General features: G+C 62.5%; 873 protein-coding genes, 8 tRNA genes, 5 pseudogenes and 4 riboswitches (1 of these 890 running past the window's edge). Of the genes and pseudogenes, 488 read left to right on the top strand and 398 right to left on the bottom strand.

Annotation, left to right across the window (positions count from 1 at the left end):
* Nucleotides 1–275 precede the first annotated feature (275 nt).
* Nucleotides 276–1871: an acyl-CoA synthetase gene (locus tag BH682_RS24920; protein WP_075834431.1), complete on the top strand. Its 1596-nt coding sequence runs from the start codon at nucleotides 276–278 to the stop codon at nucleotides 1869–1871.
* A gap of 56 nt (nucleotides 1872–1927) precedes the next feature.
* On the opposite strand, the gene BH682_RS24915 is transcribed toward BH682_RS24920, so the two are convergent.
* From BH682_RS24915 to BH682_RS24905, 3 genes are all read right to left on the bottom strand, one after another.
* Nucleotides 1928–3187, bottom strand: coding sequence for an Nramp family divalent metal transporter (locus tag BH682_RS24915; protein WP_075834429.1), 1260 nt, complete (start codon nucleotides 3185–3187; stop codon nucleotides 1928–1930).
* A 129-nt stretch (nucleotides 3188–3316) separates the two neighbouring features.
* Complete coding sequence (locus BH682_RS24910; RefSeq protein WP_003939809.1) at nucleotides 3317–3808, bottom strand: nuclear transport factor 2 family protein; 492 nt, start codon at nucleotides 3806–3808, stop codon at nucleotides 3317–3319.
* Between the two features lie 32 nt (nucleotides 3809–3840).
* A complete protein-coding gene (locus BH682_RS24905) occupies nucleotides 3841–4716 on the bottom strand; it encodes a TIGR03619 family F420-dependent LLM class oxidoreductase (RefSeq protein ID WP_063315759.1) in 876 nt (291 codons plus the stop codon).
* A 138-nt stretch (nucleotides 4717–4854) separates the two neighbouring features.
* Between BH682_RS24905 and BH682_RS24900 the strand changes: the two genes are divergently transcribed.
* From BH682_RS24900 to bphC, 4 genes are all read left to right on the top strand, one after another.
* Complete coding sequence (locus BH682_RS24900; RefSeq protein WP_007729442.1) at nucleotides 4855–5763, top strand: IclR family transcriptional regulator; 909 nt, start codon at nucleotides 4855–4857, stop codon at nucleotides 5761–5763.
* Nucleotides 5764–5839: 76 nt separating this feature from the next.
* Nucleotides 5840–6709 (top strand): alpha/beta fold hydrolase, encoded by an 870-nt coding sequence (locus BH682_RS24895; protein WP_003940235.1) that lies wholly within the window; start codon nucleotides 5840–5842, stop codon nucleotides 6707–6709.
* 171 nt (nucleotides 6710–6880) lie between these two features.
* On the top strand, nucleotides 6881–8059 hold the full coding sequence (locus tag BH682_RS24890) for an acyl-CoA dehydrogenase family protein (protein WP_003940250.1): 1179 nt from the start codon (nucleotides 6881–6883) through the stop codon (nucleotides 8057–8059).
* Between the two features lie 35 nt (nucleotides 8060–8094).
* Nucleotides 8095–9015 carry a biphenyl-2,3-diol 1,2-dioxygenase gene (bphC, locus tag BH682_RS24885; RefSeq protein WP_003940493.1) on the top strand — a complete coding sequence of 307 codons (921 nt, stop codon included), beginning with the start codon at nucleotides 8095–8097 and terminating at the stop codon, nucleotides 9013–9015.
* A 64-nt stretch (nucleotides 9016–9079) separates the two neighbouring features.
* Here the strand turns inward: bphC and BH682_RS24880 are convergent, their stop codons facing one another.
* The 3 genes from BH682_RS24880 to BH682_RS24870 all read right to left on the bottom strand — a co-directional run bounded on the left by BH682_RS24880 (nucleotide 9080) and on the right by BH682_RS24870 (nucleotide 11949).
* Entirely contained in the window at nucleotides 9080–10393 is a 1314-nt protein-coding gene (locus BH682_RS24880; protein ID WP_019745377.1) for a bifunctional o-acetylhomoserine/o-acetylserine sulfhydrylase, read from the bottom strand.
* Between the two features lie 37 nt (nucleotides 10394–10430).
* Complete coding sequence (locus BH682_RS24875) at nucleotides 10431–10946, bottom strand: OsmC family protein (RefSeq protein WP_007732784.1); 516 nt, start codon at nucleotides 10944–10946, stop codon at nucleotides 10431–10433.
* Between the two features lie 241 nt (nucleotides 10947–11187).
* Nucleotides 11188–11949 (bottom strand): enoyl-CoA hydratase-related protein, encoded by a 762-nt coding sequence (locus BH682_RS24870; RefSeq protein ID WP_030536952.1) that lies wholly within the window; start codon nucleotides 11947–11949, stop codon nucleotides 11188–11190.
* A gap of 117 nt (nucleotides 11950–12066) precedes the next feature.
* On the opposite strand from BH682_RS24870, the gene BH682_RS24865 reads away from it, so the two are divergent.
* A complete protein-coding gene (locus tag BH682_RS24865) occupies nucleotides 12067–12660 on the top strand; it encodes a TetR/AcrR family transcriptional regulator (RefSeq protein ID WP_003940428.1) in 594 nt (197 codons plus the stop codon).
* Here BH682_RS24865 and BH682_RS24860 read toward each other — a convergent pair whose 3' ends face one another.
* A complete protein-coding gene (locus BH682_RS24860) occupies nucleotides 12661–13263 on the bottom strand; it encodes a TetR/AcrR family transcriptional regulator (protein WP_030536953.1) in 603 nt (200 codons plus the stop codon).
* Nucleotides 13264–13588: 325 nt separating this feature from the next.
* Between BH682_RS24860 and BH682_RS24855 the strand changes: the two genes are divergently transcribed.
* The 3 genes from BH682_RS24855 (at nucleotide 13589) to BH682_RS24845 (ending at nucleotide 17163) form a co-directional block, all read left to right on the top strand.
* Nucleotides 13589–14392: an SDR family NAD(P)-dependent oxidoreductase gene (locus BH682_RS24855; RefSeq protein WP_007732778.1), complete on the top strand. Its 804-nt coding sequence runs from the start codon at nucleotides 13589–13591 to the stop codon at nucleotides 14390–14392.
* Between the two features lie 55 nt (nucleotides 14393–14447).
* Nucleotides 14448–15569 (top strand): DUF5938 domain-containing protein, encoded by a 1122-nt coding sequence (locus BH682_RS24850; RefSeq protein ID WP_003940189.1) that lies wholly within the window; start codon nucleotides 14448–14450, stop codon nucleotides 15567–15569.
* 73 nt (nucleotides 15570–15642) lie between these two features.
* A complete protein-coding gene (locus BH682_RS24845) occupies nucleotides 15643–17163 on the top strand; it encodes an AMP-binding protein (RefSeq protein WP_075834428.1) in 1521 nt (506 codons plus the stop codon).
* A gap of 2 nt (nucleotides 17164–17165) precedes the next feature.
* On the opposite strand, the gene BH682_RS24840 is transcribed toward BH682_RS24845, so the two are convergent.
* Together BH682_RS24840 and BH682_RS24835 are read right to left on the bottom strand one after the other, a co-directional pair.
* Nucleotides 17166–18722: an alpha/beta fold hydrolase gene (locus BH682_RS24840; protein ID WP_075835466.1), complete on the bottom strand. Its 1557-nt coding sequence runs from the start codon at nucleotides 18720–18722 to the stop codon at nucleotides 17166–17168.
* Nucleotides 18723–18800: 78 nt separating this feature from the next.
* Nucleotides 18801–19568, bottom strand: coding sequence for a MerR family transcriptional regulator (locus tag BH682_RS24835; RefSeq protein ID WP_064074269.1), 768 nt, complete (start codon nucleotides 19566–19568; stop codon nucleotides 18801–18803).
* A 175-nt stretch (nucleotides 19569–19743) separates the two neighbouring features.
* Here BH682_RS24835 and BH682_RS24830 point away from each other — a divergent pair, with 175 nt between their 5' ends.
* The 4 genes from BH682_RS24830 (at nucleotide 19744) to BH682_RS24815 (ending at nucleotide 23229) form a co-directional block, all read left to right on the top strand.
* Nucleotides 19744–20694, top strand: coding sequence for a TauD/TfdA dioxygenase family protein (locus tag BH682_RS24830; RefSeq protein ID WP_054781556.1), 951 nt, complete (start codon nucleotides 19744–19746; stop codon nucleotides 20692–20694).
* Between the two features lie 142 nt (nucleotides 20695–20836).
* Complete coding sequence (locus BH682_RS24825; protein WP_064074323.1) at nucleotides 20837–21967, top strand: ABC transporter permease; 1131 nt, start codon at nucleotides 20837–20839, stop codon at nucleotides 21965–21967.
* A complete protein-coding gene (locus BH682_RS24820; RefSeq protein ID WP_003939803.1) occupies nucleotides 21964–22650 on the top strand; it encodes an ABC transporter ATP-binding protein in 687 nt (228 codons plus the stop codon). Before BH682_RS24825 ends, BH682_RS24820 begins: the two co-directional genes overlap by 4 nt.
* Nucleotides 22651–22677: 27 nt before the next feature.
* Entirely contained in the window at nucleotides 22678–23229 is a 552-nt protein-coding gene (locus BH682_RS24815) for a TetR/AcrR family transcriptional regulator (RefSeq protein ID WP_007732757.1), read from the top strand.
* Between the two features lie 9 nt (nucleotides 23230–23238).
* Here the strand turns inward: BH682_RS24815 and BH682_RS24810 are convergent, their stop codons facing one another.
* Nucleotides 23239–23613 (bottom strand): hypothetical protein, encoded by a 375-nt coding sequence (locus tag BH682_RS24810; RefSeq protein ID WP_064687737.1) that lies wholly within the window; start codon nucleotides 23611–23613, stop codon nucleotides 23239–23241.
* Between the two features lie 110 nt (nucleotides 23614–23723).
* On the opposite strand from BH682_RS24810, the gene BH682_RS24805 reads away from it, so the two are divergent.
* Nucleotides 23724–24377, top strand: a complete 654-nt coding sequence (locus BH682_RS24805; RefSeq protein WP_064687736.1) for a TetR/AcrR family transcriptional regulator — start codon at nucleotides 23724–23726, stop codon at nucleotides 24375–24377.
* Here BH682_RS24805 and hutG read toward each other — a convergent pair.
* From hutG to BH682_RS24750, 11 genes are all read right to left on the bottom strand, one after another.
* A complete protein-coding gene (hutG, locus tag BH682_RS24800) occupies nucleotides 24374–25342 on the bottom strand; it encodes a formimidoylglutamase (protein WP_042926100.1) in 969 nt (322 codons plus the stop codon). The two genes, BH682_RS24805 and hutG, sit on opposite strands and share 4 nt — an antisense overlap.
* Before the next feature lie 23 nt (nucleotides 25343–25365).
* Nucleotides 25366–26556, bottom strand: a complete 1191-nt coding sequence (gene hutI / locus BH682_RS24795) for an imidazolonepropionase (protein ID WP_064687735.1) — start codon at nucleotides 26554–26556, stop codon at nucleotides 25366–25368.
* A 37-nt stretch (nucleotides 26557–26593) separates the two neighbouring features.
* Nucleotides 26594–28267 (bottom strand): urocanate hydratase, encoded by a 1674-nt coding sequence (gene hutU, locus BH682_RS24790; RefSeq protein WP_064687734.1) that lies wholly within the window; start codon nucleotides 28265–28267, stop codon nucleotides 26594–26596.
* Nucleotides 28268–28309: 42 nt separating this feature from the next.
* On the bottom strand, nucleotides 28310–29746 hold the full coding sequence (locus BH682_RS24785; RefSeq protein ID WP_003940251.1) for a purine-cytosine permease family protein: 1437 nt from the start codon (nucleotides 29744–29746) through the stop codon (nucleotides 28310–28312).
* A gap of 203 nt (nucleotides 29747–29949) precedes the next feature.
* Complete coding sequence (locus BH682_RS24780) at nucleotides 29950–31314, bottom strand: FAD-binding oxidoreductase (RefSeq protein ID WP_058037655.1); 1365 nt, start codon at nucleotides 31312–31314, stop codon at nucleotides 29950–29952.
* Between the two features lie 16 nt (nucleotides 31315–31330).
* Complete coding sequence (locus tag BH682_RS24775) at nucleotides 31331–32404, bottom strand: histidinol-phosphate transaminase (protein ID WP_064687733.1); 1074 nt, start codon at nucleotides 32402–32404, stop codon at nucleotides 31331–31333.
* Complete coding sequence (gene hutH, locus BH682_RS24770; protein WP_075834426.1) at nucleotides 32401–33969, bottom strand: histidine ammonia-lyase; 1569 nt, start codon at nucleotides 33967–33969, stop codon at nucleotides 32401–32403. The genes BH682_RS24775 and hutH overlap by 4 nt, the downstream gene beginning before the upstream one ends.
* 109 nt (nucleotides 33970–34078) lie before the next feature.
* A complete protein-coding gene (locus BH682_RS24765; RefSeq protein WP_007732728.1) occupies nucleotides 34079–34870 on the bottom strand; it encodes an IclR family transcriptional regulator in 792 nt (263 codons plus the stop codon).
* Between the two features lie 91 nt (nucleotides 34871–34961).
* Nucleotides 34962–35624, bottom strand: coding sequence for an IclR family transcriptional regulator (locus tag BH682_RS24760; protein ID WP_003939923.1), 663 nt, complete (start codon nucleotides 35622–35624; stop codon nucleotides 34962–34964).
* Between the two features lie 37 nt (nucleotides 35625–35661).
* The gene (locus BH682_RS24755; protein WP_003940060.1) at nucleotides 35662–36804 is read right to left on the bottom strand and encodes a CaiB/BaiF CoA transferase family protein; all 1143 of its coding nucleotides are present in this window, start codon (nucleotides 36802–36804) and stop codon (nucleotides 35662–35664) included.
* 11 nt (nucleotides 36805–36815) lie between these two features.
* Nucleotides 36816–37985 (bottom strand): acyl-CoA dehydrogenase family protein, encoded by a 1170-nt coding sequence (locus BH682_RS24750; protein WP_007732726.1) that lies wholly within the window; start codon nucleotides 37983–37985, stop codon nucleotides 36816–36818.
* Nucleotides 37986–38219: 234 nt separating this feature from the next.
* Here BH682_RS24750 and BH682_RS24745 point away from each other — a divergent pair, with 234 nt between their 5' ends.
* From BH682_RS24745 to BH682_RS24720, 6 genes are all read left to right on the top strand, one after another.
* Nucleotides 38220–42866 (top strand): NAD-glutamate dehydrogenase, encoded by a 4647-nt coding sequence (locus BH682_RS24745; RefSeq protein WP_223304511.1) that lies wholly within the window; start codon nucleotides 38220–38222, stop codon nucleotides 42864–42866.
* Between the two features lie 109 nt (nucleotides 42867–42975).
* Nucleotides 42976–43731 (top strand): histidine utilization repressor, encoded by a 756-nt coding sequence (hutC, locus tag BH682_RS24740; protein WP_024487384.1) that lies wholly within the window; start codon nucleotides 42976–42978, stop codon nucleotides 43729–43731.
* Nucleotides 43732–43948: 217 nt separating this feature from the next.
* Complete coding sequence (locus tag BH682_RS24735) at nucleotides 43949–45343, top strand: serine hydrolase domain-containing protein (RefSeq protein WP_003940270.1); 1395 nt, start codon at nucleotides 43949–43951, stop codon at nucleotides 45341–45343.
* A gap of 92 nt (nucleotides 45344–45435) precedes the next feature.
* Nucleotides 45436–46515: a dipeptidase gene (locus BH682_RS24730; protein WP_075834422.1), complete on the top strand. Its 1080-nt coding sequence runs from the start codon at nucleotides 45436–45438 to the stop codon at nucleotides 46513–46515.
* A gap of 32 nt (nucleotides 46516–46547) precedes the next feature.
* Nucleotides 46548–47483, top strand: coding sequence for an alpha/beta fold hydrolase (locus BH682_RS24725; RefSeq protein ID WP_007732711.1), 936 nt, complete (start codon nucleotides 46548–46550; stop codon nucleotides 47481–47483).
* 87 nt (nucleotides 47484–47570) lie between these two features.
* On the top strand, nucleotides 47571–48077 hold the full coding sequence (locus BH682_RS24720) for a ClbS/DfsB family four-helix bundle protein (protein WP_064443723.1): 507 nt from the start codon (nucleotides 47571–47573) through the stop codon (nucleotides 48075–48077).
* Here BH682_RS24720 and BH682_RS24715 read toward each other — a convergent pair.
* On the bottom strand, nucleotides 48068–48646 hold the full coding sequence (locus tag BH682_RS24715) for a GNAT family N-acetyltransferase (protein WP_058037659.1): 579 nt from the start codon (nucleotides 48644–48646) through the stop codon (nucleotides 48068–48070). The two genes, BH682_RS24720 and BH682_RS24715, sit on opposite strands and share 10 nt — an antisense overlap.
* Nucleotides 48647–48860: 214 nt before the next feature.
* Here BH682_RS24715 and BH682_RS24710 point away from each other — a divergent pair, with 214 nt between their 5' ends.
* A complete protein-coding gene (locus BH682_RS24710; protein WP_075834420.1) occupies nucleotides 48861–49655 on the top strand; it encodes an SDR family NAD(P)-dependent oxidoreductase in 795 nt (264 codons plus the stop codon).
* Between the two features lies 1 nt (nucleotide 49656).
* Here BH682_RS24710 and BH682_RS24705 read toward each other — a convergent pair whose 3' ends face one another.
* Genes BH682_RS24705 through BH682_RS24690 form a run of 4 tightly spaced genes read right to left on the bottom strand, consistent with a single transcriptional unit; the run spans nucleotide 49657 to nucleotide 52423 of the window.
* Nucleotides 49657–50115 (bottom strand): nuclear transport factor 2 family protein, encoded by a 459-nt coding sequence (locus BH682_RS24705; RefSeq protein ID WP_054187461.1) that lies wholly within the window; start codon nucleotides 50113–50115, stop codon nucleotides 49657–49659.
* A gap of 51 nt (nucleotides 50116–50166) precedes the next feature.
* Nucleotides 50167–50955 (bottom strand): SDR family NAD(P)-dependent oxidoreductase, encoded by a 789-nt coding sequence (locus BH682_RS24700; RefSeq protein ID WP_020909164.1) that lies wholly within the window; start codon nucleotides 50953–50955, stop codon nucleotides 50167–50169.
* Between the two features lie 30 nt (nucleotides 50956–50985).
* Nucleotides 50986–51282, bottom strand: coding sequence for a hypothetical protein (locus tag BH682_RS24695; RefSeq protein WP_003940353.1), 297 nt, complete (start codon nucleotides 51280–51282; stop codon nucleotides 50986–50988).
* Nucleotides 51260–52423 (bottom strand): Rieske 2Fe-2S domain-containing protein, encoded by a 1164-nt coding sequence (locus BH682_RS24690; RefSeq protein WP_003940257.1) that lies wholly within the window; start codon nucleotides 52421–52423, stop codon nucleotides 51260–51262. The genes BH682_RS24695 and BH682_RS24690 overlap by 23 nt, the downstream gene beginning before the upstream one ends.
* A gap of 237 nt (nucleotides 52424–52660) precedes the next feature.
* Between BH682_RS24690 and hsaA the strand changes: the two genes are divergently transcribed.
* From hsaA to BH682_RS24655, 7 genes are all read left to right on the top strand, one after another.
* Nucleotides 52661–53827, top strand: coding sequence for a 3-hydroxy-9,10-secoandrosta-1,3,5(10)-triene-9,17-dione monooxygenase oxygenase subunit (gene hsaA / locus BH682_RS24685; protein ID WP_042448427.1), 1167 nt, complete (start codon nucleotides 52661–52663; stop codon nucleotides 53825–53827).
* Nucleotides 53828–53865: 38 nt separating this feature from the next.
* Nucleotides 53866–55158, top strand: a complete 1293-nt coding sequence (locus BH682_RS24680; RefSeq protein WP_075834418.1) for a glutamine synthetase family protein — start codon at nucleotides 53866–53868, stop codon at nucleotides 55156–55158.
* A 65-nt stretch (nucleotides 55159–55223) separates the two neighbouring features.
* The gene (locus BH682_RS24675; protein ID WP_007732695.1) at nucleotides 55224–55583 is read left to right on the top strand and encodes an ArsR/SmtB family transcription factor; all 360 of its coding nucleotides are present in this window, start codon (nucleotides 55224–55226) and stop codon (nucleotides 55581–55583) included.
* Nucleotides 55576–56037 carry an SRPBCC family protein gene (locus BH682_RS24670; protein WP_050656857.1) on the top strand — a complete coding sequence of 154 codons (462 nt, stop codon included), beginning with the start codon at nucleotides 55576–55578 and terminating at the stop codon, nucleotides 56035–56037. The genes BH682_RS24675 and BH682_RS24670 overlap by 8 nt, the downstream gene beginning before the upstream one ends.
* Nucleotides 56038–56118: 81 nt before the next feature.
* The gene (locus BH682_RS24665) at nucleotides 56119–57000 is read left to right on the top strand and encodes an SMP-30/gluconolactonase/LRE family protein (protein ID WP_075834416.1); all 882 of its coding nucleotides are present in this window, start codon (nucleotides 56119–56121) and stop codon (nucleotides 56998–57000) included.
* A gap of 1 nt (nucleotide 57001) precedes the next feature.
* Nucleotides 57002–58018 carry a TIGR03617 family F420-dependent LLM class oxidoreductase gene (locus BH682_RS24660; protein WP_075834414.1) on the top strand — a complete coding sequence of 339 codons (1017 nt, stop codon included), beginning with the start codon at nucleotides 57002–57004 and terminating at the stop codon, nucleotides 58016–58018.
* Between the two features lie 30 nt (nucleotides 58019–58048).
* Nucleotides 58049–58600 carry a pyridoxamine 5'-phosphate oxidase family protein gene (locus BH682_RS24655; RefSeq protein ID WP_075834412.1) on the top strand — a complete coding sequence of 184 codons (552 nt, stop codon included), beginning with the start codon at nucleotides 58049–58051 and terminating at the stop codon, nucleotides 58598–58600.
* A gap of 79 nt (nucleotides 58601–58679) precedes the next feature.
* On the opposite strand, the gene BH682_RS24650 is transcribed toward BH682_RS24655, so the two are convergent.
* Nucleotides 58680–60212 carry an FAD-dependent oxidoreductase gene (locus tag BH682_RS24650; protein ID WP_037128865.1) on the bottom strand — a complete coding sequence of 511 codons (1533 nt, stop codon included), beginning with the start codon at nucleotides 60210–60212 and terminating at the stop codon, nucleotides 58680–58682.
* Between the two features lie 153 nt (nucleotides 60213–60365).
* On the opposite strand from BH682_RS24650, the gene BH682_RS24645 reads away from it, so the two are divergent.
* The 7 genes from BH682_RS24645 (at nucleotide 60366) to BH682_RS24615 (ending at nucleotide 68159) form a co-directional block, all read left to right on the top strand.
* Nucleotides 60366–60992 (top strand): TetR family transcriptional regulator, encoded by a 627-nt coding sequence (locus tag BH682_RS24645; protein WP_030536987.1) that lies wholly within the window; start codon nucleotides 60366–60368, stop codon nucleotides 60990–60992.
* Between the two features lie 192 nt (nucleotides 60993–61184).
* On the top strand, nucleotides 61185–62348 hold the full coding sequence (locus BH682_RS24640; RefSeq protein WP_064688117.1) for a steroid 3-ketoacyl-CoA thiolase: 1164 nt from the start codon (nucleotides 61185–61187) through the stop codon (nucleotides 62346–62348).
* A gap of 34 nt (nucleotides 62349–62382) precedes the next feature.
* A complete protein-coding gene (locus BH682_RS24635; RefSeq protein ID WP_058226571.1) occupies nucleotides 62383–64563 on the top strand; it encodes an acyl-CoA dehydrogenase in 2181 nt (726 codons plus the stop codon).
* Between the two features lie 7 nt (nucleotides 64564–64570).
* The gene (locus BH682_RS24630; RefSeq protein WP_075834410.1) at nucleotides 64571–65773 is read left to right on the top strand and encodes a lipid-transfer protein; all 1203 of its coding nucleotides are present in this window, start codon (nucleotides 64571–64573) and stop codon (nucleotides 65771–65773) included.
* Nucleotides 65773–66642 (top strand): MaoC/PaaZ C-terminal domain-containing protein, encoded by an 870-nt coding sequence (locus BH682_RS24625; protein WP_030536989.1) that lies wholly within the window; start codon nucleotides 65773–65775, stop codon nucleotides 66640–66642. Before BH682_RS24630 ends, BH682_RS24625 begins: the two co-directional genes overlap by 1 nt.
* Nucleotides 66642–67292, top strand: a complete 651-nt coding sequence (locus BH682_RS24620) for a PaaI family thioesterase (RefSeq protein WP_003940283.1) — start codon at nucleotides 66642–66644, stop codon at nucleotides 67290–67292. Before BH682_RS24625 ends, BH682_RS24620 begins: the two co-directional genes overlap by 1 nt.
* A 78-nt stretch (nucleotides 67293–67370) precedes the next feature.
* Nucleotides 67371–68159 carry an SDR family NAD(P)-dependent oxidoreductase gene (locus BH682_RS24615; protein WP_007732675.1) on the top strand — a complete coding sequence of 263 codons (789 nt, stop codon included), beginning with the start codon at nucleotides 67371–67373 and terminating at the stop codon, nucleotides 68157–68159.
* Nucleotides 68160–68190: 31 nt separating this feature from the next.
* Here BH682_RS24615 and BH682_RS24610 read toward each other — a convergent pair whose 3' ends face one another.
* Complete coding sequence (locus BH682_RS24610) at nucleotides 68191–69015, bottom strand: mycofactocin-coupled SDR family oxidoreductase (protein ID WP_003940537.1); 825 nt, start codon at nucleotides 69013–69015, stop codon at nucleotides 68191–68193.
* Nucleotides 69016–69150: 135 nt separating this feature from the next.
* On the opposite strand from BH682_RS24610, the gene BH682_RS36440 reads away from it, so the two are divergent.
* Entirely contained in the window at nucleotides 69151–69306 is a 156-nt protein-coding gene (locus BH682_RS36440; protein WP_003940615.1) for a hypothetical protein, read from the top strand.
* A gap of 40 nt (nucleotides 69307–69346) precedes the next feature.
* Here the strand turns inward: BH682_RS36440 and BH682_RS24605 are convergent, their stop codons facing one another.
* The 5 genes from BH682_RS24605 to BH682_RS24585 form a co-directional block, all read right to left on the bottom strand.
* Nucleotides 69347–70843, bottom strand: coding sequence for a DUF222 domain-containing protein (locus BH682_RS24605; protein WP_064074284.1), 1497 nt, complete (start codon nucleotides 70841–70843; stop codon nucleotides 69347–69349).
* A gap of 76 nt (nucleotides 70844–70919) precedes the next feature.
* A complete protein-coding gene (locus BH682_RS24600; protein ID WP_007732673.1) occupies nucleotides 70920–71435 on the bottom strand; it encodes a nuclear transport factor 2 family protein in 516 nt (171 codons plus the stop codon).
* A gap of 1 nt (nucleotide 71436) precedes the next feature.
* Nucleotides 71437–72333: a TIGR03619 family F420-dependent LLM class oxidoreductase gene (locus BH682_RS24595; RefSeq protein WP_042924820.1), complete on the bottom strand. Its 897-nt coding sequence runs from the start codon at nucleotides 72331–72333 to the stop codon at nucleotides 71437–71439.
* 13 nt (nucleotides 72334–72346) lie between these two features.
* Nucleotides 72347–72817, bottom strand: a complete 471-nt coding sequence (locus BH682_RS24590) for a nuclear transport factor 2 family protein (RefSeq protein ID WP_030536992.1) — start codon at nucleotides 72815–72817, stop codon at nucleotides 72347–72349.
* Nucleotides 72814–74475, bottom strand: a complete 1662-nt coding sequence (locus BH682_RS24585) for a class I adenylate-forming enzyme family protein (RefSeq protein ID WP_007732670.1) — start codon at nucleotides 74473–74475, stop codon at nucleotides 72814–72816. Before BH682_RS24585 ends, BH682_RS24590 begins: the two co-directional genes overlap by 4 nt.
* A gap of 254 nt (nucleotides 74476–74729) precedes the next feature.
* On the opposite strand from BH682_RS24585, the gene BH682_RS24580 reads away from it, so the two are divergent.
* From BH682_RS24580 to BH682_RS24570, 3 genes are read left to right on the top strand one after another with little or no spacing between them, the layout of a single operon-like run.
* A complete protein-coding gene (locus BH682_RS24580; RefSeq protein WP_371684398.1) occupies nucleotides 74730–76361 on the top strand; it encodes an AMP-binding protein in 1632 nt (543 codons plus the stop codon).
* A complete protein-coding gene (locus BH682_RS24575) occupies nucleotides 76358–77188 on the top strand; it encodes an SDR family NAD(P)-dependent oxidoreductase (protein WP_030536994.1) in 831 nt (276 codons plus the stop codon). Before BH682_RS24580 ends, BH682_RS24575 begins: the two co-directional genes overlap by 4 nt.
* Nucleotides 77185–78066, top strand: a complete 882-nt coding sequence (locus BH682_RS24570; RefSeq protein WP_058037669.1) for an LLM class F420-dependent oxidoreductase — start codon at nucleotides 77185–77187, stop codon at nucleotides 78064–78066. The genes BH682_RS24575 and BH682_RS24570 overlap by 4 nt, the downstream gene beginning before the upstream one ends.
* Before the next feature lie 65 nt (nucleotides 78067–78131).
* On the opposite strand, the gene BH682_RS24565 is transcribed toward BH682_RS24570, so the two are convergent.
* Nucleotides 78132–79253 (bottom strand): tyrosine-protein phosphatase, encoded by a 1122-nt coding sequence (locus BH682_RS24565; RefSeq protein WP_082239179.1) that lies wholly within the window; start codon nucleotides 79251–79253, stop codon nucleotides 78132–78134.
* Between the two features lie 55 nt (nucleotides 79254–79308).
* Here BH682_RS24565 and BH682_RS36795 point away from each other — a divergent pair, with 55 nt between their 5' ends.
* Nucleotides 79309–79467 (top strand): hypothetical protein, encoded by a 159-nt coding sequence (locus BH682_RS36795; protein WP_223304510.1) that lies wholly within the window; start codon nucleotides 79309–79311, stop codon nucleotides 79465–79467.
* Between the two features lie 36 nt (nucleotides 79468–79503).
* Here the strand turns inward: BH682_RS36795 and BH682_RS24560 are convergent, their stop codons facing one another.
* Both BH682_RS24560 and BH682_RS24555 read right to left on the bottom strand, forming a co-directional pair.
* Nucleotides 79504–80067: a GtrA family protein gene (locus BH682_RS24560; RefSeq protein WP_003939753.1), complete on the bottom strand. Its 564-nt coding sequence runs from the start codon at nucleotides 80065–80067 to the stop codon at nucleotides 79504–79506.
* A 65-nt stretch (nucleotides 80068–80132) separates the two neighbouring features.
* A complete protein-coding gene (locus tag BH682_RS24555) occupies nucleotides 80133–81338 on the bottom strand; it encodes an enhanced intracellular survival protein Eis (protein ID WP_030536997.1) in 1206 nt (401 codons plus the stop codon).
* A gap of 133 nt (nucleotides 81339–81471) precedes the next feature.
* On the opposite strand from BH682_RS24555, the gene BH682_RS24550 reads away from it, so the two are divergent.
* Nucleotides 81472–82692, top strand: a complete 1221-nt coding sequence (locus tag BH682_RS24550; protein ID WP_007732653.1) for a fatty acid desaturase family protein — start codon at nucleotides 81472–81474, stop codon at nucleotides 82690–82692.
* 4 nt (nucleotides 82693–82696) lie between these two features.
* Here the strand turns inward: BH682_RS24550 and BH682_RS24545 are convergent, their stop codons facing one another.
* The 4 genes from BH682_RS24545 to BH682_RS24530 all read right to left on the bottom strand — a co-directional run bounded on the left by BH682_RS24545 (nucleotide 82697) and on the right by BH682_RS24530 (nucleotide 85806).
* Nucleotides 82697–83365 carry a methionine ABC transporter permease gene (locus BH682_RS24545; protein WP_007732650.1) on the bottom strand — a complete coding sequence of 223 codons (669 nt, stop codon included), beginning with the start codon at nucleotides 83363–83365 and terminating at the stop codon, nucleotides 82697–82699.
* The gene (locus BH682_RS24540) at nucleotides 83362–84363 is read right to left on the bottom strand and encodes a methionine ABC transporter ATP-binding protein (protein ID WP_007732648.1); all 1002 of its coding nucleotides are present in this window, start codon (nucleotides 84361–84363) and stop codon (nucleotides 83362–83364) included. Before BH682_RS24540 ends, BH682_RS24545 begins: the two co-directional genes overlap by 4 nt.
* 12 nt (nucleotides 84364–84375) lie before the next feature.
* On the bottom strand, nucleotides 84376–85233 hold the full coding sequence (locus tag BH682_RS24535) for a MetQ/NlpA family ABC transporter substrate-binding protein (protein ID WP_003940478.1): 858 nt from the start codon (nucleotides 85231–85233) through the stop codon (nucleotides 84376–84378).
* A gap of 114 nt (nucleotides 85234–85347) precedes the next feature.
* On the bottom strand, nucleotides 85348–85806 hold the full coding sequence (locus tag BH682_RS24530) for a nuclear transport factor 2 family protein (RefSeq protein ID WP_030537000.1): 459 nt from the start codon (nucleotides 85804–85806) through the stop codon (nucleotides 85348–85350).
* 130 nt (nucleotides 85807–85936) lie between these two features.
* Between BH682_RS24530 and BH682_RS24525 the strand changes: the two genes are divergently transcribed.
* From BH682_RS24525 to BH682_RS24500, 6 genes are read left to right on the top strand one after another with little or no spacing between them, the layout of a single operon-like run.
* Entirely contained in the window at nucleotides 85937–87103 is a 1167-nt protein-coding gene (locus BH682_RS24525) for an acyl-CoA dehydrogenase family protein (RefSeq protein ID WP_003940442.1), read from the top strand.
* On the top strand, nucleotides 87100–88047 hold the full coding sequence (locus BH682_RS24520) for a bifunctional MaoC family dehydratase N-terminal/OB-fold nucleic acid binding domain-containing protein (protein ID WP_075834408.1): 948 nt from the start codon (nucleotides 87100–87102) through the stop codon (nucleotides 88045–88047). Before BH682_RS24525 ends, BH682_RS24520 begins: the two co-directional genes overlap by 4 nt.
* Complete coding sequence (locus tag BH682_RS24515) at nucleotides 88047–89162, top strand: acyl-CoA dehydrogenase family protein (protein WP_064687712.1); 1116 nt, start codon at nucleotides 88047–88049, stop codon at nucleotides 89160–89162. Before BH682_RS24520 ends, BH682_RS24515 begins: the two co-directional genes overlap by 1 nt.
* Nucleotides 89159–89587 carry a MaoC family dehydratase gene (locus BH682_RS24510; protein WP_075834406.1) on the top strand — a complete coding sequence of 143 codons (429 nt, stop codon included), beginning with the start codon at nucleotides 89159–89161 and terminating at the stop codon, nucleotides 89585–89587. The genes BH682_RS24515 and BH682_RS24510 overlap by 4 nt, the downstream gene beginning before the upstream one ends.
* Complete coding sequence (locus tag BH682_RS24505) at nucleotides 89587–90765, top strand: lipid-transfer protein (RefSeq protein ID WP_075834404.1); 1179 nt, start codon at nucleotides 89587–89589, stop codon at nucleotides 90763–90765. The genes BH682_RS24510 and BH682_RS24505 overlap by 1 nt, the downstream gene beginning before the upstream one ends.
* A 14-nt stretch (nucleotides 90766–90779) precedes the next feature.
* The gene (locus tag BH682_RS24500) at nucleotides 90780–91601 is read left to right on the top strand and encodes a MaoC/PaaZ C-terminal domain-containing protein (protein ID WP_075834402.1); all 822 of its coding nucleotides are present in this window, start codon (nucleotides 90780–90782) and stop codon (nucleotides 91599–91601) included.
* Between the two features lie 110 nt (nucleotides 91602–91711).
* Here BH682_RS24500 and BH682_RS24495 read toward each other — a convergent pair whose 3' ends face one another.
* Nucleotides 91712–92488: an SDR family oxidoreductase gene (locus BH682_RS24495; RefSeq protein WP_003940546.1), complete on the bottom strand. Its 777-nt coding sequence runs from the start codon at nucleotides 92486–92488 to the stop codon at nucleotides 91712–91714.
* Nucleotides 92489–92686: 198 nt separating this feature from the next.
* Here BH682_RS24495 and BH682_RS24490 point away from each other — a divergent pair, with 198 nt between their 5' ends.
* Nucleotides 92687–93448, top strand: coding sequence for an SDR family NAD(P)-dependent oxidoreductase (locus BH682_RS24490; protein ID WP_007732643.1), 762 nt, complete (start codon nucleotides 92687–92689; stop codon nucleotides 93446–93448).
* A gap of 15 nt (nucleotides 93449–93463) precedes the next feature.
* Here BH682_RS24490 and BH682_RS24485 read toward each other — a convergent pair whose 3' ends face one another.
* Both BH682_RS24485 and BH682_RS24480 read right to left on the bottom strand, forming a co-directional pair.
* Nucleotides 93464–94240, bottom strand: coding sequence for an SDR family NAD(P)-dependent oxidoreductase (locus BH682_RS24485; RefSeq protein ID WP_007732641.1), 777 nt, complete (start codon nucleotides 94238–94240; stop codon nucleotides 93464–93466).
* On the bottom strand, nucleotides 94237–94875 hold the full coding sequence (locus tag BH682_RS24480) for a hypothetical protein (protein WP_075834400.1): 639 nt from the start codon (nucleotides 94873–94875) through the stop codon (nucleotides 94237–94239). The genes BH682_RS24485 and BH682_RS24480 overlap by 4 nt, the downstream gene beginning before the upstream one ends.
* A gap of 188 nt (nucleotides 94876–95063) precedes the next feature.
* Here BH682_RS24480 and BH682_RS24475 point away from each other — a divergent pair, with 188 nt between their 5' ends.
* From BH682_RS24475 to BH682_RS24455, 5 genes are all read left to right on the top strand, one after another.
* Nucleotides 95064–95963: a LysR family transcriptional regulator gene (locus tag BH682_RS24475; protein WP_063315783.1), complete on the top strand. Its 900-nt coding sequence runs from the start codon at nucleotides 95064–95066 to the stop codon at nucleotides 95961–95963.
* An 84-nt stretch (nucleotides 95964–96047) separates the two neighbouring features.
* Nucleotides 96048–97079, top strand: a complete 1032-nt coding sequence (locus BH682_RS24470) for a hypothetical protein (protein ID WP_075834398.1) — start codon at nucleotides 96048–96050, stop codon at nucleotides 97077–97079.
* Nucleotides 97080–97084: 5 nt separating this feature from the next.
* On the top strand, nucleotides 97085–98071 hold the full coding sequence (locus BH682_RS24465; RefSeq protein WP_075835464.1) for a hypothetical protein: 987 nt from the start codon (nucleotides 97085–97087) through the stop codon (nucleotides 98069–98071).
* Nucleotides 98072–98080: 9 nt separating this feature from the next.
* Nucleotides 98081–99370 (top strand): adenylosuccinate synthetase, encoded by a 1290-nt coding sequence (locus BH682_RS24460; RefSeq protein WP_075834395.1) that lies wholly within the window; start codon nucleotides 98081–98083, stop codon nucleotides 99368–99370.
* On the top strand, nucleotides 99367–100017 hold the full coding sequence (locus BH682_RS24455) for an NUDIX domain-containing protein (protein WP_020909123.1): 651 nt from the start codon (nucleotides 99367–99369) through the stop codon (nucleotides 100015–100017). The genes BH682_RS24460 and BH682_RS24455 overlap by 4 nt, the downstream gene beginning before the upstream one ends.
* A gap of 6 nt (nucleotides 100018–100023) precedes the next feature.
* Here BH682_RS24455 and hppD read toward each other — a convergent pair whose 3' ends face one another.
* On the bottom strand, nucleotides 100024–101229 hold the full coding sequence (hppD, locus tag BH682_RS24450; RefSeq protein ID WP_058037677.1) for a 4-hydroxyphenylpyruvate dioxygenase: 1206 nt from the start codon (nucleotides 101227–101229) through the stop codon (nucleotides 100024–100026).
* A 195-nt stretch (nucleotides 101230–101424) separates the two neighbouring features.
* On the opposite strand from hppD, the gene BH682_RS24445 reads away from it, so the two are divergent.
* Nucleotides 101425–101937: an Lrp/AsnC family transcriptional regulator gene (locus tag BH682_RS24445; protein ID WP_051649709.1), complete on the top strand. Its 513-nt coding sequence runs from the start codon at nucleotides 101425–101427 to the stop codon at nucleotides 101935–101937.
* On the opposite strand, the gene BH682_RS24440 is transcribed toward BH682_RS24445, so the two are convergent.
* On the bottom strand, nucleotides 101925–103469 hold the full coding sequence (locus tag BH682_RS24440; RefSeq protein ID WP_058037678.1) for an MFS transporter: 1545 nt from the start codon (nucleotides 103467–103469) through the stop codon (nucleotides 101925–101927). The genes BH682_RS24445 and BH682_RS24440 overlap by 13 nt on opposite strands.
* Nucleotides 103470–103525: 56 nt before the next feature.
* Here BH682_RS24440 and BH682_RS24435 point away from each other — a divergent pair, with 56 nt between their 5' ends.
* A complete protein-coding gene (locus BH682_RS24435) occupies nucleotides 103526–104176 on the top strand; it encodes a TetR/AcrR family transcriptional regulator (protein WP_030537009.1) in 651 nt (216 codons plus the stop codon).
* 4 nt (nucleotides 104177–104180) lie between these two features.
* On the opposite strand, the gene BH682_RS24430 is transcribed toward BH682_RS24435, so the two are convergent.
* A complete protein-coding gene (locus tag BH682_RS24430) occupies nucleotides 104181–105281 on the bottom strand; it encodes an adenylate/guanylate cyclase domain-containing protein (RefSeq protein ID WP_007732623.1) in 1101 nt (366 codons plus the stop codon).
* Between the two features lie 206 nt (nucleotides 105282–105487).
* On the opposite strand from BH682_RS24430, the gene BH682_RS24425 reads away from it, so the two are divergent.
* Both BH682_RS24425 and BH682_RS24420 read left to right on the top strand, forming a co-directional pair.
* Nucleotides 105488–106207 (top strand): DUF6319 family protein, encoded by a 720-nt coding sequence (locus tag BH682_RS24425; RefSeq protein ID WP_003940205.1) that lies wholly within the window; start codon nucleotides 105488–105490, stop codon nucleotides 106205–106207.
* A gap of 74 nt (nucleotides 106208–106281) precedes the next feature.
* The gene (locus BH682_RS24420) at nucleotides 106282–106938 is read left to right on the top strand and encodes a S1 family peptidase (RefSeq protein ID WP_007732621.1); all 657 of its coding nucleotides are present in this window, start codon (nucleotides 106282–106284) and stop codon (nucleotides 106936–106938) included.
* A 13-nt stretch (nucleotides 106939–106951) separates the two neighbouring features.
* On the opposite strand, the gene ilvD is transcribed toward BH682_RS24420, so the two are convergent.
* On the bottom strand, nucleotides 106952–108646 hold the full coding sequence (gene ilvD, locus BH682_RS24415) for a dihydroxy-acid dehydratase (RefSeq protein WP_003940201.1): 1695 nt from the start codon (nucleotides 108644–108646) through the stop codon (nucleotides 106952–106954).
* 103 nt (nucleotides 108647–108749) lie between these two features.
* Here ilvD and BH682_RS24410 point away from each other — a divergent pair, with 103 nt between their 5' ends.
* The 3 genes from BH682_RS24410 (at nucleotide 108750) to BH682_RS24400 (ending at nucleotide 112019) form a co-directional block, all read left to right on the top strand.
* Nucleotides 108750–108956, top strand: coding sequence for a hypothetical protein (locus BH682_RS24410; RefSeq protein WP_223304509.1), 207 nt, complete (start codon nucleotides 108750–108752; stop codon nucleotides 108954–108956).
* 103 nt (nucleotides 108957–109059) lie between these two features.
* On the top strand, nucleotides 109060–110748 hold the full coding sequence (locus tag BH682_RS24405; RefSeq protein WP_075834393.1) for an alkaline phosphatase D family protein: 1689 nt from the start codon (nucleotides 109060–109062) through the stop codon (nucleotides 110746–110748).
* Nucleotides 110745–112019, top strand: a complete 1275-nt coding sequence (locus BH682_RS24400) for an alkaline phosphatase family protein (protein ID WP_007732611.1) — start codon at nucleotides 110745–110747, stop codon at nucleotides 112017–112019. The genes BH682_RS24405 and BH682_RS24400 overlap by 4 nt, the downstream gene beginning before the upstream one ends.
* Here BH682_RS24400 and BH682_RS24395 read toward each other — a convergent pair.
* Nucleotides 112016–112573, bottom strand: a complete 558-nt coding sequence (locus tag BH682_RS24395; protein ID WP_007732609.1) for a TIGR03086 family metal-binding protein — start codon at nucleotides 112571–112573, stop codon at nucleotides 112016–112018. The genes BH682_RS24400 and BH682_RS24395 overlap by 4 nt on opposite strands.
* A gap of 101 nt (nucleotides 112574–112674) precedes the next feature.
* Between BH682_RS24395 and BH682_RS24390 the strand changes: the two genes are divergently transcribed.
* From BH682_RS24390 to BH682_RS24365, 6 genes are all read left to right on the top strand, one after another.
* Nucleotides 112675–113670: an aldo/keto reductase gene (locus tag BH682_RS24390; RefSeq protein ID WP_042924858.1), complete on the top strand. Its 996-nt coding sequence runs from the start codon at nucleotides 112675–112677 to the stop codon at nucleotides 113668–113670.
* A 45-nt stretch (nucleotides 113671–113715) separates the two neighbouring features.
* The gene (locus BH682_RS24385) at nucleotides 113716–114987 is read left to right on the top strand and encodes an MFS transporter (protein WP_019745275.1); all 1272 of its coding nucleotides are present in this window, start codon (nucleotides 113716–113718) and stop codon (nucleotides 114985–114987) included.
* Nucleotides 114988–115057: 70 nt separating this feature from the next.
* Entirely contained in the window at nucleotides 115058–115486 is a 429-nt protein-coding gene (locus BH682_RS24380; RefSeq protein WP_075834391.1) for a DUF6325 family protein, read from the top strand.
* A gap of 24 nt (nucleotides 115487–115510) precedes the next feature.
* A complete protein-coding gene (locus tag BH682_RS24375) occupies nucleotides 115511–115837 on the top strand; it encodes an SHOCT domain-containing protein (protein WP_003939954.1) in 327 nt (108 codons plus the stop codon).
* Nucleotides 115838–115900: 63 nt separating this feature from the next.
* The gene (locus BH682_RS24370) at nucleotides 115901–117808 is read left to right on the top strand and encodes an alkyl/aryl-sulfatase (RefSeq protein ID WP_075834389.1); all 1908 of its coding nucleotides are present in this window, start codon (nucleotides 115901–115903) and stop codon (nucleotides 117806–117808) included.
* 114 nt (nucleotides 117809–117922) lie between these two features.
* Entirely contained in the window at nucleotides 117923–119161 is a 1239-nt protein-coding gene (locus BH682_RS24365) for an HNH endonuclease signature motif containing protein (protein WP_064074310.1), read from the top strand.
* A gap of 67 nt (nucleotides 119162–119228) precedes the next feature.
* Here BH682_RS24365 and BH682_RS24360 read toward each other — a convergent pair whose 3' ends face one another.
* Nucleotides 119229–120224, bottom strand: coding sequence for an endonuclease/exonuclease/phosphatase family protein (locus tag BH682_RS24360; protein WP_064074311.1), 996 nt, complete (start codon nucleotides 120222–120224; stop codon nucleotides 119229–119231).
* A 67-nt stretch (nucleotides 120225–120291) separates the two neighbouring features.
* Nucleotides 120292–121713 carry a short-chain fatty acyl-CoA regulator family protein gene (locus BH682_RS24355; RefSeq protein WP_058037687.1) on the bottom strand — a complete coding sequence of 474 codons (1422 nt, stop codon included), beginning with the start codon at nucleotides 121711–121713 and terminating at the stop codon, nucleotides 120292–120294.
* Nucleotides 121714–121880: 167 nt separating this feature from the next.
* On the opposite strand from BH682_RS24355, the gene prpD reads away from it, so the two are divergent.
* The 6 genes from prpD (at nucleotide 121881) to BH682_RS24325 (ending at nucleotide 127785) form a co-directional block, all read left to right on the top strand.
* The gene (gene prpD, locus BH682_RS24350; RefSeq protein WP_075834387.1) at nucleotides 121881–123383 is read left to right on the top strand and encodes a 2-methylcitrate dehydratase PrpD; all 1503 of its coding nucleotides are present in this window, start codon (nucleotides 121881–121883) and stop codon (nucleotides 123381–123383) included.
* Nucleotides 123383–124300 (top strand): methylisocitrate lyase, encoded by a 918-nt coding sequence (gene prpB / locus BH682_RS24345; RefSeq protein ID WP_054825247.1) that lies wholly within the window; start codon nucleotides 123383–123385, stop codon nucleotides 124298–124300. The genes prpD and prpB overlap by 1 nt, the downstream gene beginning before the upstream one ends.
* The gene (locus BH682_RS24340; RefSeq protein WP_075834385.1) at nucleotides 124297–125418 is read left to right on the top strand and encodes a bifunctional 2-methylcitrate synthase/citrate synthase; all 1122 of its coding nucleotides are present in this window, start codon (nucleotides 124297–124299) and stop codon (nucleotides 125416–125418) included. The genes prpB and BH682_RS24340 overlap by 4 nt, the downstream gene beginning before the upstream one ends.
* 177 nt (nucleotides 125419–125595) lie before the next feature.
* Nucleotides 125596–126378, top strand: coding sequence for an enoyl-CoA hydratase (locus BH682_RS24335; RefSeq protein ID WP_075834383.1), 783 nt, complete (start codon nucleotides 125596–125598; stop codon nucleotides 126376–126378).
* Between the two features lie 60 nt (nucleotides 126379–126438).
* Nucleotides 126439–127299: an SDR family NAD(P)-dependent oxidoreductase gene (locus BH682_RS24330; RefSeq protein ID WP_042925046.1), complete on the top strand. Its 861-nt coding sequence runs from the start codon at nucleotides 126439–126441 to the stop codon at nucleotides 127297–127299.
* A gap of 9 nt (nucleotides 127300–127308) precedes the next feature.
* Nucleotides 127309–127785, top strand: a complete 477-nt coding sequence (locus BH682_RS24325) for a MerR family transcriptional regulator (RefSeq protein WP_075834381.1) — start codon at nucleotides 127309–127311, stop codon at nucleotides 127783–127785.
* Here the strand turns inward: BH682_RS24325 and BH682_RS24320 are convergent.
* Together BH682_RS24320 and BH682_RS24315 are read right to left on the bottom strand one after the other, a co-directional pair.
* Nucleotides 127782–128702 (bottom strand): TIGR01777 family oxidoreductase, encoded by a 921-nt coding sequence (locus BH682_RS24320; protein WP_075834380.1) that lies wholly within the window; start codon nucleotides 128700–128702, stop codon nucleotides 127782–127784. The two genes, BH682_RS24325 and BH682_RS24320, sit on opposite strands and share 4 nt — an antisense overlap.
* The gene (locus tag BH682_RS24315; RefSeq protein WP_075835462.1) at nucleotides 128699–129376 is read right to left on the bottom strand and encodes a TetR family transcriptional regulator; all 678 of its coding nucleotides are present in this window, start codon (nucleotides 129374–129376) and stop codon (nucleotides 128699–128701) included. The genes BH682_RS24320 and BH682_RS24315 overlap by 4 nt, the downstream gene beginning before the upstream one ends.
* 145 nt (nucleotides 129377–129521) lie before the next feature.
* Between BH682_RS24315 and BH682_RS24310 the strand changes: the two genes are divergently transcribed.
* Both BH682_RS24310 and BH682_RS24305 read left to right on the top strand, forming a co-directional pair.
* Entirely contained in the window at nucleotides 129522–129926 is a 405-nt protein-coding gene (locus BH682_RS24310) for an EVE domain-containing protein (protein ID WP_075834378.1), read from the top strand.
* Nucleotides 129927–129938: 12 nt separating this feature from the next.
* Nucleotides 129939–130385, top strand: a complete 447-nt coding sequence (locus tag BH682_RS24305; protein WP_003940281.1) for a MarR family winged helix-turn-helix transcriptional regulator — start codon at nucleotides 129939–129941, stop codon at nucleotides 130383–130385.
* Between the two features lie 6 nt (nucleotides 130386–130391).
* Here BH682_RS24305 and BH682_RS24300 read toward each other — a convergent pair whose 3' ends face one another.
* Nucleotides 130392–131045 carry a TetR/AcrR family transcriptional regulator gene (locus BH682_RS24300; RefSeq protein WP_003939740.1) on the bottom strand — a complete coding sequence of 218 codons (654 nt, stop codon included), beginning with the start codon at nucleotides 131043–131045 and terminating at the stop codon, nucleotides 130392–130394.
* Between the two features lie 94 nt (nucleotides 131046–131139).
* On the opposite strand from BH682_RS24300, the gene BH682_RS24295 reads away from it, so the two are divergent.
* The 9 genes from BH682_RS24295 to BH682_RS24255 all read left to right on the top strand — a co-directional run bounded on the left by BH682_RS24295 (nucleotide 131140) and on the right by BH682_RS24255 (nucleotide 140893).
* Nucleotides 131140–131601 carry a MaoC family dehydratase gene (locus BH682_RS24295; RefSeq protein ID WP_054781524.1) on the top strand — a complete coding sequence of 154 codons (462 nt, stop codon included), beginning with the start codon at nucleotides 131140–131142 and terminating at the stop codon, nucleotides 131599–131601.
* Nucleotides 131602–131629: 28 nt separating this feature from the next.
* Nucleotides 131630–132802, top strand: coding sequence for an acyl-CoA dehydrogenase family protein (locus BH682_RS24290; protein ID WP_075834376.1), 1173 nt, complete (start codon nucleotides 131630–131632; stop codon nucleotides 132800–132802).
* Nucleotides 132803–132811: 9 nt separating this feature from the next.
* A complete protein-coding gene (locus BH682_RS24285; RefSeq protein WP_075834374.1) occupies nucleotides 132812–133945 on the top strand; it encodes an acyl-CoA dehydrogenase family protein in 1134 nt (377 codons plus the stop codon).
* A gap of 130 nt (nucleotides 133946–134075) precedes the next feature.
* The gene (gene htpG, locus BH682_RS24280) at nucleotides 134076–136004 is read left to right on the top strand and encodes a molecular chaperone HtpG (protein WP_003940518.1); all 1929 of its coding nucleotides are present in this window, start codon (nucleotides 134076–134078) and stop codon (nucleotides 136002–136004) included.
* 154 nt (nucleotides 136005–136158) lie between these two features.
* On the top strand, nucleotides 136159–136698 hold the full coding sequence (locus BH682_RS24275; RefSeq protein ID WP_003940638.1) for a DinB family protein: 540 nt from the start codon (nucleotides 136159–136161) through the stop codon (nucleotides 136696–136698).
* A 92-nt stretch (nucleotides 136699–136790) separates the two neighbouring features.
* Complete coding sequence (locus tag BH682_RS24270) at nucleotides 136791–138371, top strand: FAD-binding oxidoreductase (RefSeq protein ID WP_075834372.1); 1581 nt, start codon at nucleotides 136791–136793, stop codon at nucleotides 138369–138371.
* On the top strand, nucleotides 138368–139285 hold the full coding sequence (locus BH682_RS24265; protein ID WP_007731349.1) for a diacylglycerol kinase: 918 nt from the start codon (nucleotides 138368–138370) through the stop codon (nucleotides 139283–139285). The genes BH682_RS24270 and BH682_RS24265 overlap by 4 nt, the downstream gene beginning before the upstream one ends.
* A 46-nt stretch (nucleotides 139286–139331) precedes the next feature.
* Entirely contained in the window at nucleotides 139332–140159 is an 828-nt protein-coding gene (locus BH682_RS24260) for a potassium channel family protein (RefSeq protein WP_007731350.1), read from the top strand.
* A gap of 47 nt (nucleotides 140160–140206) precedes the next feature.
* Complete coding sequence (locus tag BH682_RS24255) at nucleotides 140207–140893, top strand: TetR/AcrR family transcriptional regulator (RefSeq protein WP_075834370.1); 687 nt, start codon at nucleotides 140207–140209, stop codon at nucleotides 140891–140893.
* A 6-nt stretch (nucleotides 140894–140899) separates the two neighbouring features.
* Here the strand turns inward: BH682_RS24255 and BH682_RS24250 are convergent, their stop codons facing one another.
* Complete coding sequence (locus tag BH682_RS24250; protein ID WP_075834367.1) at nucleotides 140900–142084, bottom strand: metallophosphoesterase; 1185 nt, start codon at nucleotides 142082–142084, stop codon at nucleotides 140900–140902.
* 123 nt (nucleotides 142085–142207) lie between these two features.
* On the opposite strand from BH682_RS24250, the gene BH682_RS24245 reads away from it, so the two are divergent.
* Complete coding sequence (locus tag BH682_RS24245) at nucleotides 142208–142837, top strand: GyrI-like domain-containing protein (protein WP_075834364.1); 630 nt, start codon at nucleotides 142208–142210, stop codon at nucleotides 142835–142837.
* Between the two features lie 3 nt (nucleotides 142838–142840).
* Here the strand turns inward: BH682_RS24245 and BH682_RS24240 are convergent, their stop codons facing one another.
* From BH682_RS24240 to BH682_RS24215, 6 genes are all read right to left on the bottom strand, one after another.
* A complete protein-coding gene (locus BH682_RS24240; RefSeq protein WP_029256216.1) occupies nucleotides 142841–143233 on the bottom strand; it encodes an RNA-binding S4 domain-containing protein in 393 nt (130 codons plus the stop codon).
* Between the two features lie 24 nt (nucleotides 143234–143257).
* Complete coding sequence (locus BH682_RS24235) at nucleotides 143258–144151, bottom strand: oxygenase MpaB family protein (protein ID WP_042452758.1); 894 nt, start codon at nucleotides 144149–144151, stop codon at nucleotides 143258–143260.
* A 164-nt stretch (nucleotides 144152–144315) separates the two neighbouring features.
* Nucleotides 144316–145164, bottom strand: a complete 849-nt coding sequence (locus tag BH682_RS24230) for a 3-hydroxybutyryl-CoA dehydrogenase (RefSeq protein WP_003940434.1) — start codon at nucleotides 145162–145164, stop codon at nucleotides 144316–144318.
* A gap of 87 nt (nucleotides 145165–145251) precedes the next feature.
* Nucleotides 145252–146409 carry an acyl-CoA dehydrogenase gene (locus BH682_RS24225; RefSeq protein WP_003939784.1) on the bottom strand — a complete coding sequence of 386 codons (1158 nt, stop codon included), beginning with the start codon at nucleotides 146407–146409 and terminating at the stop codon, nucleotides 145252–145254.
* A 159-nt stretch (nucleotides 146410–146568) separates the two neighbouring features.
* The gene (locus BH682_RS24220) at nucleotides 146569–147261 is read right to left on the bottom strand and encodes a TetR family transcriptional regulator (RefSeq protein WP_075834361.1); all 693 of its coding nucleotides are present in this window, start codon (nucleotides 147259–147261) and stop codon (nucleotides 146569–146571) included.
* A 28-nt stretch (nucleotides 147262–147289) separates the two neighbouring features.
* Nucleotides 147290–148894, bottom strand: coding sequence for an acyl--CoA ligase family protein (locus BH682_RS24215; RefSeq protein WP_003940122.1), 1605 nt, complete (start codon nucleotides 148892–148894; stop codon nucleotides 147290–147292).
* Between the two features lie 131 nt (nucleotides 148895–149025).
* Between BH682_RS24215 and BH682_RS24210 the strand changes: the two genes are divergently transcribed.
* Both BH682_RS24210 and BH682_RS24205 read left to right on the top strand, forming a co-directional pair.
* On the top strand, nucleotides 149026–149892 hold the full coding sequence (locus tag BH682_RS24210; protein WP_030535167.1) for a helix-turn-helix transcriptional regulator: 867 nt from the start codon (nucleotides 149026–149028) through the stop codon (nucleotides 149890–149892).
* A 115-nt stretch (nucleotides 149893–150007) separates the two neighbouring features.
* Nucleotides 150008–151435, top strand: a complete 1428-nt coding sequence (locus BH682_RS24205; RefSeq protein WP_075834358.1) for an amidase — start codon at nucleotides 150008–150010, stop codon at nucleotides 151433–151435.
* Nucleotides 151436–151463: 28 nt separating this feature from the next.
* On the opposite strand, the gene BH682_RS24200 is transcribed toward BH682_RS24205, so the two are convergent.
* The 12 genes from BH682_RS24200 to BH682_RS24145 all read right to left on the bottom strand — a co-directional run bounded on the left by BH682_RS24200 (nucleotide 151464) and on the right by BH682_RS24145 (nucleotide 168589).
* A complete protein-coding gene (locus tag BH682_RS24200; RefSeq protein ID WP_003940028.1) occupies nucleotides 151464–152144 on the bottom strand; it encodes a 3'-5' exonuclease in 681 nt (226 codons plus the stop codon).
* Between the two features lie 123 nt (nucleotides 152145–152267).
* Nucleotides 152268–153401 carry an o-succinylbenzoate synthase gene (gene menC / locus BH682_RS24195; RefSeq protein ID WP_030535169.1) on the bottom strand — a complete coding sequence of 378 codons (1134 nt, stop codon included), beginning with the start codon at nucleotides 153399–153401 and terminating at the stop codon, nucleotides 152268–152270.
* Entirely contained in the window at nucleotides 153391–154212 is an 822-nt protein-coding gene (locus BH682_RS24190) for a GNAT family N-acetyltransferase (RefSeq protein ID WP_007731362.1), read from the bottom strand. The genes menC and BH682_RS24190 overlap by 11 nt, the downstream gene beginning before the upstream one ends.
* Nucleotides 154190–155353 carry a M20/M25/M40 family metallo-hydrolase gene (locus tag BH682_RS24185; protein ID WP_075834356.1) on the bottom strand — a complete coding sequence of 388 codons (1164 nt, stop codon included), beginning with the start codon at nucleotides 155351–155353 and terminating at the stop codon, nucleotides 154190–154192. The genes BH682_RS24190 and BH682_RS24185 overlap by 23 nt, the downstream gene beginning before the upstream one ends.
* On the bottom strand, nucleotides 155350–158709 hold the full coding sequence (locus tag BH682_RS24180; RefSeq protein WP_075834353.1) for an alpha/beta fold hydrolase: 3360 nt from the start codon (nucleotides 158707–158709) through the stop codon (nucleotides 155350–155352). Before BH682_RS24180 ends, BH682_RS24185 begins: the two co-directional genes overlap by 4 nt.
* The gene (locus tag BH682_RS24175; RefSeq protein ID WP_075834351.1) at nucleotides 158706–159497 is read right to left on the bottom strand and encodes an ABC transporter ATP-binding protein; all 792 of its coding nucleotides are present in this window, start codon (nucleotides 159495–159497) and stop codon (nucleotides 158706–158708) included. The genes BH682_RS24180 and BH682_RS24175 overlap by 4 nt, the downstream gene beginning before the upstream one ends.
* The gene (locus BH682_RS24170) at nucleotides 159494–161374 is read right to left on the bottom strand and encodes a dipeptide/oligopeptide/nickel ABC transporter permease/ATP-binding protein (protein ID WP_223304719.1); all 1881 of its coding nucleotides are present in this window, start codon (nucleotides 161372–161374) and stop codon (nucleotides 159494–159496) included. The genes BH682_RS24175 and BH682_RS24170 overlap by 4 nt, the downstream gene beginning before the upstream one ends.
* A 1-nt stretch (nucleotide 161375) precedes the next feature.
* Nucleotides 161376–162389 carry an ABC transporter permease gene (locus BH682_RS24165; RefSeq protein ID WP_003940249.1) on the bottom strand — a complete coding sequence of 338 codons (1014 nt, stop codon included), beginning with the start codon at nucleotides 162387–162389 and terminating at the stop codon, nucleotides 161376–161378.
* Between the two features lie 62 nt (nucleotides 162390–162451).
* Nucleotides 162452–164053, bottom strand: a complete 1602-nt coding sequence (locus BH682_RS24160) for an ABC transporter substrate-binding protein (RefSeq protein ID WP_030535172.1) — start codon at nucleotides 164051–164053, stop codon at nucleotides 162452–162454.
* 227 nt (nucleotides 164054–164280) lie between these two features.
* Nucleotides 164281–165879, bottom strand: a complete 1599-nt coding sequence (locus BH682_RS24155) for an ABC transporter substrate-binding protein (RefSeq protein ID WP_075834346.1) — start codon at nucleotides 165877–165879, stop codon at nucleotides 164281–164283.
* Nucleotides 165880–166023: 144 nt separating this feature from the next.
* Nucleotides 166024–167625: a PucR family transcriptional regulator gene (locus BH682_RS24150; RefSeq protein WP_075835460.1), complete on the bottom strand. Its 1602-nt coding sequence runs from the start codon at nucleotides 167623–167625 to the stop codon at nucleotides 166024–166026.
* A gap of 49 nt (nucleotides 167626–167674) precedes the next feature.
* Nucleotides 167675–168589, bottom strand: a complete 915-nt coding sequence (locus BH682_RS24145; protein WP_007731375.1) for an SDR family NAD(P)-dependent oxidoreductase — start codon at nucleotides 168587–168589, stop codon at nucleotides 167675–167677.
* 100 nt (nucleotides 168590–168689) lie between these two features.
* Here BH682_RS24145 and BH682_RS24140 point away from each other — a divergent pair, with 100 nt between their 5' ends.
* Nucleotides 168690–169307 (top strand): TetR/AcrR family transcriptional regulator, encoded by a 618-nt coding sequence (locus tag BH682_RS24140; RefSeq protein ID WP_007731377.1) that lies wholly within the window; start codon nucleotides 168690–168692, stop codon nucleotides 169305–169307.
* A gap of 302 nt (nucleotides 169308–169609) precedes the next feature.
* On the top strand, nucleotides 169610–170761 hold the full coding sequence (locus BH682_RS24135; RefSeq protein WP_007731382.1) for a magnesium and cobalt transport protein CorA: 1152 nt from the start codon (nucleotides 169610–169612) through the stop codon (nucleotides 170759–170761).
* 88 nt (nucleotides 170762–170849) lie between these two features.
* Here BH682_RS24135 and lppU read toward each other — a convergent pair whose 3' ends face one another.
* The gene (lppU, locus tag BH682_RS24130; RefSeq protein ID WP_007731384.1) at nucleotides 170850–171467 is read right to left on the bottom strand and encodes an LppU family putative lipoprotein; all 618 of its coding nucleotides are present in this window, start codon (nucleotides 171465–171467) and stop codon (nucleotides 170850–170852) included.
* A gap of 109 nt (nucleotides 171468–171576) precedes the next feature.
* Between lppU and BH682_RS24125 the strand changes: the two genes are divergently transcribed.
* The 13 genes from BH682_RS24125 (at nucleotide 171577) to BH682_RS24065 (ending at nucleotide 184368) form a co-directional block, all read left to right on the top strand.
* Nucleotides 171577–172623: an ATP-dependent DNA ligase gene (locus BH682_RS24125; protein WP_003940354.1), complete on the top strand. Its 1047-nt coding sequence runs from the start codon at nucleotides 171577–171579 to the stop codon at nucleotides 172621–172623.
* Nucleotides 172623–173663: a non-homologous end-joining DNA ligase gene (gene ligD, locus BH682_RS24120; protein WP_003940248.1), complete on the top strand. Its 1041-nt coding sequence runs from the start codon at nucleotides 172623–172625 to the stop codon at nucleotides 173661–173663. The genes BH682_RS24125 and ligD overlap by 1 nt, the downstream gene beginning before the upstream one ends.
* Nucleotides 173664–173741: 78 nt before the next feature.
* The gene (locus tag BH682_RS24115) at nucleotides 173742–174257 is read left to right on the top strand and encodes a DUF6764 family protein (RefSeq protein WP_037128623.1); all 516 of its coding nucleotides are present in this window, start codon (nucleotides 173742–173744) and stop codon (nucleotides 174255–174257) included.
* Between the two features lie 108 nt (nucleotides 174258–174365).
* Nucleotides 174366–175577, top strand: a complete 1212-nt coding sequence (locus tag BH682_RS24110) for a serine hydrolase domain-containing protein (RefSeq protein WP_075835458.1) — start codon at nucleotides 174366–174368, stop codon at nucleotides 175575–175577.
* 15 nt (nucleotides 175578–175592) lie between these two features.
* Complete coding sequence (locus tag BH682_RS24105; protein WP_003939815.1) at nucleotides 175593–175811, top strand: dodecin; 219 nt, start codon at nucleotides 175593–175595, stop codon at nucleotides 175809–175811.
* A 10-nt stretch (nucleotides 175812–175821) separates the two neighbouring features.
* The gene (locus tag BH682_RS24100) at nucleotides 175822–176703 is read left to right on the top strand and encodes a hypothetical protein (RefSeq protein WP_050654826.1); all 882 of its coding nucleotides are present in this window, start codon (nucleotides 175822–175824) and stop codon (nucleotides 176701–176703) included.
* Between the two features lie 81 nt (nucleotides 176704–176784).
* Nucleotides 176785–178467, top strand: coding sequence for an FAD-dependent oxidoreductase (locus tag BH682_RS24095; RefSeq protein ID WP_064687687.1), 1683 nt, complete (start codon nucleotides 176785–176787; stop codon nucleotides 178465–178467).
* A 216-nt stretch (nucleotides 178468–178683) separates the two neighbouring features.
* Nucleotides 178684–179607, top strand: coding sequence for a L,D-transpeptidase (locus BH682_RS24090; RefSeq protein WP_075834343.1), 924 nt, complete (start codon nucleotides 178684–178686; stop codon nucleotides 179605–179607).
* Between the two features lie 74 nt (nucleotides 179608–179681).
* Nucleotides 179682–180656: a carbohydrate ABC transporter permease gene (locus BH682_RS24085; protein WP_003940557.1), complete on the top strand. Its 975-nt coding sequence runs from the start codon at nucleotides 179682–179684 to the stop codon at nucleotides 180654–180656.
* Complete coding sequence (locus BH682_RS24080; RefSeq protein WP_075834341.1) at nucleotides 180653–181555, top strand: carbohydrate ABC transporter permease; 903 nt, start codon at nucleotides 180653–180655, stop codon at nucleotides 181553–181555. Before BH682_RS24085 ends, BH682_RS24080 begins: the two co-directional genes overlap by 4 nt.
* Nucleotides 181556–181592: 37 nt before the next feature.
* The gene (locus tag BH682_RS24075) at nucleotides 181593–182924 is read left to right on the top strand and encodes an ABC transporter substrate-binding protein (RefSeq protein WP_003940485.1); all 1332 of its coding nucleotides are present in this window, start codon (nucleotides 181593–181595) and stop codon (nucleotides 182922–182924) included.
* 15 nt (nucleotides 182925–182939) lie between these two features.
* Nucleotides 182940–184025 (top strand): ABC transporter ATP-binding protein, encoded by a 1086-nt coding sequence (locus BH682_RS24070; protein ID WP_054187729.1) that lies wholly within the window; start codon nucleotides 182940–182942, stop codon nucleotides 184023–184025.
* 16 nt (nucleotides 184026–184041) lie between these two features.
* Nucleotides 184042–184368 (top strand): YnfA family protein, encoded by a 327-nt coding sequence (locus BH682_RS24065; protein WP_003940244.1) that lies wholly within the window; start codon nucleotides 184042–184044, stop codon nucleotides 184366–184368.
* A gap of 67 nt (nucleotides 184369–184435) precedes the next feature.
* On the opposite strand, the gene BH682_RS24060 is transcribed toward BH682_RS24065, so the two are convergent.
* On the bottom strand, nucleotides 184436–186394 hold the full coding sequence (locus BH682_RS24060; protein ID WP_075834338.1) for a M13 family metallopeptidase: 1959 nt from the start codon (nucleotides 186392–186394) through the stop codon (nucleotides 184436–184438).
* Nucleotides 186395–186506: 112 nt separating this feature from the next.
* On the opposite strand from BH682_RS24060, the gene BH682_RS24055 reads away from it, so the two are divergent.
* From BH682_RS24055 to BH682_RS24045, 3 genes are read left to right on the top strand one after another with little or no spacing between them, the layout of a single operon-like run.
* Entirely contained in the window at nucleotides 186507–186956 is a 450-nt protein-coding gene (locus BH682_RS24055) for a helix-turn-helix transcriptional regulator (protein WP_030535180.1), read from the top strand.
* A gap of 5 nt (nucleotides 186957–186961) precedes the next feature.
* Nucleotides 186962–187372 (top strand): VOC family protein, encoded by a 411-nt coding sequence (locus BH682_RS24050; RefSeq protein WP_003940539.1) that lies wholly within the window; start codon nucleotides 186962–186964, stop codon nucleotides 187370–187372.
* 52 nt (nucleotides 187373–187424) lie between these two features.
* Entirely contained in the window at nucleotides 187425–189785 is a 2361-nt protein-coding gene (locus tag BH682_RS24045) for an ATP-binding cassette domain-containing protein (RefSeq protein WP_058037707.1), read from the top strand.
* Nucleotides 189786–189798: 13 nt separating this feature from the next.
* On the opposite strand, the gene BH682_RS24040 is transcribed toward BH682_RS24045, so the two are convergent.
* The 6 genes from BH682_RS24040 to BH682_RS24015 form a co-directional block, all read right to left on the bottom strand.
* A complete protein-coding gene (locus BH682_RS24040) occupies nucleotides 189799–190755 on the bottom strand; it encodes an intradiol ring-cleavage dioxygenase (protein ID WP_075834335.1) in 957 nt (318 codons plus the stop codon).
* 66 nt (nucleotides 190756–190821) lie between these two features.
* Complete coding sequence (locus BH682_RS24035; RefSeq protein WP_058037708.1) at nucleotides 190822–191748, bottom strand: PaaI family thioesterase; 927 nt, start codon at nucleotides 191746–191748, stop codon at nucleotides 190822–190824.
* 44 nt (nucleotides 191749–191792) lie between these two features.
* Nucleotides 191793–192575, bottom strand: a complete 783-nt coding sequence (locus BH682_RS24030; protein WP_003940511.1) for a pirin family protein — start codon at nucleotides 192573–192575, stop codon at nucleotides 191793–191795.
* Between the two features lie 115 nt (nucleotides 192576–192690).
* A complete protein-coding gene (locus BH682_RS24025; RefSeq protein ID WP_003939960.1) occupies nucleotides 192691–193437 on the bottom strand; it encodes a pirin family protein in 747 nt (248 codons plus the stop codon).
* Nucleotide 193438: 1 nt separating this feature from the next.
* Nucleotides 193439–194404, bottom strand: a complete 966-nt coding sequence (locus BH682_RS24020) for a pirin family protein (RefSeq protein ID WP_075834332.1) — start codon at nucleotides 194402–194404, stop codon at nucleotides 193439–193441.
* A 114-nt stretch (nucleotides 194405–194518) separates the two neighbouring features.
* A complete protein-coding gene (locus BH682_RS24015; RefSeq protein ID WP_003939719.1) occupies nucleotides 194519–195241 on the bottom strand; it encodes an IclR family transcriptional regulator in 723 nt (240 codons plus the stop codon).
* Between the two features lie 138 nt (nucleotides 195242–195379).
* On the opposite strand from BH682_RS24015, the gene BH682_RS24010 reads away from it, so the two are divergent.
* The 6 genes from BH682_RS24010 to BH682_RS23985 all read left to right on the top strand — a co-directional run bounded on the left by BH682_RS24010 (nucleotide 195380) and on the right by BH682_RS23985 (nucleotide 200849).
* The gene (locus tag BH682_RS24010) at nucleotides 195380–195829 is read left to right on the top strand and encodes a nuclear transport factor 2 family protein (RefSeq protein ID WP_075834330.1); all 450 of its coding nucleotides are present in this window, start codon (nucleotides 195380–195382) and stop codon (nucleotides 195827–195829) included.
* A 49-nt stretch (nucleotides 195830–195878) separates the two neighbouring features.
* On the top strand, nucleotides 195879–196715 hold the full coding sequence (locus BH682_RS24005) for an SDR family NAD(P)-dependent oxidoreductase (protein ID WP_075834328.1): 837 nt from the start codon (nucleotides 195879–195881) through the stop codon (nucleotides 196713–196715).
* Nucleotides 196708–197490 (top strand): SDR family NAD(P)-dependent oxidoreductase, encoded by a 783-nt coding sequence (locus BH682_RS24000; RefSeq protein WP_039973229.1) that lies wholly within the window; start codon nucleotides 196708–196710, stop codon nucleotides 197488–197490. Before BH682_RS24005 ends, BH682_RS24000 begins: the two co-directional genes overlap by 8 nt.
* Nucleotides 197487–198944, top strand: coding sequence for an FAD-dependent oxidoreductase (locus BH682_RS23995; protein WP_003940616.1), 1458 nt, complete (start codon nucleotides 197487–197489; stop codon nucleotides 198942–198944). Before BH682_RS24000 ends, BH682_RS23995 begins: the two co-directional genes overlap by 4 nt.
* Nucleotides 198945–199020: 76 nt before the next feature.
* Nucleotides 199021–200334: an MFS transporter gene (locus BH682_RS23990; protein ID WP_047271225.1), complete on the top strand. Its 1314-nt coding sequence runs from the start codon at nucleotides 199021–199023 to the stop codon at nucleotides 200332–200334.
* A gap of 26 nt (nucleotides 200335–200360) precedes the next feature.
* Nucleotides 200361–200849 (top strand): nuclear transport factor 2 family protein, encoded by a 489-nt coding sequence (locus tag BH682_RS23985; RefSeq protein WP_007731425.1) that lies wholly within the window; start codon nucleotides 200361–200363, stop codon nucleotides 200847–200849.
* 68 nt (nucleotides 200850–200917) lie between these two features.
* Here BH682_RS23985 and BH682_RS23980 read toward each other — a convergent pair whose 3' ends face one another.
* A complete protein-coding gene (locus BH682_RS23980; protein ID WP_075834325.1) occupies nucleotides 200918–202558 on the bottom strand; it encodes an ABC-F family ATP-binding cassette domain-containing protein in 1641 nt (546 codons plus the stop codon).
* A gap of 208 nt (nucleotides 202559–202766) precedes the next feature.
* Entirely contained in the window at nucleotides 202767–203324 is a 558-nt protein-coding gene (locus BH682_RS23975) for a TetR/AcrR family transcriptional regulator (protein ID WP_021332048.1), read from the bottom strand.
* Nucleotides 203325–203375: 51 nt separating this feature from the next.
* Here BH682_RS23975 and BH682_RS23970 point away from each other — a divergent pair, with 51 nt between their 5' ends.
* From BH682_RS23970 to BH682_RS23920, 11 genes are all read left to right on the top strand, one after another.
* Entirely contained in the window at nucleotides 203376–204335 is a 960-nt protein-coding gene (locus BH682_RS23970) for a DMT family transporter (RefSeq protein WP_058226217.1), read from the top strand.
* Nucleotides 204332–205927, top strand: a complete 1596-nt coding sequence (locus BH682_RS23965; RefSeq protein ID WP_075834323.1) for an amidohydrolase — start codon at nucleotides 204332–204334, stop codon at nucleotides 205925–205927. The genes BH682_RS23970 and BH682_RS23965 overlap by 4 nt, the downstream gene beginning before the upstream one ends.
* A 722-nt stretch (nucleotides 205928–206649) precedes the next feature.
* A complete protein-coding gene (locus tag BH682_RS23960) occupies nucleotides 206650–207591 on the top strand; it encodes an Ig-like domain-containing protein (protein ID WP_083954757.1) in 942 nt (313 codons plus the stop codon).
* Nucleotides 207592–207809: 218 nt separating this feature from the next.
* Entirely contained in the window at nucleotides 207810–208319 is a 510-nt protein-coding gene (locus BH682_RS23955; RefSeq protein ID WP_019745196.1) for an alternate-type signal peptide domain-containing protein, read from the top strand.
* A 15-nt stretch (nucleotides 208320–208334) separates the two neighbouring features.
* Entirely contained in the window at nucleotides 208335–208877 is a 543-nt protein-coding gene (locus tag BH682_RS23950) for a hypothetical protein (protein ID WP_019745195.1), read from the top strand.
* Nucleotides 208878–208942: 65 nt separating this feature from the next.
* On the top strand, nucleotides 208943–209614 hold the full coding sequence (locus BH682_RS23945; protein ID WP_223304718.1) for a signal peptidase I: 672 nt from the start codon (nucleotides 208943–208945) through the stop codon (nucleotides 209612–209614).
* A 9-nt stretch (nucleotides 209615–209623) separates the two neighbouring features.
* Entirely contained in the window at nucleotides 209624–210229 is a 606-nt protein-coding gene (locus BH682_RS23940) for a SipW-dependent-type signal peptide-containing protein (protein WP_021332053.1), read from the top strand.
* Nucleotides 210230–210237: 8 nt separating this feature from the next.
* On the top strand, nucleotides 210238–210837 hold the full coding sequence (locus tag BH682_RS23935; RefSeq protein WP_075835456.1) for a signal peptidase I: 600 nt from the start codon (nucleotides 210238–210240) through the stop codon (nucleotides 210835–210837).
* A 1-nt stretch (nucleotide 210838) separates the two neighbouring features.
* Complete coding sequence (locus tag BH682_RS23930) at nucleotides 210839–211897, top strand: hypothetical protein (protein WP_223304716.1); 1059 nt, start codon at nucleotides 210839–210841, stop codon at nucleotides 211895–211897.
* A gap of 297 nt (nucleotides 211898–212194) precedes the next feature.
* Complete coding sequence (locus BH682_RS23925; RefSeq protein WP_083954717.1) at nucleotides 212195–213478, top strand: hypothetical protein; 1284 nt, start codon at nucleotides 212195–212197, stop codon at nucleotides 213476–213478.
* Entirely contained in the window at nucleotides 213478–214863 is a 1386-nt protein-coding gene (locus BH682_RS23920; RefSeq protein ID WP_411561153.1) for a lipase family protein, read from the top strand. The genes BH682_RS23925 and BH682_RS23920 overlap by 1 nt, the downstream gene beginning before the upstream one ends.
* Nucleotides 214864–214869: 6 nt before the next feature.
* Here BH682_RS23920 and BH682_RS23915 read toward each other — a convergent pair whose 3' ends face one another.
* On the bottom strand, nucleotides 214870–216093 hold the full coding sequence (locus BH682_RS23915) for a cytochrome P450 (RefSeq protein ID WP_050654810.1): 1224 nt from the start codon (nucleotides 216091–216093) through the stop codon (nucleotides 214870–214872).
* Nucleotides 216094–216278: 185 nt separating this feature from the next.
* Between BH682_RS23915 and BH682_RS23910 the strand changes: the two genes are divergently transcribed.
* The 4 genes from BH682_RS23910 (at nucleotide 216279) to BH682_RS23895 (ending at nucleotide 220351) form a co-directional block, all read left to right on the top strand.
* The gene (locus tag BH682_RS23910) at nucleotides 216279–216833 is read left to right on the top strand and encodes a TetR/AcrR family transcriptional regulator (protein WP_021332060.1); all 555 of its coding nucleotides are present in this window, start codon (nucleotides 216279–216281) and stop codon (nucleotides 216831–216833) included.
* Nucleotides 216834–216955: 122 nt separating this feature from the next.
* Nucleotides 216956–218104, top strand: a complete 1149-nt coding sequence (locus BH682_RS23905) for a TetR/AcrR family transcriptional regulator (protein ID WP_190287682.1) — start codon at nucleotides 216956–216958, stop codon at nucleotides 218102–218104.
* Nucleotides 218105–218162: 58 nt separating this feature from the next.
* Nucleotides 218163–219290: an acyl-CoA dehydrogenase family protein gene (locus BH682_RS23900; protein WP_042452718.1), complete on the top strand. Its 1128-nt coding sequence runs from the start codon at nucleotides 218163–218165 to the stop codon at nucleotides 219288–219290.
* On the top strand, nucleotides 219287–220351 hold the full coding sequence (locus BH682_RS23895) for an acyl-CoA dehydrogenase family protein (protein WP_075834315.1): 1065 nt from the start codon (nucleotides 219287–219289) through the stop codon (nucleotides 220349–220351). The genes BH682_RS23900 and BH682_RS23895 overlap by 4 nt, the downstream gene beginning before the upstream one ends.
* 19 nt (nucleotides 220352–220370) lie before the next feature.
* On the opposite strand, the gene BH682_RS23890 is transcribed toward BH682_RS23895, so the two are convergent.
* On the bottom strand, nucleotides 220371–221909 hold the full coding sequence (locus tag BH682_RS23890; protein ID WP_075834313.1) for an acyl-CoA synthetase: 1539 nt from the start codon (nucleotides 221907–221909) through the stop codon (nucleotides 220371–220373).
* A gap of 190 nt (nucleotides 221910–222099) precedes the next feature.
* Here BH682_RS23890 and BH682_RS23885 point away from each other — a divergent pair, with 190 nt between their 5' ends.
* Nucleotides 222100–223137 (top strand): phosphatidylinositol-specific phospholipase C domain-containing protein, encoded by a 1038-nt coding sequence (locus tag BH682_RS23885; RefSeq protein WP_075834311.1) that lies wholly within the window; start codon nucleotides 222100–222102, stop codon nucleotides 223135–223137.
* Between the two features lie 75 nt (nucleotides 223138–223212).
* On the top strand, nucleotides 223213–223989 hold the full coding sequence (locus BH682_RS23880; RefSeq protein WP_030535206.1) for a trans-aconitate 2-methyltransferase: 777 nt from the start codon (nucleotides 223213–223215) through the stop codon (nucleotides 223987–223989).
* A gap of 27 nt (nucleotides 223990–224016) precedes the next feature.
* On the opposite strand, the gene BH682_RS23875 is transcribed toward BH682_RS23880, so the two are convergent.
* The 5 genes from BH682_RS23875 to BH682_RS23855 form a co-directional block, all read right to left on the bottom strand.
* Complete coding sequence (locus BH682_RS23875) at nucleotides 224017–225012, bottom strand: glycine betaine ABC transporter substrate-binding protein (RefSeq protein WP_003939988.1); 996 nt, start codon at nucleotides 225010–225012, stop codon at nucleotides 224017–224019.
* Nucleotides 225009–225827, bottom strand: coding sequence for an ABC transporter permease (locus BH682_RS23870; RefSeq protein WP_003939758.1), 819 nt, complete (start codon nucleotides 225825–225827; stop codon nucleotides 225009–225011). The genes BH682_RS23875 and BH682_RS23870 overlap by 4 nt, the downstream gene beginning before the upstream one ends.
* Before the next feature lie 2 nt (nucleotides 225828–225829).
* Nucleotides 225830–227041: an ATP-binding cassette domain-containing protein gene (locus BH682_RS23865; protein WP_007731456.1), complete on the bottom strand. Its 1212-nt coding sequence runs from the start codon at nucleotides 227039–227041 to the stop codon at nucleotides 225830–225832.
* On the bottom strand, nucleotides 227038–227685 hold the full coding sequence (locus BH682_RS23860) for an ABC transporter permease (protein WP_054187726.1): 648 nt from the start codon (nucleotides 227683–227685) through the stop codon (nucleotides 227038–227040). The genes BH682_RS23865 and BH682_RS23860 overlap by 4 nt, the downstream gene beginning before the upstream one ends.
* Before the next feature lie 300 nt (nucleotides 227686–227985).
* The gene (locus tag BH682_RS23855) at nucleotides 227986–228606 is read right to left on the bottom strand and encodes a malonic semialdehyde reductase (RefSeq protein WP_075834309.1); all 621 of its coding nucleotides are present in this window, start codon (nucleotides 228604–228606) and stop codon (nucleotides 227986–227988) included.
* 109 nt (nucleotides 228607–228715) lie between these two features.
* On the opposite strand from BH682_RS23855, the gene BH682_RS23850 reads away from it, so the two are divergent.
* From BH682_RS23850 to BH682_RS23830, 6 genes and pseudogenes are all read left to right on the top strand, one after another.
* A complete protein-coding gene (locus BH682_RS23850; protein ID WP_007731459.1) occupies nucleotides 228716–229069 on the top strand; it encodes a winged helix-turn-helix transcriptional regulator in 354 nt (117 codons plus the stop codon).
* A gap of 155 nt (nucleotides 229070–229224) precedes the next feature.
* Nucleotides 229225–229392 (top strand): hypothetical protein, encoded by a 168-nt coding sequence (locus BH682_RS35965; protein ID WP_155277909.1) that lies wholly within the window; start codon nucleotides 229225–229227, stop codon nucleotides 229390–229392.
* A 23-nt stretch (nucleotides 229393–229415) separates the two neighbouring features.
* Nucleotides 229416–229760, top strand: a pseudogene (locus tag BH682_RS23845) (transposase); the annotation flags it as partial.
* A gap of 176 nt (nucleotides 229761–229936) precedes the next feature.
* Nucleotides 229937–230899: a DUF389 domain-containing protein gene (locus BH682_RS23840; RefSeq protein WP_021332068.1), complete on the top strand. Its 963-nt coding sequence runs from the start codon at nucleotides 229937–229939 to the stop codon at nucleotides 230897–230899.
* 543 nt (nucleotides 230900–231442) lie between these two features.
* Nucleotides 231443–232291, top strand: coding sequence for an alpha/beta fold hydrolase (locus BH682_RS23835; protein ID WP_020970664.1), 849 nt, complete (start codon nucleotides 231443–231445; stop codon nucleotides 232289–232291).
* 190 nt (nucleotides 232292–232481) lie between these two features.
* Nucleotides 232482–232685 (top strand): PspC domain-containing protein, encoded by a 204-nt coding sequence (locus tag BH682_RS23830; protein ID WP_003939828.1) that lies wholly within the window; start codon nucleotides 232482–232484, stop codon nucleotides 232683–232685.
* A gap of 9 nt (nucleotides 232686–232694) precedes the next feature.
* Here BH682_RS23830 and BH682_RS23825 read toward each other — a convergent pair whose 3' ends face one another.
* Nucleotides 232695–233354: a TetR/AcrR family transcriptional regulator gene (locus BH682_RS23825; RefSeq protein ID WP_080712681.1), complete on the bottom strand. Its 660-nt coding sequence runs from the start codon at nucleotides 233352–233354 to the stop codon at nucleotides 232695–232697.
* Between the two features lie 99 nt (nucleotides 233355–233453).
* Between BH682_RS23825 and BH682_RS23820 the strand changes: the two genes are divergently transcribed.
* A complete protein-coding gene (locus tag BH682_RS23820) occupies nucleotides 233454–234950 on the top strand; it encodes an MFS transporter (protein WP_075834307.1) in 1497 nt (498 codons plus the stop codon).
* A gap of 49 nt (nucleotides 234951–234999) precedes the next feature.
* On the opposite strand, the gene BH682_RS23815 is transcribed toward BH682_RS23820, so the two are convergent.
* A complete protein-coding gene (locus BH682_RS23815) occupies nucleotides 235000–235707 on the bottom strand; it encodes a TetR/AcrR family transcriptional regulator (protein WP_007731468.1) in 708 nt (235 codons plus the stop codon).
* Nucleotides 235708–235848: 141 nt separating this feature from the next.
* Between BH682_RS23815 and BH682_RS23810 the strand changes: the two genes are divergently transcribed.
* Together BH682_RS23810 and BH682_RS23805 are read left to right on the top strand one after the other, a co-directional pair.
* On the top strand, nucleotides 235849–236286 hold the full coding sequence (locus tag BH682_RS23810; protein WP_020908979.1) for a GtrA family protein: 438 nt from the start codon (nucleotides 235849–235851) through the stop codon (nucleotides 236284–236286).
* A 50-nt stretch (nucleotides 236287–236336) separates the two neighbouring features.
* Nucleotides 236337–237107 (top strand): ABC transporter permease, encoded by a 771-nt coding sequence (locus tag BH682_RS23805; protein ID WP_042452705.1) that lies wholly within the window; start codon nucleotides 236337–236339, stop codon nucleotides 237105–237107.
* A gap of 523 nt (nucleotides 237108–237630) precedes the next feature.
* On the opposite strand, the gene BH682_RS23795 is transcribed toward BH682_RS23805, so the two are convergent.
* Both BH682_RS23795 and BH682_RS23790 read right to left on the bottom strand, forming a co-directional pair.
* Nucleotides 237631–239112 carry a flavin-containing monooxygenase gene (locus BH682_RS23795; protein ID WP_075834304.1) on the bottom strand — a complete coding sequence of 494 codons (1482 nt, stop codon included), beginning with the start codon at nucleotides 239110–239112 and terminating at the stop codon, nucleotides 237631–237633.
* Nucleotides 239113–239188: 76 nt separating this feature from the next.
* A complete protein-coding gene (locus BH682_RS23790) occupies nucleotides 239189–239647 on the bottom strand; it encodes a DUF5990 family protein (protein WP_075834302.1) in 459 nt (152 codons plus the stop codon).
* Between the two features lie 38 nt (nucleotides 239648–239685).
* On the opposite strand from BH682_RS23790, the gene BH682_RS23785 reads away from it, so the two are divergent.
* Nucleotides 239686–240840 carry an alpha/beta hydrolase gene (locus tag BH682_RS23785; protein ID WP_075834299.1) on the top strand — a complete coding sequence of 385 codons (1155 nt, stop codon included), beginning with the start codon at nucleotides 239686–239688 and terminating at the stop codon, nucleotides 240838–240840.
* A 33-nt stretch (nucleotides 240841–240873) separates the two neighbouring features.
* On the opposite strand, the gene BH682_RS23780 is transcribed toward BH682_RS23785, so the two are convergent.
* The 4 genes from BH682_RS23780 to BH682_RS23765 form a co-directional block, all read right to left on the bottom strand.
* Nucleotides 240874–241206, bottom strand: coding sequence for a CD225/dispanin family protein (locus BH682_RS23780; protein ID WP_007731480.1), 333 nt, complete (start codon nucleotides 241204–241206; stop codon nucleotides 240874–240876).
* A gap of 179 nt (nucleotides 241207–241385) precedes the next feature.
* On the bottom strand, nucleotides 241386–241952 hold the full coding sequence (msuE, locus tag BH682_RS23775; RefSeq protein WP_007731485.1) for an FMN reductase: 567 nt from the start codon (nucleotides 241950–241952) through the stop codon (nucleotides 241386–241388).
* A gap of 8 nt (nucleotides 241953–241960) precedes the next feature.
* Nucleotides 241961–243019 (bottom strand): LLM class flavin-dependent oxidoreductase, encoded by a 1059-nt coding sequence (locus tag BH682_RS23770; RefSeq protein WP_063315826.1) that lies wholly within the window; start codon nucleotides 243017–243019, stop codon nucleotides 241961–241963.
* An 11-nt stretch (nucleotides 243020–243030) separates the two neighbouring features.
* On the bottom strand, nucleotides 243031–243534 hold the full coding sequence (locus BH682_RS23765; RefSeq protein ID WP_007731489.1) for a MarR family winged helix-turn-helix transcriptional regulator: 504 nt from the start codon (nucleotides 243532–243534) through the stop codon (nucleotides 243031–243033).
* Between the two features lie 158 nt (nucleotides 243535–243692).
* Between BH682_RS23765 and BH682_RS23760 the strand changes: the two genes are divergently transcribed.
* The gene (locus BH682_RS23760) at nucleotides 243693–245003 is read left to right on the top strand and encodes an HNH endonuclease signature motif containing protein (protein ID WP_075834297.1); all 1311 of its coding nucleotides are present in this window, start codon (nucleotides 243693–243695) and stop codon (nucleotides 245001–245003) included.
* 90 nt (nucleotides 245004–245093) lie between these two features.
* Here the strand turns inward: BH682_RS23760 and BH682_RS23755 are convergent, their stop codons facing one another.
* On the bottom strand, nucleotides 245094–246056 hold the full coding sequence (locus BH682_RS23755) for a sensor domain-containing diguanylate cyclase (protein WP_075834295.1): 963 nt from the start codon (nucleotides 246054–246056) through the stop codon (nucleotides 245094–245096).
* A gap of 173 nt (nucleotides 246057–246229) precedes the next feature.
* Here BH682_RS23755 and BH682_RS23750 point away from each other — a divergent pair, with 173 nt between their 5' ends.
* Entirely contained in the window at nucleotides 246230–247498 is a 1269-nt protein-coding gene (locus BH682_RS23750) for a vWA domain-containing protein (protein ID WP_075834293.1), read from the top strand.
* A 1-nt stretch (nucleotide 247499) separates the two neighbouring features.
* Here BH682_RS23750 and BH682_RS23745 read toward each other — a convergent pair whose 3' ends face one another.
* The 4 genes from BH682_RS23745 to BH682_RS23730 form a co-directional block, all read right to left on the bottom strand.
* Entirely contained in the window at nucleotides 247500–248591 is a 1092-nt protein-coding gene (locus tag BH682_RS23745) for an alpha/beta fold hydrolase (RefSeq protein WP_075834291.1), read from the bottom strand.
* A 170-nt stretch (nucleotides 248592–248761) separates the two neighbouring features.
* A complete protein-coding gene (locus BH682_RS23740; protein WP_030535220.1) occupies nucleotides 248762–249388 on the bottom strand; it encodes a superoxide dismutase in 627 nt (208 codons plus the stop codon).
* Complete coding sequence (locus BH682_RS23735) at nucleotides 249381–249953, bottom strand: flavin reductase family protein (protein WP_042451450.1); 573 nt, start codon at nucleotides 249951–249953, stop codon at nucleotides 249381–249383. Before BH682_RS23735 ends, BH682_RS23740 begins: the two co-directional genes overlap by 8 nt.
* Before the next feature lie 105 nt (nucleotides 249954–250058).
* Nucleotides 250059–250904, bottom strand: coding sequence for an LLM class F420-dependent oxidoreductase (locus BH682_RS23730; protein ID WP_050654799.1), 846 nt, complete (start codon nucleotides 250902–250904; stop codon nucleotides 250059–250061).
* A 125-nt stretch (nucleotides 250905–251029) separates the two neighbouring features.
* Here BH682_RS23730 and BH682_RS23725 point away from each other — a divergent pair, with 125 nt between their 5' ends.
* The 5 genes from BH682_RS23725 (at nucleotide 251030) to BH682_RS23705 (ending at nucleotide 255239) form a co-directional block, all read left to right on the top strand.
* Nucleotides 251030–251920, top strand: a complete 891-nt coding sequence (locus tag BH682_RS23725; RefSeq protein ID WP_232354225.1) for a class I SAM-dependent methyltransferase — start codon at nucleotides 251030–251032, stop codon at nucleotides 251918–251920.
* Nucleotides 251921–252164: 244 nt separating this feature from the next.
* A complete protein-coding gene (locus BH682_RS23720) occupies nucleotides 252165–253022 on the top strand; it encodes an ABC transporter permease (protein WP_003939782.1) in 858 nt (285 codons plus the stop codon).
* A complete protein-coding gene (locus BH682_RS23715) occupies nucleotides 253019–254119 on the top strand; it encodes a taurine ABC transporter substrate-binding protein (protein WP_065455250.1) in 1101 nt (366 codons plus the stop codon). The genes BH682_RS23720 and BH682_RS23715 overlap by 4 nt, the downstream gene beginning before the upstream one ends.
* Entirely contained in the window at nucleotides 254103–254930 is an 828-nt protein-coding gene (locus BH682_RS23710; RefSeq protein WP_083954715.1) for an ABC transporter ATP-binding protein, read from the top strand. Before BH682_RS23715 ends, BH682_RS23710 begins: the two co-directional genes overlap by 17 nt.
* An 81-nt stretch (nucleotides 254931–255011) precedes the next feature.
* Nucleotides 255012–255239, top strand: coding sequence for a hypothetical protein (locus BH682_RS23705; RefSeq protein ID WP_030535223.1), 228 nt, complete (start codon nucleotides 255012–255014; stop codon nucleotides 255237–255239).
* A gap of 57 nt (nucleotides 255240–255296) precedes the next feature.
* Here the strand turns inward: BH682_RS23705 and BH682_RS23700 are convergent, their stop codons facing one another.
* The 6 genes from BH682_RS23700 to BH682_RS23675 form a co-directional block, all read right to left on the bottom strand.
* Nucleotides 255297–255485, bottom strand: coding sequence for a helix-turn-helix transcriptional regulator (locus BH682_RS23700; protein ID WP_003940277.1), 189 nt, complete (start codon nucleotides 255483–255485; stop codon nucleotides 255297–255299).
* Nucleotides 255485–255904 carry a hypothetical protein gene (locus tag BH682_RS23695; protein ID WP_030535224.1) on the bottom strand — a complete coding sequence of 140 codons (420 nt, stop codon included), beginning with the start codon at nucleotides 255902–255904 and terminating at the stop codon, nucleotides 255485–255487. The genes BH682_RS23700 and BH682_RS23695 overlap by 1 nt, the downstream gene beginning before the upstream one ends.
* 90 nt (nucleotides 255905–255994) lie before the next feature.
* The gene (locus BH682_RS23690; RefSeq protein ID WP_050654796.1) at nucleotides 255995–256513 is read right to left on the bottom strand and encodes a GNAT family N-acetyltransferase; all 519 of its coding nucleotides are present in this window, start codon (nucleotides 256511–256513) and stop codon (nucleotides 255995–255997) included.
* Nucleotides 256514–256532: 19 nt separating this feature from the next.
* Nucleotides 256533–257411, bottom strand: a complete 879-nt coding sequence (locus BH682_RS23685) for an SDR family oxidoreductase (protein ID WP_051720795.1) — start codon at nucleotides 257409–257411, stop codon at nucleotides 256533–256535.
* Nucleotides 257408–258940 carry a flavin-containing monooxygenase gene (locus tag BH682_RS23680; RefSeq protein WP_054187715.1) on the bottom strand — a complete coding sequence of 511 codons (1533 nt, stop codon included), beginning with the start codon at nucleotides 258938–258940 and terminating at the stop codon, nucleotides 257408–257410. Before BH682_RS23680 ends, BH682_RS23685 begins: the two co-directional genes overlap by 4 nt.
* Before the next feature lie 13 nt (nucleotides 258941–258953).
* Nucleotides 258954–259958, bottom strand: a complete 1005-nt coding sequence (locus tag BH682_RS23675; RefSeq protein WP_075834287.1) for a patatin-like phospholipase family protein — start codon at nucleotides 259956–259958, stop codon at nucleotides 258954–258956.
* Between the two features lie 130 nt (nucleotides 259959–260088).
* Here BH682_RS23675 and BH682_RS23670 point away from each other — a divergent pair, with 130 nt between their 5' ends.
* Nucleotides 260089–260679, top strand: coding sequence for a TetR/AcrR family transcriptional regulator (locus BH682_RS23670; RefSeq protein WP_075834285.1), 591 nt, complete (start codon nucleotides 260089–260091; stop codon nucleotides 260677–260679).
* On the opposite strand, the gene BH682_RS23665 is transcribed toward BH682_RS23670, so the two are convergent.
* Nucleotides 260615–261739: an alpha/beta hydrolase gene (locus tag BH682_RS23665; RefSeq protein ID WP_223304428.1), complete on the bottom strand. Its 1125-nt coding sequence runs from the start codon at nucleotides 261737–261739 to the stop codon at nucleotides 260615–260617. The genes BH682_RS23670 and BH682_RS23665 overlap by 65 nt on opposite strands.
* 19 nt (nucleotides 261740–261758) lie before the next feature.
* Between BH682_RS23665 and BH682_RS23660 the strand changes: the two genes are divergently transcribed.
* The 3 genes from BH682_RS23660 to BH682_RS23650 are packed head-to-tail and all read left to right on the top strand — an operon-like array spanning nucleotide 261759 to nucleotide 263781.
* The gene (locus tag BH682_RS23660) at nucleotides 261759–262523 is read left to right on the top strand and encodes an MBL fold metallo-hydrolase (protein WP_003940355.1); all 765 of its coding nucleotides are present in this window, start codon (nucleotides 261759–261761) and stop codon (nucleotides 262521–262523) included.
* Nucleotides 262520–263179, top strand: a complete 660-nt coding sequence (locus tag BH682_RS23655) for an alpha/beta hydrolase family protein (RefSeq protein WP_075834281.1) — start codon at nucleotides 262520–262522, stop codon at nucleotides 263177–263179. The genes BH682_RS23660 and BH682_RS23655 overlap by 4 nt, the downstream gene beginning before the upstream one ends.
* Before the next feature lie 50 nt (nucleotides 263180–263229).
* Entirely contained in the window at nucleotides 263230–263781 is a 552-nt protein-coding gene (locus BH682_RS23650) for an SRPBCC family protein (RefSeq protein ID WP_003940599.1), read from the top strand.
* A gap of 4 nt (nucleotides 263782–263785) precedes the next feature.
* Here BH682_RS23650 and BH682_RS23645 read toward each other — a convergent pair whose 3' ends face one another.
* Complete coding sequence (locus BH682_RS23645; RefSeq protein ID WP_075834279.1) at nucleotides 263786–264856, bottom strand: LacI family DNA-binding transcriptional regulator; 1071 nt, start codon at nucleotides 264854–264856, stop codon at nucleotides 263786–263788.
* A 159-nt stretch (nucleotides 264857–265015) separates the two neighbouring features.
* On the opposite strand from BH682_RS23645, the gene BH682_RS23640 reads away from it, so the two are divergent.
* On the top strand, nucleotides 265016–266188 hold the full coding sequence (locus tag BH682_RS23640) for an acyl-CoA dehydrogenase family protein (protein WP_003939770.1): 1173 nt from the start codon (nucleotides 265016–265018) through the stop codon (nucleotides 266186–266188).
* Nucleotides 266185–267333, top strand: a complete 1149-nt coding sequence (locus BH682_RS23635) for a CaiB/BaiF CoA transferase family protein (protein ID WP_003939934.1) — start codon at nucleotides 266185–266187, stop codon at nucleotides 267331–267333. Before BH682_RS23640 ends, BH682_RS23635 begins: the two co-directional genes overlap by 4 nt.
* A gap of 54 nt (nucleotides 267334–267387) precedes the next feature.
* Here BH682_RS23635 and BH682_RS23630 read toward each other — a convergent pair whose 3' ends face one another.
* Entirely contained in the window at nucleotides 267388–268389 is a 1002-nt protein-coding gene (locus BH682_RS23630; protein ID WP_003939765.1) for an NADP-dependent oxidoreductase, read from the bottom strand.
* Between the two features lie 111 nt (nucleotides 268390–268500).
* Between BH682_RS23630 and BH682_RS23625 the strand changes: the two genes are divergently transcribed.
* Together BH682_RS23625 and BH682_RS23620 are read left to right on the top strand one after the other, a co-directional pair.
* Entirely contained in the window at nucleotides 268501–269424 is a 924-nt protein-coding gene (locus tag BH682_RS23625; protein WP_064687660.1) for an alpha/beta fold hydrolase, read from the top strand.
* A complete protein-coding gene (locus tag BH682_RS23620) occupies nucleotides 269421–269852 on the top strand; it encodes a nuclear transport factor 2 family protein (RefSeq protein ID WP_003940510.1) in 432 nt (143 codons plus the stop codon). Before BH682_RS23625 ends, BH682_RS23620 begins: the two co-directional genes overlap by 4 nt.
* Before the next feature lie 18 nt (nucleotides 269853–269870).
* On the opposite strand, the gene BH682_RS23615 is transcribed toward BH682_RS23620, so the two are convergent.
* Complete coding sequence (locus BH682_RS23615; RefSeq protein WP_007733807.1) at nucleotides 269871–270644, bottom strand: SDR family oxidoreductase; 774 nt, start codon at nucleotides 270642–270644, stop codon at nucleotides 269871–269873.
* Nucleotides 270645–270853: 209 nt separating this feature from the next.
* On the opposite strand from BH682_RS23615, the gene BH682_RS23610 reads away from it, so the two are divergent.
* Entirely contained in the window at nucleotides 270854–271765 is a 912-nt protein-coding gene (locus BH682_RS23610; protein ID WP_075834277.1) for a hypothetical protein, read from the top strand.
* Here BH682_RS23610 and BH682_RS23605 read toward each other — a convergent pair.
* Nucleotides 271753–272364: a phosphoribosylanthranilate isomerase gene (locus BH682_RS23605; RefSeq protein ID WP_054825155.1), complete on the bottom strand. Its 612-nt coding sequence runs from the start codon at nucleotides 272362–272364 to the stop codon at nucleotides 271753–271755. The genes BH682_RS23610 and BH682_RS23605 overlap by 13 nt on opposite strands.
* A gap of 69 nt (nucleotides 272365–272433) precedes the next feature.
* On the opposite strand from BH682_RS23605, the gene BH682_RS23600 reads away from it, so the two are divergent.
* From BH682_RS23600 to BH682_RS23590, 3 genes are all read left to right on the top strand, one after another.
* The gene (locus BH682_RS23600; RefSeq protein WP_075834275.1) at nucleotides 272434–273735 is read left to right on the top strand and encodes an alpha/beta hydrolase; all 1302 of its coding nucleotides are present in this window, start codon (nucleotides 272434–272436) and stop codon (nucleotides 273733–273735) included.
* A gap of 91 nt (nucleotides 273736–273826) precedes the next feature.
* A complete protein-coding gene (locus BH682_RS23595) occupies nucleotides 273827–275056 on the top strand; it encodes an acyl-CoA dehydrogenase family protein (RefSeq protein WP_007733810.1) in 1230 nt (409 codons plus the stop codon).
* Between the two features lie 126 nt (nucleotides 275057–275182).
* The gene (locus BH682_RS23590; protein WP_042451521.1) at nucleotides 275183–275779 is read left to right on the top strand and encodes a CatB-related O-acetyltransferase; all 597 of its coding nucleotides are present in this window, start codon (nucleotides 275183–275185) and stop codon (nucleotides 275777–275779) included.
* A 12-nt stretch (nucleotides 275780–275791) separates the two neighbouring features.
* Here the strand turns inward: BH682_RS23590 and BH682_RS23585 are convergent, their stop codons facing one another.
* Complete coding sequence (locus BH682_RS23585) at nucleotides 275792–276397, bottom strand: hypothetical protein (protein WP_075834273.1); 606 nt, start codon at nucleotides 276395–276397, stop codon at nucleotides 275792–275794.
* A gap of 67 nt (nucleotides 276398–276464) precedes the next feature.
* On the opposite strand from BH682_RS23585, the gene BH682_RS23580 reads away from it, so the two are divergent.
* Nucleotides 276465–276818 carry a VOC family protein gene (locus BH682_RS23580; protein WP_020970627.1) on the top strand — a complete coding sequence of 118 codons (354 nt, stop codon included), beginning with the start codon at nucleotides 276465–276467 and terminating at the stop codon, nucleotides 276816–276818.
* Between the two features lie 88 nt (nucleotides 276819–276906).
* On the top strand, nucleotides 276907–278226 hold the full coding sequence (locus BH682_RS23575; RefSeq protein WP_075834271.1) for a M18 family aminopeptidase: 1320 nt from the start codon (nucleotides 276907–276909) through the stop codon (nucleotides 278224–278226).
* 11 nt (nucleotides 278227–278237) lie between these two features.
* Here BH682_RS23575 and BH682_RS23570 read toward each other — a convergent pair whose 3' ends face one another.
* Complete coding sequence (locus BH682_RS23570) at nucleotides 278238–279224, bottom strand: Dyp-type peroxidase (RefSeq protein ID WP_075834269.1); 987 nt, start codon at nucleotides 279222–279224, stop codon at nucleotides 278238–278240.
* A 251-nt stretch (nucleotides 279225–279475) separates the two neighbouring features.
* Between BH682_RS23570 and purL the strand changes: the two genes are divergently transcribed.
* The 9 genes from purL to purM all read left to right on the top strand — a co-directional run bounded on the left by purL (nucleotide 279476) and on the right by purM (nucleotide 289803).
* Nucleotides 279476–281764, top strand: a complete 2289-nt coding sequence (purL, locus tag BH682_RS23565; RefSeq protein WP_003940379.1) for a phosphoribosylformylglycinamidine synthase subunit PurL — start codon at nucleotides 279476–279478, stop codon at nucleotides 281762–281764.
* A gap of 3 nt (nucleotides 281765–281767) precedes the next feature.
* Nucleotides 281768–283552 carry an alpha/beta hydrolase gene (locus tag BH682_RS23560; RefSeq protein WP_042922291.1) on the top strand — a complete coding sequence of 595 codons (1785 nt, stop codon included), beginning with the start codon at nucleotides 281768–281770 and terminating at the stop codon, nucleotides 283550–283552.
* A complete protein-coding gene (locus BH682_RS23555; protein WP_075834267.1) occupies nucleotides 283549–284205 on the top strand; it encodes a CPBP family intramembrane glutamic endopeptidase in 657 nt (218 codons plus the stop codon). The genes BH682_RS23560 and BH682_RS23555 overlap by 4 nt, the downstream gene beginning before the upstream one ends.
* Nucleotides 284205–284594, top strand: a complete 390-nt coding sequence (locus BH682_RS23550) for a sterol carrier family protein (RefSeq protein ID WP_007733822.1) — start codon at nucleotides 284205–284207, stop codon at nucleotides 284592–284594. Before BH682_RS23555 ends, BH682_RS23550 begins: the two co-directional genes overlap by 1 nt.
* A 150-nt stretch (nucleotides 284595–284744) precedes the next feature.
* Nucleotides 284745–286322, top strand: coding sequence for an amidophosphoribosyltransferase (gene purF, locus BH682_RS23545; RefSeq protein ID WP_003940541.1), 1578 nt, complete (start codon nucleotides 284745–284747; stop codon nucleotides 286320–286322).
* A 144-nt stretch (nucleotides 286323–286466) separates the two neighbouring features.
* Nucleotides 286467–287075: an AIM24 family protein gene (locus BH682_RS23540; protein ID WP_003940441.1), complete on the top strand. Its 609-nt coding sequence runs from the start codon at nucleotides 286467–286469 to the stop codon at nucleotides 287073–287075.
* Nucleotides 287076–287078: 3 nt separating this feature from the next.
* Nucleotides 287079–287756 carry an AIM24 family protein gene (locus BH682_RS23535; RefSeq protein WP_003939918.1) on the top strand — a complete coding sequence of 226 codons (678 nt, stop codon included), beginning with the start codon at nucleotides 287079–287081 and terminating at the stop codon, nucleotides 287754–287756.
* Nucleotides 287757–287769: 13 nt separating this feature from the next.
* Nucleotides 287770–288516 carry an AIM24 family protein gene (locus tag BH682_RS23530; RefSeq protein WP_075834265.1) on the top strand — a complete coding sequence of 249 codons (747 nt, stop codon included), beginning with the start codon at nucleotides 287770–287772 and terminating at the stop codon, nucleotides 288514–288516.
* 207 nt (nucleotides 288517–288723) lie between these two features.
* Nucleotides 288724–289803: a phosphoribosylformylglycinamidine cyclo-ligase gene (purM, locus tag BH682_RS23525; protein WP_003940225.1), complete on the top strand. Its 1080-nt coding sequence runs from the start codon at nucleotides 288724–288726 to the stop codon at nucleotides 289801–289803.
* A gap of 150 nt (nucleotides 289804–289953) precedes the next feature.
* Here purM and BH682_RS23520 read toward each other — a convergent pair whose 3' ends face one another.
* From BH682_RS23520 to ygfZ, 4 genes are all read right to left on the bottom strand, one after another.
* Complete coding sequence (locus BH682_RS23520; RefSeq protein ID WP_003940337.1) at nucleotides 289954–290157, bottom strand: DUF3073 domain-containing protein; 204 nt, start codon at nucleotides 290155–290157, stop codon at nucleotides 289954–289956.
* A gap of 202 nt (nucleotides 290158–290359) precedes the next feature.
* On the bottom strand, nucleotides 290360–291313 hold the full coding sequence (locus BH682_RS23515; protein WP_003940365.1) for an asparaginase: 954 nt from the start codon (nucleotides 291311–291313) through the stop codon (nucleotides 290360–290362).
* Nucleotides 291310–291978: an MOSC domain-containing protein gene (locus BH682_RS23510; protein WP_030535239.1), complete on the bottom strand. Its 669-nt coding sequence runs from the start codon at nucleotides 291976–291978 to the stop codon at nucleotides 291310–291312. The genes BH682_RS23515 and BH682_RS23510 overlap by 4 nt, the downstream gene beginning before the upstream one ends.
* Entirely contained in the window at nucleotides 291975–293096 is a 1122-nt protein-coding gene (ygfZ, locus tag BH682_RS23505; protein WP_007733828.1) for a CAF17-like 4Fe-4S cluster assembly/insertion protein YgfZ, read from the bottom strand. The genes BH682_RS23510 and ygfZ overlap by 4 nt, the downstream gene beginning before the upstream one ends.
* A gap of 79 nt (nucleotides 293097–293175) precedes the next feature.
* Here ygfZ and BH682_RS23500 point away from each other — a divergent pair, with 79 nt between their 5' ends.
* The 5 genes from BH682_RS23500 to cydC all read left to right on the top strand — a co-directional run bounded on the left by BH682_RS23500 (nucleotide 293176) and on the right by cydC (nucleotide 300171).
* The gene (locus tag BH682_RS23500) at nucleotides 293176–294039 is read left to right on the top strand and encodes an aminodeoxychorismate lyase (RefSeq protein WP_007733829.1); all 864 of its coding nucleotides are present in this window, start codon (nucleotides 293176–293178) and stop codon (nucleotides 294037–294039) included.
* A gap of 154 nt (nucleotides 294040–294193) precedes the next feature.
* On the top strand, nucleotides 294194–295693 hold the full coding sequence (locus tag BH682_RS23495; protein WP_003939875.1) for a cytochrome ubiquinol oxidase subunit I: 1500 nt from the start codon (nucleotides 294194–294196) through the stop codon (nucleotides 295691–295693).
* 9 nt (nucleotides 295694–295702) lie between these two features.
* Nucleotides 295703–296746: a cytochrome d ubiquinol oxidase subunit II gene (gene cydB, locus BH682_RS23490; RefSeq protein ID WP_003939727.1), complete on the top strand. Its 1044-nt coding sequence runs from the start codon at nucleotides 295703–295705 to the stop codon at nucleotides 296744–296746.
* 58 nt (nucleotides 296747–296804) lie between these two features.
* On the top strand, nucleotides 296805–298493 hold the full coding sequence (gene cydD, locus BH682_RS23485; protein ID WP_058037750.1) for a thiol reductant ABC exporter subunit CydD: 1689 nt from the start codon (nucleotides 296805–296807) through the stop codon (nucleotides 298491–298493).
* Nucleotides 298483–300171 (top strand): thiol reductant ABC exporter subunit CydC, encoded by a 1689-nt coding sequence (gene cydC / locus BH682_RS23480; RefSeq protein ID WP_075834263.1) that lies wholly within the window; start codon nucleotides 298483–298485, stop codon nucleotides 300169–300171. The genes cydD and cydC overlap by 11 nt, the downstream gene beginning before the upstream one ends.
* A 233-nt stretch (nucleotides 300172–300404) precedes the next feature.
* On the opposite strand, the gene BH682_RS23475 is transcribed toward cydC, so the two are convergent.
* From BH682_RS23475 to BH682_RS23445, 8 genes are all read right to left on the bottom strand, one after another.
* On the bottom strand, nucleotides 300405–301445 hold the full coding sequence (locus BH682_RS23475) for a type IV toxin-antitoxin system AbiEi family antitoxin domain-containing protein (protein WP_075834261.1): 1041 nt from the start codon (nucleotides 301443–301445) through the stop codon (nucleotides 300405–300407).
* 144 nt (nucleotides 301446–301589) lie between these two features.
* Nucleotides 301590–302228 (bottom strand): FABP family protein, encoded by a 639-nt coding sequence (locus tag BH682_RS23470; protein ID WP_039973378.1) that lies wholly within the window; start codon nucleotides 302226–302228, stop codon nucleotides 301590–301592.
* A gap of 258 nt (nucleotides 302229–302486) precedes the next feature.
* Nucleotides 302487–302792 (bottom strand): DUF1416 domain-containing protein, encoded by a 306-nt coding sequence (locus BH682_RS23465; RefSeq protein WP_003939797.1) that lies wholly within the window; start codon nucleotides 302790–302792, stop codon nucleotides 302487–302489.
* 2 nt (nucleotides 302793–302794) lie between these two features.
* On the bottom strand, nucleotides 302795–303628 hold the full coding sequence (locus BH682_RS23460) for a sulfurtransferase (RefSeq protein ID WP_003939859.1): 834 nt from the start codon (nucleotides 303626–303628) through the stop codon (nucleotides 302795–302797).
* A 74-nt stretch (nucleotides 303629–303702) separates the two neighbouring features.
* Nucleotides 303703–304173, bottom strand: a complete 471-nt coding sequence (locus BH682_RS23455; RefSeq protein ID WP_003940408.1) for a DUF4395 domain-containing protein — start codon at nucleotides 304171–304173, stop codon at nucleotides 303703–303705.
* Between the two features lie 131 nt (nucleotides 304174–304304).
* Nucleotides 304305–304391 (bottom strand): putative leader peptide, encoded by an 87-nt coding sequence (locus BH682_RS37325; protein WP_350318872.1) that lies wholly within the window; start codon nucleotides 304389–304391, stop codon nucleotides 304305–304307.
* A gap of 10 nt (nucleotides 304392–304401) precedes the next feature.
* On the bottom strand, nucleotides 304402–304878 hold the full coding sequence (locus BH682_RS23450; RefSeq protein WP_003939684.1) for a thioredoxin family protein: 477 nt from the start codon (nucleotides 304876–304878) through the stop codon (nucleotides 304402–304404).
* Nucleotides 304875–305654 (bottom strand): LmeA family phospholipid-binding protein, encoded by a 780-nt coding sequence (locus BH682_RS23445; RefSeq protein WP_003939847.1) that lies wholly within the window; start codon nucleotides 305652–305654, stop codon nucleotides 304875–304877. The genes BH682_RS23450 and BH682_RS23445 overlap by 4 nt, the downstream gene beginning before the upstream one ends.
* Nucleotides 305655–305795: 141 nt before the next feature.
* Between BH682_RS23445 and BH682_RS23440 the strand changes: the two genes are divergently transcribed.
* From BH682_RS23440 to BH682_RS23380, 13 genes are all read left to right on the top strand, one after another.
* Nucleotides 305796–306548 (top strand): winged helix-turn-helix transcriptional regulator, encoded by a 753-nt coding sequence (locus BH682_RS23440; protein WP_003939728.1) that lies wholly within the window; start codon nucleotides 305796–305798, stop codon nucleotides 306546–306548.
* Between the two features lies 1 nt (nucleotide 306549).
* Nucleotides 306550–307449 carry a mycothiol synthase gene (gene mshD, locus BH682_RS23435; RefSeq protein WP_007733842.1) on the top strand — a complete coding sequence of 300 codons (900 nt, stop codon included), beginning with the start codon at nucleotides 306550–306552 and terminating at the stop codon, nucleotides 307447–307449.
* A gap of 193 nt (nucleotides 307450–307642) precedes the next feature.
* A complete protein-coding gene (gene pstS, locus BH682_RS23430) occupies nucleotides 307643–308761 on the top strand; it encodes a phosphate ABC transporter substrate-binding protein PstS (RefSeq protein ID WP_003940482.1) in 1119 nt (372 codons plus the stop codon).
* A 62-nt stretch (nucleotides 308762–308823) separates the two neighbouring features.
* Nucleotides 308824–309915: a phosphate ABC transporter permease subunit PstC gene (gene pstC, locus BH682_RS23425; protein WP_007733846.1), complete on the top strand. Its 1092-nt coding sequence runs from the start codon at nucleotides 308824–308826 to the stop codon at nucleotides 309913–309915.
* A gap of 3 nt (nucleotides 309916–309918) precedes the next feature.
* Entirely contained in the window at nucleotides 309919–310827 is a 909-nt protein-coding gene (pstA, locus tag BH682_RS23420) for a phosphate ABC transporter permease PstA (RefSeq protein ID WP_003940100.1), read from the top strand.
* 58 nt (nucleotides 310828–310885) lie between these two features.
* Complete coding sequence (pstB, locus tag BH682_RS23415; RefSeq protein WP_003939968.1) at nucleotides 310886–311662, top strand: phosphate ABC transporter ATP-binding protein PstB; 777 nt, start codon at nucleotides 310886–310888, stop codon at nucleotides 311660–311662.
* 280 nt (nucleotides 311663–311942) lie between these two features.
* Nucleotides 311943–312245, top strand: a complete 303-nt coding sequence (ureA, locus tag BH682_RS23410) for an urease subunit gamma (protein WP_003939800.1) — start codon at nucleotides 311943–311945, stop codon at nucleotides 312243–312245.
* Nucleotides 312242–312712 carry an urease subunit beta gene (ureB, locus tag BH682_RS37220; RefSeq protein ID WP_007733849.1) on the top strand — a complete coding sequence of 157 codons (471 nt, stop codon included), beginning with the start codon at nucleotides 312242–312244 and terminating at the stop codon, nucleotides 312710–312712. Before ureA ends, ureB begins: the two co-directional genes overlap by 4 nt.
* On the top strand, nucleotides 312709–314418 hold the full coding sequence (locus BH682_RS23400) for an urease subunit alpha (protein ID WP_030535249.1): 1710 nt from the start codon (nucleotides 312709–312711) through the stop codon (nucleotides 314416–314418). The genes ureB and BH682_RS23400 overlap by 4 nt, the downstream gene beginning before the upstream one ends.
* Before the next feature lie 4 nt (nucleotides 314419–314422).
* Complete coding sequence (locus BH682_RS23395) at nucleotides 314423–315112, top strand: urease accessory protein UreF (RefSeq protein WP_007733855.1); 690 nt, start codon at nucleotides 314423–314425, stop codon at nucleotides 315110–315112.
* Nucleotides 315105–315854, top strand: coding sequence for an urease accessory protein UreG (ureG, locus tag BH682_RS23390; protein ID WP_047271075.1), 750 nt, complete (start codon nucleotides 315105–315107; stop codon nucleotides 315852–315854). The genes BH682_RS23395 and ureG overlap by 8 nt, the downstream gene beginning before the upstream one ends.
* The gene (locus tag BH682_RS23385) at nucleotides 315854–316591 is read left to right on the top strand and encodes an urease accessory protein UreD (protein WP_075834259.1); all 738 of its coding nucleotides are present in this window, start codon (nucleotides 315854–315856) and stop codon (nucleotides 316589–316591) included. The genes ureG and BH682_RS23385 overlap by 1 nt, the downstream gene beginning before the upstream one ends.
* A gap of 90 nt (nucleotides 316592–316681) precedes the next feature.
* On the top strand, nucleotides 316682–317428 hold the full coding sequence (locus tag BH682_RS23380) for an SDR family oxidoreductase (protein ID WP_075834257.1): 747 nt from the start codon (nucleotides 316682–316684) through the stop codon (nucleotides 317426–317428).
* 58 nt (nucleotides 317429–317486) lie between these two features.
* On the opposite strand, the gene phoU is transcribed toward BH682_RS23380, so the two are convergent.
* The 5 genes from phoU to BH682_RS23355 form a co-directional block, all read right to left on the bottom strand.
* Nucleotides 317487–318182, bottom strand: coding sequence for a phosphate signaling complex protein PhoU (gene phoU / locus BH682_RS23375; protein ID WP_003940130.1), 696 nt, complete (start codon nucleotides 318180–318182; stop codon nucleotides 317487–317489).
* Nucleotides 318183–318254: 72 nt separating this feature from the next.
* Complete coding sequence (locus BH682_RS23370) at nucleotides 318255–320285, bottom strand: LCP family protein (RefSeq protein WP_042451384.1); 2031 nt, start codon at nucleotides 320283–320285, stop codon at nucleotides 318255–318257.
* Between the two features lie 150 nt (nucleotides 320286–320435).
* Nucleotides 320436–321578 (bottom strand): tRNA dihydrouridine synthase DusB, encoded by a 1143-nt coding sequence (gene dusB, locus BH682_RS23365; protein ID WP_003939756.1) that lies wholly within the window; start codon nucleotides 321576–321578, stop codon nucleotides 320436–320438.
* Between the two features lie 81 nt (nucleotides 321579–321659).
* Entirely contained in the window at nucleotides 321660–322619 is a 960-nt protein-coding gene (locus BH682_RS23360) for an acyl-ACP desaturase (protein ID WP_003940492.1), read from the bottom strand.
* Between the two features lie 131 nt (nucleotides 322620–322750).
* On the bottom strand, nucleotides 322751–323626 hold the full coding sequence (locus tag BH682_RS23355; RefSeq protein ID WP_081377546.1) for a LysR family transcriptional regulator: 876 nt from the start codon (nucleotides 323624–323626) through the stop codon (nucleotides 322751–322753).
* Nucleotides 323627–323773: 147 nt separating this feature from the next.
* Between BH682_RS23355 and BH682_RS23350 the strand changes: the two genes are divergently transcribed.
* The gene (locus BH682_RS23350; protein WP_166502994.1) at nucleotides 323774–324958 is read left to right on the top strand and encodes an MFS transporter; all 1185 of its coding nucleotides are present in this window, start codon (nucleotides 323774–323776) and stop codon (nucleotides 324956–324958) included.
* 57 nt (nucleotides 324959–325015) lie between these two features.
* Here the strand turns inward: BH682_RS23350 and BH682_RS23345 are convergent, their stop codons facing one another.
* Together BH682_RS23345 and BH682_RS23340 are read right to left on the bottom strand one after the other, a co-directional pair.
* Nucleotides 325016–325606: a DUF937 domain-containing protein gene (locus BH682_RS23345; RefSeq protein WP_003940105.1), complete on the bottom strand. Its 591-nt coding sequence runs from the start codon at nucleotides 325604–325606 to the stop codon at nucleotides 325016–325018.
* Nucleotides 325607–325705: 99 nt separating this feature from the next.
* Nucleotides 325706–326152, bottom strand: a complete 447-nt coding sequence (locus BH682_RS23340) for a hypothetical protein (protein ID WP_003939955.1) — start codon at nucleotides 326150–326152, stop codon at nucleotides 325706–325708.
* Nucleotides 326153–326251: 99 nt separating this feature from the next.
* On the opposite strand from BH682_RS23340, the gene BH682_RS23335 reads away from it, so the two are divergent.
* Both BH682_RS23335 and BH682_RS23330 read left to right on the top strand, forming a co-directional pair.
* Nucleotides 326252–326629 (top strand): MmcQ/YjbR family DNA-binding protein, encoded by a 378-nt coding sequence (locus BH682_RS23335; protein ID WP_007733864.1) that lies wholly within the window; start codon nucleotides 326252–326254, stop codon nucleotides 326627–326629.
* Between the two features lie 45 nt (nucleotides 326630–326674).
* Nucleotides 326675–327259 (top strand): hypothetical protein, encoded by a 585-nt coding sequence (locus BH682_RS23330; RefSeq protein WP_003940111.1) that lies wholly within the window; start codon nucleotides 326675–326677, stop codon nucleotides 327257–327259.
* Nucleotide 327260: 1 nt separating this feature from the next.
* Here the strand turns inward: BH682_RS23330 and BH682_RS23325 are convergent, their stop codons facing one another.
* From BH682_RS23325 to BH682_RS23315, 3 genes are all read right to left on the bottom strand, one after another.
* Nucleotides 327261–328460, bottom strand: a complete 1200-nt coding sequence (locus BH682_RS23325; protein ID WP_075834255.1) for a low temperature requirement protein A — start codon at nucleotides 328458–328460, stop codon at nucleotides 327261–327263.
* An 84-nt stretch (nucleotides 328461–328544) separates the two neighbouring features.
* Nucleotides 328545–329633 carry an NAD(P)-dependent alcohol dehydrogenase gene (locus tag BH682_RS23320; RefSeq protein ID WP_054188965.1) on the bottom strand — a complete coding sequence of 363 codons (1089 nt, stop codon included), beginning with the start codon at nucleotides 329631–329633 and terminating at the stop codon, nucleotides 328545–328547.
* 29 nt (nucleotides 329634–329662) lie between these two features.
* Nucleotides 329663–330136 (bottom strand): DUF4334 domain-containing protein, encoded by a 474-nt coding sequence (locus tag BH682_RS23315; RefSeq protein WP_047271067.1) that lies wholly within the window; start codon nucleotides 330134–330136, stop codon nucleotides 329663–329665.
* Between the two features lie 121 nt (nucleotides 330137–330257).
* Between BH682_RS23315 and BH682_RS23310 the strand changes: the two genes are divergently transcribed.
* The 3 genes from BH682_RS23310 (at nucleotide 330258) to BH682_RS23300 (ending at nucleotide 332242) form a co-directional block, all read left to right on the top strand.
* Nucleotides 330258–330800, top strand: a complete 543-nt coding sequence (locus BH682_RS23310; protein WP_075834253.1) for a TetR/AcrR family transcriptional regulator — start codon at nucleotides 330258–330260, stop codon at nucleotides 330798–330800.
* A 219-nt stretch (nucleotides 330801–331019) separates the two neighbouring features.
* Entirely contained in the window at nucleotides 331020–331328 is a 309-nt protein-coding gene (locus BH682_RS23305) for a hypothetical protein (protein ID WP_136470805.1), read from the top strand.
* A gap of 62 nt (nucleotides 331329–331390) precedes the next feature.
* On the top strand, nucleotides 331391–332242 hold the full coding sequence (locus BH682_RS23300) for an alpha/beta fold hydrolase (RefSeq protein WP_030535259.1): 852 nt from the start codon (nucleotides 331391–331393) through the stop codon (nucleotides 332240–332242).
* An 88-nt stretch (nucleotides 332243–332330) separates the two neighbouring features.
* Here BH682_RS23300 and BH682_RS23295 read toward each other — a convergent pair.
* The 3 genes from BH682_RS23295 to BH682_RS23285 form a co-directional block, all read right to left on the bottom strand.
* Nucleotides 332331–332403: transfer RNA gene (locus tag BH682_RS23295), tRNA-Lys, on the bottom strand.
* A 12-nt stretch (nucleotides 332404–332415) separates the two neighbouring features.
* Nucleotides 332416–333807: an MFS transporter gene (locus tag BH682_RS23290; RefSeq protein ID WP_075834251.1), complete on the bottom strand. Its 1392-nt coding sequence runs from the start codon at nucleotides 333805–333807 to the stop codon at nucleotides 332416–332418.
* Nucleotides 333804–334295: a MarR family winged helix-turn-helix transcriptional regulator gene (locus tag BH682_RS23285; protein WP_007733882.1), complete on the bottom strand. Its 492-nt coding sequence runs from the start codon at nucleotides 334293–334295 to the stop codon at nucleotides 333804–333806. Before BH682_RS23285 ends, BH682_RS23290 begins: the two co-directional genes overlap by 4 nt.
* Nucleotides 334296–334700: 405 nt before the next feature.
* Here BH682_RS23285 and BH682_RS23280 point away from each other — a divergent pair, with 405 nt between their 5' ends.
* From BH682_RS23280 to BH682_RS23235, 10 genes are all read left to right on the top strand, one after another.
* Complete coding sequence (locus tag BH682_RS23280) at nucleotides 334701–335354, top strand: TetR/AcrR family transcriptional regulator (RefSeq protein WP_075834249.1); 654 nt, start codon at nucleotides 334701–334703, stop codon at nucleotides 335352–335354.
* A gap of 112 nt (nucleotides 335355–335466) precedes the next feature.
* Nucleotides 335467–335539: transfer RNA gene (locus tag BH682_RS23275), tRNA-Glu, on the top strand.
* Nucleotides 335540–335674: 135 nt separating this feature from the next.
* A tRNA-Asp gene (locus BH682_RS23270) sits at nucleotides 335675–335748 on the top strand.
* A 70-nt stretch (nucleotides 335749–335818) separates the two neighbouring features.
* A tRNA-Phe gene (locus tag BH682_RS23265) sits at nucleotides 335819–335895 on the top strand.
* Between the two features lie 241 nt (nucleotides 335896–336136).
* Nucleotides 336137–337765 (top strand): ABC transporter substrate-binding protein, encoded by a 1629-nt coding sequence (locus tag BH682_RS23260; protein WP_075834247.1) that lies wholly within the window; start codon nucleotides 336137–336139, stop codon nucleotides 337763–337765.
* Nucleotides 337766–337944: 179 nt separating this feature from the next.
* Nucleotides 337945–338040, top strand: a riboswitch (SAM riboswitch).
* A gap of 4 nt (nucleotides 338041–338044) precedes the next feature.
* On the top strand, nucleotides 338045–339124 hold the full coding sequence (locus tag BH682_RS23255; RefSeq protein WP_058226171.1) for an LLM class flavin-dependent oxidoreductase: 1080 nt from the start codon (nucleotides 338045–338047) through the stop codon (nucleotides 339122–339124).
* 29 nt (nucleotides 339125–339153) lie between these two features.
* Nucleotides 339154–340548, top strand: a complete 1395-nt coding sequence (locus BH682_RS23250) for an NtaA/DmoA family FMN-dependent monooxygenase (RefSeq protein ID WP_075834245.1) — start codon at nucleotides 339154–339156, stop codon at nucleotides 340546–340548.
* A 69-nt stretch (nucleotides 340549–340617) separates the two neighbouring features.
* Nucleotides 340618–341979 (top strand): MFS transporter, encoded by a 1362-nt coding sequence (locus BH682_RS23245; protein ID WP_190287598.1) that lies wholly within the window; start codon nucleotides 340618–340620, stop codon nucleotides 341977–341979.
* Nucleotides 341980–342236: 257 nt separating this feature from the next.
* Entirely contained in the window at nucleotides 342237–343580 is a 1344-nt protein-coding gene (gene ftsW, locus BH682_RS23240) for a putative lipid II flippase FtsW (RefSeq protein WP_223304427.1), read from the top strand.
* Nucleotides 343581–343694: 114 nt separating this feature from the next.
* Nucleotides 343695–344327, top strand: a complete 633-nt coding sequence (locus BH682_RS23235; protein ID WP_007733896.1) for a TetR family transcriptional regulator — start codon at nucleotides 343695–343697, stop codon at nucleotides 344325–344327.
* A gap of 3 nt (nucleotides 344328–344330) precedes the next feature.
* On the opposite strand, the gene BH682_RS23230 is transcribed toward BH682_RS23235, so the two are convergent.
* Nucleotides 344331–345089, bottom strand: a complete 759-nt coding sequence (locus tag BH682_RS23230) for an SDR family NAD(P)-dependent oxidoreductase (protein WP_042922254.1) — start codon at nucleotides 345087–345089, stop codon at nucleotides 344331–344333.
* Nucleotides 345090–345220: 131 nt separating this feature from the next.
* On the opposite strand from BH682_RS23230, the gene BH682_RS23225 reads away from it, so the two are divergent.
* Entirely contained in the window at nucleotides 345221–345961 is a 741-nt protein-coding gene (locus BH682_RS23225) for a VIT1/CCC1 transporter family protein (RefSeq protein WP_007733901.1), read from the top strand.
* A 54-nt stretch (nucleotides 345962–346015) separates the two neighbouring features.
* Here the strand turns inward: BH682_RS23225 and BH682_RS23220 are convergent, their stop codons facing one another.
* The 3 genes from BH682_RS23220 to BH682_RS23210 all read right to left on the bottom strand — a co-directional run bounded on the left by BH682_RS23220 (nucleotide 346016) and on the right by BH682_RS23210 (nucleotide 349490).
* A complete protein-coding gene (locus BH682_RS23220; RefSeq protein ID WP_007733903.1) occupies nucleotides 346016–346906 on the bottom strand; it encodes a universal stress protein in 891 nt (296 codons plus the stop codon).
* Nucleotides 346907–346955: 49 nt separating this feature from the next.
* A complete protein-coding gene (locus BH682_RS23215) occupies nucleotides 346956–348491 on the bottom strand; it encodes a CYTH and CHAD domain-containing protein (protein WP_075834241.1) in 1536 nt (511 codons plus the stop codon).
* Nucleotides 348492–348566: 75 nt separating this feature from the next.
* On the bottom strand, nucleotides 348567–349490 hold the full coding sequence (locus tag BH682_RS23210) for a pseudouridine synthase (RefSeq protein WP_082920604.1): 924 nt from the start codon (nucleotides 349488–349490) through the stop codon (nucleotides 348567–348569).
* A gap of 140 nt (nucleotides 349491–349630) precedes the next feature.
* Between BH682_RS23210 and BH682_RS23205 the strand changes: the two genes are divergently transcribed.
* The 8 genes from BH682_RS23205 (at nucleotide 349631) to BH682_RS23170 (ending at nucleotide 359216) form a co-directional block, all read left to right on the top strand.
* Nucleotides 349631–351658, top strand: coding sequence for a CocE/NonD family hydrolase (locus BH682_RS23205; protein WP_075834239.1), 2028 nt, complete (start codon nucleotides 349631–349633; stop codon nucleotides 351656–351658).
* 62 nt (nucleotides 351659–351720) lie between these two features.
* Complete coding sequence (locus BH682_RS23200; RefSeq protein WP_007733914.1) at nucleotides 351721–352965, top strand: DUF6986 family protein; 1245 nt, start codon at nucleotides 351721–351723, stop codon at nucleotides 352963–352965.
* Nucleotides 352966–352968: 3 nt separating this feature from the next.
* Nucleotides 352969–353955, top strand: a complete 987-nt coding sequence (gene alc, locus BH682_RS23195) for an allantoicase (RefSeq protein WP_064073411.1) — start codon at nucleotides 352969–352971, stop codon at nucleotides 353953–353955.
* A 16-nt stretch (nucleotides 353956–353971) separates the two neighbouring features.
* Complete coding sequence (gene puuE / locus BH682_RS23190) at nucleotides 353972–354901, top strand: allantoinase PuuE (protein WP_075834237.1); 930 nt, start codon at nucleotides 353972–353974, stop codon at nucleotides 354899–354901.
* 169 nt (nucleotides 354902–355070) lie between these two features.
* Complete coding sequence (locus tag BH682_RS23185) at nucleotides 355071–355982, top strand: SDR family NAD(P)-dependent oxidoreductase (protein ID WP_075834235.1); 912 nt, start codon at nucleotides 355071–355073, stop codon at nucleotides 355980–355982.
* Between the two features lies 1 nt (nucleotide 355983).
* Nucleotides 355984–356904 carry a hypothetical protein gene (locus BH682_RS23180; protein ID WP_030535274.1) on the top strand — a complete coding sequence of 307 codons (921 nt, stop codon included), beginning with the start codon at nucleotides 355984–355986 and terminating at the stop codon, nucleotides 356902–356904.
* The gene (locus BH682_RS23175) at nucleotides 356901–358388 is read left to right on the top strand and encodes a flavin-containing monooxygenase (protein WP_007733920.1); all 1488 of its coding nucleotides are present in this window, start codon (nucleotides 356901–356903) and stop codon (nucleotides 358386–358388) included. Before BH682_RS23180 ends, BH682_RS23175 begins: the two co-directional genes overlap by 4 nt.
* A 75-nt stretch (nucleotides 358389–358463) precedes the next feature.
* Nucleotides 358464–359216, top strand: a complete 753-nt coding sequence (locus BH682_RS23170) for a MerR family transcriptional regulator (protein WP_030535276.1) — start codon at nucleotides 358464–358466, stop codon at nucleotides 359214–359216.
* A 43-nt stretch (nucleotides 359217–359259) separates the two neighbouring features.
* On the opposite strand, the gene BH682_RS23165 is transcribed toward BH682_RS23170, so the two are convergent.
* Entirely contained in the window at nucleotides 359260–360015 is a 756-nt protein-coding gene (locus BH682_RS23165) for a class I SAM-dependent methyltransferase (protein ID WP_007733927.1), read from the bottom strand.
* An 82-nt stretch (nucleotides 360016–360097) separates the two neighbouring features.
* Nucleotides 360098–361348 carry an MCE family protein gene (locus BH682_RS23160; protein ID WP_411561100.1) on the bottom strand — a complete coding sequence of 417 codons (1251 nt, stop codon included), beginning with the start codon at nucleotides 361346–361348 and terminating at the stop codon, nucleotides 360098–360100.
* 338 nt (nucleotides 361349–361686) lie between these two features.
* On the opposite strand from BH682_RS23160, the gene BH682_RS23155 reads away from it, so the two are divergent.
* Together BH682_RS23155 and BH682_RS23150 are read left to right on the top strand one after the other, a co-directional pair.
* Nucleotides 361687–361998: an ArsR/SmtB family transcription factor gene (locus BH682_RS23155; protein ID WP_075834233.1), complete on the top strand. Its 312-nt coding sequence runs from the start codon at nucleotides 361687–361689 to the stop codon at nucleotides 361996–361998.
* Nucleotides 361999–362096: 98 nt separating this feature from the next.
* Nucleotides 362097–363272 (top strand): MFS transporter, encoded by a 1176-nt coding sequence (locus BH682_RS23150; protein WP_003939751.1) that lies wholly within the window; start codon nucleotides 362097–362099, stop codon nucleotides 363270–363272.
* Here BH682_RS23150 and BH682_RS23145 read toward each other — a convergent pair.
* From BH682_RS23145 to BH682_RS23135, 3 genes are all read right to left on the bottom strand, one after another.
* On the bottom strand, nucleotides 363239–363967 hold the full coding sequence (locus BH682_RS23145; RefSeq protein WP_007733934.1) for an aspartate/glutamate racemase family protein: 729 nt from the start codon (nucleotides 363965–363967) through the stop codon (nucleotides 363239–363241). The two genes, BH682_RS23150 and BH682_RS23145, sit on opposite strands and share 34 nt — an antisense overlap.
* 5 nt (nucleotides 363968–363972) lie before the next feature.
* A complete protein-coding gene (locus tag BH682_RS23140; RefSeq protein WP_058037776.1) occupies nucleotides 363973–365547 on the bottom strand; it encodes an NCS1 family nucleobase:cation symporter-1 in 1575 nt (524 codons plus the stop codon).
* A gap of 108 nt (nucleotides 365548–365655) precedes the next feature.
* The gene (locus BH682_RS23135; RefSeq protein WP_042451513.1) at nucleotides 365656–366381 is read right to left on the bottom strand and encodes a GntR family transcriptional regulator; all 726 of its coding nucleotides are present in this window, start codon (nucleotides 366379–366381) and stop codon (nucleotides 365656–365658) included.
* A gap of 196 nt (nucleotides 366382–366577) precedes the next feature.
* Here BH682_RS23135 and BH682_RS23130 point away from each other — a divergent pair, with 196 nt between their 5' ends.
* The gene (locus tag BH682_RS23130) at nucleotides 366578–368935 is read left to right on the top strand and encodes an ATP-binding protein (protein WP_058226164.1); all 2358 of its coding nucleotides are present in this window, start codon (nucleotides 366578–366580) and stop codon (nucleotides 368933–368935) included.
* Here BH682_RS23130 and BH682_RS23125 read toward each other — a convergent pair.
* Together BH682_RS23125 and BH682_RS23120 are read right to left on the bottom strand one after the other, a co-directional pair.
* On the bottom strand, nucleotides 368910–369146 hold the full coding sequence (locus tag BH682_RS23125) for a hypothetical protein (RefSeq protein ID WP_007733940.1): 237 nt from the start codon (nucleotides 369144–369146) through the stop codon (nucleotides 368910–368912). The genes BH682_RS23130 and BH682_RS23125 overlap by 26 nt on opposite strands.
* A 190-nt stretch (nucleotides 369147–369336) precedes the next feature.
* The gene (locus tag BH682_RS23120; RefSeq protein ID WP_030535282.1) at nucleotides 369337–369876 is read right to left on the bottom strand and encodes a C40 family peptidase; all 540 of its coding nucleotides are present in this window, start codon (nucleotides 369874–369876) and stop codon (nucleotides 369337–369339) included.
* 389 nt (nucleotides 369877–370265) lie between these two features.
* On the opposite strand from BH682_RS23120, the gene BH682_RS23115 reads away from it, so the two are divergent.
* From BH682_RS23115 to BH682_RS23105, 3 genes are all read left to right on the top strand, one after another.
* Nucleotides 370266–370571 carry a DUF6412 domain-containing protein gene (locus tag BH682_RS23115; protein ID WP_075834231.1) on the top strand — a complete coding sequence of 102 codons (306 nt, stop codon included), beginning with the start codon at nucleotides 370266–370268 and terminating at the stop codon, nucleotides 370569–370571.
* Nucleotides 370572–370683: 112 nt separating this feature from the next.
* Entirely contained in the window at nucleotides 370684–371637 is a 954-nt protein-coding gene (gene yidC / locus BH682_RS23110; RefSeq protein ID WP_003939695.1) for a membrane protein insertase YidC, read from the top strand.
* A gap of 50 nt (nucleotides 371638–371687) precedes the next feature.
* Nucleotides 371688–372563 carry an oxidoreductase gene (locus tag BH682_RS23105; RefSeq protein WP_030535283.1) on the top strand — a complete coding sequence of 292 codons (876 nt, stop codon included), beginning with the start codon at nucleotides 371688–371690 and terminating at the stop codon, nucleotides 372561–372563.
* Between the two features lie 78 nt (nucleotides 372564–372641).
* Here the strand turns inward: BH682_RS23105 and BH682_RS23100 are convergent, their stop codons facing one another.
* From BH682_RS23100 to BH682_RS23075, 6 genes are all read right to left on the bottom strand, one after another.
* Complete coding sequence (locus BH682_RS23100) at nucleotides 372642–373649, bottom strand: NADP-dependent oxidoreductase (RefSeq protein ID WP_007733944.1); 1008 nt, start codon at nucleotides 373647–373649, stop codon at nucleotides 372642–372644.
* A complete protein-coding gene (locus BH682_RS23095) occupies nucleotides 373646–374074 on the bottom strand; it encodes an organic hydroperoxide resistance protein (RefSeq protein WP_003939720.1) in 429 nt (142 codons plus the stop codon). Before BH682_RS23095 ends, BH682_RS23100 begins: the two co-directional genes overlap by 4 nt.
* Entirely contained in the window at nucleotides 374071–374532 is a 462-nt protein-coding gene (locus tag BH682_RS23090) for a MarR family winged helix-turn-helix transcriptional regulator (protein ID WP_042451335.1), read from the bottom strand. Before BH682_RS23090 ends, BH682_RS23095 begins: the two co-directional genes overlap by 4 nt.
* Before the next feature lie 78 nt (nucleotides 374533–374610).
* On the bottom strand, nucleotides 374611–375993 hold the full coding sequence (locus BH682_RS23085) for a condensation domain-containing protein (RefSeq protein WP_064687631.1): 1383 nt from the start codon (nucleotides 375991–375993) through the stop codon (nucleotides 374611–374613).
* Nucleotides 375993–377459, bottom strand: a complete 1467-nt coding sequence (locus BH682_RS23080) for a condensation domain-containing protein (protein WP_075834229.1) — start codon at nucleotides 377457–377459, stop codon at nucleotides 375993–375995. Before BH682_RS23080 ends, BH682_RS23085 begins: the two co-directional genes overlap by 1 nt.
* A complete protein-coding gene (locus BH682_RS23075; RefSeq protein WP_075834227.1) occupies nucleotides 377392–378906 on the bottom strand; it encodes a condensation domain-containing protein in 1515 nt (504 codons plus the stop codon). Before BH682_RS23075 ends, BH682_RS23080 begins: the two co-directional genes overlap by 68 nt.
* A gap of 470 nt (nucleotides 378907–379376) precedes the next feature.
* On the opposite strand from BH682_RS23075, the gene sthA reads away from it, so the two are divergent.
* Nucleotides 379377–380789, top strand: a complete 1413-nt coding sequence (gene sthA, locus BH682_RS23070) for a Si-specific NAD(P)(+) transhydrogenase (protein WP_054827928.1) — start codon at nucleotides 379377–379379, stop codon at nucleotides 380787–380789.
* 151 nt (nucleotides 380790–380940) lie between these two features.
* Nucleotides 380941–381843: a hypothetical protein gene (locus tag BH682_RS23065; RefSeq protein WP_003940348.1), complete on the top strand. Its 903-nt coding sequence runs from the start codon at nucleotides 380941–380943 to the stop codon at nucleotides 381841–381843.
* Nucleotides 381844–382168: 325 nt separating this feature from the next.
* Here the strand turns inward: BH682_RS23065 and BH682_RS23060 are convergent, their stop codons facing one another.
* Nucleotides 382169–382426: a hypothetical protein gene (locus tag BH682_RS23060; protein WP_064687627.1), complete on the bottom strand. Its 258-nt coding sequence runs from the start codon at nucleotides 382424–382426 to the stop codon at nucleotides 382169–382171.
* Between the two features lie 50 nt (nucleotides 382427–382476).
* Nucleotides 382477–383478 (bottom strand): helix-turn-helix domain-containing protein, encoded by a 1002-nt coding sequence (locus tag BH682_RS23055; RefSeq protein WP_223304431.1) that lies wholly within the window; start codon nucleotides 383476–383478, stop codon nucleotides 382477–382479.
* A gap of 364 nt (nucleotides 383479–383842) precedes the next feature.
* Between BH682_RS23055 and BH682_RS23050 the strand changes: the two genes are divergently transcribed.
* Nucleotides 383843–386362: a helix-turn-helix transcriptional regulator gene (locus BH682_RS23050; RefSeq protein ID WP_075834225.1), complete on the top strand. Its 2520-nt coding sequence runs from the start codon at nucleotides 383843–383845 to the stop codon at nucleotides 386360–386362.
* Between the two features lie 6 nt (nucleotides 386363–386368).
* Here BH682_RS23050 and BH682_RS23045 read toward each other — a convergent pair whose 3' ends face one another.
* Nucleotides 386369–387124 carry a MerR family transcriptional regulator gene (locus tag BH682_RS23045; protein ID WP_075834223.1) on the bottom strand — a complete coding sequence of 252 codons (756 nt, stop codon included), beginning with the start codon at nucleotides 387122–387124 and terminating at the stop codon, nucleotides 386369–386371.
* A 321-nt stretch (nucleotides 387125–387445) separates the two neighbouring features.
* On the opposite strand from BH682_RS23045, the gene BH682_RS23040 reads away from it, so the two are divergent.
* Nucleotides 387446–390901 (top strand): indolepyruvate ferredoxin oxidoreductase family protein, encoded by a 3456-nt coding sequence (locus BH682_RS23040; RefSeq protein WP_042921773.1) that lies wholly within the window; start codon nucleotides 387446–387448, stop codon nucleotides 390899–390901.
* A 94-nt stretch (nucleotides 390902–390995) separates the two neighbouring features.
* Here BH682_RS23040 and BH682_RS23035 read toward each other — a convergent pair whose 3' ends face one another.
* The 3 genes from BH682_RS23035 to BH682_RS23025 form a co-directional block, all read right to left on the bottom strand.
* Complete coding sequence (locus tag BH682_RS23035; RefSeq protein ID WP_003940243.1) at nucleotides 390996–391655, bottom strand: LppP/LprE family lipoprotein; 660 nt, start codon at nucleotides 391653–391655, stop codon at nucleotides 390996–390998.
* Nucleotides 391656–391748: 93 nt separating this feature from the next.
* Nucleotides 391749–393416: an amidohydrolase gene (locus tag BH682_RS23030; RefSeq protein WP_075834221.1), complete on the bottom strand. Its 1668-nt coding sequence runs from the start codon at nucleotides 393414–393416 to the stop codon at nucleotides 391749–391751.
* A 16-nt stretch (nucleotides 393417–393432) separates the two neighbouring features.
* Nucleotides 393433–394683 carry an MFS transporter gene (locus BH682_RS23025; protein WP_075834219.1) on the bottom strand — a complete coding sequence of 417 codons (1251 nt, stop codon included), beginning with the start codon at nucleotides 394681–394683 and terminating at the stop codon, nucleotides 393433–393435.
* 216 nt (nucleotides 394684–394899) lie between these two features.
* Between BH682_RS23025 and BH682_RS23020 the strand changes: the two genes are divergently transcribed.
* A complete protein-coding gene (locus BH682_RS23020; protein ID WP_003940262.1) occupies nucleotides 394900–395529 on the top strand; it encodes a TMEM175 family protein in 630 nt (209 codons plus the stop codon).
* Here BH682_RS23020 and BH682_RS23015 read toward each other — a convergent pair.
* On the bottom strand, nucleotides 395526–396104 hold the full coding sequence (locus tag BH682_RS23015) for a CGNR zinc finger domain-containing protein (protein ID WP_054825525.1): 579 nt from the start codon (nucleotides 396102–396104) through the stop codon (nucleotides 395526–395528). The two genes, BH682_RS23020 and BH682_RS23015, sit on opposite strands and share 4 nt — an antisense overlap.
* 108 nt (nucleotides 396105–396212) lie before the next feature.
* Between BH682_RS23015 and BH682_RS23010 the strand changes: the two genes are divergently transcribed.
* The 4 genes from BH682_RS23010 to BH682_RS22995 all read left to right on the top strand — a co-directional run bounded on the left by BH682_RS23010 (nucleotide 396213) and on the right by BH682_RS22995 (nucleotide 401377).
* Complete coding sequence (locus tag BH682_RS23010; RefSeq protein ID WP_075834217.1) at nucleotides 396213–397115, top strand: NAD(P)-dependent oxidoreductase; 903 nt, start codon at nucleotides 396213–396215, stop codon at nucleotides 397113–397115.
* The gene (locus tag BH682_RS23005; RefSeq protein WP_075834215.1) at nucleotides 397112–398311 is read left to right on the top strand and encodes an MFS transporter; all 1200 of its coding nucleotides are present in this window, start codon (nucleotides 397112–397114) and stop codon (nucleotides 398309–398311) included. Before BH682_RS23010 ends, BH682_RS23005 begins: the two co-directional genes overlap by 4 nt.
* 12 nt (nucleotides 398312–398323) lie before the next feature.
* Nucleotides 398324–398839, top strand: a complete 516-nt coding sequence (locus BH682_RS23000) for a hypothetical protein (protein ID WP_030535299.1) — start codon at nucleotides 398324–398326, stop codon at nucleotides 398837–398839.
* Between the two features lie 114 nt (nucleotides 398840–398953).
* Nucleotides 398954–401377 carry an ATP-dependent Clp protease ATP-binding subunit gene (locus BH682_RS22995; protein WP_058037788.1) on the top strand — a complete coding sequence of 808 codons (2424 nt, stop codon included), beginning with the start codon at nucleotides 398954–398956 and terminating at the stop codon, nucleotides 401375–401377.
* Between the two features lie 50 nt (nucleotides 401378–401427).
* Here the strand turns inward: BH682_RS22995 and BH682_RS22990 are convergent, their stop codons facing one another.
* From BH682_RS22990 to BH682_RS22970, 5 genes are all read right to left on the bottom strand, one after another.
* Complete coding sequence (locus BH682_RS22990) at nucleotides 401428–403320, bottom strand: FAD/NAD(P)-binding protein (RefSeq protein WP_223304426.1); 1893 nt, start codon at nucleotides 403318–403320, stop codon at nucleotides 401428–401430.
* Between the two features lie 4 nt (nucleotides 403321–403324).
* A riboswitch (SAM riboswitch) is annotated at nucleotides 403325–403418 on the bottom strand.
* Nucleotides 403419–403496: 78 nt separating this feature from the next.
* Entirely contained in the window at nucleotides 403497–404687 is a 1191-nt protein-coding gene (fahA, locus tag BH682_RS22985) for a fumarylacetoacetase (RefSeq protein WP_054188907.1), read from the bottom strand.
* The gene (locus BH682_RS22980) at nucleotides 404684–405553 is read right to left on the bottom strand and encodes a hypothetical protein (RefSeq protein WP_063315876.1); all 870 of its coding nucleotides are present in this window, start codon (nucleotides 405551–405553) and stop codon (nucleotides 404684–404686) included. The genes fahA and BH682_RS22980 overlap by 4 nt, the downstream gene beginning before the upstream one ends.
* Complete coding sequence (locus BH682_RS22975) at nucleotides 405550–406749, bottom strand: homogentisate 1,2-dioxygenase (protein WP_030535304.1); 1200 nt, start codon at nucleotides 406747–406749, stop codon at nucleotides 405550–405552. The genes BH682_RS22980 and BH682_RS22975 overlap by 4 nt, the downstream gene beginning before the upstream one ends.
* Nucleotides 406750–406857: 108 nt before the next feature.
* Complete coding sequence (locus tag BH682_RS22970; RefSeq protein ID WP_003939926.1) at nucleotides 406858–407409, bottom strand: MarR family winged helix-turn-helix transcriptional regulator; 552 nt, start codon at nucleotides 407407–407409, stop codon at nucleotides 406858–406860.
* A 104-nt stretch (nucleotides 407410–407513) separates the two neighbouring features.
* On the opposite strand from BH682_RS22970, the gene BH682_RS22965 reads away from it, so the two are divergent.
* Nucleotides 407514–408128 carry a TetR/AcrR family transcriptional regulator gene (locus tag BH682_RS22965; RefSeq protein ID WP_003939912.1) on the top strand — a complete coding sequence of 205 codons (615 nt, stop codon included), beginning with the start codon at nucleotides 407514–407516 and terminating at the stop codon, nucleotides 408126–408128.
* A gap of 173 nt (nucleotides 408129–408301) precedes the next feature.
* On the top strand, nucleotides 408302–409900 hold the full coding sequence (locus tag BH682_RS22960; protein ID WP_075834211.1) for an ABC transporter substrate-binding protein: 1599 nt from the start codon (nucleotides 408302–408304) through the stop codon (nucleotides 409898–409900).
* 58 nt (nucleotides 409901–409958) lie between these two features.
* Here BH682_RS22960 and metE read toward each other — a convergent pair whose 3' ends face one another.
* The 7 genes from metE to BH682_RS22925 form a co-directional block, all read right to left on the bottom strand.
* Nucleotides 409959–412223: a 5-methyltetrahydropteroyltriglutamate--homocysteine S-methyltransferase gene (gene metE, locus BH682_RS22955; RefSeq protein WP_075835448.1), complete on the bottom strand. Its 2265-nt coding sequence runs from the start codon at nucleotides 412221–412223 to the stop codon at nucleotides 409959–409961.
* Between the two features lie 159 nt (nucleotides 412224–412382).
* A riboswitch (cobalamin riboswitch) is annotated at nucleotides 412383–412607 on the bottom strand.
* Between the two features lie 81 nt (nucleotides 412608–412688).
* Nucleotides 412689–413126 carry a helix-turn-helix domain-containing protein gene (locus BH682_RS22950; protein WP_030535308.1) on the bottom strand — a complete coding sequence of 146 codons (438 nt, stop codon included), beginning with the start codon at nucleotides 413124–413126 and terminating at the stop codon, nucleotides 412689–412691.
* Nucleotides 413127–413345: 219 nt separating this feature from the next.
* Complete coding sequence (locus BH682_RS22945; RefSeq protein ID WP_003940330.1) at nucleotides 413346–413975, bottom strand: response regulator transcription factor; 630 nt, start codon at nucleotides 413973–413975, stop codon at nucleotides 413346–413348.
* Nucleotides 413972–415096 carry a sensor histidine kinase gene (locus BH682_RS22940; RefSeq protein WP_075834209.1) on the bottom strand — a complete coding sequence of 375 codons (1125 nt, stop codon included), beginning with the start codon at nucleotides 415094–415096 and terminating at the stop codon, nucleotides 413972–413974. The genes BH682_RS22945 and BH682_RS22940 overlap by 4 nt, the downstream gene beginning before the upstream one ends.
* Complete coding sequence (locus tag BH682_RS22935) at nucleotides 415097–415891, bottom strand: ABC transporter permease (RefSeq protein ID WP_019745005.1); 795 nt, start codon at nucleotides 415889–415891, stop codon at nucleotides 415097–415099.
* Nucleotides 415891–416847 (bottom strand): ABC transporter ATP-binding protein, encoded by a 957-nt coding sequence (locus BH682_RS22930; RefSeq protein WP_075834207.1) that lies wholly within the window; start codon nucleotides 416845–416847, stop codon nucleotides 415891–415893. Before BH682_RS22930 ends, BH682_RS22935 begins: the two co-directional genes overlap by 1 nt.
* A 45-nt stretch (nucleotides 416848–416892) precedes the next feature.
* Nucleotides 416893–417840 carry an EamA family transporter gene (locus BH682_RS22925; RefSeq protein ID WP_064687615.1) on the bottom strand — a complete coding sequence of 316 codons (948 nt, stop codon included), beginning with the start codon at nucleotides 417838–417840 and terminating at the stop codon, nucleotides 416893–416895.
* Nucleotides 417841–417908: 68 nt separating this feature from the next.
* On the opposite strand from BH682_RS22925, the gene BH682_RS22920 reads away from it, so the two are divergent.
* Together BH682_RS22920 and BH682_RS22915 are read left to right on the top strand one after the other, a co-directional pair.
* Nucleotides 417909–418454 (top strand): CGNR zinc finger domain-containing protein, encoded by a 546-nt coding sequence (locus tag BH682_RS22920; RefSeq protein WP_003939872.1) that lies wholly within the window; start codon nucleotides 417909–417911, stop codon nucleotides 418452–418454.
* A gap of 143 nt (nucleotides 418455–418597) precedes the next feature.
* Nucleotides 418598–419866, top strand: a complete 1269-nt coding sequence (locus BH682_RS22915; RefSeq protein WP_075834205.1) for an NtaA/DmoA family FMN-dependent monooxygenase — start codon at nucleotides 418598–418600, stop codon at nucleotides 419864–419866.
* Here the strand turns inward: BH682_RS22915 and BH682_RS22910 are convergent.
* Nucleotides 419863–420828, bottom strand: a complete 966-nt coding sequence (locus tag BH682_RS22910) for a proline dehydrogenase family protein (RefSeq protein ID WP_030535313.1) — start codon at nucleotides 420826–420828, stop codon at nucleotides 419863–419865. The genes BH682_RS22915 and BH682_RS22910 overlap by 4 nt on opposite strands.
* The gene (gene pruA, locus BH682_RS22905; RefSeq protein WP_030535314.1) at nucleotides 420828–422489 is read right to left on the bottom strand and encodes an L-glutamate gamma-semialdehyde dehydrogenase; all 1662 of its coding nucleotides are present in this window, start codon (nucleotides 422487–422489) and stop codon (nucleotides 420828–420830) included. The genes BH682_RS22910 and pruA overlap by 1 nt, the downstream gene beginning before the upstream one ends.
* Before the next feature lie 195 nt (nucleotides 422490–422684).
* Here pruA and BH682_RS22900 point away from each other — a divergent pair, with 195 nt between their 5' ends.
* The 3 genes from BH682_RS22900 to BH682_RS22890 are packed head-to-tail and all read left to right on the top strand — an operon-like array spanning nucleotide 422685 to nucleotide 425769.
* Nucleotides 422685–424355, top strand: coding sequence for a PucR family transcriptional regulator (locus BH682_RS22900; RefSeq protein WP_007733588.1), 1671 nt, complete (start codon nucleotides 422685–422687; stop codon nucleotides 424353–424355).
* Complete coding sequence (locus BH682_RS22895) at nucleotides 424352–424669, top strand: nuclear transport factor 2 family protein (RefSeq protein ID WP_007733586.1); 318 nt, start codon at nucleotides 424352–424354, stop codon at nucleotides 424667–424669. Before BH682_RS22900 ends, BH682_RS22895 begins: the two co-directional genes overlap by 4 nt.
* On the top strand, nucleotides 424669–425769 hold the full coding sequence (locus BH682_RS22890; RefSeq protein WP_075835446.1) for a DNA alkylation repair protein: 1101 nt from the start codon (nucleotides 424669–424671) through the stop codon (nucleotides 425767–425769). Before BH682_RS22895 ends, BH682_RS22890 begins: the two co-directional genes overlap by 1 nt.
* A gap of 11 nt (nucleotides 425770–425780) precedes the next feature.
* Here BH682_RS22890 and BH682_RS22885 read toward each other — a convergent pair whose 3' ends face one another.
* The 3 genes from BH682_RS22885 to BH682_RS22875 all read right to left on the bottom strand — a co-directional run bounded on the left by BH682_RS22885 (nucleotide 425781) and on the right by BH682_RS22875 (nucleotide 427784).
* Nucleotides 425781–426227: a DUF2752 domain-containing protein gene (locus BH682_RS22885; RefSeq protein WP_003940294.1), complete on the bottom strand. Its 447-nt coding sequence runs from the start codon at nucleotides 426225–426227 to the stop codon at nucleotides 425781–425783.
* A gap of 50 nt (nucleotides 426228–426277) precedes the next feature.
* Nucleotides 426278–426568 (bottom strand): CD225/dispanin family protein, encoded by a 291-nt coding sequence (locus tag BH682_RS22880; RefSeq protein WP_003940575.1) that lies wholly within the window; start codon nucleotides 426566–426568, stop codon nucleotides 426278–426280.
* A gap of 166 nt (nucleotides 426569–426734) precedes the next feature.
* Nucleotides 426735–427784 carry an ABC transporter substrate-binding protein gene (locus BH682_RS22875; protein WP_075835443.1) on the bottom strand — a complete coding sequence of 350 codons (1050 nt, stop codon included), beginning with the start codon at nucleotides 427782–427784 and terminating at the stop codon, nucleotides 426735–426737.
* A 373-nt stretch (nucleotides 427785–428157) separates the two neighbouring features.
* On the opposite strand from BH682_RS22875, the gene BH682_RS22870 reads away from it, so the two are divergent.
* The gene (locus BH682_RS22870; protein ID WP_003940571.1) at nucleotides 428158–429246 is read left to right on the top strand and encodes a 3-deoxy-7-phosphoheptulonate synthase; all 1089 of its coding nucleotides are present in this window, start codon (nucleotides 428158–428160) and stop codon (nucleotides 429244–429246) included.
* A gap of 54 nt (nucleotides 429247–429300) precedes the next feature.
* On the opposite strand, the gene BH682_RS22865 is transcribed toward BH682_RS22870, so the two are convergent.
* The 8 genes from BH682_RS22865 to BH682_RS22830 form a co-directional block, all read right to left on the bottom strand.
* Nucleotides 429301–430104: a sugar phosphate isomerase/epimerase family protein gene (locus BH682_RS22865; RefSeq protein ID WP_042921750.1), complete on the bottom strand. Its 804-nt coding sequence runs from the start codon at nucleotides 430102–430104 to the stop codon at nucleotides 429301–429303.
* Entirely contained in the window at nucleotides 430101–431828 is a 1728-nt protein-coding gene (locus tag BH682_RS22860) for an FAD-dependent oxidoreductase (RefSeq protein ID WP_042451278.1), read from the bottom strand. Before BH682_RS22860 ends, BH682_RS22865 begins: the two co-directional genes overlap by 4 nt.
* Nucleotides 431825–432919, bottom strand: coding sequence for a Gfo/Idh/MocA family protein (locus BH682_RS22855; RefSeq protein WP_007733574.1), 1095 nt, complete (start codon nucleotides 432917–432919; stop codon nucleotides 431825–431827). Before BH682_RS22855 ends, BH682_RS22860 begins: the two co-directional genes overlap by 4 nt.
* Nucleotides 432919–433743 (bottom strand): aldo/keto reductase, encoded by an 825-nt coding sequence (locus tag BH682_RS22850; RefSeq protein ID WP_075834203.1) that lies wholly within the window; start codon nucleotides 433741–433743, stop codon nucleotides 432919–432921. Before BH682_RS22850 ends, BH682_RS22855 begins: the two co-directional genes overlap by 1 nt.
* Nucleotides 433740–435692 carry an oxidoreductase gene (locus tag BH682_RS22845; RefSeq protein ID WP_075835439.1) on the bottom strand — a complete coding sequence of 651 codons (1953 nt, stop codon included), beginning with the start codon at nucleotides 435690–435692 and terminating at the stop codon, nucleotides 433740–433742. The genes BH682_RS22850 and BH682_RS22845 overlap by 4 nt, the downstream gene beginning before the upstream one ends.
* A 44-nt stretch (nucleotides 435693–435736) precedes the next feature.
* A complete protein-coding gene (locus BH682_RS22840; protein ID WP_075835441.1) occupies nucleotides 435737–436618 on the bottom strand; it encodes a shikimate dehydrogenase in 882 nt (293 codons plus the stop codon).
* A gap of 63 nt (nucleotides 436619–436681) precedes the next feature.
* Nucleotides 436682–438058 carry an MFS transporter gene (locus tag BH682_RS22835; RefSeq protein ID WP_030535326.1) on the bottom strand — a complete coding sequence of 459 codons (1377 nt, stop codon included), beginning with the start codon at nucleotides 438056–438058 and terminating at the stop codon, nucleotides 436682–436684.
* 139 nt (nucleotides 438059–438197) lie between these two features.
* Entirely contained in the window at nucleotides 438198–439115 is a 918-nt protein-coding gene (locus BH682_RS22830) for a LysR family transcriptional regulator (protein ID WP_075835437.1), read from the bottom strand.
* A gap of 134 nt (nucleotides 439116–439249) precedes the next feature.
* Here BH682_RS22830 and BH682_RS22825 point away from each other — a divergent pair, with 134 nt between their 5' ends.
* A complete protein-coding gene (locus BH682_RS22825) occupies nucleotides 439250–439942 on the top strand; it encodes an SDR family NAD(P)-dependent oxidoreductase (protein ID WP_075835435.1) in 693 nt (230 codons plus the stop codon).
* A 22-nt stretch (nucleotides 439943–439964) separates the two neighbouring features.
* Here BH682_RS22825 and BH682_RS22820 read toward each other — a convergent pair whose 3' ends face one another.
* Nucleotides 439965–440738, bottom strand: coding sequence for a hypothetical protein (locus BH682_RS22820; RefSeq protein WP_075834201.1), 774 nt, complete (start codon nucleotides 440736–440738; stop codon nucleotides 439965–439967).
* 105 nt (nucleotides 440739–440843) lie between these two features.
* Between BH682_RS22820 and BH682_RS22815 the strand changes: the two genes are divergently transcribed.
* Together BH682_RS22815 and BH682_RS22810 are read left to right on the top strand one after the other, a co-directional pair.
* The gene (locus BH682_RS22815) at nucleotides 440844–441671 is read left to right on the top strand and encodes a crotonase/enoyl-CoA hydratase family protein (RefSeq protein WP_003939849.1); all 828 of its coding nucleotides are present in this window, start codon (nucleotides 440844–440846) and stop codon (nucleotides 441669–441671) included.
* Nucleotides 441668–443206 (top strand): class I adenylate-forming enzyme family protein, encoded by a 1539-nt coding sequence (locus tag BH682_RS22810; protein ID WP_007733565.1) that lies wholly within the window; start codon nucleotides 441668–441670, stop codon nucleotides 443204–443206. Before BH682_RS22815 ends, BH682_RS22810 begins: the two co-directional genes overlap by 4 nt.
* Here BH682_RS22810 and BH682_RS22805 read toward each other — a convergent pair.
* Nucleotides 443199–443831, bottom strand: a complete 633-nt coding sequence (locus BH682_RS22805; protein ID WP_029256052.1) for an alpha-ketoglutarate-dependent dioxygenase AlkB — start codon at nucleotides 443829–443831, stop codon at nucleotides 443199–443201. The two genes, BH682_RS22810 and BH682_RS22805, sit on opposite strands and share 8 nt — an antisense overlap.
* Before the next feature lie 147 nt (nucleotides 443832–443978).
* Here BH682_RS22805 and BH682_RS22800 point away from each other — a divergent pair, with 147 nt between their 5' ends.
* Nucleotides 443979–444395 carry a DUF7144 family membrane protein gene (locus BH682_RS22800; protein WP_007733561.1) on the top strand — a complete coding sequence of 139 codons (417 nt, stop codon included), beginning with the start codon at nucleotides 443979–443981 and terminating at the stop codon, nucleotides 444393–444395.
* Nucleotides 444396–444489: 94 nt separating this feature from the next.
* On the opposite strand, the gene BH682_RS22795 is transcribed toward BH682_RS22800, so the two are convergent.
* Together BH682_RS22795 and BH682_RS22790 are read right to left on the bottom strand one after the other, a co-directional pair.
* Complete coding sequence (locus BH682_RS22795; protein ID WP_020970523.1) at nucleotides 444490–444717, bottom strand: hypothetical protein; 228 nt, start codon at nucleotides 444715–444717, stop codon at nucleotides 444490–444492.
* A gap of 191 nt (nucleotides 444718–444908) precedes the next feature.
* The gene (locus tag BH682_RS22790) at nucleotides 444909–445493 is read right to left on the bottom strand and encodes a hypothetical protein (protein WP_075835433.1); all 585 of its coding nucleotides are present in this window, start codon (nucleotides 445491–445493) and stop codon (nucleotides 444909–444911) included.
* Nucleotides 445494–445622: 129 nt separating this feature from the next.
* Between BH682_RS22790 and BH682_RS22785 the strand changes: the two genes are divergently transcribed.
* Both BH682_RS22785 and gap read left to right on the top strand, forming a co-directional pair.
* Nucleotides 445623–446201, top strand: coding sequence for a TetR/AcrR family transcriptional regulator (locus tag BH682_RS22785; RefSeq protein ID WP_054188886.1), 579 nt, complete (start codon nucleotides 445623–445625; stop codon nucleotides 446199–446201).
* Between the two features lie 22 nt (nucleotides 446202–446223).
* Nucleotides 446224–447219 carry a type I glyceraldehyde-3-phosphate dehydrogenase gene (gene gap, locus BH682_RS22780; RefSeq protein WP_075834199.1) on the top strand — a complete coding sequence of 332 codons (996 nt, stop codon included), beginning with the start codon at nucleotides 446224–446226 and terminating at the stop codon, nucleotides 447217–447219.
* A 287-nt stretch (nucleotides 447220–447506) separates the two neighbouring features.
* Here the strand turns inward: gap and BH682_RS22775 are convergent, their stop codons facing one another.
* Nucleotides 447507–447881, bottom strand: coding sequence for a hypothetical protein (locus BH682_RS22775; protein WP_075834197.1), 375 nt, complete (start codon nucleotides 447879–447881; stop codon nucleotides 447507–447509).
* A 136-nt stretch (nucleotides 447882–448017) separates the two neighbouring features.
* Between BH682_RS22775 and BH682_RS22770 the strand changes: the two genes are divergently transcribed.
* Entirely contained in the window at nucleotides 448018–448386 is a 369-nt protein-coding gene (locus tag BH682_RS22770) for a hypothetical protein (protein ID WP_075834195.1), read from the top strand.
* A 22-nt stretch (nucleotides 448387–448408) separates the two neighbouring features.
* Here the strand turns inward: BH682_RS22770 and BH682_RS22765 are convergent, their stop codons facing one another.
* The 3 genes from BH682_RS22765 to BH682_RS22755 form a co-directional block, all read right to left on the bottom strand.
* The gene (locus tag BH682_RS22765; RefSeq protein WP_007733551.1) at nucleotides 448409–449554 is read right to left on the bottom strand and encodes a HoxN/HupN/NixA family nickel/cobalt transporter; all 1146 of its coding nucleotides are present in this window, start codon (nucleotides 449552–449554) and stop codon (nucleotides 448409–448411) included.
* A gap of 140 nt (nucleotides 449555–449694) precedes the next feature.
* A complete protein-coding gene (locus BH682_RS22760; RefSeq protein WP_003940007.1) occupies nucleotides 449695–450024 on the bottom strand; it encodes a branched-chain amino acid transporter permease in 330 nt (109 codons plus the stop codon).
* Nucleotides 450017–450754: an AzlC family ABC transporter permease gene (locus BH682_RS22755; protein ID WP_003940360.1), complete on the bottom strand. Its 738-nt coding sequence runs from the start codon at nucleotides 450752–450754 to the stop codon at nucleotides 450017–450019. Before BH682_RS22755 ends, BH682_RS22760 begins: the two co-directional genes overlap by 8 nt.
* A 79-nt stretch (nucleotides 450755–450833) precedes the next feature.
* On the opposite strand from BH682_RS22755, the gene BH682_RS22750 reads away from it, so the two are divergent.
* A complete protein-coding gene (locus tag BH682_RS22750; protein ID WP_020970517.1) occupies nucleotides 450834–451274 on the top strand; it encodes an Lrp/AsnC family transcriptional regulator in 441 nt (146 codons plus the stop codon).
* A 57-nt stretch (nucleotides 451275–451331) separates the two neighbouring features.
* Nucleotides 451332–451757, top strand: coding sequence for a VOC family protein (locus BH682_RS22745; protein WP_003940409.1), 426 nt, complete (start codon nucleotides 451332–451334; stop codon nucleotides 451755–451757).
* On the opposite strand, the gene BH682_RS22740 is transcribed toward BH682_RS22745, so the two are convergent.
* Together BH682_RS22740 and BH682_RS22735 are read right to left on the bottom strand one after the other, a co-directional pair.
* Nucleotides 451754–452764, bottom strand: coding sequence for an AraC family transcriptional regulator (locus tag BH682_RS22740; protein ID WP_003940556.1), 1011 nt, complete (start codon nucleotides 452762–452764; stop codon nucleotides 451754–451756). The genes BH682_RS22745 and BH682_RS22740 overlap by 4 nt on opposite strands.
* Entirely contained in the window at nucleotides 452761–453951 is a 1191-nt protein-coding gene (locus BH682_RS22735; protein WP_075834193.1) for a pyridoxal phosphate-dependent aminotransferase, read from the bottom strand. The genes BH682_RS22740 and BH682_RS22735 overlap by 4 nt, the downstream gene beginning before the upstream one ends.
* A gap of 135 nt (nucleotides 453952–454086) precedes the next feature.
* On the opposite strand from BH682_RS22735, the gene BH682_RS22730 reads away from it, so the two are divergent.
* The 5 genes from BH682_RS22730 (at nucleotide 454087) to BH682_RS22710 (ending at nucleotide 457909) form a co-directional block, all read left to right on the top strand.
* On the top strand, nucleotides 454087–454665 hold the full coding sequence (locus BH682_RS22730) for a carboxymuconolactone decarboxylase family protein (protein ID WP_007733549.1): 579 nt from the start codon (nucleotides 454087–454089) through the stop codon (nucleotides 454663–454665).
* A gap of 125 nt (nucleotides 454666–454790) precedes the next feature.
* Nucleotides 454791–455186, top strand: coding sequence for a TOBE domain-containing protein (locus BH682_RS22725; protein ID WP_003940157.1), 396 nt, complete (start codon nucleotides 454791–454793; stop codon nucleotides 455184–455186).
* A gap of 25 nt (nucleotides 455187–455211) precedes the next feature.
* Complete coding sequence (gene modA, locus BH682_RS22720) at nucleotides 455212–456021, top strand: molybdate ABC transporter substrate-binding protein (protein ID WP_019744970.1); 810 nt, start codon at nucleotides 455212–455214, stop codon at nucleotides 456019–456021.
* Nucleotides 456018–456827: an ABC transporter permease gene (locus BH682_RS22715; RefSeq protein ID WP_020970514.1), complete on the top strand. Its 810-nt coding sequence runs from the start codon at nucleotides 456018–456020 to the stop codon at nucleotides 456825–456827. Before modA ends, BH682_RS22715 begins: the two co-directional genes overlap by 4 nt.
* Nucleotides 456824–457909: a sulfate/molybdate ABC transporter ATP-binding protein gene (locus tag BH682_RS22710; protein WP_007733546.1), complete on the top strand. Its 1086-nt coding sequence runs from the start codon at nucleotides 456824–456826 to the stop codon at nucleotides 457907–457909. Before BH682_RS22715 ends, BH682_RS22710 begins: the two co-directional genes overlap by 4 nt.
* Here BH682_RS22710 and fadD11 read toward each other — a convergent pair.
* The 7 genes and pseudogenes from fadD11 to BH682_RS22675 all read right to left on the bottom strand — a co-directional run bounded on the left by fadD11 (nucleotide 457885) and on the right by BH682_RS22675 (nucleotide 466154).
* Nucleotides 457885–459686: pseudogene (fadD11, locus tag BH682_RS22705) on the bottom strand (fatty acid--CoA ligase FadD11). The gene BH682_RS22710 and the pseudogene fadD11 sit on opposite strands and share 25 nt — an antisense overlap.
* Nucleotides 459683–460645, bottom strand: a complete 963-nt coding sequence (locus BH682_RS22700) for an SDR family oxidoreductase (protein ID WP_075834190.1) — start codon at nucleotides 460643–460645, stop codon at nucleotides 459683–459685. The pseudogene fadD11 and the gene BH682_RS22700 overlap by 4 nt, the downstream one beginning before the upstream one ends.
* 4 nt (nucleotides 460646–460649) lie before the next feature.
* Complete coding sequence (locus tag BH682_RS22695) at nucleotides 460650–462083, bottom strand: aldehyde dehydrogenase family protein (RefSeq protein WP_075834188.1); 1434 nt, start codon at nucleotides 462081–462083, stop codon at nucleotides 460650–460652.
* Nucleotides 462080–462580, bottom strand: a complete 501-nt coding sequence (locus tag BH682_RS22690; protein WP_007733538.1) for an SRPBCC family protein — start codon at nucleotides 462578–462580, stop codon at nucleotides 462080–462082. Before BH682_RS22690 ends, BH682_RS22695 begins: the two co-directional genes overlap by 4 nt.
* A complete protein-coding gene (locus BH682_RS22685) occupies nucleotides 462577–463668 on the bottom strand; it encodes a PDR/VanB family oxidoreductase (protein ID WP_007733536.1) in 1092 nt (363 codons plus the stop codon). The genes BH682_RS22690 and BH682_RS22685 overlap by 4 nt, the downstream gene beginning before the upstream one ends.
* Nucleotides 463669–463671: 3 nt before the next feature.
* Nucleotides 463672–464598 (bottom strand): metal-dependent hydrolase, encoded by a 927-nt coding sequence (locus BH682_RS22680; RefSeq protein WP_075834186.1) that lies wholly within the window; start codon nucleotides 464596–464598, stop codon nucleotides 463672–463674.
* Nucleotides 464598–466154 (bottom strand): flavin-containing monooxygenase, encoded by a 1557-nt coding sequence (locus BH682_RS22675; protein ID WP_054782246.1) that lies wholly within the window; start codon nucleotides 466152–466154, stop codon nucleotides 464598–464600. Before BH682_RS22675 ends, BH682_RS22680 begins: the two co-directional genes overlap by 1 nt.
* Nucleotides 466155–466337: 183 nt before the next feature.
* On the opposite strand from BH682_RS22675, the gene BH682_RS22670 reads away from it, so the two are divergent.
* Nucleotides 466338–466994, top strand: coding sequence for a TetR/AcrR family transcriptional regulator (locus BH682_RS22670; RefSeq protein WP_007733534.1), 657 nt, complete (start codon nucleotides 466338–466340; stop codon nucleotides 466992–466994).
* A complete protein-coding gene (locus BH682_RS22665) occupies nucleotides 466991–467617 on the top strand; it encodes a TetR/AcrR family transcriptional regulator (protein ID WP_075834184.1) in 627 nt (208 codons plus the stop codon). Before BH682_RS22670 ends, BH682_RS22665 begins: the two co-directional genes overlap by 4 nt.
* 4 nt (nucleotides 467618–467621) lie before the next feature.
* On the opposite strand, the gene BH682_RS22660 is transcribed toward BH682_RS22665, so the two are convergent.
* Nucleotides 467622–468800, bottom strand: a complete 1179-nt coding sequence (locus BH682_RS22660) for an acyl-CoA dehydrogenase family protein (protein ID WP_047271188.1) — start codon at nucleotides 468798–468800, stop codon at nucleotides 467622–467624.
* A gap of 187 nt (nucleotides 468801–468987) precedes the next feature.
* Here BH682_RS22660 and BH682_RS22655 point away from each other — a divergent pair, with 187 nt between their 5' ends.
* A complete protein-coding gene (locus BH682_RS22655) occupies nucleotides 468988–470709 on the top strand; it encodes an FUSC family protein (protein WP_075835431.1) in 1722 nt (573 codons plus the stop codon).
* On the opposite strand, the gene BH682_RS22650 is transcribed toward BH682_RS22655, so the two are convergent.
* The gene (locus BH682_RS22650) at nucleotides 470685–471647 is read right to left on the bottom strand and encodes a sigma-70 family RNA polymerase sigma factor (RefSeq protein ID WP_075834182.1); all 963 of its coding nucleotides are present in this window, start codon (nucleotides 471645–471647) and stop codon (nucleotides 470685–470687) included. The two genes, BH682_RS22655 and BH682_RS22650, sit on opposite strands and share 25 nt — an antisense overlap.
* A gap of 277 nt (nucleotides 471648–471924) precedes the next feature.
* On the opposite strand from BH682_RS22650, the gene BH682_RS22645 reads away from it, so the two are divergent.
* The 6 genes and pseudogenes from BH682_RS22645 to BH682_RS22620 all read left to right on the top strand — a co-directional run bounded on the left by BH682_RS22645 (nucleotide 471925) and on the right by BH682_RS22620 (nucleotide 478293).
* Nucleotides 471925–473004 carry an ABC transporter substrate-binding protein gene (locus BH682_RS22645; protein WP_007733528.1) on the top strand — a complete coding sequence of 360 codons (1080 nt, stop codon included), beginning with the start codon at nucleotides 471925–471927 and terminating at the stop codon, nucleotides 473002–473004.
* Nucleotides 473001–473822, top strand: coding sequence for an ABC transporter ATP-binding protein (locus BH682_RS22640; RefSeq protein WP_075834180.1), 822 nt, complete (start codon nucleotides 473001–473003; stop codon nucleotides 473820–473822). Before BH682_RS22645 ends, BH682_RS22640 begins: the two co-directional genes overlap by 4 nt.
* Nucleotides 473815–474687 carry an ABC transporter permease gene (locus tag BH682_RS22635; protein ID WP_075834178.1) on the top strand — a complete coding sequence of 291 codons (873 nt, stop codon included), beginning with the start codon at nucleotides 473815–473817 and terminating at the stop codon, nucleotides 474685–474687. The genes BH682_RS22640 and BH682_RS22635 overlap by 8 nt, the downstream gene beginning before the upstream one ends.
* 31 nt (nucleotides 474688–474718) lie before the next feature.
* Nucleotides 474719–476064, top strand: a pseudogene (locus BH682_RS22630) (LLM class flavin-dependent oxidoreductase).
* Entirely contained in the window at nucleotides 476061–477293 is a 1233-nt protein-coding gene (locus BH682_RS22625) for an MFS transporter (protein WP_042451237.1), read from the top strand. Before BH682_RS22630 ends, BH682_RS22625 begins: the two are co-directional and overlap by 4 nt.
* 13 nt (nucleotides 477294–477306) lie before the next feature.
* The gene (locus tag BH682_RS22620) at nucleotides 477307–478293 is read left to right on the top strand and encodes an LLM class F420-dependent oxidoreductase (protein ID WP_064073973.1); all 987 of its coding nucleotides are present in this window, start codon (nucleotides 477307–477309) and stop codon (nucleotides 478291–478293) included.
* A gap of 9 nt (nucleotides 478294–478302) precedes the next feature.
* On the opposite strand, the gene BH682_RS22615 is transcribed toward BH682_RS22620, so the two are convergent.
* From BH682_RS22615 to BH682_RS22595, 5 genes are all read right to left on the bottom strand, one after another.
* Nucleotides 478303–478965: a DUF3239 domain-containing protein gene (locus BH682_RS22615; RefSeq protein WP_007733514.1), complete on the bottom strand. Its 663-nt coding sequence runs from the start codon at nucleotides 478963–478965 to the stop codon at nucleotides 478303–478305.
* 74 nt (nucleotides 478966–479039) lie between these two features.
* Nucleotides 479040–481118, bottom strand: coding sequence for a hypothetical protein (locus BH682_RS22610; protein WP_058037814.1), 2079 nt, complete (start codon nucleotides 481116–481118; stop codon nucleotides 479040–479042).
* 102 nt (nucleotides 481119–481220) lie between these two features.
* Entirely contained in the window at nucleotides 481221–482879 is a 1659-nt protein-coding gene (locus BH682_RS22605; RefSeq protein ID WP_003940219.1) for a DNA repair helicase XPB, read from the bottom strand.
* Nucleotides 482880–483059: 180 nt separating this feature from the next.
* Nucleotides 483060–484136: an alcohol dehydrogenase catalytic domain-containing protein gene (locus BH682_RS22600; protein WP_075834176.1), complete on the bottom strand. Its 1077-nt coding sequence runs from the start codon at nucleotides 484134–484136 to the stop codon at nucleotides 483060–483062.
* Nucleotides 484133–485326 carry an LLM class flavin-dependent oxidoreductase gene (locus tag BH682_RS22595; protein WP_047271186.1) on the bottom strand — a complete coding sequence of 398 codons (1194 nt, stop codon included), beginning with the start codon at nucleotides 485324–485326 and terminating at the stop codon, nucleotides 484133–484135. Before BH682_RS22595 ends, BH682_RS22600 begins: the two co-directional genes overlap by 4 nt.
* A gap of 215 nt (nucleotides 485327–485541) precedes the next feature.
* Here BH682_RS22595 and BH682_RS22590 point away from each other — a divergent pair, with 215 nt between their 5' ends.
* Together BH682_RS22590 and BH682_RS22585 are read left to right on the top strand one after the other, a co-directional pair.
* On the top strand, nucleotides 485542–485853 hold the full coding sequence (locus BH682_RS22590) for a hypothetical protein (RefSeq protein WP_064073975.1): 312 nt from the start codon (nucleotides 485542–485544) through the stop codon (nucleotides 485851–485853).
* Nucleotides 485854–485907: 54 nt separating this feature from the next.
* The gene (locus BH682_RS22585; RefSeq protein ID WP_075834174.1) at nucleotides 485908–486558 is read left to right on the top strand and encodes a TetR/AcrR family transcriptional regulator; all 651 of its coding nucleotides are present in this window, start codon (nucleotides 485908–485910) and stop codon (nucleotides 486556–486558) included.
* Nucleotides 486559–486982: 424 nt separating this feature from the next.
* Here BH682_RS22585 and BH682_RS37110 read toward each other — a convergent pair whose 3' ends face one another.
* Nucleotides 486983–487108 carry a hypothetical protein gene (locus tag BH682_RS37110; protein ID WP_003940363.1) on the bottom strand — a complete coding sequence of 42 codons (126 nt, stop codon included), beginning with the start codon at nucleotides 487106–487108 and terminating at the stop codon, nucleotides 486983–486985.
* A gap of 87 nt (nucleotides 487109–487195) precedes the next feature.
* Nucleotides 487196–489520: a helicase-associated domain-containing protein gene (locus BH682_RS22575; protein ID WP_075834172.1), complete on the bottom strand. Its 2325-nt coding sequence runs from the start codon at nucleotides 489518–489520 to the stop codon at nucleotides 487196–487198.
* A gap of 60 nt (nucleotides 489521–489580) precedes the next feature.
* Between BH682_RS22575 and BH682_RS36785 the strand changes: the two genes are divergently transcribed.
* On the top strand, nucleotides 489581–489769 hold the full coding sequence (locus tag BH682_RS36785) for a hypothetical protein (protein ID WP_019744939.1): 189 nt from the start codon (nucleotides 489581–489583) through the stop codon (nucleotides 489767–489769).
* Between the two features lie 83 nt (nucleotides 489770–489852).
* Here the strand turns inward: BH682_RS36785 and BH682_RS22565 are convergent, their stop codons facing one another.
* On the bottom strand, nucleotides 489853–490416 hold the full coding sequence (locus tag BH682_RS22565) for a transglycosylase family protein (RefSeq protein ID WP_003939675.1): 564 nt from the start codon (nucleotides 490414–490416) through the stop codon (nucleotides 489853–489855).
* Nucleotides 490417–490424: 8 nt separating this feature from the next.
* Nucleotides 490425–490634, bottom strand: a riboswitch (cyclic di-AMP (ydaO/yuaA leader).
* Nucleotides 490635–491029: 395 nt separating this feature from the next.
* On the opposite strand from BH682_RS22565, the gene BH682_RS22560 reads away from it, so the two are divergent.
* A complete protein-coding gene (locus tag BH682_RS22560) occupies nucleotides 491030–492427 on the top strand; it encodes a YncE family protein (RefSeq protein ID WP_075834170.1) in 1398 nt (465 codons plus the stop codon).
* A 94-nt stretch (nucleotides 492428–492521) separates the two neighbouring features.
* Here the strand turns inward: BH682_RS22560 and BH682_RS22555 are convergent, their stop codons facing one another.
* Nucleotides 492522–492911: a YccF domain-containing protein gene (locus BH682_RS22555; protein ID WP_075834168.1), complete on the bottom strand. Its 390-nt coding sequence runs from the start codon at nucleotides 492909–492911 to the stop codon at nucleotides 492522–492524.
* Between the two features lie 33 nt (nucleotides 492912–492944).
* The gene (locus tag BH682_RS22550; RefSeq protein ID WP_003940194.1) at nucleotides 492945–493172 is read right to left on the bottom strand and encodes a hypothetical protein; all 228 of its coding nucleotides are present in this window, start codon (nucleotides 493170–493172) and stop codon (nucleotides 492945–492947) included.
* A 215-nt stretch (nucleotides 493173–493387) separates the two neighbouring features.
* Between BH682_RS22550 and BH682_RS22545 the strand changes: the two genes are divergently transcribed.
* Complete coding sequence (locus BH682_RS22545) at nucleotides 493388–493801, top strand: cold-shock protein (RefSeq protein ID WP_007733502.1); 414 nt, start codon at nucleotides 493388–493390, stop codon at nucleotides 493799–493801.
* Between the two features lie 88 nt (nucleotides 493802–493889).
* On the opposite strand, the gene BH682_RS22540 is transcribed toward BH682_RS22545, so the two are convergent.
* From BH682_RS22540 to BH682_RS22530, 3 genes are all read right to left on the bottom strand, one after another.
* The gene (locus tag BH682_RS22540; RefSeq protein ID WP_223304425.1) at nucleotides 493890–494357 is read right to left on the bottom strand and encodes a DUF2771 domain-containing protein; all 468 of its coding nucleotides are present in this window, start codon (nucleotides 494355–494357) and stop codon (nucleotides 493890–493892) included.
* A 26-nt stretch (nucleotides 494358–494383) separates the two neighbouring features.
* Nucleotides 494384–496078, bottom strand: a complete 1695-nt coding sequence (locus BH682_RS22535; RefSeq protein WP_223304424.1) for an MFS transporter — start codon at nucleotides 496076–496078, stop codon at nucleotides 494384–494386.
* Nucleotides 496079–496147: 69 nt separating this feature from the next.
* Nucleotides 496148–496978 carry a glutaminyl-peptide cyclotransferase gene (locus BH682_RS22530; protein WP_075834166.1) on the bottom strand — a complete coding sequence of 277 codons (831 nt, stop codon included), beginning with the start codon at nucleotides 496976–496978 and terminating at the stop codon, nucleotides 496148–496150.
* Nucleotides 496979–497016: 38 nt separating this feature from the next.
* Between BH682_RS22530 and BH682_RS22525 the strand changes: the two genes are divergently transcribed.
* The 3 genes from BH682_RS22525 to BH682_RS22515 all read left to right on the top strand — a co-directional run bounded on the left by BH682_RS22525 (nucleotide 497017) and on the right by BH682_RS22515 (nucleotide 501137).
* Complete coding sequence (locus tag BH682_RS22525) at nucleotides 497017–497838, top strand: DUF3027 domain-containing protein (RefSeq protein ID WP_030535360.1); 822 nt, start codon at nucleotides 497017–497019, stop codon at nucleotides 497836–497838.
* 68 nt (nucleotides 497839–497906) lie between these two features.
* Nucleotides 497907–500579: a sacsin N-terminal ATP-binding-like domain-containing protein gene (locus BH682_RS22520; protein ID WP_075834164.1), complete on the top strand. Its 2673-nt coding sequence runs from the start codon at nucleotides 497907–497909 to the stop codon at nucleotides 500577–500579.
* A 6-nt stretch (nucleotides 500580–500585) separates the two neighbouring features.
* A complete protein-coding gene (locus tag BH682_RS22515) occupies nucleotides 500586–501137 on the top strand; it encodes a phosphatase PAP2 family protein (protein ID WP_050654714.1) in 552 nt (183 codons plus the stop codon).
* On the opposite strand, the gene BH682_RS22510 is transcribed toward BH682_RS22515, so the two are convergent.
* Nucleotides 501127–502167, bottom strand: a complete 1041-nt coding sequence (locus BH682_RS22510; RefSeq protein ID WP_058037819.1) for an iron-siderophore ABC transporter substrate-binding protein — start codon at nucleotides 502165–502167, stop codon at nucleotides 501127–501129. The genes BH682_RS22515 and BH682_RS22510 overlap by 11 nt on opposite strands.
* Nucleotides 502168–502257: 90 nt before the next feature.
* A complete protein-coding gene (locus tag BH682_RS22505) occupies nucleotides 502258–502515 on the bottom strand; it encodes a DUF2530 domain-containing protein (protein ID WP_007733492.1) in 258 nt (85 codons plus the stop codon).
* Between the two features lie 102 nt (nucleotides 502516–502617).
* On the opposite strand from BH682_RS22505, the gene BH682_RS22500 reads away from it, so the two are divergent.
* The 3 genes from BH682_RS22500 to BH682_RS22490 all read left to right on the top strand — a co-directional run bounded on the left by BH682_RS22500 (nucleotide 502618) and on the right by BH682_RS22490 (nucleotide 505981).
* Nucleotides 502618–504072 carry an NCS2 family permease gene (locus tag BH682_RS22500; RefSeq protein WP_003940242.1) on the top strand — a complete coding sequence of 485 codons (1455 nt, stop codon included), beginning with the start codon at nucleotides 502618–502620 and terminating at the stop codon, nucleotides 504070–504072.
* Between the two features lie 65 nt (nucleotides 504073–504137).
* Nucleotides 504138–504569, top strand: a complete 432-nt coding sequence (locus BH682_RS22495; RefSeq protein WP_003939901.1) for a MarR family winged helix-turn-helix transcriptional regulator — start codon at nucleotides 504138–504140, stop codon at nucleotides 504567–504569.
* Between the two features lie 104 nt (nucleotides 504570–504673).
* On the top strand, nucleotides 504674–505981 hold the full coding sequence (locus BH682_RS22490; RefSeq protein ID WP_007733487.1) for an MFS transporter: 1308 nt from the start codon (nucleotides 504674–504676) through the stop codon (nucleotides 505979–505981).
* Here the strand turns inward: BH682_RS22490 and BH682_RS22485 are convergent.
* Complete coding sequence (locus tag BH682_RS22485) at nucleotides 505965–506513, bottom strand: hypothetical protein (RefSeq protein WP_003940103.1); 549 nt, start codon at nucleotides 506511–506513, stop codon at nucleotides 505965–505967. The genes BH682_RS22490 and BH682_RS22485 overlap by 17 nt on opposite strands.
* A 70-nt stretch (nucleotides 506514–506583) precedes the next feature.
* Here BH682_RS22485 and BH682_RS22480 point away from each other — a divergent pair, with 70 nt between their 5' ends.
* Genes BH682_RS22480 through BH682_RS22470 form a run of 3 tightly spaced genes read left to right on the top strand, consistent with a single transcriptional unit; the run spans nucleotide 506584 to nucleotide 508286 of the window.
* Nucleotides 506584–507174 (top strand): TetR/AcrR family transcriptional regulator, encoded by a 591-nt coding sequence (locus BH682_RS22480; RefSeq protein WP_037128521.1) that lies wholly within the window; start codon nucleotides 506584–506586, stop codon nucleotides 507172–507174.
* Nucleotides 507175–507222: 48 nt separating this feature from the next.
* On the top strand, nucleotides 507223–508029 hold the full coding sequence (locus tag BH682_RS22475) for a TrmH family RNA methyltransferase (protein ID WP_003939731.1): 807 nt from the start codon (nucleotides 507223–507225) through the stop codon (nucleotides 508027–508029).
* Nucleotides 508026–508286 (top strand): DUF2537 domain-containing protein, encoded by a 261-nt coding sequence (locus BH682_RS22470; RefSeq protein ID WP_075834162.1) that lies wholly within the window; start codon nucleotides 508026–508028, stop codon nucleotides 508284–508286. The genes BH682_RS22475 and BH682_RS22470 overlap by 4 nt, the downstream gene beginning before the upstream one ends.
* A 20-nt stretch (nucleotides 508287–508306) precedes the next feature.
* Here the strand turns inward: BH682_RS22470 and BH682_RS22465 are convergent, their stop codons facing one another.
* The 4 genes from BH682_RS22465 to BH682_RS22450 form a co-directional block, all read right to left on the bottom strand.
* Nucleotides 508307–509092 (bottom strand): DUF6928 family protein, encoded by a 786-nt coding sequence (locus BH682_RS22465; protein WP_075834160.1) that lies wholly within the window; start codon nucleotides 509090–509092, stop codon nucleotides 508307–508309.
* A gap of 52 nt (nucleotides 509093–509144) precedes the next feature.
* A complete protein-coding gene (sepH, locus tag BH682_RS22460; RefSeq protein ID WP_075834158.1) occupies nucleotides 509145–510068 on the bottom strand; it encodes a septation protein SepH in 924 nt (307 codons plus the stop codon).
* A gap of 200 nt (nucleotides 510069–510268) precedes the next feature.
* Nucleotides 510269–511390: a phosphoserine transaminase gene (gene serC / locus BH682_RS22455; RefSeq protein WP_007733484.1), complete on the bottom strand. Its 1122-nt coding sequence runs from the start codon at nucleotides 511388–511390 to the stop codon at nucleotides 510269–510271.
* 63 nt (nucleotides 511391–511453) lie between these two features.
* A complete protein-coding gene (locus BH682_RS22450) occupies nucleotides 511454–512581 on the bottom strand; it encodes a citrate synthase 2 (protein ID WP_003940025.1) in 1128 nt (375 codons plus the stop codon).
* A gap of 244 nt (nucleotides 512582–512825) precedes the next feature.
* Here BH682_RS22450 and pdxH point away from each other — a divergent pair, with 244 nt between their 5' ends.
* The 5 genes from pdxH to BH682_RS22425 all read left to right on the top strand — a co-directional run bounded on the left by pdxH (nucleotide 512826) and on the right by BH682_RS22425 (nucleotide 517848).
* Nucleotides 512826–513539: a pyridoxamine 5'-phosphate oxidase gene (gene pdxH / locus BH682_RS22445; RefSeq protein WP_007733483.1), complete on the top strand. Its 714-nt coding sequence runs from the start codon at nucleotides 512826–512828 to the stop codon at nucleotides 513537–513539.
* Nucleotides 513536–514801, top strand: a complete 1266-nt coding sequence (locus BH682_RS22440) for an MFS transporter (protein ID WP_075835427.1) — start codon at nucleotides 513536–513538, stop codon at nucleotides 514799–514801. The genes pdxH and BH682_RS22440 overlap by 4 nt, the downstream gene beginning before the upstream one ends.
* A gap of 41 nt (nucleotides 514802–514842) precedes the next feature.
* Nucleotides 514843–515790, top strand: a complete 948-nt coding sequence (locus BH682_RS22435) for an aldose 1-epimerase family protein (RefSeq protein ID WP_064687596.1) — start codon at nucleotides 514843–514845, stop codon at nucleotides 515788–515790.
* A gap of 358 nt (nucleotides 515791–516148) precedes the next feature.
* Nucleotides 516149–517447 (top strand): citrate synthase, encoded by a 1299-nt coding sequence (locus tag BH682_RS22430; RefSeq protein WP_020908786.1) that lies wholly within the window; start codon nucleotides 516149–516151, stop codon nucleotides 517445–517447.
* 38 nt (nucleotides 517448–517485) lie between these two features.
* On the top strand, nucleotides 517486–517848 hold the full coding sequence (locus tag BH682_RS22425) for an FKBP-type peptidyl-prolyl cis-trans isomerase (protein WP_003940440.1): 363 nt from the start codon (nucleotides 517486–517488) through the stop codon (nucleotides 517846–517848).
* 92 nt (nucleotides 517849–517940) lie between these two features.
* Here BH682_RS22425 and BH682_RS22420 read toward each other — a convergent pair whose 3' ends face one another.
* Nucleotides 517941–518702, bottom strand: coding sequence for an ABC transporter permease (locus BH682_RS22420; RefSeq protein ID WP_075834156.1), 762 nt, complete (start codon nucleotides 518700–518702; stop codon nucleotides 517941–517943).
* Nucleotides 518699–519652: an ATP-binding cassette domain-containing protein gene (locus BH682_RS22415; RefSeq protein ID WP_075834154.1), complete on the bottom strand. Its 954-nt coding sequence runs from the start codon at nucleotides 519650–519652 to the stop codon at nucleotides 518699–518701. The genes BH682_RS22420 and BH682_RS22415 overlap by 4 nt, the downstream gene beginning before the upstream one ends.
* A gap of 93 nt (nucleotides 519653–519745) precedes the next feature.
* Here BH682_RS22415 and BH682_RS22410 point away from each other — a divergent pair, with 93 nt between their 5' ends.
* Entirely contained in the window at nucleotides 519746–520549 is an 804-nt protein-coding gene (locus tag BH682_RS22410) for a TetR/AcrR family transcriptional regulator (protein WP_075834152.1), read from the top strand.
* Here BH682_RS22410 and BH682_RS22405 read toward each other — a convergent pair.
* Nucleotides 520484–521467, bottom strand: coding sequence for a sugar-binding transcriptional regulator (locus BH682_RS22405; protein WP_007733475.1), 984 nt, complete (start codon nucleotides 521465–521467; stop codon nucleotides 520484–520486). The genes BH682_RS22410 and BH682_RS22405 overlap by 66 nt on opposite strands.
* Nucleotides 521468–521706: 239 nt before the next feature.
* Here BH682_RS22405 and BH682_RS22400 point away from each other — a divergent pair, with 239 nt between their 5' ends.
* The 3 genes from BH682_RS22400 to BH682_RS22390 all read left to right on the top strand — a co-directional run bounded on the left by BH682_RS22400 (nucleotide 521707) and on the right by BH682_RS22390 (nucleotide 525871).
* Nucleotides 521707–522534, top strand: a complete 828-nt coding sequence (locus BH682_RS22400) for an MIP/aquaporin family protein (RefSeq protein ID WP_075834150.1) — start codon at nucleotides 521707–521709, stop codon at nucleotides 522532–522534.
* 64 nt (nucleotides 522535–522598) lie between these two features.
* On the top strand, nucleotides 522599–524107 hold the full coding sequence (glpK, locus tag BH682_RS22395; protein WP_003939742.1) for a glycerol kinase GlpK: 1509 nt from the start codon (nucleotides 522599–522601) through the stop codon (nucleotides 524105–524107).
* A 48-nt stretch (nucleotides 524108–524155) separates the two neighbouring features.
* Entirely contained in the window at nucleotides 524156–525871 is a 1716-nt protein-coding gene (locus tag BH682_RS22390) for a glycerol-3-phosphate dehydrogenase/oxidase (RefSeq protein WP_007733473.1), read from the top strand.
* Nucleotides 525872–525938: 67 nt separating this feature from the next.
* Here the strand turns inward: BH682_RS22390 and BH682_RS22385 are convergent, their stop codons facing one another.
* From BH682_RS22385 to BH682_RS22370, 4 genes are read right to left on the bottom strand one after another with little or no spacing between them, the layout of a single operon-like run.
* Entirely contained in the window at nucleotides 525939–527216 is a 1278-nt protein-coding gene (locus tag BH682_RS22385) for a sensor histidine kinase (RefSeq protein ID WP_050654708.1), read from the bottom strand.
* The gene (locus BH682_RS22380) at nucleotides 527213–527890 is read right to left on the bottom strand and encodes a response regulator transcription factor (RefSeq protein ID WP_003939990.1); all 678 of its coding nucleotides are present in this window, start codon (nucleotides 527888–527890) and stop codon (nucleotides 527213–527215) included. The genes BH682_RS22385 and BH682_RS22380 overlap by 4 nt, the downstream gene beginning before the upstream one ends.
* A 12-nt stretch (nucleotides 527891–527902) precedes the next feature.
* Nucleotides 527903–528466: a hypothetical protein gene (locus tag BH682_RS22375; protein WP_007733471.1), complete on the bottom strand. Its 564-nt coding sequence runs from the start codon at nucleotides 528464–528466 to the stop codon at nucleotides 527903–527905.
* The gene (locus BH682_RS22370) at nucleotides 528459–529115 is read right to left on the bottom strand and encodes a hypothetical protein (protein WP_003939689.1); all 657 of its coding nucleotides are present in this window, start codon (nucleotides 529113–529115) and stop codon (nucleotides 528459–528461) included. Before BH682_RS22370 ends, BH682_RS22375 begins: the two co-directional genes overlap by 8 nt.
* Nucleotides 529116–529368: 253 nt before the next feature.
* Between BH682_RS22370 and BH682_RS22365 the strand changes: the two genes are divergently transcribed.
* The 7 genes from BH682_RS22365 (at nucleotide 529369) to BH682_RS22335 (ending at nucleotide 536949) form a co-directional block, all read left to right on the top strand.
* Nucleotides 529369–529935: a hypothetical protein gene (locus BH682_RS22365; protein ID WP_007733469.1), complete on the top strand. Its 567-nt coding sequence runs from the start codon at nucleotides 529369–529371 to the stop codon at nucleotides 529933–529935.
* 63 nt (nucleotides 529936–529998) lie between these two features.
* A complete protein-coding gene (locus BH682_RS22360; protein WP_007733468.1) occupies nucleotides 529999–530460 on the top strand; it encodes an RNA polymerase sigma factor SigD in 462 nt (153 codons plus the stop codon).
* 236 nt (nucleotides 530461–530696) lie between these two features.
* The gene (locus BH682_RS22355; RefSeq protein WP_051649553.1) at nucleotides 530697–531620 is read left to right on the top strand and encodes a thiamine pyrophosphate-dependent dehydrogenase E1 component subunit alpha; all 924 of its coding nucleotides are present in this window, start codon (nucleotides 530697–530699) and stop codon (nucleotides 531618–531620) included.
* A gap of 10 nt (nucleotides 531621–531630) precedes the next feature.
* On the top strand, nucleotides 531631–532680 hold the full coding sequence (locus BH682_RS22350; protein ID WP_007733466.1) for an alpha-ketoacid dehydrogenase subunit beta: 1050 nt from the start codon (nucleotides 531631–531633) through the stop codon (nucleotides 532678–532680).
* Nucleotides 532681–532682: 2 nt separating this feature from the next.
* Nucleotides 532683–534200: a 2-oxo acid dehydrogenase subunit E2 gene (locus BH682_RS22345; RefSeq protein WP_075834148.1), complete on the top strand. Its 1518-nt coding sequence runs from the start codon at nucleotides 532683–532685 to the stop codon at nucleotides 534198–534200.
* A 6-nt stretch (nucleotides 534201–534206) separates the two neighbouring features.
* Nucleotides 534207–535604, top strand: coding sequence for a dihydrolipoyl dehydrogenase (gene lpdA, locus BH682_RS22340; protein ID WP_007733464.1), 1398 nt, complete (start codon nucleotides 534207–534209; stop codon nucleotides 535602–535604).
* A gap of 106 nt (nucleotides 535605–535710) precedes the next feature.
* Nucleotides 535711–536949 carry a helix-turn-helix domain-containing protein gene (locus BH682_RS22335; RefSeq protein ID WP_075834146.1) on the top strand — a complete coding sequence of 413 codons (1239 nt, stop codon included), beginning with the start codon at nucleotides 535711–535713 and terminating at the stop codon, nucleotides 536947–536949.
* Between the two features lie 10 nt (nucleotides 536950–536959).
* Here the strand turns inward: BH682_RS22335 and BH682_RS22330 are convergent, their stop codons facing one another.
* Nucleotides 536960–538171, bottom strand: a complete 1212-nt coding sequence (locus tag BH682_RS22330) for a low temperature requirement protein A (RefSeq protein WP_003940002.1) — start codon at nucleotides 538169–538171, stop codon at nucleotides 536960–536962.
* Between the two features lie 85 nt (nucleotides 538172–538256).
* Here BH682_RS22330 and BH682_RS22325 point away from each other — a divergent pair, with 85 nt between their 5' ends.
* From BH682_RS22325 to BH682_RS22310, 4 genes are all read left to right on the top strand, one after another.
* Nucleotides 538257–539066, top strand: a complete 810-nt coding sequence (locus tag BH682_RS22325) for a helix-turn-helix transcriptional regulator (RefSeq protein ID WP_007733461.1) — start codon at nucleotides 538257–538259, stop codon at nucleotides 539064–539066.
* Between the two features lie 94 nt (nucleotides 539067–539160).
* Complete coding sequence (locus tag BH682_RS22320; RefSeq protein WP_007733459.1) at nucleotides 539161–540327, top strand: LLM class flavin-dependent oxidoreductase; 1167 nt, start codon at nucleotides 539161–539163, stop codon at nucleotides 540325–540327.
* 49 nt (nucleotides 540328–540376) lie between these two features.
* Entirely contained in the window at nucleotides 540377–540826 is a 450-nt protein-coding gene (locus tag BH682_RS22315) for a flavin reductase family protein (RefSeq protein WP_075834144.1), read from the top strand.
* Between the two features lie 11 nt (nucleotides 540827–540837).
* On the top strand, nucleotides 540838–541128 hold the full coding sequence (locus BH682_RS22310; RefSeq protein ID WP_063315916.1) for a hypothetical protein: 291 nt from the start codon (nucleotides 540838–540840) through the stop codon (nucleotides 541126–541128).
* A 9-nt stretch (nucleotides 541129–541137) separates the two neighbouring features.
* On the opposite strand, the gene BH682_RS22305 is transcribed toward BH682_RS22310, so the two are convergent.
* The gene (locus tag BH682_RS22305) at nucleotides 541138–543555 is read right to left on the bottom strand and encodes a lysylphosphatidylglycerol synthase transmembrane domain-containing protein (protein ID WP_007733454.1); all 2418 of its coding nucleotides are present in this window, start codon (nucleotides 543553–543555) and stop codon (nucleotides 541138–541140) included.
* Between the two features lie 210 nt (nucleotides 543556–543765).
* Here BH682_RS22305 and ppk2 point away from each other — a divergent pair, with 210 nt between their 5' ends.
* The gene (gene ppk2, locus BH682_RS22300) at nucleotides 543766–544731 is read left to right on the top strand and encodes a polyphosphate kinase 2 (RefSeq protein WP_003940295.1); all 966 of its coding nucleotides are present in this window, start codon (nucleotides 543766–543768) and stop codon (nucleotides 544729–544731) included.
* 13 nt (nucleotides 544732–544744) lie between these two features.
* Here the strand turns inward: ppk2 and mgrA are convergent, their stop codons facing one another.
* Nucleotides 544745–545776, bottom strand: coding sequence for an L-glyceraldehyde 3-phosphate reductase (gene mgrA, locus BH682_RS22295; RefSeq protein WP_007733451.1), 1032 nt, complete (start codon nucleotides 545774–545776; stop codon nucleotides 544745–544747).
* Nucleotides 545777–546100: 324 nt separating this feature from the next.
* Here mgrA and BH682_RS22290 point away from each other — a divergent pair, with 324 nt between their 5' ends.
* Entirely contained in the window at nucleotides 546101–548377 is a 2277-nt protein-coding gene (locus BH682_RS22290; protein ID WP_075834142.1) for a SulP family inorganic anion transporter, read from the top strand.
* A 4-nt stretch (nucleotides 548378–548381) separates the two neighbouring features.
* Here the strand turns inward: BH682_RS22290 and BH682_RS22285 are convergent, their stop codons facing one another.
* Genes BH682_RS22285 through BH682_RS22275 form a run of 3 tightly spaced genes read right to left on the bottom strand, consistent with a single transcriptional unit; the run spans nucleotide 548382 to nucleotide 551042 of the window.
* The gene (locus BH682_RS22285) at nucleotides 548382–549725 is read right to left on the bottom strand and encodes a sensor histidine kinase (protein ID WP_003939972.1); all 1344 of its coding nucleotides are present in this window, start codon (nucleotides 549723–549725) and stop codon (nucleotides 548382–548384) included.
* Entirely contained in the window at nucleotides 549722–550426 is a 705-nt protein-coding gene (locus tag BH682_RS22280; protein ID WP_003939853.1) for a response regulator transcription factor, read from the bottom strand. The genes BH682_RS22285 and BH682_RS22280 overlap by 4 nt, the downstream gene beginning before the upstream one ends.
* 40 nt (nucleotides 550427–550466) lie before the next feature.
* On the bottom strand, nucleotides 550467–551042 hold the full coding sequence (locus tag BH682_RS22275) for a TetR/AcrR family transcriptional regulator (RefSeq protein WP_007733449.1): 576 nt from the start codon (nucleotides 551040–551042) through the stop codon (nucleotides 550467–550469).
* A gap of 89 nt (nucleotides 551043–551131) precedes the next feature.
* On the opposite strand from BH682_RS22275, the gene BH682_RS22270 reads away from it, so the two are divergent.
* Nucleotides 551132–552127 carry a hypothetical protein gene (locus BH682_RS22270; protein WP_075834140.1) on the top strand — a complete coding sequence of 332 codons (996 nt, stop codon included), beginning with the start codon at nucleotides 551132–551134 and terminating at the stop codon, nucleotides 552125–552127.
* Here BH682_RS22270 and BH682_RS22265 read toward each other — a convergent pair.
* Nucleotides 552124–552501, bottom strand: coding sequence for a DUF952 domain-containing protein (locus BH682_RS22265; protein WP_075834138.1), 378 nt, complete (start codon nucleotides 552499–552501; stop codon nucleotides 552124–552126). The two genes, BH682_RS22270 and BH682_RS22265, sit on opposite strands and share 4 nt — an antisense overlap.
* 76 nt (nucleotides 552502–552577) lie before the next feature.
* Between BH682_RS22265 and BH682_RS22260 the strand changes: the two genes are divergently transcribed.
* A complete protein-coding gene (locus BH682_RS22260; RefSeq protein ID WP_075834136.1) occupies nucleotides 552578–553165 on the top strand; it encodes a TetR/AcrR family transcriptional regulator in 588 nt (195 codons plus the stop codon).
* A 10-nt stretch (nucleotides 553166–553175) separates the two neighbouring features.
* Nucleotides 553176–554522, top strand: coding sequence for a cryptochrome/photolyase family protein (locus BH682_RS22255; RefSeq protein WP_075834134.1), 1347 nt, complete (start codon nucleotides 553176–553178; stop codon nucleotides 554520–554522).
* Nucleotides 554523–554526: 4 nt separating this feature from the next.
* Here BH682_RS22255 and BH682_RS22250 read toward each other — a convergent pair whose 3' ends face one another.
* The 3 genes and pseudogenes from BH682_RS22250 to BH682_RS22240 all read right to left on the bottom strand — a co-directional run bounded on the left by BH682_RS22250 (nucleotide 554527) and on the right by BH682_RS22240 (nucleotide 556872).
* Nucleotides 554527–554895 carry a VOC family protein gene (locus BH682_RS22250; RefSeq protein ID WP_042921654.1) on the bottom strand — a complete coding sequence of 123 codons (369 nt, stop codon included), beginning with the start codon at nucleotides 554893–554895 and terminating at the stop codon, nucleotides 554527–554529.
* 156 nt (nucleotides 554896–555051) lie between these two features.
* The gene (locus BH682_RS22245) at nucleotides 555052–555498 is read right to left on the bottom strand and encodes a hypothetical protein (protein WP_058226108.1); all 447 of its coding nucleotides are present in this window, start codon (nucleotides 555496–555498) and stop codon (nucleotides 555052–555054) included.
* Nucleotides 555499–555632: 134 nt separating this feature from the next.
* A pseudogene (locus BH682_RS22240) lies at nucleotides 555633–556872 on the bottom strand (MFS transporter).
* Nucleotides 556873–556985: 113 nt separating this feature from the next.
* On the opposite strand from BH682_RS22240, the gene BH682_RS22235 reads away from it, so the two are divergent.
* Nucleotides 556986–557576 (top strand): TetR/AcrR family transcriptional regulator, encoded by a 591-nt coding sequence (locus BH682_RS22235; protein WP_007733425.1) that lies wholly within the window; start codon nucleotides 556986–556988, stop codon nucleotides 557574–557576.
* Here BH682_RS22235 and BH682_RS22230 read toward each other — a convergent pair.
* Together BH682_RS22230 and BH682_RS22225 are read right to left on the bottom strand one after the other, a co-directional pair.
* A complete protein-coding gene (locus BH682_RS22230; RefSeq protein WP_075835425.1) occupies nucleotides 557534–558154 on the bottom strand; it encodes a GNAT family N-acetyltransferase in 621 nt (206 codons plus the stop codon). The genes BH682_RS22235 and BH682_RS22230 overlap by 43 nt on opposite strands.
* A 57-nt stretch (nucleotides 558155–558211) precedes the next feature.
* Nucleotides 558212–558796 carry a TetR/AcrR family transcriptional regulator gene (locus BH682_RS22225; protein WP_054781222.1) on the bottom strand — a complete coding sequence of 195 codons (585 nt, stop codon included), beginning with the start codon at nucleotides 558794–558796 and terminating at the stop codon, nucleotides 558212–558214.
* Between the two features lie 87 nt (nucleotides 558797–558883).
* Between BH682_RS22225 and BH682_RS22220 the strand changes: the two genes are divergently transcribed.
* Nucleotides 558884–559270 carry a DUF1304 domain-containing protein gene (locus BH682_RS22220; protein ID WP_003939752.1) on the top strand — a complete coding sequence of 129 codons (387 nt, stop codon included), beginning with the start codon at nucleotides 558884–558886 and terminating at the stop codon, nucleotides 559268–559270.
* Between the two features lie 7 nt (nucleotides 559271–559277).
* On the opposite strand, the gene BH682_RS22215 is transcribed toward BH682_RS22220, so the two are convergent.
* The 3 genes from BH682_RS22215 to BH682_RS22205 form a co-directional block, all read right to left on the bottom strand.
* A complete protein-coding gene (locus BH682_RS22215; protein WP_223304422.1) occupies nucleotides 559278–559787 on the bottom strand; it encodes a hypothetical protein in 510 nt (169 codons plus the stop codon).
* Nucleotides 559788–560087: 300 nt separating this feature from the next.
* Nucleotides 560088–560933, bottom strand: a complete 846-nt coding sequence (locus tag BH682_RS22210; protein WP_075834132.1) for a mycofactocin-coupled SDR family oxidoreductase — start codon at nucleotides 560931–560933, stop codon at nucleotides 560088–560090.
* Between the two features lie 92 nt (nucleotides 560934–561025).
* Nucleotides 561026–562942 (bottom strand): propionyl-CoA synthetase, encoded by a 1917-nt coding sequence (locus BH682_RS22205; RefSeq protein ID WP_003940009.1) that lies wholly within the window; start codon nucleotides 562940–562942, stop codon nucleotides 561026–561028.
* A gap of 178 nt (nucleotides 562943–563120) precedes the next feature.
* Here BH682_RS22205 and BH682_RS22200 point away from each other — a divergent pair, with 178 nt between their 5' ends.
* The gene (locus BH682_RS22200; protein WP_075834130.1) at nucleotides 563121–564392 is read left to right on the top strand and encodes an MFS transporter; all 1272 of its coding nucleotides are present in this window, start codon (nucleotides 563121–563123) and stop codon (nucleotides 564390–564392) included.
* Here BH682_RS22200 and BH682_RS22195 read toward each other — a convergent pair.
* The 6 genes from BH682_RS22195 to BH682_RS22170 form a co-directional block, all read right to left on the bottom strand.
* Nucleotides 564381–565421, bottom strand: a complete 1041-nt coding sequence (locus BH682_RS22195) for a hypothetical protein (protein WP_020908745.1) — start codon at nucleotides 565419–565421, stop codon at nucleotides 564381–564383. The two genes, BH682_RS22200 and BH682_RS22195, sit on opposite strands and share 12 nt — an antisense overlap.
* On the bottom strand, nucleotides 565418–566905 hold the full coding sequence (locus tag BH682_RS22190; RefSeq protein ID WP_075834128.1) for an acetyl-coenzyme A carboxylase carboxyl transferase subunits beta/alpha: 1488 nt from the start codon (nucleotides 566903–566905) through the stop codon (nucleotides 565418–565420). The genes BH682_RS22195 and BH682_RS22190 overlap by 4 nt, the downstream gene beginning before the upstream one ends.
* A 94-nt stretch (nucleotides 566906–566999) precedes the next feature.
* Nucleotides 567000–568193, bottom strand: coding sequence for an ABC transporter permease (locus BH682_RS22185; RefSeq protein WP_007733417.1), 1194 nt, complete (start codon nucleotides 568191–568193; stop codon nucleotides 567000–567002).
* Nucleotides 568190–569086: an ABC transporter ATP-binding protein gene (locus tag BH682_RS22180; protein WP_003939757.1), complete on the bottom strand. Its 897-nt coding sequence runs from the start codon at nucleotides 569084–569086 to the stop codon at nucleotides 568190–568192. The genes BH682_RS22185 and BH682_RS22180 overlap by 4 nt, the downstream gene beginning before the upstream one ends.
* A gap of 43 nt (nucleotides 569087–569129) precedes the next feature.
* The gene (locus tag BH682_RS22175) at nucleotides 569130–569675 is read right to left on the bottom strand and encodes a hypothetical protein (protein ID WP_075834126.1); all 546 of its coding nucleotides are present in this window, start codon (nucleotides 569673–569675) and stop codon (nucleotides 569130–569132) included.
* Nucleotides 569668–570018: a helix-turn-helix transcriptional regulator gene (locus BH682_RS22170; RefSeq protein ID WP_042952669.1), complete on the bottom strand. Its 351-nt coding sequence runs from the start codon at nucleotides 570016–570018 to the stop codon at nucleotides 569668–569670. The genes BH682_RS22175 and BH682_RS22170 overlap by 8 nt, the downstream gene beginning before the upstream one ends.
* A gap of 109 nt (nucleotides 570019–570127) precedes the next feature.
* On the opposite strand from BH682_RS22170, the gene BH682_RS22165 reads away from it, so the two are divergent.
* The 3 genes from BH682_RS22165 (at nucleotide 570128) to BH682_RS22155 (ending at nucleotide 571608) form a co-directional block, all read left to right on the top strand.
* Nucleotides 570128–570544: a hypothetical protein gene (locus tag BH682_RS22165; RefSeq protein WP_003940252.1), complete on the top strand. Its 417-nt coding sequence runs from the start codon at nucleotides 570128–570130 to the stop codon at nucleotides 570542–570544.
* Nucleotides 570545–570618: 74 nt separating this feature from the next.
* Nucleotides 570619–571032, top strand: a complete 414-nt coding sequence (locus tag BH682_RS22160) for a VOC family protein (protein ID WP_021332241.1) — start codon at nucleotides 570619–570621, stop codon at nucleotides 571030–571032.
* Nucleotides 571033–571608: a TetR/AcrR family transcriptional regulator gene (locus BH682_RS22155; RefSeq protein WP_075834124.1), complete on the top strand. Its 576-nt coding sequence runs from the start codon at nucleotides 571033–571035 to the stop codon at nucleotides 571606–571608.
* Nucleotides 571609–571620: 12 nt separating this feature from the next.
* Here BH682_RS22155 and BH682_RS22150 read toward each other — a convergent pair whose 3' ends face one another.
* From BH682_RS22150 to BH682_RS22140, 3 genes are all read right to left on the bottom strand, one after another.
* A complete protein-coding gene (locus BH682_RS22150; RefSeq protein WP_075834122.1) occupies nucleotides 571621–572460 on the bottom strand; it encodes an aldo/keto reductase in 840 nt (279 codons plus the stop codon).
* Nucleotides 572461–572605: 145 nt separating this feature from the next.
* Entirely contained in the window at nucleotides 572606–574237 is a 1632-nt protein-coding gene (locus BH682_RS22145; RefSeq protein WP_030535395.1) for an ABC-F family ATP-binding cassette domain-containing protein, read from the bottom strand.
* A gap of 66 nt (nucleotides 574238–574303) precedes the next feature.
* A complete protein-coding gene (locus BH682_RS22140; RefSeq protein WP_003940390.1) occupies nucleotides 574304–574900 on the bottom strand; it encodes a class I SAM-dependent methyltransferase in 597 nt (198 codons plus the stop codon).
* A 130-nt stretch (nucleotides 574901–575030) separates the two neighbouring features.
* Here BH682_RS22140 and BH682_RS22135 point away from each other — a divergent pair, with 130 nt between their 5' ends.
* A complete protein-coding gene (locus BH682_RS22135) occupies nucleotides 575031–575879 on the top strand; it encodes an aldo/keto reductase (RefSeq protein WP_075834120.1) in 849 nt (282 codons plus the stop codon).
* A gap of 64 nt (nucleotides 575880–575943) precedes the next feature.
* Here BH682_RS22135 and BH682_RS22130 read toward each other — a convergent pair whose 3' ends face one another.
* Nucleotides 575944–577095, bottom strand: coding sequence for an NADH:flavin oxidoreductase (locus BH682_RS22130; RefSeq protein WP_075834118.1), 1152 nt, complete (start codon nucleotides 577093–577095; stop codon nucleotides 575944–575946).
* Nucleotides 577096–577297: 202 nt separating this feature from the next.
* On the opposite strand from BH682_RS22130, the gene ctaD reads away from it, so the two are divergent.
* From ctaD to BH682_RS22115, 3 genes are read left to right on the top strand one after another with little or no spacing between them, the layout of a single operon-like run.
* A complete protein-coding gene (gene ctaD / locus BH682_RS22125; protein ID WP_046379038.1) occupies nucleotides 577298–579052 on the top strand; it encodes an aa3-type cytochrome oxidase subunit I in 1755 nt (584 codons plus the stop codon).
* A 45-nt stretch (nucleotides 579053–579097) separates the two neighbouring features.
* Nucleotides 579098–579571, top strand: coding sequence for a MarR family winged helix-turn-helix transcriptional regulator (locus tag BH682_RS22120; RefSeq protein WP_003939892.1), 474 nt, complete (start codon nucleotides 579098–579100; stop codon nucleotides 579569–579571).
* A gap of 34 nt (nucleotides 579572–579605) precedes the next feature.
* Entirely contained in the window at nucleotides 579606–580046 is a 441-nt protein-coding gene (locus tag BH682_RS22115) for a DUF5313 family protein (RefSeq protein WP_223304421.1), read from the top strand.
* Nucleotides 580047–580055: 9 nt separating this feature from the next.
* On the opposite strand, the gene BH682_RS22110 is transcribed toward BH682_RS22115, so the two are convergent.
* Nucleotides 580056–581084 (bottom strand): NAD(P)/FAD-dependent oxidoreductase, encoded by a 1029-nt coding sequence (locus tag BH682_RS22110; RefSeq protein WP_075834116.1) that lies wholly within the window; start codon nucleotides 581082–581084, stop codon nucleotides 580056–580058.
* Between the two features lie 33 nt (nucleotides 581085–581117).
* Between BH682_RS22110 and BH682_RS22105 the strand changes: the two genes are divergently transcribed.
* The gene (locus BH682_RS22105; RefSeq protein WP_083954710.1) at nucleotides 581118–581744 is read left to right on the top strand and encodes a helix-turn-helix domain-containing protein; all 627 of its coding nucleotides are present in this window, start codon (nucleotides 581118–581120) and stop codon (nucleotides 581742–581744) included.
* Nucleotides 581745–581800: 56 nt separating this feature from the next.
* Nucleotides 581801–582259, top strand: a complete 459-nt coding sequence (locus BH682_RS22100; RefSeq protein ID WP_042451126.1) for a GNAT family N-acetyltransferase — start codon at nucleotides 581801–581803, stop codon at nucleotides 582257–582259.
* A gap of 12 nt (nucleotides 582260–582271) precedes the next feature.
* Here the strand turns inward: BH682_RS22100 and BH682_RS22095 are convergent, their stop codons facing one another.
* From BH682_RS22095 to BH682_RS22070, 6 genes are read right to left on the bottom strand one after another with little or no spacing between them, the layout of a single operon-like run.
* Nucleotides 582272–582808: an AAA family ATPase gene (locus BH682_RS22095; protein WP_075834114.1), complete on the bottom strand. Its 537-nt coding sequence runs from the start codon at nucleotides 582806–582808 to the stop codon at nucleotides 582272–582274.
* A gap of 53 nt (nucleotides 582809–582861) precedes the next feature.
* A complete protein-coding gene (locus tag BH682_RS22090) occupies nucleotides 582862–583656 on the bottom strand; it encodes an MHYT domain-containing protein (RefSeq protein ID WP_075834112.1) in 795 nt (264 codons plus the stop codon).
* 40 nt (nucleotides 583657–583696) lie between these two features.
* Entirely contained in the window at nucleotides 583697–584284 is a 588-nt protein-coding gene (locus BH682_RS22085; RefSeq protein WP_003940118.1) for a GTP-binding protein, read from the bottom strand.
* Nucleotides 584265–584639 (bottom strand): DUF742 domain-containing protein, encoded by a 375-nt coding sequence (locus BH682_RS22080; RefSeq protein WP_007727785.1) that lies wholly within the window; start codon nucleotides 584637–584639, stop codon nucleotides 584265–584267. Before BH682_RS22080 ends, BH682_RS22085 begins: the two co-directional genes overlap by 20 nt.
* A gap of 5 nt (nucleotides 584640–584644) precedes the next feature.
* Nucleotides 584645–585061 carry a roadblock/LC7 domain-containing protein gene (locus tag BH682_RS22075; RefSeq protein ID WP_003940329.1) on the bottom strand — a complete coding sequence of 139 codons (417 nt, stop codon included), beginning with the start codon at nucleotides 585059–585061 and terminating at the stop codon, nucleotides 584645–584647.
* Complete coding sequence (locus tag BH682_RS22070; RefSeq protein ID WP_223304419.1) at nucleotides 585058–587904, bottom strand: ATP-binding protein; 2847 nt, start codon at nucleotides 587902–587904, stop codon at nucleotides 585058–585060. Before BH682_RS22070 ends, BH682_RS22075 begins: the two co-directional genes overlap by 4 nt.
* Nucleotides 587905–588282: 378 nt before the next feature.
* Here BH682_RS22070 and BH682_RS22065 point away from each other — a divergent pair, with 378 nt between their 5' ends.
* Nucleotides 588283–588792 carry a DUF6630 family protein gene (locus BH682_RS22065; protein WP_030534948.1) on the top strand — a complete coding sequence of 170 codons (510 nt, stop codon included), beginning with the start codon at nucleotides 588283–588285 and terminating at the stop codon, nucleotides 588790–588792.
* 4 nt (nucleotides 588793–588796) lie between these two features.
* On the opposite strand, the gene BH682_RS22060 is transcribed toward BH682_RS22065, so the two are convergent.
* Both BH682_RS22060 and BH682_RS22055 read right to left on the bottom strand, forming a co-directional pair.
* Nucleotides 588797–590239 (bottom strand): phospholipase D-like domain-containing protein, encoded by a 1443-nt coding sequence (locus tag BH682_RS22060; RefSeq protein ID WP_075834108.1) that lies wholly within the window; start codon nucleotides 590237–590239, stop codon nucleotides 588797–588799.
* Complete coding sequence (locus BH682_RS22055) at nucleotides 590236–591339, bottom strand: NAD(P)-binding domain-containing protein (RefSeq protein WP_046379033.1); 1104 nt, start codon at nucleotides 591337–591339, stop codon at nucleotides 590236–590238. The genes BH682_RS22060 and BH682_RS22055 overlap by 4 nt, the downstream gene beginning before the upstream one ends.
* 112 nt (nucleotides 591340–591451) lie before the next feature.
* Between BH682_RS22055 and BH682_RS22050 the strand changes: the two genes are divergently transcribed.
* From BH682_RS22050 to BH682_RS22040, 3 genes are all read left to right on the top strand, one after another.
* Complete coding sequence (locus BH682_RS22050) at nucleotides 591452–592183, top strand: enoyl-CoA hydratase (protein ID WP_003940192.1); 732 nt, start codon at nucleotides 591452–591454, stop codon at nucleotides 592181–592183.
* Nucleotides 592184–592245: 62 nt separating this feature from the next.
* A complete protein-coding gene (locus BH682_RS22045; protein WP_007727770.1) occupies nucleotides 592246–593361 on the top strand; it encodes an MBL fold metallo-hydrolase in 1116 nt (371 codons plus the stop codon).
* Nucleotides 593362–593437: 76 nt separating this feature from the next.
* Nucleotides 593438–595942 (top strand): cation-translocating P-type ATPase, encoded by a 2505-nt coding sequence (locus BH682_RS22040; protein WP_003940410.1) that lies wholly within the window; start codon nucleotides 593438–593440, stop codon nucleotides 595940–595942.
* Between the two features lie 6 nt (nucleotides 595943–595948).
* Here the strand turns inward: BH682_RS22040 and BH682_RS22035 are convergent, their stop codons facing one another.
* Entirely contained in the window at nucleotides 595949–597091 is a 1143-nt protein-coding gene (locus BH682_RS22035) for a GGDEF domain-containing protein (protein ID WP_075834106.1), read from the bottom strand.
* A gap of 180 nt (nucleotides 597092–597271) precedes the next feature.
* Here BH682_RS22035 and BH682_RS22030 point away from each other — a divergent pair, with 180 nt between their 5' ends.
* The 12 genes from BH682_RS22030 to BH682_RS21975 all read left to right on the top strand — a co-directional run bounded on the left by BH682_RS22030 (nucleotide 597272) and on the right by BH682_RS21975 (nucleotide 609479).
* Entirely contained in the window at nucleotides 597272–597463 is a 192-nt protein-coding gene (locus BH682_RS22030) for an antitoxin (RefSeq protein ID WP_003940164.1), read from the top strand.
* Nucleotides 597464–597584: 121 nt separating this feature from the next.
* Nucleotides 597585–599231, top strand: a complete 1647-nt coding sequence (locus tag BH682_RS22025) for a Na+/H+ antiporter (protein WP_003939739.1) — start codon at nucleotides 597585–597587, stop codon at nucleotides 599229–599231.
* Nucleotides 599232–599246: 15 nt separating this feature from the next.
* Nucleotides 599247–600464, top strand: coding sequence for a lipase family protein (locus tag BH682_RS22020; RefSeq protein WP_075834104.1), 1218 nt, complete (start codon nucleotides 599247–599249; stop codon nucleotides 600462–600464).
* A gap of 4 nt (nucleotides 600465–600468) precedes the next feature.
* Nucleotides 600469–600855 carry an MmcQ/YjbR family DNA-binding protein gene (locus BH682_RS22015; protein ID WP_075834102.1) on the top strand — a complete coding sequence of 129 codons (387 nt, stop codon included), beginning with the start codon at nucleotides 600469–600471 and terminating at the stop codon, nucleotides 600853–600855.
* The gene (locus tag BH682_RS22010) at nucleotides 600852–602069 is read left to right on the top strand and encodes a sensor histidine kinase (RefSeq protein WP_030534943.1); all 1218 of its coding nucleotides are present in this window, start codon (nucleotides 600852–600854) and stop codon (nucleotides 602067–602069) included. Before BH682_RS22015 ends, BH682_RS22010 begins: the two co-directional genes overlap by 4 nt.
* Before the next feature lie 51 nt (nucleotides 602070–602120).
* On the top strand, nucleotides 602121–602912 hold the full coding sequence (locus BH682_RS22005; protein ID WP_003939723.1) for a LytR/AlgR family response regulator transcription factor: 792 nt from the start codon (nucleotides 602121–602123) through the stop codon (nucleotides 602910–602912).
* Nucleotides 602909–603280 (top strand): membrane protein, encoded by a 372-nt coding sequence (locus tag BH682_RS22000; protein ID WP_003939880.1) that lies wholly within the window; start codon nucleotides 602909–602911, stop codon nucleotides 603278–603280. The genes BH682_RS22005 and BH682_RS22000 overlap by 4 nt, the downstream gene beginning before the upstream one ends.
* 10 nt (nucleotides 603281–603290) lie before the next feature.
* Complete coding sequence (locus BH682_RS21995; RefSeq protein ID WP_030534942.1) at nucleotides 603291–605042, top strand: sodium/solute symporter; 1752 nt, start codon at nucleotides 603291–603293, stop codon at nucleotides 605040–605042.
* Nucleotides 605043–605204: 162 nt separating this feature from the next.
* Nucleotides 605205–605567, top strand: coding sequence for a DUF485 domain-containing protein (locus tag BH682_RS21990; protein ID WP_003939976.1), 363 nt, complete (start codon nucleotides 605205–605207; stop codon nucleotides 605565–605567).
* Nucleotides 605564–607201 carry a solute symporter family protein gene (locus BH682_RS21985; protein ID WP_007727752.1) on the top strand — a complete coding sequence of 546 codons (1638 nt, stop codon included), beginning with the start codon at nucleotides 605564–605566 and terminating at the stop codon, nucleotides 607199–607201. Before BH682_RS21990 ends, BH682_RS21985 begins: the two co-directional genes overlap by 4 nt.
* Before the next feature lie 73 nt (nucleotides 607202–607274).
* On the top strand, nucleotides 607275–607706 hold the full coding sequence (locus BH682_RS21980) for a type II toxin-antitoxin system Rv0910 family toxin (protein ID WP_003939735.1): 432 nt from the start codon (nucleotides 607275–607277) through the stop codon (nucleotides 607704–607706).
* A gap of 120 nt (nucleotides 607707–607826) precedes the next feature.
* Nucleotides 607827–609479: a substrate-binding domain-containing protein gene (locus BH682_RS21975; protein ID WP_075834100.1), complete on the top strand. Its 1653-nt coding sequence runs from the start codon at nucleotides 607827–607829 to the stop codon at nucleotides 609477–609479.
* A 1-nt stretch (nucleotide 609480) separates the two neighbouring features.
* Here the strand turns inward: BH682_RS21975 and BH682_RS21970 are convergent, their stop codons facing one another.
* The gene (locus BH682_RS21970; protein ID WP_047272597.1) at nucleotides 609481–610386 is read right to left on the bottom strand and encodes an ABC transporter substrate-binding protein; all 906 of its coding nucleotides are present in this window, start codon (nucleotides 610384–610386) and stop codon (nucleotides 609481–609483) included.
* Between the two features lie 65 nt (nucleotides 610387–610451).
* Complete coding sequence (locus tag BH682_RS21965; RefSeq protein ID WP_037128762.1) at nucleotides 610452–610724, bottom strand: WhiB family transcriptional regulator; 273 nt, start codon at nucleotides 610722–610724, stop codon at nucleotides 610452–610454.
* 115 nt (nucleotides 610725–610839) lie between these two features.
* Between BH682_RS21965 and BH682_RS21960 the strand changes: the two genes are divergently transcribed.
* Complete coding sequence (locus BH682_RS21960) at nucleotides 610840–613122, top strand: ATP-dependent DNA ligase (protein WP_047272596.1); 2283 nt, start codon at nucleotides 610840–610842, stop codon at nucleotides 613120–613122.
* On the opposite strand, the gene BH682_RS21955 is transcribed toward BH682_RS21960, so the two are convergent.
* Nucleotides 613022–614563, bottom strand: a complete 1542-nt coding sequence (locus BH682_RS21955; protein WP_075834098.1) for an MFS transporter — start codon at nucleotides 614561–614563, stop codon at nucleotides 613022–613024. The two genes, BH682_RS21960 and BH682_RS21955, sit on opposite strands and share 101 nt — an antisense overlap.
* A 77-nt stretch (nucleotides 614564–614640) precedes the next feature.
* Between BH682_RS21955 and BH682_RS21950 the strand changes: the two genes are divergently transcribed.
* Nucleotides 614641–615288 (top strand): TetR/AcrR family transcriptional regulator, encoded by a 648-nt coding sequence (locus BH682_RS21950; RefSeq protein ID WP_003940096.1) that lies wholly within the window; start codon nucleotides 614641–614643, stop codon nucleotides 615286–615288.
* Between the two features lie 4 nt (nucleotides 615289–615292).
* On the opposite strand, the gene BH682_RS21945 is transcribed toward BH682_RS21950, so the two are convergent.
* On the bottom strand, nucleotides 615293–616015 hold the full coding sequence (locus BH682_RS21945; protein ID WP_042921385.1) for a TioE family transcriptional regulator: 723 nt from the start codon (nucleotides 616013–616015) through the stop codon (nucleotides 615293–615295).
* Between the two features lie 108 nt (nucleotides 616016–616123).
* On the opposite strand from BH682_RS21945, the gene BH682_RS21940 reads away from it, so the two are divergent.
* Nucleotides 616124–617347, top strand: coding sequence for an erythromycin esterase family protein (locus tag BH682_RS21940; protein ID WP_083954709.1), 1224 nt, complete (start codon nucleotides 616124–616126; stop codon nucleotides 617345–617347).
* A gap of 5 nt (nucleotides 617348–617352) precedes the next feature.
* Here BH682_RS21940 and BH682_RS21935 read toward each other — a convergent pair whose 3' ends face one another.
* The gene (locus tag BH682_RS21935; RefSeq protein WP_075834096.1) at nucleotides 617353–618462 is read right to left on the bottom strand and encodes a serine hydrolase domain-containing protein; all 1110 of its coding nucleotides are present in this window, start codon (nucleotides 618460–618462) and stop codon (nucleotides 617353–617355) included.
* A 250-nt stretch (nucleotides 618463–618712) separates the two neighbouring features.
* On the opposite strand from BH682_RS21935, the gene BH682_RS21930 reads away from it, so the two are divergent.
* The 4 genes from BH682_RS21930 to BH682_RS21915 all read left to right on the top strand — a co-directional run bounded on the left by BH682_RS21930 (nucleotide 618713) and on the right by BH682_RS21915 (nucleotide 622601).
* Entirely contained in the window at nucleotides 618713–619246 is a 534-nt protein-coding gene (locus tag BH682_RS21930) for an NlpC/P60 family protein (protein WP_020970417.1), read from the top strand.
* 65 nt (nucleotides 619247–619311) lie between these two features.
* Nucleotides 619312–619998, top strand: a complete 687-nt coding sequence (locus BH682_RS21925) for a response regulator transcription factor (RefSeq protein WP_058037854.1) — start codon at nucleotides 619312–619314, stop codon at nucleotides 619996–619998.
* Nucleotides 619995–620990, top strand: a complete 996-nt coding sequence (locus tag BH682_RS21920; protein WP_075834094.1) for a HAMP domain-containing sensor histidine kinase — start codon at nucleotides 619995–619997, stop codon at nucleotides 620988–620990. Before BH682_RS21925 ends, BH682_RS21920 begins: the two co-directional genes overlap by 4 nt.
* Before the next feature lie 108 nt (nucleotides 620991–621098).
* Complete coding sequence (locus tag BH682_RS21915) at nucleotides 621099–622601, top strand: DUF4153 domain-containing protein (protein ID WP_308216546.1); 1503 nt, start codon at nucleotides 621099–621101, stop codon at nucleotides 622599–622601.
* Nucleotides 622602–622674: 73 nt separating this feature from the next.
* Here the strand turns inward: BH682_RS21915 and BH682_RS21910 are convergent, their stop codons facing one another.
* Complete coding sequence (locus BH682_RS21910; protein ID WP_075834090.1) at nucleotides 622675–625011, bottom strand: arylsulfatase; 2337 nt, start codon at nucleotides 625009–625011, stop codon at nucleotides 622675–622677.
* A 205-nt stretch (nucleotides 625012–625216) separates the two neighbouring features.
* Between BH682_RS21910 and BH682_RS21905 the strand changes: the two genes are divergently transcribed.
* Nucleotides 625217–625885, top strand: coding sequence for a TetR family transcriptional regulator (locus BH682_RS21905; RefSeq protein WP_075834088.1), 669 nt, complete (start codon nucleotides 625217–625219; stop codon nucleotides 625883–625885).
* A gap of 30 nt (nucleotides 625886–625915) precedes the next feature.
* Nucleotides 625916–626833 carry a TauD/TfdA dioxygenase family protein gene (locus tag BH682_RS21900; RefSeq protein ID WP_075834086.1) on the top strand — a complete coding sequence of 306 codons (918 nt, stop codon included), beginning with the start codon at nucleotides 625916–625918 and terminating at the stop codon, nucleotides 626831–626833.
* Nucleotide 626834: 1 nt separating this feature from the next.
* Here the strand turns inward: BH682_RS21900 and BH682_RS21895 are convergent, their stop codons facing one another.
* Nucleotides 626835–627797 carry a formylglycine-generating enzyme family protein gene (locus tag BH682_RS21895; RefSeq protein ID WP_037125552.1) on the bottom strand — a complete coding sequence of 321 codons (963 nt, stop codon included), beginning with the start codon at nucleotides 627795–627797 and terminating at the stop codon, nucleotides 626835–626837.
* Between the two features lie 49 nt (nucleotides 627798–627846).
* Nucleotides 627847–627922: transfer RNA gene (locus BH682_RS21890), tRNA-Arg, on the bottom strand.
* A gap of 242 nt (nucleotides 627923–628164) precedes the next feature.
* On the opposite strand from BH682_RS21890, the pseudogene BH682_RS21885 reads away from it, so the two are divergent.
* Nucleotides 628165–629473: pseudogene (locus tag BH682_RS21885) on the top strand (LLM class flavin-dependent oxidoreductase).
* Between the two features lie 9 nt (nucleotides 629474–629482).
* On the opposite strand, the gene BH682_RS21880 reads toward BH682_RS21885, so the two are convergent.
* The 5 genes from BH682_RS21880 to BH682_RS21860 all read right to left on the bottom strand — a co-directional run bounded on the left by BH682_RS21880 (nucleotide 629483) and on the right by BH682_RS21860 (nucleotide 634378).
* Nucleotides 629483–630481 carry a winged helix-turn-helix transcriptional regulator gene (locus BH682_RS21880; RefSeq protein ID WP_003940366.1) on the bottom strand — a complete coding sequence of 333 codons (999 nt, stop codon included), beginning with the start codon at nucleotides 630479–630481 and terminating at the stop codon, nucleotides 629483–629485.
* 81 nt (nucleotides 630482–630562) lie between these two features.
* Nucleotides 630563–631429 (bottom strand): acyl-CoA thioesterase, encoded by an 867-nt coding sequence (locus tag BH682_RS21875; protein ID WP_075834084.1) that lies wholly within the window; start codon nucleotides 631427–631429, stop codon nucleotides 630563–630565.
* Nucleotides 631426–632250, bottom strand: coding sequence for a DUF1295 domain-containing protein (locus tag BH682_RS21870; RefSeq protein ID WP_075834082.1), 825 nt, complete (start codon nucleotides 632248–632250; stop codon nucleotides 631426–631428). The genes BH682_RS21875 and BH682_RS21870 overlap by 4 nt, the downstream gene beginning before the upstream one ends.
* On the bottom strand, nucleotides 632247–633170 hold the full coding sequence (locus BH682_RS21865; RefSeq protein ID WP_075834080.1) for an SDR family NAD(P)-dependent oxidoreductase: 924 nt from the start codon (nucleotides 633168–633170) through the stop codon (nucleotides 632247–632249). Before BH682_RS21865 ends, BH682_RS21870 begins: the two co-directional genes overlap by 4 nt.
* Nucleotides 633167–634378: an acetyl-CoA C-acyltransferase gene (locus BH682_RS21860; protein ID WP_075834078.1), complete on the bottom strand. Its 1212-nt coding sequence runs from the start codon at nucleotides 634376–634378 to the stop codon at nucleotides 633167–633169. The genes BH682_RS21865 and BH682_RS21860 overlap by 4 nt, the downstream gene beginning before the upstream one ends.
* Before the next feature lie 123 nt (nucleotides 634379–634501).
* On the opposite strand from BH682_RS21860, the gene BH682_RS21855 reads away from it, so the two are divergent.
* Genes BH682_RS21855 through BH682_RS21845 form a run of 3 tightly spaced genes read left to right on the top strand, consistent with a single transcriptional unit; the run spans nucleotide 634502 to nucleotide 638023 of the window.
* Entirely contained in the window at nucleotides 634502–635734 is a 1233-nt protein-coding gene (locus BH682_RS21855) for an acetyl-CoA acetyltransferase (protein WP_030534916.1), read from the top strand.
* A gap of 43 nt (nucleotides 635735–635777) precedes the next feature.
* A complete protein-coding gene (locus BH682_RS21850; RefSeq protein ID WP_075834076.1) occupies nucleotides 635778–637295 on the top strand; it encodes a carotenoid oxygenase family protein in 1518 nt (505 codons plus the stop codon).
* Complete coding sequence (locus BH682_RS21845; RefSeq protein WP_037128481.1) at nucleotides 637292–638023, top strand: hypothetical protein; 732 nt, start codon at nucleotides 637292–637294, stop codon at nucleotides 638021–638023. Before BH682_RS21850 ends, BH682_RS21845 begins: the two co-directional genes overlap by 4 nt.
* 74 nt (nucleotides 638024–638097) lie before the next feature.
* Here BH682_RS21845 and BH682_RS21840 read toward each other — a convergent pair whose 3' ends face one another.
* The 4 genes from BH682_RS21840 to BH682_RS21825 are packed head-to-tail and all read right to left on the bottom strand — an operon-like array spanning nucleotide 638098 to nucleotide 642159.
* Nucleotides 638098–639756, bottom strand: a complete 1659-nt coding sequence (locus tag BH682_RS21840) for a long-chain-fatty-acid--CoA ligase (RefSeq protein WP_083954708.1) — start codon at nucleotides 639754–639756, stop codon at nucleotides 638098–638100.
* A complete protein-coding gene (locus BH682_RS21835) occupies nucleotides 639753–640808 on the bottom strand; it encodes an NAD(P)H-dependent amine dehydrogenase family protein (protein ID WP_050654671.1) in 1056 nt (351 codons plus the stop codon). Before BH682_RS21835 ends, BH682_RS21840 begins: the two co-directional genes overlap by 4 nt.
* Nucleotides 640805–641575: an SDR family oxidoreductase gene (locus BH682_RS21830; RefSeq protein WP_021345218.1), complete on the bottom strand. Its 771-nt coding sequence runs from the start codon at nucleotides 641573–641575 to the stop codon at nucleotides 640805–640807. The genes BH682_RS21835 and BH682_RS21830 overlap by 4 nt, the downstream gene beginning before the upstream one ends.
* Nucleotides 641572–642159, bottom strand: coding sequence for a nuclear transport factor 2 family protein (locus tag BH682_RS21825; RefSeq protein ID WP_042921371.1), 588 nt, complete (start codon nucleotides 642157–642159; stop codon nucleotides 641572–641574). Before BH682_RS21825 ends, BH682_RS21830 begins: the two co-directional genes overlap by 4 nt.
* Before the next feature lie 114 nt (nucleotides 642160–642273).
* On the opposite strand from BH682_RS21825, the gene BH682_RS21820 reads away from it, so the two are divergent.
* The 9 genes from BH682_RS21820 to BH682_RS21780 all read left to right on the top strand — a co-directional run bounded on the left by BH682_RS21820 (nucleotide 642274) and on the right by BH682_RS21780 (nucleotide 651098).
* Nucleotides 642274–643077: an ABC transporter ATP-binding protein gene (locus tag BH682_RS21820; RefSeq protein ID WP_003940309.1), complete on the top strand. Its 804-nt coding sequence runs from the start codon at nucleotides 642274–642276 to the stop codon at nucleotides 643075–643077.
* Nucleotides 643074–643787 (top strand): ABC transporter ATP-binding protein, encoded by a 714-nt coding sequence (locus tag BH682_RS21815; protein ID WP_003939931.1) that lies wholly within the window; start codon nucleotides 643074–643076, stop codon nucleotides 643785–643787. The genes BH682_RS21820 and BH682_RS21815 overlap by 4 nt, the downstream gene beginning before the upstream one ends.
* A 3-nt stretch (nucleotides 643788–643790) precedes the next feature.
* Nucleotides 643791–644687: a branched-chain amino acid ABC transporter permease gene (locus BH682_RS21810; protein ID WP_003940241.1), complete on the top strand. Its 897-nt coding sequence runs from the start codon at nucleotides 643791–643793 to the stop codon at nucleotides 644685–644687.
* The gene (locus BH682_RS21805) at nucleotides 644684–645772 is read left to right on the top strand and encodes a branched-chain amino acid ABC transporter permease (RefSeq protein WP_030534909.1); all 1089 of its coding nucleotides are present in this window, start codon (nucleotides 644684–644686) and stop codon (nucleotides 645770–645772) included. Before BH682_RS21810 ends, BH682_RS21805 begins: the two co-directional genes overlap by 4 nt.
* Nucleotides 645773–645830: 58 nt before the next feature.
* Entirely contained in the window at nucleotides 645831–647114 is a 1284-nt protein-coding gene (locus tag BH682_RS21800) for an ABC transporter substrate-binding protein (RefSeq protein ID WP_003939841.1), read from the top strand.
* Between the two features lie 13 nt (nucleotides 647115–647127).
* Nucleotides 647128–648849, top strand: a complete 1722-nt coding sequence (locus BH682_RS21795) for a class I adenylate-forming enzyme family protein (protein WP_075834074.1) — start codon at nucleotides 647128–647130, stop codon at nucleotides 648847–648849.
* Nucleotides 648846–649247, top strand: a complete 402-nt coding sequence (locus BH682_RS21790; RefSeq protein WP_021345212.1) for a nuclear transport factor 2 family protein — start codon at nucleotides 648846–648848, stop codon at nucleotides 649245–649247. Before BH682_RS21795 ends, BH682_RS21790 begins: the two co-directional genes overlap by 4 nt.
* A gap of 4 nt (nucleotides 649248–649251) precedes the next feature.
* Nucleotides 649252–650232, top strand: a complete 981-nt coding sequence (locus BH682_RS21785) for an LLM class F420-dependent oxidoreductase (protein WP_223304417.1) — start codon at nucleotides 649252–649254, stop codon at nucleotides 650230–650232.
* Nucleotides 650233–650297: 65 nt separating this feature from the next.
* Nucleotides 650298–651098: a crotonase/enoyl-CoA hydratase family protein gene (locus tag BH682_RS21780; protein WP_075834072.1), complete on the top strand. Its 801-nt coding sequence runs from the start codon at nucleotides 650298–650300 to the stop codon at nucleotides 651096–651098.
* 46 nt (nucleotides 651099–651144) lie between these two features.
* Here the strand turns inward: BH682_RS21780 and BH682_RS21775 are convergent, their stop codons facing one another.
* On the bottom strand, nucleotides 651145–652446 hold the full coding sequence (locus tag BH682_RS21775; RefSeq protein WP_075834070.1) for an MFS transporter: 1302 nt from the start codon (nucleotides 652444–652446) through the stop codon (nucleotides 651145–651147).
* A 267-nt stretch (nucleotides 652447–652713) separates the two neighbouring features.
* Nucleotides 652714–653901 (bottom strand): ROK family transcriptional regulator, encoded by a 1188-nt coding sequence (locus BH682_RS21770; RefSeq protein ID WP_003946405.1) that lies wholly within the window; start codon nucleotides 653899–653901, stop codon nucleotides 652714–652716.
* Nucleotides 653902–654095: 194 nt separating this feature from the next.
* On the opposite strand from BH682_RS21770, the gene BH682_RS21765 reads away from it, so the two are divergent.
* From BH682_RS21765 to xylB, 3 genes are all read left to right on the top strand, one after another.
* Nucleotides 654096–654326, top strand: a complete 231-nt coding sequence (locus BH682_RS21765; RefSeq protein ID WP_020970382.1) for a DUF3263 domain-containing protein — start codon at nucleotides 654096–654098, stop codon at nucleotides 654324–654326.
* Between the two features lie 69 nt (nucleotides 654327–654395).
* Nucleotides 654396–654713, top strand: a complete 318-nt coding sequence (locus tag BH682_RS21760; RefSeq protein WP_003946343.1) for a WhiB family transcriptional regulator — start codon at nucleotides 654396–654398, stop codon at nucleotides 654711–654713.
* Nucleotides 654714–654737: 24 nt separating this feature from the next.
* The gene (gene xylB / locus BH682_RS21755; RefSeq protein ID WP_075834068.1) at nucleotides 654738–656135 is read left to right on the top strand and encodes a xylulokinase; all 1398 of its coding nucleotides are present in this window, start codon (nucleotides 654738–654740) and stop codon (nucleotides 656133–656135) included.
* Nucleotides 656136–656142: 7 nt separating this feature from the next.
* On the opposite strand, the gene BH682_RS21750 is transcribed toward xylB, so the two are convergent.
* Complete coding sequence (locus tag BH682_RS21750; protein WP_075834066.1) at nucleotides 656143–656859, bottom strand: HAD family hydrolase; 717 nt, start codon at nucleotides 656857–656859, stop codon at nucleotides 656143–656145.
* 142 nt (nucleotides 656860–657001) lie between these two features.
* Here BH682_RS21750 and cycA point away from each other — a divergent pair, with 142 nt between their 5' ends.
* From cycA to BH682_RS21715, 7 genes are all read left to right on the top strand, one after another.
* Entirely contained in the window at nucleotides 657002–658465 is a 1464-nt protein-coding gene (cycA, locus tag BH682_RS21745) for a D-serine/D-alanine/glycine transporter (RefSeq protein ID WP_030534902.1), read from the top strand.
* Between the two features lie 122 nt (nucleotides 658466–658587).
* Nucleotides 658588–659358 carry a M23 family metallopeptidase gene (locus BH682_RS21740; RefSeq protein WP_003946431.1) on the top strand — a complete coding sequence of 257 codons (771 nt, stop codon included), beginning with the start codon at nucleotides 658588–658590 and terminating at the stop codon, nucleotides 659356–659358.
* A 125-nt stretch (nucleotides 659359–659483) separates the two neighbouring features.
* Nucleotides 659484–660989: a glutamate-cysteine ligase family protein gene (locus BH682_RS21735; RefSeq protein WP_065351259.1), complete on the top strand. Its 1506-nt coding sequence runs from the start codon at nucleotides 659484–659486 to the stop codon at nucleotides 660987–660989.
* Nucleotides 660990–661130: 141 nt separating this feature from the next.
* Nucleotides 661131–662024: a universal stress protein gene (locus BH682_RS21730; protein WP_007727672.1), complete on the top strand. Its 894-nt coding sequence runs from the start codon at nucleotides 661131–661133 to the stop codon at nucleotides 662022–662024.
* 176 nt (nucleotides 662025–662200) lie between these two features.
* Entirely contained in the window at nucleotides 662201–663241 is a 1041-nt protein-coding gene (locus BH682_RS21725) for an LLM class F420-dependent oxidoreductase (RefSeq protein WP_007727670.1), read from the top strand.
* Between the two features lie 358 nt (nucleotides 663242–663599).
* Nucleotides 663600–664493, top strand: a complete 894-nt coding sequence (locus BH682_RS21720; protein ID WP_003946389.1) for a universal stress protein — start codon at nucleotides 663600–663602, stop codon at nucleotides 664491–664493.
* 76 nt (nucleotides 664494–664569) lie between these two features.
* On the top strand, nucleotides 664570–665208 hold the full coding sequence (locus tag BH682_RS21715; RefSeq protein WP_003946380.1) for a response regulator: 639 nt from the start codon (nucleotides 664570–664572) through the stop codon (nucleotides 665206–665208).
* Between the two features lie 3 nt (nucleotides 665209–665211).
* Here the strand turns inward: BH682_RS21715 and BH682_RS21710 are convergent, their stop codons facing one another.
* The 5 genes from BH682_RS21710 to BH682_RS21690 form a co-directional block, all read right to left on the bottom strand.
* Complete coding sequence (locus BH682_RS21710) at nucleotides 665212–666903, bottom strand: sensor histidine kinase (protein ID WP_042921348.1); 1692 nt, start codon at nucleotides 666901–666903, stop codon at nucleotides 665212–665214.
* Nucleotides 666904–666930: 27 nt separating this feature from the next.
* Complete coding sequence (locus tag BH682_RS21705) at nucleotides 666931–667626, bottom strand: hypothetical protein (protein ID WP_075834065.1); 696 nt, start codon at nucleotides 667624–667626, stop codon at nucleotides 666931–666933.
* Between the two features lie 19 nt (nucleotides 667627–667645).
* Nucleotides 667646–667978, bottom strand: a complete 333-nt coding sequence (locus tag BH682_RS21700; protein WP_003946336.1) for a cupin domain-containing protein — start codon at nucleotides 667976–667978, stop codon at nucleotides 667646–667648.
* Nucleotides 667979–668062: 84 nt separating this feature from the next.
* Nucleotides 668063–668554: a dihydrofolate reductase gene (locus BH682_RS21695; protein ID WP_047272583.1), complete on the bottom strand. Its 492-nt coding sequence runs from the start codon at nucleotides 668552–668554 to the stop codon at nucleotides 668063–668065.
* A gap of 2 nt (nucleotides 668555–668556) precedes the next feature.
* On the bottom strand, nucleotides 668557–669357 hold the full coding sequence (locus BH682_RS21690; RefSeq protein ID WP_007727661.1) for a thymidylate synthase: 801 nt from the start codon (nucleotides 669355–669357) through the stop codon (nucleotides 668557–668559).
* Nucleotides 669358–669443: 86 nt separating this feature from the next.
* Here BH682_RS21690 and cobF point away from each other — a divergent pair, with 86 nt between their 5' ends.
* From cobF to BH682_RS21670, 4 genes are all read left to right on the top strand, one after another.
* Nucleotides 669444–670184 (top strand): precorrin-6A synthase (deacetylating), encoded by a 741-nt coding sequence (gene cobF, locus BH682_RS21685; protein WP_003946376.1) that lies wholly within the window; start codon nucleotides 669444–669446, stop codon nucleotides 670182–670184.
* A gap of 76 nt (nucleotides 670185–670260) precedes the next feature.
* Nucleotides 670261–671427: a GGDEF domain-containing protein gene (locus BH682_RS21680; RefSeq protein ID WP_223304416.1), complete on the top strand. Its 1167-nt coding sequence runs from the start codon at nucleotides 670261–670263 to the stop codon at nucleotides 671425–671427.
* A 43-nt stretch (nucleotides 671428–671470) separates the two neighbouring features.
* Nucleotides 671471–672646, top strand: a complete 1176-nt coding sequence (locus tag BH682_RS21675; protein ID WP_042449063.1) for a GGDEF domain-containing protein — start codon at nucleotides 671471–671473, stop codon at nucleotides 672644–672646.
* A gap of 40 nt (nucleotides 672647–672686) precedes the next feature.
* Nucleotides 672687–673553 carry an Fpg/Nei family DNA glycosylase gene (locus BH682_RS21670; RefSeq protein ID WP_007727653.1) on the top strand — a complete coding sequence of 289 codons (867 nt, stop codon included), beginning with the start codon at nucleotides 672687–672689 and terminating at the stop codon, nucleotides 673551–673553.
* Here BH682_RS21670 and BH682_RS21665 read toward each other — a convergent pair.
* Nucleotides 673546–674421 carry a LysR family transcriptional regulator gene (locus BH682_RS21665; protein WP_007727651.1) on the bottom strand — a complete coding sequence of 292 codons (876 nt, stop codon included), beginning with the start codon at nucleotides 674419–674421 and terminating at the stop codon, nucleotides 673546–673548. The two genes, BH682_RS21670 and BH682_RS21665, sit on opposite strands and share 8 nt — an antisense overlap.
* 72 nt (nucleotides 674422–674493) lie before the next feature.
* On the opposite strand from BH682_RS21665, the gene BH682_RS21660 reads away from it, so the two are divergent.
* A complete protein-coding gene (locus BH682_RS21660; RefSeq protein ID WP_030534893.1) occupies nucleotides 674494–675726 on the top strand; it encodes an MFS transporter in 1233 nt (410 codons plus the stop codon).
* Between the two features lie 30 nt (nucleotides 675727–675756).
* Here the strand turns inward: BH682_RS21660 and BH682_RS21655 are convergent, their stop codons facing one another.
* The 6 genes from BH682_RS21655 to BH682_RS21630 form a co-directional block, all read right to left on the bottom strand.
* Nucleotides 675757–676536 (bottom strand): DUF427 domain-containing protein, encoded by a 780-nt coding sequence (locus BH682_RS21655; protein WP_042449057.1) that lies wholly within the window; start codon nucleotides 676534–676536, stop codon nucleotides 675757–675759.
* Nucleotides 676537–676593: 57 nt separating this feature from the next.
* Nucleotides 676594–677070, bottom strand: coding sequence for a nitroreductase/quinone reductase family protein (locus BH682_RS21650; RefSeq protein ID WP_003946395.1), 477 nt, complete (start codon nucleotides 677068–677070; stop codon nucleotides 676594–676596).
* 199 nt (nucleotides 677071–677269) lie between these two features.
* On the bottom strand, nucleotides 677270–679078 hold the full coding sequence (locus tag BH682_RS21645; protein ID WP_075834062.1) for a DEAD/DEAH box helicase family protein: 1809 nt from the start codon (nucleotides 679076–679078) through the stop codon (nucleotides 677270–677272).
* The gene (locus BH682_RS21640) at nucleotides 679078–679938 is read right to left on the bottom strand and encodes an SDR family oxidoreductase (RefSeq protein ID WP_075834061.1); all 861 of its coding nucleotides are present in this window, start codon (nucleotides 679936–679938) and stop codon (nucleotides 679078–679080) included. The genes BH682_RS21645 and BH682_RS21640 overlap by 1 nt, the downstream gene beginning before the upstream one ends.
* Before the next feature lie 59 nt (nucleotides 679939–679997).
* Nucleotides 679998–680900, bottom strand: coding sequence for a dihydrodipicolinate synthase family protein (locus tag BH682_RS21635; RefSeq protein WP_007727643.1), 903 nt, complete (start codon nucleotides 680898–680900; stop codon nucleotides 679998–680000).
* A gap of 33 nt (nucleotides 680901–680933) precedes the next feature.
* On the bottom strand, nucleotides 680934–681719 hold the full coding sequence (locus BH682_RS21630; RefSeq protein WP_030534888.1) for an aldolase: 786 nt from the start codon (nucleotides 681717–681719) through the stop codon (nucleotides 680934–680936).
* A gap of 166 nt (nucleotides 681720–681885) precedes the next feature.
* Here BH682_RS21630 and BH682_RS21625 point away from each other — a divergent pair, with 166 nt between their 5' ends.
* Entirely contained in the window at nucleotides 681886–682476 is a 591-nt protein-coding gene (locus tag BH682_RS21625; protein WP_003946400.1) for a helix-turn-helix domain-containing protein, read from the top strand.
* A complete protein-coding gene (locus BH682_RS21620; RefSeq protein ID WP_003946354.1) occupies nucleotides 682473–682898 on the top strand; it encodes a hypothetical protein in 426 nt (141 codons plus the stop codon). The genes BH682_RS21625 and BH682_RS21620 overlap by 4 nt, the downstream gene beginning before the upstream one ends.
* Before the next feature lie 7 nt (nucleotides 682899–682905).
* On the opposite strand, the gene BH682_RS21615 is transcribed toward BH682_RS21620, so the two are convergent.
* From BH682_RS21615 to BH682_RS21605, 3 genes are read right to left on the bottom strand one after another with little or no spacing between them, the layout of a single operon-like run.
* Nucleotides 682906–684378, bottom strand: a complete 1473-nt coding sequence (locus BH682_RS21615) for a carboxylesterase/lipase family protein (RefSeq protein ID WP_075834059.1) — start codon at nucleotides 684376–684378, stop codon at nucleotides 682906–682908.
* Nucleotides 684375–685904 (bottom strand): carboxylesterase/lipase family protein, encoded by a 1530-nt coding sequence (locus tag BH682_RS21610; protein WP_075834057.1) that lies wholly within the window; start codon nucleotides 685902–685904, stop codon nucleotides 684375–684377. Before BH682_RS21610 ends, BH682_RS21615 begins: the two co-directional genes overlap by 4 nt.
* 29 nt (nucleotides 685905–685933) lie before the next feature.
* Complete coding sequence (locus BH682_RS21605) at nucleotides 685934–687343, bottom strand: dihydrolipoyl dehydrogenase family protein (protein ID WP_030534884.1); 1410 nt, start codon at nucleotides 687341–687343, stop codon at nucleotides 685934–685936.
* A gap of 82 nt (nucleotides 687344–687425) precedes the next feature.
* On the opposite strand from BH682_RS21605, the gene BH682_RS21600 reads away from it, so the two are divergent.
* Nucleotides 687426–688178 carry an SDR family oxidoreductase gene (locus BH682_RS21600; RefSeq protein WP_007727631.1) on the top strand — a complete coding sequence of 251 codons (753 nt, stop codon included), beginning with the start codon at nucleotides 687426–687428 and terminating at the stop codon, nucleotides 688176–688178.
* The gene (locus BH682_RS21595) at nucleotides 688178–689500 is read left to right on the top strand and encodes an NAD(P)/FAD-dependent oxidoreductase (RefSeq protein WP_003946361.1); all 1323 of its coding nucleotides are present in this window, start codon (nucleotides 688178–688180) and stop codon (nucleotides 689498–689500) included. The genes BH682_RS21600 and BH682_RS21595 overlap by 1 nt, the downstream gene beginning before the upstream one ends.
* Before the next feature lie 3 nt (nucleotides 689501–689503).
* On the opposite strand, the gene BH682_RS21590 is transcribed toward BH682_RS21595, so the two are convergent.
* Nucleotides 689504–690007 (bottom strand): COG4315 family predicted lipoprotein, encoded by a 504-nt coding sequence (locus BH682_RS21590; protein ID WP_075834055.1) that lies wholly within the window; start codon nucleotides 690005–690007, stop codon nucleotides 689504–689506.
* 125 nt (nucleotides 690008–690132) lie between these two features.
* On the opposite strand from BH682_RS21590, the gene BH682_RS21585 reads away from it, so the two are divergent.
* Genes BH682_RS21585 through BH682_RS21575 form a run of 3 tightly spaced genes read left to right on the top strand, consistent with a single transcriptional unit; the run spans nucleotide 690133 to nucleotide 692234 of the window.
* Nucleotides 690133–690603, top strand: coding sequence for a MarR family winged helix-turn-helix transcriptional regulator (locus BH682_RS21585; RefSeq protein ID WP_075834053.1), 471 nt, complete (start codon nucleotides 690133–690135; stop codon nucleotides 690601–690603).
* A 37-nt stretch (nucleotides 690604–690640) separates the two neighbouring features.
* Complete coding sequence (locus BH682_RS21580; RefSeq protein ID WP_411561099.1) at nucleotides 690641–691456, top strand: ABC transporter ATP-binding protein; 816 nt, start codon at nucleotides 690641–690643, stop codon at nucleotides 691454–691456.
* A complete protein-coding gene (locus BH682_RS21575; protein WP_007727621.1) occupies nucleotides 691416–692234 on the top strand; it encodes an ABC transporter permease in 819 nt (272 codons plus the stop codon). The genes BH682_RS21580 and BH682_RS21575 overlap by 41 nt, the downstream gene beginning before the upstream one ends.
* Nucleotides 692235–692260: 26 nt before the next feature.
* Here the strand turns inward: BH682_RS21575 and BH682_RS21570 are convergent, their stop codons facing one another.
* A complete protein-coding gene (locus BH682_RS21570; RefSeq protein ID WP_003946341.1) occupies nucleotides 692261–692704 on the bottom strand; it encodes a helix-turn-helix domain-containing protein in 444 nt (147 codons plus the stop codon).
* Between the two features lie 552 nt (nucleotides 692705–693256).
* Entirely contained in the window at nucleotides 693257–693415 is a 159-nt protein-coding gene (locus BH682_RS35960; RefSeq protein WP_155277906.1) for a hypothetical protein, read from the bottom strand.
* 210 nt (nucleotides 693416–693625) lie between these two features.
* Between BH682_RS35960 and BH682_RS21565 the strand changes: the two genes are divergently transcribed.
* On the top strand, nucleotides 693626–694438 hold the full coding sequence (locus BH682_RS21565) for an FAD:protein FMN transferase (protein WP_007727618.1): 813 nt from the start codon (nucleotides 693626–693628) through the stop codon (nucleotides 694436–694438).
* A gap of 1 nt (nucleotide 694439) precedes the next feature.
* Here BH682_RS21565 and pgi read toward each other — a convergent pair whose 3' ends face one another.
* A complete protein-coding gene (pgi, locus tag BH682_RS21560) occupies nucleotides 694440–696095 on the bottom strand; it encodes a glucose-6-phosphate isomerase (RefSeq protein ID WP_075835417.1) in 1656 nt (551 codons plus the stop codon).
* Between the two features lie 92 nt (nucleotides 696096–696187).
* On the opposite strand from pgi, the gene BH682_RS21555 reads away from it, so the two are divergent.
* Complete coding sequence (locus BH682_RS21555; protein WP_190287595.1) at nucleotides 696188–697642, top strand: NAD-dependent succinate-semialdehyde dehydrogenase; 1455 nt, start codon at nucleotides 696188–696190, stop codon at nucleotides 697640–697642.
* A gap of 74 nt (nucleotides 697643–697716) precedes the next feature.
* Here the strand turns inward: BH682_RS21555 and BH682_RS21550 are convergent, their stop codons facing one another.
* Complete coding sequence (locus BH682_RS21550) at nucleotides 697717–698043, bottom strand: chorismate mutase (RefSeq protein ID WP_003946362.1); 327 nt, start codon at nucleotides 698041–698043, stop codon at nucleotides 697717–697719.
* Between the two features lie 316 nt (nucleotides 698044–698359).
* On the opposite strand from BH682_RS21550, the gene pcrA reads away from it, so the two are divergent.
* Nucleotides 698360–700852, top strand: coding sequence for a DNA helicase PcrA (gene pcrA, locus BH682_RS21545; RefSeq protein WP_003946394.1), 2493 nt, complete (start codon nucleotides 698360–698362; stop codon nucleotides 700850–700852).
* Between the two features lie 78 nt (nucleotides 700853–700930).
* On the opposite strand, the gene BH682_RS21540 is transcribed toward pcrA, so the two are convergent.
* Nucleotides 700931–701953: a M23 family metallopeptidase gene (locus tag BH682_RS21540; RefSeq protein WP_030534879.1), complete on the bottom strand. Its 1023-nt coding sequence runs from the start codon at nucleotides 701951–701953 to the stop codon at nucleotides 700931–700933.
* 232 nt (nucleotides 701954–702185) lie between these two features.
* Between BH682_RS21540 and BH682_RS21535 the strand changes: the two genes are divergently transcribed.
* The 3 genes from BH682_RS21535 to sucD all read left to right on the top strand — a co-directional run bounded on the left by BH682_RS21535 (nucleotide 702186) and on the right by sucD (nucleotide 706294).
* Complete coding sequence (locus tag BH682_RS21535; protein ID WP_223304415.1) at nucleotides 702186–704027, top strand: hypothetical protein; 1842 nt, start codon at nucleotides 702186–702188, stop codon at nucleotides 704025–704027.
* A gap of 179 nt (nucleotides 704028–704206) precedes the next feature.
* Complete coding sequence (gene sucC / locus BH682_RS21530) at nucleotides 704207–705376, top strand: ADP-forming succinate--CoA ligase subunit beta (RefSeq protein ID WP_003946426.1); 1170 nt, start codon at nucleotides 704207–704209, stop codon at nucleotides 705374–705376.
* A gap of 15 nt (nucleotides 705377–705391) precedes the next feature.
* Nucleotides 705392–706294 carry a succinate--CoA ligase subunit alpha gene (gene sucD, locus BH682_RS21525; RefSeq protein WP_003946432.1) on the top strand — a complete coding sequence of 301 codons (903 nt, stop codon included), beginning with the start codon at nucleotides 705392–705394 and terminating at the stop codon, nucleotides 706292–706294.
* A 42-nt stretch (nucleotides 706295–706336) separates the two neighbouring features.
* On the opposite strand, the gene BH682_RS21520 is transcribed toward sucD, so the two are convergent.
* Entirely contained in the window at nucleotides 706337–706972 is a 636-nt protein-coding gene (locus BH682_RS21520; RefSeq protein ID WP_003946418.1) for an IMPACT family protein, read from the bottom strand.
* An 86-nt stretch (nucleotides 706973–707058) separates the two neighbouring features.
* Between BH682_RS21520 and BH682_RS21515 the strand changes: the two genes are divergently transcribed.
* From BH682_RS21515 to purH, 4 genes are all read left to right on the top strand, one after another.
* Complete coding sequence (locus tag BH682_RS21515) at nucleotides 707059–708099, top strand: DUF5336 domain-containing protein (protein WP_030534877.1); 1041 nt, start codon at nucleotides 707059–707061, stop codon at nucleotides 708097–708099.
* A gap of 121 nt (nucleotides 708100–708220) precedes the next feature.
* Nucleotides 708221–709753, top strand: a complete 1533-nt coding sequence (locus BH682_RS21510) for a cell division protein PerM (RefSeq protein WP_007727603.1) — start codon at nucleotides 708221–708223, stop codon at nucleotides 709751–709753.
* Nucleotides 709754–709759: 6 nt separating this feature from the next.
* Nucleotides 709760–710479, top strand: a complete 720-nt coding sequence (gene purN / locus BH682_RS21505; RefSeq protein WP_007727601.1) for a phosphoribosylglycinamide formyltransferase — start codon at nucleotides 709760–709762, stop codon at nucleotides 710477–710479.
* Nucleotides 710472–712031: a bifunctional phosphoribosylaminoimidazolecarboxamide formyltransferase/IMP cyclohydrolase gene (gene purH / locus BH682_RS21500; RefSeq protein ID WP_003946407.1), complete on the top strand. Its 1560-nt coding sequence runs from the start codon at nucleotides 710472–710474 to the stop codon at nucleotides 712029–712031. Before purN ends, purH begins: the two co-directional genes overlap by 8 nt.
* 76 nt (nucleotides 712032–712107) lie before the next feature.
* Here the strand turns inward: purH and BH682_RS21495 are convergent, their stop codons facing one another.
* The 3 genes from BH682_RS21495 to BH682_RS21485 all read right to left on the bottom strand — a co-directional run bounded on the left by BH682_RS21495 (nucleotide 712108) and on the right by BH682_RS21485 (nucleotide 714349).
* Nucleotides 712108–712329, bottom strand: coding sequence for a hypothetical protein (locus BH682_RS21495; protein ID WP_075834047.1), 222 nt, complete (start codon nucleotides 712327–712329; stop codon nucleotides 712108–712110).
* A 451-nt stretch (nucleotides 712330–712780) separates the two neighbouring features.
* Nucleotides 712781–713749, bottom strand: coding sequence for an alpha/beta hydrolase family protein (locus BH682_RS21490; protein WP_054828129.1), 969 nt, complete (start codon nucleotides 713747–713749; stop codon nucleotides 712781–712783).
* 27 nt (nucleotides 713750–713776) lie between these two features.
* Nucleotides 713777–714349 carry a DUF4126 domain-containing protein gene (locus tag BH682_RS21485; protein WP_007727593.1) on the bottom strand — a complete coding sequence of 191 codons (573 nt, stop codon included), beginning with the start codon at nucleotides 714347–714349 and terminating at the stop codon, nucleotides 713777–713779.
* Between the two features lie 85 nt (nucleotides 714350–714434).
* Between BH682_RS21485 and BH682_RS21480 the strand changes: the two genes are divergently transcribed.
* The 3 genes from BH682_RS21480 to BH682_RS21470 are packed head-to-tail and all read left to right on the top strand — an operon-like array spanning nucleotide 714435 to nucleotide 718229.
* On the top strand, nucleotides 714435–714851 hold the full coding sequence (locus BH682_RS21480; RefSeq protein ID WP_007727590.1) for a VOC family protein: 417 nt from the start codon (nucleotides 714435–714437) through the stop codon (nucleotides 714849–714851).
* 54 nt (nucleotides 714852–714905) lie between these two features.
* Complete coding sequence (locus BH682_RS21475) at nucleotides 714906–716282, top strand: ATP-binding protein (protein ID WP_085998896.1); 1377 nt, start codon at nucleotides 714906–714908, stop codon at nucleotides 716280–716282.
* A gap of 9 nt (nucleotides 716283–716291) precedes the next feature.
* Complete coding sequence (locus BH682_RS21470) at nucleotides 716292–718229, top strand: VWA domain-containing protein (RefSeq protein ID WP_041815135.1); 1938 nt, start codon at nucleotides 716292–716294, stop codon at nucleotides 718227–718229.
* 11 nt (nucleotides 718230–718240) lie between these two features.
* Here the strand turns inward: BH682_RS21470 and BH682_RS21465 are convergent, their stop codons facing one another.
* Nucleotides 718241–719266, bottom strand: coding sequence for an agmatine deiminase family protein (locus BH682_RS21465; RefSeq protein WP_007727577.1), 1026 nt, complete (start codon nucleotides 719264–719266; stop codon nucleotides 718241–718243).
* Entirely contained in the window at nucleotides 719263–720210 is a 948-nt protein-coding gene (locus BH682_RS21460; RefSeq protein ID WP_003946411.1) for a nitrilase-related carbon-nitrogen hydrolase, read from the bottom strand. The genes BH682_RS21465 and BH682_RS21460 overlap by 4 nt, the downstream gene beginning before the upstream one ends.
* Before the next feature lie 149 nt (nucleotides 720211–720359).
* Here BH682_RS21460 and BH682_RS21455 point away from each other — a divergent pair, with 149 nt between their 5' ends.
* Complete coding sequence (locus BH682_RS21455; RefSeq protein WP_064074029.1) at nucleotides 720360–720977, top strand: TetR/AcrR family transcriptional regulator C-terminal domain-containing protein; 618 nt, start codon at nucleotides 720360–720362, stop codon at nucleotides 720975–720977.
* Here BH682_RS21455 and BH682_RS21450 read toward each other — a convergent pair.
* The 3 genes from BH682_RS21450 to BH682_RS21440 form a co-directional block, all read right to left on the bottom strand.
* The gene (locus BH682_RS21450; protein WP_007727566.1) at nucleotides 720974–722500 is read right to left on the bottom strand and encodes an APC family permease; all 1527 of its coding nucleotides are present in this window, start codon (nucleotides 722498–722500) and stop codon (nucleotides 720974–720976) included. The two genes, BH682_RS21455 and BH682_RS21450, sit on opposite strands and share 4 nt — an antisense overlap.
* Complete coding sequence (locus BH682_RS21445; RefSeq protein WP_007727555.1) at nucleotides 722497–723396, bottom strand: universal stress protein; 900 nt, start codon at nucleotides 723394–723396, stop codon at nucleotides 722497–722499. Before BH682_RS21445 ends, BH682_RS21450 begins: the two co-directional genes overlap by 4 nt.
* 90 nt (nucleotides 723397–723486) lie before the next feature.
* Nucleotides 723487–724917 (bottom strand): gamma-aminobutyraldehyde dehydrogenase, encoded by a 1431-nt coding sequence (locus BH682_RS21440; RefSeq protein WP_003946421.1) that lies wholly within the window; start codon nucleotides 724915–724917, stop codon nucleotides 723487–723489.
* A 169-nt stretch (nucleotides 724918–725086) separates the two neighbouring features.
* Between BH682_RS21440 and BH682_RS21435 the strand changes: the two genes are divergently transcribed.
* Nucleotides 725087–726604 (top strand): PucR family transcriptional regulator, encoded by a 1518-nt coding sequence (locus tag BH682_RS21435; protein ID WP_003946355.1) that lies wholly within the window; start codon nucleotides 725087–725089, stop codon nucleotides 726602–726604.
* Between the two features lie 36 nt (nucleotides 726605–726640).
* On the opposite strand, the gene BH682_RS21430 is transcribed toward BH682_RS21435, so the two are convergent.
* The 7 genes from BH682_RS21430 to rpmB all read right to left on the bottom strand — a co-directional run bounded on the left by BH682_RS21430 (nucleotide 726641) and on the right by rpmB (nucleotide 730690).
* On the bottom strand, nucleotides 726641–728002 hold the full coding sequence (locus BH682_RS21430) for a flavin monoamine oxidase family protein (RefSeq protein WP_075834044.1): 1362 nt from the start codon (nucleotides 728000–728002) through the stop codon (nucleotides 726641–726643).
* 154 nt (nucleotides 728003–728156) lie between these two features.
* A complete protein-coding gene (locus BH682_RS21425; RefSeq protein WP_007727550.1) occupies nucleotides 728157–728621 on the bottom strand; it encodes a hypothetical protein in 465 nt (154 codons plus the stop codon).
* 19 nt (nucleotides 728622–728640) lie between these two features.
* Nucleotides 728641–729579 (bottom strand): AEC family transporter, encoded by a 939-nt coding sequence (locus BH682_RS21420; protein WP_054828132.1) that lies wholly within the window; start codon nucleotides 729577–729579, stop codon nucleotides 728641–728643.
* 130 nt (nucleotides 729580–729709) lie between these two features.
* A complete protein-coding gene (rpsR, locus tag BH682_RS21415; RefSeq protein ID WP_003946414.1) occupies nucleotides 729710–729967 on the bottom strand; it encodes a 30S ribosomal protein S18 in 258 nt (85 codons plus the stop codon).
* Nucleotides 729968–729976: 9 nt separating this feature from the next.
* Complete coding sequence (gene rpsN / locus BH682_RS21410; RefSeq protein ID WP_003946379.1) at nucleotides 729977–730282, bottom strand: 30S ribosomal protein S14; 306 nt, start codon at nucleotides 730280–730282, stop codon at nucleotides 729977–729979.
* A gap of 2 nt (nucleotides 730283–730284) precedes the next feature.
* Entirely contained in the window at nucleotides 730285–730449 is a 165-nt protein-coding gene (gene rpmG / locus BH682_RS21405) for a 50S ribosomal protein L33 (RefSeq protein WP_003946358.1), read from the bottom strand.
* A 4-nt stretch (nucleotides 730450–730453) separates the two neighbouring features.
* Nucleotides 730454–730690, bottom strand: a complete 237-nt coding sequence (gene rpmB, locus BH682_RS21400; RefSeq protein ID WP_003946346.1) for a 50S ribosomal protein L28 — start codon at nucleotides 730688–730690, stop codon at nucleotides 730454–730456.
* Nucleotides 730691–730794: 104 nt separating this feature from the next.
* On the opposite strand from rpmB, the gene mrf reads away from it, so the two are divergent.
* The 9 genes from mrf to BH682_RS36435 all read left to right on the top strand — a co-directional run bounded on the left by mrf (nucleotide 730795) and on the right by BH682_RS36435 (nucleotide 737786).
* Nucleotides 730795–732048: a ribosome hibernation factor-recruiting GTPase MRF gene (gene mrf, locus BH682_RS21395; protein WP_003946410.1), complete on the top strand. Its 1254-nt coding sequence runs from the start codon at nucleotides 730795–730797 to the stop codon at nucleotides 732046–732048.
* Entirely contained in the window at nucleotides 732045–732299 is a 255-nt protein-coding gene (locus tag BH682_RS21390) for a type B 50S ribosomal protein L31 (RefSeq protein ID WP_003946367.1), read from the top strand. Before mrf ends, BH682_RS21390 begins: the two co-directional genes overlap by 4 nt.
* The gene (gene rpmF / locus BH682_RS21385; protein WP_007727540.1) at nucleotides 732299–732472 is read left to right on the top strand and encodes a 50S ribosomal protein L32; all 174 of its coding nucleotides are present in this window, start codon (nucleotides 732299–732301) and stop codon (nucleotides 732470–732472) included. The genes BH682_RS21390 and rpmF overlap by 1 nt, the downstream gene beginning before the upstream one ends.
* 18 nt (nucleotides 732473–732490) lie before the next feature.
* Nucleotides 732491–733102 (top strand): trimeric intracellular cation channel family protein, encoded by a 612-nt coding sequence (locus BH682_RS21380; protein ID WP_003946409.1) that lies wholly within the window; start codon nucleotides 732491–732493, stop codon nucleotides 733100–733102.
* A gap of 70 nt (nucleotides 733103–733172) precedes the next feature.
* Nucleotides 733173–733859, top strand: coding sequence for a response regulator transcription factor (locus tag BH682_RS21375; RefSeq protein ID WP_003946387.1), 687 nt, complete (start codon nucleotides 733173–733175; stop codon nucleotides 733857–733859).
* A 65-nt stretch (nucleotides 733860–733924) separates the two neighbouring features.
* The gene (locus BH682_RS21370) at nucleotides 733925–735304 is read left to right on the top strand and encodes a HAMP domain-containing sensor histidine kinase (RefSeq protein ID WP_020908630.1); all 1380 of its coding nucleotides are present in this window, start codon (nucleotides 733925–733927) and stop codon (nucleotides 735302–735304) included.
* 227 nt (nucleotides 735305–735531) lie between these two features.
* Nucleotides 735532–737025, top strand: a complete 1494-nt coding sequence (locus BH682_RS21365) for a S1C family serine protease (protein ID WP_075835413.1) — start codon at nucleotides 735532–735534, stop codon at nucleotides 737023–737025.
* Nucleotides 737026–737105: 80 nt separating this feature from the next.
* The gene (locus BH682_RS21360) at nucleotides 737106–737603 is read left to right on the top strand and encodes a MogA/MoaB family molybdenum cofactor biosynthesis protein (RefSeq protein ID WP_176720912.1); all 498 of its coding nucleotides are present in this window, start codon (nucleotides 737106–737108) and stop codon (nucleotides 737601–737603) included.
* A 6-nt stretch (nucleotides 737604–737609) separates the two neighbouring features.
* Complete coding sequence (locus BH682_RS36435; RefSeq protein ID WP_165639126.1) at nucleotides 737610–737786, top strand: hypothetical protein; 177 nt, start codon at nucleotides 737610–737612, stop codon at nucleotides 737784–737786.
* A 59-nt stretch (nucleotides 737787–737845) separates the two neighbouring features.
* On the opposite strand, the gene mscL is transcribed toward BH682_RS36435, so the two are convergent.
* The 4 genes from mscL to BH682_RS21340 all read right to left on the bottom strand — a co-directional run bounded on the left by mscL (nucleotide 737846) and on the right by BH682_RS21340 (nucleotide 740193).
* Nucleotides 737846–738268: a large conductance mechanosensitive channel protein MscL gene (mscL, locus tag BH682_RS21355; protein ID WP_030536328.1), complete on the bottom strand. Its 423-nt coding sequence runs from the start codon at nucleotides 738266–738268 to the stop codon at nucleotides 737846–737848.
* A gap of 99 nt (nucleotides 738269–738367) precedes the next feature.
* Nucleotides 738368–739114, bottom strand: a complete 747-nt coding sequence (locus tag BH682_RS21350; protein ID WP_047272494.1) for an SAF domain-containing protein — start codon at nucleotides 739112–739114, stop codon at nucleotides 738368–738370.
* A gap of 77 nt (nucleotides 739115–739191) precedes the next feature.
* Nucleotides 739192–739503: an FmdB family zinc ribbon protein gene (locus tag BH682_RS21345; RefSeq protein ID WP_003946378.1), complete on the bottom strand. Its 312-nt coding sequence runs from the start codon at nucleotides 739501–739503 to the stop codon at nucleotides 739192–739194.
* 111 nt (nucleotides 739504–739614) lie between these two features.
* Complete coding sequence (locus BH682_RS21340) at nucleotides 739615–740193, bottom strand: 5-formyltetrahydrofolate cyclo-ligase (protein ID WP_007727530.1); 579 nt, start codon at nucleotides 740191–740193, stop codon at nucleotides 739615–739617.
* Nucleotides 740194–740252: 59 nt separating this feature from the next.
* Here BH682_RS21340 and BH682_RS21335 point away from each other — a divergent pair, with 59 nt between their 5' ends.
* From BH682_RS21335 to BH682_RS21295, 8 genes are all read left to right on the top strand, one after another.
* Nucleotides 740253–741164 (top strand): UTP--glucose-1-phosphate uridylyltransferase, encoded by a 912-nt coding sequence (locus BH682_RS21335; protein ID WP_003946415.1) that lies wholly within the window; start codon nucleotides 740253–740255, stop codon nucleotides 741162–741164.
* 125 nt (nucleotides 741165–741289) lie between these two features.
* Nucleotides 741290–742549, top strand: coding sequence for a molybdotransferase-like divisome protein Glp (glp, locus tag BH682_RS21330; protein ID WP_003946353.1), 1260 nt, complete (start codon nucleotides 741290–741292; stop codon nucleotides 742547–742549).
* A 21-nt stretch (nucleotides 742550–742570) separates the two neighbouring features.
* Entirely contained in the window at nucleotides 742571–743206 is a 636-nt protein-coding gene (locus BH682_RS21325) for a GNAT family N-acetyltransferase (RefSeq protein ID WP_007727523.1), read from the top strand.
* A gap of 267 nt (nucleotides 743207–743473) precedes the next feature.
* Nucleotides 743474–744208, top strand: coding sequence for a divisome protein SepX/GlpR (gene sepX, locus BH682_RS21320; RefSeq protein ID WP_007727521.1), 735 nt, complete (start codon nucleotides 743474–743476; stop codon nucleotides 744206–744208).
* A gap of 102 nt (nucleotides 744209–744310) precedes the next feature.
* Nucleotides 744311–744386, top strand: a tRNA-Ala gene (locus BH682_RS21315).
* Nucleotides 744387–744660: 274 nt separating this feature from the next.
* Complete coding sequence (locus BH682_RS36430) at nucleotides 744661–745122, top strand: hypothetical protein (protein ID WP_198174629.1); 462 nt, start codon at nucleotides 744661–744663, stop codon at nucleotides 745120–745122.
* A gap of 776 nt (nucleotides 745123–745898) precedes the next feature.
* The gene (locus BH682_RS21300) at nucleotides 745899–746399 is read left to right on the top strand and encodes an ImmA/IrrE family metallo-endopeptidase (protein ID WP_003946241.1); all 501 of its coding nucleotides are present in this window, start codon (nucleotides 745899–745901) and stop codon (nucleotides 746397–746399) included.
* Nucleotides 746396–747397, top strand: a complete 1002-nt coding sequence (locus BH682_RS21295; RefSeq protein ID WP_003946245.1) for a hypothetical protein — start codon at nucleotides 746396–746398, stop codon at nucleotides 747395–747397. The genes BH682_RS21300 and BH682_RS21295 overlap by 4 nt, the downstream gene beginning before the upstream one ends.
* Nucleotides 747398–747457: 60 nt before the next feature.
* Here the strand turns inward: BH682_RS21295 and BH682_RS21290 are convergent, their stop codons facing one another.
* Entirely contained in the window at nucleotides 747458–747874 is a 417-nt protein-coding gene (locus tag BH682_RS21290; protein ID WP_003946231.1) for a helix-turn-helix domain-containing protein, read from the bottom strand.
* 479 nt (nucleotides 747875–748353) lie between these two features.
* Here BH682_RS21290 and BH682_RS36425 point away from each other — a divergent pair, with 479 nt between their 5' ends.
* The 3 genes from BH682_RS36425 to BH682_RS21275 all read left to right on the top strand — a co-directional run bounded on the left by BH682_RS36425 (nucleotide 748354) and on the right by BH682_RS21275 (nucleotide 750031).
* Complete coding sequence (locus BH682_RS36425; RefSeq protein WP_190287592.1) at nucleotides 748354–748509, top strand: hypothetical protein; 156 nt, start codon at nucleotides 748354–748356, stop codon at nucleotides 748507–748509.
* A gap of 145 nt (nucleotides 748510–748654) precedes the next feature.
* Complete coding sequence (locus BH682_RS21280) at nucleotides 748655–749500, top strand: SDR family oxidoreductase (RefSeq protein WP_007729029.1); 846 nt, start codon at nucleotides 748655–748657, stop codon at nucleotides 749498–749500.
* Nucleotides 749501–749548: 48 nt separating this feature from the next.
* Complete coding sequence (locus BH682_RS21275; RefSeq protein WP_075834036.1) at nucleotides 749549–750031, top strand: DUF2505 domain-containing protein; 483 nt, start codon at nucleotides 749549–749551, stop codon at nucleotides 750029–750031.
* Here the strand turns inward: BH682_RS21275 and soxR are convergent.
* Together soxR and BH682_RS21265 are read right to left on the bottom strand one after the other, a co-directional pair.
* Nucleotides 750017–750496 (bottom strand): redox-sensitive transcriptional activator SoxR, encoded by a 480-nt coding sequence (gene soxR, locus BH682_RS21270; protein WP_003946250.1) that lies wholly within the window; start codon nucleotides 750494–750496, stop codon nucleotides 750017–750019. The genes BH682_RS21275 and soxR overlap by 15 nt on opposite strands.
* A gap of 5 nt (nucleotides 750497–750501) precedes the next feature.
* Nucleotides 750502–750990: an FABP family protein gene (locus tag BH682_RS21265; RefSeq protein ID WP_042921290.1), complete on the bottom strand. Its 489-nt coding sequence runs from the start codon at nucleotides 750988–750990 to the stop codon at nucleotides 750502–750504.
* A gap of 99 nt (nucleotides 750991–751089) precedes the next feature.
* On the opposite strand from BH682_RS21265, the gene arcA reads away from it, so the two are divergent.
* Nucleotides 751090–752307, top strand: a complete 1218-nt coding sequence (arcA, locus tag BH682_RS21260; protein ID WP_003946210.1) for an arginine deiminase — start codon at nucleotides 751090–751092, stop codon at nucleotides 752305–752307.
* Nucleotides 752308–752320: 13 nt separating this feature from the next.
* On the opposite strand, the gene arsC is transcribed toward arcA, so the two are convergent.
* On the bottom strand, nucleotides 752321–752674 hold the full coding sequence (arsC, locus tag BH682_RS21255; RefSeq protein ID WP_003946209.1) for an arsenate reductase (glutaredoxin): 354 nt from the start codon (nucleotides 752672–752674) through the stop codon (nucleotides 752321–752323).
* 94 nt (nucleotides 752675–752768) lie between these two features.
* Between arsC and BH682_RS21250 the strand changes: the two genes are divergently transcribed.
* From BH682_RS21250 to BH682_RS21235, 4 genes are all read left to right on the top strand, one after another.
* Entirely contained in the window at nucleotides 752769–753452 is a 684-nt protein-coding gene (locus BH682_RS21250; protein WP_003946268.1) for an SDR family oxidoreductase, read from the top strand.
* Nucleotides 753453–753494: 42 nt separating this feature from the next.
* On the top strand, nucleotides 753495–753854 hold the full coding sequence (locus BH682_RS21245; RefSeq protein WP_003946225.1) for a GntR family transcriptional regulator: 360 nt from the start codon (nucleotides 753495–753497) through the stop codon (nucleotides 753852–753854).
* Between the two features lie 48 nt (nucleotides 753855–753902).
* Complete coding sequence (locus BH682_RS21240; RefSeq protein WP_003946228.1) at nucleotides 753903–754334, top strand: DoxX family protein; 432 nt, start codon at nucleotides 753903–753905, stop codon at nucleotides 754332–754334.
* 84 nt (nucleotides 754335–754418) lie between these two features.
* Nucleotides 754419–756053: a BCCT family transporter gene (locus BH682_RS21235; protein ID WP_003946258.1), complete on the top strand. Its 1635-nt coding sequence runs from the start codon at nucleotides 754419–754421 to the stop codon at nucleotides 756051–756053.
* A gap of 72 nt (nucleotides 756054–756125) precedes the next feature.
* Here the strand turns inward: BH682_RS21235 and BH682_RS21230 are convergent, their stop codons facing one another.
* The gene (locus BH682_RS21230; RefSeq protein ID WP_003946230.1) at nucleotides 756126–757634 is read right to left on the bottom strand and encodes a dolichyl-phosphate-mannose--protein mannosyltransferase; all 1509 of its coding nucleotides are present in this window, start codon (nucleotides 757632–757634) and stop codon (nucleotides 756126–756128) included.
* 74 nt (nucleotides 757635–757708) lie between these two features.
* Between BH682_RS21230 and rsmI the strand changes: the two genes are divergently transcribed.
* Nucleotides 757709–758539, top strand: coding sequence for a 16S rRNA (cytidine(1402)-2'-O)-methyltransferase (gene rsmI, locus BH682_RS21225; RefSeq protein WP_003946264.1), 831 nt, complete (start codon nucleotides 757709–757711; stop codon nucleotides 758537–758539).
* Here rsmI and BH682_RS21220 read toward each other — a convergent pair.
* Both BH682_RS21220 and metG read right to left on the bottom strand, forming a co-directional pair.
* Nucleotides 758536–759783 carry a DUF2786 domain-containing protein gene (locus BH682_RS21220; protein WP_075834034.1) on the bottom strand — a complete coding sequence of 416 codons (1248 nt, stop codon included), beginning with the start codon at nucleotides 759781–759783 and terminating at the stop codon, nucleotides 758536–758538. The two genes, rsmI and BH682_RS21220, sit on opposite strands and share 4 nt — an antisense overlap.
* A gap of 81 nt (nucleotides 759784–759864) precedes the next feature.
* Entirely contained in the window at nucleotides 759865–761463 is a 1599-nt protein-coding gene (gene metG / locus BH682_RS21215; RefSeq protein WP_075834032.1) for a methionine--tRNA ligase, read from the bottom strand.
* Between the two features lie 21 nt (nucleotides 761464–761484).
* Here metG and BH682_RS21210 point away from each other — a divergent pair, with 21 nt between their 5' ends.
* Nucleotides 761485–762312, top strand: coding sequence for a TatD family hydrolase (locus tag BH682_RS21210; RefSeq protein ID WP_030536315.1), 828 nt, complete (start codon nucleotides 761485–761487; stop codon nucleotides 762310–762312).
* A gap of 77 nt (nucleotides 762313–762389) precedes the next feature.
* Nucleotides 762390–762779, top strand: a complete 390-nt coding sequence (locus BH682_RS21205) for a DUF6578 domain-containing protein (protein ID WP_058037034.1) — start codon at nucleotides 762390–762392, stop codon at nucleotides 762777–762779.
* Nucleotides 762780–762815: 36 nt separating this feature from the next.
* On the opposite strand, the gene BH682_RS21200 is transcribed toward BH682_RS21205, so the two are convergent.
* Together BH682_RS21200 and BH682_RS21195 are read right to left on the bottom strand one after the other, a co-directional pair.
* Entirely contained in the window at nucleotides 762816–763583 is a 768-nt protein-coding gene (locus tag BH682_RS21200; protein WP_003946239.1) for an amino acid ABC transporter ATP-binding protein, read from the bottom strand.
* A complete protein-coding gene (locus BH682_RS21195; RefSeq protein ID WP_003946214.1) occupies nucleotides 763580–765028 on the bottom strand; it encodes an amino acid ABC transporter substrate-binding protein/permease in 1449 nt (482 codons plus the stop codon). The genes BH682_RS21200 and BH682_RS21195 overlap by 4 nt, the downstream gene beginning before the upstream one ends.
* Nucleotides 765029–765264: 236 nt before the next feature.
* On the opposite strand from BH682_RS21195, the gene BH682_RS21190 reads away from it, so the two are divergent.
* From BH682_RS21190 to rsmA, 3 genes are read left to right on the top strand one after another with little or no spacing between them, the layout of a single operon-like run.
* Nucleotides 765265–766389, top strand: coding sequence for a resuscitation-promoting factor (locus BH682_RS21190; RefSeq protein ID WP_007729018.1), 1125 nt, complete (start codon nucleotides 765265–765267; stop codon nucleotides 766387–766389).
* Nucleotides 766390–766420: 31 nt separating this feature from the next.
* Entirely contained in the window at nucleotides 766421–767548 is a 1128-nt protein-coding gene (locus tag BH682_RS21185) for a resuscitation-promoting factor (protein ID WP_075834030.1), read from the top strand.
* A 9-nt stretch (nucleotides 767549–767557) separates the two neighbouring features.
* Entirely contained in the window at nucleotides 767558–768457 is a 900-nt protein-coding gene (gene rsmA / locus BH682_RS21180) for a 16S rRNA (adenine(1518)-N(6)/adenine(1519)-N(6))-dimethyltransferase RsmA (protein ID WP_003946263.1), read from the top strand.
* Nucleotides 768458–768516: 59 nt separating this feature from the next.
* Here the strand turns inward: rsmA and BH682_RS21175 are convergent, their stop codons facing one another.
* Genes BH682_RS21175 through BH682_RS21165 form a run of 3 tightly spaced genes read right to left on the bottom strand, consistent with a single transcriptional unit; the run spans nucleotide 768517 to nucleotide 771909 of the window.
* A complete protein-coding gene (locus BH682_RS21175) occupies nucleotides 768517–770778 on the bottom strand; it encodes a heavy metal translocating P-type ATPase (protein WP_003946240.1) in 2262 nt (753 codons plus the stop codon).
* The gene (locus BH682_RS21170; protein ID WP_075834028.1) at nucleotides 770778–771692 is read right to left on the bottom strand and encodes a hypothetical protein; all 915 of its coding nucleotides are present in this window, start codon (nucleotides 771690–771692) and stop codon (nucleotides 770778–770780) included. The genes BH682_RS21175 and BH682_RS21170 overlap by 1 nt, the downstream gene beginning before the upstream one ends.
* Nucleotides 771693–771699: 7 nt before the next feature.
* On the bottom strand, nucleotides 771700–771909 hold the full coding sequence (locus BH682_RS21165) for a heavy-metal-associated domain-containing protein (protein WP_003946267.1): 210 nt from the start codon (nucleotides 771907–771909) through the stop codon (nucleotides 771700–771702).
* 314 nt (nucleotides 771910–772223) lie between these two features.
* On the opposite strand from BH682_RS21165, the gene BH682_RS21160 reads away from it, so the two are divergent.
* Nucleotides 772224–772427, top strand: a complete 204-nt coding sequence (locus BH682_RS21160; RefSeq protein ID WP_003946232.1) for a cold-shock protein — start codon at nucleotides 772224–772226, stop codon at nucleotides 772425–772427.
* Nucleotides 772428–772523: 96 nt separating this feature from the next.
* Here BH682_RS21160 and BH682_RS21155 read toward each other — a convergent pair whose 3' ends face one another.
* Complete coding sequence (locus BH682_RS21155) at nucleotides 772524–773492, bottom strand: helix-turn-helix transcriptional regulator (protein WP_030536310.1); 969 nt, start codon at nucleotides 773490–773492, stop codon at nucleotides 772524–772526.
* A gap of 97 nt (nucleotides 773493–773589) precedes the next feature.
* Between BH682_RS21155 and BH682_RS21150 the strand changes: the two genes are divergently transcribed.
* The 4 genes from BH682_RS21150 (at nucleotide 773590) to BH682_RS21135 (ending at nucleotide 778223) form a co-directional block, all read left to right on the top strand.
* Nucleotides 773590–774585, top strand: coding sequence for an ABC transporter ATP-binding protein (locus BH682_RS21150; RefSeq protein ID WP_083954705.1), 996 nt, complete (start codon nucleotides 773590–773592; stop codon nucleotides 774583–774585).
* Nucleotides 774586–774621: 36 nt separating this feature from the next.
* Nucleotides 774622–775398: an ABC transporter permease gene (locus tag BH682_RS21145; RefSeq protein ID WP_075834026.1), complete on the top strand. Its 777-nt coding sequence runs from the start codon at nucleotides 774622–774624 to the stop codon at nucleotides 775396–775398.
* Between the two features lie 81 nt (nucleotides 775399–775479).
* Nucleotides 775480–776415: a 4-(cytidine 5'-diphospho)-2-C-methyl-D-erythritol kinase gene (locus BH682_RS21140; RefSeq protein WP_042921272.1), complete on the top strand. Its 936-nt coding sequence runs from the start codon at nucleotides 775480–775482 to the stop codon at nucleotides 776413–776415.
* Nucleotides 776415–778223 (top strand): ABC-F family ATP-binding cassette domain-containing protein, encoded by a 1809-nt coding sequence (locus tag BH682_RS21135; protein WP_003946255.1) that lies wholly within the window; start codon nucleotides 776415–776417, stop codon nucleotides 778221–778223. The genes BH682_RS21140 and BH682_RS21135 overlap by 1 nt, the downstream gene beginning before the upstream one ends.
* On the opposite strand, the gene BH682_RS21130 is transcribed toward BH682_RS21135, so the two are convergent.
* The gene (locus BH682_RS21130; RefSeq protein WP_081558219.1) at nucleotides 778220–778639 is read right to left on the bottom strand and encodes a TetR/AcrR family transcriptional regulator; all 420 of its coding nucleotides are present in this window, start codon (nucleotides 778637–778639) and stop codon (nucleotides 778220–778222) included. The genes BH682_RS21135 and BH682_RS21130 overlap by 4 nt on opposite strands.
* Before the next feature lie 218 nt (nucleotides 778640–778857).
* Between BH682_RS21130 and BH682_RS21125 the strand changes: the two genes are divergently transcribed.
* On the top strand, nucleotides 778858–780096 hold the full coding sequence (locus BH682_RS21125; RefSeq protein WP_075834024.1) for an HNH endonuclease signature motif containing protein: 1239 nt from the start codon (nucleotides 778858–778860) through the stop codon (nucleotides 780094–780096).
* 80 nt (nucleotides 780097–780176) lie between these two features.
* Here the strand turns inward: BH682_RS21125 and BH682_RS21120 are convergent, their stop codons facing one another.
* Nucleotides 780177–781667: an acetyl-CoA acetyltransferase gene (locus tag BH682_RS21120; RefSeq protein ID WP_075834022.1), complete on the bottom strand. Its 1491-nt coding sequence runs from the start codon at nucleotides 781665–781667 to the stop codon at nucleotides 780177–780179.
* A 139-nt stretch (nucleotides 781668–781806) separates the two neighbouring features.
* Between BH682_RS21120 and BH682_RS21115 the strand changes: the two genes are divergently transcribed.
* A complete protein-coding gene (locus BH682_RS21115) occupies nucleotides 781807–782631 on the top strand; it encodes a helix-turn-helix domain-containing protein (RefSeq protein ID WP_003946247.1) in 825 nt (274 codons plus the stop codon).
* 43 nt (nucleotides 782632–782674) lie between these two features.
* Here BH682_RS21115 and BH682_RS21110 read toward each other — a convergent pair whose 3' ends face one another.
* On the bottom strand, nucleotides 782675–784432 hold the full coding sequence (locus BH682_RS21110) for an ABC transporter ATP-binding protein (RefSeq protein WP_075834020.1): 1758 nt from the start codon (nucleotides 784430–784432) through the stop codon (nucleotides 782675–782677).
* Nucleotides 784429–786087 (bottom strand): ABC transporter ATP-binding protein, encoded by a 1659-nt coding sequence (locus tag BH682_RS21105; protein WP_223304401.1) that lies wholly within the window; start codon nucleotides 786085–786087, stop codon nucleotides 784429–784431. The genes BH682_RS21110 and BH682_RS21105 overlap by 4 nt, the downstream gene beginning before the upstream one ends.
* Nucleotides 786088–786344: 257 nt before the next feature.
* Between BH682_RS21105 and BH682_RS21100 the strand changes: the two genes are divergently transcribed.
* Genes BH682_RS21100 through BH682_RS21080 form a run of 5 tightly spaced genes read left to right on the top strand, consistent with a single transcriptional unit; the run spans nucleotide 786345 to nucleotide 791314 of the window.
* The gene (locus BH682_RS21100; RefSeq protein ID WP_223304402.1) at nucleotides 786345–787232 is read left to right on the top strand and encodes a siderophore-interacting protein; all 888 of its coding nucleotides are present in this window, start codon (nucleotides 786345–786347) and stop codon (nucleotides 787230–787232) included.
* Nucleotides 787229–788356, top strand: coding sequence for a Fe(3+)-siderophore ABC transporter permease (locus BH682_RS21095; RefSeq protein WP_020908594.1), 1128 nt, complete (start codon nucleotides 787229–787231; stop codon nucleotides 788354–788356). Before BH682_RS21100 ends, BH682_RS21095 begins: the two co-directional genes overlap by 4 nt.
* Nucleotides 788353–789402 (top strand): iron-enterobactin ABC transporter permease, encoded by a 1050-nt coding sequence (gene fepG, locus BH682_RS21090; protein WP_075834016.1) that lies wholly within the window; start codon nucleotides 788353–788355, stop codon nucleotides 789400–789402. The genes BH682_RS21095 and fepG overlap by 4 nt, the downstream gene beginning before the upstream one ends.
* 23 nt (nucleotides 789403–789425) lie before the next feature.
* Nucleotides 789426–790277, top strand: coding sequence for an ABC transporter ATP-binding protein (locus BH682_RS21085; protein ID WP_050794099.1), 852 nt, complete (start codon nucleotides 789426–789428; stop codon nucleotides 790275–790277).
* Nucleotides 790274–791314 carry an ABC transporter substrate-binding protein gene (locus BH682_RS21080; RefSeq protein ID WP_075834015.1) on the top strand — a complete coding sequence of 347 codons (1041 nt, stop codon included), beginning with the start codon at nucleotides 790274–790276 and terminating at the stop codon, nucleotides 791312–791314. Before BH682_RS21085 ends, BH682_RS21080 begins: the two co-directional genes overlap by 4 nt.
* A gap of 1 nt (nucleotide 791315) precedes the next feature.
* Here the strand turns inward: BH682_RS21080 and BH682_RS36780 are convergent, their stop codons facing one another.
* From BH682_RS36780 to BH682_RS21070, 3 genes are all read right to left on the bottom strand, one after another.
* On the bottom strand, nucleotides 791316–791870 hold the full coding sequence (locus BH682_RS36780; protein WP_223304403.1) for an ABC transporter substrate-binding protein: 555 nt from the start codon (nucleotides 791868–791870) through the stop codon (nucleotides 791316–791318).
* Nucleotides 791871–791882: 12 nt separating this feature from the next.
* Nucleotides 791883–792290: a hypothetical protein gene (locus BH682_RS36775; RefSeq protein WP_223304404.1), complete on the bottom strand. Its 408-nt coding sequence runs from the start codon at nucleotides 792288–792290 to the stop codon at nucleotides 791883–791885.
* A gap of 71 nt (nucleotides 792291–792361) precedes the next feature.
* A complete protein-coding gene (locus BH682_RS21070; RefSeq protein WP_075834013.1) occupies nucleotides 792362–793000 on the bottom strand; it encodes a TetR/AcrR family transcriptional regulator in 639 nt (212 codons plus the stop codon).
* Between the two features lie 84 nt (nucleotides 793001–793084).
* Between BH682_RS21070 and BH682_RS21065 the strand changes: the two genes are divergently transcribed.
* The 7 genes from BH682_RS21065 (at nucleotide 793085) to BH682_RS21035 (ending at nucleotide 801091) form a co-directional block, all read left to right on the top strand.
* A complete protein-coding gene (locus BH682_RS21065; RefSeq protein WP_075834011.1) occupies nucleotides 793085–794467 on the top strand; it encodes an MFS transporter in 1383 nt (460 codons plus the stop codon).
* Between the two features lie 55 nt (nucleotides 794468–794522).
* On the top strand, nucleotides 794523–795515 hold the full coding sequence (locus BH682_RS21060) for an ABC transporter substrate-binding protein (protein WP_075834009.1): 993 nt from the start codon (nucleotides 794523–794525) through the stop codon (nucleotides 795513–795515).
* Nucleotides 795512–797413, top strand: a complete 1902-nt coding sequence (locus BH682_RS21055) for an ABC transporter ATP-binding protein (protein ID WP_223304405.1) — start codon at nucleotides 795512–795514, stop codon at nucleotides 797411–797413. The genes BH682_RS21060 and BH682_RS21055 overlap by 4 nt, the downstream gene beginning before the upstream one ends.
* Nucleotides 797410–799146, top strand: a complete 1737-nt coding sequence (locus tag BH682_RS21050; RefSeq protein WP_065351231.1) for an ABC transporter ATP-binding protein — start codon at nucleotides 797410–797412, stop codon at nucleotides 799144–799146. Before BH682_RS21055 ends, BH682_RS21050 begins: the two co-directional genes overlap by 4 nt.
* 5 nt (nucleotides 799147–799151) lie before the next feature.
* Nucleotides 799152–799793 (top strand): TetR/AcrR family transcriptional regulator, encoded by a 642-nt coding sequence (locus BH682_RS21045; protein ID WP_218680180.1) that lies wholly within the window; start codon nucleotides 799152–799154, stop codon nucleotides 799791–799793.
* Nucleotides 799794–799890: 97 nt separating this feature from the next.
* Nucleotides 799891–800391, top strand: coding sequence for a nuclear transport factor 2 family protein (locus tag BH682_RS21040; RefSeq protein WP_003946235.1), 501 nt, complete (start codon nucleotides 799891–799893; stop codon nucleotides 800389–800391).
* A gap of 25 nt (nucleotides 800392–800416) precedes the next feature.
* Entirely contained in the window at nucleotides 800417–801091 is a 675-nt protein-coding gene (locus tag BH682_RS21035) for a pyridoxine/pyridoxamine 5'-phosphate oxidase (RefSeq protein ID WP_075834007.1), read from the top strand.
* Between the two features lie 18 nt (nucleotides 801092–801109).
* Here the strand turns inward: BH682_RS21035 and BH682_RS37215 are convergent, their stop codons facing one another.
* The 3 genes from BH682_RS37215 to BH682_RS21020 form a co-directional block, all read right to left on the bottom strand.
* Nucleotides 801110–801418, bottom strand: a complete 309-nt coding sequence (locus tag BH682_RS37215) for a hypothetical protein (protein WP_306669658.1) — start codon at nucleotides 801416–801418, stop codon at nucleotides 801110–801112.
* Nucleotides 801419–801743: 325 nt separating this feature from the next.
* Nucleotides 801744–802394, bottom strand: a complete 651-nt coding sequence (gene pnuC, locus BH682_RS21025) for a nicotinamide riboside transporter PnuC (RefSeq protein WP_050654516.1) — start codon at nucleotides 802392–802394, stop codon at nucleotides 801744–801746.
* Nucleotides 802394–803998: a peptide chain release factor 3 gene (locus BH682_RS21020; RefSeq protein ID WP_371747846.1), complete on the bottom strand. Its 1605-nt coding sequence runs from the start codon at nucleotides 803996–803998 to the stop codon at nucleotides 802394–802396. Before BH682_RS21020 ends, pnuC begins: the two co-directional genes overlap by 1 nt.
* Nucleotides 803999–804350: 352 nt before the next feature.
* Here BH682_RS21020 and BH682_RS21015 point away from each other — a divergent pair, with 352 nt between their 5' ends.
* Nucleotides 804351–805985: a fatty acyl-AMP ligase gene (locus tag BH682_RS21015; protein ID WP_003946224.1), complete on the top strand. Its 1635-nt coding sequence runs from the start codon at nucleotides 804351–804353 to the stop codon at nucleotides 805983–805985.
* Nucleotides 805986–805988: 3 nt separating this feature from the next.
* Here BH682_RS21015 and pth read toward each other — a convergent pair whose 3' ends face one another.
* Entirely contained in the window at nucleotides 805989–806561 is a 573-nt protein-coding gene (pth, locus tag BH682_RS21010) for an aminoacyl-tRNA hydrolase (RefSeq protein WP_003946229.1), read from the bottom strand.
* A gap of 106 nt (nucleotides 806562–806667) precedes the next feature.
* The gene (locus BH682_RS21005) at nucleotides 806668–807276 is read right to left on the bottom strand and encodes a 50S ribosomal protein L25/general stress protein Ctc (protein ID WP_003946242.1); all 609 of its coding nucleotides are present in this window, start codon (nucleotides 807274–807276) and stop codon (nucleotides 806668–806670) included.
* 290 nt (nucleotides 807277–807566) lie between these two features.
* On the opposite strand from BH682_RS21005, the gene BH682_RS21000 reads away from it, so the two are divergent.
* On the top strand, nucleotides 807567–808772 hold the full coding sequence (locus BH682_RS21000) for a GAF domain-containing protein (protein WP_075834005.1): 1206 nt from the start codon (nucleotides 807567–807569) through the stop codon (nucleotides 808770–808772).
* Here the strand turns inward: BH682_RS21000 and BH682_RS20995 are convergent.
* Nucleotides 808769–810229, bottom strand: a complete 1461-nt coding sequence (locus BH682_RS20995; protein ID WP_075834003.1) for an FAD-dependent oxidoreductase — start codon at nucleotides 810227–810229, stop codon at nucleotides 808769–808771. The two genes, BH682_RS21000 and BH682_RS20995, sit on opposite strands and share 4 nt — an antisense overlap.
* Before the next feature lie 82 nt (nucleotides 810230–810311).
* Nucleotides 810312–811493, bottom strand: coding sequence for an aminotransferase class V-fold PLP-dependent enzyme (locus tag BH682_RS20990; protein WP_030536293.1), 1182 nt, complete (start codon nucleotides 811491–811493; stop codon nucleotides 810312–810314).
* Nucleotides 811494–811507: 14 nt separating this feature from the next.
* Between BH682_RS20990 and BH682_RS20985 the strand changes: the two genes are divergently transcribed.
* The 7 genes from BH682_RS20985 (at nucleotide 811508) to BH682_RS20950 (ending at nucleotide 820411) form a co-directional block, all read left to right on the top strand.
* On the top strand, nucleotides 811508–812782 hold the full coding sequence (locus BH682_RS20985; protein ID WP_042448927.1) for an APC family permease: 1275 nt from the start codon (nucleotides 811508–811510) through the stop codon (nucleotides 812780–812782).
* Nucleotides 812783–812860: 78 nt separating this feature from the next.
* Entirely contained in the window at nucleotides 812861–814084 is a 1224-nt protein-coding gene (gene egtA, locus BH682_RS20980; RefSeq protein WP_075834001.1) for an ergothioneine biosynthesis glutamate--cysteine ligase EgtA, read from the top strand.
* Nucleotides 814081–815388, top strand: a complete 1308-nt coding sequence (gene egtB / locus BH682_RS20975; RefSeq protein ID WP_075833998.1) for an ergothioneine biosynthesis protein EgtB — start codon at nucleotides 814081–814083, stop codon at nucleotides 815386–815388. The genes egtA and egtB overlap by 4 nt, the downstream gene beginning before the upstream one ends.
* Nucleotide 815389: 1 nt before the next feature.
* Nucleotides 815390–816136: an ergothioneine biosynthesis protein EgtC gene (gene egtC, locus BH682_RS20970; RefSeq protein ID WP_075833996.1), complete on the top strand. Its 747-nt coding sequence runs from the start codon at nucleotides 815390–815392 to the stop codon at nucleotides 816134–816136.
* Complete coding sequence (gene egtD / locus BH682_RS20965) at nucleotides 816133–817104, top strand: L-histidine N(alpha)-methyltransferase (RefSeq protein ID WP_075833994.1); 972 nt, start codon at nucleotides 816133–816135, stop codon at nucleotides 817102–817104. Before egtC ends, egtD begins: the two co-directional genes overlap by 4 nt.
* A gap of 452 nt (nucleotides 817105–817556) precedes the next feature.
* Nucleotides 817557–818612: a DUF222 domain-containing protein gene (locus BH682_RS20955; RefSeq protein ID WP_075833989.1), complete on the top strand. Its 1056-nt coding sequence runs from the start codon at nucleotides 817557–817559 to the stop codon at nucleotides 818610–818612.
* 593 nt (nucleotides 818613–819205) lie between these two features.
* Nucleotides 819206–820411, top strand: a complete 1206-nt coding sequence (locus BH682_RS20950; RefSeq protein WP_075833987.1) for a PQQ-dependent sugar dehydrogenase — start codon at nucleotides 819206–819208, stop codon at nucleotides 820409–820411.
* Nucleotides 820412–820414: 3 nt separating this feature from the next.
* Here the strand turns inward: BH682_RS20950 and BH682_RS20945 are convergent, their stop codons facing one another.
* From BH682_RS20945 to BH682_RS20920, 6 genes are all read right to left on the bottom strand, one after another.
* Nucleotides 820415–821302, bottom strand: a complete 888-nt coding sequence (locus BH682_RS20945; protein ID WP_070162460.1) for a cyclase family protein — start codon at nucleotides 821300–821302, stop codon at nucleotides 820415–820417.
* Complete coding sequence (locus BH682_RS20940) at nucleotides 821302–822882, bottom strand: SLC13 family permease (protein ID WP_007728891.1); 1581 nt, start codon at nucleotides 822880–822882, stop codon at nucleotides 821302–821304. Before BH682_RS20940 ends, BH682_RS20945 begins: the two co-directional genes overlap by 1 nt.
* 79 nt (nucleotides 822883–822961) lie before the next feature.
* Nucleotides 822962–823618, bottom strand: coding sequence for a hypothetical protein (locus BH682_RS20935; protein ID WP_030536285.1), 657 nt, complete (start codon nucleotides 823616–823618; stop codon nucleotides 822962–822964).
* Nucleotides 823619–823857: 239 nt separating this feature from the next.
* Nucleotides 823858–824838 carry a ribose-phosphate diphosphokinase gene (locus BH682_RS20930; protein ID WP_003946284.1) on the bottom strand — a complete coding sequence of 327 codons (981 nt, stop codon included), beginning with the start codon at nucleotides 824836–824838 and terminating at the stop codon, nucleotides 823858–823860.
* Between the two features lie 71 nt (nucleotides 824839–824909).
* Nucleotides 824910–826361, bottom strand: coding sequence for a bifunctional UDP-N-acetylglucosamine diphosphorylase/glucosamine-1-phosphate N-acetyltransferase GlmU (gene glmU / locus BH682_RS20925; RefSeq protein ID WP_030536284.1), 1452 nt, complete (start codon nucleotides 826359–826361; stop codon nucleotides 824910–824912).
* 88 nt (nucleotides 826362–826449) lie between these two features.
* Nucleotides 826450–826520: transfer RNA gene (locus tag BH682_RS20920), tRNA-Gln, on the bottom strand.
* 154 nt (nucleotides 826521–826674) lie between these two features.
* Here BH682_RS20920 and BH682_RS20915 point away from each other — a divergent pair.
* The 11 genes from BH682_RS20915 (at nucleotide 826675) to BH682_RS20865 (ending at nucleotide 841225) form a co-directional block, all read left to right on the top strand.
* The gene (locus BH682_RS20915) at nucleotides 826675–827328 is read left to right on the top strand and encodes a TetR/AcrR family transcriptional regulator (protein WP_003946303.1); all 654 of its coding nucleotides are present in this window, start codon (nucleotides 826675–826677) and stop codon (nucleotides 827326–827328) included.
* Between the two features lie 189 nt (nucleotides 827329–827517).
* Complete coding sequence (locus tag BH682_RS20910) at nucleotides 827518–828159, top strand: ScbR family autoregulator-binding transcription factor (RefSeq protein ID WP_003946317.1); 642 nt, start codon at nucleotides 827518–827520, stop codon at nucleotides 828157–828159.
* A 285-nt stretch (nucleotides 828160–828444) separates the two neighbouring features.
* Nucleotides 828445–828891: a holo-ACP synthase gene (locus BH682_RS20905; protein ID WP_003946314.1), complete on the top strand. Its 447-nt coding sequence runs from the start codon at nucleotides 828445–828447 to the stop codon at nucleotides 828889–828891.
* On the top strand, nucleotides 828884–829126 hold the full coding sequence (locus tag BH682_RS20900; RefSeq protein WP_003946296.1) for an acyl carrier protein: 243 nt from the start codon (nucleotides 828884–828886) through the stop codon (nucleotides 829124–829126). Before BH682_RS20905 ends, BH682_RS20900 begins: the two co-directional genes overlap by 8 nt.
* Nucleotides 829123–830313: an acyl-CoA dehydrogenase family protein gene (locus tag BH682_RS20895; protein ID WP_042448906.1), complete on the top strand. Its 1191-nt coding sequence runs from the start codon at nucleotides 829123–829125 to the stop codon at nucleotides 830311–830313. Before BH682_RS20900 ends, BH682_RS20895 begins: the two co-directional genes overlap by 4 nt.
* Nucleotides 830310–831251: an amino acid--[acyl-carrier-protein] ligase gene (locus tag BH682_RS20890; protein WP_075833985.1), complete on the top strand. Its 942-nt coding sequence runs from the start codon at nucleotides 830310–830312 to the stop codon at nucleotides 831249–831251. Before BH682_RS20895 ends, BH682_RS20890 begins: the two co-directional genes overlap by 4 nt.
* On the top strand, nucleotides 831251–832237 hold the full coding sequence (locus tag BH682_RS20885; RefSeq protein WP_075833983.1) for a DUF1839 family protein: 987 nt from the start codon (nucleotides 831251–831253) through the stop codon (nucleotides 832235–832237). Before BH682_RS20890 ends, BH682_RS20885 begins: the two co-directional genes overlap by 1 nt.
* 2 nt (nucleotides 832238–832239) lie before the next feature.
* Nucleotides 832240–834825 (top strand): glycosyl hydrolase 2 galactose-binding domain-containing protein, encoded by a 2586-nt coding sequence (locus BH682_RS20880; RefSeq protein ID WP_075833981.1) that lies wholly within the window; start codon nucleotides 832240–832242, stop codon nucleotides 834823–834825.
* Nucleotides 834826–834953: 128 nt separating this feature from the next.
* Entirely contained in the window at nucleotides 834954–838580 is a 3627-nt protein-coding gene (gene mfd / locus BH682_RS20875; RefSeq protein ID WP_030536282.1) for a transcription-repair coupling factor, read from the top strand.
* Nucleotides 838581–838587: 7 nt separating this feature from the next.
* Nucleotides 838588–839424, top strand: a complete 837-nt coding sequence (locus tag BH682_RS20870) for a MazG family protein (protein WP_030536281.1) — start codon at nucleotides 838588–838590, stop codon at nucleotides 839422–839424.
* A 319-nt stretch (nucleotides 839425–839743) separates the two neighbouring features.
* Nucleotides 839744–841225, top strand: a complete 1482-nt coding sequence (locus BH682_RS20865) for a sugar transferase (RefSeq protein WP_075833979.1) — start codon at nucleotides 839744–839746, stop codon at nucleotides 841223–841225.
* A 60-nt stretch (nucleotides 841226–841285) separates the two neighbouring features.
* Here the strand turns inward: BH682_RS20865 and BH682_RS20860 are convergent, their stop codons facing one another.
* The gene (locus BH682_RS20860; RefSeq protein WP_020970286.1) at nucleotides 841286–841807 is read right to left on the bottom strand and encodes a YdcF family protein; all 522 of its coding nucleotides are present in this window, start codon (nucleotides 841805–841807) and stop codon (nucleotides 841286–841288) included.
* A gap of 53 nt (nucleotides 841808–841860) precedes the next feature.
* On the opposite strand from BH682_RS20860, the gene BH682_RS20855 reads away from it, so the two are divergent.
* Nucleotides 841861–842640, top strand: a complete 780-nt coding sequence (locus tag BH682_RS20855; protein ID WP_075833977.1) for a hypothetical protein — start codon at nucleotides 841861–841863, stop codon at nucleotides 842638–842640.
* Nucleotides 842641–842732: 92 nt separating this feature from the next.
* The gene (locus BH682_RS20850) at nucleotides 842733–844496 is read left to right on the top strand and encodes a hypothetical protein (protein WP_143542526.1); all 1764 of its coding nucleotides are present in this window, start codon (nucleotides 842733–842735) and stop codon (nucleotides 844494–844496) included.
* A 12-nt stretch (nucleotides 844497–844508) separates the two neighbouring features.
* On the opposite strand, the gene BH682_RS20845 is transcribed toward BH682_RS20850, so the two are convergent.
* The 7 genes from BH682_RS20845 to BH682_RS20815 form a co-directional block, all read right to left on the bottom strand.
* The gene (locus BH682_RS20845; RefSeq protein ID WP_075835411.1) at nucleotides 844509–845600 is read right to left on the bottom strand and encodes a cellulase family glycosylhydrolase; all 1092 of its coding nucleotides are present in this window, start codon (nucleotides 845598–845600) and stop codon (nucleotides 844509–844511) included.
* Nucleotides 845601–845829: 229 nt separating this feature from the next.
* Nucleotides 845830–846915, bottom strand: coding sequence for a beta-xylosidase (locus tag BH682_RS20840; RefSeq protein WP_054827664.1), 1086 nt, complete (start codon nucleotides 846913–846915; stop codon nucleotides 845830–845832).
* On the bottom strand, nucleotides 846908–847996 hold the full coding sequence (locus BH682_RS20835; RefSeq protein ID WP_063316799.1) for a glycosyltransferase family 4 protein: 1089 nt from the start codon (nucleotides 847994–847996) through the stop codon (nucleotides 846908–846910). Before BH682_RS20835 ends, BH682_RS20840 begins: the two co-directional genes overlap by 8 nt.
* A complete protein-coding gene (locus tag BH682_RS20830; RefSeq protein WP_063316863.1) occupies nucleotides 847993–849582 on the bottom strand; it encodes a flippase in 1590 nt (529 codons plus the stop codon). The genes BH682_RS20835 and BH682_RS20830 overlap by 4 nt, the downstream gene beginning before the upstream one ends.
* 7 nt (nucleotides 849583–849589) lie before the next feature.
* A complete protein-coding gene (locus tag BH682_RS20825; protein ID WP_223304406.1) occupies nucleotides 849590–850612 on the bottom strand; it encodes a glycosyltransferase family 4 protein in 1023 nt (340 codons plus the stop codon).
* Entirely contained in the window at nucleotides 850540–851946 is a 1407-nt protein-coding gene (locus BH682_RS36420) for an O-antigen ligase family protein (RefSeq protein ID WP_223304407.1), read from the bottom strand. Before BH682_RS36420 ends, BH682_RS20825 begins: the two co-directional genes overlap by 73 nt.
* 11 nt (nucleotides 851947–851957) lie before the next feature.
* Nucleotides 851958–853724 carry an alpha/beta hydrolase gene (locus BH682_RS20815; protein ID WP_083954702.1) on the bottom strand — a complete coding sequence of 589 codons (1767 nt, stop codon included), beginning with the start codon at nucleotides 853722–853724 and terminating at the stop codon, nucleotides 851958–851960.
* 116 nt (nucleotides 853725–853840) lie between these two features.
* Between BH682_RS20815 and BH682_RS20810 the strand changes: the two genes are divergently transcribed.
* Nucleotides 853841–854977 (top strand): glycosyltransferase, encoded by a 1137-nt coding sequence (locus BH682_RS20810; protein ID WP_075833973.1) that lies wholly within the window; start codon nucleotides 853841–853843, stop codon nucleotides 854975–854977.
* Here BH682_RS20810 and efeB read toward each other — a convergent pair.
* The 3 genes from efeB to efeU are packed head-to-tail and all read right to left on the bottom strand — an operon-like array spanning nucleotide 854950 to nucleotide 858278.
* Nucleotides 854950–856230 carry an iron uptake transporter deferrochelatase/peroxidase subunit gene (gene efeB / locus BH682_RS20805; protein WP_075833971.1) on the bottom strand — a complete coding sequence of 427 codons (1281 nt, stop codon included), beginning with the start codon at nucleotides 856228–856230 and terminating at the stop codon, nucleotides 854950–854952. The genes BH682_RS20810 and efeB overlap by 28 nt on opposite strands.
* Entirely contained in the window at nucleotides 856231–857361 is a 1131-nt protein-coding gene (gene efeO / locus BH682_RS20800; protein WP_058037256.1) for an iron uptake system protein EfeO, read from the bottom strand.
* Nucleotides 857362–857375: 14 nt separating this feature from the next.
* Complete coding sequence (efeU, locus tag BH682_RS20795) at nucleotides 857376–858278, bottom strand: iron uptake transporter permease EfeU (protein ID WP_058037265.1); 903 nt, start codon at nucleotides 858276–858278, stop codon at nucleotides 857376–857378.
* A gap of 140 nt (nucleotides 858279–858418) precedes the next feature.
* On the opposite strand from efeU, the gene BH682_RS20790 reads away from it, so the two are divergent.
* The 6 genes from BH682_RS20790 (at nucleotide 858419) to BH682_RS20765 (ending at nucleotide 863163) form a co-directional block, all read left to right on the top strand.
* Entirely contained in the window at nucleotides 858419–859231 is an 813-nt protein-coding gene (locus BH682_RS20790) for a lytic transglycosylase domain-containing protein (protein ID WP_087503791.1), read from the top strand.
* Between the two features lie 284 nt (nucleotides 859232–859515).
* Entirely contained in the window at nucleotides 859516–860802 is a 1287-nt protein-coding gene (gene eno, locus BH682_RS20785; protein ID WP_063316804.1) for a phosphopyruvate hydratase, read from the top strand.
* 176 nt (nucleotides 860803–860978) lie between these two features.
* On the top strand, nucleotides 860979–861548 hold the full coding sequence (locus BH682_RS20780) for an FtsB family cell division protein (protein ID WP_231915783.1): 570 nt from the start codon (nucleotides 860979–860981) through the stop codon (nucleotides 861546–861548).
* Nucleotides 861545–862090, top strand: coding sequence for a DUF501 domain-containing protein (locus BH682_RS20775; protein ID WP_003946286.1), 546 nt, complete (start codon nucleotides 861545–861547; stop codon nucleotides 862088–862090). Before BH682_RS20780 ends, BH682_RS20775 begins: the two co-directional genes overlap by 4 nt.
* Entirely contained in the window at nucleotides 862087–863052 is a 966-nt protein-coding gene (locus BH682_RS20770; protein ID WP_063316806.1) for a Ppx/GppA phosphatase family protein, read from the top strand. Before BH682_RS20775 ends, BH682_RS20770 begins: the two co-directional genes overlap by 4 nt.
* A gap of 34 nt (nucleotides 863053–863086) precedes the next feature.
* Nucleotides 863087–863163 (top strand) — tRNA-Leu (locus tag BH682_RS20765).
* A gap of 93 nt (nucleotides 863164–863256) precedes the next feature.
* Here the strand turns inward: BH682_RS20765 and BH682_RS20760 are convergent.
* The 3 genes from BH682_RS20760 to BH682_RS20745 all read right to left on the bottom strand — a co-directional run bounded on the left by BH682_RS20760 (nucleotide 863257) and on the right by BH682_RS20745 (nucleotide 866049).
* A complete protein-coding gene (locus BH682_RS20760) occupies nucleotides 863257–863943 on the bottom strand; it encodes a hypothetical protein (protein WP_007728826.1) in 687 nt (228 codons plus the stop codon).
* A 944-nt stretch (nucleotides 863944–864887) separates the two neighbouring features.
* On the bottom strand, nucleotides 864888–865082 hold the full coding sequence (locus tag BH682_RS20750) for a hypothetical protein (RefSeq protein ID WP_007728824.1): 195 nt from the start codon (nucleotides 865080–865082) through the stop codon (nucleotides 864888–864890).
* 289 nt (nucleotides 865083–865371) lie between these two features.
* Nucleotides 865372–866049 (bottom strand): TerD family protein, encoded by a 678-nt coding sequence (locus tag BH682_RS20745; RefSeq protein ID WP_007728823.1) that lies wholly within the window; start codon nucleotides 866047–866049, stop codon nucleotides 865372–865374.
* Nucleotides 866050–866345: 296 nt separating this feature from the next.
* Between BH682_RS20745 and BH682_RS20740 the strand changes: the two genes are divergently transcribed.
* The 8 genes from BH682_RS20740 to BH682_RS20705 all read left to right on the top strand — a co-directional run bounded on the left by BH682_RS20740 (nucleotide 866346) and on the right by BH682_RS20705 (nucleotide 876726).
* The gene (locus BH682_RS20740; RefSeq protein ID WP_223304408.1) at nucleotides 866346–868649 is read left to right on the top strand and encodes a putative bifunctional diguanylate cyclase/phosphodiesterase; all 2304 of its coding nucleotides are present in this window, start codon (nucleotides 866346–866348) and stop codon (nucleotides 868647–868649) included.
* Entirely contained in the window at nucleotides 868642–871032 is a 2391-nt protein-coding gene (locus BH682_RS20735) for a putative bifunctional diguanylate cyclase/phosphodiesterase (protein WP_083954701.1), read from the top strand. Before BH682_RS20740 ends, BH682_RS20735 begins: the two co-directional genes overlap by 8 nt.
* A 46-nt stretch (nucleotides 871033–871078) precedes the next feature.
* Complete coding sequence (locus BH682_RS20730; RefSeq protein ID WP_030536264.1) at nucleotides 871079–871930, top strand: SDR family NAD(P)-dependent oxidoreductase; 852 nt, start codon at nucleotides 871079–871081, stop codon at nucleotides 871928–871930.
* Nucleotides 871931–871933: 3 nt separating this feature from the next.
* Complete coding sequence (locus tag BH682_RS20725; RefSeq protein ID WP_050657062.1) at nucleotides 871934–872839, top strand: TIGR03619 family F420-dependent LLM class oxidoreductase; 906 nt, start codon at nucleotides 871934–871936, stop codon at nucleotides 872837–872839.
* A 68-nt stretch (nucleotides 872840–872907) separates the two neighbouring features.
* A complete protein-coding gene (locus tag BH682_RS20720) occupies nucleotides 872908–873594 on the top strand; it encodes a nitroreductase (RefSeq protein WP_003943290.1) in 687 nt (228 codons plus the stop codon).
* A gap of 73 nt (nucleotides 873595–873667) precedes the next feature.
* Nucleotides 873668–874804, top strand: coding sequence for a class I SAM-dependent methyltransferase (locus BH682_RS20715; RefSeq protein ID WP_007728811.1), 1137 nt, complete (start codon nucleotides 873668–873670; stop codon nucleotides 874802–874804).
* A 194-nt stretch (nucleotides 874805–874998) separates the two neighbouring features.
* The gene (locus BH682_RS20710; protein WP_190287587.1) at nucleotides 874999–875850 is read left to right on the top strand and encodes a Bax inhibitor-1/YccA family protein; all 852 of its coding nucleotides are present in this window, start codon (nucleotides 874999–875001) and stop codon (nucleotides 875848–875850) included.
* A 120-nt stretch (nucleotides 875851–875970) separates the two neighbouring features.
* Nucleotides 875971–876726: an enoyl-CoA hydratase/isomerase family protein gene (locus BH682_RS20705; protein WP_075833959.1), complete on the top strand. Its 756-nt coding sequence runs from the start codon at nucleotides 875971–875973 to the stop codon at nucleotides 876724–876726.
* Nucleotides 876727–876792: 66 nt separating this feature from the next.
* Here the strand turns inward: BH682_RS20705 and BH682_RS20700 are convergent, their stop codons facing one another.
* Together BH682_RS20700 and BH682_RS20695 are read right to left on the bottom strand one after the other, a co-directional pair.
* On the bottom strand, nucleotides 876793–878010 hold the full coding sequence (locus BH682_RS20700) for an acetyl-CoA C-acetyltransferase (RefSeq protein ID WP_019744600.1): 1218 nt from the start codon (nucleotides 878008–878010) through the stop codon (nucleotides 876793–876795).
* A gap of 121 nt (nucleotides 878011–878131) precedes the next feature.
* Nucleotides 878132–879103: an SGNH/GDSL hydrolase family protein gene (locus BH682_RS20695; protein ID WP_075835403.1), complete on the bottom strand. Its 972-nt coding sequence runs from the start codon at nucleotides 879101–879103 to the stop codon at nucleotides 878132–878134.
* 71 nt (nucleotides 879104–879174) lie between these two features.
* On the opposite strand from BH682_RS20695, the gene BH682_RS20690 reads away from it, so the two are divergent.
* From BH682_RS20690 to ilvA, 3 genes are all read left to right on the top strand, one after another.
* The gene (locus tag BH682_RS20690; protein WP_003943292.1) at nucleotides 879175–880560 is read left to right on the top strand and encodes a cystathionine beta-synthase; all 1386 of its coding nucleotides are present in this window, start codon (nucleotides 879175–879177) and stop codon (nucleotides 880558–880560) included.
* A gap of 44 nt (nucleotides 880561–880604) precedes the next feature.
* Entirely contained in the window at nucleotides 880605–881777 is a 1173-nt protein-coding gene (locus tag BH682_RS20685) for a cystathionine gamma-synthase (RefSeq protein WP_003943272.1), read from the top strand.
* A 135-nt stretch (nucleotides 881778–881912) separates the two neighbouring features.
* Nucleotides 881913–883076, top strand: coding sequence for a threonine ammonia-lyase (ilvA, locus tag BH682_RS20680; protein WP_223304414.1), 1164 nt, complete (start codon nucleotides 881913–881915; stop codon nucleotides 883074–883076).
* Between the two features lie 6 nt (nucleotides 883077–883082).
* On the opposite strand, the gene BH682_RS20675 is transcribed toward ilvA, so the two are convergent.
* Both BH682_RS20675 and BH682_RS20670 read right to left on the bottom strand, forming a co-directional pair.
* Nucleotides 883083–883877: an FAD:protein FMN transferase gene (locus tag BH682_RS20675; RefSeq protein ID WP_003943281.1), complete on the bottom strand. Its 795-nt coding sequence runs from the start codon at nucleotides 883875–883877 to the stop codon at nucleotides 883083–883085.
* On the bottom strand, nucleotides 883874–884119 hold the full coding sequence (locus tag BH682_RS20670; protein WP_153211881.1) for a hypothetical protein: 246 nt from the start codon (nucleotides 884117–884119) through the stop codon (nucleotides 883874–883876). Before BH682_RS20670 ends, BH682_RS20675 begins: the two co-directional genes overlap by 4 nt.
* Before the next feature lie 205 nt (nucleotides 884120–884324).
* On the opposite strand from BH682_RS20670, the gene BH682_RS20665 reads away from it, so the two are divergent.
* Entirely contained in the window at nucleotides 884325–885425 is a 1101-nt protein-coding gene (locus tag BH682_RS20665) for a C40 family peptidase (protein WP_003943296.1), read from the top strand.
* A gap of 88 nt (nucleotides 885426–885513) precedes the next feature.
* Here the strand turns inward: BH682_RS20665 and greA are convergent, their stop codons facing one another.
* Complete coding sequence (greA, locus tag BH682_RS20660; protein ID WP_007726385.1) at nucleotides 885514–886008, bottom strand: transcription elongation factor GreA; 495 nt, start codon at nucleotides 886006–886008, stop codon at nucleotides 885514–885516.
* A 227-nt stretch (nucleotides 886009–886235) separates the two neighbouring features.
* The gene (locus tag BH682_RS20655; protein WP_007726384.1) at nucleotides 886236–886661 is read right to left on the bottom strand and encodes a DUF4307 domain-containing protein; all 426 of its coding nucleotides are present in this window, start codon (nucleotides 886659–886661) and stop codon (nucleotides 886236–886238) included.
* A 303-nt stretch (nucleotides 886662–886964) separates the two neighbouring features.
* Between BH682_RS20655 and mca the strand changes: the two genes are divergently transcribed.
* From mca to BH682_RS20640, 3 genes are read left to right on the top strand one after another with little or no spacing between them, the layout of a single operon-like run.
* Entirely contained in the window at nucleotides 886965–887843 is an 879-nt protein-coding gene (gene mca / locus BH682_RS20650) for a mycothiol conjugate amidase Mca (protein ID WP_007726383.1), read from the top strand.
* Nucleotides 887840–888154 carry a hypothetical protein gene (locus tag BH682_RS20645; protein ID WP_007726381.1) on the top strand — a complete coding sequence of 105 codons (315 nt, stop codon included), beginning with the start codon at nucleotides 887840–887842 and terminating at the stop codon, nucleotides 888152–888154. The genes mca and BH682_RS20645 overlap by 4 nt, the downstream gene beginning before the upstream one ends.
* Nucleotides 888155–888173: 19 nt before the next feature.
* Nucleotides 888174–890201 carry a thioredoxin domain-containing protein gene (locus tag BH682_RS20640; RefSeq protein WP_075833957.1) on the top strand — a complete coding sequence of 676 codons (2028 nt, stop codon included), beginning with the start codon at nucleotides 888174–888176 and terminating at the stop codon, nucleotides 890199–890201.
* On the opposite strand, the gene trhA is transcribed toward BH682_RS20640, so the two are convergent.
* A complete protein-coding gene (gene trhA / locus BH682_RS20635; RefSeq protein ID WP_003945269.1) occupies nucleotides 890168–890836 on the bottom strand; it encodes a PAQR family membrane homeostasis protein TrhA in 669 nt (222 codons plus the stop codon). The genes BH682_RS20640 and trhA overlap by 34 nt on opposite strands.
* A 172-nt stretch (nucleotides 890837–891008) precedes the next feature.
* On the opposite strand from trhA, the gene BH682_RS20630 reads away from it, so the two are divergent.
* Nucleotides 891009–891776, top strand: a complete 768-nt coding sequence (locus BH682_RS20630) for an isoprenyl transferase (protein ID WP_003945211.1) — start codon at nucleotides 891009–891011, stop codon at nucleotides 891774–891776.
* A 6-nt stretch (nucleotides 891777–891782) separates the two neighbouring features.
* Here the strand turns inward: BH682_RS20630 and coaA are convergent, their stop codons facing one another.
* Nucleotides 891783–892715, bottom strand: coding sequence for a type I pantothenate kinase (coaA, locus tag BH682_RS20625; RefSeq protein WP_003945270.1), 933 nt, complete (start codon nucleotides 892713–892715; stop codon nucleotides 891783–891785).
* A gap of 172 nt (nucleotides 892716–892887) precedes the next feature.
* Here coaA and BH682_RS20620 point away from each other — a divergent pair, with 172 nt between their 5' ends.
* The 5 genes from BH682_RS20620 to BH682_RS20600 all read left to right on the top strand — a co-directional run bounded on the left by BH682_RS20620 (nucleotide 892888) and on the right by BH682_RS20600 (nucleotide 899441).
* Entirely contained in the window at nucleotides 892888–894084 is a 1197-nt protein-coding gene (locus BH682_RS20620; RefSeq protein WP_075833955.1) for a DUF885 domain-containing protein, read from the top strand.
* 76 nt (nucleotides 894085–894160) lie between these two features.
* Nucleotides 894161–895468 carry a serine hydroxymethyltransferase gene (glyA, locus tag BH682_RS20615; protein WP_058037246.1) on the top strand — a complete coding sequence of 436 codons (1308 nt, stop codon included), beginning with the start codon at nucleotides 894161–894163 and terminating at the stop codon, nucleotides 895466–895468.
* Between the two features lie 152 nt (nucleotides 895469–895620).
* A complete protein-coding gene (locus BH682_RS20610) occupies nucleotides 895621–897054 on the top strand; it encodes an amidase (RefSeq protein WP_075833953.1) in 1434 nt (477 codons plus the stop codon).
* Nucleotides 897055–897080: 26 nt separating this feature from the next.
* Nucleotides 897081–897908 carry a helix-turn-helix transcriptional regulator gene (locus BH682_RS37210; protein ID WP_442971963.1) on the top strand — a complete coding sequence of 276 codons (828 nt, stop codon included), beginning with the start codon at nucleotides 897081–897083 and terminating at the stop codon, nucleotides 897906–897908.
* A 165-nt stretch (nucleotides 897909–898073) separates the two neighbouring features.
* Complete coding sequence (locus BH682_RS20600; RefSeq protein ID WP_003945274.1) at nucleotides 898074–899441, top strand: PhoH family protein; 1368 nt, start codon at nucleotides 898074–898076, stop codon at nucleotides 899439–899441.
* Between the two features lie 60 nt (nucleotides 899442–899501).
* Here the strand turns inward: BH682_RS20600 and BH682_RS20595 are convergent, their stop codons facing one another.
* The 5 genes from BH682_RS20595 to BH682_RS20575 all read right to left on the bottom strand — a co-directional run bounded on the left by BH682_RS20595 (nucleotide 899502) and on the right by BH682_RS20575 (nucleotide 904326).
* Complete coding sequence (locus BH682_RS20595) at nucleotides 899502–899906, bottom strand: carboxymuconolactone decarboxylase family protein (protein WP_003945227.1); 405 nt, start codon at nucleotides 899904–899906, stop codon at nucleotides 899502–899504.
* A gap of 30 nt (nucleotides 899907–899936) precedes the next feature.
* Complete coding sequence (locus tag BH682_RS20590) at nucleotides 899937–900362, bottom strand: limonene-1,2-epoxide hydrolase family protein (RefSeq protein ID WP_007726363.1); 426 nt, start codon at nucleotides 900360–900362, stop codon at nucleotides 899937–899939.
* Nucleotides 900359–901993: a serine hydrolase gene (locus BH682_RS20585; protein ID WP_075833951.1), complete on the bottom strand. Its 1635-nt coding sequence runs from the start codon at nucleotides 901991–901993 to the stop codon at nucleotides 900359–900361. The genes BH682_RS20590 and BH682_RS20585 overlap by 4 nt, the downstream gene beginning before the upstream one ends.
* Nucleotides 901994–902090: 97 nt before the next feature.
* Entirely contained in the window at nucleotides 902091–903662 is a 1572-nt protein-coding gene (locus tag BH682_RS20580) for an MFS transporter (RefSeq protein WP_075833949.1), read from the bottom strand.
* Between the two features lie 97 nt (nucleotides 903663–903759).
* A complete protein-coding gene (locus BH682_RS20575; RefSeq protein WP_075833946.1) occupies nucleotides 903760–904326 on the bottom strand; it encodes a TetR/AcrR family transcriptional regulator in 567 nt (188 codons plus the stop codon).
* Nucleotides 904327–904666: 340 nt separating this feature from the next.
* Between BH682_RS20575 and BH682_RS20570 the strand changes: the two genes are divergently transcribed.
* Together BH682_RS20570 and BH682_RS20565 are read left to right on the top strand one after the other, a co-directional pair.
* Nucleotides 904667–905122: a nitroreductase family deazaflavin-dependent oxidoreductase gene (locus tag BH682_RS20570; protein WP_064112899.1), complete on the top strand. Its 456-nt coding sequence runs from the start codon at nucleotides 904667–904669 to the stop codon at nucleotides 905120–905122.
* A gap of 59 nt (nucleotides 905123–905181) precedes the next feature.
* On the top strand, nucleotides 905182–905901 hold the full coding sequence (locus BH682_RS20565) for an NADPH-dependent F420 reductase (protein ID WP_075833944.1): 720 nt from the start codon (nucleotides 905182–905184) through the stop codon (nucleotides 905899–905901).
* Nucleotides 905902–905950: 49 nt separating this feature from the next.
* Here the strand turns inward: BH682_RS20565 and BH682_RS20560 are convergent, their stop codons facing one another.
* Together BH682_RS20560 and glpX are read right to left on the bottom strand one after the other, a co-directional pair.
* The gene (locus BH682_RS20560; protein ID WP_075833942.1) at nucleotides 905951–907354 is read right to left on the bottom strand and encodes a class II fumarate hydratase; all 1404 of its coding nucleotides are present in this window, start codon (nucleotides 907352–907354) and stop codon (nucleotides 905951–905953) included.
* 101 nt (nucleotides 907355–907455) lie between these two features.
* Entirely contained in the window at nucleotides 907456–908490 is a 1035-nt protein-coding gene (gene glpX, locus BH682_RS20555) for a class II fructose-bisphosphatase (protein WP_003945202.1), read from the bottom strand.
* Between the two features lie 180 nt (nucleotides 908491–908670).
* Between glpX and BH682_RS20550 the strand changes: the two genes are divergently transcribed.
* Complete coding sequence (locus BH682_RS20550) at nucleotides 908671–909240, top strand: DUF4245 domain-containing protein (protein WP_003945206.1); 570 nt, start codon at nucleotides 908671–908673, stop codon at nucleotides 909238–909240.
* A gap of 21 nt (nucleotides 909241–909261) precedes the next feature.
* On the opposite strand, the gene BH682_RS20545 is transcribed toward BH682_RS20550, so the two are convergent.
* The 3 genes from BH682_RS20545 to BH682_RS20535 are packed head-to-tail and all read right to left on the bottom strand — an operon-like array spanning nucleotide 909262 to nucleotide 911338.
* Entirely contained in the window at nucleotides 909262–909480 is a 219-nt protein-coding gene (locus BH682_RS20545; protein ID WP_003945276.1) for an exodeoxyribonuclease VII small subunit, read from the bottom strand.
* Entirely contained in the window at nucleotides 909477–910742 is a 1266-nt protein-coding gene (xseA, locus tag BH682_RS20540; protein ID WP_075833940.1) for an exodeoxyribonuclease VII large subunit, read from the bottom strand. Before xseA ends, BH682_RS20545 begins: the two co-directional genes overlap by 4 nt.
* Complete coding sequence (locus tag BH682_RS20535; protein WP_134932325.1) at nucleotides 910739–911338, bottom strand: lipid droplet-associated protein; 600 nt, start codon at nucleotides 911336–911338, stop codon at nucleotides 910739–910741. The genes xseA and BH682_RS20535 overlap by 4 nt, the downstream gene beginning before the upstream one ends.
* Before the next feature lie 153 nt (nucleotides 911339–911491).
* On the opposite strand from BH682_RS20535, the gene BH682_RS20530 reads away from it, so the two are divergent.
* Nucleotides 911492–912505 carry a 4-hydroxy-3-methylbut-2-enyl diphosphate reductase gene (locus tag BH682_RS20530; protein ID WP_003945273.1) on the top strand — a complete coding sequence of 338 codons (1014 nt, stop codon included), beginning with the start codon at nucleotides 911492–911494 and terminating at the stop codon, nucleotides 912503–912505.
* 69 nt (nucleotides 912506–912574) lie between these two features.
* On the opposite strand, the gene BH682_RS20525 is transcribed toward BH682_RS20530, so the two are convergent.
* A complete protein-coding gene (locus tag BH682_RS20525) occupies nucleotides 912575–913531 on the bottom strand; it encodes a DUF6542 domain-containing protein (RefSeq protein WP_042448843.1) in 957 nt (318 codons plus the stop codon).
* Nucleotides 913532–913748: 217 nt separating this feature from the next.
* On the opposite strand from BH682_RS20525, the gene BH682_RS20520 reads away from it, so the two are divergent.
* Together BH682_RS20520 and BH682_RS20515 are read left to right on the top strand one after the other, a co-directional pair.
* Nucleotides 913749–914924 (top strand): exonuclease SbcCD subunit D, encoded by a 1176-nt coding sequence (locus BH682_RS20520; RefSeq protein ID WP_075833937.1) that lies wholly within the window; start codon nucleotides 913749–913751, stop codon nucleotides 914922–914924.
* Complete coding sequence (locus BH682_RS20515) at nucleotides 914921–917899, top strand: AAA family ATPase (RefSeq protein WP_075833936.1); 2979 nt, start codon at nucleotides 914921–914923, stop codon at nucleotides 917897–917899. Before BH682_RS20520 ends, BH682_RS20515 begins: the two co-directional genes overlap by 4 nt.
* Here the strand turns inward: BH682_RS20515 and BH682_RS20510 are convergent, their stop codons facing one another.
* Nucleotides 917900–918132, bottom strand: the final stretch of a protein-coding gene (locus tag BH682_RS20510; RefSeq protein ID WP_003945249.1) for an AI-2E family transporter. Its footprint extends 961 nt past the window's final position; 233 of the gene's 1194 nt are visible here — the last part of the coding sequence; its start codon lies off the right edge, out of view; its stop codon occupies nucleotides 917900–917902.

Raw genomic sequence — 918132 nt, 5'->3', positions numbered from 1 at the left:
ATCATTCGAGCGAAATCAGAATTAGTTCTAGTTTTGAACAGAAGTTTGGCCGACTGAGGAGGAGTCTCACTCAGCGGGAGCGGTGATCTGGGTCACGAGCGCTGCATGTCACCTTGGGTCGACGCGGCGATCCCACCGCGTACGCGTTTGCGTCACCACCGATCCGCTCAGTTCTCGGCCGCATTCGTCGGCTCCAGGGTCGGATAGTTCTCACCGAAAACGCAGTACGGTCGGCCCCGAATTCACCGGGCCGGACATCAAGGAAGGCACCAGCAGTGTCACTGAATTTGGCAGATCTGTACGAGGGCATCTCGGATCTGATTCCGGACCGCACGGCGCTCGTGTGCGATGGCCGTCGTCGCACCTACGTCGAGCTGGACGAGGGCTCGAATCGCATCGCCCGCCACCTGGCGAGTGTCGGTGTCGGGCCCGGCGATCACGTTGCTCTGCACATGCGCAACAGCATCGAGTTCGTCGAGAGTTTGCTCGGGTGCCTCAAGATTCGCGCGGTCCCGATCAACGTCAACTATCGCTACGTCGACGCCGAACTGACCTATCTGTACAACGATTCGCAGTCGGTGGCACTGATCGTGGACGAGGAGTTCGTTTCCGTCGTGGAGACGGTTCTCCCGGCCGCGCCCGGCATCAAACACGTCGTTGTCGTCGGCAAGTCCGTGGTCCGCGACATCGAAGGTGTCGACGTCGTTGGATACGCCGACGCCGCCGCGGAGCAGCCCGCTACTCGTGACTTCGCGCCCCGCAGCAACGACGACCTCTTCGTCATCTACACCGGCGGCACGACGGGGATGCCCAAGGGCGTCATGTGGCGTCATGAAGACTTCTACTTCGCGGCGCTCACCGGCGGAAATCCGTTCGGTCCGCCGTACACGACCGCCGAGGCTCTGTTCGCCGCGGTGCCGAACGTCCCCGCGATGAACATGCTCAGTACCGCGCCTCTGATGCACGGTGCGGCGTCGTACTCGCTGTTCACCGGATTCTTCATGGGCGCCAACGCAATTCTCATGGCGCGGTTCGACGCGAAGGCGACGCTGCAGCTCGCCGGAAGTGAGAAGGCCGTCTCCATCACCGTCGTCGGAGACGCGATGGCACGTCCGCTCGCAGACGAATTGGCAGCAAACGCAGTAGATTACGACCTCAGCACGGTCGGAATGGTCTCGTCCGGCGGAGCCTTGTTCTCGCTCTCACTGCGGGAGCAGCTCAAGTCGATGCTTCCGAACCTGGTGATCCGCGACGGATTCGGCTCCTCGGAGTCGGGCGTCGACGGCAATCTGGAGATCGGCGAAGACGGCCTGATGCGCATCGCCGCTCGCGACGAGACCCGCGTCGTGGACGAAAGGATGCGGCCGCTGGAGCCGGGATCGCCCGAGACCGGCTACATCGCTCGCAGCGGTCACGTGCCGGTCGGCTACTTCAATGATCCGGTCAAGACCGCGGCTACGTTCCCGGTGATCGACGGGGTGCGGATGTCGGTGCTCGGCGACGTCGGACGCGTGGAAGCCGACGGCTCGATCGTCTTGCTGGGACGTGGTTCTCAGTGCATCAACACCGGCGGGGAGAAGGTGTATCCGGAAGAGGTCGAGCAGGCGCTCAAGAGTCACCCGGCGGTGCTCGACGCTTTGGTCGCGGGAATTCCGGATGCGAAGTTCGGTGAGCGCGTCGCTGCGGTCATCACGACCCGCGAAGGCTTCGACGTCCCGGACGCTGCCGAGATCGGTGAGCATTGCGCGTCGCAGGTCGCTCGGTACAAAGTGCCGCGCACCGTCATGAATGTTCCGTCGATCAGGCGTTCTCCCAGCGGAAAGGCCGACTATCGCTGGGCCAAGGCCACTCTCGCCGAGCAAGTCTCCTAGTCCGGCCGGAGCCGTCCAGCGCGTTTGTGAGGGACGCGTTGGGCGGCTCCGGTGCTCTAGCCTGTCACCGTCAGAACCAGCAGAGCGACGTTGAGTGCAACGATCAAGCCCGCCGCAATCCACGCCGCGACGGTCGTGAGCGGGGCATTGCGCGCGTCGCCCATGAGTTCGGGGTCCGAGGTCATTCGCACCAGCGGGATGATCGCGAAGGGGATGCACAGGCTCAAGACCACTTGGCTGAGCACGAGCGCCAGCGTCGGGTCGACGCCGAGTCCGAGCACGATCAGTGCCGGGATGAGCGTGACGATCCGGCGTGTGATCACCGGAATCCGAATGGCCAGAAGACCATGCATGATCTCGGCGCCGGCCGCGCATCCCACGGAGGTCGACGCGAGTCCGGAGGCGAGGAGGCCGATCGCGAACACCACGGCTACACCCGGGCCGAGCGAATTCTCGATCGCGGCATGCGCGCCGTCGATGGTGTCGGTGCCGGGTACTCCGCGCAGCGCCGAAGCGGCCAGAAGCAGCATGCCGATGTTCACGCCACCGGCGATGATCAACGCGACGACGACATCCCAACGGGTGACTTTGAGTAGTCGCTGCAACCGTGGGCCGGGTTTGATGTGGCCGTGGCGATCACGTGCCAATGCGGAGTGAAGGTAGATCGCGTGCGGCATGACCGTTGCTCCGAGCATGCTGGCGGCGAGCAGTACGGTCTCGGTTCCTTCGAAGCGGGGGACCAGTCCGGCGACGGCCTCGCTGCCGGAGACGTCGGTGAAGGCGAGCCCGGTCAGGAAGCCGATGGTGATGATGGCCAGCAATCCCATGACCACGAACTCGAAAGTGCGCTGTCCGCGCCGACTTTGGATCGTCAGGATGACCATCGACACGCATCCGGTGATCAGTCCGCCGAGGAAGAGCGGGATGTTGAAGAGCAGGTTGAGTGCGATGGCGCCGCCGATGACTTCGGCGACGTCGGTCGCGATCGCCATCATCTCGGCCTGGAGCCAGAAGGCGCGGCGGTTGTTCTTACGCAGGCGCTGACCCAGCATTTCGGGCAGGGATCTGCCGGAGACGAGACCGAGTTTCGCGGACAGATACTGCACGAGGACGGCCATCGCGTTGGCGAGTACGAGTACCCAGATGAGGAGGTAGCCGTACTTGGCGCCGGCGGTGAGGTTGGCGGCGACGTTGCCCGGATCGACGTACGCGATTGCCGCGACGAACGCCGGACCGAGCAGGGCGATGGATCTCCCCGTGGATCTCCCCGTGGGTCGTCGGCGCGGAGTCGTCGGCTCTTGCGTACTGGTGCTCATCGGTCTCCTGGTCACACGTACTCGGACCTGTTGGTTCAAATAAGTGAACTATAGAGTTCGGGGAGCCGAACTTTCAACAGCTGTGCGCGGTCAGCGACCGCAGAGGGTCCCTAACCGCGCACAGGCCGGTTAGGCCGTCACGCCGGCAGCCAGGAGAGCGCGAGCCTCGGGTCGGCCGTCGAGGAGGGCGTTGGTACGCAGTTCGACCTTCCACTCGCCGTCTGTCTTGATCAGTTCCCAACGGTTTGCGGTGATGCGGAGGACCTTGAATCCCGTCGGGTTCTCGGGATCTTTGATGACCAACTGCGAATGGCAGGTCGCGACGGCCTTGTTGCCGTCGATGCGGATGTGGGCGGGTGTCATCATGTGGGCCGCGCCGTTCATGATCCAGTTCTGGTGTGAGGCGCTGTGAACCATCGCGCGCAGTTCGCCGCGGCCGTGCATCGCACCGGTATCGACGTCGTAGACGCCGTCCTCGAGCCACAGGTTCGCGACCTCGTCGGCTGATCCGCTGTCGACGGCAGGGCTGTATGTGGTCAGCAGTTCGGTGATCGCGAGCTTGTCCTCGAGCAATTCCACTCGGGCGAGCAGGGATTCGATCAGGGCGGTCGAGTCGGTCATCGGTACGTCCTTTGCATTGAATTGTCGGGGAATCAGGAAGTGGTGAAAGAAAAGCCCTCGGCGAGGGCGATTCGGTGAAGTTCTTCGAGTTGTTCGCAGTAGTGCTCGACGCTTCGAGCGCCGACCGAGCAGCTGGCGATGGTCGCCCCGGCGTCACGGACGCGAGTCAAGGCGCGAAGGGTGGATTCGCGATTGCCGAGAGGATCGAGCGGCGCACCGGCGGGAAGCACCACGTCGAATCCGTCGGGGAGCGTCGTGGCGTCGAGCATTTCCTTCAGTTCGGAGAATCGCAGCCCGAACGGCACCCACCCGTCGCCGTGTGTGGTGGCCCGGCGCAGCGATCTCTTGGTCCGGCCGCCGATCCACAGCGGCACCCGTTTCTGGACGGCGTGGGGTTCGACGACAAATCCGGAGTAGTCGTAGAACTCGCCGTGATACTCCGGAGTCGGCGTCGACAGTGATGCCCGAAGTGCGGCCAAGGCATCGTCAGCGCGCGCTCCTCGGTCGGGAAATGGAGCATTTATGAGATCGAATTCTTGTTTCAGAGTCCCCACCCCGAGGCCGAGTATCAGGCGTCCATTGCTGACGCGATCAAGCGTTCCGTAACGCTTGGCGATCTCGAGGGGGTGGTGGTAGCCCAACACCAGCACCTGGGTCGCCAGCAGGATTCGTGATGTACGCGCGGCGAGAAAACCAAGGGTGGCGAGCGGATCCCAGTAGGTTCCGCCGCGCTCGGTGGCAATCTCCTCGGGGACCGCCACGTGTTCACTGCAGGTCAGATGATGGAAACCGAGTCGATCCGCCGTGGCGGCCACTGTGGCGATCTCGCCGATGTCAGCACTTGCCTCCCACTCCGAGCGCGTGCTCGGGTGCTGAATCAGGACCGGCGTGACGATTCCCAGGTGCATCGGGCGTTTATAGCGTCCCCACTCGCCCAGCGGCAGGTGAATTACCGCTGATCGGGATCGAAAAGATCGATTCACTTTCCAGAAACTGTGACCTGGGTTATAGTCGGTAGAATCAATTCCAGTTTTCGGGAGGCGTCCATGACCATTGTTGACATGAACGACACACTGTCCACCGTCCAGACTGCCGGTGGGCAACCCAAGAAGGATCTGCCGCCGTCGATGGTCGAGCGGATGACACTGATTCTCGACGCATTCGACGGCCGCGCCGCGCGGCTGACGCTGGAAGAGGTCGCGTGCCGTACTCAGTTGCCGCGCTCCACGGTCCACCGCATTCTCGATCAGCTGGTCAAGCTGGACTGGGTCGATCACGCATCGTTCGGCTACTGCCTCGGGCGTCGCGCGCTCGGCCTCGGTGGTGGCGACGGCGGCCACAGCCAGATCCGCGAAGCCGCTGCACCGCTTCTGCACGAACTGCACCTGCAGACCGGCATGGTCGTTCACCTGTCGGTGCTCGACGGACGCGAGAGCGTCTATCTCGACAAGGTCGGCGGACGATTCGCCGCGGCGCTCCCGTCCCGCGTCGGCGGCAGAGTGCTCGCTCATTCGACGGCTGGTGGCAAGGCGATGCTGGCGTGGATCGACCCCGAGCGCGTCGACGCTCTGTTCGGGGCTTCTCTTCCCCGCTGCACCGAGAACACGATCACCGACGTCGCTGTGCTCCACCAGGAACTGAACCGCATCCGTCAGCGTCGGGGACTGGCCTTCGAACGCGGGGAGTCAGCGCGTGGAGTCGCTTGTGTGGCTTCGGCAATTCGCGGACACGAGGGTCCCGTCGGCAGCATCGCGTTGTGTGGTGACATGCGGACCGCTCAGCTCGAGCGAGTTGCTCCGCTGGTCGTCGACGCGGCTCGCGAGGTCTCACGGACGCTGTACCCCGAACTGGGTGCTCCTCGCCGCGGCCGCAAAACGCCTCCCGTTCCGACCAATACGTTCTCGGCGGAGACGATGGATCGCCTGCTGGCAGCGTCGTCCGACCACTGGATCTGACGTATTTTGATCGACTTGTCTCGCTGATCGGGACGAGTCATAGCAGCTCAGCGGTACTGATGGCACCGTTCGGACCATGACGACTGAACTGAGCTACGAGGGAACTCTGAAGGAACTGCAGACCGATCTCGGTGTGCTCCGGTACCACGAAGCCGGCGACGGCCCGCCGCTCCTGCTGCTGCACGGATCGGGCCCCGGCGTCACCGGTTGGCGTAACTACCGCGGCGTTCTCGCGGACTTCGCGAAGCACTTCCACTGCTACGTTCTCGAGTTCCCCGGATTCGGCGTCAGCGATCCCGGCCCCGACCATCCGATGATGATGGCGCAGGCGTCGGTCGGGATGTTCCTCGACGGCCTCGGCCTCGGCCCGGTCCACATGATCGGTAACTCCATGGGCGGCATCGTCGCCACCAAGGTCGCGATCGACGAGCCGCACCGGGTGAGCAAGCTCGTCACCATCGGCGGCATGGGAAAGAACACCTTCTCGCCGGGGCCCGGTGAAGGCATCAAACTCCTCATGGAGTTCACCGACAACCCCACCCGCGAAGCTCTGGTCCGCTGGTTGCATTCGATGGTCTTCGACCGTGCCGTCGTCACCGAGCAGCTCATCGAAGAGCGTTGGGCCCTGGCCACCGAGCCGACGACGCTCGAGATCGCCCGTCGTATGTACAGCAGCAAGGCCATGGCCGCCATGGGCGCGGCTGCCGCTGCGTCGACCGCCGTGCCGTACTGGGCGCAGCTGAACAAGATCAAGGCGCCGACGCTGTTGACCTGGGGACGCGACGACCGCGTCAGCCCCGTGGACATGGCGATTCTGCCGATGCGCGACATCCCCAACGGCGAAGTTCACATCTTCCCCAACTGCGGACACTGGACGATGATCGAAGCTCGCGACGCCTGGGTCGCGTCCGTTCTGGCATTTCTGACGCGTCCAGAAGGCAAGTAAGGCCCGTGCGCCTTTTTGGTAGCCCCCACTACCAAAAAGGCGCACAGGGGTGCTCCCACTCACCGGGAAGCGTTTCTGCACTTCGGTGGGCTACCTGCCACCGTTTCACCAACAGATTTTCATTCTGCCCAGGCACTCGCCGGGTAGCGAAACCAGAAAGCCGGAAAAATCATGGGTCAGGTTCTGGACAACATCTCACAGTTCGCCGACGAGATCCGCGCTGACGGAGTCGAGGGCGACAAGCTGATGCGCTTGACGGACGGCAGCGCGAAGCGCTTGCGCGACTCCGGCGTCATCCGGATGTTCCAGCCGAAGGAGTTCGGTGGCCTCGAGGCGCATCCGCGTGAATTCGCCGAGACGGCAATGGCTATCGGCGCGATGGACGGTGCCACGGGCTGGGTCAGCGGCATCGTCGGTGTGCATCCGTGGGAGCTTGCGTTCTTCGACCGCAAGGCTCAGGAAGAGGTGTGGGGAACCGATCCCGATACGTGGATGGCGTCGCCGTATGCGCCGATGGGTGTGGCGAGGCCGGTCGAGGGTGGGTACATCCTCAACGGTCGTTGGTCGTTCTCCTCGGGTACCGATCATTGTGACTGGATCATGATCGGTGCGATGGTCGGTGACGAGTCCGGTAAGCCGTTGATGCCGCCGAAGCACCTGCACGTGCTGTTGCCGCGTTCGGATTACGACATCGACCAGGACAGCTGGAATGTCGTGGGCCTGCGCGGAACCGGGTCGAAGGACCTGATCGTCAAGGACGCGTTCCTGCCGACTTACCGCACGATCGACGCCGGAAAGGTGTACGACGGGACGGCGTGGAAGGAAGCGGGTCGTACGGAGACGTTGTACAAGTTCCCGTTCTCGTGCATTTTCCCGTTGGGGATCACCTCGTCGTTGATCGGTATCGCTGAGGGTGCGTTGGCGTGCAACATGGCGGCGCAGCGTGAGCGTGTGACGGTCAGTGGTGTTCCGATCAAGGAAGATCCGTACGTGCTGTTCGCGATCGGTGAGGCGGCGGCCGAGATCGCTGCTTCTCGGGCTGCGATCTTGGAGACGGTGGATCGTTTCTGGGACATGACGGAGAAGGGGCAGGAAGTTTCGTTCGAGCTTCGTGCGATCGGTCGGCGTACGCAGACTGCTGCTGCGTGGCGGGCGGTGCGTGCGGTGGACGAGATCTTTGCTCGTTCCGGTGGTGGGGCTTTGCAGTTGAACACGCCGATGCAGCGGTTCTGGCGTGACGCTCATGCCGGTCTCGCGCATGCGATCCACGTACCCGGTTCCATTTTCCATGCGTCGACGCTCTCGCAGCTCGGTGGCGAACCGCAGGGTATCCACCGCTCGATGATCTAGTCCCACAAATACTTTCGAAGCAAGGACGGTTAGGCATGACTGAAATTCGGGGCCTGGGGTATCTCAGGATCCAAACGCAGGACGTGGCTCGCTGGCGCGAGCTCGTGGTCGACGGACTCGGCCTCGCGGTCGGTAGTGGCCCGGAAGCCGACGGCCTCTACTTGCGCCTGGACGAGCGTCGTGCGCGACTGATCGTCCTGCCCGGTGAGACGGACAAGGCTCTCGCAGTGGGCTGGGAAGTGCGAGATCAGTTCGCGCTCCAGCGTGTTCGTGAAGCAGTGGAGAAGGCCGGAGTCGAGGTCGAGGTTCTTTCCGAGGTCGACGCCAGCTACCGCGATGCCGAGCAGGTCATCGCATTCGACGATCCCAACGGCAACCGAGTCGAGGTCTTCTTCGGACCGGTACTCGACCACAGCCCGTTGGTCACCCCGCACGGCGGCCGTTTCGTCACCGGCGATCAGGGCCTCGGCCATGTGGTGCTTCCGGTTACGCGTTTCGACGAGGCATACACCTTCTACACCGAGGTGCTCGGATTCCTCCCGCGCGGTTCCATCCGTCTCGGCGGTATCGATGCGCCGCCGCCGGCTCGCCGCGTTCGCTTCATGGGTGTCAACCAGCGCCACCACAGCCTGGCGTTGTGCCCGGCGCCGCCGGTTGACGAGCCCGGTCTCGTGCACCTGATGATGGAAGCCGAGACTCTCGACGCCGTCGGTCAGGCTCTCGATCGTGTTGCCAAGCTCGGCTTCTCGATCTCCTCGACGTTGGGTCGCCACACGAACGACAAGATGGTGTCGTTCTACGTGCGCGCACCGGGTGGATGGGATCTGGAGTTCGGCTGCGAAGGCATGCTTGTCGACGAAGCCTTCTACACCGCTGAGGAAATCACGGCCGACAGCTACTGGGGCCATGACTGGTCCGAGAGTGAACCGCTGGCCGCGTTCACTCCCAAGAGCTAGCTCTTACGCAACGAAAAAGCTCGGTCCCAATGCATATCGGGGCCGAGCTTTTTCGTGCGATAGATCAGGAAGCTGCTGCGGCCAAACCGGTTTCGAGGTCGGCGAGAATGTCGTCGATCCCTTCGATGCCGACCGCAAGGCGGACGAGCCCCGGGGTGACGCCCGAAGCGAGCTGCTCCTCGGGGGTGAGCTGCGAGTGCGTCGTCGACGCGGGGTGGATGACGAGTGAGCGAACGTCGCCGATGTTGGCGACGTGGCTGTGCAACGTCAGTGCGTTGACGAACTTCTTGCCTGCGTCGACTCCACCGGCGAGCTCGAACGCGACGATGGCGCCGGTTCCCTTGGGAGCCAGCTGCTTTCCGCGCTCGTGCCAGGGCGAGGATTCCAGTCCGGCGTATGCGACCGACGTGACTTCGGCGCGGCCCTCGAGGAATTTCGCGACCTTCTGGGCGTTGGACACGTGGCGCTCGATGCGCAGGCTCAGTGTCTCGATACCCTGCGAGATGAGGAAGGCGTTGAACGGTGCGATGGCCGAGCCGAGGTCGCGCAGAAGCTGAACGCGTGCCTTGAGGGCGTAGGCGGGTGCGCCGAGATCGGCGAAGGTGACGCCGTGGTAGCTGGGGTCGGGGGTCGTGAAGTTGGTGTGGCGTCCCTGGGTCCAGTCGAAGGTGCCACCGTCGACGATGACGCCGGCGATCGCGGTGCCGTGTCCGCCAAGGTATTTGGTGGCGGAGTGGACGACGATGTCGGCGCCGTGCTTCAGCGGCTGAATGAGGTACGGAGTTGCGACCGTGTTGTCCACGATGAGCGGGATGCCGTGCTCATGGGCGACTGCGCTGATGCCGGGGATGTCGAACACGTCGTTCTTGGGGTTGGAGATGGTTTCGCCGTAGAACGCCTTGGTGTTCGGACGGATTGCCTCACGCCAGTGATCGAGGTTGTCCGGGTCCTCGACGAAGTCGACGGTGATACCGAGCTTGGGCAGCGTGTAGTGGAAGAGGTTGTACGTGCCGCCGTACAGGCGAGGGCTTGAGACGATGTGGTCCCCGGCCTCGGCGAGGTTGAGGATCGCGAAGGATTCGGCGGCCTGACCGGACGCAACCAGCAGAGCCGCGACTCCGCCTTCGAGGGCGGCGATGCGCTGCTCGACGGCGTCCTGCGTCGGGTTCATGATGCGGGTGTAGATGTTGCCCGGCTCGGCGAGGCCGAAGAGCGCCGCCGCATGGTCGGTGTTGTCGAAGACGTAGCTGGTGGTCTGGTAGATCGGAAGCGCCCGAGCGTTGGTAGCGCTGTCCGGGCCCTGTCCGGCGTGGACCTGCTTGGTTTCGAACGACCAATCGGCGGTCGGATCGGTATCGACGGGGGTGTTCTCGCTCATGAATTCATACTCCGTGGTGAAGGTGGGTTGGTGCGGGTCAGGCGGTTTCGACGACTGTATGCACTGGGACGGGATTGCGGGTGAGATCGAGTACGGGGCAGTGGGCGTCGACCGTTTCCTGCAGTTCCAGGTAGCGCTCGCGGGTTTCGGGGCCGGTCAGGGTGACGACCACGCGGACCTCGGAGAATCCCGGACGGACGGCGTCGTCGAAGCCGAAGAATCCACGAACGTCGAGGTCACCTTCGGCTCTGGCCGAGATGTCGTCGAGAGCGATACCGAGTTTGTCCGCCCAGACGCGGTAGGTGACCACCTGGCAGGAGAGCAGGGAAGCAAGGTAGTACTCGACAGGATTGGCTGCGGTGTTCTCGCCGCCGAGGGCCGGCGGCTCGTCGACCTCGACGCTGTACTTACCGAGAGAAATGGTGCTGGCAACGGCGTCGTGCGCCTGGGCGGAAGCCTTGAATACGACGTGCGCTTTGCTGGCGTCTTTGTCGATGGCGTCGGCGTTGGCTGCTACGACGGAACTCAGGTGTGAGATGGAGGCGGTGGTCATGACAGAAATGTCCCCTGATCTGGGTGTACATACGAGTATCGACGTGAGCGGCGCTCACGTCGTAGGTCCGATCAGTAGATCGGACACCCGGATGTACAGACATGCGCAAAGTCGACATGGCGCCGCCGCGTCAGCAGCGTGCCCGTCTCGTATGCGCCGATTCCCGTCACAGGAGAGACTGTAACCGGTTCATACCCTTTCCGACCAGACGTATAGGAAATCTGTCTCGGATTGTGGTCTGTCATGCGGGCGGCAGTCCGCTCCACCGGGGTGTCCGACGATTGGCGAAAGCGTCGAGTCCTTCGGCGATGTCCGGAGAGCGCAACACTGCGTCCTTGGCGTCGTCGGTGACCTTCCATCCGTCGGCGTCGGCGTCGGCGTAGAGAGCCTCGATGGCCTTCAGACTCAGACTCACGGAGGTGGGGGAGGACTCGCAGATCTCCGCTGCCATCACCAGTGCCTCGTCGAGTGCCTTACCAGGGGCAGTGACTGCATTGACGACGCCGAGGTCCTTTGCCCGTTCGGGATCGAGTGTGCGGCCGGTGATCAAGAGTTCACGGGCGACGTTGATCGGAAGCGCGCGAGGAGCCCGAAAGAGTGCGCCGGACGTCGCAACCAGACCGCGTTTGGTTTCGGGAAGGCCGAATTGCGCTGTGGCAGAGGCGACGATCAGATCGCAGGCCAGTGCAATTTCGAAACCGCCACCAAGCGCATAGCCCTCGACTGCAGCGATCAGGGGCTTGTTCCGCCGGCGCCGAATGACGCCGTACTCACCGCCGCGAGGCATGCGAAGGTCGGCCCGCTCTCGGATATCGGTTCCGGCGCAAAAGATGTTGGGGGTTCCGGTGATGATGCCGACCCACAGATCAGGGTCGTCGTCGAGAAGATTCAGCGCGGCTTCGATTCCCTCGGCAGTCTCACGGTTGATCGCGTTACGGCGTTCTTCGCGTTCGATCCTGACGATGAGAACGCGGTCATGGCGTTCGGTGGAAACAGTCGACATAATTGGACTGTAGTCCACCTATCGGAGGCGGAGGTGCGTCACCTGACGGGACGGACATTGGACACATTCCGGACTGTGGCGAAGACTGTGTTCTGAGGCGGAGAAGGGCAGGTCGACGTGATTTCCAAACGAGAACAGAACAAGCGCGACACCAACGACAGGTTGCTCTCGGCTGCTCGAATTCTGTTCTCGGCGCAGGGTTTCGCCAGCACGACCGTCGACGACATCGCCGAGCGAGCCGAGGTGTCGCGAGCCACCTTCTTCAATTACTTCCAGGGCAAGGACTCGGTTCTCGAGGCGTTGCACAGTGATCATCTCGATCAGCTTGCGGCACTGGTGGATCAGCTCATGGAATCGCCGATGCCGACTTCTGATCGGATCTCCCGGATTTTTCAGGACTTTGCGCAGCAAGCGATCATGCACCCGCGCTATCTGCGCATGGTGACTGCAGAACTCGAGCGCGACTTCGCCTCCTCCGGAGCGGGGGCGGCCCACGATCATCGGTTCCACGTGGAACTTCTGCGGATCGTCACTGCCGGTATCGAAGCCGGCGAAGTGAGATCGGACTACCCGCCGCTCTTTCTCGCACAGATGATCGGTGGTACGTACGGAGCGTTGGTCCGCTTCTGGCGGCAAGACGCCGATTACGACGTGGTCGGAGAATTCGATCGCGGAGCCAGGTACGTCGCGGAAGGCATCGCTGCTCGCTGATCAGGGAGTGGGCACTACCAGGGGCAGCATCTGCTGGACGCTCACCGAAAGATAGTTTGCGGCAGTCTGATCGCCGGACAGATGGCGCAGCAGGCTCTGCTGGAACAGGCCGTCGAAGATTGCGTACATCGCCGCCGAGGTGACCGATGCCTCTACGTCGAGAAGCTCGGCGTAGCGAGAAACAATGCGCCAGATCATGTTTTCGAGACTCTCGTCGATCGCGGCGACGTCGGCTCGGAACGACTCCTCGAACATCGACTGCGCGCGCAGGTCGTACCAGAGGCGGTGCATCGTGGGTTCTTCGATCATGGTCTCGGCGAGCAGTGCGCCGAAACCGGTTTTCAGTTCCTCCGGTGTCTTCGCGGTGGCGACGATGCCGTCGTAGCGGGTGACGCAGCGTGCCTTGTAGTGGCGCACGCAGTGGGTGATGAGATCGACCTTGTCGCTGAAGTAGTAGTGCAGGACGCCGTGGGAGAACTCCGAATTCTGGGCGATTTCGCGCAGGCTCGTGCGTGCGTAGCCCAATTCGGCCAGGGTTTGCAGTGCGGCCTCGGCGAGTTGATCACGTCGCTCGGAGAATTTGTCGACCTGGCGACGCGACACCTTGTCTGCGTTGGACCGCTTGGCGGAGTCGGACTGCTGGCCCGGTGAGCTAGGTGCAGCCTTTTTCCCTGCCTCACTAGGCTTCTCGACTGTCGTGGTCACGATGGCACGTCCTGTTCCCTGCGGTTTCCACAGCGGCACGATCACCGCGTCCGAATCAGTGTAACCCCTGGTCTTTGACGAGCGTGTAACAAAATCTTGACAGTCGTCAAGATTTATCTTGACACTCGTCCAAAGTTGAATACTCTGTGACTCACACCACTTGGCAGCGTCGCTGTGAACGGTGGCATCGCGAGAGTCGTTTCAGTCATGGAGGCAGTCGAAAATGAGCGTGTTTGATCTCGAGGGACGAAAAGCACTGGTCACAGGTGGTGCCAAGGGGCTCGGAGCCGGAATGGCTGAGGCGTTGGCGAAGGCGGGGGCGTCAGTGATGATCGGCGACGTTCTCGAAGACGAGGGTCGTGCCACCGCAGAGGCTGTTGGTTCGGGCGGAGTCAAAACCGGCTTCGTAAAGCTGGACGTCACCGACGACGCCAACTGGGAAGAGGCAGTCGCCGCCACCGCGGAGACTCTCGGCGGCTTCGACATCCTCGTCAACAACGCAGGCATCGAGATTTCCTCGCTGGTGGTCGACCTCGATCCGAACGACATCCGCCGTATGTGTGAGGTCAACATCCTCGGAACGGCGCTCGGAACCAAACACGGACTGCGCAGCATGCGTCCGGGTGGCGTAGCCGGAACCGGCGGTTCCGTCATCAACATCTCTTCAGTGGCCGCCACCATTCCGTTTCCCGGGATCAGTGGATACTCCGCGACCAAGTCCGCGGTCGATCGCTTCACCAGAGTTGCCGCCGCCGAGTCGGGCAAGCTCGGCTACGGAGTCCGCGTCAACTGCATCTACCCGGGTCTTGTCGCCACGGAGATGGGTCTCGGACTCGCGGCGGACATGGAGAAGCTCGGTCTCTGGCCCAGCGCCGAAGCAGCAGTCGGAGACGTCATCGGCCTCACCCCGCTCGGCCGCCTCGGTGAAGTGAACGACATGGCTGACGCCGTTGTGTTCTTGTCCTCCGACGCCGCGCGATTCATCACCGGTATCGGCCTCCCCGTCGACGGTGGCATGGGCATGTAGCTCGCCCTTCATTCGTACGTACACCCTTCTCACGTCTTCGAAAGGTTCCACGAACATGTCCGAAAAGAAGCCCGTCATCGTCTACGGCGTCTCCGGGTACACCGGCCGTCTGGTGTGTGAATACCTGCGCGAGTTCAACATCCCGTTCATCGCAGCCGGCCGCGACGCCGCTCGCATCCAAGAGGTCCTCGACAAGATCCCCGGTTTGGACACCGTCGATCACGAAGTCGTCGAGGTCGAGCACACGGTCGAGGCTCTCACCGAATTGTTCACCGGTGCACAGGTTGTCAGCAACATGGTCGGGCCGTTCATCAAGCTCGGCGGGACCGTCGTCGAGGCCGCGTTGAATGCCGGTTGCCACTACATGGACACAACCGGTGAGCAGGACTGGGTACTCGACGTCCAGGAGAAGTTCAGCGACAAGTACCAGGAGAAGGGCCTGCTCCTCTCGCCCGGTATCGCGCAGATGTACACCACCGGTGAGATCGCGGCCAATATCGCACTGGAAACACCGGGCCTCGATACGCTCGACATCCTCGTGCTGTGGAAGGGATTTCCCACCTACGCGTCCACTCAGACGATCTTCACCATCCTCAAGGCAAACTGGTACTACCTCGAGCAGAACAAGTACGTGCAGTGGGCGCCCGGCCAGACTTTCGACGTCGTCGTTCCGGGCCAGCACGAAACTGCGCTTGCATTGCCGTGGGGCGGAACATGCCACCCGGTGTGGTTCAAGAACGATCCGCGAGTTTCCAACGTCAAGGCTGCGGGCGGAGTGTTCGACCGCACCGTGATGGAAGGCGTTGTCGCGACGCAGAAGATCGTGGAGGAGCAGATCAAGACCCTGCCCGCCGACGAGCAGGAAGCCGCCTTGGCCGAGATCGCCGGATCGGTTCAGGCCGGTATGCCCCCTCGTGAAAATCCGCGCATCAACACCTCACTCGACTCCGTATACGCGTCGGGCCCGCTGGGTCGCTCGCACGTCGTGATCCACGGAAACTGTAACTACAAGCAGACGGGCCTCCTGCACGCCTATGCAGCGCATTCTCTGCTCCAGCAGGCGCCGAAGCGGACCGGGCTTGCCTCGGCTTGCCAGGCGTTCGGCCATCGCGAACTGCTCGGCGCGCTACGTAGTTTCGGGCTGGCTCTGGAGCCGGAAGTAACCATCAACGCCTAACTCGTCGTCCTCGTCATCATGTTCACGGCTCCCGGCGTGTAGCACGCCGGGAGCCCCGCCCTGGAGGCTCCCCATGCGTTTGACCGACTATCTCGACAAGGGAGCCTCTCTTGGTTCCACTGCACCGTGTTTGACGATGGGGGAGCGCACTCTCTCCTACGGCGAGGTGCAGCAGTTCAGCCGACGCTTCGCAGCTTCGCTCGCGGCTTCGGGCATCGCGGCGGGCGAAAAGGTCGCGATTTTGTCCGGCAACGACCCGATCTCGTTCTCCTGCGTATTCGGTATCAGTAGGGCTGGCGCAGTCTGGTGCCCGATCAACCCTCGCAACGAAGCTGCGGAAAACCGAGACCTGTTGGATCTGTTCGATTGTCGCGCTCTGTTCTTCCAGAAGTCCTATGCGCCGCTCGTCGACCAGATCAAGGATGCTCTTCCCCAGTTGGTGACGCTCGTCTGTATCGACGGCGAGTGGGATTCGGCACAGTCCCTCGAAAGCTGGCTCGGGGAAGAAGAACTCGACGCCGCGGCGCCCGACGACGTCACCATGCTGGTCGGCACCGGTGGTACAACTGGACGGCCAAAGGGAGTGATGTTGACCGGGCACAACATCGAGACGATGACCGCAATCACCTTGATGAGTTATCCGTTCGAGGGGCGCCCGGTGTATCTGGCGCTGGCACCGCTGACTCACGCCGCCGGTGTTCTGTGCTTCCCGATCATGGCCCTCGGCGGCGAAGTAGTGATCATGCCGAAGCCCGATCTCGGGTACTTCCTCGCGAACGTTCAGAAGCACAAGGTGACTCACACCTTCCTGCCGCCGACGCTCATCTACATGCTGCTCGAGCACGAGGCCCTGTCTGCCACGGATCTCAGCTCGCTGCAATGCTTCTGGTACGGAGCGGCGCCGATCTCCCCGACCAGACTCGCGGAGGCGATCGACAAGATCGGCCCGGTCATGGCTCAGCTGTTCGGGCAGAGTGAAGCCCCCATGATGATCTCGACGATGTCACCGAAGGAGCACTTCGGCTCGGACGGCACTGTCGCAACGTCACGACTTTCCTCGGCCGGTCGACCGTCGCCGCTGGTGACCGTCGGGATCATGGATGACAAAGGCGCGCTGCTCGGACATGGCGAGCGTGGTGAGGTGGTGATTCGCAGTTCGTTGGTGATGGCGGGTTATTACAAGAACCCCGACGCAACCGCGGAAGCGTCAGCCCACGGCTGGCATCACACCGGCGATATCGGGTACCTGGACGAGGACAATTTCCTGTTCATCGTCGACCGTGCGAAGGACATGATCATCACCGGCGGTTTCAACGTCTATTCGGTCGAGGTGGAGCAGGCACTCATGGCGTATCCGGGGATTCAGGACTGCGGAGTGATCGGGTTGCCGGACGACAAGTGGGGCGAACGCGTTGTGGCAGTGGTGCAACCGCACCTCGGCGCCGACATCGACGGCGCCGAGGTGATGGCTTTCGTGAAGGCTCGCATCGGAAGTGTGAAGACTCCGAAGCAAGTCATCGTCTGGGACGATCTACCTCGCTCCAAGGTCGGCAAAGTTCTCAAGAACGAGATCAAGAGCGAGCTGACGGGCTGAGGTCACGACTCGCACACCACGTCTTCTGCCGGCAGTGAGCCGTCGAGCAGGTACGAGTTGACGGCGGCGTTCGCGCAAGTATTCGCGTAGCCCGGGAACACCGCATGAGTGCGGCCTGGAACTGTCACGAGCCGTGAGCCTTTCATCGCTTCATGCATGCCGAGGCCTTCGTCGTACGTCGTGCGGGTGTCACCGGTTGCCTGGATCTGCAATGCCGGAACGTTGTTGTCGATGTCGATCCGCGTAGGGGCCTCACTGCGCCAGAACGCGCACGGCATGATCGTGTTGTGTGTGCCGGCAAAGATCGGCTGATCATCACGGTGCTCCTCCAACTTGTTGCGGTACCACTGGGGATCGCTCGGCATCGATACGTCTCCGCAGACGATGGCGATTGTCCCGGCATAGTCAGGACCGGTTCCCAGTTCGGTCTGGAACCATGCCTGCATCAATCTCGTCAGCTGGGGATGGATGTTCTCGACGGTCTTGCCTGCGGCGAGATCGCGCAACTGAACCAATACCTGTGCGAATGCCTCACTTTCCTTCTCGGTGTCGCCGGTTCCGTTGACGTACATCAGGAATGGAAGGACGTGATCATCGACGGCATGATCACCGATCTGTATCGGAGTGGTGGCCGCGTCCGAGATCAGCTTCTCGATGAGGGCGCGAACTTCGGCGGGCGTCGATCCGAGTGCATAGGTGGAGTTGTGTTCTGCTGCCCACTGCGAGAATCCGTCGATCGCTTTCTCGTTGGCCGGGCCCATGTCCTGGAACATCTCGTATCCGTATTTCTTCGGATCCGGTGCACTGTCGAGAACCACACGGTCGATCCTGTCCGGGAACATTTGAGCATAGGTTGCACCGAGGTATGTGCCGTACGACCACCCGAAGTACGACGCCTTCTCCTGGTCGAGGGCGCCACGAATCACGTCGAGGTCTCGGGCGATGTTTTGAGTATTGATGTGCGGCAGATAGTCCGGGTACTTGTCCCAGCATGTGTCAGCGGCCTCGCGTGCGAGCGCAACACTCTCGTTCCATCCCTCGTCCGTGGTGCCCGGCGACCGCATCCATGTCATCTGTTCGACGCCGCAGTCGATCGGTGTGCTCTTGCCGAGTCCTCGGGTGTCCATGCCGATGACGTCGTATGCCGCTGCGACTTCCGGTGTCATGCCCGCATTCAGAATCTCGGGCAATCCCAGTCCTCGGCCGCCCGGGCCGCCGGGGTTGGTGAGCAGGATCCCGCGTCGCTGTGCGGGGTCGGTGGATGCGACCCGCGAGATCGCCACTTCGATCGTCTTGCCGTCGGGGGCGGAATAGTCCAAAGGTACTGTGACCATGGCGCATTCACTTGCGGTCGACGTTCCGGTGTCTGTGGCGCATGGCCCCCACTCGAGATCCTGTTCGTAGAACGCGCTGAGATTCGATTGTGGATCTTCCTGCGGAGTAGCAGGATCCGAGCACGCCGCCAATGCAGGTACGGCGAGTGCGGCAGCGGCGATTGTGGTAGCCAGCCACCTTCGTGATCGAGGCATGCGTGATCTGGGCATGGTGAATCCAGTCATTGTCGTGTCCTTGCGTTGAGCCCATTTTCGGGCAGTGTTGGTCACCCCACTTCGAATGTGGGGGCTAATCAGGGTTTTTCAGAGGCGGGATTGACGGGCGGCGAACTCCGCGGCCACAGCCTTCGCGAATCTTTCCTGGGTGACGGTTCGTCGATCCGCTTGGTGTTCGCGCAGTACCGCTACCAGCCGGGTGGGGGAAGCGTCCTCCGGTGCAGCCTGTTCGGGTAGCACGCGCTCGGTGAAGTCGCAGAACTGAATGGCAAGGGCCGCAATCGTGTCCGCGTCAGCCGGTGCGTCGGCGAGGGCATACATACGAGTTATCAATTCGATGGCCTGCTCGCGGTTCGGCTCGGCCAATACCCGGCGATGGGCGGACAGGAGTGAATCGCAGACCTCGGGATCGCCCCCGGAGACCGTGAGTGCGAGGATCAGAAGTTCACGCTCGTTGTCGATCCACGCTGTCGGCGCACCGGCAACGACGTACTGTGCGAGCACTTCCGAAAACGCGTCGGGTAGTTCAGGATCGGCATTGCGGCGTAGCGACTCGATGTGCGCACGCTGAACAGCGATCTGTTCGGCCTTCGTCGCCAATTCCTTGTCGAGGGCATCGAGTGCGGACCGAGTGTCGTGAGCGTCGCCGTCGAGTAGTTCGGCGATCTTGGCAACAGGAATCCCCAGATCGCGCAGGCGGCGGATGCGACTCAGTCGTGCCAGGTCCACCGCCCGGTACATGCGGTAGCCGTTGGGTTGGCGTTGTGGTTCTTCGAGAAGGCCGTTCGAGTGGTAGTAGCGCACGGATCTGACGGTGGTGCCGGCCAATTTGGCCAGCTCGCCGATGGTCATCATCGCCCTGCCCTCCCGTGATCGAATCGGATTCCGTCTGTGAAAACCATTCTCCAACCTTGACGCGGCGTCAGGGTCAAGATTCGCGCCGGAGAACGTGACCGTTGACACTTTAAGGCGGTGAACTTAATCTGACTTTTGTCCTTTACGACATCGTCGATTTCGAGGAAGTGCCCTGATGGCTACCCTTTTTCCTGCGGCAACAATCTTTCCGATCCCCACCGACCCGCTTGCTGCGTACGGTCCACTCGTTGCTCACCGGAATCCCGAGTCGGTAGTTCCGGCACCGTACGAACACTTTGCGGTCAAGGCGGTCGCGCCGACGATCGGAGCGGAAATCTCCGGTATTCGACTCGGTGGGGGTCTGTCTGATGCCGTGATTGCGGAACTCCGCCGAGCTCTCCTCGAATGGAAAGTCCTCTTCTTCCGCGATCAGGACCTCGACCGAGCGGAACATCGAGCTTTTGCCGAGCGTTGGGGCGATCTCGAACAGCATCCGTTCTTCAAGTACACGCAGCCCGGGCAGACGGACGTCGATGTCACGACACTGGCGAAGGATGCGATGGTCGGCGGAGTCGAGAACAACTGGCACAACGACGTTACGTGGCACGAGTTTCCTTCGTTCGCAGCAGTTCTTCGTGCGGTCGAGGTGCCGGAGGTGGGTGGTGACACTTTGTGGGCCGATACTGCAGCTGGCTACGATCTGCTTCCTGAAGACATCAAGAAGCGTATCGACCCGCTTGTTGCAGAACACGATTGGATCAACTCGTTCGGCAGGTCGATGCCGGTGGATGCGGTCGAGATGTTGCGTCCGAAGTTCCCCGCTGTGCAGCATCCGGTGGTTCGGATCATTCCGGAAAGTGGCAGGCGGGTGTTGTTCGTCAACATGACCTTCACGCAACGGATCTTGGGTGTGTCAGAAGAAGAATCGAACGAACTTCTCACGATGCTGTATCGCCACGTCAATCGTCCGGAATTTCAGGTCCGTTTGAAGTGGGAGCCGAATACTGTTGCCTTCTGGGATAATCGGACCTGCCAGCACTACGCGGCCAGTGACTACTTCCCGGCTCGTCGTGTGATGGATCGAATCTCGATTGTCGGGGATCGACCGGTGGGCGTCGGGGGCTGATACGACGCTCAGCGCCTCGAGTGTCTACTACGGGAAGTAGTAACGCACCTCACATGGTTTTTCGACGCCTTGTCGATATGATTTCGACAAGGCGTCGATAAAAGTCGGCGTGACTCGTATCGACGACTTTGGAGCTTCCCGAATGTTCCTCGCCCTGCGTGAACTGTGGTTTGCGCGAAATCGATTCCTCTTGATGGGTGCCGTGGTTGCCCTCATCTCGATCCTGATGGTGATTCTGTCCGGCCTCTCGTCCGGACTGGTAAATGACGGTGTCTCCGCTTTGCAGCGGACGCCGATTCAGGCGTTTGCCTTCGCACCGGACACCAAAGCCGACTCAGCGTTTTCGCGCTCGGTCGTCACCGAGGAGCAGGCGCAGGCATGGCGTATGCAACCCGATGTCCAAGACGCCGAGCTCTTCGGCAACATGATCGTCAATGCAAAAACTCGCAGTGGCACGCCTGTCGATCTCACGCTCTTCGGCATCGAACCTGGCTCCTTCCTTGAGCCCGTCTCCGCCGACGGGAGGGGGCTGCAAGCCGACACGGAAATCATCGTCAGCTCTACCTTCCGTGACGACGGTGTTGCGATCGGTGACACCGTGATACTCGATCGACTCGGTACGGAGCTGACAGTTGTCGGATTCACCGAAGACAAGCGCACTTTCGGTCACGTCGACGTCGCCTACCTGCCCCTGCGTACTTGGCAGGAGGTTCACGCCGGTGCCAAGATCGGCGAAACCGCCAATGCCAGTGCCTATTCCGAAGCAAGTGTTGTTGCGATTCGGGGCATTGGTGGCGCGTTACCGGATCTCGTGTCGGGTGATGCGGCGGCGGGAACGTCCGCAAAGACGCTCGAGGAATCTTTCGACTCCTCACCAGGGTTCTCCGCGGAAATGATGACTATGTCGATGATCAAGGCGTTTCTGTACGCGATTTCGGCCCTGGTGGTCGGTGCATTCTTCAGTATCTGGACGGTTCAGCGCGGTCGTGAACTCGCAGTGCTGCGCGCGATGGGAGCCTCTACCGGCTTCCTGCTTCGTGACGGCATGGCGCAGGCACTGGTAGTGCTGCTTGGTTCCATCGGCCTCGGTGTGTTGCTGGGCTTGGGGCTCGGTTCGGGGCTCGAAGGCGGGGGGATGCCGTTCGCCCTCGAGTCCGGCCCAGTCGTCAACGGCGCAGTGCTCTTGGCGGTACTCGGGCTGGTCGGCGCAGCCGTTGCCATCGTCCGTGTTACCCGTGTCAACCCGCTCACCGCATTGGGAGAAAACCGATGACCACAGTCGAAAAGACCACAACCGGATTGGTATTGACCGCTGTCAGTCTTCGATTCGGTGACGGTGACTCCACCGTGCTCGCCCTCGACAACGTGAACCTGGAGGTCTCGTGCGGCGAACTTGTCGCGATCGTCGGACCGTCAGGCGCTGGAAAGTCGAGCTTGCTCGCTGTGGCCGGCGGACTCGGTCGGCCGTCGAGTGGAACGATTGTCATCGACGGCGTGGACGTGTCGGCGATGCCGGCCCGTGCTCTCGCCAAACTTCGACGAGACAAGGTCGGCTTCGTCTTTCAGTCCGGCAACCTGATTCCAGCGCTGACGGCGCGCGATCAGCTTCGGCTGATTCCCAAGCTCACGGGGCGGCCGGGTCGCGATCCCGAGGAGTTGCTCGACTCGGTCGGTATGAGTCACCGTGCAGATCGTCGACCCGGTCAACTCTCCGGCGGTGAACGCCAGCGCGTCGGTATCGCTCGGGCATTGATGAGCAATCCCTCGCTACTGCTCGTCGACGAGCCGACGGCTGCTCTCGACCGCAAACGCAGCCATGAGGTGGTCGAACTGCTCTCGCGCGAAACTCACGAGGCAGGCGTCGCTACGATCATGGTGACCCACGATCACGACGTGCTCGGGCACTGCGACCGCATCCTCGAAATGGTTGACGGTCGGTTGCGTCAGAGCGAGTAAGCCCGCGAGGGGACTGGAGGAGATTCGGTGCCGAGGATCGATGCGCCCACTGTGGTCGAGCATCGTGCTGCTCAGCGCCGTGCCCTCCTCGACGCTGCACACGCTCTTCTGTCCGAGGCCCCGGACCGGCCGCCGGGGCTCGGTGAGGTGGCAGCGAAGGCAGGGCTCGCCAGGTCGAGTGCCTACCACTACTTCCGGTCCCGGGAAGATCTCCTCAGTGCCGTCGTCGAAGACATGTTCCCGCGCTGGAACGACAAGATCGTCGAGGCGATGGCAGGCGCAGACGATCCGGTATGGGCGTACGTCGAGGCAAACCTCCAACTGGTTGCCGACGGGGAGCATGCGATAGTCGGAGCGCTGGCGACGCTGACCCCGCAAACGTTTCGAGATTCGCGGATCATGGAAATGCACGACAGTCTTGTGCTTCCTCTGGTCGAGGCCCTCCGTCTCCGTGGCGTGTCGGACCCGAAGCTCACCGCCAAGTTGATCAACTCGCTGGTGCATACGGGTACTGAACTGATCGAATCCGGTTGCAGCATGGACGAAGTCAGGTCCGCCGTGCGTGAGGTCCTCGCGTGACGGGCACCCTCAGGCCGTAATCAGATCCATCCGAAGGTACTCGGTGATGCGGAGCAGCCTCGGAGGCTCGGACACGTCTGAGGAAAGTGCTTGAAATGCTTCGCCTTTCGCGACGAGGCGCGGGGTGCCGAGGCTCACCTCCGTCTCGTCGACGGACAGTCGAGCGCTTCCCGCTCTCAAGACGTTCTGCACCCAGTCCGAGCCTGATCCGTACACCAGAATGAAGACGTAGCCACCCTCGACCGGATAGGCGTCGAGGGGCGTCCGGTAGGTCGTGCCGGATGTGCGTCCGACGTGAGTCAGTACCGGCCATTTACCGCTCGAAATTGCACGCGGGTTGAACACTCGCTTGTTGACATGTCCCCACCATCTCGGCATCGGCATTGCGATCTCCCTTCGCGAGCGCCTTACGAACGTAAGGCTGGCTTACACCTGCAAGGGTGACTTACGCATGTAAGGTTGTCAACGTATTCGTTCCGCCGAGGGGAGTCTGTGTGTCACGGCAACCGCGACAGTCGCTGAACAGGACTCGCGTAATCGAGGGTGCGATCCGCGTTGCCGACGCGGGTGGTGTCGAGGCCGTCACGATGCGACGGGTGGCCCAGGAGCTGGGCATCGAGGCGATGTCGCTCTACCACCACGTGCCCAACAAAGATGCGATTCTCGACGGCCTCGTCGATGCGGTCTTCGAGGCGATCGACCTGCCCGACAGTGAGTGTGTGGATTGGCGAGATGCAATCCGTGGACGCGCCTTTTCCGCTCGCACAGTCCTGTCGCAGCACCGTTGGGCTCTCGGTCTGCTGGATTCGCGACGCAGCCCTGGCTCGGCGACCCTGCGTCATCTCGACGCTGTGCTCGGAGTCCTCCGGAAGGCCGGGTTCACACTCCCGATGGCCGCGCACGGAGCCTCGCTGATCGACAGCTATATCGGCGGATATGTTCTCCAGGAGGCGAATCTACCGATGAGCGCACCCGGCGACGTCGAAGAAGTTGCGAGTGACATCCTCGAGCGCCTTCCGGCTGAAGAGTTGCCCTTCCTTCACGAGATGATCGTCGATCACGGTCTGAGTCCTGATTACGACCACACGAATGAGTTCGCCTACGGTCTCGATCTCATCCTCGATGCGCTCGAGGCGCGCCGAGGCTAGCGCTGAACCGGCACGTGCTTCGTGACTATCCGGTGGATCAGACGAGCAGCCGTTCGGGCAGTGCGATTGTCGACGTCGAGGCTCGGGTTCAGTTCGGCGACATCGAGAACCGCGAGCTTTCCGCTGGACGTGACTCGATCACATACGTATTGGATGGTTTCCAGGCTGACACCGTAGGCCGCAGGTGCGCTGACGCCCGGCGCCACAGCTGCAGGCAGGACATCGAGGTCGATGGTCAGGTAGACCAGATCGACGTCGTCGAGGAAGTCTGCGAGGAACTGATCCACGACGCCTCGGCCGATCGCTCCGCATTCTTCGTCGAGCAGATAGCGAACACCGAGGCGGTGAGCCGTGTCGAACAGTGCCGTGGTGTTGCTCGGTTGGCTGATTCCGATCACGCTGTACTGATGCGAGGTGCCTGCCGCGGCTTCGTCCTCGGCGATCTGACGAAAGGGTGTGCCGGAGCTGGGTATCGGATCGCCCCGCAGGTCGAAGTGCGCATCCAAGTTGAGGATTCCGAGTTTGGCTCCAGCGGTTCGCAACTCGGAGCCCGCGACGCCGAGATACGTGCCGTAGGCGATTTCGTGTCCTCCCCCGAGAACCACGGGGAAGTGTCCCGAATCAAGCGCAGCGCTGACGGCGTTCCCGAGTGCGGCTTGACCGGCCTCGAGTTCTTCACCCGACACGGCAACGGTTCCGGCGTCCTGAATCTGCAGTGGTTCGGCCAGCGCCATGGAAGCCAACCCGGCTCGCAAAGCGTCGGGGCCATCCGCGGCACCGCGGCGGCCCTTGTTGCGGCGGACTCCTTCGTCGCTGGAGAATCCGATCAGAACACAGTCGCCGGGAGCTGTTTCGGCTGAATACGGTTGCACGGCATGATGCCACCGCAGATGCTCGGCAGTGGTGCCGTCGGAGCGCCCGGTCCACGGCTTGGGTTCGATGTCGACTGCGATCTGATGTGCCACGACGGCCTCCCGGTGAGTGTATTTCAGTAGCTTGTGGCGAGTGCGCCGTTTTTCCAGACCTCGCGCACCAGAGGGACGCCCGGGCGGTAGGCGAGGTGGAGGTACGACGGTGCATCGAGCGCGATGGCGTCGGCACGTGTTCCGAGAGAAAGGGTTCCGACGTCGGTGCGCTGCAGCGCCCGGGCGCCTCCTGCAGTGGCTGCCCAGACTGCCTCGGCGGGTGTCATGTGCATGTCTCGCACCGCAATTGCTATGCAGAACGGGAGGCTGGTGGTGTAGCAGGTGCCGGGATTGCAGTCGGCGCCGAGAGCTACGGTGACGCCGGCGTCCAGCAGTGTGCGGGCGTCGGGGTACTTGTTGCGGGTGGAGAAGTCGGCACCTGGCAACAGTGTTGCGACGGTGGAACTCTGAGCCAGGGCGTCGATGTCCTCGGCGGTGACGTAGGTGACGTGATCGACGGACGCGGCTCCCATCTCGACGGCGAGCTGAACTCCTGGCCCTTCGCCGAGTTGATTGCCGTGGACGCGGGGGATCAGTCCAGCGGCGACGCCTGCGCTGAGGACTGCATGTGCCTGTTCGCGGTTGAACGCCCCTCGTTCGCAGAAGACGTCGATCCACTTCGCGTGTGGCGCACAGGCAGGGATCATCTCGTCGCACGCCATGGCGACGTAGTCATCGGCGCGGCCGGCATATTCGGGTGGTGGAACGTGGGCGGCCAGCAGTGTGACCTCGTCGGTGAACTGTCCGGCGATCAGTGCGCTGCGTAGTTCGCTCTCGGTGTTCTGCCCGTATCCGGTCTTGCATTCGACGGTTGTGCTGCCCGAGCGCAGGGATTCGTCGAGTAGGCGTCGGACATTGGCCTGCAATTGTTCGTCGGTGGCCGAGCGCGTCGCTTCGATGGTGTTGCGAATGCCGCCGGCGGCATACTTCTCGCCCGCCATGCGAGCTGCGAATTCCTCGGCCCGCTCGCCACCGAACACCAGGTGCGAGTGACTCTCCACGAATCCGGGGAGCAGGGCCCGACCGCCGATATCCTGACCGATATCGGCAGCCGGGGCGTTGGCGGAATCGCCGACCCAAGCCACAACGCCGTCGTCGAAAACGATTGCCGCGTCGTGCCGTACGCCGAGCTTGCCCTCACCCAGAGTCGGGTCATTGGTGACGAGGGTTCCGATGTTGGTCAGAACGGTGGTTCGAGAACCATTCGTGGTCAATGTAATTCCTAACTCAGGGTGAGGTGGTGAAGCTGTTTCAGTTCTCGGTCATCGGGATTCGGACGCCGCGGGTGGCTGCCGTGTCGATGGCGTGGTCGTATCCTGCATCCGCATGCCGGATGACACCCATCCCGGGATCGTTGGTGAGAACTGCTTCGAGCTTCTTGGCTGCGAGTTCGGTGCCGTCGGCGATGCACACCTGTCCCGCGTGGATGGAGCGTCCCATCCCGACGCCGCCGCCTTGGTGGAGTGAAACCCACGAAGCGCCGGACGCGGTGTTGACCAGGGCGTTGAGCAGCGGCCAGTCGGCGATCGCGTCGGACCCGTCGATCATCGATTCGGTTTCGCGGTACGGCGAGGCGACCGATCCGGAGTCGAGGTGATCGCGGCCGATGGCGATCGGTGCGGAGAGCTCGCCCGAGGCCACCATCTCGTTGAACTTGAGGCCGGCGAGGTGGCGCTCACCGTATCCGAGCCAGCAGATACGAGCCGGAAGGCCTTCGAAGGCAACCTTTTCGCCGGCCATGGTGATCCAGCGGCGCAGGTGCTCGTTCTCGGGGAAGAGTTCGAGGATGGCCTTGTCGGTGGCCTCGATGTCCTTGGGATCACCCGAGAGCGCTGCCCAGCGGAAGGGGCCGAGGCCTTCTTCGAAGAGCGGACGGATGTAGGCGGGAACGAATCCGGGGAAGTCGAATGCACGGTCGTAGCCGGCCTTGCGGGCCTCGTCGCGGATGGAGTTGCCGTAGTCGAATACCTCGGCGCCGGCGTCCATGAATCCGACCATGGCCTTGACGTGTGCGGCCATCGCGTTGCGGGAATCTTCGGTGAACTGCTGCGGATCCTTCTCCGACATGGTCTTCATGTCGCCGAAGTCGATGCCGATCGGCAGGTAGGCGAGGGGATCGTGCGCCGAGGTCTGGTCGGTCACGATGTCGATGGGGGCCTTCATCTCCAGCAGCGCCGGGAAGATCTCTGCCGCATTGCCTTCGAGGCCGATGGAGAGTGGCTTCTTGGCATCGCGTGCCGCGGTCGCCAGTTCGAGCGCGTGCTCGATGCTGTCTGCCTTGGTGTCGAGGTACTTGTGGGCGATACGACGGTCGATGCGGGTGATGTCGCAGTCGACGCAGATCGCGACGCCGTCGTTCATAGTGACGGCGAGAGGCTGAGCGCCGCCCATGCCGCCGAGACCCGCAGTGAGGGTGATCGTTCCGGCGAGTGAGCCGTTGTAGCGCTTCTTCGCGATGGCGCCGAAGGTCTCGTACGTACCCTGCAGGATTCCCTGGGTGCCGATGTAAATCCAGGAGCCTGCGGTCATCTGGCCGTACATGGTCAGGCCGATGTCTTCGAGACGGCGAAACTCTTCCCAGTTCGCCCAGTCACCGACCAGGTTGGAGTTGGCGATCAGCACTCGCGGTGCCCACTCGTTGGTGCGGAAGACACCGACCGGCTTGCCGGACTGCACCAGCATGGTCTCGTCGTTCTTCAGCGTCTTCAGCGTGGCGACCATGGCGTCGAAGGCAGCCCAACTACGCGCTGCGCGACCGGTTCCGCCGTAGACGACGAGGCTGTCCGGGTGCTCGGCAACATCGGGGTCGAGGTTGTTCATGAGCATGCGCAGGGCACCCTCCTGCTGCCAACCGAGCGTCGTGAGCTCGGGGCCGCGGGGAGCGCGGACGGGGCGCGGCTCGTGGCCGGGGGTGCTGATTTCCATTGTGTTCTCCTAGCTTGCTGAAGTTCGAAAGACGTTGGGGGATCAGACGCGAGAGTCGGTCATCGCGGTGTGATCGGGGTAGATCATCGACGAAGGGGGATTGCTCGTGCGCTTGGCGAGTGGGTAATAGATCAGCCCGGTGAACACGATGCCGACGAGCCACGAGATGTCGGCGCCGCCGAGCATGTCCGTGACGGGGCCGGTGTACATCTTCTGGGCGAGGAACGGGATCTGGGCGAGAACGCCGGCGGCGTAGCAAGCCAATGCGGTGAAGTTCCATGCTCCGTATCGACCGTTGACGTCGTACAGCGCCGGAATGTCGATGCGTTCCTTGGAGATCAGGTAGTAGTCGATCAGATTGATCGCACTCCACGGCGTGAACACCATCAGCAACACCAGGACGAAGTTCTTGAAGTTGTCCAGGAAGTCGGCGCTGGCGGCGATGGCGATCAAGACCGAGACCGCAGTGAAACCGAGGATGTAGAGGGTGCGCGCGGTGCTCGAGATTCGAGACTGTCCGTTGAAGGCGGTGACGGTGGTCAGGATCGACATGAATCCGCCGTAGGCGTTGAGCACGTTCACCGTCAGCTTGCCGACCAGGATGACGAAGTAGATCAGGAAGGCGATGGCAGCGGGTCCGGCCAGATCTCCCATGAAGCCGACCTGGTTACCCAGGAACGCGTCGCCGGCGCAGGCCGCGACGAGAGCGCCGAAGGTCATGGACCACTGCGATCCGATGACACTACCGAGGAACGTCGACCAGAACGTGGTGCTCTCGGAAGTGCTGCGCGGCAGGTAACGCGAGTAGTCGGCGACGTACGGGCCGAAGGTGAGCTGCCAACCGGCACCCAGCGAGATCGCGAGCAGGAAGGTGACTATGTCGAAGCCCTTGATGCCGACGTACGAGGCGACGTCGTACTCGAGGAACAGTCGAACGGCCAGGTAGGAGAATCCGACGATGCCCACGACGGTGGCGATCCTGCCGACGATGTGGATCAGCTTGTAGCCGGTGACCGCGACGAATGCGGTGAGGAGACCGAAGACGACGATGCCGACGGTGGGGCTGTCGATGTGCAGGATCTTGTTGACGGCCTGTCCGGCCAACACGGTGCCGGTGGCAGCGAAGCCGAGGTACATCAGGATGACGAGAACAAGCGGTACGACTGCTCCCTTGACGCCGAACTGGGCGCGACTCGAGATCATCTGGGGGAGACCCATACGCGGGCCCTGGGCGGAGTGAAGCGCCATGACAGCGCCACCGAAGATGTTGCCGATCAGAAGTCCGACGATCGCCCAGATGGCGTCCGCGCCGAATACGACGGCGAGAGCGCCGTCGACGATTGCAGTGATCTGCATGTTGGCGCCGAACCAGAGAGTGAACTGGCTGCGCGGGGTGCCGTGTCGTTCTGCATCCGGGACGACGTCGATAGTGCGTCGTTCCGGAGTGAGGATGACCTCGGCCGGTCCATCGTGAGTCATAGGCCTGTCTTTCTGCTGCGAGCCCGTCGAGCGACGGAATCGACGTCGGGGTATTGCCCACCTTCTTCGTGCTTGGTGCTTTGCACCTTGTGCTTTGTGCGCTGGGTCACTGTCACTGCGGATAAATGTATATGCCTGTATATACAGGCGTCAATACCCGGGACCCGTTTTCGCGTAAATGCTGTGTAACACCGCGCGAGAAATCAGAAACCCTTACCCGGGTTGAGGATTCCGAGCGGGTCGAAGGCCGCCTTGATCGATCGGTGCAGTTGCATGCTGTCCTCGCCGAGCTCGAGAGAGAGCCAGCGACGCTTCAGAACGCCGACGCCGTGCTCTCCGGTCAGAGTTCCGCCGAGTTCGAGAGCACGCCGGAAGACCTCGTCCGCGGCGGTCCACACGGCTTCGGGGACCGAGCCGTCGGCAGTGCGGTCGAAGACGAAGGTCGGATGGACGTTGCCGTCACCAGCATGCGCGACAGTCATGATCTTGACCATGTGCTCGGCGGCCGCTCGGTCGATACTCTCGAGCATGTCGGGCAGTTTCGACCGCGGGACCCCGACGTCTTCCACGAGACATTGCCCGAGTCGTTCGGAAGCCGGATAGGCGAGTCGGCGAATCTCGAGTAACTGTGCGGCTTCTGCCGCGTCCTGCGAGACGGCGACGAAATCGGCGCCCGCCCTCTCGAAGTGTTTCTGCATCGCTGCGGCTGCTGCGTCGGCATCGACCCCGTCGGCCTGTGCGATCAGCATCGCGGCGGTGTTGTCTTCCAACCCGATTCGTTTCCAGTCGTCGACTGCGCGCAGCGTTGCTCGATCGATCAGCTCCAGCAGGCTCGGTCCGATCCCGTCGCGAACGACCGCGGCAACCGCGTCCGCTGCGGAGCGGAGAGAATCGAAACTGCCGACGACGGTGACCGGTGCTCTCTTGGGCTTGGGCTGCAACTTCAGCGTGGCACTCGTGACGACTCCGAGTGTTCCCTCCGAACCGACGAGAAGACTGGTCAAGTCGTATCCCGCAACACCTTTGACGGTCCTTCGGCCTGTCCGCACGATCCGACCGTCGGCGAGCACAACCTCGAGACCCAGGACTGAATCGCGGGTGACGCCGTACTTCACGCAACGCAGTCCACCGGCGTTGGTGGCGATGTTTCCGCCGATCGTGGAGATCTCGAAACTGCTCGGATCAGGGGCGTACATCAGCCCGTACTCGTCTGCTGCTCGACTGATGTCGGCGTTGATCACCCCGGCTTCCACGACAGCGAGTTGATCGTCCGGATTGACCTCGAGAATCGAGCGCATGCGAGTGGTCGAGATGACCAGGCAGCCCTCGACGGCTACCCCGCCGCCCGCCAAACCGGTTCCCGCACCGCGGGTTACCACCGGGACACGGTGAGCAGTAGCCCATTTCAGAGCCTCGGAAATGTCGGCCGCAGTTTCGGCGAGCATGACGGCTACCGGATGGCCGGGTTCGGCGAGATGGGCCTCGTCACGGCGGTACGAGTCCATTACCGCAGGGTCGGTGATCAGGCGACTCGAACCGATCGACCGAGCAAGTTCGTGGACGGACATTCTTTTCTCCAGTCGGTCAAAGGTTGTGTGCGAGTGCATCCACAGCGGCGATCACGGCGTCTTCTGCTGCCCGCTCACCTACGGTCACCCGCACTCCCTCGCCGGGGAACATCCGGACCGAGACACCCTGCGCGACGCAGGCCGCTTCGAGTGCAGAAGCTCTCTTGCCGAGAGGAATCCACACGAAGTTGGCACCGCTCGGGACCGTCTCGACGCCGCGCAGAGCCAATTGCTCACGTAGGTGAGAACGACCCGCGGTCACCGTTTCGACTATCGAATCGGTGTGTGCCGGATCGGTCAGGGCCGCGCAGGCTGCGGCCTCGGCAACGGCGCTGAGCCCGAAGGGCGGTGCAGCGCTGCGAAGATCCGCTGCGATCGCCGAGTTGGTGACGGCATAGCCGGCACGAAGTCCGGCCAATCCGTAAGCCTTGGAGAAGGTTCGGAAGACGACGATGTTGGGAAAGGCTCGAAGCAGGTCGACGCCGTCGACATCGCTGGTCGCGAACTCCCGGTAAGCCTCGTCCAGAAGGATGAGGACGTCACCCGGGATTGCACGGGCGAACGAGACGAACTCGGCGGTCGAGAACTCGCTACCGGTCGGATTGTTGGGGTTGCAGACGAGTACCGCGCGGGTCTGCGGCGTCACCGCCGCCGCCATTGCACTCAGATCGTGCCGATGTTCGGAATCGAGTGCGACGGGTACACCGCTCGCCCCGGCGATTCCGATCAGTATCGGGTACGCCTCGTAGCTGCGCCACGGGTAGACGACCTCGGTGCCCGGACCCGTGTACGCAGTCAATACCTGCTGGAGCAGTGCCAACGACCCGGCGCCGACCAATACCTGGTCGTCGCCCACGCCCAGACGGTCGCTCAACCGAGCGATCAGCGTGTCGCCGAACAGCGACGGATACAAGTGCGAGTGTGAGGCCGCGAGATTGACGGCCTCGAGAATGGCCGCCGAGGGTGCAACCGTCGACTCGTTGCTCGACGCCCGCCACCGAACCTGCTCGAGGCCGGCGGCTTTGGAGTATCGAGGGAGTGCTTCGATTTCGGGTCGGGGGCGAGGCCTCAGCGCACCGGGCGCGCTCATGCCAGGGCGCCGATCGCGTTCTCCGCGGCCGCAACAAGTGCACCCGATGCCGCCAAGTCCACCGCGGCCTCGATCTCGGGGGACAGAAAGCGATCGGTACCCGGCCCCTGCACCTTCTCGCGCAGGGTCCGAAGGACGGCTCCGGTGGCGGGGGAGGGCTCGAGTGGGGAGCGCAAATCGATTCCTCGTGCTGCAGTCAGTATCTCGATCGCGAGAACTCGGGTGAGACCGTCGATGGACCGGCGGAGCTTGCGTGCACCCGACCATCCCATGGAGACGTGATCTTCCTGCATGGCCGAGGAGGGAATCGAATCGACACTGGCCGGGCTCGCGAGTCGCTTGAGTTCGGACACGATGGCAGCTTGTGTGTACTGCGCGATCATCAGTCCGCTGTCGACACCGGGGTCGTCGGCGAGGAAGGGGGTCAGACCGTGATTGCGTGCTACGTCGAGGAAGCGGTCGGTTCGGCGTTCGCTGATACCCGCGACATCCGCGGTCACGATGGCGAGAAAGTCCAAGACGTAGGCCACGGGAGCTCCGTGGAAGTTACCGTTCGACCGAACCCTTCCGTCGAGAGTGACGACGGGATTGTCGACAGCACTGGCCAATTCGCGCCCGGCAACCAGTCGGGCGTGATCGACGGTGTCGCGTGCGCCGCCGGCAACCTGCGGTGCGCACCGCAGTGAGTACGCGTCCTGAACTCTGGTGCAGTCAGGGCCCGCATGGCTGGCGACGATCGGGGAGTCGGCAAGCAAGCGCACCATGTTCGAGGCGGCCGCGCCCTGTCCGGGGTGGGGGCGAAGCGCCTGAAGATCGGCGGCGAACACTTGATCGGTGCCGAGCAAGCCCTCGACGCTCATAGCGGCAGCGATGTCGGCCAACTTGAGCAGATGATCGAGATCGGTGATCGCAAGGGCCAGTTGACCGAGCATCCCGTCGGTACCGTTGATCAGTGCGAGGCCTTCCTTCTCGGCCAGAACCACCGGTTCGAGACCATGGGCAGCCAATGCCGTTGCCGCATCGGTGAGTTCACCGTCGGCGGTGCGGACGAAACCTTCACCGATGATTGCCATCGCCACATGCGCCAGTGGTGCCAGATCTCCCGAGCATCCGAGGCTGCCGTATTCGTGCACCACCGGGGTGATGCCTGCGGTGAGTAGGTCGGCGTACGCCTGTGCGACTACAGGGCGCACTCCGGTCCGCCCGGTGGCGAGCGTCGACAGACGCAGAAGCATCAAGGCCCGGATCACTTCGCGTTCGACTTCCGGTCCCGAACCTGCCGCATGTGAGCGGATCAGGCTGCGCTGCAACTGTGTCCGCAGATGCGCCGGAATGTGCCGGGTGGCAAGTGCGCCGAATCCGGTGGAAACTCCGTAGACCGGTGTGGGGTCTGCGGCCAGGGCTTCGATGCGTGCACGACTTTCGGCGATCGCGGCCAGTGATTCCGCGGTCAATGCAACGCCGTATCCGTTGCGCGCGACGTCGACGACGTTGGCGATGGTGACAGCGCCGATTCCGACCTCGATGGTTCGGGTGGCTGTCTGGGTGGCAGGGGTGGCGTTCATGGGACTCCAATGATGATGCGTGGCTATCTAACAAAGTCTTGTATACGAGACTCTAGTCTTGAATATGAGACGAAAACAAGGCCCGCAAAGTACGGAACGGAGAAATTGGCTACATGTCTGCGGTCGGGGTCTCCACCATTCGATCTCCGAGATCGGCGGAGAACTCGGCGCTGACGGCGCGCACTCGGTCGGCGATCAGGGCACTCTCCTCGGCCGATTTGGAGCCGGAGAGGAAGGTGACGCCGAGAGCTGCGACCGGACGACCGTCCCGTGTGATCACGGGGCTGGCGATGCAGTTGATCCCGGATGTCGTCGCATTCTCTTCGACCGCATATCCGCTCTCACGTGCTGCGGCGAGCAGTTCTCGCAGTTCGGCGAGCGTCGACGGACCCGTTCCGGTCCGCGTCGGCCAGGTGTACCCCTCGTAGAGCGCGCTGATCTGTTCCGCATCCAGACGGCTCAGAATCGCCCGCCCGACTGCGGTGAGATGCGCCGGAAGGCGGGTCCCGATCTCGGTCACCAACCGAACGCCGGGCTTCAGAGGTTCACGTTTGTCGAGGTAGATGACGTCAGAACCCTGAAGTACCGCCAGATGGGAGGTCTCGTCGGTCGACTGAGTGAGTGCCAGCATGAATCGTTGGCCCTCACGGTGAAGTGGGCCGGACCGCATGTACGACGCACCGACTTCGAACGCCGAGACACCCAGGGTCCAGGCGCGTTGATCAGCCCAGTACGAGACGAACCGTCGATCCCGCATGACATTGAGGAGGTGATGCGTCGTACTCTTCGGCAGCTCGAGGGCGCTGGAGATTTCTGCCGTCGCCAGCGGCACACCCCGGCGGGCCAGGAGATCGAGCACGTCGAGCACGCGCTCAGCAGATTTCACGCGGCTCGTCGTCATATGGGGTGTGTCCTTACGGGTAGGGCTGAGGTGGGAGCGGAGAACCACATTGTCTCGGATACGAGACTGAATCGCCAAGTGCTCGGGGTGGTCAGGGTGTCTGGCTGCCGAGTTCCGCGGACAACCGGGCGCAGTGCTCCACCAAGACACGACCGTGGCTGGCGCAGACCTCGTCCGTCAGACGGAATGTCGGGCCGACGACGCTGAGCGCTCCGGCTATCTGACCGACCGCGTTGTAGATCGGCGCGGCAACTCCGGTCGAGTGATCCTCGATGGTGTCGTGCGCAATGGCGTACCCGCTCTCGCCTACCTTGCCGCTCAACGCTGCGCCGACGGCGGTGCCGTCCAGGGGAACGCTCTGGCCCACCCACCCCATGTGGCGGATCGCGTGCGTGCCCTCGATCTGATCGAGATACAGCGCAGTGTCTTTCGGTCCCTTCGTCGACAGGTAGGTCGACTCTCTCGTGGTTTCGGCGATGGCCTTCATCGCGGGCCGCGCTCTCGGCAACAGTTGATTGTCACCGAGAGCGCGAGCCCCGATCTGTAGTAGCCGCGGGCCGACGCGATAGACGTTGTCCTCGCCGCGGACGACGAACTCGGTTTGTTCGAGGCTTCTGATCAGGCGAAGCGCGGTACTGGTTGCCAGATCGGTTGCCTTGGCGGCGTCGCCGAGCGTCAACCCGCCGTGCTCGACGATCGCACCGAGAAGTTCGAACGTGCGATTCGCGCTGCGGGTCACGTCGCCGGGGGCCATGTCCTACTCCAAGTGCCGAGGGATGTCTGCGCTGAATCTATCGCGAGCCCGGCAGTACCTCACCGTGGTGCTCGTCCAGCAGGGGACTGCGGCGGACATCGGGGCGTCGGCTATCACCGAACACGACGGGTTGTCGTACGTAGGAGATTTTTCCTGCTACCGGGTGCTCGAACGATTCGACGACTCCGCGATACTCGGCCTGCGCGGAGGTGAGTGCCTGCTGGACGTCCCAGATTTCCGAGCCGGCGAGGCCCGCGTCGCCGAGAATACCGACCACGTCGGCGACGGTCTTTCCGGCAGCCCAGTTTTCGATCTCCTTGCGCAGTGCCGGTTCGTTCTCGGTCCGGGCGGTGTCGTCGGCAAATCGGGGATCTGCGATCAGGTCGACGCGATTCATCGTCTGCGCCAGCTTCTCGAAACCCGACTGGCTCGCAACTGCGAGGACGAAGAGTCCGTCGTCGGCCTTGTAGGTGTCGAACGGTGTTGACACCGGATGACGGTTGCCGACGCGTGGGGGAGTGAGCCCGGTGGATTGCAGTTGGCTGTGTGCTGTCGGCAGCATGGCGAGCATGCTGTCGAACATCGCGACGTCAAGGTGCTGCCCGAGTCCGCTCGCCCGTGCACTCAGCAGGGCGGTACTGATTCCCCAGGCGGCGAACAGCCCGGCGACCAGGTCTCCGAACGACTCACCCAACCGTGTCGGCCCGGATTCCTCCGAACCGGTGATGCTCATGATTCCCGAAAGAGCCTGGACTACAAGGTCGTAGGCGGCGGCTCCGGACATGGGCCCGTCCTGTCCGAAACCGGAGATGGACGCGTACACGATGCGCGGATTGCGAGCCCGCGCAGCCTCGTAGTCGATTCCCAGGCGCTTGGTGACGCCGGGGCGAAAGTTTTCGACGACGACGTCGGCGGTCTCGATGAGCGTCAGCAGCGCCTCACGGTCCTCGTCGTTCTTGAGGTTGAGTGCCACCGAACGCTTGCCACGATTGAGCACGTTGAAGTAGATGCTCTCGCCGTCGCGGAACGGGCCGAGGTGCCGAGAGTCTTCACCGTGTTCGGATTCGATCTTGACGACGTCCGCACCGGCGTCGGAAAGCAGTGCGGTGCAGTAGGGTCCGGCAAGGACGCGCGAGAGGTCGATGACCCGGATGCCGTCGAGTGGGGGAAGTGCAGTCATGTCCGCGCCTTTCAGAACTCGGTGGAACGCGGCGACGGAGCATTGCCGGCAATGGTGAGCAACTGGATCTGCGAGGTGCCCTCGAAGATGCGGAGAATGCGGCAATCGCGGTACAGGCGTTCGATTTCCGATTCGCGCATGAAACCTGCGCCACCGTGGATCTGTACGGTTTGATCGACGATCGAGAAGCAGGCTTCGGTGGCGACGTACTTCGAAATCGATGCGGCGCGGCGGATGTCCTGACCGGCGTCCTTGACGTCGGCGGCCCAGTCTGCGGTGACGCGTGATGCGACAAGTTGCGCGTCGCAGCCACCGAGGAGTAGCTGGATTGCCTGGAAGTCGAAGATCGGCGTGCCGAACTGCTTTCGCTCCGTTGCGTACTCGCGTCCCAGTTCCCAAGCGCGCAGAGCGATGCCGTTTGCCATTGCCGCTACGTCGATGCGTGCTCGGTTCAGGGCGGTCAAGGCAATGTTGCCGCCGCGACCTTCGGTGCCGATCACGGAGTCGAGCGGCAGAACGACGTCGTCGAGGTAGACGGTGTACGTCGGGGCCGAACGAATTCCCATCTTGTCCTGCGGCTCCGAGTAGCTGATTCCCGGAGTTCCCTTGGGGACGACGAAGGCGGTGATGCCTCGGAATCCTGCGCTCGGGTCCGTTTTGGCGAAGAGCACGACCAGGTCGGCTTCCTTGGCGTTGGAGATGTACGTCTTCGATCCGGAGAGATGCCAGCCGTCGTCCTCGCGTCGGGCGACGGTACGCATCGAGGCGATGTCGGAGCCGGCATCGGGTTCTGTGAGTGCAAAGCCGGCCAGTAGTTCGCCCGACGCGAGCTGGGGCAACCAGCGATGCTTCTGCTCTTCGGAGCCGCCGACGAGAATCGGCTCGAGGCCCAGGTAGTGGGCGGTGTAGATCGATGCCAGCGCGGCGTCGGTGCGTGCAACTTCTTCGATGGCGACCAGTTGGGTTCGTGTCGACAGACCCAGGCCGCCGAATTCCTCGGGCACGGAAATGCCCATGAGGTCCTGCTGCCCGAGGCGCTTGACCAGCTGCGCCGGGAACTCCTTGGACTCGTCGCGTGCGGCTGCTCCTGGGTGGATCTCGGCGTTGGCGAAGGCTCGGACAGTGCTGCGGAACTCTGCGAGATCGACGCTGTCGGTGTCGGGCGCGGTCTGGGTAGTCACGGGGGCTCCTTCGAGGCGGAATAGTTACGAATTTCATCTAATGAAATCTAATTGCCACTAGTTGGCATGGACTGACTATGGCCGAGGGTGGCGAATTTGTCCAGGGGTGAATTTGTTGTGTCGCGGCTCACGTTCTGCAATGATCAACTTGTCTAAGCCTGTATAGACAAGTTGATTGCGGATCGAACCCACTACAAGTCGGAAGCAGCGTGGCTTTCGACGGAAGGTGCTGACATGAGCCTCGTTTCAGTCGACACGACACCGGACTCCGAGAATGTGAGGAGGGTGTCCAGTACGTATTTCGAGGGCTTGTCGGCGGATCGATACGCTGCGCTCGCCGAAGACCGCAAGCTGGCGATTGTCGCCGCGCACATGGACCTTTCGCGTCGACGAGGACACAACTCGTCGATCTCGCGACTCGCGCCGGCCGGGGAGTTAGGGGATGGCCCCGCGATTCAATACGTCGGCGACGACATGCCGCAGCTCGTCGAAGCGGTCTTGGCGACACTTGCCCGTGCCCGCGTGGAACCTGAATTCGTGGTGCACCCCGTGCTTCGCACAGCCGTACAACCGGCGCACAGCACCGAAGACGCCCGGGCCGGGGAGCGCACCGAATCATGGATCCACATAGGACTACCCGCACACTGTTCGGACGCGCAGGCGCAGGTGATCGCGGACGACGTCGCCGGAATCCTCGACCGTATCGCGCGTGCCTTCCGCGATTCCGTGCCCCTGCGGGACCTCGTCGACGAGGCGCGCGAGCAACTGGACTCGAACGGCTACGCCGAAGAAGCTGACTTTCTCCGGTGGTGCAGCGCCGGAAACTTCAGTGTCATCGGTGGTGCGCGAACTGTCGACAGTGACGAGCCGTACGCCATCGGCGTGCTCCCCGATCCAACCGGCTCTTCGGATTCGAAAGCGGCGCCCCTCGCGATTGCAGTGGTGTACCTCCGGCAAGGGTTCGGTGGATCCGAATACGCCACCGAGATCGACGTGTCCGTCGGCGACCGTGCGTACCGATTCGTCGGGTTCTTCACCGCGACCGGTATCGTCGCCGACGTCAGGCTAACCCCGCTCGTGCGAGGACGCGTCGCAGACATCTTCGAGGCCTCAGGATCCACCGTCGATTCGTTTGTCGGACAATCGATGCTGGCAGTGATTCAGTCGATTCCGGTCACAGTGCTCCTGGCGGCCGAGCCGGCCCGAATCGCGGACGCGCTGGACGAACTCACTTCCGTGGACGGCCGCACATCGATCCATCTGTTCTTGCAACCGGTGGGAAGTTCCCCGGCGACAGGGCGAGATCAAGAGTTGTCGGCTTTGCTCTTCGTTCCGCGCGAGAAATTCAGTACGACGATCAGAACAACGGCCGAGTCGGTACTCGCCGACGCACTCGGTGCCCACAATATCGAGTTCTCCAGTCGAGTCTCGGAATCCCCCTTGGCCGTCGTACATTTCACGGCCACAGTCGGCGGCGGCGCGAACTTCGCGTCGGCGCGACAAGCACGGGAGATTCGGGACCTCGTCGTCGACGCGTGCCTGACGTGGGACGAACGATTCGTTCTGGATGCTTCGCACTACGACGAGCGGCGCAGGCGTGCTCGGTTCGCCGAGCGAGTTCCGGCGGCATACAAGCAGGATTTCGACGCTGTCCGAGCCGCCGAGGACATGGCGGTGTTCGAGGGCCTCGCGCCCGGAGAAGTAAGTCCACGGTTGGCCCGATCTGTCGACGGACCGGGTACTCACCGTCTCGGGCTGTACGTCTCGGGTGATCCGCTCTCGCTGGGCGAGGTGCTGCCCGTATTGCAGAGCCTGGGCGTCGAAGTGGTCGACGAACGTCCGTACGAGATCGCACCGGTGGGAACCGAACAGTCCAGGATCTACGAGTTCACGCTCGACTATCCGAGTGCTCCGGTCGAAGGCTTCGACAACTTTGCCGCGCGATTCGCGGCGACGTTTGCCGCGGTTCGAAACGGTGACGCCGAGCCGGACTCGTTCAACGAATTGGTCGCGATCGCGGGACTCGGCTGGAAACAGGTAGTGGTGCTGCGGGCATACGCGGAGTTCTTGCAGCAAGCGGGATTTCCTTACAGCACCGGTCGCGTCGCCGAGGTACTTGCCGATCATCCCGAGATCGCCGGCAGATTGTGCGAATTGTTCGAGAGCCGTTTCGATCCTGGCGTCGTCGACGGAGATCGAGGTGCACGTGCAGCAGCGGACGTGGAAACGGCCGTGGCGCAGGTGCAAGGACTCGACGCCGATCGGATCCTGCGCGCATTGTCCGAACTGGTCCGTAACACGTTGCGTACCAACTATTTCGTGTATCCCACTCAATCGCTCGGCGCGCTCTCGTTGAAGTTCGATTCGGAGAAGCTGTCCGTATTGCCTTTCCCTCGACCGAAGTTCGAGATATTCGTGTACTCACCCGATGTAGCAGGTGTGCACCTTCGTTTCGGTACGGTGGCTCGCGGCGGCTTGCGCTGGTCGGATCGGAAAGAGGACTTTCGCACCGAGGTACTGGGATTGGTGAAGGCGCAGGCAGTCAAGAACGCAGTCATCGTGCCTGTCGGAGCGAAGGGCGGATTTGTCGTCAAACGCCCACCGGTTCCAGGGCTGGGCGCAGACGCAGACCGAGAAGCCGCGTTGGCGGCCGGGATCGATTGCTACCGATCCTTCATTCGCGGACTACTCGATCTGACCGACAACGTCGACAAGCAGAGCGGGGCCGTTGTCGCGGCGCGGCGGGTCGTTCGCCACGACGGAGACGACACGTATCTTGTTGTCGCCGCGGACAAGGGAACTGCGAAGTTCTCCGACATCGCGAACGAGGTTGCCGCGGAGTACGGATTCTGGCTCGGCGACGCCTTCGCGTCCGGCGGGTCGGTCGGCTACGACCACAAAGCCATGGGTATCACGGCCAAGGGCGCCTGGGAAAGTGTCAAGCGGCACTTCCGTGAGCTCGGCGTCGATACCCAGCACGATGATTTCACCGCGGTGGGGATCGGAGACATGAGTGGCGACGTCTTCGGCAACGGTATGTTGTGCAGCAGACACATTCGCCTGATCGCGGCGTTCGATCATCGGCACGTGTTCGTCGATCCGAACCCGTCGCCTGAGCGCTCGTACGACGAGCGATCACGTCTCTTTGCGCTCCCCCGATCCTCGTGGGCCGACTACGACCCGACCTTGATCAGTGCCGGCGGCGGAGTGTGGGAACGCTCGGCGAAGCGCGTTCCGATCAGTGACGAGATACGAGAGGCACTGGGCCTCGAGGACGACGTCACCGAACTGACTCCACCGCAACTGGTTCGGGCGATTCTGCGGTCCCCGGCAGATCTGTTGTGGAACGGCGGCATCGGAACGTACGTCAAGTCCTCCGGTGAGTCCGACCTCGAAGTCGGCGACAAGAGCAACGACGCCGTTCGGGTGAACGGCAACGAAGTGCGTGCCCGAGTGATCGGTGAAGGAGGCAATCTCGGCCTCACCCAGGCCGGACGGATCGAATACGCACGCGGCGGTGGACGGATCAACACAGACGCCCTTGACAATTCGGCCGGAGTCGATTGTTCCGACCACGAGGTGAACATCAAGATCCTTCTCGACTCCCTGATCAGCTCAGGCGTCGTCACGGACTCACGTCGTGACGCACTACTCGAATCGCTGACCGACCAGGTCGCAGAACTCGTTCTCGCAGACAACCGTTCGCAGAACGAACTGATGGGTACCACGCGGGCGGATGCGGGGGCGATGATCGGTGTGCACGGCAGAGTGATTTCCAACCTCGAATCGCGTGGGATCGTCGACCGTGTCATCGAAGGGTTTCCGACCAAGAAGCAGTTCGCCGCGGCCGAGAAGTCGGGAACGGGGCTGACGTCGCCGGAACTCGCCACACTGATGGCCCACGTCAAGCTCGATCTGAAATCCACGCTGTTGGCGGGAAGCTCGATCGACAACCAGATCTACCGCCAGGTGCTGGCGAACTATTTTCCGGAGGGCGTTCGAGTTGCAGGGGGTGACGCCCTCGACCGGCACCCACTTCGTCGCGAGATCGTCGCGACAGTGCTGACGAACAACGTCATCGATCGAGGCGGCATCACCTATGCGTATCGGCTCGGTGAAGAAGTCGGCGCTGATCCGGAAGACGCAGTACGTGCCTTCACTGTGGTCTCCGAGGTGTTCGGACTGTGGGGGTTGTGGCACGACATCAGCGAAGCCTCGATCTCGACCGCAGTGTCCGACGAGTTGATCCTGCTCACCAGGCGACTGCTCGACCGGGCGTCACGGTGGATGCTGACACGTCGTCCGCAACCGCTGGCCGTCGGGGCCGAGATCAGCAGATTCGGTGATCGCATCGCGGAGGCGTCGGCAGAGCTCGATGGCTGGCTGGTAGGCGCAGATCAGCGGAACCTGGCTGCGCGAACGGTCCTCATCACGGACAAAGGCGCGCCGGAGAACCTGGTCAGACGAGTGGAGATATTGCTCGATCAGTTCGGACTGCTCGACGTGGTGGAGATCGCGGACCTCGCCGATCGGACGATCTCGGAGACCGGCGAACTCTATTTCCGGCTCGGTGAGCATGTTGGGCTCGTCCCGATGCTCAATCGAGTGTCGGCATTGAGCAAGGACGGAAAATGGAACGCGTTGGCGAGGTTGTCGTTGCGGGACGAGTTGTACTCGACGGTGCGGGCCCTGACCCTCGACGTCTTGGCCGACGCGGAAGCGGGTGACACGACAGCGGAAAAACTCTCGAGGTGGGAAGAAAGGAATGCGTCGAGAATCGAGAGGTCCACTCTCGCGCTCGCAGAGATCGAGGCGTCCGGGCAACACGATCTTGCTGCGCTTTCGGTTGCGACGAGCCAATTGCGGCGCATGGTGGGTTAGGTCCGGCGCGGACGCTCGCGGATGGATCGGAAAGGTGCACGAGGCGGATAGACTTCGGAGGCCGAACGGGAGAACCGACTCGGTGGTTTTCGACGAACGGGTGGTGGCGATGGCGATTGCCGAAGTGGACGCAGAACTCGCCGTGCTGTTCAACGAGGCAGGCGGCGAGTCCGCCCCTGCCTACGAACGGGTCAAGAACCTCGTGGTCTCGCAGATCAACTCGGGTCGGTGGACCGAAGGCGATCAGCTGCCTTCGGAGAATCAACTGGTCAGTGCGCTGGGGTTGTCACGAATGACGATCAATCGAGCGCTTCGCGAACTCACCAGCGACGGTCTGATCGTGCGGATGATGGGGGTCGGTACTTTTGTCGCCGCCACGAAGACCGCGTCCCCGCTGTTCGAAGTCAAGAACATCGCCGACGAGATTCAGCGCCGCGGCCACCGTCATCGAACCGAGGTCGTCTTCGTTCGTGAGGAAGAAACCGACCACGGGCAGACGTTCCTTCGTGAATCGGTGGGCAAACGGGTGTTCCATTCGCTGATGGTGCACTTCGAGGACGAAACTCCGATTCAGGTGGAAGACCGATTCGTGAATCCGAACGAGGCGCCCGACTATCTGCGCCAGGACTTCACCGCGATCACCCCCAACAACTACTTGAGTGACGTTGCGCCTCTGGTTCGCGGCGAGCATGTCGTGGAAGCGGTGTTGGGTAGCCCGGACGAATGCGAGCTGTTACGCATCGATCGCGGGGAACCGTGCCTGCTGATTCGCCGCCGCACCTGGTCGGCTAACGGATTGGTCAGCGCGGCGCGCTTGATCCATCCGGGTTCACGCAATCGCTTGGAAGGAACCTTCGAGCGCTGATCGTTTCGAATGGCGAATCCTGAACACTCGCTCGTCCGATTGCACCATTTTCGGGGCCGACTTCGGTGCAATCGACCAGGACGTGACTGCGAGCACACTGAGATCATGGGTGGACGGTTATTGCTTCCGCAACCTCACTTCCCGACGAGTGAGACCTGAGCGGATCCCAGCAACGCCGTCTACGCCGCTCGCTTCCATGATCGAAGGAGTTCGACCTGTGACCGACTTGCCCAAGGACCTACTTGTCGCCCCGAAGTGGCAGGAACGCCTCGACGAACTGGCAGCCAAGCATTCGGTACCGGGCGCGCAGGTCGGTGTGATCGCGCTGGGCGAAGATGGCGCGGCGGACATCCGTGTCATCACCACCGGAGTGACGAGCCTGAACACGCGCGTCGACGTCGACGCAGACACCCTGTTCCAGTACGGATCCGCGAGCAAGATCTGGACGACGACGCTGATCATGCAGCTCGTCGACGAGGGCAAGCTGACGCTGGACACCCTGGTGGTGGAGGTGCTTCCGGAGTTCACGATCGCGGATCCTTCCAACACGAAGGAAATCACGATCCGCCAGTTGCTCACGCACACAAGCGGTATCGACGGAGACCTGTTCAACGACACCGGTGACGGTGACGACTGCGTCGAGAAGTACGTCGACGAACTCGCGACCGCGATCAGCGTCACCGAGCCCGGCGGGCATCTGAGTTACAGCAACGCGGGTTTTGCCGTTGCCGGCCGCATCGTCGAGGTCCTTCGTGAGATGACGTGGGACGAGGCGTTGGTCGAATATCTCTGGAAGCCACTCGGATTGACGCACATCATCACCAAGGCCAAGGACGCGCCGCTGTTCCGCACGGCCGTCGGCCACGTGGCCAACCCGGATCGGACGTCGCCGGACAAGGTGATTCCGACCAAGCAGTGGCTGCTTCCGCGCGGTATCGGTCCGGCCGGAATCATCACCGGATCGGTCAGCTCGCTCCTGACCTTCGGTGCTGCACACATGCGTGACGGACTCGCATTGACGGGTGAACGCATTCTGTCCGAAGAATCCGCGCGCCTGATGCGCACTCCGCAATTCGACCTGACCGCGGTCTCGAGCGTCGATCAGGCCTGGGGTCTCGGCTGGATCCTGTCCGACTGGGGCGGCGTGACGTCCGCGCAGCACGGTGGTGCGACAATCGGCCAGATCACTCGTTTTCACACCTTCCCCGAGCTCGGTCTCGCCATGGCCGTGGTGACCAACTCGCGTGGCGGCGGCGCCCTGGCCCACGACATCGAGAAGGAGATCGCCCAGGAGCTCGATCTCGTTCTGCCGGAACCGAAGTCCGAGCCGAATGCGGAAGACATCGACCTGTCGCACATTCTCGGAACCTATGAATCGACAACCGTGCGAATCGAACTCACGCGCGGCGAGGACGGCGGATTCCAGGTGCAGAACTTCGCCAAGGTCGAGATCGACGGCGAGCCGCCGGCTCCGCCCACCAAGGTCGTACCTCTGTCCGCCTCCAGGTTCTTGATCAGTAACGAGAGCGCTTCGGGTGAGATGGCTCATCTCACGATCGATGGCGAGCAATATCTGTACATGACAAGGCTTTTCAAGAAGATTTCCGACTAGTCGCGGCGATTCTCTCCGCTGAATGAAATCTCGGGCAGGTCGAAGGCGATGAGGGCCCTCGACCTGCCCGCACTACTTTTCGAGGAAAACTCATGATGAAACCTCTCGCTCCTTTTCCGGACGTGAATCACCCCGCGGCACTCGATGCTTACGGCCTTGCGCCGGTAATCGACGGTCACAACGATCTGGCCTGGACGGCTCGCGAAACTGCCGCATACTCGGTGGAGAATCTCGAGAAGGATTCCATCTTCCAAACCGACATCGACAAACTCGGTCGCGGCGGCGTCGGTGCGCAGTTCTGGTCGGTCTACACCCCGTGTGACCGGACGGAGCCAGAGGCGGTTCAGTACACACTCGAACAGATCGACTACGTGTACCGGATGATCGAGCGATATCCGGATACTTTCGAATTCGCGCGTACAGGTGACGACGTGCGTCGCATCTGGAGCGAGGGCAAGGTCGCGTCCTTGTTGGGCGCGGAGGGCGGTCACAGCATCGGCAGCTCGCTCGGTGTCCTGAGAATGATGGCGCGCCTTGGTCTTCGGTACATGACGCTGACGCACAACGACAACACCGGGTGGGCGGACTCCGCGACGGACACTCGAGTACACGGCGGGCTGACCGACCTCGGTCGCGAGATCGTGCGCGAAATGAATCGGCTCGGCGTACTCGTCGACCTGTCGCACGTCTCGGTGGAAACGATGAGAGATGCCATCGAGACGTCGTCGGCGCCGGTGATTTTCAGCCATTCGTCGTGCTCTCAGCTATGCGGTCACCCCCGTAATGTTCCCGACGACGTCATGCGACTGCTCGCGGACAACGGCGGGGTCATCATGATCGCCTTTGTACCCATGTTCCTTTCTGCCGAGTACAACGAGTGGTTCAAAGGCGGGCGAGTCGGCCCACGACCGGCGATGACAGTGGACCATCTCGCCGACCACGTCGAGCATGCCCGAGACGTCGCGGGCATCGACCACATCGGTTTGGGCAGTGACTACGATGGGTTCGACGACTTTCCGGACGGTATGCAGGACGTATCCGGTTTCGCGGTGTTGATAGACCGTCTGGCGGAACGCGGTTGGTCCGCGGAGGACTTGGCAAAGCTGATGGGCAACAACATGTTGCGTGTGCTCGACGAGACCAGTGCGGCCTCGATGTCGAGCCTTTCCTAGCCGTATCGACGCCCGAGAATATGAGGATGAGAATGAAGAAGATTCGTACCGTTGCACTGAAGCTGGTTGCTTCGGTGTCCGTAGTTCTGGTTGTGCTGGTATCGATAGCGCTCGTATTCAATGTCGGCTCCAGCAAAGCGAGCGTTCCGGCTGGGGAGACGGGCAACCAGTTCGTGTCCGTCGACGGAAAGAACATGAGCTACTCGATCCGCGGCAACGGCGATCAGACCATAGTGCTGTTACCCGGGTTCGGAACGTCCGCACCGATTCTCGACTTCACACCGCTTGTCAATGAGCTCGCACCCGACTACCGCGTCGTCACGATCGAGCCCTTCGGTTACGGCTACAGTGATGGAACGGACAAGGACCGCACGACTGCGAACATCGTCGAAGAGATTCATACGGCAGTACAGTCGCTGGGAATTGACGAATACATCCTCATGGGGCACTCGATCACTGGTCTCTATGCGCTGGACTACACCGCGAAGTACCGTGACGAGGTCACCGCATTCGTGGGTATCGACAGCAGTGTTCCAGGGCAGCCGAACATGGATACCAAATTCCCGATCGACGCACTCCGAGTTGGAAGGCAATTGGGCTTGGCGGAATTGCTGTCCAAGGTCGTCGGTGGTGAAGCCTCGGACGAGTACCTCGATCCCGCCGCAAAGGACGAGATGCGACAGTTGACTGCGAAGAACAACTTCAGCGATACCTATCTCAACGAGATGGATCATCTTTCGAGTAACTTTGCTGAAGCAATCGGCAAGACGTTCCCAGCCGATCTTCCGATTCTGTTGTTCGCCGTGAACAATTCAGAAGTTCAGGGCTGGACAGAGCTGCACGAGGGGCAGGCAGCCTCCGTCGATCACGGAGAGGTGATCTTGCTGGACGGAGACCACTACCTGCACCACACCAGGTCGAAGGAAATCGCCGAGAACCTCGGAAGGTTCTTGGGTGAGCTGAACTGAATCCGGGAGGACGTTAAAGTTGGAGGCGGGGCCATCGAGTCGAGATGGTCCCGCTTCTTTCTTCTCCACTGATCGTTCGGAGGCATTGTGGCGCAGACCTGGTCACGCGAAGAACTGGTGAGCGAGCTGGACTCGGCGTATTCGAAACTCGAAGCGTTACTCGACGGCGTCGCCGAGGCCGATGCGTTCGACGCCGTTGCCGTCGATGCGTGGACGGTGCACGACGTACTCGCTGTGCGTGTCTGGTGGGCAGAGGCCGTCGCAGAGTGGATAGGTGCCGGGCTGCGAGACGAGGCTCCGCAGACGCCGGCGGCGGGTTACAAGTGGACGCAAACACCCGCACTGAACCAGTCGGTTGTCGACGCGAGCATCGACATTCCGGCTCAGGAGCTTCGTGACCGCTTGGGAGCCGCTGTTGCGATGTTGCGCAACTACATCGAGACCCTTGACGACGATCAACTGCTGTCGGTCGGGGTTTTCTCGTGGACCCGGACGTGGCCGGTCTCGAGGTGGATCGCCGTCAACACGATCACCCAATACGCGTCGTTGTCGAAAATGATTAGGCGAGTGCTGAAGTCGAACAATCAGCCCTGAAGTCGATGCATCCGCCATACGTCCGGTCCGTCGGGGAGCGAGGTCTGGCCGACGATCGTGAAACCGAACCGTTGGTACAGCGGTAGATTTCGTTCGGTCGACGTATCGAGCCAGCAATTCTGTTCGGTTCGATCCAGTTCCGCCAAAGCATGTTTCAGTAGCGCAGAACCCAATCCGGTTCCGCGTGAGCGCGGCGTCGTACCGATCGTTGCCAACGACCACGCGTTGTCGGGGACGGGAAGCGCAGACAGTTGTTCGTCAGCCTGAAGAACGCGCTCGAACCGATCTCCGTGCAGTTCGACGATCTTCTCGACGGTCGCTTCATCAGGCTCTGGAGTGTCCGGCGGCAGGACTGCGATGACGCCGTTGCCGGAATCGTCGATGTAGGAACGCCCGAACGGTAGTGCCAGGTGTTCGAGGTAGATCCGTTGCAGAGTCGCGACGCGTTCCACGTGGGAGTCTTCGGCGACGCACCAGTTCGTCCAGGGGTAGTCGGCAAACGCCTCGCCGAGAACCTCGGCGGCACGGTCGAGATCGTCGATGGACAGCGGTCGAACAGAATTCTGCATAGTGCCACTTCAGCACAGTGGAGTCTTCTGTCGCCACTCGATTTCGGCGGTGTAGCAGGTGCGCGGGCCGTGGTCACGTACTTGTGAGTTCATTCAAGAAAGTTGGACGCGGCTGTCGATCCTGCGTTCACTGGTAGTGATCGGGTAATCGCCGAGCTGTCAACTTCGGGCACATGAGATCCGGGTACGGCGATTCCCCGCGAAGGGAATGAATATGAACAGGCTCGAAGGCAAAAATGTAGTGATCACCGGCGCCGCCAGCGGAATCGGTCGTGCAGCAGCACAACTCATGGCGGCAGAGGGCGCCAAGGTGTTGGTCGCCGACCTCGATCCTGCGCGTGCAGAGGAAGCGGCGGTGGCGATTCGCGAGACCGGTGGCAATGCACTGGGTTTCGGCGTCGATGTCATGAACGAGGACTCTCTGGCAGCGATGATCGAAAAGGCGGTCGCCGAATTCGGCGGCATCAACGTCCTGTGTAATCACGTGGGCGGTAGTAACCCGCGCAAGGATCTCGACCTGCTCCGGATGGACTTGGACGAGTGGGATCGCGTGATGTCGCTCAACGTCCGCAGCACTGTCGTCGCTTCACGACTTGCCATTCCGCACATGAACAGTGCCGGTGGAGGATCGATCGTCAACACGGCCTCGGTAGGTGGATTGATCGGGGATTCCCTGCAGTCTGCCTACGGATCCGCCAAAGCAGCAGTCATTCGTCTGACGCAGTACATCGCAGTCCAGTACGGAGCAAACGGTGTTCGGTGCAATGCCGTAGCGCCGGGCGCGATCATGACACCCGCTCTCGTGGACAACATCCCCGCTGATGTCATCGACGGTATGAAGCAGGCAAACGCCCTGCCTTACCTCGGCGAACCCGAAGACATCGCGCATGCCATGGTCTACCTGGCTTCGGACGAATCTCGCTACATGACGGGGCAGACCCTGGTGGTCGACGGCGGACTCACCAGCAAGAGTCCGCTCGCGACCGGCCGTTCGTCGATGTTGAGCTGAATCAGCTCCGCCAACCGCTGGGGCCGGCGCCCAGAACCTCGATGGATCCCTGACTGGCGTGTGAATGCTTGGTGCGGTGCGTCATTCGCCACTTTCCGTCGATCCGCGCCCATGAGTCGTGGTAGTCGCCGAGGGTGAAGAAGTTCAGGTGAGCCTTGCTCCCGGTGCCCACATGCATGTCGCTGACATAGGAGCGGCTGGTGGCGAGATCGCCGACCACCTCGACCAGCACGTTACCGATCAGATGTTGGGTGGGACCGCACTCGTCGAGGAACGAGCGGATGGACGCCACTACCTCGGCGGGTCCGCGCAGAGTTCCGGTGCCCAATTCTGCCGTAGCGTCCGGCGTCATGATCCGGTGGAGTTCATCCCACGCTCGCGCATCCATGGCTCGGGCGAACTCGAAGATGGAGCGGGTGATCTCGCGTTCGTCGAGAAGAGTGGTGATGTCGATGCTCACGCTGTGCGCCTTTCTTAACGTCGGGGGGTTAATAAAGGCGCACAGCAGATGTCAGCGGTTGAGCAGCTTGCGCATCGCTTCGGCAGCACCCTTGACCATCTTGTCTCGGGGGAAGCCACTGCGCTTCTTGGCGCCTTCGTAGTTTCCTGCAGCCACCCAGATCGGGCCGTCGGCAAGGTGTTCGAGACCTTCACGTGCAACATCTTCGGGCTCTGCGACGTTCATGCCCGGGATGTCGAAGTTCAGTCCCGCGCGAATCATAGCGGGTGTGCGAGTGACACCGAGAATGAACTCGACGACGTGAACGCCGTACGGCTGGAGTTCGAGCCACAGGCTTTCGGCGAAGATGCGCCCGAATGCCTTGGACGCCGCGTAGATGCTCTGGTGCTCGGAGCCCATGAATCCGGCCAGCGAACCGAGCAGCATGATGCCGCCGCGTCCGCGATCCTTCATCAATCCGCCGAAGTGGTGCGAGAGTTCGAGCTGCTTGTTGATGTTCAGCTCGATGACTCCGGCAAATCCCGTCAGATCTCCGGTGACGAACTCGTGGCCGTAGCTGTTGGCGCCGGCGTTGAAAATGAGGAGACCAACCTCGACGTCGTCGGTGACAGCCTTGATCTGATCGAGCGCGTCCGGAACGAGCAGATCCAATGCGAGAGTGCGTACTTCGACGCCGTTGGCGCGTGCCTTGGCCGCGGTCTCCTCGAGCGGGCCCGGCTTGCGGGCGATGAGAACGAGGTTGATGCCGATCTTGCTGAGCTCGTCGGCGAACCCTGCGCCGACACCTTCTGAACCGCCGGCGATGACTGCCCACGGGCCGTAGTACTGAGGATCGATCATTACTACCTTCTTCGAAAGATGTTGGCTTGACTAGTGAAACGGAGTCGGTACGGGTTCGCTGTCGTCGACGATCGGCTGAGGCACCGGCTCGTCGTTGAGGATCTCGAGTTCGCCCGCTGTTGCAGCGTTCACGATGGACGCGATCAAGGCGCCGCACTGCTTGCGAGGGGCACCGGGTCGTCCCTCTCGCTGCCCGAATTCACGGTCGTCGGCGATTTCGAGGCACTGGGCGCGGGCCTGGTCACTCCACTGAACGGTGGTGTGTTCCCAACTGTTCTTCTGGACCAGGACCTGAGCCTTGCACTCAGCGCACTGAAGAGGCTGCATCTTCGTCTGCCTTCTTTGCAGCGAGGTTGTCTTCGACTTCCTTCTGCCAGGCTGCGACGGGTCGCGCGGTGTCGAGTTCGAATTCGAAGCGCTCGGTCATCTCGGGAGCGATGTCCGCGACATCGACGTAGAACTGTTCGTACCAGCGACGGAGCTGGTAGACCGGGCCGTCTTCTTCGCACAGGAGCGGGTTCTCGATGCGAGTCTTGTTCTTCCAGATCTCGACGTCCTGCTCGAAGCCCTTGGCGATGAACGTGCCGAAGTTCGCGGCCATCGCGTCGGCGGCTTCACCCTGGAAGCGATCCGACTTCTTGACGATGATGCCGTACTGGAGCACGAACTTGTCCGCACTGACCGGGTAGTGGCAGTTGATGAGCACAGAGTCGACGTTGTAGTCCTCGTACTCGTAGGTCAGGTCGTCGACCATGAAGGAGGGGCCGAAGTACGTCGCAACCGAGTTGCTGCCGACCATCTTCGGGGTGCCAGCTGCGTGGGGACGCATGTCCGAGCGAGCGACGCCGCGCATGTATTGCGTTGCGGCGTGGCCTTCGAAGACGTTCTTGAAGTACGTCGGGAAGGAGTAGTGCACGTAGAAGAAGTGCGCCATGTCGACGATGTTGTCGACGATTTCGCGGCAGTTGGTGTCGACGGTCGTGGTGTACCAGACCCAGTCGCTCCACTCGTCGCTGAGCGCGCCTTCGATGCGGGGGATAGCCACGTCGTCGGTCGGCGGGTTGCCCTCGGGGTCATGCCAGACGAAGAGCATGCCGTCCTGGTCGAGGGTCTGCCAGGCGCGCGTCTTGGCCAGCGGGGGGACGCGGCGTGCGTACGGAATCTTCTGGCACTTGCCGTTGCCGCCCCAGCGCCAATCGTGGAACGGACAGGCAATGGCGTCGCCCTTGATGGTGCCCTGGCTCAAGTCGCCACCCATGTGACGGCAGTACGCGTCGAGGATCTTGACGTTGCCTTCACTGTCGGCGAAGACGACCAGTTTGGTGCCGAACGCCTCGATGGAGTGCGGCTGGCCGTCCTTGAAGGACTCCGTGAGTCCAATGCAGTGCCATCCACGCGCAAAGCGTGTAGGCGCGGTTCCAGCTTGGATCTCGCGAACCTCGTCGTTGTCGGACTGAGTGATCGTCACGATGAGTCCCGTCCTTTCCAGGGGCAGTGTCGACGCCCGACGCTAGGGGAGCGTGAATTGCCTCTGGGGTCTCGTCTCACTGGCCGGGACCAGCGGCGAGCGCGAGGATCCGGCGGCTGATCCCGGCCTCCGGGACTTCCGATCACCGGAACGCGTGACCGACATATCGTGACGGGGCAGCCGTTATGTCTATCTGCCGATCCGCTCCCTCACGGTTCGGTGCGAGGAGTGTCTCCCATGGTCAACAAGGTTCTGAGTTCAGTCCGTGATCTGCTTCCGAAGATCGCGGCCCGCGCTCAGAAGGTCGACGATTCGCGCAAGATCTCCGAACGGACCATCCGGGAGCTGTCCGAAGCCGGCGTCTTCTCCATGCTGGCGCCGAAAAGATACGGAGGTGCCGAGAGCGACCCGGTTCAGTTCTACGAAGTGGTCAGGGCCATCTCGGCTGCCTGCGGCTCGACCGGTTGGGTCGCGTCGGTGGTGGGGGTGCACCCGTGGCATCTTGCACTTTTCGACGACCGAGCGCAGGCCGACGTGTGGGGAGAGGATCAGACGACGCTCATTTCGTCCGCCTATGCGCCGGTCGGTCGACTGACGGCGGTGGACGGTGGCTACGAGCTATCGGGCCAGTGGGGTTTCTCCTCCGGTTGCGACCACGCGAGTTGGGCGTTGCTGGGAGCGATGGTGGTCGGCATGGATGGTCGTCCCGTCGATTTCATGACGGTGTTGGTGCCGCGCACCGATTACGAAATCCGTGACGTGTGGGATGTCGTGGGTATGCGGGGCACCGCGAGCAACGAGATCGTGGTCGACAAGGCCTTCGTTCCCGAGCACCGATTGAAGCGCAACTACGAGACCGCACAACTGCGTGGTCCTGGCCAAGCGGTCAATCCTGGCCCGCTGTACAAACTTCCGTTCGGGAGCATCTTCACCTCGACGGTTGCCGCTCCGTGTGTGGGCATCGTCGCCGGTTGTTACGAGGGGTACCTGGACGTGATGCGTGAGCGCGTCCGTCTGAGTTTGGGTGGCGGACGGTTCAGTGAGGATCAGTTCGCTCAGGTCGCCGTCGCACGTGCGTCGTCGGAGATCGATGCTGCGATTCTGCAGATGGATCGCAATATCCGGGAGATGTACGAACTTGCTGTGGCCGGTCAGGAGCTCCCACTCTCGATGAGGCTGCGTGCGCGTCGTGATCAGGTTCGTGCGACGGAACGCTCGGTGGAAGCGATCGACATGCTTTTCAAGACGGCAGGCGGGAACTCCCTCTCTCGCGGAAACCCGATCGAGCGTGCGTGGCGTGACGTTCATGCGGGCAGCGTTCACGTTGCCAACGAACCCGAGCGCGCGTTGGCGCTCTACGGCCGGGCGGCGTTCGGACTGCCGGTGGAGGACAACCTGATCTGACGGGTTGGCGCGTCACCGGGTGGGGTATTTGCCTTTGGATGAGGGAAGTACCGGCTCTGACCATCGGCTCGATCGTCGACGTGGCGGGTGTCGCGCGCGCGAAGGTGATGCCGGCCGGCCGAACCGGTGTCTTCGAGAAAGCCGGTGCGGGAGTCTCACCGAGCTGGAACGTCTTCTGTAGCGACGATCGGATTGCCTTCACCGATTCCTTTTCCGTCGTGGGTGATCTCCGGTTGCGTATCGACCGCTCCGACCTCCGTGATCTCGGAGGGGGCGTGTCGTGGGCGCCGGCGACGTTGCACGAGCAAGACGGTGCGACGGCTGCCGTGTGTACTCGGTCCGCACTCACTGCCGTCGTGGCGCGGCTTGCCGCCGACGGACTGGAAGCTCGGGTGGGTCACGAGATCGAGTTCACTCTTTTCGGTGATGCGTGCAACGGAGCGTGGTCGGCGTACGGGTTAGGTGCAGTCCTGCGCCGCGAGGACTTCCTCAAGGACCTTCTGCGCAATGCCGAACGCGCACAACTTCATATCGAGCAAGTTCATGCAGAGTACGGACCGGAACAATTCGAGATCTCCATCGCTCCGGCAACTCCTGTTCAGGCTGCCGACCTGGTGATACTGGCCCGGATCTTGATCAGCCGCACTGCCAGAGCCCATGGATTGGCGGCCTCGTTTTCACCGATACCTACGATCGGAGGTGCAGGAAACGGTGCACACCAGCACTTTTCGTTGAACTCAGGTGGGCGGCCCGTCTTCTCCGGTGGCGGGCAGGAGTACGGGATGACCGACAAAGGATCATCAGCTTTGGGTGGAATCCTCTCTCACCTCACGGAATTCACGGCCGTCTTTGCGTCCTCACCGCTCTCCGGGGTCAGGCTGCGACCGGACAATTGGTCGGGGGCCTACGTCTGTTGGGGGCTCGAGAACCGGGAAGCGGCACTGAGGTTCTGCGCCGAGTCACCGTCGAATCCACACGGCGCCAACGCCGAAGTGAAAATCGTCGATCCATCGGCCAACCCGTATCTGGCGACCGCTGCGATACTTGGCCTTTCGCATATCGGTATCGGCAATGCCTCGCCATTGCCGCCGGAAATTGTGGTGAACCCGTCGACTCTCACGGAGGCGGAACGTGATGAGCGCGGGGTGACCCGAGTCCCCACCGATCTGCGCGAGATAGTGCAGAAGTTCAACTCCTCCTCGGTGGCGAAGGAAATCTTCGGGGACTCGATCATCGAAGCGATGGTGTCAGTGAAGGGAGTTGAGCGCGAGACTTTCTCCCAGATGGACGAGGCGACAACCGTCGAGCGGCTTCGATATACCTGGAGCTGAAAGGGTTGACGCGCAAGATGTCGAGTCCTATGTTTAAGCTATTCCTTAATTAAGGAGTTGCTTACATGGACGAGCGAAGTGGCCGACTCGATGCAGTGTTCAGCGCATTGGCCGACCCGACGAGGCGTGAAATGCTCTCTCGCCTCACTGATGGTTCGATGACCGTCGGTGAGTTGGCCGAGCCGTTCGAAATGAGTCGACCCGCCATCTCTCAGCATCTGAAGGTGCTCGAGCGAGCCGGTCTCATCGAACGAACCGCCACCGCGCAATGGCGCACGTGCACCCTTCGCGCAGAGGGTCTCGACGACGCCAGCGCCTGGGTCGACGAACACCGGCGAGGCTGGAACGAACGCTTCGACCTCCTCGACGAGCGTCTACGTGAGCTGAAGCAACCTCGACCGAAGAAGGAGAAGGACAATGAGTGACCAGAACGTCGATGCCACTGCAGAATTCACCATCACCCGGATCTTCGATGCGCCGCGCGACCTTGTCTGGCAGGCGTGGACCGACCCCGACGAGGCGGCGCGCTGGTGGCATCCGAAGGGTGTCAGCAGTCCTCGGGAGTACGTCACGATCGACCCCCGGGTTGGCGGAACGTACCGCTACCTGATGATCAACGACGAGAACGGAGCCGAGTACCCCACCGGCGGAACCTATCTCGAGGTCGACGAGCCGAAGAGGCTGGTCTTCACCTGGGGAAATCCGAGTGATCCGGTGGATGCCGCACCTCGGATAACGGTCACGCTCGCAGAACGGGGTGACAAAACCGAGATGACCTTCCACCTGGTAGGAATTCCGGGATTCAAGGGTGACGGGAATGTGTACGACGGATGGGAATCCGCTTTCGACGTGTTGGACGAAGTTCGCGCCGGCGACTAGTCGGGAATCGGACACCGCGACAGCGGTGCCGGTGATTGAATGGGGCTGATAGTCCATTCGTCACCGACGCAGGAGAGCCTGATGGCACCAGAAGTTGCGGTAGTTCTCGAGGGATACACCTACTTCGAATGCCCGCGCTGGCACGAGAACCGGATCTGGGTATCGGACTTCTACACCTACCAGGTGATTTCGGCCTGCGAGGACGGGACAGACATACGCGTCGAGGCGGAGGTTCCAGGGCAGCCGTCCGGGCTGGGGTGGCTTCCGGACGGCAGATTACTGGTCGTCTCCATGCGGGACCAGAAGATTCTGCGGCGAGAATCCGATGGCGAGTTGGTGGTGCACGCAGACTTGTCCGGGTACGTCAGTGCCAACGTCAACGACATGCTGGTCGACGCACAGGGACGAGCGTACGTGGGCAACTTCGGGTTCGATCTGATGAACCTGGCCCCCGTCGAGACGGCAGATCTACTCCGCGTCGACCCCGACGGATCGGTGCACGTCGTCGCGCGAGATCTCCACTTCCCCAACGGAATGGCTCTGACGTCGACCGGAGATCTGCTCGTGGACGAAACGCTGGGAAATCGAATCAGTGCGTTTGCCGTCCAGTCCGACGGCTCTCTGGGTGAACGCCGCGACTGGGCGTCGTTCGGGCCGGTGCCTGGTGGACCCGAGATGGAGACCACCCTCGCTCAGATCGTCGTTGCGGCGGACGGGTGTTGTATCGACGGAGACGATTCGATGTGGGTGGCCGATGCCCTCGGAAGCCGTGTTCTTCATGTGGGCGTCAGCGGGGAGATAGTCGACGAAATTGCCTTCGACAGCGGTGTCTTCGCTTGCGGACTCGGCGGTTCCGACGGTCGTACCCTGTTCGTTTGTGCCGCCCCGGATTTCAATGAACACGCTCGCAAGGTGGCTACCGAAGGAAAGCTGCTGTCGATTCGCCTGGAGCCTTTGAGCTGATATGGAATTGGTGACCTCGCTACCTGCCGACACTCCGCTGCGGCAGGTAGCTCAGCACGTCCGACGCATCGAGAACCTTGGTTTCGACACGGTGCACATCTCCGAAACCATTCGTGATCCGTTTGCGGTGGCGGCCCTGGCCGTCGAGCACAGCAGTACTCTCACTGTCCGGACGTCGATGGTTGTCGCGTTTGCGCGCAGTCCCATGGTGACGGCTTTGGCTGCCTGGGATCTTGCGGGTTTCTCGGGTGGACGATTTCAATTGGGGCTTGCGACGCAGGTGCGTGGGAACATCGTTGGGCGGTACTCGATGCCGTGGACGGATCCTGTTGCGCAACTGCGTGATTACGTCAGCGCTGTACGCGAGATCTTCCGAGTTTTTCAGGAGGGCGGTGAACTCGACCATGCCGGAACGCACTACACCTTCGACCGGCTGCAGCCCTACTTCAATCCGGGGCCGCTCGATGTTCCGGCTCCGGAGATCTGGACCGGGGGAGTGAACTCGCGTATGTGCTCACTGGCGGGAGCCGTCGCCGACGGTTTTGTTTCTCACCCCACCAGCTCCCATCCGAAGGTGCTCGCGGAGAGGATCATTCCATCGTTGACGGCGGGCGGAAGGAAGCCGCGACTGATTGCCGTTCCGAAGATGATCACCGGCAAAGATCCTGCCGCGATACTTGCTCAACGAGAAGCGGTGCGCAGTGAACTTGCCTTTCTCTACTCCACTCCGGCGTACCGAGTCGCGCTGGAGGTCCTCGGATTATCCGAGGTCGGGGAAGAACTGACAGCGATGGCGCGGGCAGGTGATTGGGCTCGACTACCTGCCGTCCTCACCGACGATGTTCTCGACAGGCTGGTCACGCAATGCACCTACGCCGAACTCCCCGAGGTGCTGAGTTCGAAATACGCGAGTCTCTGCGACGGCATTGCACTGGCGGTGCCGGCGAATCCCGCCGACGACCGCGTCTTCGCAGCGATGTGTGAGGAGATTCGAGCCGCCGCAGCGTCTGCCCCGTGACGTCCAGTCGGCGCGAACTACACTCTCAACATGGGGCGCGTCTACGAAAGCATCGATGAAAAGCTCACCACGTGGTTGCAGGCTCAACCGCTGTTCGTCGTTGCCACCGCACCGTTGTCTGCTGACGGGTTGGTCAATTGCTCACCCAAAGGGGGAGTCGGATCGTTTGTGGTGCTGACATCCAACCGGGTGGCGTACCTCGACCTCACCGGCAGCGGTGTGGAAACCATCGCGCACGTGCGCGAGAACTCCCGAATAACACTGATGTTCATGGCGTTTGACGGACCACCGAAGATCGTACGACTGCACGGTCACGGACACGTTCTGCTTGCAGGGTCGGAACCGTTCAACGAGCTTGTCGGTAGGTTCCCTGAGCACCCGGGGCTGCGGTCGATCGTCGTGGTCGATCTGACGCGCATTTCGGATTCGTGCGGATACGCAGTACCGCTGATGGACTACCAATCCGATCGTGACGTGCTCGACCGCGTAGCGGAGAAGAGGGGGCCGGAGCGGCTCATCGCCTATCGCGCCGAGAAGAACGCGAAGAGTGTGGACGGGTTGCCCGGTATCGACCTGGAGTGATACAAAATCGCGTCGCCGTGCGAAAGAGTGTGGGGCAGGTGATTCTGACATTGCCTGCCCCACGTCCTCGTTGTGCTGGTTACTTCGCCATGTCCTGGGCTGCTCGGTACGAGAAGACCATGGCCGTGCCGAGCGGAACGCCAGGACCGGGGTAGAAGCGGCCGCTCAGTGACGCGCTCGTGTTGCCGGCGGCGTACAGGCCGTCGATGGCGCTGCCGTCGGCACGCAGGACTCGACCGTTGACGTCGGTGACCAATCCGCCCTTGGTGCCGAGGTCACTGAGGACGATGCGGGCCGCGTAGAACGGACCGTTCTCGATCGCCGTCAGTGCCGCATTCGCGCCGCCGTTGGGTGGGCAGAAGAATGCGTCGTACGGGTCTTCGCCGCGATGGAACTCTTCGTCGACTCCCAGCTTTGCGGCGTCGTTGAACTTTTCGACAGTGCTGCGCAATGCGTCGGCCGGCAGTCCGGTCTTGGCGGCGAGTTCTTCGAGAGTGTCGGCGGCGACCCAGGTTCCGGCCTCGAGGTGCTTGGCGGGCGCCGTGTTCGGGATGCAGATGGCAGGCAGTCCGCCACCCTCGCGCGAGTCGAAGATCATGAACGACGGCACTGCAGAACCGTTGTCGTCGTGCGCATCCATGGCCCGGCCGAACTGGTCGTACGGGAGAGACTCGTTGAGGTAACGCTCGCCCGCGTTGTCGACGACGAGTCCGCCGCGAACGCCGACCATGAATGCGGCGCTGCCGTCCGGCTGCTCGACGCCGGGGCAGAACCACGCCTGATCGAGCAAAGCGGTTGCGCCACCGACAGCAATTCCGGCGGAGATCGCGTCACCGGTGTTGGCGCCGAAGGGACCCATACTCCAGATCGCTTTGCCGGGGGTGCCGGCCTGCTCACGCATCTCGGCGTTGCCTTCGATGCCGCCCGCTGCCATCAGCACACCGCGGTTCGCCTTGATTCGCTGGGTTTCGCCGCCGGATTCGACCTCGGCGCCGACAACCCGACCGTCTTCCACGATCAGGGAGGTGAGGATGGATTCGGTACGAAGTTCTGCGTTACCGGTGCTCTGGACTGCGGCCAGCAGTCGGCCGATCAGTGCGCGCCCACCGATCATCGGGCCGGGAGCATGATCCTGACCGGTGCGGTCTTGGTCGAGTTCCGGACGCACCTTGCCGGCGAGGTCACCGATGTCGGCGGGATCGAGATCGAGAGGGTTGATGGAGCGTCCCGTGTCCATCCGGCCTTCGGCCTTGTAGTAGTCGGGGAACGCACGGAACTCGAATTCGATGTGCGGGTTCTGCTCGAGTAGTGCGACGACATCGGGAGCGGTCTCGACATAGGCATCCTGGCGCTCGGACTCGGCGTCGCCGAGCAATGCGCGCAGATAGGTGCGTGCGTTCTCCGTCGAGTCGGGGAGTCCCGCACGTTCCTGTACTTGGGTTCCCGGCAGCCAGATGGATGCGCCCGAGTACGCGGAAGTTCCGCCGAAGCGATCGGTTTTCTCGAGGACGATCGTCGTCAATCCTCGAGCTGCCGCGGTGTATGCGCCGGTCAGCGCGCCGCCGCCGGAGCCGACTACCAACACGTCGCACTCGGTGGTCCAGTCCTGCATCATTGCGTCCTAACTCCAAGAGGGTGGGGTGTCCACGGAATACCGCACGGGGAGAGAAGGCCATGCCAGGTCCCACTGAGCGGGCAATATGCCGAGATGGGTGGTCGAGATGAGAGAATTGGCGAGGTCGTTCGCGACCGGGACACAGAATCGATGATGGGGGCGACGTTGCCGAGAATTGCCGAGGTCAGGGACGCTGCAGAGCCCAGTTCGGACGAGCAGCGGGCGCGCCATGTGCGGATGCTGGAAGCGGCAGCCGAATTGGGGACCGAGAAGGAACTCTCACGGGTACAGATGCACGAGGTCGCCAAGCGGGCGGGCGTGGCCATCGGCACTCTTTATCGCTATTTCCCCTCGAAGACGCACCTCTTCGTCGCTGTGATGGTCGAGCAGATCGACCAGATCGGTGCCAGCTTTGTCAGGCATCAGGTTCAGTCGGACAATCCGCAGGATGCGGTGTACGAGGTATTGGTTCGCGCGACTCGCGGGTTACTGCGTCGGCCGGCTCTCTCGACTGCGATGCTGCAGTCGTCCAGTACCGCCAACGTCGCGACGGTGCCGGACGTGGGAAAGATCGATCGCGGCTTCCGGCAGATCATTCTCGATGCGGCCGGGATCGAGAACCCCACCGAGGAAGACAACACCGGGTTGCGTCTGCTGATGCAGTTGTGGTTCGGGGTCATCCAATCGTGCCTCAACGGTCGAATCTCCATCCCCGATGCGGAGTACGACATCCGCAAGGGATGCGACCTGCTTCTGGTGAATCTCTCACGGCACTGACGTGACTTCGCCCCTCTCTGGGGTGGGTTCGTCATGTTCGCAAAATTGAAATCAATTCTATTTTTGAATCCGCATCAGTTGAGAGTTGATGTCAATCCGGACATTGCCCTGACATCATTAATAGAATAAATTACAGAAAATTAGACGGTGAGCCAGCTCACCGACCGAAAACTCCACGAAGGAGCGAACATCATGGGTCATGCAGTCATCGTCGAGGCCGCTCGGACACCGATCGGCCGTCGTCGCGGCGCCCTGGCGGGACTGCACCCCGCCGAGATTCTGGGAGCAGCGCAGCTCGGCGTTCTCGAACGGGCAGGCGTCGCACCGGAAGACATCGGACAGATCATCGGCGGCTGTGTCACCCAGGCAGGTGAGCAGTCCAACAACGTCACGCGGCAGGCGTGGCTGCACGCCGGATTGCCGTACAGCACCGCGGCAACCACTATCGACTGCGCCTGTGGATCCGCCCAGCAGGCAGTGCATTTGATTTCCGGCCTGATTTCGTCTGGTCAGATCTCGGCCGGTATCGGCTGCGGCGTCGAGGCTATGAGCCGTGTGTTCCTGGGTCAGGCAAACGCACCGGGAACGGGAAACCCGTACCCGGACGACTGGACCATCGACATGGGTGACCAGTTCACCTCCGCGCAGCGAATTGCCGAGAAGCGTGGGATCACGCGCGCCGACGTCGACGCGTTCGGTCTGGAATCGCAGCGCCGCGCAGCTAAGGCTTGGGCAGAAGGACGCTTCGACCGCGAGATCGTGCCCGTCAAGGCTCCCGTGGTGGACAAGGAAGGCGTGCCTACCGGTGAGATCGCCACTGTCACTCGCGACGGGGGACTGCGTGAGACGACGGCAGAAGCGCTGGCTGGGCTCAAGCCGGTCATCGAAGGCCATATCCACACCGCCGGCAACTCGTCGCAGATCAGTGATGGCGCGGCTGCGGTACTGCTGATGAGCGAAGAGCGCGCACAGGAACTGGGATTGAAGCCCCGCGCGCGGATCGTCGCGTCCGGCATGGTCGGATCCGATCCCTTCTATCACCTGGACGGGCCGATCGAGTCCACCCAGATGGTGCTCGACAAGGCCAAAATGACCTTGGACGACATCGATCTCGTCGAAATCAACGAAGCCTTTGCCTCGGTCGTGCTCTCCTGGGCGCAGGTTCACGGCGCAGACCTGTCCAAGGTCAACGTCAACGGTGGTGCGATCGCGCTCGGACATCCCGTCGGTTCCACGGGCGCTCGTCTGATCACCACTGCGCTGCACGAACTCGAGCGCTCGAACAAGTCGACGGCTCTGGTCACGATGTGCGCCGGTGGCGCTCTCTCGACCGCCACCATTATCGAACGCATCTGACCCGTACTGACACTGTCGAATTGACGAGGTAGACATGACTATTGGATTGAGTGAAGAAGATCGTGACCTCCGCGACTCCGTACGGGGCTGGGCGGCGCGTCACGCAACACCCACCGTCGTCCGTGAAGCCGTCGAGGCGAAGGTCGAAACTCGCCCCCAACTCTGGAACGGGCTTGCCGAGCAGGGGCTTCTCGGACTACACGTAGCCGAGGAATTCGGCGGCGCAGGATACGGATTGGTCGAACTCGCCATCGTCGTCGAGGAACTTGGACGCTCGATGGTTCCCGGACCGTTCCTGCCGACGGTAGTGGTCAGCGCTGTTCTCAGCGATGCCGGAGAAACGGACAGACTGCCGACGCTCGTGGATGGCAGCACGCTCGGAGCTGTTGCACTACAGCCGGGTTCGCTGAAGATCACCCGCGACGGCGACAACACCACCCTCAGCGGAACGTCCAGCCTTATTCTCGGCGGCCATGTCGCTGACCTGTTCCTCCTCGCGACGGACAGCGGATTCGTTCTGCTCGGACGTGACCGCCTCGAGGTCACGGACTTGGCCAGCTACGACGTCGTGCGTCGTAACTCCGAGGTCACCGTCGACGGTTTGGTGCTCACCGATTCCGAGATCCTCGCCATCGATACCCAGCGTGTACTGGACATTGCCGCAACACTGTTCGCGGCCGAGGCATCAGGCTTGGCCGACTGGGCAGTCACGACGTCGGCCGACTACGCGAAGGTGCGTCAGCAGTTCGGTCGCCCGATCGGCCAGTTCCAGGGTGTCAAGCACAAGGCTGCACGTATGCTCGCGCTTGCCGAACAGGCACGCGTCTGCGCTTGGGACGCTGCGCGTGCGCTGACTCCCGCCAACGGCGTCGGTGCCGAAGAGGCTTCTCTCGCAGCAGCCGTCGCCGGAGCCACGGCCCTCGAGGCTGGCTTCTCCGTCACGCGTGACTGCATCCAGGTGCTCGGCGGAATCGGCTACACGTGGGAGCACGACGCGCACCTGTACCTGCGCCGCGCGCAGTCCCTGCGAATTCTGCTGGGTTCCACGGCATCCTGGCGTCGTCGCGTTGCCGAGCTGACCATTGCCGGAACCCGTCGCGTGCTCAGCGTCGAGCTGCCGCCCGAGGCCGAGGCGATCCGAGCCGACGTCCGAGCCGAGCTCGCTCCTGCACTCGAACTCGAAGGCGCCGCCCAGAAAACGTATCTCGCGGAAAAGGGCTACACCGCACCGCACTTCACGGCTCCGTGGGGTAAATCCGCCGATGCCGTCAGCCAGCTGGTCATCGCCGAAGAGCTACGCGCTGCGATGATCAAGCCGCACGACATGATCATCGGCAACTGGGTCATCCCGACGCTCATCGCGCACGGCAACGAAGAGCAACTTGCCAAGTTCGTCCCGCCGTCACTGCGCGGCGACATCGTCTGGTGCCAGCTCTTCTCCGAGCCCGGCGCAGGTTCCGACCTCGCGGCGCTGAGCACCAAGGCCACCAAGGTTGATGGTGGCTGGAAGTTGCAGGGCCAGAAGGTGTGGACGTCGATGGCACGCGACGCGCACTGGGGAATCTGCCTCGCGCGCACCGACGCCGACGCACCCAAGCACAAGGGCCTGTCCTACTTCCTCATCGACATCAAGAACAGTGGCCTCGACATTCGTCCGCTGCGCGAGATCACCGGTGAAGCACTGTTCAACGAAGTCTTTTTCGACGACGTCTTCGTTCCCGACGAGTGCCTGGTCGGCGAGCCAGGCGACGGCTGGAAGCTCGCTCGCACCACGCTGGCCAACGAGCGTGTCTCGCTGTCCAACGACTCGTCGCTCGGATCGGGTGGCGAGGCTCTTCTGAGCCTGGTCGACGGACTGCCCGGTGGCATCGACGACGAGCAGCTGACCGTGCTCGGAAAGGTGCTGTGCGACGCGCAATCCGGTGGTCTGCTCGGTCTGCGCACCACGCTGCGCTCGCTCACCGGCGCGCAGCCGGGTGCCGAATCCTCGGTGGCGAAGCTGATCGGTGTCGAGCACATCCAGCAGGTCTGGGACGTGGCAATGGAGTGGGCCGGACCGAGTTCACTTCTGGGCGAACAGCATCGGATGTCTGCAACCCAGATGTTCTTGAACTCGCAGTGCATGTCCATCGCGGGTGGTACAACCAATGTTCAGCTCAACATCATCGGTGAGCGAATCCTGGGTCTGCCTCGCGACCCTGAACCGGGAAAGTGACCTGCACATGAGCAATCGCACCTTCGTCATCGGCGTCGGCATGACCAAGTTCGAGAAGATCGAGACCCGCGACTGGGAATACCCGGACATGGTGACCGAAGCCGTCTCGAATGCCCTGACCGATGCCGGGATCGGCTACGGCCAGATTCAGCGTGCTGCGGTCGGTTACGTGTTCAACGCGTCGACAGCAGGACAGCGAGCTCTCTACGAGACCGGTCTGACCGGCATTCCGATCTTCAACGTCAACAACAACTGCGCGACCGGCTCGACGGCGCTGATGATGGCGCGCGAGTGGGTCCAGGCCGGACAAGCCGAGTGCGCCTTGGCCGTCGGCTTCGAGAAGATGACCAAAACGGCGTTGACCGGTAACGGTGAGATGCCCAAGGTCACGACCTTGGACTCTCAGCTGAAGATCATGGTCGAGGATTACGGGTTCGCCCGATCGCCGATGACAGCTCAGCTGTTCGGTAACGCTGCCGTCGAGCACATGAAGACGTACGGCACCACGGTCGAGCAGATCGCAGCGGTGGCGGTCAAGAATCACAAGCATTCGGTGAACAATCCGTACGCACAGTTCCGTGACGAGTACACCCTCGAACAGGTACTCGGCGACAAGATGATTCACGAGCCGCTGACACGTTCGCAGTGCTCGCCGACCTCGGACGGCGCCGGAGCCGCGATCGTCGTGAGCGAGAAGTTCGTGCGTGAGCACGGCCTCGAAGACCGGGCGATCGAAATCGTCGCACAGGCGTTGACCACTGACACCGAGGCAGCGTTCGCCGAGAAGTCGATGATCGACGTGGTCGGCGCGCCGATGACGGCAGCTGCGGCAGAGCAGGTCTTTGCGCAGGCCGGGATCACCATCGATGACGTCGACGTCATCGAACTGCACGACTGCTTCGCGATCAACGAGATCATCACCTACGAGGGCCTGGGGATGTGCGCGGTCGGAGAAGGCGGAAAGCTCGTCGAATCCGGCGCGACCACGTACGGCGGCCAGTGGGTCGTCAACCCGTCGGGTGGTTTGATCTCGAAGGGACACCCGCTGGGCGCGACGGGCTTGGCGCAGTGCGCCGAACTCACGTGGCAGCTCCGCGGGACCGCGGATGCGCGGCAGGTCGACGGCGCTCGTATTGGCTTGCAACACAACCTCGGACTGGGCGGCGCGTGCGTCGTGACGGTCTACCGAGCCGGAACTTTGGAGAACTGATGGCTATCGATCTCGAGGTGGCGTTGGCCGCCGAACCGACTGTGCGCGAGGCGTCGTGGACCGATCGCGACGTCATGCTCTACCAATTGGGACTCGGGGCAGGGGCGAATGCTCTCGATCCCGCCGAACTGACCTGGGTGTACGAAAAGGGGCTGAAGGTACTCCCGACGTTTGCAATGGTTGCAGGCCAGGGAGTTTCGGCGGGTGTACTGCCCGCACCGTCGATGAGTATGCCGGGAATCGACATCGATCTGCGAAAGATCCTGCACGGTGGGCAGTCGCTGGCACTTCACGCGCCCATCCCGTCGACGGGTGCTGCCCGTATTTCCTCTCGGGTCGCCGATGTCTGGGACAAGGGTAAGGCAGCTGTGATCGTTCTCGAGACGGCGGCCGAGGACCTGGACGGGAATCCGTTATGGACCACCGGAATGCAGATCTGGGCGCGCGGCGAAGGTGGATTCGGCGGCAACGCCGGACCCGAAGTTGTTGCCGGGGTGCCTGATCGAGCGCCCGACAAGGTACTGACGTCGAGCACGAGTCCCTCACAGGCGCTGGTGTACCGACTCAGTGGAGACATGAACCCGCTGCACGCTGATCCCTCCTTCGCGAAGATGGCGGGCTTCGATGCACCGATTCTGCACGGCCTCGCGTCGTACGGCATCGTCTGCAAGGCCGTGGTAGACGGGATTCTCGACGGAGATCCGACGCGGGTGAAGAACTACTCGGTGCGGTTTGCAGGTTCGCTCTTCCCCGGCGAATCCATCACCACCTCGGTATGGCAGGACGGCAACACACTGACGTTGGCGGCGACGTGCCCCGAACGCGAGAACTCCCCGGTTCTCACGCACGCAACAATGGAGATCAACTGATGGACCTCGGTTCGCACCCCACAGCAGCGACACATCCGGGCGGCACGATTCTGACGTCGCCGCCGCAGGACGCCCCGGTCGACCGGGCCACAGCAGCAGCGCGTCGCGTTGTCGACGCGATGCTGCGCACCGACCGCGGAAACGCCAATCTGGACCGGGTTGCGGAGGAGCTCAACAGCATTGCCGAGCACCTCGAGCAGCACTCACCCGAGGTGGCCGAGCGCTTGATCGACATGTGGAACGGTGAGGGCGTGACTCGTCACGACCCCGTGACCGGCCCCGAGAACGCCATTGCGCCGCCGCTCGTACTGGAAGGGCTCGCTGACGGGTCGGTGCAGGGAGTGGTCACGTTGACGCTGCCGTACCAGGGCCCTCCCGGCCATGTGCACGGCGGTGTTTCGGCGCTGCTGCTCGATCACGTTCTCGGCGTCGCGAACGCCTGGGGTGGAACTTCCGGCATGACAGCACAATTGAGCACTCGGTACCATCGCCCGACTCCGCTGTTCGAGCCACTCACGATCAGCGGCAAATTCCTGTCCAAGGACGGCCGCAAGATTCACACCGTCGGTGAGATCAAAACTGCGGACGGCGAATTGTGTGTATCGGTAGAGGGACTGTTCATCGACAAGACCGTGCCGCGCCCCAGGTAGGGGCTTCGCCCCCGTGCGCCTTTTTGGTAGTGGGAACTACCAAAAAGGCGCACAGGGGTTCTGACGAAGGAGGGCCCAGTGGGCAAGCTCGACGGACGTGTAGCAGTGGTCACCGGTGCCGGTATGGGCATCGGGCGCGGAGTGGCGGGCGCGTTCGCGCGTGAAGGCGCGTCGGTGTTGGTTGCCGAGATCGACGAGGCAGCGGGCCTCGAAACCACCCAGTGGTTGCGGGACGAATGGGGCGCGGAGGCGGAATTCGTCCGGACCGACGTCACTGACAAAGCTCAGGTTGTTGCCATGGTCGACAAGTCCGTCGAGCGGTTCGGACGCCTCGACATCCTGGTCAACAATGCTTGGCGGACTTTCGGTTTCGCTCGGCTCGAGAAGATGACCGACGAGCAATTGCGCGGCGGTTTCGACATGGCAGTGATGGCGGCATTCTGGGCGATGCAGGCTGCCCTGCCGGAACTGGAGCGTCACGGCACGGGCCGCGTGATCAACATGTGCAGCCTCAACGGCGTGAATGCTCACATGTACTCGGTGCAGTACAACGCGGCGAAGGAAGCATTGCGAACCCTGACTCGCACTGCTGCCCGCGAGTGGGCTCCCAAGCAGGTGAACTGCAACGTCATCTGTCCCGGTGCGCAGAGTGCGGCGTACAAGCGAGTCGCCGAAGCCAATCCGGAGAACGTGGCAGTGATGGCCGCACAGAACCCGATGGGGCGGATCGGCGATCCCCTCGACGACATCGGCCCCGTTGCGGCCTTCCTGGCAAGTGACGACAGCCGTTACGTCACCGGCAACACCCTCTTCGTCGACGGTGGTGGGCACATCAACGGCGTGCAGTGGGCGCCGACCGTCGACTGATCGACGGCGACGCAGCCGGTGTATCCGGCGTCTATTTGGCCGTGAACCCGGCGTCGACCGGCAACGCGATACCTGTGACGTATCGAGCCTGATCCGAAACCAGCCAGGCTATCGCGTTGCTGACGTCGGCAGCTTCGATCAATTCGACGTTCAAGAGGTTGCCCACGTCGGCTCCGCTCGATGTCGGGGAGTCCGCAAACAGCTTCGCGACCGCGTCGTTGACGACCATCGGTGTATTCGCGCCAGTCGGGTGCACGGAGTTGACACGAATATTGTGGGGAGCAAGCCAGTGCGACCACGTGCGCCCAAGCCCCACGATGGCGTGTTTACTCGCGCAGTAGCCGTCGGATCCGCCGGTGCCGTCACCTCCACGACCGACAAGTCCCAGAGTTGATCCGGTAAGGACTATTGCGCCACCCGTACCTTGTTCGATCATCGCGGGCGCTGCGGCCTGGACGGTATTCCAGACGCCGAATAGATTGACCTCCATCTGGTCGCGGAAGGCGCGAGCATCGTCGATATCCGGGGACATCATGCCGATACCGGCGTTGGCCAGGACGATGTCGACGCTGCCCAGCTCCGCAATTCCTTCGGATACCGCAGTTCGCAGTGCGGACAGATCGCGAACATCCACTTCTCGCGCGACGATACTTCGTCCCAGGTTCTCGACCGCTGCTGTTGTCTGCCGCAAATCGTCGGCGGTTCCCATCGGGTAGGCCACCGATTCGATCTGACGGCAGATGTCGAGCGCAATGATGTTCGCGCCCTCCTGCGCCAATCGCACGGCGTGGCTCCTGCCCTGACCTCGGGCGGCCCCGGTGATCAGTGCGGTTTTGCCTTCCAACTGTCCGGGCATGCGTGCTCCGTCCGTCGTGAATCATGACTACTCGGTCATGAGTACTGACCCGAGGGGACGGCGACATTCGTCGCCGGCGACGTAGTCTGAATTCAGTTACAGCGGGAACTCGCTTCGGAAGAGAAGAGGCTCGGGATGTCCGATTGGGTGAAGAAGGTCGAAGCTGAAGCCAAAGGGCTCCTCGCCGAGGCGGAAGAAGAGCTGACCGTCCTCGAAGGTGTCGACACCATAGATCCGCTTGCCGACGACGATCCGGCACCAGAAGACGGCACCAAGCCGACGTCAGACTGACCCTGCGACCCGTCGGCGCGCCTCGACACCGCTCGGTATCTCAGAACGGTGGCGGGTCGTCCCCGTAGTCGTTGGGTTCTCGGCGGGCTCGCGGTGATTTCCGCCGCTTGTATTGAACGTGCTCCTCTGCTCGTTTCTGTATCCGTCGGCGCTGGCGATTGCGTTCACTCTGGATACGGGCAGCTTTGTTCTCCGCCTGGGTCCGCCGATTTCGACCGCCCTGGGGCGGTGTCGGTTCGTGCGATCCAGCCATCAATCCTGCGGGTCGCGTTCGGTAACAATGCCCGGTCGGCGACGTCAGCGACATGGTTCGATCCTCGTTCGACGTGAACCGCCACCGGTCGGAATGCTTGAGGCGATGATGGTTGCGGCAGAACGCACTCATATTCGACGCGACCGTTTTACCGCCGCATTCGGGGTCGCCGTGATGGAACGGTTCATTGTGGTCCAGATCGGAATTCCAGGCCGGGACATCACAATGCAGCCATTGGCAGCTGCCCGCGATGATCCGTAACCAGGTATCGAGAACGGCGCCCGGTCGGTAGACGCGCGCCGAAGCAGGCACCGGCTCTGCGACGTCATCAGCAGGTGCTCGGACGTTTCGAATTACGGCGCCACGGGCGATATCGCGAGCATGCTCAGCGCTGATCACCCCGTACCCGTCGAGGTGGGCGGGCTCGCCGCCACCGTGCAGAGTGGAATCAGTCATCACGACGTGAACCACGGGCCGACGAACGACAACACCACCGCTACGATCCTGCGGGCAATCAGCTCGGCCACAGTTGCACGGCAAGAATTGTGATCCGTTGGTCAACTCGAAGAGCGCGTCGGCTCGTCGCTGCTCGTACGTTCGAGAGTCGTTTCGGCATACCGACACTGCCAACTCGCGTAGTCGGCCGTCGAATGCCCGAGCCTGCTCTGCCGGAACGCTTCCCAAGATCTTTGCCATCCCGTCCTCGGCAGCGCTGACCCCGACGAAGCGATCGGTGAGAGCACGGCGTCGGCGTTCTCGCATACCTTCCGGGTCCACCATCGCCACGATCCGATCGATCGCCGCTGTCAGTCGTCTTCCCGTCAAGCCCGTTCCGCCTGCTACTGGTGGGGCGAGAACCTGCTCGAGCAGTAGTCGTTCCACCTCGTCGATCAATTCGTCTTTCACGTTCGCGGTCGCGGAATCGATCAAACCAACTCGGTACAGATCCAACTCGCCACGCGCCATCGCCGCTCGAGTGCGATGCAGACGAGTCCTTAACGAGAACCCCAACCCGATCAGCTTGCCGGCAGCCGCGCGACCCATCGTCAGTGACGCACCGACTTCCGACTCCGCCAACTCGTGTGCGGTCGACGACCACGCACCACTGGCGACATGCTCCGAGCTTCGCCGCGAAAAGAACTCGGCAATCACAGCGAGCTTGCGTTCGACCAGCATCGCCTCGCATGCGTGCAGATCGGTCATGAGATCAACCAGCGCACAATCAGTTTCGGTACCGGTCAGCTGTGCTGAGATACCGAAGAGCTCTGTCGTGGGGTTGACCATGCATCGATCTTATTCGAATATGCGTTCGAATGGCGTCGAATTCTTAAATCAGTCGGAATAGTCGGTTTCCTGAATTTCAGTGCATCTCAAGGGTTAGTCGTAATGCTGTCAGCGGATCCGAGGCATCTCGACGCCCACGCGGACCAGGCCCTTCGGGGTTGACGAAGCGGCCCTCGTCCGAGCGAGTCCACTCGCGTACGGCCCATCTCTCCTTGATCGCCCAACGGCCGTCGCGCCGCTCCATGTGGTCGATGAACCGCGCACCACTGGTGAAGTTGATCATTCCGATGTCTTCGGGCCCGCCCCAGTGTGTGGACATCGAATATGCCTCGCTGATCGCGTGGTCGCCGTGCAGTTCGACCAGGTGGTTGCCGATGTGGTGCATCGTGCCGCCGATCGCGGAGAGTTTTGTTGTGGCCCAGGCGATGTACTCGTCGATGGTGCCGTCGAATCCGGTGTGATGGTCGATCGCGTCCGGGTGGTAGGCGCTGCGGACGAGATCGAAGTCGAGGCGATCGATGCCGCGGCAGTACGTCAGAACCACCTCACGAATTGCCTGCTTGTCGATGAGATCCTGCAGTGCCTGGTCCATGTCACGCCTCCTTGATGCTGGTCATCCAGTCGAGTAATTCCGGTAGTTCTTCGGCAGCGCAATCGAATACGGCAGGCCGAAGCACCACGGCAGACGCGCCGCGGTCGGACCAGTCCAGGACCTTGTCAGCGGTTGCCGAGAGGTCGACGGACCGATTGTCGCGCCGAACCGGCGCCGCAGACACTTGCACACGTGCGGTATCCGGCTCGCGGTCGTGGGCTTCGAACGTGTTGCGCAGCAATGTGACACTGTCGGTGAACGTTCCCAGGTCGGTCGGGTTCACGGTCCAACCGTCGGCGACGCGTGCTATGCGGTCGAAGTTCCGCCGGCTTGGTCCGAAACCGAAGAGCACCGGTACGCGATTTTGGATCGGCAGCGGGAGGCTGTGGTAGTTCTCGAAGGCGAAGTCGCGTCCCTTGAAGGTGGCCGGAGCATTGGTCCACAGTTCGCGACACGCTGCGACAGCCTCCTCCATGCGCCCGAATCGCGCGTCGAAAGGCATGTTGGTAGCGGTGTATTCGGCTTCTTGCCAACCGACGCCGAAACCCATGACGGCTCGACCTTCGGACAATGAGTCGAGAGTTGCAACCTGTTTGGCAAGCAGGGCGGCTGGGCGAACAGTGGCGATCAGAACCGATACTCCGAGGCGAGCGCGTTCGGTCACTGCGGCGATCGAGGAAAGAAGTGAAATCGGTTCGTACCAAGGGTGATCCAACGGGAACAAGAAGTTGTGTTCGGCTACCCGCTGAGCGTGTGCTTCGGCATTGAACCCGAGATGATCGCCGGTGCAGATCAGATCGATCCCGGCACGGTCAGCACGCGCGGCGAAGTCCAGAACCGGGCGAATCTTGCCGTCGAACAGGGCCTCGAGGCCCAAGATGTTGACGCCGATTTCCACAGTCGTCGTTCCTCTACAGTGCCCGCTTGGCATGCGCGGACATCTCGCCCATGTTGTCCAGACAGAAGAGTCTCGAGCTGAACTGCCACGACCCGTCGACGCAGGTGAAGCGATCGAAGTAGCGCCCCGCCAGAATAGGTTGCAGGGCAAGATCTTCGGTACCTTGGATGACCGTGACGTACGAGAGTGCCGTCGCTGATTCACCGTCGACTGCGATTCGCGTGTTGGTCAGCAGATGTTTGGTTCGTGGAACCGGCGGATCACCGTACATTCGAATGAAGCCGCTGCAGGCTGCGAACACCGCGTCGGCGTCGGACGAAATGAGCGTGGTGGCAACCCCGTCCGGCCCGCACTGCCCGTAGTCGGACGAGGCGAACAATGCAGCGACTTCACGCAATCGGCCCTGATCGATCAGATGCGTGTACTCGCAGAGCAGGTCACGGATCGCCGACTCGGCGACGATCCGTGACAGCTCCGCGGTCATACGGTGATCTCGCGCCGAACCATCTTGCCGGTTGCATTGCGAGGCAGCAGATCGCTGGTGATGCGCCACTTCGACGGCACCTTGAAATAGGACAGTCGCTCGGCAGCGTAATCACGCAGCTCCGCCTCCGTTGTGGCGGCTCCGGGACGCAGGACAACCACGGCGGACACTTCCTGGCCGAGGTCGGGGTGCGGCATGCCGATGACAGCGCACTCGATCACGTCGGGGTGTTCGTCGAGCGTCTGCTCGATCTCGGTGGGGTAGACGTTCTCGCCGCCACGCAGGATCAGGTCGGAACGACGACCGGTGAGACGGAGACGCCCGTTCTCGATTACGCCGAAATCGCCGGTGCGGAGCCAGCGTCCGGGGGCAATTGCCGACTCGGTCGCCTCGTCGTTCTCCCAGTATCCGAGCATGACGAAGGGGCTGCGTACGCACACTTCACCTTCGATGCCGTCCGGCAGCCATTCGCCGAAGGGATCGCGAATCTCCATCGAGACGGTGATGATCGGACGCCCGAGAGTGCCTGGGAACTCTTCGAGTTCGGCGCCGACGGCGACCGCAATGGCGGTGCTGCATTCGGTGAGGCCGTAGCTGTCGACCAGAGCATTGCGTGCGAACGGCACCTGCTCCTTGAGGCGTTCTTTGAATGCGGGCGACGACGGCGCGGATGCCAGCGAGAATGCAGTCAGCGAAGAGACGTCGTACTTGGCGATGTTGCCGTGCTCGAGTAGCCGCGATGCCATCGTGGGGACAGCACCCCAGTTGGTGACACGCTCGCGTTCGACCAACCCGAGCACCTTGTCGACGTCGAAGCCGCCCTCGGTCAGGATGACGGCACTGCCCGTCGCGAGACGGGGAACCACCAGATTGTGAAGGCTGGCGATGTGGAAGAGCGGGGAGGTGAGTAGATAACGCAGTGGGCTCGGCTTGGAAGCGTCGTACTCACGGCCGGTGAATGCGGCGCCGATCGCGTCGCTGTACTTGTGGTAGTCGACGACGGCCATCACGTTGCGGTGCGAATGGAGTGCGCCCTTGGGGCGGCCGCTGGTACCACTGGTGAACAAGATGACGGCAGGGTCGTCCTCGTCGATGTCGGTGCTCGGCACGTCGGAGCCTGCATATTCCGCGATGAGCGCGGGCAGATCCTCTTCCATGGTGAGGACCGTGATGTCTGCCGGCAGTTCGGGGAGGGCGGCGCCGCGCTTGGCGTCCACGACCAGAACCTTCGGACGTGAGAGCTCGATCCCGTGGGTGACCTCGCGCGGAACCCACCAACCGTTGAGACCGACTGCGATCGCGCCGAGCGCCTGCGTCGCGAAGAACGTCATGACCCATTCGGGAGTGTTGGCAGCGAGGATGCCCACACGGTCGCCCTTGCGGACTCCGTACTTGTCCCGCAGAGCAGTTGCCAGCGCGGCAACGGAATCGGCATGCTCGGTGAACGAGATTCGACGATCGCTGGTGACGAGATAGTCGCCGTCGCCCCAGGCGCGAGATGCCGAGATCAGTTCACCGATGGCGTGACCGCGGTTCTTCATCACAGGCATGACGGTGCCGAGAACCTCTTCTTCGACGATCTCGAATGGCCCACCTGGACCGGTGAGGCGTGAGACCGCCTGGTCCAGAAGCAACTGCGGATCTGCGGGGGCAGTCATGGAATGGCCTTTCGTATTGTGGCGCTTTTCACGTCACAAAATCTCACGAGAAAATCATATCTGTGGCGGCGGTTACCACTGAGCGAGACTGGGACCGTTCCGGCTCTGAGGCGTCGATACGTTCGAGTCGTATCGCAGTTGGAGTAATCGACATTCCGATATCGACTAGGACACAGGACACGATGACGAACACCGCCACCGAAGCATCTTCGAATGCAGCTCTTGCAGCTCCTCAGCGCGAGGACGTCGCGCAGATGTTGATCGACCGTCTCGGTGATCAGCACCTGGGCCTGCGGACGCGGACGCAGGACTGGAGCTGGGACGAGGTGGTGCGCGAGAGCGCAGCGCGCGGCTCCCTGGCGAAGTCGCTTCGCGCGCCCGGACCGTTTCACATCGGAGTACTTCTCGAGAACGATCCGGAGTTCCTGTTCTGGCTCGGCGGCGCGGCCCTGACCGGGGCCACGATCGTCGGCATCAATCCGACCAGGCGTGGAGCTGAACTCGAGGCTGAGGTCCGGTACGTCGACTGCCAGCTGATCGTCACCGACAAAGCAGGCTACGAGAAGCTTGCCGGCCTGGACCTCGGGCTGACCGAAGATCGTTTCGTCCTCGTCGACGACGCGTCGTACCCGGACAAGATTGCAGCACATCACGTCGAGTCGCCTCAGATCGACCTCGGTGTCGACGCGTCGACGCTGTTCTTGCTTCTCTTCACCTCGGGCACCACCGGAATGTCCAAGGCAGTGCGGTGCAGCCAGGGGCGTCTGACGCGGTTGGCCTACGCGAACTGCGCCAAGTACGACATCGACCGCGACGACGTCTGCTACTGCTGCATGCCGCTCTTCCACGGCAACGCGTTGATGGCTCTGTGGGCGCCGGCCCTTTCGCAGGGAGCTACGGTCTGCCTCGTTCGTAAGTTCACGGCCTCGGGATTCATGCCGGACGTTCGGTTCTACGGCGCAACATATTTCACCTACGTCGGTAAGGCCTTGGGGTATCTCATGGCGACGCCGGAACTGCCCGACGACATCGAGAACACCCTCACCCACGGCTTCGGGACCGAGGCGTCGCCGGGGGACAAGGCAGAGTTCATCCGTCGTTTCGGTGCACAACTTTTCGAGGGATACGGTTCGAGTGAAGGTGCCGGTTCAGTAGTGCTCGATCCGAACCAACCTGCCGGAGCACTGGGCCGTCCCGCGAGCGAGAACATCGTCATCGTCGATCCCGATACGCGCGAAGAGCGACCCCGCGCAATTCTCGACGAGCACGGTCACGTGCTGAACCCCGACGAATCCATCGGCGAGATGGTCGACAAGGCCGGATCGAAGAAGTTCGAGGGGTACTACAAGAACGAAGACGCGATCGCCGAGAAGATTCGCCACGGTTGGTACTGGACAGGCGATCTCGGCTACGTCGACGAGGCCGGCTTCATCTATTTCGCGGGACGCAAGGGCGACTGGATCCGCGTCGACGGTGAGAACACCTCGGCTTTGATGATCGAGCACATCCTGCGTCGGCACCCCAAAGTGATTGCCACGGGTGTCTTCGCGGTACCGGATCCGCGTTCGGGTGATCAGGTCATGGCTGCGATCGAGGTCGCCGATCTCGCCGATTTCGATCCGGTCGAGTTCGCCGACTACCTTGCCGCGCAGGCGGATCTGGGTACCAAGGCAGCGCCACGATTTGTTCGCGTTTCGACCGACCTGCCCGTCACGGGCTCCAACAAGGTACTCAAACGTGAACTTCAAGCCGATCGCTGGCGGACCGACGAACCAGTGTTCCACTGGGTGGGCCGAGGCACTCCCGAATACACGTTGATGACCGAAGCTGACGTGGTGAACCTGGAGAAGGAGTTCGAGACGCACGGCCGCACGCGGTTCCTGTGAGTGAAGTTGCGCTGGTGACCGGCGCTTCCCGGGGGATCGGCCGAGAGTGCGCGCTGGCATTCGCGCGCGCCGGATTCGACGTTGCAATCACTGCTCGCACCGTTCGTGAAGGAGAGGGGCGGGCAGCCCCGCGAACGAGGCAAGGCGAGCAAGTGATTCCGGTGCCCGGCAGCCTGGAGACGACGGTTGCCGAGATCGAGTCCTTCGGTGTGCGCGCATTGGCCGTTCCGATGAACCTGCTCGATCTGGCATCCGTCCGCGGCGCCGGTGAACGGGTGCTGGCCGAGTGGGGACGTGTCGACGTGCTGGTGAACAACGCCTATGCGCAGACTGTCGGAAACATGGACCGGGTGCTCGACATCGAGATCGACGACGCTCAGGCGATGGCGATCGGGAATTATCTGCACCAACTCGCTCTGGTCCAGGTGATACTCCCGTCGATGATCAAGAGCGGCAACGGCGTAGTGGTCAATCTGGCATCGGGCTCGGCGACCATGGATCCGCCTGCGCCTCCCGGCGAGGGTGGTTGGGGTCTGTCGTACGCCGCGTCGAAGGCGTCGTTCGGACGTATTGCCGGAGCGATCAACTCCGAGTACCGAGACGCCGGAATCAAAGCGTTCAACCTGAGTCCGGGATTTGTCATCACGGAATCAGGGAAAGCCCGTGGTGGCGCGGACGCAATCGTGGACGCCGGATTTGCGGCCACACCGGCATCCGTACCCGCTGCAGCGGCGGTGTGGCTTGCAACAGATCCCGATGCGGACCGGTACCTCGGTCGCGTCGTGGATGGTCCGAAATTGATGGCGACACTGGAGGAAACGGTATGAAGCTCGGCGTGGTCGTTCCGGTCGAACTGGGTCGAAGCGGAGACCCTGATTGGATTCTGCAATTCGCCCGTGCGGCCGAGTCGCTGGGTTTCGACGAGATCTCGGCAGTGGAGCACTCGGTGGTCATCGCCGACACCGAGAGCGAGTACCCCTATTCTCCGACCGGAAAATCGCATCTTCCCGATGACTGCGACATCCCGGATCCGCTCGAACTGCTTTCGTTCGTGGCGGGTGCCACAACCACTTTGGGCTTGTCCACTGGAGTTCTGGTGCTGCCCAATCACAATCCGGTAGTGCTCGCCAAACGATTGGCGACGCTCGATCGCCTTTCCGGTGGGCGATTGCGCATCTGCCTCGGCCTGGGATGGATGAAGGAAGAGATCGAGGCGTGCGGCGGTGACTTCGAGCGCCGCGGCAAGGTAGCCGATGAGGCCATCGCGGTGATGCGTTCACTCTGGGCGGGCAAGGAAGCGGTCGATTTCGACGGCGATTACTTCTCGTTCAAGGGTGCGTACAGCTGGCCGAAGCCGCACCGCGAATCCGGAGTTCCGCTCTACATCGGTGGACACAGTCTCGCTGCTGCTCGGCGAGCAGGCCGGTTGGGTGACGGTTTCCAGCCGCTGGGACTGGCCGGTGAAGATCTCGACAAGGCTGTAGCGGCGATGAAAGCGGCTGCGGTGAAGGCAGATCGAGATCCTGCCGACGTATCGCTGGTACTCGGTGCGACACTGCCCAGGCTCGACGAAGCGAAACTCGACTGGGCACGCGGGTTGGGAGCCGATCGAATCGTGTTGTCCGCGAGTCGTCGTGGCACGTCGCTGGAACTGATCATCGACGAAATGGCCGAATGCTCGAAGCGGCTGGGGCTGAGTAACTAGGAGTGCGGGCGTGACCGGCAGCCATCGGAGCGGCTGCCGGTCATTGCTGTCGGAACGTCGATCAGTTATTGCTTGGTCAGCAATTTGCTCCGGAGCTTTGCGATCGTGTCGGCGTCAAGTTTCAGCACGTCCTGCGAAAACTTCTCCCACCCACCGAACTGGTCGCGAATCTTGTCGAGTACTGGCTGAATCTGGCTGGGACGCTGCTCCATCAACGGTTTCAGCAGATCGACATCGATTCCTTTCGAAGACAGAAACGTGTAGGTCTGTTCGTTCTTGGCTTTGTTGTAGGTGTTCGACAGGACGAAGTCGTCGACGATGGTCTTGTCAGGAACACCCAGAATGCCGAGAAGTAGAGCTGTCATCAGTCCAGTGCGGTCTTTGCCTGCCGTGCAGTGGTAAGCGACTGCGGACTCGGAATCGGCGATGGTCCGTAGGGCTTGGGAATACCCGGCCATTCCGTCAGGCTTGGACAGTTGGTCGACGGCGCCGGTGTCGCTGATCCGGACGGCTTCACCGCCCCCGAGCACCTGCTCCACGATTGCAGGGTCACCAGATTTCAGGGCACTCGTAATCGCTGTGGCAAGAGCCTGAGTGCCGGCATCCAGGACTGCCGTGTTGACCACTTTCACGTTCGCGGGAACCTTGTCTGCTCCGTCCTTTGCGATCTCGCTGTCACCTCGGAAATCGACAACGGTCCGGATGCCTGCGTTCTCGATCGTTTGTTGATCGTCAGCAGTCAGATCGCTCAAGCGGTCGCCACGAAAAACCAGGCCCCACTTGACTGATCGGCCGTCGGCTGTCTCGTATCCGCCGACATCACGCACGTTGGCTGCGCCCTGCAGCGTCACGTGGCGGGTTGACGCGATGGTGGAAGTGCCGTCCTCGTCTATGACCTCGAAGTACCAGCGTGACAGTGGGTCGAGGCCGTCGACCTCAGTGGAGAAGCCGTCGACCGTGCCAATTTCCTTTCCTTCTGCGGCTGGGTTTTTCGGGTCGGTGGCGGCGAATACACGCACCTTTTCCGAGCCGCCGTGTTCCCAGACCAGTGAGTAGTGTCCGGCGGACGCTGATGTCACGTCGAGGTCGGTCGGCGTTTTCGCCGACTCGGCCTTGCTGCATGCGCCGAGTACGAGCATGAGTCCTGCCGCCGACAGCGCAAGAACTCGAGTTTTGCAAGTAGCCATGGGTCCTCCGAATCCAATTGGAAATCGGAGGCTACGCACCAGTGATCACTGTGTCGTGACCGTGTTGTGCAGAGCGGGAAAACTGCAGGCTGGAGTGCTTGTCGCCGATGATGATCAGGGATGGGCCAGCCCGTTCAGGAGCATCGCGCCGACAAAGATGGCACTGCTTGCGCGGGCGCTGCAGGACGGGTTGATCGCAATCGACGAACTCTGATCGAAGCGCGAGCGATCGGGTGCGTCGATCCGGGAGTCAGTCGAGGGCGGTGGCGTCGGTTGTCGGCGTCTTGGTGCCGGGAGTCGCTTCGATGTCGAGAACGACCTGGCTGTCGGTGGCTTCTTCGGGGAAGACGTACCGACGCATGGCCCACCAGCGGAAGGCCGTCGCCAGCAGGGTCCCGATGATCGATCCGCTGATGAAGTCCGCGAAGTTTTCCATCAACACCGACACCTCGGGTTGACGCAGATGGAACACGTACCGGGAGGTCCAGAGTGGTACCTGGTTGATGGCCAAACCGATACCCGCGACGATGAAGAACAGAGCGGCCTCGTGATGGCGCTGTCGACCACCGCGCTGCGCAAACGACCATTCGCGGTTGAGGACGTAGGACAGAACCGTCGCGATCAGGACCGCAAGGATGTTGGCCGTCACCGGGTGCTGAGGCAGAACCGTCCACTTGATGCCGAAGAACAGCACCGTGGTGACGATGAAGGCGATGCCGCCGACCACCAGGAACTTGAGCATTTCTGCGTGCGGCAGGACGCGCACGAGAACCCGCTCAGGAAGCCTATTGACCATCTTTTCGACAAACGCCATTGTTCGAGGCTAACCCTGAATACGACCGAGGGCACAAATCGTCGATGCCCGTGTCGGCAAGATCATCAGAATCCGTACCCGAGAATTGCGGGCTTCTGCGCGTTGAAAGCGAAGTCGAAATTCAGGATCTCCTGCGGATCGGACGCGTGGAGTCGGTGCGCCGCCGCGAAGGTCTTGGCCTGGTGCTCGCCCAGGTACAAGCTGCTCAGGACATCAGAGGGCATCGTGATCGCAGGCACCGCGTCAGTGGCCGTACAGGTGGCCTTGCCGCCCTTGACCTGAAGTGCGAAGGTTCCGCCGGCCTTCAGGAACGGATCTTCGACCTTGACGACTGTGTCCAGGTCAGCAGCATATTCACGAGCCTCGAGAGCCGCGGGAACGTCCATGATGCGCAGCCACAGTCGATCGGAGCGCGTCGTCGTCCGGGCAAGACGGTAGTCCGTCAGCATCAGCCGGAGAGGATCGGCAGGATGCTGGCGTGTCTCGATCCGGGTGACGAGGTCGAGGCCGCAGATCGTGCGCCACAGCGCCGCGTGCGCATCTTCGGTGATCGTCACGAACTCGTCGATCCGGGCGATGCTGTCGCGGCCCTCGCTCGTGTGCCGGTAAGCGATGTATCCGTCCGCGTGTGTCAGAAAGAACAGTCCGGAGGCGCCGTCACGATCCTCCGACGGGTCGGCGAACATGTGGTCCCAGAGTGGTTGCGGACGGACCTGAGCGCCGGGTGTCTGCAGCCGCCAGCGGTCGTAGATCTCGGGAAGAAGCGTCGAGGCAGCTTTGATGTCGACGATGGACACGCCACCGTTGTCGGGCACCTCGGGGCGGAATCGCGCGAAGCGGCGATCGAGGGTGATGCCTTCGCTGAAGGTGGCCGGGCCGTATCCGAAGCGGTTGTAGATGCCGGCCTCGCTGGCCGTCAGGGCCGCAAGTGGTGCTCCGGTCGACTCGATGTGGGCGTGAAGTGCAGTGAACATCGAGCGTAGGACACCACGTCGACGGTGAGTCGGGGCGACGGATACCCAGGTGATTCCGCGCGTGGGGAGTTGGCGTCCGCCGGGCACGGTGAATTCCATGTCGATTTCGATGGCCACGCCGACGGGTAGGTCACCGTCGACGGCGAGGATGATGTCCTCGGGCTTGTAGAGCGCCTTCGTCAGTTCGCTGACCGCGGGAGACGGGTGAAAACCGAACCCCACCGAGTCGAGTAGTTGGAGAGCCGGCCAGTCGCTCTCGGTAGCGGTGCGGATGGTGATCTTGTTTTCGGGGCTCACGTATATCGACTTTGGCATAGATTGCGTGAAGACGCACATGAATATCGGGGCTGACGTTTCCGCACCGGCTCCCAGGGGTACCGCCCGACGGACCAGTCCTGCGGCACGGAGAAAACCGATACGGAGAAACACTGTGGCGATCACCGACATCAAGGAATATGCCCATCTGACCGAGGAAGACGTCGAGGCACTCGGGCGCGAGCTGGATGCCATTCGGCTCGACATCGAGGAGAAGCGCGGCGCGCACGACGCTCGATACATCCAGCGGACGATCGCGTTTCAGCGCTCTCTGATGGTGGCCGGCCGCATCGTCTTGTTCGCCAGCAAGAAGAAGCCTGCCTGGATTCTGGGGACTGCGCTCCTGGGGGTCGGCAAGATCATCGAGAACATGGAACTCGGCCACAACATCATCCACGGCCAGTGGGACTGGATGAACGATCCCGAGATTCACTCGAGCAACTGGGAGTGGGACAACACCTGCCCGTCCTCGGGATGGAAGCACTCGCACAACTTCACCCATCACAAGTTCACCAACATCGTCGGACTGGACAACGACGTGGGCTACGGAATCATGCGCGTCACGCGCGATCAAAAGTGGCACGCCGACTACCTCTTTCAACCGATCACGAATTTTGTGCTCGCGACCCTCTTCGAGTGGGGAGTGGCACTGCATCACCTCGAAACGGACAAACTCCGCAAGGGTGAGGTGAAGTGGTCCGAGAAATCGGAGATGGCCAAGGACGTCGGTAAGAAGATCGCGCGTCAGGTGGCGAAGGATTACATCCTGTTCCCCGCCCTGACCGGCCCCGCGTGGAAGACCACGTTGACGGCGAACGTCGTTGCGAACCTCATCCGAAACTACTGGAGTTACGCCGTCATCTTCTGCGGGCACTTTCCCGACGGTGCCGAGAAGTTCACGCTCGAGGAATTCGAGAACGAATCGCGCGCTCAGTGGTACCTACGACAGATGCTGGGCTCTGCCAACTTTCATGCCGGTCCCGTCATGGCCTTCATGAGCGGCAACCTCTGCTACCAGATCGAGCATCACTGCTTCCCGGATCTGCCGAGCAATCGGTACTCGGAAATCGCGGTGCCGTTGCGCGACCTGTGTGACAAGTACGACCTCCCGTACACGACCGGGCCGCTGTGGAAGCAGTACGGATTGACTCTGCGCACCATCTGGAAGTTGTCGCTGCCCAACAGGTTTCTCTCGGCTTCCCAGGACGACGCTCCGGAGACGCACTCGGAGTTGAAGTTCCGCATCCGAGGCGGAATCAAGGAAGTGTTCGGCGTCGATCCGCAGACGGGTAAGCGGCGCGGACTGCGAACAGCGATCGCGATGGTCTCGAGCTGATCAGTTACCGCTTGTGCGCCATTGAACGAACCACGAGATCGCCGGTCGACTGGATTGCCTGCACCAGCACGATCAAGATCACGACTGCGACGAACAGCACCGGTGTGTTGAATCGTTGGTAGCCGTACTTGATTGCGAAGTCGCCGAGTCCACCGGCGCCGATGGCACCTGCCATGGCCGAGAAGCCGATCAGCATCACCGCCGTCAGGGTTGCTCCTGCTACCAATCCCGGTACGGATTCGGGCAGTAGCACCTTGGTGATGATGTCTTTGTCGGTGGCGCCCATGGACCGCGCTGCCTCGACGCGTCCGGAATCGACTTCACGCAAGGCGTTCTCGACGACGCGCGCAAAGAAGGGCACCGAACCGATGGTCAGCGGGACGATCGCTGCCGTGGCGCCGAGCGCTGTTCCGACGATCGCCCTCGTTGCCGGGATGAGGAGCACCAACAAGATGACGAACGGCAGCGAACGGCCGATGTTCACCACGGTGCCCAGAACCGAATTGAGGACGCGGTTGGGACGGATTCCGTCGGGGGCGCTCGCGTGCAACAGAACACCGAGAGCGATACCGATGATCACGGTGAGCACGAACGAGACACCGACCATGTAGAGCGTGTCGAGTAGGGCTTCCCATGCTTCGCCCAGGGAATCCTGCCAGGACGTCTTGTTCATGAGAACGTCACCTTCACTCCGCGCTGCGAAAGATGTTCTTCGACAGACTTTCTTGTCTCTTCGTTGCTGACGAGTCCCGTGTGTGAAGCGAACTCCACGCGAAGGCGACCGACCTGATGGGATCCGATGTCCTCGATACCGCCGGAGATCACGGTGACGTCGACGTCGAGATCTCGTGAGAGTTGGGAAATCACGGGTGAGGTGGACAGTGAATCGACAAAGGTGAGGAGCGCCGGAATTCCGGTCGTGGACGTTCGTACCGTTCCGGTCGGCAGTAGCGCCTCTCCGAGGGGTGAGTCCGGGTCTGCGACCAGTTCGGTGAGCGTTCCCTCGTCGACGATGCGGCCCTGATCGATCAGCGCAGCGCGATGGCAGATCCGTCGAACCACGTTGAGTTCGTGGGTGATCAGAACAATGGTCACACCGAGTCGTCGATTGAGATCGGCGAGCAGGTCGAGGATCGAATCGGTTGTGTCCGAGTCGAGGGCGCTCGTGGCCTCGTCGCACAGGAGGACGTCGGGTGAAGCCGCCAAGGCTCTCGCGATGCCGACGCGTTGTTTCTGGCCGCCGGACAGTTGCGAGGGGAAGGCGTCACGTCGGTCTTCCAAGCCCACCAACTCGATCAGCTCGTCGACGCGGGCACGTCGATCTGCCCGCGAGTATCCCGCCACTTCGAGGGGGAAGGCGATGTTGGCGGCGACCGAACGGGAATGCAGCAGGTTGAAATGCTGGAACACGACCCCGATCCGCTTGCGTGTGTCGCGCAGTTGCGCTGGACTCAGCGCGGTCAGATCGGTGTCGCCCAACAGAATTCGGCCACTGGTCGGGCGTTCGAGCAGATTGAGGCAGCGCAGCAAAGTCGACTTGCCGGCGCCGCTCTTGCCGATGATGCCGAAGATTTCGCCGTCTTCGATTTTCAGGGATACGGAATCGAGTGCATGCAGAACTTGTGTGCCGCTGCGGTATTCCTTGGAGACCGATTCGATCGAGAAGACCATGACGGGTCTCGATCAGGTAGCGCTGGCCGGAATGACCGAGCCCTGATAGGTCTGCTCGATGAACGTCGCGACGTCGGCGGACGTCAATGCCTCGGCCAACTTCTGTACTCGCGCATCGTTTTCGAGCGAGGTGCGTACGGTCAGGACATTGGCGTACGGGTTGCCCTCGGCCTTCTCGAGCACCAGGGCGTCCTTGGCCGGGTTGAGGCCACCTTCGATTGCGTAGTTGCCGTTGATGATTGCGAGATCGACATTTCCGTCGTCGAGCGTGCGCGGCAGCTGCGGGGGATCGACCTGGGTGAACGTGAGTCCCTTGGGGTTGTCGATGATGTTCTTCTCGCTGATCTGCGTGATGTCGGTGCCGGGGGCGCCCAACTGCTGATCGAGCTTGATCAAACCGGCCTGCTGCAGCAGGTACAGCCCACGGGCGAAGTTCGTCACGTTGTTGGACAAAGCGACCGTTGCGCCCTGGCGCAGGTCGGCCACGTTGGTGACCTTCTTGGAATATGCACCGAGGGGCTCGACGTGGACCTTCGCCACGGCGACCAAGTCGTCGACACCCTTTTCCTTCGACCACGATTCCTGGTACGGCACGTGCTGGAAGAAGTTGGCGTCGGTGTCTCCGGCTTCGAGCACCTCGTTGGCGTCGAGATCGCCGGTGATCTCGCTGACCTCGATCTTGGTGTCACCGAGCAGGCCCTTTTCTTCGACGAACTTCAGGATCTCGGCGTGCGGAACCGAAGAAGCGACGATGCGAAGAGGTGCGTTCTCGTCGGAGGAGTTGTCGCTCGAGCACGCGGCTACGGTTCCGACTGCGACGGCGGCCACTGCGAAGGCAGCGAGGAATCTTCTGGTGCGCGAGCGTGACATGTGAATCTCCAAGACATAGCCGAACGCACGCCGAGATGGCGTGACAGTTGCTGAACGCTAGCCCGGTAAACCTCCCGTGAGGAGATACAGAATCACCGCGATTTTTTCATGTACCTATTGTCCGAGCAGGATGACCGGAACGTCCTCGGCAAAATCGACTACCAGTTCGCGACGCGAGAACAGCCAGGTGCCGTCGATCTTTTCGAAGCTGTCCTGGTAACGAATCTCGATCCGGTTGTCCCGGTGGCCCTCGCCCCGCGGATAGATGTGGTGAGCGGAGCAGTAAGCCTCACCGTGTGCGGTGGTGGGGCCGTCGAGGTCGAGGATCTGCTGCTCGACGATGTGCCGGGTCGAGTGCAGATGTGAGACGGCATCGACCACCGAACTGCTGACGACGGAGTTCCCACGTATCTCCGTCGGCGCACCCGTTCCGTTCAGTGCCGGCGGCAAGACGAATGCCACGTCGTCAGTGAAGAGAGCCGCAAGTGCAGTGGTGTTTCGGCGGTCGACGGCCTGTGCGTACCTGGCGGCCAAGTCGGTGAGAGCGACGCGATCCGAGGAGTCCATGCGCATATCTCACCCTATGTGACGCCGCTCATGTTTCGGCTTCCCGCTCATCGAGACACTCACAGCGCCCACCTGGGCATCTGGTTAGCGTCCAGGCCAAGAGTTGCCAGCCATGAATGCCATAGGAGAAACAGCGATGGATCTGAGGGAATCGCCCGAGCAGCAGGAGCTCCGCAAGGAGTTGCGCGCGTACTTCGCGGCGCTGCTGCCGGAAGAGAAGCGTCGCGCGGCCGGCGAGCAAGGTGTGGGTGGCGAGTACTTCCGCGAGATCGTGAAGTTGCTGGGCAAGGACGGTTGGCTCGGTATCGGCTGGCCCAAGGAATTCGGTGGACAGGGACGCTCCATCGAAGAGCAGTTCGTGTTCTTCGACGAGGTTCAGCGCGCAGGTCTGCCGTTTCCCTTCGTGACGGTCAATACCGTCGGACCGACGTTGATGAAGTACGGCACCGAAGAACAGAAGGAACGTTTCCTGCCCGGCATCCTGGCCGGCGACATCGTCTTCGCAATCGGGTACACCGAGCCCGAGGCCGGCACCGACCTTGCGTCACTCAAGACTCGTGCGGTTCTCGACGGTGACGAGTGGATCGTCGACGGCAACAAGATCTTCACCAGTGGCGCCAACACTGCCGACTACGTGTGGCTGGCCTGCCGCACCGACGCGGATGCCCCCAAGCACAAGGGAATCTCGATCCTGATCGTCCCCACCGAGGATGCAGGCTTCGAGTGGTCACCGATCAACACCGTCGGCGGTTTGATGGTGACGTCCACGTACTACTCCGGCATTCGAGTTCCGTCGAAGGACGTTGTGGGCGAGGTCAACGGCGGCTGGCAGCTCATCACGGCTCAGCTCAACCACGAGCGAATCGGCCTGGCGGCCATCGGTGGTCGCACGTACGGTCTGTGGAACCTGGTCCTGGACTGGGCCAAGGAAAACGGCGCCATCGACATCCCGTGGGTGCAACAGGACTTCGCTCGCACACACGCCAAGCTCGAGGCCATGCGACTGCTGAACTGGAAGATGACGGCAGCCGTCGCACAGGACACGCTCTCCGGAGCCGACGCCGGTGCCACCAAGACGTACGGGACCGAGACTCACGTCGACGTCTACCGCACCCTGCTCGGAATTCTCGGCTCCGCCGGTCGCATCCGCCCCGAGTCTCCGGGCGCTCTGCTTGCCGGTCAGATCGAGCAGATCTCGCGTCAGGGTGTCGTGAATACCTTCGGCGGCGGCGTCAACGAAGTTCTTCGGGACATGGTCGGCACCATCGGGCTCGGCTTGGTTCGCGAAAAGAGGGTCAAGTGAGCGACATTTCGGCGCAACTCGACGCTTTTGTCGGCCAGACGCTTGTTCCCACCACCTGGGGACCCGACGAGGTCAACATCCCCATGATCCGGCATTGGGCCGAGACCATGGGCGATACCAACCCCGTCTACCTCGACGACGACGCCGCCCGCGCCACCGGACGCGACGGCGTCGTCGCTCCCGCTCAGATGCTCCAGGTCTGGATCATGCGGACCTTTACCGACAAGATGGCGGGCAACGACCCGTCGCAGGTGTGGACCGATCTGATCGCCACCCTCGACGCAGCCGGCTACAGCTCTGTCGTGGCCACCGATTCCGATCAGGAGTTCTTCGCCGAACTTCGCCCAGGCGATCGCGTGAACTACACCGAGGTCATCGAGTCGATTTCGCCGGAGAAGAAGACCGGCCTCGGTGTCGGACACTTCGTCACGACGCTCAAGACCTACCGCAACGGTGACGATCAGGTTGTCGGCACCCAGCGGTGGCGGACGCTGCGGTTCAAACCTCAGGAATCTGCTGCGCCCGAAGCTCCTCGTGCACTGCGTCCGCGTCCGGCTCTCAACGCGGACAACGCTTTCTGGTTCGAAGCAGCCAAGGAGCGCCGTCTGGTGATCCAGCGCTGCACGTCCTGCAAGACGCTGCGTCATCCCACCGGCCCGATGTGCGGGGAGTGCCGGTCACTCGAGTGGGACACGATCGACGCGTCGGGTCGTGGCACGGTGTACAGCTTCGTGGTCAATCACCACCCCAAGATCGACGCGTTCGACTACCCGCTCATCGTTGCGGTAATCGAACTCGAAGAGGGAACCCGATTGATCGCCAACATGGTGGGTATCGCGCCCGAAGATGTCGTGGTCGACATGCCCGTGGAACTTGACTGGATCGACGCCGACCCGGATCTGACGCTTCCCGCGTTCCGGCCGGCCGTACGCGAGGAGCACTGATGGACTTCAATTTCAGCGAAGAGCAGGAAGCAATTCGCGCACTGGCCGACGAGGTCTTCACCAGCAAGGCAACGATCGAGCGCACCAAGGAGATCGAACTCTCCGCTGAGCGCGTCGACCGTGAACTGTGGCGCGAACTCGCGAGCACCGGCCTGCTCGGTATCGCCCTGCCGGAGGAGTTCGGCGGCGGTGGCCTCGGCTTGTCCGAGCTGTACGCACTGCTCGAACAGCAGGGACGTCACGTTGCGGCCGTGCCGATCTGGGAAACGACCCTTGCAGCATTGGCTGTCAACAAATTCGGCTCTGATTCCCTTCGCGCCGAACTCCTTCCGGGAGTTGCCGACGGCAGTCGATTCCTGACCGTCGGTCTCGAAGAGTTCGGTCCGTACACTGGCGGCGACCCACTGACCACGGCTGAGCAGGACGCCGACGGCAACTGGACTCTGACGGGTGAGAAGGCAGTAGTGCCGATGACTCACGTCGCGAACCTTGCTCTCGTTTCGGCAACCGCTTCCACCGGTACGGCACTGCTGCTGGTCGACCTGAGTGCCGAGGGAGTGACGCTCGAACAGACGCAGTCCACCAACTGGGAGATCTGTGCCAACGTCACCTTTGCCGGTGCCCCCGCGCAGCTGATCGGTGCGGCTGACGGCACCACGGTTCCGTGGCTGATCGACCGCGTTCAGCTGGCATTGGCCGCAATCCAATGGGGCGTCGGGTCGGGTGCAGTCGCGCAGGCCGTCACGTACCTGAACGGCCGCAAGCAGTTCGGCCGTCCGCTGGCGACCTTCCAGGCCGTCAATCATCAACTCGCTGACTGCTACATCGATCTCGAAGCGATGCGCGTGACACTGTGGCAGGCCGCCTGGCGCATCTCCGAGGGACTGGATCTCGGCACCTCGGTACTGGTCGCCAAGTGGTGGGCTACCGACGGCGGACAGCGCGTCGTGCATCGCACCACGCATGTTCACGGCGGCATGGGCGTCGACACCGACTACCCGGTTCACCGTCACCTGTTGTGGGGCAAGCAGATTGCTGCCACCCTCGGTGGTTCCAGCTCCGATCTAGCGCGTCTGGGTGCGCAGCTCGCATCCGGTGTGGAGGTGCTCGCATGACCGTACTTGCCGGTCGCAGTTACGCAGACGTCGTTGTCGGAGAGGCATTGCCCGAGTTGGCGATCCCGCTGACCCGCACGTTGATCGTCGCCACGGCAATCGCCACTCGCGATTTTCAGGACGTGCACCACGATCCGAGCCTGGCGCAGGAGCGTGGCTCGGAGGATGTCTTCATGAACATCCTCACGAGCAACGGTCTTGTCGGTCGATACGTCACGGACTGGGCCGGATCTGCATCGACCCTGAGCCGCATCGCCATTCGTCTCGGGGCGCCCAACTACCCGGGTGACACCATGACGATGACCGGTGAGGTCGTGTCCAAGGAAGACGGAGTGGTCGTGGTCAAGGTGCAGGGTGCAAACAGCCTCGGCAACCATGCATCCGGCACCGTCGCAGTCGCTTTCAAGGAAGAGGAGAGGCCCTGATGGCGATCAGCCCACTCTCGGGAGCCGCCGCCATCGTCGGCATCGGATCCACCGAGTTCTCCAAGAACTCCGGCCGCACCGAACTGCAGTTGGCGTGTGAGGCCATCGTCGCGGCACTCGCTGACGCCGGTATCGATCCGTCCGAGGTCGACGGTCTGTCCACCTACACGTCGGAGACGAACGGCGAAGCGATCGTGACTCGCAACTGTGGTCTCGGCGAGCTGAAGTTCTTCTCGCGCATTCACTACGGTGGCGGCGCTGCGTGTGCCACCGTGCAGCAGGCGGCCATGGCAGTTGCGACGGGTGTTGCCGACGTCGTGGTTTGTTACCGCGCCTTCAACGAGCGCTCCGGTGTGCGCTACGGCCTAGGGCAGCACGATCGCCCCATGGACAGCACCGCGGATCGCGCGGCATATGCGTGGATGACTCCGCAGGGATTGTCGACTCCCGCTCAGTGGGTCGCCATGTTCGCCCGCCGCTACATGCACCAGTACGGTGCGACGAGTGAGGACTTCGGACGAGTTGCAGTGGTGGCGCGCAAGCATGCCGCCAACAACCCGGCTGCTTGGTTCTACGAGCGTCCGATCACGCTCGAGGACCATCAGAACTCGCGCTGGATCGCCGAGCCGCTGCACCTGCTCGACTGCTGCCAGGAAACCGACGGTGGCCAGGCATTGGTCATCGTCTCTGCCGAGCGCGCAAAGGATCTGGCCAACAAGCCCGTCGTCATCAAGGGCGCCGCTCAGGGCAGTAGCAAGGATCAGCACATGATGACCAGCTACTACCGGCCCGACATCTCCGGTATCCCGGAGATGGGCCTGGTTGCTCGTCAGTTGTACGGCCAGAGCGGCCTGACCCCTGATGACATCAACGCCGCGATTCTGTACGACCACTTCACTCCGTTGGTGCTTCCCCAGCTCGAAGAACTGGGCTTCTGCAAGCCAGGCGAAGCAAAGGACTTCATCCGCGAAGGCAACCTCGAGATCGGTGGACGCCTGCCGTCCAACACTCACGGTGGTCAGGTCGGCGAGGCGTACCTGCACGGTGTCAACGGAATTGCCGAAGGTGTGCGACTGGTGCGAGGCACGTCGACCAACCAGCCCGAGGGCGTCGAAAACGTATTGGTCACAGCCGGAACAGCAGTACCCACCAGCGGTCTCGTTCTCGGCGCTGTTTGAGAGAGGAAAAGACAGTGACAACTTCGGAAGCTGCGAAGACCGCCGGCGATTGGCGTGGAGCCGATCTCGGGACCCGCACCGTGTCGTACACCGAGCGCGACGCGATCCTGTACGCACTTGCCGTGGGCGCCAAGGCGACCGAGCTGGACCTCGTCTTCGAGGATCAGCTTCGGGTACTGCCGACCTTTGCTCTGACGCTGGCGCAGTGGGCTCCCGACGCTCTGGGTTCGGCGGGCGCCTTCGACACCTCGACGGCACTGCACGGCTCGCAAGAGCTGAAAGTGCTTGCTCCGCTTCCGCGTAGCGGTGACGTGACCTTGAAGGCTTCGGTCGGCGAGGTGTGGGACAAGGGCGCAGCGGCCGTGTTCGAAGTGAAGGTGGAGTGCGAATACTTCGTCGCGACCTGGTCACTTTTTGCCCCCGGTGCCGGTGGATTCGGCGGAGAACGTGGACCCTCACGTCCGGCGGAACCGACCGGCGAGCCTTCGTTGACCGGTGTGTTGACCACAGCGGAGAACCAGACGGCGATGTACCGGCTCCTGGGCGACAAGCACCACATCCACATCGATCCCGAGGCTGCGGCGCGGATCAACCAGCCGCGTCCGATCATGCACGGCCTGTGCACGTTGGCCGCGAGCACGCTCGAGCTTGCCCGGGTCGCCGGAGTGCATCCGGCGCACCTCGTGAGCCTCGAGGGTCGATTCGCTGCGGCGATCCATCCGGGTGAAGCGCCGTCCATCGTTGCGTGGGGAACTCCCGACGACCTGGCCTTCCAGGTCACCAAGGGTGATCAGGTAGCGATTTCCGGTGCACGAGTGAGCTTCTCCGCTCGCTAGTCCCTCCAGACTCAACTGCGGGGTGCTTGACCCCTCGTCGCGCCCCGCAGTTGTTCACACGAAGAAGCAGCCCCCGAGCGAATCCACTCAGGGGCTGCTTCGTATTTGTTTCAATCCTGGTGGGTCGCCATGTAGCGAGCCGGGTACTCACCGCCGCCGTGAACGGCGATGTCGGCGCCGTTCACGTACGAGGAGAGCGGGCTCGCCAGGAACAGGCAGGAGTTGGCGATATCGGCCGGCACGGCCATGCGCTCCATCGGAATGGTCCTGGTGACCGCAGCGCCGCCGTCGGCGCCGTAGACCTCGGCGGCAGCCTCGGTACGGATCAGGCCGGTGGTGATGTGGTTGATCCGGACCTTCGGCGCCCATTCGAGGGCCAATGCCTTGGTCAGAACGAGGAGGCCTGCCTTGGCTGCGCTGTACGCCGCGGTTCCGGGCTGCGGGTCGATCGCCGAGACACTGCCGATGTTGATGATGGCACCGCCGTCGTCCTGAGTCTGCATCACTGCATTTGCGGCCTGGGCAACGTTGAAGGGTGCCAACAGGTTCAGGGCCACGATCTTCTCGACGAAGCGGGGTGACACCGTCGCAGCATCGGCATCGGGGGAGCCGCCGGCGTTGTTGACCAGGACGTCCAGACGGCCGAAGCGCTCGACGGCATCCTGGACGAGGGCTGCGGCGTCGGCGGGATCGCGGACGTCAGTGGCGCGAAAGGCTGCGCTACGGCCGTCGGCGGTGGGTAGGTTTTCGGGCTCGTTACGGCCACAGACCAGCACGTTCGCACCCGCGGCGAGGAAGGTTTCGGCGATGACGTAGCCGATGCCTTTGGTGCCGCCGGTGACGATCACCGAGCGTCCGCTGAAATCGACGGGGTTGGGCAGTGTCACGGTGGAGCCTTCCTGGTGCGGTGCCGAGCTGAATTGCCGCCCAATGTGATTGACGCGACGTGGTCGCACACCTTAGGGTCAAGCAAGTGCTTGGTTGTTTTGTAGGTCGAGTGTAGACGACAAACGGCGGCAGTCACCAGAATCGACCGGTCCCTCCCGCAAAGGGACCTCTGCGTCGACAGACATTGGAGTAGTCACATGGGCAAGCTCGAAGGCAAAGTTGCACTCATCACGGGTGCGGGTCAGGGAATCGGGCAGGGGATTGCCCTGGCCTTGGCCAAAGAGGGCGCCGTGATCGCCGTTGCCGGCCGCACCGAATCCAAGTTGCACACCACGTGCGGACTACTGGCTGACATCGGTGCGCGCGGTGAGGCGGTGGTCTGCGACGTCAGCAAGAAGGACGACATCACCGACGCCGTGGACCGTACCGTCGAACTGTTCGGCGGAATCGACATCCTGGTCAACAACGCCAACGACTGCAAGCCCGGCCCACTCTTGAGCGTGCTCGACGAAGACTTCGAGCGTTCCTTCGCGACGGGGCCGCTCGCCACCCTGCGCATGATGCAGGCGTCGTACCCCCACATGAACAGTCGTGGCGGTGGCGTCATCATCAACATGGTCACCTCGGCGGCGGTGCGCTGGGATGCCAGTAACTACGGCGCTTACGGTTCCATCAAAGAAGGCATGCGCTCGTTGACCCGCGCTGCGGCCTGTGAATGGGGCAAGGACAACATTCGCGTTCTCAATGTTGCCCCGCACGCCAAGACTCCCGCGTTGCAGTGGTGGATGGACAAGAATCCCGAAGAGGCAGCGGCATTTGTCGCAGGTATTCCGCTGGGACGCGTCGGAGACCCCGAGACCGACATCGGTCGTGCCGTCGTCTTCCTCGTCAGCGAAGACGCCGGGTACCTCACGGGTGCCACGATCCCGCTCGACGGCGGCCAGTCGCGCTGGGGCTGACCGCCATCGACCCGATCAGGTCATCACGGCGCCGCCGTCGACGGCAATCGTCTGGCCGGTGACGTTGCGAGCCTTGTCACTGAGCAAAAAGGCGACCATCTCGGCGATGTCTCCGGGCGTCTGAGCTCGACCCATCGGAACCATCTGTGCGACAAAAGAATCGAAGACGTCAGCATCGGAAACATCTGTGAGCGAGGGATCGCGTCGACGCAGTTCCTTGATGGTTCGAAGCCACATGTCGGTGAGGATCAGGCCGGGCATGACCGTATTCGAGCGAAGTCCTCGAGTCGCACCGATCCGGGCGACGCTGTGACTCATCTCGATCACGGCGGCCTTCGACGGTCCGTAGTGCGCGAGCATGTCACCGCCCAAGCGGGCACCGATCGACGCGATGTTGACGATCGCTGCCGGACCCTCGGTTCTGCTCACGAATTCGCGGCACATCAGGAAGCTGCCCTTGGTGTTCACCGCAAAGGTGTTGTCCCACTGGTCTTCGGTGATCTCGAGGAACGGAGTGAAGACGCCGATTCCGGCGCCGTTGACGAGTGCAGTCGGGCTTCCGGCCGATGCAGCCACGTCGAAGGCGTTCTTGACGTCACCTTCACGTCGAACATCGCATCGTGCCGTGTGGACTGCTACGCCAAGGCTTTCCAGGCGTGCTGCGGTGTCGGCGAGTGCGGCCTCTTCGATGTCGAGGAGAAGCAGGGTGCCGAAGTCCTCCGCAAGGCGCTCGGCAATAGCGGCGCCCAACCCGGCAGCTGCGCCGGTGACAATGGCTACGGGCGCGCTCACGGCAGGTGCGTTTCGAGCAGTGGGGCAAGCAGTTCGGCTGCGCGCGCCGCAGTGATGACCTCGCTCGGGTCCACCTTGGTCAGGACTTTCGAAGCAGAATCTTCGTAGACATGCTCACCGATGAGTCGCCCCTGCTCGTCGTACGGCCAGACAAATGCCAAGGTCCGACGCACGAGATACCAACCGTCGGGGTCGATGTCCGACGACTGTTCGGGGGCTGCGGGGGTGGATCCACCCGATTCGTGCACCGCGCCGAACACCCCGTCTCCCAGAATCGATCCTGGGACGAATTGACTGAAGAGAGTCTCACCCGAGAATCCGCTGTCGGAGACCGCGAAGTCGGACTGTCCGGTCCACATGACAAGGGTGTCCGTCTCGGCGAGTGACTGGTAGAAGTTGGTGACGGCGTCCATGCCGTCCAGAACAATCGACTGCCCGTCTTCGAACAACCGGTAGACGGGTTCTTCGACGGTCATGTCGGGCGAGAGGATTTCCTTGTAACGACCGGAGACCTCGAGCAATGCGTGGCGCCGGTAGTTTCGGAGGATCTTCTGGTGCCGCGGATTGTCGATGGTTTCCAATTGCTTTTCGACGCCATCCATCATGTGGACGAATTCGTGCTCGTACTTGCTCATCACATCTCCTGGTTTCGCGGATTCGGCGGGCTGTCCGGATCTGCGACAACTGTGACCTGACGTGGCATTCGCTGTACATGTAGAACTTCGTTCGACAATTGCCGGTTTGCTTAACTCCGCTGTTCAGATACCGTGATGGTCATCACTTTGCTGGCGAACAGCGGCCTGAGACAACCGAATGGACGGTAATGAAAAAGGCGAGAAGAGGTGAAGATCTGAATCTGCGGTTGGTGTCCTCGTTGCTCGTCGTCGTGGCGGAAGGGCACTTCGGTCGAGCGGCAGACCGGTTGTTCGTCACGGCGCCTGCTCTCAGTCAGCAGATTCGTCGACTCGAGGAACAGGTGGGTGTCGAGTTGGTTGATCGCAGTTCGCACCCGGTGGTGCTCACCGCCGCGGGTGAGGTGTTCGTCGCGGATGCGCGGCCCGCTCTCGAGTTCGCCGTTCGCGCGATGAACGGGCTCGACGCACTCGAGCGTCGGCGGGCCAGGCGGTTGCGGATCGGATTCATCAACGGGGCGGCCGGAAGTTTGGGACGTGCGGTGATCGATTCGTTGCATGCGGAGGTGGAGTTGGTCCAATTGGACTGGTCCCAACAGGTTTCCGCGGTGGCGAGCGCGACCGTCGACGCGGCCTTCGTGCGACCGCCACTGCCGGTGCTCGACGGTGTGGTGCTCGAACGGATAGGCGTCGAACCGCGGGTGGTGGCTCTGCCTCGAGGGCACCAACTGGCGGGCCGTACGAGCATCGAGATTTCTGAAATAGATGGGACTGTGCAGGTTTCGAGTGACGGCGCACCACCCGAATGGGTGAAATGGTGGTCGGTGGACCCGCGCCCGAGTGGTGTACCCGTCCGGTACGGTCCCTCTGTCCGCACGATGGACGAAGCGCTCGAGGTTGTCGCCAACGGTCGGGCGGTGGTGATAACGGCAGCAACCATTGCCGAGTACTACACCCGCTCGGATATCAGTTTCGTGCGCATTTCCGATATCGAGCAGTGTTCGATCGATCTGTGTACCCGTGAGGGCGACAGCAGTCCGGCGGTGATCGAGCTACGCAAAGCTGTTTCAGCCCTCGGTGCCGACAGGTGATTGCCGTGTCCTGATGTGATGCGCATGTACTCGGATGAAATACGCATTCTTGCCGTCTTCGTTTTAGTCAGTTAGACTAAAACCATGAAAACGATCAGCACGGCACTTGAAATCGTCGAGGCAGCACGAGTTTCGGCCGATGTGTTCGGGGGAGACTCCAGCGATCTCGACACCCGTCGCGCTGCAAAGCGTCGTTTTCATCGGCTCGCCTCAGCCATTCATCCGGACCGGGCGAAGCCCGAAGATCGGGTGCGATACTCGGCCGCAACATCTCGGTTGAACGAGCTATACCGCAGTTGGACAGCGGAGTTCGAGCCGGCAGATTCTCGGCCCGTTTATGTCGGCGAGCGGGGCGAGTACACGTTGGGTGGACTGGTAGCGCGCGGCTCGGTCGCTAACCTGTACCGGTCCGATGCCGGTGTCGTACTGAAGATTCCGCGAGACCCTCGGGCGAACTCGATGATCGAGGCCGAACGGAATGTGTTGACGGACATCGAGAATTCGTGCGAAGCCGGTTGGGCAGTCTCGTACTTCCCGCGATTGATCGATCAAATCACCCATGTGGGCAGCGGCACGAGACGTCAGATCGATGTGTTGGACGATCTGACCGAAGGTTTTGTGAGTCTCGCCGACGTCCGTGAGGCGTATCCAGGTGGCCTCGATCCACGGGACTGGGCGTGGATGCACCGACGGCTACTTCGGGCTCTGGCAGCAGCGCATGCGACTGGTTGGGTGCACACCGCGATTACCGCGGAGAACGTGCTGATCGAGCCTGATCGGCACGGGGTGGTGCTGGTCGGCTGGTCCTTTGGCACCCGTACGGGCAGCCGCCCGGTGGCGACGATCGGTTCCGATCGTGATTCGTACCCACCGGAACTCGGCGAAGGAGCGTCTCCGGCCTGGGACGTCTACATGGCTCATCATTTGATGCTCCAAATGCTGGGCGAGCAGACCCACGAACGGATGAAGGTGTTTGCCGACGGCTGCATGCAGGACAACCCGAGATTGCGTCCCGACGCGGTCGACCTACTGGGTGAGTTCGACGAACTCCTCGATCTTCTCTATGGCCAGCGGACATTTCGTCCGTTCGCCGTTCCATTCACGAAAGGACAGTGATTGTCATGGGCTACGGATACTGGGACGACAACACCTATTTGGCGGGCAAGACTTTTCGTGCCGCACGCGGTGTCGACGATTTCGGTTACACCGATTCGCTTCGGTCGCGTCCGCGAAGCAGTTGGAAAGCGGACCCGACCCTCGACCCCTTCGGCGTCGACAAGCGTGAATGCCGGGACTCGGCCGGGCACCCCGATTCTCTCCCGATAGCAGTGCTTTTCGATGTCACCGGCTCGATGGGCGCTGTTCCTCGAATCATGCAGGACAAGCTCGGAAAGCTGCACGGGCTGCTGCAACGCAAGGGATACGCGGATGATCCGCAGATTCTGTTCGGTGGTATCGGCGACGCCGATTCCGATCAGGTGCCACTACAAGTCGGCCAGTTCGAGTCGGGTAACGCGATGGACGAGCAGCTTCGGACCATCTTCCTCGAGGGCAACGGTGGTGGACAGAAGTCGGAAAGCTATGAATTGGCAGCATATTTCATGGTGCGCCACACCAGTACGGATGCCTGGGAGAAGCGCGGAAGGAAAGGCTACCTCTTCATCATCGGCGACGAGCTGAACAAGCCGCGGCTCTCGGCTCGTCACATCCGTTCGGTGATCGGCGACAAGGTACGTCAGGACGTATCGGTCTCGTCGATCTACCGTGAACTCGAAGAAAGATGGAATGTCTACTTCGTTCTGCCAGATCAGTCGTCGTACTTCAACGATCCGGAAATCGCGGATCACTGGAAGAAGTTTCTCGGTGAACGCTTCGTCAAACTCGACGACCCCGCTGCGGTGTGCGAACTGATCGCGCTGACGGTCGGAATCGGTGAGGACCGCATCGACCTGCGTGACGGACTGGCGGATCTCCGCGACATCGGTTCAAGAGCTGAAGCCGAGACCGTCGGCAAGGCTCTCGCTGTGATCCCAGGGCGCAGCACCGCGACGGTGGCCGGGTTGCCCCACGATCTCGGAACCGATACGGACGATGTTGATTTCGCATAGAAGGAGAGCATGATGGAGCCGTTCGAAGACCGCGATATCGTCGTCGTAGACCTCGGGTTCGGAGATGCGGGGAAGGGAGCAACCGTCGATTGGCTTTGCTCCGACCAAGCCGATTTGGGTGTGGCCGCAGTGGTCCGGTTCAACGGTGGGGCACAGGCAGCGCACAACGTGACGGTCGGCGAGTGCCACCACACGTTTTCGCAGTTCGGTTCGGGAACGCTGTCCGGCGTCCCGACGTTTCTCTCGAGATTCGTGTTGGTCGAGCCCATCGCCCTCGCCCGGGAGGCGCGTGCTCTGGAAGCGCTCGGAGTTCGAAATCCGTTCGATCTGATACGGATCGACGCGCGCGCATTGTTGACGACGCCGATTCACGTGGCCGCCAACAGGGCCCGTGAGGATGCTCGCGGCGGTAACCGACACGGCTCGTGTGGCAAGGGGATCGGTGAGACCGCGGCGTACGCGCTCGAAGTTGCGAATGCGCCTACGGTGGGAGACTGCCGGCGACCTGACTCCTTGCGTCGTAAGTTGTCGGCGTTGGTCACATTCTACGGACCGTTGATCGCGGAGAGTCGCCACGGTTTTCCGCCGATCGACGACATGGTCGACATGTACGCGGAATTCGGTGCCGCCGTGGACATCGCCGACCCGGATGCGCTGGGCGCGTTGGGCGCCGGTGGTCGTCTGGTATTCGAGGGGGCACAAGGTGTCCTTCTCGACGAGCGGCGGGGGTTTCACCCACACACCACATGGTCGACGGTCGAGCCGTCCAACGCGCGAGCGATGATCGACGAGTTGGGCCGGGACAGTTACGTACTCGGCGTCACTCGCACGTACATGACACGACACGGAGCTGGGCCCTTCCCGACGGAGGATCCGGAGCTGGCGAAGGTGTTGCCCGAGCTGCACAACGGGACGGGTGAGTATCAAGGCGGATTCCGGATGGGCCACCTCGACGAGTTGTTGTTGCACTACGCAATCGAGGTGAGCGGTGGCGTCGACGGTTTGGCGCTTACTCATCTCGACGCGATGGATCGCGCGCGGGCTGCAGGCGTCCCGATCCACGGGGTGCACGCGTACGAAGGATTGCCGTTCGTTCCGGTCGGAGAGTGGAAGGATCTCGATCACCAGCAGGCGCTGACAGATTCCCTGAAAGCCGTAGGGGTCGTGCCGAAGGAACTTCCGGCCGACCCGGAGGATTTCGCCCGGTATCTGAGCGAGGAAATGGGTGCGCCGGTAGTGCTGACCGCGAACGGTGCCGACCGGGTCGATCGTCAGATGCGATGCCCAGTGCCTGCATGATGGACGGTGTGGACCAGTCACTTGTCTCGATCGATGTCATCGCGCTCCGGTTCGGCAATCCGGAACCCGGGATGTTGCGATTTGCCGTCACTCCGCGGCAAGCGGAGCCGTACACCGGGCAGTTGGCGCTGCCCGGTGTACTGCTGGGCGCCGGTGAGCGGCTGCAGGACGCCGCCAGGCGAGCCGTGACCACCAAGCTCGGAATTCCCGACGAGAAGATCCTCGTCAGCGGTCAATTGACCGTGTTCGACGAACCCAATCGCGACCCCCGCGGTCCGACGCTCTCGGTGACCATGTGGGCAGTGATCTCGTCGGACGAGGTGCCGGGTTCGGCCGAATGGGTGAGCTGGGACAACCCGGGGGACCTTGCGTTCGACCACAATCGGATAGTCGCCGATACCCGCCCGATCCTTGCTGACACCCTGTTGTGGCGAGATCAGGCATTCACGCGGGCACTACTGGGTCCGTCGTTTCCGGCGTCGTACGCGCTGGCCGTGGCGGAGGAGCTTTCCGGTGTGCGTCCGGACCCGGGCAATTTGAACCGGACGCTCAAAGCGTTGCCAGGGCTGGAACGTACGGACGAACGAGTCCGGGTCAGTGCCACCGGGCGACCCGCGGTGGTCTGGGCGTGGACCGAAAACAGCTGACCTACCTCAGAAGTTGCCCCGCGCGGCCTGCTCACGCTCGATCGCTTCGAACAGGGCTTTGAAGTTTCCCAGTCCGAATCCCAGTGAGCCGTGGCGTTCGATGATCTCGAAGAACACGGTGGGACGATCTCCGATCGGCTTGGTGAAGATCTGAAGAAGATAGCCGTCCTCGTCGCGGTCGACGAGGATGCCTCGCTTCTGCAATTCCTCGATCGGAACTCGAACCTCTCCGATACGCGCGCGCAATTCGGGATCCTCGTAATACGAAGCCGGAGTAGAGAGAAACTCGATTCCTTCGTCGACCAGAGCATCGACTGCTCCGAGGATGTCGTTGGTCGCAAGCGCGAGATGCTGAGCGCCGGGACCTTGATAGAACTCGAGGTACTCGTCGATCTGTGACCGCTTCTTCGCGATGGCAGGTTCGTTGAGTGGGAACTTGACTCGGTGATTGCCGCTCGAGACGACCTTGCTCATCAGCGCGGAGTAGTCGGTGGCTATGTCGCCGCCCACGAACTCGGCCATGTTGGTGAATCCCATGACCCGGTTGTAGAAGTCGACCCACTGGTCCATCTTGCCGAGTTCGACGTTGCCGACGACGTGGTCGAGGGCCTGGAAGATGCGCTCGGGCGCGCCGTCACGCTTGCGGTACGACGACGTCCGTTCGACGTATCCGGGAAGGTAAGGGCCGGTGTAGCGGGAACGGTCGACGAGGGTGTGCCGAGTCTCGCCGTACGTCGCGATGCTGGCCAGGCGAACGGTGCCGTGCTCGTCGGTGACGTCGTGCGGTTCGCTCAACACCGTCGCACCTTGGGTGATGGCGTGCGCGATGCACTTGTCCACGTCAGGGACGCTGAGCGCGATGTCGCGGATGCCGTCGCCATGACGGCTGTGATGCGCGATCAACTCGCTTGTCGGATCCACAGCACCTTTGACGACAAAGCGCACGGCACCGCTCTTGAGTACGAACGCGTGGTGGTCGCGGTTTCCCGTCGACGGGCCTGAATAGGCCACCAATTCCATGCCGAATGCGGACTGGAAGAAATGTGAAGTCTGCGTGGCGTTTCCGACGATCCATTCGAGGCCGTCCCAACCACTCACCGGGAAGGGATCGTGATCGCTGTCGTACTCGACCAGTCCGACCAGCTGGCGTAATTGCTCCAGATCCAGGCCGGCCAACTGTTCGTCGTCGGTGAGAGTCTGTTCGACGGTCATGGTGAGTCCCCTCTGAGTGCGATGTACACAGCGCGGTGCTCGAGTTATGTTCGGCACTGCCGGTACAAACAGATAAGTCCTTCAGAGGTTGGGTAGTCAACGGAGGTAGTTGAAAGTAGACACAGCGCCGGAATGCGAAGATGGTGGCACTGTTTTGTAGGCAATTTGCATAGTTGAACGACGAGTGGAGCGGACGTGAATCTCGACGCAGTGGATCTGGCTCTGTTGGACGCGATGAACAAGCACCCGAGAGCCGGTGCGTTGGAGCTTTCGCGTCAGGTCAAGGTTGCGCGGGCGACAGTGCAGGCGAGATTGAAAAGGATGGAAGATGCGGGCGTCATCGCCGGATACGCGCCGCACGTCAATTTGGCTGCAGCGGGTTTCGGAGTACAGGCATTCGTGACTTTGCAGATCGCCCAGGGGGCGCTCGACACCGTCACCGCGGAACTCGAGGCGATCCCCGGTGTGCTCGAAGCCTTTGCCACCACCGGCTCCGGCGACGTGCTGTGCCGGATTGCCGCTGCGTCGCACGAGGATTTGCAAGCGACGCTGCTCGAACTGAATCGGTCGGGGATAGCCACCCGGTCGACCAGCGTCATGGTTCTCTCGGTTGTGGTGCCGCTCCGGTCGATGCCCCTCCTGCAGACTCTGCAGTCGGAGCAGACAACCAAGGCCCCGGCGTACCGACGAGGCGGTCAGTCTCGCTGACGACCCGGAGCCCAGAATCCCAGAACGATCGCGGATACCCACATGATCGCAGCGAGCGTGAGTGCTCCTTGATCCATGCCTTTGATGAAGGCTTCACGGGCGAATTCGGCCAACTGGGCACCCTGCGGCCCGGCTGCTTCGGCGACGTGGAGAGCGGCGGCCAGAGAACCGGATACCGGCTCCTTGGCCGGTTCGGGTAGCAAGTCGACCGCGGGCTGGACGTGATTTCCGTAGCCGGCGGCGAGGATACTTCCCGCCAGTGCAACGCCGATGGCGGAGCCGATCTCACGGGTTGCGTCGTTGACTGCTGATGCAACACCCTGTTTGGAGTCCGGTGCGTTGGAGACGATGGCAGCAGTGGCGGGGGTTGTCGACAAACCCAATCCAATAGCGGCCACTACCAAGGGAACACAGACTTCGGCATAGGTCGAACTGGCGTCCAAGCGCGTCAAGAGCGCAATTCCGGTTCCGAGGAAGGCAACCCCGGTGGCGGTGAGGGCGCGAAGGCCGATACGCGGAATCAGCAGGGGAGCAACCACGGACAGCGCCATCACCGGCACGGCGATCGGCATGAGGGCGAGCGCCGATTGCAGGGGGGAGTAGTCGAGCACCAGTTGGAGATACTGCACGATCAGGAAGAACAAGCCGAAAGTCGCCAGGAATTGCAGGGTCAGTGACGCTGCGCCGCTGCCGAATGCACGATTGGCAAACAGTCTGACGTCCAGAAGTGGGTGGCGAGTGCGTAATTCGACCCAGCTGAAGATTGCTGTCATGGCAATTCCGCCGACCAGCAACGCGAGAACTACCGGATCGAGCCAACCACGGGCCGGCGCCTCGATCATCCCCAGGACGAACAGTCCGATCGAGCCGGCGATCAGCGCTGTACCAGGTAGATCGAGTGGAGTTGCCTCCGTGTCCTTCGACGTCACGATCGTGAACGACACCACGAGGATGAGGACCGAGACGACGGCCAGGCTGACGAAAATCGAATGCCAGGACCATTTTTCGAGGAGTAGCCCGGAGACGACGAGTCCGGCGATTGCACCGGACCCTGCGACGCCGGACCAGACTCCGACGGCGCGGGCACGCTGCGCCGGCGGGAAACCTGCAGTGAGTAGAGACAGCGTCGCCGGCATGACAAATGCGGCGCCGACGCCGGATATCACGCGGGAGACGATGACCCACGACGGTTCGTCCGCGAAGACCGGAATCGACGAGCCGGCAGCAAAAACGAGTAGTCCGAACATGAGCAGTTCTCGTCGACCGTATCGATCGCCGAGTGCGCCCGCCGGCAACAAGAGACAAGCCAGCGTGAGCGTGTACCCGTCCACGATCCACGTGAGCTGGCTCTGTGTTGCACCGGTATCGCGGGCCAAGTCGGGAAGGGCCGTGTTGAGAGCGGCCATCGCTGCGACGACCAGCGCGACGGCGCAGCACGCGACCGTCAGCATCCAGATCTGTCGGATGGTCCACGTGGACTGTTCGAGCGTCGTATCGCTACTCACGAAACCTCCCGATAGAAACAAGACCATCAGTATCGTTACAAGAACAGCAGTTCCACAACCCCCAAGTGGGTATAACTGAAGTTGTGACGGTGGGAATCGACAAGCAGGGAATCGAACAGCAGGGAAACGACGAGGACCCGCGCAAACAGCGTTCCAGGTCCAGGTTGCTCGACGCAGCGACCACGCTGCTGGCAGAAGGCGGCGTCGACGCCGTGACGATCGATGCCGTCACCAAGTTGGCCAACGTCGCGCGTGCGACGCTGTACCGCCATTTCGACAGCGGCACGGAGTTACTCGCCGCGGCATTTGCACGTCTACTGCCGCCGGTGCCGGAGATGTCCGGTGAAGGCGATCTCCGCGCGCAGTTGCTCGAGTTGTTGACCAGTCAGGCCAAGGCCATCGAAAGCGCACCGATCCAGGTGACGGCGATGTGCTGGCTCGGCTTGGGGCCGGAACTGAAGGGTTATTCGAGCGTCGATGCCCTGTCCACGGACAAGCCCGAATTGCGATCGCTGCGCCAGACGGTTTTCGAGCAGTACCGACACGCGTTCGATCGGATCCTGCGCTCGCCGGACGCGATCGACGCGTTGGGGGAGTACGACTACGACGTCGCACTTGCTCAGTTGGTCGGACCTTTGGTGCTCACCAAGCTGGCCACGCTGACGCCTCTCGGGGAGGCTGCGTGTGAGCAGATCGTGGACGACTTTCTGGCTGCACGCGGAGTGTCGAGCTGAGAGCTCACGGCTCCAGATTGCGGCGTAGCACGTACTGCTCGAGCCTGTCGATGCCGCGCACTCGTCGCGGACGAAGGTGTCGCAGTTTGAAATTGGCGTCCGAGCCGAGCTGGGTGGCCAGCTCGGAGTCGATCAGCACAGTGCCGGGACGAGCAGAGCTGGTGAGACGCGCGGCCTTGTTGACCACCGAACCGTAGAGATCTCCGAAGCGAACCAACGTCGGCCCCATGGCCAGACCCACCCGAAGCTGCGGATCGTCGTGATCGGCGAGGACCGCCTGCTGGATCTGCAAAGCGATCTCGGCGGCGTGATGAGGACTCTCGGCGGCAAACATGACCTCGTCACCGACGGTCTTGACCACCCAGCCGTAGTTGCGACCGATGATTTCGGTGGACGCGGACTCGAACCGCTCGAGCAGATCGTTGAGTTCGGCGGAGTCGAGGCCGCGGGTCAGCGAGGTGTACCCGACGATGTCGGCGAAACCCACGACCAGAACACGACTCGCTACTTCTTCGCCCGGGTTTCCGACGTTGCGGCCCGTCGACGACGCGACGTGGCGCTTCCACACGTACGTCTGCAGAGATTCGACAGCGGGAATGATCTCGGCGCCGAGGCGCAGAACGATCTTCCGGATCGCTTCGGGCTCGTGATCTGCCGAGTCGGCGAGCTGGTCGATGATGTGTGTGCTGATCAGCGAGACCTGCCACTCAGCCAACCTCGACATCGACTGCCCCAGTGAACGGGCGGCAGCCACCTCACTGCTCTGCGAGATGACTCCTCGATTGACCATGTCGATGATCGTCTTGAGGGCGTTGGCGTCTTGCTGGGTGAACATGACGGCGTCGGGATCCTCGTCGACGGCAAAGCCCATCGCGACCCACAAACGATCGGCACGCTCGCGTGTCACACCGGCGAATTCCGCGATCTGCGATTGCGTGAAGCAGCGCGGTCCGCCGAGGAGGGACTCCTCGATGTCGGCTTGAATCCGGCTGAGCAGATGAGCATCGACGTCGACCGGATCAGCGGTGTGAGGTTCGGCAACGTGAGATTCAGCAGGGGCGGGTTCGGTGACCTCGTCGATCCACTCTGACTCCGAACTGCTCACCGTGCTCCTTATTGCCGCAACGAATTTCTGTCCACCATCTTCCACGCGGTGCCACGAGAACAGTACTGAATTGGCCGAACCGTCTACGGATCCTCGGGCTCAGGCGGGCGGTGAGAGTCAACACGTCGGTGGCTTGTGCAAGAGTTGCCCCGAGAAAAGCACTGTCGATACCGAAATGCACGAGATACTTCTGAAAGGACCTGCGCATGCCACCCCGTAGACGTTCCGGCGCTGCCGCATCAACGCCGGATCACCTCACTGCGGACAATCTGGCAGCGCTCGCCACGGCTGTCGCCGAAGGCAAGCGCGCCACCGTCTATCTGCGCGAGGCGACTCCCAGCTTGGGGATCGAAGCCGGTACCTCGGCGAAAGTCGTGTCGGTGGACGGCAACACCGTGATGATCCGCCCCAAAGGCGTCAACGACGAATTGCCTTTCGAGGCAGAGGAATTGCGCATAAACCGCGTCTCCGCGGCACCGGCCAAACCGGCGCCACGGCCCAAACCAGTTGTGGAGTCCGAGCCCCTGATGGAGCCACTCGTAGAGCCTGTTCGACCGAAGCCGCGTGCGCAGCCTGCACCCGCTCCGGTCCCGACTACCACTGCTGCCCCTGCCGCGACACCTCGTCCGGCCGTCAAGCGTGCGAAGAAACTGCCGGCCGGCATCAGCGTCACGATCCATGCGGGCGCGGACAACGACTGGAGCGTGACGGTCACACAGGGCGCCAAGCGTCCGGGCAAAGCAGTTCCGGTCGCACCCGATGCGGTCGAGCGAGCTGTCCGCGAGTTGGGTGAGCCCACCGCAATCGAGGCTGTCGAGTCCATCATCGTCGCTGCACGGGACATGGCTGCAGCGCGAGTCGACGAGTTGAGTCGTCAGCTCGAGGAGGCACGCAAGATGCTCGAAGCGCTCGGAGCTACCGACTAGAAACGCTGCGTAGGTCCGCACTTTCCGGGGTATGCGTTTTTTGCAGCGGGGAGATTACCGGCGGAGAGATTGTGATGTTGCAGCGAATTGTTTCGGCTCTGGCAGCGTTGGTCTTGGCACTCGGACTCGGGTTCATCGTCAGCAGCAACGCTGTTGCTGCACCCACGCCCATGGGTGGTGGTTCGGGCATCATCATCGACAATCAACTGGTCTGTACGTTGACCACTATCGGTCACGACAACGGCGGCAGACTCGTGGGTATCACCGCAGGTCACTGCGGTGGTCCTGGATCGTTCGTGATCCCGGAAAGCAACGAGGACGCAGGCGTGGTCGGCACGTTCGTCGAGTCGAACCCGGACCTGGACTACGGGGTCATCCAGTTCGATCCGGGCAAGGTCACACCAGTTCGAACGGTGGGCGCGGCAACCATCACCTCGATCGGCGCTCCGGCCAGCTTCCCGGCTACAGCCTGCAAGGAAGGCCGTACGACGGGCACGACCTGCGGCGTCGTCTGGGGAGACCTGAGCGCCGACGCATCCACCTGGACTCAGATCTGCGTCGACCACGGTGATTCGGGAGCCCCGGTCACGGTCGGGACGACGCTGGTCGCGATGGTCAACGCCTACCTCTGGGTGCCATGCCTGGGGCCGGAACTCGGCACCAACATGACCTCCATCGTGGACACGATCAATGCCCACGGAGGCGTCGGCGCCGGGTACCGGCCCATCTAGCAGCGGGCTGGGATCAGCCGCACACTGCTCCACCCGAGGCTGATCCCACGAGCTTGGAGTACTTGGCCAACACACCACGTGTGTAGCGAGGCGGCAACGGCTCCCAGCCCTTCTTGCGGGCTTCCAATTCGGAGTCGTCGACCAACAATTCGAGTTGTCCGGTACCCACGTCGAGTCGGATCTGATCGCCGTCGCGAACGAACGCGATGGGACCGCCGTCAACCGCCTCGGGCGCAACGTGTCCGACACACAGGCCGGTGGTGCCGCCCGAGAATCGTCCGTCCGTCAGCAGCAGGACGTCCTTGCCGAGACCCGCGCCCTTGATCGCGCCCGTGATGGCCAGCATCTCGCGCATGCCGGGACCACCCTTCGGGCCTTCGTAGCGGATGACGACAACGTCACCGCCGGTGATGGTGCCGTCCTCGAGAGCATCCATCGCGGCGCGCTCGCGTTCGAAAACCCGTGCAGTGCCGACGAATACATCAGACTCGAATCCTGCCGACTTGACCACCGCGCCGCCGGGCGCGAGTGACCCCTTCAAGATCGTGATGCCTCCGGTGGGGTGAATGGGCTTGTTCATCGCCCGCAGGACCTTGCCGTCCGGATCGGGCGGGGTGATGTGCGCGAGATTCTCCGCCACGGTCTTACCGGTGACGGTCAGGCAATCTCCGTGCATGAGTCCCGCGTCGAGCAATGCCTTCATGATCACGGGGACGCCGCCGATACGGTCGACGTCCGTCATGACGTGCTTTCCGAAAGGCTTGACGTCGGCGAGGTGCGGGACCTTCGCGCCGACGCGAGCGAAGTCGTCGAGCGTCAGGGGGACGTACGCTTCGTGCGCGATCGCGAGGAGATGGAGCACCGCATTGGTGGATCCGCCGAATGCCATGACTACTGCAATGGCGTTCTCGAACGCTTCCTTGGTGAGGATGTCCCTCGCGGTGATACCTCGACGCAGGAGTTCGACAACGGCTTTGCCGCTCTCGCGGGCGAAGCCGTCGCGGCGACGATCCGGTGCGGGCGGTGAAGCGCTGCCGGGCAGCGACATTCCCATGGCCTCGGCGGCGCTGGCCATCGTGTTTGCCGTGTACATGCCGCCGCACGCGCCTTCGCCCGGGCAGATCGCCCGTTCGATGGTGTCGACGTCGGCGCGGCTCATCAGCCCACGCGAGCAGGCGCCAACCGCCTCGAACGCGTCGATGACGGTGACTTCCCGCTCACTGCCGTCGGAAAGTTTGGCGACGCCGGGGAGGGTGGAGCCGGCGTAGAGGAACACGCTGGCGAGGTCGAGGCGGGCCGCCGCCATCATCATGCCGGGCAACGACTTGTCGCAGCCGGCGAGAAGGACCGATCCGTCGAGACGCTCGGCCTGCATGACGGTCTCGACGCTGTCCGCGATCACTTCACGGGAAACGAGGGAGAAGTGCATGCCCTCGTGCCCCATCGAAATGCCGTCGGAGACGGAGATAGTGCCGAATTCGAGAGGGAACCCGCCGGCTTCCCGTACGCCCTCCTTGACGGCCTTGGCCAGGCGATCGAGGGACAGGTTGCATGGCGTGATTTCGTTCCAGGACGAGGCGACGCCGATCTGCGACTTGACCCAGTCGTCGTCGCCCATTCCTACTGCACGCAACATGCCGCGCGCTGCGGTCTTTTCGAGTCCGTCGGTGACGTCACGACTTCTGGGCTTGATGTCGGGTTCGGTCATTTTCCAAGCATAGGCGTCAGCGGGGTGTGTTTCCGGCAGACGAGCGACTCGACTTGCCGACAAACGCCGTCCGTCGTGAATAGACTCGTCGCATCGGGTGTGGGTGACTTTCTTTGCCGCTCTGCTGATACTGCCCATCCTGTTCGGCGCGTTGATCGCAGGTTATTCCGCGTTCTCCGAGGTCGACGGGTCCGAGGCTCTGCTTCCGCCGGCGTTCTGGATCCTGATCGCGGCCGGGGGTGCACTCGGCGGTTACATCGGAGTCAAGGTCGGTGTGGTTCGAGGCTCGGCCCTCGATTACCGGTTGTAATCGGGATCGACTCGATCAAACTTCCAGAGAAGCGCAGGCGAAGCCTGGGTGAACATCCCGAAGCTCTCTTGAACGCCCGTTCAGGTGCGGGTTCACTCCTAGCGTGCACACGAATGCCTTCGATCGAATATCCAGACGTGGCCTGCTGCAGGGATCGGCGGCCCTCGCCGGCGCAGTAGGTCTTGGTGTCGCTTCGGCGAGCCACGCCGGTGCCGAGGTTCCGGGTGGCAGCCCGGGCTTCGCGCACGGCGTGGCATCCGGTGACCCGTTGCCGGATGCGGTGATCATCTGGACCCGCATCACCCCGACGGCAGACGCGACGCCCGGTTCCGGCGTCGGGCCGGCGGTGACTCTCAACTGGCAGGTCGCGACCGATGAGGGGTTCGCGAGCGTCGTTGCGTCCGGAAGTGTTGCTGCTTCGGCGGATTCCGATCACACCGCGAAGGTCGACGTCACCGGACTCGATTCGTCGACGGCGTACTGGTACCGATTCACTGCGGGTTCGGCTGTTTCTCCGGTGGGCCGCACCCGTACGGCTCCGTCGAACTCGGCAGATCTCGATCGTCTCCGCTTCGGCGTGGTGTCCTGCTCCAATTGGGAGGCGGGGTATTTCGGTGCCTATCGTCACCTCGCATTCCGCGAAGACCTCGACGCGATCATCCACCTCGGTGACTACATCTACGAGTACGGGCAGGGGGAGTACGGCGCGAGAAACGGATCCGTTCGCCTTCACGAGCCGGCCCACGAGATCATTTCGCTGGCCGACTACCGAATTCGGCACGCGCAGTACAAGACAGACCCGGATCTGGCAGCTCTGCACCTGAAGCTCCCGTTCATCACCACGTGGGACGATCACGAATCGGCCGACAACGCGTACCGGGACGGCGCCGAAAACCACACTCCCGGTGTCGAAGGTGACTGGGCAGATCGAAAGGCCAACTCGGCCAAGGCATATTTCGAGTGGATGCCCGTCCGCCCGTCGGGTAATGGTTCGAGCGTTCAGCTGTATCGTCGGTTCCGCTTCGGGAATCTGGCCGAGATCTCGATGCTCGATCTGCGTACCTACCGCGACGAGCAACCGACCATGAAGCAGGTCGACGATCCGTCGCGCACCATTACCGGACGCGCACAGATGGATTGGTTGACCAACGGAATCGTCACCTCCCCGACGCAGTGGAAGGTCGTCGGCAATCCGGTCATGATCACGCCCTGCGTGTTCCCGCCGCTGGAACCGGCGACCACCGCGGCGTTGACCGAACTGGTGGGTGTGCCGCAGGCCGGTGTCCCGTACAACACGGATCAGTGGGACGGGTACACCGCCGACCGCACCAGGCTTTTCGACGCGATCACCTCGAACGGTGTGGACAACACCGTCTTCATCACCGGTGACATCCACACGTCGTGGGCCTGCGACCTACCGACCAACGCCGCCAACTATCCGGGTGGGCCGACCGTCGGCGCCGAGTTCGTCGTCCCGTCGGTGACGTCGCCCAATATCGACGACATGCTGAAAGTGCCACCGCGCACGGTAACCGTTGCGGCAGAAGAAGCATTCAAGGCCGTGAACCGACACGTGCGGTACGTCGAACTGGATTCGCACGGCTACGGCGTATTCGAAATCGCCCGCGAAGGTACTCAGATGGACTGGTACTACGTCGACGATCTCACCAATCCGCAGAGCAATGCGCACTACGCCGTGAGCTACCGTCTTCCGGCAGGCGCGGGCAGTAGAGTCTCACCCACCTCGGCCGCCCTCGATCAGGCCTCGTACCGACCAGGAGTCGACCAGTGAGCATCGAAGTTTCGCGTCGTAGCGTTCTGATCGGCGGAAGTGTTGTCGCCGGAACGGCATTGCTCGGAACGCCCGCTCGCGCGAGTGTTCCCACCAGCGCCGGAATCCCAGACCTGGACGTGCATGTCATAGTCGTCGACGGCATGCGGCCGGACGAGCTGCGATCGGAGCTCACCCCGACGCTGACCGGGCTTGCGGCCGGCGGTATCCACTACCCGGACGCCAGTGCCATCACGATCGCAGAGACGCTGCCGAACCACACGGCGATGATGACGGGAGTGCTGCCGGCGCGTTCGGGTGTACCCGCCAACTCCGTCTACGATCCGGCCATCGACAAGAAGCGTGACCTCGATCGGCCTTCCGACCTGCAGGCATCGACGGTTCTGGATCGGGTGCGCACCGAACTCGGATTGACCACTGCGAGTGTGCTGTCGAAGCGCTACCTGCACGGGTTGTTCGGTGACCGCGCCTCATTGGTGTGGGATCCGCAGCCGCTCGTTCCCGGTACCGAGCATGCGCCGGACAACTTCACGATCGACGCCTTGATCCGTATCGTCGGCGGGAACTCGCCGCGGCTCTCGTTCACCAACCTCGGTGACGTCGATCGGGTCGGGCACCTGGATCTGTCCGGTCCGTCCATCCGGATCGCTCGCACGGCTGCACTTCAGAACACCGACAACCAGGTTCGCCGCTTCGTCGACTTCCTTCATGACACGGGTCGCTGGAATCGGAGCATTCTGATCGTGTTGGCCGACCACTCCATGGACTGGTCGGAGCCCGCGCGGCTCATCGGCTTGGATCGACCGCTGAACGCGGACCCGTTGCTGGCAGGCAAGATTCGAATCGCCCAGAACGGTGGCGCAGACCTGATCTACTTCATCGGACCCGATGGCGAACGGGCGGAAGCCGTCAGCCGGATTCAGCAGATCGTGGATGGTGTGGACGGCGTCGAATCCAGCCACCTCCCCGCCGAATTCGATCTCGGCACCAATGCCGGTGACGTCGTTGCGTTTTGCGCTCAGGGCTGGCGGTTCAGTGATCCGACTCCACTGTCCAACCCGATTCCCGGCAACCACGGCCATTTCGTGACACTGCCCATTCCGTTCTTCCTCAGCGGCGGGCATCCCGCTCTGGACGGTGGACGGAAGATCGACACGCAGGCTCGCACGATCGACGTCGCGCCGACGGTTGCGGCTCTGCTCGGCCTCGGTGCACCTGCCGGCGGCTGGGACGGCGTCGCCCGCACGACGGGTGTGTCGCTGAACGTCTAACGAGGATCGCGACCGGTCAGGGCAATCAGCTTGTCCTGCAACGACGCATCGTCCGGGAGGTCGACGGGATCGGAGAAGAGTCCGCTCTCGGCGAGCATGTCGCGCTGCCCGTCGAGGTCGGACCAGACGGCCTCGACGAGGTCTGGATCGAGTCGCTCGTCTGCTCCGACCGCTCGCGCGAGGTCCCAGGTGTGGATCGTGACGTCCGAGGTCTGCTGGCGCAGATAGGGTTCCACCTTCACCGTGCCGTACGAGAGGTGAACGTGGGCACTGAGGTCCGTCGATTTCCACGCTTTGATTGCGGCATCGGAGTACTTCTGCCATTCGGTCCACAGGTCGTCCCCGACGGGAACGATGTCCGGTGTCGCCTCGCCGACCGTCAGTCCGGCCAGGAGCGGCGGTACCCACTGCTGCTCCTCGATGACGTGGCGGACGAGGTGTTCAACGTGCCAGTCGGAGTCGGGCGTGGGTGCGTTCCAGTCCTCGACCGCAGCGAGTCGTGAACCGAATTCGCGGTGGGCGGTGAGTACGAGTTCGAGCCAATCGAATGCCATCACTCGAGGGTAACCCGATCAGCGTGACGTTAATCGGTGCGTGAGGCTTCGATTCGGTGAAGACTGTCGGGGTTGTCGCTCAGTCGAATCGAGGAGTTTTCATGACCGTCCCCACCGTCACTCTGGCCGAAGGTCTCACTGTCAGCGCCCAGGGATACGGCGCGATGTCCGTCGCCCCGGTCTACGGCCCGGTGGATCCGGCCGAGGCGCTCGCCACGCTGCACCATGCGGTGGACATCGGGATCACGTTCATCGACACCGCCAACGTGTACGGCGAGGGCTCGAGTGAGCGTGCGGTGGGAGAGCTTCTCAAAGACCGCCGGGACGAAGTGCAGTTGGCGACCAAGTTCGGTCTGGTCGGCAACATCGCCAACGGTCAGCGCGGGATCAACGGAGACCCGGCTTACGTGCCGCGGGCACTCGACGAGTCTCTGGGACGACTCGGCGTCGATCATGTCGACCTCTACTACTTGCACCGGGTCGACCCGAACGTGCCGATCGAAGACACCGTCGGCGCGATCGCGGAGCAGGTGAAGGCGGGCAAGGTCCGCAACATCGGACTGTCCGAGGCGACCGGCGATGAACTGCGTCGTGCGTACGGGGTACATCCGATCGCGGCGATCCAGTCGGAATGGAGCATCTGGAGCCGTGACGTCGAGAACAAGGTAGTACCCACCGCGGCGGAACTCGGAGTCGGGTTCGTGCCCTTTTCACCTGTGGGCCGAGGCTTCTTGGCGGGATCGTTCGATGCGGCGACGCTCAGTGACAACGACCTACGCCGACGCTTCCCCCGCTTCTCGGACTCCGCACTTCCCGCCAATCAGAAGGTTCTCGACGTGGTCCGCGCCGTCGGTGAGGAGCTCGGCGCGACGCCTGCACAGGTTTCCCTGGCATGGCTCGATGCCAAGGGCCGCCAGTACGGGTTGCCTTCCGTTTCGATTCCCGGCACTCGGTTCGCTGCACGAGTCACCGAAAACGCCGGAGCGTTGGACATCGTTTTGAGCGAAGACCAGATCGCTCGCCTCGACTCCCTCGCCGCGATCACCGAAGGCTTCCGTTCGGCCGATCTGAATTGGGTGTCTCAGGGCCGCGAATAATCATGTCCTGAGCCTTGCGAAAGACAGGAGTAACATACAGACCCGATGAAAAAAGTGTGGTTGGTCTGGGGTGTCGGTGTTTTTGCCTACGTGATCGCCGTGCTTCACCGCACTTCGTTCGGCGTCTCGGGTCTGTCTGCTGCTGATCGGTTCTCGATCTCGCCCAGCGTTCTGTCGAGCTTCGTCGTGCTGCAGATCGTCGTGTACGCCGGCATGCAGATTCCGGCGGGAGTCCTCCTCGACCGCTACGGTTCGCGGATCATGATCGCAGTCGGTGCGTTCATCATGATGTCCGCGCAGTTGGCTCTCGCCTTCACCGAATCGCTGCCCGTCGCGATCGGTGCACGTATTGCCGTCGGTGCCGGGGATGCACTCACCTTCATCTCGGTGTTGCGGTTGGTACCGCAGTGGTTCCCGCCCCGGCAGGTGCCGTTGGTCTCGCAGTTCACGGGCATCCTCGGTCAGCTGGGCCAGGTGATGTCTGCGCTTCCGTTCATGTTGCTGTTGTCCGGACCGGGCTGGACTTTTGCCTACGGCAGCGCTGCCGCTGTCGGACTGTTGGCGTTTGCGCTGGCGTTGAGTGTCATCCGCGACGCGCCTCCCGGTGCCGACGTGGTCGCCGTGCCGGCCGGCGCCAAGGAGATCGGGCGACAGATCAAGACGGTGTGGATGCGGCCCGGCACCCGACTCGGGTTCTTCAGCCACATGGGGACTCAGTTCTCGATCACGACGTTCGCGCTGCTGTGGGGTGTGCCGTACCTGAAATCGGCTCAAGGCCTCGACTCCACGACGGTCGGCTCGCTGCTGACGCTGTCAGTCATCTCGGCAATCGTGGCCGGCCCGATCCTCGGTATTCTCACCGGTCGCTATCCCATGCGTCGATCGTGGTTGGTTCTCACCATCATGGTGGCCAGCGCGCTCATGTGGACGATCGTGCTTTCACGAAGCGAACCGTCTCCGCTTTGGTTGTTGACGATCCTGGTGGTCGTCATCTCGGTGGGTGGGCCGGGTTCGGTGATCGGCTTCGACTACGCGCGCACATCCAATCCGAGTTCGGCGATGGGCACCGCCCAGGGCATGGTCAACATCGGGGGATTCCTCGCTTCCCTCATCGTGATTCAAGTGATGGGCGTCATCCTCGGGCACATGGGCGGGTACACGTTCGACGGATTCCGCGTCGCCTGGATGGTGCAATATCCGGTCTGGGTTCTCGGCATCGTCGGCGTGCTCGTCACCCGAGGCAAAGCCCGGCGCGCCCTCGCAGCAGAAGGCGTACACGTACGGCCGATTCGCGAAGTCATTCGTCGCAACAAATAACTCGATCGCATCGGGTAATTCATCCCCTGCGGGTGAGGTTCCCAAGCGTCCGAGCCACCAGGCTTGATGGATGAAAGACGCAATGAACATCGGACCGGTCGAGCTCGTGGTGCTGGCATTCCCAGGTTCAACTGTGGATCCTGAAGCTGTCGCCGCGCTGCAGAACGTGGTGGAACGAGGTTTTGTCACTCTGCTCGACCTCGTGTACATCGCCAAGGACGCGGACGGACAGGTGTCGCAGATCGACGTCGACGAAGATCTCACCGACATCGGACTGGCGATTCTGTCCATCGAAGCCAAGGCATTGATCAGTGACGAGGACCTGGACGTGGTCCGTGAGTCACTCGAACCAGGAACGTCAGCCGCAGTCATCGTCTACGAGCAGACGTGGGCGCGTGAGCTCGCGTCGACGGTTCGCGGTGGCGGCGGCGACGTAGTCCTTCACGTTCAGATACCGCGCGAGGTAGTCGTCGCAGCGGTCGAAGCAGCATTTCAGTAGCGACAATTACCCAAGGAGTTCGGCATGGTTTTTCGAGGTGGACGCAGAGGGCGGCCGGGGTTGCTCGGCACGGTGGCGCGCACGGCGGTAGTGGCTGGAACCGCAAAGGCGACGTCCAACGCCATGGATCGACGGAGTCAACGAAAGGCCAGCGAGCAGCAGCAGGAATATCAGCAGGAGTACCAGCAGCAACAGCCGCCGCCGCAGCAGCAGGTCGCCCCCGTGCAGTCCGTTCCCCCTTCAGGCGCGGACGATCTGGTCTCCAAGCTGCAGGAGTTGGGACAGCTTCATCAGTCCGGCGTGTTGACCGATGCCGAGTTCGCGGCGGCAAAGGCGCAGTTGCTGAGCTAGCCCTGCTGTTCTCTTCAATTGCGGCAATGCGCATTGCCGCAATTCGGCGTGAAAGGCTGACTTATGATCGACCCACGTGCGGCATCGGCCGCAATCGAAGCCGCGAACGCCCGAGTCGCCGAGACTCTACCGTTCTCCGACGACGCCGACTTCACCGAGGCGAAGCGGGGTTTCGTCGCCGCGCTCGATCCGGGGCTGGTTGCCGATTCGGACGGGAAAGTCCTGTGGAACAACGATTCCTACGCCTTCCTTGACGAGGACTGCCCGCCAACGGTCAATCCGAGCTTGTGGCGTCAGTCGAAGTTGGTCGCCAAGCAGGGACTCTTTGCGGTGACGGATTCGATCTATCAGATTCGCGGACTTGATCTGTCGAACATGACGTTGATCGAGGGAGATACCGGAATCATCGTCATCGATCCACTGATCTCCCGGGAAACCGCTGCTGCCGGGCTCGCGTTGTACCGGGAACACCGTGGTGATCGACCAGTAGTCGCGGTGATCTACACGCATTCGCACATCGACCACTTCGGCGGGGTCAAAGGTGTGACCACCGACGACGACGTCGCCGCCGGGCGATGCGTGATCGTCGCACCCACCGGGCTCGTGGAGCACGCGGTCGAGGAAAACGTCTATGCGGGAACGGCAATGGCTCGACGCGCGGCCTACATGTACGGGGCGGCCTTACCCCGAGGTCCCCGAGGTAGCGTCGGAGCCGGGTTGGGGCAGACCACCTCAACCGGCACACCGACGCTCATTTCGCCGACGGTGTCGATCTCGAAGACAGGTCACACGGAGACGATCGACGGCGTTCGGATCGAATTCCAGATGACGCCCGGAACCGAGGCCCCGTCCGAGATGAACTTCTACTTCCCGTATTTGCGCGCACTGTGTATGGCGGAGAACGCAACTCATACTCTCCACAACCTGCTCACGCTTCGCGGTGCCCTGGTACGAGATCCTCACGTCTGGTCTGCGTACCTGACGGAATCGATCAATCGTTACGCCTCACGATCCGACGTTCTGTTTGCGTCCCACCACTGGCCGACGTGGGGGACCGAACGGCTCACCGAGTTCCTGTCATTGCAGCGCGACCTCTACGGGTACCTTCACGATCAGACACTTCGTCGAATCAATCAGGGGTGGACCGGTCTCGAGATCGCCGAATCGATCGAGCTGCCAACTGCATTGGCGCAAGCGTGGCACACGCACGGGTACTACGGTTCCGTCAGTCACAACGTCAAAGCCATCTACCAGCGATACATGGGTTGGTTCGACGGTAACCCTGCGCATCTGTGGGAGCATCCACCCGTCGAATCGGCCAAGCGTCACGTGGAGTTCATGGGCGGATCAGCAGAAGTGTTACGGAAAGCTCGGGAATCGTACGAGCGCGGCGACTTTCGCTGGGTTGCGCAGGTGGTGAACTACGTGGTCTTCGCTGAACCGGACAACGTCGAGGCCAAGAATCTGCAGGCCGATACCTTCGAGCAACTCGGGTACGGCGCCGAGAACGGCACCTGGCGGAACTTCTACCTCACCGGTGCATACGAACTGCGCAACGGCTCAGTGGGGACGCCCACGGTTGCCGCGGCGCCCGACATCACCGCAGCGCTGTCGGTAAGTCAAGTCTTCGATGCAGTATCGCTGCGCGTGGATGGAGTGCGCGCAGCGGGCTCGCACATCGTCGTCGATTGGAACATCACTGACGAAAACATCGTTCACCGAACGGAACTCAGCAACGGAGTTCTGATCCATTTCGACGTGGAAGGTGGGTCTGCAGATGCTGGGTCTGTGGATGCGATGTTCAGTTTGAGTCGGCGCGACTTACTCGGTGTGCTGCTCGGTGGTGTGGACTTGGGTGCCGAGATTGCGAATGGAACCATCTCGGTTTCCGGCGACCCGGCGAAGCTCGCAGAACTTGCCGGATACCTCGACGAGCCGGATCCGAACTTTGCGATAGTCACTCCGACCTAGCGCTGTATCAGTCGTGAACGAGCCTGTACTTCAACAGGTCTCGAGTCGCGCACCTTTTTGAAGTTGTCCGTTTTGTCTCTGGTTCTCGAAAGTATGTTCGATTAAACTTTCGGCATGGATAGTCGGGGAGCGTGGCAGCTGGATGGTGAGGACCTCAAGAGTGAGGTTCTGGATCTGGTGCGTGTCCGGCACGAGTTGCAGTCGCGGTTGGTGTTGTTGATCGTGGAGATGTTTTCCCGTGAGGTTCTCGGTGGGAAGGGTTTTCGGGCGATCGCGCTGTGGTTGCATGGTTCGACGAATTTGGAGATCGGTGAGTGCAGTCTGCTGGTCGGGTTGGCGCGGTTGTTGATGCTCGAACCCGTGGTGGGCGATGCGTTTCATCGTGGTGACGTGGATGCGTTGAAGGCGCGGCAGGTGGCGTCGTTTTGTCAGCATCCACCGAAGAACATGACGCCGGCGGATGTGGACAAGGCTCGCGGGATTCTGTTGGGGTTGGCGTCGCAGAACATTGCCGATTGTGATGCGGTGCGGGCGGCGATTCGGCGGATCGAGAAGCAGTACGGCAAGCGCGAAGACGGGGTTCCGGTGGGTGAGGATTCGGAGCGTAACGAGTTCTACGCGTCGAAGGGCTTGTACGGGCGCGTGTCGGTGAAGGGTGATCTGGATGCGGTGAACGGGGCACGGTTGATCACGTTGTTGTCGAGTCTGTCGGCTCCGACGCCGGAGAAGGACGGTGTCAAAGACACCCGCACTCCGGCACTGCGGCGGGCGGACGGGTTCTGCGAATTGTTGCGCCGGTACGAGCGGGCGGGGTTGGGTCCGATCGAGGGCGGGGTCAAACCGCACATCACGGTGACTGCGTCTGCGAAAGACATGACGGACCTCAAAGCCTTGAAGGATCTACTGCCGTCGACTCAGGAACTGGGTTTCGCGTGGACGGATTGGGTAGGTCCGATCAGTATCGATACCGCGCGGATGTTGGCGTGCGACTGCACGGTAACGCGGATCCTCCTGGATGAGAACGGTGTTCCGCTCGACTGCGGCAAAGAAGCAAGGACCGCGACGGTACCCCAGCGGCGGGCGTTGGCGGTTCGTGATGGTGGGTGTGCGTTTCCGGGGTGCGGAACTCCGTCGGGGTGGTGCGATGCTCATCATATTGTTCACTGGAACGATGGTGGCCCAACAGATCTCGATAATCTGGTCTTGTTGTGCGGTCATCATCACCGGACGCTGCATCACACGGAGTGGCGGGTGGAGATCGGGCCCGATCGGAAATCGGTGTTCTATCCGCCGATGTCGATCGATCCGTATCAGCAGCCGATCGGCGGGAACAGCCCACCGACAGCGGCGTGAACCGCGACAACTGACGAATACGCCGGGGCACAACCATGCCCCGGTGCTTGCTCAATCCAGTATTTACTCAAGACAACGTGATGTCGGCAATCAGGCCGTGGTGATCGGATCCCTCGATCTCGATCCGTTCCAAGGATGTCGCCACGGCGCCTTTCGTGATGATGTGGTCGATACCGACCACCGCCGGATACCGCTTGTCGGTCGGATAGGTCGGGATCAGGCCGGAACCCAATTGGTCGGCGGCGCTGGTGTATCCGTTCGTGAGAAGATTCCGGAACTGTTTGTTCGAGTACGACGCGTTGAAGTCGCCGCTCACTATCACGTTGTCCCGTCCGGCGACTTTGTCCATGTAAGACCCAAGCCTTCGCTGCTCGTCCGCCCACACCGAAGGCGGTGAGATGTACGCCGGTGCCGGATGCACGGCGAACAATGTGACTGGCTGCGCCAAGCCGACATTCAGTTCTGCGGACAGCGTTTCGGGTGAGAATCCGTCGAGGCTACGCGGATTGGAGAGTGGAAAGCGACTGTAGATTCCTGCCCCGCCACCACCGTCGGTGTACGGGACGAGGAATTGGTGGCTCAGAACCTCGTCAAGCCCGGCGGCTTTGAGCGCGTCGGCTTCCTGGTACGTCAACTCCTGGACCGTCACCACGTCGACCTCGCGTTCGCGGACCATCGCCACAAGCGACTCCGGATCCGCTGCACCGACCATCAAGTTGGCCTGCATGATTCGAATCGATGGACCGTTCGCAGACGTCGACTCCCCAGTTCCGCCGATGTACAGCGGGCTCACAGACCATCCGAACAACCCAAGGACGAGGATCGAGGCGGCGCACACGATCCACTGACGCCCGATACCCGAGACGACGGCACCGATCAGCGGAGCAATCATCAACAAGGGCGCCACCGACGCCAGAACGATCACGATGTTGTGATCGACGTCCGACTGAGTTGCGATCAAGGCAACCAAACCAGTCACGATGCCGGCCACACCGGCCACGGCCGAAAGGCGGCGAAGAACCAGTCGACGAGGGGTCACGGCATCGGGTTGCATGACGTCCATGGAAGCAGAAGAGCGTCGTAGCTCCGGGAAACTGCAGGTGGAGTCGGTGCGCCCTATTGTTTGCGCCCTATTGTTGCGGATACGGAAGGTGGCTGCTGCTGTTCTCACTGACGGAGATCGAGCGGCCGAGTTGGGGGAAGGCGCGTTGAGAGCACGCTGGCCTGTCACAGACTTTGCACCCCGCGCCGATCGGCACGATGGTCACGGGGTCGTCCGTCTGAATTCCGTGTGAGTAGACCATGCGATCGGCGTAGCCGATGTCGCAACCGAGTCCGACGGCGAAGTTGCGCTCGGGTGCGAGGTACCCGAGTCCGCCGCTGTGGGTAGTGCGCGCCACCCAGAGGTATGTCCGGCCGTCGGGCATCTTCGCGACCTGAGTGAGGATGCGACCTGGGCTCGCGAATGCCTCGTGGATGACCCACAGCGGGCAGCTGCCTCCGACTCTGGAGAAGTGAAAGGCGGTAGCAGACTGACGCTTCGAGATGTTTCCGGCGCGATCGGTTCGGACGAAGAAGAAAGGGATGCCGCGTTGGCCGTGTCGTTGGAGAGTGGACAACCGGTGGCAGACTGTCTCGAAGCCGACCTCGAACTTGAGGCTGAGCAGGTCGATGTCGTACCGCAAGGCCTCAGCGGATTGCAGGAATTGGGTGTACGGGAGTAGCAGTGCGCCGGCAAAGTAGTGTGCGAGTCCGACGCGGGCCAGCGCTGCGGACTCGGCGCTCAATGATTCATCCTCGGCGACAAGGGAATCGATCACGTCGGCCTGCGTGAAGAAGGCCAACTGCATTGCGATCTGGAACGCGCGTTGTCCTGCCGACAGACGACGGGCGAGTGTGAGGACCGACTTGTTCGGATCGTAGTAACGCTTGGGGCCGAGCTTGTCGGGTTCGTCGGTACGGATCGTCACGGTGACGCCGTGCTGATCGCGAAGTAGTCGTGCCAGTTGCAAATCCACTGCGCCCACGGACAATCCGTTGTCCAGGAACATCTGCTCGGCAGCGTCGTCCAGAACGGCGATGTGATTCTTTCGGTCGTAGAAGAAGTCCCGAACTTCCTCGTAGGGCATCGGTACGAGTGACACATCGGACGCTGGTTCGCCGGACAACTGCGTCGAGAACTGGTCCAACTGCTCTGTCGCGGCGTGAAGGCGGCGGTGCAACATCACGAGGGTGCGTCCGACCGCCGGCATGCGGGCCACCAATTCGTCCACCTCGGCCAGAGATACGTCTCCAGATTCCGAAGTTTCGGCCAAGGCGTGATGAACGTCCGCAACCAGGCGTGCGTCGGAATCGGAGGCGAAGAATTGCACGTCGAGATCGAACTCGGCGTTGAGCTTGAGAAGGACGGGCACCGTCAGCGGTCGTTGATCGTTCTCCAGTTGATTGACATAGCTGGGGGAGAGTTCGAGTGCCTTCGCCAGTGCGGACTGTGACAGGTTTCGTTCCTCCCGCAGCCGTCGCAGCCGCGCTCCCGCGTACATCTTCTTCATCGAATCTCCTCGGTGCCGATCGCGTTCACCCTACCGAGAAGCTATTCGCAACATTCGCAACATTGCAGCATCGTCATTGCATAAATAGGCAATTGCGAGGGCCTATCCCGAGGTGAATGAGCTGCGTAGCGTGCAAATAGATACCGAAGAACGTGAGAAGAGGATCGATGAAGACGCATCTCGTACGCACCCACCGCTCTGCCGAAGAGTTCCCCAAGGAAGACCACCTCGCGTGGAAGATCGCGGAAGTTGCGACGGATCCCGTCGAGGTCACCGACGCCACGTCCGACATGATCGTCAACCGGATCATCGACAACGCGGCAGTTGCCGCAGCTTCCCTGGTGCGCCGTCCCGTGGTGAATGCGCGGGCGCAAGCACAGTCGCATCCGTATACGCCGGGCTCCACCGTGTTCGGTATCCCCGGTACGTTCTCTCCTGAATGGGCCGCCTGGGCCAACGGTGTCGCGGTTCGTGAACTCGATTTCCACGACACGTTCCTCGCCGCCGAGTACTCGCACCCCGGAGACAACATCCCGCCGATCCTCGCCGTCGCTCAGCACACCGGCCGTGACGGTCGAGACCTGATTCGTGGTCTGGCGACCGGCTACGAGATCCAGATCGACCTGGTTCGGGCTATCTGCCTGCACGAGCACAAGATCGACCACGTCGCACACCTCGGTCCCTCGGCTGCGGCAGGTATCGGAACTTTGCTGGGCCTGGGCACCGAGACGGTCTACCAGGCAATCGGCCAGGCGCTTCACCTCACGACGGCGACACGTCAGTCCCGCAAGGGCGAGATCTCCAGTTGGAAGGCGTACGCGCCTGCGCTGGCAGGCAAGGTTGCCGTAGAGGCGGTCGACCGTGCGATGCGCGGTGAGGGCGCACCGTCACCGATCTGGGAAGGCGAAGACGGCGTCATCGCCTGGCTACTCGGTGGCCCGGACAAGGAGTACCACGTTCCGCTGCCCGGTTCGGGTGAGGCGAAGCGCGCCATCCTCGACTCGTACACCAAAGAACACTCCGCGGAGTACCAGAGCCAGGCGCCGATCGACCTCGCTCGCCGAATGCGTTCTCGTGTCGGTGATCTCGATCAGATCGCGTCGATCGTCCTGCATACCAGTCACCACACCCACGTCGTCATCGGCACCGGTTCCGGCGATCCGCAGAAGTTCGACCCGACCGCCTCGCGTGAAACCCTCGACCACTCGGTGATGTATATCTTTGCCGTTGCGCTACAGGACGGTACGTGGCACCACGAACGTTCCTACGCGTCCGAGCGTGCACAGCGCGCGGACACGATCGAGCTGTGGAACAAGATCTCCACGCGCGAAGATCCCGAATGGACACGCCGTTACCACTCGACGGATCCGGACGAGAAGGCTTTCGGTGCTCGCGCCGAGATCACCTTGAAGAGCGGCGAAGTCATCGTCGACGAGCTTGCGGTGGCCGATGCGCACCCGCTCGGCGCACGTCCGTTCGCTCGCGATCAGTACGTCGCGAAATTCCGCACCCTCGCCGAGGGCGTCATCGAGCCGAGCGAACAGGACCGCTTCCTCGATGCGGCTCAGCGCACCGCCGAATTGAAGGCAGGCGAACTCGATCAGCTGACCTTCACCGTTTCCGAAGACGTTCTCGCTCGGGCTCCCAAGGTCGCCAAGGGACTTTTCTGATGTCGGGCCTCATCGCAGCAGCGACGTCTGCAGCCGACAAGCGGATTGCCTTCCGGGCGGGGCTGACGTCCGGAAAGATTCAGCGCTTGCCAGGTGCCATCAATCCGCTGACAGCCAAGCTCATTGAGGAAATCGGATTCGAAGGTGTCTACGTTTCAGGTGGTGCGTACTCCGCCGGATTGGCGCTTCCCGACATCGGACTGACCACCTTGACCGAGGTCGTCGGCCACAGCAAGCAGATCGCGCGCGTCACGGACCTCCCGACGCTCGTCGACGCCGACACCGGATTCGGTGAACCCATGAGCGCGGCCCGCACGGTCACGATCTTCGAGGACGACGGCATAGCCGGTCTGCATCTCGAGGACCAGATCAACCCGAAGCGCTGCGGGCACCTCGACGGCAAAGCGATTGTGCCCACCGAAGACATGGTTCGCCGTGTTCGTGCTGCAGTGTCGGCGCGCCGTGATCCGAACTTCGTCATCTGCGCGCGCACCGATGCTGCCGGAATCGACGGTATCGACGCGGCGATCGAGCGAGCAAAGGCCTACGCGGATGCCGGTGCTGATTTGATCTTCACCGAAGCTCTTGCCACCGAAGCAGACTTCGAGAAGTTCCGCGCAGCAGTCGACACTCCGCTCCTCGCCAACATGACCGAGTTCGGGAAGTCGAACCTCATTTCGGCGAAGACATTGGAAGAGATCGGTTTCAACGCCGTCATCTACCCCGTGACCACCCTTCGGCTGGCGATGTTCGCTATCGAAAAGGGTCTGCGCGAGATTTTCGCGGAGGGCACGCAAGAAGGACTGCTCGGCGAAATGCAGCATCGCAGCAGGTTGTACGAGATTCTCGAGTACGAGCGCTACAACGAATTCGACAGTGGCATTTTCAATTTCAGCTTGGAGGGGAGTAGGACATGACCGAACAGATTCCGACGATCTACAAGGGCTTGGCCGGAGTTGTCGTCGATACGACGGCTATCTCCAAGGTAGTGCCCGAGACGAATTCGTTGACGTATCGCGGTTACGCAGTGCAGGACCTTGCCGCGAACTGCAGCTTCGAAGAAGTTGCGCACCTGCTCTGGTACGGCGAACTGCCGACTCCCGAGCAGCTCGAATTACTCTGCCTGCGTGAGCGTGCGGCCCGTCGTGCCGACCGCTCACTGCTCTCACTCCTGACCAAGATGCCGGACAACTGCCACCCCATGGATGTTGTCCGCACGGCGATCAGCTACCTCGGCGCCGAGGATCCGGCGGAGGACGACAACTCGGAGAAGGCCAATCTGGCCAAGGCGCTGCGGATGACGGCTGTGCTGCCGACCATCGTCGCAGCCGATTTCCGCCGCCGGCGCGGTCAGGATCCCATCGCGCCGCAGTCGGACCTGGGTTTCGCCGAAAACTTCTTGAACATGCGCTTCGGTGCTGTTCCGGAGTCGGCGATCGTGAAGGCCTTCGAGGTCTCGCTGATCCTGTACGCGGAGCACTCCTTCAACGCCTCGACGTTCGCCGCTCGTGTTGTGACGTCCACACTTTCGGACATCTACAGCGCAGTGACCGCTGCTATCGGCACGCTCAAGGGCCCGTTGCACGGCGGTGCAAACGAAGCTGTCATGCACGACATGCTCGAGATCGACGACCCCGACCGCGCCGAAGCCTGGATGTCGGAGAAGTTGGCTGCCAAGGAGAAGGTCATGGGCTTCGGGCACCGCGTCTACAAGAACGGTGATTCGCGTGTTCCGACCATGAAGCAGGCCCTCCTCGACGTCGCGGCAGCGACCGACGGCGAGAAGTGGGTGCAGATGTACGAGATCCTCGAGAAGACCATGGTCAGTGCCACCGGAATCAAGCCGAATCTCGATTTCCCCACGGGCCCTGCATATTTTCTCATGGGCTTCGACGTCGAGATGTTCACGCCGATCTTCGTGATGAGCCGCATCACCGGATGGACGGCGCACATCATCGAGCAAGGGCAGTCGAATGCACTGATCCGGCCGCTGAGCCAGTATTCGGGCGTGCCACAGCGCACAGTCGTGGCATGACGGTGGCATGACGCCCCTTTGATACTGCGTCGGCGAGGTTCGGTTCTGGCATCACCGTCTCCTGGCCTCGTCGACGCTTCTCCGTTCGCACTATCTGCAACTTTGCATCGAGAATTCGCAAAGATATTCAAGTGCAATGTGTTTCGACTTTTCTCTACCGGAAGTAACGTGAGTGTCATGACTGAAACGCACGAAGAAATCTTGATCATCCGTCGTGGCGAGACCCTCGACGTCGTGTTCAACCGGCCGGAAAAGCGCAACGCATTGACCCCGCAGATGTACGACGCCATTGCCGGAGCCTGCCGGCGCGCCGACTCCGACCGCGAGATTCGGTTACTCACTCTCCGAGGTGCTGGGGGAGGGGCGTTCTCGGCGGGCTCCGACATTGGCCACTTTCAAACCTTCTCGAGCTTTCACGACGGGCTCGACTACGAAAGCCGGTTCGTCGGCGTACTGACCGAACTCGAGAAAGTGAGGGTTCCCACCCTCGCGGTCATCGACGGTGTGTGCGCGGGAGCAGGGCTGTTGCTGTCGGCAGCGTGCGATGTGCGGATCGCGACGCAGGGGTCACGCTTCTGCCTACCGATCGCGCGCACACTCGGAAACTCGTTGTCGATCCATTCCGTGGCGTTGCTGGCGGACAGGATCGGCAGTTCGCGTCTGATGTCGTTGATCGCTCGGGCTGGGGTGATGTCGAGTGGCGAGGCTCTGCGGAGCGGCTTCCTCAGCGACTGTGCAACAGAGTCCGAGTTCGCGCCCCTGACTGCCCAGGTATCTCGCGATCTACTTGCCGCCGCCCCGATGACCGTCTGGACTATTCGGGAGTCCCTGCGACGCATCAGAACCCGAGTGATTGCCGACAACGATGATCTGATGAGCATGATCTACAGCAGTGACGACTTCAAAGCCGGCGTCGACGGTTTCCTTCGCGGGGAACGACCGGTGTGGGCCGGCGTGTAGTTCGGCGGTAGAACCACAGGCTTGCGTTGGAGCGCGCTCTAACCCCTAGCGTTGCCGACCATGACAACAAAGACCTGGATCATCACTGGAGTTTCTCAGGGTTTCGGCCGTGAACTCGCACTGTCTGCACTTCGATCGGGGGACGCGGTAGTCGCTGCAGTTCGTCGTCCCGAGTCCGTTGCAGATATTGCGTCGGCGAATCCGGATCGGTTCTCGGCGGTGACGTTCGACGTCAGAGATACCGCAGCGGCTCCGGGCGTCGTCGAATATGCGCTCGAGCGTTTTGGTCGCATCGACGTGCTGGTCAACAATGCCGGTCGTGGGATGGTCGGCGCGGCGGAGATGGTGGACGATTCGACCTTGCGGGATCTCATGGAACTGCACCTGATCGGACCCGCCGCGTTGGTGCGCGCCGTCCTCCCGTCGATGCGAGTGCAGGGCAGCGGGACGATCGTGCAGATGAGCAGTCAAGGCGGCCGTATGTCGTTTCCCGGCGTCGGGGCGTACTCGGCGTCGAAGTTCGCTCTCGAGGGTTGGTCGGAGGCTCTCGCCGGTGAGGTCGCGCAGTTCGGCGTTCGGGTGATGATCGTCGAGCCCAGCCGATTCCGTACAGCATTCAACACGCCTGGCGTTCTGAGCTTCGCCGAATCATCATCGGAATACCGTGATTTGCTGGATCCCGTTCTGCGGGACATGGCGGCCGCAGACGGTGTTCAGGAGGGTGATCCGGAGAAAGCAGCAGAGATCATCACCTCGCTTGTGCACAGCGAGAATGTGCCACTTCGTCTGCCACTCGGAAAGGAAGCCGTGGAGCGTGTCTCCGCGTCGTATCGGAAGAATCTCGCCGAGGTATGCGTCTGGGCCGACCTGGCTCGCAGCGCCGATTTCGCGGATGCTGCCGGACCCGTCCGTCCGTTCTAGGCTGAGAAGATGGCTACCGAAGACTTGATGCGTAAGGCACTCGAGGCACTTGGGGAAGTGAACGGGCCCATGTCGATCGAGGTGATTCACCGACTCGTCGATGCAGGAGACGTTCAGGAGCCGATGTCGATCGCCGAAGTCTCGGACCTGCTGGATGTCTCGGCACATACGCTGCGCTACTACGAGAAGATCGGTCTGGTCGAGGTCGATCGTGACTCGAGCGGACATCGTGTGTACGGTCCGGAATCTGTTCGCAGGCTGGTGTTTCTGACCCGCATGCGTATTTCAGGTATGGCGATTCGCGACCTGCAGCACTACGTCGAACTGGTCGACGCCGGTGAAGGGACAATTCCGGAGAGGCTCGACTTGCTGCTCGAGCACCGGGACACCGTTCGTCGGCAGATCAAGGAGCTCACGTTGTCTTTGGCTGCGACGGAGTACAAGATTGCGACGTACGGCGGGCGGACCGGAGAGCAGGATATTTAGCCGAGTGAAACCGGAAGCAACCCTCGCGGGGTCTCTTGAGCGATCTGGTTCAGCGCAGACTCCAACGTCGGAAATTGATACTGGAAGCCGCTGTCCGCGAGCACCCCTGGTGAAACCCAGCGACTCTTCGTTACCAGTTCAGCCTCGGTGCGGATGATTCGTGCGCCGAACTCGAGCATCCAGCCCGGCGTCGGAAACCCATATTGTCGGCCAAGTTTCGCTCGTACCATCCGCATCATGTCGGTGTTGGTTACCGGATACGGGGATGCGATATTGACCGGGCCTGAGATCTCCGGATTCTCGTAGACGTGGATGATCGCGCGAATGACGTCGGCGATGTGAATCCAGCTGAACATCTGTCGGCCGTCGCCCATTCGTCCGCCGAAGCCCATTCGGGCGAGGTTGACGAACGGATTGATCGCCCCACCGCCGGCTCCGAGGACGATCGACATCCGAAGTGCCACTTTGCGAACAGGCGTTGGGGCTGAGAACAATTCGTGTTCCCACGCTCGCGCGACCGCTACGGAGAATCCCTTACCCAGCTCTCCGTTCTTCTCGTCCATCGGTCGATCTCGTGCGTCTCGGTAGATCGTGCCGGTACTGGCATTCGCCCAGAGTGAGGGTGGCTGCGGCGTGCGGGTCAGCGCACGACCCAACAGTGCAGTCGTTTCCACTCGGGAGGAGAAGATGTCGTCGGCATTGCGCTTGTTGTAGCGGCAGCTCACGGAGCGGCCGGCGAGGTTGACGAGCAGATCCGTGCCGCTGAGTACATCGGCGACGCCGTGCTCGTCGGACCACGTGGCATCGCTCGTTCCTCCCCGGCCGATCGTCCGAACGTCGACCCCGTTGGATTCGAGCGTTCGAAGAAGGTGTTGGCCTACGTAACCCGACGCACCACAGACAACAACGGCCTTCATGGTTTTGTGTTCCCCTCTGCAGAAACGACTTTTGTCATCAGGGCGGCGACATCGCCGACCAGACCTCGTGCCACTGGCAGCCGGGCGAGGGTGAGCGCTTTCGCGATGATCGGTACCAGGCCGTCGACGAGGGATCGGGTACGAGTTTGCCCCGGAGACGCGTCGGTGACCCAGTGCAGCGTCACGCCCAGATAGCTGAGCCACAAGAGCGTGGGGAGCTGGGTCTCCAATGACGCCGGCGTCTTCTGCTTCGACGCCGCCAGTGCTTCACGCATCAGATCGACGGCCATCGATCTCGCATCGGTCGACTCGGCCGAGAACGGGCTGGACTGTGATGTGGTGGGCAGGGCAACGTGCAGAAACGTGCTGCCGAAGCCGTGATAGGGCCCCATGACATCGAGTCCGGTGTGCAGAACAATCCTGAGATTTTCTGTCAGTGACCCACCTTCGCGAAGGAGTGGAAGCGCCCGCGCGCGGTGATCGCGTTGGATGACGAGATACAGCTCGTGAACCAGTTCGTCTTTACTGGCGAAGTAGTAGTAGGCGTTCCCGAGCGAGACCTCTGCCTCATTTGCGATCTTGCGCATGGTCGTCGCTGCGAAGCCCTCGTCGCCGAAGAGCCGCAATGCTGTTTCCACCAGCTTTTCCCTGGTCTCGATCCCGCGACTACTCATCGACACTCCTTCTTTGAACATGTTCAAGTGCAGCGTACGCCCCAAAGTTGAACACGTTCAAGACTTGATCTGTTGCGAGCGAGATAATAAGCGCGCATATTAAATCCATGATTGAGATTGTGAGCGGTTCGCCAGGTGGTCGGCGATGAACGCATGGTTGGGAGTTGTGTCCGCCGAACATGTGCGTCGCGCAGTGGATCTCGGTATCGCACAGATCGGGCACGGAAAGAGAGCCGGATTGGCACGGATGAAAGCAGGTGACGTGCTGGTCTACTATTCGCCGGTCGAGTCCATTGGTGATCGAGATCCGTTGCGCGAGTTCACAGCTCTCGGTGTGATCGAAGAGGGTGAGATCTGGCAGGCGGACGAGGGGTGCTTCAAGCCGTTTCGGCGTCGAGTGCGATACGAGCAGTTCACGCCCGTTGCACTCGGCGATGTGCGGAGTCGATTGGCGCTGACCTCGGCACCGAATTGGGGGTATCAACTCCGCCGTGGCTTGATTCCGTTGGATGACAACGACGTCGAGGTTCTGCGTTCGACGACGAGCTGACACACTGGCGCTGTGGCGAAGAAACTGGAAACCGACTTCGAGGACGCGGACGAGAGTCCCGGTCTGATGTTGTGGCGTGTCACCAATGCTTGGCAAGCCTCGATTCGCGCGGCGCTGCGACCTTTCGACCTGACCCACGTGCAGTTCGTTCTGCTCGCAGCACTGACCTGGCTGGATGCAGAGACGCCGATAACTCAACGCGGTCTTGCCGAGTACGCGCGCACCGACGCGATGATGACGTCACAGGTGATTCGGACCCTCGAATCCAAGGGGTTTGTCGAACGACGTCCACATCCGACCGATGCTCGTGCTCGCTCGCTTGCCGTCACGCCGGTGGGTGCGGCCTTGGCCGGCAGGGCGAACCGCGCGGTGGAATCTTCGGACCGGGAATTCTTCGCCGCTCTGGGGGATCGTCAGGCGGCCTTCGTCGCGATGCTCGGCGCGCTTGATCGACGGTAACAACCCTCAGTTTCGAGGAGGTTGCTCTGTAGTTCTCTGCAGCAGTGCGTATTTGGCGTCCAGCCCGTCCAGCAGGGATTCCAGTGCGAGTTCGAAGCTGGCGCCGTCGATCTCGGTGGCACGCTCACGCAACAGGTGTGCTCGTGTGAGGTGCGGGTAACGCTCGGCGTAGATAGCGGGATCGTCCACGAATCCGCCGGAGAACGTCGCTGTCGCAGCGCCCATGACCACGTACTTGACGGAAGCGCCGATCAGCGTTGCCGTGCGCTGCGGCCATCCGGCGCGCACCAGTCCACCATGGATGGCGTTCGCGCGATCGAGGGCGATGGGCCTGACGCTCGGACCGTAGGCCAGATAGGGAACGATGTTGGGATGCTTGCCCAGGGCAGCGTGGTAGGACCGCGCCCACGTACGCAGCGCGCCGCGCCAATCGTCGGAGTCGAAGCCGCTCACGTCGACGGACTCCATGATGACGTTCGCGACGTCGTCGAGTAACTCGTCCTTGTTGGCGTAATGGCTGTACAGCGACGGTGCCTGCACGCCGAGGACGGTGGCGAGTTTGCGCATCGAGAAGTCGGTCAAACCGTTCTCGTCGACCAGTTTCAGGGCGGTGTCCCTGATGATCGGCTTGCTCAGTAGTGGAACCCGCGGTCGCGCCATCGCACAGAAACCTTTCGTCTGAGTACTGGACAACCTTACACTGTGAGTTTATTATCCAATTAACCTAACAGTGTTCGGGAACGTGGAGGATCAGATGACACGGGTGTTCGAGAACAAGTCCGATCTCCTGGGGGCGGTCGGTGAAACGCTGGGCTCGAGCGAGTGGGTCGAGGTCACCCGCGAGATGGTCCATCAATTTGCCGACGCGACCGGTGACCATCAGTGGATTCATGTCGACGACGAAAGAGCCAGGCGCGAATCACCTTTCGGTGGACCAATTGCGCACGGGTATCTGACGCTCTCGCTCCTGCCGCTTCTGTCGAAGTCCGTGTATCGCATCGACGGCGCGAAAATGGTCATCAACTACGGGTCCGACAAGGTTCGATTCCCGAGTCCGGTGCCAGTCGGGGCCAAGGTTCGAAACACTGCAGTGCTCTCCGCAATCGAAGAATTGCCGAACGGTTCACTACAGAGTCAGATCACCAACACCGTCGAGATCGAAGGCGTGGACAAACCCGCCGTTGTTGCGCAGACCGTCGCACGAATCTTGTTCTGAAACCCTGCCAGAAGAAAGCAGACTCCATATGAATCTCGAATTGACCGGTGAGGAAGTTGCGTTCCGCGAGGAGATGCGAAAGTTCTTCACCACCGAATTCTCGCCCGAACTTCGTGCGCGTGCAGCGGGATTCGGAAAGCTGACGCGTGAAGACATCGTTGCGGGCCAGCAGATTCTGAACGCACACGGACTGGCGGTTCCGCACTGGCCGATCGAATGGGGTGGCAAGAACTGGACTCCGGTACAGCGCCACATCTATTCCGAGGAAATGCAGTTGGCGTCGGTACCCAACCCGTTGCCGTTCAACGTGAGCATGGTTGGGCCCGTCATCGCGGCCTTCGGCTCGCAGGAGCAGAAGGAGCAGTTTCTCCCGGCGACGGCTAACGCCGATATCTGGTGGTGCCAAGGTTTTTCGGAACCAGAAGCCGGTTCGGATCTCGCTTCACTCAAGACGGCCGCTGTCCGTGACGGCGCGGATTACATCGTCAACGGTCAGAAGACGTGGACTACTCTCGCTCAGCACGCCGAGTGGATCTTCTGTCTGGTTCGCACAGATGCCAGTGCCCAGAAGCGGCAGGCCGGAATTTCGTTCTTGCTCATCGATCTGGCAACTCCCGGCATCACGGTTCGCCCCATCAAACTGATCGACGGCAGCGTCGAGGTCAACGAGGTGTTCTTCGACAACGTCCGCGTCCCTGCGGAGAATCTTGTCGGCGAAGAGAACAAAGGCTGGGACTACGCCAAGTTCCTGCTCGGCAACGAACGCACGGGCGTCACGCGGGTCGGGTTCTCCAAAACTCTTGTCGCCACGGCAAAAGAGAAGGCGCGGGAAGTTCGCGTTGGAACCGGCACCCTCCTCGATGATCCGTTGTTCGCGGCTCGGTTGGCTGAGCTGGAAAACGATTTGCTTGCGCTGGATCTGACTCAACTGCGAGTTGTGGCGAGTTCGGCAGACGGCAAGCCGAACCCGGCGTCCTCGCTGCTCAAGCTCCGCGGCTCCGAATTGCAGCAGGCAGCAACGGAATTGCTGATGGATGTTGCGGGTCCGGACTCGTTGCCGGTGAACACGGTCGAGATCGACTCGCCGGAGTGGGCGCAGCAAGCGGCGCCGCGCTACCTGAACTACCGGAAGGTTTCCATCTACAGCGGATCAAGTGAGGTGCAGCGCTCCATCATTGCCTCCTCGATTCTCGGATTGTGAGCATCTGACATGAATTTCGAACTCGACGACGAGCAGACGATGCTTCGCGACACGACGCGTGAATTGCTCAACCGCAGCTACGACGCGGAGAAGCGTAACGCCACCTCGGCCACTGACGAGGGATGGAATGCCTCGGTGTGGAAGCAGTTCGCGGAGCTCGGGCTGCTCGGCCTGCCATTCGCGGAGGCCGACGGCGGGATGGGCGCTGGGCCGGTCGAGACCATGGTCGTGATGACCGAACTGGGCCGCGCGCTTGCACCCGAGCCGTATCTGGGTAGTGTTCTGATCCCCGGCGGTTTGATCGCGGCTGTCGGTTCGGCAGATCAGCGGGCGCGGCTCCTGCCGGCGCTCAGCGACGGGACCACTCTGTCGGCCTTCGCGCATACGGAACCCGGCACGCGCTGGCCGGTCGCCACTGTCACGACCAATGCATCGCAGGAGGGATCGGGGTGGACGATCACCGGCGTCAAGAACCCGGTTCTGCAGGGCGACAGCGCGCACGTCGTGATCGTCAGCGCCACACTTCCAGGCGGCGGCACCGGGCTCTTCCTGGTGGATGCGGAGGGCTCAGGTGTCACACGGAGCACGTACGCCACCCACGACGGCCGTCGCGGTGCGCAGTTCACGTTCACCGATGCCGCGGCCGAACAGCTTGGTGAGGGCGGCGATGTCACGGAGGCGATCGTCGAAGCAGAGGTTCGGGCGCAGGCAGCTCTGTGCGCCGAGGCGATCGGGATCATGACCGAAGCTCTGCGACTGACGACGGAATACCTGAAGCAGCGCAAGCAGTTCGGTGTTCCGCTCGCGAAGTTCCAGACGCTGACTCATCGTGCGGCCGACATGTACGTGGCGCTCGAACTGGCGAGCAGCATGAGTCTGTACGCCACCATGGCCATCGCCGACGGAGTGATCGATCCGACCATCGCGTCGCGAGCGAAGCTGTCTGTCGGTCGCGCCGCGCATCAGATCGGTCAGGAAGCAATTCAGATGCACGGTGGTATCGGAATGACAGCCGAGTATCCGGTCGGGCACTACGTCTCGCGGCTGGTGGCCATCGAACACACTTTGGGCGCATCTGACGATCACCTCAGGGTGCTGGCCGCCGGCGTCTCGAACTATTCGATGGTGAACGTCACCGAGTAGATCGGTGGTGAAGATAACGGGAGGTCACGCGCAGGTCGCGTGGCCTCCCTTGTCTGTGCGGGGGGCGACCCGCGGTATTCGAGGTCAAGTAAAATTCCTGTGATCAGTCCGAGAAGAGAAAGGGATCGAAGTGACCGCGCATACCGAGCAGCTCGAGTTCCAAGCAGAAACACGTCAGCTGCTGGATCTGATGGTTCATTCAATCTATACGAACAAGGACAGCTTCCTTCGTGAGTTGATCTCCAACGCTTCGGACGCGCTGGACAAGCTCCGCCTCGAGTCTTACCAGGACAAAGACCTCAACGTCGACGTCTCCGATCTGCATATCGAGATCGACATCGACAAGGCAGCACGCACCCTGACCATCCGCGACAACGGCATCGGCATGTCGCGTGACGAGGTCGTCGACCTGATCGGCACGCTCGCCAAGTCCGGCACCGCCGAGGTACGTCGTAAGCTCAAGGAAGCCAAGGATGCAGCGGCATCCGAAGAACTGATCGGTCAGTTCGGCATCGGCTTCTACTCCACGTTCATGGTCGCGGACAAGGTCACGCTGCTGACCCGCCGCGCCGGTGAAGATCACGCGACGCGCTGGGAATCGACCGGCGAAGGCACGTACACGCTCGAGCATGTGAACGAGGCACCGCAGGGTAGCTCCGTGACCCTGCACCTGATGCCCGAGGATTCCGAGAACGGCCTGCACGACTACACGTCGGAATGGAAGATCAAGGAACTGGTCAAGAAGTACTCCGACTTCATCGCGTGGCCGATCCGCATGGATGTCGCTCGTACGTCGACGCCGGCCGAGGGCGAGGAGCCCGAGGTCACCATCGAGACCGAGACGATCAACTCGATGAAGGCGCTGTGGACTCGCGCCAAGGACGAGGTGTCCGAGGACGAGTACAAGGAGTTCTACAAGCACGTCAGCCACGCCTGGGACGAGCCTCTCGAGGTCATCCCGATGAAGGCCGAAGGTACTTTCGAATACCAAGCGCTGCTGTTCATTCCGTCGACGGCGCCGTTCGATCTGTTCATGCGTGAGCGCAAGGCCGGGATCCACCTCTATGTCAAGCGCGTCTTCATCATGGACGACTGCGAAGAGTTGGTGCCCGATTACCTGCGCTTCGTCAAGGGCGTCGTCGACGCACAAGACCTCTCGCTCAATGTCTCTCGTGAAATTCTGCAGCAGGACCGGCAGATCGCTGCCATCCGTCGTCGTCTGACCAAGAAGGTCCTCTCGACCATCAAGGACATGAAGGCGAACGAGCCCGAGAAGTACTCGACCTTCTGGACCGAGTTCGGACGCGCGCTCAAGGAAGGCCTGATGGCCGATGCCGACAACCGCAAGACGCTGCTCGACATCTCGTCCTTCGCCTCGACCAACAGCGAAGAGGGCGTGACCACTCTCGCCGAGTACGTGGAGCGCATGAAGGACGGTCAGGAACAGATCTACTTCATGACCGGCGAATCTCGTCACCTCATCGAAAGCTCGCCGCACATGGAGGCTTTCAAGGCCAAGGGCCTCGAGGTTCTGGTACTTACCGATCCCGTGGACGAGATGTGGGTCGACGCAGTCTCGGACTTCGACGGCAAGACCTTCCAGTCGATCGCCAAGGGCGAGGTCGACCTCGACACCGAGGACGAGAAGAAGGCGGCCGAAGCCGAGCGCGAAGAGAAGGAAAAGGAATTCGGCGCGCTGCTGACGTGGCTGACCGAAACCCTGTCCGACGACATCAAGGAAACGCGTCTCTCGACGCGCCTGACCACGTCGGCTGCCTGCATCGTCGGCGACGCGTTCAGCATGTCTCCGACGCTCGAGAAGATGTACAAGGCTTCGGGTCAGCCTGTTCCACACAGCAAGCGCATTCTCGAGCTCAACCCGGAGCATCCGCTTGTCTCGGGTCTGCGGGAGGCGCAGGCCGCCAATGACAATGCAGAGAACCTGACGGAGACGGCTCAGTTGCTCTACGGCATGGCGTTGCTTGCCGAGGGCGGCGAGCTGAGCGATCCGGCGCACTTCACGCGCCTGCTGGCCGATCGTTTGGCCCGCACAGTCTGATCTCGTCTAGCTCGCTCGAACTCCCGGCACTCACCTTCATCGGTGGGTGCCGGGAGTTTTTTCTTGATCGTTTTCTAATGAGGACCGTTTCTGTCCGCAATAACTTCTAACGTAGTTCTCACAGGGCACGAACCCACGAGCGAAGGAAAACATCATGAACGCACCGATCACCACCGTCACCGGCGAGCGCGCGGATCTCCTCCAGAGCCTGCGTCGGCATCGTGAATTCCTTCTCTTCACCGTCAAGGACCTCACCGACGAGCAGGCCGCTTCGAGGCCGACCGTGAGTGAACTGTGCCTCGGCGGATTGATCAAGCATGTGGGTCAGGCGGAAAAGGGATGGGTCGACTTCATTCTGGAAGGGCCGGCCGGACTTGGTGGGGACTTCGACCCGACCCAGTGGTCGGAAGAGATGCAACAGGAACGGGCGAACGAATTCGCGATGGTCGAGGATGAAACCTTGGCAGGCATCGTTTCCGAGTACGAGGGGATCGCGGCCAGGACCGACGAGTTGGTGGCCTCGCTGGACAGCCTCGACATCTCGCATCCACTGCCGTCGGCGCCGTGGTTCGAAGCGGGAGCTCGCTGGTCAGCGCGGCGCGCATTGCTGCACATCATCGCCGAGACGGCCCAGCATGCGGGCCACGCGGACATGCTTCGCGAAGCCATCGACGGTTCCAAGACGATGGGTTGATGGATGGATTGATCCACCGGGATGTTTACACATCACACAAATATGTAACACTAGTGTCTATGAGCACCGAAAAGTCTGCCTTGCAACCGCCGATGCAGTGGGACGCCTGGGGCGATCCGGCCAAGAAGCGTGAACTGTCGGACGCAGTCACATCATTGTTGACCGGATTTCTCGGTGTCTCCGCACCGACTCGATCGCGTCTCGCCATCGAAGACGTCCAGGTGGCTCCGTCCGCTATGGCCCAGTCGCATGTCGAAGCGCTGTCCGGGCTGGTCGGGGCCGAGTACGTCAGTACCAAGGATTCCGATCGAATCCTTCGGGCCGGTGGCAAGAGCACCCCGGATCTGCTTCGCCGTCGTAGCGTCGAGCCGCAGGACGCACCGGACGCAGTCGTCACTCCAGGGACAGACGCAGAGGTCGAGCAGGTTCTCCGATACTGCTCTGCCAACCGGATCGCAGTGGTCCCGTTCGGTGGTGGCACCAGCGTCGTCGGCGGGCTCGATCCCATTCGTGACGGGTTCGACGCAGTTCTTTCTCTCGATCTGCGCAGGTTCGATCAGCTTGTCGGGTTGGACGAGGAATCGGGCATTGCGACGTTCGGCGGCGGAACTACCGGCCCACGGGCCGAGGAGCTTCTGCGTGAGCACGGTTTCTCGGTCGGGCACTTCCCGCAGAGCTTCCTGTTCGCCACTCTGGGCGGGTTTGCCGCCACCCGGTCTTCGGGGCAGGCGTCGGCTGGATACGGGCGCTTCGAGGACATGGTTCAGGGCCTCACCGTTGTCACCCCGAGTGGAGTGATCGAGACCGGGCGTGCGCCGGCATCCGCTGCAGGCCCCGATCTGGGTGAGCTCTTTGTCGGCTCCGAGGGCACCTTCGGCGTCATCACGCACGTGCGTGTGCGGGTTCACCGTCTGCCCGAGACCACCGTGCGCGAAGGGTGGAGCTTCCCCGACTTCGCCACCGGCGCAGCTGCATTGCGTGAGCTTGTCCAGGAAGGATCGGCTCCGACCGTGCTGCGGTTGTCCGACGAGGCCGAGAGTGGCGTGAATCTGGCGACCACCGACAAGATCGGCGAGAACGCCTTCACCGGTGGTTGCCTCGGCATCACCACCTACGAGGGCACCGCTTCGCACACCGCTGAACGGATGGCGGAGGCCCGCGCAATTCTCACCGCTCACGGCGGCACGTCGCTCGGTGAGGAGCCCGGAAACAGCTGGGAACACGGGCGATTCGATGCGCCGTATCTGCGTGACGCTCTGCTCGACGTCGGCGCACTGTGCGAAACCCTCGAGACGGCAACCACCTGGGGTAACCTCGCGAACCTGCGCTCCTCGGTCACCGAGGCGCTGACCAAGGCTCTCATCGAGCAGGGGACTCAGCCGCTCGTGATGTGCCACATTTCGCACACCTACAAGACCGGTGCTTCGCTGTACTTCACCGTCGTCAGCGCGCAGACCGAGGATCCGATCGCTCAGTGGCACAAGGCGAAAACTGCCGCTGGCGATGCGATCATCGCCGCCGGTGGCACGATCACCCATCACCACGCTGTCGGCGCCGATCACCGCCCATGGATGAAGGACGAGATCGGTGAATTGGGCGCGAACATCCTTCGCGCAGTGAAGAATGCAGTGGACCCTGCCGGCATCCTCAATCCTGGAAAGCTGATTCCGTGACCGAAACCCGCAGTCAGATCGAGAAGGTTACCGTCCTGATCAATCCGATGGCGGGACATGGTCACGCGCCTGCGGCAGGACGCAAAGGTGTTGCGCGACTGCGCGCTCGGGGAGTTGCCGTCACCGAGATCATCGGAACCGACGCCGACGACGCCAAGAAATTGGCCCGTCGTGCGATCGAGGAGGGTACCGACGCGCTGGTGGTGGTCGGCGGTGACGGTGCCATCAGCATCGGATTGCAGGCTGCCGCGTTGACCGATACTCCTATCGGGCTCATCCCGGCGGGCACCGGTAACGATCACGCCCGTGAGTTCGGCATTCCCACAGGCGATCCCGAGGCAGCCGCCGATGTGATCGCCGACGGCGTCGTGCAGCAGTCCGACCTGGCGAAGATCACGCTGGCCGACGGTTCCGTCGTCTGGTCGGGAACGATCATCGCGAGCGGATTCGATTCGCTGGTCAGTGAACGGGCCAATCGGATGTCGTGGCCCAAGGGGCCGATGCGCTACAACCTGGCGATGCTCGCCGAGTTGGCGAAGATGAAGCCGTTGCCGTACCGGATCGAACTCGACGACGAGGTCATCACGGTGGACGCGACGCTGGTCGCTGTTGGCAACGGGCGCTCGTACGGTGGCGGCATGCTCATCACGCCAGGAGCGTCGAAGTCGGACGGGTTGCTGGATCTGACCGTCGTCGGGCACGGTTCGAGGTTGCGTCTGGTGCGCCTGTTTCCGCGGGTGTACAAGGGAACTCACGTCTCGCTCGACGCGGTGCAGACGTACCGATCCAAGAAGGTCCGGTTGGTCTCCGAGGGCATCATCGCTTACGCGGACGGTGATCGGGTGGGACCGTTGCCCATCACGATCGAGGCAGTTCCCACGGCGCTCAACATCTTGACGCACACTCGGATCTGAGTCGGTTCTGCCGGGCACTAGGTAGCGGTGGTGTCAGACTTCTCGGATGAACGAATCGACGAAGTCGGCGCACCGCCGCACTGCGTGGACGTCGGAGAAATGGCAGCTAGCCACCGACATCCCGTTGACCGCTGCGGCCTGCCTTTTCTTGGTGGCGTACGCGTACCAAGTGCTGGCGCAACCGACGGGCCTTCCACATCGTCTGACCGAATGGACGATGTGGGCTGCGTGGGTCGTTTTTGCCGTCGACTACGCAGTTCGCCTGTGGTTGGCACCTGCCCGCGGTCGCTGGTTCGTCAGGCATCTCTTGGACTTGGCGATGGTGGTGTTGCCCATGCTGCGTCCGCTGCGCCTACTTCGGTTGGTCACACTGCTTGCGATAGTTCACCGCTCGAGCGGGCAAAGCTTGCGTGGACGGGTGGTTATTTACGCCACTGGTGCCACGGCCTTGCTGATCGGTGTCGCGGCGCTGGCCATGCTCGATGCCGAGCGTCACGCGCAGGGCGCTGCCATCACGTCGTACGGAACGGCATTGTGGTGGGCGATGGAGACGGTCACGACCGTCGGTTACGGAGACATGGCGCCCGTTACCACGACCGGGCGCATGATCGCCGGAGCATTGATGATCGGCGGAATTGCGTTGCTGGGCATCGTGACTGCCACACTCGCTTCCTGGTTGGTCGAGCGCGTGGCGGAACAGGACGAGGCATCCCAGGCCGCGACGCGTAAGCAGGTGGCGGACCTGTCCGAGGAAGTCCGAGCCTTGGCCACCCGCACGCACCGAGTCGATCTCGCGTCCGTCGATACCGATTCGCTGCGTCGCGAACTGGCGTCGAGGGGAGTCGTGGCGCAGCATGCACCTTCGGACAATTGACCCGCAGTACAGCAAACAATAGAACGATGGTCTGATAATCTTGCGTGATGGTGGCGACCCACGGATTTCAGCGCGCGCGCAGGCCTGAGCAGATCGAAGCGCGTCGGTGCGCGATTCTCGATGCGGCCCGCGCGATGCTCGGGTCCAGGCCCGTCGCCGACATCAGCCTGCGTGAGCTCAGTGAGAGCGTCGGACTGGCGAAGTCCAACGTGCTTCGCTACTTCGACAGTCGCGAGGCCATCTTTCTCGAAGTGCTCGACGAGAACTGGGTAGCGTGGCTGGACGGGTTGTCCGAGTCGTTGACTCCGACCAGTGACGACTCACCGTTTGCCGCTGAAATTCATGTGGCATCCGCGGTTGCGGAATCGCTTGTCGCACAGCGTTTACTGTGTGAGTTGATGAGCGTCATGGCAGGTGTCCTCGAAAGAAACATCTCCGTCGACTTCGCCCGTGACTTCAAGAAGCGGGCAACGGTCAACTCGGGAAGGTTTGCGTCGCTGATTCATTCGCAATTGCCTCACCTCTCGGAGGGCGACGCGGCTCAATTCGCCAAGGTAACCCTGGTGATTGTTGCAGGCTTGTGGCCGACTGCCGAGCCTGCCGAATCCATGGTCGTCGTACTGAACGAGATGCAGGCGCCCCCTGCTGCCGACATGTTCGCAACCGGCCTACGTGAAGGTCTGACCAATCAGCTCGTCGGGCTGTCGGCGCGAGCGGCAACCCGAACGAGCTGAGCCCGTTCAGGCGCTGTGCAGCGTCAGGACGGTGATCTCGCTCGGTGCGAACACGCGGAATGGTGGACCCCAGAACCCGGTTCCGCGGCTTGTGTACAACTGCGTGCGGTCGCCGTGACGGGTGAGCCCGTGCACCGACGGTTGATCGAGTTTGACCAGAAGGTTGAACGGCCAGATCTGTCCGCCGTGGGTATGACCGGCGAGCTGCAGATCCACTCCCGCGGAAGCGGACTGAGTTACCTGCTTCGGTTGATGGGCGAGCATCAGGATCGGCAAATCGGGGTCGGTGCCGGCAAGGGCCATATCGAAGTTCGCGCCGTGACCGTCGAGCTTCGATCCCAGAGCGGTGGCGTCGTCGACTCCGGCGATGACCAGGTTGTCGCCGCCCTTGGTGACGACGAGGTGCCGGTTGTGCAGGGCATCCCAGCCGATCGAGGTCATGTAGTCGAGCCACTCCTGAGCCTCGTGGAAGTACTCGTGATTCCCGGTGACGTAGACACGAGCGAGTCTGGCTTCCACCGACGCGAGTGGGGTGGCTTGGCCGAGGCGCTGCTCCACTGTTCCGTCGGCAATGTCGCCGACGTGGGCCACGATGTCGGCGTCGAGTTCGTTGACTGCCGCGATCACGCGCTCGGACCACTTCTCGCGATTGATCGGGCCGAAATGGGTGTCGGTAATTGCGACTACCCGAAGCTTGTCCATTCCCGCTCCGAGGCGAGGGATGGTGACGTCGACGTGCTTGATCCGTGGCAGTCTCATGGCTTCCCGATAGCCCCAGATCAGCAGAACGGCCGAGGTGATCAGTGCCGCAACGGCGACGATTCTCGATCGAAGCGGGTCATCCACGCCGCCGACGAGCAATCCGAGCCCCAGGACTTCACCGAGCAGGGTCCACACGAACACGACCCAGATGATTCCGAGGAGGGCGTCGCCGACCAGGCGAACTGGATCGCGGTCAGTGTGTCCGTGGCTGAGCATCATGGTGGCAGGCAGGGTGATCAGGAGGGCGGCAAATAGAACGGTGCCGAAAACTGCCACCGCTGTCGGCCAGTCCGGCCGGACGAACAAGCTCCACCACGGGTACACGAACAACAGAGCCAAGATCGACGCGACAATCGCGGATATGGCAACGATCCGCAACGGTCTGCGGTGCGGAACTCGAGCGACGTCGGTCGCCTGGGGTGTAGTCACCCCGTCCAGAGTAAAGGTCCACTGGTCTATTAACAAGGGGACGGTGGTCCGCTATCGGAATGTCGGTGTTCTCGGATAGGTTTCCGAACGTTGAAACTCGGCCAGTGATCAGGTGGGTGGCGTATGGAGAAGTACGACGTCAAGAAGGCATACAAGGATCTCTATTCCCCCGGGCGCCGCGATTTTGCCCTCGTGACCGTCCCGCGCTTCGGCTACTTCGCCGTCGACGGTCACGGTGATCCCAACACTGCCACCGAGTACTCCGAGGCGCTCGAAGCGCTGTATTCGGTGTCCTACGCGACCAAATTCGCGAGCAAGAAGGAACTGGATCGCGACTTCGTCGTGGGCCCGCTGGAAGGGTTGTGGCGGGCAGATGACCCCGAGGTGTTCGTGACGCGGGACAAGTCGTCGTGGGATTGGACGATGATGATCTCGCAACCGGAGTGGATCACGGAGACCGAACTGTCTGCGTCGATTGACGCAGTCCGGCCCAAGGCAATGCGGGCCAAGAAGGACATTGCCGCTCTCGACAAGGTCAGGTTTCTCGAGTTGGAGGAAGGTCTGTCCGTCCAGATTCTTCACGTCGGCTCGTACGACGACGAAGCTCCTACCCTGGACCGGCTGCACAACACGTTCATCCCGTCGAACGGCCTGAGCTTCAACGGCGATCATCACGAGATCTATCTCAGCGACGCTCGCCGTACACCGCCCGAGAAACTGAAGACGGTTCTGCGTCAGCCTGTTTCGAGGTAGCAATCAGGGCTCGAGGCCGCGCAACTTCTCGAGGTCGCGTCGCTCGCGTTTGGTCGGTCTGCCGGCGCCACGATCACGTCGCGGAATGGACGCGATCAGTTCGGGCGGTGGTGGGGGCGGCGAATTGTCCTGCAGGCAATCGGCGGCCAGCACGGCGCTGACTCGCTTCGTGATCGGCTTGACCACGACGACGATGCGCTCGATGCCGGATACACGCACCCGCACCTCGTCGCCGGCTTTCACCTGCTGAGCCGCCTTTGCCGACGTTCCGTTGACCCGAACGTGTCCCGATCGGCAGGCGGTCGCCGCCTGCGAGCGTGTTTTGAACAGCCGAACCGCCCACGTCCAGCTGTCCACGCGGACACTGATCGCGTCGGAGGGGAGTTGGGCTGGCACGCACTCCAGCCTACCGACGAGTGCTCACAGACCCTGCGCGCGGATGCCCGAGTAGGCGCGCGGTGCATACCGCAGTCGTAACGGCAGCAGATGCCAGAACCGATCTGTCAATGTCAGGAAGCGGGCGAACCAGAAGTACATCCGTTCGTCGCGCGGCGTCCATTCCCATTCAAGGGTCTTGCGCGCCTTCTCCGGCATCAGTGCCTTGCCGATCCAGTTCGCCACGGCCATCGTGGGGCGAGAGCTAAGACGCCACAGCCACGTCGGAACCTTCGGAGCCGGTGCGATGTCGTGCTCGGCGATGCGCGTCGACCATTTTGTGGTGTGGGTGTTGATCAGGTGGTTGTCGAGCATGTCTTCCCAGTACGTGCGGAAGCTGGCGTAGTCGTCGAAAGCCGGTCGGTCGGTGAGTCCGTAACAGCGCCACCAGGTTACGGCCTCACGGACAAGCTGGTCCTTCTGCTCCGCCGTGAACTTCTTGTACGCGAATCGCTCGTTGAAATCGAGTATCACCTCGAAGAACGTGACGTGTGTCCACCAGAAAGTGTCAGGAGCGAGGGCGTGGTAACGCCCGCCGGTTTCGTCGATTCCTTTGAGATCGGTGTGGAAGTTGCGAACGAGCGTGCCTGTGCCCTCTTCGGTCCGGTCGTACACGACGCCGTAGATGGGCGGCAGTGAGCGGAACAGGCGGTCGAGCGGGTTGTCGAAAAAATTCGAATGATCCTGCAGCGCTCCACTTACCGCGGGATGCATGTTCTGCAGCGTGCCTGCGCGTCCGAGATACAGCAGACCGCGAACGTCGCCGAAGTGTGTCCACGTCAGGGAACCGGGGCCGATCGGATCGGCTCGTAGTTCCCGGGGCTCTGGTCGCGCCTGGGGCTTAGGTCGACGAGTATCGGTGTCCGGATCGCTGCTCATCTGGTTGACCCTCCGCCTGCGCTCAGTTGACAACGGTTGTTGTCAAATGATGACTTTTGCTGCGCCGCGCGAATTTGTCAATGGATTCGGCTAGATCTGCCCGAAAACAACTCCGGCCCCTCACCTGCAACAGGTGAGGGGCCGGAAGAGTGAAGCGGTCAGACTCAGGCGTATTCGTAGAAGCCGCGACCGGTCTTCTTGCCGAGGCGACCGGCGTCGACCATGCGGCGAAGCAGCGCCGGCGGAGCGTAGTGCGGTTCTGCGAATTCCGCGTACAGCGACTCCGCTGCTGCGAGAGCGATGTCGAGACCGACGGTGTCGAGCAGCGTCAGCGGGCCCATCGGGTAGCCGCAGCCGCCCTTCATGGCCTCGTCGATGTCTTCTGCTGTGGCGTAGCCGGATTCGAGCATCCGGACAGCCTGGCACAGGTACGGGATGAGCAGAGCGTTGACGATGAAGCCCGAACGGTCGCCCGCGCGAACCGTCTTCTTACGCAAGGTGTTCTTGGCGTAGTCGGTGACGGCGAGAACGGTCTCTTCGGACGTCGTCAGGCTGACCACGATCTCCACGAGCGGCATGACCGGCACGGGGTTGAAGAAGTGAACGCCGACAACCTGGCCGGGGCGCGAGGTGGCCTTGGCGATCTTGATGACGGGGATCGACGACGTGTTGGTCGCCAGAATGCCTGCAGGCTTGACGATCTTGTCGAGCTTGCCGAAGATCTCGTACTTGAGAGCTTCGATCTCGGGAGCAGCTTCGATCACCAGATCGCGATCGGCGAACTCTTCCATGTCCAAGGTGACGCGGACGCGTGCGATCGCGGCGTCGGCTTCTTCCTGGGTGATCTTGCCCTTGGCGACGCCGCGGTTGATCGACTTGGCGATCCGTTCGCGGGCAGCGGCGGCAAATTCTTCTTTGGTTTCGAGCACCAGTACCGAGCTACCGGCTTTTGCACAAACTTCGGCAATGCCGGCACCCATGGTGCCGCCGCCGATTACGCCTACGAGTTCCACAATTCTCCTCAAAAATTAGGGGCAAGCCCCTGTGCGCCGTTCCGGTAGTCAGAACTACCAGAAAGGCGCACAGGGGCGCGAAGTGCCTTACTTCAACAGCGCACGCGACATCACGACGCGCTGAATCTGGTTGGTGCCTTCGTAGATCTGCGTGATCTTGGCGTCGCGCATCATGCGCTCGACCGGGAAGTCGGTGGTGTAGCCGGCACCACCGAACAGCTGCACGGCGTCGGTGGTGACCTCCATGGCAACGTCCGAAGCGAAGCACTTCGCCGCAGCGGAGATGAAGCCGAGGTTCTTCTCGCCGCGCTCGGCGCGTGCTGCGGAGGTGTAAACCATCAGACGTGCGGCTTCGACCTTCATCGCCATGTCCGCGAGCATGAACTGAACAGCCTGGAAGTCGCTGATGGACTTGCCGAACTGCTTGCGATCCTTGGTGTATGCCAGAGCCGCGTCGAGTGCGCCCTGGGCCAGGCCGACAGCCTGAGCACCGATGGTGGGACGCGTGTGGTCGAGGGTCTCGAGTGCCGTCTTGAAGCCGGTGCCCGGTTCGCCGATGATGCGGTCGCCGGGGATGCGGCAGTTCTCGAAGTACAGCTCAGCGGTGGGGGAGCCCTTGATGCCGAGCTTCTTTTCCTTCGGTCCGACGACAAAGCCCTCGTCGTCCTTGTGGACCATGAAGGAGGAGATGCCGTTTGCGCCCTTGTCGGGATCGGTGACAGCCATGACGGTGTACCAGGTGGACTTGCCGCCGTTGGTGATCCAGCACTTGGAGCCGTTGAGGATCCAGTCGTCGCCGTCAGCCTTTGCGCGGGTACGCATCGAAGCGGCGTCGGATCCGGCTTCACGCTCGGACAGTGCGTACGACGCCATTCCGCCGTTGACGAGGTCCGGGAGCACCTTGGACTTGAGCTCTTCGGAACCCTTGAGGATCAGGCCCATGGTGCCGAGCTTGTTCACAGCGGGGATCAGCGAGGAGGAGCCACAGACGCGGGCGACTTCCTCGATGACGATGCAGGTGGCGACGGAATCGGCGCCCTGGCCGTCGTAAGCCTCGGGAACGTGGATGGCGTTGAAGCCGGACGCGTTGAGAGCGGTGAGCGCTTCCTCGGGGAAACGTGCGTTCTCGTCGACGTCCTTGGCGTACGGCGCGATTTCCTTCTCGGAGAGTCCGCGGATAGCAGCCCGCAGTTCGTCGTGCTCTTCGTTCAGTGCGAAGAGATTGAAATCCGGGTTTCCTGCCATGGGAACGCTCCTTGGTGAAGGTGGCTTGAAGGCGGTCGGTGCGGCTCCGGCGTTACCAGCGAGATTCGCGGACAGACCGGTGCCCATGACCCCAGTCAAACACGGCACTGAGTGCCAGGTCAAGGGATGGGTGTGTGAAGTTTCCGTGCACGAGCAGTGTCAGCCGAGTTGTTCGTGGATTTTTCTGCTGATCTCATCAGCGGACGTGCCCGGGGGAAAGGCTACTACCAGCACGGACTTCGATTCTGGCGTGCTGGTCTTGGACCCGGGTGCCACGCCGTACGTCCGCCGAACGTCGAGCAATGCCTGACTTAGTGCGTCAGCTGTGGCGTCCTCGTCGCCTTTGATCATGCTTCGCAAGAGGTAGTTGTGGCACGCGGTGACAGCTGCGGCAAAACCGACAACCTCGAGGACAGGTTCGCGAGGCACAGCGCTGCGCAGGTAGTCGACGAAGAGGCGCTCGTAGCGGAATCCGGTGACGAGTTCGCGGTCGCGAAGAGCCGGAACATGCTGTACGACGCGGTATCGCCGCATCGACAGGTCTCGGTTCCTGCGGAAGAAATCGAAGACCAGTCCCGCGGCCTCGCACACGGACGCCCAGGGGTCGGCGGAATCGGACTCGAGGAACTCTGCGACGTGTTCGAGGAGGGACTCGTGATCGGCGAAGATCACGTCTTCCTTGGAGCGGAACTGCCGGAAGAACGTCCGACGCGACACGCCGGCGGCAGCGGCGATCTGCTCGACGGTGGTGGCTTCGTACCCGTTCTCCGAGAACAACCGGATCGCTTGAGACGCGACGTGTACCCGAAACTGTGCGGGGTCAGTTCCGGGTACATCGGAGCGCTCGGTCATGGATGCAAGTATCCAGGTTTCGTCGGCGTCAGTTGTCGGCGCGTAGCTGGAACTTGAGAACCTTGCCGGTGGGGGTGCGAGGAAGGTCGAGCGGGAAGACGATGTCGCGGGGAACCTTGTACCCGGCCAGCAAAGTGCGGGTGTGCTCGACGATGTCTTCGGCGGATGCCTGTAATCCCTTGCCCAGCACCACGAATGCCTTCGGGCGCTCGCCCCACTTCTCGTCCGGAACGCCGACGACTGCCACGTCGATCACCGCGGGGTGACTCATGATCGCCTGCTCCACCTCGACGGTGGAGATGTTCTCGCCGCCGGAGATGATGATGTCCTTCGCGCGGTCCTTGAGCTGGATGTATCCGTCGGGATGCATGACGCCGAGGTCGCCGGAATGGAACCAACCACCGGCAAATGCTTCGGCTGTCGCGGCCTCGTCGCGGTAGTACCCGAGCATCACGTTGTTGCCGCGGAGCACGATCTCACCCATGGTCTGGCCGTCGGCGGGGACGTCGTTCATCTCGGCATCGACAACGCGAGCATTTTCGGCCTGCACCATGCCGACTCCCTGACGAGAGAGAAGTGCGGCGCGCTCGGACTGCGGCTTGTCGTCCCAGGCTTCCTGGTATTCGCAGATCGTGTAGGGGCCGTATACCTCGGTGAGGCCGTAGACGTGAACGACGGTGACACCGATGTCTTCGAGTTTTCCGATGATCGTCGGTGACGGGGGAGCTCCGGCGGTGGTGATGCGCAAGGCGTCGACCTTGTGGGCCTGGTCTGCGTCGGCGATGGTGGAGCAGACGGTAGGAGCGCCGCACAGATGTGTCACGCCCAGATTGTCGATGGCGTCCCAGATCGCATCGGCGCGGACCGCGCGCAGGCAGATGTGTGTGCCCGCGGCCTGAGTGACGGCCCACGGCGTGCACCACCCGTTGCAGTGGAACATCGGCAGTGTCCACAGATACTTCGTCGCTCCGTCGAAGCCGTTGTGGAATGTCTCGCCGAGCGAGTTCAGGTACGCCCCGCGGTGGGAGTACATGACGCCCTTGGGTTTTCCGGTGGTACCCGAGGTGTAGTTGATGGCGATGCACTGCTGCTCGTCGTCGACGCCCCAGTGCAGTGGCTGATCGGAGAGAGCTTCGCCTTCGGCAATCAGATCGGCGTACTGCCCGGTGACGATTCCGGTGGGAACGTCCGGATAGGGGACGGTGGAGTCCGGGATCTCGACGATCTCACGCAGGCTCTCCACGTTTGCCTTGGACGAGGTGACCGAACCGACGAATTCGGAGTCCACGAACAGGATCGTGGTTCCCGAGTGATCGAGAATGTATTCGAGTTCGGGACCGGCGAGGCGTGAGTTCAGGGCGATCAGGACCCCGCCGGCGAGGGGGACGGCAAAATGCGCGAACAGCATCTCGGGTACGTTCGGCGCCAGGTATGCAACGCGGTCACCGGGCTGAATGCGTTCACGCAGGACGCGGGCCAGAGCCGCGACCTCGTCACCGAACTCTCGGTACGAGTAGGTCCGGTCGCCGTGAACGACGGCGGTGCGCTCAGGGAACACCGCGGCGCTGCGCTCGAGAAAGCGCAGCGGACTGAGCGGGGTGTTGTTGGCTGCAACAGCTGTCGGGACAGACACGGTTCCTCCGAAGGCGACGTGGCACGGTTGGTGTCACGATAAGTGTGATCGGCACTACAAACGGCCTGGATGCACGCTATTGCCCAGCCAAAGGTGCCGCTACCCTCTGAATTGGGTACGTGGAGGTGAGAGTGAGCAGGGTACTGAGACCGAGCGACGACGACGCGTTGCGCGCCGAACTGCGTCGGCTGCACCCCAAAACCGAGTTGCCGGTTCTGTTCGGCGGCTGCGTCAGCGACCGGTCGCTGACCATCACCGGTCACGTCGGCACGCGCAGCAACATCCTGCGAAACCTGCGGATCGACGCCGAATGCGGACTCGGCGGTCGGGCGATCGCAGAACAACGACCGGGCGCGGTCCAGGACTACGCGAACTCGTCGCACATCACTCACGACTACGACTACGAAGTGGGCACCGAAGCGATCGAATCCTTGATGGCAGTCCCGATCGTCGTACGCGGGGTTACTCGCGGAGCGATCTACGGAGGACTGCGTGCCAACCTGCCGATCGGCGACGTGATCGCAGAGACGATGATGCGATCGTCGTACGCGTTGGCCCGCGAATTCGAGATTCGCGACGAAGTGGATCGTCGGGTGGCGATGCTCGATACCGCTGCGGTGGAACATGGTTCGAACCGCGATGCCCAGATATCCGAAGGGTTGACCGAGAGCGTCCTGGCGCTCGGTGAGATCGCGGCGAACCTCGAGGACATGGCTCTCAGCGCGCAGGTCCTCGCGGTCGAGGCAAAGTTGCGGGCGTTGGCGTCGCCGAAACCTTCCGCGAACACTCCAGTCGCGAACACCGTTGTCCTGTCGCCACGCGAGCGGGAGGTGATGGGGTACGTCGCTCTCGGACTGCGCAATGCCGAGATCGCCGAGAGGTTGTCCCTGAGCGTCGAAACGATCAAGACGTACATGAGGAATCTGATGGGAAAACTCGACGTCCGCAGTCGTCACGAAGCGGTCGTGGAAGCGCGGCGGCAGGGTTTGATTCTGTGAGGGCTTGATTCTCTGATCTGTCCCGCCAAGCGGAATTTCGGAACTGCGTCGCCACTCCGGTTGATATGACGGACCTCACTATCGGCAGAGTTCGACACGAGTGATGAGGGCATCGATGCAGGATTTGTTCGACAACAACGACATGACCGGCCTGGCCGAAGCGATCAAGAGCGGCGACGTCTCCGCCAAGGAAGTCCTCGAGTTCAGTCTGGACAGGCTCGACGAGCGCAACCCGGCAGTCAACGCGGTGATCAGTGAGCGCCGAGAGGAAGCGCGCAACGAGGTATCAGGCGGCCTGCCGGATGGCCCACTGCACGGCGTCCCGTTCGTGATCAAAGACCTCGGCATGGACGTCGCAGGATTGCCGAGCACCAATGGATCTCGATTGTTCGCCGACGCTGTGGCAGAAAAAGATTCGACGCTCGTCGAGCGCTACCGCCAGGCTGGTCTGGTTGTCATCGGCAAGACGAACACCCCGGAGTTCGGCAAGAACGCGAGTACCGAACCTGCGCTGTTCGGACCCACCCGTAACCCTTACGCCCTTGATCGTTCGCCCGGCGGATCTTCGGGTGGCACGGCTGTAGCTGTTGCCGTCGGGATCGTGCCAGGCGGGCATGCCAGCGACGGTGGTGGATCGATCCGTATTCCCGCATCGGCCTGCGGCCTGGTAGGCCTCAAGCCGAGCCGAGGACGTACTCCGACGGCACCGGCGCGCACGCTCTTCTCGTCGCCGATGAGTGTTCATCACGCGCTCACCCGAAGTGTCCGCGACACTGCGCTGCTTCTCGATCTGTCCGCCGGGCCGACAGTGGGCGATCCTTACGTGATCCTGGCGCCGAAGCGGCCGTACATCGAGGAAGTGGGTGCCGATCCCGGACGGTTGCGGATCGGTCTGAGTAACGCTCTTCCTGACGGCACACCGGTGGACCCGGGGTGCTCGGCCGTCGCGACCGGTGTTGCCGGCCTGCTCGAAGAACTCGGTCACGATGTCACCGAGAGTGCCCCGAACTTTCCGCTCGATGCGCTCACTGCCGGGCTTTCGGTGTTGATGGGCATTCCGATGACGATCGAGGTCGACGAACGACTCGACGCCCTGAACCGCGCGATCCGCGACGACGACCTCGAGCCGATGGCGCGGATGATCTACGACCGCGCGAAGTCCGAAAGTGCGACGAACGTTGTCAAGGCATTGCAGGAACTCGAGCGGGCCGCCCAGGTGATCGGTGCGTTCTTTGTCGATCACGACCTGTTGCTGACTCCGACGATGGCTCGGCCGGCAGCTCCGCTCGGTCTGCTCGATACGGCGAATCCTATGTCGATCTGGGAGCATTCGGCCGGGTACAGCGGCTTGACCAGTCCGTTCAACAGTTCAGGTCAGCCGGCGATTTCCTTGCCGATGGGTCATGACTCGGCCGGCGTTCCGATCGGCGTGCAGTTGGTCGGCGCGTTCGGCCGTGAAGATCTGCTGATTCAGGTTGCGTCGCAGCTCGAAACAGCCCGTCCGTGGTCCATTGCGCCGGTGTGGCCGCCGGTCCCGGCGTAGCGCGCGGTCGTCCGAGCCGGGGAGGACGTCAGGCGATGATGCGAATCGGCCACTGGCCGTTCACATCTGCCACGTCCCTCCCTTGGCTGAGAAGGTACTCGGCGAAATCGCGTTGCCGCTCTGCGTGCCAATCGGCTTGATCGACCATGAGATCGAGCCCCAGGATGTCGGGGAACCGCACGGCCAACTCGCGGGCCAACGCTGCCGCAGCTTTGGCATCGGCCTCGGCTTCGTGCGCCGACTCCAATGAAATTCCGTAGTGCTCGCACACGGCCGCAAGCGTTCGCTTGCCCTTGCGGAACGTATCCATCGCCCGATCGATCACGTACGGGTCGATCACCAACCCCGGAACGAATGCAGGCTTGCCGATGCGCAGACCCTCGGCATGCATGACCGTCAGATCATAGGAGGCATTGAACGCCACGACGGCGTGATCGCGCGCCCAGGAATTGTGCAGAGCCTCGCGAATCTCTTCGTAGCCCTCGGAATAATCCTGGCCGTGTTGCGCCGCGAACTCGGTGCTGATGCCGTGAACAGCCGAGGCGCCGGCGGGGATGTCGACGCCGGGATCGAGTAGCCACGTGCGTGTTTCGACACTCGAACCGTCGATCACCGCGACGCAGGCACTGACGATACGAGCGGTCGACGGATCCCGCCCCGTGGTCTCGAGGTCGAACGCGCAGATCGGGCGATCGGACCAGCTACTCATCGGGGGCCTTTCGGTGCAGAACGTCATGTCCGAATCACTATGCACCCCCCTACCGACACAAACGACGAACAGCCACCTCCGGGGTGACGGTGGAGGTGGCTGCTGCGTGACTGTGTGACGGACCTACAGAATCTCGGTTCCGACCGTGAAGCGATCCATGACGTCTTCGCGCGGAGTCACACCGAAGCCCGGTCCCTGCGGCACGGCGATGTGGCCGTCCTCGATGACAAAAGGTTCGGTGATGTCTTCCTTGTAGAAGCGATCGGACGCCGAGATGTCGCCGGGCAGCGTGAATCCGTCCAGCGCCGCGAGGGCTGCGTTGGCGGCGCGGCCGATTCCGGTCTCGAGCATTCCGCCGCACCACACCGCAATACCGTGCGCCGAGGCGAGATCGTGGATGCGCTTGGCTTCCAGATATCCACCTACGCGGCTTGGCTTGATGTTGATGACCGAAGCGGCGCCGAGCGTGATGGCATCCGCCGCATCCTTGGCCGACTCGACCGACTCGTCGAGGCAGATCGGAGTCGAGAGGGACTGGGCAAGCTTGGCGTGCTGCACCAAATCGTCCTCGGCCAGCGGCTGTTCGATGAGGAGCAGTGCGAATTCGTCCAGGCGGCGCAGCAACTGCGCGTCGACGAGGGTGTACGCGGCATTCGCGTCGACCTGCAGAGGAACGTCGTAGCCGAACTCCTTGCGCACCGCAGCCACGGGAGCGATGTCCCAGCCCGGCTTGATCTTCAGTTTGATTCGCACGTAACCCTGCGACAGATAATTACCGACGGTTTCGAGTAGCTGCGGAATGCTGTCCTGGATGCCGACGGACACTCCCGAGGGCACCCGAGTGCGAGTGGCACCGAGGTACCGAGCGAAAGACTGTCCACGAGCGCGCAATTCAGCATCGAGGATTGCCATTTCGATAGCCGACTTCGACATCTGGTGACCCACGACGTGGTGAAGTACGCTGCCGACCGTCTCGGCCGAGAGCGGCTGATCCGACTGCGACTTACGCAGCGTCGGAACGAGATACTCGCGAAGCATCGCCCGCGCACCAGCGGTGTATTCGGAGTTGTAGTACGGATCGCTGAGCGAGCCGCACTCGCCCCAGCCGACGGTCTCCACCGGACCGTTGGGGCCGTCGGTGGTGCCGCTCACTTTCAGGACGAGGGTGTTGCGCTCGAGCTGGGTGCTGAATGACGTGGTGAAGGGGGAGACGAGAGGGATGCGCAGTTCGCGCAATTCGACGGACTCAATGTGCATGGACTTGCTCTTCTCCGGTTGTCTCGCAGATTTTCGTGAACATGTAATAGCCGCTGGGGTCGAAGCCGGTCGATTGCCATTCCTTCGAGGCGATCAGTGGTTCGAGGTACTCGCGAAGCGCGTGTCGCCAGGCAAAGGCAGAGGCGCGGTCGACTGTTCTCAGATGCTCGATGTCTCTGGGTATTCCGACTGCGATATCGACGCAGTCGGGTGGGATCGGGAGCATTCGAGGCGTACCGTCTTCGGTGGGTTGAAGCACCTTGAATGTATCATTCACGGCCACAGTAGAACTCGGAGACCCATCGACGTCGAGGTCCCAACTGACGAGCATACGATCGCTGGCGTCGCCTGCGTTGATTCCGTCTGCCATCGACCCGTAGAAATCCGGGTTGTATTCGGCCGGTTCGGCTCCGAGACGCTGAATGTTGAAATAGGCATTTCGTGCGACCAGTGGATCGAAGGTCCACCGGATCGTCCTGACGCCGCGCTCGATGCACCAGTCTCGCTGATGATGCTTGAGGGCGCGGCCGATTCCCTTGCCTGCGTGTCCCGGTAGTACTCCGGCGATGTGTGAGTGCAGAACCTCGCCGAGAGGCTCGACGAAGAATCCGACGCAACCACCGATCATTTCGCCTTCGGAAAAGGCTCCCACCACGTAGTGACCACCGTGGTGAAGCGCAACCAACATCGCCGTGCCGAAATGAGCCGGTCCGGGACTGGTAGCCCAGATCTCGTCGAAAACGGCGGATAGATCGGCTATTTCGCGGGTATCGACCAGTTCTCGAAACTCAACCGCTTTGCTTTTCGACACGAGGGCCCCCTTCAGACGTGATCGAACGAATAAGGCCCGCAACCAACGCCGTTCTCGGAGCGATTGCGGACACGAGCGCATGCTCGGTCTCGGCGTGTGCACCGCCGCCGACGCCACCGAGGCCGTCGAGGGTGGGGATGCCGATGCCGGCAGTGAAGTTTCCGTCCGAGGCTCCGCCGACGGCGAGGCCGACGGGAGGAGTCAGATCATGCTCGAGCGCAACGCGTTCCGCCAACGCCAGCAACGGTGCGGACATCGTCGCTTCGAGAGGGGGACGGTTGACGCCACCCGAGACCGTGACTACGGCTGCGGGGTGGATTGCCTGCAGGGCTCGGATATTCGCATCGACGCGCTCCTGCTCGGCAGCGCTGGTCGCGCGCACGTCCACGTCGACGAAGGCTTCTGCCGGAACGGTGTTGGTTGTGGTTCCGGCTGAAATGACAGTCGGGGTGACGGTGGTTGCCTGCGCCGGCGAGGACAAGTCGTTGATCGCGATCACGAGACGAGCCAGTTCTACTGCAGCGTTGATGCCTTTTTCCGGCTCCAGCCCGGCGTGGGCGGCGCGACCGGCAACATGGATCCGATACAGCGACACTCCCTTGCGGATAGTCTTCAGTTCGCCACCGTCACCGCCGGCCTCGAGAACCAGTACCGCGCCTGCCGCAAGTTCCTCGATGAGGGACCGCGACGTGGGTGAACCGATTTCTTCGTCACCGGTCACGAGGAGTGTGATTCCGTCGAGTGCATCGTCGCCGTGCAGCTCCCGGACGATAGCGAGGGCGTGGATTGCCTGAACGACACCAAGTTTCATGTCGAGTCCGCCCGGACCTCGGAGCGCTCCGTCGGTGACGGCTGCGGGCAGGCGTGTCAGGGTGCCGATCGGCCACACGGTGTCATGATGACCGAGCAGCATCAGCCGCGTCGGTGAGCTGCCGAAACGGGTCACCAGATGGGTACGGCCTTCCGTCACTATCGACTCCGGTGTCACGCTGAGTCGTTCGTGGACAAGGTCTGACGTCCACTTCGCGCTGCGGGCAACAGCTTCGAGATCGTGTGACGGCGACTCGACTTCGATGAGCGCGATGGCGTCCTCGAGGATCTGAGGAAGTTGGCGCTCGGCCAGATCGCGGAGAATGGTCATCGGTTGTTCACTCGCGGATACGCGCGGCTTCCGACGTGTAGCAATTGTGTACTCCCGTTGTCGGAGAAAGTGATCCGGATCCAACCCGCTGATTGAGGTAGTTGGGTCGCGAATACTCCAGGGTGAACTTCGATCAGGCTGAGAGAGACGGACTCTGCGCTTTCGGCGGTGACCGAAGGGTCGATGTGATCGGTGCGGCGGGCGGTCAGGGAACCGCCGGTCCTTTCCAAGACGAAATCGGCTGCGGCATCGCGGTACAGGCCGCACAGCGCATCGAGTTCTTCAGGTGAGGACGTGACGCGGGTGTGGGGGTCACCAGGCGAGAATGCCGGTGTCACACTGACGCCGCCTATGGAACCGATTACTTCAGCCAGAAGATCGCCGGAGAGAGCGTCCATTGCTCCACCGTTGGCCATCAGGACCACGGCTAGACCGCACGACGGCACCACTCGCAAGAACGACTGCTGGCCGAGAGTTCCGCCATTGTGGCCATGAGCCAGTACCCCGCCCCAATTATGCAGCAGCCACGTGGTTCCCATGATGTCCGCTGACGACACGTCACCGATCTGGCGGCGCTCCTCGAGCATCGCCAGATGGGTGGACCGCTGAAGCAGAATCGGATCCTCGCGCATCGAATCCTGCGCGAACAGAAGAAGGTCCTCGGCGGTGCTGTTGATGAGACCGGCGGGGCCCATCGAGCGAGGGATGAGGAATTGTGGTGTCTGCTCGAGGTCGTCGGCAGCGCCGACGTGCCCGACTGCAGCGCGGTGCAGTGCCGTCTCCTCAGGCAGGGTCGTGGTTTTGGTCAGGCCGAGCGGTTCGATGATCCGCTCGCGCAGAACCGCGTCCCAACTCTTACCTCGGAGAACCTCGATGATTCGTCCGGCGATCACGAAGCCGGTGTTGCAGTACGACCAATCGGTGCCGGGGGCGAAGAGCTGCACCGTTGATTTCAGTGCTGCGACGTATCGCTCGACGCAGTCGTCGCCGCGTCCGCCGTCGATGAAAACGTCACCGTCGATGCCACTGGTGTGAGTCAACAGGTGGCGAGTCGTGACCGTTTCGGTGGCTACCGCGTCGGCAACTGCGAAGTCCGGCAGGATGTTCCGGACAGGTGAGTCGAGATCCAGCAATCCTTCTTCGACGAGCTGCATGATCAGGGTGGCCGTCCAGACCTTGCTGATCGAACCCATCTGGAACAACGTGTCGGGCGTAGCCGCGACGCCGGTGCGGGTACTGACGACACCGGACGTGACCACGGTGCGGGAGAATCCGCTGCGGGTTGTGGTCAGAATTCCCAGTGAGGCGCCGGGCACCCCGTACTTCGCACTCAGGGTGTCGAGTCGGTACTGCCAGTAGTCGGGATCGACCGTGGTCAGTGCGGGCTTGGGGGAGAGGTGCCGTTCGATCCAGTCGACGAGACGAGTGCTGTACTCCAGTCGGTGGGACGGCCGACCCGTCAACACGAAGGCATGTGACGCGTCCGGGAAAACCACCAACTCGGTCGGGGTGCCGGCCAAACGCAGTCCACCGAACCACTGTTCGGCCTGGTTGACCGGGCAACGGACGTCGCTGCCGCCGTGAAGGATCAGCGTCGGTGTCGTCACCTGGGAGACTCGCCCCAGCGGCGAAAGTTCCCGTACCCGAGATGACTGCGGGTCGAATTCGACCGTCTGCAGCAAGATGCCCTCGTCCGAGGGGCCGGCTGTGTTCGCGATGTCGCAAACGAGCCCACCGGCGACTGCGACGGCAAACCGATCGGTGACGGACGTCAGGGCGCACGTCATGAATCCGCCGTAGCTGTAGCCCGTGAGTACCAGTTGCTTCGGATCGGCCATCCCCTCGGCGACAAGGGTTTCGACCGGTTCGAGCAGGTCGGCACGATCCGCCTCACCCCAGCCGTCCCGCACACCGTCGAAGAAGTCGTTTCCGTAGCCGTCACTTCCGCGCGGATTGATCATCAAGACCGTGAATCCCAGCGCGACCAGTTCCGCGTGGTATGCGTGCATCACGGTGGGCGTTCCGGTCCAGGCATTGTGTGGTCCGCCGTGGACGTCCAGAACCAGCGGACCGGCGCCCGTGACGTTCGGGTCGCGCAGGATCCAACCCTGAACACGGGTGCCGTCGCTGATGTCGAACCAACGCTCGGAGGCGACTGGAAACGCGACGGAAGTTGTCAGTTCCGTGTTCAATTCGGTGACGGTTTCGACTGCACGAGTCTCGAGGTCGATGACGGCGACCTCGCCGAAGGATGTCGCCGTTGCCAGCGCGACGACGGCTCGCCCGGACGTCAGGGCAAGGCCTGAGACCACTGTCTGCTCGCCGGTGAGAAGTGGTGAGACGGAGCCTGATCCGAAATCGACCTTGTGCAGTTCGGTGGAGCCGTGGTTGCGGATGCAGAAGACGATGTCGCCGTCGGCGGTGAAACTCGGTGCGCCACCGGGATAACCGGTCCCGCCCGGCATGACGTTTCGGTCGAGTCCGGACGTCAGGCTGCGGTCTTCCACTCGCTGGTCGCGGTGCAGGACAAGAAGTTCGTTGTTGTGAATGATCGGTGTGTGCCAACCGACGGCTACGACCGCGTCGCCGGCAGGTGTCCATGCAAGTGGTCCTGCGATGCCGCGTGCGTGCCCCAACATCCGCGGAGCGGAGGCGAGATCAGTCAGCGATACGGTCCAGGCGGAACTCGCCCGCGTCAGATCGGCGTCGCCGTCCATCGCCGCGGTGAAAGCCAGTTCGGTGCCGTCGGGACTGTACGCGGGATGCGAAGCGTCCCAATCGCCGTCCGTCAGCTGCCGTAGTGAGCCGGCGGCCAGATCGAACTCGAACAGGTGCGCCCGAACGCTGCCCCGGACACCGGATCCGTCGACCTTGTAGTTGAGGCGCTTCGCCACCAAGAGGCATGACGATCCGGCGGCAGTGCGGTCGACGGGGGCGCTGAAGGCGATCCGAGCGCCGTCGGGAGAGAACACCGGTGCCCCCGCGCCGAGCGGGAGCTGCGCCGTGGTGGTCAGCTGTGTTGCCGGGCCCCCGGTGGCGTCGACCTTCCACAGTTGTGGTGTGCCCGAGGAATCCGGCCGAACGAAGACCAACAGCGTCGAAACGGGATGCCAAGCCGGCGAGGTGTCGGCAGGTCCCGCGGTGAGCTGTAGTTGCGGGGAAGCCAACCAGATCGAGTGCTCGTTGGTATCCGCAGCCGGATTCGCTTCGGTACGTACGTATGCAATGCGTCCCGACGCCGATACGGCGATGTTGGTCGGTGTAACCACGGACGCGTAATCCTGGATTCTCGCCGAACGACGTTCTTCGGCACGGGCTACGGCAGCGGGGGAGTCGAGAGTGGTCGGCGTTGTCATTGGAACATCGGCTCCCCGAATGTCGGGATCGCGGACAACAGCTTTGCCGTGTACGGCTCCTTGGGCGAATCGATCACGTCGAGACCCGGCCCGTGCTCGACGATCTCGCCGCCGAGCATGACTGCGACGTGGTCACAGACGTAGCGGATCACCGCCAGGTTGTGACTGACGAACAGAACCGTCAGACCAAGCTGCTTCTGCAGATCCACCAACAGATTCAGAACCGCGCCCTGCACGGACACGTCCAGAGCGGAGGTGATTTCGTCGGCAAGCAGAACTGCCGGTGCGGCTGCCAAAGCCCGCGCGAGGGCAACGCGTTGGCGCTGACCACCCGACAACGACGATGGGTATTCGTGCGCCTTCTCCACCGGCAGTTGGACGGTGGTGAGGAGTCGAGCGACCTCGGCGGCGCGGTCGCCGCGGCTGCGCCGAGCTTTGTCACGACGCTCGGTGGACCGCAGCGCCTCGGCGAGTGACTGGCCGATGGTCATTCGCGGGTCGAGGCACGAGTACGGATCTTGGAAGACCATCTGGATCCGGTGGCGCAGACGAGCCGTCGCGCCGCGGGCGTGAGCGACGTCCACACCGTCGAGAAGGATCTGGCCGGAACTGGGCTCGGCCAGGCCGACAGTTGCTCGCGCCAGTGTCGACTTTCCGGAACCCGATTCACCGACGAGACCGACCACCGATCCGGAGGGGATGTCGAGATTGATGTTCTTGACGGCGTGGAATTTTTTCGAACCGCTACCGAGGTGGACGTTGACGTCACGGAATTCGAGTCTGCTCATCGGATCTCCTCTGCAACAGCCAACAGTTCTTCCAACTCGATGTCGGCGGTGCTCTCCTCGGCGTCGAGGCTCTCCACCTGCCAGGCTTCGTCGACGGTGGCAAGCGGCTTGTCGCGATCGGTGCTCATGGTGGGGACCGCGGCGATCAGCGCGCGGGTGTACGGATGCTTTGCACGGCCGGCAATCAGATCGTCGACTGCGATGTCTTCGACGATTTCGCCGGCAAACATGACGAGGACACGGGTGCACATGCCGGTGATGACGGCCATGTCGTGCGAGATGAGAAGGATTGCGGCGCCGGTTTCTTCGCGAACCTCGTGGAGCAGCCCGAGGACCTCACGCTGAACGGTCACGTCGAGCGCAGTGGTGGGTTCGTCCGCGATAATCAGAGCGGGCTTACCCATCAGACCCATGGCGATCATCGCGCGCTGACGCATACCGCCGGAGAACTCGTGGGGGTACTGCTTCGCACGCCTGGGCGCGTCGGGGATCTTGACGGCGTTCAGTCGCTCGACTGCCGCCTTCTTCGCGTCGGCCTTGCTCATACCTTCGTGGAGCCAACCGATCTCGGCGACCTGGTATCCGACCTTGAGAGACGGATTCATGGACGACATCGGATCCTGGAACACCATCGCCATACGTGTGCCGAGTTGGCGGGCAACCTTGCGCGAAGCCGCGTCGTCCGGCCGCTTGCCGTCCTTCATCAGCACGGTGCCGTCGAACTCGATGAGCCCGGCGTCGACCACGGTGGGGTGGTCGGTCAGCTGCGCGATTGCCATGCAACTGAGTGACTTTCCGGATCCGGATTCACCGACGATGCCCACGGTTTCGCCGCGGTGAACTGTAAAACTGATGTTGTCGACGGGGCGACGCCAGTCGTCACCCGCGGGGACTGCGACGGACATGTTGCGGACGGTCAGTACCGCGTCTTCGTCGGTGGGCGCCGAATCGGCCTGGGCAGTTTTCCGGTTGATCGGCTTCCACTTCGGCAGGCGACTGCTGATCGGGCTGCGAACTCCCGCGCCGCGAGCAATGGCCTCGCCGAGCAGCGTGAAGGGCAAGCCAGCGAGCACGACGGCGATGCCGGGGGCGAGTGCGGTGGCCGGGTTGACGAAGATCTTCGACAGACCTTCGTTGAGCATCCGGCCCCAGTCGAATGCAGGCGGCTGAATGCCCAAGCCGAGGAACGAGAGTCCGGCGAAGACCACGAGGCCGCTGCCGACAGCGATGCTGGCATTGACGATGAGTGGTTCACGGATATTGGGGAGAATGTGGCGGAACAGCAGCCCCGGCTTGGTAACCCCGAGGATGCGTGCTGCGTCGATGAAGTCGCGTCCGTTGACCGACGAAGCCAGTGCGTACGTCAACCTCGCGAACGGCGAGGCCAGGGCGAGACCGATGGCGATCACCGCGCTGCCAGCACCCTGTCCGAGAACGACCAACAGGAAGATCGCGAGGAGCAGTCCGGGGAATGCGATGGCGAAGTTGAGGAATGCCACGACCATTCGTCCGACCCAGCGGGGAGCGAGCGTCGGGAGCGTACCGAGTATCAGGCCAATTGTGACACCGAGTGCGACGGCTCCGAGAGCCATGAGCACCGACAGTCTCGCGGCGGTCATCGTGCGGGCGAAGACGTCACGCCCGCCGGCGTCGGTGCCGAAGATGTGCTCGGAACTCGGTCCCTGAGACAGTGCCTTCGGGTTGGCTGCGACAGCGGCGTCACCCCAGATCATCGGTCCGAAGATGACGAGGGCGATCAGAGCGGTCAGGAAGGTGAGGGCCAGGATTCCCAATGGGGTGCGGAACGTTCCGACGATCCAGTGTCGTCGCGGGGGCGTCTTGGGGGCCGCAGTGGGGGCCGTAGGTGAGGTGCTCAACTCAGTTCTCCCGAATTGTGGATCGTGGGTCGATGAGAGCGAGCACCACGTCGACGATGAAATTGATGAGAAGGACGATGGCGCCGTAGATCACGACCAGTGTCTGGGCGAGCGGGTAGTCCTTCTCGGTGATGGACTTGACCAGCGCCATGCCCATGCCGGGCCAGGCGAAGATGCTCTCGATGAGCACGGTGCCGGCAATCAGACCACCCAGGAGGAGTCCGGCGAGCGTCAGCGTCGACGTCATGAGGTTGGGCATTGCATGACGGAAGTAGATTCGTGCCACGGGCATTCGCTTGGCGCGCGCCGTACGGATGTAGTCCATGTCCAACACGCCGAGTGCCTCTGCACGGACGATGCGCGACATCGAGGCGATGGCACCGATCGACATGGCCGCGACCGGGAGGATGTAGCTTTCCGGTCCACCTCGGCCGGCGACGGGCAGAACAGGGAACGTGACGGCAAAGAGGTAGACCAGCGCCGTACCGAACATGAACTCGGGGATCACGGCGATGGTGCCCGACGTTGCGGTGTAACCGATCTCGACTCCGCGTCGTCGACCGTTGCGGGTCAGTGCAGCGAAGATGAGGCCGATCGGAATGCCCACTAGCAGCACCGTGACGACTGTGAGTACAGCCAGTTCGAGTGTTGCCGGTAGGCGGGACGCGATCACCTCGAAGACCGGAGTCCTCAAGGTGATCGAGTCACCGGGATTCCCGCTCAGCAACCCGCCGACGAATCGGAAGTACTGCTGCCACAAGGGAAGGTCGTAACCGAGCTGAGACCTCGTTGTCTCGACCAGTTCGACCGGTGCGTTCATTCCCAGTGCCAACCGAACCGGGTCTCCCGGAATCAGTTGGAGCATCAGGAACGCCGCAGTCACCAGCGCCCAGAGTGAAATCACGAAGGTGCCGAAACGGCGCAGAAGATATGCGGGCCAGCTGTCGGACTCGAGCCACTTTGCTCGAGCCTGAGGCGCCGCTTCTGGTTTCGCGGCTTCAATAGTTTGACTCATGGGCTGTCTTTCCGGAGGGCGGGATGCTGGGGCGGGAAGATATTTCGGAGTGGGCGGACGGCCTACTGGTAGAGACGCAGCGCAGAACCGTTGAGCGACTTGCCGAATGAGAGTCCGGCCTTGTTGAAGTACACGTTCATGACGGAGTCTGCGAAGGGCACGGCCGCGATCGTCTTGGTGAGCTCCGACTCGGCGTCGGCCCAGGCGTCACAAGCGTCGCTACCGGTCAGACCGGAAGCCTTGGTGGCTGCTGCTTCGTAGGCGGGGTTGCTGACCGATCCGAAGTTCTTGCCTGCTGCGGGAACCGGCCCGGCAAAGTACGCAGTGAAGGTGCTGGGCAGCGAGGAGTTGACCTGGACCCAGGCGATGTCCCAGGCAGAGTTGTCCTTGCCGCTCAGAATGACGTCGATGATCTTGTTCGAGTCGCCCCCGGTCACCTCGACGTTTGCGCCGAGTTCGGACCACGCCGACTGAGCAAGTTCGGCCGCCGCGTTGCGCGGATCGTCGGTGCCGTCGTACACGAGGCGGAGATTGAGCGGCTTGCCATCCTTGCTTCGCTTGCCGTCAGCGCCGGCGGTCCAACCAGCGCCGTCCAGTGTTGCCTTGGCGGCAGTGAGGTCGAAGTCCGGAATGTTGCCTGCGACAGAGTCGTAAACGCAGGCGCGCGGTTCGACGGCGACGAGGCTGGTTGCCCGGACCCCGTGTCCGGCGGTGATGACCTGAGTGAGGTCGTCGAGATCGACCGCTTGGATCAGGGCCTTGCGCACTGCGGGATCGCTGGTGGGATTACTCGCGATCTGGTTGAAGTACATCTGGCCTGCCGGCAGAGGCCGACCGACGGAGTCCAGATTGGCTGCCGCGACGCGGTCCTTGTCCGGACCGGCGATCGGAGCTGCGTTGAGTTCACCCGAGAGCAGCTGATTTGCGGCGGTGCTCACGTTCGGCGACATGGCGGCGACGACCGTCTTGGGGACGCCCGGGGTGTCGGAGGTCGTGCCGTCGGGGCCCCAGTTGTAGCCCTCGCGACGCTGGAACGTGTAGTGGTCGTTGGCGGCAACTTCGGTGACTTCGAACATGCCGGTGCCGAGCGACTTCTTGTTCGACGCTGTCGGATCTTTCAATCCGGCCTCGCACAGGATCGGCAGGCGACCGACGTTGAGAAGAAGGAACGGGCTCGGCGCCGGAGTGGTCACCGTGACAGTGCGCGTTGCAGGATCGGCAGTCGCAGTGGCGCCGGTCGGTACGGAGGACCCGCGCAACTGTGAACCGTTGTCCGGGTTGGCCACGAAGTTGATGTTGTCCGCGACGGTCTGCGGTGTCAGCGTCGATCCGTCGGTACAGGTCACCCCGTCACGGATGGTGAAGGACGCCGAGGTCGGGGTCTCCTCCCACTTCTCCGCCAACCACGGTCCGACTTCACTGGTATCGGGATCCTGGTAGATCAGGTAGTCGTACGCCAAACGCGACAACTCGGCGGTCGCCGAGGCGGCCGACATGATCGGGTTGAGAGCACCCGGATCGGCCTGCAGGGCGAAACGGAAGGTCCCGTCGGTGGCCGGTTCACCGCCACTGGCGCCCGAGGACGTGCCTCCCGAGCCACAAGCAGACAACACAAGCGTGAGCCCTGCGGCTGCCGCAAGTGTTGGATAGAAGCGGTGTTTCATGGTGCCTCCGTGATGGAGCAGGGGCCCGAGCGAAAAACGTGAGGGCGCGGTTGAGTGTTGACTGCTAAATCTTGGCGCATGACGTGACGCGCATCTCTGTCGATCCTCACGAAAATCGGGTCGATTTTCGTCCGCTCCCACGAAAACCGTCAGGATCAGTGAATACCTGTCCGTATACCGACAGCGACCGGCGAAACACGACGATTTCCCCGGTCGCTACCGGCGGTCTACTGGTACAGGCGCAGGGCCGAACCGGTGAAATTACGGCCGAATGCGAGACCCGCATTGTTGAAGTAGAGAGTCGTGATCTTGTCGGCAAAAGGTACCGCGGAGTTTGCTTTGATGATCTCTGATTCGGCGTCTGCCCAAGCGGCACAAGCATCCTCGCCGGTCAGTCCCGAAGCCTTGGCGACGGCTGCGTCGTAGGCCGGGTTGGAGATCGACGAGAAATTGAGTCCCGCAGCTGGCACCGGACCGGAGAGGAAGGGTACGAGCATGCTGGGCAGCGCGACGTTGATCGGCTCCCACGCAACATCCCACGCGGTGTTGTCCTTGCCGCTGAGTGCTACATCGAGGATCTTGTTCGAGTCTCCGCTGGTGAGTTCGACAGTTGCGCCCAGATTGTTCCAAGCGTTGAGTGCGACGTCGGCGGCAGCATCGGTCGAGTCACCGAACGTTTCGTAGACCATCCGAAGTCGGAGCGGTGTGCCGTCCTTGCTGCGCTTACCGTCGGCACCGATTTTCCAGCCCGCTGATTCGAGAGTTTCTGCGGCTGCGCTGGGATCGAAGGCCGGCAGGTTTCCGGCGACAGAGTCGTAGATGCAGGCCCTCGGTTCGATGGACACCATCGTGGTAGACCGGGTTCCGCGGCCGGCGGTGAAGATCTCGGCGAGGTCGTCGAGATTGAGCGCCTGGACAAGGGCTTTGCGCACGGCCGGATCGCTGGTCGGATTACCCGGGCTGTGATTGAAGAACATCTCGCCTGCCGGAGCCGGCTGCTTGACCGTGTTCAGGTTCGCGGCATTCAATCGGTCCTGATCGGCGCCGGAGACGGCGGCGGCATTCAGATCACCGGACAACAGCTGATTCGCAGACGTACTCGTATTGGTCACGATGGACGCGACGACATTCTTGGGCACTCCGGCAGTGTCGGAGGTAGTGCCGTCCGGTCCCCAGTTGTATCCGTCGCGCCGAACGTAGGAGTAATGATCGTTGGCGACTGCCTCGGTCATCTGGAACATGCCCGATCCGAAGGTCGTCTTGTTTGCCGCCGTCGGATCCTTCAACCCTGCCTCGCACATGATCGGAATCCGCGCCAGATTGAGGAGCAGGAAGGGAGAGGGCTCCGGAGTCGTAACCGTCACTGTCCGTGTTGCGAGGTCGGCGTTGGCAGTTGCAGTTGCCGGTGCGTACACCCCGCGGAGAGCGGATTTGTTTGCGGCGTTCGTGATGAAGTTGACGGTGTCTGCGACAGTCTGAGCAGTCAGGGCGGATCCGTCGGTACAGGTGACGCCGTCGCGAATGGTGAACGACGCGGAAGTAGTTGTCTCTTCCCATTTTTCGGCGAGCCACGGCTTGGTGACGCCGGTATCGGGATCTGGGTTGAGTAGATAGTCGTAGCTCAGACGTGCCAGTGCGTGTGCCGGTGAAGCGGCAGTCATCAGCGGATTCAGTGCCCCGGGGTCGGCCACGAGTGCAAACTTGAAGGTGCCGTCGGTGAGAGGCTCACTCCCACCAGAACCTGATGAGCCACCCGACGAGCATGCGGTCAGGGCAAGAACGGTGCCCGTTGCCGCGGCCAGTAGTGCGTAGGACCGTTGTTTCATGGTGCCTCCGGAAGGTGTGGTCCCGCCCGAGTGACGCGAGGTCTGTCGGGTCAGGAGCAAAAGACGATTGCTTGAATCTTCACCCAACAAAAGAACGAGAACATCGTCCGGATTTACGAATGTTTCGTGAGACTTGGTAGATCGCTACAACATTGTCGGATGGAAGAGGCGAAGCTGGAGCATCAGGCTGAATCGAGTTTCCGGATCATCGAGATCGATGCCGGCAATCCCGGCAAGCTTCTTGAGGCGGTACCGGAACGTGTTGACGTGGATGTGAACCAAGGACGCAGCAGCCGGAATGTCGCCGAACGTGTCGAGCCAGGCGCGGAGAGTGTCGACAAGGTTGATGTCGTGACTGCGGTCGTACTCACGCAGTACCGCGAGCGGACCCGATGCGGTCTCGTTCTCGTCCGCCAGGGAGTCGGAGAGGCGCAGAAGTAGGGAATTGATCTGCACGTCGTCGGCGCGCGCGACGGTCCGGCCCGAGGAATTCCACGTCGACCTCAGAACGCGAAGCGCTCGGTCGGCTTCGTCGCGTGACTTCTCCAGCGTCATCACGTCGGCCACTGTCGCACCGATTCCGATGACCACCGACTTTTCCGAACGGGAACGGTCTGCAAACTCCGACGCGATCCGACGCACGTAGTCGTCGTCGGTCTGGTGCCGGGTGTGTGGGATGACGGCGTAGACGGTGCCGCCGATCGCTGCCGCCACCGACAGCGGAAATACTTGGTCGAGATAGGTATTGAGTGTCAGGGCCAGTTGATCGACATCGGCTTCGGCCTCCAACGATGCACCGGCGCCGCTACGGAAGCCGGCCGCAAGTACGTTTGCCTTCGAGCGGCCGTAGCCCAGTCGCTCGGCCGCTTCCTTGGCTGAAGTGCCGCCACTCAGTAACGTGATCACCTCGCCCAACCTCAGCCGTCGTGCCGAATCCGCGGCCAGCTTGGCGCGAAGCAAACTCATCGCGGCCACGCCCGCCGCCTCGACGAGCGTTTTGACCTGCAATTCGTTCGGCTCCTCGTCCAAGATCACCCAGATCGAACCGAGGATCTGCGATGCCGCATGTATTCGCATGCCGACGCGGGGCCTGATGCCCGGCCCGATACCCGGTAGAAATACCGGCAGGGTAGAGCCGTAGATCTTGTTGAAATACCCCATTGACCTGAGCCGATCGGAATAGTGCTGCGGCACTTGATGTCCGAGGACACTCTGCTTACGTGCCTCGTCGCCGAAGGCTTGATCCGCCGAGAACGCGAGGATCCGGCTCGACTGATTCTCGATGGTGACCGGGCCGTTCAATACCTGAGCGATCGAGTTGGCAAGATCGAACAGGTCGGCGTCGGCGGCCGACGTGCGGTCCCCGTTGTTGCCGGATTCGAGGATCTCGTTGATCAACGACGCGCTTTGCAGCCAGCTTGCATCCTTGACCATTCCGAGGAGTGCGACGTCGGTGTCGGCCACCGCCTTCTCGACGAGGCCGTCGAAGTCCAGGGGCTCTTTGACGATCAGCGCTACCGCACCTGCCGAGCCGTATTCTCTTACCGCCGTTGCGATATCGGCCGAACCGGCGAGACCTGCGCCGAGTACGACGGCGCCCGCACTGTCCTGGGTAGCTTCGGACCCTTCGTGCAGGGTCACGCGGCTGACAGTGCGGGCGCCGTCGACGGTGTCGCCACCGCTGAGGAACGTCATTCCCAGTCTGTCGACGATGTCGACGATCGATACTCCCGTAGGTGTGGTCACCACCACACCTTAGGGGGAGCGGGGTCGATCAGTTGTCTGGTTGCCCTGCTCAATTGCTGGGCTGCTCCGCCACGGCCTTCTCGACGAACCGGCGGGTCTGATCGAACGCCGCGGGCACCTGGACGGAATCGGTCATGTCACTGATCTCGGACCACCGTTCGGCGACGACCTCGGGGGAGAGTGCGCCTTCGGGGATGTAGACGCCCTGCGACTCTTCCATGCGAGCGATCGCGAAGACGCCGGCGCCGGCGCTGAGGATGGTCTTCGTCGGTGCGTCATCGGAGACCATGAACAGTGCGCCGGGTGAAATCGATTCGGGTGCAAGCAGAGCGAGAGTCTTCTCGTCGAGGAGGTCTTCGGTCATGCGGGTCGCGGCGGTCGGGGCCAGCGAGTTGACGCGGATGCCCTTGCGTTCGCCCTCAATGGCGAGAACGTTCATCAGGCCGACGACGCCGGACTTCGCGGCGCCGTAGTTCGCCTGGCCGAAGTTGCCGTAAATTCCCGATGCCGACGTAGTCATGAGGATGCGTCCGTAGTTCTGTTCGACCATGTGCGGCCAGACTGCCTTGGAACAGATGACGGAACCCATCAGATGCACGTCGATGACTTTGCGGAAGTCGTCGAGCTCGGCCTTGATGAACGACTTGTCGCGCAGGATTCCGGCGTTGTTGATCAGGATGTCCACGCGGCCCCACTTGTCCACGGCCGTCGCGACCATGGCGGCAACGGCGTCGACGTCGGTGATGTCGCAGTGGTCCGCGATGGCCTCGCCGCCCAGCTCGACGATTTCCGCCACTACTTTGGCTGCTGCGGTATCAGCGCCGCCACTGCCGTTGACCGAGCCACCCATGTCGTTGACGACGACGCGTGCGCCGCGTGCGGCGAGGGCCAATGCGTGTGAACGGCCGAGTCCGCCGCCTGCGCCCGTGATGATCGCTACCTTGCCGGAAAAATCCAACGACATTGGAAAACCTCTCTGATCTGGGATACTACTCAGTATTACTATGCGATGGCGTGGAAACAGTCAAGGGCCGGCAGGCAGTGTGAATGGGAGTGGAAGTCGAATGAGTAGTGATCTTCCGGACGTGCGATCCGCGATCATCACCAGCGCCGCCGACGCCTTTGCCGAAGACGGTTACGCGGCCACGACTGTAGATTTACTGGCCGATCGAATCGGCGCCACCAAAGGTCTTGTCTACTACCACTTTCGTTCCAAGTTCGACATCTACCTGGCAATCTACGAGCGCGGGATGAGCCTGCTCCGCGCTGAGGTCGAGTCTCGGATGGGCGGGGCAGAAAGCGGCCTCGCGCGTCTCGAAGCGATGTCGCACGCCCACCTGGTCAATCTCATGACACATCTCGGGTACCACCACACGATCCACCAAGGTGTCCGGGGCCAGATGAACTCCGCGCTCAAGCCGAGGCAACAGCAAGTCCTCGTGGAACTGAATTCGCTGCGACTCGACTACGAGAATCTGTTCGTCGACGTGATGACCGAAGGTGTCGCGGATGGTTCCATTCGTGCGGGCTCACCTCGAATGGCGGCAAAAGTCCTCCTCAGCAGTCTCAACGGCATCGACCTCTGGTACCGAAGGCGTGAAGGGCAGACGTTGGCGGAGACGGAGTCGTTGGCGGACCAGATCGTCGAACTGTTGATCGGCGGATTGCGCGCTGCGAACTGACTGAAAGCTGCATTCGTCGAGCGGGTTTTCTCCGACCGGTTCGTGCTGTCCTGCGGCTTGTCGTTCGGTTTGTCGTGCTCTGACAGTCGGGGTAGCATGTTGGCGTCGTGCGCGGACTTGCGTAGGAATTCAGGGAAGAGGAGGTGTGGCTGTAATGCGTGGCCAACCTCCGAGTACCAACTGAAGCTGTAGCCGCCCGGGTTGATCCGGTATTTTGCTGCAGCTTCATCGTGTGTTCATCGGCTTCGGCTTTGCTGTGAAGCAAGCGTCGTCGTTCACTCTTCCCTCGAAAGCTGTTCAGCATGCGCGAATTTCGTCGTTCACGTTCGGTACTGCCGCGTCGTTCCGCGGGGCTCGGTGACTCACATCCCGGACACTCGCGTGCCGCACGCACCGTCGTCAAGGCTGCCCCGCCCGAGGCGGTGGCGCCCGTCGAATCGACCGTCGTCAACAGCGGCGTGTACCGCGACGGCGAGCGGATAGCGTCACCGTCCACGCTGGCGGAAGCACTGTCATGCCTTCCGGATTCGCAGTCGATGGCGTGGATCGGCATGTACCGGCCCGACGACGCCCAGTTGTATGCCGCTGCACAACATTTCGACCTCCACGAACTGGCGGTCGAGGATGCGATCGTCGCGCACCAGCGCCCCAAGCTCGAGCGCTACGGCAAGACACTGTTCGTGGTCCTGCGTGCTGCGCGGTACCGCGACGAGACCGAGCGGGTCGAATTCGGCGAGTTGCACATCTTCTGTGGTCCGAACTTCATTCTGACCGTCCGTCACAGTGAATCGCCGGATCTGTCGGCGGTGCGGACTCGCATGGAGAACGATCCTGACCTGTTGCGGTTGGGTACCGAGGCCGTTCTCTATGCCATTCTCGACGCAGTCGTCGACGGGTACGCCCCGGTGGTGGCCGGACTGCAGAACGACATCGACGAGATCGAAACCGAAGTATTCAGTGGCGATCCCGGAGTTTCGCGTCGCATCTACGAACTGACCCGTGAGGTGATCGAATTCCAGCGGGCGACGCGTCCGCTGCTGGGAATGCTGCGTGGGTTGTCGGCAGGGTTCGACAAGTACCACACGGACGAGGAACTCCAGCGTTACCTCCGCGACGTCACCGACCATGCGACGACTGTGGTGGAGCGGGCCGACGGCTTTCGTCAGTTGCTCGGAAACATCCTCACGGTGAACGCAACTCTGGTGTCGCAGAACCAGAACGAGGAGATGCGCAATCTGACGCAGGCAAGCTACGCGCAGAACGAGGAGATCAAGAAGGTCTCGGCGTGGGCGGCAATTCTCTTCGCGCCGACGCTCATCGGAACCGTGTACGGGATGAACTTCGACGACATGCCGGAACTGCACTGGCACTTGGGCTATCCGTTTGCGCTCTCGATGATGTTCCTGACCTGTGGAAGTCTCTACACGATCTTCAAGCGTCGGGGCTGGCTGTAGAAAGCGCCGGCTGTAGAAAGCGCTGTGCGCCTTGCCAACCGAGATCGGTTGGCAAGGCGCACAGGTGTTTTTCGGGAGGGCGCTCGAATCAGAGCGTTGCGACGCAGACCGTGAACTTACGTTCCGGGTGCTCGAATCCCGAGTCTGCCCCCGAACCGCATTCGTCGATCGACGTGGAGTTCTGCAGGATTTCGACGACCTCGACTACATTGGTGCCGCTGGTATCCGAGCATTCGATGCGGGCGGGCTCATCCATTCCGCTGCCGAGGTCCATGCATCCGCCGACTACCCAGTCGACGTCGAGACAGACAGCGCCCTGCTCGTCACCCGCGAGGGTCTCGTAGTAGTACGAGTCGACATCGGAGGCACACAGATCAGAGGTGGGAACCTTGGCGACCACCTTGTAGTTGGAATCCTTGCTACCGCAGTCCGCGTTGTCGATTTCTGCGGCCGTCGTGGTGCCTCCGAGCTTGACGCAATCACCGATCGACACGTCGATGTCGACGTCGCCGCCGTCGTCCGAGCCCTCCTGGCCGGTGATCTTCGAGGTGGTCGGGGCCGCGGAGGTAGTGGTCGAATCGGCAACCGAGGAAGATGATTCCGCAATGGCTTTCGGCTCGATGTCGGAACCGCAACCGACGGTGAAGGCGGCGATTGCAGAAGTTGCGATCACCGCAGTGCAAAGTCGCCGGACGATTCCGGACATAAGGACCCCTTTGTTGATTCTTGGATAATTCTGTTGGTTCGTGGATTGTTCGGGACCTATTCCAATACATCGGTAGTCGAATTGCCAACCGGACTGTCAGTATGGGTAGGTGGAGCTACCCCTGATGCCGCCGCTTGCCCCGATGCTCGCGAAGGCTGCGGCCACTGTGCCGCCTCAGCCCGAGTCCGGTGACCCGACGTGGTCGTACGAGCCGAAATGGGACGGATTTCGAGCAATCATCTTTCGTGACGGTGACGAAGTGGTGCTCGGATCGCGAGGAGGAAAGGACCTGGCGCGGTACTTTCCCGAAGCGGTGGAAGCTGTCAAGTCTGAATTGCCCGAAAAATGTGTCGTGGACGGAGAACTGGTGGTTCCCCGTGAGATCGACGGTGTGACGCGTCTGAGTTGGGAAGCGCTCTCCGAGCGGATTCATCCCGCCGCGAGCCGCGTCGCATTGTTGTCGGAACAGACGCCAGCGCAATTTGTCGGGTTCGATTTACTGGCGCTCGGCGATCGCGACGTCTCGATCGAGGACTTCGGGGTCCGACGTGCGCTGCTCCTCGATTGCATCGGTGGCGGGCCGAGTTGCCACGTCACGGCAGCGACGGCAGACAGCGCCGAAGCAATGGCCTGGTTCGAAACCTTCGAAGGCGCGGGTCTCGACGGGGTTGTCGCCAAGAAGCTGGCGGGACCGTACCTGCCGAACAAGCGCGAGATGATCAAGGTGAAACACGCCAGGACCGCGGATGTCGTACTGCTGGGCTACCGTCCCCACAAGAGTCAGCCAGGTATCGGGTCGATGCTTCTTGGTCTGTACGACGGTTCCGAATTGAAGATGGTCGGTGGCGCTTCTGCTTTCACCGCGGCGCGGCGGATCGAGTTGTTGGCCGAACTCGAACCTTTGCGCCTCGGGGACGACGTTGTAGCCGAGGGAGAGGCCAGCCGGTGGAGATCGGCCGCAGACCGCTCCTGGATTCCGCTTCGTCCTGAGCGGGTGCTCGAAGTGGCGTACGACCAGATGGAAGGGGAACGCTTTCGGCACGCTGCACGATTCCTGCGCTGGCGTCCGGACAGGGTGCCCGACGAATGCACATTCGATCAGTTGGAGGTTCCGGTGCGATACGACTTCGCGGATGTTCTTGCAGGCGGTAAGTGATGGCGAGCCCGGCAGAGGAACTGGACGTCGACGGGATCGCGGTCCGATTGTCGAGCCCGGACAAGATCTACTATCCGCAGTTGGGTGAGGACGGCGGAACCAAACGGCATCTTGTCGAGTACTACCGAACGGTGGCGCTGCAGGGTGCAGCGTTGCGGGCGCTCCAAGATCGGCCAACTCATCTTCAGCGATTCCCCGACGGCATCGAGGGCGAAGAGGTTTACCAGAAGCGGCTGCCGGCAAAGCGGCCCGAGCACGTCGAATCCTGCGAGGTCACGTTCCCGTCGGGTCGCAAGGCTGACGTCCTTCGAGTGCGAAGTGCTGCGAACATCGTGTGGGCCGCCAATCTCGGGACTGTCACGTTTCATCCCTGGGCCGTGCGGTGCCCGGACACCGACCACCCGGACGAACTGCGCATCGATCTCGATCCGCAACCGGGGACCGGGTTCGACGAGGCCGTTGCCATCGCGGACGAGGTCCTTCGCCCTCTGCTCGCCGAGTTGGGATTGGAAGGATTTCCCAAGACGTCCGGTGGCCGAGGCCTTCACGTCTACATCCCGCTCGAGGCGCGCTGGGATTTTGTCGAGGTCCGCCACGCGGGTATCGCCCTCGCCCGTGAAGTCGAACGTCGTAGTGCCGATCGCGCCACCACGGCGTGGTGGAAGGAAGAGCGGGGTGAACGGATCTTCATCGACTTCAATCAGAATGCCCGTGACCGGACGATCGCGGCGGCGTATTCCGCTCGTAAGACGCCGATCGCAACTGTGTCGACGCCGGTGACCTGGGACGAACTGCGCGACGTGCATCCAGACGACTGCACCATCGCCACGGTTCCCGGCTTGCTCGCCGATCGTGGTGATCCGATGGAAGCCATGCACGACAAGGCCTTTGCCCTCGATGTTCTGTTGGAGATGTGGGAGAAGGATCTGGCGGCAGGACTGGGCGATCTGCCGTACCCGCCGAACTATCCCAAAATGCCCGGTGAACCCAAACGTGTTCAACCGAGCAAGGACCGCGATCGGAAGAACAAAGACGGGTAGCGTCAGAGGCGGACATATCGGGTAATTCGATCAGACGTCGAATGTACGGTCACGTCGAATGCACTGTGGGGGTTGGATATGGATCGCCGGAAAATGCGAGCAGCAAGCTTAGCGGCGGGTGGCGTGATTCTTGCCGCCTTCGGATTGTCACTCGGTAGCGGAACAGCGTCGGCCGCGACGTTGGATTGTTCGGCGCGCGGCCAAGATCAGACGATCGTCGACGGGTCATCCGCATGCCGAGCGGTGGCAGATCCCTCCAGTTACGCGATTTCACACGTGGAGGGCGATGGCGTCGGCGTCGCCGATTCGCGAGACGGCGGCAGGTCGGCGGGCGTCGGACTCTTCGGCGGCGTTGCTGCAGCGGAGTCGCGCGGTGGGCTGCTTGCCGCCGTCGCGTACGGCCCGGGTTCGCTCGCACTCGGTCGCACCGACTCCTCACCATTTGCCGTCGTGCTCAGTGGGCCTGGTGGCAGAGCGGCAGTGGGTGACGCGGACGTCGGGGCGATCTGCTCAGGTGGTCCCACCCTTGTTTTCAATATCGCCACAGGTCAGGGATGTTTCAGCGACGGCACTTCGACGTGGGTCACCCCGTGAGGGCACCCCGGCCCTGAACCTCTTGCGTGACAGTGGTCACAATGGTGTCAAGCTCCTGCCACCGATCGGGTGACCGGGCAACTTGATCAGCGGGGATCGGAGGACGCGATGACTCCCAGTGCACGACGGGGTTCGCTCGCCCGGGTGGAGGTGCCTTCGCGCACCGAGCTGTACGTGGACCGGCGATTCCTTCCCTTGGCCGACCGCTTTTTCGCGATGTATCGCCAACCGCAACAAGGCGGCGGCGCGCTGGTCGTGTACCTGGGCGGTGAGAAAGTGCTCGACATCTGGGCCGGCAATGCCGATCGTGATCGGCGCTGGGACCACGACACGGTGTCGCTGTCGTTCTCGACCGGCAAAGGCGTCGCCAGCACCGTCGTTCACCGACTCGCCGAACGTGGGTTGATCGACTACGACGCCCCGGTTGCTCGGTACTGGCCTGAATTCGCGGCGGCCGGCAAGGACAAGATCTCCGTCCGCGAACTGATGTCACATCGCGCGGGCCTTCACCGAGTTCGCGGCTTGATGCCGCATCCTCTCGACCTGATGGACTACGACGCGGTCGTTGCCGCCCTGGCTGCCGAGAAACCGGATCCGCGTCGGCTTCGAGGCCCCGGCTATCACGCTGTGACCTACGGCTGGTTGGTAGCCGAACTTGTGGCCAGGGTGTCCGGTCAGCCGTTCATCGACGTCGTACAAGCGGAGATAGCGAAGCCCCTCGGAGTCGACGAATTCTGGTACCGCGTACCGGAAACCGGGCGTCCACGGATCGCGAAGCTGTTCCCACATATCAACCCTGCCGGCTTGAACTGGGCCTTCGCGTCGACCGTGCTCTCACACGTCGGTCCGACTCGCGGACTCGCGGAGGCCGCGATGCCGGACGGTTTCGACGTCATGGTGCGCAACCCGGCTGTCCACGACGCCGTCATGCCGGGCTGGAACGGAGTGTTCAGCGCGCGTGCTCTCGCGAAGATGTACGGCGCCATCGCGAACGGCGGCGTGATCGACGGGAAGCGGTTCCTGAAGGAATCGACCATCGACCAGATGTCGACCATCCAGACTCGCGATCGGGATTACGTGCTGGCGGTGCGGCCCAACTGGACTCTCGGTTACCACCCGCCGATCATTGCCGCGCGGCGGCAGCCGCGGAATGCGATAGGCCACTACGGAGTCGGCGGTTCAGGCGCGTATGCGGACCTGTCCAGCGGACTCTCGCTCGGTTTCACCACCAACAGGTTGGGTAGTGCTGTGACAGCTCTCGGTGATCTTCGCCTTGCGAGGCTCGGCGCCGAGGCGCAGGAGTTGGTTCGTCGAATCTGACACGAAGGGAATGCCATGAGCAGCAACGTGTACCGGGTGACCGAGATCGTCGGCTCGTCCACCGAGAGCAGTGACGCGGCAATTCGCACCGCCATCGCCCGGGCGAACGAGACGGTGCGCAACCTCGAATGGTTCGAGGTGGTGGAAACTCGCGGTCACATCGAGAACGGCGCCGTGGCGCATTTCCAGGTCACGTTGAAGGTCGGCTTCCGGCTTGACGGCGACGAATCTTGAGTCGTCGTTCATGAGTGTTGATCTCAGGGCGGCCGTCGGGTTCATGGCGGGACATGCCAGAACTCTCGATCGGCATCGACTGAATTTGATTCTCGGACAGGGTGACCGGACTGCGGCATTGGCGGCTGTGGACAGTTATCGCAACCCGGACGGTGGGTACGGCTGGGGACTCGAACCGGATCTTCGCTCGGCATCGAGCCAACCTGGCGGCGCGCTGCACGCCTTCGAAGCCTTTGCCGACATCGGAACGCCGACGCCCAGAGCCGTCGAACTGTGCGACTGGTTGCAGACCAATTCGCTGGCAGACGGCGGTTTGCCGTTCGCCTTCCCGATCGCCGACCCGGCCGGTTGTGCGCCCTTCTGGGTGGATGCGGATCCGTTGGCGCCGTCGTTGCAGATCACCAGCATCGTGTGTGCTGCAGCGGCTCGCGTCGCCGAATTCGACGAGGCCGTCGCCGAACATCCGTGGTTCGCCTCTGCCGTTCGATATTGCCTCGACGCGATCGACGGGGCGGATTCTCTGCATGCCCTCGAGCTGGCCTTTGCCTTGCAGTTTCTCGACGCGGTTCACCGGAACAGTCCCGAAGCGTCGTCGTTGGTGAGCACTCTTGGTTCGCGTATCCCGGCTGACGGCTTGGTTCACGTGGACGGGGGAGCCGAGGGCGAATTCATGCGGCCCCTCGATTTCTCACCGCTTCCCGGCGGCCCGACCCGCGCGTTGTTCGACGCATCAGTGATCGAGTCCGAACTGTCTGCGCTCGCTGCGCGACAACATGGCGACGGCGGTTGGGCGGTGGATTTCGACAGCTATTCGCCCGTCGCGGCGTTGGAATGGCGAGGTCACGCCACCGTGCAGGCGGTGTGGCTGCTGAAGCGCAATGGGGTGATCTGAAAACGATTCTCGCGCCAAATTGGAACACGTTATAGTCTGGGAACCAGTTCGAGCTTCGTGTTTCAGGGATAGGGGAATGTCATGGCGTATGTGATCACGCAGCCGTGCTGCAACGACGCCTCGTGTGTTGACGTGTGTCCGGTCAATTGCATTCACCCGACACCGGACGAAGCCCCGTTCGCGACCACCGAAATGCTCTACATCGATCCCGACACCTGCATCGATTGTGGTGCGTGTGTGGACGAATGCCCGGTCGAGGCGATCTTCCCGGACAACGAACTCGACGAGGACGACGCGCCGTACCTGCAGATGAACGCGTCGTACTTCGAGAAGCATCCGATGGGCCCGGATTGGCCCGAGCCGATCACGATGGCCAAGATCGATCCCGAACTGGGAACGCTGAAAGTAGCGATCGTCGGCTCCGGCCCGGCCGCCTGCTACGCGGCGATGGAACTGACCGGCAAGCCTCGCGTCGAGGTCGACATGTTCGATCGACTTCCCACTCCCTACGGTTTGGTGCGCGCCGGCGTGGCGCCAGACCATCCCGGAACCAAGGGGGTCACCGATCAGTTCCGCGCCGTCGTCGCGAAGAAGACTGTGCGCTGCCACTTCAACGTCGAGGTGGGCACCCACATCTCGCATTCGGAACTCTTGGACCATCACCACGCAGTGATCTACGCGGTGGGCGCTGCCGGGGATCGCAAGCTCGAGATCCCGGGCGAGGATCTGCCGGGAAGTCACGCCGCCACCGAGTTCGTCGCCTGGTACAACGGCCACCCGGGATATGCCGATCGGACTTTCGATCTGTCCGGCGAGCGAGCGGTGATCGTCGGAAACGGCAACGTCGCACTCGACGTCGCACGCATCCTGGTGACCGACCCTGACCAGCTTGCGAAGACGGACCTCGCCGAGCACGCATTGGAAGCGCTGCGGAACAGCAAGATTCGTGAGGTGGTCATTCTCGGGCGTCGTGGGCCGGCGCAGGCCGCGTACACCAATCCCGAACTGTTGGCGCTCGGACAGATGGCGAACGTGGACGTAGTCGTCGACCCGATCGAAGCCGAACTCGACGAGGCCAGTCAGGCGTTCGTGGAAAGCGATGCCGCCGAGCCGTCCGTCCTGCTCAAGGTCAAGCAGGCGCAGGAATTTGCTTCGCGTACCGCAGATCCTTCTCGCAAGCGGATCGTTCTCCGGTTCCTCACCTCTCCCGTCGAGGTCCTCGGCGACGGTGCAGTCTCACAGGTGAGGATCGTGAAAAACGAATTGGTGGCAACGCCGACCGGTCAGCTCTCCGCCCGGCCTACCGAGACCGAGGAGACGATCGACACTTCACTGGTGCTTCGGTCGGTCGGATACCGCGGCACACCGATGGCCGACTTGCCCTTCGACGACGCTCGCGGCGTGATCCCCAACGAGAACGGCAGAGTAATCGACACCGAGACCGGCACGCCGATCCCGGGTGTCTACGTCGCGGGTTGGATCAAGCGCGGACCGACTGGCGTGATCGGCACCAACAAGTACTGCTCCGCCGAGACCGTGTCGATGATCTTCGACGACTTCGCTGGTGGGCGCCTCGCCACCCCGACCGAGGATGCCGACAAGTTGCAGGTTTTGTTGGCAGACCGGTCGCCGGATCAGGTGGACTATCAAGGTTGGCAGCGTATCGACAAGGCAGAACGCGCATCCGGTGCCGCAACTGGACGACCGCGAACCAAACTCATCTCGATCGAATCCATGTTGGCCGCTGCCCGCAGCGACGGATAGCAACGTTTGGGCGAACATCCGAATTGCTCGATTGCCGCTTTTATGTGTTAATGACTATGGAAATGTGCGGTTTGCTCTCTTCGGCGTGCTCGGGTGTGTAAGTGTGCGCCCGGCGGACGCGTCCGAATGGTGCATCGGCATCGGTGCCAGGCGGGTATCGATGCCGGCCGCGCAAAATCCACGTGAGTACGTGGTCATTCGAGCGAAGGTAGTGACATGGGCAGCAAACAGGGTCGTCGGACGTCACGGGTTGCCGTGGCAATCGTCGGAGCGGTGGCTGCCGGCCTGGCTCTCGCCGGACCTTCCGCGGCCGTTCCTCTCTTCCCCGGTGGACCCGACATCCCGTTGCCCGTCATTCCCGGCGTTCCGTACCTCGATCCGGCGATTCCGGTTCCGGGCATCCCGGGTACACCGATTCAGGCTCCCATCGGCGTCCCCAACTTCTCCGCGCCGTCGCTCAATCCGTCCGCGGGTGAGACAGTCGGCATCGCGCAGCCGATCATCATTCGTTTCAACGAGGCCGTCGGCGACCGTGCTACGGCCGAGCGCGCGATTCGCGTGACCACCGATCCTCCGGTCGAGGGCAGCTTCTACTGGATCAACGACAGCCAGGTCCGTTGGAAGCCGGCACAGTTCTGGCCGGCGAACATCTCCGTGACCGTCGACGCCGGTGATTCGCACTCCACGTTCAACATCGGTGACGCACTCGTCACCGTCGCGGACGACAACACCAAGCAGGTCACCGTCACCCGCAACGGTGAGGTCGTGCGCACCATGCCGACGTCGTTCGGCAAGCCGGGTCACGAAACACCGAACGGCACGTACATCGTCGGCGAGCAGTTGCGCGACATGTACATGGATTCGTCCACGTACGGCGTCCCGATCGATTCTCCCGAGGGTTACCGCACCTACGTCGAGTACGCGACACGAATTTCCTACAGTGGCATCTTCGTCCATGCCGCTCCGTGGTCGGTTGCGCAACAAGGTTTCACCAACGTCAGCCACGGCTGCCTCAATGTCAGCACCGAGGACGCCAAGTGGTTATTCGAGAACGCAGGCAAGGGTGACCCGGTGATCGTGCAGAACACCGCAGGTGGAGTCCTCAGCGGCGCCGACGGATTGGGCGACTGGAACCGCTAGACATCGACGAGGAAGGCCCTGCGCGAGAAGTATTCGCGCAGGGCCTTTTTCGTGTCGCGTTCAGCTCGAGTGTCTTGTACGTTCACCATTCATTCGTTGCGGGCGGTCAGACTGCCTCAGTGAGATCGAGTCCGGAAAGAACGCTGCCCACTTCAGGCAAGCCAGGTCTGTGGGGCAGACCATGGCGTGATTACGCGCTCTTCGCGCTCTTGGTCGGCCCCAATCTCGCGTTGCTGATCTTGTTCACCTATCGCCCGCTGGTGGACAACATCCGACTTTCGTTCTTCGACTGGAACATTGCGGACCCGAAGGCGACGTTCATCGGGCTGAGCAACTACCGCGAGTGGTTCGGACGAAGCGACACCTGGCAGATCGTCACCAACACAGTGGTATTCACATTGGTCACAGTGGTGGGTTCGATGGTCATCGGTTTGGCGTTGGCCATGCTGCTCGATCGCAAGCTCGTCGGGCGAAACCTGGTCCGGTCGGCCATCTTCGCTCCGTTCGTCATCTCCGGTGCAGCGATCGGTGTCGCGTTTCAGTTCGTCTTCGACCCCAACTTCGGTCTGATCCAGGATCTCCTGCACCGCGTCGGACTCCAATCGCCCGACTTCTATCAGGATCCCCACTGGGCGCTGTTCATGGTGACGGTGACATACATGTGGAAGAACCTCGGCTACACGTTTGTCATCTATCTCGCTGCGCTGCAAGGAGTTCGGCAAGAGTTGAACGAAGCCGCCGAAATCGACGGTGCCAAGCCGTGGACCAAGTTCCGCCGGGTTCTCCTACCTCAGTTGCGCCCGACGACGTTCTTCCTCTCCATCACCGTCATGCTCAACTCGCTCCAGGTCTTCGACATCATCAACGTCATGACCCGTGGTGGCCCGCTGGGTACGGGGACGACGACGATGGTCTACCAGGTGTACAACGAGACGTTCCGAAACTTCCGGGCGGGCTACGGTGCGACGGTTGCCACCATCATGTTCCTGATCCTGCTGATCATCACCGTCTACCAGGTTCGTGCCATGGATCGGGGAGAAGAGAAATGACAGCGGTAGAGGAAAAGAAAAGCGCTGCTCCGACTTCCGTCGTTAGGCCGGGGCCGGACCGCAAGAACGTGGACCGGCGTGAGGTCGGTGTGAAGATCCTCGGCTATGCGGCAATGGTGATCGCGTTGGTCATCATCGTCCTGCCGCTCTACTGGATCGTGATGACCTCGTTCAAGGAGCGCCCGGAGATCTACACGCAGCCGGCAACGTGGTGGCCGTCGTCGCTGCATCCCGAAAACTATTCGGAAGCAACCACATCGGTCCCGTTCTGGATGTTCTTGCGGAACTCGATAGTGATCACGACGATTCTGTCGGCGGCGAAGTTCGTTCTGGGGACTCTCAGCGCCTATGGGCTTGTTTTCCTGCGCTTCCCGGGGAAGAACTTCGTCTTTCTCGGAATCATCGCCGCATTGATGGTTCCGAACCAGATCACCGTGATTTCGAATTACGCGCTCGTGGCAGAGTGGGGCTGGCGTAACACGTTCCAGGGCATCATAGTTCCGCTCGCGGGTGTAGCCTTCGGTACGTTCCTCATGCGCAACCACTTCCTCTCGATCCCTTCGGAGATCGCCGAGGCGGCGCGGATGGACGGAGCCGGCCACTGGCGGTTGCTCTGGCGCGTGGTGCTCCCCGTTTCCGGACCCACGATGGTGGCGTTCGGCATCATCACGGTGGTCAACGAATGGAACGAGTACCTGTGGCCGTTCCTCATGTCCGACGATTCCTCGGTAGCGCCGCTGCCGATCGGATTGACCCAACTGCAGAACAACGACGGACTTACCAACTGGGGTCCGGTCATGGCAGGAACGGTGCTGACGATGCTACCGATCCTGGTGATTTTCCTTCTGCTGCAACGACACATGATCAAGGGCCTCACCTCCGGTGCGGTCAAGGGCTGACAGCTTTCCCGTCACATTTCTTTCTCGAGGAGCAGTAATGGCAAACATGAACAGGCGCGGATTCTTGAGCCTCGGCGGTGCAATCGCCGCCGGTGCCGCACTGACCGCGTGCGCGGGATCCGGCGGGTCGAGCGCTGATGCTGCGGGAACATCCGGTGCGTCGGGTGATTCCAACACCATCACCTTCTGGTCGAACCACCCGGGTAAGTCCACCGACGTGGAGAAGGAACTGATCAACCGCTTCCAGACCAAGTACCCGGACCTGAAGGTCAACTTGGTGGACGGCGGCAAGAACTACGAAGAGGTGGCACAGAAGTTCAACGCTGCCCTCTCCGGTGGAGATGTGCCCGATGTGGTTGTGCTGTCCGATGTCTGGTGGTTCAACTATGCACTGGCCGGGGCAATCGAGCCGCTTGACGGACTCTTCTCCGAGGTGGGGGTCGACTCGGCCGACTACGTCGATTCACTGCTCGCCGACTACCTGTTCCAGGGCAAGCACTATGCGCTTCCCTACGCGCGGTCGACGCCGTTGTTCTACTACAACAAGGCGGTCTGGTCGCAGGCAGGTCTTCCCGACCGTGGGCCGGCGACATGGCAGGAGTTCGACGAGTGGGGACCCGAGCTGCAGAAGGTCGTGGGCAACGGCAAGTTGGCACACGGGTGGGGCAACGCGAAGGATTACCTCGGCTGGACCTACGAAGGCCCAATCTGGACGTTCGGCGGCTCGTACTCCGACCAGTGGAATCTGCAGCTCGACAACGAGAAGACCATTGCCGCAGGGCAGTTCCTCTCCAGCATGATTCACGACAAGAAGTACGCCGCGGTCTCCACTGACATCGCGAACGAATTCGGTACCGGCATTCTGGCGTCGACCATCGCGTCGACGGGCGATCTGTCCGGCATCAAGAAGACTGCCAACTTCGACTTCGGCACCGCTTTCCTCCCGGCAGTGGACGGAACTCCCGGTTGCCCCACCGGCGGTGCCGGGCTTGCCATCCCGTCCAAGATCTCCGATCAGCGTAAGAAGAACGCGCTCAAGTTCATCGACTTCATCACCAATGGTGAGAACACGGCGTACTTCTCGCAGAACGTCGGCTACATGCCGGTCCGCAAGTCGGCAACCTCGGAGCCGAGCATGAAGGCGTTCCTCGACGCGAACCCCAACTCCCGTACCGCTGTGGATCAGCTCTCGCGTACGCGCTCGCAGGACTACGCACGCGTGTTCGTCCCGGGTGGGGATCAGATCATCGGCACCGGACTCGAGCAGATCGCTCTCCAGAAGGCCGACGTCGCATCGACATTCGCCGGCGTTGCCACGCAGTTGCAGCAGATCATCGACCGGCAGATCACCCCCAAGCTGCCGAAGTAGTAGGAGAGAACACTCATGGCCAACGTGCAATTCGCGGGAGTCACGCACCGCTACGAAGGAACCGATCGACCGGCAGTCGACCGTCTCGACCTCGACATCGCCGACGGTGAGTTCCTGGTACTCGTAGGACCTTCCGGTTGCGGTAAGTCCACCAGCCTACGAATGCTCGCCGGTCTCGAGTCCGCGTCGGACGGCCGGATCGAGATCGGCGGCACGGACGTCACGCACCTCGCTCCGCGAGCACGTGACGTCGCCATGGTGTTTCAGAGTTACGCGCTGTACCCGAACATGACCGTCGAGCAGAACATGGGCTTCGCGCTGCAGAATGCCGGAGTAGGAAAGGCCGAGCGACGGGAGCGGGTACTCGAGGCAGCGCGGATGCTCGAGCTCGAACCGCTGCTCGGACGTAAACCGGCCAAGCTGTCCGGTGGGCAACGCCAGCGAGTCGCCATGGGTAGAGCCATCGTTCGCCATCCCAAGGTGTTCTGCATGGATGAGCCGCTCAGCAATCTGGATGCCAAACTACGCGTCAGCACACGGTCGCAGATCGCCGCCTTACAGCGTCGACTCGGCACCACGACGGTCTACGTCACCCACGATCAGGTCGAGGCGATGACGATGGGGGACCGAGTGGCGGTGATGCTGGACGGTCGCTTGCAGCAGGTGGCGAAGCCGCGCGAACTCTACGACAACCCCGTCAACACCTTTGTGGCCGCCTTCATCGGATCGCCCGGCATGAACCTGATCGAAGCGCCGGTCGAGGGAACCGTCGCAGTGCTCGGTGATCTGCGGATTCCGCTGCCCACCGGGGCGTCCGAGCGGGAGCGGGTCGTCGTGGGAGTGCGCCCGGAATCGTGGGATCTGGTGGGAGCGTGGCGAAAGGGCTCGCTGGCCGTGGATGCCGATCTGCTCGAAGAGTTGGGAGCCGAATCGTTCGTCTATGCAAAGGGTGCCCCGGATTCGCAGTGGCAGAGCCGATCCGGTCGAATCGTCATTCGCGTCGACCGGAAGATGTCGGTGGCACCGGGGGAGTCGCTTCATCTGCTGCCCAAGGCCGGCGAGGTGTACTTCTTTTCCGCGGAGACCGGAGTACGTCTGTAGCGATACTGTGTGCGGCATGACCGTCGCACGTTCGCTGTTGCTGTTCGTACTCGCCGCGCTGCTCGAAATCGGGGGCGCGTGGTTGGTGTGGCAGGGAATTCGCGAGCACAAGGGATGGATCTGGGTGGGGCTCGGCGTCATCTCGCTCGGCCTCTACGGTCTGGTCGCCACCATGCAACCCGATGCGAACTTCGGGCGCATCCTCGCCGCGTACGGCGGGATCTTCGTCGCAGGTTCACTGCTGTGGGCGGTGGTGATGGACGGATTCCGCCCGGATCGTTTCGACATCGCCGGTGCGCTGATCTGTCTGGTCGGCGTCGGGGTGATCATGTACGCCCGGTAGGCCTTCGGCCCCGTGCGCGCTCAGGGAGTCCAGGGGGTCCCTAAGCGCGCACAGGGGCTTGCCCCTGCTACCAGATCTTCACACGCTTCTCCGGCTCCAAATACAGTGCGTCACCGGGCTTGACGTCGAACTCCTCGTGGAACGTGTCGAGGTTGCGGACGACGCCGTTGCACCGGAACTCCGGCGGCGAGTGCGGGTCGACGGCCAGACGGCGAAGCGCTTCGGCCTCACGGGCCTTCGTGCGCCATACCTGCGCCCACCCGAAGAACACGCGCTGCAAGCCGGTGAGTCCGTCGATGACCGGAGGTTCGGTACCTTCGGTCGCGATCTTGTACGCCGCGATCGCGATCGACAGCCCGCCGAGGTCGCCGATGTTCTCGCCGATCGTGAACTCGCCGTTGACGTGGTGGCCCGGCAGTTCCTTGGGCTCGAACTCGTTGTACTGCTCGATGAGAGCCTTTGTGCGCTTGCCGAATTCGCTGCGGTCCTCGTCGGTCCACCAGTCGACCATGTTGCCGTCGCCGTCGTACTTGGCGCCCTGATCGTCGAATCCGTGACCGATCTCGTGGCCGATGACGGCGCCGATGCCGCCGTAGTTGGCAGCGTCGTCGGCTGCCGCGTCGAAGAACGGCGGCTGGAGAATGGCTGCGGGGAAGACGATTTCGTTCATGCCCGGGTTGTAGTAGGCGTTGACGGTCTGCGGTGTCATGAACCACTCGTCACGGTCGATGGGGCCGCCCAGCTTGGCCAGGTCACGGTCGTACTCGGCGGCGTATCCGCGACGGTAGTTGCCCACCAGGTCGGTTGCCGAGATCTCGAGTCCGGCGTAGTCGCGCCACTTGTCGGGGTAACCGATCTTCGGGGTGAACTTCTCGAGCTTGGCCAATGCAGCCTCACGAGTCTGCGGGCTCATCCACTCGAGGTCGGAGATGTTGCGGCGGTACGCCTCCTGCAGGTTTGCGACCAGTTCCAGCATGCGGGTCTTCGCCTCTGCGGGGAAGTGTCGATCGACGTAGAGCTTGCCGACTGCCTCGCCGAGCAGATCCTGGACCAGGCTTACCCCGCGCTTCCAGCGCTCACGGTTCTCTTCGGTCCCGGACAGTGTGGTGCCGTAGAAAGCGAAAGTCTCGTCGACCAGGGCCGAATGCAGGTAAGGGGAGCGGGCATGAAGCACCTTCCACGCCGCCCATGCCTTCCAGTCGTCCAGTGACTCCGACGCCCAGAGTGCGGTGAAGGTGTGCAGGAATTCGGGCTGGCGGACCACGATCTCGGCGAACTTCTCCGAATCGGCGCCGAGACCGGACAGCCATGCCGCCCAGTCCAAACCGGGGTTCTGCTCGGTCAGTTCCTCGAAGCCCACCAGGTTGTAACTCAAATCTGCGTCACGACGCTTGACGACGTCCCAATGCCCGGCCGCGATCTTCTTCTCGAGCTCGAACACACGCTGGGCGTCGTAGCCGACGCCGGCGAGGGTGAACATCTTGTCGATGTGCGCGACGTACTTCTCGCGGATCTCCGCGTAGTTGTCCTCGCGGTAGTACGACTCGTCGGGGAGGCTGATTCCCGACTGGCTGAAGTGGATCAGGTACCGCTCGGAGTTCTTGGCATCGGTGTCGACGTAATGCGAGATGGCACCGCCGACGCCGACGCGCTGGTGGCGTCCGATCACGGTGGCCAGCGACGACCGGTCCGGCGCATCGGCGACGGCGTCGAGCTCGTCGTCGATGGGGCCGAGGCCTGCGGCCTCCACGGCGTCGGCGTCCATGAAACTCGAGTACAGGTCGCCGATGCGCTGTGCATCGGTACCGGCGGCCGAGTTGGACTCCGCGGCTTCGGTGATGATGGTCTGTACGTCTTCTTCGGCCTTGTCGTAGAGCGTCCGGAAGGCCCCGTCGACTGCGCGGTCTGCCGGAATCTCGTATTCGGCGAGCCATTTTCCGTTGACGTGGACGAACAGATCGTCCTGCGCCCGTGTGTCGCCGTCGAGGTGGGTGAGGTCGATGCCTGAGCGATGAGCCGTGGTCATTTCTCCATCCTTACACGATCATGACGAACTGCTCGGTGTGTGCGCGATCGCTCCACGCCGAGTTCATCTCTTGTGCTGGGCAACGTCGGTATGGCATGGCACGATCGAATACGTGACCAGCAGACCTGCCGCAGATCCGCACCTGCAGGACCTCGCGCGACTACGACGTGTGCGAGACCGTATCGACCGGGAGTACGCGCGGCCTCTGGACGTGGAGGCGCTCGCGCGGGGAGTGAACATGTCTGCGGGGCATCTCAGTCGCCAATTCCGTCAGGCATACGGAGAACCGCCGTACGCCTACCTGATGACCAGGCGAATCGAGCGAGCGATGGCGTTACTGCGGCGCGGAGACCTCAGTGTCACGGACGTCTGCTTCGAGGTCGGTTGCAGCTCTCTCGGCACTTTCAGCAGCAAGTTCACCGAATTGGTGGGGGTTCCGCCCAGTGTCTATCGGCGCGAGGCCGAGCAGTCGACGGCAGGAATGCCGTCCTGCGTGTCCAAACAAGTCACCAGACCGATCAGGAATCGAGAAGCGCAGACCGCGCAGCCGCAATTAACGTGATCGCCATGGACATCACCATTCACTCGAGTTTCCTTCCGCAGGACGACCCTGAAGCCGCCCTGAACTTCTATCGCGACACGCTCGGCTTCGAGGTTCGCAACGACGTCGGCTACGACGGGATGCGTTGGATCACGGTGGGGCCGCCCGGCCAGCCCGGCACCTCCATCGTGCTGCATCCGCCGGCCGTCGATCCCGGAATCACCGACGAGGAGCGCCGCACCATCATCGAGATGATGGCCAAGGGCACCTACGGCGGACTTCTCCTGGCCACCAAAGATCTGGACGACACGTTCGAGCGGCTTCAGGCCGGCGACATCGACGTCGTCCAGGAACCGACCGAGCAGCCGTACGGCGTTCGCGATTGCGCCGTCCGGGACCCAGCGGGAAACCTGATCCGTATTCAAGAACTGCGCTGAGCCCGTCAACTGCGCTGAGACCGTCGGCGATCGACTGACAGATGGAGACACGATGACTGCCTTGCACACCGCAGACAGCCACGATTTGATCCGCGTGCAAGGCGCGCGGGTGAACAACCTCGAAGACATCAGTGTCGAGATCCCGAAGCGGAGGCTGACGGTATTCACCGGCGTCTCCGGTTCGGGGAAGAGTTCGCTGGTGTTCAGTACGATCGCCGCGGAATCGCAGCGGATGATCAACGAGACCTACAGCGCTTTCGTTCAAGGCTTCATGCCGACGCTCGCGCGGCCGGACGTCGATGTTCTCGACGGCCTGACCACCGCGATCATCGTCGATCAGCAGCGGATGGGAGTCGACCCGCGCTCGACCGTCGGAACCGCCACCGACGCCAACGCGATGCTCCGCATCCTGTTCAGCCGTCTCGGAAAGCCTCACATCGGTTCGCCTCAGGCGTTTTCGTTCAACGTGGCCTCGATCTCCGGAGCAGGCGCGGTCACGATGGAACGCGGCGGACGTCAGACGAAAGAGCGTCGCAGCTTCAAGATCACCGGCGGCATGTGTCCGCGGTGTGAGGGACGAGGGGCGGTCAACGATTTCGATCTGACCGCGTTGTACGACGACACCAAGTCGCTCAACGAGAGTGCGATCACGGTGCCCGGTTACAGCATGGAGGGTTGGTACGGCCGGATCTATCGCGGCTGCGGCTTCTTCGATCCCGACAAGCCGATCAAGAAGTACACCAAGAAGGAACTGAACGATCTGCTCTACAAAGAGCCGACCAAGATCAAGGTCGAAGGCATCAACCTGACGTACACGGGTCTGATTCCGCAGATTCAGAAGTCGTTCCTGGCCAAGGACGTCGACGCGATGCAGCCCCACATCCGGGCTTTCGTCGAGCGGGCGATCACGTTCACCACCTGCCCCGAATGCGACGGGACGCGACTGAGCGAGGGGGCGCGGTCGTCGAAGATCAAGGGCGTCAACATCGCCGACGCCTGCTCGATGCAGATCAGCGATCTCGCGGAATGGGTCAGCGGACTGAAGGAGCCTTCGGTCGCGCCGTTGCTCACGACGCTCGGTGAAACGCTCGACTCGTTCGTGGAGATCGGACTCGGCTACCTCAGTCTCGATCGGCCGTCGGGAACCCTCTCCGGCGGTGAAGCTCAGCGCACCAAGATGATTCGTCACCTGGGTTCCTCGCTCACCGACATCACGTATGTTTTCGACGAGCCCACCACCGGCCTGCATCCGCACGACATCGCGAGGATGAACGACCTACTGCTGCGCCTGCGCGACAAGGGCAACACCGTGCTCGTGGTCGAGCACAAGCCGGAGACGATCGTGATCGCCGACCACATCGTCGACCTCGGTCCGGGTGCGGGTAGCGCCGGCGGAAACGTCTGCTTCGAGGGCACCGTCGAGGGCCTTCGTGCCAGCGACACCGTCACCGGCCGTCACTTCGACGACCGGGCCGCAATCAAGGAGACCGTGCGCGAATCCACTGGCGCAATCGAGATTCGTGGAGCGAACTCACACAACCTCCAAGATGTAGACGTCGACGTACCGCTCGGCGTACTGGTCGTGGTGACCGGTGTGGCAGGGTCGGGCAAGAGTTCGCTGATCCACGGCTCGCTCGCGAAACGCGAAGACGTGGTGTCGGTCGATCAGAGTGCGATCCGCGGCTCGCGTCGGAGCAACCCGGCGACGTACACGGGGCTGCTCGACCCGATCCGCAAGGCATTCGCCAAGGCCAACGGCGTGAAGCCGGCGCTGTTCAGTGCCAACTCCGAGGGCGCCTGCCCGACGTGCAACGGCAACGGCGTCATCTACAGCGACCTGGCGATGATGGCCGGCGTTGCCACTCTCTGCGAGGAGTGCGAGGGCAAGCGCTTCCAAGCCGAGGTACTCGAATACAAATTCGGTGGCAAGGACATCAACGAGGTTCTCACGATGTCGGTGGCCGAGGCCGAGGAGTTCTTCGGCGACGGTGAGGCCAAGACCCTCGCTGCGCACAAGATCCTCGTCCGACTGGTCGACGTGGGGCTCGGATACCTCACGATCGGCCAGCCGTTGACGACGCTGTCGGGCGGTGAGCGTCAGCGCATCAAGCTGGCAACCCACCTGGGTGAGAAGGGCGGCGTGTACGTCCTCGACGAGCCGACCACCGGACTGCACCTGGCCGACGTCGAGCAGTTGCTCGGCCTGCTCGATCGACTGGTCGATTCCGGTAAGTCAGTCATCGTGATCGAGCACCACCAAGCGGTGATGGCACACGCAGACTGGATCATCGACCTCGGCCCTGGTGCCGGTCACGACGGCGGTCGGATCGTCTTCGAGGGCACTCCCGAGGAGCTCGTCGCAGACGGCTCCACACTCACCGGAAAGCACCTCGCGGCATACGTCGGCAGCTGACCGGGCTCCTACCTCAGGCGTCGATACCCAGGTTGATGACGGCGAGGTAGGACCCGTCCGACTGCTTTTCGACGGTCATGAGGCCGGTGTCGTCGTAGATGCCGTCACTGGCGTTGTTCGTGTTGTTCTCACGACCGGTGTGCTCGCTGTACGGGGACTGCGAGTACACCTCGTCGAGAAGGGTCTCGTCGAAGAAGGTCTGCGACGTGAGGACCGTCTTCTTGTCGATGTGAACCTTGACGTGGATGTGGGTGGTGCGGCCCATGTACCAGCCGGGGAAGATCGTGGTGAACTGTGCGATGCCGTTTGCATCGGTGGTCTGCGCCCCGCGCAGATAGGTGCCGTCGTCGGTGGTGGTGGCTTCGGTGTCGCCGACACTGTACGAACCGTCGGAGGTCTCACCGGACCCTCCCATGCCACCGCCCATTCCGCCTCCGGGTGCACCTGACGGAGGTTCACCCATCCCGCCGGCCGGGGGAGTTCCGCCACCGCCGCCGCCGTTGGCGCTCAGCGAACCGGATTCGAAGCCGGAGTACACGCCGCCGGCGTCGCAGTGCCAGATCTCGACGACGGCGTTACTGACCGCGCCGATGCTGCCGTCGACGTTGCACTGGCTGTTGTCCTGCACGCGCATCGCAACCTGCAGCGTGGTGCCCGGACGGTCCTCGCGGATGTCGCCGCGAATGGAGTCGACGTCGAACCAGTAGGGACCCTGCGTCTCTTCCTTGCTCATGACACACTGCGGTGCTTTGGCCAGAAGTGCGGTGACAGCGTCGCCGGACGTGGCCGCGGCGGAAGTGCCGGAAGTGGTTGTCGTCGACGCAGCCGCAGCCGCAGCCGAAGTCGTCGTGGCGGTGCCACTGTTGCCGGAGCACGCTGCGATGAGCCCGCCGAGACTGATGGTACCGCCGAGGGCGAGAGCCCGCCGACGGCTCACGCGCAGCCTGCTCGCTTCGATGTCTTTGTTCACGCCGCTGTACCTCCATTGTGTGGGCTGTTGTCTCAATGGTGGACGGGCGACCTGGTGCGGAACTGGTTATCCGCTGTGAACTTGCTGGGAGAGCATCTGAATGCTCGAAGTGGCCCGCACATAGACCTGTCCGCCGGCGTCGACGATGCGAGTTTCGATCAGCGCGAGCCTGCGCCCGGCACGAATCACGGAGGCCTCGGCGCGCAAGACCGGCCCGCCGATGTCGGGTGAGCGCAGGAAGTCGATCTTGTGGTCGAGGACGCGATAGTCCTGGTCGACGCTGGTCAGGGTCTGGGCAGACAGGCCAGTGATGGCGTCGACTGCCGAGATGAGGACACCGCCCTGAACGGCGCCCAACGGGTTGGCCATCCAGGCCACGGGTGCGAACTCACCGACGACGGAACCCGGGGTCACGTCGACGACAGCAAGATCGAGGAGTCCGGCGAGTGGACCGCGTTCGAGTTTGCCGTCGCGGATTCCTTCGACGACGTCGGACCCGGACAACCCGCTCAGGTTGCTTGTCTTCTCCGGCGTCGGGACGGGCAGCGGCTCGCCCTCTACGTAGTCGTCGATTCCCACGACGGGGGGACGCGAGACCACCATGGCGCGACCAGCCATCACTGCCAGAAGGGTGCCGTTCTCGTCGCGAAGTTGCCCGGATGCGAGTCCGACGCCGTCGTCGAGATGCACGAGTGTTCCGGTGGCACCGACGTCCGCGATGTCGGGGATGTCGGCGCCCGCACTGACCGTGACCTGCGCGAGCACGGACTGATGGCCCGAGGTCAGTCCCGAGTACACCGCGCCACCCATGGCACCGTCGATCATGACTCCGATGGAACCGAGCACGGTCTTGCCACGGTGATCGTGGAATCGCTCGCCGACGGCCTGCGCGAAGGCCAGGTCCCCGGGCTCGACCGAAACGGCGCGCACACCCATCAATGTGTTGAGTGGGTCAAGCTTCTTGACGGGCGCGGCGGAGTTGTCGATGCTCATCCGTCGAGTATCTCCAGCGCGCCGAGTCCTACCGAGACCGGGTCTCAACCACCGATACGTGAATGCATCTCCCAGACGAGGACTTCGGCCCCGGCGTCGGAGGTCAGCTGCTGGCCACCCGAATCGCTCAACCGGACAGCATCGCCCTCGTACAGTGTGCCGACGCCCTCCATCTCGGCAGTGCCCTGCGCGACGAAGACGTGCAGGAACCGTGCGCCCGGAAGATTCACGGAGGTGCCCGGCAGAATGCGTGCGACATGCATGGCGGCGTTCTTGTTGTTGATGCGAATCGCCGAATGATCCTTGTAGCGCTCCATCCCGGAGGCAACCGGGATCAGACCGCCGCGCAGCAGTTCGTCGTCGATCTCGAGCTGTTCGTAACCGGGGGTCAGTCCACCTTCGTCCGGTACCACCCACATCTGAATGAAATGCACGGGGTCGGAATGCTGTTCGCCGCCGATACGCCACGAATCGTTCTTCTCACTGTGCATGATTCCGGTACCGGCGCTCATGCGCTGGGCGAGTCCCGGATAGATGACGCCGGTGTGGCCGATGGAATCCTGGTGCACGAGCGAACCGCGAAGCACCCAGGTCACGATTTCCATGTCCTTGTGCGGATGGGTGTCGAAACCGGTTCCCGCCAGTACGGTGTCGTCGTTGTTGACGAGCAGCAATCCGTGATGAGTGTTGTCCGGATCGTAGTGCTGTCCGAACGAGAACGAATGTTTCGAATCCAGCCAGGAGACGCGGGATTTCAAGCGATCGCCGGAGCGGTGCACATCGATGTGCGGTGTCGTCCGTGGGGCCTGTGCTCGACCAGATGCCATGGCTCCTCCTTCTGTACCACCGGGATCCACCACAATCGGGATCCGCCACTACCGGCATCCACCCTACGACGAACCTGCTGTGTAGTCCGAACATTGGGCGTACTCGGTGGTGTCGTCAGTTCGTCGACGCGTGCATCTCCCATACGAGTATCTCCGCATCGCCGATTCCCTCGACTCGTTGACCGCCAGTATCCTTGAGTCGCAACGAATCTCCCGGACCGAGCAATCCGACTCCCTCGACGTCGACAGTGCCACCGGCGATGAAGCCGTGCACGTACGGCGCATCCGGGAGAGATACCGACCCACCGGTCTCGAGGCGAGCAACATGCAGTGCCGCATGTTTGTTGTGCAAGCTGATCGCGCTGTGGTCGCGATGCGCGGGCATCCCCGACGCCAGGGTGATCAGGCCACCGCCGTCGAGTTCGGAGTTGATGTCGAGTTCCTGATAGCTCGGAGTCACTCCGGATTCGTCCGGGGGTATCCACATCTGGACGAGGTGAACGGGCTCGGTGACACGCGAGCCGTCGGCCCGGAAGCGATCGTTGCGCTCGGAGTGCAGGATTCCGGTACCGGCGCTCATTCTCTGCGCGAGTCCGCGATGGATGACCCCGGAGTGCCCAGCGGAATCCTGGTGAACCAGAGATCCGCTGAGCACCCACGTCACGATCTCGGTGTCGCGGTGCTGATGAGTGTCGAAACCGTAGTCGGCTTCGATGATGTCGTCGTTGTTCACCAACAGAAGTCCATGCGCGTACGCGGCGTGATCGAAGTTTCCGGCGAAGGGGAAACTGTGACGCGCCGTGAGCCAGCCGTAGTTGAGATGCGCACGTTCGTCAGCTCGCTGGACGACTACCGACGACATGTCAGCTCAGCGTCTCGTGTGCCGCCGGGATGGATCCCAGGCGTCCGGCCTGGAAGTCCTCGAAGGCCTGCATGACCTCGGACTTGGTGTTCATGACGAACGGCCCGGCCATCGCGATGGGCTCACGAATCGGTTTGCCGCCGAGGATGAATACCTCGAGAGATTCGGTCCGTGAATCCTGGCGATCGGAGGCGGCGACGGTGATGGAGTCACCGCGTCCGAAGACAGCTGTCTGTCCGACACGAATGGGCCGACGCTCTGCCCCGACCGTGCCTTCGCCGGCGAGCACGTAGACGATCGCGTTGAACTCGGGGTTCCACGGAAGCGTCAGGCTCGCACCCGGGGCCACAGTCGTGTGGGAGAGCGCGATCGGTGTGTACGTCGAACCGGGTCCGGCGTGGCCGGCGATGTCTCCGGCGATGACGCGTACCATGGCTCCGCCGTCCGGCGAGGAAAGCAGGGCCACCTTGTTACCGGTGATGTCCTGGTACCGCGGAGATGCCATCTTGTTGTCGCGAGGCAGGTTGACCCACAGTTGGACGCCGTGGAAAAGGCCGCCGCTGAGGACGAGGTGCTCCGGCGGAGTTTCGATGTGGAGGATGCCGCCACCCGCGGTCATCCACTGGGTGTCGCCGCCGCCGATAATGCCACCGCCACCGTTGGAGTCCTGGTGCTCCATGATGCCGTCGATCATGTAGGTCACGGTTTCGAAGCCGCGGTGCGGGTGCCACGGTGTGCCCTTGGGTTCTCCGGGTGCGTAGTTGACTTCGCCCATCTGGTCCATGTGGATGAAGGGATCGAGGGCGGAGAGGTCGATGCCGGCGAAGGCGCGGTGAACGGGAAAGCCTTCACCTTCGTATCCGACCGGTGCGGTGGTGATGCTCTTGACAGGGCGGTCGACTGCTGACTCTGCCGGCTCGTCGAGACGGGGCAGGGCCAAGATGTTCTCGACTGTCACAGCAGGCATGTCGTACTCCTTGTATCGGTGAAGCTGATCTCAGGTAGTTGATTGTTCAACTATCTCATTCGGAGTCAACAAAGTCGAGCCCCGGGTATTCCCGGGGCTCGACTGGTGTTCGGATCAGCGCAACATGCTGCCAAGGGTCTTTGCAGCTGCCATGACCTCGGCGCCCAGCGCTGCTTGGTCCTCGGAGTCGAAGACGGAAATTCCGAGGCTGGAGATGGCGTCGCGGCGTCGGCCGGGGATCACCGCCGAGATTCCCAGGACGGACGGGATGACCTCGCCGACGGTCACTGCGTAGCCGCGTGCGCGTGCCGCCGTCACTTCCTCTCGTTCCCCGCTCGTCGGCGGGAGTGAGGCAAGGATGGAAAGCCCGGCGGAGCCGCGGTCGATCGGATCGACCTGCCCTGGATGAAACGCGACGTGAACCTTGGCGCTGCGTGGTTCGACCACCATCAGCGCGCGCACTTCGGTATCGCTCTCGCGGACCACCAGGTGCGCTGTCGCCTCGGTGGCCTCGGCAAGTTCTTGAAGTATCGGGCGAGCGAGAGTGCGCAAATCCTGTTCCACCGGTTCGGCGAGGGTGACCAGGCCGGCGCCGAGAGTGACGCGCTTGAAGGAGTCCTTGCGGCACAGGTGATGAGCCTCGAGCGTGCGGATCAACCGATGTGCGACGGTTCGGTGGACTCCCACTCCGTCGGCGATGTCGGTGACCGACAAGCCGTGCGGATAGGACGTCAGGAGTTCCAGGATCTCGAGTCCGTGGTGCAGCGTTTTCGACATGCTGGAGTCCACTTGAACTGCGCTTTTGCGCGGTCGGTGTTCCTCGCTCAGCTCTGACATCAAATCCCTTTCTTGACGTTTGTGAGGTATGCCACCTACGCTTTGAACATATCGCACAGTGTGTGCGATTATCGCACACTTTACGGAGCTGCACAACCTTCGGGTGGATGCAGCACAGCGTGTTCGGAGAGAACCTTCATGAGCAACTGCAGCGTCGTGGCAACGGAGGACGTTGCCGCAATCCACCAGCTGTACGGCCGCCAGAGTCATTGCATAGACTCTGGGCGCCAGCAGGATTGGGCGCAGACATTCACCGATGGTGGTGAGTTTCATTCCCCCAGTTATCCGGAACCCGTGGTCGGTTTCGACGCCCTTGCGGCTTTTGCTGCTCGCTTCTTCGCGGCGGCGGAAGCTACCGACGAAGTGCATCGCCACGTTCTGACCAATCTCGTCGTCGAGGCGGTGGACGAGAGTGCTCTCACAGTGCACGGGTACCTGCAGATCGTTGCCACCGCTCGCGGCGGAGACTCGCGACTGGTGCGGATGACAACTGTCACAGATCACGTGGTTCGGGTCGGTGAGGAGTGGAAGATCGCCCGCCGCACCGTTTCCCGCGACGACGCGCCCCGAGCGTCCGAACAAGCTTGAAGTACCGAAATGTTTCTTGCACAACAATATTCAGTAGGAGAAGTACATCATGACCGAAAGCTCTGACCAGACGAACCCGGGCCGTACCGTTGTGACGCAGATGTCGGCGGTGTACCCGGAGTTGGCAGGCAAGGTCGCAGTGGTGACCGGCGCGGCTCAGGGTATGGGTGCGACGTTCGCCGAAGGACTGGCAACGCGCGGCGTACATGTCGTCGGCGCCGACATCAACGAAGAGCAGATGCTCGCCACGGCCGCACGAATCAACACGGACCTCGAATCGAATGCACTGGCGGACAAGCCGGGTCGCGTCGTCGGAGCTCGGGTCGACGTCACCAAGCCCGACGAGCATGAATTGCTTGCGCAGTTGGCGTTGAAGGAGTTCGGCCGGGTTGATTTCTGGATCAACAATGCGGGTATCTTCCCGTTTGCGCTGGCCGAGGAGATCACCCCGGAGCAGATCGGCGCAACGCTGAGTGTCAATGTCGAGGGAGTGCTCTACGGTGCTCAGGCGGCGGCACGTCACCTCGGTCCCGGCGGCGCCATCGTCAACATGTCTTCGGTGTCTGCGCTGCGTGTGCGGAAGGGGAGAGGCGCATACTGCACGTCGAAAGCTGCCGTTGCGCACCTCACGGAGTCTCTCGCAGTGGAGTTCGGCGACAAGGGTATTCGGGTCAACTCCATTGCACCCGGCTACATCGACACGGCGATGACGAAGTGGGTCCAGGAAGATCCGATCGCGCTCGCGAAGGCGCTCGACGCGGTACCACTGCATCGTCTGGGCTCGCCCGAAGAGGTCTTCGGCCCGCTGCTGTTCCTGCTCTCGGACAGCGCGCGTTACGTCACCGGGCACAGCATTGCGGTGGACGGTGGTTCGCGGCATGTCTGAGTCCACGACATATCCCGGCGTCGTTCTCGTTACCGGCGGTGCTGCCGGGATGGGGGCGCATCACGCGCGCACTCTCGCCGCGCGCGGTTCGCATGTCTGCATTGCCGATGTTTCGGATTCATCCGGCGTGGTCGACGACATCGTCGCCGCAGGCGGATCGGCGTCCGCTCATATTCTCGACGTCACCGATGTCGATGCCTGGGACCGGGTTGTCGACGAAATTCGCACCACCCGTGGGGAACTCGGCGGACTGGTCAACAACGCCGGCATCTCGCGTCGGCTCGAATTCATGGACACCCCGAACGACATCTGGGAACTGACCATGAAGATCAACCTCTTCGGCCCGTTCTACGGTATGAAGGCGGTGGCGCCGCTGATGCGCGAGAGTGGTGGCGGATCGATCGTCAACATCTCGTCCATCGCCGGTCAGATCGGATACTTCTCTCCGGCTTACTCGTCGAGCAAGTGGGGTCTGACCGGTCTGTCGAAGTCGGCCGCAGGTAACTTCGCGCAGTGGGGGATTCGCGTCAACTCGGTGCACCCGGGACTGGTCGGTACGGCGCTGCTCGGCGGCGCGAACGACTTCGTCGCCGCGTCACTGAAGTCGGTTCCCTTCGGACGCATGGGAACTCTCGACGAGATCACCGAAGCAGTGCTGTTCCTGCTCTCGAACAGTTCGACCTACACCACCGGTACGGAACTCACTGTCGACGGCGGGTTGGTGTCGAACGGTCTTTACCACCGCATCATCGCGGAGACTGGAGAACTTTCATGACCGAGCACTGGGACGTCGTTGTCATCGGTGGCGGCGGAGCAGGTCTCGCCGCTGCGGTGTCGGCAGCTGAAGAAGGCGCATCCGTTCTGCTGTTCGAATCCGAAACCGAACTCGGTGGATCCACCGCGCTGTCGGCCGGCATCTTCACGGCCGCCGGAACGAGCGTGCAGGCCGGCCTCGGCGTCGACGACTCGGCAGAGAAGTTCTTCCAGCACTACATGGACCTCAACCAGTGGATGCTCTCACCCGGATTGATTCGTGCGTTCTGCGAAAACGCCGGTCCGACACTGGAATGGCTCATCGGACTCGGCGTCGAGATTCCCGCGGCGATCTCGGGTAACGCTCACCAGCCGGGACTCGCCCAAGCCGGCGTCGAGGACGTCTGGCGCGGCCACGTGCCCAAGGACCAGGGATACGGACTGATTCAGGTGCTGGACAAGGCTCGTCGTAAGCACGGGATCGAGGTCATCTTCGGAACACGGGTGCAGAAGCTGATCGAGGAAGACGGTCGGGTTGTCGGCGTTGTCGCCGACGACATCGAGGTGCCTGCGGGCGCCGTCGTTGTTGCCTCCGGTGGATTCGCGCAAGATCCGGGTTTGGTGGAACGCCACTTCCCGGACGCGAACAAGGCCGGAGAGGCCTTGTTCGTCGTCGCAGCCGAGGGGAGCCGCGGAGACCATCTTCGTTTTGCCGAAGACCTCGGTGCTTCCCTGGCGGGCGACGGCTGGGGTCTGATGCTGCCCACCGTCTACTTCCAGCGATTCCACCACTGGCAGGCCGGCTTTCCGCCGAAGTCGCGGATCTACGTCAACCAGGACGGCCGTCGTTTCATGGACGAGGACAGCTCGTACGCGGTCTCGACCGGCATCATCGACCATCAGGGTGGATACGGTTGGATGATCTTCGACGAGAACGCTCGCGTGAATCTGGCTCCAGGATATGCGGATTGGAATCCCGAACGCATCGAGGAAGAAGTTGCCGCCGGTGGCACGATTCGTGCGGACACGATCGAAGACCTCGCAGTGGCTACGGGTGTTCCGGTTGCGACGTTGGCGCAAACCCTGCGTCGATGGAACGACCAACTGCCCAGCGGTCACGACGACGACTTCCTCCGCCATCGCACGTTGCGGAACAAGGGTGCCGTCGGCAATCCGGATCCTATTGCGACAGCTCCGTTCTATGCCGCGAAAATCCTTCCGGCAGAGCTCGTCTGTACGCATGCGGGAATGGAGATCAACACCGATGCGGCCGTGCTCGGCAGCACCGGAGTACCTATCGAGGGTCTGTACGCCGCAGGTGAGGCCGGCGCCGGAATCCTCGGACTGAGATACGTGGGCGGCGGCAATGCGGTTGCCAACGCTTTGACCATGGGCCGCGTAGCGGGACGTAATGCGGCGAATTACACCAGGACCAGCGCTGAGAGCGCACCGGTCCATTCCATCGCGCACTCCTGACGTCCGACGTCTGCGCGGCACCGAATCCAGTCAGTATCCAATCCAGGCAGGGAACAACATGTCAGAGAATGAGACCATGGCGAGAGCCGAATCCACCGAGGGCAGCAGCGTGGCAACCGAACGACAGTCGACGACGAAGGTAATTCGCGCGGCCATCGTCGGTACCGTCGTCGAGTACTACGACTTCGGTATCTACGGATACATGGCCACGACGATCGCCGCGCTGTTCTTCGTTTCCCATGACCCGAACGCAGCACTGCTCGGTACCTTTGCAGCATTCGCCGTGGCCTTCTTCCTACGCGTGCCCGGCGGCATCTTCTTCGGCCACATCGGCGACAAGTACGGCCGCAAGAACGCGCTGTCCTGGACCATCCTCCTGATGGTTCTCGCGACAGCCGGAATGGGCCTGCTGCCGACTTACGCCACGTTGGGTGTGTGGGCGACGTCCATCCTGGTTCTGGCTCGTTGCCTGCAGGGCTTCGCGGCCGGCGGTGAACTCGGCGGCGCCAACGCGTTCGTCTCCGAGTCCGCTCCCAAACGGTGGCGTGCGACGCAGACCTCGATGGTCAATACCGGCACCTACCTGGGTTCGCTGGCAGCTTCGCTCATGGCCCTCGGCCTGACGTCGGTGTTCTCGCAAGAGCAGATCCTCGAATGGGCTTGGCGTATCCCGTTCCTGCTCAGCCTGCTGATCGGTGGCATCGGTATCTGGATCCGCAGCCAGATGGAAGACACTCCTCAGTTCGAAGAACTGCAGGACAAGGGTGAGACCAAGAAGCTTCCCATCCGTGAGTTGCTCAGCACCTCCGGTGGCAGCGTCGTCAAGATCATCCTGCTGGGCGCACTCATCACCGGCGGTTACTACATCGCCTCGGTGTATGCCGCGACGTACCTGCAGACCACCGGCGGTCATTCGTCGCGCGTTGCTTTCCTTTCCACTTCTCTTGCACTGGTTCTCGGCGTCATCACGTTGCCGATCTCGGGATACATGGCAGATAAGTACGGGCGTCGGCCGGTGCTGTTCGCCGGTAGTGCCGCCGCAGTGGTTCTCGGAATCCCGATGTTCATGATGATGGCCGGTTCTGGCATCTGGCAGGCGGTTGTCGGTCAGTCGGTGCTCTTCATCTGCGTTTCCGTTGTCAACGGTGCTTCGTACGTGACCTATGTCGAAATGCTGAAAGCATCTGTGCGGTACAGCGGTCTGGCATTGGGTAACAACGTCACCAACATGTTCCTCGGTGGCACCGCGCCTTTCATCGCCACCTATCTCATCAGCTTGACCGGCAACTCTCTCGCTCCGGCTGGATACTTCGTCTTCTGTGCGGTGATCACCCTCGTCACGGTCTTCTTCATCGAGGAGACCAAGGGTGTTGAACTGCAGGTTGATTGATCATCGGGTAGAACAGGAGCCTGACCGTGTCCCTCGCTGACAAGCAAGAAATCACCGAAGTTCTGTATCGCTACGCTCGGGCCGTCGATCGGAAGGATTTCGACAGCGTGGCCCTCTGCTACTTCGACGACGCGATAGACAACCACGGTGGTTACATCGGAACCGTCGATGGGCTGATCGAAGACATGAAGCTCAGACACAAGACGATCGACTCGTCGATTCACTGCATTTCCAACATACTGATCGACGTCAACGGCGATGTCGCTCATTGCGAGTCGTACTGTTTGTGCTTTCTGCGGCAAGAGCGTTCCGGTACGGATACGGTGCAGACGCTTGCGACGATCAAATGCCGTTACGTCGACAGGTTCGAAAGGCGCCATGGTGAATGGCGAATCGCCGATCGGATTGTCGTGTTCGACGAATCCCGTGAAGACGTGATCGAGAACATCCTGTCCACGGACTGGGTGACGCAACGTCGATCCTTCGACGATCCGGTGTACACCAGGACGCCTTGACCAGTAGTGCAGACGAAGGCCTTCACACACATCGTGTGTGAAGGCCTTTCGCCTGTTCACTTCTCGTGTCAGCCCAATGCGCCTGGTGCGGCGACCTCGGTCAAACGGCCGTCCGAGAGCCTGAGCCAGCGTTCGACCTTGACCTCGGCCAGGAATCTCTCGTCGTGGCTGACCACCACGAACGCCCCCTGATATGCATTCAGGGCACTTTCGAGTTGAGCAACGCTCACCAAGTCGAGGTTGTTGGTCGGCTCGTCGAGAAGAAGCAGCTGCGGGGCCGGATCGGCGAAGAGAACGCACGCCAATGTAGCCCGCAGTCGTTCACCGCCCGAGAGTGCAGCGACGGGAAGATGAGCACCCGCACCCCGAAAGAGGAAGCGCGCCAGGATGTTCATGCGTTCCGGTGCCGGTAGGCCTGGAGCAGACAAGGCAAAGTTCTCTGCGACGGTGCGTGCGGGGTCGAGTAGGTCGAGCCTCTGCGACAGGTATGCCACTCGACCGTCGGCTCGCGTGATCTCACCGGAAGTCGGCGCCACATCCCCGTTGACGATGCGTAGCAACGTCGACTTTCCGACGCCGTTCGGCCCGGTCAACGCGATACGCTCCGGTCCTCGAATGACCAGGTCGATTCCGGAGTCGGCGAAGATCGCATGATCACCGAACGCGAATTGCATTCGCTCACCGAGGAACACCGTCCGGCCGGCGGGTACATGTGTGCCAGGCAATTCGAGTGAAATCGTCTGGTCGTCTCGAAGAGCGCGGCCCGCTTTGTCGAGTCGGTCCTTCGCCGCGTCGACCCGGGCGAGGTGTGTCTCGTTGGCCTTGCCTGCCGACTCCTGAGCATTGCGCTTCATGGTCCCCGCAAAGATCTTGGGCAAGCCCGCGTTCCCGAGATTGCGGGCAGCGTTACTTGCGCGTCGCGAAGCACGTTCTCGGGCCTGCTGCAGTTCGCGCTTCTCGCGCTTGACCTCTTGCTCGGCGTTGCGGATGTTCTTCTCCGCCACTTCGCGAGCCGAGCGTGCCGCGGCTTCGTAGTCGGTGAAATTGCCACCGTAGAAGCTGATCTCGCCGCTGTGAAGTTCGGCGATGCGGTCCATGCGGTCGAGTAGTCCTCGATCGTGACTGACCACCAACAGACAACCACTCCAGTCGTCGAGAACGTCGTAAAGCCTGCGGCGCGCGTCCAGGTCGAGGTTGTTGGTGGGTTCGTCGAGGAGAAGGACATCGGGGCGTCGCAGGAGTTGCGCCGCCAGTCCGAGCGAGACGACCTGCCCGCCGCTCAGAGTGTCGAGGCGACGATCGAACGTCATGTCGGCCAAACCGAGTCGACCGAGTTGGGCTCGCGTTCGTTCCTCGATATCCCAGTCGGACCCGATTGTCGTGAAGTGTTCTTCTCGTGTGTCCCCGGATTCGACTGCGTCCAACGCAGCGAGCGTCGGGGCGATGCCCAAGACCTCGGCAATGGTCAGATCGCCCGTCAGTGGCAGGTCCTGCGGAAGGTATCCGAGAACGCCGTCGACGGACACACTGCCGGCGCGCGGCCGCAACTGGCCGGCGATCAATCTGAGCAGAGTGCTTTTCCCGACGCCGTTCTGGGCCACCAGCCCGGTTCGGCCGCCGGGCACGGTGAATGACAATTCGTCGAAGACCGGAGTGTCGTCCGGCCAGGCAAAAGACAGATTCGAGCAAACGATGTAGGTATCGGACATGAATAGACCTCAGGTGTTGTGCGGGCGCGGCAACGCTGCTCCGCAAGGAGTCGGGTAAGTGAACGACAACATGGCCACGACGGCAGCGCTCCGAGGCGTCTGCCGGTGGCCGTCATGCCCGGTTTTATCCGGAGATGTCGAGTTCACCAACCATGTCTGATCCTTTTTGGTCTGTGTCGTTTCATCCGACGATAACAGGAGCCGGTATCTACATACGAGCAATACCGGCGCAGAGAAGTTCGACCAGTCGTCGATACACCCGATCCGGGTCGGTGCCGGCCGGTTGTCCCTCTACCGATTCGAGGATGCAGAAGCCGTGCAGCGCACTGCGAAGAGACCACGCCGCCTGCTCCGAATCATCCGGGCTCAGACCGTATCCCGCGATCACCTTGTTGATGACGTCGACCACCTCGCCGACGGCGGAGACCAGATCGGGATGCGGAGCAGTGGGGTAGCGGTCGGTGATGGCGTAGAGCCCGGGGTGTACTCGGACGAACGCACGCCATGCGTCCGCGAGCGCCATGACGGCGTCGTCGCGCGAGAGACCGACCGCGGCGGCACGCAGTTGTTCGGCGAGAAGGCTGCGTGCGAGGAGGCTGAGTTGATGGTGGACGTCGTCGACCCCGTCGACGTGTTTGTACAGGGCTGACTGCCGGACGTCGAGGGTCTCGGCGAGTTGACTCAGTACCAGAGCGTCGGCGCCTTTGCTGTCGACGAGATCGGCTGCGGCAGCGATCACGCGTTCACGGGTAACCGGAGTTCTCATGCACGCATCTTCCCTGTATGACAGGCTTCGCGTCGGTGATACATTATCACCATGAGTGATGAAGTATCGCCGCGCGAGCCGTCCGGCGATCAACTACGCCGTCGTGACCTGCGCGTAGTCGTCACCGGTGCATGCATCCTCGGGTTGACCTCGGTGCTCTACGAACTCTCAGGAGTGTCTCCGTCGACGGGTGCATTCTTTCGGTGTCTCTATGCGCTCATCCCTCTCGGCATGCTCGTGCTCGTTCAGCGTCGTCGGTCACCCCGGCCTTCGGTCTCGGCGCCCTGGATCGTGAAGTCTCTACTTGCCGGCGCGTTCCTCGGAATCGATCTGGTGCTCTGGCACGAGTCGATTCATTCGATCGGGGCAGGTCTTTCGACTGTGATCCTGAATTTGCAGGTGCTGTTCGTCGCAATCCTCGGCTACGTTGTCCTGCGCCAACGGATCGGCCGGGAACTGGTCGCCAGCCTTCCGTTGCTCTTTGTCGGAGTTGCTCTGGTAGCCGGGACGAGCACAACGCTCACCGGGTCGAATCCTGCTGTCGGAGTGTCGTTTGCCGTGATCGCCGCAGGCGCGTACGCGGTCTACATCTTCCTCATGGGTCTGGCTACTCGGGCGGCGGGCAGAACGGCGTTGCCGATGTTCGTCTCGACGGGAGCCACTGCCCTCACGGCAGGTGCATACGGCCTCGTGAGTGGAACTTTGGATCTGACCCCTTCGCTCGTAGCTCAAGGCTGGCTTGTGCTGCTCGCGTTGGTATCTCAGGTGATCGGGTGGCTGCTGGTAGCCAGCGCCAGTCAGCGTCTGCCTGCAAGTGCAGTCGCCGCCAGCCTCGTGTTGCAATCGGCGTCAGCACTGTTGTTCGGCGCGGTGATGCTTGCGCAGACCCCAACTCTCGTCCAACTTGCGGGTGCCGGAATGATTTTGGCCGGAGTGGTTGTGGCGACGCGGATACCCGCGAAGAAATCCTCGACGACTGTTGTCGGAAAACGAATGGAGACAAGCGTATGACCACTGCGGCTGACCACATCTACATCAACGGCGACATCAGGGCCATGGACGGTGCGGTCGGCGACAACGCGACCGCTGTGGCAGTCAAGGACGGCAGATTTGTCGCCCTCGGAACTGACGCCGAGATCTCGGCGCTGACCGATTCCGAAACCTCCGTTGTCGATCTCGCCGGAGCGGTGGTTGTGCCGGGGTTCATCGAGACGCACCTTCATCCGATGATGTGGGGTTTGATGCTCAGTGGGGTCGACGCAACGACGAATACGTGCCCGACCATCGAGAAGTTGATCACGGCGTTGGCCGCGCGGGCCGCGATCACACCAGTTGGCGAGCCCATCGAAGCGTGGGGCTTCGACGACAGCCTCGTGGCGGAAGATCGAGGCCTGACCGCGGTTGATCTGGACAAGGCTTCCACCGATCATCCGATTCTGGTGCGGCACTTGTCTGCTCACGGAATCTATGTCAACTCGGTCGCACTGGAGAAGGCCGGGATCGATGCCACCACGGTCGATCCGGAAGGTGGTGTCATCGTTCGGGACAGCGACGGTGTACCCACCGGTGAACTGTGCGAGGTTCCGGCAATGTCTCTGGTGCACGGACTTGTTCCGGATATGAACCCGGATGCGTCCAAGATCGCGATGCTGCGGGCGCAGGAAGTCATGGCGTCGGTGGGCGTGACGAGTTTCCACGACATGTACGTCACGGCCGAGATGTACGAGGCGTACCGGCAACTCGACGCCGATGGTGACTTGAGGCTGCGTGCGCGCCTCTATCTCGGCCACGGGGTTCACGATCAGTTGGGTGAACTCGCCGATCCGACCGAGCGAGTTCGTGTGGGCGGCGTCAAACTCATTTCGGACGGGTCGATTCAGTTGCACACCGCTGCGCTGACCGCGCCGTACCACGATCTGGGCGGATGCCACTGCGGCGGAATGGCAATCCCGGCAGGTGCGCTCGGGGCACTCGTCGAGGAACATCACGCTGTCGGCCGACAGGTTGCGATTCATACCAACGGTGATCAGGCCATCGATTTTGCATTGGACGCAATTGCAGCGGCACGGACGGCGCACCCGGACATCGAAGTTTCGCATCGACTCGAGCACGTTCAGACGTTGCGGGAAGATCAGATCGCGCGGATGGTCGAACTCGGGGTGGTGGCGTCGATCTTCGTGAACCACGTCTACTACTGGGGTGACCGGCACCGCGATCGTTTTCTCGGACCGGGTCGCGGCGAGCGGATCAGCCCCGTGGCGTCGGTCGTGGCGGCGGGGCTTGCCTACGCGCTGCATTGCGACTGCCCTGTCACTCCAGTGAAACCGCTCTTCACGATGAACACCGCCGTACATCGTGTGACGCGAGAAGGTCATGTTCTGGGTGCGGAGCAACGGGTTTCCGCGTCCGAGGCGCTGGCCGGCTACACAAGCGCAGCCGCTCGTCTCACCGGTGAGTCATCGGACAAAGGTCGGATAGCGGTGGGACTTTTGGCGGATTTTGTTGTGCTCGACGGAGATCCGCTGCGCAGCGATTCGACAGACTTGAATGAACTGTCGGTCCTGCGCACGGTTGTCGGAGGTGAGACCGTCTTCGGGGCGTAGATGCTCGTCGTTTTACCTTGGGATTGGGTGCCGGTAGTCAACTCCTTACCGGCTTCGCAACTGTAGATGCACGTGGGCCGGGGAGCGAATTTGCTTCCCGGCCCACAGCTTTGGATGCAGAACGGGCAGTCGCGATTCGATGGTCGGACAAAGTTATTGGTGGAGTGCTGGTTTCGGAGCGCGCGAGAGTTTGTCCTGGCCGGCCGATCCGGCGGGGCGCAGCGATCGATGGCGCCCGTGTCCGTGGCGCTAGTGGACGAAATGCGGGGGTCTCGAAACGGCTCGATCCTTCTGTTTGCTCGAGGGTCGCTGTTCTCGGCGAGTTCGTTCGTGGATTCCCGGACATACCAAGAGTATCTAGAACTTGTTCTTGTTTGGATCGGAATGAATCGCCCGTTCGATCGCAGAACACTTTTTGGTAAATAGTTGCGATGCACAGCTAACTATTTCTAACGGTACTGGTCAGGGTGCAGAATTAGCCCTTGAGGGATGTCGAAATTCCTTCTGAACGTTTGACCAGTAAAACCGCCACAAAAGCTGATACGTGTGATAAAAATTGATCCGAAGCGGAGCGGTTGCTATGTATGAGCGAGGGCATGCACAGCGTCACGGTTCGGCTCGCAAGCTTTCTGCAACATGTTTGGCACCGATAGCGGATGTACCTCGTTCCGCCATCTCTTCACCCAATGCCCGGCAACGGGACAGACGAAATGAGTCTTCACATGCCTCGATTTTTCCCGGTCGGGGACGGACGAGAATCCCGTCTCCCCCGGCGCGCCGCTGCTGTGTTGGCGGCTCTGCCGGCTGCACTGCTCCTCGCGACCTCGGGTGCGCTGCTTGCACCTGGTAGCGCCGCGGCCGCCCCGGGCGACGACATCACTGACCAGTGCCTGGAGATGTCCCAGAACGGTGGACCCTGGGTGAAGCCGGCGGCCTTCGATCCCAGTGGAACCGACTACATCCCGATCCCCGGTGACGAGGGCACGCAGTTGACCTTCAACGTTCGTAATGTCTGCGACCTTCCTGCCACGCTCACTCTTTTCAGTGAGAGCTGGTCCGTCTCGGGCGGCGGCACTGCGACAGTGCGGGGCAAGCTCGACGGCCAGGTCGGCCAGCAGTTCGTGATTGGACCGAATGCGAATTCGTCGACGCGGATCGAGCTGGTGAAAACGCCTCTCGCGCAGAACGCCAACGTGATGGCTGGTTTCATGATCGGCATCCCTGCCGGCGAAGTTTTGCAGGGATACGAGATCAACCCCGGCTGGGGTCTGGTCCTGGTGGAGGGCGAGCCTGCCGTGGTCGCCCCGAGTGCTCCGACCGACTTGTCTCTGGGCGCCGCCGAAGTAGAGGCGGGTACACCCGTCAAGGTCTCCGGCAAGGCAGAGCCGAACAGCACCGTCACCGTCACCGGAGGCGGCGCCACCTGCACCGCCACCGCGGATACGAGTGGGAACTTCAGCTGCAACCTGACGATCACCACGCCCGGCAGTCATCCGATCACCGCCACTGCGACAAATGAGGGTGGGACCAGCCCGGCCTCTACCGCGGTGACGGTGAAGGTCACGGCGAAATCCACCGATCCAGGTGGCAGCAGCAGCGGTTCGCTCGGAAGTAGCACCGGTTCGCTCGGAAGTCTCGACCTGTTCGGCAGCCTCGGCGGATAACCACTCCGGCCCAACCGGCCACTTAGACCTCGCGATGCGCGGGGCGATCTCGACCATCTCCGCGCATCGCCAACCTTCTCGGTCACCGAATTCAATTCGGCGGCTTCATTTCCCATGCCCCTTCCTGGGGCTGTTTCACCGGAGTGCACATCCGCACGGCCCGGGCTCAACCAAGCGCGTCGGATGTCCCGCCGCGAACTGCACAGGAGGAATACCAGATGAACAAGACCACAAAGGGTGCCATCGCCGCTGGTGCGGCTGCCGTTCTGCTCGCCGGCGGTGCCGGAACCATGGCCGCGTGGAACTCGTCCACCAACGGTGGCGCTCCGCAGACGGTTGGCGCCGGTTCGCTGTCGGTCGAGCAGGTCGGCGCCGGCGTGTGGAAGTGGGCAAACGGCAGTACCTTCAATCCCGCGAGCGACCTGATTGTGCCCGGTGATGTCGTCACCTACACCGCGAACTACAGCATCGACCTCGTTGGGACGAACCTGAAGGCGAAGTTGACGCCTTCGCTCACGGGGGTCACCGGAGACCTCGTCACGCTGAATCAGCTGACCGTGGCCCCGGCTAGTGGCACCGTGACTACATACACCGCCGGCCTGGATCAGGCGGCAACGTTCACGACCACCATCACATTCAACGCGGGGGCCGCGGGCGACAACACCGGTCAGACGAAGACCGCCAGCCTCGCCGGCGGCGCGGTCACCCTCGAGCAGACGCTCAACTAAGCCAAAGAAGGTCACGTGAAGACCCAGTACAAATGGGCGATCGCAGCGTCGTCGGTTCTGCTCATCGGGTTCGTCTCGGTGCAGCAGACCGGCGCGCTGTGGCGCGATACCGCAGAATCGACCGGCGGCACTATCCAGGCAGGCATGCTCGATATCTCTGCCGGCGGTGAAGGGGTCAAGCAGTTCAACCTCGATGGGTTCAAGTTGGACAACAAGGGCCCGGGCGACAGCATTCAGATGCCTCTGCCGGTGATCAACTCCGGCAACGTGCAGATGAACTACGTGCTTTCCGATGTTGTACTCAACGGCGCGACCCCACCGCCGCTGAGCCTGCGCGTGGCCAAGGTAGCCAACGAGGCGGCCTGCACCGCCACTGGCGACGTGGGCACTGAGCTCTACAACGGTGCCATGGACGGCGCGGCCTTTTCCGAACAGCTGGTTCCGGCCGGGCAGATGCAGGTGTTGTGCCTGCGGGCCACGCTGGGCCAGGGCGCGGCAGCGAGCCAGCAGTCCAACGCGACGTTCACTTTCGACGCAAGCTCAGTGAGCCAGTCATGACCGTCACCGCGAGAAGCCGGCGTGCAGGCGAACGTGCCGAGTATCGACCCCGGCACAGCGCACACGTGGAAACATCTGAGCGGCAACATGATCCCGAACAAGGCGGAGACGACAAGACCACCCTATGGTGGTGGACTCGCACCATCGTCTCGTGGGTACTGCTGCTGCTGATGGTCGGCATTCTCGCGGTGATGGTCGTTATCCCTCGACTCACCGGCTCCACCGCGTACACGGTTCTCACCGGTTCGATGGAACCGACCATGCCCCCTGGCACGCTCATCGTGGTCAAGCCGACCCCCAACGAGGATCTGACCACCGGGGACGTGATCACGTTCCAGCCCGTCTCGGGCGATCCAGCGGTGGTCACCCACCGCATCGAAGGCATCTATTACACGGGGGAAGGGGAGCGTCGCATCCACACTCGCGGCGACAACAACCCCGTCGCCGACTCGTGGTCGCTGGTGCCCGAGCAGATCCGTGGTCGGGTCATCTACTCGGTGCCGTATCTGGGCCGGGTGAACTCGGTGATCAACGGGCAATCGCGTTCGATTCTCACCACAGGCGTAGCTGCGGGCCTGGCTGTATATGCCGTGTGGATGGTCGTCAGTGGCATCCGCGACAAGCGGGGCAAGGCCGGTGACGACGAAAGTGGCACAGACCCGACTCTTTCCGGCCCTGAACTCGGCGCGCCGGTATTGCCCGCCGATCCATCGGCACCAACCTCCGAATCGAAATAGGACAGCAGAATGTCTACAGAACAGAAATCGGGCGGCGACGCGCGTCTCGGGGCGCGGATGCGAAGCCGTCTGGGCGAGACCGGTTGGATACGGACCCGGGCCGTGCTCTCACTGGGCATGGTCCTGGGCCTCGGAGCGGTCGGCACGATGGCGGCGTGGTCCGATAGCGCTACTGCGACCACCGGCATGTTCAGCACTTCGTCGGTCCAGCTGAAAGTCGACAACCAGCGGCCCGCACACCAATTCACCGAACTCAAGCGCAACAGCATGCTGCCAGGCCAGAGTGAGGCCGGGGCATTGACGGTTCAGAACACCGGAACGGCCAACTTCCAGTGGGCGGTATCGGCAACGGCCACTGGCTCGTCCGCGCTGATCGGGAAGCTCAAGGTTTCGCTACATCAGACCGGCGCCAACGACGGCAGTACCTGTTCAGGACCGATCATCGGGACGCAGCAAGCGTTCTCCGGGAACCCGACACTCGTCTCTGGCCGATCACTCGCTGCCGGTGTTTCGGAGCAGGTGTGCATCAAGGTGACCGTCGATTCGACCGCGGGTCAGACGGAGCAGTTCAAGATCGCCGATCTGGGCTTCAACTTCACCGCAACGGGGCAGTGATCATCGCGATGGACAGCACCGATGAGGAGGTGAGCGTGGGACGCAGTCGTGGCAAGGAAATTGCCTTGAATGTGGCTGCGGTCGCCGGGCTCATCTGCATAATCGCCACTCTCGCGTCCCTGATATTCGGGATCAAACCGCTGGCGTTTCGCTCGGGTTCGATGGAACCTGCAATTTCCACCGGTGCGCTGGCGCTGGCGAAGACCGTGCCTGCAACTGAACTGGCTGTCGGCGACGTGATCAGCGTCGACAACGACCAAGGCGTGCGCATCACCCACCGTGTAGTCGAACTCGAATCGGCAGGAGCGGACACCGTGCTCGCCACGCTCAAGGGCGATGCCAACAATGTGGCTGATCGACTGCCCTACACCATCACCGAGGCCGACCGAGTGTTCATCAGCGTCGGTGCGCTCGGCTATGTCGTTGCTTGGCTTTCCAGCCCGCTCGCAACCTTCCTCGGCGGCGGATTGGTAGGCGCGGTGCTGGTCATCGCATTTGGACGAACTAAAGACCGGCGTCTGGAGAATGCCCGCGCCGCCACTACAAATGACGCCCGCGTCGATGCTGACGAAACCTGCGGGGAGCTTCAGGAGGCTCATAATGATTGAAATGCGTCGGGCTAGCACCCGCATGAAGTCGCTGCGGTCGTTGATCGCAATCGGTGGCGCTGCTGCAGTGGCTTTCGGCCTGGCTCAGGCCAGCGGGACGTTGGCCAATCCAACTGACGTGGTCAATTCGACTGGTGCACAGGTGGCGACGGGCAACTTCTATCCGACTCCGTTGACCTCGACTGTGAACTGCTCGACGTCGGGAGGAGCCGACCTATTGGGACGTAGAGCAAACCTGAGCTGGCCCGCGGTTCCAGGTGTCACGGGGTACAAGGTGGTTTTCGTGAGGAAATCCGATCCGAGCTACATCGTTCGAACGGATAATCTGTCGGCGAGCCAAACGTCCATCAGTGGAATTACCCATGGCAGTCGCAATGTGATGTGGGCGCGGGTCTACACCGTGAACGGGCCGGCAATCTCATCTGGTTTCATGTCGTCTGTCGAGATAACCCATAAGGACCTCGTAAGTAACAGGACCGAATGCGAGGGTAATCGTGGTCCGCAATTGGCTAACCAGGCCTGGGAAAATACCAACACCTGGAATCCGGCGACACCGGCACCCAACGGGGCGAACCCTCTGAGCAGGATGCAGGCCGAAGCGATGGTGCCGAACGAGCCTGATGCGTTGGAGACGACCACCACCCAAGCTCCGTCCACGAGCGAGACCGCCAATCCGACAACGTCTACCGAGCGGACCAGCACAACGGAGGCCACGACCACGACGGCACCGAGCACGACAACTCCGGCACCGACCACCCCGGAAACCACGTCGCCGGAGACCACCCCCTCGGCTGATCCGAAGCCGGTTCTGACGGACACAGTCGAGAGTGGCGGCCTCACCGGCGGCTGGACTGCAGGTGGTAACAAGGTTGCAGTGGTCGACGCCGACGGCAACGAACTCGCAAGTGGCCGTGTCGAATCGGGTTCCACTCTGCACTGGTACGACGGCCAGTTGTGGATTGTCGGGGCAACCGAGGTCTACCGCATCATGGAGTCACCGCAGGACGGCACGTGGAAGTTCTACAAGGACAGCGGGCAGAACATGCCTGACTTCGGGTAGCGGCCAATCACTCGACGTCTGGACTGTGCCCCCGAGTTTCCGGACCCGGGGGCACAGTCGTAGCGCCGCATGTTCCGACGGTGTCGGGCAATCAGGTAACCGGCTGGTCGCCCGCTGGAGAGGTTTCGGCCGCCCGTGAACTGGATAAACCAACTGCAGACGGCAACGACGTGTAGAGATGCCTGAAGCGTTCGCAGTGGATTGGCACTTATTCGGGGCTTGAGTTATCTTACTGCAAAGTAATTTTATGGTGTCGACGTCGATCGGGGCGATGCCGACCTGAGTACAGGGATAGACATGCGGATGAACCTGGGGGCAGGTGTTCGGCGACGTCGTTGGGCGCGCGACGTATTGGCAGCCGCGACGGCATGTGCGCTGGCGATGTCCGCGTTGCTCTCGGTACAGATTTCAGCGTCGGCGTCCGAGCTGGACGAGTACGTGAATTTGCCTTTGGTGAATCGGAATGCCGAACACGGTCCGGGCGGTGTCCATCCCGCGTTGCCGACTGATCTCGGCACCTTGCAGGCCCTTGTGGAAGAAGCCCGCGCCAGTGGTCGCAGTCCGGAATCCTATGCGGCCTTGCTGTTTCAGTATCGATTGGTCGCTGCCACGGAAGCCGCCGGAATCGATCTCTCATCGTGGAATCCGCGCGCCGGAGTGTCGGCTAATCGCACGAACCTGGTGAAGTCGTACCGCTACTACGAGGATCTGCAACTCGGTCACCCGGAATTGCAGTGGGCGGGCATGGGCGGACAGGTTGGTGCGGACTTCGGCGGGGGACTGATCGACTTCGAACTGATGGCGGACATGTACTCGTTTCCGAATCTGCAATATGTTGCCAATTCGATAGTTTCTCAGGTCACGGATCAGGTTGGCGTGCAAGCGCTGAACCAATTGCCGGCAGGGCTGCGCGCACTCGCCGCGGTGGGCAGGAACGTCACAGCGGACGACTTGGATTATGTGCTGGGGATGATCCTGGTGATGCAGAAGAACATCTTCTCGGATCTGATGCCGATGCATCAGGCATACGTGGATGAAGGACTTCCCGCGCTGGAAGAAATGCAGAGTGCCGGAATGTTCGGTCAGGATGTCATGGACGCCTGGCGTGATGTAGCTTCCGGCGATTCGAATCGGATTGCACGTGGGAACGTAGCACTGCTCCAACGTGAGCAAGGGGTGATCATCCGCGACCAGTGGGATACCGTGCGCGCATACAAAGGTGATGTGGGAGAAGCGATCACCTACGCATCGACCGTTGCCGGCTCGCCCTCGGTCGCCGGCGTGGTCCCGCCTCGCTCGTTCCGGCCCCTCGAGTTCACGACGACACTTGCCGACGGACGCACCGCGACAGTGACACTGCCCCTCCCGGATTGGAACTGGTCGGTGTACGAGGACCGGTGGGACTACATCACCTCACAGCTCTTGCCGAAGTACCGAGCGATGGTCGAAGAAGATTGGCCACGGCTCGTAGCCACATTGAGTGTTCCCTACGAAATTCAATTGGAGAGTCACCGCCCGATGGTGACCCTCCCACAAACGCTCGAATCGGCCCTCTCCAGTTTGAAAGTGACGGTTCAGTGATGTCGTCGGCGACATTCCGAAGGTTGGCGCCGCTGGTAGCGCTGACCGTTGCGCTGGTCCTGCCAGCAACGGCTGGAGCTGAGGTGCCGGACAGTGATGCCCCGAAAGACGTGCAAACTCCTGTATCCGAGGAGTTTCGAACCGACACCCCAACTCTGGGAGAGGTATTCAACGGGTTCACCGTCGGTGCTTTCAGTTCGGGGGAATTCGCATCCCAAGAGGAGATCTTCACTGCACTCACGCCCGATGATCCGTTTTACGACGAGCCGGTGTTGACCGGCGCCGAGCGTCCCGGTGATCTCCTGAAGTCGAAGAAGGTGGATGTACTGTTCACCGGATACAAACCGGGACAGCTCGACGCCTACAAGATCATGTATGTCACAACCGGAATCGACGGTTCGACGCCGGTAGTGAGCACTGGAATCATGATGATCCCGATCGACGGAACGCCGGCGTCGGAGAAGAAGATCATCAGCTATCAGGAGGCCAACGACAGCGTCGGCGGCTACTGTCATCCGAGTTCACACTGGACCGGCGGCGATCCGCTGGACGGCGCCTCCTGGTCGGCCTTGGGTCCGCTGGCGCTGATGTTCGGAAAAGGTTATGCCGTAGTAATTTCCGACGTCGGGAACAACGGAGACCGTGATCCCCACGGGGTCTTCGCGGGTAAGTTCGCGGGGCACGCGCAGTTGGATGCTGTGCGCGCAGCATTTCAGCTGCAGGATTCCGAGCTGAATCCGGATGCGGAGATTGCGTTGTTCGGAATCGCTGGTGGTGGAGTCGGTTCGGCATTCGCCGCCGAATCTGCGCAGTCCTACGCGCCGGAACTCGATATCGTCTCGACAGTCCTCGAGGGCATGGTGATCAAGCCCCGAACATTCATGGAGACAACAGATTCCTCGGTCGGCGCAGGCTTCGGATTTGCGACGCTCCTCGGTCTCGAACCGTGGTATCCCGAGATGAAGTTGAACGACAAGCTCAATCCCGTGGGCCGAGCGATTGCCGACGTGTACCGGGATGAGTGCCAGATGCCGGCGTACTTCACGCTTCCGTTCGTACCGCTGGCGAGCCTTTTCGAGCCGGGGATCGATCCGATCACAGAACCCAGTTTCCAGCGCGCGTACGACGACAACGTACTGGGCCACGGTGCTCCGGCGTCGAAGGTATTGATAACGTCGTGCGCAAAGGACGACTCCCCGATGTCACTTGTACCGGCAGCTGATGCGCGAGAACTGGCGGACACGTACAGGAGTGGAGGGACCGACGTGAGCTACCAGCCCACCGACTGCAGTATGGACCGCGCATTCACGGATCCATACGGTTGGGGAACTGATCTGTTCGGAATGCAGACGATCGACTGGATAGCCCACAATTTCGACAACTGAGTGAAACTATCCGGTGACAGCGAGACGCAAACTCTGATGGCGGCGTACGAACATGCTGGGGACCCAACGGGGTGGGGATTCGGAATCGATTGTGAAGTGCGCACTGTTTTCGAGAAGGACTGCGATCGCGATCTTTGCTTCCAGACGAGCCAGCGCGGCCCCGACACAGAAATGTGCTCCTTTACCGAAGGCGAAATGCGCTCGGGGATTGACCCTGTCGAGGTTCATCACCTGTGGTTCGGTGAATGACTCAGGATCGCGGTTCGCCGAGCCCCACAGCAGTATGAGGTGACTGCCGGCAGGTAGCGCCACGTCGCCGAGTGTTGTGTCCGCGTTGACATGTCGGTGATGTCCGCGAAAGGGTGACTCGAGCCTGAGCGTTTCTTCCAGGAACGCACCCACGAGTAGAGGGTCCTCGCGCAGCTGCGTCTGCATCTCAGGGCGCTCGGCGAGCAACCGTGCAGAGTTGGCGATCAGTCCGGCGGTCGATTCGCCACCCGCACCGACGAGTTGCACCAACATCAGCACGGCCACGTCTTCGCTGAGTTCGCCTGCGTCACAGCAACGGACGAGGTCTCCGAGTAGATCATCCACCGGGTGAGCCCGTGCCTCACGAAACTTGCTGTAGAGGTACCCGGTGAGTTCGGCCGCCGAGGTGACGACGCCTGTCAACCGTTCTGCGGTCACGATGCCGCTGAGAAGTTCGGTGCTGTCGTACGACCACGCCAGCAATTGGGGGACGTCGTGTGCCGGCAGGCCGATCAGCGTGGCAACCATCTGCAGCGGCAGCGTGTCCGCTACCGACGTGACCCATTCGATCCGTCGACCGTCGAAGCCGTTGTCCCACAACTGCTGCGTGTACTCGGTCATCACCGGCTCGAGTGCTCGTATACGTTTGGCGACCAGTGTCGGCAAGACAAGTTTGCGCTGGTGTTGATGGTCGGGCTCGTCGGCAGTCGCGAGAACGTGAACAGCTTGGCCGCCGCCGTTCATGTCGAAGGTCACGGCCGAACCGTCCGGTGTACGAACCAGCACGCCGGTGAGGTTGTTGGAGAAGTCGTCGGTACGGGAAACGGCTTCGGTGACCAATTCCCACGTGGACACCAGATAGAAGTCGGTATCAGGAATGCGGTACACGGGGTGCCGGCGCCGGAGTACGTCGTATAGCGGGTACGGGTCGTCGATGTTCGACGGCAGGAAAGGGTTGATGTCGAGCGTCGATAGTGTCACGAAGGGAAGATTTCACGGCCGTCGAGGAGAAGTCAACAGGTGGAAAATGCCTCTGAACTGGCATTTTGAGAAAATCTCACGCACTTCAACCCCCTCGTACTTCTCCCAGTTCAGAGGCTCGCGGCCTTCCGTAGCCTTGAGATTTCTGATTGAATCTGTCTCAGAGTGAGACGAGGTGACGGAGAGTGACCGGTGCAAACGAGCGCCGCGCCGCCGACTGGTTGGCCGGCGGTAACCGCCGTGAACTCGCAACCGAGCGCATCTTCGCGGCTGCGGCAGAGCTGATTCGAGAACAGGGATTCGATCGGTTCAACGCCGACGACGTCGCTGCCCGCGCAGGCTGTTCGAGGGCAACGCTCTACCGCTACGTAGGTGGCAAGTCCGCGATCCGCGAGGGGTTGTTGTCACGAGGCGCGGCATCCGTGGCGAGCAAGGTCGCGACTGCCGTCGAATCACTGCACGGCGACGAGCGCATCGTGGAGTCGATCCTCGTCGCCGTCGACGCGATCAGATCCGACGCTGCCATGAGCCACGGCCTTGCGGCAGCGCGGGCCAACGGAATCGACGAGTATCTCGTGTCCTCGCCGTTGCTCCCGCGTACTGCACTGGAACTTGCAGGATTGGATCCTGAAGGTCAAGAGTCGCAGTGGGTGGTTCGGATCGTGTTGATGCTGTTGGCGTGGCCTCTTGCAGACAGGGCCGCCGAACGAGGGATGGTCGAGTCGTTCATCTACTCCTGAGCGGGATTCCGTGTTCGTGAACGGTGCATCGGATCGTCGCTGCTGTAGACGGTTCGGTTCATTGCTTCATTCCTCGGCTCGGTACTCTGAGCTTGTCCGCTGCCGCGAAGGAGAGAGTCACGATGGTCGTACGCAGGCCCCGCGACCGTAAGCAGCAGATTCTTGCGGCTGCAGGTGAGCTTTTCCGTGAGCACGGTTATCACAACGTGTCTGTCGCTCAGGTGGCTGCTGCAGTTGGAATCACGGCACCTGCGCTCTATCGGCACTTCAAGAACAAGCCGGATCTCCTCTACGCCGCGGTCAACACAGGCATCGAATCGCTCTACGATCGGGTCGCAGGTGCCGAGGATCTGAAAACACTGATCACCGAACTTGCGGCATCGGTGTCCAAACGTCGGGGTCTGTCGCTCCTGTGGCAGCGAGAGGCACGCTATCTGCCTGACGAGCAACGAGAGGAAATGCGTTCGACCCTCAAGAGTGCAGCTTCGCGCGATGCAGTGCTGATCCGAATTGAGCGTCCCGACCTCGACGAGGAAGACAGCTATCTGCTCGCCTGGGCTGTCATCGCAGTCTTCAACAGTGTGTCTTCGCATCGAGTGTCCTTGCCGAGGCGTCAGATGGAACTGCTGCTTGTCGAGTTGGCAGACCGCGCTGCATACGCGGAACTTGGTCGCTCAGAAGTGAAAGTCGTGGCGGCAACGGGTCACCTGCCCGTTGTGATACCCAGACGTGAACTCTTGTTGACCGAAGCAATTCGGCTGTTCGACGAGCGTGGATATCAAGCAGTCAATACCGAGGACATCGGTGAGGCTGCAGGGACGACAGGCCCGAATGTGTACAACCACTTCGATGCCAAGATCGACCTGCTGATCTCCGCGGTCGCGAGGGGCGGCGAGCGTCGCCGGCTCGGCGTTGCACAGGCTCTCGGCGCCGCAACCGGCCCGGAGGACGCGCTGTCCGGATTGCTTGCCGCACATATCGATTTCGCGATCAACGAGCGTCATTTGATCGGGTTGTTGATCAGCGAACTCGACCAATTACCGGACAAGTTCCGCCGCACGTGTGAACAGAATCAACGTGAGTACGTCGCGCTATGGGTCAAGATGCTCGAAGAAGTCCGTCCGGGCCTCGAGTCCGCCACCGCCAGGATCACCGTCAATGCCACTTTGACAGTTGTGGAGAACGCCGTCCGAATCGGCCGGCTTCGCCGTCGCGACGACCTGTCGGACAGACTCTTCGAGATCGGCTGCGCCCTGCTGCTGGGCGCATGAAAAATTCGGGTAAGCGCCACGGGCGGCGGATCGACTCACGAAACTGATCGGAGACGTCATGCGTTTCGACGCAACAGAACTGACGATCGAGGAGCTTGCTCTTCAGGCTGACGTGCGGGAGTACCTCGACAAGCGACTCACCCCCGGTACCTACTCGCTCGGACTCGGGATGGCCGGGGCGGTGGATCCGGTGTTCTCGCGAGATCTGGGTCGACGTGGGTGGCTCGGCATGTCGCTGCCGAAGGAATACGGCGGGGGCGGACGGTCAGCAGTGGATCGATTGGTCGTCGTCGAAGAACTTCTCGCGCGGGGAGCGCCGGTCGGCTATCACTGGATCGGAGACAGACAGTCGGGTCCGAGCATCGCCGCCAACGGCACGGAAGAACAGAAGCGGTACTTCCTTCCCGGTATCGCGAGCGGTGAGTTCTCGTTCTCGATCGGGATGAGTGAGCCCGACTCGGGTTCGGACCTGGCATCGGTGCGCACTCGCGCCGAACGTGTCGATGGTGGCTGGAAAGTCAACGGCACCAAGATCTGGACCACCGGCGCCTTCCATGCCACACACATACTCGCCCTGCTTCGAACCTCGGCAGACAAGCACAACGGACTCACTCAGCTGATCGTCGATCGCGACAGCGAGGGTCTGACCGTCTCACCCATTCCGTTCATCGACGGTAGTGAGGACTTCTGCGAGGTGTCGTTCCAGGATGTTTTCGTGCCGGATTCGCGTCGCCTCGGAGACGTCGGAGCGGGCTGGGGACAAAACACCGGTGAACTCGCACTCGAGCGAGGTGGCGTCGACCGTTGGATGTCGCTGATGCCGGTCCTCGAGAACTTCGCGGCCAACCAAGCAGCGCAAGGCGGTCCAGCTGCCCTCGCCGATCTGGGCTCGATTACCGCACGCTGCTGGGCTTTTCGCGGGATGTCGCTGTCCATCGCACGGATGGTCGACGCCGGTCGCTCGCCGGTCACGGAGGCCGCGCTGATCAAGGAGATGGCAACACGCTTCGAACAGGACTGTGTTGCGACCGTCGCGCGGCACCTCGGCCGGGCTCCGGACCTTGCATCCGACGATCCGTACGAGTCGCTGCTCGCCCGGGCCGTGCTGGTGGCGCCGTCGTGGTCGATTCGCGGCGGTACAAACGAAATTCTCCGCACCGTAATCATGAAAGGGTTGGACCGATGAATTCGGGGTCACAGATCAACGCGTACACATTCGACGCCGACCTCGAATCGATGGTCGAGCAATTTTTCGCCGAGAAGTCCGGCACCGAGGTGGTAGCGCAGGCGGAGATCGGCGGTCTGCCCGCCGGATTATGGAGCGCGGCAGTCGAACTAGGGTTACCTCTGGTCGGTCTTCCCGAATCGGTTGGTGGTTCCGGTGGCTCGCTCCTCGACGCCGTGACTGTCCAGCGCGCGGCGGCGAGGCACGCTGCGCCGCTGCCGCTCGCCGAGACGTACCTCGCGGGCAGGCTGGCAACAGCGGGCGGGTTACCCGTGCCCTCCGGAATCGCAACGGTCGCCCCGGGTTCGCCGCGCGACGATGTGCGCCGGACCGACGACGGTTTCCTGTCGGGAACCTTTCACGACGTGCCGTGGGGTAGTGCCGCATCAGTGCTGGCAGCAGTTCTCGGTGATCGCGTCGTACTCCTTGACATCTCCGACGCCGAGATCGGTGGCGGGACGGATCTTGCGGGGCAACCGCGTGAGAGCCTGACGTTCTCCGAAGCGCGGACCATTGACGGCGACAACCCGGTCGATACCCGGATTCTCAACAAGCTCGGCGCGTTCTTGCGCTCGGTGCAGATGTCGGGAGCGATGGAGTCGGCGTCGACGTTGACCCGGCGCTATGTGTCCGACCGGGTGCAATTCGGTAGGCCCGTCGCGCAGTTTCAAGCAGTCCAGCAGCATATCGTGACGCTTGCTCAGATGGCTTCGATGTCCACGCTGGCCGTCGATCGCACTGCACATGCACTCATCAGAGGCGACGCCGACTTCGAAGTGAGCGCAACCAAATTGGTGGTTTCGCAGAATGCGCTCGTGAGCGTCCGCGCCGCCCACCAGGCACACGGTGCAATCGGCATGACCCGCGAATACCGATTGCAACAACTGACGCGTCGACTGCACGCCTGGCGATCGGAGTTCGGCGACGAAATCGCGAGTGCGACGCAACTAGGAGAGGCCGTAGCGGCGTCGCCGTCACTGCACCGCTTGATCACCGACCCAGAACCGACATTGAAGCTGTAATCCTGACCGTCGTAAAGGATTACGTTGCGTTGCAACGAAGATCGCGCTTCAGCACCTTGCCTGCTGCCGACAGCGGCAATGCATCGACGAATTGGAAAGTGCGCGGAGATTTGTATCCGGCTATCAGCGTTTTCACGTGAGCGCGCAGTTCGTCGGCGTCGGCGTCGAAACCATGCCGAAGGACGACCACGGCATGGACACGCTCGCCCCACTGGGCATCGGGCAGACCGATCACGGAACAGGCCGCGACGGATTCGTGTTGTGCCAGAGCATTTTCGACCTCGGTGGAGTAGACGTTCTCGCCACCGGTGACGATCATGTCCTTGATGCGATCGACGATGAACAGGTAACCGCGGGCGTCGAGGTATCCGGCGTCGCCGGTATGCATCCACCCGTCGCGGAGCACTTCTGCGGTCTCCTTCGGTTTGTTCCAGTATCCGAGCATGACGTGGCTGCCGAACGTGACGATTTCGCCCACCTTGCCGGGTGGGAGTTCCGAGCCGGCCGGATCGACGATTTTCACCTCGCAATGAGGGAGCGCGCGACCAGCGCTGCGGAGGAGATCACCACCTTCGAGGTGATCGGCTGGACTCAGCATGCTGATGTGCGCGGTTTCAGTCATCCCATAGCCCTGAGCGAAGGAACTGTTGGGGAACATTTGCATGACCTGCCCGAGAAGCGTCGGAGATATGGGCGAGGCGCCGTATCTCAGGATCCTGACGCTGGACAGATCGTAGGTGGTTGCGTCTTCGCCCGTTTCGTTTTTGTGGGCGACCAACATCTGGAGCATTGTCGGCACCAGACCCACGGTTGTCGGGCGATAGCGGTCCACGGCCTCGAGGAACGTCCGTGGGCTGAAGTTCGCTACGAAGACCTGGGTTCCACCCATCAGCGACTGAGCCAACCATCCGACGATCCCGGCAATGTGAAACAGAGGGTTCACCGCGAGGTTCGTTCCGTTGCTGATTGCCACGCCGCCTGCCGCGAGAGTGCCCAGCGCCGAGGCCATCAGCGCTTGATGGCTGATCATCACGCCCTTCGGCACTCCGGTGGTCCCGCCGGTGTAGAGGAGTAGTGCAAGCGTGTCGCCGCCGACGCGCAGATCGTCGACCGGAATCGCCTCCGCGATCACGTGTTCGTAGTCGAGCATTCCGTCCGGAACTCGGTCGTTGCCGCAGTAGACGACAGTGGTCAGGCCTGGACACGCCTCGCGAAGGGTAGATCCGACGGAAGCAAAATTCTCGTCCACGAGTAATACCGTCAACCCTGAATCTTCCAGGGCGTATGTGATTTCCGCCGTGCTCCAGCGAGAATTGACCGGACTGGCCACTGCTCCGAACCACCAGCAGGCCAGGAGCGCCTCGTGGTAGTAGTCGGAGTTCGATGCCAAGATCGCGACTCTGTCACCGGTGCGCAGGCCTAACGTCTGCAGCCCGCCCGCGAGCCTCTTGATCCGGTCGACCGATTCGCGAGACGTGCGCACTCGGCCATCGGAGATCGTCATCACCGCTTCGGGCGACGCTCGTAGGGATCGGTGAACGAATTGAGTCAGCTGCATGCGATTCCTCCTGCGAGTGTGCGGCGAGTGCTCTGACTCGGATCAGTTCCGGCACTGATGCTATTGGCCTGACAATTGCCCTCACCCACCGCCTGAAATCATGCCCCACTCCGGTGCAATCTAGACGATTGTCCAGTTAACTCTGACGATTCCATCCTGCCGTGGGGTGATTTCTGCGAGAGTGTCGAACATGCGAGCAATCCTGGTAGCCGGTATGAGTGCGTTCGTGGCGGTCGTCTCGGCGCCCTCTGCCGGCGCCGAAACGACTACGAACCAAGTGCGCTCGTTTTCCGAGACCACGTCAGTCGGGGTCCACAATTCCTACGAGAAGGCGACGTTTTCGTACTTCGCCGACGCTTTGGATTCCGGGGCGTCGTTGCTCGAGCTGGACCTGTGGACCAACGGAGGCGGTCCGGACTGGCGTGTGTCGCACATGAATCCGGTGGTGAGCGACAGCAACTGCGTCGGCGCTCAGGACGCATCCGGGTTGCGAAGCGGTCTACGAGATCAGGGATTCCGTGGATGCCTGGCAGATATGCGGGCGTGGCACGAGGCCAATCCCGAGCATCCGCCGGTGATGATCAAGTTGGAAATCAAGGACGGGTTCACTGCCGGGTACGGACGTGGGCCCGCGGATCTCGACGCCCTGATTCTCGGGACTCTCGGAGACGCGGTTTTCACGCCGGCCGATCTGATGGGGGACTTCTACTCCACCCCGGATGCCGCCGTCACCGAGCGTGGATGGCCGAGCAATTCCGAAATGACCGGGAAATTTCTGTTCGAGCTGATACCGGGAACGATCGAAGAGGGAAACCCTCTCGATACGGAGTGGACGGACCGGCAGTATGCGACGCACCTGCGAGATCTGTCCTCCGCCGGGCTCGTCGAACTCGGCGCCGCCTTTCCCGCTGTTCACCGTGCATCACCGGGAGACCCACGTCTCGACCGCTATACCGACCCGGGGATCCGTCCGTGGTTCGTGATTTTCGACGGCGACGCTCTCGACTACACCGCCGGAGTCGTGGATCCGAGTTGGTACCACGATCGCGGCTACCTGCTCGTCATGACCGACGCGCACAAGGTCGCTCCGCAGATCGACGGAACCCATGCCACCGAAACCGAGGCGAGCGAGCGTCTCGACCTGTTGGCCGGGCAGCACGCAAGTTACATCACCGCGGACTGGTCGAGGTTGCCGAACGTACTGTCCACCGTGGTGCCGCGTCGGTGATTTTCGAATGGCCGGATCGTGAAGAGCGAGATCTGACGGGCGGCAATTCTCAGGAACAGGGTGCAGGATGGGTTCATGCGCACTGTCACGTGGAATCCCGAAGTCTACGGCCGCTATTCGGGTGAGCGGTCACGCCCGTTCGTGGACCTGGTGTCACGGGTGGCCACCGAAGACCCGACGCGGGTAGCCGACCTCGGCTGCGGATCAGGCACCCTGACCGCGATGCTCGGGGAAAGATGGCCGGACGCCTCGGTATCCGGATTCGACTCGTCTCCCGAAATGGTCGCGCAGGCCCCTACAGACCTACCGGGAAACGTCACCGTCGAGTTGGGGGACATCATGTCCTTCGACGCCACCGGTTACGACGTGGTCGTCAGTAACGCTGCATTGCAGTGGGTTCCGAGCCATCGCGAGCTGATCGACCAGTGGGCGGACACCCTGGAATCCGGATCGTGGCTGGCGTGGCAGGTGCCGGGTAACTTCGATGCTCCGTCCCATGCGCTCATGCGAGATCTCGCGGAATCAGCGGAATGGAGTGAGCGACTGGGTGGCGTCCTACGCGGCCCGGAAGGCGTCGACAGTCCAGTTCAGTACGCGCAGCGTCTCCAAGAACACGGATTCGACGTCGACGCCTGGGAGACGACGTACGTACACGTGCTGGCAGGTGCCGACCCGGTGCTCGGATGGGTACGGGGGACGGGGTTACGACCCGTGCTCGACGTTCTCGGCGAAGCTGACGCTCCGGAGTTCGAGCGTCAGTATTCCGATCTGCTGAGGGAGGCCTACCCCGCAACAGCCGCCGGAACGCTCTTTCCGTTCCGGCGGGTGTTCTGCGTCGGACGCAAACGGTAACTACTCGGCTGGGTTGCGGTCAGCCGATCACTGCGCCGTGACAAAGCCTTCCGAGACCAGCCAGTCGCGGGCCACGTCCGCCGGCTCCTTGCCGTCGACGTCGACCTGCCGGTTGAGTTCGGTCATCACCTCGTTGGTCAGTCGCTCCGAGATCGGTGCCATGACTTCTGCTACCTGCGGATGTGCTTCCGCGAAGTCCTTTTTCATCACCAGTGCCGGATTGTATTTCGGGAAGAACTGGAGATCGTCGTCGAGCAGAACGAGATCAAGTGCGATGATGCGACCGTCGGTGGTGAACACCTCGCCGAACTTGCACTGATCGCCATCGGCTGTCGCCTGGTAGATGATGCCGGTCTGCAGGATCTGGCGTTGGGCACGAGAGGCGTCGAAACCGTATTTCGCTGCCAGGCCGGGATATCCGTCCTGGCGGACGTTGAACTCGGTCTCGACGCACGTCACCGCAGCTCCGGGATCGGATTCGACCAACTTCGCGTAGTCGGAAACGGTCTTGACACCGGTCTTCTCAGCGGTCTCCTTGCTCATCGCCAATGCATACGTATTGTTCATCGGCGCCGGATCGGTCCACACCATGTCGTTCGCAGCAAGGTCCGCATCGCGGACGGCCTCGAACTGCGCCTGCGAATCGGGAAGCGGTGTCTCGTTGCCGAGGTAGTTGATCCAGCCGGTTCCGGTGTATTCGTACGCAAGATCGATCTGGCCGTTCAACTGTGCGTCACGGGTGCTGTTCGAGCCCTGGATGTTCGTGAGATCTCGAACATCCGCGCCCGCAGCGGCCATCGCGAATTCGATGACGTACCCGAGCACGATCTGCTCGGTGAAGTCCTTGGAGCCGACGGTCATCTTCACACCCTCGAGCTCCGGAACCGGCTCGATGCTGCCGGGGCCGACGGCCAGGGGCAGTGCGCCACCGGACTCGAGACCACACGAAGCGACAAGTGTGAGGCCGATCGTGGCAACCGCGAGTTTCCAGCCCCACGTTCTGGTGATCGAAGTCTTGGTCATCGCAATCCCTTGGGCCCGAGATAAGTTTCGGCGAGCGCGCCGAGCCAGTCGATCAGCAAGGCCAGCGACACCGCCAGTACGGCACCGACAACGAGGGTGACGTTGTCGCGGAGCTTGTATCCGGTGTCGATCAGAATGCCGAGTCCGCCGGCACTGACCAGGAAGCACAGCGTCGCGGTACCGACGGCCAGAACGAGCGAAGTACGCAGTCCTGCAAGGATGTACGGGACAGCCATCGGGAACTCGAGTTGACGTAGGACCGTGAGCGAAGACATTCCCTGCCCGCGCCCCGCATCGATCAAGGTCTTGTCCACTTGCTGGTAGCCGAGGATGGTGTTGCGCAGCACCGGAAGCAACGAATAGAACGCAATGGGAAACACGCCGATCCAGAAGCCGGTCGTTCTTGTCGCGAGATAGAACAGCACGAGCAGGCCGATGGCAGGCGCTGCGGCTCCGATGTTGGCTATTCCCACGAAGAACGGTGCCAGGCGGGTGAATTTCGGCCTGGTCAGCAGGGTTCCGAGTGGAACCGCGATGGCGACGACGATGATGACCACGGCGGCGGTGATCAGTACGTGCTGCCAGGTCAGAGTGACGATGTTGTCGAGGTTGATGCTCGCCTTCTGCGTCGCGTTGAGATCTCGGCTGAATGCCCAGATCAACACGCCCGCAACCAGGATCAGGACGATGACCGGCTGGACATACAGTCGCATCCGTTCCGCACGGCGCGTGGCGGCGTTCTCAGCCGCACCCAGATCGGGGGCGTCCGGTTCCATCTCAGGCGCGGAGACGCGCTCCTCTGTCGTGGCAGTCATGTTCAACCCTCGACGTTCTCGGTGTCTGGCTCTTCGTCGTGGTCGTGCGCATGCTCCTCGCGCATTTCGGAAAGATGGCTGACCAGTGTGTCGATGGTGATGAGACCGACGTACTCGCCACGCCGTCCGGTGACCACGGTGGACGCATTGCTCTCTGCGAGAAGAGCTTCCAACGCATCCTGCAGGGTGGACTGGATGGACACGGCTTCGCCGATCTCGTTACCGACACCTCGAAGAGTCGACGCATGGGCGAGGTGGCCGGGCGAGACCCAGCGAAGCGGCCGTCCGCGCTGATCGAGAATCAGGGCCCACTTCCACTTACGCGCTGCGAGTGCGGTTCTCAAATCATCGACCGAATCGGTTTCGCGGGCGGTGAGGCACTGCTTGAGTTTGATCTGGCGCACGCGTGTCAGGGTCAGCTGCTTGAGCGAGGCGTCCGCCCCGACAAATCCGGCGACCATGTCGTTTGCGGGATTGGCGAGAATCGCTTCCGGAGTGTCGTACTGCATGATGCTGGACTGATTGCCCAGCACGGCAATACGGTCACCGAGTTTGACTGCCTCGTTGAAATCGTGGGTGACGAAGACGATGGTCTTACCCAACTCCGACTGCAGACGCATCAGTTCGTCCTGGAGCAGGCCGCGGGTGATCGGATCGACGGCACCGAAAGGTTCGTCCATCAACAGCACCGGAGGATCGGCAGCCAGCGCCCGTGCCACGCCCACACGCTGTTGCTGCCCGCCGGACAATTGGCGAGGGTAGCGGTCGCGATAGGTATCGGGATCGAGGCCTACGAGGTCGAGCATCTCGTCGGTGCGCGCTGCGATACGTTTCTTGTCCCAACCGATCAGACCCGGGACAGTCGCGACGTTCTTCGCAATCGTGAAGTGCGGGAACAAGCCTGCCTGCTGGATCGAGTACCCGATGCCACGGCGGAGCTTGTCCGGGTCGATCGACAGCGCGTCCTTGCCGTCGATGGTGATCTTGCCGGAGGTAGGTTCGATCAGGCGGTTGATCATGCGCATCGTCGTTGTTTTGCCGCAACCCGAAGGTCCGACGAAGACCACGATCTCACCGGCCGGAACAGTCAGCGAAACATTGTCCACCGCTGCAGCTTTCTGGCCCGGGTACCGCTTGGTGACGGACTCCAGGACGATCTCGACCCCGGATACCTTCTGATCTGTGGATACGTCAGACGGAATGGTTTCAGTCATTGCAGCCCCTTCGAAGTAGTGAGACGACCGATGACGACGTAGATTCCGTCGAGAATCAGAGCGAGAATGACGATCAGTACGGTGCCGACCAGCGCTTGCGGAACAGCATTCGGGCTACCGACACGCGAGAGTCCGGAGAAGATCAGGTTTCCCAGACCAGGACCTTTGGCGTACGCCGCGATGGCGAGGATGCCCATGAGCATCTGTGTACTGACCCGCATGCCGGTGAGGATCGACGGCCACGCGATCGGTAGCTCGATTCGACTCAGTACGTGCATGCGATTCATTCCGACACCGCGGGCTGCGTCCGTGATCGCCGGGTTGACTGCATCCAGACCGATGATCGTGTTCCGAATGATCGGGAGCAGGGCATACAAGATCAACGCGGTGATCGTGGGAGCGACGCCGAGACCGAGAATCGGAATGAGCAGTCCGAGGAGGGCGAATGAAGGAACCGTCAGGATCGTGCTGGCCAACGCCGTAGCGATGGAGGATCCCGCCGGGCTCCGGTAGACGAGAATGCCGATGATCACGGCGGCGATCGTCGCGATGATCACGGACTGGATAACTGCTGAAACATGAAGGTACGAGTCGGTCAACAACTGTTGTCGTCGTGCAACGACAAAATCCCATAGCGCGCCCATATTTCCGAACCCACTTTCTTCGGACTTCTGCTCGCTCGAACGTCTTCCCTCGACACCGACCGGCGCACAAGGGCTTTCCCCACAGCCTCCGTAGGCCGAGGGGTTTCCCTCGACTGTCGTCCAAAAACTGAGATACTGCAACTAATTCCGATTGCAGCGTGTCGGATGTTGTTCTGGACGTGAGATTTTGCGAGACGCGGGTATGTACCCACTGCGAGCAGAGTTGAAACGCGCTGGAGATGGCAAAGCGGGAGAGTTCCGCAGAACTCTCCCGCATTGCTTGATTTGTCCGAATTGGCCTCAGGCCCAGCTGAGCGCATCCTCATCGGCGAGGCGCGGCAGACGATCGAACCAGGGGTTCTCACCGGGATGGCCGATGTTCACCACGAGGATCGTCTTGAAACGTCCGTCTGCGAAGAATTCGCCGTCGATGCCGTCGGCGTCGAACCCGGCCATCGGGCCGGCGACCAGACCCTGTGCGCGAATCGCGAGGATCACATAGCCGGCCTGAAGTGCGGCATTGAACCGACTCGTCGAACTGGCGGCAGCCTCGTCGGATTCGAAGTAGTCCTTCATCTCCGGGCGAATGGGGAACAGGTTGGGGATGTGCTTGTAGAACTCGGTGTCCACCGCCAGTACGGCAACTGCAGGAGCGGCCTCGGTCTTGGCTTTGTTGCCGTCTGCCATGTGCTCGACGAGGCGTGCTTTGCCTTCCTCGGTACGGACGAACAGCACACGTAGCGGATTGGTGTTGGCCGCGGTCGGTGCCCACTTCGCGAGCTCCCAGATCGCAGTCAGTTCGTCGTCGGTCACAGGTTCGTTCGAGAAGGAGTTGGCGGTGCGAGCCGCAGTGAAGAGGAGCTCGCGGCCGGCTTCGTCGAGTTGCTGTGCGGTGAATGGGGTGGCTGCGTCGAGAGGCATCGGGGGTTTCCGTTCCGTGGTAGCTCGACCGAGCATCACCCGGTAAAGCTAGTTGCTAGTAAAAAAATAGTGCCTACGGATACGTTAGCACTGTGGCTAGGATGGTGGGGTGGCAAGCAAGAGCGAAGCGGGACACGAGCCCCGCGCATGTGACGGGGCTCTGGCCCGCGCGTTCGGCTTCCTGGGCAAACGGTGGAACGGCGTCATTCTCGGCACGCTGCTGAACGGGCCGGCGGGATTCTCCGAACTCAAGCGCGCGGTGGGCGGGATCAGTGATTCGGTGCTCTCGGAACGCCTGACGGAGTTGGCAGGGGCAGGCCTGGTGACGAGGAGCGTCGATGCAGGTCCGCCCATCGCCGTGGAGTACGAACTCACAGCGTCGGGGCAGGCGCTGCTCCCCGCTCTCAGTGAACTGACAACGTGGGCCGCCGAAAATCTGCCACCCGAGAGTTGCTCGAACTGAGCGCTAGCTCGAACGGCAGTTCAGCGACTGCGCGGGTCCTGTTTCTGCCAGTTGTTATTTCCTTACCGTTTTTCCCGGGCGATACTGGCCGAACATTTGTCGGTTCGGGGCTGCCTGGGGACGCCGGGTATGGCTCTTTTTGTGCTGCTGTTCGCATGGCTGAAGGAGAACGGCCGCCCGGTGTTCTCGACGACTCGACCTATCAATCGCCTGACGGACTTCGAAAATTCGGCCGGACGAAGTCGGAAGTGTGGTTCCGGAACAAGAAGGCATACAACGCCTCTCGGATTGACGACGCCGCGGTCGAGGCCGCAAACGGGTAGCTGGTGCGGGTGGCTGGGCAGATGTCGCCGCCACGGGTGGTGACGTGTCTGCGTTCGGAAGCGCAGACAGATTGGCCGGCATCTCAGGGTCTAGCGCCTGTGCCGCGAGATTCGGGCCGAGTCAGTGGAAATCTGCGCCGGCCGCGCAGGTACGACCGCAGGCTGTTGCGGGCCTTCTATCTGTCCGCGCAGCACAGTATCCGGCACAACGCTCAGTCGTAGGCTTTTTGTACCCGCAAACGGGCCGAGGGGCAGTGTCATACGCAGGCGGTTCTTGCGTTGGGAGGCGGAGACTGAACGTGTGGTGGGCGCTCCTCCGCGATAACGCGATCTATCAACTTGGACCGACTACCGCCGCGACTGCGTGAGCGCCCTAGCGACTAACGCAGTGCCGTAGATGTATGTGCGCCGGGGGGAGTGTGGCTCGTAGCGCTGAGAATCCACGGTGTTGAGACATGTCCGAGCCCGCTATGGTTTCCGGTGATGGACCGGCCGTCGATGCTGCCTGCACCCGAGGCCACCGCCGGCTGAAGGAGACAATACTGTGCTGCATCTGCGTGTCATCTCGCCGAGTGAGCGGACCGGAGATGTGCTGAACATGTTGGCCGCCGAACCTGGGGCTACTCATGTGACACTCGCACTCAGAGCCGCTGTCGATCCGCCGGGAGATGTGATCGAGGCCGATGTAGCCCGCGCATGCGCGAACGACGTGCTTGCCGCGTTGACTGCTCTGGACCTGGTGAGGGCTGGCGGTATTTCGTTCGAGCCGGCGGGAACCATGCTGTCCTTCTCCGCAGAACGGGCGGACACTGCGGCCCCGAGAAGACCCGACGAGACAGTGGTGTGGGAGCAGTTGCTCGGTCAGGTGCGCGAAGGTGCCCGACTGACTCCGGCGTTCCTGGCCTTCCTGGTGATCGCGTTTTTGCTCTCGGCAGTCGGTGTTGCCACGGCGTCGCCGCTGACCCTGGTCGGTGCAATGGTGGTGGGGCCGGAGTTCCGGCCGCTGGCAGCGCTTTCAGTGGGTCTGGTACGTCGAGACAAAGATCTCGTGCGAAATTCGATTCGTACCCTCGCGATCTCGTTTCCGGCCGCGATGGCCCTCACCGGCCTGGCTACCTTGCTGTGGATTCGTCTGGGCTGGGTCGGAATCGGCGATGTCGAGAACGCCCGCGCATTCGACTTCATCTACGAGGTGGGGCCGTTCTCACTGGTGGTAGCACTGCTGGCGGGAGCGGCTGGCATGCTGGCAACGGTCACCTCTACCTCTACGGTCCTGGTGGGGGTGTTCATCTCGGTGACGACGGTGCCAGCTGCGGGATTGGCGGTCGTTGCGGTCTTCGCAGGTAAGTGGAATGTCGTGCTGAGTTCGCTGGCTCAGCTCGGTGTCAATCTGATCGGTATCGTGCTCGCTGGAGTAGTTGTGCTGCTGCTGTTCTCGTTGCCCCGATCCGGTCGCCAATGGAAATCAGTCACGCGCCGGGACGCCAGGCCTGGCACATCGCCGTAGGCGCCTGACCCACTGCCGGAACTGGACTTTCGAGGCTTCAGGCTGACAGCTGTCTTGCGGATCGGTGGGAATGTCTGCGCCGACAAACGCCGCGACAAACAGATCCGGCATGCGAACTGTCGGATCTGGGTACCGCTGTCTGTACCGATCATGGCTTCCAGGCTGGTTGCAGCGACTGGAAAAGGGGATCAATCGAGCCGAAACCGATTGGCCGCGTGACTTCACTCAGACCCTTCGGACCTGCAGCGCCGACGGCTCTGCCGGAGGAAACGGCCTGCCGCAGTGCTTGACAAGACTTGTCGAGCTTCTCCTTGGTAGCGACGAAACATCTACGCAACGTAGATGCAACGTAACCAAAACTAGTGTTCTGGATCACACAGTGTTCGTATGGTCGAGAGGCCTTTGGTCACGAATCTGTGGGCAGAACGGGTCCTGGTTCGCTACCGGTGGTGGATGAGGACAAGGTTCCGCGGGTTGAGCACACAGCTCGCGGAACCGCCCCACCACACGCCCCGACGAGGGCACCGGCCGACAGGAGTTCAGGTGTCCGTAGTTGCGGAAGTCTCGGCGATCGATTTCGCGGAGACCGAATTCGATTGGGCGCAGCGATCGACGCTGATTCGTGAAGTCGACCCACTCGTTCCGGGGCCACCATCCTTGGCGATGTGTCTGAGCGAGCCGACGCGCGGACTGGTCGACATCGCTTCACTGCTTCTCGCGGCTCCGTGGTTGCTTCGATCGCCGCGTGGGGACGGGCATCCGGTCCTCGTTCTCCCCGGATTGCTGACTTCGGACGTTTCGACTCTCGCCTTGAGGACATACTTGAGCTTTCTCGGCTACCGGGTTCACGGTTGGAATCTGGGTCTGAACACCGGTCCGACGGCGACGGTGGTCGACGGACTGCCTGCCGCATTGGCCGAGGTAGCAGATCGATACGAGCAGAAGGTGTCGGTGATCGGCTGGAGTCTGGGCGGTATCTACGCTCGAAAGCTGGCGAGGGACCTGCCGGATTCGGTGCGTCAAGTAGTGACACTCGGAAGTCCTTTCGGTCTCACCAGTCTGGAGCAGACGAGAGTCGGATCTCTCTACGCTCGTTTGTCCGGCAATCACGCGATACTGCCTCCGGTAGACGGCATCGAATCCGAACAGGGATCGCCTATTTCTGTTCCCGCCACGTCGGTCTACTCCAGGCACGACGGTATCGTTCCATGGCAAGCGTGCTGTGAAACCTCGGCAGGCCTGTCGGAAAGCATTGCGGTGCAAGGCAGTCACATGGGGTTGACCCACAACCCGTCGGCGTTGTGGACCGTTGCCGATCGTCTGGCGCAGGACGTCGACAACTGGCAACCTTTTGCGGCTCCGAAACGGCTTCGACGCATGTTTCCCTGCTGAGGTGCGAAGCTGAGGTCCGAGGCCGGGGTGTGGGGGAGAACCCTGAGTCAGACGCGGGGACGGACTCGTACCTGAGGACACACCGCGTCGGAAAAGATGGGTCCATGGCCTGATGCGCACAGGTGGATCGGCAGCGGATAGTGGAGGTCGACGCGGATGAACCGCGAGTTCCGTTGAAAGGAAACAACACATGACCTCCCCGATGAATACCCGCAAGCTCACCCGCGCTCGCTCGGGAGCAATGTTCGGTGGGGTGTGCGCCGGAATCGCTCGGTACTTCGGTTGGAAGTCGTCGACTGTCCGCTTGCTGTTCGTACTCTCGTGCCTGCTGCCCGGCCCGCAGTTTCTGATCTACATCGTGATGTGGATTTTCATTCCTCGTGAGCAGATCTGACCGAACCGCTCAACGGCGGCGGTCTTTCAGGCATTGCTTGGCCTCGTGCAATTCCTCCGAACTCAGTGGAGGAAGGGGCAGTGCGTCACGGTGCAGGCCCTCCGTGCGTAGGCCGTCGAGCATTACCGAGAGGTATCGACGCCACACGGTCGGGTTGACGGGCTGAGCAAATTCGGTGACTGCGCCCACCATGAAGATGAGGCCGAACAGGTCCGTCGGTACGGCGTCGGTGCGCAGCATCCCGGCCTCCTGGGCCCGGTAGAAGATCCTCTCGACCGACGGTTCGATGATGGATCGTTGGCATGCGACTTGCTCGCATCCCTCGTCGGTTCCGTTCAGGACGTCTTTGAGTCCGCGGTTGACCGACATACGGCTGCAGGCGAATTCGGCAAAGGTGACAAGTCCGTCCCACGGATCCGGATTGGCAAGTGACGCGTCCGCGGCCGCTGCCATGTCGGCGAAGTTCTGCTGGAAGACTCCGTCGATCAATTCTTCTTTGCTGGCGAACCGCCGATAGACCGTTCCGACGCCGACCCCCGCGCGCCGGGCGACGTCGTCGAGTGTGACGTCGATCCCTTCTTCGGCGAACAATTCACGTGCGGCGTCGATGATCAACTGCCGATTACGTGCAGCATCGGCGCGAAGGGGGCGCTCCATTGCGGTACTCATGTCCCCACTCTACCCGCCAAGTGGAGACAGCCTCTCCGTTTTCGTGTAGCGTTTTTGCTAACCGGAGAAGCCATCTCCGCATAGGTTGGGCGAGGGACTATGTCAGACATTGCTGAACGGACTGAATTCGAGCAGTCCTCAGCGCCTTCAGGGGACAACCACGCAAAGCGGTGGCTGGTTCTCGCGGTTCTGGGAATTGCGCAGCTGATGGTGGTCTTGGATGCCACCATCGTCAACATCGCGCTGCCTGCTGCGCAGCGCTCACTGGAGTTCGGTGATTCGGACCGCCAGTGGATCATCACGGCATACGCATTGGCGTTCGGCAGTTTGCTGCTACTCGGCGGTCGATTGAGCGACTTGTTCGGGCGCAGGCGAACTTTCATCGTCGGCCTGATCGGCTTCGCAGTCGCTTCCGCCATCGGTGGCGCAGCCGTCAACTTCGAAATGCTTGTTGCCGCTCGTGCCGGCCAAGGCGTATTCGGTGCGCTCCTTGCCCCGGCAGCCCTGTCGCTGCTGTCCGTGACATTCACGGATCCAGGTGAGCGTGCCAAGGCGTTCGGTATCTTCGGTGCCGTTGCCGGCGGTGGTGGCGCCATCGGACTGCTGCTCGGCGGCGCACTCACCGAGTGGGTCGACTGGCGCTGGTGCCTCTTCGTGAATCTCTTCTTCGCGGCGATCGCCCTGGTCGGTGCAGTCCTGTTGCTCGCGCCGCACACCAGTGACTCGCGACCCAAACTCGACATCCCCGGAACGATCCTGGTGTCGATCAGCTTGTTCAGCATCGTCTTCGGATTCTCGAAGGCCGAGTCGGACGGGTGGAGTGCAACTCCCACTATCTCGTGGCTCGTTGCCGGCGTCGTGTTCATGGCGGCGTTCATCTACTGGCAGACCAAGTCCGAGCACCCACTTCTTCCGCTGCGGGTGGTCCTCGACCGAATCCGGGCTGGCTCGTACCTGGCGATCTTCCTTTCCGGCGCAGGCATGTTCGCAGTCTTCCTGTTCCTGACGTACTACATGCAGCTGATCCTCGGGTACAGCCCGATCATGACCGGCCTCGCATTCATGCCGATGGTGTTCGGAATCGTGACAGCGGCAACGCTTTCGACAGCGGTTTTGCTGCCGCGCGTCGGTCCGCGAGTGCTGATCGTGAGCGGAATGGTCATCGCGGCGATCGGAATGACGCTGCTGGCCCAGATTTCCGTGGACAGCACCTATGCAGTACACATTCTGCCGGGGCTCGTCGTCACCGGACTCGGCATGGGCAGCATTTTCGCCCCGTCGATGCAGGGAGCAACTTCAGGCGTGCATCACGAAGATGCCGGCGTCGCATCTGCCACGGTCAACACGATGCAGCAGGTGGGCGGCTCGATCGGAACTGCGCTGCTCAGCACGATTGCCGCCTCGGCTTCCACCAACTACCTGGTGGGCCGCGAGATGAATCCGCTGACTCAGGCGCAGGCCGCCGTCGAGAGTTACACCACGACGTTCTATTGGGCCGCAGGCATATTCGCGGTCGGTGCGGTCTTGACCGGACTGGTTCTTCGGAGTGGACTGCTTCCGGATGCGCCGGAAGGTGAACCGGTAATCGCCCACTGACAGCAAATTTCGGGGTCGACGCCGCAATGGCGTCGACCCCGAAATCGACTCAGCAGTTCTTCCCGGGCGTTGCCTGAAACCGATGAAGGACGTGATCGAGTTGCTCGGAGGACAGCGCCGGCACGGGCAGTTCCCGATGGTCGGTGCGGGACGCGCAGAGTCCGTCGATCATGAACCCGAGTGCGCGGCGGTAAGCCTGAGGGGCCTCGTCGCCACCGAACTTCTGGGCCATCTTGACGACCTGCATGAGAAGCGGAATGTCGTTGACTTCGAAGTCGCTGCGCAGGGTGCCCTGTTCCTTGGCTCGATTGACAAGTACCGCAGTGTGTCGAGCGATCCCGGCGCGCGCGCGAGCGAAGGTGTCGGACGTGAAGCGTCCGTCCATCAGGAGATCGCCGAATCCGCGGTTGTCTGCCATGCGCAGAGAGATCACGTCGAGAAAGTAGACAAGACCTTCCCAGGCGTCGGGCATCTCGCGGGCGGTGGCGGCGATCGTTTCGATCTCGGAACACCGCGTGTCGAACAGTGCCTGGATCAGTTCGTCCTTGCTGGCGAACCGGCGATAGACGGTGCCGACGCCGACGCCGGCGTGCTTCGCGACGTCCGCCAGCGTGGCGTCGAGTCCTTGGGCAGCGAACACCTCGCGAGCGGAGTTGAGGATGCGCTCGAGGTTGGCCTTGGCGTCGGACCGAAGGCGCGGCTGTGAGCAGTCGGCCGAGGTCCCCGCATGAGAAGCGTCGGGGTGTGTTGTCGGCATCCTCACAGTCTACGGCACTAAGCGGAATGATCGATTCCGTTAGTGCTATATTACTAAGCGGAACGTGTGGTTCCGATTGTCCGTATGAGAGAAGCCGATATGAGCACGTCTGACATCTGGGTCGGGAGCAATCCGATCTCGATGGTGGGTACGCGGAGTGCAGGTTTCGCGGCAACGAGGCTTCGCGCCCTTGCCGGCGACGGCGCCTTTGCTCAGCTCGTTCGTTTTGCCCTCGTCGGCGGAGCCAGCAACATCTTGTACTTTGCCGCTTTTCTGGCGCTGCGCGGTGACGGAGCGCTGGTCGCCAACGCAGTTGGTGCGGTCTTGAGCACCATTCTGGCCAATGAGCTGCATCGCCGGCTCACCTTCCACGCCGCGGATCGCGTCAACTGGTTCACCGCGCAGTGGGAAGGCGGTGGACTCGCACTGGTCGGGTTGATCGCCAGTTCTGCCGCCATCAGTGCGCTCGGCTTCCTTCTCCCAGGCGCCGACGGGCTTCTTCAAGCCGGGCTTGTGATCGCCGTGAGCGGAATTGTCGGTGGCCTGCGATTCGTCGCCCTTCGCGGTTGGGTGTTCTGAGCGGTTCTCGAATTCGGATCGGACTCGGCTCGTAGGGAACACTGAGACCCATGAGCCTTTCGATAGCCGACTCCGGCATCCGTCTGGCTGTGCTCTGCATCGTCATGGCACTTGTCGCCACGCTCGTCTACCGATTCACCTATCTCGGTAGCGTTCGGGTGGTCCCCGGTGCCCTCGCTCGTGGCGCTCTTCAGTTGGCTGCGATTTCGTTGATCCTTGCCGCCGCCTTGGCCCACATCTGGTCGGCGCTCCTCGTGCTCGTCGGCATGTTCGTTGCAGCGTCTTTCACCGCGGCACGACGCTCGAACGCGGGGACGTCCGGAGTGTGGCTGACCATCGCGTTGGCGTCGGGAATCGGTGTGGTTCTGCCACTGATGCTGCTGTCCGGAGTGGTTCCGCTGCAAGGCGTCGCTCTGGTGCCGATCGGCGGCATTGTTCTGGGTGGCGCGATGACTGCAACATCGATGGCAGCCAAACGCGGACTCGACGCCGTCGACGACCGGTACGGGGAAGTGGAAGCAGCACTGAGCCTTGGATTTTCCCAACGCGATGCGCGGTGGGAGGTAGCCCGCACCGCTGCCTCCGATGCTCTGCTGCCTGGAGTCGACCAGACGCGCACCGTCGGCCTCGTGACATTGCCCGGAGCCTTTGTCGGTGTGTTGCTCGCGACGGGATCGGCCGTTCAGGCCGGTGCTGTGCAAATTCTTGTATTGGCAGGGTTGTTGTTGGCACAAACCTGCTCGGTGGCCGTGGCGTTGGAACTCGTCGCCCGCGGTTTCGTCTTTCGAGGTCAAGCTGTCAGGCCTGCGCGAGTTCGTTGATCTTGTCGCTGCGAAGGACGCGGCCGGGAAGATCGGGGGTGTTTGCCGCGAGGGTGATCATTGCCCTGCCGATGTTTTCACTGGTGGTCACGCTGCTGGGCCACACCCTGCGTAAGAGTGGGTGGAGAGGCACGGAGATTTGATACGACCGTGTCGATTCGTGAATCGTCCATGTATTCGACCAGCACTCTGTTGCCGACCATCACAACGGAACGGACTGGAGATCATCCGGCCGGAATGGCCAACTGAACGCTTGACCTGCAATTATGAGTCCATTTTGATCCGACTCGCGACTAAAGTCCCTACAAACCGGCTGGACGGTTGGCTGAAAATAGTTTTATGGACGAAGGAGTTGATGAAATACACGTTCTCGGATCGGAGTCCGCCGGTCGAATAATAGAGGCGTCGGCGATCATCGTTCTCGGTGCGCTCTGTGCAGTAGTCGCAGGTTCGGGTGTGTTCTTTGTCGTCGGATCGATTGGTGGCTTCGCCCGATTGCTCTACCTGGTTGTTCGTGGTCCGCTCAACTCTTGCTCGGTTCCGGCGTCGACTGTCGAGCTGGCGCCTTCGAGAACGTCATGTGGTCGTTGATGCTCCCGAACGTGGAGTGAAGACGATCAAGGATGTAGTTCTGACGCATGTTCCACGGTGACTTCGATCCCTGCTTCGGGAACTGTTCCACAGCACGCATGACGTACCCCGACGCCAGGTCCAGGATCGGCCGCTGGTCCATCTCTTCGCTCGCGTGCGGCACGCACTTCGAATAGCCGCGCTTGTCCATCTCCGTCAGCAGTCGGCAGACGTACATCGACGTGAGATCTGCTCGCAGAGTCCACGAGGCGTTGGTGTAGCCGACGCACATCGCGAAGTTCGGTACGTCGCTGATCATCATGCCCTTGTAGACGTAACGATCACCGAGGGTGACGGGTTCGCCGTCCACTTCGATCGACATCCCGCCGCACGCTTCCATCTTCAATCCTGTTGCAGTGACGATGATGTCAGCTTCGAGTTCGCGACCTGACGCGAGACGAATTCCGGTCTCGGTGAAAGTGTCGATGCGATCGGTCTCGATCGAGGCCTTGCCGGATCGGAGGGCTTTGAACAAATCGCCGTCCGGTACGACGCACAAGCGTTGATCCCAGGGATCGTAGGTGGGTGTGAAGTGAGGATCGAGTGGGATCTCTTCCGGGAGTTGGCGACTGATCGCGAGGTTCAGCAACCGCTTTGCACGCGCAGGACTGCGCCGGCACAGTTGGTAGAAACTCAGGTTCACTACGATGCTCTTCCATCGAGCGATGCTGTGCGCGAGTTGATTCGGCAGTACTGCGCGAATGGTGTCCGATAATTTGTCGCTGGACGGCAGAGCCAGAATGTATGTCGGTGATCGCTGGAGCATCGTGACGTGGCTTGCGTCCCGTGACATCGTGGGGACCAAAGTGACTGCGGTGGCGCCGCTTCCGATCACAACGACCTTCTTGTCGGAGTAATCGAGTTCTTCGGGCCAGAACTGCGGGTGCACAACCTCGCCGGCAAACGATTCACGTCCGGGGAAGTCGGGGGTGTATCCGCCCTCGTAGCTGTAGTAACCGCTGCAGAGATAGAGGAAGTTGCAGGTCAGTGTTTCGTCTTCGTCGCCGGTCGTGACCGTGACTGACCACGTCGAGTCCGCTGACGACCATGATGCGGCCGTCACCTTCCGGTTGTACCGAATCTTCTTGTCGATCCCGTTCTCTCGCGCGGTGTCGCGCACGTACCGGAGGATCGAATCACCGTCGGCGATTGCTTTGGCATCTGTCCACGGCCGAAACGGGTAGCCGAGCGTGAACATGTCGGAATCCGATCGGATGCCAGGGTATTTGAAGAGGTCCCAGGTTCCGCCACTGTTCGCACGGGCCTCGAGGATTGCGTACGACTTGCCGGGAAGCTCGGTCTGGAGTCGATACGCAGCACCGATGCCGGACAAGCCGGCGCCGACGATCAGGACATCGAGGTGTTCGGTGCTCATCAGTTCGGACTCCGTATCGATCGTGTGGGGCCACCGGGCAGACTAAGTGTTCGATCTCCACACTACTGAACGATGCTCAGTAAGGCGAGGGTGACCATGTGATCGTCGGCGGTCGGATAGCCGCACACAGTGGTTTACCTGCGGCGTCGGTGAGGCCGAGGTCTCCGTGGAGCATGCCGGAAGCGTCGGCCTCCTCGGCGATGTGTTCGGGGATCGCGTCGAGCATCAGCTTTGCGCGCCGAAACATCTCGAACGTCTGGTCATCGGATACCGTCACCCAGGACAGGTAGATGAAGCGTCCGCGAGGTGGACCCTGGATGTATGGACCGAGAATGTCCCAGGCACCGGACTTTCGCTCCAGACTCGCTGTCAGTTCCCATCGCACTGTCTCGGTATCTCCCGGTACGAGGTCGAGGATTTCGTGTGGCTTGCCTCGGCGCTGAACGCCGACGTGGATGTTGCTGCGCTCTTCGAAGGTTGCGGTTTCGGAACAGTCACGCCCGGGCAGGCTGTGGCCGGTGATGATGATCTGCATATCGACATCATGCTCTGCATAGGTCGGGAGGGGTTGGCGTGGTGAGTCGTTCGGGTAGAACCTTTGTTGCGGCCGTGGTGGCGAGCATTCTGTTGTCAGGTCACGGGTGGGGATCAGGTGTTGCAGTGGCGACGGCGGACGAACCGGAAGTAGCGGGTGCGCTGGAGTCCTATGGCGAACTCTCGGCCGCAGTGTTTCCAGTCGGCGCCGGTGAGACGCAGCGGGTCGTGTATCGAACTCTGCGTACCGCTGACAGATGGGGAGAGTCGTCAGGGTCCGTGTTTCTGCCGGAAGGCGCCCCACCGGCGGGCGGTTGGCCCGTCATCTCCTATGCCCACGGAACTTTGGGCAGTGCGGATCAGTGTGCACCCTCGTCGACCGGATTCGGTCCGGGCGAGATCGAACCGATCGAACGCTGGTTGGAACAGGGATACGCGGTAGTAGCTACCGACTACTCGGGACTTGGTACCGACGGGGTGCTGGCCTATCTCGACGGACATGCCGCCGGCGCGAATGCGGTCGACATCGTGCGGGCCGCGCACGAGTTGTACGGCAATGTGCTGAGTCCGCGGTGGATGGTCGCGGGTTTGTCCGAAGGTGGTCATGCGGCGTACTTCGCGGGACACGATGCCACCACTCGTGCACCGGAATTGGATTTCCGTGGCTCGGTTGTCGTCGCAGGCCCCACACACATGGAAGGGCTGTTTCCGTTGGGCGGCCCGCTGTTTCCCGACATCGGTATCACCGGGCTGGTGGGATATGCGCTGTACGTCCTGGCTGGGATCGACGATCAACGACCCGAAGAGAACATTCGCGAGGTTCTCTCGCCGCAGGGGATCGAGTGGATGGAAAAGGCTCGGACAGTGTGCGCCGGAGATCTCGGCCGACACATTCGAGCCGAACGAATCCAGTTGAGCTCGTTGTTTTCTCGGTCGGTATGGACGCCGCGCATGTACGACCTGTTCCGCGAGATGATGCAGGTGCCGGTCGACGGCTACGACCGTCCACTGCGCGTGGTGCAGAGCGTGTCGGACACAACGGTTCCTGTCGCCCTTACCTGGGCGCAACTGGTCGACATGCGTTCGCGGGGAACGCAGTTCGAGTATCAAGAACTCGCCGGAATCAGCCACGGTCAAACGACGGTCGCTTCGATGGACCAGACCATGGCGTTCGTCGATCGATTGATGAGGTGATGTCCTGGTGGTGTGGTTGTCCAGGGTGGCTGTTCAGCGCATACGCCGCGGACCGTAATCGTGGCCACCGTTGGCGAACCACACGATTGCCGCAATCGCGTACAGGATGCAGACCAGGAGTAGTAGGCCGCCTGCGATCCACAGCGAGATCTGACCGAGCCGTTTCACTCGATCGGACGCATACCGCGACCCGGCCACATCGCCGTCAGCCCACAGCGGATACACGTTGAAGGCGTGCGTGAAAGCGGAGAAGGAAAGCGGCCAGAAGAACAGCAGCGAGACCACTGCCCAGCCCGCATTGACGGGTGGTCGAATCGGGTGCTGAGGAACGGATTGCTGGACAGTGGGTTGATCCGGGGTGGTCATGGGGGCTCCTGACATGAGGTGGCCCTTTCGACGCTACTGCGATGGAGCTGAAGAATCACTGAAAAACGGTGTTCGGTGATGCGATGTGGATCAGCGGCGTAAGTGTGCTGGATCAGCCGCATTGCCAGTCGTGACCGCTGGTGGTGGTTCCGGGTCATTGTTGTGCAGACGAGGGGCGTTCACGTCAGCGCAACTCGATGCCGCTCCGCGAGCATCCTCGCTACCGGCAGGACGTCCTTTGCTGCCATCTCGATACGTTCGAATACCTCGGGATTGAGGATGGTCGTTCCGTCGAAATCACCTGAGCTGAGATAGATTCCGACCGGAGCGGTCAGCGCTTGGAAGAAAGCGAACAGTGGCCGCAGGGCATGATCCAACACGAGAGCATGGCGGTCGCTACCACCTGTAGCGGCAAGAATCACCGGAGTGTTGGCAAGCGCGTACTGGTCGACGAGATCGAAAAAATGCTTGAACATTCCCGTGTACGAACCGCGGAACACCGGTGACGCCGCGATGACGATATCGGCGGACTCGACTGCTGCCAGCGCTTCGGCGGTCACTGAGTCGACGTGATCGCGATCCAGAGCAGATGCAAGACCTGGAATCAGATCCACGATCTCGAAAACTCGTGTGTCGATCTGCTCGAAGTCTCCCAAGGTTTCGACGATCAGGTCGACGAGGGCACGAGTCTTGGAGGGTTTTTGAAGGTTGCCGACAACGGCAACAATTTTGAGCGGTGTGCTCATCGAAACTCCTATTTTTGGGACGACTTCAGTGATTCGATTTCCTTACGCACAACGGGGGCTACTTCGGTGCCGAGGATCTCGATCGCACGCAGCATGTCCCTCTGTGGCACGTTGCCGAACCCCATCTGGATCATGATCCGGTCATGATGGAACAGTTCGTACTGCGCCATCGTCTTGTCGATGATTTCCTGCGGGCCGCCGAGGAAGAACGCACCCGCGGTGGTTGCCTGCGCTTCATATGCCCTGCGCGGCATGGGAACTCCGTTTCCGCGCTGATGATGATTCTGCATCCACCCGGCCTGGAAGTACGGGTACGACGTGTCGAGTGCTGTTTGCTTCGAGGTATCGACAAATCCTGGCGAAGCAATCGAGACAGCCAGTTTCTTCGGATCGTGTCCGAACTCCGCTGCAGCCCTGCGGTATAGATCGACGAACGGTTCGAACTGTTGGTAACTTCCACCGATGATGGCCAGTGAGAGGGGCAGGCCTAGTTTCGCGGCACGGACGACAGAGGCCGGAGTACCTCCGACTGCGATCCACACCGGAATCTGACGGTCCGGGCGGGGCGTCACGTCACCGTCGATCAGTGGTGGGCGAAGTTGTCCTTCCCAGTTGATCGGGTTCTCGTCGCGCAGTTTCAGTAGTAGATCAAGCTTTTCGGCGAAGAGTTCGTTGTACTGGGACAAGTCGTACCCGAAGAGCGGAAATGACTCCGTGTACGAACCTCGGCCGGCAATGATCTCGGCACGGCCTTCGGAAAGCAGGTCGACTGTCGCGAACTGTTGGAACACACGTACGGGATCGTCGGAACTGAGTACGGTTACGGCGCTGGACAGCTTGATGTTGTCGGTAGCCTGAGCCATTGCCGCGAGCACAACGGCAGGGGCTGAGACTGCGAAGTCGGTGCGATGGTGCTCGCCGACGCCGAAGACATCGAGTCCAACCTGATCGGCGACGGTTGCCTGCTCCACCAAATGGCGAAGGTGGACACCGGGATTCATCATCGCGCCGGTGGTGGGATCTGGGGTGAGTTCACCGAAATGGTAGACGCCCAATTCGAAAGCCATGTTGTTTCTCGCTATCTGTTCGTGGGGGTGATGGAAAGCTGTTCTACGTGCGCATCGCATGCGCCGCCTTGATTAGTGTGATGTGTGGCAAGTCGGGAGAAGAAGCGTTCGAGTACCGGAAGCTCCTCGGTTTCAATGAGATCGGAGAAGTATTCGGCGATCCCTCGCGTGTGTATGGCGGACGCTTTTCGAAGCGTCTTCTTGCCTGCAGGCGTCATCGATACCGTCACGACGCGTCGATCGTTGTCCGGTCTAACGCGCTCCACTAATCCGGCCTCGACCAATCGATCGACGACGCGCGTCACGCCACTGGTGGTGACCAGGACCAGTTCGGCCAGATCGCCCATTCGGATCGTGTTTCCCGGAGCTTCGTGCAGTCGGAGCAGAACGTCGTACTGGCCAAGGGTGAGTCCGGTGGTGGTTCGAAGGTCCGCCTCCATCTTGCCGAGGATGACGCTGTGGGAGACGACGAGGTCGCGCCACACACGACCACGTACGTGTTCATCAGTTGTCATCGGTGACGCCCTCCATTTATTTGCGACCGCAAGTATTGCTTACTCAAATAATACGCGTGCGACCGTCGAACTATTCCCTGCTCTTATTTGCGCTGGTAGCGAGGTATTGACTCGAACGGGTGTTCGAGTATGATTTGGGGAGGGGATCGGGGGATTCAATGAGTGTCTTGTTGTCGGATGTGGTGTCTGGTTCTGCGGTGGGGTTACGTGGACGGTTGTGGCGGTTGTCTGCTTCGGAGTTGCGCGCTGCTGCGGTGTCGGCGAGTGCGGAGATTCTTCGCCTGGAAGCCGTTCGTGTTGCGGTGGTGGACGAGCTCTCGATGCGTCCGGATGATCAGGTGATTGCCAGCCGCGGTGTGGGTGCGTGGTTGGCGGCGAACACGATGCTGCAGGTTCGGGACGGGAAGAAGATCGCCGCGTTGGGTGCGGCTTTGCGGCCGTTTCCGGCGGTGGCGGCTCGGTTCGATGGCGGGGATTGCTCGTTCGATCATGCCGTGTTGATCGTGGCGTTCTGTGAATCGCCACCTAAAGGGATGCCGGAGGAGGCGCTCCCTCGCTGTATCGATTTGTTGTTGGCTGCTGCGTCGGGTGTGGAGGCGACGACGACGAAGGTGCGGAACGTGATCGCGACGTTGGAGCGGTTGTTCGAGTCGGATGAGATTCCGCCCGCCGAGGATGTCGATCTCAATGAGTTGCGGATCGCGTCGACATTGAATGGTCGGGTGGTGGTGCGTGGGGATTTCGATGCTCTCACCGGTGAAATGTTGTTGTCGGCGTTGTCGAATCTGACGATGCCGACCCCGGCACCGGATGGGACGCCGGATTCTCGGTCGGCGGCGAAGCGGACTGCGGACGGGTTCACCGAACTGATCCGCCGCTATCTCGATTGCGCCAAGACCGGAACCGATGGTGGTCAGCGTCCGCATGTGAACGTGCACATCAATGCTCGGGATCTGGCTGAGCATCGGGATTGTGCCGCACAGTCTTCGGATTCGGGTGATGACGACTCTCTGGACCTGGCCGATCTTGATGTCGGGCACATGCCCTGGCTCGGACCACTGTCCGTGTCACAGACCAGACTCCTCGGCTGCGACTGTTTCCTGTCCACCGTCCTGCTCGACGATCACGGCGCACCGCTCGATGCGAAACCCGGAAAACGATTGGTCACCCCCGAACAGCGAGTGGCGTTGATCGCCCGAGACAAAGGCTGCGCCTTCCCGGGTTGCACATGCGTACCCGCCTGGACCGATGCGCACCACATTAAGCACTGGGCCAACGGCGGCCCGACGGTGATGAACAACCTGGTCCTGCTGTGCCGTTCACACCACCGACTGATGCACCGCAAATCCGGGTTCGTCGGCAAATGGGAAATCCGCATCGGTGTCGACAACAAGCCGTGGTTCATCCCACCACCCTCGATCGACCCGCAGCAGCACCCGCGACCGGCGAACACCACCTTCAAAACCTGAGGTAGTACTCCTCGGGCACAACAGAACACGGCCGAGCACCGCATCGAAGGAGACCTCGATGCGGTGCCAACAGGCCGTGGGGGAGGCTAATCAGCGCTTCGAGCGCTTGTGGCGGTACATCTCGGCGTCGGCCGTATCCCAAGTCTCGGACAGGCTTTGGGTCATGGAAAAGTCGGCCCGACCGATCGAACAACAGACGTCGGCATTCCGGAACGCCTTCTCCAAGCACTCGACTAGGTAGTCGACGACGCGCGGCTGTGTATCGGGCAGAGCGATTCCGAACTCGTCTCCGCCCAACCGTGAAACCACCGCACCAGGGTGCGCGCACGCTGCCAAGATCTTGCCGGCCTTTTGAACGTATTCGTCGCCCGCGGCGTGGCCAAGTTCGTCGTTGATGGTCTTCATGCCGTCCAGATCGACGATGATGATAGCTCCCGGATCGGCGAATTGGCGGTACCGAGTTTGCTCGGCCTCGAGGATGCGATTCCACCCGCGCCGATTGAGAAGACCTGTCAACGGGTCGGTCTCGGCATCGAGTTGCGCAGTTTCGGCCAGTCGGACTGACTGCGCGCGCTGATAGTCGACATCGAGAATGGTTCCGAGAAGTCGGCACAGGAGATTGAGGAGGGCTAGGTTGTCCTCGAGTGCGGAGTCGCCCGCACTCGGGTCGGCGCCACACAGAGTGCCGAAGAGACTGCCGTCGTTGTGGAGGATTGGGATGCTGACGTATGCGCCAATGCCTTCCCACCTGCCATCACGGGACAGTGCGCGCACGAGCGCGCGATTCGATGAGACTGGCGGCGCATTTCCGAGTACCACCTCGCTGCACATGGTGTTTGGCCAAGCCCGGGTCTCGCCGACTTCGATGTGAAGTGGGTTGGGTGAGACGGTGAGAAAGATTTGATTGGACCCGTCGAACCGCGTGATCGACCACAGTGCCAGCGGAAGATATTCGTCGAGGTAGGACACGACCGAGCGACTTGCGTCGTCGAAATTCGTCAGAGGTGGCAAGAGTGGCAACATCGGGATGGTGCGCGTCTGGCCGTGCGGCATTTTGACCTCCTGATCGACCCTAGGATTCTGTCGATGTTCAGGCTCTTGGTCCCGCGTGCGACAAATCTTCCACGAACAGTCTGCCTCGAGAATCCTCGCGATTGCTGAAAGTGTGCTGTGATTCTTCCGACCGCGGGGCCGTTGATTCTTTGGTGGCCAGCTAATCTTCCGGTATGGAGCTGGCGCGTGGAGCGAACACAGTCGTTGAGGGAACTTCGCTGAAGGTGGCGGTGAACGGTAGCGCCCCGGGCACGGTAGACCTGATGGTGTTCCAGCTCGACGAACGGAACAAAGTACGGGACGACGCAGATTTTGTCTTCTTCAATCAGCCGGTCTCACCCGAAGGCGCGGAGCGCTTGGAGCCCGGCGGCGTCATCGAAATCGACATTGCGAGGTTGCCCGCTGACATCCATCAGCTGAGTGTTGCCGTGGCACTTGATGCGGCGGCAAACGGAACCCTGTCTGCTGTCGGGGGCCTTGGGGTCGTGGTGGAGCAGGTTGGTTCCACCGCCATCGTGGCTCAGGCTTTGGGGTTGACGAGTGAGAGGGCAGCGGTTCTCGTCGAGATCTATCGCCGCGGCGCGGGCTGGAAGCTGCGAAACGTATCAGCTGGCTGGGACAGCGGATTGGCGGACCTGGTAACAGCATTCGGAGTGTCGGTCGACGAGGAACCGCAGGCTCGACCCGCCGGCTCTGCTGAAACGACAGACGGCATTCGGACCGTGCCCGACGAAGCCAAACTCTCCATGGTGAAGCGGGAGAAGCTGGACCTCCGAAAGCGCGAAGTGGCCAAGGTCCTGCTGACGAAGGGTGGCAACGGAATTCGGGCACGGGTGGTCCTGGTGATCGACAAGACCGGAAGTATGGCCAAGCAGTACCGCACCAGAGTGGTGCATCGTGTTGTCGAACGCATGATTCCCGTTGCGATCCAACTCGATGACGACGGCAAGCTGGAGCCGTACTTGTATGCAGTCAGCTTCGTCAAACTCCCCGAGATCTCTGTCCATGACGCGGAAGAGTGGTCGGATACCTACCTGCACTTGCGCGGCTCGCACGGCGGATTCAACTACGACAAGATCGGCGCCGCAAATCGTGAAGTGCCGATCATGACTGAGATTCTTTCCGGCCTGACACGTGGTTCGGCGCCGACGCTCGTCCTGTTCTTCACCGACGGTGGCTTCAGCGAGCGCAAGGAAATCACGACATTGATGCGCGAAGCGTCTGGGCTCCCGGCCTTTTGGCAGTTCGTCGGAATCGGCAAGGCCAACTACGGAGTGCTGGAGAAGCTCGACGATCTCGACGGCAGGGTGGTCGACAATGCCGGATTCTTCGCGCTGGACGACATCGACACCGTCGACGACGCCCAGTTGTACACCCGTTTGCTGAGTGAATTCCCGGATTGGCACAAGGCAGCTGTAGCCGCGGGCATCACAACGCCGTGATTTAGCTGGTCGAAACCAACTGCGGTGCATTCTCTTTCAAGAATTCGTCGATGTGCGCCCAGGTGGAGTCTCTCGCGGTGGGGCCGGCAACGAGCCCGAGGTGACTTCCCGGCGCCTTCTCGAACCGGACCGACGGCGCTCCGGTGAGGACCGACGTGATCGCTTCCACCGAAGCGATGGGTGCAATCACGTCAGTGGTGCCGCCGATCGCGAGAACGGGAACGCGCAGAGCTGACAGTTTGATCTCGCGTCCGGCAAGCGTGACGGCGTCGTTGTAGAGATTGTTGCCGAGCATGAGTTGTTCGCAGATCTGCTGAAAAGCCTTGCCAGGGTATCCAGGCATGGCTGCCATGAACTTGTCTATCGATTCCATGCGAGCCAGTGTCTCGGTGTTGTGGAGGTTGCGCATGATGAACCATGGCTTGAGAACTTCGCGCTGCAACGCCGTCACCTTGTAACTCGCCTGAACGAGTGGAGCAGGTAGTCCGCCGACAAGATTGGTCGCGGACGTGAGTGGGGTGTCGCCCGTGTATTTGCCGATCAGCCTCAAGGGGCTGATAGCGGGAATCTTCGTGTAATCGATTGGCGTTCCGATTGCCGTGATCGATGCGATCGGCAGGTCGGAGTGAGCGGAGCCCGTGAGCAGAGACATGGTCCCGCCGAGGCTCCACCCGATCAGCGAAACCGGTGCGCCGTCATGTAGGTCCGAGATCGTACGGATCGCTTCCGGGATGATGTCGTCGACCCAGGCCTCGAAACCCATCCCGCGGTCGGAGTACCGCATGGTCCCGTAGTCGAGGAGGTAGGGCGTGTTCGCCCCATCCAGTAGGTGCGCGGCGAGGCTTTGGCCCGCACGAAGGTCGTAACAGTCGGCTGAAACCGCGAGGGGCGGTACGAGGAGAACCGGATTACTTCTTGGCCTCCACAATGCGCCGAAGCGATACAGATCGCGGTGTGGACCTTCGCTGATCAGTACGGACGGGGTGCGTTCGGTCTTCTCGACACCGTCGCCGAACGAGAGTCCCCATGCATTGCGTGCTGCGGTGTCCAGCGTCGGACGCCACGTCGCGATCAAACCACTGATATCGAGCACTGGTTCCCCTCGGAGTCGAATCGGCGGACGGCCGAGTCAGCCGCGCTCGGTGTATGTTACCTGCCTTCACATACATCGATCTCGGGGGTGTAAAAACCCAGCTCGGCAACGGAGCCACCGTGCCGAGCTGGGCTGATCGGGGTGATATGGCAGTGATCGGGTGGGGACGATCAGGCGGGGACGATCAAGCCCGTCGCCGCTGTGGCCGTCGCGTATCGCTGTGCAACGTCTTCCCAGTTGATGACGTTCCAGTAGGCCTTCACGTAGTCGGCCTTGACGTTCTTGTACTGCAGGTAGAAAGCGTGCTCCCACATGTCGAGCATGAGCAACGGAACGATACCGATGCTGATGTTGCCTTGCTGGTCGGTGAGCTGCTCGATGACCAGGCGCTGCCCGACCGTGTCGTAGGCCAGTACCGCCCAGCCGGACCCCTGCAAAGTGGTTGCTACAGCGGAGAAGTGGTTGACGAATGCGTCGAAGGTGCCGAAGTGCTCGTCGATTGCGGCTGCCAACTCGCCCTCTGGCCGCTCACCGCCGTTGGGGGAGAGGTTCTTCCAGAAGATGGAGTGATTGGTGTGGCCGCCGAGGTGGAAGGCGAGGTTCTTGCTGAGCAGCGGCGCCTTCGCGGTGATCGTGCCGTCTTCGCGCGCAGCAGCCAACTGCTCGATTGCGCTGTTGGCGCCCGCCACGTACGTGGCGTGGTGCTTGCTGTGGTGCAGTTCCATGATCTCGCCGGAGATGTGCGGTTCGAGAGCGGCGTAGTCGTAATCCAGTTCGGGGAGAACGTATTCAGTCATGTGACATGCCTTCCTTTGAGGAAATGTTGTGAGTCGAGAGATTCCGATAGGTTCGATTGTGATAGACGAGCGGCGCTGACATGTGCTGCGGATCGATGACGTCGACGACGCGTGCAGTGACGATCACTGCGGCGCCACATGTAGTGGCATTCAAGGGAACCGCACGCAGGGCGTGGCCTGTCCCATGTAGGAACGGTTCACCCGTCGAGAGAAACGACCAGGGCATATCGTCTCCGAAGCGCACAGCGCCGCGGGTTGCGAACGTGGAAGCCAGTCGTTCGTTCGCCGAATTTGCCAGGTGAACAACAAAACTGCGGGCGGAAGCGATGACGCTCGCAGAGCCTCGCAACGACTGCAGTGAAAACGCCAGAACCGCAGGATCGGCGCTGATCGAGATCACCGACGATGACGTGATGCCGGCCGGGCCGTCATCGCCCGTTGCGGTGATGATCGAGACGCCGGCGGGATGGTTCCGGAACGCCTCGACGAAGGAGTTTCGGATGGACGGCTCCGCATCAACAGAGTCGTCCGAAACAGATTGGGTGCCAACCAGTTTTGTGGTCACTCCTCGCCCCTCTTCTGTCTCGGGTTTTGCTGCCGTTGCACTGTCTTGTGCAATACCGACGTTAAAACCTCGAGTGCAGTTGAGGTCAAGATGCTGTGGCGGACCTCACCGTCCGAGCTTGGCTGCCAGACGTTCCATGTATCCGACAACCTCGTCGGGGCTCTTGTCCGGAGTGCCGAACATTGCTTCGGTGACACCGATGTCTTCCCAGTGGGCGAGCTTCTCCGAATCGGGTTTGCCTGCCAGGACGGTTATTTCAGGCTCGCCGACTCTACCTGCTTCGGCCCAGATCTTTCGGAGCAGTTCCACGTTTCCGTCGATCTCCTGCTCGATGGGCGTGGTGATCCACCCGTCGGCAGACTTTGCGATCCACTTGAAAGTCTTCTCGTTGCCGCCGCCGCCCAAGAGGATGGGAGGACGGGGCTTCTGAACTGGTTTGGGCCACGCCCAGCTGGGTCCGTACTTCACGAATTGGCCGTCGTACGACGCTTCTTCCTTCGACCACAGTTCGCCCATGGCTTCGAGATACTCGCGGAGTGCGGTCCGGCGTTTGTTGGGCGGTACGCCGTGGTCGGCGAGTTCCTCTGCATTCCAGCCGAATCCGACGCCGAAGACCACGCGTCCGCCGGAAAGATGGTCCAGCGATGCGATGGTTTTCGCGAGAGTGATCGGATCGTGTTCGAGGGGGAGGGCCACCGAGGTGCCCAATCGGATGGTGTTCGTGACCGACGCGGCGGTGCCGAGGGCAACCCAGGGGTCGAGTGTGCGCATGTAACGGTCGTCGGGCAATTCTGCCGACTGGGTTCCGGGGTGATCGGAATCCCTAGATACGGGGATGTGAGTGTGCTCCGGAACGTAAAAGGCGTCGAATCCATTCGCCTCCGCCGCCTTTGCTGCATCGGCAGGGCGGATGCCGCGATCACTGGTGAACAGGCTGAGTCCGTAGCGCACTGGTTCTCCTTCGATGGTCCGTCGAAAAACTGTAACCTGTTGCATCTTCGTTCGGATAGGTTTCCAGCCCAGTAAATCGATTGCCGACGTGACCGGGGGACGTGGTGAACTCGGGCGGACTTGTTGTGGGTCGAGAAGTGGATGCAGTAGAGGTGGATGCAGTAGTGATGGATGCAGCGGAGATGAATCGGTTGTCGTGGAATGCGGCGACCGTCGCTCACAACAGTCACAAAGGAGACCAGGCACAGTTCTTTCGCAACGGCGGGTCGACCTTGTATCCGGAAGAACTGGCGCTGCTCGGCGAGATCGACGGCTCCTCGATTCTTCATCTGCAGTGCAATTCCGGTCAGGATTCGTTGAGTTTGGCCGCTCTCGGTGCCGCGGTGACCGGCGTCGACATCGCGGATTCCGCGATCGACTTCGCCCGAACCTTGTCCGCGGAATCCGATATTGCCGCCGATTTCGAGCGTGCCGATGTATCTGCGTGGCTCCGCGCTGCTGCCGCTGGCCAGAGAAAGTTCGACCGAGTCTTTTCTTCGTACGGAACGGTGATCTGGTTACCCGATCTCGACGAGTGGGCCGAGGGGATTGCCGGTGTTCTGGCGCCGAACGGTCGATTCGTTCTGGTGGAGTTTCATCCGTTTGCCATGTGTTTCGACGAGAAGTGGTCGCTGACATACCCGTACGGAGGCGGGACTCCCGTGACCGAACCCCGTGGCGTGGGCGACTACGTGGCAGATTCGGCCGATCTCATCTTGCCAGGCGCTGAGGGAAACGGAGTCGAGAACTTCGAAAATCCTTTCCCCTCATGTGAATTCAACTGGTCCATTTCCGAGGTGCTAGGAGCTTTGCGGCGCGCCGGATTGACGCTCGAGTCCTTCGACGAGTACCCGTACGCCAACGGTTGGCAAGGATTCGAGGAGATGGCTGAACTCGGCGGCAAGCGTTGGGGAGTCCCGGCCGGACGACCCGAGATCCCGCTCATGTATTCGCTGTCGGTTCGCTTGGCCGACTGACGCCTATTTCCCCCGCATTTGCGGGTAATTGCAGACACAGGTAGTAATTACCCCCATGCCCTCGACGCCACTGACACGACGCATCGCCGTCGACCTGTGCCGTCTTGGTGCCAATTGCTGTTGCTGTTGATTCCTTCCGACTCTCCTGAGTGAGAATGGCGCCGCTCTGTGCGCCTTCGCCCCTGCATATGCGCCCGTTGCTGCATGTGTGCCGGAATTTTCCGTACGTCGAGGAAGAACAGCGATGTCGACTCCTGTCGAAGCAATAGAACCAACATCAGTCACGGAACCGAACCGTGAGCCGCGTCGGCCGTGGACTTCGAGTGCGACCACTGTCGGACTGCCGGTGCTTTCCGTGATCGCATTCTTGGCCCTGTGGCAGGTCGCTGCCGCGAGCGGCACCTGGAGTGAGACCTTCGTGCCGTTCCCGAGCACGGTCTGGCATGCCTTCGTCAACACGATGACCACGCACGACGGAGTGCGCGGCTACCAGGGCTACCTGCTCTGGGAGCACCTCTACATGACGCTGCGACGGGTGCTGGTCGGTGTGATCATCGGCGTCGGATTGGGCGTGATCCTCGGTTTGGCCATGGGATCGGTGACATGGCTGCGGAGCCTGCTCGAACCGTGGTTGACGTTCCTGCGCGCACTGCCGCCCCTGGCATATTTCTTCCTGCTGGTGATCTGGCTGGGAATCGACGAGGCGCCGAAGATTACATTGCTGGCGCTCGCTGCTCTTCCGCCGGCAGCGGTGGCCACCACAGCTGCTGTGGTCGCGGCGCCGGTCGGACTAGTCGAAGCGGCCAGGGCCCTGGGAGCCTCACGGGCGCAAGTGATCCGGGACGTCGTCGTCCCGTCGGCCTTACCGGAAACTTTCACGGGCATTCGGCTGTCGGTAGGTATGGCGTACTCGTCGGTGGTCGCGGCCGAACTGTTCAACGGCATCCCCGGAATCGGCGGAATGGTCAAGGATGCAAGCAATTACAACAACACACCGGTCGTGCTGGTGGGGATCTTTGCCATCGGATTCTCCGGCCTGATCATCGACGGACTGCTGCGGGCTGCAGAGCGCCGCGCCGTTCCCTGGAGGGGAAAAGTATGACTGACAATCAGAAACACGCCAGCAGCAATCTGAAGCGCAGCAGTAATTCGACGCCCAATGAAGGAAGGGCTGCCCGGACGGCGTTCACGGTGCTGATCGGCGTCCTTGCCCTTGTTCTCGGTGCGTGCTCGGTTGATCATTCGGGCCAGGATTCGTCCAAGGAAACGATCCGTATCGCTTACCAGTCGTTCCCGAGCGGCGACTTGATAGTCAAGAACAATCGCTGGCTCGAAGACGCACTGCCCGAGTACAACGTGAAGTGGACGAAGTTCGATTCGGGAGCCGACATCAACACCGCCTTCATCGCCGGTGAAATCGATTTCGGCGCAATCGGTTCGAGTCCGGTTGCTCGTGGACTCTCGGCACCGCTGAACATTCCGTATCAGGTCGCGTTTGTTCTGGACGTGGCCGGCGACAACGAAGCCCTGGTGGCGCGCAACGCAACCGGAATCAAGACCGTCGCAGATCTGCGCGGCAAGAAAGTGGCCACGGCATTCGCCTCGACCGCGCACTACAGTCTGCTGGCAGCGCTGAACCAGGCCGGACTCAGTGCCGACGACGTCCAATTGGTGGATCTCCAGCCGCAAGCATCCCTCGCAGCCTGGCAGCGCGGTGACATCGATGCCGTCTACACCTGGCTGCCCACCCTCGACGAACTCCGTAAGGACGGAACACAGTTGATCGCCAGCCGTGAGCTCGCGACAGCAGGAAAGCCGACACTCGATCTTGGTGTGGTGTCGACTGCGTTTGCCAAGGATCACCCCGAGATCGTCGACACCTGGCGCCAGGTTCAGGCCCGCGCGCTCACGACGATCGCCACTGATCCGAACGCGGCAGCGGAAGCTGTTGCCGCACAATTAGGCGCCTCGAAGGAAGACGCGGCAGCGCAGTTGAAACAGGGTGTGTTCCTCACTCCGGAGCAGATCTCCTCGCCGGAATGGTTGGGCACCGAGGGCGCTCCCGGGAATCTGGCAGTGAACCTGCAGAGTGCAGCGCAATTCCTGGCCGAGCAGAAGCAGATCGACAGTGTGCCTGATCTGGCGGTCTTTCAGAATGCCCTCTATGTGAAGGGGCTTCCCGATGTCCTTGACCAGTAGCGTGACCGCGCAGCAGGCCTCGGGAGTATTCGCTGCCGACCGCCCGGGCGCGATCCGAATCGACACCGTCTCGCACAGGTACGGCCACGGTCGAGAGTCCGTCACGGCACTCGGGCCCGTATCGATCGACGTCACACCTGGTGAGTTTCTGGTTCTCGTCGGAGCGTCGGGTTGCGGCAAGAGCACATTGCTGCGGCTGATCGCGGGTTTCGAAAGTCCTTCCAGTGGAACGGTTCAGGTCTCCGGATCCGACCCGATTCCCGGGTCGAGTGCGGGAGTGGTGTTTCAGCAGCCACGGCTCTTTCCGTGGAAATCGGTGGGCGGCAACATCGATCTGGCACTCAAATACGCCGGCGTTGCGAAGAGCGAGCGCGGGCGAAGGCGCGACGAGCTTCTCGACCGCGTCGGTCTGGTCGGCACTGCGGACCGGCGTATCTGGGAAATCTCCGGCGGGCAGCAGCAGCGGGTGGCAATTGCTCGTGCCTTGGCGGCCGAAACGTCGTTGCTCCTGTTGGACGAACCCTTTGCCGCGCTGGACGCCCTCACTCGCGAGCGTCTGCAGGAGGACCTGCGCAGTGTCAGTGCCGAATCGGGGCGAACAAGTGTCTTCGTCACTCACAGTGCCGACGAGGCGGCCTTTCTCGGCTCCCGCGTCGTAGTTCTGACAAGCCGACCGGGCAAGGTCGCGCTCGACCTGAAAATCGATCTGCCACGAACCGGCGTCGATCCCGACGATCTCCGAGGCTCACCCGAATACGCGGCATTCCGAGCCGAAGTCGGCCATGCGGTCAAGGTTGCAGCTGCAGCGTAGGTACCCTGCGCGTCGACTACCAGGTGGCCGCGTCGATAATGGGAAGGAGAACGTGCAGGACACGACGAACAAGGAGTGGTCATGGCAACTGAGGTGGAGTCCGGTGACCTCGTGCAGGCAGCCGGCCATGCGGGTCCGTGGACGGTAGTCGAAGTTCGCCAGGGGATGGCGCTGCTCGAACACAGTGACGGGCACAGGTTGTCGCGTCGAACGACGACGTTGACCGTCGTCCGCAAGGGCTCGGGCAAGAAGGCAACGGCCGTCGAAGACGGGAAGGACGAAAACGGATCGCCAACTCTGTTCGACTGAAACCGCAGCTCGACTGAAACCGCAGCTCGACTGATCTTCCGTCAGTTCGAGACGGCGTCAGCTGGAGAAAATGTCGTCTACGCGTTTGTCGAAGTATTCGGCGATTCGGAACGCCAGTGACAGGCGTGGGTCGAAGTGGCCTTTCTCGATAGAGATCACGGTCTGGCGTGTGATGCCGAGCGCGTCGGCGCACGCTTGCTGTGACAATCCGGCTGCCGTACGAAGTTCTTGAAGGTTGTTGCGCATCAGATCTCGTCAGATCTCGAATGTGGGGTGCGGTCCCTCGACACTGCCCAGTACCGGATTCCGAAGTCGGCCAGCCCGAGGGCTGTAAACATTACGAGCGGCAGTTCGGGAGCGCCGAAGACATTGTGCGCGATCAGCGCGATCCCCATGGCAGTGATCAAGTCGGTGAACGCGCCGAAGCCGGCCTTGCGACTCCATTCTGTTTCGACGGTGTCCTCGGGGTAGGCGGGGGCCTTGTCGTTCTCCGATGGAAAAAGGGCCCACGCCGACCCGATACAAGCCGGTGCCATGACGATTGCGAAGACGATGAAGGCCAACGTCTTCCGATCATCGGCGGTTAATGCTGCAAAAAAGCTGAAGGCTAGCGTTGCAGCGACGCCGATACCGATGATCAGGCTCCACCGTGCCGTGGTGCTCATGAAGCCTCCCAGGCGTAAGAGTTCTTTGACATGCCTGAGCGTAGGTCTACGTGCGCTGGATGTCAAAGAACTCTTACATCGCGCTGAGGGTCAAGCGACCCCGAAAGGCGCTGCGTATGAAAACTTCCCCGTCTGATCGGGGCGGTGCGTGGTGAGGGTCCTGATCTGAAAGTGCTCGCCCCACTCGGCTTCCGGAGAATCGATCCCGGCGTCCGTGCTGGTGACGAACCCGAACTGCGGGTAGTACTCGGTGCTGCCCAGGAGGGCGAGCAGTGGCACGTCCAGAGCGTCGGACGCACCGATCACCGCGTGCATCAACGCCGAACCGACGCCGCTGCGTTGGTTGTCCGGTGTGACTGCCAACGGGCCGAGGCCAACCGCCTCAACGGGACCGACCCATCCGCGTGTTCCGATCACGAAACCAACGATCTCATCACCGGCGACGGCGACAAGGGACAACTTCGGTAAGTAGTCGTTCGAGGCGAAGAGCTGACGTGTCAGTTCGATCTCGTAGGGAGACTCGCCGGGCGGCGCTTGGTCGGCAAACGCCGCCCCGAGCAGTGAATAGATTGCGTCACGGTCGGAAGAAGTTTCGCGGCGGATGTACATGGCCACGAAACTACCCGCTTCATCTCCGATCGTGCTCCTCGTTTTCGGCCTGACGTGCCACTCGCTTTTCGTAATCCGCACGCCCGTTCGGATCTACCGATGTCAGCGCGCGGCGATCGTCGATCACCCGGCGTCCGATGTTGATCATCCATTCGGGTACTACAGCGTCGATGAGGTCCCAGCCCGCAAGGTAACGCGGAACAGTAGTTTCGGCTCGCCGGTGCGCGACCGTGTCGACGACAGCTTTGGCCACGACCTCGGGTTCAACCGTCGGCATGCCCTTTCCGAGTGGCACACCGGAGGAGAGCCCGGTGCGCACCGCGCTGGGCAGGATGGCGCTGACGCTGACGCCGGAATCTGCGAATTCCACACGAGCAGAGGCGGAAAGGCCCACCGCACCGAACTTGCTTGCGTTGTACACGGCCATTCCTGGCACCGGTAGCTTGCCTGCCATGGATGCGATGTTGACGACGTGGCCGCGTCGCCGATCCACCATGCCGGGCAGCACGGTGCGCATCCCGTGAATCGGGCCCCAGACATTGACGTCGAGGGTTACTCGACTGGTGGCGTCGGACTCGTCGAGGAAGCTGCCGAGCGGCATCACGCCCGCATTGTTGACCAGAATGTCGATGTGACCGAATTCGCCGATCACTGTGGAGACGAACACATCCCAGGATTCGCGTGAGGTGACGTCCAGAGCGTGCCCGCGGGCCCGTGCGCCGATGGATGTGGCGGTGTCGACGGCCGTCTCCTCGTCGAGGTCGCCGACGCAGACGAGTGCGCCGCGAGCTGCGAACAACTCCGCTGTGGCCCGGCCGATTCCGCGGCCACCTCCGGAGATGACGACGACTGCTCCGTCGAGATCGATCGGCGGGTAGGTGGTGCCGAAAAGGCTCATGTGGTGTACTCCGGTTCGGGGGTGGTGGTGGGCTCAGCGGGGGTGTCGTCTGACGCAGGGTTGTCGGACAGCGTGTGGTTGTAGGCGTATGGATCGAAGGCCCGTAGCCGTCGACGCATGGCTCCTGACGACCACGGCCAGTTGAAGCTGTTGCGGCCGTTGACGTCGAAGAAATAGCTTTCGCAACCACCGGCGTTGTAGACCGTGGTACCCAATGCCTCCTGAACTTGAGAGTTGAAGGCCGCCTGTACTTCCGGGCGCACGTCGATGGTTTTCCAGCCGTGCCGACGAGCGTGGCCGATCGCCTGTGCCACATAGTTCAGTTGGGCTTCCAGAATCATGAAGGCCGACGTGTGTCCGGTGCCGAGGCTCGGGCCCAGCAGAATGAACGCGTTGGGGAATCCGCTGACGGCGGAACCGAAGTACGCCCGCGGGCTTCCCTGCCAATGATCGTCGAGTGATCGACCTTCTCCGTCGAATACCTTTGATGCAATGGGCATGTCGAGGATGTGGAAGCCCGTTCCGAAGATGATCGCGTCCACTTCCGATTCCACTCCGTCGGCTCCGATCACGGTGTTGCCGTGGATCTCTTCGACTGCGTTGGCATGGACGGTCACGTTGGGTCTGCCGAGGGCCGGGTAGTACGAGTTCGACATGAGTAGTCGCTTGCAACCGAGGGTGTAGTCGGGAGTCAGCGCCTTGCGTAGCTTCGGATCGCGCACCTGCAAGCGCAATTGGGCCGACCCGAGTTTCTGCACGATACGCAGGATCCACGGATTGCGGAACCCCAATCCAAGCGCTTCCATGATTCCGTATTCGATGCTGCGTAGAGCCTTGTGCGCTCCCGGTACGAATCGCATGACGGACCTTTCGATCCGCGGTACGTAGTGATCGGGTTTGGGAAGGACCCATTGAGCGGTGCGTTGGTAAAGGTGAAGGGCGGACACGTCGGAGACGATGCGCGGCACGAATTGGACTGCGGAAGCGCCGGTACCTACGACGGCGACGCGCTTTCCGGTCAAGTCGTAGTCGTGATTCCACTGCGAGGAATGAAACACCTCGCCCTCGAACGTTTCCAGCCCGGGGATCGCCGGCGTCAAGGGTTCGTTCCACGGGCCGGCGGCGGCTATCACGAAACGAGCAGTGAGTTCACCGCTGGAAGTTGTTATCTTCCAAAGTGATTGCGATGCGTCCCACTGTGCGGAGAGCATTTCGACCCCGAAGCGAACGTGCTTGTCGACCCCGTGGCGGACGGCCGTGTCCTCGATGTACTCGCGGATCTCCGGCTGCTCCGCGAACAGTCGGGTCCAATCCGGATTGGCGGCAAAGGAATACGAGTACAGGCCGGACGGAACGTCGCAGGCACAACCGGGATAGGTGTTGGCGCGCCAGGTGCCGCCGAGGGAGTCCGCTTTCTCGAGCAGGACAAAATTGTCGATCCCGAGGCGCTGCAGGTGAATTGCGGCACCGATCCCGGAGATCCCGCCACCGATGATCACGACCTCGAAGTGGTCAGTTCTGTTGTTCACTGAGTCTGCGCTTTCACTGGTGGGACGGGGTGGAGTGGAACGGGCGCGCATCGAGTTCGCGTTTCACGCTCGCACGTGTTGTACGTAGGGATGATTCGAAGGTGGCGAGCCGCCGTCGGCCGTCCATGAAGTTGGCGCCCATGACGGCGAGATCGTCGTCGGTGGCGTCTATGCGCAAGACCCTGGTTCCCGCAGCGCGCACCAGTTCGATTTCCCGGTCGAGGCCCTTGGACATGGAGTTCCGCAGGGCGCCGCGTTCGATACGGGCGGCGCCGCGCGCCTGCTTCAGTGTTCGAGATGCCATGGGCGCCAGTACAACCAGCTCGTCGAGTTCGAGGGGGAGCAGGAGGTCTACCGATGCCGTGGACGCCGCGCCGCCGTCGATGTACCTGACGCCGTCGATGGTGACAGGTGGGAACCAGCCGGGAATCGCCCAAGACGCTCGAAGCGCTTCACCGACTGTCGCTTTCGGAGCCCCCTGTGCCCCGAACGCGACCCGTCGCCCGGTTCTGTAGTCCATGGATACCATGTACGCGCACGGATGTGGGAGCCACGAATCGCCAGGGGCAAGAGATTCGGCGAGCGTGGTGAGCCAGGACGGGTCGCCGCCACCACGCGGTGCGATACCGCTCATCCGGCTCAGAACGGGAAGATCTCGACGCGTCACCAGTCGTGGATTGCCGATCCCCAAACTCGGAAGTGGCGGGATTCTTCCGGGCGCCGATGCTGTGTGGGCGAGGAGTTCGGGACGTGCGGCGGGCTCTCCGAGTTGCATGGCTACCAACTCGTCGACGCCGACTCCGCTGCCGAGCATTGTCACGAACTCGGCTCCGGCGGACGTGCCGATGATGGCGGTGGCTTCGCGGGGATCCCAGTCGAGGGCGTCCCGAACCGAGGCGAGGGCAGCAACGGTCCAGGCGAAGCCGAGGGTGCCGCCGCATCCGATTGCCAATCCCCGTCTAGGCACGCTGTGTCGTCCGGACCCGGGCGCGGTGGTGCCGGTCACTTCTGAAGTCATATTTCGGAGACTATCAGTATCTGAATAACGTGGGTACCCCAAATTTGGGTTTCGGGAGTGCGCCTGCGGTGCGCTTCCGGTATTCGGCTACCGTTGGAATCTCGATACTCAGAACCGCGAGGAGGTTCCGATGGCGCGATTGACCAGGCAGGAAGCGCAGGCGATGACCCGCGAGACCTTGTTGGCGACGGCCGTCGAACATTTCCTCGATCGCGGGTACGCCGCCGCGTCGCTCGATCAGATCGCCGAGGATGCCGGTTATTCCAAAGGTGCGGTGTACTCGAACTTCAAGAACAAGGACGAGTTGTGCGCCGAGGTGCTCGGCCGAATCAGGTTGACCAAGGTCGGCGAGATCACCTCACAGCTCGGAGCCAATTCGACGCTCGACGACGCGGTGGCCGAGTTCACGCGATGGGCCGAGCGAACCATCGGGGACAAGAGATGGACGTTGCTCGAAGTCGAGTTCTCGGTGCGATCGCGGCACAGCGAAGAGATCCGCGAAAAGATCGCGACGGGTGCCGATCAGGTGCGCGGACTGATTGCCGGAGTGGTGCAACATCTTGCCGAGTCCAACGGCGTGACGCCGACACTGGACCCGAACGCCGCGGCACTGCGCATACTCAGCGTCGGAATCGGTTTGGGGCTACAGCGTGCGATCAGCCCTGAGCTGCCTGTTGATCCGCTGGTGGATACGTTGCGGGAGATTTTGCTGGGTGGGTGAGTAGAACGCGGAGCATTCCGCCGATCTCGGCGACGGCGGTGCGCGAACCGGCGCTCGGTCCCAGAACGTTGACGAAGCCGTGGATGAACCCGCGATAGCGTCGATCGGTCACGTGAACACCGTTGTCGCGCAATCGAGCTGCGTAGGCTTCGCCTTCGTCCCGGAGTGGATCGAATCCCGCCGTGATCACGATGGCCGGCGGCAGTCCGGTCGCGTCGGGGGCGCGTAGCGGCGACACCATCGGATCGAGTCGATCGGCATTGCTGCCGAGGAAGCTGGACTCGTAGAAGTTCATGTTGGCCTCGGTCAGGAAGAAACCTTCACCGAACGTCGTTCGCGAGGGGGCCTTCTCGTGAAAGTCGGTCGCGGGGTAGATCAACAGCTGCGCCGCCGGTGGGGTCTTGCCGTCGTCGCGGGCACGCAGCGCGACCGTTGCGGAAAGATGCCCGCCCGCGCTGTCGCCCCCGACAGCGATGCGCGTCGGGTCTGCGCAGAACTCGTCGGCGCGGTCGACGATATCGAGGTAGGCGGCGTAGGCATCGTGTACCGGTGTGGGGAAAGCGAATTCGGGTGAGAGCCGGTAGTCGACCGAGATGACCCGTGCGCCGGAGGTTTCGGCCAACAGGCGGCACGGGGCATCGTGGGATTCGATGCTGCCCTGTACCCACCCGCCGCCGTGGAAGTAGACGAGCAGAGCGCCGGTGTCGGCTGTCGGGACGTAGAGCCGGGCGCGAAGCGGGCCGTCGGCACCCGAAACGGAGATCTCCTCGGTGTGGACGGGCGTGGGCCTGCCGCCCATCATGATCGCGGTTCGGGTGAGATTGGCGCGAGCAGCGGCGAGTGACTGGGGATCGGTTGAATGCGAGGGGAGTGGCCGCGTCTTCGCGAGCGTGAGCAGAAGGTGTGCGTCGGCGTCGAGCGTGTTGCCCTCGATGACGACGGGTGGTCCGGTGATTCGACGTTTCACCGCGCTGGGCAGTGCGAATGCGGCTGTCACCAAGGATGCTTCGGCGCGATCTCGAATGCTGCGGCTGCTGGCCTGCTTCACGGATTCCGACACGTGGCGCAGACTACCAAGCATGACTACTGCGGCACTGTCGATCACGCAGATCGAGAACACACATCTGGTTCGGTGCGGTCACGCCAATTGGGTCCTGGTCGAAGAGGGGTCCGATCTGACCTTGATCGACGGCGGATATCCGGCCAACGGCACCGACGTCGAACGCTCGATCGAACAGATCGGTCACCAGCTCGGGGATGTTCGGGCAATTCTCGTCACTCACGCGCACATCGATCACATCGGTGGGATCGCGGACATCGTGACTCGGCTCGAAGTTCCGGTCCTGATGGATCCGTTGGAAGTGCCTCATGCGAAGAGGGAGTATCTGCAACAGTTGTCGCCGGCCGGAGTTCCGTTGCTGTTGTGGCGGCGAGGTGCTCCGAAATGGCTTCGCGACGTGATCGGAGTCGGCGCGTTGAAAGGTGCGGAACTGCCTCGGGCACAGTCCTTTGCGTCCGGTGGTGCGCTGGACGTTCCCGGTCGGATCGTGCCGATTCCCACTCATGGGCATACCGACGGCCACAGCGCTTACCTTGTTCCCGACGCAGGAGTGATCGCGTCGGGTGACGCTCTGGTGACCGGACACGCGACGTCGAGCGTCGCCGGACCACAGTTTCTGGTGTGCCCCTTCAATCATGACCGTGAAGCGACCGACCAGGCGTTGGACAATATCGCCGCTGCACCTGCCGGCGTGCTGTTTCCCGGACACGGTCCGGTTTACGAGGGCAGCATGACTGCCGCGGTCGAACAGGCCCGAGCGGGTCGGACAAGGATGCGTCCATGACTACTGTCGAAACGGTCGACGAAGGTGCGGTGCACGGTTTCCTTCATCGACCTGCTTCTGTGTCCTTCGCGTCGCCCGTCGCCACGCTTGCACTGACTCACGGCGCGGGAAGTAACTGCGACACCGTGCTGTTGCGTGCTGTTGCCGACGGCTTTGCTGCGGCAGGAGTGCAAGTTCTGCGCTTCGATCTCGCGTTTCGGGTGCGTCGAGCTTCGGGGCCTCCGCATCCGTCGCGTGCTGCAGAGGATCGCGCGGGCATTGCCGAGGTGATTGCTGCTCTTCGCAAGGACTACGCGGTGCCCGGACCCGTTCTGCTCGGCGGACATTCGTACGGCGGTCGGCAGGCGTCGATGCTTGCGGCGGAGAACCCGGGACTTGTCGACGGCCTGGTCCTTCTCTCCTATCCACTGCATCCACCGAAGAAGCCCGAGAAGCTCAGAACCGAACACCTGCCCGACCTGAACACACCGACCGTTGTCGTCCACGGTTCGAAGGACGAGTTCGCGACAACGGAGGAGATGCGGGCAGCACTCGCCTTGATTCCCGCCGCGACGCGTCTGGTGGAGTTCGAAGGAGCTCGACACGACTTGTCCGTGGTGAAATTTCCGGTGGTGGAGGAGACAGTCGCGGCCGCATCGGCGGTGTTTGCGTTCTGAACGCCCAGCGGGCGGTTGCCCGTGTCGGTGGTTCCTGGTGAGATCGAACCATGAGTGCTCAGCCGTATCAGCCCAGTGCCCTGTCCGACGTCACGGTGAGCGTCGACGGTGACGACACAGTCGTCAGCTTTCCTCGGGTTCTGCCGTATTCCGTCGAGAAGGTGTGGGAGGCGATCACCGACCCGGAGATGTTGGCGCAATGGACGCCGTACACCGCCGATCGGAACCTGAGCCGTACCGGTGATGCGGTGATCACCATGCTCACCGAGGACGGCGCCCCCGAAATGTCGCTGCCGGTCACCGTTCACGTCGTGGAGACCACTCGGCGGCTCGAACACGAGTGGGGCCCGGACGAATTGGTGTGGGACCTGACCCCGATCGAAGGCGGTACCCGCGTCGTGCTGACGCAGAGGTCGCGCGCCGAGGGGATGGCGTCGGCGCTCGCTGCGGGGTGGCATCTGTGCTTCGACGTACTCGATGCCCTTTTGGCAGGCGAGCCCTTCGGACCGATCGTGGGTGAACGGGCGCGCGAGTACGGCTGGGACGCACTCAACTCCGGTTACGCGCGACAGTTGGGCATCGACGAATCTCAGGTCTGGTAGCTGCTCAGAGTTTGCGACTGGCACGCTTTCTGGTGGAGGCTCGCGCGATCAGTTCGACGGGAAGCTTCACGGATTCGACGTTCTTGCCGGAGATCAGTGCGAGTAGGTGCTCGAGCCCGGTCGCTCCGATCTTTCGGGCGGGGGACCTGACCGTCGTCAGGGGCACCGGGAGTTGGGAGACAACCGGAATGTCGTTGTAGCCGACCAACGCAAGATCGTCGGGAATGCTCAACCCGAGATCACGGGCCACACCGAGTACGCCGATCGCGATGGTGTCGCTCACCGTGAAAACGGCGTCAGGGCGCGTGTTCCCGCTGAGCAGTGTGGCCGCCGCATCGACACCCCCTTGAACTTCGAACTCGGACGCCACTATTCGGTTCGGCGGCAGTTCCAGACCGGCTTCGGCCAGGGCATCGCGGAAACCCGCGACGCGTTCCCTCGACGTGCTGGCGTGATCCGGCCCCGCGATCACTCCGAGATCGCGATAGCCGCAGTCCAGTAGATGCTTCCCCGCGAGGTAGCCGCCGAGGCGGTCGTCGCCGCTGACAAAGGGAAGGCTTCGGTTGACGGATGACGTCGCCGAGTCGATGTGCCGGTTCAGCAGCAGGATCGGCAGTGAGCGCAGGGGGAGCGAGTCGACGAAATCGGTACCCGGCAGGTGAATGCTGCTCAGCATGAGACCGTCGACCTGTCGGCTCACCAGGAACTCGACCGCTTTGCGTTGCGCTTCCAGATCGTCGGGCGGGCTGGAGAGCAAGACGGAGTACCCGGCTGCGGTGGCGGCTTCCTCGATGCCTTGGAACATGGTGGCCACTACAACGTCTGTCAGTCTCGGCATCACGACGCCGATGGTGGTGGTCTTGCGGGTACGCAGGCTGGCTGCCCACAGGTTCGGTTGGTAACCGAGTTCCTCGGCAACCTGACGAACCCGGAGTGCGGAGTCGGACCAGCCGTCGGCGGGCTCGGGCTGACGGAGGACCCGCGACGCCGTCGAGATGTGGACCCCGGCCTGGTCGGCGATTTCGCGCAGCGTCGGCGGACGGCCGTTGCTGCGGTTCGACGGATCGGGCGTCATCTGCGTCGTGGCTCCTGGTGTGCGTCGGTTCTGAGTTGGTTCGGTGTCGGTCGGCTGTTCGGGGATTGACGGGTGCGCAACCGGGCTCTACTCTAGGCGATGCAAACGATTGCGCAATCGTTCTCGCAAAGGATTGCGCCCGAGAACACTGGAGGCCCCGTGACCACGCCGCAGTCCCTGTCCGAGCTTTTTGCCATCGACACCCTGCTGGACGCCGAGGAGATCGCGATCCGCGACACGGTCCGCAAGATGGTCGACGATCGCATTCGCCCGCACGTAGGTGAATGGTTCGAAGCGGCAGCACTGCCGGCTCGTGAGCTGGCCAAGGAACTGGGCGCGCTCGGCGTACTGGGCATGCACCTCGAGGGCTACGGCTGTGCCGGGATGAGCGCCACGGCGTACGGGTTGGCCTGCCAGGAACTCGAAGCTGTCGATTCGGGCATTCGCAGCCTCGTCTCGGTCCAGGGCTCGCTCGCCATGTTCGCGATCCACCACAACGGAAGTGAAGAGCAGAAGGAAGAATGGCTCCCGCGAATGGCGGCGGGTGAAGCCATCGGCTGCTTCGGTCTCACGGAACCCGATTTCGGATCCAACCCCGGCGGTATGCGAACCAACGCCAAGCGCGACGGCGACGACTGGATCCTCAACGGCACCAAGATGTGGATCACCAACGGCTCCATCGCGGACGTCGCCGTGGTCTGGGCTCGAACCGACGACGGCGTGCGCGGATTTGTCGTTCCCACCGACACTCCGGGATTCTCCGCCCCCGAGATCAAGAACAAGATGTCGCTCCGGGCGTCGGTCACCTCGGAACTGGTGCTCGAGGACGTGCGTCTGCCTGCCTCGGCGATGCTGCCCAAGGCTCGCGGACTGTCCGGCCCGCTCGGCTGCCTCAACGAGGCACGCTTCGGCATCATCTTCGGGGCAATGGGTGCAGCACGTGACTGCCTCGAGACTGCGATCTCATATGCACGTGATCGCAAGGTCTTCGACAAGTCGCTCGCCGCGTATCAGATCACCCAGGCCAAGATCGCCGACATGGCAGTCGAATTGGGCAAGGGGCAGTTGCTCGCCATCCACCTCGGGCGCCTCAAGGACGCCGGGACGGTTCGCCCCGAGCAGGTCAGCACCGGCAAGCTCAACAATGTCCGCGAGGCCATCAAGATCGCCCGTGAATGCCGAACCATTCTGGGCGCCAACGGCATCACGCTCGAGTACCCCGTGATCCGGCACGCCAACAACCTCGAATCCGTTCTCACCTACGAGGGCACGTCCGAGGTTCACCAGCTCGTGATCGGCCGCGCTCTCACCGGTGAAGAAGCTTTCCGGTGACGGCAGACGCTGTCGGAGCGCTCGACGGGTTGGTGATCGCTGATTTCGGCCGCGTCCTCGCCGGTCCGTACGCCACGATGATTCTCGCCGACCTGGGTGCCGAGGTCGTCAAGATCGAGCGGCCGGGTGTCGGTGACGACACTCGCAGCTGGGGCCCACCGTGGGTGGGGGACGAGTCGAGCTACTTTCTGTCGGTGAACCGCAACAAGAAGTCGGTCACTCTGGACCTGCGCGAGCGCGAGGATCTGGAGAGTGCACGCGAGCTGGTTCGCAATGCGGACGTCGTGGTACAGAACTTCCTGCCGGGAACGATGGACCGTCTGGGGCTGGGCTACGACGCTGTCCGAGAAATGAATCCGCGTGCGGTCTACTGCTCGATCAGCGGCTTCGGTGGCAACAACTCTCTGCCGGGATACGACCTGTTGATTCAGGCGGTCGGCGGATTGATGAGTATCACCGGACCCGATCCCAAGACTCCCACCAAGGTCGGTGTCGCGGTGGTCGACGTCATCACCGGCCTGCATGCCAGCGTGGGAATCCTTGCAGCGCTGCGCCATCGCGATCGCACAGGCGAAGGGCAGCACGTCGAGGTCAATCTGTTGTCCTCGTTGCTGTCCGCACTGGCCAACCAGTCGTCCGGCTACGTGGCCGCGGGCGTGGTGCCGCAGGCAATGGGCAACCGGCATCCGAGCATCGCACCATACGAGGTATTCGACACCGCGGACCGTCCGTTGGTCCTCGCGGTCGGCAATGATCGGCAATTCAGTTCGTTGACAGAGGTTCTCGGAGTTTCCGAACTTGCCGCTGATGCGCGTTTCGCGTCCAACAGCGACAGGGTTGCGCATCGAGAAGAACTGTTCGACGCCGTCACTGCTGCATTGGCCAAGGGCTCTGCGGACTCGTGGTTCGAGGCACTGACCGAGCGAGGTGTTCCGTGTGGGCCTCTCAACGACATCGCCGACGCGATAGCGCTGGCGGAACGGCTGAATCTCGATCCGGTGGTGTCCATCGACGACCCGCGTCGCGATGCACCGACTCGGCAGGTAGCCAATCCGATTCGGATGAGCGGCACGCCGGCAACCTATCGGTCGGCCCCGCCGCGGTTGGGGGAGGACAGCGTTCCCACTCCGTCCGGAGTCAGTTGACCCAAGCGAATCGGCCACCGGAATACCGGTGGCCGATCTGCGTGTGTGGCCGACTCAGCTGACCTTCAAGACCAGCTTTCCGGTGTTCGCTCCGGCGAAGAGAAGATTGAGGCTGTCGCCGAACGCGTCGATACCGCCGTCGACGACGTGCTCGCGAGCAGTCAATTCGCCACTCTTGATCCACTTTCCGATCTGCTCTTGTGCTTCTGCGTAGCGATCGAGGTAGTCGAAGACCACGAAGCCGGCCATCGTGGCGCGGTTGACGAGAAGTGACAGGTAGTGAGCAGGGCCTGGCTGAGGTTCGGTGGCGTTGTAGCCCGCGATGGCGCCGCAGATGACCACCCGAGCTCCGAGGCGCAGACGGGAGAGAGCGGCGTCGAGAATTTCTCCGCCGACGTTGTCGAAGTACACGTCGATACCGTCGGGAGCGTTGGACTTGAGCGCCTTGTATACGGATTCGTTCTTGTAGTCGATGGCGACATCGAAGCCGAGGTCCTCGGTGAGCCACGCGCACTTCTCCGGACCGCCGGCGATGCCGATGACCTTGCATCCGTGAAGCTTTGCGATCTGGCCGACCAGACTGCCGACCGCACCCGCGGCACCGGACACGACGACGGTGTCACCGTCTTTCAGCTTTCCGACGTCGAGCAATCCGAAATACGCAGTGACGCCGGGGAATCCGAGAGCGCCGAGCCAGGTCGGTAGGGGAGCGATCGATTCGTCGACCCGAGTGACGTCTGTACCGTCGGAAACGCCGTACTCGGAAGCGCCGAAGGATCCGGCCACGATGTCCCCGACCTGGTAATCGGGGTGCTGTGATTCGGTGATGCGTCCGACGCCGTGGGCGCGCATGACGGAACCGAGCTTGACCGGCGGAACGTACGACTTGACGTCGTTGAGCCAACCGCGCATCGCGGGGTCGAGAGAGAGGTATTCGACCTTGACGACAAACTCGCCCGGTCCGGCGGACGGGATCTCGGCATCGACGTATTCCCAGGTGGAAGCGTCGGGAAGTCCTGTCGGGCGGGCGGCGAGGCGTACTTGGCGGTTGGTCATCTCTCCCCTTCGGCGAAACGAATTGAACTTGAGGCCGGATTCAATATAGGTGATGGATCACGAACTGGGAAGAGTTGGATGAACCGATTGACGACTATGTATGTTCGATCGATGAGCAATGTGGTCGAAGACGCGCCTGGTTGGTTCACTCGGGCGTTGGCAGCGCCGGTCGAGACGGGGTCGGTGGAGGTCGAGGGTGCCTCGGTGCACTTTCGGGCTTGGGGGCCGGCGGGGCCGGGAATCGTGCTGATTCACGGCGGCGCCGCCCACAGTCGCTGGTGGGATCACATTGCGCCGCAGTTCGCCGAGGGGCGCCGCGTCGTCGCTCTCGACTTGACGGGCCACGGCGACAGTCACACTCGCGACGCCTACGCGATGTCCCAGTGGGCTCGCGAGGTGCTGGCGGCGGCCGAGGCAGGGGGAATCGACGGCAAGCCGATTCTGGTGGGGCACAGTATGGGTGGGATTGTTTCTTTCGTGGCCTCGCATCTGCATGGCGAACTGTTGGACGGGGTTGTCATCATCGATTCTCCGCTCAAGGCGCGTACGCCCGAAGAGGAGGCAGCTCGACGCCAGAATGCGTTCGGCCCCAAGAAGGTTTATCCCACCAGGGAAGACGCGATGGGCCGGTTCCGCTTCGTTCCGCCGCAGGATTCGGGTCTGCCTGCGGTGCGTGACCATGTGGCGGCCACGTCGATGGAGGAAGTCGAGGGCGGTTGGTCCTGGAAGTTCGATCCGAATTTCTTTCTCCGAGTAGGCGCCGAAGATGTTCTCGACAGTGAACCACGTTGCCGCGTAGCCTATTTCCGAGCTGAGAACGGTATCGTGTCCGATCGACTCATGGAGCACATGCGCGGATTGTTCGGGCCGGAGGCCATCGTGGCGGAGATTCCCGAAGCCGGACATCACGTCATGATCGATCAGCCGTTGCAACTCGTGACCGGGGTGCGAACTGTGTTGAGTGCGTGGTCCGTCGCAAGTCAAGTGCCGGTAGATCAAGCGGCAGGTAACGTCGAGGGAAGGGTAGAAGCATGAGCACGGAATTGACGCTCGAACCGAAAGTCGAAGCTGCACTGAAGTTGTGGCACACCATGATCGAAACCGGCGATCTGTCGGCGCTACCGACGATCGTCGCGCCCGACGCGCAGTTCCGATCGCCCACGGGATTCAAGCCGTACCAGTCCGCGGATGCCGTTGTGCTCATTCTCAATACGGTGATCCAGGTGTTCGAGAACTTCGAGTACCACCGTCAGTTCGCCGGAGCCAACGGTCGACAGGTCGTGCTCGAATTCAGTGCGAACATCGGCGACAAGAGTCTCAAGGGAATCGACATGGTCGAATTCGACGAGGACGGCAAGATCGTCGATTTCGAGGTCATGGTGCGTCCGGCCAGCGGGCTCGCGGCTTTGGCTGCCGAAATGGGTAAGAGGCTCGGGCAGACGCTACCGACCTACAAAGCCTGAACTGAGTCCGGCCAAGGCTCAGTTCGTACTGAATCCGCCGTTGGAGTGAAGGAGTTGTCCCGTAATCCAGCCTCCGGCGTCGGACATCAGAAACCGAACGAGGTTTGCAGTGTCGCCGGGAGTACCCAGCCGGCCGGCAGGAGTCTGGAGGGTTGTGGCCTGTCTGATCGCGGGTGTCATCCATCCTGTGTCGATAGGTCCTGGGTTGACGACGTTGGCTCGTATGCCGCGTGATCCAAGTTCGACTGCGGCGGCGATGACGATGCGGTCGAGAGCGCCCTTGCTGGCCCCGTACGGAAGATTGTGGGCCGCATGGTCGCTGGTGAGTGCGATGATCCGCCCGGCCACCTGACTGACGTCGCGCTGTTCCGGAAGCCGTTCAGCGAACGCTTTGATCAGCAGCCAGGAGGCGCGAGCGTTGACGGCGAAATGTCGTTCCCAGCTCTCGACGGTGGTATCGAGGATCGAGCTGTCGACGCTTTCGCAATGTGAGAGCACCAGCCCACGGAGGTCGTTCCGCGCTGCGGCAGCGTCAACGAGCTGATCGGCCACGTCGGGCGAGGCCAGATCTCCAGGAACGAGGTCGACACGGCTTCCGAGTGCGCGACACTTCTCGGCAATGTCTTGCGGATCGTGCGCTCCGCGCCCGAACCCGACGCGTTCGTCGTAAGGCTCCCAGTAGCCGATAGCCAGATCCCAACCATCCTCGGCAAGGCCCAATGCGAGGCTCGCTCCGATCGACTTGCTCCGACCGACACCGGTGATCAATACGGTCCCGCGCTTGTCAGACACTGCTCGCCTCCCGAGATGTCCTGCAATTCAAATGGGGTGAGGTCACTTCAGATGGAAGCATCACTGTAGCGGGCGAGCTGTCGCCTGTATCGAGCGAGCTGTCGCCGTGCCTCGACCTGACCAGTGTCTTGACACGGCGCTGGTCACAGCGTTTGACTGAGATGCAAGCTCGAGTTGATTCGCCGGACTGTGTCCCGGGAGGTTGACCTATGCGCGGCAATGGAATTGCAGGCAAGGCTTTCTCAAACGAGGGCTGTAGACGTGGAGCACGGTCTCATCGCGGGACCGTGTCGGTGCTGGCTTTGGTTGGGGTGTGCGTACTTTCGTGTGCCGCCACTCAGATGGCCGGCGCGCAACCCGTTGCAGACACAGTCGATACCGGGTTCGTGATCCCTTTTGCCGGGGCACCGGTCTACGAGAGCGTCGCGCCCACGCAGATGACTACTCCGGATCAACTCAACCAGCCACTCGGTCAGCAGACTGCGGAAGAGATTGCCGCGCAGATCGGACTCGAACCAGCCGACGCTTTGACCGAGGAGCAGTATCGCGATCTCATCTCCGGCGGAGGGGTCGGCGGAAATCGCGAGGACGCCGCGGTGATCGACGAATGCGCCCGGATTCTCACCAATACGAACGGGCGGCCCCTCTATTCCGGCACGACGCCGTCGGTTCTGGCCAGTTACGGGTTGTACGTGAATCCAGACGGATTGCTGGAGAGTCCGGCCAACGCGGATGCGCCGACGCGACAAGTGAATACGCTGATCGCCCCTGGCGGTTTCGTGGGCACCTGGTTGCGCAACAACGGTGCGACGCACACTCTGATTGCGCTCTATCAGTCGGCATACACAGTGCAGGCAGTCTACGGATTTGCAGCGCAACAGATTTCGGGAGCAGCGCAGCTGGTGACCAACACCAAAGGCAATGTGAGTTCGGAAGTCGGCATGTCGATGGCGCCGCCGCTCTGGATAGTGAACTTCGCACTGCTCTACATCTTGAAGCCGTCACTGGCGGCGGCCATGCCTGCGAACTGGGCTCCCATTCCGCCGGCCGTTGCCGACGCCGTGAAGGCGAGTCCCACCGGTCAAGTCGCTTTCAGTGACTACGCGTCCTATTTCGAGTGATCGGTCTGCCGGACAGCGCTGACGAACTTCTCGATCAACGTGTGGTCCTTGACGCCGCGGGAGGATTCGACGCCGCTGGAGACGTCGACGCCCCAGGCGCCGGTGGCATCGAGTGCGTCGCGAACGTTGTCCGGGGACAGTCCGCCCGCCAGGATCCACTGGCCTTGCGGGCGCGATTGCTGTTGGGCCCAGTTCCACGGCACCCCTGATCCGGCGTCTGCGCCGTCGATCAGGAGTTCGTCCTCGCCGAGGTCGAGATTGTAACCGTCGCGGACGTTGCTGGAGACGACCGCGCGGATGACGGTGAGGCCGGCATCGTGCAGCCGCTGCACTTGCTCGGCGTCGACAAGATCGTGAACCTGTACGGTGCGAAGCCCGGTGATCTTCGCGATCTCGAGGATCTGATCGATCGGGTTGCCGAGAAAGACTCCGATTGCACGGATGTGATCGGGAACTCGCGCGAGCAGAGCGACTGCGAGTGTGGGGTCGACTTTGCGGACGCTCTCGGCGAAGACGAAACCGATGGCGTCGACGCCCAGGCCCACCGTGAGGTCGACCGTGTCAACGTCGCGTAGGCCACAGACCTTGATGAATGTCACCTGATACAGAGTACTAGCGTCGTCGTCTAGCCTCGTGCGTGCGACATTTCTACGCGCGAGAGGCTTGACGTGGACTGGCTCTACCGAATCAGTTTGATCTCGGGACCGCTGCCGGTGATCCTGACTGTCCTTGGGGTCCTGGGTGGTGTGTGGCTGCTCGGTTCGAACGTGCGCTGGTATTACCGCAGAGCGGTGCCGATCGCGGGGCTGATCGCGCTGGTGATCATGATCGCCGTCTGGATCACCGTCGAAAAGGTGATCGTGCCGTTCCCCGATCCCATCGAGATGTCGATCTACGTGTGGATCGGAATCGGTATCTACGCGTTGCTACTTCTCGGGCCGCGAATCAAGGCGGGCGGAACCGTCGCGAAAGCGCTCCTGTCCGTGATCGCGACGGTTCTGGTCGTCATCACTGCCGCGACGCAGATCAATCTGGTTTTCGCCGCGTATCCGACTGTGGGAATTGCGTTCGGACACGACGATTTCGACCGCATCTCACTCAGTGAAGTTCCCGGTCCGACCGATCCTGTTGTCACCGGCGATCCCACCGACACTGTGTGGAAAGCGCCGGAGGGCATGCCGATTCGCGGACGGGTCACGACTTTGCCTGTCCCCGGGACGATTTCAGGGTTCTCCGCGCGCGACGCGCAGGTGTATCTGCCGCCGTCGTACTTCACCAATCCGCGTCCGCTTCTTCCCGTGCTCGTGCTCATGGCAGGTCAGCCTGGCAAGCCCGAGGACTGGCTCCAGGGCGGAAAGCTGACCGCGACAATGGACGCTTTTGCACGGGATCACGAGGGGTTGGCTCCAGTCGTCGTGATAGCCGATGGAACAGGGTCGCAGATGGCCAATCCGCTGTGCACCGACTCGTCACAGGGCAAGGTCGGCACGTATCTGGCAAAGGACTTGCCCGCTGCGGTGGCGAATGCGTTCCAGATCGACACGAATCCGAGAGCGTGGGCAATCGGCGGGCTCTCCTACGGTGGCACCTGCTCACTGCAGATGGCGACCAATTACCCCGAGGTGTACCCGACATTCCTCGATCTGTCCGGTCAGTTGGAGCCTTCGCTCGGTGACCGACAGCGAACCGTCGACGAGATATTCGGCGGCGACGAAGCGGCGTACGTGAAGGTGAATCCGATGGACCTGCTGGCGACTCGGAAGTTCCCGAACTCGGGCGGAGTGTTCGTCGTCGGAACAGATGACAACGAGTTCAAGCCGGGTCAGCAAAAGGTGTACGAAGCGGCCAAAGCGGCCGGAATGGACGCCAGGTATCTCGAGCTTCCCGGTGGTCACAGCTTTTCGGTGTGGTCGGCCGGCGTCGAGCAGGAGCTGACGTGGATCTCGCAGCGAATGGGACTGATCAGCTGAATCCTGTTCCGGTTTTGGAACGTGTTCTATATTCGGTGTGTGGCTGCCGTTCGGCAGTCTCTCGATCGTTCACCGACTGGAGTTCAGGCACATGTACGAGTGGTCCGACACCGACCTGATGTTCCGCGACGCCTTGCGGGGCTTTATCGACAAAGAGGTGCGACCTCACGTCGACGAGCTCGAAAGCGGTGCGCTGCCGCCGTTCGACATCATTCGCAAGCTGTACTCGACCTTCGGTCTGGCCGACATGGCACGCGAGGGCCTCGAGAAGTCGCTGGCACGCGAGCGCGGCGATGCGCCCTCCGGTGACGGTGAGAAGTCGAGCGCCTTCAGCGGCGCCGGCAGCATGGGCGTCGTGCTCAACAGCGAATTGGCCGGAGTCAGCCTCGGCCTGGTCGCATCGTTGGGTGTCAGCCTCGGATTGGCCGCCGGAACTATCCGCAGCCGCGGCACACTCGCGCAGAAGGAACGCTGGCTCCCCGGCCTGGTGACATTCGAGACCGTCGGCGCCTGGGCGATCACCGAACCGGACTCCGGCTCGGATGCCTTCGGCGGCATGAAGTCCTACGTACGCCGCGACGGCGACGACTACATTCTCAACGGCAACAAGACCTTCATCACCAACGGTCCGTACGCCGACGTGATGATCGTGTACGCAAAGCTCGACGAGGGCGATGCGTCGGTTGATCGTCGCGATCGCAAGGTGCTCGCCTTCATCCTCGACAAGGGCATGGAGGGTCTCACACAGAGCCCGCCGTTCAAGAAGATGGGCATGAACTCCTCACCCACAGGTGAGCTGTTCTTCGACAACGTCCGCATCACCAAGGACCGTCTGCTCGGCGAGACCGAGGACAGCGGAAAGTCGGACGGCAAATCCAGCGCCAAGGAGAGCTTTGCCGCCGAACGCATCGGCATCGCGTCCCTGTCTCTCGGCATCATCAACGAATGCCACCGTCTGAGTATCGAATACGCGAAGTCCCGCAAACTGTGGGGACGCGAGATCGGGCAGTTCCAGCTCATCCAGCTCAAGCTGGCCGAGATGGAGGTCGCTCGAATCAACGTGCAGAACATGGTCTTCAATGCGATCGAGCGCACCGCAGCCGGAGACAAGGTGAGCCTGGCGGAGGCGTCGGCGATGAAGCTGTACTCCTCGCGCGCAGCGACCGAGGTCGCGATGGAAGCCGTGCAGCTGTTCGGTGGAAACGGCTACATGGCCGAGTACCGAGTCGAGCAGTTGGCGCGTGATGCCAAGTCGCTCATGATCTATGCGGGCAGCAACGAAATTCAGGTCACCCATATCGCCAAGGGCCTCCTGGGCTGACACCGGTACGCTTTCGCTTGTCGGTCGATCGCAGCAGGAACCAGATAGTCTTGCTGCGGTCGGCGACACCGCGCCGACGGATCGGAGTAAGCAGTGAACGCGCCGGATCCCACAAATGTTCATCCGATGGCCGGGCAACCGCGAGTGGTGTTGCTGAGGCCGTTGATCGACAACCCGTTGATCGAGGTAGGGGAGTACACCTACTACGATGATCCGGAGTTCGCCGAAGAGTTCGAGACTCGAAACGTGTTGCATCACTACGGTCCCGACAAACTGGTGATCGGAAAGTTCTGCGCCCTGGCCACCGGTGTCACCTTCATCATGAACGGCGCGAACCATCGTATGAACGGTGTCTCCACCTACCCGTTTCCGATCATGGGCGGTGATTGGGCCAGGCACATGGATTTGGTGCAGGATCTGCCGTCACGCGGTGACACCGTCGTCGGGAACGACGTGTGGTTCGGCGGGAACGTGACAGTCATGCCCGGTGTCCGGATCGGTCACGGGGCGATCGTGTCCACTGGCGCCGTCGTAACGCGCGACGTCCCGGACTACGCAATTGTCGGCGGCAACCCGGCAACGGAGATCAAGCGCCGCTTCAGTGCCGAAGACATCGAGAAGTTGGTGCGAATTGCTTGGTGGGACTGGCCGATCGAGAAGATCACCCGCCACGTCCGGGTGATCTCGGACGGGAGTGTCGCGGAACTCGAAGCGGTCGAGTGATCTACCGATCTGCTAGTTCGATCGAATGAGCGAGTAGTTCCGGAGATAAAGCAGGGCGGCCGCGAGAAGGCCGACGGCAAGACCTGTTGCGGTGAAGGTGATCAGGTTCGGCTCGAGGTCGAAGTGGATGATGGCCGATTCGGGGTAGGGCTTCTGCGGGTCACGAGGTTCGGGAAGGACCACCGAATAGAAGGTGGGCGGCCAGATTCGTCCGACAACGGCGACCGCGAGTCCGTAGGCTGTGCCGAAAGCTGAAAGTGCAAGCGGAAGAGCAAATTTTCTACCGCGTGTGTCACGGGCCAGCCGCCATCCCGTCGCGTTCAGTATCGCCGAGACGGCAACGGCGACAGCGGTTCCGACTGTCAGAAACCACGCAGTTGCGGGGAACCAATGTGGCGCGTCAGAGTAGCTGTAGCCGTCGATCACCCACATGTATCCGGTCTTGCCGTCCTCCATCGGCGGCGGTGGTGGGGGTTGGATTCCGACATGTTCTGTTCGCGTGGATGGCGTGGCAAATCGCCAGGCGAGCACTCCGAGGTAGCTCAACAGCAATCCGGTCGCTATGAAAACGGCGAAGAGTGGTTCTGCAACACGGTCGCGCAGCGTTGTGAGTCGCATTCGACGATCGTCTCATCTCAGCCCGAGATCGAGAGTCTTTGTCGGTGGCTTCCATTAGCGTGTGCGCATGACTCTCACACTCGGCATGATCACCTTCGACAGTCTCGATCCCGGTCCGCTCGCAACGTGGTGGGCAGCGCAGTTGGGCGGAAACATCGTCGAGGAAAACGACGGTTGGTTCTACATCGTCGCGGTCCCTGACAGCGCCACCAACTTCGCATTCCAGAAGGTCCCGGACCCCACCGCCGGCAAGAATCGCATCCATCTCGATTTGGGGAGTCCGGATCTCGACGCCGAGGTGGCGCGGCTCGTCGAGGCCGGGGCAACTGAGCACCACCGCGAGAACATGGACGGTTTCCGCTGGGTGACGCTCCTCGATCCTGATGGGAACCAGTTCTGCGTGTCCGGTCCGCACGCCTGAGCTGACCAGTCCTGTGCCCGCTTGATTCGCGCCCACTGAATTCGCGCCCGCTGATATCGCGGACACCTGTTCGGGCATGATGAGGGGCATGACTTCTCAGACTTCTCGGACGTCTCAGGCCGGGGCGGCTTCTCTGACCGGGGCCGACGCAGACGGCTTGTGCAGCTTCGTCGATTCGTCACCGTCGCCGTTCCATGTGTGCGCGACGGTGGCGACCGAGCTGACGGCCGGCGGGTTCGTCGAAGTCCACGAAACGCAGTCGTGGCCAGCCGAGCCCGGACGGTACTTCCTCGTGCGAGGCGGTTCGCTGATCGCCTGGAGCACCGAGGGTGTGGGAAGTACCGCTCCGTTCCGGATTGTCGGAGGTCATACCGACAGCCCGAACCTGCGGGTCAAACAGCATCCCGACCTCACTTCGGCCGGGTGGCAGATGGTGGGCCTCGAACCGTATGGCGGTGCGTGGCTGAACTCCTGGCTCGACCGCGATCTCGGTATCTCCGGACGATTGAGTGTCCGGGTGGGAAACACTGTGGAGCAGAAGCTGGTTCGCATCGACGACCCGATTCTTCGTGTTCCGCAGCTGGCTATCCACCTGTCCGAAGATCGCAAGGGTGTGACGCTGGATCCGCAGAGGCACGTCAACGGAATCTGGGGCGTGGGTTCGAAGCCCAAGTCGTTCATCGGCTTTGTCGCCGAGCGTGCGGGTGTAGCCGCGTCGTCGGTTCTCGGCTGGGAATTGATGACACACGACCTTGCGCCCAGCGCAGTCGTGGGGGTGGACAAGGAATTGGTCAGCGCCCCCAGGCTCGACAATCAGGGCACGTGTTATGCAGGGACACAAGCACTTCTGGCCGCGGCTGAGTCGCCCGGTCAGCATGTCCCAGTGCTTGCTCTCTTCGATCATGAAGAGGTCGGCAGCATGTCCGATCGCGGAGCTTTCTCGGACCTGCTGAACACCGTGCTCGAGCGGATCGTGTTGGGACGCGGTGGTGGCCGCGAAGAATTCCTGCAGGCGATGGCCGGCTCGGTATGCGCGTCGGGCGACATGGCACACGCGACGCACCCCAATTACCCGGACCGCCACGAGCCCGCTCATCGGATCGAGATCAACGGTGGGCCGGTACTCAAGGTGAACCAGAACCTGCGCTACGCCACCGATGCGGCCGGTGCCGGCGAATTCGCGCTCGCGTGCGATCAGGCGGGAGTGCCGATGCAGCGCTACGTCCACCGCGCTGATCTGCCGTGCGGCTCCACCATCGGACCGATCACGGCATCACGCACCGGACTGTCCACCGTCGACGTCGGCGCGCCTCAGCTCGCCATGCACTCTGCCCGCGAGCTGATGGGCGCGGCAGATGTCCGCATGTATGCCGACGCGCTCGGTGCGTTCCTCACGCCGCGTAGTTAGAGGGCGCGTAGTCAAAGTGCAGGGAGCCCAGTGGGCGTAGAGGGCGCAGCCGGTAGATCCTCGAAGAAGTCGGCGCTCGGAGTGAAGAACATCGAGCCCGTCACGGCCGTCGAGAAATCGAGCAGACGGTCGTAATTGCCGCGAGGGTTGCCGAGAAACATGTTCTCGAGCATCCGTTCGGTGATCGCCGGCGTGCGGCAGTAGCCGATGAAAAAGGTGCCGATCTCGTCGTCACCGAGGCGCCCGTACGGCATGTTGGCACGCAGGATCTCGAGAGCCTTGCCGTTCTCGTCCTTGATTGCGTTGAGGGCTACGTGCGAGTTGGCCGGCTTCACTTCGGACGTCATCTCGATGTCCTCGAGCTTGCTGCGTCCGATCACACGTTCCTGCTCGTCGACGGTGATTGCTTCCCAGTCCCGCATCTTGTGGACGTAGCGCTGGATATGGACGTAGCTTCCTCCGGTGAACGCAGGATCTTCGTCTCCGACAGTCACGGCGGCGACGGCGTCGCGGCCCACCGGATTTTCGGTGCCGTCGACGAAGCCGATGAGGTCTCGGTTCTCGAAGTACTGGAAGCCGTGAACCTCGTCGACCACCGTGGCTGCGCCGTGCAGTCGCTTCGTGATCTGCCGAGCCACCTCGAAACACGCATCCATGCTCATCGCGCGGATGTGGAAGAGCAGATCGCCGGGAGTCGACGGCGCCGAGTGAACGTCACCCTGTAGAGCGGCGAACGGGTGCAGTAGCGCGGGGCGCGGACCGGCGAACAGTCGATCCCAAGCCGACGAACCGATGCTTGTCACCACATCCAAACCTGATCCGGGGACGCGCAGCCCCACGGCGCGCTGCAGGCCGGCGACGTCGGCGAGTAGTTCTCGTGTGGTGTTCTCACCACCCGGATTTACGGTCGCGACCAGGAAAATTGCAGCCGGAGTGAGGGGAGTGGTCACCGACTGGGACTGTGCCGTGAGGTCGGACTGACGAACATCCTGGGGCATGCGAGGCCTTTCGAGGGAGAGAGTGGGCCGGCCCTGACTTTAAGAAAACCGACCGGATCACCCAAACCGGGGCGGGTGTGACGGGCGATACTTCGCAGGCCCGGAGGTGTTGCGGGTGCTGCCGTCTGCGGAAGTCGTCGGCCCACACCGATAGACTGTCCCCCGGCACGTTCTTTCGTTGGGCACATTCGTGGTGTCCCGCTCCGCGCCGGCTTGCCTCTTGACTCCCGTAGGGAAGGGACCACTCTCCAGTGTCTGCTCACCAGGTCGATACCGTCACGCACGCATCGGCTGATCCCGATGCCGCTCAGCCGTTCAAGGAGCTCGGTCTCAAGGACGACGAATACGCACGCATCAAGGAGATCCTGGGCCGCCGTCCCACGGACGCCGAACTGGCGATGTACTCGGTGATGTGGAGCGAGCACTGCTCGTACAAGTCCTCCAAGGTCCACCTCGGATACTTCGGCAAGACCACCACCGACGAGATGCGCGCCAACATGCTGGCCGGTATCGGTGAGAACGCCGGCGTCGTCGACATCGGTGACGGCTGGGCAGTCACGTTCAAGGTCGAGAGCCACAACCACCCGTCGTACGTCGAGCCCTACCAGGGTGCGGCGACCGGTGTCGGCGGCATCGTCCGCGACATCATGGCCATGGGTGCTCGTCCGATCGCCGTCATGGATCAGCTTCGGTTCGGTGCTGCTGACGCCCCCGATACCCGTCGCGTCGTCGACGGTGTCGTGCGTGGTGTCGGTGGATACGGAAACTCCCTCGGCCTGCCGAACATCGGCGGCGAGACGGTCTTCGACGAGTCCTATGCAGGTAACCCGCTGGTCAACGCCCTCGCTGCCGGCGTCATGCGCGTCGAGGATCTGCATCTGGCCTTCGCTTCGGGTGCAGGCAACAAGATCATTCTGTTCGGTGCTCGCACCGGTCTCGACGGAATCGGCGGCGTCTCGGTCCTCGCGTCGGCGACGTTCGACGACGAGGGTGGAGACACCGGCGGACGTAAGAAGCTGCCCGCGGTTCAGGTCGGCGACCCGTTCACCGAGAAGGTGCTCATCGAGTGCTGTCTCGACCTTTACAAGGCCGGCCTCGTCGTCGGCATCCAGGACCTCGGCGGCGCCGGGCTGTCCTGCGCCACCTCCGAGCTGGCCGCGGCCGGCGACGGCGGCATGCACATCAACCTCGAGAAGGTTCCGATGCGCGCCACCGGCATGACCCCGGCCGAGGTGCTCTCTAGCGAATCGCAGGAGCGCATGTGCGCCGTGGTCACGCCCGAGAACGTCGATGCGTTCATGGAGGTCTGCAAGAAGTGGGACGTCCTGGCCACCGACATCGGCGAGGTCACCGACGGTGAGCACCTCACCATCTCCTGGCACGGCGAGACCGTCGTCGACGTTCCCCCGCGCACCGTCGCGCACGAGGGTCCGGTTTACCACCGCCCCGTCGAGCGTCCGGCAACGCAGGATGCCTTGATCGCGAATACGACTGCCGGACTGAAGCGTCCCGAAACCGACGCCGAGCTCGAAGCGACCCTGCTGAAGATGATCGCCTCGCCTGCCCTGTGCAGCCGCAAGTGGATCACCGAGCAGTACGACCGCTACGTCCGCGGAAACACCGTCCTGGCCGAGAACGCCGACGGCGGTGTCATCCGCATCGACGAGAAGACCGGACGCGGAATCGCACTGTCCACCGACGCTTCGGGCCGCTACACCGCGCTCGACCCGTACACCGGTGCGCAGCTCGCGTTGGCCGAGGCTTTCCGCAACGTGGCAGTCACGGGCGCAACGCCCAAGGCCGTCTCCAACTGCCTGAACTTCGGTTCTCCCGAGGACCCGGGTGTCATGTGGCAGTTCCAGCAGGCCGTTCGCGGCCTTGCCGACGGCTGCGCCACCCTCGGCATCCCCGTCACCGGCGGCAACGTCAGCTTCTACAACCAGACCGGATCCACGGCAATCCTGCCGACGCCGGTGGTTGCCGTCCTCGGTGTGATCGACGACGTTCACCGCCGCATCCCGACGGGCCTCGGACTCGAGCCCGGCGAGACGCTGATCCTGCTCGGCGACACCCACGACGAGTTCGACGGCTCCATCTGGTCGCAGGTCGAGCACGGTCACCTCGGTGGCGTGCCGCCGAAGGTCGACCTCGCCCGTGAGCAACTGCTCGCCGACATTCTGCTCGCCTCTTCGCGTGACGGTCTCGTCACCGCAGCCCACGACCTCTCCGAGGGTGGACTGGCCCAGGCAGTCGTCGAAGCCGCGCTGGCCGGCGAAACCGGTTGCCGCATCCTGATTCCCGAGGGCGCAGATCCGTTCGTGACCTTGTTCTCGGAATCGTCGGGACGTGTCCTCGTTGCAGTTCCGCGTACCGAGGAGACTCGCTTCACCGGTATGTGCACCGCCCGCGGCTTGCCGTGGACGCGTATCGGGGTCGTCGACGAGGGCAGCGACTCCGTCGAGGTCCAGGGACACTTCTCCGTCACGATGGCCAAGCTCCGTGAGGCCTTCGAGGGAACGCTGCCCGCACTGTTCGGGTGATAGATGGTCGATTCCGGAGAACTGACTTCTTCTGACAGCCAGCCGCAGGAACACCACCTGCGGCTGGCTGTTCCCGCACCCCTCGAGAAGCTCGACAACCGCTTCACCGAGTGGGCGTGGGGGCTCCTCAAACTCGACTTCACCGGCATCGCGTTTGCCGCGTTCTTCTTCTGCTGGTCGTTGACCCCTTCGCTGTTGCCGCGCGATTGGCTTTTCCAAGGTCTGATCGGCGGAATCAACTCGGCCATCGGCTACGGCGTCGGTACTGCGATCGGTTGGGCTGTCGAGCGATACCTGCTCAGCGGGCGACGGTGGTGGCCACTGCCCGAGCCGGTGCCTTCCGCGATCAAGGTCTTCGTTCCGGTCGCGTCCATCGTCGCGGCGATCATCATGCTGGTCTACGCGGCCGGGTGGCAACGTGAAATCGCGGCACTGACCGATGCCGAAGGCACGACCACTTCCGGCTACATCCGAACCCTCGGACTGAGCCTGCTCGTCGGTGGCCTGCTCATCTCGATCTGGCGGGTCCTCCACGATCTGGTGAAACTGATTGCCCGACAGCTGATGCGGCGGTTCCACTGGTCACGGTCGGTGGCCAATGGCGTCGGTGTCCTGGTTGTCACCGTCCTGTTCTTCATGCTGGTCGACGGCGTCCTGGTCCGCGGAATCTATGCAGCGACCAACTCGATCTTCAGTCTGCAGAACTCGACCACTCGCGACGGCGTCGTCGAACCGCAGGATCCGATGAAATCGGGTAGCCCCGAATCAGCCGCTCCCTGGGACACATTGGGGTTCGAGGGACGAAACTTCGTCTCGCGCGGACTCGACGCGCAGGAACTCGAAGCGGCAACCGGTAAGCCTGCGATGGATCCGATTCGCGTATATGCCGGACTTGAAAGCGCCGAAGATCCCGAAGAGCGTATGGATCTGGTCATCAAGGAGCTGGAGAGGACCGGCGCATTCCAGCGCAAGGTTCTCGTGGTCATTCCGACGACGGGTACGGGGTGGGTCAATCCCACTGCGGCGCAGGCAATCGAACTTGTGCACGACGGCGACACTGCTCTTGTCGCCAGCCAGTACTCGTACCTGCCGAGTTGGATCTCATTCCTCGCCGACCAGGAGAAGGCGCAAGCTGCCGGACGCCTGTTGATCGAGCGGGTACACGAAAGATGGCTCCAGGAACCGGAAGCCACCAGGCCGAAGTTCATGGTCTACGGCGAGAGCCTCGGCGTCATGGCCGGCGCCGGAGCCTTCGACACACTGCAAGCGGCGCGCGATACCGCCGACGGAATTCTGTGGGTTGGCCCACCGAACGCGACGCAGTTGTGGCGTTCGATCGAGAAGAGGCGCGATCCCGGCACTCCCGAAGTAGCTCCCGTCTACGCGGACGGCTTGGCCGGCGTGCGGTTCGCGGATCGCTCCGAAGACATTCCGACCGACGGGATGACGTGGCCGCAGCCGCGGGTTCTGTTTGTCCAGCACCCTTCCGATCCAGTGGTGTGGTGGTCACCCGACCTCATGTTCAATCGGCCCGAGTGGCTCAAGGAAGTGCCCGGTTTCGACCGCTCGCCGTCGATGAAATGGTTCCCGGTCGTGACGTTCTGGCAGGTGTCTGCAGACCTCGGTAACGCTGCGGGAGTTCCCGACGGTCACGGTCACAATTACGGAACCTCCGTTCTGGACGCCTGGATCAGCGTCGCCCAGCCCGAGGGGTGGACGGCCGCAGAAACCGAGCGAGTGCGGTCGGCATTGGTTGTCGCCGTGAAATCAGAGGGCCCCGAGAAGTGAGGGGAGTCGCCTCGATCGCGCTCTGCGCTACCGCGATCACCTGGAGCAACGTCGTGCTTCCGGCATTCGGTCTTTCGCCCCGAGCCCGCGCCGTGGTCAACACCGCGGCCGGTCTGTCGGCCATCGGAGTCCTACTCGCACGTGGTTACACCCGCGAGGAACTCGGCTTGGCGCACACCGGCATTCGTGGTGGCGCCCGGTTCGGCGGAGCCGCGGCCGGCGCAGTGCTTACGGGTTACAGCGTCGCTTTAGCCGTTCCCTCGTTGCGCGCGACTCTCGCTGCCGACGAGCGAGCAGACGGCCGCGAAGACTTCCTCGAATGGATCATCCTGCACATCCCGTTCGGCACAGTGCTCTCCGAGGAGCTGTTGTTCCGCAGCGCGATGTCCGCGGTCTGGAACCGTGAACTGAACAGGCCGACCGCGCAGGCCGTTCACGCACTGACCTTCGGATTGTGGCACGTCGCCCCCGCCCGCGGCGCCGGCGACAACATTCCCGCAGCAGTGGCATTCACCGGTGCTTCGGCATTGCTGTTCGAGTGGCTGCACCGCCGGGGCGGCAGCGTGCTTGCCCCCGCCCTGCTGCACCTGGCCACGAATGCCGGTGGCGCACTTGCCGTTCGTATCGCTACTCGCAGACAGGGAGTGAACTGATGCCGCCCCGCCGCGCCGTCGACCCCGCCGAATTTCGTGCCGCCGTCCTGGCCGTCGGCCCGTGGCTTCGAGATCCGGAACTGCCGAAGCCTTCGCGCAGTGAACTCGGTGCGGCAGTGAAGATGAGTGCGCGCACTCTCGAACAGATCGCCCCCGGATCGAGCGTCGAGGTGCGGGTCCCACCGTTTGTTGCGGTGCAATGCATCGAAGGTCCGCGTCACACGCGCGGAACCCCGCCCAACGTCGTCGAGACGGACGCTCGGACGTGGTTGCAGATGGTCACCGGATTGCTCGAGTTCTCCGAGGCCTCAGGTGACGGAAGAGTCGACGCCTCAGGTAGCCGCGCTCCCGAAATTGCGCACTGGCTCCCACTGCTGCGGTTGACCTAGCAACAGAGGGGTTGGCGCAGCAACAGTGAGAGACCATCCGGTTCGCTTCGGCGTGATCTGAGAGCCAAGGCAGCCCTCAGGGGAAGTGAGTCCCAAAATGGCCGTAGACTGTGGATGCCCCCCAACCCCTGCCCACAAAGGGAGCGCCCGGTGACTCGTGCCGATCTGTCGGTCAACAGTCCAAATCTCCTCGCTTCGAACCCGTCCGACGAGGACGAGAACGAGCCCCGCGAAGAATGCGGTGTATTCGGCGTCTGGGCGCCGGGAGAGGATGTGGCGAAGCTCACTTATTACGGCCTGTACGCACTTCAGCACCGTGGTCAAGAAGCTGCCGGCATTGCGGTAGCCGACGGCTCCCAGGTGTTGGTGTTCAAGGATCTCGGCCTGGTCAGCCAGGTATTCGACGAGCAGACTCTCGCAGCAATGCCAGGACATGTCGCCGTCGGACATTGCCGTTACTCCACCACCGGTTCCACGACGTGGGAGAACGCGCAGCCCATCTTCCGTACGACCACTGCCGGTACCGGCATCGCGCTCGGCCACAACGGCAACCTGGTCAACACCGCTGAACTCGCGAGCCGCACCCGTGCCGCCGGCCTGGTCAACGACAAGCGCCCCAATGCCGCGACTTCCGACTCCGACCTCATCGGTGGTCTCCTGGCACACGCTGCCGGCGACAGCACCATCGAACAGGCCGCAATGGAATTGCTTCCCACGTTGGAGGGCGCGTTCTGCCTCACCTTCATGGACGAGCACACGCTGTACGCAGCGCGCGATCCGCACGGCATCCGCCCGCTCTGCCTCGGTCGACTCGACCGCGGTTGGGTAGTCGCCAGCGAGACCGCAGCCCTCGACATCGTCGGTGCGTCGTTCGTTCGCGACATCGAACCCGGTGAGCTGCTTGCGATCGACGCCGACGGCGTTCGCTCCTCACGTTTCGCGAACCCGACTCCCAAGGGTTGTGTCTTCGAGTACGTCTACCTCGCGCGTCCCGACAGCGTCATCGGTGGCCGTTCGGTCCACTCGACCCGCGTCGAGATCGGCCGTCTGCTCGCCAGCGAGCATCCCGCCGAAGGTGACTTGGTCATCCCCGTTCCCGAGTCCGGCACCCCCGCAGCCGTCGGATACGCACAGGGCTCAGGCATCCCCTACGGCCAGGGTCTGATGAAGAACGCCTACGTGGGCCGTACCTTCATCCAGCCGTCGCAGACGATCCGTCAGCTCGGTATCAGGCTCAAGCTCAACCCGCTCAAGGAAGTCATCCGCGGCAAGCGCCTTGTGGTGGTGGACGATTCGATCGTCCGCGGTAACACTCAGCGTGCGCTCATCCGGATGCTCCGCGAAGCCGGCGCCCTTGAAATTCACGTCCGTATCGCCTCGCCGCCGGTCAAGTGGCCCTGCTTCTACGGCATCGACTTCGCCTCACCGGCCGAATTGATTGCCAACGGCGCGGGCGGACAGGATGCGACGTTCGAGGAGATGCTCGACGGTGTGCGTCGTTCCATCGGAGCGGACACCCTCGGATACATCTCCACCGAGGGCATGATCGCCGCCACCGAGCAGCCGGCCAGCCGTCTGTGCGCCGCGTGCTTCGACGGGACCTACCCGATCGCGCTTCCCAAGGAAACGTCGATCGGCAAGAACGTCCTCGAGGGGATGCTCGAGAGCACCGCAGGTTCGACGGCCACTCGCGACAACGACAATGCGAGCGCGCTCAGCCGCCCCTGAACATCAGAATCGTTGAAATTCGACAGCCGAGAATCTGCCGTCCACAGCATGTGGGCGGCAGATTTTCTGTTCACGACTTTCTGTTCCACGACACGGCATACGTCGTGAGCATCTGGCATAGTGCCCTCCGTGGCGCAACTGAGAATGGATGGGCACCGGGTCCTGGTCGCAGACCTGGTGGGGGACACCATCAAAGCGATCAACGGCTCGATGGTGGCGTACGAGGGTGCGATCACCTTCAAGAACGCCGGAATGGGCGGTGGTGGCGGGCTGCGTGCCGCGCTGAAACAGAAGGCGGCAGGTGAATCACTGTCCCTGATGGAAGTCAGTGGTCAAGGCACCGTCTATTTCGCGGTCGATGCCCAGGACATCACGATCATCGAGCTCAACAACGACGCTCTGCACGTGGAAGCGTCACAGTTGCTCGCATTGGTCGGACAACTGCGAACCGACGTGAAATTTGCCGGCCTCCGCGGCGCAGGTTCCGGACAGGGATTGTTCACGACTGTCGTCAGCGGCACCGGTCTGGTGGCCGTGCTGTCGAAGGGCGGACCGATCATCGCGCTCGAAGTCAGCCCGCAGTATCCGCTGGTTGCCGATCCCGACGCATTCGTCGCTCACCGTGGCCAGCTCAACCAGAGCTTCGTCACCGACGTCACCTGGCGCTCCGCGATCGGCGGTGGCAGCGGTGAAGCGTTCTCGCTGCGATTCGACGGATCCGGAGTCGTCTACATCCAGCCCGAGGAGCGCTGAACCATGCCGTTGGAATTGGTGAACAGCAAGGTCGTCAAGTCGACCCTCGCGCCGGGCCAGAACGTTCTTGCCCGCACCGGGTCGATGCTCTACTACACCGGTGACGTCCGCTTCATCCCGCACAGCATGGGCGGTGGGCCCGGCGCCATGCCGAACATGGGCGGTATCGCCGGGATGGCCGGCCGCATGATGTCCGGCGAACACGCACGCATGATGGCCGCCGAGGGAAACGGTGAGGTTTTCTACGGGCATGCCGGCTTGTATGTCGAGGTCATCCACCTCGACGGTTCGTCGATGCTCACGGTCGAAGCCGACCGACTCCTCGCACACGACGGTTACCTCCAGAGTTCGATAGTCGCTCTCACGTCGCAGGGCGGTGTGCGCGGAGCAGTACGCGGCGCCATGACCGGTCAAGGGCTGTTCACGACGCAGTTGCACGGACAGGGAAGCGTCGCGGTCCTCTCCCACGGGGGCGCGATTCCGTTGCAGGTCGGTCCGAACAATCCTCAGGTCGTCGTCGACCCGCAGGCATACGTGTGCCACATCGGTCAGATCAACGTCGACATCTCCGCGAACGTCGGCTGGCGCGAGGCCGTCGGCAAGGGCTCGGGGGAGTCCATCCAGCTGAAGATGACCGGCGCCGGCACCGTTTGGGTCCAGGCGTCCGAGCAGAAGTTCTGAGAGGGCACAGAGCATGGGTATCGAAATTCACAATCCGGCAATTCTGCCCGCCAACGACAACGTCCCGGGCAACGACTACGCCTTCTGCGTCGAGATGGCCGGGCAGCCGTGGTTCACGTCCAAGGGCGCGATGATCGCGTACTACGGAAACATCAACTTCGAGCCGCTCGGGCGCACGAGTATGACGGCGATCGTCGCGGCCAGGTTCTCTTCGCCGCTCTACGCGGACGACTGGGTGCTCGCTCAGGGACAGGGCAAGTTGATCCTCGGGGACCGCGGATTCAACATCAATTCCTATGACCTCGACGACGGCAACCTCACGATTCGCGCGGCCAATCTCCTCGCCTTCGAGACGAGCCTGGACCTCAAACAGTCCATCGTCCCAGGCTTTTTGACGCTACTGGGGACAGGCAAGTTCCTGGCGTCGTCCAATGGCCCGGTCATGTTCGCGGAGCCGCCGCTGCGCATCGACCCGCAGGCGTTGGTGGGTTGGGCCGACTGCCCGTCGCCGTCCCACCACTTCGATGCCGACTGGATGCAGAGCTTCCTGGGCGCGGTTCGCGGAAGCATGTTCGGCGCGAATACCGGCGAAGAACGCCAGTTCGATTTCACCGGAGCCGGGACGGTACTGATCCAGTCGAGCGAGAAGGTCGTCCACGACGGACACCTCCTCAAACACATCGAATCCGAGACGGTCGCACTCGGGCAGAACAGTCTGCGCGCACTGCACGCCTCGATCGGTGCGCGGCTGCAGAACTGACGTCTCGGGGTACGCGAGGTCTCACCGAGGGGGCCGGTCCGGTAGCGTATGGGCGTAATCGTCGGTATTTGTGTGCGCGCTCTGGGTCTCGAGTCGAACGATCCATCTCGCGTCACGAGGATTGCAAACACTTCACATTGCAAGACCACTTACCTGTGCACGAGCAATACGTGCTCGCGAGAAATACAAGGCTGGAGTAGTAACCCGATGACCGAGGACAGTCACCGCACCGCAGGCGCCTCCTACGCGGCAGCAGGAGTCGATATCGCCGCAGGCGACCGGGCGGTGGAACTCTTCGCCCCTCTGGCCAAGAAGGCCAGCCGCCCCGAGGTCATGGGTGGCCTCGGTGGTTTCGCCGGCTTGTTCTCCCTCAAGGGTGACTACAAGGAGCCGTTGCTCGCCGCATCGACCGACGGCGTCGGAACCAAGCTCGCTGTCGCGCAGGCGATGGACAAGCACGACACGGTCGGACTCGACCTCGTCGCCATGGTTGTCGACGACCTCGTCGTCTGTGGCGCCGAGCCGCTGTTCCTCCAGGACTACATCGCCGTCGGCCGGGTCATCCCCGAGCGCGTCGCGGAATTGGTCAGCGGAATCGCCGAGGGCTGCATCCAGGCCGGCTGCGCTCTCCTCGGCGGCGAGACCGCCGAGCACCCCGGCATCATGGCCGACGGTGACTACGACCTTTCCGCCACCGGTGTCGGCGTCGTGGAGGCAGAGAAGCTGCTCGGACCGGATCGCGTTCGCCCCGGCGACGTCGTCATCGCGATGGGTTCTTCGGGACTGCACTCCAACGGTTACTCACTGGCCCGCAAGGTCCTGCTCGAGATCGACCGCATGAACCTGAGCGCACACGTCGACGAGTTCGGCCGCACGCTCGGTGAGGAGCTGCTCGAGCCCACCAAGATCTACGCCAAGGACTGCCTGGCACTCGCTGCCGAGACCGACGTGCGCACGTTCTGCCACGTCACCGGTGGCGGCCTCGCCAACAACCTCGCGCGCGTCATGCCCAAGGGCTTGGTCGCCGAACTCGATCGCGGAACCTGGAGCCCCGCTCCGGTCTTCGCCATGATCGCGCAGCGCGGACGCGTCGAGCGCGCCGAGATGGAGCAGACGTTCAACATGGGCGTCGGCATGGTCGCCGTCGTCGCACCCGAGGACGTCGACCGCGCACTTGCCGTCCTCACCGCACGCCACATCGACTGCTGGACGCTCGGTAGCGTCAAGAAGGCGTCGGACGCCGCTGCAGAGCGTGCGTTCCTGGCCGGAGACCACCCGCGCTTCTAGACCGCAACGTCAGCTGCCCCATCGGAGAGATCCGGTGGGGCAGTTTTGTGTGTCCGTGCAAGCAGACGCGAGGCGGAAAATGGAACGCAAAAATGAGGAAGAGCGATCAGCTCTTCCTCATTTCACAGTCTGCGCGGTGGCAGTGCGCGGTCAACGCCGCCAGTCGTCGTAGTCGTCCTCTCGCGCATGCCCTTCCCTATCGGAAGTCTGGTCCGATCGGACACTGCTCCGATGCGAGTTGGTCGATCCACCTGCGAGCTCTCTTTGCAGGCTGTCGAAATCCGTGGTCGGTACGCTGTATTTCAATTCGCGTGCAACCTTGGTCTGCTTTGCCTTAGCCCGGCCGCGGCCCATGGCTGACCCCCTCGCGCTTTCGCGGGGCGGCCTGGGGAATTTGGCGGCCCCGTTTGAGTGTGTAAGTTTCCTGACACACACTCTAGCGTGGAAAAGTCGCTTCCGCTTCCACGAAGGCCTCACCGCCGTGTCTGATTGCTCTCACTATGGCCGCGAGCTGCCAGGATGCTGAAAGAACTCGTCAGAACTTTGTGAGAACTGCTCAGAAGTTTCCGGGAATTGCGCGAATCGTCCCCACTCGGGCGTCGCCGCCGAAGACCGGAGCGGATGCGAGAGCCGCCAACTCCTCGGTCCACTCGGTGTTCATCCGCTTGAGCAGAGCTGCCGCCAAGGGCAGGAGCGCCCGCTCGTGACCGTCGTCGATCTTGAGGGCGAAAGCGGAACCGTCGGGAAGCGCTCCGGCGTAGATGCCGTCGTATCCGGTCTTGGAGAACAGACCCGGCACGGCGGACATCAGGCGCTGATCGTTGCGGCCGGTGCCCGAGACGAGGAAGGGGTTCTCGCGGACCGCGTCGGCCACAGCTCGTTCGGGTGAGTCGGGCTCAGCCGAGGGCAGGCGTCCGAATGCCCGAGCCAGGTTCGTGAGCGAGAGCGGCACGATCGGGAGACCACAACCGTCGATGCCGAGTTCCTGCTCTTCCTCGCCGCTGAGATCGAAGATCGTCTCCTGGATCGCGAGTTGGAGGGGATGAGTCGGCTCCATGTACGTCTCGAGCGGCCAGTCGTTCACGACGCACGTGGCGAGCATCGCGGAGTGCTTGCCCGAGCAGGTCATGTAGATCGGGCTGGGAAGCTCGCCCGCTGCGATCAGTTCGGCTCGGGCCAGTTCGTTGCCCGGCAGATCGGAGGGGCACTGCAACTGGTCGACACCGAGTTGGTAGCGAGCGAGAAGCGCTGCGACCAGTTCGATGTGATCGGCCTCGCCCGCATGTGAGGACGACGCGACGGCCAGCTCTTCCGGGCTGGTGGGTGCAAAGCCGTTACGAAGCGCAGCGACGGCTTGCAGCGGCTTGTTCGCCGAGCGCGGGTAGATGGGTGTGTGAATTTCCCCGAGTCCGACAACGACCTCGCCGTCGGCGCCGAGAATGACGGCCGATCCGCGATGCACGCATTCGCGGAATCCGGAGCGGACCACTTCCACCAATTCGATACTCACGAGTGCACCTGCGCTTCTGCTTGTTCGATGAACCTCTGGACGCGCGCGGTGACGTTCGGTGCAAGGTCGGTGTGTTCTGCGAGGAGCCGTCGAAGCCGCTCAGGATCCGTTCCGGCGAAGACCTCTCGAACAGTCACTCCGTGATCCGGTACGTGGACTCGGGTGACCGAATCGCCCGCGGCGATCGTGCCGGTCCGGTTGACGCGAAGGTAGGCGCCGACGTCGGTCCGCTCGGTGAATCTTTTGACCCAGCCCTTTTCCGCGGCCCAGATGCCGAAGGTGCCGCACGGGACGCGGGGCGCGGTCACCTCGAGTTCGAGAACGTCCGACGCCTCGGCTCCGGTGATGTGCCAACGCTCGCCGATCACGGCGTCCGTGACGAGCATCCCGCTGATGTGAAGATTCTCGCCGAACCATCCGGGGCCGAGAGGTCGGCCCAATTCGTCCGACCAACGCTGCGCTTCGTCGCGCTGATACGCGTAGACAGCTTGGAAGGCACCGCCGTGGAACTCGGTGTCGCAGACGTAGTCGCCACCCAGACCGAGTCGTCCTACCGCGACGCGGCCGTCGACGGGACGCTTGTCGATCGCGGTACGGGGGACTCGCCTGACGCCACTGTCACGTTCGGTGTGGACGACGCAGACCGCGTCGACCGTGCCCGTCACTTTCCGCGCAATCGGTTGACAGCCTCACGTCCGGCCTGGGGTGCGTCGTCCGCGACGATCGAATCCGGATCGATGGACGCAGCGCTGGGGCCGGCCATCAGTTCGGTGTCGACCGGGATGTTCCGCTTGATCAGAGCGAGTGCGATGGGGCCGAGCTCGTGATGATTGACGACGGTCCCGACGCGTCCGACGGCCCGTCCGCCCGCCGTGATCGGGTCACCCGGTTCCGGGACGGCTTCGGCGCTGCCGTCGAGGTGCAACATGACGAGATGGCGCGGGGGCTTGCCGAGATTGTGAACTCGGGCGACGGTTTCCTGACCGCGGTAGCACCCCTTGTCGAGGTGGACGGCGCCGTGCTCGGCCGGCCCACCGATCCAGTGGACCTCGTGCGGGATGGTCCGTTCGTCGGTGTCCAGTCCGAGGCGAGGCCTCGTCGCTTCGACGCGCAGTGCCTCGAAGGCCCAACTGCCGGCGGGCTTGGCGCCGGCATCGGTCAGCCTGGTCCACCACGCTGCCAGTTGCTCACGTGGGACGAGAAGATCGAAAGAGTTCTCGGTAGGCCACGGCATGCGGCGGACAAATCCGCCGTCGGCCAAGGCGTGAGCGTCGTAGGCCTCGGTGGGTGTCTGAACCTCGAGTGCGGCGAGGACAGTTGACGCTTCGGGTCCGATCAGGCTCAGGACCGCGAGTTCGTTGCCGTCTCGAGGTTCGGCCTTGGACCAGAACACCATCTTCTTCAAGAAGGAGAGAAGGTCGGGTCCGCGGTTCGCCTCGGTGTCGATCCAGGTGACACCTGCCAGGTCCGTCTGCACGAAGTGGTGCTCGACGCGCCCGTTGACGTCCAGGCTCAAGTTCTCGGCACTCTTGCCGTCGGGGAGCGCGGCGATGTGCTGGCTCGAAATCGTGTGCAGCCACGTGAGGCGTTCGTCGCCGGGAATGGCGATCACGAATCTGTGACTGCGGTCGACCACCACTGCTGCGCGCTGCGCGGTTCGCTGTTCGCCGAGGGGATCGCCGTAGTGCCACGCGACACCGATGTCGGCCGAACCGTCCGGTGCGGTGACCGCGCCGGGGGAAGTCAGAAGTGGGCTGTTGGGCACAAGAGCGTTGTCGACCACGAGACCAGTCTAGGAGTGTGGGCGGGATCGCGGTTACAGGGCGGCCCCGGCGGCTTGGCGGATCGTTAGGGTTGATGGCATGCCTGATCGCGTATTGGTGACTCTCGACCATGAGGTGCTCGATGCTGACGCACCGTTTCTGCACGCCGACGACCTGGCGGTGGTGCGCGGCGACGGAGTCTTCGAGACGCTGTTGGTACGCGACGGCCGCGCCCGGGTGGTCGAGGGACACCTGAGTCGACTGGTTCTGAGCGCACGGGCACTCGGCCTGCCCGCTCCGGTTCTCGATGATTGGCGTCTGGCGATCGAGATGGCTGCCGAGGAATGGGGGACCGAGAAGGAAGGCGCCCTTCGTCTCGTTCTGACCCGCGGCCGTGAGAGCGGCGACAAGCCGACAGCCTTCGTGATGGTCGGTCCGGTGGCCGATCGGGTCAGACAGGTCCGCGAATCGGGGTTATCGGTGATGACTCTCGAGCGAGGTTTCTCTGTCGATCTCTCTGCCCGGGCACCCTGGCAGCTACTGGGCGCGAAGACGTTGTCGTACGCAACCAACATGGCAGCGCTTCGATATGCGGCGAATTTGGGTGCTGACGATGTGATCTTCGTCAGTTCCGAGGGCAATGTGTTGGAGGGACCACGCTCGACGGTGGTGATCGTTCGGGACAGGACTTTGATCACACCGCCTCCCGCACAGGGCATTTTGATGGGCACTACGCAGCGCGCCCTGTTCGACGTTGCCGGCAGTGCTCGCTTCGATTGCCGATACGAAACCCTCCGACCTGCGGATTTGATTGCGGCCGACGGAGTGTGGATGGTTTCGAGCGTCACGCTGGCCGCACGCGTCCATACACTCGACGGGCTCACATTGCCAGAGCCGAAGGTCTCCGGGGAATTCGCGGAATTGGTTGAACGTGCAATTGATTCGGATTCAGCAGGGCGATAAGCGAATAGGAATCGCGACAGGTCTCTACTACATTTGGTAGTAGCAAAGTCCTGCGGTCCAAACCGGACAGCAGTACCGTGTCCGCAGGGGCCGAGCGACTGCCCGCGTCTCGAACCCCGAAGCCTGTCCCAGGGCCCTACTCTCGGAGTAGCCAATGGATACTTTGGACGTCTCCAGGTGGCAGTTCGGTATCACTACCGTCTACCACTTCATCCTTGTTCCGCTGACCATCGGACTTGCGCCGATGATCGCGATCATGCAGACGATGTGGGTGGTCACCAAAAAGGACCACTGGTATCGGCTCACCAAGTTCTTCGGCAAGCTTTTCCTCATCAACTTCGCACTCGGTGTAGCCACCGGCATCGTGCAGGAGTTCCAGTTCGGCATGAACTGGAGCGAGTACTCGCGATTCGTCGGTGACGTCTTCGGAGCTCCGCTCGCATTGGAAGGCCTTGTCGCCTTCTTCATGGAGTCCGTCTTCATCGGACTCTGGATCTTCGGTTGGGGCAGGCTGCCCAAACTTGTACACCTGGCGTGCATTTGGCTCGTGGCGATCGGCGTCAACGCGTCGGCGTTCTTCATCATCGCGGCCAACTCGTTCATGCAGCATCCGGTCGGTGCGACGTACAACCCTGAAACGGGTCGTGCCGAGCTCACCAGTATCTGGGAGCTGTTGACCAACAACACCGCACTTGCTGCCTTCCCGCACGCGGTTGCCGGCGCCTTCCTGACGGCGGCGACGTTCGTCGCCGGCATCAGTGGTTGGTGGATGGTGCGGAACATGCGCCGCGCCAAGCAGGCTGAGGCCGCCGAAGCCGAACGCCTCGAGTCCGACGCGCGCACGATGTACCGTCCGGCAACACGATTCGCGTTGCTCGTCATGATCGTGGCCGGAATCGGAATCATCTACACCGGTGACGTCCAAGGCAAGCTCATGTTCCAGCAGCAACCCATGAAGATGGCGTCGGCGGAATCGCTGTGCGACACCGAGATGGATCCGGACTTCTCGATCCTCACTATCGGCACTCACAACAACTGTGACAGCGTGACGCACGTTCTGAAGGTGCCGTTCGTTCTGCCATGGTTGGCCGAGGGCAAGTTCACCGGCGTCGAACTGCAAGGCGTCAATCAACTGCAGGAGCAGGCGGAGCAGGACTTCGGGCCGGGTAACTACCGACCGAATCTCTTTGTGACGTACTGGTCTTTCCGCGCCATGATCGGCCTCGCCGCCGGTTCGGCAGCACTGGCTCTCGCGGGGCTGTGGGTCACACGTAAGGGGCGGGTCCCGGACCAGAAGTGGTTCGGAATCCTCAGCCTCGTCGCGATTCCCACTCCGTTCATGGCGAACAGTGCCGGTTGGATTTTCACCGAGATGGGCCGTCAGCCCTGGGTGGTGCATCCCAATCCGACCGGCGTCGACATGATCAGACTCACTGTCGACCAAGGTGTTTCGGACCACGCGTCGGCTACCGTCTGGGCTTCGCTGATCACCTTCACCCTCCTGTACGGAGCGCTGGGTGTGGTCTGGTTCAAGCTGATCGTGCGGTACGCGAAGGAAGGCCCGTTGGAGCACGACATGCATCCACCAGGCGATGCAGATCATGACGAGCCGGAAGATCCGGACAAGCCCAAACAACTGTCGTTCGCGTACTAGGAGGCGATCATGGGACTTCAAGAAGTATGGTTCGTGCTCGTCGCAGTACTGTTCATCGGTTACTTCGTCCTCGAAGGGTTCGACTTCGGTGTCGGGATGCTCATGCCGATCGTCGGCAGAGGCAGTGACCTCCCGGCCGATACGCGTCGACGGGTGGCGCTCAACACGATCGGCCCGGTGTGGGACGGCAACGAAGTGTGGCTGATCACCGCCGGTGGCGCGATGTTCGCGGCATTCCCGGAGTGGTACGCGACGTTGTTCTCCGGGTTCTATCTACCGCTGCTGATCATCCTGGTGGCCTTGATCGTTCGTATCTGTGCCATCGAATGGCGAAGCAAGATCGACGACGACAAATGGCGTCAGCGTTGCGACTGGGGCATCATCTTCGGCTCCTGGGTCCCGGCAGTTCTCTGGGGCGTGGCTTTCGCGAACATCGTTCGGGGCGTGGCGATCAACGCCGACAAGCAGGTCGAGTCGGGATTCTTCGATCTGCTCAATCCGTACGCGCTGCTCGGCGGTCTGACCACCGCGCTGGTGTTCGCTCTCCACGGCGCAGTGTTCCTGGCACTCAAGAGTGCCGACGAGGTTCGTGAAGATGCCGTGAAGATTGCTGCACGACTGGCAATTCCGGCTATTCCGGTCGCCGGCGGATTCGTCCTGTGGACGCAACTCGCCTACGGCAAGGGATGGACGTGGATTCTGGTAGCTGCCGCTGCTGCGGCACTGATCGGCGTCGTCTTCCTGACGCGGGCCGAGCGCGAAGGCTGGGCTTTCGTTCTCACCTGTGTGGCCGTCATCGCCACCGTCGTGCTGCTGTTCGCCTCGCTGTTCCCGAACGTCATGCCGTCGACGCTGGATCCGGCGTACAGCCTGACCATCGAGAACGCGTCGTCGAGTCCGTACACGCTCAAGGTGATGACGTGGGCCGCGGCATTCATGACACCGGTGGTGATCATCTACCAGGGCTGGACGTACTGGGTGTTCCGACAGCGCATCTCCTCCAAGCAGATTCCGGCGTCGATCGGTCTCCGATTCAAGGAGAAGACTTGGTAGTCACGAACCCTGAATCACGACACATTCGAAACACGAAAGAACTGACGGTCGAATTCACGTGACAATCGAAGTAGGCGACGCTCCCACCACTCGGGAGCGTCGCCGGGGGCCGATCGACCCGCGGCTGTGGCGACATTCCGCTTCTGCGCGCGGCTACCTGATCCTGACTGTTGCTCTGTCGATGGTGAACGTCGTGATGGTCATCGTCGCGGCGCTCATGATCGGCCGGGTGCTGGCCGGAGTGATCACCACTCGAACTGTGGATGTTTCCTCGTGGACAACCGAATTGGTTGTTCTCGCCGCAGCTGTGGCGGTCCGAGTTCTGGGGACTTGGCTGCAGACCAGGTATGCGCACCGGGCGTCGACTCGCGTCGTTGCCGAGATCAAGAACGGCGTGCTGACGTCGGCGACGGCGATGAGTCCTCGCGATCTGGATCCGCGGCGTGACGAGATCGCGACCGTGGTCACCCGAGGTGTCGACGGCCTTGGTCCGTACCTGACGGGATACCTTCCGGCCCTGGTCTTGTCGGTGACGCTGACACCCATCACCCTGATAGTCATTGCGGTGCAGGACATGACGTCTGCGGTCATCATCTTCGTGACGCTGCCGCTGATCCCCATCTTCATGATTCTGATCGGCCTGCTGACAAAGGGTAAGTCGGAGAAGACGCTGGCAGCGATGACCACGTTGTCTTCGCAACTGCTCGATCTCCTTGCCGGTTTGCCGACGCTGCGGGCGCTCGGTCGTCAGCAGGGTCCTGCCGAGCGCGTCCGTGAACTCGGTGACGCTCATCGGCGAACGACGATGTCCGCCCTCCGCGTTGCGTTCCTGTCCTCGATGGTGCTTGAACTGCTCGCAACGCTCTGCGTCGCGTTGGTGGCCGTGAGTATCGGCTTGCGACTGGTGTACGGCGACATGTCACTCGAGCCGGGGATAGTCGCGTTGATCCTCGCCCCCGAGGTGTACCTGCCACTTCGGATGGTGGGAACCCAGTTCCACGCCGCCGAGGACGGAATGGCGGCAGCCAACAAGGCATTCGAGGTTATCGAGGCGGATTCTGCCGCACCGGAGGGTGGTAGCACGACGGTGGTCGCTCGCGGTGCCGACATCGTCTTCGACGGACTCGGCGTGACCTCTCGTGGGGGAGTCGCACCGTCTCGACTTTCCGCCGTGGCATCGCCAGGGGCGATCACCGTGCTCACCGGTCCCAACGGCTGCGGCAAGTCGACGGCAGTGCACGCGCTGCTCGGGTTGATCGAACCGAGCAGTGGGCGCGTGACGGTCGCCGGCGTCGATGTCCGAGACCTGGACGAGCACGCGTGGTGGAGTCAGTTGGCCTGGCTACCGCAACATCCGGTCCTCCTGCCCGGCACCGTTCGTGAAAATCTCGATCTCACCGGGGTCGTCGATGCGCAAGCATTGGCTCGCGCCGCTGCTGCGACGGGATTCGACGCGGTACTGGCCGAGCTGCCTGCGGGCGTCGAGACCGTGATCGGCGTCGGCGGTACAGGTCTGTCTTTGGGGCAGCGGCAACGGCTGGCACTGACACGCGTGCTTGCCTCGGACCGCGCAGTTCTTGTCCTGGACGAACCCACCGCTCACCTCGACTCGGATTCGGAAGGGACAGTGTTGGCTTCTCTGAGAGCACGGGCGGAGCGTGGCGACACCGTTGTCGTGATCGGCCACCGTCCGAGTGTGCTTGCCGCAGCTGACCGGATCGTCGAGGTGCGCGCTCATGAGAAGTGACGCTCACGATCCGCTTCTGCGTGCTCTGCGGCTACTGGAACTTCGGCCACGACGCGTACTGACGGCGGTAGCGGCGGGTGTGGCAACACTCGGTAGCGCACTCGCCTTGGCCGCGCTGTCCGCATGGTTGATCACGCGTGCTTGGGAGATGCCCCCCGTTCTCGATCTCAGTGTTGCGGTAGTTGCCGTACGCGCATTGGGAATCTCACGTGGTGTCTTCCGCTATCTCGAACGATTGACGACGCACGACGTCGCGTTGCGCGGAACCACCGCGGCGCGATCGAGGATCTACCAGCAGTTGGCCGCAGGAGATCCCGCGGCAGCAGCCGGACTACGACGCGGTGACCTGCTCTCACGTACGGGCGCCGACGTGGATGCACTGGGCGACGTCGTCGTCAAAGCACTGATCCCGATTGCGGTCTCGATTGTCCTCGCGTTTGCTGCGGTGGGAATCCTGTTGTTCATCTCGGTTCCGGCCGCGCTCATCCTGGCTGTTGCGCTGGCGGTGTCCGGGATCGCGGCACCCTGGCTTTCGGCTCGTGCTGCTCGTCTCGCCGAGGCCGACAGTTCTGCTGCCGCAGCGCGATTCAGTGAGTCCGCGGTGACCGCCCTCGACCATTCCGCCGAGCTCCGGGTATCGGGTCGCTTGGATCAGGCGGTGAGCGAGGCGGTCTCTGCCGAGAACGATGTGGTCGACGCAACCGATCGCGCGGCGGTACCGAGTGCCTTTGCCGCCGCGGCGACGCCCCTGGCAATCGGCGTGAGCGTCCTCGGTGCCCTGTTGATCGGAATTACGCTGTACGGAACCACCGACATGTCACCGATGTCCATGGGAATCCTTGTACTGCTTCCGCTGTCGGCTTTCGAGGGAACCGCGATACTGCCCAGCGCGGCAGTTGCGTTGACCAAGGCGCGGCTGGCGTCGGCACGCATCATGGCGGTACTCGATCGAGCCGACGCCGAACACGTTGAAGGAAATCGTGCGTGGCCGGAGGACGGGGTCCTGAGTGTGCACGCGTTGCGGGCGGGTTGGCCCGGGGGAAAGGTGACCGAACCGCTGTCGGTGGATCTTCCTCGCGGTGCTCGTGTTGCCGTCGTCGGCGAGAGCGGATCCGGAAAGACCACCGCGCTGATGACGATGGCGGGACTGCTGCCGCCCGTCGCGGGAACAGTTCGTGTTGACTCGGTGGACGTTTCGGATATCGATCCGGCCGAGCTGCGTCGGCACGTCGGGTACTTCGCCGAAGACGCACACCTCTTCGAGACGTCGGTACTCGAGAACCTGCGCGTCGCGCGGGGTGACCTCACCGCCGAGGACGCGGAGAAGGCACTTGCCGCAGTTGGTCTCGGCGAGTGGCTGGCGGAACTGCCGGACGGGCTCGACACCTACCTGGTCGGCGGTATGCGAGCGGTTTCGGGCGGTGAGCGTCGTCGGTTGCTGTTGGCACGCGCGATCGTCTCGCCCGCGGAGGTACTGCTGCTCGACGAGCCGACCGAGCACATGGACGCGGAGGCCGGCGCTCAGTTGCTGCGCGAGTTGCTCGATCGCGACGGAATGCTGGTCGATTCTTCGCGAACCGTAGTTGTCGTCACCCACCAACTTCCGGACGGCACAGCAGCTGACCAGGTGATATGCGTCGGAAAAGTTTCTGTGGAAAATACGTTGCCGTCATCGTGAAGTGCGCGTACTTTCTCCTGTACACAAGGAAGGAGGTGGTCTGAAATTGAAGTACAGACGGACGCGTGAGGTGGCTGCCAGCTAGCCGCAATCGCTGATGGAATTCACTTACCGCGTGAGCGGCCGGCGAATCCCAGGCAGCCACCCGACCCCCGAGCCCCCGATCAGTCCGACCGGGATCCGCGCGAAAGCGTGGGTGTGGCTCGGGGGTCGCTTCGTGCCGTGCGCCTTTATCAACCCCCGGCGGTTAATAAAGGCGCACAGCGTGGACAAGGATTAGGCCCCCACCATCCACCGCGCTCGAGGATCGCTCTGACCTCGGCTGCAGTTCGGCACGAGGCCCCCTCCACCTCCTCCCAACCGAAGACCAGTGTGGCGTTGCCTGACAGTTCGGATGCGTTTCCTCGCCGACGATCCCGCAGCGCAGTCGCCCGAGAAGAGTGGAAGGCAAATCCGTCGAGTCGAACGATCAGTGCGACACCGCAATTGCGGTAGTCGACGTCCTCGTAGAGAGTTCTCCCATCGACGAGGACCGGCGATTGCCGTCGTGCTTCCGGCAAACCGTGTGCGCGCTCGACCTCGATTGCGTAGCGATGTTCGAGTACCGACTGGACACCGCGATCCAACAGGTCCAATGTCGAGGACAGCGCTTTGACATATCGCCTCGGCCGGCGGCATTCCATTCGGGTGCGCAATTCCATTCGTGACACTTTGCACGCCGTGGCGGAGCGAACCAGAGAACGAGCGGCGTCGCGAGCCGACGGCTCTGCAACCGCCAGGTCAATTGCGGTGTCGGCCAGCGAAGTACGAGCAGGCTGAGTGGCAACGCCGATGTGGGCCTGAGCGCGTGAACGATGAACGATCACTCCGGGATGGGCAGTGGACCACCCCAACGGAACGGGGTGCGCCGGGGAGCGTTCGGGTCTGACCGTCGGACTCTGACAGCGCGAGGATCTGCCGTATCGGACCGTGATGTGGACCGGCAGTTCGGACTCGATGTGCGTGAGTCCCCACTCTTCAGCTGCCGTCCGGTGACTCAGGTAAGTCTCTCCGCCGCCGAACAGAAGGGCGGCCTCGAGAATCATTGCACGGTTGAGCGGGCCGTTGGTGCTGGATTGAACGCCGTGGAGGACGGTTGTCCATTGACCCGATTCGACCAGGTGTTGGATGCGCCGCGGTGAATAGCCGAAAGGGCGTAGTTGTTTATTGGTCGCGAGTCCGTGTTGGAAGTCGAAGAGTCTTCGGAGATCAGGATCGATGTAGTCGCAGCTCATGCGAATACCGTCAGATCGCGGACCGACAAGAATCGGTCGAAGATGCCGCTCCGAAGTCCGCCTGTGGAATTTGTCGGTGCCTGTGGATAAATCTGCTGTGCGTCTTTATTAACCGCCGGGGGTTAATAAAGGCGCACAGCAGAGCTAGCCGATGTAGCGCGTCAGGCGGGCCGAGAGACGCGGTTCCAGGCCACCGTCAGACATGATCCGCTCCTCGACGTACGCGAGGTCGCCGCCTTCGACGATGCCGTACAGACGCTTCGCGCCGCCGTACAGTGCACCGGACTGGCTGCGGATCACCACGTCGGTGGCAAGTTCCCACGACGCCTGGGTGAGTGCGCGCCCGTAGTACATTTCGACGACACCGGAGCTGTGGCTGAGCAGGAGTTCGACCACTTCCTGGTTGACGCTGCCCGGGATGCCGTCGCCGCCCATGCGCCAGTAACCGCTCTCGCGCAGATCGGGGCTCACGTACTTGCCCTCGGCGTCGAGGCGCCAGGACCGGGACTCCCAATTGAGGTACGGGCCGCCGTCGTGCGAGATGACGATCTGCTGACCGAAGGCGTAGTCGCCGTTCTCGTCGTGTCCTTCACCTTCGCCGCGCCAGACACCGACGAGGGGGAGAAGCGCGAGGAGTTCGGGATTGATATCAGGGCCGAGGCGCAGGTTTGCGGTGTCCTCCGGCAACGGAAGGTCCGGCAGGGTCGGAATGTTGAGCGACGCCGTCGACTTGGAGCGCTCGACGGCGATGGCGACAGCTTCGTCCCCGCTGCCGCGCCTCACGGCACCTGCCGCGGCGGAATCGTCAGCGGTCGCGTCGGACCCTGAATCCGGAGCCTGACTCACGACTCGTCGGTGACCAAGCGGTACACGACGTACACGGAGAACCAAGCGATCATGACGGATGCGAGTGCGAGGAGTACCTCGAAGAAAATGACCACGGGTACATCTTAGACCGCGGCGACCGACCGGAAAAATCGGGAGCCGGAATGCAGAAGACCCCGCACCGGAGGGGTGCGGGGCCGCCTGACAAAGCAGGAATTACTTGCTGACGGTCACGTCCACGTTGTGCACGCCCGAGCCCTCGGGAGCGACGGTGGAGGTGCCGTTGCCCGAGCTGGACAGTGCACGCACGGTCCACTCGCCCGGAGCGGCGAAGAAGCGGAAATCGCCGGTTCCCGATGCCACGACCTCGGCCGTGAACTCTCCGGAGCCGTCGAGCAGACGCACGAATGCGCCGCCGATGGGCTGGCCGTCAGCTGCGAGAACGCGGCCGGTGATGACCGTTTCCTTCTCGACGTCGACGCCGGCAGGCAGGGTCTGGCCCTGGGTAGGTGCTCCACACATGATCAGGCTCCCAATTCGATCGGTGCGCCGACGAGTGAGCCGTATTCGACCCAGCTGCCGTCGTAGTTCTTGACGTTGTTCTTGCCGAGGATCTCCTGCAGGACGAACCAGGTGTGGCTCGAACGCTCGCCGATGCGGCAGTAGGCGATCGTTTCCTTGGTGTCGTCGAAGCCCTTTTCCGCGTACAGCTTGGCGAGGTCGTCGTCCGACTTGAAGGTGCCGTCCTCGTTGGCGGTGGTGCTCCACGGGATGTTGATGGCTCCGGGGACGTGGCCACGCTGCTGCGCCTGCTCCTGCGGAAGGTGGGCGGGAGCGAGGATCTTGCCCGAGAACTCGTCAGGGCTACGAACGTCGACGAGGTTCTTGCTGCCGATGGCGTCGATGACCTCGTCGCGGAAAGCGCGGATCGAGAAGTCGGGGGTCTCGGCCTTGTACTGCGTGGCTTCGCGGTTGACTGCGTCCTTGGAGAGCGGGCGTCCGTCGAGTTCCCACTTCTTGCGGCCGCCGTCGATCAGCTTGATGTCCTGGTGGCCGTACAGCTTGAAGTACCAGTAAGCGTAAGCGGCGAACCAGTTGTTGTTGCCACCGTAGAGAACGACGGTGTCGTCGTTCGCAATGCCTTTGGCGGAGAGCAGATCCGAGAACTGCTCCTGGTTCAGGAAGTCGCGTCGGACGCCGTCCTGGAGGTCCTTGCGCCAGTCGAGCTTGACTGCACCCTCGATGTGGCCGCCGTCGTATGCGCTGGTGTCCTCGTCCACCTCGACAAAAACGGTCTTGGGGGTGTTGAGGTTCTGCTCAGCCCAGTCAGCGGAGACTAGGACGTCGGAGCGAGCCATGGTGTTCCTTTCGATGTGGTCTTGCATCGGTCGTTATCTAGCAGGGGTTCAGCAGGGTTGTGGGGCAAGCGTTTTCACGCGGTGGTAGCGCGGCCGGTATTTCGCAGCCTTGCGACGAGTGGATAGATCTGGCAGCCGAGGCAGATGCCGAACGCGGCGTTGAGCAGGGCCGCGAACAAGGCGAAGCCGGTGGCAACGGTGCCGACGATCGTCGACCCGGCCAGGAAACCGACCGTGCCGGCGAGTGCGAAGACGAAGCCGACGAACTGCGCGAAGCGCAGCGGTGCCACGGGTTCGCGTTCGCTGACCGGCGAGAGTCGCGGGGCGACGAGCTTGCCGAAGATCTGGCCGTACGGGCTGCGCTTGGGGCCGAGTACCGCTCCGACCGCGAAGACTATGGCCTGCAGTGCGAGAACGACGGTGGCGGCGGGCAGTGAGAAGGTCGAGAGGATGAGCGTGAGTACGAGAACGCCGGTGGTGACCCACGCGGCGAATCGAGGTCCGCGGACGTCGACCTGCTCGAGCTGGGGTGTGGTTGTGGACATCGGGAGTGCTCCTGCGCTGGATTGCATGATGCTGTGCCTGGACCGAGAAAACGGGACGTCAAAGTCCCACTCGGTGGATTGATCACGTGAGCGAAAGCTCGAAGGTCAGAGATATCTGACGGATGTGGTGATCAGCAACAGGTACAGCAACAGCCCCCGAGGCGGCACAGGTCTACTGCGCGGCGTCGGGTGAGCATCAGCTCGTGGCGGGTTTGCACGTCGGCGAGTTTACCCCGAATTCTCGGATTTTGGCTCGTGGGGTCCGGATAGTGGTACGAGTGCAGCTTTCAGATCGGCTGCGGATGGCACTCCGGACACCCGGAACTGTTCCTCCAGGCCACCGTCGAGGATGAAGGTGGTGGGCAGCGAGAGGACACTCATCTCGCGTGCCAGAGCCGGTTCCTTGTCGATGTCGAGCTCGATCTCCACCGGCGGACGGGGAGCGTCGGCCATCGAGATCACGACCTGACCGACGACGCGGCGTACTGCCGCGCACGGTCCGCACCAGTCGGCAGAGAAATGCAGTACGACGGGTCCGCCGTTCGGCGAAGAGACTCCAGCGGCGCGGAGCAGTTCGAGGCGACTGTCCGCCGCGCCGGTCGCGGCCGGCGTGGTGACTCGGACCTTTCCGTTGCGCGACTTGAGAAAGAGCCCGACCGCGACGACGGCGACCAGCGCGACCAGCAGAATTGTGATCCCGGTCATCGGTTCTGCAGCTCTGCGAGATCGATCGTCGTGTTTTCGGCGCTGCCTTCGATCACGATTCTTCCGCCTTCCGCGTAGACCAGGCTCGGCTGAATTCCGTAGGGGAGTGCCTGCGGATCGATCGTGTAGCTGAACAGTCCGAGGACGACGGGTTCGAGTGCTGCGGGGATCGAGAAATCGGCTTTGCCCTCCGGACCGAAATACAGATTGCTGGCGACGATCTTGACCTGCCCACCTTCCAGAACCAGGTTGGCCTGCACGCTCACTGCAGTCTCGACCGGGCCGACGGCAACCGTTCCCGTCAGCACGACGGCGCCCGCGGTGCTCGCTCCGGTTCCGCCGCTGCCCCCGGTGCCATCCGACTTGTTGGCAGGCGGCGAAGATACCTGCAGGTCAGGGATATTGAGCAGCTTTCCGAGGTCGGTGGCGTTGATTCCCATCCGGCCGTCGAGTTTGTCGACGGGGAGTTGGGTGACATTGCCGTTCACGATGTCGGAGAAGGGAACGGTGACCCCGCGCAGATCGGCCTCGACGGTCACTTCGCCCACCACGTCGCTCTGGACGCCGGTAGCTCTGACGTAGACGTCCTTGTATTTCCCGCCGAGTGCCTGGGTGAGGAAGGGGAACCCGTTGAAGGTGACCTCCGGATCCGACTCGAGTGATGCGCCGGTTCGGAGCTCGCGGGAAACCCGGTACTCGGCGTACGCGGCCGCGCCGAAATCGGCCACCAGTCCGAGGCCGAGGAGAAAGACGATGCCGATGATCAGTTTGCGCACCGCACCATTGTGACGGACTCCGGTCGGGGTTCGATGCGACGGCCCCGGTACCAGGCACGCTAATGTAGGGACCGACCAAAAGCGTCGAACTACTCGAGCGTTGCCCTCACGGGTTGCGCGGGCTACTAGATAGGAGGCCGTGTGGAACTGCTCCTCCTCACCTCCGACCCCAACCCGGAAGCTGTACTACCGGCGTTGGCGTTGCTGGCGCACTCGGTTCGGCCTGCCCCCACAGAGGTTTCCTCGCTACTCGAGGCAAGTTCCGCGGACGTGGCATTGGTGGATGCGCGCACCGATCTGGCTGCCGCACGCGGGTTGTGTCGATTGCTCGGAAGCACAGGATCCGCAGTACCTGTGGTCGCCGTCCTCACCGAAGGCGGACTCGTTGCCGTCAACGCCGACTGGGGGTTGGACGACATCCTGCTTCCCGGTACCGGTCCGGCTGAGGTGGACGCCCGATTGCGGTTGTTGGTCGCCCGCAGCGGCGGTGTGGCCAGTCCGGAAGCGTCGGGAAAGATCACGCTGGGCGAACTGGTTATCGACGAGGGGACGTACACGGCACGACTGCGTGGACGGCCCCTTGATTTGACTTACAAGGAATTCGAGCTGCTCAAGTACCTCGCGCAGCACGCCGGACGGGTATTCACCCGGGCGCAGCTGCTGCAGGAAGTGTGGGGCTACGACTTCTTCGGCGGCACCAGGACGGTCGACGTCCACGTGCGTCGTCTGCGGGCGAAACTCGGCACCGAATACGAGTCCTTGATCGGTACAGTCCGAAATGTCGGATATAAGGCAGTGCGTCCGACCAGGGCCAAGGGTGGCGCAGCTGCTCCCGTTCAGTTCGAGGACGACGAGGACGTCGACTACGACGCGGCCGACGGATCGGTGGTCTGACGTGGGTTGGACAGATTCACTGCCGGCTGGATTCGCCGAGCAGGTTTCCGCGCTTCTCGATCGCGCAACCGAGTTCGACGGCAAGGCGCCCGTGTCGGAACAGGGGCGCCATGCCGTTGCCGGGCGCGGCGGCGCGCGACACTTCCTCGAACTCGACGGCGATGCGGTCGTCGGTTATGCGCAGCTGCAAGCCGGTTCGGACGAGCATCCCGACATGGCGGAGTTGGTGGTCGACCCGCAGGCGCGGCGCCGCGGCATCGGAACCAGGCTTGCCGCAGCGGTATTCGACGAGGGCCGGCCGGGCACGCGTGTCTGGGCGCACGGAAACGTCGACGCCGCAGTCGAATTCGCCAAGAGCCTCGATCTGGTCAGCGTTCGTGAACTCCTGCAGCTGCGTCGACCACTCGATGCTCCGCAGCTTCCGGAAATCGTTGTGCCCGAAGGTGTGACGATTCGGACGTATGGTGGACCCGAAGACGATTCCGAGATCCTTCGCGTCAACAATGCGGCCTTCTCCTGGCATCCCGAGCAGGGTGGCTGGACCCAGGCGGAGATCGACGAGAGAACGGCCGAAGGTTGGTTCGACCCTGCTGGTCTGTTCATGGCGTTCGCGGACACCGATCCCGATACTCTTCTCGGCTTTCACTGGACCAAGGTGCACGCACCCGAAGGTGACGATCCGGAGCTGGGGGAGGTGTACGTCGTGGGGATCGATCCCGCGGCGCAGGGACGAGGTCTCGGCCGAGTGCTGACTCTCGCGGGCATGCATTACCTGCGTGATCGCGGCCTCGGAACCGTCCTTCTGTACGTCGAAGGCGACAACACGGCCGCCCTCCACACGTACGAACGACTCGGCTTCGATCGGTTCCACGTGGACATGGCTTACGCCCGCGCGCTCTGACGTCACAGTCGGACACGCAGAAATGTCCAGTCTGTTCATTCTCCGTTAACCATGTGTGGTCCAGCCGGACACCGCGCCCGCCTACTTTTCTCTGTGGGCAGCGCCGTGTTGCCTGATGCAGATTTCAATCATTCTGCGTCTCATGTCGCCGCCCGATCGTGGGCGTGGCGGTAGCGATTTCCGGAGGATCTTGGTGAATCTCAAGCGCAGTGGTGCCCTGCTTGGTGTAGTGGCCGTGGGCGCCATGACCTTGGCCGCATGTGGCAGCGACAACAACTCGTCGTCGACGGGTGTGGACGCGTCCGCATCGAACGCAACGTGCGAAGGCAAGAGCAACCTCTCTGCCGCTGGTTCCTCGGCACAGAAGAACGCCATGGACCAGTTCGTCGCCACTTACATCTCCGTGTGCCAGGAAAAGGGCAAGACGGTCAACGTCGCGTACAACCCCAGCGGTTCGGGCGACGGTCGTACACAGTTCATCGCCGGCCAGATCGACTTCGCCGGCTCCGACTCGGCCATCAAGGACGAGCAGGCCGACAAGGCCAAGGAGCGTTGCGTCGGCGGCGAAGCCTGGAACCTTCCCCTCGTCTTCGGCCCGATCGCAGTTGCATACAACCTCGACGGCGTCGACAAGCTCGTTCTCAACGCAGAGGTTCTCGCGAAGATCTTCAACGGCGGCATCACCAAGTGGAACGATCCGGCAATCGCCGCGCTCAACTCCGGTGCATCGCTTCCCGACGAGAAGATCACCACCGTGATCCGCTCCGATTCCTCGGGTACCACCGACAACTTCCAGAAGTACCTCGACGCGGCATCGAACGGTGCTTGGACGTCGGGCGCAGGGTCCGACTTCACCGGTGGCGTCGGTGAGGGCGCCAAGGGTTCGGCGGGCGTTGCACAGGCAGTTGCCACGGCACCGGGTTCGATCACCTACGTCGAGAAGTCGTTCGCCGATCAGAACAAGCTCTCGGTTGCCGAAATCAACACCGGCTCCGAGGCAGTCGCACTGACCAACGACACGGCCGCGAAGTCGATCGCAGGCGCGAAGTTCAAGTCCGACGCAACCGGCGACCTGACGCTCGACCTCGCGTCGATCTTCAAGACCAACGAAGCCGGCGCCTACCCGCTGGTTCTCGCCACGTACTCGATCGTCTGCTCCAAGGGCTACGACGCGGACACCTCCGCAGCAGTGAAGTCGTTCCTGACGAGCGCGGCCAACGAGGGTCAGGCCAACCTGGCCGAGCAGGGTTACGTCCCGCTGCCGTCCAACGTCCAGGATCGCCTCAACGCGTCCATCACGGCAATCAGCTGACCTAGAGACTCGTGCGGACAAGCTCATGGATCTACATTCAGACGTGAAGGAAGTGAGCGCGCATGAGTGACGCGCCCATCACCTCGACATCTCGTTCTCCCGGCCCCGCAACCAGCGGGGCCGGGGTGGGCGGTCCGAACGGCACCACGGAGGACACGATTACTTCCACCAAGGCTCCAGAAACCGAGCATCCTCCGAAGGGTGACGGTCCGGGTAGCGGCAACAGCAAGACGGTGACCCGTCCGGGTGACCGCATCTTCAGCTCGCTCGCCTCCGGTTCGGCAATCTTCATCACGGTTGTCATCGCGGCGATCGGCGCGTTCCTGATCTGGCGTGCTGTTCCTGCTTTGAGCCGGAACCAGGTCAACTTCCTGACCAGCCGTGAATGGGTCACGCAGAACATCAACGCGATGGCGTTCGGTGTCCTCGATCTTTTCCAGGTCACGGTGTTGGTCTCGCTGTTCGCACTGGTGCTCGCGATGCCGATCGCACTGGGCATTGCGATCTTCCTGACTTCGTACTCACCCAAGTGGCTCACGCGGCCACTGTCGTACACGATCGACCTTCTGGCAGCTGTGCCGTCCATCGTCTACGGCCTGTGGGGACTTCTCGTCTTCGCTCCGGCGATCACCCCGGTCGCGGTGTGGCTCAACGACACTCTCGGCTGGTTCCCGCTCTTCGCCGACGGCAGCGGATCGATCACCGGTGGCGGCACCATCTTCACCGCAGGCATCGTCCTCGCCGTGATGATCCTTCCGGTCATCACCGCAGTGACCCGCGAGGTGTTCATCCAGACCCCGCGATCACAGATCGAAGCCGCACTCGCCCTCGGCGCCACGCGCTGGGAAGTTGTGCGCACCACGGTCATCCCGTTCGGTAAGTCCGGCTACATCAGCGGCTCGATGCTCGGTCTCGGACGCGCACTCGGTGAGACGATGGCGCTCTACCTGATCCTGCGCACCACCTCTCAGGCCTTCGGCTGGTCGCTGTTCGACGGCGGCTCGACCATCGCCTCCAAGATCGCCCTCGGCTACGCGGAGTTCAACAACGACATCCAGGCAGGCGCGTACATCGCGGCCGGACTGGTGCTGTTCGTACTGACCTTCGTCGTCAACGCGGCTGCCCGCGCAGTGATCGCCGGAAAGAAGGACTGACCCATGACCTCCACTCTGGACCGGCCGGTCAAGGCCCCCACTTTCCAAGGCGTCGGCGCTCGTCGTCGTGCCAAGGACGTCATCGCGACCATCCTGGTGAGCCTGGCAGTCGTCATCGCGCTCATCCCGTTGGTCTGGGTGCTCTTCACGGTCATCGCCAAGGGCCTGCCCGCTCTGACGTCGCCTACCTGGTTCACCAACTCGCTGAGCGGATTGACGGCGTCGGCCGACGGCGGCGGTATCTATCACGCCTTGATCGGCACCCTGCTGCAAGGCATCGTGTGCGCGGTCTTCTCCATCCCGCTCGGTATCTTCGTCGCGATCTACCTGGTGGAGTACGCCGACCGGAAGTCGAAGCTGGGCAAGCTGACCACGTTCATGGTCGACATCCTCAGCGGTGTTCCGTCGATCGTGGCCGCGCTGTTCATCTACGCCCTGTGGATCGCGACCTTCGGCTTCCCCAAGTCCGCGTTTGCGGTGTCACTGGCTCTGGTCCTTCTGATGGTCCCGGTCGTCATCCGCTCCACCGAGGAAATGCTGCGCATCGTCCCGATGGATCTGCGAGAGGCGTCGTACGCGCTCGGTGTGCCGAAGTGGAAGACCATCTCGAAAATCGTTCTGCCGACGGCACTTCCCGGCATCATCACCGGCGTCATGCTGGCCCTGGCCCGCGTGCTCGGTGAGACCGCACCGCTGCTGATCCTCGTCGGCTACGCACCGTTCATCAACTTCGACCTGTTCAACGGCGAAATGGGCACACTGCCTTCCGTCATGGTCGCCGAGATGAACAACCCCACCGACGCCGGCACCAACCGCATCTGGGGCGCAGCACTGACCCTGATCCTGCTGATCGCGATCCTCAACATCGTCGCGAAGCTGATCGGTCACTTCTCCCAGGTCAGAAGTAAGTGATGCGGCCTCGGAACATGTTCGTACTCAACAGCGTCAACAACTCAGTAGGGAGCCGGTAATGGCCAAGCGTCTGGATCTCAAGGACGTCAACATCTACTACGGCAAGTTCCACGCCGTCGCCGATGTGGGCCTGTCCGTCCCGCCCCGGAGCGTCACCGCCTTCATCGGCCCGTCCGGTTGCGGCAAGTCCACCGTTCTCCGTTCACTCAATCGCATGCACGAAGTGATTCCCGGTGCGCGCGTCGAGGGTTCGGTGCTGCTCGACGGCGAGGACATCTACGGCTCGAACGTCGATCCGGTCGGTGTTCGCAAGACCATCGGCATGGTGTTCCAGCGACCCAACCCCTTCCCGACCATGTCCATCAAGGACAACGTCGTCGCGGGCTTGAAGTTGCAGGGCGAGCGCAGCAAGAAGAAGCTCGACGAGGTGGCCGAGCGTTCGCTGCGCGGTGCCAACCTGTGGAACGAGGTCAAGGATCGCCTCGACAAGCCCGGTGGCGGCCTCTCAGGCGGTCAGCAGCAGCGTCTGTGCATCGCGCGTGCCATCGCGGTCTCGCCCGACGTCCTGCTCATGGACGAGCCGTGCTCCGCGCTCGACCCGATCTCGACCCTCGCGATCGAAGACCTGATCACCGAGCTGAAGAAGGACTTCACGATCGTCATCGTCACGCACAACATGCAGCAGGCTGCGCGTGTGAGTGACCAGACGGCATTCTTCAACCTCGAGGCAACCGGCAAGCCCGGTCAGCTCGTCGAGATCGACGACACCGAGAAGATCTTCTCGAACCCGACGCAGAAGGCCACCGAGGACTACATCTCCGGCCGCTTCGGATAGGTCCCGGGATCAACCCTGCACGATCATGTTTCACCCCCGTTTCCAACAGGAGACGGGGGTGAAACTTTTTGGTTGTGGTGATAGTTCCCACTCCGGTGCGCAGAGCTGAGCGTCGTTGGGCGCCCGAATAATTCGATGAGCAGCGCAAGTGCGCCGAGTGGGCGCTGAAGTAGCCGACGACGTGAAACTCGTGGATACTGACGACGCTTCGGACAATGCTAATCTCGGCCCGACAGCACGCTGTCGATCGATGTCGTTTCACAACCGGAAGGGCTTGTCAGTGCACCTCACCCCTTCAGATACCGAAAAGCTGCTCCTGAGCGTCGCGGGCATGGTCGCCCGTGACCGCCGCGAGCGCGGGGTACTGCTGAACTACCCCGAAGCGATGGCACTGATCTCGTGCTGGATTCTCGAGCGCGCGCGTGACGGAATGACGGTTGCGGAACTGATGAACGCCGGTCGGCAAGTGCTCACCCGCGACGACGTGATGGAAGGGGTACCCGAGATGATTGCAAACGTCCAGGTGGAGGCCACTTTCCCGGACGGTCGCAAACTGGTCACCGTGACGGAGCCCATTCGATGATTCCCGGCGAAGTACGTGTGTCCACCGAACCGCTCGAGTTCGGCACGGACGCGGAGAAGATCACGATGGTCGTCGTCAACGACGGCGATCGCCCCATTCAGATCGGTTCACATCTCCACCTTCCCGCGGCCAACCCGGCGTTGACCTTCGATCGCGAAGCGGCAGACGGCTTCCGGCTCGACATCCCCTCGGGAACGTCGGTTCGGTTCGAACCCGGGGTCAGCAGAACGGTGACACTGATCGCGCTCGGCGGACTCAAAAGGGTTCCGGGCCTGCAGATCGTGCCGGACGAAGACCTACCGACACATGCGCGCGAGCCCAAGACCGTCATGCCGTTCGGCACGCCCGGCGTCGAGGTCGAAGAACCTTTGCGAGCGTCCTCGGTGAACGTGCGTGTGAGTGATGTTCCAGTCGAGGCGGATTCACCGGACGACGCCGCGACGACAGTTGAGAGGACAGCCGAATGAGCAGGATCGATCGACGCGGCTACGCCTCCCTGTACGGCCCGACCGCAGGCGACCAGATCCGTTTGGCCGACACAGATCTGTGGATCGAGATCGAGCACGACTACACCGCGACCGGCGACGAGATGGTCTTCGGCGGCGGTAAGAGCATCCGCGAGTCGATGGGCCAGGGCCTGACCACTCGCGACCAGGGCGCTCTCGACGTCGTCATCACCAACACGGTGATTCTCGATCACTGGGGAATCGTCCGGGCAGACGTCGGAATTCGCGACGGACGCATCGTTGCGATCGGCAAGTCCGGTAACCCCGACATCATGGATGGCGTGCACCCCAAGTTGCTCATCGGGCCGAGCACCGACGTGATCGCCGGCGAGGGGAAGATCCTCACCGCGGGTGCGATCGACACTCACGTGCACTTCCTCAGTGAAATCGAGATGATGGAGGCGCTCGCGACCGGTACGACGACGGTGGCGGGCGGCGGAACGGGCCCCACCGAGGGAAGCAAGGCAACCACCGTCACACCCGGCGCCTGGTCCTTGACGATGATGCACCGCGCCCTCGACCACATCCCGCTCAACGTTCTTCTCCTCGGCAAGGGCAGCACCGTCAGCCATGAGGCCATGCGTCAGGAAGCTCTCGCCGGCGCAGGCGGATTCAAGGTCCACGAGGACTGGGGTTCCACTCCGGCTGCGATCGACGCAGCGCTGCGCGCAGCCGACGAGTTCGGCCTCCAGGTAGCGCTGCACGCCGACAGCCTCAACGAAACCGGTTACGTACAGCACACTTTGGATGCGATTGCCGGACGTGGGATCCACGTGTTCCATGCGGAAGGCGCCGGCGGCGGGCACGCACCGGACATCATCGTGACGGCAGGTGAGCCGAACGTTCTTCCGGCATCGACCAATCCGACGTTGCCGCATACCGTCAACACGGTTGCCGAGCACCTCGACATGCTCATCGTGTGTCATGCGCTCAATCCCCGGGTTCCGGAGGATCTTGCCTTTGCCGAGTCCCGGATCCGGCCGACAACGATTGCAGCAGAAGACTTTCTGCACGACATCGGAGCCATCTCGATCACCTCGTCCGACGCCCAAGCGATGGGCCGTATCGGTGAGGTGACCCTGCGGACATGGCAGGTGGCTCACGTCATGAAGGCCCAGTACGGCAAGCTGGGCACCAGCATGCCGGCCGACAACGAGCGTGCGCGGCGTTACGTCGCCAAGTACACGATCTGCCCCGCGGTGGCGCACGGTATCGATCACGAGATCGGCTCGGTCGAGGCCGGGAAGATGGCGGACCTGGTGCTGTGGGATCCCGCGTTCTTCGGAGTCCGTCCTTCTGCCGTGATCAAGGGCGGGGCGATAGTTGCTGCGCCGCTTGGTGATCCGAATGCTGCTATCCCGACCCCGCAGCCGGTGTTCGTTCGCCCGGCCATCGCGGCGACTCCGGGATCGGCCCCACACCTGTCCACGACGTTCGTCTCTCCGATGGCCATCGAGGACGGTCTGGCCGACCGTCTCGGTCTCACGCGCACCCTTACCGGTGTTCGTCCGACGAGGCACCTCACCAAGGCGGATATGCCGAACAACACGGCGCTGCCGTCCATCGACGTCGATCCGGAGACGTTTGCCATCAAGGTCAACGGCGACCTGATCGCGCCCAACCCCGTTGACGTAGTGCCGATGGCTCAGCGCTACATGCTGTTCTGAAACCATGTCGATCGAGACGGCGTCTGCCGAGATAGCATCGATGCTCTTGGCAGACGGGCGTCTGCCTACCGGCGGTCACGCGCACTCGTCGGGGTTGGAACCGGCACTGGCGGGCGGACTCCTGCAGAGTCAGGTCCCTGACTTCATTCGCGGTCGACTCGAAACAGTCGGACTTGTCGAGGCCGCTTCAACGGTGGTCACGCGCCGCTGGGCCGTAAGTGAGGGTAGTGCAGGCGAACTCGAGGACATCTCGAGGGAACTGCTCGCTCGGACTCCCAGCGCACCGCTGCGTGAGGCGTCGATTCAGCTCGGCCGTGGGCTGGCGAGACTGGCGTCGCGATTGTGGCCGCAGCACCCCGCGGTGCAGATGCTCATGGCGCTGCCTGGGCATCCGATGCGTCCGCTCGCGTTGGGCGTCTTCACGGCGGTCTCCGGGATGGACGACCTACAGGCAGCCAGATCTTGTTTGTACGACGACGCCCAAACGGTGGCGTCGGCGGCATTGAAGCTACTGCCGGTGGATCCGGCAGAACCGGTCGAATGGTTGCTCCGAGCAGCCCCGACCATCGAAACCGTCGCCGCGGCTGCCGTAGCCGTCGAGGGCGTCGCAGATATACCCGCAACAACAGGGCCGTTGGTCGAACAATGGTCACTCGAACACCACGCTCGATCCAGGAGGATTTTCCGTGCTTGACAACCTGAACAACACCACCACTGCTGCAAGAGGTTTGAGGCTCGGCGTTGCCGGCCCCGTCGGCACCGGCAAAAGCACCCTCATCGCCACCATCTGCCGCGAACTCGCGGCGGAGTACGAGATCGCGGTGGTCACCAACGACATCTACACCGACGAGGACGCGCGACTGTTGCGCGCGGCCAACGTTCTGCCGATCGAGCGCATCGTCGCAGTCGAGACCGGTGCGTGCCCGCACACGGCTATTCGTGACGACGTCACGCCGAACCTCATTGCGGTCGAAGACCTCGAGCGTCAGTTCCATCCCCTCGACATGGTGATCGTGGAAAGCGGCGGTGACAACCTGACCGCCACGTTCAGTCCGGCACTGGTCGACGCCCAGATCTTCTGCATCGACGTCGCGGGCGGCGGAGACGTCGCCCGCAAGGGCGGTCCCGGAATCGAGCGGGCAGATCTGTTGGTGGTCAACAAGATCGACCTGGCCCCGTACGTCGACGTCGACGCGGTCCAGATGGTTGCCGATGCCACGGCCGCGCGTGACGGACTTCCAGTTCTCGCGCTCAGCCAGAAGGATCACTCAACGATCGACCAGCTCAGTGCGTGGCTCCGCCAGGTCATCGCATCTCATCGCGCGGGTAGTCACACCCCGCAGGATCCGGGGCCGATGGCGCCGCACTTCCATGCCGATGAAGAAGACCACGGTCACGGTCACGGTCACGGGCACAGCCACTCTCACGCTCACTGATGCGCACTGGAGCTACGCGGGTCGTCGTCGAGAGAGTGGGTGACACCGCTGTTGCGCGAGAGCTGATCTCGGGCGACTTCCTGGCCCCGCGGTTCGTCGACGCTCGCGGGCTCACCGTGCGAATTGCCCTGGTAGGGCACAGCGCAACGCTGTTGGCCGGCGACGACCTACGTATCGAGTTCGTGGTCGCACCCGGTACGTGTCTCGAGGTGATCGAGCCGTCCGGGACCGTCGCGTACAACGCACGCGGTGGCCGGGCGTCGTGGTCGGCTTCGGCGAGCGTCGGTGCCGGTGCGGCGCTGATCTGGCGTGCGGCACCGTTTGTCGTCGCGGGCGGCGCGGATGTGACCAGGCGCGTGGATATTTCACTGGAATCCGATGCGGTTGCGCTGCTCGACGAGATGATCGTGTTCGGCCGGACCGGCGAAACCGGCGGTGCGCTTCGCTCGGATCAGCGCATTACCGTCGGCGGGGAAGCGCTGCTCGTGGAAACTCTCGACCTGCGTAGCGTGCCGGGCCGTTCGCTGCCGGGAATTCTCGGTGGCCATCGCGTGCTCGGTACGACCATGCTGTTGGGGATGAAGACTACCGACGACGTCGAAGGGCACGTGACGCCGCTGGCGGGAGCAGGGATGCTGGCACGGGCCGTTGCCGACCACGCACATGAGGCGAGCGCAGCGTTGGATCCGATCTGGTCGCAGTGGCGTGGGCGAGTTTCGCAGAAGTACACCGACTGATTCGCCCGACCGTCACACTTCGGGAGGCTGCGTCGTCCAGTATGTGACCAGGCCGAAGAGAGCCGGGCGCACAGGTTTGACGGAGGCATCATGCGAATTGTTGTTCTGGGCGGAACCGGCCAGATGGGAAAGCTGGTCGTCGAGCAGGCGAAAATCGGGGGCCATGACGTCGTCGCCGCTGCTCGATCGACGGGAGTCGACATCTCCACGGGTGCGGGGTTGGACGAAGCATTTGTCGGTGCCGACGTGGTCGTCGACGTGAGTGATCACGTCACCAACAGTGCGAGGAAGGCAATCGAGTTCTTCGAGACGGCAGCGAAGAACATCGCCGCGGCCGAAGCCAGGGCCGGCGTGAAGCACCACGTGTTGCTCTCGATCGTGAACTGCGACGATCCGCAATTGAAGTCCTTCGGTTACTACCAGGGGAAGGCTGCGCAGGAACGCGCGGTGGAAGCGTCGAGTATTCCCTTCACGATCCTGCGATCCACTCAGTGGTTCGAGTTCGGCGAGAAGACGATCGCGCTGTTCGGACTGGGGCCGATCGCTATGGTTCCTCGGATGCGGTCACAACCGGTGGCAGCGAAGACCGTCGCCGAGGCTCTGGTGACGTGCGCTCAGAACGGTCCGACCGGGAGGGCTCCAGATCTCGCCGGGCCTGAGGTCCTCGAGATCCCGGCCATGACGCGCGAGATCTTGAAATACCGTGGCCGACGTAGGTGGCTGATCCCGATCTCGATGCCGGGAGCGGGTAAGGCGATGAAGGGTGGGGCGTTGCTGCCCGCGCCGGGATCCACAACTGCAGGACCCACGTTGGAAACCTGGTTGCACGAGAACTGAATAGGAAAGGCGGCCGCGCAAGTGCGCGGCCGCCTTTTACTCACGTGGACGGTTGGGTTCAGAGATCCGGGTACGAGGTGAGGTTGTCGACCTTCTCGGTGGTTTCGGGCTCTTCGGGCAGCTTGCCGGTCACCAGGAAGATGACACGTCGGCCGACCTCGACGGCGTGGTCGGCGAATCGCTCGTAGAAGCGGCCGAGCAGCGTGACGTCGACTGCGGCGGCAACGCCGTGCTTCCACTCACGGTCCATGAGGACGGTGAAGAGGTGGCGGTGGAGGTCGTCCATCGCTTCGTCTTCTTCGCGCAGACGGGCAGCGCGCTCGGGGTCGCGGGTCTCGAGGACGACCTTGGCGGCCGCACCGATGGAGACAGCGATGCGTCCCATCTCGGCGAAGTAGCCGTTGACCTCTTCGGGAAGCACGTGGTTGGGATGTCGGCGGCGCGCGATCTTGGCGACGTGCAGGGCGAGTGCGCCCATGCGGTCGATGTCGGCGACGATCTGGATTCCGCTGACCACCGAGCGCAGATCTCCGGCAACGGGAGCCTGCAGGGCGAGCAACGCAAACGCGCGCTCCTCGCAGATGGTGCTGAGTTCGGTGATCTTGTCGTGTTCGCCGATTACTTGTTCTGCCAGGGACAGGTCTGCCTGGAGCAGGGACTGGGTGGCGCGCTCCATAGCGGCACCTGCCAGTCCTGCCATCTCGCCGAGCGTGTCTGCAAGCTCGGTCATCTGTTCGTTGTAAGCCACGCGCATGAGGTCAGAGCCTACGTGCCGTGAAAGACCAAGTCACAAGCACCAGGTGAACGCAAGGTGAATGAACGCGTGTCAGTCGCAGGTGGTGTCGCCGGCGTTGACGCTGGCGATGTCGGCGGGCAGAGCCGTCGAGGTGCTGGTGTCGACCGACGTCGGATTTGCCGCCAGGATGGTTCCCGGGTCCGCGGGGGCGACGACGGTGCCGGCGAAATTGCTTCCGACGACGACCTCGATCATGTCTCCCATGCTCGGAGCGAGAACCAGAACCGCGCCGGGAATCGACGACGCGACCGTCACCGCTTCAGCCTCGTAACCTGCGGCGTAGCGCACGACGGTGGTCGACGCTTGAGCATTCGCCAGGCCGGTGGCTGCGCTGAAGTTACCGACCGTGGAGATCTGGAAACCGTAGGCCGCGAGGCTGTCGGCGATCGTCGCGGCCTGCCCGGCGATTCCCGAGGCGTTGGAGACGTCGACCGAGATGTTGTAGGCGCTCATTGCCTCGACGGAAGTGGCGGCCGGCGGCGTGCTGGACGTAGGAGCGGTTGTCGTGGAACTGGTCGACGACGGTGTGGTGTCCTCGCGCTCTTCGCCCGGAAGCGGATCGTCGTCGATGATCGCCTGGAAGAGGGACTTGATCTCGTCCGTGCGAGGAATCTCGTTGCCCCAGTCGTTGGTGCCGTCCGTGGGGACCGTCAAGAACGTGACCGCGCCTGCGTCGACGTTCTGGAGCGAGCGACCGAGGGTGACCAGTGACTTGGTGTCGATGTTTTCGACGAACGTGTCGCTGGTGAAGGCGTTGATGAATCCGTTGAGCTTGCTCGGATTCAGGAGGACCTGGTTGGACAGGGCCGAGCGGAGCAGCGCCGACAGGAACTTCTGCTGGCGGGTGATGCGCCCGTAGTCGCCGTTGCCCTCGGCTTCGACGTGGCGAGCACGCACGTAGTTGAGGGCGGTACGGCCGTCGAGCATCTGCGTGCCGCCGGAGGCGAGGACGGTTCCGAGGATGCCGTCTTCGATCGGTCCGGGGGAGCAGACGTTCACACCGCCGACGGTGTCGACCATGCGCTCGAAACCGGCGAAGTCCATTCCGACGAAGTGCCCGATTTTCAGGCCGGACATCTTCTGGATGACCTTGACCAGGCATTTGGGGCCACCGAGTGCGTACGTCGCATTGAGTTTGTCCCCGCTCGCTGCCGGGAAGGTTTCGCTGGTGTACTTGCCGGCGTCGTTGTCCCATCCCTGACAGATCGGACGTTCGACGTCGAGGTCACGCGGGAAGGAGACGGCGACGACGCGGCTTCGGTCGGCGGGAATGTTCACCAGCATGACCGTGTCGGCTCGGGCGCCTTCGGCGTCTTCGACGGTTCCGGCGCCGATCTCACCGCTCGCACCGGCGCGGGTATCGGTGCCGATGATCAGGTACGTCTCGTCGCCGAGTTGACCACCGGCGTCGATGATGTCGTCGGACTCGGTGTCGAGTGCCGCAATCTGATCGAATCCGCCTTCGACCGAGCGCAGATAGCCCCACACGACGCCGGTCAATGCGAGAGACATGACGGCCAGGAACGCTACTGCCGATCGGCCGATCACTTTTGCGCGATGGCGGCGGCGAATCTTGCTTTGCGCCAGACGAGTGGCGCCGGTGTCACCGACTACCCGCGGCACTGCGGAGGTGACGGGATGTTCTTCGGTGATCCAGTCCGCAGCGGCGGGCGGAACGGTCGGACGGGCGGGAATCGGCCGGGCGGGGGGCGGCGACGACGCTGCTGAAGATTGAGTCTTGGGTGGTACGGATTTGTTCGGCGCCGGCTTGGGCGGCGTAGCCGGGGCTGGTGGCGGCTTCTTGTCGCCTACCCGACGGACCAACTCGGCGACCGAAACAGAGTCGTCGGTCGGAGGCGAGTCCCGTCGCCCGGTACGTCCACTGCTGCGACGCTCCGGGGGACTGGGTGGTTGCGGTGTTGGTCGCTGGGGTGTGGCAGGGCGCTGGGGCGTTGCCGGTTGGTCCGGTCGGGCGTTGCGGAAGCGCTTGTCTGCGAGCGGACGTTCCCAGGGGGCGCGGCTCTCGGGCGGAGGTGGGCCCGAATCGTGATCATCACCCACCGATGCAACCTGTCCCGTCGTCGACTGTCAGTAACTCGTCATTCAGATGCCGGCGTCAACCGGTTGTCGACGAAGCTGGAGCCATATTACTGGTGAATCCTGAGTGCTTCACTCAGAAAGTGATGTGAGTAATCCGACGGCGTGTTTTCGCTAGCCACCAGAGTGCATCATGTCAGCTCCCACCGGCACAAGGTCGTCTTCGGGATCGTCGAGCCAACCTTCCGGGAGTGCTACCTGACCGGGTGAGCCTTGGCGTCCGCGCGGGCCTTCGGCGTCCTTGGGGAACGGGACGTCGTGGTCGAGCTGTCCGAGCAGATCGTCCAGTTCGGACAACGTGCTGACCAGAGCCATCGAGACCCGCAGATCCGATCCGACCGGGAACCCACGCATGTACCAGGAGACGTGCTTGCGAAGTTCGCGCAGACCCTTCATTTCACCGTGATGTGCGGCGAGCAGTTGGGCGTGACGGGCGATGATCTTGGTGACTTCGCCGAGCGTCGGCGGCGTGGCGATCTGTTGTCCGTTGAGAGCTGCGCTGAGTTCCGCGAACAGCCATGGCCGTCCGAGGCAGCCGCGTCCGACGACGACGCCGTCGCAGCCGGTCTCGTTCATCATGCGGGCAGCATCCGAGGCGTCGAAGATGTCGCCGTTGCCGAGGATCGGCACGTCGGTGACGTGTTCCTTGAGGCGCGTGATCTCGTTCCAGTCAGCAGTGCCGGAGTAGCGCTGCGACGCGGTACGTGCGTGAAGTGCGACGGCAGCGGCGCCTTCAGCTGCGGCGATCCGGCCGGCGTCGAGGTGCGTGTGATGTTCGGGGTCGATGCCGACGCGCATCTTGACGGTGACCGGAATGTCGGTGCCTTCGGTGGCGCGCACGGCTGCCGCGACGATCTGACCGAACAGTCGACGCTTGTACGGTAGCGCCGATCCACCGCCCTTGCGGGTCACCTTGGGTACCGGGCAGCCGAAGTTCATGTCGATGTGATCGGCCATGTTCTCGTCGACGATCATCTTGGCCGCGGCGTAAGTCGTATCCGGGTCGACGGTGTACAGCTGCAGCGACCTGGGCGTTTCGGTCGGACCGAACGTGGTCATGTGCATCGTGGCGGGTTGGCGTTCGACGAGCGCGCGGGCGGTGACCATCTCGCAGACGTAGAGCCCGGACGTGCTGCCTGCACGTTCGAGTTCGAGTTCACGGCACAGCGTGCGGAAGGCGACGTTGGTGACGCCCGCCATGGGTGCGAGGACCACGGGGCTGTGCAGCTCGAGTGAACCGATACGAAGGGATGACATGTCTACCTCTGAACAAATACTTGTGACAATTGGAAGTGCCCGGTACCGAATCCGGTACCGGGCACAGAATAGCTGGTGAAACTAAGAAGCCTGCTGTTCGCGCTTGGCGGCTTCGCGTGCGAGCATGCGATCGCGCTGTTCCTCGAACTTCGTCGCGTTGGCGGCGAGTGTCTCGAGGAAGGCCGCCAACTCTTCGCGCGTGTTCTCGCCTTCGGCGCTGAAATCGTTGCGCTCGAAGATGTTCCACTTGCGCAGGACAGGCCAGACGACCTCGTCGAGGTGCTGGCGAAGGTCGTAGATGCCGTGCTTGGCCATCAGAGCGCCGTTACGGCGGAAGTTCGGCATGCCGGCACCGGGCATCTGGAAGTTCTGGACGATGTTCGCCACAGCCTTGAGCGCCTGATCGGGAGCAAGATCGAGCGCGGCGGCGCAGATGTTGCGGTAGAAGATCATGTGCAGGTTCTCGTCGGCGGCGATGCGCTGAAGCATCTTGTCGGCAATCGGCTCGTCGCAGGCCTTGCCGGTGTTGCGGTGGCTGACGCGCGTCGCGAGTTCCTGGAAGGTCACGTAGGCGACCGAGTGCAGCAGGCCGGCGTCGCCCTCGTCGATGGGTGCGCTGTAACCGTTTGTCATGTGTTCCATGCGGAAGCGCTCGAGCTCGACGGGGTCGACTGCGCGCGTGACGACGAGGTAGTCACGCATCACGATGCCGTGGCGGTTCTCCTCGGCGGTCCACCGGCCGACCCACGTTCCCCAGGCACCGTCCTGCGAAAAGTTCTCGGCGATCTCACGGTGGTACGACGGCAGGTTGTCCTCGGTGAGCAGGTTGGTGATCATCGCGGCGCGAGCTACCTCGCCGAGTTGTGACTGTTCGAGACTCCAGTCTTCGCCGCCCATGGCTGCGAAATTACGGCCCTCGTCCCACGGAACGTAGTCGTGTGGATGCCATTCCTTGGCCATGGAGATGTGGCGGTTGACGTTCTCCTCGGCAACCGGCTGCAGCTCTTGTAGCAGCTCCAGCTGCGTCAGAATCCTCGTCATTTCTTGCCTCCATGTTGAGTGAATGCGCGACTTCGCCCCAGCCTACGGCACCGTAGGTTTGAAAAGAATGGCATGAAAATTGCTCCCCTCGAGGGATGTTACCGATCCGTAGTTATCCGGGGGCACTTTCACTACCAAGTCGTTCTTTCGACGTAGTCGCGGAACGTCCGGGCGGGATCGGACAGCTCGCGGCTCTTCGACCAGATCAGCCCTATTTTTCGCTGTGCTCCTTCGATCGGTACGTAGACGACTCCTTCGGCCCAGATCGGTGGATCCTGAACCGGCATGACCGAGACACCGAAGGACGCGGAGACCAGTCCGCCGACCGTTGCCAGCTCGCTGCTCTCGAAGACGAAATTCGGAGTGAATCCTGCGGCCGCGCACAGTTCATCGAGAATTCTTCGCATCCCGAAGTTCGGATGCATACCGATGAACGGTTCGTCGGCCGCGTCCGCAAGCTCGACCGAATGCAACTTCGCAAAGCGATGATCAGCCGGAACAGCCAATGCCAGTGACTGCTGGGCGATCTGCATCCACGCCACCTGCGGATCGCGCGGCTGAGGCGAGACGACGGCCAGGTCGGACGTGCCGGCGGCGATTCTGTCGACCAGGAACTGCGCGCTGTCCTGATGCAGTTCGAATCGCACTCCGGGATGCTCGACGCGGTATCCGCGCAGCATGTGCGGCACCAACCAGGTGCCGAACGAGTGGAGGAAGTCGAGCCGGACCGTGCCGCTCTCTGGGCTCGCCAGCGACTGGATTTCGGTCTGCGCGGCGTCGAGGGCACGCAGTGCGATGCGAGCATGTCGATAGAGGATCTCGCCGTACCGGTTCAGTTCGAGTCGGCGTCCCTGACGGTCGAAGAGTGTCACGCCGATCTGTCGTTCGAGGCGTGCGAGTTTGCGCGAAAGGGTCGGTTGCGACAGGTGAGTCAGATCCGCGGTAGCGGTCACCTGTTGGGTTTCGGCGAGCACGACAAACCATTCGAGGTCTTCGGTCAGCATCACGAACCCAATCTATATACCTCCAGAGCATATAGAACATCAAGTTTATGCATTTTCTTTTGCCGAGTCTGGGCGGGAGGATTCTTGCCGGAGGTAAGTGATGCCTGGAGGTACGTGGTGACTGTCGAGAATGTGATCGAATCCGAAGTGATGCCGCTTCGCCGCGGAACATCGGGATATCGAACCGTGACCGTTGCGTTGTTCGCGGCCGGGCTGTCGACGTTCATCTCGATGTACGCGGCACAGGCGTTGCTGCCTGCGTTCGCCGAAGACTTCCACGTCTCGCCTGCGGTGTCTGCGCTGTCCGTCTCGGCGACGACGGGCATGTTGGCGTTGGCAATCATTCCGGCCAGTGCGCTCTCCGAGCGGTTCGGTCGCACACGGGTGATGATCGCGTCGGCGTCGGCGTCCTGTGTGATCGGTTTGTTTCTGCCGCTGAGTCCGACGATCGAGGTTCTGCTGGTCGGACGCGCAGCACAAGGATTAGCTCTGGCCGGTGTCCCGGCGGTGGCGATGGCCTATCTGGCCGAGGAGGTCGATCGGAAGGACCTCGGTGCAGCGATGGGAAGGTACGTCGCCGGCACGACGATCGGTGGGCTGATCGGACGGCTCGTGCCGTCGGCCGTCGTCGATTTCAGTACGTGGCGTTGGGCGCTGTTGACTGCGTCCGCGCTGTCGGCATTGTTCGCGCTCAACATGATCCGGCGGCTTCCCGCGTCGAAGTTCTTTCGCCCGCAACCGATATCGGTGCGCACGATCGCGTCGAATCTACGACGCCACCTTGCGAACCCGTCGCTGCGAACACTCTTCGCTTTGGGATTCATCCTGATGGGCGGCTTCGTGTCGATTTACAACTTCCTCGGGTTTCGGCTCACGGCAGCACCTTTCGGCCTTCCTGAAGCGCTTGTGGGCCTGGTGTTCCTTTTCTACCTTGCCGGAACTTTCACCTCGGCGGTAGCCGGCGGGGCCTCTGACCGACTGGGTAGGCGCAGCGTGCTGCTCGGGTCGGTTGTCGTCATCGGTATCGGCCTGGCACTGACCGTTCCGGACAATCTGGCGTTGACGCTCGTGGGGATGCTGCTCTTCACCGGAGGATTCTTCGCCGCACATTCGGTGGCCAGCGGTTGGGTGGGGCTGATCGCTACCGATCACCGGGCCGAGGCGTCGGCGTTGTATCTGTTTGCCTACTACGCGGGTTCGTCCGTGGCGGGCGCCCTCGCGGGTCTTGCATACGCGGGTGGCGGTTGGGTCGGGGTCAGTGCTTTTGTGGGCGCGCTGCTGTTGGTTGCGTTTGCCTTGTCACTGAGGATGTTTCGATCTTCGACGGTTGACTGAACCGAGCACTGCGGCGATCCCGAACGGGATCGCCGCAGTGCGAATCTGTCGAGCGAATTACTTCTTGCCGCCGCCGAGGAGGCCGCCGAGCAGGTCTCCGAGGCCGCCGCCCCCGGATCCGCCCAAGATACCGCCGAGTGCTCCGCCGATGCCGCCGCCGGAATTGCCGCCGCCGCCGAGAATTCCGCCGAGGAGGTCCCCGAGTCCGCCGCCACCGGAGGCCTGAGTCTGCGCGCCGGCACCGCCACCGGTGAACTGCTTGGCGAGGTAGGCCAGGACGATGGGAGCGAGGATCGGCAGCAACTGCTTCACCAGATCGTTTCCACCGCCGCCACCGACACCGCCCAGTGCGCTGGCGACCTGATCGGTGTTGCCGCCGAAGATGTTCGAGACGATCTTCTGACCGTCAGCGGTGTCGACTTTGCTGATGTCGACGCCGTCGTCGAGAAGGCTGGTGTCGGCGTGAGACTGCAACGCGCTTTCCAGCGAGGCTGCGCCGGCGGGATCCTGCGCGTTGGCGCCGAGGCCACCGACGAGGGTCGGAAGTGCAGTCTTGACCGCCGATTCGGCAGTTGCCTGGTCGACGCCGAGTTGCTGCGCGATCTGGTCGATGGGGATCTGGGATAGAAGGTCGTCAAGCGATGCCATTGATGCCCTGCCTCTTCTGGGGTACTACTCGTCAGTACCCGGCTGTTGCAGACACTAGTGAATGTCGGCGTCGACGGTAACCCTCCGGTTGCCGAGCGGTCAGGCTCGGGTCTTCTCGCGGGGGACCAGGCACGCTAGGAGAGCGAGAATCAGTCCGCCGGCCGTCAGAATGAATCCTGTCTGATTTGTCAGGATCGTGGAGTAGTTTTCCCTGATGACATTGTCGAACTGATCGTTCACGCGGTAGTAGAACGTGCCAAGAGTCCCCAATCCCACGATAATTCCGATCCATGCTGCGATGCGAGAACCGAACAATGCGGCGATCAGAATCAATACGGCGGCGGCGAGCAGAAGTATCGCCATCGACCGGTAGAAGGTCACGGACTGATCGCCGAGTTGCTCGATTGCCCACCCGGCCGGAAAGCCGTCCCGCAGGTCCTCGAGGCGAACGTTGTCGGGTTTGACCCCGGCCAGTACGTACATGAACGAGCCGACGGCAACGGCGATTCCACAAATGAGCAGAACGAGATGAACTAACGTGCGCATGCCAGTCTCCCTGTGTTCGGAGTTCGGTGACGCGGTCGTCGCCGAGCCTAGCTGTGTCGCGGGTGTCAAGCTCGGTATCGAGCGTGCAGAATCGTCTCCATGCCCGACAACATGCGTCGACTCGAAGAGATCTCGCTGTCGCTGCCGGAAGCGGAGCGCGTCGACATCGAAGCGTGGGACGGCCACCCGACGTTCCGGGTCCGCGGCAAGAACTTCGTGTTCTGCAACGTCGAAGCCACCTCCTTGACCGTCAAGCTGAGCAAGGAGGAAGCCGAAGCGGTGGTGGCCACCGAACCAGGCGCAAGTGCTGCGGGCTATGGACTCGGTCGACACGGGTGGGTTGCACTCGACATCGGCACCGACGTTTCCGAGGAGAAATGGTCGCAACTGGAGGAGTGGATCTACACCTCGTTCACCCTCGTTGCGCCGAAGCGGCTTGCCCGGATCGTTCTCGATGCGGATGAGGAACGCCCGTAACGGATAGATTCGTCAGTACAGACGCCGACTAGACGAGGAATTGTCATGACGACACCGGAAACTTCACCGGCCACCGCAAAACCGGGCATGCCGCCGTGGGCGAAGAAGGCCATCGGGATCGCAGTGATGGCGGTGGTCCTGGTCATCGCTTACTTCATCCTTGCCGCCTTCCTTCCGCGTTGGTGGGCGCAGCGCATTGCGTCGTTGGCGAACGGCAGTTTCAGCGCCGGAATCGCGTGGGGGCTGCTGTTCGGTCTCGTGTGCACCCTGGTCCCGCTCATCTTCTTCCGGGCGGTCTGGCAGGTGCGCAAGCGCAAGCATGCTCGAATCATGCAGATCACGGCTCTCGCGTTGGGTGTGATCTTCGCGCTGCCGAATCTGCTCTCTCTGACAGTTGTTCTCGGCAACAACAACGCTGCGCATGCGGGCGAGCGGATCCTCGACGTCGACGGCCCCGGATTCCGCGGAGCATCCGTTGTCGGTGCCGTCCTGGGCGTTGCGTTGTTCCTTGGACTTGTCGCGCTCGGCTACATGTACAAAAAGCGTGGAAAGGATCTCGACAAGATGCGCGGTGAGCTCAAGCAGCACGAGCCGCAGAGCAAGGGCGAGGCTCCGGCTCCGGAAATCTGAGTCAGCTCTTCGACCGAGTACTCAGGCCGACACCGACTCCGACGGTTCCCGCCGCCACCAGTCCGGCGAGCGGGACAGCCCAGTGTCCGGCAAATGTGCAGGCGAGAACCAGGATTGCACTCACCGGTAGAACGGCCTGCTCGATCCTGTCGCGCTTGAAGTGGCGTGAATGCATGAGCCACACGAAGATCAGGAACATCGCGGCCGGAATCGTGACCGCGGCAGATGCTGCGAACGTCGAAATGTGCGCTTCGCCAACTGCTTCCTCGACGGCTACTTCGATGCCGGCGCCGATGGCCGCAGCGGATCCGAATACGAAGTAGTGCCCGTATCCCCACAACAGGACGGCGCGATTGCCTTGGTCTGCGAGGTACTCGTGGATCGGGACGGCGAAGTAGATCCACAACGCGGAGAACACGATCAGAACTCCGCCGACGGCAATCGGAATCAGTAGATCGGCGGCGTCGAAATCCCGGATGCCGGATTGGACCGCGATGGTCGCGGCAGCGATGGTTTCGCCGAGCATGATGATGGTGAAGAGGCCGTAGCGTTCGGCGATGTGATGCGGGTGCCACGGCGTCTGGTGGTTGCGTTCGGCGATCGCCGGCACCGCGAGTTCGGCGATCATGAGAACGAAGAAGCCCGGAATCCACGCCGACGCCGGCATCAGAAGCAGCACGATCCAGCCGGCCTGGACGATCACGAGCCCGGCGGCATATTGCAGAGCAGTCGTTCGCGCTGCACCGGATTCACCGCTGGCGGCTCGAAGCCATTGGCAGGTGAGCGCAATTCGCATGATGAGGTAGCCGACGATGGCCGTCGTACGGTCGGTTCCGTCGAATGCGTCGGGGATTCCGGCGGCGAAGACGAGCACGCCACAAATCTGTACGAAGGTCGCGACCCGGTAGGGGACGTCGTCCGTGTCGTAGGCAGACGCGAACCAGGTGAAGTTCACCCACGCCCACCACAGCGCGAAGAAGACGAACATATAGCCGGCGATGCCGTCGGCGTAGTGGCCCTCGGCGACAGCATGCACCAGTTGAACTCCGGCCTGTGCGGCTGCAACCACGAAACACAGGTCGAAGAACAGTTCGAGTGGCGTCGATGCTCGATGGTCCTCGTCGCGGCTGCGTGCGCGCATCCGGATGATCGGCATTACGGCCCGGCCGTGGCCCGCGCCTGTACTGGTGTGTTCTGTCATCGTCCCCACCTTGCTCCGACGTCTAGTGCAGGAGCGCAGTCTAGGGCGAATTCCGTCGGGTCGACGAATGAGACATTTCGCCCCTCACCACACGAGAACGGGTTTGATGACGCGCCCCGACGCTTGATCTTCGACGGCTTTGTTGATGTCGGAGAAGGCGTAGCGCGTCACCAAGCGGTCGATCGGAAACCGGCCACCAGTGAAGAGTTCGACGAGTTCGGGGATGAACGTCGAGACTTCCGACTCTCCTTCGATGCATCCTCGAATTGTCTTTCCGCTCAGCATGATGTCGGCCATGTTCATCTCGACCGTGGACGCTCCGAGTCCGACTACCGCCAGTGTTCCCCGTGCTCGAAGTGATGTGACGGCTTGATTGATCACGGAGCCGATTCCGGTGGTGTCGAGGGAATGTGTCGAACCTCCGTCGGTGGCGGCGCGTACTGCTTCGACCGCGTCCTCGGTGGTCGGATCGACAGTGACGGCGCCGAATTCCTCGGCGAGTGCGCGCCGCTGCGCAACGGGGTCCACGGCGACCAGGGTGGAAACGCCGGCAGCCCTCGCTGCCAGTAGCGCTGCGAGTCCGACGCTGCCGGCTCCGAAGACGACAAACGTCGAGTCGGGCTCGGGGCGAAGTAGATTCAGCACGGCACCCGCGCCGGTTTGAAATCCGCAGCCGAGGGGAGCCGCGACGGTCAGGTCCACTGCAGGATCGACGACGACGGTGTTGTCGGCAGTGGCGATGACGTATTCCGCGAAGCTGGACTGGCCGAAGAATGCGGACCGTATCGGAGTTCCGCTTCGCCGGACCGGCGTCGAGCCGTCGGTGCGTGCGCCAGAGCTGTTGAGCCCGTGTGAGCTTTCGCAGTACGCCCGATGGCCGCTGAGACACTGCCTGCACACACCGCAACTGCGGTAGCTCAGCAACACGTGATCACCGGGCGCAATGCTGTCGATCGACGAGCCGACGGCCTCGACCACCCCCGCCCCTTCGTGCCCGAACACGCAGGGGCCGAGCCTTTCCGGTAGCACCGACTTCGTGAACAGATCTGTGTGGCACAGGCCGGTAGCGACGATGCGAACCAGGATCTCGTCTGCGCGGGGTTCGTCGATTTCAACGGTGTCGAGTGTGAAGGGGGAGTGCGGGCCGTGTGAGAGCGCCGCTGTCATCTGCATGGAGGATCTCGAATTCTGTTCGGCGCGAATCACGCTCGCTCGAGCAGGAAGTAGTAGTGCTGCCCACCGTCGAGAACCAGCGCCGACTTTCCGTTCATGATGCCCATCAGTGTCGAGTCGTCGACCTTCTTGAAGTGGTCGAAGATCGGCGCACCGTCGTAGACCATCGTTGCCGTGACTTCGCCACGAAACTCGATGTTCCACAGGCTTGCTTCGCCATTGCCGCCCTTGACGTCGGAATAGAGGTTGCCGTCTTCGTCTCGGCAGATCAACGGCTTGGCGTCCTCGACCGAGTTGAAGGTCTTGCCGTACCAACGGCTCGCGAACAGCTTTTCGTGAAGCCGGTGACCGGTGGCGAAGTCGTCACCCTTCCACTCGCCGAGGATTTCTTCGGCGGCGACGGTTTCCAGCGCGGCCCACACTTCGTCGAGTTCTGCTGGTGATACACCACTTTCCGCAGCACGGAGCCGGGCGAAAGCAGTTCGGGCTTCGTCGAGATTCATGTCTCTCCTCGAGTCGACGGTAAGTGGCACGACTTGTTCGCGAACCAAATTGTTCGTCAACTCTGCACGCTACGCCGAACCGGATGGTTCGGCAACGGTCGATTCGTTCTAGGCTGTGAACATGCGCTCAGCAGGGGAAGCTACGAGGGACCGCATTCTGGCGGCCGCAAAGGACGAATTTGCCACGTACGGGCTGGCCGGCGCGCGGATCAATCGGATCGCCGCGCAAGCGCGTGCCAGCAAAGACCGTCTCTATGCGTACTTCGCAAGCAAGGAAGAGTTGTTCGCTGCCGTGACCGAACAGTGGACGTCCGAAACAACCACGGAGACAGCACTTCGAGGTGACGACTTGCCGGGCTATGCAGGTCGCCTCTTCGACAACTACGTTGCCCATCCCGAGAACGCCCGATTGCAGCAATGGGCGGATCTCGAAGCGCCGGACGTCATGAGCGAGGACGACATACGAAGCAAGACCTTCCGGCCTAAAGTTGCGGAAATCCGCAAGGGGCAGCTCGAGGGACACATCGACCCCGCGTGGAATCCCACGGAGTTGATCCTGCTGATCACGGATATCGCCCGGATGCTCGCGCTCAAGTCGTCTCGTTCCATCCCTCGACGTCGGGAGGCGGCAGTCGAGGCGGTTCGGCGTTTGATTGTGGCGTAGCGAGTCCAAACGCGAACGTCCACGCCCGTCGCTGTGTGGTTGCCCGGATTTACGGATTTCTCAGTAACGGTGCGTACGTTGGGCGTCGGCTCGTTGACGCCCTCGGGATGTTGACGTGCCGCCAAAACTTTTGTCGTCGACTGTTCAGATGCTGGTGAGCAAAAGGATCGCGGCCGGCCACCCTGACTGAATATCGTCGACGCCGAGCGTGTTCCTTCGGTGCGCGCACCTGTTCAGCATCTGGAGTGGACCCGTGTCGAAGTGGCCGTGCATATGAAGATCTCGAAGAAGGTAGCGCTGGTCGTTGTGGCTGCTTGCGCCCTGACGTTGGGATCGGCGCAAGTCGGAACCGCCCGCGCGGATGCGCCGGTCAAGGTCAGCGTGGCCGGTCATGTGGTGAGCGCCGGGCACTTCGAGCAGGTGCGGCGCCCCAACCGGTGTGTGAAGGCCGGGACGGGGAAGTCGAAACCGAGCGAGCAGAAGTCCACGAATCGCAGTGGGCGTCGAGGCAGCGGGGGATGCTTCTGACAGTGATTGCGAAGTTCCGCAATCAGCCGTCGCAAATCTGTAACACGTTCTAATCTTGCGGTATGGACGTGACTTACGAAGGGACCAAACGCGAAGTCGCTACCGACAGGGGGACTTTGCGCTATCACGAGGCGGGCGATGGTCCGCCGTTGATCCTGTTGCACGGCTCCGGGATCGGCGTGAGTGGATGGCGGAATTACCGGGGGAACCTCGAGGTGTTCGCAAAGCACTTCCACTGCTACCTCCTGGAGTTCCCGGGTTTCGGCGTGAGCGATGCCGTCGACGGTCATCCAGTTCTCACGGCAACCTCGGCGGTGGTTCGATTCATGGATGCGCTGGGAATCGAATCCGCTGCGATGATCGGCAATTCGATGGGCGGAGTTGTCGGGGTCAACGTCGCGATGAGGTTCCCTGACCGCGTCCGCAGATTGGTCACCATCGGAGGCGTGGGCCCGAACATCTTCAGTCAGAACCCGAGCGAAGGTACGCGTCTCCTCCAGGAATTCGCCGACGCTCCCAGCCGTGAGAAGTTGGTTCGCTGGCTCGAGTGCATGGTTTACGACAGATCCGTGATCACCGAGGAGCGGATCGAGGAACGATGGCAAACGGCCAACGATCCGGCCTCGCACCAGGCATTGACCGCGATGTACGGATCCAAAGCCTTTGCCGCTCAGCAGCAGATGATGTCCAACTCGGATGTGCCGCCGTACTGGTCGATGATGCACAAGGTGCAATGCCCGACCTTGCTGACATGGGGGCTCGATGATCGGCAGTGTCCACCGGACATGCCGATGATTCCGATGCGACTGATTCCGAATGCCGAACTGCATGTATTTCCGAACTGCGGGCACTGGGTGATGATCGAAGCCAAGGAGGCATTCGAGCGCGTGACCCTCGAGTTCCTGCTTCGATGACCTGCTGTTGCATTCATGTGGCACGAATCGATGTGGCACGAATGCACAAGACCCGGCGCCTCTGAATGAGGCGCCGGGTCTGTGTTTGTGCCCCCAGTAGGACTCGAACCTACGACCTGCGGATTAAAAGTCCGTAGCTCTACCAACTGAGCTATAGGGGCGCGGCGCAGAGTCTAACGGGACCGCAGAGTCCGTGAAAACACCACCCCCACCAGAAGGGCGATTCCGATGACGGCGATGGTCCCGCCCGTGCGATGCAGACCCGCGTCGTCGATGGTTCCGCGCATGGTCAGCTCGATGACGACGGCCGCAAGGTTGGCGCCGATGTACTGGATTGTTCGGTAAAGGCCGATCGCGGTCCCGACGTCGGCGGAGGTGGTCACCGAGTTGATCAGGTTCTGGTTTCCCATGTTGTTGAAGCCGTTGGGGATGCCCAGGATCGCCGCTATCAGCAGGAGTGCCACTAGGGGAGTCGAACTCGATTCGACAAAGGCAATCAGAATCCCGCCGACAGCCAACGCGGCGGTGCCGATCAGGAGGGTGATCCGTGCGCCGAATTTCCCGTACACCCTGGACGCGGACATGGTCGCGAAGATCCCGACCGCAGCGACGGGCAGCATGAAGAGCCCGGCGCTGATCGGTGACATTCCGCGGGCTACCTGTAGCCACTGGGGGAGTCCGAAGAAGATGCAGTAGAACGCTGTGTAAGTCAGCAGGGTCCGGCCGAGAGTCATGCTCAGTGCGCGGTTTCGGACGACGGCGCGGACGTCGATGAACGCCGAGGCCGTTCGACGTTCCCACCAGACGAACAGGAACGCGAAGAGGGCCGTCGACGGGACGAGGTACCACTTCGCGTGCTCGGCGAGAGAGAGGAGAAAGAGCATCGTCGATGTCGTCAGAGCCAGAAACAGGGTGATACCGAGTGGGTCGAGAGACTTGAACAACGCAGCGGCGCCGGCCCGGTCGGGCAGGGCGGAGTCGCTAGGGGCGGCGAAGAAGACCCATACGGCAGTGACGACGACAAGTGGGAGGTTCACCCACATGATCGATTGCCAACCGAGTGTGCCGACCAACAACCCGCCGAGAGTGGGCCCCAGCGCGACGACCGATTGAGCGCAAATGGTGAGTGTTGCTATAGCTGAACGGGTTTGAGTCCGGTGGCGGTCAGCGTATTCGCGGATGACGGTCATTGCGTTCGGATACTGTGTCGCCGTGCCGATTCCGAGCAGGATTCGTGCGGCGATCAGCCAGCCCAGCGACGGGGCGAGCGAGCCGAGGATCGATCCGGCAGCGATCAGGCCCAATCCGGCGAGGTAGACGCGTTTGGCGCCGAAGATCGATCCGAGTCGACCAGCCGCCGGCGCCGTGACCGCAGTCGCGATGTAGAGGGCCGAGATGACCCACGCTGTGCCTGAACTGGAACCGAAGTATGTGGCGATCGGGACGATTGCCACGGCAATCATCGACGAGTTCAGCGCTTGAAGAACGGTTCCGGAGCCGAGAGCAAGACTCAGTTTCAGTGGAACGGGAGTTTGGGGGGTCGGCGTTTCGACGACGGGGGTCACGAGTTCATCAGTGACTCCTCTGATATCGATGTCGATGCTGGGGACTCGCCCTGGCCTAGTCTGCGCAGGATTCGGCCGGCGATCAGAAGCAAGTCACGCTCGGCTTCGGTGCACTCGGCGTCGATGACCTCAGCCAGCCACTCTGTTCGTTTCGTTCGGTCTTCGTGAAGGGTCGATGTGCCGAGTTCGGTCATCGTGACCAAGACCGCGCGGCCGTCCGATGGATCCGCCCTTCGCGTCACCATGCCCTGTTCTTCGAGCGCGGCCACGGTCTTTGCGATTGATTGCGGTGTGACGCGCTCGAATTTTGCCAACTCTTTGGCGGTCGACGGACCTTGTCGGTCGAGGTGGCCGAGGGCCTGGATCTGGCTCGGCGTGAGCTTGTGGTCGTTGCGTTTGGTGCGTAGACGTCGGACGAAGGCACCCAGATCGTCCCAAAGTACGTCGATCTCGTCTCGAGCCTTGCTGCGACCCTCTCCAACGTTCATTTAGACAGTCTAACTGTGTTGTTTCGATGCTGCCAGCACGGTTTCGACGGAAAAGGGGGAATAAACAATTGCACTAGTTGTTTAAAACCTTGGGACTGCTGTCCATCGGTCGGCGAAGCAGTTCCGTCTGCGAGGTCGAATTATCAGAATCTCGGGCACGAAAAAGCTCGGATGCGCACCCCCTGCGGCGCACCCGAGCGGCCAAAACCATACCACTTGGTGTCTTTTGGGCATAAAGTCGGTTCTTGTCCCCTGAACAGCCGATTGCGTCTAGTACTTTTGGCGGGTATGGCTCTAGTCCTTACGTAGGGTGTGTTGGAGGGGATATTGTGAAGTTTCGGGGGATGACAGGCGCCGATCACGGCGGCTCTGCGTACCAACTCTGCGAGAGGCACAACACCGTAAATGGCACGTCAACAAGAGCGTGCGCGGCGTACCCGCGCCGCCCTGGTCGAAGCGGCTGCAGTCGAATTCGCCAAGCGCGGCTATGCAGCTGCGTCGGTGAACACGATCCTCGAGGGCTCCCGCGCCACCAAAGGCGCCATGTATTTCCATTTCCAGTCCAAGGAAGAGTTGGCGCGAGCGGTTCTGACCTCGGCTATCGAAACCTTCACTGGAATTACTGATCGTTGGGCCAAGAGAACAGACCTCGATCCATTCGTCGCTTTGCACGGTCTCGTGCTCGACATTGCCGAGGTCTTCCGTGCCGAGGTGATCGTGCAGGCGGAATTCCGGCTGATCATCGAGCCCGAGTTCTACAAGGATGTGCAGTCCGGTGGTGGGCAGGTCTGGGGAAAGACCGCCTATGAGTTGGCATTGCGTGCCAAGGACGACGGTTTGCTCCGAGAAGACGCCGACCCGGACAAATTCACGCGTGTACTGGCAGCGAGCCTTGCCGGCCAGCGGTACATGGCAGACCTGATTGCCTCCAGTGGAGATCTGGGCGAGTGGTTCGAGGAGTCTCTCGAAGTAGTCCTCGAAGCCATGGCTACGCCGCAGTGGTTGGAGACGTTCCATCGTGACGGGTGGCCCCAAGTCGAGTTCCCTGGCACTGAATAGTGCACTTTTCTGCCCGTGAACAGGCGATTTGTGATTTCCGAATGCCGTGCCATAAGCTATCCAAGCTCCCAACGGAACGCCGTTGGGGTACTAGTTCGGAGAGATCCGGCGGGCCCCCTTCGTCTAGCGGCCTAGGACGCCGCCCTTTCAAGGCGGTAGCGCGGGTTCGAATCCCGTAGGGGGTACGTTTTGCGAAAGCGAAACGATGCAGTATGGTTTGACCCGCACGACACGCTTTGAGATGCACAAATGCCAGGCCAGGACAGTGGTTTGGGAGCGGCTCGAAGATGTAGTACGGTTTCACAGCAAGGAAAAAGCAAGGCCCTGTGGCGCAGTTGGTTAGCGCGCCGCCCTGTCACGGCGGAGGTCGCGGGTTCGAGTCCCGTCAGGGTCGCAAAGCTTTGTTCTCAATCAATCGGTTGAGAACAAAGCAATGCGATAGGCATTCGGTTCGGGTGCCGTCCGGCCAGGTAGCTCAGTTGGTACGAGCGTCCGCCTGAAAAGCGGAAGGTCGCCGGTTCGATCCCGGCCCTGGCCACCATAATTCTTATCGACAAGCTCCAATCTCATGTTCTTCGAACATAAGGTTGGAGCTTTTTCGTATTCGGATGTCAGTCGCCGTCAACCACTCGGCCCGATCATCTCAGTTATGCGCATCCTTTGTCTCCGTGAATGTTTCCGGTCACCGGGAACGTGCTGGGCGTCACTCCACAGAGGACATCACTATTAGCCGATTGCGGCCGATCCGTGGCTGCGTCTACTGAAAGTGAGGTGGAATCTCCGTGTCGCACTCGAGATCTTGGCGCATCGGGAAAGTCAGCCGGGTCGCCGTCGCATTGTTCGGCACCGGGGTTCTGTTGGTGGGCTGCGCGAGCAGCAATGACGACAGCGGGACCGATACGACGACCGCGTCGGCGGACATCGTGACCGGCATGGTCAACGAGCAGCCCGATCCGGGAACTGCGGTGGCCGGCGGGACCATGACGTACGGCGTACAGGTGCTCGTTCCCTCACTCGACCCGACGAAGACGGCCGCGCGCGGCGGTTCCGGCGGTGAGGCCTTCGCTGCTGTGTACGACGTCCTGATGAGTTACAACACTGCGAGCGGCGAGTTCGCGCCCAAGTTGGCTGAATCGCTCGAGACAGCTGACGACGGAGCCACCTGGACGCTGGAACTTCGCGACGGTGTGAAGTTCAGTGACGGCACCACCCTCGACGCCAACGCCGTGATCGCGAGCATCGATCGGTACAACGCGGGCAAGGGCAATGGCGCCGAACTGTGGCTGGCTTCGGTGGAATCGGCGCAGGCAAGCAGTCCGACGACGGTGGAATTCAAGCTGAAGACGCCGTGGATGCGTTTTCCGTCGATGCTCGCTCTCGGGCACGGGATGATCGTCGCCCCGAGTTCGCAGCAGGGCGACAAGTTCACCGCCGTCGGAGCCGGACCCTTCACCGAAGATGTCTTCACACCGAGCGTCGAGCGAATCTTCAAGGCCAACCCGTCCTACTACGGCGGCGCTCCCAAGCTGGACAAGTTGCGGATGGTTGCGCTCAACGGCCCGCAGGCCAATTTCGAATCATTGAACAGCGGTCAGCTCGATGTCGCCTACATTCGCGGCCTCACGTCGGCGATCAATTCTGCCAAGTCCGCTGGTTACCCCGGCTACATCGACGTGCTCAATGCCGGCAGCGCCGAGATCGTCAACAACCGTGAGGGCCGACCGGGCTCGGATGTTCGCGTTCGCCAGGCCATCGGCTACGCGCTGGACACCACGTTGATCGATCAGCGAGTGGAAAACGGTGAGGGACTGCCGGGCTCGGAGTTGTTCGGTCCGACGTCTCAATGGCATGTAGACACACCGGGTATTGCCTACGACCCCGAAAAGGCGAAGGAACTTCTGAATCAGGCAAAGGCAGACGGGTACGACGGCAGCCTCGACTACGTCGTTCTCAGTGAGCCGAAGGACCACGCGATCGGCCTCGCCGTGCAGTCACTGTTGCAGGCCGTCGGGTTCGAGGTGAACTTGATCTTGGCCAACAACGCCGGCGACATCGTGCAGAACGTCTACGTCAAGCACGATTTCGACCTCGCGCACGCGGGCATCGGAATGTACGAGTCGATTCTCGATCTCGGATTGTTCTCCACGACCAACAGCACCTCGATGGCGAATACTGCTGGATATGCGAACCCGGCGATGGATCAGCTGATCGCAGATCTACAACAGGCCAAGGACAATTCGTCGACTCTTGCGATCATCGGCAAAATTCAGACGCTGTGGAACGAGACGGTTCCGTCGGCGCCGATCGGCGGGCTCACGTCGTTCTGGGCTTGGCAGAAGAACGTGCACGGTGTGGTTCCGACTGCAACCGGCATCATGCTGTTCGATCAGGCATGGATGGGCGCGACGTAGCGTACCAGCGCACACCGAGAGCTCCGTCCGACGCGAGTCGGGCGGGGCTCTTTCGTGTCTACGTCGGCTAGCGTTGCGCAACCCTTTCGATCAGGATGATTGTATTGAAATATGTTGTAGGTCAATATGATTCGACAAGCGTGATTTGACTTGCCCAGCGTGGCCCGCATAGATTGCATCCACCATCCAGAGTGGCTGAGAGACCTGGCTCGATGATGCCGCAGCAACCCGCTACCTAACCGCAGTGTGGGTGCTACCGCCAGGACCGATGGAGGACACATGACTGTATTTGCCGTGGGTATCGAACTGGACGGCGAGGGCACTCACCCCGCTGCCTGGCGCCGAAGCTCACACCGCCCGGACCAGCTGCTCACAGGCAAAGCCGTGCGCGATCGCGTCGCGGCTGCCGAGAATGCCGGCTTCACGTTCGCGACGTTCGACGATTCCATCCTCCCCCCGAGTGGTGACGTCGTCGGCCGCATCGATGCCGTCTCGAGGGCGTCGTACGTGGCGGCGACAACCAGCACGATCGGGCTGGTCCCCGTCGTCGGGACCACGTACGCCGAACCGTTTCATACGTCCTCGCAATTGGCGACGTTGGACTACTCCTCGCGTGGGCGTGGCGGCTGGCTTGCTGTTCCGGTCGAAGACGATGCCGCGGCGAGGGCGTGGGGGAGGGCTCCGGTAACAACGGAGTCGGCGCGTCAGCAAGAGCAGCGGGATTCGGTCACCGTTGTGACCGATCTCTGGGACTCGTGGGAGGACGACGCCGTCGTTCGTGACTATCTCAGTGGGCGTTTCCTCGAACGTGATCGTCTGCATTACGTCAATTTCGAGGGCGACACGTTCTCGGTGAAGGGGCCGGCAATCGTTCCGCGGCCGCCTCAAGGCCAGTTGGTGGTGTTCGGCCGCTACGGCGAAATCGATCCACGCCAGCCGGATGTTGTTCTCGTTTCCGGTGATTCGGTGGAGACCATTGCACAGTCGGCTGCCAAGGCGCGCGATGAGGGCGCGTCATTGGTGTTCGCCGAGGTCGATGTGGCATTCGATACGCCGAATCTGTCTGCGGCGCAGCGGAGGACCGAGCTGAACTCGTACGGGAATGCCGTCGTCACCGGCCGACTGCTCCTGGCTGCAGATCCGGGGGAAGCGGCCGTGGTTCTGAAGGAATTGGCCGGACACCTCGACGGTGTTCATTTTCACCCTCTCGTGATCGACGAGGACCTTCCGGTGCTGGCCAAATTCGTGCTTCCGGCGCTGTCCAAGGCCGGGTTGACGCGACGCCCGGTTCCGGGATCGACTCTGAGGGGCAACCTCGGCCTGCAGCGGCCCGCAAATCGATTCGTCCACTCCTCCTGACTTGACTTCGCGCTAAGGACATTTCGGCTATGACTGCATCACGCTCCGCCGTACCTCGACCCGACGCTCACGTTCACTTCGGCGTCTTCTTCCAGGGGGTCAACCACACCACCATCTGGTCCGATTCCTCGAGCGGATCCCAGATCGACTTCGAGACGTTTCGGCGCTTGGTACTCACCGCCGAGCGAGGTCTGTTCGACGCCTTCTTCCTCGGTGAGGGCCTTCGCCTTCGCGAGCAGAACGGCAAGATTCTCGATCTGGATATCGCCGGCCGCCCCGACGCCATTGCGCAGTTGGCCGCCCTCGCCGGTATCACCGACAAGATCGGGCTGGTCGCGACACAGAACACCACGTACAACGAACCGGCCGACCTCGCCCGTCGACTCTCCGGCCTCGATCTACTTTCCGACGGACGGGCCGGCTGGAACGCGGTCACCACCGACAACGCTTGGACGGGAGAGAATTTCCGTCGCGGTGGTTTCCTCGACCACGCCCTGCGTTACGAGCGTGCCGGGCAGTTCATCGAAACTGCACGGGCACTGTGGGATTCGTGGGCCGACGACGCGATCTCGGACTCTCGCACGTCCGAGAACTGGTCGACTCCGGGAGCCGTGAGCGACGTACGCCGCCAGACTTCGCAGTTCGACATCTCCGTGACGCCGACGCTTCCCCGCAGCAGACAGGGACATCCGGTCATCTTTCAAGCGGGCGATTCGCCGACTGGACGCGATTTCGCGGCGACGCACGCCGACGTCATCTTCTCGCGACACGGGACGCATTTCGACGGCGCACTCGACTTCGCCGACGACATTCGGGCTCGGTTGCGTAGCGTCGGGCGACCGGAGGACGACGTCAAGATCTTGCCCAGCACGCAGATCGTGTTGGCGGAGAACGAGTCCGAAGTCGAGGAGAAGGCACGGTGGGTCCTCGAAGGCCAGTTCACCGGTCAGACTGCCCTCTCTCTCGTCGGACTGGTGTGGGGTAAGGACCTTTCCGATCGAGACCCCGACGGTCCACTCCCCGAGGAAGATCCGGTTGCCCGCCCGGTTTCGGAGACGCGCGGTTCCGCGCGGGACGGCAACGACCCCATTGCGATCGCACGTGAATGGCGTGCTCTTGCCGAGGCAAAGAATCTGTCCCTACGTCAGGTCGCTATCGAGACCTCGCAGCGTTCGGGTTTTGCGGGCACTCCGGGGCAGGTCGCAGATCAGTTGGTCCATTGGGTGCGCAACGGAGCTTCGGACGGCTTCAACATCTCGCCGTACCTGGTGCCGACCGGGCTCGACGAGATCGTCGACTGGTTGATCCCGGAACTGCAGGAGCGTGGGGCGTACCGCACCGAGTACTCCACGTCGACGCTGCGAGAGCACTTGGGGTTGCGACCGCCGCTCACGCGTCGGGCCACGTCTGAAGCTGCGGGGTAACGGGTCCTGTCCCACACGGTCACAGCGGCGGCCGAATCCACCAAGCTCGATTCGGCCGTCCGCTGGGAGATCATCGTCTGCGTAGCCGCGGGCTTCACCACTCTTCTCGATTCGGCGGTGCTCGGAATCGGGGTTCCGTCGATCCGGGCGTCGCTGGGCGCGTCGACCTCGGAGGTGCAGTGGATCCTTGCGAGCTATTCGCTGACTTTCGGCTTGGCCCTGGTGCCGGCGGGCCGACTCGGTGACGTCGTCGGGCGTCGACGCTTGTTCTTGGCGGGCCTGAGCATTTTCGCGGTGATGGGAATCCTCGGAGCGTGTGCGTCGGATCCGTCGATGATCGTGTTGGCCCGGCTGGGGCAAGGGATCGGCGCAGGCACCATCAGTTCGCAGGTGCTCGGCATCATCACCGACCGGGTGTCCGGAAAGGCTCGGGCGAAGGCGTTGGGCGCGTACAGCACCGCGGGTGGTCTGGCCGGCGTTTCCGGACCGATCCTCGGTGGCGTTCTGCTGAAGTATTCCGACGCCGACTTCGGATGGCGGTTGCTTCTCGTTCTCAACGTGCCGTTTGCTCTGATCACACTGATTCTGGCGTTTCGCTTTCTGCGCCGTGATCGAACTACCCGATCGGGCGCATCGATCGATCCGGTTGGGCTGTGTCTGCTGGCGACTACGACCGGGCTCCTGTTGTGGCCCATCGTGACCCGGACCAGTGTCACTGTGGCTGCGGCTTTCCTGATCGGTGCGTTCGGCGCTGCCGTTGCCTTCTGGTTCTGGGAACGTCGGTACGCCGCACGCGGTGGGACGCCGGTACTGCTTCCGTCATTGATCGCCTCTCGGGGATTTCGGCTCGGTACAACGGTTGCACTCTTCTGGTTCGGATCCATCCTCGCCGTCAACGCGGTGCTCAGCCTCTATCTGATCGAAGGTTTGGGCTTCGTCCCGCTGAGTGCGGCGTTGATCATGACCGGTAGCTCACTCGCGATGGCCCTGACTTCGGCTTTCGGATGGCGGCTGGTTGCCAGGTTCGGCCGAAGTGCAGTGGTTTTTGCCATAGTCGGCGAGATCCTTGTCATCCTCGGGTACATCGCAGCGGTCAATCTGATTCCGCGGGAACATCTGATCCCGGTGCTGGTAGTCCTGGCGGTGTTGTCGGGAGTTGCCAGCGGCTTGGTCGACGCGCCCAATCGGGTGCTGACTCTCGAATATGCACCGGCGGGTGCGAACGGAGTTGCGGCGGGTTTCCTTCAGCTGTCGCAGCGACTGTCCGCGACCATCTCGCTGGCCGCGGTATCGGGGTTGTATCTCGGTGTGCTCGGATGCTCGCCCGACGGATATGGACGTGCGTTCGGGATCGCGCTTGCCGTCTGCGTGGTCATGTTGACGCTCTCGTTGGCGGGGGCGGTGGCAGACCGACGCCGGCGAAGGACGTGACCTGGTATTTCGTGGGTCTACATGGACCTCGGGAGGCCGAGCCCGTGTGACTCATGGGACTTGTGTTACCCATGGGTTAGGAGTCGTGGGACGATACTTGTGTGGTGACCGGTCGCAGTGAAGACAAGCCCAACGGTCGCGGGAGTGGAGAGCCAGTTAACTCACCCCGTGGAGCGTCGGACAAACGTGACCGCACATCGACACCCTTCCGCGCTCGAACGGCGATGTGGACGAATCGGCCACTGTTCGATTTCCATATGATCGTCGGTCTGGTCGTGCTGATCGTCGCGTTCGGACTGCTGATGGTGCTGTCGTCTTCGGGCGTCGAATCCTATGTTCTGTCCGGGACGTCCTATGCCAGATTCTGGCCCCAGTGCATGTTCGCGGCGATCGGCTTGGTGATGTTCGTGGCAGTCGTGCGGTTGCCGACCGAAACGATGCGTAGAGCGTCCCCGTGGCTGCTGATCCTGTGTCTTGTTCTGCTTGTCCTGGTGCTGATTCCAGGTATCGGCTCGGAACAAATGGGTGCTCGCAGCTGGTTTGTGATCGCGGGCATTTCCTTCCAGCCGTCGGAGCTGGCCAAACTTGCTCTGGCGATCTGGTCCGCAGCGACGGTTGCGTCGTTCATGAAGGCGCGGATGGACGTCAACCGCGCGCTGCCGGTGATCGGCGGTACGACGTTGCTGGTTCTGGTTCTGGTGGTGTTGGAGAAGGACCTCGGAACCACCATCACCATCGGCATCATCTTCATGTCGGTGCTGTGGTTCGGGCTGTTTCGGATGAAGACATTCATCAGCCTCACACTCGGTTCCGCAGTCGCATTTCTCGTGCTCGGGCTTACGGCTGGTTACCGCTCGGATCGCATCAAGGCTTTCCTCAATCCTGATCTCGACCCGCAGGGTTTGAACTTCCAGAGCACTCAGGCCAAGTACGCACTGGCGAACGGAGGCATCTTCGGTCGCGGTCTAGGACAGTCCGACGCCAAATGGAGCTATCTCCCGCAGGCGCACAACGACTTCATTTTTGCCGTGATCGGTGAAGAGTTGGGTCTGGTCGGCGCGCTGATCGTCGTCGCTCTCTTTGCCGCGGTTCTGATCGTCGGGCTGCGGATCGCGAAACGGTCCACTGATCCGTTCCTCAAAGTCATGACAGCGACGGCAACGACGTTGATCGTCGTGCAGGCGTTCATCAACATCGCCTACGTCGTCGGCCTGATTCCGGTGACCGGTCTGCAACTACCGCTCATCTCGGCGGGCGGAACGTCGATGATCACGACCTTGCTAATGTTCGGGCTCATCGCGCACGCAGCCTTCCGTGAGCCCGAGGCTGTCGCCTCTGCCGAGAGCAGCGGTCGCGGTTGGATACCGCTGGTCTTCGGCAAGCCTCGGTTCGGCATTGCCAAGAAGCCACAGACCGATCGACGGAGGCCGCCCGCTCGCCGCGCCCAGCCTGCTCCAACTGGGCAACGCAGACCGGAACGACGCGCGCCGCAACCCGACAGGCGCCGGGCTCCAGCTCCGGGCCGACGCGCACCCTCTCGCGACTGGTCGGAAGATCCACGTAGACGCGGCCGATCCGATCGGCCGCGGCGCGCTTCCTGATCTGGGCCAGTTCCACTGGCGGGCAGTTCGGAAGCGGGCAGTCATGCACCCGACAATTGCGTTGGGCGGCTACATTGGGAGTCGGCAAAACGACGTCTAATAAGGGTTGTGGACATGGCAGGTGGCGACAAGGCAGACCAGTCGGTGGTCGAACGTAGCTCGGTGACCGGACGTCGTACGACGCCGTCGCAGCGAGCGCGTTTTCGCCGGATTGTCGACGCCGCAATGGAATCCGCCTCCGAAGGCGGCTACGACGCGGTGCAGATGCGATCGGTGGCCGATCGCGCCGGCGTCGCGATCGGCACTGTTTACCGGTATTTCCCGTCCAAGAACCACATGCTCGTCGTCGCATTGTTGTGGATGTTCGAGGGTTTGCGTGACAGATTCCAGGACTTTGTAATCCCGGGCGAGACTCCGTCGGACCGGATTCTGTTTGTGCTGCGCAAGAATACGGAAGTCCTCGAGACCGATCACCTCCGTTACGAAGCGTTGGTTCGGGCGTACATGTTCGCGGACGCGTCGGCGACTCCGGAACTCAACGCGCTCGGTGGGGTCGTGACCGAGATGTTCGCGAAGGCGATCGGTGTCGAGGAAGTCTCGCAGCAGCAGTTGGACGCGGTGAAGGTGATCGACGACGTCTGGATGTCGAGTCTCGTCTCGTGGGTTGCGGGCCGGATGACGACGGACGAGGTGATGGCGCACCTGGAACTTGCCGTGCGACTGGTCTTTCGCAAGTTGGGCGGATAGCGCTCAGACGGTGTAGCCACCGTCGACGTTGAGCTTCTGGCCGCTGATGAATCCGGCCGCGTCGCTTGCGAGGAAACATACTGCTTCGGCGATGTCGGCAGCTGATCCGAAGCGCTTCAACGGGATTCGGCTCATCGTCACGTCGAGCGCGTCCTGGTCGAGTTCGGCGGAGCTGATCAGGCGCTCCGCCATTCCGTCCGTCAACATGCCTGGTCCTACAGCGTTGAACCGGACGCCGTAGCGTCCCTCCTCTGCGGCGAATCCGCGAACAAGTTGTTCGACAGCCCCTTTGGTGCCAGCGGAGAGTCCGTCGCGCACGGGAAAGCGATCCGTTGCCGCGGTTGTCACCGCCACCACCGAACCCGAGGATGCACGCAGCGCAGGCAGGGCGGTGTGGACGAGGGTGAAGAACGCCGCGGCCTCCTGGTTCAGTTGTTCGGTGAAGAACGCCGGCGTCACACGTGAGAGGTGCGTCATCGGGACGTGCGGTCCCGCAGCGTGGACCAGCGTCGTCAATGTGCCCAGATCATCGACCGCATCGTTGACGGCGGCGCTGATCGACAACTCGTCGGTCAAGTCGAGAGAGTACGAGTGGGCGCGCACGCCATGCGCTCGAATCTGCTCGCTCAGTTGCTCGGCAGCGCCCTTGTTGTTTCGGTAGGTGAAGGCGACGTCGTGTCCGCGTTCGGCAAGGGTCAGGGCGATCGCCGACCCGATTCCACCGGTTCCGCCGCTGACAAAAGCGGTGCGTACTGCGCTCACAATGCCTCCAGATGTCTGCCGATTCCAAACCTAACAAATGCTTGGTTGGGGTGCCAATCGGAATATATCAGTGCGCGAAGGACAGGCTCAGATTGCTATCGCAACCGGACTGATCGTCCTAATCTGTTGCCATGTCCGGAGACAGTGTGCAGTTGACCGACGGGGCGCCCGGTGGGGAATCGGAACCTCACGCACCGAGTTTGAACAATCGCCTGAACTGGCTGCGTGCAGGTGTTCTGGGTGCAAACGACGGAATCGTCTCGACCGCAGGCCTCGTGGTCGGTGTTGCGGCAGCCACAACCGAGCGCTCAGCAATCTTCACAGCCGGTTTTGCTGGACTGGTTGCCGGCGCTGTGTCCATGGCGTTGGGCGAGTACGTCTCGGTCAGCGCTCAGCGGGATACCGAACGCGCACTCCTGCAGAAGGAGAAGAAGGAACTCCTCGAGACCCCGGAGGCTGAACTTCAGGAACTGACCGAGATCTACGAGAACAAGGGATTGAGTCCGGAGACGGCCCGCCGCGTCGCCGAAGAATTAACCGAGCACGACGCCTTCGCGGCGCACGTAGAAGTCGAATTGGGTATCGATCCAGACGATCTCACCAATCCGTGGCATGCAGCGATTTCGTCGGCAATCTCGTTCACGATCGGCGCGGCGATCCCGTTGGTCGCAATTCTGGTGCCGCCGACAGGCATCCGCGTCCCCATCGCATTTTTCGCGGTGCTGATCGCACTTGCGCTGACCGGGACGATCAGCGCGACGCTCGGCGGAGCTCGCAAGACCAGAGCGGTGCTACGCGTGGTGATCGGCGGCGCGCTGGCCATGGCCGTGACGTACGGAGTAGGTCAGCTGGTGGGCACGGGTCTCGCCTGACCCCTGCTGTGCGCCTTTATTAACCGCGGGGGGTTAATAAAGGCGCACAGCAATTCAGGCGCGACAGATCATGACCGGCCCTGGCGCATGGTGCAGCAGATTCTGGCTGGTGGAGCCCATCACGGCGCCGGCCATCGCACTGCGTCCGTGACTTCCGACAACTATCAACTGTGCGTCGTCGGCGTATTTGAGCATGACGGGAGCAGCGGCACCGGGTTCACTGATGCGGGTGACCGGCACGTCCGGGTACTGGTCGGCCATACCGGCTAGATTTTCCGCCAGTAGCGCCGATTCCTCCTGCTCGACAGCCTCCCAGTCGATCAGGATTCCCGCTCCGCCTTCGCGGAAGGTGGACGAACCCTGCCAGGTGTGGACCGCGATGAGCGGCGCGTCGAACTGATCGGCATAACGAAACGCGTACTCGACGGCCTTCTTGCTCAACGCGCTTCCGTCCACTCCGACGATGACGGGACGCTGATCCGGACCGGGATTCTCCGCCGAACCACGCCACACGGTGACCGGACAGGTTGCATGATTGGCCACCTTCAGTGCGGTCGATCCGAGCAGCCGTGAGCGCAGTGCACCCGATCCGGTCGACCCCATCACGATCAGGCGTGCGGTACCCGAGGATTCGAGGATATGCGTCGACGCCGGCCCTGGCGCGATCTCGGATTCGATGGTCAGTCCGGGGAATTCGGCCGAAATCACCGTGGCGGCGGCATCGACGATCGCCTCGCCGTCTTCGCGGATCTGGCTGAGGAACTGTGACTGCAACATCACCGCAGCGGGACTGTAGATCGGGCCCTCTTGCGGCAGGGCGTGCGCCAGAATCAGTCGTGAGTTCACCGCGTTCGCGACGGAGGCCGCCCACCGGGCCGCCGCCGTCGAGGCCTCGGATCCGTCGATACCGGCGACGACATCCTGGTGTCCTGCAAGTGTGTTCATGTCTACTCCCTCTGAAATGATCGAGATCGGTCGACTGGTTACAGCGACGTCACCAGAGTGACGATGCTGACTTCACGGCTTCCTTCCACGTCTTGCGTAGCAGGGTCGATTGCCCGTCGGCTATTTCCAGTTCTCGTCGGTAGGCCATGCCCAATCCGAAACTGGTGAGCGAGGTATGCTCCTGCTCGGCTGCCATTGCAAGTAGATGATGTTGGGCGACAACGGAATCCTGGTGCTCGCCGAGAACATCCTGGAAGTGGCTGAAATGCTTCAGTGCACGCTTCGCTCGGCTCTTCGACACGGGTTCCATGACCTCGATCGCGTACTTCATCCGCTTGGCTCCCTTGCGGGCGCGGTGCATTCGCTCGTCACGCTCGGTGCGGCTATCGGCATCGAAGACGTGATCGACCCGCTTACCGACCTTGTGTGCCAGGTGCCGCAGGGTATGGGCCAACTCTCGTGCCGATGCCTTCTTTCCGACGCGGTGGGTGGCGGTGTCGAATTCGAGGTCGCCGACGTACTCGTCGAGGCGATCGAGCAGCGTGGTGTATCGCTCGGAATCGAGCGCCTCGAGGGCTGTTTCCTGGGCGGTTTCACCACGTGCAGAGAAGAACTCGTCGATTCGAGCTCGCACAGCTTCTCGCTCGGGCATCTCGTCGATTTCGCCGAGGCGTTCCACAAGACGCTCCCACTGGACCTCGACGTCGCGGGCGTCACCGAACTTTCCACCGATCCACCGCAGATCCGTGATGAGATCGTCGGTCTTGGGGGAGTGGCCGGCGTACGACTGCAGAGCGCTGCGGATGCGACGTGCCGCAACCCGGAAGTCGTGAACGGCTTCGTCGTCGGCCCGACGCGTGCCGAGATCCGCGGCGACCAGTGCGCGCAATTGTTCGATGAGGTAATTACGCAACAGAATCCGCGGATTCGACGCCTTGCCCGAGGTGACCTCGTGACCGGCGTACGGTGTGACCGACGTGCCCAGTGCTCGTTTGAGTTTGGACGGACTCGCAGAGCGCTCCAGCCCGGCACCCAGTAGAACCGACTCGATTGCATCGGCCAGCTCTTGCCCGCCTGCGCCTTGTTCGACCTCGACTTCCTGCCACGTCGACTCTCCGGAACCGTCTGCCTTGCAGGCGATGACGGTGTCGGAGACCACTTCGGCAAGCAGCACACCGTTTTCGCCATTGAGCCTGGTGCGCTCCCGATCGGTGATGATCAGGGCGACCGGCACCAGATCGTGACCGCGAATGATCGCCCGGATCAGACTCGACAGCGGCGAGGGCACATCGGTGCTCTCGTCCGGGGGAAGTTGGATTTCGGTTCGAGCGTCCTGGCCTGCGGGAAGTTTCATGTGCCACCCCGCGTCGTCGCCACCCTCACGCTTGCGCAGCGTGATCTTCTCGGCCAGCAACCGGTAGTCCGCGGTGTCGAAGTAGGTGGCAGAGAGCTGTATCGAGTCGTGGACCGGTTCGCCGACAACACCGGGAAGTCCGCCCAAGGCGGGAACTTCCTGCTCGGCCGGCGCCTCGTACTTGCGCTCGATCTCCCGTACGGCTTCGGGTACGACGGCGGTCTTGCTCATCTGGTCTCCTCTTGCGGTGCGGTCTGCGCTTCCATCCTCCCGGTATCGGAGGCGCAGTGGAAGGGTCCGGGGTCCCTACGGCGAGTCGCCACGGCCTGATTCGTCCGGCCAGGACAGGGTCCGCCGACTTTCGAACCGTTGCAGCCGGCCGGTCTTCGGATCCTCGAACTCGAGAACCTTCGACAGCAGGCGCAGCGGGTTCGAATAATCTTCTGCGGCAACGTCGTAGAAGTCGGGATAGAAGTTGTCGCCGTGGATCGGGAGCCCGAGCGAGTTCATGTGCAGCCGAAGTTGATGGGTCTTGCCGGTATGGGGAGTCAACCGGTACCGCGCGAAGCCGTCTCGCGTTTCGATCAGTTCGATCCGCGACTCGCTGTTGGGCTCGCCCTCGATCTCCGCGGCCTTGAGCACGCCGCGTTCTTTCACGATGCGACTACGCACGACCACGGGGGTGCTCACCTGAGCGTCGTGACGCGCGATGGCCTCGTACTCCTTGGCGACGCGGCGCTCGGCGAACATGGTCTGGTAGTCGCGCCGGGCCGCCTGATGCACGGTGAACAGCAGCAGTCCCGCCGTGACGCGGTCGAGGCGATGAGCTGGACTCAGCTCCGGTAGTTCGAGGTCCCGACGCAAGCGGACCAACGCCGATTCGGCGATGTATCGCCCGCGCGGGGTGCTCGCCAGGAAATGCGGTTTGTCCACGACCAAGATGTTCTCGTCCCGATAGAGGATGTCGATCTCGAACGGCACCCGCGTTTCGACGGGAGGGTCGCGGTACAGGTAGACGAACCGCCGGGGAGCAAAAGCGCTCGTCTCGGTGATTCCGACACCCTTCTCGTCGACGACCTCCCCGGCTGCGACCTTCTCCCGCAATCGGACGGCGTCCTGGGGGAACCGTTCGAGCAGGTAGTCGAGCGTCGTCGTCCACATGCCGTCGTCTGGCTGACGGATGCGACTCGGGTTCAGGCCGTCGCGGACGGGAAGCGGTGATCGTGACACATCTTCAAAGCTAGCCGTCCGGTCGGCATTCAGACCTATTGACGACATATGGGACGGAAGTTACTATCCGGTAAGTTCGTGACACCGGTCACTGTCGTGGGGGCAGGGCTGGGTCATCACAACAGAAAATTGGGGTTTTCGTGAGGACACGACTTCTACGTCGAAGGTCGACAACGATTGCGGTGGGGCTGTGCGTCGTGGGATTGGCGGTGCCGAGCGCCGTCGCTTCTGCGGATCCGACGGGAGGGTCGGACGGGCAGGCCTGGCTCGCGGCAACGGAGGCGACGCCGCAGTATCCGGGGGTCTCCATCGAGTGGGACGTGCCCATCACGATGAGTGACGGCACAGTTCTGCAAGCGAATGTGTACCGACCGGCGGATGCATCCGGGCGGGCCGTGGAATCGAAGACGCCATCGGTCCTCAACATCACGCCGTACACGAAACTGCTGGACACACTGGTGGATTCAGCTCTGTCGATCCCGCAGGTCGGTGAGACGCTGATGGACGTTGCGAACTCGCTCGACCTCGCGGCGCCGTTCGACGGCGTGTCGGAGTTGACGGGCGTCATCGCCGGCGGAGGCGCCAGGGTTCTCGGCGTCAACCGTGATCTGGTCCAGAACGGATACACGCAGGTAGTGGTCGATGCACGTGGAACCGGCTTCTCCCAAGGTAATTGGGACGTGCTCGGTAAGCGCGAGCAACAGGATTCGGTCGAGGTCATCGACTGGATGAGCAAGCAAGGATGGTCCGACGGGAAAGTAGGGATGGCGGGCATCTCGTACTCCGCGATCAACTCGGTGCAGGCGGCGAGCAACAATCCACCTGCACTGAAGGCGATCTTCCCGGTCGAACCTGGCAACGATCTGCTGCGCGACATCGTCGGAACCGGTGGCGGCCTCGGAGTCGGGTTCATGCCGTTGTGGTTGACCGCGGTCAACGGGCTCAAACTCATCCCGAACGTTCAGGACATCCTGCAAGGAAACTTCGATCCCCTGTGGTTGGCGAGCCGCCTCGAGGATCCGGGAACGCTGATTCCTGAACTGGTGCAAGCGATGACGGCTCAGAGAATCGAGGACGTGTCGCCGTCGACTCTGCAAGTCGCGCAAGACGGGCAGTTCTATCAGGACCGAGCCGCTGACGTCGGCAACATCGCCGTTCCGACGATGGTCTACGGCGGTTGGCACGACATCTTCGCCAACAGTGAGCCGCGGATCTACAACGGAATCGATCTGCCGCCCGGGCAGAAGCAGTTGATCATGGGGAACGGCTATCACGTCACTCCCGGTGGAGGATTCGGCAAGGACGGTGCGCCGCCGCGCCTCGACGTACTCGAACGTGCGTGGTTCGACAAGTGGCTCAAGGGCATCGACAACGGAATCGATCGTTACGGTCCGGTGACGATGTTCCAGCAAGGCGGCGGATGGATCACGGACGATCAGTTCCCGCGAGCCGGTGCGAGCTACGAACGTATGTATCTGAACTCTGCGCCCAGCGGTACTGCCGCCCACGCAGCGTACGACGGTTCGCTGACGAATGACCCGCCCAGTGCCGCAGCGCGATTGACAGTCGCACCAGGACTGCGAGGCTTCTGCTCCGGTGACGGAACTCAGGGAACTGCCGGGATCTCCGTGGTGCTCGGTGCGACGTGTTCCAAGGATTCCCGATTCCAGGAAGCGGAGGGCCTGACGTTCACCGGTGAGGCAGTGACGGAGCCGACCTCACTCTCGGGCCCGATCAACGTCCACCTCGAGACCGTCCTGGACGCGACGGACGGATTCTGGGCAGCGACGGTCAACGACGTAGCACCGGACGGAACATCGACACCGATCACGAACGGCGCTCTGACTGCGTCGCTGCGGGCAGTCGACGATTCGAAGAGCACTCGCTCGGCCAACGGTGACTACAGTGAACCGCACCACTATCTGACGATCGACACGCGTCAGCCGGTGGTTCCCGGTGAGGTCACCACCGTCGACATCAACATGCTCCCGACGGACGCAGTGCTGCAACCGGGGCACCGGCTCCGCGTCGACGTCTACGCTGCCAGCGTGCCGCGATACATGGCGCTCGGCCCGATGCTCGCCGACAGCCAACTCAAACCGCAGCACATCGAGTTGGCTGCAGACCGGCCGAGCTTCGTCAACGTTCCGTTCGTCGGGGGCCGCTGACTCGGATTGGATCGGCGGCGTGAGAACCTGCGGGCTCGCGGACGTTCTGAGAAGATCGTCCGATGACAGAATCCCGACTCTCCGCCGCCGTCCACGATCGTCTGGACGGACTTCTGGATCCGGTGGACGAGCGGCTCGCGGCGCAGTACCCGGGAAACCGTGACGAGATCCAACCCGTGCACACGATTTACGTCAGTGCCGCGGATGCAACCGTCGACACCCCTCGACTCTGGGGTGAGCAGGCGATCGCGCTTCTCGATTCCCATGCTCATGTGTTCGCCGATCTCGACACGGAGAATGCGCTCGCTGATGTGCGAGTTCAACTCGGCCGCAAGCCGGTCCAAGACTTTCGGATCGATTTCGAGGACGGGTACGGACGCCGCAGCGACGAAGAAGAAGACGATGCAGCGACGTCGGCCGGACAGACGCTTGCCGCGCTCAGCGCTGATCCTGCCGGGCCGAACTGGAGTGGAATCAGGTTCAAGGGGTTGCCGGCCGGTGAGCGTCGGCGCTCGATCAGGACGCTCGAGCTTGTGCTCGACGCGGCCGGCGGAGTGCCGGACGGATTTGTCTTCACCGTTCCCAAACTGCGCGCGGTGGAGCAGGTCACGGCGACGGTGTTGCTCTGCGAAGAGCTGGAGAAGGCGCACGGACTCGAGCTCGGTTCGCTTCGGTTCGAGTTGCAGATCGAGAGCCCGCAGGCGGTCATCGCGGCCGACGGAACGGTGGCAGTTGCTCAGGCGATCCATCGCGGTGCCGGTCGTCTGACCGGTTTGCATTACGGCACTTACGATTACAGTGCAGCTTGCGGAATTGCATCGCGTCATCAGTCGCTCGAACATCCGGTGGCAGACCACGCAAAGGCTGTCATGTTGGCTGCTGCCGCGCAGACCGGTGTCTGGGTGTGCGACGGGTCGACTCAGGTCGCGCCTGTCGGGAGCGCCACGGCGATCCGCGACGCGATCACTCGGCACCATCGCCTCGTCACGCGGTCCCTGGAACGCGGTTACTACCAGGGGTGGGACATGCACCCCGGGCATCTGGTCACCCGCTGGCTCGCCACGTTCGGCTTCTATCGCAACGCGCTCGGCGCCGCTGCCCCGCGCATCCAGTCGTACTTGGGGCGCCAAGGTGGCGACGTGATGGACGAACCTGCAACCGCCCAGGCGCTCGCAGCGGTGGTACTGCGCGGGCTCGACGCGGGGGCTTATCCGGAATCCGAAGTTCTCCGGCTCGCCCCGAGCGCCGACACCAACGCACTCCGTCACCTCGTAGGACGCACCACACCGATCACAGGAGAACACTGACCGATGAGCACCACCGAATTCACCTTGCTGCCCGATCTGGCACTGCGCACCCTCGGCGGAGCCGTCATCTGGGCGAACGACGAGGCGTTTGCCGAGCGTGAGGCCCTGATCCGCCCAGGAAAGGCCGGGTACCAGCCGGCGACGTTCGGTCACAAGGGGCAGGTGTACGACGGTTGGGAGACGCGTCGCCGCCGGGTGGCAGGCCATGACGAGGCGATCGTCCGACTCGGTGTTCCCGGAGTGGTGCGAGGCGTCGTGGTCGACACCGCGTGGTTCAAGGGCAATTACCCGCCCGAGATCTCGGTGGAAGCAATCTCGGTCGACGGGTATCCGGATCCCGCCGACCTGGCCGTATCCGGTGAGTGGACAACCATCGTCGAGCGCTCGACCGTGCATGGTGACTCGGAGAATCCGTTCTCGGTGACGTCGGAGGAGCGGTGGACGCACGTCAAGCTGACCATTTACCCGGACGGCGGCGTGGCGAGATTCCGTGTTCACGGCGAAGCGCGCCCGGACCCGCGTTTCCTCGATGCCGGGCCGTTGGACCTCGCAGCACTCGAAAACGGTGGCCGCGTGACCGATTGCTCCAACATGTTTTACAGCTCACCGCAGAACATCCTGTTTCCCGGACGCGCTGCTTCGATGGGTGACGGGTGGGAGACCGCCAGGCGCCGCGACAACGGAAACGACTGGGTGCAAGTACAACTCGCGGGTGAAGGCGTGCTGAGTTTCGTCGAGATCGACACCTCGTACTTCCTCGGAAACAGTCCAGGTGAGGGCGCTCTGACCGGGCGGACGTCGGAGGGGGAGTGGATCGAACTGTTGCCGCGCACGACGCTGCGTCCGGATACGCGCCATCGCTTTCCGATCGATTCCGAAGTCCAGGTCACCGATGTTCGCCTGGACATCTTCCCGGACGGTGGCCTGGCGCGGCTGAGAGTCTTCGGCGTACTCACCGACGCTGCTCGCGCTGTGATCTCCGGGCGCTGACGGTAAAGTTGTTGGCATGAGCGACTATCCGCGCGACGACTATCCCCGGGACATGGTGGGGTACGGCCCTCATCCGCCGCATCCGCACTGGCCCGGCGACGCGCGGATAGCGGTTCAGTTCGTGCTCAACTACGAAGAGGGAGCCGAGAACAACGTCCTGGACGGGGACGCGGCTTCGGAAACATTTCTGTCGGAAATGACTCCGGCAGAGGCATTTCCGCATCGACACATGAGCATGGAATCGCTGTACGAGTACGGCTCCCGGGCCGGGTTGTGGCGTGTACTGCGAACCTTCGAGCGGCGAAACCTGCCTCTCACAGTCTTTGCGGTGGCGCGGGCGATGCAGCGGAACCCCGAAGCAGTCAGTGCTTTTCAGGAGTTGGGCCACGAGATCGCGTGCCACGGATTACGTTGGAAGTCTTACCAATCCGTGGACATCGAGCGCGAACGCGCAGACATGGCCGAGGCAGTGCAGATTCTGCGAGATCTGACGGGTTCGGCGCCCCTCGGTTGGTACACCGGGCGCGATTCACCGAACACCCGCGAATTGGTGGTCGAGCACGGCGGCTTCGTCTACGACTCCGATTCGTACGCCGACGATCTGCCGTACTGGGTCGACGTTCCGCGTGGCGCAGAATCGGTGAAGCACCTGGTCGTTCCGTACACCCTTGACACTAACGACATGCGTTTCGCCTCTCCCGCAGGATTTCCCAGCGGTGATCAGTTCTTTGCGCACCTACGCGATGCCTTCGACGTGCTGTATGCGGAGGGGACGGCCGGATCGCCCAAGATGCTCTCGATCGGGTTGCACTGCCGCATAGTCGGCCGCCCTGCCCGTGCGGCCGCTCTCGAGCGATTTCTGGACCACGTGCAGTCACACGAGAAGGTCTGGATCGCGCGGCGCATCGACATCGCCGAGCATTGGAAGACCGCGCACCCCGTTTAGGTCACGGTCGGTCGACAAAAGACTTCATTCGAGCAGTCCGGGTACTGGTTCGACTGCCGCGTATTCCGCCATCGAATTCTAGGCCATTGACAACTGGCACGGTTGTGGATGACTCTTTGGAGATGGAGAAACACACAGCAGTCGAAGCGTCTTCAAGGTGAGCCGACCGGTGCCGACCAAGAAACCGACCAAGAACCGCGGATCGAAGTCGTCCCACAATGCCCGCGCAGTGGTGACCGGCGCCGGCAGCGGAATCGGCCGTGCCTTTTCGTTGGAGTTGGCGCGCAGAGGCGGTGAGGTGATCTGCGCGGATATCTCGCTGGAACGGGCCAAGGAAACAGTGGCACTCATCGATGAGATCGGTGGTACCGCGCACGCCGTCAAATGCGATGTGTCAATTCGTGAGCAGGTTCAGGACCTGGCGTTGTTCGCGGAACTCGAACTTGCGGGTCCGCTTTCGTTGGTGATCAACAATGCCGGGGTGGGTATCGGTGGAAAACCGGTGGGCCAGATCGGTTTCGACGATTGGGAGTGGGCACTCGGGATCAATCTGTGGGGTGTCGTGCACGGCTGTGAGATATTCGCTCCACAACTGCGTGCGAGCGGCGCCGGGGGATTCATCAACGTGGCCTCGGCTGCTGGGTTTGCGGCTGCGCCGCTGATGGCGCCCTACAACGTCGGTAAAGCCGCCGTGATGTCGCTCTCGGAGACCTTGTCCGCTGAACTTGCCGGTACGGGAGTGCGGGTGACGGTGCTGTGTCCGACCTTCGTCAAGACAAATGTTGCTCTCGACGGCCGAATCACCGCGGAAGCAACACAATTGGCGCAAGCGTTGATGCGGCGAACCGGCTTTTCGCCGGAGCGCATCGCCGTCACCACTCTCGACGCCTACGACAAGGGTCGACTCTACGTGGTGCCGCAGTTCGATGCGAAGGTGATCTGGCGACTCAAACGGTATCTGCCCGTTGCATACACGTGGGGCTGTGGAGTTCTCAATCGCTTTGCACCGAAACAGAAGTCGGGATCATCTGGAAATTCGGCGGCGCCGGAGACGAACTCGCCGAGCACGAAAGGAGCGTGACATGTCCTTCGATTTCGACGGCATGCTGCACAAGATCAAGGACCGCCAATGGGCTCTGGTGGACATCGACTGGGATGCTCCGGGCGCCGAGACGATCAGTCCAGAGCTTCATGCGAAGCTGAAACCGTTCATGTCGGACCTGATGTGGATCGAGAACGTCGGTGCCCGTGGCTTCGCTGCGATGGCTCTCAAGGCGCCGACTGAAACTCTCCGAGACATCTATCGGCATTTCCACGCCGAGGAACAGAAGCACGCCAACGCCGAACTCGCGCTGATGCGTCGGTGGGGAATGCTCGACGGCGACGAGATGCCCGAGCCCAACATCAACGTCAAGCTCGTCATCGACTGGCTGGACAAGCATTCCGACGGTTTGTCGCTCTCGATTCTCGGGACCGTCATACCGATGCTCGAGGTGGCGCTCGACGGAGCCCTGGTCAAGTTCATCATGGACGAGATCGAGGATCCGGTCTGTCAGGCTGTGTTCAAGAAGATCAATGCAGACGAGTCCAGGCATCTGGCGGTCGATTTTGCGGTGATCGAGATGCTCGGGCACTCGACGACGCGCAAGCTCGTTGTCGAAACCGTCGGCGCCTGGTTGAATCCGGCGTTGATCATCGGGACACTTCGCTACATCCCGCTGCTGAACAAGATGCGCGACAACATCGTCGACATGGGAGTGAACGAGGAACGGCTCTACACCGCGATGAAGCGATTCAGGAACGTAGGCGAACGGAGTCCGGCCGCGCTCCGCGTCCCGATGTATCGGGTGGTGAAGTGGCACGGCAACATGGTCATCAATCGCAACCATCCCTACCATCTGCTTGCCGATCGGATGGTCAAGGTCACTGGCCGACTTTCCGGCAGCAGGCTCAATTCCGAGCCGACCTGGGCCAAGGAACTTACGTACGAGCCACTCGCATGAGTACTGCCGAGCCACTGTCAGTGGCGATCATCGGTGGAGGTTTCGCAGGAATCGGAGCGGCGATTCGGTTGAAGCAGAACGGTATCGAGGACTTCGTCGTTCTCGAACGCGGCACGGAGGTCGGCGGGACGTGGCGCGACAACACGTATCCGGGAGCTGCGTGCGACATTCCGTCCCGTCTGTACTCGTACAGTTTCGCCCCGAACCCGGACTGGTCGCACACCTACTCGGCCAGCGCGGAGATCCTCGGCTACATCCGAACGATGGTGAAAGAGTTCGGCCTCGAGCCGAAGATTCGGTTTCGGTGCAACGTCACGGGCGTCGAGTGGGACGAGCAGACAGGTGTCTGGGCGATCGCGCTCGAGGGCCGTGAAGCGGTCATTGCCCGGACCGTCGTCATGGCGTCCGGTCCGCTGGCGAACGTCAGCTTTCCTGCTGTTCCGGGTTTGGAGAGCTACGAAGGACACAAGATTCACAGTGCTCGCTGGGACCATGACTACGACTTCACCGACAAGCGGGTCGCAGTGATCGGAACCGGGGCCAGTGGCGTCCAGATCGTCCCTGAACTCGTGAAAACTGCACGATCAGTGAAGGTTTTCCAACGAACACCGGGATGGGCATTGCCGCGAGCAAACCTACGCACCCGATCTCGCACGAAGGATCTGTACCGTCGTCATCCGGTCGTCCAGACTCTGGCGCGTCGGGCTTGGTACTGGGGACACGAATCGGTAGCTCTCGGGGTGGTGTGGGAATCCCCGTTGACGAGGGTGGTGGAAACAGTCGGGCGTCTTCATCTGCGCATGCAGGTGAAGGACCCGTGGTTGCGGCGACAACTCACTCCCGACTTTCGGGCAGGGTGCAAGCGGTTGCTGATGACCAGCGAGTATTACCCGGCTCTCCAGCAAGACAATTGCACACTCGTGACCTGGCCGATCGCGAGATTGGCGCCACATGGCATTCGCACGGTCGAAGGGATCGAGCATCAATTCGACTGCATCGTCTTCGCCACCGGCTTCGACGTTTGCAAGACCGGAACACCGGTCCCGATCATCGGCCGGGACGGACGTGTGCTCGCTCAGGAGTGGAAATCCGGGGCGCGTGCGTACAAGAGCATCGCGGTATCCGGTTATCCCAACCTGTATTTCACCTTCGGACCCAACTCGGGTCCGGGGCACAGCTCCGCCCTTGTGTACATGGAAGCGCAACTCGACTATCTCGCCCAAGCGATCAAGATCGTTCTCGAGCGCGACCTCAAGGCACTCGATGTTCGTCAAGATGTCGAAGATGCGTACAACGTCGAGTTGCAGCGTCGGCTGTCGAAGACCACGTGGAACTCGGGATGTTCGAGTTGGTATCTCACCGACGAAGGATTCAATGCCACTATGTTTCCCGGTTTCGCGACCCAGTACGTGAACCAATTGAAATCGGTGGATCTTCGGGACTACACGAGCACGGTGCGCGAGAAAGACACCGCGCAGACCTGATCCCGGGTTCTGATCGGCCTGGTGTTGCCACTAAGTTGGAATCGTGACGACCGACGCGGCAGAGGAGACGAGGCGGTGACCGAGTACCGCATCGACGATCTAGCGCGCGCTGCGGGCACCACCTCGCGGAATGTACGGGCATATCAGGAACGTGGATTGCTTCCTCCGCCGGAGAAGCGTGGGCGGGTAGGCATCTACGGCGACGCGCACCTCGAACGCCTCAAGCTGATCGACACGCTTCTTCAACGAGGTTTCACCACTGCGCATATCGACGACTTCATCACCGGGTGGGAAAGCGGGAAAGACCTGACAGAGGTGCTGGGTCTGCAGCACGCGGTCACCGAACCATGGTCCCGCAGCGACACCGTGAGTATCGAGATGGCCGTCGTACGCGAGTTTCTCGGGGGAGATGCAGATGGTCAACTGGATCGTCTCGTAGATCTCGGACTGGTACAGATCGAAGGAGAGAACTGCGTTTTCACCGATCCTGCTTTGCTCAGCGGATTTTCGAGTCTCCTCGACTACGGTTTCACTCTCGATCAACTGGTCGATGTGCACGAAAAGCTTCACAACGCTGTGGACGGGATCGCCAAAGACCTGATTCAGGCGGCAAAGGATCGCATCGTCGATCAGCACGGGGTCGGTTGGCTCCCGGAGGGCGACGAGGTTGCCGGAACAGCCGAGATGCTCCAGACGATGCGTGAACTCGGTGTGGCGTCGGTACATTCGGCACTGGCCCGGGCACTCGACGCGAACCTTCAGCGTGAACTCGGCGACTATCTTGCCGCTGCGATCGGCTCGCGGAGCGACGCCGACGAGTCCGACTAGCAGCATCGATCACGTTCGGGATGTGCGGCCCGTCGCGGTGCGCTCAGCTCTTGCGTGCCTCGATCAGGAATCGACTCGAGTGCGCGACAAAAGATCCGTCGCGACGGATCTGCTGATCGAGTTCGCGGAGCCGGTCCCGATACTGCGCGACGGTGAATCCCGGAACCATCCAGATCACCTTGCGTAAGAAGTAGACAACGGCGCCGATGTCGAAGAATTCCATGCGCAGACGCTCGAAACGAAGGTCGACGACGGTGAGCCCGGCCGCAATCGCGTCGGCAGTTTCGTCCTCGTGGTGCCGTCCGCGACGAGCCTGCGGCTGAGGACCGAGAAAGTACTCGACCAGTTCGAACACGCTGGCGTGACCCACATGTTGAGCGAAGTACGTTCCTCCCGGTTCGAGTACCCGCGCGATTTCGGTCCACCACACCGTCGCTGGGTGTCGGCTGGTCACCAGGTCGAAAGCCGAATCGGCGAACGGTAGCGGCGGCTCGTCCTGATCCGCGACCACCACCACACCTCGGGGACGCAGAAGGGCGGTGGCCTTGGCGATGTTCGGTGGCCAGGATTCGGTTGCAGCCATCACCGGCGGGAGTGACGGTGCAGCGGCGAGGACTTCGCCGCCGCCGGTCTGGATGTCCAATGCGGCGCCGGCGCGGCCGAGACGTTCACCCATCAGCCTCTGGTACCCCCACGACGGACGCTGCTCCGTGGCGCGTCCGTCGAGCCACGAGAAATCCCACCCGTCGACGGAGGCGGATTCCGCTTCGGCGACAAGTTCGTCGAAACCTCGTGACATGCTCTGTGACTCGCCTTCAGGCGTTCCTTCCGACATCACATCATCATCGTCGCGGAGGGTCGACGGTGCCAGTTGTTTACGGCTACTTCGGGGTGGCGCCGAGCATCGGTGCGAGTTGAGTGGCAATCGGGTTCAGGTTGAGCTTGTCCGGGTCCACCTTGGGCTTGCCGTCCCACGGTTGCGAGGTGTTCGGGTCGGCGAACGCGATGCGGTTGGCGCTACGAACCCCCGTTTCGCTGCCCTGAGGTGCCTGGCAGTTGGCGGCAGTGTTCAACGGGAAGTTCTGCGTCGTGTCGTCGAAGTTCGGGTCCTTGCGCTTCATCTCGTCGAGGATCGCCATGGTCCCTTCGTAACCGACGGTGCACGAGAGCGGGTTGTTGGTCTCGAGTACCAAGCCCAGATGTACTGTGCCGTCTCCCGGTGCAACGGTGGGCGCCGCCCCGGCGAGCGCAGGCAGGAAGAGCAGGAAGGGCTGCAGCGAGGGCAGTGTCGGTGCGGCTGCCGCTGCAACGGCGGAGAGGTTGGAGAGGTTGGTCGTGAGCGCGGGGCCGGCTTCGGTGACGAGAGAGCCGACTTGTTCGCTGGCCGGTATGCCGTTGTCGATCACGCGTCGGATGTCGCGGTCGCTGGTGCGCAATTGCGCCGTCAGTGCGTCGAGGTCGGTGCTGAACTGCTTGATCGCCGACGATTGATCGGACTGGGTCGTGAGCACCGTCTGGCTGTCGCGGATCAGTCCGAGGGTCTGGGGAAGGGCGTCGAGGCCCGACTGGGAGATCCCCGACAGCGAGTCGGCAAGTACCTGCAGATCTTCGCCCTTGCCGTTGAATGCCGCGCCGAGTTCTTTCGCGACGGTGTGGAGTGCGTCGACCGGAACGGAGTGCACCAGACCGTTGGCGCTGGTCAAGACATTCTCGATCGGGATCGGCGTGGTTGTGTCGCCCACGGCGATCACCGAGCCGTCTTCGAGGAACGGGCCCTGGTCGGTATCGGGCTGAAGGTCGACGTACTGCTCGCCGATGGCTGAGCGATTGGCCACCACGGCCCGCGCGGATGCGGGAATCTGCGGAGCACTGCTGTCGATCAACAGGTCGACTTCGATTCCGTCGGACGTGAGCGACATGTCACCGACGCGTCCGACGGGTACACCGCGATAGGTCACTTCGGCGTTGGTGAAGATGCCACCGGACGTCGCCAGTTCGGTTTTGACCGTGTATTGGCCGAATCCCAGAAGATTGTCCAGCCGTACGTATTTCGCTCCGACATAGATCAAGCCCAGGAGTGCAACCACGACGAGGGCGACCAGCTGCCATTTGGCGAGCTTCGACATCACCATGAGGTGACGACCCTGAACTGATGCGGTGTGTTCATGGTTCGACTCCCGAATGACAAGCCGGGTACGGCTGGTGTTGAGCGAATTGTGTTCACCCACGGACGTTCTGAGGTGAACCGGAAACTTCCGGCAATTCGTTGTTGGCGATAACTATAAACAAGTCGTCACAGATAGAAAGTCGGCGCTGAGATTTCCGCAGGTCGTCGAAACGTAAGTGTCGCAGCTCACTTCGAATGTGTCGATGTGATGCAGACGGCTTTCGGTCCGGATCGGGCTTGACTTCGCCAAACATATCCACAAAAGTAGATGCGTTCCGGTTGTCGTGCAGAGGGGTGTGGTCCATGGATGCTTTGGCGATCTTCAAGGCGCTGTCCAACCCGACTCGCCTGCAGATCATGGAGTGGCTCGCGCATCCGGCGAAGTATTTCGACGAGGACTCGTATACGCAGCAGGATCTCGGGTTTCACATCGGAGTCTGTGTCGGTGACATCCAGGCGCGATCGGGACTTGCCCAGTCGGTGATCTCGGGGTACCTGCAGGGCATGAAAGACGTGGGTCTGCTCGAGTCCGAGCGCATCGGGAAGTGGACGTATTACCGACGAAACGAATCCGTGATCGGCGAGTTCAGGGAATTCGTTCGCGACAAGCTGTAGCGGCCGAATTGCCCTCGTCGGCCGGTTTGTTCAACCAAATATATCTACATATCTAGATATGTAACTTTCTTGTGTGACGAAGTAGTGAGGAGTGTGTCGTGAAGTCGAAATTGTTGATACCGGTTCTGGCGTTGGGTGTATTCGGAATCATCACTACGGAGATGGGCATTATCGGGGTTCTGCCTCAGATCAGCGAAAAGTTCGGTATCACCGCGTCGACTGCCGGATGGTTGGTCGGTGTGTTTGCACTCGTCGTGGCGGTGACCGGTCCGTTCACAACGCTGATCACCTCGGGAATCAACAGGAGAACCGTTCTGTTGGTGGCGATTGCAGTCTTTGCGGTCTCCAATGTGGTGTATGCGACCACATCGAGTTTCGAGGTGATGTTTGCATTTCGGATCATCCCCGCCGTGGTTCATCCGGTCTTCTTCGCTGTCGCGCTTGCAAGTGCGGTTCGTCTGGTATCGCCGGAACAGGCGACCGCCGCGGTGACCAAGGTATTTGCAGGCGTCACAGTCGGATTCGCGTTCGGCGTGCCCTTGACGTCCTATTTGGCCGAGAACTTTTCGGTGTCGACAGCATTCGTGTTCGGCGCCGTGGTCAACGTTCTCGCGTTTCTCGGGATTGTCGTACTTCTGCCCTCGGCTCCTGTGACACAACGCCTGTCGTACGGTGCACAGGTCGGGATACTTCGCCGGCCGCGCGTGTGGTTGACCATTCTTTCCGTCACCTTCGTCTTCGCAGCCATGTTCTCGGTGTACGGATACTTTGCCGAATACCTCGGCGAAGTGACCGGCATGAGCGGATCGTGGATCAGCGCGATGCTCTTGGCTTTCGGTGTCGTGATGATCTTCGGCAACTTCGTCTTCGGGGCTCTGCTCGCCAAGGGGGTGGTGCGCACGGTTGTGGCATTTCCCTTGCTGTACATCGTCGTCTACGTGATGCTCTATCTGGCGGGCCCGTACTTCGGCGCGATGGTTGTAGCCGTGTTGGTTTGGGGTGTAGTGCATTCCGGTGGACTGGTGGTTTCGCAGAGCTGGATGGGGCGAGACGCAGTCGACGCGCCTGAATTCGGCAACAGCCTTTTCATCTCGTTCTCCAACCTGGGGATCACGCTCGGCACTGCGGTCGGTGGACTGTTTCTCGCGCATTTCGAAACCCGCCAATTAGTCTGGGCTGGAGTATTGTTCGCGATCCTGGCGCTGCTGGTGACAGGTGTTCGACTCTCGCTCAGGCACGCTCACAGCGAGAACGGTGTCAGTGTACCGGTGTAGTTCTTGGGAAGTGGCCGTGCGAACTCGCCGCGCGAACTGGTCGACAGTCCGAGGGTGACCAACGACTGAACCATCGTGACCCCAGCGGCAACGCCGTCGACTACCGGGACACCCAGTTCGTCGGACAAGTCCTGGCACAGGTCTGCCATGCCGGCGCAACCCAGCACGAGGACGTCCGAGTCGTCTTGCTCCAATGCGTCGAAACAGGCTTCCAAGATCACCTTTCGCGCGTCGGGATCACGATCGAGTTCCAGAACCGGAATCTCGCAGGAGTGGATACCCCGGCACCGAGCCTGCATGCCGTACCGGTCCACCAGATCGGCTGCGCGGCCGCGGGTTCGACCGAGAGTGGTCACGATGCTGAATCCGCGACCCAGGAAACTTGCGTAGTTCATGGCCGCTTCGGCAACAGCTACGACGGGGCCCTTGGCCAACTCTCGGGCTGCATCAAGACCTGGGTCACCGAAGCAAGCGATGACGTAGCCGTCGACTTCGTTCTTTTCTCCGGCGGCGATCTCGGTCAGGATTCCGGGGACGCTGAGAGCTTCGTCGTAGTGGCTTTCGATCGACGCGGGACCCATGGCAGGGCTGACAGCCTCGACGAATGTGCCCGAGCCTGCGACGGTCCGGGCACATTCCTCGATCTTGGCGGTCATCGCCCACGTGGTGTTGGGGTTGATCACCTTGATTCTCATGACGATCAGTCGACCGTCACAGTGTCGGGAGAGGAAGCATTCCGGACAGCTGAGGAAGAGCGCGCGGCGAGTAGGTAATAGACGGTGAATCCGAGCCCACAACCGATGAACCAGCTGTACTGCGCTGCGGTGTACATCCCGGTGAGGTCCTTGCCCAGGACCGGGACCATCGCGACGACGGCTCCCACCACGGTGGCGATCACTGCAGCAGGGTTGTATCCCTTGCTGTACCAGTAGGTTCCGGTCGGCGACATGCTGAACAGTTCGTCGACGATGACCTTCTGCTTGCGCACGAGGTAGTAGTCGGCAATCAGAATTCCGAACAGCGGACCGATGAAGGCTCCGAGGGTTTCGAGTGTGTAGTGAATGACGTCCGGATTGTTGTACAAGTTCCACGGCGTGATGAGGATCGAGCCGATCGCTGCGATCATTCCGCCGGCGCGCCAGCTGATCTTCTGCGGACTCACGTTGGAGAAGTCGAAGGCCGGGGAAATGAAGTTGGCCACGATGTTGATGCCGATCGTGGCGATGGTGAAGGTGAGTGCGCCGAGAACGATGGCGAAGGTGCTGTCGATTCGTGCAACGGTCGCAACGGGATCGGTGATCAGTTCGCCGTACACCGGCAGCGTCAACGATGCAGTGACGACGACCAACACCGAGAATACGAGGAAGTTCAACGGCAAACCGAGGAAGTTGCCCTTCTTGACGGCAGTGAACGACTTTCCGTAGCGGGAGAAGTCGCCGAAGTTGAGCATCGGTCCGGAGAAGTACGAGACAACCAGAGCGATCGCACCGAGCATGACCGGCACGGCGTCGAAACCCGAGTACTTGACGTCGCCGAGCGTGAGATCGATGGCGCTCCAGCCTGCCTTGTAGATCAGGTAGCCGCACAGCATGAACATCACGACATACACAGCCGGCCCGCAGAAGTCGATGAAGCGGCGGATCGATTCCATGCCTCGCCAGAAGACACAGGCCTGAAGTACCCACAGGAGCATGAAACTTCCCCAGCCCAGTGCGGAGAGTCCGGCGAATCCGTAGTCTTCGACGACGGCATAGGGCGCGAGTGACGGAAAGAGTTTGATCAGTACGACATCGAGGGCTGCTGAAGCGAGGAAGGTTTGAATTCCATACCAAGCCACGGCAATCAGGCCACGAATGATTGCCGGGATGTTCGCGCCGAGGACGCCGAACACGCTGCGGCAGATCACCGGATACGGCACGCCGGTAACTTGGCTGGGCTTGGCGACGAGATTGCAGAAGAAGTAGACGATCGTGATACCGACCAGCAGGGCGACGAGTACTTGCCAGCTGGCCAATCCCAGTGCGAAAAGACTACCGGCAGTGACATATCCGCCGACGCTGTGTACGTCGGACATCCAGAAGGCGAAGATGTTGTACGACGACCAGGTCTGCTTGCGAAGCGGCGCCAAGTCCTCGTTGGTCAAACGAGGGTCGTAGCCCGGCTTGATCAGGCCGCTTCCGACAGGGTGACCCGCGGCTTCGACAAGGTCACCCGATCCGGTTTCCTTTGGGGGAGTGGGGGTAGTGGTCGTTCGGGACGGAAGAATGTCGGTCATGACAGCTCCTGTGCATCAGTGCAGGAAATCAGCGGACGGTGCCACGAGCTCTCAGCGTCAGTGATGAAAACTGTGTTGAGAGAAAGGTATCGATGCTGTGTTGCACGACTATTGCGTGATCGGTATATCTTTTTCGGCCAATAGACCGGTGTCTGTCGGTAGCGTCGCGATCACGGTATCGAGTCGGCGATGATGGATTTCGGAAGCGCTCAGAAGTGCGGATGCGTCCCGACGCAGGAATGCGTCCAGCATCGCGGTGTGATCCGAGTGCAGAACCCGGCGATCGACGCCGGCAACATGGACCATCGGCTGTACTGGTTCGGTGATGTTCCAGGCAGCTTCGAACATGTGCAGCAGTCGAAGCATCTGAGACGGTCGGGTCAGTGCGAGATGAAAGTTTCGGCTCTCGCAGTGATAGGACTGAGAGTCGTCGTAGCGCAATGCGATCTCCAAACGGGAGTTCACCTCGACGGCGTGTTCGTGATCCTCTTCGGTTGCCTGCTCGACGGCGACGGCCAATGCAGCTGATTCGAGAGTTTCGCGGACGATGTACATCTCTCGCAGTTCTGCCGGCGTCAGCTGAGCAACGGTGTAGCCGAATTGATGTCGATGGTCGACCAAGGACTCTCCGACCAGTGTTTTCAGTGATTCCCGCACAGGTATTCGACTGACACCGAACACATCAGCCACGTCGCCGAGAGGAATCGGGGTACCCGGAGGCGCCGAACCCGACAGAATCACTCGCCGCAGTTCGTCGAGGATCGTTTGTTGTGGACTTCCGGGAGCATCGATTACCAGTTGCGTCAGCAGTACCGATCTACGGCGCGGCGGCATGTCGCTCTCCCTTCGTCTGTCTGCCAGAGTAGGAATACGTTGTTTCGTCTGCGTGACACCGGTGTGGCCGTCGTGCATCTCGCACTCGGGGGAGAACAAGTGGGCTCCGATCACATGCTCGCGTGAGTGCTGCTCGGGAGGCCGATCGTGGGGGTAGCGTTGTTGTGTAGTGGTATGGCAGAAAGCGAGTCGGTCGATGGCATCCGCTGTGCGCTCAGAAGCCGACCAGCGAGTTGTCGGCAACCTGCCCTTGGAGCTGACGAGTTTCGTCGGTCGTCGGCGTGAGTTGGCCGACGCCAGGAGATTGTTCGAGACGTCCCGTTTGTTGACACTCACCGGGATCGGTGGCGTGGGCAAGACACGGCTCGCGATCCGACTTGCGGGCGCGTTGCAACGGGTGTTTCGAGACGGTGCCTGGTTGGTGGAACTGGGGGAGCAGACAGATTCGGATCTCCTCGAAGATCATGTCGCCGTGACCCTTGGTGTCCGGTCGGTCTCGTCGGCGGACCCGCTGCAGGCATTGATCGACTACTGCGCCGATCGGAGTCTGCTGTTGGTGCTCGACAACTGTGAACATCTGGTCGATGCCGTCGCTGTGTTCGTAGGCGCGATCCTACGGCGATGTGCCGGCGTCAAGATCCTGGCGACGAGCCGCGAATCGCTGGGCCTGGGCGGTGAGGTGACGATGCGCGTTCCCTCACTCACCACACCGCAGCAACAGCCGCCCGAATTCGAGGGAATTGCCCAGTACGAATCGGTGTCGTTGTTCACCGAGCGTGCGGCTTCCGTCGTACCTGGTTTCACCCTCACCGAGGAGAACAAGCGCGCCGTTGCGCATATCTGTCACGACTTGGATGGACTCCCACTTCCGATCGAACTGGCGGCAGCTCGCCTGCGTGGTATGTCTGCTGAGCAGATCATGAACAGGCTCTCGGATCGATACCGACTTCTTACAACGGGTGGACGCGACGTTCCGAGTCGTCAACAGACGCTGCGATTGTCGATCGATTGGAGTTACGACCTCTGCTCGCCAACCGAACAGCAGTTGTGGGGGAGGTTGTCGGTGTTCTCGGGTGGGTTCGATCTCGATGCCGCTGAGGGCGTGTGTGGGCAGGACATGAATTCGACCGAAGTGCTCGATCTCGTCACCGCGTTGGTCGAGAAGTCCATCCTGATTCGTGAGGAAACCGACGGGGATGTTCGGTACCACCTCCTCGACCTACTCCGGGAGTACGGACATGAAAAGTTGGAGTCCGCCGGTGAGTATTCCGCTCTGCGTCGAAGCCATCGTGATTGGTTCGAGGCACTGGTCGTTCATGCGGAAGCCGAGTGGATCAGTGGCCGGCAAGCTGCCTGGATCGCAAGGCTCGGTCGTGAACAGCGCAACGTCAACGATGCGTTGGAGTACTCGATTTCCACTGCCGGAGAGGCGCGATCTGCAACGCGAATGGTCGGTGCGTTGTACAGATTCTGGCTTGCAGGTGGATTACTTGTGCAGGCGCGTTACTGGACGGATCGAGCCTTGAATGCAGAGGATCGAGAGCTGGATCCGTTCCGAGTGGATGTCTTGGCCATCGACGCCGTGAATCACGCGATGCAGGGGGAACTCGAACGGGCAGAAGAGTTGGTCGACGAGAGTTGGCGCCTGGCAAACGACTTGGCGGATGTGCGCTCGCGCGGCTTGGCGACGTGGGGAGACGGATATGTCGATACCTTCAGAGGTAACTTCGATACCGCTACAGCCAAGCTGGAATCCGCGTTGACGCTGTTTCGACTCGACAAGAATCTGCTGCATGTTGTGATCGGCCTGGACACCTTGGGAGTCGCGTACTTCCTGTCCGGCGCTCTTGATCGCTCTGTGGAGTGCAACGAAGAGATTCTCGCGATCACCGTGCCCGCCGACGAGATGATGTTCCAGGCATTTGCGCTGGGAACTCTCGGGCTCGTGAGCTGGCTCCGAGGTGAATTGGATGCCGCAAGTGACTATTTGACTCGAAGTCTGAGAATTCTCGATGCCCCGATGAACTCGGCGTGGTGTATCGAGCCGTTGGCGTGGATTGCTGCAGCGCAACGTGATTGGAAGCATGCAGCGGTTCTGCTCGGCGCGGCAGCCATGTATTGGCAGAAGGTCGGGGGACGGCTGGCGGGCCTGCCGGGTTTGTCAGCTCATCACGACACTGCTGCAGAGACTGCTCGCAAAGCCATGGGTGACGATGCTTTCGACAAGTCGTTTCGCAGCGGGTTTGCGATGTCCGAGGGTGAAGCTGTCGCATATGCGCTCGACAAGCGCTCCAGTGTCACGACTGCGTCGTCGGCTGAAGGGCCTCACCTCACTCCTCGTGAGCAGCAAGTTGCGGAACTGGTTGCCCAAGGGTTGACCAATCGCGCGATTGCGGAGCACTTGGTAATCTCGCTGCGCACCGCTCAGGGACACGTGGAACACGTACTGACAAAACTGGGATTCAGTTCCAGAGCGCAGATCGCAGCGTGGTACGTCTCGACCGCGCAGGAGCGTGACTCGCGTGAGGTCAATGGCTCAGCAGGCCGGAGTTGACGTCCGATAGCAGTTCACCACGGTCGTCGCCGCACAAGCAGAACACCGGGTAGCGCTTACCTTCTTCACGCCCCTGAAACGACACTCGTAGCGGTCCAGGCGCATCCGCGCGAGGGGATTCGGTGAGGAAAGTGTACAGCCACGGCCCCTCGTCCAATTCCACGATGGCGAGAACGGTCGAGGGGTCGCCGTGAACCGTTCGCCAGGACACGACAGTGCCGTCTCCGCAACACCGCGTCACGTCCAACCGCGCCCCACGGCACCTGGCGCAGACCGCGCTCGCGGGCGAGAGGATGACATCACATTCCGCGCAATGGGGGAGTGTCAATCGTTCGGCTCGCGACGAGCGATTCGAATATCGCCGCGATACACGCTGTTTCATCGAGCTTGCGGGATTCATGTCAGTAACGTCGGGCGAGGTAGTACGGCATCGAGTCCACGGGTGCGCGTTCGACCGACTCCCCGGACGTCGGGGCGTGAACGATCTCACCGCCTCCGGTGTAGATCCCCACATGCTCCCCGCCGTAGTACAGGACCACGTCACCCGGCTGTAGATCGTCCCGGGAAACTGGAGTGCCGCCAACCGCCTGGTCGTAGCTGGTTCGCGGAATCGAAACGCCCGCTTGTGCATAGGCCCATTGAACGAGACCGGAGCAGTCGAACGAGTCCGGCCCGGTCGCGCCCCAGACGTACGGAGCGCCGATCTTGGACTCTGCGGCTGCCAATACGCGGCCTGTATCCGAGGAAGCGAAAGCTGACACCTTCGCCGGATTCGTGTCGACGGAAACTGCGGCGATGTTCCAGTCCCGAAGCACGGGGGCCTGAGCGTTCGCGGTGTCGATACTCACGGCAAGGGTTGTCAGGGAAAGAACGCCGACGACAAGCGCTCTTCCGAGTGCATGCTTCCTCGTGCGGGGGTCGGTGAATCGGTGGTGCGACATTTCTCGTGTTGCCTTTGCGTCGATGCGTCCCGAAGCAGGTGTCCAGCTGGGTGTGATCGGGCTTCGGCTTGCGACACTCAGCCTGGTTGCGCCTCGACGTGTTCGCACCGGTCAGTTGGACGGGGTGCATACCTGTTTCGAGCGGCATTGTGGGTGCAAGGCCTGTTGATCGATCGCGAGAACTTCGACGGACTTTCGTGATCCGAATCAAGGAGGGCACGGCGGCCGGCGTCCCCCGGCTCCGGTCAGGCGATTCGCAGCGGGAGCGCCGAACGCTCAACAGTGGCACGGTCGGATGGACCACGATCCTGCGCACAAATGGCTGCGCGAACAAGTACGTGAGGCAAGCGTCTGGCTGGATTCGGCAGACGTTCTGTACTCTCGCAGTCATGCATCAGCGGAGCACAGGAACGGTGACACGGTCACTGTTGCTGCTTCTGCTGCCGTTCATCGCTCTTCTCGCAGTGCCTCCGCTTGGTTCCTCGGGTAGCGCCGCGGTGCTGGGAACTGCGATTGCCGTCTTCGTGGTCGCTGCGCTCGCAACTTCCTCGAAGTACGAACTTCTGCAACTGTGCGCGGTTTCGGCCACTGGCCCGTCTGATGACGAACGCTGCCTGCGTGGTGCTTTCCGCAGGCAGAGCAGCCCGGACGCGCCTGGTCGTCCGCAACCTCGAGCTCCGGGAATCGGTCTGTAGATCGGCAGTCGGCGGGTGTGAACTCGTCGTAGGTCGGTCAGACGTCTTGCGTCCACGACCATTCCCGCGCTCTCATCTCTCTGAGCGTGCCTTTCGGTGAGGTTCATTCGTCATGCTCGATTTTGTCTACTACCCCGTGTCCGGAATCCTCTGGTTCTGGCACAAGGTCTTCTCACTGGTCTCCGGATCACCCGACAACGGCGTCGTGTGGGCGTTGTCGGTCGTATTTCTCGTCTTCACGCTCAAAGCTTTGCTGTTCAAACCCTTCGTCAAGCAGGTCCGCACTCAACTGGTGATGCAGAAGCTGCAACCTCAGATCAAGGCGTTGCAGAAGAAGTATTCGGGTGACCGGCAGAAACTCACTGTAGAGATGGCCAAGCTGCAGAAAGAACATAATTACAGTCCGTTGCTCGGCTGTCTGCCGATGCTGGTTCAGGCACCGGTGTTCATTGGTCTCTATCACGTCCTGCGATCGTTCAATCGGACCGGAGCGGCATCGCACGTCCCGTTTCTGAGCCCGACCGAACCGATGTCGGTGGCGGACAACGCGAACACGGCCAACTACTTCTTCAGTGCCTCGGACGTGCAGTCTTTTCTCGACGCCAAACTGTTCGGCGCACCGTTGTCCGCCATGATTTCGAGCCCGGCAGCACAACTGGAAGCATTCGGCGACGTCAGCCGTATCTCCATCATTCTGGTAGCTGTACCGCTGATGATATTTGCCGCCGTCGCTACACATTTCACATCGCGGGCATCCATCGCGCGCCAAGTGGACACCGGAACCGTCAACCCTCAAACAGCGATCATGAACAAGCTCGCATTGTGGGTGTTTCCGGTGGGGGTGATCGCTTTCGGTGCGTTCGCGCCCGTGGCGATCCTGCTGTATTTCGTGAGTAACAACTGCTGGACGCTGGGACAACAGCATTTTGTGTACGGACGCATCGCTGCGGAGCAGAAGGAAGCCGAATCGTCGCCGACTCCCGGAATGACCGCGCCCCCGTCGCCCAGAGTGGCTGCACCGCCGCTGCCGGGCGCCAAGCCCATCCGCGCCAAGCGCAGGCGATGACGGAAAGCGACCCCTCCCTACCGGCGAGTAAGGCACGTACGCTGGAAAGCATGACCAAATGGACCGCAGAAGACGTAGTCGATCAGACCGGCCGCACATTTGTCGTCACGGGGGCGAACAGCGGACTGGGTGAGGTAGTCGCACGAGCGCTGGGCAAAGCCGGGGCCGACGTCGTCCTCGCCTGTCGTGACACCACGAAGGCCGACGCCGTAGCCGCCGAGATCGGGCCCAACGCGGTTGTCCGCAAATTGGACCTCTCGGATCTGTCGTCGGTACGAGCCTTCGCCGACGCAACGGAGAAGGTCGACGTCCTGGTGAACAACGCCGGCGTGATGGCGGTTCCGTTCCGCCGGACGGTCGACGGATTCGAAATGCAGATCGGCACAAACCATCTCGGACACTTCGCATTGACCGGATTGCTGAAGGACAAGCTCACCGATCGTGTCGTGACGATGTCCAGTGCCCTGCATCAGCTCGGAACTGTCGATCTGGACGATCTCAATTTCGAGCGTCGGAAGTACAACCGATGGTTGGCCTACGGGCAGTCCAAGCTTGCCAATCTGTTGTTCACGTACGAACTTCAACGCAGGTTCGCGGCGTCGGGATCTTCGCTCAAAGCGCTCGCTTCGCATCCGGGATACGCGTCGACGAACCTGCAGGGGCACACCGAGTCGATCCAGGACAAGCTGATGGGAATCGGCAATTCGATCTTCGCGCAGTCCGCGGAGATGGGCGCCCTTCCCGAACTGTGGGCGGCAACCGCGCCGGATGCCTTCGGCGGCAGTTACATCGGACCGGACGGTCCGTTCGAGCAGCGAGGGTATCCGAAGGTCGTGGGGTCGAACAAGAAGTCACACGATACGAAGACAGCCTCGGGTTTGTGGACACTGTCGGAGAAGTTGACCGGAGTCTCGTTCGGGATTTGATTCAGATATGAAGGTGGCCGCGAACTTCGAGAAGTTCGCGGCCACTTTCATATCCGTTCGAGCTAGATGTTGTTCGGGTTACAGCGTGACAACCATCTTGCCGGTGTTCGCGCCGCGCATCAGGTCGATGAACGCTTGCGGTGCATTCTCCAGGCCTTCGACGATGGTCTCGTCCCACTGAATCTTGTTGTCGGCGAGCCACCCTGCCATGTGGGTGCGGAATTCGCCACCGAGGTGACGGTAGCCGCCCACGAGGAATCCGCGCAGTGTGAGCTGCTTGCCGATCACCAGTGCCAGGTTGTGGGGAGCGGTGGGCTTCTCGGTGGTGTTGTACTGAGCGATGGCTCCGCACAGGGCAATCCGGCCACCCTGGTTCATGGCATCGATTGCGGCTTCGAGATGCTCGCCACCGACGTTGTCGAAGTACACGTCGATGCCGTCAGGGGCGGCAGCGGCGAGTAGTTCGGTGATCGGGCCGTCGTGATAGTCGAATGCCGCATCGAATCCGAGTTCGAGAAGTCGGGCAACCTTCGCCGGTGAACCGGCGCTACCGATTACTCGCTTCGCTCCGAGCAACTTGGCGATCTGACCGACGAGCGATCCGACGGCACCTGCTGCGCCGGAGACGAATACGGTATCGCCTTCCTTGAACTCCGCAACCGCGGTGAGGCCGGCATACGCGGTGAGGCCAGTCATGCCGAGGGCACCCAGGTAGGCCGTCGCCGGCGCGATGGACGTGTCGGCCGGAGTCACTGCGGATCCGTCGAGGATGGCGTATTCACGCCATCCGAGGCCGTGGACGACGACGTCGCCCACGGCGCGATCAGTCGACTTGGATTCGACGACCTCGCCGACAGCACCACCGTCGAGCGGCGCACCGACCTGGAACGGCGGAAGGTAGGACTTCACGTCGTTCATTCGGCCGCGCATGTACGGGTCGACGGAGATGGCGATGTTGCGGACCAGAATCTGGCCGTCTTCGAGTTCGGGGAGTTCTACTTCGGCGGTGGCGAAGTTCTCCGACGTGGGCCAACCGTTCGGGCGTGAAGCGAGACGGATTTCCCGGCTGACAGTGGTAGTGCTCATTCGTCGTCCTTACTTACTTCGAGGGTGACCTCGATGTTGCCGCGAGTTGCATTGGAGTACGGGCACACCTGGTGTGCCTTCTCCGTCAGCTCGACGGCCTGATCATGGGGTAGATGGGGGAGTGAAACCTCCAGCGTCACAGCGAGTCCGAAGCCTCCTGCACCGTTGGGGCCGATGCCGACCCGCGCGCCGACTGCGGAATCAGCCACGTTGGCCTTCTCGGCACGGGCGACCATCTGCAGAGCGGAGTGGAAGCATGCTGCGTATCCGGCGGCAAAGAGCTGCTCGGGGTTGGTGCCTTCGCCGCTGCCACCCATTTCCTTGGGAATGGCGAGGCCGAGATCGAGGCGTCCGTCCGAGGTGCGAGCGTGACCGTTGCGGCCTTCGCCGGTGGCAAGTGCTTCTGCGGTGTAGACGATGTTCATGACTTCTTCTTTCCGTCGGAGTGGGCATTGGATGCTTGGAGCGACTCGCCGAGACGAGTGAGAACGTCTCGAAGTTCGGTGAGTTCGTCGGTGCTCAGACCAGTGGCACCTGCGAGTTTGGCTGGGATGTCCTCGGCCTTGCTGCGCAGGGTGGAACCCGCCTCGGTCAGGTGAATCTCGACGCGACGCTCGTCGGTGGTGAGGCGTCGGCGCTCGATGAATCCCAGACCCTCGAGCCTCTTGAGCAGCGGCGAGAGAGTTCCGGTATCGAGATCGAGTGCCTCACAGATCTCACGCACCCCGCGGCCGTCTCGTTCCCAGAGTGTCAACAAGACGAGGTACTGGGGATACGTGATTCCCAGGTCGTCGAGCATCGCCCGGTACGCGGCCGTCGTGGCCCGCGACGCCGAATAGAGGGCGAAGCAGACCTGGCGTTCGAGGGCGAGTGGGTTGGTCACGAGAACAACTGTAGCGCACAGTTAAGTTGTGCACAACAAAGAAGTGTCAAATAGATCTACGGATAGGCGGCCGTTCGTCTACGGCGTCGACAGGATCTCGGAGACATGCGAGAGGAAGGTGTGCACTGTCCGGGCAGCGGGCGCAGGAAACCTGGTCCGCACTGCCAATCCGTCGTGAGTTCGTGAGAACCAGAACTGAACGTCGTCGGCGTTCGAGACGCGACTGAGTTGCTGCGGATTGATCGGCGCAGGCTGTGATTCGCTGGACTTTGATTTACGGGGGCGAGATCCACCGGGCATGGTTCGGTAGTCGGCGTAGGACACCGAGAAGATGTCTCTGCGAGTGGGCGAAACCTCGGGCCCCAAGCTCCGCAACACCTGCCTCGACGACACGGACGACAGTGAAAGTGACTCGTGGAAAGCGAGATTGACTGCCCGGGCAGTGCTGTGAAGATTGTCCATGCTCGTCACGGTGATGGGCGCATTGGCTACCAGCCATCCGAAGGTGTGGTTGTGTCGCGGTTCCCGACGCGTGTGAACAGGGAACAGTAGGTGCGTGTCCCTCTTGCCGGTCAATTGTGTTGTGGCCAAACCGATCGACGCAAGAATTGCACCGAACGACGAGTGCCGATGATCGGCGCAGTTCTGGTCGAACAACTCTGCTTCGTCGGCGTCGAGGAGCATTCGGGTGTCTGTGCCCTGGGGCGACATCGCCCCGGCGGGCAGTCCCAGATCTACGGGAAAATGGGGAGTGTCACCCCCGCATGCTCGGAGGAAGGACCGCCAACCCGCAATCCGGTGGTCGCCGGGCTCTGGATCCGCGGTTGCCGATTCCCGGAAGCAGTAGTTGAGGAAACTCCCGGGCTCCGGAAGGAGATCAGACGCGATCGGATCACGGTCCGCCCGCGTGTATTCGCGATACAGAGTGCTGATCTCGGTAATTGCGATGCTCATGGACCAGCCGTCGCAGATGGCATGGTCGAACCCGCAGACCACTGTCGACTGGTCCTCGCGGGTGATGGCACCGAGAAAGTACGCGGGAAACGCGAAAGGATTGCACCATCGATCCAAGCGCTCGCCCAAGAGTTCTCGCACCTGCTCCGGTGTTCGCGCGTCAGCCACTGTTTCCTCACGCAGGCGCAGATCGGCGACGTCGGCGACGTCGACGAACAGTGCCGAGGATTCACCCGATTCTTCGGCCTGGGAGAACGAGCACGACAGGGCGTCGTGACGGGACGTCCATTCCTCGAAGCTGGCCTTGAGTGCGTCCGTGTCGATGGGGCCGGGAACGTCGAAAGTGGCAGCGAGCCAAGTCGTATCGCCGCGGCTGCCGGCAAGATGCAGCTGCTGATTGGAGGTCGGAGGAACCGGATACGTCGTTCCGGTGGAGATTTCACTCGGCGTCCACTGCAGAATGCGGCCCGGCCGTGCCTCGAACCTGTCGAGAAACGTGATGTGCATCAGGCGGTCTCCACTTCCTGACGTGCATCCGCCTGACGCACGACACGGTAGTCGCCGGTATCAGCGACCGTTCTCAGGACGTTGCGAAGGTGTCGTAGGTACCGATTCACCGATGTGTGCGCCTGCTCGGTGTCCGGAAAACTGACCATCACGTACGTACGGTCTTCCTTCCGGTTGATCCACATCGACAGATCACCCGTCGTTCCTGGCCCACCCAGTGCCCGCGCCTCGAGTTCGTCATGGTGCTCGGCACCTGGAATCAGGCGCATGTCGATGTACGACACCATCGGCGGGACCGAGGTTCCACCGATGTCGGATCCGGTCAACTTCGACACCTGGGCGATCACCGAGTGAATGGACACGTCCGCGAGTCCCTTCACCGCAGCGCGAGCAGCGTGGGCAAGGGGGAGTGCATCGGTAAAGTTCGTGACACCGCTCAGCGTGAACGAGACCGGGACGAGATTGATGAACCAGCCTTGGGAATAGAGGTATCTCGGATCGGAGCGAGTGCCGACTGCGTTGAGCGCGAAGTAGTTCGCTCGATCCGCAACTTCGATCTCGGTGAGGGCGAGGGCTGCGAAGATCCCCGTGGAGAAGCCGACGCCATTGGACTTGCACAGCGCTGCGAACGCGGCTGACTCGTCGCTGTCGAGAACGTCGATGTGTGTGCGGGTCGACCGGGTCTGTTCGCCGCTCGCGACACCGAGGTCGAGGGGGAACGTCGGGAGTTGGCCGGCGTTGGCGGCGAGAATCGAAATCCACTGCTGCACAGGCGCTGCGGTCAGGTCGAGGTTCCCCGCAGATGTCCGTTCCTCGCCGCTGTGCTCCACGTAGCTGCCGGGAGAGGGAAGTTGAGCGTCGATGCCGGCGCTTTCGGCGATGTACAGCGCACGAAGTTCTTCGACGCCCAGCATCAACGACAGGCCGTCGGTGTGCGAGTGATCGACGCCGTAGTAGACGGTGAAGCCGGCGCCGTGCTCGACGACGCCACTGATGAACGAGGGCCATTGCAATGGGCTGGTATCGCCGGCGAAACTTCGGCTCACATGCTCGCGAACCGCATCTGTCGTGTTCAGAGAACCGACGCTGTGCGGCGTGAGTTCGATCGTCGACGCATCCACCACGTGACGGTCGATGACCCCGCTACCGTCGGGATCTTCGGATGACCTCACCTCGAACCAACTGTGCAGTGTGTTGTGCCGCAGGACAAACGCCTGGACCGCCCGACGCAGTGCCTCCCGATCGAGATCACCGGGCAGAGTGAACGTGAATCCGATCCACGGTGACCAGTCGACGCCTTGTGCGCGCTTGTGATCGGCGGTACGAATGTGTCCTTCCTGTAGGAACGAGAGCGGTTGGTCGCTCCGCGGAGCCCCGGATGCCGCCGCCAGGGATTGTTCAGTAGGCCTGAACTCGGTGAGCGTCCCGGCTTTCGGTGCCCAGAGATCGATGGGTGTCATTTCCATGAGAGTTCTCCTCGATCGGTACAGCGGTATTGATCGGTACGGCGGTGTTGGTCGGAGGTGCGAAAGTGTCGGTCGAGAAGGCAAAGTCCTCCATTTCGCGGCGTAGGAGTCCCGCGAACTGATGGATGTGGCGGCTCGTGCGCGCGTTGCCCGGGTGGCGTATGGCCAGATTGAGCCCTTCGGGAGTCCGCGTGAGCCAGATGTAGACGTCGGTTCCCGAATGATCTCGACTACGAAGGCCCCTGGTCTGCCAGCTCGTCCATTGCTCGGCACCAGGAACGTGACGAACGTCCATGTACGAGAGCACGAACGGCAGGTGCTGCGGGGAGTCGATCAGCTCGCACACTTTCGAATACGGCAGTGCCGCGGCGGGGCGGACGCGCCGTATCTCCGCGCCGGCAACCTTGGCCAGATCGCTCACGGTTGCGGCGGGGGCAATCGGAATCCTCACCGGCACAACACCGATGAACCATCCCAGCGACGCGGCCCATCGAAGCTCCGAACGGGTGTGTTGCGGCACGACGACGCGGAATTCGTCTGCACCGGTGAGATCGCCGGTCACCTTGGCCGCGCACGCGAGTATCGCGGCCAGGAATCCTTGGTTGCTGCGCTTGCTCGCTTCTGCCAGGCGTTCGGCTCCCCGGGCGCTCAGAAGCCAGGCAGACAGGCTCTGCTGAGGGACTCGGCGTCCGGTGACCGGTTCGGGTAGCGCTGGAAAGTACGGAGCCTCGCCCTGCGCGTAGAACTCGCGCCACGTCTGCACTGCCGGGTGAGAGCGGTCCGCGTGTCCCACGAGATCTCGTTCCTTGGTGCCGAAGTCGATGTAGCTTCCGGTCTCCGGCGGCGAGGGAGGGCTTCCCTCGCTCAACGATCGGTAGATCGTCTGCAGTTCGTGCGCGGTCAACGCCACCGAATATCCGTCCAGCAGAGCATGATCAGCGGCAAAAACCACGGTGAAGTGGTTGGGGCCTTCGATCGTCGCGAACTGATACGCAGGCCAGACAAGTGGATCGGTCGATCGGTCGAGCAGTTGCTGCAGATGCGTGAAGACAGACATCGAGGACGCAAGGTGTCCGACCTCGGTGCCCAGAATCCGGACGTCTCCAGACGCCGCGGTGCGTCGGACTATCGTTTCGCCCTCCACGGCGACGTGTGTTCGGAGCACTTCGTGGCGATCGATCCAGTGATCGAGAGCGGCCGCCCAGATCCTTCGGTCGAGTCGGTCGTGGATGCGAAACGAGGTACCCAGCCACGACGGAGTGCACACGTCGGTCTGATGGTGCACCTGCCGTTTCGCCTGCTGGGCATGTTTCAAGTGTGCCTCGTGTATGTAGCTGGCGGGACGCTGGTCGACAGGCCACAGCTCGGGCGGATTCACCGCGGCGGGAGTCCACTCGGTGACGGTCCCTGGAGGTAGGGGATAGTCGGCAAGTTCCGTGAATTCCATTGGGAAACCTGATCTCTCGAGATGGCGAAAGGTGGGGATCGTGAACGGGGCGGATGTTTGTAACCGAGAGTGACAGATGATTAGTCAAGGCAAGTAGAACGCGGCCCGAGGCTCCGCGCAACTGCTTCGGTGCGGGATGTGACGAGGAACATTCCGCTCGTTATTTCGGACAATTCGAATACTGGACATCCGGTTTACGGCCCTGGTCACCTGTCAGTTGATCGATCAATCACTCTGTGGTGAAACAAATTTCAACAGACCGTTGTGAATTCCGTCGGCGACGAAGCATGTGCGCATGCGAACGTCGGAATATGTTTATGTGTAGCAAGTTTCGTATTAATTCGGCTGTATCTCTTTTAATTGCAACAGGGTTCGTGTACTGCCGTCATGTCGTTTCGGCGCGCGGATTGTTCACCGAGTATTGACATGCTCGGCATCTGCCGGTCGTATGCAGACGGTATTTCTAAGCGATGACTGATCCGATGGAATACGACCTGGTTGTGATCGGCTCCGGCCCGGGTGGGCAGAAGGCTGCCATCGCGGCGGCCAAGCTGGGTAAACGGGTAGCGATGGTCGAGAAAGGCAACATGCTCGGGGGAGTGTGCGTCAACACCGGCACCATTCCGTCGAAGACGTTGCGTGAGGCGGTTCTCTACCTCACCGGGATGAACCAACGCGAACTGTACGGCGCGAGTTACCGCGTCAAGGAGAACATCACTCCGGCCGACCTGCTGGCGCGAACCCAGCATGTCATCACCAAAGAAATCGAAGTCGTTCGATCTCAGCTTCTGCGCAACCGCGTCGAATTGTTGGTAGGGGTCGGCTCGTTCGTCGACGAGCACACCATCCTCGTCGAGGACTCCTCGCGCGGAGACAAGATGACGATCACGGCGAGGTTCGTCGTGATCGCGACCGGAACGTTGCCTGCTCGCCCGGCGGGGGTGTCCTTCGACAGTCACCGGGTGCTCGACTCCGACGGGATCCTCGATCTGACCTCCATCCCGACCACCATGGTCGTCGTGGGCGCGGGAGTGATCGGTATCGAGTACGCATCGATGTTCGCGGCACTCGGCACCAAGGTCACCGTCGTCGAGAAGAGGACGTCGATGCTGGACTTCTGCGACCCCGAGGTCATCGAATCGCTTCGATTCCATCTACGCGATCTGGCGGTCACTTTCCGATTCGGTGAAGAAGTGACGGCCGTCGACGTCGGAGCGAACGGAACGCTTACGACGCTGCGCAGCGGCAAGCAGATTCCAGCCGAGACCGTGATGTACTCGGCTGGACGGCAAGGCCTCACGGCGCCACTCGCGCTGGAGAACGCCGGGCTCGAAGCCGACGAACGTGGCCGTATCTACGTCGACGACAATTTCCGCACCAAGGTCGAACACATCTACGCCGTCGGTGACGTCATCGGATTCCCGGCGTTGGCGGCGACGTCGATGGATCAAGGTCGACTCGCGGCCTATCATGCCTTCGACGAACCAGGCGCGAAGCTGATGGATCTGCAGCCGATCGGCATCTACTCGATTCCCGAGGTGTCGTACGTGGGCGCCACCGAGGTCGATTTGACCAAGGAATCGGTGCCGTACGAGGTCGGGGTTTCCCGATACCGCGAACTCGCACGCGGGCAGATCGCAGGCGACACCTACGGGATGCTCAAGATCCTGGTGTCGACGGATGACCTGAAACTGCTCGGTGTTCATATCTTCGGCTCGGGTGCAACGGATCTCGTGCATATCGGCCAAGCGGTGATGGGGTGCGGCGGGACCGTCGAATACCTTGTCGACGCCGTCTTCAACTATCCGACACTGTCCGAGGCGTACAAGGTGGCGGCGCTCGACGTCATGAACAAGATCAGGGCTCTCAAGCAATTCCACTAGGGGTCGGGGTGTCCCCAGGTACCGGTCAGGGGCGGTCGGTGTACTTCTCGGGTAGCACTTGTTCGAATACCTGAGGGTGATGTCAGGCCTGGGGAAATAAGGCAGGGTCTATCTCCATGACCATTGCCCAGGAACTTCGTGTGGAATTTCGATGCTGATCGGACTGATTGCCGCGATCGTGGCATGCGTCGGGTACGGCGTTGCATCCGTGCTGCAAGCCTACGGCGCGCGCAAGTCGGCAGCTGCCGCCGAGCAGCGTGGCGAGGCCGGACACGTGACGGCGTCGGGTGGCCCGACCTTGCGTTCGACGTTCGCGGCCGCGCTGACGGCGTCGTTCATCCTGGGCACCGTGCTCGATGCGGTCGGATTCGCCGGAAGTGCCATCTCCGCGCGGCTCATTCCACTGTTCTTGTCGCAGACAGTGGTCAGTGCCAATCTCGTCATCACGGCAGTGCTGGGGACCGTGGTCCTCGGCATCCAGTTGCATCGTCGCGACTGGTTCGCGATCGCTGCGGTGATCGGATCGCTCCTGCTGCTCGGATTGTCGTCAGGTCACGCGGGCGGTGGGAGTTCCAACGACGTCGTCCATTGGGGTGTCCTCGTGGGCTCGGCGTTGATCTTGCTGATCGGCATCGGTTTGATCCGATGGTTGGGCTCACGCGCAGCAGTTGTCGCCGGGTTGATCTCGGGTGTGCTGTTCGGCTGTCTGGCCATTGCCGTACGCGTGGTCTACGGAATCGATCCGTTCGAAATCGGTACGATGCTCCGCGATCCGGCAGGCTGGGCGATCCTCGTCTCGGGCCTGGGCGGCTTCTATCTGCATACGGTGGCGCTGCAACTGGGATCCGTCAACGGAGCGACAGCGGCTCTGGTTGTCGGCGAGACGGTGGTTCCGGGAATCGTTGGCGTCGTGGTGCTCGGCGACGCGTCGAGACCGGGCCTGGAATGGCTTGCCGTGGTCGGCTTCGTCGGGGCAATCGCGGGCGCCGTCGCCGTGGCCGTCTTCGGCGCGGCGAGCCACGAGGAGAAACCGGTCGAAGAAGTGACCGTCTGATGCGGTAGCGAAAAGCTGTGCTGTTCGATCGGTCAAGCGGTAACGGAAACTGCGTTCTCGCAGATAGTTCCAGTGCGCCCCAACGTCCCGCATACGTTGTGCGGTCACGGGCAGCGGGACGAAGAACGGAGGAAAGTGATGAGCAGCTTGGATATTCAACGCTGGTCGAACGACTTCACCGCGCTGACCAAGGTCATATCGGAAGGCATCGAGCAGTTTGTTCTCCGGTTCATTTCCAGCTGAAGTGATCTGAGCTCGCTGCCTGTCATGGAATTATTGATCTCCACCGCGGTTCGGAGGACGAATCGTGATGAAGCAGAGGTTCTTACGGGGTTTCGGAGGCCTGGGCGGGGGCGAGCAGGTAGGAGAACACGTACGTAACTGCGGCGATGACCGCCAGTACGATCAAGGAGGTCGGGAATCCTCCGGCATCTCGCACCGGGTCACCGGTAGCGACGACAGCCGACATGAACAGTCCTACCCAGGACCAGGCTCCATCGCCGACTATCGGGATCATCACGGCGACACCTGTGACCGCACCTGTGAGCGCAGCCAGACTCAGTTCCTTGTCGACCCAGCTCATGGATCAACTAGAACACAGGCACGCTCCCGAGGCTCTGGAGTATCTCGGATTCAGGGGCTGAAGAACTCGAGTCGGCGGTGCAGGCGTGCGATCGACGGGTCCCCGATCGTGCGTCTACCGTCGGTTCGGGCTTGGCTCGGGGTCATCCCGTAGAAGTCCTTGAACGCTCGCGCCAACTGGGATTTCGAGGTGAAGCCGCATCGCAGGGCCAACGCTTCGATCGTTTCGTTCGGCATCTCGGTTCTGGTCAATTCGCGGTAGACGAGTTCGAGACGCTTCCGCCGAATGACAAGAGCTATTCCGCCGTCGGATGCGAATGCGCGATAGAGCTGTGCCCGGGAGACGGACAATGCTGCGCACATGCTCGTCGGGCCGAGCCAGGTCTCCGAGAGATGCTCGGCGATGTAGGCGTACGCACGATCGCGGAGAGAGTGATCGGGCCGCGGCGACAGATCAGGTTCGGCGATACCCAAACTGACACGAAGGAGGGAAGCGACGACGTCCTCGTAGCCGGCCGCAGCATCGGGATCGAGATGCGGTAGCGCGAGTACGACCGATTGCATGCACTGAGCGAGCACGACGGCAGGAACTCCGCGCAGTACCGTCCCGTGTAGAGAACGACCCTTCGACTCGGCCTCGACGAGGGAACGCGGTGCGAGGAGCGTGATGGTGCGCCCTGTCGATTCCGCCTCCGCGTCGGCGGTCCAGGTACGCCCGAGGTCGAAGAATGTGACATCGCCTGGACGTGCGACGAAATCGACTCCGTCGGCGTTGCCGCTCAACTGCCCGTCGAGGACGACCTGGACCATGTATTCATCGTCGAGTCCGCTCTCGGCGATCAGCCGATTGTTTCGGGTGTACTTCTGTGCATTGAAGGTAGTTTGACCGATCAACGAGGTTCCGATGGAAAGCGCTGTGATCGAGCCTTCGAGAGATGTGTCAGGGTCAATTCGGTCGGTGACGAAGAACGGACGTGTGGCACTGCGCCAGAAGTCGTCGGCGTCCGCAGGATCGACCGATCGGGTCGACACGCGGATGCGGGCGGAATTCATCGACACGCGGGCATGATATGTCAGATCCCGCAGGTCGCAGTCACTCTCCCGCAAATAGACGTCAATAGTGACCGAGCCCACATAATGAGACAAATCGGGCGTATTTGTGAGAGGGCCAGTGCTCGCGTGTCGCGGCGAAGCTGTCTATGTTGTTCGTTATGGGTGGACAGGTTGGGAGTTCGATGCTCGAACGAAATCTCGAGTTCGGCGGGGATCGACTGCTCGTTTGTCGGCCATCATGACGTCCACTTCGAATCGATCGCAGCTATCTCGAGCAAAGCGAAATCCTCGAGGAAGGGGCACGCTGCAAAGGCGGCTTGCCGGGCGTGGAGCCACGGCGATTCGTCCCCGCCTCCTCGGATTGATGGAACGCTCGGCGGGATTGACTGTCATCGATTCGCCGCTTGGGTTCGGCAAGACGGAACTCGCCGCGTTGTGGCTCACGACTCTCGGGCAGGTGCCGAGCAGACCGGTAGTCTGGGTGCCGGCGCCATCGCATCGGATGACCCCCCTCGAGTACTGGAACACCGCGCTCGCAGTAATTCAGGATTCCCTGGAATCACTCGAGGCCCCGCCACGAATGCGCGAGGATCCAGTGGGCGCGATCGAATCACTCCTCGACTCGTCGCCCGCACCATTCGTGTTGGTGTTCAACCGCATCGACCTGGTTGAGGGTGACGAGGTGGGACGCCGAATCGTGGATCTGATCGTGCGGCTTCCCGGATTGAAAGTAATCGTCACGCTGCAGGATCGGTCTGCGACGGACTTGCTCGAAGACGTCCGCGTGGACGAGTACCTGTGCGCGAACGACCTCAGATACACGCTCGACGAGTCCACCGTTCTGTTCGCGGAGGCAGGGATTCACCTTCCCTCGGGCATCGTCCATTCGATCTGTGAACGCGTCGCCGGCGTTCCCGTGCTGATGAAGGTTGCTCTGAGTGCGGTTGCGGGGCTGAGTGAACCGAGCCGTGGACGCGAACGCGTTCAGCAGCGAGTGGACCAGGCGATCCACGCGTACGTCAGTCGGACCGCTCCTCGATCGGGCAAGTCGCTCGAGTTGTTCGACTTCGCGACTACGATCGCCGCTGCCCGCACGGTGACACCAGAGATCGCTCGTGTCTTGTCCGACGATCTTGACGTGGAGGGCAAACTGGACTTGCTCGAGTCTTTCGGTCTGATCTTCCGGAATGGTTTCGAGGGAGAACCGTCCTGGTACTTCGCGCCGTCAGTTCGACTGGCATTCATACAGATACGGGCCGAACAAGGGGATGGATTCGAAGATCCCTTCCAGGTACTCGTCGATCACGCTCTCGGGACTTCGGATATAGCCGGTGCCGTTCACTACGCCTTGGACGGACGCAAGTGGACCAGGGTGCTCGACATACTCGAGCGCCACTGGGCTGATCTTCTGGTCGATCACACCGGATTGGTCCGGACTGCGTTGCAATCCATACCCGGTGACGTACTCAGTTCGAACCCTTCGATTCTGGTGGGTCGTGACCTGCTCGAATCACGTCTGCGGCCGCAGTTGATCAACGGCGATTCATTACCGACGGAACCGGCGGAATTGCGTGCGATAGGTGGTAGTCCGCATGCGCACAGCTTGTTGAACGTCGGAACTGTCCAATCGGTGGTGCTGAGAACATCCGGTAAGTACCAACGCTCTACCGAGATCACGCGCAAATTGGCGCACGTCGTGTACGGACTCGGCGACGAGTCGTTGGGCGCGTTGGGGTCTCAACTGCCCGCCCTGCGGCTGATCTGGGGGGTCTCGCATCAATTGACCGGTGACCTCGGTGATGCCGCGGTGGAATTGCGACTCGCCTATCAAGGTGCGGTGCAACATGGTCCGGAGTTCGTCCTGCGTCACGCCGCAGGCAATGCCGCGCTCAACTCCGCGCTGATCGGGGACGTCGCGCACGCGACGGACTGGCTGCACCTGGAAAGCACACACCCGGACGTTTCGGGATGGTTGGGACCGCCCTCGCACATGGGGGGAGCGATCGCGCGGGCACTGGTGGCGTGCGACAGCGTGGACCTGCACGCCGGAGCTGCCGCGATGGACGCACTCGCCGAGGTCACACCGCCGGGCGACCTGTGGGCGTTCGCGGCCTACACTTACACCAGATTTGCACTGCTGCAATCGGACCCGTTCTGGGGGCTGATTTCCCTCCAGCGCGCAGTGGCAACGCACGGGCACGTGAATCCGTGTGAACGATCGCTCGGTGACGCGCTTCTCACCGCGGCACGTATCGATCTTCTGTTGGCGTCCGGGGAGGGTACCAAGGCGCTGGAAGAATCAGTCGCTGCGCCACATACGTTTGCAGTTGTCACGGTCTCCGTGGCGCGGGCGCATCTCCTGACCGGGTCGCCGTCCCAGGCATTGGAATTGTGCCGCGAAATCGACTGGAGCGGACAGTATCTCACGAGGTTTCGGCTCGAATCCCTGCTGATCGAATGCGCTGCTCTGTGTGAACTGGGCAGGATCCCCGCTGCCGCGAGTACATGGGAGGAAGTTCGCGGACTGCTCGAAACCTCCGGTGTCCTGTCGGCCCTGGCGACGATACCGCGTGATCTGATCAGGCAACTCGAAGATCGGGCCGAGGGCTCGAGCAGTGCCGTCGCGACCTTTCTCGAATCCGAAGCGGCGCAGATGTATCCGGCGGCCATCGTTCGGGTCCAATTGACGAAACGGGAGATGGACGTTCTCGTGGAACTGGGTCTCGGCATTCCGATCGGTGAGATCGCGCGGCGGTTGTTCGTATCCAACAACACGCTGAAGAGTCACCTCCGAGCCTTGTATCGCAAACTCGGTGCGCATTCCCGGGAAGAGGCTGTCGCGGCAGCGCACCGACACAACCTCCTCGGCAGTGGGCAGGACTGATCGGCGTCAGTGCAGATTGCGCTCGGCGTAGACCTTCATCGCGTCACGGACCAGCGAAGCGGTGCCTTCTCCGTACTTGTCGTAGTTTGCAGTGAAGCGGGGATCGTCGACGTACATCTGGCCGAGTCCGGTGAAGGCGTCGGCGCTGGGAGTCCTTCCCTGCCAACCGATCTTTATCCACTCGAACTGTCTTCGGGTAATCGTCTGGACGTCGTCGCTTTCCGCGGACAGCCCCGCTGTCAGTGCTTTTCCGAATGCCGCTGCGATGTCGGCTTGAGCTTGCAGATGAGCTTTACGGTCCTGCTCCGACATCGACCGCCACCAGTTGTCGCCGCTGGTGTAGGCGTCCTTGCCCCAACGCTCGATGACCTCGTCCTTGTATCGGGTGTGGTCGAACCCGTCGAAAACATCTTCCGGCATGAGTGATTCACCATTCTTCGTCTTGTTCAAGGTCCTGTTGACCGATTCGATCTGTCTCGAGATCCGCGTGCGCTCTTGCTCGAGGAGTTCGAGGTGCGTACGCAGTGCGGCGGCCGTATCGCGTTCGCCGGTGAGGACTTCGGCGATGGCCGGCAATCCGAGTCCGAGTTCCCGAAGTAGAAGGATGCGTTGCAGTCGCACCAGGGCGTCTTCGTCGTAGAAGCGGTAGCCGTTGGCGCCGATGCGACTCGGTTCCAGGAGTCCCAAATCGCCGTAGTGACGCAGCGTTCTGCTGGTGGTACCTGCGGCTTTGGCGAGTTCTTGGATGGACCATTCGCTCACGTGGAGTTCCTACTCTCGGATCGGTTGTGCTCATTCAGCATGCAAGTTGACGTTGCGTCAATGTCAAGAAAGTTCTCGGTGTGCATTGTCGGGAACGTTTTATGTCCGTTTCGCCGTATCGCCACGAACGGGTCTCCAACTGATTGATTCGATGACCTAGGTCACGTGATTTGGCTCACAAATTGTCAATTTGAATAGTTGAACAAGCCTCTGTTGACGCTTTCACATACCTCGACCACGATCATCTGAACAGATCGAGTTACGCGGTTGTTGAAAATGCACGGTAGTTGAAATGCACTGCAGACGGAACGGTGGTCCACGATGACTGAACTGGTGTCGGGCGTAGCCCAGGCCAAGCCCTATGACCTCGATGATCGGTACCGGTCGGGATCGGGACCGGTGTTGCTGACCGGTGTTCAGGCAATTGCACGCGGCTTCGTCGAGCAGCACGTTCGCGACATTCGGGCAGGTAAGCGTATTGCCACCTTCGTCTCCGGTTACCAGGGCAGCCCCCTCGGTGGCGTCGACAAGATGCTTCACGGCATGCCCAAGGTTCTCGCCGAGCACGACATCACCTTCATCCCTGGCTTCAACGAGGAGCTCGCCGCCACGGCGGTATGGGGAAGCCAGACGGATCTCCCCGCCGGAACCGCGACCCACGACGGCGTGACCGGCGTCTGGTACGGCAAGGGCCCCGGCGTCGACCGCGCTACCGACACCATTCGCCACGCCAACATGTACGGCGTGAACCCCAAGGGCGGCGTCGTCCTCCTGGTGGGCGACGACCCCGCGTCGAAGTCCTCCACGGTTCCGGCCGTCAGCGAGCGCTCGCTTGCCGCGATGGGCGTGCCGGTTCTCTTCCCACGCAATGCCGAAGAGATCATCACGATGGGTATGCACGCCGTTGCTCTCTCGCGTGTCTCCGGTTGCGTCGTAGCGCTGAAGATCGTCGCCGACGTCGCAGACGGTGCCTGGACGATCGACGGCAGCATCGCGGACTTCGACATCGTGGTTCCGGAAGTGCAGTTCGAGGGCAAGCCCTTCGTCTACAAGCAGCGTCAGATGGCCGCGCCGCCGGACAGTGTCATCGCCGAGGCCGATCTGTACGGCCCGCGATGGGATCTTGTGCACGCGTACGGAACTGCCAACAACCTCGATGTGATCGAGGTCAACCCCTCCGGTGCGAAGATCGGTATCGCCGCCACCGGTACAACTTTCGACTCCGTCCGACAAGCTCTGGCAGACCTCGGCGTCGATGATGCCGCGCTGCACCGCGCCGGGATCCGTCTCCTTCGCATCGGAATGTGCTACCCCGTCGTGGGCGAGAAGATCAAGGAGTTCGCCGAAGGTCTCGAGCAGATCGTCGTGGTCGAGGACAAGACCGCGTTCATCGAAGCTCAGATCCGGGAAGTCCTGTACGGCACCGACGATGCCCCTCGCATCATCGGCAAGCGTGACGGCCAGGGCCGTCTGCTCATGCCTGCCAGTGGTGAACTGACCGCAGGCCGGTTGCTCGCCCCGTTGCGCCGCGTACTGAAGCCGCACGTCGAGCTCAAGCGCACCCTCCCGGCCCCGCTGTCGCTGAACGTGCTCTCCGCCAAGCGAACCGCGTACTTCTGCAGCGGGTGCCCCCACAATCGTTCCACCGCTATCCCCGAGGGTTCCATCGGCGGCGGCGGAATCGGTTGCCACACACTCGTCACCATGTCCGGCCGTGAGGACAGCGCTGTCACCGGCCTGACGCAAATGGGCGGCGAGGGCAGCCAGTGGATCGGGCAGGCACCGTTCACCGACGTGCCTCACCTGTTCCAGAACATCGGCGACGGCACCTTCTTCCACTCCGGTCAGTTGGCTGTCCAGGCATGCATCGCCGCAGGCGTGAACATCACCTACAAGTTGCTCTACAACGAAGTAGTGGCGATGACCGGTGCACAGGACGCGGAAGGTGCCCTCTCCGTTGCTCAGCTCAGCCACAAGCTGACCACCGAGGGCGTCAAGCAGATCATCATCTGCGCCGACGAGCCTTCCCGTCACAACAAGCGCGCTCTGGCCAAGGGCACCAAGCTCTGGCACCGCGATCGCCTCGACGAGGCCCAGAAGGAGCTTCGCGAGATCAAGGGCGTGACAGTGTTGATCTACGACCAGCACTGTGCGGCCGACGCTCGTCGCCAGCGCAAGCGTGGCACGCTGCCCACTCGCAACACTCGCGTCGTCATCAACGAGGCAGTGTGCGAAGGCTGCGGTGACTGCGGTGTGAAGTCGAACTGCCTCTCGGTCCAGCCCGTGGACACCGAGTACGGCCGCAAGACGAAGATCGACCAGACGTCCTGCAACACCGATTACACCTGCATGGACGGCGATTGCCCGTCGTTCGTGACCGTCGAACTGGTACCGGGCAAGAAGGCTCCCAAGGCCGCACGTCCCGTCCCGCCCGTCGTCGCAGACCCCGATTTCGGACCGCTCACCAGCACGCAGAACGTTTTCCTCGCGGGCATCGGCGGCACCGGCATCGTGACCGTCAACCAGGTGCTCGCAACGGCTGCACTGCGCGCCGGCCTCGAGGTGGAGAGCCTTGACCAGATCGGACTGAGCCAGAAGGCCGGACCGGTTGTCTCGCACCTGCGTTTCAGCTCCAGCGCGCTCGAGCCGTCCAACCGCCTCACTCCGGGCAGCGCGGATTGCATCGTCGCCTTCGACCTGCTGACCGCGACGGACAACAAGAACCTCGACTACGGCAACGCCGAGAAGACGGTCTCCATCGCCTCGACGTCGCAGACGCCGACCGGAGACATGGTCTACGACAAGGCTGTTCGCTACCCCGAGGAGACGTCACTCCTCGCCCGTCTCGACAAGGTGTCGCGCACCCTGCGTTCGTTCGACGCACTCGCCGCGGCGCAGGAGTTGTTCGGTAACACCGCAGCAGCCAACTTCCTGCTGATCGGTGCGGCCTACCAGAGCGGCGGACTTCGTCTGCCGGCCGAGGCCATCGAAGAAGCGATCGGCATCAACGGCGTTGCCGTGGACGCGAACATCGCGGCATTCCGTTGGGGTCGTGCAGCAATTGCCGACACCGCAGCGTTCTCGGCCGTCACCACGCCGGCCAAGTCCGTCCGCGAACCCGTTGTCGCACCGGCTCACATGTTCGCCGGAACTACCTTCACCGGTGAAACCCTGCGACTGGTGGAACTGCGTGCGGCGCAGCTCATCGAGTTCCAGTCCGTCAAGATCGCCCAGCGCTACATCGATCAGGTTCAGGCAGTCTGGACCGCCGAACGTGCCGCAACCGAGCGGACCGATTTCAGCGAGGCTGTTGCCCGCGGCCTCTTCAAGTTCACCGCGTACAAGGACGAGTACGAAGTTGCTCGTATGCTGGTCGACCCCGCATTCATCGAGGACGTCAAGTCTCAGGTGCCGGCCGGGGAGAACCTGACCTACAAGCTCCACCCGCCGATCCTTCGAGTGATGGGCCGCAAGAAGAAGATCGGTCTCGGACCCAAGTCGCATGTTGCACTGAAGGTTCTGGCCAAGGGTAAGAAGCTTCGCGGTACCAAGCTCGACCCCTTCGGCTACATGCACGTCCGCAAGGTCGAGCGTGAACTGCTCGCCGAGTACGAGGCCATGATCGCTGACCTCTCTCGTACGCTCGCAACCGACGGATACGATCGCGCCGTCGAGATCGCGGCACTGCCGGACGTGGTTCGCGGTTACGAAGACATCAAGCTCGGCAACATCGAGCTGTACAAGACTCGCCTGCGCGAACTCGGTGTCGGTGAGTAGGAGCGCCGGCGAGTAGATCGAACAAGACTGTGCCCCAGCGACCGTCGTCGCTGGGGCACAGTTGCATTCAGGGCCTTCTCGGACCCAGGCAGGTTCAGGAGGGCGGGAACTGGCCGTCGGCAACCACGGCGCTGCCGTTCCACGTGAAGTTCACTATGTTCGGTCCGCCTTGGGGACAGCAGAATGCATCGTCGTCCAGCAGCCAACGGTATTGGACGGATACCGAATCCTTGTTGCTGTCGATGACGTGTGTGTACGAGTACGGCTCACTGGTAGCCGTGCCCAGGTATGTTCCGTCGTGGAAGAACAGGACGTGTGACTGGTAAGTCGCATCGCCGACGCCGTCGCCGTCCACCGAAACCCAGAGCAGGTCAGGACAATTCCCGATCTGTTCTTCGCTCGCGGATCTCGGTATCCAATTGCCCCCGTTGATGTCGGTGCCCAGCGTGCCGATGGCGTCGGTGACGAGCGAGGAGCCGACGTCGAGACAGGGACCCGAAGCGGGGATTGCTGTCGTAGTCGCCGTCGTGGATGCATTTGTGCGGGTGTTCGATTGTGGCGGGGGAGAGCTCGCTACCGTCGTCTCGGTTTCGTTTGCCGTCGATGTCGCCGACGCCGTTGAACTGGCTGCCGTGGAACTCGCCGCCGCTTCAGGTGTTCCTTCGGTCGACCCACAACCGGCGACCGTCAGGGCAGTGGCCGTCACCAGTGCAGCGGCTGCGACGGCGGCCGAAATCGGAGCTTTCCTGCGCATGCGTCCTCCAGAGTGTATGGGTTCACGTGTTCAAGTCCCTCCTTCGTTCTGTCGCCGGGCCGCATGCGTGCGTTATCGAACAACCGGTAACGATCAGCTATCGGACTCGGCGTTCCGTGCTTCGGTGCTCTTGGCCCCGGCCGCGTCGTATCGCACGGATCCAGCAACGACGGTCATCGCAATCTCTGTGGTCAGGAGAGAATCGACCCCTTCGGTGAACGGATCTTGTTTCAGTACGACAAAATCGGCTGCTTTACCCCGAACCAGCTGGCCGGTCACATCTTCCCACCGGCACGAGTAGGCAGCGTCGCGAGTTGCGTGAGCCAGCGCGTCCGCGAGGGGGAGTGCGTACTTCGGCAGGTTGGGTGCCAGTGACGGATCGATTGCGGATCGACGGGTGGTGGCGATGAACATGTTCGGCAGCGGCGGGTGGGGAGCGGTCGGAGCGTCCGAACCCAACGCCAGAACCGCTCCGGCCTCGGTGAATTCGGGCCAGGGGTACGCGCGATTGACCCGGTAGTCGCCGAGCATCGCCTGCCAGTTCTCCTGGATTGCAGGGTCAGCGTGAACCGGTTGCATCGAGGCGATGATTCCCAGGCGGGCAAGCCTTTCGACGTTGTCCCGGGTGATGGACTCCAAGTGTTCCATTCGGTGCCTGCGGGGAATGTCTCCGTTGGCGGCGATCGCGTACTCGAGTGCCGTCAATCCGATCTCCGACGCCTCGTCGCCGATCGCGTGCATCGCGATCTGCAGGCCTGCGGCGTCAGCGGCTGTCACGACGGGGATCAAGGACTCGAGATCCCAGATGGGCTCGGCGTTGGTGCCGTCCGAGTACGGCTCTTTCATTGCGGCAGTGCAGCTGCCGATCACACCGTCGATGATGATCTTGATTCCGGCGATACGGAGCCACGGACCTTGGACACGCTCGTGGAGTTCGATTGCGTCGTGAACTTGTCGGACGTTGTCGGCCTCATTGTCCTCGCGGGTCATCAGCCAATGAGCCGCGACGCGCAGCGGCAGTGTTCCGTCTCCTGCGTCCAATGCTCTTTCCAGCGAGGCTAATTCGTCCGCGCCGAGAGCCATGTCGACCGCACCGGTCACTCCGTCCTCGAGATAGTGGCGGAAGGTGAGAGCGAGGGCGGCGTCCCGGTCTTCGTCGGATGCGAGCTCCGCCAGTTTCGGCCAGACGTAGAGCATCATGGCGGTCTCGTACAGCATTCCGGTGGCTTCTCCGGTGTCCGGATCCCGGCCGATACGACCGCCGATCGGATCGGGAGTGTCCGCGTCGATGCCGAGTTCTCGCAGTGCTGCAGTGTTCACCCAGACTGAATGTACGTCGTTGGCGTCGAGGTACACCGGGCGATCGGGTACGACGGCGTCGATCATCTCTCGCGTCGGGTGCCCTCCATCCAGCGCGGAGAACAACCAACTGCGACCCAGCAGTCGTGGTGCGTCCGGGTTCGATTCCGCGAATTGCTTGATGCTGGACTGAATGTCGGCGAGATCGGCGGCATCACGCAGATCCAACTTCTGCAGCGCGAATCCCATCATCACCAAATGCGTATGGGCGTCGACGAAACCGGGTAGCACGACGGCACCTTCGAGATCGATCACCTCGGCGTCTGGAGCCAGGATATCGGCATAGACGGTTTCGCCCACGAATCTGAGCTTGTGGTCCTCGACGACTATCGACTCGGCCCATCCGTCGTCGGCAGCCGTGAAGATCTTTCCGTTGCGGTAGTGAGTGATGCTGTCATTCATGACTTCTACGTGATCCTTACGCGATGACGGTAGTAGTGATGGCGGCGCTGTGGTGACGATACGCACCTTCGGTACGTGCGGAGAGTCGGGAAACCAAGGCGAACGGGCCCAGTAGAACGAAGCTGATCCCCGAGATGATGACTCCGAAGGTCGGATACCCGAGGCCGGCCGTCACCGAAGTTCCGAACAGCGGCGCGAACGCGGAGCCGATGAGGTAGGTGCCCAGTAGTGGCGCCGACCATCGGCCGGCCGCGTCGAGCGCGGCCGAGATGGCAACCAGGACGATGAACGTGGCCGCGTAGATCGTGTTCCAAGCGATGACCACTACCAGGTAGATCGTGGGATCGGTGGTGAGGCCGGCAGACAGCTTCAGAATTGCCCCGAGTATCAGTAGCACGGAGATCGATACTGTCCGACTGACCCGAGAACCCAACGCGGTCAAGGTAACAGCCGCGAGCACACCACCCGCCGTTGATGCGCTCAGTGCGAGACTCATTTGTTGATCCGAGAGCCCGGCGTGCTCGGAACCCATGATGCCGAGTACTGCCCACAACGAGTCCTCGCTGATCGCCCAGACTGCAAGCATCGCGAGAAATGCGGTTCCGGCAAAAGTGAGTCGTTTCGCGCTGACCCCGGCGGGGAGAGCTGTGGTCGTATTGGCGGACTTCGCCGTCTCCGGCGACTCTTTCACCGGGGACGACGGCAACCAGGTGACCGTTGCTGCGGTAGCCAGTGCCAGGACTGCGACGATGCCGAATGCGTTGGTCATGTGTGTGCCGAGGATGGGTACGAGAGCGAGGACGGCTGTGACGACGACACGGTTCACGAGGCCGCTGATGCTTGACGCCCGGTCCGGGTTCGTGAGCGCGGCCAGTGCCGCTCCGCCAACGGATGCGGATCCACCAGCGCCGATACCGCCGACGATGATCGCGGCGCATGCGATCGTCGTGGACGGTGCGATGGCCGCAACGCCGAATGCGGCTGCCATCGCGATTAGGCTGACGCGGCCGAGGAGATGGCGATGCCGGCCCGAGGCGATTCGGGTGGTGGCGAGGCAGGTGACGGCGCAGACCAGCAGCGATGCGGTCAGAACGGCACCGGCAGCGGATTCGGTGACACCAAGGTCCTCGACCATTGCCACGATCATCAGGGGGATGAGGTTCGCGGTGATGAACCCCATGACGCCGATACTGAAGACGGCAATACCGCGGTTGGCGGTGAGTGGAACCCGGTCGGACTGCGTATTCGTCGAAGCGTTGATCGGCACTAGGGCAACCCCATGTCCTGAAGGGGGTGGCTGAACCGACCCCTGGTGGCGTGATGCGAGTCACTTAATGAATGTGATTCGTTAAGTATGGGGATGGGCTCCGTCACGGTCAAGAGATCTAACGAATTTGATTCGTTAATTGTATGTTTCCGGATACGTGCTTCCGTAAAGTGGCGTCGCCGGTCTGTTTCCTGTTGTGAGGCTTATGCTTCCGCAATGGCTGAGATTGCGGAACGCACCCGCTACTTCGAGCGCTACGTCACTTTCATCGACGCGATTGTCGCCATTGCGATCACGCTGCTCGTCCTGCCGCTGGTCGAACTCACCAGTGACCACCACGGCACCACGTCGGAACTCCTGCGCGATCACGCTGCGCAGTTCTATTCGTTCGCCCTGAGCTTTCTGGTGATCTTCCGGCTCTGGTGGTCGCAGCATCGGTTGCTTCGTTTTGTGGTCGACGGAGACAAGGTGGTCGTTCGTGGGCTGGGGTTGTGGGTGATGACCATCGTGTTCCTGCCCTTCCCGACAGCGCTCGTTGCGGCGCCGTCGCAGGATCTCGGGACCAGGGCTCTCTACATCGGGACAATGGCAGCCAGTGCTGCGTGCCTGGCGGTGGTCGCGTGGGGTCTGGTTCGCAACCCTTCGTTGAGTGAAGAGAATGCGAAGCCGCATTTCACCGCTGAAATCGTCACTTTCCTGATCATGGTGGTGGCGCTGCTCGTCAGTGTGCTCGTTCCGGTGACGTCGTACTTCCCGCTGTTTCTTCTCCTGCTGTCGACGCCGATCGAGAAGCTGTGGAACCGAGTGGCGGCGAAATGGAGTCGCGGTGAAGGTGAGATGAGCTAGTCGGCGCGAGCGGTCATCGCGGATTTCTTGGCTTTGTTTCCGCAGATGTTCATCGAGCACCAGCGTCGGTTGTTGCCGCGACTGGTGTCGACGTAGAGGCCGGTGCACCCGTCGCCCTGGCAGGCCTTGACGCGGTCCCGGTCGGCTCCACCGAGCACCGCGATCGCGTCGGCAGCCACTATCGACAAAGCGTCGCGGATCGGATTGTCTCCGGCTGATTTCCAGAGGGCCCGGCCACTCTCGAGGACGAGGTGGGCATCACCGAGCTCGGATGCGGTGTTGACGATCCCGACATCGGTGCGTGAGGCGCGGCGGTTCTCGCACACGGCGGTTCCGATGCGATGAATGGCCTCACGTAAATCCTGCGCGCCGCGGAGGTCGTCTTCTGTCGCGGTTGCGGGGGCGTCCATCAGATCGTTGGCGCGTAACCATAATTCGAGTCGCTGCGGGCTCGTGAGTCGTTCGAACCTCGAGCCGTTCCGATTGGTGAGGGTGGCGGTGAAGCGGAAGGCGAGCGTGTCGTTGTCGAGTCGAAACACGTCCCGAGCGGATTGATCAGCTCCTGCTTCGTTCACTTTCGTCCTCCTTCGTGGCGAACCATCTCAACCGGTTCGACAGCAACTGTACCCGTGTGAGAGTCTGGAACCGTCTTAGATGGTTCAGCACTTTCGAGAGGGAAATCCATGACTTCTGTTTCCGTGGTCGGCTTGGGCGCGATGGGTCGTCCCATCGCTCGAAATCTACTGGGCGCAGGCTTCGACGTGACGGTGTGGAATCGCAGCCCTGAAGCGGTAGCCGAACTGGTCGAGGAAGGGGCGATCGGCGCGAAAACCGTTGCCGAGGCATTCCAGTCCGGTGTTGTGCTGTCGATGTTGGCAGATGATTCGGCCGTGTCTTCGGCCATTCTGGATCCCGCCGTCCTCGCATCCGTTCCGAGTGGAACCGTGCACGTCAACATGGCCACCGTCAGCGTCGACCTTGCCAAGCGCGCCGCCGCACTGCACGCCGAGTACGGCATCGGGTACATCGCGGCGCCGGTGTTCGGACGCGTTTCTGTTGCTCAGGCTGGCCAGTTGAACATCATCGCCGCCGGCGACAGTTCCCTCCTCGGGCGAGTGCAACCCTTCCTCGACGTCATCGGTGCTCGCACGTGGCCACAAGGTGAGCGTCCGGAGCAGGCCAACATCGTCAAGATCATCGGCAATTACCTCATCCTCGCCGCGATTCAATCCTTGGGCGAGGCAATCACATTGGGGGAGAGGTCCGGTGTGGACGGAAGCCAACTCGTAGAACTGCTGACCTCGACGATCTTCCCGGGGCCGGTCTACTCCAGCTACGGAAACCTCGTCGCGACGCGTCAGTACGAGCCTGCAGGATTCACCACAGCTCTGGGCCTCAAGGATTTGAGGCTTGCGCTCGACGCCGCCGGCAGCGTCGATCTGGATTTGCCGTTCGGTGGCGTACTTCGAGGCGTGCTCGCTCAGGCTCTGGCGAACGGTCAGGGCGAGATGGACTGGGCGTCTATTGCAGAACTGGTCCGTTCCGGCCAGTCGGGTGAAGGCAGTCCCGAAACACCGACAAGGTGAGCTCGAACTCGGACGGGACGGCGACTTCGGCACTGGCGGAGACCGATTCCGTCCGGACACTACCGCTGGCCGGGTTGTCGGCACTCGCAATGGCAGGCTTCATAGCGATCACAACCGAAACCATGCCGGCCGGACTACTGGTGCAGATCGGGTCAGGGTTGTCCGTATCAGTCTCCGGCGCAGGGCAATTGGTCACCGCATACGCATTGGGTTCCGTCGTCGGGGCGGTACCACTGATCGCATTGACCCGAGGATTGCGACGGCGTGCTGTCCTGGTGTCGGCGATTCTGGGGTTCGGTGTCTTCAATCTGGTGACAGCGCTTTCGTCGAATCTTGTTCTCACCTTGGGTGTTCGGTTTCTGGCCGGTATGGCGGCAGGTGTGGTGTGGGGGTTGCTTGCCGGGTACGCACGCAGGATGTCGCCCCCTCACCTGCAGGGGCGGGCCGTTGCGGTTGCCTCCGTCGGACAGCCGATCGCGTTGGCAATCGGCGTTCCGATGGGGGCGTGGCTCGGGACCCTGGCCGATTGGCGCGTCGTCTTCGCCGTGATGTCGGTTGCTGCGCTACTTCTGGTCGCGTGGATACTCACGGTGATGCCGGACTTTCCCGGGCAACAAGCGGATCGGCAGCTGCCGGTGCGGAAAGTCCTGGTCCTGCCTGGCGTACGACCGATTCTGTTTGTCGCGTTCTTGTGGATCCTCGCGCACAACATCGTGTACACGTATCTGGCGGCGTTTCTGGATCGCATCGGTTTCGGCGATCGGTTGGGAATCGTCTTGTTCGTGTTCGGACTTTTCGCCTTCGTGGGCATCGGTGTGGTCGGGGTGTTTGTCGACCGGGCCCTTCGAAGTCTCACCGTGCTGAGCTTGGTGGTCTTTGCCGCAGCTTTGACGGCGTTGGGCGTCGGCGGTGACAGCTTCGCTGTGATCGCACTCAGCGTTGCGGCGTGGGGTGTGGCATTCGGAGGCGCTCCCACTCTCCTTCAGACGGCGCTCGCGGATACGACGGGCGACGCTGTGGACACTGCGCAATCGGTTTTCGTGACGATCTTCAATTCGGCGATCGCAGCGGGCGGCGTCGTAGGCGGGCTGATCTTGGCGGACAGGGGTGCGGGAGCATTGCCGTTGGTTTCGCTGGTGCTGATCGTCGTCGGTGTTCTTGTGGCCAGTATCCGACAATTCGGACATAGCTTGTGATTCACTTCACGCATGCGAAAGTCATTGCTGGTGGTTGCGCTCGTTGCTACGTGGTTTGTCGCCGGAGCGATGCCCGCGGGGGCTGCGGATGCGAATTGGTCCGGTGATTACTCGCTCAAGCGTTTCGCCGCGACCAAGACGGGCACAAGTCTGGCCGCCAGCCAGTGGGAGCCGGATTTCTCCGATACCTACACGTTCGAGACGGATTGCTCGAGCGGAGTCTGTATCGCCACAGTGGTCGGCGGTCCGGCTCCCGCCAATCCGACGTTGCCGCAGCCTGCTCGATACACCTGGGACGGAACCAGTTGGGTGCACCCCTATGACTGGGAGTGGGATTGCTACCAGGGGGAGGGCGTGCCCAAGGTGTGGGCAGCGGCGCACTCCGAGGCGTATTACACGCCTCAGCCCGATGGCAGTCTGAAAGGTTCGTGGCGTACCGACATCAAGAGTGGTCCCTGCGCGGGATCGGTGATCATGCGCGTCGAGGCGTACCCGGTCGGTCGGTCTACCGGATCTTTCGGTAGTTGAGAACGATCGGCGACTGGATGGTGTTGAAACAAATCTGAGGCGGCGGGAATTGATCGAGCCCCATGCACGTTAATTGAGTCAGTAACGCTCAACTTTCTGCAAGGAGGCTTCGGAATGCCAGCATTCTTCGGGCCCGAGGGTCCCGGTCGCATCGATATTTCCCGGCTCATGAGCAGGGCCACCCAGCAACTCATGGCTGACGCTGCACGTGTAGCGGCTGCTCGCGGTGATTCGGATCTCGATGCACTGCACGTTCTCCGCGTCATGGCGGAGCAGGATCCGGTCCGCACGCTCATGCAGCGCGCCGGAGCCGACCCGAAATCCGTGGTCGACGCCGTCGACCTGCGGCTGCCACAAGGCCGTGAGCAGGGGGGCTACTCTGCTCCTGCGCTCAGCAGTGCCGTGAAAACCGCTCTACTCGAGGCTCATCAACTGGCCCGAGCCCTGGGATCGACGTACATCGACCCCGAACATCTCTTCATCGCCCTGGCCGGTGACCCCGATCATGTTCCGGGTCGTCTGCTCGCTTCGGCCGGCATCACGCCGGAGAAGCTGCAGGCAGCGGTTCAGAATCCCGCAGCCGGTCCAGTCGAAGACGAGTCCACCACACCGACGCTCGACAAGTACGGCATCGATCTCACCGATCGCGCCCGCAACGGCGGCGTCGATCCGGTGATCGGCCGCGCCGACGAGATCGAACAGACCATCGAGATCCTCTCCCGCCGCACCAAGAACAACCCGGTCCTGGTGGGTGAGGCCGGCGTCGGCAAGACTGCCATCGTCGAAGGACTGGCCCAGCGCATCGTCGACGGGGATGTCCCGGAATCGTTGGTGGGCAAGAAGATCGTCCAGCTCGAACTCTCGAGCATGGTCTCGGGTACCCGTTACCGCGGTGACTTCGAGGAACGGCTGACCAAGGTGATCGACGAGATCACCGCACACAAGGACGAGCTGATCGTCTTCATCGACGAGATGCACACCATCGCTGGTGCCGGAGGCGGCGCAGACGGTGCGATGGACGCCGGAAACATCCTCAAGCCCAAGCTCGCTCGCGGTGAACTGCACATCGTCGGCGCCACCACGCTCGACGAATACCGTAAGAACATCGAGAAGGATCCCGCGCTCGAGCGGCGCTTCCAGCCCGTACAGGTCGGAGAGCCGTCGATCGAGGACGCGATCGCCATCTTGAGCGGCCTGCGCAGTCGGTACGAGGATCACCACAAGGTCCATTACACCGACGAGGCGATCACCGCTGCGGTAGAGCTGTCGGCACGTTACATCGGCGACAGGTTCTTGCCGGACAAGGCAATCGACCTGATCGACCAGGCCGGCGCCAGGCTTCGCTTGAAGACGGCCACGGTAGACACCGCTGCGCTGCAGCAGCGTCTCGAGCAGCTCGAGAGCGACAAGGAAAAAGCCGTCGCCGACGAGTTGTACGAGAAGGCGTCGACCCTGCGTGACGAGATCAACGGCGTCGCAAAGCGTCTCGAGAAGGCAGGATCCTCGGTTCCTTCCGAGGAAACGCCGGACGTGACCGCTGAACAAATCGCCGAAGTTGTCGCTCGCGCAACGGGTATTCCGGCAAGCCAGATGACTCAGGCAGAGAAAGATCGCCTGCGCCGTCTGGAAGAGGAACTGCACGGTCGTGTCATCGGGCAAGATGACGCCGTTCGCGCAATCGCGCGTGCCGTGCGTCGTAGCCGGACCGGTATGAGCGATCCGGATCGTCCCGTCGGTAGCTTCCTGTTCCTCGGACCCACTGGCGTCGGCAAGACGGAGCTCGCAAAAGCTCTGGCTGCCACACTCTTCGGAGACGAGAACAAGATGCTGCGCTTCGACATGAGTGAGTTCGGTGAGAGGCACACGGTCAGCCGATTGGTCGGTGCTCCTCCCGGATACGTCGGCTACGGCGAGGCCGGACAGCTCACGGAACAGGTGCGTCGTAACCCGTACTCGGTGATCCTGCTCGACGAGATCGAGAAGGCACACCCGGACGTGTTCAACACCTTGCTCCAGGTGCTCGACGACGGGCGTCTGACCGACGGTCAGGGTCGGACGGTGGACTTCAAGAACACCGTCGTGATCATGACCAGCAACCTCGGCTCGGACATCATCTCGAGCAAGTCCGGTGGACTCGGCTTCACCACAGGCGATGCAGAGTCGGCGGAGAAGCCACTGCGCGACCGCGTGATGGCCAGGTTGCGCGAATCGATGCGGCCGGAGTTCCTCAACCGTATCGACGAGATCGTGATCTTCCGCAAGCTCGACACCGAGCAACTGCACCGGATTACTGATCTGCTGCTCGACGACAGCCGGAAGCGGCTGCAGTCCAAGGGCATCGAGATCGAGTTCACTGCCGACGCAGTGGACTGGATTGCCGAGCACGGGCATCAACCCGAGTTCGGGGCTCGCCCGTTGCGTCGTTCGATTCAGCGTGTGGTCGACGACAAGATCGCCGACATGCTGCTCGACGATCTCCTCGAAGAGGGCGGCAGTATCACCGTCGCGGTTGACGAGGGTGAGTTGGTGTTCAGCTAGGGGCACAGCCCCCTGTGAGCGGTTAGGGAGTCCCAGGACTCCCTAACCGCTCACAGGCGCGTAGCACCCAAAATCTCCGCCGCCAGGGCATCGTTATGCCGGAAGAACCCTGCATTGGTACGGGGACGAGGGAAAGCCGCCGACCAGTTATGGCCTGCAACCCACGGCCCTGCGGCGAAGCGGCGGGGATGAGCAGTGTTGTTCTGGTCGAGAATTCGTGAAGTACCGTCGACGGCGAGCTTCGCCGAACTGTCCACGGTCGCACGAAGTTCGACTGCCTCGCCCCGACGGTGAAGCGTCCGCAGGAGCAAGTCACCGCTCGCGCTGATGGAAGCAACCGGCAAGCGTGCTTCGACGAGGGTGTTCGCGGCCACGATGTCGGTGTGCGACGCACTGCGCGCGACAAAGATCCCAGCCCCCGTTGCCGGGTCGATCTCGGTGGAGAACACCGAATCCGGCCCGAGGAACTGGACGATGCCCGCCTCGTTGAGGGCGACCAACTGTTCCAAACGCTCGGGCGGCGGACCACTGGCGATGAAGCTGAAGAACGAATGAAGCCAACCCTCGACGTCCTTGGCGACGGATTCGGCCGGGATTCTGCCGCGCCGCAACAATTCTCCGACGGTCATGTACGTCGACAGCAGCGCTGAGAAGACAGCCGCGTCGGCGCTGAAATACGGGTCCGACCTCCGCGCGACATCTGCCGAGATGTATTCGGTGATCCGGGACTGGACCTCGGCAAGCCCGTCGTAGCGCTCACCGCCGAGTGGGCGGTTCAGCCGCTCGAGATCGATACGGTCTTCCGGCTTCGGGACTGCGTTCTCGACCAGTTCCTGCAATCGAGGCGATCCCCAAGCCAGCGAGGCGAATTCGGCGTCGAACTCCTCCCAGGTGCCCACTGTCCGATCCGGATGAGATGCGAACAGCTCGTAATAGTGGGCGCCTGCCAGTTCTTTCGACGCCAAGGGCCAGATGTCGTTTCGGAAATCCAACGGTCCGTCGCCGGGAACGAGATCAGCGGTGAAGAACCGCGGTAGCGGTGGCCGCGCGTCAGCGATCGAGTACGAAATCTTGGAATGATACGGCACTCCGCGACGAGATCCGGCATACAACAGGGGTTCCCGACCCGAGGGAGCGTAAGTGAGGACGCCGTCTTCACCGCGTTCGAAGATGCCGCCACGGCTCTCGGCGAGGAGAACCATCCAGTCGATGAAAGCCAGCCCGAGTCCGGCGATCAGAACCGGTTCGCCTTCGGGAATGACATCGGCGTCGAGATCGGCAGTGTAGCCCGGACCCACATACGTCAACCCGTGATCGGACGCGAAGCTGGTCAGCGCGGTTTCGCGTGGGGCAGGCAACGCATCGGGGTGCCCCTGTGCGAGAAGGACGGTCGTCGCGTCGATGACAGCTCCGTCGTCCAGATGAACTGTCTGTGTCTCGCCGACGTTCACGATGTCGACCACGGATCGTCGATGAACTCGAACGTCGACGTGCGCTGGCGCGGAGTCGACTGCAGTCTCGAACACCCAGTTCAGGTATCGGCTCTGCAGTGACCTCGATGCAAACGACGACGGGGTGAGCGTCGGAACTTCTGCTGCGATTTCTGGGAATTCGGCAAGCTCAGCCGAGCGCTCGGCGACCCATTCCGCGAGGGTCGGACCCGGCAGCACCGGGCCGATCACGGCGGTGGTCTCGTCGGTGAACATCGTGACGTCCGCGGTTGTCGAATTCATCCACAGAAGCGGCGCCTGGCTGCCTCGCCAAATACGGCCGGCGCCTGCCGGATACGGGTCGACAACGTGAATGTCGATCGGTGTGGGATCGGCGTTCACCGATTCGTGAGCGAGGATCCGCTCGAGTACGCCGGTCCCGCGGGGTCCACCACCCACGATCACGATGACAGCTGCTGTCCCCACTGAGGTACGGGGTCGATCGCCTGGCACGAGTCCTCCATCGGACCTGGCAGAAAGCACCCGCACCTCAGCAGAGGGGGTTGCTGCGACGTCACGGAGCCAGGACTCTCGATCGCTCTGGATGGTTAGTCCAGCTTATCTTCGGAGAATCGTGAGGCAAGGAATTCCGGACATCAGATCAGCGTGAATCAAACAGTTGTCAATCACTATCTTTCGGTTTGCGTTGCAGGCAGGATCCGAGCGTGAACATCCCCGAAGCCGATTCGTGATCCGCCGACGCCGGGAGCGGTGGCTGAGATGGCGATGGTGTCGCCGTCTTCGAGAAAGGTACGGGTCTCGGAGCCCACAGCTACGGGTTCCTTGCCGCCCCACGTCAACTCGATGAAGGCGCCGCGCTGATCTTTGTCCGGTCCGGAAATGGTTCCGGACGCGAAGAGATCGCCGGTGCTCGCTGCTGCGCCGTTGATGGTGGTGTGCGCGAGCATCTGCGCAGGCGACCAGTACATCTGGGCGTAGGGCGGCCGGGAGACGACGTGACCGTTCCACTCGACGGCCAGGTCGATGTCCAGCCCCCACTTCTCTTCACCACGCAGATAGGAAAGCGGTTCGGGATCCTGCACCGGAGTGTCGATTCGGGCTGCTTCGAGAGCGAGCAAGGGTACGACCCACGGTGAGATGGAGGTCGCGAAACTCTTCCCCAGGTTCGGACCGAGGGGCACGTACTCCCACGCCTGGATGTCTCGGGCAGACCAGTCGTTCACGACGACGGCGCCGAAGACGTGCTCGGCAAATTCGTCCGGGGTGATGGAATCGCCCATCTTCGAGGGAGTTCCGACGATGAATCCCATCTCGGCTTCGATGTCGAGGCGCCGGGACGGTCCGAAGTCCGGGCTTTCCTGATCGGGTGCCTTCCGCTGTCCGCAGGGACGAACGATGTCGGTGCCGGAGACGACGACGGTGCTCGAGCGCCCGTGGTATCCGACGGGAAGATGCTTCCAGTTCGGCATCAAGGGGGCTGCGTCCGGGCGGAACAACCGCCCGAGGTTGGTTGCGTGATTCTCCGAGGCGTAGAAGTCGACGTAATCGGCCACTGCGATCGGCAAATGCATTGTCACCGAATCAACGGAAAACACTGCATTCGAGTCTATTTCGCTAGTCACGAGCTCCGTGATCCGGTTTCGCACCGATACCCACTGATCTCGTCCCTGAGCCATGAACGCGTTCAAAGTCGGTTCGGAGAAGACGGAATCACCCAGTGTCGCTGCGAGATCGACCACCGATTCGGCGACGCGCACACCGACACGCGGTAACCCTCCCGCGGGGGAGAAGACCCCGTACGGCAGATTGTCGAGACCGAACAGTGAGTCGGCGGGAATGTCGATGGTCGTGACAGTCATACGAGAGTTCCTTCGGTTTTGTCGGAGCGGACGATCAACCCGAGGCCTTCCAGCTCGGTCAGAGGGTCCGAGATGCTGCAGGTACCGAACGAGAGGAATCGGCGACGCACCTCGCCGGCCTCGTCCTCGGTGAGGTCGGCCAGGGCTTGCGCGATCGATTTTCCATCGCGCTGAGACAGTGCAGCAACAATTTCCGAACGATCGGCGCCCCGCCTCGCCGCGTCGACGGCCACCATGATGTTGAGGAAGCCGTGTTGCTCGAAGCCTGTTTCCGGATCGGTGTTGCGCACGCCGTGGTGCAGTCCCGCAGTCGCCTTGAACGGGATATTGGCTCGGACAACGGATATCACCGCATCGGCGAGCTCTTCCTCGTTCGGGTACGCCTCGGCGACAATCCCGCCGGTGCGAAACTTTGCGGAATGCCCGGCAGTTTCGAGAGCTGCCAGATAGCCCGCGCGCCGATCACCTCGAGGCACCTCGACAAAAATGTCGACGTCGGGATGAGCGGCATGGACACGAGCGATTTCCTCGAAGGCCGCATCGGCGTCCAACCCGTCTGGAATTCCCACCTCGACGGCGGCGACGTGAACACCAGGGATGGCGAGCGCGTTCGAGAGTGCGGCCGCCGTATCGGATGGGCCGGCCGGCACGGTCAGGCTCAGCGTCACCGGGCTGTCCGCTGAAACGTACGCAGCCAGTTCGCCCAGTCGAGGTGCGGGAAAAACGAAAGGCCCGACCAGTGCGTCGTAATCCGCCTGCAGGTAGGCGGCGTGGGCCGGAATTGCTTCGGCGAGAGGAGCATTGCCGGGTGGGAAAAGTGCTGCGTCGTCGCACAGGCCGCGCAGGAGTGGGGAGATGATCGTCATTGCCGAGGCCCCCGCCCTGCCCAACTCCAGGCGTACGCTTCGTCCTCGCAGGCAAGGGCTCCCTCACCCAATTCGAGGGGCCGGAACGTATCGACCATCACGGCGAGCTCGTCGAAGAACTCGGCGCCGATGCTCCGCTCGTAGGCGCCGGGTTGTGGTCCGTGGGCGTGGCCGCCGGGATGAATCGATATCGAACCCTGACCGATGCCGGAACCCTTGCGCGCCTCGTAGTCACCGCCGCAGTAGAACATGATCTCGTCCGAGTCGACGTTCGAGTGGTAGTACGGCACCGGGATCGACAGGGGGTGGTAGTCGACCTTGCGCGGAACGAAGTTGCAGATCACGAAGTTGTTTCCCTCGAACGCCTGGTGGGCCGGCGGCGGTTGGTGAACACGGCCCGTGATCGGCTCGTAGTCGGAGATGTTGAAGGTGTACGGGTACAGGCAGCCGTCCCAGCCGACGACATCGAAAGGGTGCGTGGGATAAACCATTCGGGTGCCGACGATGCCCGCCGACGTTCGGTGCTTGACCAGTACCTCGACGTCGGTTCCTTCGGCGATCATGGGCGCGATCGGTCCGTGCAGGTCTCGTTCACAGAACGGTGCGTTCTCGAGCAGCTGGCCGAAGCGGGAAAGATAGCGCTTGGGCGGGACGATGTGACTGTTCGCCTCGATGGCGTAGGCACGAAGTGGCTTGTCACCCTTGGGGATCCATCGATGCGTTGTGGACATCGGGATCAGGACGTAGTCACCTTCACTGGCCTCGAGTGCACCGAAGACGGTCTCGACGGTCGCCTCGCCAGATTCGATGTAGACCATCTCGTCGCCGATTGCGTTGCGATACAGGGGAGATGGCGCTGCCGCAACGACGTAGGACAATCGCACGTCGGCATTTCCGAGGATGAGACGACGGCCGGTTACCACGTCGGTCTCGTTCCAGGTGCTTTCGGGAAACAGCGTGTGGAGTTTCAGATGGCGCGGTTTGAGGGGATGGTTGGGGGTTGTGCTCTGATCGCGCAGTTCCCAGACCGTTGCGTCGACGATGGCCGACGGGATCTCGCGGTGGTACAGCAACGAAGAATCCGAGGAGAAACCTTCCTCTCCCATCAGCTCTTCGTAGTAGAGGTTGCCGGACTCGTCACGGTGTTGGGTGTGACGCTTCGGTGGGATGTTGCCGAGTTGTCGATAGAACGCCATGACGGGGCTCCTTCTGTGCTGTTCTGCCTGGCTCACCTCCACCAGATAGTAAACACATTAACTAAAATGATGTGATGAGCGCAACCCTCCAAGGGGTTCGGGTCTATGTCAGTTACGTCCGCGTACGTCGAACTGGCTGCGGTTGGTGATCAGTTTGTCCAGGAGCATGACAAGAATTCGCTGTTCGGCCTCGCTCAGGACGCTTACCCAGGCGTGTTCGCGTTCGTTCTGCTCGCGAAAGGCTTCGACCATGGCTTCTCGGCCCTTGTCGGTCAGGTACAGCTGGACGGAACGGCCGTCGTTCTCGGTGGGCCGACGATCGATCAATCCGTCTGCCAGCAGCGACTTGGACAGATTGGAGACCGCTGCCCTACTCATGCCGGTGAGCTCGGCGGCAGCCTTCGGCTCGATCGGACCGGCCAGCCAGGTGACGAACAACAGCCTGAAGGAGGACCATGACCAGCCGCGAGGGCGGTGGATCGACGACTCGAGATCGTAGGTGACCACGTTGGAAGCCCGATTGAGTGTCAGTAGTACCTCGGTGGCCAGCTGGTCGCGAAAGCCGTGTTCGGTGGCCAGTCGCTTGTTGGCCAGTTCGATGAACGACCAGAAGTTCAGCACGCCGACGGTTGGCTGGTCATCGGTTGTCCGGTCAGTCATGGACTAACCCTAGCGCGATCTGCAGTTGATTAATCCGTGTATTAGATATCGGGGTTACGATGAAACTTCGCAACCCGGCACTGCGGTCAGGATTCTGAACTATCGTGACGCGCGTGACTGCGCGCAGCGACGAGTTTCCCTTGGACGTCGACCTCATGTCGGTGGGGCAACTCGAGCGGAGAGGACGACTGACCACGGCGGTGGTCGAGATGCTGGCCGAGATGCCGTCGGATCGAATCCAGATGAAAGACGTCTCGGAGCGTTCAGGCGTCGCACTCGGAACGCTGTATCGCTACTTTCCGACCAAACAGCAACTTCTGGCTGCGGCGATGACGGCGTGGAGCGGTCTCGAATCGGTCCGTCGTCCTGAGAAGTTGCGGGCAGACGGTGGCGAGAACAACGCGTACGAGCGGGTTCTGGCACTTCATCGCCGCGAGATGAAGGCATTCGAGCGTAGGCCCTACTTCGCTCGGTTGGAGATCGAACTCCATTCGTCCTCGGATCAGTTCGTGATCGAGTCGTTGGATCTGCGCGCAGCGGCACATCGGAGAATGCTGTTCGAGTTGATGGACGGCGTCCCGGCCGAGACGGCGAGGGTTGCGGCCGTGGCAATAGGCGGCACGATGTTGACGGCCCTTGCGCTGTGGACCAGTGGCCGGATCGGATTCGCAGAGGCCCAGCGGAACGTCGAAGACGTCATCGGACTGGTAATTCGCTGAACGGTTGCAACCTAGAATTCAGTTCTTGTTTCTGCTGTCATGAACGCGAATTATCGCTTCGGCTTCGTGAAAACGAAGACGCAGGACGAGACCTTACCTAGAATTCACTTACAAATATGTCGGGTGTCCGATCCAGGGATCGACGTATCCGTGAACTGTGAAAGTGAGTCGCAATGAAGCGCTCGTACCGAGTCCGCGCTCGAATCTGGATGGTTGTCCTGGCGTCGGCGACGCTGGTGGTGACGGGGTGCGCCGGTAGCAGCCAAGGTACGACCACGGATGCATCGGACGTGACGGTCGGAGTTGTCGGTGACCAGAACAACGGGGGAGAGCCGCGATCGGGTGGCACCGTGTCGTTTGCCACCTACAACGGGATCAGCAGTCTCGATCCGGCTGACCGTCAGGACGGCGGCGCTACCGGTGGTAGCGAAATGGCAGCCATCTACGACCTTCTCATGCGCTTCGATACGGCGGCGGGCGAATACGTCCCCCACTTGGCGCAGTCCTTGTCGGCCAACGGCGACAACACGGTGTGGACACTGAAATTGCGCGACGGCGTCACCTTCAGCGACGGCACTCCGATGGACAGTGCGGCAGTCCTGTGGAGCATCGATCACTATCTGCAGAAGAAGGGAACTCACGCGCTGGTATGGAAGACCGCTGTGCGCGAGACGAATTCACCGGATCCGAGTACGGTCGTCTTTGCATTGGCGCAGCCGTGGGACGAGTTCCCGATCATGTTCACCACCGGTCCCGGCATGATCGTCGCGCCCTCGTCGATGGCTACCGGCACGTTCACCCCGATCGGGGCAGGCCCGTTCACCGTCGAGAAGTTCGCCTCCCAGGACGAATTGGTGCTCGCTGCCCGTCCGACGTACTGGGACGGGGCGCCGTACCTCGAGAAGTTGCGCTTTCCCGCAATCGTCAACGAGAAGAGCAAACTGGAAGGATTGCACACCGACGGAATCCAGGTTGCCTATCTGAAGTCTCCCGACTTCATTCACGAGGCTTTCGAAGCCGGTGATCCCGGATTTGTGTACTCGGCCAGCATGGCCGGAGTTCTGGCAATCAATCAGCGCGACGATCGGGCAGCGAAGGACGAGCGCGTGCGTAAGGCGATTGTCGCTGCGGTGGACCCGAATACGTTCAACGAGCGAGTTCAGGGCGGCTTCGGCGAACCCGGCACCGACATGTTCGCGTCGTGGTCGCAGTGGCACGGATCGGTGGCCGGGAACGGCTTCGACCCCGAGGCGGCCAAGAAGTATCTCGCCGAGGCGAAGGCGGACGGTTACGACGGAAAACTGACGTACGTCGGGATGAACGATCCGGCGACGCAGCGCAGCGCACTGACGTTTCAGTCGCTCTTGCAGGCAGTGGGTTTCACGGTCGACATCACCTACGCAACCAGCATCAACGATCTGATTTCCATGCTGTACGCAAAGCATGACTACGACGTGTCCTACTTCGCGTTCAACGTGCTGGAAGAGTCACCGTTCGTGCGTATGTACGGCAACCTGTTCAGCGAATCGCCGTCGAACATCCTCGGTTACAAGAACGCTCGGATGGACGAGTTGCTCGGCAAGCTGCAAACAGCGTCGGGCGAGGATGAGCGGCGAGCCGTCATCGACGATATTCAGACCGTGGTCAACGAGACGGCGCCGATGGCCGTGGTCAACTCCGGCAAGGTCTTCATTCCGTGGCGCGAGAACGTGCACGGAGTGACCCCGAGTGCGGACGGGATTCTGCTCTTCGGCAATACGTGGTTGAGCTGACCCCCGTGCGCCTTTTTGGTAGTGCCCACTACCAAAAAGGCGCACCGGGGCTTTGCCCCTATAGCTCCGCTCGTACCAACTTCGCGGCTTCGACGAGGTTACGCAGTGACGCCTCGACCTCGACGGAACCGCGGGTCTTCAAACCGCAGTCCGGGTTGACCCACAACCGCTCGACAGGAACAGCTTTGAGTGCCTCACGCAGGGATTCGGCAATCTCGTCGACGCTCGGCACCCGCGGCGAGTGGATGTCGTAGACACCCGGGCCGACGCCGAGGTCGAACCCGACCGAACTGAGATCGTCGAGGACCTCCATGTGTGAGCGCGCCGCCTCGATGGACGTGACGTCCGCGTCGAGGCCGGCGATGGCGCCGATCACCGCTCCGAACTCGGAGTAGCACAGGTGCGTGTGGATCGCGGTGGAATCCGCGACGCCCGAGGTAGCCAACCGGAAGGCGCCGACCGACCAGTCCAGGTAGGCACGCTGATCCTCGGCACGCAGTGGGAGTAGTTCTCGTAGAGCCGGTTCGTCAACCTGGATGATTCCGATTCCGGCGGCCTGCAGGTCGACGGTCTCGTCTCGAATGGCCAGTGCGACTTGATTTGCCGAGTCGGCGAGGGGTTGGTCGTCGCGGACGAACGACCAGGCCAGAATGGTGACGGGTCCGGTGAGCATGCCCTTGACCGGCTTGTCGGTCAGGGACTGCGCGTACGTGATCCAGTCGACGGTCATCTGTTTCGGGCGGGAGACGTCGCCGTACAGAATCGGCGGACGCACGCAGCGGGTGCCGTACGACTGGACCCAACCGTTGGCGGTGGCGAAGAATCCGTCCAACTGCTCCGCGAAGTACTGGACCATGTCGTTGCGTTCCGGCTCACCGTGAACAAGAACGTCCAGGTCCAGCTCTTCCTGGAGCGCAACAACTTCGGCAATTTCGGCGCGCATACGGTTGACGTACTCGGCTTCGTCGATCTCGCCCTTGCGCAGTGCTGCGCGAGCGATGCGGATCTTCGAGGTTTGCGGGTACGAACCGATTGTCGTCGTGGGCAGCGGCGGCAGAGAAAGCAGTTCGTCCTGGGCAGCGCGACGTTCGGCGGCGGGCGCGCGACCGGTCGCCGAGTTCAGCACCGCGTCCAGACGGCCTCGAACACTCGCATCATTGAGTCTGCGATCGTCCTTGCGGGTCGACGCGGCCGCTCGTGCCAGAGCGAACTCGTCTTCCACCGACTCCCGGCCCTGTGTGAGAGCGGTTGCGAGAGTTACTACTTCCTTGACCTTCTCGGTACCGAACGCGAGCCACGAGCGCAGGGCCTTGTCGACATCGGCCTCTGCGTCGAGAGTGTACGGAACATGCAGCAGGGAGCACGATGTGGAGACGGCAAGAGTATCCACGCTGCCCAACAGAGCACCCAACGTGCTCAGTGCCGAATCCAGATCCGACCGCCAGATGTTTCGTCCGTCGACCACACCGGCGACGACCAGTTTGCGGGCGAGTTCGGGGACGGAGCCGATCGAATCCTGACCGGCCACCAGGTCGACGGCAAATCCTTCGACGTCGGTGGACGCAAGCGCGGGCAGCGCCTCACGCAGCGAACCGAAGTACGACGCCAACAGGATCGACGGCCGCTCGGACAGCGCTGAAAGCTGTTCGTACGCAGCGCGTGCCGCTTCGATTTCCTCGTCGGTGCGATCGCCCACGAGGGCCGGTTCGTCGAGCTGAACCCAGCTCGCACCGGCCTTCGCGAGCCGGCCGAGTAGATCCGCGTAGAGGGGGAGTAGTTCTTCGAGTCGCGAGAGCAGCGGCTCGTCAGTGCCGACAGCCTTCGAGAGCAGCAGGAAGGTGACCGGTCCGATGACGACCGGGCGGGCTGCAATGCCGTCGGAAAGTGCTTCTGCCAGTTCGGACAAGACCTTGGACGGGTCGAGTGCGAACGTGGTGGACGGCGAGATCTCCGGCACCAGGTAGTGGTAGTTGGTGTCGAACCACTTCGTCATTTCGAGCGGCGCGATGGTGTCCGTCCCACGGGCAGCGGCAAAGTAGCGGTCCAACGGATCGGCGACCGACGCGACGCGGTCGGGCAGCGCGCCGAGAAGAACTGCGGTGTCGAGCATCTGGTCGTAGAAGGAGAAGGTATTGACCGGGACGGAGTCGAGGCCCAGGTCACGGAGGTCGGCCAAGCCCTGCCGACGGAGGTCACGGGCGACAGCCTGCAGGGCGTCGGCGTCGATGCGCCCTGCCCAGTAGCTTTCGGTTGCCCGCTTGAGTTCTCGATGAGGACCGATGCGCGGTGAGCCCAGCACGGTCGAAGTGAATGTTGTTGTCACGGAGTTTCTCCAGATTGCCAATGCACTGATGGCCACTGCCGGCAGACGGGTATACCTCACGAGACCCCGAGTTTCAGCGGGCAGCACTGCCCGCACCGCACGCGAGGTCCGATGGAGATCTACACGCCCATTCCACGAGGCGGTGGACCGTCGGGCACGGCGTGCCCGACACAGTCGGCAGGTCTTCGGACTCGCGGGCACTCGATCGAGTTGGATCGAACCTACTGGCCGTCGCTTCCCAGGCGGATGCCCAGTGCACATGAACGGCGGTCGTTCCTGCTTACCGCTGCGGGACAGTCCCGGATTTTCACCGGGTTCCCTCTCACCCCGACAGCTTGCGCTGACGGAGCTTCGACGCCGGGACCGGTCTTCGGGGCTCCTCATGACCGTGCCGGGCGAACCAGCTGCATCGACCAGCATAAGGCCAACCCTCCCTGAGCAGTCAAGGAGAGTCGGCGAAGGGCGCTATGCGCGTGACATGTAGGAATTCGAGTCCGGTGGTACACGCGGAAGATTTTCGGAGGAACGTAGATTCTCCGCCATTTCGACAAGCAGATCCTGTGAAGACGGTGAGAGGTCGACGACACGGGAGGTGAGGTTCCGCAGGCGCACGTTGTGCAGCTGTTCGAGGAGGGAGAGGTCTGCCTCGCCACCTGAGATCGCGGGCGGAGTGTGATCGGACGGGGCGTAGAAGTAGTCCGGATGGACGTTGAAGAAGTGGGCGAGGGCGGCAACCACTTCGGGTGACGGATTGGTTCGGACGCCGGTGCGCAGTTGCGACAGGTACGGCGTGGAGATACGGCAGCCGAACTCGGTCATGCCGCGAACGACCATCGCGTTGGTGACGTGAAAGTCGGCAGTCTCGAACAGCGAGTTCAAGCGATCGTTGAACTGGTTCGACATGAGACGTCCCTTCCCCCGCTACGCACAGGCTCCGTCGATTCAATTAACTGCATCATAGCCAGGTATCGAACGATTAGCTGTTTCGGATTCTCGCGAAGCGGTCGTTTGCAGGGAAAATCCCTAGGGTAGAAGGTCCCTACTTTGAGTGATCTGGACAAATCGCCATCACGAATCGAACGGCGAACTATTTGCCGGGGAAGGCTATTCCAGACGCGCGGATCAGAGCCAGCCGTTCGACTCGGCGATTCTGACGGCTTCCGCGCGCGTCGACGCACCCGTCTTACCCATCGCGGATGACAGATGATTTCGAACTGTCCCGGCAGACAGGAAGAGCGCCCCTGCGATGGCTGCCACGGGTGCGCCGTCGTGAGCGGCGCGCAGTACTTGGGTCTCACGCTCCGTCAGGGGCGACTCGCCGCTGACGAGGCTGTCGGCCGCAAGGGTGGGATCGACGACGCGCAGTCCGGCGTGGACACGCCTGACCGCGTCGGCAAGCTGCCTGGCGGGGGTGTCCTTGACGACGAACCCGCCGGCCCCGGCGTGCAGGGCTTTACGAAGAAATCCGGGACGGCCGAACGTGGTGACGATCAGAACCCGGGTGTCGGGTGCTGCCTCGCGAAGGGCCGCCGTCGCGGCGATTCCGTCCATGCCGGGCATCTCGACGTCCAGAAGCGCGACGTCCGGGCGGTGTTCGAGAACGGCGGACACCACCTCGTCGCCGCGACCGACCTCGGCTACCACGGACAGGTCGGATTCCAGATCGAGCAGCGCGGCCAAAGCTCCTCGCACGAGCGCCTGATCGTCCGCCAAGAGCAGCCGTATGGTTGCTCGATCGCCCTGGCTGTTCACTCTGTCTCCTGTTCGACTACCTGAAGTGCAAACCCCTGCGGCAGGGGATGAGTGATGATCACTCGTGCGCCCGACGCTCCGGCGCGCTCGCGCAATCCGATCAGACCGTTTCCGGAAGACGTCGACTCGGCCCCTCGTCCGTCGTCGACGACCGACGCACTATTTTCGTCGACCGTGATCCGGCAGTGGGTCGCACCGCTGTGTCGAACGACGTTGGTGACGCCCTCACGGATCGTCCATGCAAAGAGTTCCCGAAGACGCGTGGGAACCATGTCGGTACTGCTCGGCACCTCGTCTTCGATACCAGCCGCACGCAATGCCTCTCGCGCTCGGGCTATCTCGACGGGAAGAGAAATCCCACGAAATCCTTCGACGGCCGAGCGCACGTCCGCCAGCGCGTCTCGAGAGAGCCTTTCGAGGTCGTCGAGTTCGCTGCGTGCACGTTCGATATCGACATCGAGTAGGCGATTGGCCAGTTCGGCTTTGATCGTGATGACGGTCAGCGAGTGCCCGAGGATGTCGTGCAGATCCCGCGCCATCCTCGTTCGCTCCTCCATGATTGCCCGCTGCTCCTGCTCTTCGCGTTCGTGGAGTATGGCGAAGTTGCGGCTGATCAGCGACATGATTCCCCAGGTCGCGAACGCGGCCGCGCAGACTCCGAGTGAGAGTCCGGAGTAGTTCCCCCATCCGGACGAGAGGCTGACTATCTCCACGGAGGCCGCGAACACCAAGGCGAGAATGCCGCCGGCGACGGTCGGCAACAGCGTCACCGCTGTCACCGCGAGGTACGGTGCTGCTGCCAAACCCGTCGGACCGACGCTCACGATCATCACAGCGGCCAACGCGGTCAAGGCGGACAGAGCCAGTGCAGCTTCGCGAATCGTCGGCCGAGTCATCGTCATTCGACGCCGCTGCTGCGTTGTGGCGAAGGTGTAGAGGTAGAGGGCACTGAAGGCGATCGTCGCGAGAATCCCTGTCCAGCCGCGCAGTTCGTCGCGTAGATTCCATCCCTCGATCAGCGGCCCGCCGAGAAATACCATCCAGACCGCCGCGAAGAGAACGCCGAAACGATTCCGCCGCGGGAGCGCGACGGAATCTTCTCGGTCAGTCGTTTGCGACAACTACACACGCTCCGTATCTCGTTGGAACCGCCAGATCGCTCCGCCGGCGAAGATGGCGAACCACACCAGGATATTGACGATCCAGGTCCAGTGAATGCTATTGCCCGTCAACGGTGCGTGGGCGAGGGCGTTGATGCCGAACATCGGGGTGAACTGTGCGATGGTCGCCCATACGGAACCGTCGGTGAGTGGTACGAAGAGTCCGCCGCCGAATGCGAGCAGAGCCAGTCCTGGTCCGAGCAACTGCATGACGTTCTCACTGGGGAGTAGGTACCCCATGAACAGGCCGAAGGCCGCGAAGATCGACGATCCCAGCCAGGCGATCAATGCCGTTGTGAACCAGAGTGATCCGTCCATCTGCGCCGAGGTGAACGCGCCGACGACGTAGACCACGAGAATCGAGACGAGACCGAGCAGCATCGCCATGATCAGTTTGACGGCGATGTAGGCGACCGGGGTCAGGGGAGTCAGCCGAAGTTGTCGGCTCCACCCGGACGCTCGTTCGATCGAGACCATCGCGCCGCCGCTGGTGGTGGCCAGCATCGCGCCGTACAGGGCCATGCTGATCATGATGTACGCGGCAACATTGCCGTGCCCGATCCCGTGGTCGTCGTCGCCTTGACCGAGACCGAAGACGAGGAAGAAGACAACCGGCATGACGAGCGTGAAGATCATCGTGCGCCGGTTGCGAGTCAGACGACGAAATTCCAGTCGCAGTAGCGTCGTGTTGAATCCGCCGAGAGGTACGACGGTTCGCTCGGCTCCGTAGGTGTTCGCTTCGGTTGCAGTGGTCATCACTTCTGTCCTTCGGAGTTGTTCGACGTGAGTGCGATGAATGCGTCTTCGAGGCCACGCGAGACGATTTCGAGATCGCGAGCCTGCGTATTGGTCAACAGGAACCGTGCAACGGCATCGGTGTCACCCGAGTGCACGAGCAGCGACTCACCGCGCACCTCGACGGCGTCGGAGTTCGGTATGGCTCGCAGGAGTTCGTCGGTGATGCCTGGAACAGTCGCGCGCAGGGTGCGTCCGGACGCCATCGCCTTGACCTCGGCGGTGGTCCCGTCTGCGACCACGGTGCCTTGCCTGACCAGGATGATGCGGTCGGCGTAGACATCGGCCTCTTCGAGGTAGTGCGTCGCAAAAAGCACAGTGCGACCGTGATCTGCGTCGGCGCGGATGGCGGACCAAAAGTCCCGACGCCCTTCGACGTCCATGCCGGTGGTGGGCTCGTCGAGAATGAGCAATTGCGGGTTCGACAGCAACGCCATCGCAAATCGCAACCGCTGTTGTTGTCCGCCTGAGCATTTGCTGACCAGGCGATCGGAGATGTCGAGGATTCCGGCTCTCCCCAGCACTTCGTCGACCGGACGGGATTGGGAGTACAGGCTGGCGGTCAGCTGCACAGTCTCGGCCACCGTCAGCTCTTTCAGTAGTCCGCCGGTCTGCATGACTGCCGAGACGAGTCCGCGGGCAATCGCCGAGCGAGGTGACATTCCGAAGACGCTCACCTCGCCTGACGTCGGCCGGGACAGGCCGAGGATCATGTCGATGGTTGTCGTCTTGCCTGCGCCGTTCGGGCCGAGGAACGCGACGATCTCGCCGGGGCGGATGCTCAGGTCGATACCTTTGACGGCGTAGACGGTTCCGAAACTCTTGCGAAGTCCGGTCAACCGGACGGCGTCGTGTGCCGATCCTTCAGTGCGTGTATGCAGTGCCTGTGGTGAATGCCGTGCCTGTGTTGAGGTCATACATAGAATCTGCTCGCTTCGAGGTCGTGATCCCTCGTCTGTCCGTCATTCTTCTGCCATGACATTTGTCATCGGGTCGGCCGGTATCTGTTTCGGTGCAACCTGACCGAGGCGCTCGAGGACCAACCCCGCGATGATTGCTGCGCCACCTACAGCTTGGAGTGCGGTGACGGATTCCCCGACCAGGATCCACGCGGCGACGACCGCGCACAGCACTTCGGTCAGCGCTACCAGAGACCCGATTGTCGGCCCCAGCAGCGTGATCGCGGCGATGCCGGTGAGATAGGCAATGACAGTGCTGACCAGGACCAGGACCACCACCGGCAGCCACACGTTCACCGAATGGTCTGCCACGACTGCGTTCGAGGCCGAGAACTGGAGGGGGAGGACGCCTACGAGTCCGAGCGCGCCGATGACCACTGCACTGACCGTGAGCCCCGATGCCGCGAGCACAACTGGATGGAGATCACCGTCCGCACGTTCGGAAATGACGAAATAGACTGCAAGGCATGCCGCGGCGGCCAGTCCCCAGGCGACTCCGACGGCACTGATCTCCGCCGATCCGAAGACGTCGATCACCACGGCGGCGCCGATCAAGGCCACCGCCGCACCGAGAAGCGTCTGCACGCTCGGACGCGCGCCCTTGGTTATCCACACCCACCCGATGACGATGATCGGTGCAAGGTACTCGAGAAGCAATGCGACGCCGACCGAAAGATGTTGCACGGCATTGAAGAAGCACAGTTGAACGCCCGAGATCGCGAAGACCCCGTACAGCAGTACCGTTCGCGTGTGGGTGCTCACCTGTCGTAGGCGAGGCCATTGGGTGGCTAAGGCGATCACCATCATCACCAGTGCGCCGCCGGCAACGCGCGCGAACACTGCGCCGCCGGGGGACCACCCTGATTCGATGAGAGATTTCGCGAACGGGCCCGATACGCCGAACGTTGCCGCGGACAGCAGAGCGAAGATCAAGCCGTTGCGAGAGTTCACGTCGTCACCCGTCAGGAGTAAAAGCGATTACGATGCTGACATTAGGTTGATACGGCTCAGGAGTCAAAGTGCATTTTGCTGGTGACACGGAATCGGCGCTCGTCTTCGCCGCGTCGTTGGTCAACACGGCCCGCGGCGGGGCCGAACTGCTTCCGGATCAAGAGGAGCTGACACGGTTTCTCGACGCGGATCGCTGGACCGGCAGGCGGGACGGCACACCGGAGGAATTGACGGCGGTTCGTGCGCTGCGTCCACGACTGCGAAAGTTCTGGGAAGCCGCGGGAGTGGACGACGCCGTCGAGGTGGTGAACACACTGCTACTCGAATCGGGCGCGAGGCCGCGGCTCACCAGGCACGACGACCTCGGCTGGCACCTGCACGTCACCGCTGACGATTCGCCACTGGTGGACCGGATGGCCGCAGAAGCGGCGATGGGTGTGCTCGATCTGATCCGAACCGACGAATTCTCGAGGTTGCGATGGTGCGAGGCCCCGGACTGCGAAGCGGTCTTCGTGGATTTGTCGCGCAATCGTTCGAAGCGATACTGCGACACCGGGAACTGTGGGAACAGGGCGCACGTCGCCGCCTATCGTGCCCGTAAATCCGGGGCGTGACCAAGCGGCGTTCGGAGGGATAGAACCAGGCTGAGTGAATACCTTGTCGGGAGCCAGGATCGGTCTAGCGTTGTGAATTCGGAACAGATTTCGCGAAGCCAGGAGGATGGTCGGCGGCCGATCGTAGGCGTCCACTCAAGACGGTGACCGGTGTCAGCGGGGCGGTGAGTATCTACGACGCCGCGATCGATCCGACGACTTCGACGGTCGCGTCCGCGATCGACGTCGCAAAGACGGCCGAGGCGAACAAGATCGACGGACTGTTTGCCGCCGACCTGCTGAGTTTCGGTGCGCAGGGCGCGATCGGTGCGCAGGAGCCGTTGATCTTCCTTGCCGCGCTGAGTGCGGTCACCACCCATGTGGGGCTCATCGCCACCGTCACGACGACGTTTCATCACCCATTCAACCTGGCACGGTTGTTCGGCACCCTGGACCACGTCAGCAATGGTCGAGCCGCATGGAATGCCGTCACTTCCTCACTCGGAGAAGAGAACTACAGCGACCTGGACCTGCCGAGTCCGGAGGAGCGGTACGCCCGAGCGGCCGAATCGCTCGAGGTGGTCAACGCGCTCTTCGACAGCTGGAAGCCCGGCGCCTTGATCCGGGGAGAGGGCTCTGCGGTGCTAGATCCGTCGAGGGTGGTCCCCATCGAGCACCGAGGCAAGTACTTCACCGTGCAGGGGCCGTTGAACATTCCATCCCTGCCGCAGCGTCGTCCGGTCCAATTCCAGGCAGGCCAATCTGCCGGAGGTATCGAACTGGGTGCTCGCTTCGCCGAGGTCGTATTCACTTCTCTCGCAACCTTCGAGGACGCGGTCACCTACACGAAGACGATCCGCGCCAGGGCGGCAGAGTTGGGGCGTGGGGACGAACTGCCACTGATTTTCAGCTCGTTCCACGCAACGTACGGCGCTACCGAAGCCGAAGTCGAACGATTGGTCAGAGAAGCCGAGGAATCGACGGACTTCGACGCCGGACGCACCAGGCTTGCCGACATGTTCGGCGGCGGCGTGGATTTCTCGGAATTGCCGCTGGATCGGCCGATCCCGGAGTCGTTGTTGCCGGACCCGTCGTCGGTGAATCGACGACGGGGCCGGGTCGAGATCTTCGGCAAGCTCGCATCACAAGGAAAGACTCTGCGTGAGTTGATCATCGCGTCCAAGGACACCGGCCACTGGGCAGCGGCGGGCACCCCGGAACAGCTCGCGGACGCGATCGAGGAACGATACGACGCGGGCGTACTCGACGTCATCACGCTCGGTGACCTTGCGGATCCGCGTACACGCGATTTCGTCACGAACGGGCTGCTGCCGGAGCTGCGCAAGCGCGGAATCGTGGGATCCGACTACGTCGGCGGTACCTTTCGCGAAAACCTCGAGTTGCCACCGCTGCCACCGGTTTCCGGTGTCTAGTTGTTGGAAGCGAGTGAGCGCATGAAGAACATGAGGTTGGCCGGTCTTTCCGCGAGGCGACGCATGAAGTAGCCGTACCACTGGCTGCCGTAGGGAACGTAGACCCGCAGGTGATTGCCTTCGGCTACCAATCTGCGTTGTTCGCCGTCGCGGATGCCGAAGAGCATCTGGAACTCGAAATCCGCGGCTGTCCGCTCGGTCAGTGTGGCGAGTCCGAGGGCGGCGTCGATCATGGTGGGATCGTGGGAGGCCACCATCGGGTATCCGTCACCTTCCATCAAGACCTTCAGGCAACGCACGTACGACGCGTCGACTTCGGCGGCCTTTTGGAACGCGACGCCGGCCGGTTCCTTGTATGCACCCTTGCACAGCCGAATTCGTGAACCTGATCCGGAGAAGTGCCGGCAGTCGGCCTCGGTGCGGTGTAGATACGCCTGCAGGACCGTGCCGAGCGTCGGGAAGTCGCGGCGCAACTCTTCGACGATGGACAGTGTCGAGTCGGTGGTGGTGTGATCCTCCGCATCGACGGTGACCCACGCGCCCACTTCGTCTGCCGCTGTGACGATTCGGTGAGCGTTCGCCAGGGCGATCTTCTCGCCGTCACCGGGAAGTGACTGCCCCAACGCGGAGAGCTTGAGCGAAACCTCCAGGGAGTGTTGCGTCCCGGCAATCTCGGAAAGCGTTGCGTACGAGCGGAGAAGGGAGAGATAGGCATCGACGGTAGCTGTTGCCTGAGCCGGATCGGTGGTGTCCTCGCCGAGGTAGTCGACCGTCACGAACCGGCCACTGGTGAGGATGTTGCGCACCGCTGACATCGCTGCGGGTTCCGCGTCCCCGGCGACGAACCTGTCTACAAGCTTGCGGGTCAAGGTCATCCCGGAGACTGTCTTCTCCAGTCGCGACGAGCGTGCCGCCGCGAGGAGCACCGGGCGCAGTGGGTTGCTCAGCGAGACGGCACTCATCAACGGTTCTCGCTCTCGGCTGGATCGACGTCCTGGTGGGGGTAACGATGATCGGTGGGAGGAACGAAGGTTTCCTTGACGGTGCGTGTCGACGCCCAACGGAGCAGATTCTGCGGCGAACCGGCCTTGTCGTTGGTACCCGAAGCCCGCGCACCTCCGAAGGGTTGTTGTCCGACAACCGCTCCCGTCGGCTTGTCGTTGACGTAGAAGTTTCCGGCGGCGAACCGCAGACCATGATGAGCTTGATCGACGGCCGCACGGTCGGTGGCGATCACGGCGCCGGTCAGGGCGTAAGCGGATCCGCTGTCGACGCGCGCGAGGATGTCGGCGTAGGCATTGGGTGCGGAGTCGTCGTAGACGTGAAGCGAAAGGATGGGACCGAAGTACTCGGTGCTGAAGGCTTCGTCGCTCGGGTCGTCACCGAGTAGGACCGTCGGTGAGATGAAGAATCCTTCACGGTCGTCGTAGTCGCCGCCTGCTGCGATGGTGAGGCTGCTGGTCGACTTGGCGCGGACGATCGCGGCGGCGTTTCGGTCGAACGAACGTTGGTCGATGACGGCGCCGCCGAAGTTCGTCAGGTCGGTGACGTCTCCGTACTTCAGCGTCGACACAGTGTCGATGAACGTGTCGCCCATCTTGGCCCACACCGACTTCGGGATGAACGCCCGTGATGCGGCCGAACATTTCTGGCCCTGGTAGTCGAAGGCCCCGCGAATCAATGCCGTCGTGAGTACGTCCGGGTCAGCGGAACTGTGTGCGAGTACAAAATCCTTGCCGCCGGTTTCGCCGACGAGACGCGGATACGTCCGGTAGTTCGAGATGTTGGCTCCGACCTCACGCCACAAACGCTGGAACGTTGCGGTGGATCCGGTGAAGTGGATACCCGCCAGTCGGGGGTCGGCAAGCGCGACCTCGGACACCAAGGGGCCGTCGCCGAGAACAAGATTGATCACCCCGGGCGGGAGGCCGGCAGCTTCGAGTAGTTGCATTGTCAGGTACGCCGCGACGGCCTGCGTGGGTGACGGCTTCCAGATCACGGTGTTGCCCATCAGGGCCGGTGCTGTGGGGAGATTTCCGGCGATGGCGGTGAAATTGAAGGGAGTGATCGCGTAGACAAAACCTTCGAGTGGACGGTATTCGACGCGATTCCACACTCCCGGAGCGGAAACGGGTTGGTCGGCGAGTATCTGACGTGCGAACGCGACGTTGAAACGCCAGAAGTCGATCAGTTCGCAGGGCGCGTCGATCTCGGCCTGGTATGCGGTCTTCGACTGGCCGAGCATTGTTGCGGCGGCGATGGTTTCGCGCCACGGGCCGGAAAGTAGATCGGCGGCGCGGAGGAAGACCGCAGCGCGGTCGTCGAACGAGAGGTCGCGCCAGGCCGGGGCGGCGAGTGTGGCGGCGTCGATGGCATCACGAACGTCCGAGTGGGTTGCGCCCGCATACGATCCGAGCACCGAACTGTGACGGTGTGGTTGAACAACGCTCTCTCGCTTACCTTCCGCAGTTCGGTGGATGCCGCCGATGACCTGCCTGATGTCGGTCGGCGATTCGGCCAGTTCGGTCAGTTTCGTACGAAGGCGCGATCGTTCCGGGCTTCCCGGCGCGTAATTGTTCACCGGTTCGTTGGCTGGGTGGGGGACATTGGTAACGGCGTCCATGACGATCCTTCGGCAGACTCAGGAGTGGGCAGTTGTCGTGTCGTGAACCAGTCAAGTCGAAAGACGTCGGCGAGTAATCCGCTGAGCGGCCAAACATCGGTGTCCGTGTTTGTCCGATCGGCTGAACCGTTTTCGCAGGAAAATGCACTATTCTCGAAGTTGAGGCGTTGCGACGGTCCGGAGAGTGGGTGGTACGTGTCTATCCGTGGGGTCAGGCTCGACGCGGTCCTTCGGGCGCTGGGCGGAGCTTTTGTCGAGCTCGTCCTCGCGCCGTCAGGTGATGACGTCTTCGTCGACTCCGTGGTGTTCGCAGAGGTCGGGGACCTCACGCGCCCCAGAACCGCGGCCGTCGAATCCTCTGAGGTCTGGCTCGCTGTCGGTATCGGCGCAGCCGAATTGGCGGCCTGGCTGAACCGCCTCGATCAGAAGGGATCAGCGCCTCGGGCCGTCATGTCGAAGGAGGCCTCGGACACGTCGGTGCGTGCGGCGGCACAGCGCGCCGGGATCGCCTTGATAGCGGTCCATCCGGATGCTCGTTGGGATCGATTGTTCACGACCATCCGGGGCGTGCTCGATCATTCGGTGTCCCGACAGGATTCGGACGACATCGTATTCGGTAGTGACACAGACTTGTTCGAGCTGGCGCAGAACGTCGCCGCAATCACGCGGGGGATGGTCAGCATCGAGGACGAGCATTCCCACGTCTTGGCCTATTCGGCATCGGGAGATGCTGCGGACGAGCTACGTCGGCAATCAATCCTCGGCCGCGAAGGACCTCGCGAATACCTCCGAAAGCTACAGGAGTGGGGCGTCTTCGAAAGCCTGCGGCGAAGCGACGACGTAGTGGAGGTGCCCGCTCACGACGACCTCGCGATCAGGCGACGGTTGGTGGTTCCGATTCGGAGAATATCCGACAATGTCAAGGGGGAGAGCGGTTTCAGCTCTGATCTTCTCGGCACGATCTGGGTGCAGGAAGGCCCGGTTCCCATTGCCGGCGATGCCGACAGCGTGCTCCGCGGTGCCGCGGCCGTTGCTGCTCGGCTGATTTCGCGCATCCGAGACGCGCCGAGTAACGAGGCGATACAGATTCAGCGGTTGCTCGGGGTTCGCGGCGGCGGTGTCGACGTTCCTTCGCTCGCGGCCTCGTTGACCATCCCGATGTCCGGACCGGCGATGGTGGTCGGAGTGGCGAGTATCGGAAACGGTGGGCTGCCGTCTTCGGGCGAACTCGTGTCGTCTTTGCGACTGCACGCCAGCGCCTTTCAGCGTGAATCGCTGGTGAGTGCCGTCGGCACCCGGATCTATGTGCTGTTTCCGCGAACCCAATCCGTGAAATCCACAGTCTCGTGGACCCGCGAAGTTGTCGCGCGTTTGGACAAGGTGTCGCCTTCGGGGCTACGGGCCGCGGTCTCGTCGCCGGTTTCGACGCTTGCGGAGGTGGCCCAGGCTCGGGCCGAAGTGGATCGGGTCTTGGACGGAACGTCGGGGGATGTTCGTGTGACCACCCTCGCGGACTCGCGCACACCGGTGCTGCTGGGCGAAATCATGGACACCATTGCGGCCGACGAGCAACTGCACGATCCGAGAGTCGACGCCCTGGACGTCTACGACAGACGCAACGGGTCGAACATGCGCGAAAGCATCTCCGTTTACCTCGCACATTCGGGCGATGTCCGACGTGCATCCGAGCAGCTTCGGATTCACCCGAACACCCTCAGGTATCGGATCAAGAGGGTCGAGGAGATCACGGATACCGACCTCTCCGAGCCGTCGGCCAGGCTGTTGATGGAGATTCAGTTGGCGGCGTCTGCTCGGGCAGTGAGTTCGCCGAACCTGTCGGACCCCAGCAGTACTCTTCGCGAATGATCGACTCAGCGAAGGTGCCAGGCGCAGCGCGCGCGTATTTCGACGGCGGCGACGTCCGCGGCGTTTTCACCGAAGACGCAGTGGTTCGTGACGACGGCCGGACGTATGTCGGGATCGAAGAAATCGTGGCGTGGAAGTCCGCCGTGTCGACGGCGTTCACCTTCACCCAGAAGATCGAGTCGGTCAACACCCCAGGCTCGGCCGTTGTCGTGTCGGTGAAGGTCGAGGGTGATTTTCCCGGAAGCCCCGTCCAGTTACATCACCATTTCACTCTCGACGGTGATCGGATTTCCGCTCTCACGGTGTGCCCCTGATGCCCACCGCTGACGAACTGCTCGGGAAATCCGTCGTCGCCGATCTGGCAGGCTGTCTAGAGCGAGCCTCCGGTCACACACGCCTCGCCCTCGTTCGGGGTAGTACATCCGAATTCGACGGTATGAGTCTCGGCGAGCGTACGCGCGTTGTGCGGGACGCGATGACTGCCGAACTGCCTCAGGATCTTCCGGCCTTCGCCGAGATCATCCGCCGTGCGCTTTCAGAAGAGACCTTCACCGGTTGGATGATCTGGCCGGTGACCGAAGCCGTCGCCGTCACGGCGACACGAAGTGGCTCCGAGTCGGATTTCGACGAGGGAATGGCTCTGCTTGCCGAGTTGACGTCGCGTCTGACGGCCGAATTCGCAATTCGCACATTTCTCGAAACGAACCTTGACCGTTCGCTGGCGATCGCACTCACCTGGACCGGCCATGAAGACGAACACGTCCGGCGCTTGGCGACCGAAGGCACTCGTACTCGTTTGCCCTGGGGAAGACGAGTGAAAGAATTGACGGCGCGTCCCGAGTCGACAATCGTCATTCTCGACGAGCTGTATCGGGATGATTCGGAATATGTACGACGTTCGGTCGCAAACCATCTCAACGATCTCAGTCGTGCTGACGCTGCGCTCGCAGTATCGACTGCGAAGCGTTGGCTGCAGACACCGGATGCCAACACACTGAAAATCGTCAAACATGCATTGCGGACGTTGATCAAGGCCGGCGATCCAGATGCTCTGTCCCTCTTGGGGTTCTCGCCGCCCACCGACGTCGTGGTCGAGGGATTCGTCATCGACCGCGAAACAGTTGATGCGGGTGGAGAACTCACCTTCGACTTCGCCGTCACGAACAATGGCAGCGAGTCCGTCACCGTCGTGATCGATTACATCGTCCACCACGTGAAGGCCAACGGGCAGACGACGCCCAAGGTCTTCAAACTGACAACACGAACGCTGGAACCCGGGGTGCCGGCCCGTATCGCGAAGAGGCATTCCTTCAAACCGATCAGCACCCGGAAGTACTACGCCGGCGAACATGCCGTCGAGGTGCAGATCAACGGCGTACGCCAGGTGCGACGTGTATTCCGTTTGGACGCGTGAGGAGATCCGGCCTAGACGCGGAGACCGGCAAATATCGGGATCGGGGCTATGCGGACCGTCGTCCAGATCAACACGAGTGTCAAGATCACAGCCGGTGACCAGCGCAACTGATGCCAGAGCACGACGGGTCTTCCACGGGTGCGGGCGGTCGTCCACGAGACGTACGTGAACGCCAGTGCAAGCAGCATCACGAGGCCAAAGGCATTGAAACGCATCGCTGCACCGAAATCGCCGTGGATGAGGCTGTACACCATCCGAGTGCTACCGCAACCGGGACAATTGACGTTGAACAGCGCTTTGGTCGGACAAACGGGAATGACCCCACCAGGTGTGGTGGGGTCACTCCAGGAGATGAAGGCGCACAGCGCAATTGCCGTGAACGCAACTGCCGCTGGCGCCTTCAGTGCGGCGAGTCGTGATATGTCATCGTTCTCGGTGTCACCACAATTCGGTGTCATTGCAGTTCGGTGTTTGGCCGTCGATCAGTGTCGCCGGTCGGCGTCGGCGGTCACAGGGAACTCGATCCGGCAAGGACGACGACAAAAAGGAAGTACAGAACAGCGACGGCAACACCTGCGCCGACTGACCACAAGGCGAACTTCTTGGCATCGTCAGCTGATTTTCGCGCAGCGTCGAACTGACCTTGCGCCCACAAAGTGTTGACCTGGCTTGATTTGACGATCGAGACGATGCCGAGCGGGAGGCAGCAGAACACTGTCACGAGAATCGCCCAGACCAGATTGTTGTCCGGCGGAGGGCCGACCGGTTGTTGCTGGCCGTAGTACGGGTTCTGCGTCATTGGTCACCTAGCGTTCGGAGAAACAGGGCGTTCGGAGAAACACCCTCTGACGTGCGAAGAGCACGGGCAGGTGACAACATAATCCGTTTCCGAGTGAGTCAGTATCGACTGTTCGTATGACAGAGAATCCGGTTGATTTCTGATTCGGAAGGCGATCCCGAAGACGTCAGCGCATGACCTGTACCTGCTCGGCGATATCAGCGGCCAGGGCCATCGCAGTCAGAGCGAGGCCGTTGTTGAGGTCATATCGCAGATGCCCGACATGGCCGTCCTGGACAGCGCGGACTCGTTTCCACGTGGGCGACTCGGCTTCCACAGCGTCGGGGTTCTGTAGCAAGACGAAGTCGGCCTGGTCGAAGATCGCAAGCTCCTCGAGGCTGTAGAAAGTCGAATCCTTCCGATCAGGTGCGGCATGGGCAGCGTCGGTCAAGACGTTCAAGCCGAGGTCCTGCGCAACCGAGACGGCGAACGTGTTGTTCTGCAGCCAGATCTGACCGCTGTCTGCGCCGGCGATCGCAATCGACTTGCCTTCGAGGAGACCACCGATCTTGGCCCGCGCTTGCGCAAGTTCGGCGTTGTATCGGGCGATGACGCGTTCGGCGACTTCGCGGCGATCGAGAGCCGTGAGCTGCGCGGTCATGGCCTGCTTCCACGACGAGCTCGTCGTGCCCTCGTCGACGACGAGCACCGGTGCGATGTCAGTGCCGAGCAGGCCCTTGTCCTGGTAGTAATCCCACCAGCCTTTCCCGACGACCAAAAGATCGGGGTCGTGGCTCAGTATCGATTCGGCATTCGGTTCGTTGTTCGTCCCACCGAGGCGAGCCGCGCCGGCGGGTACCTGGCGCATGAGTTGAGACTTCGGATCCCAATTGGTCGCGACGATCGGGTACTCGGCAAGTAGTGCAAAATCGAGGGCGCCTCGAGCTTCGAGCACCACGACGCGCTTGGGGTCCCGCGGGAGGCGGTAGGCCTGGTCCGCGACGACGATGTCGACCCACTCGTCGGAGGCTTCGGTGCCGCTGGATTCGCTCGAACATGCAGAGAGTGCGCCTAGTGCACCGAGCGCCGCCGCACCGGCCAGGAATCCGCGTCGTGTCAAGGAATCGATCAGACGGGTGAACTCGCCGTCCACATCTCTTGTCGACTGCAAGGGGGTATCGGTCGCAAAACGGGACACCGTCGGGTTGAAGGTTTCGGTCGATTCGATCACAGGCATGAGAAGGCGCAGCTCCATCTGATGTTCCGGGCATTGGCAGGTGCCTGACCAACGTATTCGAATTCCGTAGCCGCAGCCTTGCTCGAAAGCGCCAATCGCTCAGCGGATTTGGCCATTCGTCACGGGCTCGTGCCACGGGACTCTCCCCTCGGATTCGGCTCGTTGTGGAGGGGCGCGCCCATCTGATCCGAACTCGAGGTATCGTGGCCGACATGCAGCGCGTCTATTTCTGGTTTAGCAGGCCGGCCCCGGGTGGGCCTGCCGGCGTAACCACGCGCTGACAACCTCCACCCAAGAGCCGGACTACAGACCGGCTCGCTGGAGTTTCTCTTCATCTCTGGGGTCGGCCTGAGAACAGGAAACCGAAAACCCCATGACTGTCACCATCGACACCACCGCAGCTTCGGACAGCCTCGACGATCAGCGCACTGTGAGTATCAGTCCGCTCGTGTCACCGGCGACTGTTCGTGCTCAGCACGCTCCGGACGAGGTCGCGGCCGCCACTGTGCGCACCGGTCGGGCCGACACCATCAACATCCTCAACGGTGACGACGATCGTTTGATCGTCGTAGTCGGTCCGTGCTCTGTGCACGATCCGGAAGCGGCGATGGACTACGCCCGCCGGTTGGCCGCCAAGGCCGAAGAACTGCGGGACGATCTGCACATCGTCATGCGCGTCTACTTCGAAAAGCCGCGCACCACACTCGGGTGGAAGGGCCTGCTCAACGACCCCCACCTCGACGGCACGTTCGACATCAACACCGGGCTCGGTATCGGCCGCAAGTTGCTTCTCGACGTGTCGAGCCTGGGCCTGCCTGTCGGCTGCGAGTTCCTTGATCCGATCATGCCTCAGTACATTGCCGACCTGGTCAGCTACGGTGCGATCGGCGCCCGGACCGCCGCCAGTCAGGTTCACCGTCAGCTGTGCAGCGCGCTGTCCATGCCCGTCGGTATCAAGAACTCCACCGAAGGTGATGTGCAGGTAGCCGTCGACGGCACCCGCGCCGCGGCAGCGAGCCACGTGTTCCCCGGAACGGACCTCGACGGCCAGGCTGCCTTGATCCGTACCGCGGGCAACCCCGACTGCCATGTCATTCTTCGTGGTGGTAGCGACGGACCGAACTACGATGCCGAGACAGTCGCGGACACCCTTGCCCGCCTGCGTAAGTCGAACCTGCCCGAGCGCGTGGTCATCGACGCGAGCCACGGTAACAGCAGCAAGGACCATGAGCGTCAGGTCATCGTGCTCGACGACATTGCCCGACGTCTGACCGAGGGCGAGCAGGGAATCGCGGGCGTCATGTTGGAGAGTTTCATCGAGGCCGGCCGTCAGGACCTGACCTTGGGCAAGGCGGACGAGCTCACCTACGGTCAGTCGATCACCGACGCGTGCATCGACTGGTCCACCACCGCAGCGCAGTTGGACCGTCTGGCGCAGGCCGTTGCGGCTCGGAGGGGCTGACGCCCCCGTGCGCCTTTCTGGTAGCGCCAACTACCAAAAAGGCGCACAGGGCCGCTAGGCCAACACTTCTCGCGTGGCCTCGACCAGGCGTTCCAGCCAGGCATCCGTGCCGACGGCCTGACGCAGTGGCTCGTTGGGCAGTTCGATGCTGACCGGCAGTCCGGCAGGCAAAGTCGACCAGATGTCGGCCAGGGCTATGCCGCCGGTGCCGGGCACCAGACGCTCCTCGCGGGCCTGACGGATCAGCTCTGCGTCCCCAGTGGGAGCGGGGGTCGAACCGTCGCACATCTGGGCGTAGTGCAACCACTCGCGCGGGATGGACGCAAGATCCTCGAGCGTTGTCGCCGAGCGGTCGGTGTGCAATGCGTCGACGAGGACACTGCGAGCCGGACCGTCTGCCGCCGAGACGATCTCGATGGCCGCACGCGCATCGGGCACCGCAGTCCACGGCATGAATTCGAGCGAGGCGACGATGCCGTAGTTCGCGCACAGTTCAGCGAGGCGGGCATAGGAGTCCGTGAGCCGAGCGCGGTCGCGGTCGTCGCCGCCCACCAGAACGGCTTTGGCTCCGAGCTGTGCTCCGGCTTCGAGCAGCGGAACGTAGTCGGTGGGGTCGAAGTCGGCTGCAAGACGGATGATTTCGAGGTCGAATACCTCGACCGGTGAATCGCCCAGTCGACGCACCAGTTCGTCCAACGACTGCTTGTCCTCGTGCAGAGGGTAGGCCGTCGTACCTGGTGCCGCGGGCATCAGACGGATACCGATGGTGTCGAAGCCGTGCTTTTCAGCCAAGGCGACGTGCTGCATCGGTGCGGTGTCGAGCACTGTGAGGGCTGCCAGTCCGAGTGAGAGTGTCATGCGTGCGCTCCAACTGTCTTGGCTCCGGCCAGTTCCCGGCCGGCCAGGTAACCGAATGTCATGGCCGGTCCGAGGTTGATGCCCCCGGACGGGTAGTGCCCGCCCATCACGCTCGCCTGATCGACGCCGACGGCGAGCAACCCCTCGATGGGGCGGTCGTTGTCATCGAGAACCTGCGACGACGAGTCCGTGACCAGTCCGGCGAAGGTGCCGAAACTCCCTGGCACGACTTTCACCGCGTAGTACGGACCCTTCTGCAAGGGCGCGAGCGACGGGTTCGGCCACGGATTGGAAGCATCTCCGGAACCTCGGTTGAACGGTGTTGTACCGCGACCGAACTCGGGGTCTTCACCGGCCACGGCCCCGATATTGAAAGCTGCGACGGTTTTCTCCAACTGCACGGGGTCGACGCCGATCTTCTCGGCCAAGTCCCGAAGAGTGCGCCCACGCGTGAGGTACCCCGAGCGCAGGTACGGCTGGATCGGGATCGGCAAGGGCTTCGCCATGCCCAGCGGGAGGTATCGCACATACTGTTGATCGGCAATCAACCACGAGCACACCTCTTCACCCTCGGGAACCTGCTCGACCATCGCGAGTGTGTAGTCGTGATAGCCGAGTGCTTCGTTGACAAACCGCTTGCCGTTCGCGAGAACTCCGATGACACCGGGCTTTCCGCGATCGAGGATGTGCGGGAACACACCTTCCTTGCCGTTGCGGTAGCGAACGATGGAGACGGGGCAGTACGCGACGGGGGAGGCGAGTGTGCGGTCGAGGCGACCACCCACGGATTCGCCGAGGGTGATGCCGTCGCCGGTGGTTGTCTTCGGGGTGAGTGACCAGTGCTCGTTGCCGGTGGGGGTGCGCGGGAACAGTTCGCGTCGTCGGTCGATGTCCTGTGCGAAGCCGCCGGTGGCGAGTACGACACCACGTCGGGCAGTTACCGAGTACGCGCCGTCCGGACCTTCGAGGCGGACGCCGACAACGCGGCCGTCGTCATCGGTCTGCAACGCGGTCGCGGACGTCTTCACCCGAAACTCGACGCCGAGATCGAGCGCTGAGCGAAGCATCATGCCGACAAGCGCAGTGCCGTTGACGAGTTGCTGACCACGACGCTTGGTGGCGAGATCGAACATGTGCTTAGTCACCCGAACACCACAGTGCACAAAGGCTTTTGGTGAGCGGGTCGAGTGCAGGAAAGCCTGCAGGTCGGGCCCGGCCATGATGCCCATACCGAGGAACGACGTTTCGTACAGCTGCCGACGCAGTAGCGCCGCGACATCTGGTCCGAGCTTTCGCAGACTCACCGGTTTCGGTCCGACGGAACGGTGACCCGTGCCGGCGCCCGGTGTGTCACCGTGAATATCGGCGATCTTGGCTCCGGGCACGAACTTCAGAGCAGTCTTGCGTTCGAAGAACTCGACCATCTCCGGGGCGCCGTCGAGGAGTGCATCAACTTTGGCGGCGTCGAAGTTGTCGCCGAGTCGGTTTTCCAGATATGTCCGCGGTGCCGAGCGATCCTCGACAACCCCGTCGGCGATGGCAAACATGTTGCGTGGGGTCCACATCCACCCGCCCGACCAGGCCGTTGCGCCGCCGCAGGTGTCGGCCTTCTCGACGACGAGTACGGAAGCGCCGCCATGTGCTGCGGCAATTGCTGTGGAAAGCCCGCCTGCGCCGGAGCCCACGACAACTACGTCGTAGGTGAGGGGGGTACTGCTACTCATTTCTGCTCCTTGGCAGTTGTTGCGAGGGTCGGTGTCGATGTCAGCTCGACAACCTTGCCCGTTCGTGACGATTCGTAGATTGCGGCGATGATGGCAAGTGACGCGCGCGCGTCTCGACCGGTGACGGCGGGTTCGCGCCCGGTCAGGACCGCGTCGGCGAAGTCCTGAACCTGCAGGGTGTGGAAGTCGGTCAGTGCCGCATTGACCGCTCCCACATCGAGATTGGCGTCGATGTCGGCGGAGTACGGCGACCGGAACTCGACTTCGCCCGGCACGGTCCAGATTTCGTTGACACCCTCGTGCCCTTCAGGAAATTCGAGGACGCTGGCAATGGCGCCGGTGCGCCCGATCACCGTCACGCGGTTACCCAGATTGTGATTGGCACCGGTAGTCGCGGTGACGGTGGCGGTGCCGCCCGAGGCAAAGGAGATCACAGCTGACGCGCTGTCTTCGGTCTCGATGTGCTCACCGTGGGTGTGGGTGCGGATGAAGCCGCTGACCGAGACGGCCTCGCCCATGAACCAGGCCAGCATGTCGATCTGGTGCACGGCCTGTGTCATGAGCACGCCACCGCCGTCGGTGTCCCAGCGTCCGCGCCACGCATCGGCCGAGTAGTAACTAGACGGGCGGTGCAGGATCACCGACGCCTCACCGAGCATGGGTAGTCCGATCCGCCCGTCGTCGATGGCGTCGCGGATCCGACGTGCTGCCGGCCAGAATCGGCGTTGGAAGAGCACCCCGAACGTGATACCGGCGCGGTCGGCGGCCTCGATCATGCGGTCGGCGGCAGCAACATCGACTGCGATGGGCTTCTCGCACAAAACATGTACACCCGCTTCGGCAGCGGCCACGACTACCTCTTCATGTACCGGGTGCGGCGTGCAAACGGTGCAGGCGTCGAGTCCGAGGGCGAGAAGTTGCTCCACTGAACTCACGGCTGCGGGAATGCCGTGCGCTGCCGCGAACTCCTGGGCGCGTCCGAGATCGGGATCGCAGCAGCCGATCACCTCGACACCGGGGACTTGTTGCAGCGCGCGGGCATGGTTGCCGGCGATCTTGCCGCAGCCGACGATTCCGACTTTCAACGTCATCAGAAATGTTCCTCTGCTTCGACGTCCCGCGCGGCAGACTCGCCGCGGTCGAGACTGTTCAGTGCTTCGATGTCCTCGCTGGTGAGGGTGACGTCGAGTGCTGCCAGGTTCTCGGCCTGACGCGTCGGGTTTGCTGATCGCGCGACCGGAACCACACCCTGCGCGACGTGCCAAGCGAGGACCACTTGAGCTGGTGTGCAACCGATTCGACCGGCGATCTCGCTCACAACGGCGTTGTCGAGCACGTCACCCCGGCCGAGCGGACTCCACGACTGAGTGAAGATGCCAAGTTCGTCGTTTGCGCGGCGAACCGGGATCCGAGCGAGCGACGGGTCCATCTGAATCTGGTTGACTGCCGGTGCCTCGCCGGTTTCGGCGACGACGCGGCGCAGGTGGAGCTCCAGGAAGTTCGACACACCCACGTACCGAACCAGTCCGGCGTCGCGGCAGGCCAGCATCGACTCGAACGACGCGACATAGCGATCGATTCGCGGGAGTGGCCAGTGGATCAGGAACAGATCGAGTTGATCCAGTCCCAGTCGTTCCAGGCTCTGCTCGAGCGCTCCGCGGATGTCACCGGAAACCTGTTCGTTTCCACGAAGTTTGGTGGTGACGAACAGTTCTTCTCGCGGTAGAGCAGACTCCGCCAACGCTACGCCGACGGCGTCCTCGTTGCCGTAGATCGCGGCGGTGTCGATGAGGCGGTACCCGGCCTCGATTCCGGAGAGTACCGACTTCGTGGCGTCGGCACCGACCAGTGGCCAGGTTCCGAGTCCGATGGGTGGCAACGCAGGTGCCACCGGTGCGGCTGTGTGTGCGCTCATGCGTGAACCTCCTGACGGGCCGCAGCGGCGGCGGTGATGGTGACGGCAACGTCGGCTGCGGTCACGAGTGCGGCATGGATGGATCCGCCGTCTCCGCTCGCATCACCGACGGTATGGACCCCGAGTCGTGGTGCCAGTGAACGTAGTTCGGACAGAAGCTCCGAGCGCGGCTCGACGCCCTGTGAGATCAGCAGCTCGCCGGGGGCGTCGACTTCGCTCAGTACACCGCCTGTCGAGATCATGACCCGATCGGCGTCGACTTTGGTGACGATCGAGCTCAGGTAGGTCGTGAGGTTCTCACTTGCGGCCAGGCGCGGCAGCAGCACGATCTTGCCGCGTCGGCCGACGTCGTGCGCGATGGTTTCCTGCGGCCCGATCATGACGACCTGGGTGCCCTTCTGGAGCAGATCGTCTGCGACGGCAGCAGCCTCGCGGTCGGCGCCGAAAATGGTGATTGCCTCGGGGGCCGGATCTCCGGAAACAAGGAACTCGCGAACGTCACGGACGGTTCGGGTCTGCGCGCCGGGGAGGTCAGTCACGGGACCGTGCCCACCGGCAGCAAGAACGATCGCGTCGAAGTCGCTGTTTGCGAGCAATGCTGCGTCAGCTCTGGTCGAGGTGTGGCACTGCACCCCGAGTTCAGCCAGTTCCGCGGCGTACCAGTCCACGATCCGTCCATATTCGGGATACTCGTGAAGCTTCGATGCCAGAGCGAAGTCGCCACCGAGGCTGGGTCGCTCGTCGTACAGGTCGACGCGGTGACCGGCAAGTGCGAGGTCGCGGGCAGCGGCCATTCCCGACGGCCCGGCACCGATGACGGCGACCCGCACGGTGGCATCAGCCGGCTTTGTAGGCTGATCCAATTCGCGGCCGACCCACGGGTTGACGGAGCAGGGAATGGGGCCGGCGGCCAGGCTGTCGATGCAGTAGTTGCAGGCAATGCAAGGGCGGTACCGGCCACCGTCGATGGCGCGATTCGGGAAGTCCGGATCTGCGTGCAGCGTACGAGCCATGCTGACGAAGTTCGCCTGCCCGGATTCGATGATCCGCGCAGCGATCTCCGGCGACGTGATGCGTCCGGCCACTCCCACCGGGATGTCGAAGTCGCGCTGGTACTGCTCGGAGTACGGCGCGAGGAGACCGCGCGACCATTCACCGGGCTGGATGATCCACTGTCCCGCTTCGTAGTTGCCGGCCGAGACGTCGAGGAAATCGAGTCGGTCGGTGTCGATGGCGCCGATGCGAGCGCGAGTCATCTCGGCGTCGAGTCCGCCGTCGATGCCTTCGAAGGCTGAGAATCGGAGTCCCAGAGTGATTCCCGGTGCGTGCTCGTGGACGGAGGCGATGACCTTGTTGACGAACAAGGTGGGGTCGGCCCACTCGTCGTCGCGGTGATTGTAAGCAGGGGAGAGGAACTGGTGGATCAGATACCCGTGGCCACCGTGCAGGGAGATGACGTCGACGCCGGCCTGCTGGCAGCGCGCTGCGGCTTCACCGAAACACTCGATGATGTGCTCGATGTCGTCGCCGTCGAGTTGTTCTGGCATCTCGCCGCCGACAACCAAACACGGAATCGGTGTCGGGGCAACGGGAACAAACCCGCTGACAGAACCTTGCGCCGTGCGACCACCATGGTTGAGTTCGACTCCGACGAGCGCTCCATGCGCGTGAATAGCGTCGACCATCTTCTTGATGCCCGGAATCCGTTCGTCGACGTCGACGCCCATCTGCCGGATGCGACCCTTGCCGTCGGCACGCACGTAGCTCGCTTCGGTGAAGATCAGTGCAGCACCACCTTCGGCGCGGCGAGCGAGGTACGCGATGTACTCGTCCGTCATGGTGCCGTCGACTTCGCAGTAGTTGCGTTCCATCGGGGCCGACACGAACCGGTTCCGGAGGCGGACGCTGCCCATGTCGAGAGGTTCGGCGAAAGGCGCAGTCACATTCATCAGTGCTCCTGGTACTTCGCGAGAAAGTAGGTGTTCGGTTGTGCTCATGCGCATGCCGTCTCGGAGAGCAGCTCGCTCAGATGGCTGCGCATGCGATCCGTATCGGCTTCGACACCAGTCAGGAGTGTGAAGGTGTCAGAGGCTTGAGCCACCAGCATCTGCCCACCGTCGAGAACTGCGCATCCGAGAGCAGCTGCAGCGTCGAGCAATTCGGTGCGCATCGGTCGATAAACGATGTCAGCGACCCACAATCCGGAATGCAACGCCGCAGGGTCGAAGGGAGTTCCGGGGTGACCCACCATGCCGATCGGAGATGCGTTGACGACGCCGTCGCACGTCGTCAGGTTGACGGCGATCTCATCGATCGCCAAAGCCGTTGTGCGCGTGACAGGAAAGGCCGAGGCGACGCGAGAACACACATCGGCAGCGCGATCGGGATCAATATCTGCGATGCGAAGATCCGTCGTACCGGCGGCGGCGAGTGCGTACGCCACGGCGGAACCCGCCCCGCCAGCCCCGGCAAGCACCACTCGGTCCAAGGTGGCGTCGGGTAAACCGCGTCGCAGTGCGGTGAGGAATCCACTGTGATCGGTGTTGTGGCCGATCAGAAGGCCGTTGTGGACGACAATCGTGTTGACGGCACCGAGCAGTCGGGCATTGTCGGACAGTTCGTCGAGTGCGTCCACGACAACCTGCTTGCACGGATGGGTGATGTTCAGTCCGGTGAAGCCGGCTGCGACGGCGCTCCGCACCACCTCGCCGGTCTTTTCGACCGAGACCGTCAGGTTCTCGAGGTCTACCAGTTCGTAGCTGTAATCGTCGAGTCCGAGTGCTGATGCTTCGTGCGAATGCAGCGCCGGCGAGAGGGAAGTCGAGATCCCGGCTCCGACAAGGCCGATTCGGTGACGTGTGAATTCGGTAGTCATGACATTCTCCTGCATAAGTGGGGACGGCCCCTCACGGCAATTCAGCGCGAGGGGCCGGTCCGGTCAAGCGTTGTTGCTGGTGAGCTCCGAGTCCTGCTTGGTTGGCAGGCTCGGCTTCGGTTGGCCCAGTTCAGCTGTGGGCGTGCGGTACGTTTCCGGTCCGGTCATTGCCGCGATGGCGGAGACGACGGCGAAGCCCAGGCACATCCAGGCAACCGGTGTCCAGTTGCTCTTGTCTCCGGCTGAAATCGCCTGAGCGATAGCCGGTGTGAAGCCGGCAACAAGGAGTCCGAGCATGAGGCTGACGGCCATTCCGGTGTATCGGACCTTCGCGGGGAACTGCTCCGGGAAGTACGCCGGGTACGTGCCGTTGGGCATGGCGTAGAAGATGCCGATCATGACGATTCCCGAAGCGAAGACCATGGGGACGCTTTGGGTTCCGATCGAATGGAAGAAGACGAAGATCATCAGGCCGGCTCCGATCGCGCCGACGACGAAGATGGGCTTGCGTCCGTAGCGATCCGAGAGGATGCCGAACAGCGGCTGAGTCAGTACGGCAACAAAATTGGCGGTCGCGATTGCCCACAGCATCGTGGAGCGTTCGAAGCCGGATTCGACGGCGTACGCCAGAGCGAAGACGTTGACGATGGTGTTGATCATCGCGAAGGTCGAGCTCATGCTGATACGGATCACGGTGCGCCAGTGCGAGCGGAACATCTCGACGACGGGAATTCCGGCCGTCTCGTCCTGTTCCTTGAGTTCTTCGAATACCTCGGGTTCATCCAGGGCGCGACGTAGCCACAGCGCGACGACGGTCACGATGATGCTGAGCCAGAAGGGAACTCGCCAACCCCACGAGTAGAGGTCTTCGTCGGGCAGGCTCGCCACTGGGATGAAGACCAGGCTGGAGACGACGATGCCGAACATGATCCCGCTCATGGTGAACGAGGTGAAGAACGAACGACGGTGATCCGGCGCGTGTTCGAGCGTCAGTGCGGAAGATCCGGGTGATTCACCGCCGGCAGAGAGCCCTTGAAGTAGGCGAAGCAAGACGAGAATGATCGGCGCGGCGATGCCGATCTGGTCGTAGGTCGGCAGGCAACCGACGATGACCGTCGCAACACCCATGAGGAGCAGGCAGGCGAGAAGCGCGTTCTTGCGTCCGTACCGATCGCCGAGGTGTCCCCAAAGCACCGCGCCGAGCGGGCGGGCGACGTAAGCGACACCTAAGGTGCTGATCGAGAGCAGGGTTGCCGTTGATCCGCCGCCGGGGAAGAAGATCTTGGGGAACACCAGCGCGGCCGCGGAGCCGTAGATGAAGAAGTCGTAGTACTCGAGGGTGCTGCCGAGGAAGCCCGAAACGGCGGCGCGGCGCGCGTTCGCATTCGGATGTTCCTCGGTCGAGTTCGTGGATCCGGTGGAGGTGATCGGAGGTGCCATGTGAAGTCCTTTCGTCCCGATGGGCCGGCCGTGGCGGCACGTTTGGAGATGCACCACGCATCGGTGACGTCCCTCACCTTTCGGCGGCTGAGACGACAGTGCCACGAAGGACTATGGCGCGTCCAACACTAAATGAGTCTCAGATAATGACGTTTTTGGTCTCAATCTCCGGCGTCGGCAGAATTTCCTCGGATGTCTCCAATGCGACGGCGAGCGCATCGGTCATGTGCCGCGGTGACCAGGCGATTCCGTGATTCATGAACGTCGGCTCGCCGGTGAGTGGGACGAACACGCTGCCAGGTGGGGTGATAGCAGCCATACCGGACGTCATCAGCGCTACACCGACGCCGGCGGCAACGAGCATCAGGATCATGTACGGATCGGTGATCTCCTGAACCACGCGAGGCCTGAAGTCTGCGTTCATGCAGGCGCGCATCGCGGTTTCCTGGAGGGCCGAGCCGGCCGAGAGCGGGGTGGTCACGAATCCGTCGTCGGCCAATTCGCGGAGGTCGATCGCGTCTCTCTCTGCGAGGGGATGGTCGATCGGAAGCACAGCGCCGAATGCCTCCCGTCGGATGAGTCGGGTAGACAGTGATGCGGATTCCACGGGTAGTCCGACGAAGGCGAGATCGAGGGCGCCGCTCTCTAGTTGGATGACCGCGTCGCGCGTCATGATCCGGCCGAGGAGTGTCAGTTCGACTTCCGGATAACGCTGACGCAACGCGCGTGTCAGTGGCGGAAGTGCTTGATAGTTGAGCACTCCGGTGAACCCGATTGTGACTCGTCCGTAGACGCCTCCCGACGACGCACGCGTAGCGTGTCGTGCCGTCTCCATGTTCTCGATGACGCGATAGGCGTGGGGGAGAAAGGCATGTCCGCCGGATGTGAGTGCGACGCTGCGAGTGCTTCGTTCGAACAACTTGACGCCGATGTCCTTTTCGAGCTTTCGGATCATCTGGCTGAGCGGCGACTGGGCCATCTGGAGCCGTGATGCGGCCCGCCCGAAGTGAAGTTCTTCCGCAACCGCGATAAACGCGTGCAACCAGCGGGTTTCCATCGCCAAGGCCTCCAGGTATTTGACGTTGACAACAAACGCCATATATTCAGAATTTCTACACAGTGTGACGGCAATTATGCCTGTTTGCAACATAAATTGAGTGCATAGCGCACAGAAACTCAGGAGTGAATGCGATGCGGGGTTACCCAGAGGGTGTCACAGCGCTCGTTACCGGCGGTGCGAGCGGAATCGGCGCCGCCAGTGCAAAGCTGTTGACGGAGAGGGGAGTTCGGGTGGTAACGGCAGATCTTGCCGAAGGCGCGGACGAACAACTCGACGTGAGTGATCCGACAGCAGTCGATGCGCTTCGAACCAGGCTCGGCAGAGTCGACATCTTGATCAACAGTGCGGGAATCGTCGGACCATCAGCGCCACTCGTCGACGTCGACCTCGCGGCTTGGCAGCGTACGTTCCGCATCAACGTCGAAGGGACATTCCTGATGTGCCGGGCGTTCGTGCCGGGGATGGTTGCGTCGGGGTGGGGGAGGGTCGTCAACCTCGCAAGTATTGCGGCCAAGGACGGAAACCCGAATCAGAGTGCATATTCCGCGTCCAAAGCGGCCGTCGTCGCGCTGACGAAATCACTCGGCAAAGAGGTCGCCACCACCGGTGTGCTGGTCAACGCGATAGCTCCGGCGGCGGTGGAAAGTCCTATGAATGCCGGCACCGATCCGGCCATCCTCGCCCGTTCGCAGTCTTTGACGCCGATGGCACGGATGGGGAAGGCGGACGAAATCGCCGAACTGATCTCCTGGCTGTCGTCGTCGGCGGTAAGTTACTCGACCGGCGCCGTGTACGACGCCAGCGGCGGCCGCGCAACGTACTGAATTACCTTCTGGGAGAAATCGATCAGAACTCGAGCAGTGACTGCCACAGTTCGCGAGATGCGTCCTGGTACTCGAGCATGTGCGAGATCAGTTCACGCAGTGGCTGCGTCGGTTCGAGTTCTTCCGGAAGGAGCGGATTGCGCACGATGACCGCGATCACCGCGCTGCCCAGAGCAAGTGATTCGCGGGCCGCCTCCTCGCGACTGATTGTCGCCAGGCGTGTTTGCGCCTGTGTGAGTGCTTCACGGGCCTCCGCGATGTCGGCCAACAGTGCTTCCGAGTTCCAGAGTGTGCGGATTGTCGAATCATCCCCGGGGGCAAGGTGAGCGATTTCCATGACGGCCGATTCGGGGGCGGCGCCGAGTCGGTGGAGAGTGCGGCGGGCGCTGTCCGTGCCGCCGAGCAGATTGTTCGGGCGGACTGCGAGTGTGGGCTTCCACTCCTCGTAACCCGCCAGTCGCAGCGCTTGATCGTGCCGGCGGGCGGCAGTGCGGTCGCTTCGTTTGAGCCCCGAGTGCTCGACGGCGATCCAGGTGCCGTCCCAGGGGCGTATGCGATCGGTACGAGTTCGCCACCCCTCCACTTCGCTGTAGGTGGGGATACCGTCCGGGTTGAGGACGTACGTTCCACGAGCGGTACGACGCAGTTTGTTCTCTCGGCACAGGCGGCCCGCTGCCACGCGAATGCTCGATGCGCTGACGCCGACGATCTCGCCGGCCCGGGTCAGCACAGCGGTGCTGAACTCGGTGTCCGGGCTCGCTGTTGCGAGGTCCAGCACAACTCGGGTTGCGGACATTCCTCGATCAGTTTGTAACAACTTTTGAACAACTCCTGACAAATTCTGTTACAAGTGGCATGGTGGGTACCGGGAAACCTTATCCGCGAGCAGTGAGGAAATATCGTGACCGACTCCGATCGACCAGGTGGCGATGTCTATGTGGAGCGTGACGGTGGCGTCACTGTCATCGTGATGAATCGCCCTGATCGCAAGAATGCGGTGGACGGGCCGATGGCGGCGCAGTTGCGTGATGCCTTCCTGGAATTCGAGTCGGACGAGAGTCAGAAGGTGGCAATTCTGTGGGGTGCGGGCGGCACATTTTGTGCCGGTGCGGATTTGACCGCAGTCTCCGACCCCGCCCGCGTGCACGAGTTGCATCCGGAAGGCGGCGGCACCGGCCCGATGGGGCCGAGTCGGTTGGTGTTGTCCAAACCGTTGATCGCCGCCGTCAGTGGATACGCAGTGGCCGGAGGGCTCGAGCTTTCATTGCTCGCGGACCTGAGGATCTGCGAGGAGGATTCCGTGTTCGGAGTCTTCTGCCGGCGCTGGGGAGTTCCTCTCATCGACGGCGGGACCGTGCGACTGCCGCGAATCGTCGGGCAGGGGCGAGCGCTCGACATGATCTTGACCGGTCGCCCGGTCGACGCTTCGGAGGCGTTGGCCTTCGGACTGGCCAATCGTGTTGTTCCAGTGGGGCAGTCACTCCAGGTAGCCAAGGAGCTGGCGCACCAGTTGTCCGCTTTCCCACAACTCTGCATGCTCGCGGATCGCGCATCGGCCTACCGATCTTTTGATCTACCACTTGCCGAAGCACTGCGCGCCGAGGGTGTCGCAGGAAATCCCATTGTCATCGCCGAAGGTGTGCGCGGCGCTGCTGCGTTCGCCGCGGGCGCCGGCCGGCACGGCCGATTCGAGAACAACCCGAATTCGAACGAGGAAACTGAACCATGATGCCCGTAACCCGAGATCTGATCGCCCGTGGTGCGCGACAGCACGGACCGCGAACAGCCGTCGTCTTCGGCGATCGATCGATGACGTTCACGGAAGTGGACGAACTCAGCAGCCGATTGGCGCATACATTCATCGCGCTCGGTATCGGGCGTGGCGCACGGGTTGCGTTGCTGGTCAACAACTCTCTTGCCAGCGTGCCTGTCGATTTTGCGTGTGTCAAAGCCGGCATCAACAGGGTTCCGCTCAACTCGCGACTCTCGCTCGACGAGCACGCACGAATGCTCGAGGACACCGACACCTCGCACGTCGTTTTCGGTACTGACCTTGCCGGCCGAGCTGCTGAACTGTCCGCCAGGTTCCCGGATCGGACGTTCGTCGGGCTGGAAACAGGTGCGGAGGGGCAGCTTTCGCTGTTGGATCGAGCACAGGGCATGTCTTCGGCCACTCCGGACGTCGAGGTAGATCCCGACGACGTGATCCTGACGCTGTTCACTTCCGGGACCACGGGAACGCTGAAGGCCGCGCAGCACACTCAGCGCAGCTACGCCGGAATCTGCCGCAATGTTCTGCTCAATCTGCTTCCGGCGACTCAGGACGACACGATGTTGCACGCAGCATCACTGATTCACGCCAGCGGTGTCTTCGTGCTTCCGTTCTGGCTACGTGGCGGTAAGACCGTCATCCTCCCCGGTTTCGACCCGTCGACCTTCTTGGACTCGATAACCGAGCATCGGGCTACGGCAATCAATCTGGTGCCGACGATGATTCAGATGCTCCTCGAACGCCCTGATTTTGCGAGCGCAGACATCTCGAGTCTGAAATCCGTGATCTACGGTGCGTCGCCGATGCCGCTGGCCACCATCGAACGGGCGATGCAGGCGTGGGGGCAACACCGTTTTCTCCAGTACTACGGGCAGACCGAGGCACCGCTGTGTATTGCAGTCTTACGGCCCGAAGATCACACGGAAGATCGCCTGCTGTCCTGTGGTCAGCCGGCCATCGACGTCGAGATCAGGCTGCTCGACGGTGAGGGAAACGAAGTGCCCCAGGGAGAACCGGGTGAAATCGTGATCCGCTCGCCATCGGCGATCGCCGGATACTTCAATGCGCCGGAACTGAATGCGGAGACCTTCACCGAAGACGGCTGGGTTCACACCCGTGACATCGGTCAGTTCGACGCCGAAGGATTCTTGTTCTTGAAGGACCGAGCTTCGGACATGATCATCAGCGGCGGATACAACGTCTACCCCCGTGAAGTCGAGGATGCACTCCTGACGCATCCGTCTGTCCGTGAGGTCGCCGTGGTGGGTACCGCCGACGCCAAGTGGGTGGAGGCGGTCACGGCTGTGGTGGTACTCGAGGACGGGACCGTCGAAAACGACGTACTGCAAGCATCATTGGTCGCGCACGTCGGCGAGCGACTGGCGTCGTACAAGAAGCCGCGTCGGGTTGTTTTTGCAGAATCCATACCGAAGACGGCCGTCGGCAAGCTCAATCGGAAGGCGCTGCGAGACGAACTTCGCGACGCTATCTAACTCCGCGAGTGCGGAATTGAACGCTGATTCTCGGCCCGAGGGCCCGCGCACTCTTCGGGACACAGTGTTCCCACGTGCGTTGGCAGGATCCGCCCATGACGAGTAGATCTCCGTGTCCGAGATTGAAGCGGATGGATTCGCCGCCCCCACGAGGGCGCAATAGGAGCGGGCGAGCCGCACCGAGAGACAGGATGGCCACCATCGTGTCCTCGGTGCGACTTCGTCCCGTATCGTCCCCGTGCCAGGCAACGCTGTCGGAACCGTCGCGATAGAAACACAGACCCGACGTGGCGAATGGTTCACCGAGTTCGTCGAAGTAGTGACTGCTCAGCGCGTCTTTGGCTTCGGTGAGAAGTGCGTCCGGCAGTGGTTGATTCTCTGCGTAGAAACACACCAGACGAGGGACGTCGACAACGCGGTCGTACATCTGACGCCGTTCGGAACGCCACGGCACCGTGGCTTCCAGATTGTCGAACACGGCCTCCGATCCGGTGAGCCAGGCCGGGCGATGGTCGACCCATGCGCCGGCGGTGAGAATACGTCGCTGCACCGTGCCGTCGAGATCGGCCAAAGAAACGCCGAGGTCACCGTTGTCGAACAGAGACGGTTGCATCGTGGCGGTCATAGACTCCACCGTACACCGAAATCGAACATATGTTCCCATGAAATTTGATTGCAGTGCTGGACGGCTGTTCATCCTTGCTGGGTGATGTCCGGCGGCGTGAACGTTTGAATACTGTTCTCACGCTATTTCGCCGAAGAAGGGGATGTCATGACTGCTCCGCACCAATCTCATGCGAACCACCCTGTCCGACAAGGCTTTGCCATCGGGACCACGGTGGCGGCAGCATGCCTGCTCTTCGTCGCGGGAATCGTCGCGTTGCTGCAGGGCATCGCGGCTCTCGCGGACAACGATCTGCTGATCGTCGGAGTCAATTACACCTTCGAATTCGATGTCACGACATGGGGTTGGATCCACATCGTGCTCGGAATCATCGGCATCGCGGTGTCGCTGGGATTGTTCGTCGGCATGGCGTGGGCCCGCGGGATGGCATTCGTCATCGCGGCACTTTCGATCGTGGCGAATTTCCTGTGGATGCCGTACTACCCGCTGTGGTCGATCGTGATCATCGCCCTCGACGTCGCTGTGATCTGGGCCGTCGCGACCTGGCGACCTGACGAGGTGTGATCCTCTGACCGAAGTGAGTGGTTCACCTGCGGTAGGTGAACCACTCACTTCGCTGTGTCCGGGCCTCCACGGTTGGCCTCATCCCTACGCGGCGTCAGCGCCGTTTCGGTGACTCGCGATCCTGGTTCTCGCGCGGACGCATGTCCTTCGTCGATCGGTGTGGGAAGCCGTGGATCATCGAGCAAGAGATCCAGCAGATCACTACCGTTGCGATTCCGAGTCCGATCGACGCGAATGGTTCCTGCGTAGCCAGCCAGACGCTCAGTCCAATTGCCGTCCCGACGATCAGAATCAGGATGGTGTCGAGTCGTGTCGTTTGCATCGAAATCATCGCCTGGCACAGATAGTTTCTGGCGGCCCGCTGGTTTTGGCGGCCCGCCGCCCGGCGAGTGACAGCCGGGGGCAGACCTTGCGCGGCTGACCCCTCGCTCTGGAAATCGCCGCCGCAAGTGATCAATACCCGCGAAATTCGTCTGCGAAACTCTTGGCAGGCAGAACAGGACCTTTGGCCGGTCAGATCGATTCCGCGCGGTTGGCCGCCTCGATGAATCGGGACCAGAACGGTACGCGGACGCTAATGGGAGAGAGTGTCTTTCGGCCCTGTCCGAGGGGGAACTCATTGGCGAGATATTCGAGGAGGTTTGCCCCGTAGTAGACGATGTCGGTCTGCCACACGGAGATCACCGGCGATCCCGAGGGGGAGGGTGCGGCGGGCGTGAAGCGGTGAGCGAAGATCGGGACAAGGCGCGGCCACGCTCCGATCTGTTGACGCACGATTGTGGTGACGTCCTCGGGTGAGGCGGGCATTCTGCCCCACGATGCCGGCCAGAACGGTGGTTGTTGATGCAGTGCATCCCAAATGAAACCTTCGGTGACTTTATCTAGCCAAGTACCCAACTCGAGGTCGTCGGCGCTACGCCAGTTCGGCCAACGGTCGCCAAGTGGTAACGCAGTGGCAAGAAGGCTGCGGTGGTCTGGGTTGAAGTGAAATCCAAAGCGTTCGTGGACGGAATCGAACTCTGCGTCGGTCAGACCCTCGCTGAGTTCGATCCCGGCCCCGTTGAGCAGTGCCGCTGCCTCGCGCCCGACGTGCTTCATTTCAGGAGTCTTGCAGATGCCACGTCCAGAACGGCAACGATGCTCTGGTCGATCACCGCACAATCGCCCGGCCGGCCTGTTGGTCGAACCTACGTTGAGGTTGTACATACTAGTTGTTACAGTCGATTGGTGAACTCAAAGGACCAGCTGACGGGTGCGATGGCAGAGCTGTTGTGGGAGCGCGGCTATGCAGCGACGAGCCCACGCGACGTGATGACACGTGCCGGGGTTGGCCAGGGCAGCATGTATCACCATTTCAGTGGAAAGCACGAACTCGCGGTAGAGGCGCTGTCTGCAGTTACCCGAGAAATGACGGGCGAGTCATCTCCGTTGGGTGGAGAAGGCTCGCCCCTCGAACAGATGAAGCGCTACCTCTCATTGCCGCGGCCGGGTACTCGGGGGTGCCGGGTGGGTCGGATGACCCAGGACCCGGAAGTGGTCACGGATGCAGAACTGATCGCAGTTGTTGCGAATGCCTTCGACACCATGCTGAACCATTGGGAGCGGGCGATCACTGCCGCGATTGCTGCAGGAGAACTTCCGACGAGCATCGTCCCGGCGGATCTCGCGCGAACGCTGGCAGCCGTCCTGCAGGGCGGCTATGTACTTGCCCGCGCGCAGGGTGAACAGGGCCCGATGGACGCGGCGGTTCGTGGAGCCATTTCCCTGCTCGACGCCGCCCAGTCCGCTCTCTGCACCGATCACTGACCAACTCGAGAAAGAGAAATCAATGTCCGTTCGTATCGGAATCAACGGCTTCGGCCGTATCGGTCGCAGCTACCTGCGGGCTGCGCTAAGCAGCGATGCAGATGTCGAGATCGTCGCGATCAACGACATCGCCGACGCCGCAACCCTCGCTTCGCTCCTGGAGTGGGACTCGGTGTCCGGTCATCTGGACGGCGTCGAGGTCGACGGGAACGCGATTCTCGTTGCAGGAAAGCGCATTCGCGTCACCTCTGAGCGCGAGCCGTCCCTCATCCCCTGGAGAGCCGAACGCGTCGATGTCGTCATAGAGTCGACCGGCAGATTCACGGACTCGGTCAACGCTCGCCAACACCTGACAGCGGGAGCGCGAAAGGTGATCATTTCGGCTCCCGCCGACAGTGATGTCCCTGCAGTTGTACTCGGAGTAAACGACGACGTCCTCGACATGTCGGAGGACGTATTCTCGAACGGATCCTGCACGACCAACTGCCTCGCACCGATGGTTAAGGTGCTGCACGAGGCGTTCGGCATCGAGTCCGGACTGATGACGACGATCCACGCCTACACCAGCGACCAGCGCCTCCACGATGCTCCTCACAGCGATCTCCGGCGCGCTCGCGCCGCGGCATTGTCTACGATCCCGACTTCCTCCGGCGCCGCCGCCACCATCGGGCGGATCATCCCAGAGCTGGACGGAAAATTGACCGGACTCTCGCTGCGCGTCCCCGTGCCAGTCGGTTCGATCACCGACCTCACTGCCCATCTCTCACGACCGGCAACTGTCGTGGAGATCAACGAAGCGTTTCGCGTCGCATCGCAGACTCCCGAACTCTCGTCTTACCTTGCCTATTCGGAGGCGCCACTTGTCTCTGCCGACATAGTCGGCAATCCCCACTCGGCAATCTTCGATGCTCCCCTCACACAGGTCGTCGGCGAACAAGTCAAGGTCTTCGCCTGGTACGACAACGAGTGGGGTTTCTCGAATCGCCTCGTCGACCTCTCGCAGCGCGTCGGCTCATAGAGACCAGACGCAAGGGCGGGAGGCTTTGTCTGTAAGGCTGTGCGATGAGAACTGATGTGCGATGAGAACTGTTGTGCGATGAGAACTGCTGCCCCTTGGGAAACCCTCGCACGGACGATACCCAGGCGTGGTGCCCGCAATATCGATCCGCCATCGTCTCGACTGGCCAAGGGCGTGGGATTGAGATGCGTTTTCAGTGCCCGCTCACAACTGCCGAACCTGATTGGCATCGCCAGAACCCAGGAAAGGTTCAGGACAAGCTGATGTGCGCGTCCTGGTGGAGACACTCACCGAAGCGGATCGACAACCAGCCACTCCACCGTTCCACCGACATTCCATAGTGCATCGGGGTTGTCGAGCGAGGCCGCGTACGTTGCCGCAGCTTGGTCGCCGGCGATCTCACCGCTCTCGCCCGCCGGCGGGTTGGGCTCGAGGAATTCGGAGGGGTGCGGCCCTGGCCATGCAGGCACGTCGAACGGGGAAATGCTGGTGTCGATGAGGCCAGGTCGATGCACGGTCACCCGGTCGGGAACTTGCTTGGTTTCCGCCGCCACGGCGATGCCTGGTCCTTCGGCAGCTTCGCCGTCGCCGCCACCGCAGCCTGCCACTGCAAGAACAAGTCCCGTGATTGCCACACCCACTACCGCATGACGTATCCGCACCGTTTTCTCCTAGCCGGGGCTGACCCCGTTCGAACTCCACTATTGCATCTCGCCAACTCCGCGGGATGCGTCTTTCGATAAATGTGGGAAACGCACTGAATGTGCTCGACAGGAGAATTGGATTGTACTGTGAGCCATGCCGACCCTGCTTCGACGTGCATTCAAGATCGGCGCGGTAGCGCTGGCAACGATTGTGGTGGCGGCCTACCTGTATGCGGCCTTCACTTATCGCAGCGCTGATGTCTTTGCGCCGCCAGGGCGCATCGAGTCTCTCGGCCGGACCTACCTGATCAGCAATTTCCCGCCGCGCACTCGTGAAGATCTCGAACAGCGATTCGCGCAGGGCCATCGTGAGCAGTACACCTTGGAACAAGTGAGTTCCGTATTTCCGTGGCGCGCTGTCTACCAGTGGCAGAACGACCAGATCCGCGGCCAGGCGACGTCGAGCGCGTACCTGAAATGGGGCGAGACGTACATCAGCTATTCGCTTTCGGGTGGCCCATGATTCTGCGTAGACCGAGTCGAACTCACATCGCTTCGTCTGCTGTCGCTCGTCGTGCTACTGCTGCACCGGACTGAGCCTGCCACCGTTCTTCGATGCGGCCGTACCGCCACACGAGTAGAGCAATCAGCCAGGTGGCGACAAAGAGTCCGACGATGATGAAGCCCATCGCGCCGAGATCCAAGTTCCCGATGGCGCCGAGAAACCCGTCGTGAATGTCGAGTTTGTCGGTGAAAATCGAGATGATTTCCTGGGACCCGATCAGCAGTGCCACTGCCACCGAGAGTCCGGTGATCACCATGTTGTAGTAGATCTTTCGGACCGGCTGAGCAAATGCCCAACCGTAGGCGAAGTTCATGAACGATCCGTCGATCGAGTCGAAAAGCGACATCCCGGCGCAGAAGAGGATCGGCAGAACGAGGATCGAATACCACGGGAGCCCTGTCGCCGCCGCGCCGCCGGCGATCACCAACAGCCCGACTTCGGTGACGGTGTCGAATCCCAATCCGAACAGTAGGCCGACCGGGTACATGTGCCAGGGCTTGCGAACCATCTTCATCACCGGGCCCAGAATCTTGTTCAGGGCGCCACGGCTGTCGAGTTCCTTCTCGAGTTGTTCCTCGTCGAAGGTTCCGGCCTTGTACTTCGTGTACACCCGATGAATCCCGATGAGAGAGACAAGGTTCAAGATTCCGATCAAAATCAGGAACGTGCCGGAAATGGTGGTGCCGAACAAGCCGGTCCACTTCTCCAGATCGGAGTTGTCGTCGGAAAGGCTGGTGGCCAGTTGCCGCACACCCAAAGCCAAGAGGGCGACGAGTACGAAGACGATGGTCGAGTGTCCGAGCGAAAACCAGAACCCGACGGACATCGGTTTCTTGCCGTCCGCTACCAACTTCCGAGTGGTGTTGTCGATAGCGGCGATGTGATCGGCGTCGAAAGCATGGCGCATGCCGAGCGTGTACGCCGTTACGCCGAGTCCGACGCCGAAGACACTGCCTTCGATCGTGTAGTGGCCGGGGACAACCAGGCCGAGAAGAACTGCCCACCCGACGACGTTGAGCGCTACGACGGTGACGGTCATCCCGATGATGCTTCGACGCTGGCCTCGATCCAGACTGTGCCAAGCACCGGCGATTCGAGTGCCCGTCGTGGTCATTGTCGTGGACATCGAACCTCACCGATCCTTAATTCGCGGCCGGCGGCCACGCTACTGAAATCGTATAAGTGTTCAACTGTTCAGATAAGCGCCTGGAGGTTACAAATCACCCATCCGGGGGTAAAACTGCTTTGCTCCCGGATGGGAAATGCTCAGGCGAACACGGTATTGACCAGCGCGACGTAGATCGTCGTTCCGACGACGATGCTCAGGACGGCATTCTTTCGCCAGAGGTGCGCGGCGATCGTGGCGCACACTGCAATCAGTTCGGGTAGGCCATGAGAAGGGGCGGTGATCGACACCCCTTTGAGTGAATACATGACGAGAATCAACATGACGCCTGCCGGCATGTAGATGCCGAGGTAGCCGACCAGGGCGGAGGAGCGCAGCGGCATGAGCGCGGCGAAGGGGATTGCGCGCAGCGCGAAGGTGACCACGGCCATGACTGCGACCGCCGCAAAGATGTACGAGGTGTCAGGCATCGATCTTCGCCTTTCGTGAGTCGTAGACAAAGCGCCCGATCAGGAAGAGCACGAAGGCGCCCATCGCAATTGGCAGCATGTGGTCCGGCGCTGCGAGCCGGGCGACCAGAGCGCAGGTGACCGCGGCGACCGGCACCGCGAATCCGTTTTGTGCGCGAATCGCTTCGATCGAGAGGACGACGAACAACGCCGTCAGGGCGAAGTCGAGGCCGACGATCGAGTCCGGAATCCACTGTCCTGCCGTCGCGCCCAGGATCGCGCCACCGATCCAGTAGCCGTGCAGGTACAGCTGGGAGTAGACGATGACGCGTCCGGTGAGTGCCTTGGGATCGGCAGTTACCGACATCGCATAGGCCTCGTCGGTCAGCGCGAACATGCTGTAGAAGCGGGCGAAGGGGTTGCGAATCTTTTCCAGCGGAAAACTCAAGGCGTAGAACACATGTCGAAAGTTGACCAGCAGTGCGGTCAGAGCGACGTACGGCAGCGGTGTCATGGCCGCGACCATTCCGACCGCGAGAAACTCCAGCGATCCTGCGTAGATCAGCGAGGTGAAAGCGACTGCCCACCAAGGGCTGAGCCCTTGTTGGACCACAAGAACACCAAGTGCGATCCCGAGTGGGAGCAGGCCGAATCCAACCGGTAGCGACAGCTGGAAGGCGTGCCGCCACGCCGGGGTTCGCGGTGGGAGTTCGACGGCCGGTGCGGCCGTCGACGATGCTGGTTCGATCACGACGCAAATCTATAACAAAGATCGAGGTGATCGATTGCTCAGAATGCCCACATATTGAACAGTGCGCAATAATAGTGCGATGGATGCCATGGATGACGCAATTTTGTTTCACCTACGCCAGGACTCGAGTTTGACCAATACCGAGTTGGCGGATCTGGTGGGTCTGACACCGTCCCCTTGCCTGCGCCGCGTGAAAAAGCTCGAAGCCGACGGAATCATCACCGGGTACCGGGCGATCGTCAGTCAGGAAGCGCTCGGTCGAGGATTTCAGGTGATCGTCACCGCCGAGATCGGAGTCAACGACCAGGCCACCATCGAGGACTTCGAATCCCAGGTCGCCGCCTTCGACGAAGTGATCGAATGTCGGAGATTGTTCGGAATTCCCGACTACTTCATTCGCGTCGCGGTGAAAGATCTCGCGACGTACGAGAACTTCATGGTCACCAAGCTCAGCGGGCTTCCGGCTGTCTCGCGGGTGACATCGCTGATCACCATGAAGACCATCAAGAGTGTCGACTGATGCCCGGGCTCGGCTGAACCTTCACTAGGTGTCGGTGGTCGGCGTTAACGTCGGAACATGGGATACGAATTTCAAGTCACAGTAGATTCGGCACATCCGCACGAACAGGCGAAGTGGTGGGCCGCAGCACTCGGGTGGGCAGCGGAGCCCAGCGACGAAGACTTCATCAGGGGCCTCGTCGCCGCTGGTCACGCCAAGGAATCCGACACCACGACATTCGAGGGAGTCCTCGTCTGGCGCGAAGGTGCGGCCATCAGCGATCCGGAGCATCCCGAACGTCCCCGCGTTCTGTTCCAACTGGTTCCGGAATCGAAGACGGTGAAGAACCGGCTCCATTTCGACATACGAGTGGGCGACAAGCGCGAGGATGTCGCAGCGCACCTCGAGACGGTGGGGGCGACGATCCTGCACCGAGGAGCGCAGGGGCCGAGCGTGTGGATCACGATGACCGATCCCGAAGGAAACGAGTTCTGCGTCAGCTAGCGGTACGAACTCGGAGTGTCGCCGGTCCATCGTTTGAAGGCGCGACGGAAGGCGCTGGGCTCGGAGAACCCCAATCGCGCCGAGAGTACTTCGACGGATTCTCCGCGCCGCAAACCAGCGATGGCTACGTCGCGGAGCACTTCCTCGCGCAGTTGATTGAGTGATGTTCCGTCACGCCGCAGCAGTCGACGCAGATGGGGAACGCTGATCGAGAGCATCTCCGCGATCTCCTCGGCCGTGGAGGTTCGCCCCTTCACCCCGAGTTCCAGGACCCGTCGTACCTGCGCCGACGCAGTGCTGTCGTAATCACGTTCGGACATGAGCTGAATCGGAGATTCTCGGAGGTACTCCTCCAACGTCTCCTCGGTTTGGATGATCGGTGCACGCATGGCCGAGTTGTCGAACTCCAGTGCCGCGCGCTTCGCGCCGAAGGTGACCGGCGCTCCGAAGATGTAGTCGTAGTCCTGCGCCAACCGTGCATCCGGTGCCGAGTACGGAAACTCGACCGCCCGAAGTCGGACGCGCTTTCCGATCAACCATGCGGAAAATCGGTGCAGCAAGATCAGGACGAAATCGGTTGTGACACGTTCTGCGACATCAGGTTCGGCGACGCCTTCGCGAGCTCGGACAGCGAAACTCACCCGAGTGCTTTCCTCGCCCTTCTCGATCGACAGTGGGGCCAGAGCCGGTAGCGCACGGATCACGTCGGACATTCGAGCGAAGGCCGATCCGAGATCAGGGCAATGGATCAACGTCAGGCAGATCAATCGGAAAGTGCCACGGGGGACCGGGGCGGATCCGAGGCCGAACAATTCGTCGTCGGTGATCTGCCAGGTGGATTGGATGAACGTGGTGACCTGAGTCGGGGTCAGCCGGGCGCGCGGGTCGGACAGTGTCTCGAGGTCGATCCCGGCAGCGCGCAGTGCACCCGACAAGTCGACGTCGTTGTCCGGCGAGAACGCGAGATAGCGGTGGACGAATGCGGTCGGGATGGTCCGCGCTGTCATGGGTGCGCTGCTCCTTGGAGCAGGTGGAGACGGCGTGCAGCTTCGGACAGAATGTGGTCCTGCTTGCAGAAGGCGAAGCGCACCAGGTGCTTCCAATCGTCGCGGTTGTCCGCGAACACGTCGACCGGAACGGCCGCGACGCCGATCCGCTCGGGCAGTGCGCGGCAGAAATCTCCCGCATCGGTTTCGCCCAACGGTCTGATGTCGGCAAGGAGGAAGTACGTGCCGCCACCGGAATGCAGCGTGAAACCGGCCTCGGTCAGAGCTTTACCGAGCACGTCGCGTTTGCCTTGCAAGCTCTGTCGAAGTTCGACGACCCACGGCTGTTCGTTGGTGAGCGCGTAGGCAACGGCCGGTTGGAACGGTGCACCGGCAACAAATGACATGAACTGCTTGGCGGCACGGACTCCGTCGATGAGTTCGCGCGGGCCGATCGCCCAGCCGGTTTTCCAGCCGGTGACATTGAAAGTCTTTGCGGCACTGGACACCGTGACGGTGCGCTCACGCATGCCCGGGAGCGACGCCATCGGTGTGTGGGTGAGGCCGTCGAAGACCAAGTGCTCGTAGACCTCGTCGCTCAACACGATCAGGTCGCGTTCGCACGCGAGTTCGGCGATCGCTCGAAGTTCGTGATCGGTGAATACGGTGCCGGTGGGGTTGTGAGGACTGTTGACGATCAGCATCTTCGTCTTGGCGGTGATCGCGCCGCGCAATGCATCGAGATCGACCGCAAATCCGTCTCCCGCGGTTACCAACGGAACTGTGCGACGTACAGCGCCTGCCAACGCGACGGATGCAGCGTAGGAGTCGTAGTACGGCTCGATCAGCACTACTTCTTCGCCGGGTTCGACCAGTCCGAGAATCGCAGCACTGATCGCCTCGGTGGCGCCGACGGTGACCAGAACTTCGGAGTCGGGATCACTGTCGAGTCCGTAGCGGATGCGCCGATCCTCCGCGATGGCCTGACGCAAGACGGGCATGCCCGGACCGGGCGGGTATTGATTGACGCCCTCGGCGATGGCTCGGCGCGCTACCTCGAGCATGGCCGCAGGACCGTCGGTATCCGGAAAGCCCTGACCGAGGTTGACCGCGTCGTGAAGTGTGGCCAACGCTGTCATCTCGGCGAAGATCGTGGATGCGAACGGCTGCAGACGCGAGACGGTGCGGTTGCGGGGCGTCGAAGGCATCTTTGCAGCTTAGTCGGCTGACACCGCATCCTCACATCCGCTCGGACGCGGTGCTTGTCACGTTTGAATCGCCGCCATCGTCCAACTCTGTAGAGAGCATCGAATCCGGTGCCCCAGAACATACGGAGGCTTGCCATGACTCGCATTCCCGCAGTGACACCGTCAGAAGCCAGTCCGTTGATCAAAGTGGCATACAAATTCGCCGCCAGGCAGTACGACGAAGTCCCCGAGCCCTTTGCCGTCCTGGCCAACCATCGGAAATTGTTCGTAGCGGCTGCCCGCCACGAAATGGCTGTGCAGAAGGCGTCGAAGGTGCTGCCGTCGAACATTCGTGAACTGGCCGTCTATCGCGTCGCCTGGACTGTCGGCTGCTCGTGGTGTGTCGACTTCGGGACGATGCTCTCGCGCTTGGACGGTTTGGACATCGACAAGTTGAAAGAGATCGCGAACTACCGGGATTCATCGAAGTACAGCGAAGACGAGCGGGCCGCGATCGCCTACGCCGACGCCATGACCGGTGACCCCCATGGGGAGAACGGGGTGACGGACGAACAGGTCGCGGATCTCGAGCGCAGGTTCGGGCGAGCGGGCGTCGTGGAACTGACCTATCAGATCGGGCTCGAAAACATGCGCGCCCGGATGTATTCGGCGTTGGGGATTACCGAGCAGGGGTTCAGCACCGACTCCTGCCGTGTGCCCTGGGCAGAAGAATGATGCGCTGATTCGTCTACGGCAACTATCGACAATGCTCCGCAGATACGTGATCATGATTGACTAGTTCACGCATCTGCGGAGCATTTCGGCTTGTTAGGTCCGCACTTGCGACCTACGATCACCTGGTGCCCAACATTCGAATCCGCGAAGCTGCCGGCCTGCTCGGTGTCAGTGACGACACCGTCCGGCGGTGGGTCGACGGTGGGCTTCTCACCGCGACGACGGACGACTCCGGCCGCAAGGTCATCGACGGTGCCGAGTTGGCGGGCTTCGCCCGGTCCAACGCCGGACCCGCACCGGCCGATCCGCTCACGGGTGCGAGTTCGGCCCGCAACCGGTTCGCCGGCCTCGTCACCAAGGTCGTCACCGACAAGGTGATGGCTCAGGTCGAAATGCAGTGTGGGCCGTTCACTGTCGTCTCGTTGATGAGTACCGACGCGGTTCGGGAGCTCGGACTCGAGGTCGGGAGTATCGGAGTCGCAATCGTGAAGGCCACCACGGTCATCGTGGAAACGCCGTAGTTTTTGAACATACTGGAGGAAATTCGTGAAGCGTGTAGTCGGACTTGTTGCAGCAGGTGCCTTTTCGCTTGCCCTGGTGACCGGTTGTAGTTCCTCCGACAATTCTTCGTCGGAGACGTCGTCGGCCGCTCCGACCACAACCACTTCCAGTGATAGTGCCACGGGAAGCATCACCGTCTTCGCAGCGGCGTCACTCAAGAACAGCTTCACCGAACTCGGCAAGGAATTCGAGTCCGAGAACCCCGGTTCATCGGTCACATTCAGCTTTGCCGGGTCCTCGGACCTCGTCGCTCAGATCACTCAGGGCGCACCGGCTGACGTGTTCGCCTCGGCTGACGCCGCCAACATGACCAAGGCCACCGACGCCGGCGTCGTCGCGGGGTCGCCCTCGGACTTCGCGAGCAACACCTTGACGATTGTTGTGCCGCCGGGCAATCCGAAGGGCATCGCGTCGTTCGCCGATCTGGCAAAGGAGGGGACGCAACTGGTGATCTGCGCTCCGCAGGTCCCTTGTGGCGCGGCTACGAAGAAGGTCGAGACGGCCACAGGCGAGACCCTCTCGCCCGTCAGCGAAGAATCGTCGGTGACCGACGTTCTCAACAAGGTGACGTCCGGGCAGGCCGATGCCGGCATCGTTTACGTCACCGACGCGAAGTCCGCTGGTGACAAGGTTCAGACCGTCGCGTTCCCGGAAGCCACCACGGTGGTCAACCTGTACCAGATTGCGGTGCTGAAGGATTCGAAGAATTCGGAAACGGCAACGAAGTTCGTCGATCTCGTGAAGGGGCCCAAGGGCCTGGCAGTTCTGAGTGACGCGGGATTCGCTGCCCCGTGACACACCTAAGACCGGCGGTCCGGGCTCCGCTCGGGTTGCCGGTATGGATTTACCTTCCCGCGCTGATCGGCGGGGCGTTTGTCATCGCTCCCTTGGCCGCGATGCTGGCCACCGTGCAGTGGTCGCAGTTCTGGGAACTCGTGACTTCCGAATCGTCGGTTGCCGCGTTGAAACTGAGTTTGAAGACAGCAGCGATGAGCACGCTGCTGTGCATCCTGTTCGGCGTACCGATGGCCGCGGTGTTGGCGCGCAGTCATTTTCGGGGACTGTCCGTTCTTCGATCCTTGATTCTGCTCCCGCTGGTTCTGCCGCCCGTGGTGGGCGGTATCGCGTTGCTGTACACGTTCGGGCGCAAAGGGTTGATCGGTGAGCAGTTGGAAGTGCTCGGCATCCAGATAGCATTCTCGACAACCGCGGTGGTCCTGGCGCAGACGTTTGTCGCGCTACCGTTCCTCGTCGTCAGCCTCGAAGGTGCGCTACGCACTGCGGGCACACGATACGAGGCCGTAGCCTCGACGCTCGGAGCCCGCCCGACCACCGTGCTTCGCCGGGTGACTTTGCCGCTGGTGCTTCCCGGTCTGGTGTCAGGGGCAGTGCTGGCTTTCGCTCGCGCACTGGGGGAGTTCGGTGCAACGCTGACGTTCGCGGGAAGTCTGCAAGGGGTCACGCGTACCCTGCCGTTGGAAATCTATCTCCAGCGTGAGACCGATCCGGATGCAGCGGTAGCGCTTTCGCTGGTGTTGGTCGTAGTCGCGGTGGTCATCGTGGTTGCGGTGCGTGGACGAGGATCGGCGGGTTCGTTGTGAGTGGCCTCCACGTCGACATCGAGATTCCGGAGCGCGACGTCGTTGCGACGTTCGACGTCGCGGCCGGTGAGGTGACCGCTGTCCTCGGACCGAACGGCGCAGGCAAGTCGACGGTACTGGCGGCGGTTGCCGGACTACATCACCCGCGGCGTGGGTTGATCGAACTGAATTCCCGCGTTCTCACCGATACCGGTAGGGGAGTCGCGTTGGCGCCGCATCGGCGCGGCACTGCTCTACTCGCGCAAGAGGCACTTCTCTTTCCCCACCTCAGTGCGGCCGCGAACGTGGCGTTCGCGCCGCGCAGTGCAGGGCGGTCGCGTCGCGATTCCGCCGATTCCGCGCGCCACTGGCTCGACGCAGTCGACGCCGCCGAATTGGCTGACCGCAAGCCGTCACAGCTCTCCGGCGGTCAAGCGCAACGAGTCGCAGTGGCGAGGGCATTGGCTGCCGAACCCGAACTACTCCTGCTCGACGAACCGATGTCTGCGCTCGACGTCGCCTCCGCCCCGGCATTGCGGTCGTTGCTGCGTAGAGTGCTCCGAACAGGAGATCGCACGGCCGTGCTCGTCACGCACGACGCTCTGGATGCGCTGGCCCTTGCCGACACCGTTGTCGTGCTGGACGGCGGCCGGGTCGTCGAACGTGGTGACGTACGAACAGTTCTGACTCGCCCGCGTAGTGCATTTGCAGCACGCATCGCAGGGATCAACTTGCGCAGCGGCACGATGGCCGGAGACGGAATGCTCAGAAGTCCGGTCGGGGTGGATATCGCGGGCCAGACGGAGACCGACCTACCGGCCGGCAGTGCCGCCGTGGCAGTCTTCGAGCCGCGAGCAGTGTCGGTCTACCTGGATCCGCCTCACGGGAGCCCACGAAACGCGTTTGCGGTCACGATCGCGGAGATCGAAAACCGAGGCGATGTCGTCCGAGTCCGAGCCGAGGACGAAGCCGGCCAGCCGGGCTTGTCTGCCGACATCACGGCGAGCGCAGCGGCCGAGCTCGATCTGGTTCCGGGATCGGCCGCTACGTTTGTGGTCAAGGCCACCGAGACGCTGATCTATGCGCAGGGCGCAGGCTCGTAGACGTCCTCTACGACCGAATCCGCATAGAGGGCTGCAATTTCGGACGCGTACTTCTCGGCTATCGGCTTGCGCCTGAGCTTCATCGTCGGTGTCAGCTCGTCGCCGCCTGGCTCCCAGAACGTGGTGAGTACGTGAAACCGCTTGATCTGCTCGGCCCTCGACAGACGCGAGTTTCCCTCGGCGACAGCAGTTGCAACGATGTCGACGATCCGAGCGTCCTTGGCGAGTACCGCGGCCTCGGCCGCAAGTCCCAGTGAGCGTGCCGCTCCGACCGCGGCGTCGGCGCTGAGAGTGATCAACGCTGTGTTGAACTTTCGGCCGTCTCCGACTGCCACGACCTCACCGATCAACGACGACGACGTCTTCACTGCGGTCTCGATGGCAGCGGGGGACATGTTCTTTCCCGACGCATTGATGATCAGCTCCTTCTTGCGATCGATCACCGTGAGGTATCCGTCTGCGTCGGCCGTGACGATGTCTCCGGTCGAAAGCCAACCGTCTGCACTGATCGCTTCGGCCGTTTTTGCCGGTTCGCCGCGGTACCCCTTCATGACCAACGGTCCTCGAACCAGTAGCTCACCGTCCGCCTCGATGCGCATTTCCATGCCTGGAAGCAACTTTCCGACCGTTCCCAGCTTGGTCGGCTCGGCCGGTGCGGTGCTCGCAATGCATGTCAGCTCGGACATTCCCCAGATCTCCGAGATCGGAACTCCCAGGGCTGCAAAGAATGCCAAGGTGTCCGGCGGAATCGGTGCGGCGCCAGAGATGGCCCACTTCAGTTCGGCAAAACCGAGTTTCGCACGCAGAGCGGAGAGGACCATTGCATCGGCTCGGGCGTAGTCCGCTTCCAGTTCGGCGGGGACTGTTTCACCGGCTCGCAAGTGTGCGAGCCGAGTGCGACCGACGTCGAGTGCCCACTGCAATGCCGCTCGCCGCGCGTCGTCCGGTTCGTTGGCGACGGCCGATTCGACTGCAACCTTCAGCTTTCCCACACACGGGGGACGCTGCCCCAGATCGTGGGGCGACAGTCCGGAAGCGCAGCCGCTACCTGGCTCGGATCCGGCACGACAGTGATCTGGGTGCCGAACACCATTTGCATGTACAGGCAGGTGAGCCGATCGGCGATGTGCGCCGACGGCATGTACGAGGTGATGCGGTCACCGAACTCGACGGGGAGTACAGCACTGACGGCGGTGGTTTCGAACAACAGACAGGCATGAGTCGTCTCGACGCCCTTGGGGTTGCCGGTCGTGCCTGAGGTGTAGATCAACGTGGCGACGTCGTTCGGTTTCACCGCACGCCAGGTGCTCTCGAAATCGAAATCGGCGGCAGCAGAGGACTTCATCTGCTCCAGCGTCAGGGTGCCGGACTGCTGGGCAGACGGTTGCGCGTCGACGACCACGATCGTGTCGAGTGTGGCACCGGATCGGCGAACGGTATCCACGTACTGGGCCTCGCAGACGAGCACTCGCGCACCGGAATTGGCGAGGATGTACTGGATGGCTTCGGGTGCCGACGTGTTGTAGATGGAGAAGGATGTCGCGCCGAGGTGTTGGGCGCCGACGTCGATCGGGTAGAACTCGATGCGGTTACTCATCATCAATGCAACCGTATCGCCATGTCCCACGCCGATTCCGGCCAATCCCGCGGCAACATCGCGAACCTGTTCGCCGTACGCGCGCCACGTCAGTGTTCGCGCATCGCCGATGTCTCGCAAAGCCACCGCGTCGGGCGCCACCGCCGACACTCGCTGGAAGGCTGCACACAACGTAGTCATGATGTTCTCCTGGATGCCTTTGGCAGGGCTGATGCATTCGTCGGGGCCGCAGCGGTGGTTCTGACTTCGAGTTCGCGGATCAGGTCGTGTGCCTGTTTGTCTTTTGCCAGGTAACCGTCGGCAAGGACATTGATGAATCCGCGTCCCCACGCCCAGGGTTCCCAGGCAGCGGGGGCAAGGGTCCGGGCGGCGCGGCGCGCGATCGCGTCGGCGATCACGGTGGCGGCACGGTCCGGGGAGATTCGATGACGGAGGGCACCAGGTAGTCGAGCGTCGAGTTTGCGCCCGATCTCGTCGTCGTCGAGTGTTGCGCGTGCAAGTTGTGTATCCACCATCCCGAAGTACGCGATGCCGGCAGTAGCGCCGTAGCCGGCAACCTCGAGACGCAGCGCCCGGCCGAGCGCTTCGACCCCAGCCTTGCTGATCATGTACGAAGCGCCGCCCAAACCGGGGGCGAACGACGCCGCCGATGACACGACGACGATGTGCCCACTGTTGCGGATCACCTCGTCGATGGTCGGATGCACGGTGTTGAAGACGCCGGTGAGATTGACGTCGAGCACACGATCGAAGGCGTCGGGATCGATCTGGCGCAATGTTGCCGGGGGAGGGGTGATTCCGGCGTTGGCCACCACGACGTCCATTCTGCCCAGCTGCTCGATGATCGTTTGCACGGCTGCGGTCATGCCGTCCCGATCTCGGACATCGGCCGTCACCGTCACGACTCGCTGTGACTCGAATGAGCGCTCGGCCGTTGCCAATGAACTCTCGTTGACGTCGACCAGTGCCACGGTGGCCCCACGCCGGTGGAGAGTGCGCGCCAGCGCTGCACCGATACCGTCGCCTCCACCGGTGATCAGTACGACCTTCCCGGCGACGTCGTAGTCGAGTCGGCGTCCGGGCAGTGGAATGCCCAGATCGCGGACTGTTCCCGCAATTGCGGACAAGCGTCCCGTCATTGCTTCAGTGCCTTCCGTGTAGTGCGCGGATGAGAACCTTGACCAGCCAGTCGATTCGGGCGGTCCTTCGAAACGTCGTCAGTGGTAGGGGCGAACGGAATCGTTGCCGAGTCGTCGAACGAGCGTAGGTGAACTCCTTCAGACCATCTGGGCCGTGAACGCGTCCGAAACCAGATGCTCCGACCCCACCCAGTGGCAGGTTGGGAACCGCGGCATACATCACGTAAGAGTTCACCGACGCTCCTCCGGATCGGAGCCGATCGGCAACAGCCGCTCCGTCCTTGCCGAACACGCTTGCTCCCAATGCGTATGGCGACGCATTGACCAACTCCACCGCCTCGTCCATCGAGGCGACCTTGGTGATCGTCATCGTCGGGCCGAAAGTTTCCTCCGTGACGGCGAGGCTGTCTTCGGGGACGTCGACCATGATGGTCGGTTGCACGTACTGGCCGGAGATCGAGCCGAGCCCTCCGAGAACGACACGTCCACCCCGCGACATCGCGTCGTCGATGTGGCGCCGGATTACAGCCACTTGCGAGGGCATGGTGATCGGACCGATCTTGTCTTCGGCACCCGGACCCGCATGAACTCGGGCAGCCAAAGTGATTGTCTTGTCGATAAACTCGCCGTAGACATGTTCGTGCACGTATACACGCTCGACGCCCAGACAGGTTTGACCGGAGTTGGACAATGCTCCCCACACCGCAGCATCCGCGGCGGCACCGACATTTCCGTCGGCATCAAGGATGAGCGCGTCCTTACCACCACATTCCATCAACACCGGTGTGAGGGTCTCGGCGCACGCTGCCATGACTTTCTTGCCCGTCGCGGTCGATCCGGTGAACCCGATCTTGTCGACACCGGCCAGGCACAGTGCCGCGCCGACCGAACCATCGCCCGTGACGACCTGCAGCACAGGATGTTCAGGGACGACCTCGGCGAAGGCGCGGCCCAACCATTGCCCGACTGCCGGTGCGAACTCACTCGGCTTGTAGACCACGGCGTTGCCTGCAGCCAGCGAGAACGAGAGCGAACCGAGTGGGGTGAAGACCGGATAGTTCCACGGACCGATCACACCGATCACCCAGAGAGGTCGATACTCCACCGAGGCGGCCTGATTGACCGTCAACAAACTGGAGCGGACGCTGCGCCTGCCCAATACCTTTCGGGCATTCTTCGACGCCCACGCGAGATGTTCTAGTGCCATGGCGATTTCGAGCATCGCATCAGGGTGCGGCTTGCCCATGTCCCGGTGCACGACGTCGGCGAGTTCGGATGCGCGACGAGCGATGATTCCTCGCCACCGATCCAGTCGACGAGCACGTTGCTCGAATGTCAGTTCTGCCCACCACTCGGAAGCAGTACGGGCGTCGCGCACTGCCTGTGTCACCGTGTCGTCGGACGCCTGTGTGGTCGTGTCGATCTCGGTCGCCGTCATCGTGGAGTTCCTTGAAGTGTGTGGTGGACGGCGCCGTCGGCCCAGCCGCGGGTGACGCGTTGGAGGATCGGTCGGGACAGAGTCAGAATGGGGGCGAACCACGGCTGCGCTTGCACAGCGAACGTCCAGGTGAGGCGGCTGCCAGTCGAAGTCGGTTCCAACACCAGATCTTCAGCGAAGCGTTTGAACCCCGGAAGTGACGCCGACTCCACGTAGAACGACATCCGGCGCCCCTCGTCCCAGCGGAAGAATCGCTCGTTCAGTGCAGCAAAAGCGCCGGCTCGCACGGTTCGCGTAGTCCCGACGCCGAATGGTCTGTCCGAGGTCCAGTCGGCTCCGGTGATCCCGTGCGCCCACGACGTGAGCGCTCCGTCCGAGGTCAACGTCTGCCACAAGCTTTCACATGTCGCTTCGGATTCGATCCGGTGAGTGATCACCAGCGGAGCGGAGCGGATGAAGGCTGCGTCGGCCGCAGAAAGAGAGAATTTTCCCTTCACAGGTCCACCACCAAAGACCCACCGGTGGAACGTGATCGACAGGTCAACATCGAACCAGTACGTTCGGATTCGGTGAGGAGGGTGTCTCGATGCTCGACGGTCCCGGAGAGCACCCGGACCTTGCATGTACCGCAGAAGCCCTGTTGGCATGAATACGCTACTCCGGGAAGTACGCGTCGTATTGCAGCCAAGGCGCTTTCGGACTCGCCCACATCGACGGTGAGACCGGTGCGCGCCAGATGCACCGTGAACTCCTTGCCGTCGACTACCGGGAGTGGGGAGAACCTCTCGCTGTGCACCGATCCGGTCGGGTTGGCGGCGAAAGTTGCCGCACGCACCGTGTTCATCAGCGGAACCGGTCCGCACGTGTACACCGCGGCACCTGGATCCGCAGCAGCGACGAGTGTTCCGATATCCGTCGGACCCAGCTCGTCGTCGGGTCGGATGGTTACCCGGCCGCTGGAATACTCCTCGATCTCGTTCAGGAATGGCATAGCTGCCCGAGTTCGTCCGAGATAGTCCAATCGCCACGGGACTCCGCGGCGGTGACAGCGTTGCACCATGGGAAGTATCGGAGTGATCCCGATTCCGCCCGCAACAAAGAGGTACGACGGAGCAGTGACAAAAGGAAATGCATTCCGCGGCCCTCGTACGTCGACAACCATTCCGGGTTTCAGCGACTCGTGTATCTCGCGGGAGCCGCCCCCGCCTTCGTCGATCCGCCGGACGGCGATCCGATACGAGGTCAAGTCGTCGGGGTCTCCGCACAACGAATACTGTCGTTGCCTTCCCGAGGGGAGAATGACGTCTAGGTGAGCGCCGGGAATCCACGACGGCAGGGTGATTCCTTCCCTCGGGGTCAAGGTGACACTCAGGACGTCTGCGCACTCGAACCGGACGGACTTCACGTCCAGCGTCATGTCGAATCCGCTGTAGCGGACCGGGTTGGGACGCGAAAGTATCTGCGCTGCAGGACTTGACGCAAAGATTCGACGGTATGCGCTCGTCGCCTGTGCGGCAATCCTCAACGACCGGGTCGGTGTGAAGTCTTGTGCGTCGTGAGGACGGTCGGCAGTCGTCTTGTTCATCCTTCACTCTTTTCGGAAGAACGATTGGCGGGCAGGTGAGCGAGCGAGGTAGCGCATGGCTACGTCCATGTCCCCGATCTGGGACGGATGGAAGCTCGGCCGCAGATACGGAGGAATCTCGGTGATCAGGAATTTCATGTTCGGGACCAGGCCGCGGCGAGTGGCGCTGATCAGTTGCAGAGGCCACAGGCGGCCCTTCGCCTTCGACGGGTCCTGCCGGAAGAGGTAGTTCATCGAGGCGATGAACAACACGAACAACGTGAAGCTGGCGAGCAGCGCCGTGCGAACGCGGCGGGCGTAGCTACCGTCCACGTACATGTAGGCGTCGAAGGCCACGTTGCGGTGCTCGACTTCCTCGGCGCCGTGCCACTTGACCATGTCGAGCATCGTCGGGTGCATGCCGGCATCTTCGAGGGCGGGATCGGTGAGCAGCCATTCCCCGACCACCGCCGTGTAGTGCTCCATCGCGGCAAACAAGCCGAGACGTTCACAGAGCCAGGCGTGCTTGGCTTTTCCGGTCAATCCTTTGTCGCCCAATATCTTGTCCACGAGCCAGTCCATCCGGCGTGACATCGGTTTCATGTCCATGCCGAGGTCCGCAAGATGCTCGCGTGCACCTTTGTGCGACGACGCGTGTGTTGCTTCCTGGCCGACGAATCCCACCACCTCTTCGTGCAGGCGGGGGTCCTCGATGAGCGGGAGCGCTTCGGCGAGCGTTGCGGACATGGCCCGCTCTCCCTCGGGCAACACGAGATGCATGAAGTTGATGACGTGGGTGACCATCGGTTCGTTCGGCACGTAATGCAGTGGTACGCCGTCCCAGTCGAATTCGACGTCACGGGCGGCGATCGCATGTGCTTCGTCGGTGTAGCGGCGCGCGCCGGACGGTGCGACGACGGGTGTGCCTCGGAAGGCGTTGATGCCGAGCATTATCGGCTCCTCACGGTTTCTCGGGCAGTGGTGAGTGATTCGGACGAGACGGGTTGTACTTGCGCGTAGTGAGCGAGGTCGGCTCGTTTGGTCCTGGTGCGGAAGGATCGGTTGAATCCGGGATAGAAGGTGTAATTGCGGCCGCCGTCGACGAGGTAGTAACTACTGCACCCGCCGGCGTTCCATACGCTGGTGGCGAGTCGGCGGTCGGTCGCGCGCACGAACTCTCTCTGCACGTCTGCCCGGACGTCGATACTGCCGATGCCGCCCTCGTCCATTTGAAGAATGCAGCTCACGATGTACTCGACCTGCGCTTCGATCGTGACGACCTGCGAGGTGTAGACCACGGAATTGGGGCCGAGGATCATGAAGAAGTTCGGAAACCCGCTGATGGTGGTGCCGAGGAAGGCCTCGGCACTGCCGTTCCACGTCTGCGCGAGGCTGCGGCCGTCCTTGCCCCGGATGATGTCGAACGACGGGTTGTCTCCCATACGAAAGCCGGTTCCCATGACTATGGTGTCGACTTCCCGGAAGGCGCCGTCCGCGGTGAGGACTCCGCGCTCCTGCACCTCGACGATTCCGTCCGTCACCACCTCCACATTGGGTGACGCCAGCGCGGGATAGTAGGTGTTCGAGAACGTCGGACGCTTGCATCCGAATGCGTAGTGGGGGAGCAGCTTTGCGCGAAGCTCCGGGTCCCGCACCTGCCGGCGAAGGTGTGCTCGGCCGAGTGCGGCCAGCCCTTTGAGCAGTGACGGCTTGTACACGAATCCGGGTACCAGGGCTTCTTGGAGCAGGTCAAGTCCCTTGCGTGCCAGTCGTTGGGTGAGCGGCACCCGCTCGAAGAGAGCGCTCGGCCAGCCGGTCATCGGCTGATCCGGGTGCGGCAGGATCCACGTCGGTGTCCGCTGGAACACGGTCAACGTGTCCGCGAGCGGTTGCAGTCTGGGGATGATCTGCACCGCAGAGGCGCCGGTGCCGACCACGGCTATCCGCTCACCGCGAAGGTCGTGGTCGTGGTTCCAGTCCGCGGTGTGGAACATCTGACCACGAAACGATTCGAGCCCGGGAAGGTCGGGTGTGGCGGGGGCACTGAACGGGCCGGTGGCCGCGACCAGGAACTGTGCCTCCCACACGGTTTCCGCAGTGTGTACCCGCCAGATCTGGGCTTGCTCGTCCCACGAAGCTTCTGTCACGTCCTGGTTGCAGTGGAAATGACCGGCCAGTCCGAAGCGATGGACGCAATCCCGGAGATAGTCGTAGATCTCGGGCTGTAGCGGATACAGCCGCGTCCAGTTCGGATTTGGCGCAAACGAGAACGAGTACAGAATCGACGGGATGTCGCACTGTGCACCGGGGTAGGTATTGACCTGCCAGGTTCCCCCGGGCTCCGCGGCACGTTCCAGAACGACGAAGTCGTCGATCCCGGACTGCTTCAAGCGGACAGCCGTTCCGATGCCGCCGAAACCGGCTCCGATGACGACGACTCGTGTTCGGCGAGTTCGAGTTTCCTCGTCACCGGCCGATGGCCCCGAGGTTGGGTCGATGTCGACCATGTGTGACGCCTCCTGATTGGTGCGTGAACAACTGAACGAAGAGTAAGTCTGACATCAAGTGATGTCAACAGCGGTTGATGTCAGAATTCAACTGATTGACATCGGGCGATGTCAGTTCGCTTGCGGAGGTCGCCGCGATAACCTGAGGTCGAGAGCGCTGCCGGTCAGTGAGAACATGGGGACATGACGGATACCGAGGCTCGGCGCACCGGCCCGCGCAGGTGGCGTGGGCAGGAACCGGAAGATCGCCGCGCCGCGCGCCGGACACAGCTGATCGAAGCCGGGTTGCAGATCATGGGTACCGAGGGAGCGGCCGCCGCGACCATGCGTGCGACCTGCCGCGAGGCCGCGCTGACCGAACGGTACTTCTACGAGAGCTTCGCCAACCGTGACGAACTGCTGGTCGCCGTGCTCGACGAGGTCGTTCTCGGTGCGCGTGACACTATTCTGGACGCTCTCGAGGCGGCGCCTTCCGAACCGTCGGCCCTGATCCGCCACGTGGTGAAGGCCTTCACCAACTACGTATTCAAAGATCCTCGACGTGGACGCATCATGTTCGTCGAATCCCAGGCGGAACCTGCGCTGTGGGATCGAGGGCGAGAATTGATGGCGGAGTTCACGAATCCGATTTCCGCGTCGCTCGAGCTGATGTACGGCGGCGAGGCAACCGACTCCGCGAACTCCGAACTCAATTCGGTGGGGCTGTTCGGTGCCCTCGCGTTCATCTATCAGGCGCACACCCCGTCCTCCAAGATCTCTCGAAAGCGTTTGGTGGAGCACATTTCGCTCATGGTCGAGGCGCAGGCGACGGTCAACAGCACGCCCGCGAGAAAAGAATGACGTCCGCGTCGGCCACAGGCGGAAGGCGTCTCGGTCCCGAAGACCGGCGTGAGCAGATCATTGTCAGCGCGGCAAAGGTTTTCGAGGAGAAGTCTTTTGCCGACGTCTCGATGACCGAGTTGGCCAAGGCGGCTGGGGTCGGACGTCCGCTGCTCAATCATTACTTCGGCTCCAAGCGGGAGTTGTATCTCGACGTCGTGCGGCGGTTCGTCTTCATTCCCGAAGTGGCGGTGGACCGCATTCCGCGATCGGCGAGCCAGGAGAAGCGGATCGGCGCCGTGATCGATCGGTGGCTCGACGTCGCCTGGCGTCATCGCGACATGTGGATCTCGACAGTCATGTCCGACGACCTCCGCCGTGATCCCGAGATGGATCGGATCCTGCAGGATGCTGACGACGTTGCTGCGCGACGCATGATGGATGCGCTCGAGATTCGACCGAGTGAAGGCAGCGAGGCTGCTGTTCATTCGATGATCGTGGCGTACGGAGGCTTGGCGAAGGCTGCCAGTAAGCAGTGGTTGGTGACGGGAGCGCTCGACCGCGAACAGGTGCACCTTCTGCTGGTACGCAGTTTGCTCGTCATCGTGCGTGACGTTCTGCCGGCGTGCGAGGCGGATTCCTGATTGCTCAGAGTGATCTCGCCACGAGGTCCTTCATGACTTCGTTCGATCCGGCGTAGATTCGCTGAATACGAGCGTCGGCATACATCTGAGCGATGGGATATTCGAGTATGTAGCCGTACCCGCCGTGTAGTTGCACGCAGCGGTCGATCACGGCGCACTGCTGATCGGTGAGCCAGTACTTGGCCATCGCGGCGGTAGTCGCATCGAGCTGCCCGGCAAGGTATTTGACGATGCAGTCGTCGATGAACGTTCGTGAGATACGAGCGATGGACGCGCACTCGGCAAGTTCGAAGCGCGTGTTCTGCAGATCGAAGAGCTTTTGCCCGAACATGTTTCGGGATTTGGTGTACTCGACGGTGAGGGCGACTGCACGCTCCATTGCCGCAGTGGCTGCAACTCCGCAGATCAATCGTTCGGGCAGTAGCTGCTGCATCAGCTGGGCAAACCCTGTGCCTTCGCGGTCCCCGAGCAGGTTTGTTGCAGGCACCCGCAAGCGGTCGAAGAACAGCTCGGTGGTGTCCTGGCCCTTCTGTCCGACCTTCTCGAGTATTCGCCCGCGCTCGAAACCCGGTGTGTTGTCATCGACCTCGGCCACGATGAGCGACACTCCACGCGCTCCGAGGCTGGGATCGGTCTTGGCGGCAATGATCACCAGATCACAATTGCGACCGTTGGAGATGAAGGTCTTTGCGCCGCTGATCAGATAGTCGTCACCGTCGCGGACGGCTCGGGTGGTGATGTTCTGCAAGTCGGATCCGGTGCCGGGCTCGGTCATGGCGATTGCGCCCACCCACTCGCCACTCACCAGCTTCGGTAGCCAGCGCAGTTTGTGCTCGTGATCGGCGTAGGCATTGAGGTAGTGCGGCACGATTCCCGAGTGCACGCCGAGTTGGAGTGAATGATCACCCGCCATGACCTGCTCGTGGAACAGCACGGCGTCGTGCGCGAAAGTTCCTCCTCCGCCGCCGTACTCGGTGGGGATCGACATGCCGGCGAGCCCGAGCGCCCCGAGTTCTCGATATGCGGATTTGTCGGGAAAACCTTGGGACGCGAAGCGTTTCTGATGCGGTGTGACGTGTTTGGCGAAGAAGTTCCTTGCCAGGTCGGCCACGGCCTCCAATTCGTCGTCCATCCACGGGGACCGTCGTTCTGCGGTCCGGGTTGCGGTAGATCCTTGCGTCATCGTGATTCTCCCGATCGATGAAGTGCGACCCGCGAGCGGATCCGACTCCACCTATCATCCACACTGTTGACATAGTGTCAATAAAGGGGTGGTCGAATCGACCTCCGGACCCGCCTCGAATTCCACGTCGGCCGCCCGCAAGAATGGGAGGACACAGACACGAACAGGCCGGCGCGAAGGATGGGCAGTGGACCCCGAAGAAACATCAGCGGGTCACGAGTCCAACCTCCCGGCTCCGCGGCCGGCGCGCAGCGTCCTGTTCGGATTGCCGCCGGTGGGAAACAGGTACCCCGGAGCGGTTCGCGTCGCCCTAGCCCTGGCGATTCCGGCGGCCATCGCCACACTGCTCGGATTCGGGTCTGCTTCGCTCCTGGTCGGCCTCGGTGCATTTGCATCGATCTACGGTGAGGGTCGTCCGTACCGGAGCAGGTGGAAGGCAGTCGGTATCGCTGCGACGGCGCTGACGATCCTGTCCTTCGTCGGGGCATCGGTGGGTGAGCCCGTCCACCGAGCCATCGCTGAGGGAGCGCCGACGGTGCTGCTGGTCTTTGTCGTGCTGATCATGGCCGTCGTGGTGTCGACCTGCGCCTTCACCGTCGACGCGCTTCGATTGGGTCCACCGGGCGCGTTCTTTCTGTTGCTCACCACCGAGATCAGTTCCGTGATCGCCACTCCCGGTCAGCCGCCGGTCGAGGTCGCGATGTGGACGGCAATCGGTGGGATCAGCGCGGTGGTCGTCTCGATGACGGGAATCCTGTGGGCACCGAGAGCTGTCGAACGCAGTGCTGTACAGGCAGCCGTCTCGGCCGTTGCGGAGTACACGGACGCTCAGGCGACGTACGCCCCACCCGAACTCACGCGAGACAAACGCCACGCTGCAGCACTTCGGCTGCACGACGCGTGGCAGTGCCTTTACCGCGGCGCAATCGTCGGGAAAGACCACCCGTTGACCCGTGAACTCGAACGAGCGCAGATCTCGATGGCCAGAGCGATCTCCGACGACCACGATCCGGAGCTCATGGCGGACCCCGCGTTCGACGTCGACGAGGTCGGGGCCCACCCGCCTCTGCCCGACCCGACGATCCGATATCGGTTCCTCCGCGCCTGCAATCCGTCCAGCCGAGCGTCGGTGACGGCACTTCGGCTGTCCATTGCCTGTATGGCGGCGGGAACCCTCACCGTCCTGCTCGGCATCGATCGCCCGGACTGGGCGGTGATCGCCGCGGCGATGGTCCTTCATCAAGGACCGGATCGAATACTGGGCACCTATCGCGGAATCCACCGCATCGGCGGAACCGTCCTCGGGTTGATTCTGTTGGGTGCCATCTACGCCTGGAGTCCGACCGGTCTGTGGTTGGTGGCGGTACTTGCAGTCCTGATGGCGGGGATCGAGCTGTTCCTGGTGCGGAATTACGGGATAGCCGTCATCTTCATCACCGCCCTCGCGATTCTCCTCGGCGCGGCCGGTGGTGCGCACGGGACCGTCCGACATCTGATCCTCAGCCGCATGCTCGAGACGGCAATCGGCGTCGTCGTGGCGTTGGTGGTCCTGTGGACGGTGGGGCGCGGTGCGCATCGACGCACTCTGATCTGGGTCGACGAACGGGCGGGTAGCGTCCTGTTCAAGCTGCTGACCGAAATTCGCGCGAGGCACTATGCACCACAGGCGAATTGGTCGGAGCTTTCGGAGCTTCGTCGGGACCTGGACTTCGAACTGCGAGGTAGCGCGATGGCCGGGATCGACGCCGCCCACAACGAACCCGAGTGGGCGTCGCAGCAGTGGAGGACGCACACCGAATTGCATCATCTGGGATCGGATGTACTGCACCGACTGTGGTTCGGCACGCAGGTGTCCAGATCACACCTCGAGGAATGGGAGTCTCGCTACTTGCGTTCGGGTTCGGTGTGATCGAGCATCGGCACAGCGCTGAACTTGGCTGGATTCGCAATGTCGTAGGCTGCGCACACAACTCCGTCGCGGACAGTGAAGCCGGCAACGCGAGCGGCGAACTGCGGGTACTGGTCGTCCCCCGGTGAGCCGGCGAATACACCGCCGAGCTGTCCGTTGACGAGAACCGGTGACATCGAGAACACCGCTGCCGGTCCGTACTTGCGGGCCAATCCCAGATAGAACCGCGCGACACGATCGCTGCCGCGCACAATGTTGACAGCCGTGCGGGTAGTTCCGCCTGCGTCACCGATCAGGACGGCATCGGGATCGAGTGCACCTATCACGGCGTTCAGATCTCCACTCGCGATAGCCGTCACCAATCGCTCGACGGCAGCAGCATGCTCCTCGCTACTGACCGGGACCGGCGCCGACGCTGCGGCTTTACGGGCCCGCGAGGCCAACTGACGGGCAGTGGCTACTTCGATGTCGAGGATGCGCGCAACCTCGGCGAAGGGCACGTCGAAGCCGTCATGCAGGACGAAGGCAACGCGTTGAGCGGGAGTAAGGGTGTCCAGGACGACGAGGGCAGCAAAACGATTCTGTTCCTGCGTCACGACGTACTCCAGCGGATCGGGTGTCGCTGAGGGTGTGCCCGCCGTGGCGTCGACGGGCGTGACGATCGGCTCCGGAAGCCACTGTCCGACATAGCTTTCTCTTCTGACCGCGGCCGATTTGAGATGATCGAGGCAGATCCGACCGACAACAGTGGTGAGCCATCCGCGCAGCTCGCGGATCTCGAGGTCGCTTCCTTGTCTCGATTGTGCGACTTGCAAGCGTATCCATGCCTCCTGCACCGCATCCTGAGCGTCGCTGAAACTTCCGGTGAGACGGTAGGCCACCGACGTCAGGTGGCCACGGTGTTGCTCGAAGTCCTGCGCAGTCGTCGGCGAAAGCATGCCCTCATGATACGGACCTCACACATTAAATCCGGCATGAATGTAACCGTTGACCCAGGTAGTGGGTGCCGACGTATGGTTTCGGCACTGCTCACGGCTCGATCCTGTCTGCACATTCATTGGAGTCTCACGTGTTTCGGTCTTTCCCGCTCATGTCGCTCAACTGTTGTCGTTGAACTGACATTCCCCACACCTGCCTGTGCCGAGCGCCGCACACGGCGCTCCGGACAGGTGTAGCCGAGAACTGAACCAATCATCTTCTACAGGAAGCAACTTCATGATTCGCCCTCGTTTCGCGCGCTCGGTAGCCGCGGTCGTCGCTCTTGTCACTCTGTCCAGTTTTGCCGTTGCCTGCTCGGGCTCCTCTGACGAAGTGGTCAAGACCGCCGATGGCAAGACCGTCCTGCGGTACGAGGGCAGCACCGGACAGGTCATCTACCCCGAACTGGCCGCTGACCTCGGCTACTTCAACGACGTGGAGCTCAACTGGATCGGCGATACGACCAGCGGCCCTCAGAGCATTCAGAACGCAGCGACCGGTCAAACCGAGTTCGGCGGAGCGTTCAACGGGGCGGTGGTGAAGTTGGCTTCCGCGGGTTCACCGATCACCTCGGTCATCGGGTACTACGGCTCCGACAAGGAGAGCTTCAACGGGTACTACGTTCTCGACGACAGTCCGATCAAATCGGCGAAGGACCTGATCGGCAAGAAGGTCGGGATGAACACCCTCGGTGCGCACCACGAGTTCGTCGTGCGTGAATGGCTTGCGCGGGAGGGGCTTACACCGGACGAGATCAAGCAGGTGGAACTGATCGTGGTTCCGCCGGTCAACACGGAACAAGCTTTGCGGCAGGGACAGATCGACGTCGCCACCCTCGGCTCGGTCTTCCGTGACTCCGCGCTCGAACGTGGTGGCCTTCGCGAGCTGTTCACGGACGAATCGTTGTTCGGCTCGTTCACCTACGGCACGTTGGTGTTCCGTGACGACTACATCGCGCAGAACAAGGAGGCGGTCGCCGATTTCGTGCAGGGAACAGCGAGGGCCATCCGCTGGACGCAGACACACCCACGAGAAGAAGTGGTCGCGAAGCTGACGTCGATCATCAACAGCCGCGGACGCAACGAGGACACCAAGCTCATCAGCTACTGGAAGAGCCCAGGAGTCGCCGGCCCCGGCGGAACGATCACCGATACCGAGATCAGCACGTGGATCGACTGGCTCACCCGTAACGGCGAACTCGAAGAAGGAAAGTTGAAGCCGTCGGACATCTACACCAACGAATTCAACCCGTACGCCAACGGAACGTATTCACCCGACAGCGGCGCTGACGGACAGGCACTGGAGGCAGCAAAATGAGCACAGAACCGAAACTACGGCTCGAGCACGTCACCAAACAGTTCGACATTCGTGGGACCGACGAAGTTTTCACCGCGGTCGAGGACATCAACATCGACGTGGCGCCGGGGGAGTTCCTGGTCCTCGTCGGGCCGAGTGGTTGCGGCAAGTCGACTCTGCTGGACCTCCTCGGAGGACTCAGTTCGCCCACTTCCGGTCGAATCCTTCTGGACGGCAAGCAGATCACGGGCCCAGGCTTGGATCGGGGAATCGTCTTCCAGCAATACGCGCTACTTCCATGGCGAACTGCACGTCACAACATCGAGTTCGGACTCGAAGCGAAGGGCGTGAAGAAGAGCGAGCGACGCGAGCTCGCCGAGCATTACCTCGAACTGGTCGGTCTGCAAGGTTTCGCGGATCGCTATCCGCACGAGTTGTCCGGTGGAATGAAGCAGCGAGTCGCGATCGCCCGCAGCCTGGCATTCGACCCCGAAGTGTTGCTGATGGACGAACCATTTGCTGCGCTGGACGCACAGACGCGAGAGTCGCTGCAGGACGAGCTTCTGCGCATCTGGAAGGCCACCGGCAAGACCATCTTGTTCATCACCCACGGAATCGACGAGGCCATCTACCTCGGGCAACGTGTTGCAGTACTGACTTCGCGGCCGGGGCGCGTCAAGACGATCGTCGACATCGACATCGACCGGTCCGCCGACGACGTGCGATCAGGTGAGGAGTTCCGAGTGTTCCGGCACCGGATCTGGACGCTGCTGCACGGTGAAGTCGAGCGCGCTCGGGCCGGCGAACTCGATCCTGCCAAGGAGGTTGCACATGTCTAGCGCATTGGCGACGCCGGAGGTGGTCGCCACCCCGAAACCGTTGGCCGACATAACACCTGACATTGCGCAGCGGAGCCAGGCCGGCGGCAAGGCGGCGCGCTACATTCGTTCCACCGCCTGGCGGATTGCCAAGCCGTCGATTGCGATCGCGATCTTCCTCGGGATCTGGGAAGCGGCACCTCGGCTCGGGCTGGTGGACAAGGTCTTCCTCCCGCCCTTCACCGAAGTTGTGTCCGCATTCTTCACTCTCGCCGAGAACGGACAATTGCAAGAGCATGTTTCGGCCAGTCTGACGCGTGCGCTGACCGGATTCTTCGTGGCCATCGCGATCGCGATTCCGTTGGGAATCGCGATCGCCTGGTACCGCCCGGTCTCCGACTTCCTCAACCCGATTCTCGAATTGTTCCGCAACACAGCAGCCTTGGCTCTGCTTCCCGTCTTCGTGCTGATTCTCGGAATCGGTGAGGAATCGAAGATCGCCCTGGTGATCTACGCCTGCACCTTCCCGATTCTGCTCAACACGATCTCCGGTGTGCGAACAGTGGACCCCCTGCTGATCAAGTCCGCTGCCTCGCTGGGGTTCTCCTCGATTCGGCTGTTCCAGAAGGTGGTTCTGCCCGCCGCTGTTCCCACGATCTTCACGGGTATCCGCATGGCAGCCGCGTCGTCGATTCTCGTGCTGATCGCCGCCGAAATGGTCGGGGCCAAAGCCGGTCTCGGGTATCTGATCACCGCTTCACAACTCAACTTCCAGATCCCGAACATGTACGCGGGCATCGTCGCGATCTCGTTGTTGGGTCTGACAATCAACGCGATTCTGGTCCTGATCGAACTTCGGCTCTCGCGCTGGCGCGTCACCACCTGACCACACATTCACGGAAAGATTCTGCGAACTCATGTCCGAACGACAATTTCATCTGAACGCCTTCCTGATGGGCGTCGGCCATCATGAGGCGGCGTGGCGCCACCCACGCACAAACGCGGCCAACCTCCTGGACGTCAAGCACTTCCAGGAATTGGGGAGAATCGCCGAGCGTGGAAAGCTGGACTCGGTGTTCTTCGCCGACGGTCTAGCAGTCGGCCCGCGGGTCAAGTACAACACCCAGGCGATCTTCGAACCCGTCACCTTGCTGTCGGCGATCGCTGCGGCCACCGACAAGGTGGGACTGATTGCAACCGCGTCGACCGGTTACAGCGATCCGTACACTCTCGCAAGGAAGTTCGCTTCCCTCGATCACATCAGTGGTGGACGAGGCGGGTGGAACATCGTGACGTCGGCCGGCGCCGACGAGGCCGCGAACTTCGGCCTCGATGCGGTACCGACGCACAGCGGTCGTTACGAGCGCGCCGAGGAGTTTCTCGACGTGACGCTCGGACTCTGGGACAGCTGGGAAGAGGGGCAGTTGTCCTGGACGAAGAGACCGGAATCTTCGCCGATCCTGATCGTGTCCATCGCATCGACCATGACGGTCAACGATTCACGGTGGCTGGCCCGCTCAATTCGCCGAGGTCTCCACAGGGACGTCCGTTGCTCGTGCAAGCCGGTTCCTCCGAGAGCGGTAAGGACTTCGCGGCGAAGTATGCCGAGGCCGTGTTCACCGCTCAACGAACACTCGAGCAGGGGCAGGATTTCTACACCGACCTCAAAGCGCGGCTGATCAAGTACGGGCGTAGTCCCGACGAGATCAAGGTGCTGCCAGGCATCGTTCCCTTCATCGCGGATACGGAAGAAGAAGCCAAGGCACTGGAGCAGTCGTTCACGGATCTCATCTCACCTGAGTACTCACTGCGCCAACTCTCGAACATGGTGGGCGTCGACCTCACAGAGCATTCGCTGGATGCCCCGTTGCCCCCGTTGCCGGACATCGATCGCATCCAAGGAAACAAGAGTCGATACCAGCTCGTCAAAGACCTTGCGGAGAGCGAAAACCTCACCGTCCGTGAACTGATCGGCAAACTCGGGGGTGGCCGTGGGCATCGGACATTTGCCGGGACACCGGAGCAGGTCGCGGACGAGTTGACCGAATGGTTCGACAAGGGCGCCGCGGACGGCTTCAACATCATGCCGCCCTATCTGCCCGGAGGGCTCGAGGTGTTCGTCGACCGGGTCGTGCCGATTCTGCAGGCGCGTGGGCTCTTCCGGACCGAATACACGGAATCCACCCTGCGGGGTCACTACGGCCTCGATCGTCCGGCGAATCGGTTCTCGCGGGCCGCTGACGCGGCAGAAGTGAGCGCGTGACGGAAACACTGCCCAAGGAACAGCCGGCGATTGCCGGTCTCAAGCCACTGGTCACAACGGTTTTCGTACCGGCGGCGATCTTCGGGATCGGTCAGGGTGCGGCTGCCCCCATCATGGCCGTCACCGCGCGCGACCTGGGTGCCTCGGTTGCCGTCGCCGGCCTGATCGTTGCACTCGGTGGTTTGGGCGCCGTACTCGGTGACCTCCCCGCCGGCAGGATCGTGTCGCGTTTCGGTGAGCGCAGGTCGATCATCGGCGGAAGTTCCTTGGGTGCAACAGGAGTGGTGATCTGTCTCCTTGCACAGACTCCGTGGATGCTCGGTATCGGCGCACTGTTGACCGGATTGGCGAATGCGGTGTGGGGCCTTGCGCGGCAGAGCTACCTCGCCGAGACCGTGCCACTCGGTCTACGGGCCCGAGCAATGTCGTCGTTCGCTGCGATGTGGCGGTTGGGTTTCTTCCTGGGACCGCTCATCGGGGCCGGCGTGATTCTCCTGGTGGGAGCGCGCGGAGGATTCCTTGTCCAGTTGGTGGGCGTCGTGCTCGCCGGGGCGCTGATGGCCCGCGTTCCCGACCCGCCACGAAAGGTGCAGGCAGGCAACAGCGATCACGGACACGTTACGCTCCCGGAGATCCTTCGCCGTCATCGTGCCGCTCTGTCGACGCTCGGGACAGGCTCCCTTCTGATGGGCGCCGCCCGCGCTTCGCGTGAGGCCGTTCTTCCATTGTGGGCATTGCACCTCGGATTGGATGCAGCCCAGGTGAGTGTGATCTTCGGTATCGGTGCGGCCGTGGACCTGCTGTGCTCGTACCCGGCCGGACACATCATGGACCGATACGGCCGCAGGCTGGTCGCGGTGCCTTCGCTGACGGTGATCGGTGTGTCGTACCTACTGTTGCCGTTCTCGACGGGTGCAGTGGGATTGACCGTGGTCGCTGTCGTGATGGGGATCGGCAACGGACTGGGCAACGGCGTGATCATGACCCTCGGTGCCGATATCGCCCCGCCCGAAGAACGCGCCGAGTTCCTCGCTGCATGGCGATTGACGCACGACACCGGCATGTTCGGTGGGCCGCTCGCGATCGGTCTACTCGCCGCGGTGCTCCCACTCGGGTGGGCATTCGCCGCTCTGGGCGCGACGTCGTTCGCCGGCGCGGCGATGATGTTCCGCTTCATTCCGGTCTACTCTCCGCGGGTGTCACCCCGGTCGCGCGTCGGGAAACTGTAGGTAGGCTCGCTACATGCGATTCGGACTGTTCGTACCTCAAGGCTGGCGTCTGGACCTGGTCGGCATCGACCCCGCGAAGCAGTGGGAGGTGATGCGGGACTTCACGCTGCGCGCGGAGGCAGGGCCGTGGGAGTCGGTGTGGGTCTACGACCACTTCCACACCGTTCCCCAGCCGACGGAAGAAGCGACTCACGAGGCGTGGACATTGATGGCCGCACTCGGTGCGTCGACCTCGCGTATCCGACTGGGCCAGATGTGTACCGCCATGAGTTACCGAAACCCGGCGTACCTCGCCAAGGTCGCCGCGACCACCGACCTGATCACGGGTGGACGCGTCGAGATGGGCATCGGCGGCGGCTGGTACGAGCAGGAGTGGCGCGCATACGGCTACGGCTTCCCCTCTGCCGGTGAGCGTCTGGGCCGCCTCGACGAAGGAATCCAGATCATGCAGCAGGCGTGGTCGACCGGCAGCGCGACGCTCGACGGCAAGTACTACCAGGTCGACGGAGCGCTGTGCCGTCCACTTCCGTTGCAAGAGGGCGGAATTCCCATCTGGGTTGCCGGTGGCGGCGAGAAGGTCACACTCAAGATCGCGGCCAAGTACGCGCAGTACACGAACTTCGACGGCACCCCGGCCGGCTTCGCGCACAAGTCCGAGATCCTGAAGAAGCACTGCGACACCGTCGGCACCGATTTCGACGCCATCGTCCGTTCGGCCAACTACAACGTGGCCATCGGCGCGACGGAATCCGAGGTGGCTCAGCGGTTGGAGACACTGAAGGACAGACTGACGCCGTTGGTCGGCGAAGCTGCCGCCGATGCGTCGCTCGATGCGTTCCGCGGAATGCCCGCCGTCGGTACACCCGAGCAGATCATCGAGAACCTGTCGGCGCTCAAGGCACAGGGACTCGAGTACGGAATCTTCTACTTCCCCGAGGCCGCGTACGACACGTCGGGAATCGAGATGTTCGAGAAGGAAGTGCTGCCCGCGCTCGCGTAACCGTTGGGGCTAGCGCAGCGAGTCAGGAAGATCGGCCGGGTTGATCAGAACCCGGCGATCGGGGTGGGTGCGAACTTCTTCGGAATCGGGAATCCGGCTCTGCAGGAAGTTCCACTCGCTCGCACTGACAGCAGCGATCGCGCGTGCCAGCACTGCCGAGTCCTTGGTCCCCCACTCGATCGGCATGGGACTGACCATCTGCCACGTGTCAGCCTTGCTGCGGGTGGAACGATCCGAACGCAGTGCGACCGACGGAATGCGGTCGCCGACTCGCCACTTCGGATTGAGTCGAACGTTGCGGCTGACGAGCGCGTACTGCGGTGCTCCGGCCGCAGGCTTCGCGATGTCGATCAATGCCGTCAAGGTCGCCGCTCGAGGGTGAACCTCGGTGACGATCGCGGGAACCAGTGGGTTGTCCGCATACAGAGATTCGACGCTTCCCACCTTGCGAGGTGCCCACACGGCAACCCACAGGGAACTGGCCGCACCGATGGCGAGGACTGCGCCGATGATGATGGACCACACCTCGCCCATGCTGATCAACCAGGCCCCGACCGCGGCGAGGACGATCGCGAAGATCACCGCAGAAATCTGCAGGCGGCGTACATCGGCCAGTGTGTCGTTGACCGACTTGGCGTGAGCCTTGTCGACGGTGAACTGGAAGTCAGCCACGAAAAATTCCTTCGGGTGGTGCCGGACGATCTAGGACCGGCCCCCGATCTCCCGGGGACCGTCCACCAGCGTAGCTAGTTTCGCGCGCGCTCCCACATCTGCAGGTAAGCCTCGGCGCCACGGCTCATGTCCTCGATGATCGTGTCGCCGTCGGCGCCCGCAGCAATACGCATGTCCGCGATCCAGTCGGGAATCATCCCGTACTGGGCAACGCCGTCGGTGTTCACGTCGAAAACCCGGGTGCCGGCGCGCTGCTGGTCCATGACCGTGCCGTCGAAGGCGGTGTACGGATATTGCAGCGGATTTTCTGCGGCGTCGCCGCGCGGTGCGGCCTGCGGCCCGAAGCCGTTGGTGTCGGCGCCGTAGCCGAAACCGAAGTAGTAGTTCTCGCTTCGCATCGCCCGTGCGTCCCGCCACTGGTCGATGAACCCACGCTCTTCGGGCTTTTCGTCCGATGCGTCGAGTTGTCCGGCGTACAGGGCGACAAATCCGCCGAGTGCGTAGATCCGCTTGTACAGGCTCGGGTCGCTCCAGCTGTGACTGGAAACGACGCCGGAGTAATTCGCAGCTTCGAGAATATCGAGAGCCGCTTCGGCGGTCTTGACGCTCATGTGATCGATGTCCACGATCATCCCTCGGTCCATCAAACCTCGGATCGTGTACGCGCCGAGGTCGGTCAGGCCGTGCGAATTGCATTGCGGACCAGAGGGGTACACCGGAAGCGTCACTCCGGGTGGGAGTACCGCGAGAAGATTCTGTGCGCCGTCGACCTTGGTGGGCAGCACATTGTCCTCGGCAACGCCGGTGCATGGTTCCGACTGCCAGAACTCCCCGGTGCCCAGGTAGTTGCCGATGTTGACGGCCACTCCGGTGACGCCGCCGTCGAAACGGGCACCGCCGAGGGCGTTGTCGAACTTGTGCGTGACGATCATCTGCCGGACACCGAGGTCGTACAACTCGTCCAGGCCGCGGTCGATGTCGTCCTCGGTGCACTGCGGAATACCGTTGCGCACAGAGCAACCGAAGGGTTCGGACACCTCCACCCCGAGGGTGACGGCCAGCTTTCCGTCGGCGGCCACCTGCCTGGCCTGTTCAGGGGAGCTCACGATGCGGAACCAACCCCGGCCGGGACCGCCATACTGGGCGTCGATGTAGTCCTGGAGTTCGCGTGTCTGCTGCGCCTGGATCCGGACGGTCTCCATCTCGTCACAGGGATTTCGTTTACTCGGATACAGCTCGCACAGGACACGGTTGGCGACAAAGAGGTTGGTGAAGATTCGCAGACCGCCACGCCAGGCCCGCTCGACCCACTTGTAGTACGTCTGCTCGTGTGTCAGTGAATCGTGCGCCGGCCAGTCGGTGAAACTCGGCCAGCCGGTGGTGTCGTGAGTTTCGAAGGGATTGCCGTACGACAGAACGTTTTCGAGGAGCGCCGGTATCCCGTCGGGTTGATGGTCCGGGCAGTCGACGAGCGCTGCGGTGACGCCCTGAGGATCGAAAGGTCGGCCGCAGTGCAGGTTTCCGCCCATGAACTCGGAAGCATTCATGTGCACGTGTGTGTCGATGAATCCGGTGACTTCACCGTTCGGTCCGATTTCTCCCGGAACGCCGTTTGCGCCCACCTCCGCTTCGGGGAAGTCGGCGCAGCCGTCGCGCGGGATCAGCGTGAACGCAGATTCGGGAACGTCACCGGGATCGGACATCGTGAGCATCAAATCTCGCGAGATCAGTTGTCGGCCGTTCGAGGTCGCTGTCAGAACGAAGGACTCGCCAGTGGACATCACGGTCCAGTCGGTGGACGGAGTTGCTTCGGAAGTGGCGAGCACCGAGTCTGCGCCGTCGTGCGAGAGCATCGACCCGTCCGGGCCGTACAGCATGAATCGACCCAACTGGGCCGCATGTAGCCGGAACGGTTCGGCGTCTGCGGCTTTCGTTACGTCGGTGAGGTACGCCGACCCGTCACGACGGACGAAATCACCAGACTCGGTGCGCAGCGCGAAGCAACCGTTCGCAAGTGCGTACACCGAGTTCTGCGCAGTAGGAGCAGGACTCGGTGCCGCGGCGCTGACGCCGGTCGTGGCGACGACGACGGCGGCAGTCAGCAGCGAGATGGTTCCGGCGAGCCGACCCCGTAGACGTGGAACTGAGCGCATGGTGCTGGTGACCCCCGGCCGATGGACACGACTGTGACAGGGGACACTCTACAGATAACTGGACGTATGTCCATTTGTTTCTGAAACGTGTTGCAGAAATGCTCAGCCGATCGCAGGTCCGAGCAGGTCATCGGCGTCGGTGATCCGGTAGGCGTAGCCCTGTTCGGCGAGGAATCGCTGACGATGTGCCGCATACTCCGCATCGAGAGTGTCGCGCGAGACCACCGAATAGAAGTGAGCCTGACCGCCGTCGTGCTTGGGTCGCAGTAGGCGTCCGAGTCGCTGCGCTTCTTCCTGTCTCGACCCGAAGGTTCCCGAAACCTGCACGGCGACAGACGCCTCCGGAAGGTCGATCGAGAAGTTCGCGACCTTACTCACCACCAGCGTCTGGATCTCACCGTTACGGAACTGATCGAAGAGGATCTCGCGTTCCTTGTTCTTGGTGGATCCCTTGATCACCGGGGCGTTCAGGGCTTCGCCGAGTTCGTCGAGCTGATCGAGATACGCACCGATCACCAAAGTCGGAGAATCGGGGTGCTTGGCCAGGATCGACTTCACGACCGCAATTTTCGTGTGAGCCGTCGAGCACAGTTTGTAGCGCTCCTCCGGTTCGGCGACGGCATAGGACATGCGCTCGGCGTCCGTCATCGTCACTCGCACCTCGACGCAGTCGGCCGGCGCGATCCAGCCCTGCGCTTCGATGTCCTTCCACGGAGCGTCGTAGCGCTTGGGGCCGATGAGCGAGAAGACGTCGCCTTCGCGGCCGTCCTCACGAACCAGCGTTGCGGTCAGGCCGAGACGGCGGCGCGACTGCAGATCTGCCGTCATCCGGAAGACGGGCGCGGGCAGCAAGTGGACCTCGTCGTAGATCACCAGTCCCCAGTCGCGGGAGTCGAAAAGTTCGAGGTGCTTGTACTCGCCCTTCGTGCGACGTGTGATCACCTGGTAGGTCGCGATCGTGACCGGCCGAATCTCCTTGCGCTCGCCGGAGTATTCGCCGATTTCTTCCTCGGTCAACGATGTACGCGCGATCAACTCACGCTTCCACTGACGACCGGCAACGGTATTGGTGACGAGGATGAGGGTGGTGGCCTTGGCCTTTGCCATCGCTGCGGCGCCCACCATCGTCTTGCCGGCGCCACACGGCAGCACGACGACGCCCGAGCCGCCGGCCCAGAACGAATCCGCTGCCATCTGCTGGTAGTCGCGCAGTTCCCAGTGGCCCTCTTCGAAAGCGAGATCGATCGGGTGCGCTTCGCCGTCCACGTAGCCGGCGAGGTCCTCGGCCGGCCAGCCCACCTTGAGCAGCATCTGCTTGAGGCGGCCGCGTTCGCTCGGGTGGACGATCACGGTGTCGTCGTCGACCTTCTCACCGAGCATCGGCGAGATCTTCTTGTGTCGCATCACCTCGGTGAGGACTGCGCGGTCGAGGCTGACCAGGATGAGGCCGTGCACCGGGCTCTTGACCAGCTGTAAGCGTCCGTACCTGGCCATCGTGTCGACGATGTCGACCAGCAGCGGTTGTGGAACCGCGAATCGTGAGTACGACACGAGCGCGTCGACAACCTGCTCGGCGTCGTGTCCGGCGGCGCGGGCATTCCACAAGGCCAGGGGAGTGATGCGATACGTGTGGACGTGTTCGGGGGCCCGTTCGAGTTCCGCGAAGGGGGCGATTGCCTGCCTGGCATCGCCGGCGCGCTCGTGGTCGACCTCCAACAGCAGCGTCTTGTCGGATTGGACGATCAACGGTCCGTCGGTCACGGAATCCTCCTAGTGAAGCAAACGCGGCAGCCACAGAGCGTTGCGCCGCGTTGTCGGCTGACGCCAACCCTGCCATTGTCCTGGTATCGGGGCGCAGACGCCAACAGGCGACGCTCGCACAGCCCGAAGTAGAGGTGCCCGAGTGCGAGCACCCCTACGTCAACAGGGCAGGATCGACCGCTATTCCGGGAGGCCCGCGGGTAGTACGAGGATCTTCACGTGTTCGTCGGGTGCGCGCAGAGCTGCGAAAGCGTCCGAGACTCCATCCAGACCGACCCTGCCGGTGATGATCGCTTCGGCGTCGATCTCGCCGTCGGCGAGCCTCTGCAGGGTGATGTCGTAGGCATTCTCGTAAGGACCGTGACCGAAGTTGATCGAGATCCTCCGGAACTGCCCGACGACGGGAATGATCGTCTCGTCGCCGAACGGCGCAGCCAGAACCTGAATCCGCGAGTTGAACGGCAGAGTGTGCATCAGTTCTCCGATGACTCCCGCCCGCCCGCTGCATTCGTAGGCGATCAGAACTCCGTTCGCGGCCTGGCCGACAAGCTGGTTGCCTTCGGCGATCATTCGATTCCACAGTTCGATCGGATCCTGCTCGGCCGGATCGACGACGATGTCCGCGCCCATCTTCGCGGCGAGCTCGCGTCGTTTGGGGGAGGGCTCCGACGCGATGACGATCTGCGCTCCGCGCGCTTTCGCGGCGACGATGGCGCCCAGTCCGATCGTTCCGCAACCGATGACGAGCGCCGAATCGGCCGAGGTGAGGCCGGACTGTTGGAGATGCATCTCGCCGACGTGGAGAGGTTCGGCAAGTGTGGCGTGCTTGAGTGACAGGTGGTCGGGAACTTTGCGGACCCAGAACGCGTCGACGACTATGTGATCGCCGAACGCGCCGTGGTACTCGTTCGAGTAGCCGATGATCGTCGGGATCCCGGTAGCGGTGTCGGTGGCCAAGCCGATGCCGGCCACCCGATCGCCGATCGCGAAATCGTCTACTGCAGAACCGGTCTCGGAGACGATACCCGCGTATTCGTGCCCCAGTACCACTGGCGCGTCCGGATCGAAGGTGGCGAGCGGGTAGCCCCCGTCGTGCGCGACCTGAACGAAGCGGCACGGGTCCTTCGACATGCTCAGGTCACTGCCGCAGATCCCGCAGGCGACGACGTCGATGCGGATCTGATGGGGTGCCAACGGCGGCGGGTCGGCGATCTCGGTGACCGCGAATTCTCCCTGCTGGAAACGGACGGCCCTCATGCGCGCACGGCTCCCGTCTCGGCCGGCCGGCCGTAGTAGTCGGTATGGGCTTTGGTGATCGCTCCGACCAGCCCGCCGATCAGGTATTCGCGGTTGTCCTCGGCGAACTGCATGCTCGCCTGACGCCCGACATTTCGCTTCCGGAAGTGCGGGACCACCTCGGAGGCGAACAATTCGTAGCTGCGTTTGGTGTCCTCCCAGCTCGCCATGTCGACGTGAAGGATCAAGAACGTGCCGAACCCTCCCGTCTTCTCGATCAGACGCTCGATCTGTGCGATCGCATCTTCGGGGGTACCGATGATCGCCTGACCGAACTCGCCGAGCGTGTCGTTGCGCCACTGATCGATGACTCCGGCCGGTGTATCTGCCCAGGCCGGGTTCTGGCCGGTCTGTCGATTCACGTAGGAAGCCATCGATCCGATCCGTCGGCTCACGGCGCGCTCGGCCTCCGCTCGGGTCTCGGCGATGAACATTGGAGTGACCACACGCCACGTCGCTCGGTTGGCGTGGTGGCCGTGCTCGGCCGAGACCTTCTCGTACACATCCCAGTTGCGATCCAGTGCGTCGAAGCCGCTGGGTGAACTCGCCGCGAGTGAGAGCAGGGAGAGGCCGTTCTTGCCTGCGAGCACCGAACCGTTGGGGGAAATCGTCGACGCTGTCACGGTCTCGATGCCGTCCGCACGGTAGGTGGGCAGTTGCGCACGTGCGTCACGCAACGTGAACCAGTCGGTTTCCATGTTGACGACCTCGCCGCGAAGCAACGCGAGAATGGCCTCGAGCGCTTCGCCCTGGCGACGACGCTGGTCCGACGGGTTGATGCCCATCATGTGCGCATCGAGGGGGATCTTGCCCGGGCCGGTGCCGAAGATGAGTCGTCCGCGCGTCTGCAGATCGAGCTGAGTGATGCGGTCGGCCGTGATCAACGGGTGGTGATAGGGCAGAGACGTCACGCCTGTGCCGAACTGGATGCGCTCGGTTCGCTCTGCGGCGGCCGCGATGAACATGTCCGGGGCAGGCACGATCTCGGCGCCGGTCGAATGATGCTCACCCATCCACGCTTCTTCGAATCCGAGGTGGTCCAGGTGTGTCATGAGGTCGATATCGCGTCTGAGTTGCAGGGCGGGATCGGCGTCGAGCGGATGGTACGGGGCGAGGAAGGCTCCGAAGCGGATGGACGATGCGGACCACACGATGACAACTCCTGTCGACAGGGGAGTGATTTGGATCACTCGCTCTGATCGAGATGTCTAACATGGATCAACTGATCCAATAAGTTGAGCCTCCCGCACAGTGGGAGATTTTTAATCACCTGTAGTTCAACGTTATCTGGTGCAATGACGTCGGATATCGTGGTTGCAAGTCGATCGACTGAACCAAGTACTTTCCGAAGGAGTATTGAAGAGGTATGCAACTGGACGTCACAATCACCCCCGACTCCTCGACCGTCGAACTGAACAGTGTCGACGACTTCACCAGTCTCTCGGTCGTCGTTGGCGGCGACGATCGATCCGAGACTCTGAGTCGGGTACTGGAACCGTGGGGGGAACTCGAGGGGGATCACGTCTGGCTCGACATCGGCCACTTGGAGCAAGCCGTCGCTGCCCGGATCGGAAACACCGAGTGGAGACAGAAGTTCTCCGCGATGGTGGTCTACGCACGCGCCCACGGCTGGGTGGATCGCGACAACAGGGTGCGAGCACACCGTGAATCACTCTGACTCCGCGTTCGCCACGGTTGAGACGTTTGTCGAGCCCGTGCGAAGCTCGTTCGTATGACCGACTCCCGGCAGAACCGTCAAGGCGACGCGACGCGTCTGCGTTTGCTCAAAACTGCTGAACGGCTTTTCGCGACAGAGGGATTGGATGCAGTTTCGCTGCGCTCGGTCAACGCCGCGGCCGGTCTCGGGCCGTCATCGGTCCACTACCATTTCGGAACCAAGGACGATCTGGTCGCAGCGGTGCTGTTGGACATGGGAACGTCGGTGCGAGATCAGATCAGCGCGAACGTCGACGCCCTCTCCGCCGACAAGACGCCGCCGACGGTCGAGGCGCTGGTACGGGCCGTCACTGCGCCCTACAAGGCATTGCTCCTTCGCCATCGCACGCGGGGAATGCGATGGATCAGAATCGTCACGCAGATCTCGCAGCCGCAGATGTCACGACCGGGCCATCCAGCCCTCGAGGCGACCGAGCTGCACTTGCGTGAACATCTTCTCGACCAGGTCCGTCGTACTTTTCCTGCTACCGATCCCGAACGGCTCGAGACTCGCTGGGCGATTGCCTTGATGGGCTTCCTCCAGGCGTTGAGCCGGGCGGACGATTGGAGCGGAAGTGGCAAGCCGCTCGCGCCGGAGCGGCTTGCCGACTTCTACGAGGACCAGGTCGTCTTTCTTATGGGTGGTGTGCGGCAGTTATTGGGGTGAGCGCCTAATCGATGCGTCTCCTATTTCTGCGCGACCACTGACTTCCGCATTTCCATTACATGAGTAATAGCTTCGGAAATTCCGGACCGGTAACCGATATTCTTTTCGGAATCACCCGGAGTGGAATCAAGCTCCGATTCGAGTCTTGTTTGAATGCGGTCCAGGGTATGGATTGTTCTTTTCACGATGGTTGATTCTCTTTCTGCGGTAAATCCGATAGAAGTATTCCGGATTGCCGAGCGTGTTCGTCGAGGACGCAGAGTGAAGCGAGGGTCATGCCCGCTGCGTACCCGCGCGAGCGTGCGTCAGTTCCTCGATTACGTGACTTGAACAGGTTGAACGTTTCGTGCAGGTGCACAAGGGTGTCGGTGGGGGCAGGCATTGGTCAGCTTCGCAATCAGCTCGTCTTCTCTGGACTTTGCTGTCAGCTCCGCTTCCGCTTACGGATGAACTCGGAAGACTCCGCAGATTTCGCCCGCTTCTCCGCGCGGCGTTCCTTGATCGACTGGGCGGGTTTCTTCATGTTCTTACCCGGCGCCTTGTCAGCCATTGTCGCTCCTCATTTTTCGAAGTGGCAATCACAAACTGACCTCGACCATACTTCATTTACAGAAAAAAGCCAGTTGCTTCTTTTTTGCTACTTTTTTCCGGAGTCGACGGGGCTGACGGAAGTAATTCGGTGCAACGTGAAACGGCGAACCGCGCCGCTCGCGGGGTCGAAGGCGTCCAGCTGTCCGCCGCCCACGCTGACGGGGTCGACGATGCGATGCGTCGCGACCCCCTGGGCGTCGACGTAGCCGATGTTGACGCTCGAATTGTCTCGGGCCGCCGTGGCCAGCAAGGCGATGGTGGCGGCGTTGTTCTCCCGTGAACCGTCCGTTCGCACTCCGCCGCGGCCGGGGGCGGAAGCACGGTCTCCGGCCCGCATCGTGCGGACCAACGACGCCAGCTGATCCGCCGACGGGCTCGCCGGCATCCTCGACGCCGGTCGGCTGCGACGGTTGGGTACACGTGCCCCGCGTGGGCGGAGATCGACCAACGTGCCCGAGGAGTCCTCACCTGCCGGCGCGAATCCGGCGGCTCGCAGCTCGGTCAGGACTTCGCGGAGAGGGGCCTGCGAAATCGCGACGGTGGGAGCCAAGGCGCGCAGTGCCAACGGCTCGGCCACTGCGGATGCGAGGACCTCCGCCAGCAGTGACGCGTCCTCACATCGAATGAACGACGCCGCCACTCCGGCACGCAGTCGTCCGTGTCGACGGGCGACATCGTCGACCAGATACGAAAGTGATTGGGGGACAGGAGTCTTCGATTTCGAAGCGAACATCGTATGCAGTTCGGTGGCCGTCAGACCGGCGTCGAGCGCACGACGCACGCTGTCCTCGCTGATGCGGTACATGGACGCCGATCCGGCCGACTCGATGTCTGCGACCAGGCTCACCTGCTCGAGCAGGTCCGGTACCAGCGGGCCGGGCGCAACCAGAGTCAGATCCGCCTGGACCAGGATGTAGTCGATGGGCTCGGGTAGCGCGGACTGCATTTCGGCTTCGGCGTCCCCGCCGTGCAGCAAGGCTCGTCCAGGTGACGACAACGCGCCGCGGGCCACCAGCCCGAGAGCGGCGGCCTCGTCCAGAGTCCGCTCGATCGCGAACGTCCGCAGGCGCCCGCTCCATCGCGGGCGTCGCCACGCCAGCAGCCGACTTACCTCGACGGCCGACGCGGTCTGGCCGCTGTCGAGTTCGGAGAGCAGCCCGAGAATGGCCTGACGATCTCGCGGAGCCGCCGGAGCGCGGCCCTCCTCGGACAACGCCGCGATCGGCTTGTCGGTGGAATCGCGCAGCCCGATCATCCACGGGACTCGAGGTACGTCGACCCAGGCGGACGCCAGGACCTCCCACCGTCGCGCTGTGGACGCGTTCAGCCAGCCGTCGACCGCGAGCGTGGGCGTCCAGTATTCGTCCGCGTTGTCCGAGACCGGCGCCGGATCTGGTGTTCCACTGGCGATGAGTCCGGCTGCCGAGAGCAACTCGACAAGTAGGCTCACGCGCGCTTCGTCGAGATCGGCCGTCTTGGCCACGCGTCGTAGTTCTCGAACACCGAGCCCACCGGCTCGCAGTGCGGGGGCCGGCGCTGCGCCCAGAACAGCGATCACGTTCTCGCATTGGCGTACCAACTCGAGCGCCTCGCCGGCTGCTGCGGCGTTCACGTCCGCCGGCTTGAGTTTGTCGCCCCCGATGACAGGTGCGGTCAGCGTCGTCGGATCGAAAACCGGCTCGCCGCGGATGACCTGACGAACCGTCGCCGGAAGCTCGACGGTCTGCTCGTCGAGCCACCGCAGCAGGCCGGCCGCCAGCAGTCGTTGAACCGGGCGCTCAGGCGGCGTTCCGGGGGCAGCGTCGCGGGTGCGACCGATCGGGCTGGAGTTGGCGAGTGTCTCGAGGAGATCCCGCTCGCGGGTGTCCAGAGCGTTGAGCGCAGCCGAGATCTCGGTCTCGGTCATTGCCTCGGCAGGTTCGAGGGCGCGCCCCACACGCCACGGAATCATCCCGATGACTGCCGGGACGACGCTGATGGGATCGACACCCCAGATGAGGGCGGACGCGCGCATCTTCGACAGAGACTTGTCGACGGCCTTCTTGGTGACCTTGCCCTTGCCGGTCAGGGCGCGTTCGGCGATCGCACTGTTGAGCTCCGCCCGCGTCATCGGAGTTTCCTCGGCGCCGGCCAGTGCCAACAATTCGAGAAGACCGAAATCGAGGGTGTCGAGTTCGTCCGCGGCTCGGCTGACCGACGCGCGTTGCTGTGCCCGACCGCTGAGAACCACCATCGTGCTCGGCGGCGGTACGGCCAGATCGGGGCGCAGACGCAGCAACTCCGTCAACTCGGCGTCACTGCGCGCCGAGAGCCAATCGGTCAGACTTTCGGCTGCGGAACTGCCCGCCGGGGTGCCACGTGTTTCGGTCATCAGGTATCAGATTAGAGACCTGGTCTGTACGGCGTAACGGCGTCCTGTCAAAATGACTTCGTGGCCAACAATTCGAAGCAACACTATGTAGATCCAGGATGGCCGGAAACTGCAGACGGAGATCACGCAGTGACCGAATTGTCATCGACCCGCGCAGGTGGACTTTCACCCTTCGGCGAGGACACCACCTTTCCGGTTCCGGTGGAGTCACTTCCTTACGTACACCCGCACACCGTCATCAACCGATAACAACTCGACACGAAGAAGGCCCGCACCGAATCGGTGCGGGCCTTCTTGATGTTCGAGCGTCCGAGCGGACAGTCTTGCCGGTGTTACTTGAGGAACGACTTCGCGGTGTCGGCGACTGCGAGGATCTGCGGGTCGACCGGGATGCCGTTGGCCTCGGCGAATGCGATTGCCTGATCGATGGCGTCGGCGACCGGGTGAGCAACGGTCTGTGCGACCTGCTGCGCCGGAGCCGGAGCTGCCTGAGGAGCCGTCGTGGCCGGAGCGGAACGCTCGGTGGCGCCGCTGCTCAGCCCGAGGCTGGAGGAGCAGGACGGCCATGCGCCCCAACCCTGGTTTGCGAGAACACGCTCGGCAACAACGATCTGCTGCTCGCGAGTGGCCTGGTTTGCGGTGGCTGCGTACTGTCCGCCGCCGTGTGCGTTCCACGTGCTGGGGGAGAACTGCAGTCCGCCCTGGTAACCGTTGCCTGTGTTGATGGCCCAGTTTCCGCCGGCCTCACACTGGGCGAGACGATCCCAGTCGGAGTCGGGGGCAGCGTTTGCGGTTCCGGTGGCTGCAATTCCTGCTACGCCCATGATGGCGCCGGTGACGGCGACCTTGGCGACAGTGCGGCCGGTGGTGGTGGGCTTGCGATGGCGTCCGCTCATGATGGTCGAAATCCTCTCCACACGCGCCTGCGAGGTCAGCTGTCGGGTTCGGGCTGAGAGGTCGCCCGGCCTCGCCTTTCCTGGCTGGAAAGGGTCTGGCTTCACCCCAAGATTCGGTCTTGCGATCGAACCGGTGTCCACTGGAGAACTTTTCTGTTCTCACAGAGGACTTTGGGTCCCCCGTCCTCGTCCCTGGAATGCTCTGTCGGAAGTCCGGTACCCGCGGGACAAGGCTTGGCGCGGCGGGCCGGAGGTGGCCGAGTTTCCCGGCCGAAAACGACGGTAACGGCTCGAGTCGCTCGTGTCACCATTTGATAACGCGGCGTGGCGAAAGACGTACAACGCGTCACACAAAGCGCAGGAGACTCTTCCCAGGTAGGTGGGGGTGCCCGAGTGAATGTCCGGTTGTGTCCGTTCCGTTATTCACCCGTAATGTGAGCAAGGTCACACGTTATGCGGAAATAGAATTTCGGGCGATTGAGAGGTGCGTCGATCTGGACCCAAGGTTGTGGCCCGTGTCTCAACATCGACTGTGAAACTTAGGTTAGGTTTGCCTGACTTGCCTCGCTTGGGCAGGTTTCGCAGAGTCTTCCAAAGAAGTAGGGCACCCCTCATGAAACTGCAATACCGTCGGCGTGCGGTCACCGCGTCACTCGCCGTTGCCGCTGCTGCTGTCGGCCTGGCCGTCACTGCTCCCGCTGCACACGCCTCACCCGAGGATCCGACACACGGTGTTGTCGGAAGCTATTCCGCAACCCAGCCCGGCGACATCGTCGTCGACTCGGCAACCCACCGCGGATACATCACGCAGTACGGCGGACCGACCAGCTCGTTGTCCGTCGTCGACACGAACACCGGCAAGTCCGTCGGCACCATCGACGGCGTCGTCGGTTACCCGTCGGCACTTGCCGTCGACTCAAGCCTCGGACGCGCATACGTGTCCTCCTCCTACGGCGGCGCGATCTCGATTGTCGACACGAAGACCGGGAAGGTCGAAAAGACGGTCACGCTGAGCGAGAAGAACCCCGACGGCTCGCGTCCGCAGATCAACGATGTTGTCGTCGATCCCACAACACACCGCGCGTACTTCTCGGACTACAAGTCCGGCAACATCCGAGTCGTCGACCCCAACGCCGCCGACGCCGTGTCGAGCATTCTGGTCCACAAGTCGGCAACGCCGACCAAGCTCGCCTTCGACAGTGTCCGCGGCTTCCTCTACATCGCGGACACCAACTTCTTCGACGAGAATTACGGCCGCACGCTGTGGCAGGCGGACGTACGCAAGGGCGGAGCACTCAAGTCGATCGTGCGTGCCGACAACCTCTACCCGGTCGACGTCGATGTCGACACGAACACCGGCAACATCTACATGACCGACACCCGGGCAACCAACCTGTGGGCGATCACCCCGGCCGGCGCGATTCTGTCGAAGACCACGCTGTCTCCGACCGCGATTCCCAACGGCGTGGTCGTCGACGCTGCGGCAGGCATTGCATATGTCGCGGACGTCATGAACGGACACCTGTGGTCGGTCGATCTGACGACCCGCGCCACCACCGCTCTGACCGATACCAAGGTTCCGGCACTGGAGAAGGTCAAAAACCTCGCGCTCGACACCTCGACCGGCGCCATCGCGTCGACGACCAACGGGGGCAAGGTGACAGTCGTTGCCGCGTACCCGCTACCCGCGACCGTCGAATTGCCTGCCGCTCAGGTAGGTAAGGCATATTCGCAGAAGCTCACTGCCGCCGATGCGCGCGCAACCTTTGCACTCACCAGTGGCACTCTGCCCGGCGGACTGTCCCTCGCACAGGACGGCACCATCTCGGGTACCCCCACCGCTGTCGGCAGCGTCACCGTCGAGGTCACTGCGAAGAGCGTGCTTTCGCGTGCTTCGAGCGTGACCATCGTGGTCTCCGAGGGGCCGGTCGGCCCCGTCGATCCGGGCAACCCGGGAACGGGTACCGGTTCGCTCGGTAACCTCCCCGGACTCGGTAGCCTCGGCCGCTGATACGACCTGATACCAGAGAACCCGACCACAGCAACTGCTGTGGTCGGGTTCTTCGGTCCGCGGGCCCGCTATGCGTAATCGACGCGGTCCACGACTATGCGTAATTCACCCGGTCCACGTCGACGATCTCCTTGCCGAGCGGCATCAGCGAGATCGGAATCATCTTCAGGTTCGCGACCGCGAGCGGAATTCCGATGATCGTGATCGCCATCGCGACGGCGGTGACGATGTGTCCGATCGCCAACCAGATACCGGCGATGATCACCCAGATGACATTGCCGATCATCGAACCGACACCAGCGGTCGGCTTGTCGACGACGGTCTTACCGAACGGCCACAGTGTGTAGATGCCGATGCGGAATGCCGCGATTCCGAAGGGAATCGTGATGATGAGGATGCAGCAGATGATGCCTGCGGCGAAGTAACCCAACGCCAGCCAGAAGCCGCCGAAGACCAGCCAGATCACGTTCAGGAGGATTCTCATGGTCAGTGACCTTTCGGTTGGAGGCGGGAGTGATCAGCGCACGCGTCGACCGGATCTGAGCGTGTAGACGATGGCCAGGAGGAAGCCGATCGGGCACGCGAGTGCTACCAGGTACAACGCCAGGCCGGGTGGGGTGTCGCTGAAGATATGGACTGCGAAGATGGCCACGATCGCCAGGAATCCGACGATGAACAGTGCCATCGCCGTACGGAACAGACCGTTTCCGGTGCCGGAAGTGCGCGGGTTCGGTTGAGGGTCCACACCTACGAGGATAGTGCCTGTAAACCTGGGTGCCGACCCGGGTTCGTCACAGGTAGACTGTTAACAGACTGCGCGCCCCGCTGAAGCAAGTGTGGGGCGCGTTCTTTTGCATTCTTCCACCGGAAGCGATGCGAGCAAGGCCATGAGGCTCTTCCGAGAGCCTCCCGAGCACATTGGGGCAGACGCCCCAGTCGAGTGATGAGCAGGTGAACGCGGTGCCGACCGGCAAGGTGAAGTGGTACGACGTCGAAAAGGGTTTCGGCTTTCTGTCGCAGGAAGAGGGCGAGGACGTCTACGTCCGTGCTTCCGCTCTCCCCGAGGGCGTCGAAGGCTTGAAGGCCGGCCAGCGCGTCGAGTTCGGAATGGCTGCGGGCCGCCGCGGTCCGCAGGCACTGAGCCTGAAGGTACTCGAGCCGGCGCCGTCGTTGCGCGGCGCGACGGCGACGCGTCGTGAGCCCGTCGAGCGTAAGCACACCCCTGATCAGTTGCACGGCATGGTCGAGGACATGATCACGTTGCTCGAGGCGAAGGTCCAGCCGGATCTGCGCAACGGCAAGTACCCGGACCGCAAGACCGCTCAGCGGATCTCCGAGGTCGTCCGGGCCGTCGCTCGCGAGCTCGACACCTGATCGCTCGATACGAGCTGCCATACACGGCTTCGAAACAAAATGCCCTGCACACCAATCGGTGTGCAGGGCATTTTCGACGTTCCGGGGATCAGGCGGTCTTGATCGACCAGATCAGCAGTCCCTGTTCGCTTCCCTCACCGACGGCGAGGTGGATTTCGACGCCGACGAGTTGCTTGACGGGATCGCTCGAAGACTCGACCGTCACTGCCAGGGCCTCGCCGGGCTCGAAGACTCGGGGCTCACCGGTCTGGTTGCCGTCGGCATCCTCGTAGACGGCGAGCAGTGCCCACTGCGCATCCGAGACGTCCGTCGACAACGACAGCTGCAGCGGGTAGCCCGCTGGAACGTCGAGTGCGTAGATGTCGCCCACCTGGGCGCACTGGGACAGGTCGATGGTGCAGAAACCGGCAGGGTTCGTTTCGATCGTCTTGCCGTGTGCGTATGCAGTGATGACCGGCAGCTTGTCGGGGTCGTCGTTGATGTTCTTGATGATCACGAAAAGAACGGAGACGTAAGCAACCAGTGCCACCACCATCAGGACACTGATCGCTGCCACGATCTTCTTTGTTCTCGAGCGCATCATCACTGCGGAGTACTTCCTTGTCCTCGGTTGGATTTACCGGTGTAAATCACTTCGGTCACTTCTTGTTCGGCCAGATCGGGTCGCTTCCCGCCGAGGCCGGGCAGGAGGCTGCTTCCTCGGTAGCTCAGGAAGGTCTGCAGAAGCCCGATCGTCAGGAACACCGATACAACAGTGAACCCGATCCAGTATTCGGTCGGAAGCAGAACCCCCAATGCGCCGCCGAGTACCCAGCTCAGCTGCAGAACCGTCTCGGATCTACCGAATCCGGACGCGATCGATTCCTCGGGCAGGTCGTGCTGGAGTGACGCGTCGAGTGAGACCTTGGCGAGCGCGCTGGCGGCCGATGCGATGAGCGTGGCAAGCGCGGCCGTCATGAGGTTGTCCGTCAGAGCTGCGATCACCGCGATGATCCACACCGACGCAGTACACCGGAGCACGATCAAGGCAGGCCGGCCGAGCTTGAGGCGCGCACCCGTGGCATTTCCGGCGAAGTTACCCAGACCGGCTGCTGCGCCGACCAGGCCGAGCATCATGGCCTGCTGGAGCGGCTCGTGATCGGTGCGTGATTTGGCGACGAACGCGATGTAGAGCGTCAGGAAGCCGGTGAGCACGCGAATGGTGCCGTTGCCCCAGAGTCCGATGATCACGGCGCGTCCGAGAGGCTGACGGACCTTGGCAGGTTTGGCGTCCGGCTGCGGTGGGGCGCTGCCGGCGTGATGCGCTTCGTCCGGGTGGTAGGTGATGGTCGCGGGTACCTCACCCTCGGTGACCTCGACCCACGACGGGATTCGCATGCTCAGATATGCGCCGAACACGGTGACGGCGACCGCGAACCACAAGGCGCCGGTGGAACCGAAAGCCAGCGCGAGCGCACCTGCGACAGCGCCGGCCCCGATCGTTCCACCGATCAGCCCGAAGACCGTCAGACGCGAATTCACGCGCACCAGGTCTATTTCCGGTGGTAGGACGCGTGGTGTCACTGCGCTCTTGAGCACCGAGAACGATTTACTGAGCACCATCATGCCGAGCGCGGCCGGATAGAGGATCCAACTGTCGAAGTTGAAGACCAGGATCACCGCGAGGAGCGTCCGGATTCCGAACGACGACGCGAGTGCGATGCGGCGTCCGCGCTGCAACCGGTCGAGCATGGGGCCGATGAGCGGTGCGATGACCGCGAACGGTGCGATCGTGATCAGGAGATAGAGCGCGACCTTGGTCTTGTCCTCGCCCGTCGCGGCCGAGAAGAACAGCGTGTTGGCCAGAGCGACGGAGATCGCCGCGTCGGTCGCGTTGTTCGTCATCACCGCGTAGGTGAGAGCGGTCAGACCGGACTTGTCCGCGCCGTCGGCCTTCGCCGCGCGCTGGAAGGTCGCGATGCCCTTGTTCGTCAGTTCGCGGCTGCGCATCGCTGCGACGCGAGTGACGGTGAGCTTGCGAGGCATCGGTGGAGCCTTGGGAGCGTCCGCCCCCGGCGTCTTCGAACCGGCCGCGGATTCGGAGTCTCCCCGCGATTCGGGAATCGGATGCAGCGGTGGCAAAGGCGTGCGACGGGCAGCGGGACGGGCCGAAGGTGGGTAATTGTCCGGGCGGGCCGCGGGTGGGTAATTGTCGTAACCGGGGTGCACCTGTTGCCCCTCCGGCTCGTCGTGGATTCGCCGAGTTTCGGGGTCGTAGGGTTCGCGCGGTCCGGTCACCACTCAATTCTGTCCTAGTGTCGGCGCGGCTACCACGCACACCCCTGCGAGTCCTGTGTCATGTCGGACTCAGTTAACAAAACGGACTTCGAACATCTGCGGCCAATACTTGCCGGTGAGCAGGAATCGATCGGTACCGGGAATCTGCGCGATGCCGTTGAGAACGTCGACGGTGCTGGTCGATCCGTCCGCGACGAGTTCTTCGCGTAGCGGCGAAGCGTCGTACACGTTCGTGACGCTGCCGTCCGACGGGTCGATTCGGACGACGGTGTCCGTGGTCCAGACATTGGCGTAGACGGAGCCGTCTTCGGCGCATTCCAATTCGTTCAGCTTGCCGACGGACTCCGAAGATCTGGTGACGTCGACGGTCGAGATCGACGCGAAGGTTTCGGGATCGCGAAAGGTCAACGTGGCCGAACCGTCGCTCGAGACCAGCCGATCCCCGAGCGAACAGATTCCCCATCCCTCGGTGTCGAGTGGGAACCGCCCTCGTTCGGTCAAGGTGTCCTTGTCACGGGCGATGGCAACGCCGTCTTTCCAGGTGAGTTGCCACAGTGTGTCTCCGGCAACCGTGATGCCCTCACCGAACAACGGCGGGTCGAGATCGGCACGCGCAACTTCCGGTCCCGAAGCGGGGGACTGCTCGTCGGAGATCTCGCTCGAGCGCACCCAGGACTGCCCGACGCGTCCGGTGCTTTCGTACAACCGGTTTCCGTCGATCTCGAGGCCCTGCGTGAACGCGTCGGGATCGTGCGCGGACACTCGAACGATCTCGACGGAGCCGGTTTCGGACGTGAGGTTGTCGGGAGCGCCGGGGGAATCGGAGCACCCCGCCAAGGCCGAGGCGATCACGGCGACCACTGCAAAAGTGCGCACGGAATTGGCGTGTGACCTACTCATCTGCCCAGCATGGCAGCCCAGTGCGTTGCGGACTTGCGGTGGTGCGGCAAACTGGAGGAGTGAGTGTTGCTACTTCTCCAGAGCGTGCAGTGCCGCGCCCAGTACTGGCCGATGCGGTCGAGCTTGCCCGAAAGGCAGTCGTCGACCTGCATGAAGGCGGTGTGGGGGCATACCTCGGCGTGACGTCGGAGGACGAATTTGCCGCCACCCATCGATTTGCAGCAGACATTCCGGGATACCGCGGTTGGCAGTGGGCGGTTGTCGTCGCTGCCGGACCGGAGGACACCCACGCCACGATCAGTGAGTTGGCGCTGTTGCCGGGTCCCGACGCGTTGGTTGCGCCGGAATGGCTGCCATGGGATCAGCGGATTCGTCCCGGCGATCTGTCCGTCGGTGACCTACTCGCCCCGCCGGCCGAGGATCCTCGCCTCGTTCCCGGCTACGTCGCCACCGGTGACCCGGAAGTCGACGAGGTAGCTCTCGAAATCGGGCTCGGCCGCAAACAGGTCATGAGCCGCGAGGGCCGACTCGATGCCGCGCAGCGTTGGTTCGACGGTGACTTCGGCCCGGAGTCGGAGATGGCGAAGGCCGCGCCGTCGACGTGTGGACTGTGTGGATTCTTCCTTCCACTCGCCGGTTCGCTGCACGCAGCGTTCGGTGTGTGCGGAAACGAACTCTCCGCAGACGGCCGTGTGGTCAGCGTGTCCTACGGTTGTGGCGCGCACTCGGACACCAGCTTGCCGCTCGGTGCGGGCTCGCCGCAGTTCGACGCATTCGACGACGGGGCCGTCGAGCTGATTGCGGTGCCCGCTCGCCCGTCGAGCGCTGTTGCAGTTGAGGATTCGGTATCCACCGAGTAGAAGATCCGTTCGGTACGGACGCACTCCGCGAGGCGACGCTGCGCGCGTGGTCGGAATCTCCGACGCGATTGCGTGAAGACGCGGCTGCGGAATCCGACCTCGCAAAGGCCGGGTACCGCGACCGTCTGCTCACCGAACTGGCGCAGAACGCTGCCGATGCAGCTGCACGCGAGGGCGTCCAGGGCTCTTTGTGGGTGGATGTGGACGGTCGGACGCTGACGGTGGCGAACACGGGCCGTCCACTGGACGAATCCGGTGTACATGCGCTGACCGCGCTGCGCGCGTCGAACAAGGTCGACGCCGACGAAGGTGTGACGGGACGGTTCGGCGTCGGATTCTCGGCAGTTCTCTCGGTCAGTGACGAGGTGGAACTGCGCTCGTCGACGGGATCGATTCGATTCTCTGCCTCGCACACTCTGCGCGAGATCGAGTCTCGCGAACTCCCGGTACCGGAAACCAGTGTCCCCGTACTTCGTTTGGTGTGGCCGTCTGGCGAATTGCCGAGCGATGGTGCTGATTCGGAAGTGGTGCTGACGCTTCGGCCGGACGTCGATGCCGCGGCGCTGCTTTCGCAGATGACACGTGAGGCAGTCGACCTGCTGCTCGAACTCCCGGCTCTCGGATCAATTCGTCTGGGTGAGAGAACTTTTCGGCGATCGGAACGGGTGCTGGATTCCGGCCTCGTCGAGATCGCGATCGGTGATCGCACGTGGTGGCAGTACACCGCGCCGAACGCGCGATGGTTGGTGCCGGTCCGCGACGGGGTCGTCGAGCCGGTCGCAGACGACGTCCTGCGGGCGCCGACGCGATCCGACGAGGAGCTGTCGATCCCCGCGATCATCATTGCCGACATTGCAATGCAACCCGATCGGCGACGCATCATGCCCGCTGCACCGATCGCTCCGCTTGCCGAGGGGTACGCGAAGTTCCTTGCTGCACTACCTCCTCGGCAGCGAACGGCACTCGTCCCGATCCCTGCCTTTGCCCGCAGCGAAACCGATTCGCTTCTGCGCGAAGCGCTTCTGAAGGAGCTGCAGGAAAACGAGTGGCTTCCGGTGGTCGGTGAACCCGACCGCGCGCCGCAGCGAGCATCCGTGGTGCCCGGGCTCGGTGATGACCTTGCCGAGTTGCTCACCGACATCATCGGCGGCCTGGTTGTCCCCGAGCTCTCCGGCCCCAAGCACGAGCGAGCACTCGCGGCAGTGTCGACGCACCGCATCGGGCTCGCGCGCATCGCGGAACTGCTCAGCGGTTCGGAACGTGAACCGAAGTGGTGGAATCGACTCTATTCGGCTCTCGAGCCCTTGGTGATCGACACTCTTGCGGTGGAAGAGCTTGGAACACTGCCGGTTCCGCTCTCCGACGGACGGACGGTGACCGGGCCGCGGACCGTCGTCGTCGGCGTCGAACTGGGTGAAGACGCGCCGTCGGTGCAGTGGACGAGGTTGGTTCATCCCGTCGCGGTTCACCCGTTGCTCTCTCGATTGGGAGCGCAGACCGCGAGTGCCACCGACCTGCTGTCCGATCCGGCGCTGCGCGCATTGATCGAAGATGCTGCGGACCAAGATGATTCGGTAGCGACGGAGTTGGCGCAGGTTGTACTCGGATTGGCGGCCCACGTGGCGCCAGGAGCGCTGCCGTCGTGGATCGGTGAAGTGCTGCTTCCTGATTCGGAAGGCGAATTGCGGTCCGCCGACCAACTTCTGCTTCCGGGAGCTCCCCTTGCAAGCGTCCTGGTCGAGGATTCTCCCTTCGGCATCGTCGACGCTGATTTTGTTCAGCGGGTGGGGGAGCAGGCGCTACGGGTAGTCGGTGTCGGGTGGGGTTTCACGGTGGTCCGTGAGGAATTGCCGTCCGGCCCCGATCACGATCTCGACGCCGAAGACGCATGGTGGGACACCCTCGACGAGGACCCCGAATACATCGAAGCCGTGCGCGATCTCGACCTCGTGGACGAAGACCGCTGGCCGCAGGCGTTGTCGCTGCTGGTCGAGTCGCCGGCGACGCGGGCGCTGCTCACCGACCGTCGTGGATACACGGCGTGGTGGTTGCGTTCGAATGCCGAACTCGGCGGTGAGGTGCTGGGCTTGCTGCGCGCTCCGGGCGATCGCACCTTCGAGGGCTTGCTCGATGCTGCCGAACACCCCGACGCCGGATTCTTCTCCGGATTGCTGGCATCGGATACCGTCGACGATCCGGAACTGGCTCAGCTGCTGCTCGATCGGCTTGCGGACCCACTACGGATGCCGGCCTCCGCCGTCGTCGCGCGGACGCACCGGCTACTGGGTGAGGCAGCGCAGCGACGGGTTCTCGACCTGGAGGAACTGCACCTGCCTCCGTTCGTGCGAGGCCTTTCCGGCGATCTGGTCGATCCCGGCGACGCCCTTGTTCTCGACCGACCGTGGCTGGGAGCGGCACTACCTGCACAACGAGTGGTGCTCGGCAGCTTCGAGACGGCCGACGCACTGGCAGATCTACTCGACGTCGCGACGGCGTCTGCATCCGTTCACGGACGAGTGAGCAGCACCGGCGTCGTCACGACGTGGGCGAACGAACCGCAGGCAGTTCTCGGCTTCGCAGCCCTCGGCCGTGAGGTACCCAGCGGCGAGGTAGTGATCCATCACGAACTGACGGTGGAACTGACGGGGGCGGTCGAGACGACGGTGATCGTGCCGTGGTGGGTGGACTCGGACGGCGTTCATCACGTGATGCGTACGTGGACTCTGCCGCAAGGAATGTGAGGGCAGATGTCTTTTGATCAGTGGGTACTCGACAGCGCAGTGAGTCAGCGGACGGCGTGGCTCGTGGACGTCGTCGACGTCATCACCGACAGCGGCGGAACCCTCGCGTCGTGGCTGATCGCGACGCTGCTCACGATCGTGCTTCTGGTTCGGAGACTGCGTACCGAAGCTCTGCTGATCGCCGGATCGATGTTGACCGGTCTGCTCGTGATGAGCGGATTGAAGCGCATCTTCACGCGAACCCGCCCACCCGTTCCGGAGAGATTGATCGAAATCGATTCGTATTCGTTCCCGTCGGGCCACGCGATGATGAGCGCGATACTCGCGACTTCGGTTGCCGCCGTGATCCTTCGTCTTGCCTTGCCGAGGCTCGCGAAGATGGCAATGCTCGCGAGCCTCGGCCTGTACACGATCGCCGTCGGATTCTCCCGCGTCTACCTGGCTGCCCATTGGATGACCGATGTACTGGCAGGTTGGGCGTTCGGGATGATGTGGGCCGGGGTGTGGATCTGGGGAACCGCGCAGATCAGAAAGCGCCGGGCGCTGGTTACTTCGTGAGCTCGGCGAGTAGTTGGCTCGTGGCCCACGGCAAGCTCAGTGCCGAGCTTGCGGTCAAGGCCGCACCGACCTGCGGAGCCTGATCGTCGTTGACGTAGACGACGCGATTGTCCTTGACCACGTCGAGTTGCTGGAAGCCAGGGTTGTTTCGGACCGCCTGTGCGGCATCGGGATTGCCGATGACAACGAGACGGTCCACGTCGAGAAGATCCAGTCGTTCGGTGGAGATCGGCGCGTAGAACTCACCGTTCATCAAGGCCTCGACCGCGGGAGCAGGTTTGAATCCGAGACTGCCGAGAACCCGTCCGCGGGCGTCCTCGGAGGAGAAGGCGTAGAACTCCGGGGTCGCGTCGACGCTGATGATCACCGCGGTCTGGTCTGCAAATTCCGGGTGAGCGCTTCTGGCGTCGGCGAACTGCTTGTCGATATCGGCGACCAACTTCTCGCCGTCGGCTTCGCGACCCACTGCCTTCGCTGCGGTCTTCGTCGTGATCTGCCACGGAGTTGCGTAGTCGCCGTAGGCCGGATCCTTCGCGACGGTCGGGGCGATCGCGGAAAGTGTGCTGTACAGGTCTTTGTCGATGCTCGAGTAGAGCGCGAGGATCAGGTCGGGCTCGAGCGCAGCGATCTTTTCGACGCTGATCGTGGTTTCGGGATTGCTGCCGACGACGGTCGGTTCGGTTCCGCCCCAAGGGCCGGTGACCCATGGCCACGTGCGGTTGACGTCCGGTTCGCCCGGGTACTGGTTGACCATTCCGACGGGCTTGATGCCCAGAGCCAACAGAGCCTGCTCGTCGTTGTAACCGACGGTGACGATCCGTTGTGGTTCGGAATCGATCGTGGTGCTGCCGAAAGCGTGATCGATCGTGACGGGGAAGGCGCCACCACCGGAACTCGACGGACTACTTGCTGCGTCGTCGTTCGAACTGCAGGAGACGAGTGCTGTGCCGACCAACGCGACCACAGCAACGGATGTCAGTCTCGTCCAACGTCCTCGGCTTTTCCAACGATTTCGGTGGGAGATCTTCACGGCTACGTGGTTCCTTTCAGCATTGACAAGCTAAGACCGACACTGGAGTGCAGGGTAGGCTTACCATACTGAAAGGGTGAATCGACCTGCTCAGTCGACCAGACCGGCGCCCTGTTGTGCGCCCTTGTCACCGCGCACAGCTGCGCGTCGTTGAATGGAGAACAGAGCGAAGCCGAGGAAGCCGACTCCGATACCCGCGTAACAGATCGGGAGTGCATCCGACCAACGATCGCCGCTCACCGCGACCACGATCGTGGCGATCACCCACAACGCGGTGCCGATGATCAGTGCCGGCGCGGGTGCGGACAATTTGCCGATCAGGCCTGTTGTGTTGCGAGTCTCCGTCACAAAATTAACGCTACCCGTACCCCGGTGGCCTACTCTCCCTAGTGCGACCGGCTTCATGTGCGCCGGCACACGGCGACCTACAGCGATGGGGAAAGAACAAACATGGCGGCACCCGGCAAGATCCTCGACACCTATTTCAAGATCAGCGAACGAGGGTCGACGATCTCGACCGAGATTCGCGGCGGTGTCGTCACCTTCGTGGCGATGGCCTACATCGTGGTCCTCAACCCCCTGATCCTCGGCAGTTTCTCGGCTGACGACGCTGCAGCGAAGACCGACGTTCTCGGCAACATCCTTCCGGTCAACCAGGTGGCTGCGGTCACCGCTCTGGTTGCGGGCCTGATGAGCATCGTCTTCGGTGTCGTTGCCAACTATCCGTTTGCCATCGCCGCGGGTCTCGGCATCAACAGCCTGCTCGCCGTCACAATCGCACCTCAGGTCACCTGGCCCGAGGCGATGGGCCTGGTGGTCATCGACGGTGTGATCATCGTTCTGTTGGCACTCACCGGTTTCCGAACTGCGGTGTTCAATGCGATTCCCTCGGCATTGAAGTCCGCGATCGCGGCCGGTATCGGCATGTTCATCGCCTTCATCGGACTGGTCGACGCCGGATTCGTCCGCCGTATCCCCGATGCCGCCGGTACGACGGTTCCCGTCGGACTCGGAATCAACGGCTCCATCGCTTCGTGGCCGACCGTGGTGTTCATCTTCGGTGTGCTGCTCATGGGTGTTCTGGTCGTGCGCAAGGTTCGTGGTGGACTGCTGATCGGCATCGTCGTCACGACGATCCTCGCCGCGATCATCGAGGCAGTTGCCGACGTCGGACCCTCGCTCGGAACCAACCCCAAGGGCTGGAACCTCAGCATCCCCGCGATCCCGGAGATGCTCGGTGGTATGCCTGATCTGAGCCTGGTCGGCGACGTCAGCATCTTCGGCGCATTCACCCGCATCGGTGTTCTGGCCGCCAGCCTGCTTGTCTTCACCCTCGTGCTCGCGAATTTCTTCGACGCCATGGGCACGATGACGGGTCTCGGTAAGGAAGCCGGCCTGACCGACAAGGACGGAAACCTCCCCAACGTCGGTCGCGCGCTTGTCGTCGAAGGCGCGGGCGCGATCGTGGGCGGTGGCGCTTCGGCGTCGTCGAACACCGTGTTCGTGGAATCCGCGTCGGGTATCGCCGAAGGCGCCCGCACGGGCCTGGCAAACGTCGTGACCGGACTGCTCTTCCTCGTCGCGATGTTCCTGACGCCGCTCTACTCCGTCGTGCCGATCGAGGCAGCTGCGCCTGCCCTCGTCGTCGTCGGTGCGCTGATGATCGGGCAGGTCCGAGACATCGATTTCACCAAGTTCTCGGTTGCTCTCCCGGCGTTCCTGACCATGATCGTCATGCCGTTCACCTACTCGATCGCCAACGGCATCGGCGTCGGCTTCATTTCATGGGTGGTCCTGCACGCTGCCAGCGGTGGTATCAAGAAGATCCACCCGTTGCTCTGGATCGTGGCGGCACTTTTTGTGGCCTACTTCACTGTCGGACCCATTACCGACGCCCTTACGTGAAATCAGGGTTGACCGGTATTCGATTACGTGAGCTACCGGCCAGCTCTTGACGTATTGTCTGACGCGTGACCACCGAAACTCGTGCGCTGGCCAGCGATCTTTCCCTGGCTGTAGTGCGTCTCACCAGGCATCTGCGCGGCCGCAGAGTCGACGCTCAGGTATCGCTGACGCAACTGTCCGCCTTGGCGAGCCTGGATCAGTACGGCCCGATGACTCCTGGCGTACTCGCAGCACGTGAGAAAGTGCAGCCGCCGTCGATGACGCGCGTTGTTGCTTCTCTCGCCGAGCTCGGTCTGGTCGAGCGCTCGCCGCATCCCACGGACGGTCGTCAGATCATCGTGAATCTGTCCGACGCCGGGCAGGCGTTGCTCGCGGACGAAACCCATGCGCGCGAGGCGTGGATGAACGAGCAGCTGGCCGGGCTGGGTGGCGAAGAACTCGCGACGCTGCGCGGTGCCGTCGAGATCATCACCGAGATGGTCAACAAGACGGAGTAGCTCCGTGAGTTAGAGGTCGCGTAGCTCCGCTACCCAGAGGTCGTTGCCCAAACGAATTACTCGAGGGGCAAGATAGTGGGGTGCCCCGAGACCCCGATTCCGGCATGTTTGCCGCGCTCCACAACCGCAACTACCGCCTTTGGGCTTCCGGACAGATCGTTTCTCTGGTCGGCACGTGGATGCAACGCATCGCCCAGGACTGGCTGGTACTGACGCTCTCGGACGGCAACGCGCTGGCGGTGGGCATCGTCATGGCCTTGCAGTTCGGCCCGACGCTGTTCTTGTCGGTGTGGGGTGGGGTGCTTGCCGATCGGTACGACAAGCGTCGGATCCTGATCTTCACGCAGTGGGCGAGTGCGGTATGCGCGCTGGTGTTGGGTCTGCTGGACGTCGGTGGGCTCGTCGCGTTGTGGCATGTCTTCCTGATTGCCTTTGCCCTCGGCTGTGTCTCGGCGCTCGACGCACCCGTGCGTCAATCGTTCACCATCGAAATGGTGGGCAAGGAGCACCTGTCCAACGCCATCGCGCTCAACTCCATGACGTTCAACACGGCCCGCATCGTCGGTCCGGCCATCTCGGGTGTGCTGATCAACCTGATCGGAACAGGGTGGGTGTTCCTGCTCAACGTCGCGACATTCGGTGGGGTGCTCATCGCGCTCTACCTGATGAACAAGAAGGAGTTGATCCCGTCGGAACCGGCCCCGCGCACCAAGGGGCAGGTGCGCGACGGGTTCCGATATGTATGGGGCCGCAAGGACCTTCGCGTGATCATGGTGTCGGTCTTCATGGTCTCGACCTTCGGCCTGAACTTCGCGATCAGCCTGGCGGTGATGGCGCGCAACACGTTCGGCCTCGAGGCCGACGGTTACGGATTGCTGTCCACGACGCTCGCCGTGGGCACCCTTGCCGGCGCTGCGTACGCCGCAAGACGGAAGGAAGCGCCGCGGTTGCGGACGTTCCTCGGTGCCGCCGTGGCTTTCGGTGTGTTCGAGGTCGCGGTGGGATTGATGCCCACCTACGCGTTGGTGGCGCTGATGTTGATCCCCACGGGCGCACTGACGTTGACGTTCACGACGTCCGCGATGAACATCCTGCAGATGTCGGTGCCTTCCGAGATGCGCGGGCGGGTGATGGGTATCTACATGCTCAGTTTCCTCGGTGGCACACCGCTGGGAAGCCCGTTGCTGGGTTGGCTCGCCGACTCCGTGGACCCACGTGCGCCCTTGATCGTGGGCGGAGTGATCTCGCTCGTCTCGGGCACTGTGGCCGGGGTGTACCTGCTACGCAGCGAAGGGCTGAAACTTCGTCTTGCGCGACCCGAAGACGGGGGCAGGCTGCCGGTTTTCGTCCTGCGTCCGGTGATCGTATGCGACGCGACCGAACAGGCAGTCGAGGCTAGCCGCGCGCCGTGACCTTCTCACGCTTGGGAAACACCGTGTAGCTCAGAGCGATTGCTCCCCAGATTGCGAGTACCACTGTCAGCTTGCTGATCCATCCGTCGAGGGCTCCAGTACGGGTGGGGTCGTCGACGAGGAAGATGGCCGCGCCGAGAAGTCCGCACGCGACGGCCCAGGCGATCGCGGCTTTGCCGAACTCGCGCCATTCGCGCAGTGCTCGCGCACTCCCGTACTTGGGTGGTGCGACGGGAGCCGGGCCGCCGGCGAATCGGTAGGCGAACCTGGCGTCGGCCCAGGAGATGAGGCTGTGTCCGAACGCGACGGAGAATCCGATGTAGGCCGCGGCAAGCCCATGGGTGAAGTTCGCCTCGCCACCGCCACGAAGATCGAGGGCTGTGGCGACGAGCAGTACGACATCCACCAGGGGCGCGCAGATGAGCAGTGCGGCGCCCAGCGTTTTGCGGCGCAGTAGATAGCGGGCCGCGAGACCTGCGGCGATGAACACCCAGAACATGATTTCGCACGCGATGATCAAGTGGACGATCATGACATCAGCTCATTTCTAGTACGACTGTGTTAGTGATTGAAAACTAGCACAGCTGTGTTAGTTTTGTGAAGTGGTGAAACGTAGCAGTCCGGATGAGCGGCGTGAAGAGATCGCCGAGGCCGTGTGGCGTGTGATCCGTCGAGACGGTGTGGCGAGCGCCAGCGTCCGGGCGGTCGCGGACGAGGCGAAGATGTCGACGGGGTCGCTACGGCACTTCTTCGCGACGCAGTCCGAACTCTTGCTGTTCGCGATGACGCTCGTGACCGTCCGGGTGGAGGAAAGGATTGCCGGCATCGACTTCGATCCCGACATCCGCCGCGCGATCCGTCAGTTCACCGATCAGTTCGTTCCCCTCGACCAAGATCGGCGTGAAGAAATGCAGGTTTGGGAGGCCTTTGCTGCTGCCGCCCAGACCGATTCGGCGTTGACGGCCGTGCGTGACGAGACAGACCGGACCTTGTTCGAGCACTTTCGTTCGTTCGTGGAAGCGGCGCATCGAGCGGGTTTTCTACGGCCGGGTGCCTCGGTCGACATCGAGGCGATGAGATTGCATGCGCTCGCCGACGGGCTCGCGTCGCACGGCGTCGACAATCCCGAGCGAACCAATCCAGAGGTGATCAGTCAGGTGCTCGACGCGCATTTTGTCACGCTGTTGCGTTAGGTCGGGAGTAGTGGTGGGGGCTCGCGGTGCGTACGGCACGATAGACCCGTGGTTCACGTCATCGACATCTCAGATCCCGCCGACCCCCGGCTGGATGACTTTCGCGATCTCAACTCTTCGGATCGGCGCCCCGACCTCCCGGAGGGCAAGGGACTGGTCATCGCCGAGGGAGTGTTCGTCACTCAGCGACTGCTGACTTCGCGGTTCGAGCCGATCAGTCTCCTCGGCGTCGAACGACGGCTCCTGGAGCTCGCTGACGATCTCGACGGAGTGGACGTGCCGTTCTACCGTACGAGCGCCGAAGTGATGGCCGAGGTCGTCGGATTTCACCTCAACCGCGGCGTCCTCGCTGCAGCAGCACGCCCGGCACCGCTCGCGGTCTCGGACGTGTTGAAGGACGCGAAGACCGTCGTGGTTCTCGAAGGCGTCAACGATCACGAGAATCTCGGCTCGATGTTCCGCAACGCGGCGGGGCTCGGCGTCGACGCCGTTCTGTTCGGGAAGGGTTGTGCCGACCCGCTGTACCGGCGGTCGGTCCGTGTGTCGATGGGGCACGTGTTGCGAGTGCCCTTCGCGCATGTGGCAAAGTGGCCACACGACTTGGATGAGCTGCGTGGCAACGGTTTTCAGCTCATTTCCTTGACTCCGAATCCGGAAGCGGTCACTTTGGCCGAAGCGATGACCGGGGAGAAGGTAGCGCTACTGCTGGGCGCCGAGGGGCCAGGTTTGACCGAACATGCGATGCGGGCCACCGACATTCGTGCCAAGATACCGATGGCGCCCGGCACCGACTCGCTCAACGTCGCGACCGCAGCGGCGATGGCCTTCTACGAACGTGTCAGGACCGGCCGGTGACTCAGGACCACACGCCCTGGTTCACCGGAATCGCGGTGTCGGTGTTCGCCGCCGTGCTCTCGACCAGTGCCGTCGCGGCGTTCTGCGTCGCGCTGGGCAACGTGAACGTGCTCCTGGCGGTTGTCGTCAATCTCATTGCGGTAGGCGGACTTGCGCCGACCGTGTGGCGCTGGCGAGCCGTCCCCGTGTGGCGATGGGTGGTCTACGGCGCGGTAGTCGGCGTACCGCTCGGGTGGATCGCAGCGATAGCCGCGTGAACGTGTGAGGCTGCTCGGCGCTACTTGAAGCCGAAGTACCGAGCGAGGCGGCCGCGCGGCTTGGCCACCGGTGCGTCGTGGATCGGCGGCATGTTTTCGGGCATGGGTACCTCTGTCGGCGCCTGCTCGGGCATCGGCGCGGGGGGTGGGGGTGCAGGTTTGGGGGCCTCGCCGGGTCGGTGAATCTTGAAGCCCCACAGGAGAATCTGCGTTGTGTCGAGTTCGTGTTCTCGCGGCGCGCCGGTGTATCGAAATCCCAGCCACTCGAGGTTGGCGGACTCCGCGAACTGTTGCGGGTGGAACGGAAGTGACTGCGGATCAGGCAGGATCCCGGGCGGGTAACGCAGGGGATGGTTGCCGGCCCAGAATTCCAGTTCCCAGGTCTGTGGGATCCCCAGATTTTCGACGATGTCGATCGGGATGGCACTGAACGAGCGTCGTAGCTCGCCGTCCTCCCACAGTGCAAACGAACCCTGCGCGGTTTCGGGGACGGAGCTGATCAACAGCGTCGAGCCACCCTCTGCCGAAAGGTGCCAGGAATCAGGCAGTTTCGAGGGGACGAAGGTGCTGAGTTCGGAGCTGCAGACGACGCTCACTCGACCGTACGCGCCGACGAAGACGTAGCCGGGGCTCACCGTCGCGGCCATCGACAGCGGCTGAGGCCCGAGCGACTCGAACTCCTTGTCCGGGTACAGCGACATGGCGATTTTCAGGGCCTCGGTCTGATCCGGCTGTGGGTACCTGCTCAATTCGGTGCGAGCGTCTGCGCCGCCCAGAAACCAGATCGTCGATACCCGTGCAGCCACCGGCAGCCCTCTCTCCTCAGCCTCGCTCGAAAGAAGAATACTTTCCTTCGGGTCAGCGACCGCTGCTGCGGACCCCGAGGAGTACGTCGTCCCACGAGGGAAGAGCAGGCCGTCCGCGCTTGTCCTTGGTCTGCGTCTGCTGCGGAGCGGTTTTCGGGGTCACATCCGGTGAGGGTTCGGGAACCTCTTCGGTGACGACGGTTTCCGGCTCGACAGCAATCGGTTCGGGCGCCACGATCCGTTCCGCCACCACCGTCCGCTCGGAAACTGCTGTCCGCTCGGAAACTGCTGCGGGCTCCGGCTCGATCTCCGCCACCGGTTCGGCGTCGAATCGGGACAGTTCAAGCTGCTGCGGCTCGTTCGAGACCACCGGTACCAGGCCGCGGAGCGGGCGACCGAAGTCGGGATCGATCAAGTCGAATGCCGCGTCGTCGAGTGCGACTATCGTTCCGCCGTGCGCGTCGGGCTGGTAGCGCCAGTGCGCGGCGTTGGTGGTGCGGCCGGCCTGCCACTGCAACTGCGCGACCCACTGATTGTCCTCGTCGCGCCAGGCATCCCAGGTGGCCTCGTCGATACTGTGGCCGCGGGCGCGGAATGCGTGGGTCACGATTTCGGAGAGGGTGGGAACTGTCGGACCGTTGTCGCGCACCGGGTGTCCGCCCTGCGCCATTTCCGCGGCGCGGGAGCGCTCGAGCAGAACGGGGTACGCAAAGCGCTCGACCTTGCTGATGGGGATCTTCGCTTCTTCGGCGACCTGCTCTACGGAAGCACCGGAACGAATGCGCGCCTGAATTTCGCGGGGACGGAGTTGGCTTTCCATTTCGATCTCAATCTGGCCGAGTCGAGCCACGTCTCCGCGGGAAGCTGCACGAAGTTTGTCATCGGCGGGAAGCCGGAATTTCTGGCCGGTTTCAGCATCTGCGCACACCACATGCGATCCATCGGGTTCAAGTCCGATCACTCGAAGCTCTCGCACATTGACCTCCTTATCGCGCCGGCTCGCGACTTTGCGCCGCGCTCAACTGTAATTCATTCGTGACCATGGACTCGGCAGGACACGCAGGGCGAGATGACCTCGGATCCGCCCACCGGTGTGGTAGCTCACAAGGCCTGGCGCAAACGACGCTCGGCCCCCGACGTCATGCCGGGGGCCGAGCGGTGAAGCAAATGTGAAAATCAGCCGAGCTGAGAAACGACCCAGTCGATGCTCTTGGTGAGAGCGGTGACGTCATCGGGGTCGATGGCCGGGAACATGCCGACGCGCAGCTGGTTGCGGCCGAGCTTGCGGTACGGCTCGGTATCGACGATTCCGTTGGCGCGCAGGATCTTTGCCACCTCGGCAGCGTCGACGTCGTCGTTGAAGTCGATGGTGCCGACAACCTGCGAGCGGTGTGCCGGATCAGCGACGAACGGCGTTGCGAACTCACTGGCCTCGGCCCAGTTGTACAGGCGCGAGGACGAATCCGCGGTGCGAGCGGTAGTCCAGTCGAGGCCGCCGTTGCTGTTCATCCACTCGATCTGGTTGGCGAAGAGCAAGAGGGTGGCCAGGGCCGGGGTGTTGTACGTCTGATCCTTGGAGCTGTTGTCCACGGCGATGGGCAGCGAGAGGAAGTCAGGCGTCCAGCGTCCCGAATCCTTGATCTCCGCGACGCGTTCGAGGGCGGCCGGGCTCATCAGCGCGATCCACAGTCCGCCGTCTGCAGCGAAGCACTTCTGCGGAGCGAAGTAGTAGACGTCGGAATCGGCGACATTGACCGGAAGTCCGCCGGCGCCCGAGGTGGCGTCGATGGCGATCAGTGCGTTCTCCGAACCCGCGGGACGCGAGACGGGGATCGACACACCGGTGGAGGTCTCGTTGTGCGCCCAGCCGATGAGATCGACGGACGGGTCGGAGACCGGCACCGGTGCGCTGCCCGGATCGGCGGAAACGACGATCGGGTCACCGATGAACGGGTTGGCCTTGGCGACCGAAGCGAACTTGGAGCTGAATTCGCCGTTGGTCAGGTGCAGCGACTTCTCGCGGATGAGGCCGAATGCGGCCGCATCCCAGAACGCAGTGGTTCCGCCGTTGCCGAGGACGACCTCGTAGCCCTCGGGCAGTGAGAACAGATCGGCGAGGCCGGAACGAATGCTGGCCACAACGTTCTTGACCGGCTTCTGGCGATGGCTGGTGCCGAACACCGAAGCGCCCACCTCGACCAGGGACTGCAGCTGCTCGGGGCGAACCTTGGAAGGACCGCAGCCGAAGCGTCCGTCGGCGGGCTTGAGGTCGGCGGGGATGATCGGTGTGGAGGTCATCGCTTCTTTCTGTTCCTTCACTTGTGTTCTGTACTACCGTGATTGGCGAATTCGAGCGGGGTACTACGCGTGGCTGATCTGGTCCCAGCCCTCGACCGACTCCGGAGTACGGGGCGCCGGGCCGGTGTAGATGGCGGCCGGGCGTACCAGTTTACCGAGACGCTTCTGCTCGAGGATGTGTGCACACCAGCCGGCGGTGCGGCCACAGGTGAACATGGCAGGCATCATGTGCGCGGGAACCTCGGCGAAGTCGAGGATGACAGCGGCCCAGAACTCGACGTTGGTCTCGATCGCGCGATCGGGACGACGCTCACGCAGTTCTGCCAGTGCAGCCTGCTCGAGAGCTGCGGCAGCCTCGTAGCGGGGAGCGTTGAGGCGCTTGGCCGTGGCGCGGAGCACGCGTGCACGGGGATCTTCGGCGCGGTAGACGCGGTGTCCGAAGCCCATGAGCTTTTCCTTGCGGTCGAGGATTCCCTTGACCAGAGCGCGGGCGTCGCCGGTCTTCTCGGTCTCTTCGATCATCGGAAGAACTCGGGCCGGTGCGCCGCCGTGCAGCGGGCCGGACATCGCGCCGATGGCGCCGGAAAGCGAAGCCGCGACGTCGGCGCCCGTGGAGGCGATGACGCGGGCCGTGAAGGTGGAGGCGTTCATGCCGTGCTCGGCTGCCGAGACCCAGTACGCGTCGATTGCCTCGACGTGTGCCGGATCGGGCTCACCCTTCCAGCGAACCATGAAGCGTTCGGTGACGGTCTTGGCCTCGTCGATGCGGCTCTGCGGGACTGCCGGCTGGTAGATGCCGCGAGCGGACTGCGCGACGTACGACAGCGCCATGACGGATGCGCGGGCGAGCTGGTCGCGGGCGGTCTCGTCATCGATGTCGAGGAGCGGCTGGTAGCCCCAGATGGGAGCCAGCATCGCCAGTCCGGCCTGAACGTCGACACGGACGTCGCCGGTGTGAATGGGGAGGGGGAACGGCTCGGCCGGCGGGAGGCCGGGGCCGAAGCGGCCGTCGACGAGAAGGGCCCATACGTTGCCGAAGGTGACCCTCTGGCCGACCAGGTCTTCGATGTCGACTCCGCGGTAGCGCAGTGCGCCGCCGTCCTTGTCGGGTTCTGCGATATCGCTGGTGAAGGCGACGACGCCTTCGAGTCCGCTCACAAAATCGTCCGGTATTGCTGCGCTCGCTGCCATTCTCGTGGACTCTCCTCGTTCGAGTGCGCCAGGTCTACAGTCGCACTGCCTCAGCTTCAGTGACTGCGCCTCGGTGCTCGCAGGGATGAGCACGCACCGTGTTTTGTACTGCGCAATCGTCTCGTCCCGATTCGGCGCTGTCGCTGGTGCGGCTCGCGGTCCGGGTCGGGTCTAGCCACGGCAAACTTTAGCGCGTGCCGCGTAGCCGTTGGCCAGTGAGTACCCGGGAGTAGCGTTCTCGGCTGTGTCGAATGAACGTCAGGACCCGCAGGCGGTGGACAACGAACTCGCGGCCATGCGTGTGGGCTATCCGCAAGCAGGCAGCGAATCGGAGTCCGTCGAGGACCGCATGAGTGCGGAATTGGATACTTCGGTTGTCGAAACCGGTTGGCTGCCACTCATGCGCCAATGGCTCGTGGACGCCGTCGAAGCTGACGCGCCGGAGCCCAACGCCATGACTCTGTCGACGGTGGACGACGGTGGCCGTCCGGCGTCGCGCACCGTGCTCTGCAAAGGGCTCAGCGAGGACGGAGTCCTCTTCTTCACCAACTACGGATCCGACAAGGCTCGTCACCTCGACGCCCACCCGTACGCGTCGGCGAACTTCACGTGGCTGACTCTTGCCAGGCAGGTGATCGTCCGCGGCACCACCGAGCGGGTGAGTGCTCAACTGACGCAGGAGTATTGGCGAACCAGGCCTCGAGGTTCACAGCTCGGCGCGTGGGCGTCGTCGCAGTCTCGTCCGATCGACTCGCGTGCCGATCTCGACGAGCAACTGCGTGAGGTCGCTGCTCGATTCGGCGTGGACGGTGAGATTCCGGTGCCACCGAACTGGGGCGGGATTCTGATTCGGCCCGAGTCTGTCGAGTTCTGGCAAGGACGCGCGAACCGCATGCACAATCGAGTTCGCACGAGCCTGGTCGACGGACAGTGGTCCGCCGTCCGTCTCCAGCCGTGAGCCGGCTACTCGCGGACACGACTCCGCTCGAGAATCGCGACTATCGACGGCTGTGGACGGCCGGCATCGTCACCGTCATCGGCGCTCAGCTCAGCGTGGTCGCCGTACCGCAACAGGTGTACGAGATCACCCGAAGCTCGGCCTACGTCGGTCTGACGGGAATCTTCGGTCTGGTCCCGCTGGTCGTTTTCGGTCTGTGGGGCGGCGCACTGGCCGACGTCATGGATCGACGACGGCTGTTGATGATCACCTCGATCGGACTCGGCGTCACGTCGGTACTGTTCTGGATCCAGGCTGCCCTGAACGTGAACAACGTGTGGTTGGTGCTCGGATTGTTCTCGGTTCAACAGGCGTTCTTCGCGGTGAACCAGCCGACGCGAGCGGCGATCATCCCTCGGTTGATTCCGGGCAGGCAGTTACCGGCCGCGAACTCGCTGAACATGACTGTCGTGCAGTTCGGTGCGATAGCCGGCCCGCTACTGGCGGGTGTCCTCATACCGTCGGCCGGTCTGCAACTGCTGTACCTGCTCGACTCGATCTTTCTTCTCGCCACACTGTGGGCGGTATGGAAGCTCCCGGCGATTCCGCCGACCGGAACGTCTCGGCGAGCCGGATTGAGCGAGGTCCTCGGCGGTTTCACGTATCTCGCGACGCAGAAGGTTCTGCTCGCGTCGTTCGTGGTGGACATCATCGCGATGGTGTTCGGGATGTCGCGAGCACTGTTCCCGGAGATCGCTCACGAATCCTTCGGTGACCCCGCCAGCGGCGGTTTTGCGCTGGGACTGCTGTTCGCGGCGATGTCGGTGGGAGCCGTTCTGGGCGGAGTCTTCTCGGGTTGGTTGCCACGGGTTCAGTACCAGGGGCGAGCCGTTCTGGTCTGCATCGCGCTGTGGGGGCTGTCCATGGTCGGCTTCGGCGTTGCCGTGTACTTCGCGGGTCCCGGTTCCAGTGTGATTCTGCTCTGGGTGGCGGTCGCATTCCTGGCATTCGGCGGAGCCGTCGACATGGTCTCGGCGGCTTTCCGCAGCACGATGCTCCAGCAAGTGGCAACCGACGACATGCGCGGACGACTGCAGGGCGTATTCATCGTGGTCGTGGCAGGTGGTCCGCGTATCGGTGACGTGCTGCACGGCGGTGCAGCCTTCCTGTTGGGGACCGGTGTCGCGGCAGCGGGCGGCGGCTTCCTGGTGATTGTCGGTGTTGTCCTTTCTGCCCTCGCATTTCCGGCATTCGTTCGCTACAAGGTGGGACGCGCCGTCTGACGTCCTGGTTAACCGGTCGCTCGTGGTGGAAACTGGTACGTATGACTGCGCCGCACAGCACGGGTAGGGGAGGGTTCGAGATCCGTGGTGGAGGCTATCGAGCCGAGATCGCCGCGGCCGGTGCCGGGTTGCGGCTACTCGATCACGAAGGACCGAACGGTCAGCGCGCGCTGACCGAGACCTGGGCACTCGGATCGAAGCCACCGCTGTCGGCCGGATTGGTTCTCGCGCCGTGGCCCAACCGAATTCGCGACGGGCGCTTCATGTTCGACGGGATCGAGCATCAACTCGAGATCACCGAACCTGCGCTGGGGAACGCGAGCCACGGGTTCGTCCGGCGTCGCAATTGGAGCCTCGTGGACCACACGTACGAGCGCGTCGAACTGTCGGTCGACGTGGGACTTCACAAGGGTTGGCCCTATCCGTTGCAGCTGACGGTCGCCTACGAGGTCGGTGCCGACGGACTGACCGTCACGCACACGGCCACGAACAAGGGTGCGACCTCGTCGCCGTTCGGGCTCGGAATGCACACCTTCATTCGCGCCGGCGACTTTCCGCTCGACGAATGTGCTCTGCATCTGGCAGCAGGCACGCGGTTGCCGATCGATCCGGCGAGGATGCTGCCGAACGCGTATTCGCAGGCAGTCGCCGGTACGGACTACGACTTCCGGACACCGAGACTGCTTGCCGGGGTGCAGTTGGACACTCCGTACAGCGCATTGGACGTCGTCGACGGCAGTGGTCGCACGCAACACGAGCTGCTGGCTCCGGATGGAACGGGCACTGCCCTGTGGACCAACCGCGAGTTCCCGTGGATTCAGGCCTTCATCGCAGATCCCGCCAACGACAAGGGGTATCCCGACCGTGGGCGCGCATTGGCTTTGGAGCCGATGACCTGCCCGCCTGACGCCTTCAACTCGGGCATCGATCTCCTGGTGCTTCATCCGGGTCAGACGTGGACGGGTAGCTGGGGCATCAAGGCGCTGTGATCCGGCTCTCATACCGTGGGATCGTGTAACACCAAGTAGGCATCAGCCGATAACGATCGGTTTTCGGTACCCCGTGTCAGTGGTCCGGAAGGTCCGACGTTGCTCCCATTTGCGAATTGCAGCCGAGATTTGCAGATCAGTGTGGGTAAATGCGCGATTCCGTAGACTGGAGTACCGGTCACGCGAGTGGGAAAGCCCAGACTGGAACATGTTTCAGTTTCGGTGGGTATGTCGGGTTCGTGAGTACCCGAAAAATAGCCGTGGAGCGACCCTCCTTCGGCACGATCTCTCCCGTGCGACTAGTTTCTAGTTGATCGCATGTAGTTACTCGTTGGTTCGAGCTTGAGAGGGATCCTTCGTGCCCGCTGACAATGACACAAAGCCCACGCTTACTTACCCCGGTGGTGAGTACACGATGTCCATTGCCAGGGCAACAGAGGGCAATGACGGCATCGAGCTGGGAAAGCTGCTGGCCACAACGGGGTACACCACCCTTGACCCCGGTTTTGTGAACACTGCATCCACCAGTTCTGCAATCACCTACATCGACGGTGAGAAGGGAATCCTGCGTTACCGCGGATATCCCATCGAGCAGTTGGCAGGTAAGTCGACGTTCATCGAGGTCAGCTACCTGCTGATCTACGGCGAACTGCCGACCGACGCCCAGCTCGAGTCCTTCACGGACCGCATCCGTCGACACACCCTGCTTCACGAGGACCTCAAGCGGTTCTTCGACGGATTCCCGCGCAACGCTCACCCGATGCCGGTTCTCTCGTCCGCAGTGAACGCATTGTCGGCGTACTACCAGGATTCGCTCGATCCCGAGGATCCGGAGCAGGTGGAACTGTCCACCATCCGTCTTCTCGCGAAGCTGCCGACCATCGCTGCGTACGCGTACAAGAAGTCCGTCGGACAGCCGTTCCTGTACCCGGACAACTCGTTGAACCTGGTTGAGAACTTCATGCGTATGACGTTCGGCTTCCCCGCCGAGCCGTACCAGGGTGATCCCGAGGTCGCCAAGGCACTCGACATGCTGCTGATCCTGCACGCAGACCACGAGCAGAACTGCTCCACGTCGACCGTGCGCATGGTCGGCTCGTCGGACGCCAACCTGTTCACCTCCGTCTCGGCCGGCATCAACGCACTGTGGGGCCCGCTGCACGGCGGCGCCAACCAGGCAGTGCTCGAGATGCTCGACGAGATCAAGGCCAGCGGCAGCACCGCAGCCGAGTTCGTCCGCAAGGTCAAGAACAAGGAAGACGGCGTGAAGCTCATGGGCTTCGGGCACCGCGTCTACCGCAACTACGATCCGCGCGCTGCGCTGGTCCGCGAAACCGCGCACACCATCCTCGCCAAGCTCGGCGGCGACGACGAACTGCTCAACATCGCAATGCAACTCGAAGAGGCCGCCCTCACGGACGACTACTTCATCGAGCGCAAGCTCTACCCGAACGTCGACTTCTACACCGGCCTCATCTACCGCGCGATGGGCTTCCCGCCGCGCATGTTCACGGTGCTGTTCGCCATGGGCCGTCTGCCCGGCTGGATTGCGCACTGGCGTGAAATGCACGAGGATCCGGCTACGAAGATCGGCCGCCCGCGCCAGATCTACACCGGCTACACCGAGCGTGACTATCGGGACATCACCACCCGCTAGCCCCTGCCCCCCAATTTTCGCCTCAACGAGGAGGACCCATGAGTAGCAAGCCCGTAATCGAGTTCCAGGAAGGCCCCGCGCCGACCGATCTGGTCATCAAGGATCTGGTTGTCGGAGAAGGCGCCGAAGCCGTTCCCGGTGGCACCGTCGACGTTCACTACGTCGGTGTCGAGTTCGAGTCCGGCGAAGAGTTCGACTCTTCCTGGAGCCGTGGCGAGTCCATTCAGTTCCCGCTTCGTGGCCTGATCAAGGGCTGGCAGGACGGCATCCCGGGCATGAAGGTCGGCGGACGCCGTCAGCTCACCATTCCGCCGGAGCTGGCATACGGCCCCGCCGGTGCAGGGCACCAGCTTTCCGGCAAGACCTTGGTCTTCGTGATCGATCTGCTGGACGCCAAGTAATCCACTGTGCGCCTTTATTAACCCCCCGCGGTTAATAAAGGCGCACAGCACAAGCAGCCCCGCACCGTCAGGTGTGGGGCTTTCTTGTGTGGTCAGCTCGCGGTCTTTCGTCGGTAGAGCCAGTTCGACCACACGAATCCCACGGCGGCGATGCCCAGGCACCACGCGAGGGCGATGGCCGCGCTGTTCCCGATCGGCGTGCCCATCAGGAGTCCGCGCACAGTCTCGATGATCGGAGTCACCGGTTGGTGCCGGGCAAACCCCTGCAGCCAGGACGGCATGGTCTCAGCCGGTACGAAAGCAGTGCTGACGTAGGGCAGGAACATGATGGCGAAGGTGAATCCGCTTGCAGCCTCCGGGTTCTTGGCCAAGAGTCCCAAAGCTGTCGAGAGGTACGACATGGCAAAGACGAAGGCGACGATCACAGCGGCGACGCCGAGCCAGCGCAACGGATCGCTGGTCGGGCGAAATCCCATGATCAGCGCAATCACGACCACGATCGCCGTAGTCAGGACGTTGCGGACGACGCTGGCCAGTACATGACCGGTCAGGACCGACGGCGGAGATATCGCCAAGGTCCGGAAACGGTCGATGATCCCGTCCTTCATGTCGCTCGAGACGCTGACCGCGGTGGTCGAGGCGCCGAAACCGGCGCACAGAAGGATGATTCCGGGCACTACGTAGTCGATGTACTCGCTACCGGTGTTGATGGCGCCGCCGAAGACGTAGACGAACAGCAGCATGAGCATGACCGGAAGGGCTATCGCGGTGATCATCGAATCCGGACTGCGCAGAACGTGTTTGAGATTCCGGCGGAGCATCACCGCGGAATCGATTGCAATGGTGGAGGTCATCGAACGCTCGCAATCTCGGGTTGGCCTGATCCGGTGAGCGCGAAGAACACGTCGTCCAGATCCGGAGTGTGAACGGAGAACTTCTCGACGGTGATCGACGGATCGTCGATCGAGTCGAGGATCGCTTTGATCGACGGAACTGCCCCGTCGGTAGGGATGTGCAGGGTCAAGGTCTCGGCATTCGAATGCGCCTGCGGCAGTGACGCCGCGGCGAGTTCGAGTTGGGCCAGGTTCTCGAATTGCAGTGCGACGTGGCCGCCGGGAACAAGGCGTTTGAGTTCGTCCGGTGTTCCCTCGGCGACGATGCGGCCGCCGCTCAGCACGCCGACCGTATCGGCCAATTCGTCTGCCTCGTCGAGGTATTGGGTGGTGAGGAAGATGGTGACGCCTGACGCTGTGAGTCCTCGAACGATCGACCACATGTCGTGGCGGCTTCGCGGGTCCAGGCCGGTGGTGGGTTCGTCGAGAAAGACGACGTCCGGTCGGGCGACGAGGCTCATTGCGATGTCGAGTCGTCTGAGCATGCCGCCCGAGTAGTTGCCGGCGCGTTTGTCGCCGAAGTCCGTCAAAACGAACTGGTCGAGCAATTCCTCGGCACGGCGACGGGAGTTCTTCCGGCCCAGGTGATTCAGTTCGCCCAGTAGGGTGAGGTTCTCGAATCCGGTCAGCAAGGTGTCGACGGCTGCGTACTGCCCGGTCACGCTGATGCGCCGCCGAACGTTCTGTGGATCTCCGGGCAGTGAATGCCCCGCGACCATGACCTCGCCTCCGTCGAAGGGGATGAGGGTGGTGAGAATTCTTACGGCCGTGGTCTTTCCGGCGCCGTTCGCGCCGAGGAGGGCGTACACCGATCCGGCCGGGACCGCCAGGTCGAGTCCAGCCAGTACCTGTTGATCGCCGTAGCGCTTACGGAGTCCGCGGACCGAGATTGCGGGGATCGTTCCTGACATCGAGACCTCCAAGTAAGAACTGTGTATGTCATAAACTCGTGTTTATAGCGTACACAGTTCTAGGATGATGGCAAGAGTGAAGAGTGGGAGCTTATGGATCGCGGAGCGCTACCGAGAGCAGTTGAACTGGCCTGGGGACTGGACCAGCCGGGAACGCGGGGTCCGAAGAAGGGGCTCAGTCTCGAGCAAATTCTCGACACCGCGATCGAATTGGCCGACGCAGAAGGCGTCACCGCTCTGTCGATGGGCCGCGTGGCCAAAGCGCTCGGGTTCACGACCATGTCGCTCTACCGCTACGTGGCAAGCAAAGACGAACTGATCGAACTGATTTCGGATCGGGTGATCGGGCCGCCGCCGGTGATTCCCGACGGCGTGACCTGGCGCGTCAAGCTCGAGGCGTGGGCGAATCAGGAGTACGCCACGATGCTGAGTCGACCGTGGTGGCTCAAGCTGCCCATCACGGCTCCACCGACCGGGCCCAACAACATGGCGTGGCTCGACGCGGGTCTGAGCGCCCTCGACGGGGTCGCCCTGAGCGCCGCGTCGAAGTTCCAGGTGGTGACCAACGTGTCGTTGTTCGTCATCGGCCGCGCTCGATTCTCGGCTGACCTGGCGTCTCATTCAGCGCAGTCGGCAGACGACGACGTCGCATACGGCGCTCTCATTGCTCGTGTCATCAATCGGGAGGGATTCCCCTACCTGAGTGCCGCAATCGAGGAAGGCGGCTTCGAGGACGGCAGCCCGGAGGGTGAGGCCGCCGGCGACGATGCCTTCGATTTCAGTTTCTCGCTTGGCTTACTTCTCGACGGAATCGAGAAGCTGGTGCAGCGGTCAGGACACCAGCGCGGTGGCGCTGACGTCGTCGATGATCAGATCGGTGATCAGCCCGCCCCGTAGTGCTCCCTCCAGGGCCGGCAGTTTTGCTGTTCCGGCGACGATGCACACGCGCCTGGCGACCTTCTCGAAAAGGTCCAGTCGCGGGCCGCTCGCGCGCTCGTTGAGTTCGATTCCGCGGTAGCTCCCGTCCGACCGGAAGAAGACGGTTGCGATGTCGCCGACCACTCCGTCGCGTCGAAGTGCTTCTGCTTCATCGGGTTCGAGGTATCCGGCGGTGTAGACGTGACTCGGTACGTTGCCGCCTGGTACGCCGATGCTGAAGACTGCCAGGTCCATTCGCTTCTGCATGTCCAAGACGCGTTTGATGCTTCGTTCGCGCCACAGTTGCTCCCGAGTTTCCGGGTAGTCGAAGAAGGCAGGCACCGGAAATCCTTGTGGCAGAGCACCGTAGGCGTCGGCGATGGTTCTGATGATGTCGCTGGCGTAAGAGATTCCGGTGGTGCGAGTATTCGCGGCGCCGTTGAGTTGCACGACGTACGAGTTGTACGTGCGTTTGGGGGCAAGGTGCTTGCTGACTTCACTGAGTGTGGTTCCCCAGGCGATCCCCATCACCATGTCGCTGTCGAAGAACGACGCCAGCAGGCGTCCGGCAAAGGTTGCGACCTTTTCGAGTCGCTCGAGATCTCCCACCAGTTCCGGCACGGTCACCACGTGGGCGCGCACTCCGTACCGTTCCGAGAACTCGCGTTCGATGCGAGGAGCCTGGCCGTGCGGGGTGCTGATCTTGATCTCGACGAGACCCGAGGTGCGCGCGTAGGTGATCAATCGGGAGACGGTGGATCGGGACACCCCCATGTCGCGGCCGATGGCAGCCATGGTCTGGTCCTGGAAGTAGTAGAGGCGTGCGGCCTGAACTGCGTCGGCGATGCGCGGGTCCGCCGGATCGGAGGTAGCGGAGTCCGAAGTGGGAGTTTCCATGGGTTCGTCCTGTCTGCACGTACGTGCAAGAGCATTGAACCGAATCTTATCCGAGTAGGCCCAGGCTGAGGCGCTCGATCACGCAAAGTCCCAGAAGTGTGTCTGTTACCCGCGTTACGGTGCGCAAATGGGGCATTTGCACATATGTGCACGAGCTATGCGTGAATGTGCAAACGGCCTTACGCTACGGGTGCAGCAATCCAAACTATGACATGCATCACAACGAAGTGAGGGTGGGGATGGACAAAGCCAAGCGATTAGGGCTTCCAGGCGAGTTGGCAGCCGAGTTCGCCGGAACGATGATCTTGATCTTGTTCGGCGTCGGAGTTGTGGCGCAGGTTGTGTCCGGCGGGAGCGGTGGGGGTCTCGGCGGACACGACAGTATCGCGTGGGCCTGGGGACTCGGCGTCATGTTCGGCATCTATGTCGCAGGCCGGGTGACGGGTGCTCATCTGAACCCCGCAGTGACCTTCGCCTTTGCGATCTTCCGGGGATTCTCCTGGCGCAAGGTCCTGCCCTACACGCTGGCGCAGACCGCTGGAGCCTTTGTCGCGGCCCTGATCGTCCGGTGGAATTACAACGACATGCTCAATGCCATCGATCCCGGACACACAACGGCGACTCAGACGATCTTCTCGACGATGCCCGGAAACGGAACGCTCCCGGTCAGTCTGGGATCAGCGCTGATAGATCAGATCATCGGCACGGCGATCCTGTTGTTCCTCATCGTTGCGGTGACCGATACTCGGGGAACTCCGCCGCTCGCGAATCTTGCGCCCTTCGTCGTCGGTTTGATCGTGGTGGCAATCGGATTCGCATGGGCGACCAACGCGGGTTACGCCATCAATCCGGCCCGTGACTTCGGTCCGCGGCTGGCGTCGTATCTCACCGGTTACGGCAGCGCCTGGCGAGATCAGTACGGGAGCCTGTATTTCTGGGTGCCCATCGTGGGGCCGCTGATCGGCGCACCGATCGGGGTGTTCCTCTACGACAAGCTGATTGGTCGATTCCTGCCTGACGAGTCGGTGGAGAAGGCAGCCGAGGAGCCGGCCACGATACCGGCCTGATGGCGAATCATCATCTCTGACAGTAAATCTTTCGCACTTTCTTCGACACCAAAGGGGTAGCACGATGGCGCAGTTCGTAGCCGCGATAGACCAGGGAACCACCTCCACGCGATGCATGATCTTCGATCACAGTGGGCACGTAGTCGCTGTCGAACAGCACGAGCACACACAGATCTTTCCGCAGGCAGGCTGGGTCGAACACGATCCGATCGAAATTTGGGACAACGTCCGCAACGTCACCGCGGGCGCCTTGGCCAACGCAGATCTGACCGCGGCCGACATCGCATCCGTCGGCATCACCAATCAGCGTGAGACGGCAGTGGTCTGGGAACGAGCAACCGGAAAGCCCGTTTACAACGCCATCGTCTGGCAGGACACACGCACCGATCGAATCTGTACTGCACTCGCCGGCGAAGACGGCCCCAGGAAGTACACCGAAGTCACCGGATTGCCGTTGGCCACGTACTTTTCGGGCCCCAAGGTCAAGTGGATTCTCGACAACGTCGAGGGCGCGCGTGAGAAGGCCGAAGCAGGCGAGTTGTGCTTCGGCACGATGGACACCTGGGTGCTGTGGAACATGACCGGCGGCGTCGACGGCGGAGTGCACGCTACCGACCCCACCAACGCGTCGCGCACTCTGTTGATGGATCTCGACACTCTCGCTTGGGATTCGGCGATCTGCGCCGACATGGGCATCCCCGAATCGATGCTCCCCGAGATTCGCAGCTCGTCCGAAACTTTCGGATTCGTGCGCGAACGCGGAACATTGTCCGGCGTGCCGATCGCCGGAATCCTCGGCGATCAGCAAGCAGCGACTTTCGGTCAGGCCTGCCTCTCGCCCGGAGAAGCGAAGAACACCTACGGAACCGGCAACTTCGTGCTCCTCAACACCGGCACCGAAAAGGTGATGAGCAAGAACGGCTTGTTGACGACGGTCTGTTACAAGATCGGTGAGCAGCCAACGGTTTACGCACTGGAAGGATCGATCGCCGTGACCGGTTCGCTGGTCCAGTGGCTTCGGGACAACCTCGGCATGATCGACAACGCGGCCGACATCGAGGTGAACGCGCGCTCTGTGGACGACAACGGTGGCGCGTACTTCGTGCCCGCGTTCTCGGGCCTGTTTGCACCGCATTGGCGCGCGGATGCACGCGGTGCGATCGTCGGTCTGACAAGGTTCGTGAACAAGGGGCACCTTGCCCGGGCGGTGCTCGAAGCGACTGCGTACCAGAGTCGTGAGGTGATCGAGGCGATGAACCTCGACTCGGGTGTCGACTTGAAGGTTCTCAAGGTCGACGGCGGAATGGTCGCGAACGAACTCCTCATGCAATTCCAGGCCGATCTGCTCGACGTCGAGGTGATCCGCCCTGTCGTTGCGGAGACCACGGCATTGGGCGCTGCGTACGCCGCTGGTCTCGCGGTCGGGTACTGGGAGAGCGAGGACGACATTCGCAGCAACTGGGCGAAGGACAAGAGCTGGACGCCGTCGATGGATTCGGCCGAGCGTGAGCGCCTGTATGCAGGCTGGCAGAAAGCCGTCACTCGGACACTCGACTGGGTCGACGCAGACTGATCGCGGCGCCCCCATTTCTACCTATTTTCAAGTGAAGGAACAGTTTTCATGAGCACAGCACAAGCATTGAGTCCGTCCTCGCGGGCGGAGTCGCTGAAGAAGTTGGAAGAAACCGAACTCGACGTCCTCGTTATCGGCGGTGGCGTGGTCGGAGCGGGTAGCGCGCTCGACGCCGCAACTCGCGGTCTGAAGGTGGGCTTGGTGGAGGCTCGTGACTTCGCGTCCGGAACCTCGAGCAGGTCGAGCAAGCTGTTCCACGGCGGACTGCGTTACCTCGAGCAGTTCAATTTTGCGCTCGTGTTCGAGGCACTGCGTGAGCGGTCACTGGTTCTGAATTCGCTGTGCCCGCATCTCGCGAAGCCGGTGCCGTTCATCTACCCACTCGAGAAGTTGATCGACCGGCCGTACGTCGGTCTGGGCATCGGCGTCTACGACGTGATGGGCGCAGGCCGCGGGGTTCCCTCACACCACAAGCATGTGGGCAAGAAGAAGACTCTCGAATCGTTCCCTTCCGGAAAGCGCTCTGCTATCCGGGGTTCGGTCAAGTTCTACGAGGGTCAGGTAGATGACGCCCGCCACACGATGATGCTGGCGCGCACGGCGGCCGAGTACGGCGCGCTGTGCGTCAACAGCACCCGCGTAATCGGCTTTCTCCGTGAGGAGGACCGCGTAGTCGGGGTGAAGGCCGTGGATCTGGAAACAGGTCGCGCGTTCGAGATCCGTGCTCGTCAGGTCATCAACGCTGCCGGTGTGTGGACTGACGAGATTCAGGAAATGGTAGGTGGTCGAGGACAATTCCAGGTTCGCGCTTCGAAAGGTGTGCATTTGGTCGTCCCGCGAAACCGCATCAACTCTGCGACCGGAATCATCACGCGGACCGAGAAGAGTCTGCTGTTCGTGATTCCGTGGGGAAGCCACTGGATCATCGGTACGACGGACACCGACTGGAACCTCGACCTCGCCCATCCGGCAGCGAGCCGAAGCGATATCGACTACATCCTCGGACATGTCAACAAGCTCCTTCAGGACGAGTTGACGCACGAGGACGTCGTCGGTGTGTACGCGGGGTTGCGTCCGTTGCTGTTCGGCGAATCGGATTCGACCAGCACTCTCTCGCGTGAGCATGCGGTGTCGAGTCCGGTCCGAGGTTTGACGGTGGTCGCCGGTGGCAAGTACACCACTTACCGCGTGATGGCCAAGGACGCTGTCGATTCCGCGGTGCACGGATTGGAACAGAAGGTGCCGAAGTCCTGCACCGAGCGTATCCAACTTGTGGGTGCCGACGGCTACTTTGCCGCGCACAACAATCGGCATCTCACCGCTGAGCGCACGGGACTGCACGTTTCGACCATCGAGCACCTACTGGGTCGGTACGGCACTCTGGCTGACGAGTTGTTCGAACTCGTCGAGGCGCGACCGGAACTGGGGCAGCCGTTGGACTCCGCCCCCGAGTACCTCAAGGCGGAGGTCCACTACGCTGCGAGCCATGAGGGTGCACAGCATCTCGACGACATCCTTACCCGTCGTACCCGCATCTCCATCGAGGTTACCGATCGCGGCGACGCGGCAGCAGCGGAAGTAGCCGAACTGGTTGCGCCGGTGCTGGGTTGGACTCCCGAGCACATTGCCGAGGAGATCGAACACTACCGGTTGCGTGTCGCAGCCGAGCGGGAATCTCAGGAGCAGCCCGATGACCTGACCGCTGATGCGGCGCGCCTCGGTGCACCGGACGTTCGCACCGGAGTCGCTGTCGGACAGGTTTGAGTCCGAGACACCACCAATGATCGGCCGGGACCCTGTGTCCCGGCCGATCGACCGAACTGCCTCGGTGTCAATCGAACTCGTCTGCCGAACATTCGGGGAGGTCGATCGTCACCACCGCGCCCCCGTTCGGATGGTTCGCGAAGTCGATACGAGCGCCGATGACCGCCGCTTGTCCCACTACGATCGTCAAGCCGAGGCCCAGGCCCGAGTTCGGGCCGCGTTCGACGGAGTTGGTCTGAAATCTCTTCGGCCCCTGGCGAAGCCACTCTTCAGTGAACCCGACGCCCCGATCCCGGACCGTGATGCGGGAGTGGTCGACGTGGACATTGATCGGCGACTTTCCGTGATTGCGAGCATTCAAGATCAGGTTGGCGATGATCCGCTCCAGTCTGCGCGCGTCGGTGTACGACACGGGGGTGCCGTGAACACTCACTTCACACTCGACTCCTGTGGTGGAAATCGCGTGACGCACCACCGGCGCCAGTTCCACCGATTGGATGTCTGCCTGCTCGGAGGTGGTGTCGAGGCGTGCCACTTCGATGACGTCCTCGGCGAGCCTCCTGAGTTTGTGGACGCCGTCGCGCACCAATTCGGTTGGCCTACCGGGTGGCAGGAGCTCTGCGGCGCCGACCAGTCCGGAGATGGGTGTTCTGAGATCATGCGCGATGTTGGCTGTCACGCGCTTCTCGGCGTCCAATTGTCCCCGTAGAGCATCGGACATCGCGTCGACCGCATCCGCCAGCTCGGTGATCTCGTCGTCGAAAAGCGACCAGGTGACCGAGCGGACGCGGATGTCCGCTCCGGTAGACACTTTGCGAGCCGCACGGGCGGCCGAGCGCAATCGATACGACATCGCGAGTCCAAGCAGCACACCCAGGACGGCACCCGCTGCGATCACTGCGATGGTGGCGTTGCGAAGTGTCCGATCGACGCTGGCGATCGATTCCCGCTGCGCGGTGTACGGGACGCGAATCGCCACCACCTGAGTGTTGACGTCGGCAGCGGCCCAGACAAATGGCTGGTCCCCGCTGTCGACAAGGTAGGTGGCACGTTTGCCGCCCGCCACGGCCTGACGCAACTCTTCCGGAACGTCGAGACCATCTGTGGTGGCGCGGAACAGCGCACGCATGCTGCCCGTTTCGTCCTGCAGCACCAGTTGGAGATTGCGATCAGCTGCCGCCCGCGCTGCATCCTCTTGGTTGTGTGAAAAGGTTTGATGCATCACGGTACTGAGCGTGATCGAGGCGACGGCGATCACGAACGTGATGGCCGCCGCGATCTTCCACTGAAACGACAACCGCCTCCCGGTGGACGGGAGCTTGGCGGCGAGATCCCGCGATCTCACCGATGGTTGTCCATCGTGTAGCCGAACCCCCGGACGGTCCGGATCTGTTCGGAGCCGATCTTCGTGCGCAATCGCTGAACGTGAACGTCGACGATGCGCGTATCGCCGCCCCAGTCGTAATCCCAGACGTCCGAGAGCAGTTCGGAGCGAGACCAGACTTTGCGCGGCACACTCACCATGACCAGGAGCAGCTTCATTTCGGTGGGCGTGAGAGCCACTTCGGCGCCCGAACGCGTGACGGTCACCAACTCGCGATCGATCTCCAGATCGCCGAGAGTCACGATGTCTTTCTCCGTACCGGAATGGGATTCGACCCGCCGGAGCACACTTCGGATACGGGCCACCAGGACACCGCTGTCGAAGGGCTTGGTGACGTAGTCGTCGGCACCGGCTTCCAATCCGAGAACGATGTCGACCGGGTCGTCGCGCGCGGACAGCATGATGACCGGCACCGACAGTTCCTCACGAATGCGTCGGCACAGGCTGATTCCGTTCAGGTCGGGAAGCATCACGTCGAGGACGGCGATATCCGGCTTGGCGTCGACCGCCATATCCATTCCGGTCAACCCACCCGATGCGGTGATCACCCGAAACCCGTTGCGTTCGAGATTCAATTGCGTTGCTTCGCGTATGACAGCGTCGTCTTCGACCAGCAAAATCAACGGATCGGTCATCGGCCTTCGCTTTCATGGGAACGGAACACTCTCAAACCCTTCACCGGTCCACTTGTATGCAGTCGACGATTGACAGAACTCCGGAATGCCGGGGTCTTTGCACAGGTCGACCATGACCGATAATCCTCCGGTTGAGCCGACGACGTAGCGTCCTGGGTCTTGCACTCCGAAGACTTTGTGAGCGCCCGATTCGTCGATCTGGTAGACGAATCCGGCGACCATGAAGCTGACCGGTGGGGCCGGTCGTCCCCAGATGCCGACAGACTCGCAGGTGAAGACATTGACGACGGCATCTTGCCAAACGGCGCCTGTCACGGGGGAATACCGGATTTCGAAGGGGAAGTTCGCATCACCGCACAGTCGGAGACTGTCCTTGACCGCATCGGACACTTCCGGGTCTGCTCTGAGGAGGGCAACAGGATCGATGCTCAAGCCCTGTGAGAGATCCGAGGGGTCGAGTGATGCTGCGATATTCGGAGTGGGTTCTGATTCAGGCTCGGTGGAACAGGAGGCGAGAGCAAACGCGACCGGCAGGCAAACACCGGCGAGCATTGCGCGGCGACGGCGATCAATCACGGATGAACTCCATTCCATCCCAGTGGAACTCGGTCCGAAGCGGTGGACGGGGGCAACATTCGAACTCCGGTGGCCGCGGATCCGTTTCCAGGACAGACAAACTCGCGGCGCGTTGACCGCTGACGATGAACTTTCCGCGCTCTTCGACGGAGAACAGGCGCTCACCCAGTTCGGGATCGTCTTCACTCGAACCGGCCTTGCCGCTGCGGTAGACGTAGCCGGCAAGGTTGACCGAAATCGACACTCCGGTCCCGGGTTGGTGGGCCGGTTGGCACGGATACACATTCATGACGACGAGTTCGGTCTCCGGCACGATACGCGGTGCGCCTGGATCGAGAAGGATGGACCCGACCGAGATCGGATACCAGTCAGGGCACGACCGAAGTTCTGTCTTCACTCCCTCGGACACCCCAGGATCGTCGAGGAGCGCCCGGCCCAACCTCGAGTTTTCGGCAACCCGTCTGGCCAGGTCTGCAGGTTGTGTGACGGGCAACCCGGTGGAAGCGACATCGCCTTCGATCACAACGCCCTGGGTGGACGCGCAGCCGGTGATCACGGACGCTCCGAGGGTTGCTGCCGCGAGCGCTGTACCGAACAGGCTGCGAGTACGGTCTGATCGACCGCCGCAGATGTCACTCCGATACAACACGTTCCCCTCCCCGGCCGCTGCGAACCCTCTCATCGGCATGTGCGTTTTCATACGATCACAGGTGATCTCGATATCGGAGTTTTGCCACCCACCGTTACGTAATCGTATGAATGTCAGGAACGTCGAGAGTTGGTACGCGACCGACGGAATTCTGTTACGAAACCGATGGAATCAGGCTCCTAGAGTGAGTCACGTCGGTGTTCACCGCTTGGGCGGAACGAGCTGATCCGCGTATCGAGGAGTGTGAGAGCAAATGCCTGAAGTATTGCTGACCAACAAGACTCGGCGTCTGCGAGTGCTGCTCGCCGTACTGACGATCGGGGTGGTGTGCGCGATGACAGGGTGTTCGAGTGATGACAACAGCGCTCCAGGAGACGAACCGACGACTACATCGGTGGTTGCGGCGTCTACGACCCCACCGCCGCTGACCGCAGCGACCACTTCGGAGACAGTCGAAGGCTCGAACTCGGTGGGCGGCGGTACGGACGCATCCACCCCCGGAGTCCCGGCGGGCGGAGCTGCGCCGGCCTGGACCCCGGTCTCGACCAGCGCGGCTGCCCCTGCGGCCCCTGGTCCGGCTACCGAGTCGACCAAGTGCACCGATCAGATCAACTATGTGGGTGACCCTCGTTCGAATGCGGAGATCAACAGCATCGGAGAGCGGATGGGTTCGTGCCCGGCGCCCCTCCCGCCCGATGCCGTCGAGCCCCCCGAGAAGTGCACCGACCAGATCAACTACGGCGCTGACCCTCGTTCCAACGCCGAGATCAACATCATCGGGGAACAAACCGGGATCTGCCCCGAGCCGATACGCCCCTAGCGACTTCAAAACCTGAGCATTAGTCGGGAATTCGACCAAGAGCCGAACCAGGGGGAGATCGGAATGACAAGCAGGGCAGGTGGACGTTCGATCGACAGTGTTGCCGACGATGCGTCCCGAGGGGATCGGGACGCGATTGCAGAACTCCTTCAACGCATCGTGCCTCTGGTGACGCGGCGCTGCCGTGCCGAACTGCGACCGCTCGACGCTGATCGTATTGCCGTCGGTATCTGCCGATCCGTCCTGTCCGACATTCGGCGACGTAGACGTGCCGGAGAAGCGTTCCTCGCGCATCTGTACGACGCGATCAGTCGCGAAATCGATTCGCTACCTGCCTCCAGTCGACTCACTCTGCCCTTCGGTGATCTGTCGGCCGCAGAACGCAACGTCTTGGTAGCTCGCATCGTTGTCGGCTTCGACGTGCGCGAGACGGCGCTGTCACTGAGAACGACAACGAGCGCCGTCGAACTCGCCCAACACCGCGCGCTGGCCAAGATCAGACGCGACAGCCTGAGCGGCGCCTGAATCAACGCTCGAAAGTCAACAGCTGCAACCCTTCGCAACTCCCGGCAACCTCACGCAACTCTTTCCCTTCGCCCGTGACCTACACGACACTGCATGGCGACGAGTGATCGAGAACGAGGAGTGTGACTGTGGTTCAACGGACGGCGCAGAAGCCGACAACCCCAGGATCGAAAAGGACCGGCGCCAAGCCTCATTCAGGGCTGGACCGGGATGCATTGCTGAAGGCGTACGAGAAGATGTCGCGCATCCGTGCGTTCGAGGATCGACTGCACGAAGAGAATGCAACCGGTGACATCCCCGGCTTCATTCACCTCTACTCGGGCCAGGAAGCCATCGCGGTGGGAGTGTGCGAGAACCTGAGCGACGCCGACTACATCGGATCCACTCACCGCGGTCACGGGCACTGCATCGCCAAGGGCTGCGATCTGAACGGCATGATGGCCGAGATCTTCGGCAAGGACGACGGCCTGTGTCGCGGTAAGGGCGGCTCGATGCACATCGCCGACCTGTCCGTGGGAATGCTCGGCGCCAACGCGATTGTCGGCGGAGCCCCGTCGTTGGCGATCGGCGCTGCACTGAGTGGCAAGACGCTTCGAAACGGTGTCATCGCAGCGTCGTTCACGGGAGACGGTGGATCCAACCAGGGAACCGTCTTCGAGGCGATGAACATGGCTGTGGTGCTGGATCTTCCGATCGTCTTCGTGATCGAGAACAACGGATTCGGTGAAGCAACAGGAACCGACTACGCGGTGGGCGCACCCGACATCGCCGCCCGCGCTGCATCCTTCGGAATGCCTGCCGTCAAGGTGGACGGCACCGACTTCTTCGCGGTCTACGACGCGATGGCGGAAGCATCGGAGCGCGCCAGGACCGGCGGTGGCCCCACCACGATCGAGGCGGCGGCATTCCGTTGGCACGGCCACTTCGAGGGTGACGCGCAGCTGTACCGCACGGCGGAACAGGTTGCGCAACTAAGGGAAACCAAGGATCCGCTCAAGAATTTCCGTAGCAGCGTGGATGTGAAGAAGGTCAGCACCGCTGATCTGGACGCGGTGGACGAGCAGTCGCGAGTGCTGGTGGACGAGGCGGTAGCGAAGGCGCGTGCCGCGGCGTATCCACCCGTCGAGAATCTGCTGACCGATGTCTACGTGTCGTACTGAGGAGCCCGAGATGACAAGCGTGGAAGCCGAGAACGTGTCGAAGAAGACCTACCGCGAGGCCGTCAAAGAGGCCATCGCCCAAGAAATGCAACGCGACCCGAGCGTCGTTCTCATCGGTGAGGACGTACGGGGTGGGCATGCCGGTACCAATCCCGATCTGGAGACGAAGAAGATCGAGGCATTTGGCGGTGTCCTGGGTGTCACCAAGGGATTGTGGACGGAGTTCGGATCGGAGCGTGTAATCGATACCCCGATCACCGAATCCGCGATCATCGGAATGGCTGCCGGAGCCGCACTGACCGGACTGAGGCCGGTCGCCGAGCTGATGTTCATGGACTTCTTCGGAGTCTCCTACGACGCGCTCTACAACCAGGCTGCCAAGTTCCGCTACATGTTCGGTGGCAAGGCCAGAACCCCGCTGGTGGTGCGAGGCATGATCGGCGCAGGCTTCTCCGCCGCTGCGCAGCACTCTCAGTCTCCGTACAACGTGTTCGCGGCGGTGCCTGGTCTGAAGGTAGTCGCTCCGTCCAATGCCTACGACGCCAAAGGCCTTCTCATCCAAGCCATCCGGGACGACGATCCCGTCGTCTTCTGTGAGCACAAGGTTCTCTACGACCTCAAGGACGAAGTGCCGGACGAGCCGTACGCGATTCCGTTCGGCGTCGCCAACTACACCAGGCAGGGCGACGACGTCACGATCATCGCGTTGTCCGCAATGGTGAACCGCGCCAACGACGTAGCAGACAAGCTGGCCGCCGAGGGTATTTCGGTCGAGGTTGTCGATCCTCGTACCGTCTCACCATTGGACGAGGACGGCATCCTCGAATCCGTCGCATCGACTGGAAGGGTCGTGATCGTCGACGAATCCGCCGCCCGCTGCGGTTTCGGGCACGACGTAGCCGCGCTGATCGCCACCAAGGGATTCAACTACCTGAAAGCGCCGATCGAACTGATCACGCCGCCGCACACGCCGGTTCCGTTCTCCCCAACCCTCGAAACTGCCTGGCTGCCTGACGCGGCGCGCATCGAAGAGTCGGTTCGCAAGCTGGTGAGAGCCTGATCATGGCTGACATCAAAGCTATCGACATCCCCAAATGGGGGCTCTCCATGGAGGAGGGGTTGGTCAACGCCTGGCTCATCGGGGAAGGTGACTCGTTCACCAAGGGCCAGTTGATCTGTGAGATCGAGACCAGCAAGATCACCAACGAGCTCGAGGCGCCGTTCGACGGTGTTCTCCGCAAGATCGTCGGCACGCCTGGGCAGACTCTGCCCGTCGGCGCCGTGATCGGTGTATCCGCCGATGCGTCCGCGACGGATGCGGAGATCGAGCAATTCCTCGCCGCCCGCGGCGCAACCGCGCCGGCGGAAGAGCCGGCACCGTCACCAGCTGCTGCGCCGGCGGCTCCCGTGACACCTGCGGCTACACCGGCTGCGAAGGTGGTTGTTGCAGCGAAACCTGTACCAACCGGTTCCACCGTCGTACCGAGCGTTCTGCAAGGCACGACGCAGGACGATGTGTTTGCGAGTCCTCGCGCACTCCGACGTGCGGAATCGCTCGGAATCGATCTCGCCGCCGTAGTGGGTACCGGTCCCCTCGGGCGGATCAGTGTCCGCGACATCGACGACGCGATTCGTGACGCCGGTGGCACTGTTGCGCCGGTAGTGCCGGCCGCGAGATCCGGCCTCCCGCTGCGATCGACCGCCGACGACAGTGCCGTGCCTGCCACCCCGGTCGCACGCAGAACTGCCCGATCACTGGGGGTCAACCTGCATGACTGTCGTCCGACGGGTTCGCGGGGGCGCGTCTGCGTCGCCGACGTGCACGACGCCGCTCGTTCCGCGCAGCTCCTGCCCGAGGCGGCGGCTGAGACCGAATCTGTTGCGGCCGAACCCGAGTACGACACAATTCCTTTCACCCCCATGCGATCGGCAATCGCCGGTAGGTTGCAGGCGTCCAAGCAGCAGGCACCCCATTTCCGGCTCACCGCAGACCTCGAGCTCGATGCGCTTCTCGCTCTGCGCAAGGAGATCAATTCGACCGTCCCGGCGGTCAAGCTGTCGGTCAACGACTTCATCGTGAAGGCTTGCGCCGCTGCACTGATGAAGGTGCCGGACGTGAACGTCCAGTTCGATGCCGCGAACGAATCGGTTCTTCGATTCGCGTCGGCGGATGTCTCGGTGGCAGTTGCACTTCCGACCGGGCTGATCACGCCCATCGTGCGTAGCGCGAATACCAAGTCGTTGGCGGACATCTCGGGTGAGGTGCTCTCGTTGGCCACCAAGGCGAAGACCGGCAAACTTCGTCCCGAAGAATTCCAGGGCGGAACCTTCACGGTGTCCAACCTCGGCATGTTCGGGATCAAGGCATTCGACGCGATCATCAATCCGCCCCAGGGAGCGATCCTTGCCGTAGGTGCGGGGGAGAAGCGCGCGGTGGTGGTCGGTGACAGTGTTTCTGCCCGGACCGTGATGACCGTGACCCTCTCGTGCGATCACCGGGTTATCGACGGAGCCCTGGGTGCGACCTTCCTTCGGGAGCTCCAGCGCTTTGTCGCTTCTCCCGCGCTGATGTTGGTGTAAGGGGCTGTGGTGGAAAACAATACGTCGCATAAGTACGACGTTCTTGTCATCGGTGGCGGCCCCGGTGGTTACGTGGCGGCGATCCGGGCTGCCCAGTTGGGGTTGAGCGTCGCGCTGGTAGAACGTGATCGCCTCGGAGGTATCTGCCTCAACTGGGGTTGTATCCCCACCAAGGCGATGCTGCACGGCGCGGACGTCGCGCATACCTTGAGTGAACTCGACACATACGGATTCAGTTCGGCGTCTGTCCAGTTCGACATCTCGAAGTTGGTGTCGTTCAGCCGAGGGGTTTCGGAGAGGTTGTCCGGCGGTGTTGCCTATCTGATGAAGAAGAACGGCGTCGACGTCATCTCAGGCGCCGCGAAGTTGGTGGACAAAGGCGTCGTATCCGTGGGAGGACAGACGTATCGAGCCGACCACGTGGTCATTGCAACCGGTGCCCGGCCGCGTTCGATTCCCGGCGTTGCCCCCGACGGTGATCGGGTGTGGACCTACTTCGACGCGCTCGTCCCGAAGGAACTGCCGAAGTCGCTGCTCGTGATCGGGTCCGGCGCGATCGGAGTCGAATTCGCCAGCCTGTACCGCGATCTCGGAACCGAGGTGACCATCGTCGAGATGGCACCACACATCATGCCGGTCGAGGACGAAGAGATCTCGGCCTTCGTTCGCAAGCAGTTCGAGAAGCGTGGCATCACGATTCACACCGGAGCCTCGGTGTCGGCGGTGACCGTCGGCGACGACGCCGTCCAGGTGAATGTGCAGACGAGCGACGGTGTCGAGTCGTTGACCGTGGACCGGGTGTTGGTGGCGGCCGGAATCACCGGCAACGTCGAGGATCTGGGGTTGGAGGCTCTGGGCGTCGAGATCGAGCGCGGTGCGATCGTCACCGACCAGTGGTGCCGTACCAGCGCTTTCGGGATCTATGCGATCGGTGACGTCGCGGGCGCTCCATGTCTGGCGCACAAGGCAAGTCACGAAGCTGTCCTGTGCGTCGAAAAGTTGGCAGGCGTGCCCGACGTTCATCCGCTCGATCGCGCCTACGTTCCGGGATGCACGTATGCCCGCCCCCAGGTGGCGAGCCTGGGTCTGACGGAGAAGCAGTGCGCCGGTACTGGTCGCGCGCTGCGGGTCGGACACTTCGACCTGCAGGCGAACGGCAAGGCACTGGCGATCGGCGAGGCCGAAGGCTTCGTCAAGACGATCTTCGACGCCGATACCGGGGAACTTCTCGGCGCGCACATGGTCGGTCCGGATGTGACCGAGCAGATTCAGGGTTTCGGGATCGCTCGATCCCTCGAAGCCACCGGCGAGGATCTCGCCGAGGTCGTGTTTGCTCATCCGACGCTCTCGGAGGCAATGCACGAGTCTGTGCTCTCGGCGCTGGGGAGACCCCTCAACGCGTGAGTACCGTTCGCGTGCGTGAACGCCGTCCTTTCGTTCACGCACGCGAACAACTCTGCAACCGGGTGCAACGCTCGCTTTCGAAGACCCCGTCACATAGGACTGGAGTGTGATCGGCGAAACGAATCGACTCGAACCGGCCCTGGCCAGTGGTGAAGACCCGGCGCAGTACGCACGTGTTCTCGAATCCGTGTACGAAGCAACGATGTCGGGACGCAAGCCGCCTGCGCGTCCGCGCTCCGTCATCGCGAATTCGTGGTCGCGTTTGCGTGCGCTCGGACTCGATCCGGACCGGTGCTCGATCACCGAGACGGGCCGCGAATCCGAGATCGAAGAAGGCAGACGCGCAGCCGGCATGGCGGAGATCTTCGGCGAGGCGGTGCACGGTCTGGCACCACTCGTCGGCCCGGACGACGCGAATCTGATCGTGGTGGCGGACCGCTACGGACGTATCCTCTGGCGACACGGGTCCAGTCGAATGCTGGATCGGGCCGAACGGCTCGGGATGATCGAGGGTGCGTCGTGGACCGAGGAAGCTGTTGGTACCAACGGGATCGGCACTTCCTTGGCATCAGGTTCGGCAGTGCAGGTGTTCTCGGCCGAGCACTACTCGCGCTCGCAGCATCCGTGGACCTGCTCCGGGGCGACGGTTCGAGATCCGCGTAGTCGCCGGGCCATCGCCGTCGTGAACGTCGCCGGCACAGCAGACACGGTCCACCCGTCGACTCTCGCTCTGGTGGACAGTGTGGCCAGGCTGGCGGAATCCGCACTGCGGGAGAAGCATCGAATCGGATTGGATCAGCTCCGGATGATCTCGGCATCGACGCTGGCTCGTGCGAGTCAGCCGACAGTGGTCGTGGACCGCAGTGGCTGGGTCGCGGCGGTGGACTCGATGGCGCCGATCTACAGAATCGCACTGCCGAAAGTGATGAGCAGCGGCGAGCATTGGCTCCCGTCGCTCGGACTATGTATGTGCGAGCCGCTTCCGGGTGGTTGGCTCGTCCACCCTCAAATGGATCCGGCGTCCGGAACGGTTTGTGCCGAAGTCGAATTGGATGTGCAAGATCCGAATGCGATGGAATTGCGGTACTCCTCGGCAATGGGGAGCTGGAGCATCGACCTCAGCCCGCGCCATTCGCAGATCCTCGTGGCTCTGACACAGGCGCCCGAGGGGCTCACGGCCGCGCAGCTCGCCTCACAGTTGTTCGGCGATCCGCGCAAGACGGTGACGGTCCGGGCCGAGATGTCGAGGTTGCGTAAGCGATTGGCCGGAATCCTGTTGGCTCAGCCCTATCGCTTCGACCCGGCGGTGAGGGTAAAAACCGCCCCTGCTGTGCGCCTTTATTAACCGCGGGGGGTTAATAAAGGCGCACAGCAGAGCGGCGCGAACGCCGCACCTGCGCGTACTCGTAGCCGTTCTGCCAGGTCACGGTGGCCACCAGCACCCAGATGATCCACGTGGCGCTCATGTGCGTGCCGACAATGCCCATGACGATGGGGACGGCGGTGCAGGGGAGCGCCCAGCCGAGCAGCCACCGTCGGTCCGATCGCGCGAACAGCCCTGCCACCAGGCTGATTCCGAAATAGACTGCGATGCTTCCGCACAACAACCACCGCAGGTTCGCGGGCGTGTGCTCCGCACCGTGTTCGGTTGCCGCTCCGAGCCCCGCGACCAGAACCGCGATAGCGCCGGTGGTGAAACAGTGCAGCGCCATGTCGATGCGAGCGGGAAACTTCTCGGCCTGCAGGTGCGGAACACCGGCGTGGCCGTAGAGAAGCGAGAGAGCCCACATGCCCGAGAGCAGGACAAACGATCCGACTGCGAGGCTGACCACCGTCGAGTCCCAGGTGAGCTTCGAGGCCGCAGAAATCACGAGGATCACACCCTCGCCCAGCACGATGATGACGTACAGGCCCAAGCGCTCGGCAAGGTGAGCCCGATCGGAGTGCAGGGCTTCGAGTTCGGGCATCCGGTCGTCCTTGAACCCGCGAACCTTGATGATGCGGTCGAGCTTTTCCTGCGCGTCTTCCATGATCGCGCTGCCGGAGACGACGAACATGATCAGCAGGTCGATGGTCACACCGGCGGTCCAGAGCCAGAACCGAGTTTCGCCCTCGAACCAGAACGAGACGATCCACGGGATCACACCGAGAGACATCTGGGCGATCGGCCAGTCCACGACTATCTGGCCGTTGTGCCACACCCGACTCGCCAGCAGACGTACGGCCACGTATGCGACAGCGAAGGCCAGCGCATGGTTGTCGTGGATGCCGGCCACGGCCGCCATCATGACGGCCAGTCCGAACATGGCGATCAGCATGCTCGGGATCCGGACACGGTCACCGGCAACGTTGCCGTACATCGTGAACGTCGCCCACGCGGTCCAGAACGCGAGATAGAGCAACGCGTAGAGCGCGACATCCGACCACGACGGCGAACCGTGGAGCAGGTGAGCCAGCTGACCGATACCGGCAACCACGACGAGGTCGAAGAACAATTCGATCCATGACGCGTGTCGCTCGAGCACCGCCTTCTGCTTCGAGTCTGGTTCATTTCCGAGTTCCGACATACAGCTCAGTATCGGCTATCGGCATCAACAGTGCTGGTAGGCGGCGAAGTTGTCCGTTTTCTCGAAGTAATGCATATGCTGTCCGATGAGTGATCTGGATCATAGTTCGGGTGAGGTGGTCGACGTGCACGGTAGCGGTGACGTCGCTCTGTCCGCTGCGGACTACGACCGTGTCTTCGCTGTCTTCGACTACTGCTCGGCCGCGAGAACGCTCGATCAGCTCAAGGATCTCCTCATGGTCGCGCTCCATGATCACTACCGCTGTCCCAACACCACCTTCCTTGCCGGCCCGACCTTCACGACGGCTTTCGCCGATCCGGATCCGGTGACGACCGGGCGGATCACGCCGATCCTCGACGAGTACCAAGCGCACTGGTACCTCGACGACGTTTTTGCGACGGCGCAATCGCGGGCAACGCTGTTGGCATCTCCCGCCATCACGCACACTCAGTTGGCCGACGTCCCTTCACAGTCGGCGACGTACCTGCGAGATTTCCTCTATCGCAAACGCCTTCACAGCGCGTCGGTGATGCATCTCCAGTTGGCCCACGGCGGTCACGGTCTGGTGGGGATTTTCGATTCAGAAGGCAAGGATCTGTCGGGGCGCGACATCGTGGGCTTGGGCATTCTGGGCAAGCAATTGTCGCTGTTGTGTCAGACGCTGCCCGGGCAACGCGAGCCGGGATGGCGAGAGAAGCTGACGCCCCGGCAGATCGATCTCGCGGAGTTGTTGGCGGACGGCCATACCAACGACGAGATCGCGGTGATCCTGTCGCTGAGTCCGGACACGGTGAAGAAGTATGTAAGCCGCATCCTTGCTCTTCTGCGCGTTCGCAACCGTGCCGAGTTCGTGAAGTTGGTCTACGCGCAGAAACTTGCCGATCAACGCGCTTGAGATTGTCCACTTTCGTGCACTGTGACCGCAGTCACGGCACGGATAGCGTTTTCGGTGCACGGCCAGGAGTTGGCCCACAGCACTAGGAGAACTCATGAGTAGGCTTCGTTTCGGGTATTTCATGGCACCGTTCCACGTCCCCGGACGCAATCCCACCGCCGCACTGCAGCGTGATCTCGAACTGGTCGAGTACCTCGACCGGTTGGGCTACGACGAGGCGTGGTTCGGTGAGCATCACTCTGCCGGAAGCGAGATCATCGCGTCGCCGGAAATCATGATCGCTGCAGCCTCGCAGCGCGCACCTCGGATTCGTTTCGGCACGGGTGTCACGTCGTTGTCGTATCACAACCCGCTGTGGGCAGCGGATCGAATCATGCAGTTGGATCACCTGACTCAGGGGCGCACCATCTTCGGAGTCGGGCCCGGTTCGTTGCCCACCGACTCGGCGATGATCGGTCTGAACCCGACGGACACCCGAGAGTTGTTGCAGGAGAACCTCGACATCGTCGTGCGCCTTCTTCGTGGCGAGACGGTTTCCGCGAAGACACGAACCCACGAGCTGTACGACGCCAAGCTGCAGCTCGCTCCGTACTCGGAGAACGGCATCGAAATCACCGTGGCCGCAGTGGCCTCCCCGACAGGACCTCGCCTGGCCGGTACGCACGGTCTCGGTCTGCTCTCCATCGGAGCAACCTTGTCCGCCGACGGTTTCGACGCCTTGGCGCACCACTGGAATGTGATGGAGGAACGCGCTGAGGTCAACGGGACGACGGTGGATCGTCGGCAGTGGTCTCTTGCCGGACCTTTCCACATCGCCGAAACCGAGGCGGAAGCACGCAAGCAGGTCGAGTACGGCATCGAGGAGTGGTTCGACTATTTCCAGCACGTCGCGGCCTTCCCTCAGATGGCGGTCTCCGGTGCGCGTCTGAGCGAGATGATCGACTTCATCAACGAGGCCGGGATCGGTGTCATCGGCACACCGGAGCAGGCCAGACGTCAGGTACAACGGCTGTGGGACCAGTCCGGTGGTTTCGGCTGCATGCTGCAGATGGGTCACGATTGGGCGAACCCGCAGGACACCCGACGTTCGGCAGAGTTGTTCGCGCAGGAGGTCTTTCCGCACTTCCAAGGGCAGGCGCAGGCGACGCTCGACGCGGCAGCTCACGCGCGCGCTGTCAGGGAAGGGCATGCAAAGGCGCAACTCGACGCCGTCGACCACATGACGAAGAAGTACGCACAAGAGTTGGCAGACAAGGGCTGACATCGTGAATGTCCCACAGGGCAACCGGGCGTTGCGTTTTCGAGAAGCCATGGCGCACGTGTGCTCACCGGTCGCCGTCGTCACGGCAATGGACGGCGACCGGCCGCACGGCACGACGGTCAGCGCATTCATGTCGTTGTCGATGGACCCGCCGATGACCGCGGTGGCTCTGGATCGACAGTCGGAAGTTCTCGGCCTCATCGAAGGAACGCGGAGGTTCGCGATCAATGTCCTCGGGACCGCGCAAAGCTCACTGGCGGTTGCCTTTGCGAGGAAGGGCCGTGCGAAGTTCGACGGTGTCGAGTGGGCGGAGCATCTCGGTGTTCCGAGACTGCCGGACGTATCCATCTGGATCGCGTGCACCGTTGATGCCGTCGTGGACGGTGGTGATCACAAGATCGTGACAGGATCGGTGGACGACGCCTGGCACTGCGAGGCGAATCCACTGACCTACCACCGGCGTGTATTCGGTACGCACGCACCGACGTCAGTGCTCTAGGAAGGAGAGCCATGTATGTACTGGTGGACGACGGCCGCGTCAGCATCCACGATGTGGACAACCTGAAGGACTTTCACGTCGAGGTGAGTGCCGACATCTCCGAAGCCGAACTGGACGAACTCTTGCGCCTTCAGGATTACGGATACGTCAGCGGTGGTAGTGCATTCATCTCGGTAGCCCGCGTTCGCGAGAGCACCACGGACGTCGAAGGTGTTGCCGCGATGGTCGACTACGCCCAGAGCAAAGGCTGGGTGGACGAGGACGGCGAAGCACTGCAGGCTCACGTCGTTCGCCAGAAGTAGCGGAACGGCTCAGACCATGTCGTTCTTCTGCAGCCATCGCAGCGTCGGCCAACCGCAGAACACCGGGAGCCAGCAGGTCAGCACTCGGTAGAGCAGGACCGACGGGACCGCGATGCTTGCCGGCAGTCCGAATGCGGACAGACCACCGATGAGGGCGGCCTCGACGGCTCCGACGCCACCCGGTGTCGGAGCCGCCGAGGCGAGCGTCCCACCGATCATCGTCACGATGGTGACGGTGATGAACGTCGTTCCGCCGCCGAATGCTTCGACGCTCGCCCACAGAGCCAGGGCGGCACCGAGAGTTGTTGCGGCGCTGCCGCCCACGATGATGAGGAAGCGCGTGGGATTTCGCGCGAGTTGGCTCAGTTCACCCAACACCTCGGTGATCTGAGGACGCAGATCGTCGCGCAGCCACCCACGGAGTTTCGGGATGAACATGAATGCACCGAGAACTCCGAGCGCTACGCCGCCCGCCAGGTACAGAACAGTGGATCCCGGGATGAAGTGCGAGAGGTTCGTATCACGTCCGGCGACGATCGAGAAGAAGATCAGCAAGCCGACATGGGTGACCACCTGAACCGTCTGTTGCAGCGCGACTGCGGCCGTTGCACGGACGGTACCGAGCCCGCCCTTCTGCAGGAACCGCACGCTCAGCGCTAGCCCGCCGACTCCGGCCGGAGTTGTCGTCGCCGCAAAGGTGTTGGCCACCTGCATGATCAAGAGGTTGCGGTAACTGACCATCGACGACGCACAGGCCCACAGGGCCGCAGCCGCGCCGACGTACGTCAGTGCGGAGACGCCGAGGCCGAGCAGTGCCCACCACCAGTTGGCCGTCTTCAGCTCGGTGATGAACGCGGGGACCTGGCTGATGAAGGGGTAGGCGACGTAGACCAGACCGATGAGCAGAACGAGCTGGATCAGCTGGTTGCGACTGAATCGGGTGACCTGTGCGGGAGCGACCTTTTCGATCCCGTTCTTGGCCCCGACCTCGTCTCGGATCTCGGTCATCAGTTTCGCGGAATCCGTGACCGTCCGCCGAATTCGGTTGGGCAATGCAGCGGTGGTCAATCGGCCGGAGGCGGCGAGAATCGTGTCTGCGCCTTGCGCTCGAATCGCGGCGTCCACCGCTGCATCGACCCCGAACAATGATGCGGTGGCGAAGAGAAGTTGTGCGTTGTCGGACTGCATCTGAACTTCGGTGGCGCCGAATTCGGAGTACGCGTACCCGCCGAAGAGGATGGTTCCGCCTTCGACACGAATCTCGGAAGCGCGCAGGTCGCCGTGCGCCATCTGGTGCACGTGAGCGGTATGCAGTGTTTGCCACAGCGCGTCGATCAGTTTGGTGGATTCTTCCTCGCCCGCCTGGTTCTCGACGGCGACGGCAAGGGGGATGCCACGAGGACTCGGGCGCGCGTACATCTCCCACCCGCGATCGAGTACCGAGATTGCGACGGCCTTGGAACTGGCCAGACCGATGTCGGCGAAAGCGATACCCATGAGCGCTCGGTGTTCGACGGCGCGACGAAGTGATCCGTAGGGCGGCGGAGTTTCACGGTTCCGGAACGAGATCCAACGGAACGTCTGTCGAATTGCTCCGCTGCTTCGCTGGTTCTGTCCGTACAACTCGACGACGAGTTCGTCGAAAGGTTCGTCGTCCGGTGCTTGGTCGATGGCTGCGGACATGACAAGAGGCCCGATTCCCGAGGGACTCACGACGCGGAATGCGGTGACGCGGTAACCGCGCCGCGCGAGTACGCGTACTGCCGAGTCCAACGGCACTTCGAGGGCAGGGGTGCCGACGGCGAGAACGATCACCGCGCCGATCAGGTAACCGACGGCGAGACCCAGCATCGATCGTGCGGGAACGATCGAGCTGACGATCAGATGGATGGGAGCGAAGAGCAGAAGCAGCGTCCACCAGGCTCGTCGCCACTTCTTCGGAAGCCACGGGCCCGAGACGGTGAGCACCGCCGCGAGCATCGCGATCCATCGCGGATCGTCGAGGAATTGCGACAGGAAGGTGGCGTCGAGTCGGTCCGGCACGTCGAGGTGCCATTTCGGTGCCGCCAGGCCTGTTCCGGTGAAGGACAGCGCGACACCGGCGCACAGGCCGGCGGCGGCGTATCCGGCCAGCAACTTCCACCGGCGCCCGACGATCAGGCCGATCAGGATGGCGAACGGTAGCGCCAGAATTGCGATGCCGTAGAGCAGGTACACAGTGTCTGACAGGCTCGGCGACAGAACACCGACGATGTTGGACACCGACGTTTCGAGGGCGTCCCACTGACTTCGAGTGATCAGAGATCCCGCGATCACGCCGCCGAGCAGCACAGCAGCGATCGCAACCCGCATGATGTCGCTCGTACGGCGGTGCAGTGGTGGCAGGAGGCTTCCCGTTACCGGGATCTCCCGTCCGTCTACTCGCATCTCGCCAGAACTCTCTTCTCTCGGGGTTACCGACCGTCTCAGTTACCTCGATCAAGGTACCGCGTGAGGGTTCGGCGACTGGGAAGCCGGACCTGTCGTTACCTCCTCGATGCCAAGCAACATTCTCTTCGGACCCGCGGGAGCGGGCTTCGGCGCGTAAAATTCACTTTCCGGACGTTCGTTCATTTCGACGACAGGTATTGCGTATTCATGAGCCCCGACGCCAGCGGTGTGGACGGTCGGGTTCCTGACCTGCCGACCCCGTCGACCAGAATTTCCGTCACCGAGGATTACGCGGCCGAGATCGACGAGCTGTCGAGTCTCAAGCACAAGCTCGGCGTGCTGGAGCCTTCGGAGTTCGCGGATGCCTGGAAGCAGGGTTACCCCTACGAGAAGAAGATGTCGCGCCGCGAGTACGAGCGGAAGAAGCGGCGTCTGCAGATCGAGCTGCTCAAGCTGCAGTTGTGGGTCAAGGAAACCGGTCAGAAGGTGCTCATCATCTTCGAAGGTCGCGATGCTGCCGGTAAGGGCGGGTCGATCAAGAGATTCACCGAGCATCTCAATCCCCGTGGAGCCCGCGTGGTCGCGCTCGAGAAGCCCACCGACATCGAGCGGACGCAGTGGTATTTCCAACGCTATGTCGCACACCTACCCAGCGGCGGCGAGATAGTGATGATGGACCGGTCCTGGTACAACCGCGCCGGCGTCGAACGAGTGATGGGTTACTGCACGCCGACGCAGTATCTCGAGTTCATGAGAGAGACCCCGGACTTCGAGCGGATGCTCGTCAACTCCGGGATTCATCTGCACAAGCTGTGGTTCTCGGTCAGCCGCGAAGAGCAGTTGGCGCGGTTCGCGGCCCGCCGAACGGACCCGGTGCGTCAGTGGAAGCTCTCACCGACCGATCTGGCTTCGCTCGACAAGTGGGACGACTACACCCAGGCCAAGGAAGCCATGTTCTTCTACACCGATACCGGGGATGCGCCCTGGACGGTGATCAAGAGCAACGACAAGAAGCGCGCTCGCCTCGAGGCGATGCGTCACGTGCTCGCCAGCTTCGACTATCCCAACAAGGATCACCGGGCTGTCGGTACTCCGGATCCCTTGATCGTCGGGCCGGCGTCGGCCGTATTCGAAGAGGGCGAGCACGTGAACGTGGAGTTGCCTCAGCTCTAGCGCAGGTGATCGCTCAGATCGAACTGGCCTCTGCCCACAGATTGATGCCGCTGTCCTTGGCGTGCTGATCTATGGAGGCCAGTTCGGCTGCGCTGAATTCGAGATTGTCGAGCGCGCCGACGTTGGCTTCGAGTTGGGCGACACTGGACGCACCGATCAGTACCGAGGTGACCCGCGAATCGCGGAGTGCCCAGCTCAGTGCCAGCTGAGCCAGTGACTGGCCGCGGTCTGCCGCGATGTCGTTGAGCGCGCGGATGTGGGTGAGTGCGTCGTCGGTCAACCACGACGGATCCAGTGACTTACCTTGAGCTGCACGGGAATCCTCGGGGACGCCGTTCAGATAGCGATCGGTGAGCATGCCTTGAGCGAGTGGTGAGAACGCGATGACGCCGACGCCGAGATCGTCGACAGCCGACAGCAGGTCCTGCTCTATCCAGCGGTTCAGCATCGAATAGCTCGGCTGGTGGATCAAGAGCGGAACCCCCGCAGCGGCGAGCAGTGCGGCGATTTCACGGGTGCGCTCCGGCGAGTACGAACTGATACCCGCGTACAGGGCCTTGCCCTGCTGGACAGCGCTGATCAGGGCGCCTGCGGTCTCGTCGATCGGAGTTTCGGCGTCAGGGCGATGGCTGTAGAAGATGTCGACATAGTCGACGCCGAGTCGTCCGAGCGACTGATCGAGGGAAGACAGCAAATACTTGCGGGAACCACCGAATCCGTAGGGGCCGGGCCACATGTCCCAGCCGGCTTTGGACGAGATGACCAATTCCTCGCGGTACGAAGAGAAATCCTCACGCAGGATCCTGCCGAAGTTCGTCTCGGCGCTTCCGTACGGGGGACCGTAGTTGTTCGCAAGATCGAAGTGGGTGATTCCGAGATCGAATGCCCGCCGCAGAACTGCGCGCTGGTTCTCGATCGGTACGTCGTCGCCGAAGTTGTGCCAGAGGCCCAGCGAGATGGCAGGGAGTTTGAGACCGCTCCGACCGGTTCGGCGGTACGGCATGGCTTCGTAGCGGTCCTGCGCGGCGACGTACTGATCGGACATGGTGCCTGCCTTCACATCGTTGTGTTTGCGGTTGAGCGTTCACTCCCGACCATTATCGCCGACGGCGCTCAGGTGTGCCGGCCGCTGGAGGTGTGTCAGTCAAAATGCTTGCGGTTTAAAGCAATTCGATCGATCTTTTGGACCGATGTTCAGGTTCGAGTCACAGTGCCGGGCGGCGGTGACGTCGACCACGTCTGGGCTCGCATCTAAGGGAACGGTAAGGAATCGCGGTTACCATGGTCACAGTCGATCGGCGATACCGATCGCCGATTCGCTTCGAACATGTTGCCCAGCAGCCGGATCCGGGGTCCGGCGAGGAGATCTATGTCGACGCAGTCCGTAGTGCACGCACAATCATCCGCAGACGAGAGCGTCGTGGGGGATTCGTCTCCGCCGGGTGGTGGAAGCCGGCGATATCTCGAGCAACTGATCAGATACGACGTGCCGGCGTCGCTGGTCGTATTCCTGGTGGCGCTTCCCCTGTCATTGGGAATTGCGATCGCCTCCGGGGCGCCGATCATGGCAGGTCTGATCGCCGCAATCGTCGGCGGAGTGGTGGCCGGAGCTGTGGGAGGTTCACCGCTGCAAGTCAGTGGTCCCGCAGCCGGCCTGACCGTGGTGGTCGCCGAACTGATCGGCAAGTTCGGGTGGAAAGTCACCTGCCTGATCACCGTCGGCGCCGGAATTCTGCAGATCGTGTTCGGGCTCAGCCGAATTGCCCGTGCGGCGCTGGCTATTGCTCCAGTGGTGGTGCATGCGATGCTTGCCGGTATCGGCATCACCATTGCGCTACAACAGGTTCACGTGTTGTTGGGTGGAAGCTCGGCCAGTTCGGCGCTGGACAATCTACGGCAGTTGCCCGCACAGATCGGTGCCTTGCATGTCGAGGACCTGATGATCGGACTCGTCGTCATCGCCACCCTTCTCGGGTGGCGCTATCTCCCTGCCGGTGTCCGCAAGGTTCCGGCGGCGTTGGTGGGCATCGTATTGGCAACTCTCGCTTCGCTGGCGCTGCCGATCGACGTCGAGCGTATTGCTCTCGACGGATCTTTGCTGGACTCGATCGGACTCCCCGCTCTGCCCGACGGCCAGTGGCTCGGCGTCGCAACCGGCATCCTGACCATCGCCCTGATCGCCAGTGTGGAGAGTCTGCTCTCGGCCGTGGCCGTGGACAAGATGCACTCGGGCCCGCGGTCGAACTTCGATCGCGAGATGCTCGGCCAGGGCACCGCGAACATGGTGTCCGGGGCCATCGGCGGCCTTCCGGTCACCGGGGTGATCGTGCGCAGTGCGACCAATGTCGAGGCCGGGGCGAAGTCCCGCGCGTCGTCGATCATGCACGGCCTGTGGATTCTGCTGTTCTCGGCTGCGGTCGCCGGGTTGGTCCAGCAGATTCCGAAGTCTGCACTGGCCGGACTGTTGATTGTCATCGGTATTCAACTGGTCAAGCTGGCGCACATTCGGTTGGCGCGACGGACCGGTGATCTGTGGGTGTACGGCATCACGGTGGTCGGCGTCGTGTTCTTGAATCTGCTCGAGGGCGTCCTGATCGGGTTGGCGCTGGCCATCGCCCTCCTGGTGTGGCGTGTCATCCGCGCAACTGTCACCGCAGAAGAGTTGGGCGACAACGATTCCGGGAAGTGGCGCGTCCTGGTCGAAGGCTCGTGCACCTTCCTGGTGCTGCCCAAGCTGACGTCGGTGCTCGCCGGAATCCCACCGCGGTCGGACGTCACCGTCGAGCTGTCAGTCGACTTCCTCGACCATGCCGTCTTCGACGTCATCGAAGAGTGGGCGAGGCAGTACGAGTTGGCAGGTGGTTCGGTGATCATCGACGAAGTCGGCTCGGTGAGTATGGAGAGCGCGACCACCGGTCCGCCGAAGCGCGGCGCCGCAGTCACCGACCTGCGCGGCTTGCTCGCGCCGTGGGGCAGTTGGCAACCACAGGCTTCGGGGAGGAATCTGAGCAGCCCGCCGGCCTTGCGGCCCATTCTCGACGGGGTGTCCAACTATCATCGCCATCGCGCCGAAGCGATACGGCCGCACATGGATCAGTTGCGCGACGGGCAGAACCCCGACTCCCTTTTCCTCACCTGCGCAGATTCGCGAGTGGTGCCGAACATCATCACGAGCAGTGGCCCCGGTGACCTGTTCACCGTGCGCAATGTCGGAAACCTGGTTCCTGCCGGCGGCCGCGATACGTCGGTGGAAGCGGCACTGGCCTTCGGGATCGACGAGTTGGGTGTCAGCTCGGTGGTCGTGTGCGGACATTCGGGCTGCGGCGCGATGCAAGCACTCCTGACCAACGGTCCGTCGGAATCGGGAGTCGTCGGTGAATGGCTGCGGCACGCGGAGACGAGCTTGCAGGCCTATACGAGTGGCCATCCGGTCGCGCGTGCTGCGGCCGAGGCAGGTTTCTCGGAGGTCGATCAGCTCGGAATGGTCAATGTCGCAGTCCAATTGCAGACTCTCGAACGCCATCCTCTCGTCGGTCAGGCCCGTGTGGATGGTCGCCTGCGTATCGCCGGACTGTTCTTCGACATCGGCTCGGCTCGGGTCATCGAAGTGACAGCGTCGGGGATCGGCCAGTTGATCGAGACCTGAAGGGCTATTCGGGTCCGGGCTGATCCCTGAGTTCGACCAGCAGGCGAGCCCCGCCGAGTGGACTGTCGTGAAATGTCGTCCGACCGCCGTGCAGGGCCGCCTGCTGCGCCACCAGCGCCAGGCCCAAACCGGAGCCTGTCTTGCCTGCCGTCGATCCGCGAGTGAAGCGCTCGAACACGCTCGAGCGTTCCTCGGCCGGTATTCCGCAACCGTTGTCGTCGATCGTGATCGTGACGGTGTCCGGTGAATCTGCCGGGCGAGCGAGGGTGATGCGCACCGCGCTCGCGCCGCCGTGGCGGACTGCATTGGTGATCGCGTTGTCGAGGATCAACCGGATTCCGCCGGGAAGGGCCCGGATGCAATAGGGGAGTGGGGAATCCACCGTGACGACGCCGACGTCGAGCCCAGGATGATGTCGGCGTGCGTCGTCGGCGGCGATGTCGCAGACCTCGGTCAAATCGGTGTCCTTGAAATCCTCGGCCGTCGAGAGTTCACCCTTCGCCAGGCGCTCGAGGTCTCTCAGAGTTGACTCGACGCGGCCCTGCGCGCGGGCCAGATCTGTGAGGATCTCGCGTCTTTGTTCGTGATCGAGGTCGTGAATGGACAACACTTCGATGTCGGTTCGCATTGCTGTCAACGGAGTTCGGAGTTCGTGAGCCGAGGCGGACGCAAAATCTCGGGCGGCGGCAAGGGCGGAGTTGGTTGCGGCTTGCGCTCGAGCGACGTCGCTGAGCATCGATTCTGCTGCTGCGGCAAGCTCGTCCGCTTCACGGATTCCGGAAACCTCGGTGGCGAGATCGGGATCGCGCCTGGCGATCCGGCGGGTCAACTCCACGAGGGGGCGCACCGCCGGGCCACCGAACAACCATCCCAACGCAGCTGCGGCCGCTACGGCCCCGACGCCGAAGAACGCAACCTGTCGCTGTTGGTCGACTGTGATGTCTCGCGCTTCGGCATAGGGAACCGCCAGCGATACAAGGGCATTGATCCCGTCGGCCTCGGCGGTATATGCCCGGTACTTCGTACCGTCCACGTCGACGGTCGCCGAGCCGACCGGTAGTTCGGGCAGTCGCGTCGGGGTACTGGATTTGACGGTTCCGTCGGTGTCGGAGCGGATGGTCACGGAAAAGGCGCCGCCGTCTCCGAACGCGCCGAGAAAAGGTCCCGCTGTAGCCGCATTGGCCACGATGACCGTCGATGCCGTCTCCAATCGACGGTCCAACTGCGCCAAATTGTTTCGTGCGATAGCCAGTGCAACGACCACACCGAGTGCGATGACGATGAACGTCGCCCCCAGTGCCGCGGCCGCGGCAACGCGAGTTCGTAGTGAGAAGCGGCGACGCTTCACGGGTTCTCCCGAAGCACGAACCCGACGCCGCGAACGGTATGCAGCAGACGAGGTGAACCGCCGGATTCGAACTTTCGACGCAGATAGCCGATGAAGACGTCCACGACGTTCGTGTCGGCGACGAAGTCGTAGCCCCACACCAGTTCGAGGAGACGTTCGCGAGTGAGCACGATGCCGGAATTGTGTGCGAGCACTTCGAGTAGCTCGAATTCGCGTTTGGTGAGCGGTACTTCCTTGCCGTCGACACGAACCCGGCGACCGGAGAGATCGATGTCGAGGTTTCCGACCCGCAGGGTATTCGTACCCTCGGAGTGATCGCCGGCCGGAGTGTTGCTGCGACGGAGCATTGCGCGGATCCGGGCAACCAGTTCGGCAAGAACAAACGGTTTGACCATGTAGTCGTCTGCACCGGATTCGAGCCCGGCGATGCGATCGTCGACCGAGTTGCGCGCACTGAGCACGCAGATCGGGATTTCGTTGCCGGCGGCACGAAGCGCCGTCACCACACCGGTGCCGTCGAGCACCGGCATGTTGATGTCGAGGACTACCGCGTCCGGTCGCTTGTCGGAGATCACTCGGAGCGCGTCGGCGCCGTCCACCGCCGTCAGTACGGTGAATCCCGAGAGCCGCAATCCGCGTTCGAGTGAGGTCAGGACGTCTGCGTCGTCGTCGACTACGAGGATTTTCGGTATCTCGGTCACAGCCCCATTGTGCCTTGCCTGGTACGTCGGGTTTCGCCGATCAGACCGGCAAGTCGGTACCGTCCGGACGCAGACCGGCCATGAACACCGCGACCAACCGCGGGACCAGGTTCGGCATGGCCTCGTCGGACAACTCGATTTGCGGGCGCGTCAGTTTGGCCAGAGCCATGACGAATTCGAGCGGTTGCAGATCGGCGCGAACCAGTCCGGCGCTCTGAGCGGCGCCGATCGTCGCGGTCATCTTCGTTTTCGTCACCTCACGCACCGCCAGAACTTCGGGCGCCAGCTCGGTGAAACTGCGTTCCACCAGTGCAGGAATGAGCGCACCCAGGCGCAGTTCCACGAGGCGGTCCACCAGCGTGTGCCACGCGTTTATCGGATCGGTGGACATTGCCGTGAGTGCGATGTCGGCAGCCTCGCGGACATCGGTCAGTGTTGCGACGGCAACGGCGGTCACGAGGTCCTCGCGCGTCGGAAAGTTTCGATACAGCGTGGCGATGCCCACTTTCGCGAGTTCTGCGACTGCATCGAGCGGCGCGTCGTGCCCGCGCTCGGTGAACACCGCTCGTGCGGCGTCGACTATTGCGTTTCTGCGTTCACGTGCATCGGCTCGCACATCCACCTCCGGTATTGACAGTTCATCATAACCGGAGGAATATCTTCCACAAATAGTGGAGGAAAAACTTCCACTTAGGGAGGGTAGTTATGAACGCCGAAGTTGAAGCACAGGACCGCAAGAAGTTGGTGGCTGTGGTGTTGGGCTTGTCCGCCGTGATCGGGCTGATGCTGCTTGCCTTCGTACTGCCCTCGGTCAACAGTGGCCCGCACGAACTGAAGTTGGGCATCACCGGTCCAGCTGCGGCAACCGAACAGATCAGCACCTCGCTCGAGGCGAGTAAGCAAGGCGCCTTCGATACTCGAGAATTCGCTGACGCCGACGTCCTGCGTGACGCGATTCGGAATCGCGACGTGGTCGGCGGAATCGCCGTTGATGCCAACGGTCCTCACGTGTTGATCGCGACCGCAGGCGGAACCCCGATCGCCCAAACCTTGACCGGTCTGGCCAGTGGGCTCGCGGAGAGTTCGGGGGTGAAGGTTCCCGTCGAAGACGTTGTGCCGTTGACGGCGGACGACCCGACCGGTGCTGGGCTCACGGCATTGGCCTTGCCCTTGGTGTTCGGTGGAATCATGCCTGCTGTTGTTCTCGTGCAGCTGTTTCCGCGCAGCATTGTCAAGCGAGTGTTGGGCGCTGCCGGCGTCGCGGTTGTCGCGGGTTTTGCCCTGACTGCCATTCTGCAGTTCGGTACCAGCAGCCTTGACGGAAACTACCTGCTCACCGCGCTCACACTCGCCGTTGGTATTTCGGCCATCTCGCTTCCCATTTTGGGGCTCGAATCCCTGCTCGGGATGAAGGGGTTCGCGTTGGGCGCCGTCACGATGATGTTCATCGGAAACCCACTCTCGGGGATGGCGACAACTGCCGCGTGGTTGCCCGCAGGCTGGGGCGCATTGGGGCAGCTGCTCCCACCCGGCGCCGCAGGAGCATCCGTCCGTTCGATGGCGTTCTTCGACGGCCATGGCGCCACCACGCCACTTCTGGTGCTGGTGTGCTGGATTGCCGTCGGGATCGCGCTGTGCGTGGCTGCCGGCCGGAAGAAGGCGTCTGCGCCGGTTATCGAACCGGAGGCTGCGCTGGTCTAGCCGGCGTAGCTTGCGTACGGGGTCAGGTCGGGAATCGGCCAGACCCCGTCAACGCGTTCCACGGCCAGTTCGGCGACCACGGTGTCCTCGTCCATCGGTAGAGGTCGGAGGATTCGGGGCTTTTCCACCTCCCATTCGACGTCGATGCCCGCGGAGGTCAGGGCGTCCTGATCGATGACGGCGACGACCAGCGGCAATGTGAGGTCGCCGAACACCAGATCGAGCACCGAAGCGAGTGCGTCCGGGGTCGTTGCGCGAATGAATCCTGCCTCGTCGTAACTGATTCCGCGCGTCGAGACCTCGTACTCACCGAAACGCTTGCATGCTTCCCAGTCGTCGGCGATAGCGACGTGGACGAGTCGTTGTCCGGTCATGCAGTGCTCCTGTAGTATTCGAATTAATGAAACGTCAACGTAGCATTAATTTACCGGCACGGTAACAGGGGACTTGATGGAGCAACCGCGCAGACGTGGGAGAACCAGTGACGCCGAGCGCGCCGAACGACGCAACGAGATTCTCGACGTCGCTGTCGACTCGTTTCGAGATGTCGGGTTCGCCCGAACTACCATCGAGGGCATTGGCACGGTGGCCGGCGTCGCCAAGCGCACCGTGTACAGCTACTTCGGCGACAAGTCTGCGGTCTTTGCAGCTGCGGTTGCGCGTCAGCACGCGTACGTCGACAATGCCGGCGAGGGCCAGTCCGACCTGCTCGCCGCTGCAGTGGACATCGTCATCGCCCTGCACAGCGACAACTCGATTGCGCTGCACCGCATGATGATCGGCGAGGCAGTGCAGTTCCCTGAATTGGCCGCAGCGTTCTACGAATCCGGCCCGGCCAAGTCGATTGCCTTTCTGGAGAAGATATTGATCGATCAGCACGGCCAGAAGGCTGCGCTGTGCGCGGATCAGTTGTACACCTTGCTGCTCGGGGAGGAGCACCGGCGGCGACTGCTCGGGCTCACCTCCGAACCGACAGTCGAAAGAGCGGCGCAACTGGCGGCCCGCGCGGTGGGATGCGTTCTGAGATCTGATCGGTAGGCTCGACTGGGTGAGTAACTCTGTGATCTGGTTTCGACGCGATCTGAGGGTCGGTGATCTTCCGACTCTGACTGCAGCGGCGGATGCCGGCGGACAGACGTTGGGTTTGTTCGTCCTCGACGAGAAGTTGCTCGGACCGGCAGGCTCACCCCGCCAGAATCAACTGTTCGCCAACTTGTCGGCACTCGACAACCAGCTCGACGGACGATTGATGGTTGTTCGAGGTGATCCGGCAGACGTGGTGCCCCGCGTGGCGGAATCCGTTGGCGCCGAAGAAGTTCACATCAGTGGCGACTACGGGCCCTACGGCCGACGGCGCGACGCGGCCGTGGCCGAGAAGGTGGAGTTGATCGCCACCGGGTCACCATATGCCGTGGCGCCCGGACGCGTCACCAAGGCGGACGGTGATCCGTACAAGGTGTTCACGCCGTACTTCCGTCAGTGGATGGAACATGGTTGGCGGGGCCCCGCGTCGACCGATGCGGGGACGGTCCGTTGGTTCGATCCGAGCGAGAAGGACGGTGGCCCGCGCCGGGTGAGTATCCCCGCGTCGTCCGGCACCGTCAGCGATGTCGTCGGTGAGGCCGGTGCGCTCGAACAGTGGAAAGAATACTGCGAGAACGATCTTGACCGGTACGACGACGAACGAAATCGACCCGACCTCGACACCACGAGTCGGATGTCGATCCCGCTCAAGTACGGCACGATTCATCCGAGAACTATGTTGGCAGATCTCTCCAAGCGACTCGGAGACGGCGCTCAGGCGTACCGTCGCCAGCTTGCTTGGCGAGACTTCTACGCAGACATCCTATTTCAGCGCCCCGACAGCGCGCGGAAGAACTACGACGACAAGTTCGACCGTTTACGTCACGACGGGGGAGTCGACGCAGACGCCGCCTTCACGGCCTGGTGTGAAGGCAAGACCGGCTTCCCGATCGTGGATGCCGGCATGCGGCAACTCGCCGCCGAGAACTGGATGCACAATCGGGTCCGAATGATCGTCGCGTCATTCCTGGTGAAGGACCTGCACATTCCGTGGTGGCGCGGCGCACGGTACTTCATGTCGCAACTGGTGGACGGTGACTTGGCCTCCAATCAGCACGGGTGGCAGTGGACTGCCGGGTCGGGTACGGATGCTTCGCCCTTCTTCCGCGTCTTCAACCCGATCACGCAAGGGGAGAAGTTCGATCCCGACGGCACATACGTCCGTCGGTGGGTCCCCGAACTTCGCGATGTTCCCGGGAAGGCCGTCCACTCGTTGAAGGCGATGCGCCCAGTCGACTACCCGGACCCGATAGTCGATCACGCGCACGAGCGTGAGGAGGCCTTGCGCCGGTACGGCGAGATCAAAGGCTGAGTGCTCAGTGATCTGCGGGCGCTACGCGGACGCGGTTTCCGTCCAGATCTGAAATGACAAACGTCAGACCGAAGACATCTTCGTTGGGTTCTTCGACGACCGAGACTCCCTTGGCCACCCACTCGTCGTGGATCGCCCGAATTTCGTTGCTCCCGCCGTCGACCAAGATGCCGACTTCGAAATTGCGCGGTGTCGCGGGATCGAGGTCGCGGGACTTGCCGCTCCACAGTGCAAGGACCACACCGCCGCCGAGGTCGAAGGTCATGTACCGAGGGCTGAGGACCTCAGGCTTCGCGTCGAACAATTCGCCGTAGAACGCTGCTGCGGAGGCGGCATCGCTGACGTAGATCAGAAACTGGTTGGGTAGTCGCACTGTGGTTTTCCCTCTCCCGTTGATTTTCGGGCCACCGGCAGCGGGGCGTGTGCCTGGTCGTGCGGGGCTGCGTTCAACAATCCCCGCGCGCCGGACGAATGTCCAAGAACAAGTGCGTCTGAGAGGCAGATGGATTACTTATGACGACTGCCGCAGTCACACCGCACTGAGGTGGTACCCGACGCTCAGGTTCGGGTAGTAGCCGTCGATGTAGCTCGAGATGAAGTAGTGATCAGGGTCGGTGGTGCGAGTTCCGTCGGTGTCGAACTGCGGATAGTCGTTGGCCGTGAAGACGGCTTGTCCGCCGTCGGGAGTGGAATAGACGACGTCGACCGTCAGGCCGCGCGGGTCCTGGTTGTATGCCGTGACGATCTCGGTCTCGTGAGGCGCGAGCGACTGGCGTGGGCTCTGCATCCACTGTCCGTAGGGGTTGTCGGCGCCTTCGAGATGAATTGTCTGTTCGGTGTCGTTGCTGATCGTCATCGTGATGCTGTTGCCGGTTGTGGGAAGGGTTCCGGCACTGGCGATTCCGCTCAATCCCAAAGTGAGGGCGCCGGCGGCCAGAGCTGTGATTGCGGCAACTACGTAGCGTGGGTTCGTCATCGTCGGTGTCCTTTGTCCGGGTGAGCGTTCGGTTGGCTCTCTCGAAGACAACTATGTCGGAGCAGATCGATGTCGTATGTCCACTCCCCGGACCCTGTGCAGGCGGAACGGTGTGTCCACCGATCGGGGGACACCTACTCCGACACCGAGACGGCTTCGACCTTTCGCTCGCCGGTGACCAGCAGTCCGATCAGTGCGGCCGCCGCGAGCACCATGACGAGTGCTCCGTAGCCACGCGTCGTATCCACCAATCCGACCTTGCCGACCAGGTAGCCGGCCAGCAAGGCGGGAAGACTGTTGGCCAGATATGCGATGACGTAGACGGTGGACAACAAACCCGCGCGTTCGTGGTTCTCGGCCAGCGGCATGACGGTGAGGATAGTTCCTTGGAATCCTGCTCCGAAGCCGATACCTGCAACAGCCGTACCGACCAGAATCAATACGGCAGAGGATGTTTCAGCACCGATGAGTGTGACGGCCACCCCGAGCACCAAGGCGGTGGTTCCGATCAGCATCACGGTCCGGCCGCCGAGTTTGCGGAAGGTGAGCACTGCTGCCGCTCCGAATCCTGTCAGTGTTGCGACCATGATGGCACCGATGAGGGAGCTGTGAACGTCAAGTGCGTTGCGCGCCAATGCAGGTCCGAGTGAGAGGTAGAAACCTCCCAGTGCCCAGACCGCGATCAGGCACGGTGCGGTCAGGGCAATCATCGTGCGCGCCTGACGAGGAACGGCCAGTGTGGGGCGCAGGGACTGCCAGGCTCCGGGGCGTCCGCCCGAAGTCTCGGGAGCGGCCCATACTCCGAAGATCTCGAGAATGACAAGCACGAGAAGGACCAGGTAGACAGTGCTGGTGGGACGGGGCAGGTGCTCGCTGATGAGGCTCGAACCCACTGCTCCGACTGCAAGCCCCATCGTCGGAGCGACGCTGTTGATGATCGATCCTCGGCCCGGAGTGCGTTCGAGGTCGATCAATGCCGAACCCAGAGCACTGATTGCAGCGCCGGTGGCAACACCCTGTACGACCCGGGCGATGAGGCAGGATGGTCAAACCGTCGGCCGAGGCGAACAGCGCGAGCGAGACTGCCTCGAGCGCGAGTGCTCCGAGCAGGACCGGGCGCCTGCCGATGTGATCGGACAGGGATCCGGCGGTCAGGAGCGTGGCGAGCAATGCGAGAGCGTAGATGCCGAACACGAGCGTCGACGCGAGCGAGGAGAATCCCCACAACTGTTGATAGTGCTCGTACAACGGTGTCGGGGTCGCGGATGCGCCCAGGAACGTGGCGATGATGACGGCGATGAGTGTGAAAGCGACGCCTCGCCCAAGGCGTGGGCGTGAAGTGCTCTCGGTCTGTGGTGAAACGGTCGTTGTCATTGTCGTAGCGCTTCCCGTGCGGGTGGTGAAGACTTCAAACGCAAATACTTTGCGTTTGGGACGCTACGCCTGGCCGTAGCCTAATGCAACATCTTTGCGTTAGTATTGGATTTATGAGTCCGTCCGCAGGTCCGCGCCCCGGTGGCCGTAGTGCGCGCATCCAACAGGCCGTGCATGCGTCGGCGCGCAAGTTGTTGGAACAGCGTGATCGAGCCGAGATCACGGTGCCGATGATCGCGACCGATGCGGGAGTGACCCCGTCGACCATCTATCGGCGGTGGGGTGACATCAACGAAGTCTTTGCCGACGTCTCGATCGAGAGATTGCGCCCGGACGCCGACCCGCGTGAAACGGGCTCGCTCCGAGGGGATCTGACGATTTGGGCGCAGGAGTACCTCGAGGAGATGTCTGCGCCTGTCGGTCGTGCTTCGTTGCGTGACGTGTTGATGAGCGACGATCAGACGCATGCACCGGACGGTACGAAGAAGTTCAAGTGTGCCTTCTTCTGTCGGACGCAGATCGACGTGATCCTCGCGCGTTGGCCGGAAGCTGCCGGCGTGGATGGTGATTCGGTGGTCGACCATGTAGTGGCGCCGATCATCTACCGAATTCTGTTCGACCTCGAACCGGTCGTGCCGCAGCGAGTTGCGGAATTGGTGGATCAGACGCTTGCCCTCGCGGCGCGGGTCGTTGCCGAAGGCTGATCGCTACGTAGTCGGGCGTGGACGTGCATGTCGTGCCAGCCGTCGGCGTGCCTGGCGGAGCTTCGTCGAACACCTTCTTCGCTGAACCCTGCTTTGGTGGCGACTCGGCACGATCGTGGGTTGTGGATCGAGTGCTCGAGTTCCAGTCGATGAAACCCTACTTCGCGGAATGCCCATTCGGACAGTGCGGTTACAGCCTGGGTGCACAGTCCGCGGCCGCGCGCCGCTGGGGTCACCCAATACGCGAGCTCGGCAGTGCCGTCCCACAAATTCACCCCCTTTGCTGCGATTCGACCGAGGAGTTCATTTGTCTCGGGAGCGGCGATCGCCCAATGGCATTCGGATTCGCTTGCCCACCCGTCTCTCCACTGGGTGAGCCAACCCCGTGCTTCGTCGATCGAGTCGGCGCGGCGGATGTGCCAACGCTGAATCGACGGATCGCGAAAGGCTTCCATGACGGCCGGTGCGTCGTCGCGGGTCCAGGGTCGGAGAATCGCGGAAGTCCCGACGTGGATCGAGGGTTGGTCCATTCCCCGGAGATATCCAGCGGCGATAGCGGGCGTGGTCAACTTGGGCACGTGAAGCATCATCGCCTACCCGCCTGATGGCGGGCAATGGCGTGAGCTTTCCGGTCATTATCCCTGCCACTCTGCGTTCAGTCGGCGCGCAGATTCAAGAGTTGCGATGGCCTCTTCGGTGTCAACTCGTGCGAGTACCAATGCACTTACCGTGCAGGAGAGAAGGATTCGAGTGCGATCTGAGAGCGTGGCGTCTGTCTCGGTTGGAAACGCGGCGTGTAATCCACTGTTGATCGCGTCGGCGAGCTCTCGGCGGTAAGCGCGGATCACTGCGGCCACCGCATCGTCGTGCGCGCCGAGTCCGGCAGCCGTATTGAGAAGTAGGCAACCGCGCCGAGGTGAGTCGGCGGTCATGGTGCCGATCGCGTGCGCAAGCGAGGAAAGGTAGTCGTCGACGGCGTCTGCCCCGGGATTTGTCGTGAGGCTGCGCAGACGTGGCCGGATGACATGTTCGAGGTACAGCTGCACGGCGGCGTCGAACAATCCGCGCTTGTTGGTGAACGAGTTGTAGAGACTTGACCGACTCAGCCCCGTCGCGGATTCGAGGTCGCCGAGTGAGGCGCCTTCGTATCCGCGTGCCCAGAAAACGTCCAAAGCGGCAGCGACCACGGCTGTTGTGTCGAATTCTTGTGATCTGCCCATCAAAGCCTCGCTCTTTCTGTATCGTTCGGTCCAGTATATATTGGACCGAACGATACAGAATTCACTCGAAGCAACAGGAGCTCACCGATGAACGTCGCCGGCTACATCTTCGCGGGACTGGCCGCAGCAGTGCACGTGTACATTTTTGTCCTCGAATCGATTCTCTGGACGGCCCCGAAGACCCGCGCCACGTTCGGCGTGAAGTCCGAGGAAGAGGCGATCACCACGCAGCCGCTCGCCTTCAACCAGGGCTTTTACAACCTTTTCTTGGCGATCGTGTCGGCGGTCGGCATCGTGATTGCGGCGACCGGCTCCGCGTCGGTCGGAATTGCCCTCGTACTGGCAGGCACAGGATCGATGGTTGCCGCGGGGTTGGTGCTGATTCTCTCGTCTCCCGACAAAGCCCGCGCAGCCGTCGTGCAGATGCTTTTCCCAGCTATTGCCGTTGTTCTGCTGGTAATCCACCTGCTTTGAGTGGTCTCTATCCGCCGCCGAGCACCAGTGATTCGATCAACGCAAAAGCCCCGTTGAGTGCTCCGCAATCGAAGGCTTCGGCCAGGGCGTAACCGATGACAAGTTCGTCGGTGCTCGGCGTGCTCGACCAGACTGCGTCGGTCTGTCTGGGATCGGATTCCTCGTTCTTGGAGAAGTGCCCGATCCGCAATCCGTCGCGGGTGAATGCACTGTTCGCGTCGTCGACTGGGGCGAAGTTCAAACTCACGCCGTCGACGAGTGCCGAGACAGAGTACGAGCGACGGGACAGAAACCCTTTGCCGACAGTGAGTTCGACTTCGTCGCCACCGACAGTGAAGAACAAGTCGGCGGCGGCGCGCGTTCCGATGGGTGTGCCTTCACGGCGCGGGGCATCGACTCGACGCGTCAACAGAGCGTGTGAGTTGCCGTTTCGGACGTCGACGACCCCCGTGTCGACATCGAACGAGATCTCGACTTTTCCGTGAATCGGGTCCATTACGGCGTATTTGACCGTCACTGTGCCTACCCCCTGTAAGTGTGAACTCGGGTCCATAATACGTGGTGGGAGCGTTGTCCGGTATGCCCGAATCCAAAAAATAGTGCCGAATGACGCGCGTTTGCGGCCAAATGCTTCTACGCTGGGTCTTGGGTTTGTTGCGCATCCCACAACGGTTTTTCCCACACCAGACGAGGAGCGCCTATGAGGTTGTCGACTACTTGTTCTGTTGCTACGAAGGCTTGATCAAGCCGGAATTGCCTCTGCCGGATGGTGCTCGAGACCCATCCGGCAGAGGCAATTCTGCATCAGTTCGGGCCTTCAGCCGCCGGCGAATTTTTCCGAGGTGCCGAGATCGATCGGCAACGCGATGCCGGTGATCCCGCGCCCGGCTGGCCCCACCAGATAGAACACCGCATCCGCAATCACTTCGGGGTCGACCCACGGGTGGGGCAGCAGATTCAGCTTCGACATGATCGGAGCGGTATCGGCGAGGACAGGATTCTCCAAGTCTGGACGGAACGCACGAACCATCGGTTCGTTGTCGATCATCGTCGTTCGCACATTGCCCGGGTGTACGGAGTTGACTCGGATGTCTGCCCAGCCGAGTTCGTTGGCCAGAGACTTCGCCAGCCCCCGAACGGCGTGCTTGGACGCGGAGTAATGTGCAATCCCCGGCACGCCTCGAAGCCCGGCCATCGAGCTGATCAACACAATGGATCCACCTCGATTGCCGTTCATGATGTGCGGAATCGACACCTTGGTCGTCAACCAGACGCCGGTGACGTTGATGTCCATCAGCTCGCGGAACTCTTCGTCGCTCAGGTCCCAGGACAATTTCGCCGACGCCGCGATTCCCGCGTTGGCGATCACGATGTCCAGTCGGCCGAGTTTCTCGACTCCGGCGTCGACCGCTGATTTCAGGGCATCGAGGTCGCGAGTGTCCGCGACGGATGCGACGATACGCCGGCCCTGAGCTTCGACCAGGGCGACGGTCTGGGCGAGGTCGGCTTCGGTGGCCATGTCGTACCCCGCCGTTGCGACCGGCGCGCAGAGATCCACCGCGATGATGTCCGCGCCCTCGGACGCGAGCTTGACGGCATGCGCGCGCCCTTGACCACGCGCCGCTCCGGTGATGAATGCGACCTGACCGTCCAAATTGCCCATCGAACTTCCCCTGCCCGTGTGAATCGCCGAAACTGGAACGTGTTCATACTGCTACGTCCGGAGGCAGACGGACAGGGGAATTCGCTGAATCCTTATCCGCGAAGGAGTTTGGACAACTCGTCCAATACGCTCGCGTCCTCGATGGTCGACGGGACCGTGTACTCCTCGTTGTCGGCGATCTGCCGCATGGTCTTGCGGAGGATCTTGCCGGAACGAGTCTTCGGTAGTGCGGCGACGACGGTGACGTCCCGGAAAGTGGCGACGGCACCGATCTGGTCTCGCACCCGCGCGACCAGTTCTTGTCGGAGTGTTTCGGGATCGATGTCGACGCCGGACTTGAGCACGACATAACCGCTCGGCCGTTGCCCCTTGAGTTCGTCGTGAATGCCGATGACCGCGCATTCGGCGACAGCCGGGTGGCCGGCGACGACGGCCTCCATGCTTCCGGTCGAAAGGCGATGTCCGGCAACGTTGATCACGTCGTCACTTCGTCCGAGCACGAAGACGTAGTTGTCCTCGTCGATGTACCCGGAGTCGCCGGTGAGGTAATAGCCTTCGAAAGTCGACAGGTAGGACTTCACGTACCGGTCCTCGTCACGCCACAGTCCGGCGAGTGTTCCGGGAGGAAGCGGCAGGCCGATCACGATGTTGCCCTCGGTGCCCGGACCCACGAGTTCGCCCTTGCCGTCGACGATTTCGACGCGGTATCCGGGGCAGGCGACGGTGGGTGAGCCCGCTTTGATCTCCATGGGTTCGAGGCCGCGCAGATTCGCGCAGATGGCCCAACCGGTTTCTGTCTGCCACCAGTGATCGACCACCGGGCGATCGAGAATCCGAGTAGCCCACTCGTAGGTGTCGGGATCCAAGCGCTCGCCGGCCGCGAACAGTGTGTCGAGCGACGAGATGTCGTACTTGGCAAGCTCTTTTGCGTCCGGGTCGGCCTTGCGGACCGCGCGGATCGCTGTCGGAGCGGTGAAGAGTGCCGACACGTTGTATTCGGAAATGATGCGCCAGAACGCACCGGCGTCGGGGGTGCCGACGGGCTTGCCTTCGTACATGACCGTCGTGGCTCCGGCGAGCAACGGTCCGTAGACGATGTAGGAGTGGCCGACCACCCAGCCGACGTCGGAGGCGGTCCACCACACCTGTCCTGGGCTGATGTCGTACAGATTCTTCATGGTCCACGTCAGCGCAACGGCATGGCCACCGTTGTCCCGGACGACGCCCTTGGGCTTACCGGTCGTTCCCGAGGTGTAGAGGATGTAGAGCGGATCCGTCGCGGCGACCGACACCGGGTCGGCCGGGGTGGCGTCGGCGATCAGCTCGTCCCAGTCGAACCAGGCTGCGGCACTTGACTTGTAGTCGGAAGCTGCACCGGGAATCTGCTCGCGATTCTTCACGATCACGGTGTGCGCGGGAGTGGCGGACAGTTGCAGAGCCTTCTCGACCATCGGCAGGTACTCGATTGTTCGTCCGGGTTCGAGGCCGCCGGACGCCGTCACGAGCACCACTGGACCGGCGTCGTCGATTCGCGTTGCGAGCTCCTTGGCCGCAAAGCCGCCGAACACCACCGAATGCACAGCGCCGATTCGCGCACACGCGAGCATCGCGATCGCAGCCTCGGGGATCATCGGCATGTAGATGATCACGCGGTCGCCCGCCACCACACCCTGATCTTTCAAGACGCCGGCGAAGAGTGAGACCTGCTCGAGCAATTCGGCGTAGGTGTACGTGGCCTTGGTGGGTACCATCGCGGAGTCGAAGATCAACGCGGTCTGATCGCCGCGGCCGTCGCGGACGTGCCGATCGAGGGCATTGAAGCTGGTGTTGAGCGAAGCATCCGGGAACCAGCGATAGATCGGCGCGGCAGAGTCGTCGAGAGCCTTGGTGGGGGCGACATCCCAGTCGACGGCCCGCGCAGCGTCGAGCCAGAACTTCTCCGGCTGATCCATGCTCTCGCGATATGCGTCGGCATACGTGGTGTGGGACGCCTGCTCGGAAGAGCTCATCGACGTGTGTCCTCTCGTGAACTTCGCTTACCGGTGACCTGAAACACCTTAGGTCACCGTCAGTGCGGTGCGCCTCAGTAGCGGTGCGGGTACCGTCCCTTTGCGCCGGGCGGGCCTGTCCCGTCGGCCAGTGGCGCGCAGGGGTGGGATAGGGCAGGGACTGAAAGGGGGGATCGATGTGACAGGTGCAGCGCAACGCGCAGGCTTCTGGGGAGTCCTCGCTCTGCGTGACTTCCGACTTCTGTGGACCGGCGACGCAGTCAGCGGTATCGGAAACGGTGTCACGACCGTCGTACTGCCGCTGATCGCGCTTCGCGAACTGGACGCGAGTAGCTTCCGGATCGGTGTGCTGGCATCGGCAGTGTGGTTGCCGTGGTTGATCGTCGGACTACCAGCCGGTGCCTGGATCGACCGGCTGCCTCGGCGTCCGATCATGATGATCGCGAACGCTGCGTGCGCGCTGTTCTTCGCGAGCCTCGCGATCGCCGGCTTCCTGGAGGCGATGACATACGGCCACCTGCTCCTGGTCGCGCTGCTCACCGGTACAGCCACCGTCTTCTTCCAGGCGGCCTATCACTCGTATCTCCCCACGGTGCTCGCCGAAGCGGATCTTGTCGAAGGGAACTCGAAGATTCAGGGCGCCGAGGCCGCAACTCGGGTGATCGGCCCAAGCGTCGGTGGGCTGGTGGTTGCAACTGTCGGGCTCGCGGCCGGTCTGGTTGTCGACGCGTTCACGTTCGCCTTCTGCTTTGTATGCATTTGGCTGATTCGTGTGCAGGAGACCGTCCATCGCGGACAGAATCAGCGAGAACCGTTGCGACGCCAGATTGCGCTCGGACTGCGATTCGTCGCCGGTGATCCGTATCTGCGGTCGATCGTCGTCTACGGCACTCTGCTCAATTTCGGTCTCACCGGGTACTCCACGATCCAGATCGTGTTCCTGGAAAAGACGGTTGGCGTGGGGGAGTTCGGACTCGGGCTTCTCCTGGCGATTGCCGGGGTGGGCGGAATTGTCGGATCGATGATCGCGCGCCCGCTCGGCCGCAGATTCGGCACTGCCCGAAGCGTTCTCACCTGTCAGTTGGTGACGGGACCGTTCATCCTGTTAGCACCTCTGACGACGTACGGTGCCGGCCTGTTCTGGTTCTGCATCGGCGGCATGGTGATGGTTGCGGGCGTCGTGTCGTGCAACGTGGTGCTCGGCAGTTTCCGTCAAAGTTACTGTCCGCCGGACCGCCTCGGACGAGTGGTGGCAACGAGTATGTTCCTGCTGCACAGCAGCATTCCGCTCGGTGCTCTGACGGCAGGCTATCTCGGCGACGCAGTGGGACCGCGCGGGACGATGTGGATCATGGCCTGCCTGATCGCGCCGTGCGGATTGGTCTTGCTCTTCAGCCCCCTCCGCGGAATCCGCGATCTACCGAGTCGGCCTGCGATCTCACTGCGGTAGAGCCGCGGCGGCCTCTTCGCTTCGAATCGCGATGCGGAGAGTCGCGAGCATGAACAGTGACACCGCGAATCCGAAAAGCGCGCCGAACTGGTCCTGTGTGAACAGATAAACCTGCGTCACCAGAAGGCTCACGATGAGGGATGCACGCAGGAGCCTCAAGGCTCGCAGGTACGGACCTCGGAAGAGGAACCACACTCCCAGAACCACAAGAACTCCGGTTGCGACGGTGGAGATCTGGACCACCAGGTCGGAGACGTCGTCGGCCTCGACGACGTTCTCGGAAACCAACGCGTAGATCACCTGGACAATCGCCAGAAGAGCCTGCAGTACGAACAGGGTCAGTACCAGTCGGCGGACGACCCGGTGCCGGAGCAGTTCCTCGGCACGGTGGAAGAACGCGTTGCGGCCACGAGTGATCTTCGATTCGATACCGCCGGTCGGCGGAGTCTGTGAATGCAGGCCGGCTTTGATCGAATCGACGAGGTCGGTGAGGCTGCGGTCTTCGACGCCGTCGAGTACGCGGAGGGCGTGGTTGTACTGGATCTCGTCGAGCTGACCGAGAGCGAGGTCCGAGAGCGCTCGCGCCCCGATGGCGAGCCGATGACGATCATTCATTCCGCGCCGAATCACCACCTCGCGCGCGGCAAGATAGAAGAGAACGAAGACGACGTACATGATCGCGATGGCAGGCTGGTAGAAGTAATCGACGTCGGCGGTGACGAATTTTCCGACCTCGTCAATGAAGAGACCGAACCCGATTCCGCCGACGAGCGTGGCCAGGTCACGCGTGCGAGAGCCTTCGGTGATGGCGGTCGCCACGATGGCTACGGCCATCAGCAATCCGCCCCAGAGAACGTGTGCGATGTGGAGGGCGCCGCCCCCGATCTGGGGATAGCCCGTTGCCGCCAGATAAGCGCGGGTGATCAGCACGGTGGCGATGCCCGCGAACAGGAACAATTCGAAACGAGCGAGTGCCGCGCGGTCGTAACTGTGCGGCAGCGTCAGCGCATTCCGGTCCTTCGTCGTCATTGCGGAACTCCCAGGTTTCGATAGCGCGCGATACGGGAGGACTGGCGATCGGTGTCCGACTCTTCGGCAAGCACGAAGAGTTCGTGCGCTATCGCAGCCCCTACCCTCTTGGAGAATTCCACGGGTTCGTCGGCCGCGTCAGGCGTTTCGGGAATGATCGCGTCGATCACGCCGTCTCGAAGCAGATCCAACGAACGAATGCCCTGCGCTGCCGCCATCTCCGGTGCGTGACTGATGTCGCGATGGACGATCGCGCTTGCGCCTTCCGGCGGCAGGGGAGCGAGCCACCCGTTCTGTGCCGCGAGTACCCGATCGGCGGGCAGCAGCGCGAGCGCCCCGCCGCCTGTTCCCTGGCCGAGCAACACCGACACTGTCGGGGTCTTCAGCGTCACGAGGTCGGCGATGCAACGGGCGATCTCAGGGGCCAGTCCACGTTCTTCAGCTTCTTTGGACAGCGACGCGCCCAAAGTGTCGATCACGAGGACAAGCGGGAGTTGTAGTTCTTCGGCAAGTTTCATGCCCCGTCGCGCTTCCCTGAGCGCGGCCGGTCCCATCGTGGTGAGCGCGGATTGGCCACTGCGGTCTTGGCCGAGCAGGATGCACGGAAAGCCTCGGAAGCGGGCGAGCGAGAGCAAGATCGTCTTGTCGGTTTCACCCTGCCCGGTGCCGCTGAGCGGTACCTGTTCAGTTGCGGCATGGCGGAGCAACTGCCGGATGCCGGGTCGATCGGCCCGGCGCGAGAGCATCACCGACTGCCAGGCGGGAACATCGGGAATCTCGGGTGAGGGAATCGGGTCCGTGGCCGCCGGGGCCGGGGGATCGGTGAGCACGCACAACGCTCGGTTGACCAGCAGACGGAGGCGGTCGACGGGGACGACGCCGTCGATCACGCCGTTGCGATACAAGTTTTCGGACGTCTGGATACCGTCGGGAAACTTTTCGCCGTACAGCGATTCGTAGACACGGGGTCCGAGGAATCCCACCAGAGCACCGGGTTCCGCGACGGTGATGTGGCCGAGGGATCCCCACGAGGCAAAGACCCCGCCGGTGGTGGGATTGCGCAGGTAAACCAGGTAGGGCAGGTGTGCCGCTTTGTGAACAGCCACTGCCGCAGCGATCTTCACCATCTGAACGAAGGCGACGGTGCCCTCCTGCATCCGCGTTCCGCCGGAGGTGGGCGAGGCGAGCAGCGGGAGTTGTTCTGCCGTAGCACGTTCGACGGCGGTCACGATCCGCTCGGCCGCGGCGACTCCGATGGAACCGGCGAGAAAGCTGAATTCACAGGCAATTACCGCGACCCGACGGCCCCGAACCGTACCCACACCGGTGACGACGGACTCGTCAATTCCGCTCTTCTCGCGGGCCTTCGCCAGGTCTTCCGCGTATTTCGCGCCAGGTCCGACGTCGACGGGCGGGGAGTCCCAAGAGACGAAGCTCTCGGGATCGAGTACCGCAGTGAGTAGTTCTTCGGCCGAGATTCGCACAACGTCCTCCAAGTAAGCAGCACCCCGTCCAGGATGAACCTACCTGGACGGGGTGCTGCCGGGATCGTGTGGCGTCAGTTGTGTGCCGGATAAATCAGCGTCCGAACGCCTCTTTCCACGAAACGACCTTGCCGATGCGAAGGATGGAGCGCTGGTAGATCTTTGCCGCGATCATCGACAGCGCAGCGGTCACCACCAGCATCAGCAGAATCGTTCCCACGATCTGGAACGGAGAAGCAACACCGGCGGAAATGCGCAGGGGCATGAGGATTGCCGAGAACGGCGGAATCCAACTCAACACGTTGCTCAGGGTTCCTTCTGGATTGCTCACCGAAACGAAAGCCACGCTGACCATTGCCATGACGAGCAGCGCGAGAGGCATCGCGGTGGCGTTGACGTCCTCCTGTCGCGAGACCATGGACCCGGCGGCGGCGTACAGCACGGCGAAGAAGAGGAAGCCGAGAATGAACCACCCGAGAGTGCCGAACAGAACGCCGATTGCGGTGCCCGTCACGGTCAGGACGCCCGTCGCCAGTCCGGTGGCGACGCCCGCGACGGCATAGGCAGCCATCTGCATCAGGCCGACAGCACCGATTCCGAGAACCTTGCCCCACAACAACTGCAGTGGACGGAGAGTGGAGAGCAGCAACTCGACGACACGGCTGGACTTCTCCTCGACGACGCCCATCGCCACGTACGTTCCGAACAACAGGATCTGCATGTACAGGAGCACCACAGCAGCGATCGACATCGCTATACGTTGGCCCTGTTCGGGATCCGGGGGATCGATGGCATCGATGGTGACCACTGCGGTGGACGTGGCTTCGGCGAGCTGAGCCGGGTCGATCCCCGCAGCGGAAAGCGCATTCGATTGTGCCTGCTGTGCAACGGAACTCTCGATGACGGCCCGCAGATTCGTGGCTACTTCCTTCTTGGTCACGACAGTGACGCCGCCGCCCGATCCAGCGATCACGGCCACGTCGAGGTCGCCGTCCTTGACTTGATCACGCGCGGTGCCGTCGTCGGAAACCTCCGTTACCGTCACCGGATTTCCGAGGGTGTCGCCGATGGACACCATCGTGGCACTGAGTGATTGGTTGCCGACCAAGCCGATCTTCGACTTGTCCTCGTCGCCGCCGGAGAAGAGCGAGAAGGCGATGATGCCGCCGATGATCGCGACCAGAATGATGACGTTGCTGATCACAAAACTCTTCTTCGAGATCTGCGTCATGAATTCGCGTCGGGCGACCAACCCGATGGCTCGACCTCCGCTCAACTGGTTGCTCATGCGGCTACTACCTCTCGGAACAGATCGGTCAGTGACGGACGTCGTAGCGTGAACTCGTGCACCGGTCCGGTTTTCAATGCTGCGTGCAGGATCTGCTGATCGTCGGCCGTGCCGTCGACGCTCAGGAGCGTTCGGCCGTCGAGGTGGCTCAGTGTGGTGACACCGATCAGATGGTGTGCCCAACCGACCGGCGCGTCAGGGGCGAAGACTTCGATTCGGCCGTCGCCCTTGCCTCGTAGCTCGTCGACGGTTCCGATCTCTCGCATGCTGCCGCGGCTGATGATGCCCACGCGATCGCACAGGCGCTCCACCAGATCCAGCTGATGGCTGGAGAAGATTACGGGAACGCCGGTGCGAGCCTTCTCGACCAGCACGTCACTCATGACATCGACTGCTACGGGGTCGAGGCCCGAAAACGGTTCGTCCAGAACGAGTACCGATGGGTCGTGAACCAGCGCCGCCGCGAGCTGCACACGTTGCTGATTACCGAGGGACAGGGAATCGACGGTGTCCTTGACGCGTTCGGCGATGCCCAGACGTTCGGTCCACCGCTCAGTGGCCGCGTGCGCGTCGGCCTTCGAGAGTCCGTGTAGCTCGGCCAGATAGGAAAGTTGCGCTCCCACCTTCATCTTGGGGTAGAGGCCGCGTTCCTCCGGCATGTATCCGATAGTGCGACGCACGTCGAGGTCGACGGGTTTGCCGCCGAGGCGAACTTCTCCCGAATCTGCTCCGAGCACACCCAGCGCAATGCGCATCGTGGTCGTCTTGCCGGCGCCGTTGCTGCCGACGAATCCGAAGATCTCGCCTGGGCGCACTTCGAAACTCAGGTTGTCGAGTGCGACGACGTCGCCGTAGCGTTTCGAGATGCCGTCGATCGTGAGGGTGGCTGACATGGGTCCTTCCCATCGGTCGAGTGGTGCGCTTCGGTAATACGGGTCAGAGATCGAACTCTTCCGAATCAATCGGATCCGGGTCTGGATTGGTCCACGAGAGAATCATCGCGGGCGTGCACGCGCCGATCAGCATTGCAGTCAGTGCCAATAAACCTCCCGTGTAAGGCAGCCTCTCTATATTCCACTGCACCGACGAGGTGAAAATGAGGAAAATGGCGACAATGAAGACCAACGTTTGGGTCACGCTGAGCCCGACGGAGCGAGCGTCGTTGCGTTGCTGGATCTCCCATTCGTCCAACGCCTGCCGCGGAGCATCCCCTTGCCGGCCCGACACGATTTGAAGTGAGGACCACGTCGGCAGGAACAGCAGGGTGAGGACCGGCCATGCCACGGCGAAGAGCGGATTGAACAGGCATGCTGTGCTGACGGCAACCATCGTGGTGAACAGGACCGCCAGGGCGACGACGAGTACGCGCCGACGTCGACGGGTTCGCCAATTCGGGAGCCAATGTCGGAACGTCTCCTCGTTCTGCAGGAACCGCCGAGTGCGGTGGGCCTGGTAGCGGTCGATCAGATTTGATTCAGGCACTTGGCTTTTCACTCCCCTCGGTAGTGCGGTCAGATCGGTAGACCTCCGTCGACGGTGCATTCCGGTAGACCTCCGTCGACGGTGCATTCCGGTAGACCTCCGTCGACAGCGGCCCGAACTCTGTCCGGGAGAACACCGCCTCCACCGGGAGGTCGAACACCCAGCAGATTCGGAATGCAAGATCCAGGCTGGGGTAGTGGTCACCGCGTTCGAGTGCCCCCACCGTCTGCGGATTCACGTCGACGAGTTGCGCAAGCTGTGCCCGGCTCATCTTCCGCTCGGCGCGAAGCACTCCGATGCGATTGAAGATGGGGAGCGCGTCTCCCCGCCGGACTGGGCTCATGCATCAAAGTGTTGTAAAAACCCAACAATTTGTCAACACGAACCGCGATTGTTCCGCTTCTGGGGCGTGGCGGCGGATAAGGTTCGGGCAACGGAAGGGGCTTGGCATAGTGGTCGAACAGTTGGTGCTCGAAGAGTCCGGCCTGGTCGTGCAGGTGCGCGAGGATGGTAGCTACTGCGTGGGACCGCAAGGGCGCGAAGCGGTCTGGCGCGATCCGATGGAGAAGGGTGCAGTCATCGGTATCGGGCAGCACACTCCGGGGGATGTGGAAGGCGAATCGTGGTGGGTCGTGTACGGCCAGTCGGACATCGGGGCGGACGTCACCGTTCGACTCGAGGACGGGTCGCACGTGCCGGTTTCGCGCCTCGGTGAGATCTTCGCCAGTGAATGGGTGAGTACCCCGCAGCAGGCGTTGCTGTACCGGTCCGATCGCCCGGTGGAGTCGCAGCCCACTAAACTGTCTGTGCTGTTCGCCAGGCCGAAGTTCATGCCCAAGGCGGCGTTTCCGGAGAATGATCGCTTGTAGTTGAAGCGAGCTGCCGTCGGGAGGCTGGCAGCCATTTTCTCGAAACATTACGGTACGTACTGTACTGTTTTGGAATGACAACTTGGCCGAACGACCTCGCAGTAGTGCAAGTGCGCGTAGCGCGACCCACCGACAGGCTCGACGACGTGATTGCGTTCTATCGCGACTGTCTGGGATTGCCAGAGCTCTACCGGTTCTCCGGTCATGCCGGGTACGACGGAATCATGCTGGGTCTGCCGGATTCGAACTATCACCTCGAATTCACGACCCACGAAGACGGAAGCCCGTGCCCGGCGCCGACGCAGGACAACCTGTTGGTGCTCTACTTCGCCGGCGAGTCGGCGATGTACGAGGTAGTTCAGAGGTTGGGGGAAGCAGGGCACGAACCCGTTGGCGCCGAGAATCCGTACTGGGAGGAGAATGCGGGGATGACTTTCGAAGATCCCGACGGCTGGCGTCTGGTGCTCATGCCGCGGCCGGTGCTGTAGATGGTGCGCGCCCGCGACGAGCGGATCGACGACGCCGTTCTGGCGGCAACCCTGGAGTTGTTGGGGGAGAACGGATATGCGGAGCTGTCGATCGGTTCGGTGGCGACGAGAGCGGGCGTGCATCGACCCGCCATCTACCGGAGATGGCCGTCGAAGCGGCATCTGGTGGTGGACGTCGTCGTGGCGCACATCGGCACTGATCCAACGCCGGACACCGGCGATCTCAGGGCAGACCTGGTCGCCGGCATCACGACATTGGTTGTGGGGCTGAGCGAAACGGTAGTCGGTCGGATCCTGCCCGCGTTGGTCGCGGATCTGGCGGCGGACGCGGAATTGGCGCGGGATTTCCAGTCGGCATTCTTTCAGCCTCGACGCGATTCCACTGCGGCGGTGCTGGAATCGGCGCGCCTACGCGGCGACATACGGAGCGACTTCGACATGGACTTCGTCCTGGACGCGCTGGCGTCGCCGATCTATTACCGAGCGTTGTTCCGTCACTTACCGCTGGACGCGCTCCTGGCCGAGCAGTCCGTCGATTCTGTGCTGCTGACGTTGACTCCCCACGAAAATTCTTGAAGCCGTTTCGATTCAGTTCAATTCGACTGGATCAGGCCCGACACGGCTGTCGGTGTTCAGCGCTGCGATGGCCGCTGACTCGTCGGCATCGAGTGCGAAGTCGAAGATTGCGGCGTTGTCGCGCATGCGGGCAGGCGTGACCGACTTCGACAGAACGGTGTGACCCTGTTCGAGATGCCAGCGCAGAATGATCTGTGCCGGGCTCTTGCCGTGTGCTGCAGCAATTTTCCCGATGGCCGGGTCGTCGAGGATGGTTCCCTGTCCCAATGGGCTCCAAGCCTCGATTTCGATGCCGCGACTTCGCGCGTACTCCCGTGACGCGTGCTGTTGCAGTCTGGGGTGCAATTCGATCTGGTTGACGGCCGGGGTGATCGAGCTGTGCTTGGCCAGCAGTTCGAGGTGCTCGGGCAGGAAGTTGGACACGCCGATCGCACGGGCACGGCCGGAGGCGAGGATCTCCTCGAAAGCGGCCCACGTTTCCACGAACAGGCCCTTTGCCGGCGCGGGCCAGTGGATCAGATACAGGTCGACGTAGTCGAGTCCGAGCTTGTCGAGGCTCGTGTCGAAAGCGGCGAGTGTTCGGTCGTGGCCCTGATCGTCATTCCACAGCTTGGTGGTGACGAACAGCTCTGACCTAGGGATATCCGAACCTGCGATGGCGCGGCCGACCCCGGCTTCATTTCCGTAGATCGCGGCCGTGTCGATGTGGCGGTAGCCGATCTCGAGAGCTGCGGCAGTGACCTCTTCGGTCTGTGCGTCCGGTACCTGGAAAACGCCGTACCCGAGTTGCGGGATGGTGATCGGCTCGCCGGTGGTTCCGTGAGTCAGTGTGCGGTCGGGGATCGACAACATTGAAGAGTGCCTTTCGGGACTGGGATGTGGCAGCTCGACGGGGGATCATGTCATCCGCGGGCCACCTATGCCGCGCATGCAACTATTGCGTGCGCCAGATAAATAGTTGCACACGCGGGTTGTCTGCGCAAGCAGAGTCGATCGGCTACTCCTCGAAGAGCTGTCCGTTCTCCATTCTCCACCGGCGCGTGCTTCGGGTGGACTGCAGCATGCGTCGATCGTGAGTGACCAGAAGGAGGGTTCCCTCGAACGACTCCATTGCCTGCTCGAGCTGTTCGATCGCCGGAAGGTCGAGATGGTTCGTCGGCTCGTCCAGTACCAGTAGGTTCACGCCGCGAGCCTGGAGCAAAGCAAGTGCAGCCCTTGTTCTCTCGCCGGGGGACAGGGAAGCGGCAGATCTGAGTACGTGGTGTCCGCGCAGGCCGAACTTGGCGAGGAGAGTGCGGACATCGGCATCGGGCCAGTCCGGAACCTGCGCACCGAAGGCCTCCACGACTGGTTGATCACCTTCGAACAATCCACGCGCCTGATCGATCTCACCGATCGCGACACCGGAACCCAGCGACGCGATGCCCTCGTCCGGGACGAGTTTGCCGAGCAGGACGTTGAGGAGGGTGGTCTTGCCTGCCCCGTTCGCGCCCGTGACGAGAATTCGATCGCCCCAGTCGATCTGCGTCGTGACCGGACCGAACGTGAACTGACCGCGAGTTACCTTGGCGCCGTTCGTGGTTGCGACAACGGAACCGGACCGCGGCGCCGCCGCGATCTCCATACGAAGTTCCCACTCCTTGCGCGGTTCCTCGACGACTTCGAGTCGCTCGATGCGGCGTTGAGTCTGGCGGGCCTTCGCGGCTTGCTTCTCCGTCGACTCGGTCCGCAATCCGCGTCCGATCTTGTCGTTGTCCTTGGCTTTACGACGCGCGTTGCGGACGCCGTGTTCCATCCAGTTGCGCTGCATCTGTGCGCGATCTTCGAGATCGGAGCGGGTGCCTGCGTATTCCTCGAACGCCTCGCGTGCGTGCTGGCGGGCGATCTCGCGTTCGGCGAGGTACGACTCGTAGCCGCCGTCGTACACGGCGATGTCCTGTTGTGCCAGATCGAGTTCCACGATTCCGGTGACGGTGCGCGAGAGGAACTCGCGATCATGGCTCACGACAACCAGTGCTGCGCGCGTCTCGGCGACAAATCGCTCCAACTGCTCGAGACCGCGTAGGTCGAGATCGTTGGTGGGCTCGTCCAACAAGAGAATGTCGTAGCGCGAAAGCAACAGTGACGCGAGGCCGGCGCGCGCGGCCTGACCGCCGGACAATGCCGTCATATGTGCATCGAGTGGAACTCCGAGACCGAGTTCTTCGACCACCTTCTCGGCGCGCTCGAGCAGGTCGGCGCCGCCGAGAGCGAGCCAGCGTTCCAGTGCCGGGGAGTACAGATCCTCTTCGGCTTCGGCCAGGGTTTCGGCTGCGGCGTTCATGACTTCCTCGGCGTGGGCGACGCCGGTGCGGCGGCCGAGGAACTCGAGGACGGTCTCACCCTCGATGCGATCGGGTTCCTGCGCGAGGTAACCGACCGCAGCATCCGGTGGGCTGAGGATGATCGAACCCTCGACGTCGGCGGTTCCGATTCCGGCCAGTGCGGTGAGAAGCGTCGACTTGCCGGCGCCGTTCGCGCCGACGAGGCCGATGACGTCGCCGGGGGCAACGGTGAGATCGAGGTCGGAGAACAGGGTGCGTTCTCCCCGGGAAGCAGAGAGGCCGCTGATGCGCAGTGTTGCAGTCACCTGAGAAGTATCCCCGGTGCTGTGCGCCTTTATTAACCGCGGGCGGTTAATAAAGGCGCACAGCAGTCAGCCACGGACCAGGTGATACCAGCACGGATGTGCCGCACGGACCGGAAGTGGCGATTCACTCACGTCCGCGGCCATGCTCGAGGCCATCGACCAACCGTCGAATGCTCGCATGACGTCCTCCTCCGAGACGCCGTGTGGCATCGGCCAACGGTGCCCCGGTCCGAATGCGAACATCACCATGGACGCCCCGGGTGCGGTGATCGCGTTTACGGATCTCCCGTAGTCCCGTCGTTGATGATCGGTGAGCCCGTGAAAACAGCCGATGTCGAGCACCAGCATGTGCCCGCCGTCGACAGCAATGTGCAGGTCTGCCGCGTCCTCGTGGAGGAACCGGACGTCGACGTGGGCTTCGCGTGCATGTATGCGCGCTTTGTCCAGCGGTTCCTGTTCGGCGTCGACGCCGGTGACGTGCCAACCGCGTTGCGCCAGCTCGATGGAATGGCGTCCGGTGCCGCAACCGATATCGAGTGCACGGCCACCTTCCGGGAGGGGAATCGCATCCAGAAGGCCGGACAGTTGAGCGTCGAAGCCGTGACCGGTGTGCTCCCATGGAGTGACGCCGACCTTGTAGGCGAGACGATATCCGAGATTCATCGCTCTCTCTTTTCTCGAGGCGATTCGATTACTTGTATTCCAAGGTAGACCGGCATTTCGGGTGCGACAAGGGTGCGAAGAGGAGGTTCGGTGGGGAATGCCTCCTGGCACCCGTGCGTTGGATCCACATATGACCGAGACCAACGATGTGACCTCTGTACCGACCATTGTTCTGAACGACGGTAAGACGATCCCCGCACTCGGATTCGGTGTGTTCCAGGTTCCGGACGACGAGACGCAGGAAGCCGTCTCCACCGCCCTGAAGACCGGTTACCGCAGTATCGACACCGCCAAGATCTACGGCAACGAGGTGGGCGTCGGCCGCGCGATCGCCGAATCCGGCATCGCCCGCGAAGACCTCTACATCACGACAAAACTGTGGAACGACGACCAAGGCTACGACTCGACGCTTGCGGCATTCGACGCGAGCCTCGACAAGTTGGGTCTCGAGTACCTCGACCTGTACCTGATCCACTGGCCGGTTCCGTCCAATGACCTGTACGTCGAGACGTTCAAGGCATTCCAGAAGCTCAAGGCCGACGGACGGGTTCGATCCATCGGCGTCTCCAATTTCACCATCGAGAACCTCGAGCGTGTCATCGGCGAAACCGGTGAGGTGCCGGTTCTCAATCAGATCGAGCTCCATCCCAAATTCAACCAGGCAGAATTGCGCGCCTTCCACACCGGCAAGGGAATCGCGACGGAAGCGTGGAGCCCGCTCGGACAGGGAACCGTTCTCGGCGACCCCGTGATCACCGCTATCGCCGACGCTCATGGCGTCACCGCGGCTCAGGTGATCATTCGCTGGCACCTGCAGATCGGAAACGTGGTGATTCCGAAGTCGGTGACCCCCGAACGTATCGCCGCCAACTTCGATGTCTTCGGATTCGAACTGACACCGGAACAGATCAACGCGATCGGTGCTCTCGACGACCCGGCCGGCCGCATCGGCCCCGACCCGGTCACGCTCGGCAGCTAGTACTTCCGGCAGACCCACAAACGGCACTCCCACAATTGCGGGAGTGCCGTTTTGTCGTGCGAGGTCAGTTCAGGTGTGTGCGATGTTCTGCGGTGAATGCGATGTGCTCGTCCGCGCGTCCGGTGCGGAGCTTCTCGACCCACTCGGGATCGGCGAGCAGCGCGCGCCCGATGGCAACCATGTCGAATTCACCCCTCTCGTACTGAGCTTCGAGACGCTCCAGTCCGGTGACAGCAGATGCAGCTTCGCCGGTGAATGCCGTCGTGAACACGGAATCGAGTCCGACCGAACCGACGGTGATGGTCGGCAACCCGGTCAGCTTCTTCGTCCAACCGGCGAGGCCGAGTGTGCCGTCTTCACCGTCGAGTTCAGCGAATGCCGGTTCCCAATGACGCCTCGTGGACGGATGCAGAACGTCGACGCCGGCGTCGACCAGGGGAGTGAGGATGCGGCCGAGTTCTGCCGGGCTCTGGGCGATACGAGCGTCGTAATGGCCGGACTTCCACTGCGAGAATCGGTAGACGATCGCGAACTCGGCCCCGACGGCCTCTCGGATTGCGGCGACGACCTCGGCCGGGAAACGGGTGCGGGCCTCGAGTGATCCGCCGTATCCGTCGGTTCGGACATTGGTTCCCGCCCAGAGAAATTCGTCGAGCAGGTAGCCATGTGCTCCGTGCAACTCGAGACCGTCGAAGCCGGTGTTCTTCGCGTTGAGTGCGGCGTCGACCCACGACTGCTTCAAGTCGTCGAGGTCAGAGGTGGTGAATTCTCGTCCCAGGCGGGTGCCGTCCAGTGCCAGGCCGGAGGGGCTGACGGTTTCGACCTCGGGGTTCAGGCGCGAGTTCTCGCCGCGTTCGACTCCGAGGTGCCACAGCTGAGGAATGATCGATCCGCCTTCGGCGTGGACGGCGTCGACAACCGACTTCCAGCCACCCAGGCTCGAATCGCCGTAGATGCGCGGTACGCGGGTGTGCGGGCCGGCTGCCGGGTCCGGGATGTACGTGCCTTCGGTGATGATCAAGCCGACACCACCTGCTGCGCGACGACGGTAGTACTCGGCTACGTCGGCGCCGGGGATTCCGTCCGGCGAGAAGGCGCGCGTCATCGGGGCCATGGCGAAACGGTTACGCAACGAGAGTGATTTGACCTCGAAAGGCTCGAAGAGGCCGCGCAACGCGGAGGCCTCGGGTGCTGTCGATGTGTCGGGAAGAGTCACGGGTTTGTTCAACGCGGCGGACCCTCGACCTATTCCGCCGCCTGACTTTATCTCACCGAAATCTGCAAAAGGTTGCGTACGTTCGGTTTTCGATAGATGCTCACGTCGGCCACACTTAGTTTGTGCATTAACTATTAACATGCGATATGGTCGTGCGGAAAGTTCTTGAGGCGGTATCGAGCACGAAAGAGGACGCGCGAGCATGACGACAACGGTGCCGGACGAGCGGACCGGAGAGTTGGAGCCGATTCCGGAGCGGCCGTACCCGAAGCGCCGTGATCCCAAGGGGTCGTGGATGTTCGACATGATCAAGACCACCGATCACAAGAAGATCGGGATCATGTACATGATCACGGCTTTCGTGTTCTTCCTGATCGGCGGCCTGATGGCCCTGTTCATGCGTGCGGAACTGGCTGTCCCCGGGATGCAGTTCCTCTCGAACGAGCAGTTCAACCAGTTGTTCACCATGCACGGCACGATCATGTTGCTGCTGTATGCGACGCCCGTCGTTTTCGGCTTCGCGAACTACATACTTCCGCTGCAGATCGGTGCCCCGGACGTGGCGTTCCCGCGTCTGAACGCATTCGGGTTCTGGCTCTTCACTTTTGGTGGTCTCATCGTTCTCGGCGGATTCCTCACGCCGGGCGGCGCTGCCGACTTCGGTTGGACCGCGTACACCCCGTTGTCGGGCGCGGTGCACAGTCCCGGCGTCGGCGCCGACCTGTGGGTCTTCGGTCTGACGGTCGGTGGCCTCGGCACCATCCTCGGTGCGGTCAACATGATCACCACCGTGATCTGCCTGCGCGCACCAGGTATGACCATGTTTCGGATGTCCATCTTCACGTGGAACATCTTCATCACCAGCATTCTGATCTTGATGGCGTTCCCGCTCTTGACCGCTGCGTTCATGGGTCTGTTCGTCGACCGTCATCTCGGTGGGCACATCTTCGACCCGGCGTCGGGTGGAGTTCTGTTGTGGCAGCACCTGTTCTGGTTCTTCGGTCACCCCGAGGTGTACATCATCGCGCTGCCGTTCTTCGGCATCGTCTCGGAGATCTTCCCGGTCTTCAGCCGTAAGCCGATCTTCGGGTACACCGGATTGGTCTATGCGACACTGGCGATTTCAGCTCTGTCGATCGCGGTGTGGGCTCACCACATGTACGCGACGGGTGCTGTTCTCCTGCCGTACTTCTCGTTCATGACGTTCCTGATCGCCGTGCCGACAGGTGTGAAGATCTTCAACTGGATCGGCACGATGTGGAAGGGGCAGTTGACCTTCGAGTCGCCGATGCTGTTCTCGGTCGGCTTCTTGATCACCTTCCTGTTCGGTGGTCTGTCGGGTGTCATCCTCGCGAGCCCGCCGATCGACTTCCATGTCACCGACACGTATTTTGTCGTCGCCCACTTCCATTACGTGGTCTTCGGTACGGTCGTGTTCGCCACGTACGCCGGTATCTACTTCTGGTTCCCGAAGATGACCGGTCGCATGATGGACGAGCGTCTCGGCAAGTGGCACTTCTGGACCACGTTCGTCGGTTTCCACGGCACGTTCCTCGTTCAGCACTGGCTCGGCGGCGAGGGGATGCCGCGTCGCTATGCCGACTACCTGCCCTCGGACGGGTTCACGGTGCTGAACTCGGTGTCCACGATCTTTGCCTTCGTGCTCGGTGCCTCGACGCTTCCGTTCATCTGGAACGTTTTCAAGAGCTACCGCTACGGCGAAGTTGTCACCGTCGACGATCCGTGGGGTTACGGAAACTCGCTGGAGTGGGCAACCACCTGCCCGCCGCCGCGTCACAACTTCACCGAGTTACCGCGCATCCGCAGTGAGCGTCCGGCGTTCGAGCTGCACTACCCGCACATGGTGGAGCGAATGAGGGCGGAAGCGCACGTGGGTCTCACCGGGCAACCCACGTCGACGTTGGAGAAGAGTGACGATCGTCGCCAGATTGATTAGTGCAATAATAGTTGCTGCACTAATTAATCTGATAACATCGGATTCATGACGACGAAGGCTCCGCAGACGCAGATGGATGATCCGCTGGCTCTCGACCGGCAGGTGTGCTTTGCACTTGCGGTCGCGAACCGGGCGGTGCTGTCCGTCTACCGGCCACTGCTCGAGCCGATGGGCCTCACGCATCCCCAGTACCTGGTGATGCTGGCACTGTGGGGAAAGTCGCCGATGGCGGTCAAGGAAATCGGGCAGGCACTGCAACTCGATTCGCCGACGCTGTCGCCGCTCCTCAAGCGACTCGAGGCGTCCGGACTGATCACGCGAACCCGTAGCCGCGCCGACGAACGGCAACTGGACGTGGACCTCACCGAAGCCGGTGTGGCACTGCGCGCGGAGGCGGAGAAGATCCCGCCGGCGGTTGTCGCGAAGCTCGGCGTCAGCCTCGCCGAACTCGAAGAACTCCACAATGTTCTGACGCGGGTCAACGAGGCCGCGCTCCGCGCCGGAGCCTTGGACCAATGAGAGAAATGTGATGACTGCATCCGAAAGAAACGTGATGACTGCGTCAGTACCGTCGATGCGTACCGAACAGGTGACTTCCGTGACTTCCAAAAAGCAACGTACGAGCCCGAATCCTCTTCAGTGGTTGGGTTATTCAGTGGGGCGCAAACTGCCCGATTCGATGCAGGACTGGGTACGAAACGACCTGATCGGTGACTGGGCCGTGCCGCGTCACCTGATCCGAAGCATGGTGCCGTTCATTCCAGTGTTCGCGGCCTTCATGCTCTTCCCCGGACCGTGGGCCCTGCGGGCATCGATGGTGCTGCTCGGAGTGCTTCTGGCACTGTTCTATTCGGTCTCCTACATGGCTCAGAACAGGTCGCGCCGCCTCGAGCGTCACGGTTTGCCTTCCGACCTCGAGAACCCGAAGAAGATCTCGCGCCACGACGCCGAGAAGGCCGCCTACGAGAAGTTGCACGGCGGCCCCGCGACGTAGACACCTCGGTCACATGCCGTGGAGGGCGCTGCCGCCGTTCAACTCGCAGACGCGTTGCTCCACGGTCGCCGAGAAGCCCCCTTCCGGCTCGGTCGAACGAAGAGCCGATTCGACATCTTGCTCGACCAGATATCCGTTGATCGCGATTGCCGCGGTCGAACCTGCCGCCGCAGCATTGATTACCTGGGCGCGAGGGTCGACGACGTTGCCGGCGCCCCAGATACCAGGAACACTGGTGGCGCCGGAACGATCGACAGCCACGAATCCCGTGGGGCTGGTTTTGCAGCCGAGTCGCGTCAGATGTGCGTCGTTCGGAACGAAACGCGGCGCAACGAACAGTGCTGAGCGCGCAACAAGTTGGCCGTTGTCGAGTTCGACGGCTTTCAGTTTGCTTTTCTCGCAGACCAATCCAGATACCGATCCGTCGGCAACCGTCACTCCTCGGGCAGCCAGTCGCGCGCGTTCGTCGGGGGTGAGCGAGATCTTGTCGGGGAAGAACGTCACATCCGACGACCACTGTCGGAGTAGAAACGCCTGGTGAAGTGACATCTCGCGAGCGTCTGCGCCGAGAATGCCGATCGGTTGGTCGCTGATCTCGTACGCATGGCAGTACGGGCAATGGAGCACGCTTTGTCCCCAAAGCTCCTGGATGCCTGGTATTTCCGGGAGTGAATCCCGTAGACCGGTGGCAACCAGCACAGTACGAGTTTCGAGCGTCGTGCCTCCTGAAAGTTCGACGACAAAGCCGGGTTCGATACCGCGCCAGGAGATGTCGACTACGTCATCTTGTGTCAATTCCACTCCGTACGTCTGCAATTCGCTGCGTCCGACGGCGAGCAACTCACGTGGCGCCATGCCGTCGCGCGAGAGGAAGCCGTGCATGTGTGCTGCCGGTGCGTTGCGCGGTTTGCCGGAATCGATGACGGCGACCGAGCGCCGAGCACGACCCAACACCAGGGCTGCGCTGAGTCCGGCGGCGCCACCGCCGACGATCACGGCGTCGAGGATCTCAGTTTCAGTGTGTGTTCGCATGAGCACAGATTGCTCGCGGAGGGGGTTCTTCAGCAACTAATGTTGCCATTTCTGGGAATCGCCGTCACACTCGGCACCATGAATGTCAACGGTCCGCACATCGATGCCGCCATCTCGCAGATCGGCGCGCGCCTCAAACGCATTCGTACACAGAGGAACGTCACACTCACAGCGCTGTCCGAGTCCACCGGTATTTCGAAGAGCACCCTGTCGAGGCTCGAAGCGGGGGAGCGTCGCCCGAGCTTGGAGTTGCTGCTTCCGATCGCGCTTGCCCACCAAGTGCCGTTGGACCAACTGGTGGCGGCACCGCAGGTCGCCGATCCACGCATCCAGAGTGCGCCTCGAAGCGTCAGTGGGCGAACGGTATTGCCGCTGACTCGGCAACCGGGTGGGTTGCAGGCATTCAAGATGACCATCCCGGCAAGCCAGACGGAACCGGATCCCCAAGTGCACGACGGCTACGAATGGCTGTACGTGTTGTCGGGGAGGTTGCGGTTGGTGTTGGCCGATCACGACATCGTGATGGGTACGGGTGAAGCTGCTGAATTCGACACCCGAAACCCGCATTGGTTCGGCAGTGACGGGCGCGGCCCGGTCGAGGTACTGAGTCTGTTCGGCCCCCAAGGAGAACGCATCCACGTTCGGGCCAAGCCTTCGGCGAAGTGAAGGACAGTCATACTTTCATTCGGTACTGCCGGAAGCGAAGAGGACAGTGAGGATCTGTGCGAATCGAAATTGACGACCTGAGTCGGGATGCGGTCCGTGCTCTACTCACCGAACATCTCGCCGACATGCACGCGACCTCGCCCGCGGACAGCGTTCACGCGCTGGACGTCACGGGGCTGATGGATAGCTCTGTGACCATGTGGACGCTGTGGAGCGAAGGTGACGAGTTACTCGGTTGCGTCGCACTCAAGGAACGGTCGTCGGCGGGCGGCGAGATCAAGTCGATGCGAACGTCATCGGCAGCAAGGGGGCGTGGCGTGGGAACGCGACTTCTTCAACACGTCGTGGACGAGTCGAGACAACGAGGTTACCGGCAACTCGAATTGGAGACCGGTACGCAAGAGTTCTTCGATCCAGCTCGCCGGTTGTACGCGAAATTCGGGTTCGTGCCTTGTCCACCGTTCGGGAACTACCGCGAAGACCCGAACAGCGCATTCTTCGTTCTCACCTTGTGAGCAGCTCGCACGCTACAGCATCTTGGCTGTGATGCGTCGTACTGCACTGTCGGAGTCCATGATTGCGGTGTCGAGCACCAGCCGTTCCGTAGTCCACGGCTCGTAGTCTCGATCCAGAATTTCCTGCCACGTCGGTAGTACGAGATCCGGGATGTCGACGACTCGCCGTTCAGCGCGTCTGCGATGCTCGTCGGGATCCGAACAGATGACCTCGACACCGAGCAGGCGCGCCGAATTATGTTGTGCGGTAGCGGACCAGGCGTTACGTGTCGCCTCGACGGGGTTGACGCATTCGACCACGACCGAAAGTCCCAGTCGCAATTGTTCGGCGGCGAGCGCGTACCCGGTGATGTATCCGGCGGTCCCGGACCCGTCAGCGATACCGCTGCGTATCAGCGCCTGTTCGATGGTATCGATCCGCATGAAGGGGATTTGGTGACGCTGCGCAAGCGCCCGCGCGATCGTCGACTTGCCGGTGGCCGGCAAACCACCGATCACGACCAGCGTTGCGCGAGTCGATGGCTGGGGGTTGTGTCCGGCATCCACCATCCCCGAAATGTACGGGGCGTTGTCGATTTACGTGAACTCGCCCCGTACTCTGCTCAGTTCAAGATCGCGAACTCTCGTGCTTCGAACGCCAGATCGTCGGCGGCGGATTCCATTCGTGCCGTCGCACGGTTGGGTGCTGTCAGCACTGCGACAATCGGAACTGCCAACGCCAGCAGGCCGAGAACGAAGACAGGGAAGAGGAATGAGAACACTTCGAGTCCCTGCGGCGCCGGGGCTGCCGCGTCGTGAACAACCTCGACAGCGGCCATTCCGGTGTAGTGCATACCGACGACGGCGATGCCCATGATGATTCCGGCGACGAAACGCAGAATCGTGGACTCGAGCACCATGGTGAACCACAGTGCAGCGGTTCCGGCGACGACTGCGATGAGAACCGACAGTGCAACGAAGAGCAGGTCGTAGTGGATCTCGCCCTGAAAGCGCAAGGCGCGCATACCCGTGTAATGCATGATGTTCACGGCGAGACCGGTTACCACGCCCCCGATCAGAAGCCGCGTCCAGCGAAATTCGGTCCCGATGATCAGCAGGCCGACAAACACGGCACCTACTGAGATGATCGCGGAGATCACGGTCCATCCGAGGTTGTATCGAATGGGACTGCCGGGGACCGCGAAGCCGAGCATGGCGATGAAATGCATGAGCCAGATGGCGACGCCACCGATCGACAAGGCAGCCATGGCGAGCCATCGCATGCGTGTGGCGGTTGTCGTCGCCGACGCTGAATGCCTGGTGCACGCCAGGCCGACTACCGACCCGACCACGGACACGACGTAGGCGAGTCCGAGCAGCCAGATTCCCATCGAGAAATGGTGCATTTCATCCGACATGCCAGTTCCTTTCGGCGACGATTCGCATCTGGTGATTCATCTAGACGACTGCTTCAGCTGCAAGTCGTTCGAGGGAGTATTCGGTGACGGCGATCAGCGCGCGTTTGGCTGATTCGCGGTTTCGGGCGTCGATCTCGATCATGGGAACCCGGTTGGGTAGAGCCAACGCCTGGCGGAGATCGCTCGCCGAATGGATTGGCGCGCCGTCGAAACGGTTGACCGCCACGATGAACGGGAGGCCTCGCGCCTCGAAGAAGTCGACTGCGGCGAAGCTGTCTTCCAGGCGACGCGTGTCGACCAGAATGACCGCACCGATCGCACCGGTGATCAGGTCGTCCCACATGAACCAGAAGCGGCGCTGTCCCGGGGTTCCGAACAGATAGAGGACCAGGTCGTCGGCGAGAGTGATGCGCCCGAAGTCCATCGCGACCGTCGTGGTGCTCTTGTCGGGAGTGGATCCGAGATTGTCGATACCGTCGCTGGCGTCGGTGACCATGGCCTCCGTGCGAAGGGGGACGATTTCGGAGACGGTCCCCACAAGTGTTGTCTTGCCAACACCGAAACCCCCGGCGATCACGATTTTTGTCGATTTCACGCGAGACGATGAGTCAGAGTGCCCGAAGTCCACTGAGGGTCCTTTCGATCAGTTCGCGTCGCTCGACTCGAGATGCGTCGCTTCGCAGAGTGGCATGTATTTCCAGTGATCCGGCTACTACGAGGTCGGCGACCAGTACCCGCACGACTCCGATCGGAACACCCAGGTGGGCAGCGATCTCGGCAACCGAGATCCGCTGCTCGCAGAGTGCGACGATCGATGCACGAATATCCTGCGGTGCAAGATTGTTCGAGACCGCGTCTTCGATCGTCGCGATGATCGCTTCGAGTGGGAGGTCGATGGACGGCAGGGTCCGACCTTCGGTGAGCGCGTACGGCCGGACCAAGCTCGGTTCGGCGTCGTCGTACTCGGATTGATGGTGAGGCATCGAACTCAAATACCCTGCGATGTTCTCGGGGCAATGTCCATGGTGGTGCCGACGCGATCGACGAGAGTCGCCATTTCGTAACCGATCTGGCCGATGTCGCATCCGGCGACAGCGAGAGCGGCAAGGTAAGCGCCACTACCGACGCCCATGAGAAGCAGGTAGCCGTTCTCCATCTCGACGACGGACTGCATGACGGCTCCACCGTCGAAGAGGCGTGACGCCCCCGCGGACAGGCTGGCGAGTCCGGAAGTGACAGCGGCTAATTGATCGGCCCGATCGAGCGGAAGATGTGTGCTCGAGGCCGTCAACAACCCGTCGGCTGAGACGATGATCGCGTGACTCACACCCGGCACGTCTCGGGCAAAAGCCGATACCAGCCAGTCGAGTGCGCGGGGAGTCTCTTGGGCTCCGACAGTGTTCACTGTTCTCCTTCATCGTTGTGCAACATCGTGGACGATTCGAAAGACTGTCCGCCATCGGGCTGATGGTCGGCAGCGCGCCGACGCCCTCGTTGTACTCCGGATTGGTAACTGCTCCAACCACGTTGGACGTCCGCCGGATTGGATGCATGGCGCTGTGTCGTTCCACCTCTCCCGACGGCGCCGGGAACCAGGCGGGCTCCGCGGTCTCGAATGGGAAGTCCGGAATCGGCGATCTTGGTGACCGGCATCTCGAACGAGGTCCGAGCGGCCAGCCAGCCTTGATCCGCGTCGGTGGTCCACGCACTGCCGGTGGAAGCGGCTGAAGTCTCCGCCGTCGGGTCCACGAGCCACTCGGACACCATCCGGGCGAAAATCGGCATCGTGGTCGGGGCAGCGAGTACGCCGTTCGAGTTGCCCTCTCCCGCGCCGTCAGCGCGCGCCGATGCGCGAGCAGAGAGCCCGTCACGGGTGCGCGAGGAGAAGAACGCCGCAGTATTTGTCGGCGTCGGGGCTGAGAGCCGGTGCCGTGGCGGCGGGGTTGTCGACGGGTGTGGACCCACCGGGATCTCGGGACCCTGTGCCGGCGAGGTGAATTCCGGCGAAGGAGTACGCACGGGAAGGGACGTCGATGCGCTTGTGCCTTCGGGATCGGGCAGAGGAGCGAAGGACGACACCGAGGTGGCGGGTGCAGCAGTGGTCGGAGTCGAGGTACTGACCGCCGGTACTCCACTTGTGCCCGGAGTGCGACGTGGCAACCCCGAAGGCGCTGTTGTCGTGGGAATGGATTGCGGTGTGATCGGGGCGAACGTCTCAGTCCGGTCGGTGCTGTTGCTGGGCGTTCGACGCGGGAGATCTGCGAAACTTCTGGTCGCAGGCTGCGGGGGTGCCAATTCGGTCGGGACGGGCTTTGACCAGGACGGTTCAGACGGTGCGGGCGGCGGAGTCCGATCGAGCGTGGGCACGGGTCCGGTTCGCGGCGTGCGGATCTCGGGTCTCCGAGAAGAATCGAGTATCGACGTCGGTAGGAGCACCGTTGCGGTGATGCCGCTGTGCGTCGACGACGTTGCCGTCGGGCGCAGGCGCACAGAGATGTTGTAGCGACGACTGATTCGGCTCACGACGAACAAACCCATGCGACGCGCTGTATCCGCGCTCATCTCGCCGCCGGCGGCGAGGCGCTCGTTGGCATCGAGGATATCGGCAGGCGACATGCCGATACCGAGATCTGCGATCTCGACGATCATGGAGCCGTCGATGGTGCGGGCAGCGTTGATGGAGACGGTGGTCTCCGGTGGGGAGTACCGCAGAGAATTGTCGAGCAGTTCAGCGATGAGGTGAACGACGTCCGGGGCAGCATGACCGGTGACGACTCCGGGCGGTATCTGCCCGAGTTCGACGCGTCGATATTCCTCGACGCCTGATACCGCCGCACGAAGGATATCGCCGAGAGCGACGGGGGCGGTTCTGGCGCGGCGTACATCGGTTCCGGCGAGAACCAACAAGTTGTCGCCGTTTCTACGCATTCTCGCGGCGATGTGGTCGAGCCGGAACAGATTCTCGAGGCGACGAGGGTCGTCTTCGTCCTGCTCCAACTGTTCGATCAAACCGAGTTGCTGGTCGACGAGGGACTTGTTACGCCTCGACAGCGTTTCGAACATGTCGTTGACCTGGCGCCGCAGGGTGGCCTGCTCGCCGGCCAGCGTGATGGCCTGACCGTGCATGTCGTCCACCGCGCGTGCAAGCTCGCCGATTTCCTCGTGGGTGCGGATCGGGACACGGGCGAAGTCGACGTCGTCGATACTGGCACCTGCGCGAATTCGTTCGATCGCGTCGGGGAGTCCGCGTCGTGCTGCTTGCAATGCGGCAAATCGCAGCCGACGGATCGGATCGATGAGCGATCGGCTGATGACGAGGGCGATGGCCAGTGCCAGCAGGACCGCGCCGAGCACGATTGCAGTGTCACGAAGTGCTGCGGTTCGTGCTGCATTGGATTCAGCGGTGACGGTATCGCCGAACTCGGTGACGGTGGTGTCGGTCAGGCTGTTGTACTGGTCGTTTCCGGATTTCAGATCGGTACCGACGCGGCTCCCCAGAGGAGAGGTCGACGGGGTTGATCCGAGTGCGTTGATCCGGTTCTGAGCAGAGTTGCTGAGGGTCCGGACGGTGTCGTTGCTCCCGTCGATGGCGAGAAGGTTGTTCAGAGCGACCAGTTCGGCACCGGCGGCACTGACCATCGAGGTACGAGCCTGCTGGTCCGGATCACCTGACCCGAAGAGGATTCGTTGTTCGGCCAGTGCTCGTCGCGCATCCCAGAGTGCTGAGAGTCGGCCACCCTCTTCGCGCAGCGCCGGACGCTGAGAATGCTCGACGACGCTGGTGAAGGTGCTCGAGAGTGCGCGAGAGACTTCGCCGACCCGCGAAACCAAGCGTGCGGGAGCCACCGCGCCGGCGGCGACCTCCTCCGTGATGGAACGGCTCTCTGCGAGCGCCGAAGTCACTTGGTCGTTGAGGTCGTCGTCGGACTGGAACGCGCGCGCGGCGTCGACCAGTTGATCCATTGCGTCCGAAACCGCTTGTGTGGCGGGGCCGGTGTCAGTGCGTGCCGATGCGGCTTCGGCGAGCTCGTACAGCGCGGATTCGAGATTGATCGCGGCGGGCACAGCGAGGGCGCGCTCGGACGAGGAACTCAGCTGTGCGGCTTCTTCGAGTTCCGTCTGAACGCGAAGGGCTCCGAGGACGACGGCGACGATCATCGGCAATGCGAGAACGGCGATGACCTTCCATCCCAGGCGCCATTCGCCGATCGACCACCAAGAGGTTGTCGTGTGTGAATCGTGTTTCATGCGGAACATGGCCCCTTCACGTCAACCCCCCGTGGGTCATTGCCCGAACCCCTTCGATCCGGTTTGACCAGAAGGGGTAGTTAGCTGAACGGTAACAGACTGTTCGCTGGCTCGCTACATCCCAGTTGGCTTCTTGGATCGCCGATGACTATATCCGGATTGTAAGGCCAGGTGAAAGGGTAAACGGACAAGTGCGGCGAATGGGATAGCCGGGAAGTCCAATTTGGTAGCTCGGTGAGCGGTGCTGCCCGGGAATTCGTGGAACTCACGGCAAGCATCTGGCTCGTGTCCCGACATCGAGGACACGTCCGAACGAGGCGCACACGCATGTCAGAATGTGGAAACCGCACCGATGACCGAATTGAACTTGGAGCCATAGTGAGTGGAACTGCTCGCGACGCGTTGCGCGCGATCGCCGAACTGCTCGCCCCTGACAGCGCTGTTGTCATCGATCGTGTGACTCTCGCGATCGACCAACCGGAACGGTATGTCGAAGTGCAGAACGAGTTGTACTCACAGACGCTCGAGAAGCCACACCCGGAAATGGCGTGGTTTGCTCTCGTCGACGCATTGCACGAACAAGAACGCCTGGTCTGGGTGGACTGGAACGAGGATGCTGCCGAGGTTCTGGGTCAGCTGCGAGTGCTCACGTCGGCGCCGGCGGGATCGTGGGAGTGGGCGGACAGTCTTGTCGTGGCCTTCGATCGAGCTGCTGGACTCGAATCGCTTCTCGCCCGTATCGGCGACAACATCACCGATACGGGCGTTTCACTTGCCTGGCTCGACAGCGACAGCGATACGTTTCTCCTCGCGCTCGTCCCGAGTGTTCACGGTGCAACGCTCGTCGAACTCGCGCTGGCAACCGGGCACTGCGTGCGCGTGTTCTAGAGTCTCAGCGTTTGCCGAGCAGGCGGCGCAATCCTTCGATTCGATCGCTCAGTCTGGGCGGCGTGCGCTCGGGATCCATCAGTGCATTTTCAGCGAGCACGTGGTCTTCGCCGTCGACTCTGTTCCGGTCGAATTCGCGCAGACTGCGAGCGTCGGAGGTCGAGAGAGCGCGAACCGTCGACAACAGTGACTGCTCACCCGACGCGTCGTCGACTTCTTCCTCGGTGACGTCGAGGTGCTCGCTGAGTAGCCGGCGCCTCAATCCGATGATCGAGGCGCGCAACTCGACATCTGCGTCGTCGTCGGATTCGACGGCGATGTCGCACTCGGTGTCGAAGCCCATCGAACGGTTGTTGAGATTCGACGACCCGATTCGCAGGAGGCGATCGTCCATCACGAGAACCTTGGCATGTACGTAAATGGGTGCGCCAGAAGAGGTCACGGGATAAAACGCACCGAAACGGTCGTGGATGTCAGCGGACCACAGCAGATGTAGCAGGTCGTGGCGCGCCCCGTCCATCGCCTTTTGTTCCAGCCAACCGTCGGCGTTGCGCGGAATGACCAGAACGATCTCCGGTCCGTCGTCCTCACGCAGGCGCGCGGCAATCGCCTCGGCCAGCGTGCGTGAGGCGAGGTACTGGCTTTCGATGTACAGCGTGTGTTCGGCGCCGGCGATGGCGGCGAGATACAGCGCCTCGATCTCACGAACCTCCGCGCGCTCGCCGAGTTCCGGCAATGTTCTGGCGACGGCTACGTCGACCACCCGCAAGGTGGGAGCCAAATTGACGGGCCACGGAGTCGCAGTGCTCTTGACCGGTGTCAGATCCTCGCCGGTTGCGGATTTCCAGCGTGCCCGCGCCAATTCGCCGATGGCCGCAGCCGCATTGCCGTCGACCGCCGTGGTTGCGTCATGCCAAGGGCCGTAACGCCTTCCGCTCGGCGTGATTCGATAATCGTTTCGGTCGACGTGATCCGAGGTGTCCCAGCGGTCCACAGTCATGTCGATGCCGCCGCAGAACGCCAGAGCGTCGTCGATGACGATGATTTTCTGATGGTGCGCCGCACCAACCGGGTGGGCGCCGTCGATCTCGAACCGTAGGCGCTCGTCGGTCAGCCAGTTGGACACGAAGACGGGAGTCATGCCGCGGCCGATTGCGGTGAACGCGCCGATGTTCCATTTGAGTACGAGGATTTCGAGGTCGGGTTTCTCGCGGACGAGCCAGCGGAGGAACATTCCCAACCGGTTGGGGCCGTCGAGAGTCTGCTTGCCTGGTTCGAGTTTGATGCGCGTGTCGAAGTCCCAGCCGATCAACATGATTCGCTTTTCAGCTTGCAGCATTGCGGACTTCGCATGATGAAAGTAGTCAGCGGCGTCGACGATGCAGGCAAGATTGTCCGCCGGTTCGATGCGCCAGCAGGTTTCGCCCGGAACAAGGATTCTGTTCATTCGCCGATTCCCAGGTACGCGGTCAGTTCGCGCGCTGCCGCTTGGCCGGCGCGGTTGGCTCCGATCGTCGACGACGACGGTCCGTATCCCACCAGGTGCACGCGAGGGTCGGCTTCGACCTGCGTGGCGAGGCGCCCGGTCATCGGGATTCCGCCACCCGGTCCGCGCAGGTGCAACGGCGCCAGGTGATCGAGTGAGCTACGAAAACCGGTGCACCACAAGATGACATCGGCGTCGACGACGGTACCGTCGGCCCACTTCACGCCGTTCGGAAGAATTTCGGAGAACATCGGCAGTCGATTCATCACACCACGCTCTCGCGCTGCCTGGATGGCAGGCGTTACCGGGAGGCCGGTCACCGAGACAACGGATCCCGGTGGCAGGCCGCGTCGTACACGATCTTCGACCATGGCAACCGCAGCGCGGCCGATGTCCGGCGTGAACGGCTCGTCGCGGAACTCGGGTTCGCGCCGCGTCACCCAGGTAGTGGTCGTGACGCGTGAGATCTCGTCGAGCAGTTGGACGGCCGAGATCCCGCCGCCGACCACGACGACATGTTTGCCTTCGAACTCGGCAGCGGTTCGATAGTCCTTCGTGTGCAGTTGTCGGCCACGGAACGACTCGGCCCCGCGATAGTGGGGGATGAAGGGCCGCTCCCAGGTCCCCGTCGCGTTGATCAAGCCTCGCGCCGCGAATACTCCCTGGTCGGTCTCGATCCGCAGGCGCTCTTCCCTCGGACACACCACTCGCGTGTGTACCGGGCGGTGGACGGGAAGTTCGAATTGCTTTTCGTACAGTTCGAAGTAGTGGGGGACCGCCACCGATGCAGGCACCTGTTCGGCGTCTGTACCGGTGGTTTCCGCGAAGGACATTCCCGGGAGGTCATGGACGCCGTTGACGGTGCTCAGTGTCAGGCTCGGCCAACGGAACTGCCACGCCCCGCCCGGCCCCGACGCATGATCGAGCACCACGAACCCCGATTCGGGCTCGATTCCGAACTTGCGCAGGTAGTAGGCGGCGGAGAGTCCGGCCTGTCCGGCGCCGATCACCACCACGTCAACCGGGTGTGGTTGCTGTGCGGCAAGGTCGTCTGTACTCATCGGTAATCTAACCTCCTGATGTACAGAACTTAGCTGCAGAGAAGTATGCGGACGGTATCGGCGCCTCGGAACATCCCTGTGTCGAGCCTTCCAGAAACGAAAGTGAGCGGACATGATCGGGTTCTCCCGTGACGGCAACGTCGTGACCATCGAGTTGCAGCGTCACGAGCGTCGTAATGCGCTCAGCGCGGAACTCTGCATCGCAATACGGGACGCGATGAACGCGGCGGTAGCCGAGCACGCGCACGTCGTCGTCATCACCGGTGAGGGATCGGCGTTCTGTGCAGGCGCGGACCTCTCCGGCGACGTCTACATGGAGGGCTTCACCGATCGCCTGTTCGAGATGCTTCGCTCTATCGACACGGCGCCCATCCCCGTCATCGCTGCCGTCAACGGTCCGGCTATAGGCGCGGGCACGCAACTGGCCATCGCGTCGGATCTTCGCGTCGTGGCGCCGAGCGCTCGCTTCGGAATCCCGGCCGCCACCCTCGGTGTCTCGGTGGACAAGTGGACGATGCGTCGGCTCGCGTCGCTGGTCGGCGGCGGTCCCGCGCGCACCATTTTGCTCGGCATCGAACAGATCGGCGCCGAAGAAGCCTTCACTCGCGGCCTCGCCAACAAAATCGGAACCCTCGACGACGCTCAGGAATGGGCACACCGCATCGCGAATCTCGCACCGCTGTCGTTGCGGCACATGAAGATGGTTCTCAACGACGACGGCACCATGGAGGAGCAGTCTCCCGAGCAGCTCGACGCGCTTCACGCCGCCTGGCTCAGCGAGGACGTCCAGGAAGCCCGCGCTGCCCGCATCGAGAACCGCCCTCCCGTATTCAAGGGTAAGTAAAGCTGGTTGCAGGGAAAACAGGCGCCGGGCACGCAGGGCAGATAGTGGCTACGCTCGTCTGAATGAAGAAGACGACGGTTCTCGGAGTTGCTGCTGTTGCCGCGGCGACGGGGTGGGTGGCGCGAGCCGCATGGGGCATCCCGACGCAGATCGGGGCCTCGCGAAACACGGTGCAACCGTATGCGGCGATGTCCCCGCGATACCGGGACCGCCAGTTCCACAACTCGGAGCCCAGCAGCACACTGGTTCCGGGCACCGATGTCGGAATGTTCAAGTCGATGGCCACGCGAGGGTCGACGGGTCGGCCGCGTCGGCCGATTCCGTTGGCCACTCCGCTGGCACCGGCGGCAGCCGGCGACGCGGCGGTGACGTGGTACGGCCATTCGAGCGTTCTCGTCGAGGTCGACGGCTACCGCGTTCTCGCCGATCCGGTGTGGAGTGAACGCGTATCACCCTCGGCCACAGTAGGTCCCGCGCGCATGCACCCCACTCCGGTGGCTTTGACCGAACTGCCTGCAGTGGATGCGATAGTCATCTCTCACGATCACTACGACCATCTCGACATGGCTACGGTCAAGACCCTGACTCGTACACAGACCGCTCCGTTCGTCGTGCCGATCGGTATCGGGGCTCACCTGCGGCACTGGAAGGTGCCCGAGAACCGGATCGTGGAATTGGACTGGGACGAGTCGACAAAAATCGACGACCTGGTCCTCACGTGCACGGAGGCTCGTCACTTCTCCGGTCGTGGCCTCGTCCGGAACACGACGCAGTGGGCGTCGTGGGTATTCGCCGGGCCGAAGCACCGGGTCTTCTTCGGTGGTGACAGCGGATACACATCGCGTTTCGAACAGCTGGGTGAAACCTATGGGCCTTTCGATCTGACGCTTCTCCCCGTCGGTGCGTACGACGTGCGCTGGCCGGACATCCACATGAATCCGGAAGAGGCAGTGCAGACGCACATCGACCTCAACAAGGGCGACGGGTCGCGCGGTGTCTTCGTCCCGATTCACTGGGCGACGTTCAACCTCGCGTTTCACTCGTGGTCGGAGCCGATCATTCGCCTCGACGAGTCGGCTGCAGATGCGGGCACAACAGTGTCGGTCCCGATGCCGGGCGGCAGGATCGACGCGTTGTCACCGACACCGCCGTCGAAGTGGTGGATACCGCTGGGCTGAGCGGCGAAGTGTCGCGGACGTGGTTGCCTGTCGAGTCGCACCCTGATTAGTTGCTCCGGGTGCGTAATCTTTGACCATGGCTCACGAGCACACCAGTTCAGAAGAGACAGCAGTGGCGGTAGCGCCTGAGCGATTGCCGGACGACGTCGACGTCGCCCGCGGTCTGACCGCCGATCAGGTTGCGGCCCGGATCGCGTCGGGACAAACCAACGATGTACCGGACCGGGCGTCCCGCTCGGTCAAGGACATCATTCGCGGCAACGTCTTCACTCGCATCAACGCGATCCTGACCGTGTTGTTGGTGATCGTGCTCGCGACGGGTTCGATCATCGACGGTATGTTCGGACTGCTGATCATCGCGAACAGCGGTATCGGCATCATCCAGGAGATCCGCGCCAAGCGCACGCTCGACGCTCTGGCCATCGTGAGTCAGGCCAAGCCCATGGTCAGGCGTGACGGCGTCGCCGTGGCGATGGCGCCCAAAGATGTTGTGCTCGACGACATTATCGAACTCGGATCCGGTGACCAGATAGTCGTCGACGGTGAGGTGGTCAGTTCGGCTGCACTCGAGGTCGACGAATCGCTGCTCACCGGTGAGGCCGATCCGGTTCACAAGGCGAGTGGCCAGCAAGTGTTGTCGGGCAGTTTTGTTGCCGCGGGCAGCGGTGCATACCGCGCCACCAAGGTCGGCGGCGATGCATACGCGGCCAAGCTGGCCGAAGAGGCGAGCAAGTTCACCCTCGTGCATTCCGAACTGCGTAGCGGCATCGACAAGATCCTGAAGTTCATCACCTACCTGATGATTCCGGCGGGTGCGCTGATCATCTTCAATCAGCTCTTCACGATCGGCCTGCCGATCCGACCGGCACTCAACGGCATGGTGGCAGCTCTGGTTCCGATGGTTCCCGAAGGCCTTGTGCTCATGACGTCCATTGCATTTGCGGTCGGTGTGATCCGGTTGGGCAAGCGCCAGTGCCTCGTTCAGGAGTTGCCGGCGATCGAGGGTCTGGCTCGTGTCGACGTGGTGTGCGCGGACAAGACCGGAACGCTGACCGAGAACGGTATGCGGCTGTCCGAGGTCGACGTCGCACCGGGTGGATCGGGGGAGACTGCGGTCAAGTCCGCGTTGAGCGCGATGGCCGCGTCCGACCCTCGCCCCAACGCGAGTGTCCTGGCGATTCGCGAGTCTCTCTCCGACGACTCCGGGTGGGGCGAAGCGACAGCGGTGGCGCCGTTCTCCTCGGCGAAGAAGTGGAGCGGCCAGTCGTACGGCAGTCACGGCAACTGGGTACTCGGTGCCCCGGACGTGCTGCTCGATCCCGACTCGGAAATGGCCCGCAAGGCCGAGGAAGTGGGTTCGAGCGGACTTCGTGTCCTCATGCTCGGCAGCAGCGACCTCCCCGTCGACGACGCCGACGCACCGGGCACCGTCACCCCCGAAGCTCTGGTCGTGCTCGAGCAGAAAGTGCGCCCGGACGCCCAGGAGACGTTGGAGTACTTCGCCAGCCAGAAGGTCGCGGTCAAGGTCATTTCCGGCGACAACGCGGTTTCCGTCGGCGCCGTTGCCGGATCCCTCGGACTCGAAGGCGGCGACCGTCCCATCGACGCGCGAGAGCTGCCCAGCGATCAGGAAAAGCTGGCGGACACTCTCGACGGAGCAACGACGTTCGGTCGAGTGCGACCGGATCAGAAGCGGGAAATGGTCGCGGCCTTGCAGTCTCGCGGACATACCGTCGCGATGACCGGTGACGGCGTCAACGACGTGCTCGCACTCAAGGACGCCGACATCGGAGTCTCGATGGGGTCGGGCAGCCCGGCTACCCGAGCCGTGGCCCAGATCGTGCTGCTGGACAACAAGTTCGCGACGCTCCCGTACGTCGTCGCGGAAGGCCGCCGAGTGATCGGCAACATCGAGCGTGTGTCGAATCTGTTCCTGACCAAGACCGTCTACTCGGTGGTGCTTGCGTTCCTGATCGGCATCACCGGCGTCCTGTCCCAGGTCTTCGACTTCGAACCGCTGCCGTACCCGTTCCTGCCCCGCCACGTCACGATCGCAGCGTGGTTCACGATCGGTATCCCGGCCTTCATCTTGTCTCTGGCACCCAACAACGAGCGCGCGCGAACCGGTTTCGTCTCGCGCGTGATGCGTCTGGCGTTGCCGTCGGGCCTGATCATCGGCATCACCACGTTCATCTCCTACGTATTGGCTTACCAAGGCCCGGACCAGACGGAAACCCAGAAGATCCAGGCCGGAACCAGTGCGCTCATCACGTTGATCATGATCGCCGTGTGGGTTCTGGCCGTCGTGGCTCGGCCGTACGTCTGGTGGAAGCTCGTTCTGATCGGCGGGTCGGTGGCCGGATACCTCATCCTGTTCGCGCTGCCGTTCACCCGTGAGTTCTTCAAACTGGATCCGAGCAACGTCGCTGCGACGACGCTCGCGATCACCCTCGGCGCGATCGGCGTTGTACTCGTGGAACTCTCGTGGTGGATCAGCGCACGCCTGCACGGGGAGAAACGAAAGATGTTCGCGACACCCGACGACCTGCCCGGCGAGCATCACCATGCCCACAGTGAGTGAGTAGTTTCAGCGCCTGAACATCTGCACCCAGGCAATGCGATCGCCGCCGCGCTTCTTGGCTCGGTACATCGCATTGTCTGCGTGCTCGATCAGTTCGTTGACAGCTCGATCCGGTAAGTCCGTCTCGGGACTCAGATAGACGCTGACGCCGGTACTGGCGGACACAGGATAGGGATCGGAGTCGGACGAGACCGCCGAATGTATCTCGGTGGCGACCTGCTCGATGTCTCCTCGATCGACTCCGCGCAGGACGACGAACTCGTCTCCACCGATTCGAGCCACCACCGCATCGGGGCCGGCGGCAGCGATGAGGCGGTCGGCGACAGCGGTCAACGCGTCGTCGCCCGCGACGTGCCCGTGCGTGTCGTTGAGGTTTTTGAACGAGTCGACGTCGATGAGTAGTGCGATCAGAGCCTGCGTTCGATCACTGCGCAGCAGATGCTGTGCCTCGTCCTGGAGTCCGCGGCGATTGAGTGTCGCGGTGAGGTAGTCCCGGTGGGCGTTGCGTGCGTCGTCGGTCAGGCGCAGCCAGACGATCTGCAGAATCCATGCGGTGGAGAAAACCACACCGGCAACCATCAGATAGAGATTCACGACCACCCAGGCGTCGTTGACCGGCTCGGACATCGCCATGGCAGCGAGCGTCGTGCAGACAGCAAGAGCCCAACCGATGTGGCTGATGGCAACGCGAGGGCTGTGAACTATCGCCGCATAGAAGCCGATCATGATGAACAGGATGCAGCCGATGGTTCCGACGAAAGCGGTGCGTACGGCGAAGAAGAGAGTGACGGCGAGCCACAGGTCGGCCCAGACGACAAAGGCCACGGATTGTCGCCAAGTTGGCCACGATTCGTTACGCGCCCAGCGGTAGCCCGCATAGGCGCCACTGATAGTTCCGAGGGCGAAGATCGACCGCGCCAGGGCGGTGTCGGAACCGAAGCGGCTCAACTGCATGGTCGCCGCGATCAGGGCGAAGAGAAAACACCACACCGCGACTAATTTGCGTCCGGGAACGGTCAGCCCGCGAGTGTCGAGGAATCGGGGGAGCCAGGTGTAATCGGTGCGATCCGACCACCACCGGGACAGCAGTTCACGCGTGGGGTAGGGGTCGCTCCCCGTCCCGCGCAGTCCTGCATTCAAACCGGGCACCTGTCGATGTCGATGGGTGGTCAATCAGCTATTGGTGGGTTAACGCTACCTCGAGTTGCGCACGGCTCGAACGCACGGACCTGCTTTCTGGCGCAGAGGCCGTCGACCTGTGAGAATCGAAGGGCGCGGAGGAACGATTCCGCCGAAGGATGTGCGTCAGCACCGGGAGAGGACACGGACATGGGTTTCTTGGACAACGTCAAGGGATTGGTCGAAAAGGGCCAGGAGCTCGCAGCGGAGAACTCCGACAAGGTTCACGACGCTATCGACAAGGTCGCCGACATCGCCGACGACAAAACCGGCAACAAGTACGGCGATCAGATCGACAAGGCAGCTGAGGCCGCCAAGAAGGCTGTTCCCGAAAAGCAGTAATACCGGATTCGGCATACCGTTTTTCGGTAGCACCGTTGCTCAGGGGCCCGTCACCGAAAAGGTTGCGGGCTTCTGTGCGTCCGCTAGGTGAACTCCCAGGGTCGGCGGGCAGAATGAACGCGTGAACTTCACCTGGATTCTGCTGGTCGTCATTGCCGCCATCGCAGTCACCGGGCTGTCCAATCGACGAAACCTGCAGGCTCCGCTGGTTTTGGTGACGGTAGGTTCGGTCGCATCCTTCATACCCGGTATGCCGCGGCCGGAACTCGATCCCCACGTCATTCTCGGTGTGGTCCTGCCGCCGCTTCTCTACTCGGCCGCTCTGAAATTCTCGGTGGCGACCTTCAAACGCAACTTGGCCCCGATCTTGCGCCTCGGCGTCGGAATGGTGTTGGTGACGGCGTTCGTGGTTGCCTTCTTCGCCGAATGGATGGTGCCCGAGTTCACGATCGGCGCCGCCCTGGTGCTCGGGGCCGTGATCGCGCCGACCGACGCCGTCAGCGCGGTGGCGGTCGGTCAGAAGCTCGGGCTCCCGAAACGGGTGATCGCCATCCTGACGGGCGAGGGGCTCGTCAACGACGCCACCGCGCTCACGCTCTTCACCGTCGCCGTCGCAGCAGTGACCGGAACGCGAATTGCCACCGATTCGCCCCTGTTGTTCTTCGCGTACGAAGTGATCGGCGGCGTTGTCGTCGGCTTGGTGCTCGCGTTTGTCGTCAAGTTCGTTCGTGCCCGCATGTACGACTCTCCACTGGAAACCGGCTTGGGGTTGGTGCTTCCGTTCGCTGCCTACCTGGCCGCCGAAGAACTACACGCGTCCGGTGTTCTGGCCGTTGTGGTCGCTGGTCTGGTGATCGGGCACTATTCGACGGACGCGTCGATCATGACGCGATTGCAGGAGCGCTCGGTGTGGTCGAGCCTGGACACCCTTCTCGAGATGTTCGTCTTCGCGTACATGGGGCTCCAGCTGAGCTTCGTGATCGACGATGTTGTCGCCGACGGACTTCCGGTGCTTCACGTGTTCGCGTACGGTCTCGCAGTCCTGGCCGTTGTCATCGTGATTCGGCCGGTGTGGCTGTTCCTGAGCTACTCGCGTGTGCGATTCGGTGTAACCCTGCGCCGTGATCGCGAGAATCAACTGACGTGGAAACAGAATCTGGTGGTCTCGTGGGCGGGAATGCGCGGCGTCGTCACTCTTGCTGCGGCCGGCGGTATCCCGTTTGCACTCTCGTCCGGCGAGCCGTTCCCCGGACGCGGCGTCATCCAGGCGATCGCGTTCATCGTCGCGGTCGGGACATTGCTCATCCAGGGATCTACCTTGCCGTTCATGATCCGTCGCCTCGACGTCGCGGATCCTTACGAGCAGTTGCGCACGCAGGAACAGATGGAGTTGGCCCGCAACATTTCTCGCAAGGCGGGAGAGAAGGCGTTGGCAGACGCGGCCGCGCACCCTCCGCCGGGGATCGACGGGAAGGAACTGCAGGCGATCGTCGAACGCGTACGACGCTCGATGCAGGCGAGGCTTCAACTCCAGGAGGTCGACGAGGACGCCGATCGCGAGGCCGCCTTGTGGAATGCGGGAGCTCTGTTCGACAAGTTCAGGCATCAGTCACTGCGCTCGCAACGAGTTGCGCTGATCGCCGCACGTGACGACGGAGATCTCGACGACGAGGTATTGCGTACCGTATTGGAAGGACTCGACATCGAAGAGGCCGCAGCAGAGGAACGTGTCAGGCGTCGCCGAGCAGGTAGCGGTGCAGGCAAATAGAGGGGAACACTGCGTATGACTGTTCGGAGTTCGCGGGTTCGCGCAGTCTGGGGAGTCGTGGTGGCGAGCGCACTTCTCGTGAGCGTCGGCTGCGGATCGGATGCCTCGCCGGATGTCTCCGTCACCGACACCTCGACCACGACAACCCCGTCGGTCGAGAGCAGTGCGCAACGTGGCGTCGTGTTCGACAGTGAACCCTTCACCAGCACAGCCGAAGTGGCGGCGTCCGGAGCAAGCGCGGTGAAAATCCTGTACGGCTCCACCTCCGGTATCGACGGCCGAGAGACTCAGGTGTCGGGAACGGTGTTCACGCCGCCTGGAACTCCGCCGGAGGGCGGTTGGCCGATCGTCTCCATCGGCCATGGCACGACGGGTATTTCGGACGACTGCGCGCCGTCGGCCTCGCCGACCCTGTTCGGCACGATCGGCCTGGTCGCGCCGTTCCTCGACTCGGGATACGTGGTCGCTGTCTCCGACTTCGAGGGCCTCGGCACTCCGGACCCGCATCCTTACCTGCAACCGGACACCGCGGCGTTCAACGTCATCGACGCGGTTCGAGCGGCGCGCAACGTCGTTCCGGACACCGCGACTCGTTGGGCAACTCTGGGGCTGTCCCAAGGCGGGCAGGCATCCTGGGCAGCAGCCGAGGAAGCCGACACCTACGGCGACGGACTCGAATTCGTCGGTGCAGCAAACCTGTCCCCGGCAGCGGACATCTCGCCGATCATCTCGAGTGATTCCGAGGTGAATCTGTCACTGCCTCAGCAACTGCTGCTGCCCTATGTACTCGAAGGGCTGTCCCTCACCCATCCGGACCTCGAACGAACCGACTACGTGCGCGGAGCATTCGAGCAGAACTACGACCTGCTCACCTCGTGCCTGACCTCTCGGGCGACGGAGAAGTTGGGTCTGGTCGGAAAGGTGACGCCCGCCGACACGCGGCCGGCTACCGCCGAGGATGCGGACCGAATTCACGCGTGGCTCAGCGACGTTGCTCTTCCCAGTCAACGCGCGAGCGGTCCGATTTACGTAGTCGTCGGTACCAATGACAACCTGATCCGTCCGGAATGGACCGAGGCGGCAGTCGAACGCGCCTGCGCCGACGGTGACGTCATCGAATTCCAGGCGCGACCGGGTGAAGGTCATGCGGACGGCGCCGCTGTGCCGGGAGCTGTCGCGTGGGTGAAGGATCGATTTGCAGGTGTTCCGGCACCGAATACCTGCGGGTCGTGAATCGATGACGCCGTTGGAGCGAATCCGCGCTCTTGCACTGGCATTGCCGGAGGCGACCGAGCGGGTCAGCCACGGTGAAGCGTCGTGGTTCGTGCGCAAGGCGCCGCAGTTCGTCACCATGGCAGATCACCACCACGACGATCGCGTCGCGATCTGGGCCGCGGCCCCACCTGGGGCGCAGGCAGATTGGGTCAGTCGTGACCCGTCGAGGTTCTTCGTCCCTCCGTACGTGGGTGGCCGGGGATGGATCGGCGTGTACCTCGACGTTCCGAGTGCCGACGAGACCGAGGACGAGAAATTCTGGAACGACGTAGCCGACGTCGTCGAAGATGCGTACCGCACGGTGGCTCCGAAAACACTGATACGGACACTGGACGAGGACTCGCCTTGAGTCCGGCCGTGGTCGCGCTTCTCAGCGTGCTGATTCTCGCAGTGGCCGGGGCGCTGACGGCTGTGTGGATGCGCACCAGACGTGAGGTGACCACCCCCACCGAACGTGCAGTCCATGCCGCTCTCCACACGGCTTCGCTTGCCGCGCGGCCACTTCGGCGTGGACTCGACGAGAATTCGGCCGCCGAGGCGGCGCCTCACCTACGCGAGCTGACCGGCGGCTCCGGTCTGGGCCTGGCAGACGCGTCGGGAAACCTGTTGGCGTGGGACGGCCGTCACGAAGCGTTGTCCGAACAATTCCATGACGCCGCCATTCGTGCGATCGAAGGCGAACGCCGGGTACTCGTCACGCACTCGGACCTGGTGCGCGGACCGAGCGATCACCATGTGCGAGCGCTGATCGCTCAGCCCCTGCTGATCGAGGACATCGGCGTGGTCGGCGTACTGGGAATCGTCACCAGCGAGGACCCGTGGCCGGGAATGCTCGGAGCGGTCACCGAGGTGGCACGATATGCCTGCAGTCAGATCGAACTCGCCGACCTCGACGCGTCCAGAGCCCTGTTGGATCGAGCCGAAGTGCGTGCCCTGCGCGCACAGATCAGTCCTCATTTCATCTACAACGCGCTCAACACGGTCGCATCGTTTGTTCGAACCGATCCGGCGCGGGCCAGAGAACTGATCCTCGAGTTCGCGGACTTCACGCGGTACTCGTTCCGATCTGCGGGTGAGTTCACCCTGCTTGCCGACGAGCTGCGCAACATCGATCGTTACCTGACCCTCGAACGCGCGCGATTCGGGGAGGCTCTGAACGTCCGCCTTCAGATAGCACCCGAAGTGCTCAACGTGGTTCTTCCTTTCCTGGCCCTCCAGCCGCTGGTCGAGAACGCGGTTCGTCACGGCATTTCGAGTAAGCCGGAGGGCGGGACCGTGAGCATCGTGGCTGCGGACGAGGGACCGGACTGCATCATCAGCGTCGAGGACGACGGTGTGGGGATGGACCCCGAACTACTGCGCTCCGGTTCGCTCGACGCCATCGAGTCGGGATCGGGGCGACCCAGCGCACGAGAAGCTGCTCACGTCGGTTTGGCCAACGTCGACGACAGACTTCGTGCCGCGTTCGGCAACGACTACGGACTCGTGGTGGAGACAGCGCCGGGTGCCGGTACGAAGGTCAGCATGCGTGTTCCCAAGTTCAAGCAGGGTATTCACGTCTGATTCTCGCCTTCGATGATCAGGCTGAAACCGTCGTGGGAACATGGACCTGTTGTGAACGAGACTGACACTGATGCCCAGCTGACCGTCCTTGCCGTCGACGACGAGAAACCAGCCCTCGACGAGCTGGCCTTCTTGCTGCGCGCCGAGGACTCGGTGGCGCACGTTCACACGGCATCGGATGCGACGACAGCGTTGCGGATACTGCGCGGTGGAAGCATCGACGCGGTGTTTCTCGACATCAACATGCCCGGACTCGACGGTCTCGAACTGGCCGGCATCCTCTCCAATTTCGCGACGCCACCGCCCGTGGTGTTCGTGACAGCGCACGACGATCGAGCGGTTGACGCATTCGATCTCGGCGCCGTCGACTACCTACTCAAACCGCTCCGGGAGGAGCGTCTCGCTCAGGCCGTTCAGCGGATCGTGGGGCTGGCCGGGCGCACCAAGAGTGAGAGCAAACCCGAAGCTGCGCCCACGGACGAGGTGATCCCGGTGGAACTGGGCGGTGTCACGACGCTCGTTCAGCGTTCCTCGGTGGAGTGGGTGGAAGCCGACGGGGACTACGCGCGTTTGCACACCGCTGGAAAGTCGCACCTGGTGCGCATCCCGATCTCGACGCTCGAATCACGCTGGGCCGACGCGGGCTTCTTGCGTGTGCACCGCTCCTACCTGGTGTCGCTGGCGCTGGTCACCGGCATCCGAACAGTAGGCAGTGGATTGGTGGTCTGTCTGCGCCCGCACGGCGACAAGCCTCCCGTCGAGCTTCCGGTCAGTCGCAGACACACCCGTGAACTCAAGGATCGACTGGTTCGTGCGCCCAAGCAGAGTTGGTTGTCGCGGTGACGTCGCAGTCCGATCCTCCGCAGCGTGAGCGCGTTGTGTTGGCGCAACGTAGTGGCGCACGGATCGTGCGAACACGGGTGGAGGTGCAGGAACAGACCGAAGTCGGTGACGCCATGATCCGCGGTCTCGTTCGCGCGCAGTTGGGACTGGCGATTCGCCTTGCCGTCGTCGCAGCCGGGCTCCTGTGTGCGGTGCCGCTGCTGACGCATCTCTTCCCGACGCTGTCGGAGGTCGCGGTCCTTGGCATCCGGTTGCCGTGGCTCGTAATGGGCGGCGCCGTGTATCCCTTGCTGTTGACGACCGGTTGGGTGTTCGTGCGTCGTGCGGAGCGAAACGAGCAGGACTTCAACGACATCGTGGACGACTGAGCGCGGCACTGTGGGAGGACAACCTATCCCGGTGTTGACGGTGCTCGGCATCGTGGCAGCAGCTGTCGCGACGGTGGCTATCGGAATCTACGGCGTTCGGCTCGCTCGTACCACCTCGGACTTTCTCGTCGCGTCCAGAACCGTCAGTGCGCGGTGGAATGCGACGGCCATCTCCGGCGAGTACCTCTCTGCTGCTTCGTTTCTCGGTGTTGCGGGGCTGGTCGCCAAGTACGGCGCCGACGCACTCTGGTATCCCATCGGCTTCACCGCCGGATACCTCGCCCTGCTGCTGTTCGTCGCAGCGCCGCTTCGGCGTTCCGGTGCGTATACCGTCCCCGATTTCGCCGAGTTCCGTCTCGGCTCACCGCGATTGCGCAAGCTCGCGATGCTCGTGGTCGCGATGGTGTGCATCCTGTACCTGATCCCGCAGTTCCAAGGCGCGGGACTGACGCTCAATATCTTGCTCGGGGTTCCCAGTTGGATCGGCGGCGTAGCGGTCGGGGTCATCGTCATCGCCAACGTCGTCGGCGGCGGGATGCGCTCGATCACCTTCGTTCAGGCCTTCCAGTACTGGCTGAAACTGACTGCCGTCGCGATTCCCGCTGTGGCACTGACCTTCTACTTCTTCGGCGATCACCACGACGTCGGCGCGTCGATGCCGCCGACGGTCACCACTGCGACGACCGTCGACATCACCACCGACGTCGTCGTCCAGGTGTCCGAGCCGGTGACGGTCAGCGGCGGCACAGTCGACGGGCGAGCGGTCGAAGGCACGATGACCCTGGGGCCGGGGGAGCACACTCTCGGTGAAGGCATGTCCATGGTCCTCGACGCGGGAGCCGCTGTCCCTGTCGTCGCCGGAGCGCCCGCGCAGAACTCTGACTGGATCACCCCGGGTTGGGGTTTCGGTGGGCCGCACCCGATGTACCAGGTGTACTCGCTGATGCTCGCGACCTTCCTCGGAACGCTCGGCCTTCCTCATGTTCTCGTCCGGTTCTACACCAACCCCGACGGCCGGGCAGCCCGTCTGACGTCGCTCGCCGTTGTCGGTCTGGTCAGCGTGTTCTACCTGTTTCCGACACTCCTCGGTGTTTTCGCTCGACTGTACGTCCCGCAACTTCTGATCACCGGCACCTCTGACGCGGCGGTGCTGCTGTTGCCGGGCTCGGTGTTCTCGGGGTGGGGCGGACAACTGCTGGCAGCCCTCGTGGCGTCCGGTGCCATCGCCGCTTTCCTGTCGACGTCGTCCGGATTGCTCGTCAGCATCGCCGGCGTCGTCAGTACCGATGTTCTCCGTGGTCGAGTTCGAGACTTCCGTATTGCAGCGCTACTGGCCGGGGTCGTTCCTCTCGTGCTGTCGCTGGCGGTGGTGTCGGTCGACCTCTCGAGAACCGTCGGTTTGGTGTTCGCAGTCGCTGCGTCGACGCTCTGCCCACTGCTCGTATTGGGTATCTGGTGGCGCGGTCTGACCGCCGTCGGCGCGGGGGCGGGGATGGTTGTCGGTGGATGTGTTGCGGGCACTGCCGCTACTGTCGCCGTCCTGGGTGGTTTGTCGGAGGACGTCCTCGGTGGCTGGCCGGCAGCCATTTTCGCGTTCCCGGCCGCGGTGAGCGTGCCGCTGGCGTTCCTCACGATGATCGTCGTGAGCAAGGTGTCGTCGAAGCAGATACCGGCAGATATTGCGCGAATCTTCACGCGGATGCACGCCCCGGAACGTCTCGGAATGGGCTCCGATCGCGAAGACGATCTCCGCCAACCCTGACTTTCACCGCCCGAACCCTCTGCCGTTGGTCGCGCCTGCCTGACCGTTCGGCGCAGCGCGCGACTGCTCACCGTGTGACTGGCGCCACAGCGTCTTCATGTGACTCCGATCTCACTAACGTCTGTGCGTAGTTCACTTCACACGCGAGGCGAGGAGCCGGCAGTGTCCACAGCAGAAATCAGTGAGGGGTCGCCGCAAGAGCGACGCACCCCGGATGCCCAGGCATTCATAGACATGCAAGCGAGTCCCGAATTCCAGGAACTCCGAACGCGTCTGCGCAAGTTCGTTTTCCCCATCACTGCATTCTTCCTGCTCTGGTATGCGGTGTACGTCGTCCTGGCTACCTATGCCCACGACTTCATGGCCACCAAGGTCCTCGGCAACATCAATCTCGGCATCATCCTCGGCCTCGGGCAATTCGTCACGACCTTCGCCATCACCGCGTGGTACGTGAAGTTCGCCGGTCGTGAGCTCGATCCCCGCTCCGCCGCCATCCGTGAAGAACTGGAAGGTCCCGCACAGTGATCACCACACTCGCCGCGTCCGGAACGGACGTAGGAAACCCAGCCTTCAACATCGCGATCTTCCTCGCGTTCGTCGTCGTGACCATGACGCTGGTGATCCGCGCCAGCCGGACCACCAAGAAGGCGTCCGACTTCTACACCGGTGGTGGGCAGTTCACCGGCCCGCAGAACGGGTTCGCCATCGCCGGTGACTACCTCTCGGCGGCATCGTTCCTCGGTATCGCAGGTGCGATCGCCGTGTACGGCTACGACGGCTTCCTGTACTCCATCGGCTTCCTTGTCGCCTGGTTGGTTGCACTGCTCCTGGTCGCCGAATTGCTCAGGAACACGGGCAGATTCACGATGGCCGACGTGCTGAGCTTCCGACTCAAGCAGCGTCCGGTGCGCATGGCGGCAGCCCTGTCCACTCTGGCCGTTTCCCTCTTCTATCTTCTTGCCCAGATGGCCGGCGCCGGTGGACTTGTCGCGCTGCTGCTCAACATCGACGGCAAGGTGGGACAGTCGATCGTCGTCGCGATCGTGGGTGTGCTGATGATCGTGTACGTCTTGGTCGGCGGCATGAAGGGCACCACCTACGTACAGATGGTCAAGGCAGTTCTGCTGGTTGCCGGAGCCGGAATCATGTTCGTACTCGTTCTGTGGGCAGTGCGCGGCAACTTCTCTCAGTTGCTCGCCAATGCGCAGGACATGGTCAACAGTTCCACCACCAAGGGTGTGCAGGGACGCGACATCCTCGGGCCCGGTGCCAAGTACGGTCTTTCCGGAATGACGAAGCTCGACTTCATCTCTCTCGGAATCGCTTTGGTGCTCGGCACCGCGGGCCTGCCGCACGTGCTGATGCGCTTCTACACGGTGCCCACTGCCAAGGAAGCTCGCCGCTCGGTGACCTGGGCGATCGCGCTCATCGGTGCCTTCTACCTGTTCACACTGGTTCTCGGCTACGGCGCGGCCAGCATGGTCGGACCGGACAAGATCTTGGCAGCGCCTGGTAAGGAGAACGCGGCCGCTCCGCTACTCGCCTTCGAGCTCGGTGGCACCATCTTCCTCGGCATCATCTCCGCGGTGGCGTTCGCGACCATCCTCGCCGTCGTTGCCGGTCTCGCGATCACTGCTTCGGCGTCGTTCGCTCACGACATCTACGCCAGTGTCATCAAGCGCGGCAACGCAACCGAGGAGCAGCAGGTTCGAGTTTCTCGAATCACCGTCGTGGTCATCGGACTCGTCTCCATCGTTCTCGGCATCATGGCGATGGGGCAGAACATCGCCTTCCTGGTGGCTCTCGCCTTCGCAGTGGCGGCCTCGGCGAACCTGCCCACCCTGCTCTACTCGTTGTTCTGGAAGAAGTTCAACACCACCGGTGCGCTCTTCAGCATCTACGGCGGTTTGATCAGCTGCTTGACGCTGATCGTGTTCTCCCCGGCGGTGTCGGGTAAGCCGTCGTCGATGTTCCCGAACTCCGACTTCGCCTGGTTCCCGCTCTCGAACCCCGGCATCGTCTCGATTCCGCTGGCATTCGTCCTCGGCATCGTCGGTACGTACATCGGACGTAACAAGATCGAAGATCCGGCAAAGCAGGCGGAGATGGAAGTTCGCTCCCTCACCGGCGTCGGCGTCGAAAAGGCTGTCAGCCACTAAGAGGGGCAAAGCCCCGTGCGTCTTTCTGGTACCTCTGGTTACGGAAAAGGCGCACGGGGCTTATTGTTCTGCCATGGCAAAGCTCACAGTGAAAATCGACGTTCCGCTTCCTCCTCAGGAAGTGTGGGACAAGGCGTCCGATCTCAGTGGATACGAAAACTGGCTCGTGGTTCACGACGGATGGCGCAGTGAACTTCCCGAACAACTGGGTGTCGGCACCGAGATCAGCTCGGTCGTGACTGTGAAGGGCCTGCGCAACCGCGTTCGGTGGACCATCAAGAAGTACGACGTCCCGAAGGCGATCTCGCTCAAGGGAGACGGCAAGGGCGGGGTCAAGCTCGGTCTCGAACTCGACGTCAAGGCAAAGGGCGACGGGTCGGAACTCGCGCTGACAGTCGAGTTGGGCGGCGCGCCGTTGTTCGGCCCGATCGGTTCGAGTGTGGCGCGGGCGCTCAAAGGCGATGTGGAGAAGTCGCTGGCCCAGTTTGTCCAGATCTACACCTAAGTTGTGGAGATTTCCACATCGAGCTACTTCACCGCTAACGTGAGTTAGGATTCTTTTCGGCGGGATAAACCGGGCATCGGTTGGTTATTGATGCGGGTCCCGCCGGAAAGGATTCGATCAATGTCGTCTCGTCATGGGTACGGCGCACCACCTGCGTCCATGCCTCGATCCGTGCAGGTTCTGATCGGACTCTTGGCAGTAGTCGCAGTCGGTGGAACCGCAGCATTCGCCGTGACGTTCAAAAGCGTCAGCGACAAGGGAGAACTCGGTGCGAGTGCTGTCACAGCTGCGACGGCAACCAGCTGTGAGAACCCGGAAACCGTGACCGTGGCCGCCGATCCGTCGATCGCCTCGGGACTCGAAGCTGTCGCCGCTGCCATCCCCGCTACGGAACTCGGGTGCAGCTCGCTCAGCGTGACGCCGCAAGATCCCGTGCTCACCGTCGCGGCGATCGCCGACGGTTCGGCACCCGCACTGTGGATCCCTGATTCGAGCGAATGGTTGGACAAGGTTTCGGCTAGCGGGCAGGAGATTCGCCGGATCAGCAACTCGGTCGCGTCCACCCCTGTTGTCACTGTCTCGGCGCCGGGTAGCGAGGCACCCGCCGCTTGGACGGATGTCCTCGGCGCTCCAGCACTGCACATCGGCGATCCCCTCACCAGTGCCGTCTCCAGCGCACCGATCGTGGCAGCCTTTGCCGAGGCCCAGTCGCGGGGCGGTGACCTCACGTCCATTTCGGCAGCCCTGGTCCCGGTGGCGCAAGCGCAGTACGGAAATCTGAAGGAAACCGGTTCGACCGGACGCATCCAAACCGTGGACGCGGACGGCGGGACCGCGGTGACGACCGAGCAGACCTTCGAGGCTTATCTCGCCGCACATGCGGACAGTCGACTCACCGCGTCGGTACCGTCGTCCGGTTCGGTCTTCATGGACTACCCGATGGCAAGTGTGGGTGCAGACTCGTCGGCGGTCGACGCCGGCAAACTGCTGGTGGCAGCGCTGACATCGGACACCGGGCGCTCCGTACTTGCCGGCCTCGGGTTCCGCGGCGCGGATCAGGCCCCACCGGTCGCCGGTGGAGTGGGAAGTGTTGGCTCGCTGGTGCCGTCCGATCCGTCTGTGGTCACCAAAGCGCTTGCGCGGTACGAGATTCTGTCCAGGCCTTCCCGCGCGCTGGCAGTTGTCGACGTCTCGGGGTCCATGGACTACATGCAGGACGGGGTCACTCGAATGGCCGCGACGGCGCAGGCCGGTGACATCGCGATCCGAATGTTTCCCGCCAACGCACAATTGGGTCTCTGGGCGTTCTCCGTAGACCTCGGTGACGGGACGGACTACCGCGAACTCGAACCTGTCGCCCGTATGGATGCAACTGAAGGCGACACGGATCATCGGAGCAAACTGCTGTCTCGGATCGACGACCTCTCTTCGATCGTCGGCGGCGGAACAGGTTTGTACGACAGCGTTCTCGCCGCGTATCGGTCCATGCAACAGACCTACGATCCGGCCTCGATCAATTCGGTGATTCTGCTGACCGACGGTGCGAACGATGATCCGTCGAGTATCTCGCTGCAGGAACTTCTCGACACCCTGACTCGCGAGCAGGACCCGACGCGGCCGGTACCGATCATCACCATCGGTGTCACCGATGACGCCGATACCGATGTGCTCGAGCAGATTTCGGCTCTCACCGGCGGCAACAGCCACTTCGCTCCGACACCGGCAGACATCCCGAAGGTCTTCGTCGGCGCGATCAGTGGGCGCGCCGGCTGAACTACTCGAGGACTGGCGCGTCGGCGCTGTCCGTGATCCATTCGGTTGCGAGTCTCTCGAGGGTGCCGTCGGCGTAGAGCGCATCCACGGCGGCAGAGACGCACGCCGTCAGAGGACTGTTCTTCTCGAGCACGAACCCGAAGAATTCGGTGACCGCGTTGGGTCGCGGAAACTGACCCACGATGACCGACCCGGGCAGTTCGTTCTCGGTGATGTGAAATCCGGTCGGGATGTCGACGACCAGTGCGTCGATCTCGCCCGCGGCCAGCGCAGCTTTCGCATCGTCCGTGGTCGCGAACTCGCGTGGCGCAGTGGTCGGAACAATCGTGTCCGTGATCGCCGCGAGGCTGGTGGAACCGGTCTGAGCGCCCAAACGGTAGCCGGCAAGATCCGCAAGATTCTTTGCCTCAGCGGCTTTGCTCCCGCGCGAGGCGATCACCGACTGCGCCACTGCGTAATACGGCGAGCTGAAGTCGACGTTCTCACGGCGATCCCCGGAAACCGTGAACTGATTGACGTCGAAGTCGAAATCCTTGGGGCCTGGTTTCAGTGCGTCGTTGAAGGCGACCGTGGTGAAGCGAACCTGACCGGCGTTGTACCCGAGCTTGTCGACGACGGCCCGGGCCACCGCCCCCTCGAAGCCCTTGCCGTTGGACGGAGTGTTGTCGACGAACCACGGCGCGTACGCCGGCGAATCGGTGGCGATGGTCAAGACACCGTCTTCGAGGGTGGTCCCGCTCTGGGGTCCGCACTTGTCCACGGCGGTAGTCGAGGGCAGTTTGGTGAATGCCTCGGGAACCGTGGTCGTGGTGTCCGCTGCCGCAGGTGCCTCCGGCTGCGACGAACACGAGCCCAACAAGATCGAGGAAGCGAAGATCGCGGTCACGGCAACAGCGCGTCGTGTCATAGGCACAAGGCCATCTTGCCTGTTTGTCCGGTACGAACGTGACGGGGGTCTCGTGTGAGCGGAGTTCACGCAGCTGAGCGTCGTAGTGCAAGGCGCTCCGACGGTGTCGTCCCACCCCATACTCCGTGTGGTTCAGCCGTGTCGAGTGCAAACGTCAGACAGTCCCGAATGACCGGGCAGCGGAAGCACACCTGCTTGGCGGAATTTTCCCGTGCAGCCCGATTGCGTCCGCGTTCTTCACCCGGCGAATAGAACACCGCGGGGTCCACCGTCTTACAGGTGGCGAACATCCGCCAGTTGTTGTCCACCAACGGCTCCACGGAACTGCGAACTGTCATCGTGGTCTCCTCTCCCATCGAGAATCCAGTCTTGCCCGTGGACTGGCGCAGCGGCAGGTTTCCGATCCACCAGATTTCTACTGCCAGATGCAGCACTATCCAGCACAATGAGGAAATGGCAACGACGGATCGGGGTCAGATCACGCTCGACGGCACAACGGTGTCCGTGACCAATCTGGGCAAGATCCTCTACCCCGAGAGCGGCACCACGAAGGCCGAAGTCATCGACTACTACACCCGTATCGCCGCAGTCATGCTTCCGCATGTCGTCGGTAGACCGGGCACTCGTAAGCGTTGGCCCAATGGCGTGGACGGTCAGTCCTTCTTCGAGAAGAACCTTGCGTCGTCTGCCCCGCAGTGGCTCACGCGTGCGTCGCTGCAACATTCTGATCGTGTCGTCACTTACCCGGTCTTCGATTCCGTTGCATCCCTGGCGTGGCTGGGGCAGCAGGCCGCACTCGAATTGCACGTTCCCCAATGGCGATTCGACGGTTCCGAGCGTGGTCCGGCGACACGACTGGTATTCGATCTCGACCCGGGCGAAGGCGTCGGATTGACCGAGTGCGCCGAGGTGGCGAGGTCGATTCGAGATCTGGTCGCAACTCTGGGGTGGACTGCCTATCCGGTAACCAGTGGTAGCAAGGGAATTCACCTCTACGTTCCACTGGATCGAGCCTTGGACGGCAGCGGTGCGTCGACTGTCGCCAAGCAGATCGCCACCGGACTCGAGAAGCTTCACCCGGATCTCGTCACCGCGACGATGGCTCGAAATGTGCGGGCAGGCAAGATTTTCGTGGACTGGAGTCAGAACAACGCAGCCAAGACAACCATTGCGCCGTACTCGATGCGTGGTCGCGATCAACCCTATGTTGCCGCGCCGCGCAGTTGGGACGAACTCGACGATCCGAAACTACGGCATCTGTTGTTCGACGAGGTTCTGGAGCGCGTCGAATCCGATGGTGATCTGCTGGGCGATCTGGATCCGCCGGTCTCGGCGGCTGTAGCCGACACGTTGACGCACTATCGCAACAAGCGGTCGGCCGACCGGACGCCGGAGCCGATCCCTGCTGCGGTGACCAAGGAGACAGCGGGCAATACCTTTGTGATTCAGGAACATCACGCCAGACGATTGCATTACGACGTTCGGCTGGAGCGGGATGGTGTGCTCGTGTCCTGGGCTGTTCCGAAGGGCGTACCGACCAGTGCCGGAGAGAATCGGTTGGCCGTGCACACCGAGGATCACCCGCTCGAGTACGCCACGTTCTCGGGCACGATTCCGAAGGGGGAGTACGGCGGCGGTTCGATGACGATCTGGGATTCCGGGACGTACGAGACCGAGAAGTGGCGTGAAGACGAGGTGATCGTGCGCCTCAGTGGGAAACGGGTGCAGGGACGCTTCGCGCTGATCCGGACGAAGGGTGACCAGTGGTTGATGCATCTGATGAAGGATCAGAACGCGAGTTTCGGAACGGAGTTTCCCAAGAATCTCGAGCCGATGCTTGCCACCGCTGGAACGCTCGAAGGTCTCGACTCGCAGGAGTGGGCTTTCGAAGGTAAGTGGGACGGGATTCGAGTGATTCTCGAATATCATTCGGGCACAATGTCACTTCGCAGTCGCGCGGGTAACGACAAGACCGGGGACTATCCCGCCCTTGCCGGGTTGGCCGAGGTGCTGGACGGTCATGACGTGGTTCTCGACGGGGAAGTGGTGGCGTACAACGACGCGGGGGTCACCGATTTCGGTCTTCTCCAGCGAGGTGGGGAGCCGGTGTTCCTGGCCTTCGATCTTCTGTACCTCGACGGAGTGTCTTTGCTGCGGAAATCCTACTCGGACCGGCGCACCGTGTTGAATGCGTTGGCGGGCAAGGTCGGTGAGCTCGAGGTACCTCCACAGATCGAGGGCACGGCGGAGAACGCGTTGGAGGTGAGTACCGATGCCGGATGGGAAGGGATTGTCGCCAAACGTCGTGCATCGGTCTACCTTCCGGGGCGGCGTGGGTCGAGTTGGATCAAGGTGAAGAACTGGCGCACTCAAGAGGTGGTGATCGGAGGGTGGCGCACTGGGCAGGGCAATCGAGCACAGGGGATCGGGGCGCTGCTCATGGGAATTCCGGGTGAGGATGGATTGACCTACGTGGGGCGCGTCGGTACAGGCTTCAGTGATCGCGACTTGGAGTCTTTACTTGCGACACTGGAACCGCTGCGTCAGAAGGAAAGTCCGTTCGGGGAGGAACTGCCCGCCGACGACCGCAAGGGAGCAGTGTGGGTGAAACCGGAACTCGTCGGTGAGGTGCGGTTCATGGATTGGACGGCGACCGGACGCCTTCGTCATCCGAGTTGGCGGGGTCTGCGGGAGGACAAGAAACCGGGCGACGTGGTGCGGGAAACAGTGCAATGACGGCCAACGCACCGACGAACGCGACTGCGGCACAGATTTGGATTCCGGTACTCATCGCCGAGGTGTAAGCCTGGTTCGCTGCGTCGGTCAAGGCACTCGCGGGGGGAGCGCCGGCATGGATCTGCGCCGGATCGGCTGTGGAAGTGTCGACTCCGGGTTCGAAGCGGGACCGGAAATCGGTGGCTACGACCGTCCCGATGACGGCGACGCCCAGAACTCCACCCAACTCTCGCACGACGCTGTTGATCGAACTGGCCATCGAAGCCTGCTGGGGCGCAACCGAAGCCATCGACGTGGTTGTGGCCGGAGCCATGACCAACCCCATCCCCGCGCCGACCAGTGCCATGATCGCAGCCAGGATTCCGAACGGTGCGTACCTATCTGCTGCGATCGACAGGACCAACAGTCCCGCGGACATGACTGCGAGACCGCTCGCGATCGAACTGCGCACGCCGAATCGGCCGACCATACGATCGCTGCTGGAGGCGACAGCCGCCATCACTATCGCAAACGGAACTGCACCGACGCCGGCGACCAATGGACCGTAACCACGAACTAATTGGAGGTATTGCGTGTACGTGAAGAGAACTCCGAAAAGGGCGAAGAACGTTGCGGCCAAGATGGCATTGGAGATGCTGAACACTCGACTGGTGAAGATGCGCACGTCGGTCATCGGCGCCGAGGCCCGCAGCTCCCACCAGACGAATCCGGCGAGAAGTGCTGTTGCGCTGACGATCTCCAGCACCGTGACGGGCGACGACCATCCGCGAAGGCTTGCCTGGGTGAGGGCATCCACGATCAAAGCCAGTCCGCCGGCGGACAGCAGGAGTCCGGGGATGTCGAACGAACCCTTCGTGATCCCTCTTGCCGGGGGTACAAGAAAAACCGTCGCGGCGATCACACCGGCGACCAGTGGGACGTTTATCCAGAAGGCGCTTCCCCAACTGAAATGTTCGAGAAGTACGCCACCGGCCACGGGGCCGATCGCGATTCCCAGTCCGGCGGTTGCAGACCAGATTCCTATCGCCCGGCCTCTCTCGTGCGGGGCGAACATCGAGACGACAAGTGACAGCGTCGCCGGCATGACCAGTGCGGCGGCTGCCCCCATCACTGTTCTCCATCCGATCAGCTGCAACGACGTGTGAGAGAGGGCAGCGAAGGCTGACCCGAGGGCGAACAAGGTGAGGCCGGTCAGAAGTATCCGACGGTGACCGAATCTCGCGCCGAGTCCACCTGCCGTGATGAGCAAGGCGGCGAACGCCAATGTGTATGCGTTGGTGATCCATTGCAGGTCGACGGTGGTCGCCCGCAGTTCGCGGGCAAGGGTCGGGATAGCGGTGTTGAGGATGGTGTTGTCGGTCGTGACTACGACGAGGGATGTGCAGAGGGCGCCCAGTGCTGCCCATCGTCGCCGGTCAGTGGGTTCGAGGGAATTCATCATGTCCTTACGAATGTAACCTTACGAATGTTTAGTGATGAGAACGTACCCCCTCGCCTTACATGTGTAAAGTTTGTCGGGTGAGTGATGTTTCCGAAGATGCCGATGAAACTGGGACGAGTGGTTCTCGGAGTACTCGCGCCCGAAATCCGAGAGGAAGCGGCGCACGACTCCGCGGAGAGATCGTCGCCGCAGCGGCGACGCTCATCGCCCGCACCGGATCGGATCAGGCGGTGACGCTCCGATCGGTCGCTCGCGAAGTCGGGATATCCGCACCATCTATCTACGGACACTTTTCCGATCGCGATGCCATTGTCGAAGCGGTGGTCTCCGAATCGCTGGAGCAGTTGCATCTCGCCGTGGCCGACGCCGTTTCCGCACACCCCGACCCGGTCGAGGGTCTGTATGCCGGGTGCTCGGCATACGTCGAGTTCGGCATTTCCGAGCCCGCTCGGTATCGGGTCTTGTTCGGGTGGTCCAGGCCGAAAGGTCAGTCACCACAATCGGATACGCGAGGACTGGCCGCCTTCAACACACTGGTGACCAACCTCGACGCGTGCGTCGCCGCTGGGAGGTCGGCCAGCACAGACACTTTTGTCGATGCGGTATCGATCTGGACTTCGCTGCACGGACAGGTGATGTTGCGGGCCGATCTCCCGGAATTCCCGTGGCCGTCGACCGACACCGTCGGTGAGATGGTGAGGAGCCTTGCGCGGCTTGTGAACTGACGCCTCAACCGTTTGCTGATCGGCAACCAGGCGAGGTCTGATCCAGCATCGTGAGATAGGCATCGAGCTGAGCTGCGCCGGCGAGAAGGTTGCGACTGCGTGTGGTCAGCCGGTCTTGCCAGGATTCGAGGAACGCTGACAATGCGTCTGCTCCGCCGGCCTCGCGCAGCGAATCGAGAAACTGAGCGACTTGCGACAGCCGATAGCCACCGCGCCGCAGCTGCCGTGCGATCTCGGCGTCGCGCACACACTCCGGACCGTATTCGCGATAACCCGTTGCTCGTTCGCGCTCGGGGCGCAGGATGCCGTGCTCTTCCCATGTGCGCAGTGTCGCCGGGTGAACGCCGAGACGGCGCGCCAGCTCACCCACCGTCAGCGCTGGACCGTGCACCAGTGCCGGTGCCATGGTGGACAGAGTCCCCAGCGCTGTGGCTACCTCGGTGCGAGTTCCTCGCTCGGCGAGCAGCGTCATGTGCGCACTGTCGATCAGGCGATAGGCGGACTCGGTGTCGCCCTGGTTGGTCGCCCGCATGATTTCCGTGGCCCGCTGGTGCCCGTGACCGCCGCGCAATGCGAGGAAAGTGCGCAGGGCTTGCGCGTGCACTGGGGTGTATCGCCGGTAGCCGTAAGTGCTGCGCTCGGTCGGAGGGAGGATGCCGGCATCGTCGTAGTTGCGGATCGCCTGTGCGGACAACCCGTGTTCACGGGCAAGGTCTATGGGCCGCACTGATCACCTCCGATTGAGGCTTTTCACGGTATACCCCAGGTAATTGCCGGTGAAAGTTTCACTCGAATCTTCAACGATACTGTCGAAGGCAGTCCACCTTCGAAAGGGATGATCATGTCCACTGCCCCAGCGCTGAGTGAGTTCGGCCGCCAACTCGAAGACGCGGCAAGTCTTGGTCGTGCCGTCGACGAACTGCTCGCAGCGCGAACCGAGGTGCCGGCTCTGCTCGCTCTCGGCGAGCCGACTCATGGGATCAAGGCTTTTCCGTTGCTGCGCAACGAACTTCTCGGCCAACTGGTCGAACGAGGATATCGGTCGATCGTGCTCGAAACAGATGTCTTTGCGGCTTTGCTTGTCGACGACTACGTGAACGGGGGAGAGGCGGACATCGAGAAGGTGCTCGCCACAGGCTTCAGCCACGGATTCGGTGCGGTACCGGGTAACCGCGAACTCGTCGAATGGCTACGCGAGTACAACCACGGCCGCGCTCCGGCCGACCGAGTTCGCTTCTACGGCTTCGACGCTCCGGTGGAGTATTCCGGCGCACCGAGCCCACGTGGCGCGCTGTCTGCAGCAGGTGACTTCCTGCCCGCTGCGATGCGGCCGCACTCGTTCGACGACATCGACCTTCTGTTCGGGCAGGACACCGACTGGACCAACCCGGCGGCGATGTTCGAACCGGCTGCGTCCGTCGGCAACTCCGATCAGGCTCGTGCCCTGCGCATCATTGCGGACGACCTCGCCAGCGTCCTGCGGCGCGCCGCACCTGTGCTGCGGCCCGCCGACCCGGCCGGGTACGACCTGGCCCTTGCACATTCACGCACCGCTCTGGGGCTCTTGCGCTATCACTCCGCGATGGCGAGTTCCGCTCCTGATCGCATCGGCACTCTGCTCAGTCTGCGTGCCGAGATGATGGCCGAGAACCTGTCGGCGGTCGTCGTCCAGGAGCAGCGACGCGGGCCGATCCTGCTCTTCGCACACAATGCCCATCTCCTGCGAGTGCCGTCCGACATGCCCGTCAACGGCGACGTGGTCAGCTGGGGGAGCGCCGGCTCACTTGTCGGACTTGTCCTCGGGGAGCGCTACGTATTCGTGGCAACCGACGCCAACCCCGACAGTGATCCGGGCACTCTGCAGGGAGCGTTGGCCGATGCGACCAGTCGGCGTGCTCTGTTTCCGGCGCCCGCACTTCGCGCAGCACTTGACCCGTCCGTCACCGCGGGAGAGGCGATCCTGCCCGGCCACCTGCCGCTGAAACCTTCGGAGTTGGACGGCGCCGACGCGGTCATTTTCGTCGCGGACACTGATGGAAAACGTTATCAATACTGGTAACAGCGTCAGGGGCAGAGTGCGTGCGAGAGTATCGCGACGGTGTCCGGCTGGTCCTTCGGCGTCGACGTCAGCGTCACAGTGAACGCGCGGTCCGGCGTCGCGCCGGACAGTGTGTAGTACCCGTAGATCCCGCCACTGTGGCCGGTATAGGTGACGCCGCAGGGAAGTTCGGTGGCGCCGACGCCCATCCCGTACCCGAGTCCCTCGGCTTCGGTGGCGGCGACCTGAGGGGTGGTCATCTCGGCAAGCTGCTCGGCCGGCACCACCTGCCCGTCGAGTAGTGCACGCCAGAAGGTGTTCAGGTCTGTGCCCGTCGAGACCATCGCTCCGGCAGCCCAGGGGATCGACGGTTCCGTGCGGGAAACGTCGGTCAGGCCACCGTCGAGATCCTGATAGCCCGTCAGGTGATCGCCCCTGATGTCGAGCTCACCGGCCGGCGGGAGGTACGTGTCTTCCAAGTCCAGCGGATCGAGTATCCGAGACCGGAGTTTATCGGCGTAGCTGCGGCCGCTCACGGATTCGACGAGCATTCCGAGAACGATGTAGTTGGTGTTGGTGTAGACGAACGACGTTCCGGGGACGAATTGCGCCGGTTTGCCGAGGGCGATGGCGACCGCGGCGGACGGCGTCAGCGTTCGGTTCTCGTTAGCTGCAATCCATTCGTCGGCGCCGGGTTCTCCGGCGAACTCGGGAAGGCCGCTGCGATGTTGCAGCAGTTGCCGCACGGTGATCGCGCTACCGTCGATGCCACTGCCGTCCATGTCACTGCTGTGCAGTAGCCCCGGGAGATACCGCTCGATCGGTGCGTCGAGGTCGACCTTGCCCTCGGCGACCAACTGCAGAACGAGTGAAGCTGTGAATGTCTTTGTCACACTTCCGATCCGGACGCGATCATTCTTGCCGATCGAATCGCCGTTGGTCCGGTTGGGCACGCCGCTGGTCATGACAGCCGTCGTGGTGCCGTCGTCGAGTGTTGCGATCGACCCGACGACACCCGACCTGGTGAGTCCGTCGAGATCCGATTGAATCTCCACTGCGCGCTGGAGCGTCGAGCAACCGACGAGTGCCGTGATGGCTCCGATGATGACCGCGGCGACGAGCAGGTATGGGCGCATGAGTCGAATCTATGGACCTTGTCGTGCCGCGGGATCCAGGAAATCCCCCATCATTCCCTGATCTTCTGCCAGCCCGGGACGTAAGGCCCGTTTGTTCAAAACCGACAAATCGGATCAATCATTCCTGTCCGAACACCACGTCCACGCCGTTAACATCCGAACGAAGTGTTTGTTTTCACGTGTCTTACCAGTTCACGGCTATCGAGGTGCGCTGCCGCGCGCCGAAACGACTCCCACGAAGGACGGATGCATGAAGAAGTCGACACTCCGAACGGGAACGGTCGCGGCTTTGCTGACCGGAAGTGTCCTGTTGCTCTCCGCTGCCCCTGCCTCAGCCGACCCGGGAAGCCTCGGTAGCGGTGGCAGTAGCGGGAGTTCCGGAAGCTTGGGAAGCACGGGCAGCATCAGCAGCGGATCAGCCGCCCTTCCGATTCCGAGTCCGGCAGGGCTGATCGCGCTGGCAGCGGCGAGCACTCAGACCGGAAAGCCCTACCAGTGGGGCGGCGTCGGGCCGAACTCGTGGGACTGCTCCGGGCTGGTGCAATGGGCGTTTCGGCAGGCCGGCGTGAATCTGCCACGGACCAGCCAACAGCAGGCCAACGTCGGACAGCCGGTTCCCCGGTGGGCCCTCGCCCCCGGCGACGTCATCACCTTCTACCCCGGTGCGACGCACGTCGGCATCTACGCTGGGTTCGGAATGGTGTTCAACGCCTACGGAGTTGGTGTTCCGACCGGACTGACGCCCCTGGCGGATCTGCCGATCAACAACATCCGCAGGTTCTAGAACCTGCACAGAACCTTCACAAGTCCTCCCAGGTTCATCCACGAGGGCCGAATACAGTCAGTTCCATGAGTCAGCGAAGAGTGCTCGTGGTCGACGACGAGGTCAGCATCTGCGAGTCCATCGCGGCGAGGCTGCGTGCCGAGGGCTACGACGTCGAGTTGGCATTCGACGGCCCCAGCGCTGTGACCCGCTGCGAGCAGATGGATGCCGACCTAGTGGTGCTCGACGTGATGATGCCGGGATTCGACGGCCTCGAAGTTTGCCGCCGCATCCAGGCCGTGCGCCCGGTGCCCGTGCTGATGCTGACCGCTCGCGCCGATGAAACGGACATGCTGATCGGTCTCGGCGTCGGGGCCGACGACTATCTGAGCAAGCCGTTCAGCATGCGTGTGCTCGTCGCCCGGGTGCAGGCTCTGCTTCGGCGTGCGGATCGCGCGGAGCACGCTGCTCGCCCGGTGGCCGACCTCCTCGAGTTCGGTGACGTCGTGATCGACCTGACCGAACGTCGAGTGCGCCGTGATGCGCAAGAAGTTCACCTGACTCGCACCGAATTCGATCTCATCGCCTATCTGGCGGAGCGGCCGCGAGCCGCGATCCCGCGGGAGTCGCTGCTCGAGGAGATCTGGGGCTGGGGTGAGGGAGCGGGCAGTCGGACCGTCGACAGCCACGTCAAGGCACTGCGACGCAAGCTCGGACCTTCCGTGATCCGGACCGTTCACGGCGTCGGGTACGCCTGGGACGTGCCGCGATGAGCGGCGTCGACCGACTCTTTGCACGGTGGCCGCGGCCGCTGGACCCGATGCGGTCCTTCAAGGTGAAGGTCGGCCTCCTGGTTGTCGCAGCACTGGTGTTCGCCGCGGGTGGTTTCTGGCTGACGTCGCAACAACCGTTTCGTTTTGCTCTACTGACGGCGTTGGTTGTCGCTCTAGGCGTTACGCAGGTGCTCGCACACGGGATGACGTCACCGCTTCGCGAGATGACGGCCGCGGCGAAGGCGATGGCGCGCGGCGACTATTCGCGGCGAGTACGAGCGACTTCCAGAGACGAAGTAGGCGAACTCGCCCATGCGTTCAATCGGATGGCCGAGGACCTCGGGGCCGACGACCGGTACCGCCGCGAGTTGATCGGCAACGTCTCCCATGAACTGCGCACGCCCATCACCGCTTTGCAAGCCATGCTCGAGAACGTCGTCGACGGTGTCGAAGAACCGGATCCGGCGATGATGAAATCGGCGCTGCGGCAAACGGAACGGCTGGGCGCGCTGGTAGCCGACCTTCTCGATCTCTCGAAACTCGAGGGTGGCGCAATGCCGTTGAAACGCCGCCGTTTCGAGGTCGAGCCGTTCTTACGCGAGCTGTCGAGTGTGAGTGCGGGCGACATCGAGATAGACGTCAAGCCTCCAAAATTGTCCGTGGTCGCCGATCCGGATCGCCTCCACCAGGTGGTGACCAACCTGGTGGACAATGCGGTTCAGCACGGGAACGTCGACACCAAAGTTGTCATCCGAGTACGTACCGGCAGCGCGGGGGAGTTGGTGCTCGACGTCCACGACGACGGCCCCGGCATCGAACCACAGGCCCGTGAGCGAGTGTTCGACCGCTTCATCCGCGGCGGCTCGACCGACGGGGGTACCGGGCTCGGCCTCGCGATCGCGAAGTGGGCGGTCGAATTACATGACGGCAGGATTGCCGTCGTCGATGCCCCGTCGGGTTGTTGCATTCGAGTAGTGCTGCCGCAGAACTGAATCAAAGTCCCTGACGAGATCGAGAGATCTCGCGATGGCGCATGTCTTCATCGGCATTCGTCTGTACTTCCGACCCTGAAAAATTGAACCAGACACATAGGAGATCACATGAGCGCTCCGATAGTAATTCCACCGAAAACGCCGATGCCGGCCGTAAAACCCAAGCGTTCCAGCCGGTTCTGGCGTCCCGATCGCACTTCGATGGCCACCCGCTCGATCCTCCTCGGCGCGGCCGCAGTAGGGGTGCTTGCGGCCCTGATCCTCGACCCAGGGTTCGCGAGTATCGCGTACGTGATCGTGGGTGCCGGTGTGGTGATCGTCTTCGGGATTCTGACGCCGCCGCGGATGACCGTGACGCAGTGGGTCGCCGCCATCGGGATGCTCGCACTGCTGGGTGTTGCCGCCGTTCGCGGTGCGGAGTGGTTGGTGTTCCTCTGCGTCGTAGCTGCGTGGGTTCTGTTCACGTGGACTCTGATCGGCGGGCGGACGTGGACCGGGATACTTCTGGGAACGTTCGCTCCCTGGCGGGCACCGCACCGGACGGTCAACTTCGTTCGTCGTCGAAAGCTCGCTACCCGCTCTGCTCCGCGGGTGCCGGCGGCGCGAGTTGTCGTCGTGAGCGCAGTATCGATTCTTCTCCTGTTGATTTTCGGATCTTTGTTCGTGAGTGCGGATCCGGAGTTCGCGAAGATCTTCGGCGGCTTCGCTCCGGCCATCTCGGTGTCGAACCCGGGGGCACGGATCTTTGCCGGCGTCGTGATGGCGTTCGGCACGCTGGTTGCGGTGTATCTGCGCCGCAGAACGCCGACGGTGGACGCGTTTGCACCTGCGCAGGCGACGCCGTTGCCGATGTGGGAGTGGGCGGTCCCGCTCGGAGTACTCAACGTGCTGTTCCTCGGTTTTGTTGCAGTACAGACGAAGACGCTGTTCGGGGGAGACGAGCACGTACAGGTGACCGACGGACTGACCTATGCGGACTACGCGCGTGAGGGTTTCTGGCAGCTCATGGCGGTTACCGTGCTGACGCTGCTCGTCATCGCCGTCGCCGTGCGGTACATCGACCGCCGCGACGCTGGATCGAGGCGTCTTGCCCGTGGACTGCTGGGTGCACTGTGTGTCTTCAGCCTGGTGATCGTGGCGTCCGCTGTGCACCGGATGTGGTTGTACGAGAATCAGTACGGTTTCACGGTGCTCCGGGTCAGCGTCTTCGCGACAGAGCTGCTTCTGGGATTCGTGTTCGTGTTGTTGCTCGTCGCAGGTATTCGGATGTCCGGGAAGTGGCTGCCCACAGCTGTTCTCGCCACTTCGGCCGTCGCGCTGCTTGCCTTCGCGGTGTTCAACCCCGATGCGTACATCGCGCAAAAGAACGTGGAGCGGTTCGAGGGCGGCAAGAGCATCGACGTTTCCTACTTACGCGGGCTCTCCGTCGACGCGGTACCTGCCTTGGATCGTCTACCGGAACCGCAGCGTTCATGTGCCTTGAGCAGATATCGATTCGGAGTGCCGGGCACCACTGCGCCCTGGGAGTTCAACACAGCGCGTGAGAAGGCCCGCGACATCCTGGAAGCTCGCCCGGTGGGGCCGTGCCTGCAGATGTACACGGTCGGATAGACGCAGGGCGATTGTGCAGCCGCGCGGCAGATGGCCTGCGCGGCTGCATAATCGGCGAGCGCCGCCTGGTCGATCAGTGCACGGCGAGTGAGATTTTCTCCCGTTCCTCTGCGGACACCACGTCTCGGGTGGATCGTAAGTCGACGGTCACGCTGTGGAGTTTGCCGCCGTAACGGAACGTGCCCTTGTCCGCGAACTCTTCCGCGACCGGGCTTCCCCGGTTGATGCCGACGTCGAGCTGTTCGTTCATGCTGAAGATCGCCCGAGTGGTCTTCTCGATCCGGCCTTCGGAGACCACCTCGTCGTCGACGCTCAGGGTTGCGGTTCCACCCTTGCCGATTCCGCCGCCGTCGTACTCGAAGTGGACGGACACCTCGCGTGCATTGGGTGCCAGCGGGTTGCGCCCACGCACGAAGGTCCGACCACCGCCGCTGAAGTTGTAGCAGTAGACGGGGACGGAATCGAGTATGTACAAAGCGAATCCGCCGAACCGGCCACCGAGGCTGACCAGCATGCCGTCGGCGACGCTACCCAGACTTGCGGTCAGCGTGTACGAGCGGTTGAAGAACGTCGGCGCGGCTTTCTCGACCAGACCGTTCATGTGTGGGTACAGCGTGAGGGTCTTGCGGCCCATCATCGGATGCGGGGGTCGTGATTCCGCGGTGGCGTGGCGACCGACCGTTCTGTCGTCCAGCGGCAGCACCTGATATTTGGCCGCCTCGACGAGGAACTTTTCCTTGAGCCGGGCGAGGATCTCGGGATGCTCGTCCGCGAGATCGCGGGCCTGCGACCAGTCGACCGAGGTGTCGTACAGCTCCCAACGGTCCTCGCTCATCGGTGTGAGCTCGAGGCCGTGAGTGGCCATCAGCCAGGGTGCGCGGTGGGCCGTGACTGCGGTCCAACCGTGATCGTAGATTCCGCGGTTGCCGAAGATCTCGAAATACTGTGTGGTGTGGCGCTCTTCGGCGTCGGGCTCGGCGAAGGTGTAGTTCATCGCCACGCCTTCCATCGGTTTCTGGGTGACCCCGTCGACGCTGGTCGGTGCCGGAATGCCGGCAGCTTCCAGGATTGTCGGCGTGATGTCGACGCAGTGATGCCACTGCTCCCTGATTCCTGGCTTGTCGATCCCCTTGGGCCAGTGGGCGATCAGACCGTTTCGGGTACCGCCGTAGTGGGACGCAACCTGCTTGGCCCACTGGTAAGGGGTGTCGAGAGCCAGAGCCCACGACGCCGGATAGTGCGGGTAGCTGGTTTCGGTCCCCAATTCGTCGTAGCGCGCCAGTACGTCGGATGTCGCACTCTTGTAACCGTTGAGGCCGGCGAGGTAGTTGAACGAACCCTCCATTCCGCCTTCCGCGGAAGCGCCGTTGTCACCCATCATGTAGAGCACCAGAGTGTTGTCGAGTACACCCATGTCCTGCAACCGGTCGACGAGCCTGCCTACCTCGTCGTCGGTGTGCTCGAGAAACGCCGCGTACAATTCCATCAAACGGGCCGAGACCCTCTTCTGGTCGTCGTCGAGTTCGTCCCAGTGTGGGAGCCCTGGAGCCCACGGGGCCAATTCGGTATCAGGAGCGACGACGCCCAGTTCCTTCTGCTTTTGGAGGGTGATCTCGCGTTGGCGATCCCACCCGTGATCGAATTCGCCGACGTACTTGTTCAGGTATCGGTCCGGAACCTGGAGTGGAGCGTGGCACGCGCCGAAGGGGAGATAGCAGAACCACGGCTTGTCGGGGTCCATCGTGTTGACGCCCTCGATCCATTCGATCGCGTGGTCGACGAGATCCTCTGACAGGTGGTAACCCTCCTGTGGTGTCTTGGGTAAGTCGACCATCGTGAAGTCCTCGTAGAGAACCGGGGTGAACTGGTCGGACTCGGCACCGAGGAAACCGTAGAACTTGTCGAAACCCTCACGGACCGGCCACCGATCGAACGGCCCGGCAGCGGTGGTCTCCCACGTCGGGGTCTGGTGCATCTTGCCGAAAGCACCTGTCGCATAGCCGTTTCCCTGTAGGACGCGTGCGACCGTGGCGGCAGAGGCGGGGCGGGTCCCGTTGTATCCCGGTGCCGCGTTGGCCATTTCGGAGATGACACCCATACCGACACTGTGGTGGTTGCGCCCGGTCAGTGTGGCGGCACGCGTCGGCGAGCACAGAGCCGTGGTGTGGAATCGGCTGTATTTCACGCCGGTTTCGGCCAAACGCTCGGCGGTGGGGGTGCGGCACGGGCCACCGAACGCGGAGGGTGCGCCGAATCCGACGTCGTCGATCATGATCAGCAGCACGTTCGGGGCCCCGGCCGGCGGGCGAAGCGGTTCCGGGCGGGTGTACGGGGGATTCTGATCGGGGTAGTACACGGCGGCCGCGACGTTCGGCGTCTCGGGAATGATCGGAATGGAATGGCGATTCACCAGCAGGCTCCTTGGCGTGTGCAAAACCGGGCGGATTAAGCAGTCGTCTTAATCTGGAGCGTATCGATCGGAATTCAGTTGGCGGCGTATGTCTCGTTGACTGGGACAACTACCCCCGTGAGTGGTTAAGGAGTCCCTGCACTCCCTAACCGCGCACAGGGGATGGGGCTTGCGGAATTAAGACAGTGACTTATATGGTCGGTGTATGCCTGCCTCGTTGGATGCCAAGAACGCCATGATCGCCGTCGCCGAGCGGATGTTCGCCGAGCAAGGTATTCACGAAGTGTCCATGCGGGACGTGGCGACTGCGGCCGGGCAGCGCAACAACTCTGCAGTTCAGTATCACTTCGGTGGGCGAGACGGTCTGGTGCTGGCCGTATTCCGGCATCGGATGGATCAGATCAACGCAGCGCGACTGACGTATCTCGACGACATCGACGCCAGTGGGCGGACCGACTTGGTCCGTGCTTTGGTCGAAGCCTTTCTGTACCCGCTGGCCGATTTCATGGCGACGGTCGACGGGTCCAACTATGCGCGGTTCATCGCGAGAATTTCACCGTCAGTGGATACACAGAGTGCTGAGTTTCGCGAGGTCAGTGAAGGAATCAACGAGGTAGTCGGCAGGTTGACGCGGGCGTTGCCGCATCTGCCCCGCCGCGTCGCGGTGGAACGGATCGATCTGACGTTCAACATGAGCGTCTCTGCTCTGGCCATCTTCGAGCAGCGCCGCGAAGACGAAAACCCGGTTGTGCAGGCAGATTTCGATACGACGGTGGATCATCTGGTCGATCTCGCGGTGGGAGCACTGACCGCGCCCCAAAGCACACGCAAACGCACACGAGCAGAGCGGGTGCACGCGTCGACTGACGTGTGACCCCACGACACGACAGGACGGAGTCATTCGATGGCTACCCTTACATCCTCACGAACAGTTCAAATCGGCAATCACACAATCGAATTCGGACCACGCGGAATGAGGCGAAACCCGGAAGGCGTTGAATCGAGGCCGTACGAGCGGTTCACTCTGACACCCGTCACACCGTTCATCGGTGCCGAGATCAGCGATATCGACTTGCGTGACCCGTCGGAGGAGCAGATCGAGGACGTGCGTCGGGCCCTCCTCGAATGGAAGGTCGTGTTCTTCCGTGACCAGCCGATTTCGAGCGTGAATCATCGTGACTTCGCTGCCCATTGGGGCGAACTCGAGGTCCATCCACTTCTCCCACAGGGAGAGGTTCCGGCAGTCGTCAGATTCGAACGCGGAGAGGACAGTCCAGGAACCGAGAACATCTGGCACGTCGACGTCACCTGGACGAAGACGCCGCCGCTCGGTTCAGTACTTCGGGCGATCGACGTACCGCCTGCCGGTGGTGACACGCTCTGGGCTGATATGGGTAACGCCTTCGACTGCCTCCCCGACGAGATCAAGGAATTGATCGACGGCAAGGACGCCATCCACGATTTCGTGCCGTCCTTCGGACGCGGCATGAGCCCGGAGAAGTTGGAACAGATGAAGGAGCAGTACCCGCCGGTCCTGCACCCGATGGTGCGTAAGCATCCGGAGACCGGGCGTAAGACTCTGTTCGTCAACAGCCTTTTCACCACCCACATTCCGGACATGGATCCTGTCGAAGGCAACGATCTGCTCAACCTGCTGTTCGCGCAGGTCAAGGTCCCGGACTTCCAGTGCCGCTTCAAGTGGGCGCCGAATTCCATTGCCTTCTGGGACAACCGGGCTACCCAGCATTACGCAGCGAGTGATTACTTCCCTCATCGCCGCGTCATGGAGCGGGTGGCCATCCTGGGGGACGTGCCCTTCTGATCTACTCCTGCGGAATGCGGATGATGCACCGGAAGCCGACGTGGCAGGTTGAGGACTCCTCGGATTCGCCCTGCCGCGCGGCGGGGCGGTAGCGCAAGCAGTAGTTCGGTGCACACAGATGTGAGCCGCCTTTGATCACCCGTCGTGCGTAGGGTTCGCCCACCAACGCCTCCGTGGCGAACTCCGCTCGGGGATTACGAGGAATGCAGCACGACGAGGCCGGCGCGACGTTCTTGGAACTGTGGGCGTGGTCCGATGTGTAGTGATCGGCCGTCCATTCCCACACGTTCCCGGCCATGTCGAACAGTCCGTAGCCGTTGGGCCGGAACTTTCCGACCGGAGCGGTGCGCTCGTAACCGTCCTCGAGCAGATTCTCCCAGGGGAACTGGCCCTGCCACACGTTGCCACCGGGCCGCCCGCCCGGAGAGTCGTGATCGCCCCACACGTACGCCTGGCGATCGAGTCCACCGCGGGCGGCAAACTCCCACTCGGCCTCGGTCGGGAGTTCCTTGCCGGCCCACGCGGCGTAGGCCTGGGCGTCGAAGTACGACACGTGGGTGACGGGGTGCCGTTCACGTCCCCCGATGTTGCTGTCGGCGCCCTCGGGATGGCGCCAATCGGCGCCGGGAGTGAACGACCACCACTGGGTGTAGTCGTCAAGTGAAACCGGGCCGGGTGGCGAATTGAAGACCAACGATCCCGGGACGAGGAGGGCTGGATCGGCGTCGGGATAGTCGGCGGCGTCCGGGGCGATTTCAGCAGTGGTGACGTGGCCGGTTGCCTTCACGAAGCGTCGGAACTCGGCGACCGTCACCGCCGTCGTGTCCATCCAGAATCCGTCGACTGTGACCTGGTGAACTGGGCGTTCTTCCGGATAGAAGTCTTCGGAGCCCATCCAGTACGTCCCACCCGGGATCAAAGACATGTTCTTCGGGGGAGTAGCCGTGGAGTGAGGCGTCGTCATGCATTCAAGAATGGCACGTTGGTCGCGCCGATGTGGGGAGAGTCCCACCTGGTGCCCTCGGCAGGATTCGAACCTGCGACCCTTCCTTTAGGAGAGGAATGCTCTATCCCCTGAGCTACGAGGGCGGGGAGCGTACCGACAAGCGCTGAAAACCCTGTGCTGCCGGGGTTTTCGCTTCTCGATACTGCTGTTGCGTCCGCTCGACCTGTCGGCACGAAGCCTCGGGCGTCACAGCTGCGCTAGTCAGTGTAGCGGCCCGCCGACGAGGTCGCGAAGTCGACGGTATCGCCGGGTGCAAGCAGGAGCCGTACCGATCGCACTGATCGCAATGGTGTTCACCGCGGAGCAGGCACGGCATCGTGCGGGAATGACCCGCAGAATCCGCTTCAACGCCTTTGCCATGAACTGCGTCGCCCACCAATCGCCAGGTCTGTGGCGCCACCCGGAGGATCAGTCGTCCAGGTACACGGATCTGAGGTACTGGACGGAATTGGCGAAGCTCCTCGAGCGCGGACGATTCGACGGGCTGTTCCTGGCCGACGTGTTGGGAACGTACGACGTGTACGGCGGCAATCACGACGCAGCGCTGCGGCAGGGCGCGCAGGTACCGGTCTCGGACCCGCTACTGCTGGCGTCGGCGATGGCTGCCGTGACCGAGCACTTGGGCTTCGGGATCACCGCGGGTACAGCTTTCGAGCATCCCTACCCGTTCGCTCGGCGATTGAGCACCCTCGACCACCTGACGAACGGGCGAATCGGGTGGAACGTGGTCACCGGATACCTCCCCTCGGCCGCACGGAACATGGGCGAGGACGACCAACTCCAGCACGACGATCGCTACGACCACGCGGACGAGTACCTCGAAGTTCTCTACAAGTTGTGGGAAACGTCGTGGGAAGACGACGCGGTGGTGCGTGACAGAACCACCGGGGTCTACACAGACCCCGCCAAGGTTCATCCGATCGAGCACGAAGGCAAGCACTTCACCGTTCCGGGCATCCACATCTCCGAACCTTCTCCGCAGCGGACGCCGGTCATCTTCCAGGCCGGCGCGTCGCCTCGCGGGGTTCGGTTCGCCGCCGAGAATGCTGACGAAGGTCGGGCGCGATCCGTACTCGGCCCGCATCTACACACTGTTGACGATCATCACCGACCGAACCCCCGAGTTGGCCCAGGCGAAGCTCGAGGACTACCGCAGTTACGCGAGTAGTGAAGGCGCGCTCGTTTTCACCTCGGGGTGGATGGGAATCGACCTCTCCGGATACCGAGCGGACGAGCCGATCGGGAACGTCGAGAGCAATGCCATTCAATCCGCGGTCGCATCGTTTCGTCAGGCCGACGAGAAAGGCGGCGAATGGACGGTGGGGGACATCGCGGAGTGGGCGGGCATCGGCGGGCTCGGCCCGATCGTTGTCGGTTCCGGCGCGGAGGTCGCCGACGAGTTGCAGGAGTGGGTGTCCGAGACCGACGTCGACGGTTTCAATCTCGCGTACGCGGTGACTCCTGGAACCTTCGAAGACATTGTGGAGCATGTGATTCCGGAGCTGACCAAACGAGGTGCCTACCAGGGCGACTACGACGAGGGAACGCTGCGCAACAAACTGTTCGGGCGAGGGGACAGGCTGCCGCTCGAACACCGAGGCCGGAGCTTCGACCGGATCCGCACTGCCGGCTGAGCGGGGACCTCAGGACCAGCCGGACCCGGGTACGTGAACCGAGGTGGTGAGGTCGACGGCCTCGATGTCCGAAGACCTCAACTCTTCACCACACACACTGCAACCCAAGCGTGCTTCGAACCGTTTACCGCAGGCCTTGTGATGGAGAACGATGTCCGGGCCGTCCGCGGATCTGAACCAACGCTGACCCCAGGAGATCATGCACATCACCACGGGGAAATACGCCGTGCCCTTGGCGGTGAGTCGATACTCCGACCACTGTGGGCGATCCGGAAGCGGACGCGTTTCCATCACACCGATCTCGGTGAGGTGCTTCAAGCGATCCGCGACTATCGCCGGTGGTGCACCGGTGATCTCGGCGAACTCTCCGTAGCGGCGAGCGCCTCGGAAAGCTGCACCGATGATCGCCGCTGACCAGCGATTGCCGACAAGTTCCATCGTGTGAGCCAGAATCTCCGGACGGCGTTCGGACTTGGTGGAGCGTCGCCGCGATGTTGCTTCCGGGACACTGCGTGAGAAGTCCCCACTCGGACCCATTTGGGAGTCCAGGGATCGTACGTCCACGTCCTCGCCGCACTCCTTGCAGCGCAGGATCGGGGTGAAGTCGTTTCCGCAGGTGCTGTGCCGCAGTGGTGGAAGCGGCTGGGTTTCGTTGGGCGCCCACTGCTTCTCCCACGACCACATGGTGATGAGGACGGGCCAGATCGACTGCCCTTTGCGGGTGACCGAGTATTCGTGCCTGGGCGGGTTCTGCTGATACTCACGACGCTCGAGCATTCCGCCGGCCGTCAGGACCGCCAACCGTGAGGACAATACGGAGTTGGAGATTCCCCCGAGGGCGAGCCAGTCGTTGTATCGCCGCGACCCCAACAGGGCGAATCGCAGAATCCAGAGGTTCCACTCGTCCCCCAACAACCCGAGCGTGACGGCCAGTGCGTTCGGACCGCCGGCAGGCAACTCGGTGACGCCCGCCGACGCGGTGGGTGTCGAAGATCCGGCTGCATTCACTCGTACCACCCCGAAATCATAGGCCGCGCACCCTGCGGCACCGCGAGACCGTACCGAATGGTCTGCAGAAAGAGTCGGGAATCACTCGGTGCGGGCAATGAGTAACGCTTCCTGAGTGATCTGGCAGATCTGGAGTCCGGATCGATCGAAGACCGCCGCATTCACTACTGCTCTGCCGGTGTGAGCTGTGGGGGTCGAGTGCTCGAAGAGCAGCCACTCGTCCGCCCGCACAGGGCGTTGAAACCACATCGTGTGATCGAGGGACACACCAGTCCAGTCCGTGTCGAGCGAGTGCTCCTGCCCGATGTCGTAGCCGTGCGGAGTCAGCGCGGTTGCCATCAGCATCAGATCACTGGCATAGGCGAGAGCAGCCACGTGAATCAGCGGATCGTCGCTCAGCCGCTGAGCCGAACGCATCCAGATGTTGCGCGGAGGCGCCGCCGAATGCGTCGTGGGGGCCTGCGAATCGATGGGGGACACACGAATCTCGATGGCGGAGAACTCCTCCCACACCTCTCCCAGCCCGCCGTCTGCCTCGGCCAACTCTTGCAACGTCACGCACTCAGTGGGCGGGAGTGCGGTAGGTACTGCGCGACTGTGAGTGATGCCCTCGTCGATCGAGGAGGCAGAGACCGTCGAACGGCAGACGAGTCGTCCGTCCTGGTGGACGTCGACGCCTCTGGTGGACAGGCGTTTTCCGTCCCGAAGGCGATCTACCGAGAACTCGGTCGCGCGATTCGTCGACCCCGGGCGAAGGAAGTGGGTGTGGACGGAACTGATCGCTTTGCCGTCGGTAACCGTGTGCCCGGCTGCGAGAATCGACTGGGCTACCAGTTGGCCGCCGAACAATTGAGGCAGCCGAACACCGTCGTTCGACCCTTGCCACCGGTCCGGGCCGGTCGATTCCAGATCGAAGACGTCGGCGAGACCACTCGTGGGGGCGCTCACGACGCGTGGTTTCGTGCCGGACGGGGTGGACGAGGTAAGAATCCGCTGGTCCGGGCGACGTAGTCGTCGTAGGCCTGCCCCTTGCTCTTGCGCATGCCGCGTTCGAGAAGGGCCTTACCGCTGTAGCTCACCAGCAGTTTGATCATGACGATCGGAGAGACGATCGTGATCAGCGCCAATGGATCACCAAGCGCGAGGATGAACAGTCCGACCCAGACGCATGCATCACCGAAGTAGTTGGGATGGCGGGTCCAGGCCCAGAGTCCACGATCCATCACCATTCCCGAATTGGCCGGATCTGCCTTGAATCGGGAAAGTTGGTAGTCACCAACCGATTCGAATACGAAGCCGACGGTCCAGACTGCGATACCGATCGCGCTGAGGACTCCGAGGGCGCGATACTCGTACATCGCGAACTGGACGGGCAGCGACACCACGAGAATGAGAACGCCCTGGAGGCCGTAGATTTTGCGAATCAGGAACGGAACCAGCGGTCCCTGTTGATGTTTGAGTAGGGCAGTGTAGCGCTTGTCCTGCCCGTGCCCACGGTTTCGGAAGCCGATGTAGAGGCCGAGTCGCATTCCCCACACCACGGTCAGAGCCAGCACGACGAGGCGACGCAGATCGTTGCCGTCCGACCCGATGGACGTCAGGTACGAGACGACGGCGACGACGGCAAAGCCAGGCCCCCAGCAGATGTCGATGATCGAGTGATTGTTCATCCGGATGGCTACGGCCATCACGACTGCGATGAAGACGAGGACGGCGAGTGCGCTCACACCGAAGTTCAGTGCAAGATCGCCCAGTGGGATGTCGGTCATGCGCGCGCTTTCTGATTGTGGTGGTCGAGCAGTTCGGAAGCGAAGTCCGCGAAGGCTTCCTGTGCGCTCGGATAGGTGTGAGGAGCGCCGAGTCGGCTGGTCACGAGTAGCGCGTCGAGCGCTTTGGTATCGAGTTCTGTGGTGGTGGGCAAGAATTCGGTCGAGCCCTCGACGGCGTCGGCCGAACGCACTCCGTTACCTGCCGTGACGATCACCTGCCCGTTGGTCGTGGACTCGGGATCGACGAGGGCGGTGACCACCGGGGCTACCAGGTCGGCACCCATGATGTCGATGAATCGTGGATCCATTCCGGACTCGGTCATCTGCGTAGTGGCATAGGGCAGTACGACATTGGTGAAGACGTTGCGACTCGCACCTTCGCCGGCTGCGGTGCGTCCCAATGCGATGACTGCTCCCTTGCTGGCGGCGTAGGCGGACACGGTGGGTTCCCCGTGCAGTCCTGCGGTCGAGGCAATCATCACGATGCGCCCGAATCCGGCTTCGCGCATCACTCGGGAGGCTTCGGCGGCGACCAGTGCGGTTCCGACGACGTTAGTCGTGATGACGGTGCTGAGGTTCTCGGCGGTAGTGCGATGAAGCATCTGCGGTCCGCTGACCGCGGCGCTGGTGATGCAGAAATCGAGTCGTCCGAACCGAGTGAGAGCGTCGTCCACCAACTTTCGGCCGACGTCGGGGTCGGTGACGTCGTCGTGGTTGGCGACGGCCTGTCCACCGGTTTCGAGGATTTCGTCGACGACCTGATCTGCAGGGCCTCGGCCGCTCGAATCGAGTGTGCGATTCCGATTGTTGACGATCACCGTGACCCCTCGGCTCGCGAGATGCAGTGCGACGGCACGGCCGAGGCCCTTACCCCCTCCCGTGACGACGGCAACGCGGCCGGAGAGTGAACTGACGGTCATGAGGCGATCCGTTCGACGAGCACCGCGACTCCGACACCGGCGGCGCCGCTGACCGCGGCCACACCGTAGCGTCCGTCGCTCCGTACCAGTTCGTCGACACATGCGCCGACGAGAATTGCTCCGGTGGCGCCGAATGCATGGCCCATCGCCATCGTGCCTCCGTTGGGGTTCATGCGGTCCGGCCCGGCGTCAAGATCGCGGCGGAACCGTAGGCAGAGTGCGGAGAACGCCTCTGCGAACTCGAACACGTCGATGTCCTGTGGACGAAGCCCGGCTCGCGCGATGACTGCCTCCACGGCGCTCTGGCCCGCAGTGAGCATGAGGACCGGATTCACCGAAGTCGAGGCGGATCCGATGATCCGTGCGCGAGGGGTCAAGCCGGCTCTCGCCGCGGCTTTCTCGGATCCGAGGAGTAGGAGCGCTGCCCCGTCGGCCATGGCGGGAGAGGATCCGACGGTGTGCAGGTGTTCGATCTTGCCGACCTCAGGGTAGGCGGCGAGCGCGAGTGCATCCTGACCGGCGGCGCCGAGCCCTTCGAAGGCCGGAGGCAGCGCGGCGAGTCCCTCTGCCGTCGTCTCTGCCCTGACCAGTTCGTCGTGCGCGATTCCGGCTTCACCATTTCTGCCGGGGACAGGCACAACGGACCGCTCGAATGCGCCGTTGCGCCAGGCCTCGGCAGCCTTGTGCTGGGTTTCGACGCCGTACGCATCCAACTCGTCGCGGGAGTACCCCTCGATCGTGGCATTCAAGTCGGCGGCAACACCCATATGGATGGAACCGATCTGCGCGATAGTTGCCGGGTCGGTCCACAGCGGTCCTCGATCACTGAACATCGGAGTCCGGGAAACACTTTCGACGCCACCGGCCACGACGAGGGACACGTCGTCGCCGCGAATGCGGGCCGCGCTCTGGCCGACTGCGTCGACGCCGGATGCGCAGAAACGATTGAGGGTCGCGCCGGGAACGGAATCGCCCCAACCGGCAAGGAGTGCGGCAGTTCTCGCGATGTTCGCGCCCTGCTCGTCCACCTGCGATGCGCAACCGAGAACGACGTCGTCGATCTGTTCTGCGGCGAGGTTCGTTCGACCCTGCAAAGCCTTGGCCAGGTGGACGACAAGATCGACTGGGCTGTGTTCGTGGAGGGCGCCTTGCGCCGATGCTCGACCGCGCGGCGTTCGCACGTAGTCGAGGACAAAAGCATCAGTCATTTTCAACCCTTCAATTAGTAGAGTTACTCTGCTAGTTGTAGTACGGTTGCGGTGAAATTACAACCGCCGTTGCGCGGGTATCTCGGTGACGTCACCGAGGCCGGATCGGCAAGGGGAGAGGTCATGACTGTTTCGAACATTTGGATTCTCGGCGGGTACCAATCCGACTTCGCACGGAACTTCACCCGTGAGGAACTCGATTTCGCGAACCTTGCCGAAGAGGTGGTGAACCACACCCTGGACGCGGCGAAGGTTCCTGCCACCGACATAGAGGTGATCCACGTCGGTAATGCCTTCGGGCAATTGTTTGCCGGCCAAGGTCAGCTGGGCGCGATGCCCGCCACCGTGCATCCAGACCTGTGGGGTGTGCCCTCGTCTCGGCACGAGGCGGCGTGCGCATCGGGCAGTATCGCTGTACTTGCAGCGATGGCAGACCTGCGCGCCGGCAACTACGACGTGGCTCTGGTGATGGGTATCGAACTGGAGAAGACGGTTCCGGGTGATGACGCGGCCGGCCATCTGGGCGCTGCAGCCTGGGTCGGACACGAAGGTCAGGAAGCAAAATTCATGTGGCCGTACATGTTCGACCGTGTGTCGAAGGAGTACGGGCGGCGTTACGGGATCGACGAATCTCACCTTCGCGCGATCTCGCAGATCAACTTCGCAAACGCGAAGAACAACCCCAACGCGCAGACACGCGGTTGGGCGGTGCCCGATCTACTCGGAAATGCGGGTGGTGACGACACCACCAATCCCGTTGTGGAAGGTGGTGTTCGACGATTCGATTGCAGTCAGGTGACCGACGGTGGCGCAGGGGTTGTGCTGGTGACGGACAAGTACCTCCGAGAGCATCCTGATGCCGCGGCGACTCCGCTGGCCCAGATCGCGGGCTGGGGTCACCGGACAGTTGGTTTAGGTCTCGAGCAGAAGCTGGCCCGCGACGCCGATAATCCCTACGTGATGCCACACGTTCGGGATGCGGTGATGGGTGCCTTCTCCCGGGCCGGAGTCGACCTGGCCGGGATAGACGGGATCGAAACACATGATTGTTTCACGGCGAGTGAGTATCTCGCGATCGACCACATCGGTCTGACCGCGCCCGGCGAGTCGTGGAAAGCCATCGAGAGTGGTGACATCGCCATGGGCGGCAAGCTACCGATCAACCCCAGCGGCGGTCTGATCGGCGGTGGTCATCCGGTGGGTGCCAGTGGTGTCCGAATGCTTCTCGACGCGGCCCATCAGGTGACGGGAACGGCCGGCGGTTTCCAAGTCGAGGGTGCGAGCCGCTTTGCGACGCTCAACTTCGGTGGAAGTACGGCCACCACCGTCAGTTTTGTCGTCGACGCAGTTTCCTGAAAGTGCAGCCCAGCCTTTCCCCATCAGTCGAAAAGAGAATTCCATGGACGTCGAAATCGTGGGCAAGTTGTTGTCCACCCTTCCCGCCGATGACGATCACCCGTATCGCACCGGCCCGTGGCAACCCCAGACCACCGAGTTCAAAGCGGACAACCTCGAAGTCGTATTCGGTGAGGTTCCGAAAGACCTCGACGGTGTCTACCTGCGTAACACCGAGAATCCGCTCCATCCCTCGATGAAGGCGTATCACCCCTTCGACGGTGACGGCATGATTCACATCGTGGGCTTTCGCGACGGAGAGTCGTTCTACCGCAACCGATTCGTACGTACCGACGGCTTGGCGGCCGAGCAGGATGCCGGCGCTGCGTTGTGGGCCGGGCTTGCCGAGTCTCCCAAACTCAGTCGCCCCGAGGGCGGCAAGGGTGCGCGCACCCGGATGAAGGACGCGTCCAGCACCGACGTCGTCGTTCACCGGGGGACTGCTCTCACCAGCTTCTACCAGTGCGGAGATCTGTATCGTCTCGATCCGATGTCGGCGGAGACACTCGGCAAGGAAAGCTGGAACGGCAAGTTCCCCTTCGAATGGGGTGTGTCCGCGCATCCGAAGGTGGACGACAAGACCGGAGAAATGCTGTTCTTCAACTACAGCAAGGAAGCGCCGTACATGCACTACGGCGTGGTGGACTCGGCCAACGAGTTGGTCCACTACGTCGACGTCCCACTTCCCGGTCCGCGCTTGCCGCACGACATGGCCTTCACGGAGAACTACGCGATCCTCAACGACTGCCCCTTGTTCTGGGATCCGGTTCTGCTGGAGAAGGGCGCGCACGTCGCGAATTTCCATCCCGAAATCCCGCTGCGTCTCGGAGTCATCCCACGCCGCGGAAATACCTCTGACATCAAGTGGTTCGAAGCCGATTCGACCTATGTCCTGCACTTCGTGAACGCCTACGAAGAGGGGGACGAGATTGTTCTGGACGGTTTCTACCAGGGTGATCCGGAGCCGTCGGACAACGGTATGGGCAATCAGTGGGAGCGCGCCTTCCGTTTCCTCGCTCTCGATCGCATGCAGACCCGGCTTCACCGCTGGCGTTTGAACCTGGTCACCGGAGCCACGCGTGAAGAGCAAGTCAGTGACTCGATCACCGAATTCGGCATGATGAACGGCAATTTCGCGGGTGAGAAGTACCGATACGCCTATGCGGCTTCTGGTAAGCCGTCGTGGTTCCTGTTCGACGGCTTGGTCAAACACGACCTGCTTACGGGGAACGAGGAACGATTCTCCTTCGGTGACGGCGTGTATGGAAGCGAGACCTCGATGGCACCACGCGTGGGTGGTACCGCCGAAGACGACGGCTATCTCATCACGTTGACCACCGACATGAACGAGGACGCGTCCTTCTGCCTGATCTTCGACGCTGCCCGCGTCGGAGACGGACCATTGTGCAAACTTCGCCTTCCCGAACGGATTTCGAGTGGCACCCACTCGACGTGGGCGCCGGGTGCCGAGCTCCGACGCTGGCAGAGTGCCGACACCGCAGCCGAAGCGGTCGGACTGTGACGGGCACGCACGACGCGGGCACGTGGGAGATCCTGCGGCAGGTGGTGATCGGTGCACGAGACCTGGACAAGACCGGTCAACAACTACGTGAAGCGTTGAATCTGGCACCAGGATTCACAGATCCACTGCTCGAAGACATCGGTTTGGCCGACGAGACCTTGGCCGTCGGGCCGCAGGCATTTCTCGAGATCGTCGCACCGCTCGACGAGACGGTCTCGCTGGCGAGATGGATCCGCAAGGGCGGAGGGGAGGGCGGCTATGCACTCTCGATCCAGGTTTCGAACATCGAGCCCTATCTGGAACGTGCAGCTGCGGCCGATGTTCGGACGGTGGCAGATCTCGAGGCCTACGGTCACCGGATCGTCCAACTTCATCCCGGTGATCTCGGACTGCTCGTAGAACTCGACGAGATTCCCGACGCCGACGAGTGGTTCTGGGATGAGACGGAGAAGGAGGTTTCCCTCGATCCCTGGGTCGACGACATCCTCGGCGTCGACGTGTCCTCGCCCGATCCGGCCAGGACGGCGACGCTGTGGGCCGAAGTGTTCGGAAAGAAACCGGTCTCGGCGCAACCACTCTCGATCAGGCTGGGATCACGCGTCGTGTCGTTCGTTCCGGGGGAGCGGTCGATGCTCACTGCAATCGATCTGGCGGCGTCGAGCGGCGCGTCTGCCGTCGAGCCCGGGCTGAGCGTCGGCGGCGTGGAATTCCGGATTCACCCACGCTGAGCGTGCTTCACATCGAACGACAGAAATCGGGGCCGATCGCTCGAAGCGACCGGCCCCGAATTCGTGTCATGGACTCAAGCGAAGTCCTGTCGCAAACGAGTCTTGAGCAGCTTCCCGCTAGCGTTGCGTGGCAGCTCCTCGATGAACCGAACCGCACTGGGGCACTTGAAGTGAGCCAGTCGCTCGCGTGACCACTCGATGATCTCCGCTTCGGTTGCATCCGAATCAGCAGCTCGAACGACCACGGCAAGGGGAGTCTCACCCCACCGATCGGAGTGAACGCCGACTACCGCGACCTCGCGGATGCCGGGGTGCCCGGAGAGAACACTCTCCACCTCGGCCGGATAGACGTTCTCACCGCCGGAGACGATCATGTCCTTGAGGCGGTCGTGGAGGTAGAGATAGCCGTCCTCGTCGAACGATCCGCCGTCTCCGGTGCGAAGCCAGTCGCCGTCCAACATGGTGGCCGCAGTTGCTGCTTCGTTACGCCAGTAACGCTTCATGACGTGAGCGCCGCCGATGACGACCTCGCCGCGGGTACCGACCGGGACGTCTTCGAGCGTCACGGGATCGACGATGCGGATGGGCACTCCGAACATCGGCTGCCCGACGGACTTCAACCGATGCGCGGTCGACTCGTCGGTCGCCCGATGATCTTCCGGGGTCAGCATGGTGACGCCGCCGGTCGACTCGGTGAGTCCGTATGCCTGCAGGAAACTACACCCGAAGACCTCGGTCGCGTCTTGCAACAGGGGCAGTGGCATCGGCGCGGCTCCGTAGACCAGGAACTGCAGGGCACTCCAATCTGCCTCGCGCACAGCCGGAAGGGAGGTCAGGACGCTGATCACCGCGGGAACGGCGACCGCATGCGTGACTTTGTACTCCTGCATCAGCGCGACGAGTTCGAGAGGTCCGGCGATGGTCTCGAGCAGTAGAGCGCCACCGCCGAGCGTCGTGACCAGGGCGAGACCCAGTCCGGCCACATGGAAGAACGGAACCGGGCACATAGCCACGGAGTCGGTGTCGAGATCGAGCAGGTGATACATGGTGGCGAGGGCGCGGCCGAGGTTGGCGCCGGTGAGTTCGATTCCCTTGGGGTGACCGGTGGTTCCCGACGAGTAGAAGATCAGCGCTGTCTCGTCGGGGCGGCGCGACGACCCCGGATCGTCGTCGCCGACACCGGAAAGCCAGTCGTTCCACGAGATCGAGTTTCCGGAACCGTCCACCGTGACGACGGTACGGACGCTACCGACCGCCGCGGCGACGTCGGAGAGGCCCTCATCGCCTGCTCCGAGTACGACGACGGTCGGCTCGCTGTTGCTCAGGATGTAGTCGACCTCGCCCGGTGCCAGCCGATTGTTGACGGCCGTCAGAATCGAGCCCATCTTCGAAGATCCGTACAGGACGGAGAGGAACGACGGTGCATTGGCCCCGATGTACGCCACCCGGTCGCCGGGTCGAACACCATCGCGCAGAAGTGCATTCGCGACACGATTTGTTTCGATGTCGAGTTCGCGGAAACTGGTACGCCCGTCATCGGAGATGACGGCGGTGCTCTCCGGACTGGCAATCGCCCGGCTGCGTAGCAAGTCTTCCAGATTCTGCACGGGGCGACCGTCGGGCAGGAGCGCGTTCACGGAAGGTTCACGGACGGCAGGTTCACGGACGGCAGGTTCACGGGTGGCAGGTTCACGGGTGGCAGTCGAACCTACGGCCGTCGGCTGAGTTGTCATGCTGAATGCTCCAATCTGAAGGGGGCAAAGACAGGGGGTTCGAAAATGCCGGCGGGAGCAGCGAGTACATGCTCGACGGCGCGTAGTGCCGGGCCTGCAGTGATGAACTGACCGGCTGTCGTGCGACTGTTCGGATCTTGTGGTTCGACCAGGTTGACGGTCATCACGATCTCGGGTTTGCCGAAGAGGTGGACTTCCCATTGGTCCCGTCCCGCGTATTCGTCGCGATCAGGTTCCATGGTCCAGATGATGGCGAGGGTGAGGAACTGCTTTCCGTCGACCATTGCGTGCCAGCGCCATTCGGTGGTTCCGACGGTTCCCGCGGCGATGCGTCCGGCGGCGACGTCGAGATCCGTACGTGCCGGAACGACCCTGTGATCGGACACGACCTCGTCGTAGGTGACGCCCAGGCGCTCGCACATGAACGCGATGGTCTCGAGGTACAGCGACGCGTACAGCGAGGGCAACGGCCCGGTTCCGTCCAGTTCCTCCGGGGGCGAACCCATTCCCATGACGGTGAACGCGAAGTCGGGGTCAGGCATGCCGCGAGCGTCGAGCACCTCGTCGATCGTAATTCGGTCGAGTTCGATCGATGTTCCCGTCAGCGCCAACGCCAATCGCTCGCCGATGACACCTGGGCTCACGCCGACCCCGAAGAGCGTCGAATCGCCTTCCTTGCATGCTTGGGCGAACATGTGCTCGCGTTCGGTGCCGTGTGCGCGGGGGAAGTGCTGCCCGGCCGTCGTGATCACGTTGATCCCGGCGCGAAGCAGACGGCACAGATCGTCGTCGTGGCGTTCGTACGGAATCTGCAACCGCGGACTGTGGATGAGAACCTGTGGGCGCGAGCGGATGATCTCGTCCACGTCGCGTGTAGCGATCACCCCCGTCGGTGCTCGTCTGGCGATGTCACCGGCGTCTCGACCCGCCTTGGCGTCGCTGTACACGTAGAGGCCGACCAACTCGAGGTCGGGACGATCGATGATTCCGCGTAGCGCCGTCTTGCCGATGGCGCCGGTCGCCCACTGGGCAACACGAATCGGATCGCTCATGATCGGGTGGTCAGTTCGCCGGCGAAGAGGAGCTTGCCCAGTCCGCGTTCGTACCGAATCGGGTCGCGGGCCAGGCGCGCACGCGCGTCGATTGCCATGAAATCGGTGTCGCACGTCCACTCGCCGCGTTGCATGGCGGCGAGTCCGGTTGCCGCGATGTCGAGAGGGTTTTCCTTGTGGCCCTGCACATGTGACGCCATGCGGGTGTCGACGCTGCCGACGATCAACGACGTGACGGTGATGCCGTGCGGTTCGAGTTCGGCGCGAGCGATGCCGCCGAGCGACAGAGCAGCCGCCTTGGCCGGTGAATAGCCACCCATGAAGGCGGTCGGAGCGATTGCGGCCACCGACAGGACGTTGACTATCGATCCTCCGCCGCGGGCGGCGAGTACCGGCGCGAAGGCGCGGATCATCGTCAGAGGCCCGAAGTAGTTGACCTCCATCTCGGCTCGCGCAGCCGCTTGGTCGTAGGCCTCGATCAACCGATTCCCGGTGAACAGTCCGGCATTGTTGACGACCACTGTGGTGTCACCGCACTCCCTGGCCGCTGCATCGACGAGTCCTGGATCGGTCACGTCGAGTTCGACGATGTGTGCTCCGGTGGATCGCAGCTCGGCGGGCGCCTCGTCGGGATTTCTCACCCCTGCATAAATTTTGGCGGCACCCATCGACTTCGCCTGTTGGACGAAGGCCAAGCCGAGCCCTCGATTGGCGCCGGTGACGAGGACAGTCGCGCCCTCTATCGGCGTTCCGCGAAACCTTGTCATGAGTGCTCCTGTGTCTGCCGGGTGTAGATGAGGTCGTCGGGAAATTTCTTGCTCTTCTTCAAGGACGTTTCAGGCGCGAGCATCCCGAAGATCCAGCCTTCGGCTGTGGCCATGTCGTGGTTCCAGTCCCACCGCAGGGCGCGGTGGCGGATTCCCCACCTGCCGTCCTCGTAGCCGAAGCGGTCGATCAGGCGCGCCGAGGTGAGTGTGTCGGCTATGCCGTCCGAGTGCTTGATTCGTGCGAAGGCAAGCACGTAGGACTCGACGTGTGCTGTGTCCCCGTCGAGTTCGATCAGGACGTTGGTCATTGCGTGGGTGGTCAGTGACCGTGGGTGAGTGATGGCCCCGGCGATGTGGTCGATGTAGTCGTCGGCGGTGCCGGTGAAGACACCCCCGTGGTCTTCGGTTGCGCCGGGTAGATAACACCGCCTGGCGTCCTCGACGTCTCCGCGATCGGCAGCTCGGAGGAAACGAGCCAGAACCTCGTAGATTTCCTGCTTGGCGACGAGAGCGTCGACCGGGCTGTAGTCCCTGACGTCTGGGCCCCCGCCGCTGTCGACTGCGTGAATGTTGTTGGACCTCACGATGATGTCCCTTCTCGGCTCCGGATCGGGGGCCGCACGTTGACGGAGTGCCTCTGTTTACTGTAGTAATCTCTATCACACTGTTAATTGAAGTGTCACGAGGAGGTGAAACCAATGCTTGGAAACACACCACCCGCACAACCTGCGAATGACCCGGTCGTACTCACGCTCTCCGATGTATCGATCGAATTCGGCGGAGTCACGGCTCTCGACGACGTCGGCTTCGACGTCCACGCCGGCCAGATCTGCGGACTCATCGGGCCGAACGGCGCTGGTAAGACCACGCTGTTCAACTGCATCACAAGGATTTACGAACCGAGTCGCGGTGTCATCACCTGGCAAGGAACCGACCTCTTGGGATTGCGGCCCTATGCATTGGCATCTGCAGGGATCGCTCGGACCTTCCAGAATCTCGCACTGTTCAGCGGCATGAGCGTCTTCGACAACACCATGGTCGGCGGATCGTCTCGGGGCCGCTTCGGACTGGCGAGCGGGCTTCTCGGCTGGCCTCCAGCGCGCGCCCGAGTCCGAGAACTGCGAGAGAAGGCCTGGTACCTGCTCGAACGCCTCGAACTCGTCGACGTCGCGAACGCGCCGGCAGCAGGCCTTCCGTTCGGAACACTCAAGCGCGTCGAACTGGCACGAGCATTGATGTCCGAGCCTTCGCTGCTTCTGCTCGACGAGCCCGCCGGCGGGCTCACACACAGCGAAGTCAAGGAGTTGGGAGAACTGATCGTCTCGCTCCGCGACGACTTCGGCTTCGGAGCGCTTCTGGTCGAACACCACATGGGATTGGTGCTGGGTATCTCCGATCACGTTGTCGCACTGAACTTCGGCCACAAGATCGCTGAAGGTACTCCGGCGGAGATCCAGCAGAACGACGCCGTGATCAATGCTTATCTGGGGCGAGCGGCATGAGCCTGCTGAGCGTCGATGATCTGCATGCCGGTTACGGGCGAGGCAATGTACTGCACGGGGTGTCGCTCGACGTGGAACCCGGCGGGGTCGCTGTTGTTCTCGGCGCGAACGGTGCCGGCAAGACCACCATGATGCGCGCGCTTGCCGGATTGATTCCGCACCAGGGAACGATCACCTTCAACGGTTCGCCGCTCGGATCCAAACCTGAACGCGCCGTGGCCGCCGGCGTCAGCCTTGTCCCACAGGGCCGTGGAACTCTCGGTCAACTGTCGGTACGTGACAACCTGCTCGTCGGCGCTGCGCTTCGCAACGACAAGGCGGAGATCGAGGCCGACATCGAGCGGTGGTGTGAGACATTTCCGGTGCTCGCGAGGAGGTCCACACAGTTGGCAGGTTCGCTGTCAGGCGGTGAACAGCAGATGCTCGCGGTCGCGCGGGCATTGATGAGCCGTCCCACCCTTCTTTTGTGCGACGAACCGAGCCTGGGTCTGGCGCCCATCGTCATCGCCGAATTGTTCGACACGCTCGGTGCGATCAACCGGAGCGACGGAACTGCACTGCTGATCGTGGAACAGAATGCCGATCTCGCGATGAAACTCGCGTCGAAGGTCTTCCTGCTCGACGTAGGCACCATCGTCGCTGCCGGCACGCCCGAGGAATTTCGTTCGGACGACGTCGTGCGCAGCGCCTATCTCGGGTACCAGGAGTAAACGGTGACACTCTTTCTCGAACGACTCATCTCCGGATTGACCAACGGCTCGATCTACGCAATTCTCGCGCTGGCACTCGTGGTGGTGTTCCGTGCCACCGGCACGATCAACTTCGCTCAGGGCGAGTTGGCCCTGTTCACAACCTTCGTGGCGTGGTGGCTCACAACGATGTCCTGGCCGATCTGGGCCGCGATCGGAGCGGCTCTCGCTCTCGGCTTCCTGCTCGGGGCGTTGATGGAGCGTCTGCTCATCCGGCCGGTTCAACGTAGAAGTGACATGGCAGTGCTGATAGTGGCACTGGGATTGTTCACCGGGCTCAACTCGTTGGCCGGAATGCTGTGGGGGAGCGAAACGAAGATCATGCCGAGCCCGTTTCCCAACGGTCCCACCGACTACATCTCGGTGGGCGGCGCGCGCGTGTACGGCGACGCACTGGGCGTACTGGTTGCGCTCGTTGTCCTACTTGTGTTGATGTCCTTGCTCTTTCGCAAGACGAGAGTCGGTCTGCACATGCGTGCCGTCGCGGACAATGCCGAATCTGCCACTCTCGCCGGAGTTCCGACCAGCCGGATACTCGCAATCGGCTGGGGTGTTGCGGCAGCGATCGGCGCACTGGCCGGTGTCCTGGTCACTCCGCTCTCGCCGCAACAACTCGGCCTCACGACCATGTTCCCGATCTTCATCGCAGCATCTGCGGCAGCGCTGTTCGGCGGTCTGGACAGTCTTGTCGGCGCAGTTGTGGGTGGGTTGACGATCGGTGTTCTGGAATCAATGCTCAGCGGCTACATTTCGGTCATCGGCGGTTCGCTGCAGCAGACATCCGCGCTACTGATCATCGTGGTGATCCTCTTCGTCAGACCCAATGGACTGTTCGGTACCAAGAAACTGGAGCGGGTATGACGACGCTTGCCGAGAGAAATGAACCCGCGGTCGCCGAAAAGGCAGTCAGGCAGCCGCGTGTGGTGGTTGCCGGATCGACGTCGTACCGGATACTCCAACTGGTTCTGCTGGTGGCTGCCGTCTGTGCCCTGCTCCTCGTGTCGCAGAGCGCGCCGTTTCGCGTAGGGCAGTTCACGAGTGTCTTCATCATCGCGATTGCCATCGCCGGACTGAATATCGTCAGCGGGTACACCGGACTTCTGTCGATCGGCCATTCTGCCTTCTTCGGCCTCGGCGCGTACACGACCGGCGTTCTGATCGTCGATCGCGGATACTCGCCGTTGACCACAATCCCGATGGCAGTCGTATTGTGTTTCGTACTAGGACTTCTCGTCGGGCTTCCCTCCTTGCGGATCAAAGGGCTGTATCTGGCTCTCGTTACCCTCGCCGTCGCTGTGGCGTTTCCCGAAGTGATCCGCAAGACCGGGGATCTCACCGGTGGCGCGGCCGGCATGGTCGTTCGTGCGAATCTTCTGGTCCCGCCGAAATGGACGGGTTTGACCCGCGCGGACACCTATCTCTGGATCTTCTGGGTTTCGGTAGTGACGCTGGCAGTGGTCATGCTCCTGATCCGCAATCTCGTCAAGAGTCGATTCGGTCTGGCAATGGTTGCGGTGCGCGACAACGAGATTGCGGCGAGTGCGAACGGCATCAACGTCGCGCGGGTCAAGATTCTCGCTTTCGGACTTTCCGGCGCGATCACCGGTCTGGCAGGTTCGCTGTTCACGATGTACATCGGCGCGCTCTCACCCGAGTCCTTTTCGTTGATGAAGTCGATCGAGTTCATCACCGGACTGGTGTTGGGCGGAATCGCAACGCAATTCGGCCCGATCGTCGGGGCGACGGCAGTGGTGTTCCTGCCGTACTACACCGGAAGCGTCACCGACGGCCCCGTGTCGGGAGTGGTGTTCGGCGCGGTGCTGATCGCGATCGTGTTCTTGATGCCGGACGGAATCGTCGGCCGGATCAACAGCGTTCTCCGACGGTTTGTCCTCGTGGTTCCCGCAGATCATCCCAAGTATCGCGAAGGTGAACCCCGCACCTGAGCGCCGTCTCCCTCGCCCACTCTCGTTTCTCTCAACTCACAGCAAGGAACTGGACGATATGAAAAGGCAGACCACGATTCCCGCAGTCATCGCCGCTGCGGCACTACTCCTTTCGGCCTGCGGAGGTAACTCCGACGCAGAGAGCAACACGTCGACCTCGGCCGGAGCAGTATCGGTCGACGACTGCAGCGATCCCAGTGGTGCCGCGGCGCCGATCACCGACAAACTCACGGTGGGGTGGAGTGGGCCGACGTCCGGCCCGCTCGCCGACGCGGTCGGCAACGTGATCGAAGGAATGCGAGCACGGTTCGAGGTCGAGAACGCGGCCGGCGGCGTCGGCGGCGTCAAGCTCGACGTCGTGGTCAAGGACGATGCCTTCTCCCCGGAGCGCGCCAAAGCCAATGTCGGAGAGTTCATTCAGAAGGACAAGGTCGACGTTCTGGGCACGTTCGGAGCAGGCCAGTTGAACGCCATCGCGGACGACCAGACCACTGCCTGTGTTCCACTGCTCTTCGCGCAGGCAGGCATGCCCGAGTTCCGGGTGATCGAAGACTTTCCGTGGACCACGGAGTATCTACCGGATCCGGGCGTCGAGATGGAGGTAGTGGTCGAAAGCCTGAAGAAGAAGTATCCGAGCGGCGCCAAGGTTGCCTTGGCCACGAACCAGACCGAGTCCGGACAAGGGATCGCCAACGGCTTCAAGTCCGCGATCGAAGGAACGAACTTCGAGATCGCAGCCGAAGAGGCGCTGACCGACCCCAAGACGGCGGCATCGACCCTCAAAGCCAGTGGCGCCGAGGTATTGGTGGTGGCCGGTGTCACCACCGATTGCCTCGCGATCACCCAGGCGATCGGACGTGTCGGATGGAAGCCCGACACCGTGATTCAACCGTCGAACTGCGTCGACGGTGCGACGCTGTATGCGCCCGCCGGTGATGCTGCCGACGGGCAGCAGGTGATGGTGTGGCTCAAGGATCCCAACAACGCCCTCTACAAGGACGACGCGGCGGTACGTGACTACCTGGCCGGTGCGGCTGCTCACGGTGCCGATTCCCCGACCAACAGCTACACCGTGAACGGCTGGGCCATCGGTGACCTGTTGGTGGACAACTTCACTCGGGCCTCTGAGTCATCCGACGGACTCTCACGCGCCAGCATCATGAGTGCCGCACGAACGCAGGACTACCACCCGCCGATGTTCATCGACGGAATCAAATTCACGATGACCGCGGACCATGCATTGGGAATCCTGGCATTCCAGCCGTTCGAGTGGAACGCCGCTACCCAGGCGTTCGAGAAGCAAGGCGACGTGATCGACATTTCCGGCCGTTACGAGAACTGAAACGAGTACGCGAATGAACAAGGCACACAGGGGATTGCATCCTCGCGTCAAGGTGGACGAATACACCTCGAAAGGGTGGTGGTCCGACGAGACGATCGATCAGGTGTTCCGGGCGCAGGTGCGGGTACGCGGTGACGAACTTGCCGTGGTTGATCCGGCGAACCGGAGCGAGTTGTCCGGCGGAGATCCGCGACGCCTCAGTTGGAACCAACTGGAGAGCGAAGTCATCGCGCTCGCTGCCGGCTTCTCCGAGGTGGGTTTGGGCCGGGGAGATGTTCTGGGCGTGCAGATGCCCAATACCGTCGAATTGGTCGAGGTCTACCTTGCAGCGTGGTCTCTGGGGATCGTGGTCTCGCCATTGCCCATGCAGTACCGCGAACGTGAAGTGGAAGGAATGGCAAACCAGGCGGCGTTTGCAGCATTTGTCACCGTACCCAGTTTTGGTGACAGACTCCCTGCTACGGAGATCGCTGCAATCAGATCCCGGATTCCCTCTCTGAGATCGGTGTTCGCCTACGCTCCCGCATCCGAGCTTCCGGCCCAGTTGCCCGCCGGTGTCGTGGGGCTGTGTCCTCGGGCGGCCACCGAAACACAGCGCAGTGAATTGGATGTACGAATCACCGAAGATCCCAACGACCCCAACGATGCGATGACGATCTGTTGGACCTCCGGGACCGAAAGCGAACCGAAGGGGGTCCCACGTTCGCACTACGAGTGGCTGGCCATCTGCTGGGCCACGATCGACGCTCCCGACATCGGAGTCGGCGACGTCTTGTTGAACCCGTTCCCGATGGTCAACATGGCCGGAATCAACGGAATGTTCCTGCCGTGGCTCCGCACGGGATGTGTACTGGTACAGCACCACCCGTTCGACCTTCGAGTATTCCTCGGGCAGATCGAGGCCGAGCGCGTGACGTACACGGTAGCGCCGCCTGCGCTGTTGTGGATGCTGCTCGCCGACGAGTCGATGCTCGCGGCGGTCGACCTGTCGAGCTTGACTCGGATCGGTTCGGGTTCGGTGCCACTGCAACCTCCGATGGTCCGGGGATGGCAGGAGCGATACGGAATCGGAGTCATCAACTTCTTCGGATCCAACGAAGGCATCAGTCTGCTCTCCTCGCCTGCGGACATGCCGGATCCGGACGACCGCGCACGGTACTTCCCCCGCTTCGGTGTCGAGAACTTTCGCTGGAGCACCAGAATCTCGGACTGGATGGACGTTCGCTTGGTCGACGTGGTCACCGGCGAGGACATCACGGAAGTCGGGCACCCGGGTGAGTTGCGAATCAGCGGACCGACGGTCTTTGCCGGCTATCTCGGCGATCGGCCGTCTCCGTTCGACGAGCGCGGATTCCTCTGCACCGGAGACATCTTCGAGATTGCCGGTGATCACGGGCAGTTTCTCCGCTACCTGGACCGGGGGAAGGACCTCGTGATCCGCGGCGGAATGAACATCGCCCCAGCCGAACTGGAGGGATTGATCGCCGAGCATCCGGCCGTTGCGGACGTGGCCGTCATCGGCGACCCCGACGAAGTACTCGGTGAGCGCGTCGCAGCAGTGGTGACACTTCGACCCGAGACGGAACTCGAACTCGATGCTCTGGTTGCGTTCCTGAAGGACAAGCGCATCGCGTCGTACAAACTTCCCGAGCGGCTGGAGATTCGGAAAGAACTGCCGCGCAATTCGACCGGAAAGATCCTCAAGCGTGAGCTTCGACAGAAGAGTGTGGCATGAGTGTGATGAACGACAGTGACAAGCTTGCGTTGGCGCGTGAGATGTTCCAGGCGTGGGACGTCATGGACTGGACACGCGTCGTCGACTTGTTCGCCGAGGACGGTGTGCTCCACAGCGTCATGCAGGAACCTCTTGTCGGCAAGGAGGCCGTTGCGGGCCGAATTGCGTTACTGGCAAGCAAGTGTGAACGGATCACACTGAAGATCGAGTCTCTCGGCGTGATCGACGGAAGGGTATTTGTGCAGCGAGTGGACGACTTCCACTTCGACGGTACCCATGGCGTCGTTCCTGTTGTCGGAATCCTCAGCATGGCAGACGGACGGATCACCGAGTGGCTCGAGTACTACGACCGTCCGACACTGTTGGAGGGAATGGGTCTTGTCTCCGACTTCGAGTAGAGGTTTGCCGACCATCGACATCTCCCTGGGGTTGTGGCAGGACCGTCCGCCGCGGGAGGTGACCACTACCGCGCGCCTCGCCGACAAACTGGGGTTCGGCCGAGTGTGGGTGGGGGAGATGGCGACGTACGACGCCTTTGCGCTGGCGACGTCGGTCGGCGTCGGCTTCGAGTACTCCGAACTGGTGGTCGGCCCACTCGCGGTGACGGTTCGTGATCCGGCGATGATCGCGATCGGGGCGGCGTCGGTGGCCGATCTCACCGGGCGCCACGTGTCGATCGCCTTGGGTACGTCCAGCACTGTCGTGGTCGAAAAATGGCATGGACGAAGCAGGTCCGGGGCAGCTCGGGCGCTCGCGGAGTCCGCCCGCGGTGTACGAGCGCTGATGGACGGTGAACGGGGCGAAGTCGCCGGAACGGTGATGCGGACCAGCGGATATCGGCTGCGACTTCAGCCGCCAAGTGGGCGGCTGATCGTTGCGGCATTCGGGGACAAGGCGCTTCGGGCCGCGGTGGAGTTGGGCGACGAACTGGTGCTCAATCTGGTCAGCCCGGAGCAAGCGGGGCGCCTGATCACACGGTGCAAGGAAATCGCCGCCGAGTTGGAAACCGGCATGCCTTTCGTGTCGGTGTGGGCACCGGCTGCCGTCGCCGAGAATGGACCGTCACAGGTGTCGATCGATCAACTTCGACGCGGGCTCGTACCGTATCTGGCTGCTCCGGGGTACTCGGACATGTTCGTCCGCGCGGGCTTCGCTGATGTGATCGAGGCAGCCAGGGCCGGGGCCGCGCCGCGCGAGCTCTTGAGCCAGGTCTCGGACGCGATGGTGGCAACGGTGGGAATCGTCGGGACTCCGGCCGATGCCCGCGAGCAACTCGAGGCGTACCGAGCGGCGGGAGTGGACTCCGTCGTGGCCGTGCCGTCATCCACTGATTCGGACCCGGCCGGGCAAGAGACCATGGAACTTCTTGCCGAGATGGCATGACGAATCCCCGGGGAACTTACTCTCAGGTAAGTTCGTCGGGGATATGTCGAATCGGAGGAGTTGCCGTGAGTGATCGTGTTCGTGTCGAGGTAGTGCAGTCGGTGGCGTACGTGACGCTCAGCCGACCGGAGAAACTCAACGGTCTCGATCTGGACATGCTCGACGCGCTGGTGAATGCCGCTCGAACGATCGAAACCGATCGTTCGATTCGGGGCGTGGTTCTGCAAGGCGCGGGTGACGCATTCTCTGCCGGGTTGGACTTCGCTTCTGCGGGCAAGCAGCCGAGGCGGATGGCAAAGGCCTTCGCGAAGTTTCCCGGTCAGAAGACCAACCTCTTCCAACGCGCGTGCTGGGTGTGGCGCGAATTGCCCGTGCCGGTCATCGCGGTCGTTCACGGGCACTGCTTCGGCGGGGGACTGCAATTGGCGCTCGCCGCAGACTTTCGATTCACCACCCCCGATTGCACGTTCTCGGTGATGGAGGCGAAGTGGGGATTGATCCCCGACATGACCGGAACGGTCACGATGCGCGAACTCGCGGCAATGGACGTCGTGAAACGCCTCGCCATGACTGCTGAACTGTTCGACGGAAATCAGGCTCTCGAGTGGGGGTTCGTGAGCGGAGTCAGCGACAATCCGATCAAGCCGGCACAGGAACTGCTGTCGCAGATCGCGGTTCGCTCGCCGGACGCCGTCGCAGCGACGAAGACGTTGCTGCACAAGACCTGGAACCGCTCGCCTCGCGGCGCGTTCTGGATCGAATCGCGGATCCAACTGGCGCTGATGCGAGGCAAGAACCACAAGATCGTGCGTACAGCGAATGCTGCGAAGAAGTTGCCGGAGTTCGCCATTCGAAAGTTCGGCTGACGAACTCCGGCATCGCGACGCCGTTGGGCGTCCACATTCAGGTCGATTACACCATCAGGTCTCGTCCTGATCGATCCTTGATGAGCATCGTGGCGACGAACGAGACCGCGGCCAGCAGGGCGAGGTATATCGAGATGGCAAGGGTGCCAACGGTCTTGCCGAGGAGCCACTGTGCGACGGTGGGAGCAAAGGCGCCGCCGAAGATGGTGCCTACCGCGTAGGAGATCGACGCACCGCTGTAACGGATCGAAGCCGGGAACAGTTCGGCGAACAACGCGGGTTGAGGTCCGTACGACAGCCCGAGTCCGACCGAGAACAGGATCATCGCCACGTAGATCCAGCCGAGATTCCCGGTGTCGATGAGGAGGAAGAACGGCACCGCGAAGAGGACCATTGCGAGGTTGCCCACGTTCATCACCGTGGTGCGGCCGCGTCGATCCGACCAGTAGGCGCCGATCATGGTGAAAACGCCCCACGTGACGGCACTTGCGAGCGTGGCAATCAGTAGTTCGGTCTTACCCAGGCCATAGGTCTTGGTTGCGTACGCGACGATGAATCCGCCGATCACCATGTAGCCGTTGCCGTTTGTGCCGATGAAGGACAGCGCCGCGAGTACGACCTGCTTCGGGTGTTTCTTGAACAGAGTTCGGATAGGCGTGTTGCTCTCGGTGCGGCGTTCCTTGAGTTCGGCGAATACGGGTGACTCGCTGACCTTGCTTCGAATGTAGAAGCCGACGCCGATCAACACGACGCTGAGCAGGAACGGCACTCGCCATCCCCAGGTGGTGAACTGTTCGTCCGTGAGGGTGAACGTGCACAGTGCCAAAACGCCGGTGGCGAGCAACATTCCGAGCGGTACTCCCATCTGTACGAACGCTCCGAAGAATCCTCGACGCTTGGTGGGTGCGTGTTCGACGGCAAGAAGAGCGGCCCCGCCCCATTCGCCGCCCGTCGAGAATCCTTGGACGACGCGAAGCAGGATCAACAGGATCGGTGCCCAGATTCCGATCGATGCATACGTCGGCAGCACGCCGATGAGAACCGTCGCGGCACCCATCATCGCCAACGTCGCGACCAGGACACGTTTGCGGCCGAGCCTGTCGCCGAGATAGCCGGCCACGATGGCACCGAGAGGACGGAAGACAAAGCTGATGCCGACCGTGACGTAGGAGACGATCTGGCCTGCCGAGCCCATCGGCTTGAAGAACAGGTCGGCAAAGATCAGGGCTGCAGCTTGGGCGTAGATGAAGAAGTCGTACCACTCGACGGTGGTGCCGACCATCGACGCCATCGCGGCGCGGTCGTATTCCTTCGCGGCGGGCTTGGTGCCAGTTCTGGTTGTGGTCATCGAGCTACTTTCTGCCAGTCACGTGGTTCACCGACACGGTGAAACTGCGAAGTCGGAACAGGGGAGAAACGCTGTTCGATCTGCGACGTTGCCGGTGTGCTCGGTGCATGCTTTTGGCTGACTCGGAGCGTTCCTGCGCGATCTCATCGTCGATATCGACAACCGAATGATCGGTAGGTAATGAATTATGCAGAAGTGTGAGCGTCAACACAAGCGATGCCGGAAAAGTCTGATTTTTTGATGCGGAGCGTGCGAGAAGTCAGCGACTCACGTGTGGAGTGACGCCGCGATCCGCAGATCGATTTCCCTGGCGCTGAGCAGATGGTCGAGGACGAGAACCGCACAACCGAGGATGCCGGATTGTGCGCCGTGGCTGACCGAAGCGATCTGAAGCTTTCGGGTGGCAAGCGCCGTTGCGTTGCCGTAGACGGACTCCCGAAGCCCGGCGAGGAAGAGTTCGTCCGCCTCGGCCATGTCGCCGCCGATGATCAGGACCTCGGGATTGAGGAGATTGACCGCGCCGGAAATGACGTCGCCGATCAGTCGGCCGCTGCTTCTGATGAGCCGGCGGGCTTCGCTGTCGCCGTCCAGGGCGAGGCGAACGACATCACGCACGTGACCGACGCTTCGGCCCTGATCTCGGAGGGCGTGCACGAGAGCCCAACCGCTGGCGACAGTTTCGACGCAGCCGACGTCGCCGCAGCGACACTTCATGCCCCGCGCTGCAGCGGTTTTGGTATGCCCGATCTCGCCGGACGCTCCGAGTGAACCGCGTTGGAGGACTCCGCCCATGACGATTCCTGCGCCGAGGCCGGTTGACGCCTTGATCATCAGGAGGTTGGGCGCACTCTCGCGTCGCTCGCTCAATTCGGCCAGAGCCATCACGTTGGCATCGTTGTCCGCGAACAGCGGAGCCGTGGTCACCGATGCCAGATAGGGGGCAAGCGCGACTCCGTCCCACCCCGCCATCATCGGAGAGTCGAGGCTTGCTCCCGCGGCGACGTCGACCGTTCCGGGAATGCTCAGTCCGATTCCGATGACCTCGGTAGACGCGCGGTGGACCTGGGCCAGTAGTGACGAAAGATGCTCGGCAATTTCGGGCATCAGTTCGTCGGGGCCGACCCCGACCGACTTGTCGATGTCTTCTGCCGCGAGGATCGTGCCCGCCAGGTCGGTGACGGCAAGTTGTGCCCGCGATCGACCGATTGCCACGACGAGAACCACGCCGGACGAGTTCGCGAACGTGAGAGTGGACGGCGGCCGACCGCCTGTCGACGGGCCCTCGTCGTCATCGGCGATCAAACCAAGCGATTGAAGTGCTGCAACCCTGGCCGATACCGCCGTCCTGGACAGGCCGGTGAGCTTCCCGATCTCGCTGCGCGTGGTCGCGGAACCGCTGCGTATCAGCGTGAATACCTCTCCCGCGGTAGCCGGAGTCGTGGACGGTCGGGTCATTGTCCTATTCAAGCATTCCTCGTCGGTAACTTCAGCGTGCGAAAGTTCGCATACTTTGTCCACAAAAAGACGTAAGTAGGTCTTGTGAAAAAGCAGAAGTAGGCATAGTCTGTGTCTTGACTCACTGCCACGGGCGTCCGAGGAGACGAGTCGCAGTTTCTGTGAAGCAGGGCGCACAAACAGGGGAGAACCTGATGAGCCGCACCGATACACAAGAGATCGTCGAGTTCGCACGTAAGTGGCAGCAGTTCGACGGTGGACCTGACGAAGAGATCTTCGTAACCTTCGGCCTCGCCCCGGACGAGTATTTCCGCAGGCTGCAGGCAATTCTCGACGACGGCGTCGTAGCGCTGACTCCGCCGGTCACCGGCGAACTCGCAACGGTCTGTGCACATCGACTCGGCCAATCGGCCAGGCGTCGATAAGTCCGACCCGGCGTCAGCCCAGAGTCACCCGAATCCGTGTCACCCGAGTAAGGAATTGAGGTCGCCATCATGCACAAGCACCTTCCGATGCCGTACCCGACCGCCGAAGTGTGGGACTGGCAGCTGCAGGGAGCGTGCCGCGGGCACGATTCCGCGGTGTACTTCCATCCGGACGGCGAGCGTGGACACGCCCGCGAGAACCGTGAACGCAACGCCAAGAAGGTCTGCGCGACGTGCCCTGTACTCCAGCAGTGCCGCGAACACGCACTCTCCGTCCACGAGCCGTACGGCATCTGGGGTGGAATGACGGAGACCGAGCGCGCAGAATATGTGCGATCGCTGCGTAAGCGCAGCAACCGGATGCCCGCGGTCGCCAACGCGAGCTGACGGTCCTTCGGAAAGGACGCCAGTGTGGCCCTCGTAGCCGGTATCGATTCGTCTACCCAGTCGTGCAAAGTCATTGTCCGTGATGCCGATTCGGGAGAGCTGGTACGAGAAGGGCGGGCGGCGCATCCCGTCGGTACCGAGATAGATCCGGCATGCTGGCTCGAGGCGATGGACAGTGCAATCGCCGCGGCGGGTGGGCTCGGCGACGTCGCAGCCGTATCGGTCGGAGCTCAACAGCACGGCATGGTGTGTCTGGACAGTGGCGGCGAGGTTGTCAGACCGGCGTTGCTGTGGAACGACACTCGGTCGGCGAAGGCTGCGACCGATCTGGTCGAAGAGCTCGGCGGACCCAAGGCGTGGGCCGACGCAGTTGGTGTAGTTCCGGTCGCCGCGGTCACGGCAAGCAAGCTTCGATGGCTGGCAGATCACGAACCCGGCAACGCCGATCGCACTGCCGCGGTGTGTCTTCCGCATGACTGGTTGTCCTGGAAGTTGGGTGGGTCCGGCTCGATCGAGGAGCTTGCCACCGACGCGGGCGACGCCAGTGGAACCGGCTATTATGCTGCCTCGACGCGCGAATATCGTAAAGATCTGCTGGCGTTGGCATTTCGCGGTCGAACCCCGCATGTTCCCCGAGTTGCATCGCCGAACGAAAAGATCGGAAGTACACGTTCCGGAGGTATTGTCGGGCCTGGCACCGGTGACAATGCCGCAGCCGCACTGGGTTTGGGGGCAGTTCCCGGTGACGTGATCCTCTCGATCGGAACATCCGGCGTCGTCTCGGCTGTATCGGCCACCCCCACGCACGATCCCGGCGGGAACGTGGCAGGATTCGCGGACGCAACCGGCCTGCACTTGCCGCTGGTGTGCACTCTCAACGGCGCGCGCATTCTTGATGCGACGGCGTCCATTCTCGGTGTCGATCACGCCGAACGGTCGCGGTTGGCGTCGACGGCGCCCCTCGGAAACGACGGGCTGGTCATGATTCCGTACTTCGAGGGTGAACGGACGCCCAACCGCCCTGACGCCACGGGGGCCATGCACGGATTCCGGCTGCAGAACTCGACGCCTGCGCACTTTGCACGAGCCGCAATCGAAGGACTCCTGTGCGGCTTGGCCGACGGCGTCGACGATCTGGTTCGTCAAGGCGTCGAGGTGAAGCGAGTTCTGCTCGTGGGAGGCGGAGCGAAGTCGCGCGCTCTCTGTGAGATCGCGCCGGCAATTCTCGGAGTGCCGGTCGTGATTCCTGCTCCGGGTGAGTACGTCGCCGAAGGGGCGTGCAGGCAAGCAGCATGGGCACTGTCCGGGGACACGCAGCCGCCGGTGTGGCCGAAACCGGAAGAGCGACGATTCGACGCCGAACCAGCTCCCCACGTGCGCGAGCGCTACGCGTCGTTGCGCGAACTCACCGAAGGTGTCTGAGCGCTCCCTACAGAAGCCCGAACTTCCGCACTGCGTCGAGTAGCGCGTGCGGGCGTTCGGTCGTCGGCAGGGGATCGACGAGTGCGAACTGGCAACCGACGTCTCGGGCAGCGCCGTCGGCGATGTCGCTGTCACCGACCATCAGAGCCTGCGCCGCATCCACATCGAGTTGTGCGAGGGCGTACTCGAAGATCGCCGGTTCGGGCTTGACTGCACCCACCTCGAACGAGAGAACGAACTCGTCGACCCAGACGTCCCAGCCGCGGTCGGCGAACGCCGGACGGATGTCGAAGGCGATGTTGCTCAAGACGGCAGTGCGTATGCCCTTCTCCGACAGTGACTTCAGGACCTCGCCGGTATCCGGGTACGGCGACCACTGATCCGGATCGACCAGCAGGGCGTAGAAAGCTTCGGCCCGAACCGGATCGGGCACCCCGGACTTACTCAACACGTCGAGGTAAGCCTGACGATGCAACTTCGGATCCCGGTCGCGGTTCTCCCACGCGTAGATCCCCGCTTCGTCCATCTCCACGGTTCTGCCCACCGGCGCGGTCATCCGACGCATCAGCTCGGCTTGAGCGTGCACGTCGAGCGGATCGCCTTGGTGATCGACGAGGTGCTCGGTCCAATCGTCGCTCTCCTCCAAACGGAAGAGGGTTCCGGAGAAATCGAACAGCGTCGCGGCGATATGTCCGTCTTGATGGGCCGTGCTGTCAGTGTTCACCTCGACAGGTTATCGGCGTCCGCTTTCCGATGCGTGATGTGAGCCAGTGCACGCGTACTTTGAGAGAGCACATTTTCCGAGGTTCCCCCGACGGGCACGATTTCGATGCCCCGGATGAACCGTATGACGAGGGGGATCCTCCGTGTCCGACCACGCGAATACACCAGACCTGACGAAGCCGTCCGGCGAAGACCCCCACCTCTCACGTCAGCTGTCCAACCGGCATATCCAGCTGATCGCCATCGGTGGTGCCATCGGCACCGGACTGTTCATGGGATCGGGCAAGACGATCTCGCTCGCCGGGCCCTCCGTGATCTTCGTGTACATGATCATCGGATTCATGCTCTTCTTCGTCATGCGGGCGATGGGGGAGCTGCTGCTCTCGAACATGGCGTACAAGTCGTTCTCCGACTTCGCCGCGGATCTGCTGGGCCCCTGGGCGGGATTCTTCACCGGCTGGACCTACTGGTTCTGCTGGATCGTCACCGGCATCGCGGACGTCATCGCGATTTCCGGGTACTTCAAGTACTGGTGGCCAGGGCTCGCGGCGTGGATTCCTGCTTTGCTGACGATCGCGGCGCTGCTGCTCCTCAATCTCCCGACCGTTCGCGCCTTCGGTGAAACCGAGTTCTGGTTCGCGCTGATCAAGATCATCGCCATCGTCAGCCTGATCGTCGTCGGCATCGTCATGGTCGTCTCCGGGTTCACGGCGCCGAACGGTGCCACCTCCGGTATCGACAACCTCTGGAACGACGGCGGGATGTTCCCGACCGGATTCATGGGCTTCGTCGCCGGCTTCCAGATCGCCGTGTTCGCCTTCGTGGGTATCGAGCTCGTCGGTACGACGGCAGCCGAGGCGAAGGACCCGGAGAAGAACCTGCCGAAGGCCATCAACTCCATCCCCATTCGTGTCCTGCTGTTCTACGTCGTTGCACTGACCGTGATCATCGCGGTGACTCCGTGGCGTGAAATCAGCGCAGACAAGAGTCCGTTCGTCGCCATGTTCACACTCGCCGGCCTCGGCATCGCTGCATCTGTCATCAACTTCGTCGTGCTGACCTCCGCTGCATCTTCGGCCAACTCGGGTATCTACTCCACCTCGCGCATGGTGTTCGGCCTTGCGCAGGAAGGCGACGCACCGAGGGCCCTCGGCAAGCTGAACTCACGCAAGGTCCCCGCGAACGCCCTGATGTTCTCGTGCATCTTCCTGCTGGCGTCGTTGATCCTGCTGTTCTCGGGCGATTCCGTGATCGAGGCCTTCACCGTCGTCACGACCATTTCGGCGCTGCTGTTCATGTTCGTGTGGACGATCATCCTGGCGAGCTACATGGTGTACCGGAAGCGTCGTCCGCACCTGCACGAGGCGTCGAAGTTCAAGATGCCCGGCGGCATCGTGATGTGCTGGGTCGTGCTCGCGTTCTTCGTCTTCATTCTCTGGGCACTGACAACCAAGGACGACACCCTGCAGGCACTTCTCGTCACGCCGATCTGGTTCGTGGTTCTGGGCATCGCGTGGGCGATCATCCGGCGTCGACCCGCTCACCGGGCACGATACGACGCATTCAAGTCAGAACTGGACGCCAGCCGACAGAACGGCGAGAAATAGTTTTGGTCAAGATCGGGTAACGGTGGCGGCCGCCTTGATCAAACTGTTACATTCTTCGGCAGACAGAGGAGCGGGCTTCATCAGAAGGACGCTGCACGCCGACGACTGACGGAGTACACACTGTGGGAAACCACCACCGCACGGGCAATGACGATGTTGTCTTCGAGATCGATCCCGAGGCAGCAAGCGGCCGCCACCGCACCCCGTCGGCTGGCCCTGGTGCCGGTGTCAAGGCAGGTGTCGTAGCTGCGGCTACCGGTGCACTCCTCGTCGGTGCAGGCCAGATGGGCGCAGGAACCGCTGCTGCGGCGCCGGCAACACAGACCATCGCCGGCATCGAAATCCCGCAGGGTCTGCTCCCCGAGGGCGTTGTCGTTCCGGCTGAATTGGCGGCACTTCCGGCTCTCGACATCCCCGAGCTTCCCGATTTTGCTGCCGACCTCAATACGCAGGCACAGCAGTTCCTCGCTGGGATCAACCCCGGCACCTCAGCTCGTACCGTGCAGCCGGTGTCCGGAACGCTGACCTCCACCTTCGGTTCGCGCTGGGGAGCACACCACGGTGGCCTCGACATCGCGGCTCCGATCGGTACGCCGATTCTGGCTGCAGCCGACGGCCAGGTCATCGACGCCGGCCCGGCGTCAGGTTTCGGCCTCTGGGTCCGCGTCCAGCACGACGACGGCACGGTCACCACGTACGGCCACGTCAACGACTACCAGGTCAACGTCGGCCAGCGTGTCAACGCCGGCCAGCAGATCGCCACCGTGGGTAACCGTGGCCAGTCCACCGGCCCGCACCTGCACTTCGAGGTTGCCGAGAACGGCGCAAAGGTCGATCCCGCAGCGTGGCTGCAGGCTCGCGGCGTAGCTGTCACCTGGGTCGACAACTCGTAGAAGAAACTTTCGGAGAACTGCGGTGGCGTCGGGAAATTCTTCCCGGTGCCACCGCAGTTCTCGTTTGTCGGTGACACCGGACGGATAGCCTTCAGTGACGTTGATCGTCGAAGGGGGAATGCGCAATGGGTGCAGAGGTCACGGCGCGAGAATTCACCAGAGCCGACCGTAGGCTCTTTCGTAAGAAGGTGCGCTCGTGCGTCGACGCCATGAAGCAGATGCTCGACGGTGGTGACTTCCGAGACGCCGTCGACAAGCCCGCTCCGCTGTTGGGCATGGAGATCGAGTTCAACCTCGTGACCGGCGACATGACGCCCGCGATGTCCAACCGTGAAGTACTCGAATCCATCGACGACTCTGCGGTTTTCCAAACCGAGCTCGGACAGTTCAACGTCGAGATGAACGTCGAGCCCGGCCCACTCACCGGTGATGCGACTTTCGAATTGGAGAAGAAACTGCGGGCGTCCCTCGACGTCGCAGACGCGCGAATCCACGCGCACGACGCCGAGATGGTGATGATCGGGATGCTGCCGACACTGCAGCTCGAGCATCTCGATCGAGAGTGGATCACCGCCAACCCGCGCTACGAATTGCTCAACGAGCAAATTTTTGCCGCGCGAGGAGAGGACATCGAACTCGACGTCGAAGGTGTCGCGCTACCCGGCGGCGACGTGGAAACCCTTCGGGCCGACACCAATTCGGTGGTGCCGGAGGCGGCATGTACGTCCATGCAGTTGCACCTGCGCGTCGCGCCGGAAGAATTCGCAGCGCACTGGAATGCCGCGCAGTGTCTGGCCGGAGTACAGGTGGCGCTTGCGGCCAACTCTCCTTTCCTGGCAGGCAAGGCGCTTTGGCACGAATCACGCATTCCGATCTTCGAACAGGCAACGGACACCCGAACTTTCGAGCTCAAGAACCAAGGTGTGCGACCGCGAGTGTGGTTCGGTGAGCGGTGGATCCATTCGGTTCTCGACCTGTTCGAGGAGAATTCACGGTACTTCCCGGCGCTGCTCCCTGATGTCTCGGACACCGATCCGCTGGAAGTGCTCGCGGCGGGCGGGGTTCCGGAGTTGAGCGAGCTTCAGATGCACAACGGCACGGTCTATCGCTGGAATCGGCCCGTCTACGACTGCTCGGATGGCAAGCCGCACTTGCGTATCGAGAATCGGGTGCTGCCGGCCGGGCCGACCGTCGTCGACATCATGGCCAATGCGGCCTTCTACTACGGAACCGTTCGCGCATTGGTGAACGCGGAGCGGCCACTGTGGTCGCACATGTCGTTCCATGCGGCAGAAGAGAACCTGCACATCGGCGCCAAGTACGGACTCGACGCCACCCTGTACTGGCCGGAGATCGGTTGGGTCGGTGCCGACGAGTTGGTCCTGCGAAGGCTGCTGCCGTTGGCGGACGAGGGTTTGGCCGACTTCGGATTGTCCGCCGCGGCCCGCGATCGGTACCTCGGCGTGATCGAAGGGCGGTGCATGAATCGGCAGACCGGTGCCGCCTGGCAACGCGAGCAAGTGGCGCACGCGGAGGCCTCGGGCGCGGACCGCTCGACTGCGCTCACCGGAATGCTCCGCGGTTACGTGGAGAACATGCGGACGGGAGATCCTGTTCACACCTGGTCCTGATTGCACTGCTAATTCTCCTATCCGTCAACAGTTTCGGGGACCTAAGTCCCCGAAATGAAGAGGGGGCGACCCCAAAAAAGCCGGACAAGTGGGATGGTTAGAGTGAAAGTGGCTCGGTTACTTCTTCAGGAAGGTGGGCACATGAGTTCACGCGAACATAACAGTGTTGTTGTCGGAGTCGAGGGTTCGGACACTGCGTCCACAGCGCTCCGCGAGGCCGCGAAAATCGCCGCCCAGCGCGAATTGCGACTCGACATCATCCACGCTCTCGACTTCGCGCCTTACGGTTTCGGCGGACCGTACGTCGACGCGGGTGGGGTGTACGAATGGGTCGAAGAGGCCGGAAAAGCGATCTTGGCGGAGGCGGAACAGTTCGCCCGTGAGATCGATCCGAAACTCGAAGTTCACACCGAAATCGCCATCGGCAGCGCAACTCAGTGGCTGATCGAGAGTTCGGCACAAGCCAGGCGGGTAGTCGTCGGAGCGTCGGCGTCAGGCAAGGCGGCGACAGCAGTCCTCGGCAATACCGCGGTCGGTGTGGCCAGTCACGGCAAGTGTCCGGTCATCGTCGTCCGAGACCGCGATGGTGCGGTGCCCTCGGAAGGACCCGTAGTGGTCGGCGTCGACGGCAGCGCATTGAGCGCCCAGGCCGTCGGTGCGGCTTTCGAGGAAGCGTCGTTCCGCGGAGTCGAGCTGGTGGCGTTGCACGTGTGGAGTGACCTCGGCAGTGCGGCATTCGAAGACCCGAGGGCCGCTGCGCTTGCCCCGCAGTCTCTCGAAGAGGAAGAGCACGCGGTACTCAGCGAGAGCTTGGCCGGATGGTCCGAGCAATACCCGGACGTGAAGGTCCGGCGCGAGGTATACCTCGACAACCCACGCGGACGGCTGCTGGACTGGTCGGCAAAAGCGCAGCTCGTCGTAGTCGGAAGCCGTGGTCGCGGTGGATTCCGCGGCATGTTGCTCGGCTCGACCAGCAACACCCTGATCGCTTCGGCCAAGTGCCCCGTCATGGTGGTTCGCCCCGAAGAATCCTGACCCTCGACAGGCTCTCCCACTGCCCCGTTCATTTCGGTCATCGAATATGAACGGGGTAGTCACATGAATGCGGACTCAGGTTCCGTAGTGTTCGATGTGAGTAAGTGTTCGATGGGAGTACCACTGCTCGTGTGCGCATCGCACACGGCAGCAATCGTCAGGATTGGGGTTACAACGTGCGTATCGGTATGGGTTTGAACTACAGCGGCGGGTTCGCCGAAACCGTCGAAGAGGTCGGTGACCTGGAGAAGGCGGGCCTCGACATCGCCTTCGTCCCGGAGGCGTATTCCTTCGACGCCGTCAGCCAGCTCGGTTACCTGGCGGCCAAGACGTCGACCATCGAACTCGCTTCCGGAATCTTTCAGATCTACACCCGTACCCCTTCGTTGACCGCCATGACGGCGGCGGGCCTGGACTTCGTCTCCAACGGTCGCTTCGTGATGGGACTGGGCGCTTCCGGACCGCAGGTGATCGAGGGGTTCCACGGCGTCAAGTACGACGCTCCGCTGGGACGCACACGTGAGGTCGTCGAGATCTGCCGTCAGGTATGGCGCCGCGAGAAGGTCGAGTACCAGGGCAAGTACTACCAGGTTCCCCTCCCCGCCGAGAAGGGCACCGGACTCGGAAAGCCGCTCAAGCTGATCAATCATCCTGTGCGTGAGCGCATCCCGATCCTGATCGCTTCGCTCGGACCCAAGAACGTCGAGCTGACGGCGGAAATCGCCGAAGGCTGGGAACCTATTTTCTTCCATCCGGAGAAGGCAGCAAGCGTGTGGGGTGAGCCGATCGCCAAGGGCAAGGCCAAGCGCGATCCGAGCCTCGGTGAGCTTCAGGTGTACGCGTCGCCGGCACTGGCCATCGGTGACGACGTCGACCACATGCTCGACTGGGTACGCCCGAGCCTTGCGCTCTACATCGGTGGCATGGGCGCCAAGGGCAAGAACTTCTACAACGATCTCGCGGTGCGCTACGGCTACGAAGAGGCCGCCGAGAAGATCCAGGATCTCTACCTCGCGGGCAAGAAGGACGAAGCCGCCGCAGCAGTGCCGGACGAACTGGTTCGCGCCGTGTCGTTGATCGGTCCCGAGAGCTACGTCAAGGAACGCGTCGCAGCCTTCGCCGAAGCCGGTGTCACGACGCTCAACGTCACGCCGTTGGCGGCCGACCGCAACGGCCGAGTGCAGCTGATCGAGAAGTTCCGCAAGATTTGTGACTGACCCTGCTGTGCGCCTTTATTAACCGCCGGCGGTTAACAAAGGCGCACAGCAGAGCGGGTGGTTCGGGATCTCCTGCGTACGAAACCCGATTTTGGGCGCTTGTTGACAGGACTTTTTTCACTTCTGACCGGTCGGGTTCTTCACCTAACGTGGATCGAGTAGCCAGGGTTTGCGTGCGAATCCGGCACCGGTGGCCTCGTTGACGCCCGAAAGGGATGTTGGCGGGGCCGTTGCCGCAGTCCACCCGAACACCCAATGTCCGATTCGGGACTCGCGTCGGCTGATGAATCCTTTTTGCCGTCATTGGGCAATAGTGTGAGGGCGAAGAGATTCTGTGGTCGATTGTGGAGGGACGAACATGAGTGCAACCAAACCCGTCGTCGTAGCGGTAGACGGTTCGGAATCGGCGTCGTCGGCTGTCGTCTGGGCGGCGAGGACCGCGGTGGCGCTCGGTCGACCGCTCCACATCGCGACGGTGGTGCACATCCCAGCCTTCTACTACTCCGAGCCTTACCTCGCCGAGAGCTTCAAGGACGAACTGCGGCGCACTGCCACCGCTCGTCTGGACAGCGCACAGATTCTCGCGCGGCAAAGCATCGACGACGACCTCGAGATCGTCACCGAACTACTCGACGGCAGCGTCTCCGATCGCCTGATCGAATTGTCCAAGGGCGCGTACATCATTGCGCTCGGCCCTCGCGGGCACGGCGAATTCACCGGATTGGTCGTCGGTTCTGCGACGGTCTCGGTTGTCTCGCACGGCGAATCTCCGGTTGCAGTTGTCCGAGGACGGACGCTCGACGGTCGGCCGCCGACCGAGGGCCCCGTCGTCGTCGGTGTCGATGGATCCGAAAGCAGCATCGAGGCAGTCGAGCACGCTTTCGAGCAGGCCTCCGCGCGGGGCGCCACCTTGATTGCCGTCAACGTGTGGAGCGACGTGAGTGTGCAGCCCTCGTTGGGCGCCACCCCCGACGACCCACTGTGGAGCAGCATCCAGACGGGTGAGGAAGTTGTCCTCGCGGAGCAATTGGCCGGATTCACCGAGCGTTACCCGGACGTCGTCGTCGAAAGAGTCGTCGCGCGTGACCGTCCCGTCCGAGTCCTGAGCGAATACGCGGAGACGGCGCAGTTGATAGTCGTCGGCAGTCGCGGGCGCGGCGGATTCGCAGGAATGCTCCTCGGATCGACCAGTCGGGCGCTCCTGCACACCGCGGATTGCCCGGTTCTCATCGTCCGGCACGTCAACAAGTGAAGAGAATGCATTCCATGAGTTCTGAGTCCACCGTCTCCGGTACCGTTCGACGTGAGATGTCTTTTGGAGGGGTTCGATGACAACGCGGATATTCCTGGTCGACGATCACGAGATCGTCAGACGCGGATTGTTCGACCTACTCGGTGGGGTCGAGGACTTCGTGGTGGTGGGCGAGGCGGCGTCCGTGGGGGAAGCGCTGGCTGCGGTACCGCAGAGCAACGCCGACGTCGCTGTTCTGGACGTACGCCTGCCTGACGGCAACGGCGTCGAACTGTGCCGAGAACTCCGCTCGATGCTTCCCGACCTCCGCTGCCTGATGCTCACGTCGTACGCCGACGACGAGGCGTTGCTCGACGCGATCATGGCGGGCGCCTCGGGATTCGTCCTCAAGCAGATTCTCGGAACCGATCTGGTCGCTGCAGTCCGCACAGTCGGGCGCGGCGGTTCACTGCTCGACAGTCGTGCAACCGAGGCGCTGATGCAGCGGATCCGCAGCGACCGTACAGCTGATCCGTTGGCCGAACTTTCCGATCAGGAGCGAGCAGTCTTCGACCTCATCGGAGAGGGGCTCACCAACCGGGAGATCGGCGCGCGATTATTCCTCGCGGAGAAGACGGTCAAGAACTACGTGACGCGTCTGCTCTCGAAGCTGGGCATGCAGCGTCGTACTCAGGCTGCGGTGCTGGCGACCGAAATCCGTAGCGGCAGTCGCTAGGATCTAACGACCGGATTTCGGTCGATTCGAGTTGGTGCGACCGAGCGGTACTCGCCAGAGCAGGCGTGCACCGCTCGGATCGTGATTGACGATCGTGCACGTACCGCCGCAATGTTCGGCGCGGCGCTCCAGATTGTGCAGTCCACTCTTGTGGAAGTCGGAGGGGAGTCCGACGCCGTCGTCCTCGATCGTGATCGCAAATTCGACGTCCGCGGTGACAGCGATGGTGATGTGGCGTGCGTGTGCATGCCGAAGGACGTTGCTCAACCCCTCACGCAGCACGGCTTCGGCGTGCTGGTGGATCCCGGGATTCACCAGAGTGTCGATGGCGCCGGAGAATTGGACGCTCGGGGTAACAGCGGACTGTGCGGTGGCGTCGCCGATGACATCGAGGAGGCGCCGGCGCAGGCTCGACGAATCGGTGGCTGTGGGAGTCTGCAGATCGAAGATGGTTGTCCGGATCTCGCGGACTGTCTTGTCGAGCTGTTCGAGGGATCGTTTGACAATCGCGCGCGCCGACTCCGGGAGGGTCTCGTCCGGAAGCGTGCTCTGCAGGCTCATTCCGCTCGCGAACAGTCGCTGGATGACGTTGTCGTGCAGGTCTCGTGCGATGCGGTCGCGGTCGGCGAGAACGGACAACAGGCGTTGCGCCTTTTGTTTCTCGTCGAACTCGATTGCAACGGAGCCGAGTTCGGCCATCGACTCGATCCGGGTCAGTTCGTCGTGATCCCAGTGCGTGTTGGTGGAATTCGACGCCACGATGACCGCGCCGACTACACCCGAGGCGACGCACATCGGTGCCACGACCGCACTCCCAGCCGACGGCACCAGTTCGGTGAGTGCGCCTAAAGTGGTGAGTACCTGTAGCTTTCGAGTGCTCCGCACCACGTCGAACGGATAAGTGGTCGCCGGGATTCTGACTCCACGTGACGTGGTCCGGGCGCTGGCCGCGGCGTGAACCTGTGCGTAGCCGTTCTCGCAGATCACCACGATCACGTCGTCGACGCCGGTCAGGTCCCGAACGCGACTGGCAAGAAGTTGCAGGCCGTCCTCGAGCGAGTCACCGGCCAGCAACCGCGAGCGGATGGCAGATGTTGCGGTGAGCCATCTTTCACGAGTTCGTGACTGCTCGAACAGTCGGGCGTTTTCCACAGCGATACCGGCTGCGATGGCGAGGGCTTCGAGAATGACCTCGTCTTCCTGGGTGAACTCGGCCTGTCCCCGTTTCTCGGTCAGGTAGATGCTTCCGAACACCTTTCCCCGCATCATGATCGGCGCCCCGAGGAAGCTCTCCATCGGTGGATGATTTGCGGGGAATCCCACCGATTCGGGATGGTCGCCGAGATGGGCCACACGCAAAGTCTGCGGGTGATTCATCAGAACACCCAGCACGCCATGACCTTCGGGGAAATGTCCCATGGTCGCGCGTTGGGACCCGGAGATTCCCTCGTACACGAATTCCGAGAGCCCGCCCCCCGGCGCCGCGACCCCCAGGGCGCCGTAGCGGCAATCCAGAACCGTTGTCGCAGAGGTGATGATCCGTTGAAGCGTCAGGTCGAGGTCCAGGCCGGAGCCGACCACCAGGACCGCCTCGAGCAGGCGGTGGAGTGTCGGTATGTCGGCATTGGAATCGCCCAGGCGGTCGAGCAACTCGCCGAACGTACGTGCCGGACTGTGACCCGAAGCTTCGACCATGGTCGAAGCATATCGCCTCACCGAACGTCAGCTCTCCCGGCGGCGACCTTCCCACCACGACGACCAGTGATGCTTGATCTCGTCGAACTCGTCATCGCTCAGGTCGTAGGTGGTCAGCAGGATGGACATGCCTCCGTCGGGCCGCTGCGCCGTCACCGACTGGGTGGCGACAGACAGCAGGCCAGGGCCGAGATCCTCGACTGTCAACCCGAATTGGTGGTCAGTTACGTAGTCGACGACGCCTTCGAAATAGTCGCCGGGAGCGATTGTCACCGCGTACCGACTTCCCGCTTCCAATTCGATTTTGGTGAGCCCGAGGACGCTTGCCACGTTCTCACCGGGGAGCAGAAGGCCGTCGAGATAAATGGTTTTACGCTCGGCCAGTCCGTGGTGCTCCACTGCGAATCTGAGCAACTGTAGGAATGTCGTCCAGCCCTCGGTGATGTCGTCGTACCAGTCGTCGTCGGCAGATTTGGCCGGCCGATCGATGCGGACGACCGTCTTGCCGTCCTGTTCGCGAAGTGAGAGACGGTCACCGTTTCCGAGTTTCAGCGTCAACGCTTCGGGGTCGGCCTCAGCGGTGGAGTAGATCTGGTTGATTTCGTCGTCGAGTCCGTCGTACTCCCAGCCGAACCAACGTCGAATCAGCGACGGGTCGCGCAGCGCGGGCCAGAGTACGGACGGGGCTGCGACGATGGACACTTCGATCACGGTTTCGCTCACGCGGAAGACGCTACCGATTTCAGCCCTTCATGGCGACGGTCAGTAGAAATGCAACGTCTTCGAGCGCTTCGACGCTGTGCCGGTCGGCCGGGACGGTCAGGAAATCACCCGTGGATCCTTTCCACTGGTCGCTCCCACATACAAGATTCAGCTTCCCGCTCAGGACCAACAATGTGGCTTCGCCCGGACTGTCGTGTTCGGCGAGGCTCTTGCCGGCGCTCAGCGCGATCACCGTTTGTCGCAGGCTGCGCTGGTGGCCACCGTAGACGGTTTGTGAACTGCGACCGCTGGTCGCCGAGCCCGCCAGTTTCAACTGTTGGCGAGCGAGAGCGGTCAGTGACTTCTTGTCCATCGAAGACCTCTCGGAAGCGGTGAATGTCCTTCTTGGAGTATGACCGACTCACTCGCGAGGTGCCTCGTTATCGGCGGAAGTCGGTCAGCGCGTGTACTCCAACCAGCGGAAGCGCAGGCCGCTCTTCTCCGAGGTCTGCCAGGGCTCGTCGGATTTCAGGTTCCATTCGGGGCCGATCTCGGGAGCAAAAGCATCACCGGCGATGTCGAGGTCGATCTCGGTCACCAGTAGATGCGTTGCGAATGGCAGTGCAGCCGAATAAATTTGCCCGCCGCCGACGACGAAGACGTCACCGTCCGGCAACGCCAGGGCGTCGTCCAGCCTGTGGACTACCTCGGCGCCTTCGGCGTGCCATTGCGGATCGCGTGTGACGACGATGTTCCGACGCCCGCTGAACGGACGGAACTTCGATGGAATGGAGTCCCAGGTGCGCCGCCCCATGATTACCGGATGGCCCATGGTGACGCGTTTGAAGTAAGCCATGTCCTCGGACACGCGCCACGGGATCGAGTTGTCGGCGCCGATGACGCCGCCGTGGGCCTGCGCCCAGATGAGGGTGACTGTGCGATCGGTCATCGTCAGACCGCTACCGGGGCTTTGATCGCGGGGTGGTGCTGGTAGTCGACGATCTCCACGTCCTCGAAGGTGTAGTCGAAGATGGAGTCGCGCTTGTTCAGCTTCAGGGTCGGCAACGGCAGCGGTTCGCGGCCGAGCTGCTCGGTCACCTGGTCGACGTGATTGTCGTAGATGTGGCAGTCGCCGCCGGTCCAGACGAACTCGCCGACGTCGAGTCCGGCCTGCTGGGCCATCATGTGGGTGAGCAGCGCGTAGCTGGCGATGTTGAACGGAACGCCGAGGAACATGTCGGCGCTGCGCTGGTACAGCTGGCAGGAGAGCTTGCCGTCGGCGACGTAGAACTGGAAGAAAGCGTGGCACGGCGCCAGGGCCATCTGCGGAATGTCGGCGACGTTCCACGCCGAAACGATGATCCGCCGCGAATCGGGGTTGGAGCGCAGAGTCTCGACGGTCTGCGCGATCTGGTCGATGTGCTCGCCCGAAGGGGTGGGCCAGCTACGCCACTGGACGCCGTAGACGGGGCCGAGTTCACCGTTCTCGTCGGCCCACTCGTCCCAGATGGAGACGCCGTGCTCGTGCAGCCACGCCACGTTGGAGTCGCCGCGCAGGAACCACAGGAGTTCGTTGACTATCGACTTGAGGTGGACCTTCTTGGTGGTGACGAGCGGAAAGCCGTCGGCAAGATCGAAACGCATCTGGTGACCGAAGATGCTGCGGGTGCCGGTTCCGGTTCGATCGGATTTGGCGGTACCCGTCTCCATGACGAGCCGGAGGAGGTCTTCGTAAGCAGTGGAGACAGTCACGGGAATCAGTCTAGGGCCTGCCCTGCTGTGCGCCTTTATTAACCTCCGGCGGTTAATAAAGGCGCACGGCAATATAGCCTCGGCACATGCGCGAACTCTTGGTGATCGGTATCGGTGCTGGTGATCCCGACCAGGTGACGGTTCAGGCGATCAAGGCTATGAACAGGGCCGATACCTTCTTCATCATCGGAAAGGGTGACGAGAAGCAGGCCCTGGTCGACTTGCGCACCGGCATTCTCGACGAGCACGTTCACCTCGACTACAAGGTGGTCGAGATCACGGACCCGCCGCGGGACCGAACCCCGACCGACTACGAGGGCGTCGTCGAGGACTGGCACGAGCGTCGGGCCGCGAAATTCGAAGCGGAATTCGCGGCCGAACCTGGCGTCGGCGCGATTCTCGTCTGGGGTGACCCTTCCCTCTACGACAGCACTCTGCGGATCGTCGAGCGCGTGCTCGCTCGCGGGAGAGTTTCGTTCGACTACTCCGTCATCCCGGGAATCACCAGCGTGCAGTCGCTGGCTGCACAACACCGGATCGTCCTGAACCGAATCGGCGAACCCATCCACATCACGACCGGCCGCAAACTGGCCGAGGGATTGCCCGACGGCGTGGACAATGCCGTCGTGATGCTCGACGCGCATTGCACCTTCACTCAGGTAAGCGAAAACGACGCCGAGATCTGGTGGGGCGCGTACCTCGGGACCCCGGACGAGGAGTTGATTTCCGGCAAACTGCGTGACGTCGAAGATCGGATCGTCGCTCGCCGGGCGGAGTTGCGTGAGAAGCACGGTTGGATCATGGACACGTACCTCGTTCGGCGCTGACAACCGACCCTGAATTTGCCGCCTCGATCCTGCACTCTTGATCCCGAACGACGGTCTGCGCACCTATGATCTGCGCATGACATCGTTCGGGCAGGACCGACTGCAGTCGATTCTGCCCGCGCCGCGTGGCCGTGAAAAATCAGCTGTGAAGTCGGCTTTCGACCTTCTGGTTCAGTGGTATCGGCGTCCTGATCAATTCGACAGTTTCAATCGATACCTCGCCACGAAGGGCCTGGAGCTAGCTGTCCGATTGCTGGTCATCGGCTCGCTGACGACGGTCATCATTGCGATGACTCTGCTGCGCTTCAGCGACGCGGGCGTGCACAACCACGTCACCAGCGTCGTCAACGCCGTTATCATCGCCGTCACGATTGCGGTGATCGTGCTCTTCTGCCTTCTGCCCGAAATCACGCGTCGGTGGTCGTACTTCTTTGTCGCCTACTGCGAGGTCGGCGTATTCGTCGGTGTGTTCTTGAACAACGACCCTTTCATCGGGTTGATCCAGTGTGTGCTCTTCGTACTGATCGGTGGTTACATCGCGTACTTTCACAACGCGAGACTCCAGGCGGTTCACATCGCGCTGTCCATCGTGGTTCTGGCAGTGGTCGGCCGAAAGGTTGCGGTCTACGCGGATCCTGCGTTGGCCACCGCACTGTGTCTGATCATCGCCACCGGGATCGTGGTCATCCCGTTCGCCTGTCAGTTCGTCCTCTCACTTCTCGGCTCCGACGCGGACAGTTCGGATGTGGATCCGTTGACAGGGCTTCTGAATCGGCGCGGGCTGCAGCGAGCTGTTGTCGAAATGGGGGCGACGGGGCATGCGTCGAGCAAGTCGTCGTATGTCGTCGCGATTGTCGATGTCGATTCGTTCAAGAGCGTCAATGACTCACAGGGGCACGAGGAAGGCGATCTCGTACTTCGCCAGATTGCTGATCGACTGCGGTGGTGCGGCGGCGAGAAGGCGCTCTTCGCCAGATTCGGTGGGGACGAGTTCGTGTTGGTAGACACGATAGACGTCGGCGCAGCGCCTGCGTTCGAAGACAATCTGCGAAGGCACTTGCGAATCGACGATCGTGATCCGGTAGTGACCACCAGCGTCGGAGTCGCGATCACCTCTGCCGAATGGTCGTCGATTATTTCCGACGAGGAGTTGACGGAACTGTTTCGAGTAGCCGATGCCTCGATGTACCGCGCGAAGGCCGCCGGCGGCGATCAGGTTGTGATGTGGGACGGCAAACAGTGAAAATTGTCTGATTGCGGGGAGTTGACTGGATTACCCTGACACTATGGAATCTGCCGAGAGTGTTGAGCGTTCGGACGCCGTGGCGTCTCGACGACCGCTCTCGGGTCCCGCGTTCCGGCTGATCTCTTCTCAACTTGTCGATTGGTATCGGCGTCCGGACCAATTCGACACCTTCAATCGCTATCTCGCGGACAAAGGGTTGACCGTCGCCTCGCGGTTTCTCGTCGTCTGCTCGTTGGTACTGGTCACCGTGATCATGTTCCTCACTCGCTTCAGTCCACAGGGACCGACCACTGCGCACGCGCGCTCCGCGAACGCAGTCATCATGGTCATAACCGTGATGATGGCCGTCGCCCTCTCGACGAGGCGAAATCTCTCCCGTTCCTGGTCTTACGCCTTTGTGCTCTACTCGGAAGTGGGAATAGCGGCCGCAATGCTGCTGTACTCCAATCCACTTGCAGCACTGGCACACGCCGTGATGTTCTCGGTGATCGGCGGATACATCGCGTTCTTCCACAATGCTCGAATACAGAGCCTTCACATGTTGTGGGTATTCGTCGTGGTCATCGGCATCGTGACACGTACGGCAGTGGTCGAAAACGATGTGGATGTTCCGGTTCTGGTCGCGTTGGTAGTACTGGTCGGCGCGGCAATCTACGTGATTCCCTTTGCCTGTCAGTTCATTTTCTCCATCCTCGGCACCGACGCGTTGAACTCGCAATTGGACCCACTGACGGGACTGCTCAACAGGAGGGGACTGGCCGACGAAGTACGACTGTTGCTGGAGCGGTCGTACACGCACTCGGCGCTCTTGGTAGTCGCCGCCGTCGACATCAATCGATTCAAGGCCATCAACGACGAGTACGGACATACCGTCGGTGACGCTGTGATCGAAAAAGTCGGATCGAGGCTGGTCGAATGCGCCGGCCCGGCGGCCTTGATCGCACGGATAGGCGGCGACGAGTTCGTCATCGTCGATTCGGTCGATCAACGCTCGTTCCATCGACTCGAACATGAGCTACTCCGTTCGACGATCACCTCGCCCGATCATCCCGAGGTGGCGATGAGCGTCGGAATCGCGAAGATCGCAGGGCCTTTCGAATCAGCGGATGATGCGCTGGTCGCCTACCCGACTCTGCTGCGGCGAGCGGATCGGGCGATGTACTCCGCGAAGGCACGCGGTGGGCATTCGGTGGTGCTGCAGACGGAAACGGACTGAGCGCGCTGTGAGTGTCCGTGGTCGGCGTTAGTCTGTTGCCATGCCTGAACTACCCGAGGTGGAAGCGCTGGCAGGGTTCCTTCGTCAGCACGCGGTCGGCGCAGTGGTGGGACGCGTCGACATCGCTGCATTGAGTGTGCTCAAGACCTTCGATCCGCCGATCACTGCTCTGCAGGGGCGTGACGTCACGGGCGCCGCCCGCTTCGGGAAGCATCTGGCTCTGGATTGCGACGGGTTGTGGTTGGTCACGCATCTCTCCCGTGCCGGCTGGATGCGCTGGCTGGACAATCCATCGGCGACGCCGCCGAAGCCGGGGAAGGGGCCGTTGGCGCTGCGCGTTCATTTCTTCACACCCGAAGGGTTGACGCCGGCATTCGATCTCACCGAAGCCGGCACCAAGAAACGCCTCGCCGTCTGGGTCGTGAACGATCCGCAGGAGGTTCCGGGCATCGCCCGGTTGGGGCCGGACGCGATGGCCGTGACCGAAGCCGAGTTCGCACAGATTCTGGGCGGAACGTCGGCGCGGATCAAGAACTCGATAGTCGAGCAGTCGTTGATCGCCGGTATCGGGAACGCGTACTCGGACGAGATCCTCCACACCGCGAAACTCTCGCCTTTCGCGACCTCGTCGCGGCTGACGCCGGATCAGATTTCGACGCTGTATGCCGTGATGCGATCCACGCTGGCCGACGCGATCGAGCGTTCGGAAGGTCAGGACGCGGCCCGGCTCAAAGGTGAGAAACGCTCGGGGATGCGAGTGCATGCTCGTACCGGACTTCCGTGCCCGGTGTGCGGTGACGTCGTACGCGAAGTGTCGTTCGCGGAGCGTTCTTTTCAATACTGCGCGACGTGCCAGACCGGCGGTAAGCCGTTGGCGGACAGGCGAATGTCGAAACTGCTCAAGTAGCGAACTGTGCTGCGAGTAGTTCGACGAACTCGCGGGCGAGTGCCGACGAATGGGTGGGTTCGGTGATTGCGTGGACGATCCGATGCGGCGCATCGGTGATCGGAATACAGACCAATTCGGGGTGCAGGGCGCTCATGGACTGGGGGAGCAAACCTACGCCCAGGCCGTTGGCGGTCAGTGAACAGATCAGGTCTACCGAGTTGGCTTCAAGTGTTTTTCCCCGAGGGACCTGTGATTCGGCGAAGGCTTGGTCGGTTTGGACACGGGCCTCGCTGCCGGAGGCGAAGTCCACGAGAGTGTGATCGCGTAGGTCTTCGAGCCTGATCGACGAAGCCTGGGCAAAGGGATGGTCAGGAGCAACGAACGCTGCGGTGGGTTCACTCCACAGCGGTGCGGCGGCAAAGCTCTTGGGTAGGCGACCTGCGGCCAATCCGACAATGCCGACGTCGATTGCACCGGACCGGACTCCCTCGATAACTACTTCACTGCCGTACGGTCGCGCGGTGATGTTGATTGCAGGGTGGCGCCGTGTCAGATCTGCCAGGGCGCGTCCGACGTCGACGCGCCCCGCCGAGGTGATGGTGCCGACCGTCAACCGCACTTGCTCGTTGCTCCGTGCCGAGACATCACTGACGAGTCTCGACACGGCGCCGAGTACCTCGCGGGAGCGGGCGACAAAAACCTCGCCTGCAGCAGTCAGGCCGACGTTTCGGCTGTTCCGGTTGAACAATTCGACTCCCAGTTCCTTTTCGAGGTCTCTGATCTGGGCACTCAAGGCGGACTGGGAAACGTGCAACCGCGACGCTGCTCGGCTGAAGTGTCTGTCTTCCGCGACTGCCAGGGCGTAGCGGATGTGACGTAGTTCCATTACACCAATCTATCGTTTCTGGAGATAGATCATGCATATCTATCTATTGGACGCGCGTCGGTGTAGGCGGTCATGCTTGACGACATGATTTCAAGCGACGCGCGTCCGAGGCTCGGACTACCGATAGTGCTGCTGATGGCTGCGGCGACGGGCCTGTGCGCGGGCGGTAACTATTTCAACCAGCCACTCCTCGATTCCATCGCAGATCACCTGAATGTGTCGGCCTCCGCAGCGGCCGCGACGGTGACCATCGCGCAGGTCGCGTATGCACTCGGATTGATACTTCTGGTTCCGGTGGGCGACATGGTGGACCGACGCAAGCTGACGGTAGGGCTCATGCTGCTGGCGGCGACCGGTCAAGCGGTCAGCGGATTTGCGCCCAACTTTGCCACGCTGGCAGTGGGAATCGCTGTCGCTGGCGTCTTTTCGGTCGCCGCCCAGGTGCTCATTCCGTTTGCCGCCTCACTGGCCGAACCTGAGAGGTCCGGTCAGGTGGTCGGCACGATCATGAGCGGACTGCTGATCGGAATCCTGCTGGCGCGCAGCGTTGCCGGCGTCCTCTCCGGACTGGGAGGTTGGTCGACGGTATACAAGGTTGCGGCGGTGCTGATGGTGGTGATGGCCGTGGCATTGTGGCGATCTCTGCCTTCCGATTCCGCAGATCGCCCGAAGGCAAGCTACCGCGCAACGCTCGCTTCGGTAGGGAAGTTGGCTGCGACCTTGCCGCGCCTGAGAACCCGATCGGCCATGGGCGGACTGGCTTTTGCTGCTGTCAGCACCGTCTTCACGACGATGGCCTTTCTTCTGTCCGGCGAATTCGGCTACAGCGACACTCAAATCGGCTTGGTCGGACTACTCGGTGTGGCGGGAGCTTTGATGGCGACGGTGGCGGGCAGACTGGCCGATCGGGGATTGGGTCAGCTGGCGACCGGCGGCGCCATCGCGATTCTCTTGGTGTCGTGGCTTCCCTTTGTCGCCGGTGCCACCCACGTGGTGTGGTTTCTCGTTGCCATCGTCCTTGCCGACCTCGCGCTGCAGGGAGTGCACGTCAGCAACCAGAACGTGATCTACGCCCTTGTCCCCGAAGCGCGTTCGCGTGTGAATTCCGTGTACATGACCACCTACTTCGTCGGTGCTGCCGTGGGCTCGGCGGTGGGGTCAGTGGTGTGGAAGTCGTACGGCTGGAACGGAGTATGCATCGCTGGGTTGGTCTTCTCCGTTGCAACGGCGATGGTGTGGGTGCATGATCGCCGACTGGAGACGGCTGAACTGCGAATCCCGCAATCCCCTGTTGCAGTGGGGTAGGCACCCACACCTTCTCGGCTCCAGCACCTTTCAGATTTCGGCACCGTCCACCAGGATCTTGCCGACGCGTTCGGGATAGAACGACACGTGGTCGTCGATCCCGGACGCTTCGGCGGTAGTGAACGGATAGAACCACGCCAGATCCTCGATCGGAGCGAGTTCGGTTGTGCCGGTGAACGACAGATACGACGCAGTGCCCTTGTAGGGGCAGGCCGTGGTGGTCGGGGACGGCGCAAAGTACTCGCTGTGAACGTCGATTCTCGGAATGTAGTACCGCGTGGGCAGTCCGGTTTCGAAGAGCAGTCTGGGTCGTCTCGTCTCGGCGACCAGTACGTCGCCGACAAAAACCTGGACGTGGCGGGACGAGGGGAGTGCGTCGATACGTACGTATGGATCGCGGGCGTGGACAAAGACCTGTTGATCCTCCTCGTACCAGGCGTCCATGCGATCCCAATAGAATGCGACGTACTCACTCAGATCCAGGGAACCGTCGAACTGTTCAGGGTAGGTCCAGACGGCGTCCTCGGCCCGGCGATCCCCGATCTCGATCGTCCAGTAGGTGGCGTCACCTTTCCATGGGCAATGGGTGGTCGTCGACGTCGGGACGAGGAATTCGGTACGAACGTCCGCGAGGGGGATGTAGTACATCGGCAGGCGGCCGCGTTCGAAAAGGTATACCGAACGAGTGGTGTCTGCGACGGCGTGACCAGCGAAGAAGGCTCGAATTCGGCGGGGGTTCGGCTCCAGTGCGATCCGCCCGTTGGAAGCTGTGATCTGTGTGTCTTCTGCGTGAGTCAGTGCTGTGGACATTCGCGAATGCTCCTGAGATCGGCAGGGTGGTCCTTCCCATCCTGCGCCCGGCAGCAGTTATTTGACAGGTTGGAGTCGAAATACGCGGATCTGGCGCCCGAATGCTCGATCGGCGTAGGTTTCGTACGGCGGCCACGTGGTGGTCGCGAGCTCCCACAGTTTCTTACGCGTGGCGCCCTCCGCCAGACTCGCACCGACCGGTATTTCGACGCCCTTCACTGTCACGATCGCGGTGGGGTTTGCCATCAAATTGAGTGTCCATGCTGGATGCGTATCCTGCCCCCAGTTCGAACCGACGACGACAAACGCATCGCCGTCGGGTGCGTACAGGAGTGGCGTGGTTCGAGAACGGCCGGTCTTACGGCCCGTCGTGGTGAGCAGTAGCTGAGTCACGGTGTTCTCTCCGACCAGCGAGAGCTTGCCTCCCGACACTCTCTGCACTGCTCGATCGAGCGGAACCAGATCCTTGCCGAGATCCGAGAACCATTGTGTATGGCCGACATTGCGCATCAATGACCGGTAGATATTGCGCATCGGACCCCTCGCATTCTCGGCACTGTTTCGAGGCTGGTGCACCTCGACTCGGAAGAGTCTGCCACGTCAGGTCACAGATACCTGAGTCCCAAGGTCCCGAAAGGAATGAAGCGGTCAGCCGAATTCGGTTTTGGTGGAGTGGAATTGGGGCATACCGCCGAAACCGTTCGTTTGTGCGCGTTGGACGGTCGTTGGAAGATCAACCCTCCGAGGTCAAGACATCAGGCTCTAGCCACTCGACGCCGAGCAGTTCGGACAGCGACCGCAGACCGGATCGATCACCACCTTTCAGACCTGTGACCGAATTGAGATTGCGCAACATGACCGTGGCGACGTCCTCTTCCTTGGTGCCCACGCCGAAGGGTATGACCCACGGGCACGTCTGGTAGTCGCGATGCGACCGACCGAACGTCTGTTCTGCCGCGATCCCTGAGTAGCGCGGTTGATGAAAGATTCCCGTCCGTGGCAACGGGGACGCGTGAGTGCCGTCCGGGAGTGCTTCGTTGGCATGGAGCGAGATCGAGGTCGTGACATTGAAGACGATGACCGGTGCGTCCCCGCGTTGAAACCGCAGACGTTGACCCTCCTTGTCCGGCACCGCGCCGAACAGTTTTGCCACCGAGATCCCGGCGTCTTCGATCATCTCGACCAGTGGATCACCTGCCGTGGAGACGAATTCGACGGCCACCAACACCTGCTTGCCTGCCTTGACCTGCGCCTGCGCCCACTGGGCCGTCGACTCGGCGCGGATCATGCCCGCTTTCTGTCGGTAGCGCAGAACCAGCGCACGGCCGCGCGCGATGTTGCGACTCTTGCGGGCCAATCCCATTTCGTAGGCGTACTCGGCCCACTCCGTCTCGTACTCGGCGCGCTGGGCATGGGTGAGGTCGATCGGCATACCGTCGAGCGGAACAGGTCCCCACGGAGTCGGTCGATGAATCATCAAGGGCGGTTTGCTGTTCGACATCCACCCACGCACGGTCTCGAGCGCGCGAGATTGCAGCGTAGGTGATTCCTTCGCCTCTGCGCTCCACGTCCACTTCCCGTAGGACTTGTCCAGCGGAAGGCCGGACTCGACCAGCCTGGCGCCCAGGTCGGACCAGTACTCCGAAGGTTCTGAATGCAGCTGCGCGAAAAGCGGTGCCAGGTAACGCTGGTCGGCCGGCGTGTGTCCCGGTGTTGCCGTCACGGACAGGACGAACGGCGCTTGCTCGTGAGCATTCGAAAAGCGCGCGACCTTCTCGAATGCCGCCGTGCGCTGTGTGTCGTTGCTGTACAGCTGGGCCTCGTCGGCAATCACCACACCGAACGTGTACTTGGGGCGGCCGTTTCGCGTGATCAGCTTCTTCAATTGGTCAGGCGACATGATCAACCAGCGGAATCCACCGTCGCCCACCGAGGCGATGGAATAGCGCCAATGCGGAATGGTGATCTGTGCGGGTCGATCGACGAGGACGAGGATGTTGGTTTCGCCACGCTCCTCGGCAATCGTCTTGGCAGACATCACTGCGATCAGCGTCTTACCCAGGCCTGCATTGTCTGCCAACAGAAATCCGCGTTTGCCGGCGCGAGCGGCATCGACGACGGCTGCAGCCCCCGAAACCTGCTCGGGCCGAGGAATTTTGGGTGCAGCAACGGGACGTTCACCGGTGCTGTCATTGATGTCGTCCTCTACCCACTGCTGATAAGAGAAGGGGAGTGCCTTGAATGGAGCGAGTTCTACGGGCAACTCCGTACCGACCCACGCGTAGCTCTTCCATTTCTTGACGAACTGCGCACCAGGCGCCGGCGTCCGAAAGGGAACGTCGAGGAGCCAGACTCTCTCACCAGGGCCGGCAGTCGGCACATCCGGCATCGTCGCGCGTGAGCTCTTCTTTGCGACAGTCTTCTTCGGGGCGGTCTTTCTGGTCGTGTTCCTCTTGGGTGCAGCCTTCTGCGGTGCAGCCTTCTGCGGTGCAGCCTTCTTTGCGGCAGCCTTGCGTGCCGTGGTTGCTTTGCGTGGTGGCATCAGGCGGTTTCTGCTGTGAGGAATTCACGCAGCGTGAGCGCAGGCCGGCCGACAAGGTCCTCCACGGTGCCCGTGATCAGCGCCAATTCACCCTGCGCGATTGCGGTGTACGTCGACACCCATGCGTCGAGTTCCCAAGCGGGTGCGTTGTACGACGCCCGCGATTCGTAAGCTTCCTCGAGCGTTTCCTCGACGTACGTGGTTCGCTTGCCGGTGACTTCGGTGATGATGCTCGCGGCCTCGGAGAGCGTCAGTGCCTCCCGTCCGGTCAGGCTGTACGTCTGTCCGACATGAGAATCCAGATCCTGCAGAACCGACACAGCGACGGCAGCAATGTCGGAGCGCGCTACCGCGCCGACGAGACCGTCCCCTGCGGGTCCGCGGATCACACCGTCTTCACCGGCGAGAGCGGGTAGGAAATCGAGGTAGAAGCTGTCGCGCAGGAAGGTGAATGCGAGCCCGGAAGCGCGGATATGTTCTTCGGTGACCCAGTGATCGCGAGCGAGCGTGAACGTCGCGTCCGGAGCAGCGCCGAGGAAAGACGTGTACACGATGTGCCTGACCCCGGCCTCCGCTGCGGCGTCGATGAAGGTGCGGTGCTGATCCAGACGATCTGCGCTTTCGGCCGCCGAGACCATGAAGAGGGTGTCGATTCCGGCCAGAGCCGCGAGAGCGCGCTTCTGATCCCCGTACGTGGTCTCGGCCGAATCGGCACCGGGGAGCTGCGGTAATCGGTTGACCGACCGTGCGATCAGCCGCTGCGGGACACCGGCGTCGCCCAACGACCGGGCCACCAGTCCGCCGATATGACCGGTCGCGCCGGTGACGGCGATCCTCGCAGACCGTGAATCTACGGACATGGTGCCCCTCCTTCGGTCGGTGTGCATCCCATCTTGCCGGAACCCACTCCCACGTCAGGTCACGACGCGACGATTACACCGCGAGCCACCGACAGAGCGTCGGACAAAGCTGTCCTGGTGTTGTCGTCGAGGGACAGCAGGGGCCGGCGGGGAAGGCCGGCGTCGATGCCGAGAGATTCCAACCCGGCTTTGACCGTCGACGGCAGTCCGCGACTGACGAGGACCTTCAGTAGCGGCTCGATCTGTTCGAACACAGCGGCGGCACCCGACCGATCACCGGATTCGAGTAGACGCCAGAAGTGCACCACCTGTTCGGGGGCCAGACACGGGGCTGCCGTGCACCATCCGCTTGCACCGGCAGAGAAAGATTGCAGTGCAAGAGGATTGCTGCCGTTGAAGAAGGGGATCGTGCCACCGCTCAGTTCGTTGATGCGGTTCATCCGGGTGATGTCGCCGGTGGATTCCTTGATCATCGTGACGCCGTCGACGGTGGAGACGAGATCGACGAGAAATTCCGGCGACATGTCGATCCCGGTGGTGGCCGGATTGTTGTAGATCATCGTGGGAATGTCGACGGAATCGGCCACCGCGGTGACGTGTTCACGAATCTCCTGCTCACCCAGATGCCAGTACGACGTGGGGAGGATCATCATTGCGTCGGCTCCGGCGTCTGCCGCGATCGATGCTCGGCGGAGTGCTCCCGCCGTCGTCAGATCCGACACTCCGACGACGGTGGGGACTCGGCGGTCGACGTAGTCGACAGTCTCCCGAGCGACCGTCTCCCACTCTGCATCGTCGAGATAGGCGCTCTCGCCGGTACTGCCGAGTGGGGCTATCGCGTCGACACCACTGCTGATCATGCTGTCGAGGAGCGTGTGTAGCGGCTTGGGGTCGAATGCTCCGGTGTCCCGGTCGAACGGGGTGATGGGATAGGCGACGATTCCCTTGATGGTGCTGCTCATGAGGCTCTCAGTTCTGTTGGTGGGAAACAAAAGTCAGTTGGTCAGTGTGTCGGGATGATTGCGGAGAGCGCGACGGGCGTAGTAGGCGAAGTTCGCCTCGCTGCGCCGAGGAGTCAGTGTCCAATCGTGTGCCTCCTTCGCCAGGCGAGGCGGTAGCGGCTTGATGTCTCCGGCAGCCATCGCCAGCAACTGCAGTCTGGCCGCTCGCTCGATCAGATGCCCGAGAGAGCATGCCTCTTCGACCGTGTTGCCGACGACGAGTTGGCCGTGGTGGGCGAGCAGAATTGCCCGCTTGTCGCCGAGTGCAGCCGAAATGATCTCGCCCTCCTCGTTTCCCACGGGAACCCCGGGCCAGTCGGCGAGAAATGCGCAGTCGTCGTAGAGCGGCGCGATGTCCATTTGGGAGACGACGAGGGGAATCTCGAGCATCGACAGCGCCGTCGCATGTAGCGGGTGTGTGTGGACGATGCAGTTGACGTCGGGTCGTGCGCGGTAGATCCAACTGTGGAACCTGTTGGCGGGGTTCGGCATGCCCTCCCCGTCGAGGACTTCGAGATCCTCGTTGACGAGCAGGAGGTTGTCCTCGGTGATCTCGTCGAACCCGAGGCCGAGTCGCTGTGTGACAAACGTTCCTGGCTGCCCACCGCGGGCGGAGATCTGTCCGGCAAGGCCGGAGTCGTGGCCGGCGTCCGACAGTGCCCGGCAGGTCAGTGCGATCTTCTGTCGAAGAGTCCAACTACCTGTCGTTACTTCGGTGAGCATCTTCGTCTCGGCGGTGGCCATGAGTTCCTGCTTGCTCGCATGCATCGTGTCGGTCATGGGGTGTGCCTTTCTCGGGACCCGGAAATCAATGACATTCAGTCACCTATAAGACACAAAGTGTCATATAGGACGGAAATGCGCAACCCTCGATTCCTGCATCGCTGATCGCCGCAGGTCAATGTATTGGTAGGGTGATGACACAAAGTCTCGTGAGGGGAACCGAATGGCAGCGTTTTTGCGAACACATCGGCGTCGCGCCGGTCTGACGCTCGAGGGCCTGGCCGAGCAGACCGGTCTGACGAAGAGCTATCTCTCCAAGGTCGAGCGGGGTATCAGTACCCCGTCGATCGCGGTGGCACTCAAGATTGCGCGTGTGCTCGACGCCGATGTGGGGCAACTGTTCTCGGACAGTATGGAGGGAAATGCCATGACGATCGTGCGCGCGAAGGACCGCGTGATCGACCCGGCCAACTCCGTGCAGTCTTCCGTCTACGATCCGATCGCGCCCTCACTGGTCGGAAAGGCCATGCAGCCGTTCGTGGTTCATCCGGCCTCGGTGATGGGTCCCAAGTTCATGGACCACACGGGAGAGGAGTTCGTGTTCGTGCATTCCGGATCCGTAGAATTCGAAATCCCCGGGCAGACGATGCACCTCGACGCCGGCGACAGCTTGTACTTCGACGCGAATACGCCGCACCGGATGCGGTCGGTGTCGGCGGATCGTGCGGTGGTGCTGGTTGTCGTCTACGACAAGCCTTCGGCTGGATCACCCAGCGGTGACTCGCTGGAAACGCACTGCGGGGTGGGCAGATGACGCTGGGGATCGACACGACACTGACGCTTCTCGCGGCCGGTCTGATCTTCCTTCTCTCCCTGTGCCTGGGAATCTGGAAATACCGACAGATGGCCACTTCGGACAATCACCTCGCCCATCCGTATGTCGACATCGCACACCGCGCTGCCCTGATGTACTCGTTTGCGACGCTGCTGATCGCGGTGTTCGTCGAACTCAGTGCGTGGCCGACGTGGATCAACCTGACCAGTGCCGCAGTGGTCGTGTTCTTCTTTCTCGCAGCGATATTCAGCTACATCGCTCACGGTGCGATGAAGGACACCGACAATCAGTTCGAGTCCGCCGGTCCGCCCCTGCACCTCGGGATGTTTCTGCTGATCCTCGGTGAGGTGGGCGGATTTGCCGTCCTACTCGCAGGTTTCGTGAAAGGTCAGTTCTTCTGATCGGGCTTCAGCGCCTGTGCTCGTAGCCGATCCAAGCCCGTCGACGCTCACCCATCGGGTCGTTCTCCACTCGGGACGTCTCGTCGAAGATCATTGTTTGCCGCTCCGGTACGGAGTAGGCGGGCCAATCCCGGTCCGGCACTCCGTGGCGGGCGAAATGGATCCAGTGGCGCTGCATGGTGGAGGTCACCGCAGTCAGTCCGCGGCGCCCACCGACCGCGGTCAAGGCCGCGGTGAGTGCATCCGAACGCCCGAAGACCGCAAGCAATTCGGTGGCGTGGGTAGCGCCCATGCCGACGAGTCTGAGCAGGCGAGGCGCAAAATCGTAGCGGTAACTGTAGGTAGGAGCTACCTGGCAATGACCCTGTGCGCAGAGTATCGCGGGCTCCCAGAACGTGATGTCGCCGCCGAGATCTGCGGCAGCAAACCGGTGCGGATACGTGGGATACGCCGCGAGCGCACGTGCTTTCACTTCAGGGGTGGTGTGGGAGAACATCTTCTCGATCCGAACCGGGTCGGTAGGCAAGATGTCGAGAACGCGCGGGAAGATTCTTCCCTCGTGGAGATTCGAACCGACGAGCAGCGGAACGGGGTGGGCGCGTCCGGCGGCGAACACGTCGAGCGGGTGTTCGGGAAGGACGTCGTCACCCACCACGGGGGCAAATGGCCGCGTTCCGGGTTCTTCGTCCGCGCCGCGGCGCGCAAGTTCTTCGCCGGCAGCGACCAGGTCCTTCACCGAAGCGGAGCGCAGCCACGATGCCGGATCGGCATCCGGAGCCTGTGCGATCTCGAGGAACTCGCGTGCCCAACGGTGCGCTCGCTCTTTTCCGTATGCCGAAGCAGCCGGCGGACTTTGAGCGATGGCCCGGGCGAACAGCCCTCGTGCCGCCGGCGTTGCCATCAGAGTGGTGACCGCGTTGGCGCCGGACGATTCACCGAAGACGGTGACGGCGTTCGGGTCGCCGCCGAAAGCGGCGATGTTGCGTTGGACCCACGTCATCGCGGCGATCTGATCGCGCAATCCGAGGTTCGTCTCGAATGATCTTTCCGCAGTGGAATATTCACTGAAATCGAGGTAGCCCAACGCGCCGAGACGATATTGGATCGAGACGTAGACGATGTCGCCACGTTCGACCAGGCTCGTTCCGCGGTACATGGGCGTCGACGGATTCCCGCCGTTGTACGCGCCGCCGTGAATGAAAACCATGACCGGTCGCAACGAATCCGACGGTACCTGCGGGGCCACGACATTGACGAAGAGTGAGTTCTCGTCGAAATTGCTCTTGCGCTGCGGAGACGGAGAGCCGAATGCTTCCGCCGGGCGGACACCATTCCAAGCCTCGACCGGCTGCGGTGCGCGAAATCTCCGAGGACCGGTCGGGGCCGCCGCGTAGGGGATTGCTCGCCAGGTGCGCAGTCCTCGATCGAGGCGCCCGCGTACGACCCCGGAATCGAGAGTGATCTCGAGGGGGCTCGTCACGGTAGGGAGATGTCGGTGCCGTGGCTACGGTAACCGCTGTATCCCGCCCAGGCCAAGCGTTGTTCACGTCTGGGATCGTTCTCGACGCGGACGATCTCGTCGAAGATCATGGTCCGACGCTCCTGCCCCTCGTAGCGCGGCCACGATCCGCGCGGCGAGCCGTGCTCGGCGAAGTGAAGCCAGTGTCCCTGAACAGATTCGGTGACTGCGCGCAGTCCGCGTCGACCGCCGGGAAGGGTGAGGCCGCGCCCGACAAGGGTGTCACCGATGCCGAAGACTGCAAACATCTCGAATCCGTGTGTGGCGTCGAGGCCGAGCCAGCGCATCATCGTCGGCGCGAAGTCGAATCGGTAGGCGTACGTCGGCGCCGATTGTGCGTGCGCTTGCATCAACTCCACGGACGGGTGCCAGAACGTGACGTCTCCGCCGACGTCGATCGCGGACTGCTCGTCCGGGTAGCCGGGATAGGTCGCGAGGATGCGCTTCCCGGCCTCGGGATCGGTGAGGGCAAACATGGTGTCGATGCGCGACGGGTTGGTCGGAAGTGCGTCGAGCACCTTCGGGAACAGCGTCCCCTCCCGTCTGTTGGTGCCGATGATCATCGGCACCTGGTGTGCCGATCCTTCTTTGAATGCGTCCAAGGGGGAGCGGGGGAGGAAGTCGCCGTCGACGACCGGTCCGAAGGGATGTAGTCCAGGTGTGTTCGCGAGTACCTCGGCGCCCAGTCTGCTTCCGGCTCTGCCCAATTCGACGGCTGTCGCCGAGGTCAGGGCCTTCGCGGGTGGTAGGCCGGAATTGAGGATCTCGACGAAACGCGCGCCCCAGGCATGCGATCGCTGCGTGCTCGCGACCAGATCCGGAGCCGAACTCTCGGCGATAGCGCCGGCGAAGAGTCCCTTGGCGGCCGGAGTCGCCATCAGGGTAGTGACGGCGGTGGCTCCGGCGGATTCACCGAAAATCGTGACTTTTTCAGGATCCCCACCGAAGGCGGCGATGTTGCGTTGCACCCACTGCAGGGCCGCGACCTGATCGCGCAGTCCGAGGTTTGAGTCGAATACGCGCTCGGATGTTGAGAACGGGGTGAAATCGAGGTAGCCCAGAGCGCCGAGCCGGTAGTTGATCGAGACGTAGACGACGTCGCCGCGTTCGACGAGGGACACGCCCGAGTACAAGCCGGTGGCCGAGGTCCCGATGGTGTTTGCCCCACCGTGGATGAAAACCATGACGGGACGCGGAGTATTGCCGGTGTTCGCAGGGGCGAGCACGTTGAGCGTCAGGCAGTCCTCGCTGCTCGGCTGGTACTTCCCGGGCGCGAGCAACAGCCCCTTCTTGTGTTGGACAGACGCGTCGCCGAACCTGATCGCGTCGCGTTCTCCGGTCCACGGCGTGACCGGCTGTGGTCGCGTCAGACGCAGTGTTCCGACCGGCGGCCGGGCGTAGGGAATTCCGCGCCAGGCACGAAGTTTTCCCACCCGGCGGCCGCGCAGGGTGCCGTCGGCCGTGGTCACAAGTATGTCGGACGCCATGTCGCGACTATACGTACTTCGGGAGCGCGTCAGCGGCGAGCCTCCAGCAATCGAAGCCAGACTTCACTGACCGTCGGATACGAGGGCACCGCATGCCAGAGAGTTTCCAGTGGTACGGCGCCGACGACCGCGATTGTCGCCGCATGCACCAGCTCGGATACTTCGGGCCCGGCGAAGGTAGCGCCGAGGATCACGTCGGTGGCCTTGTCGATCACCAACTTCGCGCGCCCCGAGTAGTCGTCGCGCAGCAGCGAAGATCCCGCGACTGCGAGTTCGATCTCCACGACTTCGACGTCGTAGCCGTCGTCGCGAGCTTTCTTCTCGGTGCGTCCCACCCAGGCGATTTCGGGTGAGGTGAACACCACCTGGGGGACCTGTCCATTGTCCGCCGACGCCGTGTACCGAGGTCCCCTGAGTCCGCGGCTCTCGGCCCGCGCGGCGATGACGTCTCCGCAGACTCTCGCCTGATACTTGCCCATGTGGGTGAGGGGAGAACGACCGTTGATGTCGCCGACGGCGTAGAGCCACTCACCTTGGGCACAGAGGTGATCGTCAGTGGTGACGTACTTGCCGTCCTCGAGGCCGATGACGGACAAGCCGAGATCGGCAGATGTCGGCCCGCGGCCCGCCGCGACGATGACCTCGTCGACTTCGATCACGCCGGACGATGTCTCGATGCTGACGGGTCCACCGTGGATGTGACCTTCGCCGGTGTCCTTGGCATCGGGGCGTGAGACCGAGTTGACGGCAGTGCTCAGTCGAACGTCCACACCGCGGGCACCGAGTGCTTCGGCCACCATCGTTCCGGCAAACGGTTCTGCTGATTTCAACAGAGCATCGCCCCTCACGAGCAACGTCACGTGAGCGCCGAACGACGACAACCACGTTGCGCACTCAGTTGCGACCACTCCGCCGCCGATGACCGCCACTCGCGACGGAACCTCGTGCAGGTTGGTGGCGTCGCGCGAGGTCCACGGGAGTGCCTCGCGCAATCCCGGTGTCTTCGGGACGGTGGCGGTCGTTCCCGTGGCGAGTACGACGGCACGGCGGGCACGGAGCTTACGGGTCCCGTCGACGGTCACTGCTCGCTCGCCGTCGATGACCCCGTGGCCTTTGATCACGGTGATGCCCGCGGAGGTTGCCCAGTCGACCTGGGACGAGTCGTCGTGGTTGTGGGTGAACGAGTCGCGCCGTTTCAGAACGGCATCGACGTCCAGCGGTCCGGCCGGGATCCCGGGCAAGGCGTCGGCCGCCTCGAGGACCTGCCCCGGGCGCAGTAGTGCCTTGCTGGGCATACAGGCCCAATACGAGCATTCACCGCCGACCAGTTCGTGTTCCACGATTGCGGCGGTGCGATTACTTCCGGCGATGGCGTATGCGGCGGCGTTCTCGCCGGCGGGTCCACCGCCGATCACGATGACATCGAATTCGTCGGTCATTGCTCCACGGTATGTCGGATCGGTCCGAGTTCGCTCGGTTACCGCCGGGTACGAGAACTCGATGATGGTTACAGTTGCACCCATGACGCGGCAGAAGATTTTGATCACCGGTGCCAGTTCGGGTCTGGGTGAGGAGATGGCCAGGAGATTCGCCGCGGCCGGTCGCGACCTCGCGTTGTGTGCCCGGCGGACGGATCGTCTCGACACGCTGCGTGGGGAGCTGGTGGCGCAGTACCCGTCGATCAGCGTCGCAGTGCGCGAACTCGATGTGACCGAACACGATTCCGTCGTCCGGGTTTTCGGTGAGCTGCGCGACGAGTTGGGTGGCCTGGACCGGGTGATCGTGAACGCCGGGCTCGGCAAGGGCGCCAAGATCGGAACCGGAAAAGCGCACGCGAATCTTGCAACAGCGCAGACGAATTTTGTCGGCGCGCTGTCGCAGTGTGAAGCTGCGCTCGAGATCTTCCGCGCGCAGGACTCCGGACACCTGGTTCTCGTGTCCTCGATAAGCGCGGATCGGGGGCTACCCGGGCCAAAAGCGGCCTATTCGGCGAGCAAGGCGGGAGTAGCGGCGCTGGGTGAGGCGCTCAGTATCGAGTTGGCGCGCACACCTATTCGGGTCACCACGCTGCTGCCGGGCTTCATCAAGACCGACATGTCCGCCGGCGCCGGCGACGACGCTGCGCTCATGGCCAGTCTGGACGAAGGCGTCAGTGCCATGGTCGACGCTATCGAGAAGGAAACCACCCGAGCGGCGCTACCCGGCCTCAAGTGGCAAGGGATAGATGCGGCCCTACGATTCCTGCCCAACTCCGTGACAGCGAGGTTTGTCTGATGAGCATCCACATCTCGAACGGTAAGCCCCGGGTAGTGATCGTCGGTGGCGGCTTCGGTGGACTGTATGCAGCGAGACGACTCAAGAAGGCTGACGTCGAGGTGGTTCTGATCGACCGAGGGACCAGCCACGTCTTCCAGCCCCTGCTCTACCAGTGCGCCACGGGTCTGCTCTCCGAAGGGCAGATCGCAAGTCCGCTGCGACATCTGCTCGAGGACAACAAGAACACGAACGTCGTTCTGGGCGAGGCCAAGTCGGTGGACGCCGACGCCGGGATACTGACTGCCAGTCGCTTCGACGGGTCGACCTTCGAATTGCCGTACGACTACCTGATCGTGGCGGCTGGAATGCGCCAGTCCTACCACGGCCAGGACGAGTTCATCAAATGGGCGCCCGGCATGAAAACCCTCGACGACGCTTTGGCGATCAGGCGCAGTCTCATTGCTGCGTTCGAGATGGCCGAATCGCTCCCGACTGCGGAAGAACGTCGACCGTGGCTGACATTCGCCGTGGCGGGCGGCGGACCCACCGGCGTCGAATTAGCCGGACAGATCCGCGAATTGGCGATGCACGCGCTCACCAACGAGTTCCGGTCCATCGACCCTGACGAGGCAAGGGTACTGCTCTTCCACGGCGACGATCGGGTGCTCCCTTCGTTCAGTCGCAAGCTCTCGGCCGCCGCCAAACGTACTCTCGACGGGATCGGCGTCGAGACTCACCTCGGCGTGCACGTCACCGACGTGTGCGAGACCAGCATCGAGACGACGGACAAGAAGACAAAAGAGAAGCGGCAGTACGAGACCCGCACGATTCTGTGGACCGCGGGCGTCGAAGCAGTGCCGTTCGCCGAGGCACTGGCCACGGCGCTGGGTGTGAAGCAGGTCGGCGGTGGCCGCATCGAGGTGGAAGCCGATCTGACCGTTCCCGGCCACCCGAACGTCTACGTGGTGGGCGACCTCATGTCGCGGGACAAACTTGCCGGGGTGGCCGAGGTCGCGATGCAGGGTGGTCGGCACGCCGGTGCCCGGATCGCTGCAACCGTAGAAAACGGAGTGCCCAGCCGAAAACCGTTCAAGTACCGCGATCTTGGAACCGCGGCCTACATTTCGCGACGCCACGCGTTGCTTCAGGCAGGGCCGGTCCAGTTGTCCGGGTTCATCGGATGGGTGTCATGGGGAATCATCCACATCGCGTTCCTCGCGGGGTTCCGCAATCGCGCCAGCACGGTGCTGAACTGGGGCGCAACCCTGGCGTCGAAGACGCGTCGGGAACGGGCAATCACGTACGGCGACCCCGAAACCGCTCGGCAGCCGTACAACTGAGGGTTACTCGGTCTTGAACACGGGGTTTCCGGCGGTGTCGATCATCCACCACAGGCTGCCGACGCTCTGTCCGAGCATGTCGCCGGGAACCTTGTCGTCGAGGTACCGATAGACGGGCTTGCCGTTGACGGTGATCTGGAAAGATCCTTCCGGCCCGTCGATGGTACCGATGACAGCGTCGATTCCTTCGACGATCGGCGAATCCGTGACCGAGGTGACCGCCGGCCAGTAACGCAGGCACGCTTCGTCGCACGACCCGGCTTGTGAGTTCTCCTCGTCCGGGTTGTAGACGTAGACGGTCATGCCTTCGCCGTCGACGGCGATCGTCCCGAGTGGGGAGTCGGCGGTCTTCAGCAGGGGTGCATCAGCGGCGGCGGGTGGCGACAGCGACGTCGAAATGGCAGTGACGTTGTCTGCGCTGTCCCCGGAATCGAGGGCGTCGGGCGAGCAACCGGTGAGGATCAGGACGGTACTCGCAACTGTCGCGAACAACCACTGTCTGCGCATGACGTCTCCGTTCTGGGCGGGAGTGCTCGGGACAAGCAATCGGGGATACCCGTTGCGGACGAGCTGAAAACGCCGGGCGTCCGGATTCCTCGACAATAGCTCTGTTACAGAGCTATTGTGAGGTTGTGGATGGAAGCGGAGCAAACCTTGCGGATGACGTCCTGGAGACGCTCGGACAATTGCGCCGGGGCACGAGGAAGGCGTCGGGGCGGCCGTTTGCGGAACGACCGCTCGCCGGCGCCCAGATCGAACTCGTCAGGCTGCTACGACGCAACCCGGGTCTGTCGGTGGCCGAGGCTGCCGGGCGATTGGGTGTCGCGGCAAACACGGTGTCCACCTTGGTGCGGCAGCTCGTCGACGAGGGAGTGATCGAACGCGTTGCCGACGAGGCCGACCGCCGCGTCGCGCGATTGGTGCTCGCGGACGAGGCGCGCGCCCGCGTCGAGGTGTGGCGTGATCGCCGGAGTGTGATTGTCGGTCAGGCATTGTCGACTCTGACCGCAGAGGACAGGGCGAGGATCGAGGCTGCTCTACCGGCCCTGTCTCGATTGGCGAGCGCTCTGGCAGCAGCCGGATCGGAAGGCGGGGGGCAGTGAGATGCTGACGCAGTGGTGGAGGAGCCGAGCAGTGCACATGCCTGACCCTGACGCACCCGCGGTCGAGATCGACTCGGTCACATACAAGTTCGGCGGTCATCGGGCGGTGGACAACCTGAGTCTGGTCGTCAACGCGGGGGAATGCTTCGGCCTGCTCGGTCCCAACGGTGCAGGAAAGACGACGACGATCAGATTGCTCAACACGTTACTTCCTCTGCAAGAGGGTGACATTCGAATTCTCGGTCGCTCCGTTCGCAGCGAAGCGATGACCATTCGGCGCTACCTCGGGTACGTGCCACAACAGCTCTCGATCGAAAGCGCATTGACCGCACGCGAGAACGTGACCTGGTTCGCGCGCCTGTACGACGTTCCGCGGTCCGAACGACGCGAGCGGGTCGACCAAGCGCTCGAGATGGTGGATCTGCTCGATTCAGGTGAGCGTCTCGCGTCGAGCTTCTCCGGCGGTATGGTGCGACGGCTCGAACTTGCGCAGGCACTGGTGAACCGACCGTCGCTGCTGGTACTCGACGAACCGACGGTGGGGTTGGATCCCATTGCCCGCGAATCCGTCTGGAAGCGAGTGGCGGAGATGCAGAAGCAGTACGGCATGACTGTGCTGCTCACGACGCACTACATGGAAGAAGCCGAGGAGTTGTGTGATCGTGTTGCATTGATGCATCACGGTGAACTTCGTGCAGTGGGCGAGCCGAGCGCGTTGGCCGCCGAACTGGGGCCGGAGGCCACTCTCGAAGACGTGTTCCGTCACTACACCGGCGACGACCTCACCGGCGGCAAGTCAGGAGGTCTCCACGATGTCCGCAGTGCCCGTCGCGCAGCGCGCCGCTTGGGCTGATCCCACTACCAACAGTCTTGCTCGATTGCTCTCGAGAATTTACACATTCTGCCTCGTGGAAGTTCAGAAGTTGCGGCACGACCGATCTGAATTGGTCACGCGCGCAATCCAGCCGATCCTCTGGTTGGTGATCTTCGGTCAGACGTTCAGTCATATCCGAGCGATCCCGACTGGCGACGTACCGTATCTCGACTTTCTCGCGCCGGGCATCATTGCGCAGTCCGCGCTTTTTGTTGCGATCTTCTACGGAATCCAGATCATCTGGGAGCGTGACGCGGGAGTCCTCACCAAACTCATGGTGACGCCGACGCCACGAGCCGCGCTGGTCACCGGAAAGGCATTTGCAGCCGGTATCCGTGCGGTCGCCCAGGCCGTGGTCGTAGTCGTTGTAGCGGCGCTGCTGGGCGTGAGCATGACGTGGAACCCGATCAAGCTGCTCGGCGTCGTGGCTGTCGTTGTCCTCGGCTCGGCGTTCTTCGCCTGTCTGTCGGTTGCGATCGCGGGGATCGTGCTCAAACGAGATCGATTGATGGGCATCGGCCAGGCGATCACCATGCCGTTGTTCTTCGCGTCCAACGCTCTGTACCCGGTCGAACTCATGCCGACGTGGGTTCAGTGGCTCAGTCGCATCAATCCGCTGAGTTACGAGGTGTCAGCGCTGCGCGGTCTGCTGATCGGAATGCCGACCGACTACCTCGTCGACTTCGGCGTGCTGATCGGGGCCGCGCTGCTCGGAATCATCACAGCTTCGGCACTATTGGGCCGCTTGACTCGCTGATCTGACTCGCTGAACTTCGCTCCGGACTAGTCGCGAGTGAACGGTGGGGTGTAGGTGCTGCAATCCGGAGGGACGGCCGGGAGTCCTTCGGACGAGCGAAGTTTCTCCGCAATCGATGAGAGCAAGTCCTGCGATTCAGGGGAGAGATCGACCGCTTTTATGGCCAGAGAACGTAATTCGCTGTCGTGGAACTCCTCGACAACCGAACGGTCTTCTTCCGGAATCAGTTCGGGATCTTGGCGAGGTGTCGGGCCGAAGAAGTACTCTGCTGCCACGCCGAAGTAATCGGCCAATGCCAAAACGACTTGCTCCGATGGATTCGTGCGCACACCGCTCCGGAGTTGCGAGAGGTACGGTGTCGAAATCTTGCATCCACGTTGCGAAAGGGCTTCCACAACTTGTGCGTTGGTGAGTCTCGGTGCTGTGGCCGGGTACAAGGCGTTCAAACGGTCCTTGAATGAATCGGTCACAATTCCTCCCTCGAGCGTGACCCAGCGTCACAGCTACTTCGCAGTTTTCACATAGTAGACGACACGGTTATTCTGAACTCTGGTCGAAAGTCCTTTCACCTGCGGATATTTGGCGCAGAAAAATTCCAAAGACTTTGTAAAGTATGTGATTTTCGCCGCGTACTGACCGTTCGTTTTGCCAAGGTGTACGGCGGTAGCGTATAAGCCGAACGGTGGTGGTTACGCCATTGTGCTGCAGGTTCTTTCAGCCGGTCCTATCCATTTTGTGTCGATGCATTCCTGCTCGGTCTGTAACGTGCGAAGCGCTGCCGCCGGGCACCGGGCGTCGTCGTGCCGGCGGTTGGCGCGCCGCGTGTTCGGGACTTCTTCTCGGTGCTCTGCTCGACGCTCGCGCGCAGTGGTGGGCCCGTATTTTGCTGCACTCGAGAGTGAGCGCTCAGGTGTGTCCACCCGCGAAAGTGACGCGCATTGAAAGCGGCCGATTGGTATGTCATCGACGTTGGAACACAGTGCTTCTCGTCGGTCCCCATTTTTCATGCGGTGACATAAGGTTCATGCGGTGACATCAGCGCCGCCCGGGCGTGTTGCTGCGGCGGACCGGGCTCGAAGCGCAGCCGGCCGGCCGGACATGTCGAGCGTCGACTCTGCGTCTTTCGGATCGGAATTGCCCGCTGCGCCAGTAGTAGTCGACGTCGTCGCAGTCAGGTGCATGTCAGAACCATGGGGAGGATTACACGTCTTGCACACGGAGGGCGACAGTCCAGGCGGCAATTCTGTCGCACAGATCTACCATCCAGTCCCCGCCGTGCGCTGCTCAACCTGCGGCATGTGTGCCTCGGCCTCGGAAGCGCTTTATGGCACGGGGGTTGCTGACCGGCGCATACTGGTTACAACACAGTGTGTTCGAAGGGCAGGACTGACATGGTCAGTGTCGAGAAGTGGGCGATGTGGGATTCCGCCGTGGAGGTGGACGTCACCGAGGGCGCTGCGCTGCCTACTGCGCACGCGTTGATCGCAGCTGCCATCGACGAAACCGAAGCGGTCTGCGACCTTCGCCGGGGAGACGCCGAGATTCACGCCGTCAACCTCGCTCAGGGAACTCCGGTCAAAGTGACACGACGTATGTCGGCTCTGCTGCGGTCGGCGCTGTGGGCTGCCCGTATGACCGGCGGTGCAGTCAATCCGCTTGCCGACAACTACTCCGAGGACGAATCCATCCCTCCGGTGCACCCGACCCCGACGTTCGAGGACGTACAGCTCGACGGAGACGTGGTGTACGCGCCCTGGGGTGCGTCGTTCGACATCACCGGAGTTGCCAAGGCCGACACCGTCGATCGCGCCGCGCAGATCGTCGCCGCCGAATTACAATGCGGCGTTGCTGTGCGGATCGGCGACGTGATCGCCACGGCCGGCCATGCACCGGCTGGTGGCTGGCAGATTCCGGTGCCGGACAGCGAAGAAGTCGAACTGATCAACGGAACCGCGATGGCGACGGCGCGGGCGCTGGAGCTGCCCTCCTGGGAGCCGAACCAGGAGCGGCCCTCCACGGAATGGGCACAGGTCTCGGTGATTGCTGACGACGCGGTGTGGGCGTACGCCGCAAGCGAGGCTGCGTTGATCCGGGGGATAAGCGCCATCAAATGGGTTGAACAGCAAGAGCTTCGCGCTCGGCTCGTCGACCGATCCGGACGCGTGTACACAACGGAAAGTTGGTTCGGCCCGGCCGCCGCGTGAGTCAGGCCCGTCCGCGCTCTCTGCGGTACCACTGCACCAGAGCATCTGTGGATGTGTCGCCGAGGTCGCCGGGTGCTGCTTCGGAAGAGAGCGCAGGCCCCAGTTCCATGGCTTGTGTCTTGCCGAGTTCGACGCCCCACTGATCGAACGGATTGACACCCCACACCGCACCTTCGACAAATACCTGGTGCTCGTAAAGTGCGATCAGCTGACCTACGACCGAGGGGGTCAGCTCCTTCGCCAAGATAGTGCTCGACGGTCGGTTGCCTGGCATCACCTTGTGTGGCACCAGCTCCGGAGCAGTGCCCTCTGACGCGATTTCTTCGGCAGTCTTCCCGAATGCGAGAACCTTTGTCTGAGCGAAGAAGTTACTCATGAGCAGATCGTGCATTGATCCCGTGCCGTCCGCAGTAGGCAGATCGTCGGTGGATTCCGCGAACCCGATGAAATCGGCAGGCACCAGCCAGGTGCCCTGATGCAGGAGTTGGTAGAAGGCGTGTTGGCCGTTGGTCCCCGGCTCGCCCCAGAAGATCTCACCGGTGGACGTGGTCACCGGTGAGCCGTCGGCGCGAACCGATTTGCCGTTGGACTCCATGGTCAGCTGCTGCAGGTACGCGGGAAAGCGCAGCAAGTCGTTGGAGTAGGGCAGCACTGCGCGGGACTGAGCGCCGAAGAAGTTGGAGTACCAGAGCCCGATGAGGCCGAGGAGGACCGGCGCGTTCTGCTCGAGCGGTTGGTTTCGGAAGTGCGTGTCGATCTGGTGGAAACCGTCGAGAAACTCCGCAAAACGAACGGGTCCGACGGCACACATGACCGACAAGCCGATCGCCGAGTCGACGGAGTAGCGCCCGCCGACCCAATCCCAGAACCCGAACATGTTCGCGGTGTCGATGCCGAACTCCGCCACGCGGTCACCGTGGGTGGAGACTGCGACGAAATGCTTGGCTACGGCCGAGACGTCTTCGCTGCCCAGACCGGCGAACAGCCAACGCTTTGCCGCTGTCGCGTTGGTGAGGGTCTCGAGGGTGGAGAACGTCTTGGATGCGACGATGAAGAGCGTCGTCTCCGGATCGAGGTCGTCGAGCTGTCCGACCAGATCGACAGGGTCGATGTTGGAGACGAACCGGACGCTGATTCCGGCGTCGGCGTAATGCCGTAGTGCGCGGTAGACCATCACCGGCCCGAGGTCGGAACCGCCGATGCCGATGTTGACGATGGTGCGGATGCGCTTGCCGGTAGCTCCGGTCCACTCGCCGCTGCGCACACGATCGGCAAAAGCGCCCATCGCGTCCAGAACTTCGTGAACGTCCGCGACGACGTCTTGACCGTCGACGGTCAGAGCAGAATCCTTGGGCAGACGCAGTGCTGTGTGCAGTACGGCGCGGTCTTCGGAAGTGTTGATGTGATCGCCCGCGAACATCGCGTCGCGTCGTGCCTCGACGCCGGCCTCGCGGGCCAGTTCGACGAGTAGCGCGAGAGTTTCGCGGCTGACGCGATGCTTGCTGTAGTCGATGTGAAGATCACCGGCGTCGATCGTCAGCTCTCGCCCGCGGGCTGGATCGTCCTGGAAGAGTTCTCGCAGGTGAACGCCTTCGATGTCGGCGTAATGAGCGCGCAGTTTCTGCCAGGCTGAGGTTCCGGTGATGTCAGTGCTCACGATCATCGACTTTAGTGGCACAAGCTGGAAACTTCCGCGTGAGTCTCGCTCGCGGGCAGACGGACGCGGCTCCGACGAGCATCATGGAACCCATGGACACATTCGAATTCATTCGATCAGTTCCCACCCAGTTGTTCGTCGGCGGTCGGTTCGTGCCCGCGGAGAACAACGCGACCTTCGCGGTGGCGGATCCGGCGACCGGGAAATCGTTGACCGATGTCGCCGATGCGAGCCCCGCGGACGCGCTGCGCGCTCTCGACGAAGCCGTCGCCGTCTCGTCGAAGTGGGCGAGCACACCTGCGCGCGAGCGTGGTGAAATCCTGCGAGCCGTCTTCGAGAAGATCACCGAGCGAGCCGAGGACGTGGCGCTGCTGATGACCCTCGAAATGGGCAAGGCACTCGCCGAAAGTCGCGCCGAGGTGAAGTACGGGGCGGAGTTCTTCCGGTGGTTCAGCGAGGAGGCCGTTCGCATCGGCGGGCGCTACACGCCGGCCCCGGCGGGCAACGGCCGGATCCTTGTCACCAAGGCGCCGGTCGGACCGTGTCTGGCCATCACTCCCTGGAATTTCCCGTTGGCGATGGGTACCCGCAAGATCGGCCCGGCATTGGCCGCCGGCTGCACGATCATCGTCAAGCCCGCCTCGGAGACCCCGTTGACGATGTTGTTGCTTGCTCAGCTCATGGCCGAAGCCGGGTTGCCCGACGGAGTCCTCTCGGTGTTGCCGACATCGAAATCCGGTGAAGTGACCGGCCCTCTCATCGACGACCCTCGACTGCGCAAGCTCACCTTCACCGGGTCCACCGGCGTCGGCAAGATGCTGGTGGAGAAGTCCGCGAAGCGATTGCTCCGCACGTCGATGGAATTGGGTGGCAACGCACCCTTCGTGGTGTTCGACGACGCGGACGTCGACAAGGCAGTCGAGGGCGCGGTACTGGCGAAGCTTCGCAACGGAGGCGAAGCATGCACCGCCGCCAACCGGTTCCACGTCGCCAACGCCGTGCGTGAAGAGTTCACGACCAAGCTGACCGAGAAGATGGCGACTTTCACGATGGGACCCGGTACCGACCCGGAGACGAAGCTCGGCCCGCTGATCAACCAGAACCAACTCGACACGGTCGCGGAGTTGGTTGCAGATGCGGTGGATGCCGGGGCGAAGGTGCGACTGGGCGGCGAAGCGCCGGGTGGTGAAGGGTACTTCTATCCAGCCACGGTGTTGGCAGACGTTCCGGCCAGCGCGCGGATTCTGAAAGAAGAGGTGTTCGGACCCGTCGCCGCGATCACCGGCTTCGACACCGAAGCCGAGGGAATCGCAGCCGCCAACGACACCGAGTTCGGACTGGCCGCGTACATCTTCACGAGGGATCTCGACCGTGCGCTTCGGGTTTCCGACGCACTGGAATCAGGAATGATCGGCGTCAACCGCGGAGTGATCTCGGACGCGGCAGCGCCGTTCGGTGGCGTGAAGGAATCCGGATTCGGCCGCGAGGGCGGGACCGAGGGGATCGAGGAATACCTGAACACGAAGTACATCGCGCTCGAGAGCTGATACACACGCGAACGGCCACATCGGGACTGCCAGAGGCATCCGATGTGGCCGTTCGCAAGTGATCTGGGTGTGCGCTAGTGGCCCAGGCGTCCGCGGCCCAGGCGCAGGAGCAGCATCGCGAGAGTGTGGCCTTCCTGGCCCAGCTCGTTGAATCGTTCTAGGACCTTCATCTCGCGGCTGTGCACCAGACGCGGACCACCCGATGCCATCCGGGTACGGCCGATGATCTGGGAGACCTCGGAGCGGCGTTTGATGGCCGCGAGGATCTCGGCGTCGAGACGGTCGATTTCTTTCCGTAGTTCGTCGATCTCCGCCTCACTCTGGGGGATCTCGACGTCTGTCGGAGCAGTTTTTACAGTATCGACAGTATTTCCATGGGGGGCTGCAGCCTGGGTGCTCATTGCTATTCGTCTCCTCTTCCTACTGCGTGGATCGTGGTCTCGGCTCGGGTCGTTACCGATCCAGGCACACTGACGAAAATGCCCCGGATCCGATTCGGACCAGGGGCGGGTGAGCTGTTCAGATCACGTGCACCGAGGTCCGGGGCACGTAAAGTAACGCCACAGCGGGCCGACGGGGTCGGCCGTGTTGTCGCGAACGGAAATGCTGAACATAGCGTCCAGTTTGCCATGCTCGACACAGGTAATCCAAGTGCCTCTACCAGCAGGTGGACGCACTGACGACCGTGTCGGTGGACGCCGGTAGCGTGGACAGGCGATGAACACGTACCCAGCACTCGGTGAGCACGACGGACATTCCCAGCACGACGGGGGCGGCGCGCGGGGACACGACGCGGGTTCGGACGCCCTCCTCGAGGGTCTCAACCCGCAACAGCGCGAGGCCGTGGTCCATGCCGGTTCGCCGTTGCTGATAGTCGCGGGCGCCGGCTCGGGCAAGACTGCAGTGCTGACGCGTCGCATCGCCTATCTGTTGGCCGAACGGGGTGTCACCCCCGGTCAGATCCTGGCCATCACGTTCACCAACAAGGCTGCGGCCGAGATGCGCGAGCGTGTGGCAGCTCTTGTCGGACCGCGTGCCAACGCCATGTGGGTCTCGACGTTCCACTCCAGTTGCGTGCGGATCCTGCGAGCACAGGCGGCGCTCCTGCCCGGTTTGAACTCGAATTTCTCGATCTACGATTCCGACGATTCGCGTCGACTGCTGACGATGATCTCGAAGGACCTCGAGCTCGACACCAAACGATTCTCCGCGCGGCTTCTCGCTACGCATATCTCCAATCTGAAGAACGAACTCGTCGGACCGGAAGAGGCGGTTGTCGCAGCCGATCAGGATCCGGCCGAACTTCCGCGACTGATCGCCAAGGTCTACGGCCACTACCAACAGCGGTTGCGTGCGGCGAACGCACTCGACTTCGACGATCTCATCGGTGAGACCGTCGCGCTTCTCCAGGCGTTTCCCCAGATCGCCGAGTACTACCGCCGCCGCTTCCGTCACGTGCTCGTCGACGAGTACCAGGACACCAACCACGCGCAGTACATGCTTGTGCGTGAACTGGTCGGCGGAGCCGGAGAGTCCGACCACGCCGTTGCCCCGGCCGAACTGTGCGTCGTCGGTGACGCCGATCAGTCGATCTACGCATTCCGCGGAGCCACTATCCGCAACATCGAAGAGTTCGAACGCGACTACCCGGATGCTCGGACCATCCTTCTCGAACAGAACTACCGTTCGACGCAGAACATTCTGTCTGCGGCCAACTCCGTGATTTCCAAGAACACCGGCCGACGAGAAAAGCGTCTGTGGACCGATTCGGGTGAAGGCGAACTGATCGTCGGCTACGTTGCAGACAACGAGCACGACGAAGCATCGTTTGTCGCCTCGGAGATCGATCGGCTGGTGGACCAGGGCGAGACCAAGTTCGCCGACATCGCGGTGTTCTACCGGACCAACAACTCCTCACGCGCGCTCGAGGAGATCTTCATTCGACTCGGAGTGCCGTACAAGGTGGTCGGCGGCGTTCGCTTCTACGAGCGCAAGGAAGTTCGGGACATCGTCGCGTATCTGCGCGTCCTCGCCAACGAGGACGACACCGTGAGCCTGCGACGCATTCTCAACACGCCCCGACGCGGTATCGGTGATCGAGCCGAAGCCTGCGTCGCCGTGCACTCCGAGCACCGCAACATCAGCTTCGCCGCCGCTCTCCGTGACGGCGCGGAAGGCAAAGTGGCGCTGCTCAATACGCGGTCACAGAAGGCCATCGCGTCGTTCCTCGAGATGATGGACGGGCTGCGGGCCCTGCTACCGACAGCAGCCGCCGACGAGGACGAACCGTTCGAGCTCGGTGACATCGGTGAGGTTGCCGAGGCGGTGCTCGAGCGCACCGGCTACCGCGCCGAGCTTGCGGCGAGCAGCGATCCGCAGGACGGCGCGCGACTCGACAACTTGAACGAACTCGTCAGCGTGGCAAGGGAATTCAGTTCCGACGCGCGAAACGCGGCCGGGCTGATCGATCCGGACGACGAGGAAACCGCAGCAATGCGTGAAGGCGAACCCGATCCGGGTTCGCTTGCCGCCTTCCTCGAACGGGTATCGCTTGTCGCCGACGCCGATCAACTGCCGGACTCCGACGACGGCGTCGTGACCATGATGACGCTTCACACCGCCAAGGGCCTCGAGTTCCCGGTCGTCTTCGTCACCGGTTGGGAGGACGGGCAGTTCCCGCACATGCGCGCCCTCGGTGATCCGGCGGAGTTGTCCGAAGAGCGTCGACTTGCTTACGTCGGCATCACCCGTGCCAGGCAGCGCCTGTACCTGACGCGCGCGATCATGCGTTCGGCGTGGGGGCAACCGATCCAGAACCCGGCGTCGCGGTTCATCCAGGAGATCCCGGAGGACCTGATCAACTGGCGCCGTGAGGATCCGGGCACCGGTGGCGGATTCGGAAGCGGCAGGCCGGGTTACGGCAGCGGAAGCCGCTACGGCAGCCAGGGCGGCCAGGGATACGGCGGCGGGCAGAACTACGGGGGAGGGTCCGGCAAGGCCGCGTCGACTCCCAGTTTCGGTGCCGCGCGTGGCCGCAACAACGTTCTGGTCCTCGCCACGGGTGACCGCGTCAGTCACGACAAGTACGGTCTGGGCACCGTGTTGGAAACCAAGGGCACTGGCCCCACCGCGACGGTCACCATCGACTTCGGTAGCGCGGGCAAGGTGCGGTTGATGCTCATCGGCGGTGTGCCGATGGTGAAGCTGTAGAAGACAGGCAAAAACTTCCGGCCCGTACCTGGAAAGGTGCGGGCCGGAAGTTTTTCATCAGAAGCGTTGGGCTTGCGATCAGTCCTGCTCGACGCCGAGGCTGATGCCGCGTGAGGCGAGCCAGGGGAGGGGATCGATCTTGTTCTCGCCGGCGAGATGAACCTCGAAGTGAAGGTGCGGGCCGGTGGAGAAGCCGCGGTTGCCGACAGTGGCGATCTGGTCGCCGGCCATGACCTGCTGACCGACCGTGACGGTGGACGTGTCGATGTGGCCGTAGACGGTGATCGTTCCGTCTGCGTGCTGTAGGCGTACCCACATGCCGAACCCGGAAGCCGGACCTGAATCGATGACCTTGCCGTCGGCGACGGCGACGATGGGCGTCCCGATCGGGGCGGCGATGTCGACGCCGGCGTGCAGAGTGCCCCAGCGGGTGCCGAAGTTGGACGTGAACGTGCCCACTGCCGGCAGGACGAACAGCGGGCGACGGGCAGCGGCTTCGCGTGCTGCGCGCTCGTCACTGAAACGCTGGCCCTTGGCAAGCAGGTTGCTGAACTGGGAGAGGTCGGTCGGCGCTGCGACGTTGAGGACCTGCGGAGCGTCGGCCTCGGTGGTGGCTGCCGTGGAGGTGGCCGGAGCGAACTGAGCGGCCTGCGGTTCTGCGGTGGTACCGATCGCGGAGGACTCGTTGGCGAGTGCAACTTCCGAGTGGTCGGCGGCAGAAGAGGAACCGTCGTTGACAACTGCCTGGCCCGCGGCGACAACCGCGCCGGCTGCAACTGCCAGAACGGCGGCGCGGCCCTTGAGAGCGGAGGGAGGGGTGGGGAGTCGGTGAGCACCGCTGCGGCGAACCGGAGATTCGACATCGACTGTCGGTGCGGAGGAGGCGTAAGTGGGGGTGCTGATCACGTCGGACTCGACGAACTCGTGAGAGTCGGAATCTGACGACGTGGAGGATGAATTTCGAGTGAACATATCGGTAGAGATCTCAGAACTTTTGGTCTCGGTGTAACGCCTGGCCGAGTGCGTTGGATAAGTGGTCGTGACCTCGTCTGGAGCTGAGTTCGAGAACCTACTAGCGGTGAACTGGCTGCGGTGATGCATATGCCGGTTCTCTCCTCGAGTTCGTGATCAGCCCGTGACTTAGACCGACTGACGGTAACGAAATGATTGCGATGGGCGCAAGCCGTAGCGGAAACCTGTCCGATTATGTGACGTGCCTCACAGCTTGACCTGGGAATATGTCGATCCGGGCAAAACGGACGAATCATCTCGTTTCGTGATCACGCGTGTCACAACCGGATCACCGGTCCATTCAGGCACTACCGTCGATCGAGTGTCCACAACACCTGGAACTACGTCGCAGGCGCGTTTCGACGACCCCGGAGTGAAGTCCGGGGCGCCACTCGCGGCGGTAATCGGACTGCTCGGTGCCGTCGGAGTGGCAGCCAGTCCCGTCGTCGGAGTCGGGAGTGGCCGCGGGGTCGACACGACGGGGGCTCTTGCTTCCGCCGCTCTCTTCGCTGCCGTCTGCACGATCGTCGTGCCGCTGGTTGCGGTGCTCACCTCGGGGCGCAGGCCCGCCTTCGCAGGTGGACTCCTGGCAGGTATCGGCGCGGTGTCCCTCGGCGCGGCGATCCTCGACGTTCAGTTGTTCGTCGACGCAATCGATGCAAACCGCTTGGACCTTTTCCGTCCGATTTCGGCGGGTTCGATCGATGCGGGTCCGGGCGCTTATCTCGCGCTCGCGGGCCACGGACTTCTTGTGGTGTCCGGTGTCCTCGGCTTCATGGTCGTCCATCGTGAATCGGAGCGGGACGGATACGGCAGCGCTCGCGCCGCGGAATTCGACGGGCGATCGGTTGGCGGGCGGATCGGTGGGTGGCCGACAGCGCTGCTGATTCTGGCCGCGGTGGTGTTCGTGCTCTCCCTGTTCGGTCCTTCCTTCAGTTCGCAGGATCCGATCTTTCTGGTCAAACCGCTCGTCGACTCGGCGGCGGCCACCGCCGTCGGTACGGGATTGGTCGGCGTCGCGGTACTCGTTGCGGTCGCGGCGGCATTGACGTCCATCTCGCTACCGGTGGGCTGCGGCGCCCTGATCGGTGTCGGTCTCGGCGCACTCGCAGTCAGTGGAACCAGGGTGATGGCTGGGTTCGCGGCCGGCGATCGGATCGGCGCCGGTTCGGGATCGGTGGTCGGGGCACTGGCCGCCGTGGTCATCGCCGTGATCGGCGTTTCAGCTCCCTACCTCGCTTCCAGGCGTGAAAAAGATGCGATTCCCGCTGAAAGTGTGGTTCGCGCACCCGCGAAGACGACAAAGGGTGCGCTGAAAGCGGCGATGGTGGCTCAGTCCCGCGCGGCGCAAGCGCGGGTGAACAGACTTCACCGCGTTGCCGGTATCGGCGCAGTTGTCACCGCAGCAGTGGCAGCCCTGGGCGTGGCACTTCCGGTCCTGTCGTTGCCGGAGAACATCCCCGAACCGTCCATGCTCTCGTCTCGAGTTGTCCTGCTCGCGGCTGCTGTACAGCTGGTCGCCGGTCTGGGCTTGTTCGCCCCGGGCCGCGCCGCGGTGGTGCGGCCGGCCGTCGGCGTGTTGTGGACCACGGTCGTGATGGGAGTCGCCGCTGTCATGCAGTCGGCTGTCATCGCCACGGACGTACCGGGCGTCGGGTTGGGGGCCGGTGCCTTCGTGCTCTGCGGCGCGGCTTTCCTCGCTGCGGCGACGGGACTGCTCGTCTGGCTGGCGGGAAGCGCCGAGCGTGAGGATGTCGACACGTCGGTAGGTGGCGGTTCGCGAGGGCTGGTGCTTATCGTCGGTGGGATCGGCGCCGTCGCTGTCCTGATCGGAACCGCGCTTCCCCTCTATCAGGGCGACGCCTATACGGCGGCCTCAGTTCTGGAGTGGCCGTGGGGAATTGACGTCTGGGGTCAACTGCTCGTCGGCGTCACCGTCGTGATCGCCGCTGTGATCGCAGCGTCCGCGCGGCCGTCGCGGGGCGCGGCATTGCTGATCGGATCTGCCGTGGCAGCTCTGGTGTACGTCGGTGAGTGGCCGCTCACGTCATCGCGCATATCGGACGCAACCGTGGGGGTGGGTGCGATCACAGCGGCCACGGGCATAGTGTTGCTTCTCGTTGCAGCGTTCTCGAGCGCAAGAATCAGTGAGACTGATGCTTGACAAATTCGGTGTGGCCACCTTGCCGAATCGGTGAGGCGTGCCTCATCGGGCAATTGCGCGTGACTTGGGCCACATAGCATCAATGCGGGCGCAAACCGAACGCGGCAACTGGTTAAAGTCCAGAACAGACCCGCTCCTACCCCTCGAGCGGGTGACAACGCAGACGAGACGGTGAGCAGATGGATCTCTTCGAATACCAGGCGAAGGAACTCTTCGCCAAGCACGGAGTGCCGACTTCGGCTGGACGTGTTACAGACACAGTCGCCGGCGCACGCGAGATTGCCGAAGAAATCGGTAAGCCCGTGATGGTGAAGGCACAGGTCAAGGTAGGCGGCCGCGGCAAGGCCGGTGGCGTCAAGTACTCGCCCGACGTGGATGCCGCAGTGGCAAACGCCGAGGCAATCCTGGGCCTGGACATCAAGGGCCATGTCGTCAAGAAGCTGCTGGTCGCAGAGGCAAGTGACATTGCCGAGGAGTACTACATCTCCTTCCTGCTCGACCGCACCAACCGCACCTACCTGGCCATGTGCTCGGTAGAGGGTGGCGTCGAGATCGAGGTCACCGCCGAGGAGAACCCCGACGCTCTCGCCAAGATCCCCGTCGACGCAGTCAAGGGCGTCGACCTCGCGTTCGCGCGCAGCATCGCCGAGGCAGGAAAGCTGCCCGCAGAGGTGCTCGACGCAGCGGCCGTGACGATCCAGAAGCTGTGGGAGGTCTTCATCGGCGAAGACGCACTCCTCGTCGAGGTCAACCCCCTCGTTCGTACGCCTGACGATCAGATCCTCGCCCTCGACGGCAAGGTCACCCTCGACGAGAACGCAGCGTTCCGTCAGCCCGGCCACGAGGCATTCGAGGATCGCGACGCTACCGATCCCCTCGAGCTCAAGGCCAAGGAAAACGACCTCAACTACGTCAAGCTCGACGGTGAGGTCGGAATCATCGGCAACGGCGCAGGCCTGGTCATGTCCACGCTGGACGTCGTCGCATACGCCGGCGAGAACCACGGTGGCGTCAAGCCCGCCAACTTCCTCGACATCGGCGGCGGAGCTTCCGCTGCAGTCATGGCTGCCGGCCTGGATGTCATCCTCAACGATGCACAGGTCAAGAGCGTGTTCGTCAACGTCTTCGGCGGCATCACCGCGTGTGACGCAGTTGCCAACGGCATCGTCGGCGCACTGAAGACCCTGGGTGACGAGGCCAACAAGCCGCTCGTCGTTCGCCTGGACGGAAACAACGTCGAAGAGGGTCGTCGCATCCTCGCCGAGGCCAACCACCCGCTGGTCACGGTCGTCGCAACCATGGACGAGGCCGCCGACAAGGCCGCCGAACTCGCTCACGCAGCGAAGTAAGGGACTCACAGAACAATGGCAATCTTCCTCACCAAGGATTCAAAGGTCATCGTCCAGGGCATCACCGGCGGCGAGGGCACCAAGCACACCGCTCTGATGCTCAAGGCCGGCACCCAGGTCGTCGGCGGCGTCAACGCTCGCAAGGCCGGCACCACGGTCTCGCACGTTGCAGCTGACGGTTCCCCTGTCGAGCTCCCCGTCTTCGCGACGGTCGAAGAGGCGATCAAGGAGACCGGCGCAGACGTCTCCATCGCATTCGTTCCCCCGGCCTTCTCGAAGGACGCCATCGTCGAGGCCATCGACGCGGAGATCCCGCTCCTCGTGGTCATCACCGAGGGCATCCCGGTTCAGGACTCCGCTTACGCTTGGGCGTACAACGAGTCCAAGGGCAAGAAGACCCGCATCATCGGACCGAACTGCCCCGGCATCATCACCCCGGGTGAGGCCCTCGTCGGCATCACGCCCGCCAACATTGCAGGCACCGGCCCCATCGGCCTGGTCTCCAAGTCGGGCACCCTGACCTACCAGATGATGTACGAACTCCGTGACTTCGGCTTCTCCACCGCCATCGGCATCGGCGGCGACCCGGTCATCGGAACCACCCACATCGACGCCATCGAGGCGTTCGAGAAGGATCCCGAGACCAAGGTCATCGTGATGATCGGTGAAATCGGTGGCGACGCCGAAGAGCGTGCAGCCGATTACATCAAGGCCAACGTCACCAAGCCGGTCGTCGGCTACGTGGCAGGCTTCACCGCTCCCGAAGGCAAGACCATGGGCCACGCCGGCGCCATCGTCTCCGGTTCCTCGGGAACGGCTCAGGCCAAGCAGGAAGCTCTCGAAGCTGCAGGCGTGAAGGTCGGCAAGACGCCGTCCGCCACCGCTGCTCTCGCTCGCGAGATTCTTCAGTCCCTGTAAGGGGCTTCGCCCCCGTGCGTGGTTAGGGAGTCTCCGGACTCCTTAACCACGCACAGTGGTATCGACCCACATCGACCCGGCAGGTTCCAACTGCCCCGCACCGGATGTGATGGATGCGACGATCGAGTCGAGATCGTCGGCGTCACCGGCGGCGAGCGTCATCACCGCCTTCGATCCATACGTAGTTCCGAGCACCGAGACGCCCCGCGCTCTCAGCTCCGCTTCCACCCGACCGGCCTCTGAGTGCCGGATCGCCAAAGTGCGCAGGACCTTTCTCTCCCTGGCCACAAGCTCGGCCGAATCGAGAGCCACCGAGACCGCTCCCGAATACGCGCGGACCAATCCACCGGCGCCGAGCTTGATTCCGCCGAAATAGCGCGTGACGACAACAATCACATCGACCAGATCTCGAGACTTGAGAACTTGAAGCATCGGCACCCCGGCAGTGCCGCCCGGTTCACCGTCGTCGTGTGCACGCTCGACGCGTGAGTTCGCCTCGTATCCGATCACGAAAGCCGAACAATGATGGCGCGCATCGGGATACAGCGATTTCTGCTCCGCGACGAACTCCGTGGCGGCTTCGGCGTCGTCTACCCGGTGAAGCGCGGCGATGAATCGTGAGTGCTTCACCTCGGTTTCGACGACGTGGTCGGCGCCGGGCGCGAGGGTGAAGGGCATCTGCCCATTGTCTCCTGTCGGTGTTAGCGTGCGAAGTCGAGACACATACGCTGGTAACCATCGAAGACCGTCTACGAGGAGAAGTCATGACGTTCACGCCGCAAGGGCCCAGCTTCGGGCCACCGAATCAGCCGGCAGCGGGCGGTGGAACCAAGAATCTCGGATTCATCCTGCTCATCGCCGTCGCGGCACTCGGCCTGATCAATTTCCTGCTCGGTTTTGCGCCCTTCACGTCGATCAGTGGAAGCAGCAGCGGCATCGGTAGCGGCCTGGATACCAGTTCGAGTTTCTTCGAATCGAGCATCTACGGCCTCGGATTCGTTTTCGCCGGCGGTGTGGTCGCAGGCGTCTCGCTGCTCCCGAAGCAGTCGTATGCAGGCATTGCCGCAGCGCTCACCCTCACGGGTTTCTTCGCTTTGGTGTTCGCCGCGTTCTCCGTCGGTACCAGCGACTACGTCGACATCAGCCTCGGTTGGGGCCTGATCATCGTGCTGATCCTCTCGTTCGTGCAGACCGTCGTCGCAGTCGCCGCGTTGTTGTTCGAGATCGGAATCCTGAAGGCGCCCGCGCCCCGACCGGTAGCTCAGCAGTACGGTCAGCAGCAGCCTTACGGCCAGGCGCCGGGGCAGGCGCCAGGTCAGCCACAGGGATACGGACAGGCTCAGTACGGCCAGCCTCAGCAGGCTCAGCAGCCGGGCCAGTACCAGCAGAATCCGCAGTACGGGCAGGCGCAGCAGCAGGGATACGGGGGAGCGCACGCCGCCCCCACAGACCCGACCGCTTCGCAGCCTTACGGCCAGACTGCGCCTCCATACGGTCAGAACCCTGTGCAGAATCCCGGACAGACCGACTCGTCGGCCGCGACGACGTCGTCTTACTATCCGCTGACCTCTCAGCCCGGTGGCCAGCCGAACCCGAGTTACTCGTCGGATCAGTTCACCGCTCCACGCGGTTACGGCCAGCCGTACAACCAGCAGCAGACTGGCTCGACCGAGCAGCCGACGGGCTTCGAGCCGCCCACTTTCGAAGCGCCGACGCCGTCTGCGGAACCTGACCAGGGCAGCAGCGATTCCGCGGCCGAGACCAAGGTCTTCGGCTCGCAGAACCCCGACGAGCGTCAGCAGTAGTACTTCTTCGTTTCACGAACATGAATGTGGCCTCCGACCCGCTGCGGGTGGAGGCCACATTCCGTGAGCCCGACGGCGCGCCTGAGTGCGCGGCGCACTGTCGAGTGAAACCCTCGAGGGGATGAGTTCTTTGATTGATGGCACCCGGTCCCGTCCCACGTCCTCACGACCCGGACGTGGTCGTACTGGCAGCGGCCGCGTCGGCGGCGGTCGCCCGGGACCGAACCCGGACCTGGCGCGCAAGCTGCTGACCGTCGCCTTCCGACCGTCGGGCCTGACGATGCTGCTGATCGCGGCTGTCGTCGTGGTCACTTTGGTATCGGCGAGCAGCGATCTGACCGGAACCTTCGGCGCCATTGCCACCACCTGGTTGGTCATCCACCAGGTGCCGGCGACTATCAGCGGCGTCCAACTCGGTGTACTGCCACTGCTTCCAACGGCGGTCATGATGTGGGTGGTCGCACGCCGATGCGCGTCGACTGCGGTGCACACCGACTCCCGTGACGACACCCTCCGCCTGGTGGGGGCGGCAGTAGCCGGGCCGTTGACTATCACGGCAATCGCTCTCGCCGTTGTCGCCGACGCCTCCGCGGCAATTCCGCTGTCGAGCCCCAACACGTTGGCCGCTTTCGGCTGGGTCGCCGGGATTCACCTGATCGCCGCGTCCGTCGGTGTTGCTGCTGCGCACTGGGATCGCGTCGTCGCCGAGATTCCGCCGTGGGCATCTGCCGCTGTTCGTCCGGCCGCGGCCGCGTCGGCAGCGCTGCTGGCTGCGGGCGCCGTGGCCGTCGTGGTGTCACTACTCGTGTCGTGGTCGACGGTCGGTGACCTACTCGCACGCGGCAACGGGTTTGTCGGCGTACTGGGATTGACGGTGTTGTCGCTGCTCTATCTGCCGAACCTCGTGGTCGGTGCAGCCGCGGTGATGACGGGATCGACGGCCGATTTCGGAAACGTCTCCATCAGCGTGTTCGGCAACATCGGTGGAGATCTGCCACCCTTGCCCCTTCTCGGAGCGGTTCCGGAAGGCGTCGCCGGCGGAATCTGGCCGGTGCTGTTGATCGTTCCGGCTGCGGTGGGTGTGATGCTCGGCCGTGATTGCGCTCGACGCATCGCCGGGCAGGACAGTGTGCTCGCAGTGCTGACGGCAGCTGCCGGTGCCGGCGTCGTCATGGCTCTGCTTGCCCTTGCTGCGGGGGGAGACCTCGGGCAGTTCGGCACCGTCGAGGTCCTGTGGTGGGGCTTCGGTCTTCTGACTTTTGCGTGGCTGGGATTGTTCGGAACCGTCTCGGCGCTGTTCGCGATGTGGTTCTCACACCGCGGACACATGAAGGACGAGGTTGCGCCGCCGACGGCTGAACCGGCTCGAGCATCCGAGCCCGAACTTGCGATCACGGCCGCGGCCACAACGGATGGCGAGGACGACGAAAACGCCGACGAAGTGCTCGCCCAGGAATCTGCGGTGGTAGTGACCAAGGTCGTCGAAGCCGAAATTGTCGAAGAATCAGGCGAACCCGTGCAGGTAGTGACAGAGGAAACCGTCGAGATCGAAGTAGTCGACGCGGAGGTTGTCGCGGCACCCGAGGCGGACCCCACAGCCGGGGCGGAGCCGGAGACCGACCTGCCCTCGAAGCCGCAGGAGTCCAGCGACTAGGCTGTCATGCGGCCGATACTCCGGCCGCATCATCTTCCAGTTCTCAGGAGTAGTGCGCTGACTGCCTCGGCCGACAATCCGCAGCCGACAATGCCCGACAGGGTCCAATTTCGCGACTCGGTCGCGCGGGTAGTCGTACTCGCTTCCGGCGCGGGAACCCTGCTGACTTCGCTGATCGACGCTTCGCATGCCGAGGGATACCCCGCCGAGATCGTTGCCGTCGGTGTAGATCGTGACTGCCTCGCCGCCGAGCACGCTGCGGATTCGAAGATCCCGTCCTTCAAGGTCTCGATCAAGACCTACGAAAATCGTGCCGCCTGGGACGAGGCGCTGACAGCAGCAGTGGCCGAGTACGAACCCGATCTCGTGGTCAGTGCAGGCTTCATGAAAATCCTCGGCCCCAGCTTTCTCGCGCGTTTCGGCGGCCGAATCATCAACACTCATCCCGCGTTGCTGCCTGCCTTTCCCGGCGCGCACGCGGTTCCCGACGCTCTGGCGTACGGCGTGAAGGTCACCGGTTCCACGGTGCATCTCGTCGACGGCGGAGTTGATACCGGGCCGATCTTGGCGCAGGAAGCTGTGCCGGTGCATGACGACGACACCGAGTCTTCGTTGCATGAACGCATCAAAATTGTGGAGCGACGGTTGTTGGCGGACGTCATCGCCGCTGTTGCTACGCGCGGAGTGGTTTCCGATGGACGAAAGGCCGTGATCCCCAGTGAGTGAACGCAAGGCTGTGCGCCGTGCACTTGTCAGCGTCTACGACAAGAGTGGTCTGATCGAGCTGGCCACGGGCCTGCACGAGGCCGGTGTCGAGTTGGTCTCGACCGGTTCGACCGCGTCGAAGATCGCCGACGCCGGAATCCCCGTGACGCCGGTCGAGGCTCTGACCGGATTCCCGGAATGCCTCGAAGGCCGTGTGAAGACGCTGCATCCGCGCGTCCACGCCGGCGTTCTCGCCGATACCCGCAAGCCGGATCACCTCGCTCAGCTCGAGGAACTCGGCATCGCGACCTTCGAATTGGTGGTCGTGAACCTGTACCCCTTCACCGAGACGGTTGCCTCGGGCGCTAGCCCGGACGAGTGTGTCGAGCAGATCGACATCGGCGGCCCGTCGATGGTGCGTGCTGCAGCCAAGAACCATCCGTCGGTTGCCGTCGTGGTCGATCCGGCTCGTTACGCCGACGTCCTGACTGCCGTTGCCGGTGGCGGATTCACCTTGCGTGAGCGCACTGTGCTTGCAGCGCAGGCTTTCCAGCACACTGCGTCGTACGACGTCGCTGTTGCGAGCTGGATGACGAGCACGATCGCCGCTGACGAGGACGGCTCGCTGTTCCCGGCCTGGGTCGGTGCTACCTGGAACCGCAGCGCTGTTCTTCGCTACGGCGAGAACCCGCACCAGGACGCTGCGCTGTACGAAAACCCGGCTGCGCCTGCAGGTTTGGCTCAGGCGGAGCAGTTGCACGGCAAGGAGATGTCGTACAACAACTACACGGACTCCGACGCAGCGTGGCGCGCAGCGTACGACTTCACTGATCCGGCCGTCGCAATCATCAAGCACGCCAACCCGTGTGGCATCGCCATCGGCACCGACATCGCCGACGCCCACCGCAAGGCGCATGCATGCGATCCGGTCAGTGCTTTCGGTGGTGTGATCGCTGCCAACCGCGAGGTCACCGTCGAACTGGCCGAGCAGATCGCCGACATCTTCACCGAGGTCGTCATCGCGCCCTCGTACGAAGACGGAGCTGTCGAGGTTCTGCAGCGTAAGAAGAACATTCGTGTTCTGAAGGCAGCCGCTCCGACCGCTACCGGAATCGAACTGCGTCCGATCTCCGGCGGTACCTTGCTCCAGCAGCGCGACGTCCTGGACGCCGACGGCGACAACCCGGCCAATTGGACCCTCGCCAACGGTGAGGCTGCCGATGCCGAGACTCTCGCTGACCTCGAATTTGCTTGGCGCGCCAGCCGTTCGGTGAAGTCCAACGCGATCCTGCTGGCCTCCGGCGGTGCCTCTGTCGGCGTCGGCATGGGCCAGGTCAACCGCGTCGACGCAGCGCATCTGGCTGTTCAGCGAGCCGGTGACCGCGTCGTAGGTTCGGTTGCAGCTTCGGACGCGTTCTTCCCGTTCCCTGACGGTCTGCAGGTGCTGCTCAACGCCGGCGTCAAGGCTGTTGTGCAGCCGGGTGGTTCGGTTCGCGACAACGAAGTGATTGCCGCAGCCAAGGAAGCCGGTGTCACTCTCTATCTGACCGGTGCTCGCCACTTCGCGCACTGACTCCCGCGTCGGTAGCGGGCCTCGACTCCTCAACGGGAGTTCGGGGCCCGTTCTGCATTCAGGCCGCCCGGGTCTTTCAGGCGGCGCTGCTGTGGGTGCCCTGGAGTTCGCGGGGTGAGCCGGTGATGACGACGCGTGAGGCTCCGCGACTGCGGATCTCGCTGATCAATGCGCCGAGGGTAGCTTCGTGGGCCGCATCGGAGTGTGAAAGATCCAGGGTGACGGCGTATCCGGTGAGGTCACCGGGCAGATCAACATACGGCGGCGCGATGGACACTTGGTTGACTCGAAGTTTCATGTGGTGCTCCTGCGTGTGAAAGGTAAAAGAAAAGGCACCCGAGGCGTTTGCCCTGGGTGCCCGAGAACGAATCCGGTGAAACTGGGGATCATTCTCGGGGTACACCGCGCTTGTTGCCCATGTGCTTGGCCGACATTGCGGCCGAAAAAATGTGCTTGTCTGCGGTGCAGCTGCGCCACGAAGGTACGGATACGACGTGCGGGTGTAGCGACATGATGTCCGGTCCTTTCTGTGTGGCGTTGCTGGTTAATGGATGACCGTACAGCACGGATCGAGGGTTCGCACCAATTAAAAGCGCCGCGAACGTAAACTCCGGGTGACTTCTGTCCCCAGGTTCGCTGGATTGAAAGAGTCTTCATTGCAGGTCAGGCGTAGAAAGCAGAATTCCCTCCGCGATGGTTCGCGGAGGGAACTTTCTACCTGAAAAAGAGGACGTTCGGTCTGTACGTGATCAGGAGAACGAGCGGACCCACGCTGTGAAGGGCTCCGAGAACTCTGCCGAGTACGGAAGCGGCGCGACGTAGTCGGCCCCGGTGGACTGTTCGTCGCCGATGTCCTTGAGTACGAAGTTGGCGTTGCGCATCCGCACGGAAGTCAGCGCTGTATGGGAGAGCGCGGCGTCGAGTGCCGCGACATCGGCGGGAATGACTTGGATGTCCTTGTCCGAGCAGCTCGTGAGAACGGGCATGCCCGCCGGTAGCGCCGCCACGAGCGCAACCGGGTCCAATGCGTCTTCCTCGGCGAGTGCCTTGGCATTGGCGTGTACGAGTCCCGCATTCTGCAGCGGCTCGGGCAGGTCATCCGGAACAGTGCCCTCGGATCGCAGCGACTCGACGGCATCGGCGAGCGCGACGCGCAGTTCGTCAGCCAGTTCGACCGGCAACTGACCGGCGCCGACGACGGCGTCGAGCTGGCGGTGAATCTGCGTCGTGAGTAGATCGAGAAGTCTGACGCTCAGTGGCTCGAGCAGTGCGAGGGCGCTGACTCTCGTGCCCTCTTTCGCGGTGGCGAGAGCCAGTGCGACTACGGCGCCGTCGCTGTGTCCCACCACGAACAAGCGCTCGGGATCGACGCCGGGTTGCCCGGCGAGGTAGTCCAGTCCGTCGGAGGCGGCGTCGACAAAAGTGTTGAAGCCGAGATCGGCGATGTCCTCGATGTCGTAGTCACCGAGGGCGGTTTCGCCACTGCCGAGCTTGTCGTAACGCAGGCTTGAAATCCCTTGTTTTTCAAGAAGATCCGCGATGAACCGCAGAGTTCCGATGTCGCCTTCGAGGAGGGCGCTGTCGCCGTTGCGATCGGTGGGGCCGCTGCCGGCCAGAATCAGCGCGGCCGGGGCAGGGGCGTCGGGTGAGGCGGCCAGGCGAAGACTCCCGTACAGGGTGACGTCGCCGGATTGGAACGAGATCTCGGTGTCGGACATGACGACTTGTCTACCAGGTCGGTGCGGTCAGGCGGTGCGCAGACTCCGGACACGACGCCAGCCACGCCAGCTGAACCACAAGAGCGCGGCGAGCAGGGGAATGATCAGGAGCGGCAAGATCATCGCGATCAAGGAAGTGAAGAAAGTCAGCACATCCTCGATGACGGAAACGACGGGATTTGCCAGCCCACCGGTAGTGGCCGTACTGACCGCGCGAGTGCCGGTCTGCGCGGCGCTGAACGTCAACGCCGTCGGCGCTCCGACGATGATGCCCGCCAACGCGGCCATCGCAGGGTCGAGATGACTGAATGCCGCCCAGGCGGCGATCACTCCGGCAATCGGTCCGGTGACGTTCCCGATCACCGAGAGTGCGTTGTCCACGAACGGAATGAGGTCGGCACCCAGTTCGACCACCGCGGCGATTGCCAATGCGACCAGCGCGCCGGTCGATCCGATCCACCGCATCGACTCGCCGACGGTGATCCCGAACAGTTCGAAGTGGACGGCAGCGCTGAGCATCAGCAGCGGCAGGAAGGTTCGCATTCCGGACGCTGCGGCGAGTCCGAGACCGAGCATGGCGGGCAACACCCAGGTATCCATGGGTGGAGTTTAGGTCTACTGTGCGCCTTTATTAACCGCCGGCGGTTAATAAAGGCGCACAGCAAAGTCTCGGAAAGGACCTTTCATGGCGACAAACCCGCAGCCGATGTTCTTCCTCAACCTGCCCGTCAAGGACCTCGGCAAGGCCACCACCTTCTACGAGGGCCTCGGATACTCCAAGAACACGCAGTTCTCCGACGAGAATGCGTCGTCGATGGTCATCAGTGACACCATCGTCGTGATGCTGTTGGCCGAGCCCTTCTTCAAGACCTTCACCACCAAGGGCATCGCCGACACCTCGACGTCGACGGAAGCGCTGCTCGGTCTCTCGGCCGAGACCCGTGAGGCCGTCGACGCCCTCGTCGACAAGGCGCTCGCGACCGGCGGTTCCGAAGGAAACGCGACGCAGGATCACGGCTTCATGTACAGCCGCAGCTTCCAGGATCCCGACGGCCACATCTGGGAAATCATCTGGATGAATCCCGAGAACATCGAGGGCTGAGCGACCGAACTTCCTCGGCGAGAGGCGAAACCCCGAAAACACTCGTAGCGTGGAGTGGTGACTGTCGCAAAAACCCTCGGAGAGCTACGCGCCTCCGGACACGTACAGCGAAGTGTCAAGGAAGAACTACGAGAGAATCTTCTCGCCGCGTTGCGGGACGGCCGTGACCCCTGGCCCGGGATAGTCGGGTTCGAGGACACGGTCGCCCCGCAACTCGAGCGGGCGCTGATCGCCGGCCACGACGTGGTTCTGCTCGGCGAACGAGGTCAGGGAAAGACGAGGTTGCTTCGCACTCTCGGGCTCCTGCTCGACGAGTGGACGCCCGTCATCGAAGGCTCGGAACTGGGGGAGCACCCGTACGAGCCGATCACACCGGCTTCGATACGTCGAGCCAAGGAACTGGGTAACGACCTCCCGATCGCCTGGCGACACCGCAGCGAGCGGTACTCCGAGAAACTGGCAACGCCGGACACCTCGGTCGCCGACCTGATCGGAGATGTCGACCCGGTCAAGGTGGCCGAAGGTAGGAGCCTCGGTGATCCGGAGACCATTCACTTCGGTCTCGTGCCCCGCGCGCATCGCGGAATCGTGGCCATCAACGAGCTTCCCGACCTCGCCGAGCGCATCCAGGTCTCCTTGCTCAACGTGATGGAAGAGCGGGACATCCAGGTCCGCGGGTACACGCTTCGGCTTCCGTTGGACGTTCTTCTGGTCGCGAGCGCCAACCCCGAGGACTACACCAACCGCGGGCGCATCATCACACCGCTCAAGGACCGCTTCGGCGCAGAAATCCGCACTCACTACCCCGTCGAGTTGGCGGGCGAGATCGCGGTGATCGAGCAGGAGGCGCACCTGGCCGCGGAGGTGCCTGACTACCTTCTCGAAATTCTTGCCAGGTTCACGCGCTTGCTACGCGAATCCACCTCGGTGGACCAGCGATCGGGTGTGTCGGCACGCTTTGCCGTCGCCGGCGCGGAAACCGTCAGTGCCGCCGCGGTACGACGGGCAGCGGTGCTCGGCGAAGCCGATCCTGTTGCACGGCCCGTCGATCTCGAGTCCGTGGTCGAGGTTCTTCGCGGCAAGGTCGAGTTCGAATCCGGTGAAGAGGGACGAGAACTGGAGGTGCTCGAGCACCTGCTGCGTCGCGCGACGGCCGATACGGTTCGGGTACGTCTCGGCGGGATCGACCTGGGGATGCTGGTTGCTGCGGTGGAGATGGGCAACACGATCGTCACCGGTGAATCTGTCACGGCCAAGGCATTTCTCGACGAGCTTCCGGACCTCGAGGTCCTGGACGAAGTAGCCGAACGCCTCGGCGCGCAATCCGACGGCGAGCGTGCCGCCGGTGCCGAACTTGCCCTCGAAGGGCTTTACCTCGCGCGCCGGATCTCCAAAGATCAAGGCCCGGGCGGCCGCTCGGTGTATTCGTAAGGGGCAGTGATGATCCACAATCCGCGGTACGGGCCTTACGACGGTGGTCCCGATCCGCTGGCGCCTCCCGTGGATCTGCGCGAGGCCCTGGCAGCAATCGGCGACGACGTGTTGTCGGGCACGTCGCCGCGCCATGCCCTCCGAGAGCTCCTGCGCCGAGGCAACCGGGACATGCGCGGGCTCGACGACCTTGCCGCCCAGGCGAACCGGCGTCGACGCGAGTTGCTGCGCCGCAACAATCTCGACGGAACTCTCGACGAGGTTCGTAAGCTTCTCGACAAGGCGGTGCTCGAAGAGCGCAAAGAATTGGCACGTGCTCTCGACGACGACGCACGATTCAACGAAATGCGGATCGAGGAGTTACCGCCGTCGACAGCTCAGGCCGTGCAAGATCTGGCCGACTACAACTGGCGCAGCGAACAGGCGCGCGCGGATTACGAGAAGATTCGTGATCTGCTCGGACGTGAGGTCCTCGATCAACGCTTCTCGGGAATGAAGCAGGCACTCGAGGGCGCTACCGACGAGGATCGTGAGCAGATTCGCCAGATGCTGGCAGATCTGAATCAACTGCTCGATGCGCACTCTCGGGGTGTCGACACTCCGGAGCAGTTTGCGGAATTCATGGACAAGCACGGGCAGTATTTCCCGGACAACCCGCGCAACGTCGACGAACTTCTGGATTCGTTGGCGCAGCGCGCGGCGGCCGCACAACGATTGCGTAACTCGCTCTCGCAGGAGCAGCGTGACGAGTTGGATGCGTTGGCGCAGCAGGCGTTCGGCGATCCGAGCCTGATGAGTGAGCTGAGTCAACTCGACCAGTTTCTTCAGGCGGCTCGGCCAGGTGAGGACTGGGAAGGTTCGCAACAGTTCCGCGGCGACAACGGAATGGGGTTGGGTGAGGGAACCGGTGCCCTGCAGGACATCGCCGAGCTGGAATCGCTGGCAGATCAACTGTCGCAGCAGTATGCAGGCGCAGCGCTCGACGACATCGACCCCGAGCTACTCGCGCGGCAACTCGGCGACGAAGCCGCCGCTGATGCTCGCACCCTGGCCGATCTCGAAAAGGCTTTACAGGAACAGGGTTTCTTCGATCGCGCACCAGACGGTCAATGGCGCTTGTCGCCCAAAGCCATGCGACAGCTCGGACAGACCGCTCTGCGTGACGTCGCCGGGCAACTGTCGTCGCGAACCGGTCAACGCGATACGCGTCGGGCAGGTGCGATGGGCGAACCGACCGGAGCTTCCCGCGAATGGGAGTTCGGGGACACCGAACCGTGGGACGTCACGAGAACCATCACCAACGCCGTCCTACGTGACCCGGGCCGAATGCCGGTGCGGCTGAGCGTCGTCGATGTCGAGGTGGCCGAAACCGAGCAGCGTAGTCAGGCTGCTGTGGCTCTGTTGGTGGACACGTCGTTCTCGATGGTGATGGAGGATCGCTGGGTGCCGATGAAGCGCACCGCTCTGGCACTCAATCATCTGGTGAGCACGCGGTTTCGCAGCGACGAGCTGCAGTTGATCGCCTTCGGACGCCACGCGCACGTACTGAGCCCGTCGGAGCTCGCTGGTTTGGACGGCGCGTGGGACCAGGGAACCAACCTGCACCACGCACTGTTGTTGGCGGCCAGGCATCTTCGACGCCACTCTAACGCACAGCCGGTGGTACTGATCGTCACCGACGGTGAGCCGACGGCTCATCTCGAAGCGGACGGAGAAGCCAGGTTCGACTACCCGCCGAGTGCGCGAACCCTCGGTTTGACGGTTCGAGCACTCGACGCGGTGGCCAGGCTGGGCGCCAAGGTCACGTTCTTCCGCCTCGGTGAGGATCCAGGTCTGGCCAGGGTGGTCGACCGGATGGCGCACCGTGTGGGTGGACGCGTCATCGCGCCGGACCTGGACGGCCTCGGCGCCGCGGTCGTGAGTGACTACATGCGAGGTCGCCGCTAATTCTGCCGCCGTCAGTCTTGTTCAGCGGGCTGGTGCTGGGTGATGCAGTGGATGCCGCCGCCACGTTCGAACAGCGGTCTGGCGTCGACGGTGACGACGGTGCGCCCGGGGTAGGCGGCCGCAAGGATCCGGGCCGCTTCGGCGTCGGCCGGATCGTCGAAGCTGCAGGCGATCACTCCGCGATTGACCACGAGATGGTTGATGTAGCTGTAGTCGACGAATCCCTCGTCGTCGCGCAGGATTTCGGGAGCGGGTACCCGAATGACCTTCCACGGCCGGCCGCCGACGTCCGTCGAGCTTTCGAACAACTCGATGATCGTCTTGCTGACGGCGTAGTCGGGGTGCACCGGATTGCGTTGGTCATGGACGAGTACCACTCCGGGGGAAGAGATGGCAGCGACGATGTCGACGTGTCCGCGCGTTCCGTAGGTCTCCTGATCGCGAGTCAATCCGCGGGGAAGCCAGATCACGTGCTTGGCGCCGATGGTGCGGGCGAGTTCGGCCTCGATGTCGGCCTTCGTCAGGTCGGGGTTTCGTCCCGGATCGAGTTGGACGGTTTCGGTGACCAAGACGGTGCCGAGACCGTCGACCGCAATACCGCCGCCCTCGTTGACGATTGGTGAGTCGATCAACTGGGCACCGGATTGTTCGACGACAAATGCGCCGATCTTCGAGTCCTTGTCCCACTGCGCCCAATCCTGTGCACCCCAGCCGTTGAACACCCAGTCGACTCCGCCGAGACGGCCTTCGTCGGACAGGACGAACGTCGGCCCGATGTCGCGCATCCACGCGTCGTTGAGAGGTGCCTCGACGATGTCGACCTTCTCGGACAGGTACTTTCGTGCTTCTTCGACTTCGGCGGGATCGACGACGACGGTGACCGGCTCGAATTCGGCGACGGCGTGGGCGACGGCCGCCCACGTCGAGCGCGCTTCGTGCTGCTCTTCCGCAGTGTCCCCGAGAGAGTATCCGGCGCTCGGGTACGCCATCCAGGTACGTTCGTGCGGCTCACTTTCCGCGGGCATGCGCCAGGTCATCGGTTGGCTCCTGCAGTGTTCACCGGTGCGGTCAGGGCCGAGTAGGTGTCGGGTCGGCGAGTGGCCAGGAACGGGAACAGCGCAAGCCAGTCTTCACGGTGCTGCAGGTCGAGATCTGCGACCAGGACGGCTGATTCGTCGCGCGGAGCCTGAACGAGGATGCGTCCGTACGGGTCCGAGATGAACGACGAACCGTAGAAGGTGATGAGACCTTCACTGCCGTGGCGATTGGGGACAACCATGAAAGTGCCGTTGGCGACACCGTTTCCGACGATCACTTGCTGCCACAGCGGTTGGGTGTCGAAGTTCGGGTGATCGGGTTCCGAGCCGATCGCCGTCGGGTACACCAGGACCTGGGCACCGGCGAGGGAGTATGCACGTGCGACCTCGGGGAACCACTCGTCCCAGCATGTCGGGAGTCCGAACTTGGCGCCGAGTGCCTCGTGAACGGGGTATGCGTCCTCGGACGGACCGCCGCGAAAGTACGTGTCCTCGTAGTACCCGGCCGTCACCGGAATGTGGAGCTTGCGGGTACGACCGAGAAGTTCACCCCCGGGCGAGACCAGGATCGCGGTGTTGAAGCCCAGGCCGTCCTCGGCGTCGCTGCGCTCGTACAACGACGCGTGAACGAGAACCTGGTTCTCCGCGGCGGCCTTGGTGGCGAAGGCGAAAGTGGGTCCGGTGAGCAGGTCTTCCGCCGCGCGTCCGGGATTGTCGCCGGCCGGGGTGGAGGCGGGGTAGCGGCTGAGCGTCAGCTCCGGAAGAAAGACCACGGAAGCGCCCAGCTTCGCTGCGGACGCAATGCCTTCGCTCAATTCAGCGTGGAGGTCGTCTTGGTCCTCGTGCCAGCGATGTTGGACGAGACCTACACGCAGAGGGGTGGACGTGGACGGCGAAGTCGCGGCCGGTGACTCGGGTGGGGTGAGGGCGGTGATCGTCAGCATGGGGTTTCCTCGGTGCTCGGGTATTCGACGTTCAACGTAAAACGAATGTGATTCGTTAAGTATGGTGGGTGAGCGCTGATTGATCAAGGACTTTCGAGGAATTGTTTTTTGCAGCGCCCCGAACGGTGTGGATCACTACAGGAGGACATATGCCGCGGCCATCGCAACGACTGCTCTCACCGGCGATCATCACCGAGGCAGCGATCGAGTCGGTGGACGAATCCGGCGACTTCACCATGCCGGGACTCGCCGCAAGACTGAAGGTTCGACCGTCCTCGCTCTACAACCACGTTTCCGGACGAGCCGAGATCGTCGAACTGATGAGGGCTAAGCTGATGGCAGGAATCGACGTCGAGTCGGCCTCGGGGACCTGGAGTGAGACCGTCGCGGCGCTGGCAGCCGAGTACCGGCGAAGCTACGCCGCGCATCCTCGTCTGATTCCGCTCTTCACGGCCCAGACGGTGCAGGCCGGTGTGGCGTTCACTCTGTACAACGCATTGGCGCAGGCATTTGACGATGGTGGCTTCGACCCGACCGAAACACTGCACGCGATCACGACCGTCGACAGTTTTGTTCTCGGTTCGGCCTTGGACCTGGCGGCGCCGGACGTCCAGTGGGCGTCGGGACCCGAAGCCAACGACGCGATGAAGGCGGCGTTGGCAACGTCCGGGAAAAATCCCGAACGTGCCGACGCCGCCTTCGAATTCGGCTTGCGCGTGTTGATGGCGGGCCTGATCGCGCAGGCCCCCGAATCTACTGTCTCCTAGGACACGCTGAGGTCGTTCTCGTCGCGCAGAGCCTCCGTGTCGCGGTTGAGGGTCTTGCCCTCGAAGAACTCGGGATTGCGCACTCGCATGACCATCATCAGGACCGCGCCGAGGATGAGGATTCCGAAGCCGAGGAAGAAGACCAGGCCGATTCCGCCGATGGATGCTCCGCTGGCATTGTCCGGATTCATACTCTCCTGGACCGAAATGACGAACACCGCAAGCAGCATGAGGCCACCGATGAGTGGGAACGCGAGCCGGAAGACGAAGTTTCGTACGCTCTCGAAAAGCGTCTTGCGGAAGTACCACACGCACGCGAATGCGGTGATGCCGTAATACCAGCAGATCATGATGCCGAGTGCGGCGATCGTGTCGAGCAGAGCACTTTCGGACAGGAACGTGACGACGCTGTAGAACACTGCGGTTACCGCGCCGGCCACGACGGTCGCGTACGACGGCACCAGGAACCGAGGCGACACCTCGGCGAGCTTCTTGGGGAAAGCTCCGTATGCACCCATGGCGAGCATGGTTCGTGCCGCGGGCAGGAACGTGGTCTGCAGGCTGGCGACTGAAGAGACGAAGACCGCGAGGAACAGAAGCATTCCGCCCCAGTTGCCCAGGACCGGGTCGGCCAGAGCGCCGAAGACGTTCTCGGAGTTGTCGGGATTGCCGAGGCCGAGGCCTTCCTCGCCGACGCCGGCGTACATCATCGCGGCAACGGCGACCAGCAGGTAGGTCAGGAGAATGGTTGCGACACAGAGCAAACCGGCGCGGCCGGGGGTCTTCTTGGGGTTCTTCGACTCCTCGCCCAGCGTGAGACAGGTATCCCAGCCCCAGAACGCGAAGATCGATCCGGTGAGTCCGATGACAAACGCACCGATGGCGAGTCCGCTGAACGGGTTGAACCAACTCAGGTCGAAGGACAATCCGGCCGGGGCGTCGCCGGCGCCGACGTGAACCAGTGCAACGACGGCGAAGACGACCAGCAGCACCATCTGGAAGCCGACGAGCGCGAACTGTACGCGCTCGCTGGTCGTGATTCCCCGACTGGCAATCCAGGTGGCCAACGCGATGAATACCAGCGTGGTGCCGACGTTGACGAATTTATTGCCCGGCAGATCGGCGATCGACGGATTGTCGACCACCCGCGCGATGAACAGATAGAAGAAGTCGACGGCAATCGCAGCGAGGTTCGAGAGCACGATGATCGTGGCGATCACCATGCCCCAGCCGCACATCCAGCCGACGTACGGTCCGAATGCCTTGGTGGACCACGTGAATGACGCGCCGCAGTCAGGTGTGTCGGAGTTCAGTTCGCGGTACGCGTACGCGGTGAGGAACATCGGGATGAAGCCGGCGATGAAGATGGCGGGCATCTTGAGACCGACCGCAGCGACGATCAATCCGATGCTGGCCGTCAGGGTGTAACCCGGTGCCACGGAGGAGATTCCGAGCACCGCGCCGGAGATCATGCCGATCTTGCCGGTGGCGAGGCCTTTGGAACTCAGTTCGGTGCTGGTCATGACAGTGCCTCCGGCTGGGTGAATTCGTGCTTGGGCACTACGACCATGGGTACGGGCAGTACGCGCAGCATCTTGGCGGCGGTCGAGCCCAGGAACAGTTTGCGGGGCTGTGCGAGTCGACTTGAACCGACCATCACGAGGTCGCCGTCCTGCCAGTCCAGTTGACGCACTGCCGATTCCACGGTAGATCCGTCGGCAATGATGACCTCGATGGGGAACTCCGCGGGGAGCGCGGCTCTTGCGACGTCGAGTGTGTCCTGAGCGTGATTTCGTGCACGCTCCCTGGCCGACTCGGCGGTGTCGCGATGATCGCGCAGATCGTTCTGGGGGTCGAGCGCTACCAGTGAGACCAGTCGCAACGGAACCTGCATCAGTTCGCTGGCGCGCACGGCGGTGTTCAAGACGATGTCGGCACCGACACGGGTGCCGAGTGCACAGGTGACCTCTCGTATCGCAGTGGCCGCCGAGTGCCGCGTTCCGCGAGGCGCCAGTGCTACCGGGACGTGGGCGGAGTGAAGCAGTTCGGTCGAGACCGAACCTATCGCGTGACGGCCGAGCAGACCGTCGCCGGAAGCTCCCACCACGATCGCGAGCGCATTCAGTCGGTCCACTTCGTCGAGCAGGCCCTGAGCGAACGACTCGTGGAAGCTCAGGTGTACTTCCACCTGGATGTCCTCGGGCACCGACGCTTTCGCCTCGGCGAGCCAGTCGTGTGCACGCGCGGCGAGGATGTCGTCGTAGCCGGCTTCCGAGGGAACCTTGGCCGGCAGTGTCCGATCCGGTGGGAGGACCATGCAGATGTCGAGTTGCGCGCCGAGACTGCGCGCGAGCTGGGCCCCGAGGACCAGCCCGTCTTTACCGCTGGGTGTGGCGAGGTATCCGACGATAAGGCGCATGGTGGCTCTTTTCCGGATTGGAGGAATCTGCTGTGCGCCTTTATTAACCGCGGGGGGTTGATAAAGGCGCACAGCAGGAGGGGCGGCGACTCAGTCGTGCGAACTCATGACGTGCTTGAGACGGGTGTAGTCCTCGACTCCGTAGGCCGAGAGATCCTTGCCGTAACCGGAATACTTGAAGCCGCCGTGCGGCATTTCGGCGACGAGCGGGATGTGGCAGTTGATCCACACCGCACCGAAGTCGAGAGCAGCGGAGACGCGTTGCGTGACACCGTGATCCTTGGTCCAGATGCTCGAGGCCAGGCCGAACCGAACGTCGTTGGCAAGCGTGATCGCCTCCTTCTCGTCGGAGAAGCTCTGGACTGTGAGGATAGGACCGAAAGTCTCTTCCTGCACGATGTCGTCCGATTGCGCGACGCCGGTGATGACGGTCGGCTCGAAGAAGAATCCGGTTTCGCCCGAACGCTTTCCGCCGGTAACGATCTTGGCCGACGCCGGCAGGTTCGCGATCTTGTCGCTCACGGCGTTGAAGTGATTGATGTTGTTGAGCGGGCCGTAGAAGGCATCAGGATCGGAAGGCGCTCCGGGGCGCAGCTTCTCGGCGTTCCGGACGAGGGCTTCGACGAGCTGATCGTGGATGGACTCGTGAACGATCACGCGAGTGGCCGCGGTGCAATCCTGGCCGCCGTTGAAGAACGCTGCCTCGGCGATGCCGGTGGCGGTCTTCTCGATGTCGACGTCGCCGAAGACGATCGCCGGCGCTTTGCCGCCCAGTTCGAGGTGCGCGCGCTTGAGCTGCTGTGCTGCGGACACGGCGACAGCGATGCCTGCCCGCACCGAACCGGTGATCGAGACGAGACCGAGGGCCGGGTTCTCCACCAACGTCGCGCCGGTTCCGCCGTTGCCGAGCACGACGTTGAACACACCGTCCGGCAGGATGCCCTTCGAGAGCTTCGCCAGGACCAGCGTGCTGCCCGGTGTGGTGTCGCTGGGCTTGAGGACGATCGTGTTGCCGGCCGCGAGGGCGGGCCCGATCTTCCACAGCGCCATCATGAACGGGTAGTTCCAGGGAGTGACCTGGCCGACGACGCCGATCGGTTCACGACGGACGTAGGAGGTGAAACCCTCCATGTACTCTCCGGCCGCCTTGCCCTCGAGAAGTCGTGCGGCTCCGGCGAAGAACCGCATCTGATCGGCTCCGACCTTGACCTCTTCGTCGGCGATCATCTGGTGGGCCTGGCCGGTGTTGGCACTTTCGGCTGCGACGATTTCGTCGCTGTGCGCTTCGATGGCGTCGGCGAGCTTGAGGAGTGCAGCCTGCCGCACGCTCGGCGTCGTCTTGCCCCAGGTCTCGAATGCTCTCTGTGCGGCTTCGACGGCGGCGTCGACGTCTTCCTTCGTGGAGACCGGCGTACGCCCGACCACACTCTCGTCCACGGGGTTGATCAGGTCGAGTGTTTCCGTCGCGGCTGAGGCGACGAATTCACCGTTGATGTAGTTCTCGAGTACGACGATCGACATCGGTACCGGTTCCTCTCGAGGTCGAACGAGTTCCGGCCGAGGTGATCAGCACGGAACTCGCACTTTGTGGGGCGTGTGTGAGCAAGTGTGCGCTGACTCACAAGTAAAGGCAGCTGCCAAAAAGGTGAAATCTTTGATCGCCGACGCGCCGAGTTGTACAGTCCAGCCCATGACGATCGCTGTGCGGTGGATGTTGGCGCAGCCGGACCTCGCGCTGGAACTCAAAGGCGGCGCCCAGGGCGTCGGTCGCGAAATCACATTTGCGCACGCCACGGAGTTGCTCGACCCTTTCCGGTGGTTGACCGGCGGCGAATTCATCCTCACCACCGGCATCCGATTGCCGTCCACTCAGCAAAAGCGCGGCCGCTATCTCCGAATGCTCGACGCGGCAGGTGTGGCGGCGGTGGGATTCGGAACCGGGCTCTCGTACCCCGAGGTCCCGGCCGATCTGGTGGCCGTCGCCGACGAGATCGGACTCCCGCTGATCGAGGTGCCGCTGCCGACGCCTTTTGCTGCCGTCGTCAAGCGTGTGATGAGCCGGTTGGCAGAGCAGGAATATGAAGCTGTCCTCCGGGCGTCGCGGGCGCAACCGCGAATGACGCGTGCCGTCATTTCCGGCGGAACGGCTGCGACCGTGCGTGAACTGGCGATCGCGACTTCGGCGACGGTGCTTCTTCTCGACGTCGCCGGAAGAGTTCTCGAGAGCTCACCTCAACTGCCGACGGACGACGTGATCGACGAACTGCGAGCAACTCTCGGGGGCGGTGCCTCCAGTAGCGTGACGCTCGCAAGGTCTGGAGCGTCGATCGCGGTGCAGCAGATCAGCGTCGGGCGAACGCCGTACGGATACCTGGCGGTGATCAGTGCTTCGGCGCTCAGCTACGTCGATCAGATACTGCTCGGTCACGCGAACTCGTTGTTGGCGTTGGACTTCGAGAAACCTGCGCGCCTGCGTGCTACTCAGGATCAGTTGAATTCGCACGCCCTCGGGCTGCTGCTCACCGAGGATCGCGACCCGGCGCCGGCGTGGCAACAGATCAGGCAGGCCGCCGACGGCGAGGGAATGATCCGAGGATTGACAGTTCTTGCCGACACGTCCGACGTAGCGGGACGCGTCGGAGCCGAGATTGCCGAGTTCATGAACAAGGCAGGGCGGCAGTTGTTCTCGCGGATCAACGACACTCGCGTCACGGTGCTGCTGCGTGGAACCGACGACGTCGAGTTCGCCCGAGAGCTGCTCGGCGGGGTATCGAGGTCGGATCTTCGCGCGCTTCGTGTCGGCTTGAGCGCGCGACGGGTGGTCGCTGCGCTGGCGGTCGCCGTCGAACAGTCCCAGCTGTGTGCGTCGGCGGCGGAAATCGGTGGCGAGCCTTTGGAATTCGCAGCTCTGACCGGAAGTGTGCTGCTGTCTTTCGATTCGACGCGTGAAGTGCTCAACACGCTGGCGGAAACGATGATCACACCGATCGAGGACTACGACCGTGACAACGGCACCGAACTGCTGGCGTCGCTGCGGGCATTTCTCGAGGCCAACGGACACTGGGAAGCGGCCGCCATCACGATGGGCGTTCACCGGCACACACTGCGGAGCCGAATGGCGAAGGTGGAGAGCCTGATCGACTGTCGGCTGGAAGTGGCCAGGGTTCGGGCCGAACTACTGCTCTCGATCATTGCCCGGCAATCGTGACTGCCGGGCAATGATCGAGACTTGGCAAAGCGGCCGTCAGGCCTTGCTGCGAGCGATGATGTCGGCTGCGGTTCGCTGACCCATCCGAACGGCACCGTCGACGTGCTGGTACCCCTCGGCCGCAATGTCGGAGCACGAGAAGTGAATCGGGCCGACGGGCGTGCGGGAATCCGCGCCGTAGCGGTGCAGGCCTCCGAGGTCGAAGCTCGCTGCGTACGCACCGCGGGTCCACTCCTCCGAGCCCCAGTCGGATTCGTAGTACACAACCGGCTCTTCGGCCTTCGGGCCGAGATAGCGGGCAAGTGAGGCCAGAATCGTGGCCTTACGCTCCTCGACGGAAAGCTCGAACATCGCGTCGGCCTTCTCGTCGGAGACGAAAGCGACCAGGGTGCCGCGATCGTCCTCGTGGTTGGTGTTGTCGTACACCTCCTGCACTACTTCGGACGCGCCGAAGCCGGTGCCGGAGAGGCCGGCTTCGCGCCAGAAAGGCGTCTCGTACACCGCGTGCACCTTGATGACGAGGCCGAGGGACTGGTGCTGGTGCATCTGGTGCTGACGACGCGGCAGCGGGGGATCGTACGAGATCCGGGAGTAGAGGTTGGGCGGTACGGCCAGGATCACTCGGCTTGCCTCGACGCGAACATCGCCGTCCGCCAACACCGTTGCACCGGATTCGTTCCACTTCACCGTTCGCACGGGTGCGTTGAGGAAGAGGTCGTCGCCGAGGGCCTCTGCCATGCGGATCGATACCTGCTGCATTCCGCCGATCACTCGCTTGTCGAGGATGAAGTCCTCGTCGACGAGGTGGGAGAACGAGCCTGCGGAAGCGGCCATGAGTACGGCCTGCAGGGCAGAGAACGAGTGGGCGGGCTTGGTGAGCATGCCACCGGCAATGAAAAGACCGATGTTGTCACGTGCCTCGGCGTCGTCGGACTGATTGATCAGCCACTGCTTGAAGGAGACTGTGTCGAGATCGCGGGCGAGGGGATGTGCCCACGGTTCCTCGGCGCCGATCTGTGCTGCGAGATCGTCCATCTCGTCGATGAGACGGTCCATCTCCTTCTTCGTGGTGTCGTTCGTGGGGAAGGAATCGCCCGTGTACTGCGTCCGCTCACCTGCCGACGAGATGTAGACGGACTCGCCCTCGCGGTAGCGCTCGAAAGTTTTCAGGCCGAGTTCGTCGAGCAAGGAGATCAGCGCGGTCTGGTCGGGGGAGACCCACTGGCCGCCGATTTCCAGAACTGCTCCGTCGATGGTGTCGGTCCACGTGCGGCCGCCGACGCGGTCGCGCGCTTCGATTACAGCGACGGTCAAACCGGCCTTGCGCAGCGCGGTTGCAGCTGCCAGGCCAGAGGGGCCGGCGCCGACGATTGCAACGTCTCTCTGGAGAGTAGGCACTTGCGAGCTCCTTCATGTTGAGCACCGCTCGAGTCGAAAGCTGCCGACGAGCGAGTGAACGGGTGTCGGTTTTCAGTCTGTCCCGAGGAGACGCACACCACACCTGACGAAACGGCGTGTTCGATCGTCGAACTTGTGCCGTTTAGGCGCGCAGCTAGCCGTTGATGACGTGACGATCGCCGAGCGGTCGGCTCAGCGGAACGTCCAGGCTGCCGAACACGGCAACCAAGATGCACATCTTGTCCGCGGCCTCCGGCAATGCTCCGGTTCGGAGCGTGACGATCACCGTCGTATCGGTCTCTTCGACGGTTGCGTACGCGCCGTAGCACTCCGGAGTGCCGGTCACGAAGTGGACGGCCACCGTGTGATCGTCGACCTCGGACCACGATTCGAACATCGTGGCCGTCGCACCCACGATGTCGGTGCGGCTGTCGAACTCCGTGCCCATCTCGCTGTCGTCGACCTCGTCGGGAACGGGGGTTCCGAGCGACCAGTCGGCGGGACTTGCTTCGTTGGCCGCCATCGGATTCGGTGCGGCAACCGGCCCCGTGGTCTGGGCCCCGACGGAGCATCCGGCCACAGCAAGGCAGGCCAGAACGGCGAGGGTTAGTACACGCATGAATCCACCGTAACCCTGCTCAAGCGAGTAGCGCTGTGACCAGCGCAATTGCGGGAATTGACGCCAAAGTGGTGACAAAGGCACTGTCTCGGGCGAGGACCATTCCGCGCCGATAGCGGCTTGCGTAGATGAAGACGTTCTGCGCCGTCGGCAACGTCGAGACGACCACGATGGCGAACAACTGATGACCGTCGATGCCGAGGAGGAAATGCGCCATCAGATAGGCCAGCACAGGTTGGACCACGATCTTGAGCGTCGACGCCAGCGCGACGTCGCGGCGTGGACTCGAGCCTTTCTCCAGCACCCGCACGCCGTAGAGCGAGAGCCCGAATGCCAACAGCGCACCGGGTACCGACGTCGCGCCGATCAATTCGAAAGGCTGCATCAGCGGCCGGGGCGGTACCCAACCGATCAACGCGACGATCAACCCCGCAGCGCCCGCGAGCACGATCGGATTCTTGAACGGGGCGGTGACGGTGTCGATCAACGAGAGCTTCTCGGCATCCGTGCCGCGAAGGGCCGTCAGATCGAGGATCGTCAAGGCGATCGGGGAGTACACGACGATCTGGAAGAGCAGGAGCGGCGCGACGAACGTGGCATCGCCGAGCACGAACACCGCGATCGGGATTCCGAGGTTGGCTGAATTCACGTACGAAGCCGACAGCGCGCCGATGGTCAGTTCGGGTAGCGGCCGGTTGAGCCAGATCTTTGCGACGACGACGTACAGAGCGCCGACGGCAAAGGCAGTAGCCGACGCAACGGCGAGCGTCGGCGAGAAGATCACCGAAAGATCGGACGACGCGAGGGTGGTGAACAGCAGGGCAGGCGTCGCGACGAAGAAGACGAGTCGACCGAGAACGAACTGTCCTTGGCTACCGAGGGTGCCGAGACGGCCGAGGAGATACCCGACCGCGATGACAACAAAAATTACGGTGAAACCCGCAACAACTCCCGACACGCTGCGGGCACCTCTCGACTGGAATGAACGACTTCGGGAAAATCTTAGTCAGGGCAACAAAAAGGCCGCGCAGTCGAGTGACTGCGCGACCTCTTCGGTACTTCTACGTGTGACTACCGAGCACGTATGACTACCGTGCGGCGGTGAAGGGGAGCAACGCCATTTCGCGTGCGTTCTTCACTGCAACGGCGACCTGACGCTGCTGCTGCGGGGTCAGGCCCGTGACGCGACGGCTGCGGATCTTGCCGCGGTCCGAGATGAACGTGCGAAGCAAGTTGATGTCCTTGTAATCGACATGCGTGATCTTCGCTGCGAACAACGGGTTCTTCTTGGGCTTACGACCCTCTACGGGGCGTGGCTTCTTCGACGGTGAACGCTTGACTGCCATCCGACTTCCTTACCAGCTCGACTTGTGTACGCCAGGCAGTTCCCCACGGTGCGCCATTTCTCGCACGCGAATCCGGGAGAGCCCGAACTTCCGCAGGTGGCCGCGCGGACGTCCATCCGCAGCGTCTCGATTGCGCAATCGTACCGGACTGGCGTCGCGTGGTAGACGTTGCAGGGTCGCTTGGGCCTTCGCGCGCTCCTCTGCCGAGCTTTTCGGGGAGCGGATCGTCTCCTTGAGAGCGGACCGCTGCTCCGCGTACCGCTCGACGACGACCCGTCGCTGGTTGTTCTTCGCGATCTTCGACTTCTTGGCCATGCCTACTTCTCTTCTCGGAAATCGACGTGCTTTCGCAGCACCGGGTCGTACTTCTTCAGTACGAGTCGATCGGGGTCGTTACGACGGTTCTTGCGGGTCACGTACGTGTACCCGGTGCCCGCGGTGGACTTGAGTTTCACGATCGGGCGGATCTCGTTGCGTGCCATCTGCTCAGACCTTCTCGCCGCGCGCGCGGATCCGGGCGACGACGGATTCGATGCCGTCGCGGTCGATCGTCTTGATGCCCTTGGTCGAGAGCGTGAGTGTGATGCGACGCCCCTCGCTGGGCAGGAGGTAGGTCTTGCGCTGGATGTTCGGGTTCCAGCGACGGTTCGAACGCTTGTGAGAGTGCGAGACGGATTTTCCGAACCCCGGCACACGTCCGGTCACTTGGCAGTGAGCCGACATGGGTGTTCCTTTCAACTTGCAGATGACAATCATTTTCGACAATGCGGTGAGATCAATGTACCGTTCAACCTCGGTAATGACAATCATTCCCAGAAAGGCCCGCTGTGAACACGATCTTGGACGGCAGGACTCCGCTGGTCCTGGTCGCCGGCATGAGCGAATCCACCCCACACACCGCACGAGCGTTGCTGCGAACCGGAACTGTTCTGGTCCACCACGACCTGAGCCACGTCCGTGAAGGGGTGGTCCGGCGGACGGTCACCTCGATGACCGGGAGTGCCGGGTCTGCCGGCACTGTGTCCGAGCGCGAGACGATCCTCGAGCTCGCGCACGGCTGCGTCTCCTGCACCCTGCGCGAAGACTTGCTGCCGCTCCTGCGCCGGCTTCACTCGCACAGTTCGGTGCAGCGGATCGTGTTGCTGTTGGACCGGCAACTCGAGCCCGAGGCGCTGTGCTGGGCGATCGAGCACGTCGTCGTGACCGGCGTCGTCGGCCAACTGGACGGACCGGCGCAGCGGGACGTCCGCGTCGACGCCGTCGTGACGTGCATCGACGCGGCGACCTGGCTGGCAGACGCCACCGGCGACGAAGCTCTCGACGACGACCGCACCCTGGCTCAGGTCGTCGTCGGGCAGGTCGACTTCGCCGACGCGCTCGTCCTACGCGGGTCCGATGCGCTCGACGGCTGGCAGCGGTCCCGCTTGAATGCGGTTCTCGCGCGCATCGCTCCACGGGTACCCGTCTTCGATGAGGGAGACGACATCGAGGCACTGCTCCTCGAGGTGCCTGCGGATGCGCGACGCGGTGAACTGGCCGACGCTCACTCACCGCTGTTGCGTCGCCAGCCGCCGCTCGACGACGACGGCGGAGTGATGCTCGTCGAGTTCACCGCGAACCGGCCGTTCCACCCCGGTCGTCTGCACGAGGCGATCGACGTCCTGCTCGAAGGCGTCGTGTACTCCCGCGGACGAGTCTGGGTGGCAACGCAACCGGGTGAAGCGCTCTGGCTCGAATCGGCGGGCGGTGGCCTGCGAGTTGCCAGCGCGGACACCTGGCTTGCCGCGATGACGCCGGAGGAACGAGACCGCGTTCCAGCTGAACGCCGTGCACTCGCGGCCCTGAAATGGGACGAGCGTTTCGGTGATCGCGACACCTCGATGGTCGTTCTGACGTGCGGTGCGAACCCGCTCGAGATCGACCGAACACTGCAGCACGCCTTGGTCACCGACGACGAATTGGCGGATGAAGCGTCGTGGGCAACGTGGGAAGACCCGTTCGGCGAGTTTCACGAAGACCCGTGTGACGAATCCGAATCACCTTATGCCGAAACCGAATCAACGCGAGAGGGAAACGAATGAAGAAGCAGATGCACCCCGACTACCACCCGGTGGTCTTCCAGGACGCCAGCACCGGCAAGAGCTTCCTGACCCGATCGACCGTGACGAGTGAGCGCACCGTCGAATGGGAAGATGGTGGCACGTACCCGCTGCTGGTCGTCGACGTCACGAGCGACTCTCACCCGTTCTGGACCGGAGCGCAACGTGTGATGGACACCGCCGGACGCGTCGAGAAGTTCGAGCGGCGCTACGGAAAGCGCAAGGCACTCTGATGGCCGTTCCCAAGCGGAAGATGTCCCGTTCCAACACTCGCAGCCGTCGTGCCCAGTGGAAGGCGACGGCGCCCGATCTGGTCGAGGTCACGGCCTTCGGCCAGACCCACCGAGTCCCTCGGCGACTGGTCAAAGCAGTTCGGCTCGGGGTGATCGACCCGAGCCGCATCTGACCGTGCGATCCTTGGCCGGTGCTGCTGAGGATCCTCGAACTGGTGGGCATCGTGGCGTTCGCGGCCTCGGGTGCCCTGGTGGGCGTCACCAAGCGACTCGACATCTTCGGGGTGTGCTCGGTGGGTGTGTTCACCGGCATCGGCGGCGGTATCGTCCGCGACGTTCTCCTCGGCGTCCATCCGCCCAGCTCTCTGAGCAGTTGGCCGTACTTCGGAACGGCCGCCGCCACCTCACTCGCCGTGTTCTACCTCCACGAGCCGCTCAATCGACTGCGTCGTGAAATCCTGGCGCTCGACGCACTGGGGATGGGCTTGTTCGCGAGCACCGGCGCCGTCATCGCGCTGGACAACAACGCCAGTTCGCTGGCGGCGACGTTGATCGGTGCGACCGCGGCGATCGGCGGCGGCGTGATCCGCGACGTTCTCGTCAACGAGGTGCCACTGCTCCTGCACAAGGACCTGTACGCGGTTCCCGCACTGCTCGGCGCTGCGTTGGTGGTCACAGTCTCGCAAGCCGGACTGTCCACCAACGCCGCGCTGGTGTGCGGCACAGCGTTCGCCGCGGTGTTCAGACTGCTTGCGTTATGGCGTCATTGGAGCCTGCCCGGGCCGAGGCGAACCCGGGACTGACCGCGACACGCCGGAGGCCGGAATCGGACCCTCTCAGCCGCATCTCAGCACTTCAGTCCAAACTGTCGGTATGCGTATTTTGGTGGTCGACGACGACCGGGCGGTTCGCGAGTCGCTTCGGCGGTCGCTCAGCTTCAACGGCTACACGGTCGAGCTCGCGGTCGACGGACTCGACGCACTCGAGAAGATCCTCGCCAACCGGCCCGACGCCGTCGTGCTCGACGTCATGATGCCGCGACTCGACGGACTCGAAGTGTGCCGTCGTCTTCGCAGTGCCGGCGACGACCTGCCCATCCTCGTGCTCACCGCCCGCGATTCGGTCAGCGAGCGAGTGGCCGGTCTCGATGCCGGAGCGGACGACTACCTGCCCAAGCCCTTCGCTTTGGAAGAGTTGCTTGCCAGGTTGCGTGCACTACTTCGCCGCACCGCGCCCGATCTGGACGCCGATTCCGAAATGATGGCGTTCGAGGACCTCACCCTCGACCCGGTCACCCGTGAGGTCAAGCGCGGAGAGCGATCGATCAGCCTGACGCGCACCGAGTTCTCCCTCCTCGAAATGCTCATGGCCAACCCACGCCGCGTGCTGACCCGTGGACGCATTCTCGAAGAAGTGTGGGGATACGACTTCCCGACGTCCGGCAATGCCCTCGAGGTGTATGTCGGCTACCTGCGTCGCAAGACGGAAGCCGACGGCGAACCGAGGTTGATCCACACCGTCCGCGGAGTCGGATACGTCCTGCGGGAGACGCCTCCGTGATCACCGCTCCGTTCGGCAAGAACGCCGAACCGAAGAAATCCTCCACCACCCAAGCGTCCGTCGAAATGCGCCCGCCGATGCCACTGACCCGTTCGGTGTCATTGCGTTGGCGTGTGACGCTGCTCGCCGCGTCGGTGGTGGCCATTGCCGTCGCAGTCATGGCGATCGCTGCCTACGCGGTGGTTTCGCGTGCGCTCTACGCGGACGTCGATCACCAGTTGCGTACCAGGGCAGCGGTGCTGATCGACAGCAATGTCGTGCGATTCGATCCTCGCTACATCTCCGGTGCGACGCTGTACACCACCGACATCAGTGTGGCCCTGATCTTCTCGGACCTGAGCACGTACCAGCCGCCCGGTTCCGACGTGCCGATCGGTGAAGCCGAAGACGCCGTAGCGCGTGGCGAATCGGATTCCTCGCTGCGAACCGTCGACGGTCAGCGAGTGCTGGCTCAACGAACCCATGACGGAAGCACTTTGGTGATCGGTCAGCGGCTCGCGCCGACCGTTGCGGTACTGGACCGTCTGGCCTGGGTGCTCTTCGTGGTCGGCGGGTGTGGCGTCATACTTGCGGCGGTGGCGGGTACTACCGTGGGCCGCACCGGTTTACGACCTATTGCCAGGCTGACTGCTGCCACCGAACGAGTCGCTCGGACCGACGATCTGACGCAGATCCCCGTTACCGGCAGCGACGAATTGGCGCGCCTGACAGAGAGTTTCAACACGATGCTGCGGGCGCTCGCCGAGTCCCGTGAGCGTCAGTCGCGCCTCGTCGCGGACGCCGGACACGAGTTGCGGACGCCGTTGACTTCGTTGCGCACCAACATGGAATTGCTGATCGCGTCCAGTCGCCCCGGTGCGCCGCAGATTCCCGACGAGGACATGGCAGAACTTCGTGCCGACGTCGTCGCGCAGATCGAGGAACTCTCGACTCTGGTCGGCGACCTCGTCGACCTGGCCCGTGAAGACGCACCCGAAACCGTGTACGAGCGCGTCGACGTCAGCGACGTCGTCGAGCGTGCGCTCGAACGAGCGCGGCGCAGGCGCAACGAAATCGAGTTCGAGGCGGTCACCACTCCGTGGTACGTCTACGGAGATCAAGCGGGCCTGTCGCGTGCCGTGCTGAACGTCCTCGACAACGCTGCGAAGTGGAGTCCGAAGGGCGAACAGGTACGCGTCGAAATGCGACCGGTGGGTCAAGGATTGTTGGAATTGACCGTAAGTGATGCGGGACCTGGCATTCCGGAGGAGGATCGGGAGTTGGTGTTCGATCGTTTCTACCGGTCGACTGCGGCACGTTCGATGCCGGGATCGGGTCTGGGACTTGCGATTGTGCGTCAGGTCGTCGTCAAGCACGGCGGCACCATCGCGATCGACGAATCCGATCGTGGGGGAGCGCTTGTTCGTATCGTGCTTCCCGGTGAACCGGGGCCGAGTGCCGAGTAGCGTGTTCTGTAGACCCGTTTGGTCCCGCGCTTCGGTGACTGACGTCACGGCTTAATGCGTTCGGCCCGAAAGTCTTTCGGGCCGAACCGACAACACCGGTTTTTCACGTCGAACTCTGGGTAAAGTGACAGGCACGTCTCAGCGCCTTCTCAGCAGCGCAAGGCAGCATTGTCGGCAGAACAGTTGTGACTGCCCGTCCGGTGGTCACCGTAGACGAAAGCGAGCCGATGACCGAGGACCGTAACGTCGGGCCGACCCGGCCCGAGCAGCCCAACAGCGAGCCCACCACCCAGGCGCAGCCGACAGCACCTCAGGCACAGCCGACGGCACCTCAGGCCCAGCCTCCCGTGCCGCCGCAGCAGCCTCAGGGGCAGGCGCCTCAGCAGCCGTACCAGCCGACCGAGTCGTTCGCCCGACCCGCCGAAGCCTTCGGGCAGGCACAGCAGCAGCCCACGCAGGCTTTCGGCCACCCGCACGGTGCCCATGAGGCCGCGTACCAGCAGAGCGCCCCGTACGGCGCACCCAACCCTGGTGGCCCCGGCGGTCCGAACGGCCCGGGCGTCGGCCACAACCAGATCCCCGCACCGCTGCAGGGGCCGAACTCCGGTTCGACCACCACCAAGCCGAAGTCGGGACGCATGGCGCTGGTTGCCGGCGCTCTCGCCCTGGTCCTGGTCAGTGGTGGTGTCGGTGGCGTGGTCGGCGCCGTCGTCGCGGACCGCAACGGTGGAACCGCGACGGTCACCAACTCTCTGAACGCTCCGAAGCCCACTGCGACCAACACGTCCAACGCTCCCGCCGGCTCGGTTCAGGCCGTTGCCTCGAAGGTCGTGCCGAGCGTCGTGCAGATCGAGGTAGCCACCGCGCAGGGACAGGGCGGTGAGGGCTCCGGTGTCATCCTGTCCTCCGACGGTCTGATCCTGACCAACAACCACGTTGCCGGCGCACAGGGAGCGCAACTTCGCGTTGCGTTCTCCGACGGAACCAAGGCCTCGGCCACCCTTGTCGGTGCCGACCCCGTCTCCGACATCGCCGTCATCAAGGTCGACGGTCGAAACGACCTCACCCCCATCGATCTCGGCAACTCCGGCGACGTCCAGGTCGGACAGCAGGTGGTTGCCGTCGGGTCCCCACTCGGCCTGGCCGGCACGGTCACCGAAGGCATCATCTCCGCACTCGATCGCCCGGTGTCCACGAGCGGCGAGTCCGGCAACCAGAACACCGTCATCGACGCTCTGCAGACCGACGCAGCGATCAACCCCGGCAACTCCGGTGGCGCCCTCGTCAACATGGACGGCCAGCTGATCGGCATCAACACGGCGATCGCCTCGCTCGGAGCGTCGTCGGGTACCCAAGGCGGTTCGATCGGCCTCGGTTTCGCCATCCCGATCGATCAGGCACGCCGCGTCGCCGACGAACTGATCAAGACCGGCAAGGCGACTCAGGCCATGATCGGCGTGACCGTGCCGTCGCAGGACAACGCCGACGGCGCAACCGTCATGGATGTCACTGCTGACGGGCCGGCCGCCAAGGCCGGTATCCCGAAGGGTGCAGTCATCACCAAGGTCGACGATCGTGTTGTCGCAGATGGTGATTCGCTGATCGCGGCAGTGCGTTCACATGCTCCCGGCGACAAGGTCTCGATCACGTACAGCGACGGCGGGCAGACCAAGACCGTCGACGTCACGTTGGGAACCGCGGCAGCGCAGGGCGGTCGATGATGTTCGGCGATCAGCAGACGATCGACCCGATCTTCGGCCAGATCGCAACGGCGTCGGGATCGGACACTACGGTAGGAGTCATGGAACTCGAAGCCACATCGGCCGGCCGCGCTCTGGTCGTCATCGTCGACGATCGCACAGCCCACGGCGACAACACCGACTCCATCGGTCCACTGGTCACGGAACTGCTGAACGAAGCGGGTTTTCTCGTCGATGCGACGGTCGCCGTCGCCGCCGACGAAGTGGAGATCCGCAACGCTCTCAACACCGCAGTCATCGGTGGCGTCGACCTCGTCATCTCGGTCGGCGGTACCGGGGTATCCCCGCGTGACGTCACTCCTGACGTGACCGCTGAGGTTCTCGATCGCGAGATCCCGGGAATTGCCGAAGCACTTCGTGCTTCCGGTCTTTCGGCCGGATCGCTCGAAGCAGGCTTGTCCCGCGGCCTCGTCGGAGTTTCGGGAAGTACCGTGGTCGCCAATCTGGCGTCGACCAGGCCGGCAATTCGCGACGGCATGGCAACCCTGACGGCTTTGGCGAGTCACGTGATCGCCGAGCTCTCCAGCCTCGAGGGCTGAGACAGCTTGTCGGAGCAACGAGATACCCCGAAGAAGCCGTCAGTCGACAAGAAGCGCCTGGCGCGCATCTTCGGGGACGTCTTTCCCGAGACGACGTCGGACGAGCGGGGTCCCGAGGGATCCTCGCGGTCCTCGGACGACGACTGGCTGCGCAGTCAGCGGCCCCCGCACCACGGGGGTTGAGAAGTAAATCAGGCCCCCGGACAATTGTCCGAGGGCCTGATTTGATCTGTGGGCACTGCCTATTCGAGAGTCTTGGCGTGCGCTCCCGTGTCGGCGCCACCGGCATTGGCCGAGAGGATGTCGCGGATCTGGATGAGCAGATCGGTTTCGCTGGCTTCCTTGTCCTCTGGCTCGGAGACGAACTTCTTCTTCGCCGCATTCGCAGGGACGATCAGCACGAAGTAGACGACCGCTGCGATGATGATGAAGTTGATGATCGCGGTGACGACCGCACCGAAGTTCAGGAACGTCTCAGCGGAGTCACCCGTCAGCTGAATGCCCCACCCGTATTCGTTGGCTCCGCCAATCGAAGCGACAAGTGGGTTGATGATATTGCTGGTGAAGGCAGTCACGATGGCGGTGAAGGCCGCGCCGATGACCACTGCGACGGCCAGGTCGAGCACGTTTCCGCGAAGCAGGAAGTCCTTGAATCCCTTGAGCATGTCGGTGTCCCCTCGAGTCTCCGATGGCAAGTGCCAGATGGTCCGTTGATACCGAACCGACTGGAAAAATCCTAGAGGAGCTTCGGACGCTTTGTGCGGTCAGCGGAATGTCACGGTGATCGCATTGGACAGAGATGCCGCGGCTACGACGTTGGCTGCTGGTGTCGGCAGGGCCAGCAAAATCACCTGTTCCTGCTGGTTACGTGTACTTTCCGATGTGGTGACCAACGCGACTACCGCTCCTGCCGCAAGAATTTGTGGGGCCTTGTCTGCAACTGATTCGTTGGGTGTGTCGGGGTGGGGCGTGTCTGGGCGGGATGTGTCAGGGCCGACGGTCAGGACGTCGACGACGTCCCCGCTGCGCAACATGTCCGCGACGGCCGCATCGGCCAATCGGACGGGGACGATGCGGGCGTCGTCGGTTCCTACCGACAACCCGGCCAGCCGTGGGCTGAGAACGCGCACGTCGGTGACGGTTTCTCCGGAGCGAATCGGGCCGGCAACGGTTCTTCCGACCACCAGGTCGGTGTCGGAGACAACTCCTTCGGGAAGTTGTTTCGAGTCGATCTCTCGCATCTCGACATCCGAATCCGCAATCACCTGCCCCGGAGTGAGATCGCGGCTCGAGACAACTACGGCGACCGTATCGGTCGCGGGATCGCCTCGAAAGAAGAGAACAACGCCGAGTGTGGCGAGGACAACGGCTGCGATCTTACGGACTGTCGCCGTGCGGAATCGTGTGCCCCGTGTCAGTTCGACGACGCGATCGAAGGTGCTCGGGCTGAGATCGAGTTGGGCGCGCAGTGGATCGGAGCGCCTCGGCGAGCGAGAACGTGCTGACGGCATTCATGCACGTTAGGGCCGGAAGCGGTGCTTCCGGCCCTGACAATGTGAACCTGTGGACAACCCGGAGGTTGTGGAAATCAGCTCGCGGCAGCCTTTGCGGGCGCCGGCGTGCTGGTCGACGAACTCGATGTCGAAGAGGAGTCCGACTTGGACTCGGACTTCGCAGCGGGTGCCGAATCGCTCTTGGCCGGCTCGCTCGCAGTCCCGGAGCCGCCGCGGCTGTCGGTGCGGTAGAAGCCGCTGCCCTTGAACACGATGCCAACAGAGTTGAACAGCTTGCGGAGCTTGCCTGAGCAAGCTGGGCAGACCGTCAGCGAATCTTCGCTGAAGGACTGGACGATGTCGAAACGGTTGTCACATTCCGTACATGCGTATGAGTAGGTGGGCACCGGGCTTCCTCCGCACTGTGATGTTCGAGCAGCCGCGTATTTACACCGCAGCCTTTAGCACTCTACAAGTGACAGTGCCAACAGCGCTAATCAGGGATCTATTCCCGCAGATCAATCGCCTTTGAGTTGCGTGAGGCCGCCGCGCGGCGTCAATGCCCAGCCCATGGGAATGTCGTGGTCGTCGGCAGGCAAGGCCTCGACGAGTTCGGAGTCTCTGACAATTGCCACGAGCCGAGTCTGTGGTCCGACCGACCCGAGCGTCCGGTCGTAGAAGCCTGCGCCACGGCCGAGGCGTGTTCCACGAAGATCCACCGCGAGAGCAGGGATCAGCATGCATTCCACGTCGGACAGGGTTTCCGGTGGTAGGACGGGTCCGACAGGCTCCCGAATGCCGTACTTCGCGGAGCGCAAACCGTCCGCGCCGCTGTACTCGACCCAGGACAACGGTCCCGGCTCCCCGGTGATCGGAAGTAGTACACGCTGAGCGATCTCGGCAACGGCGTCGAGCAAATCGGTGGATCCTGGTTCGGTGCGGGTGGGGACGTACGCACAGACGACCGAGCCGTCGACAATCACTGAACGTATGTGCGTGATCAACGCCGCAGTTTCCGTGTTTCGAGTGTGCTCGGAGACTTCATCACGTGCTGCGAGTGTGATTTGTCGCCATTGTGCTTTTGTCTGAGGTGTCACCCCGCAACGATATTCGTCGTGCTGACCGAGCGGTAACAAGCGGCGGCTAAGGTGTTGGCATGACAGACGTTGTCGCTAGCAGCACGAGGGCCTTCCGTACGGCCGTGGTTCCCGCAGCCGGACTTGGTACGCGTTTCCTGCCTGCCACCAAGACGGTTCCGAAAGAATTGCTGCCGGTCGTGGACACACCGGGTATCGAACTGGTGGCAGGTGAAGCTGCGGACTCGGGAGCCGAGCGGCTCGTCATCGTGACGTCCCCGGGCAAAGACGGCGTGGTTGCCCACTTCGTCGAGGATCTCGTGCTCGAAAGCAAGCTGGAAGCAAGCGGAAAACTCGCTGCCCTGGCGAAGGTGCGCAAAGCGCCGGGTTTGCTCGAAGTCGACTCCGTGATTCAGGAGCAGCCCCTCGGCCTCGGGCATGCAGTCGGTTGCGTCGAGTCGGTTCTCGACGACGACGAAGATGCCATCGCGGTCCTTCTGCCCGATGATCTCGTACTACCGCGTGGCGTCCTGGAGATCATGGCGCGAGTTCGGGCCAAGCGCGGCGGATCCGTTCTCTGTGCAATCGACGTCCCGAAAGACGCAGTCAGCGCTTACGGCGTCTTCGACGTCGAGATCGTTCCCGACGCGGTCAATCCCGACGTCCTCAAGGTCGTCGGCATGGTCGAGAAGCCGGCTGTGGAAGACGCGCCGTCGACCTTTGCCGCTGCAGGTCGCTATCTGCTCGATCGTGCGATCTTCGACGCACTTCGTCGCATCGAGCCGGGAGCCGGCGGTGAGTTGCAACTCACCGACGCCATCGCTCTCCTGATTTCCGAGGGCCATCCGGTTCACGTGGTGGTGCACCGCGGAACGCGTCATGACCTGGGCAACCCCGGCGGGTACCTCCGCGCTTCGGTGGACCTGGCACTCGACAGTGACGATTACGGCCCGTCCTTGCGTAAGTGGCTCGCGGATCGGCTCGACCGCTGAGCGTGTCGCCACGGTGGTTGATCGCCCGATAACGCAGTATCAATGTGCTTGTCCCTTTTCGGCGGCAAGGCATCATGAGCTGACGGATATCACCGAATTTCCAGACACAGGAGGACGCGGACCAGATGCGGTCGGTTGAGGAGCAGCAGACCAGGGTTACCGCTGCTGCAGTGGCACCCCGTCCGGTTCGGGTCGCCATCTCGGAGGCGCAGGGACTGCTGTGTGCCGAGGAAGTGGTGACCGAACGCCCATTGCCGGGATTCGATCAAGCTGCCATCGACGGTTACGCGGTTCGCAGTGTCGATGTCGCCGGCGCCGGAGCCGACCTCCGAGGCGAGGACGGCGAGCCTACCGACCTCAGCTTGCCGGTGGTCGGTGAGGTGACGGCGGGCTCACGCCAACCGATCCGCTTGCAACCTCGCCAGGCCGTCCGAGTCGACACCGGCGCGCCGTTGCCCACGCTGGCCGACGCAGTTCTTCCGCTCGAGAACACCGACGGTGGTCGCGCTCGCGTTCGGATCTTCGAGCCGGTGCGTTCGGGCGATTACGTTCGCCGTGCAGGCGACGACGTCCAGCCGGGCGACGTGGCCGTTCGGGCAGGCACCATCATCGGAGCCGCACAGGTCGGGTTGCTTGCCGCGGTCGGCCGCGACAAAGTACTCGTCCATCCGCGTCCGCGCCTCTCCGTCATCAGCGTCGGTGGAGAACTCGTCGACGTGGATCGCACGCCGGGGCCTGGCCAGGTTTACGACGTCAATTCGTATGCCCTCGCCGCCGCAGCGCGCGATGCCGGCGCCGACGTCAACCGTGTGGGAATCGCAGGCAACGACTCGCGTCGTCTTCGCGAAGTAGTCGAGGGACAGCTGATTCGCTCGGAAATCGTTGTCATCGCCGGTGCCGTGGGCGGCGGAGCGTCCGACGAGGTTCGTGAGGCGCTTGCCGACCTGGGGACACTCGAGGTGGAGCGCGTTGCCATGCATCCGGGATCGGTGCAAGGCTTCGGAAAGCTGGGAAGGGACGAGGTTCCGACCTTTCTCCTACCGTCCAACCCGGTCAGCGCACTGGTGGTATTCGAAGTCATGGTTCGCCCGCTGATCAGAATCGCGCTCGGACGCCGCCAGCCGATGCGGCGAGTAGTGAAAGCGCGGACAGTGGGAACGATCACGTCGATTGCCGATCGCAAGGGTTTTCTGCGTGGTCAGCTGATGCGTGACGAAGCGACAGGGGAGTACCTGGTGCAGGCCCTCGGGGGTGCGCCCGGTGCGTCCTCACATCTCCTCGCGACCTTGGCGGAAGCCAATTGCTTGGTTCTGGTCGATCGAGACGTCACCGAAGTGCACATCGGTGAAGAAGTCGACGTAGCTTTTCTCGCCCAACGTGGGTAACGCCGACCCGAGTGGGGTGTGATGTCAGTCCATCCAGGATGGCCGGAAGATCTCGGCCCGCTGCGAGTGCCCGCGGGAGTGGTGACCGTCCGCCCCGTGAAGCTCCGTGACGCTGCTGTGTGGAGTCGTCTCCGCATTCGCGATCGCGAGCACCTCGAGCCGTGGGAGCCCACCGGAGAATCGCCCTGGGATGCTCGCCACCACATCACCGTCTGGCCGTCCCTGTGCGGGAACCTTCGCTCCGAAGCGCGCAAGGGCAGGATCCTTCCCCTGGTGATCGAACTCGACGGGAAGTACTGCGGGCAGGTCACCATCGGAAATGTGGTGCGCGGCGCTCTGCGGTCCGCCTGGGTGGGCTATTGGGTCGCCTCGCACGTGACCGGTGGGGGCGTAGCCACAGCTGCCGTTGCACTCACACTCGATCACGCATTCTCGAAGGTCGGTCTGCATCGAGTGGAGGCCACTGTTCGGCCGGAGAACGCGTCGAGTCGCGCAGTCCTACGAAACGTTGGGTTCCGGGAGGAAGGTCTTCTCAAGCGCTACCTCGATGTCGACGGCCAATGGCGTGATCATCTTCTGGTCGGAATGACCATCGAGGAAGTACCCACCACCGTCGTCGACAGATTGGTCCGGTCCGGACGCGCTTCGTGGGTGTGACGAAGACGGCGCCAGAAGCGTGAGAAACGCGAGCTAAACAGCAGTTACCGCTGAGTAGTCCTACTTTCGGTCGGGAAAATGTGGTTTTTGATTCAACCAGAACTTGAGACTTTTGGGACTGAACCGGAAGTTCAGTTCGGTACGCGTGTGACACATGAGTATGGTGGGGTTCGGCGCGTCGGCAACGATGCGAGGGCGTCGGCCGTTAACCTTGACTCGTCAACGGCTGGCATAGGTGCTGGTAGGTGATCGGGAGGAGGCCGCGGCATGCCTAGCTCATTCGTGTGGATCGGGCTGGTGGCCGTGTGGCTGTTCGTCCTGGTGCCGATGCTTGTCAACAAGCGCCCCAGGATCCGGCAGACGAGTGACGCGGCACTCGCGACTCGAGTACTTCACCGCGGCGACAGCAACCCTGTTCAGCGCGGGCCGGCAGCAGGACATCGAAGCGATCCGAACTGGCAACCAGAACCAGTGCGCAGCAGCTACGACGCGGAGGACCAGATGGACACTCACGCAGAAGACGACTACGCCGGCGGTCGTGCACCGGTCGGAGAATTTGTTCCGGTTCGGCGCGGCCGAGGCGGATTCGACCCCGAAGCGGATGCCATCGCCCGGGAGGCGCGGTATGCATTCCGTCAGCGGACATTGCTGGGACTTGCGTTCGTCGCGATTCTCTCGGGCGCTCTCGCATTGATCATCTCGCCGATGGTGTGGTGGTTGTTTGCGCTGACCGTGTGCGGCCTCGGCGGGTACATGGCGTACTTGCGTCGGCAGGTTCGGATCGAGCAAGAGATTCGCCGCCGTCGTACCGAACGCCTCAACCGATCGCGACTCGGAGTCGAATCGCACACCGACGAAGAGCTTCGCCTGATTCCGGCGCGACTGCGTCGGCCAGGAGCGGTTGTCCTCGAGGTCGACGACGAAGATCCGGTGTTCGATCACCTGGATCACTACGAAGAAGAGATCAGGCACACCGAGATGCGTCGCGCGTCCGGTCAGTGATCTTCTGGGCCGATCTCGTCGGGCCGAAAGTTCGTGTCGGGTGATTCCAACGGGAGTATTCGTTCCTGTTAGAGTTGCCGAGCACCGCTGAGGCGGTGGCACGGGGCTGTGGCGCAGTTGGTAGCGCGCTTCGTTCGCATCGAAGAGGTCAGGGGTTCGATTCCCCTCAGCTCCACCAAGAAGTACCAGCGAAAAGGGTCTTTCAACGAAAGTTGAACGACCCTTTCCTGCATTTTCAGGGCCTGCCCGAATTGCGAAGATTCGATCTGAGTGTGCGCCGTTTCATACGATTGCGACCGCTGATCCGGACCGTTGAGCTTCCAAGTGAGGGATGATCCTTGGGCGGATACATGTTTGCCGGAAATGTAACGAGGGTGTGTCCGGTGCGATAGGCACGGTGAGTCTGCCGCAGTTTTCCGCAGGTCGGACGTATGTGTCGGGGAGGAATGTCGATGAGCCAGCCACGACGGCTAGCGATGATGCTTGTTGCTGTGATGTGCCTGATGGGTATCGGCGTCCTTGCCGTATCGGTCTTCCCCGCCATCGTCGCCGCCCAACCTGGCGGCAACAGCGGTGGTGGCAACAACGGCAATGGAAACGGCAATTACGGCAACAACGGCGGCAATAACAACGGCAACGGTGGCGGTCACAACGGCAACGGCGGCAATAACAACGGCAACGGCAACTATGGCTGGCATTGTCACCGTCACAACTGCGGCACGACCGTAATTCCGACACCGACCACGACGACTGAGCCGACCACGACGACTGAGCCGACCACGACGACTGAGCCGACCACGACGACTGAGCCGACGACCACGACTGAGCCGACGACCACGACTGAGCCGACGACGACTGAGCGACGACGACTGAAGCCGACGACCACGACTGAGCCGACGACCACGAACGACTGAGCCGACCACGACGACTGAGCCGACCACGGACGACTGAGCCGACCACGACGACTGAGCCGACCACGACGACTGAGCCGACGACCACAACTGAGCCGACGACCACGACTGAGCCGACCACGACGACTGAGCCCACGACCACGACTGAGCCCACGACGACTGAGCCCACGACCACGACTGAGCCCACGACCAACCCTTCGGCGTCGCAACGTCCGAGCAGCAGCGCTTCTCCCGCGACCAACGCAACTTCTGCGACCAACGCAACTTCTGCGACCAACGCAACTTCGCAGACCGAGAGTCCTTCGAGCCAAGCACCCTCCGAGACACAGTCTCCTTCCGAATCGCAGCCGAGTTCCGAGCAGTCGTCCGCGGTAGCGGCTCCGCCGGCTGGACCGTCTGATCCGCAGGGACCGTCAGCGGGCGGCGGAGCGCCTGCACCCTCTGCCGGTGGACCGGCAAACGCTGCGCCGGGCGCAGTCGCAGCCCCTTCCGCACCCGAGGTTCTGGCCGCACCCGCACCCGTAGCTCCGCAGGTACCGTCGAACGTTCCGAACGTCGCGGCTCCGACTGACAACCCGCAGGCATTTCCGACGGCGTTCACTCAAGGGCTTCCGCCGATTCTCAACGCCGCCGCCGTCGCCGGCGGTGTAGGCGGAATGGCAGTGGTAGCGGCCGGTGCGGGAGCACTGACTTTCCGCGGAGCATCGCTGCAGAAGGCACGATTGGCTGCCGCGCGTGCCGAATTCCTGGCACCCGGATCACAGGGAGGTGCGTGAGTCGTGCCGGACAGACGTTCACATCGCCGCGTTCTGGCCGCGGTGGATGCCGTATGCGACGCAGCAGCGTCGTCGGAGGCAGTGTCACTGCTGACGGTGGTGCAGACAGTCGCCCGCGAGCGTGGGCGCCCGATCGAGATCGATCTGGAAACCCCTCTCGCCACCGGAGTGTGCGGTCAGCGCCGGGCCTACGACGACCACGACGTCATCGTTTTGGCTCCCGGACTACCCAATGTCGAGCGGACTCTGGCACATGAGTTGGGGCACATAGTGTTTCGCCACGAGGGTGCCGAGATCGCCGAGGCGACGCTCGAGGTCAGTGACGATTTGATCGCCTACATGTTGAGTCAACGTTCTCTGCGGCGCAACGAACCCGTGCCGATGGACGACATCGCGGAGTGGGAAGCCGAGACGTTCGCGTCGATGTTGATCATGCGTCTGCGAACGATGAGTGGCCGTGGGACACCGCTGTCGGTGTTGCGGTACGACGAGGCGATCGGATGATCTTTTGGGCTGTGGCCCTTCTCGTCTGGGTTGCAGCCGGCGCGAGACTGGGTCGAGTTGTCGCGCGCACCGCGACGCCGTTGCGAATGTCGATGGTCTTTGCAGGCTTCTCGGTCGCATTGTCGTCGACGGTCATGGTGCCGGCGGTATGGGACATCGTCGATCGCATTGCGCCGGAGCAGCATGCCGCCGCGATGATCGTCATCGTCTTGTGGACAGCGTTGTCTGCGGCCAGTGCAGTCGGCGCCGTGTCTGCGTGGCCGGTGATGTCACGTCCGGCTATGCGCGGCCTCGCCACCGTGCTGTACTCGGTGGGGCTCCTGGTGGCGATCGCGGTTCTCTTCGGCTACCCGGCGCCGGCTCTGATCTTTATCATCGTCGCTCTGTCCCTTGTCATTTCGACGGGGCTACGGCACGTTGCGTGGGCGCCGTTGGGGCGCGGAATCGCGTTGATCGTGACCGGTTCGTCGATCCTGCTCGTCGTGGTCGTCGTGATGCTTGTCGAATCGATCGGTGGCACCGGCGCACTCGAATCGGATATCTGGACGGGCGCAGGGGTGTGGTTCATCGCTGCCTCGAGTGTTCTGATTGCGCTGGGCATCACGTGGGTGCTTCTCGAGACCTGGTTACGTGCGCGACGAGATCTGTACCGGCTGCGGCGGATGCACGCGCTTCTCGTCAAGCGATTCCCCGAGGTAGTCGACGCGGACAGCGCCGGGAGTACGTCTGTGCTGCGGGCATCGGACATGATCGCGCAGATCATGGATGCGATGTACATCCAGTCCGGCGCCGGGATGTTCGACGTCGGTGGTCAGGAACCGCCGCGGGCCGTCACTGCACACGCGGGGATTTTGGCGGGGTGGATCGCCGATCCCTTGGCCTCGGATGTGTTGGACACCAGGTGGATTGCGCCTCCTGAGAAGATGTCGGCGCGCCGCTGGGTGTTGTTGTTGGCGAAAGAACTCGATGAAACGACAAAAGTAGGTCGACGTTCGTAGTCGACCTACTCCATGTCATTGCAGTGCTCGAGATCGAGTCAGTGCTTCAGCACGGTCACATCAGCGTGACGCGTCAGGCGGAACCTCTGGCAAACCTTCACTCGCGCGGAGCTTTTCAGCCATCGTGGTGAGTAGATTCTGCGATTCTTCCGAGAGGTCGAATGCACGGCTCGAGAGGCGGCGAAGCCCGTAGCCTTGGAGCTGTGAGAGCAGTTCGAGATCGTGATCGATCTTGGCTGCGTAGATGTCGTTGAAGAAGTAGTCGGGCTTCACCTTGAAGAACCGGGCGAAGGCTGCGACTGTCTCGTCTGAGGGGTTGGTGCGCTGTCCCGAGCGGAGCTGCGAGATGTACGGCTTGGAGATCTGATGGCCGTCTTCGATGAGCGCTGCCGCAACCTCGGCGTTGGTATGGGGTTTGCGCCCCGGAGGATGAACACTGTCGAACAGTTTGTTCAATCGTTCTGCAAAGTCAGCCATTGTGAACCGCCCCGTAATCCTCTCTAGCTAGCAATTGTCCGTTCAGTGAATCCTACGGTATCACGCGGATAACCGATCGGTAGCTCACCGTAGTCTGTTTAGTGGACTAGTTGTCAAATGTGTCCGAGATTCGATTCGTCCGCCCAATGAGTGCTCAGCTATGTCTCAGCGCACATTGAGTTTCCGCCACACGGAAATGTGCAGCTACGACTGCGCTATTCGAACCTTCCAGTACTTGGCCAATCTGCCCAATATCAAACCTTTTACCCGTTTTGGCGATATTAGCTATGCGTTAGCCTGGTTTTTCACAACTATTTCGATTGAAAAACTGCAGTTCAAGCGATGTTTGAAGGTTTGGGGTCGCGATCAGGGTGGCTGGTTGCGATGTCATGCGGATCACCTCCGGGTTGAACCTTGAACGGTTTGCCGGATTGCGATCTGTGCTAGCTAAACCCTCCGAGTGGGTGCAGAATTGTGACATGAAACACATGATGAGCGATGATGAATTGCGCCGCGCAATCCGTGAAATTCAGGATCGAGCCCACGACGCACGCAAGCGTGGGGACGATGTAGCGGCGGAAGAACTCGACCGTACGGTCAAGGGCTATCAAGAGCAGATGATGCAGCGTCTCTAGTGCTCGCTGCGGTCGTCTCTGTGCGGTGTTTGCGCGGAGTGCGGCCGTGCCCCCCAGGTCGTCTTGCGTGTTTCAGGGCGGCCGCATCGTGCGTGCGTAGACTTTCCCGCATGTCCACAGTACGAGTGCGGGGGAGTGTTCATCCATGTCTGTAAGGTCGCTCGACGGCAAGAAATGCCTGATCACCGGCGCCGGTAGTGGAATTGGACGTGCAACTGCGCTGCGTGCATCAGAGGTCGGCGCCGAATTGTTTCTCACCGATATCAACAGCGTCGGATTGGAAGAGACGGTCGCGATGGTCGGCGCCGGCGGCGGCACGGTCAGCATGGCGAAGGCACTCGATATCTCGGACTACGACGAGGTCGTGAAATTCGGTACCGAGATTCACACTCAATTTTCTTCGATGGATGTCGTCATGAATATCGCCGGCATTTCAGCGTGGGGAACTATCGAGAACCTCGAACATCGGCATTGGAAGTCCATGGTGGACGTCAACCTGATGGGGCCGATCCATGTCATGGAGACGTTTGTTCCACCCATGATTCGTGCCGGCAAGGGTGGACACCTGGTCAACGTGTCTTCGGCTGCCGGACTTTTGGCCCTGCCGTGGCACGCCGCCTACAGTGCGAGCAAGTTCGGCCTTCGCGGGGTGTCCGAGGTGCTGCGATTCGATCTGAAGCGGCACGGAATCGGGGTCAGTCTGGTTGTGCCGGGTGGGGTGAAGACGCCATTGGTGGGAACCGTGGAAATAGCGGGTATCGACAGGAACGACCCGCGGGTCGAAAAACTCACGCACCGGTTCGAGGCGCGTGCTGTCTCCCCGGAGAAGGTGGCGTCGTGCATTCTGCGGGGAATCGAGAAGAATACGTACCTCGTATATACGTCCAATGACATCCGATTCGGATACTGGTGGGCGCGCAAATTTGCCCTGCCTTACGAGTTCGTGATGCAAAAAGCGAACGACCAGTTCAGTAAATTGCTCAAGCGATGAGCGTTAACTCCGCCGGGACTTTTATCTAGTCGAATAGGGACCAAAGTCATGCCGAAGAGTTTTCACTTCGATATCGAATTCAAATATCCGATCGACGACGTGCATCGAACTTTGACCGACCCGAATTATTGGAAAGGCAGACTCGGAGACCTTTATGCCACCTCGGACATCGAAGTTCGAGACGGATCGATCGAAGTATCCGTGTCCGAGGAAATCGACTCCGCCTCTCTCCCGAGCCTGGTCGCCAAGGTTGCGCCGAGACGGCTCGGTCTGAAACGGGTCGATCGGTGGGGACCTCTGTCGGACGGGCGTGCAGCAGGGTCGGTCACCGGAATCGCGCGGGGACTGCCGATCCGAATCGAGACGACGCTCGATCTCACCGCCGCCGAGTCCTGCACGCGGTTGGTCGTCGACGGAACGGCTGAGGTGAAGATGCCGATCATCGGCGGCCAGATCGAGAAGTTGCTGAAGAAGACCGTCGAGGACTTGCTGGGGCGCGATCGGGACGCCGTCGAGTCATTTCTCGCCTGAGCCTGCACCGAAATCTACTTCCAGAACGCGCGCACCCGGGCCGGCGGATGCGAGTTGATCGTGCGGGTTGGCGAGGGCGCACCCCTCCAACGAGAGGCACCCGCAACCGATGCAACCGGTGAGGTTGTCCCGTAGACGTTCCAGTTGCTCGATGCGTAGATCGAGGTGGCGCCGCCACCCGGTCGACAATCTTTCCCAATCTGCGCGGTTCGGGGTACGGCCTTCAGGAAGTGTGCCGAGGGCCTCTCTGATTTCCGACAGCGGAATGCCGACGCGTTGCGAGATTCTGATGAAGGCGACGCGTCGAAGCGTGTCTCGTTGGTATCGGCGCTGGTTTCCGCTGGTCCGGCGACTGACGATGAGGCCTTCTCGTTCGTAGAAATGCAGGGCCGAGACGGCGACACCGCTGCGCTCGGAGAGCTGGCCGGGCGTGAGTTCCTTTGCCTTCCACGACGGCATCTCCATGGCGACTACCGGTCCGTCGCGCGGTGGAGGGTGGCGTGGAGATGATGCGTCAGCGGGGTGTCGCCGTGCGCCATCCACAGGTCGTATGTCAGCGTGTCGCCCTGAACGCACATGACTCGCCGAACGTCGTGAACCGGTTTTGCGTCGGGTGATGCTGCGAGCGTGAGACGGGTCAAGGCGAGAGTGCCTTCGGAGTCGAGGGTGCCGCGATGGATCTCGACGAATCCGGTGGGCTGGCTGACCAGCAATTCGAGCTCACCACCCGGTGTTGGGCGCAGGTATCCCGATTCCATGTGAAGCGGTCGTCCGTCGGGGAGCCCACGAGTGCGCGACGAGTAGGTGAGAAACGGTTTCGGGGTGGGCGCGAACTCGATCTCCTCGGAGTACTCGAAGTCGTCGATGGTGGGGAAATGTCCGGCTCCAGCGCCGACCCAGCGCCCGGTGAACCTCTCGATTCCGGCGCCGTTCAGCGCTGCCTGATCCGTACTACTCATTGCCTGGTCCTCTCGCCTGCGTCGGATCAGACGTTACGCGGGCCGGTACGACAGCTGCTTATCCCTGCTGGGTGGGGCCTACGGGATTAGTGTTCACTCATGAACGCTTCTGGCTCCGTCCCCCTCGGTGTCGATTCCGAGGTGGGCCGATTGCGATCGGTCATTCTTCATCGTCCTGGCGACGAGTTGAAACGATTGACTCCGCGCAACAACGACGAGCTGCTGTTCGACGCGTTGCCGTGGGTGGACCGCGCGCAGGAAGAACACGATCAGTTTGCGACCGTCCTTCGTGAGCGCGGCGTCGAGGTACTGCTTTTGTCCGATCTCCTCACCGAGGCGCTCGAGGTCAGTGGCGCAGCGAGGATCCAGGGAATCGCGGCCGCCGTCGACGCACGCAAGATCGGCCACGCGCTCGGGCAACACCTGGCCGCCTACCTGCGAAAGGTGGAGCCGAAGGAGCTTTCGTCGATCCTTACTGCAGGAATGACGTTCGACGAATTGCCGATCGATGCCGACTCGACCTCGTTGGTGCGCAGGATGCATCACGGCGGTGACTTCGTGATCGACCCGTTGCCCAACTTGCTCTTCACCCGTGATTCGTCGTTCTGGGTCGGGCCACGGGTCATCATCACGTCCTTGGCGTTGTCAGCGCGAGCTCGCGAATCCTCGATAACGGATCTCGTCTACGCGCATCACCCTCGATTCAAAGGCGTGCGCCGCGCGTACGAGTCGCACACGGCTCCTGTCGAGGGAGGTGACGTGCTGCTTCTCGCGCCGGGGGTGATCGCAATCGGTGTCGGTGAACGTACGTCACCCGCCGGAGCAGAAGCATTGGCGCGTAGCGTGTTCGACGACGGCCTCGCCCACACGGTGTTGGTTGTTCCGATCGAGCAACGCCGAGCGTCGATGCATCTCGACACGGTCTGCACCATGGTCGAGGCCGACGCGGTCGTCATGTATCCGGCCATTCAGGACACCCTGGCGGCGTTCACTCTGCGCAAGGAGGACGACGGGGTGAGTATTCGCGGTGCGACGCCGTTCCTCGAAGCGGCGGCCGACGCCATGGGAATCGGAAAACTGCGTGTGATCGACACCGGACTCGACACGGTGACTGCCGAGCGTGAGCAGTGGGACGACGGAAACAACACCCTCGCCGTCGAGCCTGGCGTCGTCGTCGCTTACGAGCGCAACGTCGAAACGAACGCCAGGCTGGAGGCCTCGGGTATCGAGGTTTTGCGAATCGCGGGTTCGGAACTGGGGTCCGGCCGAGGTGGTCCTCGGTGCATGTCCTGCCCGATCGCCCGCGATCCGCTGTGAGCCGTCGACGCTGTCAGAGAATTTCTTCCACCTTGGCTGCAGGCCGCGCGAGGACGGTGCCTTTGTCGGTGACCACGAACGGGCGTTCGATCAGAATTGGGTGCTCGATCATCGCGTCGAGGATCTCGGATTCGGATGCATCGGCGAGCCCGAGTTCCTTGTACTGCGTTTCGCGCTTGCGAACGGCTTGGCTGGGCTCGAGGCCGGCGTCGGCGAGGAGTTTTTCCAGCTCGGATCGGGTAGGCGGAGTATCGAGGTACTTCACAATGGTCGGTTCGATGCCGGCGTCGCGGATAAGTCCGAGAACAGTCCGCGACGTGTTGCACCGTTGATTGTGGAAGATGGTTGCAGATGCCATGTCCGTCATTCTGCCTCTGTGTCCGAACTCGTGGGACAAACAGGGGAACAACGGACACCTCCGGCGCGCTGCACTTGAAGTACCGACTTGTGAGGAGAAAACGATGACGGAACATCGAAGTGTGGACGAACGGCGCGTGGTCATTGCCGGTGGGCACGGCAAGATCGCGCAGCACCTGACATACCTGCTGGCAGGACATGGTGATCGGCCGGTAGCGCTGATCCGCAACTCCGCGCACGAGGGTGCGGTCCGCACACTCGGCGCGTTCCCCGTGGTGATCGATCTGGAATCCTCCACGGTCGAGGAAGTTGCGAAGGTACTCGACGGTGCCGACGTCGCGGTCTTCGCCGCGGGCGCCGGACCTGGTAGCTCGATCGAGCGGAAGGACTCCGTAGACCGAGCTGCGGCGGTGCTGTTGGCCGATGCCGCCGAGAAAGCGGGAGTGCGTCGGTTCATACAGATCAGCGCCATGGGTGCTGGTGACGAAATACCGGAGAACACCGACGAGGTTTTTGCCGCCTACCTGCGGGCGAAGACTGCAGCAGAGGAAGACCTGAAGACAAGGACTTCGCTGGATTGGACGATTCTTCGGCCAGGCCTTCTGACAGACGACGACCCCACCGGTGAAGTCCTTCTTGCAGAGCCGCCCGTCGATCGAGGCTCTGTGCCTCGTGCAGATGTCGCCGCAGTGATCGAAGCGCTCATCGACGCGCCGTCCAGTGTCGGCAAGATATTGGTTCTGACCTCCGGCCCGCATACGATCCGCGAAGCGATCGAGGGTTTGTGAGAGAGAAGATGCTGTGACCGAGAAGATACGACGAGGGTGACGATGAAGATCGCGATCGAACACGATTCCTCCACAGCTCCGTACGACCAACTGCGGCAACAGATTATCGAGCAGGTTCACGGCGGCGGATTGATTGCGGGAACCAAGATCCCGACGGTGCGTGCATTGGCTTCGGAGCTGGGATTGGCGGCCAACACCGTCGCGAAGGCTTATCGCGCGCTCAGCGATCAGGGCGTGATCGAGACGAGGGGAAAGCAAGGGACGTTCATCGCTTCGGGGACCGATCCGGTGCAGGCGCAGGCGGAGCAGGCGGCGACCGCGTTTGCGCATAAGGTCCGCTCGCTCGGGTACTCCGACACTGAGATCGTCGCCATGGTGGAGTCGGCATTGAGAGGTGCGTGACACATTGATTAAGTTGACGCTTCAACTTAAAGCTGTCAGTCTTGGCTCATGAATTCGTCGATTGCTCGTGACCTCGGACTCCTCATCGCCCGTGTCGGCCTCGGGATCATCTTCATCGCCCACGGTTGGCAGAAGTTCTTCACCTACAAGATCGCCGGAACGCAGGCCGCATTCGAAGGGATGGGCGCCCCGCTCCCCAAGATTTCTGCAGTTCTGGCAGCATCCATCGAACTCGGTGGCGGCATCCTGCTCATCGCGGGTCTGCTGACCCCGCTCGTCGGCGCACTGCTGTTCCTCGACATGGTCGGCGCGTTCTTCATCGTGCACGCCGACAAGGGCGTCTTCATAGACAACGGCGGCTATGAACTCGTCGTCGCACTCGGTGTCGGTTCGCTCTTGATCGCTGTTATCGGCGCAGGACGCATCAGCATCGACGGATTGATCGGCAAGGGCAACGGTTGGGTTAAAACCCCAGCTTGATCGGGGTGAGAAGGCGGGTTCAACGGCTGTTGAGCCCGCCTTCCAGCTTGCTTTTGGCCCACAAAGTGACGAACGTAGTCATCTATGGTGACGAAATCTGATCGATCCGAACAAGATTCCGGGGCCAACGAAGAGCGCCCGGAGACGGGCTTTACTCGGGTAGGCGTTCGGACCGACTACGTGGTGTTTTCCGTGGCGGCCGCAGCGGTGCTGGCTATTGTCGTGTGGGGTCTCGTAGCTCCCGACAACCTGAACTCGGTAACCGGAAGTGTTCTCGGCTGGTTGGTGACGAACATCGGCTGGCTCTTCGTACTCGCAGCTTCGGCTTTCGTGCTGTTTTCCATCTACCTCGCTGTCAGTCGATTCGGCGACATTCCGCTGGGCAAAGACGGTGAGAAGCCCGAGTTCCGAACCGTCAGCTGGATCGCCATGATGTTCAGCGCCGGCATGGGCATCGGCCTGATGTTCTTCGGTGTCGCGGAACCGCTTGCGCACTACGTGACTCCGCCTCCCGGCACCGACGGTGGCGTCGGAACTGCCATGGCTACCACCATGTTTCACTGGGGTCTTCATCCTTGGGCGATGTATGCCGTTGTGGGCCTTGCCATTGCGTACGGGTCGTATCGCCGAGGACGCAAGCAACTGTTCAGTTCGGCCTTCATCCCGTTGCTCGGTCGCAAAGCCGAAGGGCCGATCGGCAAGGTCATCGACATCCTGGCAATCTTTGCGACACTTTTCGGCACCGCAGCATCTTTGGGGCTCGGCGCACTTCAGATCGGCTCCGGTTTCGAGGTAGTCGGCTGGATGGAAGAAGCCGGCGTATTCCTGCTCGTGGCCATCGTTGCGGTACTGACCCTGGCGTTCGTCGCTTCGGCAGTTTCCGGTGTGGCCAAAGGAATTCAGTGGCTCTCCAACATCAACATGGTGCTCGCGTTGATCTTGGCCCTGTTCGTGTTCGTTCTCGGGCCGACCGTGCTGATTCTCAATCTGCTCCCGACGACCATTGGTGCATACGTTTCCGACCTCGCCCAGATGTCGGCCCGCACGGGTGCATCGTCGAATCCTGAAACCGGCGCGTGGCTTTCGTCGTGGACGATCTTCTACTGGGCATGGTGGGTGTCCTGGACGCCGTTCGTCGGCATGTTCCTGGCCCGCATCAGCCGCGGCCGCACGATCCGCCAGTTCATCGTCGGCGTCATCGCCGTTCCCACGACTGTCAGCTTGCTCTGGTTCGCGATCTTCGGCGGCGCAGGCATCGGCGAGGAACGCGACGGAATCGGCTTGTCCGGCCGAGGCTCGGAAGAGGCTCAACTGTTCGGCATGCTCGACAATCTGCCGTTGGCCGGAGTGACGACTGTCCTGGTCATGCTGCTCGTCGCAGTGTTCTTCGTCTCCGGCGCCGACGCTGCGTCGATGGTGATGGGGACGCTCTCGCAGCGCGGAACGCTCGAACCGAGTCGCTGGGTCGTGGTGTTCTGGGGCATGTTGACCGGTGGCGTCGCGGCGCTTCTGCTGTGGACCGGTGGTTCCGAAGCGCTCGACGGCTTGCAGACCATGACGATCATCGCTGCGGCGCCGTTCGTGCTGGTCATGATCGGATTGTGCTTCTCGCTGTACAAGGATCTTTCGCACGACCCGATCATCATTGCGGCGAAGGAGCAGAAACGTGCTCTCCTACGCCCGCGCCGAGGACGCCGTGTGGGTAAGTCAGTGGAGTAGGACTTGAGCGGAGTAGGACTTGAACCGTGAAGGGGCACCGAACTGCGGTTCGGTGCCCCTTTTGTCGTCCGGTTATTTCCAGCTGGGCAACCACAGATGGTTCTGCCACGATTCCGGCGTGATCGGCATGGCGGTGAGTATCGGCCAGAGGTAGACGAAGTTGGCCACGACCAGACCGATGTACAGACTGACTGCCAGAAGTCCGGTGGTACGACGCTCGACGGACGCGCTCGCCTTGCCCAGTACATCGCCGAGGACCAGCGCAAATCCCATGACCATGAACGGGGCGAGTGCAACTGCGTAGAAGTAGTACATCTGGCGGTCGAGCGTCGCGAACCACGGGAGGTAAGCGGCACCGTAGCCGGTCAGGACCACGGCGTATCGCCAGTCCCTGCGCACGAACGTCTGCCAGATCGCCCACGCCAACATCGGTAGGGCCAGCCACCACATCGCCGGTGTGCCGATCAGCATCACGGCCTTGACGCAGCTGGCGGCCCCGCAACCGGTGACCTGCTCGCCGTCGGCGTAGTAGTAGAGCATCGGTCGTAGCCCCATCGGCCACGTCCACGGTTTCGACTCCCACGGGTGGTGGTTTCCGGCGGAGTTGGTCAGACCGGCGTGGAACTGGAGAACGTTTCCGCTGTAGTACCAGAGTGAGCGCAGCGCGGAGGGAATGAAGCTCCATGTGCCGCCCTCACCGATCTCGTTACCGACGGCGTGACGGTCGACGCCGGTCTCGCTGGTGAACCAGGCCCAGTAGCTCGCGAGGTACACACCGAGCGGAATGATCACCAACGCATACAGAGCAGGCCCGATGTCGCGAACTGCAGTGCCGACCCATGGGCGCTGCACGCGGTAGGCGCGGCGCGCTGACAGGTCGAAGGCAACACTGAGCAATCCGAAGAACAGAATGAAGTACATGCCGGACCACTTGGTGCCGCAGGCCAGGCCGAGCAGGATGCCGGCGCCGAACCTCCACCACCGGAAACCCAGCCGCGGACCCCAGGCAGAGTCGCCGATTCGGCCCTCTTCGTATACCTTCGCCATCCGTTCGCGGACTTGGTCGCGATCGACCACCAGGCATCCGAGAGCAGCGAGGACGAAGAAAGCCAGGAAGATGTCGAGCATCCCCAGGCGTGAGGAGACGAAGGTGACGCCGTCCACGATGAGCAGGATTCCGGCAATCGCGCCGATCAGCGTGGAGCGCGTCATGCGGCGCACGATCCGGATGATCAGCAGGACCATCAGGGTTCCGACCAGGGCCGACGAGAATCGCCACCCCCAACCGTTGTAACCGAAGAGTGCTTCGCCGATCGCGATCATCTGCTTACCGATCGGCGGGTGTACCACCAATCCGTAACCGGGATTGTCCTCGATGCCGCCACCGGTCAGAACTTGCCAGCCCTGCGGAACGTAGTGCTTCTCGTCGAAGACAGGTGTGCCGGCGTCGGTCGGGTAGGCGAGCATCGTGAAGCGTGTGATCGCCGCGATAGCGGTGACGAAAGCGGTGACGATCCAGCCGCGCAATCTGTCGGTCGGGCCGAAATCAGGATCCGGTACCAGCGGGCCGGGACTACGCATTACCCGATCGCTCGTGGCGGGCGTTGGCCGCTCGTCCGTCTGCACAGTCACCTGGCAATCGTAGGCTGTCAGGTATGACTGGTCGCTTGGTACTCGCCGCAACACCCATGGGAGATGTCGGTGACGCGTCTCCGCGTCTTCGGTCTGCTCTCGCAACCGCCGACGTCGTTGCTGCGGAGGACACACGACGCACCAAGTCTCTGGCTTCCGCGCTCGAGGTAACCATCACCGGGAAGATCGTCAGTTTCTACGATCAGGTCGAGATTTCCCGGCTGCCCGCGCTGGTCGCCGACGTCGCCGAAGGCAAGACCGTCCTGCTGGTCACGGACGCGGGCATGCCGTCGGTCAGCGATCCCGGATATCGCCTTGTCGCCGCCTGCGTAGCCGAGAACCTCGCCGTCACGTGCTTGCCCGGTCCGTCGGCGGTGACGACGGCGCTGGCACTCTCCGGATTGCCGGTGGAGCGGTTCTGCTTCGACGGGTTCCCGCCCCGTAAGCAGGGGCAGCGCAAGACGTGGCTCTCTGCCTTGGCAACCGAGCAGCGAGCGTGTGTGTTCTTCGAAGCGCCTCATCGCCTTGCCGACTGCCTCGCAGATGCGGTGGAAGTGCTCGGGCCGAATCGCCGCGCGGCCGTGTGCCGGGAATTGACCAAGACCTACGAGGAAGTGAAGCGCGGCACTCTCGGGGAGTTAGCTGCTTGGGCCGCCGAGGGCGTTCGCGGTGAGATCACGGTGGTGCTCGAAGGCGCAGTGCTGGTGGCATCTGATCCTGCCGATCTGGTCGACGAGGTGGAAAGGCTGGTCGAGGGGGGAGCACGATTGAAGGACGCGTGTGCTCTGGTCGCAACGGCCGGAGTCTCCAAGCGTGAGTTGTACGAGACGGTCCTGGCCGCTCGAAAGGACTAGCGGGAGCGGTTCACGGCGGGTGCGCCGGGACGCAGGTTGGCGTCGTCGGCTGCAGCCTGGCCGGCGTGCCAGCCTTCGGCGTCCACGGACCGTCCGCGAGTCTTGCGGGTTGTCGGGAACAATCGATCGAATTCGGCGTCGACGGCCTCGGATGTGGTGGCGAGGATCGGCAGAAGATCCGCGACGTCCATCGATGCCGCGTCGGCCGCTTCGGCGGTGGCTTTGGTGCCGGCGTCACGCAGGCGGTGTCCGATGCGGCTGGCGAACCCGGCCAGGAACCCCTTGCGGAACGAGGTGGTGCGGGAGCCGCCGCGATTGCTCGAATCGGCGAATTGCATTGCACGGGTTGCCTGTACAAGTAGTGAAGTGAACAGCATGTCGACTTGCTGAAGGTCGACCGGAGTGCCGACGACGGTCGCGAGTGCAATGTCGCTGAACCAGACAGTCCTGACTCGATTCGATTCGCCGATCTCGGTCAGGAGGTGAACCTTTTCCTTCACGTACGGGTTCTCGATGTGAATGCGTCGGGCATTGACGGATGTGTCGGTGACCCCGGCGCGACTGTGAAGCAGTGCTGAGTCGATGGCGTACCGGGTCATCAACTCCTGGGCCTTCGCGGTGAAAATCTCGGCTTCTTCCGCGAAGTTGGTTGCTTCCGCTTTGGCGAGTAGTCCACGAATTCGCTTGAGTACCTTGGCGTCGACCTCGGTGTCACCGACGCCGGCATAGCTGGTGTGGGTGCGTTGCGACGGCCAGGTGGATGGTGGCGCGAGCAACACCGTCCACTGAGGTAGGCGCATCCACGATCGTGCGACGTCGACGATCTGCGAAACAAGGAAGTAGGGGTCCTGGAACAGTAGGCCGGCCGCGAGGGACCGGAAAGCGTCGTCGTCCACGGTGATTCGAGAGGCGACGCGCCGAGACTTCGGGTACTGCTCGCCGATCGTCTGCAACTGCCCCACCCACTCGAGTGGTGCGCGATCCGACGCGCGGGATGCGTTCGCGTCGAACAGGATGGTGGTGGCGGCGAGATCGGCGTCGGACGCTTCTTTGCTTCGACGCGCCAGATGAATCAGATCCGCCGGCTGCCATCCGCGGTCGTACGCCGCGGACAGTTCGGAAACGAGATCTCGCACCGCGGAAACGGATTGAGGGCTGACCTCCTGAGTGGACACCCGCGCTCCGTTCCATGGCAGTGTCTGCGCCGAAGCGCTGGTTCGAATGTATGTTCTATTCGTCGTCATGGCTGGAGTGTGCACGTGGGGTCCGACACATCCGCCTGTAACCGGATATCTCGGACCCCACGTGCGGCACTCTCGCTTAGCTCATTCCTCGACGAAGCGGGGGAAAACTGGCGCCGGAGCAGGCAGTTTCCGGTTCGCGTCGATGCGAACCGCAATGTCGGCGAACTGCCGGTTCTCTTCGCTCTGGCCAAGCAGATCGAGGATGCGTGACGCCGCGTCGGGCATCACCGGCTGAACGAGAAGCCCGACGATACGGACCACTTCGAGCGTCACGTACAGAACCGTCGCCATGCGTGCCGGATCCGTCTTGCGCAGAACCCACGGTTCCTGCTTGGAGAAGTACCGGTTGGTCTCGCCGAGAACGCCCCAGATGGCTTCCAGTGCGAGATGCAGCGCCTGCACGTCGAACTCGCTGCGGCACTTGGCAAGCAGGGCATCCGCCGACGCCAGCATCGCCAGATCGTCCTCGGTGAACTCGCCGGGGGTCGGTACCTGGGCATCGCAGTTCTTCGCGACCATCGTCAGTGAACGCTGCGCGAGGTTGCCCAGTTCATTGGACAGGTCTGCATTCATACGCGTCACGATTGCTTCGTGGCTGTAGCTGCCGTCCTGGCCGTACGAGATCTCGCGGAGCAGGAAGAAACGGACCGCGTCGAGGCCGTACTGATCGACCATCGCGATGGGGTCGACGACGTTGCCGACCGACTTCGACATCTTCTCGCCCTTGTTGTACAAGAACCCGTGGACGAAGACCCGCTCCGGCAGTTCGATGCCGGCAGACATGAGGAACGCCGGCCAGTACACGGTATGGAAACGCGTGATGTCCTTGCCGATGATGTGCAGGCTCGCGGGCCAGAACTTCTCGAACTCCGCCGAGTCGACGTTCGGGTAACCCACGCCGGTCAGGTAGTTGGTGAGGGCGTCGACCCAGACGTACATGACGTGGTCGGGGTCTCCGGGAACCTCGACGCCCCAGTCGAACGTGGTGCGCGAGATCGACAGGTCCTTGAGGCCGCCCTTGACGAAGCTGACGATCTCGTTGCGACGAGTCGCGGGGGCAATGAACTCGGGATGCTCTTCGTACAGAGCAAGCAAACGGTCCTCGTAGGCCGAGAGACGGAAGGTGTAGTTGGACTCCTCGGTCCACTCCACCGGGGTGCCGGTCTCCGTCGACTGACGGGTGCCGTCGTCCAGAAGCGTGGTCTCGGCTTCGGTGTAGAAGGCCTCGTCACGAACCGAATACCAACCCGAGTAGGTGTCGAGGTAGATGTCGCCCGATGCGGCCATCTTTTCCCAGATCGCCTTGCTGGCGACCTGATGGTCGGCGTCGGTGGTACGGATGAACCGGTCGTACGAGATGTTCAGGACCTTGTCGAGGTTCTGGAACACGTCGGAGTTCCGAGCCGCGAGTTCGCGGACGTCGATGCCCTCTTTGGTTGCTGTCTGCTGCATCTTCAGACCGTGCTCGTCGGTGCCGGTCATGAAGAACACTTCATGACCGTCCAACCGCTTGAAGCGGGCGAGCGCGTCCGAGGAGATGTACTCGTACGCGTGGCCGATGTGCGGAGCGCCGTTGGGATACGCGATCGCTGTCGTGATGTAGAACGGCGATCGTTCCGCGCCTTCCGGGGCAGCGGAGTCCGGGCGCGGGGTCTGGGAGGGTGAGGCAGGCACAGTCATGGTGGGCTTACTCTATCGGGCGTGAGCAAAGACCGTCCCGCCCCCGATGCCCCTGAGCCCTTGTCGCCTCTGATCGACGCACATACGCACCTCGACGCCTGTGGTGCGCACGACGCTGCGACCGTGGCCGAAATTGTCGATCGGGCCGAAGCCGTCGGCGTCGGACGGGTCGTCACGGTGGCCGACGACCTTGATGCCGCACGCTTTGCCGTCGACGCTGCGAACTGGGATTCGAGGGTTTACGCAGCCGTCGCAATCCATCCGACCAGGGCGAACGTCCTCGATGTCGACACCAGAGCCGAGATAGAACGGTTGGCGTCCGATCCGCGGGTCGTCGCGGTGGGGGAGACCGGGCTGGATCTCTACTGGCCAGGCAAGCTCGAAGGGTGCGCCACCATCGAGGAGCAGGTCGACGGTTTCCGGTGGCACATCGACCTCGCGAAGCGTCTCGGCAAGACGCTGATGATTCACAATCGCGAAGCCGATGAGGACCTGCTGCGGGTGCTGCACGAGGAAGGCGCGCCGGAGACCGTGGTGTTCCATTGCTTCTCCTCGGATTCGGAGATGGCCCGTGCGTGCATCGACGCGGGCTACGTGTTGAGTTTCTCGGGAACCGTGAGTTTCAAGAATGCGAAGGCGCTGCGTGAGGCCGCGCTGTTGGTGCCGTCGGATCAACTGATCGTCGAGACGGATGCGCCGTTCTTGACGCCGCACCCGTTCCGCGGTGCGCCCAACGAGTCGTACTGCCTGCCGTACACAGTGCGCGCGCTCGCAGACATCCGCGGTGAGGATCCGCAGGCGCTGGCAGCAGCGTCCACGGCGACAGCGGAGCGCGTCTACAAGCTCTGACGCTATGGTGGTCTGACAGGTAACTCCGCGCCCGGGATCGTCGTGTCCTGGTACGTCTACTGCGCGGAGTATTTCAGATGAATGACTACAACGTGGTCACAGTCCGCATCGAAACATGGGAATTCGAGTGCTGTGCACCGTTGCCGGTGGTCGGCGAAAAATCTGCGTGGGCTTTGCACCCCATACGTGAGTCGCTGTGGTTCGACGGGACGGTTCATGGAGGAATCTATCCCGACGACGTGGAACCTACGGCCGGGATCGTTCTCTCGATCCGACTCGAGCGCGGCGAGTTTGTCGAACAAGAACCCAGGCACTGGGTATTGGTACCTGGGAGCACCGATCACGTTCGAGTCGAGAAGGTCCCACGGTCTTTTCGCGGCATGTCGTCGCTGGTTGCCGGTCGTCGTGGCTGGATGGAGACGGCCGTTGTCGTCGAATTGGCCACCACCCGTGCGCCTTTCCGGTAGTCCCCACTACCAAAAAGGCGCACAGGGGGCTTGCCCCTAGAGAACCTTCGCCAGGAAGTCCTGGGTGCGCTGCTGCTGGGGGTTGCCGAACAGACTCTCCGGCTTACCTTCTTCGACGATGTATCCGTCGGCCATGAAGATGACTCGGTCGGAAACCTCACGGGCGAAGCCCATCTCGTGGGTCACGACGACCATGGTCATGCCCTGCTTGGCGAGGTCGCGCAGCACCTGCAGAACCTCACCCACCATTTCGGGGTCGAGGGCGCTGGTGGCCTCGTCGAAGAGCATGATGTCCGGACTCATCGCGAGTGCGCGGGCGATGGCAACGCGCTGCTTCTGCCCACCGGACAGGCTGGCGGGCTTGGCATCTGCCTTCTCCGCGAGACCGACCTGGCCGAGCAGTTTGACGGCGATCTCGCGAGCCTGCTCCTTGGTCGATCGCCCGGTCTGCACCGGAGCGAGCATCACGTTTTCGACGACGCTCATGTGGGGGAACAGGTTGAAGTGCTGGAACACCATCCCGATGTGCTGGCGCACCTTGTCGATGTCGACATCCTTGTTCGTGAGGTCGAACTGGTCGACGCGCACGGATCCGGCGGTGATGTCTTCGAGGCGGTTGAGGCAACGCAGGAAGGTCGACTTGCCGGAACCTGAAGGCCCGATGACGCAGACCACTTCACCGCTCTTGATGTCGACGTCCAGGCCCTTGAGGACCTCGTTGTCGCCGAACGACTTCTTCAGTCCCTTGACCGAAATCTTGACCTCGGTGGCGGACTTGCCCATGTTGACGGCTGTTTCGGTCACTTGTTGATCCTCTTCTCGAGGCGGTTCGACAGCTTGGTGAGCGCCATGATGATGATGAAGTACATGACGCCGATGATCAGCCACATGTTGAACGACTGGAAGTTGCGCGCGATGATGATGCGCCCTGTCTGAGTGAGCTCGGCGAGTCCGATGACCGACAGGATCGACGTGTCCTTGAGGGTGATCACGAACTGGTTGATGTACGACGGGATCATCGTGCGAATTGCCTGCGGCATGATGACTTTTCGCATCGACTTCATGTAGCTGATGCCCAGGCTTCGTGACGCCTCCATCTGTCCCTTGTCGACGGACAGGATGCCGCCGCGGACGATTTCAGCCATGTACGCGCCGGCGTTGAGCGAGAGCGTGATGATGCCTGCGGTGAAGGCGGACATCTGGAAATGCAGGGCTGCCGGGATGCCGAAGTAGATGAAGAATGCCTGCACCAACAGCGGTGTGCCGCGGAAGATGTCGACGTAGGTTGTGCCTATACCTCGGACGAACATGTTGGTGGACACGCGGCAGAGACCGAAGATCGCGCCTAGGACCAGAGCGATCGCGATCGAGACGACGGAGAGAACGATCGTCAACCACAGGCCCTTGAGAAGCTGCGGGTAGGTGCTCTTGATCAAGCCGATGATGGAGTTGTCCGACGTCGACGCGCCCTGACCGAGGTAGGTCGAGACGATTTCGTCGTACTGGCCGTCGTCGCGCAGGTTCTGCAGTCCGGCGTTGAACATCTGGAGCAGTTCGGCGTTCTGGCCCTTGTTGACTGCGAAGCCGTAGCTCGCGCCCACCTCTTTTTCGGTGACCGTCTTGAGGCCGTTGCCCTGTGTGATGCCGTAGGCGAGGACGGGGTAGTCGTCGAAGACTGCGACGGAGTTCCCGGTGCGGACCTCGTCGTACATGCTGGCGGAGTCGGCGAAATAGACTGTGGTGAAGCCGTATTGGTCCTTGATGGACTCGGCGAAGCTGGCGCCCTCGGTGCCGTTCTTGACGGCGACGCGCTTGCCCCTCAGATCCTCGTACGACTTCACGTCGTTGTCGGTCTCGAGGACCGCCATCTGCACGCCCGACTCGAAGTACGGGTCGGAGAAGTCGAACACCTGCTTGCGGGCGTCGGTGATGGACATACCCGCGATGACGCCGTCCGCCTGCCCGGCCTGCACGGCCTGAAGGGCCGCGTCGAAGCCGAGCTGCTTGATGTCGACCTTGAAGCCTTGGTCCTCGGCGATCGCATTGAGCAGGTCGATGTCGATGCCGACGAGTTTGCCGTCTTCGTTCTCGAATTCGAACGGGGCGAATGTCAGATCGGTGGCGATCGTGTAGGTGCGGCCGGGTTGCGCGCTCGCGATTCCGGGGGCGAACAGCGCTGCGATCAGCGCCAGCAGGATGGCCAGGATCGGCCACCTGGCATTACGTGGTCTGTCGAATCTTCTTCGCACTATCGCCCAGCTTTCTTCTGTCGCGCCCGGGATCGCCGGACTGCTTTGAACCAGACGAGAACATACTGCGCCCAGAGCTGAATCGATACACGGGTATCGGAGCCGGAAAGTGCAGAACACACGACACGCCGTTGCCGTTCCGTGACAAAAGTCGCATTTCGTTGTGATTTGGTTGCCGATACAACGCTCGGTCGTTACCGTATTGTGATCGAACGTCGTCTGCCTTGGGATTTCCTGTGTCGCCTTTTGCCAAGATCAACTCCACGAAGTCACCACTTCTCTATTCAGTGGTGGGTGCGTTGCTTCTGACGCTCATCGTCGGGGGTGCGCTCGCCGTGGTTCGGCACAAGACGATCACCCTCGATGTCGACGGTGACATGATTTCGCTGTCCACGATGTCGAGCAGCGTCGGTACCGCTCTCGAGGACGCCGGATACCCGGTCGATCCCAAGGACGCGCTCGCACCCAGTGCCGATTCCTCCCTGTCCGATGGCGATACCGTCGTACTGCGCCGTGCCCGTGAGTTGGCTCTGACCGTCGACGGTCAGCCGACCACCATCTGGACCACCGCATTGACGGTCGACGAGGCATTGAAGCAGGTAGATGTTTCCGACGACTTCGCAGTCTCGGCTTCGCGCTCGCATCGTCTGCCGCTCGAACGGACCGAGCTCGACGTCGTCAGCCCGAAGACCGTCAGCGTCAGCGACGGTGGCGCTCCCGCGGCGGAGGTCAAGCTCGCCGCCGTGACCGTCGGCGATCTTCTCGCGGCCAAGAATGCGCCGCTCGAGCAGGCCGACTCGGTGGTTCCCACCGCCGAGACACCCGTTACCAACGGCCTGACCATCCAGGTCACGCGCGACCGCACGGACACTCGCGTCGAGACGCAGCCGATCGCGCCGCCGGAGAACAAGGTCGAAGATCCCGAGCTCGAGAAGGACAAGACCGTCGTCGAGAACCCGGGTGTTCCGGGTGAGCGCACGGCCACTGTCGAGGTCAAGACCGTCAACGGTGTCGAGGCCGGACGCACGGAACTGTCCGCGACCGTGATCAAGGAACCGGTCGCAGCAGTGGTGAAGGTCGGTACCAAGCAGGCTTCCGCTCCCGCTGTGTCCAACGCGTCGACGTGGGATGCCATTGCTCAGTGCGAGGCGACCGGAAACTGGGCCATCAACACCGGCAACGGTTTCTACGGAGGACTTCAGTTCACCCAGAGCACCTGGGAAGCATTCGGCGGCGGTCAGTACGCAGCTCGCGCCGACCTCGCATCACGTGAACAGCAGATCGCGATCGGCGAGAAGGTCCGCGCCGGTCAGGGCTGGGGTGCTTGGCCGTCCTGCACCAGCAAATTGGGCCTGCGCTGACGCGCTCACACCTCACAGAACACAGGAACCGATGTCACCGTTCGCCAAGATCAACTCGACCAGGTCGCCGTTGTTGTACTCGGCGATCGCCGCTCTTCTCCTGACGGTTCTCGTGGGTGGTGTTCTGGCCGTCGTCCGGCACAAGACCATCACTCTCGATGTCGACGGTGAGCAGGTTCGCCTGAGCACCATGTCGACCAACGTCGACGGCGCTCTCGAGGACGCGGGTTACCCGATCGGTGACAAGGATGCAGTTGCTCCCGCGGCCGACGCTTCGCTGTCCGACGGCGACACCGTGGTGCTCCGTCGTGCCCGTGAGATCACGCTGACGGTCGACGGTCAGCCGCAGAAGCTCTGGACCACTGCCTTGACCGTCGACGACGCGTTGAAGCAGTTGGACGTCGCGGCGGATGTGCACGTGTCGGCTTCGCGCTCGCAGCGTCTTCCGCTGGACGGCGCCGCGCTCGACGTGCTGACACCGGTCGTCGCAAAACTGGTCGACGGCGCAAACGCGGCAGCAGACGTGCGTATCGCGGCGCCGACGGTCGGGGAGTTCCTTACCGCCAACGGCACTCCGCTCGAGCAGTCGGACACGGTGGTTCCCGCCGCCGACGCTCCACTGACCGAGGGCCTGGAGGTCACGGTGACGCGCAACCGCACCGAGAACAAGGTCGAGACCTTGCCGCTCGATCCGCCGGATCAGCGCATCGAGGATCCGACGATGAACCAGAGTCGCACGATCGTCGAGAACCCGGGCGTGCCCGGCGTGCGTGACGTGACGTTCGCCGTGAATCTCGTCAACGGTGTCGAAGCCGGACGTACCCAGGTCTCGGAGACGATCACCACACCGGCGCAGCCGAAGGTCGTGCGTGTCGGAACGAAGCCGGGCACCGAGGTGCCGCCCGTGGAGAACGGTTCGACGTGGGATGCGCTCGCACAGTGCGAGGCCACCGGTAACTGGGCCATCAACACCGGCAACGGTTTCTACGGCGGCGTGCAGTTCGATCAGAACACCTGGGAACGACAGGGCGGGTTGAAGTATGCGCCCCGCGCCGACCTCGCCACCCGTGAAGAACAGATCGCGATTGCGACACAGACCCAGCGCACTCAGGGCTGGGGCGCATGGCCGTCGTGCTCGGGTCGCCTCGGACTGGGATAAGTTCTACTGGTGTCAGACGCCGAACAATCGAACGAACCCATCGCTACTCCGCGCGGGCAGGCAGCCCTGCTCGGTCCGGTCGAGGTGCGCGCTCTTGCCGAGGAATTCGGTGTCCGGCCCACGAAACAGTTGGGGCAGAACTTCGTTCACGACGCCAATACCGTGAGGCGCATCGTCACCACGGCAGGCGTGACACGTGACGACGTCGTTCTCGAGGTAGGGCCTGGTCTCGGTTCGCTGACGATGGCGCTGATGGACGTCGTCGATCGTGTGATCGCGGTCGAGATCGATCCCAACCTCGCGGCTCGCCTGCCGAAGACGGTGGCCGAGCGAGCGCCGGAACTGGCCGATCGCCTGACCGTCGTCGAAGCCGACGCGATGCGTGTGTTGCCTTCGCAGATTCCCGGCGAGCCGACCGCGCTTGTCGCGAACCTGCCGTACAACGTCGCGGTGCCGGTGCTGTTGCACCTGTTCGCGTCGCTTCCGAGTCTGCGGACCGCACTCGTGATGGTGCAAGCCGAGGTTGCCGACCGCCTGGCGGCTGATCCGGGAAGTAAGATCTACGGCGTTCCCAGCGTCAAGGCCAACTTCTTTGGCGAGGTTCGCCGCGCCGGTGCCGTCGGACGCAACGTGTTCTGGCCGGTGCCGAAGGTCGAATCCGGACTGGTTCGTATCGATCGGTACGCGGAGCCGCCGTGGCCGATGGACGAGAAGCACCGCAAGCAGGTTTTTGCGGCGATCGACGCCGCATTCGCGCAGCGCCGCAAGACTTTGCGTGCCGCGCTCAGCGGTTGGGCAGGTTCGCCTGCCGAGGCCGAACGACGGCTCCTCGCTGCCGGTATCGAGCCTCAGACGCGTGGCGAGATGCTCGACGCAGCAGCCTTCGTTCGGCTGGCTGGAGGCGAATAGCCCCGTGCGCGGTTAAGGAGTGCAGGGACTCCCTAACCGCGCACAGGGGGCTTGCCCCCTTATTTGAACCGGCGCAACCTCAGGCTGTTGCTCACCACGAACACACTGCTGAATGCCATTGCGGCACCGGCGAGCATCGGGTTGAGCAGGCCGGCCGCAGCCAGCGGGATCGCAGCCGTGTTGTAGGCGAATGCCCAGAACAGGTTGCCCTTGATGGTCTTGAGCGTCTTGCGGGACAGTCGAATTGCATCGGCTGCCGACCGCAGGTCACCTCGCACCAGAGTGATGTCGCTGGCCTCGATCGCAACGTCGGTACCCGTGCCCATCGCCAGGCCGAGATCGGCCTGAGCCAGGGCTGCCGCGTCGTTCACGCCGTCGCCGACCATGGCCACGACGCGTCCTTCCGCTTGCAGTTTCTTGACGGCGTCGACCTTGTCCGCAGGCATGACCTCGGCGAAGACGGTGCTGATCCCGACCTGATCCGCGACAGTGCGAGCAACGGTGGCGTTGTCACCGGTCAGCAGAACCGGTTCGAGGCCGAGTGCTTTCAACTGCGCGATTGCTTCGGCGCTCGTGTCCTTGACCGCGTCGGCGATCACGAGGATGCCGTGCGCCTTGCCGTCCCAGCCCACCGCGATTGCGGTGCGCCCGGCCTTCTCTGCTGCAGCCTTCGCCTCGCGGAGATTTTCCGGCAACGGCATCGACCAGTCGGCGAGCAGCGCGTCTCGGCCCGCGACGACGGCGTGACCGTCGACCATTCCCTGCACGCCGCGCCCGGCGACGTTCACGAAATCCTCGACCGTAGGCAATTCGCCCACAGCTTCGGTCGCACCCTTCGCGATCGCTGCGGCGATGGGGTGCTCGGAGCGATGTTCGAGTGCGCCGGCCAGCCGAAGGACCTCGTCGACGGTTGTTCCTTCGCCCACCACGGTGTCCAGCAATGTCATCTGACCGGTGGTGACGGTTCCCGTCTTGTCGAGCACGACGGTGTCGACTGCGCGCGTCGATTCGAGCACCTCGGGTCCCTTGATGAGGATTCCCATCTGAGCTCCGCGACCCGTGCCCACCAACAGGGCTGTGGGCGTTGCCAATCCGAGGGCACAGGGGCACGCGATGATCAGCACGGCGACCGCAGCGGTGAAGGCCATCTCGATGGGGTTACCGGTACCGAGCCAGTAGCCCAGTGTCGCAACGGCAATCGCGATGACGACCGGCACGAAGATACCGGCGATCCGATCGGCGAGGCGCTGAACTTCGGCCTTGCCGTTCTGGGCGTCTTCGACCAGTGCCGCCATCTGGGCGAGTTGGGTGTCGCTCCCGACCCGGGTTGCCTCGACGGTCAAGGTTCCACCGACATTGACGGTGGCGCCGACGACAGTGTCCCCGACACCGACTTCCTCCGGCACGGATTCGCCGGTCAACATGCTCATGTCGACGGCTGAGCGGCCCTCGGTGATGATGCCGTCGGTGGCGATCTTCTCGCCGGGCCGGACGATGAAGGAGTCGCCCGCTGCCAGTTCTTCGGCGGGGATTCGTACTTCGACGCCGTTGCGCAATACCGCGACGTCTTTCGCACCGAGTTCCATGAGTGCGCGTAGTGCGGCGCCGGACGTGCGCTTGGACTTGTGCTCGAAGTAGCGTCCGGCCAGCACGAACGTGATGACGCCCGCGGCAACTTCGAGGTAGATGTTGGCGCTGCCGTCCATCCGGTCGACCGTCAGCCGGAAGGCGTGCTTCATACCGGCTTCGCCCGCAGTGCCGAAGAACAGTGCGTAGAGCGACCAGACGAAGGCCGAGATGGTGCCCAGCGAGATGAGCGTGTCCATCGTGGCCGCGCCGTGACGCAGGTTCACCCAGGCAGCCCGGTGGAAGGGGAGGGCCGCCCACACGATGACCGGTGCGGCCAGTGTGAGGGAGAGCCATTGCCAGTTGTCGAACTGCAGCGCAGGAATCATTGCCATAGCGATGACCGGCACGGAGAGAAGAGTCGAGATGATCAGGCGGGTACGGAGCTCGCGCAGATCACGATCCTGCGGGGTTTCCGCATCCGGGTCGACGGTGTCCGGTGCGCTGGGCGGCTTGGGGAGCGCGGCGGAATAACCGGCGTTCTCGACGGCAGTGACCAGATCTTCGACGGGTACCCCGTCCGGGAAGGTGACCTTGGCCTTCTCCGTCGCGTAGTTGACGGTGGCTGTGACGCCGTCGATCTTGTTGAGCTTCTTCTCGATTCGTGACGCGCAGGAGGCGCAGGTCATCCCGGTGATCGCGAGTTCGACGCTGCTCGAGTTGGCAGCATTGTCGACCGCAGTCGGTGACGTCATCAGTGCCCTCCCTCGTGATTGTCTGGAACTGAAGCCGTGGAAGTGCCTGCATCAACAGTGAATTCGGCGGTCCGAACCACGCCTTCGTGCTGGAAGTCGAGGAACAGTCGGTATGTGCCTTCGCTCGGTGCCTGTGCGTGGAAGGAAATGTCCGGACCAGGAGCTGTGACGCCGTCGCCTGGCTCGCCTTCGGGGTGCACGTGCAGGTAGGCGAGGTCGCCGGTGCGCAGGGCAACGAGGTGACCGAAGGCACCGAGGTACGGATCGAGATCGGTGACCGGGGCTCCGTCGCGAGCAACGCTCAGCGTGATCGGGCCGCCGGCAGTGGTCAGATCACCGTCGAGAGTCACGGTGTATCCGTCGACGGTTGCGGTCGCGCTCTTCTCAGGTAGCGGCGCAGGAGTGAATTCGCCTGCCACGTCGAAGTTTCGGCCGAGTGTCAGTTGGGTGCCGTCGGTGGGATCGAAGTCCGCGAAGACTCGGTAGGTGCCGGCGGCGGGCCAGGCCCAGTCGATCGACCAGGTGCCGTCTGCAGCGAGGGACGGATGTACGTGGCGGAATTCGCTGGTGTCGTTTCGGACGACAATGAGGTGGAGTTTCTTCTCGTGCAGGAGGTCGAAATCGACGACGGGCGTGTTGGTGTCGTCGAGAATCCGGAAGGTCAAGGTTCCCGGCTCCCCAGCTCGACCGGGTGCGGTCACATCGGTGAGTGTGTATCCGCCGGAGGAGACTTCGAGTCCTGCAGGTGTTGCCGAATCCATGCCTGGCATCGATTCTGTGGTTGATTCGTGGGTGCTGTGCTGGGCGGTGGACATGTCTATCGGGCTTCCGATTGCGGCCCCCACGCCGAGGGCGGCGCCGAAGACGGCGACCAGCCCTACGGCGTAGGCGGCAAGTGTTGTCGAGGTGCGCACGGCTGACTCAGCTTGGTACGACTGCGTAGCCGGCTTCGTCGACTGCTGCGACGACGTCGGCTGCGGAGACGGGAGCATCGCTGGTGACAACGACGCGTCCGCTCGCCAGTTCGACATCCACCGCGGTTACTCCCGCGATGTTGCCGATCTCTTCCTTGACGGATCCGACGCAGTGTCCGCAGGTCATTCCGGAAACGGTGTATTCGGCGGTGGTCATCGCAGGTCCCTTCGGTTGTGGAAAGCTTATTTTACGGATACCCGGTGTAGGTATCGCTCTGCAATCGAAGGTACCCCCAGGGGGTATGCCTGTCAACGGGCTGGGCAGTGATGAAGGCCTCAGGGAAGACAACACGGCGGATGTGTGGTCTACTTGTGGTGGTCGTAAGTGTTTGTGTTTGTGTTTCCACGCTCGCAAATGGTTAGGTTGCGAGCGTTTGGACATCCTCCACGGATTTGTCTCAGAACGGTCGTAGTAAGTGACCCGGGCGGTCGAAGCGACTGCCTGTTGACACTGTGTTAGAGGAGATTTACATGGCAGAGGGCATCGTGAAGTGGTTCAACTCCGAGAAGGGGTTCGGCTTCATCGCTCCCGAAGACGGCAGTGCTGACGTCTTCGTTCACTACTCCGAGATCCAGAGTGGCGGCTTCCGCACTCTCGAGGAGAACCAGCGCGTGGCGTTCGAGATCGGTCAGGGCAACAAGGGCCCGCAGGCCACCGGCGTTACCATCGTCTAAGACGTCCATGTGAGTCGGGCAACCGACGCATGACGTACTGACAAGACCCCAACTCTTCGGAGTTGGGGTCTTGTTGTATTTGGGTGAAAAACGCTGTCATGCATCGAGATACCGCTGAGTGGCGACTGCCGTCTCCGCCGCGATCGTGCGGCATTCCTCGCGGAGTTCAGGTGGATTCACAACGGTGAAATCGACGTCGAAAGCTCTGAGCCAGTGTGCGATCGATCGCAGAGAAGTGCCCGAAAGCACTATGACGCAACGCCCTTCGTCGGTGGACTCCACCGATCCCCACTGTTCGCTGACCATGGGTGCTATCTGCTCGATGGGTGCATGCAGTAGAACTGTTGCGCGCGTGGAGGAATAGGCCCGAGCGACACCGCGGGAAACGAAGTCTGCTGCACCACCGGCGGGTAGTTCCCGCGGCACGAATCGTGGGCCGGTGGGGATCTTGGGTTCCATTCTGTCTACGCGAAATGATCGCCAGTCTTCGCGAGCGAGATCCCATGCCACCAGATACCACCGGACACCCGACCGTACGAGCCGGTACGGTTCCACCTCGCGCCGGCTCTGGGTGCCGTCGTGAGTGCTGTAGTCGAATCGCAGGCGTTCGTGGTTGTGGCACACCGACGCGATGGCGGACAAGACCGACGCATCGACTGCGCTCGCGGCGGGCTCGCGTGGCACGACGTCGATCGACAGCGACTCCAGACGGTGTCGCAGCCTCGACGGCATGATCTGCCGCAGCTTCGCCAGCGCGCGCATCGAGGCCTCGCCGATGCCGACCACCGAGCCGGTCGCTCCGGACTGCAGTGAAAGTGCCACCGCGAGCACTTCTTCGTCATCGAGCTGTAGCGGGGGCATCTCCGCGCCCGCTCCCAGGCGATATCCACCGCCGACGCCGACCGTCGCGTCGACCGGGTAGCCGAGATCGCGGAGGCGGTCCACGTCACGTCGAACCGTGCGCGGGGTGATCGCGAGTTTATCTGCGAGTTCGGCACCGGACCAGTCTCGACGCGTCTGGAGCAGTGACAGCAACCGCAGTAGGCGAGCCGATGTCTCCTTCATGGCCAGAAGTCTGCCAAATATTTAGGACCGTATGAGTCCTCAATTGAATTTAGGTTGGTCCGCATCCGACCAATCGAGAAGAAATTGGGGCCACGCCATGAGGCGCATCAACGACGGCAGACCGATGATCGAGACGAAGGCGCTCACCAAGCACTTCGCTCAGGGCAAGAAACTCGTGGAAGCAGTCAAGGGAGTCACGCTCGACGTAGCGGAGGGTGAGTTGGTTGCCTTGCTGGGGCCGAACGGCGCCGGGAAATCGACGACGTTGCGCATGCTGACCACCTTGCTCGAGCCCACGTCCGGCAGCGCGCGAATCGCAGGATTTGACATCGCTGCGGCACGAAACGAGGTGCGATCGAGCCTCGGATACGTCGGGCAGGGGAACGGCGCCGGCCACAACCAGCGAGTTCGCGACGAGTTGGTGACGCAGGGGTTGTGCTACGGAATGCCCAAGGGTGACTCGCAGGTCCGGGCCGACGAGCTGCTGCGTGATCTCGAACTCACCGAGTTGGGCACTCGAAAGGTCAGTACGTTGTCCGGCGGGCAGCGACGGCGGCTCGATATCGCTCTGGGCCTGGTCCATCGCCCACCGCTCCTGTTCCTCGACGAGCCGACCACGGGCATGGACCCGCAGAGTCGGGCCAACCTCTGGGACCACATCCTCCGGCTGCGGCGCGAGATGGGCACCACGATCGTGCTGACCACGCACTACCTCGAAGAAGCGGATTCGATGGCAGAGCGGGTCATCGTCATCGACGAAGGCACTGTCATCGCGGACAACACCGCTGCCGCACTCAAGGCTGATCTTGCCGGAGATCATTTGTTGCTCACCTTCGACAGCGTCGAGGCGGCCGCCGTCGCAGCGTCGGTGGCCGAGCGACTTGTCACTGTGCGTGACGTCACCGTCCAGGCGAGTTCGGTGAGTATCCGTGCCGGCGAGGGTGATTCGACGCTACCGGTGTTGCTGCGTGAAGCCGATGCCCGTGGTGCCCGCGCACTCACTGCCGACATCACCAGGCCGACTCTCGACGACGTCTTCCTCACTCTCACCGGCCGCAGCCTGCGCGAGAGCGCCGCAGCGGTCGCTTCCTGAAACACGACAAAGAACTTCGACGAACAGGAATCCGCCATGACAATCACACTCGATATCCCACGTACCGTGCACGGCAACATCGTTCGAGACAGCGTAATCGTGATGGGCCGTGAGCTACGACCGATGTTGCGCGACCCGGTCAGCGTCATCTTCAGCCTCATCCAGCCGCTGATCCTGTTGGCGTTGTTCGGGCCTCTGCTCAAAGGGGTTCCGGGTACCGGTGACGGCGTATGGAATTGGTTCATTCCCGGTGTGTTGGTGATGATCGCGATCTTCGGAACGACGATGACCGGGTCCAACCTCCTGATGGAGATGCAGCAGGGATCGCACGAGCGAATGTTGGTGACTCCGCTCCGACGCTCGTCCTTGTTGATCGGGCGAGCGTGCAAGGAGATGGTTCCGCTTGCCGCGCAGGCGATTCTGATCATTCTGGTCGCACTTCCGCTCGGATTGGACGTCAATGCAGCGGGAGCCGCGCTCGGGATAGTCCTGCTGGGAGTGTTCGGCGTCGGACTCGGTGCGCTCTCGTACGCTCTCGCTCTGGCTGTGCGGGAGCAGGATTGGATGTTCTGGGTCGTTCAGCAGACGCTGATGTTCCCGCTCCTGATCCTGTCGGGAACCATGCTTCCACTCGAGGACGCACCAGGTTGGATGAAGGTCCTCGTGAACATCAATCCGCTCGGCTACGTCGTAGACGCCGAGCGGGCACTCTTTGCCGGAGACTTCGCGTCGAGCAGCGTTCTGGCAGGAATCGTCGCCGCCTTGGGCGTGGCGGTGGTCGGTCTGGGCGTAGGTGTGCGCGCGGTGAAATAGCGTGGGTGTGCTGGCTGTCGGACGGGCTGCTGCGGTCGCAGGTTTTCGCCCAGGTGTTCGCAGCGCCTATTGTTGTTCCTTGTGCTCTCCGTCGTTCCACGCCCCGTAGTCGTCCGGGCCCCGTCCAAGGTGAATCTCCACCTTGCCGTCGGGGACCTGCGAGACGACGGCTATCACGAGCTGACGACGGTTTTTCAGGCATTGTCGCTGGCAGACACCCTCACGGTGGCGCCTGCGGACACCTTGACCGTGCGGGTGATCGGCGACGACGCCGCGGCCGTGCCGACCGATCGCACCAACCTCGTGTGGCGTGCCGCCGAGATGCTCGCCGTCGAGGGTGGCGTGGCCCCGAACGTCGAGATAGTCATCGAGAAAGGCATCCCCGTCGCAGGCGGAATGGCCGGCGGGAGTGCCGACGCAGCCGCCGCTTTGGTTGCGCTCAACGCTTTGTGGAAGCTCGACTTCTCGCGGCCTGATCTCGACGCTTTTGCGGCACGCCTCGGGAGTGACGTTCCGTTCTCGCTGCACGGTGGCACTGCCCTCGGAACCGGCCGCGGCGAACAACTTGTCCCCGTCTTGACCCGCCACACTTTTCACTGGGTGTTGGCGCTGGCCAAGGGCGGCTTGAGCACACCAGTCGTGTTCCGCGAGCTGGACAAGCTGCGGGCAGAAGGCTCCCCGAAACGGGTGGGGAGCGCCGATGCGTTGATCCAGGCACTGACCACGGGTGACGCTCATCTGCTTGCGTCGCTGCTCGGCAACGATCTGCAGGCTGCGGCACTCTCACTCAACCCGGATCTACGACGGACGCTTCGAGCGGGCGTCGAAGCCGGAGCTTTGGCCGGCATCGTCTCCGGCTCCGGACCGACATGCGCCTTTCTCTGCGCCGACGCACAGTCCGCGGTGGAAGTGAGCGCAGAACTTGCGGGAGCGGGGGTGTGCCGCACCGTTCGCGTGGCGAGCGGACCCGTTCCCGGAGCACGAATACTCGACAATGCGGCAAAGGGACAGCACTGATGGCGAATCTGATCAATCTGGAAAACGTGTCGAAGTCTTTCGGCGTCAAGCCGTTGCTCGACGGGGTCTCCCTGGGCGTGGAGGAAGGCGAGCGCATCGGCGTCGTCGGCCTCAACGGTGGCGGTAAGACGACCATGCTCGAAGTCCTCGCGGGTGTGGAGCAGCCGGATTCGGGACGCGTCAGCCGCGTCGGCGGATTGCGTATGGCCGTCGTGACGCAGCGCGGTGTGCTGCCTCCCGGCTCCACTGTCGGTGAAGTGGTCCTGGGGCCGCTCGGAGTGGCGCAACACGAATGGGCCGGCGACGCGCGCATCCGTTCGGTGCTCTCGGGTATCGGCATCGACAACTTGGGCGCCGGTGGCGAGCGGTCCGCATTGGACGCCAAGGTCGACGGCCTGTCCGGCGGTGAGCGTCGCCGCGTGGCTCTCGCTGCGGCTCTGGTTCAGGACCTCGACCTGCTGGTGCTCGACGAGCCCACCAACCACCTCGACGTCGAAGGTGTTCAGTGGTTGGCCGAGCACCTCGTCTCGCGTCGCAGTGCGCTTGTCGTCGTGACCCACGATCGCTGGTTCCTCGACACCGTCGCCACCCGCACCTGGGAGGTTGTCGGCGGCGGCGTCGAAAGCTACGAGGGTGGCTACAACGACTGGGTGTTCGCTCGCGCCGAGCGCTCGCGTCAGGCTGACGCTTCCGAAGAGCGTCGACGCAACCTTGCGCGCAAGGAACTCGCATGGCTGCGCCGCGGTGCGCCGGCCCGTACATCGAAGCCGAAGTACCGCATCGAGGCCGCGGAGGCCTTGATCGCCGACGTTCCGGCACCTCGTGACGCGGTGGCACTTGCGTCCTTCGCCCAGCGTCGACTCGGCAAGGTTGTCATCGAACTCGAAGACGCGCGTCTGGAGACTCCGGACGGCCGTGTACTCGTCGAGGATCTGACCTGGCGTCTCGCTCCAGGTGAGCGTGTCGGCCTGGTCGGTGTCAACGGCTCGGGCAAGACGACTCTGCTGCGGACTCTGGCCGGCGAACTCGAGCCTGCCGCCGGAAAGCGCATTCAGGGGCAGACCGTCCACATCGGTTGGCTCAAGCAGGAACTCGACGATCTACCGACCGACATGCGCGTACTCGACGCGGTCAAGGATGTAGCCGAGCGAATCACGCTGGGAGACAAGGAAGTATCGGCGGGTCAGCTGGCTGAGCGGTTGGGCTTCACGCCGGCGCGTCAGCGCACCCCCGTCGGCGATTTGTCCGGTGGTGAGCGCCGACGTCTGCAGTTGACGCGTGTCCTCATGGCCGAGCCCAACGTCCTGCTTCTCGACGAGCCGACCAACGATCTCGACATCGACACGCTTCAGCAACTCGAAGATCTGCTCGACGGCTGGGCGGGCACCATGGTGGTCATCTCGCACGACCGGTACCTGATCGAGCGCATCTGTGACACCACTTGGGCGCTCTTCGGTGACCGCAAGCTCACCAACCTGCCCGGCGGTATCGAGGACTACCTGCGTCGGCGCGCAGCAATGGGGGATGGCGACAACCCGTCGGTGGCTTCGACGGCGAGTGGTGCGTCGAAGAGCAAGCAGGTCCGCGACGGTGCCGCGGATCGCGCTGCACGCAAGGAACTTTCGAAGCTCGAGCGGTCCATTGCGAAGTTCGACGACCGAGAGAAGAAGCTGCACGCTTCCCTCGCCGACGCGGCCACCGACCCGGACAAGCTGCAGAAACTCGGCGCAGAACTCAAGCAGGTCATCGCCGACAAGGAAGCCGCCGAAGAGCAGTGGATGGAGCTCTTCGCCGAGCTGGACGGCTAGGGGAACTTCGCTGCGAACCTCTTGAAGATTCGCTCGGGATCCAGGGTTTCCGGAGCATGCCTGCGCAGCAGTGCGTCCAGAACGAGCCCGTCCAGTGCTGCGACCAACTCCGTTGCATCGGACGAGGTCATGCCGCGTTCGACCAGGATGTCGACAAACCGATCCCGACCACGCACCAGTTCCACTGCGAGGTCGGGATCGTGGAATGACGCGATGATCAGTTCGTAACGCGCCCGAGTGCGGCCGGATTCAGGCCCCAGCCACCGGGCCACCTGTTGCTTCGGCGTCTCGCCCGGGCGAGGAAGATCACCGTCCAGAAGGTGTCGCACCACCTCGACTATCAGTCCACGCTGGTTTGCGAAGTAGTGCCGTGCGCTGCCGTGTGGCACGCCCGCCTCGTCTTCGACGCCTCTCATCGACCAGGCTCGAAACCCAACCCGGCCCGTCTTTTTCGACATCCTGCTCGTGCTGTGCGTTGTTGCGATTGCGTGTTTTGTGGGGTATGTCTTCTATCGCGTGATATTGGACGACTAGGCGAATGTTTATGTACTTCAACAGGTCTCAAGTCTTCATGTTCCCGAAGTTGTCCGGTTTGTCTCTGGTTATCGAAAGTATGTTCGATTAAACTTTGAGCATGGACAGTCGGGAAGCGTGGCAGCTGGATGGCGAGGACCTCAAGAGTGAGGTTCTGGATCTGGTGCGCGCCCGACACGAATTGCAGTCGCGGATGGTGTTGCTGATCGTGGAGATGTTTTCCCGTGAGGTTCTCGGCGGGAAGGGTTTTCGGGCGATCGCGCAGTGGTTGCATGGTTCGACGAATCTGGAGATCGGTGAGTGCAGCCTGCTGGTCGGGTTGGCGCGGTTGTTGATGCTCGAACCTGTTGTCGCGGATGCATTCCATCGCGGTGACGTGGATGCGTTGAAGGCGCGGCAGGTGGCGTCGTTTTGTCAGCATCCGCCGAAGAACATGACCCTGGCGGATGTGGACAAGGCCCGCGGGATTCTGTTGGGGTTGGCGTCGAAGAACATCGCCGATTGTGATGCGGTGCGGGCAGCGATCCGGCGGATCGAGAAGCAGTACGGCAAACGCGAAGACGGCGTTCCGGTTGGTGAGGATTCGGAGCGTAACGAGTTCTACGCGTCGAAAGGCTTGTACGGGCGCGTGTCGGTGAAGGGTGACCTGGATGCTGTGAACGGGGCGCGTCTGATCACGTTGCTGTCGAGCCTGTCTGCGCCGACGCCGGAGAAGGACGGCGTCAAGGACGCCCGCACGCCGGCGCTACGGCGCGCGGACGGGTTCTGCGAATTGTTGCGGCGGTACGAGCGGGCGGGGTTGGGTCCGATCGAAGGCGGAGTGAAACCGCACATCACCGTTACCGCCAGCGCAAAAGACATGACAGACCTCAAGGCGTTGAAAGACCTCTTGCCGTCCACCGAGGAACTGGGTTTCGCGTGGGCGGATTGGGTGGGCCCGATCAGTATCGATACTGCCCGGATGCTGGCGTGCGACTGCACCGTCACCCGGATCCTCCTGGACGAGAACGGTGTTCCGCTCGACTGCGGCAAAGAAGCAAGGACCGCGACGGTACCCCAGCGGCGGGCGTTGGCGGTTCGTGATGGTGGGTGCGCGTTTCCGGGATGCGGGACACCATCGGGGTGGTGCGATGCCCACCATATTGTTCACTGGAACGATGGCGGCCCAACAGATCTCGACAACCTGATCTTGTTGTGCGGTCATCACCACCGGACGATGCACCACACCGAATGGCGGGTGGAGATCGGGCCGGATCGCAAATCGGTGTTCTATCCACCGATGTCGATCGATCCGTATCAACAGCCGATCGGCGGGAACAGCCCACCCACCGCGGCGTGAATCGCGACAACTGAAGACGTGAGCACCGGGGCACAACCATGCCCCGGTGCTGACGGCTGTCTACTGTCAGAACGCTACTGTCAGAACGTGAGCGTGAGTCGCCCGTTCTCGTCGCTGATGTGAACAGTTCGCCCGATCGACGGAGGGTTGTCACCGCGAAGCTGGGTCAGTTCGGCGGCATTCTCGGGACCGGTGTGACCGGCGACGCGGCCGCCGTCCGGCGTTGCCGCGATCACGAACCCGATCTCAGGCTCCCCGGTGCGGCCGTATTCGACAGAGGCCGTAACTATTTCCGCGGTGCCCGTGTAATCAGTGATCAGTTCCGGAACCTCCGCAGTTAGCGCGCGTGCGTCGGGATCACCGACGTACCCGCCAGCGTGAGCGGCGGACGACAGCAGTACGCAGTGCTGGTAGGTGAGGAATCCACCGTTGCCGTGGACGAGGGCAAGGTTCGCGCCGTCGCGAATTCGCCTGGTGACTTCAGCGACGGAATGCAGGGTGTAGCTGTTGAGCGGTCCGCCGAAGAACGAGTGTCCTCCGGTGACGCTTGGGATCGCGGTATCGGGAAGTCCGAGTTCGCGGATCAACAGCTTGGGCACGATCGGGAAGCAGCTGTAGGCATCGACGATGTCGAGTGCGTCGGCGTCGACTCCGGCACCGTCGAGTGTGCGATGTACGGCGTCATGCATCGCGGCCGAGCTGTCGAAGCTGTTGCGGCTGAGGATGTCCAACGGATCACTCGCACCAGCGCCGCCCCAGAGGTACACCAGCTTGTTTTCATCGATCCCGAACTCGCGGGCCGTCGACAACGAGCAGACGACAACGGCCGCAGCCTGATTGACGAAAGGCATGGCGTTGAGCATCAGCGGGTACGGCTCGGAGACCATCCGATTGCCGGGGCCGACGGTGCCGATCTCGTCTGCCGATCGGATCTCCGACGTCCAGGAGGCGGGATTCTTCGAAGCCAGTTCCGAGAACGCGGCGTACATCCGCGCGGACCAGTCGAGCGATTCACGGGCGTCGTGGCCCTCGGCAGCACTGAAACAGTTCTCGAAGAGCGGGTAGACACGAGTCGGCACGATGAAACCGGCGCGCTGCATTTCGGGGCTTCCCAGGTCGGTCGGATCGAATCCGGGAGGCCCACCGGGCGCGGCTGTCCACCCGATCGAGTCGGGGGCGACTCCGGACTTTCGCAGCGCGGTGCTGCTGGCGTGCGATTCGCCGCCCACGAGCAGAGCAGCCGAGGATTCACCGCGAGCGATGGCCGCGCCGATCCGATCGAGGAGCGCCGCGGGCCAGTGGCCACCGATCGGCGAGGTAGAGGTGACCGTGGGGGTCGCGCCTAATCGTGAGGCAAGCAGCCCGGGGAGATCGTCGTACGACCAGCTGACTGTCTTGATCGCGAACACGGAATCGATCTGTGTTCCCAGTTCAGCGTGTCCACTGTCGTTCAACGCGCCGACGGTGGCGTCGTGAATCAGATCGAGGGGTTCGCGGTGCCCGTCGGCAGGATTCCAGCGCAGATCGCCGACGCCGACGATGACCGGGATTCGTGATGCGTCAACCATCATGTACCTCTCGTTGCCGACCCGTAGCCGGGAGTTGCAGTCACGATATCGGGGACCCTGGTATGTGTAACTCTGGGGTCACAGTCAACAATTTTCGGGTTCCTATTTAGGTATGCCTAACGAAAGTCCTATACTCGTCTTCATGACAGCTGTGGCAGAGAGAATTTCGGTGCCCGTGGGGCCGCGTTCCATCGATCACCCCTACTCGATGACAACGGTGACTCTGAAGCTCTCTCATCAGCGGCAGTGGGCCCCGCATCGTCATCCTGAACATGAGCTGATCTGGGGAAACTCCGGTGGAATGCTCACGGTTGTCGCTGACGGCATCACCTGGGAGGTGCCGCCTTCGGCCGGACTGTGGCTGCCTGCCGGGGCGTTGCATGCCGTGAAGGCAGGTCCGGGTACGGAGTTCTTCTGCACCTACTTCCGGCCCGAGGCTCACGCCGCGCCGTCGGGTGTTCCGGGCTTGTTCGGTGTCAGCGCTCTCCTGCGTGAGGTACTCCTGCACATGCATCGGCGGAACATGCCCGACGAGGCGCGCAGTCGCGCCGAGCGGGTGGCCTTCGACATGTTGCAGCCGCTCGAAGTTGCTGCGGTGGAGGTTCCGATGCCGACCGATCCGCGAGCGTTGTTCGTCGCCGAAGCATTGGTCGCCAATCCGGCAGACCAGCGGTCGCTGTCCGAATGGGCGCTGACGGCTGGCGGTAGCGTCCGTACGCTGACGCGTGTGTTCGCGCAGGGCACGGGAATGACTTTTGCGCAGTGGCGAATTCAGGTACGTGTCCGCGCAGCATTGACGTATTTAGCTGCTGGAGTGCCGGTTTCGGTTGTCAGTAGGCGGGTCGGATACGAAACTCCGAGTGCCTTTGTCGCAGTGTTCCGCCGGGTCACCGGCCGCACACCCGGCAGCATGATGAACAAGGGGAGTGTGGCGCCCGAATCGGTGCCGTACCTTCTGCACGCTTGAGTTGGGTTGCACCGGGCGGAAGTGCTCGGTGCAACCGTCGCGGTCAACTCCGCGGCGCGGACCACGCTTCCCACAGCTCCGCGTACCGACCCCCGAGGTTGACCAACTCGTCGTGAGAGCCGTGCTCGACGACGCGGCCGTCGTCCATCACCAGGATCTGATCGGCGTCGACGGCCTGTGAGAGTCGGTGTGCCACTGTGACAGCAGTGCGACCTCGGGTCAGAGCGAGAGCGGCATCGTCGAGGACCCTGGCTCCGGCGCTGCCCGCTTCGGCGGTCGCCTCGTCGAGAATCAGCAGCGGCGGATCCAGTAATTCGATTCTTGCCAACGCGAGTTGTTGTGCCTGTGTTGCGGTCAGCCGGTGTCCACCGTCTCCGACCACGGTTTCGAGTCCGTCCGGGAGAGCCCGCAGCCAATCCGACGCGCCGACGGTATCGAGCGCCGCGGTGATGTCGTTGTCGGTTGCCGACGGGTCGGCCAGCCGCAGATCCTCGGCCAACGTGCCGGCGAAGACGTGGACCTCCTGAGTCACGAGGGCCACCGCGCTCCGAGATGTCGACGGTGGCAGTTCGTTCCGGGGCACCGTCCCGATCTTCACGACGCCTTCGGTCGGTTCGTAGGTTCCCGCGATCAGCTTTGCGACTGTAGATTTTCCGGCTCCGGTAGCGCCCACCAGTGCGGTGACGGTTCCTGCCGGAATGGTGATGTCGATGTCTCGCAGAACAGGAGCGTCGCCGCTTCGGTACGAGAATGTGACGCGTTCCAAAGAAGCTGAGCTGTCGACAGGTTCCTGCGGATCGGTCGGTGCAGATGGCACGGGCGCAAGCGTGACTCCGACCAGGCGAGCCATCGCGATTGTGCCTTCCTGCAATTCGTCGAACACGCTGAGAACCGCGCCCACCGGATCGAAGAGGCGGTGGAAGAACAGGGCTGCGGCGGTGGCGGCACCGATGCTGATCTGACCGTCTTTCACCAGCCAGAAGCCGGTGATCAGCACAGCGGACAGGCCGATGAACTCCGCGATGTTGAGCCGGCCGAAGAACCTGGTGCGTAGACGCGTGGTCAACAAGCTCAGCCGGACGGCCGTCATCGATCGAGATTCGATCTGTTCGAGATGCGGCTGGGCCAGGCGAAGCGATCCGACGGTGTCGGAGTTGCTCAGCGAGTCCAGGAGCTGTTGCGCACGTGCACCTTCTGCCTCCCGCTCCTCGCGGTAGACCGGTGCCGACCTCGAGAGGTACCAGCGCAGCGCCTGGATCTGGATGGGTGCCGCGATCACCGCGGCGACGGCGAATCTCCAATCGAGGCTACCCAATCCGATCAGGGTCAACACGATGGTCAGTGCCGCGGTGGCAAAAACCGGAAGTGCTTCGGATACGGCCCGGGTCACCAACCGCACGTCGCCGGTGATGCGGGAGACGAGATCTCCGCGCCCGGCCCGTTCGACGTCGCTCTGCGGAAGGTCGAGAACCCGGACGACAACTTCTTCGCGAAGGTCGGCGACAACGCGCTCGCCGACGCCGGCGAGCAGGTAGTTGCTCACTCCGACGAGAAAGGATGAGGCAACCGCGATACCGACCAACGCGAGAGTCAGTGTGCCGATGCGAGAGACGGCGTCGCCGTCTGCGTCGGTCACGGCGTCGACCATGGCGCCGAGGACCAGCGGTGTGAGCAGACCGATCGCGGTCGCGGCGGTCAGGGTGACGACTGCTGCGATCGCGGAAATTCGGTGGGGTCCCATCAACCGAAGTGCCGCGCGGCGCGCTTGTTTCGGTGTTGCGGTGGGGAGTAGTTCGTTCACAGCTCGATCACCCGATCGCAGATATCGAGCAGCACTGGGCTGCTGGTCAGAAGTATTGTGGCGTGCGCCCCGCGTACCTCGGCGATCCCGCGAGCAATGCGCGCTTCGGTGACGGAGTCGACGGCAGTGGTGGGATCGTGCAGGACCAGGACGGGAGCTTCGCTCGCCAGTGCCCTCGCCAGCGCGATGCGCTGACGCTGACCGCCGGACAAAGAATTCCCTTGCTCGGTGACTCGGGTTGCGAGGCCGAGCGGCAGTGCCGAGATCACTTGATCTGCCGCAGCAGCGGCGATGGCCTCGTCGTTGCGGCTGCCGATCGGTGCGAGGGCGTCGATGTTGTCGCCGACTGTGCCGATGAACAGTGCCGCGTCGTGCGGTGCTGCCAGAACGTGAGTGCGAAGTTCGTCGATGTGCAGCTCGTGAATGGCGTTGTCGCCGAGATGAATTGTTCCGCTCGAAGGCTCGATTCGACGCGCCAGTGCGTCGACCAACGCATCCGCCCAGACGGCATTCTCGGTGACGATGCCGATGATCTCGCCGCGTTTGACGTCGAGATCGACTGGTGACGCTCCGGCCAACACGACGTCGCGCAGCGTCAGGAACTCGGAGTGATTCAGGGACACAGGTTCACCCGCGGGAGTGACAGCCTCGGTGGTCCCGAGAAGTGCTGCGACGCGGTTGGCGGAAGCACGCGCCCGTGCCAGACCGGCGCCGAAGTAGATGATGTCGATCAACGGACCCCGAAGGAACTGTGCCAGACCAACCACGGCAACGAATTCACCGACTGAGATGCTCCCGGACGCTGCCATCCGTCCGCCCACGTACGCGATGACGGCGAGGAAAGCGCCGGCGATCGCAACATTGGCGGCGGAGTACATCGCTTGGTATCTCTGTGCGCGAAGGGTTGCTTCCAACGAAGTCCGGCTGGCTCCCCGATACCGCTGCGCTGCAGCATCTCCGGCGCCGATTCCGGAAAGGATTCGGAGTCCGGAGAGTAGATCTGCGGCTAGCGCGCCGGCCTTGGCGCCCTGCCATTGATCGGTTTCGGCTCGGCGTTCGAGCGGCCGACTGACCACCTGCATGAGAGCCAGCACCGGGGGAGTGCCGAGGATGACGAGCAGGCCGAGTGGCACCGAGATCACCAGTAGCGAAATCGCGGCGGTCAGCACTCCGCAGGCGGCCGCAAGTTTGGTGCTCAGCGTGTGCGTGAATCCGGCCACCGAACCCGCGTCGGATGTTGCAATCGAGTAGACCTCGCCCGGCATACGCCGCGGCGACATCCCGTGCGGATCGAGGCCTCGGCGCGCGATGTCCATCCGCAAGCGATGTGCTCCGTGCTCGGTGACGGAATCGGAGATGCGCGCCGCGAAGCGCCAACTGAGCAACAAGCCGGTGAAGAGAATTCCGAGAACGAGGATCCACTTTCCGAGCGCTGCGGCATCGCTGGTCGCCACAGCACGGTCGATCACTGCACCGATCACCACCGGCACCAACGCTTCCGCGACCTGGTGGCCGGTGAAGCCGACGGACGCGGCCGCCAGCTTGGCTCCGCGACCTTCGGAAGCGATCGCGCGTGTGATTACCTGACGCGGCGTGATCGCCGGGCTGGTTGGGGGACCGTTTGTCTCGGCCGAAAGAAGTGGTGTCGAAGGCACTGGGTCCACGCTAGGGATCGTGGGCGGTAGTCAGAAGTCACACCGGTGCCAATACTTGTCGTGAACAGGCCATACGTATTGCGTTGGCCGAATTGCGATAGTAGTTGGCCCCGTTGCAGCGGAGAAGGCATCGACTCATCGACGACACTGCAATAAATTAAGGTCTACCTTACTTAGCACGGGTTAACTATGTCCGGAAGTCGGATGGATCCTCGTGTTCGGGTCCGGTTCATGTTCCATCGATGTTGGAGATTGTTGTGAGTCTTGTGTTCGGCGAGGTACTTCACAAGGAGTACGTGACCCCGGGAATGGTTCGTATCGTGTTCGGTGGGGAGGAGCTGACCGCCTTCGAAACCACCGGTACCGGTGACGAATACCTGCGCCTCCACTTCCCGGTCCCGGCTACAGGCAAGTTCGTTCTTCCGGCGGAAGATCCGGATGCACCGCGCGGTTGGCGATACCCGGAGGGAGAGGAACCGTCCCCGTGCCAGCCGTACACCGTGCGACGGTTCGATTCCGAAACCAGCCGCATGACGATCGACTTCGTCGTTCACGAGGGTGGTATCGCCAGCGACTGGGCACAGAAGGCCGAGATCGGTGACAAGTTGGCGATCGGCGAGTCTCGTGGCCTCTACGAGCCCCCGGCCGACGCACGCTGGCAGGTGTTCGTCGCCGACGCGACTGGACTCCCCGCACTCGGGCGCTTGATCGAACAGTTGCCCGCCGGGATGTCGGCCAAGGCGATCGTCGAGGTGGTGGACGAGTCTCACAAGCAGCAGATCACCTCGGACGCCGACGTCGAGTTCATCTGGCTGGTCGGGAGTGGCAACGGTGTTGCACCGTCGAAGTTGCCGGACGCGGTTCGCGCGATGAACCTGCCCACTGAACTCGGATACGTGTGGGTTGCAGGCGAGAGCACGATGCTCCGTGACATCCGCAAGTACCTTCGCCACGAACTGAAGTTGCCGGGTGAGCAGTACAAGGTCATCGGCTACTGGACGTACAAAGCCGAGGTGTGGAACGCGAAGTACGAGGCCCTCGACGAAAGTGTCCGCGCGGCACTCGATGCGGCTTGGGAATCGGACCGCGACGAGGAAGAGATCCGCGACGAGGTCGAGAAGACTCTAGAGAGCGCCGGCTTGTGACCGTTGGATTCGACAAGAGTGCTGTCGACAGCGGTGCGGCGGACAAGAGTGCAGTCGACAAACACACCGAAGAACTGATCGACGAGTCGCTGCAAGAGAAGCAGAAGCAACCGGACGGCCTGGTATCGACCAACTCTCGTCGTATGGCGGGTCTTCTGGTGTGCCTGGTGGTGCTCGCCGCCGTGCTCCTTCTGAGTATCGCGGTGGGATCGAAGACCATTCCGTTCGGGACCGTGATCGACGCGCTGGTGAACTACGACGACTCGAACGATCACGTGATCATCCGTGACCTGCGACTACCGCGTACTCTGCTCGGTCTGATAGTCGGTATGGCACTGGGTGTGGCCGGTGGCCTCATCCAGGCGATGACACGAAATCCCTTGGCTGATCCAGGAATTCTCGGTGTCAATGCCGGCGCGGGCTTCGCGATGGTCGTTGCCGTCGCGGTCTTCGGCTTGACCAGCATCTGGTCGTACATATGGTTCGCTTTCCTCGGAGCGGTGATAGCCACGGCGATCGTCTACACGCTGGGCTCGATCGGTCGAGGTGGTGCGACGCCCATTCGGCTGACGCTTGCCGGTGTTGCCATCGGCTCCGTGCTCGGCGGCATCTCGTCCGGGATCACCTTGCTCAACCCGACCGCCTTCGACCAGATGCGCCAGTGGAATGCCGGCTCACTCAGCGGGCGTTCGTTGGAAATCGTTCTGGCCGTTGCCCCATTCATTCTCATCGGGCTCTTCCTGGCGCTCGCGTTGGCGCGCCAACTCAACGCGGTGGCCCTGGGTGACGATCTGGCACGTTCGCTCGGGGCCAACATCACTCGTACTCGCATCCTCGGTGTCATCGCGGTGACATTGCTGTGCGGCGCGGCGACAGCTGCGGCCGGGCCGATCGGATTCGTCGGTTTGATGGTTCCGCACGTCGCGAGATGGTTCGTCGGACCGGATCAGCGGTGGATTCTCCCGTACACGTTGGTGTGCTCGCCGATTCTTCTTCTCTTCTCCGACGTCGTCGGCCGAATCGTGCTGCGCCCGGGTGAACTTCAGGTCGGCATCGTCACGGCCTTCATCGGCGCTCCGGTGCTGATCATGCTGGTGCGTCGAAGCAAGGTGAGCGGTCTGTGAGCATCGATTTCGGGCGCGCCACCACGGTGGTGCGCTCACCCAAAGAAGGCTGGTCCGCGCGGATCGACGTCCGCACGGTCACAGTCTGCCTCGTCCTCGTTGCGCTTGCATTGGCCATCGGTGTCATCGCGCTCGGTAGTGGTGACTACCAAGTGCCGATCGGGGACGTCCTCGGTGCACTGTTCGGCGAAGCCCCCGCGCGTATCCACATGGTCGTCGTGGAATGGCGTCTGCCCCGAGTTCTGTTGGCGCTGATGCTCGGTGCGGCGCTCGGTATGAGCGGTGCGATCTTCCAATCGCTGACCAGGAACCCGTTGGGTAGCCCGGACATCATCGGCTTCAACTCCGGTGCGTACACGGGCGCTCTGGTGGTCATCCTCCTCATCGGTGGTACTTACTACGAGATCGCAGTCGGTGCTCTGGCGGGCGGAATCGCCACCGCAGCAGTTGTTTATCTCCTTGCGTACAAGCGAGGTGTGCAGGGATTCCGGTTGATCATCGTCGGTATCGCCATCAGCGCGATGTTGGGCTCGGTCAACACCTGGATGATCCTCAAGGCGAAACTTGACGACGCCATGGCTGCCGCAGTGTGGGGTGCCGGTTCGTTGAACGGCCTCGGCTGGACTCAAGTGTGGCCGGTGGTCGTCGTGCTGGCCATCCTCGTTCCGCTGATCCTGGTGTTGGGCAGGCGGATGCAGATGCTCGAGATGGGCGACGACGCCGCCAAGGCGCTCGGCGTCCGGGCCGAACCCACGCGGCTTTCCCTGGTTGTTCTCGGCGTCGCCCTGACGGCCATGGTGACAGCAGCGGCCGGTCCCATCGGGTTCGTCTCTCTTGCGGCTCCGCAGTTGGTGAGGCGATTGACCGGTAGTGCCGGAGTGACCCTGCTGCCGTCGGCAGCAATGGGTGGCGCGTTGCTGATGGTCAGCGACTGGGTGGCGCAGCGAGCTTTCGCGCCGACACAGTTGCCGGTCGGCGTCGTCACCGTCTCCATCGGTGGCATCTATTTCGTATGGCTTCTCGCGCGAGAGGCACGTAAGCAGTGATCGGTGAAGGAACGAGGAACAGCGTGAACGAGACAAGTACGGCCGCCGTCGTGGTCGAAAGGACGAATCGGCTTCGCGCCGAGGACGTCACGATCGGTTACGACAAGCGCGTCATCTCGGAACACCTCGACGTCGAAATCCCCGACGGTGGCTTCACCGTCATCGTCGGTCCCAATGCCTGCGGCAAGTCGACGCTTCTGCGTGCGCTGTCCCGGTTGCTCAAGCCGACCACCGGCAAGGTCCTTCTCGACGGTAAGGCGATCACGTCGTACCCGGCAAAGGAAGTTGCGAGGCGACTCGGGCTTCTGCCGCAGACGTCGATCGCGCCGGACGGAATCAAAGTTGCCGATCTGGTTGCGCGAGGGCGTTATCCGCACCAGAAGCTGATCCGCCAGTGGTCCCGAGAGGACGAGGCCGCCGTCATCAAGGCGATGGAAGCAACCAAGGTCACGGATCTGTCGGCCAGGCCGGTCGACGAACTGTCCGGTGGTCAGCGCCAACGTGTCTGGGTAGCTATGGTTCTCGCGCAGCAGACTCCGTTGGTGCTACTGGACGAGCCGACGACGTTCCTCGACATCGCGCACCAGATCGAGCTGCTGGAACTCTGCCGCGATCTGAACGAGAACGACGGACACACGCTGGTGGCGGTGCTTCACGATCTCAATCACGCGTGCCGCTACGGAACTCACATCATCGCGATGAAGGACGGCGCGGTGGTCGCCGAGGGCCCGCCCGCGGAGATCATCACCGAAGAACTGGTGCAGGAGGTGTTCGGCATGGCGTGCCGCATCATCGACGATCCGGTTTCCCACACACCGCTGGTCATTCCGCTGGGACGCGAGCGTCAGCGAAACATCGAAGGAGCAAAGGTATGACACTCGTCCTGGATGCGCAGGTTACCGACACGGAGTGGGCTCAGATCGTCGACCGCATTTCGCGACGCCGATTCTTCGGTGGCGCAGCTGGTGTGGCTGCAGCATTGGCGCTGAGCGCCTGCGGAAGCTCCGATGGCGAATCCGACTCTGCCAGTGACACTCTCCCGTACACGTGGGCCGAGTTCAGCGGCGACGTTCCGCGCGACCCGAAGCGTGTGGTGGTGCTCGACGGCCGCGTCGACCTCGAATTCGCGATGATGATGGACTACCCGATCGTCGGGTCGGGCAACTTCTGGTTCCCCGACGCCAAGGCAGGATTCCAGTTTCCCGGCCGCACCATCGAGGACGCGAGCTTCGTCAACGTCGCCGGCGACTTCTCCACCAACTTCGAGGCTCTGCTCGCTCTCGAGCCCGATCTGATCGTCATCACTGCGATCGGATACACCAGTGACTGGTACGGCACCGAGCGCTTGTCTTCCATCGCGCCGCTGTTGGTCGTCGGCGACGACGTCGAACCGATTGCCGGGCACCCGGTCGACTGGCGAGGTGCTCTGATGGCGCAGGCGAGCCAGCTCGACCGGGTGACGATCGCCGAGGCTTCCATTGCGGAGTACGACGACAAGCTCGCGAGACTGCGACCGATGTTGCAGGAGAAGCTGGACGGAAAGAAGATCGTGTTCGGCGTTCAGACGCCGACGGGCTTCCTTGTGCATCAGCGGAATCTGCGAATCAGTGTTGCACTCGATGCCGGCCTGGACGTGCTTTTCCGTGACGACGACAATGCAGAGAACTCGTTCGAGTTGTCGTTCGAGCAACTCGACACCTTGGCTCCGGCGGATGTGATCATCGCCCAAGCACGCGATCAGGAAGCGCTCGACGCGATCAAGTCGCAGCCGACGTGGCAGCGGTTGCCTGCAGTTCAAGCGGGCAACGTGTTGACCAGCGACGCGCGATACAACCAAGGATTTGCGCTCACCGCGGCCATCTTCCTCGACGTTCTCGAGGAAGCGGCCGGACGAATCACTACTGGGCAGTAATTCAGGCGACGTTGCGGGCCTGGTCGAGTAGTTGTGCAACCTGCTCGAACCAGGCGCCGTAATTGGCGTAGGTGTTGGGACGCTTGTCGTCGAAGTCGATCACCTGGTTCGCGGTCACCGCGGGCAGCTTGACGAACACGGGTGATGCCGCGAATGCCTCTGCCGACTTCGCGAACTGGAACACGATGTCCGCCGGATAGTCCGGTACCTGTTCCCAGCTGAGATCGGCCCAGCCCTTGTCACCTCCCGGACCGGTGAACTTCACGCCCAGTTCCTTCAGGTAACCGAACTGAGCGAGCGCCGTTGTGCCTGCGTACAACTCGGAGCTGTCACCGTTCAGGGCGAGGACTTCGATGTCGTCGACCTTGGCCGCAGCAGTTCGGATGCGCTCTGCGCCGGATTCGAATGCTTCCTTGCCCTCGCGTGCTGCGGCTGTGTCGGTGTTCCCGCCGAGTGCTTCGGCGAGTGAGGCGTACTCGTTCAACACGTCCGGTGTCGAGGCTCCGGAGAACTTGACGCCGACAAACGGTGCAACATTGTTGACGGTCTTGCCCATCGGCTCGTCCCATCAAGTCCATCGTGTCGGGTCGTCGCTGTTGCCGTACCCGATGACCAGGTCTGGGTCCAGCGCCGCAAGAGCTTCCGCGCTGAGTTCACCTTCACGGCCGACGACGGTCATCGTCGACTCGTCAGCGCGATCGGTGACGTCTGGATTGCCGACGCCGTAACCGAAGATGCCGACCGGCCGAATGCCGTAGTCCCACAGAGCCGCAGCGGAGTACGCGTCGACGACGATCCGCTCCGGGGCGTGGTCGAGGGTGATCGTGTTTCCGTATCCCGTTGTGTAACTCCAGGACTGGTCGGCAGACCTGGTCTCGGTAGAGGGCGCTGCGTCACTACTTCCGCAACCGGCGAGTAGGAGTGTGGCGACGACGGGCAGTGCGGCGAAGCCGGCGAGCCGGCGATTGATTTTCATGAGAACCTTCCGAACATGGCTAACTAAGCTAGGTAAGCCTAACCTGACATGTCATTCGGTTGTTCTCGGGGTCAGTTGCCCTGCCACATCTGAAGCCATTCGCTCCAGGACGGGGGAGTGATCGTTGGTCGGGGTGTTCCGCCACGAAGTCCGTCGAGCATGAAGTCGAGATAGCGCGTGTGTATTTCGGTGGCTCGATCACCCTCGATCGGCAGAGTCGGCCGCAGATGCACTGTCATGAGCATGACGTCTGCAGCAGTGAAGTCGGGCGGGACTTCGCGAGCGTCGATGCAGACGTCGACCATCGATTGCAGTGCGGCCTCCAATTCTTCGGCGGCACGAGTGACTTCGGCGTGTTCAGGTAACTTGCCGCCGAGGACCGGAATGAGCGGTCCCATCGATTCGGTGAGATATCGCGAGAAGAACGTCTTCAATACGGCTTCATCGGTTTTCGCGGTGCTCATGCACTCTCGGGCGAGGGTGGCGAGGTGGTCGATCGCCCAGACGCGCAGGGATTGCGCCAGTTCCTCCTTGCCTCGGTATCGGCGATAGATGCTGCCTACTCCCACTCCGGCCCGGGTGGCAATTGCCGATACCGGTGCATTCCAACCCTGTTCGGCAAAAATCTCGCGCGCTGCTCGCAGTACGGTGACGTCGTTGTCTGCGGCTTCTCGGGCGCGTCCGGGGAGGCTCGCATTCTCTTTCGCCATTCCCACAGGCTAGCAATGCATGGTTTACTCAATCGGAGCGGAGTGTTCCGTTCCGATTCGATTCATGATTGGAGGAAGGTGTCGATGACAACCTTGGCGGAGGCGCCCACGCGATCCGGGAGCCGGGTGATCGCCGCGCTTGTGGGGGCGGTACTCGTCTACTCGCTCATGCAGACCATGCTGGTACCGGCGTTGCCGGTGTTGGGTGAGCATTTCGACACGTCCGTGGCGGTGACCGGCTGGATCCTGACGGCGTACCTGTTGGCGGCCGCGGTGATGGCTCCGATAGTCGGCGCGATGGGTGACCGATTCGGCGACAAGCGAGTCCTGGTGATCGTCCTGATCATCTTCGCTCTCGCGACATTTGCCGCGGCAGCCGCCCCGAATATCGGGGTGCTGCTTGTCGTTCGAGCTGTCCAGGGAGTGAGCATGGCGAGCTTCCCGCTTGCGATGGCAGTACTGCGGAGAACGGTAGTAGGTCCCGAGTTGTCTTCAGGAATAGGTTGGCTCGCTGGGACTTTGGGAATCGGTGCCGGAAGTGCACTGGTGATCGGCGGTGTCATCCTCGAGTATCTCAGTTGGCAGTGGTTGTTCGTGATCACCGGGATCTTGATCGTGCTCGCATTGGTCGCAGTGGTGGCCGTGGTTCCGGGCTCGCATCGCCGCCCGGGTATGCCGACGGACTGGGCCGGTGCCGGCGCTCTGGCGTTCGGATTGGTGAGCCTGCTCTTGGCGATCACGAAAGCCTCCGACTGGGGAGTTTTGTCGCTCGGATTCTGGGGTCTGGTGGTAGTCGCGTTCGTTTCGTTCGCGACACTGATTGCCGTCGATTCCCGCCACGACGCGCCGATCGTCGACATGCGAGTTTTTCGGGACAAGCCGATGATGATCACCAGCGCACTCACCCTGGTGTTCGGGTTCGTGCCGTACATTTTCTATCTCTGTCTGCCGCGGATCCTCCAGGCGCCGGAAACGTCCACGTATGGAAGCGGATTCACCGTTGTGCAGACCGGCTTGGCGCTCTTGCCCGCCGCTGTCCTCGTCTTTCTCGGTGGCCGCTTGACGCCGGCTCTCGCGCGGCGATTCGGGCCGCGGGTGCCCGCTGTCATAGCGCTGGCCCTCATGGCGGCGGGCGCAGTCGGACTCGCGATCTGGCCGAGTTCGGTGGTTGCGATCGTGGCGTTCTTTTCCCTCGTCGGATTGGGGAACGGCGTGGGGTTCGCGGTCTGTGCTCTGTTGGTTGCCTCGATCGTCCCGCCATCGGAAATGGCAGCAGCCAGTGGAGTCAACAGTGTGATCAGAACCGTCGGTTCGGCGGTGGGCGCCCCGGTGACCACAGCGGTCCTGGCGATCGGCATTTCCGGCGACTCGTTCGCGCTGGCGTTCGTGATGGGTGCCGTCATCAGTGTTGTCGCCTGTCTGCCGGCGATTGCACTTCCAGCGACGAGGACTGCACAAAAGGCGTGACTTATTGTAGGCTCCCCTAATCGAGACAGCGTGTAACTAAAGCGGGGAGAGAAGGATGCGGCAGCAGTGGGGCCTGCGAGCAACGGCACTCGCAGCGACAGCAACGGCGCTTGTCGGTTGCTCCGTGGGCGGCGATGACGCAGACGCATCGGAAACAGGCGAGTCGTCGGCCGTACCTGCACCTCAGAAACTGCTCGCACTGGACGAGTTCGCAGCGCTCAACGCACTCACGCTCGGGGTCAAGCCCGATACGGTCTTCGCCACGCTGCAGTCGCAGGCGGCGAAGGAGATATTGCAGAGTGAGGGGATCGAGGTCGTCGACAAACCGACGTTCTTCCAATCGCCAGATGTGGAGCAGATCGCGGCCGTTCATCCTGACCGAATCCTGCTCAGTGATGTCGGCTCGTTGACGTCGATCACCTTGCAGGCCAACGAGATTGCCCCGACGACGGTGCTCGCCTATGCGGCGCCGTGGCGCGAATTTCTGAATACCGCGGCGACGGCACTGGGTCGAGAGTCCGAAGCTCGCGAAATCGTGTCGAGGCTCGAGACCAAATTTGCCGAAGTATCCGGAACGGTCGAGGCGCAACCGCAGACGCTGTCAGTGCTGGTGGGATTCTCCGGCGGCATTTACACCGTCATCCCACAGTCGCCGATGTCCTCGATCATCGAGGAAGCCGGTTTCGGGCGCCCGCAAGCCGAACTCGACGCGAAGATCGGCCCCAACACAGGTGTTGCCACGTCTTCGGTGTCAGGCGAGGAGGTCGGACAGCACGCGGCGGACGCGATGGTCGTGACCTCGGGCAACATCTACGACGGCGCTCTAGTTCACGCAAATCCACTGTTCAACGAGATCTCCGCAGTGAAGGCCGGACGCACAGTGGACGTGAGCGGTGAACTTTGGTTCGGCAGTTATCCTTTCGCGGTCTACTGGATCCTCGAAGACCTCGAGGCTCTTGCCGATCGCACTCTCACCGGCGCGGAACTCCAAGGCCGCATCGCATCCGACGCCGACGCAGTAACCCGATGGAAGGCGTTCTCGAAATGACGACGACACAGGCCACGAAAGCAGACATTTCATCTGAAGAGGCCGACGCATCACAAGGAGCGACGGCCGAAGCCTCGCAAGCCAAAGCTGAAGCGGCGGCGCACAAGAGCGCGCTTCGCGAACTCCTTGCGCCAGTTCGTACACGGACCACCATCGCGATGGTGATGCAGGTGATCGCCGCGGTCGCGGCCATCGTGCCGTACGTGGCCATCGCCGAGTTGGGTAAGACGCTGATCGTGGGCGGCGACATCGACTCGTCTCGCGTCTGGACGATCGTGTGGGTGGTCGTCTTCGGTCTGGGTATGCGTGCGTTCTTCGGAGGCGGTGCATTGATCGTGACGCACTTCGCCGATGTCAATCTTCAAGCTGTGCTTCGGCGTCGAATCGCAGCGACACTCGGTCGACTTCCACTGGGCTGGTTCACCTCCCACTCGTCCGGAACCGTACGCAAAGCCGCGCAGAACGACATCTCCGATCTCCACTACCTGGTTGCGCACAGCGCCGTCGAGACCACCGGCGCCATCGCGGTGCCGCTCGTCGGGCTCGGCTACGTGATCTCGATCGACTGGCGTCTGGGACTGGTCGCGATTGCCACCCTCCCGATCTACATGATCGCCTACGCGATGATGACCAAGGACATGGCCGTCAAGATGAGCCGGATGAATGAGGGCATCGCGGCCATCAGCAACACCATCGTCGAGTTCGTCACCGGCATCGCAGTGGTCAAGACCTTCGGTCAGGACAAGCAGTCACATTCTCGATACCGCGACGCTGCCAAGGCGTTTGCCGTCTCGTACGAGGGCTGGGTTCGCCCGATGCTCCGGACCGAGGCGCTGGCCTCGATTGCGTTGAGCGCACCGGTTGTGCTGGTGGTCAACCTTGGCCTCGGCTCGTGGTTCGTTCACTCCGGATGGGTGTCACCCGTCGATGTGCTGACCAGTTCTCTTGTCGCGATGGTGATTCCGGTGTCGGTGACGACCATCGGTTTCGGTATGCAGGCTCGCCGTGAGGCAGCCGCCGCTGCGGCGCGACTGATCGCGCTGTTCGCAACCGACGCTCTGCCGGAAACCGATCATCCGAAAAAGCCTGTGGGGAACGAAGTTCGATTCTCCGGAGTTTCCTTTGCATACGACGACGGCGCCGACGTTCTGACCGACATTGATCTGACGCTGCCGGAGGGCACGGTGACGGCGCTGGTCGGACCGTCGGGTTCGGGTAAGTCGACGCTGGCGACGTTGGTTCCGAGGTTCCACGATGTGCGTGCCGGATCCGTGGCCATCGGTGGTGTCGACGTCAGGGAAGTCGCTACCGACGAGCTGTACCGCCACGTCGGATTCGTTCTGCAGGACGTGCAGCTGGTCGAAGCGACTGTGCTCGACAACATTCGGCTTGCCCGACCGCAGGCGACTTCGGCCGAGGTGAAGGCCGCTGCCGCAGCCGCGCAGATCGACACCCGAATCGAAGCGCTCCCGAGGGGGTACGACTCGGTGGTCGGGGTCGACGCCAGATTCTCGGGTGGTGAAGCCCAAAGAGTCTCCATCGCGCGTGCGATTCTCGCGGACACTCCTGTTCTCGTGCTCGACGAGGCAACCGCGTTCGCCGACCCGGAGTCCGAAGCCGATATCCAAGAAGCGCTGTCGCGTTTGACGGTGGGCCGCACGGTGCTGGTGATCGCGCACCGGTTGGCTTCGATTGTGAGTGCCGATCAGATCGTGGTCCTCGACGCCGGACGGATCGTGGAGAAGGGCACGCACGATCAGCTCGTGGCGAGTGGTTCAACCTATGCCCGGATGTGGGCGAGTCACAGTCGGGCCGACTCGATTGAGCACAGTCGGGCCGACTCGATTGAACGCAACATCGCAGGTAAGTCTGACGCAGCAGGAAAGGCCAACTCATGATTCGCGACCTCTTCCGGATACTCGGCCCGCAGAATCAGGGCCGTTATCGCGAGTTCCTGGTGTGGGCAGTGTTGTACGGCGTGATGCAGGGTTTGGCAGTGGCGCTTCTGGTCCCTGCGGTGCAGGCACTGTTCGATCAGAACTGGGGCAGTTTCGTTCGGTGGCTCGCCGCCATGGCCGTATGCGCTGTGATCAGTTCGATTGCGCACTACCTGCAGGCGATGAAGGGTTTCGAGTCGGCCCTCACTCTGCTGCGGACGATGCATCTGCGTCTGGGAGATCATCTCGTCACTCTGCCGCTCGGCTGGTTCGGCGCCGGGCGACTCGGGCAGGTATCGCAGGTTGCCAGCAAGGGCACCATCTCGGTGATGGGGGCGGCTGCGCACCTGATGACACCGATCATCTCCGGAATTGCCAGCCCGGCAACCATTGTCGTGTGCATGTTGTTCTTCGACTGGCGGCTCGGGTTGGCGCTGGTGGTCAGCGTTCCGATTCTGTTCGCGGCAGCCAGATTTGCCTCGACGATGACTGCCAAGGCCGACGATCGGGCACATGCCGCAGCCGTCGAATCGAACAATCGAGTGCTCGAATACGCGCGTTGCCAACCGGTCCTGCGTGCTTTCGGACGCACCCACGGGGTGTACGAACCGCTCGACGACGCGATCGAAGCGCAACACACTGCGGGTCGTTCACAACTGTGGTTCGTGGTGATCGGGTCCGTGGTCAACGGGATCGCCCTGCAATTCGTGTTCTCTGCCGTGATCATCTTGGGCGCGTTCCTCGCGCTCGGCGGCGACATCGATCCGGTCACGTTGATCGCGCTACTCGGGCTGACCGCACGGTTCATCCAGCCGCTGGGTGAGATCGGCGAGTTCGGCGGTGCAATCAGAATGGCACGCAATGAAATCCGGCGAATGTCCGAGATCCTCGAAGTTGAACCAATGGTTGAACCCGATACCAGCGGGACGGCGACGGGGGAGACGGCAGTGCAGTTCGACGCCGTCGACTTCGGATACGCGGACGGTGGGCAGGTTCTGCGAAACATCTCCTTCGACGTGCCACGGAAGTCGTTGACGGCGTTGGTCGGTCCGTCAGGGTCCGGCAAAACCACCGTCACCCGGTTGATCTCGCGCTTCTACGACGTCGACTCCGGTGTGGTGCGTGTCGGCGGCGTCGACGTGCGGGACCTCACGAGTGCCGACCTGATGTCGCAGCTGTCTCTGGTCTTCCAGGACGTGTACCTCTTCGACGACACGTTGATCGCGAACATCCGCCTCGGCCGCCCCGAAGCCACGGACGAGGAAGTCTTCGACGTGGCTCGGATCGCGGGCGTCGCGGAAATCGTCGAGCGGCTTCCGCGGGGTTGGGACACCCGTGTCGGTGAGGGCGGGACGGCACTGTCCGGTGGAGAGCGGCAGCGGGTCTCCATTGCGCGCGCACTCCTCAAACGCGCACCTGTCGTTCTGCTCGACGAGGCGACGGCCGCGCTCGATCCCGAGAACGAGGCACACGTGCAGCGTGCGATGCAAGAACTCGCCAGGGAAAGCACACTGCTCGTGATCGCTCACAAACTGTCGACCGTCGTGGCCGCAGATCAGATCATCGTGCTCGGTGACGACGGATCGATCGTCGAAGTGGGAACCCACGAAGTTCTGCTCGCAGCCGGTGGGAACTACGCCGCGTTCTGGAACCAGCGCCACCGTGCGTCGGGATGGCGGTTGGTGGCAAGCTGAGCAGAATGCAGACCGGAAAGAAGACGGGGCGGCCGCCGACGTTGTCGACAACGGACATCGTCGAGGCCGCCCTGGCCGGTGATCTGAGTGAACTGACGATGCCGAGCGTGGCAAAGCGGCTGGGCGTCAGTCATTCTGCACTTTATCGCTACTTCGCAGACCGCGAAGCGCTGCTGCGTGCCTGCTCGGATCATGTTGTGCGTCAGACTGTATGGCCCGATACGAATCGTCCGTGGCGCGAATTCCTGAGGGATTTCTGCGACGTTCTGTGGTCCTCGTTCGAGCGCTATCCAGGTCTGGCCCAGGTCGGTCTCGCAGTTCCGGGCACGCCGCCGGCGATAATCGACATCGTGGAGAAACTGGTCGGTTCGTTGACTGCGCAAGGCTTCACACCCCACGATGCGATATTGGCGGTGGACTTCATCTCCGAGGTGACGATGACGCAGTTCGCAATGATGGCGGCGATGGACAAGACCGTCAGCTCCGCCGATTCACGTTCCGCGCGACAGGCGTATCAGGAAAGTTGGAATGCATCGGAGTCGTTGATCGAGGGTATCGGCGACGAATCGACGTGGCACGGGCGAGGTTGGTTGGACGAGAAGATCACGATCATGCTCGACGGCCTGGAAAAGCGTGTTATCGGATGACATTTCTACTAGCTTTGAGAGTAATGCCCGTTTCGGCGTGATACAGGCTAATGTGCACACATAGGACGGGTGGTTGCTGCACCGGGAGGCGGGGATCATGGATCTCGAAGCGATTGTTCTCATCCAAAGACTCAAGTACCGATACGCACGCGCCTTGGACACCAAATCGTGGGTCGAATTCGCCGACACTCTGACCGTCGACGCCACCGCGATCTACGGAGAACAACTCAGTTTCGATTCCCGAGATTCGTTCGTTTCCTTCCTCGAGAACACTCTCGGATCACACATCATCACCGAACATCAGTGCGGGCAACCCGAGATCGACGTCGACGGAGACACCGCAACCGGGATCTGGTGCCTCGCGGACACAGTGGTCATCCCCGAAGATGGCATGCTGCTTCGCGGATCGGCCTTCTATCACGACAGATACACCCGCTGCAGCGACGGTGAATGGCGAATCTCCCACACGAGCTACGAGCGGACCTGGGAATCGGTGGTGGCGCTCGCCGACATGCCGAGTTTCCGATTGACGTCCAACAAGTGGGCGCTGCTGCAGCAACCGTCGTTCGGCGACTCGGTAGTTCGCAACGTCTCCTGAGGTCGCCCGCGATTAGAGTCGGCTCATGGTTGATGCAGATTTTTCGCTGCCTGACGTACGGACGTGGATTCGCGGTATCCCCGCGCTGACCGGAACTCCGCCGCCCGCGCCCGAGTGTTTTCCGGAAAAGCCGGGGGAGTTGTTCCTCGACTGGCTCCGTGCGGCCGTGGCCTTCGGCGTCGTCGAGCCACACGTGTGTGCGCTCTCGACCGTGGGCGGCGACGGTATGCCTGATTCTCGCTTCCTCATCCTCAAGGACGTGACCGAGGGAGGGTTCTGGTTCTCTGGTTCAGCTGCTTCGCCGAAAGGTGTTGAGTTGAAAGAAAATCCGCGAGCATCGCTCGCCTTCTACTGGCGCGAAACAGGCCAACAGGTCCGGATTCGCGGAACGGTTCGCGAGGGCGACGACGCACTTCGACGCCGAGACTTCGTCGAACGCTCCGTCACCGCGCGAGCGGTGGCGACGGCAAGTAAGCAGAGCGAGGTGCTCGAAGACTTAGGGGCGTACGACGCGTCGGTGGCCGCTGCGGAAGCAAGAATCAGCGACGACCCAGGGTTCGTGTCGAAGGACTGGCGTGCGTGGTGCCTCGAGCCGGAGTCTGTCGAGTTCTGGCAGGCAGACTCCGGGCGTCGACATCAGCGGTGGTTGTACCGGCGCGGCTCGGACCGAGCATGGACACGAGCAGTGCTGTGGCCCTAAGGGGCAGCTGGGCCCAGATCAGCTCGCGCTGATCTCCGGCGATACGAGGTTGACGACGATCGACTGTCCGCCCAGCTTGGCGTGGATTTCGGGATGTTCGAACCCCGAGGACAACAGGTAGCTGCCGAGCATCGTGAGCAACTCGTCCAGATCCGTCGTGGGATCGGAGGAATGTGCGCTCGAGGGTGAGGCCTGATTTGCGATGAGTTCGGTGTGGGTGAGTCGACCGGCCACTCGAACGGCGGCTACGCCCATCGCGTCGCGACGTACGACGGTACGACTCCGAGTTTCGAGCGTCCTCGATGATTCGCGTGTTGAAGCTGGCACTGAAAGGTCCTCTCCGCTGCTGTGTGCGGCCGTGGTTCGGGCAGGAAGCGGAAACGTGAATGCATCGGATTGCTTGGGTGCGGTCGACAGAAAATCCGCTGTGGCGGTGGCACTGCTGGAACCGTTACCCGTGGAAAGGTTGCTCCCAGAACCATTGCTTGCAGAACCATTACTTGCGGAACTATTGGCTCTCGATCCGTTGCCGGAACCGTTGGGGCCCGCTATTCCGTGAGAATTCTTGTCTTCCATTGTTTCGCTCCTGATGCCCGTAAACAGACCGCCGGTTTGCTTAATCGACGCAAACATACCAGGAGTTGGTTTACGGTCACACCCCTTGTGGAGTTCGGCGTTGAATGCGCAGCCACATTGCGAAGCCCCACAGGACGAAGAATGCATAGACCAGATAGAGGATCGCCGAAGGGTAATAGCCGGCTCGGAAAAGAAGGGGAACACCAACGGCGTCGACGCCGATCCAGATGAGCCAGAATTCGGTCCAGCCGCGCGCCATGCCGTATGTCGCGAGGATGGAGCCGGTGAAGATCCAGGCCTCCGCCCACGCTCCGTACGAGCCGAGGAGGTCGAAGATCCAGGCGAAAGCGATTGTGCCGCTGGTCATGACGGCGATCATGGCGACGCGCTCGCGAGTTGTCGCCCAATGGGGCAGGACTGCGCGACCGGAGTCGCGTGCCCCGCGTCGCCACTGAGTCCACCCGTAGACGCTGACGGTGATGAACAACAACTGACGGCCGGCCTGGCCGTAGAGATTGAGCTCTTGCGGCGTGTGGAAAAGTGCGCCCATGAACACCGTGAACAACAAGGCATTTCCGGCTATACCGACGGGCCACGCCCATACCGAGCGTCGCGCGCCCGCGATCGCGGAGCCGATTCCGAACGCGTTTCCGATGATCTCTCGCCAGAGAATCGTGGCGCTGCCGATGTGCAGTTCGGCGTCGAACAGCGCCTCGATCAGGCTCATCAGTCCGCAGCAGCGACGAGGGGTTCGAGCGTCAGATCCGGGAGTTCCTTCTGGATGTACTGCAGGCGCCACTTGTCACTGACCAGGGCGAGCAGAACACCGTCGGAACGGGTGAAGACCTCCACACCTCGTTGACGGTTCAGTTCGACCTCGGACGCGGCGTCGGTACGGCGAGCCAATGCGTAGCCGAGCGGTTCCATCTTGGCCTCGACGTTGAACTCGGCCTTCATGCGTGCTGCGACGACCTCGAACTGCATCGGGCCGACGGCCGCCATGACGGGGGAGGCGTCGCCGCGGATGTCGTTGCGGAGAATCTGGACGACGCCCTCGGAATCGAGTTGGTCGACAGCACGGCGGAACTGCTTGTACTTGCCGGCGCTTTCGGCGCGCAGGATCGAGAAGTGTTCCGGCGCGAACGACGGGATCGGCGGGAACTCCACCTTCTTCTCGGTGTACAGCGTGTGGCCGGGTGCGAGTGCGGTGGCGTTGACGAGGCCGACGACGTCGCCGGGGAACGCGGATTCGACGGTGGAACGTTCACGTCCGAATACCGTCTGGGCGTACTTGGTCGTGAAGGGCTTGCCGGTTTGGGCGTGTGTGACAACCATGCCGCGCTCGAACACGCCGGAGACGATGCGCATGAACGCCAGACGGTCGCGGTGCGCGGTGTCCATACCGGCCTGGACCTTGAAGACGACCGCACTGAACGGATCGGTGACCTCGCGCGGCTTGCCGCTGAGGTCTTCGCGCCCACGCGGCGGCGGCGCCAATTCGACGAGGGTGTCGAGGATCTGGCGGACGCCGAAGTTGAGCATCGCGGACGCGAAGATCACCGGGGAAGTCTGACCGGCGAGGAACATCTCCTGATCGTGGTCCTGGCCGGTAGCGGAGAGCAGTTCACTCTCCTCGGCCGCGGTCTCCCACTCGGAGCCTTCCTTGGCGAGCGCCGCGTCGGCGTCCATGACCTCTTCGGGGGCGATCTTCGCGCCGCCTGCGGTGCGGGTGAAGCGGACGTATTCGCGAGCCTGACCGTCTTCACCGCGCCGCAGCAGTCCGCGGAAGTCGCCGGCGATGCCGACCGGCCAGTACAGGGGGGTGGGCGTGAGGCCGATCCGTTCGCTGATCTCGTCGAGTAGTTCGAGAGGAGTCTGACCGGGACGGTCCCACTTGTTGATGACGGTGATGACCGGAATGCCGCGGTGACGACACACCTGAAACAGCTTGAGCGTCTGCGGTTCGAGGCCCTTGGCAGCGTCGATGAGCATGACCGCCGCGTCGACGGCGGTCAGGACGCGGTACGTGTCCTCGGAGAAGTCGGAGTGACCGGGGGTGTCGACGAGGTTGATGACGTTGATCTGCTCGTCCGGGGTCTCGGACGAGTGGTAGTTGAACTGCAGTGCGGTGGAACTGACGGAAATGCCGCGGGCCTTCTCCATCTCCATCCAGTCCGAGACCGTCGACTTGCGGCCTGCCTTGCCGTGGACGGCTCCTGCCTCCGAGATCTTCTTCGCGTGCAGTGCCAGCGCTTCGGTCAGCGTCGACTTTCCGGCGTCGGGATGCGAGATGACGGCGAAGGTGCGGCGACGCTCTGCCTCGGCGGACAGGCCCTTGGTCGTCGTCGTGACCGCGACCGACCCGCTCTCGGTTGAATCGGGGCCTTCGGTGTCGGACTGGACAGTCGAGTCGGAAGGGACGGTCGAGTCGGACGGGGTAGTCAACGAAGAACCTCTCGAAGTGGGCGTCGGTGCCGGCGACGTGCCGGTGCGCGGACAGGTGGAGAGTGCGGCAGCACAACAGAGAAAGGATACTCGCAGACCACGATGCAACAGCCACTGCGGCGTAACACTCGGCGAACGATCGCTGATTATCCATGTATGTGTGTGTTCGAACACACAGCCATTTGTGTCCTGCGAAGAGTTGCACTGATCGAAGAGTGACACTGACCGAGGAGTTGCGTTGAGCAAGTTCACCGAAGAGATGTATGCGACCGCCGCAGTCACCGACCGCGGCCTGGTGACGGGAGAGCCGGACAACGCTTTCCGTCAGACCTGGGGCGACATCCACCAGGAGGCTCGGCGCATGGCCGGCGGCCTGGCCGAGGTCGGTATCGATCGCGGCGTCGCGATCGGCATTCTCGCCGGACAGCCCGTCGACATCGCACCTGCCTGCCAGGCGACGTGGATGCGCGGTGCGTCGGTGACGATGCTGCATCAGCCGACCCCCCGAACGGATCTGGGCGTCTGGGCTCAGGACACCGAGACTGTGATCGACATGATCTCCGCGAAAGCCGTCATTCTGGGTGCGCCCTTCGACGCGGCCAAGCCGCTCCTCGAAGAGCGTGGCATCACCGTCGTGACGGTGGACGAGCTTCGCAGCGGAACGTCGATCGATCCCGTGGAGACGGCCGAATCGGATATCGCACTCCAGCAGTTGACGTCCGGTTCCACCGGTTCGCCCAAGGCTGTGCAGATCACGCACGAGAACTTCTACACAAATGCCTACGCCATGATCAACCGCATCAAGTTCTCCATCGAAGACGACGTGATGGTGAGCTGGCTTCCGCTCTTCCACGACATGGGCATGGTGGGTTTTCTCACGGTTCCGATGCAGGTGGGCGCAGAGGTCATCAGCATCACGCCGATGGATTTCCTGCGCACCCCGGTGCTGTGGGCCGAACTGATGGGCAAGTACGGCGGAACCGTCACCGCCGCACCGAACTTCGCGTACTCGCTCTTGGCTCGTCGACTCGCACAGGCGGAAGACGGGGCAGTCGACCTGTCCAGCGTCCGATACATGTGGAACGGCGCCGAGCCGGTGGATCCCGACACGATGGATGCACTCGCCGAGGCAGGTGCGCGTTTCGGTTTGAACCCGACTGCGCTGGCGCCCGTGTACGGAATGGCGGAAACCACGCTCGCCGTGTCGATTCCGGATCCCGATCAAGGTCAGGTCCTCGACTACGTCGATCCAGACTTTCTCGAATCGATGTCTCGAGCGGTGCCGTCCAATCGCCCCAACGCTCGTGCCCTCGCCACACTCGGCAAGATGGTGCCTGACCTCGAGGGACGCATCGTCGACCGTGACGGTCAGGTGCTTCCGGCCCGCGGTGTCGGAATCATCGAGGTTCGCGGCAAGGCAGTCACTCCCGGGTACGTCACGGTCGACGGACACAAGCCGGCCCAGGACGACGACGGTTGGCTCGACACCGGTGACGTCGGGTACTTCACCGAGGAAGGACTGGTCGTGGTGTGCGGGCGTGTCAAGGACGTCATCATCATGGGCGGCCGGAACGTGTACCCCACAGACATCGAACGGGCGGCCGGAACCGTTGCCGGTGTGCGTCCCGGAAATGCCGTCGCGATTCGTCTCGACGCCGGCCAGAAGCGTGAGAGCTTTGCAGTCGCCGTCGAGACCAACGCGTTCGAAGATCCGGAAGAGGTCAAGCGTATCGAACGCGAAGTGGTCCACGCCGTGGTTGCCGACGTCGGTGTCCGACCTCGCGCCGTTGCGGTCCTGGGTCCCGGCAGTATCCCGAAGACGTCGTCGGGGAAGCTCCGCCGCGCCAATTCGGCTGCACTGCTGGGTAACTGACCGTCAGTGCAGGCGGTTCTGTGCGGCTTCCAACCCGAGTTCGAGCAGTAGCTCCACTGCATCCGCAGCCTCTTCGCATACGAGATCGAGTTCTTTTCGCTCCGTGGACGAGAACGGCTTGAGAACGTAGTCCGCCGGGTCCATGCGGCCCGGCGGACGACCGATCCCGACGCGCGTGCGCAGGTAGTCCTTGGTGGTCAACGAACTCGAAATGGACCGCAGGCCGTTGTGGCCGCCTTCGCCGCCGCCGAGTTTGAGTCTGATCGTCCCGAAATCGAGATCCAGTTCGTCGTGGACGACGATGATGTTCGCGGCGTCGACCGAGAAGAACCGTGCGAGACCGGCGACAGCGCCACCCGAGAGATTCATGTACGAGCGTGGTTTTCCGAGAATCACACGCCGGCCGGCGAGGCGACCTTCGACGATTTCGGCGCCACTCTTCTTGTGTACGTTGAACTTTCCGCCCATGCGCCCGGCAAGGGTGCCGGCGACCATGAAGCCGACGTTGTGCCGGGTCTTCTCGTACTGGGGGCCGGGATTACCCAGGCCGATGACGAGGGCGGTATCTGTGCTCAACGGACGCTACTTTCTGGCTTGATTTTTCCTGCTACGCACGAACGGCGCGTCACTCCGAATCGGAATGACGCGCCGCGCGCAGTGAGTTCTGTTGGAACCGAGAGGATCAGGCCTCTTCTGCAGCCTCGTCGGCGGCGGGAGCTTCTGCGCCCTCTTCGAGGTCTGCCTCGGTGGGTGCAGCAACGACGTTGACGATCAGGGTGTCGGCGTCAGCCTGCAGGGTCGAGCCCTTGGGCAGTTCGAGCTGGCTGGCCAGGATCTGGGTGCCGATCTCGAGACCCTCGACCGAAACCTCGATCTGCTCGGGGATGTGAAGCGCGTCGGCCTCGATGGAGATCGTGGATGCGTCCTGCGCGACCATCGTGCCTGCAGCAGCATCGCCGACGACGATGACGTTCACGTCGATCGTGACCTTCTCGCCCTTCTTGATGACGAGGAGGTCGGCGTGCTCGATGTAGTTGCGGATGGGGTGCACGACGACCGACTTGGTCAGTGCAACCTGCTCCGTGCCCTCGATGTCGAGGGTGAGGATGGCGTTGGTGCCGTGTGCACGGAGGATGGCGGCGAAGTCGCGAGCCGGCACATTGAGGTGGCGGGGATCTTCACCGTGGCCGTACAGAACCGTGGGGACCTGGCCGTCACGACGTGCGCGGCGAGCTGCGCCCTTGCCGAATTCGGTGCGGACGACGGCGACGAGGTTGTTTTCTTCAGACATGATGAAACGGCTCCTACAACTCACGGGGTTCGTGCTCGGTTTACTGACGTGTGGTTTTGCCTGCGGCAAGGCGGACAGGCGCGCACACGGCCAGGAGCGAAACGCTCGAGCTGAGCCGTAGCCGCGTCGATCACGGTAAACCTGCAACGTGTGGAACTGCTGCGATTCACCCTCGCCGAGACAACTTTGGATACGTTACCGGAGTTTGCTCCCGGCCGCTAATCGCAGGTGGTGGGCACCTGGCCGTGTGGACGTGGTTCGCGTCACATCGAAAGCGGTAGCCTGACGGAGTGACCACCGTGGGGAACGCTCCCGAAGGCAGTCGGCTCGGTGCCGTCGTGCCGGGTACCGACCTGTCGCAGCATGCTCGCCTACTCAGTCGGGTGCACGACGCAGTTCTCTCCGGCCAGGAACCACCGGCGCAGCCGCGGACCGTCGTGGCGCGGTCGTGGTCGAGGGTGGCCGCCGGCGGGCTCACGCCGGATCACTGCGGTGCGTCTACTGTCGCCGATTTCTCCGAGTTGGAGGCGAGGCGTTCGCGTACCGCGCTGCGAAGCGTTCTGCCCGAACTGCGAACCACGCTCACCGAGGTCGCCGAGGACGCGGGCTTCATCGTGGTCGTTGCCGATGCCGACGGTGTCCTGCTCTGGCGCGAAGGGGCGAAGACCGTCAAACGTGCGGCGGACGCTCTCGGGTTCGCGGAAGGCGCACGCTGGTCGGAGCAGTCGGTGGGGACCAACGCGATAGGTACCGCGCTGATCGAAGACTCTGCGGTGCAACTCTTCTCGGCCGAGCACTATGCGCCCACGCATCACAATTGGTCGTGTACCGGCTCGCCCGTGCACGACCCACGGACGGGCGAGATCCTGGGCGTGGTGGACATCAGTGGATCCGCAGCTTCGGTGCATCCCACCACCGTCGCGCTGGTGCGCACCGCGGTTCGCCTCGCGGAGGCGACGCTGTGGCGCGAGCACGCGGCTTCGCTCGAGCGCCTGCGCTCGCGGGCGGCACCGCTGTTCGCGGCAGGAACAGGTCCGGCATTGGTGGTCGACGAATACGGCTGGGTGGCCGGCGCCAGCGGGATTGCCGCGCCCGACCGCGTGGCAGCACCCAGTGCGGGAAAGCCCGTCATCGTGCCAGGTCTGGGGATGTGTCTGCCTGAGCCGCTCGGAGACGGCTGGCTGTTGCGCACCGGCGTCGGCGGGCCGTTGATCGAGCTGGAGCTGGCCCTCGGCGCATCGCCGCAGGTGACGGTGCGTGGTGACGCCAACTGGACGCGCGCGCTTTCGCCGCGTCACGCCCAGATCTTGCGGGCACTGGCAGCCGTCGGTTCGGCAGGTGTGGATGCCGCAGGCCTGAGCGAAGTGCTCTTCGGTGATCGCGAGCATGTCGTGGCAGTGCGCGCCGAGGTGTCCAGACTGAGGAAACACCTCGGCGCGGTCCTGCAGACTCAGCCGTACCGCTTTGCCGAGGGCGTGCGAGTTGTGGTGATCTAGCGCGCCGCGCTGATTCCGGCACGACGTCCGAAGAAGCTGCCGTCGCCGAGACTTGTCCCGCTGGCGTAACCGCCCGCACAGACACCGGACGTGCAGCGACCCGCTGCGAAAAGTCCGGGGATCGGCGCACCCGAGACGTGCAGAACCTCGGAATCGACGGTGGTCTTCAATCCTCCCAGCGTGAATCCGCCTGTGCGGCCACGGAGATCGATTGCCGCGAACGGGCCGACGATCGGCTTCACCCACTCGGACTTCTTGCCGAGCACCGGATCCGAACCTTCAGCCGCGTGCCGGTTGTAGAGGTCGACGGTGGATTGCAGCGATCCGGCGGGCAATCCCATCTCGCCTTCGAGTTCCTCGACGGTCTCCGCCACCCAGCTCGGCTGCGCCCGCAACTGTGCACTGGACGATTCGGCCTTCATGCCTTCCTCGTACGCAGCTTCGTCGATCACGAGGAATGCCTGGTTATCCTGCTGGAACAGCGTTGCCTGGCCGACGCGGCCGGGGTAGGTGTCCTCGGGGATGTATCGCTGACCGCGGCCGTTGACAAGAATGCCGCGCACCATCAACTGCGGGTCGCAGAAGAACGCGACCTCGGTGGCGTCCATGTGTGCGGTGTCGGCGCCGAGTGCCTGACCGATCTGGATTGCGCGGCCGTCGTGCGCCTCGATGGAGGCCGCCGGGTGGCCGAAGATGCGCGGTGCGTTCGAGCGCACCATCTCGTTGTTGTACGCGAAGCTGCCCATCGCCAGCACTACGCCTTTGCGGGCACGAATCGCGACATCCTTGCCGTAACGCTTGGCGACGACGCCGACAACCCGATCGCCGTCTACCACCAGAGTTTGGACGCGCAGATCGTATTCTGCTCGGACACCGAGCTTTTCGGCCGTCTCGACGAGTGGCTTCATCAGCATGTAGCCGCCGCCCTTCTCGCCGGTGTTCTTCTCGGACATCTGCGGAACGTGTCCGCGGGGCGCGGGATCGACGAGGGTGTTGAACGGCGCGGCGTTCTCGCCTCCCGAGTACATCAGGCCGTCGTCGTACGGCGGTTCCCAGCCGGGCTGACCCCAGAACGATTCCTTGAACGGGACCCCGGCGTCGACGAGCCAGTTGTAGTGATCGACGCTGCCCTCGCAGTACGCGTCGATCTTCGTATCGTCGGTTCCGGGGCCGAGCGCTGCCTTCATGAACGTCTTCATGTTCTCGACCGAGTCCTCGAACCCGCACGCCTTCTGCAACGGCGTTCCACCGCCCAGGTAGATGAATCCACCAGCCAGTGACGCGGCTCCGCCCCAACCGCCCGTCCGCTCCAGGACGAGCACCTCGGCGCCGGCACGCGCTGCTTCGATCGCAGCGGTGACGCCGGCGATGCCGTATCCCGCGACGACGACGTCGGCCTCGTAGTCCCAGGTGGTGATGTCGGCAGCGGAGATCGGTCTGACGGTGGGGTCGGCCATGCGAATAGTCCTCTCGGAAGGCGAAACTGCTGATCACCCCACAGTTGCAGTTTCGACTTCCACAGATCAGGCATGGTCCCGGTCAACGGGAGGTTTGTAATCCCCTGACCGCGCCCAGAAATGTGTCCAGGTCGGCTTCGTCGACGAAGTAGTGCGGCGATGCGCGAACCACGGCATCGAGCCCGCGGGCATCCATGTCGAGGAGGGTGGACCCGCGACCACTGACGGTAACGGTGATGTTCTGTGCTGCAAGCTGATCCCGCACCAGGTGCTCGGGGATACCGTCGACGGTGAAGGAAACGATGCCGCTCAGATGGGTTCCTCGATCGCGGACTTCGACTCCGGAAATCGCTGCCAGACCTTCCCTCAGCGTGACTGCTCGGGATTCGATCTGCTCCCACGCCGTGTCGGTGCCGATCGAGAGCAGATAGTCGGCGGCGACGCCGAGACCCAGGCGCGCAGCGACACTCGTTTCCCAGAGCTCGAATCGTGTTGCGTCCGGTGCGGGTACGAAGCTGTTCTCGCCGGTCCATTCCGCTCCGTGCAGGTCCATCGCAGCGGGTTCGAGTGCGTCGACGAGTCCGGGGCGGACGTACAGGAATCCGGTTCCGCGTGGCCCGCGGAGCCACTTGCGGCCGGTTGCGCTGAGGGCGTCGACGCCGAGTTCGGTGACGTCGATGGGCAATTGGCCGACGGACTGGCATGCGTCGAGCAGAACGAGCGAGCCGTGGGCCCTCGCGAGTTCGACGACCTCGCGGACGGGGTTGATCAGGCCGCCGTTGGTGGGGACGTGGACGACGGAGACGACGCGAACACGATCGTCGAGCATGTTCTCGAGTGCGTCGAGGTCGATGCGTCCGTACTGATCGCTCGGGATGATCTCGACGTGGGCACCGGTCGAACGCGCCCGCCCCAGTGCAGCGATGGCGTTGCTCGCGTATTCGACTCCGCTGATGAGAATTCGATCACCGGGTCCGAGCGGAACGGCAGCGAGGAAGTCGTTCCACGCGCGGGTCGCGCTGTCCGTCAAAGCGATATCGGTTGCCTGAGCACCGATGACCCGGGCCAGCGAATGGGGAACAGCAGCGAGGGCGCCGCTCTGACGAGCAGCTGCGACGTATCCGCCGACGTCGGCTTCACGTCGCAGGTGCTCGATCATCGTGGCCGGCACCGGCTCGGGCGGGAGCGAGGATCCCGCGCTGTCGAGGAACACCTTGTCAAGGCATCCGGGAGTGTCGCGGCGGATCGTGTCGAGATCGAACATGGCACCTTCCGTTCATGTCGGTGTGGTTCAAACTACCTGTGAACGAAGCTGTCCCGATGGAGCGAAGACTGGGCACGGCCGATGCCGTGGTGATCGGCCTCGGCGCGATGATCGGCGCCGGAGTCTTCGTGGTGTTCGCGCCCGCTGCCGCAGTAGCCGGTACCGGGTTGCTTGTGGGCCTGGCGATTGCAGCGTTCATCGCATTCTGCAACGCGACGTCGTCGGCGCAGCTTGCGGCCAGATACCCCACTTCAGGCGGGACCTACGTCTACGGACGTGAGCAGCTCGGACCCTGGTGGGGGTTTGCCGCCGGCTGGTCGTTCGTGATCGGGAAGACCGCGAGCTGCGCGGCAATGGCTCTGACTTTCGCGACGTATGTTGCGCCTACGGCCTGGCGTGTCCCCGTCGCGGTATTGGTGGTGGCAGCGCTGGTTGCAGTCAACTACCGCGGAGTCACGCGGACGGCGCACATGGCCAGGGTGATCGTCGCCGTGTCGACGACGGCGCTGTGTGTAGCGCTGGTGGTTGCCGTCGTCGGTCCTGGTGCGGTGCGCGAGTTCCCGGATCTCGCATTCGGGTCGTGGTACGGCATTCTGCAATCGGCGGGACTGCTGTTCTTTGCCTTCGCCGGGTACGCCAGGATCGCGACGCTGGGGGAGGAAGTGCGTGATCCGCGTCGAACGATTCCGCGGGCGATCCTGATCGCACTCACCGTCGCCGTCATCCTCTATGCGCTGGTAGCGGTGGTGCTGTTGGTGACGCTGGGACCTGATCGGCTGGCGAATTCGGCGCGACCACTGGCAGATGCGGTGGGCGCAGTCGGGTGGAGCTGGGCCGTTCCCGTAGTGGTGATCGGTGCCGCGGCGGCGTCGGCGGGGGCGCTGCTGGCTCTGATCGCCGGCGTGAGTCGTACGGCGATGGCGATGGCCCGCGAGCGCGATCTGCCAGTGGCCCTCGCTGCAGTCCATCCACGGTTCGGGGTCCCTCACCATGCGGAACTTGTGGTCGGTGCCGTTGTGATCGCCTTGGTCTCGACAACCGATCTTCGTGGGGTGATCGGCTTTTCGTCGTTCGGAGTGCTGCTCTACTACTTCGTCGCGAACGTGAGTGCGTACAGCCAACGCGGTGTGGACCGGATGTATCCGAAGTGGCTGCAAGCGGTCGGCGCGGCTGGTTGTGTCGTTCTGGTGGTCACACTTCCGTGGATCGCGGTTGTTTCCGGCGCAGGTGTGGTTCTGGCCGGTTGTGGGTACCGGTGGATACGACTGAAGAAATTCAACGACACGTAACACCACAAAGGGTGCATCTCGGACGTTGGCGTTCTATCGTCGGTAGCGACCGCGAAGACCGCCCGAAGGGGAAGTCGAATGGTGACAGCAGCGTTGACAGCAGCACAGACCACGCAGGTGGATTCACGTCCTGCGGCCGAGGCCTACGTCGGTGGTGTGTGCTTCAAACAGGGGCCACCCCGTTTGGTCGGAGCTGAGCTCGAGTGGCTGACCAGCCAGGTTCCCGGTGGGGAGCGGCCGTCAGCAGCGACTCTGGCAAAGGCACTCGGGCGATACGCGCCCACCAGTATCGACCCGGATTCACCAGCGGTTCCGCTTCCTCGTGGCAGCCTCGTCACCGTAGAACCTGGCGGACAGATCGAACTCTCGTCAGCGCCGCGGACGTCCGCCCGAGAACTGTGTGACTGTCTCGACGAAGACCGTCGTACTCTCGAAACACTCCTCGCGTCGTACTCCATCGAAATCAGTTCTGCCGCGGCCGACGTCGCCCGCCCACCTTCCCGGATTCTCCGGTTGCCACGTTATTGCGCAATGGAATCCCGCTTCGCCGGGATAGGACCGTACGGCACCTTGATGATGTGCAATACAGCAGCAGTGCAGGTCAGTGTCGATGCCGGCGGCAGCCCGGAGTCCATTGCCCAGCGTTGGCGGCTCCTCGGGGACATGGGGCCGGCGCTCATCGCTGCGTTTGCGTGTTCTCCACGCTTGCAAGGGGTTCCGAGAGGGGATTGGGCGTCCCAACGCATGCGGACGTGGCTCGAACTCGATTCCTGGCGAACGGTCGCAGTCCCGGAAGTGCAGGACTACGCCGGCTGGGCGCTCGATGTTCCGCTGATGTGTGTGCGAAACGAGGGCGACGATTGGACGGCTCCGCGGGGTGCCACTTTCGGGGACTGGATAGACGGCACTTTCGATGCCGAGATCGGACGCCGACCCGTCTGGGCGGACTTGGACTATCACCTGTCCACGCTGTTCCCGCCGGTTCGCGCTGTCGGCCATCTGGAGGTTCGCTACATCGATGCGCAGCCGGAAGATCTGTGGCGAGTACCGGTAGCAGCGATCGACGCGTTGCTGTCCGGGCCTGCCGTGATGCGTGAGGCGAGTGATGCCGCAGCGTCGACGGCCGGGAGATGGCGGGATGCGGCAGAGTACGGTTTGGACGACGTCGAACTGCGTTCGGCGGCAACCTCTCTGATGTCGCTTGCCGCGTCGTACGCGCCGGAGCCGCAGTTTGTCCGTCTTCTCGATGCCGCAGCCGAACGGTGTTGTCGCGCAATTGTGCCCGGTGAGAGCGACACATGACGGGGGAGATCACCAAGGAAGCGGTCGAGGCCGTACTTCTGCGAGCGCGTGAACGGTCGACGCTGCTCACCGACTGCGTCGACGATACCGAATTGGTCGCTCAGCATTCCCCGTTGATGAGTCCACTCGTGTGGGACCTGGCGCATATCGGCAATCAAGAGGAACTCTGGCTGGTGCGAGATGTCGGTGGCCGCGATCCGGTGCGTAGCGACATAGACGAGCTGTACGACGCGTTCAAGCATTCGAGATCGTCAAGACCCACACTTCCCCTGCTCAACCCGGCCGAGGCGCGCGAATACGTACGTACGGTTCGCGGGAAGGTCTGGGATGTGCTCGAAGCCAGCACCTTCGGACGCACAAAACTCGACATGGACGGTTTTGCCTTCGGGATGATCGCGCAGCACGAGCAGCAACACGCCGAAACCATGCTCGCAACACACCAATTGCGTTCGGGACCCACGGCACTCGTTGCCACACCCGCTCCGCAAGCGGCCCGCATGCCGGAACTCGACGAGGTCACCATCGCGGCCGGCCCCTTCGTCATGGGGACCGACGACGAACCGTGGGCACTCGACAACGAGCGCACGGCGCATCAGGTCTATCTCACCGACTTCGCGATCGACAGATTCCCGGTCACCAATGGGCAGTTCGTCGAATTCATCGAGGACGGCGGCTATTCCCGACCGGAACTGTGGTCCCGTGACGGTTGGCGGCATCGCGTCGACGCGAAACTCCGTGCACCGCTGTTCTGGGAACGCGACAGTTCGGGTTGGTGGCACGAGACTTTCGGCGTCGAGGCGCCGGTCCCACCGGACAAGCCCGTCGTGCATGTGAGCTTCTACGAAGCCGAGGCCTACGCGAGTTGGGCAGGCAAACGGCTTCCCACCGAGGCTGAATGGGAAAAGGCCGCGCGGTGGGATCCGGAATCCGGAAGATCGCGGCGATTCCCGTGGGGGGACGTGTCCGCAGACGAGAATCATGCCAATCTCGGTCAGCGCCATCTCGGTCCCGCCGGCGTCGGCTCGTACCCGGCGGGTGCGTCGGCAGCGGGTGTCGAGCAGTTGATCGGCGACGTGTGGGAGTGGACGTCTTCGGGTTTCCATCCGTATCCGGGTTTCCGGGCCTTCCCCTACCGGGAGTACTCGGAGGTGTTCTTCGGCGGCGACTACAAAGTGTTGCGAGGGGGATCGTTCGGGACCGACAGCGTTGCCTGCCGGGGGACGTTCCGCAACTGGGACCATCCGATCAGGCGCCAGATCTTCTCGGGTTTTCGCTGCGCCAGAACGATTTCGGGTAGATCCTGACATGTGTCGGCACCTCGGGTATCTCGGGCCGCCGCGTTCGGTTCGTGAACTCCTCCACGACGGCGAGAACTCACTGATGCGACAGTCGTGGGCACCTCGCGAGATGCGTGGCGGCGGGACCATCAATGCCGACGGATTCGGCGCGGTGTGGTGGAACGGTGGAAGGCAGGGACGGTACCGCAGTATCTCGCCGATCTGGTCGGACCCGACAGTCGACGAGACGTTGTCCCACATCATTTCCGGATCCGTTCTCGCCGCCGTACGTTCCGCGACGGAGGGGATGGCCGTCGAGATCGGTGCCTGCGCACCGTTCGTCGACGGAACCTACGCTTTCAGCCACAACGGAGCGGTATCCGGTTGGCCTGGCTCACTCGCCGACTTGGCAGCAGAAGTTCCGGCCGTCGAATTGCTGAAGATGCCCGCGCCGACGGATGCTGCCTTGTTGTGGACAGTGCTTCGGCATCGGTTGAAGTCGAAGCCCGCGGAAGCCGCCGTGACGAGCCTCGTTCACGATGTGGCTGCGGCGGCACCGGATTCACGATTGAACCTCCTGTTCGGCGACGGGCAGGAACTGTGGGCCACGGCGTGGGGCCACACGTTGTACACGCGGGTCGACGAGTCGCGGGCCCTGATCGTTTCCGAACCGTTCGATCGTTCGCCGGACTGGGAGCAGGTGCCGGACCGGCACATCGTCTGCGCGCGTCCCGGCCATTTGATCATCACCCCGATACCGATGGGAGAACAATGAAAACCCCTACGCTCGAGGTTTATCTGACACCGGCCGAATCGGTCGACGCATTGCGAGCCGAGGCCAGGGAGGGCTTGACCGCTACGCCGAAGTGGCTCTCGCCCAAATGGTTCTACGACGCGCGTGGAAGTGAACTGTTCGAGGAGATCACGGCCTTACCCGAGTATTACCCCACCCGTACCGAACGCGGCCTGCTCGCTCGGTACGCCGACGAGATCGCGGCGTTGACCGAACCCGAGATCCTGATCGAACTGGGTTCAGGTTCCTCTGAGAAGACGCGGTTGCTCCTCGACGCGATGACGGCTCGCGGAACTCTGCGAACGTATGTACCGCAGGATGTTTCGGTGACGGCCCTCGAAGGTGCGGCGCAGCAAGTCGGTGCCGAGTTTCCCGGAATCGACGTGCTCGGAGTGGTCAGCGACTTCACCGGTTCGCTGCATCATCTGCCCGGTGGTGGACGGCGCGCGGTCGCTTTTCTCGGGGGGACTCTCGGTAATCTCGTTCCCGCAGAACGAGCCGAGTTCCTCTCGGGGATCGCAGCGGTGCTCGCTCCGGGGGAGAACCTGATCCTGGGTGTGGGATTGGTGATCGATCCCGCAGTTCTCGTGCCCGCCTACGACGACGCTGCCGGTGTGACTGCGCAGTTCAATCTCAATGTTCTCTCGGTCCTGAACAAGCAACTGGGAGCGAACTTTCCCTTGGAGGACTTCCGTCACGTCGCGCTCTGGGATGCCGAGAACGAGTGGATCGAGATGCGCCTGGAAGCACTTCGTGAAGTCTCGGTGCATATCGACGACCTGGATCTGGAGATCACCTTCGCAGCGGGCGAGCAGCTGCGCACCGAGATCTCGGCGAAGTTCACCGAGGAGGGGATTGCCGCGGAACTCGCGTCCGCGGGCTTCGGGGTGCGGAAGGTGTGGACGGATCGGGATCAGCGCTTTGCGCTGTTGTGTGCGCAGCGGGCGTGAAGTGGGCGCTTGTCAGAGGATGCTGTCTCCCCCTAGAAGTGTCTCAAAAGTTCTGTAGGCGGCAATATTTGAGAAGTGTCGAGAGTAGAGATCTGCGGTGCCGGTATGGACAGCGTCCGACACCGGCGCAAGATCCACGAGATGCGCAAGTTTACATAGGACTGGTCATCGCTCGCGCCGAGCGGATACTCCTGCTCGCCGGCCTTGCGCTCGAATTTTGACTGCGCCTCAGCGGGGTCGCCAGCCCAGATGAGATAACAGTCCTCTCGGTGGAAGCACCCGACCCCGTCATTCTTCCCCAACTCGAATATCGCTATGCCGAAGTACGGTTGATCTCGTGTCGGATGCTGAGTCATGCGATTGAACGTAGTGACATCGGAGCGCAAAAGGTATCGGTGAATACCCCGGGATTTCGCAAAAACTTGTCGGTGGGCGCCCGAAGAATCGCTCATATGTTCGAATCGAAGACTTCCGCGGACGCGCTGTTTCGGCAGCATGCGGAAATCGCGCGCGCCCACTTCCTCGAGATCTACGCGGTCACTGCGCTGTACTTGGACCGTTGTGAGGAGGATGCCGCGGTTGGAGTCAATGAGGCTTTTCGGGGTCAATTCGCGCACGTGGAGATCGCGTCGATACTGAGCATTACGGAGTACGCCGCGCAGAAAATGATTGCACTGGGATGTGACCTGCGCTGGCGACTTCCGCGGGTGGCGGCCGCTTTTGCTTGCGGTGACATCGATCTGGCCAAAGCGATGGCACTGTCCGAAGCTCTCGCCAACGTCTCCGAGCACGCGCTCGATGACATCGAGCGACTCCTCGTGGACGGTGCCTGCCGTGTAACCGGTAACAAGTTGAAGGCGCGCGCACGAGGTCTCATTGCTCGGCACGACCCTGATGGGGTGCGTGCCAGGCGAGTTCGTGCGGAGGCGGATCGGGACGTTCGGACGTGCGCGTCGCACGACGGTATGTCGACTCTGGACGGAATGCTTCCAGCGGTCGGCGCTCAGACTTTGGCCACGAGGCTCCGTGCGATGTCGATGCAGGTCTGTGGTTCCGATCCGAGAACTTTCGGGCAACGGCGTGCCGATGCACTGATCGCATTGGCGGAAGGAAAGACGTCGTTGGATTGTCAGTGCGACGGCGATTGCACCCGTAGGGATGATACGAAGACCTCCGCGCTCCCGATTGCGACAATTCTTGTGGGTGTCAACGCTTCCACCCTGCTCGGATTCGACGACCTGCCAGGCTATTTGCAGGGGTACGGCCACATCGATGCCGACCTTGCGCGCGCGATCGCCGCGGACGCCACGTGGCAGAGAGTCCTCACCCTTGCACCGTCCGAGGTGCAACATTGTTCGACTGCGGGGCAGCCGGACCGGTGCTCGGCGTGGGTCAGTCGATGCGCTCACCGGAGATATTGCCCGCTGCGGCAAGGGATAATCGCTCGAGAAGGAACAGTGGTTCGCGGCGCGGTGAATCCACGTACCAGCCGTCCGCGGCGTTGGTGACGATTGTAAGGACGCGAGACGGTACGTGCCGCTTTCCGAATTGTGTTGTGCGTTCTGATAGTTGCGATATCGATCACACGGTGCCGTTCGATCACGGCAACCCCGCTCAGGGAGGGCCTACTGCAGAACGGAACTTGGCCTGTCTGTGTCGAAAACATCACCGACTGAAGACGTTTGGCAGGTGGACAGTGAAGCAAATCGGAGGTGGTCTTCTGGAGTGGAAAGATCCGTCAGGACGACGAACGGTTACCGCGCCCGTAGGCCCATTCTGTGACCCCGAACTGAGAGTGCCCGACGCGGCGAGACTGCATTTGACGGACGACGATGCGCTGGAACGACGTTTCGGACTTCGGGACAGGGGAGTGGAAGCGGATCTCGAATACCTCCTGGACTGGAGTGTGCCCGGCTGGCGGAAGGCACGATCTGCATCAAGACGTAACGCATCCCCACTGGCGAACGCTTTGCCGGAGTTTGCCGACTTCTGAAGGGGTTTCGTTTCTCCTGTGGCCTGCGGGTATAGCGAGAGGGCCCGAAAAATGGTGTTTGTCTGTTTATAGTGAGGCGCAGAACGGTTTCCGACCCGAGGAGAACGCGTGCGTCATCCGAAGCTCGCCGCATTGACCGTGGCCCTGACTGCAGTACTGGTGATGCCGGTAACGCAGAGCGTGGCTCAACCATTCCCCTTCGACCCCGGCAGTTTCGGCAACGGAAGCACCGGATCGTTGGGGAGCGACGACCCGGACATACCCATCGAGGACACCCTCCCGCAGTTGTCGGTCACCACACTGGTCGACGGACTCGACCACCCCTGGGACGTGGTGGCGGCCCCGGACGGTGCAATCCTGACCGGACAACGATCCGGCGGATTCTTCGTTCGCCGAGGCGACAACACGACAGGTCCAGTCGCTGCTGACCTTTCGGATCTCTACGCGCAGTCCGAAACCGGGCTCATGGGCATCCCGCTTGCTCGCGACTTCGCTCAGTCGCGCACCCTGTACACCTGCCAAGGATTCAGTGCTGGGGGAGTCACGGACGTTCGAGTGATCGCGTGGACCGTCGACGCCGGATGGACCGCACTCACGCGAACCGGAACTGTATTGCCAGGAATCCCGGTCTCGTCCGGGCGTCACGGGGGTTGCCGAATTCTTGCGGCGCAGGACGGAACGCTGTTCGTCGGGACGGGTGACACCGCGACGCCGAGCGTCCCCCAGGATCCGAATTCGCTGGGCGGCAAGGTCTTGCACATCAACGCCGACGGAACTCCGGCGGCGGGGAATCCGAATGCTTCCAGCCCGGTCTACACGCTCGGGCACCGCAACGTCCAAGGCTTGGCCGTGCAACCCGGAACCGGCCGGGTGTACTCGGTTGAACAGGGCACAAGCGTCGACGACGAAGTCAACCTGCTTACCCCCGGCGGAAATTACGGCTACCGCCCGGATCGGCTTCCCGGAACGTACGACGAATCCGTGCCGATGACCGATCCCGTGCGAGTGCCGGGAGCGATTGCGGCGGTGTGGCGTTCGGGTAGCTCGACGTTGGCTACCGCCAGCGCTGCCTTCACCGGTGGAGCTGCATGGGGTGCCTGGGACGGTGCGCTCGTAATGGGTGGCCTCAAGAGCAAGGAACTGATCTTCCTCCGCCTGAGTGCCGACGGACGCTCGGTCGACGCGCAGACCTTCGGGTTGGAGAACCAGTTCGGTCGCTTGCGGTCGGTGACCCCGACGCCCGACGGCTCGCTCCTGGTGACCACCGACAACGGCGCCGGCGACAAGGTGCTGCGGGTGACGCCTACGCCCTGATCTTCAGTACCAGGCGATGACCCGGCACGGACCACCCGAACCACCCGCATGCGTCGGCGCTCCCACCATCACCGTGGCGCCGACGGCCGGAAGTGCGGACAGATTTGCGAGGGCTTCGACTGCGTACTTTCCTGAGCCCAAAGCGCTTCGGTGAGCCCCGTGGGTGGTGCTTCGGCCCGCGTCGATGCTGAGGGTGTCCGAGCCCACGGCGACGATGTTGCGCTCGCGGACGAGAAAGTCGATCGCCTCGGGGTTGAATCCCGGTGTGTGTTGCACGCCGAGTGCATCTCGATTCGTGAAGGCGCCACCGGCACCGGCCCGGGTATCCCAACCCGAGTTCATCGCAACCAGGCTGCGGGGAGCGATGGTCCCGTGGAGGGACTCCCAATCGAGGATGTCCTGGCGGGTGAGCAGTGTGTCGGGGTCGACGGAGGCTCGGGCACTGATGTCGACGACCGCAATCGGCACGACGAGGTCGGCGACGGGAATCTTCTCGACGGTGATTCCGTCCGCACTGGCGTGTGCGGGAGCGTCGATGTGAGTACCAGTGTGTTCTTCGAGGCGGAGTTCGTTGAGGTAGAAGTTTCCACCTGACTCGGCGGAGCCGAGCGAGCCCAGAGACCCGCCGGCGTCGGCGATCTTCGCCAGGTTCCTCATCTCGAACGAGCGCGCGCCCGGCCACACCGGGAACTCCGGCGTCAGTACGTGGGTCAGATCGACGATGGTCTGACCTGTTGGCGTTGCCGACGCAGTGGGCTGTACAGCGCCGGCCATGACGGTCGCGCCGAGGGCACCGGTGCCCAGCGCCGCGAACATCGATCGACGGCTGATCTTCCTGCCTTCGCGTCCGATCGATTCGTAGACCTCCGACAAGACCTTCGGTGAGCACATCAGAAACTCCAGATCACTGGGATCAACACCGTTGCAACTATCAGGAACCACAACAACATCGGGAGTCCGAGCTTCCAGTAGTCGCCGAACTTGTAACCACCAGGGCCCATCACCATCATGTTCGCGGGAGTGGCTACAGGCGTCAGGAAGGAGGCCGCGGCAGCGACGGTGACCGTCATCAGAAGGGGCAGCACCGAGATGTCGAGTTCGATGGCGACCGAGATCGCGATCGGCGTGATGATCAACGCGGTTGCAGTGTTGCTGATCAGCTGGCCCAGAGTCGCCGTCACGACGAAGAGTCCGGCGACGACGACATACGGGCTTGCCCCACCGACGACGTCGACAAACGCATGAGCGAGCTTTTCGGCCGCGCCGGTCTGCTGGATTGCGGTCGACAGCGGGATCATTCCGCCGACGAGAATCAACGTGGTCCACGAGATGGACCGATGCGCCTGCTCGACGCTGATGACTCGTAGCAGCACCATCGCACATGCCGCGAGGAGTCCGGCTATCGCGGACGGCACCAATCCGAACGTCAGCATCACTACCATCGCCGCGACGACGACGAGAGCGATGACCGCGCGGGTTCCCAACGGGGCTGCCTGCTTACGGATCTGGGCAGGTGCGTCGACCACGAGGACGTTCGGATCGACGGCGGTGTGGGTGTCGAGATCGTCCCAGCTTCCTTGCAGGAGAAGCGTGTCACCGGCCGCCAACTTGACGCCCTTGGGGCCGCAGTCCTCACCGGCGCGCTGGACTGCGAGTATCACCAGATCTCCACTGTCGGTCACCATGCCCGGAAAAGCCCTGTCGCCGATCATTTCCGAGCGCGGCGGGATGATCACTTCGACCACGCCGTCGTGCTTGGTGATCAAGGGCTCTGCGGACGGCGCATCCTTTCCCATGAGCTGATACTGCTTCGCGAGGGTCTTGGCATGCCGGCTCAGGTCAGGCGACATCGACGTCCCCGCACGATGGGGGAGGACGTGAGGACCGAGAAGTACGGCGATCGCAATCGTTCCCAATACGAGCGGCGCACCGACCAAGGTGAAACTGAAGAACCCGAAAGCACCGGCCCCGGATTCCTCGGCGGCTTCGGAAACGATGATGTTGACCGGTGTTCCGGTCAAGGTGAGCATCGATCCGGCATGGGCGGCAAATGCCAACGGCAGAAGCAGTTGTGACGTCGATTTACCGAGACGTACCGCCAAGACGACCACCATCGGTACCAACGCGGCTACGGCCCCGTTGACGCTGATCAATGCGGTCAACGCGGCAACCAGCAACATGATCGCACTCACGAGACGGACTCGGGATTCGCCGACTTTCGCCAGCAGTTTCTCGCCCGCCCACGTGGTGACACCGGTGGCGTCGAGGGCTTCGCTGACGACAAAAAGCGCGGCGATGAACACCACCGTGGGATCGCCGAATCCGGCGAGCGCCTGCTCCATCGTGATCACACCGGTGGCGTACAGCGCCAGGGCAGTGCCGATCGCGATGATGCCGACCGGGATTCGGCCGATCACGAACAGCGCCACGACCAGTGCAAGCACGACGAAAGTGATGGTGATGTCATTCACGATTCGTAAAGGTACCTGCTCATACAGAACGGCCCCGTCTCGCAAGTGAGACGGGGCCGTGGGACGGACGCGAGGAGAATTAGTTGGAGGCGGCGATGCGGGCCTTCTCGAGAGCGGCCAGCGTGCGAAGAACCGTGGCCTTCTGCTTGTTCAGATCGCTCAGTCGTGCGCGAGCCGGCAACCCTTGTGCGAGTTCGGCGACCTTGATCTGCTCGTCGATCGAACCGAGCTGATCGAGAAGCCCTAGGACGCGCGTCTGGAGCGTGTCGATGTCCACGGTGTCGGTCTTGACCGGAGCGGCAACACGCGTCGCTGTGCCCGTGCTGGCGGGGCGGGAAGCGCGTGCGGGTGACGTGTCGGCGACAACCGTTGCGGCGCGGGGCCGAATTGCCTTGCGAACAGCGGCCGCATCAGGAAGGACGTCCATACGGATCTCGTTCAGGACTCGGCGTGCCTCGCGTGCGTTGACGCGGTACTCGCGCTCTTCGTCGTCGTCGGACTGCAGCGTGCCGCCGAGCGGGCGCAGACCGTACATGCCGAGGAAGCGCTTGGCGTCGTCGATGATGCCTTCGTTTTCACGGCATTTTCCGCAGCGGGGTTCGTTGCGGAACATGTCCACGGAGTTGTCGTCTCCGCACCAGACACAAGATCCTGGGCGCCACCGCCGGATCGTCGGAACTGATGAATTCAGGGAATGAGATTCGGGCCGGGATTCCAGGGTTTGCGCGTCGATCACGACGAGCCACACTAGGCGAAGATTGCGGCGCGGTGAACACCGCCCCAACATCGACCTGGGTTTCTCGACGGGAGCGTGATCAAGATCATGTCAATCGCCGCATTCGGCGGTATTCGTGTGTCCCACAGGTGGTTTCATGATGACCGGGTGGTCTGTTTCTGAGACCTTCACGAAGACGACGACGGGCGCGTACCGGTGACCGTGAAGTCACAGGTACGCGCCCGTAGTGCGGCGCGAGACTAGGCGCTGCCGTTGAACAGCGAAGTCACAGAACCGTTCTCGAAAACTTCCTTGATGGTGCGAGCGAGCAGCGGTGCGATGGACAGCACCGTCAGCGTCGGGAACTTCTTCGACTCGTCGATCGGAAGTGTGTTGGTGACAACAACTTCCTTCGCGCCACACGTCGACAGACGCTCGGCCGCAGGGTCGGAGAGGACGCCGTGGGTTGCAGCGATGACGACGTCACCTGCACCGGCCTCCTTGAGCACCTTGACCGCGCCGGCGATGGTTCCACCGGTGTCGATCATGTCGTCGATCAGGATGCAGGTGCGACCTTCGACCTCACCGACGACGCGGTTGGACTTGACCTGGTTGGGTACCAACGGGTCGCGCGTCTTGTGAATGAATGCCAGCGGTGCACCGCCGAGCGAGTCGGCCCACTTCTCGGCGACACGAACGCGGCCCGAGTCGGGGGACACCACCGTGATGTTCTCGAGGTTGTAGCCCGCGCGAATGTGGTTGGCCAACTGGCTGTGTGCGTGCATGTGATCGACGGGGCCGTCGAAAAAGCCCTGGATCTGATCGGTATGCAGGTCGACCGTGATGATGCGATCGGCGCCGGCGGTCTTGAGCAGGTCGGCAATCAGGCGAGCGGAGATCGGCTCGCGTCCGCGATGCTTCTTGTCCTGGCGGGCGTACGGGTAGAACGGAAGAACGGCGGTGATGCGCTTTGCCGATCCACGCTTGAGGGCATCGATCATGATGAGCTGCTCCATCACCCACGTGTTCAGCGGTGCCGGATGACTCTGCAGGACGAACGCATCGGAGCCGCGAACCGACTCTTCGAATCGAACGAAGATCTCACCGTTCGCGAAGTCGCGCGCGGTCTGCGGGGTGACGCGGATGTCGAGTTCCTTCGCCACCTGCTCCGCCAACTCGGGATGTGCGCGACCCGAGAACAACATCAGGTTCTTCTGGTTGTCGATCCAATTCGCAGTCACTGGTTCATGCCGTCCTTTTGTACTTGCCGGTCGATCTGGTGGTGATCTGTGCTGTCTGTTGTGCAGGGCTGTCAGGTTGTTGCAGGGCCGTCAGGTTGTGCAGCTGCTGCAGCGGCATCGGCCGCGGGTGTGCCGGGACGATTCTTCTGGACCCAGCCCTCGATGTTGCGCTGCACCCCACCCGAGACGGCGAGCGCCCCAGGCGGTACGTCGTTCTTCAAGACCGTGCCCGCACCCGTGTATGCGCCGTCTCCCACGACGAGAGGGGCGACGAACATGGTGTCGGAGCCTGTTCGGACATGCGACCCCACCACAGTACGGCTCTTGTTCACCCCGTCGTAATTGACGAAGACGCTCGAAGCTCCGATATTGCTGTGATGGCCGATGGTGGCGTCGCCGACGTAGGTAAGATGCGGAATCTTCGAATGCTCGCCGATATCCGCGTTCTTGGTTTCCACGTAAGCGCCGATCTTGCCGTGTGCCCCGAGGCGGGTACCAGGCCGGAGATAGGCGAAGGGGCCCACAGTCGCGTCCGCGCCGACAACGGAGTCGGTCCCGTGCGAGCGGACGACGACTGCGCGCTCACCGACTACCACGTTGTCCAACGTGGTATCCGGGCCGATCACGGCGTCTTCGCCCACCGAGGTCGTGCCGGTCAACTGAACTCCGGGCAGGAGCGTCACGTCCTGTGCGATGTGCACGTCGCAATCTATCCATGTGCTCGCAGGATCGACGACGGTGACGCCGGCACGCATCCACTTCTCGAGGATCCGACGGTTCATCTCGCGGGCGAGCGTCGAGAGCTGCACGCGATCGTTGGCGCCCGCGACGAGAACCGAATCCGCGATGTGCTGAGCACGAACACGCTTGCCCGCGCGACGGGCGATCATGATCACATCGGTGAGATAGAACTCGTGTTGTGCGTTGTTGGAGTCGAGGGACGCCAGCGCGTCGCGCAGAGTTTCGAAGTCGAAGGCGTAGACCCCTGAATTGACCTCGGTGATCGAGCGCTGCGAATCGGTGGCTTCCTTCTCCTCGACTATGGCGTTCACCTCGCCGTCCGTCGTACGAAGGATTCGCCCGTAGCCGGTGGGGTCGACGGCCGTCGACGTCAACACCGTCACCGCGGCCGCGGGAGCAGCCGTGTGCTGGGCGAGGAGGTCTGCGATGGTCTTGCCGTCGAGCAGAGGCACGTCGGCGGCTGTGACGAGTACGGTCCCGGAGAAGTCGGCCGGCAACCCCTCGAGCCCACAACTGACAGCGTGCCCGGTGCCCTTCTGCTCGTCCTGAACGGCGACGGTGACGGAACGGTCCAGTTCCCCGGCGACTGCGTTCACGGCTTCGGTGACACGCTCACGATCGTGACCGACGACGGTCACCAGGTGCGTGGGATTCAGTGAGGTTGCCGCGTGAAGCGAATGTGCCAGCATGCTGCGTCCGGCGAGAGTGTGGAGGACCTTGGGAGTCTTCGACTTCATTCGTGTACCGGCACCCGCTGCGAGAACGATCACGGCGGTCTGCACTGGTTTGAGCTCCCTCTGTCGATCAAACTGTCGATCAAACTGTCGATCAAGACATACATTCCGCTCGGGAAAGCATGTTGTTCACCAGCTCCGCCGCCAGGACTCGAACCTGAACTATCTGAACCAAAATCAGAGGTGCTGCCATTACACCACGGCGGATTGCCACGCATTGCCGAGCCTTGCGGCCGAACGCGCGAAAGAATAATCGCATGCCGACCCGCCGTAGGTCGAACCGCTCCTCCGATCGGGCCCCCGAAGTCCCGATAGGCTGAGCGTCCACAGCAGTGATTTGTGTGTCGGCGAGAGGAAGACAATGGCGACGGTGTCCGGTTCGGGTGGCGGGGATCCAGTTCCCGAACGAGTGACACGGATCCGGATGACCGGTACCCAACGTCGGCAACAGCTGATCGAGATCGGGCGGGCATTGTTCGCCGAACGGGGATACGAAGCGACCTCGATCGAGGAGATCGCCCAGCGCGCGAACGTGTCCAAGCCTGTCGTGTACGAGCACTTCGGCGGCAAGGAGGGGCTGTACGCCGTCGTAGTGGACCGGGAGATGTCGCGACTCCTCGAGATGATCACGTCTTCGCTCTCACAAAATCGCTCGAGAGTTCGAGTCGAGCGGGTTGCGTTGGCTTTGCTCACCTACGTGGAAGAGCACACCGACGGATTTCGGATACTCGTGCGCGATTCGTCCGTTGTCGCGCCCAGTGGGACATATTCGAGCCTCCTCAACGATGCGATCAGTCAGGTGGGCTACCTGTTGGCGGGGGACTTCTCCAGACGCGGTTTCGACCCCGGACTAGCAACGATGTACGCACAGGCGCTTGTCGGCATGGTGTCCACTACGGCTACTTGGTGGCTCGACGAACGGACTCCGTCGAAGGAAGTTGTCGCCGCTCACCTCGTGAATTTGTGTTGGAATGGGCTGACGAATCTGGAAGCCGATCCACAATTGGAGGGTTAACCAGGCGCGCCTGCCGCGCAGAGATGGATCGCGGTCTAAGCTGTGTTCGCTGTATCACGATCGTTTGATGGGCAAATGTCTCATTTGTTTGCAGGGTGGGTTGAATGCCGAACCGTGCCATCCATTTTGACGCTGTGAACGGGTAAGACCAAGAATTCGTTCGATGTGTGGTGATTGGAGGCCGGATCGATGGTGAGGCAAGAGCGGGCAGAAGCCACCCGTGATTCGGTGCTGCGCGGAGCAGCGGGTGTGTTCTTGCGCCTGGGCTATGCCAATGCCAGCTTGAGCGAGATCATCGCCGAGTCGCAGGTGACCAAAGGCGCCCTGTACTTCCATTTCGGGTCCAAGGAAGAACTCGCGCGGGCGGTGATCGACGAGGGTTCGGCACGTTTCGACGCAAAATGTGAGCTCTGGTTGGACCGTCGAACTCCCGCGCTCGAGTCACTGATCGGTATTTCGTCGGTCATCGTCGACATCGGTGCGCATGACGCCATGGTTAGAGCTACGTTCCGCTTGTTGGTCGAGATCGGGGACTATCGGGGCTCCGGGCCGGCGACTCTGGACGTGTGGCTCGACATTTACCGTGAACTTGCCAGCCGTGCGGCCGACGAAGGTGATCTGCGTTCGGACGCGGATTCTGCTGACATTGCTCGTTTCCTGTTGGAAGTTGCGTCGGGAGTTCGGCTGATGGCAGCCGCGACCGGGACCGTTCGTGAGCTTTCGGACTCCATGAAGGCATCGTGGAACTTGATACTGCCGATCGTGGTCCCGGAATCGAAAGTGGAGTACTTCAGGCAATTCGCGGCCCGTCGCCTTGCCAGTGATCACTGAAATCACTGGCTCTCCGCACTGCTCCTTGGTCAATTTGCTGCAAATGTCCTGGTAGGGACATTGTTCTCTTTGTTCTGCATTCGAAACAAACTGAGAGTATGTTTATAGTGTTGATGGGAATCTGGAAGTCCGATCTTGCCGTCAATCTTCGGATTGCGGTATGTTCTATCGGTAGCTGAAGAATTGCTGAGAATGAAGGTTTGTCAGGGCAGGGTGACGGCGTCGGCGCACCGGGCAGCATAGGGGGCTGCCCGGCGTGTACGACCCCAGATGGGGAGTCGACAGATGGGTGACACTGCGCCGACGCCGATGCTCGACATCGGCCCGCGGATCGGCTGTGACGTAGTGAACGTCGTGGATGTCACTCGAAGTATCGAACTCTTCGGGCGGAGGTATCTCGATCGGACCTTCACCCCGCACGAATTGCAGACCTGCGCCGGGCCGGCGCGGGATCAACGATTGGCTGCACGTTTCGCCGCCAAAGAGGCTGTGGTGAAGGTACTGCGGCCTGGTGACGTTCCCGTTCCGTGGAGTTCCATCGAAATCACTCGGGCCGAGTGGGGTGGCTGTGGGGTGACACTGTCCGGTAATGCCGCGGAACTCGCGCGGGCCCAGGATCTGCACGATTTTCAAGTATCTATCTCGCACGAAGCGGACGTGGCCATCGCAATGGTGATCGCAACACGCTCGGGCGCTCGCATCGAAAAGAAGGACGACATCGCTGATGATTGATCAGGCAATTCGGAAAGTGCTCGTCGAGCACGGTCGGCTGGCAGTCGACGTGAGCACGATCGACGGAGAGGCCGATCTTTACGAGTTGGGTTTGACGTCGCACGCGAGCGTGAATGTCATGTTGGCGCTGGAGGATTCGTTCGACATCGAGTTCCCTGACGAGTTGTTGCGGAAGAGTACTTTCGCAAGCGTCAAGGCGATCGAGGGTGCGTTGACGGAGTTGGGTGCTGCATGAACGCTCCGCAATCGCAGTGCTCCACCGGAACGGCCCTCGAGCGGGCCGCACGGTTGGCCGACGAAGTTGCAGCGGTGTGGGCCGACGAAGTCGATGCAGAAGCAAGGTTTCCGCGTGAAGCTGTCGACGCCATGCGAAGCGAACGGCTGCTGTCCGTAGCTGTGCCGAGGGAACTGGGCGGCGAAGGACTCTCGCTGCAGGAAGTGTCGCAGATCGCCCGTGTGATCGGAACACGCTGTGCAGCAAGCGGAATGATTTTCGCGATGCATCAGACGCAGATATACTCGTTGGTCAAGCACGGCAACACCGAAGCACTACGCGAGTTTGTCGAAGAAACGGTCGACAAGCAATTGCTGTTGGCATCGGCAACCACTGAGCTGGGAATCGGTGGTGACGTCAGCCGGAGTTACTGCGCGGTGGAAGACTTGGGCGGTCACCTGCTGTTGATCAAGAACGCGCCTGTCATTTCGTACGGTGAACACTCCGACGCGATAGTCGTGACGGCTCGGCGAACACCGGAGAGTCAGCCGAACGATCAGGTTCTCGTGGTGTGTCGTACCCCAGACCTGACGCTCGAACGCACCACCGAGTGGAACACGCTGGGGCTGAGGGGAACTTGCAGTCTCGGTTACATCCTTCGGGCCACCTCGACGCCGGAGATGGTCGCCGACGTACCGTATTCCGATATCTCCACCCACACGATGCTTCCGGTCTCGCACGTCGTCTGGAGTTCGGTGTGGTTGGGAATTGCCGACGCTGCAGTCGAGAAGGCGCGCAAGTACGTGCGTGCCGCCGCCCGCAAGCAGCCCGGGGTCACTTCCCCCGGAGCGCTGCGGCTCGCCGAAGTTGCCGCTTCGGCACAACAATTCGCCGATCTCGTCGGCGCCTCTGCACGCAGGTACGACCGCGCAGTCCACGCGGAGGAAGGCGTTGCCGATTTCGAGGCGACGGGAGCGGTGGGATTTTCGCTCGCAATGAACAACCTGAAAGTCACAGCGTCGACAGCGGTGGTGGAAATCGTGGGGCAGACAATGTTGATCTGTGGAATCTCGGGATATCGCGAGGACACCGAATTCTCGCTCGGTCGGCACCTTCGTGACGCGCACGGCGCAGCGGTGATGGTGAACAACGATCGAATCATGGCAGGTTCAGCGCACATGGCTATCGGATACCGGGGAACGCTATGACGAACGAGACTGTGACAGGCGAGACCGATCTGGATCGGGCCCGGGCTGCATTTCAACGTGAACTGCTCGTCGAAGGACTTCTCGTCGAGACGGAGGTGCCGGGACTCTACGGGCGTTCCGGAGTGTTCGAGGACATCGTCGACGGTATCGACCGAGTGGTGATTGCAGCGGGGCCAGGCGACGCCGCGACTCGGCTGCGGTTCCCGCCGGTGTTCCCGCGGAGCAGTTTCGAGCGCACCGACTACATCGCTTCGTTTCCCAACCTCACCGGCGCCATCAACACCTTCGCTGGTTCCAATCGCGATCACGCGCGACTGCTGGCCGATCGCGCCGACGGACAATCGTGGGACCGCCACCTCGAGCCGACCGAGACCATGCTCGTGTCCGCAGCGTGCCATCCTGCCTATGCGCGGTATACCGGAGTTCTCCCCGAAGGCGGAGTGCTGCTGGACATCTACGGTTTTTGCTTCCGGCACGAACCGGCGATCGATCCGGCTCGCATGCAGGCGTTTCGGATGCACGAGTTCGTGACGATCGGTGACGCCGCGGCAGCGCGAGCGCATCGCGAGCACTGGATCGAGCGGGGGCTCGAGGTGCTCGGCCGGCTCGAACTCGACGCTACCCCGGTGATCGCCAATGATCCTTTCTTCGGGCGCGCCGGAAAGATGCTTGCAGCCAACCAGCGTGAAGAGAATCTCAAGACGGAACTGACGGTTCGGCTCTACGGAGATCTCGACGAGGGCACGGCGATCGTGTCCTCGAACAACCATCTCGACCATTTCGGTGTCAACTTCGACATCCGAACGGCGGAGGGGGAGGTGGCACACAGCTCGTGCGTCGGCTTCGGGATGGAGCGAATCGCGTTGTCTTTGTTGCGGACTCATGGTCTTGACGTGGCTGCATGGCCAACCTCCGTTCGTGAACGAATGGGCATCTGATGTCACGGCTTATCGACATTTCACCTGATCGCTACCGGCCCCATTCGTTGCACCAGGACGACCGCGTGTGGGCGCAGACCAACTGCTACACGGATCTGTGGATCGAAGTGTTGCATTCGCTGGGATTGGACCCCGTCCCGGCATTGGCATGTGCCTTCTCATCGCGGTTCGACGGGACTCAGTGGACGTTTCTCAAGCTCAAGGCCGAGGACATCTACGCGCTGTACGGAATCGAAGTCGCCGAGATGAACGTCTGGCGGGCACCGCTGATCCATGTCGAGGACAACCTCGCGGTTGGGATGCTGTCGACGGTTGAAGTGGACGGATACTGGCTTCCCGACACTCTTGGAACGAGCTATCACGAGGGGCACACCAAGACCACGATCGTGCCCAATCGGATCGATCGCGTTGCCGGCGAGCTCGAGTACTTTCACAACAGCGGGTACTACTTGCTGCGAGGCGACGATTTCTCCGGCGTCTTCGATCTCGATCGTTCCTCACTTCCTTCGTTCGTGCCCTACGTCGAACAGATCAGGTTGAATCCGGTTCACGCGACCAACGCCGGAAACATCGCCGAAGTGGCTCGGCGGAATGTAGCGGTTCGAGCGGTGGGTAATCCCGTGCGAGAGCTGGGACGCAAGGTGATCGAAGACCTCGAATGGGTGCAGGGGGCGGGTATGGATGCCTTTCACCTCTGGTCCTTCGGGCTACTTCGTCAGTGCGGGGCCAGCGCGGAGCTGGCTGCCGACGCCAGCGAGTTCTTGGACACTGCAGGTTTCTCCGGGACAGGCGAAGCTGCGCCAGATCTCCGCAAAGTGGCATCCGGTGCCAAGAGCGTGCAGTTTCAGATGGCGCGTGCCTCCAGGGGCCGCGCGGTGGACCCGCGTGAGCAACTCGACGAGATGGCCGTGTCGTGGAAGAGGGCGATGGAAATCGTTGCCGACACAGTCGGCGTCGACTCGCATCGACACTTGAGGTTGGTCTGACAGTGCCTCGTTCGTCAGCAGACCTGCTGGCCGGCGCGATATGGCGATGCGCTGCAACCGAACCCGGATCCATATCCGACCCGGATGCCCTCGAAGCTGTGACCGAGTGGGTCGCAGCGTCCGTGCCTGGAACAGTCGTCGGTGCGTTACGTGCGGCGCAGACGGACGCCGGACGCACGAAGTCCGTTTCGTCGTCGTCTGTTTCAGAATCGTCTGTTTCATCATCGGACTGGTGGTTCGTGACTACCGTGGCCACGACCAGTGAGGGGTCGTGGCTGCTCCAGTTCGACGGTATGACGCCGTTTGCGGATGTCTGGATCGGCGGTGTCCGTGTCGCGTCCACTGAATCCATGTTCGCACCTGGGGAAGTGAGCATTCCGGCCGGAGTCGGCGCTGGTAAACGTGTCCAGGTGGCTGTTCATTTTCATTCTCTCTCCGCGATTTTGAGATCGAGGCGTCCTCGAGGACGTTGGCGCTCGTCGATGGTCCGTGAACAGGGCCTTCGGTGGATCCGAACCACGATGCTCGGTATGGCTCCCGTGTTCAGTGGTGTACCGGTACCGGTGGGTCCGTGGCGGGGTATCCGCTTGTTGGACAAGGGGATTGCCGCCGTAGTCTCTGCTGTCAAGCATGCGAGTGTTGACGGCACAACCGGTCGCGTTGCCGTCAGTGCTCGGCTCACCGGATTGCCGGCCTCGCTGGAGTACGTGACCGTGCGCGTCGGCGATCACTCGCGGCAATTGGATGTATCCGCCGGACCGGATGGATTTCTCGAGGTGTCCGGCGTCGTCGAAGTGCCGGACGCGCAGTTGTGGTGGCCGCACACTCATGGCACCCCGCGCACTTATCGGGTGACGATGGAAGCGCTCGGAGTCTCCGAGCATCTCGGTTCAGTTGGCTTCCGGACGGTGGAGGTCGACAGATCCGATGGTGGATTCCGTTTGTATGTCAACGGCATCCGGGTGTACTGCCGTGGTTCGGTGTGGGTGCCGACCGACCCGATCTCGCTTCAAGGCGACGCCGGCACCACTCGTGTCTTGGAACGCCTGGCAGAGGCGGGCCTGAACATGATTCGAATCCCGGGGACGATGGTCTACGAGAGCGACCACTTCTGGGAGGAATGCGCGCGTCTGGGCATTCTCGTGTGGCAGGACATGATGTTGGCGACGCTCGATCCACCCGACACCGACGAATTCTTCGAACTCGTTGCCTCCGAGGTCACCGAGTTCTTGCACAGAGTGCGCGGAAATCCCGCTTTGGCAGTCTTCTGCGGCGGCAGCGAGACCGAACAGCAGCCGACCATGCTGGGCTTGGTCGATCAACACATCCCGCTCATTCATTCGAGACTGCCGGAGTTGATCTCGACGGTGGCACCCGAACTCGAGTACGTGACGTCGTCCCCCTCGGCGCCTCGCGGGGGCGAGCAATTGGCAACGCATGTCGGAAGCGGGGTTGCTCACTACTTCGGGGTGGGTGCCTATCGTCGTCCACTGGCCGACGTGCTCAGCGCGCGAGTACGTTTTGCGACCGAATCATTGGCATTTTCGATTCCACCGTCGAATGCCGTGATCGAGAACGAATTCGGTTCACTCGCCGTCGCGGGGCACCACCCGGCATGGAAAGCCGCGGTGCCTCGGGACAACGGATCGTCGTGGGATTTCGAGGATGTCCGGGACCACTACGTCCACGCGCTTTTCGGCGAAGACGCTCGTGAAGTCCGGTGGTCCGACCCGGAACGCTATCTCGACCTGGGGCGAGCAGCTGTATGTGAGGCGTTCGCATCGACGCTCGGATACTGGCGTCGCCCGGACTCTCGGTGCGACGGCGCCTTGACACTCGCACTGCGAGACCTGGAGCCCGGACCGGGATGGGGGGTCCTCGATTGGAGCGGCAGCCCCAAAGCTCCGTGGTTCGTGCTCCGTAGGAGCGCCAAACCGATCGCGCTCCTCGTCACGGACGACGGTATGGACGGATTGAGGCTCGACGCGATCAACGAGACCGCCGAACCTGTCGTCGGCGAGATCAGGTTTCGAGCGCACAGTCGGTCAGGTGTCGTCCCGGTCGACGTCGCGCTACCGGTCAAGGTGGAAGCGCATTCAAGTCTGACCTGGTCCGTGGACAGCCTTGTCGGCCGTTTCACCGACCTCACTCACGTCTTTCGGTTCGGGGCGCGGACATACGACGCCGTCACCGTCACACTCGAAGACGAAGACGGCGAGATGGTGGACGAAGTGGTCCACCTCCTGGGTGGCTCGGCGCGGCCTCGGGAGCGATCGGTCGGACTTGTTGCCACAGCGCGCAACGTCGGTGACGAAGAGTGGGTAGTCGACGTCTCGACGGATGCTTCCGCCCAATACGTTGCCCTCGAACTGCAGGGCTTCGAGCCCGAAGACTCCTGGTTCCACCTCGCGCCGAACGGTCGCAGGACTGTACGCCTACGGAGAACCGGTCAGGCGACGAAGGTGATCGGTCGCGTTCGGGCGCTCAACTCGCACGTGAGTGTGGCCGTGGCGCCGCCGATCACTCCGGTCACACAATCCTCGCCGTCCAAGCGGACGTCGAAGAAGACGAGTGCTACGGGAAACTGAACGGATCGGACTGCGCTGCGAGATCGCACACCGATAGAATCGAACCGGCGCACAACTCTGCCTCGGTGGGGATATTGCGCTCGGGCTGTGCGTCCGCAACCCGTCATCACTGTTCAGGAGCGCGTTCGTTGACTTCCTTGTCCTCTGCCCAGACTGCGCTCGCTGGACTCGCCGAGGTCGCCCTCGCAGATGCCGCGTTCACTCCGGTGATCGAATCCATCGGATCGGCCGCCTTGGACATCGTGGCTCCGAAGCCGGCTCGGCCGTTCATCGCCGCTGCACTCGCCGCTCGCACGCCGGTGCTGCTGGTGACAGCCACCGGTCGTGAAGCCGACGATCTGACTTCGGAACTCACCGAGATGCTCGGTGGAGGAGTGGCGCAGTTTCCGTCGTGGGAAACATTGCCGCACGAGCGACTGTCGCCGAGCGCGGATACCGTTGGGCGACGGGTGGAGGTACTGCGCAGACTCGCCAGGCCAGACGACGCCTCGTACGGATCGCCTCTTCGGGTGATCGTCACCACGGTGCGCTCCCTCGTTCAGCCGATGGCGCCAGGCCTGGGCGAGATAGAACCGATCACGTTGCGCGTCGGCACCGAGATCGATTTCGATTCCGTTCTGGTTCGTCTGGTTGAGATGGCGTACAGCCGGGTCGACATGGTGGGAAAGCGTGGTGAGTTCGCGGTCCGTGGTGGCATTCTCGACTTGTTCTCGCCCACGGCGGATCATCCGGTCCGTATCGAATTCTGGGGTGACGAGGTATCCGAGCTTCGGTACTTCTCAGTTGCCGATCAGCGTTCGCTAGCGGACGTCGACGTCGATTCCGTGATCGCGCCGCCGTGTCGTGAACTGATTCTGACAGCTGATGTTCGTGATCGAGCTGCGGCACTCGCTGCTGAGAACCAGGCTGACGCGTCGTTGGTCGAGATGCTGGACAAGATCTCGGCAGGTATCCCCGTCGAGGGGATGGAAGCTCTGCTTCCGGTTCTCAAACCCGGTGAACTGCAACTACTTTCCGATGTACTTCCCGAAGGGGCGCACATTCTTCTGTGTGATCCGGAAAAGGTGCGCACCCGCGCCACCGACCTGGTGCGCACCGGCCAGGAATTCTTGGAAGCATCGTGGACGGCGGCGTCGATCGGCGGCGCTGCACCGCTCGACACGTCGATCCTCAACGGCGGAGGAGTCGATCTCGGTGCCTCCGCGTACCGGTCGCTTCGTCATGTTCGCGAATCTGCCGAAGCTGCCGGCAGACCCTGGTGGACAGTCAGCCCGCTGGCGTCGGGAAACGGTGAAGAACTCGAACTCCCGGTGCATGCGGCACCGCAGGTGCGCGGTTCCGACGACCTGTTGGCCGAGCTGTTCGTCAGCCTTCGGGCGCACGTGAGCACGGGCGGTCGCGCGGCGATCGTGGTGGCAGGTGCCGGAACCGCAAGCCGCGTCGTGGAGCGACTCGGTGAAGCCGAAGTGCCCGCCAAGATGCTCGATGCCGGCGCTACCCCCGCCCGTGGACAGGTCGCGGTGCTCCGCGGATCACTGCACGACGGACTGGTACTCGCCGGCGACGACTCGACGCCTGGGATGGTGATCGTCACCGAGTCCGATCTGACCGGCAACCGCGTTGCCGCGGTCGGCGACGGAAAGCGCTTGCCGGCCAAGCGCCGCAATCAGGTTGATCCCCTCGCGCTGTCGGCAGGGGACATGGTCGTGCATGATCAGCACGGTATCGGCCGGTTCGTCGAAATGGTCGAACGCACCATCGGTGGGGCGCGTCGTGAATACCTGGTCATCGAATACGCGCCGAGCAAGCGCGGTCATCCGGGCGATCGTCTGTTCGTCCCGATGGAATCGCTCGATCAACTCTCCCGATACGTCGGTGGGGAGTTGCCGGCGCTGAGCAAGCTCGGTGGATCCGACTGGGCAAACACAAAGCGTAAGGCCCGCAAGGCAGTTCGTGAGATCGCGGGCGAGCTGGTTCAGCTCTACGCAGCGCGTCAGGCTGCTCCCGGGCATGCGTTCGGCCCGGACACACCGTGGCAGAAGGAACTCGAAGACGCATTCGCGTTCACCGAGACGATCGACCAGTTGACCGTTATCAGTGAGGTCAAGGCCGACATGGAGAAGCCGGTTCCGATGGACCGGGTGGTCATCGGTGACGTCGGGTACGGCAAGACGGAGATCGCCGTCCGCGCCGCGTTCAAGGCAGTGCAGGACGGCAAGCAGGTGGCGGTGCTGGTGCCGACGACTCTGCTTGCACAGCAACATCTTCAGACCTTCACCGAACGAATGTCGTCGTTCCCGGTGAAGGTGCGAGGGCTGTCCCGGTTCACCGACGCCAAGGACTCGAAGGAAATCATCGCCGGCATGGCGGAAGGTGAGATCGACATCGTCGTCGGTACTCACCGGTTGCTGCAGACCGGTATTCGCTGGAAGGACCTCGGGCTTGTGATCGTCGACGAGGAACAGCGATTCGGAGTCGAGCACAAGGAACACATCAAGGCGCTACGCACCCACGTCGACGTCCTGACGATGTCGGCTACCCCGATTCCTCGTACTCTCGAGATGAGCATGGCCGGGATCCGTGAAATGTCCACGATCCTCACACCGCCGGAAGAACGTCATCCTATCCTCACGTACGTCGGCGCGTATGCGGACAAGCAGGTTGCCGCGGCCATCCGGCGTGAACTTCTGCGCGACGGTCAGGTCTTCTACGTTCACAACCGTGTCAGCTCGATCGACAAGGCAGCCAAGAAGATCCGCGAACTCGTCCCGGAGGCTCGCGTCGTCGTCGCGCACGGTCAGATGAACGAGGACACTCTCGAAAAGACTGTGCAAGGATTCTGGGAACGCGACTTCGACGTGTTGGTCTGTACCACGATCATCGAAACCGGTCTGGACATCTCGAACGCGAACACACTGATCGTCGAACGCGCGGATTCGCTGGGCCTCTCGCAGTTGCATCAGCTTCGCGGACGCGTCGGGCGTAGTCGTGAACGTGGATACGCCTATTTCCTGTACCCGGCCGAAAAGCCTTTGACGGAAACGGCATACGACCGACTGGCAACGATTTCGCAGAATTCGGACCTCGGCGCGGGTATGGCCGTCGCGATGAAGGACCTCGAAATCCGTGGAGCCGGAAACGTTCTGGGCGCAGAGCAGTCCGGCCACGTCGCGGGGGTCGGGTTCGATCTGTACGTCAGGCTGGTCGGTGAGGCGGTCGAAGCCTTCCGGGCTGCAGCCGACGGCAAACCGATCACAATGGACGAGGGCACGAAGGAAGTCCGGATCGACCTACCGGTGGACGCGCACATCCCGCCCGACTACGTCACCAGTGACAGGCTCAGGTTGGAGGGGTACCGCAAGCTCGCTGCGGCAACTGATTCCGACGGCATCGCTGCCGTAGTCGAAGAACTGGTCGATCGCTACGGCCCACTGCCCGAAGAGGTTCGACGGCTGATCTCGGTGGCCAAGCTTCGACTGCTCTGCCGCGAGTATCAACTGGAGGAAGTCGCCGTCACCGGAACTCAGCTCAAGATCTCGCCTATGTCACTGCCCGATTCCAAACAGATCAGGCTCAAGAGGATCTATCCGAGTGCGCAGTACCGGGCAACGACCGGGCTCGTGCAACTCCCGCTGCCTCGCACCGGCGGAGTCGGCTCGGATCGCCTGCGGGACGTCGAATTGCTCCAGTACATCGCGGACTTCATCCTGGCGATTGACGGGCGCGCCGCCGGTGCCGTCCTGGTCGAGGCGTGAGCACACGGTGAACGAATCGCCCGTCGTCGTACTGCTCGATCCTTTGCGGCCGCATGTCTTTCCGCTGGAGGCGCTCCCGTTCCTGTCCGGCGCGATCGATATCGACCCGGACGTTCCCGACTCGGTACGCGGCGCACTGCCGGCCACGACACCCGGCGCCGCGGTGACTGTGATGATGGACACCGCCGAGCCGAAGATCGCGGCGTTGTCTGCCGCTGGGGTAAAGATGATTCGCGCCGAACCCATTCACGGCGATCGACTGGTGGAAGCGGCGTCGATCATGGACCGGTTGTGGAATCGCGGCGGTTGGGAGTCGACCCAGACGCACGAGAGCCTCTCCGTTTACCTCGTCGAGGAGACCTACGAGGTACTCGACGCGATTCGAAGCGACGACGAGAGCGATCTTCGGGAGGAACTCGGAGACCTGTTGCTTCAGGTGTTGTTCCACTCGCGGATCGCTCAAGCACACGGTGTTTTCGAATTGGACGACGTGGCCGGTGCATTGATCGCGAAACTCGTGCACCGCAGCCCGCACCTGGTCAGTTCCGGGGCGGTCGACATCGCTGAGCAAGAGCGGGCGTGGGACGCTTTGAAGGCTGCCGAGAAGGCTCGCGCGTCATCCATGGACGGCATCGCTCGGTCGCAGCCGCCGTTGCTCCTCGCCGAAAAAGTACTGAGCAGGGCCGCCAAAGCCGGTGTGATCGAAAGCGCCGATGAAGCTGATCTGGAAGCTCTGATCGAGCAGTGCCGACGCGCCGACACTGCACTCCTGGGCGCCCTGGACATGCTGATCGCCGACATTCGGATTCGTGAGGGAAGACGTCTCGAAGACGTGGAGGATTAGCCCACTTTGACGTAATTGCCCGGTAATCACCTGGCAATCGGAAAATAGCTTGGGCTTGGTGAGTGCAGTTGAAACAAACCTAAGGTATGTTTACGTACGAAATGAGCAACACTGGGTCGTTTTCTTGCATGAATTGGCCTTTGATCGGCGGTTATGTAGGGGGGTCCGATGACGGTTCATTTCTGCACTGCGAGCAGCGAGGTACGGCAACCGGCGGGGTGTTGCCGTACCTGGACGCTCGCGGTGGCTACCGATCAGCGATCCCCCAAGCCGTTCGATCCGCTGACGCCGTTCGTATGACAAGAAAGACTGATGGCAAATGAGCGTTCATGCTGAGGTGGAGAGCCGGTCGGCGGTATCGCAGGATTCCGCTCATGTCGGAACAGACTGGCGCCGGGCATACCGGAAGCGGATCGCCGTGAGCGATTCGATCACGGTCCTGTTCGTGATCGCACTCGCTCAGATCGGCAGTATGTGGCCGCATCCCATCGAGTGGCTGACACCACTTAAAGTGATCGCGTCTGCAGCGTTGGGCGGACTGTGGATGATCGGCCTCGCACGGGGGCGTAGCCGTCATCAGGCGATGCTGGGCGAGGGCAGTGACGAGTACGAGAAGGTACTGCTCGCTACCGGCCAGGTCTTCGGAGTAGGCGCATTGGCCGGGATCATTCTGGGCGTGGGAATTGCGCGAAGCTACCTCATGATCGCACTGCCCGTCGGACTCGCTGCGCTGCTTCTCGGACGCTACCTCTGGCGACGCGACATTCGAAAGAAGCGTGCGATCGGGGATTGCCGTAACTCGGTGCTGTTGGTTGGTGGACATGCGTCCGTCGTTGCTACTACGCGTGCCTTCGTGCGGGAATCCTCGGCAGGCTACGACGTTGTGGGAGCGTGCATTCCGCGTCGGGCGACCGCGTTGGACGATCACATCGTTGTCGACGGAGCAGCAGTCCCGGTAATGGGCAACGAGTTTGAGGTAGTCGAGGCGATGCGCGCAAGTGGCGCAGACACCGTCATCGTAACCGGGACCGAAGACCTCGGACAGGTGGGCATTCGCAAACTGATGTGGGACCTCGAAGCCGAGGGCGTCGACATGGTGGTTTCACCGGTCGTGGCCGATGTGTCGAAGGCTCGCTTGATGTTTCGCCCTGCGGCGGGTCTCCCGTTGATTCACGTTGCGCGGCCGCGCTACCAGGGCGCGAACCGGCTTGCGCCCGCTGTTTTCGACGCGGTGTTCTCGATGCTGATGATCCTCCTCGTGGCGCCGGTCATGCTCGCCGCTGCCGCTGCAGTCAAGTTCACGTCGAAAGGCCCGGTGTTCTACAAGGCGGAACGCATCGGCCTCAACGGGAAACCGTTCCCCATGTTCAAGTTTCGTACCATGGTGGAAGGCGCCGATCAGCAGGTTGTCGATCTGATGGGGGACAACGAAGGCGCCGGAGGTGTGTTGTTCAAGATGCGTGAGGATCCACGAATCACGTCCGTCGGCAAGATCCTTCGTCGATTGAGTATCGACGAGCTACCGCAGTTCTTCAACGTCATTCGCGGAGAGATGAGCGTTGTCGGCCCACGGCCGCCATTGCGTCGCGAGGTCGAGATGTACGACGACGAGGTTGCCCGGCGCCTGCTGGTCAAGCCTGGCATCACCGGCCTCTGGCAGGTAAGTGGTCGCAGTGATCTCTCGTGGGAAGAATCTGTTCGACTGGACTCTTCCTACGTGGAGAATTGGTCTATCCTGCAAAATCTTTCGATCATTACTCGTACCGTCTCAGCGGTCGCGAAAAGCGACGGAGCGTACTGACTACGCGGTTGGTGCCGGCGCGGATATCCGCGCCGGGCACCCTCCTGTCAGCTGTCGAGCTCAACAATGCGAGAACAGATTCTTGACGTAGCCGGCAGTTTGGTAAACGTAGTTGAATGCCCACGTCCCGATCGAGAGTTCCGGACGGCTTGCGACCATGACCAGTTCTCCTTGATAACACTGCGAAATGATGTGCCGCGCCCGCGAGATATGAGGAACGAACGTCACGACGATGACAGTCTTCCATCCGTTGGCATTAGCCATTCTCTCGATTTCGAACCCCTCGCCCTCGGTGGTGGACGGTGACGGGACGAAACAGTCGACAGGGAAGTCGAACGTACCCTCGCAGATCGACCGCATCTTCTTGTCGTTGTCGCCGTACGGATTCGAGAAGATCAGGCGTGGTGCGTAACCGTCTTTCATCAGTTGGATTCCGACCTCCTCGCGTCCGTCGTGTGCTCCGCCGAGGACAACGATAGCGTCAGCACTTCGTGGTGCATCGATCTTGGGTGAGACGAAGACGGGCCAACCCGCTGCCGCACCAAGGGCGAGGAGTGATAGAGGTATGCCCGCAATCTTCAAGGCCGATTTGATCTGTTTGATGGCCCCACAATACCTGGACCCAGGAGACGACGATGACCGGATCGCAACCACTTCGGACGGTGGCGGGGTTGACCGCCTTACGGGATGCCTATGGGCAGAACATGTCTGGACTCGTACCTGAGACCGGTGTGTATCTCGCCGACGACGGTTGGTGGATCGCTCTCACGGGTGCACCCGATCCCAGCTACAACCTTGCATTGGTCCATGGGGGTGATGTGCGGAAAAACACGGTCGCCGTTGTGGAACGAGTGCTCGCAGAGCGACTGCGCACCGTTGTCATGCTCGCCGGGGCGGGTCTGGATGCCGCGACCGTCCTCGCGGATGCAGGGTGGGTGTGCGTCGGTTCGAGTTCGCTGCGCGCGCTACCGAATTCTCCGTCAGCGCCGGATGCCGCGGTGCGGATCCTGGAAGATGGCGACCTGCGTTCAGCACGACAACTTGCGGAGGATGTTTTCGGTATCGATCGCGAATCTGCGACTCTGGTGTATCAGGAGGCGGCCCCCGACCGACCAAGTGAGCGTTCAGTCGTCGGCCTGTTCGAACTCGACACGCTGCAGACCGCAGCGATGCTGTCGTTCGGTAAGCCCATCAGCACTGTGTGGGCGGCCGGAACCAGGGCGCAAGGACAGCGGCGCGGACATGGGTTACGGGTCCTTCGGCAAGTGTCGGCAGCCGCATTCGAGGCTGTCGGCGACGGCGCCGTGTGTGGTCTCGCCAGCGCTGCCGGCAATGCTCTGTACGACGCGAGCGGAGCCGAAATCGTCGAGTACTGGCAAATGTGGTCGCGACCGCGATGGCTACTTGGTAGCTGACATCAGCCGTCAGGTATGTTTGTGTGCGTTCGGCAAACTTTTGGTTTCTTTCAGCTACGCTTCAACGCGCGATCCAATCGGGGGTACTCAAGATGGCAGATTCGAGTACCAGGGATGCGGCGATACGTCGCGAACTCGGCGTTCCGCCCACTTTCGACCTGGTGAGGCATGCACGAAACCTTGCAAGAGTGTTCTTCCCCGCTTTTGTCATCGCATTGCTCGTCGGTGGGATTGTCTACGCTGTGCGGGGAAGCGCGACACCGGTGTATCAATCCGACATCGTCGCGGAGGTTCAGTCTGCCTCTCAGATCGTCGTGACGGACGCGAACCTCGGCCAGTTGGTTGCCCCCTATGTCGCACTGGCCACCGATAGCGATGTGGTTGCCGCCATCCACGACCAGTTGAATAACGGGTGGACGACAGCGGATGTCTCAGGCCACATCTCGGTGACGCCCGGTACTTCTCCGGCATTGGTATTCGTCAAGGCGACTGCCTTCAGTCAGGCTGACGCGGACGCGCTGGCACGAATAGTCGTCGCCACCTTGAGCGACGCGCAGGCGCGACGCAATGCAGACACGCTGGATCGTCGTACCCGAGTTCTCACCGACGACATCGCTCGATTGAACGGGGACTTGGACGCAGCGCGGCGAGAAAGCTTGGACGAATACGAGACACCCGCCGACGATCCGACTATCAAGGCGGATCTCGACGCGAGGCTGGAGCAGTTGCGCCAGTTGAGATCGACCGTATCCGGTTCCGACCGACTGCAGTTGCTTTCCGCCCCCGCGGGAACGGGTCTGCCGGTTGCGCCGAAGCCACTCGTCGAGTCGGCGGTTGCGTTCTTGGTGGTCCTCATTCTCGCTGCCGAAATCCTCTCTGCCTGCCGGGGTCGATTCAGTTCGCGAGTGACCGACGCGTGGGCACGTCGAACGGCCCGGAAATACGGAGCCTCACTAGTCCTGCAGCACTCCGAAGCCGCTGAGTTTCCGCCGAACCTCGCGCTGACGATATGCCAGCGTGCAAGTCTCGGTGATCATGTCCTGGTGCTTTCGGGTGACGGCGTCCTCTCCACATCATGGGATGTTCCTGCGCACGTGCGATCCGGGGTCTCCCGATATTCGCTGAAGTCGGACTGGTGGCGCCGATTTGACTCCAATGGAACCGGGTTTGCCCTGGTTGTTGTCTCCGCACAGCACGCCAACCAACGGGAGATCGTCGAATGCCTCAGGGCTTTGGCCGAAGTCGATGTTGCGCGAACACTGGTACTCGTGGGTCCGTCTGCTCCCGAGCCTCTCCTCGACGTACTTACCCTCGCGGTGCTGCGTCGCAGACGCAGGCCCGCAAGTTCAGTGAAACTGGCGGCCGAGCCGACCAACTCGGCCACGAACTCACAGGCCCCGTCCGACAGCGCCTGGGTGAAGTCCGGTGCGCCGCGGCTGAACGAGCCTTCCGTTGCCGTGCCGTACGGAATGGATACTTCCGCCCTGGATTCGAGGAGGGATCGCGCCAGCCTGGTGGATGCGAAAACGGTCAGTATTGCGAAGAAGAACCTGCCGAAGGCTATGCCCAAGCCGAGCGCAGGGGTCGAGCTCGAAGAGCCGCAGATCGTGCAGGCTGTTGATGTCGAGGGCGCCGGAGTCGAGGCGTCCGCAGTGGAGATTTCCGGAGCGGAGTCGACCAGCAATGATGCAACTGGTGTTAAGGCGTCCGGGGAAGCCGACGGCATCGACTCCGAAGCCTCGACCGAACGAATTATGCTGACCTCCAAAGATATAGCGGAAATTCGAAAGAGGAGGCAAAGAACTCGCGTGAGCCTTATACGTTCGGATTCAGCAGACGGACAGTCGGAATCCTGAAGGACCGGGCTTTCACTGGATCTTGGGTGTGCTGCACCCTCCAACTGCCTGTTTCACCGCTGCGAGTGCGGGTTTCGGAGTGTAATTGATCGTGACCAGACCGAAGTTCTGTTCGATATCCGAAGTGTTGGTTCCGCGATCACGCATGCTGTAGATGAAAATGCGCTCGATGTAACCGAGCACCTTTGCTTGCGCGAATCCATCCGAGATGATGTTGGCCTGTAATTGCGGGCTGACGGCGGTCGGGCCTGTACCTGTCGGAGCTCCGAATTCGGTTGCCCAGACTTTCTTTCCGCTGTCCCCGTTCTGCACCATCGATTCTCGCATCAGTCGGATCCTGTAGAAAGTGTTCCAATTCTGGGTGGACGAATCCGAAGGTAGCGCAGGCCAACTGTACGGATGGATCGAAAAGACATCGAATGAAGACTTTGCTCCTGCCGCGTACATACCCTTGAGATATGTGACCGGTGAGATGTCGGATCCGTTGTCGACGGCCGGTGCCAAACCGCCGTTGAGAATCTTTGCACCCGGTTGTACCGCACGGATACTTTCAGATGCGGCTTTCAGGAGTGCAGTGTATGTGTTCACATTCGGCTTGGGGCGGAAGAATTGTGTCAGGTTCGGTTCGTTCCAAATCTCCCAAGTGCTGATTCTGTTCGAGTACCGTTGTGCTGCTTGTTGTGCAAACTTGGCAAACGCGGCCGGATCGGATGGATACCCGTGGGTATCGTTGACCCCGGCGACGCGAGCCCAAGCCGGCGTGTACGTAACGATTCCCAAGACGCTCAATCCTTGGAGACGTGCTCGATCGACGACGCGGTCCGTTGTGCTCCAATTCTGTTGGCCCTTGGTTGATTCGACGGCGGACCAATCGACGTCGAACCTGAGCCAGGTCGCGCCGGCATTCTTCATTGCGGTCAGTTCTGCATCGAGATCATTCTGAGAGAGACCGTTGAGTGGGGCGCCCGCGGCGATCCCTAAACCAACGGAACTGCACGTCGAGTTCGGGGTTGGGGTTGTTGTTGGAACGGGACTCGGTGCACACGCGCTCAATGACCCGACAGTCAACAGGGCGCAGGCGAGGGACAATCGAAGTCGACTCACGCCGACCACCTTCTTTCCACAGTGACTCGAAACCGGTGCGGGACAGACAAGTTGGAAGCCGAACTAGATGACCAATCCGACAAATCAAAGAATTGCATGAATTGGGTCACTTGGCACCAGTCTCGAAGTCGGTTCTGCAGTACTTCCGTCCGGTTGGGTGCTACTGCGAAATGCGCCGGTTGGTATTGTCCGATTTTCTCGGTGACTGTGGTCGAAAATGATCAATAGTTCAGAGGCATCCTCCAGTTTCGTTTGCATCTTGCAACACGGCCATTGCGGGCTTCGGTTCGAAGTCGAGATCCAGAAGGCCAAAGTTTTGTTCGCGATCACCGGGATCGGAGCCGCGGTCCTGGAGACTGTAAACGAAGACCTTCTGAACGAACCCGAGGCTACGCGCTTCGTTGAATCCGTCACGCAGTATCTCGGCTTGCATCGACTCGGTCACAGCGTCGAGACCAGTTCCTGTTGGTGCCCCGAATTCGGTCGCCCAAATAGATTTGGTCGAGTCGCCGTTTGCAACCATTGTGTCGTGCATCAGCCGCATTCGATAGAAAGAGTTCCAGTTTCGAGTCAACGGGTCCGAGGGCAGTGCCGGGTAGGTGTACGGATGCATTCCGACAACGTCGAAGTGTTGTCCAGCTCCATATTCGTAGATGTTCGCGAGGAACGTCGTGGGGCTTATGTCAGCGCCGTTGTCAGTTGCGGGGGACAAGCCACCGGAGACAATTGTTGCGCCCGGTTGCACTGCCTCGATTGCTACGCTCGATGCGGCGAGCAGCTTCGAGTAATACTCAGGATCCGGCGTCGGATTGAAGAATGTTTGGAGATTGGGCTCGTTCCAGATCTCCCATGACGAAATGGAATTCGAGTAGCGGGCAGCGGCAAGCGCCGCGAACCTACCGAACGCGTCCGGGTCGGCCGGACGGGTATGCGTGTCAGGACTCGTCGCTGCCGGATCTCTTGCCCAGGCAGGCGTGTAGGTGATGAGACCGAGAATCTCGAGCCCGGAAGATTTCGCGATGTCCACGAGGCGATCGGTTCCGGACCAGTCGAAGGTGCCCTCGGTACTTTCGATGGCGGACCAGTCGATGTCGAATCTGACCCAGTGCGAACCCGATGATCGAATAGCTTCCACCGTTCGATCCATTTCGGCGTCACTCATTGCGGTATAGCCGGAACCAAGTGCGATGCCAGTATTGTCTGACGAAGGTTGAACTGCGCAAGGTTCGCCGGTTGCGGTAATCGAAGAATGGACTACCAATCCGACAATCAACAAGACCACTGCGACTGCGGCGACTCGACGTGCCTTAGCCATCGATGAGCTCCTTCAGCAGAGCCGGAAGATTCTTCTGGATGTCATATCGGTCCTCTACCTTCCGCCGGCCGATGCGTGACAATTCGGATCGTGCACTCCCGTCCTCCAACAGTCTCGTTATCTCGGCTGCGAGTTCTACTGAATCAGATGGCTCGACGAGCGATCCGGCGCCGTCCCCCAGCAGCTCGCTGGTGCCGCCGAGATCGGTTCCGACGACTGGCACTCCGATGCTCATTGCTTCGAGTGCCACGAGTGGGCCGGCTTCGGGAGAGGTGCTCGCAGAAATCGCGATGTCCCATCCTTTGATAGTTGCCAGTGAATCGACATATCCGAGAAATGTGACGCGACCCGCCAGATCCGGCTGCTGTGCGCGTTCACGAAGTACTTGTGCGTACATTTCATCGCCCGGGAACGGAAGTCCGGCGATTTCGAGTTGGACGTCTACTGTGCGGGCGATGGCATCCATCAACACCAAGTGGCCTTTCCACGGCGTCAGTGACCCGATGATTCCGACAACTCGGCGTGCCGGTGATCGAACTTCCGTTACCTCAGGGGGAACTACAACACCAAGTCGTGACACCGAGGTGGGAATTCCCAGCGAAAGAACAGGAAGCGATGTCGGTCCGGAGACGGCGACTGCTCGTCGGATCCCGGGTTTTGCAATCCGTACGACGAATCGTTGTTTTGTGCTCGAGAGAGTGTCGTGGACAAGCCACGTTGCACGTTGCGGTACGCGGCCGAGCCTGATCACCGGCAATGCGAACAGTGAGTTGACTATCACGGTCGAGCTGGCCGACTGAGCCCGAGACGCAATGATGCGCCCGGCAATTCGCCAATTCTTTGCAACTTCGAGAATCGCCAGGACGCGTGCCAGACCCCCTTCGCCTCTGAGCGACAGGGTTGGTAGCGTGACCGTTTCGAAGTCGACTGACGCGCGTGCGCGATCCCTCAGCGGCCCTTCCGGACAAGCCAACATTACCGTGAAACCCTGCTCGTGTGCCAAACGCATCAGTTGGAGCATGACCAGTTCGGCGCCGGAGATCTCTCCAGTGTGGCTGACGAAAATGATCGTTCGTGTCATTTTACTTCCCTGTCGGGTTTTACCATTGCGAGTGGCGACTTCCCGCCCGCGAGCGATACAAGTGCATAGATTCCGACTGTCCCAAGTGGAGCGAGAACCGAAACGACTGGCCATGGCACGCCCAACCTTTCGACGCAGATCGTTCCTGCCACTGTGACCACCGCGCAGAGGGCGACGGCCGCTCCGAGCGGGAGCATCGGAAACATTCTGTGAACCGGCAGACTTTGCCGCACTACAACCCAAATTGCAACGAAAAGAAGCAGTTCGGTCGATACGGTCGCAACTGCCGCTCCGTTGAATGACATTCGAGGAATCAACACGATGTTGACCACGATATTGAAGAGTAAGCCGCCCAATGCAATCCACGGATATATTCGATGCCGGCCGCTCGCAACCAGGATCATCAACCCCAACTGGGTGAGCATCGAGAAGCATGCGCCAAGCACCAACAGTCGCGTCGAGGTCCCTGCAATTGCGAACCGCTCTCCGTACAGAAAGGTGAGCACTCCGGTGGCAGCAGGCCAGAACGCGGCGATCGATGCGCTCCCGAGAACTGTCAGGACGATGAATGTTTCGCGGCTTCGTTCGCGGAACACTGCCACGCTGTCGGGCCAATAGGACACGAGAAGTGTTGTTACCGGGGTGACTACGGTGATTGCGACGATTTGCAGAAGGTCCGCGAATTTGTACCCGATGGTGTACAAGCCGACCGAATCGAAAGTATCGAGCTTGCCCAAGAGCAGCACATCCACTTTGGACAGAAGCGTGACCAAAGCGAAGCCGATGCTCAAAGGGATTGCTTCGATCAGCATTTCCCGCCACCTACGAAACTGCGCTCGTGACGACGGCCTAGGCCCGGCGACGCCCTTTCGGACACCGCGCACTTTCACGACGGCCGCGACCACTTCGTTGATAACCGCAGGGATGACGAGAACGAGGAGGATCGGCTGCCACAAAACCGCGACGATGGTCGCGACAAGCTGGGCGAGTTGCCCGACGCCCTCGGCGATCGCGACATACGTCATGCGCAGGCGGCTCTGGTACATGACGGAAAGTGCATGGCTGGGAGTGGCAACGACAACGACCAAACCAGCGACCGCCGTTGCTTCGACCACTTCTGCGGGGTAGCGGAGAATCCAGACATAACCCACCGCGACGATGTATCCGAAAAGACCAAGGGCGACCCGTAGGGATATGAACGCGGTGGTGACCAGCGAAACTTCCCACGGATTGCACTCGACCAACTTCGCGAGCACCACTCGGCCGACGCCGAGATCGGTGACGACGGACAACAATCCGAGCAATCCGAAGATGAGGGAGAACTGACCGAATTCGTCAGGGCTGATCGAACGCGCGATCAGAACCGAGCCGGTCCACCCCATCGCTGCCACTGCGATCCGGCTTCCGAGCATGATCGCAGTGCTTCGGCGTGCATCGTTCGCAGTCAAATCCGGAGCGGCCGGCCCGTGGATTTTCGTCTCTCGCTCGCGACGTTCCTTCTCGAACTTGTCGATAGCGGCCTGGCGCAATTCGGCGAACTCTCGCGGCGATACGGGCTCGGTGCCCGTCGAATTGCGATTCGTCATGAGCAACTCACACGCTCAGCCCTGCAGTGCGGTACGCGTCAACCGTGTATTCGGCTGTTCGGGTCCACGTCGATCGGGCCGCGACACGTGGCGCAGATATACGGAGTGCGGTGTTGACATCGTCGTCCAGGACGACTGAGCGAAGAGCGGCCAACCAGGAAGCCTTGTCGTGCTTGCGGACAAGCACGGCGGCGTTGTCGGCGAATTCGGTCAGTGCTCCGACCGCACTCGCAACCACTGCCGCGCCGCACGCCATGGCTTCGAGTGGCGGCAGACCGAACCCCTCGTAGTGGGAGGAGTAAGCGACAGCAGTTGCGGCGGAATAGAGTGCCGGAAGGTCTTCTGTCGCGACGTAACCCAATCCTCGGGCGGAACGGGGCGCGTCGGGGCCAGTCGAGCCGGAGCCCGCCAGCAGAAAAGGAATCGACAGCTCCGTGCACGCTTCGGCGACCAGAGCGACATCTTTTCGAGGTTCGATCGTTCCGACCTGCAGCACGAATCGCTCCGGTAGTTTCAATCGCCGCCGAACTTCGGTCACTGCAGCTTCGGTGGGGATCGTGGCCCAGGATGCGGGTGCCAGCGGCGTGACAACGGCATGCCGACCGCTCAGTGCGAGTATTCGTTCGGCGGTGAAGTCCGATACTGCAATGACGACGTCGGCCTTGCGTAGCGCCGCGGACAGGAGTCGGCGTTCGCCAGCTGCTCGATATCGACTGAAGGCCCACGGAACGTCGAATACCGACATGTCGTGAAACGTCGAGATCTTCAGGCCGCCTTGCCCGATCGGGAGGTCGACGTCGAGGCTGTGGAACAAGTCGCTGCCCGCGACCGGCACCATCGCCCACGCGGCTCTGCGTGCTCCGGAGGCAACAGGGCGCGTCACGGCGCGCACTCCGGTTGGAATCTCATCGACAGCGTCGATTTGCACTGTTGCGCTGAGGTTCGTCGATTCGCTGATCAGTGGGGAGAGTTCTCGGAGTAGTTCGCGTGCATAGGTTTGGACGCCGCCCCCACCAGGTCGGAGTGCCATGGCTCCGAGGGTGATTCGTGATCGGATATCGCTTCTTTCTCCGAGTGGTGTTGAGTCAGTGCGCATCCCACGGTTCCAATCAGTAGCCAAAAGTAGAGGTCGAGGGGAAATATCTCGAAATATGTCGAGACGACAGAAGCGACCGCGGCCGCGACGATCGAGGCGCTGACACCGAGAGCCAAAGCGCCGTCCGAGCCGGGAAGCACACGCGATGCCCTCAGCGCGGACGCTCCGGAAGATATGAGGACCAGGACAAAAATCCACAAGCCGATCGGTCCGAGCTCGACTGCGACTTTCATGTAGTAGTTGTCGGGCTGATAGGGGATCAGCCCAAGTGTTGTCGCGGCCTTGATCGTCATCGTGTTGAGCATCGGTTGCGCTGCTTCCGCCGCCTTTGCTGCCGCGGATCCTGTTGCGCCCAGACCTTGCCCGAGTGGATGCACGAACAGCGAGCTGATTGTCGACGACCATCCGCTACCGCGTTCTTCGAGACTGTACGACGAGAACAGTGGTTTGACGATTGATGGTGGTGCCAACAGAAGTACAAAGGGAACGGCAGCGGCAGCCGCGCCGAACAACATCAAGATAGACCGATACTTGTATACGGCAATCCAGAGAAGCCCGACAGCCAACCCGATGTAGCTGGCCCGCACAATCGAGACTCCCATGCCTACGACCATGATCGGAGTTGCGGCCAGAAAGATAATGTTGCGCAGCCGTTTCGGATCCGCGAGAGCGACCGAAATACCGACGATCAAACTCAGCATCACGAAGAGACCGAACGCAAACGGACCGGTGAAAGTGCTGAAGCTTCGCAAGATCGAGCCGGTGATTCGAATCTGTTCGGTGTAGCTGTAGCCGAGATCCACCAGGTATGCAGGCCCTACTGCTTGCTGAAGGAGTCCGATGACTGCTGTCAGTATCCCCATACCCATCAGGACGGACACGAGATGATCTCGGTCGTCCCGCGAGAACGGTGCGCGCCAGAGAATGACGGGTATCAAGATGTAGAAGTAGGTGATCTTTATCGATGTCACCCCGGCGATACCGGACAGAAGCAGTGCTGACGCGGAACCGAAAGCTACCCAGGCCGCGGCAGCCGGCCACCAAGGCATCGAGGGGCGCACTACCCGAAGGCGATTGGGGCTGACGAAGGTGCATCCCAACGTGAGCAGGAGCAACCCCTCCTTCCAACCGGCCATCGATGTCCCGCCGGGAATGATCGCCAACAGACCGTGGAGCGGAGCGAACAGTGCAACAAGCAGCAAGCCGCGTTGTGGTCGCTGGTAGATCGCAACGACGATGGGTACTGCGAAGATTGCAGCAACAAACATGAATGATGTGTTCACGCGATGAACCGGTTCGCATTCGCCGTGTCGGCCCGAGGGACCGTCGTAATTCCGAATGCTTTCGCTATCGAAGAAATCGCCTTTGTTTGCACGATATTTCGGAGGTCACGATGGTAGGACGGGTGATCGCCGACCGGTGGCATGATCGCGTCGAACGTTTGTCCTCGGTGAGTCATCCGGGCAACGCCTTCGGGTCCGCGTTGCTGATTGAACCATGCGGCGTCCGCGGGGGAGAGGATGACGGTGGTATCCACCCCACGCTTGCAGAGTGCCTCCAGCATTACCTCAGGAACCTGCGTGATTCCCCTGATTCCCAGAAGCTTCCACGCTGGATAGGGGAGACGGGACTGCAGTACGCCTTTCACCCGTCCGCGGAGGGGAAGTTTCGTGGTTTCGGCACCTGGATCGATTCGAGGAGCCTCCGGCAAGACAGCATCCATCAGGGACTTCTTGCGCCTCACCGACCACAAGATCATGTTTACGAGTATTGTCGATCTCGCACCCATCTGGAGCGCCATGGACGCTGAGGTCCATGCCCCCGAACACAATCCGGTCATCACGAGGTTTCTCGGATCTGCGCCGAGTGCGGCAACGGCAGTGCGTGCGTCCTCGTCTGCCGCGTGTGAATAGACCGACGTCGGATTGTCGGCGTCGATCGGACCCGAGTCGCCGACCCCTCGTCGGTCGAATCGGAGACTCGTGACCGAGAGAGCCGCGGCCTCACGAGCGATGGTCACCCACGAGCGGCCAGGCCCGACTCGATGCTCGATTGCAGTAGTGAAGAACAGTAGTCCGCGCTCGGGAGGCGCATCGGTGGTCGATATGTTGCCTGCCTCGGATTCGGGAGAAGTTGCGGGATGCGTGCGGATCGCGAAGAGCTCCTGAGCGCCGAATCGTTCCAACGTCTCGAACACCTCCTCGCCGACTTCGGTGACCGCGACGCGAGCTGTGGTGGTGATCGCGGGAGTGAACGCGGAGGAACTCGTGGGCGCGTGGCGATCCAACCACTGTGCGATTTCGCTGATGTGTGTGTAGGGGATGTCGACGTAGAAACTGGGAGGCGACGTGAACGCGTCGTGGTTCTCCAAGATCATCATCTCGGGATCAAGAGTTGCTGCGAGCCCGGCGACAGCTCTGCTGTCCAGTACCGAAGACTTCACGGCCAGAAGGGTGCGTGGACGTCCGAGAAATGGTCCGGTGATGCGGAGACGTGACAGTTGGTCGGCGCATTCGGGAGCCAGCACGCCACCCATGATCGACACACGTGAGTCGGCGGGATCGTCCTCTCCGACGCTGATCGCGTAGAACGCACGTTGTTCCCTGAGGTAGTTGCGGCCGGTCAGAATTGGGTCCCACAGGACTATCGAGTTGACGTGTCCGCACTCCTGCAATGCCGACGCTGCCAGGAGGGCACCAACTCTCAGTCCGACGATGCTGACGGATTCCGCGCCCGCTTGTCGGACATAGTCCACAGCGCTGACGATGCTCTTCAGCCAGAGGGTGAGAGCGTCAGGATCGTCTTCGGCACCGGCCGAGTCGCCGACTCCCGCGTACTCGAAACGAAAAGCGGCCATACCCTGTGCCGCGAGTTTTTCGCCGAGAAGTCGCATGCCGCGATAGGTGTCGATGTGCTCCTTGCCCAGCGGGGGACACATGACCACGGCTTCTCGGACAGTTCCTGAAGAGGGCACGTGAAGGAATCCGAGCAACGGCCTGTCTGCCGACCCGAACCACGTGGCCAGTTGAGTCTCGATGGTGATCACTCCGGTCAAGATCGGTTGCCTGTATGTTGCCAGTAAACATACCAGTAGTCTGTTTGATGCCGATCCGGCAATCTCTAGGTTTGTGAAGCGCCAAAAAAGCGCATAGGAGTCCGAAAATGTCAGGTGTACTCGTCCATGAATGGATAGAGCGTTCGGGCGGCGCAGAGAAGGTGCTGGACGAGTTCGTCAACTGTTATCCGGACGCTGACCTCTATTGTCTGTGGAACGATGCTCCCGGGCGTTACTCGACAACCGATGTCAACGAAAGTGTGCTCGCTGCAACGCCATTGCGTCGTAGCAAAGCGCTCTCGTTGCCTGTCATGCCGTTCACCTGGCGAGGGTTGGAGAACCGCGGCTATGACTTCGCGCTGATCAGCTCCCACGTGTTTGCCCATCACGCAACATTCAGGGAGCAGTCTGCGCGATTCCGGAAATTCGTCTACGTGCACACCCCCGCCAGGTACGTGTGGAATCCCGAACTGGACGAGCGTGGAAACTCGCCACTCGCGAGGCTGGGATCACCCATTCTGCGCAAGATCGACCGCAAAAGAGCGTCGGAGGGAGCCTCGTTCGCAGCGAACAGTGTGTTCGTCAGTCGACGGGTTGAGCGAGCCTGGGGCGTGCAATCACGGGTCATCCACCCTCCGGTGGACGTCGACCGGATCTCCGCCGTCGAGGATTGGCGGTCCCGATTGAGCGAAAACGAAATTCAGCTACTATCCAGTTTGCCCTCGCCATTCGTTCTCGGTGCCTCGAGGTTCATTCCGTACAAGCGTTTGGACTGGGTGATCCGGGCAGCCGAGCGGGCCGGAACGGCTGCTGTCATCGCAGGGTCGGGCCCGGAAGAGGATCGGCTCCGCGCGATGGCTGACTCTGCGTCGGTTCCCGTTCGAATTGTTCGGCGCCCCTCGGATGCGTTGCTTTTTGCGCTGTATCAGCAGGCACTCGCATACGTCTTTCCGGCGATCGAAGACTTCGGAATCATGCCGGTGGAGGCAATGGCTGCGGGTGCGCGCGTGATTACGAACAGCATCGGGGGAGCTTCGGAAACCGTGACACATGGTGTCGACGGACTCCATTTCCACGACGACAGTTGGGAATCGGTGGCCGAGTGCATCCGAGATGTCGCCGCAGTGGACGTGAATGGTGCACGCTCGTACGAGAAGTACTCCGTGCGCAGATTTCGTTCCGAGATCGCAACCTGGACCGGTGTCCCGGTGTTCGGCTACGCGAACAGCGCGGAGCCCCAGTAGCTCCCGTCGGCGAGACCGCCGGGGCAAGCGAAGACCGCAGAACCGACGTGCTGGATGTATTCGTTCAGCGCATCGTGTCGTGAAAGGTTTTGCTGCATCGGAACAAACTGCTCGACCGGATTCCGGCAGTACGCAACGAAAAACAGTCCCGCGTCCAGGTGGCCGAAGCCATCGGAGCCGTCCGTGAAGTTGTATCCGCGGCGCAAGATCTGAATCCCACCGAGTTCCTCGGCAGAGGCCAGGCGCACGTGTGAATCCTCCGGGATGACGAAGTCGTGTCCCATTTTGGAATCGAGATCGAGCTCGTCGAACTCGTCCTTGCCGCCGAGCGGCGCTCCGCTGCGTTTGGAGCGGCCGATGACAGCTTCCTGTTCCTTGAGTACTGCGCGATCCCACTGCTCGATCAGCATGCGGATTCGTCTTGCGACGAGGAATGAGCCGCCCGCCATCCAGGCCTGATCGTCAGTGGGATCAACCCAGACGTGCTGGGCGAGTGCGTTTGGATCTTCCGCCTTGATGTTGGCTGTTCCGTCCTTGAACCCGAACAGATTTCGTGGTGTCGCCTGCGTCGTCGAGGTCGAGGATGTTCGTCCGAACCCGAGTTGCGACCATTTGACCGACGCGGTCCCGAACGCGACTCGCGCGAGGTTGCGGATCGCATGGACGGCAACCTGGGGGTCGTTGGCGCACGCTTGGATGGCGATGTCGCCCCCGCTGCGATTCGGATCGAGGTTGTCCGCACGGAAGTGGGGGAGATCGAGCAGGGCAGCAGGTTTCTTGTCTGCGAGACCGAACCGGTCGTCGAAAAGTGACGGTCCGAATCCGATGGTCAGGGTGAGTTGCGACGGCGCGAGATCGAGTGCCTCACCCGTATCGCTCGGTGGTGCATACGGACCGTCGCCGGTCGCTCCGTCCTCGGTTGCTTCCTGACCCGCCGTCATTCGTTCGGCCATCGCCGTCCACGTCTGCAGCAGCGTGATCAGTTCGTCGCGCGACTTCGTCGTCACATCGAAAGCGACGAAGTGCATACGATCCTGGGCCGGCGTCGTGATGCCTGCCTGATGCTCGCCGCGAAAGGCCACCACGTCTGCGTGATCGGTGCCGGAACTCTCGTCGGCGGTCACCCGCCCGATGACGGCACCGGCACCGGCCAGGACGGCGCCCGCCCCCACGGCGCCGAACAGTCGGCGCCGTGAGACTGCCTGCGGTGCTGTGCTTTCCGCAGCGGGTGTGCCTTTCGGTGAATCAGTCATCTACTGTCCCGCGACTACTTCCTGGACCTGGCTGACCTCGGCGGACAGAGCATCGATTTTACGCGAGAGTTCCTGACGCTGCGCCTCGGTCACGGTGTCGTAGTACACGAATCCGTCGCCGACCCGGAACTGCGCCAGCGCAGCGTCGAGGTCGGCGAATCGGTCAGCGATGCGCTGGGCGAGCTCGGGATTACGTTCCTGCAGAATCGGGTTCAGTGCCGCGATCGCCGCTTGTGAGCCATCGACGTTGGCCTGGAAATCCCAGAGGTCGGTATGCGAGAAGATGTCTTCTTCTCCGCTGATCTTCGACTTCGAGATCTCGTCGAGCAACCCTTGAGCGTCGCCGGCGATCTTGGTGGGATCGATCGTGTAATCGTCCGCGTTCACCTGGTCGGCAAGGTACTGGATGTCTTCGAGCAGCTGATCTGCGACCGCGTTGGTGTCCGGCTGAAGCCCGGTCACCCACAGATCCTTCTCGAGGCGGTGGAACCCGGTCCAGACCTGACCGGGCTCGAGATCCGCTTCGCGAAGGTCCAGCTTGGGATCGAGCTCGCCGAAGCTCTCGGCTTCGGGTTCGATGCGCTCGTAGTAGGTACGTGCGATCGGGAACAGTGCCTTCGCCTGGTCGACGTTGCCGGACTGGACTGCGGCGACGAACTGAGCTGCGGTGTCCTGCAGCGCGACGATCTGGCTGCGGATGTAGCGACGGTAACCGTCGGCAGCTTCGGCGAGCTGGCCGCTCTCGTCGGTGGCCGCCTGCGAATCGCCCGTGACGACGAAGTCCTGACGGATGCCGGTTCCGACCATGCCCGGCTTGCAGGCGAGCTGGTAGGTCGCTGCTTCAGGGAGAGAGACGATCAGCTGACGGGTCAGTCCTGGGCCGATGTTCTCGACCTCGCCCATCGCTCGATCACCCTCGGCGAAGACGTAGAACTCGGTGACCTTGGAGCCGTTGTTCGTCACCTGGAAGGTCGACGTGCCGGTCGTCCCCGTCGTGGCGCTGACCTCACATGAGTCGTCGGTGGCGGTGACCGTGATGTCGCCGTCGTTCGCCGTCGTCTTCTCGGTGCACGCGGCGAGGGAGAAGGGAAGTACCGCAGCCGTGGCCAGTACGAGGGTGGATTTACGCATGTCGGCAATGCCTCTCAGGATTTTTCGGGAACGTGTGTGTCGTGCGCGGGCGGGGCCGTCGGCTCGGTTGGCTTCGACGGAAGGGGACGCAGGAAGAGTGCTAGGACGACTACGAGGTAGACGAGCCATGCGACGGCTTGCAGGACGGTCGGGTCCGGGCGGAAGTTGAAGATTCCGGCGAGGACGGTGCCGTACCAGGTCGACGGGTCGTAGCCGGGTGTCAGGTTGAACGCGAGATTCGAACCGCCCGGCAGGACGTTTCCGGTCTGCAGAGCGCGAACACCGTACGAGAGGATTCCGGCGGCTACGACGATGAGGAAGATCGCCGTGTACCGGAAGAACGTCGTGAGGTTGAGACGGAGGGCGCCGAAGTACATGGCGACGGTCAAGACGGCGGCCAAGAGAATTCCGAGGAGCAGTCCGACCAGCGGCCAGGAGCTGCCGGCGGTGTTCTCTGCGTACCCCACCATGAGCAACGCTGTCTCGACGCCTTCACGACCGACCGCGAAGAATGCCAGCGACAAAATGGCGACGGGTCCGGCAATGAGCGCCTTTTCCATCCCCGCCTTGAGATCTCCGGAAATGTTCTTCGCTGCCGTACGCATCCACAGGACCATGATCGTGACGATGACGACGGCGATCAGGGAGGCAACGCCCGCGATGATCTCTGCGGTCAGGCCGTCGACCGTCGACGTTCCGTAGTGGATCGCGAAGAAGATGATCGCCACCATCGCGACGGCGATCGCGACGCCGAGCCACACCCATTTCAGTGCGTCCTTGCGCTGCGCCTTCACGAGGTAGGCGGCGAGAATCATCACCACGATGCCCGCTTCGAGGCCTTCGCGCAGACCGATCAGGCCACTGCCGAATAACTGGGTGGCAACTGATGGTGTGCTCGCGGCAGCGAGTACCGACACGGGCACGGGCGACTCCTGACAGGAAGGGTGTAACAGCTTCGGACAAGTTCGTGAGGCTAGGCCAGCCTTAACTCAGAAGAAGATACTCCATCATCGACGGCGAACCATGCCCTCACCTGTACTTTTGCTGTTCTTTACCAATGGATTCGGGAGTAGTTCACTCGCATGTGGATGATGGAGGGGTGTACCGAACTCCCGTAGCCCGCAGAAGTCCCCGGCGTCTCTCGCGAGCCGTAGCAGCAGTAGCTGCCGGAACAGCTTTGCTGGGCGCAGGCGTCGTGGCTTGCGGATCGAACGAACCGAAGGTTGCTATTCCCGAGGGCATACCCCCAGGTACCGGCTCTCCGACGCCGCCGATCGACATCAATGCTCCCGGCCGCAGTGCTGATCAACTCGCCGACTGGGCAGCGGGATTGTCGGACGACATCGGGATCGGGACGACGGCACTCGAGGCCTACGGGTACGCCGCCGCGGTGATGGCCGAGACGCTTCCCGGCTGCGGAATCGGGTGGACAACTTTGGCCGGTATCGGCAGCGTCGAGAGCCGCCACGGGACCTACGACGGCTCGTCGGTCGACGCGTTCGGCCAGGTTGCTCCGATCATTCGGGGAATCCCTCTCGACGGTGGCCCGGGAGTTGCCGAGATCCCCGACACCGACGGCGGGGCGATGGACGGCGATCCAGTGCACGACCGTGCGATGGGGCCCATGCAGTTCATCCCCGAGACGTGGCTCAAATGGGGAGTCGACGCCAACGGCGACGGCCGGGTGGACCCCGACAACATCGACGACGCTGCCCTCACGGCCGCCCGCTACCTGTGTGCACGCGGGGGAGACCTCACTTCCGCTGCCGGATGGCAGCAGGCACTGATGGCGTACAACCTCTCGGGCGACTATCTCGCGCTCGTTCGTGATCGTGCGTCGGCGTATTCAGTCGGGGTACGGCCGGACTGACGGTGATCGATCCGCAGGTCGGACCCGTGACCGCGCGTCGGCGTATTCAGTCGGGGTACGGCCGGACTGACGGTGATCGATCCGCAGGTCGGACCCGTGACCGCGCGTCGATAAAGAAGCCTTCGGCCCGTGCGGTTAGGCTGTGTGCTGGCACTACAGAGGTGCTGGCACTGCAGAGGCCCAGCCGCGATCGTGGTCCTCTTTCGACCGGAGGGGTCGGAGCCCAAGTGTCAAGCACGCAGAGCGTGCCCCAATGCGAAGCCCATTCGAAGGAGAACCACACAGTGGCCAGTATTGAGCAGGTCGGAGCTCGCGAGATCCTTGATTCCCGTGGTAACCCCACGGTTGAGGTCGAGGTTCTGCTCGAAGACGGAAGTTTCGCCAGGGCTGCGGTGCCGTCCGGCGCTTCGACGGGTGAGCACGAAGCCGTCGAACTGCGCGACGGTGGCGCACGCTACGGCGGAAAGGGCGTCGAGAAGGCCGTGGAGGCTGTGCTCGGCGAGATCGCTCCTGCCATCATCGGCATCGACGCAACCGAGCAGCGCACGGTCGACCAGGCGCTGCTCGACGCGGACGGCACCCCGGACAAGTCGCGTCTCGGCGCAAACGCTCTGCTCGGTGCCTCGCTTGCCGTGGCTCGCGCCGCCGCCGAGTCCTCGGGCCTCGAGCTGTTCCGCTACGTCGGTGGCCCCAACGCTCACGTTCTCCCTGTCCCGATGATGAACATCCTCAACGGTGGCGCGCACGCAGACACCGGCGTCGACGTCCAGGAGTTCATGGTTGCTCCCATCGGCGCACCGAGCTTCAAGGAATCGCTGCGCTGGGGCGCCGAGGTCTACCACTCCCTGAAGTCGGTTCTCAAGGAGAAGGGCCTCTCCACCGGTCTCGGCGACGAAGGCGGATTCGCGCCCGACGTCGCAGGCACCAAGGAAGCACTCGACCTCATCACGATCGCCGTGAGCAAGACCGGCCTCAAGCTGGGTACCGACGTCGCGCTCGCTCTCGACGTCGCTGCCACCGAGTTCTACACCGACGGCACCGGCTACAAGTTCGAGGGCAAGAACCGCACCGCGGCCGAGATGGCGGCGTTCTACGCCGAGCTCATCGACGCCTACCCGCTCGTTTCCATCGAGGATCCGCTCGACGAAGACGACTGGGACGGCTGGGTCGCACTCACCGATCAGATCGGCAACAAGATCCAGCTCGTCGGCGACGACCTCTTCGTCACCAACCCCGAGCGCCTCGAAGAAGGCATCGTCAAGGGTGCGGCCAACGCACTCCTGGTGAAGGTCAACCAGATCGGCACCCTGACCGAGACCCTCGACGCCGTCGATCTCGCTCACCGCAACGGCTACAAGACGATGATGAGCCACCGTTCCGGCGAGACCGAGGACACCACCATCGCCGACCTCGCGGTTGCCGTCGGCAGCGGCCAGATCAAGACCGGTGCTCCGGCACGCAGCGAGCGCGTTGCCAAGTACAACCAGCTGCTGCGCATCGAGGAAAACCTCGGCGACGCAGCACGTTACGCCGGCGAGGTTGCGTTCCCGCGCTTCGCTTTCGAGGCCTGACGGAAATCTAAGATTCAGTAGTGTCTGCACAGCGCGGTAAGCCACGATCCCCCGGCGGAAGTCCGGGGGGTCGTGGTTCCCGTCGTGGGGACACACCGTCGCGTGCGCGTCGGGACAGTGCCCGACGCCCACGCGTGTCGGAACCTTCGGTAGATCCGGAAGCAGTCGATTCCGCTGTGACAGGCCCCGCGCAACCGGGGGTCTCCGCCGAGAAAGCGTCGGCGCGAGGGTCGAAGTCGGCCCGGGGGAAGAGCGGAACCAACAAGTTCTGGTCTCGGCTTCCGAAGTCGGACAACACCATTTTCGGCTTGTCCACCAGTCGGGCAGTTGTGCTCGCGATGGTTGTGCTCATGCTGGCGCTGACACTGGCAGTGCCGCTCCGTACTTACATCAGCCAGCGTTCGGATGCCGCGCAGGTGGCGGCCGAACGTCAGGTACTCGAGGAAGAGCTGCGAAAGCTGCAAGGGCAGAACGCGCGCTTCGACGACCCTGCGTACATCGAAGCTCTTGCACGAGAACGCCTTCGGTACGTCAAACCGGGCGAGACCCCGTTCCAGGTTCAGCTTCCCGGTGACTACAAGGAACCCGAGAAGAAGCAGGAAAAGGAAACACCGCTCACAGGCCCGTGGTATCGCGATCTGTGGCAAACGATTTCGGAACCGCCAGTGGTTCCCGAGACGACGACACCGGCCCCGATGCCGTTGGCGCCGATAGAGCCAGAAGAACAAGGAGTACCCACCGGGTGAGCAACACGTCCGAAAATTCCCCACAGGTTTCACAAGCGGATCTCGACGCCGTTGCCGCTCAATTGGGCCGTGAGCCACGCGGAGTGATCGAGATCGCGTACCGCAGCCCGGACGGTCAGCCGGGCGTGGTCAAGACCGCCCCCAAACTTCCGGACGGAACACCGTTCCCGACGTTGTACTACCTCACGGACCCGCGACTGACTGCCGAAGCGAGCCGTCAGGAATCCGCCGGCGTCATGCGTGAAATGACCGAACGCCTGACCCAGGATCCGGAACTTGCCGCGGCCTACCGACGGGCATACGAGTCGTACCTTGCCGAGCGGGACGCGATCGAATCTCTGGGAACCGACTTTGCCGGCGGTGGAATGCCGGATCGTGTCAAGTGCCTGCACGTGCTGATGGCACATTCGCTTGCCAAGGGGCCCGGCGTCAACCCGCTCGGTGACGAGTCCGTCGCGTTGGCCGGTCACGGAAAGCTGCGCGGCACTGCAATTCCCGCGGACTGGCCTGGCATCGACGATGCCGACAACACCGACCGGTGACTCGCCGTGTCGCCGCAGTCGATTGCGGTACCAACTCCATTCGACTGCTGATCGCGGACGTCGGCGCCGACGGTCGTCTGGTGGATGTCCGGCGCGAGATGCGCGTCGTGCGACTCGGTCAAGGTGTTGATGCGACAGGGACATTCGCGCCCGAGGCCATCGAACGCACCCGGGTCGCGCTGGTCGAGTACGCGTCGATGATCGCCGATGCCGGAGCAACCGCCGTTCGCATGGTCGCCACCTCGGCTACTCGCGACGCTGCGAATCGGGAAGAATTCTTCACGATGACGCGGGACGTGCTCGGCGCGGTGGTTCCCGGATCCGGAGCAGAGGTCATCACCGGCGACGAAGAGGCGCGCCTCTCGTTCAGCGGTGCTGTGGGAGAACTCGATCCGTCGGAGGGCCCCTTCGTGGTGGTCGATCTCGGCGGCGGATCCACCGAAGTTGTCCTCGGCGACACGTCGGGCGTCCAGGCTGCGTACTCCACCGACATCGGCTGTGTGCGCGTCACGGAGCGGTGCTTACCGTCGGATCCGCCTACAGCAGAGCAGGTTTCCGAGGCGACGGCTTTCGCGACCACGAAACTTGCCGAGGCGTTCGAGGCCGTACCCGTCGAGAAGGCGCACACGTGGGTGGGTGTCGCTGGAACCATGACGACGCTGGCCGCGATCGCGCAGGATCTTCCGGAGTACGACGCCGAGAAGGTGCACCTGTCGAGGATTTCGTTCAATCAACTGTTCGACGTGTGCGAGCGTCTCATTGCTATGCCTCGGGTTGATCGTGCTGCCTTCGGCCCGATGCATCCGGGGCGGGTGGACGTCATCGGCGGCGGAGCGATCATCACCACGGTGCTGGCTCAAGCGTTCGAAGCCAAAGCCGGGATCACCGAACTGGTTGTCAGCGAACACGACATACTCGACGGCATCGCGATGTCGGTAGCTCAGACCGACCCGATAGTCTGATCCCTGCCGCACCCGACCCGTCGGGTGCGGCAAGGCCCCCATAGCCCAATTGGCAGAGGCAACGGACTTAAAATCCGTCAAGTGTCGGTTCGAGTCCGACTGGGGGCACCACGTAGATCCTCCTGCACATTGAATCGAAAAACCCCGCTCGTCCTCTTCGGGCGGGCGGGGCTTTCCGTGGAGCAGCGACTGACCACCAAGTGGCTACTGAGCCCAGACGGTCGTCCCTGCAGGAGCATTCAGCGTGTTGACGAGATCGATGCCGGCTACGACAGCCGCGCCGCCGCCGCCGAGGATCGTTCCGGCGACACCGCCGATTCCGGCGCCTGTTGCGAGGCCACCCAGGCACAGTGCCGCGGCGACGGGGAGTCCGACGATGGTCAAGCCCAGCGGAGCGCCGACAGCGCAACCGATTCCGGCGCCGACGATGGTGCCGAGCAGGCTGCCGACCTGAGTGCCGAGTCCGAGTTGGCTCTGGAAGTGCGCAATCGCCCGATCATTCTCCTCGGGCGAGGCGACGGGCGTCCATTCCTTTGCCGCAGGCGCACTCTCGGGTCGAGGTGTTGCCTTCGCAGAATCGGTGATCGGTGTCAGCGTGAGGGTCTTACCGTCTTCACTGATCGTGCGATCGAAGGGGAACTGTAGATCCCCGAGGTTGTATGCGAGAGGCAGGGAAACAAGGTCGGCTCCCTTGCTGTCCTGCAAGACGACGGACTTGCCGTCGCCGGACACCTTGAACAGCCCGGCGTCGATGGTGGTGACGATCGACTTGTCGACGACCTTCGCTTCGTAATTCACGTCGGTCGACGGATCAGCTGATGCGATCCCTGTTGATGCTCCGACTGCAGCGACCGCTAGAGCAGTCACAGCCGCCTTCTTGAAGAAACCCATAGTTCAACCCCGTGTTCGCCTGCGTGTGCTCGCAGAAACTCGACAACTTCGGACATTGGTAAACCCCCGACAAAGCCTTCGTATTAAAGCAGACCGAAGTGACGGAAGGGATAGTTGCGCTCGGGCCGACCGGAAGCGGCCGGTGCAATCGAATGTGCAGCGTGCAGTACCAACTTGTCGAACATGTGTGCGAAAATGTGGAGATGCGGTTGACCGAGCAATCCCCGGACTGCTGCCCCAACGGACACCGGCTCACGGCGAACACATGCCTTGTCGGTTGGGAGGTCTGCGGGTGTGCCTCGACGGAGAATGGCGGACACAGGACCCATTACTGCAGGCGATGTGGTGAAACTGTCCGGACGCCGGAGTGTGTCGGCGTGGATCCGCAGAAAAGTCGGTGGAGTTGAAGTGCTGTTACGTTGTGTTTCAAAGAGATTCGCGAGAGCCTCACCCGGCGGATCGGTGCCGGGTGAGGCTTGTGGATCAGGTAGGCGGGGCGACGGGTGCGTCGCTGCTTCCTCCCGAGCTCCCGCTCGACGAGCCGGTGCCGAACAGTAGGCCGAAGAAGCCGGAGATTGCGCCGAAGAAATCGAACATGGGCGAGCCTTTCGCGAGGACGAATGCGGTCACGACAAGTGGCCGACTTGTGGTGGTGTTCAGAGAAGTTCCGTCGACATTGACGGTAAAGGCGTCGGACGAAGGCCGACTGCCGGATGAAATGTACGATTCGTCCCGGTTTGATACAAGTCTTTCCCGAGTAACAGTTACTTGAGGCTTAAATTATCGGCGGGGCCTGCCTGATCTGGGGTGCCCTGCCTGCTTGGGTGGGGCAACCAGGCAGGGCAGTGGTTGGCCGTCCCTCTCAATACCGACCTACGGCGAACCATCGGCGTTGAAACTACCCACAGTTCGTGACGTGCGCCACTTACGTACCGGTACCTTCGTTAGCCGAGGTCGGACGTTGCGGCGAAGGCGGTCGTCGACGTCCCCGCGGGGACGTGGTTCATCGAGAAATCGCGGTCCCGATCAGGGTTGACGACGCTTGCCAACAGGAGCATGGCGGCGACAAAGAGAACTCCTGCGGCGAGGTAGGCGATTCTCACGGGCAGGCGCGGGCGTCGATCTGAATTCGTGGACATTCACGTTCTCCATCGGTGCATGTTGGACGAACGCCTAGTTTAACGATCAACTAATGAAAGGGTGCGAACAGTGACGCAAGATACGAAAAGGCCCTCGATCTCGGGGGAAATCGAGGGCCTTTCCGGTCGAACGTCGGCGCCGCCAAGCACATAGCGTCACCGACCCACTATCGGTGTCGAGCGTGACCCCTCATGTCCGACCCCACTTCTCGACACTATCCAGTAACTTGCGACATTGTGGATGATTCGGACATTGTCATTCGGATGGGGGAGATCCCGTCCGCAGCCCCTACTTTCGTCCGGCAGCCCATTTCATTCCCCAGTTGTAGGCCCGATCGAGATCTGACTGACTGCCGTTGATGTACTGAACTTCACGGGTCACCGTCACGCCCTGACCTGAACTCTGGATGAGAGCGATCGCGCACAGTCGCTCCTGGTTGCTGGCGGAGTCGAGTCGCACTTCCACCTCCGGCCCGTTGGTGGGATACAAGGTGACGACGCCGTCCACCGCCGCCCAGTTGGGAGCGCCGTCGTAGATCATCGCGAAGATCAGGATTCGCCGGAAAGCGCTTGGGTCACCAAGATTGACGTGCATGTTCTCGCCGCCGGTGTTCGCACCACTGCGGTCGTCGCCGTCGAGGGAGATGTAGGGCGGAGAAGTCAGTGAACCGAAACTGTTACCCAAGGCCTGAACTACTCCCTTGGACCCGTCGGCAAGTTCGTAGAGGCATCCGAGGTCCAGGTCGACCGCACCAGAGCCTGCGCCGGCGAGCTTGGCGAGAAAACCGGTCTTCTTCGGTGGTGCCCCCTGTGACCAGTTGAGGTTCACGCGCATATTGCCTTGTCGTTCACCCGCCTTCGCGAGGTTGACCGTCGGCGCCGATTTTGTGAGCGTGATCTTGCTCAGGCTGACCGGTGCTTGCGACGGAGTGGACTCGCCGGAACGTCGGGTGTAGTCGATTGCCATCGTGATAGTCCTTGTCTGAACTCGAATGAGTCCGATCGTGTTACCCGTCGAGGAATCTCCACCGACGTGATCGGCGATCTCCGGCCATTGTCCCTCATGTCTGATTTCAACCCATAGGCATCAAACTTGCGGCGCCAACTTGCGGCAGACCAGCAGTTTGCTGATTACTGTGTCTGTGGGCAGACGCGACTCCGAAATAGGGTGGACGCACTGGTTGACACGGCAACGTCCAATTACGGAAGAATTGCTGAGTCGGACGTCCGATTCAATTGCGTCGTGGGAGCGGGAGGTAAGTGATGCCAGTCCTGTCGCTTCTGCAACCCCGCCAGAGAGAAAGACTGACGCCCGCCCAACGTGATGACGTAACTCGTGAGCAGATAGCCGTTACCTTCGGCGTGCTGCCATGGGCCGCTGCCGTCCACCTCGTCGTCACACTCGGGCTGACGTTGTATGTGATTCCCCCGGACGGCGGACCGCTGCCGCGTGTGTGGCCATTGCTGTCCGGCGTGATCGGGTTGGTGGGGATGTGCGTGGGTCTCGCCATTCATTTCAACCTGATCACACCCACGTACCGGATGTCCTACGCGTTTCTCATCGTCGAATTTGCTGTAGTCGGGATCCTGTATTCCTCGCTCGCCCTGGTCCTGTACCCGATCCTGGACGATTCCGGCGATCTGATCCTGATAGCGGTCACCACATCGATCACCGGTGCCGGAGCCGTGGCCACCGCGATGTTGCGAGTGGTGGGGGTCACCTGGGTCCTGTCCAATCTGATAATCCTCGGGGTGGCATTCTGGCTTCAGCCGGGACCCGAGTTCGAACGAATTCTCATTGGAATGATCGCCTATGGCGCGGCTCTGATCGGCGGCACGATAGTGGTCTCGGGCAACCTGGAATCTCGCTATCGAGCTGAATTGAGCGCCGCGTCGGAACGATCGGTCGTGCAGATGCTTCTCGAAGACTTCGAAGGCAACGCCGGGGACTTCGTGTGGGAGACGGACCAGAAAGGCAAGTTCAACCGAATCCCGACGCGGCTCGCGGTCGAAGCGGGGCTGGACTCCACCGAGTTGCAGGGAACGGCGTGGCAGGACCTGTTCATGGAGTTGGGCACCCTACGGATCCCCGGCGGGATCGATGCGCTCATGGAGTTGCAGCAGGCCCGCCACACGAAGACCGCATTCGTCGACGTGCTCGTTCCGGTCCGAGTTCACGGTGAAATTCGGTGGTGGCAGATCTCCGGACGCCCGCGCCCCGGCCGTACACCCGACGAGTTCGTCTGGCGAGGAGTCGGTTCCGACGTCACGGAAGTAAAACTGCAGAGTGACGAGATCGTGCGGATGGGTCGTGTGGACGCACTCACCGGTATGCCGAACCGGCACAGCTTCTGGACCGAGCTCGAGCGACTGCTGCGCGAGCCGTACACAAGCGAAAGTGGTCTCGCGTTGGCCATGCTCGACCTCGACAACTTCAAGTCGGTCAACGACACACTGGGACACACCGTTGGCGACGCGGTTCTGCGAGAGGTCGCGGATCGCCTGTCCGAAGCCGGCGGGGTGTCACAGTTGTTCGCACGTCTGGGGGGAGACGAGTTCGCGGTTCTTTTCACCGATGTGGGTGACAGCTCACAAGTTCGTACTCTGCTCGGCCGCTACATCGAAACTCTGCACGAGCCGATCACAGTGGCCGGTACGCGGTTGGAGATCGGATGCAGCATCGGGTACTACCTCCCCGACGAGCTGCCGTCCTCCGCCGACGAGATGATGGGCGCTGCGGACCTGGCCTTGTTCGCGGCAAAGGAATCCGGGCGCGGGGCCGTACGTGAATATCGAGACTCGATGAAGTCCGTGGCCGATCGGCGGGCCCGCCTACTCGAAGATTTGGGAAACACCGTCGCGGAGAAGGACCTCGAACTCGAGTTGCTGCCCAGGATCGACGTGCTCTCCCGCGAGATCGTGGCCGTGGAGGTCCGCGTGGTCTGGCACAACGCCCGGCTCGGAGCTGTGACGTCCGCGGAATTCATGAGCGTCGCAGACGACACCGGTTTGGCGTACTCACTAGGAACGACCGTCTTCGAGCTGGCGTGCGAGGCGGCGTCGTGCCTTCCTGATCACCTGCGGGTAGCCGTCGCGGTATCGACGCGTCAGCTCGAATCGGATTCCTTTGTCGACTCGATAGGGGATTCGCTTCGACGATCAGGTGTCAGTGCACATCAGCTCGAGCTCCAACTCAACGAATCATCGGCGATCACCGACGAGTCCAAGTTTGCGTTGCACGCCATCGCGGACATGGGAATCGCGCTGACCGTGGACGAGTTCGGCGCCGGATTCTCCTCGCTCGCATCACTGTCCGGCCTTCCGTTCACCCGAGTCCGGATAGAGCGCTCCATTTCGGGTGCAGTGCCTGGTGGACGGTCGATCCTCGAAGCTGTCGTGGATCTGGTCGACGCGTTGGGAATGGAGGTCGTCGTCTCGGGAGTCGACGGTGAGGAGGACTTGAAGTCCGTGGCCGCTGCAAGGGTGAGGACTGTTCAGGGATACATCGCCGGCGGAGCCATGTCGGTCGACGCGGTCGCAGCGGCGGTAGCAGGCCGACGTGGGTGACCCGGCAGTACTCCGTAGGCGTCGCGTCGGGACGTCGGTGCGCAAACTCGGTCGCAGCGGCACGGAACAACACCTCTCGGATTACGATCGCCGTCGCCTACTCGATCGACGACTGCGGTTCACCGCGCGCGTACTGCCGTGGTCGTTTCTGACCGCGGCGGTTGCCTTGTCAGCGATCGTGGTGCTTCTGCCGGTGGATGCCGGATGGTTCACCTTCGCCTGGTCGAGCGTCATGCTGTTGTCGAGCGCTGGATTCAGTGTGTATTGGCTCCGGCGCTCGCGTCTCGGCGTCTCCGAGTCCCAGACCACCGAACTGGTGGTACTCACAGTCGAAATCATTGTCTGGGGAGTGCTCCTGGCGTGCTTGGCTCTCGTTCTCTTCCCGATGCTCGATCCTCGTGACGAGTTGGTACTGAGCTCGACCTTGATCGGTGGGATCGCGGTCGGCGTGTTTCCCACCATGATGTTTCGCGGAATCACTGTGGTCTGGATCAGCCTGGTGGGAGTCGGGTTGGCCGGGGCGTTCTGGACGGAACCGGGCACATCGCGTTTCGTGCTGATCGGGGTGCTGGTCGTCTTTGTAGGTTCGCTCTACAGCGGAACTTTGCTGTTGGCCAAACTTTTCGAGAGACGGCTACGCGCCGAACTGATAGCCGAGGACGAACGAGATCTCGTCGAATTGTTGCTCAACGATCTCGAAGACGGAGCACAGGATTGGCTCTGGGAGACCGATTCGCGCGGTATCGCCAGTACCGTGTCGTATCGATTCGCCGAGCAGGTCGGTTTGCCGGCAGCGCAGATTCGGGGCCGCACAATGCACGAGATCCTGATCGGGATCGGTGCGTCCCGAACAGATGTGGGCAGGAAGTCCCTTGATCTCCTCGCCGCGAATTTTCAAGCCGGGACGGCGTTTCGGGACCTCACCATGCAGGTCGTCGTACGGGGCGATACTCGCTGGTGGTCGATGTCAGGTCACCCGGGCAGTGGCGATGGGGCGACCTACGGGTGGCGCGGTGTCGGATCCGATATCACGCACTCGTATCACCAGCGCCAGAACATCTTGCGATTGGCAGAGATCGATTCGTTGACCGGTCTCAGAAATCGGTACAGCTTCAACGCTCAACTGTCTTCGCGGATTCGGGACGGACACAGGGTGTGGCTGGCAATTCTGGATCTGGACAACTTCAAGTCGATCAACGACCGGTTGGGACACCACATCGGAGACGACGTGCTTCGCGATGTTGCCGGCAGACTGCACAGCGTTCTGCGATCGAACGAGATCTGTGGCCGACTGGGGGGTGACGAGTTCGCCATCGCCTTCGACGACCTAGCCTTCGACGACATCGGGAGTGCAGATGAGGTGGAGAAGAGATTCCAAACGATTCTCGACTCATTCGAACGACCATTTTCACTGGTCGGCAACCAGATTCGCATTCGTGCCAGTCTGGGGTACGGCTCGATGCCCGACGATGCCGACAGCCTCGAAGACCTGGTGATTGTCGCGGACCTCGCGCTTTACCACGCAAAGGAGAGCGGTCGGAACCAGATTCGCGCCTTCGATGCGACTTTGCGGGATCGTGCGACGGGTAGGGCCAGGGCATTGTTGGATCTTCGTCGTGCGTTGATCGACGAAGAGTTCGAGTTGGTTTATCAGCCACAGGTCTCGGCCGCGACGGGAGTTGTTGTCGGGTTCGAGGCTCTGCTGCGGTGGAACCATCCGACTTCAGGTCTCGTCTCGCCGGGAGACTTCATTTCGGTCGCCGAGGAAACCGGCTTGATCGTGCCGATCGGTGCAGGTGTTCTGAGGGCTGCCTGCACGGCGGCGACAACGTGGCCGGAGGACATTCGGGTTGCCGTCAACGTTTCTCAGGTGCAACTGCGTTCGAGTCGATACGTCGACTCGGTACGCCGGACACTGATCGAGGTGAACCTCCACCCCAGCCGACTCGAGATCGAGGTGACCGAATCGTTGGTCATCGACGACGCCGACCGAGATGTGTTGGTACAGCTCTCGGCGCTCGGCATCGCCATTGCGATGGACGACTTCGGCACAGGGTTCTCCTCGGTTGCCAGCTTGGCCCGGCTGCCGCTCGATCGGTTGAAGATCGATCGGGCGTTCGTCGCACCGCTGGACGCGGATCCCTCGAATTCGAGGTTCGCTGTCTTGCGAGCCGTCATCGCGATTGCCAAGTCTCTGGGGCTGGACACCGTCGCCGAGGGCGTGGAGACGGAGAGGCAGCGCGCGATAGTGACCGAGTGCGGATGTGACGTGATCCAGGGGTACCTCGAGGGAATGCCGATACGGGCAGCCGAGATTCCGCGCTATTTGAATGGGCGACTCGGCGGTTCGAGCAGGTGGGGTGTCGCGGCTACCACTGAGTGAGAACTTTGCGCCCGTTTTGCCGTTCGATGTGTGACGGTACGCCGAAGTGCTTCACATCGAACTGCAGAAGGGTGTCTTCGTGGTGGTCGGATCGGCGTACTCCCCAGGGCCGATGTTGGTGGGTAAGAAGGCAGTGGTCACAGGCGGTTCCCAGGGAATCGGCGCAGCGATTGTTCGAGCATTTGCATCGCATGGCGCGTCAGTTCTGGTTGTCGACGTGGCTCCTCTTGGCGACGTCGAATTCGACTCGGCTGCAGGTGGTTCGATCAACTATCTCGAGTACGACGTGCGGACGCGGGAAGTCCCCGTCGCGTTGACCGAGTTCGCGCCGGACGTCCTGGTGAACAACGTGGGTCATTTCCTGAACCCGCCGACAGAGTTCACCGGTACGGATCCCGGTTTCTGGTCCGAGGCCGGCAGCATCAATTTCGATCACGTCGTGCGTCTGACCCATGCCCTGCTTCCCGGCATGATCGACCGCGGTTTGGGTGGATCGATCGTGAACCTGACGACGGTGGAGGCGCATCGAGCGATCCCGGGCCACACGATGTACTCGGCATACAAGGCCGCGCTGACACAGTTCACCAGGAGCCTTGGTGTGGAGATCGGTCGAACCGGAGTGCGCGTCAACGCCATTGCCCCGGATCTGATCGAGTCGGTACAGGTGCCGTATCGCACGATCGTTCCCGCCGACGACTGGGACAAGTGGCCGGGGTGGGCACCGTTGGGCGGACCGGGCCAGCCGGTCGACATTGCCGGCCCCGCACTGTTCCTGGCTTCCGACCTGGCGAGATACATCACCGGAACCGTGATCCACGTCGACGGCGGCTCGCACGCTGCCGGAGGCTGGTTCCCCACAGAAGAGGGTGGCTGGACCAACCGGCCCCGAAAGGCTTGACACATGACAACTTTCAGTCTGAACGTTCCCAACTTCGGCACCACTCTCGCGGAGGACTCCTACGCGAAACTCGTGCAGGTCTGTCAGAACGCGGAAGCTGCCGGCTTCGACCGGGTCCTCGTCACCGATCACGTGGTGATGGGCTCGGACAACTCGGCGTACACGTGGTCGGCGTTCCCCACCGAGCCCGACGCCAACTGGCTCGAGCCGCTGACCGTCCTGGCTTTTGTTGCCGGACAGACGAAGACAATTCGCTTGGGGACCGGAATCGTCATCGCGGCGCTGCGCGGGGGAGCGGTACTGGCCAAGACGGCCGCGACACTCGATCTGCTCTCCGGGGGCCGACTCGACCTGGGCGTCGGAACAGGTTGGCAGGAACGTGAATACGAGGCGGCAGGTATGGACTTCGGTAAAAGGGGACCACTGCTCGACGACGCTCTCGCAGTGTGCCGGGCCCTGTGGAGTTCGGCGCCGGCGAGCATCGACACCCCTCGTCTGAAGTTCGACGACGTGTACTGCGCGCCCCGTCCGGCCGCTGGAATCCCGATCTGGGTGTCCGGTTCGCTCTCCAAGGCCGTTGTACGACGCGTCGCAACCTGGGGTGACGGGTGGATTCCGATCATGGGTGCCGCGGACGACGACCTACGTGAAGGGATCGACGTCATCGGCAAAGCGATGGCGGATCTCGGACGCGATCCAGCGGAATTGCAGGTCCGTGGGCGACTGACCGTCGTACGCGGGTCCGACGGTTCGATCGACCTCCCTGCGACGATGATCGGCGCCGAGCAGCTGCTCGAATCCGGTGCCACCGATGTGCTGGTTGCGCTGGCAGCAGTAGATCCGGATCCGGATGCGGCGATGGCAGAGTTCGGCGAGCTGGTGTCGGCGTTCGCAAAGGTGACCCGCTGACGATTGCGTCGAGGCGGTAGTTCTATCGTGCGAAGTGTTGTAGTGCAGCCTGATCGAGGAGAGAACACATGACCGAGAGCATCGTCGTGGATACGAGCCTGGAAGCGTTGCTCGACGCCCGGATCAGCTGCCGCGCCTACGAGGACCGTCAGGTGCCACGTGAGGTGATCGAGGAGATCCTTCGGCTGGCGCAGAAGACGCCGTCGTGGTGCAACACGCAACCGTGGCAGGTCGCGATCACCGAAGGGGAGGGCACCGAGCGATTCCGCGCCGGCCTCGGTGAGTACGTGATGGCCAACGCCCAGGAGTCGGACTTCGAGTTCCCGCGCGCGTACCAGGGCATCTACAAGTCGCGTCGGTTCGACTGCGCGATGGCGCTGTATTCGAGCGTCGGAATCGAGCACGGTGACCGCGCCGGATCCGCGGCACAGACGATGAAGAATTTCGAGCTCTTCGGCGCTCCCCACGTCGCGATCATCACCACCGACGAGGCATTGGGCACCTACGGCGCAGTCGACTGCGGGTTGTACGTGAACAGCTTCCTGCTCGCGGCCCAGAGTCTGGGGGTCGCCACCATTCCGCAGGCGGCGCTCGCGGGCAGCTCCAAGTTCATTCACGAGCATTTCGGTATCGACGACACTCGCAAGGTTGTCTGCGCGATCTCGTTCGGATACCCCGACGCCGACCACCCGGTGAACGGATTCCGCACCGAACGCGAAACCGTCGACAACGTCGTGCAGTGGATGTCGAACTGACAGGGATGTCGAACTGATCACCTGCTGGTCGGGGGATTGAGTGTTGCGTAGTTCCACCTGAAAGACTGGTGGCATGTCCGACACACCCGAACTGTTCGATCGTCTGCGCCGATTCCCCGATGTCGAGGCACCCAATCTCTTTGCCGTCGATGCGGCTGATCGTCTGATCCTCGACGAGGCCGCCGACGCTCTTGCCGCGGCACCGGCGGGCACCGTCGTCGTGATCGGCGATCACTACGGTGCGCTGACTGCCGGTGTTGCGCTCGTGCACGGAATCGCCGCCGTGCGCGTTCACCAGGATCCGCTCACCGGAGAGCTGGCCCTCGCGAACAATGCGCGCGAACTCGGATTCAGTGACGCCTTCACCTCGCACGGACTGGACGAGGAGTTGCTCAGCGGCGCCCGCGTCGTGCTCATGCAATTGCCGCGTAGCCTCGCCGAACTTGCCGAGATCGCCCAGCTGATCGCGCTTCACGCCGACCCGGCGGTTCGTGTCTTCGCCGGTGGGCGTGACAAGCACATCACCCCGGCGATGAACAAGGTTCTCGGCGAATCGTTTTCCGACGTCAGCGCCTCGCGTGGGCGTCAGAAGTCCCGCGTACTCAAGGCTTCGGAACCGAAGCCCGATGTTGCTATCACGTTCCCGGTGACCGAACGCCTCGACGAATTCGACCTCGACGTCGTTGCTCACGGCGCAGTGTTTGCCGGTGCGAGCCTGGACATCGGCACCCGGTTGCTCCTGGAGAACCTCGGAAAGATTGCGGTCGATCCGCTGAGCGACGTGATCGACCTGGGTTGTGGCAGCGGCATTCTCGCGGCGGCGATCGCGCGGAAGTTCCCGGACGTGCACGTGATCGCAACGGATCAGTCCTCGGCAGCCGTCGCTTCGGCTCTGGCGACCGCGTCCGCAAATGGCGTCGGCGATCGAGTGAGCGGCCTGCGCGACGACGCCGTGAGTTCGTTGCCCAGTGCGAGCGCGGATCTGGTTCTGTTGAACCCGCCGTTCCACGTCGGCGCGGCGGTCCACACCGGCGGAGCACTCAAGATGTTCGAAGCTGCCGGCCGTGTCCTGCGTCCCGGTGGCGAGTTGTGGACTGTTCACAACGCGCATCTGGGGTATCGCGAACCGTTGAAAGCCGCGGTGGGTCCGAGCGAGGCGATGGCGAAGAACGCGAAGTTCATCGTGATGAAGTCGGTCAAACCGTCCTAGTATCGAAAAGGGACGAGTGTCGAAGAGTGTTGATCTTCCGGAAATGCGCCGGGAACTACAACCGAAGCTTCGACGTTGTAAATTACGAGTGCTTTACTTTTAGTCAGGTACACGGACCGTGTCGGAAACTCGGATCCGTCCGGCGAACCCGCGACGCACCCGTCGTAGGCCACCACGATGAAGGGATGATCACGGTGCGCACCACCAGCAACCCGGTGTTCCGCAATCTGCCCAAGCAAGAGGGCAACGGATACGCCTCGTTCGGATCTGCGACGGCGGGCGCCTCGCAGGCAACCCAGCAGTTCGGTCAGCCGCAGTACGCTCCGGCCGAGCCGTACCAGACCGGTCCCACCTCGCGGGCCATGACGATCGACGACGTCGTCACCAAGACGGGCATCACGCTCGGTGTGCTGACGATCTCGGCACTGGTGTCGTACTTCCTGGTCAACAACAACGTCGACCTCGCAGCCCCGCTGGTCATCGGCGGCGGTCTCGTCGGCCTCGTTCTGGTTCTGGTCGCTACGTTCGGCCGCAAAATGGACAACCCGGCAATCGTGTTGGCGTACGCCGTCGCCGAGGGTCTGTTCCTCGGTGCGCTGTCGTTCATGTTCACTGATATTCAATTCGGTGGCGTCGGCGGATCCGCACTGATCGCGCAAGCAGTCCTCGGAACGTTCGGCGTGTTCTTCGGCATGCTGGTCGTCTACAAGACCGGTGCGATCCGGGTGACACCGCGTCTGACGCGAATGATCATCGGCGCATTGATCGGCGTTGTCGTTCTGGCCCTCGGTAACCTCGTCGCGAGCTTCTTCACCGAGGGCGGACTGGGACTGCGTGACGGCGGAACGCTCGCCATCATCTTCAGCCTCGTCTGCATCGGCATCGCAGCCTTCAGCTTCCTGCTCGACTTCGACGCCGCTGATCAGCTGATCCGCGCACAGGCGCCCGAGAAGGCAGCCTGGGGCGTCGCATTCGGCCTCACCGTCACCTTGGTCTGGCTGTACGTCGAGATCCTGCGTCTGCTGAGCTACTTCAACAACGACTAGTTCTCGAGTCGATCCGTAACACGAAGAAGGGCCCCGCGAGGGGCCCTTCTTTTGTCGTCTGTGGACGGTTACGGTGCTTGGATACCTAGCAACTGCTTGGTTTGGAACGAAGGGGAGCGAATGTCGACAAACACCTCTGAACCCATCCTGGTCGCGGATGCCGGAGCAGTGCGAACGCTGACCTTCAATAATCCGAGTCGCCTGAACGCATTTGATGCAGCCGGTTTTCGAGCGTTCACCAAAGCGCTCGACGACGCGGCGTCGGACGAAGCCGTGGCCGTGGTGATCGTCGAGGGCGCAGGCAAGGCATTTTCCAGTGGCGTCGACCTACGCGCACTCGCCGAACCAGGCGCAGACAACGCCGACTTCGGCCACGCATTCGCGCCGCTGATCGTCGCGCTGGTGGAGTTCCCGAAGCCATTGATCGCCGCGGTACACGGCGCTGCCGTCGGCATCGGCCTGACCATGCTGCTTTACTGCGACGTCGTCTACGTTGCCGAGGACGCACGTCTGCGTGCACCGTTCACTTCGCTGGGTACAGCTCCCGAAGCTGCCAGTAGTTGGTTGCTGCCCAAGGTGATCGGAACGCAGCGAGCCGCCGAGCTGATCCTGTCGGCCCGGTGGCTCAGCGGCGTCGAAGCTGCCGCCTACGGACTGGCGACAGCCGCCGTGCCGGCCGACCAGGTACAGGCACGCGCCCGCGGGAGTGCCGAGCAGATTGCCGCCAACGTCGGACCGGCAGTCCTTGCCGCCAAACGACTGCTCCGTCACGGATGGGCGGACGAAGCTCGCGCTGCCGTGCAGCGTGAGGACGACGCTGCGCGAGAGTTGATTCGCGAGTTGGGGAGTTTTGCTCGGAAGTTCACGACTTCCTGAAACACGACCACACGAAAGCGGCCGCCCGGCAGAAGCCGGGCGGCCGCTTTCGACGTGCTCAGGGGATCAGCTGAGGCGCTCGATCACCATTGCCATGCCCTGTCCGCCGCCGACACACATGGTCTCGACGCCGAAGGTCTTGTCCTGCTCCTGCAGGTTGTTGATCAGGGTGTTGGTGATACGGGCACCGGTCATACCGAAGGGATGACCCAGCGCGATCGCGCCACCGGAGATGTTGAGCTTGTCCTCTTCGATGCCCAGTTCGCGAGCGGATCCGAGGACCTGCACTGCGAATGCCTCGTTGATCTCGAACAGGTCGATGTCGGAGATCGACTTGCCGGCGATCTTCAGGGCGTTCTTGACGGCCTGGATCGGGCCGAGGCCCATGATCTCGGGGGACAGGCCCGAGACGCCGGTGGAGACGATGCGAGCGAGCGGGGTCAGGCCGAGTGCCTTCGCCTTGGTGTCGGACATGATCACCAGTGCGGCTGCGCCGTCGTTGAGCGGGCAGGCGTTGCCGGCGGTGACGGTGCCGTCGGGGCGGAAGACGGGCTTGAGGCCGCTGATGCCCTCGTAGGTGGTGCCGGCGCGGGGGCCGTCGTCCTTGGAGACGACGGTGCCGTCGGCGAGCGTGACGGGCGTGATCTCACGCTCGAAGAAGCCGCGAGCGATGGCTTCCTCGGCGCGGTTCTGGCTGCGAACTGCCCAGCGGTCCTGGTCTTCGCGGGTGATTCCGGTGGCGGAAGCGACGTTCTCCGCGGTCTGGCCCATACCCAGGTACACGTCGGGGATCAGGCCCTCTTCGCGAGGATCGGTCCAGGCGACTCCACCTTCGGCGAGCTTGGCGCTACGGGCCTGCGCTGCGTCGAAGAGCGGATTCTTGGTGTTGGGGAGGCCGTCGGCGTTGCCGGTGATGAAGCTGGAGACGGACTCGACGCCGGCGGAGATGAAGACGTCGCCCTCGCCTGCGCGGATGGCGTGCAGCGCCATGCGGGTGGTCTGCAGCGAGGAGGAACAGTAACGGTTGACCGTGACACCGGGGAGGAAGTCGTAGCCGAGCTGGACGGCGACGACGCGGGCGATGTTGAAGCCCGACTGACCGGCGGGCTGGCCACAACCGAGCATGAGGTCGTCGATCTCGGTGGGGTCGAGCTCGGGGATCTTTGCCAACGCGGCGGCAACCATCTGAGTTGCGAGGTCATCCGGGCGGATGTCCTTGAGCGAACCCTTCATTGCGCGGCCGATGGGCGACCGTACTGCTGAGACGATTACTGCCTCGGGCATGAAAACTCCTTTTGTGTACTGCTCGAGGGCGGCTTGAAACGCCGTCGAGCAGGGCAAGTTGAATGCAGCTTCGACTTACAATTTACGTTGCCGCTCCCAGATGGTGGTCACGCAGTCTCACTCAGTTGACGTCGGGGTGCTGACCTGCAGGTTTGGTGCGTCTCGCGAAGGCTTTCCACTGGGTTGCCGCCGCCGTCAGTCGGGCCGCGACGGTGCGGGCTTGCGCCGCCTCTGAAACGTGGGGGAGCTCGGGTAGCGGGCCACCCTGCCATTCACCCAGAGCCGACGCGAGAACCGGGACGATCTGCTTCGCCGCGAGTTCGTATCCGGCCGCGGACGGATGGAAACGGTCGGCCGAGAACATCGTGTCGGGCGAGGCCAGGAATTCCTTGGCCAGCAGGTCGGCCAGTGGAACGGGATGACCCCCGGCGTTTCTGGTCGCGGCCGCCTGGGCGAGTGCGAGGCGATGGCCCCATTCACGCACCACGGAGCGCAGAGGTTGCGGGATCGCCGTGACCACCCCCAGATCCGGGCAGGTGCCGACAACAACGACGGCGCCGCTCTCGCGTAAGCGTCGAACCGCGTCGCCGAGGCGTTTAGCCGACGCGTGAATCGCGTTCTTGGCGGTGACGTCGTTGGCGCCGATCAGGATCACCGCAGCGTCCGGGGGAGGACCGGCGACGAACATGGCGTCGACCTGCCCACTCAACCCGCGGGAGGTGGCGCCCCCGATGGCCTTGGTGCTCAAACGGATTCGCTTCCCGGTTTCACTCGCAAGCAGCTTCGCGACCTGAACACCCGGAACTTCCGAGGCCGTCAGCGCGCCCACGCCGGCCGCAGACGAATCGCCGAAGATCATCAAGTGGAGATCGAAGGGCACGGCCCGCCACCAGAGTTCCGGGTTGTCGGCGCCGGGCGCGTACACCCCGTCCGCCTCGGGTGGCTTGGCGATATTGCGACCGATCACCCCGCGGGCCGCCCCCGCCTGCGACATCAGATAGTTGTAGCCCAACCAGGAGAGCGTGCCTGCACTCGATCCGGCCACCACCGTGGCCACCGACGCTTTCAGTCCGGTTCGACTCACACTTGCCAATCTAGCCGGATTGCACCACCTTCGCCCGACGTCCGCGCGCACCGTTTTCTTTCATCTGGGAACATGGACGAATGCGCATCGCGGAACACGTCGTCGACCTCATCGGCAACACCCCACTCGTCAAGCTCACGTCCGTCACGGGCGAAAACTTCGGCACGGTGGCAGCCAAGGTCGAATACCTCAACCCTGGCGGTAGCTCCAAGGACCGCATCGCCGTCAAGATGATCGACGCAGCCGAGGCTTCGGGTGAACTGAAGCCGGGCGGCACCATCGTCGAGCCGACCTCGGGCAACACCGGAATCGGCTTGGCGCTCGTGGCGCAAAAGCGTGGATACAAGTGCGTTTTCGTCTGCCCAGACAAGGTCAGCGAAGACAAGCGCAACGTCCTGCGCGCCTACGGCGCCGAGGTGGTCGTGTGCCCCACGGCCGTCGCGCCGGACAACCCGAACAGCTACTACAGCGTCTCCGACCGTCTCACCCGTGAGATCCCCGGCGCCTGGAAGCCCAACCAGTACTCCAACCCGGGCGGACCGGAGAGCCACTACGAGACCACCGGCCCCGAGATCTGGGCCGACACCGACGGCAAGATCACGCACTTCGTCGCGGGCGTCGGCACCGGCGGCACCATCACCGGCACCGGCCGCTACCTCAAGGAAGTTTCGGGCGGCAAGGTCAAGGTCATCGGCGCAGACCCCGAGGGCTCCGTCTACTCCGGCGGCACCGGTCGTCCGTATCTGGTCGAAGGCGTCGGCGAAGACTTCTGGCCGTCGGCATACGACCCGTCCATCCCGGACGAGATCATCGCCGTCTCGGATGCCGATTCCTTCGAGATGACGCGTCGCCTCGCCCGCGAGGAGGGACTGCTGGTCGGCGGTTCCTGCGGTATGGCCGTCGTCGCTGCCCTCGAAGTAGCCAAGCGTGAGGGCCCCGACGCCCTGATCGTCGTCCTCCTCCCGGACGGTGGCCGCGGCTACCTGTCCAAGATCTTCAACGATCAGTGGATGGCGTCGTACGGATTCCTGCGCACCCCACTCGACGGCAAGACCAACGTCCCCACCGTCGGCGACGTTCTGCGTGGCAAGTCGGGCGAGCTGCCGGACCTCGTTCACACCCACCCGTCGGAGACCCTGCGCGATGCGATCGAGATCCTGCGCGAGTACGGCGTGTCCCAGATGCCCGTCGTGGGTGCGGAACCGCCGGTCATGGCAGGCGAGGTCGCCGGAAGTGTGTCCGAGCGGGATCTGCTGAGCGCGGTCTTCGAAGGCCGTGCGCACCTTGCGGATTCCGTCGAGAAGCACATGAGCAAGCCGTTCCCGCTCATCGGTTCCGGCGAGCCGGTCTCGGCTGCCACGAAGGCGCTCGGTGACACCGACGCACTCATGGTCGTCGACGACGGCAAGCCGGTCGGTGTCATCACGCGCCACGATCTCCTGGGTTTCCTGAGTTCGGATTCCTGAGTTCGGATTCCTGCGCCGGCACCGGCGCCATTAGGCTGGGGACCATGAGTGAGCAACGCAGCAAGGCCGACAACATCAGCTGGCAGGGTTTCTCCACGAAAGCGGTGCATGCGGGTTACGAACCCGATCCGCTGACCGGTGCGGTCAACGTGCCGATCTACGCGAGTTCCACCTTCGCCCAGGACGGCGTCGGTGGAATGCGCAGTGGCTTCGAGTACGCGCGAACGGGTAACCCCACCCGTCGCCCACTCGAGGCGAACCTCGCAGCGCTCGAATCCGGAACCTACGGCCGAGCGTTCAGTTCGGGAATGGCGGCCACCGACTGCCTGCTCCGTTCGGTACTTCGACCGGGCGATCACCTGGTCATCCCCGACGACGCGTACGGCGGAACCTTCCGCCTCATCGACAAGGTCTTCACGCAGTGGGGGATCGAGTACACCCCGGCTCCGGTGTCCGACGTCGATGCGGTGCGCGCGGCGATGAAGTCCAACACCAAGCTGGTCTGGGTCGAGACGCCCACGAACCCGCTGCTCAATATCGGTGACATCGAGCTCCTTGCCGAGGTCGCCCACGAGGGCAACGCAAAGATCGTGGTGGACAACACCTTCGCCTCGCCGTACCTGCAGCAGCCGCTGCAGCTCGGTGCCGACATCGCGCTGCACTCCACGACCAAGTACATCGGCGGACACTCCGACGTGGTCGGTGGCGCTCTCGTCTGCAACGACGAAGAACTGGACACCGCGTTTGCCTTCCTGCAGAACGGATCCGGCGGCGTTCCCGGCCCGTTCGACGCGTTCCTGACGTTGCGCGGAATCAAGACACTGGCGCTGCGCATGGAGCGTCACAGTGACAACGCGGAGAAGGTCGTCGAATTGCTCGACGGCCACCCCGCGGTTGCCGGCGTCATCTACCCCGGACTGGCTTCGCATCCGTCGCACAAGGTCGCGGCCAAGCAGATGCGACGCTTCGGCGGCATGATCTCCGTCCGCCTCAAGGGCGGCAAGGCGGCAGCTCTCGACCTGTGCTCGCGCACCGAGATCTTCACGCTGGCAGAATCTCTCGGCGGAGTCGAATCCCTCATCGAATTCCCCGGTGCGATGACCCACGCCTCGACGGCCGGTTCCGCTCTCGAGGTTCCCGACGATCTGGTTCGCCTGTCGGTCGGCATCGAAGACGCCTCCGATCTGGTCGGCGACATCGAGCAAGCGCTGTCCTGATCTTCGCTCTACAGTAATTCGACTTCGAATCTGCAGTGCGCCTTCACACCTCACGAGGGTGTGGAGGCGCACTTTCTGGAGGCATGCGTGAATCTCGAACAGATAAAGGCTGCACAGCAACTGCTCGCCCCGGTCATGCGACGCACCCCGGTCGTGGCCTCGCGAGTGTTGTCCGAAACCACCGGCTTCGCCGTGAGCTTGAAATGTGAAAACCTGCAGCGCACCGGCTCTTTCAAACCGCGCGGTGCGTACAACCGCATTGCCAATCTTTCCGCAGAGGAACGGGCAGCGGGCGTGGTGGCGGCCAGTGCCGGTAACCATGCGCAGGGAGTTGCCTGGTCTGCAACAGAATTGGGAATCAAGTCGACCGTCTTCATGCCGACGGGTGCGCCGCTGCCGAAGTTGGTGGCCACCAAGGCATATGGAGCTCAGGTCCACCTGCACGGTTCGACTGTCGACGAAGCGCTCGTGGCCGCTCGCGAATTCGCGGACCGAACCGGAGCAGTTCTGGTCCACCCGTTCGACCACGAGGACGTCGTGGCGGGGCAGGGGACTGTGGGGCTCGAAATCCTCGAGCAACTGCCTGAGGTCGGCACGATCCTCGTTCCCACCGGCGGCGGCGGTTTGATCGCGGGAGTGGCTGCAGCCGTCAAAGCTGTACGCCCGCAGGTCCGCATCGTCGGAGTGCAGGCCGAGACCGCGGCTGCCTGGCCGGCGTCGTTGGCAGCCGGGAAGCCGACCGCCTTGGCGTCGATGTCCACGATGGCAGACGGTATCGCCGTTGGCTGCCCGGGCGAGGTTCCGTTCGCCGAAGTTGCCGCCCATGTCGACGCCGTGGTGACGGTCAGCGAGGAAGCGCTGTCCAAAGCGCTCCTGCTGTGCCTCGAACGCGCCAAGCTCATCGTCGAACCGGCCGGCGTCGCGGCCGTCGCGGCCTTGATGACCTGTACTCCGGAGGAGCTGGGACTGACAGGGCCGGTGTGCGCCGTGCTTTCCGGCGGCAACATCGATCCGCTACTTCTCACGCACGTCATCTCGCACGGTCTGCGAGCGGCCGGACGGTTCCTCGGTGTTCACATCACCATCGACGATCGGCCGGGCGCACTGGTCTCGTTGCTCGAAGTGGTTCGAGCGAACGGCGCCAGCGTGGTCGATGTCATCCATTCCCGTACCGGTGGCGAACTCGCGCTCGACGAAGTGGAAGTCTTCCTCACCGTCGAGACGCGTGGTCCGGACAACAAGGCGGAACTTCTGACGGCCTTCGACCGCGCCGGTTACGCAGTACGACTGCAGAACTGAGGCGAGTTACTCGTCAGGCCAGCCGCCCAGAACCGTCACGCGGTACTCCTGGTCGACCAGCCTGGCGGGTACGTCGAGTTGATGTAGCCAGTCGATGGCCGAACCGCCCATGCCGACCGCAACCCGACTGAATGCGGCGGCCTGGGCGCAGGAGGATGCAATCACCGACACCGTGCGCCACATCGGCGTCGCCGTCGATTCGCGGTGCAGTGGCTTGACGGTGCTGGCCGTGGCGATCCCGCAGTCGGACGGAAGTGCTACCTGGCAGGTCGGGTCGCCGGGCAGGTCTTGCACCTGAATCTGCCAGCCGTCTTCCGGCGCCGGGCCGGCAACCGCGATGTCCCCGCCGAGGCCGACCAGCACGCCACACCCGAGAAGAGTCGCAGTGGACGCGGCACAGTGGTCCGCTGAACTGGCGCGGGCCGTCGCGGACAGATCGAGAACGACGTCGTCCGGGCTGTACACGCGGTTGTTCTCGACGCGAATCTTCCACCAGGAGTGAGGGTCTGCCGACCCGGCCGTCGGCGTGAGTTTGCCGTCGGTCAGTCGTGCGACAGCCAACGCGTCTTCGAGGAAGTGCGCGAACATCGGGGTCACGGCGACGCCGTCGACGTTGCTCGCGGCGCTGACATAGGTACGAATCTCGGAGTCGGCACGATCTCGATTGGTGGCGGCGTCGGCAGCGGTGAGGTACCCGCGAACCAGGCTGGCCGCGGAGGGAAGGACTTCAGGGTCGGTGACGACGACCCGGGCCTGAACCCCCCACGTAAGCCACTCGGAGGCCGAGCGCGGAGTACTCACGAACCGTTGGAGACGGCGTCCGGGGTTCCGAATCCGGCGACCACGACGGGCCGCTTCGCTACGGGATTCTTGGTGTGAGAAGCCGACGTGTCCGGTGCGAGTGCCGTGGCAGTGGGAGAAGAAACGAGTGAAAGTCCGCCGCTTGCGAGTGCTCCCGCCACAGCCGTGGCTGCGAGGGCGAGGCGAACGGGTCGATACACCGTAGTGCGTCCCCGGGCGGGTCGTGGCCGATCGTCGCTCATGGACTCAGCTTGCACGCCGAACCTGAGAAAAGCCTTGGCGTCTGTAGTCATTTGCGTAACGCCCGCCGAGATAAATGAGACATTGGTTACAGGAGTCGCGAGACTGAGCCGTGTCGAATGCATGTTCGAAAGAGTGGATGTTCGCACCGACAAGTTTCGGGTACGACCACGTACATGGATTTTCAGAGGTTTATCGGAGGTTCGGATGGCAGTCGGTGTCCTGGCGATCGCTGTGTCGATCGGCACCGCACTGGGCGTGATGAGTGGAACTCTCGGAGCGCCCGCACAAGTCGAGAAGAACGAGTCTTCGAATGCTGCAGTCTCACTTGCAGCCTGGAACGGACCGGCACGAACTCAGGACACACCTGAGGGAATCGTGCCTTCCGTACCCTCCAACTTTCCGGGAGCGACATTGGCGCCCGTGGGAGCGGTGGCAGTGTTCGCGCCGTGGATCAAAAAGGCCGGTGCTCTGTGCTCGGAGATCACGCCCGCGGTGATCGCCTCGCTGTACTCGGTCGAGAACGGATTCAAGTACGGACCCGATACCGACATCTCACCGGAAGGTGGGCGCGGGCCTGGCCGCTTCACCACCGCAGCGTGGACGGCATACGGCAAGGACGGTGACGGCGACGGAAAGATGGACATCCTGGGCGTTGCCGATCCGGTGATGACAACCGGATACCGGTTGTGCGATCTCGTCAAGCAAGCGCAGTCCTGGCAGAAGTCCGGTGAGGTCGAGGGCGATACCGTCGACCTCGCGCTCGCTGCCTACGACGTCGGGCCGGACGCAGTTCGCGAAGCGGGCGGCGTTCCGGCAGACAAGTCGGGCGAGGTTCCTGCGGAGCAGGCGGTCGCCGCTCCGTTCGTCGCCCAGATCAAATCGTTGCAGGACTCGTTCGCCCTGATGCTTGCGCCCTTCGACTACAACAACCTCGCCGCAGCGGTGGGCGGCGTCGTCGAGGCCGGTCTGAAGTTTCTCGGATTGCCGTACGTGTGGGGTGGCGGAAACATCAACGGGCCGTCGATGGGCGGGTTCGACTGCTCGGGGCTGACGTCGTACGCGATCCACGCGGCCACCGGGGTGACTCTGCCCCGGACCTCGGAGACGCAGTGGGGTGTCGGCGTCGAGATCCCGCTGGATCAGGCGCAGCCCGGTGACCTGTTGTTCGGCAACTGGCAGGCAGGCGGCCCCGGCCACGTGGCGATCTACGTCGGCAACGGTCAGATGCTTCACGCACCCACGTTCGGCGACGTGGTGAAGGTCGGCCCGATCTTCGCCGGCATGAAGGCTCGCCGCGTGGTGTGAGTGGGCAGGAAACGGCGAGCGTCGACAGAGCAAGAAGCGCCACCCGACCGAGTCGGGTGGCGCTTCTTTTCAGAGCTGGTACAGCCGATCAGCTGTGGTAAGGCTCCGCGCTCAGCAGCGTGACCTTCATGGTGCTGCCGTTGGGCAGGTTGTACTCACGCGTGTCGCCGACCTTGGCTTCGAGCAGCGCGCCGCCCAGCGGTGAGTTCGGCGAGTAGACCTCGAGCTTGGCGTCACGTGCGCCTTCTTCGCGGGTAGCGATCAGGAACGTCTCGGTGTCACTCTCGTCGCCGTCGTAGTAGACCTTGACTACGGATCCGGGCAGTGCGACACCGGACTGAGTGGGGGCCTCGCCGACCTTTGCGCTGTTCAGCAGCTCCTGGAGCTGGCGAATGCGGGCTTCCTGCTGACCCTGCTCTTCGCGGGCAGCGTGGTAGCCGCCGTTCTCCTTCAGGTCGCCCTCTTCGCGACGCTCGTTGATCTCGGCGGCGATGACCGGGCGATTGGCGATGAGCTGGTCGAGTTCGTTCTTGAGCCTGTCATGTGATTCCTGGGTAAGCCAGGTCACCTGGGTCTCGGTCATCTCGATCACTCCCTAGTAGTCGGAGCCGGGGGCTCCCTCGACGATCGCTGCAACAGCAGCGAACAACGACACAGAAGCACCACCAGGGATGCAACCTTGCCGTCAAACCTTGCGTCAATGCAGCAATACACGGTTCCACCCGGAACCGTGTATCGGGCAATTCTATCACGCATGACTACCCGCCCTGTCCGGCGTCAAACGTCCGGCAGGGTGGGTGCGTTCCGAGGTCAGCTCTTGGTCAGGTACTCCGGAACGTCGAAGCTGCAGCCGTAGACGTCGGCCATGCCTGGCGGCTGGGACGTCTTGACCTCGGTGTTGAACTCGAGGGTCTGATGTTCCGACGACGGGACGTAGACCTCACGTCGACCGGTTTCGGAGCCGTCCTTCGAGCGTGCGCGCACGATGCACATCGCTTCACGCGACGAGTCGTCGCGTGTGACGGTGAAACGGATCTTCACCGTGGAGTCGTTGGCGATGTCGAACGAGATGGTCTCGGTCTCGATTTCCTTGACCGCAAATTTTCCGTACGCGTAGTACGCGATTCCGCCGCCTACGACGATGACGAGAGCGGTCAGAGCCCACACCATCCACTTGCGGGGACTGCCCGTGCGAGTTGTGCTCGGGTACCGATCTTGGGGAAGCGGTTTGCTCATCACTCTGCTCTCGAAGACTCGAGTTCGCGTGTCGTGCAGCAACTGACTGTGTCCCGCCGGATTACCGAAGGGGTCACGGCTGCGCCAGGAACTCTCGGGTGGAACTATAGAGGACGTATCCCGTCGCGCCGTCGGTAGGTTTGTCGGCAGTCGGTACGTTTGACCGCAACGGCCCGGAGTAATCCGAGCGGTGCACAGCGTGTGATTCGAAGACTGCCGGTGACGGCTACAGGTGAACTGCCGGCAACGGCTACAGGTGAACTGCCGGCAACGGCTACAGGTGAAGTTGAGGTGAACGAACACGTGAGCGGATTCCGGCTCATGGCCGTCCATGCCCATCCCGACGACGAGTCGAGCAAGGGTGCGGCCACCACCGCCCGTTATGCAGCCGAAGGCCACGAAGTGATGGTCCTGACGCTCACCGGGGGTGAGCGTGGCGACATTCTCAACCCGGCCATGGACGTTCCCGGTGTCCGCGATCGAATCAGCGAAGTTCGCCAGGAGGAGATGGCCGAGGCCGCTCGCATCCTGGGCGTGAAGCAGCGCTGGCTCGGTTTCGTCGATTCCGGGCTTCCCGAGGGCGACCCTCTTCCGCCGCTGCCCGAAGGGTGCTTCGCCCTCGTTCCGCTCGAAGAGTCGACGCGCGCTCTGGTCAAGGTGATTCGCGAGTTCCGTCCCCACGTCGTCACGACGTACGACGAGAACGGCGGATACCCGCACCCGGATCACATCCGGTGCCACGAGGTGACGATGGCAGCCTACGAAGCCGCCGCCGATCCCGAGTACTTCCCCGAGGACGGTCAGCCGTGGGAAATCAAGAAGGTCTACTACTCGCACGGATTCATCCGTAAGCGCCTCGAACTCTTCCAGGAGGAGTACGAGCGTCGCGGAGAGCCGTTCCCGATGGCGGACTGGCTCAAGAAGTGGAAGACCGAACGCGGCGACATGATGGTCCGGGTGACCACTCAGGTCACGTGCGGCGACTACTTTCCCCAGCGTGACGATGCTCTGCGCGCACACGCGACGCAGATCGATCCCAACGGTTCGTTCTTCGCTGTGCCGCTCGACATTCAGCAGAAGATCTGGCCCACCGAGGAATTCGAGCTCGCCAAGACGCGGGTCACCACGTCCATTCCGGAAACCGACCTGTTCGCAGGTCTCGAAGAGGACGCTCAGAAGTGAATGCTCTGTCCGCCGAGGTAGTTCTCGGCACCACACAATTTCTTGCTCAGACGCCCAGTAACCCATCCGGCCCGGAGTTCGGAAAGTCGTCTCCGGTCGGCCTGCTGGTGATTCTTGCGCTGCTCATCGGTGTGATCCTCCTGGTTCGGTCGATGAACCGCCAGCTCAAGAAGCTGCCGGAGACGTTCGAACCGGATCATCCCGAACTCGATCAGCAGGCAGACGAAGGCACCGACCGGGGAGCTATCACTGCTCCGAGCCCGGCGGAACCCAACGTCTCTACCGAGAAGAAGCCCAAGCAAGAATCCTGAGACGAACGAGGTAGCGGCGATGGACCCACGGATGCGGAACAACCTGGGTGGGTCCTCGAGCCCTTACCTGCGTCAGCACGCCGACAATCCGGTCCACTGGCAACAGTGGGGCGAAGAAGCGATGGAGTGGGCGCGCGAGCGCAACGTGCCGATTCTCCTCTCGATCGGATACTCGGCGTGCCACTGGTGCCACGTCATGGCGCACGAGTCGTTCGAGAACGACGAGATCGCGGCCGTCATGAACGCGAACTTCGTCTGTGTGAAGGTGGACCGAGAAGAACGTCCCGACATCGACGCCGTCTACATGAATGCGACAGTTGCGATGACCGGCCAGGGCGGCTGGCCCATGACCTGTTTCCTGACTCCCGACGGTTCACCGTTCTACTGCGGCACGTACTACCCGCCGACGCCTCGCGGCGGAATGCCTTCGTTCACACAGCTTCTCGAAGCGATAGTCGACACCTTCACGAATCGGCGCGACGAGGTCGACAACGCGGCGCAGTCGATCGTCACGGAACTTCAGCGCGCGTCGGGCGGGATTCCGTACGGCGGAGCACCCATCGACGCCGAGCTGCTGAACGCGGCGGGCCGGTCGATCCTCGGCGACGAGGACGTCCCGCGCGGGGGATTCGGTGGGGCACCGAAGTTTCCACCGTCGGCACTACTGGAGGGGCTGCTCCGACAGTACGAGCGAACGGGTTCGGGCGAGATCCTCGGCGGCATCGAGCGCACCGCCGAAGCAATGGCACGTGGCGGGATCTACGACCAGTTGGGTGGCGGTTTCTCGCGGTACTCGGTCGATGCCGAGTGGGTGGTTCCGCACTTCGAGAAGATGCTCTACGACAATGCGCTGCTCCTGCGGTTCTACGCGCACTGGGCGCGGCGCACCGGATCGGACCTCGCCACTCGCGTCACCGAGGAGACCGCAAGGTTCCTGCTCTCCGATCTGCTGACCGAGAACGGTTGCTTCGCTTCGGCTCTCGATGCCGACACCGACGGCGTCGAAGGCCTCACGTACGTATGGACGCCGACGCAGCTGGTCGAGATTCTCGGCGCGGAGGACGGGCAGTGGGCGTCGGAGTTGTTCCGGGTCACCGATACCGGAACCTTCGAAGAGGGTGCGTCGGTACTGCAGTTGCTCCGTGACCCCGACGACTGGTCGCGCTGGCAGACGGTCTCCGACGCTCTCCGTGCCGCCCGGGCTCAGCGTCCACAGCCTGGCCGCGACGACAAGGTGGTGACGGCCTGGAACGGGTTGACCGTCACGGCCTTGACGGAAGCCGGACTTGCCCTGGACCGACCCGACTGGATCACCGCGGCGGCCGAGTGCGCAGGCGCTCTTCTCGACCTTCACCTGGTGGACGGTCACTTGCGTCGCGCTTCCCTCGGCGGGGCTGTCGGCGCCCCGACGGGCGTGCTCGAGGATTACGCAATGTTGGCCACCGGCCTCCTGGCTCTATACCAGGCAACGGGATTGGCGCGGTGGCTCGATGCGGCGCAGCAGTTGCTCGACGTCACTGTCGACCACTTCGCTGATCCGGCCGAGCCGGGAAGCTGGTTCGACACGGCCGATTTCGCGGAGTCGCTCGTGACTCGGCCCCGAGACCCGTTGGACGGCGCGACGCCGTCCGGTGCGTCGAGCGTCGCGGAGGCTCTGTTGACCGCAGCGGCGTTGACCGATGCCGAGCGCTCTTCTCGTTACGCCCAGGCCGCGGCGGACGCGCTGGCGAGGGCCACGCTGCCGCTCGAGCGTGCGCCTCGCTCGGCGGGGCACTGGCTCGCGGTGGCGGAAGCGTCGTTGCGTGGTCCGATACAGGTGGCCGTCGTCGGGGAAGGTTCGCTGTTGGCCTATGCCCGGCTGCTTGCCCCGGGTGGTGCAGTGGTTGTCGGCGGAGCGCCGGATTCTTCACCGCTGCTTGCAGATCGACCCCTCGTCGACGGAGGTGAAGCCGCGTACATCTGTCGGGGATTCGTGTGTGATCGGCCGGTGACGACGGTGGTGGAACTGGCGAGTCAGTTGAACACGACGAGCCATACCGCGATGTAGTGGCAGATCGCTGCGACGACCGTCGCGGCGTGGAAGAACTCGTGATGCCCGAACGTCGTGGGCCACGGGTTTGGCCATTTCGTCGCGTACAGAATTGCGCCGACGCTGTAGAAGATTCCGCCGACGAGCAGCAGCACCATCGGCGCCACACCGACCTGGTGCGTCAGTTCACCGACCACGGGAACGATCGCCCAACCGAGGAGCAGGTAGAGCGGGACTCCCACCCATTTCGGGGCGGTGGGCCAGAGCATCTTGAGTGCGACGCCGGCGAGCGCGCCTGCCCACACGATCGCGAGGATGATCTTGCCGGTGTGAGTCGGGAGGCCGAGCATGGCGAACGGTGTGTAGCTGCCGGCGATGAAGAGAAAGATCATCGAATGGTCCGCACGCTTCATCCACGTACGGCCCTTGACCGTCTGCCACTGGATGCGGTGATACGTCGCACTGATGCCGAAGAGGCCGCAGATCGTGACGCTGTAGATCGCGGTTGCCCAAGCCGCTTTGGCGCCGACCTGAGCGCCGGCTACGGAGACGAGAACGATGCCCGCGACGACGGAGACACCGAGCGCCCACAGATGGATCCAACCGCGCATGCGTGGTTTGACCGGAAGCTCGTCGAGCCCGAATGCCGTCATGTGCAACCCCTCTCGTTCCGTACCGTTGCGAACCGCGTAACCTACGGTACCGTAGGTTACGCATCAGTAGCATAACCTACCTGCGGGTTTTCGACGCGTACAAAAAGCGTGACGGCGCTCGCATGTGGCTGTCACTGCCGGGCGTAGTCTTTGACACCATGGTGATGTCACGGTGAATCTGCGCGGACTGCTGTACAGCATCTACGAGCGACGACTCCTCAGTCATCTCGACGGTCTCGCGCACCCACGGCACGTAGCCGTGATGTGTGACGGAAATCGGCGATGGGCTCGCGAGAACGGCTTCACCGATGTCAGTCACGGGCACCGCATGGGCGCGCTCAAAATTGCCGAATTGCTCGAGTGGTGCGACGCCGCCGGAATCGAGATGGCAACCATCTACCTGCTCTCGACCGAGAACCTGCGCCGCGAGCCGGAAGAGCTCGACACCCTCCTCGAAATCATCACCGACGTCGTCGAAGAGATCTCCGGGCCCGGCAAGAACTGGAGTGTGCAGATCGTCGGTGCTCTCGATCTTCTGCCTCCCGAGCAGTCCAGGCGCTTGCGGGAAGCGGCGGCGGGGACGAGCGGCCGAACCGGGACACATGTCAACGTCGCGATCGGATACGGCGGGCGTCAGGAGATCGCCGACGCCGTCCAATCGCTCCTGCGCGACAAGATCGGTGCGGGTCTGAGCGGCGACGAACTGATCCAGGCCGTCACGGTCGACGGCATCGACGGGCATCTGTACACGTCGGGACAGCCCGATCCGGATCTGGTGATCCGCACCTCCGGCGAGCAGCGGCTCTCCGGATTCCTGTTGTGGCAGAGCGCCTATTCGGAGATCTGGTTCACCGAGGCGTACTGGCCCGAGTTCCGTCGAGTCGACTTTCTTCGAGCCTTGCGTGATTACGCGGCGCGACACCGCCGGTTCGGCGCCTGAGCCGTCTCAGAGCTTGCGCAGTCGCAGCCGGTTGATCGTGTGATCGGCGTCCTTGCGCAGCACCAGGGTTGCGCGGGGGCGGGTGGGGAGAATGTTCTCCACCAGGTTCGGGTGGTTGATCGAGTTCCAGATCTCCTTCGCCGCGATGGTCGCGTCACGGTCGGAGAGGCCGGAGTAGTGGTGAAAGTGAGCGTTCGGATCGGCGAACGACGTGTTGCGTAGCGCGAGGAACCGCTGGATGTACCAGGCTTCGATGTCCTCGATGCGGGCGTCGACGTAGATCGAGAAGTCGAACAGATCGGAGACCATCAGACGCGGGCCGGTCTGCAGGACGTTGAGGCCCTCGATGATGAGGATGTCGGGCTGGCGGATCAGGTGGTACTGGCCCGGGATGATGTCGTACGACGTGTGCGAATAGACCGGCGCCGCTACCTCTTCCGCCCCGGACTTGACTTCGGTGACGAAGCGCAACAGCTTGCGGCGATCGTAGCTTTCGGGAAAACCCTTGCGGTGCATGATGCCCCGACGCTGGAGTTCCCTGGTCGGATAGAGGAATCCGTCCGTGGTGACGAGGTCGACGCGCGGATGGTGATCCCAGCGGGCCAGGAGAGCTTGCAGCACACGAGCAGTCGTGGATTTTCCGACCGCGACCGAACCGGCGACACCGATGACGAAGGGCACCTGACGGTCGGGATGCTTCTCACCGAGGAAGGTCGCGGTGGCCGCGAACAGCCGTTGGCGCGCCGCCACCTGCAGGTGGATCAGACGTGCGAGGGGGAGATAAACCTCGGCAACTTCTTCGAGATCGATCTGCTCGCCGAGACCACGCAGGCCGTACAACTCGTCCTCGGTCAACACCAGTGGCGTCGACTTACGCAGTGTTCGCCACTGCTTGCGGTCGAACTCGACGTAGGGACTCGATTCGTTGGTGCGCGCCATCAGCCCAGCTCACCGGCATGTAGTGAACCCGGGGCCCGGCGGACGAAACAGCTATGCGAGCAAGCCAGGCGCGTGTGCGCACGATCCGAGTGCATAGTCGGATTGTGCTCGGTGCCACGTCCGGGACTTTCGCCGGGTGGCATTCCGGAGCGAGCGACTAGGCTCGGTCGTTATGGATCCAGACACACTTGTTCGCCAATACCTGCTGCTCGGACTGGGTTTCGACCGTCTCGAAGACGGGTTCGTCGACGCGTTCACCGGTGACCCGGCGCTGCGTAAGCAGATCGAGAGCGCCCCGAAGCCCGATCCGCGTGAACTTGCCCGCACGGCACGTGAATTGCGGGGCGAGTTGGCCGGAAGTGGTCTGAATGCCGAACGCTCCCACTTCGTCGACGTACACCTTCGCGCTCTGGAATGCTCCGGGCGCAAGTTCGCGGGTGAGGACATCGGCTTCGTGGACGAGGTCGAGGCGTACTTCGACGTCCGAATCGAGAAGGGAAACGAGGACGCCTACAGCGACGCTCACCGGTTGATGGGTGAAGTTCTGCCCGGTCCGGGACCGTTGGCCGAGCGGGTGCAGGCCCATCGCAAGGCCGACGAGATCCCCGCGGCGAAACTGAACGAATGCGTCGAGGCAATGTCGAGTGCGCTGCGCGATCTGGTCCGCGGCACGTTCGGGCTTCCCGCGTCGGAAACCGTCGAATACGAAGTGGTGGGGGACAAGCCGTGGTCCGGCTTCAACTACTACCTCGGTGACTACCGCTCCAAGGTTGCGATCAATTCGGATCTGCCGCAGTTCATGGCCAACCTGCCGCGGCTGATCGCGCACGAGTCCTACCCCGGCCATCACACTGAGCATTGCCGTAAGGAAGCCGGTCTGGTCGGTTCGGGCCAGCTCGAGCAGACACTGTTCCTGGTCAACACGCCGCAGTGCATCATGGCCGAAGGCCTCGCGGATTTGGCGCTGGAAGCGATTGTCGGCCCGGACTGGGGTGTGTGGGCGCAGGACATCTACGCCGACCTCGGCTTGTCTTTCGACGGGGAAAAGGCGCAACGGCTCTCCGCCGCGTCGGGGCAACTGCTGAGTGTCCGGCAGGATGCGGCGCTGATGTTGCACGACGAGGGGCGCAGCCTCGACGACGTGGCGCTGTTCCTCGAACGGTGGTCGCTGTCGACGCCGGAACGCGCTCGCCAATCGCTCAAGTTCCTGTCTTCGCCGCTGTGGCGGGCATACACCAGCACGTATGTCGAGGGATATCGGCTGCTCGGGGGCTGGCTGGACGAGGTGCCGGTGGGCGCGGAGCGCACCGAACGCTTCCGCAGGCTGCTCGACGAGCCGCTGGTCCCCAGCTCTCTGCGTGCTGCCTAGTGCCGGGTGGAGACGGCGGGAGCGAACTTCGTAGACTGGACGCATTCGTTTCCGCATCCAGCTTGGAGATTCCTCGATGACCGCTGTGCCCGGCTCCGACGTCAACTCTGCATCACTCGCCGAACTCGACCCCGAAGTCGCCGAGGCGATGGCTGGTGAATTGGCTCGTCAGCGCGACACGCTCGAGATGATCGCGTCGGAGAACTTCGTTCCCCGCTCGGTTCTGCAGGCTCAGGGCAGCGTCCTGACCAACAAGTACGCCGAGGGCTACCCGGGACGTCGTTACTACGGCGGTTGCGAGCACGTCGACGTCATCGAGGATCTGGCGCGCAACCGTGCGAAGGAACTCTTCGGTGCAGAGTTCGCGAACGTTCAGCCGCACTCGGGCGCACAGGCCAACGCTGCTGTTCTGATGGCACTGATGAACCCGGGTGAGAAGCTGCTCGGCCTCGACCTTGCACACGGCGGTCACCTCACGCACGGCATGAAGCTCAACTTCTCCGGCAAGTTGTACGACGTCGCGTCCTACGGCGTCAGCAAGGAAGATCACCGCATCGACATGGACGAGGTGCGCTCGATCGCCCTCGCCGAGAAGCCGAAGGTCATCGTTGCCGGTTGGTCCGCATACCCGCGTCAGCAGGACTTCGCGGCGTTCCGTGCGATCGCCGACGAGGTCGGCGCGTACCTGTGGGTGGACATGGCTCACTTCGCCGGACTGGTTGCCGCAGGCCTGCACCCGTCGCCCGTCCCGTACGCAGACGTCGTCTCCTCGACCGTCCACAAGACCCTCGGTGGTCCGCGTTCGGGCCTGATCCTGGCGAAGAAAGAGTGGGCCAAGAAGCTCAACTCCGCTGTCTTCCCCGGTCAGCAGGGTGGACCGCTCATGCACGCCATCGCGGCCAAGGCAGTCACCTTCAAGATCGCTGCCGGTGAAGAGTTCAAGGATCGTCAGGCACGCACCCTTTCCGGTGCGCGCATCCTTGCCGAGCGTCTGGGCAACAAGGACGTCGCAGACCAGGGCATCAGCGTCCTGACCGGCGGCACTGACGTCCACCTCGTGCTCGTGGACCTGCGTAACTCGCAGCTCGACGGCCAGCAGGGTGAGGACCTTCTGCACGAAATCGGCATCACGGTCAACCGCAACGCTGTTCCGTTCGATCCCCGCCCGCCGATGACCACCTCCGGTCTGCGTATCGGTACCGCAGCGTTGGCCACTCGCGGATTCGGTGATGCCGAGTTCACCGAGGTCGCCGACATCATCGGTACCGCTCTGGCCGGCAACGCGGATCTGCCGGTGCTGCGTGCGCGCGTCGCCAAGCTCGCCCTCGACCTTCCGCTGTACGACGGTCTCGAGAACTGGGGCCTGCTCAGCAAGAACGTCTAGGTATTCCTTCACCGACGGCCCGGTCCCTTTCGAGGGGCCGGGCCGCTGGTTTTTTTCCAGTCGCGGATTGTGGCATCGGTCACATGACCGATGGTGGCCGAGTTCGGTGCTTCCTAGCCTGAGAGCATCACCCCTCCGGCGAAGGAAACCCCATGACCGAACAGAATCTGCATTGGCTCTCCGCTACCGAGATGGCGGCGTCGGTCGCGTCGAACAGTCTCTCGCCCAACGAGATTGCCGAAGCGATGATCCAGCGCGTCGACGCCGTCAATCCGTCGATCAACGCGATAGTCCAGTTCGATCGCGAGCAGGTGACGCGCGATGCGGCCGAACTCTCACGGCAACAGGAAGCGGGCGAGAAACTCGGCCCGCTGCACGGCGTTCCGTTCACGATCAAAGATCTGACGGCAGTCGACGGGCTGCCGACCACGTTCGGGATGAAGCCGATGGCCGACAACATCGCGACGGGAAATGCCGTCGTCGTGGACAGGCTGCGAGGCGCCGGCGGACTGTTCCTGGGAAAGACGAACACTCCCGAAAGTGGTTACTACGGTGGCACGGACAACCACCTGTACGGGCCGACGCACAACCCGTGGAAGCTCGGCAACAGCGCGGGCGGGTCCAGTGGCGGTGCGTCGGCTGCCGTGGCTGCAGGCCTCGGGCCACTCGCCGAGGGCAGTGACGGCGCGGGATCGGTGCGTATCCCGTCGGCGCTCTGCGGGGTCGTCGGGTTGAAGCCGACCACCGGCGTCATCCCGCAGACCATCCTGGCCGGGCGTTTCTACAACTGGGCGTATCACGGTCCGATCACCCGGACTGTTGCCGACAACGCGCTGATGCTCGACATCATGGCCGGGCCGGACAATGCGGACCCGCTCTCGATCGAGCGTGCCGAGACCTCGTACGTCGAAGCCTCGAAGGGCGACGTGAAGGGCCTTCGCGTGGCGTGGTCGACGAATCTCGGTCTCGGCCATGTTGATCCGGAGGTGCTGGCGGTGTGTCTCGACGCGCTGTCGGCATTCGAGGAATTGGGTGCCCGGATCACCGAGGCGACCCCGCAGTGGGGAAATCCGTCGGAGTCGATGTGGAACGGCATCTGGGTTCCCGGTTTCGCTTCCGAATACGACTTGCTCGACTGGGAGAACCAGCGCGGCGAGGTCGACGACAACCTGATCGAGATCATGCACGAGGCCGAGCGGCTCACCGGTGTCGACGTCGGGCGGGCCGACGCATTCCGCGGCGTCATGTGGGACACGTGGACCACGTTCATGAACGACTACGACGTGTTGGTCTCGCCGACCTTGGCTTCGGCCACGTTCCCGCTCGGTCAGTTCGCGCCGTCATGGCTCGAAGGTGCGTCGTTGCGTGAGCAGTTGCTCGATTGGCTCTTCACCTACCCGTACAACATGCTCAACAACCCCGCGATCACCGTGCCCGCCGGATTCACCGCCGACGGTCGACCGGTGGGGCTGCAGATCGCCGCACGCCACCGCCAGGACGCACTGGTTCTGCGGACTGCCGCGAACTTCGAAGCGGCACGTCCGTGGGCGGACAAGAAGCCGGCCGATTCACTGGTCGTGGCCTAGCTCACACGATTGGTTAGATTGGTGTGATGACGTCTGTACTGCCTGATCGCGGCGCTGGACCTGACATGTTCGCGCCGCGATCGCCGGCGGCCGGGGCGTACGGCATTCTCGGCCTGTGCGCCGAAGAACTCCGCGCACGTGGACTCGCGTACTCGGCTGCGGCTGTCACGTACCGAGACCCGTCGAGCGGAAGGCATCGGGCTCTGGCGAGTTCCGGATACGACGACAGGGTGCTCGAGTTCCTGCTCGACGACTTCGTCGCCGATCGCAATCTCTTCGGCATCATTCGCGAGGCTTCGGGCGTGCCCGTGTTCTGGCAGGACGTGCCACGATTCGAGCAGGTCGAGATGGTCACCGATGTTCTGCGGCCGTCCGGGTACGCCGAGGGTGCCTCGGTCGCATTGGGGTTCTCCGGCCGTGAGGTGACCGGATTGCTGCACATGAGCTTAGCGGATTCCGGCGTCGTCGATCGCGTACGGGAGGTGGTGGCGGCGTCCAGCGCAGCCTGCTCGCGCGTCGTGGGGGACCAGGTGGCGCTCGATCGTGTCCATCTGAGCCCACGGGAGATTCAAGGTACTGCAATTGGTGGCCAGGGGCGCGGGCAATGTCGAGATCGCCGAGGAGTTGTTCGTCAGCCGTCGCACCGTCGCCACCCATCTCGAGAACATCTTCGTCAAGACCGGAACCAATTCGCGGGTTCAGGCAGCGGTGCGCGCCGCCAAGTGGGGTCTGATCGAGTCCTGAGTGACGCCGAATCACACGAGTGGCATTTTGTTACCTGGCGTTCACCAGATGTGCGGCTCGTTCCGTGGCGCGAGTGTCCGATCCGCAGTACCGTCGGCAGTAACGAGTAACCAGAAGTTACTTGTGCGGGAGGTTCTGATCGTGACTGAAACACTCAGTACGAGAGGGCCGGCGCCCGGCCCTTGTTTCAGCTGACACAGCGTCACCTGACACCAGAGCCGTCCGGCCCAGCGAGCTGAGTTTGCGCGGGTGCCGCGCAGACCTAGGAGCCCAACGTGACTGCATCACGCTCCGTCTCTGCCCACTCGGCCCGGGCTGATCTATCAGCCGGGAATCATTCGGGAGATGCACTTCGCACGTACGTCTTGGATACCTCGGTACTACTGTCCGATCCATGGGCTGTCACTCGATTCGCCGAACACCACGTGGTACTCCCACTGGTCGTGATCAGTGAACTCGAAGGCAAACGGCACCACCACGAACTGGGATGGTTCGCCCGAGAATCGCTCCGCATGCTCGACGATCTACGGATCGAATACAGCCGCCTCGACCGTCCGGTGCCGATCGGCACCGAGAACGGGACACTGCAGGTCGAACTCAATCACACCGACCCTGCGGTCCTGCCCGTCGGATTCCGCACGGACAGTAACGATTCGAGGATTCTGGCGTGTGCGCTGAATCTTGCTGCGGAGGGCAAGGATGTAGTCCTCGTCAGCAAGGACATTCCGCTTCGTGTGAAGGCAGGCGCGGTGGGACTACCTGCCGACGAGTACCACGCTCACGACGTCGTGCCCTCCGGATGGACGGGCATGACTGAGCTGGACGTCGCCTCGACGGACATCGACGAGCTGTTCAACGAGGGTTTCCTGGACCTCGACGAAGCGCGAGATCTGCCGTGTCACACGGGTCTTCGCCTGCTCGGTGGTTCGTCGAGCGCCCTCGGTCGGGTGACTCCCGACAAGCGCATCCAGTTGGTGCGCGGTGAGCGCGAGGCGTTCGGGTTGCACGGCCGCTCCGCCGAGCAGCGCATTGCGCTCGATCTCCTCATGGACGAGAGCATCGGCATCATCTCTCTCGGTGGTAAGGCGGGCACCGGTAAGTCGGCCTTGGCTCTGACGGCAGGTCTTGAAGCGGTTCTCGAGCGCCGCACTCAGCGCAAGGTTGTCGTCTTCCGTCCGTTGTATGCCGTTGGCGGACAAGAACTCGGCTACCTTCCCGGTAGTGAGAGCGAGAAGATGGGCCCGTGGGCTCAGGCCGTTTTCGACACTCTCGACGGGTTGGCCTCGCCAGAGGTTCTCGAGGAGGTTCTCGCCCGCGGAATGCTGGAAGTGTTGCCGCTGACGCATATTCGCGGTCGGTCGCTGCACGATTCGTTCGTGATCGTCGACGAAGCGCAGTCGCTCGAACGAAATGTTCTGCTGACAGTGCTTTCTCGTCTGGGAACCGGCTCGCGAGTGGTCCTCACGCACGACGTCGCGCAGCGTGACAACCTGCGAGTGGGCAGGCACGACGGAGTTGCGGCCGTCATCGAAAAGCTCAAGGGGCACCCGCTTTTTGCGCACATCACACTCACGCGCAGTGAGCGTTCGCCGATCGCCGAGTTGGTGACCGACATGCTCGAGGAGTTCGGCCCCACTTCCTGAGAAGTGATCTCCCCGTGCGGACTTCGGTCTGCACGGGGAGATGCCTGGGTTTGAAGTTGTTCAGTTTTGCAGCGGTCCCAGTTCGTTGTCGAGAACTTCCTGCACGACACGCATCGCCGCCAGCCCCGCCGGCGCGCCGCAATACGCGCTCGCGTGGATCACGGTTTCGACGATCTCGGTGCGCGTCAATCCGTTTCGCAATGCCCCACGTACGTGGCCTTTGAGTTCGTTCTCGGCGCGCAGCGCGATCAGCATCCCCAGATTGATCAGACTGCGACTGCGGCGATCGAGTCCGGGACGCGTCCATACCGAACCCCAGACGTTGGCCGTCACGAAGTTCTGCAGTTCTTCGCTGTCCGTTCCCCGGGTGCGCTCGAAGGCGGCGTCGACGAAATCGGCCCCCATGACTTCGGTGCGCACAGCCAATCCGGCGTCGAAGGAGTCAGGCGTGGTGTTTTCGGACATGGCAGGTTCGCTCGCTTTCGGCAGGTGATTTCAGGCCGGAGCAAGCCTACTTCGTGTCCCGGTCCCGACGACTGCGCGGCCGACCGCGGTCACCACGCCCCACGCGACGTCTCGCAGACTGAAGTAGTCCCGCCAGACGCAGACCTTGCCGTCGCGCAGTTCGAAAGTTCCGCATACCCAGAACTCGATGCGCAGCGGTCCGACGGTGAGGATGTCGGTGCGTTCGGTGAGCACCGTGGACTCGTCGCCGACGATGTGGTGCATCTCCGCCTCGAATTTCAGTGAAGGCTTGGTGACCAGACGTAGCGCTCGCACGACGGTCTTCTTGCCTCGCAGGGTGGGGAGCGAGACGTTCTGCCAGACGATGTCGTCTGTCATCAATTCGGCTGCGGCGTCCACGTCGAAATCGGTGAGGGCCGCGAACATTGCGTTCACCGTGGCTGTCGAACTACTCATGGGGTGTCCTTGGCTGATTGTTCGGCCGGTGTTGCCCGGATGAAGGTACCGAGATGATCGTGATCGAAGTACTCCAAGGTTAGCGAGTTTCCGTCGAAGGTGGCCTTCGAGACCGTCCCGGCCGGTGCGTTCTCGCCGCTGAGCGGGAACGTGAAGGTGTTTCCGTCCCAGTGGGTCAGAGGGTACGTCGCGGCCGCGGGACCCATGGTCAAGGTCAGCGCACCGTTCTGCTGCGTCACGAGCGCGGGACCCCAGTACGGATTGCCGTAGTCGCCGGTCAATTGGTCTGTCGGTGGCGCGGGAGCGGGGGAGGCCGGCGGCGTCTTCCCGGCAAGTTCGCCCTCAGGGTCGGCCTGTGAGGCAAAGGACGCTTCGTACAGCGGGCGCCACTCGCGGGTGATCTTCCCGAACTGCACCAGATCGGCGAATTCGGCGGTCAAAGTCTCTGCGACGCCGGTGGGCGTGCCGTTGGTCAGAACGACTATGCCGACGTCAGCGGAGGGAATCGTCACGAAATTGGTCCCGGCACCGAGCAGGAAGGCGCCGGAGTGGCTGGCGGTCACACGGCCTGCCGCGCTGTCGGAAACGTTGAACCCGTAGCCGTAGAAGCCGGAGCGTTCCCCGATTTCCTGCGCATGGCGCGAGACGATTTCCGGGTTGACTGCGGGCACGAGCGCCTCCGTCTGAACGACCTGCTGCCCCTGATACCGACCGCCCGACAGCACCATGTCCAACCACTTGGCCATGTCGTTCACCGAGGAGCTGACTCCACCGGCGGGGGATTGGGCGTCGGCGTCCCGAACCGGCCCTACCTTGTACTTTCCGTCTTCGAGGATGTGGCCGACTGTTCGATTTTCTCGGGCTTGGTAATCGGCGAACCGCGAAGACGTCGACGTCATACCGAGCGGACCGTAGATCGTGTTCTGCGACAGCGTTTCCCAATCGGTGCCCGCCGCGGCTGCAACGGCCTCTGCACCGGCTGTGACGCCGAAGTTCGTGTACTCGTATGTGATTCGGAATGGATTGAGCGGTAGTTGGCGAAGTTTTTCGAGTACCTGAGCCCGGTTGTAGCCCAGGTCCTCCAGCCCGTCGCCGGCGTGGTCCGGTAACCCCGACCGATGCGTGTAGAGATCGGAGATCGTGAGGTGGTCGGTCACCCACGGATCGGCAAGCGCAAACCCCGGCAGTTTCGAGATCACCGGAGTGTCCCAGTCGACGGTCCCGATTCCGACTTCGTGGGCGACCACCGTGGCCCCGACCGATTTCGACACCGATGCCAGTTGGAACACGGTGTCGGCATCGACGGTGGCGCTCTTACCCAACTCGCGAACCCCGAATCCCTTTGCGTACACAGTCTTACCTCCGTGCACCACGGCCACCGCCATGCCGGGAACACCGGAACTTGCCATGAGGTCGTTCGCGAGGTCGTCGAGCTTCCCGACCGCGTCGTCGATTTGCCCGTCCGGGATCGGCACCCCGGCGTCGAGACCCGGGCTGGCGTCGCTGACGACCGGCCCGGGCGCCGAGGTGGTGTCTGAATCGGACGAGCATCCGGCGAGCAGGGCGACCGTCAGTACTACCGGAACCGCCGCTGCCGACAGTCGCGAGCTGTTTCTACTGGTGATGGACACGAGATTCTCCCTAGCAGGGTTGTCGTCGGTACCACTCGGTCAACCCAGTATCGGGGAACGGCGGGCTGATATTGGGACAAATCGGGAAACCTTGTAGCTACTTCGGGGTCTTGGTTGTCAGACTGCCGAGAATGGAGCCTTCCGTGACCGGCTTCCAAGGGAGCAACAACGCGACCAGCAGAGCGGTGATCAATGCTGCTCCGACTGTGAAGTACGACGCGATGGCGAAACCTTCCAGGCATGCGGTCTTCATCGTGTAGATCAGACTGTCCTTCTGCTGCTCGAAGAGCGGACTGATGTCGCGGGAGCGGATCTCGATGACGCTGAGCACGGACTCACGAGCGAAGCCTTTCTCCTGCGCCGACATCACGGCGTCGGGAATGGCGTCGACGATCGGAGCCACCTTGGACGTGTAGTACGAGGCGACGATCGAACCGATGACGGCGACGCCCAGGGTCCCGCCGAGCTCACGCGTCGTGTCGTTGACTGCCGAACCTGCGCCCGCTTCGTCGAGGGGCACCGAGGACATGATGGAGTCGGTCGCCGGTCCCTGGACAATTGCGAGGCCCAGACCCATGAGGACCATCGAGATCACGACGGGTCCGAGGTAGGGCGTCTCGACGGTCGTCCGACCCGCCAGGAACATCCCGCCGCTGAGTACCAGGAGGCCGAACACCATCACTGCAGTCGTGCCGAGTTTCTGTGCCGCCAAGGTGGCGACTGGGGCGCCCACGGCGACAGCTGCAGCGAAAGGCAAAGAGTGGATGCCGAATTCGAGCGGCGAGTACTCCCGAACGCCCTGGAAGTACTGCGTGATCAGGAACAAGAATCCGAACATGCTGAAGTAGCTGACAGCAATAGCCAAGGCGGGGAAAGAAAACCGCCGGATTCGGAAGAGATTCATGTTCAGGATCGGCGCGTCGGTGCGCAGTTCCCATGCGACGAATGCGGCCAAAAACACTGTCGCAGAGAGGTATCCCGTTATGCTGAATGTCGACACCCATCCGCGATGTGGTGCGTCGATGATGGTCCACACCAGAATGACGATGCCCAGTAGCGACAAGATTGTTCCGACGAAATCGACTCGGCCGACGTGGAGCGCCTTCGATTCCGGAACAACCAGCAGCACACCCACGATGACCAACAATGCTGCCGGAACGTTCATCCAGAACACCGAGTGCCAGGAGAAGTGCTCGAGAAGCCAGCCGCCCGCAGTCGGGCCGATGGCAATCGCGAAGCCGGCCATTGCGGTCCAGGCCGCGATGGCGATGGCTCGTTCTCTGGCGTCGGTGAAGATGTTGGTGATCATGGCCAACGTAGCCGGAAAGACAGCTGCGGCAAAGACACCCATGGCGGCTCGCGCCATGATCACCTGTTCGAGGTTGGAAGCCAAAGCGCCGACGAGCGACATCGCACCGACGCCGATCAAGCCGATGATCATCACTCGGCGGCGTCCGAAGCGGTCACCCAGGTGGCCGAAAGTGAGTAGGAACCCGGCGAAGGTCAACGTGTACGCGTCGACGATCCATTGCAGGTCGCTGACGCTGGCGAACAAGTCGACGCTCATCGTCGGCAGTGCGACGTTGACCACTGTGTTGTCCAGCACGACAAGGAGTTCGGCGAGGCAGATGAAGATCAGCGCAGTGAATCGACGTGACTTGGTCATCATGGGCGCCGAGGGCGCCGGTGCAAGTGTGTGAGACATGTTTGTACGCCATCTCTGCTCCTGCGCGGACGGCAGCAGCGGTTGGAAGAAAGAGGGTTGGTCAGCTCGGGGCCGAGACCAGAGCCTTGAGGTGAGCGCCGATGCGATCGAGAGGCGCCGTGGTGTGCTGAGCTTTTGCCATCAGCGTCGCGCCTTCGATTGACGCGATCACGACGGTTGCCCATTGTGCTGCAGTCTCGGACGGCTGTCCCTGCTGCCAGAAGAACGATGTGAGAAGCGATTCCCACGAGGTGAAGGATTCGCCCGCAGCAGTTAATGCCGCCGGCGTCGACGCGCCCTCCACTGCCGCGGCTGCGACCGGACAGGAGGAGGAGAAATCGCTCTCTACCAAGCTGTTTCGAAATATCGTGACAACCGCGTCGATGATCTCCGGTGGGGAAGACTGAGCGATCATCGAACTGATGGCGGCACTGACGCCCCGGCCGAAGTAGGCAACTGCTTCGCCGGCCAGCTGTCCTTTGCCCTCGGGAAAGTAGTGGTACACCGACCCGCGGGGAGTTCCCGAGCGTTCGACGATCTCGGTGAGCGAGGTCGTCGCGATCCCGTGTTCACGGAAGGCATTGATGGCGCCGACCAGCATCAGAGTGCGGGAATCGGAGTCGGCCATCCCGCCATCGTATGCAATCGCAGTGCTGTTCGAATCATCTGGTGCCGCTGATTCTCTTGGTACTCCCCACTTGCGACGCGCTGCGGCGATCGGACAACGCGTCTGCGGGCCGGTCATGGCAACGAGGCGTCTCGAGGTGTGTTCATCACTGCCTCCCAGTATGTCGATCGGTATAGGAACGAATCTGAGACTAGATGTAACCGGCAGACACAGTCAAGTGTTGTGTGCAGGTGGTGGGTATCGACGGAGATTCTTGGTGGCAAAACTCCCCGAACAGTGGTTATATCGTGCGGTATAGAGCTGTTGCTTCGAGCACCAGCTTCGGAGGAGAGGAAACGACATGCCGGTACCGACGTCAGTTGCACGAAAACGAAGAATCGAAGTCGCAGTCGGGAAGTATTTCGCCAATCCGCTGGTCACCGGATTGAATCGGATCGGTTTGATGCCGTCGTTGATGACCGAGATCGAGACGGTTGGACGCCGAACCGGTCTGACCCGCCGAGTGCCCGTTGCGATCACCTACGACGGTGACGAGGCGTGGGTCATTGCGCAGCATGGCACCGGCACGGGGTGGGGTGCCAATATCTCTGCGACGCCGAAGGTTCGGATCCGTCGCCGCGGCGAGTGGGTGGACGGACAGGCCCAGATCATGCCGGACGACGACGTGCCGGCGCGGGTGAAGACATTTGCGTCGGGGAAGATCAGATCGGCGCTGACGGCCTCTGCCTTTCGCGGATTGCAGACCGACCCGGTCAGTGTCCGCATCAGGCTCGCGCTCGATCCGTCAACCGATTGAATCAACGGGAGTTGAAATGGTCGGTGCGGAATGACCCGGTGCGTTCTCGTCGTTGACGAATGCAGCGGTGGCGCGATCGCCACTGCACACGACGAAGGAGCAGGGTCATGCGCATCGGAATCATCGGAGCCGGTCAGATCGGTGGCACGCTCACACGTAGGCTCGCTGCGCTCGGTCACGACGTGCGCGTCTCGAACTCGCGGACACCGGACACGCTTGCAGAACTGGAAGCGGAGACGGGCGCGAAGGCAGTCCGCAGCACCGAGGCCGCCGAGGGTGCCGAGCTGGTCATCGTGAGCATTCCGCAGAAGAACGTGGTTGATCTACCGGCGGGGATTCTCAGCGGTGCGGTCGCCGGTGCCCCGGTCATCGAGACCAACAACTACTACCCGCAACAGCGTGACGGTCTGATCGCCGCCATCGAGGGCGGACAGACCGAAAGCGGATGGGTGCAGGAACACCTGGGTGTACCGGTGTTCAAGGCGTTCAACGGAATCTGGTGGAAGCATCTCCTCGAGAAGGGGCTTCCCGAAGGTGCAGAGGGGCGCATTGCGCTACCCGTCGCCGGCGACGACGACGCGAACAAGCAGGTCGTCTTCGATCTGATCAATCAGTTGGGCTTCGATCCCGTCGATGCGGGAACGATCGACGATTCCTGGCGTCAGCAGCCGGGAACTCCCGTGTACGGCAAGGATTTCGATCGCGAAGCGACGCTGAAAGCATTGGCCGAGGCGAGCCCCGATCGCACCGACGAGTGGCGGGCAACCACTACTGTGTAGGGAAAAGTGTGGCGGTTTCCGAAGTGGAAACCGCCACTCTTTTGTTTGTTCAGTCCTTGACCTTCGCCATCGCCAGAACGTCGAGACGCTTGTCGAGTTCTTCCTCGCTCAGCTTGTCCGGGACGAGTCCGCGTTCGATGACGACCTGACGGATCGTCTTCTTCTCTTTGAGTGCCTGCTTCGCGACGGCTGCGGCTTCCTCGTAACCGATTGCCGAGTTGAGGGGCGTCACGATCGACGGCGACGATTCGGCGAGTGTCTTGAGGTGCTCCTCGTGCGCGACCAGTCCGCTGACGCACTTGTCGGCGAACAGTCGAGAGACGTTGGCCAGCAAGGTGAACGACTCCAGCAGGTTGCGGGCCATGACCGGGATGTAGACGTTGAGTTCGAAAGCTCCGGCGGCGCCACCCCACGCGATGGCGGCGTCGTTTCCGATCACCTGAGCCGCAACCTGAGTGGTTGCCTCGGGCAGGACCGGGTTCACCTTTCCGGGCATGATCGAGCTTCCCGGCTGCAGATCGGGGAGTGCGATCTCGCCGAGTCCGGTCAGCGGACCCGATCCCATCCACCGAATGTCGTTGGCAATCTTCGTCAGTGAGACGGCGATGGTCCGCAGCGCGCCCGATGCCTCGACCAGTCCGTCACGCGCGGCCTGCGCTTCGAAGCTGTTCTTCGCCGGAGTCAGCGCGTCGACACCGGTCGACTTGACCAGTTCGGCAACAACTTTGGGGCCGAATCCATCCGGAGCATTGAGACCGGTGCCGACTGCTGTTCCGCCGACCGGCAGCTCGCCGAGGCGGGGGAGTGTTGCGTTGACGCGCTCGATGCCGGCCTCGATCTGACGTGCGTAGCCGCCGAACTCCTGACCGAGCGTGACCGGCACAGCGTCCATCAGATGGGTGCGTCCGGATTTGACGACGGTCTTCCACTCGGTCGCCTTCGTGGCAAGCGCAGCATGCAGATGTTCCAGTGCCGGAACAAGATCGGTGACCGCTGCTTCGGTAGCTGCGACATGCGTGGCGGTGGGGAAGGTGTCGTTGGAGGACTGCGACATGTTGACGTGATCATTGGGATGTACGTCCACACCGGCGGCCTTCGCGATGGATGCGATGACCTCGTTGGCGTTCATGTTCGAACTGGTTCCCGAGCCGGTCTGGAAGACGTCGATGGGGAACTGATCGTCGTGCTTGCCTTCGGCGATCTCGTTCGCGGCGGCGATGATTGCGTCGGCCTTGTCCGCGTCGAGGAGTCCGAGGTCCTTGTTGACCTGCGCACACGCTGCTTTCAGCAGGCCCATTGCGCGGATCTGGGTGCGCTCGAGCGGGCGCCCGCTGATCGGGAAGTTCTCGACTGCACGCTGGGTCTGTGCTCGCCACAGTGCGTCGATGGGCACCCGAACTTCGCCCATGGTGTCGTGTTCGATTCGGAACTGTTGATCGTTGCTCTCCGTCATGGCTCCACATTGCCACTTTTCGAGAGCAGGTAGGGGACTACGTCCCCCGTGAGCGGTTAAGGAGTGCAGGGACTCCCTAACCACTCACGGGGCGGAGCCCATCAGAACGTCGGGGGAACCGCGCCCTCTTCGCCGTCGAAGTCGACGGAGCTGTACTCGCGCAGCTTCTCGAGACGGTGGTACGCGTCGATCATGCGAACGGTGCCGGACTTGCTACGCATCACGATGGACTGCGTGCTGGCGCCGCCGCCGTAGTAGCGGACGCCGCGCAGGAGGTCACCGTCGGTGACGCCGGTGGCGCAGAAGAAGACGTTCTCGCCCGAGACGAGATCTTCGGTGGACAGGATCCGATCGAGATCGTGACCGGCGTCGATGGCCTTCTGACGCTCTTCGTCGTCGGTGGGGGCCAGCTTGCCCTGCAGCGATCCACCCATGCAGCGCATGGCTGCTGCGGCGATAATGCCCTCTGGCGTTCCGCCGATGCCCACGAGCATGTCGGTGCCGGACTCGGGACGCGCTGCGGCGATCGCGCCGGCAACGTCACCGTCGGAGATCAGACGGATACGAGCGCCGGTGTCGCGAACGTCCTGGATCAGCTGGTTGTGACGCGGGCGGTCCAGGATGCAGATCGTGATGTCGGAGACCGACGCCTTCTTGACCTTGGCTACGCGCTTGATGTTCTCGGCGATCGGTGCGCTGATGTCGATGACATCTGCGGCATCCGGCCCGACAGCGATCTTCTCCATGTAGAACACGGCCGACGGATCGAACATCGCGCCGCGCTCGGCAACAGCCAGAACGGAGATCGCGTTGGGCATGCCCTTGGACATCAAGGTGGTGCCGTCGACCGGGTCGACGGCGAAGTCACAGTCGGGGCCGTCGCCGTTTCCGACCTCTTCGCCGTTGAACAGCATCGGCGCTTCGTCCTTCTCGCCTTCACCGATGACGACGATGCCGCGCATCGAGACGGAGGAGACGAGCTGACGCATGGCGTCGACGGCTGCTCCGTCGCCGCCTTCCTTGTCGCCGCGGCCTACCCAGCGGCCGGCAGCCATAGCACCGGCTTCGGTGACTCGGACCAATTCGAGTGCGAGGTTACGGTCCGGGGTCTCACGATGAGTGCTGCTGGCCGTCATGTGCGGTGCCTCCTGGCGCGGTCGCGGTCGACGGGGTGTGTCGACGCAGTGGTTTCTTCAGGCGTCATTGTCCCAGATGGGAGCGGCTACGTGCGCTGTCGGGTCGCCGCTGCGACGTTTTGTCTCGCTCGAGGGGGACCGGGAATCGTATCTACTGCGCAGTACCTGGATACTGGGGGTGTGGCATCGAAGAAACCCCGCATTCTCGAAGACAACAAAGACATGGTCTGGTCTCTCGTACCGTTGGTGCTGTTCTGCATCATCATTGCGGGCATCGCCAGCCAGTGCACGTTCAGTCCTGGCGGCCCGACACAGGGGCCTATCCCGAGCGTCGACGTGGACGCAGCTCTGAACTACGACGCGAAGGAACTCGGATTTCCCATCCGTAATCCCGGTGTTCCGGACGGGTGGACTCCGAACTCCGGCAGTCGCAAGATCATCTCCGGCGACGGCGGCGGAGATTCGAGCACTGTGGGATTCATCACGACCAGTGGTCGCTACATCCAGCTGACACAGAGCAACGCCGAGGAATTCCCGTTGGTGTCACATGTTGCCGGTGGACAGCGATTCGCGACCGGAGTCGAGACCGTCGGTGCCGATACGTGGAACGTCTTCGGCGGCGAAGGTGTCGAGTCGATCTGGGTCACGGACGTCGGGGATGTTCGCCTGTTGCTCACGGGCGCGGCGACGCCGGAAGAGTTCCGGATTCTTGCCGAGAAGGTCGGCGCAGCGCAGCCGATCACGCCATAGGATTTGCGGTCGGAGCGGACGCTACTCGTCCGCTTCGGCCAGAGCCTTTTCGACGCGGGCCCTCGCGCCGGCCAAGTGCTCTTCACAGCGCTTGGCCAACGCTTCGCCTCGCTCCCACAGTGAGAGTGACGCGTCGAGGTCCAGACCGCCCTGTTCGAGAATCTTCACGACGCTCACCAGTTCGTCGCGGGCTGCTTCGTAGCCGAGTTCGTTGATGTCGGTGTCGGTGGCGTTGCTCATTTTTCTCTTCCCATCACTGCGGCGCGAACGGCGCCGTCTGCAAGTCGAACTCGAATCTGGGTTCCGGGTGGCGCGTCCTCGACCGAGCGCAGAACCTCCGGATCGCCATCGGCGACAACACGTTGCACGACTGCGTACCCGCGGGCCAGCGTCGCGGCGGGGCCCAGCGTGGTGAGCCGGGCGCGCAGATGCTCGATCGTTCGGGACTCGGTGTCGATCAACCGAGTCACATCGCGTCGCCCGTCGGCTTGGAGCCTTTCGACCTCCTCGGCGCGACGGTCCACCGCGAGCAGCGGCGATGCCATGACCGGTCGAGTGCGCAACTGTTCGATCAGATGAGACTCACGCTTGACCCAGCTGCGCAGTGCCGCAGCGCTGCGGTCACGCAGATCCGCAACCAGGGCAGCTTCCGCAACCGCGTCGGGTACGACGCGCTTGGCCGCGTCCGTGGGTGTGGCTGCGCGCAGGTCGGCGACGTGGTCACTGAGCGGGCTGTCCGGCTCGTGTCCGATGGCACTGACGATGGGCGTCGTGCAGGCCACGATGGCGCGGCACAGCGCTTCGTCGGAGAACGGCAGGAGATCCTCGACGCTACCGCCGCCGCGAGCGAGGATGATGACGTCGACTACCGGGTTGGCGTCGAGTTCCTTCAGCGCTTCGATGATCTGGGGAACAGCAGTCGGGCCCTGAACCGCGGTGTTACGCACTGCGATGGCAACTGCTGGCCAACGACGATGGGCAACTGAGACGACATCCTTCTCGGCCGCACTGGCTCGGCCCGTGATCAGGCCGATCGTGCCGGGCAGAAACGGAAGCGGCCGTTTGAGCCGCGGATCGAACAAGCCCTCGGCGGCGAGCAAGGCGCGCAGTCTCTCGATGCGGGCAAGCAGCTCACCGATACCCACGGCGCGAATCTCGGTGACACGCAACGACACCGTTCCGCGTCCGGTGTAGAACGAGAGCTTGCCGAACATCACGACACGCGAGCCCTCGGTCAACGGCACCGGGGAGTTGTGCAACAACTGCGGTGAGCACGTGATCGACAGCGACATGTCTGCCGACGGATCACGCAGGACGAGAAAGGCCGTTCGGGTGCCGGGGCGTGCATTGATCTGGGTGATCTGGCCTTCGACCCAGATGCTGCCGAGCCGATCGATCCAGCCGGCGACCTTGGCGGAAACCGTGCGGACCGGCCACGGCTGCTCAGCGCTGCTGGCGCCGGACGATCGCTGCGATGAAGCGGGGGGCGTTGCGGAAGTCACTTTGCCTTGGCTGTGGTGATGCGGTTGGTGAGCATGGTCTGGAACGGTGCCCGGGCGAGCGTCGCATTCTCGTAGTCCAGGACTGCGGTCAGCTCGTCGATGCTGAGCGTCCGGATGCGCGCACGGAGCTGTGCGAGTGTGAGGTTGGGGTAGTCGAGTTCGGTGACGATCTCGGGCTCTTCGGCAGGTCCGTCCGTCGTAGCTGCCGTGGATTCGGACTCGGCGACGGGTGCGGGTTCCTCGATGGGGGCAGTCGGCTCGAGCGAGTAGAGCGCGAAGCGACCGGCGTTGGTCGGGGTGTCAGCGGTGGTCGATCCGGTGGAAGACGTCGGGTCAGCAGGCGCGTCGACGTCTTCGTCGAAGACCGCCCACTCGGGCTGTTCGTCCTCGGAAGACCAGTTGATCAGTGCAAATGCCTGATCGCCCTTGATGGCCAACGAGGTGATCGACTGCTGCACGCGCATGCTTGTCTGCAGCATCTGGCTCACGGCGGTCATCGGCAGGGCGACGGCGGTGGTGGGCAACTTCTTTGCCTCTTCCATCGCGGTGACGGCGAGTCCCGCGGCAACGCGCGCCACGAACGGTGGTCGGATCATTCCCACAGCTTGCCGCAAAGCTCCGACAATCGGTAGCCGACTTGCCTGTGACGGCCGTACTCGTTTACTTCGGAACCTTCGATCGGAGCCCGAAACCGAGGTGTTCACGTTTGCCGGAGTGTCTCACGTTCGAGGTGCCAGTAGGCTGGTCACATGTCTTCGGCTGTTCCTCTCAATCTCGGTATCGCGCACTCGGCTGATTCGCCGTCCACCCGCAAGGGCAGCGCCAAGCGCGTGCTCCTCGCCGAGCCTCGCGGCTACTGCGCCGGCGTCGACCGCGCGGTCGAGACCGTCGAGAAGGCCCTCGAGAAGCACGGCGCACCCATCTACGTGCGTAAGGAGATCGTCCACAATCGCCACGTCGTCGAGACGCTCGAAGATCAAGGCGTGATCTTCGTCGACGAAACCGACGAGGTTCCCGAGGGATCGTTGCTCGTGTTCTCGGCGCACGGTGTGTCGCCGGCCGTCCACGACTCGGCTGCCGAGCGGAACCTGCGCACGATCGACGCAACGTGCCCCCTGGTCACGAAGGTGCACCAGGAAGCAAAGCGATTCGCCCGCGACGATTACGACATTCTGCTCATCGGCCACGAAGGCCACGAGGAGGTCGAGGGCACCGCAGGTGAGGCTCCCGATCACGTCACCATCGTCGACGGCCCGGATTCGGTCGACGCGGTCACGGTTCGTGACGAGTCGAAGGTCATCTGGCTTTCCCAGACCACACTGAGCGTCGACGAGACGATGCAGACCGTCGCGCGCCTGCGTGAGCGCTTCCCCAATCTGCAGGACCCGCCGTCCGACGACATCTGCTACGCCACGCAGAACCGTCAGGTTGCGGTCAAGGCGATGGCTCCCGAGTGCGATCTCGTGATCGTGGTGGGTTCGCGGAACTCGTCCAACTCGGTTCGCCTGGTCGAGGTCGCGCTCGGGGCGGGCGCTGCCGCGTCGTACCTGGTCGACTACGCCCGTGAGGTCGATCTCGCGTGGCTCGAGGGTGTCCAGACCGTCGGCATCACGTCGGGCGCATCGGTACCCGAGGTGCTCGTGCGCGGCGTGATCGAACTTCTTGCCGAGCACGGATACAACGACGTTCAACCCGTCACCACTGCCAACGAGACTCTGGTGTTCGCCCTTCCCCGTGAATTGCGAGCAGCGCGCACGTCCTGAAACAAGAAAATGCGGGGCACCTTCCATCTGGAAGGTGCCCCGCATTTTTGTGCTACCGGGCGCGTCTGTTCAGGGCTCTTCGCGATCGCGGTACCGAACTCGCGGCGGCGGATACGCCGGAAGATCGACTCCGGGTGGGCGGCGGCGAGGGGGCAGCGGCGGCGATACGTCGTCACCCGAAGCGAAGAAGGGCTCCATCCGCTCCTCACGTCTGGGCGACGGAGTGGGCTCGGGCGCCCGGCGGCGACCGTACGACGGGTAGTCGTCGTCTGCCACGGGCCGACTGTCGGGCTGGGGGCGACGCGTAGGCGGTTGGTGCGTGCGATCGACCCTGGGTGGCTGAGGGCTTCTCCGAGGCGGCAGCGGACGCTCGTCCTGGATCGGCTCGCGCCTGGGGGTGCTTCGGTAGGCGGGCTGCTCGTCCACCTCGGGGGCGCGGCGACGCGGGGGCCCGGGGACGGGCGCGTCCGAGACTCTGCGTCGACGCCCGGTCTCGGGTGCGGGTTGTTCTCGCGTGGCAGCCGCAGAGGAGTCACGAGTGGTGGCCGCCGAGCGGCGGGAGCGGGTCGAGCGCGCGGGCCCGGTGGGGCGCTGATTGAGCAGGAAGTATCGGAAGCCACCGATGATCAGCACGACCACGGTTGCGGCCAACATGATCGGAAAGCGGTTGACCAACGGGTACGCGATGTTGATCGCGATATCGCGCAGCGCGGTGCTGTTGTCCTTGCCGATGAGCGTGTGCCCGATCGGCACCGCAGCGAAGAGCAGCAACGGCGGTTGGGCCATCGCGGTGAAGAGTGCTTTGTTCGAAGCGGCAACCACAGCGAAGAGACAGCCCAGGAAGTAGAACGTCGAGAACACCGCGGTGAGCTCTCCGCCGCCTCCGGTGGCATCGATCAGTACGCCGACGGCGGTCACACCGGCAGCAAGCAGGATCACTCCCCACCAGGGCAGGCCGGGGACGGTCACGATGAGCGATCGCTTGTCCAGCGGTACCCCGGAGCGAGCACGTTGGGTTGCAGACACATAACGACATTAGCGGTTCTTGCGTTGTCGGCCGTGTTTGTGCGGGTCGTGGCTGGCGCATTTATCGACGCGATGGCGCGATGGTTTCGGGTTCTTCGCCAAACGAACCGGACGGATTGTGTGCAGGGTCACCGGACGCTCGTGGGTTGGGGCACACCGACGAAGCCGTCAGCGTGGGAGATCGGCGGTGTCGGTGGGCTGCTCTACCGTCGGATTCATGAAGATTCTGCACACCTCCGATTGGCATATAGGTCGCACCTTTCACGGCGTCGATCTGCTGGCCGATCAGGCGAGTGTGCTCAGTTCCATCGCAGATTCCGTCCGCGAACACGGCGTCGACGTCGTGGTCGTGCCCGGTGACATCTACGACCGCTCGATTCCCAGTTCCGACGCGGTCACCGTGTGCAATCGAGGCTTCGAGGCAATCCGGGCGGCGGGGGCGGTCATCGTCGCGACGTCCGGCAATCACGATTCCGCGGTGCGGCTCGGAGCCGGGGCATCCTTTGCCGCTGCCGGCGGCTTGCACCTGATCACTCGCGTCGGCCAGATCGGTACTCCGGTGATGCTGAGCGATCAGTTCGGGCCCGTCGCCTTTTATGGGATTCCGTACCTCGAGCCGGAGATCACGCGCGTCGAGTTGGACGTGCCCCGGGCTCGTACTCATTCCGACATCCTCGGAGCGGCCATGTCGCGTGTTCGGCGAGACCTCGCCGAACGAACAGCTACCGATCCGTTGACTCGGTCGGTACTGCTCGCGCATGCCTTCGTCGTGGGCGGTGAGGCGTCTGAATCGGAACGCTCCATTTCGGTCGGCGGAGTGGAGACCGTCGCAGTGGGCGAATTCGACGGCGTCGACTATGTCGCCCTCGGACACCTGCATTCTCCGCAGATGCTCTCGGAGAGTGTGCGGTACTCAGGTTCACCGTTGCCGTATTCGTTCGGTGAGCGCAGGCACCGCAAGGCTGCGCTTTTGATCGAACTCGACGCAGCCGGTCTGTCGTCGGTGCAGCGCCTCGATCTTCCGGTGATTCGAGGGCTGAGCCAGGTGACGGGAACTCTCGAGGATCTTCTCACCGAGTCGAAGTACGCCGATTCCGAGCAGTGCTACGTCTCCGCTTTGCTCACCGACCCGGTTCGTCCCGTCGATGCCATGAGGCAGCTCCAGGCACGTTTCCCCTTTGCCGTTCACCTCGAATGGCAAAGGCCGGAAGGACAATCGGATCTCAAGTATCGCGACGCGGTACGGGGTCGAACCGACATGGAGATCGCCCGTGGCTTTGTCTCGGCCGTGCGTAGTGACCCGTCCGAGCGGGAGGTCACGTTGATGGCCGAAGCGCTCAGCGCTGCCGCGCGCGCCGAGGAGTCCACGGTAGAACTGAGTGAAACCGCGTGAGGCTGCACAAACTCGAAGTCAGCTCTTTCGGGCCCTTCGCCGACACGGTCGAAGTCGACTTCGACCGTTTGGGTGCAGACGGGCTGTTCCTTCTGCACGGTGACACCGGGGCAGGCAAGACCACGATCCTCGACGCGGTTGCGTTCGCCCTGTACGGGCGGGTGCCGGGTGCGCGCAACGAGGGCAAACGGCTACTGTCCGATCACGCGCCCGCCGGTTCGGTGCCGCGCGTGGAACTCGAAGCGACCATCAGTGGTCGCAGAATCAAACTTGTTCGCAGTCCAGAGTATTCGCGCCCGAAGAAGCGTGGCACCGGTTCGATCACAGAGAATGCAAAGGCCACACTGACGTGGTTGGACGGCCGCGGCGAAAACCTTTCGCGCATCCCTGACATCGGTGACGAGATCAACCGCCTCATGGGCATGAGCGCTGATCAGTTCTTCCAGGTGGTGCTCTTGCCGCAGGGTGAGTTCGCCAAATTCCTGCGTGCCGAGAGCGACGAGCGAGGCAAACTGCTCGAGCGTCTGTTCGACACCAAACGTTTTGTCTCCGTCGAGGCATGGTTCGACGCCAAGCGAAAGGCAAGTGCGACCGCGCTCGCGGCCAGGGAGCAATCCGTGCGGCTGCTGCTCGCGAAGGTCGAGACAGCTGCGGGACTCGAGGTAGGCGCCGAGGCACACCCACTGGAATGGTCGCGCAAACTCCTCGCCGAGGCTCAGGACACCCGCGATGCAAGTCTTGCGGAGCTGGTGACCGCGAAAGATGCAGCAGCCGAGGCTAATCGGGTTCTGTCGGCGGCGCAGCGAACCGCAGATCTGGTCGCTCGCCGTAATCGTGCGACCGCTGAACTCGCAGCATTCAATACGGGCGCCGCCCAAAGAGCTGTGATCGGCGCTGAACTCGAGACCGCCAAGCGCGCACTGCCGGTGGCCGCTGTCGCCGGCGATGTGGACGCTGCCGGCTTGCACCTCGCTGCCGCACTCGAATCGATGACCGCAGCGATGTCGACCTACTCCGCACTCGACGGTCCGGAGATTTTTGTGCCGGAGGTGTGGCCACCCACCGACGACGAGCGTCAACGCGTCGTAGCTCGGATCCGGACCTGGCGTGACGAGATCGTTCGTCTCGACGCGATGGCGGAGGACGCTCGCAGAGCCGATGCGGCGGAAGCCGAGATCGAGAAACTCGGAGTTCGGCGAGACGCCCTGTCCGAGCGCATGGATGCCATCGCGGTTGAACGAACTCAACTACCGGAACTGGTGCGCTCGGCCGGCCAAAGATTGGACGATGCGCAACGCGCGCATGCCACTCTGCCCGGCCTCGAAGCTGCACTGGCCAAAGCATCGGATGCTGCGGCAGCGGCTCATGAATTCGTCTCTCTGCGTGCGCAAGCCGAGAAGATTCGTGTGCAGGTGTTGGATGCGCGCGACGCCCATCAGAGTGCTCGCGGGCGCTGGCTCGACCTCGTGCAGAAGCGTATCGAGGGCATGGCGGCGGAGTTGGCGAGTTCACTCGCGCCCGGTGACCCATGCCAGGTGTGTGGTTCGCGTGAACACCCTGCGCCGGCGCAGTCTGATGTCGTGACGGTCACCGAGCCCGATCTGGAAGTCGCGTCCGCAGCCGAGCGTGCGGCCGAGAAAGCCCTGAGCAAGGTAGTCGACCGCCAGGTAACCGTCGACCGTGACATCGACCGGGTGATCGCCCGCGGCGGGGACGGCGACGTCGCAGAACTCGACAGGCTCCGCGCCGCGGCTCGGAACGCCGTTGACGAGGCGACCCACTCTGCCGGTCAGGTTGGAGGGTTGGCCGACAAGCTCGGGCATCTCAACGAGCGTGACGGCGAGCTGCAACAGGAATCCGCTTCTCTGACGGCCGAATTGGCGGCACTGACCGAGCGTACGACGACTCTGTCGGCCACGGTCGAGCAGATTCGAGCGGCGATCGTCGCTGCGGTGGGAGAAGATTCGACCATCGCTGCTCAGCGCTCGCGGTTCGAAAGGCTTGCCTCCGCTGCCTCGGCGGCGTCTGAGATGCGTGACGACGCCGTTCGTGCGCAGGCGCGATCGGCGGAACTGTCGACCAAACTGGCCGCTGCGGCGGCCGCTGCTGGATTCGATTCGGTCGAGGCTGCGATCGAAGGGGTGAGATCGCCGGCCCGAATCGCGGCGATCGAAACGGAACTCGCCAAAGCACGCGACCTCGAGGTGGCCGCTCGGACGGTCCTCGACGACCCCGAGGTCGTTGCGGTGAGCGAAGTCGAGACAGTCGACGTCGACGGTCCTCGCGAGCGTGCTCTTCGGTGCGCCGAGGTGGTGAACTCGGCTGTTGCAGCTGCTTCCCTGGCCGAGAACCGTGTGTCGGATCTCGAACGGTTCAGCGGACAACTCGAGAAGGCATACGAAGCGGTTGCACCTGAGCGTGAACTGCACGACGAACTCGCGGCGCTTGCCGACGTGATCGCCGGCAAAGGTCAGAACAGTCGCAAGATGTCGCTGCGAGCGTATGTGCTCGCGTCGCGGTTGGAAGAGATCGCCGTGTCGGCATCGGTTCGGCTGCAGCGGATGTCCGGGGGCAGATACGAGTTCGTGCACAGTGACGAGGCAGGTTCTCGGGGTCGCCGCGGCGGTCTGGGACTCGACATCCGGGACGACTTCACGGGTGTGGTTCGCTCGGCGAAGACGCTCTCGGGCGGTGAATCATTCTTGGCGTCATTGTCTTTGGCCCTCGGACTTTCCGATGTGGTTGCGGCGGAGTCCGGCGGAATCGTTCTCGACACGATGTTCATCGACGAAGGATTCGGCACTCTCGACGCCGACACCCTCGACTCGGTGATGGCTGTGTTGGACGAGCTTCGCGACGGTGGACGAGTGGTGGGCATCGTCAGTCACGTGGACGAGATGAGGCAGCGAATCCCGAGTCGCCTGCACGTCATTCGCGGACGTGCAGGCTCCGCGGTGAAGGTGATCGCGGGCTGATCAGGCCTTTTTGTTCTCTACCTCTGACTCGGCGTCGTCGTCTTGATCCTCGAGGATGTCCGACGCATCGCCGGCGGGCATCGGCTCGTTGTCGCTTGCGCGTTCGTCGATCTGCTCGCCGATGTACCGGATGACAACTGCTGCCACAGCGGCGACGGGCACTGCGAGGAACGCGCCGACGATGCCGTACAGCGAGCTACCGGCGGCCACGGCAAGCAGCACGATGACGGCGT

This window comes from Rhodococcus sp. YL-1, from assembly GCF_001942025.1.
Taxonomy (GTDB): domain Bacteria; phylum Actinomycetota; class Actinomycetes; order Mycobacteriales; family Mycobacteriaceae; genus Rhodococcus_F; species Rhodococcus_F qingshengii.
The sequence above is the reverse complement of the archived record's forward strand: the minus strand, read 5'-3'. Positions and strand labels throughout refer to the sequence as shown.

What these genes read in the sequence shown, in the direction of transcription:
- BH682_RS24915 (WP_075834429.1), bottom strand. Translation starts at nt 3,187, where the DNA reads ATGAGCACCAGTACGCAAGAGCCGACGACTCCGCGCCGACGACCCACG.
- BH682_RS24910 (WP_003939809.1), bottom strand. Translation starts at nt 3,808, where the DNA reads ATGACCGACTCGACCGCCCTGATCGAATCCCTGCTCGCCCGAGTGGAA.
- BH682_RS24905 (WP_063315759.1), bottom strand. Translation starts at nt 4,716, where the DNA reads ATGCACCTGGGAATCGTCACGCCGGTCCTGATTCAGCACCCGAGCACG.
- BH682_RS24900 (WP_007729442.1), top strand. Translation starts at nt 4,855, where the DNA reads ATGACCATTGTTGACATGAACGACACACTGTCCACCGTCCAGACTGCC.
- BH682_RS24895 (WP_003940235.1), top strand. Translation starts at nt 5,840, where the DNA reads ATGACGACTGAACTGAGCTACGAGGGAACTCTGAAGGAACTGCAGACC.
- BH682_RS24890 (WP_003940250.1), top strand. Translation starts at nt 6,881, where the DNA reads ATGGGTCAGGTTCTGGACAACATCTCACAGTTCGCCGACGAGATCCGC.
- bphC (WP_003940493.1), top strand. Translation starts at nt 8,095, where the DNA reads ATGACTGAAATTCGGGGCCTGGGGTATCTCAGGATCCAAACGCAGGAC.
- BH682_RS24880 (WP_019745377.1), bottom strand. Translation starts at nt 10,393, where the DNA reads ATGAGCGAGAACACCCCCGTCGATACCGATCCGACCGCCGATTGGTCG.
- BH682_RS24875 (WP_007732784.1), bottom strand. Translation starts at nt 10,946, where the DNA reads ATGACCACCGCCTCCATCTCACACCTGAGTTCCGTCGTAGCAGCCAAC.
- BH682_RS24870 (WP_030536952.1), bottom strand. Translation starts at nt 11,949, where the DNA reads ATGTCGACTGTTTCCACCGAACGCCATGACCGCGTTCTCATCGTCAGG.
- BH682_RS24855 (WP_007732778.1), top strand. Translation starts at nt 13,589, where the DNA reads ATGAGCGTGTTTGATCTCGAGGGACGAAAAGCACTGGTCACAGGTGGT.
- BH682_RS24850 (WP_003940189.1), top strand. Translation starts at nt 14,448, where the DNA reads ATGTCCGAAAAGAAGCCCGTCATCGTCTACGGCGTCTCCGGGTACACC.
- BH682_RS24845 (WP_075834428.1), top strand. Translation starts at nt 15,643, where the DNA reads ATGCGTTTGACCGACTATCTCGACAAGGGAGCCTCTCTTGGTTCCACT.
- BH682_RS24840 (WP_075835466.1), bottom strand. Translation starts at nt 18,722, where the DNA reads ATGACTGGATTCACCATGCCCAGATCACGCATGCCTCGATCACGAAGG.
- BH682_RS24835 (WP_064074269.1), bottom strand. Translation starts at nt 19,568, where the DNA reads ATGATGACCATCGGCGAGCTGGCCAAATTGGCCGGCACCACCGTCAGA.
- BH682_RS24830 (WP_054781556.1), top strand. Translation starts at nt 19,744, where the DNA reads ATGGCTACCCTTTTTCCTGCGGCAACAATCTTTCCGATCCCCACCGAC.
- BH682_RS24825 (WP_064074323.1), top strand. Translation starts at nt 20,837, where the DNA reads ATGTTCCTCGCCCTGCGTGAACTGTGGTTTGCGCGAAATCGATTCCTC.
- BH682_RS24820 (WP_003939803.1), top strand. Translation starts at nt 21,964, where the DNA reads ATGACCACAGTCGAAAAGACCACAACCGGATTGGTATTGACCGCTGTC.
- BH682_RS24810 (WP_064687737.1), bottom strand. Translation starts at nt 23,613, where the DNA reads ATGCCGATGCCGAGATGGTGGGGACATGTCAACAAGCGAGTGTTCAAC.
- hutU (WP_064687734.1), bottom strand. Translation starts at nt 28,267, where the DNA reads ATGGAAATCAGCACCCCCGGCCACGAGCCGCGCCCCGTCCGCGCTCCC.
- BH682_RS24785 (WP_003940251.1), bottom strand. Translation starts at nt 29,746, where the DNA reads ATGACTCACGATGGACCGGCCGAGGTCATCCTCACTCCGGAACGACGC.
- BH682_RS24780 (WP_058037655.1), bottom strand. Translation starts at nt 31,314, where the DNA reads ATGTCCGTCCACGAACTTGCTCGGTCGATCGGTTCGAGTCGCCTGATC.
- BH682_RS24775 (WP_064687733.1), bottom strand. Translation starts at nt 32,404, where the DNA reads ATGAGCGCGCCCGGTGCGCTGAGGCCTCGCCCCCGACCCGAAATCGAA.
- hutH (WP_075834426.1), bottom strand. Translation starts at nt 33,969, where the DNA reads ATGAACGCCACCCCTGCCACCCAGACAGCCACCCGAACCATCGAGGTC.
- BH682_RS24765 (WP_007732728.1), bottom strand. Translation starts at nt 34,870, where the DNA reads ATGACGACGAGCCGCGTGAAATCTGCTGAGCGCGTGCTCGACGTGCTC.
- BH682_RS24760 (WP_003939923.1), bottom strand. Translation starts at nt 35,624, where the DNA reads ATGGCCCCCGGCGACGTGACCCGCAGCGCGAATCGCACGTTCGAACTT.
- BH682_RS24755 (WP_003940060.1), bottom strand. Translation starts at nt 36,804, where the DNA reads ATGACTGCACTTCCCCCACTCGACGGCATCCGGGTCATCGACCTCTCG.
- BH682_RS24745 (WP_223304511.1), top strand. Translation starts at nt 38,220, where the DNA reads ATGAGCCTCGTTTCAGTCGACACGACACCGGACTCCGAGAATGTGAGG.
- hutC (WP_024487384.1), top strand. Translation starts at nt 42,976, where the DNA reads ATGGCGATTGCCGAAGTGGACGCAGAACTCGCCGTGCTGTTCAACGAG.
- BH682_RS24730 (WP_075834422.1), top strand. Translation starts at nt 45,436, where the DNA reads ATGATGAAACCTCTCGCTCCTTTTCCGGACGTGAATCACCCCGCGGCA.
- BH682_RS24725 (WP_007732711.1), top strand. Translation starts at nt 46,548, where the DNA reads ATGAAGAAGATTCGTACCGTTGCACTGAAGCTGGTTGCTTCGGTGTCC.
- BH682_RS24715 (WP_058037659.1), bottom strand. Translation starts at nt 48,646, where the DNA reads ATGCAGAATTCTGTTCGACCGCTGTCCATCGACGATCTCGACCGTGCC.
- BH682_RS24710 (WP_075834420.1), top strand. Translation starts at nt 48,861, where the DNA reads ATGAACAGGCTCGAAGGCAAAAATGTAGTGATCACCGGCGCCGCCAGC.
- BH682_RS24700 (WP_020909164.1), bottom strand. Translation starts at nt 50,955, where the DNA reads ATGATCGATCCTCAGTACTACGGCCCGTGGGCAGTCATCGCCGGCGGT.
- BH682_RS24695 (WP_003940353.1), bottom strand. Translation starts at nt 51,282, where the DNA reads ATGCAGCCTCTTCAGTGCGCTGAGTGCAAGGCTCAGGTCCTGGTCCAG.
- hsaA (WP_042448427.1), top strand. Translation starts at nt 52,661, where the DNA reads ATGGTCAACAAGGTTCTGAGTTCAGTCCGTGATCTGCTTCCGAAGATC.
- BH682_RS24680 (WP_075834418.1), top strand. Translation starts at nt 53,866, where the DNA reads ATGAGGGAAGTACCGGCTCTGACCATCGGCTCGATCGTCGACGTGGCG.
- BH682_RS24675 (WP_007732695.1), top strand. Translation starts at nt 55,224, where the DNA reads ATGGACGAGCGAAGTGGCCGACTCGATGCAGTGTTCAGCGCATTGGCC.
- BH682_RS24670 (WP_050656857.1), top strand. Translation starts at nt 55,576, where the DNA reads ATGAGTGACCAGAACGTCGATGCCACTGCAGAATTCACCATCACCCGG.
- BH682_RS24665 (WP_075834416.1), top strand. Translation starts at nt 56,119, where the DNA reads ATGGCACCAGAAGTTGCGGTAGTTCTCGAGGGATACACCTACTTCGAA.
- BH682_RS24660 (WP_075834414.1), top strand. Translation starts at nt 57,002, where the DNA reads ATGGAATTGGTGACCTCGCTACCTGCCGACACTCCGCTGCGGCAGGTA.
- BH682_RS24655 (WP_075834412.1), top strand. Translation starts at nt 58,049, where the DNA reads ATGGGGCGCGTCTACGAAAGCATCGATGAAAAGCTCACCACGTGGTTG.
- BH682_RS24650 (WP_037128865.1), bottom strand. Translation starts at nt 60,212, where the DNA reads ATGCAGGACTGGACCACCGAGTGCGACGTGTTGGTAGTCGGCTCCGGC.
- BH682_RS24645 (WP_030536987.1), top strand. Translation starts at nt 60,366, where the DNA reads ATGATGGGGGCGACGTTGCCGAGAATTGCCGAGGTCAGGGACGCTGCA.
- BH682_RS24640 (WP_064688117.1), top strand. Translation starts at nt 61,185, where the DNA reads ATGGGTCATGCAGTCATCGTCGAGGCCGCTCGGACACCGATCGGCCGT.
- BH682_RS24635 (WP_058226571.1), top strand. Translation starts at nt 62,383, where the DNA reads ATGACTATTGGATTGAGTGAAGAAGATCGTGACCTCCGCGACTCCGTA.
- BH682_RS24630 (WP_075834410.1), top strand. Translation starts at nt 64,571, where the DNA reads ATGAGCAATCGCACCTTCGTCATCGGCGTCGGCATGACCAAGTTCGAG.
- BH682_RS24625 (WP_030536989.1), top strand. Translation starts at nt 65,773, where the DNA reads ATGGCTATCGATCTCGAGGTGGCGTTGGCCGCCGAACCGACTGTGCGC.
- BH682_RS24620 (WP_003940283.1), top strand. Translation starts at nt 66,642, where the DNA reads ATGGACCTCGGTTCGCACCCCACAGCAGCGACACATCCGGGCGGCACG.
- BH682_RS24610 (WP_003940537.1), bottom strand. Translation starts at nt 69,015, where the DNA reads ATGCCCGGACAGTTGGAAGGCAAAACCGCACTGATCACCGGGGCCGCC.
- BH682_RS36440 (WP_003940615.1), top strand. Translation starts at nt 69,151, where the DNA reads ATGTCCGATTGGGTGAAGAAGGTCGAAGCTGAAGCCAAAGGGCTCCTC.
- BH682_RS24605 (WP_064074284.1), bottom strand. Translation starts at nt 70,843, where the DNA reads ATGGTCAACCCCACGACAGAGCTCTTCGGTATCTCAGCACAGCTGACC.
- BH682_RS24600 (WP_007732673.1), bottom strand. Translation starts at nt 71,435, where the DNA reads ATGGACCAGGCACTGCAGGATCTCATCGACAAGCAGGCAATTCGTGAG.
- BH682_RS24590 (WP_030536992.1), bottom strand. Translation starts at nt 72,817, where the DNA reads ATGACCGCGGAGCTGTCACGGATCGTCGCCGAGTCGGCGATCCGTGAC.
- BH682_RS24585 (WP_007732670.1), bottom strand. Translation starts at nt 74,475, where the DNA reads ATGACTGCCCCCGCAGATCCGCAGTTGCTTCTGGACCAGGCGGTCTCA.
- BH682_RS24580 (WP_371684398.1), top strand. Translation starts at nt 74,730, where the DNA reads ATGTTGATCGACCGTCTCGGTGATCAGCACCTGGGCCTGCGGACGCGG.
- BH682_RS24570 (WP_058037669.1), top strand. Translation starts at nt 77,185, where the DNA reads ATGAAGCTCGGCGTGGTCGTTCCGGTCGAACTGGGTCGAAGCGGAGAC.
- BH682_RS24565 (WP_082239179.1), bottom strand. Translation starts at nt 79,253, where the DNA reads ATGGCTACTTGCAAAACTCGAGTTCTTGCGCTGTCGGCGGCAGGACTC.
- BH682_RS24560 (WP_003939753.1), bottom strand. Translation starts at nt 80,067, where the DNA reads ATGGCGTTTGTCGAAAAGATGGTCAATAGGCTTCCTGAGCGGGTTCTC.
- BH682_RS24545 (WP_007732650.1), bottom strand. Translation starts at nt 83,365, where the DNA reads ATGAACAAGACGTCCTGGCAGGATTCCCTGGGCGAAGCATGGGAAGCC.
- BH682_RS24540 (WP_007732648.1), bottom strand. Translation starts at nt 84,363, where the DNA reads ATGGTCTTCTCGATCGAATCGGTCTCCAAGGAATACCGCAGCGGCACA.
- BH682_RS24535 (WP_003940478.1), bottom strand. Translation starts at nt 85,233, where the DNA reads ATGTCACGCTCGCGCACCAGAAGATTCCTCGCTGCCTTCGCAGTGGCC.
- BH682_RS24530 (WP_030537000.1), bottom strand. Translation starts at nt 85,806, where the DNA reads ATGCGCATGGACTCCTCGGATCGCGTCGCTCTCACCGACTTGGCCGCC.
- BH682_RS24525 (WP_003940442.1), top strand. Translation starts at nt 85,937, where the DNA reads ATGGATCTGAGGGAATCGCCCGAGCAGCAGGAGCTCCGCAAGGAGTTG.
- BH682_RS24515 (WP_064687712.1), top strand. Translation starts at nt 88,047, where the DNA reads ATGGACTTCAATTTCAGCGAAGAGCAGGAAGCAATTCGCGCACTGGCC.
- BH682_RS24510 (WP_075834406.1), top strand. Translation starts at nt 89,159, where the DNA reads ATGACCGTACTTGCCGGTCGCAGTTACGCAGACGTCGTTGTCGGAGAG.
- BH682_RS24505 (WP_075834404.1), top strand. Translation starts at nt 89,587, where the DNA reads ATGGCGATCAGCCCACTCTCGGGAGCCGCCGCCATCGTCGGCATCGGA.
- BH682_RS24490 (WP_007732643.1), top strand. Translation starts at nt 92,687, where the DNA reads ATGGGCAAGCTCGAAGGCAAAGTTGCACTCATCACGGGTGCGGGTCAG.
- BH682_RS24480 (WP_075834400.1), bottom strand. Translation starts at nt 94,875, where the DNA reads ATGAGCAAGTACGAGCACGAATTCGTCCACATGATGGATGGCGTCGAA.
- BH682_RS24475 (WP_063315783.1), top strand. Translation starts at nt 95,064, where the DNA reads ATGAAAAAGGCGAGAAGAGGTGAAGATCTGAATCTGCGGTTGGTGTCC.
- BH682_RS24470 (WP_075834398.1), top strand. Translation starts at nt 96,048, where the DNA reads ATGAAAACGATCAGCACGGCACTTGAAATCGTCGAGGCAGCACGAGTT.
- BH682_RS24465 (WP_075835464.1), top strand. Translation starts at nt 97,085, where the DNA reads ATGGGCTACGGATACTGGGACGACAACACCTATTTGGCGGGCAAGACT.
- BH682_RS24460 (WP_075834395.1), top strand. Translation starts at nt 98,081, where the DNA reads ATGATGGAGCCGTTCGAAGACCGCGATATCGTCGTCGTAGACCTCGGG.
- BH682_RS24455 (WP_020909123.1), top strand. Translation starts at nt 99,367, where the DNA reads ATGATGGACGGTGTGGACCAGTCACTTGTCTCGATCGATGTCATCGCG.
- hppD (WP_058037677.1), bottom strand. Translation starts at nt 101,229, where the DNA reads ATGACCGTCGAACAGACTCTCACCGACGACGAACAGTTGGCCGGCCTG.
- BH682_RS24440 (WP_058037678.1), bottom strand. Translation starts at nt 103,469, where the DNA reads ATGGTCTTGTTTCTATCGGGAGGTTTCGTGAGTAGCGATACGACGCTC.
- BH682_RS24425 (WP_003940205.1), top strand. Translation starts at nt 105,488, where the DNA reads ATGCCACCCCGTAGACGTTCCGGCGCTGCCGCATCAACGCCGGATCAC.
- BH682_RS24420 (WP_007732621.1), top strand. Translation starts at nt 106,282, where the DNA reads ATGTTGCAGCGAATTGTTTCGGCTCTGGCAGCGTTGGTCTTGGCACTC.
- ilvD (WP_003940201.1), bottom strand. Translation starts at nt 108,646, where the DNA reads ATGACCGAACCCGACATCAAGCCCAGAAGTCGTGACGTCACCGACGGA.
- BH682_RS24395 (WP_007732609.1), bottom strand. Translation starts at nt 112,573, where the DNA reads ATGGCATTCGATTGGCTCGAACTCGTACTCACCGCCCACCGCGAATTC.
- BH682_RS24390 (WP_042924858.1), top strand. Translation starts at nt 112,675, where the DNA reads ATGACCGTCCCCACCGTCACTCTGGCCGAAGGTCTCACTGTCAGCGCC.
- BH682_RS24385 (WP_019745275.1), top strand. Translation starts at nt 113,716, where the DNA reads ATGAAAAAAGTGTGGTTGGTCTGGGGTGTCGGTGTTTTTGCCTACGTG.
- BH682_RS24380 (WP_075834391.1), top strand. Translation starts at nt 115,058, where the DNA reads ATGAAAGACGCAATGAACATCGGACCGGTCGAGCTCGTGGTGCTGGCA.
- BH682_RS24375 (WP_003939954.1), top strand. Translation starts at nt 115,511, where the DNA reads ATGGTTTTTCGAGGTGGACGCAGAGGGCGGCCGGGGTTGCTCGGCACG.
- BH682_RS24370 (WP_075834389.1), top strand. Translation starts at nt 115,901, where the DNA reads ATGATCGACCCACGTGCGGCATCGGCCGCAATCGAAGCCGCGAACGCC.
- BH682_RS24365 (WP_064074310.1), top strand. Translation starts at nt 117,923, where the DNA reads ATGGATAGTCGGGGAGCGTGGCAGCTGGATGGTGAGGACCTCAAGAGT.
- BH682_RS24360 (WP_064074311.1), bottom strand. Translation starts at nt 120,224, where the DNA reads ATGGACGTCATGCAACCCGATGCCGTGACCCCTCGTCGACTGGTTCTT.
- BH682_RS24355 (WP_058037687.1), bottom strand. Translation starts at nt 121,713, where the DNA reads ATGAAGAAGATGTACGCGGGAGCGCGGCTGCGACGGCTGCGGGAGGAA.
- prpD (WP_075834387.1), top strand. Translation starts at nt 121,881, where the DNA reads ATGAAGACGCATCTCGTACGCACCCACCGCTCTGCCGAAGAGTTCCCC.
- prpB (WP_054825247.1), top strand. Translation starts at nt 123,383, where the DNA reads ATGTCGGGCCTCATCGCAGCAGCGACGTCTGCAGCCGACAAGCGGATT.
- BH682_RS24340 (WP_075834385.1), top strand. Translation starts at nt 124,297, where the DNA reads ATGACCGAACAGATTCCGACGATCTACAAGGGCTTGGCCGGAGTTGTC.
- BH682_RS24335 (WP_075834383.1), top strand. Translation starts at nt 125,596, where the DNA reads ATGACTGAAACGCACGAAGAAATCTTGATCATCCGTCGTGGCGAGACC.
- BH682_RS24330 (WP_042925046.1), top strand. Translation starts at nt 126,439, where the DNA reads ATGACAACAAAGACCTGGATCATCACTGGAGTTTCTCAGGGTTTCGGC.
- BH682_RS24325 (WP_075834381.1), top strand. Translation starts at nt 127,309, where the DNA reads ATGGCTACCGAAGACTTGATGCGTAAGGCACTCGAGGCACTTGGGGAA.
- BH682_RS24320 (WP_075834380.1), bottom strand. Translation starts at nt 128,702, where the DNA reads ATGAAGGCCGTTGTTGTCTGTGGTGCGTCGGGTTACGTAGGCCAACAC.
- BH682_RS24315 (WP_075835462.1), bottom strand. Translation starts at nt 129,376, where the DNA reads ATGAGTAGTCGCGGGATCGAGACCAGGGAAAAGCTGGTGGAAACAGCA.
- BH682_RS24310 (WP_075834378.1), top strand. Translation starts at nt 129,522, where the DNA reads ATGAACGCATGGTTGGGAGTTGTGTCCGCCGAACATGTGCGTCGCGCA.
- BH682_RS24300 (WP_003939740.1), bottom strand. Translation starts at nt 131,045, where the DNA reads ATGGCGCGACCGCGGGTTCCACTACTGAGCAAGCCGATCATCAGGGAC.
- BH682_RS24295 (WP_054781524.1), top strand. Translation starts at nt 131,140, where the DNA reads ATGACACGGGTGTTCGAGAACAAGTCCGATCTCCTGGGGGCGGTCGGT.
- BH682_RS24290 (WP_075834376.1), top strand. Translation starts at nt 131,630, where the DNA reads ATGAATCTCGAATTGACCGGTGAGGAAGTTGCGTTCCGCGAGGAGATG.
- BH682_RS24285 (WP_075834374.1), top strand. Translation starts at nt 132,812, where the DNA reads ATGAATTTCGAACTCGACGACGAGCAGACGATGCTTCGCGACACGACG.
- BH682_RS24275 (WP_003940638.1), top strand. Translation starts at nt 136,159, where the DNA reads ATGAACGCACCGATCACCACCGTCACCGGCGAGCGCGCGGATCTCCTC.
- BH682_RS24270 (WP_075834372.1), top strand. Translation starts at nt 136,791, where the DNA reads ATGCAGTGGGACGCCTGGGGCGATCCGGCCAAGAAGCGTGAACTGTCG.
- BH682_RS24260 (WP_007731350.1), top strand. Translation starts at nt 139,332, where the DNA reads ATGAACGAATCGACGAAGTCGGCGCACCGCCGCACTGCGTGGACGTCG.
- BH682_RS24255 (WP_075834370.1), top strand. Translation starts at nt 140,207, where the DNA reads ATGGTGGCGACCCACGGATTTCAGCGCGCGCGCAGGCCTGAGCAGATC.
- BH682_RS24245 (WP_075834364.1), top strand. Translation starts at nt 142,208, where the DNA reads ATGGAGAAGTACGACGTCAAGAAGGCATACAAGGATCTCTATTCCCCC.
- BH682_RS24235 (WP_042452758.1), bottom strand. Translation starts at nt 144,151, where the DNA reads ATGAGCAGCGATCCGGACACCGATACTCGTCGACCTAAGCCCCAGGCG.
- BH682_RS24225 (WP_003939784.1), bottom strand. Translation starts at nt 146,409, where the DNA reads ATGGCAGGAAACCCGGATTTCAATCTCTTCGCACTGAACGAAGAGCAC.
- BH682_RS24220 (WP_075834361.1), bottom strand. Translation starts at nt 147,261, where the DNA reads ATGACCGAGCGCTCCGATGTACCCGGAACTGACCCCGCACAGTTTCGG.
- BH682_RS24205 (WP_075834358.1), top strand. Translation starts at nt 150,008, where the DNA reads ATGCAGGATTTGTTCGACAACAACGACATGACCGGCCTGGCCGAAGCG.
- BH682_RS24200 (WP_003940028.1), bottom strand. Translation starts at nt 152,144, where the DNA reads ATGAGTAGCTGGTCCGATCGCCCGATCTGCGCGTTCGACCTCGAGACC.
- menC (WP_030535169.1), bottom strand. Translation starts at nt 153,401, where the DNA reads ATGCACATTGAGTCCGTCGAATTGCGCGAACTGCGCATCCCTCTCGTC.
- BH682_RS24185 (WP_075834356.1), bottom strand. Translation starts at nt 155,353, where the DNA reads ATGACCATTCTCCGCGATCTGGCCGAGCGCCAACTTCCTCAGATCCTC.
- BH682_RS24180 (WP_075834353.1), bottom strand. Translation starts at nt 158,709, where the DNA reads ATGACAACGCCGACCACTCTCGACTCCCCCGCTGCCGTAGCCCGTGCC.
- BH682_RS24175 (WP_075834351.1), bottom strand. Translation starts at nt 159,497, where the DNA reads ATGAGCAGACTCGAATTCCGTGACGTCAACGTCCACCTCGGTAGCGGT.
- BH682_RS24165 (WP_003940249.1), bottom strand. Translation starts at nt 162,389, where the DNA reads ATGAGTCAAACTATTGAAGCCGCGAAACCAGAAGCGGCGCCTCAGGCT.
- BH682_RS24160 (WP_030535172.1), bottom strand. Translation starts at nt 164,053, where the DNA reads ATGAAACACCGCTTCTATCCAACACTTGCGGCAGCCGCAGGGCTCACG.
- BH682_RS24155 (WP_075834346.1), bottom strand. Translation starts at nt 165,879, where the DNA reads ATGAAACAACGGTCCTACGCACTACTGGCCGCGGCAACGGGCACCGTT.
- BH682_RS24145 (WP_007731375.1), bottom strand. Translation starts at nt 168,589, where the DNA reads ATGTCGTTGGATTTTTCCGGCAAGGTAGCGATCATCACGGGCGCAGGC.
- BH682_RS24140 (WP_007731377.1), top strand. Translation starts at nt 168,690, where the DNA reads ATGAGTAGTGATCTTCCGGACGTGCGATCCGCGATCATCACCAGCGCC.
- BH682_RS24135 (WP_007731382.1), top strand. Translation starts at nt 169,610, where the DNA reads ATGCGCGAATTTCGTCGTTCACGTTCGGTACTGCCGCGTCGTTCCGCG.
- lppU (WP_007731384.1), bottom strand. Translation starts at nt 171,467, where the DNA reads ATGTCCGGAATCGTCCGGCGACTTTGCACTGCGGTGATCGCAACTTCT.
- ligD (WP_003940248.1), top strand. Translation starts at nt 172,623, where the DNA reads ATGGCGAGCCCGGCAGAGGAACTGGACGTCGACGGGATCGCGGTCCGA.
- BH682_RS24115 (WP_037128623.1), top strand. Translation starts at nt 173,742, where the DNA reads ATGGATCGCCGGAAAATGCGAGCAGCAAGCTTAGCGGCGGGTGGCGTG.
- BH682_RS24110 (WP_075835458.1), top strand. Translation starts at nt 174,366, where the DNA reads ATGACTCCCAGTGCACGACGGGGTTCGCTCGCCCGGGTGGAGGTGCCT.
- BH682_RS24105 (WP_003939815.1), top strand. Translation starts at nt 175,593, where the DNA reads ATGAGCAGCAACGTGTACCGGGTGACCGAGATCGTCGGCTCGTCCACC.
- BH682_RS24100 (WP_050654826.1), top strand. Translation starts at nt 175,822, where the DNA reads ATGAGTGTTGATCTCAGGGCGGCCGTCGGGTTCATGGCGGGACATGCC.
- BH682_RS24095 (WP_064687687.1), top strand. Translation starts at nt 176,785, where the DNA reads ATGGCGTATGTGATCACGCAGCCGTGCTGCAACGACGCCTCGTGTGTT.
- BH682_RS24090 (WP_075834343.1), top strand. Translation starts at nt 178,684, where the DNA reads ATGGGCAGCAAACAGGGTCGTCGGACGTCACGGGTTGCCGTGGCAATC.
- BH682_RS24080 (WP_075834341.1), top strand. Translation starts at nt 180,653, where the DNA reads ATGACAGCGGTAGAGGAAAAGAAAAGCGCTGCTCCGACTTCCGTCGTT.
- BH682_RS24075 (WP_003940485.1), top strand. Translation starts at nt 181,593, where the DNA reads ATGGCAAACATGAACAGGCGCGGATTCTTGAGCCTCGGCGGTGCAATC.
- BH682_RS24070 (WP_054187729.1), top strand. Translation starts at nt 182,940, where the DNA reads ATGGCCAACGTGCAATTCGCGGGAGTCACGCACCGCTACGAAGGAACC.
- BH682_RS24065 (WP_003940244.1), top strand. Translation starts at nt 184,042, where the DNA reads ATGACCGTCGCACGTTCGCTGTTGCTGTTCGTACTCGCCGCGCTGCTC.
- BH682_RS24060 (WP_075834338.1), bottom strand. Translation starts at nt 186,394, where the DNA reads ATGACCACGGCTCATCGCTCAGGCATCGACCTCACCCACCTCGACGGC.
- BH682_RS24050 (WP_003940539.1), top strand. Translation starts at nt 186,962, where the DNA reads ATGGACATCACCATTCACTCGAGTTTCCTTCCGCAGGACGACCCTGAA.
- BH682_RS24045 (WP_058037707.1), top strand. Translation starts at nt 187,425, where the DNA reads ATGACTGCCTTGCACACCGCAGACAGCCACGATTTGATCCGCGTGCAA.
- BH682_RS24035 (WP_058037708.1), bottom strand. Translation starts at nt 191,748, where the DNA reads ATGAGCATCGACAACTCCGCCGCGCCCGTCAAGAAGCTTGACCCACTC.
- BH682_RS24030 (WP_003940511.1), bottom strand. Translation starts at nt 192,575, where the DNA reads ATGGCATCTGGTCGAGCACAGGCCCCACGGACGACACCGCACATCGAT.
- BH682_RS24025 (WP_003939960.1), bottom strand. Translation starts at nt 193,437, where the DNA reads ATGTCGTCGGTAGTCGTCCAGCGAGCTGACGAACGTGCGCATCTCAAC.
- BH682_RS24020 (WP_075834332.1), bottom strand. Translation starts at nt 194,404, where the DNA reads ATGCCTGCTGTGACAGTCGAGAACATCTTGGCCCTGCCCCGTCTCGAC.
- BH682_RS24015 (WP_003939719.1), bottom strand. Translation starts at nt 195,241, where the DNA reads ATGTCAGAGCTGAGCGAGGAACACCGACCGCGCAAAAGCGCAGTTCAA.
- BH682_RS24010 (WP_075834330.1), top strand. Translation starts at nt 195,380, where the DNA reads ATGAGCAACTGCAGCGTCGTGGCAACGGAGGACGTTGCCGCAATCCAC.
- BH682_RS24005 (WP_075834328.1), top strand. Translation starts at nt 195,879, where the DNA reads ATGACCGAAAGCTCTGACCAGACGAACCCGGGCCGTACCGTTGTGACG.
- BH682_RS24000 (WP_039973229.1), top strand. Translation starts at nt 196,708, where the DNA reads ATGTCTGAGTCCACGACATATCCCGGCGTCGTTCTCGTTACCGGCGGT.
- BH682_RS23995 (WP_003940616.1), top strand. Translation starts at nt 197,487, where the DNA reads ATGACCGAGCACTGGGACGTCGTTGTCATCGGTGGCGGCGGAGCAGGT.
- BH682_RS23990 (WP_047271225.1), top strand. Translation starts at nt 199,021, where the DNA reads ATGGCGAGAGCCGAATCCACCGAGGGCAGCAGCGTGGCAACCGAACGA.
- BH682_RS23980 (WP_075834325.1), bottom strand. Translation starts at nt 202,558, where the DNA reads ATGTCCGATACCTACATCGTTTGCTCGAATCTGTCTTTTGCCTGGCCG.
- BH682_RS23975 (WP_021332048.1), bottom strand. Translation starts at nt 203,324, where the DNA reads ATGAGAACTCCGGTTACCCGTGAACGCGTGATCGCTGCCGCAGCCGAT.
- BH682_RS23970 (WP_058226217.1), top strand. Translation starts at nt 203,376, where the DNA reads ATGAGTGATGAAGTATCGCCGCGCGAGCCGTCCGGCGATCAACTACGC.
- BH682_RS23965 (WP_075834323.1), top strand. Translation starts at nt 204,332, where the DNA reads ATGACCACTGCGGCTGACCACATCTACATCAACGGCGACATCAGGGCC.
- BH682_RS23960 (WP_083954757.1), top strand. Translation starts at nt 206,650, where the DNA reads ATGCCTCGATTTTTCCCGGTCGGGGACGGACGAGAATCCCGTCTCCCC.
- BH682_RS23955 (WP_019745196.1), top strand. Translation starts at nt 207,810, where the DNA reads ATGAACAAGACCACAAAGGGTGCCATCGCCGCTGGTGCGGCTGCCGTT.
- BH682_RS23940 (WP_021332053.1), top strand. Translation starts at nt 209,624, where the DNA reads ATGTCTACAGAACAGAAATCGGGCGGCGACGCGCGTCTCGGGGCGCGG.
- BH682_RS23935 (WP_075835456.1), top strand. Translation starts at nt 210,238, where the DNA reads ATGGACAGCACCGATGAGGAGGTGAGCGTGGGACGCAGTCGTGGCAAG.
- BH682_RS23930 (WP_223304716.1), top strand. Translation starts at nt 210,839, where the DNA reads ATGCGTCGGGCTAGCACCCGCATGAAGTCGCTGCGGTCGTTGATCGCA.
- BH682_RS23925 (WP_083954717.1), top strand. Translation starts at nt 212,195, where the DNA reads ATGCGGATGAACCTGGGGGCAGGTGTTCGGCGACGTCGTTGGGCGCGC.
- BH682_RS23920 (WP_411561153.1), top strand. Translation starts at nt 213,478, where the DNA reads ATGTCGTCGGCGACATTCCGAAGGTTGGCGCCGCTGGTAGCGCTGACC.
- BH682_RS23905 (WP_190287682.1), top strand. Translation starts at nt 216,956, where the DNA reads ATGGTCGTACGCAGGCCCCGCGACCGTAAGCAGCAGATTCTTGCGGCT.
- BH682_RS23900 (WP_042452718.1), top strand. Translation starts at nt 218,163, where the DNA reads ATGCGTTTCGACGCAACAGAACTGACGATCGAGGAGCTTGCTCTTCAG.
- BH682_RS23895 (WP_075834315.1), top strand. Translation starts at nt 219,287, where the DNA reads ATGAATTCGGGGTCACAGATCAACGCGTACACATTCGACGCCGACCTC.
- BH682_RS23890 (WP_075834313.1), bottom strand. Translation starts at nt 221,909, where the DNA reads ATGCAGCTGACTCAATTCGTTCACCGATCCCTACGAGCGTCGCCCGAA.
- BH682_RS23885 (WP_075834311.1), top strand. Translation starts at nt 222,100, where the DNA reads ATGCGAGCAATCCTGGTAGCCGGTATGAGTGCGTTCGTGGCGGTCGTC.
- BH682_RS23880 (WP_030535206.1), top strand. Translation starts at nt 223,213, where the DNA reads ATGCGCACTGTCACGTGGAATCCCGAAGTCTACGGCCGCTATTCGGGT.
- BH682_RS23875 (WP_003939988.1), bottom strand. Translation starts at nt 225,012, where the DNA reads ATGACCAAGACTTCGATCACCAGAACGTGGGGCTGGAAACTCGCGGTT.
- BH682_RS23870 (WP_003939758.1), bottom strand. Translation starts at nt 225,827, where the DNA reads ATGACTGCCACGACAGAGGAGCGCGTCTCCGCGCCTGAGATGGAACCG.
- BH682_RS23865 (WP_007731456.1), bottom strand. Translation starts at nt 227,041, where the DNA reads ATGACTGAAACCATTCCGTCTGACGTATCCACAGATCAGAAGGTATCC.
- BH682_RS23860 (WP_054187726.1), bottom strand. Translation starts at nt 227,685, where the DNA reads ATGGGCGCGCTATGGGATTTTGTCGTTGCACGACGACAACAGTTGTTG.
- BH682_RS23855 (WP_075834309.1), bottom strand. Translation starts at nt 228,606, where the DNA reads ATGCCTCTCGACGCAGCCACCCCATTCACCGCACAGCAACTCGACGAA.
- BH682_RS35965 (WP_155277909.1), top strand. Translation starts at nt 229,225, where the DNA reads ATGGCTGAAGGAGAACGGCCGCCCGGTGTTCTCGACGACTCGACCTAT.
- BH682_RS23830 (WP_003939828.1), top strand. Translation starts at nt 232,482, where the DNA reads ATGACCTCCCCGATGAATACCCGCAAGCTCACCCGCGCTCGCTCGGGA.
- BH682_RS23825 (WP_080712681.1), bottom strand. Translation starts at nt 233,354, where the DNA reads ATGAGTACCGCAATGGAGCGCCCCCTTCGCGCCGATGCTGCACGTAAT.
- BH682_RS23820 (WP_075834307.1), top strand. Translation starts at nt 233,454, where the DNA reads ATGTCAGACATTGCTGAACGGACTGAATTCGAGCAGTCCTCAGCGCCT.
- BH682_RS23815 (WP_007731468.1), bottom strand. Translation starts at nt 235,707, where the DNA reads ATGCCGACAACACACCCCGACGCTTCTCATGCGGGGACCTCGGCCGAC.
- BH682_RS23810 (WP_020908979.1), top strand. Translation starts at nt 235,849, where the DNA reads ATGGTGGGTACGCGGAGTGCAGGTTTCGCGGCAACGAGGCTTCGCGCC.
- BH682_RS23805 (WP_042452705.1), top strand. Translation starts at nt 236,337, where the DNA reads ATGAGCCTTTCGATAGCCGACTCCGGCATCCGTCTGGCTGTGCTCTGC.
- BH682_RS23795 (WP_075834304.1), bottom strand. Translation starts at nt 239,112, where the DNA reads ATGAGCACCGAACACCTCGATGTCCTGATCGTCGGCGCCGGCTTGTCC.
- BH682_RS23790 (WP_075834302.1), bottom strand. Translation starts at nt 239,647, where the DNA reads ATGCAGATCATCATCACCGGCCACAGCCTGCCCGGGCGTGACTGTTCC.
- BH682_RS23780 (WP_007731480.1), bottom strand. Translation starts at nt 241,206, where the DNA reads ATGACCACCCCGGATCAACCCACTGTCCAGCAATCCGTTCCTCAGCAC.
- msuE (WP_007731485.1), bottom strand. Translation starts at nt 241,952, where the DNA reads ATGAGCACACCGCTCAAAATTGTTGCCGTTGTCGGCAACCTTCAAAAA.
- BH682_RS23770 (WP_063315826.1), bottom strand. Translation starts at nt 243,019, where the DNA reads ATGGCTTTCGAATTGGGCGTCTACCATTTCGGTGAACTCACCCCAGAT.
- BH682_RS23765 (WP_007731489.1), bottom strand. Translation starts at nt 243,534, where the DNA reads ATGACAACTGATGAACACGTACGTGGTCGTGTGTGGCGCGACCTCGTC.
- BH682_RS23760 (WP_075834297.1), top strand. Translation starts at nt 243,693, where the DNA reads ATGAGTGTCTTGTTGTCGGATGTGGTGTCTGGTTCTGCGGTGGGGTTA.
- BH682_RS23755 (WP_075834295.1), bottom strand. Translation starts at nt 246,056, where the DNA reads ATGCCGCACGGCCAGACGCGCACCATCCCGATGTTGCCACTCTTGCCA.
- BH682_RS23750 (WP_075834293.1), top strand. Translation starts at nt 246,230, where the DNA reads ATGGAGCTGGCGCGTGGAGCGAACACAGTCGTTGAGGGAACTTCGCTG.
- BH682_RS23740 (WP_030535220.1), bottom strand. Translation starts at nt 249,388, where the DNA reads ATGACTGAATACGTTCTCCCCGAACTGGATTACGACTACGCCGCTCTC.
- BH682_RS23720 (WP_003939782.1), top strand. Translation starts at nt 252,165, where the DNA reads ATGTCGACTCCTGTCGAAGCAATAGAACCAACATCAGTCACGGAACCG.
- BH682_RS23715 (WP_065455250.1), top strand. Translation starts at nt 253,019, where the DNA reads ATGACTGACAATCAGAAACACGCCAGCAGCAATCTGAAGCGCAGCAGT.
- BH682_RS23710 (WP_083954715.1), top strand. Translation starts at nt 254,103, where the DNA reads ATGTCCTTGACCAGTAGCGTGACCGCGCAGCAGGCCTCGGGAGTATTC.
- BH682_RS23705 (WP_030535223.1), top strand. Translation starts at nt 255,012, where the DNA reads ATGGCAACTGAGGTGGAGTCCGGTGACCTCGTGCAGGCAGCCGGCCAT.
- BH682_RS23700 (WP_003940277.1), bottom strand. Translation starts at nt 255,485, where the DNA reads ATGCGCAACAACCTTCAAGAACTTCGTACGGCAGCCGGATTGTCACAG.
- BH682_RS23695 (WP_030535224.1), bottom strand. Translation starts at nt 255,904, where the DNA reads ATGAGCACCACGGCACGGTGGAGCCTGATCATCGGTATCGGCGTCGCT.
- BH682_RS23690 (WP_050654796.1), bottom strand. Translation starts at nt 256,513, where the DNA reads ATGTACATCCGCCGCGAAACTTCTTCCGACCGTGACGCAATCTATTCA.
- BH682_RS23685 (WP_051720795.1), bottom strand. Translation starts at nt 257,411, where the DNA reads ATGAGCCTTTTCGGCACCACCTACCCGCCGATCGATCTCGACGGAGCA.
- BH682_RS23675 (WP_075834287.1), bottom strand. Translation starts at nt 259,958, where the DNA reads ATGACTTCAGAAGTGACCGGCACCACCGCGCCCGGGTCCGGACGACAC.
- BH682_RS23670 (WP_075834285.1), top strand. Translation starts at nt 260,089, where the DNA reads ATGGCGCGATTGACCAGGCAGGAAGCGCAGGCGATGACCCGCGAGACC.
- BH682_RS23660 (WP_003940355.1), top strand. Translation starts at nt 261,759, where the DNA reads ATGACTACTGCGGCACTGTCGATCACGCAGATCGAGAACACACATCTG.
- BH682_RS23655 (WP_075834281.1), top strand. Translation starts at nt 262,520, where the DNA reads ATGACTACTGTCGAAACGGTCGACGAAGGTGCGGTGCACGGTTTCCTT.
- BH682_RS23650 (WP_003940599.1), top strand. Translation starts at nt 263,230, where the DNA reads ATGAGTGCTCAGCCGTATCAGCCCAGTGCCCTGTCCGACGTCACGGTG.
- BH682_RS23645 (WP_075834279.1), bottom strand. Translation starts at nt 264,856, where the DNA reads ATGACGCCCGATCCGTCGAACCGCAGCAACGGCCGTCCGCCGACGCTG.
- BH682_RS23630 (WP_003939765.1), bottom strand. Translation starts at nt 268,389, where the DNA reads ATGACCAACCGCCAAGTACGCCTCGCCGCCCGCCCGACAGGACTTCCC.
- BH682_RS23625 (WP_064687660.1), top strand. Translation starts at nt 268,501, where the DNA reads ATGAGCAATGTGGTCGAAGACGCGCCTGGTTGGTTCACTCGGGCGTTG.
- BH682_RS23620 (WP_003940510.1), top strand. Translation starts at nt 269,421, where the DNA reads ATGAGCACGGAATTGACGCTCGAACCGAAAGTCGAAGCTGCACTGAAG.
- BH682_RS23610 (WP_075834277.1), top strand. Translation starts at nt 270,854, where the DNA reads ATGCGCGGCAATGGAATTGCAGGCAAGGCTTTCTCAAACGAGGGCTGT.
- BH682_RS23595 (WP_007733810.1), top strand. Translation starts at nt 273,827, where the DNA reads ATGTACGAGTGGTCCGACACCGACCTGATGTTCCGCGACGCCTTGCGG.
- BH682_RS23590 (WP_042451521.1), top strand. Translation starts at nt 275,183, where the DNA reads ATGGCCGGGCAACCGCGAGTGGTGTTGCTGAGGCCGTTGATCGACAAC.
- BH682_RS23585 (WP_075834273.1), bottom strand. Translation starts at nt 276,397, where the DNA reads ATGCGACTCACAACGCTGCGCGACCGTGTTGCAGAACCACTCTTCGCC.
- BH682_RS23580 (WP_020970627.1), top strand. Translation starts at nt 276,465, where the DNA reads ATGACTCTCACACTCGGCATGATCACCTTCGACAGTCTCGATCCCGGT.
- BH682_RS23575 (WP_075834271.1), top strand. Translation starts at nt 276,907, where the DNA reads ATGACTTCTCAGACTTCTCGGACGTCTCAGGCCGGGGCGGCTTCTCTG.
- BH682_RS23570 (WP_075834269.1), bottom strand. Translation starts at nt 279,224, where the DNA reads ATGCCCCAGGATGTTCGTCAGTCCGACCTCACGGCACAGTCCCAGTCG.
- BH682_RS23560 (WP_042922291.1), top strand. Translation starts at nt 281,768, where the DNA reads ATGGTCGATTCCGGAGAACTGACTTCTTCTGACAGCCAGCCGCAGGAA.
- BH682_RS23550 (WP_007733822.1), top strand. Translation starts at nt 284,205, where the DNA reads ATGCCGCCCCGCCGCGCCGTCGACCCCGCCGAATTTCGTGCCGCCGTC.
- BH682_RS23540 (WP_003940441.1), top strand. Translation starts at nt 286,467, where the DNA reads ATGGATGGGCACCGGGTCCTGGTCGCAGACCTGGTGGGGGACACCATC.
- BH682_RS23535 (WP_003939918.1), top strand. Translation starts at nt 287,079, where the DNA reads ATGCCGTTGGAATTGGTGAACAGCAAGGTCGTCAAGTCGACCCTCGCG.
- BH682_RS23530 (WP_075834265.1), top strand. Translation starts at nt 287,770, where the DNA reads ATGGGTATCGAAATTCACAATCCGGCAATTCTGCCCGCCAACGACAAC.
- purM (WP_003940225.1), top strand. Translation starts at nt 288,724, where the DNA reads ATGACCGAGGACAGTCACCGCACCGCAGGCGCCTCCTACGCGGCAGCA.
- BH682_RS23520 (WP_003940337.1), bottom strand. Translation starts at nt 290,157, where the DNA reads ATGGGCCGCGGCCGGGCTAAGGCAAAGCAGACCAAGGTTGCACGCGAA.
- BH682_RS23500 (WP_007733829.1), top strand. Translation starts at nt 293,176, where the DNA reads ATGCCTGATCGCGTATTGGTGACTCTCGACCATGAGGTGCTCGATGCT.
- BH682_RS23495 (WP_003939875.1), top strand. Translation starts at nt 294,194, where the DNA reads ATGGATACTTTGGACGTCTCCAGGTGGCAGTTCGGTATCACTACCGTC.
- cydB (WP_003939727.1), top strand. Translation starts at nt 295,703, where the DNA reads ATGGGACTTCAAGAAGTATGGTTCGTGCTCGTCGCAGTACTGTTCATC.
- cydC (WP_075834263.1), top strand. Translation starts at nt 298,483, where the DNA reads ATGAGAAGTGACGCTCACGATCCGCTTCTGCGTGCTCTGCGGCTACTG.
- BH682_RS23475 (WP_075834261.1), bottom strand. Translation starts at nt 301,445, where the DNA reads ATGAGCTGCGACTACATCGATCCTGATCTCCGAAGACTCTTCGACTTC.
- BH682_RS23465 (WP_003939797.1), bottom strand. Translation starts at nt 302,792, where the DNA reads ATGTGTGGAGCACCTACCCAGGGCCAGACCCTGCCTGCCGGCGTCGAC.
- BH682_RS23460 (WP_003939859.1), bottom strand. Translation starts at nt 303,628, where the DNA reads ATGGCTCGCTCCGACGTCCTAGTCTCCGCTGACTGGGCTGAGCAGAAC.
- BH682_RS23455 (WP_003940408.1), bottom strand. Translation starts at nt 304,173, where the DNA reads ATGTCCACAACCACACCCCAGCTCGAGCAGGTCGACGTCCGCGGACCT.
- BH682_RS23450 (WP_003939684.1), bottom strand. Translation starts at nt 304,878, where the DNA reads ATGACCGGGATCACAATTCTGCTGGTCGCGCTGGTCGCCGTCGTCGCG.
- pstC (WP_007733846.1), top strand. Translation starts at nt 308,824, where the DNA reads ATGAGTGACGCGCCCATCACCTCGACATCTCGTTCTCCCGGCCCCGCA.
- pstA (WP_003940100.1), top strand. Translation starts at nt 309,919, where the DNA reads ATGACCTCCACTCTGGACCGGCCGGTCAAGGCCCCCACTTTCCAAGGC.
- pstB (WP_003939968.1), top strand. Translation starts at nt 310,886, where the DNA reads ATGGCCAAGCGTCTGGATCTCAAGGACGTCAACATCTACTACGGCAAG.
- ureB (WP_007733849.1), top strand. Translation starts at nt 312,242, where the DNA reads ATGATTCCCGGCGAAGTACGTGTGTCCACCGAACCGCTCGAGTTCGGC.
- BH682_RS23400 (WP_030535249.1), top strand. Translation starts at nt 312,709, where the DNA reads ATGAGCAGGATCGATCGACGCGGCTACGCCTCCCTGTACGGCCCGACC.
- BH682_RS23395 (WP_007733855.1), top strand. Translation starts at nt 314,423, where the DNA reads ATGTCGATCGAGACGGCGTCTGCCGAGATAGCATCGATGCTCTTGGCA.
- BH682_RS23385 (WP_075834259.1), top strand. Translation starts at nt 315,854, where the DNA reads ATGCGCACTGGAGCTACGCGGGTCGTCGTCGAGAGAGTGGGTGACACC.
- BH682_RS23380 (WP_075834257.1), top strand. Translation starts at nt 316,682, where the DNA reads ATGCGAATTGTTGTTCTGGGCGGAACCGGCCAGATGGGAAAGCTGGTC.
- phoU (WP_003940130.1), bottom strand. Translation starts at nt 318,182, where the DNA reads ATGCGCGTGGCTTACAACGAACAGATGACCGAGCTTGCAGACACGCTC.
- dusB (WP_003939756.1), bottom strand. Translation starts at nt 321,578, where the DNA reads ATGTCATCCCTTCGTATCGGTTCACTCGAGCTGCACAGCCCCGTGGTC.
- BH682_RS23360 (WP_003940492.1), bottom strand. Translation starts at nt 322,619, where the DNA reads ATGACGAGGATTCTGACGCAGCTGGAGCTGCTACAAGAGCTGCAGCCG.
- BH682_RS23350 (WP_166502994.1), top strand. Translation starts at nt 323,774, where the DNA reads ATGCCGCTTCGCCGCGGAACATCGGGATATCGAACCGTGACCGTTGCG.
- BH682_RS23345 (WP_003940105.1), bottom strand. Translation starts at nt 325,606, where the DNA reads ATGGCATCGCTTGACGACCTTCTATCCCAGATCCCCATCGACCAGATC.
- BH682_RS23340 (WP_003939955.1), bottom strand. Translation starts at nt 326,152, where the DNA reads ATGCGCACGTTAGTTCATCTCGTTCTGCTCATTTGTGGAATCGCCGTT.
- BH682_RS23335 (WP_007733864.1), top strand. Translation starts at nt 326,252, where the DNA reads ATGCCCGACAACATGCGTCGACTCGAAGAGATCTCGCTGTCGCTGCCG.
- BH682_RS23330 (WP_003940111.1), top strand. Translation starts at nt 326,675, where the DNA reads ATGACGACACCGGAAACTTCACCGGCCACCGCAAAACCGGGCATGCCG.
- BH682_RS23325 (WP_075834255.1), bottom strand. Translation starts at nt 328,460, where the DNA reads ATGACAGAACACACCAGTACAGGCGCGGGCCACGGCCGGGCCGTAATG.
- BH682_RS23320 (WP_054188965.1), bottom strand. Translation starts at nt 329,633, where the DNA reads ATGCAGATGACAGCGGCGCTCTCACACGGCCCGCACTCCCCCTTCACA.
- BH682_RS23315 (WP_047271067.1), bottom strand. Translation starts at nt 330,136, where the DNA reads ATGAATCTCGACGAAGCCCGAACTGCTTTCGCCCGGCTCCGTGCTGCG.
- BH682_RS23310 (WP_075834253.1), top strand. Translation starts at nt 330,258, where the DNA reads ATGCGCTCAGCAGGGGAAGCTACGAGGGACCGCATTCTGGCGGCCGCA.
- BH682_RS23300 (WP_030535259.1), top strand. Translation starts at nt 331,391, where the DNA reads ATGGACGTGACTTACGAAGGGACCAAACGCGAAGTCGCTACCGACAGG.
- BH682_RS23285 (WP_007733882.1), bottom strand. Translation starts at nt 334,295, where the DNA reads ATGAACGTTGGAGAGGGTCGCAGCAAGGCTCGAGACGAGATCGACGTA.
- BH682_RS23280 (WP_075834249.1), top strand. Translation starts at nt 334,701, where the DNA reads ATGGCACGTCAACAAGAGCGTGCGCGGCGTACCCGCGCCGCCCTGGTC.
- BH682_RS23255 (WP_058226171.1), top strand. Translation starts at nt 338,045, where the DNA reads ATGACTGTATTTGCCGTGGGTATCGAACTGGACGGCGAGGGCACTCAC.
- BH682_RS23250 (WP_075834245.1), top strand. Translation starts at nt 339,154, where the DNA reads ATGACTGCATCACGCTCCGCCGTACCTCGACCCGACGCTCACGTTCAC.
- ftsW (WP_223304427.1), top strand. Translation starts at nt 342,237, where the DNA reads ATGATCGTCGGTCTGGTCGTGCTGATCGTCGCGTTCGGACTGCTGATG.
- BH682_RS23235 (WP_007733896.1), top strand. Translation starts at nt 343,695, where the DNA reads ATGGCAGGTGGCGACAAGGCAGACCAGTCGGTGGTCGAACGTAGCTCG.
- BH682_RS23225 (WP_007733901.1), top strand. Translation starts at nt 345,221, where the DNA reads ATGTCCGGAGACAGTGTGCAGTTGACCGACGGGGCGCCCGGTGGGGAA.
- BH682_RS23220 (WP_007733903.1), bottom strand. Translation starts at nt 346,906, where the DNA reads ATGAACACACTTGCAGGACACCAGGATGTCGTCGCCGGTATCGACGGA.
- BH682_RS23215 (WP_075834241.1), bottom strand. Translation starts at nt 348,491, where the DNA reads ATGAGCAAGACCGCCGTCGTACCCGAAGCCGTACGGGAGATCGAGCGC.
- BH682_RS23200 (WP_007733914.1), top strand. Translation starts at nt 351,721, where the DNA reads ATGACAGAATCCCGACTCTCCGCCGCCGTCCACGATCGTCTGGACGGA.
- alc (WP_064073411.1), top strand. Translation starts at nt 352,969, where the DNA reads ATGAGCACCACCGAATTCACCTTGCTGCCCGATCTGGCACTGCGCACC.
- puuE (WP_075834237.1), top strand. Translation starts at nt 353,972, where the DNA reads ATGAGCGACTATCCGCGCGACGACTATCCCCGGGACATGGTGGGGTAC.
- BH682_RS23180 (WP_030535274.1), top strand. Translation starts at nt 355,984, where the DNA reads ATGTCCTTCGATTTCGACGGCATGCTGCACAAGATCAAGGACCGCCAA.
- BH682_RS23175 (WP_007733920.1), top strand. Translation starts at nt 356,901, where the DNA reads ATGAGTACTGCCGAGCCACTGTCAGTGGCGATCATCGGTGGAGGTTTC.
- BH682_RS23165 (WP_007733927.1), bottom strand. Translation starts at nt 360,015, where the DNA reads ATGTCACGAGGTTTCGACGAACTTGTCGCCGAAGCGGAATCCGCCTCC.
- BH682_RS23160 (WP_411561100.1), bottom strand. Translation starts at nt 361,348, where the DNA reads ATGGTGATGTCGAAGCTCGCCAAATGGCAGCTGGTCGCCCTCGTCGTG.
- BH682_RS23155 (WP_075834233.1), top strand. Translation starts at nt 361,687, where the DNA reads ATGGATGCTTTGGCGATCTTCAAGGCGCTGTCCAACCCGACTCGCCTG.
- BH682_RS23145 (WP_007733934.1), bottom strand. Translation starts at nt 363,967, where the DNA reads ATGAGAATCAAGGTGATCAACCCCAACACCACGTGGGCGATGACCGCC.
- BH682_RS23140 (WP_058037776.1), bottom strand. Translation starts at nt 365,547, where the DNA reads ATGACCGACATTCTTCCGTCCCGAACGACCACTACCCCCACTCCCCCA.
- BH682_RS23135 (WP_042451513.1), bottom strand. Translation starts at nt 366,381, where the DNA reads ATGCCGCCGCGCCGTAGATCGGTACTGCTGACGCAACTGGTAATCGAT.
- BH682_RS23130 (WP_058226164.1), top strand. Translation starts at nt 366,578, where the DNA reads ATGGCATCCGCTGTGCGCTCAGAAGCCGACCAGCGAGTTGTCGGCAAC.
- BH682_RS23120 (WP_030535282.1), bottom strand. Translation starts at nt 369,876, where the DNA reads ATGTCGCACCACCGATTCACCGACCCCCGCACGAGGAAGCATGCACTC.
- BH682_RS23115 (WP_075834231.1), top strand. Translation starts at nt 370,266, where the DNA reads ATGCATCAGCGGAGCACAGGAACGGTGACACGGTCACTGTTGCTGCTT.
- yidC (WP_003939695.1), top strand. Translation starts at nt 370,684, where the DNA reads ATGCTCGATTTTGTCTACTACCCCGTGTCCGGAATCCTCTGGTTCTGG.
- BH682_RS23105 (WP_030535283.1), top strand. Translation starts at nt 371,688, where the DNA reads ATGACCAAATGGACCGCAGAAGACGTAGTCGATCAGACCGGCCGCACA.
- BH682_RS23100 (WP_007733944.1), bottom strand. Translation starts at nt 373,649, where the DNA reads ATGAGCACTACCACTGTCAGCCGGGAAATCCGTCTCGCTTCACGCCCG.
- BH682_RS23095 (WP_003939720.1), bottom strand. Translation starts at nt 374,074, where the DNA reads ATGAACATCGTCTACACCGCAGAAGCACTTGCCACCGGCGAAGGCCGC.
- BH682_RS23085 (WP_064687631.1), bottom strand. Translation starts at nt 375,993, where the DNA reads ATGCACATCACGTTTCTCGACAGGTTCGAGGCACGGCCGGGCCGCATT.
- BH682_RS23080 (WP_075834229.1), bottom strand. Translation starts at nt 377,459, where the DNA reads ATGGAAATGACACCCATCGATCTCTGGGCACCGAAAGCCGGGACGCTC.
- BH682_RS23075 (WP_075834227.1), bottom strand. Translation starts at nt 378,906, where the DNA reads ATGGAATTCACGGAACTTGCCGACTATCCCCTACCTCCAGGGACCGTC.
- sthA (WP_054827928.1), top strand. Translation starts at nt 379,377, where the DNA reads ATGACTGATCCGATGGAATACGACCTGGTTGTGATCGGCTCCGGCCCG.
- BH682_RS23065 (WP_003940348.1), top strand. Translation starts at nt 380,941, where the DNA reads ATGCTGATCGGACTGATTGCCGCGATCGTGGCATGCGTCGGGTACGGC.
- BH682_RS23060 (WP_064687627.1), bottom strand. Translation starts at nt 382,426, where the DNA reads ATGAGCTGGGTCGACAAGGAACTGAGTCTGGCTGCGCTCACAGGTGCG.
- BH682_RS23055 (WP_223304431.1), bottom strand. Translation starts at nt 383,478, where the DNA reads ATGAATTCCGCCCGCATCCGCGTGTCGACCCGATCGGTCGATCCTGCG.
- BH682_RS23050 (WP_075834225.1), top strand. Translation starts at nt 383,843, where the DNA reads ATGGAACGCTCGGCGGGATTGACTGTCATCGATTCGCCGCTTGGGTTC.
- BH682_RS23040 (WP_042921773.1), top strand. Translation starts at nt 387,446, where the DNA reads ATGACTGAACTGGTGTCGGGCGTAGCCCAGGCCAAGCCCTATGACCTC.
- BH682_RS23035 (WP_003940243.1), bottom strand. Translation starts at nt 391,655, where the DNA reads ATGCGCAGGAAAGCTCCGATTTCGGCCGCCGTCGCAGCCGCTGCACTG.
- BH682_RS23030 (WP_075834221.1), bottom strand. Translation starts at nt 393,416, where the DNA reads ATGAATGACAGCATCACTCACTACCGCAACGGAAAGATCTTCACGGCT.
- BH682_RS23020 (WP_003940262.1), top strand. Translation starts at nt 394,900, where the DNA reads ATGGCTGAGATTGCGGAACGCACCCGCTACTTCGAGCGCTACGTCACT.
- BH682_RS23010 (WP_075834217.1), top strand. Translation starts at nt 396,213, where the DNA reads ATGACTTCTGTTTCCGTGGTCGGCTTGGGCGCGATGGGTCGTCCCATC.
- BH682_RS23000 (WP_030535299.1), top strand. Translation starts at nt 398,324, where the DNA reads ATGCGAAAGTCATTGCTGGTGGTTGCGCTCGTTGCTACGTGGTTTGTC.
- BH682_RS22995 (WP_058037788.1), top strand. Translation starts at nt 398,954, where the DNA reads ATGCCAGCATTCTTCGGGCCCGAGGGTCCCGGTCGCATCGATATTTCC.
- fahA (WP_054188907.1), bottom strand. Translation starts at nt 404,687, where the DNA reads ATGACTGTCACGACCATCGACATTCCCGCCGACTCACTGTTCGGTCTC.
- BH682_RS22980 (WP_063315876.1), bottom strand. Translation starts at nt 405,553, where the DNA reads ATGACGATCATCTCCCCACTCCTGCGCGGCCTGTGCGACGACGCAGCA.
- BH682_RS22975 (WP_030535304.1), bottom strand. Translation starts at nt 406,749, where the DNA reads ATGGCGTTCTATCGACAACTCGGCAACATCCCACCGAAGCGTCACACC.
- BH682_RS22970 (WP_003939926.1), bottom strand. Translation starts at nt 407,409, where the DNA reads ATGACTGACCGGACAACCGATGACCAGCCAACCGTCGGCGTGCTGAAC.
- BH682_RS22960 (WP_075834211.1), top strand. Translation starts at nt 408,302, where the DNA reads ATGAAGCGCTCGTACCGAGTCCGCGCTCGAATCTGGATGGTTGTCCTG.
- BH682_RS22950 (WP_030535308.1), bottom strand. Translation starts at nt 413,126, where the DNA reads ATGTCGAACCAGTTCAACGATCGCTTGAACTCGCTGTTCGAGACTGCC.
- BH682_RS22935 (WP_019745005.1), bottom strand. Translation starts at nt 415,891, where the DNA reads ATGACCACTGCAACCGAAGCGAACACCTACGGAGCCGAGCGAACCGTC.
- BH682_RS22930 (WP_075834207.1), bottom strand. Translation starts at nt 416,847, where the DNA reads ATGACCTCAACACAGGCACGGCATTCACCACAGGCACTGCATACACGC.
- BH682_RS22910 (WP_030535313.1), bottom strand. Translation starts at nt 420,828, where the DNA reads ATGAGTGCCGTCTCGCTGAGCAACCCACTGCGCCCGGTGCTCCTCGCG.
- pruA (WP_030535314.1), bottom strand. Translation starts at nt 422,489, where the DNA reads ATGGACGCCGTTACCAATGTCCCCCACCCAGCCAACGAACCGGTGAAC.
- BH682_RS22895 (WP_007733586.1), top strand. Translation starts at nt 424,352, where the DNA reads ATGATCGACTCAGCGAAGGTGCCAGGCGCAGCGCGCGCGTATTTCGAC.
- BH682_RS22890 (WP_075835446.1), top strand. Translation starts at nt 424,669, where the DNA reads ATGCCCACCGCTGACGAACTGCTCGGGAAATCCGTCGTCGCCGATCTG.
- BH682_RS22885 (WP_003940294.1), bottom strand. Translation starts at nt 426,227, where the DNA reads ATGACACCGAATTGTGGTGACACCGAGAACGATGACATATCACGACTC.
- BH682_RS22880 (WP_003940575.1), bottom strand. Translation starts at nt 426,568, where the DNA reads ATGACGCAGAACCCGTACTACGGCCAGCAACAACCGGTCGGCCCTCCG.
- BH682_RS22875 (WP_075835443.1), bottom strand. Translation starts at nt 427,784, where the DNA reads ATGCCTGTGATCGAATCGACCGAAACCTTCAACCCGACGGTGTCCCGT.
- BH682_RS22870 (WP_003940571.1), top strand. Translation starts at nt 428,158, where the DNA reads ATGACTGTCACCATCGACACCACCGCAGCTTCGGACAGCCTCGACGAT.
- BH682_RS22865 (WP_042921750.1), bottom strand. Translation starts at nt 430,104, where the DNA reads ATGACACTCTCACTCGGACTGGCAGCCCTCACAGTGCTCGACACCGCA.
- BH682_RS22860 (WP_042451278.1), bottom strand. Translation starts at nt 431,828, where the DNA reads ATGAGTAGCAGTACCCCCCTCACCTACGACGTAGTTGTCGTGGGCTCC.
- BH682_RS22855 (WP_007733574.1), bottom strand. Translation starts at nt 432,919, where the DNA reads ATGACGTTGAAAGTCGGAATCGTCGGCTGCGGCAAGATCGCCGGCAAC.
- BH682_RS22850 (WP_075834203.1), bottom strand. Translation starts at nt 433,743, where the DNA reads ATGAGCGCACACACAGCCGCACCGGTGGCACCTGCGTTGCCACCCATC.
- BH682_RS22845 (WP_075835439.1), bottom strand. Translation starts at nt 435,692, where the DNA reads ATGAATGTGACTGCGCCTTTCGCCGAACCTCTCGACATGGGCAGCGTC.
- BH682_RS22840 (WP_075835441.1), bottom strand. Translation starts at nt 436,618, where the DNA reads ATGACTACCGAATTCACACGTCACCGAATCGGCCTTGTCGGAGCCGGG.
- BH682_RS22835 (WP_030535326.1), bottom strand. Translation starts at nt 438,058, where the DNA reads ATGGCACCTCCGATCACCTCCACCGGATCCACGAACTCGACCGAGGAA.
- BH682_RS22830 (WP_075835437.1), bottom strand. Translation starts at nt 439,115, where the DNA reads ATGGAAACCCGCTGGTTGCACGCGTTTATCGCGGTTGCGGAAGAACTT.
- BH682_RS22825 (WP_075835435.1), top strand. Translation starts at nt 439,250, where the DNA reads ATGCGGGGTTACCCAGAGGGTGTCACAGCGCTCGTTACCGGCGGTGCG.
- BH682_RS22820 (WP_075834201.1), bottom strand. Translation starts at nt 440,738, where the DNA reads ATGTCCGCAACCCGAGTTGTGCTGGACCTCGCAACAGCGAGCCCGGAC.
- BH682_RS22810 (WP_007733565.1), top strand. Translation starts at nt 441,668, where the DNA reads ATGATGCCCGTAACCCGAGATCTGATCGCCCGTGGTGCGCGACAGCAC.
- BH682_RS22805 (WP_029256052.1), bottom strand. Translation starts at nt 443,831, where the DNA reads ATGACCGCCACGATGCAACCGTCTCTGTTCGACAACGGTGACCTCGGC.
- BH682_RS22800 (WP_007733561.1), top strand. Translation starts at nt 443,979, where the DNA reads ATGACTGCTCCGCACCAATCTCATGCGAACCACCCTGTCCGACAAGGC.
- BH682_RS22795 (WP_020970523.1), bottom strand. Translation starts at nt 444,717, where the DNA reads ATGCAAACGACACGACTCGACACCATCCTGATTCTGATCGTCGGGACG.
- BH682_RS22790 (WP_075835433.1), bottom strand. Translation starts at nt 445,493, where the DNA reads ATGAAGCACGTCGGGCGCGAGGCAGCGGCACTGCTCAACGGGGCCGGG.
- gap (WP_075834199.1), top strand. Translation starts at nt 446,224, where the DNA reads ATGTCCGTTCGTATCGGAATCAACGGCTTCGGCCGTATCGGTCGCAGC.
- BH682_RS22770 (WP_075834195.1), top strand. Translation starts at nt 448,018, where the DNA reads ATGCCGACCCTGCTTCGACGTGCATTCAAGATCGGCGCGGTAGCGCTG.
- BH682_RS22765 (WP_007733551.1), bottom strand. Translation starts at nt 449,554, where the DNA reads ATGTCCACGACAATGACCACGACGGGCACTCGAATCGCCGGTGCTTGG.
- BH682_RS22760 (WP_003940007.1), bottom strand. Translation starts at nt 450,024, where the DNA reads ATGCCTGACACCTCGTACATCTTTGCGGCGGTCGCAGTCATGGCCGTG.
- BH682_RS22750 (WP_020970517.1), top strand. Translation starts at nt 450,834, where the DNA reads ATGGATGCCATGGATGACGCAATTTTGTTTCACCTACGCCAGGACTCG.
- BH682_RS22745 (WP_003940409.1), top strand. Translation starts at nt 451,332, where the DNA reads ATGGGATACGAATTTCAAGTCACAGTAGATTCGGCACATCCGCACGAA.
- BH682_RS22740 (WP_003940556.1), bottom strand. Translation starts at nt 452,764, where the DNA reads ATGACAGCGCGGACCATCCCGACCGCATTCGTCCACCGCTATCTCGCG.
- BH682_RS22735 (WP_075834193.1), bottom strand. Translation starts at nt 453,951, where the DNA reads ATGCCTTCGACGCCCCGCAACCGCACCGTCTCGCGTCTGCAGCCGTTC.
- BH682_RS22730 (WP_007733549.1), top strand. Translation starts at nt 454,087, where the DNA reads ATGACTCGCATTCCCGCAGTGACACCGTCAGAAGCCAGTCCGTTGATC.
- BH682_RS22700 (WP_075834190.1), bottom strand. Translation starts at nt 460,645, where the DNA reads ATGACGGGACGCTTGTCCGCAATTGCGGGAACAGTCCGCGATCTGGGC.
- BH682_RS22695 (WP_075834188.1), bottom strand. Translation starts at nt 462,083, where the DNA reads ATGACGGCGACCGAGATCGACACGACCACACAGGCGTCCGACGACACG.
- BH682_RS22685 (WP_007733536.1), bottom strand. Translation starts at nt 463,668, where the DNA reads ATGAACAAGACGACTGCCGACCGTCCTCACGACGCACAAGACTTCACA.
- BH682_RS22680 (WP_075834186.1), bottom strand. Translation starts at nt 464,598, where the DNA reads ATGCTCGGCATCAACGCCTTCCGAGGCACACCCGTCGTCGCACCGTCC.
- BH682_RS22675 (WP_054782246.1), bottom strand. Translation starts at nt 466,154, where the DNA reads ATGGTCGACATCGACCCAACCTCGGGGCCATCGGCCGGTGACGAGGAA.
- BH682_RS22670 (WP_007733534.1), top strand. Translation starts at nt 466,338, where the DNA reads ATGACGGATACCGAGGCTCGGCGCACCGGCCCGCGCAGGTGGCGTGGG.
- BH682_RS22665 (WP_075834184.1), top strand. Translation starts at nt 466,991, where the DNA reads ATGACGTCCGCGTCGGCCACAGGCGGAAGGCGTCTCGGTCCCGAAGAC.
- BH682_RS22660 (WP_047271188.1), bottom strand. Translation starts at nt 468,800, where the DNA reads ATGACGCAAGGATCTACCGCAACCCGGACCGCAGAACGACGGTCCCCG.
- BH682_RS22650 (WP_075834182.1), bottom strand. Translation starts at nt 471,647, where the DNA reads ATGCTTTCGCCGACGACTGCGCAGGACTTCGAGCAACACCGTGGCCAC.
- BH682_RS22645 (WP_007733528.1), top strand. Translation starts at nt 471,925, where the DNA reads ATGATTCGCCCTCGTTTCGCGCGCTCGGTAGCCGCGGTCGTCGCTCTT.
- BH682_RS22640 (WP_075834180.1), top strand. Translation starts at nt 473,001, where the DNA reads ATGAGCACAGAACCGAAACTACGGCTCGAGCACGTCACCAAACAGTTC.
- BH682_RS22635 (WP_075834178.1), top strand. Translation starts at nt 473,815, where the DNA reads ATGTCTAGCGCATTGGCGACGCCGGAGGTGGTCGCCACCCCGAAACCG.
- BH682_RS22620 (WP_064073973.1), top strand. Translation starts at nt 477,307, where the DNA reads ATGCGATTCGGACTGTTCGTACCTCAAGGCTGGCGTCTGGACCTGGTC.
- BH682_RS22610 (WP_058037814.1), bottom strand. Translation starts at nt 481,118, where the DNA reads ATGCGCTCAGTTCCACGTCTACGGGGTCGGCTCGCCGGAACCATCTCG.
- BH682_RS22600 (WP_075834176.1), bottom strand. Translation starts at nt 484,136, where the DNA reads ATGAGGGCCGTCCGTTTCCAGCAGGGAGAATTCGCGGTCACCGAGATC.
- BH682_RS22590 (WP_064073975.1), top strand. Translation starts at nt 485,542, where the DNA reads ATGCAACTGGACGTCACAATCACCCCCGACTCCTCGACCGTCGAACTG.
- BH682_RS22585 (WP_075834174.1), top strand. Translation starts at nt 485,908, where the DNA reads ATGACCGACTCCCGGCAGAACCGTCAAGGCGACGCGACGCGTCTGCGT.
- BH682_RS37110 (WP_003940363.1), bottom strand. Translation starts at nt 487,108, where the DNA reads ATGGCTGACAAGGCGCCGGGTAAGAACATGAAGAAACCCGCCCAGTCG.
- BH682_RS22575 (WP_075834172.1), bottom strand. Translation starts at nt 489,520, where the DNA reads ATGACCGAAACACGTGGCACCCCGGCGGGCAGTTCCGCAGCCGAAAGT.
- BH682_RS22565 (WP_003939675.1), bottom strand. Translation starts at nt 490,416, where the DNA reads ATGAGCGGACGCCATCGCAAGCCCACCACCACCGGCCGCACTGTCGCC.
- BH682_RS22560 (WP_075834170.1), top strand. Translation starts at nt 491,030, where the DNA reads ATGAAACTGCAATACCGTCGGCGTGCGGTCACCGCGTCACTCGCCGTT.
- BH682_RS22555 (WP_075834168.1), bottom strand. Translation starts at nt 492,911, where the DNA reads ATGAGAATCCTCCTGAACGTGATCTGGCTGGTCTTCGGCGGCTTCTGG.
- BH682_RS22530 (WP_075834166.1), bottom strand. Translation starts at nt 496,978, where the DNA reads ATGAGTAGGTCACACGCCAATTCCGTGCGCACTTTTGCAGTGGTCGCC.
- BH682_RS22515 (WP_050654714.1), top strand. Translation starts at nt 500,586, where the DNA reads ATGTCTTTTGATCAGTGGGTACTCGACAGCGCAGTGAGTCAGCGGACG.
- BH682_RS22500 (WP_003940242.1), top strand. Translation starts at nt 502,618, where the DNA reads ATGGCGGCACCCGGCAAGATCCTCGACACCTATTTCAAGATCAGCGAA.
- BH682_RS22490 (WP_007733487.1), top strand. Translation starts at nt 504,674, where the DNA reads ATGTTTGCCGCGCTCCACAACCGCAACTACCGCCTTTGGGCTTCCGGA.
- BH682_RS22485 (WP_003940103.1), bottom strand. Translation starts at nt 506,513, where the DNA reads ATGATCGTCCACTTGATCATCGCGTGCGAAATCATGTTCTGGGTGTTC.
- serC (WP_007733484.1), bottom strand. Translation starts at nt 511,390, where the DNA reads ATGACCTCCACACCGATCATCCCCGCCGACCTCAAGCCCGCCGACGGA.
- BH682_RS22450 (WP_003940025.1), bottom strand. Translation starts at nt 512,581, where the DNA reads ATGGCAGCGAGCGCAGCAATACCGGACGATTTTGTGAGCGGACTCGAA.
- BH682_RS22435 (WP_064687596.1), top strand. Translation starts at nt 514,843, where the DNA reads ATGACTGCGCCGCACAGCACGGGTAGGGGAGGGTTCGAGATCCGTGGT.
- BH682_RS22425 (WP_003940440.1), top strand. Translation starts at nt 517,486, where the DNA reads ATGAGTAGCAAGCCCGTAATCGAGTTCCAGGAAGGCCCCGCGCCGACC.
- BH682_RS22420 (WP_075834156.1), bottom strand. Translation starts at nt 518,702, where the DNA reads ATGACCTCCACCATTGCAATCGATTCCGCGGTGATGCTCCGCCGGAAT.
- BH682_RS22415 (WP_075834154.1), bottom strand. Translation starts at nt 519,652, where the DNA reads ATGTCAGGAACGATCCCCGCAATCTCGGTCCGCGGACTCCGTAAGCGC.
- BH682_RS22410 (WP_075834152.1), top strand. Translation starts at nt 519,746, where the DNA reads ATGGATCGCGGAGCGCTACCGAGAGCAGTTGAACTGGCCTGGGGACTG.
- BH682_RS22405 (WP_007733475.1), bottom strand. Translation starts at nt 521,467, where the DNA reads ATGGAAACTCCCACTTCGGACTCCGCTACCTCCGATCCGGCGGACCCG.
- BH682_RS22400 (WP_075834150.1), top strand. Translation starts at nt 521,707, where the DNA reads ATGGACAAAGCCAAGCGATTAGGGCTTCCAGGCGAGTTGGCAGCCGAG.
- glpK (WP_003939742.1), top strand. Translation starts at nt 522,599, where the DNA reads ATGGCGCAGTTCGTAGCCGCGATAGACCAGGGAACCACCTCCACGCGA.
- BH682_RS22390 (WP_007733473.1), top strand. Translation starts at nt 524,156, where the DNA reads ATGAGCACAGCACAAGCATTGAGTCCGTCCTCGCGGGCGGAGTCGCTG.
- BH682_RS22380 (WP_003939990.1), bottom strand. Translation starts at nt 527,890, where the DNA reads ATGACCGATCCGTTGATTTTGCTGGTCGAAGACGACGCTGTCATACGC.
- BH682_RS22365 (WP_007733469.1), top strand. Translation starts at nt 529,369, where the DNA reads ATGCCTGAAGTATTGCTGACCAACAAGACTCGGCGTCTGCGAGTGCTG.
- BH682_RS22360 (WP_007733468.1), top strand. Translation starts at nt 529,999, where the DNA reads ATGACAAGCAGGGCAGGTGGACGTTCGATCGACAGTGTTGCCGACGAT.
- BH682_RS22355 (WP_051649553.1), top strand. Translation starts at nt 530,697, where the DNA reads ATGTCGCGCATCCGTGCGTTCGAGGATCGACTGCACGAAGAGAATGCA.
- BH682_RS22350 (WP_007733466.1), top strand. Translation starts at nt 531,631, where the DNA reads ATGACAAGCGTGGAAGCCGAGAACGTGTCGAAGAAGACCTACCGCGAG.
- BH682_RS22345 (WP_075834148.1), top strand. Translation starts at nt 532,683, where the DNA reads ATGGCTGACATCAAAGCTATCGACATCCCCAAATGGGGGCTCTCCATG.
- BH682_RS22330 (WP_003940002.1), bottom strand. Translation starts at nt 538,171, where the DNA reads ATGTCGGAACTCGGAAATGAACCAGACTCGAAGCAGAAGGCGGTGCTC.
- BH682_RS22325 (WP_007733461.1), top strand. Translation starts at nt 538,257, where the DNA reads ATGAGTGATCTGGATCATAGTTCGGGTGAGGTGGTCGACGTGCACGGT.
- BH682_RS22320 (WP_007733459.1), top strand. Translation starts at nt 539,161, where the DNA reads ATGAGTAGGCTTCGTTTCGGGTATTTCATGGCACCGTTCCACGTCCCC.
- BH682_RS22315 (WP_075834144.1), top strand. Translation starts at nt 540,377, where the DNA reads ATGGCGCACGTGTGCTCACCGGTCGCCGTCGTCACGGCAATGGACGGC.
- BH682_RS22310 (WP_063315916.1), top strand. Translation starts at nt 540,838, where the DNA reads ATGTATGTACTGGTGGACGACGGCCGCGTCAGCATCCACGATGTGGAC.
- BH682_RS22305 (WP_007733454.1), bottom strand. Translation starts at nt 543,555, where the DNA reads ATGCGAGTAGACGGACGGGAGATCCCGGTAACGGGAAGCCTCCTGCCA.
- ppk2 (WP_003940295.1), top strand. Translation starts at nt 543,766, where the DNA reads ATGAGCCCCGACGCCAGCGGTGTGGACGGTCGGGTTCCTGACCTGCCG.
- mgrA (WP_007733451.1), bottom strand. Translation starts at nt 545,776, where the DNA reads ATGTCCGATCAGTACGTCGCCGCGCAGGACCGCTACGAAGCCATGCCG.
- BH682_RS22290 (WP_075834142.1), top strand. Translation starts at nt 546,101, where the DNA reads ATGTCGACGCAGTCCGTAGTGCACGCACAATCATCCGCAGACGAGAGC.
- BH682_RS22270 (WP_075834140.1), top strand. Translation starts at nt 551,132, where the DNA reads ATGAACGCCGAAGTTGAAGCACAGGACCGCAAGAAGTTGGTGGCTGTG.
- BH682_RS22265 (WP_075834138.1), bottom strand. Translation starts at nt 552,501, where the DNA reads ATGACCGGACAACGACTCGTCCACGTCGCTATCGCCGACGACTGGGAA.
- BH682_RS22260 (WP_075834136.1), top strand. Translation starts at nt 552,578, where the DNA reads ATGGAGCAACCGCGCAGACGTGGGAGAACCAGTGACGCCGAGCGCGCC.
- BH682_RS22245 (WP_058226108.1), bottom strand. Translation starts at nt 555,498, where the DNA reads ATGACGAACCCACGCTACGTAGTTGCCGCAATCACAGCTCTGGCCGCC.
- BH682_RS22235 (WP_007733425.1), top strand. Translation starts at nt 556,986, where the DNA reads ATGAGTCCGTCCGCAGGTCCGCGCCCCGGTGGCCGTAGTGCGCGCATC.
- BH682_RS22225 (WP_054781222.1), bottom strand. Translation starts at nt 558,796, where the DNA reads ATGGGCAGATCACAAGAATTCGACACAACAGCCGTGGTCGCTGCCGCT.
- BH682_RS22220 (WP_003939752.1), top strand. Translation starts at nt 558,884, where the DNA reads ATGAACGTCGCCGGCTACATCTTCGCGGGACTGGCCGCAGCAGTGCAC.
- BH682_RS22210 (WP_075834132.1), bottom strand. Translation starts at nt 560,933, where the DNA reads ATGGGCAATTTGGACGGTCAGGTCGCATTCATCACCGGAGCGGCGCGT.
- BH682_RS22205 (WP_003940009.1), bottom strand. Translation starts at nt 562,942, where the DNA reads ATGAGCTCTTCCGAGCAGGCGTCCCACACCACGTATGCCGACGCATAT.
- BH682_RS22195 (WP_020908745.1), bottom strand. Translation starts at nt 565,421, where the DNA reads ATGACGACGAAGGACCGGAATGCGCTGACGCTGCCGCACAGTTACGAC.
- BH682_RS22185 (WP_007733417.1), bottom strand. Translation starts at nt 568,193, where the DNA reads ATGAGCAACCAGTTGAGCGGAGGTCGAGCCATCGGGTTGGTCGCCCGA.
- BH682_RS22180 (WP_003939757.1), bottom strand. Translation starts at nt 569,086, where the DNA reads ATGTCAGCCACCCTCACGATCGACGGCATCTCGAAACGCTACGGCGAC.
- BH682_RS22170 (WP_042952669.1), bottom strand. Translation starts at nt 570,018, where the DNA reads ATGAGCCCAGTCCGGCGGGGAGACGCGCTCCCCATCTTCAATCGCATC.
- BH682_RS22160 (WP_021332241.1), top strand. Translation starts at nt 570,619, where the DNA reads ATGACAACTTGGCCGAACGACCTCGCAGTAGTGCAAGTGCGCGTAGCG.
- BH682_RS22155 (WP_075834124.1), top strand. Translation starts at nt 571,033, where the DNA reads ATGGTGCGCGCCCGCGACGAGCGGATCGACGACGCCGTTCTGGCGGCA.
- BH682_RS22150 (WP_075834122.1), bottom strand. Translation starts at nt 572,460, where the DNA reads ATGTTGTCGATCCCCGACCGCACACTGACTCACGGAACCACCGGCGAG.
- BH682_RS22140 (WP_003940390.1), bottom strand. Translation starts at nt 574,900, where the DNA reads ATGAATCTCGGATATCGTCTCGCCTACAAGGTCGGCGTCACTCCATGG.
- BH682_RS22135 (WP_075834120.1), top strand. Translation starts at nt 575,031, where the DNA reads ATGACCGAGACCAACGATGTGACCTCTGTACCGACCATTGTTCTGAAC.
- ctaD (WP_046379038.1), top strand. Translation starts at nt 577,298, where the DNA reads ATGACGACAACGGTGCCGGACGAGCGGACCGGAGAGTTGGAGCCGATT.
- BH682_RS22120 (WP_003939892.1), top strand. Translation starts at nt 579,098, where the DNA reads ATGACGACGAAGGCTCCGCAGACGCAGATGGATGATCCGCTGGCTCTC.
- BH682_RS22115 (WP_223304421.1), top strand. Translation starts at nt 579,606, where the DNA reads ATGACTGCGTCAGTACCGTCGATGCGTACCGAACAGGTGACTTCCGTG.
- BH682_RS22105 (WP_083954710.1), top strand. Translation starts at nt 581,118, where the DNA reads ATGTTGCCATTTCTGGGAATCGCCGTCACACTCGGCACCATGAATGTC.
- BH682_RS22095 (WP_075834114.1), bottom strand. Translation starts at nt 582,808, where the DNA reads ATGGTGGATGCCGGACACAACCCCCAGCCATCGACTCGCGCAACGCTG.
- BH682_RS22090 (WP_075834112.1), bottom strand. Translation starts at nt 583,656, where the DNA reads ATGTCGGATGAAATGCACCATTTCTCGATGGGAATCTGGCTGCTCGGA.
- BH682_RS22080 (WP_007727785.1), bottom strand. Translation starts at nt 584,639, where the DNA reads ATGCCTCACCATCAATCCGAGTACGACGACGCCGAACCGAGCTTGGTC.
- BH682_RS22070 (WP_223304419.1), bottom strand. Translation starts at nt 587,904, where the DNA reads ATGAAACACGATTCACACACGACAACCTCTTGGTGGTCGATCGGCGAA.
- BH682_RS22060 (WP_075834108.1), bottom strand. Translation starts at nt 590,239, where the DNA reads ATGAACAGAATCCTTGTTCCGGGCGAAACCTGCTGGCGCATCGAACCG.
- BH682_RS22055 (WP_046379033.1), bottom strand. Translation starts at nt 591,339, where the DNA reads ATGAGTACAGACGACCTTGCCGCACAGCAACCACACCCGGTTGACGTG.
- BH682_RS22050 (WP_003940192.1), top strand. Translation starts at nt 591,452, where the DNA reads ATGATCGGGTTCTCCCGTGACGGCAACGTCGTGACCATCGAGTTGCAG.
- BH682_RS22045 (WP_007727770.1), top strand. Translation starts at nt 592,246, where the DNA reads ATGAAGAAGACGACGGTTCTCGGAGTTGCTGCTGTTGCCGCGGCGACG.
- BH682_RS22040 (WP_003940410.1), top strand. Translation starts at nt 593,438, where the DNA reads ATGGCTCACGAGCACACCAGTTCAGAAGAGACAGCAGTGGCGGTAGCG.
- BH682_RS22030 (WP_003940164.1), top strand. Translation starts at nt 597,272, where the DNA reads ATGGGTTTCTTGGACAACGTCAAGGGATTGGTCGAAAAGGGCCAGGAG.
- BH682_RS22020 (WP_075834104.1), top strand. Translation starts at nt 599,247, where the DNA reads ATGACTGTTCGGAGTTCGCGGGTTCGCGCAGTCTGGGGAGTCGTGGTG.
- BH682_RS22015 (WP_075834102.1), top strand. Translation starts at nt 600,469, where the DNA reads ATGACGCCGTTGGAGCGAATCCGCGCTCTTGCACTGGCATTGCCGGAG.
- BH682_RS21980 (WP_003939735.1), top strand. Translation starts at nt 607,275, where the DNA reads ATGGCAAAGCTCACAGTGAAAATCGACGTTCCGCTTCCTCCTCAGGAA.
- BH682_RS21975 (WP_075834100.1), top strand. Translation starts at nt 607,827, where the DNA reads ATGTCGTCTCGTCATGGGTACGGCGCACCACCTGCGTCCATGCCTCGA.
- BH682_RS21970 (WP_047272597.1), bottom strand. Translation starts at nt 610,386, where the DNA reads ATGACACGACGCGCTGTTGCCGTGACCGCGATCTTCGCTTCCTCGATC.
- BH682_RS21965 (WP_037128762.1), bottom strand. Translation starts at nt 610,724, where the DNA reads ATGACAGTTCGCAGTTCCGTGGAGCCGTTGGTGGACAACAACTGGCGG.
- BH682_RS21960 (WP_047272596.1), top strand. Translation starts at nt 610,840, where the DNA reads ATGGCAACGACGGATCGGGGTCAGATCACGCTCGACGGCACAACGGTG.
- BH682_RS21955 (WP_075834098.1), bottom strand. Translation starts at nt 614,563, where the DNA reads ATGATGAATTCCCTCGAACCCACTGACCGGCGACGATGGGCAGCACTG.
- BH682_RS21940 (WP_083954709.1), top strand. Translation starts at nt 616,124, where the DNA reads ATGATCATGTCCACTGCCCCAGCGCTGAGTGAGTTCGGCCGCCAACTC.
- BH682_RS21935 (WP_075834096.1), bottom strand. Translation starts at nt 618,462, where the DNA reads ATGCGCCCATACCTGCTCGTCGCCGCGGTCATCATCGGAGCCATCACG.
- BH682_RS21930 (WP_020970417.1), top strand. Translation starts at nt 618,713, where the DNA reads ATGAAGAAGTCGACACTCCGAACGGGAACGGTCGCGGCTTTGCTGACC.
- BH682_RS21925 (WP_058037854.1), top strand. Translation starts at nt 619,312, where the DNA reads ATGAGTCAGCGAAGAGTGCTCGTGGTCGACGACGAGGTCAGCATCTGC.
- BH682_RS21920 (WP_075834094.1), top strand. Translation starts at nt 619,995, where the DNA reads ATGAGCGGCGTCGACCGACTCTTTGCACGGTGGCCGCGGCCGCTGGAC.
- BH682_RS21915 (WP_308216546.1), top strand. Translation starts at nt 621,099, where the DNA reads ATGAGCGCTCCGATAGTAATTCCACCGAAAACGCCGATGCCGGCCGTA.
- BH682_RS21905 (WP_075834088.1), top strand. Translation starts at nt 625,217, where the DNA reads ATGCCTGCCTCGTTGGATGCCAAGAACGCCATGATCGCCGTCGCCGAG.
- BH682_RS21900 (WP_075834086.1), top strand. Translation starts at nt 625,916, where the DNA reads ATGGCTACCCTTACATCCTCACGAACAGTTCAAATCGGCAATCACACA.
- BH682_RS21895 (WP_037125552.1), bottom strand. Translation starts at nt 627,797, where the DNA reads ATGACGACGCCTCACTCCACGGCTACTCCCCCGAAGAACATGTCTTTG.
- BH682_RS21870 (WP_075834082.1), bottom strand. Translation starts at nt 632,250, where the DNA reads ATGACCGACATCCCACTGGGCGATCTTGCACTGAACTTCGGTGTGAGC.
- BH682_RS21865 (WP_075834080.1), bottom strand. Translation starts at nt 633,170, where the DNA reads ATGACCGTCAGTTCACTCTCCGGCCGCGTTGCCGTCGTCACGGGAGGG.
- BH682_RS21860 (WP_075834078.1), bottom strand. Translation starts at nt 634,378, where the DNA reads ATGACTGATGCTTTTGTCCTCGACTACGTGCGAACGCCGCGCGGTCGA.
- BH682_RS21855 (WP_030534916.1), top strand. Translation starts at nt 634,502, where the DNA reads ATGACTGTTTCGAACATTTGGATTCTCGGCGGGTACCAATCCGACTTC.
- BH682_RS21850 (WP_075834076.1), top strand. Translation starts at nt 635,778, where the DNA reads ATGGACGTCGAAATCGTGGGCAAGTTGTTGTCCACCCTTCCCGCCGAT.
- BH682_RS21840 (WP_083954708.1), bottom strand. Translation starts at nt 639,756, where the DNA reads ATGACAACTCAGCCGACGGCCGTAGGTTCGACTGCCACCCGTGAACCT.
- BH682_RS21835 (WP_050654671.1), bottom strand. Translation starts at nt 640,808, where the DNA reads ATGAGCGATCCGATTCGTGTTGCCCAGTGGGCGACCGGCGCCATCGGC.
- BH682_RS21830 (WP_021345218.1), bottom strand. Translation starts at nt 641,575, where the DNA reads ATGACAAGGTTTCGCGGAACGCCGATAGAGGGCGCGACTGTCCTCGTC.
- BH682_RS21820 (WP_003940309.1), top strand. Translation starts at nt 642,274, where the DNA reads ATGCTTGGAAACACACCACCCGCACAACCTGCGAATGACCCGGTCGTA.
- BH682_RS21815 (WP_003939931.1), top strand. Translation starts at nt 643,074, where the DNA reads ATGAGCCTGCTGAGCGTCGATGATCTGCATGCCGGTTACGGGCGAGGC.
- BH682_RS21805 (WP_030534909.1), top strand. Translation starts at nt 644,684, where the DNA reads ATGACGACGCTTGCCGAGAGAAATGAACCCGCGGTCGCCGAAAAGGCA.
- BH682_RS21800 (WP_003939841.1), top strand. Translation starts at nt 645,831, where the DNA reads ATGAAAAGGCAGACCACGATTCCCGCAGTCATCGCCGCTGCGGCACTA.
- BH682_RS21795 (WP_075834074.1), top strand. Translation starts at nt 647,128, where the DNA reads ATGAACAAGGCACACAGGGGATTGCATCCTCGCGTCAAGGTGGACGAA.
- BH682_RS21790 (WP_021345212.1), top strand. Translation starts at nt 648,846, where the DNA reads ATGAGTGTGATGAACGACAGTGACAAGCTTGCGTTGGCGCGTGAGATG.
- BH682_RS21775 (WP_075834070.1), bottom strand. Translation starts at nt 652,446, where the DNA reads ATGACCACAACCAGAACTGGCACCAAGCCCGCCGCGAAGGAATACGAC.
- BH682_RS21770 (WP_003946405.1), bottom strand. Translation starts at nt 653,901, where the DNA reads ATGACCCGACCGTCCACGACTCCGGCTACCGCGGGAGAGGTATTCACG.
- BH682_RS21765 (WP_020970382.1), top strand. Translation starts at nt 654,096, where the DNA reads ATGAGCCGCACCGATACACAAGAGATCGTCGAGTTCGCACGTAAGTGG.
- BH682_RS21760 (WP_003946343.1), top strand. Translation starts at nt 654,396, where the DNA reads ATGCACAAGCACCTTCCGATGCCGTACCCGACCGCCGAAGTGTGGGAC.
- BH682_RS21735 (WP_065351259.1), top strand. Translation starts at nt 659,484, where the DNA reads ATGGGTGCAGAGGTCACGGCGCGAGAATTCACCAGAGCCGACCGTAGG.
- BH682_RS21730 (WP_007727672.1), top strand. Translation starts at nt 661,131, where the DNA reads ATGAGTTCACGCGAACATAACAGTGTTGTTGTCGGAGTCGAGGGTTCG.
- BH682_RS21720 (WP_003946389.1), top strand. Translation starts at nt 663,600, where the DNA reads ATGAGTGCAACCAAACCCGTCGTCGTAGCGGTAGACGGTTCGGAATCG.
- BH682_RS21715 (WP_003946380.1), top strand. Translation starts at nt 664,570, where the DNA reads ATGACAACGCGGATATTCCTGGTCGACGATCACGAGATCGTCAGACGC.
- BH682_RS21710 (WP_042921348.1), bottom strand. Translation starts at nt 666,903, where the DNA reads ATGGTCGAAGCTTCGGGTCACAGTCCGGCACGTACGTTCGGCGAGTTG.
- BH682_RS21700 (WP_003946336.1), bottom strand. Translation starts at nt 667,978, where the DNA reads ATGGACAAGAAGTCACTGACCGCTCTCGCTCGCCAACAGTTGAAACTG.
- BH682_RS21695 (WP_047272583.1), bottom strand. Translation starts at nt 668,554, where the DNA reads ATGACCGATCGCACAGTCACCCTCATCTGGGCGCAGGCCCACGGCGGC.
- cobF (WP_003946376.1), top strand. Translation starts at nt 669,444, where the DNA reads ATGCGCGAACTCTTGGTGATCGGTATCGGTGCTGGTGATCCCGACCAG.
- BH682_RS21680 (WP_223304416.1), top strand. Translation starts at nt 670,261, where the DNA reads ATGACATCGTTCGGGCAGGACCGACTGCAGTCGATTCTGCCCGCGCCG.
- BH682_RS21675 (WP_042449063.1), top strand. Translation starts at nt 671,471, where the DNA reads ATGGAATCTGCCGAGAGTGTTGAGCGTTCGGACGCCGTGGCGTCTCGA.
- BH682_RS21670 (WP_007727653.1), top strand. Translation starts at nt 672,687, where the DNA reads ATGCCTGAACTACCCGAGGTGGAAGCGCTGGCAGGGTTCCTTCGTCAG.
- BH682_RS21665 (WP_007727651.1), bottom strand. Translation starts at nt 674,421, where the DNA reads ATGGAACTACGTCACATCCGCTACGCCCTGGCAGTCGCGGAAGACAGA.
- BH682_RS21660 (WP_030534893.1), top strand. Translation starts at nt 674,494, where the DNA reads ATGCTTGACGACATGATTTCAAGCGACGCGCGTCCGAGGCTCGGACTA.
- BH682_RS21655 (WP_042449057.1), bottom strand. Translation starts at nt 676,536, where the DNA reads ATGTCCACAGCACTGACTCACGCAGAAGACACACAGATCACAGCTTCC.
- BH682_RS21650 (WP_003946395.1), bottom strand. Translation starts at nt 677,070, where the DNA reads ATGCGCAATATCTACCGGTCATTGATGCGCAATGTCGGCCATACACAA.
- BH682_RS21645 (WP_075834062.1), bottom strand. Translation starts at nt 679,078, where the DNA reads ATGCCACCACGCAAAGCAACCACGGCACGCAAGGCTGCCGCAAAGAAG.
- BH682_RS21640 (WP_075834061.1), bottom strand. Translation starts at nt 679,938, where the DNA reads ATGTCCGTAGATTCACGGTCTGCGAGGATCGCCGTCACCGGCGCGACC.
- BH682_RS21635 (WP_007727643.1), bottom strand. Translation starts at nt 680,900, where the DNA reads ATGAGCAGCACCATCAAGGGAATCGTCGCCTATCCCATCACCCCGTTC.
- BH682_RS21630 (WP_030534888.1), bottom strand. Translation starts at nt 681,719, where the DNA reads ATGACCGACACGATGCATGCGAGCAAGCAGGAACTCATGGCCACCGCC.
- BH682_RS21625 (WP_003946400.1), top strand. Translation starts at nt 681,886, where the DNA reads ATGGCAGCGTTTTTGCGAACACATCGGCGTCGCGCCGGTCTGACGCTC.
- BH682_RS21620 (WP_003946354.1), top strand. Translation starts at nt 682,473, where the DNA reads ATGACGCTGGGGATCGACACGACACTGACGCTTCTCGCGGCCGGTCTG.
- BH682_RS21610 (WP_075834057.1), bottom strand. Translation starts at nt 685,904, where the DNA reads ATGGCGTCCGACATACTTGTGACCACGGCCGACGGCACCCTGCGCGGC.
- BH682_RS21605 (WP_030534884.1), bottom strand. Translation starts at nt 687,343, where the DNA reads ATGACCGACGAATTCGATGTCATCGTGATCGGCGGTGGACCCGCCGGC.
- BH682_RS21600 (WP_007727631.1), top strand. Translation starts at nt 687,426, where the DNA reads ATGACGCGGCAGAAGATTTTGATCACCGGTGCCAGTTCGGGTCTGGGT.
- BH682_RS21595 (WP_003946361.1), top strand. Translation starts at nt 688,178, where the DNA reads ATGAGCATCCACATCTCGAACGGTAAGCCCCGGGTAGTGATCGTCGGT.
- BH682_RS21590 (WP_075834055.1), bottom strand. Translation starts at nt 690,007, where the DNA reads ATGCGCAGACAGTGGTTGTTCGCGACAGTTGCGAGTACCGTCCTGATC.
- BH682_RS21580 (WP_411561099.1), top strand. Translation starts at nt 690,641, where the DNA reads ATGCCTGACCCTGACGCACCCGCGGTCGAGATCGACTCGGTCACATAC.
- BH682_RS21575 (WP_007727621.1), top strand. Translation starts at nt 691,416, where the DNA reads ATGTCCGCAGTGCCCGTCGCGCAGCGCGCCGCTTGGGCTGATCCCACT.
- BH682_RS35960 (WP_155277906.1), bottom strand. Translation starts at nt 693,415, where the DNA reads ATGCACCTGACTGCGACGACGTCGACTACTACTGGCGCAGCGGGCAAT.
- BH682_RS21565 (WP_007727618.1), top strand. Translation starts at nt 693,626, where the DNA reads ATGGTCAGTGTCGAGAAGTGGGCGATGTGGGATTCCGCCGTGGAGGTG.
- BH682_RS21555 (WP_190287595.1), top strand. Translation starts at nt 696,188, where the DNA reads ATGGACACATTCGAATTCATTCGATCAGTTCCCACCCAGTTGTTCGTC.
- BH682_RS21550 (WP_003946362.1), bottom strand. Translation starts at nt 698,043, where the DNA reads ATGAGCACCCAGGCTGCAGCCCCCCATGGAAATACTGTCGATACTGTA.
- pcrA (WP_003946394.1), top strand. Translation starts at nt 698,360, where the DNA reads ATGAACACGTACCCAGCACTCGGTGAGCACGACGGACATTCCCAGCAC.
- BH682_RS21540 (WP_030534879.1), bottom strand. Translation starts at nt 701,953, where the DNA reads ATGCATCACCGCAGCCAGTTCACCGCTAGTAGGTTCTCGAACTCAGCT.
- sucC (WP_003946426.1), top strand. Translation starts at nt 704,207, where the DNA reads ATGGATCTCTTCGAATACCAGGCGAAGGAACTCTTCGCCAAGCACGGA.
- sucD (WP_003946432.1), top strand. Translation starts at nt 705,392, where the DNA reads ATGGCAATCTTCCTCACCAAGGATTCAAAGGTCATCGTCCAGGGCATC.
- BH682_RS21520 (WP_003946418.1), bottom strand. Translation starts at nt 706,972, where the DNA reads ATGCCCTTCACCCTCGCGCCCGGCGCCGACCACGTCGTCGAAACCGAG.
- BH682_RS21515 (WP_030534877.1), top strand. Translation starts at nt 707,059, where the DNA reads ATGACGTTCACGCCGCAAGGGCCCAGCTTCGGGCCACCGAATCAGCCG.
- BH682_RS21510 (WP_007727603.1), top strand. Translation starts at nt 708,221, where the DNA reads ATGAGTTCTTTGATTGATGGCACCCGGTCCCGTCCCACGTCCTCACGA.
- purN (WP_007727601.1), top strand. Translation starts at nt 709,760, where the DNA reads ATGCGGCCGATACTCCGGCCGCATCATCTTCCAGTTCTCAGGAGTAGT.
- BH682_RS21495 (WP_075834047.1), bottom strand. Translation starts at nt 712,329, where the DNA reads ATGAAACTTCGAGTCAACCAAGTGTCCATCGCGCCGCCGTATGTTGAT.
- BH682_RS21490 (WP_054828129.1), bottom strand. Translation starts at nt 713,749, where the DNA reads ATGTCCGACACCGAGATCTCGTTCCAATCCGGCGACGTCACCCTGTAC.
- BH682_RS21485 (WP_007727593.1), bottom strand. Translation starts at nt 714,349, where the DNA reads ATGGATACCTGGGTGTTGCCCGCCATGCTCGGTCTCGGACTCGCCGCA.
- BH682_RS21480 (WP_007727590.1), top strand. Translation starts at nt 714,435, where the DNA reads ATGGCGACAAACCCGCAGCCGATGTTCTTCCTCAACCTGCCCGTCAAG.
- BH682_RS21470 (WP_041815135.1), top strand. Translation starts at nt 716,292, where the DNA reads ATGATCCACAATCCGCGGTACGGGCCTTACGACGGTGGTCCCGATCCG.
- BH682_RS21465 (WP_007727577.1), bottom strand. Translation starts at nt 719,266, where the DNA reads ATGACCTGGCGCATGCCCGCGGAAAGTGAGCCGCACGAACGTACCTGG.
- BH682_RS21460 (WP_003946411.1), bottom strand. Translation starts at nt 720,210, where the DNA reads ATGCTGACGATCACCGCCCTCACCCCACCCGAGTCACCGGCCGCGACT.
- BH682_RS21455 (WP_064074029.1), top strand. Translation starts at nt 720,360, where the DNA reads ATGCCGCGGCCATCGCAACGACTGCTCTCACCGGCGATCATCACCGAG.
- BH682_RS21450 (WP_007727566.1), bottom strand. Translation starts at nt 722,500, where the DNA reads ATGACCAGCACCGAACTGAGTTCCAAAGGCCTCGCCACCGGCAAGATC.
- BH682_RS21445 (WP_007727555.1), bottom strand. Translation starts at nt 723,396, where the DNA reads ATGCGCCTTATCGTCGGATACCTCGCCACACCCAGCGGTAAAGACGGG.
- BH682_RS21440 (WP_003946421.1), bottom strand. Translation starts at nt 724,917, where the DNA reads ATGTCGATCGTCGTACTCGAGAACTACATCAACGGTGAATTCGTCGCC.
- BH682_RS21435 (WP_003946355.1), top strand. Translation starts at nt 725,087, where the DNA reads ATGACGATCGCTGTGCGGTGGATGTTGGCGCAGCCGGACCTCGCGCTG.
- BH682_RS21425 (WP_007727550.1), bottom strand. Translation starts at nt 728,621, where the DNA reads ATGCGTGTACTAACCCTCGCCGTTCTGGCCTGCCTTGCTGTGGCCGGA.
- rpsR (WP_003946414.1), bottom strand. Translation starts at nt 729,967, where the DNA reads ATGGCAGTCAAGCGTTCACCGTCGAAGAAGCCACGCCCCGTAGAGGGT.
- rpsN (WP_003946379.1), bottom strand. Translation starts at nt 730,282, where the DNA reads ATGGCCAAGAAGTCGAAGATCGCGAAGAACAACCAGCGACGGGTCGTC.
- rpmG (WP_003946358.1), bottom strand. Translation starts at nt 730,449, where the DNA reads ATGGCACGCAACGAGATCCGCCCGATCGTGAAACTCAAGTCCACCGCG.
- rpmB (WP_003946346.1), bottom strand. Translation starts at nt 730,690, where the DNA reads ATGTCGGCTCACTGCCAAGTGACCGGACGTGTGCCGGGGTTCGGAAAA.
- BH682_RS21390 (WP_003946367.1), top strand. Translation starts at nt 732,045, where the DNA reads ATGAAGAAGCAGATGCACCCCGACTACCACCCGGTGGTCTTCCAGGAC.
- rpmF (WP_007727540.1), top strand. Translation starts at nt 732,299, where the DNA reads ATGGCCGTTCCCAAGCGGAAGATGTCCCGTTCCAACACTCGCAGCCGT.
- BH682_RS21375 (WP_003946387.1), top strand. Translation starts at nt 733,173, where the DNA reads ATGCGTATTTTGGTGGTCGACGACGACCGGGCGGTTCGCGAGTCGCTT.
- BH682_RS21370 (WP_020908630.1), top strand. Translation starts at nt 733,925, where the DNA reads ATGCGCCCGCCGATGCCACTGACCCGTTCGGTGTCATTGCGTTGGCGT.
- BH682_RS21365 (WP_075835413.1), top strand. Translation starts at nt 735,532, where the DNA reads ATGACCGAGGACCGTAACGTCGGGCCGACCCGGCCCGAGCAGCCCAAC.
- BH682_RS21360 (WP_176720912.1), top strand. Translation starts at nt 737,106, where the DNA reads ATGGAACTCGAAGCCACATCGGCCGGCCGCGCTCTGGTCGTCATCGTC.
- mscL (WP_030536328.1), bottom strand. Translation starts at nt 738,268, where the DNA reads ATGCTCAAGGGATTCAAGGACTTCCTGCTTCGCGGAAACGTGCTCGAC.
- BH682_RS21350 (WP_047272494.1), bottom strand. Translation starts at nt 739,114, where the DNA reads ATGCCGTCAGCACGTTCTCGCTCGCCGAGGCGCTCCGATCCACTGCGC.
- BH682_RS21335 (WP_003946415.1), top strand. Translation starts at nt 740,253, where the DNA reads ATGACAGACGTTGTCGCTAGCAGCACGAGGGCCTTCCGTACGGCCGTG.
- glp (WP_003946353.1), top strand. Translation starts at nt 741,290, where the DNA reads ATGCGGTCGGTTGAGGAGCAGCAGACCAGGGTTACCGCTGCTGCAGTG.
- BH682_RS21325 (WP_007727523.1), top strand. Translation starts at nt 742,571, where the DNA reads ATGTCAGTCCATCCAGGATGGCCGGAAGATCTCGGCCCGCTGCGAGTG.
- sepX (WP_007727521.1), top strand. Translation starts at nt 743,474, where the DNA reads ATGCCTAGCTCATTCGTGTGGATCGGGCTGGTGGCCGTGTGGCTGTTC.
- BH682_RS36430 (WP_198174629.1), top strand. Translation starts at nt 744,661, where the DNA reads ATGAGCCAGCCACGACGGCTAGCGATGATGCTTGTTGCTGTGATGTGC.
- BH682_RS21295 (WP_003946245.1), top strand. Translation starts at nt 746,396, where the DNA reads ATGATCTTTTGGGCTGTGGCCCTTCTCGTCTGGGTTGCAGCCGGCGCG.
- BH682_RS21290 (WP_003946231.1), bottom strand. Translation starts at nt 747,874, where the DNA reads ATGGCTGACTTTGCAGAACGATTGAACAAACTGTTCGACAGTGTTCAT.
- BH682_RS36425 (WP_190287592.1), top strand. Translation starts at nt 748,354, where the DNA reads ATGAAACACATGATGAGCGATGATGAATTGCGCCGCGCAATCCGTGAA.
- BH682_RS21280 (WP_007729029.1), top strand. Translation starts at nt 748,655, where the DNA reads ATGTCTGTAAGGTCGCTCGACGGCAAGAAATGCCTGATCACCGGCGCC.
- BH682_RS21275 (WP_075834036.1), top strand. Translation starts at nt 749,549, where the DNA reads ATGCCGAAGAGTTTTCACTTCGATATCGAATTCAAATATCCGATCGAC.
- soxR (WP_003946250.1), bottom strand. Translation starts at nt 750,496, where the DNA reads ATGGAGATGCCGTCGTGGAAGGCAAAGGAACTCACGCCCGGCCAGCTC.
- BH682_RS21265 (WP_042921290.1), bottom strand. Translation starts at nt 750,990, where the DNA reads ATGAGTAGTACGGATCAGGCAGCGCTGAACGGCGCCGGAATCGAGAGG.
- arcA (WP_003946210.1), top strand. Translation starts at nt 751,090, where the DNA reads ATGAACGCTTCTGGCTCCGTCCCCCTCGGTGTCGATTCCGAGGTGGGC.
- arsC (WP_003946209.1), bottom strand. Translation starts at nt 752,674, where the DNA reads ATGACGGACATGGCATCTGCAACCATCTTCCACAATCAACGGTGCAAC.
- BH682_RS21250 (WP_003946268.1), top strand. Translation starts at nt 752,769, where the DNA reads ATGACGGAACATCGAAGTGTGGACGAACGGCGCGTGGTCATTGCCGGT.
- BH682_RS21245 (WP_003946225.1), top strand. Translation starts at nt 753,495, where the DNA reads ATGAAGATCGCGATCGAACACGATTCCTCCACAGCTCCGTACGACCAA.
- BH682_RS21240 (WP_003946228.1), top strand. Translation starts at nt 753,903, where the DNA reads ATGAATTCGTCGATTGCTCGTGACCTCGGACTCCTCATCGCCCGTGTC.
- BH682_RS21235 (WP_003946258.1), top strand. Translation starts at nt 754,419, where the DNA reads ATGGTGACGAAATCTGATCGATCCGAACAAGATTCCGGGGCCAACGAA.
- BH682_RS21230 (WP_003946230.1), bottom strand. Translation starts at nt 757,634, where the DNA reads ATGCGTAGTCCCGGCCCGCTGGTACCGGATCCTGATTTCGGCCCGACC.
- rsmI (WP_003946264.1), top strand. Translation starts at nt 757,709, where the DNA reads ATGACTGGTCGCTTGGTACTCGCCGCAACACCCATGGGAGATGTCGGT.
- BH682_RS21220 (WP_075834034.1), bottom strand. Translation starts at nt 759,783, where the DNA reads ATGACGACGAATAGAACATACATTCGAACCAGCGCTTCGGCGCAGACA.
- metG (WP_075834032.1), bottom strand. Translation starts at nt 761,463, where the DNA reads ATGACTGTGCCTGCCTCACCCTCCCAGACCCCGCGCCCGGACTCCGCT.
- BH682_RS21205 (WP_058037034.1), top strand. Translation starts at nt 762,390, where the DNA reads ATGAATGACTACAACGTGGTCACAGTCCGCATCGAAACATGGGAATTC.
- BH682_RS21185 (WP_075834030.1), top strand. Translation starts at nt 766,421, where the DNA reads ATGTCACCGTTCGCCAAGATCAACTCGACCAGGTCGCCGTTGTTGTAC.
- BH682_RS21175 (WP_003946240.1), bottom strand. Translation starts at nt 770,778, where the DNA reads ATGACGTCACCGACTGCGGTCGACAATGCTGCCAACTCGAGCAGCGTC.
- BH682_RS21165 (WP_003946267.1), bottom strand. Translation starts at nt 771,909, where the DNA reads ATGACCACCGCCGAATACACCGTTTCCGGAATGACCTGCGGACACTGC.
- BH682_RS21160 (WP_003946232.1), top strand. Translation starts at nt 772,224, where the DNA reads ATGGCAGAGGGCATCGTGAAGTGGTTCAACTCCGAGAAGGGGTTCGGC.
- BH682_RS21155 (WP_030536310.1), bottom strand. Translation starts at nt 773,492, where the DNA reads ATGAAGGAGACATCGGCTCGCCTACTGCGGTTGCTGTCACTGCTCCAG.
- BH682_RS21150 (WP_083954705.1), top strand. Translation starts at nt 773,590, where the DNA reads ATGAGGCGCATCAACGACGGCAGACCGATGATCGAGACGAAGGCGCTC.
- BH682_RS21145 (WP_075834026.1), top strand. Translation starts at nt 774,622, where the DNA reads ATGACAATCACACTCGATATCCCACGTACCGTGCACGGCAACATCGTT.
- BH682_RS21135 (WP_003946255.1), top strand. Translation starts at nt 776,415, where the DNA reads ATGGCGAATCTGATCAATCTGGAAAACGTGTCGAAGTCTTTCGGCGTC.
- BH682_RS21130 (WP_081558219.1), bottom strand. Translation starts at nt 778,639, where the DNA reads ATGAGAGGCGTCGAAGACGAGGCGGGCGTGCCACACGGCAGCGCACGG.
- BH682_RS21125 (WP_075834024.1), top strand. Translation starts at nt 778,858, where the DNA reads ATGGACAGTCGGGAAGCGTGGCAGCTGGATGGCGAGGACCTCAAGAGT.
- BH682_RS21120 (WP_075834022.1), bottom strand. Translation starts at nt 781,667, where the DNA reads ATGATGGTTGACGCATCACGAATCCCGGTCATCGTCGGCGTCGGCGAT.
- BH682_RS21115 (WP_003946247.1), top strand. Translation starts at nt 781,807, where the DNA reads ATGACAGCTGTGGCAGAGAGAATTTCGGTGCCCGTGGGGCCGCGTTCC.
- BH682_RS21080 (WP_075834015.1), top strand. Translation starts at nt 790,274, where the DNA reads ATGACACTCGTCCTGGATGCGCAGGTTACCGACACGGAGTGGGCTCAG.
- BH682_RS36780 (WP_223304403.1), bottom strand. Translation starts at nt 791,870, where the DNA reads ATGGGCAAGACCGTCAACAATGTTGCACCGTTTGTCGGCGTCAAGTTC.
- BH682_RS36775 (WP_223304404.1), bottom strand. Translation starts at nt 792,290, where the DNA reads ATGAAAATCAATCGCCGGCTCGCCGGCTTCGCCGCACTGCCCGTCGTC.
- BH682_RS21070 (WP_075834013.1), bottom strand. Translation starts at nt 793,000, where the DNA reads ATGGCGAAAGAGAATGCGAGCCTCCCCGGACGCGCCCGAGAAGCCGCA.
- BH682_RS21065 (WP_075834011.1), top strand. Translation starts at nt 793,085, where the DNA reads ATGACAACCTTGGCGGAGGCGCCCACGCGATCCGGGAGCCGGGTGATC.
- BH682_RS21060 (WP_075834009.1), top strand. Translation starts at nt 794,523, where the DNA reads ATGCGGCAGCAGTGGGGCCTGCGAGCAACGGCACTCGCAGCGACAGCA.
- BH682_RS21055 (WP_223304405.1), top strand. Translation starts at nt 795,512, where the DNA reads ATGACGACGACACAGGCCACGAAAGCAGACATTTCATCTGAAGAGGCC.
- BH682_RS21050 (WP_065351231.1), top strand. Translation starts at nt 797,410, where the DNA reads ATGATTCGCGACCTCTTCCGGATACTCGGCCCGCAGAATCAGGGCCGT.
- BH682_RS21045 (WP_218680180.1), top strand. Translation starts at nt 799,152, where the DNA reads ATGCAGACCGGAAAGAAGACGGGGCGGCCGCCGACGTTGTCGACAACG.
- BH682_RS21040 (WP_003946235.1), top strand. Translation starts at nt 799,891, where the DNA reads ATGGATCTCGAAGCGATTGTTCTCATCCAAAGACTCAAGTACCGATAC.
- BH682_RS21035 (WP_075834007.1), top strand. Translation starts at nt 800,417, where the DNA reads ATGGTTGATGCAGATTTTTCGCTGCCTGACGTACGGACGTGGATTCGC.
- pnuC (WP_050654516.1), bottom strand. Translation starts at nt 802,394, where the DNA reads ATGAGCCTGATCGAGGCGCTGTTCGACGCCGAACTGCACATCGGCAGC.
- BH682_RS21005 (WP_003946242.1), bottom strand. Translation starts at nt 807,276, where the DNA reads ATGTCTGAAGAAAACAACCTCGTCGCCGTCGTCCGCACCGAATTCGGC.
- BH682_RS20995 (WP_075834003.1), bottom strand. Translation starts at nt 810,229, where the DNA reads ATGGCCGACCCCACCGTCAGACCGATCTCCGCTGCCGACATCACCACC.
- BH682_RS20990 (WP_030536293.1), bottom strand. Translation starts at nt 811,493, where the DNA reads ATGTTCGATCTCGACACGATCCGCCGCGACACTCCCGGATGCCTTGAC.
- BH682_RS20985 (WP_042448927.1), top strand. Translation starts at nt 811,508, where the DNA reads ATGTCGGTGTGGTTCAAACTACCTGTGAACGAAGCTGTCCCGATGGAG.
- egtA (WP_075834001.1), top strand. Translation starts at nt 812,861, where the DNA reads ATGGTGACAGCAGCGTTGACAGCAGCACAGACCACGCAGGTGGATTCA.
- egtB (WP_075833998.1), top strand. Translation starts at nt 814,081, where the DNA reads ATGACGGGGGAGATCACCAAGGAAGCGGTCGAGGCCGTACTTCTGCGA.
- egtC (WP_075833996.1), top strand. Translation starts at nt 815,390, where the DNA reads ATGTGTCGGCACCTCGGGTATCTCGGGCCGCCGCGTTCGGTTCGTGAA.
- egtD (WP_075833994.1), top strand. Translation starts at nt 816,133, where the DNA reads ATGAAAACCCCTACGCTCGAGGTTTATCTGACACCGGCCGAATCGGTC.
- BH682_RS20955 (WP_075833989.1), top strand. Translation starts at nt 817,557, where the DNA reads ATGTTCGAATCGAAGACTTCCGCGGACGCGCTGTTTCGGCAGCATGCG.
- BH682_RS20945 (WP_070162460.1), bottom strand. Translation starts at nt 821,302, where the DNA reads ATGTGCTCACCGAAGGTCTTGTCGGAGGTCTACGAATCGATCGGACGC.
- BH682_RS20915 (WP_003946303.1), top strand. Translation starts at nt 826,675, where the DNA reads ATGGCGACGGTGTCCGGTTCGGGTGGCGGGGATCCAGTTCCCGAACGA.
- BH682_RS20910 (WP_003946317.1), top strand. Translation starts at nt 827,518, where the DNA reads ATGGTGAGGCAAGAGCGGGCAGAAGCCACCCGTGATTCGGTGCTGCGC.
- BH682_RS20905 (WP_003946314.1), top strand. Translation starts at nt 828,445, where the DNA reads ATGGGTGACACTGCGCCGACGCCGATGCTCGACATCGGCCCGCGGATC.
- BH682_RS20900 (WP_003946296.1), top strand. Translation starts at nt 828,884, where the DNA reads ATGATTGATCAGGCAATTCGGAAAGTGCTCGTCGAGCACGGTCGGCTG.
- BH682_RS20895 (WP_042448906.1), top strand. Translation starts at nt 829,123, where the DNA reads ATGAACGCTCCGCAATCGCAGTGCTCCACCGGAACGGCCCTCGAGCGG.
- BH682_RS20890 (WP_075833985.1), top strand. Translation starts at nt 830,310, where the DNA reads ATGACGAACGAGACTGTGACAGGCGAGACCGATCTGGATCGGGCCCGG.
- BH682_RS20885 (WP_075833983.1), top strand. Translation starts at nt 831,251, where the DNA reads ATGTCACGGCTTATCGACATTTCACCTGATCGCTACCGGCCCCATTCG.
- BH682_RS20865 (WP_075833979.1), top strand. Translation starts at nt 839,744, where the DNA reads ATGAGCGTTCATGCTGAGGTGGAGAGCCGGTCGGCGGTATCGCAGGAT.
- BH682_RS20855 (WP_075833977.1), top strand. Translation starts at nt 841,861, where the DNA reads ATGACCGGATCGCAACCACTTCGGACGGTGGCGGGGTTGACCGCCTTA.
- BH682_RS20850 (WP_143542526.1), top strand. Translation starts at nt 842,733, where the DNA reads ATGGCAGATTCGAGTACCAGGGATGCGGCGATACGTCGCGAACTCGGC.
- BH682_RS20840 (WP_054827664.1), bottom strand. Translation starts at nt 846,915, where the DNA reads ATGGCTAAGGCACGTCGAGTCGCCGCAGTCGCAGTGGTCTTGTTGATT.
- BH682_RS20835 (WP_063316799.1), bottom strand. Translation starts at nt 847,996, where the DNA reads ATGACACGAACGATCATTTTCGTCAGCCACACTGGAGAGATCTCCGGC.
- BH682_RS20830 (WP_063316863.1), bottom strand. Translation starts at nt 849,582, where the DNA reads ATGACGAATCGCAATTCGACGGGCACCGAGCCCGTATCGCCGCGAGAG.
- BH682_RS20825 (WP_223304406.1), bottom strand. Translation starts at nt 850,612, where the DNA reads ATGGCACTCCGACCTGGTGGGGGCGGCGTCCAAACCTATGCACGCGAA.
- BH682_RS36420 (WP_223304407.1), bottom strand. Translation starts at nt 851,946, where the DNA reads ATGTTTGTTGCTGCAATCTTCGCAGTACCCATCGTCGTTGCGATCTAC.
- BH682_RS20810 (WP_075833973.1), top strand. Translation starts at nt 853,841, where the DNA reads ATGTCAGGTGTACTCGTCCATGAATGGATAGAGCGTTCGGGCGGCGCA.
- efeB (WP_075833971.1), bottom strand. Translation starts at nt 856,230, where the DNA reads ATGACTGATTCACCGAAAGGCACACCCGCTGCGGAAAGCACAGCACCG.
- efeO (WP_058037256.1), bottom strand. Translation starts at nt 857,361, where the DNA reads ATGCGTAAATCCACCCTCGTACTGGCCACGGCTGCGGTACTTCCCTTC.
- BH682_RS20790 (WP_087503791.1), top strand. Translation starts at nt 858,419, where the DNA reads ATGGATTCGGGAGTAGTTCACTCGCATGTGGATGATGGAGGGGTGTAC.
- BH682_RS20760 (WP_007728826.1), bottom strand. Translation starts at nt 863,943, where the DNA reads ATGGGTTTCTTCAAGAAGGCGGCTGTGACTGCTCTAGCGGTCGCTGCA.
- BH682_RS20750 (WP_007728824.1), bottom strand. Translation starts at nt 865,082, where the DNA reads ATGTCCACGAATTCAGATCGACGCCCGCGCCTGCCCGTGAGAATCGCC.
- BH682_RS20745 (WP_007728823.1), bottom strand. Translation starts at nt 866,049, where the DNA reads ATGGCAATCGACTACACCCGACGTTCCGGCGAGTCCACTCCGTCGCAA.
- BH682_RS20740 (WP_223304408.1), top strand. Translation starts at nt 866,346, where the DNA reads ATGCCAGTCCTGTCGCTTCTGCAACCCCGCCAGAGAGAAAGACTGACG.
- BH682_RS20725 (WP_050657062.1), top strand. Translation starts at nt 871,934, where the DNA reads ATGACAACTTTCAGTCTGAACGTTCCCAACTTCGGCACCACTCTCGCG.
- BH682_RS20720 (WP_003943290.1), top strand. Translation starts at nt 872,908, where the DNA reads ATGACCGAGAGCATCGTCGTGGATACGAGCCTGGAAGCGTTGCTCGAC.
- BH682_RS20715 (WP_007728811.1), top strand. Translation starts at nt 873,668, where the DNA reads ATGTCCGACACACCCGAACTGTTCGATCGTCTGCGCCGATTCCCCGAT.
- BH682_RS20705 (WP_075833959.1), top strand. Translation starts at nt 875,971, where the DNA reads ATGTCGACAAACACCTCTGAACCCATCCTGGTCGCGGATGCCGGAGCA.
- BH682_RS20700 (WP_019744600.1), bottom strand. Translation starts at nt 878,010, where the DNA reads ATGCCCGAGGCAGTAATCGTCTCAGCAGTACGGTCGCCCATCGGCCGC.
- BH682_RS20690 (WP_003943292.1), top strand. Translation starts at nt 879,175, where the DNA reads ATGCGCATCGCGGAACACGTCGTCGACCTCATCGGCAACACCCCACTC.
- BH682_RS20685 (WP_003943272.1), top strand. Translation starts at nt 880,605, where the DNA reads ATGAGTGAGCAACGCAGCAAGGCCGACAACATCAGCTGGCAGGGTTTC.
- ilvA (WP_223304414.1), top strand. Translation starts at nt 881,913, where the DNA reads ATGCGACGCACCCCGGTCGTGGCCTCGCGAGTGTTGTCCGAAACCACC.
- BH682_RS20670 (WP_153211881.1), bottom strand. Translation starts at nt 884,119, where the DNA reads ATGAGCGACGATCGGCCACGACCCGCCCGGGGACGCACTACGGTGTAT.
- BH682_RS20665 (WP_003943296.1), top strand. Translation starts at nt 884,325, where the DNA reads ATGGCAGTCGGTGTCCTGGCGATCGCTGTGTCGATCGGCACCGCACTG.
- greA (WP_007726385.1), bottom strand. Translation starts at nt 886,008, where the DNA reads ATGACCGAGACCCAGGTGACCTGGCTTACCCAGGAATCACATGACAGG.
- BH682_RS20655 (WP_007726384.1), bottom strand. Translation starts at nt 886,661, where the DNA reads ATGAGCAAACCGCTTCCCCAAGATCGGTACCCGAGCACAACTCGCACG.
- BH682_RS20640 (WP_075833957.1), top strand. Translation starts at nt 888,174, where the DNA reads ATGGACCCACGGATGCGGAACAACCTGGGTGGGTCCTCGAGCCCTTAC.
- trhA (WP_003945269.1), bottom strand. Translation starts at nt 890,836, where the DNA reads ATGACGGCATTCGGGCTCGACGAGCTTCCGGTCAAACCACGCATGCGC.
- coaA (WP_003945270.1), bottom strand. Translation starts at nt 892,715, where the DNA reads ATGGCGCGCACCAACGAATCGAGTCCCTACGTCGAGTTCGACCGCAAG.
- BH682_RS20620 (WP_075833955.1), top strand. Translation starts at nt 892,888, where the DNA reads ATGGATCCAGACACACTTGTTCGCCAATACCTGCTGCTCGGACTGGGT.
- glyA (WP_058037246.1), top strand. Translation starts at nt 894,161, where the DNA reads ATGACCGCTGTGCCCGGCTCCGACGTCAACTCTGCATCACTCGCCGAA.
- BH682_RS20610 (WP_075833953.1), top strand. Translation starts at nt 895,621, where the DNA reads ATGACCGAACAGAATCTGCATTGGCTCTCCGCTACCGAGATGGCGGCG.
- BH682_RS37210 (WP_442971963.1), top strand. Translation starts at nt 897,081, where the DNA reads ATGACGTCTGTACTGCCTGATCGCGGCGCTGGACCTGACATGTTCGCG.
- BH682_RS20595 (WP_003945227.1), bottom strand. Translation starts at nt 899,906, where the DNA reads ATGTCCGAAAACACCACGCCTGACTCCTTCGACGCCGGATTGGCTGTG.
- BH682_RS20590 (WP_007726363.1), bottom strand. Translation starts at nt 900,362, where the DNA reads ATGAGTAGTTCGACAGCCACGGTGAACGCAATGTTCGCGGCCCTCACC.
- BH682_RS20580 (WP_075833949.1), bottom strand. Translation starts at nt 903,662, where the DNA reads ATGATGACCAAGTCACGTCGATTCACTGCGCTGATCTTCATCTGCCTC.
- BH682_RS20575 (WP_075833946.1), bottom strand. Translation starts at nt 904,326, where the DNA reads ATGGCCGACTCCGATTCCCGCACTCTGATGCTGGTCGGCGCCATCAAT.
- BH682_RS20570 (WP_064112899.1), top strand. Translation starts at nt 904,667, where the DNA reads ATGCCGGTACCGACGTCAGTTGCACGAAAACGAAGAATCGAAGTCGCA.
- BH682_RS20565 (WP_075833944.1), top strand. Translation starts at nt 905,182, where the DNA reads ATGCAGCGGTGGCGCGATCGCCACTGCACACGACGAAGGAGCAGGGTC.
- BH682_RS20560 (WP_075833942.1), bottom strand. Translation starts at nt 907,354, where the DNA reads ATGACGGAGAGCAACGATCAACAGTTCCGAATCGAACACGACACCATG.
- glpX (WP_003945202.1), bottom strand. Translation starts at nt 908,490, where the DNA reads ATGACGGCCAGCAGCACTCATCGTGAGACCCCGGACCGTAACCTCGCA.
- BH682_RS20545 (WP_003945276.1), bottom strand. Translation starts at nt 909,480, where the DNA reads ATGAGCAACGCCACCGACACCGACATCAACGAACTCGGCTACGAAGCA.
- BH682_RS20535 (WP_134932325.1), bottom strand. Translation starts at nt 911,338, where the DNA reads ATGATCCGACCACCGTTCGTGGCGCGCGTTGCCGCGGGACTCGCCGTC.
- BH682_RS20530 (WP_003945273.1), top strand. Translation starts at nt 911,492, where the DNA reads ATGTCTTCGGCTGTTCCTCTCAATCTCGGTATCGCGCACTCGGCTGAT.
- BH682_RS20520 (WP_075833937.1), top strand. Translation starts at nt 913,749, where the DNA reads ATGAAGATTCTGCACACCTCCGATTGGCATATAGGTCGCACCTTTCAC.